A 922,746-nucleotide genomic window follows, 5' to 3' on the forward strand; every position below is an offset into this window, starting at 1 on the left:
CTACATTGTTACAGTGAATTATATGGCAACGAGGGGCTTTATATGGATCTTTGCATATGGCGCAGGAAGAGAGCGGCGTCGGACCGGAAGGCCCCCTATTTTATTGCAACGAACCGGTTGTTACGCATGATCAGCGCATTTGTTCCACAAACCATCGATGAATTGATGCAATTGCCTGGCGTAGGAGAGAGCAAGGCTTCCGAGTACGGTGCTGAATGGCTGGAGCTTACGAATGGAATGGAACGTTCCACATCTTTTCCGCTAGATTGGGTGTACACGGCTCTGAGGGAACAAGAATATGAGAGCTGGCTGTACAAACAGAGAGAGCAGAAATACAAGCAGGAGCTGGACAGATTCACCACACGGAAGCAGGTACTTGAAGGTATGAAGGAAGGATATACGTTGGAGGAGATCGTGAATCGTTCCGGATTGTCCCGGCGGGAGCTAATTGAACTGTTGGAGACACTGGATTTGGAGGGGTATGACACAGATTGTCTGCTCGATGCGGAGCTTGCTGTCATGCCCGAAGAGGAGCAAGAGGCAGTATGGAGTGCCTACGAGGAGCTGGGGGATACGTTTCTGAAGCCCGTGTTACATAAGGTGTATGGAGAAGAAAAGCCTGGCGGGAGCAACCTGGAGCAGGTCTACGAAAGACTGCGCATGATTCGCATCCGGTTTCGCCGTCACACGGAGACGGAACAGAATGCAGGCTAGAATTAAGATAGATCAGCAGAAGGATTTTTCTAAAATAGAATAAATTTAAAAAAAGACGAAGCGTTTCTCCAGATGTGGAGCGCTTCGTCTTTTGCTATTTCAAACCCAATCTTTTTTGCGGAAAATAAAGAACATGCTCAGGCCCAGTGTAACCATCAGGCCAATGACCACAAAATAACCATACTTCCAGTTCAGCTCAGGCATGTTCGTGAAGTTCATCCCATAGATACCAGTGATCACGGTCAGCGGCATGAACACCGTGGTAATGGCGGTGAACACACGCATGATCTCATTCGCCCTATTGGCGATACTGGATTGGTAAGCTTCTCGCAAGTTCCCCATCAAGTCGCGATAAGTCTCAAAGGTTTCAGATATTTTCACAGCATTCTCATAAATGTCACTGAAATACTTCTGCAGTTGATCATCAATAAGACGCAGATCTTTTTTATTGAGTGTGTTAATGACCTCTTTCTGAGGCCCCAGCACTTTCTTCAGCCATAAAATCTCACTGCGCAACCCGATAATCTCATTCAGGTGAGACTTTTTGGTATGCATCAGAATGTCTTCTTCCAGCTTCTCGATGCGGGCTTCAATTCGGTCACCGACGGTAAAATAATTATCAACAATCAAGTCAACCAGCAGATAGAGCAGCTTATCCGGTGTACTGATTTCCTGTTCCCACAGGATTGGTTTCAATGTCCGCAATTCGCTGACTTTCTGTTTGGTCACACTGATAATAAAGTGTCTGCCAAGGAACAGGTTGACGGCACGTAAGAAAATCTCTTCATCATCGAAACGAATGCTGTTAATAACAATAAAATAATGGCTCTCATAAATTTCAATCTTCGGACGTTGTTCTTCGTCACTCAAACAGTCTTCCACGGCCAGATCATGCATCATGAAAAGGGGTTGAAGTACCGCCAAATCGTCTACGTCCGCATCAATCCAGTAAAATCCTTCCGCTGGTGGAGTCAGCGCCTGCTGAATGTCGTCCACCGGAATAAATACACCGTTGTTTACCAACCGGATTTTCATTATTCATCTACTCCTTCTGCACCCGCCAAATGGGCGGATTTCATCAATATGGGCGCAAAAAGAACAGATCAGCCGGTCGGCAGCGGAGCCTGGAAGTCAGGACTGCGTTCGCTCTATAATCAAACGGAAGTAACGTCCCGCTGCCGGCATGCTGATATCAATTCTCTATGCAGTTTGTCGGAATTCGGCTGCCAGTCAGGCCTCGGGTCGCCATCCATTGAATATGTCACCTCTCACATAAGGGTTTATAACACTTGTCTAGTATACCGCTGGTACAGGGTCCTTTCAAGCGCAAAAATGTGTCGATTTCGCGCCCTGGAGCAGTGTATGACAACGGATGATGAACGGTTCCGATCCTGAGGAACATGCATAGAACTACACCTTGACGTGAGGGGATTAATGTCTTAAAGTAAAGGGTGAACCACACTAGTTTTTACAATTGAATAAAGCGAAATCTTATCAAGAGTAGGTGGAGGGACTGGCCCGATGAAACCCGGCAACCGGCGGTATACCGCACGGTGCTAATTCTTGCAGCGACCAAGTGTCCGAGTGACACTGTTGTAACTGAGAGATGAGAGAGGCGCATATCTATTTACATATGACCTTTCTCGGAATCCGAGGAAGGTCTTTGTTATATGCACCGACTTCTCAGCAGTGATTTTCGCTAAGGAACTTGAGCCTGCCGACAGCAATGTGGTTGCAATTCAGCGCCTGCAGGCAAGCTCATGGCAGCCTATAACTGTACGGATGCGAAGCGTATCGCACCTGCAGTGGCTGCATCTATTTATGCACAAGGAGGAGTTAGAACCACCATGCCAATCAAAATTCCAGACACACTGCCTGCCAAGGAAGTACTTGCAGGAGAGAACATCTTTGTCATGGACGAGACATCCGCTTATAAGCAGGATATCCGTCCGCTGCGTATCGCTATATTAAACCTGATGCCTACAAAGGAAACGACAGAAACACAATTGCTTCGTCTGGTGGGTAACACACCCATTCAGGTAGATATCGTTCTGGTTCATCCGAAGTCTCATACGTCCAAAAACACATCGCAGGAATATTTGGACTTGTTCTACAAAACCTTTGATGAGATCGAACACCGCCGCTTTGACGGCATGATCATTACAGGCGCTCCTGTAGAGCAAATGGACTTTGAAGACGTGAACTACTGGAAAGAAATCCAGGAGATCTTCGAATGGACCAAAACCAATGTGACTTCGACTATGCATATATGTTGGGCTTCCCAAGCGGGTTTATACCATCATTTCGGAGTTCCCAAAGTTCCGCTGGATGAAAAATGTTTCGGTGTATTCTCACATACGATCAACAGATCCAATGTGCAGCTGCTGCGCGGATTTGATGAAGTATTCAACGTTCCGCATTCCCGCCATACGGAAGTGCGCCGTGAAGATATTGAAAAAAATGATAACCTTGAAATATTGGCTGAGTCTGAGGAAGCAGGAATTTTCCTGGTTGCTACCAAAGACGGCAAACAGATTTTTGCAACCGGACATGCCGAGTATGATCCGCTTTCATTGAAATGGGAATATGACCGGGATGCAGCTAAAGGCATGAACATTGCGCTGCCTAAACATTATTTCCCGAATGACGATCCTTCCCGTGTTCCCCCGGCTACTTGGCGGGCACATGCAAACTTATTATTCTCTAATTGGCTCAATTACTATGTGTATCAAGAGACACCTTACGATATTGGTCCGCAAATCTAATCGACATTACAGGAGGATGCTGCAATGGAAGACAACAAGTTGAAAATCGAAAGCCGATTGGCCCAAATTGGGTCTATCAATGAACCGGTAACAGGCGCCATTAATTTTCCGATCTATCAATCCACTGCGTTTCGCCACCCCAAGCTTGGACAAAGCACGGGATTTGATTATATTCGTACGACCAATCCAACCCGTAAAGTGTTGGAAGAAGCAGCGGCAGCGTTGGAATCCGGTGACGCCGGATTTGCCTGTAGCTCCGGCATGGCTGCCTTGCAAACGATTTTCGCCTTATTTGGACAAGGGGATCATCTGATTGTATCGCTGGATCTGTACGGCGGAACGTATCGTTTGCTAGAGCGCATCCTATCTAGATTTGGTGTGACGGCAAGTTACGTCGATACCAATGATCTGGCAGCTCTGGAAAGTATTCGTCAGCCGAATACAAAAGCGGTATTTATTGAGACACCAACCAATCCATTAATGATGATTACGGATGTGGAAGCGGTATGCTCCTGGGCCAAGAGCCACAACTTGCTGACCATTGTGGATAATACACTACTGACTCCTTTCTTCCAGCGTCCAATTGAACTCGGTGCCGATATCATCATCCATAGTGCCACAAAGTATCTGGGTGGTCATAATGATGTACTTGCCGGATTGATTATTACCAAAGGGGAAGAGTTGTCGGCCGAAATGGCATTCCTGCACAATTCCATTGGAGCAGTGTTGTCTCCAAGCGACTCCTATCAGCTGATGAAAGGCATGAAGACACTCGCTCTTCGCATGGAGCGACATGAGTATAATGCCTTGACGATTGCCAAGTACCTTTTGGAGCATCCAGCCGTTGATGAAGTGTATCATCCAGGATTGTCGGATCATCCCGGATTTGAAATACAGAATAAACAGTCCAGCGGGAACACAGGCATTTTCTCTTTCAAAGTAAAGGATGCTCGTTATGTTGAACCGTTGCTGCGTCACATCAAACTGATTGCTTTTGCGGAAAGCCTCGGGGGTGTAGAGTCATTGATGACTTATCCTGCGGTACAGACCCATGCGGATATTCCGATTGAAATTCGTGACGCTGTAGGTGTAGATGACCGCCTGTTGCGTTTCTCAGTAGGGATCGAGCATGCCGAAGATCTGATTGCCGATCTGGGCAATGCACTCACAGCTGCACAACAGGAGATAGAAGGGGGAACCGCATCATGAGTGAGCAAAACAATAATGCCAACAATCATGAACGGAATGTTCATTCCGACCTGAAGTTCGATACCAAGCTGCTTCATTTCGGTGACGAAATCGATAAAACCACCGGGGCTTCCAGTGTACCCATTTACCAGGCCTCGACATTCCATCATTTTGATATTTTTAATCCACCTCAACATGACTATAGCCGTTCGGGTAACCCGACTCGTCAGGCATTGGAGGATTACATTACATTATTGGAAGGTGGAGCACGCGGATTTGCTTATTCCTCCGGCATGGCTGCCATCTCCAGTGTGTTCATGATGTTCTCGGCAGGGGATCACATGATTGTGACGGAAGATGTATATGGAGGTACGTATCGATTGCTTACTTCCATTCTGAGTCGGATGCAGATAGAGACTACCTTTGTGGATATGACCAATATTGAGGAAGTAAAGGCAGCGCTCAAACCGAATACGAAGGCAGTCTATATGGAAACACCATCCAACCCGACACTTCGGATCACGGATATTGCTGCTGTCACCTCCTGGGCACAGGAACATGAGCTAATCTCCATTCTCGATAACACCTTCATGACGCCTTATTACCAACGGCCGATTGAGCTCGGAGTGGATATTGTCGTACATAGTGCAACCAAGTTTCTTGGCGGGCACAGTGATGTGCTGGCAGGTTTAGCCGTTGCTCGTACGGATTCACTGGGTAGACAGCTAAAACAATTGCAGAATGGACTTGGAACTGTGCTTGGTGCCCAGGAATCCTGGCTGCTGATGCGGGGCATGAAAACCTTGGGTGCGCGCATGGCACACAGTGAACAGAGCACAGCCAAGCTGGCAGCTTGGCTCAGTGGACGCAGTGATATTACGGCTGTATTTTATCCGGGACTGCTGGATCATCCCGGCCGTGAAGCTCATGAACGTCAGTCAAGCGGATACGGCGCTGTCGTGTCGTTTGACGTTGGATCTGGAGATCGGGCCAAGGCTGTACTTAACCGTGTGAAATTGCCAATTGTTGCCGTGAGTTTGGGTGCGGTTGAAAGTATCTTGTCTTATCCTGCGATGATGTCTCATGCGGCAATGCCGACTGAGGTTCGCCGCGATCGGGGTATAACTGACGGATTACTGCGGTTCTCGGTTGGTCTGGAAGACATCGATGACCTGATTGCGGATCTGGATCAGGCACTTCAGGATTCGTAGAATCGACAGTAGTGAAATACGGGTGTTATAGCCTGCTGAAAAAGAAATGAAATAGATGGCATATGTAAACATTTTTATTAATTTTTAAAGCACCTGCTCATAAGGTGCTTTTTTTCACATGTAACCTGTGTTACGATATGTGGAGTACAGAAATGCGATGTTGCCACCAAAACTTTCATCTATATGAACAAGTTGGGACGGATCGTGATACTATTTTCTCTTCATGAGGGAGGCTTTTTTACGATGAGTACGGTAGACCGTATCTTAGATAAAGCCCTTCGGGGCGAACGTTTGGACTTGGAAGACACGATTCAGCTGTTTGAATCGAATGAAGTAGACAAAATCGGGGCCGCCGCCAATGTGATTGTAAAACGCATGCACCCCGAACCATACAGAACATTTGTAATTGGGCGTAACGTCAACTACACGAACGTGTGTGATGTGTACTGCCGTTTTTGTGCTTTCTACCGCAGACCTGGCTCTGACGAAGGATATGTACTTCCCGATGAAGTTATTTTCCAGAAGATTCAAGAAACCGAAGACGTGAACGGTACCGAGATTTTGATGCAAGGCGGAACGAATCCGAATCTGCCGTTTAGCTATTACACTGACCTGCTCAAAGCGATCAAGGAGCGTTTCCCTAACATTACGATGCACTCCTTCTCACCAGCCGAAATTATGAAAATGGTCGAAGTATCCGACGGTCTCACTCTGGAAGAGGTTGTACGTGCAATTCACGAAGCGGGACTGGATTCCCTGCCTGGTGGTGGTGCGGAAATCCTGGATGACCGTACACGCCGCAAAATCAGCCGTTTGAAAGGTTCATGGCGCGATTGGATGGACGTTATGCAGACAGCTCACCGTATCGGTATGAACACAACGGCAACGATGGTTATCGGCCTTGGTGAAACGATGGAAGAGCGCGCACTGCATCTGCTTCGTGTACGTGAAGCTCAGGATGAGTGCATTGCGAACAAGTATGATTCCGAAGGATTCTTGGCGTTTATTCCTTGGACATTCCAACCGGATAATACAAATCTGAAGCTGGAGCGTCAGACGCCTGAAGAGTACCTGAAGACGGTAGCGATCAGTCGACTGGTATTGGACAACATCAAAAACATTCAATCCTCATGGGTAACGATGGGACCTGAAATCGGCAAAAAATCACTTGAATTTGGCTGCAACGACTTTGGTAGCACCATGATTGAAGAGAACGTGGTATCGGCTGCAGGCGCAACATACAAAGTCAATATTGGCTCCATTACGCAACTGATCCGGGAGTCCGGTTATATTCCGGCACAGCGTAACACAAGATATGACATCCTGCGGACGTTTGATGAGAATAATGCCATTCAACAAGATTTTGTAATGCAGAACTAATATTTATAATACATCACGCTGATGAATTGATTTGATAGGATCATTTATTCAGTTGGGATATGAGTCCGTTGATTACTCTTTATGAGGGGAATCGGCGGACTTTTTAATTTCACTTCACAACCACGTTTATTCATAGATCATCAAACAGTACATATTACGCATTTGGCGATATTTTAGTTTGAAATTCAACTGTTACAATGAAAGGACAAGTGAGTAAGCAGACATGCTGGGAAGGGGCAGGCATATGAAAACAAGAAGACTTGGCAAGACGGGACTGGAAGTACCTGTACTGAGCTTTGGAGCATCCTCTCTAGGTTCGGTATTTCGTGATATTGATCGAGGTGAGGGGATTCGTACGGTTCACGCCGCTGTAGATGCAGGGATGAACTATATAGATGTTTCGCCTTATTATGGATTAACGAAAGCCGAGATCGTACTTGGAGAAGCCATCCGCAGTTTGCCACGCAGCTCGTTTACGCTGTCGACCAAGGCTGGACGTTATGGGGAGAATACATTTGATTTTTCGCGTAAGCGGATACATGATAGTGTCCAAGAGAGTCTGGATCGACTGCATACCGACTATATCGACATCCTGTTCTTGCATGACATTGAGTTTGTCCCGGCCGATATTATTATTGAAGAAGCTTTCCCAACCTTGCTGCGCCTGAAAGAGCAGGGAGTCATTCGCCATGCAGGAATTTGTGGATTGCCGCTGCCGTTATTCGAAAAGGTATTGCCACAGATTGATGCTGACGCCATCATTTCCTATTGCCATTACGCATTGAATGACACTTCACTGCTGTCCTTATTGCCCCTTTTGGAAAAGAAAGAGATTGGCCTTGTGAATGCTTCGCCTCTTTCTATGGGCTTATTAAGCACAAGAGGTACTCCTGCCTGGCACCCGGCAGATGATCGTGTGAAGCAGGTCTGTCTGCAAGCAGCACGGTTCTGTGCGGAACAGGGAACGGATATTGCGAAGCTTGCCGTACAGTTTGCAACAGCTAATGAACGGATTCCAACAACACTGGTCAGCAGTGCAAGTGAACATAATATCCGCAACAATGCAGCCTGGATTGATGAACCGCTGGACCAGGAACTGTTATCAGAAGTGCTGCGTATTCTCGCTCCAATTCATAATGAGAGCTGGGCCAGCGGCCGCCCTGAATATAACAATGAACATCACTTTAAGCAACAAGCATCATTGAAGGGGGAACAGGAATGAGAGCTGTTATATGTGAAGAAATAAATCGTTTGGCGTTGCGAGACATAGCAGAACCCGAAAGAACCGAGAATCAGGCGCTGGTAACCATCCGCCGAATTGGAATCTGTGGAACAGATTTGCATGCCTACAAAGGTAATCAGCCCTTTTTCACTTATCCCCGTGTACTGGGTCATGAACTTGCAGGGATTATTGAAGAGATCGGGGCCAATGAAGCGGGGCTGAAGGCGGGAGATCAGGTTAGCATTATTCCATATTTGCATTGTGGTCATTGTATCGCTTGTCGATCAGGGAAAACAAATTGTTGTGTATCCATGCAGGTGATGGGCGTGCATGTGGACGGCGGCATGCGAGAGAAGATTGTTGTACCCGTCTCCCATCTGATCCAAGCCGACGGACTTACACTGGATGAAACCGCGATGGTAGAACCGCTCAGTATTGGTGCTCATGCGGTCAGAAGAGCAGCCCTAAGGCCTGGAGATCAGGTTGTGGTCATTGGAGCCGGACCGATTGGCCTGGGTGTGATGGCTTTTGCCAAACAGGCGGGTGCTCGGGTCATTGCCATTGACCGGAATCTGGACAGGCTGGAACTGAGCCGCACGTGGGCGGGCGTGGATGCTATGGTTCAGGCCGATGAACAAGCGGTACAGCAAGTTGCTGAAATTACGGATGGGGACTATGCGACGGCTGTCTTTGATGCAACAGGAAACATGCATTCAATGAATGATGCCATCCATTATGTGGCTCATGGTGGACAATTAATCTTTGTTGGACTGGTCAAAGCCGATATTTCCTTTCATGACCCAGACTTTCACAAGCGGGAGATGAGCATTCTGGGCAGCCGGAACGCCACGAGGGAAGATTTTGAGCAGGTCATGTCGATCTTGCGGGAGAAGAAGTTGAACATGGATGGCTACGTTACACACCGGGCGAGTTTTGATCAATTGCCTGATTCGATCGAAACCTGGTTACAACCGGATTCGCATGTAGTGAAAGCAATAGTAGATTTATAAAAAGAATAAATGAAAAACTCTCTCTGATCCAGAATGAATGGTTAACATCCATAGGAATCAGAGAGAGTTTTTATTTGCCTAGCCTATAGGAATTTTGATTATTTTTCCGGGTTCGTCACAATACCAGCATGTGGATCAATATGACGCACAATGGATTTGAGCCAGATCATTTCGAGGAAATGAATCTCATAGTAGAGTGCTCCCGGTACGTGTTGGATCCAACCTTCAGCGACAGCAGCGTGCCCTGAATCCGTTGAAACATCCAATGTTCGAGGTTCACGGCGCAGCCGTTTACGGATTACTTTTTCAACTTGAGCACTTTGTGTGGTTAAAATACATATTTTGCGCTTAGCTGTGAATCCGCGGAATGCAATATACACCATTTCATATGCAATGAGATAAGCAATTACCGAGTACATCGCTTGATCCCAACCGAAGACAACACCAGCAGCGGTTAGAATCAGCAAGTTGAGCAGCATGATTATTTTTTCGATAAGCATCCGTTTCCCGCTAAACACACGTTCAGGTGGACGGGAGGACGGATCACCGATTTCCAGCGTATCCAGTGTCCCACCATACCGCACGACTAGACCGATTCCTAGGCCTAGACATAATCCGCCAAATATGGCGGCAGCCAGCGGGTGCTCGACAAGCGGCGGCATGGGATGAAGCACAATGGCACCAATCGAAAAGACAACCAAACCCAGAACAGTGACCAGTACGAATTTCTTTTGCACGAGTCTATAGGACAGAAAAATAAACGGAACGTTGAACAAGAACAGGAATAAACCAATTCTCATCTCGGTCCAGTGGGCGAACAACGAAGAGATGCCCGTAATGCCTCCAATAATGATCTTATTGGGATGTAGAAACAACTCAAGTCCCACGGAGGCGAGAATTCCACCCGCTATTACAAACAATAAATTCAACAGGCGACGGGTAGATGTTAGTCTGGGCTTGGCGGTTTGTGGCACTGGATTAGCCGATATCAGAGGTGCTTTCATAGGTCATCCTCCTTTGTGCGGCTTTCGTGCCATTCTCCCTGGGTTAATCACAGAAAGATCGGCGGTAGAGCCGCGATTACGATACGTTGTCTGTTCTGAACAGACAAGGGGGTTATCCTTCTTTCTGCAGAACCTTCGGCTCTTCTTTCTTTTTCCGAGGATCTTTGAACTTGAATATTTTATCCAATAATCTGAACACGTGTTTGGACTCTTTGGTTAATAACGGTCCAAGGATCGCCAGAATGAGTACATATAAGGCGGCGAATGGTTGCAGCAGCGGGAGAAGTCCTCCGGCTTTACCCATGTTGGCCATAATGATGGAGAATTCACCACGTGACACAATAGTCAAACCGATATTGGCTGAAGCTTTTGGTGATAATCCTGCACTGCGCCCAGCGAGCATGCCTGCAAGGAAGTTTCCGAATAGGGTGAGCACAACTGCGATCAAAGCAAGCCATACAGCTTCGCCGCCAAGAGACAACGGATCGATGGACAATCCAAAGCTGAAGAAGAAGACAGCTCCGAAGAAATCACGGAATGGCAGGATCAAGTGCTCAATCCGTTTTGCATGTTCCGTTTCAGCCAACACCAAACCAACAAGCAAGGCGCCAATCGCTTCGGCGACGTGAATGGTTTCGGAGAATCCGGCAACGAGGAACAATGCACCGAAAATCACAAGTGAGAACAACTCATTAGAGCGAATCTTGAGCAATTTGTTGAGCAGTGGTGTAGCTTTGCGTCCAAGAATGATGACAATGAGCATGAATCCAAGCGCGATGAGTGCCGATACAATGACACCTCCGATGGAGGATGAATCACTGAGCACAAGTCCAGACAAGATGGAGATATATACAGCGAGAAACACATCTTCAAACATGATAATTCCGAGAATCATTTCCGTCTCCGGATTCGCTGTTCGTTTCAGATCAACGAGTACTTTGGCGACGATGGCACTGGATGAAATGGTGGTAATTCCGGCAATGACTAGAGCTTCGGCGGCTGGGAAACCGGAAGCAAAACCAAAAATCAATCCCAGTGTGAAGTTAATTCCGATATAGATGGAACCGCCGACGGCAATGGATTTACCCGATTTGATCAAACGACCAACCGAGAATTCCAGCCCAAGATAGAAGAGCAGGAACAGAATACCAATTCGGCCCATAAACTCAATAAACGGCTGACTTTCAATGAAACGGAAGTCCAGATGCCAGATCTTCATGGCATGAGGTCCAACGGCCATCCCGATCAGGATGTAAAATGGAACGACCGAAAATCTCAGTTTTGCGGATAAGAGTCCGGCTGCTGCAATGAGCACAAGTGCCAGACCCACTTCGAATATCAGATGATCCATCGACTCACCCCCTTCCGGTCAGGAGGAGGGATTTGAATAGCTTCTGCTGATTGCGTTCGCCAACGGCTACTACCGTGGACTCTGCACTAATCACGACCTCCGGACCGGGGCTGATATGTTTTTTGTGATTCTTCTCTACAACGGCAATAACCGTTGCCCCTGAGTTTTGACGTACGTCCAGTTCACCAATAGATTTACCGATACATCCGTAGGATGGCTCGATTTTGTACCATTCGATAATCAGATCGTCAAACGTTACTTCAATATTTTCAAGCTGCTTTGGCTTATAGGTTAAACCACCAACGATGGCAGCAATCTGTCTTGCTTCATAGTCATCCAGCGTAATCATGGAGATGCTTTGGTCTGGATCATCGTACTCAAAATGGTACATTTCACGGCGACCGTCATCGTGAATAATGACAATAATTTTATCTCCACTGCTCGTTTCAATCTGAAATTTCTTGCCGATTCCCGGCAAATCTGTTTCGCGTACATCCATGGATAGTAGCCTCCTTAAATTGAGGGCTGGCCACAGAAGACAGGCTTATTTCCCGAAAATAGAATGATCTGCTGCTTGTAGGAACATTAAATGATGCGGGTAAACAGAGCCAGGGACTCCTGACACACAGCCTTGTGTTGTGAATTTTTAATGAAAATGGGGATAACAAAATAGACGTTAACAAATAGGTGTTGCCAATGAGGCTGATCGATATCTAACATTTGCTAATAGGGTTATAAGTTATGCACAAGCACACCGTCTTTCAGACAGAGGTGTCTCCATGCAAAGCAACCTAAAATACGGTGTAACGGCTAGTTAAGAGCGTTCACGTAATTTGGTGCTATAGGGGTGGGAGATACATACATACTGGTGAATTTGATAGGTAGCAGAAATAATCTGCGTTTAAACAGACAAATCAACGGTTTAAAGGGTAGACGCGGTGTAGGAATTCGCAGCATTAGCAACAAAGCGAGCACAAGAAAGACAGGTTTGTTATGCGTGACCGCAATCAACTTCGACATGACTTGTGGGTATTTGCGAATGGCAGGTTTCTGCTGAGACTCCAATGTGTGGACAAGCACTTCCTTGTTGGAAGTTGTCTCAACGGTTACCTCGACAGCGGATTCCGACTGCATCGGAATAGGGAAGGACAACGCTTGGAATACGCACAAAATGATAATAAAGGCGTAACGGAGTATTCTTGGTTGTTGTCTCATTTTGGCTTCCCCCTTTTCCGTGAAACATACTGTTATAAAAATAATAACACATTTTTGTCTTAACTCCAAACGGATTGATAATATACTGAGAAATCATGACACGCTTTCCATCAATCCGCTTCGTATATCCCTATCGGCCTTGCCATATACTTTGAACAGGAAGGAAAGGAGTGATTCTTATGGAACTGTTCGCCGTATGGACCGATGTATCAGGGCAGGAGGAAGCGGATCAATTTTATCGTTGTGTGAAGGAAAAAACCAAAGGTTTACATATAAGCAAAAGAGGATTTCGGCTCACCTTCAAACATAATGACGGAAGAGCGGCCTGGGTATGCAGAGGCAATGAGAATCACGCTGACTTCCAGCAGTGGCTGCCTCAGATCAGTGATTTGCTGGCCACGGGACTTGCAGATTACATCATGGATACACGTGAACGTATTATGGTGGAAGAGATGATCTCCAAGGCCTGCTCAGTCATGGATGAACATGAGGTGGAGAAGGTAAACCGGATATGCATGCCTTTGTTATTCAATGGGGACTTGGATCAGCCAGGACTGCGCGAGCGTCGCCGTACCACTTTGGCCAATGGATTGAAGCAGGATTTGGAGGAAGTTCATTTTTTTCACCTTGAAGGTATTCTTAATTTCCGGATTCGGCAGTATAAACAGGAACTTCATGAGTTGGTAGAATATGCGCTGGATGAATTCTGGATGGATCGTCAATATGAAGAGTTTATGGGGCTGCTCAAGTATTTTGTGTTTTTTCAGGAGGCGAAAGTACCTCTTGTGCATTTGATACACAAAGGATTGCATGAATTTCAGGTATTGGATGCTGCGCTTAATGTGCTGCCCGTTCAAAAGGATGAACAGGTCGTTGTGGAGATGCCAGGACTTGAATTGGAAATGGATATCGAAGATATGATTGTGAGTACACTGATCTCCATCTCGCCTGAAAAAGTCATGCTGCATACGCGCACGCCAGATCTGCCAATTATCTCTACAATCCGTCAGATCTTTGAGGACAAGGTGCAATTATGCCATCATTGCCCCGAGTGTGAAGTGCTGCGCTCCGGGTTGTTGACAGGTCTTGACGCAAGTGATCTTGGCAATTATAATAACTGTTGATCCATGATTTATTTGAGTTGTTATGGAACAATAAGCAAAAGCGTTGACAAAGACAAGAACCACACGTACGGTCGGTGCAGAGAGAGGGAACCAGGCTGAAATTTCCTCCGGATGCCACGTTTGGTTTACCCCTTTGGAGCTGCAGTTTTGAAAATGGATATAAAGATCACCTCTATATATACAGGTAGTCATCCATGAGTAAGGATATGCCGGGTCATGCCCGTTACCGTCATGCCAATGAGGGCTGTACTTCCAATATGGATGAGCAGCTGAATTAGGGTGGAACCACGAGAGTATACAACACTCGTCCCTTTGCCGGGACGGGTGTTTTTTGCGTTCCTTTGCAAAAATCGCAGGAACAGCAATAGATTATCCATCCATGATCATGCATGGACAGAGGTTGAATTTACAGGAGGAATGAGACAAATGGCAGTTAACATTAAACTACCTGATGGTTCGGTTCGTGAGTATGCCGACGGAAGCAGCATTGAAGATGTGGCCGCTTCGATTAGCAGCGGACTTCGCAAAAATGCCGTAGCGGGCAAACTGGATGGAATCGTAGTGGACTTGTCCACAACACTTCATGAGGGAGCGTTGGTGGAGATCGTAACACTGGATTCACCAGAAGGTCTGGAAGTGATGCGTCACAGTACAGCTCACTTGCTCGCTCAAGCTGTGAAGCGTTTATATGGAAACAAAGAGGTACACCTCGGTGTTGGCCCTGTCATTGAAGATGGTTTCTACTATGATATGGATCTGGAACAACCGCTCAATCCGGAAGATCTTCAGAAGATCGAGAAGGAAATGGAACGTATTGTGAATGAGAATTTGCCAATTGTGCGTAAGGAAGTTAGCCGCGAGGAAGCCATCAAAATCTTCGAAGAAGTGGGCGATCCTTACAAGCTCGAATTGATTCGTGACTTACCGGAAGACAGTGTTATCACGATTTATGAGCAAGGTGAATTCTTCGATTTGTGTCGTGGACCCCACGTACCATCCACCAGCAAAATCAAAGTATTCAAACTCATGAATGTTGCCGGTGCTTACTGGCGCGGAGATAGCAAAAACAAAATGCTGCAACGTATTTACGGTACGGCGTTTGTGAAAAAAGCACAGCTTGATGAGCATTTGCACTTCCTGGAAGAAGCACGTAAACGGGATCACCGTAAATTGGGTAAGGAACTCGAAATCTTCACATTCTCCCAACTGGTTGGACAAGGTCTGCCAATCTGGTTGCCTAATGGTGCCAAGCTGCGCCGGACGTTGGAGCGTTATATCGTGGATCTGGAAGAGAGCCTCGGCTATCAGCATGTGTACACTCCGGTGCTGGGTAATGTTGAATTGTACAAAACATCCGGTCACTGGGAGCACTATCAGGAAGACATGTTCCCTAAAATGGTTATGGACAATGAAGAACTCGTTCTTCGTCCAATGAACTGTCCTCACCACATGATGGTGTACAAGTCCAGCATGCACAGTTACCGTGATCTGCCAATCCGGATTGCCGAGCTTGGCATGATGCATCGTTACGAAATGTCGGGTGCGTTGACAGGTCTGCACCGTGTACGTGCGATGACGCTGAACGACTCACACATATTCGCACGCCCGGATCAAATCAAGGAAGAATTTGCACGTGTTATTGAGTTGATTCAAACGGTGTATAAGGATTTCGGTATTCACGAATATCGTTTCCGTCTGTCCTATCGCGATCCTCAGGATACCGAGAAATACTTCCAGAATGACGAGATGTGGGAAATGTCCCAACGCATGCTGCGTGAAGTTGTGGAAGAACTCAACCTTCCATTCTATGAAGCAGAAGGCGAAGCGGCATTCTACGGTCCAAAACTGGATGTTCAGATCAAGACAGCACTGGGCAAAGAAGAGACATTGTCTACCGTTCAATTGGACTTCCTCTTGCCAGAGCGGTTTGAGCTCGAATATGTGGGAGATGATGGGCAGAAACATCGTCCGGTCGTTATCCACCGCGGTGTAATCAGTACGATGGAGCGTTTCACAGCATTCTTGCTGGAGAACTTTGCAGGGGCTCTGCCACTGTGGTTGTCCCCAGTACAGGCGAAGGTTATCCCGGTATCCGGCAACTTCGACGACTATGCACGTGAAGTGGAAGCGAAGCTGAAACGTGCAGGCATCTCTGCTGAAGCGGATCTGCGTAACGAGAAGCTAGGTTATAAAATCCGTGAGGCACAGCTTGAGAAAATGCCTTACATGTTCGTCGTTGGTGAAAATGAACGTAATGCAGAGGGTGTATCTGTGCGGAAACGTGGAGAAGGCGATCTCGGCATGAAACCTGTGGGCGAAATTGTAGCCCAACTCAAAGAAGAGATTGCAACAAGACTGGTGTAATCCTGAATTGTGGGCTCTATAATAGAAAACCGTTTGAATCATATTGGAGTAAATCCAATGGTTCAGACGGTTTTTTTTTGTTGTTTTCAGGTTTTCTGTACATCCGGTTTAGAAGCCTTAACGGAGAAAAGTATAGAAATTTTTCATTTTGGAAAACCTTTGCAGTAAGGGGGAGGTTCTATAATGAAAAAGCAATTCTTAATTCAGAAGAAAAACATAAGGTTCATCATCTCTTGCTGTGTAGTGCTCACCGGAGTAGTCTTGGGCTGGAATCAGGCAGAAGCCTATATCTTTGAAGAGGAAAATGAAGTCAGGTATGTGGAGAATCGGCACAGCGAAATCTCAGGAGAGCTTGAAGGCATACATTCAGAAACGGCAGTATATGAATACAGCGATCAGGCTCAAATCACAACTTTGGTCTATATGGGGTTTTTATGGTCTCCACAGCCTATTGTCATTCCGCGACCGGAAATTCCGGAGAAGCAGATCGGAGTGGACCCATCCATGCCGGTGCTCGCTCCGCGTACAGAACAGGTATTGGATACGCACAAGGTAACGGCTACCGGGTACACTGCAGGTGTGGAATCAACCGGAAAAGGTCCAAAACATCCTCAATACGGAATTACGTATTCAGGTGTAAAGGTACGCCGCGATAAAGAAACGGTCTCAACGATTGCAGCTGATCCGAAGCTGTTTCCACTGGGCTCCATTTTATATATTCCCGGCTATGGTTATGGCATCGTTGCTGACACAGGCTCGGCGATCAAGGGCAATAAAATTGATCTTTATTTCCCTACAACAAAGCAAGTGTATAAAGAATGGGGCAAAAAGGACGTCGAAGTACAGGTGATCAAACAAGGTGCTGGAAAATGCACTGAAAAAATGCTGGAAGAGTTATCGGAAGCCATCGATGTGTACAAATCCGTACCGGATTCATGGCTGGACAAGGCTGTTTAATGATGAATTCTAATACATGAATAACACACGCGCACTCTTCACATAATACTCTCTGGGGACGAACCCCGCGTTGCAGACATGCAATGTAAATATGAAGAGAGAGGTGATCGTCGTGGCTAAGAAATCTCAAGGTTCACAAACGCCAAACGAGAAGTACAATGCTGAGTTTGGAGAAGAGAATGTAGCAAGCAAAGTGAAACAATCGCACCAAAACAAAGTGAAGGATAACTTCCAAACACCTGATGAAAAATACAATGCTGAGTTCGGTACTGAGAACACAGGCAAAACACAAAAGTAAATCAATGCACAGACACCTTGGAGAATTTTTCTCCAGGGTGTTTTTAATATTTTACATAAATACCCTTCCACCTCCGTCTGGAGACCGAGATCAATTCCATCTGCCGCCGCTGTTAACCAACCCTTGTCTGATGTACACTGGATACAGAATTCAGATAAAGGAGACATGAGCGATGAAACGATCTACGCGGGACCGCTGGTGGGTTGGCATTCCTCTTATTGCGATTGGCGCAATAATATTGTTCAGGCAATTGGGCTATGACATAGATATCGGATACATGTTCAGAACATATTGGCCGTTATTTTTGATTTGGTGGGGTGTCAAAGGTATAACCGAAATTCGGCGCAACGGGAGTCATGCATTGATTGGGCCTGCCATTGTACTGGCGATTGGTGGTTACTTCTTGGCACGCAATCTGGGATGGATCGATTACTCCATGGGTGAGTTCATTCGCTACTTAATTCCAGTGATGCTGATTGGTGGGGGATTGTTCGTTCTGATCGGACCTCGTCGTCGTGACCGGAAACATCATGACCAAGTGCAACCGCCTCCACCGCCGGAGCCACCTTATAAGCCATTGTCCCCTGAGGACCTGGAAATGCCATCTTCGTTTGACGAACAGTTCGAGAAAACATTTGGCAAACCGAAACAGGAACAAAAAAATGATTCGCATGGCTCTTTTTATACAGATAAGGAGGACGATAAATCACACGGACATCAACACCATCATAAACATCAACATCATCATCACAAGCATAAAGGTTACGGTTCAAATAAAAAGGCATATGAAACATTTGATGATGATGACCACTATGATGATGATTCGAATTATTATGATGACCACGGGAATACGATTAACAAATCGGCATTTATCGGTGATATGTATATGGGACAGGAAGTGTTTTCCCTCAAACCGATGAACATTTCTGCATTTATTGGCGATACGGTGATTGATTTGACGAAGGCACAGATACCTTACGGTGAGACGAAGATTAACATTTCCTCTTTTATCGGGGATGTGAAGGTATTTGTACCGGAAGATATGGATCTGGGTGTGACCGTGACGACGAACTCGTTTATTGGGGACATGTCGCTGTTAAATCAAAAACGGGGTGGATTCCTAAGCAGCGCTCAGGCTGAAACGGCGCATTATCGCGAAGCAGGAAAAAAAGTACGGATTGTTGTTAGTGTGTTTATTGGAGATGTCAAAGTGAACAAGGTGGGTTAACGCATGATTCGAACGATTCTCAAAGCAAATAAGTGGGAACTGATGATGTATTTTGCGCTGACCGGACTCATTACTTTGGGCGGGTTTTACTTGCTATACGGGGAAGTGCTGATGGGAACAGGGCGTCAGCGTGCGTGGACCTATGTTGCAGTTGTTCTCCTGGCTACCATAATCACGGGATATATTGCCGCCCTGAGGCTTCAACGCAAGATTGATCTTCTGGATCTCAACATGCTGAAAGTGTCCAAGGGCAATCTTGCCGTTCGTATGCCTGAGGCAGATGATGCCTCCTTCGGACGGGTATATCAGGAATTCAATGTCATGATGGATTCGATTGAGAAAAAAATGAGATTGCTTCAGCGGCTCGGTGAGCAGGAAGTCATTGAAAAGGAACAGGCATCTGAACGCGCTGTGATTGAAGAGCGCAAACGGATGGCAAGAGATCTGCATGATACGGTCAGCCAACAGCTTTTCGCCATGCATATGTCCGCTTCCTCCTTACCACGTCTGCTGGAGATGAATCCCGAGCATGGCGGCAAAGTCCTGGATCAACTTATTCAGATGTCGCATATCGCACAGCGGCAGATGCGCGGGCTTATCGCTCAGCTTCGCCCTGTGGAGTTGGAGGGAAGGGACCTTGCCGAAGCGCTGGATAGCTGGTTCCCGGATTATTGCAGGCAGAATGGTTTAAAAGGAGTGAAAGAGCTGGAACTGGATGGCGGAATTTCCGATGCCATTGAGCACCAGCTGTTTCTTGTTATTCAGGAAGCGGTCGCTAATGTGGTCAAACATGCGGAAGCAGGACTGGTCAGCCTGTCCATACGAGAGAGTGAACATCAGATCAGCATGAGCATTAGCGATGATGGTCAAGGTTTTTTACAGCAAGCGGAACGGCCTGGTTCATACGGATTATCAACAATGCGTGAACGGGCAGAGAAGCTTGGAGGTCAGGTTCAGATTATATCGAAGCCGGGAGCGGGGACGACGGTGCGGGTATTCATCCCGAAATTCCCGAAAGAACCAGAGGGGGAAACGGAATGAGCGAAAAAGTGAATGTAATGATCGTGGATGATCATGATATGGTGCGGATGGGGTTAAAAACATATCTAATGCTGGAGCCTACATTTCATGTGATGGGGGAAGCCGGAAACGGACAGGATGCATTGAACCAGCTGCGTAAGCTGGGAGAAAGTGAACTTCCTGACCTGATTCTAATGGACCTGATGATGCCGGTGATGAATGGTGCGGAAGCGACACAAGCGATCATGGCCGAATTTCCGGGCATGAAAATTGTGATGCTGACCAGTTTTCTGGAGGATGACCTTGTGGTTCAAGCGATTGAAGCCGGTGCGGTTAGTTATGTGCTGAAGACGGTATCTGCTGAAGAGTTGATTTATGCTCTGCAAGGAGCATACCGAGGTATGCCTGTAATGACAGGTGACGTTTCCCAGGCATTGACCCGTGGCATCAGACAGCGCACAGCAAGAGAGAACGAATCCGGACTGACGGAACGGGAAAAGGAAGTGCTTTTGCTGATTGCAGAGGGCAAGACCAATAAGGACATCGGGGAAGAACTACATATTAGTATCAAAACCGTCAAAACGCATGTGAGCAACCTGCTGATGAAATGTGAAATGGACGATCGGACACAGCTGGCAATCTACGCTCATCGTCAGGGCTGGGTGAAGAATAAGGGTTAGAATGCAGATTTGGCGGGAAAAATGTTCTATAACAGCGTGCTTTTATCTCCTTTTTAATTGTTTTTAAGGTACGGTTAAGGTTTAAAGTACAAAATAAGGACAGTTAAAGAATATCTCTTGCGAAGAAGAGATTGGGAGGTAGAGAGGCATGGACGAACGTAATTACAGAGCGAACCGTCAAGACGAGGAAAATGAAACGAAACAAGCGGAGAATCGCAATTCATCCGGGACGGACGATTCCTCCTATTATTATTCTTATGGACCTTTTCAGTCCGTGAATCAGGAAGATACAGCAAGTTATAATGGGGAACATAATCAACGTGAAGAAGGAAATGTAGAGATTACAAGACCTGACCCCGTGAAGCCCGTACCTACTTATTACAATAATTACAGCAACGAATCATCTGATCAAGCCAATACGTCCTCCAGAGGGGGCGGCGGCAATGGTTCAGGCGGCAACGGAGGGGATCAGGGGAACGGCGGCAAGAACAATGGCAACTGGAATTATAATAACCGTCGGCCACGTTCTTCCGTAAGATCGCTCCTGTTCTCTTTCATCGCCGGGATGCTGGTCATTACAGTGCTGATGTACACAGCGGACAGAACAAACATGTTTACACCACAGGAAGCGCTGACAAGTGCAGAAAATGAAAGCTCCAGTCAGTCATCTACTCCTACCAACTCAGGCAGCAGCAATAACGTGACAGCGTCATTACTGCCAACGGGCAAAGAGGATGTATCCTCAGTAGTAACGAGTACAAGTCCCGCTGTCGTCAAAATCGAAACACTTGCCAAGCAGTCTACACGCAGCAGCAGCCAGGGTGGTTCTACGATGAGCGATCCATTGTACCAATACTTCTTCGGTGGAAGCAATGGCGGAACAGATAGCTACCAAGGCCAAAATCAGCAGCAACAGCAACAAAGCAGCAATCAGTTGGTTCCGCTTGGCATTGGCTCCGGATTTATTTTTGACAAAGAAGGCTACATCCTGACGAACCAACACGTGGTTCAGGGTGCAGATGTGATTCAGGTAACGCTGGAGAACAACAGCAAGCCTTATGAAGCGAAATTGCTGGGAAGCAGCTTCGACCTTGACCTTGCCGTATTGAAAATCGAGAAAAACAGCGGCGATGATGCTTTCCCTGTCGCTCCACTGGGCGATTCCAACAGCACACAAGTGGGTGAATGGCTTGTAGCTATTGGTAACCCGGAAGGATTTGAACACACAGTTACTGCAGGTGTGTTGAGTGCGAAAGAACGTACGATCAGCATTCCGGACGAAGAAACAGGCAAAACTCGTGAGTACAGCCACTTGTTACAAACGGATGCTTCCATCAATCCTGGTAACTCCGGTGGACCGTTGCTTAACCTCAATGGTGAAGTCATTGGTATGAACGTTGCGGTTAGCGCGGATGCACAGGGCATTGGGTTTGCCATTCCTTCGAGTGTAATCTCGGATGCGGTTAAATATCTGAAAGAAAACAAAGAAGTTCCAAAAGAGCCCGTACCGTTCATTGGTGCATCTCTGATGGCCCTTACACCTGAAGTGGCTAAACAGATGGGAACGGATATCACTGAAGGTTCAGTTGTAGCCAGCACGATCTATCAATCCCCTGCTTACCAAGCAGACCTGCGTGCTTATGACATCATCACAGGGGCCAATGGCACAGCATACAGTACAAGTCAGGATTTGATTGATTTCATCAAGAAACAGAAAATCGGCAGTGAAGTGACTCTGAATGTTGTTCGGGATGGCAAAAAAATGGATCTGAAAATCAAAATCGGCAACAAAAACGATTATGATACCACACAAACGACTGAACAACAGCAGCAACAACCATAATGCCGAATTATGAGTTATAGAATAAGGTTTAGAAGAGCGGAAGGGTTTGAGGGCCCTTCCGTTTTTTTTGCACTATATATGCTTGTAATCCATCAAGTTGGACATGAAAAGCAACAAGGTGTTTGGAGAAGATGCAGATTGCACTTTTGGCTGTTACAATAAGATTAAAACGTTAAGGGATAAAGGAGAAAGACCATGCGCTCAACTATTCTGATTGTCGATGATGATGAAAAAATCGTGTCCATGCTTCGGCGGGGACTTGCTTTTGAAGGATATGATGTACAGACAGCTTCGAATGGGGCGGAGGGCCTCAATAAGCTAATGGATAAAGAGCCTGATATCGTGGTTCTTGATGTCATGATGCCACAAATAGACGGGTTTGAAGTATGCCGCAGACTCAGAGAAGCGGGGAGCAAGGTTCCCGTACTGATGCTCACTGCCAAAGATGAAGTACAGAGCCGGGTAATCGGGTTGGATACAGGTGCAGATGATTATCTCGTGAAGCCGTTTGCACTTGAAGAACTTTTGGCTCGTGTCCGTGCCTTATTGCGTCGTAAAGCGGATATAGCAGACACGCCTGATAATCGACTTATGTATGAGGATATTATTCTGGATAATGATTCTCGTGAGGTGTTGCGTGACGGTCAGCGTCTGGAACTGACTGCCAAGGAGTTCGAATTGCTGAATCTGTTCATGCAAAATCCGAAACGTGTGCTGTCCCGTGATCTGATTATGGATAAAATCTGGGGTTATGATTACAGTGGTGAGTCCAATGTGCTCGAAGTGTATATTGCCATGCTCAGACAAAAAACCGAAGAATACGGCGGCAAACGTTTGATCCAGACCATCCGGGGAGCCGGCTATATTTTGAGAGGTGACTCCTGACATGTCCATTCGGTTAAGATTAACCGCGTGGTATTCAGGCATCTTGGCAGCCGTGCTCATTTTTTGGGGAGTTGTGATCTACGCTTTTGTTTATTTTAATTCATATCAGGAAGTCGAGCAGCAGTTGAAGGACAAAATTGAATGGATTACAAATCAAATCGGTGTGAACCCGCTCTCCCAATCGCTTGATATTGACTCTTTTACAGAGAGTCAGCTTCGGGAAGCCCAAATCTATATTCAACTCGTGGATTATCAGAGCGGAACGTTCAAAATCTCTGAAAATATGAAGAAGTTTCAAATTAAATTTCCTGTTGTGAAAACCAATGAGATTCTGAAAGAGCGTGGGATATCCAAAATCTATGTGAATGGGACACCTTTTCTTGTCAATCAGCAGCCATTATCTCTGCAGGGGACCAATGAAATAAGGGGACTTCTTCAAGTTGGAACCAATGTTAGCTCTCAGGAAAGATTGCTGGAGGCTTTGCGCAATATTCTCGTGTTTGGCTGGCTTGTGGCGATGGCACTCGCCATTACATCGGGTCTGATTTTGGCACGCAAGTCGATGCGTCCACTTGTGAATGTGATTGATGCCGCCAATCAGATTCAATCCGGGGATGACCTGAGTGTGCGGATTCAATATAGCGGGCCGAAGGATGAGATTGGACGTCTGATCGAAACCGTGAATAACATGCTTGAGCGCACAGAGTTGTCCTTCCGAGGGTTGGAAGAGACGAATGTGGCCCAGCGCAGGTTTGTATCTGATGCCTCACATGAGCTGCGAACCCCGCTGACCACCATTCGTGGAAATGTCGATTTCCTCAAGAAGCTTTGGGATCAGGAGAGCACGGACAGACCGAATCTGGATGAAGAAACGGTGAAACAAATGTCGCTTGAAGCGATAGAGGATATGGCGGATGAAGGTAAACGGATGAGCAGGCTGATCAGTGACATGCTGTCATTGGCGAGAGCGGATACAGGACAGAAAATCGAACTGAATCCGATTCCGTTGCAGATTCTGGTGCAGGAAGTGGCTCGCAGATCACAATTCCTTGATCATGAGGCAGACTGGCGTCCAGGAGATCTAACGATTCTGAATGGCATATATGTGAACGGCAGCAAGGACTATTTGCAGCAGATGCTGTTTATTTTTATCGAGAATGCCTTCAAGTACACTCCGAATGGTTCGGTTACGCTTGATGCGATCCTTTATAAAGGGCAGGTAGGACTGCGCATCAGTGATACGGGGATCGGAATGGATCGGGATAAAGTTCCGTTTATCTTTGACCGGTTCTATCGGGCGGATGAGTCCCGCGGGGCCACACCAGGTATAGGTCTGGGACTGTCGATCGCCAAGTGGATCATTGAGGAACACCAAGGGTCTGTCGAGGTTGTAACCAGACGTGGAGAAGGAACGACCTTTATCATTTGGTTGCCGGTTGTCTTTGCTCCGCCTATCGAATAAGGTTATAATAGACAGGACTGCAATTACATCGGCTATCTTTGCCGAGAAAGAAAGCGGGTGGCAACCAAGTGGAAGTACTGCGAATTTCGCCGCGGGGATATTGTTACGGAGTTGTGGATGCGATGGTGCTCGCGCGCCAGGCGGCACGAAATCTGGACCTACCACGGCCTATTTATATATTGGGTATGATTGTGCATAACCAACATGTGACGGACTCTTTTGAAGATGAGGGCATTATTACACTGGACGGACCGAACCGGGTTGATATTTTGAGCCAGGTAGAGAGTGGAACAGTGATCTTTACGGCACATGGTGTATCTCCGGAAGTGCGCAAGATGGCACGTGAAAAAGGTTTGACTACCGTGGATGCAACTTGTCCGGATGTAACCAAAACCCATGACCTTATTCGGGAGAAGACGGCTGAAGGATATGACATTATCTATATCGGGAAAAAGAACCATCCAGAGCCTGAAGGTGCGGTTGGTGTTGCACCCAATCATGTTCATCTGATCGAGAAGGAAGAGGAGATTGACGGACTGAACGTACCTCCCGGCAAAATCCTTATCACAAATCAGACAACGATGAGTCAATGGGACATTAAACACATTATGAGCCGCCTTCTGGAGAAGTATCCAGGCGCTGAGATTCATAATGAGATATGCTTGGCTACCCAAGTTCGTCAGGAAGCTGTTGCAGAACAGGCAGGGCAGGCGGATTTGGTCATCGTTGTCGGTGATCCTCGCAGTAATAACTCCAACCGACTTGCACAAGTATCGGAGGAAATTGCGGGTGTAACGGCATATCGGGTATCAGATGTGGCTGAGATTCAGCAGGAATGGCTGAAAGGTGTGAATAAGGTGGCGGTGACTTCAGGTGCTTCTACGCCAACACCGATCACGAAGGAAGTCATCCTGTATCTGGAGCAGTATGAACATGACAAGCCGGAAACATGGGAAATCAAGCGTACGGTGAATATGAGCAAGCTGTTACCACCTGTAAGGGAAAAGACTCGTACGACGTAAACGAACATCATTATCAGAATCTTGCAGTACAGAGCCGAAATCCGGTGACTGACTGCAGGATTCTTTTTTTTGAAGGGGTTAAGAGTTGGCTTGACTGAAAAGGGGGAATATGTTATATTTACTTTAGTGGATAAAAGCTTAAAAGCGAACAAGCGTTTAAGCGCAGAAGAGTTTTGAGGATTAAATCAGACGCCCATAAGGCGCTCTTATACAAGGAAGGATGGGATTTATAATGATCGTTATTGCAGGTAAAGCTACTCCGGAGGAACATATTCAGGATATCGTCGCTACAATTGAAAAGGAAGGTCTTCAGGTCCATATCTCGCGTGGAGAGGACCGCACCATCATTGGTTTGATTGGCAAGGTAGAGCCGAAAATGGCTGAGCATCTCCGTCAAATGAAAGGTGTAGAGAATGTCGTCAAGATTTCGAAATCCTACAAATTGGCAAGCCGTGACTTCCATCCTCAAGATACCGTGATCTCCATCAAAGGAGTAGATATTGGAGGCAAAGAACTCGTCGTTATGGGCGGACCTTGTGCGGTTGAATCTGCTGCACAGATTGATGAGATTGCCGGACTGGTTAAGGCTGCTGGTGGACAGGTGTTGCGCGGTGGTGCATTTAAGCCACGTACAGGTCCATACAGCTTCCAGGGAACAGGTGTTGAAGGTCTGATCATGATGGCAGAAGCCGGCAAGAAACATGACTTGTTGACCATTACAGAAGTCATGACACCTGAATATGTGGATATCTGTGCCGAGTACGCAGACATTCTGCAAGTCGGTACACGTAACATGCAGAACTTCGATTTGCTGCGCAAATTGGGTGAGTGTGGCAAACCAGTATTGCTGAAACGTGGTTTCAGTGCAACTTATGATGAGCTGTTGAATGCGGCGGAATACATTCTTGCGGGTGGCAACCCGAACGTGATGCTGTGTGAGCGTGGTATTCGTACATTCGAGTCCTACACACGAAATACGCTCGACCTGTCGGCTATTCCTGTCCTGCAGTCTCTCAGTCATCTGCCAGTCATTTCGGATCCTAGTCATGGTACAGGTCGCCGTGAACTGGTTGAACCGATGACGAAGGCTTCTGTTGCTGCTGGTGCTAACGGCCTAATTATCGAAATGCATACGGACCCGGATAACTCCATGACGGGTGACGGCGTGCAGTCATTGTTCCCTGACCAATTTGCCAACCTGCTTCAGGATCTGGAGAAATTGGCACCAATCGTCGGTAAAACATTCAACACAGCCAAACAACCGGCGGAGTTCTTTCCAGCACGAGTTGGCGTATAACTGATCTTCATAGTATAGGTAATATAGTTCACCCGGGCATTTGCCCTGGCTCCGTCAATGAGAATGGGGCTAGGACAAAATGTCCGGTTTTTGTGTTATTTGGAGCTTTGAACGCATTTATTAATCATAGGTGATAAGAAACATTTATGATGTAATGTTATTTCCATAATTTAGGGTAAATATACCCTTGCTTTACCGCATTAAACCAGTTAAATATATATTATTTTCGTTGTTATATGAAATCAATAGGTTTATAAAATGTGAGCATAGCTTACATAGTCGCAAAAAATACCTTACATAAGTATTGACGATGTCACATTTGAGATTTTATAATGACGACAGAAAAAAATTCGAATATGGACATTTTCTTAGCGGGGTTGTTTAATGTTCGGAATATTTGGGAGGACGAATACATGTCGGTTGAAAACGTATTGAAATCAATTCAAGAGAACAACATCGAGTGGGTAGATTTTCGTTTTGTAGATTTATCCGGTCGTGCGCACCACATCTCGTTACCAGCTTCGGCAGTTGACGCAGACACTTTTGTAAATGGAGTAGCCTTTGATGGTTCTTCTATTCAAGGTTTCCGCGGAATTGAAGAGTCCGATATGGTTATGATTCCAGATCCTGAAGCGACTTTTGTCGATCCGTTCACAGCGCACCCTACTTTGAATGTTATGTGTGATATCTTCACTCCGGATGGCGAGCGTTATGAGCGTGATCCACGTGGTATCGCGGTCAAAGCGGAAGAGTTCCTGAAAGAAAGCGGAGTAGGTACAGCAGCATTCTTCGCACCTGAATCCGAGTTCTTCATCTTCGACGATGTACGTTATGAGAGCGGCACGAACAGCTCTTCCTATTTCGTAGATTCCGAAGAAGCTTCTTGGAACACCAACCGTAAGGAAGATGGCGGTAACCTGGGCTTCAAAGTTCGCACGAAAGGCGGATATGTTCCTGTAGCTCCAGTGGATACACAACAAGATATTCGTAGTGAAATGTGTCGCATTTTGGAAGAGGCGGGTCTCTCGATCGAGCGTCACCACCACGAAGTGGCGACAGCAGGTCAAGCCGAAATCAACTTCCGTTTTGATACGTTGAAGAAAACAGCAGATAACCTGCTTGTATACAAATACATCGTGCATAACACTGCACGTCAATATGGTAAAGTAGCAACATTCATGCCAAAACCACTGTTTGGTGACAATGGTAGCGGAATGCACGTTCACCAATCCATCTTCGATGGCGATTCCCCATTGTTCTATGACAAAGCGGGATATGCAAACCTGAGCGAAATGGCTCTGCACTACATCGGAGGAATTTTGTATCACGCACCAGCTTTGATTGCTTTGACTAACCCTAGTACGAACTCATTCAAACGTCTCGTACCTGGTTATGAAGCACCGGTTAACCTGGTTTACTCCAAAGGTAACCGTTCGGCAGCAGTACGTATTCCGGTTGCGGCTGTGACACCAAAAGGTTGTCGTATCGAGTTCCGTACACCGGACTCCACAGCTAACCCTTACTTGGCATTCGCTGCAATGCTGATGGCGGGTCTGGATGGTATCAAACGCAAAATCAACCCAACTGAGCTTGGATATGGTCCGCTCGACAAAAACATCTATGATTTGTCTGACGCAGACAAAGAAAATATCCGCAGCGTGCCAGCTTCCCTGGAAGAAGCGCTTGACGCTCTGGCAGCGGACAACGAATTCTTGACTGAAGGCGGCGTCTTCACAAAAGAATTCATCGAAAACTATATCAACCTCAAACGTGACGAAGCGAAAGCAGTAGCAATCCGCATTCATCCGCATGAGTACAGCCTCTACTTCGACTGCTAATCCAGTCGGAACAGAAACTGTTCCCAATGTAAAGCCTCCGGGACTCGCTCTCGGAGGCTTTTCCTTGAATTGAACGATGTAGTGCATTAACTTTGCAGGGTGATAAAGGAATTTGATAACCCTGATTCGCTGCTTCGGTGCTTATTGCCCTTGAAGCAGATAAGGAATACTGATATCATAGCGATAATATTCACTTCATATGTCAGCTACGGATAGAAAGGGCGGGGGATTTTGTGACAAAGAGAGCGTATAATTTTAATGCAGGACCTGCGGCGTTGCCACTTGAGGTTTTGGAGCGTGCTCAGGCAGAATTTGTTGATTTTCGGAACACGGGTATGTCGATTATGGAGATGTCTCACCGTGGAGTGGTGTATGAATCTGTACATAATGAAGCTCAGGAGCGTTTGTTGTCTCTGCTAGGCAATCCTAAAGGATACAAAGTCCTCTTCCTGCAGGGCGGAGCAAGCACTCAGTTCGCCATGCTGCCGATGAACCTGCTCGGGGAAGGGCAGACAGCCAGTTACGTCATGACAGGCAGCTGGGCCAAGAAGGCACTGTCTGAGGCGAAACTGATTGGGGAGACACAGGTCGCTGCATCTTCCGAAGCGGATAAATATATGAAATTGCCGGATGTGTCGAATCTTAGCTTCACGGACCGTACAGCTTATGTTCATTTGACGTCTAACGAAACAATTGAGGGCACACAATTCAAGTCATTCCCGGATACCGGTTCAGTACCACTTATTGCCGACATGTCGAGTGACATCTTCTGCAAACCGTTTGATCTTAATCAATTCGGCATGATCTATGCAGGTGCACAGAAGAACCTGGGCCCATCAGGGATTACGGTTGTTATTGCTCGCGAAGAGCTGGTGAGTGAATCTCCTAAAACGATTCCGACCATGCTTCGTTATAGTACACATGTGGATAACAATTCTCTCTATAATACACCACCGTCCTTCTCTGTATACATGGTGAATGAGGTTCTGAAGTGGATCGAGGAACAAGGCGGATTGGCTGGAATTGAACAGAAGAATGTGAAGAAAGCAGATTTGCTCTATAATGCGATCGATTCTTCCGGAGACTTCTACCGTGGTTGTGTAGATCCGGCAGATCGTTCCCTGATGAATGTGACCTTCCGCCTGGCTAACGAGGAGCTGGAGAAACAGTTTATCAAGGCTTCAGAGCAAGAAGGGTTTGTTGGTCTGAAAGGGCATCGGAGTGTTGGCGGCCTGCGTGCGTCTATTTACAATGCTGCTCCATATGAAAGTGTTAAAGCACTTACGGACTTCATGAGCCACTTCCAGAAGACAAATGGATAAACAACCTGGCAGTGAGTTGTGAATTCAAGCATTCACACTTGTGCTTTACCAGAGCCTTCCACATTGACGTGTGGAGGGCTTTTCTTTAAGATTAGAGAATTGTCGTTAATATGAATTGAAAAGGAGATTGAACACATATGGCTTTACATATCGTTCTGGTTGAACCGGAGATTCCGGCAAATACGGGCAATATTTCTCGTACATGCGCGGCTACCGGTACGCATTTGCATCTCGTGCGTCCACTCGGATTCCGTACGGATGATGCCACGCTGAAACGCGCGGGTCTGGATTACTGGCATGCCGTTCATATTGAATATCATGATTCGTTTGCCGAGGTTCAGGAACAGTATCCGGAAGGTCGTTTTTTCTACGCAACAACGAAGGCGAAAAACCGTTATAGTGATTTTAAGTTTCAGGATGGAGATTTTCTGGTATTCGGTAAGGAGACAAAAGGTCTTCCTCCAGAATTAATTGCGGCCAATCCCGATACTTGTATGAAAATGCCAATGTCAGGTGATGTCAGATCATTGAACTTGTCAAACTCAGCAGCAATCATTGTGTATGAGGCATTGCGTCAACTTAATTTCCCGGGTCTGGATTAATCCAATTCGCTTATAAGTGACGGTAGAATTCGCTAAAAAAACATTTTTCAAAAAAAAGGACAAAAAATGTTTATTTCCAGCAGGATTCGACAAAATGTTGGCGAATTAATAAACATAGTACAAATGTACCTAGAAATTTAGAGTAAGATAGGAGAGGTGTGCCGTAGCTATGAAGCCAGCTGGAGTCGTTCGCAAAGTTGACCAATTGGGTAGGATCGTATTGCCTAAATCTTTGCGTAAAAGGTATCAAATGAATGAGGGAGATCCTGTAGAGATCTTAGTACAAGGGGACCATATCATTCTGGAGAGATACCGTCCAAAATGTATTTTTTGTGGATCGATGGAAGAAGTCAATGAGTTCAAAGAGCGTTACATATGCGCACAATGTTTAGATGAAATGACCCAGCTTCCACAGCACGGGTAAAATAAAAAGTATCATGGCCTCTGAAGGTCATGATACTTTTTTTTGTGGAAAAACCATGTCCACTTCTAGTTTACCGGGATCAAACGAATGCGATCAGCTATTAGTGTCGTACTCCATCACCCAATATTTCGCCCCGGCTGCACCTTCTTCAATCACTTTTTTCCAACCCTGTCGTTCGTAAAAGCCAATGGCTTTATGATTATCAGATACACATTTCAATCGAACAGGCTGCTGCATGAGTGAAATTGACGCATCAAGTAAGCGTGAGCCTGTACCCCCGCCGATAAAACCGGGATGGATAAACAGTAGATGGATAAAGTTGTCGGGAAGGTACAGCGAAGCGAAGCCGAGAAGCTGTCCATCTTCATTTTCAGCCACGATGATATGCTCATCCACGGTATCTGCGTCAAAATCCTGCAGGGACAGTTCCTCCGGCTTAGCCCAGTGGAATCGGGCACGTCGTGACTCGAGATAAATGTTTCTCAACTCCGCATAATCTGCTTGGATGGCTGCTCGTATATTCAAATGTTCTCCTCCAGAATAGGCAGTATATCCGACCATACATGGTCAAGAATGGCTTGCATATTTTGTTCATCACTATTGATGGCAACGACGGACTTCAGCTCCGGCAGGACAACGCATAGTTGACCATTGGCGCCATCAGCACGGTAAGCGTTATGGGAACATCTCCAGAATTGATATCCATAACCTTGTCCCCAGTCGCCGTCTCCCGGCGTAGGGATCTGTTGTGTTGTCGCCAATCGGATCCATTCCGCAGGAATGAGCTGCTTGCCGTTCCAGCTGCCCTCCTGAAGCAATAGTTGACCGAATCTGCCTAATTCCTCGTTGGTCAGCTGCAGGCCCGCACAGCCCAATGTAATGCCCAAGGGAGAAGTTTCCCACTCTACATTCAAAATGCCCAGTGGCTCGAATAGCCGCGGAATCAGATAGTCCTTCACTGTTTGACCAGAGGCAGCCTGAAACATGGCGGAGATCATAAACGTATCTGCACTGCTGTATGTAAACGTTTCACCAGGAACTCTGTCCAATGGAAGAGACATATAATATTTGGCCCAATCTTTCTCAGGCAGGGTGGCTCGCTCTTCTGCCCATAACACGGGTACGTCATGCCCCGAGGACATCCGCAGCAAATCATACAGGGTGAGGTCCGCAGGAGGGAAAGCCGTTAAATGGGAAGCAGGGGTTGGTGATGTGAAATAATCACCGAGTCTGGATTCAAGTGTAAGTGTACCTTCATCCAAAGCCAATCCAACCGCCATGCAGGTAAACGATTTGCTGACAGAATGCTGCAAGCGGCGCACATCGCTGGTGCGATCCCAAGCTCCGATTGTAACGCCTTTCTGCAATACCCGAACAGAATGAACGTTTAACTGCTGCTCATCTATATGTTGAACAAAAGAATTAATAATACTCGACATCTTAACATCCTTTCTAAAAAGAAGATAAATAAAAGAAATTTGTTTTTGGTGAAACGTTTCCGCAATCCGGATCAAAAATTAGAACTTATGTTAGTACAAACTTGGTTCAATGTCAATGAAGATGTGCAAACGGTTACTTACAGGATATTTTTTTACATTAAAAGTGCCTTTTGACGCAAATTTTATCACGAAAAATTAGTTTTTTGAGAAAAAAGCGCGAAATTTGTAAAAAGGTTATTGACAGGGTTTGTACTTCGGGATTATGATTTATTCGAAACGATTCGAAGAAATCGCTTCCACGTAAAAAGTGTTGTAATCAAGTCCAAGTAAATCAACGTTGGCTATGTTTTGAAACGATTCGAGAAAATCGTTTCGATAACCAAGCGAAATACGGGGGAATCACTGGAAGTTGCAACAAAAAGGCAGAGAAACAGAAGTTTACAGACAGCAGCCGACGATGAAAGGGGTTACATATGGCGCATATAACGATCGAAACCGGATCGCCTACGTTATGCATGAATACAAGCATACATGTAGTGTCCAGTGACTCCGGAGACACTTCAGGCGGTACGCTATATTTGCTGCATGGTGCAGGTGATAATGCAAGTACATGGCAACGTTTGACTACAATTGAAATGTACGCGCAACAATATGGCTGTACCATCATTATGCCGGAAGCGAACCGAAGCTATTACACCGATATGGAATACGGCCTGAATTACTTCCATTACATCACTCAGGAGCTGCCTGAATTCTGTAGGCGTCAGCTCAATCTGAATACAGACCCGGCCCAGACTTACGTCGCCGGTCTATCCATGGGCGGGTACGGTGCATTGAAATGTGCACTGACATATCCCGAGAGGTACCGCAAGGTGGTGTCCTTATCAGGTGTAACTGATATTCAGACCCGGCTTCATGATCCGGAGATGCCATCAGGTATGATCAAGGAAATGAAAGCGGTTTTTGGAGAACGGTTACAGGTAAAACCCGATCAGGACCTGTACGCACTGTCTGCAAAGCTGTTGAAGCAGGGTGGAAATTTACCGGATATTCTGAGCTGTTGTGGTGACATCGATCCGTTTGTGGAGATGAATCGCAAATTCGCGGAATACATGCAGGAAACGGACTTTGAGTTTCAGTATGTGGAGACACCGGGTACCCATGAATGGAGATTCTGGGAGCAACACCTGCGAACCATGTTTGATTTTCTGTATAACGACAAGACCAAAGTAGAGTGAGGAGATGCAATTTGAAACCTGCAGCCGAAGGACCTAGCAAAAAGCTGAAGGGAAACTTGAAAGGCAATTCGCTCTGGAGTGAAATCTGGAAGCACAGAATGACGTACACCCTGCTTATTCCAGGGCTCGTCTGGCTGATCCTGTTTGCCTACATGCCGATGGGTGGCCTGTCTCTTGCGTTTAAAGACTACAAGGCGAACTTGGGGATTTGGGGAAGCCCATGGAGCGGATTTGAGAATTTCAAATACGTTTTCCGGGATCCAACCTTTATTGACGCCGTATGGCGGACGCTGTACATCAACATTCTAAAACTGATTATTCAGTTCCCGTTCCCAATCATTCTGGCCCTGTTGCTGAATGAGTTGCGGATGCGCAGAGGGAAAAAGTGGTTCCAGACGGTTCTTACGTTCCCGCACTTCCTTTCATGGATCATCGTATCCGGGGTAGTCATCAACGTCCTGGCTTATGACGGACTGGTAAACAGCGCACTTGGTTTGCTTGGATTGCCAACCATTAACTTCCTGGGTTCCGAGTCTAACTTTGTACCGATGTTGCTGTTGACGGATATTTGGAAATCCAGTGGATGGGGTGCGATTATCTTCCTGGCTGCCATTTCCGGTATCGATCAGGATCAGTATGAATCGGCGCAGATTGACGGCGCTTCCCGTATGCAGCAGATGTTCAAGATTACATTGCCAAACATTCTTCCAACAATCACCGTCATGTTCATTCTGTCGGTTGGTGGATTGATGTCTTCCGGTTTCGACCAGATCTTCAACTTGGCAAATGCCGCAACGAAAAATGTATCGGAAGTATTGGATGTATATATCTATCGGATTACGTTCCAGTCTTCAACGGACTTCTCATTCTCGACAGCGGTCAGCTTGTTCCGTTCCCTCGTGAATATGGTCTTGCTGCTTCTCGCAGACAGATTTGCCAAGTGGCTTGGCGGAGACGGTTTGTTCCGATAAGAGAGGAGGAGAAATGAAATGAGCAAGAAAGCTAACAAAAAACCGAGAATTGGTACAGAAAAAATGACTTTTCTCGATTACATTATTTTCGCCATATTACTTGTGCTTGCCCTGATGATTTTGATTCCGTTCTGGAATGTCATCATGATCTCGTTCGCAACACAAAAAGAATATGCTGACAATCCATTTTTGATGTTCCCTAAAGAATGGACATTCGATTCCTATAAGGCGTTGTTCGCTGACGGAACGATTCTGTCGGGGTACAAAAATACAATTATTTTGCTAGTCATCGGCTTGCCACTCAGCTTGTTCCTGACAACTAGCATGGCATATGGCCTTAGTCGCAATAAATTTCCGTTCAAGAAATTTCTCTTTTTCCTAGTACTGTTCACCATGATCTTTAATGGTGGTATCGTACCGCTGTACCTGATCATGAAATCACTTCACCTTACGGGTACGCTGTGGTCCGTTATCCTGGCGGGAAGTTTCAGTGCATTTAATATGATTCTGATGATGAACTACTTCTACACACTGCCTGAATCGCTGATGGAATCGGCGAGACTGGATGGTGCAGGAGAGTGGAGAATTCTGTTCTCTGTTGTTCTTCCGCTGGCTACACCAATTATGGCTACAATCACGCTGTTCTACGGCGTGGCTTACTGGAACAGTTGGTACGATGCGATGATATTCCTTCGAAAAGCGGATCAGTTACCGCTCCAGAATGTACTCAGAAACATTATCGTCACATCCCAGACGAACGCATCCAATGCGTCCAGTGTGGATGCTGCCCAAGCGAGCAATTTCTCCATGGGTATGAAGATGGCGGCAGTATTTGTCACCATGGTACCAATTATGTGTTTCTTCCCAATGCTGCAAAAACACTTTGCCAAAGGGGTATTAACAGGGGCTATCAAGACCTGATTATACGTATAGGATTTTGCATTAAAATTCTACTAAAAAACATGGGGGTAAAACATGAAAACGAACAAAAAGTTGTCAGTAAGAGCTCTCTTTGCCATCACGCTTAGTGTAGTTATGCTGATGGTGACCGCTTGTTCCAGTCAAGGAGCTTCAGGTGGTAACGAAAAAGATGCAGAGGGAAATTACAAAGACAACCTGACCATCTCTGTAGCTAACCTGACTGAAATTAAAAACGGGAACTTGGATAATGACTTCCACAAGTTCTGGACAGACAAATTCAATGTAACATGGGATTACAACTATATCGATTGGGATTCATGGGGCGAGAAGCTTCGTCTGTGGATCAACTCTGGCGATTTGCCTGATGTAGCAGTATGGAACTATGTGCATGGCGATGCCATGAACAGTATTGATCAAGGTCTGTTCTACAAATTCCCGGATGACTGGAAAGAACGCTGGCCTAACGTGGCAGCAGCCTACAAGTTGACCGGTCTTGGAGACAAGCTGGAAGAACTGACAGGTGGAACATACGTCCTGCCAAGACCAATCTATTTCGAGAACAAACCTGCTGACCCATTGACGAACCAAATTGGTGTCATTGCGCTTCGTAAAGACTGGGCTGAAGCCGTTGGTTTCGAACTGAAAGATGCATATACAACAACTGAATTGAATGAATACGCTGAGCTTGTAAAAGAAAAAGATCCAGGCAAAGTGGGCAACAAACTTGTGCCTCTGTCCTACAATGCGGCAGATGCTATGACGAATATCATTATGCCGAACAGTGTGCACGCCATGACTGACTCTCCGTTCTATAAAGGAGAAGATGGCCAGTTCCACTGGGGACCAGCAGATCCTGAAACTTTGACAGGACTTAAATTGATGCAAAAAGCCTACAAAGATGGCTTGCTCAATCCTGAGTTCTACACATGGAAAAACAATGAAGGTCAAAACAACTTTAAAGTAACAGGTACAGCTGCAGTAACAAGTCTGGGCGGACTGGCTTCGTACAGACAAGGTCTGGATTCCGATATGAGAAAGAATCTGGGTGTAGATAGTGATGATCTGGTACACACAGCAATCGTATTGGGCGATGACGGGAAATACCGCAACATGGAGCAAGCCAACTTCTGGTCTGCATTGATCTTCAATCCGAACATTAGTGACGAGAAATTCGAACGGATCATGGATCTGATCGACTACTCAACTACCAAAGAAGGACAACTGCTGATCAACATGGGCTTCGAAGGAAAAGACTGGAAGTATGACGAAAACAACGAACTCGTTAGCTTGCTGCCAGAAGGAACTGTTCTGGAAGATAAATACCCAGCACGTTTCGAAGGTCTGTATCTTCTGGGTGACGACTTCAGTGTTGTAAACCCTGCAATTAAAAAGGATTATCGTGATAGAGCTGTGAAGCTGTTCGAGGAAAAAGCAAAACTCGGTACAGAAGGTCAATCACTCGCAACATACGACTGGGATGTCAACCTGTACGATTCCAAAGCTAAAAGTCAGGCTTCATTCGACTACCAGAATGAATATGCCAACTTGATCCTCAAAAGTGGAGATCTGGAAGCGAATTGGAAAGAATGGATAAACAGCAAAATGTCCCTGGTTCAACCTTATCTGGATGAACTGAACAAAGAATTCAAGTAATCATTCAGTAATTAGCAAGATGGGATATGACAGGTGTGTCCTGTCGGTCCCATCCAATCGAACCCGGTGCGCGGTCTCTCCCCGAACGCAGCCGGGTTCTTTATTTCAACAACATGCAGTGGAGGATAATGTCTATGAATAACGAGCAGTTGCTAGACCTTGTAAACCAAATGACCTTGGAAGAAAAAACGGCCCAGCTGCTTCAGCTGACCGCTAACTTTTATGAAGGAACCAATGTTGAAGGTCAGATCACAGGTCCAATGGAAGAGATGGGAATCACGGAGCAGTCCGTAGATGCCAGTGGCTCCATTCTGGGATTGTCCGGTGCACAGGCCATTATTGATGTACAGCAAGCTTACCTGAAAAAAAGCCGTCTCGGCATTCCGCTCTTGTTCATGGCGGACGTCGTGCATGGTTTTAAAACCATTTTCCCCATCCCGCTAGCCATTGGCTGTTCATGGGACACTGAATTGGCAGAGAAAAGTGCTGAGATTGCAGCACGTGAATCCGCCGTATCTGGCCTCCATGTTACTTTTGCACCGATGGTCGATCTTGTTCGTGATCCGCGCTGGGGTCGTGTAATGGAGACAACAGGCGAAGATCCTTATTTGAACAGTCTGTTCTCTGCGGCATTTGTACGTGGATATCAGGGCGACAGTTTGAAGGATGAGCCGGATCGTCTGGCGGCTTGTGTAAAACACTTTGCAGCCTATGGGGCAGCAGAAGGTGGGCGTGATTACAACACGGTCGATATGTCTGAACGCAACTTGCGTGAGTACTACTTACCGGCTTACAAGGCAGCACTGGATGCAGGCGTCGAAATGGTAATGGCTTCATTCAATACTGTAGAGGGTATTCCAGCGAGCGGAAATGAGAAGCTCATGCGTGACATTTTGCGTGATGAGTGGGGCTTTGATGGTGTATTAATCTCGGATTGGGCTTCCATTCGCGAGATGATTGCTCATGGCGCAGCTGAAGATGACCGTGAAGCTGCATACCGCGCTATTCGTGCAGGGGTGGATATCGAGATGATGACACCTTGTTATGTCCATCATCTGCCAGAGTTGATTAAGAACGGAGAAGTGGAAGAAAAGCTCATTGATGAAGCGGTGCTGCGTATTCTGCAACTGAAAGAAAAGCTGGGATTGTTCGACAATCCACTGCGAGCAGCTGATCCGGAGCGTGAGCGGGAGATTGTCTTCTCCAAAGAACATCGTCAGGTATCGTACGAGCTTGCAACCAAATCGGCAGTATTGCTCAAAAATGATAATGACGTTCTTCCGCTGAAGCCAGAAGCCAATGTAGCGTTAATTGGACCTTTTGCCCAAAGTGAAGACATTCTCGGATGGTGGTCCTGTGAAGGTGTCAAAGAGGATGCCGTTAAACTCGGAACGGCTTTGCAGGAACGTCTTGCTGTCGGGAAAGTTCATATGGCTCAAGGCAGCAACGTTCACACGATCACCGCTGAACAGATTGCTGAAGCGCTTGAAGTAGCAAGCAAAGCTGATCTGATCGTGCTTGCACTTGGTGAAGATTCCGAAATGAGTGGTGAAGGTGGATCACGTACGGATATTCGTTTGCCGGCAGCTCAACTGGAATTGGTTAAACAGCTCAAAGCAGCGGGTAAACCAATCGCCAGCGTGATCTTTAACGGACGCCCTCTGGACTTGCATGGTGTATTTGAAGAATCCGATGCGGTGCTTGAAGCGTGGTTCCCGGGCAGTGAGGGTGGAGCGGCCATCGCCGATGTATTGACAGGTGTGGTGAATCCATCTGCGCGTCTAACAATGTCCTTCCCGCAATCTGTAGGTCAGATACCGGTATATTACAATCATTTTAATACAGGACGTCCACTCAATCCGCAAAAGACGGAAGAGCGTTATGTCTCCAAATATATTGATAGTCCGAATGATCCCCTGCTTCCATTTGGCTACGGCTTGTCATACACCTCGTTTGAGTATGGTGACCTGGAAGTATCAAGCAATGAAATGACTGCTGATCAACCTCTGACGATCCAAGTGCGTGTAACGAATGCTGGCGAGCGTGCTGGCGTGGAGACGGTTCAGCTGTACGTACGTGACGTAACCGGTGAAGTTGTGCGTCCAATGCGTGAGCTGAAAGGCTATGTTAAGTTGTCACTCGCACCGGGTGAAAGTGGTACGGCTACATTTACATTAAACGAAGAACAGCTTCGTTATCATCATTCCGATTTGAGTCATCGCAGTGATAAAGGAACATTCCACATTTTCGTAGGGCCGAATAGCCGCGATACATTGGAGAGTACGTTCAAACTGGTGTAATTGGATATTGGGGATAGGAGGATATGAATAGATATATGAAGACCATGAATAAATCTCAAATCAACGTACAATCCGGCGAGCTGTGCTTTACGTTCTGGGAAAGCGGTGATTTGTTCAAGGCCGTAAGTGGAACAACGATGATTAATCAGTGGATGGCTAGTCCGGTGGACGGCTCCATGAACAATCTATACTTGCGGTTTCACAGTGATTCCGGTATTCGTTTTGTGCCAATGCTTGGCATTCACTCCGACAGCCAGGTGAGCACCGACGGCAGTCGTATGGAATGGACAGGTACCGCCGAGGGCGTAGGCTATCAGGTTATATTTGCTCCAACAGCACAAGGTGTATGGTTCTGGGATGTAACCGTAAACGGGAATGGAGAAGAAATTGATGTAGTCTATGGCCAGGACGTCGGCAATGCGGATCCAGGTGCGGTACGCAGCAATGAGGCTTACTTGTCGCAGTATATTGACCATGCCGTATTTGAGGATGGGAAGCTGGGATATATCGTAACCTCACGGCAAAATCAGCCACAGGGCGGGGCTTTTCCTTATCTTCAACAGGGTTCATTAACCCGTGCAGCAGGTTACTCTACAGATGGATTTCAATTCTTTGGCTTGAGCTACAAGGAAACGAATGTCCCTGAAAGTCTGGGCAAGCCAACACTTGCGAATGAAGTGTACCAGTATGAATTTGCATACACAGCCCTGCAGTCCGAAAAAGTGGTGTTGAGTGGCGAAGCTCGTTTTGTGTTCTATGGACTTTTTCAGGCCAACCACGCTGAAGCAGTGAAGGAACTCGAATACCAGGATGTTGTCCAACAGGCTTGGGACGAGTATGAAGCGAAGCGTCAAGAGTCTGCAGGCACAGTACAGGCAGTATCCAACGTATTTCCAAAAGTAGCTCATCATCCGGCAGTGGGTGAACCCTTGCCTACTTTATCGATGACCGAAGAAGAAGTGAATTCCCGCTTCCCGGCTTCGAAGAGACATCAGGAAGAGCGCGCGGATGGCGAATTGCTGGCGTTCTTTACCGATACGTATGAGCATGTTGTGCTCAAGGAAAAGGAAATGCGTGTGGAACGTCCACATGGACATATCCTGATGAGTGGCAACAATGTGAAGTTGGGTCAGAACGTAATTACTACGTCTTCCTATATGTATGGTATTTTCAATTCCCATGTGGTTGTGGGGAATACGAATTTCAATAAAATGATGAGCAATGCACGTAGTGCACTCAACATACCCAAATCATCCGGTCAGCGGATCTACGTTGAGATGGAGGGAATCTTCCACCTGCTCACGATGCCTTCCTTGTTTGAGATGGGCTTCAACTATGTTCGCTGGTATTACAAAACAGCTGAGGATACGCTGATCATCACGAATTATACAACGCTGGATACGCCTGAAGTACATCTTCATGTGAAGTCGGAAAAAGGAATAGCCTATCGATACCTGATTACCAATCAGATTACGATGAATGTGAATGAATATGAACTGCCTGTTCATGTTACCGAGCAGAATGGTGAACTGAGCTTCAAGGCAGATCACAGCTCCCTCAGTGCCGAAGTGTATCCGAATCTGGAGTACCGTATGCGGGTCAGCGGAGCAGGAGTGAAGGTTGGCGATGAGACTGAACTGGCTAGTGGAGTCAACGCAGGCGACGCATCGCTAACCACTTTACGGCTGGACAGCAGTGCTGAATGGACATTGACCATTCAAGGTCTGTTGGAAGGTGGACAGACTGCATCATCGACACGCAGCTTCGAAGAGGAAGTGACTGCTTATCGTACCTTCTATGCACAGGTGATGAATGGGTTCCATTTATCGCAGCCTCAGAAGCAAGGAGCAGACGAGCTGTTCAAAGTGAATGCTCTTGCATGGTGGTACACCCATAATATGCTGGTGCATTACTCCGTTCCTCACGGATTGGAGCAATATGGCGGTGCAGCTTGGGGAACGCGTGATGTCTGCCAGGGTCCGGTCGAATACTTTATGGCTACTCAAAAGTATGAGCAGGTTCGCGACATTCTGAAGACCGTTTACTCGCATCAGTATGAGGATGACGGCAACTGGCCGCAATGGTTTATGTTCGATCGTTATTTCAAGGTTCAACAGGAAGAAAGCCATGGTGACATTATTGTGTGGCCTCTTAAAGTGCTAAGTGATTATCTGATTGCTACCAAGGATTATTCGATTCTGAGTGAAGAAGTGCCTTATACCGTCAAACATGGTTTTGACTTTACTGGTCAGACAGCCAGCGTGCTGGAGCATGCCCAGAAAGAACTGGAGTATATTCGCAGTCATTTCCTGCATGATACATTCCTCTCTTCATATGGTGACGGGGACTGGGACGATACATTACAGCCTGCCAATGCTCAATTGAAGCAATATATGGTCAGCAGCTGGACTGTGGCGCTCACCTATCAAACGTTGAAGCAGCTATCCAGAGCGATTGCGCCTGTGAAACCGGAGCTTTCTTCCGAGTTAAGCGATATGGCAGCGGGTGTGAAAAGGGACTTCAGCAAGTACATGCTGGATACCGATGTGATTCCAGGCTTTGTATATATGGAAGATCCGGCACAAGCGAAGCGCATGCTGCATCCAGATGACAGCGAGACAGGTATTCAGTACCGTTTGCTGCCAATGACACGCAGCATGATTGCCGAGTTGCTGGAGCCTGAACAAGCTCAATCCCATTATGAACTGATCAAGGAAAAGCTGTACTGCCCGGATGGTGTCCGATTGATGAATCGTCCAGCACAGTATGATGGCGGCGTCAGCACGCATTTCAAACGTGCGGAGCAGGCATCCAACTTTGGACGTGAAGTGGGCTTGCAATATGTTCATGCTCACATCCGCTATATTGAAGCCATGGCGAAGCTGGGCAACCCGGATGAGGTCTGGAATGGCCTCGGCATTATCAATCCAGTGGGTATTCAGGAAGCTGTTCCGAACGCAGATTTGCGTCAAAGTAATGCCTATTTCAGCAGCTCTGACGGAAAATTCAACAACCGTTATGCAGCGCAGGAAAAATTCGATAAGCTTCGCACCGGAGATGTGCAGGTGAAGGGCGGCTGGAGAATTTACTCCAGTGGACCGGGAATCTACATGAATCAGCTCATTTCGAACGCCTTGGGTATTCGTCAGGAGGAAGAAGATCTGGTTCTGGACCCTGTGCTGCCAGTCAGCTTGGATGGCTTGCATTTTGATTTCCAATTTGCTGGCCAAAAAGTAACCTTCGTTTATCATCTCAGCGGTGAGGCCGTACAACGTATTGTGCTGAATGGCAAGGAGATGGATGCGACAAGATTGCAACAACCTTATCGTCTTGGTGGACTGCGTATTTCGCGCACGGCTCTTGAACAGAGCCTGAGCGAGAATAACGTGATTGAGATTTACAGTTAATCGTGTAAACGGTAGTCCATTTTATCAAGTATAAATATCTAAGATGTCAGGTCCTTCGATTTCGAAGGGCCTGATGAACATCACAGGGGAGCGAAGAATGTGGTCAGTATCAAGGATATCGCCAAACAGGCGGGAGTTTCGATCTCTACCGTGTCATATGCTCTGAACGGCAGCAACAAAGTGACAGATGAGACCCGTTCCAAAATTTTGGCTATCGCCAAAGAGCTGAACTATGTTCCCAATGCTGCTGCCAGAACATTGAAGAAGAGAGAATCCAAAATTCTGGGTGTATTTCTGACGGATTTTAGCGGGGATGTATATGGAGACTTGCTTAGTGGCATGAAGTCTGTATGCAACGCGCAAGGGTACGACCTGATTGTGTGCAGCGGGAAACAATCTCATCGAATGCTTCCGGAGCGAATGATTGATGGTGCTGTCATTCTGGATCATACATTTGCGAGCAAGGAACTCTTGCAATATGCAGACAGAGGACACAAGATTGTTGTGCTTGACCGGGAACTGGATCACCCCAATATTAATCAGGTTCTGCTGGATAACAAGGCAGGAGCAACCCTTGCAATGGAGCATTTGATCGAACAGGGGCACACGAAGATCTATGTCGTGACAGGTCCGGAAGGCTCATTTGATTCGGCTCAGCGGTTGAAGGCTGTGAGGCAAGTATCGGAGCGGGCAGCGAATGTGGAATGGATTGAGATCACCGGAGATTTCGAGAAGAGTGGCGGAGAACGGGCAGCTGAACGTATTATTCAGGAATATACTCAACCGGTAGGGGTGTTTTGTCTTAATGACGAGATGGCGATTGGGATGTGTGATCGGCTCGCTGATAGCGAGTTAAACATTGGTCAGGAGATTGATATTATCGGATTCGATAATATTGAACTTAGCAAATATGTGCAGCCGAGACTGGTCACAATTGATTATTCCAAACGAAAATGGGGCGCACTTGCAGCCGAACAATTAATCAAGATTATTGCCGGAGAGCCTGTCGATCATGAACGCATTTACGTGACACTGGTAGAGGGCGGGTCGGTAAACAGCCAGGTTCAGTCAGCATATATTGCACAAACCCAGGGTGAAAAGGCGGTTAGCTATTGACGATGCTGCCCCCTCTTCATTTCATGGATGTTGTGTCGAACGACGACTGTACAGCAAGAGACAAGGCTTAGAAGAATTGAAGCATTCTTTTAAGCCTTGTCTCTTGTTTAGCTTGTTTATTTGACCCATTATAAAATGAAAAAACCTCTCACCAGGAGAGGCTTGGCCCTTATAGGCCCTTGGTTTTGTCATTGTTGTAGGATGAAGTGAGAATGCCTGTAAGGAAGAGAGCCAATACAATTGCAATAATCCAAAATGTCAGTGAAAATGACATACCATAGCACCTCCTGCACAATCTTTACTTCTATTATAACCATTATAGGAAGAAAAGGAATGCTTCACTCCATCATTTGTAAAATAAAAAGTGAGTAGGTACCGGTCGGAGGTTCCCGTCCGAAGGGTTATTCACAACCCGGTTATTCACGATGAGTGAGGACGATCCGCCGCCATCCAGATTATAAGCGTCCACGACGCCAAGCTTGTACAACCGTCCTTGCAGCTCTTCCAGGGTGGCTCCTGAGCTGCCGGCTTCGTTATACCCGTCAACAACGATAATCAACAATTGATCGTCCTTGTAGTTGCCGATTACGGTACGTGGGGCTCGCTTGGGTGACATTTTCCATTTGGCCGGTATGACCGTTTTTTGTCCATTCTGCAAGAGCACAGGTACGAATGTAGCTCCAAATTGTGGTTGTAGGCGATCCAGGGAACCTTTGTCGAAAAATTTGCCGCCTACCAGCTTACCGGTATGATCAAGACCTACAAAAAACAGATCCTTAAAGCTGGCCTGAAAACCATTCACATACTTGCCGTCCATAACGGTTGTACTCAATGGATACCGTTTGCCGCCGCTGTCGGCGAATCCTCCTGCATTAATTCCGGCAATGGCACCGCTGCGCTTAACCGCCTGCATGGTTGTCTCAGATCGGCCTGGCTCGCTGTCCAGAGCCATCTTCATGGCCGTGGGATCTTTTAGCTTGATTTTCATCGCATAGCCCTTGTAGGTGCCTGGGTTAACCCTATAGAGTTCGAGCGTAAGTCGATCACTGTCTATCCGCTCAAACGGAACGCCCAGCTTGGATGTGATTCGTTGATTATAGATCGTTTCCGGGCGAGCGGCTTGAACCGTAGCCTTCTGCACAAGCGTCGTCATCGTGCTCGTTGTCTGCTTGTACAGCTGTGTTGTTCTTTTAATAGAAGAAGAAGTCTGAACAGCAGCTTCTTTTGCCCCTGCAAGCTCCTGGCTTATTGCCTGGGTCTGGGGTGTAATGGTCTCTTCAGCCAGACCGGAATCAATGAAATCTCCGGGTTCAAGCGGAGGACGAATCAGCAGCATGCATAACATCAATCCAACAAAAGGAGCAAGTGCAAGCATAAATAAACGATTAACCTTTTTTACAGGTGTAATCATTTGAGCAGGTCCATCTTTTTCTGGAGTGTCTCCAGTTGTTTTTTGACTTCGCTCAGCTGGGTATACAATTTGTTGCTGTTGTCGGTTTTATCGTTTGCATTATCCTTGGTGAAAGTCAGCAATTCATTAAAGGACTGCACCTGGCCCTGAAGGTCGGCTACTTCCTTGGATATCGTTGTTAGCTGCTTTTCGTAGTCGGCTTTGAGCGCTGCAATCTGCTGTTGATTATGGGTCTGAAGCTGATTAATCATCTGCTGCTGGAGGTGGTTACTATAATAGTAGGTTCCGAGTACTCCAAGTGCAATGAGAACAATCCACATGACCAGAAACAGCTTGACTGAAGATCCGGCCTTACCTTTGGCGCTCCGGGTGTGATGGATGTCAGAAGGTTGGACAGAAGGTTTCATATCATCACTCCTGGTTATTTATAGGTACAAAAAATTTTCCAGTCCTCATTCTATCACGCCCCTATTGATTACGCAAAAATGAAATTCTTTGAGTAATAGGATAAAAAGAGATTGCATCGGAAGGAAGTCCTAGGATACAATTTCTTATAGATGCAATAAGTAGGAACTTTGGGCAAGTTTTTCGACTTTTTTAGATAGAAATGCAGGAAATTTATACTATATTTTGATCTTTCTTCACTTGGGAAGACAAAAGTCCTGATGTGACGACAGCAAAATACAGTAGTAATAGAGCTGTTCTTACAGCTGCATCAAGTGTTTTTTCTATTTTTCGACATTATCCGACTTTTACTTCTTCTATACACGGACTGTCGCAAGGGTAGAGGCATCATCATGGCTGATGGTGGAAAAGGAATTTGTCCAATACATAACAGGGGGAACAACAATGAAAAAAGTATGGCAGGTGGTCATCGTAGATATCCACCCCACCAGCATGCTGGGTACGAAATTGATTTTGGAAGAACAGCAGGATCTGTTGGTACGGGGGATGACTTCGACTGGGTCCGAAGGTCTTGAACTGGTGAACATTCACCAGCCCGATCTGATTTTGATGGATTATCGGCTTCCTGAGGGCCAGGCGGATCAGTATATATCCCAAATGAAAAATCTGTCGGCTCATAGTCACATCATTATTCTAACGGACGAGGACAATGTAAAATTATTTCGTCATCTAATCAGTCTTGGTGCAAGTGGCATGCTGTCCAAACAGGCTTCCCCTAGCCAGCTGATTCATTTGATATCCGGGCTGCGTGAGGGATGTGTATCCATTCCTCTATCCTGGTTAGCCAGTTCGGAATGGGCTCAGCCCGTCGAATCTCCGGCAGAAGAACTTATTGTTGAATTAACAGAAACCGAAACTTTTATCATGGAAAGAATTGTTCAGGGCGTAACCTATGATAAAATAGCCAGTGAGATTAACGTTAGCAGACGTTCGATTGATAATTACCTGCGTAAAATATACGTCAAGCTGGATGTAAGCAGCAGGGCACAGGCGATTGAACGTTACGCTTTATATGCGAGGCAGACCAAAACCGTTTCCTGACGAGCATGGTTCCATAAATCCCTATGTACGATGACTTGTCATGTGTCCGGTCTGGTCATATTCAGTGTTCAACAGGAATAGGTTTTAGGGGCTACGGACTGCGAGCACAGTTCGGATTAGGGATGAAAGGGGAACGGACCGATGAAATATTTCTTCGCCTCCCGTACAAACAGGCTTTTGACATCACCGCTGAGGGACATTCGTGAGATGTCTGGCCGGGATTATTTCATTTCACTGGCAGAAGAACTGCCTGCGGAGGAGCTGTTTCCATTCAAACTGCTGGAAGAAGCAGCGGTGTCTGTATTTAGTTCCGGACCCTCCGCATTGCAGTATGGCGAGCCGGCAGGGTACAGACCGTTGAGAGAATGGTTGGACAACGATTGGAATGCTCGCAAGGGCATACGTACAGTCCCGGAGCAGATTCTATTGACCACAGGGACCCAGCAGGCCATCGATCTTGTGATGCGTTTGCTGCTTGAGCCTGGAGATTCCGTACTGGTCGAGCATCCTACCTCTCCAGGCTGTCTCGAGGTTCTGGAGATGCAAGGCGCCAAAATCGTACCCGTCACAGGCGATGGGGATGGCATTTTGCCCGACCTTTTGGAGCATCACATGCAGCAGGTTAGACCGAAGCTGCTTTTTGCTGCACCCAGTTTTTCCAATCCAACCGGCGTGTTGTGGAGTATGGAACGGCGTGAGGCTGTGCTTGATTTGTGTTCACGCTACGGAGTGCTGCTCGTGGAGGATGACTCCTATGGCGAACTTCATTTCGATGGACTGGAGCCGGGGGACTTTTACAGGAAGTATCCTTCCCTCTTTGCGCTGGATACAGCGGATCAGGGTGGACATGTTCTCTACATTGGTTCGTTTAGCAAAACGGTAGCACCTGCCCTGCGCACAGGTTGGGCTGCCGGACATCCGGCCTTGATCCAGGCTATGGCTTCAGTGAAACGGATAGCAGATGGACAGTCCAGTCCCATGAATCAGCGATTGTTGTATCAACTGCTCGCGCATTCTCCTTTTAAGTGGAGTGATCACCTCTCCATGCTGAACAAGGAGTATAAGACCAGGCTCAAGCTTATGCTCGAATTATTGAAGCGTCCGGGTTGGAAAGGGAGCCAATACAGCATTCCTGAAGGAGGAATGTATCTGTGGGTACAGCTGCCGGATGGATTGGACAGCGGAGCTCTGCTCAAAGCAGCTCTGTTAAAAGGGGTGTCCTTTCTTCCAGGTTCCCTCTGTTCTACGGGTGAACAGGATCATCGGTACATTCGATTAAACTTCAGCCATCCCGGCCGGGATGAGTTGCTTCTTGGCATGAATCTGATCAGTGAGTCCATAACAGAGTTTACAGCCCGGAGCTAAACCGGATATAGAAAAGAAAGAATGTATAGTCAAATTCATGCCTGGAACATTGGACAGCAGAAGTTCCAGGCATTGGATTTGGAAGCAAATAGGTTACCCCCAAAGTAATTACGTTATTGCATCCACTAACATTTTTATATATAATATGTATTAATGAGTTGTTGTTTTCTTTATATAAGCTGCATTCATTGCAAGTTCAGGAGAAGCACTCATATATTTTAACTAACGGGGGAACGAACATGTCTAACATTTTATTTGTCAAAGCAAACGACCGTCCTGCAGATCAAGCAGTCAGCGTACAATTGTACGATGCATTTTTGAGCGCATACAAAGAATCCCACCCTGGTGACACTGTTACCGAACTGGATCTCTACAATACAGATATTCCTTACTACGGCAACACTGTAATTACAGGTGGATACAAAGCCGCTAACGGTATCGAAGCAACTGCAGAAGAGCAAAAAGCAGCAGCACTTGCGGCACAATTGCAAGATCAATTCTTGGCAGCAGACAAAGTAGTATTTGCATTCCCACTGTGGAACTTCACTGTTCCAGCACCACTGGTGAACTACATTTCCTACCTGAGCCAAGCTGGCAAAATGTTCAAATACACTGCTGAAGGCCCTGTAGGTCTGGTAGGCGACAAAAAAGTGGCATTGTTGAACGCACGTGGCGGAGTTTACTCCGTAGAGCCTATGGCTTCCGCTGAAATGTCCGTGAAATATGTAACAAATGTACTGAACTTCTGGGGTATCCAAAACCCTGAACTGGTTATCGTTGAAGGCCACAATGCTTCACCTGACCGTTCCCAAGAGATCGTAGCAGCAGGTCTGAAATTGGCTTCCGAAGTAGCAGCAAGCTTCTAATAGCCAATATATAGAAACACGAAAAAGCCCATCATTTCCAATGGAGATGATGGGCTTTTCTACATGTGCATCTGCATTTGACATAAAGTTAAGCTGTCTGCTGCCTTAGTCATCCTTTGCATGAATCAGGTAGGGCTCCGCTACTTCCGCAATATGCTCCAGTTCAATATCTTTATCTTGAATGAGGGAAAAATCCATTTCTAGTTCATTTATACTCCGTTCAATCATATCATTATCCTCAAGCATGTGAGCATGCTCAGTCAGTGCCTGCACGCCCTTAACCGTCAGCACATATCGTCCACGGGATAACCGCTCGAACCAGCCATAATAATTTTTTTGCAAAATGGCCGCAGCAGAACCCACACTTGTCTGTTTACTGATGGAGGCGGGGGAGGCTTCTCCCTGAGCACGAAGGGCGGAAGCTACGCGTAATGCTTTTTCCCTGTAAGCGGTGACCAGTTGCCTGCGCGTGCTTCCTCCCGTGTTGTAGTCACCACTGCGCTCGTCGAATTCCTTCAGCAATCGTTGCCGCCGGATACCGCCCTTACGTACACCGGTGCTGTTACCAGGCATATGAACTTGGGCAGCAGGTTCGCACAGTACATCAATCAGAGGTGATTTGGTTTTGTAGAACGTGACGGTGATAAGCCCCAGTCCAAGCTGTCTGCATAGGGTGGTCAATTCGCCCCAGCGCTGATTCACCGCACCACGCTTGCTGCGATTCCGCTCAACAGCCAGATACACGAAGGGGCTAAGCTTCAGGCGCTGCATTCCCTGCAGCAGCAGAGACAGATTAAATGTTTTTTTCATCTCCACAATGAGTGGTTCATTCTGATCCGATCTGACCCCAACCAGGTCACAATTTTTGACTTCAGCTTTCACGTCGTAGCCGCGTCGTTCGAAAAAAGCCTTTACAGGCGAATATAACTCGGTTTCATACTTTACTGCCATCGTTTCTGCTCCTTCCCTGAAGTGGCTCGTCTCTGGCCATCTATTGTTCCGTTTTCTGAATTTAGAACCTTCATTATATCATATCCGTTCTTTTTTTTCTGAGCGCACAAGATGTCTGATAGAACAGGGAAGGCCTAAATTAAGACCTACGGATTGAAAAAAAGAGGTCAACTTATCCGATTTGCCGCATAGGTATGTAATACACTTTTCACAACAATACATGATGTTTGGACAGAGGGTGGCGGGACTAATCCGGACCGCAAGATTGGTATTCAAGCACAAGCCGTAATTCTATTGATTTCTTCATACCATTCGGAATGGTTGACAATCACACTAAAGGAGCCATGGGAGGTACCAAGCATGAATATTTTTGAACGCGTTGCGGAACATCGGGCAGAAAGTGACCGTTTATCATGGAACGGGACATTTGAAGATTATATTGCACTGCTGAGAGAGGACCCGACTCCGGCAATGACGGCTCACGCACGAGTGTACCAGATGATTGAATCATTTGGCGTGGAAGAAGTTGGGGGGCACAAACGGTACAAGTTTTTTGAACAGGAGATTTTTGGGCTGGATCGGTCCATTGAAAAGCTGGTGGAAGAATATTTCCACTCGGCAGCGCGCCGTCTGGATGTTCGTAAACGGATTCTGCTGCTTATGGGTCCGGTCAGTGGAGGTAAATCCACACTGGTAACGCTGCTGAAACGTGGCCTTGAGCAATTTTCCCGTACAGAGAAGGGTGCTGTATACGCCATTGAAGGATGCCCAATGCATGAGGAGCCCCTGCATCTGATTCCGCTGGAGCTTCGTCCCGAAGTGGAAAAGGAGATCGGTGTCCGCATTGAGGGCAATCTTTGCCCATCCTGCCAGATGCGTCTTCGGACCGAATATGGCGGTGATATCAGCAAGGTGAGGGTAGAACGGGTCATTATTTCCGAGGATAACCGGGTGGGAATCGGAACATTCAGCCCATCTGATCCGAAATCCCAGGATATTGCCGATCTGACGGGAAGTATCGACTTCTCAACCATAACCGAATTCGGCTCCGAATCCGATCCGCGCGCCTATCGTTTTGACGGCGAATTGAACAAGGCCAACCGTGGATTGATGGAATTTCAGGAGATGCTGAAATGTGATGAGAAGTTTCTGTGGAACCTGTTATCGCTGACGCAGGAAGGTAATTTTAAAGCAGGCCGATTTGCCTTGATCAGTGCGGATGAAATGATTGTGGCGCATACGAATGAATCCGAGTACAAATCATTTATTTCCAACAAAAAGAATGAAGCCTTGCAATCCCGGATGATCGTCATGCCGATTCCCTACAACCTGAAGGTCTCCGAGGAAGAGAAGATTTACGGCAAGCTCATTCAGCAAAGTGATATGAAGCATGTCCATATTGCACCGCATGCCTTGCGGACTGCAGCCATTTTCTCCATACTTACCCGCTTGAAAGAAACGAAGAAACAAGGCATGGATCTGGTCAAAAAAATGCGGATGTATGACGGTGAAGAAGTTGAAGGGTACAAAGAAGCCGATCTGCGTGAGATGCAAAATGAATATTTGGATGAAGGCATGTCGGGCATTGATCCGCGTTATGTCATCAACCGGATATCCAGTGCTTTGATTAAGCAAAACCTTCAGTGCATTAACGCGTTGGATATTCTCCGGGCGATCAAGGATGGTTTGGATCAACATGCTTCGATTTCAAAAGAGGAACGCGAGCGTTATCTGAATTTTATTGCGTTGGCTCGGAAAGAGTATGATGAGCTGGCGAAGAAGGAAGTGCAGAAAGCATTTGTCTACTCGTTTGAAGAGTCGGCCAGAACACTGTTCGAAAATTACCTGGATAATATCGAGGCATTCTGCAACTGGTCCAAAATTCGTGATCCATTGACGGATGAGGAGATGGACCCGGATGAGCGCTTGATGCGTTCAATTGAGGAGCAGATCGGTATTTCCGAGAATGCCAAAAAGGCGTTCAGGGAAGAGATATTGATCCGCATCTCGGCTTATTCCCGCAAGGAACGGAAGTTCGAATACAGCAGTCATGATCGTTTGCGTGAAGCGATTGAAAAGAAATTGTTCGCTGACTTGAAGGATATTGTGAAGATTACTACTTCAACCAAGACACCAGATGCAACGCAGCTAAAACGAATGAACGAAGTAATTAAACGGTTGATCGAAGAACATGGCTATACCGCAGCCAGCGCGAATGAACTGCTCCGTTATGTGGGCAGTCTATTGAATCGCTAATCTGCAACGAACCATTCCGGATCAGGCTCCTGACGCCTGCTGTGAGGCTCCTTCACAGCAGGGTCAGGGGCCTTTTTATATCGTTAGATGCATATTAAGGACTAATAAACTGACAAAGAAGGTCAATTTCATGACAAATTAGTTCTAATGGTATATGTAAAATTAGGTCATTTAGTCTATAATCGGTAAACAGATATTTACAATTTATTATTTTTTGTGGTTATTAAGGAGCTGACAGAACTAGGTATGAGTATTGCTATAGCAAGACAACAACAACTTGATTATATTGGATTGACCGCCGGAGATCTGCAATTGCTTGCTGATCATCGACCTGCTTTTGAGAAAGTCGTTGACGAGGTGGTGGACCACTTCTACAATCATGTGGGAAATTATCCGAATTTGGTCGATCTGATTGCCCGCTTCTCCTCCATCGACCGTTTGAAGGAAACGCAAAAGCAATACTGGTTATCCATGACCGATGGTGTAGTTGATGATGCATACATTGAACAGCGCATTGCGATTGGACTCGTCCATTCCCGTATTGGTTTGTCCGAAGATTATTATCTGGGTACATATATGGTTTACCTCGATATTGCCACAAGCATATTTCAGCAAGTCATTCCTGAACATTGGCATCTGATCATCCAGGCCCTTAGTAAAATGTTCAACCTCGATTCACAGCTTGTATTGGAGGCTTACGAGAAGAAGGAAAAGGAAAAACTAAATCAACTCGCTGAAGATCAGCAGCATACGTTGCTGGCAATCACGCAGATTACCCAGCAGTTGACGGGCATGATTAGTGAATTGAATGAAAATGCTAAGGCGATCTCGGATGTGGCCAGGGAAACGGCTGCCTCTCAGGATCAGGCAAATGGATTATTGGAAGAGCTGACGAAGGAAATTCATCAGATTGGCAAAATGGGTGAGATCATTCGTGAAATCTCGGATCAGAGTCATCTCGTAGGCCTGAATGCCGCCATTGAAGCTGCACATGCAGGAGAATTTGGCCGGGGATTTGAGGTGGTTGCCAGTGAGGTTCGCAAGCTTGCGGCTAGTTCCCGTGAGGCCCAAGGCAAAATCCAGTCGAATCTGGCACAGATCATGAAGAAGCTGGGCAGTGTTCAACAGGAGTCGGAGCACATGGCTTCGGGAGCAAGGCGTCAGGCATCCCGTTCAGAAGAGCTTGCGGTTTTTGCTACCACTATGGAGAAACTGGCACTTGATCTAAGGAAATTGGATCATCAAGAATAGGCGGTAATATCGGCCGGAAGCTGTGATACCGTTTCTGGCTGTTTTAAGCTATAATGGGTAGACAAACCTGCCGATGTTATAGTGAATGCAGCCGGAGACAGGGGATTTGAAAGAGGTTGAGGTGATCAGGTGGCTTCTATCCATGATGTGGCCAAAGAGGCGGGCGTATCTGTTGCAACCGTTTCCAAAGTGCTGAACGATTATCCCGATGTAAGTGACAAAACTCGCAAAAAAGTCAATATAGCCATCGAACTATTAAAATATCAACCGAATGTTGTTGCACGTGGACTTGTAAAACGCCGTTCCTGGACGGTAGGTGTATTGTTGACGGTGCCTTTTACCAATCCGTTTGTATCGGAACTGCTGGAAGGAATCAAAACAGCACTGGAGAACAGCGGATACGATCTTGTTCGCTTATCTACACGTTTCGATGATCCAACATACTCGTTTATTAAACATTGCCGCAGCCGAAATGTGGATGGCGTTGTTGTATTCGGGGAAGGAAGAGACAACAAGAGTATTCAGGAATTGGTTACTGCGGAGATTCCGACGATGTTTATTGACACCGACTTGTTTGGCAAGCGGGCAGGATACATAACGACGGACAATGCCAATGCCATTGCCATGAGTGTGAAGCATTTGCATGAACTGGGGCACCAGAAAATTGCTTATATTTCAGGCACACTTGGGCCTGCTGTAGCGAATCTTCGACTGGATGGATATCGGGAAGGCTTGCGAGTCTGCGGCATTCCATATTCAACGGTTTATCTGGAGGTCTGTGACTATTCTTTCGATGGTGGCAGTAAGGCAGCTCGCCGGTTGCTTGCATTGAAGGACCAGCCTACGGGGATTGTCTGTGCTTCAGACATGTCTGCTTTTGGAGCAATCCACGAAATTGAGAAGCATGGTTTACGGGTGCCAGAAGATATATCTGTTGTCGGATTTGATAACACGTACTATGCGGAAGTGTTCAAACCGGGCTTGACCACGATTAATCAAAATATTCATTCCATTGGGATCAAGTCCATTGAATATCTGATCGCCATGATTGAGAATCCTGCATACACTCCTCCAGTCGTTACGGAGCCATCCAATCTGGTGATTCGCCAAACGACTGCACCTGTGCAAGCGTAAAGGTCTTCAAACCAGCACAGCCTATCGGTTGTGCTTTTTTGGTATGCTATTTCATTTTAAGAAATAACGGATATCAGAAGTTATTGTGAATAGCTGGCAGGAAAAGCTGTTGACTTTTTGCAGTACAGACCTTAACAATAAAGGAAGAATAATACAAAATTTTATGTAATCGCTTTCTTTTTTTGCCGATGAATATATGGACACTGCAATTGTAATTCAATCGGAAGGGTGATGGGCATGCATCGTGTACTGCTGGTTGATGATGAAGTATACGCACGCAAAGGACTTCGAAAACTGATCCGCTGGGAAGCATGCGGCTTTGAAGTGGTTGGAGAGGCGAATGATGGGGATGAGGCTTGTACCCGGATCGAAGAGCTGCAGCCTGACGTTGTCATTACGGATATACGCATGCCGGAGACGGATGGACTGGAATTGATCCGGCGTACGGTTGAGCCTGATGGGCAGGTTCTGACCAAGGGCAAACAGCCGTATTTTATCATCGTGAGCGGATATAATGATTTTGCTTACGCCCAGCAGGCTGTGAGGTACGGAGTACAGGATTATATTTTGAAGCCAATTGATGAGATTGAACTGGAGGGTACTTTACACAAGCTGGCGGAGGAGTTGAATCGGCGCAAGCATGCTGAACAAACCCGACGTGAGCAGGAATACGTCAGATTACTTAATCAGTTTCTTTATGGCGAATCGGATTTGGAAACGGTTGAACAGTGGATTGAACTGACGGGTACCCGTGCTGACGATCCGCTGGCATATCTGCTGTTTGAGAATAACACGCCACATTTCCGGGTTTCGGATAATGCTCAAGAGGAGAGCGTGGAAGCCGGGAAGGGAGAAAATTTTGGCCGGATTGTGCAGTCTGTTCTTGAAAAGATGTATCCAAATCGCGCATATCTGCATGTAAAAGAGCACGGCGGACGTATCGGAGTTCTGTTAACTGCGGAACATCTACGTCCCTATTCAATGAATCTTCATGTGATTGCCGCACAAATGCAATCCTGCTTCGCCGAAACGAGCCATGACTTTGTAAGCATATATATCGGTAAGGTTTGTTATGAACCTTTACTCATTGGACATGCCTATCAGACCGCACTTAATGCTATTTCCTATAAATTTATTTCAGAGAAGAGCGGGATCGTCCTGTATGATGACATGCAGCATGAGCCTGTACAGTGGGTGCATACCGATCATGAAAAGGAGCAGGAGCTCCTGACACTTATGGAGGAACAACGTGTTAAGGCGTTGGAGCATGCAGTAGGTGAATGGTTCACCGGCATGAGAACTGCCAATTACGCTCCTGTTGCAGTGACGTCGGCAATCCATCAACTCATCTCGGCTGTACTATCGATTCTGAAGTCGGCTGAGGCGAATGTGAAAGAGATACCGTCGTTCAAACCAATACTGGCTTGGCAAGCGGAGCGAGGAACATTGGCTGAGGCCAGGCAGCTGTTGACGGTGTTCATGCTGGATTCAGCGCGGAAGTTGGCAGAACAGCGTCAGTACAATCACAGGGGTGCCATGACAAAAATCAAAAATTATATTGAAGCCAACTACAGAAGCAATATCAGTTTGAGAAGTATTGCCTCCGAGTTTTACATGAATCCAGTCTATTTGGGGCAACGCTTCCGCAAGGTGTATGGTGTGTATTTTAACGACTTCCTGCTTCAGCTGCGGATGGAGGAAGCCAAGAAGCTGCTGCGTCAGACGGATATGCGAGTATATGAAATCGCCGAGAGGGTTGGGTTCGGAAGCAGTGATTATTTCGCAACTCAATTTGAGAAAACGGAATCATGCGCTCCTACAGAATATCGAAATCGCATCATGGATGAAGGATAGGGAGATGAAAGCGTGAAGCTCAACTTTTTTAATAATATTCGGCTACGGGATAAAATGCTGATTTTATACCTCTTCTTTGTACTCGTACCCGTTATTCTCACCAATGTTATTTTCTATCAGGTAACTATAGCGAACGTAAAATCCCAGCGAATGGCCGATCTCTCCAAAGGAATGGAACAGATTCGCAGTCAATTTATGGGGGAGATTCGCAATGCGGCCGATTTTTCCTCAAGCTTTTATACGGACAGTATATTAAATGACATGCTGGATGTGAATTACACCAATTCGGTTCAGTATATCGAAGCCTACGATTCTTATCTTCGCAAAATCCTGAATACCTACTACTCCGGCTACCGCTCCCTCCAAGGCTTGACGATATATGTGGATAACAAAAGTGTACTGCCTTCCGGGGGAGTTGAGTTTCTGACCGAGGAGGTTCGACAGTCCGAGCCATACAGGCTGCTGGCAAACAGTGAACATTCCGCCCCCCTTCTGATGAGATCCGGTCCTGAAGGGAACCGGCAGACGTTCAGCATTTTACGTAAACTCAACTATTATGAAGCTCTGCCCGGGTGGAAGGAAAAGTTTGTACGACTGGATCTGAAGCCGTCGACGATTCGCCAGATTTTCACCAATCTTAACGTACAGGGCAACCTCTATCTGATTAATCCGGCTGGACAAATAGACTACTCGACGGATTCGGGTATCCCATGGACCAGTCAACTCGTGAATTATAGTGAGGTCATGGAACAACAAAGTAAGAAAGAGTTCGAAATGGCTTATCCGTTGTCCGGTGAAATGGAGGGATGGAACATCAATGGGGTGTTCGATGAATCCGAGATTTACAAGGAATTGGGCAAACCCAGTCACCTCGTCGTTGTACTGGCCTGTATTAATCTGATTCTGCCGACCTGGATCATTATCTGGATGACACGCACAATCCACGTGAGGCTGGCACGAATACTGAAACACATGGAAAAAGTGAAGCATCAGCGATTTGAACCGATCAGACAGCCGGAATCATCGGACGAGATTGGGCAGCTGACAGCCGAATTCAATCGCATGACGATGACGATCCATCGTTTGATTAACGACGTCTATGTAGCAGACATTCAACATAAAAATTTGGAGTTACAGCGGCGGCATGCTCAATTAAATGCATTACAGAGCCAGATTAATCCGCATTTTTTGTTTAACGCGCTAGAGACCATCCGCATGCGAAGTCTCATGAAAGATGAAGATGAGACGGCACGAATTATTTATCATATGGCTAAAATTTTCCGAAATGCCCTAACCTGGAATCGGGATAAAGTCAGCATAAGGGAAGAATTGGAATATGTAACCTGCTTTCTTGAAATCCAGAAATATCGTTTCGGTCACAAGCTGAATTATACAATTGATCTGGACCCGGAGGCAGCGGATTGTTCCATTCCCAAGATGACATTGTTACCTTTTGTTGAAAATGCCAGCATTCATGGTATCGAACCACTGAAGGAAGGTGGGGAAATTCGGCTTTGTATTCGGCGAACCGGTACAGAACTGATCTGTGTGGTGGAGGATTCCGGGGTGGGTATGACAGAGGACAAAAGAAATCAGCTACTCTCTTACGTGGAAACGGAAGAATCAATGGGTGATCGCGTAGGTGTACAGAATGTCATCTATCGTCTGAAGCTGATCTACGATAGCCGGTTCCATATTCAGATCGATAGTGCAGCCAGGGCAGGCACACGTGTGGAAATTGGGTTACCCCTTGAAGATTCATCAAATGGCCAATGCATTATACATTCTAAGGCATAAACCTATAGTTTATCCGGTAAACAAAGTTCGTCATCCACCTTATAATGAAAGTGCTTACATTAGTGGAGGGAGAAGGAGGGTGCGTTCATATTGGTTAATCACATGCTGAAGCGCTGGCTGCCGGCAGTATTAGCTTTAACCATGGTGACGGCTTGTTCCTGGGGAGGAAGTGAGATTAAACCGGAAGCCGGAGCACGGGGAGACGGCAAAGTAAGCACAGAGAAAGTAACATTCTCGTATTTTAAAGCGGGTTCAGGCAAGGATATCAATACAAATGAAACCACAATCGGTAAAAAGCTGGAGGAACAAACGGGGGTTAATTTCAAAATTGAATACCTTGTGGGTGATATTAATACCAAAATCGGAACGATGATTGCGAGTAATAAATACCCGGATGTGATGGTGCCTGACGGGGCTATTGACAAAATCGTGGCTGCCGGTGCATTTATTCCTCTCAACGATCTGATTGATCAGTATGGCCCGAACATTAAACGGGTGTATGAGCCGTACTACAATCTGATGAAAGAGGAAGACGGCAACATTTATTTTCTGCCAATGAGCGCTGTAGTTGGAGACTATCTGCCTAATCCCAATGTGGATCAAGGGGCCTTCTGGATACAGCGGCGTGTATTGAAGGAGGCTGGATATCCAAAGATCACCACACTGGATGAATACATGGCTCTGATTAAACAATACGCTGACAAACACAACGATGAAGGATTGACTGGATTTCTGTCATTGACGTATGATGATAAATTTTTTACGATCACTAACCCGGCCATGCATCTTGCAGGTTATCCGAATGATGGAGCCATTATGGTGGATACGCAGACACAGGAAGCCAGGGATTATGGGATGACCGAAGAGACCAAACGCTGGATGCAGAAGCTGAATGAAATGAATTCATTGGGGCTGTTCGATAAGTCCTCCTTTGTCGACAACTATGACCAGTATCTTGCGAAAGTGACCAGTGGAAAAGTGCTTGGATTCTTTGATTATGCCTGGCAGGTCGGGCAGGAAATGAACGATTTGAAGGAAGCGGGCAACGACGATTTGCGTTATATGGCACTGCCTATTGTATACAACGCAAACACCAAGGATCAGTATACTGATCCACCAAGCTTTGTTAATAACAGGGGGGTTGGCATTACCGTAAGCGCGGAAGACCCGGTCCGTATCATTCAATTCTTCGATAACCTGTTAACGGATGAGAATCAGATTCTGTCCAATTGGGGGATCGAAGGAGAAACCTACGAAGTGGATGACAAGGGGCGGTTTACGCGCTCACCAGAAATGATCCGGAAAACGGACTCAGATGAGTTCCGACAATCATTCGGATTCAAATATTTTGAGTACAGCTGGCCGCGTTACGGTAATGGATCGACTCTGCCTGACGGTAATTCTGTCGGTGTAGAGCGTCAGCCCGAAGTTGCCCAATTCTCTTATACGGATGGAGATAAGCTTATTCTGGAAAAGTATGGTGTAGAGACGTTCTCCCAACTGTTTGCTGCGCCGGATGAACGTCCATGGTACCCGGCTTGGAGCATTGCTTTTGATCAAGGTTCCCCAGCCTATATCTATGGGCAGAAACGTACGGATTTACAAAAGAAATATATGCCTAAACTGGTCCTCTCCAGTCCAACTGAGTTTAACAAGGTCTGGGATGAATATGTGGAAGAATTCAATAAGCTCGATGTGAAGGGCTATGAGCAGACGATGACCAACGAAGTTCGCAAGAAGGCGAAACTGGTTCAAGGCGAATAAGGTATTCGAGGAAAGGATGAAGGGGGAGATAAACACCTCCAAGGTGCATAGTGAATGGGAATTTGGGGATTTTAAACATTCGTTTTATCTGGAAAAAAGTGTTGATTTTCAAGCCTGGGACGTTTAGACTATATACATCATATTAACGGGTTAAAGATGTATGACTTTGGCTTTATAACAAGTCGGTGGTCTCCAGACAAATGATGTGGAGGGAGTGCCTGTCATCCAGACAGCGCACTCGCTTTTTTTTACATTTTGCATACATACAAGGCATTTCCCGGTTGAAAGGACAAAGTGAGTGGATCACCTACATGGAACGTACAACTTAGAACTGGTTATTTTATCTTACATTATTGCAGCGTTGGCTTCTTATGCAGCGCTTGACCTTGCGGGCCGGGTAAGTCTGGCTAAAGGCATGTCCCGAAATGTCTGGCTTACCTGCGGCGCAGTCTCTATGGGTTTGGGAATTTGGTCCATGCATTTTGTGGGCATGCTGGCCTTTGTTCTTCCCATGCATGTGTCGTACTCCACAGATGAGGTCTTTCTATCCGTTCTACTTGCAATCATTGCATCTGGTGTGGCGTTAAATCTTGCAGGTCAGCAGTCAGGTAAAATAAGCAGGCTCCTGATCGCAGGAGTTCTCATGACCGCAGGCATTAGCAGTATGCATTACATCGGAATGGCGGCCATGTCGGTTACCATCACATATGAACCAGGCATAGTGGTCTTATCCATCCTGATCGCAGCTTTAGCTTCATTTGCTGCCTTGTGGCTCATGTTTTTCTTCCGGCAGCATCAGTCACGTTATACATGGGTGTACAAGCTGGGCAGCGGACTCATTATGGGGCTGGGCATCTCGGGCATGCATTATACAGGGATGTCAGCAGCACAATTTCATCATGCACATGATGCAATGGCTGGTTCGGGGATGCAGATTGAACCTTCACTTCTCGCATATCTGATCGCTGCGGGTACTTTTATTGCCTTGGGGTTAACCTTGTTCGGAATCTTTATTAATCAGCGCCTATCTCAGAAGGATCGCCGGATTCATGAAAATGAACAGTGGTATCAGGCCCTGTACGAAAACCATTCAGATGCCATTATTTCGGTAGATAAGCAAGGGGCTATCAAGGGAATTAATGCTGCAGTCACACGTATTACAGGGTACCCGGAAAGAGAGATCATTCATCGTTCTATTGATGAGATTTCACAGCATATTGATATTTATTGGACAAGTGAAATGCAGCATGTGGTGTGGGATGATCATAGCCGTGAGCAGCAGCATTTCATGGGCAAAATGAAAAACGTTCAAGGTAATCATCTTGACCTAAGTATCTCTGTAGTACCTGTTCTAATTGATGGTAAACATCAAGGAAGCCACATTCTGATCAAAGACGTCACCGAGGAGAAACAGGCTCAGGAGAGCATCCGCCATCAGGCTCTGCATGATCCGCTGACCGGGCTTCCCAATCGACGCAAGCTGGATGATGTGCTGGAGAGTACGATCGCGGCTTCTGGGGTAACAGGAAGTTCATTTGCGGTTATGGTGATGGATATCGACCGTTTCAAAATGATTAATGACTCCCTGGGACATTCCATTGGAGATGTGTTTCTTCGAGAAGTGAGCAGTAGAATTATGAGTGCAATCCAGGATTCAGACCCAAATGCGACGGATAATGTCATGCTTGCTCGTATGGGGGGCGATGAATTCACACTGGTTGTTACGAATGAGCAGGGGAATGAAGAACGGGTGGCCGAACTGGCAGAACGGATTGTTCGAGCGATTCAGCTACCTTATCGGTTAAAAGAAAACGACTTTTACGTCACAGCCAGTATTGGGATCGCGATGTATCCGTACCATGGAACTGGAGCGGATGCGTTGTTGAAGCATGCGGATTCGGCCATGTATGAAGTCAAGAAAAACGGCAAGAACGGTTTTCAGTTTTTTACGGCCCAACTGGATTCGGAGCTGTATGAACGAATAGAACTGGAAGGGTATTTGCGCAAAGCACTGGAACGGGATGAACTGGTCCTGTATTATCAACCTCAGATACGTACCGAAGACAGCCGTATGATTGGCGTAGAGGCCTTGATTCGCTGGAATCATCCGGACAAGGGTGTTCTGTCTCCAAATGTGTTCATTCCACTAGCTGAGGAGACAGGCTTGATCTATGAGATCGGGAACTGGACACTGCGTGAAGCGTGCAGACAGATGAAGCTTTGGCATGCCAGTGGCGGACCGCTCATTCCGGTATCCGTGAACTTGTCGAGTCAGCAGTTTCATCAATCCAACCTGGTGGAGCAGGTCAAAAACGCACTTACGGAGACGGGGCTCGATGCCCGCTATCTTGAATTGGAGATTACAGAGAGCATGATGATGGATGCATCCGTATCCACAGGTATTCTGAATGAACTTACAGCGCTTGGGGTCAAAATCAGCCTGGATGATTTCGGAACAGGATATAGCTCGCTGAGTTATTTGAAGCATTTTCCAATTCATAAGCTGAAGATTGATCGTTCGTTCGTGACGGATATTACGGAGAGCCGAAGTGACCAGGCCATTGTGGCCACGATCATATCGATGGCTCAGAATCTGAAGATGGAAGTGATCGCGGAAGGGATTGAGACGAAAGGGCAGCTGGATATTCTGATGCAAAATGATTGCCACGAAATTCAGGGATATTATTTCAGCCGTCCATTGCCAGCAAGCGAAGTGGAGCATGACTTTTTTGTGCCGCTGCGGCTGCATGGAGCTCCGTCGATTCTCTAAGTTCACTAAAATGCCAAGCGGCAAGTCCCCGCCATATGTCAGGGACTTGCCGCTTTTTTTGTATTCTTAGGTTAAAAACTTGCGGTGGTGCTTCTTGCCATCATAGGTGAACCAGATCGGTTTATCTTCCACCCGTGTTTCCACATGGACGGTACGCCCCCAAAGGCGGTACAGATAAGGAAGGGTCCGTTCCATATATTTCAGATCCAGCTCGATACCCTCATATTGATGCTTGAGCACGAGTTCTCCTGTGCGCAGGTAATCGGCGTCCTGAACGACGAGGTACGGAGAACCACCGTTGATGCGTGAAAATACAAGCTGATCCCGTATGTTTTGCCAGGACTTGTCGGTAATTTTCCAGTCCGGGCCCTTTTTCTCGAATACATAGAGGTCGAGGTCTTCGGTTAATTGTTTGGTCATGTAATTGCGGATAAAGGAGGTATCAGAATCGAATTCGCGCACCTCAAACATTTTGGCACGACCCTGCCCAGGTTGACGCCCAAAACGTTCTCTTTCTTCCCGGGAAGGGTTATCCCAGCGACGTTCAATATCTTCGAATATTTTCAGCCCTAAATAGTAGGGATTCAAACTTTGCTTGGATGGCTGCACGACGGAAGAGTTCAGTTTAGCAAATTCAATCGTATCCTCACTGTTCAGATCCAGCTCCCGTATAATACGTTGATGCCAGTAGGAAGCCCAGCCTTCATTCATAATCTTCGTTTCCATCTGCGGCCAGAAATAGAGCATTTCCTCACGCATCATACTCATAATATCCCGCTGCCAATCGGTCAACACTTCAGAGAATTCCTGGATAAACCACATAATATCCTTTTCCGGTTCTGGCGGGAAGTGATGCACCTGTATTCCCTCCGCAGGTGTTTCCTCGGTCTGGATATCATCAAGGGACCACAAGTCATCATAGCGACCTTCGGGCCGTGGCGTTTTCTCTCCACGCTGCTCCCGCATTTTCATCTCCATATAACGTTGTTTGTCCAAATGACGGGGTTTGATCAACTGTGGATCGACATGTTCCTGAATCGCAATAACGGCATCAATGAATGCTTCAACGGCCTCTGTACCATATTCCATCTCATAGTTGCTGATCCGGTCAGCGGTCGCTGCCATGCTCTCCACCATATTGCGATTCGACTTGGAGAAGCGAGCATTGTTTTTGAAAAAATCGCAGTGAGCCAGCACGTGTGCGACAATAAGCTTGTTCTGGATCAGCGAGTTACCATCCAGCAGGAAGGCGTAACAAGGGTTGGAATTGATGACGAGCTCATAAATTTTACTGAGTCCAAAATCATATTGCATCTTCATTTTATGAAAAGTCTTCCCGAAGCTCCAGTGGCTGAACCGGGTCGGCATACCATACGCGCCAAAGGTATAGATGATATCGGCAGGGCATATTTCATAACGCATCGGATAATAATCCAGGCCGAATCCATCGGCTACTTCCATAATCTCGGCAATGGCGTATTCAAGGTCGCGGATTTCATCTGTCATCTTACGATGCCTCCTTCCCGCTTCTGGAAAAAGCTGCGCAAAGCTTTGTACACTTCGCCTTTTTCTTTGATCACATAATACATGAACTGATCGATCTTGATATGACGATAGGCGGACATGAGTGTGCTGCTGCGGTTGTACTGATTCACCTCGCCATAGCCAAACATGTTGCTGCGCTTCATCAGCTCACCAATCAGCTTGACACACCGCTCGTTATCCGAGGTCAGGTTATCCCCGTCCGAGAAGTGGAAAGGGTAGATGTTGAAGCTGGAAGGCGGATAACGGCTATCGATAATTTCCAGTGCCTTCATATATACAGAGGAGCAGATGGTGCCTCCGCTTTCGCCGCGGGTGAAGAATTCCTCCTCGGTTACTTCCTTGGCTTCGGTATGATGGGCGAGGAAAACAATCTCGACCTTCTCATACTGACGGCGGAGGAAACGGGTCATCCAGAAGAAAAAGCTGCGTGCGCAATATTTCTCAAAGGAGCCCATAGACCCGGAAGTGTCCATCATGGCGATAATGACTGCATTGGACTGTGGAATGATTTTATCTTCCCACGTCTTGTAACGCAGATCATCGGGACTGATATGGTGAATACCCGGATTGCCGGTAGTGGCGTTGCGGCGCAAGTTCTCCAATATGGTGCGTTTCTTGTCAATATTGGATTGCATGCCTTTTTTGCGAATATCGTTGAATACCACTGTATGTGTCTCAATCTGATCCTTGTCTTTTTGCTTGAGATCCGGAAGCTCCAGTTCCGCAAAAAGCATATCTTCCAATTCCTCGATGCTCACCTCGGCTTCAACAATGTCATGCCCGGGTTGATCTCCGGCCTTTTCACCTTTGCCCGGCTTCTTCGAAGCGGGATCACGACCGATGACATCCCCGACCTGACTATCACCGTCTCCCTGCCCCACATGTTTTTGCTTTTGGTAGTTATACACAAAACGGTACTCATCCAGACTGCGGATTGGTACCTTAATGATTTGTTGTCCGTCGGACATAATGATGTTTTCTTCAGTAATCAAATCAGGCAGATTCTGCTTGATGACATCTTTAACCTTTTGCTGATGGCGTTGCTGGTCCTGGTACCCTTTGCGGTGAAGCGACCAATCTTCCCGGGATACGACGAACGAGTAAGGCTGGTGTGAATTTGACATGTAGGCACCCCCCATTGATTACGCGGCACAGTTTGGCCTGTCGGTAATTAAGTATATTCACGGGCGGGGACGATATGTGATGCATGAGTAGATAAAATGATACAATTACGCGAGTTTCCCTTCCGGGATCAACTAAAATTGTACAGATCGTCCGGAACTTTTTTACAGAAACGATGAACAAGCGTGACGAACTTCCTTTACAATAGGGACAAGGTGTTTACTTGGCATCTCTCAGAGAGGGATGTGTGCAAAGGAAGGATACCATTTGGATAAACGGGCAGTTAAGGCATGGATTATGTATGATTGGGCCAACTCGGCTTATGCGACGACGGTACTTGCAGCCGTTCTTCCCGTCTTCTACGCTTCCGTTGCTGCAGCTACACTGGATACAGATACCGCCGCATCCTATCTGGCATACACCCATTCCATCGGGATGTTATGTGTAGCGCTGCTGACTCCTTTGCTGGGGACATTAGCGGATTTATCGGGACGTAAAGGTGATTTTCTGCGAGTATTCTCCATCATTGGCATCGTTGCAACACTCGGATTCAGCTTCATTGGAGAGGGAGACTGGCTGCTCGCTTCTGCACTGCTGGTTATTTCGACGATCGGTTTTGCGGGTGGTAACACGTTCTATGATGCAATGCTGCCTGATCTGGTATCAGCTGATCGAAGAGATATGGTCTCCTCCAAAGGCTATGCCTATGGTTATATTGGTGGGGGATTGCTGCTTGCGGTCAATATGCTGATGATTCAGCAGCCTGGGTGGTTTGGGATGGGAAGTACACTTGCGGGAACAAGACTTGCTTTCATCTCCGTTGCATTGTGGTGGCTGTTGTTCTCCATTCCGTTATTTCGCCATGCGCCGCGCCGTCCAGCAGCACCGGATATGCCCAAGTCATGGAAAGCATATGCCGGTGTGGGTGTACGCAGACTTGGCCAAACCTTTCGCCAGATCCGGCGTTTTCCCCAGTTGATGCGCATGCTGGTTGCTTTCTGGTTTTTCAATGACGGCATTAACACGATTATCCTGATGGCGACGATCTATGGAACAAGCATTGGGATCGGAACAGCAGATCTAATGCTGGCCTTGTTGTTAACCCAATTTATCGGGTTCCCTTGCACATTGCTGCTGGGGGCATGGGCACAGCGTTGGGGCGCGAAGCAGGTGTTGATGGTAAGCTTGTCCATTTACATATGCATCGTCATCTTGGGGTATTTTATGACATCAGCCATCCATTTTTATCTGCTCGCTGGCCTGGTTGGCGTAGTGCAGGGAGTAAGTCAATCGACAGCGCGCTCCTTGTTCAGTAACTTGATGCCTGCTGGCAGAACTGGAGAATATTTTGGATTTGTGAATATTACAGGCAAATTTTCTTCCATTTTTGGGCCGTTCGTATTTGGTTGGGTGGGCCAATTAACAGGGTCCACCCGGTGGGGAATTCTGTCTCTAATTTTCTTTTTTGCAGCCGGGATTGCCGTGTTATTGACGGTTAAAGTGCAGCAGGGCATGTCGGATGCGATTCAGGTAGATCAGGAAGAAGAGCAGCAGGGCTGGAAGCATCATCCCATTTCGGGGAAAGGCTCAGAGGCAAGATCAACTGGATGAGTGGTTATTAACTTTTATAACTAATGTTCATTATTAATAATAGTAGCTCCGTGGGCCTGTTTATTCATAAACTGCTCTGGAGCTTTTTCCTGTTTATGCAACAGTTACAAATGTTGACGATCATAGAATATGTATAGGTGCTTAAACGACAGAGAACAGAATAGAGTGGATAGAAAGATATTATGAAAAGGTGAAAATAAAAGATTGACATGATACATTTTGTATCATAGAGTAAAAGCATGAATACATAACGTATCTAAAGATTGTCGAAAGTACATCATCCATTTTACCTATTCTCGTATGGGGATATTAGCGAGTATTGATATAAAGACCTATACCAACTGTCATGCTTATTTTAATTTTACAGAGGAGAGGCTGCCATTGGTAGATGTTCATGGTAACGGACTTGTCTTACTCCTATGTGTACCTCGCAGTGGAAGTTCGCTATCCACCGTGATGCTGCAAAATCACAGCCGTGTATTTGCTACACAGGAGATGTGGTTTCTGATGAATCTTGTAGATTTAAAGATGGCTGATTCCCGCCCCTATGGCGGAAGTGCAATCATCCGTCAGTTTTACAGCGCTATGGTATCAGACGAAGGTTTTGAGAAGGCGTGCAGAAGCTTTGCTCTTGAAATATATAACGGATTTCTGGAGGGAAGCGGGGCAGACTTCATCGTAGATAAATCTCCTCGTTACTATTATATGCTGGAATGGCTTGATCGCCTGTTTCCACAGTCCAAGCGCATTCATCTCCAGCGTAACCCCCTTGCCATAGCTGCTTCCTACAAAAAGGTAAACCGCCATACAGGAGAAGGGTTCGAACTGATTGGCAGCTTGCAGAGTCCGAACCTTAATATGAAAGCAGTTGATCTCACGCTGGGTGTGCTCCGTTTGAATGATTATTTTGCGGACAAACACGTGAATGCCTATGAAGTTCAGTACGAACAACTTGTCTCCAACCCTCGGGACGAAATGGAAAAGCTCTGCGCTTTTCTTGGCATCGGATATGAAGAGGGGATAGAGCAATATGGACGCTTTGTGGATAGCACAAAGTCGAATATGTTCTATAGTATGGGTGTCGGCGATCCATTTCTATCTTCGCATCAGGAAGCTCATAAGGATTCTGTTAACAACTGGAAAAAAATACTCGATCCACAGGAAGTTGAATTGTATTGCCGGGTGATGGGCGCAGATCTGTTTCATCGGATGGGCTACAGTGAACAGCTCGAAGAAGCTGAGCAATGGACGGGTGTACGTTACGAAGCTGACCCGGATGAGGAAGTCATATCTAGGCTCACGCGTCAATTCTCCGAAGCAACGGGCAGCAGCTGGCAGCAAGGTTATCGGATGCAGCCTGTAGACCTAGCGAGCAATACTCCAGATGGAAACAGGGATAATCAAGCAGCGAATGAACCGGCTGCGACTGACCCGACACTGGCCGCTCTGGCCACGATCAGGCAGTTGGAAGCCGCGCTGCGTGCAGCCGATAATCGACTGGAGCGTGGGTACAATGAGCGGGAACGATTGAAGGTACAGCTTGCCTCTGCTCACAGCAAGATTCAGCGTATCAAATCCTTGATTCCGTTTGGTAACCAGATAAGCGCCTGGGCATCACAGCGCAAGATACTCCGGGGAGGAAAGTCATGAGCGCTATAGCAGGAATTGTTCATACCGATGGTCAGCAAGCGTTATGGGAGGATAGTTGGCGCCTATATGCCAGTCTGGGCCACGTTCCAGCGGATACAACAGGGGTCTGGAAAGGCAATGAAGCCTTTCTGAGTTGCCACGCCCAATGGATTACCCCGGAATCGGTCAGCGAGCACTTGCCTTTGTATGATGAAGTGAGCGGTCTGACCATCACAGCGGATGCCATTTTGGATAATCGGGAACAGCTGGCAGATCAACTGTCCATATCGAGAGCGGAGTTAGCTGGATTGTCAGATAGTGAACTGATCCTGCGAGCCTATCAGCGGTGGGATGAACATGTGGCCGAGAAGCTGCTCGGTGATTTTGCCTTCGCAATCTGGGATGATCGCAAACGCAGACTCTTCGCTGCCAGAGATATTACGGGCATGAGATCCTTTTATTTTCGGCATGATGGTAAGCGGTTTGCCTTCTGTACCTTAATGAATCCATTGCTGCAGTTGGAAGGTGTACATAAAGAACTGGATGAAATCTGGTTGTCCGAATTTCTTGCCATTCCCGATATGCATGACTCGGCAGATATCCATTCAACCGTCTATCGCGGAGTGAGCCAACTACCCCCTGCTCATACGCTCAGCTTCAGGGATGGAAGGCTTGAACGAAAACAATACCATCGTTGGGACGAAGTGGAGCCTCTAAAACTCAAGTCCGACGGGGAATATATAGAAGCATTCCGTGAGGTATTTGGTCAAGCTGTTGGATCACGTTTGCGAACGCATCGACAGGTGGCTGCTGCTTTAAGCGGAGGACTGGATTCTGGGGCTGTGGTTGGATATGCATCAGGAACACTGCGGAGTCAAGGGAAAACGTTAAATGCGTACAGCTATGTTCCGGTGTCTGATTTTACGGATTATACATCGAAAACACTGCTAGCAGATGAACGACCGTTTATCCAGTCTACGGTTAATCATGTTGGTAATATCACGGAGAATTATCTTGATTTTGAGGGGAGAAGCCCACTTAGTGAGGTAGACACCTGGCTTGATATTATGGAAATGCCTTATAAATACTTCGAGAACTCCTTCTGGATTCGTGGCTTCTATGAAAAAGCGAGCCAGCAGGATGCAGGTATTCTATTGACGGGAGCGCGGGGCAACTTCACGGTCTCCTGGGGCCCAGCACTAGATTATTACGCCAGTTTGCTGAAAAGCGGACGTTGGTTCCGTTGGCTCCGGGAAATGCAGCAGTACAGTGAACGCACCGGGATGAAGTTCTCACGAATTGCCAAAATTACGGGGCGTAAAGCGTATCCGGAATTATTCAAATCCATGGCAAAGGGAGCTGCCCAAGCCGCATCGGTGCAATTAATCCATCCGGAGTTTGCTAGGCGAACAGGGGTATTGGAACGGCTCAAATCAATTATCGTTCTGCAAGGCGGTGCTCAGGCAGATGCACTCAAAGTACGGGCAGAGAAATTCAACAACCTGGCCATTGCGAACAAAAATGGTGCTGTCGCCACCAAATGCTCTCTTCGTTATCGGGCGTGGGAGCGTGATCCTACGAGTGACGCCAGAGTGATCCGTTTCTGTCTGTCCGTACCGATTGAACAATATGTTAATCAAGGGACAGACCGTGCTTTGATTCGGCGGGCTACATCACCTGAGCTGCCTGACAAAGTGAGGTTAAACCAGCGAGTGCGCGGTGTTCAGCCCGCGGATTGGTTGCACCGCATGATTCCCAATTGGGGCGATTTTACTGCCGAATTGCGTGTGTTATGTTCTGACAGCCGGGTCGCTGGCATATTGAACACAGAGCGTATCCAATCGGCACTGTCCAAATTTCCTAATCCCCGGCCTGAGCTTGCTTCCCACCCGGACTTGCGTTTGATGATGCATAGCCTGATCGTATATCGATTCATACAAAATTTTTGATCTTGCCAGTGGATGATTGATATGAACTGGAGTAAAGGTTCACTATTCTGTTGACTCATGAAGGGAGGTGAATACAATGCAAATGCAAAAGAAAGAATGGCAAGCACCAGCACTGGAAGTGTTGGAAGTGAACCAAACCATGGCGGGAACAGGTTACAGACAAATTGACTGGGTAACTGTTCACGATGCTGACCTTTACGATCCGTCTACTTCCTAAGTTATTAAGCTTTAACCTGTGCCATTATACTTAAAGGGCGGAAAGGCAACAAATCCATCTTTTCGCCTCCGCCCTTATATTTGAGCATGATGAATATAAGGGCTTTTTTATTTACATGAAGATTTGCAAAGGAGGAGTCATTCATTGTTGCCTGTGCAGTATGAAGCTTATGGCTTGCGTTGGGTGAGCCAATTTCCATTGCCCGAACTCCAAATCGTACAAGGCGGTGCAGATTTAGATACCTCTACTGTTGATGTACACATCCAGATAGCTGATTTAAAAACACGTTGGAACGAGTGGGACGTGGGGAGAGACAACTTTGTTGCCCGGGATGGAAGTCTTTTTTTTCGAATTGAGGATATCGGTCTTTTTTTTATGGAACAGGGAAATAGAATCATAGTATCTCCTGAACCGGGAGCTGACAATAAAAAGGTACGATTATTTATTCTGGGCACATGTATGGCCGTCATTATGATGCAACGCAGCATTTTGCCTCTACATGGAAGTGCAGTGGTCATTGATGGCTGGGCATATGCATTTGTAGGACATTCAGGTGCAGGCAAATCCACATTGTCCGCAGCACTTGCTTCGCGTGGTTATCCGCTCTTGACGGATGATGTTGTGGCACTGACGTGGGATGCAGGTGGTAGAGCGATTGTATCGCCCGGGTATCCGCAGCAAAAGTTGTGGCAGCCCAGCCTGGACGGATTCGGGATGAAGGAACAGGATTATGCAACCGTGCATGCGGAGATTACGAAATATGCGATTCCTGTCCAGCACTATTTTCATGATAGATCTGTTCCGCTTGCTGCTGTATTTGAGCTTGATCCAAAGCCGGAGGAAGTACAAATACCCGTTCAACTGATGGAAGTTGCCGGATTGGAACGCTTGCATATGCTTTGTTCTCATACCTTCCGGAGTGGGCTTGTCTCCAGACAAGGTCTGGCGCAGTGGCTATTTGCGACGGTTTCACGTTTGTCCGCAAGTATCGAAGTCTTCAGAATCACAAGATCAGGACCTGATTTTACTGCATTTGAGATGGCAGACCGGATTATCGATCATGTACGTAAAGGAGTGTATACAGGACAATGACTACAACTAAACCAATGAATGGCGAAGATCGTGTAATGCGAAAGGAAGGCAACCTAGTCAGTGACATGGGCGGAGAGAAAGTCATGATGAGCATTCATACCGGAAAGTACTATAACCTGGGCAGCACTGGTGGACGCATCTGGGATCTGCTGAGTGAGGAACAAACTCTGGCTGCGTTGGTAGAGGTGTTAGCCTCTGAATATGATATTGAACCAGCATTATGCCAAGATCAGGTTGTGCAATTTCTTGATCATCTGACACAAGAAGGTTTAATTGAAGTTACCCGCGGAGAATAGAGCCATGTTACGTAAAATAAAAGCTTATTTCTCGTTGCCACGTGAAATTCGTGGATTGGTGTGGGAGGCTTACATCCATCTTGGATGGGCACGAATCCTGAAGGCGATGCCCTTTGCCAAGATTGCTCCAGGTTTGGGTACACCAATGTACGAAACGCCGATGAGTGGACTTCAAAGAAGTGAAGTGAAGACGATACGAAATATCTCCAAAGCCATACTGGTAGCCAGCAAATACACATTATGGGAAAGCCGTTGTCTGGTGATGGCTATTGCAGCGATGAAAATGCTGGAACGCCGTAAAGTCGAGAGTACTCTATATATGGGTACTGCACGGAATGAACAAGGCCAAATGATGGCTCATGCATGGCTGAGAAGTGGGAAATTAATTGTGACCGGAGCAGATACAATGGACCAATATACGGTTGTCGGCGTGTTTGGCAAGCGGTGTCCTGAGAAGGGAGCTGGGGAGATTGTCTACGATACATGAGTGGGAACAATATACAGCCGATTTTCCGCAGGAGCTTAAGCTGATTTTGAGCATGATTAAAGGCGATCTAACAGCAATAACCTCTGAGGACGCCCAAATACGAACGAAGGGTATGGACTGGCAGCTCTTTTTGCGGCTCGCCCATCATCATCGACTGTACTCTGTTCTCTATTTGAAAATAAAAGAATTGGACTTAGCGCTTATTCCCGCTTTTGTAGTGGAAAACCTGAAAAAGCAATATACAGCCAATACGTTCCGCATGTTACATCTGACAGCCGAGATGGAGCAGGTATGTGGCGCTTTTCGTGAACGAGGCATTCGCAATATTACGCTCAAAGGGCCTGCACTGGCTCATGATCTATACGGGGATATCTCGTTGCGGACATCGAAAGATCTGGATATTCTCATTCCTTTTAATGACGTGGAGTCCGCTGAAGAGATCCTTGAATCACTTGGTTATGAATCGAAGGAAGGTAAGAGAACACCAACCGTTGCCAGCTGGAAATGGCGGGAACATCATATATGTTACAAACACCCGGTGAAAAGAACCCAAGTGGAGATTCATTGGCGGCTTAACCCGGATTCCGGAAGAGAAACCGATTTTGAATTACTGTGGAAACGCAGTCGATTCAGCACTTACACCCAGACGCCTGTCCGTATGCTGGAAAGGGAAGATCTGTGGGCATATTTGGTGACGCACGGCGCAAGACATGGATGGTTCAGACTGCGCTGGTTACTGGATATCGACCAGATGATTCGCTATATGCCACTGGACGTCAAAAAAGTGGAGCGACGCCTAAAAGCAGAAGGCAGATTATCTATCGGTGCACAAGCTCTTCATTTGGCTTCCGTATTAATGGACACTCCTCTGGATGCCAATTATCTTGCCTTATTGTCTTCCCACGAACGTGCGGGTGAGAAGTTAGCCAGACGTGGCGTAATGTTCATGAATGAGATGATTGAGAGTCCGGCAGATGTAAAGAGTTATCGTTCTTATCTGTTTGCTCTGCGAAGCACAAGGCAGAAGCTGTTTTTCTTCATCGAACGTTTGTATCCGAGCACCTGGGATGTCGACCAACTACCGCTTCCGCGTTCACTGCATTTTTTGTATTTTCCGTTACGTCCGTTTCTCTGGTTCTGGCGGCGAATCAAAAGGAACACGATGACGGAGAGGGGATAACGTATGATTTCGGAACTGCAATTTTTTATGCGCAAGCTGCATCGTGTAACGGGCCCAGTATTGTATTGGAACCTGCTGGGCATGATCTGCATCAGTCTGATGGAAGGAATTGGCATATATATGCTCGTTCCGATGTTAAGTCTTATTGGTATTTTTGAAATGGGTTCAACAGGTCTGCATTTACCCTGGATATCTGAATTTTTAAATCGTTTTCCGGAAAATGGCCGGCTGCTGCTGGTGCTGCTGACCTTTGTCCTTATTGTCTCTGGACAGGCGTGGCTACAACGTCTTCAGACGATTCGCAACACTCGCATTCAGCAGCAATTTGTTCGAACGCTGCGCATGGAAACCTATCGTGCCATCATTATGGCGCAGTGGTCTTTTTTTCTCCAAAAACGAAAATCCGATTTTAATCATATATTAACGACCGAACTTGCCCGTGTCAGTCAAGGAACGAATATTATGCTGCAAATGGCGGCTTCCTTGATCTTTACCGGCATTCAAATCGGCCTGGCCTTCTGGTTGTCTGCCAAGTTAACTACCCTAGTTCTGGTGTGCGGATTGGTATTGTTTATTGTTTTGAGAAAATTCGTGAAACGGGCAAAACAGATTGGTGATCAGACGTCGGAATATTCCCAGAGCTATTATAACGGTATTACAGAACACTTTAACGGAATCAAGGATATTAAGAGCAATATGCTCGAAAAATCACATATTCACTGGTTTGAACGTATGTGTGGGCGGATTGAACGTAACGTGATTCAATTCAGCCAGTTGAACAGCGGCACACAATTGATTCATCGAATATCGGCGGCGGTCATTATTGCTGCTTTTATCTATTTATCTCTACATGTGCTCGCTGTCCCTCCGGCAAGTTTATTGCTCATCATTCTGATCTTTTCACGGTTGTGGCCACGATTCACATCCATTCAATCCAATCTGGAGTATATGAGTTCGATGCTGCCCGCGTTTCAGATTGTGAGAGAGTTACAGACAGAGACTGAGAAAAGCCGTGAGATTAGCGAGCAAACGGTTAATGCTGGTGAACCATACGATCAGGAGCTAACGGTTCCCGGTCCACGATCAGTTAGAATGAAGGCCCAGGTCAAGCCGAATGAGCAGGAATATGGCGATGTGCCGCCTATTGAACCCTTGGTGCTTAAGGAGTCCATCGAGTGTCAGCAAGTCAATTATCGCTACGAAGGCAGTGATTCCTACTCATTATTCGAAGCGTATGCATCCATCCCTGCGAAAGGCATGACGGCTATTGTAGGCAAGTCGGGAGCTGGGAAGAGCACGATGATTGATCTAATTATGGGCCTCATTCGTCCGGAGAGCGGTCAGATTTTGGTGGATGGGGTGCCGTTAACCGAGAATCGATTGTTAGCCTGGAGGAGTTCAATTGGTTATGTCTCTCAGGACCCTTTTCTGTTCCATACGAGCATTCGTGAAAATTTGCGCCTGGTTGACCCAAATGCCAGCGAGGAGCAGATGTGGCGGGCATTACAGTTTTCTTCGTCTGCAACGTTCGTCCGCAAACTTCCGCAAGGACTGGATACCATTATTGGAGATCGGGGCATTCGTTTATCTGGCGGTGAACGTCAGCGTTTGGTGCTTGCCCGCGCCATGCTTCGGAACCCTTCTGTATTAATATTGGATGAGGCGACGAGTGCGTTGGATAGTGAGAACGAACAGCATATTCATGAGGCCCTTGAGCGCCTGAAAGGGCATGTTACCGTTATTGTTATCGCCCACCGTTTATCCACCATTCGAACAGCGGATCGAGTGATTGTATTGGATGAGGGCCGGGTTATCCAACAAGGGGGTTATCAGCAATTGTCTACTGATCCGGTGGGCACGTTCAGCAAACTGTTGAATATGCAGGCGGGTGTGGTGGGGCAATGAGTTTCTCGGTAAATCCGGAAATGAACAAAGCAAAAAGGCGCGCCATTTGAGGCAGCGCCTTTGATGTATATGTAATAGGGAAGTAATTCAATATGATTGCCATTTTCAATTAGTGAACGATGGCATTGCTAACAGGCTTCGGCAGCTGAAAAGCACCAACACGTTCCAGATGCTGCACAATTTCTTGCACGGCCTCTTCGATGGACAGCTCTTCGGTATCAATAATCAGTGTAGGATCTTCTGGAATATCATAAGGGGCCGAAATCCCTGTGAAATGTGGAATGGCACCGCTGCGCGCCTTTTTGTAAAGTCCCTTTGGATCACGTCGTTCACATTCTTCAATTGAACAACGAACATAAATTTCAATGAAATCATCAGCTTCAAAGAGCTGTTTAACCTTATTCCGATCTTGTGCATCTGGCGAGATAAAGGCGGAAAGAACAAATAACCCGGCATCTACCATCAGCTTGGATACTTCACCAATCCGGCGCAGATTTTCTTGCCGATCCTCGGCCGTGAATCCAAGATCCCGATTCAGTCCATGACGTACGTTATCCCCATCAAGTACGTAACAATGAACCCCTTTTTCGTACAGGTACTGCTCCAGGGCAAATGCAAGCGATGATTTTCCTGCACCGGATAAGCCGGTAAACCATAAGGCACGACTGCGATGACCGTTATGTTTCTCCCTGTCCTGCCTGTTTAAGCTGGATTGCTGCCAGGTAATGTTACGCTCTTCCTTCGACATGAATATCCGCCTCTTCCTACTTATGATATGTATAATATTTTAACATATTTACAAGATTGTAGCACCTTCTGAATTTGGCGGAATTTAGCGTGAAGCAACGACAATTCGGGTATAGATGTAGTACATACATAGCAGGAGGAACACCAACATGAACAATAACATACACAACATAAAGGTTTATTTCCAGTGCGCGGATTGCGATCAGGATATCCAGGTAATCTTTGCTCAAGAGCAGGTCAGTGCGGTTCGCTGTTCAGGATGTGGTAGAGCATACACCTTGATGAAGCCTACCATTGGTGACGAGATTTTGCTGGATTGGGAGCAGGAGGCTCTATATCATAAATTGCGGGCAGATCGCTCTGAACATGATAACCATAATATGTCTGCCCTGATTATTAAAGTTATTGAGCTGCTTACCTGGCGGGATAGTGGTGACGGTCAGACACGTGCTATAGAAATGGTTAGAGAGTGGCTGGCTTCCAGTGGGAAACCTCAGACTTTACTTGAATTGTTTCATCATCCCGAGCGAGATAATAAACGGTTTTGAATCAAGTAATGAGAAGTGGGGTCCCATTGGTGTATGTATGTGAAGTGATCTGTAATCGAAATTTACATACATTAGCTGTTCCTGTGGCATATTACCTGAAGGTGTTCGTGCTAGGAAACGACAAACCGAATTTTTCAGGAACAGGAGCGGATAGCAATGAAGCGAATGGTTCTTTACATGCTGCTGGCTGTATTGACGTTCGGTATATTACCGGCACATACTGAAGCATCGCCAATAAATGGAGCTTATCATTTTGGCTTCAAAAAAAGCCAAAACGGACAGTTGCCTTCCATTGATCAGGAAGGATTTAAGGAGATATTGCAGCATAACGATGCCATTTTCCTGGGGGATACGAAACAGAAAGAGCTGTATCTAACGTTTGATAACGGCTATGAAAATGGGTTCACGCCAGCTATATTGGATGTTCTGCGTGATAAGAAAGTGCCAGCTGCTTTTTTTGTCACCGGCCATTATCTGAAAGACCAGCCTGAGCTCGTGAAGCGAATGGCGGCAGAAGGCCATATTGTGGGTAACCACTCCTGGAGCCATCCCGATATGACCCGAGTTTCCAATGAAAAAATAAGAACAGAACTTGATCAGGTACGATCTGAGGTCAATCGGTTGACTGGACAGCAAGCGACCTTCTTGCGGCCACCACGTGGCATTTTTAACAATCGGACGCTTGCAGAGAGCCACGCCCAAGGTTACGTTAATGTGTTTTGGTCCGTTGCCTATAAAGATTGGGATACCAAAGTGCAACGTGGGACAGATTATGCACGTCAGCAAGTTCTGAAACAGCTTCATCCGGGAGCAGTCATTCTGCTTCACTCTGTGTCGAAGGATAACACGGAGGCGCTCGCCTCCATTATTGATGAGGCACGTAAGCAAGGCTATGCGTTCAAAAGTTTGAATGACCTGAAAACAAAAAGTTATTAAGGTTACATGGTTACCATCGAAAAAGGGCATCCTGAGCTAGGATAAATAGCTTGGGATGCCCTTTCTGGCTTGATTTTTGATGGTTTTAACGGACGTAATACTAATTATTAAGGAAACATGTTGTGTGATGAAAGGACTTTTATAGAACTGTGTTATAAATAATGCCGATCGTTTTGGGACCACAATGACTACATATAACGCAGCCAGCCGTAGTCAATTCCACTCGTGCTCCGGTTTGCTCCTGCAGAGACTTCTGTAAATCAAGCGCGTCTTCCTCGGCCATGGTATGCACAACGATAACGAGATCGCGGTCAATCTGTTCCTTATGGCTAAGTGTGTTTTGCAGCATTTGTTCCAGCGCCTTTTCCCGTTTGCCACGGACTTTGTACGCAGGAGACATCTTGCCATCGGCTACACGAATGACGGGACGAATTTTGAGCAGACTGCCAATCAGGTTTTGCATGCCAGAGCAGCGTCCACCTTTGTATAAATACTCCAACGTATCGATAACAAATTCAGTCCGCACATTCGGTTTGATGGCTTCGACGAGTTGTGTAATCTCCTTCAGGCTCTGCCCTTTTTCTGCTGCATGAACTGCCTTCATGACCATTAGGCCAATCCCGGAAGAAAGATTCAGAGAATCCACGACAGAGATGCGGCCTTCCGGAAATTCGGAACTGGCCAATCTTGCATTTTGGTAAGTTGACGAAAGTTCAGAGGACAAGCTGATATATAAGATATCATACCCTTGTTCTATGTAAGGTTGAAATGCCGTCATGAAATCAGCAGGTGAAGGTGCAGCCGTTTTGGGCAGACGCCCATCTCTGCTTACACGTTCATAGAGCTGTTCCGGCTTAATTTCAGCACCGTCCTTCAGTGATTCCTCACCGAACACGACATATAAAGGGATGATACCGATATCGTGCTGCTGGATCCATGCTGGGGCCAGATCACTTGTGCTGTCCGTGAAAATTTTAATTCGCGACATGTCAATCTCCTTTGGATACGAAAATTTGGCAATAGAATGGATCATATGAATCCAGTTGAGGTGGATTAGTGTTACTTCACTATCATTTTTGTGGAATGAATGTCAAGCGGATATAAGCTTTTACATCATATAGATACCAGCAATAATAAGTACTGCAAACGCCAGAATCATGACTCCGCTGAGAATGGTTCCGATGATAGCAAAGACTTTTTTTCGATTCTTGAGAATTAGCCCAATCACACCGAGAATGAGTCCGGCGAGATTAAGAACCAAACAAACAAGAACAGCCAGAGAAGCCAGAACAACTGCTGGATGTAATGCAATCTCTTCCACTTGAATCGGTGTGGTTACGACGCCAACTGCACTGTTGATAGCCATCGTAGCAATAAATAAAGTCAGCATGTAACCAATGATTGAGACCAATCCAATCACAAAACTTGCAATACCAGGCCCGGAATGTTTCAATCGATCCATGGATGGATCTTTCAGGTCGGAGGGGTAAGGTGTAAACAAATTATCATGATTGGGATCTGAATAATCCGCAGCGGAACCGGATTGATAAGGATGGTGACGATTCTGGTTATTTTGATTATCCATAAATGGTTTATCCCTCCCTTAATCGTGGTCATGAGTGTAATTAACCTAATCCGGGTATTATGATTCCCATCAAGAGAATGAAGGCATTCCTTTTTACTTTTCCATAAAAATCGATAAAAATCAAGGTTTCACGCCAGTTTTCGTCGATTTTGAGGCAAAAGCGAAGCAAAGTATATATAACCAGACATATAAATGCCTTCACATCGTAGCTGGCTGGTAAACACTGCAAGGATTCGTTAAAATGAATAGTTGAGAGATGAATTAAGGGAGAGAAGGCAAATGCAACGGAAATGGATGATGCTTGGTGCTGTACTGACAATGCTTTCTGTAGCTATTGGTGCGTTTGGTGCACATATGCTCAAGGAAAAAATTGGTGCAGATGCCATAGCCGTGTATGAAACCGGAGTGCAGTACCACATGATACATGCAATCGGATTGCTCATTATTGGTCTTACAGCGGGTCAACTTGGACCTTCTACCAAGCTCAAGTGGGCAGCACGCTTGCTGTTTATCGGAATTATCATATTCTCGGGCAGTTTGTATGTACTGAGTATTTCAGGTATTAAAATATGGGGAGCCATCACGCCAATCGGCGGGGTAGCCTTTATTGTCGGATGGTTGTTATTAGCAATAGACGTATGGCAACGTGGAAAAGATCGCTAATGATGATTTACAATGCTTGGGCGTAGATTAAGGATAACTAACGATGTGCCAACTCATTGTTACGTGAATGAACACCTAAAAAAGCAACTTGCCTGGGAAATGTTATGGAATTCCCCCGTAAGTTGCTTTTCGTTTGAATGTTCATGGAGTTAAAGAAACTCATCAATTTCATTGGTTCGGAACGTATACACTTGTTTTTCATCCACATGGTAGACGCTTACAACACTGGTATCCCGATCAAAATTCAAAATGCGGCATGGAATGCTCTGATGCCTGCCATTTTTGTTGTTCACAACGATCCGAGTAAGACGGTTTTCTTTGATAAGGGTATCAATCCATACATCGAATGAATTTCCGTTGGTAGTGTTGGATGCTTCAGTTGAAGGAGCTTTCTGGGAAGCAGATGTATCGATTTCACTTTGTGGTGTGACTGGAACGGTTGAAGCCGTCGCTTGATTTGGTGATGTGCTTTTTTGTCTTGCATTGGATTGTGATTTTTTTCTTTCTTTATGAAGAAAGGCGAATGAGTCCTTTTTGGACTGCAGTGTCACTTCAATAATTTTGCCAAGCTCTATGCCGGATTGAATCCGGAAGTCCGCAATTTGTTCCTCTTTGTTTATGAACTCCAACAGGGACTGCAGTGCCAATGCATTCGAGCGGCTCTTAATAAGAATATCGACATTGAATAAAAAGCCGATTTCTTCTTCGTTGGATAAGGTTTCTTTCATTCATCCCAGCCCCGTTAAAAGATATGTCAGCAAAAAACATGCTTCAATACACTATATCATTAAAATGGCAATAATCATAGTGCTGGAGACATAGAAAATGAGGGAACCCCTTAGGCCAATTCAAGTAAAACCATATGCATTTCCAATCCTTTTCCGCAGGTGTCCACACCGCTATCCAGAATGAGGCATACAATTATCGTGACCTGCGGAACGAGGAGGTGTATCGGGAAATTATGGTGACGATGGAGCCGATTGTGGTTGGAGAACATGTTCTGGTCGGGGTAGAGGTAAAGCTGCCCAAAACGACATTACTGACGATTAATACATCCAAAGGATATATCATGTGCGGAGCACTGGATGTGGGATTACTTAATGAGAAGCTTGGGGATCGCAAAATTATTGCAGCTCGGGCGGTTGGCGTGCGCACATTGGAACAGCTGCTGCATGCACCTATGGAGTCGGTGACCACGGAAGCCGAAGCTATGGGCATTACGGTTGGCATGACGGGTGTAGAAGCATTGCTCAAGATGATCTAAGTCCAAGGGTGATTACAGATGATTATGGATGATCAATCCCTTTATCAAAGTCGACTTTTGTGACACCAGTACTCATCTCAACGTCGAATACATCTGCAACTACAAAAAAAGGGCTCCCCATTGGGAAGCCTTTTTTTGTACACCATCCTACACAAACGATAAAACATACTTCCATTAATTTAAGATTCATCCTTGGCGAACAAGGCAGACAGATTCTCTTTGAAAGGAGCACGAACAACGCCTTTTTCCGTAATAATGGCCGTTACATATTCATTAGGAGTGACATCAAACGCCGGGTTGAATACTTTTACACCTTGCGGTGCTGTACGTTTACCAAATCCTTCGGTTACTTCCTCCGCAGCACGTTCCTCAATCGGAATGAGATCTCCGGATGGTGTAGACAGGTCAATGGTGGACAGCGGGCTGGCTACATAGAATGGAATATTGTGCGCTTTGGCAAGGACCGCTACGCTGTAAGTTCCGATTTTGTTAGCTACATCCCCATTGGCAGCAACGCGGTCAGTACCCACGATAACGGCCTGAATCCAGCCTTTGGACATGACCATGCCTGCCATGTTGTCGCAGATCAAGGTAACGTCAATACCAGCTTGCTGGAGCTCGAAGGCCGTAAGGCGTGCACCCTGAAGGACAGGGCGGGTTTCGTCTGCGAATACTTTCAGGTTGATGCCGCGCTCGTGAGCGAGGTACATCGGTGCAGTCGCCGTTCCGTATTTTGCGGTTGCAAGTCCGCCTGCATTACAGTGGGTAAGTACACCCATACCGTCTGCGAACAAAGGAAGAGCGTTTTCACCGATAAGGCGGCAAACTTCTTCGTCTTCTTTCTGAATCAAGAGAGCTTCCGCTTCGAGAGCAGCATTGCTATCTTCGATGCTTGCACCGGATTCAGCGAGGTCACTGGCTTTTTGCATCATGCGATCCAGCGCCCAGAACAGGTTAACAGCCGTTGGACGGGAAGTGGCAAGGTGAGCACAGATGGATTTTACGTGATCCAGCCAGCCTTGTATGGCAAGTCCGTCATATGCTTTGGCACCTAGTACGACGCCGAATGCAGCAGCAATCCCGATGGCGGGAGCGCCGCGTACTTTCATCGAGTGGATGGATTCCCATACTTCTTCGGGCGTGTATAGTTTCAGCATAAGAATTGTTTCAGGCAGCAGACGCTGGTCAAGCATTTCAAGCTTGTCCTGTTTCCATATAAGAGAGGACAGAGGCTGATGTTCAGGGGTTGTCATGGATGTTCCTCCGTTCCTTGAGTTAAGCCGTATCATTCTTTGAGTCAGGCTTTAATAGAAGTAACCGCTGTAGCTACTGTATCTAGAAGTTCACCAATGGTATTCAGATTGCGATTACGCTTGATAAGTGCTTTACCGATTGCCAACGCTTTGCGCTGAGCACATTCACGTTGTGTTGCATCTTCAATCGTATCGATATCTGCGACATGCGCAAGTCCAACGATACGGCGGACCATTTTCGCGCCGGCAAAGCCAGCAGAATCTCTGAATAATTGTTGTACATAAAGATCTTCGTATCCAGGCGCCTTAGCCATAGGATCAACCAGGTCGGAAGTCCACAAACCACGGAAGCGGGATTCAAATTCAGTCCACACGTCACGAACCATATCCAGCAAAATCGTTTCACGCTCATGAAGAGCCTTCTGCTCCTGAATTCGACCTGGCAGCGAGGCGTAGTGGAGAAGCAGATTAGCAAGCACGGCTCCTACATCAAATCCCATTGGACCGAAATAGGCAAATTCGGGGTCAATGACTTTCGTGGATTCAGGTGTCACAAAAATACTGCCTGTGTGCAAGTCACCATGAAGTAGGGCTTGTCCATGGGTGAGAAATTTCTCACGCAGCAAAGCTACTTCAAGATGAAGTTCTCCATCTGTACGAAGTGCTTCCGCCTCATCTTCAATGGAAGCCTCATAATTATTTTTCTCCGCAATGCGATACGGTTCATCAAAGATCAGATCCTCGGTTATTTTACATTGATCCGGATTGACGAATCTGCCCTGTTTCTCTTTCTTCAATTGCTGGTTCATGCCAAGATCTGATGTGAAAAACAATGTTCTCGCCATGAACTCCCCGATATGTTCTGCAAAAAGAGGATATGTTCCACCATCGATGAGGCCTTTACGCATAATCACATGATCGCTCAAATCCTCCATCACGGTTAAGGCGAGATCATCATCATAATGGTACACTTCGGGCACCATTCCCGGACATAAACGATGCTCTTCCTGTAGGATTTCCCGTTCAATTCTGGCACGTACCAGAGACAATGGCCATGATTCTCCGACCACTTTCGCATAAGGAAGAGCTTGTTTGATAATGATACTTTTATCGGAGTTCTGATCCGTGATATGGAAGACCAAATTCAGATTGCCGTCACCGATCTCACGACATTCCAGATTCGCATCTGCCGCAAACGGACCCGGTAATGTTTTGGCCAGTTCGATTGCATCTTGGGGTGTTAAAGGGCGATATTGGGACAAGAATGCCACCTCCATATATATGAAGAAACAGGAAAACCCACTTCTTTGCTTGGTATATGTCAGTATATCGGAAATAACTGTGCTTTTGTACCCTTTTTTTGAGACAGCCTATACCGAACTTGTTTCGAACTTCCGGTGTACGGGTAAAAACAAATAGGCCGGACGGTTGACAGAAATACCGCCGACAAGGCTTCCCACCACTTGGTGGTGCCGAAATGTTAAATCTCTGTCATTTACATTCAGGTTGACCTGAATCAAGTGAATGTCAGACTAATTTTATAATAAAAGGATGGGATTAAGATGGCTACAAAAAACAAAACAAATCAAGCAAAATCGGTGGAACAAGTACTTAATCGTCAGGTGGCGAACCTGAACGTCCTGTATGTTAAAATCCATAACTATCACTGGTATGTAAAAGGACCTAACTTTTTTACACTGCACGTGAAATTCGAAGAATTCTACAACGAAGTGACTGTACAAATGGATGAAATCGCTGAACGCATTCTTACCCTCAAAGGCAGCCCTGCAGCTACAATGAAAGAATATCTGGAGTTGTCCTCCATTCAAGAGGCCGCTGGTGGCGAAGATGCCAACACAATGGTACAGAATCTGATCGAGGATTTTGCTACATTATCGAACGAGTACCAAGAAGGTATTGAAGTGGCAGAAGCTGCGGAAGATCAACCAACATCCGATATGCTGACAGGCTTCAAGGCTGATCTGGAGAAACATATGTGGATGCTTCGCTCTTTCTTGGGCTGATTCCACCTTCACTTACCGAGTTTGCTGCCTTATAAAACATACATTGACTCCACCCTAACTTTCACGTTGTCAGGATAGCGCCCAGCGTCTATACTGCTGACAAGACTGACTTCGGGGGGAGAACTTATGATAGGCACAACTGTACCCGCATTAAAAGAATGGGCCTCCGCAATCAAAGCACTGGAAACGGGTCGCCAGATTATGGTGATGCGCAAAGGCGGGATTGTGGAGGAAACCCGACGTTTTGAGTTGAAAAGTCCAGCGTTCTATCTGTATCCGACTTATGAACATCAGCGTAAAGAACTGATAAAGTCCTCTGATCATTTCTATGTTGAGGAATCACTGGCCGACTGGGTGCCTGAAGCTTCGACGATCGGTCTCACAGCGTATGCTGAAGTGACACAAGATTTGGAGATCAGAGATCAGGAGATGCTGGATCGACTTCTTGACTTTCATATGTGGACTGCGGATTTTGCCGAAGACCGCCTAAAGTGGAAACGCAAAGATCCACTCCATGTATTGATACTCCGAGTGTACCGTTTGAAAGAACCGATGGAGATTCCCGTATTACCTGAATACAACGGATGCCGTTCATGGATTTCCATTCCGAATGGTTCGGTGCCGTGCGAAATGACGCCGGTGGTGGACGTTGCGGATTTTGACGAACAGGTACAGAAGATTAACGAGACGCTCAAAATGTAATGTTATTTATCGGAAGGACTTGTCCATGATATGGATAGGTCCTTTTTCGGTTGAGAGGAGCAGATTGGATAAAAGATTGAATCCCTGTGATTTTTCTCACTGTCTATTTATGACGAAGAAGTTTTGTCATTTGATTCAATCTTGCTTTTATTATAGAATCAGATAGAATAATGTTTCCTGTAAGGGACAAGAGTTCTTAGGAAATGACTTGATAATCATTGAGAATCAGTTTAGAATTATTCTAAAGTGATTCTTGCTTTGGAGATTGGAGTACAGGAGAAATTCAGGGGAAGCCCTGTTCAGATATTAATAGGTGCTTTTTCGTTTTCGACAGTAAACATCAATTTAATCAATGGAGGGAAACAATACACATGGCTACGAATTTCGTCATTGAAGGTCTGAAAGCGACGATCGAAGGTAAGGAAATCCTAAAAGGCATCAACCTGGAAATGAAAGGTGGAGAAATCCACGCAATCATGGGTCCGAACGGAACTGGTAAATCAACTCTGGCTTCTGCACTTATGGGGCACCCTAAATATGAAGTAACAGAAGGTACGATTACACTTGATGGTGAAGATGTACTGGATATGGCTGTAGACGAGCGTGCTCGTGCAGGTCTGTTCCTGGCTATGCAATACCCAAGTGAAATTGCTGGTGTAACGAATTCTGACTTCCTGCGCAGCGCAATCAACGCACGTCGTGGTGAAGGCAACGAGATCTCTTTGATCAAGTTCATTCGCCAAATGGAAGGTAAAATGAAAGAACTCGACATGAATCCTGAGTTTGCTCACCGTTACCTGAACGAAGGTTTCTCCGGTGGTGAGAAAAAACGGAACGAGATTTTGCAAATGATGCTGCTTGATCCAAAAATTGTAGTACTCGATGAAATTGACTCCGGTCTGGATATCGATGCTCTGAAAATCGTGGCAAACGGTGTAAACGCAATGAAGAGCGAAGATCGCGGATTCCTGATCATCACTCACTACCAACGCCTGTTGAACTACATTACTCCTGACTATGTACACGTAATGATGCAAGGTCGTATCGTGAAGTCTGGCGGACCTGAACTGGCTCACCGTCTGGAAGCTGAAGGATATGACTGGGTTAAGGAAGAGCTGGGAATTACAGATGAAACTGTAGGTCAAGAAGCGTAAAGACAAAACGGAGGAGGATAATCAATGACTACACAAACAATTCTTCCGGTTGAATCTGAAGCGCTTCGCGCCTTGTCGGAGAGCAACAATGAACCCGGCTGGTTGACCGAGCAGCGGCTCGAAGCCCTTAAGCTTGCAAGTGGGCTTGCGCTTCCCAAACTGGAAAAACAAAAAATCGAACGCTGGAATGTCAGCGAGTACGGCACATACAAAGCTAGTGAAGCGATTGCTTCCCTTGAGGAAGTACCAGCTTCCATTAAAGATCTGGTTAAGGACCAAGCGGAAGGCAGTCTGGTTATCCAGCGTAATTCCGGTGCGGTATATTCCAAGTTGTCTGCGGATCTTGCAGCAAAAGGAGTTATCTTCACAGATCTGGCGACAGCAGTTCGCGAACATAGTGATCTGGTAAAACCTTATCTGAATACAGCTGTAAAAGCAGATGAGCATTCCCTTGCTGCACTGCATGCAGCACTTTGGAACGGTGGGGTATTCCTCTATGTTCCGAAAAACGTAGAGATTGAAGTTCCGCTGCAAGCGGTACTGCTCACAGATGATGCTACTGCAACGTTTGCACCGCACGTGCTTGTCATTGCTGAGTCCAACAGCTCCGTTACTTATGTGGATAACTATGTATCTGGCGAACTGTCTTCACCTGTATTCCATAACGGTGTTGTGGAAGTATTCGTGAAAGCTGGTGCCAAAGTTCGTTTCGCTTCGGTTCACCAACTGAGCACGAATGTTACTGACGTATCTTTCCGCCGTGCAGTGGTGGAGAATGACGGTTCGATCGAGTGGATCGTTGGTGAGATGAACAACGGTGATACTGCAAGCAACACGATGACGGTTCTTAAAGGAAATGGCTCAAGCTCCGATTCCAAAGTGATTGCAGTAGGTTCCGGTTCCCAGAAACTGAACTACACAACAGAAGCTCGTCACTTCGGCAAAAACACGCCAAGCCAGATGATTACACGTGCAGTTATGCGTGAAGAGGCTTCTGCAATTATTAACGGAATTACGAAGATTGAGAAAGGCGCTACCAAAGCGGACGGTCAGCAAACAGAGAAAGTACTGATGCTGAGCCCGAAAGCGCGTGGAGACGCCAACCCAATCCTTCTCATTGATGAGGATGATGTAACAGCAGGTCACGCGGCTTCTGTAGGTCAAGTCAATGTGGAGCAAATTCATTACTTGATGTCGCGCGGGATTAACCGTACGGATGCGGAACGCCTGATCATTTACGGCTTCCTGGCTCCGGTGGTGGCGGATATTCCTCTGGAAGCACTGCGTACCCAATTGCAGTCTCTCATCGAACGGAAACTGGGACAATGAACCCGGCTATCCGCGAGCAGTTCCCGATCCTCCACCAGGAAATCAACGGACACCCGCTTGTATACCTAGATAACGCAGCGACTTCCCAGAAGCCGCTGGCTGTAATCGAAGCGATTAAACATTATTATGAATATGAGAACTCCAATGTGCATCGTGGTGTTCATACGCTTGGAAGCCGTGCAACGGATGCTTATGAAGGCGCACGCGAGAAGGTTGCCAAGTTTATCAACGCCCGGCGTACACAGGAGATCATTTTCACCCGTGGGACTACGACTGCTTTGAATTTGGTGGCTTCGTCCTACGGACGCGCAGTCTGCAAAGAAGGCGACGAAATTGTTATTACGCAGATGGAACATCATAGCAATCTGATTCCATGGCAGCAGGTCGCCAAGGAAACAGGAGCAACATTGAAATACATTCCGCTTCAGCCGGATGGCAACATCGATTTGGCTGATGTGGAGAAGACGATTACGAACAATACCAAAATTGTAGCAATCGCTTATGTATCCAATGTTATGGGTGTTGTTCATCCGGTAAAACAAATCGCTGAGATTGCACACCGCAAAGGTGCTGTCATCGTTGTGGATGGCGCACAGAGCACACCACATATGAAGGTGGATGTGCAGGATCTGGACTGTGATTTCTACGCATTATCCGGCCATAAGATGTGCGGACCAACCGGGATCGGTGCACTTTACGGCAAAAAGGCGCTGCTGGAGTCCATGGAGCCGGTTGAGTTCGGCGGTGAAATGATTGATGATGTTGGTCTCTATGAATCCAATTGGAAAGAGCTTCCTTGGAAATTCGAAGGCGGAACACCGATTATCGCAGGTGCGGTAGGATTGGGTGCAGCTATCGATTTCCTGGAGCAGATTGGCATGGATGAGATTGCTCATCATGAAAGTGTGCTGGCAGCTTATGCAACGGAACGTATGGCCGAGATTGACGGACTGACCATTTATGGACCAGCCAAGCGTCATGTCGGAGTGGTTACATTTAACCTCGGTGATGTACACCCGCATGATGTGGCAACTGTGCTGGATGCGAGTGGCGTAGCCATTCGTGCAGGACACCACTGCTGCCAACCGCTGATGCGCTGGCTGGAAGTCAGTTCAACAGCTCGTGCCAGTTTCTATCTATACAATAACGAACAAGATGTGGACCGGCTTGTCAGCGCCTTAATCCAGACAAAGGAGTATTTTGGCGATGCAACTTGATGATCTGTACCGGCGTGTCATAATGGACCACTACAAAAATCCGCGGAACCGCGGAACGTTTGATAATGAAGCTGTCACGGTGAATTTGAACAATCCAACGTGCGGCGACCGGATTTCACTGCAACTTTTGCTGAAAGACGGAATCGTTCAGGAGGCCAAGTATACGGGGGAAGGTTGTTCCATCAGCATGTCCTCGGCATCAATGATGACCGAGGCAGTCAAAGGCAAAACGATGGATCAGGCACTCGACATGGCTAACCGTTTTTCCTCACTGATGAAAGGGGAAGAAGTCGATTTCGACGATTATGAAGATCTCGAAGCCCTATCCGGTGTGAACAAGTTCCCTGCACGCATCAAATGTGCCACATTGGCCTGGAATGCACTACGCAAAGGAATTGACGAAGAGGACAATGTACAATAACGATAGGGAGGTAGAGCAAGATGGCTAAAAAAGCACCAGAAATGGAAGAGTATAAATATGGTTTTCGCGATGAACACAAATCCATCTTTCAAACCGGTAAAGGTCTGACTGCAGAAGTCGTTACCGAAATTTCCAAAATCAAGAACGAACCGGAGTGGATGTTGGAATTCCGTTTGAAATCCCTGAAACAATTCGAAAAAATGCCGATGCCTAAATGGGGCGGAGATCTTGACGGATTGGATTTCAATGATATTCAGTACTATGTTCGTCCTTCTGAAAAACAAGGGAAAACATGGGAAGAGGTTCCTTCCGAAATCAAGGAAACTTTTGATAAACTGGGTATCCCTGAAGCGGAACAAAAGTTCCTCGCAGGTGTATCGGCTCAGTATGAGTCCGAGGTTGTATACCACAACATGCAAAAAGAATTGGAAGATCAGGGCGTAATCTTCATGGATACGGATACTGCACTTAGAGAGCATCCGGAAATCCTGCGTGAATATTTCGCAACGGTTATTCCACCAGCAGATAACAAATTTGCTGCTTTGAACAGTGCCGTATGGTCCGGAGGAAGCTTCATCTACGTACCTAAAGGCGTGAAATGTGAAGTGCCTCTGCAAGCTTATTTCCGGATTAACTCCGAAAATATGGGACAATTCGAGCGTACACTCATCATTGCGGACGAAGACAGCTTCGTTCACTATGTAGAGGGCTGTACAGCTCCGATCTACAGCACGAACTCACTGCACAGTGCGGTCGTTGAGATTATCTGTAAGAAAAATGCCCGTGTTCGTTACACAACGATTCAAAACTGGGCACCAAACATCTACAACCTGGTTACGAAACGTGCGGTTGCTGAAGAAAATGCAACGATGGAATGGGTCGATGGCAACATCGGTTCCAAACTGACGATGAAATATCCAGCCGTTGTACTGAAAGGCCGCGGAGCTAAAGGTTCGGTTCTGTCCATCGCTGTAGCTGGTAAAAATCAGCATCAGGATGCAGGCGCGAAAATGATTCACTTGGCTCCAGATACAACATCAACCATTGTATCCAAGTCGATCAGTAAACATGGTGGTAAAGTAACCTACCGTGGTCTGGCTTCCTTTGGTCGCCAAGCGGAAGGTGCAAAATCCAATATCAAATGTGATACGCTCATTTTGGATAATGAGTCCACATCTGATACGATTCCTTACAATGAAATCATGAATGATAACATCATGCTGGAGCATGAAGCTACAGTATCCAAAGTGTCTGAAGATCAGCTCTTCTACCTGATGAGCCGTGGTTTGACTGATGCAGAAGCAACACAGATGATCATCATGGGCTTTATTGAACCGTTCACGAAGGAACTGCCGATGGAATATGCGGTAGAGATGAACAGATTGATCAAGTTCGAAATGGAAGGCAGTATCGGTTAATACCGCTGCAAAAAAAAGATCGAGGGATTTTCCCTCGGTCTTTTTTTGTTGTGCGGAGCAGCTGCTTGTGTATACGAAGATGAAATGATTCAGAATACATAATTATACATTTGATTTATTTTCCCGTAACACTTATTACATATATTTAAATGGAATTAAATATGAGGAGGGATAGTTTGATGAGACAACGAGTAGGGAAAAGAACAAAGGCCTTATTATTGTCAGCATTGGTTACATTCAGCATATTACCCCTGTATTCCCCTGCTGCACATGCTGCTGAGGACGGAGTGTTCTCTGGTTCGTTCAATATTCTAAGTTATAATGTAGGAGGTCTCCCCAGTTTCGTTTCCAGTTCCAAGCCCCAAGAGTATACGGAGCAGATTTCCCCCAAGCTGAACGATTATGATATCATTAATGTGCAGGAGGATTTTAATTACCATAATCAATTAATTTCGCAAGTGACCCTGCCTTATTTGACTCAAACTAGCGGGGTTGCGGGCTTCGGAAGCGGGTTGAACAGTTTATCCCGGTATCCGTTCCGTGATTTGAAAAGGGTTACCTGGAATAAGCGCTCCGGCCTGTTTGACAATGGGAGTGATGAGCTGACGCCCAAAGGCTTCACCGCAGCAACCTATGAGATTGCACCTAACGTGAAAGTGGATGTATATAATCTGCATGCAGATGCAGGTGATGATGATAAATCGCTTGAGGCCAGACGTGATAACATCAAACAGCTGTCCGATTACATAAAAAAGAACTCTGAAGGTAATGCGGTCATTGTATTCGGCGATACGAATACTCGTTATACCCGCGCTTCGGACAACATCGAGATGCTGCTGACGGATAATGGATTGCATGATCCGTGGATTGATCTCTTTCGGGGTGGAAGCATTCCTGCAGACGGAGATGCCCTCATGGATTCTGGCAACGTCAATGGCCCCAGTTATGAAATTGTTGACAAAATTTTATATCGTGGAAGCAAAGCTTTAACGTTGAATGCCGCAAGTTATCGTGTGGAGGATCAAAAATTCGTTGATCCGTCTGGAAATCAACTTTCCGATCATTTTCCGATTACAGCGAATTTTGTATACAATGTTTCCCCTGAATATCGACTCAGTTCTACCATAGGAGGGGTAGGCGGGACTGGGTTTAATGACTTGGACCGCATCCCTGATGTGCAGCCTGACTCAATTGTACTGGACACAGGCAACCGTGTTGACGGTATTACGACATTGTATCGGGATGGAACGAGTCTGACCCATGGAGGAAAATCCAATACTTCCACACTGAATCTCGCTAATGGTGAATATGTAACACGAGCAACGATCAGTCAGGGGACACGAAATGGAGATAAACGAATCTTTCACCTTGAATTAATGACCAATCTGGGTAATAAAATTGCAGGGGGTCAGAAGACTTCAGAGCAGATCATTTTGGACGCGCCTGCGGGATGGTATATTGCCGGGTTTTATGGAAGAGCCGACCAGGAGATTGATCAGCTTGGAGTTATTTATAAGCGTGTCCAACCTTAATTTTGAGTTTAGAACGATAGAGAACAGATTTATTGTAACTTGTCTATAATCTATAGCACCGCTTGGAATATGCATTATTGGAAAAGACCGCAGGGTTTGGACCAATAACATTCTGAGCGGTTCTTTTTTGTAATAAAATAAGATCAATAGCACAAGCCATTTACTAGATTTAAGCATCTAATGATAGAAAAGGATGTGAACACATGAGCATAAATCCGTTCAAGGGATATCGGATTACAAGTTCATTTGGCTACCGAATTCATCCTATTTCTGGCGGACATACATTTCATCGTGGCATCGATCTCGTCACAGAGCCATGGAATGGGCCCATACATGCATTTATGGACGGGACTGTACGTTTTGCCGCAGAAGGGGCTACAGGCTCAGGATTTGGGGGTTACGGGCTTACGGTAGCGGTACAGGATCACAGGGGCTACTTGCATTGTTACGCTCACCTTTCCCGAATTGCAGTAAAAGTTGGACAACAAGTGAAACAAGGGCAGCTTCTTGGCAACCAGGGAAGCACAGGGGAAAGCACGGGCCCGCATGTGCATTATGAGGTTCGCAAAACGAGCTCCCCTTCGTATGGATACACAGCTAGCGAGAATGGTGTTGTTGATCCAGGAATCTACTTGCAATCTGAATATAGTTCAACGGTTGAAGAACAGGAGGGGACCCCAATGACGACGGAGGAAAGAGAGCGGTTAACAGCAATGGAGAAGATGCTGGAATCCCAGTCGGCCTGGATACAGCAGCAGAAAAGCATTTCCAGTATGGCTTGTCCGTCCTGGGCAGAGGAAGCTTATCATTATTACCAACCCTATATAATGAACGATACGGGCAGTTATGATTTTTGGAGAATGCTTGTCATCATGTATCGCAAGGAGAAGGGCATAAAGATCTCTTCCGGTTCCTCAAATTAATGAACAGATCAGGAGTATGCGCGAAGCTTGATTTAGGAAAAAGCAGGCAGACAACCATTTATTGAATGTTGCCAGTTCGCCCGGTTCAACCAAACGCAAATATCATATGTTAGGGTATACCTGATGAAGAGGAGGCAATCACATGAGCGAGGTTGGATATGGCTGTGGTGGCAACGTAGGCGGCGTAGGCGGATACAATATGTTCACCAACACAGGTGCGATCTTGGTACTGTTCATTCTGTTGGTTATCATCACAAAAGCCTTCTGCGTTTAAACTCATATGAGCGAAATGAAATACCAAAAGGGAAGCCTTATCGGCTTCCCTTTTTTACGTGCATACCATGTAAAAGTGTAAAAATGTGTTCTTGAGTATGGTTCCTCTAACGCCTGCTGCGCATTGAACTGAATGCTAATCTTACTGGATATAAATTTCAACGATAGCTACATCTCTTTCCTTCGCTAAATCGATGAAGGCTGTAGAGGTCTGAACGAGTGGGCGGAAATAATCCGCAGGGTTGTTCAGGACAATCAGACCGGTTTCGCCAGTCGTGAGCAGAACCCTTTTGCCAATAAAATTGGGTAGCATATGTTTAATGAGTTCCTGCGTAACTTCAGCATTCAACTGACCGAAGCTGAGGCTGTACAACTCGCATAGCACGGAGATTAGCTCCTGCTTGGTTTGATACACCCGCGTGGTCGTCATCGCGCTGTACACATCGGCTACAGCCGTTATACGGGCAAATGGATGAATCTCGTCACCTTTCAGTCCGTAAGGGTAGCCACTTCCATCTTCACGCTCATGATGTTGAAGGGCAACGGTTGCAAGAATCTCGTCCTGAGTGGACTCTTTGACAATCTCATAACCATATAACGTATGTTTCTTCATTTCTTCGAATTCTTCGGGCGTTAACTTGCCCGGCTTATGTAACATTTCAGAAGGAATCTTGGATTTACCGATATCGTGAAGATATCCTGCTTTGGCTACGGTTAGACATTCCTCAGGGTTATATCCCATCCAGCTGGCGATATAAAAAGCGAGCATTCCGACTTGTAAGGAATGGTTGTAGGTGTAGTCGTTATCCCCGTCAAGCATCAGCAGCAGGGAGACAACGTCCTTTTGTTTTTCAAGCTGTCCTGTTAGGGTCATCAAAATCTCATCGACCTGAGTCTCATCAATAAAACCCTTCTCCATCGCTTGTTCAAACAGAGATTCTGTACCTTTGATCGTATCGTTAAACAGGTTAGTTAACAGACGGGTTTGATCGGAAGGTAAGGTTTGTGCATCAGAGTGTAGGTCAGATGTTGTATGCTCTACATCTGCATAATCGATTCCATGCTGCAGCAGCTTGGCAATATCATCGTCGCTGAGTGTGGAACCTTTCATCAGCATGTGGAGACCCGAACTGTTGTACACATCATTTTTTAACAGGTCGCCAGTTTTAAGATCAGTAACATGCACTCTCACGTATAAACCACCTTTTCCTCGACTAATATCGACACATGTCATTATAATAACAAGAAAAAAATGGGTTGACAACGACTTATTTACTAATTTCGTCACCTGTTCAACAGGTCGAATGACTAGTTATTTAGTTGTCTGTGGGGTTCCAGGGTCCTAGTTGATGACCTTTCCATTCGGAACCATCTTCCCATATTTCTTTTTTCCAGATGGGGACAGTCTGTTTGAGTCTTTCGATCGCGTAACGGCTTGCATCGTAACAGTCACTGCGATGGGGAGAGGAAACAGCAATAACAACGCTGATCTCTGCTACGTCGACCTTCCCAATCCGATGGCTAATCGCACATTTTACGCCTGGCCAGCGCTCATTGATTTCCCTACCGATCGCTGCCATCTGAGAAAGTGCCATAGGTACATAGGCCTCATATTCAAGATGAACCGTTCGTTGCTGTCCGGTCATTTCACGGGTGGTCCCAACAAAGGTTAGTGCTGCTCCATGGTTTGCTGTGATGACGAGCTTCGTTGTAGCTTCCACGGACAGTGGGGACTGGGTGATCAGGAATAATCCGTCATCCGTACGATGCTCAGGATGGGCTGAGCGATGTCCGTCACCATTCAAATGGGTACCCTCTCCTCCTGACACAGGGGGAATTAAGGCGAGTTCATCCTGAGCCTTAATTATAATATCGGCAGAAGCATACTGCTGGTTTACTGCCAGAAAAGAAACACGTATTTGAGCAGCCGCTTCAGGGTAAGCAAGGCTCAGTTTTTCTTTTAATTCCACTGGAGTCGGATCTGTTCCGGGGTAATCATATTCAAGCAGGGATGTGCCCAAACGTTCAGCGATGCCTGCAAATAGTTGAATTGTTAATTTCATGGGAATAACTCACCTCTTTTTAATCTCTAAACCCTATAAATATATCATAACGACGCGGAAAATGTTATGCTTGTCCATTAGAGGAATGTACGTTATAAACGATAAGAGGGAGGCGGTGTGATGAGCACCAAGAAGACGCAAACATTAACGATATTACACACCAATGACATCCATAGTCATTTTGGCTCCATGAGCTCCATCGCCGCCATGATCGGACATGAGAGGGAACAGGCTGGGGAATTTCTGGTCGTGGATATCGGAGATCATATGGACCGGATGGCTGTGGAGACGGAGGGTACCCTCGGGGCAGCCAACGTGGATGTCATTAACCTGACCGGTTACGATGCGATAACGATCGGGAACAACGAAGGACTAACTTTTACACCCGAACAACTGGCGCAGTCTTACTCTGGACTTCTGTGTCCTGTTGTATGTGGAAATGTGGTAGACCAGGCTACAGGCCTGCCACCAGTCTGGATGAAATCCTCTCTCGTTTTGGAGAAGGGGCCATTTCGCATTGGTCTGCTTGGTGCTACAGCACCCTTTACCGCGTTTTATGAATTGCTGGGTTGGGATGTATTGGACCCGGTAGAGACGCTGCGTGAGCAGGTTGAAGCTCTGCGTGCTCAGGTGGATGTAGTCGTTATCTTGTCCCATCTGGGGCTTTCCACAGATCGCAGATTGGCCGAACAGATCCAGGGCATCGATGTCATTCTGGGTGGACATACACATCATGTACTGGAAGAACCCTTAGTCATTGGTCAGACGGTGCTTGGAGCGGCAGGCAAGTTTGGTCAGTGGCTTGGTAAGGTGGTACTGGAGTGGGAATATGAAGCGAACGAACTTACATTAGTGAGCAGCGGCTGTGTTCCAGTCCAGAACATGTTGCTCGAAGAGAGCGTATCGCTGGCTATAGACACACACCGGACTGAAGCTGAGCGTGCGCTTGGTCAAACAGCCGTGATTACGGACAGGACGCTGACCATTGATTACGATCATGAGTCTCCGTTTGCGTCATTGCTTGCCCAGGCTGTTCGTCAGTTCACTGGGGCAAAGTTGTCTCTTGTTAACGCCGGGCAGCTTCTTGGAGATCTTCCCCAGGGGAATAATACAAAGGGAATGTTACATTCCCTATGTCCATCTCCCATTAATGCCTGTACAATATGCTTGAATGGAGTTCAGATTCGGGAGGCTCTGGAGCAGTCCCTGTTGTCAGAGTTTTCGCGTAAACCGATTATCGGGTTTGGATTCCGCGGGGATATTTTAGGAACATTGTGCATGGATGGAATGGATGTGGAGTATGATCCCCATTCGCCTCCATACGAGAAAATCCGTGCCATATATATTGAGGGCGAGCCGATTCTTGATGAACATGAATATGTGGTAGGAACACTCGACATGTTTACGTTTAACGTAGGTTATCCGTCTCTTGCTCTTGGAACGGATACATCGTATCGACTTCCTGAATTCATACGTGACCTGCTTGAAACGGAATTAAAAAGGCCAGGGGCGCTGGACGACAGCCTGCGATCCCGTTGGCACGAAATCTAACAAGTACTTGCCTTCTGCTGAAGCGGCGGCTAGTGGAAATTACATCTACGGAGCGGGAGAGGATAGGCTGTGCGTTTAGTACATATAAACCTATTGCAGCCTGGCATGAAGCTGGGGAAACGAATTTATAGTGAAGAGGGTTTGGTTCTGCTCAGTGAGGGAGTAGAGCTGACCAGTCGGTTGATTGGACGTCTGAAGGATCTGGGGATTGGATATGTGTATATATCTGATGCAGCAACAGAGGATATCATTATTCCGGATATGCTGCAGGAAGAGACCAGGCGCAGAGCGCTAGTAGAGATCAAACAGCAGTTTCAGAGTATGTCGGGTCTCAAAACCAAAAGCCGGATCCCACACTTCGGAAAAGCACTTAGCGGGATAATGAATACGATTCTGGAGGACATTGGCAGTCAGAAGGAAGCAATGATTATGCTGATGGATATGAACGCCAGTGATTTTGACCTATATAATCATTCTCTCAATGTATGTGTGTATACGCTGGTTCTTGGTGTGGCATCGGGCTATACTCGGCAGCAGTTAATGGAGATTGGACTTGGAGCTCTGTTGCATGATATCGGTAAAACGCAGATCGCTCCAGAGATTTTGCACAAGCCTGCCAAATTAAGCGATGAGGAATTTAAAATCATACAGCAGCATACTACATATGGACATCGTATTCTCAAAGACGAACCGGGTATACCGCTCCTTGCTGCCCATTGCGCATTACAGCACCATGAACGGATTGATGGCAGCGGCTATCCTTTTGGCTTGAAAGACAAAGAGATTCATGAGTATGCCAAATGGCTGGCTCTTGCCGATTCGTATGATGCGATGACAACCAATCGGGTGTATAAACAGGCCTTGCTGCCACATCAAGCTGTAGAAGTATTATACACGGGTTCAGGGACACTTTATGAACAGCGAATGCTGGAGAGGTTCCGTGACTGTGTAGCTATTTATCCTTTAGGTATTTCCGTAACGCTAAGTACGGGGGAGATCGGCGTTGTTGCAGAAATCCATCCCCGCGTTCCGCAACGACCACGCATTCGTGTGCTCAAGGATGCTTACGGCCAGACATTAAGTGCACCCTACGAGATCGATCTGTCCACAGCGTTGTCTGTTATGATTACAGGTGTTGAAGGTGTGGAAGACGCTACGCCAGCTTCAGCGCGTGGCGAATTATTTTGATATCCTGACGTCTAATGGAGCATAGATCAACGCTCATATCGTAATATCGTGGCCGAGCTGGCCCGATATTACGCGGGCGTTTTTTGTCATGTAATGGACAGAGCATGCTCATGCCAGAGTACAGGAAATTGTGCTATGATTAAAGATAACTCCAAAAGATGAAGACGGGGTATGTTGTAAATAAAACTTTTTAGGTTAATAAAAGGAATAAGGTGAAGAACAATGACCATGCTAAACTCAGGATCGGTAGAGCCGATGCCTTTATCGCCGACTAATGATCCTTGGGATCCGATCGGCTCTTTGCGTACATATGGACGCCATGTGCTGACCAGTGTAGAAATGACCGTGACTCATCTGTGCAATATGCGCTGTGAGCATTGTGCGGTAGGAGATATGTTAACGATGCGTGAAGCACCAGCGCTTCCGCTGCCTTTGATGCTTAAAAGGCTGGATGAGGTGGAGCACCTTCAGACCATCAGTCTGACGGGCGGTGAGCCGAGCTTCAGCCAGAAGACTGTGGATGAGATGATCATTCCGCTCCTCAAATATGCCAAGGAACGGGGCATTCGTTCCCAGATCAACTCGAATCTGACCCTGGATTACCGTCGCTACGAGCAGCTTCTGCCTTATCTGGATGTTATGCATATCTCATTCAATTATTTGAATGCCGATGACTTTCACCAAGTCGGGTTTGCCAACAGTGGTAGACCGGTGAAGCGGGAAGTCGCGGTGAAGATGTATGAGAAAATGATTGAAAATTCCCAAAAACTCAGTGAAGCAGGCATGTTTATCTCTGCGGAGTCCATGATTAATTTCCGTACCCATGACAAGCTAGAGGGCATTCATCAATTGATCCGTGAGATGGGCTGTGTGCGTCACGAAGTGCATCCGATGTATAATTCGAATTTTGCTTCTTCGCTGCCAGTGCTTTCCCTTGATCATATGAGAACGGCTATTCACCGTTTGTTGGATGTGCGTGACAAGGATATGTGGATGCTGTTTGGTACACTTCCGTTCTTCGCATGCAGTGCAGCAGAGCAGGATCGCGAACTGATTAACCGGCTATACAGCGAGCCTAAAGTGACGGTTCGTAATGATCCCGACGGTCGTAACCGCGTCAACGTCAACATGTTCACCGGGAACGTGTATGTTACCGATTTTGCTGACATCCCGGCGTTTGGCAACATCCGTGACCGGAAGCTGGATGATGTATTCCATGAGTGGTCAGCGGAACATCCCTTGAATCAGACAGTGAACTGCCATTGTGATGCTGCTTCTTGCTGCGGTCCAAATCTGCTGGTGGCAGATATGTATTATAAAGGTGTGGATTTCAAATCGAGAAAAGCAATTACACGTTGATATTCCAGGTGTATTCCTGAAATAGATCAAAAAGGGGAGTTTCGACTTGGGTATTCATACCGAATTTCATCTCGGGCAGTTGATATTTAATCTGGTCTGTGTGTTTCTGCTCGTATTTTTGAATGGCGTATTTGTCGCAGCGGAATTTTCTCTGGTCAAAGTTAGACAAACACGCCTCACTCAATTACAGAGTGAAGGGAATAAGTTGGCTGGTTATGCACTGAAGGTGAATGGTAAATTGGATGCCTATCTATCGGCAACCCAGTTCGGAATCACGCTGACATCACTGGGGCTTGGTTGGCTCGGTGAACCAGCCATTTCCGAATTGCTGGTCGAGCCTCTGATGTTCAAGCTTGGTGTAACGGATACAGGACTTATATCCACGGTATCGGTCATCATCGGTTTCTGTATCATTACGTTTTTGCACATTGTGCTGGGTGAGCTTGCGCCCAAATCTCTGGCGATTCAAAAAACAGACGGAGTGGCTTTGCTGCTATCGGCACCGTTGCTGTTATTTTATAAAATTTTCTTCCCATTCATCTGGGTACTGAACGCGTCAGCCAATGCACTGCTGCGCTTGGCAGGCATTGAACCCGCCAGCGAAGGGGAGGCTCATTCGGAAGATGAGCTTCGCATTTTGATGAAGCAAAGTGCGAAGAGTGGTGTCATCGACAAGGATGAAATCAAACTGATGGATAACATCTTTGATTTCTCGGACATGCTGGCACGTGAAATTATGCTGCCACGTACGGATATGGACTGTCTGTATACTCATATGTCGCTGGAAGAAAACCTGAAAATTATTAATGCAACGAAGCATTCCCGTTACCCTGTGGCTGTTGAGGATAAGGATGAGATTATCGGATTTATCCACATTACCGATTTGCTTCTCGCTGAACCAGACCAGCAGCATGATCTGGCTGCGCTTGTTCGTCCGATTCTGAATGTTCCTGAATCGATGGAGATCAGTCATGTACTTCGTCTGATGCAGAAAAAGCACTCCCAGATGACACTGGTAGTTGACGAATATGGCGGTACAGCCGGCTTGCTGACTGCGGAAGAGATTTTGGAAGAGATCGTTGGCGATCTGTATGATGAGTTCGAGGATGAACGTCCCCATATGGAGCGCAGTGGAGAAGCCTTTTCTATCGATGGTCGTTCCCTGATTGAAGAGGTCCATGAATGGACCGGAGCTGTCATTGAAGATGAGGAAGTCGATACGATTGGCGGCTGGCTGTTCAAGGAATTGGAAGGCAGCGCGGTCAAAGGTAAAACACGGGAGCAAAACGGTTATGTCTTTGAAGTGGAAGAGTCCACCCGTCTCCGAATTACTCGAGTGAAGGTATATAAGCGACCTGCTGCTGACGAAAATAAGGTGGAATTAGGAGAACAGGAACCAGCCTCCTCGCAGGATGGTGATCGTGAACGTAACATGGACTGAGTTTTGATGAAATAATCATCAATACATATGGTCCCCATATCCAATGAAGTGACCTTCGGAGACTGCCCAGCGGGGTGAGTCGTTCGAAGGTCTTTTTTTGCGTTCAGCTAAATATGGGATTAACTTGGGGACAGCGACATATGGTTATAGAGACGGGAAATGAAAGCTTGTAATGATGGGATGTTAAATGTACCAAATCAAAGATGAAGGAGGCGTTGTTCTGTGTCAGATCCGCAGCTTCGTGCTTACGCCCCTTTTGTGGGCCCGTTTGATCCATGTCCACCGAAGACGATTCGCACGTACCTGGTTCCTCCGCAATTGTTTATCCCATTTCAGCCGATGGGCTGGCCGCAGTACAGTCCCGCAGAAGCCTTAAGAATTGGAACGTTGTGGCCTGCTTTATACAGTCCGTATACACCTGCGAGCTCGAAGGGAAGGAAGGTGGAAGCAGATGGAACCTGAAGCACCCAAAGCCTGTGATGCAAAATACTATGAGCTGCTGGAGGAACTTCAGGCCCTGGATTTTGTATTGGTTGAGCTGAATCTGTATCTGGACACCCACCCGGGTGACTATCAGAGCATTGAGCAATACAACAAATTCAGCCAGGAGCGGATGAGGGTTGCCCATGAGTTTCAGCAATTGTACGGACCGTTGATGAACTTTGGGCATGCGTTCTCCAAGTATCCGTGGGAATGGTCCCAGACGCCATGGCCTTGGCAAGTGTGAAATAACAGCCTCGGGTTTCCTTGCAGTCATTCCAGGCCGGGAGCTCGAGGGATCGTAACAGGTTGGATTTGATTTAAAAAGGGAGGCGTCTGCATGTGGGTGTATGAGAAAAAATTGCAATATCCCGTTCGGGTCAGTAAATGTGATCCTCATATGGCGAAGTTGCTGGCGGAACAGTATGGAGGCGCAGACGGAGAATTGGCGGCTGCCCTGCGTTATTTGAACCAGCGGTATACAATTCCGGACAAGATTATCGGGCTGTTGAACGACATAGGCACGGAGGAATTTGCTCACCTTGAGATGATTGCCACCATGATCTACAAGCTAACAAAGGATGCAACGGTGCAGCAGCTGGAAGAAGCGGGGCTTGGGCCAAACTATGCTCAGCGTGATTCTGCTTTGTTCTATACGAATTCTTCGGGTGTGCCATTTACAGCAGCCTATATTGCCTCGAAGGGAGATCCTATCGCGGATTTGTACGAGGATATTGCAGCGGAAGAGAAGGCACGGGCTACATATCAATGGTTAATCGATCTGACGGATGATGTGGATCTGCAGGATAGTCTCAAGTTTCTGAGGGAACGGGAGATTGTGCATTCCTTGCGTTTTCGTGAGGCAGTCGAGATTCTGAAGGATGATCGGGAGACGAAGAAGATTTTCTGAAAAGGGACAACATATCGACCTCATTGCCGTTCTCTGCCAAGGGAACGGTTTTTGCAATGAAAGGCACGTTCAGAGCATGCTCCTCATTGGTTTTGAGTGAATGGGAATGCGATGTTATCCAGTAATAATTATCATTTCAAATATAAAATAATAAAAAACAGGACCATCCTTTTTTATTTAAAAAGGCTGCCCTGCTTTTTGGGGTTACGTGTCAAGCTCTCAGTATTCAACGACCATGGCAACATTTTGCCACCCAGCGCCAACGGTCCAGAACAGCACTTTATCACCACGCTGAATTTGTCCGGATGATATGGCTCGATGCAATGCAATAAACGGACTGCTGGTTGAGGTGTACCCGAACTCGTCTCCAATGTAGACGGCAATATCTTCGCCAATGCCAATGTTTTCGGATACAGCACGTATATTCGCAATGGATAATTGGGAGAAACAAGCAGCTTTGATTTCGTCTGCTCCGATCTCGTTACGACTCAGCAAAGTACGAATCGATTCAGAAGCTGCACCTACACAGATGGAATCATCAAACGGTATGAATTTGACATGGAAGGCACCTGCGTCAACGCCGGTTTGGCCCAGTTTTGCAAGACCTTGTGCCGGGAAGAGGGAATTGCCGTACACACAGGTATCGGTCTGATAGATCGAGTCAATAAAACCGACAGCCTGCTCGTCCCGTTCAACAATAACAGCCGCTGCTGCGTCTCCGAAGTTCGCGAAGTATACTGGATCGTCCGGACTGGCGTGAGGAGCGACGTAATCCGAGCCGATAATCAAAGCCCGACGAATTCTGGGATTGCCCAGCATCTGGCGGCTAACTTGTTCAAAGGCTGCGGTCATGCCCGCACAGTTGGCATTGCTGTCAATGCAGATCGTATGGGATGCCCCGTTAATCAGGCGATGAATCATTAAGGAATTCGTAGGAAAGATGTATTCCGGCGTTTGACTTGCATAAGCAATCAGATCAATATCGGCACCGGTAAGTCCGGTCTTTTCGAGCAAATTACTGGCGGCCTCAAAGGCCATGCTTAGTGAGTTTTCATCATCGTTGTCAATTTTGTAACGTGTATCACGTCCAAGTGCCTTTAACAATCCCCGAATATCTACACCTCTTGCATCAAAATGTTCAATGTAAAAGTCATTGCCCACCTTGTTCGTGGGATGATAGATATCGATATCTACAATACGAATTCCAGCCATCTTCATTCTCCTCTTGAGCGGATGGGTGAACCCTCAGCTTGTCCGCCTGATTTATTAGGTCGTAACTGTGGAGATGATTTCAAGATTGTCCAGTCCGACAGACCGTCCGAGACGGGACAGCTGCATTTTCAGAATGGCATTATTCTCAAGCGTCAACACCACTTTTTTATATTCATCTTTTTTGAACATCTGCAGGCAGCCCTCGAGAAGAGGCACAATTTCCGGAGCGGTAACATTCAACTTTTTGCAATCGATGTTCAGCTGATACTCCTTGGTATTAATCGAAGCGATTGTGTCCTGATATGCCGAAATGGAGCGTAAACCGTCTTCTTGAGAGAAAGAGCCCTCCAGTTCAATGTTTAGCACCTTGCTCGGAACGTCAGTTTTCAGTATAAAACTTCCCATGATTGTTCTCTCTCCTTTAAATGAGTTAAGGCTATCCTGCTACCCAAGACATAGGCCTTGAGGCCCTCGTTGACTGCTTCTGTGATGTAGGCGGATTCGAAGGATAATTTAACCATATTATAAAGGTAGAGATGTAATAAGATCAATAAAAAAGTCGAATCATGTATAAAAATGTAGAAGATTGAATTATTGGATTTCATCCAGTGTAGCGAGCAATACATTAAATGCACTGATGATCCGTGGAGCACCAACACACGGTGCCAGATGCAGCAGAATTCCTTTGAGCTGATCCACGGTTACACCGACGCTGAGTGCCATTGCATAATGAACTCCCAGCTGCTCATATTGTCCCATGGAGATCAGTGAGGAGATAATCGCAACTTCCTTCCATTGATCGGTAATGATTGTACGCTGAAAAATATCCCCGTAAGCCGTTCCCATAATAAACTCGGCTAGCTCAGGGAACTGCTCCTTAATGGGTGCCAGTGCTTTTGCGCCATATTCACCGGAAAGCTTTGCAAAACGCTCCAATCCTTGAGTCACTTGTTCACTCATGCTATGTTCCTCCTAATTCAAAGTCACGGTACGGTGAGCCGTGGGTGGAATCTCGTCCCGATCGGTAAGAAGCTCAATGACAGTAACCTGGTTTAGCTTCTGCGCGGTCTGGAGAGCAGAGGTGAATTCCGCCCGGGTTTCCGCCTTGAAAGCAACCGCACCGAGAGACTCCGCAAATTTTGCTGCATCCATGGGAACCTCGTACAAGGTGCCATCGATTCGTCCTGTCGTTTTTTCCATGCCTTTCAGTGCCATATCCAGCTGTTTATTGTTCACGACGATGAAGATGACAGGCAGATTATTGCACACAGCGGTGTTAATCTCGGTTCCAAGCATCATGAAGCATCCGTCACCTGTAATGCATACGATGGTTTCTTCCGGTGCGGCAGTCTTGGCCCCAATAGCCATGCCGATGGCATTACCCATGCAGGCAAAGTAGGCGTCAAACACAAAGCTGCCGGGTTTCTTGACTTTATATCGTTGAACCGCATGAAACCCATGACTGCCATCATCCACAAACAGCTTATGATCATATGGAAGCAATTCACTCATTTCTTCCAAGATGGAAGCCAAGGACAGACGCGGCAGATCCGGGAGAGCTACGGAGTAATCCACAGCGGTCGTTTCTCTTGGAACGACAGGTTGTTCTGTCAGTGTACCGAGCAAAAACTGCAGATTGTCCTTCAAATCGCCGGTGATATGTAAGGTTTGTGCGTGAAGTATTTTACCAACGAATGTAGGATCAGCATCGAATTGAATCAGGTGTGCAGGATGGTTTTCAGGCTTCAAATTACAGATCGTCATATCACTCAGACGTGAGCCGAGTACGATGTAGAGGTCACTTTGATTCAGTAGTTCATCTGCATGAGGGAAGCCGCCAACACCGCAAGGCCCATGGTAAAGGGGATGATCCCAGGCAATGGCGCCTTTGCCTCCAGGAGAAGTAATGACAGGAATATTGAAATGTTCGGCCAAATGAAGCAATTCATCATGGGCTCTGGCGCGAGTGACGCCTTTACCAGCAATTATTAAAGGGTGACTGGACTGTTGAAGTAAGGGGAGGATACGATTCAGGTTGGACACGCTAATCAGGGGTTCTGGCTCGGGGATGACAACCCGAAAGTCAGTGAGCTGTTCGGTTTGTACATCAAATGGAAGACAGAGATGGACCGGACCTTTGTTGGGACCGAGTGCAATGGAAAGGGCATGGTTCAATATGGTGCTGAAATGATCACCGCGCTCCACCAGCTTGCTGAATAGTGTGGCAGGACGGAACATCTCCGCCAGATCAGCCAAGTAGGAAGAGGAGTCCTGACATTGCGGAATTCCCAATTCCTGAATGGATTGATGACCAGTAATAAACAGGACGGGCAAATTATTGGCCTTGGCATGGGCTGCGGCGGTGAGCAAGTTGGTTCCGCCCGGACCAGAGGTGGCAAAGGCCACGCCCAGTTTTCCTGTTTGGAGGGCATAGCCCGATGCGGCAAAGCCTGAACTGGATTCATGGCGACCTGGAATGAATTCCAAACCGTAATCGACCATTTTCAGGACAGCAGGACAGATGGATTTTCCGATAATACCAAAGACATGAGTAACGCCTAAATTACGCAGAGCTTCTGCCAAATAGTCCGCAACTGTTCTCATGCGGGACACCTCGCTTCACAAAATAGGTTTTTGGACCCATAGGTCAAGTTCCGTTTTTGGAGTATATGTCGTTGTCTAAGGTGTAAAAGGAAATAAATCCTTGTTAATAGGAAGAGTAGCTTTTTTTGTGGTTTTTTGTCAACCGATTTTATGAGTATAAATTCCTGATTCTTAAGTTGTAACCGCTTAATGTCTTGTCCCATAAGTAAAAATAAATTGGTTATATATTCCTGCAACAAATTACCTATAAACTTAATTTGTATCATAAAATGTAAATTTATATAGAATATGATAAATTTGTGTTGTGTAGATCAAATGAAGATCCTGTGCTTTCCATTTCACATCCGTGCAAAGATTGGCAATGTTAAGCTTTCTGTTATACTGAAATTCGATGGGAGTGAGTTGAATGACAATGATAAAAATGGCTGTAATTGGACTAGGCAAAATGGGATTACATATGATACATCAGGCAACACAGGCAGATCTATCCGAAAAAGTAGAGATTGTAGCGGTATGCGATTCCAGTGAGGAACATTTGACCTCGTTTGCATCCTCTCATCCTGAGACGAAGATGTACACGGATTTTATGCAATTACTCGAAACACATGCGGTTGATTTGCTGTACATTGCGGTCCCGCCTAAATATCACTATGCCGTCGTTATGGAGGCACTGAAGCGCAAGATTCATGTATTCTGTGAGAAACCACTGGCAAACAGCGTGGAGGAAGCCAGAGCAATGCTGGAGGCAGCCGAGAAGGCTGGTGTAGTACATGCAATCCATTTCTCCATGCCGCATGAACCATCTGTAGTGATGCTGCAGAAATTGATCCGGCAGAAAACGATTGGTGAGATTCGCAAAATCGATCTGATTCTGCAATTTCCTCAGTGGCCACGAGCGTGGCAGCAAAATGCCTGGATTACCAGCCGCGAGCAGGGTGGATTTATTCTTGAAGTGGGAATCCACTGGATTCATATGATTCAAAAAGTGTTTGGGGCTATCCGGGTGATTAACAGTCAGGTTCAATTTCCTCAAAATACAGGTGAATGTGAACATGAAGTTCAGGCTGCGATGGAGCTGGAGGATGGAACCCGAATTCAGTTAAATGGGATTGCTCATTTTGCAGGTGAAGAGCGTGTATCCATGGTGGTTTACGGTAAAGAAGGGTCAATTGCTTTGGAAAACTGGGATCAACTATGGAGTGGACGCATCGGAGAGCCGCTTGTCCCCGTCGAAGTTGAGGAATCCTTAAGCCAGCTTCCTGTACTCAAACACGTCATTGCCCGTCTTCAGGGCCAACCTGCCCAAATATACGATTTCAACGATGGCTATCATGCACAGCTTGTTCTTGAAGCGCTTCGTAATCCGGATCAATCTTGATCCCAATAGGGTACAAGGCTAGAAGAGATTCATGTTAAAGTTTCTTTCCTTTTGAAAAAAAGAAGCAGATCCTCTCATGGAGAAGGGGCTGCTTCTTTGTGTTATTTGGATTTGATCCATAGGGTCAAGACAGCTTGAATCGATTTACCAATTGATCGAGTGCATCGGACATTTCGTTTAACTGTTTGGACGTATCCGCCATTTCCTGTAACGATGCAAGCTGCTCCTCGGTCATAGCGGATACTTCCTCCGTGGCAGATGCGGTGTCCTCCACAACAGCTGATACTTCGTTAATGGATGTCATTACTGCTTCGCTGCCCGAGGTAAGCTCTTCAACCACAGCGGATACATCCAGCATTTCAGCACTGAGGTCTTGAATGTGCTGGGTAATATTCGCAAAGGCTTGGCCTGCATCTTCAATCGTTCGCAAGCCTTCGCTGACATGAGATGTACTGGCTTCGACTTCATGAACGGTACTCTGTACACCAGCTACGACCGTCTCCAGAATGCTCGTAATTTCTGTGGCTGAGGTGGCGCTTTGATCTGCGAGATTCCGAATTTCGCCAGCGACTACAGCGAATCCGCGGCCATGCTCTCCTGCACGCGCGGCTTCGATTCCGGCATTGAGTGCGAGCAAATTCGTTTGTCTTGCAATACCTGACATGGACTCGGCAATGTTGATGACTTGATCGGACATTTTCGATATTTCATGAATGGCTCCCTGGACGGAAAGGAAGGATTGCTCGATAGTTCCCATTTTACCAACCGCATTATTAATTCGCTGTTGTCCATCCAGTGCAATGGTCTCCGTGCGTACAGCGCGTTCAGCAGCCTCCGATGCGGAGACAGCAACTCGGTTGAGTCCGGTTAGGGATTGTTCCATCGCAGCGACCATGGTTTGAGTAAGAGCAACCTGCTCATCTGCGCCTTCGGCAACACGTTCCATGGCTGCGGCAATTTCCTTTCCAGCCAGATGACTATCCGACACGCCTTTATCCAGCCGGTCAGATGCGGCGTTCAGGGTGGTAGCGTTGCTTTGCACGTCCAACATCATCTGCTGTAAACCAAAAAGCATCGTATTGGCTGCTTCCGCAAGTTCCCGCGTTTCATCCTTCATCGGCGTGGCAATGCGCAGCGTTAGATCGCCATTAGAGGAGCCGATGTCATTCAGCGCGCGGATTACTGTACGGATGTTTTTTACAATGGAACGGGACAGAATCAAGGCTGCAAAGATCGAGATCAAGGCTACAACGACAAGTGCTCCGTATAGCTCCCAGTTCAAAATTTTGTTCTTTTGCTTTAGCGCTTCAGTGCGATTTTCAGTCAACGTCAGCTCATTGGTGCGAAATGTATTCAATAGACCACGAATTTCATCCATATCCTTCTTGCCAGGATCTTCCACAAAAAATTGCCGGATCGCCTCTATATCATTCGCTTTTCGAAGTGCAATAACCGGCTCGCCAGCGACTTGAATCCAGTCATTCGTTTTGGCTGAAATTTCTTCAAGAAGTGCCAGCTGTGCAGGGTTATCCGAGACAAGCACCGCCAGTTGATCCTTGAGCACATTCTTCTGTTGAACGCCTGTGTTATAAGGGTCCAGATAGCTTTCTTGTCCTGTAATTACATAGCCTCGTTGTCCTGTCTCCATGTTCACCATAATATTCTCGATCTCATAGGTTAGATCATGTACCTTCATATCATGATCCACCAGAAAGTCCAGTTCTCGTTGTAACTGGCTGATGCTGTTCTGAATTAATAAAATAGAGCCAGCAAGTACTGCGAGTACGAGCAAATAGCCCAAACCAATCTTATAAAAAATTTTGAAGGTCCTGTGCTTTTTCATGTTTGTTATTCCTCTCCCTGGGGTATATGTATTTGTCGAAAAAACTAGAATGATAGGTCTTGTAGTTCTAAAGATTAGGTGTCTAAAGAACTATTTTCCGTATTATACTGAAAGGAAGTTCAATTGTATATAGTTTGTTTAATTTAAGTATAATGTTTGTGGATTGTGTATAACGTAGATGACACAGTTGTTTTACATTGCGCGGTTTACACTGCCAAACGTTTATGTTTATCATGGAAGGGGAACGATTCCGAATACATATCCCAATCCGAAAGGAACATTGGACATGACAAAAGAGACGGTATTGCGTAAACCGGAAGCGATGATTTTTGATATGGATGGTACATTGTTTCAGACGGAAACCCTGTTGTTGCCAGCCTATCATCAGCTGTTTGATACATTGCGGGCCGAAGGACATTTTGAGGGAGAGACTCCTCCTGAAGAACGAATGCTGGGAAGCCTGGGAATGTTGCTAGAAGATATATGGAAAGTGGTTATGCCCGAAGCTTCAGTTGCGGCCCATCGACGTGCAGACGAACTGCTGCTTCAGTTGGAGATTGAAGGACTGGATGGGGGGAGCTCGCAGCTGTACCCACAAGTAAAAGAGACGCTGAAAGCGTTGAAAGAACAGGGTGTGCGGTTGTTTGTCGCCAGCAACGGGCTGGAGGACTATGTTAAAGGCGTGGCCTTTGCCCATGAGATCATGCCGCTCTTTGAAGGCGTGTATAGTGCAGGACAGTACAAGACCCCTTCCAAAGTTAACTTGGTTCAGATCCTGCTTGAGAAGCATCGGATTCAGGACGCATGGATGGTTGGGGATCGCTCTTCTGATGTGGAGGCAGGCAAAATGAACAACCAGACCGTCATCGGCTGTGCCTATGCTGGGTTCGGACGTGACGAAGAACTTGCAGGATCAGATGTACTGATCTCTGATTTTACGGAACTGCTTCGTTTGTATCGGGAAGCCGAGTAGAAACGGTAGAACAAAACCGACCACCCCAAGTCCATTCGGACGTTGGAGTGGTCGGTTTTTTTGGGTTCAAGGAGGATTCGGTTCACTATCATATGAATTCTCCGATCCTCACTGCGATCCTCTAGTCCTTTTGAGGGTCGCCGATTTACCTTTTACGCGTTTGACCGGTTTGGTTACCTTTACCCCACGAGGGGGACGAATGGCATTGGCATGATTGCGGTACACCCACAAGGCGTAATCCAATGGTTGGGTAATCGCTTTGGAATAGATATCATTCTCACCAATACGGGCAAACACCTCACGTGCAGGCTTCGGATTCACTTCAATCAGATAGATGTGCCCACTCTTGTCAATCGCCAAATCGAGAGCCAATTCACACAAGTCGCCATAGGTGTTTTCCAGAAACGTAGCTACATCAATCCCGAATTTCTCGGCCGTTGCATAAATTTCTACTCGCTGTTTCTCATCGGTGATCCATTGTTTCATCAGTTTGTGCATCGCTATGGCCTGACCACCACCATGCAGATTGGAGGTAACACTTTTCTCCGCACCCATTCGTCCGGCACATCCTGTTAACTCCCACTGTCCTTCACCGTTCTTTTGGACCAGCATGCGATAATCATGAACACGGCCGTTCGGAAGCTGGAGTTGAATCCCCTGTTGAACCAAGTATTTGTCTTTCATATTCCAGTTCTGGAGAAGTGAACCCAAGCGTGACAGATGGACTTTGCGTGGGGTGATGATCCGGCGTTTCTGGTCCCGTCCCTGTACAAGAACTGTATTGGCCTCGTTGTCATTGCGTTCGATGCGTAGAATTCCACGCCCTCCGGTTCCATTAATAGGCTTCAAATAAATTAGGGGGTTGGCCTTCAGCATTCGATTGACGTCGGACATATCCTGATACAGAAGAGTGTCGGGCAAATGCTCGTGAAAGGCTGACTTCGCGGAGAGCGTCTGATGGATGGTCCATTTATTACGCAACGGGCGGTTGAGAAAGAGCAAGTGACCATACCTTTGCCGAAAGGCAAGCAACTGCTGAAATCTGCGATTGCGCTGTATGCGGCAGCGGTCGAAGATGATATCCGGGAATGAACGCCATTCCCGGGACCAGCCTTTTCCCGAACGAAAGACCATGGCCTCAATCTGTTTGCCTCCTGGATGTACATCGGCAGGTGTGAACACATAAATATCGAGTCCCCTCTTGCGCCCTTCAAGGATCATTCTGCGGTATATGCTCCGTTCTTCCAGAGCGCGGTGCTCATTTAAGTACAACGTCATAATGCCCAGAACAGGTGAGGACACAAACAATCACCTTCTTTAGCTGTTATTCCTGTTCATCATCGTTTGGACTGACGGGCAAGGTAGGCGCTGTACTGAAAAATACGTTCCAATGATCTGCGCCGAATCTGCGGTTCATCGAACTTCATCGGCTTTGCATTCGCTTCGAAGAACCAGATCTCGCCCAGATCGTCAACGCCCAGATCCATAGACATCTCACCAAGCGTATGCCCTGAGCCTCGTTCCACTTGTCTCGCGATCAACAATGAAGTGGACTTCACCCGCTTCATCAGTGAAGTTGACATTTCTTCCCCGAACAGTTCAGTGAGCAGCTTCTCAGGGTCCTCCACCGTACCTCCACGCGGAACGTGGGTCGTAATGCTTCGAGAGCCGGCGAGACGGGCGCCAACACCGGTTACGCTCCACTGTCCTTTGCCGTTTTTCTGCACAAGTACCCGTAGATCGAATGGACGCTTATGGGACGAAGCCAGCTCAATACCCTGCTGCATGATATAAGGCGTGTGTCCTGTCTCCTTGCGAATTCTTGCCCATAACTTGGAAAGGGTTGCGGCTTTGTACGTGGTGCTTTTTCGGGTACTCTGTATTTTAAGCCGGTAAGGAAGACGTTCTCTTTCCTGGAGCTTGAGCATCATGATGCCTTTGCCGGCTTTGCCGCTCTCTGGTTTCAGATACAGGTAAGGATACGATCGAAGCACCGTCCCCAGAGCGGTTGCTGTTCGCATTCGGCGAGTATAGGGAATCAGCTGCTGGGTAGACTTGGATTTCTTGAGCCATTCGAACAGATTCCATTTATTGAAGAAGAACGGGTTATACAGTTCGATGCCAGAATGCATGCATTCTTCAATTTTTCGCTGTACTGAAGGTTTGCGTTCATCTTCCCGATTGGGAATCCGATTGTAGAGTACATGGGGAAGGGGGAAGAACTGTGAAGTCCATCTCCCAATCCCATTGTTGTACGTGTATCCTTTCACCGTGGGGCCGCTCACATTTAAATCTCGTACAGTCACGACGTACACCACATATCCCATATTTTCGCCTGTCTGCACAATATCCAGAAAATTTTGATGGTTTCCTCTGAACATCCGTTGATCATCGTGCATGGTCAGGACGGCAATGATGGGTTTGAACTCATCCTGCAGGCTCATCAAATGCTGTCTCTCTTCCGGAATTTGCTCAAATACAGGCAATGTTCCAGGATGTGTTCCACCGAAGATTTTCCTTCCTGCCGGAGCGAAGGATGACGGAAAATGGAGCGGCCGGGTTTGGCGTTCGCTTCGAACATCCATACATGTTCCTCCTGATCAATGCCCAGATCAAAGCCAATCTCACCAATTAGATGCTGGTGCTGGGTTTCAATCGCCTGGGCCAGTGTAATAGCGACGGATTTGGCATGCTGAAGCACTTCACCCGCTCGGTCGCCAAAGTTGCGGCTGAGCGCCTGCTCAGGGGTCATCAGGGAACCGCCATTTTTGATATGTGTGGTTACGCTGCCTCGGCCAGCCTTCTTGGCGCCAATACCAACAACCACCCATTGATTGTTTCCGTTTTTATGCATGTGAAAGCGGAAATCAATCGGACATTCCTCAATCTCAATGAGCCGGATACCTTGTTGAACGACATAACCGCGGAGCTGTTTACCGTGTCTGCCTTGAAGCATGCGCATCAGACTGTTGAATGAACCAAAACGCAGCAGGGCGTTGCCGCCTTTTTTGCGATAACGGGCAAAATATCCACGTTTGGGAGAGTAGGTCAATCGGTAGATGCCATTGCCGAGACTGCCCGCTGTAGGCTTATAGTAGACAAACTGATGGCGCTCAAGCATCTCTCTCATCTGTTCGACAGTCGGATTGGTGATGGACTCAGGTATATATCTCCCTGCTGCCGGGTCATTCTCGAGCAAATTGTAGATATCTGATTTGTTAAAGAAACTCCAATTGAAGAAAGGGATTTTGCGCCGAATGAATCGCTCCCGCAGCTGGTTGATCGCTGGTGAGAAGTCAGAGCGGCGGCTGGGTAACCGGTTATACACGACATCTGGCAGAGGTACCGTTTTGCGACTGAAGCTTCCGTTGTCATTAAGGAAAAGACCAGAAACTGTTTCATTCTGCCAATTAATATCCCTTGGGGTAAACGCATAAATATAGGATTTGCGGCTGCCTTCACGGAGCAGCTGTTTAATGAAACCCGTACGGGAACCAAAAGGGTTGGTACCCGTAGCAGGTCCGTCAGATAATACGCCAATCAGTGGACCCAATTGAACTTCATCATTCTGCAGATTGCGAAGGTAGATGCTGCCCCGTTTCGGAACGTTCATCAGATTGCGTATGCCCGAAGCGAGATAGAGATGTTTGCCAGCCTTTTTGATCGGTTTGATGGTTGCGGGCACCCGGTCACGGCCAAACCGCAGATGAATCGTTTTTTTGCCGGATAGATTCAGGCTCTTCATTAACGCGTTGGATACATAAACCACTTTATCCGGCTGCTGTGTGAAATGCAGATTGCAAAAGGTCAAACTCATGATTTATCCTCCTATCCTGAAAAGATCCTTCGGCTCCATGGCAAGCGGCGCGCTGCGTGCCTCAACTGCCGTGAATCGGGATGGGTTTCAGGCCAGCTGTGCTGGATGTATTCGGCATTTTCATTGGACGCTTCACGTCCGTGAGAACATGTTGTTGCAGCAAATAACGGGCATAGGCAAGCGGCCGGGTGTAGGTCAGTCTGTGCATACGAGGATCACCCGCCTCTGCGAATGAGGAACGTCCCGGTCTCGAATTCACTTCGATCAGCCAGAGGCGACCGTGAACATCTGCTCCGAAATCAAGACCCAGTTCGGCCAGTCTGCCAAATCGGCTTTCCAACAGGGAGGGGATGCGGGCAGCAGCCTGCCTGATCGTCTCCAGCAGAGCGTTGGATTGCTCGCTCCCATATCGGTCCAGCAGATACGGATGTACAGGGTACGCCTTACCCCCTCCATGCAAATTGGAAGTCAGTGTGCCAGCGGGTCCTTCCCGTACCATACATCCGGTTAGAGACCAGCGTCCTTGCCCGTTTTTTTGCACCAAGGCCCTAACGTCGAACGGTCGTCCATGATGACTCAGTTCCAGATATGGCTGTAAGATCATCTTTTTACCGGCCTTCTGTGAATCCAGCCAGGCAGAGACATCCTGGCGACGCTCAAATGTACGGTGAACCAATTCATTGCGAGTATTTCTGCCCTCCATGATCCAGGAGGCTTGCTGATCTTCGCGGTAAAGGCGAAATGTATCTTTACCATGAGTGCCCGATACAGGTTTGAAAAAAATGCCTTTCGGCCAGCGCGCCAGCCACTGCTCCCATAAGGTATCCGACTGAAGCAGCGTAGTAGGGGCAAGAAGATTACGCAATCTTGTATCAGCAGACAAGGCGCGGTGTACCTTCCATTTACCGGGCAAGGAAGCAGACCAGTAACGGGCCAGGTGTCCGCTGCCTGTTGAAACCAGCTGCTGAAGCTGCTGCTTGAATGTTCTGGGAAGCGGGAGCAGACAGCGGTCCATGATCAGGTCCACAGCAGGAAGAGGAACGATGTTCCATTCTCCTCTATCGAATGCATAACCCTGTGTTAGCCGGGATGCACTGGGTTTATTCGCTACGGCCAGCACGATGATATTTAGGCCGTAACGGTGGCTTTCCAAACTGAGACGACGACAGAAGAGTTCATCCACGAAAGGAGGCGAGCCTTCTGTTGCCCGAACCAGGATGGCTACTGTGTTGGTCTGATGTTCCAGGAACATTCCGCTGCACCTCCTCTAATGGATGACTCTTCAGAATCCGGCCAGATAGGTGGAGTATTCCAGCATCGCTTTGACCGAAGGCCGGATTTTGCTCTCGCTAAGTGGCGTATTATCGTTCTTGGATGGTTTGGAGTTTACTTCAAGCAGCCAGACCTTTCCGCTGGTGTCCAAGGCAAGGTCGATGCCAAGTTCACCGAAATGGGCGGGGATGGCACCTTCAATGCCTTTGGCGATATCCAGCGCCGCTGTATGCAAACCGGCATACGCAGAAGCTTTGGCTGATGAGGACAATTGGGTTTTGGCTACAGCTTCCTTGACGGTGCTGAGACTTCCACCTCGTGCCAAGTTGGATACATAGTGACTGCCGCCTGCAATACGTGCGACGATGGAAGTGACACTCCATTTGCCCGTACGGTTTTTTTGCACCAGCGCACGGAAATCAACGGGTCTGCCGCTGTTATCAATCAGGGAAAGACCCTGTTGGATCTGGTATCGCGTCGTTTTCATTTTCCCAGATAGACTGGCATACAGTTTATCTAGGGAAGTATACGTTTGTTTTCGGGTCCCCCCAACGCTTGTTGCGAGGGTGAGGAAGCTGCCGTCGCTTTGACGGGAGACCCGGATGATACCTTTGCCAAGCGACCCACGAACCGGCTTCAGAAAAACAACCGGGTATCGATTGCACATCGTTTTGAGTGTGGCGGAAGCTTTGAGCAAATGGGATTCGGGTAGCACTTTCTTCAGTGTTGAAATGGACTTCAAGGCATCGAATACTTCATTTTTGTCCAGAAACTTTTCGTTGAAGGTTTGTGTACCGTAGAGCGATTTTACTTCTTTCATAAAATGCTGTACGCTAGGTTTGTTCTCAAGCTTACGGGACGTCAGCCGGTTATTGACGACGTCTGCTATAGGCAGAACGGTCTTTTTCCAGCCGTCATCATACACCCAGCCTTTCATATAACCCGTTACCGCTCCAATATCCTCCGGTGTGAAAAAGGATACATAGGCGCCCTGCTTCCGGCAGGCGTTTACCAGTTCTTGACAGAACATCGTGATGGAGCCAAAGGGCCGATCTGGCTGATCGGGGTAATCCTGGCTAACTAATACACTGATGTAGGGTCCAAGGCGCAGTGTACGGCTGGCTGAACGATAAGATATGCGCAGCACTGAACGGGGAACAAGACCGGTTTTACTGGCTACCGTCTGATTGATGCGCAGACCGTCATACCTGGGAACAGGGATGACGGTGACCTCACGGCGAAAAGAGCCGAATTGCAGCTGAAGCGGTCGGCCAGAAGGGATTTTAAGCGCCTTGAGCACCCCTTCGCCCAGCATGATGACGTCGTCCTGTAGGATGCCCGAGCCGGTAACCTGAATCGTTACTTTTTTAGTGGACATCACGGATCTCCTTCCTGGCGGCAACTTGATGTCTGATCTCGAAGTTGAACGGCATCTGAACATGGCATGTGCTTCATCATATGAGGACATATAACCCTTGGTGATTGACCTATTTGGATTAAATGCATTTGATGCTCAGCAGATAATGGTTGGGTATGTTTCCGCAACCTTTGTTTGACGGAAGTGAAATACGTGTATTAAAACGGGTGAACGTTGCGATGAGAATATGAATGAGTACAAATGAATAACGAAGAACAACCCAATTAGAGGAGGAATTATAGTGAACATTTATGACAAAGCGAATGATTTGGCCAAAGCACTGAGAGAAAGCAGCGAGGTGGAAGAAATTACTTCTGCGATGAAGCTGATCGAAGCAGATCCGGAAGCAAAGGCTATGCTGGATAATTTCCGTGATCAACAGATGGAATTGCAACAACGTATGATGAGTGGGGATATGCCTGCACCGGACGAGATGGAGAAAATGGAGAAACTGTTTGAAGTATTGAGCTTGAACCTGAATATCCGTCGTCTGTTTGACGCTGAACGTCGTCTCAGTGTCATTATTGAAGACGTGAACAAAATTATTGCAGACAGTCTGGGTCATCTGTATGGTGGCGCTGAAGCCTAAACCTTGTAACGTTTTTTTGCCTGAACCTCTCATATTAGCTCCTTATCGTTCATAGACTAGACATATAGAGTCGATCAAGAACGAAGGAGCTGTGAATGGTGAAAAGGTTGAAGAAAGCAAAACATGTGATCTATCTGGTTATCGCGTTGTCGATGCTGGTTATTGCGCTGCCGCGGATTTCTTTTGCTGGCGGAATGGACTGGGTTAATATTTTTGGCATCGTATGGGTGCTGTTCTCATTATTAATCATTGGTGCACATCTGCATTTTATTCTTGGTGTGGATGAAGAGAAGAAGCGTGCTCTGGAAGCTGTCCGGCGAGCAAAGCTGCGGCAGTGGGAGATGAAACTGGTGGACAAGCAGGAGCAGAGCAAATCAGTATAAGGTTTGGATCACATCCAACATGGTGGTAGAGATGATTCTACCTATCTAAGTAAGGCCGGATTCCCTTTGGTATGAAAGGGCCCGGTCTTTTTTTATGCCCGTAATTTGCTGTTCCGATTATTCAGATCCATGTATCGCAGTTCTTTAGGAGAAAGGTGCGTCGAATGGGGTTATTTTCCTAAGGTCGTGTTATAATAGATACAGAATAGTACAGATGCATCTTCGGGGGTGGTACAGATGGACGGGCAGGAAGAAAACGTGACGAAGCATGAACAATTGCTTCAACATATTGAACAACTGAAGGTAGGCAGCAAAATATCGGTGCGTGGACTGGCGCGGGAGCTGGGCGTAAGCGAAGGAACAGCGTATCGTGCGGTAAAAGAGGCAGAGAACTTCGGCTTGGTTGTGACCAAGGAACGAATTGGAACGGTGCGGATCGAGAAAAGACCTCGCGGCATGACCGAGCAGCTGACTTTTGCCGATGTAGTGACCATCGTCGAAGGTCATGTGCTGGGTGGAAGTGACGGTCTGGCCAAACCACTTCACAAGTACGTGATCGGTGCGATGAAAGAACAGGCCATGGCCCGTTACATTGACGCGGGAAGCCTGCTGATTGTCGGTAACCGGGACAATGCTCATTCCCTCGCCCTCGAACAGGGCGCAGGTGTATTAATTACAGGTGGCTTCGGTACAAGCCGTGAAGTGCGAGTGATGGCTGATGAGTTGGGTCTGCCGATCATTTCCTCCAGACATGACACGTTTACGGTGGCTTCAATGATTAACCGTGCGATCTTTGATCGACTGATTAAGAAAAAAATTATGTTGGTAGAGGATATCATCGGTCAGAAACCCCGCCTTCAGGTGCTTAAGGTGACCAGTTCAGCCGCGGATTTTCACTTGCTGGTTTCTGAAACGGGAGAGCATCGCTTCCCTGTAGTAGATGAATGGAACCGGGTTATCGGTATTGTAAGTCTCAAAGATGTGAGTGAGTTAAAAGAGGATCAGAGTATTGAGAAGTGTGTTGTACGCCGTCCAATCACAGCTTCGCTGCAAACCTCACTGGCTTCCGCTGCACAAATTATGACGTGGGAGGGCATTGACTTCCTGCCCATTGTGGATCGGAACCGTAAACTGATTGCCTCCGTCACACGTAAGGAAGTGCTCCAGGCGATGCGTGATGCACACAAGCAGCCACAGCTTGGAGAGACGTTTGATCATCTGATCTGGAACGGGTTTGCGGAAGAGCGCGGAGAGCAGAACGAACTGTTTTTCCACGGATTTATCATTCCGCAGATGGCGACAGACCTCGGTACGATCTCGGAAGGCGTTCTGCTGAATGTGATGACACAGGCGGGACGTCGTGCAGCCTGGGACGTTACGGGAAACGACCATATGGTGGATAATATAACAACCTATTTTGTTCGTCCGGTGCAGATTGAAGACCAGATTCTGGTTCGCCCAATTATTTTGGAGACAAGTCGTCGGACCTGCAAAATGGACATTGTCATTACCCGTGACGGGAATGTGGTATGCAAAGCGGTGATGACTCTGCAATCCATTGACCATGCCTAGAGGGCGAGAGATTCTGAGTTTGAGAAATATCATGAGTTTACAAAAAAGAGAACAAGCCTGAACCCCGAAATCAACGGGGTTCAGGCTTGTTCGATAGATGAGGGTACTCTCTTTTTGGCAGATTGCAACGGCATCCTGCTATTATGCTTCAGGCAGATTGTCCGGATGTCTTGCCAGTTCCACCCTCTGCATGCTGCTGAAGACGGGCATAGTAACTGCGGTTACGTAAACCGGCGAACAGATTGTACGCTCCCATAATCAGAAATAGCGCTTCCACAACGACGGATAGCGTAGAACCGGTAAACACAAACATCAGGATGAGGGCAAGAATAATCAGCATGCTGCCCATCCAGACGTTGGTCCATGAGCGATAAAGACCTGTGGCGATGGGATCAGTGGACCTGCGCGAACGAATGCTGTTCAGAGCTGAACAGACCATGGCCAGGGCAAAGATAGCGATCAGGGCATATTTGAGTACATCGATGAACACAAAGACGCAGCTCCTTTTCTGGAAAGCATTTACTGCCCTTATTGTACCATGCAGTCAGAGGGCAAGGGCAGTTTTTTTCCGGAGCTGTCATCTATTTCTAAGCTGGAACGTGCATCCGAATCTGTACCCAAACTTGCAGCACACCTTCCATCACCAGCATTGTTTTCACCTGAACGGTATATTCCTTTTCTCTGACCGTGTACACTTTTTGGTTCAGCATGATTCGCGTCATTTTGCTGTACTCATCGATGTTGAATACGTCGCGGCCCCGGAGCACCTCAAGTTCATCGCCCAGTTTCTGTAACATCACTTTCAGGGAGGCCTCGTCCGGACCTTTGTCAGAATCTTCTGCACGGACCTTGATTTCCTTGATGACGGTTTGGCGTTTACTGTATTTTTTCAGCGTTTTAATATCCTCCTCATTCTGATGCAGCTGAAGCTGCAACTCCTGATTGTTGAGCCACAACTCGTTGTAACTCAAGTGAAATACACCGTTGTACACGACACAACCGGCGATCATTCCCAGAACAAAGACAGCAGTCATGCGCATAAGCGGGCGGTAACGTGAAAATGGCGGAATTCTCATGGGCGCTGTCCTGGAGTCATGCTAACCCCGTCCTCCACCGCAAACCCATTTTACCAGTTCGGTACCCATGTGGGCGCCCATGAATGCGGATATCAGATACAAAATTTGTTTGACTGCCGGAGACAGGTTTCCGTCCAGCACGTTGCTTTCGATTACCCGCATCGGATCGATTGTACCGCCAACGGCCGCCGCGAGCGCCCAAATTTTAATTTTCCCAGCGACATCAAGCATCGTCTGTGTCGGAGGCTGGAGAGAGACCACCGCTCCTATACCTCCAATCATCGCGCCGCCCAGCACGATCCCAAATGCAATGAAGAAATCAAGAATGGCTTTGGACAAAAATGTGCTCATCCGGCAACACCCCTTTCAGACCCAGCAGCACACCTCCTGTCTTCGGTCCGTAACAGGGGGAGCGGCTTGTACTTCTATTGTATGGGCGTGCCCCCGAACGATATGATAAAATAGAATAATAAAACACGCTTCTTTCGGATGAATCCTTATATTTCATTCATTTCATTAATAGAGCATTTTACATGAATACAGAAAGCGACTTTCGGTCTGAACCGAAGGATGAAAAATACGGATAGAAGAAGATAGTGCAGCAACTGTCTCAAGACGGGAGCTGCGACTGTCCTTGCGAAAGGAAGAAAAAAACATGAGTTCTTTTGTGCATTTGCACGTTCACAGTGAATATAGTTTGCTGGACGGCGCTGCGCGTATACCGGATCTCGTGAATAAGGCCGCGGATCTCGGAATGACTACGCTGGCATTGACCGACCACGGTGTAATGTATGGTGCTATTCCTTTCTATAAAGCATGCGTCGAGCGGGGAATTAAGCCGATCATAGGTTGTGAGGCTTATATGACTGCCGGGTCTCGCAAAGAGCGGGGAAGCCGCAAGGATCAGCCGATCCATCATCTGATTTTACTAGCCAAAAATATGACGGGTTATCAAAATCTGATGAAACTATGCTCCATTGGTCATTTGGAAGGCTTCCATTACAAACCGCGTATTGATATGGAGAGTCTGGCCGCCCATCACGAAGGGATCATCTGTTTAAGTGCTTGTTTGGGAGGTGAGGTTCCCCAGCATCTGCTGCATGGACGCGAGGAAGAGGCAAAGCGTGCAGCGCTGCGTTACAAACATATTTTTGGTCCCGATTTCTATCTGGAACTGCAGGATCACGGGTTATCTGAGCAAAAAAGAGTGAACCCGCAGCTGATTCGTCTGGCAGCAGAACTGGATATTCCATTGGTGGCGACCAATGATGCGCATTATCTGTCAGAAGAGGACGCTGAGCTTCAGGATGTGTTGATCTGCATAGGAACAGGGAAAACGGTAGATGACGAGAATCGGCTGCGCATCGGAACCAATCAGCTATATCTCAAGAGTGAACAAGAAATGGCGCGTTTGTTCCCCCATGTGCCAGAGGCATTGGAGAATACGGTTCGCATCGCGGAGTCGTGTGAGTTGCAGCTGGAATTCGGCAAATCGATTTTGCCGGAATACAGACCGCTTCCTGAAGGGAAAAGTCCTTCTGCCTATCTGCGGCAGCTGTGCGAAGAGGGAATGGAAGAGCGTTATAGTGAATCATCACGTTGGACGGACCCGGAACTTAGAACCGAACTTGAACAGCGGCTGGATTATGAGCTCCAGGTTATAGACAGTATGGGATTCTCGGATTATTTTCTGATCGTATGGGATTTTATCGCCTATTCTCACCAGCAGGGAATTGTCACCGGACCGGGCCGTGGCTCCTCGGCAGGTAGTCTGGTCGCCTATACCTTGCGTATTACAGACGTTGATCCCATGAAGTATAATCTGCTCTTCGAGCGGTTTTTGAATCCGGAACGGATCTCCATGCCGGATATTGATATCGACTTCAGCGACGAACGGCGGGACGAAGTCATTGAATATGTAGCGAAAAAATACGGCAAAGCCCATGTCGCCCAAATCATTACCTTTGGTACGATGGCTGCCCGTGCAGCCGTTCGGGACGTCGGGCGTGCACTGAACGTGCCCTACGGCGAGGTGGACAAGGCAGCGAAGCTGATTCCTGCACAGCTTGGCATTAACATTCAGCGGGCAATGGAAGCTACCCCTGAACTGAAGGCTCTGTATGAGACCAAGCCGAAAACGCGTGAATTGCTTGATATGGCCATGAAGGTGGAAGGTATGCCTCGTCATGCGTCCACACATGCGGCGGGGGTGGTCATTTCCCGTGATCCGCTAACGGATGCTGTTCCGCTTCAGGAGGGCAGCGAGGGAACGGCCTTAACGCAATATTCCATGGAAAACCTGGAGTCCATTGGACTGCTCAAAATGGACTTCCTCGGTCTGCGTACCCTTTCAATTATTGAACGCTGTCTGCGCTGGATTGGGGAAAATGGCGAAATTCCGGATTTTCGTCATATTCCGGACGACGATGCACTCACCTATGAGATGCTTGGTCGAGGCGATACGATGGGGATATTCCAGCTCGAATCCGCAGGGGTACGTCGTGTTCTGAAGGAGCTAAAGCCAAGTGTATTTGAAGATATTATTTCCGTGCTGGCCTTGTATCGTCCAGGCCCGATGGAGTTCATCTCCAAATACATTCAGGGCAAACATGGACAGATCGAAGTGGACTACCCCCATGCGGATCTGGAGTCCATCCTCAAGGATACGTACGGCATCATTGTATATCAGGAACAAATTATGCAGATTGCTTCCCGAATGGCGGGCTTCTCTCTCGGTGAAGCGGATTTGCTCCGCAGAGCGGTTTCCAAGAAGAAACGGGAAGTACTGGATCTCGAACGTGGGCATTTCGTTCAGGGCAGTCTGAAGCAAGGATACAGCGAAGCGGAGGCAGATCTGGTCTATGACATGATCGTCAAGTTTGCCAACTATGGTTTCCCGCGTGCCCACGCTGCTGCATATGGTGTGCTGGCTTTCCAGACGGCGTATCTGAAAGCCCATTATCCCATTCAATTTATGGCCTCGATGTTAACCGCCGTTATGGGCAGTCACCGCAAAGTAGCGGAGTACGTTGTGGAATGCCGTCGCATGGATATTGAAGTACTTCCACCGGATGTAAATGAGAGCGGTATTCTGTTTACACCTGTGCTTGCATCATCCCGCAGCACCAGGGCTGGACATGCGGCGGAAACCCAACGTTTAGGGGGAGAGCAGGGTGAGGATGGTACAGCAGGTTCTACGGTGGAACATGCGGTACATGATGATCATTATTCCGGACAAGCGGAATACGGCGAAGCCCCTCTGCCGGATGATCCGGGCCCCGCTCCAGAAGAAGACGGTAGTGCATACGAGTGGCAGGCAGCGACGACAGTGCCAGGGCAGTCCGAGGATCGAAATAATTCTGGCGCAGTGACTGTTTCTACAGCAGAACGTCTGCATGGAACTGGGGAAGAGGAGTCCTCCCATTCCGAACAGCATGGAATGTCCGCTGTACAGGAGAAAGATGGATTGTTGGATCAGAACTCTGATGCAGATACAGCAACCGGGGCGATACGATTTGGTCTGGCTGCGGTGAAAAATGTAGGTACCCAGGCGATGGAGAGTATCATGATTGTACGGCAGGAAAGACCGTTCGACAGTTTGCTCGATTTTTGTCGTCGCGTCGATTTGCGGGTATGCAACAAACGTGTGATTGAATCGCTTATTCAGGCGGGCGCTTTTGACACATTGCCTGGACACCGCGCCCAATTGCTGGCGATGCTGGATGAGACGGTGGAAGCGGCTCTGAAATGGCGCAAGGAACGCGAGGATCTGCAAATTCAATTGTTTGATTTTGTCGAGACGCCAAACTGGGAGATTGAATACCCCGAAATTCCGCTTTATTCCGGGAGTCAGCAGTTGGAGCTGGAACGTGAGCTGTTAGGTTTGTATCTCTCTGGTCATCCATTGGATGACTATGAAGATGTGCTTGAATCCAGCGGCGCAGATCGCATTATGGAGCTGACGGAAGCGGCTGACGATACGATGGCTGTCGCAGCCGGGATGGTCGTGTCTGTGAAGTCGATTACGACGAAACAGGGCAAGGCTATGGCGTTCATGGAGCTGGAAGACCAGATCGAACGCTGTGAAGTGGTTCTCTTTCCCGAAGTATGGCGGCGCAGCCAGCAGTATGTCGGGAAAGGTGAACTGCTCGTCGTGCGTGCCAAGGTGCAGCAGCAGGACGAAGGGTTCAAGCTGCTGGCTGAGGAAGTGGCGCCGTTGTCACCGGCGGCACTGGAACAGCAGCTGCGCAGCCGCGAACGGCGCGGCAAGCCCGGCAGCGGTAGTGCTTCGCGCCCGGCGGCTCCGCCACGGCAGGCGGGCGGCGCGGGAGCCGGAGCGCAGCGCAGCAGCGCAGGCGTGAATGCTGGAGCTGCGCACAGCAGCGGAAGTCAGGGTCCGGAAGCGTCGCACAGCGCTGCGGGTAGGCCTGGGGCGGCCGATGCAAATGGGGCCGCTTCGGTGGCTCGCCGGGCCACTGAGGCCGCTGGCGGCACGGAGCAGAGCCGTGGGCCGCGAGTGGTGGAGCAGCGGGTGTTCGTGAAGATCACCCCGCAGGCGGAGAAACCGGAGCTTCTGGCCCGACTCAAGCAGTTGCTCCAGCAGCATTCGGGTCCGGTGGCGACGGTGCTCTTCTATGAACAGCAGCAGAAGCTGCTCGCATTGAGTGATGCCTACCGGATTAAACCTTCGCCCTCTTTATTCTCCGAGATGGAGAAGATGCTGGGTGAGGGCACGGTCAAAATAAAATAAGCTGTTCCTAAAGTGATTAATTCTTGATTCAAAGCGCTAACGAATCTACCGTGTCTTAAAAGGCGGATGATTGTGAAATGCAAAGTTTAGCGAACGTCAGTGGCGTTATTGCGGTATAAAACTGCGTCACGAATTGTAGAATGACGAAATAACATCTCTGTGATTCATTAAACTACAGACCTGTGGGAATTGGAGCTAATAACGTGCGCTGGATTCGTAGGTCCGAATCGAATAATGCTAAAAAGGTGTCTCAGGCCATGCTCATGACTTTGGGACACCCCTCGTATTCCCAATGATGAAACCTGTTCGGCCAACGGCCGAGCAGGTTTTTGTATTTATATTACCGATTCCATCAGGTATGCTGGCGAAGGAGATATTCAATGCACGCAACCATGTAATATGTGAATCTTTTTACATAATTTATGGGATAAGCAGACTGCCAAAGCGAATGTGCATTCCGCATTTTTTATGAACATTTTGCGAGTTTGCCGCATACACTTGAGAACACCGAAGGACCTGGGGGTCCTCGGGGGAGCGATGCGGGAGGTCGAGATATGTCATATGAAATCGTAGAAGCCATGCTGGCCCGGCGGGGTGTACAGATTGATGCAATCGCGGAAATTGTATATCGTCTGCAAAAAGGGTACCACCCGGAACTGACTATGGATGACTGTGTCACGAGTGTAAAATCAGTACTGCAGAAACGTGAGGTGCAATATACGCTGTACACAGGTATAGCCCTTGACGAGCTTGCTGAGAAACGCCTTTTGCCGCAACCTTTGCAGGCGATTATGGAGGCGGATGAATCCCTGTATGGAGTGGACGAGACTCTTGCTCTTGGCATTACCCATGTGTATGGTATGATCGGTTTAACCAGTTTTGGTTATCTGGATAAAGAAAAGATTGGCGTCATTCATGATCTGAACGAAGCAGGACCAGCTATACATGTTTTTCTGGACGACCTGGTTGCCGGGCTCGCCGCCGCTGCTTCTGCCCGAATTGCTCACAAAAATATTAAAGCCAAGAAATATCCATCGGATATCTGATTTCCTTCATTTGTTATCTTTTGTTTGTTGACTGGAAGGTCATCCAGGGCGGCTATTGCTGCCCTGAGGGGCCTGGAATTCCTTTTTCGAGAAGGAAAGTCCTAGGATCATTGCATCAACCATATCGGTTATCCTCGCGGGACAAATGTCCCTCTAGTTCTCGTTTTCTCCCCAAAGGTCCCGAACCCTTCCTTGCAGAAAAAAAGTGAGGTATGTTATCATTAGTCCAATATACGGGCTCTGAACATTAGCTTAGGGGGCGGACATGGCATGTGGACGGTGATTTACATTGCACCGACAGCAAAGGTTGCGGACAAGATTAAGACCAAGCTTTCGGAAGAAGGTTTTCTGGTACAGACCCGTCCCATCAGTTTATCCAAGCAGCAATTTGAGATTCGCGTCCCTTCAGGGGAATTGGAAGAGGTTCAGGAAGTGCTGAATTCGATTCTGCATTCCTGATTCATTCGATATCAGACGTGCCTTGGCAGATGAAGAAGTACCAATGGTACATAAGGGACTGACCGCGTAAGCGGAAAGAGGAATCGACTTGCATGTATTGTATGCTGCTGTCCTTCCTTCTTTTTTTGTTAGGACAAGGACTGACCAGATTGCTCCCAGAGACCCTACCAAGACAGATTCAAACATCGGCGCAACAATCTTTCGGTTATTGCAGGTAACATCAATCGTGCTGACATAAGCCGCTGATCCTTGCCTTATACCGGCGGATTTTTTTGTTGTGAATGCTGGACAAGGCCCATGGCAGCGTATGGGTCGTAAGCGGTTTACCGCAGCGCGCGGATGAAGTTGCTATATGCAACGGACTGCAGGTTGCGGCCATCAAATCAACGGCTGGAGAGGTGTAGTTGTGTTCAAAGATATATTCCAGAAAAAACGGAAGTACGCCACCATACCTTCCGAGCGTGCGCTTCGTGGCGAAGGTCAGGAAGCTGGAGAACGTCCAAAACGGGAAATACCTGAAGGGCTTATGAACAAGTGCAGCAAATGCGGCACGATTCAATATAGCAAGGAATTGGAAAAAAACCTGAAAGTATGTCCGGCTTGCGGCTACCATATGCGTTTGAACGCAATGGAACGTATTGCCATGGTTCTAGATGAGCAAGGGTTTGTGGAGTATGACGCTGATATGGTATCGGTTAATCCGCTTGACTTCCCTGGATATAGCAACAAACTGGAGCAGCAGCGCCTGAAGTCAGGACTGAAGGAAGCTGTTATTACAGGTGAGGGAACCATAGAAGGTTTGCCTGTGGTTGTTGCTGTCATGAGCTTCGACTTCTTTACAGGCAGTATGGGTTCGGTTGTCGGAGAGAAAATTACCCGTGCGATTGAACATGCCACAGAGAAACGTTTGCCTTTGATTATTTTCTCGACATCTGGGGGTGCCCGGATGCAAGAGAGTATTCTTAGCCTTATGCAAATGGCGAAAACAAGCGCGGCTTTGTCCCGTTTAGATGAACAGGGCGGGTTGTATATTTCGGTCATCACGGATCCGACGACAGGTGGAGTTTCAGCCAGTTTTGCGAGTCTTGGTGATATCATTATTGCCGAGCCCGGAGCTGTATTTGGCTTTGCCGGCCGAATCGTTATTGAGCAGACGATCCGTCAGAAACTGCCTGATGATTTCCAAACGGCAGAATTTAATTTGCAGCACGGCCAGCTGGACATGGTGGTCCATCGCAAAGAACTTCGAGCCACCCTTGGCAAGCTTCTAGACATGCATAGTGAAAAAGGAGGGGTCTAAATGGCGGGTGAGTTGCCATATGAAGCGCCTCTGGTTGAGATGCGCAAAAAGATCGAAGAGCTCGTACAGTTTGGACAGGAAAAAGGCATCGACTTCACTGACGAAATTGCCCGCCTGGAAGAACGTTATCATAGACTTGAAGAAGAGATTTATTCCGGCATAACGGCTGCACAGAAAATGCATCTGGCGCGGCATCAGCAGCGTCCGACAGCGCTGGATCTGATTCAATTGATATTTACCGATTTCATGGAGTTGCACGGCGACCGCATGTTCGGAGACGATCTGGCGGTTGTTGGCGGACTAGCGAAGCTGAACGGAAAAACAGTAACGGTCATCGGCCAACAGCGGGGGAAAGATACGAAGGATAATATCGCCCGCTTTTTTGGGAGCGCACATCCGGAAGGATTTCGAAAAGGGCTGCGTTTGATGAAACAAGCGAACAAATTTGGTCGTCCAATTATTACATTCGTTGATACTAAAGGGGCGTATCCGGGTAATACTGCTGAAGAGAGAGGTCAATCGGAAGCTATTGCCCGTAACCTGCTGGAAATGGCGAAGCTCTCGGTGCCTGTTATTGTAGTGGTCATCGGCGAGGGCGGAAGCGGCGGGGCCCTCGCTATGGCAGTGGGTAATCGTGTGTTGATGCTGGAGCATGCGATTTACTCTGCGATCTCTCCGAACGGAGCTGCATCGATTCTCTGGAAAGATGCATCCAAGGCAGATCAGGCGGCCGAAGCGATGAAAATAACGGCCAAAGACCTTCTGGAGATGGAGGTCATTGAAGAAATAATCCCTGAGCCACGCGGCGGCGCTCATCGGGATTATGAAGAATCTGCGGCTGCGATCAGCGAGGCCTTGATTCGTCATCTGGACGAGATGAAAGGCTGGACTGGTGACCAATTGAAACAGGATCGGTATGAGAAATTCCGTAAAATTGGATCAGTCACGTTTGAACCTGAAGTGCAGATAGAAGTCCCTCAGGTGCCTGTTGAAGTCGATACAGCGGGTAATTTGTCGGGAAATGCTGAATGATGTGACGAATTTCCTATACAAATGAGCCAAAGTATAGTAAATTTAATAGTTGGAAAAAGAAAAAGAGATAAAAAGATAGACCTTTAAAATCGGAGGAAACCCAAAATGCGCAAAACAAAGATTGTATGTACGATTGGTCCATCCAGTGAATCATTGGAGAATACCAAAAAATTGATTATGGCCGGTATGAATGTGGCCCGTTTGAACTTCTCCCACGGTGATTTCGATGAGCACGGCGGACGGATCACAGCAATTCGCCAAGCATGCGAAGAGCTGAACAAGACAGTAGCGATCTTGCTGGACACCAAAGGACCGGAAATTCGGACAGGTAAACTCGAAGTGGAGCCAATCGAATTGGTTCAAGACGAGTACATCACTTTGACAACAGAAGAAATTCTGGGCACCAAAGAACGTCTCTCCATTACGTATGCAGATCTTCCGAGTGATGTTGAACCGGGATCTACAATTCTGATCGACGACGGTCTGATCGGACTGACTGTGGTGGAAGTGCAAGGCACCGAGATCAAATGCCGTATCGTTAACGGCGGTACGATCAAAAGCAAAAAAGGTGTTAACGTTCCGGGCGTTGCCATTTCTCTGCCGGGTATCACTGAAAAAGATGCCAACGATATCGTATTTGGTATCGAACAAGGTGTCGATTTCATCGCGGCTTCTTTTGTTCGTAAAGCAAGCGACGTGCTTGAGATTCGTGAATTGCTTGAAAAACACAATGCTGGACATATCCAAATCATCTCCAAAATTGAGAACCAACAAGGTGTGGACAACCTCGATGAAATCCTTGAAGTGTCCGACGGCCTGATGGTTGCTCGTGGAGACCTGGGTGTAGAGATTCCTGCGGAAGAAGTACCATTGGTACAAAAACGCATGATCGAAAAATGTAACGTTGCAGGCAAACCGGTTATCACAGCTACACAAATGCTGGATTCCATGCAGCGCAACCCGCGTCCAACACGTGCGGAAGCAAGTGACGTGGCTAATGCGATCTTCGACGGTACAGATGCAATCATGTTGTCTGGTGAGACAGCTGCGGGTAAATACCCAGTTGAATCCGTTCTGACAATGTCCCGTATTGCCGAAAAAGCAGAATCCGCTCTGCCTTACCAAGAGCTGTATCTGAAACAACGTGTTGCTCAACAAACAACAGTTACTGAAGCAATCAGCCAATCTGTTGCCCTGTCAGCTCAAGATCTGAACGCTAAAGCGATCATTACTTCGACTGAATCCGGTCATACAGCACGTATGATTTCTAAATATCGTCCAGAATCTCCAATCATCGCGGTGACAACGGAAGACAGAACTTCCCGTCGTCTTGCGCTGGCTTGGGGTGTAACACCAGTCAAAGGAAGACTTGTTGATTCCACTGACGCTTTGTTTGAAAATGCAATTGAAGGCGGCGTGAAATCCGGACTTGTAAAAGAAGGAGACCTTGTTGTTATTACAGCGGGTGTACCTCTGGGTCGTTCCGGTTCCACGAACCTGATCAAAGTAAGCCAAATTCCAAACAACGCATAATTGTGTTTGGACGAGAAGCAACAGGAATGAAGCAATGGGGCGTTTGTGTCCCGTTGCTTTTTTTCCATCTTTATGGCACTTTAGCGCCGCTGGATACGTAAGAATGGGTATATCGAAGGAGGCCGGTAACATGCAGCAACAAAGCAATGGCAGTTGGTACACGGCACGCCTTCGCGTGCGTTATCAGGAAAGTGATCAGATGGGTGTGGTCTATCACGCCAACTATTTAAATTGGTTTGAAATCGGTCGAACCGAGATGATTCGCCAAATGGGGTATACATATCGTAAAATGGAGGAACAGGGGTTACTGCTTCCGGTAACCGGACTGGATGTGAAATATCATAAACCTGCCCGGTATGATGATGACATCATCATTTTCACCCGTATTGCTGCGTTTAGTGGTCTGCGACTGAACTATGAGTATGACATAAGGCGCATGACTCCAGACCTTAATGAGCAGATAGGCGACGGGCAACGAGTATGGTTATCTGAGGAGTCCCTTCCTGGTGAACGATTGGTTACAGGCTCTACCCAGCATGTATGGGTCAATGGGGACTGGAAGCCAGTCAGGCTGGATAAGGCAGCTTCTGAGCTCTACAGCGCGCTTGAGAAAGTGTGGCTTTCAGGAAAGGGGTAATACGTAATGCGAAGATGGATGTGGGCCCTGCTATTAATCATTCCGGTGATTGAACTGTTTGGTTTCATTCTTATGAGTGACTGGATTGGAGCCGGAAAGACTTTGCTTCTCATGATTCTCACGTCCTTGATCGGTATAGCCATGTTGCAGTTTGAAGGACGAAAAGTACTTATCGATGCCAAATCCGAGATGGAGCGCGGTAAAGTGCCCGGAAGGAAAATGGTAGATGGACTTTTTATTTTTGTCGGTGGTTTCCTCCTGCTGATTCCGGGATTTATTACAGATCTGATCGGATTTACACTGTTGTTTCCAGTAACACGTTCAGTGTACCGTCTATTCTTCCTGGGCTGGCTGGAGAAGAAAATGAGAAATGGAAGTATTAAGTTTTATCGTGGCCCGAAACAATAGGATATACCAGCATCAGTTAAAGAAAGGCACCTCCACCAGATTCAGTCTGATGAGCGGTGCCTTTTTTAACTTGTTTATATGCGCATGACAGAGAACAGAAGTCATGATTTTATCGGACGCGTCCGTTAATAATATATGTCCGGAGATCACGGAACACGTTCGCTCGATTGAATGCATCAAGGATAACGAGGCTGACAGGGCCAATGATCAAACCGAGTACACCAAACAATTTCAATCCCACAAACATGCCAACCAGTGTGGCGAGAGGGTCCAAGCCGACACTGCTGGCAAGCACTTTGGGTTCAATGATTTGGCGAGCAATCAGCACAATCAGATATACAATACTGATGCCGATCCCCAGGTACAGTTCTCCGTTCATAAGCAGGTACGCTGCCCAAGGAACCATCACGAGGCCAACGCCGAGATAAGGGAGCAGATCTACTAGACCGATGAGCAAAGCAATCGTGAAGGCAGATTTAACCTGGAGCACAAGCAATCCAATCATGACAAATAATGCGGTGATGGAGATCATAATCAACTGGGCTCGTGCATAACCGAACAGTGCTTTTTTGAGATCATTCCATATGTCGGTAATCGGTTTGCGAATGGATGAAGGTACCCAGCCTGATACAGTAATGCTGTGTCTGTTCCAGCTTTTGCTGATAAAAAAAGCGGAGAGCAAAACCACGATTAATACGGCTCCCATGTTGGGTAGAGAAGTGAGCAGATTCAGGATCATGTTGAAAAATCCGGTGACCAGATCCGTTACTGCTGTACCTACCGTTTCGGTTGTTTTGCTAATATTGCTGTTAATCGTCTCCTGATAGTTGGGATTTTCCTTGTAAAATTCATTAATCTGTCCAATTAAACTCTGAATCGTGTCATTCTGGGTCCAGCGGACGAACGTAGCCTTAATCTCATCGACATGAAGGTCGAAGCTCGTCGTTAGTGAAATGACTTCCTTTACCATACGGGTTACCGCAGCGGACAATACGACAACAATGGCCCCGAAATAAATGATTAGTGATAAGGTTACAGCCAGCCAGCGAGGAAATCGTGCCTTGTATTGAAGCAACTTTACCAGAGGATTCATCGCATAGGCGATAACCCAGGCAATGGCAAAAGGATATAACAGCGGGAACAGCAGGTATATGGCAACAGCAATGAGTATGGTCGCGATAATCACCCATAAGCCGCGCAGCAGACGTTTTATTATGATTCTATCCAAGCATCAACTCTCCTTATTCCATTTCAAGCTACCTATAAACCATGAAGGAAACACAGGAAGCTATCTAGTTAATATAGAGCAAATACACTGATTTGAAACGCTAGGATGTCGTCGAATGATATCTTTTCTTTTGCCTAGAGTATGCCTCATATTCACAAAATATAGCAATAAAAACTTGATTAATAGCATGGATTTATATAAAAAGAATAAAATGTCAACCTTGTTTTTGTAAAGGTTTTCAAAAATGCTTTATCGGTCTGATAAAGAAGTTTGATGTGCGGATGACCTCGCATCATGTTCACATAAACGACAAAATCCAGTATGATGAGAGAAGGAAATACCGATTGACAGATATGAAAACCGGATATTGAGGTATTTATTAATTTTAAAATGTAAATGGTTACAAAAGAAGGACGAGTGCGTTTTAAGCACGTAGATGACACTCTGGATGGGTTCTTGATTTCGTTTATTAAAGGAGAGATGTAATATGACAGCTACCAAAGGTCTGGAAGGCATCGTTGCAACAACCTCTTCGATCAGCTCCATTGTAGACGGTGTGCTCACATACCGTGGTTACGATATTGACGATCTGGCAGAACATGCAAGCTTTGAAGAAGTTGCGTATTTGCTGTGGTTTGGTAAATTGCCAACTACGGATGAACTGAAATCCCTTCGCAAAAGCCTGAGCGATTACGCGCCGATTCCGAGCGAGTTGATTGCACAAATCCAATTGTATCCGAAAAACATGAGTACCATGGCAGCACTGCGTTCCGCGGTATCCGCACTGGCTCTGTACGATGAGCAGGCTGACGAGATGACAGCGGAAGCGAATGAGAACAAAGCGGTTAAGCTGCAAGCGCAGTTGCCAACCATTGTGGCAGCCATAGCCCGTATCCGTCAGGGCAAGGAACCTGTGGCTCCAAAAGAAGGCGCTTCCATCGCAGAAAACTTTTTATATATGATGACTGGAGAACAACCAGCTGAGACCGCTGTTAAAGCTCTTGATCAAGCGCTTGTCCTGCATGCGGATCATGAGTTGAACGCTTCTACATTTGCAGCACGTGTAACCGTAGCTACGCTGTCTGACATCTATTCGGGAGTAACTTCTGCGATTGGCGCATTGAAGGGACCATTGCATGGCGGTGCGAACGAAGCCGTTATGAAAATGCTGAATGAGATTGGTACACCTGATCGTCTGGAAGCAGCTATTCAAGAAAAATTGAACAACCGTGAGAAGATCATGGGCTTTGGACACCGTGTCTATAAAAATGGAGATCCACGTGCGAAACATCTGCAAAAGATGTCCAAGGAACTGGGCGAAATGAACAACGATACACGCCTGTATGAAATGTCAGTGAAGATTGAGGAACTGGTGACAGGACAAAAAGGTCTGAAGCCAAATGTAGATTTCTATTCCGCTTCTGTATATACCCAATTGGGTATTGAAGAGGTACTGTTTACACCGATCTTTGCGATTAGCCGGGTATCAGGTTGGACTGCTCATATTCTGGAACAGCTTGCGGATAACCGTATTATTCGTCCGCGTGCCGAGTACACAGGCCCAACAGATCAGAAGTACGTTTCAATTGAACTTCGCTAATGGCATCAAAACCAGTATAATAACAAGGACGGGGTGAAGGGGTGTAACCTGTTGGCTAATACTAGCAGCACGTTCATAACCCTTCCTCCAATAAGACAAGCGGTGTGTTATCATACTGCATCTACGAAACCCAAGGAGGAATTATACGAATGAAATTAGAAAAATTTGCTCACCCAACTGAAGGCGAAAAAATTCAAATTGATAACGGTACACTGCAAGTACCTAATAACCCGATCATTCCATTTATTGAAGGTGACGGTACAGGCCGCGACATCTGGAAAGCTTCCAAACGTGTATTGGATGCAGCTGTTGAAAAAGCATATGACGGCAACAAAAAAATCGCATGGTATGAAGTGTTTGCTGGACAAAAAGCATTCGATACATACGGTGAGTGGTTGCCGAATGATACACTGGAAGCCATCCGTGAGTATATCGTAGCGATCAAAGGACCATTGACTACGCCAATCGGCGGCGGTATTCGTTCCCTGAACGTAGCCCTGCGTCAAGAACTGGATCTGTACACTTGCTTGCGTCCTGTTCGCTACTTCGATGGTGTACCTTCTCCGGTTAAACGTCCTGAGCTGGTAGACATGGTCATTTTCCGTGAAAATACGGAAGATATCTATGCGGGTATCGAGTATGCAGAAGGTTCCGAAGAAGTGAAAAAAGTAATCCAGTTCCTGCAACAGGAAATGGGCGTAAACAAAATCCGTTTCCCTGAAACTTCAGGTATCGGTATCAAGCCAGTTTCCTCTGAAGGTTCCAAACGTTTGGTACGTGCAGCAGTACAATATGCCATCGATCACAACCGTAAGAGCGTTACTTTGGTACACAAAGGCAATATCATGAAATTTACTGAAGGTGCCTTCAAAAACTGGGGTTATGAAGTTGCTGAAGAAGAGTTCGCTGATAAAGTGTTCACTTGGGCACAATACGATATTATTAAAGAAAAAGACGGTACGGATGCAGCTAATGCAGCTCAAAAAGCAGCTGAAGATGCTGGCAAAATCATTGTGAAAGATGCTATTGCCGATATCGCTCTGCAACAAGTACTGACTCGTCCAGGCGAATTCGATGTAATCGCAACGTTGAACCTGAACGGTGACTATCTGTCCGATGCACTGGCTGCACAAGTTGGTGGAATTGGTATCGCTCCAGGAGCGAACATCAACTATGTAACAGGACATGCTATCTTCGAAGCTACTCACGGTACTGCGCCTAAATATGCTGACAAAGATGTCGTGAACCCTGGTTCCGTTATTCTGTCTGGCGTTATGTTGCTTGAGCACTTGGGCTGGCAAGAAGCGGCTAACCTGATCTACAAAGGGATGGAAACATCCATCAACAATAAAACAGTAACTTATGACTTTGCACGTCTGATGGACGGCGCTACTGAAGTGAAATGTTCTGAATTTGCTGATCAAATCATTAAAAACCTGTAAGGGGAGATGTGAATCGTGACTATTCAGCGCAAAAAAATCACAGTAGTCGGCGCCGGATTTACCGGAGCTACAACGGCTTTGATGCTTGCCCAAAAAGAACTCGGGGATGTTATTCTGGTTGATATTCCACAATTGGAAAACCCGACTAAAGGTAAAGCGCTCGACATGTGGGAAGCTAGTCCTGTTCAGGGCTTCGATAGCAATATCGTTGGTACTTCCAACTACGAGGATACTGCAGGTTCGGAGATTGTTATTATTACGGCAGGTATTGCCCGTAAACCGGGTATGAGCCGTGATGATCTGGTCAACACGAATGCAGGGATCGTAAAGTCTGTTTGTGAAAATGTGAAAAAATATTGCCCTGATTCCATCGTCATTATTCTAAGCAACCCGGTAGATGCAATGACATATGCAGCTTATCAGACGCTTGGTTTTCCTAAAAACCGCGTAATCGGTCAGTCCGGTGTACTGGATACTGCACGTTATTGTACATTCATTGCACAAGAGCTGAATGTATCGGTTGAAGACGTCCGTGGATTCGTTCTTGGCGGTCACGGAGACGATATGGTACCACTCGTTCGTTATTCCAGCGTTGGCGGTATTCCAATCGATACCCTCATCCCGGCAGAGCGCATTGAAGCCATCGTACAACGCACACGTGTTGGCGGCGGTGAGATCGTGAACCTGCTCGGTAACGGCAGCGCATATTATGCACCAGCAGCTTCATTGGTGCAAATGACCGAAGCCATTTTGAAAGACAAAAAACGAATCATTCCGGTTATTGCTTACCTTGAAGGGGAATATGGCTACAATGACTTGTTCCTTGGTGTGCCAACCATTTTGGGTGGTAACGGAATTGAAAAAATATTTGAACTGGAACTGACTGCTGAGGAAAAAGCAGGACTCGACAAATCTGCGGATTCGGTTCGTAACGTCATTTCAGTAGTGAACCTGTAAAAGTTTGAAAACTTTTTGACAGGAACAGACAGAAAACCTTCGGATCATCCGGAGGTTTTCTTTTCTTTGGATAAGTTCCCCAGTATAATGAGATGTGATGTATAGCACACTGATTGAAATTTCTGAGGAGGATGGACATTTTGACAATGATTATGTATTTGCTCCATATTATTGGAGCACTGGCGATGGGCTTCTATCTGATCTTGCCATTCGTAGTTGGCAAAATCCGCACCTTGAGTGCTGCCGCTCAAGAGGGAGCATTTGCATCGCTTCGTTCGTTGAACCGTATCGCACAGTACGGACTTGTGATTCAGCTTCTTACGGGTGGTTATTTGATGACCAAGGGTGAGTATTCCTACCTGTGGATGGGCGTAGTAGTGGTACTGTTGCTGGCTATCGCAGCAATTGGTGGCATTATGGGTAAACCGTTACGTTTGGCATCAGAGGCTGTGAAAAGCAATCGTGACGTCAGTGCAGAGCAGAGCAAGATTCGTACGTTCAGCACATTGCTGGCTGTATTCCTGCTCATTATGGTATATCTGATGGTGAACAACCAGGTAATCTAATAACAGCTGCGAACAAGTTTTATGGCCAGCTTAACTTAAAGCGTTTGCACTTCAAACGTATGGGACAAGCTGGATAAGTAAGTAAGGTCTTGAACGGTAGTGAAATAGACAGCCCAGAGGCTGTCTATTTTTGTTCGCACGGTTTTGGCATAATGTCTGACAAGAAGCAAGGTGTGTGGTGTTGAACTAACGGCATATATGGGCGCACTTCGTTATACATTACATTCTGTTAACTTAGGCTGACAGCGTGGGTAAATACGGTGTTACGACCATTACGCTTGGACTCATATAGTGCCGTATCGGCATCGCGCAGCAAGGATTCCAGAGAATCGGACCCTCCATTATATTGTGCCACTCCGAAGCTTGAAGTGAGAGGAATACGAGTACCCTGTACCTCCAGCGGGTCATTCAACAAAGCCACACGTAACTTCTCGGCGAGCTGCTCACCATCTTGGAGGGAGGCATTGGGAACCGCGATCACAAACTCCTCTCCTCCATACCGTGCAAACAACATCTCTGAGTTCAAATAACGATTACATACGGAGACCACATGAATGATAGCCTGATCCCCAACGTCATGTCCATAGGTGTCATTAATTCGTTTGAAATGATCAATATCAAATAATATAAAGGCCGCAGGTTGCAGATTAAGCTGGGCTTCACTCAGTATCTCTCGACCTCTGAGCAGGAACTGCGTACGGTTATATATTTTAGTGAGACCATCGAAGTAAGCCAGTTGCTTTAACTGTTCTTGGAGGAAACGTTGCTCTGTAATATCAATCAGCATAATTAGAGTGCCAACGGCTTGTCCTTCTTTGTTATAGACATAAGAGGTTCTGACCTGATAACAGACGGTCTCTCCGTTCAATTGCCAGTACAGATCGGTTTGCAGACCTTCTCGGCCGTATTCCACTGGAAAGGTCTCGCCAGCAAGCGAAAGCCATATATCGTTCAGATGTTGACCCACCATGTTGAAATTAAGCTCTGGCAGCATATCACGCAGAGATTGGTTATAGTCGACGAGACGATTGGAACTATCCAGCACGATAACGCCTTCACGCATACTCTCAAAGATACTATCCTTGGCAATAGGTACGATGGTTAGCAGACGGGAGGATAGAATAGCCCATATATACATAGCGGATGTAACGCACATGAGAACCGGAACGGGGTCCATTCCACCTGGGGTGAGACCAAGCAAATACAGAAAGGCCGCTACCATGGGAATAATCTGTGAAGTGATTAGGGTGAGCAGCTGACGACGATACATCTTTTTGGTATGTCGCCATTGTCCGATGAGAATAAGGCAGGCACATAACAGACAGGAAAAGGTGAATGCACCATGAACAACGTACCACTGCCCTATAGCAATATCCATCAGCGGGACGGGACTGTCTTCTCTTAGCCATACTCTTTTATAGAAAAGATGATGAAAATCATTTGTTGCTACCATGAACAAGGTAATGGAAGGGATTACAAAGAGTGCCGCAGAAGCCTTTTTGGATAACTTTTTACCCGTGTATTGCATCATGAGCATCAGCCCGAGAGAGGCGGAGAAAGGCATACCAATGTATTCTACAACCGTCCAGAATTTCATCTGCTCCAGTGTACTGCTGGCAAGTTCAATCGCGTAGCCGAAGGTGTAAACAGACAAAGCTGCTGTATAGAGAATGAATATTTTCGAACTGGGGATCTCTGCTCTTCTAACATAAGTATATAAACACAGAAAAACATTCAGCACGGCTGAAGTTGCTACAAGTGTTATATAAGAATTAATGTGCGATTCCATGGGTTTGGTCTCCATATTAGATTAGAATAGTTGTTTAGTTTGGCAGTATGACCGCATCATTGAAATAGATTAATGTAGTTTAAAACATATATGTATACTGTACATTGTACATCAGCCCATACAGCATAGGAATACAATTTGGGCGGTGAAACAGTTCAATTTCGAAAAAAATTTCGAATGTTTGACAAAATAGGTCGAATTCGATGCGGATATATCTAAATTGACAACATGTCTGCGAGAAATGATTAAGAATAACCATTTTAGTATTGAAAATTTTTCTGTTTGACCGCTAAAAGGGAGTGGTAAGTAAGTATCGAGGCCACAGACGGGGACTTTGGAGCATGACGGTTGAAAAAGGGAATAATTTGTATTGTTCATGCCATCCTACAGAATGAGACTTGATTTAGACATTCCATTTTGAGAGGAGAAATGCCAGATGTCAACTGACACACAGAACAAAAAGACGATGCCTCCCCAACATCAGGATCAGCGTCCGGGTATTGAATCGGAGATGCACCCCAAACCAGAGTTTGAGAAACCTGAATATAAAGCAGCCGGCAAGTTGTTGAATAAGGTTGCATTGATCACGGGTGGAGACAGCGGAATTGGACGTGCTGTTGCCGTTACATACGCGAAGGAAGGTGCGGATGTAGCGATTGTATACCTGAGTGAGCATGAGGATGCCGAAGAGACCAAGCGTCAGGTCGAACAGGAAGGACGCAAATGCATATTGATTCCCGGTGATATTGGGGATGATGCCTTTGCCAAGAAATCTGTGCAACAGACGGTGGATCAACTGGGTAAGCTGGATATTGTCGTGAATAATGCAGCGGAACAGCATCCCCAGCAGCAGCTGGAGGATATTACTCCAGAACAGTTGGAGCGTACGTTCCGCACAAATATTTTTGGCATGTTTTATATTACACAGGCTGCTCTGCCACATCTCAAGAAAGGCAGCACAATCATTAATACAACCTCTATTACCGCGTATCGCGGAAATCCGACGTTAATTGATTATTCATCGACGAAAGGAGCCATCACTTCATTTACACGCTCCTTGTCGATGAACGTTGTGGAGAAGGGAATTCGTGTGAATGCCGTCGCTCCAGGGCCAATTTGGACCCCGCTCATTCCATCCACATTTGATGAGAAAAAGGTGAGCGAATTTGGTGCTACTCAGCCAATGAAACGTCCAGGGCAACCGGATGAACTGGCTCCAGCTTACGTATATCTCGCTTCGGATGATTCTTCCTACGTGAGCGGTCAGGTGATGCACGTTAATGGCGGCGAAGTGGTAAACGGATAATCCATTGATGATGTGTTGCAAATGAAGGCGTATCGATTCCAGCATGACTGGTCGGTACGTCTTTTTTTGTGAGCATATCGCGGAATAAATATGATTTTGATCCGGTTTTACAAAAGTCGGGATTGGCGTTGATACAACCATGATACTTTATCAATAGGCTTCCCTGGAGATAGTTATAGCACTTCCGCGACGTGCTGCTAATCAAAAATGGCAGGATCTACATGCTATCTGTGATATGATATAGACCGAACAAGTAAGCTTCGGAGGCGGTCACATGAAGATTAGCAAACAAAATGCGGCACACTATATATGGGGTGGACAGTGCGATGGCTGGCATCTCGTTCAAAATGAAGAACTGAGCGTTATTCATGAACGTATGCCTGCAGGAACATCTGAAACTCGGCATTACCATTCAATAAGTCGTCAGTTTTTTTTCATCCTCAGCGGGGAGGCGTGTATGGAACTTAACGGGGAAGAGTTCATGCTCAAACCCCATGAAGGAATAGAGATTGGGCCTGAGATTCCACATCAGATGCAGAATCGGAGCGAAGCAGACGTAGAGTTTCTTGTCATTTCACAGCCCACCACTCGTGGTGATCGAATAGAAATGGACATGTAGTTAAATTATTAATTTTATAACAAAGGAAGAGATAGATGAGACCGTTCCGAATTCGCCTTGCCATCATCATGATGGTGCTGATCGGTATTTCCGTCATTGTGGCGGGTTATACGATGGGCAGAGTTTTTAAGACTACTCACATTAACGCACTGGAGCAAACGATGGTGCGTGAGATCAACTTGCTGAAAGCAACGTTCCCGTTCCATGATGCATCCGATCCAACCAATGCAGAGACACAGAAATATTATTCAGATCGCGCTGTTGAGCTGGATCGACTGACAGATTCACGGGTAACCTTTATCAATAAAGACGGAACGGTCATTGGCGACTCGGAGAGCGATCCCAATTCAATGGACAACCACTTGAACCGTCAGGAGATTAAAGAAGCGGTTGGGCAAAACTATGGTCAGTCGATACGTTATAGTGCAACATTGGGGCAGGACATGCTGTATGTGGCGCTGCCTGTGAATTCGGATCAAAGTGACATGATTGAGTTGCCCAGTGGAAAATTTGATGGTTACATTCGACTATCCATGAGTCTTGAAGCTGTAGATCAGGGTCTTCAGCAGGGCTGGATTCTGATGTTTTTCACCTTGGGCCTACTGTTCCTGATTGTGGCTCTGGTTAGTTATCGGGTTGCGCGGGGACTGACATCACCTATTGAGCATATTACGAAGGTGGCTCACCGGATCACCAAGCTGGATTATGATGCGAGAGTGGATGTAACTCGTAATGATGAGATCGGTCAACTGGGACTTGCCATTAACGGAATGGCAGACAGCCTTCAGATGCAATTGAAGACGATCAGGGATAATGAAGCGCTGCTGCAAAGTGTGCTTGCCAACATGACAGGCGGTATTATTATGATTGATGCAGGTCAATCTATTGCGCTGGTCAATCGGGAAGCAGAGCGTATGCTTGGCATTCAGGCAGAGCGGGTTACTGGCAAGCCATACACTGAATTGAAGCGGCATTATGAGCTGACGCGCACGATTGAAGAGAGCGTTGCTTTGCGAGAACCGATGCATGAAGAAGTGAGTGTGTTCAATCCGGTGGAAAAATTGATTCGCATTGATGGAGTACCGATGTCCGAAGATGATGGTGCTTACCGGGGAATGCTCTTCCTTTTGCAGGATGTAACGGCGATCCGCAGGCTGGAATCGATGCGCAGTGAGTTCGTAGCGAACGTATCTCATGAACTCAAGACACCGGTGGCTGCGGTCAAAGGTTTTGCCGAAACGCTTCTCAGCGGCGGGGTACAGGACAAAGAAACGGAGCGTTCATTCTTGCAGATTATATATGATGAAGGCGACAGACTGAACCGACTGATCGGAGATATTCTGGAGTTGTCCAAAATTGAGTCTAAACGGGCTCCCCTGCAATGTTCACCAGTGCATGTGCATTCGTTCTTCGAGATGGTCCTGGGCACCTTGTCCAAGGTGGCGGAGAAGAAAGAAATTCGGCTGGAGATGAACGTTCCTGAAGAATTGTATATTGAAGCTGATGAGGATAAAATGAAGCAGATCTTTATTAATCTGTTATCCAACGGCATTAACTATACGCCAGAGGGCGGACGGGTAAAATTACAAGTATCGGTTGAACATGATGAGGACGAAGAAGAAGTTGTATTTGCGGTATCCGACACAGGAATTGGTATTCCGAAGAAAGATTTGCCACGGATTTTTGAACGCTTCTATCGGGTGGACAAGGGCAGATCCCGTAATTCGGGAGGCACTGGACTTGGGCTTTCAATTGTGAAACATCTGGTTGAATTACACCATGGCAAACTGTCTGTAGAGAGTGAACTTGGCATGGGAACGACGTTTCGTGTTATCCTTCCATTAATTCAGGATGAAGAAATCTAGTGCGATGGAAGTGAAATGTAAAAGGAATATGCTGTTTTACACAGAGTTAACAATTAGGTGCTATGATAAAGAAAGTGTTGTGGCAACAGACAACCTATAGGAGAGAAGGGGTACCATGGCGCAGCGTTTGCTCGTTATTGAAGATGAACCAACATTATCAAGATTGCTTACGTACAACCTGACACAAGAGGGCTATGATGTTATTGCTGAGGATCACGGATCTTCAGGTTATGATCGGGCGTTGTCCCAGGAGTTTGATCTGATTCTGCTGGATCTGATGCTTCCTGGAATGAATGGTCTGGATATTCTGAACAAGTTACGAATTCAGGGTGTTAGTACACCGGTCATCATTCTCACAGCCAAAAACGGTGAAGCCGAAGTTGTGCAAGGCTTAAAATCAGGTGCCGATGATTATATTACCAAGCCATTTGGTGTATCCGAATTGCTTGCCCGCGTAGATGCGGTGTTAAGACGTTATTCAAATGGTGAAGATTTGCCGCAACCAGAGGATAAGGACGGTTCCCGTATTATTCTGGGAGAGCTTGAGATATATCCTTTGAAATATGAAGTGACACTGGGTGGACAATCCATCAGTCTTCGTCCCAAGGAATTTGAAGTACTGCTTTATCTGGCCAAGAAGCCGGGTGTTGTGCTTACCCGGGATGATCTGATGAATGCGGTCTGGGGCTTCGATTATATCGGAGGACAGCGCACGGTGGACGTTCATGTCAGTTCCTTGCGGAAAAAGTTGGAGCTTGATCCGGAATCAGTTCATATTGATTCGATTCGCGGTGTAGGTTATAAATTGGTTGTAAAAAGAAAAACTCCCCATCATTCAAGTTAACAATGATCGGGGAGTTTTATTTTACATTCCGTTAACACAAACAAATATTTTCCTTTACGTATAGGGAGTAGGATGAAGCTGTCTGAGTGATACTTTGTACCTACATATTCCACCTCAGGACGGAGCTCATACGTAAAGGAGATTGCGCATTTATGCCCATGTTGCTCGAAGTGAAGCCCGACCAGCCCGAAGAAATGATAAATACGCAACAGGAACAAGTTGTAACTCCCATGGGAGAACAAAAAGATGAAGATGAGATTGGGGTCACCAAAGAGAATGTAATCTCTTTACGGAACTATTGCCGTCAAATACCTGTAGTTGACGTGCATACTACCTGTGGGGAAGCGGCAAGCCTGCTCAATCAGGATCAGGACTACCCGTGTATTGTATTATGTGATGACCATATGCAGCCATTAGGTTTGTTGATGCGAGAGACGTTATACCGGATGTTGAACGGACGCTTTGCAGCAGATCTTTTCTATCGAAAGCCGGTTGTACACGCAGTGGACTCTTCTCCTGTCATCGTTGATGTGCATGCAGAAGCGACCGCGATTATTGACATCGCTTTGTCTCGCAGTGAGCAATATTTCTACGATTGTTTGATCGTTACGGAAGAAGACCGATTGCTGGGTGTGCTGACGATGAGGGATGTGATGTCCCTTTCCCGTAAGCTGCAGCATGTGGCTTCGGAAGAACGTGTACATATTATTACACAGAGCAGACAGGAAATAACAAGAATCAACGACTCCGTCACCAAACTGGTTCAAGCCGCTCGAAAGGCGGGGGAAGAAGCGTCTCAAATTATGCAGTTGTCCGAACGAGGAGCGAGCAGCCTCAGTCAGGTTGATGCTTCTTATAACCGTGTATATCAGCATATGGAGGGTCAGCAGAAGCATGCTGATGACATGCTGAGCTCTATCGACATGGGCTCCGGGATGGCACGTTCCATTCGTTCATTGGCTGACCAAAGCGGGCTGCTCGCTATGAATGCTTCCATCGAAGCGGCACATGCGGGGGAGTACGGACGAGGTTTCCAGGTCGTCGCTGGTGAGATTCGCGCACTAGCCAAGCAGACCCGTGAGGTTGCGGGAAATATGTCCTCTTTGCTGGATGATATCGGAGGATTGACCAGACAGACTGTGGAACTGGTGAGAGCAAGTGCGGCAGAGATTAACAACAGCTCCGTTCATGTAAACGAAGGAGGGACTGCTTTCAAACAGCTGAACACGGCTGTAGCGGGTATGTCCCATATTGCGGAGGATATTGCCGTAGAAGGCAAAACGGCCGGAGAATTGGCAGAGCACATTCGGGAGAGACTGGAAGATATGGTCCAGGCGGATGACTAAATGACGGCAGGATAGGCATCATTCATACGCAATGATCGGATAGAAGGGTCATGGGTGTGAAAGATGTCTCTTTTTACATTCCGTTAACATGAAAGTGATACTGTTTTTACAATGAGAGGGTAGGATATTATAGATGACCGAGAGTCAAGTTCAATCATTGGCATCGGTCTACGTAAGGGAATCTGGTTGTCCCTGCCGCGAAGGAGAAGTGAACATCCATGAAGGACCTCATTCACATTGAAGGACTTAATTTATACTATGATACGCATCACGCGCTTAAAAATATATCGATGGACCTGCCGGAGAAGACAGTTACCGCATTTATCGGTCCGTCGGGCTGTGGTAAATCGACCTTGCTACGTACATTGAATCGGATGAATGATATGATTCCAGGCGTACGTGTGGAAGGACAAGTTATGTTGGACGGTTCAGACATTTATAGCAATGAGATCGAAGTGGAAACGCTGCGTAAGCGGGTCGGAATGGTGTTTCAGCAGCCTAACCCTTTTCCAAAATCCATCTACGATAACGTGGCCTATGGACCTCGACTTCACGGGGTAACGCAAAAAGCCGAACTGGATCGTTTGGTTGAGCAGAGTCTTGTTCATGCTGCACTGTGGGATGAAGTAAAGGATGTGCTCAAAAAATCGGCACTCAGTCTCTCTGGCGGACAACAGCAGCGTCTTTGTATTGCACGTGCCTTGGCCGTGCAGCCTGACGTACTGCTGATGGATGAAGCAACGTCTGCACTTGATCCGATCTCAACGCTCAAAATTGAGGAACTGGTCAAGGAATTGCACCACAAATACACGATTGTAATGGTGACCCATAACATGCACCAAGCTGCACGTGTATCGGGTCGTACGGTATTTTTCCTGAACGGGGAAGTGGTGGAGGCGGCGGATACAGAAACATTGTTCTCCACACCGCAGGATTCCAGAACCGAGGATTATATATCCGGACGGTTCGGATAAGCAAGCTGAGTTCGAACGATCCCGGCGTGTCCGGAGATGATGGATAAGGAGGACATGGAATCTATGATTCGCAGAAAAGAATTTGATCAGGAGCTTGAGGAACTGCGCACACTGCTTCGGCAAATGGGTGAGCATGTAGGCACAGCGTTGGATGGTGCTATTGAAAGTTTACAGACGATGGATGCCGAGAAAGCTCAGGTCATCATCAAGAATGATGCGAATCTGAATGCCTTGGAAGACAAGATTATGGAATTGGGTTCCAAGCTCATCATTACACAACAGCCGGTAGCGAAGGATCTGCGACGCATTATCGTTGCTTTCAAAATCTCAAGTGACCTGGAGCGTATGGGTGACCTTGCGCTGGATGTGGCCAAAGTGACCCTTCGCATGGATGGACAGCAGCTCATTAAACCGCTTGTGGATATACCAAGAATGGCGGAAATCGTGAAAGCCATGATTGAAGAGTCCATTGAATCCTTCCTGAAAGAAAATACCGATCTGGCCTACAAAATGGCTCAGACCGATGATCAGGTTGACCAATTGTACAGTCATATGATCAGTGACCTCTACTCGTTCATGACAGACCATCCAAATAAGGCTTCTCAAGCGATGCTCTTGATGTTGGTAGGACGTTACATCGAACGGATTGGTGACCACGCAACAAACATTGGTGAGAGCACGGTGTATCTGGTAACAGGAAAACGCCCTGATTTGAATCAATAGGTAACTGCTTTTAGTGGGATTGGGGTATTATTCGTAACGAATTGAAGGGACTTTCTCTCGGGCGGCCTGTGAACAGGCCATCCGCGGAGGGAGTTCTTTTTTTGCAGGAAGATTATGATCTATAAAGATGACTAATTTTTTTGTTGTAACAGGTGTGTATGGTATCATGAGAGTAGATGTAATTGAAGGATTGACCATACGATACGTGAGGTGCTGGAATGGACAAGTTTATTCTTATAGATGGAAATAGCATTATTTACAGGGCGTTTTTTGCAATGCCGCCTCTAACTAACTCGAAAGGCTTGCATACCAATGCGGTGTACGGCTTCACCACGATGCTGCTGCGCTTGCTGGAAGAGCATAAACCGACACATGTGATGGTAGCATTTGATGCAGGCAAAGTTACGTTCCGGCACGAAGGTTACCAGGAATATAAAGGTGGTCGGGAGAAAACACCACCGGAGTTGTCCGAGCAATTTCCGCTGCTGAAAGAACTGCTTCAGGGCTTCGGGATAGCCCAGTTTGAGCTTGCAGGGTTTGAAGCGGATGACATTATCGGAACATTAACGAAACGTGCGGATGAAGCCGGAAGACAGGTTCTCGTTGTGTCGGGTGACAAAGATATGCTGCAGCTTGCATCTGAACATGTGCATATCGGGCTTACGCGCAAAGGGGTAACCGAGATTGAGCTGTACGATCCTGCTCAGATTAAGGAGCGCTATGGTCTGACCCCGTTGCAAATCATTGACCTCAAAGGTCTGATGGGTGATACGTCCGACAATATTCCGGGCATTCCTGGCGTCGGAGAGAAAACGGCTTTGAAACTGCTGCACCAGTTCGGTTCGGTTGAGGAAGTGCTTAATGGCACAGGTGAGCTAAAGGGAAAAATGAAAGAAAAGATTGAGGCTCACGCCGAAGATGCACGTATGAGTAAGCAGCTTGCCACGATCCACCGTGAAGTTCCATTGGAACAAACGTGGGAAGATATGCAGTTTGCTGGCTTAAAAGAGGAACTGGCAGGTCCGGCTTTGGCCAAGCTCGAATTCAAGTCTTTGCTGGAGCGCCTTTCATTCCGCGCAAGTGTAGTTTCTGAACAGGAAGCCGTTCCAGCTGCCGTGGTAGAATCCTCCATAGCAACAGAAGAAACGATTAGTGAACTGTTTGGTTCACTCGAATCCATTGATGTGCTACATGTGGAGACACATGGGGATAATCCGCATCAGGCGAAACTAATTGGACTTGCTGTTGGTTCAGGCGGAACCTATACATTCTTATCTCCCGAATTGCTTCAGTCTGATGCAGCTGCCCCGGTAAGAGAGTGGCTGGGCAATGCAGAACAACCCAAGCGTGGTTATGATCTGCACCGTGTTGATCTCGCACTGCATGCGCATGGCATTGAGTTTGCTGGAGCGTCCTTTGATGTGCAATTGGCTGCCTATTTGCTTGATCCAACCGAATCCAATCAGACGATCAGCGGCCTGACCACGAAGTATGGTCTGCCTTCCCTCGTGGAGGATGATACGGTTATGGGCAAAGGTGCAAAATACAGGGTGCCAGAGACGGATGTACTGGGCGATTTTCTGTGTCGCAAAGCCGCGGCAGTAGCAGCCATTATTCCACTCCAGGAGCAGGCGCTGGAGAGCAATGAGATGAACGCTCTTTTCCATGAACTGGAGATGCCGTTATCACGTATTCTTGCTGATATGGAGAAACAGGGCATTAAGGCTAATACGGCAGATTTGCAGGCTTTGGGTAGTGAGTTCGAAGAAAATATAAGCAGGTTGATGGCGGAAATCTACAAGCTTTCCGGTACGGAATTCAATCTGAATTCACCGAAGCAACTGGGCGAGATTTTATTCGATAAACTCGGTCTGCCTGTAGTGAAGAAAACAAAAACAGGATACTCTACGGATGCCGAAGTATTGGAGAAGCTGGCTCCTTATAATGATGTGGTCAAGCACATTCTGCAATATCGTCAACTTGCCAAGCTGCAGTCCACGTATGTAGAAGGATTGCTCAAAGAGATTTCGGATAAGGATGGCAAAGTGCATACGTATTACCGTCAGACGATCGCAGCAACCGGACGTCTGAGCAGCCAGTTCCCGAACTTGCAGAACATTCCGATTCGGATGGAGGAAGGTCGTAAAATCCGGAAGGTATTTGTTCCTTCTGAACCGGGATGGTCCATTTTGGCAGCAGACTATTCGCAGATTGAACTGCGCGTCCTTGCCCATATTTCAGATGATGAGCGGCTGAAGGAAGCTTTTGTCCAGGACATGGATATCCATACAAAGACGGCCTCCGATGTGTTTGGTGTGAAGCCAGAAGAGGTGGATGGAGACATGCGTCGTTCTGCCAAGGCGGTTAACTTCGGGATTGTATACGGCATCAGTGATTACGGTCTTTCGCAGAACCTGCACATCACGCGGAAAGAGGCAGCACAGTTTATCGATCAATATTTTGAAGTGTTCCAGGGTGTGCGCCGATATATGGATGATATTGTGAAGGAAGCCCGTCAGGATGGTTATGTCAAAACGCTGCTGGAACGCCGTCGTTATCTGCCAGAAATCAATGCCAGCAACTTTAACCTGCGTTCCTTTGCGGAACGGACAGCGATGAATACACCGATCCAGGGAACTGCGGCAGATATCATCAAGCTTGCCATGGTACAAATGGATGAAGCGCTGCGTGAACGCAAGCTGAAGAGCCGCATGCTGCTACAGGTGCACGATGAACTTGTATTCGAAGTGCCTGCGGATGAGCTGGAACTGATGAAAGAGCTGGTTCCTTCGGTGATGGAAAAAGCATTGGAGCTGTCAGTGCCACTGAAAGCGGAAGTCAGCTACGGAGAAAACTGGTACGAGGCTAAATAGTAGATCCCAAGCGGGTTTTCCGTTATTTTACAAAATATTTTTCAACTGTTTTCGACATAAGAAGGGGTCCCGCTGAGCGCCATCTTCCGTTATAATATAGGGGAGGTGAGAACATCATGCCGGAATTACCGGAAGTCGAAACAGTCAGAAGAACATTGAATCAACTTATTGTTGGCAAGACCATTGACTCAGTTACCGTTAGCTTGCCGCGGATCATTCAGCGGCCGGACGACATAGATGCATTTGCAATGGAACTTAAGGGACATACCGTGATTGGTGTAGAGCGCAGGGGCAAGTTTTTGCGTATTTTGCTGGACGGGCTGGTGCTTGTCTCCCATCTGCGGATGGAAGGAAGATACGGGGTGTACCAACAACATGAGGAAGTGGAGAAGCATACCCATGTCATTTTTCACTTTACCGATGGTACAGAATTACGTTACAAGGATGTCCGTCAATTCGGTACAATGCATCTCTTTAATGCAGGTGAGGAACTGGTATCCAAACCTTTGTTAAAGCTGGGGCTGGAACCACTTGATCCAGTGTTTACCGTAGCTGCATTCCGTGAGGCTGTTGGCAAACGGACAACCAAAATTAAAGCCGTGTTGTTAAATCAGGCATATGTGGTCGGCATCGGGAATATTTATGTGGACGAGGCCTTGTTCCGCGCTGGCATTCATCCAGAGACCATTGCCAAGACATTGACCGAAACCCAGTTAACCGTGCTACATGAAGCGATCGTGATTACGCTGCAGGATGCGGTGGATGCAGGTGGTTCGTCCATTAAGTCCTATGTCAATGGACAGGGTGAGATGGGCATGTTCCAGCATCAATTGAAAATATATGGACGCAAAGCTGAACCCTGTGCGACTTGTGGCACATTAATCGAGAAGATTGTAGTGGGCGGTAGAGGCACGCATTACTGTCCGAAGTGTCAACCGCTGCTCTAAATCGGTGATGGCTCTGGCAGCATGAACGAAATCGTCAAATTGTAGCACCCTTGGATTCCTCCCTCCATATACTGATATGGCAGAAATAAGCGGGCGTATACCCATACTGGCAGTCGCCAGTTGGAGCGAGTTCCGCACAGGGGAGGAATCCGGGGTGCTGCATCATTTTATTTCATTACTGGCGCTTGCTTTGGCGCTTAGTTTAGATGGTTTTGGAGTCGGGATTACATATGGGCTGCGGAGAACTAAAATTCCGCTGTTATCCATTGTCGTCATTTCCATCTGTTCGGGTCTGGTTATTGCATTATCCATGCAAGTAGGTGTGCTTCTGTCACATGTCGTATCTCCGGACGTGGCTTCGATTGTCGGAGCGGTTATTTTGATCGGTATTGGCGCATGGTCGTTGCTGCAACTTATTCGAAAACGGGGCAAGGAACAGCTGGAAACGGACAATGGAGTGGGTGAGGGAACAGGAGCAGGAACAATCCGCAGTAGTACGCAAGCCTCACAAGAAGTTCAGTCGAAGGGCAGAAATCAGGTGCTCGCGCTGGAGCTTGAGCCATCTGCTCCTGGAGGATCGCTGGAACGAATGGTCTTTACACTTGAACTGCGGAAGCTGGGTGTGGTTATTCAAATCCTACGTAGCCCCTCGAAGGCGGATATGGATAACTCGGGCAGTATATCCGTCCAAGAAGCGATGTGGCTTGGTATAGCTCTTTCTCTGGATGCTTTTGGTGCAGGATTAGGGGCAGCATTATTGGGATTCCCGACTTTGTGGACAGCATTAGTTATTGCATTGTTTAGCGGGGCTTTTCTGTCACTAGGTATGAAGGTTGGATTACGCTTTGCTGCTCTGCGTTGGATGCGAAGATTATCTGTATTACCTGCGCTTTTATTAATGTTTATGGGAATAATGAAGTTGTTGTGAGGTGAAATAAATGAATATTGGCTTAACCGGCGGGATCGCGACAGGCAAAAGCAGTGTGTCCGCCTTTCTCGCCAGTAAGGGAGCGTTGCTCATTGATGCAGATGTTATTGCCCGGGAAGTAATGCTGCCCGGGCATCCCGTTTTGGCTGCGGCTGTTCAGCGGTTCGGACAAGCCATATTGAATGAGGACGGAACACTGGATCGGAAAAAGCTGGGCAGTATTGTGTTTCAGAATCCAGAGGAACGTAAGGCACTGGAGGCTATTACACATCCTGCGATCCGCAAGGAAATGCGTGAGCGAGCTGCTCTGTATGAGCTTGAACATCCGGACAAGCTGGTCGTATCGGATATTCCATTGTTGTACGAGTCAGGGCTGGAGGATGGCTTCGAAGAAGTGATGGTTGTCTATGTCCCGAGGTCTGTGCAACGGGAACGACTGATGAGCCGGGATGGAATGACGGCAGACCAGGCAGATGGCCGGATAGACGTGCAGATGGATATTGAAGAGAAGAAGCAGCGAGCTGACGTGATTATTGATAACAGCGGCTTGTGGTCAGAGACGGAGCAGCAAATCATTTCATTTTTGCATCGTAAGGGCTTATTATGAGATTGCTGCGTAAGAAACGAATATTGTTGTTGATGTTTGTGTCTTTTGTATTGGTGCTGTTCCTAAATACCAATTGGATGTCATGGTTCTATCCGATTCATTATAAGGAAGAGATTAGGGCCCAGTCTCAGAGTTATGAGGTTGATCCGTTTCTCATAGCTTCCATCATCAAGGTGGAGACCAATTTTAAGACAAGCAAGGAATCCAAAAGAGGTGCCATCGGGTTAATGCAGCTGATGCCAGACACCGCAAACTGGATTATGGAGCAAGCGAAAATTCCGGGCACCTCACTGGAAGAATTGAAGCACGAGCCTGAAAGAAATATCCAGCTGGGTACCTGGTATCTACGTAATCTGTCCGATCAATTTGACGGGAATGAAGCGGCTATGATTGCTGCTTACAATGCAGGTCCAGGTAAAGTGAACTCATGGCTAAGGGATGGCGTATGGGACGGCTCTTTCGAGACGGTCAAAGATATTCCGTTTGGTGAAACCCGGCACTATGTACAACGCGTCATTTATTATTATAATCAATATGTAAAGATCTATAATACGTTCTAAGTTAAGACGCTCTGGATTCGTGGTCTAAAATAAGTAGAAGCACCGAGCAGACCGGTTATTCACCGGCCGCTCCATGCTCCTCTGTGTACCGTATTACGATGCAGATATTATTGGTATTGACCTGCCAATTGCTGTTCTGCAATTGTTACCAGACGCTTCGTGATGTATCCACCGATCGAACCGTTCTCGTAAGAAGTCATGTTACCTTGGTATCCGTCTTGTGGGATGCTGATTCCGAGTTCTTGAGCAACTTCATATTTCATTTGCTCGAGAGCTGCGGAAGCTTTAGTTACCACCAGGTTGTTGGAGTTACCATTGCTTTGTGCCATTGCTGTTCACCTCCTCGCGGTTGGTAAAAGTATTATGTGTCGGCAATACGATTTTCATAACTAAATGCTTAAGGGAATTTGTGGTAAAAAGTCAAACGTGGGAAGTGATCTGATTTGAAGTGTCCTTATTGCGGTTATATGGGTACCAAAGTGCTTGATTCACGTCCGGCCAACGAAGCGAAATCGATTCGTCGTCGCCGTGAGTGTGAGCAGTGTGCCCGAAGATTTACAACCTTTGAGATGATTGAAGAAACACCGTTGATCGTTATTAAGAAAGATGGCAGCCGGGAAGAGTTCAGCAGAGACAAGATTCTCCGTGGTCTGATTCGAGCTTGCGAAAAACGGCCGGTGTCGGTAGAAACGCTGGAGATGATGGTATCCGAGACAGAAAAAGCTCTGCGGAATACAGCCGATGCTGAAGTCGAGAGCCGTCAGATTGGTGAACTGCTGATGGAACAGCTGTTTCCAGTGGATGAAGTAGCCTATGTTCGCTTCGCTTCAGTGTACCGTCAATTCAAAGACATCAATATGTTCATGAAAGAACTGAAATCTCTTTTGTCCAAAGAAGACATCGAGGAGTAATGGAGCGGAAAAGGAGAAGAGCATTCTGGGTTACGGTCATGTGTTCCAGGTAAAAGGTTGTTCTTCTCCAATCATTTTGGTTGGTAAAAAAATGGTTGACAGCAAAAGCTGTATTTTATATGATATAGGAGTCGCCTGCGGAGCATTGCAGAGTTGGACAACTTGTTTCACTCATAATTCTGGGGCCTTAGCTCAGCTGGGAGAGCGCATCGCTGGCAGCGATGAGGTCAGGGGTTCGATCCCCCTAGGCTCCACCAAAATAGTAAATGCGCGCAGTTCTTCGGAACTGCGTTTTTTTGTTTTTGTATGGACATTCGCTGATAGGACGAAGAAAGTGCCGTATGCAATACTATTCAATAATTTACTGAACGAGGACTCACAATGTTATATAATAGCACATGACTGGACAAGCATTTTCTTGAAATTCGCGGTGAATCCTAACTTAGAGAGAGTGGGTAACAGGATATGTATAAAACAAGAATAATAAGAAAGTTATTTATGGGTGTAATTATTTTAAGTTTGCTGCCATTGTACTTATTTGACAAGGCGTTTGCTGCCACTCCAACAGCCACCATTGTTGTAGCTGACGAACTTCTGACTTCCGGAGAAACGTCAATGGTAACGATTACATTTTCAGAAGCGGTGACTGGATTTGATCTTGCTGATTTGGAAACAGGTAGCGGCATTCTTAGTGGATTAACAACTTCTGACAATATCACTTATAGCGCAACACTCACGCCGCCTCTAAGCAATCACAGCGGCCCCTTCAATATTTCGCTCAATCATTCAGGTATAATTGCTGGAGGCAATGTGGGGAGCGGAACCACCGTATCTAACCATTACTATGTCGACACAGTTATGCCTATCGTTACAAGTGTATCTGTTCCTGCCAATGGCACTTATGGTGCAGGAGAAGACTTGAGTTTTACAGTGAACATGAACGAGATTGTTGTCGTAACCGGCATTCCAACGATCCCGTTAATTGTAGGAACAACGACTGTGTATGCTAACTATGTAAGCGGTTCGGGGACAAACGCGTTGCAATTTAGATATACCATCCAAACCGGACAATCTGATACTAACGGGATTACCATAGGAGCCTTGTCACTGAATGGCGGATCAATTAGGGATGAAGCAGGTAACGATGCAGTATTAACGCTTAATAGCGTGGGTAGTACGGCGGGCGTGCTAGTAGATGCAATTTCCCCAACGATCACAAGCGTATCGCCGACATTGGGTTCCACATCCGGAGGCACGACTGTCACGTTGACCGGTACGAACCTGACCGATGCAACGGCGGTGAAGTTCGGTGCAACGGAGGCGACGTCCTATACAGTAAACTCGGCGACACAAATTACAGCCATCGCCCCAGCGGGTAGTGCAGGAACGGTAGACGTAACGGTAACGACACCGGGCGGTACATCAACGACATCGGCGGCGGACCAATATACATACCATGCCGAACCGACGATTACGAGCGTATCGCCCACATCGGGTCCGACGACCGGAGGCACGGCCGTTACGTTGACCGGTACGAATCTGACCGATGCAACGGAAGTGATGTTTGGTGCAACGGAGGCGACGTCCTATACAGTGAACTCGGCGACACAAATCACAGCCATCGCCCCGGCGGGTAGTGCAGGAACGGTAGACGTAACGGTAACGACACCGGGCGGTACATCAACGACATCGGCGGCGAATCAATATACATACCATGCCGCGCCAACGATTACGAGCATGTCGCCGGTATCGGGTCCGACGACCGGAGGCACGACTGTCACGTTGAGCGGTACGAATCTGACCGATGCAACGGCGGTGAAGTTTGGTGCAACGGCGGCGACGTCCTATACAGTGAACTCGGCGACACAAATCACAGCCATCGCCCCGGCGGGTAGTGCAGGAACGGTAGACGTAACGGTAACGACACCGGGCGGTACATCAACGACATCGGCGGCGAATCAATATACATACCATGCCGCGCCAACGATTACGAGCATGTCGCCGGTATCGGGTCCGACGACCGGAGGCACGACTGTCACGTTGAGCGGTACGAATCTGACCGATGCAACGGCGGTGAAGTTTGGTGCAACGGCGGCGACGTCCTATACAGTGAACTCGGCGACACAAATCACAGCCATCGCCCCGGCGGGTAGTACAGGAACGGTAGACGTAACGGTAACGACGCCGGGCGGTACATCAACGACATCGGCGGCGAATCAATTTACGTGGTTTGTTGTTACGCACGCGATCAGCCCATTGTCGGATGAGACGCTGAATGCCCTGACCGCAGGGTATGCATCGGGGACGCAGGCAACGAAAACGGTCACCTTGACACGAACGGGAACCGGCGACTTGACGAGCTTGGCGACAGCGCTCGGCGGAACGAACGCCGGCAGCTTTACGATTACGCAGCCGACGGTGACAACGCTCAATAGTGGGACGCCGTCGACGACCTTTACGGTAAAAGCGAATGACGGACTGGCCGCAGGGACTTATAAGGCTACAGTAACAGTGTCGGCCGGGGGCATGACGCCGGTTACCTTTACTGTAACGCAGGTTGTTAATAGTAGCAGTAACAATAGTAGTGGCGGTAGTGGCAATAGTAGCAGTAGCAGTGGTGGAACTACTCCTGTTACATCAACCCATTCGGATATTGACCAAAACGGCATTATGATTGACTGGGCTAAAATCGACAGTAGTAAGCCGTCCGTCACTCTTGAAATTACACCAAAAGACGGCGTTGCCTATGTCAGAATACCGGCAAGCATTTTAACGAGCATTGAGGGCAAGAACGCTACTTTCTTCATCGAGATTAAGACTCCTTACGGCAGCTATCAAGTGCCGGTCAATCTGGCATCGCTCATTCCAGGGCTAAAGGACTTGTTAGCTAAGAATAATGTGAATAACGATGACATTAGCTTTAAAATCACGCTAACCGACAAGTCCGGCGATAAGGACTTCCGAGCAGCATTTGCAAACAGCCTGCCGAATGGCCATGCAATGGGTGCGATTGTAGATTTTCATATCGATATCATCAACACCAAGACGGGACAAGCAATCGGAACGGCAGATAAGTTCAGCAAGGCACTTACAAGAGAGATTCTGATGCCCAAGAGCATGACCGGCATGCCAGCTCAATGGGGGGCATTCCGCTATAACGTAACGACAAAGAAATTGGAGTTTGTGGCAGCTGAGAAAAAACAGATTGACGGCAAATGGGTTGTGAAGATCAAATCCTATTCAAACAGTGTCTACGTTGTGGCACAAAACACGGTAAGTTTTGCTGATGTACAGCAGCATTGGAGCAAATCTGATGTCGATCTTGCTGCTGCGAAAGGTCTGGTTGAAGGCGTAGGCGGTGGACTGTATGATCCTAACAAAGCGGTAACCAGAGCAGAGTTTACGGCTATGTTAGTCCGGGCGCTTGGACGCGGCGCATCTGATAAGGACATAGCGCCCTATAACGATGTCAAACCAGGTACGTGGTATTCCGGCGAGGTATCCACAGCGAAGGAGCTCGGACTGCTCACCTTTGTGAAAGGGAACAGCTTTACCCCTAATCAGCCGCTTACACGAGAGGAAATGGCTAGTATGCTGGCGGCAGTGGGGAGACTTGAACAGTTGCCGATATCCAAGGAGCCGGTGAGCCTTAATGGCTTCAAGGATATCGGAAACGCGGATACAGCCTATATTGAGGACGTTCATCTGATGGTCAAGCTTCATATCATGACAGGCACGGGCGCAAACACGTTCGATCCAAAGGGGGAGACGACACGCGCGCAAGCGGCGGTAGTGTTCATCAGGATGCTACGGACGCTGGGTTCAATCGATAGATAAGATTCATGGAAAACCCGCTTGAGCAGAGCTGACTCAATGGGTCAATTATTTCGCTGTAAGATGCTAACAAACCTACCGCACCCAAATGTGTCAGGTTCATTAGAACACCAAAACAGATTAGAATAACTTGAACCAAGGGCTGTCCCCGTCATATTCATGACTACGGGGCAGTCCTGTTTTTATTCCGATTCACTCAGATTAATCTGGACAGCGCGTAAAACGGATGTTATATTGTTTCTATAAGAAACAATATTATTCGTAAAAGAAATTATTAACGATAAACTCTTATGATTACTTTACGGATAATGTATCAACAAAATGGCTCAAGACGGATCTGCCAGTTGAGGCTTGAGCACAATGAAGGGATGTAATGAAGAATGAACCATATCGAGACAACCATTCAATCTTTTGACGGAACCCAGCTTTATTTCAGTAAAAATATTGTAAGCGATTCCAAGGCAGCCGTGGTCATCGTTCATGGTTTGTGTGAGCATGCTGGCCGCTATGATTACCTAACGGACAAACTGAACAAACGTGGTTTTGACGTATACCGTTTTGACCATCGTGGTCATGCAAGATCAGAAGGGAAGCGTACGTTCTACAGTGATTTTCATCAGATTATTGATGATGTGAATGTGGTTGTTGAAGCGGCCTTGGAAGAGAGCGGCGACATTCCTCTTTTTGTCATTGGGCATAGTATGGGTGGCTTTGCATCCTCTTCATTTGGAACGAAATACCCAGGCAAAGTAAAAGGGATTGTTCTATCCGGTGCGCTTACTCGTTACCATACAAAGGTTGCCGGAGAACTGCCGCTTGATCTTGCCCCGGGCACGTATTTTCCGAATGAGCTTGGTGGCGGCGTATGCAGTGATCCGGAAGTGGTATCTGCATACGTGAATGATCCGCTTGTAGAAAAAGAGATATCCGTTGATTTGTTCAATAGCTTGGGTTACGGAGTGACTTGGTTAAAAGCACATGCGAAGCAGTTTGTCGATCCTGTACTTGTTCTGCATGGGGCAAACGACGGACTGGTGAGTGAACATGATTCGCGCGACTTTTACGGAGATATTGCCTCAACCGATAAAACGCTGAAAATATATGCCCATCTCATGCATGAGATATTTAATGAACCTAATCGAGATGAAGTCATCGAGGAAGCCATCACATGGATTGAAAAACATATTTAAATTCTGTACTCTGGAATAGAGAGAGAATTTGAAGGTGAAAGGGATTATTCATGAAATTAGAATGGATGGGCGACCATCGGGAACTGATTGAAAAGATCATCAAGTACGGTAATGCGTACTCCAACACCTATAAGCTGCAGCGAAGTTATGGTACGGATATGATGTTCTCTGCTTCACAGATTCAGACATTGGAGTATATTCTGGAAGCGGAGGACAAGGAAGAAAAGATGTCGGAAATGGCAGCACGACTTGGCGTGAGCCGCAGTACGTTTTCTAAAAATGTGAAGAATCTTACAGAAAAAGGATTGCTCGAAAAATACCATTTGAGTGGTAATCGCAAAGACATTTATGTCAAACCTTCGGCGAATGGACGTGTGGTGTACGCCCAATATACTGAATTTGTTCGTGAGCTGTGTTTTGATGATATTTTTCGATTGGCTGGCACGATTTCAGAGGCTGACAAGGAAAGCTTTATACGCATTATGGATTTGTTTGCCGATGTGTTGGTCTGGTATGGTGAAAAAGAACAGGAGCCGCGCAAGCTCATCAAAATTGATCCGAATCGTGAGTAAATGGTGTATCATGCACGAAAACATTAAAGATGCGACCGTTTCCCCATTTATACCGGGGAACGGTCGTTTATTTTTATTCCATTTTATAAATAGTTACTTTGGGAAGAATGTACTCCGGATGAATCAGCAATGCTAAAATAGGTATAGCCAATAAAACCGCATAGGGTGAGCTTAATTTGAGTTATTACCCGCTAACAGGCATAACAGTCACGGAGGACAAGAACATGAACAACTCGGAATGGGCAGAGTCCTATTTTCCAATATATACAGCAGATAGCATTCAATCATTGTATAGTACGTCAACCATGCCGATACATAGAATCCATGAGAACCTGACCGTTCTGTTGGCCGTTTCAAGTGGTAAAGGTACACTTCATCTCGACGGTCACATCTACGAACTCACCGATGGGATGGTAATCCTTATTCCGGCGAAGAGTGATGTTGTAATACAAGGGAATCAGATGCACCCTCTTCATATATACACTCTCTCCATCAGCACACAAGAACAGAAGCGATCACTGCCAATGGAAGCCATGGGACGGTCCAGTGTGCTTGAAGCAGGAACATATATTGAGTTCTATGAACCAACGATTGCAGCTCACCTTGAGGAGCTCTATATGAATCGTTTACCTGGCAATGAAGTCAGGCATATGCGTAACCAGATTCTGTTTCATCAAGTACTGATGAGTCTGTTGGAGCGAATGGAAGCAAAATATACTGCGAGTGAGCAGCCGTCCATGGAACGTAGCATCGCATTTATGGAGAACCATTTTAGTGAGAAAATAACAACCGAAGGACTTTCCGAAATTGCGGGGGTCAGTCGCTCTCATTACTCCATCCTTTTTAAGCAGCTTACTGGATTTGCCCCCAATGAGTATCTTTCACGCTTGCGTGTTCACCGAGCCAAAGAGTTATTAATTGGCGGGTCCGCTTCACTTCGTGAGATCGCGCTGAAAGTTGGATATAAGGATGAATTCTATCTTAGCCGCCGCTTTAAGCAGCAGACAGGAGAGAGTCCATCCGGCTTCGCACATCGAAGGCTTTCTCAACGAGTGGCTGTGTGGTGTGCACCTTATGCGAGCCATCTGATGTTACTTGGTCTGGAACCAGCGGTTGTCATCTCGGAAAGCAGCGAATATGTAAGCACAGAGGGAGTAAGCCCACCTCAAACGATACGTTTTATCCATTCCGACAGTTCACCTGAACAAATAAAGTCCGCATTGCTGGATGCCAATATTGAGCTCATCATTGCAGCAAATCAGCACCTGCACATGAACGGATTAAGTTCTGAACGTCTGAGATCCATCGCCCCTATTGTCGAAATTGCATGGATGGAGCTTGGGTGGAAAGAACATCTGCGGTTTATCGCACAGGCGACTCATAGGGTGGAGCAGGCAGAACAATGGCTGGCAGACTTTGAAAGGGAAGAACAGCAGGCACGGGAAGCCATTCAAACGAGCCAGATTGTGAATGAGACGCTAACTATTCTCGTCATCAAACCGGACACCTTACAAATATATGGAATCAGAAATGTCGGATATGTGATGTATCAATCGCTCGGGTTACGTCCTCCGGCCAAGATTGCCCAGGAAATACAGAGGTTTGGCGATCAATTTCATTCGGTATCTATCCAACTGTCGGAACTTCAGGATTACGAGGGCACTCGTATGCTCGTTATTGTTTTTCCAGATGAAAAAGGGTCAAAGGGCCATTCAGAAATTATATTTCACTCGGAATACTGGAAAGAGCTCGAGGCAGTGAAGCGAAATCGGATCTATCATCTAGAGCAGGAAGAGTGGATACCCTACAATCCGGTTTCCATTCGTTTGCAGCTTGGACGGGCGGTATCCTTATGGACTGGCATCCAATAATCCAAAGGTTTTCTCAAACAAAAAGGCATGGTTAGGTTCTTCCTGCATGCCTATAATTAGCTATTGTAATGAGAATGATTTTCATATTCAAAGAGAAAAGGGAGAGAGTCATCACATGAGAAAGCTTTTTGTTCCATTTATATTCGTTCTGGTTTTATTGCTCAGCGCTTGTGGAACCAATTCAACCAAAGATACAACGGGGGATGCAACGGCATCCAACGAATCCACTTCTTCGAACACGGATTCAGCAGGTGCTTCATCCGAGTCAGAATCGGGCACGTTCACTTATCAATCGGAGTCAGGCCCTGTGGAAGTTCCTTCCCACCCGCAACGTGTGGTTGTACTGACCCGATTCCTGACAGGAAACGTGATGGCACTGGATGTGCCGCTGGTTGGCGTGGATGAAATGTCCAAAGAGAACCCGAATTTCAAAGAAAAACTGGCGAATACAGAGGCGGTTACCGATGAAAGTCTGGAGAAAATTATTGAATTGAACCCGGATCTGATTATCGGCCTGTCTGATATCAAGAACGTCGATAAGTTGAAGCAAATTGCGCCAACAGTCACCTATACATATGGTAAGGTAGACTTTCTCAAGCAGCAACTGGAGATCGGAAAGCTTGTGAACAAAGAAAAAGAAGCACAAGCCTGGGTTGACGATTTTGACGCTCGAAGCAAAAAAGTTGGGGAAGAAATCAAAGCCAAAATTGGCGCGAATGCGACTGTATCCGTTATTGAAACGTTCAATAAACAGCTTTATGTATATGGCGAGAAATTCGGACGTGGAACGGAAATACTGTATGATCAATTCGGTTTAGGTATGCCAGACAAGGTCAAGGAAGCGACCAAGAAAGACGGATTCTTTGCTGTATCGAACGAAGTACTGAAAAACTACATGGGTGACTATGTAATATTCAGTAAAAATGCCGACGAGGACAATTCGTTCCAAAATACCGAAACCTACAAAAATATTGATGCGGTGAAAAATAATCGAGTATTCGAAGCGGATGCCAAGGCATTTTACTTCAATGATCCACTCAGCATGGAATACCAGCTGGAATTCTTTATCGAACATTTTCTTGGCAAGTAAACCTTGAGCGCGATGAAAAATAAACGACTTCCTTTTCGGTTTGCAACCAAGCTGCTGGGTAGTGTACTCGTACTTATCGTGTGCTTCATCATCGCCATGATGTTTGGCGCAGAAGAAACGACATTCCGGAATCTGTGGCTGACCCTGACCTCTGCGACAAAGAACGATAATATTCTTATTCTGCGTGAGATCAGGCTTCCACGGGAACTCGCTGCCATGCTGATCGGAGCGGCTCTTGCCGTCTCCGGTGGCATCATGCAGGGAATTACTCGCAATCCGCTGGCTGATCCTGGACTGCTCGGTCTGACTTCAGGTGCCAATATGGCACTGGCCCTGGCTTTTGTCTTCATGCCATCACTCGGATATTTTGGGATTATGGTTGCTTGTTTTGTTGGTGCTGCACTTGGAGCCGCATTGGTTATTGTGCTTGGCTCGATACGGAGAGGGAGCTTATCCCCTATCCGGGTAGTGCTGGCCGGGGCAGCGGTATCCGCTTTTATGTATGCCATCTCGGATGGCATCAGTATCTTTTTTAAAATTTCCAAGGATGTATCCATGTGGACTTCGGGAGGACTCATCGGAACGACATGGGGCCAGATTCAAGCGATTGCGCCTGTCATACTGGTTGGTCTTGCTGTAGTTCCGTTCCTTTCCAACCAGATCAACATTCTTAGCCTGAGCGACGAGGTGGCGACTGGACTGGGGCAGAAGCTGGTACTCGTCAAAACTGTTCTGTTCCTGCTGGTCATAGTGCTTACCGGAGCGTCGGTTGCATTAATTGGGAATATGGCTTTTGTCGGCTTAATGATCCCCCATATTGTCCGTAAATTGGTAGGCACGGACTATCGGTATATTATACCCGTATCCATTTTTGCCGGAGCATCGTTTATGCTTCTTGCCGAAACACTGGGTCGAACGATAAATGCACCTTACGAAACACCTGTTGTCGCCATTGCTTCCATGCTTGGTTTACCTTTTTTCCTGTTCGTTGTGCGTAGAGGGGGCAAAGCGTTCTCATGACAATGTCTTCGCGCATTCGCAAGCAACGAGTGATTCTGCTCGTGTGTTTGCTGCTGATCCTCATTACGGCTGTGGTAGGTATGAGCTGGGGGTATTCCTCGTTGTCTTTCAAAAGGGTAATCCCGGTGTTATTTGGCCAAGGCACATTTAAAGAGGACTTTGTTCTGTTTTCGGTCCGATTACCTCGGATTTTTATTACATTACTCGCAGGTATGGCGCTTGCGCTGTCAGGCTCCATTTTGCAAAGTATTACGCGTAATGACTTGGCCGATCCAGGCATCATCGGAATCAATTCCGGTGCAGGTGTTGCGGTTGCAATCTTCTTTCTGTATTTCCCGATTGAAGTGGGCACGTTTGTTTATATGCTGCCATTAGCTGCTTTTATCGGTGCATTGCTGACCGCGGCGCTCATCTATCTGTTCTCCTATAGCCGAACCAAGGGACTTGATCCCATAAAAATGGTGCTGGTCGGGGTTGGATTCTCGATGGCACTGTCAGGCATCATGATCGTCATTATATCTTCGGCGGAGCGTTCCAAGGTCGACTTTATCGCCAAGTGGATATCCGGAAACATCTGGGGGGCAGACTGGCCATTCATATGGGCTTTGCTGCCTTGGCTGATTGTGTTAATTCCGCTTACGTTGTTCAGAACCAGACGGCTTGATCTGATGGGGCTGAACGAAGAAACAGCGATCGGAGTGGGGTTGAAGCTGGAACGGGAACGCTTGGTACTCATGGTGATTGCTGTTGCAGCAGCCGCATCTGCTGTATCGGTTACGGGAGGGATCGCGTTTATCGGTTTGATGGCTCCACACATCGCCAAAGCGCTGGTCGGTCCACGTAACTCGTTATTTATTCCTGTTGCTGTTCTGCTTGGAGGTTGGCTTCTATTAATTGCCGATACGGTTGGGCGCAACCTGGTTGATCCTGATGGAATTGCCGCAGGAATTATGGTCTCCCTCATCGGTGTGCCTTATTTTGTCTATTTATTATTGAAGAAATAATCTCAAAAGCTTTCGATGAATTAAACACTTGGCTAATCAGGCTATCTTTTGTCGTCAAGACAAGGGGTAGCCTTTGTTTGTAGTTTTGACGGGCAGAAGGTAAAGCTTAGGTTAGCCAGTATGACTTGATTCATCAGTTTAAACCGATTCTAAAAGAGAGTAGGTGGAATCACTATGTTAGATGTGGATGAATTAGCTTCTCTTGGAAGGTATATCAAAAAAGCCGCTCACCCGTCAGCATGACGAGGAGCGGCTTTTTGTTCACAAGCCGACGATTTCGTCGGTCTGCTTAATTAATAAGTGTAAGGCTCATATTTTAGTGTTTAACTGCTTCTCCAGCGAATACTTCAACGTTCATTGGAGCGGCCATGAATGCTGCTGCTTGCTGAACGAAAGCCTGGAAATGGGCGCTAGTGTTGTGGGAAGCTGTAGCGGCTTCGTCTTTCCACAGTTCAATCATCGTGTAATGATGTTCGCGTTCAGTACTTTTGGCGAGATCATAGCTGATGTTGCCTTCTTCATTGCGTGTTGCAGGGATCAGCACTTTTGTTGCTTCCAAGAAAGCTTGTTCCTGGTCTGGTTTAACTTGCAAGTGAGCGTGAATGATAATCATAATATTCAACCTCCATTAGTGTATTTAGAATGTTGTTATTGTTTCTGAATGTTAACGGTGCTTTACATGTAAAACATTGCCTGATATTATGCCCAAGTCGTAATTTTCTCAACAGGAAGGCGGTAGGAAGGGTGACCTTCTTTGGCCGATTTACCGATCGAGATCAGCATAACGGGTTGGTAACGGTCTTTATCCATACCGAATGTTTCAGCAATTTGATCTTTCTCATAACCGCCGATTGGATTGGTATCATACCCATGAGCACGTGCAGCGAGCATCAATTGCATGGAAGCCAGACCTGCGTCAATCAGATTGACATCACGAAGAGCGGAAGCGGGCATATTTTCGTAATAAGGCATTACAGTTTTGAGCTGCATATCTTTGACTTCCTGTGGCATATAACCGAGCTCGACAGCTTTACCAAAAATTTCGTCCATGTACTCAACATTATTCATATCAATAAATACACCAATTACTGCTGCCGAAGTCAAAACCTGATTTTGATTAAATCTCGCAAGAGGAGCAAGCTTTTCTTTACCTTCAGCCGTATCGACAACGAGAAAACGCCAAGGTTGCAAATTGATGGACGATGGGGCACGAGAAGCTTCTGACAGAATTTCTGTCATTTCTTCACGGCTGATTTTGACTTCAGGATCGTATAGTTTTACAGACCGGCGGCCGTAGGTAATTTCGTTAAAATCATTTGTCTTTTGAAAAGTGCTTTGGAATGTACTCAAGTGTGGATCCTCTCCTCTGTATATAGGTTTAGAAATTGTTTTGCATTCGTTCCAGGAAATCAGCGAGAGCGTAGACTTCATCTTCGTTGAACCCCTGTAAAATCTGGTTAATATAATTGGTTTTCTCTACCTTGTAGCCTTCAATCTGCTTCCTACCATGGTCCGTCAGACGAACAAATGTTACCCGGTTATCTTCGGGATTTTTACGTCTTGTGACCATCAGGTCCGCCTCAAGCTGCTTCAAGTGGCGTGTAATTGCAGCACTATCGATGTTGATGATTTTCTGGAGCATGGACTGGTTAATCTCGTCCACCTGATCCAACTCATGCAAAATCTCAAAGCGAGAGGAACTGATCCCCGTACAGCGTTCGAATTTGGGACTGATTTTATTCCCCAGTACGTTCAGCAGATTGATAATCTGTTCTTCTTTGGAAACAATACGTGTCATGACTAGACCTCCCGGGTGAATCTGGACATGAACAACGGCTTATGTGAACAAAATACATAAAGTTGCCATTATACAGTGCCATTGCTTAGTCAGTAATATCTGCTAAGTTAATATTTGACGTATCAATATTTGATGCATCAATCATTGATGGCTCAATTAATATATCATGCCTTTTTTGATTTTGCAACAAGATAGTCATGAGAAGATAAATCCAACTATTCCAAAGCGATTGTCTTCTTGGGACCGTAGGTGTAGGTTATCCATTCAAGTAATGTTATATCAATTTATATTGTAATTGAGAATGGTTATCACTATAATGAAAGGTAATGTACATATGGACGAAATTGTAGTAACAGAGATTTTTAAAAGAGCTTTTAAACGGTGATTAGATTGGAGGATGAGTGCAAATATCATGAATTTGAATGATCATATCTTGTTATGGAATCATGTTTTTATCAAAATACTGGATGTTCGCAAAAACTCTTTGGCTCCTGGTGAAAGGATTAGGAACTATCTGCTTCCAGCTAGTGCCTATCTATATATGGTTGATGGAACTGCTGTAGTAGGTATGGATCAACAAAGGTATATCGTAGAAGGGTTTCATATTGTTCATGGGGGAAAGTTGGCTAACGTAAACATCAAGACGGATTCGGGTTTGGTTTATTATATGATTCTGTACAAAGCCATTCTGGCGCTTCCCTGTCGGATGGATATTCAGCATTTGATGGAAAATGAACGTCCATTCCAAGATCAATATTCGCTTATACCGACCAACCCATTGGTTATGTATCAATATATCAGGACACTGGAGGGAGAGTGGGAGCAGTCCACGAAACTGGCAAAGTTACACGCAAAAACTTTATTCCATCAGTGGGTGTATGCTTTATTATCCGATCTGTACGGTCAATCCATTCAGCCGTATAAGCCGGATGTGGTTACTAGGGCAATCGAGTATATGAGTAAGCATTTGCATGAGCCCGTTGCGCTAGACGTTATGGCAAAGGAATTGGAATGTAGTGCAGGGCACATATCCAGATTGTTCAAACAAAAAATGAACATCAGTCCCATCCAATATCTTGGACAGAGGCGAGTTGAGAGGGCTGCACATCTCCTGATATACACGGGTGCTACGTTACAACAAATCGCGGAACAGGTAGGCTATCCGGATGCACATTCACTCAGTCGCAGCTTCAAAAAAATAAAGGGATGCTCACCTATTCGGTACAAAAAAAACCAGAACCGAGGCCAGAAAGAACAAAAATATGCCTCCGGTGTAAACCATGATCAAGATTTGCCCGGTTTCACGCGCGAAATTGCCCTTCAACCACTATATCCTCAATTATATAATGATATTGATTATCAATATCATAAGGTTGATGGAGGGGAATTATTTATGCAAGGAAAATTCAACATGACAGCACTGACCATGATGCTGTGTCTATCACTATTGTTAGGGGCTTGTTCAAGTCCATCACAATCCACAAGTGGTTCACAATCAGAGACGAAACCCGCGGCAGTGCAGACAAGTAACAGTACAACCGAAGAAGGAAAATCCTCTGTACAAGCAGAGACTCGAACGGTATCCACAATAAGAGGAGACGTTGTTATTTCAGCCAATCCGCAACGGGTTGCTTCAGATCAGTATATGGGCTATCTGTTGAAGCTGGGGGTTATCCCGGTAGGGGTGAGAAGTTTCATGCTGAACGAGGCCTGGATCGAGAAGTCAGGGATACCCGCTGACGTCATATCCGGAATCGAAGACCTAGGTGGAGAATTTCCGATGAATCTTGAGAAATTGGTTGCGCTTGAGCCGGATCTGATTATTGGTTCTATTGATAAAAATATTGAGGATTATGAGAAAATTGCGACAACGGTATTTTTACCGTATTGGGAGGGGGAATCTACCTCGGGGCCTTTGGCAAAACTGCGTCGGATCAGTGAGGTTTTTGGAAAAGAGAAAGAAGCTGAGGAATGGATTTCCAGCTATGAACAGAAAGTAGAAGAAGCCAAGAAACAGATTGCTGGCGTGGTAAAAGAAGGAGAGACTGTGTCTATTGTTCAAGTGGCAAACAAATCTCTGTATGTACTGGCTGCTGAAGGGGGGAACTATGGGAGCTCAACCATCTATGAGATGCTGAAGCTGCCGCCGACTGAGCAAGCGCTCAATATGGAAGAGGGATTTGTCAATATTTCGCTTGAAGTGTTGCCTGAGTACATGGGCGATCATATCTTTGTGTACGGTTCATGGGATGAGGGAGCCAATGAAGTGTTGAACAGTGAGGTATGGAAACTCTTGCCCGCCGTGCAAAAAGGACAGGTCTATCCATACGGTTCCTTTGGAGACAAAGGGGATGAGTTCGTAATGGAAGACCCATTCTCATTGGAATTGCAGTTGGACACGATTGTGAATATCATGGTCGAAGCCAAAGAATAGGATGCTATGGAGCCAGACCTCTTCAGTCTCCAGGGCGTAAAAACTGTGGCACCATTTTCTTTCACTCAAAACAAAGTTCATTGCCGGTCCATTTCGGTGCATCATGATATTACGGAACTCATTCAACTGACCCTCATGAACATTGACATGTTCAACAACCTGCAGCGGCTTGAGCCACCGCTTGCGGGTTTGTTGTGACTGAGGGGGGGGAGTCGCTTCAGTTCAGCCATAAAAGCTTTTGCCTATTGCTGATTCTGGAGTTGAATTACGTGTAAACTGTTCCACAGCGGGAAATACCCCTGTTTTTCAGTCGTGAATTTATGGATGTTTATGCGATAGTCAGCGATGGTCTGACTCATGGTACTTTCGTATGTCGGAATAACATGTGTGCGAAGGTACTCCTGATATGCTTTAAGGCTCTCTCTGGATATATGAAAACTACAATGCAACGTAATAGGTATTGTCATTCACAAACGAATGGAGAAATCACGCGAGATGCTAAAAAATGGGCAATGCAGTGTAACGGAAGCTGCGCATCAGGTGGGGGACGCCAATTGAAGTTATTTCATCTGCCGATTCAGGCAAACATTCGGTTACGACCCAAGCAAGCTCAAGAAATAAGAGGTGACATATGTTTTTGCAATCGTTCGGGCTTTCCGATATACTTCAAGCTATTGATTAATTAATTACTATCGTATGGAGGGTACTATGATGGCTAAAGATACATCCGCTTCCGTCAATCGTCGTAACGATATTATCTCCGCAGCTATTGATGTATTTGCGGAAATAGGCTATTACCGTGCAACGACAGCTCAAGTCGCTGAAAGAGCGCAGATTTCCCAACCGTATATTTTTCGTTTTTTCAAAACGAAGGAAGCTTTATTGTTATGTGCACTGGAAGTTTCCTGGACACGATTGATTGATTCTTTCCGGATTGTGGTAGAAACTGCTACTGCAGATCAATTGGAGAACGAATTAATTGAAGCCTATGAAGAAATTCTAGAATCTCACAAAAATGAAATCCTGCTGCAGATGCAGGCGCAGACCATTAAGGAAGAAGACATCCGTCAAGCAATGCAAAAAGGATTCACTGAGGTGCGAGATATGGTATTGGAAGCTTTTACAGCGGCAGGCATTGCCAATCCCAAGCAAAAAACGTTGATATTCCTGGCAATTGGCATGTTATGTAATATATCAAAATCATTGGATATGCCAGAGCTTATGGATAGATAGAAAGGGATAAGTCCCTTTTTGCAATTCAGTTATTGATCAATTACTAAATATGCGTTAAATTATGTTTAAGTAAGTAATTGATCAATAATAAAACGAGAGAAAGAGGTTGAGATGAAATGAAAAGAGCAATCGTAGTTGGGGCAACAGGTGGAACGGGCGCAGCAATTACAGAGGAATTGATCAAACGTGGCATTTCTACCATTATTTTTGGCCGCTCACCTCAAAAGCTGGAGCAACTTGCGGTAAAACTGGGTTCTCCTGATCACCTACAGATCGCTGTGGGAGATGCGTTCCGACCTGATGATATTATAGCTGCTTCACTAGAGGCTGATGTAATGTTTCATTGTGCGAATGTGCCTTACAACGAAATGGAAAGCAAGCTGATCCCTCTGGGTGAATCGGTTATGGAGGCGGCAGAACAATTGGGACTGAAGGTAGTTGTCATTGACGGGATTTATCCTTATGGCAGAAGACAAATGAAAGAAGTGACCGAAGAACATCCAAAGCAGCCGCATACACGAAAAGGAAAGACTCGGCTTGCCTTTGAGCAAATGTTATTTAGCAGCAAATGGCGCAAAGCGCAAGTGATGATTGTTCGCTTGCCTGATTATTATGGTCCTACCGCCAATCAGGCTTCTTACCTGGGGTCCACGCTTGAAGCAATAGCGGAAGGGAAAATGGCTTTTTTTATCGGAACTATGAAAATGCCACGAGAGTATATCTATTTGCCAGATGCAGCGGTCATGGTAGTGGAGTTGGCGAGCAGAGATGATGCCTATCTGCAGAATTGGAATATCCCTGGTGCTGGCGTAATATCGGGTAAGGAAATCGTACGTATTGCACAACAGGCCGCGGGTGAAGCGAAACCGGTGATAGCCCTCGGCAAAACAGGACTTTCGCTGCTTGGATTGGGCGTGCCGGTCTTGAAAGAAATTGTTGAAATGTTATATTTGACAGAAGAACCGCTGGTGTTGAGTAAAAAGAAATATGAGGCCAGCATTGGGCCAGTGAAGATGACTTCTTTTGAAGAGGGGATTACACAGACGATAGGTGAGCTGCAAAAGAAATAAATATCTTGTAGCTTTGTAATTAATCAATAAATAAATAATTAAAAACCGTTATGACTCGGTTAATGATTACGACCTAAACCAAAATGATGCATGGTGTTTTGACTTCATTAATGGGCGGTGCACAAAACCTGTCCTAGACATAGAGTGTAGTATTGCAAAAGCGGAGAATCGACACGGTGTACAAGGAGGGAGGATTTTCTTGTGAGCTATACGTCCAAAAAGGAGCACAAAATGTCCTCAATCAGTACAACCAAACGCAAATTGAAAAAAGCAGGCACTCGCGTATCTAAAAAAAGAAAACACAAATATAAATCCAAAAAGAAGTTTAAGATAAAAAAGAAAAGAGCTGTTAGATCCAGATGTCTTGTGTTTCGTGGACCGAGGGGATATAGAGGGTTTCAAGGAAAGACAGGTGCAACTGGATTACCGGGAGCCTCAGGAATAACAGGTGCAACAGGGATAACTGGAGCGACGGGCGATCCTGGAGTGAACGGAATAACAGGAGTTACAGGTGTGACCGGTGCTACCGGAGTTGTGGGAGCAATGGGCATAACAGGTGCAACAGGGATTACAGGCGCAACCGGATCGGGAGCTACCGGAGTAACTGGAACCACAGGTAGCACTGGAGTGACTGGCACGACAGGTATAACTGGAGTAACAGGCGCTAGAGGTACCACAGGTGTGACTGGGAATACAGGGGCCACGGGCGATCCTGGAATAACGGGAGCCACAGGAGCAACGGGAACCGGAACGACTGGAGCCACAGGTGCGACGGGCTTAACTGGGGTAACCGGTCCAACAGGCGCAACCGGAATAGGAGCCACTGGGGCTGCGGGCGCCACTGGAGTAACCGGTGCGACAGGAGCAATCGGAACCGGAGCTACGGGAACTACTGGAACAACGGGTTTTACTGGGGGAACTGGTGCGACAGGTGCAATGGGAATGACTGGAGTTACTGGGGATACGGGTGCGACAGGCGTAACGGGAGCCACCGGAATTACTGGCGATACGGGTTCAACTGGTGCAACAGGAGCGACCGGAGTTACTGGTGACACAGGAGCAACAGGCGTAACGGGAGCCACCGGAGTCACAGGAGATACAGGTGCAACAGGTATATCGGGAGCTACAGGAGCTACAGGAGCAACGGGTTTTACTGGGGGAACTGGTGCGACAGGTGCTATGGGAACGACTGGAGTTACTGGCGATACGGGTGCGACAGGCGTAACGGGAGCCACCGGAGTCACTGGCGATACGGGTGCAACTGGTGTAACGGGCACGACTGGAGTCACTGGAGATACGGGTGCGACAGGCGTAACAGGAACGACCGGATTTACTGGAGATACAGGAGCAACAGGTGTAACGGGAGCCATCGGATTTACTGGGGATACGGGTGCGACAGGCGTGACGGGAGCAACTGGAGTTACTGGAGATATGGGTGCGACAGGCGTAACGGGAGCCCCCGGAGTCACTGGCGATACGGGTGCAACAGGTGTAACGGGAACGACTGGAAGCACTGGCGATACAGGAGCAACGGGCGTAACGGGAGCGACCGGAGTCACTGGCGATACAGGTGCAACAGGTGTAACGGGAACGACTGGAGTCACTGGAGATACGGGTGCAACAGGTGTAACGGGAACGACTGGAGTCACTGGGGATACGGGTGCAACAGGCGTAACGGGAGCGACCGGAGTTACTGGCGATGCAGGTGCAACAGGCGTAACGGGAGCGACTGGAGTCACTGGCGATACAGGAGCAACAGGTATAACGGGAACTACTGGAAGCACTGGCGATACGGGTGCAACAGGAGCCACTGGAATTACTGGCGATACGGGTGCAACAGGAGCCACTGGAATTACTGGCGATACTGGTGCGACAGGCGTAACAGGAACGACCGGAGTTACTGGTGACACGGGAGCAACAGGTGTAACGGGAGCGACCGGATTTACTGGAGATACGGGTACGACAGGTGTAACCGGAGCCACCGGAGTCACTGGCGATACGGGTTCAACTGGTTTAACAGGAGCGACCGGAGTTACTGGCGATACGGGTACGACAGGTGTAACGGGAGCCACCGGAGTCACAGGAGATACAGGTGCAACAGGTATAACGGGAGCCACCGGAGTCACTGGGGATACAGGAGCAACGGGCGTAACGGGCACGGCCGGAGTTACTGGAGATACGGGTGCGACAGGCGTGACGGGAACGACTGGAGTCACTGGGGATACGGGTGCAACAGGTGTAACGGGCACGGCCGGAGTTACTGGGAATACGGGTGCGACAGGCGTGACGGGAGCCACCGGAGTCACTGGCGATACAGGTGCAACAGGCGTAACGGGCACGGCCGGATTTACTGGAGATACGGGTTCAACTGGTGCAACAGGAACGACCGGAGCTACTGGAGATACAGGGGCCATGGGTGTAACAGGAACGACTGGAGTCACTGGAGAAATGGGTTCGACTGGTGTAACCGGAGCCCCCGGAGTTACTGGCAATACAGGAGGAACAGGGGTAACGGGGGCAACCGGAGTTACTGGGGATTCGGGTTCGACAGGCGTAACAGGCGCGACCGGAATTACTGGAGTTACGGGTGCGACAGGTGTAACAGGCACGACTGGAGTCACTGGAGATATGGGTGCCACAGGCGTGACGGGAAGGACTGGAGTCACTGGGGATACGGGTGCAACAGGTGTAACGGGCACGGCCGGAGTTACTGGGGATACGGGTGCGACAGGCGTGACGGGAACGACTGGAGTCACTGGGGATACGGGTGCAACAGGTGTAACGGGCACGGCCGGAGTTACTGGGGATACGGGTGCGACAGGCGTGACGGGAGCCACCGGAGTCACTGGCGATACAGGTGCAACAGGCGTAACGGGCACGGCCGGATTTACTGGCGATACGGGTTCAACTGGTGCAACAGGAACGACCGGAGCTACTGGAGATACAGGGGCCATGGGTGTAACAGGAACGACTGGAGTCACTGGAGAAACGGGTTCGACTGGTGTAACCGGAGCCCCCGGAGTTACTGGCAATACAGGAGTAACAGGGGTAACGGGGGCAACCGGAGTTACTGGGGATTCGGGTTCGACAGGCGTAACAGGCGCGACCGGAATTACTGGAGTTACGGGTGCGACAGGCGTGACGGGAACGACTGGAGTCACTGGGGATACGGGTGCAACAGGTGCAACAGGTGTAACGGGCACGGCCGGAGTTACTGGGAATACGGGAGCGACAGGCGTAACGGGAACGACTGGAGTCACTGGGGATACGGGTGCAACAGGCGTAACGGGAGCGACTGGAGTCACAGGAGATACAGGTGCAACAGGAATAACCGGAGCGACCGGTGTCACTGGAGATACAGGTGCAACAGGCGTAACGGGAGTGACCGGAATCACTGGCGATACAGGAACAACAGGCGTAACAGGAACGACCGGAGTCACAGGAGATACGGGTGCGACAGGCGTAACGGGAGCAACCGGAACTGGAGGTACGGGTTCGACTGGTGCAACAGGAGCCACTGGAATTACTGGAGATACAGGTGCAACAGGAATAACCGGAGCGACGGGCTCCATGGGTGTAACCGGTGTGACAGGAGCCACCGGAACTGGGGCTACCGGAACTACAGGTGCAACGGGCTCTACCGGTGTAACTGGTGATACAGGAGCAACGGGAACGGGAACAACTGGAGCAACGGGAGTTACGGGTGAAACTGGTGCGACAGGTACAACCGGAGCGGGGGCAACAGGAGCCACTGGTGCAACGGGACTTACTGGGGTAACTGGTGATACAGGCGCAACCGGAATCGGGGCTACTGGAGCCACCGGCGCGACAGGATCAACGGGGGTAACTGGAACCAACGGCGTTACCGGAGTCACGGGTTCAACGGGTGTAACAGGTACGACAGGTCCTACCGGAACGGGAACAACCGGAGCCACCGGCGCGACGGGGTCAACGGGTGCCACAGGTGTGACAGGCGCCACCGGAACGGGAACAACCGGAGCAACGGGAACGGGTACAACTGGCTCAACTGGCGCTACCGGGACGACTGGAGTTACTGGATCCACGGGAGCCACAGGGGCTACAGGTGCATCAGGCCCCAATTTAGCTGCACAAGGGTTTTCTGCATTTTTGGCTAACCTATCCACAGCAACCAGTACACAGTTAACCAACTGGGGTACAGCAAGTCCTTACTATGGCAATGCAAATTTTAATGCAACTACAGGCAATTACACGGTGCCCAATACAGGGACCTATTCGATTGTGGCAACCATCAATTTTTCTACAACTGCCGCGATCTCCATTTCATTGGGTGCTGGTGTCAATCCAGCGTTTCTGGTGCAAAGAACATCCCCCACCACCACTACTTTGGTCAATGGACTATTGCCAATCCTGAATATCAGTGTGACGCTACTCACATTGCGGGCAATACTCGGTAGTGGAGCTGTAACGCTAGCTGCGGAGGTGGCGTTGAACGCTGGAGATGTAATTGGGTTGTTTTACGCAGCAAATGGATTAACGATCACACTGAATTTGGGGATTGGAACAACGAACGGTATTGTATGGTCAGTACACGAATTGACATGAGATAGTAATTCTTCATCATTTCACTTATTGAAATAAGACAACACGAAAACAGATCCGGGTTGGATCGACCGCTAATATCCAACCTGATCTGTCTTTTTTACATACAGGACGAAGTCATTAGCATTTGGTTTCGTTATAGTTAACAAGTATGTTAGATATTTTTAGGTGTGATGACAAGAAATCTATCGTGATATTCAAAAAAATGACCTCAGCTCATATAATAACGCTAATCCCAACGAAAATGATGTTAGGAATTGGGACAAAATTATTGTATTTATCCATATGGTAAAAGAATCAGGCTGCTTTGGACTTGCAGAATATCCATCAACAAAACAAATTATTACACCAACATAACATTAAACAAGCGGTTCGTAGAAGGATACGAGTGGGCGTTGAAAGGGTTGAAGAATGATGAGCCTTGAAACATTAAACCAACGAGTACAAGATGATCTGGCTTATCTCGCATATGGAGGTGCGGATTGGATTCGCCCGCGGGAACATGACGAAGGCCATATCTATGATGTCGTTATCGTAGGTGGTGGGCAGAGCGGCTTGGGGGCTGCTTTTGGATTCCTGCGTGAGCGGATATCCAACATTCTGGTCATCGACGAAAATGCTGCAGGGTTGGAGGGACCTTGGGAAACTTACGCACGTATGGTCACGTTGCGTACACCGAAACATCTCACTTCCATTGATCTAGGAATTCCTTCGCTGACGTTTCGAGCATGGTGGGAGGCGCAATCAGGACCCTCCGGATGGGATGCAGTTGATAAAATTCCGCGCAGTGAATGGATGAACTATCTGCGTTGGTACAGGGAAGTGCTGAATCTGCCTGTCGTGAATGAAGTGAAACTGAGACTGATTGAACCTGCAGATGGAGGCATACACCGGCTGCACATTACAGGTGCAGGGGCTCCAAGTAATATGTTGCTGGCACGAAAGGTTGTCTTGGCTACGGGCATCCAGGGCGGCGGGGAGTGGCATGTACCCCCGCTGATCGCTGAGAAAGTACCTAGACATCTGTACGCTCACACGTCGGAGTTGATTGATTTTGAACGGTTACAAGAAAAACGGATTGCTATACTTGGCGGAGGGGCGTCTGCTTTTGATAATGCCAACTTTGCACTAGCCACAGGCGTGGCTGAGGCTCATGTATTTGTACGACGGGAACAATTGCCGAGCATTAACCCGATTCGTCAGATGGAGCAATCCGGTATGATCGAAAGGTTTCACGTATTGTCGGACGAGGATAAGTATGCGACTATTTCCCATTTTTTCAAATACAATCAGCCTCCGACCAACGATACCTTCAACCGGGCCGCTGCATGGCCAGGCTTCCAGTTACATCTTCATGCGCCTTGGCTGGATGTACAGATGAAAGATGGGAAAGCGGTAGTGACTACGCCACAGGGTCAGCACTCCTTTGATTTTCTGGTCATAAGTACGGGGATGGTGAGTGATCCGGCACTGCGTCCCGAGCTCAGAATGGTGGAGGCCCACATTGCACGCTGGGCAGACCGTTATCAAGCTCCGACGGAACACAGGAATACACTGCTTGACGCACATCCCTACCTTAGTCCTGGGTTTGCAATGACCAGCAGAGATGAGGAGGGGGAAGATAAGCTGCGGGGATTATTTGTCTTCAACTATTCTGCACTTGCAAGCTGCGGCCTTTCTGCCTCAGCAATATCGGGGACAAGGAATGCTGTGCCGAAGTTGGTTTCAGCTGTAGCCGACCAGCTTTTCCTGGATGACCGGGAACAGATCTTGGAGCAATTTTTTAAGTATAACGAACAGGAATTTACCGCAAGTTGGGTGAAAAGTGAAGTTGGAATCTGAGTATTCAAAATGACCGTACAGCAGGATAGATGCTGTACGGTCTTCCTTTTCCTAAAGTTACATTTACGGGTGCTTATATAATGCTGTAAAATATCGTTATACAGCGTTAAGGCAGGCGATAGATTATTGTGAGAATCATGGATTATGAGGGGTTCAGAACCCATTTGAAGAAAGCGTCACGCAAACGAAATGAACCCTTGATCAAAATTGTGGCTTTTCAGGAAAAGTATATGAAGATTGATGAGATCCAATATTATGATGTAGAGCAGAACTATATGAGTGTTCAGGCATGTAATACGCTGTGGATGAACTTGAAAGATAAATCGTTCCGCAATCTGGTGTCCCATGACCTGAAGTTTTTCCAAACCATGGACAACCTCGGCCGTCATTCATTGGAGAATCTGATTAAAGAACTGTACGACATGGCTGTTCCGATCCTGCTGGATTACGATCCAAATGATTATTATAGCTTGCAGCAGTTGTCCGAAATTCTGGTGCTGGATGAGTCGAAGCTAATAGAGAAATTGGAAATGGGGCGTTTCAAGGGAGCATTTATTAATGAAGAAGGAAATTGGGTAAAACCCAAGCCAGACAAGGTTGAGCTATTCCTATAAATGAAAAAAGAGAATCGTGTCAATTCCATAATGACCGAATATCCATTCTGCAATGGTACGCCGAATACGGCACATTGCAGTTTTTTTCATTAACGAATCTGTCTACAACCAATCTGTCAACAATAGCCTCGGCTGTTTCGTTTTACGACGAAAGAGTCTCTGCATGGTCCCGGTTCTCCTGGAATGGAAACAACCTGTTTTTGTTGAATCATGATGCCTTTCTCTTTGGCGATGAAGCCGGGGGAGCGACCGTTCAGGCGACAACACTTGAAAGTGACAGGCGTGATTTTGGCCATTCGGGAGATGGAGTTTCCTACGGATGGAGCTTCTACAATCCATTCTGCGGATGATTGCTGGCCTGTATATTGCTGAACGGTGCGGAAAGTCCAATTTTGGGTCAGATTTTGAAGAGTGATACACCAGCGGGTACGATTGATTTTATAAATGGTAGCTCTGACTCGATCTCCTGGAGATACAGGAAAAGGAATGACCGTTTCAACGTCAGGAAGAATTTCCCACCACGCGTAATAACTCGCTTGACCGTTAACCCAATCATGGCCTGTTCCAGTCTGAATGAGATTGGAATTTTCGTATCCATCGATTCCGATCCAGGCTGAGGAATATGAGGACTTGGACGATGGTAAAACAAAGGGCACATTCCATTCAGCCGAGATACGTCTGAATTGAGCTTTGTCACCTGCTCGGGCATAACCGCTCCAGTTGGAGGAAATCCACCCGAAGCGCAATGCAGAATTCGTTTTCGTTTTGCCTGTTGGAGGGATACAGGGTTTTCGGCGTTTGTTTCGATTATTCGCCATAAGGCTACCTCCCATGTGAGAATAGAGACGAAATTATTCGTTCGATATCATCAAATGCATGGGAGACGAAAGAGGACATGGACAATCTGAACAAGAAATAAGCTTTGAACGATTTTGAACGATATTTAGAGTTGAATGTGATGGTTTATGTCTATAATATGTCGAATATTGATGGTTTTTGAATGTTTTTAAATTAATTTGAATGAAAGTGATTGTTTTTTACGGATTTTATGATACTATAAAAAGCAGTTGGAGGAATGAAAATGCTAACTGAAGAACGATATGCTGTAATTATAGAGCGCTTACACGAAAGAGGCATTGTGAAACTGCAAGAGCTTGTCGATGTGCTGGGTGCTTCTGAATCAACGATACGGCGCGATTTGATTGATCTGGAAAGCCGTCAGATGCTGAAACGCATTCATGGTGGTGCGGCTCTAGTGAATGAAAAGACGCCGGAACCTGGTATGGAAGAAAAAACGTTCAAAAACATCCAACAGAAAACAGTAATTGCTCGTTTAGCTGCACAGGAGATCAACAATGGTGAATGTATCTATCTGGATGCGGGGACGACGACATTAGCCATGATTCCCTATATTGAAGCCAAGGACGTTACGGTAGTGACGAACGGACTTTCACATGTAGAAGCGCTGGTAAGTAAGCGTATACGCAGCTATCTGCTTGGCGGAATGATGAAAATTCACACTAAAGCCGTGATTGGAAGTATTGCATTACAGAACATGGACAACTTCCGTTTTGATAAATGTTTTATCGGAACCAACGGAGTGGACGCCGAAATGGGGTATACAACTCCTGATCCGGAGGAAGCCTTGATTAAAAGGCGTGCACATCAATTGTCCGGGAAATCTTACGTGCTGGCTGATTCCAGCAAAATTGGGGAAATTACTTTTGCCAAACTGTTTGACCTTGAGGAGGCAGACTTGATTACAGAACGTATGCCTGAACACTGGCGCTCTGTGATCGCCCAGAAAACTAAAATAATTGAGGGATAGCCATGATATATACCGTAACGCTTAATCCTTCCATTGATTACATCGTGGAAGTGGATGATCTGAAGCTTGGTGATCTGAACCGTATGAATCGGGACTTGAAACTTCCTGGAGGCAAAGGTATTAACGTATCTCGAGTGCTTAATCAACTGGGAGCCGAAAACACCGCACTCGGATTTCTAGGAGGGTTCACGGGCCGTTTCATTAATGACAAGCTGAAGGAAGACAACATTCTGACGGACTTCGTTACCATTGCAGATGATACCCGAATTAACATCAAGCTGAAGCATGGAGAAGAGACGGAGATTAACGGACTGGGACCAGCCATTCGACCAGAGGAAGCGGCGGGGTTGCTTAACAAGCTATCCGCCTTGCAAAAAGGAGATATCGTCATTCTTTCGGGAAGTGTACCACCTTCGCTGGGAGCTGATTTCTACGATCGTCTGATCAACGTGTGCAAACAAACGCGTGCCGAATTTGTGATCGATACGACAGGACCCGCCTTAATGGATGCTCTGGTGCATGAACCGCTGCTGGTGAAGCCGAACCATCATGAACTGGCTGAACTTTTCGGAGTAACCATCAACACTCAAGAGGAATTGGTGACCTATGGTCGCAAGCTTTTGGAAGCGGGTGCCAAGCACGTGTTAATCTCCATGGCAGGAGAAGGTGCGCTGTTGATTACCCAAACAGATGTCTACCATGCGAGCGTGCCAAAAGGAATCGTCAAGAACTCAGTAGGTGCTGGTGATTCCATGATCGGTGGATTCGTAGGGACATTTGGATTAAACGAAGACCTGCTTGAAGCGTTCCGAACGGGGGTTGCTTCGGGTAGTGCAACGGCTTTCTCGGATGACCTGGCGACTCGGGAACTCATTGAAGAGCTGCGGACTCAAGTCACCATAACCCAAATATAGTCCGTACAAAATGAATGAAATGTAAGCCCCTTTTAGAAGAGGGGATTCAGTGAATAGCAGATAACATCGTAAAAAGTACAATTTTAAGTCGGTCTGCATCGCACAGACCGACTGAATCTAAGGGAGTGTACCAAAATGAGAATAACAGACCTGATGATCCAGGAAACGATGATCATGGACCTGCAAGCCACGACGAAAGAAGAGGCTATTGATGAACTCATTGCAAGTTTAAACCGTAGCGGACGGATTAATGATCCGGTTCTGTTTAAGGAAATGATTTATAAACGTGAAGCTGAATCCAGCACGGGGATCGGTGGCGGTATTGCCATGCCTCATGCCAAAACAACAGCAGTCAATGAGCCAACAGTTGTATTTGCCAAGAGTCGAAAAGGGCTTGATTTTGAAGCACTTGATGATGAGCCAGCCCATATATTCTTCATGATTGCAGCTCCAGAAGGGGCGGCGAATACACATCTTCGTACGCTTGCGGCTCTTTCCAGGCTGTTGATTGATAGCGATTTCATCTCGCAGCTGATGAGCACAGACACTCCTGAAGAAGTGACTGCATTATTCGATGCCAAACAGGAGGAAGAAGCGGAGAAAAAAGCTGCCAAAGAAAAAGCCGAAGCGGAAAAAGCAGCAAATGCTGCAAATGGAACAAACGCTTTATCTGGCTCTGGCAGTGGGAATGATCAGAAGCAGAACACATCAGGCCTTATTGTTGGCAATGCGGCATCCGAAGATTTTGTCGTTGCAGTAACCGCTTGTCCAACAGGTATTGCTCACACATTCATGGCTGAAGACGCACTCAAAAAGAAAGCACAGGAAATGGGCGTTAATATCCGAGTGGAGACGAATGGCTCCGAAGGAGCACAGAACGTACTGACAGCTGATGAAATCGCTCGTGCCAAAGGGGTTATCGTTGCGGCGGATAAAAATGTGGAAATGGCCCGCTTTGATGGCAAACCGGTATTGCAAAGACCCGTGAGTGATGGCATTCGCAAATCGGAAGAACTGATTCGCAAGGCCGTTAACGGGGATGCTCCGATCTACCGAAGCCAGGGTGGCAGCGGTGGCAAGAGTGAAGGTGAAAGCCAAGGCAAAGTGAGCGTGGGCAGCAAAATTTATAAAGATTTAATGAACGGGATCTCGCATATGCTCCCATTTGTCGTGGGTGGCGGTATTTTGCTCGCCATATCTTTCTTGTTTGAACAAATTGCGAGTCCGGACAATCCTATTGTACAACTGCTGCAAACGATTGGTGGCGGGACCGGTGCGTTCCACTTCCTGATTCCTGTCCTGGCCGGATTTATTGCGATGAGTATTGGTGATCGGCCGGCCCTGATGCCTGGTATGGTCGGTGGCTTGATGGCCGTGAATTCAAACGCCGGTTTCCTTGGTGGTTTGGCTGCCGGTTTTCTGGCAGGTTACGTTGTCATTGGTCTGCGCAAGCTGTTTAAAGGGCTGCCTAAAGCAATTGACGGATTAAAACCAATCCTGCTGTATCCAGTGTTCGGATTGCTTATCGTGGGTGCAATCAGTTTCTATGTCTTTGATCCAATCTTCGGCTCCCTTAACACATGGCTTGTAGATGCACTTGGAAACCTGGGTACTGGTAATGCTGTGTTGCTGGGCTTGCTGCTTGGCGGCATGATGTCTATCGATATGGGTGGACCGTTTAACAAAGCGGCTTATACGTTTGCTATCGGTGTGTTCACATCCAGCGGCAATACGGATGGTGCCTGGATGGCAGCTGTTATGGCAGGCGGTATGGTACCGCCGCTGGCGATTGCACTGGCTACAACGTTCTTCAAATCCAAATTTACGGAGCAAGAACGCAAATCAGGTTTGACGAATTACGTGCTCGGATTTTCCTTCATCACAGAAGGTGCTATTCCATTTGCTGCGGCTGACCCGCTGCGTGTCCTGACATCCTGTATTCTCGGCTCTGCTGTTGCAGGTGGACTGACTCAACTGTGGAGCATTAACGTACCTGCTCCGCATGGCGGAATCTTCGTTGCGGCACTGGCGAATCACGCATTACTCTTCCTGCTTGCTGTAGCAATCGGTGCAGTGATCTCCGGTCTGATCCTAGGACTGTGGAAGAAATCACCAACCGTTGTGAAATAAGTCAAAGGGTAAAGTTTTCTTTAAAATTATAAACATTCTCTATCTAATAATTTGTTTAAAATAAGATGGCATCTTCTCAGTGAAATCCACTGGGGAGATGCTTTTTTATTTCGCTAGAGGTCATTCTGTGATAAGATAAATAATAACAAATTAATGAAACTCAGTTTCATTTAATGAAACGAAAAGGGGGAGATATCGTGTCTAATGAGCAGATTAAAGGACAAGTGCGCAAACAATTTGCTAAAAATGCAGAGAAATACGTGACTAGTGTCGGTCATGCCAAAGGGGATGATCTGGCCTTGCTTGTTGCTTCATCTCAAGCGAGCCTTGATATGAAGGTGCTGGATATTGCCACTGGAGGAGGGCATGTTGCTAATGCATTAGCTCCGCTTGTGGAGCAGGTTATCGCATTGGATCTAACGGATGAGATGTTACAAGTGGCTGAGCGCTTTATCCGGGGAAATGGGCATCAGAATGTGGATTTTATAGCTGGGGATGCTGAACACATTCCTTTTGAGGATGATTTCTTTGACCTGGTGACCTGTCGTATTGCTGCACACCATTTTCCAGACGTACCTTCTTTTATCTCAGAGGCGCTTCGAGTAATGAAACCTGGTGGCAGACTGTTATTAATTGATAATGTGGCACCTGAACGTGACGAGAACGACCAATTTTACAATGAAATCGAGAAGTGGCGTGATGGAAGTCATGTTCGGGCATGGCGTAAGACGGAATGGATTCGGATGTTGGAGCTTGCCGGATTTCGAATGGAAACGATGGTTTCCTTTGAAAAACACTTTATATTTGAAGACTGGTGCAACAGGGCTGGACTTCCGGAGCCGGAGAGCAAAGAGCTTGAAGCAAGTATGCTGAGCGCGCCATCAGTGATTAAGAAGTATTTCAATTTTGAACTGGCGCAGTCTGGCAGACTCGTTAGCTTCAAAGGAGAAAGTGTATATATTCAGGCGGTAAAGGCGAAATAAGGCTTCATCATCATTTAACCAATCTGTTGAAGTGGGCAAATAATAAAATCAAAAAAAGGCAGATTTCCCTTCTTTACACGGGTCCTCTGCCTTTTGATCGTCGTCACATACTCAAGGTTTCAGTATAACTTTGGTACACTCGTCTTCGTGTTCGTAGAAAATCCGATAAGCTTCCTTCGCATTCTCCAGCGCAATGCGGTGAGAAATGATCTCGGTAGGGTCAAATTCGTCAGCCGTGATTTTGCGGAAAAGCTCCGGCATATAGTGAATAACAGGGGCTTGTCCCATTCTCAGGTTAATGTTTCGTTCAAACAGATTGCCTAGGGGGAACATGTTATAGGTTGAGCCATAGACACCCGTTACTTGCATCGTCCCGAATTTGCGCACAGCCTTGATACCGATCTCAATTGCACTTAATGTACCGCCTTGGATTTTCAGCTTCTGTCCAATTTCCTCCAAAGTGGATTTCTTGCCATCCATGCCTACACAGTCGATGACAACATCCGCTCCGCCTTGGGTGATTTCGCGAATATGTTCACCCATATCATCGTAATCTTCAAAATTAAATACCTCGGAATCATTCATTCGTTTGGCTTTGTCCAGTCGATATGGAAGGCGATCCACAGCAATGACTCGTTTGGCACCTTTCATCCAGGCGAATTTTTGTGCCATCAGACCAATCGGCCCGCTGCCAAGCACAGTTACAGTGTCTCCCGGCTTCACCCCGGCATTCTCAACACTCCAGTACGCAGTAGGAAGCACATCGGACAGGAACAACAGAGCTTCATCCTCCAGTTCACATGATTCGGGAATGACAAAAGGCATGAAATTCCCATAAGGAACACGCAAAAATTCAGCCTGGCCGCCAGGATAATTGCCGTATCGCTCCGTGAAGCCAAAATAACCTCCGGTATGAACCTCCGGATTGCGGTTCGAGTTATCGCACGGCTTTCATCTTCATATTCCTCCTTCGTGATTGGGATTATTTAACATTTACCCGATTAGCCTCTATTTGATAGAGATGTAGCTTTACTAAACGACAGGCCATTTTTCTTTACGCAGTGCATGAAGCAGTTCGGGGGAAGCGTTCAGGTTGTCACGCACCAGCTCTTCCGGGGTTAATGCCATCCATTGATTCAGGGAGATATCCTCAAAGCGATCACTTCTAAACATCTCCAAAAACCATAACGTATCGGTGCCCGTATTCTGAATATAATGCCCCATGGCTACAGGTACGTATCCAACATCTCCCGCCCGATAGTCAAAAGTGCGCGCGACACCATTTCCTCCAAATACCGTCATTCTTCCTTGCCCAGTCAAATAGTATTGCCATTCATCCGCATTGGGATGCCAGTGAAGCTCGCGCATGCCTCCAGGCTTGATTTCGACGAGTGCTGCGGCAACGGTTGTAGAGATCGGGAAATTGGTAGAGTCCACAATGCGCACACTGCCTCCTGGTGTAATGATCGGTTTCTGGGCTAACAGCCGGTGTTTGAAGGAGAGCGGAACGGTGCCATAGGGGGACTGCACTTCCTGGCTTGCGACGGAACCAGGGACCTGATCCTGAAAAATGTAAACCTGTTCTGTTGGCATGGAGTGGAATGCGGATTCAGGTACGCCAAAATTGACGGATAACACTTCTGGTGGCGTATGCGCAAACCAATCCGAGATGGATAATGTATTCAGATCAGAGAAGGACCCGTCATCAAATACAAGCAAAAACTCACACCCATCCTCCAAACCCTGAATGGAATGAGGCAGACCTTTTGGGAAAAACCACAGATCTCCCGGTCCAACATCTGCAATAAAATTACGACCTTGCTGATCCACGGACGTGATCCGTGCTGTACCCCAGATCATATAAGCCCATTCCGATTGCTGATGCCAGTGCAGCTCCCGTACGCCTCCAGGTGTAAGACTCATATTCACACCAGCCAGTGTTGTAGCGATGGGCAGATCCCGTACCGTAATTTCGCGGGACCAACCGCCATGGTTTAACTGCATGTGTGTATCGGAAAAAGACATTCTTAGGTTGGGTAATAAACCGTTGTCGGTTATCGGAGGCACCAGCATATCCGGATTTTGTATATCTCTCATTACATCCCGAGGTCCCAGATCGGGTCCTCCGGCACCGTCTTTTCGTATTGGCTGCGGTATAATTAATGGCTTGCCAGTGTTGTTTTCATTTTTCATATGCGGATTCCTCCAGTTCATCACTTCATCCCATGACAGATGTCGGTATAGTGAAAGATTATGAACCAGAGCCTGGCAATTATGAGGGACGGGGAATTGGAATAATCTGCGGTAATGAGGTGGAAAATAACGTGAAAATTCATGATAGGTGGTGAGTGGAATGCATAAACGTTTCAGGTTATTGCTTTACATCTGTTTCATCGTTGGGATTGTATCCACTTCGATCGCCGCGAGGTCAATGGAGGTTCAGGCCAGTCCAGATTACATAAAGAAAGACAAAGCAGCTTCTTCTCAGGAGCAGTTGGCTTATTCGCTTGGGGTTCAGGCTTACATATACGGCTATCCGCTGGTAGTTATGGAACAAACGAGACAGATGGCTCTGAAAACAAGGGCTCCGCTCAATCAGTTTTATTATTCCAGCAAGCTGGCTTCTCCCCAATATCACGATATTGTAACTCCTAATAGCAATACGCTTTATTTTAGTGCCTGGCTGGATCTCTCCAAAGGTTCAGTGGTCCTGAACGTTCCAGCTAATACGGATGACCGTTATTACACCGTCCAAATGCTTGATGCGTACACCAATACGTTCAGGAATGTGTCCAATCGTACGACCAAAAACAAGGCAGAGCAATTTACCATCGTTGGGCCGGCTGGAAGCAGTAATGTAACCAAAACATCTATCCAAACGCCAACGCCAATCGTTTGGCTGCTCGGACGTGTGCAAGTGAATGGAGAAGAGGATCTGAACCGTGCAGCTGCTTTCGAGAAACAATTCACCCTCTCAGCACCAACCCGTAATCCTTCCAGTGGCATAACAGACGATTCGTCTTTGAATCAGATGTCTTCCATGAAGAACGATCCGTTAGCTTTTTATAAAATCATGACGGAGCAGATTCGGCAAAACCCTCCGCCTGCCTGTGATGCAGTTCTGCTGGATCAGTTCAAGCTAGTTGGCATTGATCCTGCCAAGGGGTTTGAACCAGCTGATCTGAATGCTGCCACGAAAGCCGGACTACTGCGTGCCGCAAAAGATGCGCAGGGTATCATTACGAATTCAGTCCAATCGATCCCGACCACCAATGGATGGTATATCGGCCATAATATTGGAACCTATGGCAACCAATTTCTGCTGCGAGCTGTCGTTGCGTATTCCGGTTTGGGCGCCAATGTCCCGCAGGAAGAGCTATATGCACGTGCATTTGTTGATCAAAATGGGGAAAAGCTGCAAGGCAAGCAGCGTTATGTGTTGCATTTTAACCCGAATGATCTTCCACAGGTGACCGGATTTTGGTCTCTCACCCTGTATGGCTCGGATTTTTATCTGGTCGATAATGCCATTCGCAGATATTCGATTGGGGATTTGACGAAAGGTTTGCTGTACAACCCTGACGGTTCATTGGACATTTATATCCAGCCATCTGCTCCTGAAGGGAAAGAGTCGAATTGGCTTCCCGCACCGCCAGGAGAATTCAATTTGGTACTGAGAATGTTTGCGCCGAAACCATCGATGCTGAAAAGGGAGTATGAAGTACCTCCGGTCGCCAGGATACAATAGGGATGGTGCTGGATACCATAAATCAACGGATTAAATGAATTCAAAGGAACAGCAAAAAGACGTGACCGATACGCTCGGTCCCGTCTTTTTGGATAAATACAGAAGAAAGCTCAGATCCTTTTTTTGCTTACTGGATCGGTTTTGGAGTCAAGCTGCATAAATTCATGCTCATAAATGTCATGTACTCTGTTCAGAATGGCTGAGCCTTGATCCGTAAAACGAAGATGGGTGGGTTTGTTTTTCATCAAGAAAGTACCGGATGTAAGCTTGGTTTGCGCAATGGCAGCGTTATAAAGCAGAGAAGCTCCGTGACTTGGATGTGGGAAGAACAGCTTCATGATTGGTTTGATGTAAAAGGGCAGTCCGGATGTTTTGTTACCTCTGAGTGTATTGTTGCCTCCAGGGTCCACGCTGAGTAACCGGATTCCCTTAGCCGCAGGGGAAGCAGCAGCTTCGCGTGTCCACAAGGACAGTGCCAGCTTCGAGACGGCATAAGGACCGAAGAGCTTTTTGAACTCGGCTGGATGTTCCAGAATGTTCAGGTTAAACTGTTTGACCATATTAAACGCACTGGTGGATGTATTAATAACGGTTTTCAAGGTGCTTTTGTGAAGAAGATCCTGTAGTTCCATATAAATGATGTACGGCACCACCGTCTGCAGTTCAAAATGCATTTCATGCCCCTGATCGGACAAACGGAGATCGTTACCGCTCCCCCCGGCATTATTAAACAATACATCTATGGTATCCGTTTCGGATTTAATCTGGTTGAGTGCTTTTCTCAGACTATCGTACTGAGTAAGATTAGCTTGAACCCAACGGAGCTGGCCGGAGCGCAATCCGTCCTGAATATCACTGTCCTCCTTTGGAAAAGCAGACCGGTTAAGGCCGATAACTTCCCAGCCTTCGGCTAACAAGATGCGAGTCAGTTCAAGACCGATTCCCGAAGTTGATCCTGTAATTAAGGCTGTGCGACGTATATGGTTTGAATTCATATAAATACCTCCTGAGTGAATGGAATAACAGAGCCAATCTGCCTAATGCGCTCATTCTATAATTTGGAGTCGACTCCAAGTCAAGCGAACTGTTGGCTTAAATTTTAATTTTTGAGTAGTGGAATGTTGGAACTCATCACACCTTGACTTGGAGCTGACTCCAAGTTGTAAGATAGAATTTAATGAATGCGGAGGAGGTCAACGATGATGAATGATCCTGTAGTGTTCTCTATTAAAGAGACGTCAGAACAAGCCGGATTATCGGAAGATACGATTCGTTATTATGAGAAGATAGGACTTCTTCCCCGAGCTGAACGCAAGGCCAATCGCCATCGGGTATACCGTCCGGAGGATATTCAGACGATGAAGCTTATTACTTGTTTGAAAAAAACAGGTATGTCTCTGGAGGAGATGAAGCCTTATCTACAGATGTCGGTGGATTCGGACCTGGAAGATTTCCCGGATGAGCGTGATATGCTGTTAAACCATCGGAAGAAGATTGAAGCGCAGATTGTCTCCTTGCAGCAGATCGTCGATTTTATCGATGAGAAGATGGAGAAGCGTAGCATGTTTCCGGATGAGTGCCCGATTACCGGGGAGAAACAGATGTCTGTTTTTGAAAAAAAGAACATTTTCTCCTGAACGCTGCAAGCTCAGCGGAACCCAACAAGGGATGTCCCGCAAGTCATGAAATATGACAGGAACATCCCTTGTTCGTGTTATTTTGTTTGAATGAACCTGAGACACGCTATTCGCTTCCATATGCCCGGATCTGAGATCTAAGGAATCACAGAGACGTTATTTCGTCGATTCGGTCGATTTTTTAGGTTTTGACAACGTGTTATGACGAAATAGCGTTACTGAGGTTCCTAAAATCTTGCAAGCGTTGATGATCTGCATTTTAAGTTGCGGTAGGTTCGTTAGCGCTTGGAGCAAGGCGGAATTTCCTTTTGAGACAGCTTCATTTTTACTTAAAGTCAGCACTCGATATGGAGTGTCTGCCGAAGGCGTTTGATATCACTTTTGGGAGGAAGGCCATACATGCGGGCGTACTCCCGACTGAATTGGGAAGGACTCTCGTAACCAACCTGGAATGCAGCATCGGCTGCATCGGTTGAACCTGCAAGCAGCATTCGCCGGGCCTCCTGCAATCGAATCTGTTTTTGATATTGCAGTGGACTCATGGCGGTAATAGACTTGAAATGATAATGCAAGGAGGACGTGCTCATGTTGATCATAGAAGCCAATTGCTCGATTCGCAGCGGTTGGGCGTATTCTGATTGAATCACTTCAATGACCTGAGCGATATGCTGTGCGTGACTGTTCTGAATTGCAAACTGCCTAATGGAATGTCCATGTTCATCCTGTATCAGGCGATATAGAATCTCGCGGATCATAAGCGGTGCAAGTACAGGAATGTCTTCAGCTGTATCCAGCAATCTGACCAATCGGATTACGGCTTCCAGAAGTGGAGGCTTGGTTGAACTTACAAACAACCCGCGACGTGTTGAATTGTCGGGTTTATTTTGCGTAGAGGGAGAATCCTGAATAAGATCAAAAATCTGCCCTGATGAGAAATCAAGTCGCAGGCAGAGATAGGGATGTTCTGTAGTGGCCTGTACAACTTGCCCTGAAATAGGCAAATTTATGGAAGCGACCAAATACTGTGAAGAGTCATAGGTGTAGCTCTCCTGCCCGAGAATAACCAGTTTGGACCCTTGGGCTACAATGCAGAGGGCGGGTTCGTGCACGGTATGAATAGGCTCTGAAATCTGGGAAGCACGGATCAAAGCAAGCGAAGGAATTGCTGTTAGATGAACCCCGTCTTCGTGGGTGAATCGGCCGATTAAGCGAGCCAATTCCTGCTGCTGCTGAATAATAGCTGTATTCTGTTCCAATTTCGAAAACATGGATTGCAGGCCCTCCTTTCCTCGTACTTGTTTAACCATTTTAGAATGTGCTGGACGAATAGGCAAGAATACTGTGGGATTCTTCTATCGCACATAGACTGATCCCTTACATAATGAAGATAAGCAATTGAATCTGTTGGCAAACAGGAAAGGAGTGTCATGGAAATATGGCAGGCAAAACATCAGGAGACAAACAAGAAGTGAAGCACCCGTATGTTGGAATGTGGGTAACGAAGGATGGGTACATCAAGCACGAACTTCTCCCTGACGGTCGCTATGATGAAGCACGGGGAAATAGGCAAAGCGCATATCAAGGTCGGTACGTAGTCGATGGAGACCATATTGAATATGTGGATGATACCGGCTTTACCGCAGATGGAGATTTTAAGGACGGTGTGCTTTACCATGCAGGCATGGTGCTGTACAGAGAAAGTGCACAATAAAATATTGAATGGGGAGAGAAATCAAAATGTCTAATGTAAAAGGAAAAGTCATTGTGATTACGGGTGCAAGCAGCGGAATTGGGGAGGCAACGGCGCGTCTGTTGGCAGAGCATGGTGCACATGTTGTCATTGGTGCAAGACGAGTGGATCGTCTGGAGGCGCTGGCGTCCTCCATTCGTTCGGAAGGTGGTTCTGTAGAATATCATGCACTTGATGTTACACAGCTGGAAGAGATGCAAACGATCGTAGAGCTTGCGCTCAGTCGTTATGGACGTTTGGATGTGATTGTTAATAACGCAGGAGTCATGCCGTTATCGCGCCTTGAAGCGCGAAAAGTCGACGAATGGAACCGTATGATTGATGTTAATATTCGGGGTGTTCTACACGGCATCGCCGTGGGGCTGCCGGTTATGAAAGAACAGGGTTCCGGCCAGTTTATTAATATCGCCTCTATTGGTGCCTATGCCGTGACCCCAACAGCCACAGTTTATTGTGCAACCAAATTCGCTGTCCGTGCGATCTCGGAGGGTTTGCGCCAGGAGGTAGGCGCAGATATTCGCGTGACCCTCGTATCACCAGGTGTGACTGAATCCGAACTTGCCGAATCCATCTCGGATGCTGAAGCACGCGAGTTTATGAAAGACTATCGGCGCATAACCATTCCGGCCACGGCGATTGCTCAGAGCATTCTGTACGCGATCAACCAGCCGGCTGAGGTGGATGTGAATGAAATCGTGGTGAGACCAACAGCAAGTATGGCTTAAACCTCTCTGTAAGTAAAACTCCAAAGACGTCCACAACCATATGTACGGGTTGAGGGCGTCTTTTTGTACCCTGAAAGAGAGCTCGTCCGGGTTGCAATATGGTATAGTATGATCAAGTAACGCACCAGAGAGAGGGGAATAATGCATTGACGCTGCAACAGCTAAAATATGTGATTGAAGTCGCCACGCGTGGCTCGATGAATGAAGCCGCCAAGCGGCTGTTTATTTCCCAGCCCAGCCTGTCGAATGCCATCCGGGATCTGGAGCAGGAGCTGCGGATTACCATTTTTGAACGCACAAATAAAGGAATTACGCTGTCCAAAGAAGGTGTGGAATTTCTAAGTTATGCGCGCCAAGTGGTGGAGCAGGCGGAATTGCTGGAGAATCGTTATTTGAACGCGAAGCCGTCTCCGCAGCATTTTTCCGTCTCCACACAGCACTATGCGTTTGCAGTAAATGCCTTCGTTAAGCTGGTGCAGCAGTATGGACAGGATGAATATGAACTGGCTCTGCGGGAGACGAAAACGTATGAGATTATCCAGGATGTGAAAAGCCTGCGCAGCGAGATTGGCATACTATATCTGAATGAATTCAATGCCAAGGTGATTAACAAGCTGCTTAAGGATGCGGGGCTGGTGTTCAACAGTCTGTTTGTTGCCAAGCCGCATATTTTTATCAGTGTGCAAAATCCGCTGGCGAAGCAGGAATCGGTTGCGATTGAACAGCTTCAGGATTATCCATACCTGTCCTTTGACCAGGGGGAATATAACTCCTTCCATTTTTCAGAGGAGATCCTAAGCACGCTTTCTCATCCCAAAAGCATACAGGTTAATGACCGAGCTACGCTGTTTAATCTGCTAATCGGTTTGAACGGATACACGATCTCGACAGGTGTACTTAGTGCCGACCTGAACGGGAACGAGATCATCCCCGTGCCGCTGGAGTGTGAAGAGACCATTAATGTCGGATGGATCAGCCACAAAAATGCTTCGCTTTCCAATCTGGGGATGGAGTATGTCCAGGCTCTGCATGAGGCGATTCAATCGTAAATAGTCATGGAAAACCGTTTCCGTTCCAGCGGAGTCGGTTTTTTTTAGGAACACACTTATAGTCATTTGCGTAAAAGTACGAAGGGAGAACGGTCAGTGCGAGTTTTATACCGAAATAAGAGTGAACAGCATGAGTTGATGATATATGATACATCCAAGCTTTATGGGGAAAAGGGCCGTTTTCGTGTGCTGGAGTTCTCCAATGCAGCAGTTCAGGGGGCGATGGATCTGGACGAGCCATCCCGAATGGTGCTGGAGTATCCAAGAGCGATGGTGCATCTGATGGAACGAAATAATCCCGATTATGAATCTGTTTTTGTCATTGGGCATGGTATTGGAACCTTATCAACCTACCTGTCCAACCGTCAAGTAAAAGTTGCCGAACTCGATGCAGAAGTCGTTGAGCTCAGCAGAACTTTCTTTGGATATCGTGGAGATCATGTGCTGGTTGGTGACGGTCGTGAACTATTGGAGCAGGAGGCCTCAGGTTCATACCATTATATTATTGTAGATGCCTTTACGGCTGCAGGAACTCCTGCACAGTTTACTTCAAGCTCATTTTTCACTATGTTAAAAAACAAATTGCATTCTGGTGGTATCGTATTGCTGAATGTATTTGGTCGTGTTGGCAATGACAGACTGGTGAATGCGATTCATGCCACGTTACAGGAACACTTCGCGTATACGCGCTCATTTGCATTGCCAGCTGAAACAACGGATGAAGTTCAAAATCGCATTTTGGTCGGTAGCGACGGACCGATTTCATTTCAAACGCGTCATATGGCTGGGTTTGTAGAACAACAGCCTGGCGAGGGATATGTAATTGTGGATTCATATGAATCTTAATCTTGAATCCAGATCCAGTAGATTTCGAAGAAAGCGGCTTCCATGTCATCAAATGTCATCAAATCGTCAATCTTCCGATTTAATTTTCTTAACTTCATAAACTATTTATTTCTTCTTAACAACTTTCGTATAAAATAGAAGGAATATGCCTTTTCATGAAAAACCGGGGGAAGCAATAATGATCGCAGAGAATAAAACATCCAGATTAAAAAGAAAAGTAAGGAAGATCAAAAAAATCAGCCTTACCGCTCTATTGAGTGGATTGGTCACCATTGCTGTTTTGATGACACTGACCATTATGTTTATTTCATCTTATACATCCCAGAAGCAGTCGCTGATTGATAGTACACTCTCACTTAATTATTCCAGTGCCGTGCAGATGAGCCAAACACTGGACTCGTTGTTTCAATCCATGCAGACCAGTTTGAAGTATTCAGCGAGTTATTTTCCGGAAATAGACTACTCAGATGCGAAAAAACTGGATTCTACACTGGATTTGATTCGAAACAGCAGTAATTATTTCAATTCGGTTTCTCTGGTTGATGCATCGGGAATTATTCGGGGTTCCTCTCCTTATTTGGAAAAAAGCCTCGGACAGCCTATAACTTCTGATGCAGCCAAAAAGGCGTTTAAATCAAGGTCTTCCTATATATCCGAAGCCTACCGCGGGCCTTATTCGGAACGAAGAATCGTATTTATAAGTGAACCGATCTTCAGTCCATCAGGTAAATTCAATGGTTTAATTAGTGGGAGCATCTATCTACAGGAAAACAACATCTTGAACCTGTCATTTGGCAGTCAGCTGAAGACCAGTAATGGCTCTTATTTTTTTATTGTTGATGCCAAAGGGACGTTGTTGTTTCATCCGGATACGGAAAGAATTGGTGAAAATCTAAGCAAAAATCAAGTGGTGCAAAAATTGCTTCACGACCAGACAGGCAAAGAACAATACAAGAATCTGGCGGGTGTGGATTCACTCGCAGGTTATTATAAGGTTCCCACAACAGATTGGGGAGTTGTCGTTGTATCTCCAACCCAGATGGTATACGATCAACTGAATCAACATATTCGCATGCTGCTGCTGTACACTTCAATCCCGTTTATCATTCTGACACTTATCGTTATTCGTGTAGCGCGCAAGCTGGCCAGTCCATTTGTTTATCTTGCGGACTTGGTTAACCAGGTGGATCAGGGTAAAGTAGATCTGCCTGTAATGAAGCCGCATTGGAACAGGGAAGCGGATTTGTTAACACGCACCGTGTTGACCGCATTGGCGAATTTTCGAAAACAGAAGGATCAGCTTACTTATGATGCCAGAACGGATGTATTAACCGGAATGACGAATCGTAGAACATTTGAAGAAGTCATCCAGCGCTGGATTGATGAAGAAATTCCTTTCTCCATTGTGGTCCTGGATATTGACCGCTTCAAATCCATAAATGATACGTATGGGCATCATGCAGGGGATCAGGTTCTGCAGCATATCGCGAATATTATTAAACTGTCCGTTCGGACGCAGGATGTAGGCTCCCGTTTTGGCGGGGAGGAGTTTGTTGTGTTATTGCGACATACGGATTCCAAAACAGCGTATCAGATTGCCGAGCATATCCGTGTATCGGTGGAACAAAGTATATTGCCCATTGATCGTTCTGTGACGATTTCGGCAGGCATTGCCGAATATCCACTGCATTCCACAACGGCAACAGAGTTGTTCCATTTGGCTGACAATGCGTTATATCAAGCCAAGGAAGAGGGACGTAATCGTACCATTACCATTCAGACGGTCATAAAATAAGGTTTGCGTACCTTCAATCTTGAAAAACAAAAGAAGCTGATCCCATCGAAGAAAGGATTAGCTTCTTTTTGTCATTTGTTTAGACCTCTTGTGATCTGGCCAGGACTTCATTTGTATACTGTTCTCCCCAGTCTCGCATGCTGTAAATAATCGGCTGGAGCGTTTCTCCAAACGGTGTAAGCGAATATTCCACTTTGGGTGGAACCTGAGGATATATTTCCCTGTGAACAATTCCGCTGTTTTCCAGCTCTCTTAATTGGAGAGTTAACATCCGCTGAGTAATATCAGGGAATAACTTTCTGATCTCGTTGAATCTTAACGAGCCGGAGAATAGGTGATATAGAATCGCACCTTTCCATTTGCCTCCAATGACGCTCAGTGTGACTTCAACGGAACAGCCATAAGGCGAGGGACACACATCTTTCGCGTTCATTTTCATTATAATTGCACCTCCAGTTTGTGGTGGTTATTTATAGTATCCATTTCAGTACTACAGCACTTAAATGTACATATTACTCATCTATGAGCATATCACTTCTCCCTTGGATTATAAACCCCATCCCATGCATTGACATGAAGTTAAAACAAAAAGGAACCCCGGTTTCGTATCACGAAACATCGAGGTTCTCAGGAATAGAAAGGAATGGAAAGCTAGATTAGATTAAAGCGTCCAGAGAATACGCCCCTGCACCCGCTAGTGCAACACCGATTAGCAATCCGAGCATAACCAAATTGTACTCAAATCCTCCGTTTAGATTCCAAAGCCCTTTACCTGCATGGACTTTTGCTATGGCAACAAGCATAGGGATGATGAGCAATATGGCAGCAAAACCAGTCCAGAGACCCGTCCCAAACAGGAACCCGCCGATCAATTCAATAAGGCCCCCACAGACAGCCATAACTCTCGCAGGCCTCAGACCAATCACCCCGAAAAATGCGGCTGTTCCTGATATGCCTTCTCCACCAAACCAGCCAAACAGTTTCTTGCATGCATGACCCATCATAATAAAACCAATAACAAGTCGAATAATAAGTAATCCGGCGTCTAACATATGTTTATTTCCTCTTCTCAGGTTGTATAAAATGATAAAATGATGGAACGAATATCGTACGAATCTCAGATCAGCGACGCCAGAATGGTATCACACAACGCCATAGTTTCAATATTATCCGTACCACTGGAACGTGGATCAGATTTGTTCTGACAGCATTCCATAAAATGAGCCATCTCCCCTACAAATCCTCGTAAGTAGAGATCGCGATAAGCCCCTGACATGGGAGAGCCAGAAGGGGTGAAAACAGTATCCTGCTCCTCAAGGGATTTCCAGGGAAGGGTATCCCCTGTACGAGATTGATGAACCGTAAGTGTGTTAATTTCATCTGCTAACGCAAATCCATCGTCAAAGGTGACAAGTACACTTTCGCTCTCGCGTGACCATGCACTCATTCCGACAAAGTAGGCACTGCCCACCACACCTTGATCAAATTTCAGGGAAATGCTCTGGTTAATATGTTCTCCGTCTTTAACCGACGTGCCTGTGACCTGTACGGCTTCCCCGAACAGGAAACGCATCAGATCGACCATATGAATGGCAGCGAGCTTCATGAATTGTTCCTCATCCTTGCAGAAGGGTGTGCTGTCTACAGCGAATTTCATTTGGAAAGAACGTGCTCTGCCCAATGATCCACCATCGATCAGTTCCTTGAGTTTCATGTAGACCGGCGCATATCGTTTCATGAATCCAACCATGACAACCACACCTGCCTTTTGGGCAGCTTCAGCCACAGCAGCAGCTTCAGCAGCATTCCATCCGAGGGGTTTATCCACGTATACATTTTTGCCAGCCCGGATGCATTCAAGGGCAAGTGCTGTCTGATCCTCTGGTTGCGCTACAACAATCACGCCGTCACAGTCTTCATTCTGCAGCATCAGCTGAGTATTGTCATACGCGTTCCCGCTGCTCCCAAAACGAAGCAGAGCCGCCTCGGACCTTTCAATACTGCGGGTGGCGACGGCTTGAATTTCTGCTCCTGCTTCAACAGCAGATGGATATATATTCGTGGATGCATGGAATCCTGCACCGATAAAACAAAGTTTGGCTTTTTTCATGTGAACCTCTCCTTTAAATGCAGATCACCAATCACACGGATTAGATTTTGTAGCTTAAATGCTTCAGCATCTGTCCGGCAATGGTGTTGTTAACGCTGTGAGGAACCGGCTGTGGTCCGAGGGTGAGATGTTGGCGTTGCTTTACAAGATAGTGGAGAGAGGCGGCTTGCAGGGACAAGCCCAGATCCATCGTTTCGGCAGGGTTGCCGCTGCCACCAGCTAGGTTCAGCATCTCGCCTTGAGTAAGTAACATGAGTCGACGTCCGTTCGCTAATGTAAATTGTTCGATATCCGCTGTCAGTTGTTCCGAATGCTCTGCGTCCTGACGGAGACTTTCCAGATCCATCTCCCAAGAAAAATGCCCGGCATTGGCGAGGATCGTTCCGTCATTCATTTGATTAAAATGTTCCTTCAGAATGGCGTTAGGACGGCCAGTGACAGTAATGTAAACTTGAGCAAACGCAAATGTATCCTCCAATCGTGACACTCTGAATCCATCCAGTGCCGCTTCCAGGCCAGCAATCGGATCGGTTTCAACAACGACGACCTGGCTGCCCAGATTCCGCAAATACCTGGCAATGCCTCGTCCGCAGGTTCCATAACCTACGATGACGAAACGACGTGTGGGCAGAATCAGGTTGGTAGTACGCATAAAACCTTCAATAATGGTCTGTCCAACACCATGTTCATTTTCCATGATTCGTTTGAGTGGACTATCATTAATAACAATAATTGGAAAAGGGATGTTCTCACCCGTCTCTTCACGCAGCAGATTGGCCCCGGTCGTCGTTTCCTCCGTACCACCGATAAGAGAATGAGTATCATACTGCTGAATGAAGGTACGCGCCAGATCGGCTCCATTATCCATGAGGAGATGGGGATGGTGACGAAGTACACTGTGGATATTATGCAGGTGCTCATTGCGCCTGTCCGCACGTTGACCATATACCGTGATGCCTTCTTCCCGCAGAGCTGCTGCGACGGCATCTTTGGTTGTGCCCGGGCTGCCAGTCAATACAACGTTGGCTCCGCCTGCTTGAAGTGTTCGGCATAACACAGCTGTTTTGGGCTCCACATGAATACATATACCGATGGTTAAGCCAGCAAAAGGCAGCTCTTTGGCAAACTGGGATTTCAATTCGCCCAGCAGGGGCATATGCATTTCCGTCCAGTGAATGCTGCGTTTTCCTTCTTCAATACGTTCTTGTGTAGTGTTCTTGATCGTCATGCAAAACTCCTCATTTCTATGCAAGGTACAGCGTGTCCAACAGGACACTTGATCTGCTTAATGTCTACGATAGGGAGTTTGATGAGGTTAAAAAAGGACATATGTCCTATTCATTGCAGCTAGTAAAAAAGGTGTTGCAAACTTATTTGAGAGCATGTATACTCTTAATTACGGTAAAACAAGCAATGGCTTGACCGGAATGCTTTTCATCCAGGATGAGAACATACATATTATGCGGTCGTGGCGGAATTGGCAGACGCGCACGGTTCAGGTCCGTGTGGGCTAACCCCCGTGGAGGTTCGAGTCCTCTCGACCGCATCGAAGAAAAAAAAGCTCGCGAAATTGCTCTAAAGGCAATTCGCGAGCTTTTTTGTTTTTTATTTATTGAATATGAATTGCTGCACACACAGGCCTGCAATCGCTCCAGCAATACCAAAGAGCGCAACACTTGCCATGATCTCATACGCCTGTAAACGAAACAGAAAAGCAATGCCGCTGCCCAACGTCGTTCCTGCGAGAAATCCGAGAGAAATCCCTATTTCTTTGGTTAATTTCATGGGTTCACCTGCTTGGGAATGTGAGTTTAGGATTTGCAAATTTTTAGAACAGGAAGTAAAGTGTGATCAGGAAAACACTCACATTTTATTTCCTTTTTTCATTTTGTGGTTTTACCCATGTAATTATGCATGATATTTCTTAAGGGAGGTTAAGAGCAAGTGAATATGAACGAGCGAATTGCCGCATGGAACGAAGAAGCGCAGAATTGTACTTGTGGGCATGATCATCGGTTGGTGCAGATGCAGGTCTATCTGGAGCATGGAGCTATTCAGCGGTTACCTCACTATTTGTCCGAGCAAGGGTACAAACATGTAACAGTGGTATATGATCGATTTACAGGGCCAGCAGCAGGACACGAGGTGGTAAAGAACATTCGTGAAGCAGGCGTTCATGTGGATGAGATATGTATGCCAGAGAACAAAGCGGGTGACGTGATCGCCGATGAGGGCGGAATTGTGCAGGTACTTTTGGGTGTGAAACAGGAAAGTCAGGGAATCATTGCTGCTGGCTCAGGGACCATTCATGACCTGGTGAGATTTGTTTGCTCCAAAATGGACAAGCCCTTTCTGTCCGTACCTACAGCGGCTTCGGTTGACGGATTTACTTCAGCAGGTGCACCTCTTATTGTCAGCGGCGTCAAACAGACGTTCCAGGCGGTGCCGCCAGAAGCTATTTTCGCGGACGTTCATATATTGGAGCAAGCTCCCCAAGAGATGAATGCTGCCGGATTCGGAGATATGCTTGGTAAATATACATCACTGGCGGACTGGGTAGTTTCCAGGGATATGGGTGGGGAACCGTTCTGCCCCGTAGCTTACCGCATGACGGAAAAAGCACTAACGACCTGTGTGGAGAATGTCAAAGGTATCGCTGAAGGACGGGCCGATGGTGTGACTGTATTAATGGATGCGCTGATTGCTTCCGGCATTTCCATGCTGATCATTGATCATTCCCGTCCGGCATCTGGTGGAGAGCATCATGTGTCCCATCGGTGGGAGATGGATCTGATGGAGGCAGGGCACAAACCTGTTTTGCATGGAGCCAAGGTGGGAGTGGCCTGTGCACTGCTTACCGTAAAATACAAAGATCTTGCACAACAATCCGACGAGCCGGTTTTCCGTGTATACAATAATCTGCCGGATGCATCGCAGCTTACAGCTTGGCTTGAGCAAGTTGGGGGCCCTACAACAACTGAACAACTGGGTGTATCCATGGAGATGGTGGAACATGCGTTCACCACAGCTCATTTGCTTCGAGATCGATATACGGGACTGAAATATATCAATGAAATTCTTAACGTGGGTTCGAAATAAGGATGAAAGAAATAGTATGAACAAGTGTTATCTAATGACTTTAGTTGTACGTACAAATTGTGAGTGCGTAATGTAATGTACGAGACAAGATACTATCTTTGTTTACAATAGAGATGGTGTTATTTGATTCAACAGCAATATTTTCAGATGAATTTTTGAAAAACACGGTCATATAAGGGGGTAGGATAGAGCGGACCAAACGTTACACAAGCTGAATTAGAGTGTAGATTGAAGCCTGCTCCCTTAGGGGAAAGGCTTTTTTTTGTATCCCATATAAAGTGTTGGATTAAATTGTTCGTACAAATATTTTGTGGAAATGATGCTAACGATAAAGTTCTATTTCTTTAAATGATCCATGATTTAATGGAGTTGGTTAGTTGGCATCGATGAGGTACATATGGGGATGAGTCGCCGCGCCTTTCGATAAGGAAGTGATCTCCTCGTTCGGAGAGCACGCTGTACCGGCTCAGGTGAAGGAGTGACTGGGAGTGAAGGAATGATGCATCCAAAGCTGTTTGGAGGACAAGAGAGCCGCTTATCGCCCCTGAGAGACGATGCTGAGTACCTGAGTACACCCGACTGGAGAAATGATAATCTAATTTAACCTGTACGATAAAAATAATAATTTAAAAAGGCTCTGTCTTTCCCATGGGGGAGGACAGAGCCTTTTGGTTGTTCGCTAATTTAGTTATTGTGGCGATCTTTCAAGATGACATCTGCGAACAAAATAGTTTTCGGGATGCGGAAAAATTGTTCCGCTTGTTCCTGAAACGCAGCAGAAGGCAGCGTTCCCTGATGCAGCCATTTGCGGAAAGTGCCGGGGTGAACCCCGATCCAGTGGCTGACATCTGTCACCGACAAATCATGGACCATGCACAAGCCTGTCAGAATACGGTTGCTAACCGGAGAACGGGTCACCGTACGCTTCATGAAGCGGGAAGGCTCGGGCTGACAAATGACAGGGCTTTTGCGTACCACTTCTTCATTAAAAAGAATGTGGCGCGGGTAGCCGAGCAATTGGCATGCCTTGTCCAAATTGGTACTGCCGGGTATCCGTCCTTCATACACCCACGCGCTGACGCTGCGTGAAGAGATGGATAGATCTTCGGCGAGCTGAGACAACTTGATATCATTGGCCATCAGCACGGCAAGAAGAACACGGTTGCGGATTTGACAGCGTGTCGGTTTTCGGAATCGTTTAACACGGACGCCTTTTCCCAAATATTTACGGTTGATCAGAGACCACGCCTGGATGGAATGTTGTTCTGGTTGATTAGGCATATTTCCTCCGATTTTTTTAACCAAATACTACAATAAGTACGGGGGTACTTTCAAGTGCCGGGTGCACCTGTTTCAAATGAAGGGATGCGTGAATCCTCTACAAAGGAGGAGTTATGAACTAGAACAGGCGCAATTCACATCCTAGTATATTCCTAGATTACAATGTTTCACTAAATTTAAGGGATGAAATAGATAATGAATAAAAATAAAATGAGTCTAATTACCTATTAGTGAGACTATAGTACTTTTATCTATTTTTTGTTGATATGATGCGGTTTATTTCCCTGATTTACCCATAAATATTCGATTTTCGTTAAAGGAACCAATTACCAATGTGCACAAATCTGAAATTAGAAATCCGCGTGTTCGGCCGGGCAGGTGGCCTGTCAAAATCTCTTACTCTTACATATCTTGTATGGAGATCAAGTGAGAGGGAGAGGTGAGAAACGTGAGTCCATCCGTAAGTACCTTTGCTGCCATTTCAGGGGCGTTCATGACGTTTGCTTTTGGTGGATGGGATCAGCTGCTTAGCTTGCTGGCGGTTGCAATGGCTGTGGATTACATTACGGGTCTCGCTGCGGCAGTAAGAACGGGTAAAGGATTGAATAGTAATGTTGGATTCTGGGGGCTCGCCCGCAAAGGTCTCATGCTGACGGTTATTCTGCTTGCTCACCGAATTGACCTGCTCATGGGAACGGACATCATTAAAGGGGGAGCCATCTACTTTTATCTGGTGAATGAGCTGATATCCATTACCGAAAATTATGCCCGCATTGGGCTTCCATTGCCAGACAAGCTCAGACAGGCTATAGCGGTGCTTAAAAAACAGGAAGATTTGTCTGACCGGGAATGGCCTATACCGCAGCCGAATGTGGAGAAGAAGGATACAAATGAACAGGCAACAGAAGTTGACCCGGAAAAACAGACAAACCAAAGTGAACAGACGGATAATATGCCCCAGGAGAAAACAAAGGCGAATGAAGGTAGCCCCGATTAGATTGTCTTTTAAGAGAACGTTTCCAAGTATCCTTTCGTAATAGAGGACGTTATGATATATTTTGGATACAAGAAAATTCATTCATACCAATTATTATACTCAAATGAGGTGCTTGTCTGATGATTAAACATATTGTTCTGTTTAAAATGAAAGATCGTTCTAATGAAAGTATTGAAGCGGCTGCGAATGTTCTTCGCAATCTGCAAGGCAAAATTGATGTTCTGGTTTCGCTTGAAGTAGGTATTGACGTGCTCCGTTCAGACAGATCTTTTGACATCTCACTCACGGCAGAGTTTGCATCACTGGAAGATCTTCAGGCATATCAGGTACATCCGCTGCATCAGGAAGTCATCAAGTATATGAACGAGGTCAGAGAGCAGTCGATTGCAGTGGACTACGAAATCTAATCTGTTCTTCATTCTACTTTGGATAAAGGGGACTCTGCATGAGCGATTTAAGAGACGTAATGGAATTTTTATATATTTTTGTCGTGTTTCTGATCGCTTGTCCTGTGATGTTATTTTGGCTGAAGCGAAGAGGAAAAAGGAACCGATAATTCACTGAACGGGAAGTGAACACATTGTATTACGTAAACAGGGAACAGATTGCACGTCGGCTTGCTGCCGTACCGGAGGTGGCCGAAGGTCTTCGCCGTGCTTCACAAGCTTGGGATGGCAGTCTCATGCTGGGTCTGGTACAGGAACGCTGTCTTCATCTCGCAATTGAAATCGTTACGGATGTAGGGAGTTATCTGATTGACGGATTCATCATGCGTGATGCGAGCAGCTATGACGATATTATTCAGATTAACCATGAAGAGAAGGTTTTTGATCATGCAACCTATGAGGTGCTGAGTCGCCTCGTATCGTTGCGCAAGCCGCTCGTTCAGGACTATTACAGCTGGGAGCGATCTGAACTGCATCCGCTGAGCAGTGACCTGCCGGGCGTGCTTGAACATTTTTCCCATCAGGTCAATACCTATGTGGAAAAAGAACTCGGGCCTTTCCAGACTGCACAGGCCGAGGGACAGAGCAAGGAATGAGGGGAAGCAGCATGACGAACGAATGGAAAGAAGATCAAGAAGGAAATAATGAAACGAATGACATACCTTCCGGATTTCATCCGGTATATATGATTGAGCTGTTATTCCAGGAACGTCCCGTTATAGATCGGGGGCGTTTGCAGGAGGCACTAAGTCGTCATACCGGACAAGTCCGGCTTGACGTGAAGCAAGGCAATGAGGAGCATGAACCTGAAATGCTGGTTTTCTACCATCTGGACCATAAGGTTTCTTTTCAGGAAGGTAATATTCCAGCACAGACGTGCATTCTCCCCATTACTGAAATTGTAGATCGTGCCCGCTTTGGAGGGGCTTTGCAGCAAGCCTGGCATTGGCCAGAAGCAGGACAAGCTATGGAAACGATCCAATATTCCATCCGGCTTCATGATATGTTCACTGCTGCCATGCCGCGCAAACAGCGACTCGAATTGTTCCAAAAGACGATTCAGGCTGTTATGGAAGTGCTGCCTTGTGAGGCGTTATACTGGTATGGCAGTGACAAATTGGTTGAACCGAAAGCCTATGTGCTGTCACAGGAGCGTGAGGAGCATCTCTACGCTGCGATGAATGTGCGCATGTATCAGGCTGGGGGCACGGAGGAACAGCGTCAGCTGGTTATGGACACGGTAGGATTGTCGGCACTTGGCGTGCCTGATGTACAGTGTCATTTCATTGGACTTGATCCGGATACGGTAGCCCAGACATTGCTGGGGGCCGCCTATTACATATTTGATCAGGGCGATGTTCTACAGGATGGACAGACGCTGGGATCTTCCGGCGGACGACGCTGGCGTTGTGAGCATCAGGCGGCATTAATTGCACCAGGACGATATGTAATTGATCTGGACCCGGGTGATGAACATGCCGTTGCTCCGCTTGAGCCGGCGCGGCAGACTTGAGGCATGTCTTGATAACGCCAGAAGGTGCGAAAGACGACATCCAGAATTTTTTTGGTATCCGAGTGTCAGGTCAAGCCCTTGCTGCTTATACTGCATCAACAGAGTAGGCATTCGCCCGGATTAACGAGCAACAGGCTGTTGCTTGGTTATTCGGTACTTCATTTAAGGTAAAGGGAGAGATGCGACGTGAAGGATTCTAACAAAAGTTTGTTGTGGGGAGCATTAATCGGCTCGGTTGTAGGTTCAGTGACAGCTTTGCTGTTGGCGCCAAAATCGGGACGTGAACTTCGTCAAGATATTTCGGAAGGTGCACGTCAGGTGAGTGAGAAAGGTCAGGAACTGGCTAGCAAGGTAGGCGAACAAAGCGCACAGATCGTATCCAAAGTAAAAGAAACGGCAGATGTCGTTATCCAGGATATCCAGTCCTGGCGCAATTGCGCTGAAGGTAAAGAAGTACGCGTATCCGCCGTCATTACTGATACTGAGTCTTCCGTTGATGCAGATGCAGCAAATGAGTCAGGTATTAAAGTCATCGCGAAGCTTCCTGCCGACGACTCCAAAGACAATATCTAAAGCTAAGCTTGAACGCGAGCAGGCTTTCCTCCATCTGGAGGGGAGCCTGCTTTGTTGTGTGTTCGTCGTGCAGGAGTTGAACGATACCGCATTTTTGTTTGAACCCTGCAATGAAATCGGGTAAGATGTAGGTACCTTTTTGCCTGAAAATTCATACGGTAGGAAGAAAGCTCTGGGAACCAATTTGTTAACAGAACCAATTCAATGAAGAAGGAAGCGGTGTGTTCGTGCAGCAAGCAATCGCTATATTAGACTCCGGTGTAGGGGGATTGACCGTCGCCAAGGAAGTGATGCGTCAGCTCCCACGGGAAAAGATCATATATTTTGGAGATACTGCCCGGACACCGTACGGACCCCGTTCGTCCGAACAAGTTAAACAATTCACGGAACAAATCGTTGATTTCTTGATCCAGTTCAATCCGAAGGTTATCGTTATCGCCTGTAATACGGCTACAGCAGCAGCGCTCGACTATATTCGAGCCAAGGTGAATGTGCCTGTCATTGGTGTCATTCATCCGGGAGCACGAGCAGCCATCACAGCGACACGCACAGGACGCATCGGTGTCATTGGCACCGTGGGAACCATTGGAAGTGGTGCATATACGTCTGCACTCAAACAGTTGTCCCCCTATATTGATGTGGTCACTCAGGCTTGTCCGGCACTTGTGCCACTGGTGGAGCAAGGCGAATTCCGTTCCGAGCAAACGACAAGTACGGTGGAGCAGTCTTTAGGCCAGATTAAGCAACAGCCGATTGATTGTCTTATTCTGGGTTGTACGCACTATCCTTTTCTCATGGATACCATTCAGGAGGTTATGGGGCAGGAAGTGAAGCTGATCAGTTCGGCAGATGAAACGGCGAGGGAAATTAGTACGATTTTGTATGATAAACGAAAGCTGGCCAGTGGGGATGAGACACCGGTCCATCAGTTTTTTTGCACTGGGGACCCACGCATGTTCCAGAATATTACCCGCCAATGGTTGGGAGAGCAGATCTCCAAAACGCCAGTTGTGTGGCAGGTTACGCAATTATCATAGCGTTTTTTTTGGTTTCTATGCTTATAAGAATCCCGGAACACTTCGTGTTCCGGGATTTTTTTAATCACATCAGAAACTAGAAGAGCTTCGGATTACAATCACGTTGTTCTTATGTTGGAGGGTTTTACACGTTTCATGTCACATGACGGACAACCAGATCGGCATACATATTACATACAGTAAGGACACAGGCGAGAAAGGGGCAGGAGATTACACAGTTTCTATAGGAAAGGAGATCAACATGGAGCTGCAATGGATTATTGTTCATCAGGGAGATACCTTGTCGCGTATTGCGGCAGCAAACCATATGACGAAGGAGTTACTTGCCGCTCTCAACCCGGAAGCAGCGTCCCAGCCTTATTTGCTGACAGGACAGATGCTGCGCATTATGCCGGGAACGGGGCGCAGGTATGCAGTGCAACCGGGAGAGAAAGTGGCCGGTATCGCATTACGTTTTGGACTGATTGAAGAAGAATTGCGCGAAGCTAATCCAGAAATAGCGAATATTCCGGACTGGTGCGGGCGATGTATTCATATTCCGGATTCAAATGGAAAAACTATCGTCAAGCTGCAGGGAGAGTATGGTTACCGTGAAATGAAACGTGATATCGGTTTGCTGGAAAAGAAATATCCATTTATCGAGATTGGCTCGATTGGCAGCAGTGTCATGGGCAAGGCTTTGCCTTATCTGCGTTTGGGTCAAGGTCCCAAACATATTCATGTCAACGCATCTGTTCATGCAAATGAGTGGCTGACTACCGCGGTTCTGATGCGATTCATTGAAGAATATGCGAAGGCTTACAGTACATCTACGCCGTGGCATCAATTTCAGACGGAACGCTGGATGCAGGAAACTACGCTGTGGGCTGTCCCTATGGTTAATCCGGATGGAGTTGAATTGGTGCAGGAGGGCGTGGTCAATGATCATCCCCATGCAGAAGAATTGCTGGAATGGAATGCCGGACGCTCACATTTTACGCACTGGAAATCCAATATTAGGGGAGTAGACCTTAACGATCAATTCCCGGCTTATTGGGAGGAAGAGGCGGCTAGAAGAGGAATAACGTCCCCAGGGCCAAGAGATTATGCAGGAACCGCTCCCTTATCGGAACCGGAGGCGTGGGCACTTGCACAGTGGACCGAGCAGCATCATTTCGATGCTGTCGTTTCGCTGCACAGCCAGGGACAGGAAATTTATTGGAACTACCGGGATTTGGAGCCAAAGGAGAGTGCACCGCTGTCACGTAGACTGGCAAGGGCCTCAGGGTACAAGGCAGTTAAGCTGGGTGGAAGCGATGCAGGGTACAAAGACTGGTTCATCCAGAAGTTTCGGAAGCCTGGCTTCACAGTAGAAGTGGGACTCGGGGTCAACCCGCTGCCCATGGATCAGTTCGATGACATCTGCGTAGAGGTTGGCATGCTATTGGCTGAATTATTAACAGATCGAGAGCACTAACAGGGAGGATTGGGAATCCAAGAAATCTGACTTCACATAATCCGGTTGGGAAGACATGAAACTTACGGGTTGTCCATTCGTATAACAGGAACGGGCGCTGTGACCGGCGTTCGTTTTTTAATCTGCATATTGCATCATTCGTTCCGGATCGCTCTGGAACAGGTAATGATGGGTGTAACTATTAGTGACTATAACGTGTGCTGTTTTATTTCAGTGCAATAATCATACGGAGGGGTTCATATGAAGTGGAGAAGACTGCTGTCATTCAAACGATGGACACAAGTATTCAAACGGCTGCCGCGTCTGTTGCGGGCTCCGCAGATCCCTTTGGGTGAGAAGTTGCTGTTCATCATCCCGGCACTGCTCTACTGGGTACTTCCTGACGTGATGCCGTTTATGCCTATAGATGATATCGGGGTTACGTTGTTGCTGATGAACTGGTTTGTAAGTCGTGCGGAGCGCAAATATCCGGTACTTACAGCGGAGGCGTCGTCTTAATCCGACACAAAATGGGTGGTTTTAACATCGATTTTGCATCAATGTTATTGCGAAGCGCAGTAATTTTCTTTACAATAGATGCTGGAGTTTAGAAATAATGAAAAATTGTTGGGACCAGCAATTACAATATAGGAGATGAATGATATGAACTGCAAAATTACACGTAATGCCGCGAAAGTATTGAAACTTGAACTGGACAAGCCTGAGAACGAAGGTAAATTGCTGCGCGTTGTGATCACACATGCACATGGAGATCATGCCCACTACGGACTCGATATCGATACACCAAAAGACAATGATACGGTTGTATCTACCGATAAAGAGATTGACGTTATTCTTGAGAATGATCAGCCTTTGCTGGATGGCGTTAAAATTGATTACCTTTACTTCCCTGAAGAAGGCTTCGTTATTACGAACCCATCCCAAGGCAACCACGGCGACCACTAAGGGAGCGAAGAAGGGGAACTCATGGCTAACGATATCCGCGTATGCGAAAAATGTAATCATATCAGACTAAAATCGATTGTGGCCAAGTTGGAGAAAATGGCTCCGGATACGGAGATCAAAATTGGTTGCAAATCGTATTGCGGTCCTTGCGCGAAGCGTGCTTTTGTCTTCATCAACGGTCGGTACATCAGTGCTCCGACAGAAGAAGAAGTGCTTGCTAAAGTAGCGAAATTCGTGAAGTAATTGTATGGATATGCAGTGGACAAACTTGTCCACAAAAGGAAAGAGAGGCTGCGGCCTCTCTTTTTTAGTTGTGATGAGGAATCGTACGAAATTAGAACGTAAAGTCGTGCCTCATTTCAAAAATCTCAAAGGTATCCTCTTGAATCTCAATGGCGAGGATTGTATCACTTTTTTTTAGAAAATGCACATGTCCCATACGCTCCTCTTCCACCTCAACCCATCCGGCTTCGGATAACTTCTCAAAATAATCGGATGGTACATATAATCCCTGTTCTCCCCCGATATGTTTCAATTCATATTTAATGCCTGTTAGAATGTTTGGATTGTCTGAATGTGTCGTTATGCTCAGCTGCTTTGCATTCACGGGGACCGGAATCTCGTTATTAATAGAGGAGCCTGTATATCCCGTTATTTCATACGTCGAAGGTGTGCAGCCACTGATTAGCAGTAATAAAAGTACCAGAATGAACACAATCCCAAAGTTCTTCAAATATACACCTCCTTGTGAAAAGGTAATTATCAATTAAACGCAGTCAGAACGGAAAAAGTTATACACATCATTGATATTCATCCTTGATCTCATATAGGGAACATTGAAGTAATCCTTTATTGTTTCAACGAAAGAAGAATAAGGAAGGCCGATGTCAACCATCCTAAAGGGGTAACAGGAACATGATCCCAAGGAGGAATACTCATGCCGAAGCGTTATGATTCCAGTTTGCAAGCCGATACGACCGTATCCCAGGCGCAGAATGCAGTGAACAAACTTCATTTTGCCGTTTCACAGGCAATGTCACATCCAACAGAACAGACCATTGAACAGGCAGAACGCCGTTTGGCGCATACCGAGCAAGCTATGCTTCAAGCTGAACGTTCGCTTGGAGGTCAAGGCGTTGAGCTGGCGGAAGAGATGTTCATTGAGGAGAAGAGAAGATTGAACTCGATCCAGAGTCAGAATGGGCAAGGGGATCTATAAGCGTTCCTGTCACACCAGAACCCGCAGAGCAGCAGTGCTTTGCGGGTTATTCATGTCTATTTTGAATAGACCCAAGAAGTGGATTTTAGTCAAACTGTGTGTAATGTGCCGCTTAAAATTTGGTGAGAAGGTTAATAGACCAAGAGCAGGCAAATTTCACACAGGAGGTACAGAATGACAAAACATATTACAGATTGTACGATTCTGAACAACGGCGTGACGATGCCATGGCTGGGATTTGGGACTTATCGAGCAAAGGGCAAGGAAGTACAACAAGCGGTGGAGACCGCATTGGAAGTCGGTTATCGGAGCATTGATACAGCGTCCGTTTATGGAAATGAAGAGGAAGTGGGACAAGCCATTGCGAGCAGCGGTATTGCCCGTAATGAGCTGTTTGTGACAACCAAGCTGTGGAATGAGGATCAAGGCTTTGATTCGACCTTGAGAGCATTTGAGGCAAGTCAGAAGGCGCTTGGATTGAATGTCATTGATCTATACTTAATCCACTGGCCTGGCAGAGACCAGTATAAGGAGACGTGGAGAGCTTTCGAACGTCTATACAGCGAAGGAAGTGTACGTGCCATTGGTGTAAGTAATTTCGAAGTGCACCATCTGCGCGATATCATAGATGAAGGTGGAACGGTGCCCGCGGTGAATCAGGTGGAACTGCATCCGGGTCTGATTCAACAGGAGCTGCAGGATTTCTGCGGGGAGCAGGGCATTCAACTGGAGGCATGGAGCCCCATTATGAGAGGTAAACTGAACAAGGAATCGGCTTTGAAAAGTCTGGCCCAGAAATATGGGAAAACACCAGCACAGGTTATTCTGCGTTGGGATATCCAGAACCAGATTGTGACGATTCCGAAGTCGGTTACCCCGGAGCGGATTCGCGAGAATGCAGATATCTTTGATTTTGAATTGACTCCGGATGAGCTGAAACTAATTGATGCGCTGGATTCGGATAAACGGACGGGGCCACATCCGGATCAGCTGTTTTGGGATTGAGTGTGTAGCTCAATTCCAAAATGAGTGTTTAATGATCTGTTTGGAGTTGTTCCGGTTACGGTTCGTTCTTCCGATCGCTGTTGTCTCCAAATTTTTTGATTCAATATTCAAAAGGTGAAAATTAGGAAACAGCTTATGCTTCCGAAGCAGCTTTCTTACAGAAAGCTTTCAGGCGAACACTCCGCTTCTTCAGAATCAATTCCATCCCCTCCACTGCAACTGTTCATCAAACACTAAAACTTTATAATTAGCTTGAGTTGTAGATTATAAAAAAAGCAGCAGGTTCAGGGGATTACCCTTGATCCTGCTGCTTTTGTGTTATTTGGATTGATCCGGTTGCGGAACCTCGCAGCCGTCTTCGGTGCATACTCCACTGCCATCTGCGTTAGTGGTGCTGGACTCTACCATGGTAAAAGGGGAACGCTCATCCCATGCTTTCTGGATCGCGTCAAGGAACACCTCATCAGGTTGAGCACCAGATATAGCGAACTTGCGATCAAACACGAAGAACGGTACACCCCGGATGCCTAATTGTTCGCCTTCGGCCTGGTCAGCACGCACTTGGTCTGCGAATTGATTACTGGACAACACTTCAGCTGCTGCACTGCGATCCAGACCCACTTCTTCAGCCAACGCGATCAGTACATCGGTATTGCCGACATGTTTACCTTCAATGAAGATCGCTTGAAAGAGTCGTTCGCTAAGCTCAAGCATTTTTCCTTGTGTTTCTGCCCAATGGGTCAGGCGGTGAGCAGAGAAGGAATTGGTAGGAATCATCTCATCAATGTTGTATTCCAGTCCAGCCGTACGAGCATTGGCGTTCATCTGTGCATTCATGCCGCGTGCCTGCTCGACACTCATATTGTATTTGGCAGCCAGATATTCTGCGTTGGTTTTGCCACTATTCAATTCAGCATTTGGATCGAGCTCAAAACTTTTAAACTGTAAATGCACTTCATCGCGGTGTGGGAATTGTGCTAATACATTCTCCAGACGACGTTTGCCAATATAACAGAAAGGACACATAAAGTCGGACCATATTTCAATATTCATCAATTAAAACCTCCATCATCTATAAATAAAACCAATACAGTTACAATTATATAGCGACTTTCCTTCATTCGCAAGGTTATGGTTATTACCAAGCCTCGAAAAAAAAGAAGTGCTGAAGCATGCAACGGACTGCAGCCTCAACACTTCTAGTTTAACTTCTTACTTATCCTGGTATGCCTTGGTCCAATGATAAGGCTGAATTTCGTCCAATCTCTTGTAAATCAAAGCTCCATCTGGATCGTATACGGCAGCCTTCACGTCTTCTCCCCAGAAAAACAGTCGTTCCTGGCACACACCACAAGGGGTGAGGACCTTGAATTCCGAGTGCTCATCGTCACGTGCCACACAGATCGAGTGGGTGACCCGCTCGTTTAATTTGTGGGCTTCCAGATAGGCTCCTGTTTCCATACACAGATGCGTGGCGTCATTAATCACTTCTGGAGCTACGCTGATTAACAGCGAGCCAGCTTCAGTATAAACGGCAGCTGCCCCGCCCCACCCTTGAGGATAGCGATGTTTGACAAAGTTTGCAGCTTCTTCGAACAGCTTTTGTTCGATATTGAATTGATCTGGATGTGACGTCATGGTCATGCACTAGCCCCATTTCATTGTAGTGTCGGGTTAACATTTGGAATATGAATTATACAGTGTTCCGACGGTGCAACGTTCCGCTCAGTACTGGTTAGGATTCGGAATCAGACGCTCGCTGCTCGCGAAAATGCGAGATCAGGTCAAACGTATTAACCGTATCTGACACTTGCAGTCGCTTTGTTGCTTCGTCATAACCGGATCGGCAAGCATTAATATCCGTTTTGGTGCCTGTAGACAGATCGTAACAGGAGCCGCTGTCATACAGATAATCATCCGAAGGGATATAGAACAGGGAGCCATCTGTAAATGCACCACTGCGCAATACCACCATGCGGGAGGAACCATCGTACACATCGTTTCCCATGTGGTAGTAGGATTGATCTGAAATACCGAGTAGATGCAGCGCTGAAGGTGTAACATCCAGTTGTCCGGCAGGCTCGTCAATCGTCCCTGCTGCGGCTCCGTCCGGCAGATGCACGAGCAAAGGCACCTCGTTCATAATCTGCTCCATATCCAGATCAGTTAGTGAACGTCCGAGAAATTTCTCATATTGAGGCTGCTCCTTGATGGAGTTATCGTGATCCCCATAAAACATGAAGATCGTTTTGTCCCATAGTCCCCGATTTTTCAGGTCTTCCACCATGTTGCCGAGCGCAGAATCCACGTAATGAACGGATTGCAAATAGTTGCCAAACATCGTTCCTTTGAATTCACCCACATCCAGCTGCTGTTTATCTTGGGGTAACGCGTATGGATGATGACTGCTGAGTGTAATCAGGAAAGAATAGAACGGCTCCGTAACCTCACTGCTCATTTTCTCAACCGATTGGCGGAAAAAGGACTCATCCGACAGCGACCAGCCAAGCGGGTCATCCTGTTCAAAATCATTTTTACTGTAAAACTTGTCATACTTCATATTCTGATACATCGTATAGCGATTCCAAAATCCGCTCTCATAGGCATGAAATACATTGGTACTATAACCATGATCCTTCAAGATAGAAGGCAGGGAATCATAGCTATGGTCTGCGTAACGGACAAATGCAGATCCAACCGACAGTGGATGCAATGAAATATTGGCCCCAAAGTCGGCATCCGATGTTCTCCCCTGACCTGTCTGGTGATAAAAGTGACTGTAGTACTGGCTTTCCTTCATCAGCTCGTTAAAATGAGGCGTAATTTCCTGACCGCCAATGCTCTGTCCAATCATGAAATTCATGAAGGCTTCACCTTGGACAATGATCACATTGCTGTCTTTGTACTTGCCAAACATTTCATCCTTCAGTGGGTCAGCCTGTTGTCTGCTGGCGAAATAAGCTTCCGCCTGCTCCAAATCGGCAGGATCGACCTCTGGACCGGAGCCGAGCTGGTCTTTGGCATAGTTGTACAGGTCATAGCCATGAAAAGCAAGAAGTCCGGTAACGTTGTACATGGACACGTTCCACCAGTTGTTATCAAACAACCCTTTTGCCCAGGTTTTACTATAAAAATAAATCGGACCAACCGCGAGCCCCAGACCTAGTATCAGGGCAATGCTGCCTGCAGTGAGTCGACGACGCATGCTTGTTTTGCGGGAGTTTGATGAGTAAGAGTTCAATCCGTTCGAATATGCGATGGAACCTCCACGACGGTTACGTTTGCTGAACAGCAGGATCGCTGCATACGGGATAACCACCAGCCAATCGACGAAGAACCACAGATCACTGGCATAGATAAGCGTAGCGATGCTGTCTCCCAAAGCGTCGACCTGTCTGGCTTGCATCAGTACAGGGATCGTTAAAAAATCCTGAAAGTAGCGATAATAAACCATATCCGCATAGATCAGTGCAGTGAGCAGCAGATTGAGTATAACGAGTGATATAATCATGCCCCGGCGAGGCAGCCACCAGGTCCAGAAGGACAGAAGCAGCAGCGAACCGATGGCAATCACTTTGTCCAGAAGCCCCATTGTAATGTTATAGGCGTGCAGATTGTGGTGGAGCCACATTAATTTGAGCAGCATGAGTACAAGAAAAATAAGATATAACGTAAGTGGATGATTCAGAAGCCCACGCGGCGTAAGGCTGCGTGTTGGCTTAGTGACAAACATATATGTCTCCTCCCTGATGAATGGTTTTGTTAACGGAATGTAAAATAGGACTTTATCCATTATAGCGTGGTGTCACGGCTTTTCAACTATGCCCAGGGGAGAAATACTTCATGCGGATGCCATGTCATTAAGTTCAATCATAGTTCTCCCGGAATACATACCAAAAAAGCGCCCCAGCCGTGGAAGGCAGGAGCGCTTGATCATTCCAATAATATTATTGTTGCGGTGTTTTATTGCGTGGAGGCAGTGGGCCCAAATACTGATAATATTGGGTTTCAATGCGTCCATTGAACAACTTACGGCGCTTGTCTGCCTTGTGGCCAAAGTCTTCCTCGAAAGATTTGGTCGATGTGATGGCAAAAAAGGACCATGTCGGCAAATCGAGGTAACTGCGCCCTAAAGAACGCAGCAGCTTCTGCACTTCTTTTTCTTCACTCAAACGTTCACCATATGGAGGGTTGGTAATAATGACACCATATTCGCCCTGTGGTCTTGCACGATGAGCGGGCAGGACGCTGACTTCAATCTCGTTGGCGAAGCCGGCACTCTTGATTGCTGCCTGTGCAACTTCGATGGCTTCCGGATCGATGTCGCTGCCCGAAATTTGCAATGGAATATCGTCGCGAACCGCGTCAAATGCTTCTTCGCGCGCCTGTTCCCACAATTCTTCGGGAATGACAGCCCAGTTCTCGGAGTTAAACGTACGACGCAGTCCTGGTGCAATGTTCCAGCCGATCATGGCGGCTTCGATCAGCATGGTGCCTGATCCACAACATGGATCATAGAATGGACGGGATACATTCCAGCGGCTGAGCTGAATAAGTGCCGCAGCAAGCGTTTCTTTGAGTGGTGCTTCGGTTACGAGTTTACGATAACCCCGTTTATGCAGACCTGGTCCCGTCGTATCTAAAGTAAGCAGGGCGCGATCGTTCAGCAGAATGACCTCAATCACATAACGAGACCCATCCTCTGGGAACCACTCCGTGTCATAAGTCAGCTTCAGTTTCTCTACGATTGCTTTCTTCACGATCCCTTGTGATGCAGGCACGCTGCTTAGCTGAGATTTGTGGGAGCGACCTTCTACCGGAAATTCGCCATCGGCTGGAATCCACTCCTCCCAAGGTAATGCTTTGGTACCTTCAAACAATTCATCGAACGTTGTCGCTGGGAATTCACCCATTTTGACCAATACGCGATCCGAACTTCTCAGCCACAGATTACATCGGCAAATATCAATATAATCTCCAGTGAAGAAAACCCGGCCATTGTCGATCGTAACATCCTCATACCCCAGCTGCTTCAGTTCCCGGGCGACAACAGCCTCGAGTCCCATCGCCGAGGTCGCAATCAATTGCAATTGAGCCATGTGATTCATTTCAACTCCATTTCAAGCCAGAGAAGGAATGTGCTTCTCGCAGCTGTATAGTGACGGTGCGGCCTTGCCGCTTTCCGTGAAAAAACTTACAATGAGAAATGCGGTGCGCTAATGCATTCATCTTTCGAGCTGATGCAGCAGTTCAACCGCCTGTGTTTGACAACAAACATTTATTATAGAACATTGGCATCCATATGGAAAGCAGTCCAAGTGTCCAAGGAGGATTTTAGCGGTGAATCTGACCCCTGACGAATATGTAAATCAATTATTTCAAGAGGATGATCTCTTGTTAAAGGTAAAAGAAGCCATCCGATCGAACGGCATGCCGGAAGTTTCAGTTGCAGCGGCCTATGGCCGTTTGCTCACGTTTCTTGCGAAGACATCGAAAGCGGAGGCTGTACTCGAAATCGGTGTGCTTGGCGGTTACAGCGGAATTTGTCTTGCTCGCGGTTTAAGTGACGGGGGAACCCTGACTTCGCTGGAACTGAAAGAGGAATACGCAGCGATGGCTCGTGGTCATCTGGAGGAAGGAGGCTTTGGGGATAAGGTCGAATATCGAATTGGGCCCGCAGCCGACAGTCTGGCGCAGCTGGCACAGGAAGGACGTACCTTCGATTTCTTCTTCATTGATGCAGACAAAGAGAATTATCCCGTTTATCTCGATTACGCCATTAAGCTAGCGCGGCCCGGGGCGGTGATTGTGGGAGATAACTGTTTCCTACGCGGCCGTACGCTTAATCCGGACAAGCAGGGTCCGGCTGTCCTCGCGGTTCGGCGCTTCAACGAGCAGATGGCCAGTGACCCGCGGCTGGTAACGACGATGCTGCCGGATTATGATGGTCTGGCTCTGGCCTGGGTGAAGTAAGCATATCAGCTTACAGGACAAAGCTTCGGCTGGAACGTCATTCAAGCGGTTTTTTCTGTTTCTGCGCTCATCCACTGAAATAAATAAGTCAGTATATAGATGGAACGATATCCGTGTTGCACCTAAATCTTCAATGCAGGAGATGGAGGGACAATGTTACAAAAACAAGAGACGATCACAACCCTGAGACAGGGAGTGAATCGTCTCTTGTTTTCTTTAAAGATATAAAGTGATGAGTGCCTTATTAAACTTCCGGCGTTCCATAAGTCTCGAACCATTTTTTAATCGTGTCAAAATCATCGCTGAAGGACAGTCCGAGCATCAACAAAATGCGTGCTTGCTGAGGACTGAGGTTGTCACCGGCAATAACACCTTTCCCTCCGCCATATACACTGCCTGAACCTGTCCGAGTGGTCGTTACGAAGATGACGCCATCCTCCACCGCTTTGGTGCGTGCTTGTCCCATTGCTTTGGAGATACCGCCTGCTCCGGTACCGGACGTTACGATCCCCTTGGCGCCGCCTTTCACAAATCCTTCAATAGCCTCGCCGCCAGCTTCCTGATAGGAAATGGCAATTTCCACCTTGGCGAGATCTGCCTTGGTGATTTTGCTCAGGTCAAAGGCCGGTTTCAATGCACCTTCAGGCTTCAAGGCACGTGCAGGGGCACGATAAATTCGAATGTTTTCTTCATCAATATAACCTACTGCACCAAGCATCGGGGTTTCGAACGTGTCAGTTCGATAATCATTCGTTTTGGTCACGCCGCGCGCCAGTTGAATCGTATCGTTCAACATCAGCACGGTCCCAAATGAAGTGGTGCGCCCGCTGCCTGCGAGCTTGATGGCGTTGTACAGATTCGCTTGTGCATCGGAGCCGATAACGGTCCAAGGGCGCATGGACCCTGTAATGACGACGGGTTTATCACTTTGTACGGTCATGTCGAGGAAGTAGGCGATTTCCTCCATGGTATCTGTACCTGTGGTAACCACAACGCTGTCATACTGAGCCAGAGCCTTGTCTACCGTCTGAGACAAGTCATAGAGATCAGCCATGGTATAAGAGCCTGAGCCTGAATTTCCGAATTGGAGTGTGCTAACATCTGCAATCTTCTGTTTGTCCGGTAAGGCGTCGACCATTTCTCCAATCGGGAGTGTACCGGCCTTATAGTTCTGGAAGCTGGTTGCATCCTCGGATTGACCTGCAATCGTACCACCCGTTCCGATGACCAGAACATTAGGCAGAGCGGATTGTTTGAACGAATCCGATAGCACAGGGATGGTTGTATTGCGAGCCGGAGTGGATGATGCGGTCTGAACTGCACTGGTTGTACCGCTCACTTCTACCGTAGCCGCATGAGCCGCATAGGTTCCAATTGGGGACAGGGAGATGGTCAGAGCTGTCAAAGCAGCTGTGCTCCATACAGCCCAAGGACGAAGATTTGAAGTTTTTTTCATGAAAAGCACTCTCCTTCAGGTTAGTTTCGTGTGATGTTTTTTGAGGATTATATGTAGTGATTTCAAATTGATTGTATTTCATGTTAAATAATATGACAATTATAGATATGAGTAGAGTAATCGGTTACATTGATAGATATATAGAGTATACAGTGTATTTATGAGGTTTTATGGATAAATATGAGAAGGTGAAAAAGAGAATAAGGAGTGTGAAATTATACTATATGAATTTTTGTGTCATATTTTATTACATATAAGTCTTTTGACCTGATAGGGTATCGAAAAAATTGGGGGGAAGTGTTGCAGGATCGTCCATAGCAGAAGTGATCTTATCTAAGACGAATAGCACTGGGGTATAAATTAGCAGGTCTTGACGATTTTTGTAATACGTTCTAGGAAAGGAGGCTCAATTATTGCCAAATATTTGTATGCCCACAGCGTTAAGTCTATAATAAAAGGTGATTTCTATATGTAAATAAATATATATTAATGATTGGAGGAGAAACGATGAACCGAGCACCCAGAAAGTATGCCAATTACATTCCGATCCGGGAGCTGGAGGCGGTGGAGCAGCAATTACTTCCCTTCCAGGTGTACGCTGAACTTCGTGACAATACTCCAGTCCGCTATGACAACCATCGAGAATGCTGGGATGTTTTCCGTTATGAAGATGTGCAATATGTGTTAAAAAACCCTAAACTGTTCTCTTCTGAACGTGATCGCGCTAACGCCAGCATGCTGACTACAGATCCGCCGAAGCACAAGCAATTGCGGGATCTGGTTAATCAGGCGTTCACACCTAAAGCGATTGAAGCGTTAGCTCCGCGTATTCAGGAAATCGCTGATGAATTATTGACTCCGCATTTTTCAGAAGGTCGTATGCGTCTTATCGATGATCTTGCCACTCCACTTCCGGTTATCGTGATCGCCGAATTGATAGGCGTCCCTGCCTCAGATCGCCAAAAGTTTAAAGACTGGTCTGATGCACTTGTGAAAGGTGCACGGGATGACAGTGATGAAGCTTTCCAGGAATTGATGGAAGAAAAGAAACGGAACCAGCAGGAACTGGCGAGCTACTTCACGGCCATTATGGAACAAAGACGTCAGCGACCAGAAGATGATCTGATCTCTTTGCTGCTTGCTGCCGAGATTGATGGGGAGAAGCTAACGGCAGAGGAAGTAGTCGGATTTTGCATTTTGTTACTTGCTGCCGGTAATGAAACCACAACCAATCTGATTACCAATGCTGTTCGTGTTCTGTCAGAGCAACCTGAGCTTCAACGGCAGCTGCGAGAACACCCTGAACTTATCCCGACTGCGGTAGAGGAAACGCTGCGTTATTATCCGCCGATTGTGGCCATTGGGCGTATCGCCAAAGAAAACGTAGAATTGAACGGACAAACGATTCAGGCAGGGGAACAGGTGATATCCTGGGTAGGATCGGCCAACCGGGATAGCGCCCAATTCGATCAGGCAGAGAAGTTCGTGCCCGACCGCAAGCCGAACAGACATATGGGTTTTGGATTTGGTATTCACTTCTGTCTCGGAGCGCCGCTTGCACGACTGGAGGCGAGGGTTGTACTTCAGACGATGCTTCGGCAAATGGAAGACATTCAGCTTGTGCCGGAAACGGTTTTGCAGCCGATTCAAAGTGCTTTTGTATTTGGCGTGAAAGAATATCCGATTCAATTCACAAGTTCAATTTACAAGCCATCTGACTCGATGGCTCAATGAATCAATGTTGAGGTTTGAGCAAATCAATGCCAAAAGCCGCTTTCTTGCCTAATAGTAGGCGCTGAAAGCGGCTTTTTCTTAAGAGCAAAACATCATTTGAATTCAAGGGTTATGGTTCTCTGATCAGAGGGGGCTTTCTGTACAGCTTGAGTCTTACCCACATCATGTTGAGCAGCAGCAGCCCACCGGAGACGATGAACAGTCCTTCGATGCCGATGAACCCGGCCATAAAGCCGCCAATAACGGCTCCAAGCATGTTACCCAATGCGAGTGTGCTCGTATTAAAGCTGAACGCCCGGCTAATCATGCTATCTGGCGTATAGGAGCGAATGAGCGCATTGACACTTGGAAGCAGGCCACCCATGAACACACCCATCATGAAACGGACGATGATGAGCTGCCATACCGTCTGCACGAAAGCCTGAGGTATAAGCATGAGCCCTGTTCCGATAAGAGAGAAGGTAAGTACCTTGTGTGAACCTACCCTGTCACTGAGCTTCCCGAGAATCGGGGACATGGCCATGTTGGATAGTCCCGTGACAGCACCGACAAGTCCTGCCCAGAAGGCCACGTTGACATCCGAACCGTGTAATTTCTGTACATACAGCGGCAAGAGTGACATCGGGCTGATCATAGCAAATTGCAGCAGGAATGTTACAGCGAATAGCGCAGGTAACTGGGGTGATTTGTTCAGTTCCTTCAGACCGGACAATACGGATTGTTCCGGCAGTTTGGCCGCTTCCTTACGGTCAAACTTCTCTCTGACCAGGAACATGGCGAGCATCGAAGCTGCGAAGATCAGTCCGCCAGTAATATAGAAGATAGGGCGGAAACCCACTGCATCAGCGAGCAAACCGCCGATCAGCGGACCCAGAATCGTACCGGCCACCTGACCGGACTGGCTGATGCCCATGGCGAAACCCATGCGATCCTTCGGCGTTGTACCCGAGATCAGCGCAACTGCTGCCGGGTTGAAGCCGGAGATCGTACCGTTAAGCAACCGTAATAAAAGGAGCTGCCACGGGTTCTGTGCAAAACCCATTAAGGCAATTACGATCGCCATCCCGAAGCCGGAACGCAGCAACATAATTTTCCGGCCGTACTTGTCGGACAATTTGCCCCACAAGGGCTGGAACAAAAATGAGGTGAGGAAGTTGGCAGCAAATATAAATCCCGCCCATATGCCAATCTCATGCTCACCAACCACGCCAAGATCCTTGGCGAGATAAAGGGACAAAAACGGGGTAATCATGGTCATGCCCGAGTTGACCAGAAATTGTCCAAACCAAAGCACAATGAGGTTTACTTTCCACGTTTTCAAAGTGCTTTCACTTCCTTTCAGATCGTTTCTGCAACGTTTCAAAAAAACACGATTCTTTCATTATAACATAATTTGCATATGAGTGAGGGGATGTAAGGAATGTCATAGTATTGTCATCGGAACAGATCGACACGTGGTTGTTACTGCTCTTTAAAAAGGGCATAATGTTATTTATGAGTCCAAAAACTATTGGAGGCTTCTTACATGAGCTATAATGATCGTCTGATTCAAGCCAGCTTCAAACAGCAGGTGGACCGTGTTCCCGTGTGGTACATGCGTCAGGCTGGGCGTTATGATCCCGAATATCGCAAGATTAAAGAAAAGTATTCTTTGCTCGAAATTTGCCGTCAACCTGAGCTAGCAGCTGAAGTTACACTCATGCCGGTACGTAAACTCGGTGTGGATGCGGCTATTTTGTATTCCGATATTATGAATCCGGTTGCTTCCCTCGGTATAGATTTTGATATTGTTAAAAATATTGGACCTGTTATAGACAATCCAATCCGCACGGCGGCAGATGTGGATCGTTTGCGTCCTATTGATGTGGAAGGAGATCTGTCTCATATTCTGGAGACGATTCGCATTCTGGACAAGGAACTGGATGTACCCTTGATTACGTTTGCCGGTGCACCGTTTACCATTGCCAGCTATTTGATTGAAGGCCGACCTTCCAAAGGGTACATACGTACCAAAACGATGATGTACAGTGAACCTGAAGTGTGGCATAAATTGATGCAAAAACTGGGCGATATGGTGATTACATATGTCCGTGCACACATTGCGAACGGCGGTAAAGCATTCCAACTGTTTGACAGCTGGGTGGGCGCACTTTCGCCAAACGACTTTAGAACGTATGTGTTGCCGACGATTACTCGTATCTTTACCGAATTATCGGATTTGAATGTACCGAAAATTTATTTCCCAGGTGTGGCTTCTGGTGAATTGCTGCCAACCCTGCATGATCTGCAAGCCGATGTGATTGGGCTGGATTGGAGAGTATCAATCTCCGAGGGACGTAAACGACTGGGCGGGAAATTTGCTGTGCAAGGGAATTTGGACCCTTATGTGCTGACTGCACCGATGGATCTGATCAAGCAGCATGCCAAACTGATTATTGATGAAGGCATCAAGGAGCCAGGGTATATTTTCAATCTGGGGCACGGACTATTTCCTGAGGCATCATTGGATAAATTAAGAGAACTCACGGCGTATATTCATGAATATTCCGCTGAAGCTTTGAAGACTGGGGTGACGGTAACTAATGACTAATACAGTAGGTGTACTGGTGATGTCGTATGGCACACCTGAGAATATGGAAAGTATTGAAGCATACTACACACATATCCGCAGAGGACGTCCGCCTGAACCGGAACAACTGAAGGAATTGACCGACCGTTATGAAGCGATCGTTGGGGGTGTATTTCCTCTTCGGGAAAACACGGATAATCAGGTTAAGGCCCTTCAGGAGACGTTAAACGAGGATGGCCGTTCAGAAGAAGTTGAATTCCGTTGTTATCAAGGGTTGAAGCATGCATATCCGTTCATTGAGGATGGCGTGGAACAGATGGCGAAGGATGGAATTCAGACTGCAATAGGCATCGTACTGGCACCTCATTTCTCCACGATGAGTGTAGGAAGCTACATCAAGCGCGCTCGTGAGAAAGCGGAAGAACTGGGTATCCAGATGTCCTTTATTGAGAGTTATCACCTGCATCCAAAATTGATTCAAGCTCTCTCCACACGTGTTAGCGCCAAATTGGATGCTTTCGAGGAAGCGGGAGCCAAACGCGGGGATGTACGAGTGCTGTTCAGTGCACACAGTCTGCCTGCGCGAATTGTAGATATCGGTGATCCATATCCGCAGCAACTGCTGGAGACTTCGGAAGTTATTGCATCCCGTTTGGGAATTACCAACTGGCAGTTCACGTGGCAAAGTGCGGGGCGGACAGCAGAGCCTTGGCTCGGGCCTGATATTCTGGATACCCTTCAGGAGCTTGCTCGTGAACAGGTGGAGGATGTGCTTGTAGCACCGATTGGATTCGTATCAGATCATCTGGAAGTGCTCTATGATCTTGATATTGAGGCCAAAGCGATTGCGAAAGAGATCGACATGCGCCTCATGCGTATCGATTCTCTCAATAGTGACCCGCTTTACATGGAAACGTTAAGTGACGTCATTATTAGCCAATGGCAGCAAGGAACGGATGAGTAATGGAAGACCATAAACGTCGTGTCGTTGTTGTCGGCGGAGGTCTGACCGGCCTAAGCGCGGCATTTTATATCCGGAAGCATTACCGGGAAGCAGGAGTTGAACCTGTCATTACCTTGGTTGAGAAAAGTTCTTCCATGGGTGGCATGATTGAGACGCTGCACCGGGATGGGTTCGTTATTGAGAAGGGGCCGGATTCTTTCCTTGCCCGCAAAACGGCGATGATTGATTTGGCCAAAGAGCTGGAAATGGACCATGAACTGGTCAGTCAAAATCCGGAATCCAAAAAAACGTACATCATGCAGCGTGGCAAGTTGCATCCCATGCCGGCAGGACTCGTTCTCGGTATTCCGACGGAGTTAAGACCGTTTCTGAGAAGTGGTCTTGTATCTCCGGCAGGCAAGCTGCGTGCATTAATGGATTTTGTTATCCCTCCCCGTCGTACAACGGAGGATGAATCGCTTGGTTATATGATTGAACGCCGTCTTGGAGCGGAAGTGCTGGAAAACCTCACTGAGCCATTGCTCGCAGGCATCTATGCAGGTGATATGCGGCGATTGAGTCTTCAGGCAACCTTCCCGCAATTCGGCGAAGTGGAGCGGGATTATGGTAGTTTGATCCGTGGAATGATGACTGGCCGCAAACCGGCAGAGACCCATACGGGAACGAAGAGAAGTGCTTTTCTGAACTTCCGTCAGGGTTTGCAGAGTCTGGTTCACGCGCTTGTACATGAATTGCAGGACGTGGATCAATGGCTGAACACTTCTGTTCAGTCCCTGGAGGTTCTGAATGGAGATGCGGCTAGATATAACATTCAACTGGATAACGGAGAGCGTCTTGAAGCAGATGATGTAGTCATTACCGTGCCTACGTATGTTGCATCCGAACTGCTGCAACCACATGTGGATACAGCGGCTCTGGATGCAATCAATTACGTTTCGGTAGCGAATGTGGTGCTGGCTTTTGAGAAAAAGGATATCGAACATGTATTTGATGGATCTGGTTTCCTCGTTCCGCGTAAGGAAGGTCGCAATATTACAGCATGTACTTGGACATCAACCAAGTGGCTGCACACCAGCCCGGATGACAAAGTACTGCTTCGTTGCTACGTTGGCCGTTCTGGAGATGAACAGAATGTGGAACTCCCGGATGATGCACTGACGGACCTGGTTCTCAAGGACTTGCGTGAAACGATGGGTGTAGAAGCCGTTCCGATCTTCTCGGAAATTACTCGGCTTCGCAAATCCATGCCACAGTATCCGGTAGGCCATCTGCAGCAGATTGCAGCACTCCGGGAGGAACTTGGCCGCAAATTGCCGGGGGTATACATTGCGGGTGCTGGTTATGAAGGGGTAGGCTTGCCTGACTGCATCAGACAGGCGAAGGAAATGTCAGTTCAAGCTACGCAACTCATTGCTGCAAAATAATAACGTACATGGCTGTCTCGAACGTAGAGTTTTTCTACAGGGGAGACGGCCTTTTTTTTGCACCATATAGCGAAAAGGGGAGAGATGTGAACTCTTTCAATACTTGCAGTTCCAAGGAATGATGGAAATCCAGAATATGCCTGATATAATATGATAAGGATTGCTGTGAAGAAGAGGAGCTGCCTATGTATCCCCCAAGATCAAAACGAAGTGTACAAAAGAAAAAAGTGAAACGTGCCCGCAAACGCCGGATTTGGATCATTAATCTGGTATTAATTGCGGCAATTGGACTCGTCGGCATCTATTACGCAGTAGGCATGCAGGAGCAGCAAATAGACCCGGTGGTGACAGAAACGGCTGTGAAGCAGGAACCTGCCAATGAAGAGGGCCCACAGGGCGGTGATCAGGTAAGTTCAACTGAACCGGATTCGGAGAAAGGTCATACTCCGGATGAAGAATCGGAGGATTCTGATGAACAGGTCACTGAAAATTCCGGCGGTAAGTCTGGTGAGAGCAAGCCTGATGCTACAGACTCCAAGGCAAATGGAAAGACAGATACCGGAACGAAAAAATCGACGGATACTCCCGCTTCTTCGGGTTCTTCCGGTTCAAAGGGCAGCGAAGGTGCAGGAACTGGGACGACACAGCCTTCTCATTCGGCGAAGGATGTAACCATTAACTTTGTGGGTGATATTCAGTTTTCAGGCAAAGTGGCTGAATTGTTGGAGAAGAATGGTTATGACTATCCCTTTGCAAAGCTCGGCAACTTGTTCAAGGAAGATGATCTGACCATTGGAAACCTTGAAACTCCCGTAACCCTTGGTGGAACTGGTGCAGCAGACAAAACCTATGTATACAAATCTTCGCCAAAGGCGCTCGAAGCGATGGCTTCAGCAGGATTTGATGCCGTGAATCTGGCCAACAATCATATTCTGGATCAAGGTATAGAAGGCTTGGTCGACACATTAACTTATCTTGAGCAATATGGTATTGCGCACACAGGGGCGGGGATGAACAGGGATGAGGCTTATGCACCTGCATATCTGGAGCGCAAGGGCATGAAGATTGCACTGCTTGGCTTCAGCCGGGTTGTACCTGAAACAAGCTGGAAAGCGGAAGGGAATCGGGCAGGTGTTGCCGAGACCTACGATTCTACTGGGGCGGTAAAAGCCATTCAGGAAGCCCGTCAAAAGGCTGATTTGGTTATTGTTGTTGCACACTGGGGAGAGGAACGGGTCAGCACACCAAATAATGATCAGACTCGATTAGCACATGAATTTGTAGATGCCGGAGCCGATCTGGTCATAGGCGGGCATCCCCATATCTTGCAAGGGGTGGAGTACTACAAAGGCAAATGGATTGCATATAGTACAGGCAACTTTATTTTCTCGAAATCAACGACAGAGGAAACGTGGAAAACAGCGGTTTTTCAGGCGAGCTGTAGTAAGGATGCCAAATGCAGCATGAAGGTTATTCCTTATGAGGCAGGGTTGGGCCAGGCCATTCCGATGGTGGATCAAGCTAACAAACTGCTATTGGAGCAGATGACACAGCTCTCGCCAGGTGTTCGTTTTGATGCGAACGGAATCGCATCGGTAAATTAAGATTCAATTTATTTAGGAGGGGATGAAATGAACAACCTTTGTGTAGCGCACCGTGGATTTTCGTCCATTGCACCAGAAAATACGATGGCTGCATTTCTGCTTGCCATGGAACAGCCGGAAGTTCAGTGGATGGAGCTGGATGTACAGTTATCACGTGATGGTGTGCCGGTGGTTATTCATGATTTTACTTTTGATCGGACTACGAATGGAAAAGGGTTTGTTCGAGAAAAGGACTGGGCAGATATACAGCAGCTGGATGCGGGATCATGGAAAGGAAAAGCCTATAAAGGGGAGCGCGTTCCTGCGCTTAGCGAAGTGCTGGACCGGACCTGTGGCAAAGTACGATTGAATATCGAGCTGAAAACGCAAGGCAATATGTATCCCGGTCTGCCGGCAGCGGTTATTCATGAGGTGAGGAAGAGACATATGCAGCATGATGTGGTGATCACTTCGTTTGAGCCTGCGGCTCTGGTTGAAGTGAAGAAACGGGCCCCGGAGTTCAAAACGGGGTTGATTATTGATGCACGTCCAGGGGATCTGGCCGCAGTGCTGCGGCAGATGAATTGCAGTTTTCTTTCCATCGGTTACACCAATGTGGACAAATCACTGATGCGTGAAATGCGAAATGAAGGTATTCAGGTCATGGCCTGGACAGTGGATGACAAAATCATCATGAAGCGGCTTGCGGCGATTGATCCGGAGCTGATGTTATGCACAAACCGGCCTGATGTATGGGAGCAGGCTTTTCAGGAAACGAGCAGCCGATTTTTCAGGCCGTAAGCTCCAATTTTTTGAATAGCGCAAATATGATATGTACTTATATAATAAAAAGATAAACATGCTCCATACACGCTAATGAATCCGATAAAGGTGGTCGTAAATCCATGCTGACAAACATTCGCAATGTATACTGTGTAGGACGTAATTATAAACTTCATGCAGAAGAATTGGGTAACGCGGTTCCGGATGAACCGATGATCTTTATGAAGCCTTCCCATGCGGTTGTCCCCTTGAATGGTGAAACGCTGCAATTGCCTGCGACAAAGGGCGAAGTCCATTATGAGGCTGAGCTAGTCATCCAAATCGGGCGGGATTATGAGCCGGGTATGGCTGTGGATGAGCTGGTTGACGCGTATGCGTTTGGCATTGATTTTACATTACGTGACGTACAGACGGTCATTAAGAAAAAGGGCCATCCGTGGACAGCGGCCAAAGGGTTCAAGAACTCCGCTCCGATTACTGCATTCCAGTCCTTTCCGGGGGCGCAGGCTCTTCTTGAGAAAGACTTTACACTCACCAAGAACGGTGCCGAGGTCCAACGGGGCAATATTGGTAACATGATCTTCAATCTCCAGGACATTGTGGATTATGTAGGTCATCATTACGGCCTGGGACCTGGAGATGTCATCTTTACAGGTACACCAGAAGGGGTTGGACCAACGGCAGCAGGAGATGTGCTTGAACTGACCTGGGGCGGCGAATCTTTGGGTAAATGCACGATTGCAGCAGCGGTTCAGTAGTTTCATAGATCATCAATCTGCTTACTTAGAGTAAATATGAAACAGATAAAGGGGCGTTTCGACGCTCCTTTTTGGCGTGCCCTCATTTTCTGTCGTAGCAAGCGGAGGCTTTTCATTTACGCGAAGCTGTAGGCTGTATTGGCACTCTCCGTGACCAACTCTTCCAATTCACTGCTTTGCACTGCGTGCTGCTCCGCGCTAATACTTCCATTTGCGAGTCGTTGATCTAATTGCTCCTTGAGCTGCCTGATTTGCAATGCGACAACCTCGTTGAAATCACCATCATTTTCATCTGCAATCATCTTCAGCGATTTACCCGCGTACAAATTCTGAACCAAGTCATCTTCCGACGGTTGATTCAGAGCACTCAGCAACTCATCTTCGCTCTCGTCTTTGGTATCGATGTTAACGATAGACCATTTCGTCAAAGGTATCGGGGATATCGCTGATCTGCCCCAGGCTGTTCCCGCAAAAGACATGGTGACAATCATGGTTCCAACAATGATTACGCGCTTCATATTCATGTGGGTCATCCTCATTTCTATGGTTAAGTACGAACTCCATCGTAGCTGGTTTGATGTAACGCTCTGAGGATAGTGTAACCGGGAAAGCTGAAGTGAAACTTAAAACCGGATAAGTAATCTAGATACGAGAGACATCGAGATAAGAAAAAAACAAATTTAAATTCACACTTGACAGGTTGGGTTAGTGGGTTATATGATAAACTCAATTATTTTAACACTAATTAAATGAACATTGAAATAAATTGAACGGATGCGAGCTGATTGGACCACCAAAGGCTCCCGGGACTACTCCACTATGGAATGTCCGCGGGAGCCTTTTTTCGTATTTGCTGCCGTTTTCAGTTAGACAGGGAGGATGAAATGAACAATAACGACTGGGAAGTGTTGGAGAAGACAGATTGGTTGTTTCGTAAAATGGTCAGACGATTCGTGAAAGAACGAGATCGTATATCGGTAGAGGGGGTCAGTTTACCTGGCATGCTCATCCTGCACAAAATCATTCGTGAAGGGGAACAACGGTTGGGGGATTTGGCTGAACAATTGGACTTCACCTCAGGTGCCATAACAGCTTTAACAGACAAGTTGGAGAAAAAGGGACTTACGATCCGCAGGCGCAAAGAAGATGACCGCCGGACGGTTCTGCTGGACATTACTGCAAGTGGACGGGAGATGTTTGCACGGAACAGCAATATCGGTGCCCGATGTATCACGCTTCTGTTTGAGGGATTTACGACGGAGGAACTGGAGCAGCAGAGCCAATTTTATGAGCGGGTGATAGCGAATCTGGAGGGGTTCTCGGATACGCTGCTGGAATTGGCAGAGAGCAACGGGAGGCAGGAACACGATCCATCCACCGAAAGTGACCCTGAGCAGAAGCAGAGGGAGAATACCGGAAAGAGCAACTATCTCAGTTATTAACGTTTGATCCGATGTGAAAACAAACAATCCAAGGGAGAGATGATCAATGGGGCATTCAACAATTTATCCGACCGGGGCAACCGTATATAACCCTGATAAGGCTTGGAGCGGTTATACCGTCTATCAGGCAGGTGAGGAAGGGGTTGTACTGATTGATATGAATGGTAAGGAGGTTCACCTTTGGAAAGGGCTGCTGGGCTTTCCTGCCAAAATCTTCCCCGGTGGCTTCGTATTGGGCAGCACGGGGCGAAGAGATCCGAAGTTCGGTATCCAGGACAACGTCGATTTGGTTCAGGTGGATTGGGAAGGCAATATTGTATGGAAATACAACAGCTACGAACACATTGAAGATCCGGGATATGAACCGCTATGGTACGCTCGTCAGCACCATGATTTCCAGCGCGAAGGCAATCCGGTCGGCTATTACGCCCCTGGGCTCGCACCCAAGACCCAGAGTGGGAAGACACTGATTCTTGCGCATAAAAATGTGAACAACCCGTCCATTTCGGATAAACCTTTGCTTGATGATGCGATTATAGAAGTCGATTGGGAAGGGAATGTACTATGGGAATGGCTGCCGAACGAGCACTTTGAGGAGCTTGGATTCGATGAGGCCGCCCGTAATGTACTGTACCGCGACCCGAACACACGCTCATTCGGACATCTCGGTGGTGGTGTGGGTGATTGGCTACATATTAATTCAGCTTCTTATGTGGGTCCAAACCATTTCTATGAAAATGGAGACGAGCGGTTCCATCCCGACAATATTATCTGGGATGCTAGAGAAGCAAATATTATCGCAATTACCGACAGACAGAGTGGAAAGATCGTATGGAGATTAGGTCCGGATTACTCTTTGCCTGAAGTGAAGCATATCGGCACTATTATTGGACAGCATCATGCACATATCATTCCTAAAGGTTTACCCGGAGAAGGGAATCTGCTGGTGTTCGACAATGGCGGCTGGGCCGGTTATGGCCTGCCCAATCCGGCTTCTCCATACGGCTTGAAACACGCTGTTCGCGATCATTCACGCGTGCTGGAGATTAATCCGGTGACCCTGGAGATTGTTTGGCAATATACATCGGCAGAAGCGGGATTTTCCGTTCCGACGGATTCCTATAAATTTTATAGTCCGTATATCAGCTCCGCACAGCGCCTGCCTAATGGAAACACACTAATTACCGAGGGTTCCAATGGCAGACTGTTCGAAGTTACATCCGAGTATAAGCTGGTTTGGGAATATATATCCCCTTATAAGGATGGACGGAACACCAATATGGTCTATCGTTCGTATCGTGTGCCTTATCACTGGGTACCACAGCTGGAGAAGCCGCAGGAGGTTGCCATTGAAGCTATTGATGTATCCGCCTACAGAGTGGCGGGAGCAGCGTCCAAAGGTTCTTCATCCGTTGTTAGTGTTGAGGTAACACTGCCGTTTGTTGAAGGTGCAGCCTGTGTGGCAACGTCAGATGAAGGCAAGTAAGGTGGCGCAGAGCGACGAACAATGATTAGAGCGAATGGGGTGCATATTGTGAGAAAACCATCCACCTTAACCGGTGCGTTATTAATGCTCTTATCCATGTTATTGATATTATCGGGATGTTCTGCAAACGAATCGGTATCCGAAGCAAAAGGCGCCTCCGGCACAGAGGCCAAAAAAGTGAAAATTCGAATCGCAGATACAAGTACAAATCCAACGTTCAGGGTAGCCATTGCCAAAGGTTTCTTTGCAAGCCACGGTATTGATGCAGAGAGCATTACGTTTGGTTCGCCAGCGGAAGGTGTAAATGCACTGTTTATCAAGCAGGTGGATATTGCATATGGAGCTGACTTTCCTGTATTGAACGCTTTGGCCAAAGGGGATTACTCCGTCATTGCTTCGGCAGGTCAGGCTACGAATGAAGCGGCAGCCGCGTGGAAGTTGTATGCCAAGAACGATATACAGAGTGGTGCAGATCTGAAGGGTAAAAAAGTAAGTTTCATCCGCGGTACATTTATTCCTTACCTGTGGGATGAATATTTGAAGGACGTGGGATTGGGGCTAAATGATGTAACCCAGGTGGGTCAGGGAGCATTTGACGAAGCGTACATTGCGCTAAAGCAGGGCGATTTAGATGCAACCTGGGTCATTGGTTCCGCCTTGACTGATAAGTTTGATGCGCTTGAAGGCGTGCATCAGCTCACGGATATGTCCCAAACCCCTGTGCGCCTTGGAATGGGGCTTGTAGCAAGCAATGAGTTCATCCAGGCGAATCCTGAAACAGTGAGTGGTTTTCTCGGAGCTCTGAATGAAGCCTCCGTATATGCTCAGGCACATCCTGAAGAGGTTGCAGACCTGATGTATAAGGAAACCAAGCAGCCTAAGGAGGCCACCTTGAAGGATCTGCCAATCAATCCATGGGAAGTTGGATTTACCCAGGCAGCTTATGACAGTCTGGCAGGGCAGAAGCAGTATATGGTGGATAACGGGATCATCGAACAGAATTTTGATCTCGATAGCAAACTGAACCTGGAGCTCCTGAAGCAGGCACTGCCAGATAAAGTGACTTATAGTAAATAACTCGCAAATTGCGTTGGAGGTGTTCTCATGTCCTTACCTGCAGATCAGCATACGATTCGTATCGAGCAGCTTCGAAAAACATACAATGCCCCCACCCATGGGGATGTACATTATATTATCAAGGATGTCGATCTGGTCATCAAGGGTGGGGAATTCTTTGTCCTGCTAGGTCCTAGCGGATGTGGCAAGTCCACGCTTCTAAATATGATTGCAGGCTTTATCTCCAAGTCGGGCGGTCAGCTCAAGGTGGACAATAAGGAGATCGATAGGCCGGGCAAGGATCGGGCCATGGTATTCCAGCAGGCGGATTCTTCTCTCTTTCCATGGCTTACCGTCAGGGAGAATGTGGAGTTTGGACTTCGGATGGCCAAGGTGCCCAAGTCTCAGCGGCGTACGATATCAGACCGATACATCGAGCTTGTTGGACTGGGTAGTCATGAAGCCAAATTTCCCAAGGAACTGTCAGGTGGCATGAAGCAGCGGGTGCAATTGGCCCGGGTGTTAGCCAACGATTCGGCCATTCTGTTGATGGATGAACCTTTTGGAGCGCTGGATGCAATGACACGGCGTACGATGCAGAAAGAGCTGGTCAATATTTGGCAGGAAACGCACAAAACCGTTATTTTTGTCACTCATGATATCCAGGAGGCGCTCTTGCTGGGTCAGCGGATAGGCATTATGTCCGTAGGGCCTTCATCCAAGATAACGGATATATACGACAATGCTCTGTCTTATCCAAGGAATATTGCCTCATCCGAGTTCAACACCCTATATGACCAGATTCAAAGCCATTTTGAAGAATAATTGAGGTGATAGTAATATGAGATGGTTGGAGAAAAAGTGGGTATCTATCCCTTTATTATGGGTGACGGTAATTCTGATTTGGCAGCTAGGGGCCATGCTCTATGGTCCTGAAGTGATTCCCGGTCCGTGGGATACCATTCTCGGTGCCCGTGAACTGCTTGCTGACGGTACACTGATGCGGTATATCGGAATTAGTTTTACACGTGTGCTTGCGGGTTGGGTGCTTGGCAGTGTGATAGCGATCCCGGTAGGGCTTATCATTGGCAAGGTTCATATGATCCGGCTGTTTGTCGAACCATTCCTTAATTTTATCCGCTTTATTCCGCCGATTGCATTCATTACCCTATTCCTGGTCTGGTTCGGGATCGGGGAGCAATCGAAGATTGCACTCATCATGTATGCAACGTTCTTCATTGTGGTGTTAAACACGCTGACAGGTGTACTCTCCATTGAAGAAGACAAGATCCGGTCTGCCCGCAGCATGGGAGCAAACGAATGGCAGATTTTGCTGCATGTCGTTGTTCCGGCGACGACTCCGTATATTTTCACGGGGGTGCGGCTGGCAATGGGCACTTCCTATATGGCTATTATCGGAGCAGAGATGATTGCTGCAAATGAAGGCGTGGGTTATCTGATCTGGAATTCCCGATTATTCTTTCGCACAGATTGGATCTTTGTCGGCCTGATTTCTCTGGGCTTTATGGGTTTTCTCACCGATCGGTTGTTCAATTGGTTTGGTCGCAGCGTGCTCTACCGTTATGGTGTCATTGGTGGAACGAAGCGGGTCTGAACTGGTAGTTGAGGTAAGGTAATCTGAACCCTTTGTCAATCAGAAGCAGGATCACGCATATCATTTTATTGCAGTATCATTAGACCTGATTTGGTAGCTTTCAAAGCTGCCGAATCAGGTTTTTGGTATGCGGGGCCAGGGAGTTTCGGCATTGGGATCAAACCGTGGTATAATTGAATTTCAAAAATATAAAACGTCATGTGGGCCATAGATACTGCCACATGCAGGAGAACTTATGGACTGGATTATTGGCGCCGTATGCGCTTTAATTGTGGCGGGTGCTGCCTACGCGAAGAAGTCGCTAACCCTGTCCGGCTGCCTGGCGGCTATGATCATGGGGACGATATATTACGGAGCGGGCAACCTGTTCTGGTTTGGAACACTGCTGTTGTTTTTCATTACCTCAACGCTGTTCTCCAAATTTCGCAAGGATCGCAAGCAGGAGCTTGAGAAATCGTATGCGAAGACGGGCAATCGTGATGCGGGACAGGTCTTGGCTAACGGTGGAATCGGCATGTTTCTTGTGCTGGGGAACTGGGTTCTCCCACACCCGGCATGGATGTATGCTTTTATCGGTGTCATGGCTACTGTTACTTCAGATACATGGGCAACCGAGTGGGGAAGTCTCAGCCGCAAGCCGCCACGCTCAGTCGTGACGTGGAAAGTGCTGACACCAGGTACCTCTGGAGGTGTTTCATTACTAGGGACACTGGCTGCCGCCATCGGTGGAGCTTTAATCGGGGCAGGAGCATTCTTTTTTTCCTGGATTGCCGGGATCGGAAGTTTGAATCTGCTCAGCTGGACGTGTGTCGGCCTTGTAGGCGGATTGGCAGGAGCTTTTGCCGATTCTTATCTGGGCGCGACGGTTCAGTATATGTATCGTTGTACTGTGTGCGGCCGTGAGGTCGAGGTAAGTGAACATTGTGGACACAAAACCGTTCGAGCGCGTGGCTGGTCTTGGATGAGTAATGATCTGGTGAACGTGCTCAGTTCGGTGATCGGCGGATGTTTGGCGATCGGTTTGGGTATCATTTTGGCGTCGTAGGGAGGGAGTGCATTTGAGCACTGTGCAAGGAGACAAATCGGAGGCTATTTTGGATGCAGCTTATGGTATTTTCGGTTTAAAAGGATTTTATGAGACGAAAATGTCCGATATTGCGGACGAAGCGGGCATCGCCAAAGGCACCATTTATTTATATTTTAAAAATAAGGAACAATTATTTGTTGCCGTATCCAAGCGGGATTGCGACAGTTTTATCAGTCGCCTGGATCATGCGTTGAACTCACATCAGAGTACGGGGGATAAGCTCGGTGCGATCGCCAAGACTCACCTCACGTATTATTATGAGCGTCGCAATCATACTAAGCTGTTTTTTATGGCACCGAATAATGATCCGGATCTGATGAAGTTCATGAAGGCATTTATGAATGAATATATGAGCATGGTGCGTGAGGTGTTAGAGAATGCTGGCGTACCTGAGCCGGTGCTTCTCGCAGAAGCTTATATCGGGATTCTCGATCGGCTTAAAATGGATATTATGCTGAATCCGGAGTTTAACGAGGAACATCTGAACAAACGAATTGCCTTTGCAGCAGCTCTGTTTCTGGACGGATGTCGTTCCTTTTTGCAAGTATAGCGTGAGTGAGCGTAGTTGCATCTTATGTGCAGCCTCATATTGAATACATTTTACAGAGAAGTAGGTTACGAGCAATGAACATAATGACGGTTGAGCAAGTTGCGAAAAGCTATGGTGAGAAAATATTGTTTAAAGACGCCTCATTCGGCATGGGTGATCAGGACAAAATTGGTGTCGTTGGCGTCAATGGAACCGGAAAGTCCACGTTTTTGCGTGTCATTGCAGGTATGGAGCCAGCGGATGAGGGACAGATCTCGATTGGTAATGACGTGCGTATACAGTTCCTGGCACAGAATCCGCAGTTTAACCCGGATAATACAGTCTTGCAACAAGTATTCGAGGGCGACAGCCCGGAGATGAAAACAGTACGTGAGTATACAGAAACGATGGAGCTGCTGGAGCTTAATCCTTCCGATCCGGCGCTGCAAGAGCGTTTGCTGCGCTTGAACCAGCAGATGGAGCAGCTTCAAGTCTGGCAGATGGAAAGTGAAGCGAAGAGCATTCTGTCCAAACTGGGCATTCGTCAATTCGATGCGCTGATGGGCACATTGTCTGGTGGACAACGCAAACGGGTAGCGCTTGCCTCTGCACTGATTCACCCCTGCGAATTGCTCATTCTGGATGAGCCTACGAACCATATTGATAATGATTCCGTAGTTTGGCTGGAACAGTATTTACAAAAACGGCGCGGTGCCCTGCTCATGATCACGCATGATCGGTATTTCCTGGATCGAGTAGCAAATGTGATGCTGGAGCTGGACCATGGCCGTTTATTCCGGTATGAAGCCAACTATACCCGCTTCCTGGAACTGAAGGCTGAGCGTGAAGAGCGTGAATCCGCATCCGAACAAAAACGGCAAAATCTGCTGCGTACGGAGCTCGCCTGGATTCGTCGCGGTGCAAAAGCACGGACCACGAAACAAAAAGCCAGAATTGATCGATTTGAACAGTTGAAGGATCAACAGGGTCCCAATCGCTCAGGCTCACTAGAGGTATCCGTGGGCTCCACACGTCTGGGTAAAAAAATACTGGAGATTGAGCATTTGTCCAAATCGGCGGATGGCCGCAAATTGATTGACGACCTCAGTTACATTGCGGTACCAGGTGACCGGGTAGGTATTGTCGGCCCGAACGGTAGTGGTAAATCAACCTTGCTGCAAATGATTTCTGGCAAGTTGGAGCCCGATGCCGGGGAGGTTGTTGTGGGCCCGACAGTTAATCTGGGCTACTTCACTCAGGAGCATCAGGAGATGAATGAATCTCTGCGGGTTATTGAGTACATCAAGGAAGTGGCCGAGAATATAAAAACGGCTGATGGATCTCTCATTACCGCTGCTCAGATGCTGGAACGTTTCCTCTTCACCCCTGCGTCACAGTGGACACCCATCTCCCGTCTGTCCGGCGGAGAAAAGCGACGTCTATACCTGCTGCGTGTGCTGATGGCTGCACCGAATGTCCTGCTGCTGGATGAGCCGACGAATGACCTGGACATTCAGACACTTGCAGTACTCGAAGATTACCTGGATGATTTCCCGGGTGTTGTATTTGTCGTATCCCATGACCGGTACTTCCTTGATCGGACGGTGGATAAAGTACTGTCTTTTGAAGGTGGCGGTGCTGTGCGTGTGCATGTTGGGGACTATAGTGAATATGCAGAATGGATGCTGAAAAATGCCTCTGGATCTTCTCAGGATAGCGGGGCGGGAACAGCAGCTAAAGTGAAACCGGCAACGGAGGATAATAAACCTGCTGCCTCAGCGGCTAAACCTAAGCTGAAGTTCAGCTTCAAGGAACAGCGTGAATATGACCAAATTGATGAAAATATTGAGAAAGCTGAAGCCAATCTCGCCCGCATTAATAAAGAGATGGAAGAATCGTTCAGCGATTCAGCCCGTCTGCAGGAGTTAATGGCAGAGCAGACGGAAGCGGAAAGTCATCTGGATGAACTGATGGAACGCTGGACCGTTCTGAATGAACTTGCGGAACAGATTGAAAACAGCAAGTCTTAAAGTATATTTCAATGAATCGTTCTTTCTTCAAAAAGTGACTTTGCAGTCGCCTTTTGGGGGAGGGCGATTTTTTTGCATTGATGTAAATGAATTTATATGAAACGTTAACCATATTCAAACCGTTTATTAAATAAAGAATCCCATAGAAGGGGGAGAACTCCACATCCATGTACAGAGAACTGAATGAACAATTGGCAGTGATCAAGGAAAAGGGAAGAATGTACGAGAAATGGAATGATCGGCTGGAGAAGCTGAATCAGGAGGAAGCGGAATGGAAAACGAAAGTACAGCAGCGTCTGCAGCACCTGCAGAAGGAACAAAACGATGTAGATCGACTCAACAGTATGACGTTATCGGCATTTTTTTATCATCTAATCGGCAAAAAAGAGGATCGACTGGAGAAAGAAGAATTGGAGTTGATGGAAAGCAAGGCAGAGTACGATACAGCATGCCAGATGTTAACGGATATCCAGAAGCGGCGCTCGCAAGCTCAACAGCAACTGGACGGACAGCGGCAATATCAATTCTGGCAAAGTGATTACAAGGTGTTGCTGGGCAAGAAGGAAAACGATTTGCTGGAGAAAGATGCAGAATTGCAGCAGATGGCTGAGGATCGGGAACATCTCTCGGGAGAGCTTCAAGAGCTGAATGAGGCGGATCGAGAAGGGCAGTATCTGCTCGTTGCACTCGAACGTGCTGAAAAGGCGTTGTCCTCTGCAGGAAATTGGGGAGTATACGACATGATGGGTGGGGGTGTGATCTCGACCCATATTAAGCGCAGCAGAATGGATGATGCACAGGTTGCCATTATGGATGCCGGAAGACATCTTCGCCGATTCCAGAAGGAACTGGAGGATGTGAAGATGGCTGTAAACACGGAATTACACCTTGGAGGCCTGCTTTCATTCGCAGACTATTTCTTCGATAATCTCTTTGTGGATTGGATGGTACAAGACAAAATTCGCAAAGCTGAAACTCAGGTGAAGGATGGACTGAGTGCAGTGCGAAGCACGTTGCGTGTGCTGAAGGATGAGATCCAGGATCACAAGATGAAGCTGGACCTTCTGGAACGAAGGTATTGTGAACATATTGAACGAGTGGACTGAGACATTTCCAAGAAGAAGGACACTTCCGGCTTGCCTCTAAACGGCGAAGTTGAAGTGTCCTTTTTTACATGATAAAAGTGAATCATAGATATCGAAGTCGGCATGCCCGACAAGATCGAGATCGCGACTTTGATCATTTATTCAATGCTGTATTATCATTCTACTTTTTCATGTCCATGTTCACAATTTACTTGGTCGTAATATATGCGGCGAGCAGTCTCGCAGTATTCAGGACAGCGTCTTTATGCGTACGTTCCATGGAGTGGGAAGCATGAACGCCCGGACCAATTAATGCAGCGCGAATGTTATTTCCTCCACGTAATGCTGCGCTGCCATCGGAGCCGTATTGTGGATAAATATCAACGACATAATCCAGGCCTGCTTGTTTGGCCAGCTCGATCAGTCGAGTGGTCATATCGTAGTCATAGGGTCCGGAGGAATCCTTGGCACAGATGGATACATCGGTCTCCTTGCAGCTAAGATCATCGCCCATTGCGCCCATGTCTACAGCAATCAATTCGCTGATTTCCGCAGGAATATAAGATGCGCCGTGTCCAACTTCTTCGTAATTCGAGATGAGCAGCGAAACGTTATGTAGTGGTTTCCAGTTTTCCCGATGTGCAGATTCCAGGATACCGAACAAGGCAGCTACGCTGGCTTTATCATCAAGGTGACGCGATTTGATATATCCGCTGGGCGTAATGACCGCACGGGCATCGAAGGAAATAAAGTCGCCGACAGAGATACCCAATGCCAGAACATCTTCCTTGGAAGCAACCACTTCATCAATACGCACTTCCATATGGCTCTCGCTTCGCTCAAACGTACGTGCATCTGGATAGACGTGTACAGAAGGGTGCAGAGAGAGGATGGTGCCTGTATAGGTCTTTCCATCACGTGTATGGATGGTGCAATACTCATTCTCGATACTGTTCATGGTGAATCCACCGACAGAGGTGAGCTTCAGTGTGCCGTAGGAAGTGATGGAACGCACCATGGCTCCCAATGTATCCACATGGGCGCTCAGTCCGATCGTTCTGGAAGAGTCCTGCCCGGGCAATGTGAGCACAGCTCCGCCTTTGTTATTCAATTCAAAAGCAACATGTAATGAGTCGGCTTCCTTACGGATCATCTCAATAATATCGTGCGTATAGCCACTAGGGCTGGGAGTGTCGAGTAACTTTTTCAGAAAAGACAGGACATAGGATTCGTCAATGGTAAAACTCATATGAAAATTTCCTCCTCGTTAATAAATGTGCAGAAAGTTGTTCTTAAAACAGAATACAGCCTGTCTGGCAGAATGTACAATCCCATTCTTGATAGCCAGCAGGCTGCCTCTGATGTGTTACAGCGTACCCGAAGGATTTCCTTTTCGTTGACTCTGAATGGCATCGGACTCTACAGAAGCGTTGTCCGAATCGATCGTTCCGAGTGTATCCATGGATTTAAACGAATCCAGAGAAGAGGATGAGGTACTTGCTGCGGAGCTTTCCAATTCGGATACACGCAGCTTCAATTGCTTGTTTTCTCGTTGCAGTCGATATTGGCGGAAGATGCCATAAGACCCTACAATGATTCCACCGATTAGGGTACAGCCAAGAATGAGCAGAATCAGCGGGATTTGAACCGTGTTAAATAGCAGGTTGACTTGTACGGAATCCACATTAATGACCGCAAAAATTCCGGTAAGTAATGCAAAAACGAGACCTGCGATGAGTGCCCATTGCATTTTCATGGTGGTGCCTCCTTGTTGAATTTCAGGATTATGTAAGCAATTACCCTAATTCATGCATCCTGCATCTTGGTTGATTATAAAATCCCTTGCCCGAACGGGCAAGGGACAGGTCACATGGACGAGAAGCAACCTTATTTCGTTAGTTGTTCCATTTGCTCAATCAGTTCCTTGAACACACTCATCGCTTCGCGAATCGGCTCTGGCGTTGACATATCCACTCCTGCTTTTTTCAGGATGTTGATGGAATAGTCGCTGCCACCGCTCTTGAGGAATCCAAGGTAACGGTCCACAGCAGGTTGACCTTCTTCCAGAATTTGCTTGGAGAAACTGGTCGCTGCTGAGAAGCCGGTCGCATATTTGTACACGTAGAAGCTGTTATAGAAGTGGGGAATACGCGCCCATTCCATTTCAATATCTTTGTCCACAACCATACTGTTTCCGTGGTATTTGACATTAAGGTCATAATAAATTTCCGAAAGCAGCTGAGGTGTGAGAGCTTCACCCTGTTCAGCATGCTCGTGAATCATTTTTTCGAATTCTGCAAACATAGTTTGACGGAATACGGTGGTACGGAACTGATCCGCATAATACGTCAGTAAGTACAGCTTTTCCTTCGGATCTGTTGATTTATGGAGCAGATAATCCATCAGCAAGGCTTCATTCGTTGTAGATGCAACTTCAGCCAGGAAAATGGTGTACTGTGCATCACGATACGGAAGTGAAGTGTCCGAATAGTGGGAATGCAGTGCATGACCCATTTCATGTGCCAGTGTAAACATGCTATTCAGGTTATCTTTGTGATTCAACAAGACGTAAGGGTGGGTGCCGTAGGCTCCCCAGCTGTATGCACCTGAACGTTTATTCTCATTTTCGTATACATCAATCCAGCGATCATCGTAGCCAGCCTGCAATGCGTCTGCATAATCTTTACCAAGGGGCTTCAGTCCATCTTTAACCGTTTGTTTTGCTTCTTCGTAGGTAATGTCCATTTTGTATTCATCCACCAGTGGGGCGAAAAGATCATACATATGCAACTTATCTACGCCAAGCAATTTTTTGCGCAGATCCATGTAACGGTGTAATAGCGGAAGGCTCTCATGAATTGTATCTATAAGATTGGTATAGACATCCTTCGGAATGTTGTCGCCGTAAAGGGACATTTCCATGACGGAAGGATATTTACGTACATCGGCATAAAACATGTTTTTGGTTACGTTGGCGTTCAAAGCTGCAGCAATGGTGTTCTTTTGCTTGGCATAGGTTTCATACACCGCTTTGAAGGCGCGTTCGCGAACTTCCCGATTCGGATTTTCCAAGAACTGAATATAGCTGCCGTGCGTCAGTTCCACTTCGTTTCCATGTTCATCCTTGATTTTTGGGAACTTGAGATCGGCGTTGTTCAACATGCTAAAGATGGTCTGTGGTGCCTGAGACAGGTTGCCCACCTGTGCGAGCAATGCTTCCTCGGCTTGGCTCAGTACATGAGCCTTTTCACGTTTCATCTCTTCCAATGTGAACTTATAGGCAGAGAGTTTCTCGTTGGAGATGAGGGCATCCAACTGATCATCCGGAAGGGACAAGATTTCGGGTGTGACATAAGATAATGCTTCACCAACCTGCACGCTTAACTTTTGTGCTTTTTGGGACAGGTTTTGATATGTAGGGTTAGCTGTGTCTTCATCTTGATGCATCCGTGCATACACAAAGAGACGTTCGGTTTTGAGACTGATCTCATCTTCGAGTTCAAAACAGCTTTTGAGTGTCTCAGGTTTGTTCAGTTTGCCCTGGAATTCGGAGGCTTTCTTGGTCAAAGACGATACTTCTTCATATTCCTGATCCCAAGCTTTCTGATCAGCAAATAGATCTTCCAGTTTCCATGTTTGTTCAGTAGGTACCTCGGAACGTTTCAATAGTTGACTCATGGGAATCCTCCTTTGATGAAGTGATGAATATATAGACGAAGCTGCCTTCGTCCCACTCGCTTGTGCGGAGAGAGACGAAGGAATCAGACTAAGTACCAGCAAAATGAACAGCGATTTGCGGTATTTCAACGGCCTTCCTCCTCACTATACGAATAATCCCGTATAGTATGACCTGAGGGGCATTGAAATATTTGAAAAAACTAGGCTCCCATATTGACCAAAAAGTAAACGATCAGGAAAAATGCGAAGCAAATCAGAAGGGTGGCTATCAGTGCCATGCCCCGTCTTAGACGATCCGGGATGGAATTGCGTCCCAGAATCAGCACGATTCCTAGGGAAAAAGCAAGAATAATAAAGATGACGACATTGCTTGAGTCAAGCTGCATAGGCTAGACCCCTTTGAAGGCAGCCATCAGTTGACGCCATTCGTCCTCGCGGTTCTCGAAATCTTCTTTTGGGAAGCGGCGTTCAGCCCAGTGCATCAACGCAGGACGGCTGAGGAAGGTATGGCATTCTTCGCCCCATTCTTCCGAGATTTCACGAAGCACCAGATATTTGCCTTGAACTTCTACGGTCATCATATTCCACTTGTCTGTTTTGTATATTTCATGTTTTTTTATCATAGGTAGTCTCCAAACTAACGGTTTTGGTAAAATGATACCGTACCCTTGGATTCAAAGCAAATTTTTTCGACTTTTATGGAAAAGATAAATTGCAATGTAGAAGGTCATACAGTATAATAAGGGTATTCGCCATAGATGGCGATATTTTTAGGAGGTTGTTCATTTGAAAGGTACAGTTAAATGGTTTAACGCAGAAAAAGGCTATGGCTTTATTTCAGTTGAAGGCGGCGAGGACGTATTCGTACATTTCTCCGCAATCCAAGGCGACGGCTTTAAAACATTGGAAGAAGGTCAAGCGGTAGAATTCGAAATCACTGATGGAAACCGTGGTCCTCAAGCAGCTAACGTAAACAAATTGTAAGAATATTTCCGGTCATACGGATTTCTTATAAATGATTGGCTTCTAGCTGAATATAAGAACCCAAGCACAGTCCCCCATGGGAGGCTGTGCTTTTTTTGATATATTTGATAAGTGGAGTTCCATATGGGAAATCCTTTTTGGACGCTTATGCGCGGCTCGTCATGCTTGACCAAAGCTTCATGCAAAATCCTACAAGTGCGGCCAGGGAGAATGCCATTGCAGTGAGATAAAAGGTGCTTCTGTTGGTATGCTCGAGCAGCAATCCTCCCAGTGTTCCGCTGAGCAGACCGGAAGCGCTGGACCACACAATGGTGAACAGGGCCATACCAGTGGCGCGATAGCCATCCGGAACAAGGCGGGTGATATAACGGACCGCAGTCACGTAGAAGATGCCAAAGGTTACGCTGTGCATCGTCTGAATGGCAACGACCGCTGCGGGTGTATCCGAGATGGACATCAGAAATAAGCGAATCGTATACATCAGCGCAGCGAGCGTGAGCAAAGGAAGTTCTTTGTAGCGATTTCCATATCTGCTTAACAGCAGAAACACCGGAATCTCACTGACCGAAGAGATCAACAGGGACCAGCCGATCAGCCCTTCACTGGCACCTAGATCTTTCAGCGTAATCGTAAGAAAAGCTTCATTCATCCGGTGACCCAGAGCGAGCAGGAAAACGCAGCCGAAAAAGGTGAGAACATCCCTTCGTTTCAAGATGGACCACAGTCCCGAAAGATCCATTTTAGTGCTGCTGCCCGAAGGCTGATCTTTTAATCGAAAACCGATCAGGAGTGTAGTCGCGGCCAGCGCGATACATACCCACATCGTCCATCCCGGTCCGAAAGATCCGAGAAAATATCCGATACTTAACGCAAAGAACGCATATCCGATCGAGCCAAATACACGAATAGAAGTGAAATTTCGTCCATACTTGCTCGCGGTTGTAATCGCCATCGTATCCGAAAGTGGATAAACCGGGTAGTAGAAAAAGTAAAACAGGGTGACCAGTACAAACACCTGACCAAAGGTTGTGGCATTGGCAAGCATGACACCGGTGATCAGTTGCCCGGCAAGCAGGATGATCATCACTTTGCGTACCGTTTTGTAGCGGTCACTCGCCATACTCCAGAACATATTGGAGAATACAGAGACGAGAGGACCGATTCCGTACAGATAACCGATTTCGGCCCGACTGAACCCCAGATGACTGAAATAAAGCTGGAAATACGATACCACCAGAACGGTGGAACCGAAGATGGTGAACATGAGTGCCCGCAGCCAGTTTTGATCTGGCCGGGCGGTATGACTTGATTTCATGATGAAAGGCTCCATTCTTAATTACAGTTCAAATTTATTATCCCTTGAGGGAAGTTGATTTCCCGGATGAGGGTACAGACATGGTAGGTTCCTTCTGTGTACGCCGGATGACAAGCCAGACAATGACAAGCTCGGCAAGCAGGCCAAGGGATTGAGCTACTGCGCCGATCATGCCGTTCCACGCAGGGAATATGCTGACCAGTATGAGCAGGACGATCACCGTACATATGGCATTGGCTGTCTGGGAGCGAAACATCGTTTTGGTCTGTCCGCGCAGCAGAATCAAACCATTGCTGAAGTCGAGAAAAGGTGAAATCAGCGGAAACAGTACAAACGCACGCAGCGTCCACAAACTTTGCTGCAGCAGATTACCCTGAACGCTCATGACATTTTCCAATACCCACGGTCCAAGCGGGGTGTAGGCAATCGATACAGTCATGGCAAAAGGAACAAATCCGGTGACCAGTGCGAACTTCTTCACCAGTTTGGCATCAACAAGATAGAAATTCAGTACGATTTGGTGGATGTATGTAAAGAAGCTTAGCATCAGCTGCATCAGGCTGCTCGCAACGGCAAAGGAAGAGATGGCCAGAGCAATCCCGGTCGTTTTGCCAAGTACGATATTAATGACGGGTCCGATAAAGAGGGCCACGAAACTGGATAATAACAGCGGCTTGTAAAAGCGAAAGACGTCTGCCTTGTTTTCAACAGGATGATCTTCCAGCTTGGCTGGCATCTTGCGCTTGATGCTGTTGCCTTCGAGAAAACTGACCAAAGCCTCAATCATCATACCCGCGGCAAAAATGATAGCGCCTACACGTCCGCTGTCAATGCTGTCTGTATATATGAAATACAAGGAAAGGCCATACATGCCGGCAAGGCGGAATAACATGCCGATCGTCAGCCATTTCGTACGGTTATTCGTAATAATGATGCCCTGATAGATATTGCGGATGACCGAAAAGATGCTGACATACATAAGAATCTCGTAGACGTCAATTACTTTGGATAACAGATCCGGGCTTACGCCAAACAGATATTTGAATACACCTGTACCAATGGGAGAATATACGATGAGAAATCCGATCAGAAGCACACAAGCGAGAAATATTTTGGTCACAAACGTGAGGGCCTGAAAGGAAAGGCGGTCCCGAACCAGCGCTGAACAGGTTTGACGCAGCAGGGTTGAAGGGCGCTCGGTGAGGGTCAGCAGGCTACCGGCGATGGCGTAGCTGGCAATGACCGTCTCGGGATGAGCGGAACGTGCGAGTGTGCTGTTAATGATTACGTGCGAAATGGTAACGAGAGAGGCGGATATACCCAGCGGCACAAAAAATGCAAATAACCGTCTCCACGAAAGTGGTTCACTTGACGTCATGTCAACGACTCCTTTGATGGATGAAATAAATGGATGAAATAAAGTGAGTATCACATAATGCTTACATAAAACAGATGCCCGCCAGCAATTGAATGCCAGCGGGTCAAAAAGGTTCCGATACTTTTGAAAGATTAAAGACATTATATTCTTGTAGGGAGTTGATGTAAATAGATGGCATTGTGATAATCGACAATTAAATGTCAACTTCTCAAGCGATAATGGATCATCAGATAAATGCCATTCAAGAAGAAAAACAGCAAAATGTTTGGAAGAATGGCATAGCTTCCCCAGTTCACGGTCAGGCTGCTCCACTCGCTCACCCAAATCACAAATGCCGAGATCGCCCCGACCATCAGGACATGAACAGTCAGATTGCCGATGCGAATCTCTTTAAGCAAGCTTCTCAATCCAATCAGATTTCCAGACATGATGATGAATTCCATCAGCACTACACCCGCCACTGCACCTTTAAGATGAAATCCATCAAGAGGGATCAGGAAGTAATGGCAGAGGGTAGCCGCAGTAATGCCGATTGCCGTTCCGATCAAACTGATTTTTTTGTTATCCTGTGACCACAATATACTGGTGGATACCTCACGCAGGCCGACAAGCAGCGGTATGATGCTTAACCAGCGAATCAGCTCTGCGGTTGCTGCAGAATTGAAAAAGAGCTGTGCCAGGTCGCGGTTGAAAATCCATAAAAAGGAGCTGGAGGCGATTCCCAAAATCCACACCATCTCCATGGTTTTCCTGCTTTTCTTTGCAAAATAATCATAAGCCTGTTCCTGCCAGGAGAGAACAAGCTTCATGGTCAGAGTATGTGATATGGCCGCAGTTACAATGGTTGGCATATAAACAACTAGCATGGCCATACCCATAAGCAGGCCGTACATTGCAGTCGCTTGTGTGGAGGTGTAACCTGCCGTTTGCAGTCTTGACGGGATAATGACCGCATCCAGCATATCGGAAAATGGAATCAGCAGCCGTGTGAGGGAAATAACCAGGGAGCTTTTGATAAACCAAAAGCCGTCAGCCCTCCCTGTGGGGACACAAGTATGTATTTCATTCTGTTGCCCGGCATGACGCAAAAAAAGAAGCAGGATCACAAAAGCTGCAATTCCGCCCATCGCCGTTCCAATCAAACTTCTTCCGACCGCCGCCATTACACCTTGAGGCAGCCACAGCCAGGTAATGCCTAACATCAGCCCGACACGAACCGCTTGTTCCATTATCTCTGAGATAGCAATTGCACCATAATGTTCAAGACCTTGCAAATAGCCTCGCAGCAGGCTTAACAGAGGCACGACGAATATGGCCAGGGACAGAGAGCGTATAAATGGCTCCAGAACAGGGTTGCCCAGCCACTTGGAAATGGTTGAAGAGTAGGCGAGTGTAAATAAACAGATCGTTCCGCCAATGAGCATCAGCAAGGTAGATAAGCGCTTGAACCAGACCCAGCCAAGCGCTGGTCTCCTAGCTGTATACATGGCAAGGGAGGTAGGGAGCCCTCCCGTAATTAACATAAGCATAAAACCGAAATAGGAATAGGCGATCTGAAATAAACCTATACCTTCAGGGCCCGCCATACGGGTAAGTATGACACGTCCAGTCAGACCCATCGCTTTGACCAGAGAGACAGCACCGATGCGGATACCCGTCTGCTTGAGACCGGGAGGGATATTCATCCATTTCACTCCATCCAACACAAACATCTTGTCCATCATTTATATGAGCCAAGGGTGTCAAGTATGTGTGTTGTGGCGTAATCAGTCCTGAATATGGATGAGAATATACGACGTTTTGTTGTCCCAACCCAGATCAAACGGAGCCTGAAAGCGGTCAGCTGTGTGAGAATTGACAAGAGGGTAGCCGCGTTGATCGAATCCGGTCACGATGGAAAAGTGATCCACATCATTATGCATGACATGGGCGATCAGATCGCCAGCCTCCAATTTGCCTATCGCCCCATAAGGGTGAGCAGCCGTTTTTTCGACCAGTTTCGTGAACGAGTCCGTGGCGATTCTTTTGCCATACCCGGAATATATCAGGAAATTTTTGAATGCGTCCGTCTGTACCCACGTTTTGGTGCCGCCCTTGGGGAAATGATATCTCCACGGACCGCTCATGGGCAATCCGCCGCCTTCCTCCCGGTCGCCAAGCGCCTGGGAAGCAAAATTGGTACAGTCGCCCCCGAGATTATTGTAATTTTTGTATTTGGCATTATACCTGACCTTGTCATTGGTTCTCCAAGCGATTCCGGCATATTTGTTTGCATAAGCTACCGCTTGCTTTCTTTTGTACTTCTTGCCATCCTTCAGCACCGGTCGATCGGGCGGCGGAGAGGGAATTCCTTCGGCAATCAGACGAGGATTCTCTTCCAGCGGGTCCAGGTACCATTCCTTCGAGACGATCCATTGATCATGGACTTTTTTCAGCGTGACAGCATGCCATGTTCCGAGCCCGAACGAATGACTGGCTGACATTTGATCATTATAGGCGTATGTGATCTGCTGCGAATGACCCAAAGAAACGGTGGCTGTCTGATCCTTGATATGGATTTTGGAGATATGGATTTTCGACTTACAGTCGGTAATCTTCATGTTTCGATATTTGGCCCATGTATGAAGATACGTTTTGCGTTTGACTTCCAATGTGTAAGCCTGACGGCTCAAAGGAGATTTCATATCATAATACTGTTCCATGTGATGATTGCGTTCTGCTAAGTAATTTGATCTTTCTGAAAAAAGGTCTTCCAGATTTTTCTTGACCTCGTATTCTGTTATGGAAGATGCTTCTGCTGGGCTCACTTGATGTATAGTTACAAACAAACTGCATATCAGGAGCATAGTTATCCACTTATACATGACTTCTCCTCTTGAAAGTTATTCAACCAATCGGGTATACACGATCAGGCGTTTTTCGTGTTCCTTTTTTTTGCGATCGTATTTTCCTGTGCATGTGATCAGATTCAGCTGCTTTTCAGGGGTATCACCGAATATTTTATCTAAAGGTGCTTCCTGCGTGTAATAGGATTGAACCGCCAGAACCTCATATTTGAGATATTGGTTATTCTGGTCAAACAGCAAAACAAAAGAACCCGGTTTCAGATGCTTGAGAGGGTAAAATATGGCTGGACCTGTATAGTTGTCTACATGACCGGCAACAATTGCATTTCCGTTTTCTCCAGGCAAAACTCCATCTACATATAAACCGGCCACCTCACTGGACTTGGGTACTTGCAATTGTCCATCTGCTGACAGATGAATAGGAATGATTGAAGTACTCAAATGAACCGATGGAATACACAAACGAACCGGCTTCTTCATGACTATGGATTGCGGAATCCTTGTCTGTATCTCGGGATCAACACTAGTCTGATCTTTAGGAGCGGATGTTTGGAAAGCGGTCTGTTCCTTCATGCTATTTGCTGGAGATAAGATAAGGCATGCAATGATTAAAAAAATTACAATTGCGGCGAATGAAGTGTTGTTTTTCATACGTTTCTCATCCTTAATGATAAATTGAAGAATAAGAGAAAAGAAAAATCGTTTTCTTTTCTCTTCTCTTATTCCTTTTTTTACTCGCTTACGCCGCCATATCCTGTTTTAGGAAGGGCTTTTGGTGTAACGCTTTTTGCATGGATTTTATGCTCTTTGTTGACGGATTTCTGATGAAGCTTGTGTTCCTTGCCTTTATGCGATTTCGTGTGCATTTTGTGCTCTGCTTTATGCTCTGCTTTGTGCATGGATTTCTCCATTTTGTGCATCGGTTCAGTTGCAGCGGATGCGGATGCAGAAGCACCGGATACAGCCAGCATTAGGCAAGCAGACAGAGAAACAATGGTTGCTTTATTCATACTTGAATTCCTCCTAGTGGGTAATTTGCATTGCATAATTTAATATCCCCAGGTCTTACATGATTATCGATTGTATTTTTTTACAGTGCTTATCGAAGTCATGGAGGTTTATTGTTGATTTGGTAAAATAGAATGACGTGTGGTGTGAATGGAAGGGGTATTTTGCAACAAGTCGTTCGTAGGTGTGATTTTTTGCCGTGATTATGCGGGAGATCATTTGTACAATTAAGGGGATCATATTATAATAGGATTGGTTAAAAATCGCTCTAATACGTATTCAACCAAGTGGAGGCACATTTATTTTGAGCCAATCAAATCGAAATCGTCATCAATATCCGCGTGGACCGTTGGCATTGATGAGAGGGGTGTACAAATACACCATTCCGGAAACGCGGAAGGAATTGGATGGATGGCGTGCCCAAGCTGAGAAAATTCCGAATGAGGAATTGCGCAATCAGGCACTGGCCAGTCTCAGGGACAAGCAGTTCCACTGTGAAGGCGGGACCGTTTATGCTTTACCTGATTTGCCGAACAGGCACATTCTGATTCCACTGATCGTTTCATATCAGACTATTAGTGATTATTTGGACAATCTTTGTGATCGCAGTACATCGATGGACCCGAATGACTTTCGGCTTCTCCATCAATCTATGCTTGATGCGGTAGATCCCGAAGCAACCCCTGTCAATTATTATGCGCTCCGCGAGGAGCAGGATGATGGTGGATACCTAAGGAATCTGGTGACCTCATGTCAGGAGCTGACCCGTCAGCTGCCAGGATATGCATCCGCCAAGCCCCAAATTCAGGATCTGGCAGGCCTATACACGGACCTGCAGGTATATAAGCACATCAAGCCGGAACTGAGAGAAACAGCATTGCTGGAATGGTGGTCGGAACATCGCCACCGTACACCTCAGTTCCGTTGGAACGAATTTGCCGCCGCTACCGGCTCTACGCTGGGCGTATTCATGCTGTTTCTGGCTGCGAGTGATGATCAGCTGACAGAAGAGCAGGCGGCTTCGATCCACACTGCCTATTTTCCTCATGTATGCGCACTACACATTATGCTTGATTATTTAATCGATCAGGATGAAGATCGTATCGGAGGAGATCTCAACTTCTGCAATTATTATGAGAATGTGGAGACAATGCTGGACCGAATTGCTTTTATTGTGGAGATGGCCCGCAGTGATGTGCAGAAAATTCCGGGGAGTGCGTTTCACCGGATGATTATCGAAGGACTGCTTGCCATTTACCTGTCTGATCCCAAAGTCAGCGAACAACAGGAAGTTCGCGTCGTTTCCAAGCGTTTGATGAAGAATAGTCCGATGACAAGAGTATTTTTCTTTATCTTTAGCCGCTGGATTCGTAAGCATATGTAAGTCAGGCGTATTGTGGTGGGAGCCTGAAGTGAAACTAGAGGAGGAAGAAACATCATGACAGCAGTAAAGAAAATCGCAGTTTTAACGAGCGGTGGTGATTCACAAGGGATGAACGCGGCTGTTCGTGCGGTTGTTCGCAGCGGACTGTTTCACGGTCTCGAAGTGTACGGGGTTCAACGTGGATACCAAGGTCTTTTGAATAACGATATTTTCCCAATGGACTTGCGGAGTGTAGGGGATATCATCCAGCGTGGGGGAACGGTTCTTCAATCGGCACGCTGCAAGGAATTCTATACCGCTGAAGGTCAGCAGAAAGGTGCAGACATTCTGCGTGCACGCGGCATTGACGGCCTGGTTGTTATTGGTGGGGACGGTTCTTACAACGGCGCCAACAAACTGAGCAAGCTGGGTATCAACACGATGGGTCTTCCGGGAACGATTGATAATGACGTTTCTTTCACCGATTACACGATCGGATTCGATACAGCAGTAAGCGTAGTAGTAGATGCAGTTAACAAATTGCGCGATACCATGTCTTCACACGAACGTTCTTCCATCGTTGAAGTTATGGGTCGTCACTGTGGCGATATCGCTTTACATGCAGGACTCGCATCAGGTGCAGAAACGATTCTTGTACCGGAAGTTCCGTTTGACATGGACGAAGTGGCAGATCGCATGAAAGCCAACTTTGCACATGGTAAACGTCACAGTATCATCATCGTAGCTGAAGGCGTGGGCAAAGGTGAGGATGTAGCAAAAGAACTGATGGAACGCTGCCCAACGTATGAGCCACGTGTAACTGTCTTGGGTCACATTCAGCGTGGAGGTACGCCAACTCCGTTTGACCGTAACCTTGCCAGTCGTCTGGGAGATTTCGCAGTTCGCAGTCTGATTGCAGGGGAGACCGACAAGGGTTGCGGTATTATCAAGGGTGAATTGACCCTGACGGATATTGATAAAGTTGTTAATACCAAAAAAGATTTCGATATGGAAACTTACCAGCTTGCACAGCGTTTGTCCCAATAATCCAGTTTCTGTATCACCAAAAGTTCAAATCAAAAGAGCACAGTCCCGTTTTGCCGCGGGCTGTGCTCTTTTTTATAGGTCCACTATTTATTTTCGACCATACGAATCGAGGCTTGCTTCTGCACAAGGAACAATCTCCATAGAAGCGCCGTTGCCCCAACGGCAAGGCCTGCAATCAGTCCAACCCAGTATCCAAAGGCACCGAGTGAAGTATACGTAGCCGTGATGTAGCCGACAGGTAGACCGATAATCCAATACGCCACAAACGTTATGATCAATGCAGGATTCACGTCTTTGTAGCCCCGAAGTGCTCCCTGCGTTGGGGTGGCAATGGCATCAGAGATTTGAAAAAAGATGGCGTAAATCAGGAAATGCTTTGTCAAAGCAATAACCTCGCGATCATTCGAGTACACGCCTGCAATTTGTTCCCCGAATACCAGTAATACCACAGCTGTTAACAGAGAGAGCCCAATGGCGCCTCCGATACCCAGGAGGCTGTATTGCTTTGCGTCTCTCACACGCCCTGCGCCCGCCTCATAGCCTACTAGAATCGTAAGGGCCATACATATACTCACAGGCAGCATATACAGCGTAGAAGCGAAATTCAGGGCCGCCTGGTGGGCAGCAATCGTAATCGTGTCGAACCGGCTCATTAATAATGTGACTGCTGCAAAGATAGAGGTTTCAAAAAAAGTAGCGAAACCGATGGGGACGCCGATCTTGAGCAGCTCTTTCCATTTGGTCAATGAAACGTTGGGCAAATTTCGAAAGATCCCGTATTGGGCAAAGGGCTCAATACGGTGTACGAAAAAAAGGCTGAGGAGAAAAATGAGCCAGTATGTACTTGCCGTAGCCACACCTGCTCCGACACCTCCCAGTTGGGGGAAGCCCCAGCGTCCAAAGATAAGTAAATAGTTCAGGAAGATGTTTACAGGCAGCGAGACTAGCGTAATCATCATGGTGATCCGTGTCTGGCCCAGTGCATCCATAAAACTTCGCAGCACAGTGTAACCGAAAAGGGGGATGATCCCAAAAGCCAAAGCACACAGGAAATAGAAAGCGACTTGGGCAACCCGCGGCTCCAAGGGCATTCCGTTTAGAATCGGACTGAGCAGCAATGTGCCTGCTGCCAGAACGACGATTCCGACCGCCACACCGAGATATAATGCTTGAATGACGCTATGACCAATCTTGTCATTACGCTTCGAACCGAGCAGATGGGAGACGACAGGTGTAATGCCAATCAGAATACCACTTAGTCCTGTCTGCACCGGCAACCACAGACTTGTGCCGATGGCGACACCCGCGAGATCAGCAGGGGAGAACTTGCCTGACATATTAGTATCGAAAAACGACATGGCAGAGAGGGCGATTTGTGTGGTGAAGATGGGTAGAAATATAATCAGGAATTGCTTTACTTTTTGAGAAAAGCTGGTGGTGATCATGTTCACTGGCAGTGCCTCACTATTCTTAAGAGTTATCACTAAACTTTCATGTTCGGACAGCTATTTATTGTAGTGGATTTTACTCATTTTGAATAGGGAGGGAAACATAGTTGTTCGGAAGGTATGGGTGAGAACATAGTAAAAAAACCTCGCTCCAGATGAGATGGAACGAGGTTGTTGGAATAGAGTGAATAAGAGTAAAAGTCCATTATTTATAGTTTACGTCTGGTGTATAACGATTGGAGGCATTCCATAGCAGGTACTCATCCACATCCATGTCTTTCATTGCTCGGATCTGGTCCTCTACCTGTTTTTTGCCGTATTTGATGTAATGTCCACTGCCTAGCCAGCTTGCGGTAAAGTCCTGAATCCATGGGCGAATAACGGGTTTAAGCTCCTTGGTTGGATCAAGTTTCTTATGTGTATCTTTCATGGAGCCTTTGATGGTCGTATAAGGATCTTTGTCAGGGTCCTTCACACCGTACCAGCCGGTGGAGTAATGACTCGGGTAAACCATCGGCGAGATGACATCCACATTTTCAGATATTTTCACAAAATCCTGTCCAATACCCTCGGCTGCGGGTACCGAAGCCGCGTAACCGAATATATCAACCGAGACTCGAACGCCCAACGGTGCAAGTTCCTTGCGTGCATACTGCACGAATTCGGCTACAATGTCGACCCGGGACTTGTCGGACTTGGTGTATATCAGTGCGTCTGCACGCGTTTCAAAACCTTCCGGAAAACGAACATAGTCGAACTGGATTTCCTTAAATCCTAATTTGGCAGCTTCCTTGGCAATTTCTATATTGTAATCCCATACTTCCTTGCTGTAGGGATTGACGAAGCTGTCGCCTTTGCCATTGGCCCATACGGAACCGTCCTTATTCCGGAAAGAGAGCTCCGGATTTTTCTTGGCGAGAATTGTATCCTTGAATACGACAACTCGTGCGATCGGGTAAACATCATGTTTTTGCAAACGATTCATCAAAGCATCCATATCTCTTATAAAAGGCTGGGATTTGCCCATTTCCTGTAACGTCTTGTTCTCCGTAGGGTAGGTTATGTATCCGAGATCGTCCTTGATATCAATGACCATAGAATTGAGCTCGGTGTTATCCATTAGATCAAGTAATGATGTCATACGTGAACCACCAGCGCTGTAAGCCGTCACGTAGATACCTTTGACAACGGGTGCATCGGGTTGTGGGTCGATTTTGGCAGGTGGGTTATCCGCATCAATAACGACCTGGTCTTTTTGAGATTGAATGATGGCTGTGTTGAAACTGCTTGTTAATGATTGAAAGGGTTGATTCCCTTGCTCGGCTGTACCTGGTGTACCACTGAAGGTTCCCAACGCCATAGCCAGTAAAGCCCAAAACATATTCATTCATTTCCACTCCCCTATGTGCATTCCATGTTTGAATTATACAATAAAGCCTCTGGGCTTTTAACCATAATATTCAAGTGATGAAACACATGGGAAAAATGAAAACCGCCTCCTGTTGAGGGTAACCCCCACAAGAAGCGGCGTGATCAATCTAAAAAAAATTATTGAATGTAAATCTCATTTTGATGCTCACAAATACTGTACTGAATGATTTCCATTGCGTCTCCCTGTTCCAGGATGCCCAGCCCATCCCGGAGAACAATCAGTGAGTCGAGCTCATTCGGTTTTAAGAAAGGGAGCATTTCCGGGCACCATCTGTTGACGATTTCAAACAGTTTTACCGTTTCCATATCCACAATAATCACCCTTTCCTACTCGAATTCCAAAATGGTAAGTCATTCGGCGCGAATCGGAAAAGCACATGGTTCTGTGAAATTGAAGGGCACATCCTGCTATACAACATATTTAGGAGCCGTACACCGTTATTATACCACAATGTTTTGAATTGTTAACCGTACATCTGTCTCAACTTCGGCGGAAAGAGCCCATAACTCCAACTGTTTCCACAATATTAACAAATGCCTTCGGATCAGTTTCCTTGATAATTCGTTTGATTTCAACGAGTTCGTAGCGAGTAGTCACTGTCATTAACATGTCCTTTTCGATATCTGTATATGCTCCCTGAGTCTTAATTTTGGTGACCCCACGAGGGCGAATAAGCAATTTTTTCAACATCGCTTCGGTTTCATTGGTAATAATGTACAAGGTGACTTTGACATGGCTGATATGAATCAGATCCAGTACTTTGCCTGTGATATAGATCGATACCATGGAGGCAAGCGCGATGTTCCAGTCATCATTTAGATAACCTGCGAGCATAATAATGGCTCCGTTCATGCCAGCCATTACCGTACCAATCGGGAAATCACGATTACGGGTGAAAATGGAACCAACGATGTCCAGCCCGCCTGTGGATCCGCCTACTCGAAAGGAAAATCCGGTGCCCAATCCCACTAATACGCCGCCAAATACACAGCTCAGAAGAGGATCTGTTGCCACAACAAAAACAGGCAGAAGCCCGATGAACCATGAAGTGGCCGCTACCGAAACAATACTTAATGTAATGAAACGTCGTCCAAGAATAAACCAACCTGCAATGAGCAGAGGAATGTTAAGAACAAAATACATTATACTAAGATTCAAATTTGTAAAATAACCAAGAAGCATGGAAATACCGGATACCCCGCCACTAAGAAGCTGATGGGGAACCAAAAACCAGTTGAAGCCGCAGGCAATAGCTGCAGCACCCAATACGATCACTAAAAAGTGCCAAATCATTTTGGGCAATTTAATCACCTCATTTATATTTAAAACCAGATTGCTGGTAATCTTGAATTGTTTTGTGATATAATGATTTGTGGATATTCTTGAGTAGGAAACTTTTTCCAAATGGAACGATAAAATTTGAAATGTTTCAAACACATGTATGTAGTTTTAGTCTTATGTTGGGGACCCATTCACGAATTATGTTCTTTTGTGAAAATAATTCGACTTGATGGGATAACCTATAAATATTAACGCTACTTAAGAATACAGACAACAAAGTGGATTGTCCACCATGTCCACCATATAGAAGGAGTATGAATAATTTTGACAAATTTAAATTTCACAGATTTCAATCTTGAACCACTGGTGCTGCAAGCAATCACCGAACTTGGTTTTGAAGAGGCCACTCCGATTCAATCCAAATCAATCCCTCTTGCTCTAGAAGGCAGAGACTTGATCGGTCAAGCTCAAACGGGTACTGGTAAAACCGCTGCATTTGGTATTCCATTGATCAGCAAAATCTCCAAAAGTGATGAAAAAATCCGCGCCCTCATTATGGCACCTACACGTGAGCTTGCGATCCAAGTTGCCGAAGAAATCGAAAAACTCACCCGCTTCAAAGGTTTGCGCTCCCTGCCAATTTACGGAGGACAAGACATCGTTCGTCAAATCCGTGCACTGAAAAGAAAACCACAGATCATCATTGGTACACCAGGACGTCTCCTGGACCACATCAACCGCAAAACAATCAAACTTGATGATGTACAAACTGTTGTATTGGATGAAGCAGATGAAATGCTTGATATGGGCTTCATGGAAGATATCCAATCCATCCTGAAACAAGTTCCAGACGAGCGTCAAACAATGCTGTTCTCAGCAACAATGCCTCCTAACATTCAAAAATTGGCTCAACAATTCTTGAACAACCCTGAGCACGTTTCCGTGATCCCTAAACAAGTAAGCGCACCTTTGATTGACCAAGCTTACATTGAAGTGCCAGAGCGTCAAAAATTCGAAGCACTCAGCCGTTTGCTGGATATGGAATCTCCTGAACTGGCGATTGTATTCGGACGTACTAAACGTCGTGTTGACGAATTGGCTGAAGCTCTGCAAAAACGTGGATATTCTGCTGACGGTCTGCATGGTGACTTGTCGCAAAACCAACGTGATACAGTAATGCGTAAGTTCCGTGACGGCAGCATTGATGTTCTCGTTGCAACAGACGTAGCTGCACGTGGTCTCGACGTATCCGGCGTAACTCACGTTGTGAACTTTGACCTTCCGCAAGATCCGGAAAGTTATGTTCACCGTATCGGCCGTACAGGTCGTGCGGGTAAAGAGGGCGCTGCATGGTCTTTCGTTACTCCGCGTGAGATCGACCACCTGCACTTTATCGAGCGTGTAACACGTCACCGTATTCCGCGCAAACCGCTGCCAACTATGGCTGAGGCTGTAGAAGGAAAACAACGTTTGACAGCTGAGCGTTTGCTCGAAATCGTACAATCTGGTGAACTGAACGAATACAAAGGTATCGCGATTCAAATGCTGGAGCAATATGATTCTGTTCAACTGTTGTCGGCTGCTCTGAAGCTCCTGACAGGTGACAAAAAAGATGCTCAGGTTGATCTGACTCCTGAAGATCCAATTCGTGCAAAACGTCGTAAACCGGATGTTCGCTCTGGCGGACGCAAACCATCTGGTTACAGCGGCAACCGCAGCAGTGGTGGTGGCGGTGGATACAACCGTGATCGCAACAGCAGTGGCGGCGGACGTGGTGGATACAACCGCGATCGTAACAGCAGTGGTAGTGGAAGTGGAAGCAGAGAAGGTGGTTACAACCGTGACCGCAAACCGCGTCCAAGCAACAACGAAGGACGTCGTCCTGCGAAAGATTCTTCTTTCGAATAATATACAAGCGTGAACTGGAAAATGGAGCAGGGCGACTGCTCCATTTTTTTATGTGCAGATTAGGCCAAACCAGTGTACTGTCGATCTCTTTTCGGGAAGGGCTGGCTTTTCCTATCTATAATAAGGTATATTAATATTATTAGACTTCAGGTTAGACGCAAGGCTGCGGAGGAGGAGAATTGTTTGGAATTTAAAGGAGCTATGGGTGGGATCTACCGACTTACAGAGTGGATTACGAGACTGGCCGCAACCAATCTGTTGTGGGCTATTTGTTCGTCTCCGTTCTTGTTTTTCTTGATTATGAAACTGCTCGTGATGCAGCAGAACCTGGCCAACGAATCACTACAAATGAACTGGGCTATAGCCATTGTGGCACCGCTTACACTATTCCCAGCGACATCGGCCCTGTTTACGGTTGTACGTAAATGGAATATGGGGGATACGGACGTGCCAATCTTCCGTACTTTCTTTGTAGGTTACAAAGAGAACTACAAACAAAGTTTAATCGGAGGTATCTTCTATACCTTGCTGTTTGCCATCATGTATCTGGATTACACAGTATATATGACACAATTCAAGAATATGCAGCTGGTCGGAATTATTATGCTCGTACTATTGCTGCTGCTGTTTGTTTCTCTCTTTAACTTCTTCTCGATGGTGGTACATTACCACATGTCCATCGGATTGATCATCAAAAATGCGGTGCTGTTGACGCTGATTAGACCATTCCGTGTATTTTCCACGCTGCTGGGAAGTGGATTGTTGTTCTATATCGGTTTTCGTTATCCGGTCTTGTTCATCTTCTTCATTATTAGTATTGTTGCCTGGTTTGCTTTCTTCAACTTCTACGCAACGTTTAATAAGATGCAGGAGCAGATGGAGAAGATGCAGTTGAAGAAAGAAGAAGAGGAAGCTGCACAAGCTGCAGAACAGGCAGGGGAGTCAGTTGAGACGATAGAGGCCCATGAACCATCTGAGGTTAAGCCATCTGACGAAAAACAAGATAATCTCCAAAAATAAAACATGAGCTGTCACCATTTACTTTTTACACAGTTAGGGATATAATAATTGTACATCCTGCGATGTACGTTTCGGTTATTCGTTGTTTTGAACCAATGATGATGTCTTCGGGAGATCAATACAGAATGTTGCTGAAACGCCCTGTCTATATGACATGGGGACTTCAAAAAACATTTTTGCGGCCACCCACCTGCCAAGCAGGTTCATAAGACAATGTAGCCGGACGGCATAGGCGGGTTCCTATTTTATCATGTACAGCACCCTGACTCTTTCCTCTAATCCAGGAATTTCAGGGTGCTTTTTATTTGAGCTTATTTTGTTGGATTGGCTGTATTTTGTTAAAAGTGTCGCTTGCCCTTTTGTTACTACATGAACAATGTTACACTAGTATACATAAATGGAACGGTTACATCAAAGGAGGAAGGGTCTTGACCTTAAAGAGAACGCTCGTCGGTATCATCCGCAGCATGGAGGGAACCAGCGATCGAGCCAAGGATCCCAAATTAAAAACACGGTATTATAACTTATCCAAAGACAGAGCCTGGGAAGAGGTTTCTTCGACACTCAAAAAAATCCCGGGTTATAAAGTGCTGCATGAAGTGCCTTCTGTGGGAGAGGTTATACTGGAGAAGCGGACTACCTTTGGACGGACGATGGATATTACGGTTTCCATTATATCGGTAAGTCCTGTACGAAGTGCGGTCGATATGTATTCGGCTTCACGTGGTTCACTTGGAGACCTGGGTTCTAATTATCGAACGATCATGAACTTGTTCTCCGTTTTGGATAAGAAGCTGAGTAAGTATAAGTCAAACGATTGAAATAGATGGATGAATAACAAAAAGCGAGAGAAGGTTAACCTTCCTCGCTTTTGTTCTGAACGTGAACTACCTTTTACAGCAAGGCTTTTACAGCGGAAATCGCTTGCTCGAAGTTAGGGGAGTCTGTCATTTCAGGCAGATATTCCACATATGTAATTCGGTCTTCAGCATCCAACACGAAGATGGAGCGCATGTCCAATTGGAATTCTTTGATCAGAACACCGTAGTCTTGACCGAATGAACGTGTTTTGTAGTCAGACAGTGTTACAACGCGGTCAACTCCGGCTGCGCCGCACCAGCGTGCTTGTGCAAAAGGAAGGTCAACGCTTACTGTCAATACGACAACATTGTCTCCAAGATCTCCTGCTTCAACATTGAAGCGACGGGTTTGGGCATCGCATACGCCAGTATCCAGTGAAGGAACAACGCTGATTAATTTGATTTTACCTGCGAAGTCTTTCAGGGATGCATCTTCAACCAGGTTTTTACTCAGTGTAAAATCGGGTGCTTGATCACCCACTTTCAATTCGGGTCCGATCAGTGTAATAGGGTTGCCTTTAAAGGTGGCTGCGCCTGTACGTTCTTGTGCCATAATAATGTTCCTCCTTATAAGTTGGTGATCCGTGCCAAAATCCATTATAATCTTTTATGAAAGGCATTGTCCAATTCGGACGAAGGATCATTAGAATGGGTCAGATTTGCAGGCCGATCTGAACAGGGTGGAGTGAAAGCAGAAACTTATGATATTTATAAGGTATGAGAACTGGAAAAGTTATTTAAAATTTTTCCCTTTGACGTCGATTCTTTTAATTGCCAATGTTGTTATGTTTATTGTGCTCAGTTTGAACGGTGGTTCCACAAACAGTATGACGTTGCTTAAGTTTGGAGCGCTTGTTAACCATGAATTATTTGCAGCAGATTGGTGGCGTTACATTACATCGATGTTCCTGCATGCTGGTTTCAGCCATTTGTTGTTTAACAGCTTTGCTCTCATCGTATTTGCACCACCAATGGAACGACTGCTTGGGTCGGTGAGATATGGTGTGTTGTACTTGGGTGGAGGCATTCTGGGTAATATTCTGGCTGTTGCCTGGTATAACTCGGTTGGAGCAACGACAATCTCGGTAGGTGCTTCAGGTGCGATCTACGCAATCTATGGTGCGTTTCTGTATGTAGCCTTGTTCCAGCGAACAATGATGGACGAAACCTCGCGTAAAACGTTGTATACGCTGCTTGTATTCGGTATTATTTTTTCCTTTGCCATGACGGGCATTAACTGGATGGCGCATTTGGGCGGGTTGTTGGGTGGATTCTTCATTTATGGACTTCTCATCCGCTTGTGGAAACCCCGTAGCTTTAAGCAGTAGTCAAATTGATCTGAAGACGGAATGCAATCACGGATAAGTAGGGTATAGAGCAGATTGGAGAGATCAGGGGCAGTGGAATTAAGACAGTTGCATTACTTTTTGAAAGTGGCACAGAAGGAGCATGTTACGCAGGCGGCGGAGGAATTGCACGTAGCGCAGTCTGCAGTGAGTCGTCAGATTCATCAGCTGGAGGAAGAACTGGGAGTAGACCTTTTTATGCAAAAAGGGCGAAATCTGCAGTTGACCGCCGTTGGGCAGCTCTTTTGCAAACGGGTTGAAGGTATATTGAAAGATCTGGACAAAGCGGTCGGGGAGGTTCATGAGTTTCTCGACCCGGAGCATGGTGAAATTCGTATCGGTTTTCCTCACAGTCTCGGTATTCACTTGATTCCTTCGGTTGTGGCAGCGTTCCGTCAGCGTTATCCTAACGTCAAATTCAGATTCAAGCAAGGCATGTTCCCGACGCTCATTCGTGATGTGTTATCGGCCGAAGTGGACTTGGCATTTATATCTCCATTTCCGGAGAAGCATGACCAGGTGGATGGTGACATTGTGCTAACGGAAGAACTGCATGCGATCCTTCCGCCGAATCATCCATTGGCCGGTGAAGAGAGTATTGCGTTAGAGCAGCTCAAAGATGATAAGTTTGTATTATTCAGTAAAGGCTATTCTCTGCGTCCGATTGTCTGGCACGCGTGCCTTGAAGCCGGGTTTACGCCCAAGATTGCTTTTGAGGGGGAAGAGACGGATACGATTCGAGGGCTGGTTGCGGCTGGCATGGGTGTGAGTTTGCTGCCGGAAATGGCGCTTTTCCAGACGAACCCGCTGCAACCGGCGCATGTAGCCATTTCTCATCCAAAAGTGACGCGTACGATCGGGTTGATCCACCGTGCAGATGACAAGCTTCCGCTTGTTGCGCAGTCATTTCGTTCATTTTTACTTAATTATTTCGGTTTACAGCAAAACAATACCCCATCCGATTAACGGTGGGGTATTGTTTTTTGGTTTGTGTATTCAATTAGTCGCGGCTATTGAAAATTCCGATGTAACGAATCAGTTCGAGCAATGAGATTAATGCTGCAGCGACGTAAGTTAATGCTGCGGCATTCAGTACTTTGGCGACGCCTCTCTCTTCTTCGTTCCGGATATAACCTTCCGATACCATAATCTCTCTTGCACGGTTACTTGCGTTGAACTCAACCGGCAACGTAATGAGTTGGAATGCGACGGTTACGGAGAAGAAAATAATACCAATACCGACAAGGTTCATTGCATTAAAGATGAATCCGGCAATGAGCAAGAAGGGTGCAAGTCCGGATGCAAAGTTGACGATTGGGAAAATCCGGTGACGTAGTGCCAACATCGGATAACTTTCCTTATGCTGGATCGCATGGCCAACTTCGTGACACGCAACGGAGACAGCCGAGATTGAATTTTCATAATATACAGGCTCAGACAACCTCACGACACGATTGATTGGATCGTAGTGATCGGAGAGTGCTCCGCGTACGGGTTCAATAGGAACGTCGTGTAGGCCATTGGAATCAAGCATGTGACGGGCAGCATCGTAACCGGTCATTCCATTTAGGTTTTTAACATCAGACCAACGATTGAATGTACTCTTAACGCGAAATTGCGCCCATAAGGAGAGCAAAAAGGCGATAATGATCAAAACGAACATACCGTTATTAAAACTCATATTCATTCCTCCGCTTTCTAAATAATAAGCTACATCATGGTGTTCTCAAGCAAGATTTTCAAAGCTTCCATCGTACCAGCACTTTTGGTGAGTAGTCCGGCCATCATCTTACGTGCTTGTACAGGTTTCATCTCGCCAAGCAGCGGTTTAAGCTCATTCACCTCTCGCTCAAGCTGTTGCACGTGGAGCTCCAATGTTGTCAGTTTGCTGGCAACTTGTTCTTCCGTGCTCACCAGACTCCACTTCTCAAGAGATTGCTTAATCTCGTCGAGACTATACTTCTCTTGTTTCATGTGTACAATACGTTCCAGCCTGGTTAAAGTTTCATTACTATAAAGACGATAGTTTTTTTCTGTGCGCTCTTCAGGAGCGATGAGACCGAGCTTTGTGTAATAATCAATCGTCCGTTCGCTCACACCTGCAGTTTTGGCAAGTTCGCCAATCCGAAACAATTTCATATCCCCAATGATATTCACCTCGCTTGCAAGTTCAAATGTAGGGAATTGTAGATTCCAGTTGCGGCTTTGCATAACCCGCCCAATTTTTTTCTTACTAATAGTTATGATACATGATCTTTAACCATACAGTCAAACGTTATGCTTTGGTGGCTGCGAAGCTTCGTTTCTATATCTATGTACTCATGGGACATGATTATGTACTTAAGTGCAAGAAAAAGACGTATGACTTTATTCCCAGAAATATTTTTCAATTTTGCTGAAAATACTCTTGTCAACTTTCCTGTCTTCTGCTTATAATGGCATTAAGAGTTTCACGATATGTGAAGAAACTTAACATGAGAGGGAGTGGGGTATATGAGAAAGAAATGGTTGGTTTCGGTGTTAATAATGCTTACTTTATTGGCTTTCCCGGTCAGCGCATTTGCAGCTGCGGAGGGGCCGACTAACATCGAACTTCAAAGCGGTCTGAACTCAGCCTTTACGTTTCTGGCTGTTGTGCTGGTTTTCCTGATGCAAGGGGGATTTGCTTTACTTGAAGCGGGTTCAACTCGAATGAAAAACGCAGGACACATTGCGGGTAAAACAATCCTGACATTGGGGATTTCGGTTATTGCCTTCTGGGCTCTTGGCTTCGGTCTTGGTTTCGGTAATGGTAACAGTTTCTTCGGAACAACCGGATTTTTCCTGAGTGGGGATGCAATGGCTGCTTCGTTCGAATCACTGGCCTTCTCTGATGTTCCGTTAACCATTAAATTTGTATTCCACCTTGCATTTGCAGCGGTATCCCTGGCTATTGCCTGCGGTGGTATGGCAGAACGCGCAAAGATGAGTGTATATATCGTTTTCGGTACGCTGTATACCATTATCATGTATCCGGTTGTTGCTCACTGGGTATGGGGCGGCGGCTGGTTGGCTGAGCTTGGTATGCAAGACTTTGCAGGTTCGACGGTTGTCCACTTGACGGGTGCGACTGCCGCGCTGGTAGCTACGATTCTGTTGAAGCCGCGTATCGGCAAATATAACAAAGATGGTAAACCTAACATCATCCCAGGTCATAACCAAGTGTACTCTGTACTCGGTGTCATTATCCTTTGGATCGGTTGGTTCGGTTTCAACCCAGGTAGTACATTATCTGCCATGGGTGATGGATTCTTCGGTTATGTAGCATTGACTACAAACGTAGCTGCGGCTGCTGGTGGTGTGGCTGCACTGTTGATCTCATGGGCTGTATTGGGTAAATCCGATATTCCTAGCATGCTGAACGGGGTGCTTGCGGCACTCGTTGCCATCACAGGTGCTTGTGCATTCGTTGAACCGTGGGCAGCACTGGTTATTGGTGCTCTGGCAGGTATTATTACATTCTTCACTGCTCAATTCTTTGAACGCAAAGGAATTGACGATCCAATCTACGCCTTCTCTGTACACGGTATTGCCGGTATGTGGGGAGCGATCTCCACGGGTTTGTTCGCAACACCAGAACTTGCTGAGAATGCAGGTGTAGGTCAAGCGGGATTGTTCTACGGTGGCGGTTTCCACCAACTGGGCGTTCAGCTTCTGGGTCTGGCAGGCGCATTTGCCTTCGTTCTGATCATGTCCTTCATTATTCTGGGTGGTATGAAAGCTATCATGGGAATCCGTGTAACGGAAGAAGAAGAAACGATGGGGCTGGATTTAAGTGAGCATGGTACTTACGGGTACCCTGAACAAATGAAAAATGTAGAAACTAAATCCAATGGCGGTACGTTCAGCTCCTAAGAGGAATGATTGCTGAATCATGCTTCAAGGAGGCTGGACATGATGGAACCCATCCCGTATATAAATCAATCCTGGTCCTATCAGGGAATAGATGGTGCGGCATCTTCTCAAGAACTGCGTCAGGCGCGTGTGATATTGCAGAATGAGCTCCAGGAACTGTTGTCCGCTTCCTTGTCGCCGATCGAATGGTACCAGACGGTAAATGAACTGCATGACCGGGTTGCTCGGCGAGCAGTAGAGTTATGCATCCAGGGGATGGTAGAGGAAGGCCTAGGCCAACCTCCCGTCCCCTATGCCTTTATCGTTTTTGGCAGTTCCGGCAGGCAGGAAGCGACGTTATGGAGTGATCAGGATAATGGCATGATTATCAGCGATGCCCCGGATGAGGGGAAAGAGGTATATTTTGCCGAACTCGGACTTCGAATGACCGATATGCTGGAGGAGCTTGGCTACGCCAAATGTGAAGGCAAAGTGATGTGTTCGGAGCCTTTATGGAGGAAAACACTGGAATCCTGGAAGGAACAATTGAAAGCATGGGGATCGGACCTGTCCTGGGAGCCGGTTCGCAATCTGATTATCGCTTCAGACATGCGTTTTGTTGCGGGTGAGCCAGAGCTTGCGGAGGAATGGATATCTGCATTTTATGAAGGGTTCAGATCGGTTCCTGAGCTTTCCGATGCCGTGCTGCGCAATACCGTTAAACACAAGGCGACACTGAACATTCTTGGAAGGGTGGTAACGGAACGATTCGGTGAACATGCAGGTGGATTTGATGTGAAGTACGGCTTGTATATTCCGCTGGTGAATAGTGCACGTTTTCTGGCTTTGCAGCATGGCATCAAAGAAACGTCCACGCTCAAACGAATTCAGAGGTTGGTATCACTCGAAGCAGTTCCGCTTACTTTGCTGGATGCAGCTCAGCGTGCATTTATGACGGCTTTGAAGCTGCGCCGCAGTACACCCATTGTGATGAAACAAGGGTTGCAGCATAGCGGTGGTTTTCTGAATGAGAAACAGTTGAAGGAAAAACAAATGCTTTATGAACTCCGGGATACGTTAGGGTTGGTGCGGCGAGTACATCGTGCGCTGCAAAGACAACTTCGTTTTGCAGAAAGGAGACGTCCATGAGAGAGCCGGCAAGGGGCAATACAGGATTCTGGAATTCGCTGCGCCAGGGAGGGGTTCCTTCCGCCATCGCTTCCATAATGGGAGCCCCAACGGCGCAACATATGGCGTTTATCCGTTCGATGATGAGAGAACAGCGCAGACCCGAGGCGCTTCACACGCCTTTAAACGAATTGAATGCTGTCGTATTTGATCTGGAAACGACGGGCTTCTCTCCCCAGCATGGGGATGAGATCCTTTCCTTTGGGGCGGTGCGTATTAATGGTGGTGTGATGCTGGAGAATGAGCAGTTCTACACATTGGTTCAGTCCAAAGTCTCTGTTCCGGAACACATTACGGAACTGACGGGAATTACACAGCAAATGACGATGGATGCTCCGTCGCTCCTGGAAGGTCTGCATGACTTCATGTCTTTTGTTGGCGGAAGTGTACTGGTTGCCCATGCAAGCGCGCATGATCGGGCTTTTCTGAATGCGGCCTTGTGGCGGACATCCAAAGTAAGGCTAACGCACCGGCTCATCGATACGATGATGCTGGCGCGTTGGCTTGAACCGAGCAGACCGGGCTATGGTCTGGATGAATTGCTGGAATCCAAAGGCATTCCGATCTACGGACGGCACCATGCTTTGGAGGACGCAAAAATGACTGCACAGTTATGGTCCTGTTATCTGGAGGATATGTCTCACAAAAATGTAGAAACATTGGGTGACCTGTACACCCAGTTAAGTCACGCTTAGCCGGGCGGGCTGTAAGCTGTATGATTGGCCAGGACTCATTCCAATGCTTGAATCAACATTTGAATGAATTTGATAACCATTTAGAAGCATCTTTGATGGTGTATCAGCCGTAAGATCAGGCGCGCCTATAAAATAGACCTGGAGTAGTCCAGCGAAAAGTGGTAGGTTGCGCAGATCCTCATTGGAAGGAATGGGCGTGGTTCGAGGGTGGGAGTGAAAGAGCCCGATAAGTTGTGGCTCATTGAACACACATCGGATCCATTCTGCATCTTCCAATGCGAAATGGTGCAGCGGGTCAGGCGCTACGTTACGAATGGGCTGAAACCGACTGATTCGTATGCCGCCCGCTGCGGCTTCACCCAGCACAACCCCGCAGGCTTCCTGCGGCAGCGAAGCGAACATGTACTTAGACATCTCCTGCTCTACGGAGGAAGGGATGTAGAAGGTGTTTTGCTGCTCGTGAAGTGCTGCCATTTGTATTCACCCCTCTCTCTTTGGCTCCTGCTTCGGCAGGAGTCCTTTTTTATTTTATTTTGTGTGACCCGGATTGTAAAATTTTAAAGGAAAAGGGTACAATATGAGAGAGAGCTTGAAATATCTCACATGTTAGAAGAACGTGAATCTCAATAGGTTTGATTATACAAAAGGGTGGCTGGTCATGAAACGAAATATATACATACTGCTGGGTGTTGTTTTGCTGGTGGGCATTGCTTTGGCTCAAAATGCAGACAACGGAATCGCAGCCGTGTTTAAACAAGAGGAGCCGATGCCCACGGAGACGGGGCCGAAAGCAGGTTTACTGGCACCAGCATTCTCTTTGAAAGCCATGGATGGGAAAACCTACGCTGTAGGTGGAGCCAAGGAAAAGGCCATCTTCGTCAGTTTCTGGGCATCCTGGTGTGAACCGTGCAAGCAGGAAGCTCCTGCGCTCAATACATTGGCAGCAAAATACAAGGACAAACTGGATCTGTACGGTGTGAACGTAACCACGTACGATAAAATCAGGGATGCCAAAGCTTTTGTAGATAAATACAAACTGACGTTCCCTATTTTGCTTGATGAAGACGGAACAGCATATGCCAAATATAACGGTTTAGCTTTTCCGACGAATGTATTGATTGATTCCCGAGGTGTCGTTCAGGAAATTATCTTGGGGATTTTGCCTGAGAAAGAGCTGGAGCGCAAAATTAAGGAGTTAATTGCGGATTAACCAAGCAAAAAGCTATCATGCAAGAAGCTAGCCAAGCGAAAAGCAAAAGCGCCTGTCTTCCAAAGTTTTTTGGAGAGAGGCGCTTCTTTTATTTTCCGGGAAATATGCATTAATGGTTGCTTAGACCGTGAGCAGGGATGTTGACTACGCCAGGCTCGTCCTGCAATTTTTCCTGAAGAAGGGCATAACGGAAGCTGTGTACGAGGGCTTCCCAGCTCGCTTCAATCACGTTCTCGGATACACCGACGGTATTCCACGTGTTTTCTGTGTTTTTGGATTCAATTAATACACGAACCTTTGCGGCAGTAGCATCTTTTTCATCCAGAACACGTACTTTATAGTCGGACAGATGCATGTTGGCAAGGGAAGGGAAGTACTGCACAAGTGCTTTCCGAAGCGCGTTATCCAGTGCATTGACCGGACCATTGCCTTCCGCTGCGGTATACGCACTTGTTCCGCCTACGTTAAGTTTAACAAAGGCTTCCGAAACAACAGACTTGCCAGCCACTTTTTCAACAAGCATCTTGAACGATTCAAAGGTAAACAATTCTTTCATGTCACCGTTGGCTTCACGGATCAACAGTTCAAGAGAGGCATCGGCACCTTCGAACTGATAGCCCTGATGTTCCAGATCTTTGATTTTCTCAATGATCTGACGTGAGTTGGCACTGCTTGGGTCGAACTCAAGACCCAGTTCCTGCGCCTTGGACACAATGTTGCTTTGTCCTGCCAGTTCGGAGACGAGCACACGCTGTTTGTTACCAACCAACTCAGGAACGATGTGCTCGTAGGTCCGGGAATCACGCAATATGGCAGAGACGTGAATACCGCCCTTGTGAGCGAAAGCCGCATTTCCGACATAAGGCTGGTTGATTGGCATATTTACATTGGCAATCTCGCTGACATAACGGGCAACATTCGTGAGCTGTCTCATCGAATCCTCAGAAACGCACTCATATCCAAGCTTCAGTTGCAGGTTAGGGATAATCGAAGCCAGATTGGCGTTGCCACATCGCTCTCCATACCCGTTCATTGTACCTTGGACCTGTCTGGCACCAGCTTGTACTGCGCTTAAGGTGTTGGCTACAGCAAGTTCACAGTCATTATGTGTATGAATGCCCAGATGGGCTTGAGGAAGTCGTCCAGCGAGAGTGGACACGATCTCGTACACCTCATGCGGCATCGTTCCACCGTTGGTGTCACACATCACAAGCCAGTCCGCTCCAGCTTCATGGGCTTTGGTCAACACAGCCTGTGCATACTCCGGATTGTGCTTGAATCCGTCAAAGAAATGCTCTGCATCAAAGATGACTTCCATACCATTTTGTTTCAGATAGGCAATGGAGTCGTAGATCATGGACAGGTTTTCTTCCAAAGTGGTTTGCAAAGCTGTGTGTACGTGGAAATCCCACGACTTGCCTACCAGAGTCGCTGCCTGAGCACCGGATTCGATCATGCGCTTCAAGTTGGCGTCTTCACTGGCGATGCTGCCTTTACGACGTGTACTGCCAAAAGCGACAACCTTCGCGTTCAGGTTCAGTTCCTTGACTCTTTTGAAAAACTCAATGTCCTTGGTATTGCTGCCTGGAATTCCGCCTTCAATATAATGAGCACCCAGGTCATCAAGCTTCTTGGCAATTTTGAGCTTGTCATCTGCCGATAAGCTGACTCCCTCCCCTTGTGTGCCGTCACGTAAAGTCGTATCGAAGATGGAGATGGCCTTTGACATGAAGATCCTCCTTTAAGATGAAGCGCTTTTTTTAGAAAGTTTAATGGTGTGTTTAAAAAAACATATTAGAATGTTGGTGACGAATCCTTCGATTCTGTACCGCTACACTGTATTAAATTCAAAGTGTAGATTTGTCCTAAAATCGTGAATTTGTATAATTAATTATTATAGCACCATTATCGCCAAATGCTACATCGAATTCACCATTTGGTGTAACAAATGATGGATTGTAGAGTTAAGTGAGCTGTAAACGTTATCTTGTAATATGTTATGCTTCATCTAAATACAAGTATTCCAGGATTAATTATGGATTCAAATCTTGTCTTTATAAATGGAGGGAAATGAATGAACTTTGTTTGGGAGAATATAGTTATTTCAATCATTATAATCGCTATTATCGTCGTTGCCGTGTGGGGTATCATTCGATCGATCGTTAAATCTCTCCGAAAATAAGGGGATATAAATGATTTTTACATAAGGGATTTTGATATAATAGAGTAGAGAGTGCATTTAACGGAATTGTGTATACGAAAGGGCGGTGGTGGATCATGTCTTCAGACGAGACGCATAACAACATAAATGTAGATCGATATTATCCTGCCGCCGGACGAGTGATTTTGCATGTCGATATGAATGCTTTTTATTGCTCAGTACACGAAGCCGAGGAACCGGAATTATATAGAGGAAAAGCGACGGCCGTTGCGGGCAGCAGTGAAGTGCGCAAAGGTGTCATAGTCACTTGTTCGTACACGGCACGACGCAGGGGCATTTCCACAGGCATGGTCGTTCATCAAGCATTAAAGAAGTGTCCTGATTTAATTGTGATTCGTCCGGATTTTCATTTATATCGTAGGTATTCGAAAGAATTCATGAAAATAGCTTACAGTTATACACCACTGCTTGAAGCGACCTCAATCGATGAGTGTTACCTCGATATTACGGGGTCCAGACAGTTCGGTACACCGCTGGAAATTGCGGAAAGTATTCAGACTAGGATCCGGGATGAGCTGGGGATGCCCTGTTCGATCGGAATTGCACCCAACAAGCTGCTTGCCAAGATGGCCTCTGATTTGAAAAAGCCGAATGGCATTTCGATTTTGCGGATGAGAGATGTACCTCAGATTTTATGGCATAGACCTTGTAACGAGATGTTTGGGATCGGCAAAAAGACAGCGGAAAAGCTGAAGAAACTAGGTATTGAAACGATAGGACAGCTGGCCAAATCAGACGAGCGGATGTTAACCGATGTGTTTGGAATTAATGGCTCTTGGTTAAAAAATTCAGCAAACGGCATTAATCATTCGGAAGTTCAGGCTGAACGTGAAGCGAACAAATCGATTGGGCACACAACAACGTTACCTGCGGATATATCTGAACCGGATGATGTGCATCGGGTGTTGCTTAATATAAGTGACCAGGTTGCCAGACGGTTGCGCAAGCACGAAATGCTCAGTCAGGGCATTCAGATTACGATTCGTACACCGGATATGAAGACAATAACGAGATCACGGATGATGGAAGTGCCTACTGAAGATGCATCGATCATATACCGGGAGGCCTGTGCTTTATTTGCAAAACATTGGGGCGGCGGGAAGCCTGTTCGTATGTTGGGTGTGACCCTACAAACGCTGATTCCGCGTGAGGAGTCGGCGATACAGCTTGACCTCTTTGAATATGAGCAGAAGCCGAAGAAGGAAAACCTGATTCGCATTATGGATCAGTTACGTGACAAATTTGGCGAAAATGCTGTCGTTACTGCTGGCATGCTGGGGGATGATCCTTCCGTATTACTGCGCAATCATAAAGTCCGAGGAACGTCGCTGCAAAAAGATAATTTGCAAAGTCTCGATTAAATAGGGCATAATGGAGTCTTGAGGCTGTGAAAATGATTTGTAATAACTCTTACTTTGTATTAATATGTTTCTAGATAAAAATACTGTACGTTTTTGAATAATAGGAGGAGAGATTGGTAATGAGTAAATATACTTGGGTAGAAAAAGATACATGTATTGCGTGCGGAGCATGCGGAGCAACGGCGCCAGACATTTATGACTATGATGATGAAGGTTTGGCAGAAGTAATCTTTGATGGAGATGCCAACCAAGGGATCAAAGCAATTCCGGATGACTTGTTCGACGACATGCAGGACGCTTGCGACGGCTGCCCTACAGACTCCATTAAAGTTGCGGATGAACCTTTCAACAAAGAAGGTTAATTCCTTTCATATGAACATACAAAAGCACATTCTTCTGTCTTTGGGACAGTGGGGTGTGTTTTTTTGTCGAATGTTAAGGCTTAGATCCGGGTACTCAAGTCCTATGGATTTCTTGTCATCATTTGCCGATATATATAGAAACGGAAAAAGGCGAAATGATGGAGGATCGGATGCAGAATACTCACCTACGAACATATGTAAAGAAACATCCAGATAATAAAATGGCCTGGTATTTACTCGGTAAGGAATATTTGGGAGAAGGGCAGGAGGCCAAGGCGAACTATTGTTTTCAACAGGCGGGTGAAGTCTACGAGGCTTTTGAGCGGAGTAAAGCACCGGCCGATATATGGGTGGATTATCAGGAGAAGCTGGTTGAAATGGCTGAGCAAAAGGAGAAAAAACATCGTGTTCGCAAGATGTGGCTCACCCTGCTGATGCTGCTTGTACTGGCAGGATTACCACCTGCGGATGCTCCTGGTTTCAATCGGGATGCTGCCGAGGCGTTGGCTTCAGCGTTGGAATCGACGGACAATCCCATGGATAGCGAATCAGGAAATAAACCGATGGAAGACTTGGCTCTTGTTGCGAACTCCAATGTGTTTACAGCTGGAGCATTCGGTGGAGGTGCCAAGGGTGAGGCTGCACTTGCAGCTGCATGGTCAGGCTCTGGTGCGAAAGTGCAAACATCGGCTGTGCTTGGAATGCAGGTCGCGGGGAAATGGACATTATGGAAGCGCAATATGGCGGTGAAATACATCGTTCAGACGAACAGCAGTGGCAAATTAACGGCACAGAGTTATGATGCCAAACAGTGTAACTGTGAACCACCAGAAGTATCACCGGAGATCAAGCGGCTGGCACAGGCCTGGACAGCCAAACAGGAAGCCGCGGCAGCTCTGTCAAGTGCAATGATTACATATAAGAAACAAAACGGAAGCTGGCCGAAAAGTGTGGCGCAACTAGCTCAGCCGTTTCCAAATAATATTCTGGGCGAGACTGCACCTGGCATGACGCGGATGTTTCCTGCACTACTAGCCATGCATCAGCAAGGGCGATTGGGAAAAGGAAAGAACACAGATAAGAGAACAGGTGAAGCGCCAGATTCACAACAAGGTAAAAACGCTGCATTTGTGGATACGCTAGGCGGAAAGCCTTTTTTGCAGGATCGGCTTGAGATTATCGTGGACAAGAGCAGGCATAAGCTTGCACTGATTAGTGGTGACACCATTATTCGGAATTACGAGGTGGGACTTGGGGGAGATCGTACTCCAGAGGGTTCGTTTGTCATTTCAGACAAAGTTGTTAATCCAAATGGTCGGTCTAACGGCGAATTTGGAAGTAGGGGCATGCAGCTATCGGACACCAATTATGCCATCCATGGGACCAACGAGCCAAACAGTATCGGGCTGGATGAATCCCTTGGATGTGTGAGAATGAGTACTGAAGATGTGGAAGAGCTATTTGCTCTTGCTCCTCAGGGAACTCCGGTACGCATCGGGAAAGATCTGCTGCCAGAGACAGCTGTGGTTCCAGAAGCGAAGGATCGCTACCGATACACACTTGTTCCCAAGCAAAATAATCCTAATAAGACGTATCATTGGTTGAATTAAACGATAAACCAAGTGATTCACACCAAAGAAAACGTAAAATCCATGCTGGATTGGTATGTAGATGCAGAAACAGTCGGTTGAAGCATTTACAGGTTGGCGATAATAATAAGCGCACCAATGATAATGATCAGTCCACCGACGCTGGCTGCTGTCCAGATAATGGCTTTCCGGTTGACCTCTTCTTTCTTTTGCTGCAAAGTAGGTGGTTTGCGTTTGGGAGCCATGGGCTGTTCCTCCTTCATGGAATAAGGCTATATCGATGTAGCCATGCTCCCATTGTAAAGAATTCAACTCGCCATTTCCAGTAGGCGGGTGGATTTCTTGTGAGCATTTTGCATCATACGATTGCTGTTGCTAGTGGGGGAATGCAAAATGCTTGTGTCTGTGCTCAAACTACTTTCCTTTTGAAGAAGAAACGGATAGACTTGTGTATAGAGTGTTTTTTTACATATGAAAAAGACGGAAAGCAGTTTTTTCAGCGTACCGGACCAGAACGGAGTGAGTGATTTGTTATACAGAAGTCTTGCTAAACCCTTGTTGTTCAAAATGGACCCTGAGCAGGCCCATCATCTAATTATCGGCGGTCTCAGCGGAATGGGGAGTATTCGCCCGGTTCCTTCCGGTTTGCGTGTCATGTATGGCGTGCGTGAAACATCGGATCTGGCTGTGGACATGTTTGGATGTCATTTCCCTACACCTGTAGGACTTGCGGCTGGTTTGGACAAAAACGGACAGGCTGTAACGGGCTTTTCTTCCATCGGGTTTGGCTTCATGGAAGTGGGCACAGTCACACCACTTGCACAGCCAGGGAACGACCAGCCGCGGTTATTCCGCCTGCCTCCCGATGAGGCATTGGTAAACCGGATGGGCTTCAATAACCTCGGAGCCGAAGCGATGGCGGGGGAATTGGCACGCCTCACGGAGCGCCGAATTCCAGTGGCCGTAAATATAGGTAAAAATAAGGCAACACCAAATGAAGAAGCACATTTGGATTATGCAAAATGCATTCGGGCGCTGTACGATTATGCGGACCTGTTTGTGGTGAATATCAGTTCACCAAATACACCGGATTTGCGTAATCTGCAACATGGGAATGAACTGAAGGAATTGCTTGCCGCTGTCATGAATGAGATGGAGACACAGCGCAAGAGAGCGGGCGGTTCCGTTAAATCGGTGCTGGTCAAAATTGCACCTGATGTGAATGACCAGGAGCTTGAATATATGGTGAGTACCATTGCTGATAGTGGAGTTGCCGGAATCATCGCAACGAATACAACGATCAGCCGTGAAGGTCTGTCCCATCAGCATGCCAAAGAGACTGGTGGACTAAGTGGCAAGCCGCTGCGTGACCGTTCCACGGAAATCATTCGCCAAATCTATCGCCAGACAGAAGGCAAACTGCCAATCATCGGATCGGGGGGCATTTTCACAAGCGAAGATGCTTACGAAAAGATTAAAGCAGGGGCCAACCTGGTGGAAATATATACGGCATTGATCTATGAAGGACCTGAAGTGAATCGGCGCATTCATGCCGGACTGCGTGAATTGCTGCGCAAAGACGGTTACAGTCATATTTCAGAAGCTGTCGGTGCAGAGCATCGTTAAGCAATGTTTCGGAGTTCCCCGGATTGAAAATAGAAGCGTGGAAGAGGGTAATGTCGTACGGGACTCTTCCCCCCGCTTAACATCATGTATAATGGATAAGAACAGGGGAAGCTATAGAGACAGGAGGCATAAGCATGGACGGTAGAGACTGGGGTACATTTTTACTTCCTTATGAACAAGCGGTAGAGGAATTGAAGGTTAAGTTTAAAACGATGCGGGCGGAGCTTAAGAAAAGGGAAGAATACGCCCCGATCGAATTCGTTACCGGTCGTGTCAAAAAAATATCCAGCATTCTGGAGAAATCCAGACGCCTGAATGTGCCGCTTGATCAGGTGGAAACAGGCATTGAGGATATTGCAGGTATCCGCATTATGTGCCAGTTTGTGGATGATATTCGGCGGGTAGCCGAGTATATTCGTGGTCGTAAGGATTTGACGGTATTAATCGAGAAAGATTATATCACCAATTTTAAAGAGAGCGGCTACCGCAGTTTTCATATGATTATCGAATATCCTGTTCAGACGGCTCTGGGACAGAAGAATGTGCTGGCCGAGATTCAGATCCGGACGCTGGCGATGAACTTCTGGGCCACGATCGAGCACTCCCTGAGTTACAAGTTCCGGGAGAGTCTGCCGGATGATATGCGCGCCAGATTGAAAAAGACGGCTGAAGCCGCTTTTGTACTCGATAATGAGATGTCGGCGATCCGTTTGCAAATTCTGGAGGCGCAAAAGGCCTTTGAGGATGACTCCAATATCGTATCAAGAACGCTGAACATCATACATCAATTGTATTTCTACCACCTCGTGAACGAAGCGATCGAGGCACAAAAGCGCTTCAATGACTGCTGGGAGCGTCATGATATGGAAGGGTTGAAAGACCTGCTGGATGATGTGAAAGCACTTCTGAACGCGGCCAGAAAGGGCGAAAACCCGGATGAGCAGCTATGAGCCGCTGTATGTTGATTATCTAATCTACTTCAACCGTGATCAGGACTACTTTGAATGCCATGAGGTATTGGAAGAGCTGTGGCTTGAACGGGATCGGGATTCCATGTATAAAGGGTTGCTGCAGATTGCAGTGGGGCTGTATCATTTCAGGAATAATAACCTTCGCGGAGGACGCATGATGTTACAGAGTTCGGTAGATCTGTTAAAGTCATATCCGGAAACTTCGCGAGGCATTGCCCTTGGGCCATTGGTGCAGGAAGTACAGGAGCTGGTTCATGGACTTTCCGGTCCTGAGCCGCAGAATTTTCCTTACAGAGACTTGCATATTCAGATTCTGGATGAGGTACTTATGCAGGAGGTTCGAGAACGAGCTCTTGAACTGAAGCCTAATATTCCCCAACGGCGAAGCCCTACACGTGGACGAATCTATGAAGAGAAGATGAAGGCAATGCAGCAGGAGCAGAGCTTGGAGAGCGAGTGAGCTGGTAATGGAAAGTCATCATTCACTTCATTCATTAACATATTGTCTGACATATGATCTATAAAAAAACACCCCGACCGTTCCTCTAGAGGAATTGGCCGGGGTGTTCGATATTAAAGGATATTATTAAAGTTAGGAATGATTCCAGAGCATGTCCATGCAAAGGACAAAAACATCCAAGCGGGTCCATCGCATCCACGAAGGGATATGTGTTTAGCTTGCCGATGGAGTGGCACTGCCTTTATATTTCTCGAAAAATTGCTTGTAGTCATCCAGCGTATAACCGTTGTCACTGCCATTTTCCTGCAGCCCGCCAACCATACGGTCTTTCTCAACACCATCCTGATAGTATACCAGAGTTGGTGTGTACTCAATGTTATAATCGGTCCAACCGGAATCGAATTCGCGCAGATTGAACTGAGGCAGTTGAATACCTTCTTTATTGACCAGTGGCATCAACTGAGGTGTTGTCGCACGGCAGTGTGAGCAGTCGGAAGCAAAGAAATAGACAAAGAAGCTGTCTTTGTTATCAATTCTGGCTTTCAGATCAGCTGGTAAAATAATCTGTTGGTAGTTCGGATCGTCCAGCAGTTCGCGTGTTGCGGGATTAAGCTTGGAGGCGGCGATGCCATAAGCATTCCCCACGGCGTCCATTTGTTTCTTGGATTGCTGGTTCACCAGGACAAGTGCTGCAATCAATACGACGAAAATACCCAGGAAAATAAGGATCGCAGCGCTTTTCTTTTTCTTCTTGGATTTCATTAAGACATCCCCCATCGATCATATCGAAATATAGTTTTGGCAAAAATACAGGATGGGATAATATGCATAAACACCCGAATTTTTGCACATCCATCAATCTACTTGCCATTATACTACATTACACGCTGTAGTGGAATATATATGGTGCATGAAGCAATAGGAAAGCCATGCCCGGATATGATAACATAGGACTAGTTGCAATTTTAACAAGACAGGATGAGTGGGATTATGGCTGTACAGCTGCCTTCGATATTTGCCGAGCGAATGAAAAGCTTGTTAGGCGATGAATTTGAACAATTTATGAAATCTTATGAGCAGTCGCCACATGCGGGGCTGAGAGTGAATACGTTAAAAATATCGCTGGAACAATTCAAGGAAATTGCTCCATTTGATATGCGACCCATTCCGTGGTGCGGAACGGGTTTTTATGTGCCTCACGGGGTTAAGCCGGGGTTACATCCTTATTATCATGCGGGTCTGTATTATATCCAGGAACCAAGCGCCATGGCCCCGGTTGAATTATTGAATGTGAAGCCCGGGGAACGTGTGCTGGATCTGTGTGCTGCTCCTGGCGGGAAAACAACCCAGATCGCAGCCAAGCTTCAAGGTAAAGGTGTACTGGTTACGAACGATATCCATGCGGAACGTACGAAAGCACTCGCCAAAAACGTGGAATTGTATGGAGTACGTAATGCTGTTGTATTAAATGAATCACCGGAACGGATTGCGAATGCATTTCCTCATTATTTTGACAAAGTGTTAATCGATGCGCCTTGCTCTGGTGAGGGCATGTTCCGCAAAGATGAGGACATGGTGAAATCTTGGGAAAACCATTCGGTGGAAAAATGTGTGCTGATGCAGCGCGATATTCTGGAGACTGCGGCCAAGCTGCTTGCTCCAGGGGGAACCATCGTATATTCCACATGTACGTTTGCGCCGGAGGAAAATGAAGCGATGATAGCGGAATTTCTGAACATCAATCCTGATTTTGTGGTGTATGACATCCCGGAAAGTGCTGGATTTGCTCCAGGACGACCGGAATGGGTGCATCAGATGTTGCCCGAAAAAGCAGAAGAGACGGAATCTGTGCTGGAGCAAACGCGCGGCACTGCGAGGTTATGGCCTCACCTGTTGGAAGGGGAAGGTCATTATGTTGCTGTATTGCAGCATCGTGCTGCATCACTTGCAGAAGAAGACGGAAGTCAAGAACAGGGTAGCGGATCACAGAATGGACAGGCAGTGAGCGCAAACTTCTCGGAACCAACTGAATTGGTAGATCCATTCATCCGTGCATCTGCACCAATCAGTAAAGAAGAGCGGAAACGGGAACGTTTAATGAGAACCGAATCCAGAGAGAGCAATGACAGGCATACCCGTGGTGGCAAAGCTCAAGGAAAACAGGGCAAAGGAAACGATCGTGGTGGTCGCAAAAACGAACGGAGTCAGGGACGAGGAGCCGATCAGGCGAGTGTTGATCCAGGAACGGTGTATGCTCAATTTGTACAAGATAATCTGAGAATCGAGCTTGCTGGAGAAACAGTGTTTTACGGTGATCGCGTGTATCAATCTTCTGTGGGTGCTGCTCGTCTGGAAGGGCTCAAGGTTATTCGGCCAGGGTGGTTTATGGGTACCGTGAAGAATGGGCGATTTGTGCCCTCCCATCCGCTTGCATGTGCTTTGAATGCAGCTGAAGCCCAGAGATCCGTTAATTTATCTTCGGCAGACGGTGAAGCGGTAAGGTATCTCAAAGGAGAGACGTTGAACATCGAAGAAGTGCGAGTTGAACGCCAAGCAGATACCGCTGCTAAAGGTTATGTGTTGGTGTGTGTGGACGGATATGCGGCTGGCTGGGGGAAATGGCTGGATGGTGTACTGAAAAATGAATATCCGGCAGGCTGGAGGTGGACATCGGTATGAGCGGAAAAGGCAAACAAACGCTGCGTCTGGATAAAATATTGAGTCATATGGGTGTGGGGTCTCGAAGTGAGCTCAAAAAGATGGTGAAGCAGGGTAGAATCCGTGTGGACGGAAAACCAGTGAAAGATAGCGGTGTACAGGTTAATCCGGACGTAAACGTTATTGAAGCCGATGGAGAGCGGATTGTGTATCGGGAAATGATCTACCTGATGCTGCACAAACCACCTGGCGTGGTGTCGGCAACCGAAGATAATCGGGATAAAACGGTGATTGATCTGCTACGTAAAGAGGAGCGTGTCTTCGATCCGTTCCCTGTGGGACGACTGGACAAAGATACCGAGGGCCTGCTCATTCTAACGAATGATGGGCCACTTGCCCATGATCTGTTATCCCCGCGTAAACATGTGCCCAAGACGTATGAAGCCCGTGTGCTGGGAAACGTTGACGAAGAAGATATTGAAAAATTCAAAGCCGGCATTCAGCTGGATGATGGATATGAGACGTTGCCTGCGGAACTGACTGTGCTGGATCGTGAGGACACGGAAGAGGGCGTGTTTTCTTCCATTTCATTGATCATTCATGAGGGCAAGTTTCACCAGGTGAAAAGGATGTTCCAGGCTGTAGGCAAACGCGTAGTTTATTTGAAACGTGTTGCCATGGGTGATCTGGAGCTGGATGCCAATCTGGAAATTGGCAGTTATCGCGAACTAACCGCAGACGAGTTAGATCGTCTGCGGAAGTAACAGCTCTCGTCCTTCGCAGAGCGGAGCAGGGAGTCTGGGCAGGATGCGAAACCCTGCCCACCGCACCAAAGGTGCAACAGCTCCCGTCCTTCGCAGAGCGGAGCAGGGAGTCTGGGCAGGATGCAAAGCCCTGCCCACCGCACCAAAGGTGCAGCAGCTCCCGTCCTTCGCAGAGCGGAGCAGGGAGCCGGGCAGAAGGCGAAGCCCTGCCCACCGCACCAAAGGTGCAACAGCTCCCGTCCTTCGCGAAGCGGAGCAGGGAGCCGGGCAGGGGGCGAAGCCCTGCCCACCGCACCAAAGGTGCAACAGCTCCCGTCCTTCGCGAAGCGGAGCAGGGAGTCTGGGCAGGATGCGAAGCCCTGCCCACCGCACCAAAGGTGCAACAGCTCCCGTCCTTCGCGAAGCGGAGCAGGGAGCCCGGGCAGGGGGCGAAGCCCTGCACGTAATGGTCCCGCTTGAGCTTGGGCGGGACCGTCGCTGTCAAGCGGCAGACCCGGCAACAAGCGCTCCCACGCCACCCGTCACATAGCAAGATCGAAACCGCCGCCGGTAGACGAGACGGGAGTCCAGAGGGCAGGGCCCTCTGGGGCCCTCCCTCGGAAGGGAGGGTTTGGGTGGGTGCGACTCTTTTACAGATAAGGAATGAAGACAATGACAATTAAATTAATCGCACTGGATGTCGATGGAACGCTGCTTAATGATCATCATGAACTTACCGAATTAACGCAAGAGACTTTAATTCGTGCTTCCCGTCAGGGCGCTGAGATTGTCCTGTGTTCAGGCAGAGGTCCTGCGAACACGATCCCGTTTATGGAGCAGATGGGCCTTGACGGGTATGTCATTACACATAATGGTGCAGTTACTGCTCAGGTCCAGACTCGTGAAGTCGTGCACCATTTTGCTATGGATGGACATGGACTGGAGCCGTTCATAACTTACTGCCGTACGCAAGGTGTGCATTTTGATATCAACACAGCGTTTGGACTCTATGTAGATCAGCCGGAAGGTTTGGAGCTGCAGGTACGTGAAATGTATCAAAACTTCATGGCAGAGCCATTAAAGCTGCCGCAATGGGCAGATATGACAGAGCCGCTTGCAAAATTCACTGCGTTTGGACCCATTGAGCAGATGAATGCGGTGCAGCAGGAGTGGTCGACCTGGAATCTTCCTTATTATATGACGCGCAGCGGTGATTTTTTCATTGATCTGATGCATCCCGAAGCCTCCAAAGGTGCAGCTCTAAAAAGACTGGCCGACGCCAAAGGAATCCTGCCTTCCGAGATCATGGCGGTAGGTAACTACTACAATGACATTACCATGTTGACCTTTGCGGGCAAAGGGGTTGCGATGGACAATTCCCCGGAGGAAGTCAAAGCTGCTGCGGATGAGGTTACACTTTCGAACAACGATCAGGGTGTGGCCCACGCTATTCAAAAACATGTGTTGTTGTCCGTCTAACGTACACGATTAAAATCTGATTAGACGCTGTATCTTATAAACTGTCGCTCTCAAGGGCAACCTAATAGAACAACGTTAGGAATTGAGGGGGACAGGTACATGGAACTAAAAGTAGAGCTGATTCCTGATCTTCGTACATCAGGTGGGGAAGTGCAGGATATTATGGTGGACGGTCAATACGTGGGTTCGCTGCTGCTGGTGTTCAGAGAAGGAGACCGGGTATCCGGCAGCCTTCAGATCGAGCAGGATTCGCTAATTGACGAGACAGAACATGATATTGTGGAGCAGGTGCACGAATATATTCGTTCTCTCGCGGATGCGGTAAGTGCTGCTGAATATGAAGTGCTTGTAAGCTGCGGTACATTGTATTCTGTGTTACAGAAAACAGAGTCTCCAATGGATGAGTTCATTCAGTCTTCACGGTCTGAAGATAAGTATAGTCACGATGGGAAAAGTGATCGGGCTGGTGTAAATGATGTACGCGTCATATCCGGCTCACAAGCCGAATCATTTACATATGAAGACCCGGAACATTTGCTGGAGATGGAGCTGGTAAGCGCCGGACGCAGCATATCAACCTATATATTTAATGACCCCAATGGACAGGAGCTGGCCGAAGCCTCTCTGAGACAATATGGTGCAGATGTACAGGGCGAGATCCATTGGTATGATGAACCGGCGGAGAGTTATCAGGATGCGGCTGCCGAGCTGCTGGTACGAGAGCTGGATGAAGAAGTTATCGATACGATTACGATCCGCATGTGGCATCAAGGGCAGGAGCTGGAATCGGCGGAATGGGTGCACCGGGATTTTGCGGATGAGGTTGAGTTAGAGTCCGAAGAAGATCTTGAAGAGATTGAAGCTGCTGAAGAAGCCTGCTACGTCATGCTGGTGCGCAAAGATCGGGAGTTTCGAGTATATGACTTGTTTCTTCAAGAACGCGGAGGGCTACCTGTAGGTACAGCAACGATCGATACCTCACAAGCGGATTTGTCAGGATATATGGATTATCAGGTTCCGGGCACAAGTGCTCAGCGAAAGAGTCTGGTTGAAGTTCTGATGCGGGAGCTGGACAAAGAGCTTGAATTTGATACATTACATCTCACGATGTTATATCGAAATCAAATGATTGATGAAGCGAAGATCGAAGGGTAAGAGGCACAGCCTCTTGCCTTTTTGTTTTCTTTTTGACGAACAAGCCATTTCCCGGTATAGTACCATTAGTTTAAGAGAGACCTGGAAGTGGAGGAGAATCATGAAGCACTCATTCAGTATCACATCAGACTACATTAATGACGAATTTAAGGCATTGCAGGCTCAGCCGGAAGACACGGAGAAGGTGATGTCTCTGCTTATGGAAACAGCCGAATGGCTGCGGAGCCAGGGATCTTCTCAATGGAATGCTTTGTTAAAAGGTGAGGATTCTCATCATACGGCGGAGGCGATTCAGCGTGGGGACGTATTTGTATTTAAGAAGGGCTCTGACGTTGCTGGCATGGTTATTTTGATGAGTCATCCAAGTGCATGGGATGTGCATTTGTGGGGAAGCAAAGCGCATGCCGGGGATGGTGCACTTTATCTGCACCGATTAGCCATTCGCAGAAAGTATGCCCAGAGTGGACTGGGACGGGCGATTCTGCAATGGTCCAGCAGTGGGATCCAGTTTGAGGATAAACATATCGTCCGATTGGATTGTGGAGCGGACAACGCAACATTGAACGCATTCTATACGCGTAACGGCTATACTTTTGTGGGAGAGACAGATGGCTTCAGTACGTATGAGAAGGCGGTCACACACCGGTCTGTATAACACTGTATCCAACATATCTAGTGCATTCAAAAAGCCGGGAGCTACCATTGCTCACCGGCTTTCATTTGCGTGTGGACAAAGAGGTTGAACTTTCAAACCATACATCCGCTTCTTAGCCGAGCATCTCCTGAATATGTTGTATATACGTCTCCGGAGTGAGGGCTTACGCTCAAACAAGATGAAAAAGATGAACGTATAGTAAATAAAGGCAGCCAGAGAGCGGTTACTTCCGGTGAAGTTGACACAGTACCTAACAATATTCGTCATGTCGTCAGCGTCAGAACCAACATGGTACAATGGATATTGAAATGAATTCTATTATTCAGCTGTAAATGACCTAGTGATAAGGAATCTCATTTTGTACCTTTACTGAACATATGTTCTGATATATCATGATTGAAGATGTAATGAAAAGACTTATGCTAGAAAGGGGGAAACTAACGGTGAGATTGCTGCAGGCGCTTTTCTTTCCTCCGGAGCAGCCCGGAGGTGTATCCTCTATGATTCCGTATATGCAAGAGAGGTTTACAACCCCGAGGTGGGAGATGGATCTGTTCTCACTGCCTAAGCGAATTCGCAACAAGGGCAGAGAAGATATCCAGTTTGAGACGTTCGATTGGACGCAGTATCAGGATAGTCCTGTCGTGCAAAAATATATGCAAACCTACCGGGATTACTTGTGGTGGACCAAGCTGCGTATTCAGAAGCCTTACGATCTGATCCATGCCCATCACCCTATTGCGGGGCTTGCAATGAAGAAGGTTTTCCCGGATGTTCCTCTCATTCAAACGATCCACTCCAGTTATGAGCGAGAGCTGATTCTGAATGGACGCATTGAGCCGGATGGACCGGAGCATCAATTCTTGCTGGCCATCTATGGTGAGCTGGAGCACCAGGCAGAGCGGTTGTTAACGGTGTCGGATTCTTTCCGTCGTTATCTGGCGCCCTATGTGCAGCATCCCGATGTTATCGGTGTAATTCCGAACGGTTTTGATGAGAAACGGTTTAAACCCATTCCCCATGAGAATGCGATACCACAGCTGGTCACCGTATGCCGCCTGGTTCCGGCGAAAGGGCTGGATATTCTGTTCAAAGCCTGTGCCGAACTGAAAGCGCGGGGACATGACTATGTGCTTCATATTATTGGGGACGGACCGATCCGTCCGGACTTGGAAGAATTGGCCCAACGGCTGGGCATTTATAATGAGACTATTTTTTATGGTTACACGCTGCACCCCGAGGAATTCATGCCATTTTTTGATATCTTTGTGCTTCCTTCGCGGGCGGAGGCGTTCGGGTCTGTTTTTGCGGAGGCAGCGCTTAGCTGTCTTGCCCTTGTAGGTACAGATGTTGGCGGCATACCAGAGCAGATCGAAAACGGCAGTAATGGCTTGCTGGTGCCTTCAGAAGATCCATCTGCATTGGCAGAAGCGCTGGAGAAGGTGATGGTTGACCCGGCGTATCGTTATGAGCTTGCCCGTTCGGCATGTGAGAAGGCCAAAACCCATTACTCTTTGGGCAGATCAGTCAATGAACTGAAAAAAATGTATTTACAATTTCCGAGCCAGGTCTAGTTTCTGAAAAGGGAAAGAAGGAAGCCGCTGTGAGAACAGCGGCTTTTTTATGTTTAGGGAAATGATGTTTCGCAACAAAAGGATACGTTGTTATAGATGTTTTTTGCGTCCGCGAAAGCTTCCCCATCGATCCATTACTAATTTTGCACCCCAGACCAGTGCCAAACTGCCGAAAATGGGGTAAAGAATAGAGAGCAGGGAACTGAATCCAAACTGGCTGAGCGAATAACATAGCAGCATGATGGCCAGTATGATTAGTTTGGGATGTACGTGGACATGCTGTCTGAGTTGGAGGGTCATTCCATAAATATCGGCTACAAACGTACTGAAGATTTCCATGAAAATCAGAGATACATAGATAGACTGGACTACCCATCCAAGTTGAAAGGCAATGCTGCCCATCGGAATTTCAAATTGTGTGATGCCAGGCATCTGGGCCGACATGGCGAAGTGGGCTGCCATAAGCATGAATCCTACACCAATTCCGCCCAGAACGCCGCCCCATTTCAGTACCTTTCGGCTGCGAATCTGATTCCCCACCGGAACGAGTACAGCTTGGGCAAGAGCCAGGTTGAATGAAGCATACAACAGAGGAGATAACCAGACCCGTATTGGATTGCTGTCGGTGGTTAATGTAATAAATCGGTTTGCGCCGGGATGATTTATGGTGCTGATGATCATAAGCAGAGATAGCAGAAGCATCATGGGCACTACGATACTGTTCATTTGCAGAATGGCCTGAATGCCCCGTCCAAGCAGCAGATAAGTACCGATAAGGGTGACAATCAGTCCGGTCTGATAATGAAGTCCCAGATGCTCTACAAAGACCGACCCTGCTCCTGCCAGCATGACACTGTTTACTCCAATGAGGATCAGAAGGGTAACCCAGGTAATCCAGTTTCCTGCTTTATGGCCGAATAGATGTTTGTTGAGATCTTCGTATGAGCGCGAGCCGGTATCATGGGCAATCAGCATCATTTTTGTACCTAACCAGACAAAGAGCATGGTCGATAAGCCGATGGTAATGGTGGCCCATTTGCCATACTGGGTAAAAAACTGCAATATCTCCTGCCCTGTTGCAAAGCCGGCTCCAACTACCGTTCCAATGTATGTAAATGCGATCTGCAGCACCCGAAATGCCTGTTTCATGCGTTTCCCCTCTCAGGCCCCTGAATAGTTTGGACATGCGGGTGCCATGGTACAAGGTATGCTTGACCCGTCAAACTCATGACAATTGAAGTATGGCAAAGGGTCATTTAACATGCTCTGAACAAGAGCAAAGGCAATTTCGCTTGAACTGATAGCGGGATCTATGATACTTTTACGTCATAGGAACGGCTTGGGAGGTCAAATTATGGAAGTATTGAAACAACGAATTTTACAAGAAGGCGTAGTCATGTCAGATCAGGTGCTGAAGCTGGATGGTCTGCTGAATCACCAGATTGATCCTGCATTGACGATGGAAATGGGAAGGGAATTTGCCGCTCGTTTTCGTGAAAGTGGTGTAACTCGGGTCATTACAGTGGAGTCTTCCGGGATTCCGGTCGCCTTTGCTGCTGCACATGAACTGGGTGTTCCGCTGGTATTTGCCCGTCGCAAAAAAACACTTTTGGCTGACCCCGATGCCTACTGTGAAAGAGTACCTTCTTTTACCAAAGGGATTGTAACGGATATTATGGTGTCCCGTGAATATATTCATGAGAATGACCGTATTTTGTTTATTGACGATATCATTGCCAATGGCGATGCCGCTCGTGGTGTCATCAAAATTATCGAACGTTCGGGTGCGGAACTGGTTGGATTCGGTGTCGTGGTCGAAAAATGTTTTCAGGCCGGAGCGCGCACCATTCGTGAGCAGGGCATTCCGGTTGAAGCGTTGGTGCGTATTCGTTCTTTGAACGATGGCACCGTGCAATTTGACGATAACGAATTGTGACTTTTTAAAGGAAAAAGTGCCTATTTTTATAACAATGCCTTTGCATGACCGCTGATTTCATTTATAATGGGGTTATGTTAGGGAGAGGAGGCAACACCATGGGTAACCAACCGGCAACAGAACAATTTTTTATTGATAAGCTGGCGGAATCGAAAGTACATTTTGAGCGTGCCCTGGATTGTAAACATACGGAATTCGATGACCTTTATCCCTATATGATTGAACATCCTCAATTTTTCTGGTACAAACGCTACGTTGCCTGGTCAGAATTGCTGACGATTGTAGGCTTGTGCGAAGAGTTGTCCTTCTCTTGGAAAGAACAATTTACACCGCATCAAGTGGAGTACCTTGAAGAACGTGTGATGTCCGCCAAAGTGCTTGATTTTTGGTTTGAGAAGAACGACAGCAAAGAGCACGCGCAGCGGTAACTTTCAGTCGGGACATACTTTCGAATGACATGACAGTCCAATACAGTCACGTGAGACCTAAATGACTTTTCATTTAGGTCTCTTTTTGTAAATAATTTTTTTGGGAAAGTAGGCGCCATGAATATGATCAGTGATGAAGAATTGGATGCACTGCGTTTATCGGGTGAAAAAGTAAGGGTAGTACGGGACGAAATTCAGTCCAATGATGTGACAGGCATTGTGGTTGCCTGGGACGGGGAGCAGGTGCTCATTCGCCGTCAGAATCGTCGTGTGGTCAAGCTGGACCGGAATTATCAGTATCAGTTGTTCAGCGAGCCACGTAAGAGTCCGCTCGAAGAATAGGACATGCGTTTTTTAGGTTCATTTACCATGGGTGTTTTGGCATAATTGCACCTCTCGGGTGAAAAGATAGGTACAGTGAGAGCTTGTAACATATCAGCCGAGAGGATGTGCGGTAACCATGACATTGATGAATGATAAGGTTCATGCCTATAAAGATCAGATTGGTGAATTAAGCGACGTGCTGCCAGCTGTGGTGAAGTCTTATCATGAGTTCACTGGAGAATGTTTTCAGGCTGGGGAAATTGATGCCAAGACCAAACAGCTGATTGCACTGGGCATTGGTTTGTTTGCAAACAATGAGGTATGTACGTTTTACCATGTGGAAGAGGCGCGTGCCAAAGGAGCGACCGATCAGGAGATTATGGAGACGGTTGCTGTGGCTGGAGCCGTAGGCGGAGGCCATGCGTTGTCTCAAGGTGCAATGAGAGTACAGAAGGCTCTACATTAAGTATAGAAGTCTACAGCACAGCGGATTTGTAAACAAAAGCCCCAAAACAAAGAGGAGGTCCCGGATTCACCCGGAGCCTCCTCTTTGCGCTATTTCCAATCAAACTTATATTTTGCCCAGCATTTTGTTATACATAAACTGACCTGTTACCCGGCGTGCTGTTACATAACGATCATTGAAATATGGATTGGATAATTGGGTGATGCTGACACCCTTACTGCTGGAAGCATGAGCGAACTGTCCGCCCCCGATATATACTCCTGTATGAGAAATGCCATTGCCCATCGTATTAAAGAATACCAGGTCACCTGTACGCAGATTAGCTTTGGATACCGGTGTTCCGGCCTTCGCTTGCTGCTGGGAAGTACGTGGTAATTCAATGCTATATTTGTTGAAAATATATCTCATAAATCCAGAGCAATCAAACCCGGCGAGTGTCGTGCCGCCCCATTTGTAAGGAATGCCTGTCATGTTGTTAACGACGGTGTTAATACTGCTTGCCTCTGTGCTTGCTGCACCGGATGTAAATAGAACTGCTGCTCCAAAAATAGAAATGATAAGCTTTTTCAAAATTGTTGTTCTCCCTTCGATGCCTACGGAGTTAGCTAAGGGTTCGGTAGAAGGTTCCCTATATTTCCTATGTATAAGAATAATTCACCCAAAATGGTTCCCCCGTTTTCAAACATGAAACTCGGCAAATGAATAATTAAGTTTTTGTAACCTTTTGAAACTATATTGCATAAATGCGAAAATGTCAAACCGATCTTGAACCCTTCTTATCATCTCAATGTTAACGGAATTATCGCTTTTTATGTAGAAATAACTCGAATGATGGGTTCTAATAAATGACAAAAAAGTAACTACTGTTTCAGAAGGAGAGAAATTGGACAATTTATTGGCTTTCTCACATCCAATTAGACGATAATTATAGGTTGTCCAAAGAATTTGTTACATGTTGTTGCAAATATTGACAAAATTCATCTTTTTGCATAGAATTCTTTTTGTGCATTCCATTTATTGGATTAAAAGAAATAGTTTGATTATAAAACAAATATAAGGGGGATAGATTAGCAGGGGAACAGTTTGCAGAAAATGAATTGAGGAGTGTTTCTAATCTATGTTGAAGGCAAAAACAAGGTTTGCATCTTTGGTTATGGCATGTACAATGGTTTTCTCCGTTGTCGGAATGGTATTTCAGCCTGCTGCTAAGGTCTCTGCTGCAGACGCCTCTGGAACGACAGCAAGTATCTCGGACATTTTGAAGAATCAACATCCAGACGGGGGATGGAAGAAGGATTACAAAGAAACAAGTGGTGAGTGGGCCAAATCTACGATTGATAACAAAGCTACATACTCAGAAATTAGAAGGTTAGCCAAGGAATTCAAAAAGACGAATGATCCGCGTTATTCGGCTGCTGCCATCAAAGGAATCAACTTTTTGCTGAATATGCAGTACTCCAATGGGGGTTGGCCACAGGTATACCAAAGCTCCGGTTATCACAAGCACATCACCTTCAACGACGATGCCATGATTAATGTCATGTACATGCTGGATGAAGTAGGTGCACGTAAAGGAGATTTCTCATTCATCGACAGCTCTCTTGCAGATCGTAGTAAAAAATCAGTTGCCAAAGGTGTAGAGGCTATTCTCAATACACAGGTTGTAGCGAACGGTAAACTGACTGCATGGGGGCAGCAGCATGATTCCAGTACCCTTAAACCTGCAGGCGCTAGGATTTATGAAGTGCCTTCTCTGAGTGCTGGAGAGAGCAGTACAATTGTGAAGTTTTTAAAAACTAGACCGGCTAACTCCAAAATTACTGCCTCCATCAAAGCGGCAGAAGCCTGGTTCAACAAAGTTAAAATTACTGGTTACAAGTATGTCAGAGAAAACGGAGACAGCCAACTCATTGCAGATTCAGGTGCAGCGCCAATTTGGGCACGTTTCTATGAAATTGGAACGGATAAACCAATCTTCGTAGGACGTGATGGGGTTGTGAAATACAAACTCAGCGATATCGATAAGGAAAGAAGAGGTGGGTATGCCTGGTACGGCAACTGGCCCTCCAAGATCTAATTTATAAAATGCTTTACACATGAGAAGAGGATAATTTTTTGTTGACACTAATTACCTGCACATGATATAGTATTTATTGTCGCCGCGATATAATTTCTCGGAGATAAGATATACGCGGTCGTGGCGGAATTGGCAGACGCGCACGGTTCAGGTCCGTGTGGGCTAACCCCCGTGGAGGTTCGAGTCCTCTCGACCGCATCATGTGCAACACGAAGAAAGGTTCCTAGAATGGCATTGCTGCCACTCTAGGAACCTTTTTTATCTGTTTACGGATCAGAGCGGTTGCTCATCCTGAATGTTTTTTCAACTATTCCTTCAACTTGAGCAAAGAAGAAGTTGATCTTTGTTTATTTATCCAAAAATGGAAAAGTGTTCGTTATGTGACGGTTTGCCCCTGTATTTCAGGTTTAATGTACGTAAAATACCGAAATGTACCTATCCTGAGCATCCTTCATCTACTATTCTCTTCTCGTATGGAAGCGCTATCAAAAGGGATTTGAATGACCAAATTCAGAGGGGGTAGGGATAATTTGAAACGAATCGGAAAAAGGATGGCAATGTGTTTCATGGTATTCATGATTGCGGTGGTGCAGTTCGGGATTATGGGAACGACAGGCGGCAATGTGGCACAAGCAGCAGATAAGAGTCTGGCCCAGAAGCCGTATATGGGTTGGAGCAGTTACAGCATGCAGGTATATGACGGGGCGGGTAACTGGACGTCGGCCGAGAGTATTAAGAAGCAGTCGGATGCCATGCGCGAGAAGCTGCAAGCCCATGGATATGAATACATTAATATTGATGCAGGCTGGAACGGTGATGAAGATGAATACGGCCGTCCTATTCCGAGTACTGTTCTTTATCCAAATGGATTTCAGGAGGTCATCGATTATGTCCATAATAACGGACAGAAGATCGGGATCTATCTCATTCCGGGATTATCAATCACCGCTTATGAAAAAAATCTTGAGGTGTATGGAACGGGTGGGGCATGTCGTATGCAGGATATTGCGGTAAAACCGCTCGTTGTTATGGATGCTTGGGATTCGTACACGTACAAAATTGATTTTTCGAACCCTTGCTCACAGAAGTACATTGACTCCATCGCGGATCTTCTTGGCGAGTGGGGCATCAACTTTGTCAAATTCGACAGTGTGACGCCAGGATCAGGGATTAATAACCTGAGCCGGGATGCACGCGGTGATGTAGAGGCATGGTCCAAAGCCCTGGACAGAAATAATATCTGGTTTGAGCTTTCCTGGGCGCTTGACCATAATTACGTGGACTTCTGGAAAAAGTATGCGAACGGCTGGAGGATCGATTGGGATGTTGAAGCCTACGACAGTAGTAAGGGGTTAACAGAATGGTCGAGTATTTCACGCTTATTCCCCATAGCAGCCATCTGGTGGCGTGATGCAGGTCCTGGAGGCTGGAACGATTTTGACTCCCTGAATGTCGGGAATGGCTCGATGGATGGTCTGACCAGAGACGAGCGGAAGACCGCGACGACGTTCTGGGCAATCTCTTCAGCACCGCTTTATACAGGTAATGATCTGACCAGGCTTGACAGCTATGGGCTGGAGCTTCTGACGAATGATGAGGTCATTGCGGTCAATCAGGCCGGACGTCCAGCTCATCCCGTTTCCATGGACACCAAACAGCAGGTATGGTATGCGAATAACGGAGATGGTACGTACAACGTAGCTCTGTTCAATCTGGGCAATCGGAGTGCCGAGGTCAAAGTGAAATGGAGTGATATTGGCCTCGAAGGTCCGGCTTCGGTCCGTGATCTCTGGAGCCATTCCGAACTGGGGAATTTTAATCATGAATTCAGTGGCGGCGTACTGGAACCCCATGCTTCCCGGATGCTTAAGGTAACCGCACTGAGCGGCACATCAGCCGTTAATGATGATGATACGGGCATGCGCTATAGTGGGGATTGGAAGCGTAATGGAGGCAAGGAGCAAATCGATGGCAGACAGGATCTGAGCATCGCCATTACGGATTCCTCAACGACCACTGGTCCAGCCAATATGAATACGCAGCAAGTAGCTGACTTGGAAGCCGGTGATGACCTAATCGCGAACGCAGAAAATGTAGCAAATCCTGCTTCCGTTGATGCGGCTGCTGTTACCGATGTGGTGTACATTAATGATGATGACAGCAATATTCAATACACGGGTTCATGGAGTTCAAGTTCCGGGAGAAATTTCGGGGATTACAAGGAAGATGTACATTTTACTGAGAATGACGGCGATTATTTTGAATATACCTTCACGGGCACAGGCATTGACCTGCTTACGGAGAAGGATCAAGAACAGGGAGACATGATAGTCACACTCGACGATGGAACGCCTGAAACGGTTAGCGCTTATACCAGTGATGAACGAGAAGTGCAACAGGTACTGTATAGCGCTGCTGGTTTGACTAACGGTTCGCATACCTTGAAAGTCGTCAAACAATCGGGCCAGTATATGCTGCTGGATGCGCTTAGAGTAACAAGGGAAATTCCTACAGGAGATCATAACAGCACCATTAGTCCGGCTTCTGCTGACTTTGACAAGGCAACAGAACAACAGAAGGACATTACTGTCACGCTCACATTGAACGGAAATACACTAACTGGCATTGAAAATGACGGAGTAATGCTCAGTGAAGACGACTACACGGTGGTCGATGACAAACTGAACATCAAGAAAGAATATCTCACCCAACTGCCTGTAGGAACAACCGACTTTGTTGTCAATTTCAGCGCTGGTGATCCGCAAACTCTTGCTGTTCAAATCAGAGATACAACGGGCCTTCGTTATGTCCTGATCAATAACGACGATCCGGCCATAAAATACAATGGCTCATGGTCCCGCAGCACGGGGCGAGGTATGGGCGACTATAAAGATGATGTGCAGTATACCGAGACGAATGGTGATTCTTTTGAATATACGTTCAGAGGAAGAGGAATCCAGCTGTTCACAGAGGTAGACCAGTCACAGGGAGATATGGATATCTACGTGGACGGTCAATTCAAGGAGACGGTCAGTGCGTATCGCAACGGACGATTGGCACAGCAGAATCTGTACAGCATATCGGGCTTGCCTGATGGGCAGCACACGCTGAAGGCCGTCAAGAAATCGGGTAGATTTATGCTGCTTGATATGCTCAAGGTTGAGCTCCCGAATATGATTAATCCGGTGAATGCGAGCTTTGACAAATTAGCTTCTGCTCAGGCTGACATTGATGTCACGCTTCTGATCCAGGCGGGAAGCTTCAAGGGCATTACCAACGGCTCCAATGAACTGACACGAGGGACTGATTATACAGTTAATGGCGACCGCGTTACACTGAGCAAAACATATCTTGCTGCCCAGCCTGTAGGAACGTTAAATCTCAGTTTTTCCTTCGGCGGTGATTATCTCAATGACGTACATTCTACGACGGCGGATGGAGATTTCTTCGAGTACACCTTCAAGGGTACTGGAATAAGCTTGATTACACCTACTGGACCGGAGCAGGGAGAAGTAGATATTTATGTCGACGGACAACTGAAGCAAACCGTGAACGCCTATAGTCCGAGTCGCCAAATGATGCAGGAGATTTACAGCATCTCAGGACTGGCAAAAGGTCAGCATACACTCAAAGTTGTGAAGAAATCCGGTGAGCTTATGCTGGCTGATCAACTGAAATTTAATGTCCCTACTGGAAACGGAAACGGTGAACCAACGAATCCGTCGAATCCGTCGAATCCAGGTGGTCCATCCAATCCAGGCGGGCCATCGACTCCAGTCGTCCAGCCTTCAGACACGTCTGTGCCAGCGCCAACTCCTGAATCCGGAACTACTGACGGGACAACAGGAACGGATGATGGTCAGGATATTCCGTACAAGGCGTATATTCAAGGATATCCGGGCGGTTTGTTCAAGCCAGATAACAAGCTCACCCGTGCAGAGATGGCAACCATAGTCGCATTGGTATCTGAGAAAGAAGCCACGGGATCTGCTGTTGCATTCAGTGACGTTAAATCTGAATATTGGGGAGCCGACGCCATTGCTAAGGTAAGCAAGATGGGGCTGATGAATGGCTACAAGGATGGCACGTTTAAGCCAAATCAGTCATTGACTCGTGCGGAGATGGCCACTCTTGTGTCCCTTCTTGGTCCGGCTTCCGAGATTTCAGGGGATGGTTTCTCGGATATCGGTAGCCATTGGGCCAAGGATGCCATTTTGAAAGCGAAAAGTGCAGGTATTTTGAAAGGCTATAATGATGGAACCTTTAGACCGAATGCCTTACTGACAAGAGCCGAAGCCGTTGTAGCAATCAACAGAGCTTTGGGCAGAGCACCGCTCACGAACGTTTCGCAGCCGCAGTGGAAGGATGTTCCTTCCACACACTGGGCCTTTGGCGATATTGAAGCAGCATCCACTGATCAGATTGTAAAAGCCCGATCAGAGGGGGAAGAACCAAAGAAGAAATGATGTAAACTAGGATTGGGGGCCATCTGGGCCCCTTTTTTTCTGAATGTTAAGGATTTATGGAAAAGGAGCGAGGCTTATTGTACAGAAAAACAGGTTTTTGGAGTTGTGGATTATTTCAAAATCAAAGAATTTCGGAAATGTAAAAAAAGCAATGATAATCGTCTTTTTATCGTTGCCTTTTATTCATTCCCGAATGAAATACGATTGAAGAATGAGATAAAACAATTGACTAAGCCGAAAAATATTATTATCTTTGATAACGCTACCAATACCTCAAAGAGGGGGAGGAGGGTTACCCATTAAATATTCCAGTGTTTTTCGTAAATTTTTAATTTCCTACGTGATCATTTTGGTGATACCCAGCATTGGCGGTTATATGTCTTATCTGACGTCCATCTCCGTAACACAGTCCATTTCCATTGAGAATAGTGTGACCCAACTTCAGAAAAGCCAGGAAATATTGGAGGGCCGCATGGCGGAAGTGGAAGGCTTCACCCGACAGCTTGCGGTCAATCAGGAATTGAACGTTCTGATGAATGAAAAGGACAACGAAACCAACGTATATGGGATATGGAGAACGATGGAGAATGTGTTGACCTTTGGACAGACCAATGATTTTCTGCAAAATTATTATATTTATCTTGCGAATTACAATCTAATTTTGACCCCGGGCTCTTCTTACCGACCGAATCACTATTACACTGATTTTCGTTATAACGATCTTTCGTTGGAAGAATGGATGAAGGACGTGTTGCGGAAGACCCACCGGAGTGAGATTAAACCGCTCAGTTCCTATGTTAGTAGGGGGAAGCAGACTTCCGTAATCACATATATGCAGTCATTGCCTCTGGACAGCTTCAATGATTCTTCACCGGCTGTCGCCGTTGTAATCATTGATGAGAAAATGATTCTCGGTCTGTTGTCCAGCCTGAATGACCGATACGGTGGCTGGGTTCATATCAGCGATGCGGAGGGAAATACCATTGCGCTGCAAGGGAGCTCCGAGCCCGAGATGGTGAAAATGGCCTCGGACGCTCATTTTGACCCAAGTAGAGTCAGCCAGTTCTATGGGGATGATCTCGTAATCACTACAAGATCCGAAAAGAACGGCTGGGTATACCAAGCGGGTATTCCCCGTCATATCCTGATGGAGAATGCAAACAGGATCAAGGGGATGACGATGCTGATTACGGGCGGCACACTGCTCATCGGACTGATTGTTGGACTTGTGCTGGCTTATCGCAACAGCGTTCCAATCAATCGGCTGTTAAGTGTAATGAAAGAGCAGTTTGGGAAGGATGAATCTTCTCCCAAAAATGAATTTGACTTTTTGAGTGGAAATATCGCTGATATGCTTACCAAGAACAAGCTGCTCGAATCCGAATTGAATCGCCAGCTTCCATTGGTCAGGGATGCTTTCCTGAAGCGATTGATCTCCGGCGAATTCAAATCACGGGATGAGATTCTTTCCGCCGCTGAACAGGCAGATATTAATTTGTATCAAGGCACGGGATATGCAGGAATTGTCCAGATTAAGGGTTATGCCAGTATGGACAGCGTTGAGATCCTGAATGAACTGAATGCCTCCCGACTACTGTTGAAGCAGGCTTTGACTGAACTGGGCGTAGATGTCCTGATGACCGATATGGGCTCGGACAAAGTGGTTGTCCTGTTCTTTTCGAAGGAAACCAACTCCGAAATGGATCGTGAAAAGGAAGATATCACGCATATCATGGAGAATCTGGCCCAGTATGTGTTCAATGAATACAGAATCACCATCCAGTCAGGATTCGGAAATCTCTTCACATCGCTGACAGAGGTCAGCCTATCCTTTGATCAGGCCAATCAGGCGCTGGAATATGCAGTCTACATGAACAAAAAAGGCATGATGTGGAACAACGAAGCCCAAACCGAAAATACAACGTATTATTACCCGCTGGATTCGGAGCAGCGGCTGATTGGCACGATCCGTGCAGGAGAACTTGAAGAGGCCAAACGGATTGTCGATGCGATCGTTGTGCAGAACAGGGAGCAGCGGGAGTTGTCCATGGAAATGAAGCATCAACTTGTCGGAGAAATGAAGGGGACTTTTCTCAAGTTGCTGGATCAAAAGGCGTTTACGGAATATGCCTCCATCGAGAATGTGAAACAGCGGGTCATTGATATTGGTTCCTCGGAGCCGCTCGAAACGATAAAGGCCGAGTTTTATGAAATTATGGAAGAGCTGTGCTCCGTTATTGCCAAAAAGAAGAAAGATGCCCATATTCAAATCATCAAACAGATTAAGGAATATACTGCGAAAATGTATTCCGATACAGAGCTGACGCTGTATCGAGTGGCAGAGCATGTGGAGCGGCCCGAGAAATACATTTCTCAATTATTCAAAGAGATTACGGGTGTTAATTTCTCCGACCACCTGATCAAAGTCCGAATGGATCAGGCTGTGATTTTGTTAAAAGAGAGCAATTATACGGTGGACGAAATTGCGTCACGGGTAGGTTACAATAGTTCTCACTCCTTCAGGAGGGCCTTCAAACGATTAAATGGCGTTTCGCCCAGTGCGTATAGACAATCGGTTGACGATTAAATGAATGGAAGACCCTTTGGCTGTGTTGTCCGTGTTCCGGACAATGCAGTCTTTTTTTTTGCGAATAGGCCTCCGTAATGGGAAAATGGCTGTTGTGATGCGGATGTGTGCCCCCAAAAACGGGATAACTGTACGTTTAATGGCGCAGGTGTACCTGTTTATGGGACATTAAAATCGGCTATGATCAGAAACAAGAAAGCGCTATCAAAATTTACGCATAGTAGACAGCTGGTAAGGGGGGATTGTTCTGGAGAAGGAAATCGTATTAAATCACAAGACATCAACACAGCCGAAGGCACCTGGTTTTCTGACCAATGCCCGCAAAAGAATGATGAAGCACTGGCAGTTACATCTACTGGTGATTCCGCCCTTGCTATTTTTTCTCATCTTCAAATATTATCCGATGATCAATGCGGTTCTTGCCTTTAAGGACTATAACGTCATCAAGGGAATATGGGGAAGTGATTGGGTTGGTTTCCAAAACTTTCGTCTGTTCTTTGAGAATCCATTATTCTGGACCCTGGTGAAGAACACCATTTTGCTTAGCGGTTATTTAGTGTTGGCCGGATTTCCAATTCCGATTGTGCTCGCACTCATGATTAACGAGGTGCGCGGAGCCAAGTTCAAGAAGTTTGTTCAGCTTGTATCTTTTGCTCCCTATTTCATCTCAACAGTCGTGATGGTGTCTATGATTATGCTGTTCCTGGCACCACGGCTTGGATTTGTGAACATCGCCATGAACTTCTTTGGGTTGGATTCCGTGAATTTTCTGGGTGAGCCAGGTATGTTCCGCTCAATTTACGTCTGGTCTGACATTTGGCAGACTGCGGGCTACAGTGCGGTTATTTATTTGGCAGCGCTTGCCGGAATCGATCCCACATTGTACGAAGCGGCCAAAGTTGATGGGGCCTCGCGTTTTCAAAAAATCCGTCACGTGGATCTGCCAGGGCTGGTGCCAACCATTGTCATTATTTTGATCCTGAATGTCGGAAATGTCATGGCGATTGGCTTTGAGAAAGTCTACCTGCTACAAAATCCGCTCAATCTGGCTAATTCTGAAATCATTGCAACTTATGTCTACCGAGTCGGCCTGTTGAATGCCAACTATAGCTTTGCAACTGCCGTAGGGCTGTTCAACTCACTGATCAATCTGGTCTTACTGGTTACGGTGAATGGTTTGGCGAAGAGAGTTACTAAGAATAGCATTTGGTAGGAAAGGAGTTCACCTATGGCTGCAAACGTTCAAACCAAAATTAAAGAGTCCGCCGTCGACAAAACGTTTCTGATTACAATCTACATTTTGCTCAGTCTCGTGGCGCTGGTGGTTATTTACCCCCTGATATTTATCGTCAGCAGTTCAATTAGCAGTCCGGCAGCAGTAACTTCCGGCCGGGTATGGCTATGGCCTGTAGATATTTCCTTCAACGGTTACAAGGCTTTATTTAATACACCTGAAATTCTCATCGGCTACGGTAACTCCATTTTCTATACGGCCGCTGGTACGCTGATCAGTGTAGCGTTGACCATCATGATCGCCTATCCGTTGTCACGCAAAACTTTTTTCGGCAGAAACACCCTGATGATGATCATCACCTTCACCATGATTTTCAGTGGAGGGCTGATTCCGACTTATATGGTGGTGAAGCAGCTTCATCTGATTGATACCCGCTGGGCGTTACTGATCCCGAATGCAATCTGGGTATGGCAGGTTATTATTGCTCGTTCGTTCTTTCAATCTTCTATTCCAGGGGAGCTTCTGGAAGCTAGTGAAATTGACGGCTGTAGTGATATGCGATTTATCTGGAGTGTTGTACTCCCGTTATCGAAGCCGATTATCGCCGTGCTGGTTCTCATGTATGCAGTGGGGCAGTGGAATGCGTACTTTGATGCTCTGATCTATCTCAAATCGGCAGACCTTTTCCCGCTGCAACTCATCTTGCGAAGTATCATCATTCAAAACAACGGTTCGGGTGCCATGGACGTGGCGAAAATGGTGGAAAGACAGCAGCTTACCGAACTGTTAAAATATTCGTTAATTGTGGTTGCCACTTTGCCTGTACTTGTCATCTATCCATTTGTACAGCGTCATTTTGTACAGGGGATGCTGGTAGGCTCCGTTAAGGGTTGATCCTTAGATTCGGTGTATGGAGAAAGAAGATATAGACAGTTCATACGCAAGGTACCATCGTCTCAACTGGTAAACTACAAAAAGGGAGTGATCAGATTTGAAGAAAAGTATGGTAACGTTATTGATGCTGGTAGTGGCATTCACAGTTGTCATGAGCGGGTGTTCCAATGGCAGCTCATCTACAGCACAACCGGGAAGCTCGGAAGAGGGCGGCAAGGTGAATATCAGCGTGTTCGCGGTTCAGGATTCCAGCATTGATATTCCGACCAATAAATTTACAGCATTTGTGGAAGACAAATTCAATATCAAATTCAATTGGGAGATCAATCCATCGGATGGAGCCAAGGAAAAGCGCCAAATCTCACTTGCAAGCGGCGACTATCCCGATGCCTATCTGCTGACCCACTATATAGACCAATTCTCTCAAGCAGATCTGCTGAAGTATGGCAAGCAGGGTGTGCTCGTTCCTTTGAACGATCTCATTGATCAATACGCTCCCAACATCAAAGCGGCCATGGAGAAAAACCCTAATTTGAAAACGCTTAATACAGCGCCTGATGGTAATATCTATGGACTTGTTGCGTATACAGAATGTTTCCACTGCTCCTATCCGAGCAAGATGTGGATTAATACCGAGTGGCTGAAAAAGCTGAATCTGGAAATGCCAAAGACGACCGAAGAATTCAAAAACGTGCTGCAAGCTTTCAAAACGCAGGACCCGAACGGAAACGGCAAAGCAGATGAGGTACCGCTGAGTGGTTCCATAGAGGAGTTTGGCGTACGAATTATTCCTTTCCTGATGAATGCATTTGTCTATGACGATGACCGGAACTACCTGCAAATGGAAAATGGAAAAGTTCAATCTGCGGCAATTACACCTGAATGGAAAGAAGGATTGACTTACATCAAGTCCCTCTTTGATGCAGGTCTGATTGACCCTGGTGCATTCACACAAAACGCAGAAGCATTCAAGAAAATCGGTGAGAATGCTGACGCTGAAATTCTGGGTGCCGGTGCAGCTATGCATCCCGCGATCTTCGTAAACATTGACGAAGGCAATACTCGTTCGGCGCACTATAACCCGCTGCCTCCGATTTCTGGACCACAGGGTGTGTCCTATGCGACGCATGATGCGGGCGGTGTATCTCCAGGAGCAAAATTTGTAATTACAAACAAGGCAAGTGAAGAAGCGCAGATTGCCCTGATCAAAATGGTTGACTACATGTTCACACCAGAAGGTCAAACGAACGGTGCGAGCGGTATGAAGGGGATTGACTGGACTGATCCGGTGGATGGTGATGTGGCACTGGGTAAAGACGTTAAACCTGTAGTGAAACAAATCCCTATGGCTGAAGGTGAGGCACCACGTAATGCGGGCTGGAGCGGCATGGCTCACTTCTATATGCCAAAAGAATACCGTGATACATTCGTACAGGGCACAGATATTTATGCATCCAATGGTTATGAGCGCAGATTATATGATGCATCGCTGTTGTACGAAGGGCATGAGCCCAAAGAGTTGTTCCCGATCTGGTCCGTCTGGATTGATCCAAACGAAATTGATGAAGCCAGCTTGCTGCAAACCAATATTAGAAACTACATTGAGCAAAATGAATTACAATTCATCACAGGCAACAAGGATTTGAATAAGGACTGGGATGCTTATGTGAAAGGTTTACAGAACCTGAAGCTCGATCGTTATCTGGAAATTTTGCAAAAAGCATATGACACAAGCAAGTAATTAACAGGGATATCGGAATCAGGTGCCTATGATGTACCGGCACCTGATTTTCCTTGTATTTAGGCAGAAGAGAAGTATGATGATGGAGTAAATGTGCTAATCGAGGATAGGCAATGGATGCGTTACATACCAAGAAGGGTGGGATCAACATTCCTGTGACTGAACAAGAACATATCACGAATTCCACGACGATAAGACTGACGGATTATGGCGCTGTGCCGGACTCTGAGCTGGACACCCAGCCAGCCATGGCTCGTGCCATTCAGGCGGCGGCCGAAATCCCTGGTCCGGTGGTGCTGGACTGTGCAAGAGGCAGGTATCATTTCTACCCGGAGGAGGCGATTCGGGCGCCTTATTATATCTCCAACACGACGAGTGAAGAAGAGAACCCAGACGTAACCAAGACCATTGCCATTTTGCTGAAAGGGATGAACGATGTAACACTGGAGGGCAACGGTTCCCTGTTTATTTTCCACGGCAAACAGACCCTGTTCTTGCTGGACAATTGCATGAATGTAGAGATTCGCAATCTGCGTACAGACTATCACCAGCCGACGGTGACCGAGATGACGATTATCTCCAGCGGAAAGCATTATTTCGATGCCCGGATTCACCCCGAATCCCGTTATCAGATTCGGGACAACAAGCTAATCTGGCTCGGTGAAGGCTGGAGTTTTGCGGAAGGTCCCATGCAAACCTATGATCCATTGCGGAATACAACCTGGCGAATCGACAATTGGCTGGAATTGGCCCAATCTGTGGAAGAGCTTGAGCCGATGACCATCCGTTTGCATTTTGATTTTCAACCTGATGTGGTCCCGGGTCATGTACTACAAAACCGCGATGGCATTCGTGATCAAGTTGGAGCTTTTATGACCGAATGCTCGGATATAACGTGGAGGGACGTGAGTCTGCATTTTTTGCATGGACTCGGTGTCGTTGGCCAATTCAGCACAAATCTGACCTTCTCACGGATGAACCTGGCTCCCCGCACTGAAACGGAACGGACGGTTGCCGGCTTTGCGGATTTTCTGCACATCTCCAGCTGTAGAGGTAAAGTTACCGTAAGGGACAGCTATTTTTCCGGTTCGCATGATGATCCTGTCAATGTCCACGGTACCTATTTACGAATTGTAGATCAGCCGGCAGTGAATTGTGTGAAGGTTCGATTCATGCATCCCCAGACGTATGGGCTTCCCGCGTTTTATCCTGGTGATGAGATCGAATTGGTCCGTTCCGGTTCGTTGACGACCTACGCTTCCAACAATGTGGTTGCGGTTGAGCGTTTAAGTGCTCGTGAGCTTTTACTGACTCTTGCTCATCCAGTGCCGGACGGTATTGGCAGCCATGATGTCATTGAGAATGTAACCTGGACACCTGAGGTGGACATTACAAATAATCATTTTGCCCGAGTACCAACACGAGGCATACTCGTAACGACCCGTCGGAAAGTGCTGATTACCGGGAATACATTTGAACGGATGTCTATGAATGCTATTTTGATTGCGGTGGATGCCGAGTCCTGGTATGAGTCCGGAAGGGTGGAAGATGTAACGATCACCGATAACCATTTTATTGAATGTGGCGGCAGTGAGCATCCCGTGATATTCATATCCCCGGAGAATGTGGAGGTGGATGAGAACGCTCCCGTTCACCGACAGGTCGTTATCCTGAATAACCGTTTCGAAACCAGTGGAGATGTCCAAATTGTAAGCGCCAAATCCACTCGCGGGCTAGTGTTCAAGTCAAATCAAATAATTTCTACCAGCGAGACAGGAAAGTTATCCTGCGTTGAAGAAGCAGTTTATGTAATCGCTTGCAGCGAGCTTGACATAGCGGATAATACGTTCACTAATGTTTTAGAAGGATCTAACCAGTAATTCAATAATCTTAAGGGAGAGTGCACATGAAACTTCAATATGACAAACCTGCACATGTATGGACGGAAGGGCTTCCCCTAGGTAATGGCCGTCTTGGGGGCATGATCTTTGGTGGGGTGGAGCAGGAGAAAATCAGCTTGAATGAGGACACGCTGTGGTCCGGTTATCCGAAGAACGGCAACAACCCTGGCGCAAAGGACGCTCTGCCAAAGGTTCGCAAGTTGTTACAGGAGGAACGTTATACGGAAGCAGACACGCTGACCAAAGAGATGATGGGCCCGTACACCCAATCGTATCTGCCTTTCGGAGATTTGCTTCTGCGTTTTGAACACGGGAACATCTGCCATTCCTACAAGCGGACGCTGGATATAGAAAATGCAGTGCACAGCCTTGAATATCAGATTGGCCATGTTATTTATACCCGTGAAATGTTTGCATCGCATCCTGACCAGGTTCTTGTACTGCGACTGGCAGCAAGTGTGGAAGGTGCGCTGAATGTACATGCGTCGTTGGATAGCCCACTTAGACATATGACTGGGTTTAGGGAAGATCGCTTTGTTCTGGAAGGAACAGCCCCGGAGCATGTCGAGCCCAGCTACGTTGCAAGCGACGACCCGATCCGATACGGTGACCCCGAAAATAACAAGGGCATGACCTTTGAAGGACAGCTAGCGGTAAAGACAGAGGATGGACAGGTAACGGTGGATGGCAGAGGAATTCATGTGTTGGGTGCGACAACAGCAACCTTTTATTTCAGTGCGGCTACCAGTTTTAATGGTATGGATGCTATTCCGGGAGTCGAGGGAAAAGATGCTTCCTTCATTGCAAGTTCATTTCTGGATGAGGCGGTAGCCAAGCCATATGACAGCCTGCTTGACTCACATATTACGGATTACCGTGTGCTGTTCGATCGGGTGAAGCTTCAGCTTGGAAACTCACCTGCTCCGGAGCAGATGTCCACTGAACAGCGGATTACGACCTATGGGGCGGAGGATCCGGGGCTTGTGGAGCTTCTCTTTCATTATGGGCGTTACCTGCTGATCGCAAGCTCCCGTCCGGGAACGCAGGCTGCAAATCTTCAGGGCATCTGGAATGCAGTAACTCGTCCTCCCTGGAGCAGCAATTACACGCTGAATATTAATACTGAAATGAACTATTGGCCGGCTGAAATATGCAATTTGGCTGAATGCCATGAGCCCTTGCTGGACTTGATCAGCCATTTGGCGAAGAAGGGTGTTGAGACTGCACAGGTCAACTATGGCACTCATGGCTGGACCACGCATCATAATACGGATATCTGGGGACAGACGGCACCGGTAGGCAATTATGGTGACGGTGATCCCAGCTGGGCCTTCTGGCCGATGGGCGGTATTTGGCTGACTCAGCATGTATGGGAGCATTATGCCTTCAGCGGAGACGAGACGTATTTGCGGAATTCCGCTTATCCAGTGATGAAGGAAGCTGCGCTGTTCGCACTGGACTGGCTCATTGACGATGGTAGCGGTAACCTTGTGACTTCACCTTCGACTTCGCCGGAGCATAAATTCCGGACAGCGGAAGGTGTAGCAGCGGTCAGTCCGGGTTCAACCATGGATATCTCATTAATCTGGGAGTTGTTCACCAACTGTATTGAAGCCTCGGAAATACTTGGAACGGACCTGGATTTCAGAAAAGAACTGGTAAGCATCCGCGAACGTCTTCTGCCGCTGCAAGTCGGGAAATATGGTCAATTGCAGGAATGGTCGAAGGACTATGAGGATGAGGACATTTACCATCGGCATACTTCGCATCTGGTAGGCGTGTATCCGGGTCGACAGCTTTCGGACGAGGAGACACCGGAGTTGTTTGTCGCTGCCAGAACCTCCCTTGAACGGCGGGGAGACGAAAGCACGGGTTGGAGCCTAGGATGGCGTGTTGCGCTTTGGAGTCGTTTCAGGGAAGGAAATCGTTCCCTGCGTCTGCTCTCCAACATGCTGCGCCTGGTCAGAGATGGAGCGTCGGAGCAATATAACCATGGCGGTGTATATCCGAATCTTCTGGGCGCACATCCTCCGTTTCAGATCGACGGCAACTTCGCAGCTTCTGCCGGTATAGCCGAGATGCTGCTGCAATCTCACCGTCCATATATGGAACTACTACCTGCACTGCCGGATGCTTGGCAGCAGGGCAACGTTTCCGGCCTGCGTGCCCGAGGTGGATTTGAGGTCAGTATCCGGTGGGACAACGGACAACTCGTAGAAGCGTACATCACTTCTCATCTGGGCCGGGACTGCGTGCTTAGAGGTGAAGGCCCAGTTGTGGTAACGCTTGACGGCAGCGTGCTTGAAACGGAGGAAACCCATTCAAATATCATAAGCTTCCCTACATCTGCAGGACGTACCTACAGGGTAAAGTTGAGTTAAATCGCGTTATGGATCGGAAGATCGTTGCATGGAAAATGCTCTATTCGGTCTTTATAATGAGGGCAGACTTGGGCAGGAGAGACCTAACCAGCTCCGCTCAGGGCACAGCATGCAACAATAAGGAGGCATATGATGCTAACTAGCGATACAGCCGTACAAGTGCAGCAACAGAATGTTAATCTTGTAAGCGTTACAAATGGCCACGTGAGCCTGGAGATCAATCTTGAAAATGGTGAAGTGTCCTTTATCGGCAACCATTCTTCCCATGTAAAGGGCATTCGTAGTGCTTTTCGCTGGCAGGGCCGGGAATACAGCACGGATCATTATCAGAACCATGAGCTGACGGCACAGGAAGATATTGTTCGAGAAGGTTTTGGAAAAGGCATCCGCTTGGTGGTTCTGCATAAAGCTTCGCTGCTGCCGCAACTGGAGCAGCATTTCTATATGTATGAATCTTCACCATATGTACTGGTGCAGACCGCTATAGTCGGTGATGAAGAACTTAAGGCGAATCGCATGGCTGTCATCCAATCCAAAACCATATCGCTCGGCGGAGAATCCGGCCAGGATGAACCAAGCATTCTGCGTGTTCCGTTTGATAACGATAAATGGGTCAGATATACGGTCGTTAAGCCGCCGCTTGATGTGGAGAGTTACGAGGCGACAGCCTTGTTCGCGCCTGACAGCCGCCGGGGAATTGTGATGGGTTCCCTTACGCATAAGGTATGGAAAACAGGGATTCGCATCCAAAGCGAAAAAAGCGGACATATCGAGGGACTTGATCTGTACGGCGGTGCCGTGAGTGAACTGACTCGCGATTCCCAGCCTCATGGTTATGTGAAGGGAAAAAGAGTGGAATCCCCATTGGTATTCGTCGGGTTCTATGAAGACTACCGTGAAGGTCTTGAAGCCTACGGTCAGGCGAATACCTGGATTGAGGCTCAATTGCCTTGGGAGGGCGGTGTCCCGATCGGATGGAACAGCTGGTCTGCGGCCATGAGTGATCTGGACTATGATCTGTATACAGCGACCAGCGATTTTCTGAAAAATGAAGTACAGCCGCTTGGATTCGAGAATGAGGAAACGTTATACATCAACTTTGATGCTTTCTGGGACAATTTTACGCCGGAAGAGATGAAGAGCGCGCTGGACCGGGTGCGGCAAAATGGACATAGAGCGGGAACGTACTGGACCCCATTTGCCTTCTGGGGCGGGCCTGATCAGTTCGGTCAGGCGGTCGAAGGAACGAACGGCAAATACACCTATGCAGATATTCTGCTGCGTGACAGTGAGGGCGAAATTTTGCCAGATGTAGACGGTGGTCTGGCAATAGACCCGACACATCCCGGCAACCTGCAAAGAATTGACTGGTTCACGGATAAATTCATCGCGGAAGGTTTCGAATATATCAAACTGGATTTCTTGGCACATGGCTCGCTGGAAGGACAGCACCACAATCCGGATATTACTACAGGGATCGCGGCTTATCACTATGGCATGTCTTATTTGCAGCATAAGATCTCACCAGAAGTAATCGGACGTCCATTTTTCATAAACTTGTCCATCGCTCCATTATTTCCATATGCATTTGCCCACAGCCGTCGTATTTCCTGTGATGTCTTCGGTACACTTGCAGATACGGAATATATGCTGAACTCGCTGACACACGGCTGGTGGATGAGCAACACACTTTATCGCTACAATGATCCGGATCATTCCGTGTTATACAAGAGCTTCAACCAGGAAGCTACCGGCTGGCATGAAGGCCGCAGTCGTCTGACCGCTTCAGTTATTGCTGGTACGGTGCTCCTGCTCGGGGATGACTTCCGTAAAGAGGAAGCTGCCGAACGAGCAAAAGAATGGCTTGGCAACAAGGATATTTTGAACGTTGCTCGTATGGGGAAAACCTTCCGTCCAGTTGAAGGTGATTATGGGAAACTGTCTTCTGATGTGTTTGTCCTTGAATCGCCGGAAGAGAAGAGTTTCTATCTTGCTGTCTTCAACTTTGATGCTGAACAAGCAGTGGTTAAATCCATCTCGCTGGAGCGGGCCGGGCTAAACGCCAATGCCGTATACCGCTTACAGGATCTGTGGGAAGGTTCACAGGGGGAAACGTCTGGAGAGCTTACGGTCTCGCTGGAACCGGCGGAATCCAAAATCTTCAGATTGACCGTGAAGGGAAACTGACTGGGCGACATGACAACCCAGAGCTGTGAACGGTTATAGGATATAAAAAAACAAAGTCAAACGCGCGCTTTTGTATCTCACAGATCGCGCGTTTGTCTATTTTGGGAATGAGTGTATTTCTAAAGAAATTTATTATTGGACTGGAGGACATGATATGAACGATTTTACTTTGTGGTATTCAACCCCTGCAGCGGATTGGTCTCAAGGCCTGCCGCTGGGCAATGGAAGAATAGGGGCAGTTGTTATGGCGTCATCGCATCGTGAGGTATGGAGTATGAGCGAGGTTACCTTCTGGTCGGGGCGGATTGACCCGGAGCATCCTTCCGAAGGAGGCAAGGCTGCACTGGAAGAGATGCGCAGCTATTTCTTCTCCGGCGATTATGATGAAGGAGATCGTCTTGCCAAACAACATTTGCAGCCAACGAAACGTAATTTCGGTACCCATCTTGGATTATGTGAAGTTGTGATTGATTTTGAGAAGAAGAATTCGGATTCTGATGAAGAGGGAATTTTCCAACGTGAGCTGGATCTGACTCAAGCGCTGGCCGGGGCGTTCTGGAAGGATGACAATATCATGATTAGACGTGAAGTTTTCGCTTCCAATGTCGATGATATCGTCGCCTCCAGAGTTTGGAGCGAAGTTCCGGGTAGCGTAACCTTTACACTTGGCTTGCAGGCGGGCACGGAATCATTCAAGGTTGTAGCCTTAGACGACAACACGCTTGAATTCCAAGGACAGGCAACGGAAAATGTACATAGTGATGGGACTTGCGGCGTATGGTCCAAGGGTTTGGTCAAGTTGGTTATATCCGGGGGGACGGTCGCAAGCAGAGATGGTCGATTGACTGTGACCGGAGCGGATGAGGCCTGGATTTATTTTAGTGTGAGCACAGATTATCGCCGTACAGATCAGGAGTGGGCAACAGAGAACGAGTCTACGCTGATGAGGGCTTTGGAGAAGGGGTATGCTTTGCTGAGGGAGGATCATATCCGTGATTACGGCGAGCAATATGACAAGGTAGATATACAGTTGGGGCACAAGGGGAAATCCGGTCTGGCTACAGACCAACGCATTCGTTTGTTGGAGCAGGGTGAGGGGATTGAAGATCCGCAGCTGTTTGCATTATTTTTTCAATATGGACGGTATCTTACCATTGCGGGCTCTCGTGAGAACTCACCGCTGCCACTCCATCTCCAGGGAATCTGGAATGATGGTGAAGCGTGCCGAATGGGCTGGAGCTGTGATTATCACCTTGATATGAATACCCAGATGAATTATTACCCCACAGAGATTACGAATCTTGGAGAGAGCCATCTTCCGTTATTTAGGTATGTTGAGGATCTGGCACAGGCGGGCAGGGAAACGGCTCGTAATGTATATGGATGCGAAGGATGGGTCGCTCATGTCTTCTCCAATGTATGGGGCTTTACGTTGCCTGGGTGGGAGACCTCATGGGGGCTGAACGTTACAGGCGGATTATGGCTGGCTACACACCTGATTGAGCATTATGAGTATAGTCAGGATCGTGTTTTCCTAGAGAATGTGGCCTATCCTGTACTTAAAGAATCCGCGGCCTTCTATCTGGACTACATGTGTGAGCATCCTCGGAACGGTTGGCTGGTGACGGGTCCTTCCAATTCGCCGGAGAATCATTTTTATCCCGATAATTCGAGAGAGGCGGCACAGCAGCTGTCTATGGGAACAACAATGGACCAGATGCTGGTGCGCAGGCTCTTCGAATTTTGTCTTCATTCCGTTGAACTTTTGAATAAAGACGAGGAACTCGGTCGCAAGCTGGAAGAAGCAATTAGCAAGCTTCCACCTCTACAGATCGGCAAGAAAGGCCAGTTACAGGAATGGCTGGAGGATTATGAGGAGGTGCAGCCGGAGCATCGGCATTTGTCTCATATGTATGCGCTGTATCCGGACAATCAGATTACACCTGACCATACACCGGAACTCAGTGCGGCAGCACGAGTAACGCTGGAGAACCGCATGGTCCAGGAAGAGCTGGAGGATGTTGAATTTACAGCTGCTTTGTTTGGACTGGGTTTTGCGAGATTGCACGATGGAGAGACGGCATATAAACACCTCTCACATTTGATCGGCGGCCTGTGCTTCGATAATCTGTTCACCTATTCCAAATCCGGAATTGCTGGAGCAGAGAGTAATATTTTCGTCATTGATGGGAATTTCGGCGGTACAGCGGTCTTAGCAGAGATGCTGCTGCAAAGTTATGCGGGCGAGATACACCTTCTGCCAGCGCTTCCACAGGCATGGAGCACCGGCTCGATAACCGGGTTGAGAGCAAAAGGGAATGCCGAGGTTGACATCGTTTGGGAGAATGGAAAGCCGACCTCTACGAACATTCACACGTTCTCGCCGGGAACATTCACCATTTGTTGGGGCAACCAAAGAACGATCCTTCATGCCGAAGCAGGCGAAAGTTACTATTTCAATAGCGAGCTGGAGTTGGTAAAATAACGATCTATACTTGAAAATAACTTTCATTTATATGGACCATGGTCCCACGGGGGGAAAAACATATAATAGAGACAGAAAGAGACAAAGGGAGGGGACGTTGATGTATAGTATTTTTTTGGTAGACGATGAAGAGCTGGGACTTGAGATGATGAGGGATTATATCCGTTGGGAAGAGATGGGCATCTATATCATGGGAACGGCGAGTAACGGCAGGGAGGCCTTGGAGAAGATCGAGGCCACCCAGCCTGATATCGTTCTTACCGATGTTCAGATGCCGATAATGAACGGTATTGATCTGGCGAGAAAGATACATGAGAGCTACGACTCGATCCAGGTGATGTTTCTGACCGGGCACGATGAATTTCAATATGTAAAATCGGCTATCAACGTAGGGGCCGTGGGATATATGCTAAAACCTTTGGATTTAAATGAAATTGAAAGCGTTATCAGTAAAGTTAAACAGCGTTGTGACGAAGTTGCAATGAAGAACCGTTCCATGGAGGCGGCCAAAGCCAACATCCTGAAGGAGTTATCTTACGAAAAAAATGAGGATCGTGCTCTTGATCTCGCTTGTAGTTTCAGCCGTCTAACCCGTCAATCGGAGACCACACGATATGCAATGGCCTTGTTCAGTATCGATCCCAAGGAGGCTGAAGAGGAACAGCAAAGTCTGGAGGAATGTACGGCTCGGCTGGTGTCTTTTCTCGATCATTTCTTCAAAGCGAAGAACCTGAAAGCGATCTTTGTGGATTACAAGGAAGGAGAGACCGGTGTATTTATGGAAGCGGCCCAGCAGCCGGGACATTATGCGTGGGAAGACTTGGCTGAGGCTATTCGTAGTGCCCTGGATTTTACGGTAACGGCTGCTGTAGGCGGACAAGAGACCGAGTTATCCAACATTCACTGTTTGTACGAACAGACGCGAACCATCTTGAACGAGCGTTTCTATGAAGGTACAGGCACGATTATTCATGCCGAGACACTTTCGAACCAGTTTTATACGGAGCATATGCCCCCTTTTGAACAAAAGGAATGGTTTGAGGCTATTAATCGACTGGATTTTGAATGGGCCGCACAGAAGCTGCACGGGTATATTGAGGGATTGGCAACACTGCGAGTCAAGAAGAAAATCATCTGCGACTGGTCGATAGATCTCGTTAATGAGCTGCTGGAGCAGCTTCATAAACCTGTTCCGAAGCGGGCTGAGCTGTATCATTCCATCTATAATGCACTGACTCTGCATGAGATCGAGGATCTGATTCTCGGTACTGCGGAAGATGCGGTGAGTATGCTGGGTGAGCGGTTTATGGACAAAAATGCAAAATTGATTCACAAGGTCCGCACCCTCATCGATCAGAATTACAATCAGCCGATTACCATCAACAGCCTGTCTGATCAGGTCTATTTGTCACCGAACTATTTGAGATCCATATTTAAGGACAAAACAGGAATGACCATTCACGATTATCTGACACGCATCAGACTGGATAAAGCCAGGGAACTGCTGGCAGATGGCTCGCTCAAGATTCACGATATCGCGCAGAACGTGGGCTATGAAAGTACATCTTATTTTATATCTCTTTTCCTGAAGACACAGGGCGTAACACCCAACGAATACAGGAAAAGTATATGACGATACAGGCTGTCTGGTAACGATCATGATCCTCCCGTTTTCCTTGAACATGATTTTGGATAGGCTCCCTCTGACTAACCCATGATATGGCAAATGAAAGAGGCTTTCCTGTATGAATAGTAACATTGTGGTATGGAACATCCCCCTCCTCCTTTTTACAATTAGGCATATAGGAAAGGAAGGAGGAGAGAGGGGATTTAGCAGCTCTTTATGAAAGCGATTACAGATAATGGCTGTGAACCACCGCAGGATAGGCATATGGAGACCTGACTCAATCAAAAGAAAATGGAGGCATGTTATGTTGGGACGGATGATGAAAAAAGGATTGGTGTGCTTAATCATTTTTTGCTTGGTAGTTGGCGGGGGCCAGTTCGTCCGAACAGCTCACGCCGATGATATGAATACCTATGAAGCCGAGGCCGAGGGAAATATTTTGCTTGGCAACGCGAAAATCTCTGATAGCCCGACGGCTTCAGGCGGCAAAAAGGTTGGTGGCATGTACCAAGGCAGTTCATTGCAATTTAACAATGTTACTGTAAGTGAGACAGGAAATTATAAGATTTCCGTTTACTACATTTCAGGTGATTCGCGGCCGTTTAATATTAGTGCGAATGGCGGGGAGAAGCAATTTGAAGAACCGCCCAAGACAGTCGATTGGGATACGGTGGGAACGTATGATGTGACTCTTCCGTTGAACGCGGGTACCAACACCATCCTGATTGATGACAACAACTGGTATTCTCCTGACATCGACAATATTGTGATCCGCGGTTTGGACAGTGGCCACCCGGGAGAAGGGGGCGGAGAAGACTGGAAGAAAAATTTGCATGGTGCAATCATTGAAGCAGAAGCACCCGACAATATTCTGAAAGGCAATGCCAAGGTGGTGGACAGCAGTATCAGTTCAGGTGGAAAAAAAGTAACGGATCTGAACAAAAACAGTTCACTGCAATTTACGAATGTTACTGTACCGGCAGATGGTACATATTTGATCCGGATATCTTATATCTCCGGTGACCAGCGTCCTGTTTATATGCAGGTGAACAATGGCACGGATGAGATGATTGATCTGCCCAAAACGGCAAGCTGGAATACAGTAGGCACATATGATGCGGAAGCTTCCCTCCATAAGGGAGTTAATACCATTACGTTCTCGGATCATGATTGGTACTCCCCCGATTTTGATCGAATTGAAGTCATCCCGTATACGCTTAGCTATGAAGCCGAAGATCCGGGCAATACGCTGACTGGTGAAGCACGTGTAACAGAGAGTCCGAATGCTTCAGGTGGCAAAAAGGTCGGCTATCTGAATGGCGGGAGCTCTTTGACGTTCAATAAAATTATAGCCCCCATGACAGGTGATTACCGCGTTAAGGTAGATTATTTTTCAGGTGATCCGCGGAGTTTCTATGTCCATGTAAATGGTGGGGAAGAGCAGTACCACGACCTGCCCAAAACCCCGGATTGGGATACGGTAGGTACGTATGATCTTACACTCCCATTAACTGAAGGCGAGAATACGATTACCTTTTCCGACAACAATGGCTATTCTCCCGATCTGGACCGGATTATCGTCGAGCCTGCGATAGAGACAGAACCCGAAAATCCAGGTGAAGGAGATGACGATCTGGGGACACCGGGTGACTCGCAACAATACGGGGATATCACGGTGACTGATTACACTCATGGTCTTCTGGTATCGAATGGACAATACGAAGTGTCTTATAATACCCAGACTGGATTCGTCGGCTATAGCTGGGCAGAAGGGCAGAAGATGCGGGGGATTTTCAGCAGCATTAAACTTGGCGAGAGCCTTTTGGAAACCAAAGGTTATGAGAGTCATGCGAGCGGTGGAGCACCGCTGGAGATTCAGGATGGATTCGGCAAAGGCATTGAGTTGAACTTTGTTCATACGTCAACTGGCAAACCAACCCTGAAGCAGGTCTATCGGTTTTATGAAGATAAGTCTTATTTCCTCAACCGTTTGGACGCCATCAGTGATACAGAGATCCAGAGTAATTACATGTCCCCAATTACCGTGAAAAATGCGGGTGGCGTGGATATCGGCGTCAGCTCGGATAACCGCGTGCTTACGGTGCCTTTTGATAACGATGCATGGATTCGCTATAAATCTCAAACGATGAACCGGGCGGATACCAGTTACGAAATGACAACGGTATTCAATAACTCAACACGTAACGGTCTTGTGATCGGTTCAGTAACCCATGACACATGGAAGACAGGTATTGACTGGAAAGGCTCAGCTAATCGTCTGAATGAATTTGCTGTGTATGGTGGTGCAGCGAGTGACGTTACTCGCGATACCCAGCCACATGGCAGCCTGACTGGTACTGAACTGTCCTCACCGCTGATTATGGTAGGTGGTTTCAGTGACTACCGTACAGGACTTGAGGAATACGGAAAAGCCAATGCGATTATTACTCCTCCGCTGGCGTTGAATCCGGAGCTGCCACAGGGTGTTCCAGTAGGTTGGAATAGCTGGGGAGCTTATGATAGCGGGCTTTCGTATCAGAACGTAGTGGATGTGTCCAATTATTTCAAGAACAATCTTAAGAAGTTCAACAATAACGGCAATGTATTCATTAATATGGATTCCTACTGGGACAATCTAAGTGATGCTGAGCTTGCCCAAGCTGTATCTGTAATTAAGGGCAATGGTCAGCATGCAGGCATCTATTGGGGACCATTTGTGTATTGGGGCAACGATATGAGCCAAAAAGTAGATGGTACCAACGGGCAATATACGTATGGTGATATTGTGCTTAAGGATGCTGAGGGGAAACCTCTGCCTACACTGGATGGAGCATATGCACTGGATGTGACACATCCGGGGAGTCAAATGCGCATGAATTATTTTCTGGATAAGTTTAAATCACTTGGATTCACATTCATCAAACTCGACTTCCTGACCCATGGCTCACTGGAAGGCCAGCATTATGATACAACGGTGACGACAGGAATCCAGGCTTACAATGAAGGGATGCGTTATGTTGAAGAGCGATTGGATGGAAAAATGTTTATTAGTGCGTCCATTGCACCGATCTTTCCAAGTCAGTATGCGCATAGCAGACGGATCTCTTGTGACACCTATGGCAAAATCAATGAGACGGAGTACATGCTCAATTCATTGACATATGGTTTCTGGCAAAATGGAACGATCTATTCTTATACAGACCCAGATCATTTGGCATTAAGCAGTGCTTCAACCCTGGAGGAAGCCCGCAGCCGGGTGAATTCCGGTGTAATTGCCGGTACGGTGATGATGGATTCCGATGATGTGAACGATCCCAAGGCACAGGAATACATGACAGCATTGTACAATAATACGGATGTTCTTCAGGTGGCGCTGAAAGGCAAAGTATTCAAGCCGCTTGAAGGAAATACGAATGCAAATGCCGCAGATACGTTTGTTCTGAAAGACGGCAATGATTATTACCTTGCCGTATTTAATTACAACGCCAATAGTTCAGCGAACAAAACGATTCATTTGGGTCGTGCCGGATTGAATGAATCCAAATCCTATACATTACATGATTTGTGGACAGGTGAATCTTCGTCAGCCACGGGTTCATGGTCCATCTCGCTTGGACCGGCTGAATCGAAGTTGGTTAAATTGACCGAAAAACAAGTCAACCCAGGAAATCCAGGCAACCCAGGTAATCCAAGCAACCCTGGCCACAATGGCAATACCAATAATACTAGCGGAAACTCCGGCAACAGCACTGCTCAGGAGAACGATACAGCAAAACGGGTCATTACAGCCGATATGCTGAAAGTGGACAGTGGGGCAGGGAAAGCCGTAGTGGATATCAAAGCGGGTACACAGGAGCTACAATTATCATCTGCTGTTTTACGCCAGCTCGGCAACCATACATTGGAAGTGAAATCAGGCAAGCTAACCCTGCAAATACCTGCGAGTTTGTTCCAACAGCTGTTGAGCAAGCTACCAGCGGGGCAGCAGGAAGAAAGTACGATTTCCTTGAAAATGGTTCCACTTGGCAGCAAGGCCAAGGAGGTCGTTGCTGCAGTGGAGTCATCTTCCCGGGCAACGGTTTCCCTTAAGGGTGAAATCGTTGAATTCAGCCTTTCGGCAACAACCAAATCTGGCGCAACCGAAACACTCTCTGTGTTTGATCATCCAGTTACGCTAAGTCTGGCAGCGGCTGAAGGCTTCGACCCTTCACAGGGAGGAATATATTATATTAACGAAAATGGGAAATTGGAATTTCTCAAATCGCATTACGTGAAAGGCGTATTAACAACTAAAGTGAGCCACTTCAGCAAGTATGCCATTCTGGAATTGAATCGGACGTTTGCCGATGTTCCGGCCAATCATTGGGCCAGCTCTGTAATCAAGGAGTTGGCAGCTAAGCTGTATGTCGAAGGCACAAACGCGGATCAATTTGAGCCAGGACGGGCAGTCACTCGCGCTGAATTCACTGCCATGCTCGTTCATTCTCTGGGACTGACCGCAGCGGGGAAAGTACAATTTACAGATGTAGCGACAGATGCCTGGTACGCGGAACCCATCTCGATTGCGACCCAAGCCGGTATTGTCAACGGCGGAAGCGCAGCCCGTTTCCAGCCGGACGCACAGATTACCCGTGAAGAAATTACGGTGATGCTGATGAAAGCATACGAACTGAATGATGGGAAAGTGCCTGTTGGTTCTACAGATATCTTGTTTACCGATATGGCTCAGGTTTCTTCATGGGCAGCTGTTTCGGTGAAGGATGCAGCCCGACTAGGACTGGTTCAAGGCCAAAAACAAGGGCAGTTCCTGCCTAAAGGGATAGCTTCCCGTGCAGAGGCGGCTCAGGTCATCTATAACCTGATTTTGAAGTAAGCTATAAGGCTGCGAATTGCATCGCAGCCTTATTTTCATAACTTTGAGATGACAGATGATTTCCCCTATGGATTGTAAGAATGCGATATGGCTAATTTAACACCTGCTTCCTACAATAATATGTATGTTCACAACACACAGCACGAGGGTAACAGGAACTCGAAAGGATGATAAACTTGACGATTCAATATAATGAACAACTACGTATATTTGCAATGCAGACGCAAAATTCGTCCTACATTTTCGGAATTAATGAGAGGGAACACCTCCAGCATCTGTATTGGGGTAACCCCGTGGACATCGAGGACAGCGCTCCGTTGCTCCATCTACAATCCCACAGCTCTTTTGACGCGGAAGTGGAAAGAGAGGTGGAGGAGTATAGCTTCTGGGGAGGAGCATCTTATACAGAGCCATCTTTGAAGCTGCGTATGTCTGATGGTGTCCGTGATCTCCAGGTAAAGTATGACCGTCACGAGATCATTGAACAGGATGGCAGACAGACGTTGATGATCACGTTGAAGGATCAGGTGTATGCACTTGAAACGCAGTTAATATATCGGGTCATCCCTGAATTTGATCTGGTGGAGCGTTATGCCAAAATCGTAAATACGGGACAGGAGGATATCGTGCTGGAAAGCATGCAATCCGCAGCCTGGACTTTGCCATATCTCCAGGATTACCGCCTGACACATGTTACGGGGAAATGGTCGGGTGAATTCCAACTGCGCAATACCATTTTGACAGAGGGAAAAAAGGTACTTGAATCGCGGAGAGGTTTCACGGACGGTCATGCTAACCCATGGTTTGCGATTGATGATGGTCTTTCGACAGAAAGCGGCGGCGGGGTATGGTTTGGTGCTCTGGCCTGGAGCGGCAACTGGAAGATTGTCGCTGAGAAGACCCCATTCACGCATGTGCGGGTAACAGGTGGCATCAATGATTTTGACAATGAATGGTTGCTGGGTGCGGGCGAAACGTTTGAGACGCCTGTCTTTGTCGGCGGATTCAGCCCAGAAGGCTTTGGCGGAATGAGCCACCGCTTGCATCAATATCAATACAATTACATACTGCCTCGCAGTGAAATCGGGAAAGTGCTGTACAACTCCTGGGAAGCAACCTACTTCGATGTGAACGCACAGGACCAAATGGCGCTTGCCGAGCGGGCAGCCAAGATGGGCGTGGAGCTATTCGTCGTGGATGACGGCTGGTTTGGACAGCGGCATTCCGACCGAGCGGGGTTGGGCGACTGGAACGTGAACAAGGAGAAGTTCCCTAATGGGCTGGTTGAACTGATTGACCGGGTTCATGGACTTGGGATGGAGTTTGGTATATGGGTAGAGCCGGAGTCGGTCAACCCGGATAGCGATCTTTATAGAGAACATCCAGACTGGGTATACCATTTTGAGACCCGGGAACGTACGGAGCTTCGCAATCAGCTGCTGCTGAATATTTCCAAGCCGGAGGTTAAGCAATACATTATCGATTTTATGACCGAACTGCTTGGCAACCATGAGATTAAGTTCATTAAATGGGACATGAATCGGACCATCACGGAGCCTGGTATGAAGGGGCACCCGATTAACCGCCAGAAAGAAGTATGGGTAAGGCATGTCCAGAGTCTCTATGATATATGGGCACAGCTGAGAGCCAAGTTCCCGGATGTGGAGTTTGAGACTTGCGCAGGAGGTGGCTCGCGGATTGATCTGGGCATCTTCCGTTATGCGGACCAATCCTGGCCGAGTGACAATACGGATGCGTTCGACCGTCTGAGCATTCAGGAAGGCTTCTCCTATACGTATGCACCACGTATGATGACCTGTTGGGTAACCGAGTCACCTACAGGAATGAACGGTCGAAACGTCTCCCTGAAGTATCGTTTCCACAGTGCAATGATGGGTACGCTTGGTATTGGCTCCAATCTGAACGAGTGGAGTGATGAATGGATCGAGCAGTCCGGGGAATTCATCGGACAGTACAAAGCCATTCGCCACCTCGTGCAATTCGGCAGACAATTCCGCCTGACTGCGCTTCGTCATAAGGGGGTTACGGCTGTCCAGTACAGTAATACTGCCGCAAGTGACCATGTGCTGTTCGCTTTTCTTCACTCGCAGAAGCTGGGTGAACCGTTGCCTAGACTGCGTTTGGCAGGTCTTCAGGCTGACAAGATCTATCTCATTGAAGAGCTGGGATTATCGGTCAGTGGCCGTGCGCTGATGAACATCGGGGTGGAATTGCCTCTACGCGGCGATTTCGACAGCCTGGTGTATCGTATCCGTGAGCAGGTATAAAGGATGCTGTAGAATGGTTTAAAAGGAGTGCTTTGCAAGCCAATAGTGGCTGCATTGCACTCCTTTTTTATTGGATCTCTTTTTGTGGCAGACGAATTTGGACCGTGGTTCCCATGCCTAGTTTGCTATACACTTTAACACCGTAATATTCACCGAATTTCAGCTTAATTCTCCGATCCACATTTGAAATGCCATAGCCTCGTCCTTCTTTTTCTTCAAACAAAGACTGAAGCGTCTCACGCCGCATGCCCATTCCATCGTCTATAACAGATAAAATAATACTGTTGTTCTCGATGACGCCTTTGATATGAATATTTAGGGGCCGATCCTGATTCCAAAGAGCGTGAATGACTGCATTCTCCACAAAAGGTTGTAACGCAAGCTTCACGGTCGAGTAGGGCAGGATCGATTGATCTATCGTGTAAATGATGTTCAGCTTGCCTTTAAATCGAATAAGCTGTATGGCATTATAGCTCTGCGTCAGTTTCAATTCCTCATTGATCGTCAGGATGCTCTTTCCTTTATTCAGGGATATCCGATAAAACTTGGCCAGATGAAGGACCATATCCTGAATCTGGGGATCCTGATGTTTTACGGCCAGAGAGGAGATCGAGCCGAGTGTGTTATACAGAAAATGAGGATTGATCTGAGCTTGAAGCAGGTCAAGCTCGGCTTCCTTGCTCTGTAGCTCCTTCTGGTAGACCTCCGTAACCAGACTTTTCAGCCGGGTTGTCATCTGTTCGAATGCAAAGTGAAGCTGTCCTATCTCATCATTGCCCATTTGTTCCTCATGGGTAGGATTGAAATCCCCCCGTTCAATGCGTCGAATCATCCGTATTAACGTCCTGATGCGTTTGCTGAACAGCGATGCGGTAATATAAATGAGCAACAGCGCCACACCGATGAAGCCCAGTGAAATTTTGATAATAAGCTGAGAGAGAGATTTGGCATCTTTGATAATACTGTCGTAAGGGAAGATGGATACCGTTTTCCAGCCGTTTTTGAGCGTATTATAAACGGCCAGAGCTTTCACGCCTTGGTACGTTGTATCAAATCTGCCTGAAGGCGTTTCGTCAAAATTCTGATGAAGCAATTTGGGCAAGCTTGTGTTGATTAACTGCTTGTCTGCTGAAGATAAAATAATACCTTTGTCATTGATGATAAAGATATCCTTACCGCCTGCTTCTTTTTCCATAAGAGAATAGATGACAGACTCGGAAATTTGAAAGACCAGCATGCCGTAGGGATACTGATTACTATTGTTGTTCAGCAGCCGGGCAAGCGTGAACATGGCGGGACCATTCTCGGTCTGCGGCGATGAGAGATGAATAATGTTCCCATAGGATTGTTGCAATTTGTGGAACAGTTCCGTGTTCTGAACTTCGGGTGTAATTGGCCGGATATAATAATTGTCTTTGGGCAGCGATGGATTGTCCGAATAAATGAATGCGCTATCAAAATCAGGGTAGGCAGCCATCACCGTATCAATTCGATTGCCAATATAATTATAGACATCCAGATAAGATGGATCATCCTGATACTCGTTTGTAAGGTAATTGGCAAGGCGATTATCCAAATAAATGGAGGCGGAAATATGTTCATAGCTGTCCAGTTTATTCTCCAGATTTTTGGTGATCTGAGCTGTTGAGTTCGTCATATTGATGTAGATCTGCTCGGTAAGTTTCGTTTTGGTAAGTTCATAGGAAAAATAAACCAATAGCATCATCGGAATGATGGTGACGAGTACAAATACCATAAATAGCTTGGAACGAAAGCTCAGGTTAACAAAAGGCATGTATATGTATTTTCGATAGAATTGGCGCATTCGGGAGCCCTCTCTTGACTGATTATTCGTTGCACAGTTCATCATAGCAGAGTGAATATGGAAATCCAATCCTCACTTTTTACAAAAACATCTTTAAAAAGCGGTATCTTTCGGAGAATTCGACTATGGCAAGCGATTGGCGTCAAATTTATGATAAATAGGAGAGAAGTTGAATCCAGATATGGCCGGCCATGCTGCTGTATAGAAAAAGGGAGGGTATTTAATGCATAAGGTAAGCGCTATCAAAACAGTCAGGAGCAATAATCTGATAAGCAGACTAAAAGAGCAAAAATGGTTATTCGTGCTTATGCTTCCTGCCTTCATTGCCACATTGTTATTTTCCTATGGTCCGATGTTTGGACTGTATATGGCGTTTACGAATTATCAGCCGGGTGGGGGATCGTTCTTTTACCAGTTCTTCCATGCCGAATTTGTAGGTTTCCAATGGTTTGAGTATTTCTTTACTACAGGGGATTTCTATCGGGTTATGCGTAACACGCTTGCGACAAGCTTGCTGACGCTGTTCTTCGGATTTCCTGCCCCGATCATCCTCGCGCTTGTGCTGAATGAAGCGAGACAGGGATTTTTCAAACGTTTTGTACAGACGGTTTCTTATCTGCCGCATTTTATCTCATGGGTTATCGCAGCCAACATTGTGATTACGCTGCTGGCTTCGGATGGAATGCTTAACAATATTCTGGTTCTGCTGGGCATCGTTAAAGAACCAGTCGCATTTTTGCAGAACGGGCCTTTATTCTGGTGGATTATCGCATTGTCGAACATGTGGAAAGAGATGGGGTTCAGCGCCATTATGTATCTCGCCGCAATCGCTTCCATTAATCCGGAGCTTTACGAAGCGGCCAGGGTGGACGGAGCCAGCCGATTTAAGCAAATGTGGCATATTACGCTGCCATCCATGCGCCCTACCATTGTCATATTGGCTATTCTTGCGGTCGGAGGCATTTTGAATGCAGGATTTGAACAGCAATACCTGCTGCAAAATAATACCGTGCTTGAATACTCCGAAGTTATCGATATTTATGCTTACAAATACGGACTACAGAACAGCATGTTCTCATACGGTGCTGCCGTGGGGATGTTCAAATCCGTTGTTGCCTTTATTCTTGTCCTCATCGTGAACCGGATTTCCAGAAAAGTGAACGACCAGGCGTTGTTCTAATTATAAAAGACAGAGGGGAGCGCTTGTAATGATTCTGAACAGATTCGGGGATCGTATTTTCAAAATTATTGTGTATTTCATTCTTATTCTCGTATTACTCGTTACATTTCTTCCGTTTTGGAATATACTCGTTCTTTCATTGAACAGCGCGGAGGATACGGTACGGGGCGGCGTTTATCTGTGGCCCAGGGACTTGACATTGGACAGCTATCAGCAGATTTTGAAAGATAGCGAGATTTTAAACGGGCTGTGGGTAACCGTCAAACGAACGCTGATTGGCGCACCGCTATCGGTTCTCGTCATTACGATGCTTGCGTATCCGCTAAGTCGGCGGAATCTCATTGGTCGCAAAGGCTGGAACCTGTACTTTATCTTCACCATGTATTTCAGTGGTGGACTCATTCCGTTCTACATGGTGCTTAAGGCACTGAACATGATCGATACATTTTCGGTGTTCATTTTGCCAAGTTTGATGAATGTCTTCTATATGATTATTGTCCGTACCTTTATGGAGCAGCTGCCCCATGAGATTGAAGAATCGGCGAGGGTTGACGGGGCTAACGATCTGACGATTTTTTTCCGGATTGTGATGCCGTTGACAACACCTGTACTTGCAACAGTGGGGCTTTTTCAAGCCATTGGGCATTGGAATGCCTGGTTTGATTCCTATGCGTTCACCTACAGCTCGGACCTGAAGACCCTACAAGCCGTGCTCGTCAAAATCTTGAATCAATTTCAGACAGGCGGCATGATTTCACAATCGCAAATGCTGGCCAACTCAGCTAAACGGAATGCTGTTTCTAGCGATACCATTCGAATGGCTGCTACCATGGTAGCCACCTTACCGATCGTTATGGTGTATCCGTTCCTGCAAAAATACTTTGTCAAAGGCATGACTTTGGGAGCGGTGAAAAGTTAATCTATTCCATAATCCGGTTGCAGGGAAGGCTTGTCCGCTGGCTTTTCCCTGAAAGGGGGTGGGCAAAGATCGTTTTGAAAATGCTCAATCTAGCACGAAAGGAATTTATTCATTGGGAGGAATTAGGGTGTCAATGACAAAGACAAAAAAATGGATGACCATGGGGATTGCGGCTGCATTAGTCGTTGGTTTGCTGGCGGGCTGCTCCTCCAATGATGGGGAGAATAATACATCGGGTAAAGATGGGGACCAAGGGCCAATTACGCTGACCTGGTTTGATGGCAATACCAAAGGAGAACCTTTTACCGATGCAATTGCCCAGGAAATCACCAAAAAAACGGGCATAGAGATCTCCATCCAACAACCAACAGGTAATCCAACGGAAAAACTGAGCTTGATGCTCGCCAGTGGTGACTATCCGGATGTGGTGGTCATGAGTCGGGGAGACGCTTCCCTTGATAAGTACATTTCAAGCGGTGCATTCATTCCACTAGATGAGTTAATTGAAAAGTATGGTTCTGATCTGAAAGAAATGTATGGCGAAACCTTGACCAAAACACGTTATACAGACGGCAAGAACTACTATCTCGCAAACTGGTATGGACTCGACAGTGACCCTGTCTTCGGTATGCTCATGAGACAAAATCTGCTGGAAGAGTTTCTTCCAGACAAAGCTGATGGTTCACAGCCCCTCACCACAGACGAATTTGAAGCACTCCTGAAAAATTTCAAAGAAAAATACAATACGATTGATGGCAAAGAGTCCATTCCCATGACGATGAACGGGGAGAACATGGGCGCGAATCTGGGAACATTCAAAGGCATGTGGGGTTTGAAAACGTATTATGACAACAACGGACGTCTGCAATATGATGTCAAGGACCCCAAATATCGTGAAATGCTGTTATATATGAATCGGTTATATCGAGAAGGTCTGATTGAAAAGGAATTTGCGATCAGCAAAACGCAGACATGGATTCAAAAGCTGACGACTGGCGCGGTATTCGCTACCCCAGGAGCATATTGGGACCCAGGTAACGGCAATGCGGCACTGAAGAAGGATGGCGGGGAAAAGAATCAGTTGTTCGCCTACAAGGTTGTTGCTCCAGGTGTAGATCCGGCCCAAACCACATTTGGCCCAAGAAGTTCGCTTGGATGGGATGCAATCGCCATTACCAAAAACAACAAACACCCGGAAGAAACGATAAAGCTGTTTAATTATCTGGCGAGTGATGAAGGACAGCATTTGCTGCTGTGGGGTAAGGAAGGCGAACAATACACCATGGTGGATGGCAAGCGACAACCGGACCCTGCATTCCTGCAAAGCTTCAAGGATAATTGGGATGATACGGTGAAGAAAAGTGGCGTTCGTAAATGGTTATGGTTTGTCAAAAATGGTCTGGATCCAAATGGACAGCCGTATGACATGGCAGTCAAATTCCAACGTAGTGAAGTGGATGAACTGGCCCTCAAGAGTCTTGGTGATTCCGTATGGGATACAGCACAGTACGATAACCTGAATCCGGATGGGGGAACACCTCAAGCACTGACGGCCCAGAAGGTGAAGGATATTATGGATCAGAGCATTACGAGAGCCATTATTGCTCCAAGTGAAGCTGAAGCCAACTCCGTATTTGACAAGATGCTGGAGGATATGAAGAAGGCTGGCGATGAGAATGTGGAAGATATCATAAACGAGAAATATGCTCAGCGTATGGAACTGTGGTCTTCCAAGTAATTGAAGTGTAATTTGGTAATAAGAAGCGTCCCGGGTTAGTCCGGGACGCTTCTTATTTATGGACACATTTTACAAGATGAGCTAAACCACTTTGACAATGGAGATAACATCTCCTGCTACGGTTGAAATCTTGCCAACCTGACCAGACAGTATATATTGCTCACCGGAAGGGAGGGTGCACAATGCCCCTTCTGCCCATGGAATATAGAAGGAAAGTGCAGTACCCGCTTCGCTCTCAATCTCGATCCAGTCCGTCTCCCCATCCACAAAAGCCGCACTCACAAGGAAGCCTCCCACTGCACGGAGGGTGTGGAACTCTGCTTGTTGACCGTTTGGCCAGTTGGGGAAGAAACGCAGGATACCATTATAACTTTGAAGAAGGCATTCATTGATCACGGCAGGCAGGGAGAAATTTTCGAACCAGATGCCCATGCGGGACATGAAATCGAAGTTCTCCGTGTCAGCATAGCGACCACCGCTCATCAAGACCCGATCTGTACAAGTACCGTTTGATAGGAGACAATACTGGATTTGGCGCTTGAAGCGTTCCAGATCCAACACGCCAAGCCGGGCTCCGGCAAGATGGTAGAATACCAGTTCATTCCCACCTTCGTTGCGGTGATTAAGGTAGGAGTTTACTGCGGTCCGGTATTCCTCTTCTGGCGAATGAAGCCCGTGATCTTCACCCGGAAATACAGTCGTAATTGGAATCGGGACGTTATAGACTACATCGGGATTCTCCCCCTCCACCGACACAAAGACGGGACCGTTGCGGGATTCGGCTGTGGGATAAGAAGGGAAATGGCTCAGAATCTCTTTTACTTTCTCTAGCAGCTCCTGCTCGGACTCCTCCCTTTCAAGGGCAACGCAAGCCTGAGTGAACGCATTGAACAGAAATCGCGTCAGGGTGAGGTCAATCAGGCAGTCTTTGTTTTTGGCAAAGCCGGGTGTAATCTCATATAGCTCCGGCACCACCGTGGGAAAAATGTGATAATTACCATCTCCCCATCGTTCACCCTGTGCTTCTGGACGATTCATGTAATCGACCATGAACAGCACCGCTTCCTTCATGGGTTGAAATGCACGATCACGCAGGAACGTCTCGTCCATGGAATACAGATAGTGCCACCATAGACTTTGCACGGTCCAAGGCGTCTCACAGATTTCCCATCCCCAGTGCGGGACCGGGTAGGGCATCATGGACATTTCAACTGGATAGGCTGAATGGGGGAAATAAGCTCCGCTCAGTCCGTAATACTCCTGTGCCCACGCACGACTGACGGGAAGAACGTGATCAACCATATCCACGTAGGGAAGATGTTTGTCGAGATGATTGCTGGAGAATGCGAGCCAGAATGGCTGCTGTGTGTTGTAATTCATGTGGTAATCCCCATGCCAGTCTGCGCCGATGGTTCGGTAGCTCCAGTTGGCGAACAGACCTGGACAGGTAACGCCTTCTCTCACGGCACAATTAAAAAAGTAAAGATTGTGGTACCAGATCCGCTCCAGAAATTCATCTTCGAGTGCGACGGAGGAGCGGCTCCAATAATCACGCCACATTACATTCGATTCTTCCTTAGCCTGACTAAAGGAGGATAGTCCTGGCGGGTGGGCCTCGTCAATGAGTTCGCTATAAAGGCCTTCCCACAGCTCTGCGCAGGCCAGAAAGCCGTGTTCAGGTTCTCCCAGAGGAGTGCCGTTGACTACGGGTGTCTGATTGTGCAAAGGATGTTCTTTCATTGCAGTTAATCCAGTCGAGCTAACAGCGAGCCGGAAAGCTCGATCTTTTTCATGTGTGGTATAGGGAACAACGGGATGCTCAACATGCGGCAAAATTTGCGTGAAAGACTGTATACTCGTCATTTCGCTAATTACGACTGCTGCTTGAGGAAATTCAGGCGGTGTTTCGGGATCAGGAATCAGCTTTATCTCCTCGAATAAGGGAATCGGAGCACCCGTAGCGGCATCACTTACCTTCATCCAGACCCGGTCGTGCTCTCCTTCTACAAAGAGTTCGAATACCGCAGGTTTGCCATCGATCAGGAAATCAATCGTGCAAAGGCCACTAGCAATATCAATGGTATGGCCGATGACTTCGGCCTTTCGCCGATCATACCGCAGCAGCAGTGAGCCGCACGGCATGGGCTTTGGATAAGCTTTACTGTAATTTTGTCCGGCCATCTCACAATACTGTTTGTACCACGGATGATCTGTCAATCGCGGCAAATTTGCTGGCAGAGCAGCAAACCTGTTATACACTTCTTGGAAAGTCATGAGCTCATCTCGGTGTTCTTCGGCGAGACGAATATCCCATACATTGTTGTGTCCAAAATGGAGCATCACAGCGTCAGGGCGGGTTGTTACGACAATACCCAGTCCTCCATTGCCCAGCAGTGCGCCTTCAAAAAAATCCGGCGCAGGACCATTGAAGGAAATGGGATGCTGCTTCGCACGTTCATAGCCTCTGTTCTTGTTTATCTCGTATCTTCTCTTCGGTTGCTTAACCTTCTTCTGCACAAGTCGTCCTCCTCATGAAGTCATGCGATGTACAGTTATTACTGTAACGGAACAGCAGTTTGCTGTATTTAGCAAGACGTCCATGATTTACACGATCGTCAGATCAATTGGCGCACTGATGATATGTACCTCTAATGCTGAATTGTACCTTTCGGTCATGCAGATCAAAGGTTAATATCGAGAAAAACGGAGTCGGAAAGGATACTTCCAATGGATTTTGCTTGCTTGCATCCCTATGTTTACTTGGCAACTCGATACCCTTTTGTAAGAGGACAGTCGAGCTCTCCGAGAATTTGTTATACCAGCTCTATTTACTTGATCAGCGAAGGGTATGGGGTATTAAGTACAAATGGAAAGAGCAGCAGGCTTGGTCCCGGTTCGCTGATCTATATTCCAGCAGGGCAGCTGCATGAGTGGGTGGCTGATTCGGAGAACCCCATGGTCCATCTGTGTTGTTATTTTGATTGGCACTATGTGGAGCGAAAAGCTGTGTTTGAGACAGCCAGTCCGATCTGTTATCCGCCGCAGGTGCTGCAGCAAGCCTTTGTGGGCCCAGCCTTTCCGTATGAACTCAGGGAGATTTCAAAGGTGGAGTCGCTGCGAATCTGGCAGGATCTGTTCCAGGATTTTTATAAAAGCGACTCATACACCAATGGACAAACGTTTATGCGCAGTTTGACGATTCAACGTCATTTTCAGACGTTTATGGATTATTTTCTGGACTGCTGTCTGGGAAATGACGATGTAATCCCTGATCGCCGCATAGCCCATATGCTTAAAATGTTGGATCAGGACTTACTTCACGGAGCACCCAAGCCGCTAGATATCTACTACAAAAACCTCAATATAAGCCGTGGACATTTTTTCGAGCTGTTCAGGAAATCTACCGGATACTCTCCCAACCAGTATATGAATCACTTCCGTATTGGACGGGCGAAGTCCGATTTGCTTCACACCACACTAAGTATCACTCAAATAGCAGAAAAATATCATTTTAGCTCGGTTCATTACTTCTCCCGCCTCTTTCATCAACTGACAGGTCAGGCTCCTCGCCAATATCGCTTACGTCAGTTCAACGCAGCGGCTTTAAGCGCTCCATTGGAATGAACAGGCTTTTTTTGTCTACATATTCCCCCTTCAATGTTCAAATAATGATGGGACAGAACAAAGGAGGGAACGATGGATGAATAAGGCCGGACGAAAAGGGTGGTCCTGCACCTGGAAATTTAAAATGTCAGTGGTACTCACAGGTACGATATTTATGGTTTGTGGTTTTGGCTTTTCTGCCAGCAGTGCGGAATCACAAGTTCGTTCAGGGCAGGTGCCAGAGCAAATTTTAACGGAGCAAACCTTAATACAAGCACCTGGTTCAACTTCAGGTCAGATACCACAAACTCCAGCAGACAAATCGCAGCGTAAACGAATGGCGATTATCATCGATGATGCGGGGAATGACATGAAAGGCACTTCTGAAATTTTGGCGACGCCGGTGAAGCTTACGTTGGCCGTGATGCCATTCCTACAAACGACGAAGAAAGATGCGATTGCGGCTCATGAAAAAGGAATGGATGTGATTGTTCACATGCCAATGGAGCCCAATAAGGGCAGACCGGAATGGCTCGGCCCAGGTGCGATTACATCCAATCTGACGGATGAGGAAGTGCGTGCACGAGTCGAGAAAGCCATTGATGAAGTTCCTTATGCTGTCGGCATGAATAACCATATGGGTTCCAAAATTACCTCTAATAAACGGATCATGTCCATTGTATTGGACGTATGTCGAGAGCGCGGGCTGTTTTTTGTGGATAGTCGTACCAATTTCCGCTCCGTGGTGGGGGAATTGGCCATCACCAAAAACATGCCACCCGTCGGCAACGATATTTTTCTGGATGACCATAATTCCAAACAGCATATTCGCAAGCAAATGGATTTGGCGGCAAAACGTGCGCTCGATAATGATGTGTGTGTCGTAATCGGTCATGTTGGCCATACCGGATTAAATACCTCTGCTGTCGTCCATGAATCCGTATCCCGGCTCAAAGGCCAGATTGAGTTCGTCGGTATTAGTGATCTGGTCCGAGATGTCTGGCATTGGCAAGCTGAGCCTAAACTGCCGACAGATAATAAATAATACCATTAGCAATGGACTGTGCAATCCGTTTCTGTTCGCCTGGGTCGCTGATCATTGCGCGATCACGTGCATTGCTTAGAAATCCGGTTTCAACAATTACAGCGGGTTGCTTCACATGATTTAACAGGTAAAAGGGCTTGCCCCATACAACATCCCGCTCCGTCTCATACAATTGATTAAGCTGATTCTGAATGGAACTTGCAAGCATGTAGCTTCGTCCTTCGTTCTGATGTAAAACAACCGGGCCTCGTGCAGATGATCTTGGACTCCAGTTGGCATGGATACTGACGACGATGTCGGTGCTAACCTCTTCGCTAAGGCTTTTGCGTTGGGCCAAATCCTTGCGATGGCGTGAGCGACTGTTTAACCAGCGATTCTCGTCACTCAGCGCATAGTCTCCAAGTCGATTGATGATGACTGCATAACCCTTGCTGCGAAGCAGAAGATACACCTTTTGGCTAATGGCTAGGTTGATGTCTTTTTCCAGTACGCCATGGTCTGTTGTTCCACCGTCAATGCCGCCGTGACCAACGTCCAGAAGGATCACAGGTGCTGCAAACGCATGATGAGTGGAGTGATAGGCATCCCCATCGGTTACCGGCAGCATGGATGGGCTTATGGGTGATTGTTGTGAATGCAATATAGGCAGATCGGTTAAGTCAAATTTTGCCGCGCTGGCATGGGAGGTCAGGGGGATGCAACTGATGCTGATTAGCAATGCCATCGATGCGGCCAGCAGCTTATACATGAGAATACACGCTCCTTCTTAAAATAGGCATCTTATGCCATAAAGTGAGTGGATGGATACCTTTGGCATTAGACTGTGCATTCTTCTGTTTTTCATACTCTTTGCAGCAAAAAAATGTTTAGTGATGATCCCTTCTGCACACAATAGAGATAACATAAGCCCCGGCTTTGCCGGAGCTAAGGAGGCGAAGGTTATGGCCAAAAGTGATGAACTGGTGAAGTACATTACAGAGCGAGTGGTTCATTATATCGACACACCGAAGGATGAACGTAAAGGACGCAGCAAGACCAAAGAGCCGTGGAGCATGAAGTGGTTTGGAATGATTCCTTTTGCCGTATCGCTATGGGTTGGGAAAAAGGAAAAAGCGATGAATTCGCAGGGGAAAATGCAGAAACGGAGCTCTTCAGGAAAAGGGTAATCAAGAACCAAGAACCAACCTAGGTAATAGCTTCTTCCAAAGAAAAAGACGCATTCCTATGAAGAACCAGAGGAAGGCGTCTTATTTGTTGTGTGGATGGGTCATGGTTTCACAGCATAAAAATTCCCGTCCCGCAATAAGGTCTGAAGAGGTACAAATCGTCTTACCGACGTATTGCCGCCAACAGCTACATACTGATATTGAACTGTTCCACGGTTGTCACGCCAGATCTGATAACCACTGACAGGCAGAGGCCCGCCATACAAGACATTTTGCTGATCCGCAGAGAAAACGATCTTTTTATGCTCTTTCCATTGCTGATTCAATGTTTTTACGCCGCTGATCGAAAGTGATCTGGACGTGATCCATAACAGATTGTCCGCGGGATCAAACAGAGGCTGCAGATCCATAGAGTCAACGGACAACAAGGAGACTTGTGGTGAATCTTCGGGCGTCATCACGACAGCTTGTACAGATATGGACCTTATGGGCTTCATTTGTTTCGTAGCCTGCTGTGAGTCCGTATCGAGTGCTTTCAGAACACCTGCTGGCAAGGTATCGCCGTTGGTCGCGTCAATATAGATTGCATCATCCTTAGGTCTTTCCACTTTCCAATAAGCGAGCAGGGGAGGCGCATAACGTAATTGAAGCCTTCCTCCTTCAGAGATTAGCTCCTTCAAGACCAGTTGCTGTCGCTCCAGAGCTTGATTTAACATGGAAATATTGTACGGTCGTTGTTCTCCCTTACCGTATTCGCCAAGCTGCAATTGTCCTTGATCGTTCACTGAAATGATCATATAACCAACAGGTAACTCTCCAATATTAGCGTATACCAGCCAGCTGCGTGTGCCTGGACCGAGGGGATAAAAGTCCAATTGAGCTTGATTCCAATGGTTCCCTTCATGTTCAGTACTTAGGATGATAGCTTGCTCGCGAGCAAATTGTTGAACTGCATCAGGAGCCAAAGTGTCGGAATGAAGTTCTGCCGTAATTTTGGTCAATGTAAAGGGTAGTATGGACCTAGATGCACTTTGAATTCCAGCACCTTCAGCTTGCAGTAAGGGGAGCAGGGCAACGACACATAAAAAGCACATTACAATGCCGGTTATTCGGCGAATCACATTCCATCCCTTGTGGAAGGGTCGTTTCATGCTAACACCTACTTTTCTGGGGTACATATCCTGACAAAACGGACTCATTTTCACTGCATGATCGTTTCTATTTCCATTTTAGAGGACAGCTTGTGCAAAGGTTGCTGCAACCTGTCGGGCTGCCACTCATGAATAAACACTACTTTTGCCGTCATTTGCGGGAAAAGTAGTGTCTTCGTCGTCTATCTTAAATGAAACATGCCGCTGCTTATCGCGGTAACCTTCACTTTGGGCTCATATTGCCAGATCATCTCGGTACGGCGTGTTTCGTATTGCAGCTTCATGGCTTCCCGGTCCATAACCGCTTGGCGGGCTTTATCCTGTTCCGGGTCCGTTTCTGGTTCTGCCTGAACAGCCGCTTCAGCCGCAAGTTCGACATCTGATCCTATGGTCACACCCGTTGGTTGGACGGACTGCAGACGTGCGTTCTGGATACGGGAGGGGCTGGAGCGTGAAGTCTGAATTTGGGCAGATGGCCCGGTCCCTGCATGTTCCTGATCCTTTGAACTACCGTCTGTGCTGGAGGCAGAGGCTGTATTTACGTCGACCTCAGGGGTTTCCTCTCTAAGAACTGCTTCATAGTACGTATCCACAACAGCAAGCTCCAGATCAAGCCGTTCTTTGGCTTTCTCTGCCCAGCTATAGTCGAGTTCCAGCAGGCGGTTCGTCAAATGCGATTCCAGAGCTGCCCCGGCATCAGCTAACGATATTTTGGCGGTCTGGACGTGCATATTCTCAGCGAGCCTTGGACTAAGGTCTCGCCTGTTCAGCTTCGAGCCGAACTTCTCGACAATTTCCCCGGTTCTGAGGGAGATGCCGATAAAATGAAGTTCCTCTTTTTTCAGATCACAGGCAAATTCCACTTTAAAACACACACCAAGCCATGGCTCATATACTGCGGGTGCGGTAGCACGCAATTGCCTTTTTGCAGCCTGTTCAAACAGGTTCACGAATGCGCCCCCTTCGCGCGCTGCATTGAAGATCTGCTGCAACCTGCGGCTGCCATATACAACATCTTCTTTCAAAATCCGTCCGGGTCCCAGCTGAGGCAGAGAGGGAACAATACCGAAGTACCGACCTAGAATGGTATCCTTGGGAGCCTCGGGGGTACCGACACCTGGTGAGGCTGGTGGAGCTAACTGTGCAGCTTTTGCTTCTTCAGCTTCCAACGCTTGCTGATAGGCTTCCGGATCAAAGACGAATGTAAAAGACATCGTCTCCGCAGGTGCGCCGGTTCGCTCCACAAATCCCCAATAATACGGACGATTGGTTAACGCCTTGTCGGCTTCGGGTGAAAGTTTTACCGTAACATGAGCAGGGGAACGCTCCATAATCTGGCAATCGAGTGTTTCCAGGTAAGTGAGCACATACGCCTGCACTTCATGGGGTGACATGGTCATGATCAGAGACCTCCTTTACGAAGGTCAAGCCCGGATACGGCGGGTGCTTCATCTGCGACTTCGCGCTGAATGGAGTTCAGCGATTGTCCAAGCGAGTCCATTTTACGGCGGATATCCTCTTCGTTTTGTGATTCGAGCATGATTTTGTACAAACTCTTTTCGATCGATTCTTTCTTCTCCAGCCGCTCGAGAATGACATCCAAGCCACCAATAACCATCTCGAACATATTGATCTTCTCATGAAGCAGATTCAGAATATGCTCTTCGATTGTGCCTGTCGTTGAAAGGTTGTAGATGTTCACATCATTCTGCTGTCCCAATCGGTGTACACGGCCGATCCGCTGCTCAACACGCATGGGATTCCAGGGCAGGTCGAAGTTGATCATGTGATGGCAAAATTGCAGGTTGATGCCCTCACCGCCCGCTTCGGTTGCAATCATTGCTTGTACTCGGCCGCGGAAGAGGTCCATCATCCAGTCCTTTTTACCCCGGTTCATGCCGCCCCGGTAGGGAACTGCGGTCAGGCCGTTGTTGCGAAAATAATTGAGCAAGTACTCCTGCGTGGCACGGTATTCGGTGAAAATAATAACCTTCTCATTCATGTTACGAACGAGTTCCATCGTTTTTTCCGCTTTGGTATTTTCCTTGATCGCTTTAATATGGGCAACGAGCTCCCAAATCTTATCCCGCAGCGGGGAGTCCAGTGGAAGCTTCTTCGACAGATTGACCAACGTCACAAACACGGCATCCCGGCTGCTGCATACTTCCCGCTGCAACGTTACCAGTGAAAGCATGCTGCTCAGGTTGCCGCCCGCTTCCTGGTACTGATCTTTCACAAAGGAAGTTACGCCATCATAGAGGGCCTGTTCTTCAGGTGATAGCTGCAAATTTACATTGGATACGTTCCGTTTGGTGAATTGAACAGGGCCTTCACCGCGGCGGTTACGGATCATGACTTTGGATAATTCATCCTTGAGCTGCTCCTGATTTTTCGGAATACGTTTGTCGACGACAAAATTGGCTGCAAAATCACCCTGACGGCCAAGTTGTCCCGGCTTGAGCAGGTTAATGAGGTTGAACAGCTCGCTCATGTCGTTCTGCACCGGTGTAGCCGTAAGCAGCAGGCAATATTTTTTCCGTAACTTCAGCATGAATTGATAGTTGGTCGTTTTTTTATTTTTAAGCTTATGAGCCTCATCAATAATAATCATGTCGTAATCCGTATTCAGCAGCATATCTTTATGCGGATCACGCTTAGCGGTATCCATGGAGGCAACCACGACTTCATTTTGCCAGGAATACGCCTTTTTCTGTGCCACCGCAGGGATGCCAAATTTGGAATTCAGCTCCCGGACCCACTGCAATACAAGGGACGCAGGCACGAGAATGAGCACTTTGGATACGAGTCCACGGACCATATATTCTTTTAAAATCAGGCCAGCTTCAATCGTTTTGCCAAGTCCCACCTCATCGGCAAGAATGGCACGGCCTGACATCTCAAACAGTACTCTTCGTGCAGTATCCATCTGGTGTGGAAGAGGGGTGAGTCCCTGTAAATGCTTGAGACACTGGATTTCATCAAAATTGGGAATCAGATTCGTCTCTTCGGCTTGAATGCCAAGTTGAAAGAGTCTGTAATCACCCCATGGGCCGCCTTTATCGAGTCTGGACTCCAGTTGCGTGATCCAGCTGCGATCGAATTCAAGCGGAACGGGTAATTCTGCTGCAGGTTGATTGATTTGATGCGGGTTTTTCCGGTTCATGGTGCTTCCTCCCCTGCCATTCGTGATGACGGTTTATTTCGTAGGTAATAGTATGGACGAATGAGAGGCAGTTCATAACCAACCTTGGAATAAGGGGTGATTTCAGTCGTGTAATCTGGAAGGGTTGTCAAATGATAGGTATTCACGTATGGTGATGAATAGTAACTTTACCTGAGTAGAGTGACCCATTGTATCTCAATATATATCCTGAATATGAAGAAGGAGAATCTGTTTATGCTTTCATTGATTTTTGATATGGATGGTACGCTATTTCAAACAGATCGAATATTGGAAACTTCTCTGCATGACACGTTTAATCATCTGAGATCAAAGGGATTGTGGGAGCGGAATACGCCAATAGAAAAGTACCGTGAAATTATGGGAGTTCCTCTGCCCGTCGTCTGGGAGAATTTGTTGCCCGACTACTCGGACCAGATCAGACTGCAAGCAAATGAATGGTTTCATGAGAAGTTGATTGCGAATATCGAGGCAGGCCATGGTGCACTATATCCGTGCGTAGAAGAATTCTTTCAATACTGCAAAGAGAAGAGTATACCGATATACATAGCGAGTAATGGACAAATCGAATACTTGAATGCCATCGTAACCTATTATCATCTGGATGAGTGGGTAACGGAGACATTCAGCATACAGCAGATTTCATCACAAAATAAGTCTGATCTCGTACGCTCCATCGTGGAGAAATATAAGATCACGAATGGGATGGTCATCGGGGATCGATTGTCTGACATTAAGGCTGCGAAAGATAATGATTTAATGTCCATCGGATGTAATTTTGACTTTGCTCAAGCCGATGAATTAGCTCAGGCGGATCGGGTTATTGATAGTATCAGAGAGTTGAAGACCTTAATTGGTTTACTGTAAAAAGGATGCAACAAAAAAGCGGCCCATGTGGCCGCTTTATTATTTATTTAAAGAGATTAACTCCAATATTTCTTGATTATTTCATCGCGTCCAGAATAAATTCTGGATTCTTTATAATATTTCGGATCTTTGCGATGAAAATTTTGATGATATTCTTCTGCCGGATAAAATACGGAGGCTTCCTCAATGGCAGTAACGACAGGTTTATCGAATCGGCCTGTTTTGCCCAGTTCCTCTCGTGATTTCAGGGCCAATTGGCGCTGCTCTTCATTGTGATATAGAATGGCAGCCCGATATTGGCTCTTGCGATCATTACCCTGACCCGTGGCATCGGTTGGATCGATCTGCGGCCAGTACAGCTCAAGCAATTTCTCATATGGGAAAATGGCTGGATCAAACGAGATTTGCACAACTTCCAAATGCCCTGTTTCACCGGTCAATACTTGCTCATATGTAGGGTTTTCTACGGTTCCACCCATGTATCCGGATATAATCCCGTGAATGCCGGGCTGCTCTTCAAAAGGACTGACCATACACCAGAAACATCCCCCGGCAAACGTTGCTTTTTCAATCACTGCTATTCCCCATTTCTCAGTTGTGTTTAATCAAGATTACTATGAATGTTAGTCATAACGCAATCCATTTGATCGTTCATCCAGCCTCTTCTCTTCAATAAGTGAATTGTGATAAGGAAGTAATTCTTTTTCATCCTTTACTTATATTGTATAATAATGGGTAAGAAAACGGCCTGGTGCAGCTTTGGGGCCAAATAAAAACAAAGAGGTGATCAGATGCGGAAACCGATAGATGAACCTATGTTTTATTCATATCCCGGCATGGTGGCGGTAGTGACGTCTCGTCATAAGGACTCGCAGAATGTGATGGCCTCAGGCTGGCATACCTATATTGGATCGTCTCCCGGAATTTACGGGATATCGCTGCGAAAAGAAACGTACTCTTATGAATTGATTGAGCAGAGTGGAGTATTCGGGGTGCACTTCCTTCCAGGTCATCATTCGGAGTGGATTCAGGCTGCGGGAACCTTCAGTGGAAGAGACACAGACAAATTCTCGAAATTCGGGATTACATACGAAGAAGGAATCAAAGTGAACGTACCCATGCTAACCGAAGCTTATTTTGCTTACGAGTGCAAGGTGATCGATATGACAACGTATGGGGATCATGAATGGATTGCAGGTGAAGTGTTACAGCGGTATCAAGACCCGGAATATTTTCTGGACAATGGAATGGTTAATCTGGACAAATTGCAAATTCCAATGTACGTAGGACGATCCTCTTATCGGATTCTCGATGGGCGCGCGGAAGAGAAGAATCATCCCTTTTACCTCTAGGGTCCTAGGCACCAAGATGCAATTATGAGCAAAACTTTCAATCAGGCAAGAGATAGGTTTATAATGGTTATTGGCTGCTGAGCAAGTCGGCAGCCTTTTTCTATTGGCAAGCGCACACTCCAGACCCTCAGAGGGATCTGCTTATATATGAAATAAAAGGCAAGGTAATATTAGCCATTCCATGAAAAATGCTGTATTTAACAATAAAATTAGAGTATGATTTTACAGCTATATATGCTTGGCAGGAAAGGTTACATCGTTTCACTGGATTGTAACTATTGCTGTAATTTGTGAATAATCTTTCCGGCGTATAATGCTAAACGGGACATAACGACAAAGATATAAAGAAATCGTAATCATAAAATATCATGGTTAAGTAATACGTCTTCTTTATGTTGTAAATGAATGATGGAAGGTGCAATACGTATGTTAATGACAACCAGAACCACAAGGAGTTCTCGAACGCCCCGGACATGGATGATTTCGACTCACATGGTCAAGGAGGGGCTCGCATGTCACAATCGTTGAAAAGCAAGCGGCATATGAACGGACTGGATGGTTTGAGAGCCATCGCTGTGCTTGCAGTCATAGGGTATCATCTGAATTTAGATTTTATTCCGGGCGGTTTGCTCGGTGTAGGCATTTTCTTTGTACTCTCAGGGTATTTGATTACAGACATTCTTTTGACACAATGGCAGGAGCATGGCCGGATATCCCTCGGTGATTTCTGGGTGCGAAGAGTAAGGCGCTTGTTACCTGGCATGATCACGATGACAGCAGCGGTGATGATTTGGCTGCTTTGCACAGATCCAGCTCGACTCGCTTCGTTGCGTGGTGACATTGTCTCGGGAGTATTATACATAAGCAATTGGTGGTATATCTTTCATAACGTTTCCTATTTCGAAAGTTTCGGCCCTCCATCACCCTTTGGACATTTCTGGTCGCTGGCTGTGGAAGAACAGTTTTACATTGTTTGGCCCCTTCTACTGGTCGCAGCAATCGTCTTGTTCAAAAGAAAGGGATGGCTGGTCGTCTTTATTGTCGTGGCAGCTGAATTGTCTGCTGGTGCAATGGCCATCATGTATAATCCGGACTTGGACCCGAGCCGTGTTTATTATGGAACAGACACTAGAGCATTTGCATTACTGGCTGGGGCTGCACTGGCTGTGGTATGGCCGAGTCGCAAGCTGTCGTCATCCCTTGCCCGCGTCAATCGGCTTGTCCTGGATGTACTAGGCTTAGCTGCGCTGGCTTGGTTAATCTACATGATGCTCAATAGCAGTGAGTACGACCCTTCATTGTATCGAGGAGGAATGGTGCTTCAGGCCATTGCGACGACATTGCTCGTAGCTGTATTGGCGCATCCTTCATCCTTCCTGGCACGGCTCATAGGCGCTAAGCCATTGCGCTGGATCGGAGAACGATCCTATGGATTATATCTGTGGCACTATCCTGTCATTATTCTGACGAGTCCAACTGTAGACACGGGTGGAGCACATCCTGTGCGGATGCTTTTACAGGTTGCAGCAACGGTTGCACTGGCCTCCTTGTCACTTAAATATATTGAAAATCCAATTCGTCATAACGGATTTCGTGATTCCTGGTCCCGGCTATGGGGAAGAGGGCGCAATACATCCATTCGCAACGTATGGTGGAAGCGCGCTGGATTGCTGATGAGCCTTCTGTTGATGTGTTTTACGGTGTCACAGATGATGATTACGTCTGCAGCGAATTCTGATTCCCATTCGGTATCGATGTCGGCTACACTGAATGGAGATCATTCCGTAACGGAGGAGAAGGGGCAGGACGTTCTTCCAGCCACAGTGAGCACTTCCGGGTCTCAAAACCAACCTGCGCCACAGAAAAATGATAAGCCAGCGGCGAACGCTGGAGATCCACCAAGTAAAGAAGAACAGCAAACGACGAAGCCAGGTAATACTCCCAAATCGGAGGAACCTACTTCAGGTGAGCAGAAAGGATCAACTCCTGGCGACTCGAACCATGCTGTTGGTAAACCCCAAGGCAGCACCGACAATCAAGGAAATCCAGAAGACAACGGTAATGACCAACTGGAGGAGGGCCCTGTCAACACGTCAGATTCGTCCAAAGAGCAGGGGGAAACAGCCCCTCCATCCAAAGACGGCAAGATTCATTATACGGTTATTGGAGATTCGGTCATTCTGGACGCGAAACCTTATCTTGAACAGACCATTTCGGGCGTGCACGTGGACGGTCATATCGGTCGTCAGATGTGGGAGGCTGCCGATGTACTGGATGGCCTGAAGAGAAATAACCAAATGGGCAGTCAGGTCGTACTGGAGCTTGGAACAAACGGTTCCTTCAATTCCAAAAGTCTGAATTCCGTGCTGGATTACCTGAAAGATGAAGAACATGTTTATCTGGTTACTGTGCGAGTTCCTCGCCCATGGGAACGAACGGTGAATAAAGCACTGAACGAAGCGGCTTCGGATTATAGCAATGTATCTCTTATTGATTGGTACACTGCAAGTGAGGGTCATGACGAATATTTCGAAAAAGATGGCGTTCATCTGACGAAGGAAGGTTCGGAAGCTTTTGCAGCACTTGTGAAAGACAGTATAAAATAAATCAGAACTTATCTATTCATTTATTTATAGTACTTGAATGTTTACGAATCCAAATACAGAAAGAGCTCTCATGATGAGGGCTCTTTCTATATGTAAGCAAAGATTTCAGGATCAACGGGGTATCCGATATTTTTCACCCCTGCATCCGTGCATCGTCACCTTACAGAATGTTAGCGTTACCATTTACAATAAGTGTAATCAAATCGCCAAGGGGGAGTATAGAGATGTTGAAAAAATGGCTTTCGGGAATGCTCGCAATGACGTTGTTTTCCATCGTTCTGGCTGGTTGCGGGGGCGGGGACAGCTCAGAAGGCAGCGACAGCAAGGATAAAGTAACCGTCACTATCTGGCACAACTGGACTGGACAGGACGCCAAAGCGGTGGCGATGCGCAAAATCATTGAGGACTTCCGTGGGTCGCACCCGGATATTGAAGTAGTGGATGAAGGTCTGCCGACAGATGGCCTCAAAACAAGGCTCCGGACGGTGGCAGCGGCCAATGAAATGCCGGATCTGTTCGTCATGTGGCCGGATGCGATGACCAAAGAGTTTGTGAAAGGGGATCTGTTGCAGCCGATCAATGCCGAGCTGGATGCGAAGCCGGAATGGAAAGACAACTTTATTCCGAACGCCCTGGATGGATATACGGTGGACGGAGATATCTACTCGGTACCGATGAATCTCGCACCTACTTCTTTTATTTATTACAATGAAGCACTGTTTAAGCAGTACAACGTGAAAATTCCTGAAACATGGGATGAGTTGGAGCAAGCCGTTGCTGCATTCAATGAGAACAAAATAATACCGATCGCACTGGGGAACAAGGCCAATTGGGTGGCTCAATCCACGATCTTCAGTACACTGGCTGACCGGGTAACCGGCACAGACTGGTTCTTAAAAGCAGCAGCACAGGACGGGGCCAGCTTTACAGATCCACAATTCATTCAGGCGCTGGACAAAATGCAGGAACTCAGTAACAGCAAAGCATTTCAGGATGGTTTCAACAGTATTGACGAAACACAGATGATGCAGCTGTACTTCCAAGGAAAAGCGGCAATGGTGATAAACGGCGGATGGGCATTAGCTAACCTCGTCAACAACGCACCAGAAGACATTTTGAACAATACACACATTACGATTTTACCAGCAGTAGATGGAGGCCAGGGTGAGGCCAGAACGACATCGGGAGTTGTAGGGACAGGTTTGGGTGTAAGTAAAAAGTTAAGCGGCGCCCAGAAGGATGCGGCCATGGAGTTATTCTACGCTTTGGCAGGTCCTGAAGGTCAGAAGGCAACCCTGGATAGCAGCACGCTGGTCAGCTACAAGATTGATCTGGACAAATCAAAAGCCCATCCATTGTTTGTGGAGCTCTATGACTTAATGCAGGAAGTAAAGATTACTCCGGTGTATGATTCCAAGCTTGGGTCTGCAACCGTCGAGGTTATCAATAATGGATTGCAGGAGCTATTGATGGGTGGCAAAGCCGCAGATATTGCAAATAAAATTCAGGCATCGCAAGCCAGTGCAGTCGGAAAATAAGCAGTCGGAAAATAAGGTCATAGGTCATTCCGATTCAGATCTGGATGAGCTGTAAGACGCTCTGTAAGATTCAGACCCCTTCCCGGCAGGGGAGGGGTTTTGCATTGATAGCAAGAGTTGGTAACTGCCAAAGGTTTGATGAAAGGAAGTGAGCAAAATGAACGCATTGCGCAGTCGACGTTTTATTATGCTGGGGCTCGCTCCGGCCGTTCTGATTTACGCGTTATTTGTATTTGTCCCTGTCGTATGGTCAGCGTACTATGGATTCTTCAACTGGTCGGGGATCGGAGAGTCAACATATATCGGACTGGATAACTATGTGGAAATATGGCATGATTCCGTATTTTGGAGGGCGCTGAAAAACAACGTCATTTTTGTTCTAGCCTCGGTATTTGGGCAAATTCCGTTAGCGTTGATGCTGGCGGTCATTTTGCACAAAAGCAATCCGTTACAGCGTTTTCTGCGTTCAGCCGTATTTTTGCCGATGGTATTATCCACAGTAGTTATCGGTATGATCTGGCAATATATCTATCACCCGCAGATCGGGATACTGAACTTCCTGCTGGATGCATTGGGGCTGGAGAGCTGGAAGCTGCAGTGGCTATCGGATGACAAAATCGCCATTTTCTCGCTGGTACCGCCGCTGCTCTGGAGTTTTGTCGGTTTGTACCTGATTATCTTCATCTCGGCGCTGCAGAATATTCCGGGCGAAATCCATGATGCTGCCAAGATGGATGGTGCTTCCGGAATCCGCAAGCTGGTTTCCATTTCTTTGCCCATGATTTGGGGAACGGTTCAGGTAGCGATCATTCTATGTATCTCTGGCAGCCTAAAATCATTTGATCTGGTGTATATCATGACCAAAGGCGGCCCGGCACATGCGACAGAGCTGCTGGCAACGTATATGTATAATTCAACCTTCACAACGTATCGCTATGGCTTCGGGAGTGCCATCTCGACCACCATCGTATTAATCTCCCTGCTGCTGATCGGAACAAGCCAGTGGGCGACAAGCCGTAAGAGAAAAGAGAATTAGGAGAGAGGAGGGAATGTAATGAGTGTTACTCCGTTATCGATGCCAACACCAGGGAATACTTCAGGCCATCCGGTTCGCCGATTCCGTAGTGGAATTGTTTGGACGCTGTTGACAGTCTATGGTATTTTAACATTGTATCCGTTCTATTGGCTTGTGATCAGTGCATTCAAAACGAATGAAGATTTCTATAGCAGGCCCTTCGGGCTTCCAGAGAAATGGAACGTGGACAATTTCAGCAATGCTTGGGAAAGCTCCAAACTGGGAACTGCTTTTGGCAATTCCCTGATTGTATCCGTAGGTTCGCTTATCCTAACGCTGTTTATTGCAGCGCTGGCCTCATTTATACTCGCACGTTTCCAGTTTCGCTGGAAAGGGCTGATCATGACCTTCTTCGTTGTAGGCATGCTGATTCCCATTCACAGCACATTGGTTCCGTTATTTATTTTGATGAAACAGATGTCTCTGCTGAATACGTATTGGGCACTGATATTGCCGTATACTGCCTTTGCGCTGCCGACCGCGATATTTGTGCTAACAGCTTATTTGACTAGCATTCCTCGTGATATTGAAGAAGCCGCTTTTATTGATGGAACAGGTCTATGGGGGCTGTTCACCCGAATCATGCTTCCCATGTCTGTGCCTGCCTTGTCAACGGTCACTATTCTGAGTTTTCTGCACGCGTGGAATGACTTTTCGTTCGCACTCGTGTTTATTAACAAAACAGGTTTGAAAACGTTACCGCTCGCGATTGCCAATTTTGCCGACGGGTATCAGACCGATTACGGCCTGACTCTTGCTGCCATGACCTTGTCCGTAATCCCGACCATCATTCTATACCTGATATTTCAGGAACAAGTCATGAAAGGCATGACGGCCGGAGCAGTCAAAGGTTAAATGAGAGCGCATCCAGAGGAGGAAAAGGTGTGGGACGCTGGCTAACATCTTCACTGCAACGGAAGTTGTCCATCGTGATTACGGCTTCCATGATTGTGCCGTTGCTGGCACTGGGGCTGTTCGCCTTTCTGATCTCTTCCCGCATCACAGAGCAAAAAACAAAGCTTTCGGGCATGGACACACTGAAGCAGGTGGAAGCGAATTTGCGCTATATGCTTCAGGATGTCGAGACGTTATCGATTTTTCTGATCGGAGAAAGGGACATTCAGCAGTATTTAAGTAACGATGAGGACGATGTGCAGGAGCGTGTGGATATTCTGGGCAGGATGACCAATCTGGCCGCTTCCAAAAAATATATAGCCAACATTGCCATCTATCCGGAACGTTTCGATGCGGCTCTGTCCACGGCTACATGGTATGAATCATCCAATGTGTCTTATCCTCCTGCTCCGCGTGGTGATGCGGTTAAAGCATGGACTGGCGTATATCCGGTTCAGAATTATGCGGGTATCCAGAATGTAATTACATTGGTTCGACCCATTCGCAGCATTCATGATTATCAGCCTATCGGATGGCTGGCGATCAGTCTAGACGAGAAGGCAATCTCGAAAGGATGGGCGGCGCTGGGAATGGGTATGGGTGAAGGTCAACTGGAACTGATTGGTCCCACTGGAGAGATTTTGTCTTCCATGGACAAATCCCGTCTTGGACAGTCTCTGGAGAAGATTGAGCCTGAAATACATACGCTGATCCAACAAGAGGGAAGCGGAACAGCCACGTATGGCAACGGCGATGAGAAACGTACTTTGCTCTATTATCCGGAACTGTTGACAGGCTGGACGCTGACCGGAACAGTTCCCTACGATCAGTATAAGTCCGAAAACGGTTATATTCTGATCCTCACTGCCGTTGCAGTGACGCTGTCTGCTGCCATCAGTGCAGGACTGGTCTGGTTTACGGTGCGACGAGTCACAAAGCCGCTGCGAGTTCTTACGAAGCATTTGTCCCGAATGGACCCAGATCGACCGCTGCCCCTATTCCGATCGGAAAGTGATGATGAAATCGGCAAGCTGGGAGAGAGTTATAATTTGCTCGGTGCCCATATTGAGAGACTGAAGGAAGAGGTTATCCGCGGTGAAGTCCGCAAGAAGGAAGCTGATCTCAGGGCACTTCAGGCACAGATCAATCCTCATTTTTTGTATAACACCCTTTCATCCATTCACTGGATAGCCTTGATGTCTGAGGAAAAGCGGATTGCAGAGATGGTCGAAGGATTGAGTGATTTTTTGCGCATCAGCTTGAATCAAGGTAGGGATTATTGTCCTGTAGGGCAGGAGATTGCCCATATTCGCCATTATGTTCGTGTACAGTCCATCCGATTTCCCGACAAGTTCGCCGTGCATTATATTGTGGATCCGGCACTTGAACAGCGAATGATGCTGAAATTGCTGCTCCAACCGCTCGTCGAAAATGCCATGATTCACGGAATTCAGCCGAAAGCGGGTACGGGCACAATCACAATCCTGATTCGGCAAGAACAGGAACGAATGAATGTGCTGGTTCTGGATGATGGAGTTGGCATGGAGCTGGACAGACTGGAGCATGTCAGAAGCAACCTTGTGTCATTGGATGAGGAGGAGCACCGTGATTTAAACCACCATTGGACGGAAAAAGAGCCAATGAAGCAAACATCCCAAGGTGGTTACGGGCTCCGCAATGTGAACGAGAGACTATTGCTTCATTATGGAGCTGAAGCGCAGATCGAAGTGGACAGCCGGGTCGGAGGTGGAACCCGGATTTCATTTTCCATTCCAATCTTGGAGGAATCGTCATGAGATTACTGATTGTTGATGATGAAGTGATTATCCGAACAGGGCTCGCCAGTGTAATCGCTTGGCATGAACTGGGGATTGAGCTGCTTACGCCAGCAGCCTCTGCAGAAGAGGCGTTAACACGCATGGCGGAGGAGAGGCCGCATATTCTGATGACTGATATTCGGATGACGGGAAGGACGGGGCTTGAACTGGCAGAGGAAGGTCTGCATATGCTGCCGGAACTCGAGGTCATTATTTTATCGGGATACGATGACTTCTCTTACGCCCAGCAAGCCATTCGTCAAGGTGTCACGGATTATCTGCTTAAGACGAGTAAACCGGAAGAAATTATCGAGACGGTGCTTCAGGCCAAACAACGGATTACCGAACGATGGGCTGAGAAATCAAGAGAAGGGCAGCTGCTGCGCGAGAACAAACAGCGCCTATTCGCTCGATGGATCATTGATGGAGACGTTGAATCTAGCCCTTGTCCTGTATTTCTGCAGTCGGAAATAAATGTGCAATCGGAAGGTTCCTCCGACATGGACCATATGCAGAGACAGATTCTGATCTTGAAAGCTGTGGGATGGAATCGTTCTTCGGCTACTTTACTAAACTTTGCCGTGCAAAATATGCTGGAGGATGTTCTGCCGGGCGCAGTTGCACACATTCATAAGGACCGGATTATCTGTGTTGTTCAGCTGCCGCCGGATGAGCAGGATTTCCAATTTACTTTGGGCATTGCGTTAACCCGGATGGAGCAACTGTTGAAATGTACATTGCGTGCAGCAGCAGGTCGACCCTGTATGGAGGTTCAACTTCTGCATGAGAGCTACCGTACGGCGTCGATTGCATACCGTTACCATGGGTTACTTAAGGACAGGATATGGCAATATGAAGACGTTTTGCACCGCATAGGAGGTAAAACCGTTCTTCAACATGAGGAAGAAACTAAATTGGGGACATTGTTGATGGATAATGACTCGATTATGCTGACCACATGGACACGAGAACTGGTGGATGAACTCCTGATGGACCCCGAAGTAACGCCAGAGTCTTTGGATGCTTGTCTGCATGCTGCGGTGAATGCAGGACAGCGCTGGTTGATTCGCACCATGCGAGCCATTGGAAGGGACGAACTGGAACGATTCGAACCATGGAAGCCAGATCCGGATGCCGATGCTGGTGAACTTCGGGATCTGCTGTTTCATCATTTATATGGGCTGATGCATACCTATCATAGTCAGATGGGACAAGGGCGGACTACGCATGTACAGAAGGCTATTGCTTATATGGAATCCGGTTTGGCACAGGATATTAGCCTGCAGCATGTCGCAGGTCAGGTTCATCTGCATCCGGGTCATCTCAGTGAACTGTTTAAGAAGGAAACGGGCGTCACTTTTGGCGATTTTGTAACAGGTATACGAATTCGGCGCGCGATGGACATGCTGGTGGTTTCTCCTGCAAAAGTAAGTGAAGTGGCTGCCATCAGTGGATATGAGGACGTGAAGTATTTTAGCAGGCTATTCAAAAAACATACGGGCAAGACTCCGAGTGAGTATCGTGAGGAGGCTGTGTCGTACAAGACTTCCGGACATTAAAGGAAAGCAAACAAACGAACAAACGAAAGAACGAAGTCATGTTTTTATTGCAAACGTTTTCGATATCGTATTACCAAGGGGACTGGAGAGCGAGGCAAGGATGAAGATGAATAATTCAAGTCAGGATTTGTCAGGGCAATGGAAAATACAGCATTTTGAGGTTGGGGAAAAGCGGGCCATGGATGTTGCAGCCGCAGCGCTCGATGATCGATTCTGGATCGGAGCGGAGGTACCAGGGGATGTGCACACCGCTCTGGTGGAACGCAGCATCATTGATCCGCCCTACTATGGGCATAACGATGCCAAGAGTCGATGGATCGAGCAGAAGGAATGGTGGTATCGTACTAACTTCAACCTGGTGAAGGATGGGGGAGCAGAGGAATACTTTGAGTTAGTATTCGACGGGTTGGATACGTTCGCTACCGTATATGTGAACGGACATGAAGTGGGGCAAACGGCCAACATGCTCATGTCCCACACTTTCGATGTGACGACACTGGTTCGTAATGGCTGGAACGCCATAGCGGTCAAGTTCGACCCCCTTTATCTGCATCACAGAGACAAGGAAACGTTTGACTGGTCTTCATATACGAAGGAACGGCCCTGGTTGCGCAAAGCTGCGATGAATTTCGGTTGGGACTGGGGTCCACGGATGGTCACCGTAGGAATTTGGGGAGGGGTTCGTCTTGAAAGACGAACGATTGCAAAGCTGGAGAACGTATTTGCACGAACCGAATCCGTGAGCAAGCAGCAAGCGGCTGTCCATGTCACTGCTGATGTGAAGTCTGTATTGTCTTTCCGTAGCAGACAGAAACGTGAAAAACCTGTGGTTTTGTCATGTGATATCCGTTTACTGGATGCGAGTGGTCAGGAAGTGGCACGATCTGCTGAAGTTGTTGTGGAAAATGGTCTTGCAGATACAATACTAAAATTGGATTCACCGCAATTATGGTGGACGCATGACCTGGGTGAACCTTACTTGTACAGACTGGAAGTTACACTAGTTGCGGATGGGGTGGAAGTGGATCAATACAACGTGCCTTACGGTGTACGAACCATTGAACTCGCGCTTCATAATGAACAGGGTGAGGAGGCGTTTACATTTATTCTGAACGGAGTACGTGTGTACGCGAAAGGAGCCAACTGGATTCCGGCCGACCATCTGATTGGTGCCATCCCCGCCTCCCGGTATCGTGAGTTGATCGAGTTGACTGTGGAAGGGCATATGAATATGCTGCGTGTCTGGGCAGGCGGTATATATGAAAAGGACGTCTTCTATGATGAATGTGATCGGCAAGGCGTGCTGGTGTGGCAGGATTTTGCTTTTGCCAACGCCTTATTCCCTGATTTTAATCGGGATTTCATGAACAATGTACGGGATGAGGTAGAAAATAATGTCCTGCGCCTGCGCAATCGTGCCTCGCTTGCACTCTGGTGTGGCAATAACGAAATTGATTGGCTTTATGACATGAAGTCTGCCAGTGGAGATATTACCAGCCCCTTCTATGGAGAACTGATCTACCATGAGCTGATCCCGGAAGTACTGGAGCGGCTGGATCCATCTCGTCCATACTGGCCTTCCTCACCCTATGGGGACAGTCTCGGCAATGATGCCAATGATCCGGATGTGGGGGATCGCCATAACTGGCAGGTATGGCATGGTTCCGTCTATCCACGAAAACACGGCGAGCCGCCACTGCTGAACTACAGTATTGAGGGTGTGACCTTCAAAAACTATAAACACGACAATGCCCTGTTCAGCAGTGAATTCGGCATGCACGCCTCGGCCAACCGCTATACACTGGAGAAAAACATGCCTGCAGGCCAATTTTACTGGGGCAGTCCCGAAATGGCCTATCGGAATAAGGATACCAATCATCAGAAAGGCATTCTTCTGATGGAAGGATACACGGGCATTCCGCAAAATATCGAAGAGTACATGAACTATTCAATGCTGACACAGGCGGAAGGATTACGGTATGGCATTGAACATTTCCGGCGGATCAATCATCGCAATAGCGGAGCCCTGGTGTGGCAGCTGAATGACAGCTGGCCAGGCACAAGCTGGTCCATGATTGACTACGAGCTGCTGCCAAAGGCCTCCTTTTATTACGGAAAAGTATTCTTTCATCCGATACTGCTGTCTCTGGAACATGAACCGGGTGAGCCGCTTACGTTATGGGTTGTGAATGACACACGGGAGACTCTGAAGGGACAGCTTCGACTTAATATCTATGGATTGAATGGGGAAAAGGTGTACTCCAGTTCTCATTATGTGGAGACAAGTTCGCAATCCGCTACTCGCATTGCAGAGCTGAGCGAAGCGGAAGTATTGGGAGGCAGATTGGCGGAAGAAGTGATGGTTGAATTGGCAGCCGAAGGTTTCACTGCACCACTCAATCGATATTTCTTACGTGATCCGAAGCATGTTAACCTGCCTCAAGCGCAGCTCAGTGTGCATGTGAACGAAGAGGAGCAATCCGTAACGGTTACGGCCATGGGTGCAATTGCACGGTTGGTGAAGCTCGAGCTGCCCCTTGGTCGTGTTCGTTTCAGTGATAACTATTTCGATCTTCTCCCTGGTGAGAGCCGTACGGTGAGATTGCGTCATCCCGAGAAGCTGTCTCTGCCGATGACTGAGCTGCGGGTAAGCGCCATGAATGGGAGTGAAACCTAATTCCTATTTGTTTTTCAAAAGCCTATGCAAATCCGGTTCACAGATGGTGACATTCGGTTTAGTCATAACATAAGAAAACAGCCGATGCTTCCCCAACAGGGCAGCATCGGCTGTTTGTTGATTAACGCAGTGCGTGAATACACGCACCATTATTGGAAAGATTCGTACCGCTGCTGGAACGAAGACTCCATCTCCAGTTGCCTAGCCAACTGCTGCTTCACTTTTTCTCCACGTCTGGCCTGCAGCTCTTGCAGTCGTTCTGTAGAAGTGAATTGATCGGCGGCCATATCAATGAGCAGCTCAGCGAGCACGTCCGCATCTTCCAATGCTGCATTCAGTCCAAAAGCGCCCGTCGGAGTCATCGTGTGAGCGGCATCCCCAAGCAAGACTATGTTGTCCTGCGCCCACGATTTGGCGAAACTGCTCTCTACGGATAACAAAACAAAATCACTCCAGGTTTGGATATGTTCAGCTACCGAATCAGCCAGACAGGGGAAGGCCGTCACGAGTTTCTGTACAAAGGGAGCAAAAGGCTGCTCACGCAGCTTGGAGAAGGACCCTTGCGGAATGTTCCATCCAATCTGTACGTAACCTCCGAATTGTGAGAATAACGCCAACTGCTGACCATCCATACTGGCCATCCGAACAGCAGGTTCCCAGCCTGCTGGAGCAGGAATTCGAGCCCATAACAGGTCGTAACCATGTTTATGGATTTCCGGGGTCAGACTCGCGTATCTGCGTACAGCTGAATATCTGCCATCTGCACCAACAATAACGGCTGCTTCAATGGAAGCAGGCCGTCCTTCATTCCGAACATTGATGCCAACGATTTTGTCTGCCTTATTCCGCAAAAATCCAGTCATGACGGTATTGAAAAGCACATGTTCGTTACCCTGTTTCAATGATTGTGACACGATGACTTCCAGCAGATGATCCTGCGGCACATGAATGCCTACATGGGATTCTTGCTCTCCAGGGAAAATGGTATGAATAATCTGACCATTCTCCCAATATTGAATTTGCTCCAGGGGCAGCACACCACGCTGGGTGACAGAAGGGTATAACCCATGCTTGTTCAATACATGTTCACCATCTGCATTAAGCACTTCACCACGAAACGACTTAAGCAGGTGCGGCTGGCGCTCGATCAGAATGGTGGATATTCCCTGCTGTTTCAGCAGGAATGAGAGTAGAGCCCCTCCAGGGCCAGCTCCCACAATACAAACATCAGTTTTTAAATGTGTATTTTGATTCATTTGTAAAATTCCCTTGCAATATAATGGATGAATATCGTATTACTTTATAATAACAGATTTATAAAAATCATTAAGTAACTAAAAGTAACTTTAAAGATATACGTTATTATAAACAAATTCAATCCAATAATGCAATAGAATCCTTCTATCTCTCTACAGGAAGGGATGTTCAAGCCTGCCGTACTGCTTTTAGCATATGAGCGCAGGCTTGATAAGAACAGCAATTTCTTTTATGGGAAATGCTCTAAATTCTATGTGATTAGTCGGTTGGTTATGCGAGCCACGCGTTCTCCCAGAGCTTTACCCAGTGCTATGCCCTGTTCGCTGAGCAGATCATCACTGTCCACCGGACATGTCACCCCAACACCATAATAAGATCCATATAATGCATTATCTGCAAAGTTCCCTGGCAGCCCGGTAATAATCATGCCCTGATGGAGCATGGGTGTCAGCAAATGAATCAACGTTGACTCCAGTCCGCCATGCTCGGTCGCGATGGTACAGAACACCGCACCCACTTTGTCTACAAGCTTGCCCTCTGCCCAGAGGTAGCCCAGCTTGTCGATCCATTTTTTCAACCCGGAGCTGATGGAGCCAAAATGTCCGGGGCAGCCCCAGATAATGGCGTCCATTTCCACCAGCTTATAGATGTCGGCTTCTTCTGTGGAATGCAAATGAACGGTAGCACCATGCACACTGGCCGCGCCAGCAGCAATCGACTCGGCAAGTGCTCGTGTATGACCGCCTTCACTATCGAAAACAATATAAATGTTCATTGCTTCATTCCTCCTTGTGTGGTTATCTGTTCATGCTATAAGGTAGCTTGTCACATGAAACCGTAAAATAAGCATGAACTTTACAGACAAGTAAAGGGTTTGGGAAACAAGCGCATTTTTCACAAACAAAATAGTACAAATATGTTACAATATAAGGTAGGTTATGATCAAAGGTAGGAGGAACGTTTATGAGCCCGGATACGGAGCGAAACTCTCAATTGGCAAATGTGGATCAATTGTTGGAGGCCTTCTTCAGATATAAAAATAAAGTATTGGATCAGCAGCAAAAGAATGAAACAAACTGCAAATTGAATCCGACGAAAAGTCATATATTGGGTATGATTCTACGTGAAGAACGCTGTATGGCTGTGGATGTGGCCAGACAACTTAGTCTATCTTCAGGAGCAACCACAATTGTGCTGAATCAACTGGAAAGCGAAGGTCTTATTCAGCGGGTGCGCAGCGAAGAGGACCGAAGAATTGTATGGTTGTCCTTAACGGAAGATGGGAAGCAGCTTGCAAAAACGTTGATTAATAATCGCGGTCGGATGACGTGGGAACTTTTGCAGGCGCTTACGGAAGAGGAACAACTGCAGATGTTTGGCATGCTGAAGAAAATTGAGCTAAAACTGCTGGAGAAAATGAAAACGTTGGAACAAACGCATCGCTAAATAAAAGGTGTGTAAAACGCCAGCCTTCAAGATTTGAAGCCCGCTTTGGGACTTGAATCTTGAAGGCTGGCGTTTTAATTTTCAATCAGAGATGGAAACGTTGAATGTGATCGGTCAGACCTTCCTGGATCAGAATTTCCTTCTGTTTTTTACCGAGCAGGTCAAAATGGGGGAAAGGCTGACGCCGATGGATGTAACGTGGGTCGAGTCCATGCTCTCTACACCAGTCCTCAAGCCGTTTCAGATCTGAACAACCCACTTTCGTCACACTGGTAATGCCCGGAAAACGGTTATCAATCCAGAAATGAGTGAGATAGGCAAGGTCGCCACGAGATACACGTTCTTTCCACTCGGCCAGCTCCTGTCGTTTAATTCCAAATGCCATAGACACCAAGTTCCTTTCCAAACGGGTATTGTCCTGAGCATATTGTAACATCTTATAAACAGAACCAATCAGAAATCTGCAATCGGACTGTTGTCCATTCGTTTTGGACGGTATTGAATATGACAACATTTTTATAATAAACTTTGGTTTATGTTAAAATAAGGCTATACCAAATGGTTTTCACCACTTCATTATTCGGAAAGGGATTGTCATCATGGAACTATTTATCGCCGTGCTTGTTTTGCTGGTACTGATCGGTTTATCGAATATTTTGAACCGGTTTGTACCCTTTATCCCCGTTCCGTTGATTCAGATTGTTCTTGGTGTAGCCATTGCACTATTACCTGCGGGTGTACATCTGCCACTGAATCCGGAACTGTTTTTTGTGCTCTTTATCGCTCCGTTGCTGTACAACGACGGGAAGCGAACACCGAGGCACGAGCTGTGGAATCTAAGAGCGCCCATCCTTTTGCTGGCCCTGGGCCTTGTATTTGTCACGGTTGTCGTGGCAGGATATGCCATTCACTGGCTCATTCCAACCATTCCGCTTCCTGCGGCTTTTGCACTTGCGGCAATTCTGTCCCCGACAGACGCTGTGGCTGTAGGCGCTATGGCAGGTCGTGTGCATTTACCCAAGAGCATACATAGGCTTCTTGAGGGAGAAGCATTAATGAATGATGCATCCGGTCTGGTTGCATTCAAATTTGCGATTGCCGCCACGGTTACAGGGGTATTTTCCCTGGCTCAGGCGTCATTTAGTTTTATACTTATCGCGATTGGCGGGTTGCTGATTGGTGCCCTGTTATCGTTCCTGTTGATCCGACTGGGTGTCTGGATTCGGCGTCTGGGGATGGAAGATGTCACGATTCATATGTTACTGCAAATTTTAACGCCCTTCGTCATTTATTTGGTAAGTGAGGAGGTCGGTGTTTCGGGCATTCTTGCGGTCGTCGCCGGCGGGATCATTCATGCGATTGAGCGTGACCGGACCGAGTCTGTACAACTGAAGATGCAGGTGGTATCGGCCAGTACCTGGTCTGTCATTCTATTTATTTTGAACGGATTGGTCTTTGTCATTCTGGGGGTACAGATTCCGGATGTGCTGAGTACCATCTTCGAGAATGTCTCGTTTGATAACCTCCAAGTACTTGGCTATGTGGGCCTCATCTCAGTGTTGTTGTTGGTGCTTCGTTTTGTCTGGATCTATCTGTTCTGGAAAGGAAATGAAAATTCCGGTGAGGCGTTGTCGAGCGGGAAGCCCCGGCTGAAAGAAATTACGATCATTACTCTTTCGGGTGTGAGAGGGGCTGTAACACTGGCGGGGGCCTTCTCCATCCCTTATGTTCTCCAAGACGGGTCTCCATTTCCTGAAAGGGATCTGATCATATTCCTGGCGGCAGGTGTGATTCTGTTCACTCTGATTGCTGCGAGTGTGTTCCTTCCTATTCTTGCGAAGAACGAAGAAAAAGCGGAGGAGGGTACACCGCAAACGACGGAACGAAAAGCACAGGGTATTATGCTGAATGCTGCCATTCGTGCAGTCAAGTCGGAAATGAATGATGAGAACAAAGCGGCTGCGCTTGCGGTTGTTTCCGACCTGTCGAAATATATCAGGCAGGCGGCTGGCGAGCTTACTGCCGGTAAGCGCAAGGAAATTTTGAAACAGGAAACAGCAATTAATCTCATCGGTACGCGGGCTGAACGCAAGGAGATTGAGAAGATGATGGATGAAAATGTAATTGCTTCGGAAGCCGCCTTTAAATGTAACAGCTGGCTGGATCGTAAGGAAATGATGCTTGCGAACCGTACGAATACCCAGATGATGTTCTCGCTTAGTGAAATTGGACGCGTGTTTGGACATGTGTTTATGAATCGTTCAAAGAAGCCGGATCAGCCATTTATGCTTGAGAATGCTGACCTGTTCCGTCAAGTGAAGATGCGTACCTCTGAAGCAGCGATCAAGGCGATTCGTGCTCATATGAACGATAGTAACCGGATTGTCGCTCTGTCGGTTATCTCCAGATATGAACGGGTTATTGCCAAGTTACGCACCTGGAATCAGGGCAAAACCGAAGATCCATTTGATCAGGAAAAGCTGGAATTGCAAATGGTGGCGATTCAGGAGCAGCGCAATACGATACAGCAGCTATACGAAAATGGTGAAATCAACCGCGATGTGGCCGCCAAACTTCGTCGATTCATCAATGATGTGGAAGCCACTGCGCTGAAAAACACTTAATCCGATAAACCCGATAATTTAAATATGCTTAACCCTCTGATATAATATAATTTGAGTTATCAACGCTCAGAAAAGGAGATGGATGAGAATGGCAGAACAACGTACTCGTTTGGGCAAAACAGATCTGATGGTTAACCCGATTGGATTGGGGGCAAATGCAGTAGGAGGACATAATATCTATCCGAATATGCTGAATGATGAGATAGGCAAGGATGTCGTTCGTACGGCTTTGAAACAGGGCATTAACTTTTTGGATACTGCTTTCATCTATGGACCTGAGCATTCAGAACGGTTAATAGGTGAAGTGCTGAAAGAAACGGGTCAGCGCCAAGATACCATCATTGCAACGAAAGCAGCACATCAATTTGTGGATGGCAACGTCGTTTTTGATAACTCGCCTGCTTTCCTCAAAACCTCTGTAGATGAGGCTTTGAAACGTCTGCAGACCGATTATATCGACTTGTTTTATATACATTTCCCGGATGAGCATACACCGAAGGATGAAGCAGTAGGTGCACTGAAACGTTTGAAGGACGAAGGTAAAATTCGTGCCATCGGAGTGTCCAACTTCTCCATTGATCAGCTGCGTGAGGCGAATCAGGATGGAGATGTGGATGTACTGCAGTCTGAATATAATCTGTTCAAAAGAGAAGCGGAGAAAGAATTACTGCCCTATACGGCAGAGCATAACATTTCTTTTGTACCTTACTTCCCTCTGGCAGCAGGTCTGCTGGGAGGCAAATATAATCAGGATACAACCTTCCAGGATGGACGGGCCAAGAACCCGTTATTCACGGGGGAAGCCTTTATTCAGAATCTGGACAAGGTGGAACAACTACGAAGCATTGCACAGTCCAAGAATGCGGAGGTGGCACATCTCGTTCTGGCCTGGTATCTGACACAGCCCTCCATTGATGCGCTCATTCCTGGTGCCAAGAAACCGGAGCAGGTCATCAACAATCTAAAAACACTGGATGTTGAGCTCACAGCCGAGGAAATTGCAGTGATTGATCAAATATTTCGTTAATTAGTTCTAATGAATCGGGAAATGCTAACAGGGAGTTTACGTTTGAAGATAAAGAGAGGACATAAACATGAACCTGAAGGCAGCCCGATTCATCGGATTGTGTACGCTGGTTTTTTTGCTTGGTAGCAGTTCTGCCTTAGCCAAACCTGTGCAGAAGAATCGACAGTATTATGAGGAACGGGGAGAGATTGTGTGGGAGGTTCCCACGCATGACAAACTCATCGCACTGACCTTTGATGATGGACCAGATCCTGTCCAAACCCCGCAGATTCTGGCTCTGCTCCAGCAATATCAGGCCAAAGGCACTTTTTTTGTGCTTGGTAAATGGGCGGAAAAGTTTCCTGATCTGATTAAGCAGGAGCAGCGGGAAGGACATGAAATCGCCAATCATACGTATGCACATACGTACGCGGTCAGGTCAACAAGGGCGGACAAGTACAGCCGCGAAATGAACATAGCGGAGAAATCCATTGTTGGAGCAGGGGCTCAGCGTCCCACGCTGTTTAGACCCCCGGGAGGCTATTACAATGACATGGTCATTCAGGTCGCCAAACAGCAAGGCTATACGATTGTGCTATGGTCCTGGCATCAGGACACACGTGATTGGGCTTCACCAGGTGTATCAGCCATTGTGAACAAAGTGCTGAAGAACGCACGTAACGGGGATATTGTGCTGTTTCATGACAAGGTGGAGGGCAAGTCCCAGACGGTTGCTGCGCTAAAAACGATTCTGCCCAAGTTGCAGGAGCAAGGTTATCGTTTTGTAACTGTATCGGAACTGCTTGCCGTTAAGGCGAGAGAGGCTGCCAAGGATGACAATTCATCCATTCCCCAGCATCCATAGTGCAAGCCAAAAACCGCAGGTCTCTGATTAAAGAGACTTGCGGTTTTTTATTGTTTCAATTTATAAAAGGGAAGCTTGCAGATCCGATCCGTGATACAGGGTTTTAGATAGGCTTTAGGGTTGCCAAGCGCCCAATTTTAGCGTTCAGGCTTGACTTTACGAGGACGGGAGCGAGCCCGCCGCAGGAACAACGAGAGAAACAGACCAATGATCGAAATCCAGGTCGCTACAATGAAAGCATCATTAATGCCTTCAATCGTTGACGTCTGAACAGCGATACCATAGAGCTGCTGTAATGCAAGGCTTGAACCTTGTTCAGGCGGCATTCCAGCCGCAGTTGCCATTTGCGTGCCGAGCATACCCACTTGTTCCGTCAGTGCTACATTGGTTGTGGTCACAGTGTTGCTGTAATCAGCCAAATGAATGCCTGCGCGAGTTGCCATCACCGTAATGAGCAGGGCGGTCCCGATCGAACCTGCGACCTGTCTGACCGTATTGGACATGGCCGTACCATGACTGGTGAGATGAGGCGGCAATTGGTTTAACCCCTCTGTCTGTACAGACATCATTAGCATGGACATACCGAAGCTACGGAACGTATATAGCATCATGATGTGGCCATAGGGCGTCTCCCCCGTCAACTTGCTAAACTCGAAGGTGGAGATGGCGGTAATGATCAAACCGACAATGGCGAGCGGGCGAGAGCCGATCCGGTCAAACAGCGCTCCTGAGATGGGAGACATGACCCCCATTAGCAATGCACCAGGCAGCAGCAGTAAGCCGGATTGCAGGGGAGAGAAGCCCCTTATATTTTGCAGATAGATCGGTAACAGCAGCATTCCGCCAAAGAGTGCCATGTTAATCGTTGCACTGACCAGCGTCGAGATGGTGAAGATGTCGTATTTGAATACTCGAAATTCCAGCAGCGGGTTCTTCATGACTGTCTCTCGGAGGACAAAGAAGACGATGAAGAGCACGCCGATGATCAGTGTCAACAGTACAGTTGCACTGGTCCAGCCTTTATCTCCGGCAGAACTGAATCCATATAACAGAAAGCCGAAACCGATGGTAGAGAATAATGCGCCAAAACCATCAAATTTCGGTGAAGTAAGCTTGGACACATTTCTCAGCCAAATGAAGGCAAACAAAATATCAAGCAAAGCAAGCGGGATGACCATATAGAACAGAATTCGCCAGGTATAGTGTTCCACGATCCATCCGGATAACGTCGGGCCAATGGCCGGAGCAAACATCATGGCAATGCCCATCGTGCCCATGGCAGTTCCCCGTTTCTCAGGAGGGAATACAGTTAGAAACACGTTCATAACCAAAGGCATAATAATACCGGCTCCGCTGGCTTGTACAATACGACCGATAAGCATGACCGTAAATCCGGGACTGATGGCACAGATCAACGAACCTAACGTAAACAACAGCATCGCAGTCACGAATAATTTGCGTGTACCGAACGACTCGATCAAGTAGGCGGTAATCGGAATGAGTACCCCGTTCACCAGCAAATAGGCTGTGGATAGCCACTGCACGGTCGTTGCTGAGACGTTAAAGTCATTCATCAAATGGGGGATGGCTACATTGAGCAAAGTCTGATTCAGAATGGCGATAAATGCGCCGAGCAGCAGGACAGCGATGGTTTTCCCAAGAGGTACTTGATTATCCATCAGCAGCCTTAGATATGAACGCGCACGGTAGCGCTCATGCCGGGAACCACACCCAGTCCTTTATATCCTTCGATCGTAATGATGATCGGGATGACTTGTGTTACTTTGGTGTAATTCGCATTGGTATTGGACGACGGCAGCAGCGAAAAGGAGGACGCAGTGGCAAGCCCGATCTGGTCTACTTTGCCTGTCAATGTGGTGTCTGGAAATGCATCGACATATACATCGACGATCTGACCCGTCTTAATTTTATCAATCGCGGTCTCATCCACATTGGCCGTCACGTACAGGTTATTGAAATCATAGGCCCGTGCGAGGGGCGTACCGGCAGATACTAGCGAATTCTCGACAGCGGTTTGTTGTACAATGGTGCCATTGACAGGCATCGTCACGGATGTGGATTTTCCTGCAGCGGTGACAGTGGCTACGGTATCGCCTGCATTAAATGTTGTTCCTACCTTGCCTTTCCAGGATCGAAGCTCACCGCTTACTGCAGAAGCCACGGAGATCGGCTGCCCGGTAACAAGCGCATTATCGGTTTTAACGTAGCTGGTGGATTGGTTGTAATAGTAGATTCCGGCCGCCCCAGCTCCCAAAATCACCAGTATAACGATGATATTGATCAAAATGGCACGTGAATTCATGCTGATCATTCCTCCTCAATTCGGTTTTCTGTACACCTTCTCTTTCAATCGGTGCTGAACGTCTTCTGCTGACAATCCTGTTTGGAGCATTCCCGCTACTTTGTCGCTCTATACGAAACAAGGTGAAATATTATTCGCAGAATAGGGCACCAATATATTGATTAAGGCTGCCTACAGGCGGATGATAAGGAGGATGCTCATATGTTGATCATTTTGGCGGTAATTGTTGTGATTGGTGTTGTGTTTCTGATGATTTATAACTCCAGATCGTCCCGCAAGGCTGCAGAAGCACGAGCTTCCAAAAACGCAGAGGTGGATGAAGGGCCTGTCCTGCTGCATGAAGAAGACCAAGCCCGGAACGAAGACCCAATTTACGCTGAGGAAGAGCAAGCAGAGGTTTTGGAACATGAAGATCACAGGCAAACGGAGATTCACCCTATGGATTCCACTTCGCAAGTGGCCCCTTCACCTCAGGAAAAAGAGACGCAGACGACAGAGGGTGACCAAGCTTACCGTCAAGCGTTGCTTCATTTCCGTAAACCTGCTGAAGTGGAAGAGGAAGCAGTGCTGACGGATACTAAAGAACCTGAAAAGAGTGCAGATGAAGTCTATCGATCAGCTCTGAAAGTGATGAAAAACAAATCCTCTGATCCCTCTTCCAAGCGGAAATAACCGTTCGGTTATGTTTTTGAACATGGGACATGGCTTTTGTTTTCAATCCAAAACGTCTACAATAGATGAAGCTTTGTGAATTAGGGCTGCATGACATGGAATACGTTGAGGAGAGGAAACCCATGAACGGACAACAACGCGTAAATATCAAACCGGGTCTTGAAGTGGATATCGTGCTCAAGCAAGATCAGCCGACAGGCAAACTGACACGTGGTATCGTGAAGGATTTGTTGACCAAATCGCCTACACACCCGCATGGAATCAAAGTACGTTTGACCAGTGGACAGGTGGGGCGCGTGAAACAAGTCGTTACAGGAGCGTCGGAATGAGCCAGTGCCCGAGGTTGTGACATGATTACAACTACGGATGTAATGGTACATTTGGCCTCGGGGAACGAGCGTCAGCAGGATGCGTATAAGGTACTGCAATCCAGTGGATTGTTGAGCATATTGGCTGCTTACCAGCCTTATCCGGCTGGAACAGTGCCCATTGATATTGATATTCCCGGAAGTGATCTTGATCTATTATGTGAGGCAGCGGATCTGGAGGCGTTCGAAACCTTGGTGCACCAACAACTGGGCGGAATGCAGGGTTTTCGATGCGACCGGGGGGATGGCCGTGCTGGCCAGCGTCCTTATGTGACCTGTAGTGTGGATATTGGAAACTGGCCTGTAGAGATTTTCGCTCAATCCATAGCTGTACGCAGGCAGAATGCTTATATTCATATGCTGGTTGAGTGGGAATTGTTGCAACTCTGGGGTGAAGCAGGACATCGGGAGATTCGCAAACTGAAGCTGGAAGGCTGTAAGACGGAGCCTGCATTCGCTGCGGTCCTGGGACTTCAGGGAGACCCCTATGACGAAATGCTTCATCTGGCCGCTATGAGCAAGGAAGAACTTTGGCAATGGGCCCGCTTGCGTACGTCTTTTCAGTTCGAATAGCCTGTTTAAGCAATTAGATGAGAAAGATAGCCACAATGGTGGTAACTGTTAATCCCAGCAGTACCGGCTTCAAATTGCGGCGTGCCAGTTCAAATGGACTGACTCCGCAAATGGCAGCGGCTGGAATTAAGGCCCATGGAATTAAGGTCCCACCGCCTACCCATATGGCGGCGACCTGGCCCAGTGCCGTCAAGACCGGTGCGGAATCTGCCGAACCTGCAAACATGGACGCAATGGAGCCGACCAGGGATATTCCGGAGAACCCCGAACCATCCATTCCCGTGACCGCTCCGGTCACAGTCATCGTTATAGCACCTACCGTATTATTCAGCGGCACTAGCCCTGCAAGAGCAACCCCCAAATCATTCACAATACCGTGTGAACCAGCAGGCAGCGGGTTGTTGAACAGCTCTGTAATCGCAGCATCTCCAAGATAAAAGAAAGCGGCAATCGGTATGACAGGACCAAACACCTTGAACCCGAACTGAAATCCTTCAATTAAATAGTTTGTTGTTTCTTCCGGACCTGTATGACGATGCGCGGCAAGTGATACGGCAATCAGAATGAGCACGGCTGTTCCGCCAATAAGTGCTGTGGCATCACCGCCTTGAAGTTTAAGTAAAAACATCAGAATGACATCGACTAAGAATAACAAGGGGATAATTAAAGCAAATGCCTTTTGCAAACGTGGCGGCATTGGTTGACGTTGAACGGCTGGCTTCTCTGAAATCAGCGCAGAGTCTGACAAAGGTGGATGTACGGTTACGGCTTCACCAGAGATCGGATCACTGAGTTTAACGGGAGAACCTGATTTCATCTCCTTGCGCAGCATCCAGAATGCGGTTACCGTTGATACTGTCCCCATCACGATGACAAGTGGGATACTTGCAGTCATAACAGCGGTAACAGGAAGTCCAGCTGCATCAGCTGTTAGTTTGGGTGCCCCTTGGATAATGTAATCCCCTGATAAGGCAATTCCGTGCCCGAACAGATTCATGGCAATGGCAGCACCGATGGGAGGAAGTCCGACGCGTACCGCTACCGGAAGAAGTACCGCCCCAACCAGGGCAACGGCAGGTGAGGGCCAGAAGAACAGCGATACGATCATCATAATGAATCCAATTCCCCAATAGGCGACCTGTGGAGAACGGATGAATCGGGTAAGCGGTGTCACCATGACTTCATTGATTCCCGTCCGAATTAACACTCGGCTCATGGCGACAATGATCGAGATGATAAAAATGGTGCTGAGCAGCTCTTTGGCTGCGTAGATAAAACTGCTGAAGATGCCGGAAACTGATCCGCTTAATGTTTCGGTCGCGAGGAGTCCAATGGTCATAATACCTGCGACACAAATGATGGTTGTGTCTCTACGCCGAACCATGACGGCGATAATCAAGATGATAAAAGCCAGATATACATAATGCAATGGGACGAGTTGAATATTCATCGGACATGCCTCCTTACATCCTTGGTGTCAATTCAAGGAGTGGTATATCGTATGCATGTCATCACCGGGCGTTCGTGGAGTATGGAGAAGGATTTTTTTTACAGATGGAGAACTAATTAGAGCATGGACCCTCGAACACGTACTGTAAACTAGAGGTGCAAGTCACCAGAATTGACAGTAACAGGTCACGGAATCACATAGACAGACGCAAGCAAGTATGATTACAATAAACATGCCATTATAAGGAAGAAGATGGAAGAAACACAGAAGTAGATCATCTGAAAGCGGAAGAAATTGCTTAGGATTGATAGCGGTTACAACGATGTGCATAAGAACTGAAATCCAGATTAGACAAAAGGGCGGGAATTCATGAATTTCATCCGTTCACTGCGCTTTAAGTTTATTGTGGGTCTGACATTGATCATGCTGCCATTATTCATGCTGCTCTATTACAACAATGTGTACGCCATGAAAGTTGTGCGTGATCAAGTGTCTCTCACCAATATGAATCATCTTGCAAAAAGTGTGGAGCAGAACGAGCGCGTGCTGCAGGAGACCAATCGGTATTTATACAGTCTGGGCGAGCGAGATCCGGATATTATCTCCCTGTTTTTTCTCAAATATGGCAGCGGCGATTATATTATTGCGAAACAGCGCATTATGAACAAATTCATGACCGATATCGGATTTTATAATCTGATCGATTCATTTTTTCTGTACGATGCTGTGAATGATGATCTGTTGCTCGCTACTTCAGGCAATTATGATGTCAAAATGTCGATTGTGCAGGAGAGCATGCCGGTCCAGATGCAGCAGCTGGAGGGGGAAATTCAGAAGCCGGAGTGGAGCATCGTTCGGGGAGGCACATGGAATGCCTTGGTCAAAACGGTGCGGATCAACGCCCAGTTCTATGCGGGGGCGCTGGTGGACATGAACGCACTGAATCACCCCGAGCAATTCACGGAATCCGGTGACCGGGGAGGTGCAGTCATCGTGGGAGCAGATGGCGGGGCACTGTCCGATTCAGCCCTGAACTCGGCACAAATCAAACTGGCCGCAGCCCATATCACTGGATTGAATAATCCATACCAGGTGATCTCTGAAGTGACATCCACAGGCAATGCACGTCAGTATCTGATGCTTGGCATTCCCTCAGCCATGTCTGAGATGAATTATATTGTGCTGCTGCCCGAGGAGGACATGATGCGAAACCTGCCATTTTTTCAGCAGATCATTCGCCTGCTTCCGATTGGTGCAGCGGTCATCCTGATCACAGCTATGATTTTTCTCAGGCAGCTCCTGTTCCGTCCAATGAATGTGGTCATACGTGGGATGAGGAGGGTTAGCCGAGGAGAACTTGATGTGAGGCTTGAGACGCCGGCTTCATCTGAACTGGAGTTTGTCACGCACAGCTTCAATCAGATGACAAGTGAGATCCAGCATCTGAAGATAGATGTGTATGAGGAGCAATTGCGCACGAGGGAAGCAGAGTTCAAACAATTGCAGATGCAGATTAATCCTCACTTTTACCTGAATTCATTGAATATCATTCATAGCCTGGCTTCGTTGCAAAAGCATGAGCTGGTGCAGCAGATGGCTGGTCATCTGGCAGATTATTTCAGGTTCAGCCTGCGTGCAGGCAAACGTGTCATTCGATTGGATGAAGAATTGCAACATATCAGTCATTATTTGGAGATCCAGAAGCTGAGGTTTCCAAACAAGCTGGATTTCGTTCTGGATGTTGAACCGGATCTTGGGCACTATGTGCTGCCGCCCTTAACGATTCAGCCTTTTGTGGAGAATGCCATTATTCATGGTTTTCAGCGGCGCAAAGAGCCTTTTGTTATTCGCATAACAGCACGCAAGTCGAAAACGTTATCTGATCCTGCACCATCTTCGGTTCTTCAACTTTCGATTACGGATAACGGTGTTGGATTTGAGCAAGAAATACTGGAGCGCCTGCAACAGGGGCAATACGTCGAAGATCCGGGTGGACAGCACATTGGCATCTGGAACGTTATCCATCGGCTGCTTGTAAAGTACGGCGAACATGCCGGATTGCAGTTCAGCAATCAGACTGAAGGAGGGGCAGCAGTCCATATTCATATGCCTGCCCAGACGGAAGAGGAGGAAGGGGGAGCCAATGCGGAACCTGTTGATCGTGGATGATGAAGTATACGCCTTGCAAGCGATGGTGGAAGGGGTGGACTGGAGCCTGGCCGGAATTGACCAGGTATTCAGTGCTGGTGATGCGGAAGAGGCGAGAATGCTGATGAGAGCCCATCCCATCGATATAATGATCTGTGATATTGAAATGCCGGGTGAAACGGGACTGGATCTGCAGAGCTGGGTGTTAAAGCATGATCCCGGCATGCTGACGATTTTTCTTACAGGTCATGCCCTGTTCGATTATGCCCAAACGGCAATCAAGCTGAACAGCTTCGATTATGTGCTGAAACCTGCTCCCGCCGACCAGCTGCTCAAGGTTGTGAGCCAGGCCATGGACAAAATCAAGGATGGCGAGCAGCGTTCCCGCACCAATGAAGTATATGAGACCGTGTATAAACGCTGGCAGACGCATAAACCGCTGTTAACCGAGCGTTTCTGGAAAGACGCCATCTCACAGCGTGTGACCTTAACCCAGCAAAAACTTCAGGAGCTGGCCGAGGTCTATGGAGCCGAGATTGATCCGCAAGTGCGCGTGTTGCCCATTGTCATTTCCGTTGAAGAATGGGTGCGAGACTTCGATCTGCGTGATGAGGAAGTCCTTGAATATGCGCTTCGCAATGCTGCCAAGGAAATGCTGCTTGGTGACAAACCCGGTGAAGTGTTTCAGGACCACAGTGGACTAAATATTGTGCTTGCATACGAACACGATGGTATCGTACCTACGGCGGGTGAAGTGGAACAAGGATGTCAGAGCTATATCAAGGAATGCGGTACCTACTTTTATTGCCGATTATCCTGTTACGTAGGAGTCCCGGTTGCTGTTACAGATTTACAGGGGATGCTGAATGAGCTGATGGATATGGAGCGTCGCAATATCAACGAGCTTGAAGGGGTCTTTATCTATGACGAGGTAGGCCGAGATACGGAGGACCGCTTTCTGCCAATACCGTGGTTTTCCGAGCTGTCCATCCTGTTCGAAACGGGAAAGTTTGACGACCTGCGCGAGCGTGTGGATGAAATCTTTGAATTGCTGGCTGCACAGGAGCGTTTGTCACCCGAAATTCTGCGCTTGTATTACCATGCCATGCTGCATGTAATCTACCCGTTGCTGCATCAGAAAAATGTATCCGTACGCAGCCTGTACCCCGGAGAACGGGAGCCGGAGGAAAACGTTGTGACACGTTCGTTGCCCCAGCTGAAGCAGTGGACATTAGACCTGATCAGTCGTGCGATCCCGGTATTGTACCCGGACGATCACAGTCCAATGACGATTGTGGACCAGTTATGCATTTACATTGAAAACCATATTGGTGAAGAGCTGATGCGCGAAGAACTTGCATCCTTTGCCGGATTTAATCCGGCCTATCTATCCCGTCTGTTTCGCAAAGAAAAGGGTATGTCGCTTTCCGAATTCATTCTCCAGCGCAGAGTAGCCAAAGCAAAGACGTTATTGTCCCAGTCTACCGTGAAGGTGACGGATATCGCAGGCAAGGTCGGGTACTACAATTACTCTCATTTTACGAAAATGTTCAAAAAGTGCACGGGCATTACCCCACAGGAGTTTCGTAAACAGTCCCGAACGGTACAGATTTGACGCAGCATGCTGCGTCTTTTGTTTTTTTGTGCCCTAAAGTCATAATTTGATAAGTGAACAGGTCACCACAGCAGATAGTGGACCTGAACGCCCCGCCGTATACTTGAACCACAGGAGACACAGCGGTGTTTCATCCTGAGGATGAAATTCAAGAGGAGTGAGGGAGAACAAGTTATGAAGACACAACCCCAGGCGGGTAAGGCAGCACGTCTATCGAAAGGAACGGACCTACCGGATATACCGGTTCGAAAACGAAAGTCTGTCCTGTACAATCTAGGTAAATTCAAGGTTTTGTATCTTATGTTTTTGCCAGGCATTCTGTTTCTGCTGGTAAACAACTACATGCCGATGTTCGGCGTTCTGATTGCATTCAAAAATGTAAACTATGCGGACGGCATTTGGGGCAGTCCGTGGAGCGGCTGGGATAATTTCAAGTATTTGTTCTCCACCAGCGATGCTTGGGAGATCACCCGTAATACGCTCGCATATAACACCGTATTTATTGCGCTGAATTTATTTGTAGGTGTAGGACTTGCGATATTGTTGAATGAAGTGAAGAACAAGGCAATGTCCAAATTGTATCAGTCCCTTATGCTGCTTCCGTATTTTCTGTCGATGATTGTAGTCAGTTATCTGGTGCTCGCTTTTCTCGGCAAGGATTCGGGCTTCATGAATTCAACGATTCTTCAGCTCTTTGGCGGACAACCAATTGACTGGTATTCAGAGCCTAAATATTGGCCGTACATTTTGCCGCTGGTGAATACATGGAAAAATATTGGTTATTATGCCGTCATTTATCTGGCAGCAGTGGTAGGCATCGATGAGGAATATTATGAAGCGGCCGTGCTGGATGGCGCGAGCAAGTGGCATCAGATTCGCTTCATTACCGTTCCGTTTCTCGTACCGCTAATCGTGATTATGACATTGCTGCAGATCGGTCGTATTTTCTACGCGGATTTCAGCCTGTTCTACCAGGTTCCGCTGGAATCGGGCGCATTGTTCCCGGTCACGAACGTTCTGGATACGTATGTGTACCGAACCTTCCTTATTGGAGGAGATATCGGGATGTCCTCGGCAGCCGGGCTGTATCAGGCTGTTGTCGGATTTGTACTTGTACTCGTATCCAATACGATCGTTAGGAGAATGGACAAAGATAATGCATTATTTTGAGAGGAGGCAAGCCAGCTGTGAAATCACGTGATCCATTAGCCGTGTCGCGGCGTTCCGCGTCTATCATACACGCTATGTTTATATTCTATGCCATTGCCTGCATCGTGCCGATCCTGCTTGTCTTCGCGATCTCATTCTCGGACGAGACGACGGTCATTGCGAACGGGTATAAGCTGATTCCGGAGAAGTTTAGCCTTACTGCCTATGAATTTCTGTTCAAGGACATGGATCAGATCATCCATTCCTATGGCATATCCATTATCGTAACCGTGATAGGTACAATAACGAGTGTAGCACTGACGGCATTGTACGCGTACCCGCTTTCTCGAAGAGATTTGCCGTATCGCGGGTGGTTCGCCTTTTTCATTTTTTTCACCATGCTGTTCAATGGCGGTCTGGTCCCGTGGTATCTCGTCTATGTGAACGTACTGGATTTGAAAAACTCGATTCTGGCACTGATCATGCCGCTGCTGCTGTCACCGTTCTTCGTGCTGGTCATGCGTACGTTCTTCGCTAACTCCATTCCGGTATCGATTCTTGAATCGGCACGGATTGATGGAGCGGGTGAACTGAGAACCTTTACACGTATCGTGCTTCCGCTCTCCCTTCCGGTGATGGCGACCGTTGCACTGTTCAGCACATTGAATTACTGGAACGACTGGTATCTCAGCATGATTTTTATATCCGATAACCGGACGATCAGCCTTCAGTACCTTATGTACCGGACGCTGCTCGATATTCAATATTTAACATCCAACTCCAATGTCTCTTCACAGATTTCCTCACAGGGCGGATTGCTGAATCTGCCGAATAAAACACTGCAAATGGCGATGGCTGTTGTCGGTATCGGTCCAATCGTACTGGCATATCCATTCTTCCAGCGGTATTTCATCAAGGGCCTTACTGTAGGCGCAGTGAAGGGGTAACTCCGGCCGGTTAGCGGAGAGAGCAACGGATCATTGAAGATGGACCTGAGGGGGCATATACAAAAAGCAGCGAGTACAGTCACGCCGGAGGGCCGGCGAAGGAACGGACTTATGCAGATTGGGAAACATTGCGAATTGGGGCAATCGGTTGCAAGGTCCAACATATGACGGGAGGGGTTCACTTGGTTAGAACGTTTAAGGTATGGCCGCGTTTTGCGGCAGCAGTTATGGCGCTGAGCCTGGTACTGGCAGGCTGCTCATCAGACAAAGGCGGAACAACACCGGAAGCACAGGGTGGCGGTGCAGCGGAGAGTGGGGGCAAGCCCTATGAAGTAACGCTGTATTATCCAGGGACACCACAGAAAGATGTGGCTCTGGTCGAAGCCGAGATCAACAAAAAGATGGAGCCCAAGATCGGGGCAACACTCAAGATCAATGCGATCGACTGGGGTCAGTGGGATAACAAGCTGAATCTTATGATCTCTTCAGGAGAAAAAGCAGATATTATTTTCACGGCGGCTTGGCAAAATTATACGGTCAATGTGGCAAAAGGTGCATTCTTGCCGCTGAACGATCTACTTGACAAGTATGGGCAGGATATCAAGAAAAATCTCGATCCAGCCTTTCTGGAAGGCTCGCAGGTGGATGGCGTAAACTATGGCGTTCCTACCAACAAGGAGCTGGCAGCGACGCGTGGTGTACTGGTACGCAAAGATCTGGCTGACAAATACAAGCTCGATCTGACCGCAGTGAAAACATGGGCTGACCTGGAGCCATTGCTCAAAACGATCAAGGAAAATGAGCCGAGCGTCACCCCGTTCTATATGTCGAATACCAACGGTAACGGGCTGCTGGAAAATCTGGACTGGGATTATCTCGGTGATGCATCCGTTCCAGGCGTCATCTCCAAAACAGCGGGTACAACGACGGTACTGAACGAAGTAGAGACCCCTGAATTCAAGGAAGCCGCTGAGCTTGCACGCAAGTGGTATCAGGCTGGATACATTAACAGTGACGCAGCGACTTCCAATGTGTTCCCGAAAGATCAGGCGAAGGCAGGCAAGGCTTTCCTGTGGACCGATGGCATGAAGCCGGGCAAGGATAAGGAAGAAGAAGGGTATGTCGGATATCCACTGACCCAGATTGAGATGACACAGCCTACAATTACAACAGGGGATGCTTCCGGTGCGATGCTGGCGATCTCCCGTTCCTCCGAGCAGCCGGAGAAGGCGATGCAAGTCATTAACCTGCTGCATTCCGACAAAGAAATCAACAACCTGCTCAACTTCGGAATTGAAGGCACACATTATGTGAAAAAAGACGGACAGGACAACATTATTACCCTGCCTGAAGGGGTAGATGCGAACAGTCGCACTTACAATCCGGGCGCACAATGGCAGCTGGGCAACCAGTTCCTGAACTATCTCTGGGATAATGAAGATCCGCAGAAATGGGAAAAGTTCAAGGAGTTTAATGCCAAAGGTGTTAAGTCACCTGCACTGGGCTTTACGTTCAACAGTCAATCCGTCAAAAACGAAATTGCTGCAGTCAACAACGTGAACAAACAGTTCAAACCGGGTATGACCTCGGGTGCAGTAGATCCGAACGAGATGATCCCGAAATATCTGGAGAAGCTGAAAGCCGCAGGTATTGATAAAATTATTGCTGCCAAACAAGAACAGCTCGACGCCTTCCTGGCGAAAAAGTAGAAATGAGATGCAAAACCAAAGACGTTTTCGGTGAAAAACCGGAGCGTCTTTTTTTATTTGGATCGTAAACCATAATAAGGAAAAATATGATATAATCAGGTGGCTGATTAGGGGGTGTTCTTGTGTCGAGAACCAGACTTGTGTTCTCTGCGATATTATTGCTGTTTGGCATCATTTTTACGTTTAAGCATCACCTCGGTTTCTCTGTGGGGGACACGATGTTGTCTGCTATAGGCATGTCGCCTTATACCACATCCTACGTAAGTGGTGTGCATATCACGTTATTTTTTGGAATGGGTATATTAGCGTGCAGCTACTATCTTACTCGCAAAGAAATCATGCCATTATATCCGGTTCTGGCCAAACGGCTCTGGCTGATCGTTCTCGCGATTGTTCTCAGTTATTCCTACATGACGGATAAATTGATGTATGTAGCGAAATGGGGGGCTTCCGGTATCCATGGTGTTTCCTATGTCCAAAATGATAGCTCCTGCACCTATGATGTACTGGACAATGGCATTACACGGGTAAACTGTGACCTGACACTCAAAAATTACACCCGAGAGCCTGTAGCAGCTGTGCTCTTGCCTGACTTGGCCAGCAGTTACAAACACCAGGATGATCCGCTCTATGAATCCCTGCAATCTGTGCAGCTGAAGCCGGTGCATATAGAGATTGAGCCGCATGGAACATTTAAGGGTCAACTGGCGTTTTCCGGTTTGGCTGGCTCCCCGCTGCGAGTTAAAGGTAAGCTAACCGATATTGTAATGGATGTCGCCGTAGATGGAGAGAACACCGTGTTTGACTACGATATTCCATAATGATTTTGCGTTAGCACGATAGAATGAATACATAAGAAGAGTGTAAAGAATTAGAAGAAATGAACCAATATACAGGGTTTAGTAAGGAGCTGGCTGATGTCGGCTCTTTTTGGCGTGGAAGTTGCAATTAGTGCAGAAAAGTTGGTTTTGTCACCTTTATGCATGTATATGGTAACGCTTACGATGTATAGAGAAGCTCTTTAAAGAGGTTAAGTCAGGAGTAACAGTTGAGCTATGAAGCGGATTCGCCCAGAAAAAACAGTTTATGTTTACCGCTTTCATCGTTAAAATTAGATTCACTGACTAATGAAGGCAAGGTGAGGTAAGAAGATGTCATACCGGACGAATCTATTTTCCAAAATGGTCATTTTAATTCTAATTATGCTGGTCCCAGTCGTACTGCTGTACTGGTATTCCAACCATAAAACGACAGCAGTTCTGCGGGATGAGCTCAATCGCTCCAACAGCAACCAACTGGAATTTTTTCAAAATCAGGTGAATACACACATCGAGTTGTTATCCTCGTGGCCAAATCTGCTCATTCATGATCCTGATATTGCGAGCTTCCGGCGGATCTACGCCGACAGTAAATATTTCGACCTGGATACGATCAATCTGGTTAAACGTATTCAGAACAAGCTGAGCATCCAGGAGAGTTCGTCCAACTGGACAACGAAATTGTACCTCTATTCACCGACGCTCGGCAGGGTCATCTCTGAACGAGATGCCGGCTATTACGATCAGCAGACGCTGCGAGGCAACATATCATCCGGATGGAATGTTCGAAAGATTCAAGATGGGCAGGATGATCGATTCATTTTCAGCTGGATCACCGTATCACCATACGGCATTAGCGATCCTGCAGCCAATGCGCAGACTGTAATTAAGCTTGAATTCGACAGTGACAACATTCGAGATATGCTGGACAAATTCAAGGACGATGGTCGCCATGATCCCTTCTATTACCGGGAAGAGACGGGGGTTATCTATAACCGAACCTCGGATCGTGTCCTCACAGGTCAGTTGATGGACAAGCTGGCCATTGATAAGCTCAAGGATGTGGATAACCGGACGGTAGTCATCGACGGCGAGCCTTACATGGTTAATACGGTAAAGTCCAGCACGACAGGCTGGTATCTGGTTGATTACATGCCATTATCAGCTATTCTGAAGCCGATTCACCAGTCCAATATCCTATTTTATTCGGCCATGATTTGTCTGCTATTGATGAGTTTTGCCGTGGCCTATCTGTTATATGTACAGGTCCAAGTCCCTGTCAAACAGTTGATTCGTGGATTCCAACGATTGAAGCAGGAGGATTATTCAGTCCGAATTACACCCAAAGGACGTAATGAATTCAGCTTTTTGTCAGAACGATTTAACTCCATGGTGGCGCAGATTCAGCAGTTGTTTGAACACGTGTATCTGGAACAGATTCATGTGCGTGAAGCCCGGCTGAAACAGCTGCAATCGCAGATTAATCCACACTTTTTCTATAATTGTTTCTCGTTCATTACGAGCATGGCCAAGTTGAAGCGTGTCGACGCTGTCGTTGCCATGTCCCATAATCTGTCCCGATACTATCGGTATACGACAAGGCAGGAGCGTGATGTGGTGCCGCTCACAGAGGAAATTGAATTCGTCACCTGTTATCTGGAGATTCAGCAGATGCGTATGGACCGAATACGTTTCAAAATTGACTTATCCGAGGACATTTTGCGGCAGGAGGTACCTCCGCTCATCGTACAACCACTAGTGGAGAATGCGGTAATACATGGGATTGAAGCCGATGCCGAAGCTGGGGAAATACGGGTGTCGGGAGAACAGAGAAATGGCATGATGATTCTTACCGTAGATGACGACGGGCACGGTATGGATGAGCAGGCCCGGCAGATGCTGCTTCACAAACTCACAGGAGGTATGGATCAAGAGATGGGTTGCGGGTTGTGGAACGTTAATCAGCGTCTTCAGCTCAGGTATGGGGACCAGGCGGGCATTAGCATAACGGAATCACCGCTCGGTGGGCTGCGTGTTACCTTGTCTTGGCCTGCTGATGAGAAACATCTTCTTGAATAGAAAGATAGAAATAGAGACGCCATATGATCACAGCATGATAACAAAAGAAAGAATACATTGCATAACGAAGCAAATAGGGAGTGACTGTCTTGATTGATATTTTACTGGTGGATGATGAGACGTATGTAACTGAAAGTCTGGAATTAACCATTCCCTGGGGAGAGCTCGGGGTTACGACGGTTTTCCGTGCGGCATCTGGGAAGGAAGCGCTGCAGATCTTGGAAGAGAATGCAGTGGACCTCGTGGTGACCGATATTCGAATGCCAGGCATGTCCGGACTGGAGCTGATTGAGGAGGTAAGCAGTCGCTGGGCGCATATCCGCTGTATTCTGCTGACCGGACACAGTGATTTTCAATATGCCAAGAAAGCGATTCAGCTGCAGGCTGCCGATTATATTCTCAAGCCGGTGAACGATGAGGAGTTCATGGCTTCGGTCTCCGCCGCCATCACGTCCCTTCGGGATGATTGGGATGAATTTGATAAATACCATCGGTTGTTATACAGCCGGAAGTCAGATTATAAAATTTTGCGGGAGAATCTGTTGCATGATCTGTTGCTGGGCCGCGAGATTACAGCTCGGGCACTGGGTGAACAGCTTGAGAAGTACGAGATTGTGCTCCAGCCCGATCAACCGGCAGTTATGATGCTGATTCGCCTTACAGGCCGGTTCTCCGCAATGGATCAGCAATCACTGGATTTGATGGAGTTTGCCGTTGGCAATATCGCAGAAGAGGTTTTTGGTCCCCATTTTAACGTGTGGTTTGGACGAGGTCCCCATGAGAGTCTGGTCATGATTATACAGAGTCCGGTCTGGACGGAGCCTGCTCAGACACATGTGGAAGAGCTGAAGCAGCCAGCTGGCACTTTCCGCGAGCATGTTATTCGATATCTGCAAGGCGATCTGTCCATGGTGGTCACAGCACCGTTTCAATTTGCCGATCTGACCACCGCTTATCGTAAAGGTTTGGGATCACTCGTGCTGTCGGGTCCAGATGAAAATACGATCATTTACATGGACAAAGAGCTGTCCAAACGACCGGAGAACGATGCGGCACAAGCGCTTGAAGAGCTCTATAAGCCACCCGTACTGCCTCAATTGCTTGAAACCAAACAGTGGGAGGCGGCGGCACGTAAACTGAATACCGTCTTTGATGCAGCGGAACGTGTATGTCTCTCCAGAGAGCATGTATATGAGATGTATTTGTCTGTAACGAATGCCTTTATGTATATCGCGCACAAGCAGGGGCATCTCGTACATGAGATTGATCATGCGGGATTTGACCTGCTGCTCGCGCATCAGTTGATCCAATCACCTGACAAGCTTCGTCGCTGGGCGACTGAAATGCTTGCCAAACTGCAGGAGGAGCTATCGGATCACGAAGGTGTACAGAGTCGCAGACACGTCATCAAGCAGGTTCAGGAGATGGTAACGAGAGACGCAGGACAGGATCTGTCCGTGAAGATGATCGCAGACAAGGTGTATTTGCATCCCGTGTATTTGTCCAAAATCTACAAAGCCGAGACAGGTGAGGGGCTGGGAGATTATATGATTCGCATGCGGATGGAGCGTGCATTGTATTTGCTCAAAAACACCAATAAAAAGATATACGAGATTACCAGTGAGCTGGGGTACCAGAATCCGCAATATTTCAGCAAAATGTTCAAAAAGCATTACGGCATGACACCGAATGAATATCGGGATCAGGCATAATTTCAACATCATTCCAAGATATAGGTTGCCAAAGGTGCAGAAATCTTGTTTTCGTGACATAGGCTGAAAGACCCGGCAGGCCTATAATGAAAGGGTAACCAAAATGATTAAGGGGGAACAACAAATGAGAGCGAAATCTACAAAAAAGAGATGGCTACCGCTCCTCGCTACGACAACCTGTCTCGCTGTCATCCTATCTGCATGTGGAGGAGGCAACAGTGGCGGTGAGAACGCGGGTTCGAGCACGCCAGCCGTTGAAAACGAATACAAAGAAAAATATGATCCGGCAGTAACGATTACAACAGCATGGGGAATCGACCCTGAGCTGAAATTCAAAAATGGCGAATCGATGGAAAATAACGTGGCAACCAAGTGGGCCAAAGACAAATTTGGAATTGAAATCAAATCCTTGTGGTCTGTGACAGATACGAACAGTGCATTTGCAACCAAACTTCGTCTTGCAATGTCTTCCGGTCAGGAAATGCCGGATGTTGTGACAATAGGGCAGCCGGATAATTTAGTTGCTCAAGATTTGATTGACTCCGGCATGTATCAGGAAGTTGGGCCGCTGTTCGACAAATATGCTTCTGATACATGGAAAAAAGCGATGGAGCAAGATCCAAATGTATGGAATCAGTACAGCAGAGATGGCAAAAAAATGGGTATTCCGGTGCTGGACTACGCCTACAACAATGATTATCTACTCTGGATTCGCCAGGATTGGCTGGACAAGCTGAATTTGGAGGCGCCAAAAACCATTGACGAACTGGAAACGGTAATGGAAGCCTTCAAAAATAAAAATCCGGATGGATTGGCTCCAGACAAGGTTACTCCACTGAGCATTGGCTTCAAAACTTCCATGAACACATGGATGGGTGATCCATCCTGGATCTTCGGCGCATATGGTACTTTGCCTCAGCAATGGAATTTAGGAGCAGATGGCAAGCTGGAGTATGGTTCCATCAATCCTGGCATGAAGCAAGGTCTGACCAAATTGAGCGAATGGCTCAAAAAAGGATATATCCCGCAGGAAGCAGCGTTGTGGGATGAGAACAAAACAGCAGAGCCTGCAGTGGCAGGTACAGCCGGTATTATCCCTGGTCCTTACTGGATGAGCGGATGGCCGCTGATCGACACAGTGAAAAACGTACCAAGTGCTGTGTGGAAACCGATTGCAATTCCGGCAGGCCCTGATGGCAAAGCGATGCGTCATGGAACACAGTTTGTTAATGGTGTTACGCTGATCAAAAAAGATATGGAACATCCGGAAGCATTCTTCACATACCAGAACTACCTGTTCGACAACTATGCTGATCCAGCCAAAGGAAGTCCGTATGACAACGGTCTGTTTGAAGGCTATGATTATCAATTGGATGCAAATGGGAAACAAGTGAAACCGGCTGATATGGACGGTGGATATGTGAATGTTGTACGTTATTTGCTCGTTCGTGATGGCGCACGTATTCCGGATGCACAGATGAAAGCCCTGATGAATCTGGCTGATGGCAAGGAACCAGAAACAAAGCTGGAGAAAGATGTAGCGGTGAACTATGGGCCAGAGACGCCTGCAGCTGCCAAAGAATTGCTTGATCAGAAGGACATCTCGTTCAAAAACATGTTTACAGGTCCTACAACTTCAACTATGAAATCCAAGCTCGACTATCTCAATAAAATTGAGAACCAAACGTTTAACGAAATCATTTATGGCAAAAATCCGGTAGATGCGTTCGATACATTTGTACAAACGTGGAAATCGGGTGGCGGTGACCAAATCACACAAGAGGTCAACGAATGGTATGACAGTGTGAAAAAATAAGGATACAGGAGCGTGCAGACCAACTAGGTCTGCACGCTTTTTTTGTCGTTATGAGAGCTTGATTTGCTTGCGGGAGGTGCATGTCAGCAGTGAATGAATGACTCGAAGGACAGCGAGTCCAAACTGGTTGCTTTTGTGCCATTTATATTGCTTTTATGTGCTGTTTGACCTATGCAAACGGTTGATATAATCGCAGTATAAGCCACTCAGGGAGCACTTGAGTAGGAAGAATTACAGGGGGAGCAATCATGAGAACTTTAAAACGAACTTGGCCATTCCACGTAATGCTGCTGCCAGCCATCATCTTTCTGATTATATTCAGTTATGTACCTATGGGCGGAATTGTTATGGCATTTCAGAACTACAAACCATGGCTCGGCATCAGCGGCTCGGAGTGGGTCGGGCTTGATAATTTTAGATATTTGTTTGAACGCGAGGACAGCCTGCAAGTCATTTGGAATACACTGATCATTGCTGTGCTCAAACTCATCTTTAACTTGTTTGTCCCGTTTGTCTTCGCGATTCTGCTCAATGAGGTTCGCAAGATGGCGATCCAGCGAACGATCCAAACCTTGGTGTATCTGCCTCACTTCTTGTCTTGGGTCATCCTGGGCGGAATACTGATTGATCTGTTATCCACCGGAGGACTGGTGAACCGGGTACTCGGGACATTCGGACTTGGGCCATATTTCTTCCTTGGAGATAACAGCTGGTTCCGATCGACGATCATTCTAACGGATGTGTGGAAGGAATTCGGCTATAACATGATTGTCTTTTTGGCTGCCCTTGCCGGCATTAACCCGGCGCTGTATGAAGCAGCAGAGATAGATGGAGCGGGTCGTTGGAAGCAGACGCTGCATATTACGATCCCGTCTCTTGTACCGATGCTGATGGTGGTTGGAACACTGGCGCTGGGCAACGTGCTTAACGCTGGGTTTGATCAGATTTTCAATCTGTACAACCCACTCGTATATCAAACGGGCGACATTATTGATACATTCGTTTATCGCTCGGCGCTGGAAAATGGAGAGATGGGCTTCGCGACCGCAATTGGATTATTTAAATCGGTCATCAGCATGGTCTTGATCCTTGTATCATACAGCTTAGCCAAAAAATACGCCGGATATCGCATATTCTAATCGAATGAACGGAGAAAGAAGGGACCACGATGTATCATAAATCAACGCCTTATCGCGTGTTCAACGTCATCAATATTTGTTTTCTCATTTTGGTTGCTATTATGTGTATTGTACCGATGATTCATGTCCTGGCTGTATCCTTCAGTAACAAGGCTGCAGCAGATGCCAACCTCGTCAGCCTCTGGCCGGTAGGGTTCTCACTGGAAGCATACAAAAAAACGATGAATAATCCGATTTTCCTAAACTCCCTCTGGATTTCCTTGCTGCGGACAGTTATTGGTACGGGAATTACGTTGCTGATTACCTTTTTGGCGGCGTATCCGTTGTCGAAAGAAAATAATGAATTTAAAGGTAGAACCGTCTATTCATGGATTTTTGTTTTTAGTATGATCTTCAATGGGGGACTCGTTCCCTTCTATATGGTCATCCAGAAGATCGGCCTGATGGATTCCTTCTGGGTGTTGGTACTGCCGGGAGCTGTTAACACCTTCCTCGTTATTCTGATGCTAAACTTCTTCCGGGGTATTCCGAAAGAGCTTGAGGAAGCGGCGCTGATGGATGGAGCCAATCACTTCAGAACGTTGTTCAGTATTTTCCTGCCGATTTCCATGCCATCGATCGCAACCATTGCACTGTTCAGCATGGTGTTTCACTGGAACTCATGGTTTGACGGATTGCTCTATATGAACAATGCCAAGGATTATCCACTGGCTACTTTCATGCAGACCGTAATTATCAAACGTGATATGAGTACGATGGCCATGAACCCAAAAGAGATGGAGACCATTTCTCAAACCACAGTAAGAGCGGCACAGATTTTTATTGGAAGTGCGCCAATCCTCATTGTGTATCCATTCCTGCAGCGCTTCTTTGTCAAAGGTATGACCTTGGGTTCGGTTAAAGGCTGAGCCTGCATCTAAATTAAACGGAGGTTGATAAAGTGAGCAATTTAAAGGAAGAGGCATTCATTCTTGGAATGGATGTGTCATTTATGGATGAAATTGAGCAGCATGGTGGGAGCTATCGTGATGAGCATGGGCAGCAGGAGGACTTGCTGACCATTCTCAAGCTGGGTGATGCCAATGCAATTCGGTTGCGAATCTGGAATGATCCTGTAGGCGGATTCTGTAATCTGGAGCGGACGGTAGCGGTAGCCAAACGGATCAAGGAACAAGGCCTGCAATTTTTGCTGGACTTTCATTATTCGGATCGCTGGGCTGATCCAGCCAATCAATGGAAGCCAAAGGCGTGGGAGAAGCTGTCCTATGAGGAACTGCAACGTGAGGTATGTACCTATACGGCAGACGTACTGAGGACACTCAAGGAACATGAGGCTTTGCCAGACATGGTGCAGGTGGGAAATGAGATTACACCTGGCATGTTATGGGATGAAGGGCGTGTTGGTGGGGAAGAGCATGATACTGATGAACAGTGGGAGCGTTTTGCTGGACTTGTGAAGTATGGCATCGCTGCGGTTAAATCCATCGATCCTGACATCAAGATCATGATCCATATAGACCGCGGTGGTGATAATGCGGAGAGCCGCAAGTTCTATGATCGATTTGAAGCGCTTGGTGTGGAGTTCGATGTCATTGGGCTCTCGTATTACCCTTGGTGGCATGGAACACTGGATGCACTGCGGGATAATCTGCATGACCTGGCTAAACGCTACGGCAAACCCATCAATGTGGTTGAAACCGCTTATCCTTGGACATTGGAGCAGCCTGAAGGCCACGAGTGGATTCTGAATCAGGAAGAACTGCTGCTGCCCGGGTATCCGGCAAGTGTAGAAGGACAGACACGTTATCTGAAGGATCTACTGCAGATTATTCGTGAAGTTCCGGGCGGTCTCGGAGCGGGTTTCTATTACTGGGAGCCTGCCTGGATTCCTAGCAAGGAAGAGTGGTCTGTTGGACATCCGAATAACTGGGGCAACCTGACGATGTTTGACTTCAAGGGACAGAAGTTGCAATCGTTTTCAGCACTGAAGGCTGGAGAGGAAAATGACACTGCATTGGATGAGCAGCCGAGTGCTGCATTAATCAAATAGATGATTCAAAATGAAATGAATAAGGAGTTGTCAGCATGACATACAAATATCCACCGGTAAGCTCCAAAGCACCTCATATGTTACATGGTGCAGACTATAACCCGGAGCAATGGCTCCGCTATCCTGAAGTCCTTGAAGAAGATATCCGCCTGATGAAGTTGGCAAAATGTAATGTGATGTCCATTGGCATCTTTTCATGGGTATCCCTTGAACCGGAGGAAGGCGTGTACACGTTTGAGTGGCTGGATCAAATACTGGATCGTTTTGCTGCCAATGGAATCTATGCATTCCTGGCTACCCCAAGCGGTGCAAGACCTGCCTGGATGTCGGCCAAGTATCCCGAAGTGCTGCGTGTTGGGGCCAATCGGGTGCGTAACCTGCATGGCTTCCGTCACAACCATTGTTATACATCCCCGGTATACCGGGAGAAGGTTACGGCAATCAACACCAAACTTGCAGAACGTTACTCGGATCATCCCGCAGTCATTGGCTGGCACATTTCCAATGAATTCGGCGGGGATTGCCACTGTGATTATTGCCAGGACGCTTTTCGCGGCTGGGTGAAAAACAAATACGGCACTCTGGACGAGTTGAATCACTCCTGGTGGACAACATTCTGGAGTCATACCGTGACAGACTGGAGTCAAGTGGAGTCTCCTGCCCCGCACGGAGAGACACAGGTCCATGCGATGAATCTGGACTGGCGCAGGTTTGTCACAGATCAGACTGCTGATTTTATCGTGCACGAAACGAAACCGCTGAAGGCCAAAAATCCCGATCTGCCGGTAACGACTAACCTGATGGAATTTTATGAAGGATTGAACTACTGGAAGTTCGCTGACATTCTGGATTTCCTGTCATGGGACAGTTATCCGACATGGCATGATGCGGATGAAGAAGATACGCTGGCATCCCGAATTGCCATGATGCATGATATTGTTCGTTCCATCAAGGGTGGGCAGCCGTTTCTATTAATGGAGAGCACACCAAGCTCAACCAACTGGCAAGATACCAGCAAATTGAAACGTCCGGGCATGCATCTGCTGGCATCTCTGCAAGCTGTAGCGCACGGCTCGGACAGTGTACAGTACTTCCAGTGGAGAAAGAGTCGGGGTTCCAGTGAAAAGCTTCATGGAGCGGTTGTGGACCATGTTGGGCATGAACATACCCGTGTGTTCCAGGATGTTACTGACGTAGGAACGGCACTGGAAGGAATGCAGGCGGTGGTTGGCACGTCCGTTCCGGCCGAGGTTGCTATCATCTTCGACTGGGAAAACCGCTGGGCAGTGAAGGATTCCCAAGGGCCGCGTAACATCGGAGTGAAGTACGAGCAGACGGTAGAATGGCATTATGATGCCTTTTGGAAAAAGGGTGTGCCTGTAGACGTCATCGACATGGATGCTGATCTCTCCAATTACAAGCTGCTCATCGCACCTATGCTCTATCTGGTTCGTGAAGGCGTCGGCGAACGTATTGAGCGATTTGTGGAAAATGGCGGTACATTTGTAGCCACGTATTGGTCAGGTATCGTAAATGAGAATGATCTGTGCTTCCTCGGCGGATTCCCTGGACCGCTTCGCAAGACGCTGGGGATCTGGTCAGAAGAGATCGACGGCTTGCATGACCGTGATTTGAATGGGGTTGTGCCTGTGAAAGGCAACGAGCTTCAACTGAATGCCGAATATGATGCTTTCGAATTATGTGACCTGATTCATCTGGAAGGTGCAGAAGCGCTGGCGACATATCGCTCGGACTTCTATGCCGGACGGCCTGCTTTGACCGTTAACCGTCTTGGTTCAGGTAAAGCTTATTATATGGCTACACGTTTCAAAGCTCCATTTTACGATGATTTCTATGGCAGTTTAATCACTGATCTGGGTATAGAGCGTGCTCTTGAAACTCAGCTTCCTGCTGGAGTTACGGCACACATCCGTACAGATGGCACAGCGGATTATGTTTTTGTGCAGAACTACACACCGGAGCCGAAGCAAGTAGAACTGGACAACCAGTCCTATCGTGATCTGCTGAGTGATGATGCTGTGGAGGGCAGCCTGGATTTGCAGCCATATGACATCAGGGTATTGAAAAGAGTGGCTGAGCGTAAATAATATATTTGTTACTCATTAGGCTGAAAAATGCGGAGATAACAGCGATCGGAAGGCTGTTCTGTCATTGGAGTGGCAAGTGTAAATATTCTTTAGTTCAACATATATAGCATGCAGAAGGGTCACCCTTAACGTCTCGATTAGACGGAAAGGGTGGTCCTTTTTGTCGTATTGATATCACGTTGAGTACTTTTTCTGGGCAAGATAAAGGATAAACGTGTCCGCGCAGCGAAGACAAACAGGTAACATTGCAACTCATGACTTTCAGTCTGGGAGGAATTGGAATGAATCAAAGGAATTTAGACGGTAACAGCTTTATTATTCGGCTGGAAATGACAACAAAAGATATCAAGTTTGGCGAAGTGGCCTCGGCCATCTCGGAAGCTGGCGGGGACATCATCGCCATCGACGTCATTTCGACCAATCAGGATGTTAGTGTGCGCGACTTAACTGTCGCTGTAACGGATGCACAAGATAACAGCAAAATTATAGAAGGGGTGCGTCAGCTTAAAGGGGCATCCATCATAAACGTATCGGACCGGACGTTCCTGCTGCATTTGGGCGGCAAGATTGAGGTTACACCGAAGGTCCCGATTCATAACCGTGAAGATCTGTCACGTGTATATACACCGGATGTGGCCCGGGTATGTTCGGCTATATCAGAAGAGCCTGGAAAGGCATTTTCGCTTACAATCAAGCGGAATACGGTTGCCGTAGTATCGGATGGCAGTGCCGTGCTTGGACTTGGCAACATTGGACCACGTGCCGCGATGCCGGTCATGGAAGGTAAAGCGATGTTGTTCAAACAATTTGCAGGAGTGGACGCTTTTCCAATCTGCCTGGATACACAGGATACCGAGGAAATCATTCGAACTGTGAAAGCGATCTCACCAGCATTTGGCGGGATTAATCTGGAGGATATTTCCTCACCACGTTGTTTTGAAATTGAGCGTCGCTTGAATGAGGAATTGGACATTCCGGTATTTCATGACGATCAGCATGGTACAGCAGTTGTGTTGTATGCAGGTCTGATCAATGCACTCAAGCTGGTCGGCAAATCCATCACGGATGTAAAAATTGTCGTCTGTGGTATCGGTGCAGCTGGTGTGGCATGCAGTAATATTCTGCTGTCCGCGGGAGCAAGTCGGGTTGTCGGGGTCGATCGTGATGGTGCATTGGTACGGACGGCTACCTATGAAAATGAAGTATGGAGCGACTATGCAGTGCGTACCAACCCGGAACTGGAGACAGGTTCACTTCGTGAAGTAATTCGCGGAGCAGATGTCTTCATCGGCTTGTCACGCGGTAATCTGTTAACCCGGGAAGATGTGCAAACCATGGCCGCCGACCCGATTGTATTTGCCATGGCCAATCCGGTACCGGAGATTATGCCGTCTGTGGTGGAAGATATCGTGGCTGTCATGGCGACAGGGCGCTCGGATTATCCGAATCAGATCAATAACGTATTGTGTTTCCCGGGTATGTTCAGAGCTGTTCTGGATTGCCGTGCCAGTGAGATTAATGAAGAGATGAAGCTCGCAGCAGCTCAGGCGATTGCTTCAGCCATTTCGGATGAAGAGCGCACCCGTTATTATATTATTCCGAGTGTGTTTAACGATAAAATCGTCAAATCGATGCGCAATCGGGTGATTGAAGCAGCGGTCAAGACCGGCGTGGCAAGACGTATACCGCGTGAACAAGCTCGCGAAGGCGGGGACGTGTAAGATGCAAGAGAAATCCCCTCAACATCTGAATCAAAGTGCGCAACCATCGGGGCATGAGGATCATGTTGATGGAACGTTAACAGGAGAGGCTATTCTTCGGGCGGCTCGTGCTTTTGTACAGGGAGATGCGGCCGCACATACGGATGGTCATGACTGGCCGCATATCGAGCGGGTGACCGCACTTGCGGTCGAGCTTGCACACCGTATGGGTGCCGATCCCTTTATCTGTGAACTCGCTGCATTGCTTCATGATGTGCCGGATGAGAAGCTTAACGAAAGTCTTGAAGCCGGAATGGCGAAGCTGAATGAATGGCTGGATACCCAGCCGCTTGAAGCGGGTACACGGGAAGCTGTGGTACACATCATTAGTTCTATTTCCTATGCAGGAGGACAGCGTCCTGCCGTCTCATCCCTGGAAGCCCAGGTGGTGCAGGATGCGGATCGCCTGGATGCGCTGGGCGCCATTGGTATTGCGCGTACGTTTGCTTTTGCCGGTGCGAGAGGCCGTGAGATGTATGATCCTGCCCTGCCGCCACGAGAGCAGATGACGCGGGAGGAGTATCGGAATGGACGCAGTACAACGATCAATCACTTTTACGAAAAGCTGTTTAAGCTAAAGGATCTCATGAACACGTCCTATGGCAAGGAACTGGCAGAGCAGCGTCATGACTTTATGGTGCAGTTCGTGGAGCAATTTAAGCGTGAATGGGAAGGAAGGTTCTTATAACTTTCTCCGTTTGAGTTAAACCAACAATACCCCTACTTCCGATAGTGGAGTGTGGGGTATTGTTGTGTATACATAGAAGTAACAGGGGATCTAACTCATCAACAGGATACAGGGCATGGTAACCCAAAGGCTTCCATGATACAATAAATCGTTCTCCTGAATTGATTCGGGCAAAAAAAGAAATATGGGGTAATAATGATAATGATCATCCAACGAATGAAATCAGTTTCGAAAAAGAGGAGGGGTCACCATGTCATTTGGTGCACGTGTACTTAAGACAGGGATTGCGGTCACGCTGGCCCTGTACCTTAGCAGCATGTTCCTGAACCCGCAATCTCCCGTTCCCGCCGCAATCGCGGCCATCTTTGCGATGCAGCCATCCATTTATCGTTCCTGGAAGTATTTCCTGGATCAGCTGCAGACCACCACACTTGGGGCAATTGTGGCCCTGCTGGGAGGCATGGTGCTGTCCAATGAGCCCATCGCCGTCGGGTTAATTATTGTGCTGGTTATTATGATTTGTCTTAAATTGAATATGGGTGAAACGGTCGGCCTGACGCTGGTAACCGTTGTATCGATTATGGAAGCGTCGGGTGACTGGCATTTTGCATTAAACCGTTTCCTGCTGACACTTGTCGGCATTGTATCTGCATTTCTTATCAACATTACGGTATTTCCACCCAAGCCGAAGATTCAGTTCGTAAAGCAGATCCAGAGTGTGTTCAGTGGCATGTCACTGCTGCTGCGGACATCCATCTCGGATGAGATCAAGGAAGTGGTGTTCCGGGATGAGAAAAATAATCTGGGCGGTTCCATTAAATCTTTGTCAGATAAATATAATTTGTTTGAAGAAGAGCAGAAGAAGATGAAACGTTCCAAATTCAGCGAGACGCGGCAGATGGTCGTGTACAAACAGATGCTGCTGAGTCTGCAAAAAGGATTCGATGTGCTGGATTCGGTAGAACGCCATTATTTCCAGGCACAGCGAACACCGGAAATGGATCAGTTCTTTGATACACATCTGGAGCTTGTCATCAAATTCCATGAACATGCGCTGCTCAAATTCGAGGATAAGCTGAAACCAAACGGGGAAGAGGCGGCACAGTTCATTTTGGATAATGATCGTTTCATGGAGCAGGCCATTTCCCAGTTTGATATCGATCAGGAAGGGATGCTGAGATTGTCCATCGTGGCCGCTGCGATCTATGATTATGGCTATCAGCTGGAACGATTGAACCGGCTTGCCGAGCATGTTCATAGTGCCAGTGAAGACAAGGAGTCCCAGGATAAAATTCTGAATTGGCTAAAATGGCCGTAAACATGGTAGTACAGTTTGCGGTGATGTGGTTTCATCATATACAATGAAACCACAACCAGCCCGGACAGCGTGTCCGGGTTGTTTTGCATACATAGCACAAACCTTGCGCAACCAACTCAATCGAACCGAGGTAGATACGTATGAATTTAACACAGCTTGGCCCTGAATGGATGCAGTGGTTCAATGGACAGGATCTGGAGCAGAAGCAGCACGAAGCGATGCAATTGCTGACGGTGTCCGAAGCTGGTTGGCCACATCAGGCGATGATCAGTATGGGGGAAGTTATTGCGGTCACGCCAAACCTGCTGAGACTGGCTTTATGGCCGGAAACGCAGACAAGTATGAATATGAGCCGAACAGGCAAGGCTACCTTGATTGCTGTCCATCAGCAAAGCTTGTTATCTATTCGTCTGGGTGTCACGTCACTGCCACAACTCATGGAAGCTGTTCATCCAAGAGATCGTTTCGAGGCTCAAGTGTTAAACGTTCGAGTAGATCATGCACCCTATGCGGAGATTACTTCAGGAATAACATTTCAATTAAAAGACGAGTCTGGGGCCATTACACGCTGGAGAGAAACTATTGAAGAATTACGACAATAGAATGGTAAACGTTCTATATTCATCCCAATCGAGGGTAATAATAGAATAAAAACAACAAAAAACGCCTCCGCTTGCATCGGGACGTTGTCACTGGTACAATAAAAAATGGTTTTCAGAAAATTAGAACTAATTAACATAAAATAAAAATGTTTACTTTCTAATTAATTATACCATAGCCTTTTCGGGCTTGTCAAATGGGCTTTTGAGGACACAATCCGGGGAAAGAGGGGCGTATTAACATATGAGTACAGACCAGCAATGGAGCGAGGAGCAACAGCGGGTCAACATTGTAACAGAACAGATTGATCGGAAAATAGACATCCTAGAAAAAGAGGTAGGTTCCTTCAGGGACGAAGTTGTGGGGATGAGAAAAGACTTCTGGGACGAAGTCACCATGAACTTCAGCGAAGCGGATGACGTGGGTGAAACCTCCACCAGCATGCGGCAGCAATCACAGGTTTTATCGGACCGGGAGCGCAGTCACCTGAATACGGCAGCAGCGCTGGACAAAATGAAACGGCTGCATCATTCACCGTATTTTGGACGCATTGATTTTAAGGAAAATGGCTATCCGAATGCAGAACGAATCTATCTGGGGATCGCATCATTGCTGGATGAGAAAGAGGAATCCTTCCTTGTCTATGACTGGCGTGCACCCATATCGAACCTGTATTACGATGGTGCACCAGGTCCGGTCACGTATCATACACCGAGCGGTGAGATAAGTGGCGATATTGAGATGAAGCGGCAGTTTGTCATTCGGGATGGACGTATCCGCTTTATGTTCGACACCGGGGTTACGATTGGGGATGAACTGTTACAGGCCGTTCTTAGCCGAACCTCGGATGCACAGATGAAAAGCATTGTGGCGACGATTCAGAAGGAGCAGAACCGGATTATCCGTAATGACCGGACTCGCATGCTGATCGTGCAGGGAGCTGCTGGCAGTGGTAAAACATCCGCTGCACTTCAGCGTGTGGCGTATCTTCTCTATAAATACCGCGAGCATCTGCAAGCGGATCAGATGGTCCTTTTTTCGCCAAACCCGATGTTCAACAGTTATGTTTCCACCGTACTGCCCGAGCTTGGGGAGGAAAACATGCTGCAAACGACCTTCCAGGAGTATCTGGAACGCCGTCTGGGCCGTGAATATCAGCTGGAAGACCCATTCATTCAGCTTGAATACGTACTCACCGGAACAGAAGATCCTCAGTACGATGCGCGTATGTCCGGCATTCGATTCAAGTCATCCGAATCTTTCCTGAAGGTCATAACGCGTTATAAGGACAGCATGATGTCGGAAGGCATGAAGTTCAAGCCGGTTCGGTTCCAGGGACGGGCTGTGGTTACAGCTGAGGCCATGGCGGAGAAATTCTATAGCTTCGAGCCATCCGTCAAGCTGGTGAATCGATTGGAAATCCTGCGGGACTGGATGCTGAAAGAGTTATCGGCCTTTGGCAAAGGCGAATTGGAAGCACCTTGGGTAGATCAACAACTGGATCTGATGGAGCCGGAGGATCTGCAGCGAGCCTATCAACGACTGAAGCGTAAGCAAAAAGGGAAGGCGGACACGTTTGATGATTTCCAGCTGGAACGAGAGATCCTTGCCCGGATGGTGGTCAGTGATCGGCTCAAGCCTTTGCGCAAATGGATCAAATCATTGCGTTTTGTCGATGTCCGTCAGCTGTACGCGCACTTGTTCAGCGATCGGGCCCAGATGGTTCGCCTCTTGGGAGAGGAAGCACTGCCTTCACACTGGGAAGAGATTAGTGAGATGACACTTCGCAGACTGAAATTACAGGAGCTGGCCTACGAGGATATCACACCTTATTTGTATTTGCGTGAGTTGCTGCTCGGTTTCCATATTAATTCCAATATCCGCCATGTGATCATTGATGAGGCGCAGGATTACTCTGCCTTCCAGCTTGCTTTTATGAAAAGATTGTTTCCGAGATCGAAATTCACCGCACTTGGAGATTTTAATCAAGCCATCTATGCACACTCTTCGGTATTGAGTGGTACGGGGCCGCTGACCAACCTGTATGGTCCGGAAAATACGGAAGTGATCGAGCTGACGAGAAGTTATCGTTCAACACAGGAGATCGTGGAGTTCACACGCGGCATGGTTCCCGGTGGAGAAGAGATTGTTCCATTTAACCGGGGCGGGGAGAAGCCGAAAGTGATTGTTTCTTCCAATGAACAGGAGCATCTGGATGTTATAACAGCCGATCTCAAACACCTGATTCAGGAAGGGTATGAATCGGTTGCGGTCATCTGCAAAACCGCGGAAGAAAGCAAGGACGTACACGAAACATTAAGCAACGTATTGCCTGCGGCACCGAAGCTGATCAAGAAAACAACACTCGCCTTTGAACGGGGTGTGCATGTCATCCCGGCGTATCTGGCCAAAGGTGTGGAGTTTGATGCGGTTCTGATCTATGACGGATCTGCATCGCAATATGCGCAGGAACATGAACGCAAGCTGTTCTATACGGCATGTACGCGTGCGATGCATTTACTGCATATCTATTGCATGGATAAACCGAGCCCATTCATTACGTCCCAGTCCGAGGAATTGTATGATATGGGCAAGGTATCTGCGGCTCAGGCCGATTAACTTCGTCTTGTATGCTCTTGAAGAAGGCTTCCGTTCGAAAGGACGGGAGTTTTTCTGTGTATTGCGGAATACGATGTGGGGAATAAGAAGCTCCATGAGGTTGGCCTTTGCAGCGTGAGGTATGAAGTTGATCTCTGGACATTACTGGACATAGATCATTTCATCTCTTCTGACATGCTGACATGAGATTAGAAGGATTGGGCTTTATGGATAAAAAATGATTCATCCTTTGTGTTCATGCACAATAGGTGTGAATTTTCTTTACACATGACGGCGAGACTCATATAATCGTAACAATCTATTTTTTTTATGATCGTTTATTTAATGAAGGAGGCAGCAACATGAACACACCATCTTTTGAACGCCCATTAATGGCGGATTGCGTACCGGATCTGGTGGCAACAGCACGGGGAGACTTGCCTGCTACCTTGGTCATTCGGGGCGGAACACTGGTTAATGTGATATCGGGTGAAATTTTGCCGGGCATGTCTGTAGCGGTACAGGGATCCCGGATTGCATATGTTGGCAAAGATGTAAGCCATACGATCGGAGAGCATACACGTATTATTGAGGCAGAAGGCAAATACATTGCTCCCGGATTGCTGGATGGGCACTGTCATATTGAAAGTACTCAAATGAAAGTAACGGAGTTTGCGAGAGCCGTGCTGCCTTCCGGTACAACGGGAGGGTTCTTTGACCCGCATGAGATTTCCAATGTGCTTGGGCTCAAAGGTCTGCGATTGATGCTGGATGAAGCTCGGACGACGCCAATGGCTGCTTATATGCAGGTGGCTTCCTGTGTTCCTTCAACACATCCTGGACTGGAGACCACTGGCGCTTATATTGGACCGGAAGAAGTGGCGGAAGCCCTCTCCTGGGGTCCGGATATGATTGGCCTTGGTGAAGTGATGAACTTCCCTGGGGTTGTGTACGGGGACGAGACGATGATCGGTGAGATTCAGGCGACGCTCCGAGCGGGCAAGGTGGCAGACGGTCACTTCACCTGGGCAGCGGATGACTGGCGTCTGCCAGCCTACGCAGCAAGCGGCGTTACGGGGGATCATGAATGTGTTACGAAGGAAGATGTGGTGGAACGCCTGCGGCTTGGCATGTACGCCAAAATGCGTCAGGGCTCTGCGTGGCATGACGTGGCGGAAACGATCAAAGCCTGCACAGAGCTTGGCCTGGATACACGCCGAATGATGCTGGTGACGGACGACCGGAGTTCTGAGTCGCTGCTCAAAGAAGGCCATATGGACTTTGTTGTACGTTTGGCTATTTCTCAAGGGGTGAAGCCGGTTACCGCTTTCCAGATGGCGACGATCAATACGGCTGAACGTTTCGGTGTAGCACGCGACGTTGGTGCGGTTATTCCGGGGAATATCGCCGATATTATTTTGCTCGATGGACGCTTGGCTGATGTCCGTGTAGGCATGACGATTGCCGCAGGGCATGTCGTGGCAGAGAACGGCAAAATGACGGCGGTCTGGGACAGCTTCACATACCCGGAAGAGGCGCTGAATACCGTGAAACTGGAAGCGAATATTCAGCCGAAGGACATGGAACTGTCTGCGCCGATTACCGAAGGTATGATTGGAGCAAAAGTGATTCATGTGACAGAGAACCATGTGGATACCAAGGAGAAGCATGTTAATGTTACGGTGGAGCATGGCAATGTCGTCGTTTCAACATCAGGTGAAATCTGCAAAATTGCGGTGCTGGAGCGCCACAAACAAACGGGCAATCGCGCCGTTGCTCTTGTTGGGGGCATTGGCTTCACAGGTCCTGCGGCCATTGCGATGACCGTTGCACATGACAGTCACAATCTGCTCATTATCGGGAATGATGACGCATTGATGGCTGAGGCGGGCAACCGGGTTATTGGAATGCAGGGCGGCGTAGCTGTCGTGACTGCGTCTGGTGTGACCGAATTCCCGCTGCGCATTGCAGGCTTGATGTCTACGGAATCTTTTGAAGTGGTAGCAGCTCAATCTGCAGCGATTAGTGAAGCGTTACAGGCTGCTGGCTGTACATTAAATAATGCATTTATGACGCTGTCTCTGTTGGCGCTTGTTGTTATTCCGGAATTGCGGTTGTCTGATAAAGGGCTGGTACGCATTTCGGCAGAAGGCATTGAGCTGGTATCCCTGTTTGATGAGATGGTGGAGAATACACCGGCTGCTCCAGCTGGGAATTAACGAATAATAGCGTGCCCGTTCTTCCTAGAAACGGGTAGAGAAGTGAAGGTCGCCTTTGGGCGGCCTTTTTTATTTTCACAGGAAAACGCTTACTAGGTCTTGAGTCGTCTGTTGTACATATGCAAAAAGTGATCCATGTTAGGGTGGAATTAGGCTAAAATTAAAAAGTTTCTCATAAATGAGACTTTGGAACTATAAATACAGAAGTGTGAATACCCGAAATAATGTTATATGATTCTTTCGTCGTAAGTCTAAGAGATGATGTTGCATATAAAAGCAATGTAAATAGTCGTACATCGAAATTGTATCCAATGAATGAATATAAAACGACAGAATTTCATCGAGATTTGCACGATAGAGCTGCATAACATCAAAGGGAGTGTACAAATATGAAAAGCAAAAGAAGGTACCAATTCATTTTGTTAATTAGTTGTTTCATGCTGTTTGCAGGGAATACGTATGTTTGCAAGGCCACTGCACTTGGCTCAGTGGACAGTTATGAAACCATCCATGGAACGGTACAGGGAACCGTAAGAGCAACCTGGGTATGGGACACCACGCAGATTCAAAATAACCCTCAGCTAGTGCTGAAGTTCGCCACAACGAACAAAATCAATACGATCTACCTACAAATGAATCGGGATGTAAAGCTTCCGTACTATACATCGTTCATTCGTCAAGCCAGAGAGAAGAATATTGCCGTGGACGTTATGGAAGGAAGACCTGCCTGGGGACTGACGGAGAGCCGGGATCAAATTGCAGAGTTTCTGGACTGGGTTGAAGCGTATCAAAATCAAGTAGAGCCCAATGAGAAGTTTGCCGGCATCCATCTGGACATTGAACCTCATGTACATCCCGAGTGGAAAACCAATCAAGCCAGTGTGATTACGCAGTGGCAGGGGAACGTTCAATACATCGTCGATCGGGCCGCACGGATGAAGATGCCTGTAGCCGCTGACCTGCCTTTCTGGCTGGATGGTTATAAAATTCCGGGTTCCACAATGAATGTAAGCAGCTGGATGATCCGCAAGTTTGACTCGATTACCATTATGGCTTACCGGGATACGGCAGCGGCCATCTATAATGTAGCGAAGGATGAGCTGGAGGAAGCGTCACTTTTGGGTAAAACGGTATCAATTGCCGTGGAGACGAAGCAAAGCAAGGAAGGCGATTTTATTACCTTTTATGAAGAGGGTACAGCATATATGGAAGCACAGCTCAAGCTGGTCGAGAAGATGGCAAGTGTGCACTCGTCCTTTAACGGATTCTCGGTGCATGAGTACAACTCATGGGAGACACTGAAAAATTAAAATGAAATTCCATTCATCAGAATGATAAAAAAGGTGCTTACGGCTGAAAGGGCTGAAGCACCTTCTTTGCATCTGTTAACTCATATACAAGTGGAGAACAGTGAATTATCGTCAGTTCAATGTGCGGAGTGCCGCTCCGAATAAGAATTTAAGCTTAGACCAGTGCAGGTTCCATCGCCACTTGTTCATAAAACATTTTGCGATATTGGGACGGGGTAATGTTCTTGTGTTTCTTGAATGTTGTAATGAAATAGCTCAAATGCTCAAACCCGACGTCCATGGCAATATCCACAATTTTGTGATCGGTATTTTCAAGCTGAACACAGGCCTGCTGGATGCGATAATAGTTGATATAGTCGACCGGACTTTTCTGCACCATCTGTTTGAAAAAGCGGCAAAAGTGTCCTTCGCTCATATTAGCCTCATCTGCCAGTTCTTTTAACTTGAGTGGTTCGGGGTAACGCTTGTGAATATAGCTTAGGACTGATTTCAGGCGTTCCACTTTATCATGACTGCCTGACGGAACGGTGCCTTTGAGAGCAGCAGGTCTCATATGTTCAAACATTTGTGCAAATATTAGGTAGAGGTAAGCTTTGGTCGTCATCTCGCAGGTGGGTGTCCCGGCGGCATGATCGGCGAAAATACGTTTCAAATGAAAGATAATTTCTTGCCCCCACGCCTCATTGGTTTGGATATGGTAAGGGGGGATAATCGTTTTGTGTACAAGTGGGCCAACGAACTTCTCCTGTACAGCATCAAACGTCCGACTGCCTAACAGTTCTGGGTTAAATACAATGGATGAAAAAACACAGGGGACATCGCCTTTCAGATAGCCTGCATGGATTTCTCCCCGATTGATAAAGATGGCTTCTCCCGCCTGGACTTCTACCGTATTCATATCAATTTGAAAAACAGCACTGCCCTGAGTCACCATGGTGAACTCCATCTCGTCGTGCCAGTGGCAATCAAGAATGCTATCGCCATTCAATTGCTGAATATCCGGGTACACACTGACTGGATACATGGCATTGCCGTGAATCCGGTCTTCCCGTAATCGTTCACGTTCCATATGAGAATCTCCTTTTGCATCATTATTAATGTAAACGTTCCCATAGATTGGTGGTGTTTATAAAGAATCGGATAAGAAATATCAGAATCGTGATATATTTGGTCAAAATATGAGAAGAAATTCGTTATTAATGTCAATATTATTATAGTATAACCGAAGGGGGAAAGAAAACATGAAATTTACTGATGGATTCTGGATGACTCGTGAAGGGTACCACATTCAAAACCCGACTGACATTCGTGATATTGTGCAAAAAGAGAATTCTTTGACCGTATATGCGGCAACTAAATATATTCGCACCAAAGGCGACACGTTGAACGGCACATTGCTCAAAGCGACGTACAGCTCACCTATGCCTAACGTTATTCGTGTAACCTTGAATCACCATAAAGGCGGAGTGAAAAAAGGGCCTGTATTTGAGCTTAACACGCAAGATGCGAATGTTGACATCTCAAAAAATGAACAAGGCGCTGTTTTGAAAAGTGGCAATCTGGAAGTTCAAATCGACAAAACGAATGGTTGGGACGTCAGCTTCCTGTATGGAGGAAAACGGATTACAGGTAGCGGTCAAAGAGCGGCTGGTTATATTACAGGTCCGAGCAAGGAAGCGTACTTCCGCGAGCAGCTGGATCTCGGCATTGGTGAATACGTTTATGGACTCGGTGAGCGCTTCACGCCGTTTGTTAAGAATGGCCAAATCGTCGATACTTGGAATGAGGATGGCGGTACAAGCAGTGAGCAGTCCTATAAGAACATTCCTTTCTATTTGTCCAATAAAGGATATGGCGTATTTGTAAACCATCCTGAACGCGTATCGTATGAGATTGCGTCGGAGAATGTATCTAAAGTGCAGTTCAGCGTAGAAGGCGAGACGTTGGAATACTTCATTATTGGCGGTGACAATCCAAAGGATGTACTTGATAATTATACGAAATTAACAGGTAAACCGGCGCTTCCACCTGCATGGACGTTTGGTCTGTGGCTGACCACATCATTCACAACGGATTATGATGAAGCAACGGTTAACCATTTCGTAGATGGCATGGCTGAACGTGATCTTCCGCTGTCTGTATTCCATTTCGACTGCTTCTGGATGAAGGAATACCAATGGTCTGATTTTGTATGGGATGAAGCGATGTTCCCCGACCCGGAAGGCATGCTTGCACGTCTGAAAGAAAAAGGACTCAAAATCTGTGCGTGGATTAATCCATACATTGCAGAAAAATCCTACTTGTTCGATGAAGGTATGGAGAACGGTTATCTGGTAAAAACAGCGGATGGCAGCGTATGGCAATGGGATATGTGGCAAGCAGGCATGGCACTGGTAGATTTCACGAATCCGGATGCTGTGAAATGGTATAAGAGCAAGCTGGAAGTTCTGCTTGATCAAGGTGTCGATTCATTCAAGACAGACTTCGGTGAAAGAATTCCGACAGATGTCGTGTACTTCGATGGCTCAGATCCGGTTAAAATGCACAACTACTATACACAGCTCTATAACAAAGCTGTATTTGAATTGCTCGAAGAAAAGATTGGTAAAAACGAAGCTGCCCTGTTTGCACGCTCTGCAACAGCAGGTGGTCAACAGTTCCCGGTTCACTGGGGTGGAGACTGCTCTTCTACGTATGAATCCATGGCTGAATCACTTCGCGGTGGCCTCTCACTTGGACTTTCCGGTTTCGGATTCTGGAGCCATGATATCAGTGGTTTTGAAAGTACAGCGACCCCTGACGTATACAAACGCTGGGTACAATTTGGACTTTTATCTTCTCACAGCCGCCTACACGGAAGCACTTCGTATCGTGTGCCTTGGCTGTTCGACGAGGAATCCGTGGACGTTGTTCGTGACTTTACCAAACTCAAAATCAGCCTGATGCCGTACCTTTACAATTCTGCGGTGGAGTCGACTGTAAAAGGTATTCCAATGATGCGCGCTATGCTGCTGGATTTCCCAGATGATCCGACAACATACAACCTGGATACACAATACATGTTTGGTGATTCAATCCTGGTGGCTCCAATCTTCAACAAGGAGGGTGATGTTCGTTATTACCTGCCTGAAGGTACATGGACCAACTATCTGACAGGTGCCAAAGTCGAAGGTGGGCGTTGGATTAGCGAAAACCATGACTTCAAAACACTGCCAATGATGGTGAAGCCAAACAGCCTGATTGCTGTGGGTGCTGTGGATAGCAAGCCGGATTATGACTTTGCGGATCATGTGTCCCTTCACTTGTTCGAACTGGCAGACGGCAACTCCACTCAAGCGGTGGTTGTAAACCAAAGTGCTGAGCAGGAGCTGGTTGTTAACGTATCCCGTAACGGCTCTGTTCTGGAAGTTCGTGCTGAAGGTGCAGGAAAACCATGGAATATCGTGCTGCGTGGCATGGAGAGTGTATCCAGCGTAGAGGGCGGTTCCCAAACGTCTGGTGCACATGGTGTTGTCGTTACGGCAGCAGCAGGTACAGATTCGCTTACAATTCAACTGTAATGTTTATTGGATAAACAGAAGGACGGTGCCGCAAGGTGCCGTCTGTTTGTCTACTGTCGTGCCATTGGAAGATATGGTTATTGAAAAGAAATGGTAGTATCATTTATAGATTGAACTAAACTTTTACATGAGAACGTAGAAGACAGAAATAACCTGAAGAAGTGTAGCGTTCGGAAGGTTGTTCTGTCATTGGAGTGGAAAATGTAAATATCTTTAGTTCAATTTATAAAGCGACAGATAAAGATAGGGGATTATATCAAATGAGTACAACGAATTCAGGTTTACACCGAACCATTACAGCAGAGATGCTGTATAAGTTGGTAGAGAACACTTTTGGAACCGCTACCATTGTGAAGAGTTTTGCACTGCTGCAGGGTGGACTTTTTAATACAACGTATCGAATTCAGCTTGAACATGCGTCGTACGCGGATGTGATATTACGTTTGGCTCCAGAGCGTGTAGAGATGCCGCTCGGCTCTGCTGGCGATCCGTTATTTTCATTTGAACGTACGATGATGTCTGCTGAACCGGTTGTTTATGAATATTATCGTAAAGCAGGCATTCCTGCACCAAATATTATTGCCTGTGATGACAGCGGATTGATCATTCCGAGAACCTATATGTTTATGGAGTTTATCCCTAGCAAGCAATTGGATCATTCATCGATTTCTGAAGCGGATAAAGAACGATTATATCATCAGCTCGGCGCTTATACGGCTGTCATGCATCAGATTGAGGGTGAATTGTTTGGCTGGCCGCAGGGCGATGGAACAATTAAAGGCTCGGATCAATGGTCCGAGGTGCTGCACGCTTTTGCAGAAGAGACGGCACTCAAAGCTTCACAAGCCGGGTATATGCCAGATGTGGGAGAAGAAATCGCAGATATGTTCTTAACAAAAAAGGATTTATTTGATCAGGTGACTGTTCCGGTTCTTGTTCATAATGACCTGTGGGAAGCCAATGTGCTTGTCCATGAGGAAAACGGGCAGCTAAACATTGCCGCCATTATTGATGGGGATCGTTCTATGTTTGCGGACAGAGCGTTTGAGGCGATTTTATCGACAGATTCATCTATTGGTTTTCATAAAGGCTATGGCCGGCCACAGGATATGTCCGATGAGGGGCAGGCACGCCTTCTGGCCTATCGCATACTGTCCTCTTATTTTAACGCATATGTGCATGAACATCAGGTTGATCAGCCGGAGGCAGGCAAGAAGTATCGCGAGCGTACACTGGATCTATTGAAAGAATGGAAGAGACTCAAACTTAACGAATAAGTAGGAGGTCTAGTATGAAAGAGTATATTCAATATCCAATGTGGGACGCAACATTGCCATTGGAAGAACGATTAAATGACTTGATTGCGCGTCTGACAACGGAGGAGAAAATCCGATTAATTCCTACACGGGAAGCCGCAGTACCCCGTTTGGGAATACCCGGTTACAATGTGGGAGGTGAAGCGGCTCACGGGGTTGCCTGGATAGGTGAGGCTACCGTTTTCCCGCAGCCGCTCGGTCTGTCGAGCACCTGGAATACGAAGCTCATACGCGAAATTGGTTCCGTTATCGGAGATGAAGCCAGAGCATACCACCACCGTGCACCCGAGCGACACGGCTTGACCTTATGGGCGCCAACCGTCGATCTGGAACGGGATCCGCGTTGGGGCAGAACGGAAGAGGGCTATGGTGAGGACCCCGTACTGACAGGTGAAATGTCGGCCGCTCTTGTGAAGGGCATGCAGGGTAACCACTCTTTCTATCTGAAAATGGTAGCGACGCTGAAACACTTTTTTGCCAACAATAATGAGAAGGATCGGTTGAATTGTTCATCCAGCATCGATCCGCGGAACTTGCGTGAATATTATTTAAAAGCATTTGAGACGCCTTTCGTAGAAGGCGGGGCCTTGTCCATGATGACAGCCTACAATTCGATCAACGGCACACCCGCCATTGAAAGCCCATACGTGAATGATGTGGTCAAGGGTGAGTGGGACATGCCTGGATTTATCGTGTGTGACGGGGGGGATTTGTCCCAGACGGTCAATTATCACGGTTATCATGCCACGCATGCGGAATCGGCAGCAGGGGCATTGAAGGCAGGCGTCGACTGTCTAACAGACGAGGTTGACTTAGTCGTATCTGCACTGGAAGAGGCGCTTGAGCGGAACTTGCTGGAGGTCGAGGATCTTGACCGGGCCATACGCAATATTTTTGGCGTGCGGATGCGGCTTGGACAACTGGATCAGACGGGACTTAATCCGTATGCTTCGATATCGGAATCTGTATTGTGTGCGCCTGAACATGCCAAATTAAGTTATAGAGCAGCAGCGGAGTCTATCGTATTACTCCAAAATGACGGACTGCTTCCTCTCCAATCGGAAAGATTGCAGAAGGTTAGCGTAATCGGTCCCCTCGCGGATGTGGTCTATACCGATTGGTATAGCGGCACACTGCCTTATCGAGTTACCGTTTTGGAAGGACTACGCAAGAAGCTTGGCGGAGCAGAAGTATCATTTGCCGATGGGAATGATCGCATCAGTCTAAAGACAGCCGATGGCAAGGTAATCACGCTTGGTACGGAAGGAAAACTTGTTTCCGTTCCCGAAGGCAGTGCGGAGGCCGCTGAATTCATCCATCAGGACTGGGGCTGGGGAAGTCACACGCTTCGCAGTGTGAAAAACAATCGCTATGTTTCATTAACCGAACAGGGCATCTATCAGGCGAATGCGCCGGAGATTGGTGGCTGGTTCGTCAAGGAAGTGGTACAGATTGATTCACAAGCGGATGGAGGCAGTATGCTGCGAACGTGGAACGGCTTGCCACTGAGGCTGAATGAACATCAGGGACAACTGGTGTTGTCCCCAACGCCGGAACAAACGGACGAGGACTCGAGTGCATCTGGCAATTCGAATGCCATCAAAGAGACGCTGGAACCTGCTGTGTTCAAGCTGGACGTTATTGCTAACGGCATAGAGCAGGCGAAAAAAGCTGCTCAGAATAGTGACGTTTCTGTCGTTGTTGTTGGTAATAGTCCCTATATTAACGGTAAAGAGGAAATTGATCGCCCAAGTTTGCTGCTTCCGCCTGAGCAGGCCCGAATGGTAAGAGAAGTCTGCCAAGTGAATCCTAATACGGTCGTTGTCATTATTGGCAGTTATCCATTTGCACTGCAAGAGTTAAAAGACGTGGCTCCGGCAATCATATACCTTACACATGCAGGCCAGGAACTGGGGAATGCGGTTGCGGATGTTCTGCTCGGAAATTATGCTCCTGCTGGTAGACTGAACATGACATGGTATGAGGATGAATCGCAGCTTCCAGACATTATGGATTATGACGTTATTCATAACGGTACAACCTATATGTATCATGAAGGTCCAGTCCTGTATCCCTTTGGTCATGGATTGACCTATTCTGATTTTGAGTATAAGGCGATTCGAGTGGAGCGGGCAGAGGGATCTTCTGGAGATGATGTGCTGAAGATTGAAGTGCAGGTTGAGAACAAAGGGGAACGTGCCAGCGATGAAGTGGTGCAGCTGTATGGGCACGCGCAAACTTCACGGGTGAAGCGACCACAACGTCAGTTGATCGGCTTCCGGCGTATCCATCTTGCTTCAGGCGCCGTGGAAACTCTATCTTTCGAAATTCCTGTTCAGAAACTGGCCTTCTGGGATGTCACTCGAGACAAATATTGTCTTGAATCCGCCGCCTGGTCGATCATGGCTGGACGTTCCTCAGCAGATATTCGTCAGACCGTAGAAATTCCCATCGAGGGTGAAACCATTCCTCAACGAGCACTGAACATACCTACGTATGCGGAAAATTACGATGCTTATGCAGGCGTTCTGTTGGATGAGTGTCTGGAAGGTCGTTCAGCTATCCGTGCCATTGTTCCAGGCGAACCGCTGTATCGTGAAGGTCGTTCTTCCTGGATTTCATTCCACGACAATGCTTTCCGGCAAGCTAGTGGGTTTGAGGGTCGGGTGGCAGCCTTCGGAGAAGGTGGGGAATTGGAGATTCGGGCGGAAGGTCCGGAAGGTCCACTGCTTGGCACTTGTGTCGTTCCCGGTTCCGCTGGGACAGTCAACGGGAAGAATCTTCAGTGGAACACAGCTCGCTGTTCCCTGAAGGCAGAGAGTGAGATCAACCAGCTCTGTATTGTTTTCAAGGGCGGTGCAGCCCTCCAGCAATTTGTGTTGAAATAAGTTGATTTGTTGATCTTCATGATGCATGGCAAACAGGCTGTCCTGACACTGGATTTAGTGCGGCAGCCTGTTTGCGTTGTCATCCCAAGTGACCTTTTTTACATAAGCCGTATATTCAACTGCAGAACAACCCACAATAACGTTGTTGTTTTCTGATTCTGTAAAGGTGGTTGAGGTATGAAAGATAAAAAGTGGGACCTCGTCGCACTCGCTTCCATCCCGGTCATTATGACACTGGGCAACTCCATGCTGATCCCCATCCTTCCGCAGATTGAGCGTGAATTGAAAGTGTCCTCATTCAAGGTCAGCATGTTAATTACGGTTTATGCGGTCGTCGCAATCCTGCTCATTCCACTTGCAGGATATCTGTCGGATCGTTTCGGCAGGAAAGCCGTCATTATTCCCAGTCTCATCATTGCAGCCGCAGGAGGCGCGGTAGCAGGAGGAGCGGCCTGGATGCTGAATGGAAATGCGGCATACTGGACCATTCTCGGTGGCAGACTTTTGCAAGGGATTGGAGCGGCAGGGGCTTTTCCGATTGTCATCCCATTGGTTGGCGATATGTTTGATGATGAAAACGAGGTAAGTAAGAGCCTGGGGATTATTGAAACCTCGAATACCTTCGGCAAGGTTCTAAGTCCGATCTTGGGTGCAGCTCTGGCTGTATGGATTTGGTATTTGCCTTTTATGGCTATTCCGGTGCTCTGTGTGCTTTCATTGGTTTTGGTTATTTTCCTGGTGAAAACACCCAAAAGAAAAGAAGAACACCAGAGCTTTCCCGAATTTGTGGCTTCCATCCGCAGTGTGCTGAAAGAAAAGGGCCGCTGGCTGTATGCGATTTTTGCGATCGGCGGTATTTGCATGTTTGTTCTCTTTGGTGTGCTCTTTTATCTGTCGGAGACATTGGAATCGGAGTTCAAATTAAAGGGTGTCATTAAAGGTCTTGTGCTTGCCATACCACTGGCAGCCTTGTGTCTCGCGTCTTTCTTTGCTGGAAAATGGATAGGAAAGAACAAGACACGGATGAAATGGCTAGGGTTCATCGGACTCGCTGTTTTAACTGTATCTCTTGGCGTGATCGGGCTTTTTGACAACATTTATGTAGTTGTGGGTTTGTTCACCCTTGGCGGAGCAGGAATAGGGGCTACACTGCCATGTCTGGATGCTATGGTTACTGAAGGGGTGGACAAGGAACAGCGCGGCACCATCACGGCGTTGTTCAGCAGCATGCGTTTTATCGGCGTGTCCCTAGGTCCTCCTGTTGTGTCATTGCTGATCTCTTCCCACCATTTCCTTCTGTTTGGGATTCTCGCCGCGTCCGGGGCGGTGGGAGGCTTACTCACGTTATTGGCCGTCAAGCCGGATAAAGGAAATCAGCCTACATCAGGCGGTGGTCAAAATCATCGTGAACGTGATTATGATGAAGTGAATCAGTCTAATGGTTATCTGCCAGGGCGTAGAAAGAAAAGTCCACTCTGATAAGAATATAAAAAAACGCGTTTACTCTGAGGGATGTATTTTCCTCCATAGAGTAAACGCGTTTTTACTGAAATTGAATTACAGCAGCGTAGTTGTATCAATTATCTTTTTGTTGAGTAGTTGTGTTATTTTTAGATGCATTTTCAGTGTGCTTATGCTGATCGGAATCCTGTGCGGAGATATGTGTATGACTCAATAGCGGATGCACAGGCACAGCAAAACCTCCATTTCGTTTCCCTTGGATCAGGTATATCAGAAGAAACAGGATCATGAACATAATGGAATAACGGTACATATCAGTATAACTGGTTATTGAAGCAATAGCACCCAGCAGAAGTGCTCCCAGAGCAATTCCCAGATCCAGCGTATTCAGAAACATACCGTTAGCCATACCACGCTGTGAAGGGGACACAATCTGAATCATCCAGGTCTGCATGGAGGACTGTATGGAACCATATCCGATTCCGTATAAAAATGCAGCCACAAACAAGATGGACATCGATGAAGCGTAAGAGAGCGTGATCAGTCCAGCAGCGATGAATATCGCTCCGGGAATCAGTAACGCCTTTGGACCTTTACTGTCATAGATTCGTCCTGCAAATGGTCTGACCAATAGTACAGCCAGAGCATTGAACAAAAAGAACAGCGCTGGGTTAGCCAGGTGGGCTTCCTTTCCGTACAAAACGATGAATCCGACCAGTCCCCCATACGTGATGGACAGCAAACAATTCAGTACACTTGGCAGAATCAGCTTGCGGTTGAAAGGCGTCTTTACTTTGGTGCCTGATATCGCAGCTGTTCCAACTGGTGGGGTCGGTACCGCCTCATCATTGACCCTGCGAGCTTTCTTGCGTGTCAGTGAATAGCTGAGCGGGTAGATGACCGCAATAACACCTGCCGTACATAACATAAGTGTCACGAATCCAGCGCCCTGGAGCACGGTAACCCCAATAATGGGACCCATGGACATGGCCAGACTTGTGGACAGGCCGAAATAGCCCATACCTTCCCCCATCCGTTTCACAGGTACAATATCTGATGCCATAGTCGGGAAAGCCGTGCTGCTCATGCCAAATCCGATACCGAACACCATGCGCAGCAATAACAGGACAGCAATCCCGGCAGCAAAGTAATATCCGAGTGTAGCGAGTAAGGCGACTGTCAGGCCAATATAGATCATGGCATTACGAAGACCCTTCTCCAATGCTTTGGCTGAATAGAGCCGGGCAGCAATGGCGCTAAGGGCAAAAAGACAGGTGAAGAGGCTGACTTCAAAGGCATTGGCGTGAAAACGTTCCTGCACATAAGAAGGCAGTGGGGATACGATCATGTGAAGTTGAAGAAAGAGTAGAAAGTTACATAACATGAGCAGGATAAAATCGGTGGTCCATAATTTGACTTGCGATGCTTGTGATTTCATTTGTTGTTCATTCCCCCTGGTGTAAAATTCGTTACAGGTTGCTGTTCATGAGGGAAAGAGTATGTCTAAATGCTTCCATCTGGTCTTCGGGAATACCTTCAATCAGATTTTTATTCATTTCTCTTTCGAGCGGAACAAGCTGGTCAAGCAATTTTTTTCCTTCTTCGGTCAAGTAGAGCAAGTAGGCTCTGCGATCCTGTTCGCTGGTCCGGCGATCGACCCAGCCTTTCTTTTCCAACAGATCAATAATGCGCGCAGTTGTGGGTTGGTCCTTATAAACGCGAGTGGCGACTTCCTTCTGATTCACGCCTTCGCCTCTACCGATATTGAACAGAACGGAGAATTGCTCTGTCGTAATATCATAGGGTTTGAAACGTATGGCTAGTACAGCCGACGCCTTACGGTGTGTCATGCCCAGCATGAATCCAATGGATTGATCGAGTGAATAGTCGTTCCCCATATAAACCTCTCTTTCTTCCGATAAAATAGTCACAATTCATTTACTTGTTATAACAACTATATGCTAAACAATTAATTTTGTCAAAACGGATTTATGAAAATCTGCGCCAGTTACAAATGCCTTCCATATGTAAATGGTTAGTAAAATAATGTTTCTGCAACATTCAAATATGCAATCGTTGGTAAATACTGATAAAATAGAAGTGCCGTTGTATCGCGGAAATAGGGTTAATATGATGGTGAGGTTAGGAAGACGAATCTGCTCCAGCTGATTCTGGAGCTGACTGAGGAGAGCTGAGTATGCTGAAGAACATTCCTGCAATAATACCTCCGGAACTGTTGAAGATCATGTCTGAAATGGGTCATGGAGACGAGCTGGTCCTGGCTGATGGCAACTTTCCCGCTGCCAGTCATGCGAAGCGGCTGATTCGCTGTGATGCGCTGGGTACCGTGGAGTTACTGGAAGCCATTTTAAGTTTGTATCCACTGGATACGTACGCAGAGCGGCCGGCAGCCGTTATGCAGGTCGTCAAGGGGGATCAGGTGGTGCCGATCATCTGGGAAGACTACCGCAGGCTGATCCTTGAACATGAGGGCATCACGGATGCCTTTGATCATGAAGAGCGTTTTGCTTTTTATGAGAGGGCTTCTCGCGCCTATGCCATCATTGCAACCGGTGAACGTGCGCAGTATGCCAATTTGATTTTGAAAAAAGGGGTTATTTTCCCAGATACTGATCCTTACTCACAAGCGAAAAAAGTCGAACTGAATTGAATTGAATACACTGTCAAGGCGACGAGGCGGCAGAAGCCTCGCTCGCTTTTTTGTTTTTCCCGAAACGCAGCCAGTAAACAACAACGTACAGTATAGGCATACACTCAATAAGCACGGCATACGTAGCAATGGCAAATGAACGAATGGCTAATTCATAGGAAGCCGCATCTTTTGCATATTGAAGCACATAAGAGGCCGCAGTCCCTGCAAGCAAGTAAACCACCGTTTTTTCCTGCCGGACTCCGGTAAGTTTGGCCAGACAAACCGAGGCTACATATAACAGAAACGAGCTGCGAGTAAACATGGTCGTAGACCAGATGGCAATCAGGAAAGGGTCCAGGTTATCCAAAAAATCGCCGTAACGAGCAAAACGTATCATCTCCAGCAAAGGGTAGCGAAGACTGCTGGCTTCGTAAGGTCCAAAATTCATTAAGGTAAACATCCAGAACACGATAATGAATAATGCAAGCGTAGAGCCTGCAAATAACATACTTCGTAGCATCGGCCGCCGGAAAGCAATGGCAGGAGCGAGGAACAGGAACATCATCCATTCGGAAAACCAGGGCATGGTGGAAATCGAGCCTGTGAAAATTTCTTTCAGATCATGATGCGTTACCATGGCAAGAAGTACATCAGGATTCCCCCCACCCAATACAGCTGGCATGAGAAAAGTAGACGTGAAGATTTGCACCAGAAATATGCCTTCTGATAAATAAACAATGGTAATCAAGCCTGAACGAGCTGAAAGACTGATGCTTAAAATGGTTATGGTTGCTGTCAGCCATATAGGTGTCTCGGGTAAGTACATGGATTGAAGAAAAACGATGAAATTCTCTACGTCAACGGATATCAAATACAGGCACAGTAACACAATAAGACCAAGGAACAGCTTGTGAACGGCCTTGCCCACAATTTCTTCACCAAAATCAATCCAGGGCCGATCCGGGTGAACCGCTCCTAATCTGTATGTGAAAAAGAGAAGGATCAGACTGATCGCAAACCCGCCAAGGATGGATATCCACCCTTGATAACCGCTCATTTTGAACAAACGCTGCAAAAGGAAAGCAATGGGTTCGGAATACAGGTAGACAAACATAAAACGGTACGCTTGTCCGGAAGATAATTTGCTCATGGCGCACTCCTTTCTTAGCCAAACAAGCGGTCTGCCCAGCCAAAGAGCAGCCTGATGACATCATTGGGATTAGGCCAGCCCGCTACAGAGACAGCCAACGTATTCCACAGAAGAAATAAGCCCAGCAGAATGAAATAGGCCCTTTTCATTCCCTTTTTGCTGGATTTGATCATGGGCCACTCCAATATGTACAGTATGGCAAACAAAACAACAGCGATCATTGGTTTACCTCCTAAAGTGGCCTGACGCTTCCTCTGTCCCTATCAGTAGCTGGATTCCGAACCTACAAACTGGATGTTAATCTGGGCACGCACCTTAAACTGCAATTCGTTTTTGACATAATCATTCCAAACGGGACGCAACTGTTCCCAGATCCGAGGATATGCCCATTCCAGGCGATACCCAAGCATCAGAATATCGGCTTTCTTGCGTTGGCCTGTTCTAATTGCGTTTGTTAGATAGGAACTCACCTTTTCATTGGCCTTTTGCTCGATCTGTTTGACACCCACAATATCTTTTACCTTGAGAATCGGAATTACGGAATTCAGTTCTGCTTGCCCCCGTAAAGTAATATCAAAGAAAGGCTGTCCATTTACAAGTCTAACCTTGATTTTGGAACTCGTATTATAGACCGTCATACTTGCTTTTTCATCCTCGGTTTCCACGGAGACAGCCAAAGTATCCAATTTGCGATTGGCCCAGGCAATGCTCCTTGCTTCATCGGGAGGGATCGAATCAACCATCTTCATCTGTTTGAAAAGAGCACCACCTACCTGACTGGTCCATTGCTTACGTTTATTATCCTCACTTGCCATCGTGGTTCCTCTTGATTCCAGCAAGGGGGCGGCAAAGCCCTGATTCATTTTGTCAGCCATAAGTACACTGAGCATTTGCGTTTTTAGCATGTTTTCTTCTGTTGCAAATTCTCTTAACACATCACTGGGTGTTTCTTCGAAAACGGGAGTCAGATCAGCTACATCTCTGGCTCGGCCCTTCGCAACCATGATGTAACTGCTAAGATGGAACAAAGGTTCACGTGAGATCCATTCCATCGTATCTTGAATTCCCTCTCTGGCGTATGCTTCACCGAATACCACGACCCGTGTATGCCCCCAGGACATTTTTCGTGTGAGGTCCGTTTGGATTTTCTCCATAGCATCAGCGATGGTGGATGCGGTAGCCGAAACGAGAGCATATGGATTTTTCCCGGGTCCTCCCGTTCCTTCCGGAGAGATGCGGTTCGGCAGAGGCATACTTAGTGAAATATCAATTTCACCCGGCTTTTCTCCTTTATCTACATACATGGTCGTAATAAAGGTACGTTCATTTATCTCTACTTTGGACCAGCAGCCGCTGCACAGTAAAATGCACATCAAAACAACACTCAGTTTGCACGTAATCATCAATGTTTTCATGTTTTTTGCCTTTTCTTATTCGCATCTTCGTAAGCTGCTGGTCGCTTCTTCATCAGAAACCAGGGCACACGAACGATTGTATCCTTGATATCACGCAGCACAAGGGGGGCAAAGGGCTGCATGTATGGCACGCCAAATGAACGCAGATTAACCATATACCAATAGATCAGATAGATCGAAATTACGATGCCGAACAGACCCAGCGTTCCACCCATAAATAGCACCGGAAAACGAAGCAGCCGGAAAGCCAGTCCGAGTTCGAAGTGCGGGATGATAAAGGCGGCAATACCTGTGATGGATACGACAATAACGAGTGGTGCGGAGACAATTCCTGCCTGTACGGCCGCCTGACCAATAACAATCCCGCCAATAATGGAAACCGTTTGCCCCAGCGGCTTCGGAATACGAATCCCCGCTTCACGCAAACCTTCAAAGGTCACTTCCATAATGAGCGCTTCAATGAGGGCGGGAAAGGGAATGTTCTCCCTAGCAGAAGCGATCGTAATCAGCAGGTTGGTCGGAATGATTTCCGGGTGAAATGTGGTAACAGCCACATAAAAGGATGGCAGCAGGAAGGCTATAAAGGCAAACAGCAGACGAATAATTCTGATAAAGGAGGCAGAATAAAATCGTTGATAATAGTCTTCCGAAGACTGCATTAATGAGAAAAAGGTTACGGGAATGAGCAGGGAAAACGGTGTTCCGTCCTGCATGACTCCGATCCGCCCTTCAACCAGTGCAGCAGCAACCGTATCGGGACGTTCGGTATATTGATATTGCGGAAAAGGAGAGAGGGGATGGTCCTCCAGAAATTCAGACAGATAACTTACGCCCAAACTGCTGTCCATATCAATATTACCAAGGCTTTCCAATACATTTTCCAAAATGTCTGGCTTGCATAACCCTTGGATATAGACAACGAATACCTCGGTTTTGGTATATTTTCCAACGGTGAACTTGATCATTTTGAAATCGGGATGCTTAATCTTGTGCCGAAGCAGTGACATATTTACATGAACATCTTCGATGAAGGCTTCCTGAGGACCAACAATTACAACTTCGTTGGTTGATTCCGCTACGGAACGCCTTTGATAATTTTGGAGAGCGAAATGGATCATGCCCGAAATACCCTCGATATATAAGGCTGCATTACCTGACACAATATCATCCACTATGGATTCTGCTGAATTCGAGTGGTGGCTGTTAAGGGTGAAAAAGGAACCGGTCACGATACGAGTAATGAATTGATGATCTATTTCATTTCGGGAGGCTTCCTCAAGCAAAGGCTTAATAATGGCTTCCCGCATAGTAGGGGTGTCCACTATGGACTGAATATAAATGAGTTCACAGCGATAAGGTCCGACCTGAAATGGCTGATAGATCATGTCGGCAACACCCAGCAAGAGCGCTTTAACCTGTTCATAGATATTGTCCTTTTCCATTTCAGTTTCGCCTCCCTATGCTGTAATGCTGAGCCTGTAATCTGACTATAGTGTGCGACGCTTCCAATGAAATATACTTTTAAGTTTGGATTATCGAAATATATTACAAACTTTGATGCAGATGATGAATGGGGAGATCGTCAGTTCTGCCTTAAAATAAGAGGGTGGAATGAAGCGGGTAGACATATTACATAAGGAGATGAGGGAAGATGGCGTATCGGATCAGACGTGCTGAGCTTAGCGATGTTAACGGAGTGGCACGGTTATTCAATGAATATAGGATGTTTTACAATCAGCTTACAGATCTAAACGGAGCGAGAGCATATATCAGAGAACGTATGGAACGCAGTGAATCTGTTATTTTGATAGCAGAATCGGAAGTGGATGCAGAAAAGGCAGGTGATTGCAGCTTGACGGCGATGCCTTTATTGGCTGAGTTTGGTGGATTTGTACAGCTGTATCCCAGCTTTAGCTCAGTGTCCATGAGGCCAATCTGGGTACTTAATGATTTGTACATACATGCGGATCATCGGAAGCGAGGCGTTGCGCGTAAGCTGCTGCAAGCTGCACGACTATTGGGGAAAGAGAGTGGAGCTGTGCGCATAGCGCTCTCTACGGCGCTAAGCAACAAGAAGGCTCAGGCGTTATATGAGTCGGAAGGCTATACGCTGGACACCAAATTCATGTATTATGAACTTCAGATATAAGAAAGATTTGGAGAACATCAAAGTTCAGGATAAGCAGGAGGGATTAGCACAAAATGATGCAATGGATAGCCATGATCACGATGTTGATCGATCATATCGGAGCCGTCTTTTATCCACAGGTGGGGGAGCTGCGAATCATTGGTCGGATTGCTTTTCCAATCTATGCTTTTGCTGTGTATATCGGTTATAAACATACTCGCAACGTACACAAATACATATGGCGGTTATTCTGGATAGCAGTGATCTCTCAATTACCTTTTATGGCGGCATTTAATCATTTTTCACTGAATGTGGTATGGACATTGTGGTCTGCCCTGCTTGTATTGCTCGTGCTCGATAAACTTCCGGTCCGTTTGCTGGGAATTCCAATTGTGATCGTGGCTGGTGTGGTCATGGAGATGACCCATATGGATTATGGTATGTATGGATTACTGCTTGTATTGCTGTTCCGTTATTTCCAGGGTCCTGTACTGGTAATGGCTCATTTGCTCTTAAATGTTTTATACATTTATCTGCACAGCAGCTCTATTCAGATGTACAGCGTAATTGCTACCGCAGGTATTGCCATTGCCCAGTATTATAACGCAGGGTTCCGTCTGAAAGGTCCGCGTTGGATTTGGCGTTATTTTTATCCTGCACATTTGGCTGTCATTGCCTTGATCCGCTGGATTTAAAAAGTCTTCCTGAAGGAAAAAAGCCACCTTATCCGTCATCACTGACGTTGAGGTGGCTTTCTTTGTATGCATCAATGGATGCACAATATGCATTTACTGTTTTGGATTTATTCCATCTTTGGAGAAGTGCCAAACTGCGGTCGGACGGCCTTAGGGAAATAACCAATCTCGATGGCATGTTCGAGCATTTTTGAGATGAAACGATCATCGGTTTTGGCGCATGTGATGCCGGCTGGTTCCACATAAGCAGTTGTTACAGGTGAGGCATACACGTATGCAGAATCCTTGGCACCGTCTCCTTCAAGCTGGGCGATAGCCAGTTGAAGCGCCTCAGGGTCCTTGCTGACACTGCCATCGAACAACCAGTTGGTGTACTCTGCAAAAGGAAGAGTTTCCACTTCATAACCGGCCCGATTCACAGAACGAATCAGATCATCGTAGCTGATTGGCTCCGGATTACAGATATGGAATACCCGTCCTGCTGTGTCCTGGCGTAATGCCAGATGTACAATCGCCTGGCTTGCATAATCAATAGGTGTAAAATCAACCATCCAGTCGGCTGCCGGAGCTTTGCCCAGCAATAACATTGCTTTAATCATACGATAAAAGGCGTTGCTATCGATATTAGACTGGAAACGTCCTGTCTCGGAATGACAGGTCAGATTACCTGCACGATAGATGCTCACAGGTACACCCTCTTCGGCAGCAAGCATAAGCACCTTCTCTGCTTCAAGTTTACTGTCCGAGTACAGGTTGTCCACATGCAGATCCGCTGGGAAGCGATCATATTGCAATGAGGATTCCCACTGTCCACTGAGTGCAAGATCTTCCGGTATTCCCATCGTGGATACATGGTGGAAGGAGGCACCCGGTTTGCTGCGAACAAGCTTAAGCAAGGCAATGGTACCATCTACATTGGTTTTGGCGAATTGTGCTGCATCCCCGAAATGTCGTACGTCGGCGGCACAGTGTATCACACGGTCAATTCGTTCTTGCACGTATGTTGTCTGCTCTGCTGAAAGACCAAGATTCGGTTGTTCCAGATCGCCTTCGATAATCTCGACGCGGGATGCGAGGAGAGGTAGCAGTTCCGGTCCAAAGTAACCTTTCATGACGCTGCTCAGTCGTTCCATCGCAGAACTTCCGTCTGCGGGGCGGCGAACAAGAGTATAGATGCGTGTATTCGAAGTTAGAATCAACTGTTGCAGCACATGGGATCCAAGATATCCGGTAGCCCCAGTTAGGAGCACATGCTCGGGATTCAGAATATCCGGATATCCAATCTGGGTTCTCAGCTCTACAGGATGTTCTGACAATTGGGTGATCACGCCGTCATTTACTGAGGAGTGGGAAGTTTCTTCTGTAGCTTGAGCCAGCGTCTCCACACGTTGTGCCAAGGCACGAATCGTTTTCTCGGCAAAAAAGTCAGCAATTTTCAGCTGTGGATAATGCGGCTTCAGAATGACCAATACATGGATGACACGTAGAGAATCACCACCAATGGCGAAGAAGCTGTCCTCCACACCAAAGTCATCGTGTTGAAGAATTTCTTTCCAGGATTCCAGAATAATCGCTTCGGTTTCCGTCTCCGGCAGTACCCGATCAGGTCGATCTTCATGACGCTCTACGTGAGGCAGAGATACCATCGCTTTACGATTGATTTTGCCTGTCGGTGCGATCGGCATTTCATCCAGCTGACAAATCCATTTCGGTACAAAATAGGAAGGAAGCTTAGCCGTTAGCTCGGCTTTAATGTCTGCAACGGAAAGCGTACTGCCATCCTTGGATGTAAAGTACCCTACGAGCATGTTTTGACCATCCGATTCCTTCTTCGGAATCACGGCAACATCCTGAACCTGATCCAGACGGGCAAAATGATCCTCGATCTCTCCAATCTCAATCCGGTGACCCCGGATTTTTAACTGGGAGTCACTGCGTCCGACATACTCCAGCAATCCATTATCGAGCATTTTGGCAATATCGCCAGATTTATAGATTTTCTCATCGATAGCAAAGGGATTATCAATGAATGCCTGCGCTGTACGCTCAGGCTGGTTCAGATAACCTTTGGCCAAAGCGGGTGTTGCTATATATACCTCTCCAGGAACGCCTACCGGGCATAACTGCTGTTCTTCATTGACGATATACACTTTATAGTTATGAATCGGTCTGCCGATTGGAATGTTAACGACACTTTCTGGAACTTGCTCACTAATTCGGTGGGTCGCTGTCGCTACCGTACATTCCGTAGGTCCGTATACATTGACGATATCAATCTGGTTGCCGAACTTGCGCTGGAAGGCACGAACCTGCTCACCATAGAGTGCTTCACCAGCCACCGTAATGATTTTGACTTTGGCCAGCTTGTGGAAGCCTTCTTCAGACAGGAAGGAAGCAAGCTGGTTGAAAAAGATGGTTGGCAGTATCGTAATAATGGTTGTGCCTGTGCGCTCAATTGCACTCGCAAATTCCTCGACGGATACACGTTCTTCCGCCGACAACAGGTACAGTTCTGCTCCGTAGAACAAGGCGCCAATCGTATCCCACACTGATGCATCGAAGCTGTATGTAGCAAACTGGGTTAATACGTCACCTGGTTGAATATCGCAATCCCTTTGCACCACACTACCGAGATTGGCAACACCCCGATGGGCAATAAGTGCACCTTTCGGTTTGCCGGTAGATCCCGAGGTATAGATGATATACGCCAGGTCGTCTGGCTGAATATCCAGGTTGGGGTTGCTTGCTGCAAATCCGGCAAGGCGTCCATCCACGGCCAGGATTTGGCGAACGGTAGTAATTCCTGAGAATAAACGTGAAGCTTCAGGTAAAGAGGATTCTTTGGTCAGGACAAATGATGAAGCTGTATCTTCGACAATATAACTGTTGCGTTCTTGTGGATGCTCAGGATCAACAGGAACATATACTCCGCCAGCTTTGAGAATACCGAGCAAAGAAATAATCGTTTCCAAACTCCGCTCCATAAAGATGCTGACGAATTCTCCTTTTTGCAAACCATTGGATAACAGCACACGGGCAACCTGATTGGCACGTTCGTTCAGTTCTCTATAGGTGTATCGACCAGTTGATGAAGTAATTGCTGGCGATTCCGGATATTCTGCTGCTGTTGCTTCGAACCAGCCATGAATGGTCTGATGCTCCGGTTCGAGAACGGTGGTATCATTCATTTCCCGGTATAGCAGTCGATCTGAAGCGGATAAAATGTCCACTGTACCGATGGCTTTGTCCTTGTCACGCAGCATAGCCAGAAGAAGAGTCTGATAATACTCTGCATATCTTGTGATCGTAGCTTCATGAAGAAGTGAACTGTCATAGAACAGATCCAGTGTGAGCATATCCTGATCATCACGAACATTCCAATTTAACATTTGAGGAGCTTTAGGCAGCTGTACACTGTTAAACATGAACAGCGTTTCCGGATTGCCTCCGGTTTGGGGCGTGTAATGCTGCTGGAGTTGATCTGAAATCTGATGAATCAGCTCGTTAAAGGTTAACTTGCCTTGAATCTGCAATAACACATGGGAAGCTGCCTGATCGGGAGCCAGTGTGCCAATGGCAAGTTCCTGCTCGGCTGATAAACGGAACAACAATGCTGCGTAGGCAGACAATAATGCTGGATACATGCCTTCTGAGCCGAATTTTTGTTTTAGTTCCCGAATCAGGGACGATTCCAGTGAGATATGAGCAGACTCGTATTTAAATGATTGTTGACGGCGCCCAAAATCCAGTGGAATCTGAAGAACCGGCAGGCCAGATTCCACTGTTTGGGGAGATGATGATTGATTTTCGACCACTTCAGTTGTTCCTCCTTGGTTCAAACCGTTCAAGATGTGGGTTGAATTATAGTTTGCTTACATTAAAATGCGAAATCAGTTCTTGCAGTTCCTCGGACATGCTGTTCAAACGGGTAGAGGAATCAACAAGCGTAATCAGAGACGCTTTTTGTTCATCAACGGATGAAGAAATCCGTTCACTGTTTTCAGCTGTTTTACTCACACTGGCAGACAAATCATCCGCAGTTGCGGTCATTTCTTCTGTACCTGCAGAAATTTCTTCTGTAGCGCTGGACACTTCCTGAATCTGATTCGATACTTTCTTGGCAGCTTCCAAAATTTCTTCGAACAATTGACCGGTTTGATCAGCTACGCTGAGCCCGGTATCCACTTCAGACGTTCCTTGTTCCATCGCACGAACGGCTTGTCTGATTTCAGCCTGAATCTCCTGGATCAGTACAGCAACCTGGCTCGTGGATTGTTCCGACTGCTCAGCAAGTTTACGTACTTCACCTGCTACAACCGCGAATCCTCGGCCTTCTTCACCAACACGTGCCGCTTCAATGGAGGCGTTGAGTGCAAGTAAGTTGGTCTGGCTGGAAATACCTGAAATGATATTCAGAATATCGCCAATTTCCTGAGAACGGCTCTCCAGAACCTGAATGGCTGAAGCAGTGTTTTTAACAGATTCCGTAATCAGATTCATCTGCTCTGACACCTGACGAACCACAGTGTTTCCTTGTTGAGAACGGCGTTCCATCTCATATGCCTCGTCAGCTACACTAGCTGAACTGCTGGCAATAGTCTGAATGACGATAGCCATCTCGGACATCGCACGGGCACTGTCCCGGGTTGCCTGTTCCTGTGCACGAATGTTGGATGTAATCTGAGTAACGTTGTTATTGATAGAATCAGCATTCTCGCTGTTTCTCTCGGAGACTTCATACAGCTCCTTGGCAGACTCGTTAACTTCTTGCGAAGTGATTTGCACTTTGACGATGGTGTCGTTGATCTTGCGTACCATGGTATTGAACTTTTCGTTCACAATGCCCAGATCGTCTTTGCCTGTCGGAATTTTGACATTCAAATTACCCCGACTTACGTCATCAATCCCTTTGATCAGGTGACGAATAGGGGAAAGCGTGTTTTTGACAACAAGATATTGGATAATCAGGAATAACAGCAGGAACGCTATCAGAATGATAATTCCGTTCTTGAGCAATTTGTTCAGTCCGGCAGGTACTGCTGATGCGTCTGCATCGACTGCAAAGTAAGAGTAAATCTTGCCGTTGCTATCCTTGATCGGGTAAGCAATGGTTGTCCATGTACCGAAATCGTCGGAATAAAATGTGGTGAACGTCGGGCGATCCGTATTCAGCATTTCTTTCAGTGCATTTGCTACAACGACGGGCTGTTCATACATGTCGCCGATTTTTACATTTTCACTCTGGAAGGCTTCCTTCAGATTGGTTGGCATGGCAACAAGGGATGTTAAACGCTTGTTATCTCCACCCAGCTCGACACCAAAGATGTAGGCTTGTGCAATGTTGGGATAATATTGCTGCATTTCATCGAAATAGGCACGCAATTTGGTTTGTGCTTTTCCATCATAATTGGCTTCTGTAATAGCAGCCTGTACTTCGGTGGAATCAATGCCCTCTGCCCATTTTTTGGTGATTTGTTCTACTTGACCATGTAGCTGGTCAACGAGAATCGTTTTTTGAAAGTAATAGCTGCTGGCAATAAGTGCCACGCCAATAATAATAATGTTAGTAAATGAGAGTAACAGATTTTTGGAGAAAAAAGACATGCTTTTCCAACTTAATGATTTCACTAAAGTCCACTCCTGATCTTCTTTGAATTGATAATATGCTGCTGTCTTCATGATGCAAATTAAGTCATTTCCTTATCCCCTCCAAAGGTAAAATGTGCGACCATGGTCTTGGGTTCCTGGTCGCTATGTAGAGATATTTTTACCTAGATACCCATAGGTGTCTAATTATTAAAACACATCTATACTTAATATGTCGTATAAAATGTCGTCAAATTGAATAGTTTTGTTAAAACTTTTTTAATATTTTACGTATTTATGGACATATGGAAGTGAGATGTAGGTATTTAGAACTGTTTATTTAAAATAATTCCCATTTTTTAGTTTCATTCTGTATTCTATAACATGGTGGGTCAAAAAACATCCTTAAACATTGAAAAAATAGTGAAAATGACAGAAAACGGACTTTCTTCTGCCACACCAATAAGATATCAGGGAGGAGAATCTAACCAAGAATTTACATAAGAAGGATCAACGACACATGTGAAGCAGAGAAACAGGCCAAGTTTCCCAGTTCAATACGTCATGCACAGATATACATCGGAAGCGGTTTTATCTATAATAACTACAGTATGCATTTCTCAAATCATGAGCAGGCGGGGGTTTATAGATGAATCTTAAACAGATAGCAGCTGAGCGCGCGGCAGAATATGTTCAAGATGGAATGAAGGTTGGATTGGGTACAGGGTCAACGGCGTATTACGCTATTTGTCGAATTGGTGAGCGGGTACGAGAAGGGTTAAACATTCAGGCTGTAGCTACTTCGGAAGCATCGGACAAGCTCGCCAAAGAGTGGGGAATTCCGATCGTTCCATTTGATCAAATTGGACGTCTGGATCTGACCATTGATGGTGCAGATGAAGTTGATCCTGGGTTTAACCTGATCAAAGGTGGCGGCGGTGCGCTTTTGCGCGAGAAAATTGTCGCTGCAAACAGCGACAAACTGATTATTGTGGCTGATGGCAGCAAAGCCGTACAAAAGCTTGGAAAATTCCCGTTGCCGGTTGAAGTGGTTCCTTTTGCATCTGAATGGACCTTCCAGGCGCTGGAGAAACTCGGGTGTCAACCGGAATGGCGCATGGACGGGGATCAACGTTATCTTACGGATAATGGAAACCTCATTGCGGATTGCCGCATGGAAGCCATAGAACATGCAGCGGAGCTTAACGTTCAGTTAAACATGCTCCCAGGTGTTGTCGATAATGGATTGTTTATTAACATGGCGGACACCGTCATTCTTGCGAAGGATGATGGCAGCATCGATGAGCGTCATCGTTCATGAACGGAAAGTGAGGTCATTGCATAGATGAGGGAAAACCCGCTAGTGGATGGTGAGATTGTTCTTCGATGTATGGAGAAAGAGGATCTGACTGAACTCTATGAATTGATCTACAGTGAAGACGTACCGGAATGGAAGCAATGGGATGCGCCATATTATGCCCTTGAACATGAGAGCTACGAAGACTTCCAACGGAGCATGTTAAGAAGACTTGAAGCAACTGAGAGCAACTCTGATCCGGACTCCATTCGAATTATTGAGCTGAATGACCGAATCGTCGGTACAATCAGCTATTATTGGGAACATCGTCCATCCATGTGGCTGGAAATGGGAATAGTGTTATATCGATCAGCCCAATGGGGGCGCGGGATCGGCACGCGAGTACTTCAGATGTGGTCCAGTCACTTATTCGCGCAATTGCCCGTAGCCCGGGTTGGATTAACAACATGGTCGGGCAATGAACGAATGATGCGTTCAGCTTCGAAGGCGGGACTGCAGGTGGAAGGACGCATGCGCAAATGCCGCATCGTGGATGGCAAACATTATGATTCAATTCGTATGGGAATGCTGCGCGAAGAGTGGGAGCAGAACCAATCTTCAGGCGCAGGTCGAAATGTAAACAACTGATGGAGGATTAAGAAATGCCGAACAACGAGGACAATCGGGAACTGTCTTTACAATTATTTGTGGTTCTCGCTCGCGCATACAATTCCGTTACATCCAGGTCCAACCGGGATATCCAGAGTCATGGACTGAATACGACAGAATTTGGCGTGCTTGATTTGTTATACCATAAAGGGCCGCAGGCGTTGCAAAAGATCGGTGAGAAAGTGTTAATGTCCAGCGGTAATATTACGTATGTTGTGGATAAGCTTCAGAATAAAAATCTGCTGATTCGTCGAGCATCCAAGGAAGATCGGCGTGTCATATACGCTGAATTGACGGAGGAAGGAAGACATTTGTTTACACAAATCTTTCCTCAGCACCACCAGGTGATCATTGATGCGGTGGATGGACTGGAACCTTCGGAAAAGGCGGATGCGATTTGTTTGTTAAAAAAGCTTGGACTCGCTGCAGAGGGGAAAACTGACTTGCGTTAATAACGCAGGTCAGTTTTTTTATATGAATGTATGCCATTCGTCGTTCATGTATAATGAATAGATGGTTATATTTAACGGATAAGGTCGAGGCTGTTGCAGCTGCTGGAAACGATTGGATGAGTGAAGCCTTCGTAATGCAGTATTGCATAATTCGTGATTAGGAGAGTGATCAAGTGATGTCTAATGAACATGGCGAGATGAACTCATCGCGCAGAACGATTGAACCGTTACCCCATCAGATGATTCGCGGCGGCAAGGAAAATCAGGAGGAGCAAGGCCATATATCCATTCCGATATCAATCTTGCTGGCAGACGATAACGTTATCAATCGGCAGGTTGTGCTGATGCAGCTCAAAAAGCTAGGCATGACCGAGGTGGATGCCGTTTCCAATGGGGAAGAGGCTAGTGAGGCTTTTCTCAGCAAAAAATATAGTATGATCCTGATGGATAACATGATGCCAGTAATGGACGGACTGGAGGCGACACGCCATATCCGAGCCATAGAGCTGGATAAGATGTGGAATCCTATTCCGATTATTGCGATGACAGGAAATGTGATGGATGGAGAGAAAGAGAAATGTTTCGAAGCCGGGATGAATGATTTTATGGGCAAACCCTTCACGCTTGAAGCTCTGAAGAACATGATCCAGAAGTGGCAATCACCATCCGTGTACGGAGAAATTGCCAAACGATAGATAATATACATACTTGTTTCACGTGGAAGATTGACTGAAAGAGAGGGAAATGTTCATGCTATTATACGGCCTTGCCGTTCTGGTGCTAGTCGTTCTTGCCTTACTATGGTTAGGAGGACTTTACTTCTTCAAAACCGCCATTCGGCGTGCTCCAAAATCATTTCTGGTCGATAATCCGAACCTCATGCCCGAACCGGATAACGAAATAATCAGCAGTGCATCAGACTTGACGTGGCTTGATACGCAGCCAACCGAAGATGTAAATATTGAATCACATGACGGATTAAAGCTGCATGGAACATGGCTTCCTTCCCACAGTGGATTGCAGCAGCCGACGGTTATTCTGGCCCATGGCTATTCGGGAAAAGGCAGGGAGATGGCGGGTTTTGCCCGCTTTTATGCTGAAAAACGGGGCTACAATATACTGATGCCGGATGATCGTGGTCATGGACAAAGCGAAGGTGACATCATCGGATTCGGCTGGCTGGACCGTAAAGATTATGTTCAATGGATTCATTGGGTTCAGGGCAAGGTTGGCACGGAGACGGAGATCATCTTGCATGGAATTTCAATGGGAGGGGCTACAGTATTGATGACAGGCGGTGAAGCTCTCCCTAATCAGGTGAAGGCCATCGTATCGGATTGTGCTTATACCTCCGTGAAGGAGGAATTAACCTTCCAGCTCAAGCAGCTATACAAGTTGCCTGCATTTCCGTTTATTCCCGTTACCAGTCTTATTTCCAAATGGAAGGCGGGCTACTTCTTTGGGGAGGCATCGGCATTAACTCAACTCGCCAAAGTTCAAGTTCCCGTTCTTTTTATTCACGGTGAGGCAGATACGTTTGTACCGACAGAAATGGTTTACAGACTATATGAAGCATGTCCGACAGAAAAGGAATTGTTGACTATCCCTCGTGCGGGTCATGGAACAGCGTTTCAAGTGGATCGTACCCGATATGAAGAGGTGCTTGAATCCTTTTTGACCAAAAACCTATCGCCTTCTTCTGCAGTATCATCATTCATCTGATTCCAATTAAGCATCCTGGGTATTAAGTAGAAGATGTACCTAAAGGGAGGTGCGAGATGCCCTATACACCTAGAGTTTGTTCGTATTGTCATGAAAAAATGGCAGAGGATGAGTTCAAATGCAAATCCTGCGGCAATCTGGTTACTACCAAAACGGCTCAGCCTGAGCAACCGTACATGATTGAAAATGATGAATTAATATTGGATCGATATTCAATTGTGTTGCTTGTTCTGTTGACACTGTTTCTTGCTCCGGTAGCCATGACCATTGGCGGCGTCATGTTATTTAATGACAATACGTATAAGCAGGATACAGGTAAATTGCTCGTAACCGGGGCATTTGTAGTGATGGTCATTCTCACGATTATTCTGTTCACAGGTTCGGGGACATTGACGATTAACTTCTAAGCTATGGAGGTGCTTTTATGGGAAATGAACAATTTGAAGCTGCACGGAAAGCAGAGGCAGGTTACCATTCCAACTTCTATCAGAATAATGAATTATTCGCGTCCGGTACCTGGATGGCAAGGCCCATGCCTATGGTTATGGATATGCTTGAGCGTCTACTTGCCCATAAGACGGAACTGCGAGTTCTCGATTTGGGATGTGGTGTAGGCAGACATACGATACCCATTGCACAGCGCCTCGGGCAAACGAACAGTGAAGTAATCGGGGTGGATTTGCTGGATGAGGCTGTAGATGGACTTCGCAAATATGCCAAAGAATATAAGGTTGATCATATCGTGCAAGCAGAGAAAGCCGATGTTGAGCATTACGCTATCGAGCCGAATCATTTTGATTATATTGCGGCTTGCTCTTGTCTGGAACATATTTCAAATAAACAAGCCTTAGTGGAGGCTATTGAACGTTTGCAAGTGGGAACTCGTACAGGTGGCATTCATTGTATCACGATGAGTACGAGTGTAGAGGAAAAGGAAATCAACACAGGCCGGGAGATTGAGCCATTGATTGAATTGAATCTGCCCACAGCTGAGGCTATCGCATTACTGGAGAAGGCTTATTCGGATTGGAATATTCTGCTCCAGGAACATGTAACACAGACGATCGAAGAGGAAAAATATGACGAACCGACACAGTTCCGTTGTGAACTGCTTCGTTTCGCTGCACAGAAGCAGTAGCAGTAGCAGTGTTCTGCCGGGATCGAATAGTGGGGTGGGGTCCCGGCAGTTCGTACTAATTGAGTAGCTTGATCGAAACATCAGGAGAAGCATTATGGGACAGGGGACATCATCACACCACAACATGGGGGATCCAGAATGAGTACATATGTGATTGGAATGGATGGCGGGGGAAGCCATACACGTGTAGCATTGGCCGATGAGAATGGAAAGGTCTTGTCTTATGTGCAAAAAGGTGGTTGCAACCGCTATCATGATGCCAATGCAGAGCAGGATGTATTGGAGGGCATCGCTGAAGCCATTCGCATAGCCGGGTTAGAAGTGGAGCAGATTGCCTCCATTCAGGCGGGAATGGCAGGCCTGGATCAGCCAGAGGATACAGTCTGGGCTGAAGCTTTACTCGCCCAAACCGGTATATTGGGCAGAATCAGCGCAGTAAATGATACGCATATTGCACATACGGCAGCCTTTGGCGGTGAGCCGGGCATTGTAGCTATTGGAGGCACGGGCTCTCTGATTATGGGTAAAACGGAATAAGGAACCTGGCTCAGCAATGACCAGTTCGGCCACTATGCGCCAACAGCAGCCCGTTTTTTGGCTTATGACGCGGTGCATTCCATCCTTGCTGGACGTTATGGTCCGCAGGACCAACCCTTCATCGAGCAGATATTAGCTTATTGGAATGTAACTTCAATACCGGAGCTTGCTGCACTGGGCGTTTCAGGTTTTGCTGAAAATAGACAGGCCATCAATCGGATCTTTGGTCAGATGGCTCCTTTGGTCACCAAAGCAGCGGCCGAACATATCCCTCTTGCGGTCAGAGTATGTGATTCAGCAGCGGATACGGCCGTTGTGGGTATTTTGATGCTTGCATCGTGTTTTAAAGATCAGCAGGTGTGCATGACGCTCACAGGAAGTTGTCTGAGTACACCTTATATGGTGGAAGCCGTCCGAAAGGGACTGGATGCAGCCTATAAACCGGGAGGACAACAAATTCATTACATGACCAGCCATGTGCCCGCAGTCGGAGGTGCGCTGCTGGATGCATATCATTTGGCAGGATTCCAGGTGGCTGAAGGTATCGCGTCTGAACTCCAATCGGAGCTGAAACGGCATACGACTTGAACTTTTAATGGCTAACGACTACAATACGATAACGGAATCAAGCAAGTTAATAGGAGGAATCAGGGTGTTAATTGATTTAAAATCACGCATACAGGAGCCGGAAGTGCAGGAGCTGTTGTCCTACTCGGTCTTTCCGGACCCGGATCAGTTGAATCGTGCGTTACAACAGTATGTTGATAAGGATGAGCTGCATTTGGACGGTTATGAAGACGAAGGCCAGCTGATCGGTCTGATTGGATATGAATCTACAGGAACGAGTGAGATCACTATTCATCATATTGCAGTTCTGCCTGAGAATCGTTTTAAAAATTATGGTCGTGGCATGATATCACAGGTGCTCGCCAAATATAACCCCGACAGACTGATCGCAGAGACCGATGTGGAAGCGGTAGAGTTTTATCGAAATACGGGATTTGTGGTGTACAGCCTGGGTGAGCTGTATCCGGGTGTGGAGCGATTCCGCTGTGTGCTGGAAAAAGACGAAGAGCAAGACGAAGACTAGTAACTGTCTACTACTGTGTAACGTAAAGAGAGCATAATCATAACAGGATGTTGGATTTGGCGAAGCAGCTGAGTCGGACGTCCTGTTTTTTTGTCGTTTGTTTAAAAAAAAATAGGAAAAACGTATTGCTTTGCAATATAGTTTCATTATAGAATAGTTTCATTGAAGAATAGTTCTGTAAGTGAACTATATGTTGGAGGAAGGAGAATGAAGAATGAACACACCGGATGCTAGAAGTTTGGTTAACCGCTATTTGGACGCTTCTTTCCTGGTAACCAAACGGTTTGATACCCAAATACGCGAACGATTGGGGCAAACGATTACTACTGATCAGTTCTGTGCCCTTCGTTTGATCGAGGAGAAGCCGTTATGCACGCCCTCTGATCTGGCAGAGCTTTTATGTGTGGGCAAGAGCAGTATCACAGCTCTGGTCAACAAGCTGGTGGATCGGGATCTGGTCCATCGGGCCGGGGATGAGCGCGACCGCAGAGTTGTTTATTTGACCCTGACGGACAATGGACGGGAAGTATACAAGGAAACAGAACAGGAAATACAGCAGATTCTGGAGCCGTACTTGGTCCATTTCAAACCGGAAGAGGTTCAGAACTTCATTGAATCTTTTGAGAAGCTTGCAGCTTTGCTAACGCATGAAGGAGGACAGGAGAACGAATGAGAACGATTTTGAAAGCGCGATGGTGGTTGATGGGGCTATGGGTCGTTGTGGCTGCCGTATTAATGTTCACCGCCCCTAACATGAGTGAATTGATTCGGGAAAAGGGACAGTTTTCGGTTCCTGAAGGGCACTCTTCCACCCAGGCAGCGGCGATTCTGGACGAAGCCGCAGCACAAAAGGGAGAGCAGCAGGGCAGCCAGTTGGCTCTTGTATTTTATAATCCGGATGGTTTGGGTGCCGACGGCAAAGCAGAGGCAGAACAAGCCGTTAAGAAACTGGAGGCCGAAAAAGAGAAGCTGGGTATTCTGTCCATACTGGAACCTTTCTCTCAGCCTGAATTATCAGACAAAATGATCTCTGCCGATGGCAAGACGATCTTAACGTCGCTTTCCATTGATCAGGGAGACCGTACGGTCAAGGAAATGCGCGAAGACCTTAATGAAGTTTTGTCATCGGTCAATGTGGAGCATTACATAACCGGCAAAGGCTTGATTGATGAGGATACGGTGGAAAGCTCCCAAGAAGGACTCAAAAAATCGGAGTACATTACTGTTGTATTTATTTTGCTCATCCTGTTCCTTGTATTCCGCTCTTTTGTTGCTCCATTTGTTCCACTGCTTACGGTAGGGATCAGCTACATTGTTTCACAGCAGATTGTCGCGTTCCTTGTGGACGGACTAGACTTCCCTATATCAACGTTTACGCAGATCTTTATGGTGGCGGTCATGTTCGGGATTGGTACGGACTATTGCATCCTGTTGATTAGCCGGTTCAAGGAAGAATTGGCTCATCATGAAAATACGTGGGATGCCATCATTGCTACCTACCGCACAGCAGGCAAAACGGTATTCTTCTCCGCACTTGCCGTGCTGGTTGGATTCATTGCCATTGGCTTTGCACAGTTTATGCTGTATCGTTCCGCGGTAGCGGTGGCTGTCGGTATTGCCGTGATGATGCTGGCATTAGTGACGATTGTTCCATTTTTCATGGCAGTGCTGGGCAAAAGGCTGTTCTGGCCTTCCAAGGGTTCACTGGAGCATGCCGAGAGCAAGATTTATGGTGCAGCAGGTCGTTTCTCCCTAAAACGTCCATGGGCAGCCCTGCTCATCGTTGCAGCGGTATGTGTGCCATTACTGGCAACTTACGACGGCAAACTGTCGTTTAACAGCCTCGATGAGATTGGTGAGAAATATGATTCGGTCAAAGCATTCAATATCATTTCGGACAGCTTTGGTCCGGGTGAATCGTTGCCGGGTCAGGTCGTTATTCAAAATGATGAAGCTATGGATAACGCCAAGTATATGGCGCTCGCCGAAAAGATCAGCCGGGAAGTGGAGAAAGTGCCAGGGATCTCTGGTGTCCGCAGCATGACACGTCCAACCGGTGATGAGATCAAAGATTTTGAAGTGACACAGCAAGTAGGGACATTGTCTGATGGTTTGGGCGAAGGTAAAACGGGTCTGGATAAAATCCGTGATGGTCTGAGCGAAGCCAGCAGTCAGTTAAGCAAAAATGAACCGCAACTTAAAGAAGCTGCGGATGGAGCTGGAGAACTGACCAAAGGTACTTCCCAATTGCAGTCTGGTATTACACAGTTGTCGGAAGGACTTCAGCAGATTGAAAAAGGCATCCGTGACGGCTCCTCGGGCGCGGGGGATCTAAAAGCAGGTCTGCAGAAAGCCAAAACGAGTGCAGATCAGCTGGCTAAGGCCAACAATCAATTGCTTCAAGCCTATCGTCAGGCAGGAGCAGGTGTCGCTGCACTGGGTGATGGTGTAGGTGAACTGCAACAACAGCTCAAAGGTGTATCTACAGCGTTGACCAGCTTGAATGAATCGTTCACAGCGCTTGAGGAGCGCTATCCTGATTTGCTGCAAGACGCCGATTATCAGCGGGTCAAAGGCACCCTTGGTGAAACAGGTACCGGCACGGCACAGCTCGCTCAAGGTTTGGGTCAAATTCAAACCAAGCTGGGCGAAGCCGCGGCTGGAATCAATCAGGCGAACGAAGGCTTTGCCTCCGCAGCATCCGGTCAGAAGGCACTTGCCGATGGTCTGGGTCAGATTGTGACCGGAATCAGTCAGTTGCAATCCGGGCTTAAACAGGCCGCTGACGGTCAAGGTAAAGTGATTAGTGAGATTCCTTCCATCCAGAACGGACTTGGTCAGCTTCAGGGCGGTCAGGAAAAAATTCAGCAAGGCTTCTCGGATCTCAGTGGTCAATTGACGCAATTGACAGATGGTCTTAATCAGAGTGTAGATGGAATCAAACAGGTTTCCGGTGGACTCGATTCAGCACAGGATTACCTGACACAATTGCAGAACTCGCCTGATTCCGATCTGGCAGGCTGGTATGTTCCTGAAGAAGCACTGAATAGTAAGGACTTCACACAGGTATTCGATACGTATCTGTCCAAAGATCGGAAAACGATGACGATTGACGTTATTTTTGCGGAGAATCCATACGGAACCGAAGCGATTGATCGTGTTCCGGATATTGAAGCTGCGGTACATCGTGCGGTGCAGGGAAGTGCGCTTGAAAAAGCGGATATTGCCATTGGCGGGGTAACCAGCACGTTTGCAGATCTGCAGGAAGTCTCCAACAACGACTACACGCGCACGGTTATGCTGATGCTTGCAGGAACGTTTATCATTCTGGTCCTGCTGCTCCGTTCGGTTATTATGCCGCTGTATCTGATCGTCTCGTTGCTGCTGGCGTATTTCACATCGATGGCCCTGACTGAAGCGATCTTTGTGAATATACTCGGGTTCTCGGGTATCAGTTGGGTTACGCCGTTCTTCGGCTTTGTCATGCTGATTGCACTGGGAGTGGATTACAGCATCTTCCTGATGGACCGTTTCAATGAGAACAAAGGTATGAGAGTCCAGGATGCCATGCTGTATGCCATGAAAAACATGGGTACGGTCATCCTGTCTGCAGCCGTCATTCTGAGTGGTACCTTCGCTGCAATGTATCCATCGGGAGTTCTTTCGATGATGCAGATTGCGACGGTTGTACTCAGCGGACTGATCTTGTATTCTCTGCTGTTCCTGCCATTCTTCGTTCCAGTAATGGTGAAAATGTTTGGCCGTGCCAACTGGTGGCCATTCCCGAACAAGGAACAGGCAGATTCCGTTGATTCGGATCGTAACATAGGCATGTAATTAAATGATATATGAACAGCCCCGCTGGATTCCCGGCGGGGCTTTCTGTATGGTTTTGTGCAAATCATCAATGAAACGGACAAATAAATGTGTATGCCTACGGACACCATCCCGCGCCTTGTCTCCGTTCCTCTCATACGATATATAGGAATTGGATCTGGAATAGTTTATAACACAGCAGAGAGGGGCGGCGGGATGGTATATCGATATGTGGCTATAGGAGATTCATTAACGGTAGGTACAGGAGCGCTGCTGGGCACCGGCTTTGTTCCTTTATATCGGAGAATGGCAGAAACGAATGTGCGTACGTTTGTATCGATGGATAATTTGGGTGTGAATGGACTTACCTCAGGGGAAATGCTGCAGATGATATCCAACAATCCAAGAGTACGGCAATCGCTGCGTGAAGCGGATATTATTACGTTGTCGATTGGTGGCAATGATCTGATTCGTACATTCAAAGCGAGTGGCGGGATTCCAAATGCAAGTAAGATGACACAGGTGCTTGGAGATACTCGCAGTAACGTATCCCAGATTATGAGGCACATCCGGCAGTTGAAAGGAAACAGTGTATATATGGTCCGTACGATTGGGTTGTACAACCCGTATCCGCAAGCAGCGGAAGCTGCATATTGGGTGCGGCAATATAATTCCTTTCTGAATGGCGCAGGATCGGGGAACTATGCCTGTGCCCAGGTCTATGACCGGTTTGAAGGGCGAGAACGTGAACTGTTATTTTGGGACAGGGTTCATCCAAATGCCAAAGGCTATCGCGTGATTGCAGAACAGCTGAATCGCACAGGATACTATCCATTTGCCTGATCAGCAGTCCGTGAAGCTTAGCATGACTATTACCTCGGAGCCGACTAGACCGAAAGAAATACTTCCGTTAAGATGAGGACATATAGAGGTTGTATTATGTGAGATAAAGGAGTTATTTTTGGTGCACATCATCGATTCAGGTTCCCTAAAGGATTCAGAAAAGCAGCTCATATCCACCGTTTTATCCTCATATGGCTTCTCGTCCAACTGGAAAGCCCAGCGTGGAAAGGGTGGCATGAATAACTCTACCTTCATGGTAGAGATCAACGAAGAATGTTACGTGCTGAGGCAGTATGAAACGCATAATGATCAAATGAAAATTGCTTTTGAACATGAGGTGCTGTCTGCCTTGTCACGTTCAGAGTTTGAGCTTGATGTGCCTGTGCCCGTTAGCCTTCCTGATGATAAGCATGCAACATTTCTTGCGGTGCAGGATCGTTCCTCGGGCCAGAGCAAAATCGTGACGTTGTTCCATTATCGTGAGGGTCATAATCCTGTGTGGAATACACCCGAGCAGCTGAGTGGACTGGGCAGGGCGGCGGGCATGTTGTCTTCCGTTATGGCGCGCCTTCCTATATCCCTGTCTCCCGTTTATCCGCCCTATTATCAGATTCAGGAGGCTTACCCGCTCTGTTCGCCGAAGAAACTGTTACAACTATGCACCTCACCCCCGGATACGCTGATGGCATGTGCAGATGACCTGCAGAAGCTGAAGGAAGTATTGCCAGACTTATTCAATACGCTGCGAGGTATGGAGGATTTGCCGCATCAACTGGTCCATGGGGACTTAAATGCATCCAATGTATTGGCAGACTCTCAGGATATCATATGTGCCATTTTGGATTTTGAATTCGCCACATGGGATCTGCGGGTAATGGAGCTCGCTGTGCCCATGTCGGACCTACTGACGATGGACAAGGAGCAGGCATGGATGTGGGAGGCTTTGGAGGGACTGATCCAGGGATTCAGGCAGCAGGTCAGCCTGGAGCCAGAGGAGCTGAGCGTGATTCCAACGCTTATTTTGCTTCGAAGCCTGGATGTGGTGATGCATTTTATCAGTCGATTGTTCGAAGGTACAGATGAGCCTGAAGTGGCTGTACAGCAAATCAGGAAGCTGAGAGAACGGGTAGACTGGATGAAAGGTAATGAGGAACGGCTGCGTGAGCTGCTGATGTAGCTCTGCAACATGGGATGTATACCAAAAGTGCACTGATTTCCGCCTTGAGGCAAAAATCAGTGCACTTTGTATGTGGTGAAGTCGTTTATCCCGAATGGATAGATAGATGGATGGATGCGTACATTTCAAATCACGACATCCAATTCAATGCTCAATCTAACGTAACCAAACAGCTTTATAGTCCACGCTTGCGGAACCAGCTGCGTACAGCCCAGCGACGCTCCTGGCGCTTCTTATATTTGGGCAGGGAGCGATATACGTTAAGGGATTGCTCGTAGGCTTGCTTTGCATCAGCAGTACGTCCAAGAGAGCGGTACACCGAGCCGAGCAGATAATATGCTTCACTGGATGAGGAATGAATCTCCTGGAATTGCTGAACATATGCCAGCGCTTTGTCCCGGTGAGTATCCTTGAACGCACCTGCAAGTGTCAGATAAGGGCGCCCATATTTCACTCTTGGATTAATATCCAGTGCCTGCAAAATATGACGCTCGCCTTCTTCCGTTTGGCCCAGATGAAGTTCAGTTGTGCCTAGCGCCTCCCAATATTCGGCTGATTGCTCGTAAGGACGCTCCAGTTCCAGCAGCAAGGCATGAGCTTCGCTATAACGTTTGCGTTCAATCAACAGACGGGCCAGATCCAGCTTGGAAGAGACTTCATTCGGACTCATGGCAAGCTGCTGCCGAAGCCGTGAGATGTTACGCATGCGTTTAAGTGGCTTCATGAAGCTTGGCATCACCCCAACATAGCGACGATCCAGGAAATACAGAATGATGAGGAAAATAATAACTGCCAAGAACGGATTGCCTACAATCCGCCACAGCAGGCCAAAGATTAGAAATTTAATCAGCACGACAAAGTCAACTCCAATTATGATGTAATCGCATTTCGAACACTTAAAATATATTTGGATTGGTCCAGCGGGTTAACCCCTTTGCGTTTCCGCGTATGGGTCTGATCCGAAGGACAATCCTCGTACCCGGCAAAAGAAGTCGTGAGCAACCCTCGCCCGCTCGTCTCTGAGCGGAGTTTCACCGGATAATCCATGGAGCTTGCCAGAGGCATACGTCCTTCAACGATGCATCGCCCGCCTCCGATGATCGGGGCTTCAAAGGTTGCCCGCATATGTACTAGATCACTAAGCGCTTTGCCGCCGTACTCCTCCGGAACCGTTAACCGGAAATTCAGAATGGGTTCCAGCAGGGTTGTGCCTGTGCTTGCCAACCCATCCATGATCCCCATCGGCGTAGCTACCACAAAATCCAGTGGATGGGTATGCCAGACATGGTGCTCTCCTTCAATTAGCGTAATGCGCAGGTCGGTAACCTCCCAGCCCAACAACCCTTGAGATAGCGCTTCGGGAATGCGTCGCTCCACTTCATTCTGATATCGAAGCAGGAGATGATCCGTTCGGACCGTGGATGAGTAGATCAGACCACTGCCACGTGGCAAAGGCTCAATGCTGAATCGTAGAATGGCCCAGCAGGGCTTGGGCATCGTATACGCGATAAATCCTTCTCCGGAAGAAGCAGGAGTTTCCTTATAAATGACGGACGGCGGGTCGAATACGACATCCAGTCCGAAACGACTCATCAGCAGACTGGACAGAATCTCAAGCTGAATGGTTCCCATCACTTTAAGATGCAGTTCCCGTTCTTCAGGCAACCATTGCAAATCGAGCAGGGGATCTTCATCCGTCAGCTCTTGCAATGCCGCTACAAGGTCAGGGTAACGAGCCGTGTCTTTACCATGGACTTGCACAGTCAACAAGGGAACAGCCATCTGGGGTACAGGAGGCACACCTTCGGGGCTGCCAATAATATCACCAACATGGGTTTCGCTTAGTCCATACAGTGCGGCGATCTGTCCGGCATGAACAGCACCGGTATCTGCCCATTTCCGACCATCCATTCGGCGAATCTGAGTCACTTTCTCTTCCAGCTTCCGAGTGGAGTTATAGATCGTATCCCGATTATGCACGCTGCCACCATACATGCGAACATAGGCTGTACGGCCCATCGTTTTATCCCGTTCAATTTTGAATACAACCCCGGATACTGAAGGTTCTTGAGGTTGTGCGGGTGCAGGAAGAAATTCGATGATGGCATCCAGCAGCTCCGTTACGCCGATCCCTTTGCCAGAAGCACCATAACAAATGGGGAACACTTCGCCACGATGCACCTTTTTGCGAAATGCTTCATCTAACTGTTCAGCAGGAAGTGTTTCACCATTAATGTAGGCTTCCATCAGATCTTCATCGAGTTCGGCCAATAATTCAAAAAGCCCGGGGATTGATGAGGGGGGACCCTTTACTCGCTTTTGGCTCTCATTCCATAAGGAGTCAATGCCCTCGAACACCTCTTCATTCATACGAAAGGATTGGATTTCGCATACGAAGGGAGAGAGACTGGAGCGGACCTGATCGATAACCGTCTCAGCAGAGGCGCCAACCCGATCCATTTTGTTAATATAAATCAGGGTAGGAATTCCAAGCGAGCGGAGAGCATGCCAGATGGTCTCGCTTTGGGATTGGACCCCTTCCACGGCGGACAGAATCAGAACGGCTCCGTCCATAACACGCAGGGATCGCTCTACCTCAGAGCTGAAATCGATATGTCCCGGCGTATCAATCAGATCAATAATCGTATCTTTCCAGATCAAAGAAGTCATAGCCGCCTGCACGGAAATGCCTCGTTCCTTTTCAATATCCAGAGAGTCCGTTGCTGTTGTTCCGTCATCCACGCGTCCTGGAGTACGTACAACACCGCTTTGAAATAACATATGTTCTGTCGTTGTTGTTTTCCCTGCATCGACGTGTGCGAAGATGCCGATATTTCTGCGATTCAATTCGTTTAACATGGGATGTAAGGCTCCTCTGGCAGCAGAAACGCATCGTTTCCGACATTGTAATTCAGTATTATAACATACCACACGAATAGTATGGAAGAATATGTTACACACAGACAAATCTCTACAGTTCAGGATGTCGTGACAATCACGTTTGATCCTGATTCTTCATGGTTTTACGGTAGGCAGCGGGTGTGGTGCCCGTCAATTTCTTGAATTGTCGATAAAAATGGGGTAGGCTCTCAAAGCCGCAGGCATCGGCAACAACGGCCATCGTCTCATTACTTCGCAGCAGATGCTCTTTCGCCATAATGACCCGGCGGGCCAATGCATAGTCCGTTAGCGTCATGCCGGTATACCTTTTGAACGCACGGCTGAAGTGAGCCGGGGATACGGCAGCCTTACGGGCCAGTTCCGGCAAGGAAAGGTTACTGCGCAGCTCTTCATCCATATGAGTCAGCGTATAGGAGAGCCAGTCGGGTCCAGGAACAGTTCTGGCAGGACTTGCCGGACCGACTGCCTCCAATCGCTGCAGATAAATGAGTAAGAGCTGCAACCTCAGCAGAGCGGCGTGGGCACTCAGGTGATGTTCTAATTGGAATTCTGCATGGATGTCGTCTATAAGCGCAGCCACCTGGGCTTGTTCCTTGGCCTCCAGATGCCTCTTGTACACTCTGCGTTGGCGGCAGCGTTCAAACAGCGAGAGCATGGCTGAAGCATTGCCTCCCGCTGTGGAGGCCAATAATCCTGGACTGAAGAACAAGGCCGACGAAGTCACCGGATTCCCGGCATCCGGCAATGCACGATGCACCGTGCTGCCAGGGATGATGAACAAATCACCCTCCTGCATGTCTTCAAGACCGGTATCAATAAAAATGGTGCCCTGACCCCGATATACATAGATAATTTCATGCCAGTCATGAAGATGATCCGGCAACTCGTTCTGGGGGGACTTGGTATCTGCATACACCAGACGAAAGGGAATCCCCGATTCCGCCTGAATGGTTGTACGAACGGGCGAACGTTCCATTCGATCTCCTTTCAAAACAGTGCTTACAAAAAGGGTTACATCTGATCATGAAAGAGTACATTTACCGCAATATAAGCAATTAAATTTCCTTTTATTGATGATACAATGAATTTAAAGCGTTTTCAATGGAAGTGTAAGCGGCTGTGTACCGTACAGCGGGGCATCTGATGTTGATAAATCAAACGATGAGGTGAGTGTTCATGTCGGCGAGCACGAAAAGACCAAGGCTGAAGCTGAATTTGCTCGGAAGCGATAGCCAGCGCAAGTGCAAAGAAGTGATGGAACGTCCCGTAAAGGTACTACAGATTGGAGAAGGCAACTTTTTGCGTGGGTTTGCAGACTGGATGCTTCATGAGAGTGCCAGACAAGGCAAATTCCATGGCAGTGTTGCGGTGACCCAGCCTCGGCCTGGGGGAAAGGCAAAGCTGGAACAAATTCGTGATCAGGACGGATTGTATACGATGATTACCCGGGGGCTGTCACAGGGAAAAGCGGTGGAACGTACGGAATTGATCTCCATTTTTTCACAGTGTATTAATCCGTATGAAGAATGGCAGAATTTTCTGAAGCTTGCGGAATTGCCCTCCCTGGAGTTTGTCATCTCCAATACAACCGAGTCGGGATTGAAATATACGTATGCAGAATACACACAGGGTGAACCTGTACAATCATTTCCGGGTAAACTGACGGTCTTCTTGCATCAACGTTATCTGCGCTTTGATGGGGACCCATCGCGAGGTTTGATTCATCTGCCGTGTGAGTTGCTTGAGGGCAACGGGGATGTTCTGCGCAGTTGTGTGCTGCGTCATAGTGAAGATTTTGGGTATTCTGAAGGCTTCCGTTCATGGGTTGAGAACCATAACTTATTCCTGAACAATCTGGTTGACCGGATCGTGACGGGTGCACCGACGAAGGAAGAAGCCGATTCCCTGACCAATCGCTGGGGATACGAGGATCAACTGGTCAATACGGCTGAACCATATCATTTCTGGGCCATTCAGGCAGATGAAGCCCTGGACAAGAAACTCCCCCTGAAACAGGCAGGATTGAACGTACATTGGGTGAAGGATTTGAAACCTTTTCAGCTGCGCAAGGTTCGTATTCTGAATGGTGCTCATACCCTCATGTCTTCGCTTGGCATTTTGCAAGGCAAGGAACTGGTAAGAGAGACGATGGAAGACCCGCAGTTTGGCTCATGGGTCAGAGAAGCGGTACATCAGGAGATCATACCTGCGCTGGATATGCCCGATCATCATTTGGATCAGTATGCAGCCGAAGTGTTTGAACGTTTTCTCAATCCGTATATTAATCACAAGCTGCAAGATATTGCATTAAATACAGTAGGAAAGTTCAAGGTTCGTGTACTGCCTACCCTTTTGGCCTATGAACAAAATCAGGGGACTTGGCCTGCCCGGCTCGTAAAGGGATTCGCGGGATTATTGTGTCTGTATCGTCCAGTGGCTACGGCGGATGGTTATATGGCACAGCGACTGAACGGTGAGTCCGTCCTGCTTCGGGATGATGCCGATGTATTGGCTTCACTCGCCAAGCATTGGGAGAGTTATGATCCTCTGAATAGGGAGAAGCAGCAACTAGAACAGAGTGTCGCTGCTGTATTATCGGATGTATCCATCTGGGGAGACAATTTGGATGATCGAGAGGGGCTTCGCGAAGCTCTCATTCGCGAAATTGGTTTGCTGGAGGGTGAGAGTTCATGAACACAACACGTACAGTCAATGACTGGATTGCGATTCAACCGCAGGATGATGTTATTATAGCCCTTCGGGATTATGTAAAAGGGGAAAGCATTACCCTGCCAGACAGCAGCTCTTTTACATTAAGGGATGATGTGCCCAAGGGCCATAAAATTGCTGTGCACACCCTCGCCCCGGGCGCGGATGTGATGAAATATGGTTTTTCCATTGGGATTGCCAAAGAACAGATTGAGCAGGGGAGCTGGATTCACAGTCACAATCTGAAAACAGGACTTCACGGATTACTTGAATATCAGTATCAGCCAGGACCACCTGTTCAGACGGACATGCCTCCAGAACATCTGCGTTCATTTAATGGGTATTTGCGCCCTAACGGTGAAGCAGGTATCCGTAATGAAATCTGGATTGTAAATACGGTCGGATGCATTAATAAAGTATGTGAGGCTTTGGCTCGGATGGGCCAGTCACAGTTCGGCAGCAGGGTGGATGGTGTTTATCATTTTCCGCACCCGTTCGGCTGCTCGCAGCTGGGAGATGACCTGAAATATACGCAGCAGGTACTGGCTTCCCTGGTGGAACACCCGAATGCCGGCGGTGTACTGGTCATTGGTCTGGGTTGTGAAAATAATCAGGTTGACCAGTTCCGCGAATGTATCGCACCGGAATACCAGGGGAAGGTCCGTTTTCTCAAAGCGCAGGAAACGGATGACGAGCTTGAGGAAGGACTGCGTCTGATGGAAGAGCTCGTGGAGCTCGTCGAACATGAACAGCGTCAGCCGCTGCCCCTGAGCAAGCTCAAAATTGGATTGAAATGCGGCGGTTCGGACGGTCTGTCCGGGATTACGGCGAACCCGCTCGTTGGCTCCGTTGCGGATATGCTGGTTGCTGCCGGAGGTACGGCCATATTGACCGAAGTTCCCGAGATGTTTGGTGCAGAGACCATTCTGATGAATCGGGCGGCCAATGAGCAGGTATTTGATGATTTGGTAGACTTGGTGAACGGTTTCAAGCAATACTTTGTGAACCATGGTCAGAATATATATGAAAATCCTTCACCAGGGAACAAAGCAGGTGGAATTACCACACTGGAAGAAAAGTCTTTGGGATGTACGCAAAAGGGAGGGCGTTCTTCCGTAGTTGATGTGCTTCGTTACGGCAAACGTGTCACTCAAACCGGCCTGAACATCGTGGAGGCTCCGGGGAATGATCTCGTGTCTGTTACGGCACTGTCTGCTGCGGGTGCGCACATTGTTCTTTTCACGACAGGTCGCGGAACGCCGTTTGGAGGCCCGGTACCTACCGTTAAAATTGCTACCCAATCCGACCTTGCTAATCGAAAAAAACACTGGATTGATTTTAACGCAGGTCAACTGCTGGAAGGTAAGACGATGGAAGACGTGAAAGTACAGCTGTTCAGCCAGCTGATCGATATCGCTTCAGGGCGGGCGCATACGCTCAGCGAGCAGCATGGATTTCGGGAAATTGCCATATTCAAGGACGGAGTCATCCTCTAATTGCGCTCGTTCGCTGCTTTATACCTGTTGCATGAATGGTAAACGTATATACAGCAAATCCCGGCGGCCCTTTTCGGCTTCCGGGATTTGTCGTTCTAAGGCATTTCAATCATTTTATCGCAAAGGCTTTTTTTATTTTGGTCAGGGCGGCAGCAGAAGCGTGCTTCTCCAATTGTTGTACCAGGAGTTTGCTCGCGTCTGCAACGCTGCCCTCAAACGGTTCAATACCTTGACGCTTCATCCAGTAGCCTGAGGTTTCATAAGCAGAACTGTTCCAAGCGACCTTGCCTTCAGCGAGCCCTTCTTTTTCTTTGGTGCCGCAAATCACTATGGCGCTAATGCTTTGGAGATCCAGCAGCCCTTGGTCAAATGCCTTTTTGTCCTCTTTGGCCCCGAAACCCGCCTGTGAACGCAGCGTCCGTCCATCGATCCCCTCTTGCGTTTCAATTATTTCATACAGTTTGAATGCTTCTCGAGAGAGCAATCCCGCATCATACTGTTCCTCCATGACTCTGGAGTCCGCTAGCAGCCGGTGCACCCATGGGAAATACTCGCGTGAGACGAGAATTGCCTTCTTTTTAATGAATTTTCCATAGGCGGCGATCCCTTCCTCAGCCAGACGTGAACGCCATAACCAGGGATCAAGCGCGTTATCCTTATGCCAGTTTTCTTTAGGGGTTATGGAGGACAGTGAAGGATATTCAGGGAATAAAGGGGCGAGTGGGAGAAGTCCCACAGCCTCTATTCGCTGCACAGCTTCTTCGTAAGTTACGATAGATTCATTCTCATTCATCATGAATTTGCAAGCTCCTTTTTAGCGTGTGCTACAACGATTATTGTTGGAAGTCAGATACATCTGGCATACTTCCTCGGCATGTTTGCGAATCGCGCAGCGAAGGTCCTCAGGTTCGAGTACTTCTGCCTCACGTCCAAGTCGATAAAAGAATCGCACGGCCCAAGCCCACTCGCCAGGAGGGCAGAGAAAAGACAGTTCCCAGACATCCGGAGCAATCTCGGTCATCCGTTCGCCAATATGCTTGTCCTGTTCTGCCTCGATCATTCCGCTGTAACTCAGACGTGCGGTAACGCGCGTTGGAGAGCGCTCAGGAGATTGAGGTTTGCTGCGCTGTCGCTGTGCCTGTTCTGCCAGCTGTTGTGATTCAATCAGCTCAACCGGCGTAACGTCCAGAATACGGTCTGCCCTGAACAGGCGCTCTTCACCATGCTCCTCCGAATACGCTTCACAATACCAGAAACCGGCAGAAGCATAGATTCGAATGGGGCAGATCGTAAGCCAGCGTTGACGGGAAGCAGAGCGGTATAACATACGCAGCCACCCTTGTTCCGGGATACAAGCCAGAAGCGGTTCCAGATGACGAAGGATGTAGTTCCGCTGGGGAACATCATGCTTCAGTTGTTTGAGCATGGGATCCATCCTTGCCTTGACATCCTCAGGAATAATGCTTTTGATTTTGTCCATTAATGTCCAGCGTTTCTCTTGAAAAGGGGTATCTGCATAATGGCTTAGGCCTTCGAGAGCAAAGATGAGAGTAGCTGCTTCAACCGGGTCCAATTGCAGTGGGGGCAGTACATACCCCTCCATAAGTCTGAAGCCGCCTCCGGGACCGGAGATGGCAATGATCGGGACATTCATCTCTGAAAGTGATTGGATATCCCGCAGGATGGTACGGCGGGAAACTTCAAACTTCTCTGCAAGTGAATGTGCCGTTTCGTGACCGTGCTGCAATGCCATAACGATGGCGGCAAGCCGATTTGTTCTATTCATGTCAGCCACTCCGTTTCGAGGGTTGCGCCGCCGGAAAGGATGCTGGAGTGTTTCTCTCATTGTAGCAGTGTATAAGTGACATCATGGCTGTCACCAATATTTCGCAGCATTATATTATTTATTTAATATAGCGCTGAGCCTGCATACCAAGGGCGGCTTCCTGTTCCCGGCGGGGCGTCGTTAATTGTGTGTCTCGTCCAATTCGCTTCGCTTCTCGGTATTTCCTTCTAACCAAGAGCCTCACAAATAATGACAAAAAACCGTATCCGGTCTAAACGGATACGGGAAGTAGCAGATTGAAACAGGTTCATTCATATAATACTTCAAATTTTAACAATTGACACCCTTTTAAGCGGCAAACATAGATCAATGCGATTTCCATGTAACATGTTGTATCATCAATTTTCGAATATTATTTCATTTCAAGGAGCTGCACACCGCGGCCTTCAATCTCGATCGTACCTGAAAGGGAGCGATCTGTGAGCAAATCACGAGCCTCAGTTTCGCCCAAATCATAGGATTGAGCGGTAGCATTGTGATTCATGACAAACAGGTACTGTTGTCCATCCTTGGTACGAGCAGTCACTTCAACTCCTTCCGGAGTATGCAGAAGAGAGTCAATATTTTTGGCTGCCGCCAGTTGTCCCAGCAACCCGTCCAGGAATCGATCTTCCGGATCGGAAGCGACATACCAGGCTTCACCTTGACCAAACGGGTTACGCGTTACCACAGGCATGCCTTTGTAGAAGTCGTCTCCATACTCGGCGATGATCTCTGCACCTTCACTGTGCAGCAAGTCACACAACATGCCACAACCATATTCTCCTTGAAGATCGCCATAAGCCTCTTTCAGGACAATGCTGTTTTTTTGCTCCGGCAGCAGGGCATCAATTTCTTCAACCCAGATACCAAGCAGTTTGCGAAGTTCGCCAGGATATCCCCCGGTTGTTACGATGTCACTTTCATTGACGATACCACTGAAGAAGGTTGTCAGGAATGTACCGCCTGCTTCAACGAACTTCTCCAGTTTGGCTGCAAAGCCTGGTTTAACCATATACAGTACTGGAGCGAGCACAATATCGTATTTGCTTATATCGGTATCCACACTAACGATGTCCACCTGAATGTTGCGGCGGAAGAAGGCAGCGTAGTATTTGTGAATTTGATCTACATAGTTCAGTGCAACGGTAGGTCCGCTGGATTTCTCGATCGCCCACCAGTTATCCCAGTCAAACACAATCGCCACTTTGGCATCTACAGCAGCATCCAGCGTTTTGTCGCCCAGCAACTGCAATTCTTTGCCCAGCTCCGCGACTTCCCGGAATACACGGGTATGCTCATGTCCTACATGTTCAATGACTGCACCGTGATATTTCTCGCAGGCGCCAACAGAACGGCGGAGCTGGAAGAACATGATCGTATCCGCGCCATGGGCAACGGACTGGTAGCTCCACAGACGCATAACGCCGGGGCGTTTCAATGAATTGTAAGGCTGCCAGTTCTGCTGGCTAGGTGTCTGCTCCATGAGCATGAACGGCTGTCCGTCCTTTAATCCACGCATCAGATCATGAGCCATAGCTGTGAAACTGACCGGAGTCGCAAGACCCGGATAGCTGTCCCAGGAGACGATATCCATATATTTGGCCCATTTGAAATAGTCCAGCTGTTTGAAGAATCCCATCAGATTGGTCGTAACGACCGAATCCGGGATATGTTTTTTGATCGCATCATATTCCAGACGGTAACAATCGAGCATACTGTCGGAGTTGAAGCGGGAGTAATCAAGCGAGATGCCCTGGAACGTGGAATTGTTGTCACCCCAGTGCTCGCTCAGATTGCTTGGCAGTACAATTTCATCCCAATCGTAGAATGTATGCCCCCAGAAATTAGTGTTCCATGCTTTGTTCAGCTGCTCCAGGGTCTGATAACGTTGTTTGAGGTATACACGGAACGCTTTCTCGCAGTTATCACAATAACAATCGCCGCCATATTCATTGGAGATATGCCATACAAGCACAGCAGGATGATCCTTGTAACGTTCCGCCAGCTTGTCTGCAATCTTCTCGGAGTATTTGCGGTAGGTAGGGCTGTTCGGACAGGAGTTATGCCGTCCACCGAATTTGCGTTTACGTCCATCGGCATCCACACGCAGTACATCCGGGTATTTCTTCGCCATCCACGCTGGATGGGCAGCAGTGCTTGTCGCGAGGCAAATGTAAACGCCGCTTTCATAGAGACTGTTAATTAACTGGTCGAGTCCTTCAAAATGATAAGTGACTTCATCAGGCTGAATCAGTGCCCATGAAAATACGTTGATGGTCGCAATATCAATACCTGCCAATTGGAACATGCGCAGATCTTCAAGATGAGTCTCATGATCCCATTGCTCAGGGTTATAGTCGCCGCCGTAGAACATTTTGGGTAACTTGCTGCTAATCAAATGTGTTCACCTCTTGTATAAGAATAAATCTATACTATATGATGGATATGACTTTTAAAATATAAGAAAAGTATTGAGGCATATAAGAATATGGAACTATAATTTTGATTTTTGTTCAAAGGAGAGAATCCCTATGCTCATCACACCCGATCATCGGCGCTACTTTATGACCCCACGGGATCAGCCGCTTCCGCTCTACATCGAGAGCATAGGATACAACGGCAATCAGGAGAACGTGTACAGACCTGCCGGATATCCTTGTTATCACTGGCTTCAGACGGTGAAGGGAGCTGGAGAGTTCAGATTTGCAGGTTCAACTGTACAGCTGGGGGAGACATCCGGCATTTTGCTGCCGCCGAGTGAGCCGCACGAGTATGTTCGCTCGCAAGGAGAATGGGAGACCCTTTACATTACATTTGGAGGCTCCCAGTGCCCGGCCATTACAGAGTCGCTTGGTTTGGGGGAGGCAGCACTTCACCAGTGGGACGCAGAGAGCCCGCTTGAATATTATGGCAGGGAAGTGCTGGGTTCCATCAGCAGTGACCAGGATTTATCTGGATTGGAAGCGTCAGCGGACATGTACCGGTTTCTGATTTTGCTCAAAAAACACGGCATGACAGGCAGTCGATCTTCGATCTCCCATGCCGTGGAACGGCTGGCTCCTTTAATTTCATTTATGAATGAACACTATGCCGATCCCGAAATCGGCCTTGAACAGATGGCTGCCATACCAGGCATTACGCCTAGGCATCTGAATACCCTTTTCAAACAATCCTTTGGCATGACTGCCTACAGTTATTTCATTCTCCTCCGTATTCGCAAATCAAAAGAATGGATGACAGGGGACAGCAAACTAACCGTGAAGGAAACGGCAGCGAAGGTTGGTTTTCGGGATGCGAGTCATTTTGTGGCTACTTTTCGGCGGATTGAGGGCGTAACTCCGGAGCAGTATCGAACGTTATATTAATCATTCAGAGTTATAAATGTGCTATAAAACACTGTTCAAGCATGAGAATTCCGTGTAACCTGTTACAAATTGAACAAAAAGTGATGCCAGGAAGGTATTGATGCGCAAGGGTGCTACCCGTTATGATGATATCGATTCCTTAGATTGGAAAATGATTATACGGATCAACGTATCCATTCAACTTAGAGAGGATGATAGAAGTGACAACAACTATACCATTGTGGGACCATGCAGCGCCTTATGCAGCCAAGGGTCATGAAGATGAAATGCCGCATCTGATTCCGTTTATTCAGCCCGGTTCCGAGAGCGCTGTCATTATATGTCCGGGTGGGGGCTATGGATTTTTGGCCGATCATGAAGGAGCTCCAATCGCTGAATTGTTAAACCGTGCGGGAATTAGCGCATTTGTGCTGAAATACCGTGTGGCGCCTCACCGGCATCCGGCACCCATGACAGATGGTCAGCGTGCGATTCGTTATGTGCGGGCTCATGCCGAGCAATATGGCATTCATCCTTCCAAAATTGCCGTGCTTGGTTTCTCGGCGGGCGGCCATCTTACAGCTACGTTGGGAACCTTGTATGACGAGGGTCAACCAGATCATGAAGACCCTATCGAACGGGAGAGTTCACGCCCGGATCGGGTAATTCTCTGTTATCCAGTGATCACGATGGAGTCCTATGGACATGCCGGTTCTCGTGAAAATCTGCTTGGGCCAGATGTTTCTGCTGAACAGATCAAGGCCTTTAGTGCAGAGCAGCAGGTGAAAGCGGACGCTCCTGAAGCATTCATCTGGCATACGAGTGATGATCAGGCGGTCCCTGTAGAGAACAGTTTGCGTTACGCGCTCGCCCTGGGTGCACACGGCATTCCTTATGACTTGCATGTATTTGAAAAAGGTTCACATGGTCTGGGATTGGCAGAAGATGACCATGCCGTTCGGGCCTGGTCTGATCTGTGCCTGACCTGGCTTAAGAATCAAGGGTGGTAACCTGGCACCTGGCTGATCTATGTCTTTTCTGAATATGAAATATGAATACGAGTGATCTCACATATTTTAACGCTTATGAGAGCGAAGGAGAAAACGATAATGAAATTGCAAAAGAATGATAAGCTGCTTTTTATCGGAGATTCAATCACAGATTGTGGCCGCGAACATCCTGTTGGTGAAGGGAGTTCTGGACTGGGACATGGCTATGTGGCGCAAGTGTATGCTTTGCTGCGTTCCATCTATCCAGAATTGATGCTGCGGATTCAAAATGTGGGTAATAGTGGGAATACGATCCGTGATTTGAAACAGCGCTGGGACCGGGATGTGCTTGATCTCAAACCGGACTGGTTAACGATCATGATCGGGATCAATGATGTATGGCGCCAATTTGACAATCCGTTATCTACGGACTCACAAGTTTTCCTGGAAGAGTATGAATCCACACTGCGTGATCTGGTTGCTTCAGTTCGTCCTGGCTTGAAAGGACTTGTTCTGATGTCTCCTTATTATTTGGAAGCCAATCCGGAAGATCCGATGCGGGCTACGATGGATATATACGGTGAAGCAGTTCGCAGAGTAGCCGCGGAATATGATGCTATTTTTGTGGACACACAGGCTGCATTTACTCCATTCTGGGATCATTTCTATACGTCTGTGCTGACTTACGATCGGGTTCATCCTGATGCAACAGGCCATATGGTGCTTTCCAAAGCGTTCCTGGATGCCATTGGTTTTGAATGGTCAGGCGGCGTCAAATCTTAAAAAGGGATGTGATGGCATGGGCAACTTGAACATTGCGGTACATACCCCGGCTCTGCTGGGCGAAGGTCCAAGCTGGGATGCTGAACATAATCGATTGTTATGGGTGGATATTGAAAGTTACAAGGTCCATGTATATGTTCCGGCTACAGGCGAGGATCGGACTTATGATGTTGGCGAGCATGTAGGTGCGGTTGTGCCATATCATGATGATGTGGTTGTCGTTGCTTTGCGTAGTGGCTTCCACACGTATAACTTGCTCACAGGAGAGTTGCAGCCGATTGAAGATCCGGAGAAAGGCAAAGACAACAACCGTTTCAATGATGGGAAATGTGATGCGCTCGGCCGCTTCTGGGCAGGGACGATGAGCATGAACAATGAAAGCAAGGCAGGGGCATTTTATTGCCTGGAGGAAGGACAGCCTGTTCGAACGTTGTTCCGGGATGTATCTACATCCAATGGCTTGGGCTGGAGCCCGGATCAACAGAAGATGTATTACATTGATACGCCGACACGATCCATTGACCGTTTTGATTTTGATCTGGCTGCTGGAGAAATATCGAACCGCACAAGTGTAATTGCTATACCGGAGGAATTTGGCTTTCCGGATGGAATGACTGTAGACAGTGAGGGGATGCTGTGGGTTGCCCACTGGGGCGGAGGAAGAGTCACTCGCTGGAATCCGCATACAGCAGAACTGCTGCAACAGATCGAGATACCTGCAGATCAAGTGACCTCCTGCTGTTTCGGAGGACCTGATTTGGAGGACTTATATATTACGACTGCCCGAATTGGGATTGGGGAAGAGCGGCTGATGGAGACGCCGAATGCTGGATCACTATTTGTAATCAGACCGGGTGTGAAAGGGCAGAAAACCTACGCGTTTGGCAGGGGAGCACAGCCGAATACAAAATGAATGAAGGACCGTGTTACTGGAACTTTGTTCTTCGTTTATAATTTATGGATCAATGGAGAAGGGTGCTGGTTTAAACAGCATCCTTTGTTGTGTTCTCAATAGCGAGATGTAAAAAAATTACAAAAAATAGAATTTGGGCAGGAGGGGTTTTTGTATTGCCATCGAATGTTATTTATGGAAAGGTTGAGCCAATCCTTGGTTATCGAATTGATTTATGAAAGCGTTTTATTAAATGGAGAGGAGGTGGGGCTGGCTGCCTGTTCCACTGCATTAGATGTCTGACACTGCACTTCATCAACATGATGACACAGCGGGGTTTACCGGATGCGATGAACATATTGAAGAGGAGGCTGAGTAATTATGAAAACGTTTTTGGGAAAGCTTCGGTTGATGAGCTTGACGGTAGCCGTGGCCGCAGTTTCGCTGGGAGTACTCGCTGGAACAACAGATGCGGCTCCAAGTGATTCATACCAGTGGAAAAATGTCGTAACCGGAGCTGGCGGCGGTTTTGTGCCGGGGATTATTTTTAATGAGTCAGAGAAGGATTTGATCTATGCCCGGACGGATATCGGGGGAGCCTATCGCTGGAATCCTGCGAATGAGAGTTGGATTCCGCTCACCGATTTTGTCGGCTGGGATGACTGGAACAAAAACGGTGTCGATGCGCTGGCAACAGACCCGGTTGATCCGAATCGAGTGTATATGGCTGTTGGCACGTACACGAATTCATGGGACAAAAACAACGGCTCCATACTGCGTTCAACGGACCGGGGTGATACTTGGCAGACGACCACTCTTCCGTTCAAAGTCGGCGGGAACATGCCGGGACGTTCCATGGGGGAACGCCTGACCGTTGATCCGAATAAAAATAGCATTTTGTATTTTGGTGCACGTAGCGGCAACGGACTTTGGAAAAGTACGGATTACGGCGTAACCTGGAACAAAGTAACGAGCTTTCCGAATCCGGGCACGTATGTGGAGGACCCGTCTAATGAGTATACCAGTGATATCGTAGGTTTTTCCTGGATCACGTTTGACAAATCAACAGGTTCTGCTGGACAGGCAACACAGACCATCTATGTCGGGGTAGCCGACAAAAATCAAAGCATATATCGCAGTACGAATGGAGGCGCAACGTGGAGCGCTGTTACTGGACAGCCTACAGGTTATTTGCCTCATCATGGGGAACTGGATGCCAATGGAAATCTCTATATATCATACAGCGATGGTGCTGGCCCTTATGATGGAGAGAAGGGAGACCTGTGGAGATTAAATACGACGACAGGGGTATGGACCAACATTAGTCCGGTACCAAGCAGCAGCTCGGACAATTATTTTGGATACGGCGGACTGGCTGTGGATGCTCAGCATCCTGGTACACTGATGGTAGCAACCCTCAACTCCTGGTGGCCTGACGCGAATCTGTTCCGTAGTACGGACAGTGGAGCTACTTGGACTCGCATTTGGGAATTTGAAGGATATCCAAACCGTAAAATGCGCTATACACAGGATATTTCGGCCGCTCCTTGGTTGACCTTCGGGACGAATCCTGCACCGCCTGAAGTTTCTCCAAAGCTGGGCTGGATGATTGGGGATCTGGAGATAGATCCGTTTGACTCTGACCGCATGATGTATGGGACAGGTGCGACCATCTACGGCACGAAAAATCTGACAGACTGGGATGACGGCAACAAAATCAATATTTCAGTGATGGCCAAAGGGGTGGAGGAGATCGCGGTTCTGGATCTGATCAGCCCGCCAAGCGGAGCACATTTGTTAAGTGGGGTAGGGGATGTCTCGGGATTCCGTCATAACGATCTGGATCAGGCACCATCTACGATGTTTACCAGCCCCAACTACTCTTCTACGGAAAGTCTGGATTTTGCAGAGTTAAGTCCGAATACCATGGTTCGCGTAGGGAAAGCAGACTACAGTGCTGATCCGAATGCAAAATCCATTGGTTTATCCAGCGACGGCGGGACCACGTGGTATAAGGCGAACGCAGAGCCTGTCGGCACTACCGGAGGAGGGACTGTAGCGATCTCTGCAAATGGTAACCGACTTGTATGGAGCACATCAGACAAGGGTGTGCATTATTCCACTGGCGGCAACTCATGGACAGCGAGCACAGGTATACCTGCGCAGGCAAAAGTGATCTCTGACCGGGTGAATCCGAACAAATTCTATGGATTTGCTGCCGGTAAAGTCTATGTAAGCACCAATGGTGGTGCCTCCTTCACTGCATCGGCGGCTACCGGGCTTCCGGTAGAAGGAAATGCGGATCTGGACGCTGTTCCAGGTAAGGAAGGTGAACTTTGGTTTGCAGGCGGCAGTGAAGAGCAAGGGCCATATGGTCTGTGGCATTCCACCGATTCAGGAGCGACCTTTACCAAGCTTGCGAATGTCGAGGAAGCGGACAGCATCGGTTTTGGTAAAGCGGCACCTGGGCAGAACGTGGTCGCGCTGTACACGATTGCGAAGATCGACGGAACACGTGGATTTTTCCGTTCCGATGACGGTGGGGCGAATTGGGTACGGATTAACGATAATCAGCATCAATATGCACGTGTGACCACGATTACAGGTGATCCACGTCTATATGGAAGAGTGTATCTGGGTACGAATGGACGGGGCATTTTATATGCTGACCGTATTGGTGGGAACAATGGCGGTGGAGAAGGTGGAGGCGAGACTCCGGTGACCAGTTCAGCCATCACACCAGTGAATGCGGAATTTGATAAAAAGACAGGCAATCAGGTAGACATTCCTGTAACGTTGATACTGAACGGAAATACCCTTAGCGCAATACGGAATGGCAATACAACGCTGGTTTCAGGTACGGATTATACCGTATCGGGCAATCAGGTTGTGTTGAGTAAAACCTATCTGGCTTCGTTGTCCAAAGGAAGCGCAGTGTTAACCTTCCATTTCAGTGCAGGCAATGATGCGATCCTGAATCTGATGATCAAAGACACAACAGCTGTACCCGCGGGAGCCATTCGAATTGAGATGTTTAATGGAACGACTTCAGCAACGGGGAACTCTATAAATCCCAAGATCAAATTAACGAATACAGGCACTTCGGCCATCAATCTTTCCGATGTCAAAATTCGTTACTATTATACGATCAATGGCGCTCAAACCCAAAACTTTTTCTGTGACTGGGCAACAGCTGGAAACGACAATGTTACAGGCACGTTTAGTGCGCTGCCGACCCCAGTGACCGGAGCAGATTCCGTGCTGGAGATTGGCTTCAAGGCTTCTGCGGGTTCACTGGCAGCGGGGCAGAGTACTGAAATTCAAGCCCGTTTCTCCAAAACCGACTGGACCAACTACACTCAGACGGATGATTATTCGTTTGCTCCAAGTCAAACAGCCTACACGGAATGGACCAAGGTAACGGGATATATTGCCGGAAGTCTTCAATGGGGGATTGAACCTTAGACTTCAACTTGAAATGAAAGTATGACTTAATCTAAACATGCATCGATAAGAAGTCCTGGCTCGCCAAAATGATTCATGGCGGGCCGAGGCTTCTTATTTTGTCGAAATATAGTGTACACTAAAGAGAGTTTCCATTAGCATTTTGCATAATTCGAATCATTTCGCTTCCCGGTACAAGACATAGACGAATAAATGCATTTCGATCTATATCTTGCTTATTGAAAGACGCTCTTTGGATTTATACAAAATGCTTACCATTGCTTAAACGTTCGTTTTGAGATATAAAAAGAAGTACAAAACTTTAAAGTTAATGTAACCGCTAACACAGCGAGGCAATTCTATCCGATATATTAATGGTATAACCTGTACAGACATAGATGAAAGATTAGACAAGGGGGTCAAGGGTCATGAACCGGTTGTGTAAGGTGCTGATTGTTGACGATGAGTTTCTTGTAAGGCAAGGCATTAAGCACCATATGAACTGGGAAGCTGAAGGTTTTCAGATTGTAGGTGAAGCTTCCAACGGGGAAGAAGGGCTTGAGCAGGTACAGCGATTACAGCCGGATATTGTCATTACGGACATCGTGATGCCTGTGATGGATGGGGAAACATTTGTACGGACGTTAAAAGCCAGCCATCCGCAGATTGAGGTTATCGTTCTTAGCAGCTTCAGTGAATTTGAATATGTACGTTCAACGCTCCAGAATGGGGCAGCAGACTATATATTGAAACCGAAACTGGATACCAATGAATTATTACAAGTACTGCAGCGTACAGCTGGCAAAATCCCCGAATTGCAGTTTGAGCCTTCACACGACGGGTGGAGGCTGGGACAACTGATGGAAAAGATGCTGTCCGGATTTACGTTGGATGAGGAAAATGAGATGCATATGATAAGGGAGACGTTTCCCCACCGATGCTTCCGCTTACTCGTATATAAGCCGCAGGATACACACACACATGTGCACAAGCTGGATAACGAGCACCTGGAGTCCAGATTACGTGATCTGCTCCCCGACGTGGAGTGCGCAATCGTTCCGGCCGAAGGCACCTCGCCAGTGGTTCTCCTTAATGTTGAGCCTGCCAAGGATGAATGGATGGTGCAGCGGATCAAGGAGTTGGCGAACGAGAATAAGGATGGGCAGGGTGGACTTTGTTGGGTACTTAGCGACAGCTTCTCTTCATTTGAAGAGATGGGAAACGTATATCGAACACGTCTGATCAAGCTAATGGAGTATCGCTTTTATTATGAGGACCGATCTATTCTGGTGTATAGCGAACTTCCGCCTCTTCATCCTGCTGGGTATCAGTTCAATGTGAACATGTTTTTGCAGCATGTGAAGCGAAATCGAACCGAAGCGGCAAGAGAATATTTGCAGGAGCATGCCCTTACGTTGGGACGGGATTATATTGCCGATGTGTTTGAAATCAAGTCCTTTCTGGGCAATCTGATCTTCAATGTGACCATTACTCTGGCAGATATGGATGTGCAGTCTGCTGCGTTGGAGGAGAGCAAGTATGCCTATTTCAAACATGTTGATGGTTCATCCAGTCTGACAGAAGCGATGAACGTACTGGATCAGTTCATGGCTGAGGTGCAGGAGTGCACGAGTGGAGAGGGCGGACGACGAAGTGATCCAAATATGAAAATGCTGCTGGAATATATGCATGAGCACTTTGATCAGCCGCTCGGACTTGCCGAAGTAGCCAAGCATTTTCATTTTAATCCATCGTACTTGTCCAGTTATTTCTCTTCACACAAAAAAGAAGGCTTTAACGAATATTTGAATAAAATTCGGATTGAAAAGGCAGAGGAACTTCTGCGATCGGACCATGTTACAATCTCTGAAATCAGCAGCATGGTGGGCTATTCAGACCATAGTTATTTCTGCAAGGTGTTCAAAAAATTTACCGGACTGTCTCCGAGCCGATACCGGCGCAAGTTCTGGGCATGAAGTCAGAAGGGCAAAACGATGAAGAAATGGATCAATGCGTTATCCCGTCTTGGATTGTTTCCAAAATTATTTCTGGTTATGGTGATCAGCATTGTTCTCGTGTCGGTACTTATCCTGTGGACGACCATTCACATGTCGACCCGACTGTTTACCGAGACGTTCAGCATTACCAATTCCAAAGTGCTGAACCAGATCAAAACGAATTTTGAATCCTTTAATGATGCTATCGCAGCGGTAGCCAACAACGTAAGCCAGAGCGGCTCGATTCGCGGCTTTTTGTCCGAAGGTGAGGGCGATTCACTTACTATGGCGAAGTCCTACTATCATATGCGAGAGGCGATGGATCGAATTCAGACCATCACCGAATCGTATGAGGTGGGCATCACGATCAGTGGCATCAACGGACGCACGTATTCAACCGATCGTTCTCACTTGAGCATGTCGGTCGACGATCTGAAACAGATGCCTATTACGATGGAGGCGACCAAGCTGCCCAGCCGATTGATTTTCGACGATTATCGCCTCGACGAGGGCTCGGGTTCAGAGCAGATGATATCCGCGACCAAAGCGCTGACCAATCGAAGCCAGGGCAGCATGTATGGCATGTTATACGTCACGATGAGAGAGCGTATGTTCCGTCAGTTCTACAGCAGCTTTACGAGCAGGGGCAATGATGTGGTCATCCTGAACGAAAACGGGGAGATTGTTTCCTCCAATCGGGAAGATTGGATCGGGACTCGGCAATTGGAACTGCTATCGTATGCGAGACAAATGAGCAATGATAACAGTAAAGGGGTTAACGCTCATGTAATGGATCAAGATAGCGTTGTTCTGTCGGAATACTTACCCATTTATCGCTTTTATATCGTCAATGTGGTCGATAAGGAGCAGGCGATGGGGCAGCTGCTGGATATGAAGACGATTGTCCTCATCTGTACGGCTATCGTTGCAGGAGCGCTTGTGCTGGTGTTTCTTATTACGAATCAGATTACCAAGTCGCTCCGCAGGCTGGTGAAACAGATGTCCAATATTACGAAAAGTGATCTGGATAATTATATTCCGGTCAGTGGCAGCTATGAGAGCCGACAACTGAGTCATGCTTACAATTACATGCTGGACGAACTGCATGATTATGTGGATCAACTGGTGTTGACTCAACGTGAGCAACGAAATGCGGAGCTTGCTGCTCTGCAAAGCCAGATTAATCCGCATTTTCTGTACAATACACTCGCTTCGGTTAAGGTATTGGTACAGCAAGGCAATAAGGATCGTGCAGCCGAGACCATCAATGCATTGATTTCATTGCTGCAAAATACGATTAGCGACGTAAGTGAGACGGTTACGGTGGAGCAGGAAGTGGAGAATTTAAAAAATTATGTGTTCATTAATCATGTCAGGTATGGCGGACGGATCAAGGCAGCTTTTTATATATCCCCGGATTGTACCCATTATCATGTGCCCAAGCTGGTGATTCAGCCTTTTATCGAGAATGCGTTCTTCCATGCCTTTATCAAGAAGGATACAGGAACGATTCATGTGATGGTGTCAAGAGCAGGTGAATCACTAATCTGTGAGATTATGGACAATGGCGACGGGATTGAGGGGTTCTCCATGGGAGAGTCGCTGCCCAATCCGAAGAACAATCGACAGCTGTTTAGTGGAATCGGTATACGTAATGTTCACGACCGGATTCAACTGCTTTATGGTACGCCATATGGAGTTACGATCATGAGCACGCCTGGCGAGGGAACCAGAGTGACGGTCACGCTCCCTTTAATCACTCAATAATGGCACAAACGAGCTGAGAATCAAATATAGACCGTTCCGAAAGAGTCTTCCGAACGCTGCATTGTAGCAGAATAGGAGGGCTCTTTTTAATGCAAAATAATATCCATCGGATGAAGCAAAGTGGATCATTGGTAAACATTTTAGATGGGGAAAGTACAAATTCAAAAGAAATTACCATAATCCAAAATTAATGCAAGCGGTTTCTGTAAAGGTTTTCATTGTGGCAATAAGATGACAAATCGGCACAAAATTATTACTAACGAATGGCGATTTGGGAATGATAAGATGATTACATCGAAAGCAACCGCTTTCAGAAAACGCAAACAAATTACACACAAAGAGGTTGAAGGGGAGTTGAATGATTTGAAAAAAATGTGGGTATTGATGCTCGCTACTGTCCTGTTGTTGTCCGCATGTTCATCCGGTGGTGGAGGCAAAACGGCTAGCGGTGGTGACGAAAAAACAAACGAGATCACAATCTGGGCTTGGGACAAAGCATTTAACGTTGCTGCACTTGAAACAGCAAAAGAAGCATATCAGAAACAAAATCCCGATCTGAAAATCAACATCATTGAGAATGCTCAAGATGCGATTATTCAGAAGCTGAATACAGGCCTGAACTCTGGAACAAGCAGCGGTCTTCCTAACATCGTTCTGATTGAGGACTATCGTTCACAAAGCTTCCTGAGTGCATATCCTGATGCGTTCAAAGATTTGTCTTCCACAATCAAAGCTTCCGATTTTGCAGATTACAAAATTGGACCAACTTCGTATGAAGGCAAACAATACGGCGTACCGTTTGACTCTGGCGTAGCAGGTTTGTACTACAGAACGGATTTGCTGGAACAAGCGGGCTACAAGGCTGCTGACTTGCAAGACATCACTTGGGATGATTACATCCAAATCGGTAAAGACGTAAAAGCAAAAACAGGTAAAGAGCTTCTGTCTCTTGACCCGAATGATCTTGGAATCATTCGCATGATGATCCAAACAGCTGGCAAATGGTACACTGCAGAAGATGGCAAGACACCTGACATTAGCAGTAACCCTGCATTGAAAGAAGCTTTCGAAACGTACAAAAAAATGATGGATGCCAACATTGTTAAATTGCACTCTGACTGGAGTCAATTCGTTGCCAACGCCAATAACGGTAGCGTAGCAACAATTCCTACAGGTAACTGGTTCTCACCATCTGTACGTCAAGAAGCTTCCCAATCCGGTAAATGGGCTGTAGCTCCAATGCCAAAACTGGCTGGCCAACCAAACTCTGTACACGCATCCAACCTGGGTGGTAGCTCCTGGTATGTTATGAATAACGTTCCTGGTGCAGATCAAGCAGCTGACTTCCTGGCAAAAACATTTGGTTCTGACAAACAACTGTATCAAGACTTGTTGACGAACATTGGTGCCATCGGTACGTACAAACCGGCTGTAAATGGTGATGCATACAACAAGCCAGACGAGTTCTTCGGTGGTCAAAAAATCTTTAGTGATTTTGCAGCATGGACCAAAGAAATTCCAAATGTAAACTACGGTAGTAACACATATGCAATTGAAGACATTCTGGTTGTTGAAATGCAAGCGTACCTGAACGGTAAAGCAATTGATGACGTTCTAGCCGATGCACAAAAACAAGCTGAAGCACAATTAAACTAAGATACCCAAGGTAACTTATAGAACCTGAAGTAACATCGGAGCCGTCTCCCTTGTCTGGCGCAAGCTGAACCGGACAAGGCGAGAGGCTCTGTAGGTTCTACCCATGTTCCATGGAGAGAGAGGAGCCATACTGTGAAAGCCATAAATACAGGAGACAGTCTCCAAAAGAAAAATAATTTGACTGGATGGGCTTTTGTTTTGCTGGCTGTTGTCGGAATTGTAGCCTTCTACTTCTATCCGATGATTCAAGCGCTGCTCTTATCATTCAAGTCTGGCAAAGGTGCCAACCTTGAATTTTCGGGCCTTGCGAACTACAAGAGATTGTTGGTTGACACAACGTTCCGTACAGCACTATCAAATACGTTCATTTACTTGATCATTCAAGTACCTATAATGATTATTCTCGGTTTGTTCATTTCCGTATTGCTAAATGACAGCACACTGCGTTTCCGCAGCTTTTTCCGTACAGCTATTTTCTTGCCTTGTGTTACTTCACTCGTAGCGTACTCGGTTGTATTCAAATATTTGTTTGCACCGGATGGTATGGTGAACCAGGCATTGTTGGGCTTGCACATCATCGGCACTCCAATTCAATGGATCACGGACCCGTTCTGGGCTAAAATTACGATCATAATCGCCGTCACTTGGCGTTGGACCGGATATAACATGATTTTCTATCTGTCATCTCTTCAAAATATCGATCAATCGATCTATGAAGCAGCCAGAATTGACGGAGCGAATGCATTCACCCAATTTTTCAAAATTACCGTACCTTTGCTCAAACCGATTATCCTATTCACATCCATTACATCGACTATCGGTACCTTGCAGATCTTTGATGAGATTATGAACATTACCAAAGGTGGTCCAGGTAACGCGACCATGTCCATTTCGCAATATATCTACAACCTTTCGTTCAAATATTCACCGGACTTCGGATATGCGGCAACCGTTTCTTATTCCATCGTAATTTTGATCATAATATTGTCCATCATCCAGTTTAAAGTGGCAGGTGATAATAAAAATGGCTAAAGCTAAAGCAAAACGGATTTTCACTTACGTCTTCCTATCCATCGTCGCCTTTGTATCCATTTTTCCATTTTTCTGGATGCTGGTCAGCTCTACAAATGCATCTGTCGATGTTACCAAAGGTAGATTGCTGCCAGGTTCGGCTTTCCTTGATAACTTTAACAAACTGATTGACTCGACCAATCTGGTGCAGGCTCTGGGGAACTCGGCTATCATCTCCATTGTCTCAACGATTCTGGCTCTGCTGATTGGTTCGATGGCAGGTTATGGCTTTGAGGTATATCGTACGAAATCGCGTGATGTTGTGTTCAACATCTTGCTGTTATCCATGATGATTCCGTTTGCAGCGATTATGGTGCCTTTGTACCGTATGTTTGCAACGATCTCAAGTGTTACACCGGTCATCGGGATCAACACCATGGCATCCGTCATTTTGCCAACCATTACGACAGCGTTTCTGATCTTCTTCTTCCGTCAGAACACCAAAATGTTCCCTAAAGATCTGCTGGAAGCTGGACGGATTGATGGACTGAGCGAGCTGGGAATCTTCCTGAAGATTTACATGCCAACGATGAGAACCACATACGCAGCAGCCGCGATTATCACATTCATGAGCAGCTGGAACAACTATCTGTGGCCGCTGATTGTTTTGCAAACGCCTGACCAACAAACGATTCCGCTGCTTATTTCCAATCTCGGTTCGGGATACGCTCCAGATTATGGCGTAATTATGACAGCGATCGTTATTGCCACGCTGCCGACAGCAATCGTATTCTTCATTATGCAGAAACATTTTGTCGCCGGAATGGTTGGTTCTGTGAAATAATGGAATAACATTCATTCCCGCATGAGAGTGGAGGCCGCCGCAGGCGTGCCTCTGCCTTTCTGTTTGTCAAGGATTGTTTGTGGTTTTTGGAAAAGGAAAACAAGCGTCTGTACTGAATAAATAATAAATATATTTGTTTCAAAAGGGAGAGAGAGCCGAATGAAAGCAACACATGCAGATATCAACTGGCTGGGCGATGTAAGCGTTTTTGAAGTAAACCGTCTTAACGCTTACTCGGACCATCGCTATTACCGTACTATGGAAGAAGCGAAAGCATCCGGTGCAATGGCTATGCGCTACAACCTTAACGGTACGTGGAAATTTAATTATGCGATCCGTCCGGATTGCCGCCCCGAAGCTTTTTATAAGCAGGAATTCTCCAGTGCAGGTTGGGATGATATTGAAGTGCCGGGGCATATTCAGCTCCAAGGATATGGTCAGATCCAATATGTAAATACCCAGTACCCTTGGGATGGATTAAACGATCTGCGTCCACCTGCATTACCGCAGGACCAAAACCCGGTAGGCAGTTATATTCGCACATTCCATTTGCCAGCAGGCTGGCAGAACAGTCCGGTATATATTTCGTTTCAGGGGGTAGAATCGGCATTCTATGTATGGCTTAACGGACAGTTCGTCGGATACGGGGAAGACAGCTTTACGCCATCCGATTTTGATCTGACTCCATTCCTGCAGGACGGAGAGAATAAACTGGCTGTGGAAGTGTATCAACGCAGCACAGGCAGTTGGTTGGAGGATCAGGATTTCTGGCGGTTCTCCGGCATTTTCAGAGATGTGTATCTGTATACTGTGCCGGTTGCGCATATTCGCGATGTGCGGGTTGTGACGGATCTGGACAAGTCTTATACCCATGGTACGTTAAACGTGGATCTCAAGCTTGAAGGGAAAGCCGCTGCCGGAGCCAAAGTGAAGGCTGAACTGCGGGATGCTGATGGCAACACGGTGAAAACATTTGGTGGGATTGAAGTTACCAATGGTCTGGTGAGTCTTCGTGAGGAGATTGGCAAAGTAAACCTGTGGAGCGCGGAGATTCCTTACCTGTACCGTCTGTACATTCAAGTATATGATGCAGCAGGCGAGCTGTTGGAAGTTGTACCTCAGGCCGTTGGCTTCCGTACATTTGAAATGATCGACAAAGTGATGCACATCAACGGTAAACGTATTGTTTTCAAAGGGGTAAACCGTCACGAATTTAATCCGCGTCGCGGACGTGCTGTGACCAAGGAAGACATGCTGTGGGATGTGAAGACGATTAAACAAAACAATATGAACGCTGTGCGTACATCTCACTATCCAAACCAAAGCCTGTGGTATGAATTGTGTGATGAATATGGATTGTATGTGATTGATGAAATGAACCTGGAGACGCACGGATCATGGCAGAAACTGGGTGCAGTTGAGCCTTCATGGGTTATTCCTGGTGATCGTCCAGAGTGGCATGATATTGTTATGGATCGTGCGGTGTCGATGGTAGAGCGGGACAAAAACCATCCGTCCATCCTGATCTGGTCTTGTGGTAACGAGTCTCATGGTGGTGAAGTGATCTATAAAGTGTCGCAATATTTCAAATCGGCTGATCCTACACGTCTTGTTCATTATGAAGGTGTGTTCCACGATCGTCGCTTCAACGAGACGAGTGATATGGAATCACGCATGTACGCCAAACCGGCGGACATTGAGGAATTCTTGAATGCGAATCCGGAAAAACCATATATCAGCTGTGAGTACATGCATGCCATGGGTAACTCCATTGGCGGTATGCATAAGTATACGGAGCTGGAAGACAAGTATCCGATGTACCAGGGCGGCTTCATTTGGGATTACATTGATCAAGCCATTTTCAAAAAAGATCGTTACGGCAAAGAGTTCCTTGCTTATGGCGGAGATTTCGGTGATCGTCCTTCGGACTATTCGTTCTGTGGAGACGGCATTGTGCACGCAGACCGCAAAGTGTCTGCCAAGATGCAGGAAGTCAAATTCCTGTACCAAAACATCAAGCTGTTCCCGGATCGGGAAGGTGTGAAAATCGTTAACAGTAATTTGTTTGCGGACACGTCTGAATTCGAACTGGTATACAGTCTGGATCGTGAAGGTCAAGAAGTGCTGCGTGGAACGCTGGAGGTAAACGTGGGCCCACAAAGCGAGACCGTTGTGAAACTTCCTCTTGATATGCAATCTCTTGCTGGTGGGGAATATGCAGTGAATACCGCGTTTGTATTAAAAGCAGCAACTTTATGGGCAGAAAAAGGCGAGGAAGTTGCCTTTGGACAGTTTGTTTTCACACAAGAAGGCAAACAAACGGCTGTAGCTGTGGATCAAAATCTGGTGAGCAATATACAAGTGGTTGAAGGTGACGTAAACATCGGTGTTCGCATCGGTCAAACGCATGCTCTGTTCTCCAAGCAATTTGGAACACTGGTTTCCCTGAAATTCTCTGGACGCGAAACGATTGCAATCCCGCCCGCACCACTGTTCTGGCGTGCAACGACAGACAATGATAAGGGTACAGCGATGGGCTTTGAGCTTGGCGCATGGTATGCTGCCAGCCTGCTGCCGCGATGTGTAGAATGGAAGCATGAACAGAAACCGGATCAATACCGCATTGAGTTCACTTACAAGCTCAACATCTCCGCAGATGTAGAGGTGAAAGTGATTTATACTGTGCTTGCAGATGGCAGTGTGCATGTGCATAACACGTACAAAGGCACCGAGGGCCTGCCAAACCTGCCAATCCACGCTCTTTCGTTCAGAACGTCTCCAGACTATGTAAATGTGGAATGGCTGGCGATGGGACCAGAGGAGAACTACTCCGATCGTGCATTCGGTGCACGTCTGGGCATCCATGGCAGCAAAGTAGCGGACACGATGGCGCCGTATCTTGTACCACAGGAGTCTGGTAACCGCACGGGCGTACGCTGGGCCAAGCTGACGGACAATGCCGGACGTGGGTTCAAGATCGAAGCTTCCGGCGCGCCGGTTGAACTGAATGTGTCACCATATACAGCATTTGAGCTGGAGAATGCGCAGCATGTATATGAATTACCGCCCGTTCACTACACGGTAGTGACCGTAGCCGGCAAACAAATGGGTGTTGGCGGTGACGACAGCTGGGGCGCTCCGGTACATCCGGAATACCAAATTCCTTCCAATGGTGAGTTGAGCTTCGAATTTGTCATCCGTTCATTGTAAGAGAGAGGCTTAATAAGACTTGGTGCACAGTCTTATATGAAGTCTGTATGCCATGGTTTGTAGCAAAAGCCGAAGCAGAGGTTCCTCGATGATGAGGGCCTCTGTTTTGTTTTATTTTGCATAACGGAGAGTGTAGAAGAGTGAATCAGAGCAGCTGAGCATATGCATGATTGAAACCGTACTCGCTTCGTTCTCGTAATGTACAGAAACAAAGAGGTGAAGGAGGGGCAGGATGAGCAGAAAAGCAAAAACAGGGATGTGGCTGACGGTGCTGGCCGTTCTGGGCATTATTGTTGGATCATTTATCTGGTATTTCAATACAGCTTCTGGTGAGCGCGCACTCAAAACGATGAGATCCAATAATGCCGGAGGGCTGGAGCGTGTAGTGAAGGTGTACAGCAGCTCAGGTGAGCTGATCCAGACCTATGAAGGCAAGATCGATGTGCAGGATACCGAGTATGGAAACAAGGTGCTGTTTGACCTGAACGGCAAACGTATTGTGATCTATAATGCAACGGTAGTGACGGAAGAGAAGTAAAGGCTTGCAGAGGGTTGAGAGATAGATGAAAGTGACGAGTGTTCGGGCGGTCCAGAGCAAGGCCAACCAACTTGAGGAGACATATCTCTACTTCTATAGTAAAATTAAGGAAAAAATGAGAATTGAGTGATACAGAATGATGATTTTCTTGGTTGCTCTTGCTTTGCTCGGCATGTTTGCTTTTTATAGTTTGCTTGCTTATTTTTTAATCCGTTTGATATCCAAAAAAGGGTTTAAAGTAACGTTGACGAAATACGAAATTTTAGAAATTATGACTTGGCTTGCTTTGATATTTATTGTATTTTATAGCATTAAATCGTGGTCATCTTCTACGATCTTGCCTGCTGTCTTCCTTATCATACCATTAATGAATATGCGGATTTCGAATAGAAAGCACAGAGAGCGCATTAAACGGGAATCAGCTTCTTTGCAGTGAATAAGGAGGGCACGCTATGATTCTGGGCAAAACAACAGATACTTCAGGGCTGACCAAGGTTGCGGAGCTATCGGATGAATTACAGCCCGTTTTTGAAAGAGCTGCCGACAAGTATGCTCTGTGTGATATTGAATTGTACTTTGTATTCCGCTGCCTGCCTGACGATTATGGACGTAAATCCAGCGTCAGGCATGTGAAGGCGGAGAAGGTCATCTATTTTGATCAAACGGTGAGTGAAGACCAGTACAAGACCTGGAGCGTAAGCAAACAGCGACATGCCTTAAGCCATGCGTTTTATACTTTTTTGAGTGAAAAGATAAAGAAGTACAAGATAGCGCATTTGAATACTGAGGAATTTATTACAGATATGGGTGTTTGGCTCAAGGAGATTGGATGGTTACTGATAGAAGAGGAAGCTGAGCTGGCTGAGTTCAAGGAGAAGTATGGATCGTGAATATCTGTATTGTGGAAATCGGGCGAGAATGAAACGCACAGCTACCCATGAGGTATGTGACTGGGGAGTTCCTCTTCTCGTTCTTCCGATCTTCAAAATGGAACAATGCAACGAATACATATGAGAGTTAATCTCTTGGCTGTACGAATAGACAAATTGGAGCATTCCTAAACAAGAAGATATTCAGGGGTTCTTTTACACTGTAGGAGAAAGGAGATGAGAGTTTCTGGAGATGTTTAAACTGCTTGGCCAGTCCATTGATTACGTGGAACAACATCTGCACTTGCCGATTGAGATTGAGGACATTGCTAAGGCAGCTATGAGTTCGAAATACCATTTTCAGCGAATGTTTCATGCAGTAACTGGTGTTACCGTGACCCAATACGTGAGAAATAGGAGGCTTACGCTTGCGGCACAGGATTTAGTGGGAACGAATTGTAAAGTCATTGATGCTGCGCTGAAGTACGGTTATGACAGCCCGGCGGCTTTTACGAAAGCATTTCAAAGAATGCACGGGGTAACACCGCTTGAAGCCAAGAAAATGAATGTGAAACTTAAAGCTTTCCCTCGAATCTCCTTTCAAATTCAGGTTAGAGGGGAAACAGAGATGAATTATCGAATGGTTGAGGAAAAAGGCTCTACTGTATGTGGAAAAAGTGTTATCGTCCATAAGGATGCGTACAAAGAGATACCTGTATTTGTGGAGGAAATTTGGAAAGATGGTACTCATGATCAGATTAACAAGCTTTTAGGGAGACATGCTGGCGCATTGCTGTATGGTTATCATTTTGACTTTGATGAGGATGGTTCAAAACGTTATTTAATGGGAGCAGAAGTGCCAGATGGTATTCAGGTCCCTGATGGATTTACCGTTCTTCATGTACCTGGTCAAATCTATGCGGTCTTTGACAGTCGCGGGACGATGACTGAAGATGTCGAAATTGATTTAAGTATAATGAATATCTGGAAACGTATCTACACGGAGTGGTTTCCGTCAACGAGTTTTGAACAAGCGGAAGGACCATGTATCGAGAAATATGAATGGGTTGATGATCAGCAGCAAGATTTCATCACTGAAGTGTGGATTCCAGTTCGTAAAAAAGTAGATCATATTAAATGATTCAGGAAATGATCAGCAACCAACGTTCCAACAACAAAAATAGGCCCTCTTTCGAGGGCCTATCTTTCATGGGAGAGGAGTTAAATTGGCTCATGAGTTCATATATTAAATCGTGAAACACTTGGTAGATTAAGCTTTTCATAAAATATGGAGTAGAGTAGAAATGCTGTTTTTGGGTACTTTTTGCGAATTTGGCACCCAATTTGCACCCAATATCAATATGGGGGCAGATGAGTGTTATTGCGTCTTTCTGGTGGGTTTAAACATGTCCTCAAATACCTCAGCGGCAGCCTTGTCCACTGATTTGAATATGTGTCCATATATCTCCAGCATTTTAGTGTTGGTGTGCCCTACACGCTTGGCTATGACCTCTGAGTGAACCTTCTTGAATATCATCCAGGATACAGAAGTGTGCCTCAAATCATGTAATCTGATGGGCTTCATACCATGCCTACGGTAGAAATCTATCCAACGTTTGGTGAGGCGCTGAGGATCAGACGGGTGACCGTTTATTTGGCAGAACAGAAACTCCGTACCTTGAGGAGCCGTCCACTTGTCACCAAGCTTCAATTTCATCTTCTTCCATTCAGTTCTATAGAGCTTCAATTCTTCTATACTGGCAACTGAAAGAGCGATCTTACGATTGGATTGCTTGTTTTTTGGCCCCTTGATAACCGCTACGCCTTTTTTGAGCATTGGAATGGTTTGCTTAATATTAATGTATCCCTCATCCAGGTCTATGTTTTTCCACTCAAGACCTGCGATCTCTCCACGTCTCATACCTGTAGTTACTGCCAACACAATTAATATCCTAACTTCTAACGGTTCTTCTTCCAGAGCAATAAATAAATCTTGTATCTCTTTCTCGTCGTAATATTCCATTTCCTTGACGTCATCTTCTTTAGGCTTCTTAACGCCGCTCATGGGGTTTTCTTTCAAAACACGCCATTCTACTGCTTTAGCAAAGATACTACGCAGAACTCGATAATTATACACGATGGTAGCCGATCCAAGCGGTTTTCCATTCTTCTTCAAGCTGGCTTCAGGTGTACGAAGATAATCCAGATAATCAGTGACATGAAGTGTCTTAATTTTATCCATGTGCTTCTGACCGAAATAGGGGATAATACGGCGTTCAACATGGAATTTATAATTGCCCTGGGTCTTTTCTTCAAGATCGACCTCAACGAATTTCTTAATCCATATTTCAACAAAAGCTTTGAACGTCAATTTTTCTGGCCGGATGTATAGCCCGGCTTCGACTTCCATTTTGAATTTCACAAGTTCTTCATCAAGATGGTTCTGTAACCTGCGTGGAGCACGCAGCAAGTCCGGATCTTCAACCCGAATTGTCTTTCTTTCAAAATCACGTTCTCCTTGCCCGTCAGTGCCGAGCTCAACCGTGAGACGCCATGAGTTCTTGCCGCGTTTTTCAATGCTACCTTTTGCCATGGATATAAAACTCCTTATAGCCCGTTTTAGGCATTTATTTATGTGAGGGGTATAATCTATCTCACCAATATAGATAGAATGATTTTTGTATGCTTAAAGATACGAATCACCGCTAAAACTTTATTTGAGACTACGTGATCCTTATGGAAGGTAAATCTGCAATAGTGATTGAATTAGTTAAGGTAAAGGGAGGCTGAGGTATGAAAAATCATGAGCTTGGTGAGTTTATTAAAATTGGTGATAAAGAATACGAATATGACAAAGAGAAAAGAACCATCAGAAGATTCAATGAAAAGACGAAGATGTGGGTGAATGTCATATTTGCAAGCGAAGATTGTAAGGAAAGTGAAAAGGCCTTAGAACGGTTTATAGAAATGTTAACTGATGAACACATCCGTCAGTGTATGGAAAAAATAAAAGGTCTTCGGACATAGTGTGTGTGATTTGAGATACTACTAATAACGGTTAAAACCAGCGTGCGGCTGCCTTTTTCTTATTTTGATTAAATGCCTTTTTCACGATCTCATGTAACTCATCTTTAACTGGCTTCGATTCAATAACCGCTGTGATATCGTTTGTTATATATTTGCGTGCCCCAATTCTATGGCCTTCCGCATTGATCTGATCGGCAACAATCTTCACACTGCCCTCAATGGCATAGAGGTGTAATATCTTTTCTTCCAGTGTGGTTGGAGAGTATGTTTCAATAACTTTTATCGCATGCTCCTGCAGCTTAATTTCATTCTGCAATTCAGCGATATGTTCTTTTCTACGTTCAAGACTAATTTTGTTCATAAGATAGGACCTCCATTTTTTTAGAATCATACTGAGGGTGTCGGTTAAAGCTACACCCTTTATGCATAATATACATTGATATACATAAAACATGAATGCTAGTGGTGTACGATTATACCCCCAAGAAAGAAAAAAGAAATAAAAGAATAAAAGATATAAAGATATATATAAGAGAATCCCAATTGCATATCCAATCCATGTATAAACACTCGTATAAAAAGCGGGTGTATTTGTAGTTCACAGATAGAGTTGAAATGAGGCAACATCACAAAGGAGATAAACAGGAGTCAGATGTCGCTTATGTATTGAGCAGAGTGTACAGGTAATATTAAACATGCCCCTCACGATTCTTGTGATTGATATACTTTTCAAGAACCTCATCCAGGTTATGAGCTACAGCACCGTGCTTGTCCAATACCTTCTTGATTACACATTTAGCAATTTGCCTGAGGATACGATCTGATTGTTCAGGCGTACCTACACAGATGTACTCAATTGTGTATGACTTTTTCCTCGGCTTAATCATTATTTACATGTCTCCTGTTCATTTTGGAGTTTAATCGTTCTTGCCTTCTAACCACTCTAAGAACACGACCCGAGATACGTAAAGTGTTCTGCCAGCTCTTGCGACATGCAACTCACCTGAATTAAGAAATTCATAAGTTTTACTTTTTGAGATACTAAGGAAATTCTGTATGTCCTTAGGCGTGAGTACAGGAGGGAGCAATTCTTCAGTTCTTGTAATATCAATCTGCGTTGTATTTTGTCTAGCACTATTTGCACCGGGACTATCTTGAGACGCTATTCCAACTGTGACCTCAAATTTAATGTTCTTCAGTTCCTGTAATGCAGCAAGCAAATCAGCAGCGGGCAACTTGGTTGTATGATCTTTATTCATGGTTAGGCTCCTTTCGTATGATTAGTGATTAGGGAAGAGGAGTTCAAGCATATCGAGAATGCGTTGTCTATCCAATTGAGAAAGAGTTTTTTGATTATAAGTAATAGAAGGTTCACTCAAAAGAGTTGTCAGTTCAAGAAATGCTGAGTTCATACGGGTTCCAAGGTTATTCTTCTCAGCTAGTTCCGTTAAGACAGTTAGCAATTGTTCTTTTGTTGACTCATTCACATAATCCTTAAATTGTATAAGTAAATTTTTTGCATTGTAGAGACTATCAAATTCTTCATATAAATCTTCTTCGTAGTCTGTAGAAATACTGTCAGGTGCCTCTTGTTTGTTAATTAAATATTGTCTAAATTCCTTATTAAACCTTGCAAAATCAGGTCCTATCATAGAATCTTCTAAAACCAAGAATAGTTCATCTCTAATCTCAGGATTTATATATCCTGCCCCTCCAATAAATAAACTCAGAACTTGCATCAAAGGTGTTTCCATTTCGTTCTCATACATCTCGAAATCTTTTGTAAATTTATACATAGATTCATCGTAGTAACCAGCTTTGAGCATTAGGTCACTGTAGGACACCCCAAGTGGCTTTGACAATTTGTTTAATAAGTCAGGTGATGGGATACCCCGGTTTCCATTCTCTATATTGGACAGATAACCCTTTGATAGATTCGCAGACTTAGCAACCTTTTCAAGCGTTAATTTTTTTTTGTTTCTGGCCTCACGTAAATATTGACCAAATAATTTTGGTTCCATTTTTAACTTCCTCATTCCTTAATTTTTATGTGGTTTCAGTATAACAAAGTATCCATCCAGACAACAAGCAGAAACATACAACAATAATAGTTGCCAATATGGATACAACGTGATAAAGTATCCATGTAGGATAAAGTTTCCAAAAAGAAAACAACAATTAACCATGAGGAGGTTAACAATGGAACGTATGAGCATTAAGGAAGCTGCTCCATATATTGGAGCAAGCCCATACAAATTACGTGAAATGGTGAGAGAAAAGAAAATTCCTGCGTATCGAATAGGAAACAAAATCATGTTCCGCAAAGAAGCTCTTGATAAGTGGATCCTAAATCAAGAATCAGAAAGCAGTAGTTCAATTCAGTAAAAAAACTTCTCTTATCCCGCACCCTCATCATTCTCCGATCCAACTGAGTTAAGCACAACTTCTCGGCTCTTCTAGCTGCACGGTGCTTATTCAGAGTCATCTAAGAGTGATCTCTATATTCACTTGCGGGATATCCGAAAGGAGCATGTCATGTCAAGTAACCATTTAAGTCTGCAACAGACCAGAAAGAACCGTGAATACAGCATCGAGAAGGTCAAAAAATAACTCATATTCCCGCAGATTTTATTCAGGAATGTGAGAGCAATGGGATGAAGGCAGAGGCGTACCACGTATTCGTACTTATCGCTTTGTACGGTATCGATTTTGAACACATTAATCTGAATGCAGTTTATATATGCTTGTCTGAGATAATTGGATGCCTTCTAAGAGCATTTAGCATCCAACTGGATAAATTACACCTAACGATCCTAACAGGTCTTGCATGCAAGTTAACTTAATTGGTCTGAAAGAAGGAGAGGGGATGCAAACGTGTATCCAGTTGAAGAACAAGAGGTGACAGCGGTATACGATCCGATTGACGATGAGTGGACTGTGTACAGTTGCTGCAGGAAATATATTAACCGGCTCTTGAAAGTTGCTGGAGAACCATACTGGAAAGAAGAAGAGATCGGACGTTCAGGAAACATTCGTATTGTCGCTGGTCAATGGAGGCTCAAGGGGAATCAGGTTCGGTTTAGTTTAGCTCCTTCTCCAAGATCACTTTCAGAAGAAGAACGTCAATCACGTAGAGAGCGAATGATAGAAGCACGCAGACATAAAGCATAGTTCATTCAGAATTTCTCTCCGATTTGTAAAGTTAATAGTATTGGAGAGTGCGATAGTCTCAGTGAGTACATTTACATGGATATCCACAAAACGCAGTTAAAACGCAATTAAATACATTCAGGGAGGAATTTAAATCATGCGTAATCCAAGAGTAAGACGTAACACGCCAACTGTAATTGTTCAGCAAGCAGCTCCGACATATCACACTCCAGAAGTAGTAGAGCGGAAATTGGACATCGATCCGCAACAATTCTTGCAGCAGTTGGGACAAATGATTATTCAGCAGCAAGTTGTTCAGGAACAGCCGCAAACGATGACTGTTAAAGAGGCAGCCAAATACCTCAGAATCTCTGAATGGCTGTTGTATGACATGGTCCGGAAAGATCAGATCCCGTCATTCAAGGTCCGCTCTAAGATTTTCTTTCGTCAACATGATCTGGAAGGGTGGATCAGTCAGAATACTAGCTCATGCGGATTGAGAAGTTAGGTGGTGCAAATGAATACGGCACAGAGAATAGTATCTCATCGGTTATTGGAATTACTGAGCAACTTGGATACTAAACGTAAAGAACTGGAACGGGTGGGAATCCAGTTGGAACTAATGACTGATTTATATGAGCAGGTAGGAAATTCATTGTTTGAGGTAAACGGGATCGATCCTGCCAAAGCCAATGTGCTTTGGATGAGCTTGGAAGACTTTATCTCAGGGCAAATTCAGAGTTACGAACTATTTAGCCTCTTAAAAGGGAATGGGGCGGTGGTGACACTATGTGACAACATATCGAGTCAATAAACAGGGGAAAACTGCACCAGCATTTACCCGAGTACTCAATGAGTTATTACAAGACACCCGGTTAAGCTTTAAGGCCAGAGGGCTATTAGCTTATATGCTTTCTAAGCCGGATAACTTTAAGTTTCATATTGATGAACTGATCAAGCATGCAACAGACGGCAAAGACAGTATCCGGGCTGGAATGAAGGAGCTTGAGAAGTGGGGTTATCTAAACCGATATTCCATTAAGGAAAAAGGTAAAATTGTCTCCTGGGTGCTGGATGTATACGAAAAACCAGAATCGGGTTTTCCACAACTGGAAAATCCAACGCTAATAACTAATGTTAAAGAAATAACGAATGATAAAGATTTAAAAGATTACCTCTTCTTATCAGCAGAGGATCGCTATTCACAAATATATAATACCCTTTATCACAAAAAATTCGGCAAAGATCATCCGAAGGTCACAATGAAACAAATGGAACAGATTCGAGAGGGAATTGCAGATCTGCATGAGATAGGAGTTACAGAAGAGGATTACACAGAAGCAGTTGAAAAACACCTTGAGAATTTACCTCGGAAAAATGACGGGAAGATATTCCCCTTTCTCAAGGCTTACATGAGGCATTTTGTTCTTTGAAAAATTCACTTTATTAGACGAGAGCAAATGAAGCTTTCTGAAACGACCTAATTTCAAAGTATAGCATTCATGGGAGGTGCCTATTTTAATGTCACTTAGTGATCTTGTAAAGCTTTGGCGTGATAGAAATCCTCTTCAATGTGCAATCATCCTTCGTAATCTGCAGAACAAGAAACAAGCTAAGACAGACCGGTAGTAAGTAACGGTAGCTATACCTGAGAGGAGGTGATTAGTTTTGAGGCATAAAGAAATTTCTAACGTGTCTAGGATTTCAAAGAATGCAAAGAAGAAAATTGAAAGTATTCTCTTTGAAGTAAATCTTCTATTGATTGTCGAGCAGCCTAATGAGACATGTCAGAAGGTGTTATCAATCGTTGAGTGCATGCCTGATTTAGAAAAGCAAATAATTCAAGAAAGATATCTGGATGTTGAAGCCGCATATACAACAGACCAGACTGTCTATGAATCGATTGGTATAAGTTCGCCAACTTACAGTAAATGTCGACAAGCTGCGTTTGTGAAAATTGCATTGGGACTTGGACTTGTTAACATTTTTAAGAATGAACAGGATTAGAAGGGAGCAAACCTATTGAAACGTTCGGAATTGTTACAGCTAGTCGATTTCAAAATTAAAGAAATGTCAGATTATTTACAAGCTTATGGTGATCTGGTTAAGGCGAATTATAAGAAAATTCTTGTCTTTGAACAGAATATCCTCAGATTTTACGCGAAGGTCATTCTTAATCGGAATCCTGACCAGATAGAGAGTAACGAGGAGTTAGGATGGAGGTTTAATATCAGTATTGATACTAACGGCACAACCTGCACTCCATATGATTTTTTAGTTGCGCTTCGTTTCTTCATGAGAAAGATAAAAAGTGTACGTAAGGTTGGAGAAGAATGTCAGAAGAATATACAGAAAAAGATAACTCTTCTTGAGACTATGGCTATTGAGTTGGAGAAAATTCCCCGAGGCAGGAAAAGGGATAAGATGCTAAACAGATTAGATATCTGCATTCTTAGTAGTAAAGGTGCCCTTGCAATCAATATTCTTAATAATCTGGACTTACCCACTACTATACAACAACTTTTCAATAATGCATGGCAGTTAGAGAGGGAGGCTCTTATGCAACTTGTAACGCTAAAGGATGGCCTTAAAAACGATGATGTGCTGCTGAATTCAATTCCTAATCTTATTAACTTTCCTGAGTTATACAAGTTGATTGTGATTGACAGAATTGAATCTATTAATGACTGCTATTTGTTCGATGCTTTAAATATCATAGAGTCCAAACCGAGTTGAATTAACTCCAAGAGAAATAGAGAGATGAACATACAACTAACTGTGAAGCTCATAACGAAAGGATGGTCGTCATGGAAACAATTACTCAAAGTACAGGTTTAGGTGCAGAGGATAGATTAGGAAAACAATTAAGGGATGCACTCAATAAAAGGTATGGGGAAGCGACGATATCAACATTAAACAAAGCGTTTGATGCTTGTGTGAAAATTGGAGGAAGTGGGGAGCCTTTCGTTCCCCTGGAGGACGTTGAATCACTTTTGGAATTAGAGCAGGGATTCTTTATGATGGGGATAAAAAAAATCGCCCCCGCTACTGGTAATAGCGAGGACGATCATGAAACAAAATATGTATAATTACTCAACTAATGATCATTATATCAATTCTTCTTATAGATTTCAACTATAAATTTGAAAGTGGTGATAGGTTTGGTGAATAAGTGTTTTGATTCAGATAACCAGGCGAGGCCTCCACCTGTTTTTACAGAATCCTAAGTAAAAACCATTAACAATACAAAAAAAGGAGTTTTTTAATTATGAATATGTTTAAAGCAGAACAACGACGTATTTCCATGTTTGAGAGTATTAGAACAATTGAAAATTCTATTCTCATTGATAAAGCTATAAAAAATGGTGCAGATCCGGAGAAAGTAGCTTTTGAAATAATGAAAAATAGAGCCAAGAATAGTTTGACTATTGAACAGTGTGTTAATGAGAATCAACTTTCCCATGTACTAGCACAGCAAATAAATAGGTCTGCAAGAAACGCTACTTCTGATTCGAGTACAAGCCTTCTGGTAGATGAACTTACAGAGGCTTTGAATATAAATAAATCTATTTAGTATTTGATGATTATGTCGTTGCCTAAATAAAATAATAAAGGGGATAACAAATATGTTTAAGGAACTTGAAGAATTCAAGAGAGTAAGCAGTCAGATTGATGCTCGGATTACTGAACTAGCTAATGAAATTGTGAAAAAAGAGAGTGATCATCATCAAGCACTAGCCACTTATAAAAACATGATGGTCGATGATAGTAACGGCACAAAGACGTACAGCATTACCGAACTGAACGAGGTGAAAATGCGTGTAAATGAATTAGCTAGTGAAATTGAAGTTGCCAAGGAAAGATTGGAAATTGTGAAAAACGGTAAGCCTGGAAAGCTTGAAGCAATAATTAATGATGTCAAGGTGGGGTGGGAAAGGGAAGTGGCAGAATTAAGTGCTGATATTCAAAATGTGTTCAGCGCCGCCCGAGAACAACGTGCAAAACTAACCCTTGAAATCCAGAAGGCTAACCAAAAATATCTGAAAGCCAAGAGATTGCTTAGTTCTCTAAACGAAGCAGAAAGAGCTATCGGTGGATCTCAGGCTAATATCACTAAACGTTTAGGAGTTCCAGAACGCCCGTTTATCGAAGAGAATATCGGTTCGTTTCCTGCTGTTTGGAAAATCACAGATAAAGGAGTGTTACCAAGTGAAGATGAGCTTGAACGTGCGTATAAAACTGGAGAGATTCCTAGATGGATTGAGCATTATAAACAATTTGGAGAATTGTTAACAGATGACGAACTAGTAGGAATTGGAGAGGAATCATCTAAAACGAAAGGTTTTTTTAATAGGATTATGCCCAATCGCTAGTATTAGCGTTAATTATATTAGCAAATGAATGCTTAGTCTAAAAACTTCACTTCCGCTTAAAGAAAGTGAAGTTTTTTTATTTAATACTATCTGAAAATTAATGGGCAGAGGTGAGAAAGATGTTAAAAGATTATGAAATAGCGTTCAAGCTCCAAGCGCAGATGAATCCTCAATTTCGCAAAAGTTTCCGTGATGCCAATAGGCAACTAGAAGGCATGGAAAATGTATTGAAAATCTTACAACGGGCTAAGGGTCCAAAGAAGGCAGTTGATGAAGTCCAGAACTCCGTTCATGGTTTCGCAAAAGCCAGGGAAGCGGCTATGAGTTTCCGGGGAGCTTTGGATACCGTTGCTAAGTTTACAGGCGCACGAATGATTGTAGACGGTATCATCAATGGTTTCGTAGAGGCGATTAGCCTTGTGGGAGACTTTGATAAGTCGTTTCGCCAACTCCAAGCATCCACAAATATAACCAATAAGCAAATGTCAGAAATAAAGAAACAGGCATCCAGCTTATACAGAGACAACATCGGTGAAAACTGGGATGATCTGACCCGATCCATGGCGACTGTAAAGCAAGTTACAGGGTTGACTGGTGATGCGCTCAAAGTAGCAACTCGGGATGCAGTTGTTTACCGGGATGTGTTCGGTGAGGACGTCACCCAAAGTATCCGGGCAGCGGATCAAATGACCAAGCAGTTTGGTGTATCTCAACACGAAGCATTTAACCTCATGGCCCAAGGTTACAAGGGCGGATTGAATATGTCCGACGAGTTGTTAGACTCAGTTTCTGAGTATTCCGTATATTTCAACAAGCTCGGGTTTAATGCAAATGAGATGTTTGATATGTTCGGTGCCGGTGCGGAATCTGGTGTTTTCCAGCTCGATAAAGTTGGTGACGCGATAAAGGAACTGAACATCCGGGTTAAAGACCAATCGAAGTCAAGTGCAGAGGGTTATGCAGCATTAAACCTCAATGCAGAACAATTCGAACAAGCTCTTGCCCGTGGTGGAGACAATGCAAGATTAGCCACTCAGAAGATATTCCAAGCTCTCGCCAAAGTCGAGGACCCGGTTAAAAGAAACGCCGCTGGTGTGGCTCTTATGGGTACTCAGTTTGAGGATTTGGAATACGACGCCATTAAAGCAATGGGGGAGGCTCGCAGCCAGTTCGATAAGACCCGTGAAACCATGAAAAACGTCCAGAACATCAAGTACGGCAGTGTTACGGATGCTTTCCGCGCAATGGGTAGATCGATAGAGATGGATGTCTGGAATCCTATGATGACCAAGCTGCTTCCGATAGTTTCAAAGTTTGCTGGATGGTTCACTTCGGGTAAACTCACCAAGGCTGTGAGCAGCACGTTCAAAAATGTTGGTGGTCTAATTAGCGGGATGTTCTCCGGTGCTGGTGCTGGTGGAGGGTTTGACAGCCTGATTATTTCCGTCGAGAAATACAAGGATATGCTCATGGACACCTTTCGCGAGATATCGCCTCATGTTAAAAGTGTTTTTGGGTCTATTAAAAAGATCGTAATGGCCGATATCACGATATTTAAACTCGTTGCTACAACCGTTGCGAATATGGCAGCGAGGGTGATACGAGCGGTGACACCCATTGTTTCTTACCTGGCATCCAAACTTTGGCCCGTAATATCTAAAGTGTTCGGCTGGTTAGCTAACGATGTTGTTCCACAAATCGTTTTATCCATCCAGACCATGGCACCGGTTTTCACCTCAGTGTTCAACAAAGTAATCTCTGCTGGTTCGGCTATGTTCGAATCTCTCAAGCCAATCATTGACGGGATCGTTGCAGCGTTCAACTTTGCGTTTCCTTACATCAAGGAGATTGTGAGCGAAGTCATACGGATACTAACAGGTTTGTTCACTGGCCTGATGACGTCTTTGGGCGGAATCATAGACTTTGTGGCTGGAGTGTTCACGGGTGATTGGTCCACAGTGTGGAATGGCGTTGTCCAGACATTTGCCGGAATATGGGGAGGGCTCAAGGCTTTAGTCGCGGGTCCTATCAATGCGGTTATACGTTTGGTCAACCAGGCTATAGGCAAAATAAATGGGATATCCGTTGATCTCCCGTTCGACATGGGGCATATCGGCTTCGCTATCCCGACAATTCCGGAGATACCAGCGTATGCAAAGGGTGGATTTGCCGATAGCCCTTCCTTGGCTGGTGAAAAAGGTATGGAAGCAATTATCCCTATTGATGGTTCCAAACGCTCCAAGCGGCTGTATGAGCAGATAGGAAGCATGATCGGTGCTAACACTGGAGGCGGTGGGGATACAATCCATGTAAATGTAACTGTTGCTGGGGTTGCTACTCCTGAGGCTGCTAATTCAATCGGTGTTGATATCGGGGCGGCTGTTCGTCGCGAGCTTGCAAAAAGTGAACAACGTAAACAGAGGGTGAGTTTTGGATAATTAAAGAATATCGGAGGAACATTATAAATATGCAAGAGGGACCCTATGGTCCTTTTTCTTTTCTATAAATGAAGCCTTATATCCTTGGGGGTAAAAAAAATGAGGGATGCTAACGTAAAACAGTACCTTAATGATTACAATCTGTCATTTATAAAAAAGATCCTCATTATGATAAAGTTTCATGAGTTAAACATTCCTTGGTCAGCTGATCATTAAATGACTCATTTTCCGTGATGCATCAGGAGTTTAGAAAAAATTTTGAATGTGAATTGCAACTAAAGAAGCAGCAGCTAACTAATAGGCCCGTCTTCTCGCTTTTTCTATTGATCTTCTCCTTATTTGCGCTATCATTAGTAAAAAGGAGGAGGGGTTAATATGGATTTAAATAAGATAAAATTGTTAGCGGACTTAGAAGAAGAAAAAAAACAGCTGGAATTTGAGCTACAACAACATATGCTCCCTGTCCAGTTGTTGAATCAAAAAGAACTGAAGAGTCAGGCCTTACAAAGCTTCTCCCATTATTTTAAAAGCAGAGGTTTTGAAATAATCGAGGCAGATACGAGTGTTGCAATTGAATCAGTTGAGGCAGAATACAAAAGTGAGAAATTTGCGTTAATTTGTGGGAAAGAAAATGAAGTCACAATTAAACGTGGAAAAGATACTGTGACCAAAATATTAATCAGAGAAAAAAGAGGAGGAACGATATATTCCTCTCTGGAGAACGTGAAAAAAGAAGATTTAGAATTTGTACGTCTTAAGTCGTATGTAGATGAATTGAAAGTTAAGATTGAAAAAGCAAAAACTAACAATGTTGAATATCGATTTATTAAGGAAGGTGCCAGCAAAGAATTCAAAGATTTTAAAGAGCTTTTGGGCGCCGTATTTGAGTGATTCTATGACAACAGCTAAGTATAGCCAGCCCTTAAGTGAAGGCTGGCTATATTAATTAGATACTCTTTATTTCACCAACCATTTCGTCAGCAAACTTCGTAATTTGAACCTTATTATTTACTTCAATTGTGTTTGTTTCTTCTTTTAATATTTCTAAGGCAATTTTTATATTTTTAGTATGGGATTTAACATAGATTAAAGCTGTTAAATCCAGATCTGACTTAGGGAATTTATCAATTAAATCTGATTTGGATTTAATTCTATTGAAATTGTAGGCCCATTCTTTGGCAAGCTGAGGAGCTTGGTTACTCCCTTGAGTTGTATAATCGAAAGAGAATGTTTTTATAATCTTTAAATGATCATTCTTTGTTTCATAAGCATAATCTAGTTCTATTTGTTGTGGGCCAATGTCCACTTTATAGTTTTTTTCTAAGAATTTGTTGGAACCAGCTTTTGTCCGAATTACACGGTTCATAATTGATCTTACTTCTTGTTCAGTAAGCCTTGATCTTTTCTGAATTTCAAAATGTACGTATGTTTTGTAGAGGTTCATGAGATCTTCCTCAAAATCATTTGACTTGATCAAATTTATTCTAGAAAATTGAATTTGATTTATATATATAGATGTTGCTTTATCCAAATACTTAGGGTCAGATAGATCCTCTCTGGAAGGACCGCTAACCGTTGAATTATTTGAGAAATCTTCTTTAACACCACTTAAAATAATCTTCAAAAATGAAATTTTTATTTCATCGTCAAATGTAGATACTCTTGAAAAGTTACCGGTAATAAGACAGTCAATATACTTTTCTTCAGGTGAGTGTAGTACTACACCAATGTTTATGAATTCTTCCCTGGTGCTGTCCGGCACATACCTCATTACAGCGTATTTACAGATATTATCCATTGATTAACTTCCTCCTTTCCAAAAAGGTAGTGATGGCCGAAGTACTTCAAAAGCATCGCTTATTCTATGCAGACGGTCACATAAATATTTGTGCAAAGCAATTTTGTCATCTTCAGGAATAAGCCATTCATCAGGTATTTCCTTAATAATATGCCATAAAAAATCATTTGTCATTCGTGACATTTTCCCGGAAATTGAGTCAAATGGGTTATTTCCTCGAACATGGTGAATCAGCTTTCTGAAAATATACCCATTTTGAGTGAATGGTTTAAATTCAGAGCCAATCCTTAAGTTTAGTTGATGAGCATCCCAAAGAGGACCTATATCAAACACATGAGAATGGTCAATCACTACGATCTGCATCTTTGATATATCAAAAAGGAGGTTTCCTCCATTCTGATCTCTGTCAGTGTTGCATATTAGTTGGTCGAACAGAATCAATTCCGGGATTACTCGAACATTAACGGCTTCTTCGAGCATTCTAGAATTTGTAATCTGGATTGCTTTATTAATTTTCCTAGTGCCAAAATGGAGACCGGTTGTAATAGTCATGTCATTATCAATGTGAGTGCTTATTTCATCACCGTACAAATCAAGAAAATCCGAATCTACTCGGATTAAGCATGGGTTAGCAAGTGGAAGTTCCAAAAATTCAGCGATTTTGGCACAAACAAATTCGTTAGCCAAAATTCTTGAGGTTTCTGGATTTTCCTTAAACTTTGTGAAGTATGAGTAACCGTCATTTCCTTCAAGAATATAAGGCCTAGTAACACCATTTTTTACTGCTTGAATAGCACGAACTGCATCTATTGTTTGCACACAATAACACCTGCTTTAATTTATGTATGTGATAATTACTCTATTTTAACTTTTACATAGAATATTACAATATAAATTAAAAAAACATGAAAAAATTGTTGAGTGATGATCTTGACATAGATGCCTTTTGGATATCTTTCCAGTAGGAAAATCACTCGACGTATAGTGATTTCAAATTGTAAAATACCTGAATCTTGACTTGCATTCGTTCCGGATCCGTCTGGAAAGCCGAGAACTGATATTATAGTTAATGGCGCAAGCCTGAAAGAAACGAGGGCATTCCGTGGAGTACCCCAGCAACTCATGACAGGCCAGGATAAGAACAACGTTTACCTGGAGCCCCGTATACAATCCAGGGTCAAAATGCGTAATTGGACCAAATCATGCTTGCTACGTATCCCCGTGTTTGATCAATTTATTGTGTGATTATATATTGTAAGGACAATACAGGAGGTGCTTTGTATGTGTGGTAGATTTACAATCACTGACCCCTTAGACGCGATAATGGACAGGTACTATGCTTCCATTGCTGAAGGATTTGAGTACAAGCCTAATTACAACGCTGCACCTATGCAATACATCCCGACGATTATCGGGAGCAAAGACGGTAATCGATTGGGTTCACTCCGGTGGGGTCTGGTACCCGTTTGGGCCAAGGACGACAAAATCGGTAATAAGATGATTAATGCCCGGGCCGAGACATTAGCCGAAAAGCCAGCCTTTAAACGGTTGATTTGTTCCAAACGCTGTATTATTCCCACAAATGGGTTTTATGAGTGGCGCAAAGAAGGGACAGACAAACAGCCGATGCGCATTTTAATGAAGGATGACCGTTTGTTCTCTTTTGCTGGCTTATACGACACCTGGACAGATCCAGACGGCAACAAACTGAGTACGTGCACCATCATCACAACCGAACCAAATAGCCTTATGGAAGACATTCATAACCGTATGCCGGTTATCCTTCGACCTGAGGATGAGGCGGAATGGCTTGGTAGAGATAATGACGATGTTCAGTCTTTGCTTGGCCTTTTGAAGCCATATCAAGCGTCTGAGATGCGAGCATACGAGGTGCCGAAGGAAGTTGGGAATGTGCGTAATAACAATGAGGAATTGCTAAAAGAAATAGGTTAATGAGTCATTTGCTTTGTCGCCTTCTAATGTCGACAGAGCTTTTTTATTTCTCTAACACTTACTTGAATTTATAGACATAATTGTTTAGACATCCCTAGGAAAAATATGTATTCTTATTTCATTACATATAAAGGGGAATACATATGAAAAAATCATTTTTAACACTACTTATTCTTTTACTTTTAACTCCAGTCTTTTCAGGAAAAAGTTTTGCTGACACAACAGTGAATAACCTCATTCCAACTATGACATCTAATACTGCTCCTTCAGGAGTAGCAAGTTCAAGCAGTATATGGAGTGGTAGTCATCAACCTTTCAATGCATTCAATAAAAACAATAATGATTTAGGATGGGCATCAAAACAAGGTGAACCTGCGGGTTGGATAGCTTATGAATTTGAAGAATCTCAGAAAATTAACCATTATACATTAACTGCACGTGGACAATACATGAATAACACACAGGAATCACCAAAAGACTGGACGTTCGAAGGTTGGGACGGAGAAAAGTGGAATGTATTAGATACTCAGGTCGAGATAACAGGTTGGACTACCGGTTTAAAGAAGGAGTTTACTTTTTCAAATGAAAAAAGCTATAAGAAATACCGATTGAATATCTCAAAAAATAATGGCTATCCTTCCTTTGTAACTATTGGAGAAATTGAGATGATGTATTCTCCTTCGAAAAATCCTGAACCTGAAACCCCAAACCCTGATCCAGAAAAGCCAACCCAACCTGAAGAACCGTCTCAGCCAACACCTAATCCTGAACCTAAAGGTGATCGTGCTATTCTAGTTGTAACAATGACAACTGGCTTGGAGAAAGAATACGATCTTCCGATAATTGATGTAAATGCATTCCTCAACTGGTACGATGCACGTGATGCAGGAGTTGGTCCGGCCAAGTTCGCCATTAACAAATACAGCAACAACAAAGGTCCATTCAGCAAGCGTACAGACTATGTGATATTCGATAAGATTTTGACATTTGAAGTAAGTGAATATACGACCAATTAATGAGACGGCTCTGTGCTAATGCACGGAGTCTTTTTCTGCTAAGGAATATATGGAAATAACCACATAGGTCTGATAGACTAATTGAGTCAAATAGATCTAGATTTATTACATAGTTTTGGAGGAGTAAATGGATAACTTAAGTGATATTTTCGGGAATGTGATCGGTTTTATAATGATTTTTGTGTTGTTTTACTTATCTTATATGAGTTTTAGAACAATGGTCATTAATATCAAAGAAAAATTTAAACCAACTAGCAAATTAATGAGATGTGAATCGTGTAGACGAGAAATATCTACAACAGCTTATGTATGCCCACATTGTGGTCAACATTATGGTAGTTCAAGTGCTTTTAATTCTGTACTAGTTTGCTTCTTCAGTGGTTGTTTTCTTTTATTCGGTGGTCTATATTGTCTAAGCCTTTTTTTGGAGGAATCTGGTTACGATTTAATTAAAAAAATGTTTAACTAGGGAGCCTATATACGGCTCCTATTTTTGTGTCCTAAACTCAAATGTATTACGAAAGTATCTCTTCCCCATGATCTTAATGAATACCGTGCTAAAAGCCTCCACCGGGCCGCCATAGTCTATGATGTGCTGCCCATCCTCCTGTACATGCCAGACAGATACACGAACCTGGGATAATGCGGCAAGAAAGAAATCCATATCATCCTTGAGCAACCTATATGTATTGTTCATAATTATCACCCCTAGGTTAGTAGTGCGGTGTGTGTCTTTTTAATCCTGCATTAATGGAATGATATAGGGCTGTAAAACTCTCGTATAATTTCTTATGAAGGCATACTGTGATATGCTTCTCACGGTTAAGTAATAACACTTATACGTGTTGTAGGTATGTAAGAGTTATTAGAAAAGGAAAAACTTCCCTCTCTGTAGAACTTTTAAATAATCAAGGGAGGTGAAGATATGTCATTGCCAGTGTTTGAATCAGAGGATTATAAGGCTTACGTTATTCCTGCAGTAGAGGTTGGCGATAACTTTGGACTTAGAATTTTTGATAGTGAAGAAAAAGTTATTGTAGAAATGTTAATTAGCAAGACCGCCGTTGCAGTTAGCTCCAATGATGTCACTGAAGAGAATGTTTACAATTATCTATGGGAATGGGGAAAAGCGAGGGCTGATAAAAAAGGGAGCCCCGTGAAGTTAAAGATTTACCAAGACAATGTGAATGCTAATAAACTTGTTGGATCAGTTGAAGAGATAGAGTTATTGAATTGAGTCGCCAATAGGCGGCTTTTTTATTGAGCTAAAGTCTAGGACTGTTGTTATACAGAGTACTTAACCTATGCGTGCTCAGATCTAAGAAACCTATCGACAGATGGATTACAATCAGCGAGTATGTGTTCTAACATTCTGACGAACAATTACACCAAAGATATATATGAGAGGGAATAGAGAGGCGCTGAGACGTTCACGGGTCCCTCTGGAGGTAGAAGATAAGGTACGGGTGCGAATGACCCCGAAATACCTCCAGTTTTATTTTTTAGTTTTCACTTCCGCTTCTGACTCTCTCAGACAGTCTGAGAGGCTTATAGAGCGAGTTTCTACTAATAATGCACCAAATACCTATACCTGACATAAAAGCGTCTTAAAACGGAAGTGAGGTGCCGATAATGGCAAAAAGAAAATCAGAACCCGATGAGACTGTCAAAATTCCTGGTATTGTTTTTTGCATAAGGAAGGTCGTTTACCCTGAGGGATCGAAACTAATGTATTGAAGGAGGGAGATACCTTGCTAAGCATAGTAGATTACATAGCTAAAAGAAAAAAAGAAGATGGCCTTAATGAATTTGATTATCAGGCAAAGGCAGTGAACACGAGCATTTGTGTGAACTATGTGTTTGAGTATTTCAATAATTATCTGATTGAGAGTGCAACAGATGAAAAAACATATCTCCAGTCGGAGAAACTTGAAAAGTATCGGGGTCAGTTAGAGATGTTTGATTCTGAAACAGCAGAATGGCTTGTACAAATGTATGATGACCATGGAAAAATGTTGAATCACGCTATTAATAATTTTCTGAAAAAACAAGAGCTGTTTCTGATCTATAATTCTGATGCAGAATTCCGGAGTGTTTCCTACGAATGTTACACTTTTTTGAGTAAAAAGCATCCTTATTTAAGGGATCATACTGAGATGCTGTTCATTTATATCAAAGAGCATCATGGGATCAGAAGTCAGGAAAGAAATGGAGTTAAAATTCCATATATTAATGAAGAAATAAATAATTGGCTAGAAGAGACATGGAGAAAGCATCAAGTGAACTTGTGGAAGTTTACTTACGATTGGGTGATTAAATTTTATGAAGAAGAAAAGTTGTGGCCAGCAACACATCGAAAAAAAAGTAATGATTCTTGGAGAAATTATGAGTATGACTACAAGCAGAAGAGTAATCTTTTCAATTTAAATGAGTTGTATAGAAGATTGCCTAAGAAGTCCTTCATTCGAGGCAAAAAGCAGGAGTTGGAGATTTTGATGATGTACAACTGGCTTTTTGATGTTGTTGGAGATGAAGAGTTTTGGGATGAATACATTTCGAAAGTGATTGAGAATTTATAATGTCATTTATAGAAGGGTGATAACTATGAAAGTGAGTCCAGAATTAATAAAGCAACTAAACGAACTATTGCGGGTTTAAAGCCGTCCACCGAGAAAACATATCTACTCCAAGGCATTTTGTTCCTGGGGCCAGATTAAAAGAAGCTCGTAAATGAAATAGAGTAAAACTAAAGCGCCCAGACAGGGCGCTTTTTTAAGTCTATATGTATTATTTTATCATTCTTGCCGCCAAGGGACCCACGAAAAATCGTGGTTCTCTGGAGGTGTGTTAACACCCAGTCAGCAACAGAGATTATTTGTTTTTCTTACGACGCTTTAATGTGAAGAATGGGATGTTGAAAAATTTAATTTCAATTACATCAGAAAAATCATATTTTCTCAAGTTTGCCGACCTCCTCTCCTAGATGATGTGTGGAGGTTCGTAATTCACATTATAATTGAGAGTCAGGTGATACAAAAGTAGAATTTTAATGAAGAGGTGTGAACAAGACGATGACCGTTAGAAAATCACCAAAATTGATTAAATATTTTGAGCATGGAGAATTGATTCATAGTACCTATGAGGAATCAGAAACATGGACTTTCTATTCAAAAAACTTTACTTTTTGGAACGTTAACTGCACTTTAATGGAAGCAATAGACGATCTATCGGCAGAAGGCTGGGAGTTGATTTGCAAAGGTGAGCAAGGTTATATCTTAAGGAAACCAGCTGAAAAGGAAGAACCACAGCCACTTAGTTAGGGATCATCTTTCAGATGACATGATTTTAACTCATCCCATATGACCTTACTTGTAGTAACCCCGCCGACTTGTACTCACTTTACGAGTATATAAAAATTCCACATCTGTCAGATTGACAGATAGAGAAATTGATTGGCAGGAAACAGTTCATTAAAAACTAGCAGGAAGAGTAAGCGCCGGATATGTGATTTGAAATCACATGGTGGAGAATGGAGGAACCGACGAAAAAGATACTATCCACTTAAAGGTGATTATCGAATAGGTGAAGACCGTTAGTCTGACGGGTATGAACCCACTCCTCCAAAGAAAATAACAATTGGGAAAAAGCAAACGGCTGGTATAGGGGATTGATTTGATTTGTATAAGCAAACAACCGGAGGAGGTACTTTCAAAGCACCCCCATGTCGAAGTTGGGAGTCATAGTAATAAGGTCATCGGCCCGGTCATGAAATTCGGTTCGTTGAGAAAATACCTGGTGAGTGGTGGGCGGTAGCTGCTGATATTTCAAAAGCTCTTGGATACAGGGATGCCCACAATATGGTTCGTAACTTGGACCCAGAAGAACAAACTACTCATAAAGTGAGTACTTCGAAATTTACTCGCAGGATGGTAATTGTATCCGAAACCGGCATATACGAGGCGGTTTTCAATAGCAACCGGACAGAGGCTAAGGATTTCAAACGATGGGTGAAGCAGTTGATTCGTGAACTTCGTCATTCAACAGGCCTCGAAGGATTCCAAGTATTCCGAATGCTTGATAAGAATAAAACGCACCCAATTCGCACCCAATAACGAATACGGTAATGACATTCAATCGTTAGGAATGGATAAAAACCTTGATGAATAAGGATTTGAACAACAAAAAGAAGCCCTCTTTCGAGAGCTTCTTTTTCATGGGAGAGGAGAAACCGGACGAAGAGCTTATGGGGAAACGTAAGTCTTCTCCGCGGTTGTCTACGACACTTGTGATGTCGATAATTACAGGATGGCCGGAAAGTTTCCTTTTTATACATATGCGTCAACAATTCGTCAACAATATTTCGGCGAGAAAGCAGACGGACTATTTTTCAAACTGAACCCGATTGTGGTACGATAGCTTTATCAATAAACTTACATAGAGAGAAAAGGTGACTCATCAGTGAGAGTGGTATCTGGGAGTGCGAAAGGCAGACCGCTGAAGGCTGTTCCTGGCACAGGAACGCGGCCGACCACCGACAAGGTGAAGGAAGCGTTGTTTAGTATGATTGGCCCTTATTTTGAGGGCGGTACAGCATTGGATCTGTTTGCAGGCAGTGGAGGTCTCGGGATTGAGGCGCTGAGCCGCGGCATGGACAAGGCTGTTTTTGTTGACTTGGAATCGAAAAGTATTGAAGTGATTCGTGCAAATCTGAAGGCAACCAAGCTGGAAGATCAGGCGGCCATATACCGGAATGATGCCAGTCGTGCATTGAAGGCGCTCGCCAAGCGAAGCACACAATTTGATCTCGTATTTCTGGACCCGCCCTACCGTATGAAAAATGGGGACGAGTTAATGCTTACGATGCACGAGCTGGGCTTGCTTGAACCGGAAGCGACCATCGTGCTTGAATATGAATCCAAATATAATTACCCTGAGCAATTCGGCCCGTTTGAACAAACGCGCAAGGCATTGTATGGGGAGACAGCTGTATCCATCTATCATTATGCACCTGCTGCAGCAACAGAAGATGGACAACCTAGCACAGCGGAAGAGGAGGCTCCTCATGAGTGAAATGATACATCGTCAGGAACGAATTGCCGTATATCCAGGGAGTTTTGATCCCGTAACGATGGGCCATCTGGACATTATTGCCCGCGCGTCGAAGCAGTTTGATCGCGTCATCGTGGCTGTATTGAATAATATGAGTAAAAACCCACTGTTTACGGTGGAAGAACGGAAAAGTCTTATTTCAGAAGTCACGAGTTACCTGCCTAATGTGGAAGTGGATAGCTTCCGTGATCTGACAGCAAATTATGTAAGGCAAAAAGATGCTCAGGTCATCGTCCGCGGTATCCGCTCGGTGACGGATTTTGAGTATGAGCTTCAGCTGGCTTCGACGAACAGCAAGTTAAATCCGGATGCGGAAACCATTTTTATGATGACCAATCCGAAATATTCGTACCTGAGCTCCAGCATCGTCAAGGAAATTGCCCACTACCACGGAGATGTCACCGATCTGGTCTCACCTGAAGTGGAAGCTGCGCTGCGTCAGAAAATTAGCGAGAAAACCGGCGGTTAAACCAGAAAGTCAGCCCGGACAGGCTGATCATGACGGTGAGCAGCAATGCCAGACCGATACAGGCAGCAGGGAAACCAATCCAAAAGACTTCGATAATGTCGGAGGTGTTCATGCCTACCAGAGATTGATTGGTTAAGAATGGTGCCCAACCATTGCCTGGATTGGTCTGAAACGTGGGCAAGACTTCTGAGCTGTAACGGCTGAATGGCAGCCATAGCAGCAAACTGAGGAAAACTGCAACCAATGCATGAAGCAGACGGATTCCGGCAAAATACATCATGGACGTTGCGGCAAGTCCCGCAGCTTTCAGCACGGCGGAAACTTGCAGATGAGAGCATAGACCTCCCCAGCCGAGGACGGCTGCAAGCAAAGACATGAGCAGAACAGGCGTTAATGGGCTCTGACTCAGGTGATACGTTCCCAGATGGTGCTCCAGCAGGGAGGGCCAAAAAGCAACTGAAGCACCGGGGGTGATATAGAGGGTGAGCAGCCGAACAAACACGGCAAACACAATCATATATCCTCCCGTCATCATTAAGGTTTGTACAGCTTGGGAGACGGTGTCACCAAGCAATTTGCCGAACCCGCGTCCGTCACGTTCCTGGGCTGCACGGGCTGCAAGCATCATCTGGGACCATAGGCTCTGTCGTTTGGACGAAGAAGGGTTTGCAGTTGATTGTTTTTCCCCTTTTGATTCTTTGGGCAGGAGTCGTACTCCGATCATGGTGGCCATCCAGCCACTAACCCAGTGAACGATCAAAAGGAAATATCCGGCCACAGGCTGGTGTAGAAAAGCTGCACCAATGACAAGTATAATCATCAATGGATTGGCGAAATGAGATGCTGCAGCGACAATGCCCGCCTGTTTGGCGGTAATTTGTTGATCCTGCACTAGGCGGGAGGCGGTATCTGCTCCAGCCGGAAAGCCGCCGCACATGCCGACAGCAATAGCCAGTCCGGCTTTGCCCGGCAGACGGAACCAGCGCTGCATCAATGGCCCAAGCAAGACACCGAGCGCGTGAGTAAAGCCGAACGCAGTCAGCATTTGGGATAACATCAGGAATGGAAGCATGGCCGGAAAGATGATTTTCCACCAAATGTCCAAACCTTGAATAGAGGCATCAAATGCATCTTTTGGAGATACAACTACTGCAATTACCAGCATTAAAGCGCCGGTACTCATAAGTACCGTTTGTAACGGCCCTGAGCCCGTAACTTCGCTCTGCATTGTCATTGTTTCACCTCATATGGATCGTGCCGCATACACTCGGCCAGGATTAGTTGTGGACGGCCGAAAGACGTCCGTAGACGCTTCGGCCTTGACCGGATAAGCTACTGTAAACAGCGGCCTATCCGGCCTGTACCATTGTATGCAAAAGCATGAGAGTGTTAGACTTATAATTATTGAAAGATACGCAAAGAACGGGGGCTCATGCAATGAATCGGATTCGGAAATCTGGCGGATTCAGAGCTTCGATCTTTGTGATCGTGGTGGCTCTAGTCGTCTATGTTGCGGTATATATGCCAACGCCATATATCATTTATATGCCTGGCAGTGCCGATGAGGTAAAACCCATGGTTACCGTGAAAGAGGGGGATAAGGAAGAACGCGGTGTGTTTATGATGACGACAGTGTCGGCAACATACGCCAATGTGTTTTTGCTAGGAACCTCCTTGTTTAATCGAAATGCCCAAGTGGATAAAAAAGAAGATCGGCTGCGCGGCAAAAGCGAAGCGGAATATTCTGCCGAACAGGTCTGGTTCATGAGTGATTCACAATCCTCGGCCATGGAGGCGGCTTATGAGCAGGCGGGAGTGAAATACTCCATTGTTCCTGAGCATATTTTTGTATTCGGGCTGTCCGAAGATCCAAAGCCTAAGGGAGATATTGAGCCCGGAGATATTATTTTGGGTGTGGACGGAACGGCAACTCCAGACAATACGGTGTTGTCTGAGCAGTTAAAGAACAAAAAGGTCGGGGATACGGTTGAGATGCAATTGGAGCGAGGCGGAGAGACCATCAGCCGCGACGTTCAATTGATTGAAGTGAAAGATAGCAAAACCGGTGAAGTTCGCCCGGCACTGGGTGTCATGATCGGAGCGGTTCAGAAGGTGAAAGCAGAAGATCCGGATAAACAGATATCCTTCACGGATACTCAGGTTGGTGGCCCCTCTGCCGGACTGATGTTCACCCTGGAGATTTATAATCAGTTGACTCCTGGAGATTTGACGAAAGGTCACCGGATTGCTGGCACAGGCACCATTAACAAAGAAGGTGTGGTTGGTGCAATCGGTGGCGTTGTGCACAAAATTGTTGCGGCGGACCGGAAAGAAGCGGAGTTTTTCTTTGTGCCGAAGGACAATTATAAAGAAGCCGAAGCCAAGGCTGAACAGATTGGTACCAAAATGAAACTCATTCCTGTCAGCACAGTGGATGATGCGCTGGCTTATCTGAAAACCTTGTCTGTTAAATCCTAAAACAATTATCATTAGTGAGCAGTATGCCTTGAATAAAGAATAGTAGAATAATGTCAAATCCCCCTATTGCAACGATGCCGAATCGGTATGCAGTAGGGGGATTTTGTTTTGGGTAATTGATATTAAACAACGCATGATCAACAGAGTTTGAACAAGCTTATACCCGCAGATCAGGATTGGATCAATCCAGATACAAGCTTGGGCACGCACCAGGCAAAAAACGTACAAGTTGATCCAAATAAAATAGTGTGAGGAATTCAAAAATCGTTTATGTTGAGCCTGCTAAGGATAGGACTGAACGTAGGGTTAGAGCCTCACAGGAGGGTCATAGTAGTCGCTGTACATCATGCGTGTATTGGTGTGTTTGCAGGCGAGTGCATATGCTGCCTGTGCTTGTACATCCAGCTCCAACTGGTTATGGACAAAGGTTGATGGTTTCAGAAGAACGGGCAGAGAAGCCGTCTTTTTCATTTGTTTCAAAAGGCCCTGTCCTTGTGCATTGAACCCAAGCACTCGAAGATATGCTGGCCCTTCAGCAAGCTTCTCGGGCGAACATTCGGCCTTGGTATGATTCAGCAGGATATGGGTCAGCATGCGCTGTAGCTTTGTGCGGGTGTAGCGTTTCGTCTTGAGTGTATTCAGCAACGCCTCGACTGAAGGCTCCGGGAGCTGAGCGAGCGTGCGGCTCAGCCTGTGTTCGAGTCCTTCCGTGACCTCGGCGATCTGCTCCAGCTCGGAGGCACGGCGTGTGGCCGCGATGTGCAGCAGCGGCTGTGCAAAGCGCTCCCAGTGCACGGGAGCGCGCCCTTCCTGCCATTCGCGCTGCAGAATGGCAAGAGTTGCCGCCGGCACGTATGGCGCGGCGGCTTCGGGCCCGTCCGCCATCAGCAGGCGGCGGACGGCGGTTGCACTGGCGATCGCCCCTGGTCCGGGCGTCGCCTGATGATACGCGGCACCGGTACGCGCCGCCGTAAAGGGCTTGATCGCGCTGCCCAGCCGTTGCAGCGCGATCAGGTAATGCAGCCCAAGCGAATTGTTGGGCTGCCCCAGCAGTGCAGCGGCGTCGTCCGCATCGACGCCGCCAGGCGCCAGCGCTGCCGCCGCACCTGCGTATGCGGCGGGGTAGCTGGCGCCTTCCCGCAGGCGGCGCGCGATATCCTCGCGCAGCCCTGCGGGCTCCACAGCCAGCACGCGCGCAATGCGCTGCAGGCTGTCCAGGTCGCCGGACTCGCTGCCAAAGCAGAGCGAGTCCACCACGCCTGTGCGGTGCAGCAGTGACACCGCACCAAAGGCGAACCACTCGGCCGGTTGTACGGCATAGGCAACCGGCAGTTCAATCACCAGATCGGCGCCAGCATGGAGCGCCATCTCCGTGCGGGCCCTTTTACCCACGATGGCGGGTTCGCCGCGCTGGAGGAAAGGGCCGCTCATCACAGCCACAACTACGTCTGCTCCACTGAGCCGTCTGGCTTCACTTAGATGATAGACATGTCCGTTATGTAAAGGGTTATATTCAACAATGACGCCAACGGCTTTCATATGAGAACGCGCTCCTTTCGGTAAATATTCAATGGCGGTTTAATCATTCACTCCTAGCCCGATTATATACGAGCTCATCTTGTTCCATAATAGGACATGGGTATGCCTTTGTTCAAATCATATCGCAGTGTATACACCGGAAAAGAAAAGAATCCTGCTGGTCGATATAGCCCGAACACGCCCTCAAAATGCATGACTTGTAGTTTAACTTACAGTAAGCCTATAATGGTTCAGAGATCGAATGCGGATTAGCTCGTCATTTTCAAAAAGGGTGTAAAGTTAAAAGTGTTGACAAACGTCTTGAAAAATCGGTATAATGATTTTTGTTTGTTAAGTCAATTTCATAATACTTTTAACGAGGAATCGTCAGAATACATACAGTCAGGAATATGATGTGTTGCAAGAGTCAGGCTTGACCTGTATAACTGTCGTAAGGCGTTTAACTTACATTATGAGATTGGTTTCGTTTGGAGTGATGGGAAATGTTAATGCCATTTCGCAAAGTGGCTACCAGTGACCGACCCCTGCAGTTCAATGAACAGTGGGATATCAAGGAACTGGTTTCTAACCGACAGGATATCACAGCCGTTACCCCGCTGACTGCGGATTTATCTGCAGAACACAGAGAGGGCGACGTTGTGGATGTTCATGGCAAACTGACAGTAGGAGTGGACATGTTATGCTCCCGATGTCTTAAGCCGATTAATGAACATTTTCATATTGATTTTCATGAGCAATTCAAGCAGGGGAAACAGCCAGAGGAATTGCCCGAAGACGATGATACTTTCTACGTGGATGGAGAGAGCGTTGATCTGAAAGGTTATGCCGAGGAAGCTTTTCTGCTGGATCTTCCGTTTATACCGCTATGCAGCGATACATGCAAAGGGTTATGCCCCAAGTGTGGCCATGAGCTGAACGAAGGTGACTGCGGTTGTGATAACCAAGTTATCGATCCGCGGCTTGCAGGGCTCAAGGATTTTTTTAAATGAGCATGAGTGAAAATCGAACGTAACAACTACCTGCAAAGGTTGATTTTGATAAGGAGGTGGGAATAATGGCAGTACCTCAACGGAGAACGTCCAAGACGCGTCGCGACAAACGTCGCACTCACTTTAAATTGGCTGTACCGGGCATGGTGAAATGTGAACAATGTGGCGAACTTAAACTTAGTCACCACGTGTGCAAAGTGTGCGGAACGTACAAAGCAAGAGAGATCATCTCTCAATAATAGCTAGACATTAAGTAGCACTTCATTTCGATGAGGTGCTACTTTTTTTAGACTATAACATCACAAGAATGACTACTTCTGCCTGTATTCTATCTCTTGAATAAAGTTCAATATATGTTTTTACTATTTTAGTAAGGCTCTTTACGGGTTGTGTTTGGGGCTGTGAAGCCGGGCTTTGCAAGGCAGGATTGTTTTTGCTCTGCAGCCTTTCTTTTTGACACGGGATGAGATATACTATAGTTTAGTACCAGGTTCTAAGATTTGACGTTACATAAACATGAACCATGATTCGTGTGAGAACGCCCCTGCTGAACAGGGATGCAACTATAGAAGCAATGTGAAAGAATATATTGAACTGACCGGATTAGGTGGTTCCTTAAACGATACAGCGGGGGGTGTCAGGCATCGAACGTGTACCGAAGAGACAGAGGCAGCAGCAGTTAACCAAAATGATCGAAGACAACCCGTTTGTGACGGATCAGGAACTTACACGCCAATTGAAGGTAAGTATTCAGACGATTCGTCTCGACAGACTGGAGCTTGGGATTCCCGAGCTTCGGGAACGGATGAAACTGATGGCGGAGCGTTCCTATGATCAGGTGCGCTCCTTGCCCCTGCATGAGATTATCGGTGATATTGTGGATCTGCAACTGGACAAAAGCGGGATATCCTTGTTTGAGATTAAGGAAGAGCACGTATTCTCGAGAACGGGCATTGCAAGGGGACACTATGTTTTTGCACAGGCCAACTCGTTGGCTGTAGCCGTTATTAACGACGAGATAGCTTTGACGGCTTCCGCAGACATTCGTTTTGTCCGTTCGGTCCATTTGTCTGAGAAATGTATTGCGAAGGCTTATGTGCGATCGATCTCGGGTCAAAAGGGCAAAGCCAAAGTGGAAGTGTTCACTTATGTGGGTGAAGAAATGGTGTTTCAAGGCAACTTTGTAATCTACCGTTCAGGTGGAGAAGACAGCGTAGAAGGAGGTCATTTGGGATGAAAATCGTCATTGATGCCATGGGAGGCGATAATGCCCCTGCGGCAACAGTAGAAGGTGCGATCGCCGCGGCTACGGAATGGGCGGATACACAGATCGTCCTGGTCGGCGATGAAGCCAAGCTGGAACCTCTTCTGAGTCAGTCAGGAGCCAAACCTGCTAATCTGACTATTCGGCATGCTTCCGAAGTCATCGGTTCGGATGATGAACCGGTGAAGGCAGTCCGTCGCAAGAAGGATGCCTCCATGGTGGTTGCGGGGCGTATGCTTAAGGAAGGTGAAGCAGACGCCATGATCTCAGCGGGCAATACCGGAGCATTGATGACTGCCGGCTTGCTTGTAGTAGGCCGTATGGAAGGCATTGAGCGCCCGGCGCTTGCACCCATGATTCCCACGATCGATGATGTGGGTGTACTTGCACTTGATCTCGGCGCGAATATGGATGCCAAACCGGAACACCTCGCACAGTATGGTCTGATGGGAAGCTTGTATCGGCAAAAAGTGCAGGGGATCGCGTCACCAAGAGTGGGTCTGCTCAATGTGGGAACGGAGCCGGGTAAGGGGAATGAGTTGACCAAACATGCCTATCCGTTGCTGGAGCAACTTCCAATTCGTTTTGTTGGTAACGTGGAAGCCCGTGACGTGCTTACAGGTGCGTGTGATGTACTTGTATGTGATGGGTTTGCCGGAAATATATTGCTCAAATCGCTCGAAGGCACAGCAGGTGCCATTTTTGCTCTGCTTAAGGAACAATTCTCATCGTCGCTCAAAAGCAAACTGGCTGCTGCTGTGCTTATGCCTGAGCTGCGCGGTTTGAAACGGAAGCTGGATTATACCGAGCATGGCGGTGCGCCACTCCTCGGTTTGAGCAGACTTGTGGTGAAAAGTCATGGATCGGCTGATGGCAATGCCATCAAAAATGCTGTGCGCCAAGCACGGATTGCAGTACAGAACCAACTGGTGGAGAGCATATCTAAGGAAATTAGCGGGAAGTGAGTGACGACATGAATAATTTGCGCCCGGTAGGGGTTATCGGTACAGGTAAATATGTACCAGAGAAAATTTTGACAAACAGCGATTTGGAGAAAATGGTTGATACGAATGATGAGTGGATTGTCAGTCGTACAGGAATCAAGGAGCGTCACATCGCTGCACCGGATCAGGCGACTTCGGATCTGGCATACGAGGCAGCTATTAAAGCACTTGAATCGGCTGGCATGACTGGCAGTGATCTGGATCTGATTATTGTGGCAACCATTACACCGGATTCTTCCTTCCCTTCTACTGCTTGTATTTTGCAAGATAAGCTTGGTGCCAAGGGTGCTGCGGCATTTGACTTGTCTGCTGCCTGCTCCGGCTTTGTATACGGTCTGGCAACAGCAACGAGCTTTATCCAAAGCGGCATGTACAATAATGCACTTGTTATTGGTGCAGATTGCTTGTCTCGCATTACGGACTATACCGACCGTAATACCTGTGTGCTGTTTGGCGATGGCGCGGGTGCGGTTATCGTTGGTGAAGTGCCGGAAGGCCGTGGATTTAAATCATTTGATCTCGGAGCTGAAGGTGCAGGCGGAAGCCTGCTTCAAATGGAAGGCGGGGGTTCACGTCTGCCTGCATCCGTAGAAACGGTTGAGAACAAAAAACATTACATTTACATGAATGGCCGTGAAGTGTTTAAATTTGCAGTACGGGTGATGGGTACAGCGACAGTCGAAGTGCTGCGCAAGGCTGGTCTGGAACGTACGGACGTGGATTTGTTTGTTCCTCACCAAGCCAATATCCGGATTATCCAATCTGCAATGCAGCGACTTGAGCTTCCTGAAGAGAAAGTTGTAGTCAACGTGGATAAATATGCCAATACATCTGCAGCCTCCATTCCGCTTGCTCTGGTAGAAGCTGCTGAAGAAGGCCGCATGAAAGCCGGAGATACCGTGCTTATGGTTGGTTTCGGCGGCGGATTGACGTGGGGCGCATCGGTGCTCATTTGGTAAACTAGACAGCTGGGAGAGATGAATTGGATGGGTAAAATAGCATTTGTATTTCCCGGACAGGGATCGCAGACTGTAGGCATGGCCAAGGACGCGTATGAGTCTGTGCCTGCGGCAACAGAGATTTTTCGCACAGCCGATGAAACGCTAGGTTTCTCGCTGAGCAATCTTGTTTTTGAGGGACCCGAGACCGAGTTGAAACAGACATCAAATACGCAACCGGCTCTGTTGACAGCAAGTATTGCATTGCTTGAGGCATTTAAAGAAAAAGGAATTCAGCCTGATTATACGGCCGGACACAGTCTGGGTGAATACAGTGCACTGGTCGCGGCGGGCGTTCTTTCGTTCGCGGACGCGGTAAGCATTGTGCGAGCACGCGGTCAATACATGGAACAGGCTGTTCCTGGTGGACAGGGTGCGATGGCGGCGGTATTGGGTGCGGATCGGGAAGCGCTGGGGGTGCTTTGCCGGGACGTATCCGAAAGTGGTCATGCCGTTGAACTTGCCAACATCAACTGCCCGGGACAAATCGTGATTTCCGGTGTGAAGGAAGGGGTAGCTGCTGTCGCTGAACGGGTTAAGGAAGCAGGCGGCAAACGCGCCATCACACTTGAAGTAAGCGGTCCGTTCCATTCTTCCTTAATGAAGGATGCAGCAGAGAAGCTGGCTGAGAAATTGAAAACTGTTTCGTTCTCACCTGGGTCGGTCCCTGTAGTCGCGAATGTGACTGCAAGACCTGTGGAGGACGGTAAGGTTCAGGATTTATTGACAGCTCAGGTCTATTCTCCGGTTTTATGGGAAGACAGTGTGACATGGCTTATTGAGCAAGGTGTGGATACCTTTATCGAGATTGGCTCTGGCAGTGTGCTAACAGGTTTGATTAAAAAAATAGATAAAACCGTTAAACTGTACAATGTAAACAGTCTTGAGACGCTCGAAGCAACAGCAGCTGCACTAATTTGATTAACCATGATTAGATTTGGGGAAAGGAGGAATGATTATGTCTAAACCATTACAAGGTAAACATGCGCTCGTTACCGGTGCATCCCGTGGTATCGGGCGTAGTATTGCACTCGCTTTGGCTGAGGCTGGCGCCAACGTGGCCGTGAATTATGCGGGCAGTCAAGCGGCAGCTGAGGAAGTAGCGGAAGCGATTCGTGCCAAAGGTGTCGAGGCCATTACGATTCAAGCGAATGTGGGCCAGATGGACGAAGCCGAACAAATGGTCAAAGCTACGATTGAGGCGTGGGGCAACGTTGATATTCTTGTCAACAATGCTGGAATTACCCGTGATAATCTGATCATGCGTATGAAAGAAGAGGAATTTGATCAGGTAATCGAAACCAATCTCAAAGGAGTGTTTAACTGTCTTAAGGCGGTTACGCGTCCAATGATGAAGCAACGGTCTGGTAGAATTATCAATATCTCCTCTGTTGTGGGTGTGCTCGGAAATGCTGGACAAGCAAACTATGTTGCTGCCAAGGCAGGGGTCATCGGTTTGACGAAGGCATCTGCACGTGAGCTTGCCTCCCGCGGCATCACAGTTAACTGCGTTGCACCCGGATTTATTGAGACCGATATGACGAAGGAATTGTCCCAGGAGATCGTGGACAACATGTTGAACGGTATTCCGTTGTCCCGTCTGGGCCAGCCGGATGAAATTGCCGGTGTTGTCACGTTCCTGGCTTCAGAAGCTTCATCTTATATGACAGGGCAGACACTGCATGTTGATGGTGGCATGTACATGTAATTCTTCCCGGACTTGAACAATAGTCGGGGAACAGGCGCTGGACGATCCGAAATGCCGGAAAAAGGCCGGGTTCCCCGGCCGGGAGCCGCATATGTCTTCTATGGCATTTTGCCTGCGATTCTCGTATAATACCAAGGAGGAGGTGAACCGGATGTCCGATGTATTGGAGCGTGTAAAACGCATCGTCGTCGACCGCTTGGGCGCAGACGAAGCTGAAGTTACACTTGAAGCATCTTTCAAAGAAGATTTGGGTGCTGATTCTTTGGATGTAGTGGAATTGGTCATGGAATTGGAAGATGAATTCGATTTGGAAATCTCTGATGAAGATGCAGAAAAAATTACGACCGTAGGTGAAGTTGTAAACTACATACAATCTCATACCTAAAGTCAATTCAGTCCCGCACCTGTTTTCGAACAGGCGGGACTTCTCATCATTCATTGGTTTTTCTCATTCCGCAAGCGGCGCTGGTCAAACGGATCTTCGGGTCCTGCTTGGCTAGACGTCTGCTTGCGGATATTCCCACAAAATAATTGCGTAATGCAGTCGATATAGAGGTGAGTCGGTTTGAAACAAAGAGTTGTAATTACCGGAATGGGCGTAATGACATCGCTCGGAAAAGATTTGGAAACGTTCTGGGGCAGTTTAATGGCAGGCAAGTCCGGAATCTCTCAGATTGAGGCGTTTGATGTAAGTGAATACACCACTCAAATTGCAGCCGAGATCAAGGATTTCAACCCTGAAGAATACATGGATCGCAAAGATGCACGTAAAATGGACCGTTTTGTTCAGTTCGCTGTGGCAGCTGGTTTCAAAGCCGTTGAAGACAGTGGTCTGAAAATTGACGAGAACATTGATGCAGAGCGTTTCGGTGTGTCCATCGGATCGGGTATCGGTGGATTGGGTACTTGGGAGGACCAGCATAATGCATTGCTGCAAAAAGGTCCTAAACGAGTAAGCCCATTTTTCATTCCGATGATGATCTCCAACATGGCTTCTGGCCAAATGTCGATTTCTCTCGGGGCGAAAGGTCCTAACATCAACGTGGTAACCGCATGTGCTACAGGAACACACTCCATTGGAGATTCCTTCAAGCTGATTGCCAACGGTGATGCGGATGCGATGATTTGTGGCGGTGCGGAAGCAACCATTAGACCAACTGGTCTGGCTGGGTTCTGTGCAATGCGTGCCATGTCTACACGTAATGATGATCCGGCGAAGTCGAGCCGTCCTTTTGATACAGAGCGTGACGGGTTTGTTATGGGCGAGGGCGCGGGTGTTCTGATCCTTGAATCCCTTGAGCATGCTCAAAAACGTGGTGCTCGTATTTATGGCGAAGTGATTGGTTACGGTCTCACTGGCGATGCACATCACATGACGGAGCCTGATCCGGACGGAGCAGCTCGTTGCATGAAGATGGCTCTGCGTAATGCGGGAATCGAACCAGAAGAAGTGGACTATATCAATGCACACGGTACATCAACACCTGTAGGTGACAGATCCGAAACGCTTGCGATCAAAAAAGCGTTTGGTGATCATGCGTACAAGCTTGCGGTGAGTTCAACCAAATCGATGACAGGTCATATGCTTGGTGCTGCTGGTGGCGTGGAAGCCGTAATCTGCGGATTGTCGCTGACACATCAGACGCTTGCTCCAACAATCAACCTGGAAAATCAGGACCCGGAATGTGATCTGGATTATGTTCCAAACGTTCCACGTCAAACTAAGGTCAATATTGCCATGTCCAATTCATTTGGGTTCGGCGGTCACAATGCCACCATTATTCTCAAAAAATTTGAAGCATAAGGGGCTAGTTCGTTTGAGTGAAGATCTGAAGCAGTTACAACACAAACTTCAAATCAAATTTGACAACAGGCAGCTTTTAAAACAAGCGTTTACCCATGCTTCTTATGTAAACGAACACCGGTTCAGTCAGCATCAGGATAACGAGCGTCTGGAGTTTCTGGGCGATGCGGTACTGGAACTGACTGTGTCGGAATACTTGTATCACTTGTTTCCTAACCGGCCGGAAGGTGAATTAACTAAGCTGCGGGCATCCATTGTCTGCGAGCCTTCCCTCGTCAAATTTGCTGAAGCGTTGGGTTTTGGGCAGTATGTACTTCTTGGTAAAGGTGAGGAACTGACGGGAGGACGAACTAGACCGGCTTTGCTAGCGGATGTGTTTGAATCTTTCATCGGTGCATTATATCTGGATCAGGGATTGGCGCCTGTCCGGACATTTCTGGATCAGCATGTATTTCCGTTAATTGTTCTGGGCAGCAAGCTGCAAATGAGCGATTACAAAACGGAATTGCAGGAACTCACTCAGCATCACAATATGGGAGCTCTGGAATACCGTATTGTTGAGGAACGGGGCCCTGCCCATGAACGGGAGTTTGTCTCCGAGGTCCATATGGGTCAAGAACGGCTTGGCAGAGGTACAGGACGTTCCAAAAAGGAAGCCGAGCAACAGGCTGCATCCGCGGCACTGGATCGACTGAAGCTTCCGGAAGCCTGAGCTTTACCGTAAGCGCATAGACAAACGAAGAGCAAAGAGCAGCCCGCGGGTCCGCCTGGCGGAATTTATCGGCCGGACTGCTTTTTGCTCTTTTTTTTGTAAGGAGGATCAGGATATTCTTTTCCTGTTCCATAACTAGGCGCTGAATGCAACATTTGAAATATGCAAGAGGAGGTGACGGGAAACCCTATGTTTTTGAAACGGATTGAACTGGGTGGATTCAAGTCATTCGCCGACAAAACGGAAATGGAATTCGTTCGTGGCATAACCGCTGTTGTGGGCCCGAACGGAAGTGGAAAAAGTAACATTTCAGACGGTATACGCTGGGTTCTTGGAGAACAAAGCGCCAAATCACTGCGTGGTGGCAAGATGGAAGATATCATTTTTGCCGGCAGTGATGCACGTAAGGCTGTTAATTATGGTGAAGTTTCGTTGACGCTGGATAACGAAGATCATGCGCTTGCTTTGGATTTTGGTGAAGTAACGGTGACGCGTCGTGTACATCGCAGCGGAGACAGTGAATATTTTATCAATAAGCAGTCGTGTCGGTTGAAGGATATTACCGAATTGTTTATGGATACCGGGATCGGCAAGGAAGCTTACTCGATTATTGGACAGGGACGAATTGAAGAGATTCTGAGTACCCGTTCAGAGGATCGCAGGGGGATCTTTGAAGAGGCATCAGGTATTGTTAAATATAAATCTCGCAAACGGGATGCTACTCGCAAACTGGATGAGACGGAACAGAATTTGTTGCGTATTCATGACCTGGTGACCGAGTTGGAAGACCAGATTGGTCCGTTAAAGGAACAATCGGAGAAAGCAATCCACTACAAAGAATTGCGTGGACAGTTGAAATCACAGGAAATCTCCATGTATGTGTATCAGATCGAACAAATTCACGCTTCATGGAGCAAAGCAAACCAACGACTTGAATCGTTGAAACAGGAAGAAGTCGGATTGGCGGCTATCGTCTCCACTCATGATGCCAAGCTGGAAAGTGACCGGAATGCACTGCGGACGCTGGAAACGGAGACCGAACAGCTGCAATCGGCCTTATTGCAATTCAGTGAAGCAACGGAGAAAAGTGAAGGCCTCGGGGAACTGCTCAAGGAGCGTTCGCGTCATCTGCAGACGAACCAGGAACAGCTTAAAGTGACGCTTGCAGCGAGTGAAGAGAGACATCGGGAGCGTGAAGCTGAGTTACTGGCATTACGCGAGAAGTTTTCCAAGCTTGAGCTTGAACTGAGTGACGTGAGAAACCGTCTGTCCGAAGAAGAGGCCAAACTCATCGGTGTCACTGGTGGCATTAGCCAACAGCAGGAGGAGAGCCTTAAGGGAAACTTGTTGGAACTGATGAATCAGATGGCTCAGACACGAAATGAAATTCGTTACGCGGACCAACAGAAAGAAACGCTGGAACGGCGAATGAATCGCGCGACTGAGGAATCCGGCAAGTGGGAAGGCCAGAAGGAAACGCTGGAAGCCCGCAAAACGGAGATTGAGAAGAAAGTCGTTCGCTTAGGCAAGGAAATCAGTGATCTGCGCGGTGGATATATTACGGAAAGTGAACGTCTCCAATCGCTGCAGAAGCTGCTTGAAGAAAGCCGGGGAACTGTTCGTAAATGGGAGCAGAAGCGTGAGGCCCAGGTATCCCGTCGCGATACAATGAAAGAGATGCAGGATGATTTTGACGGTTTCATGCTGGGTGTCAAAGAAGTTCTTAAGGCGTCACGCAAAGGCACACTGAACGGGGTTCATGGAGCCGTTGCAGAGCTCGTTAAAGTGCCTGAGAAGATCGAGCTTGCGGTAGAGACAGCGATGGGCGCTTCCCTGCAGCATGTTGTCATGGAGAATGAATCGGTTTCCAGACAGGCAATCGCTTTTCTGAAACAACGCCAATTGGGCAGAGCTACGTTCCTCCCGTTGGATGTTATTCGTGCACGTACCATTGGCGCGGGTGAACGTTCGATGATTGAAGGCATGGATGGTTTTGTGGGAATTGGTGCGGATCTCGTACAATACGAATCCCGTTATGCTGCGATCATTGGAAGCTTGCTCGGTAACGTCATTATTGCGGAGAAGCTGGAGGATGCCAATAAGATCGCTGCTCGCTGTCAATATCGTTTCCGGGTCGTAACCCTGGAAGGCGATGTGGTTAACGCGGGTGGTTCCATGACTGGTGGTAGCCAGCACAAGAAAAATGGTAGTCTGCTCAGCCGTAAACGGCAGCTGGATCAGTTGGATCAGGATATTTTGGATACTGAAAATCAGATCGTAAAACTGCATCGCAGTGTGGATGATATAAAAGCCCAACTGGAGCAGTGCCAGGATAAGCTGGACGAGCTGCGTCAGTCCGGAGACGACACCCGGAATGCAGAACAGCAGGCTTCAATGGAAATGAAGCAGGTTGAGCATGAACTGCGCCACGTACTGGAACAGGTTGCCGTAGCCGGGCAGGAGAAGAGCGGGTTTACTGAAGAAATCAAAGAGATGGATACAGCCCGTGATGTCGCTGTGAAGAAGCTGGAGCAGCTTGAGGAAGAAGAGAAGGCGACCCATCGTGCCATTCATGCGGCAGAATTTGCGCGTAAAGCGAATGAATCCGCGAAGGAGGAATTGCAGACTCAGCTCACTGATCTGAAAGTCCGAGAGGGGAAACTGGATCAGGAGCGATTCTCCAACGAGGAGCAATTACGCCGTCTGGAGCGCGAAGTGGATTCACTGGTGAAGGATCTTCGTCAAAATCGTACGTTGCTGGCCTCCATGGAAGCCGATCTGAAGAAAACAGAGACTGAAAGTGTTAAACAGATTGAAGATCTTAACCAATACAAGCTGAAAAAAGCGGAATCCGCACAGGAGCTGGACTTCAAGCGTGCTGCCCGAAGTGAACTGTCGAAGAAGCTTGAGCTTGCCGAGAGTGAAACGAAGGAACAGCGCACACAGCTGAAAGCTGTGGAGGAACAGATGCGACAAACGGAAATTTCCGTGAACAGACTGGATGTCGAGTTGGAAAACATTTTGCGCAAACTGATGGATGAGTATGAGCTCGGCTATGAACTTGCCAAAGAGCGTTATCCAGTACCGGAAGATGTGGAGAGCACACAGGCTGAGGTGCAGAAACTGAAGCGCAGCATTGCGGCTCTCGGCGATGTCAATCTGGGAGCCATCGAGGAATTCCAGCGGGTTAACGAACGGTATGAGTTCCTCAGCACGCAGAAGAATGACCTGGTCGAAGCCAAGACAACGTTGTATCAGGTTATTCGAGAAATGGAAGACGAGATGGCCAAACGATTCAAGGCAACATTTGATGCGATTCGCCGGGAGTTTGGCACTGTCTTCACCAAGCTGTTTGGCGGAGGACGCGCGGATCTTGTATTGATGGACCCTGAGCGCTTGCTCGATACGGGCATTGATATCGTCGCCCAGCCACCAGGCAAAAAGCTGCAAAACCTGCAGCTATTATCCGGTGGGGAACGAGCGTTGACCGCAATGGCACTCTTATTCGCTATACTGCATGTTAAGCCTGTACCGTTCTGCGTACTGGATGAAGTGGAAGCGGCGCTGGATGAAGCCAACGTGGTGCGTTTTGCCCAGTATTTACGTGAGTTCTCGGAACAAACACAATTCATCGTTGTTACACATCGCAAAGGCACAATGGAAGAAGCGGATGTGCTGTATGGTGTCACGATGGAAGAGGGCGGAGTATCCAAGCTCGTTTCGGTTAAACTGGAAGATGAGGAAGCTGTCATTGCCTAATCTTTGAGTTGGTGGTCACGCATGAACTCATCTAATATCATTTAAACTAAGAAATGTACACGATGGAGGGGCTTTATGAGTTTCTTTAAAAAGCTGAGAGACAGCATTGCAAGCAAAACAGAGTCGGTTACCAAGCAGTTCAAGGACGGGTTGGAAAAGACGCGTAAAGGTCTTGTAGAGAAAGTGTCGGATCTCGTTATCCGTCGTAAAAAAATCGACGAGGAATTCTATGAAGAATTAGAAGAAATTCTGATTGGAGCCGACGTAGGTGTCAATACGGTTATGAAACTGATTGAAGATCTGCGTGATGAAGTCAAAAAACGCAAAATTGAGGATGCGGCTGAACTACAGCCTGTATTGTCCGAAAAACTGACGGATTTGCTTCGTGGAGAGCAGAATAATGAACTGAAAATGAATCCGGATGGCATCACGGTCATTTTGTTTGTCGGTGTTAATGGTGTGGGTAAAACAACAACGATTGGTAAGCTGGCCCATCGCTTCAAACAGCAGGGTAAAAAGGTCATTATGGCAGCAGGCGATACGTTCCGTGCCGGAGCGATTGAACAACTCGAAGTATGGGGACAACGTGCCGGTGTGGAAGTCATCAAGCAGCAATCAGGTTCTGACCCTGCCGCTGTAATGTATGATGCGGTGCAGGCTGCGAAACAGCGGGGTGCTGATGTATTGCTCTGTGATACTGCGGGCCGTCTGCAAAATAAATCGAACCTGATGGACGAACTCAACAAAATTTACCGTGTCATTCAACGTGAAATTCCGGAAGCACCACATGAAGTATTAATGGTGCTGGATGCAACTACTGGTCAGAATGCACTGAATCAGGCCAAACTCTTCGGAGAGAAGAGTGGGGTAACCGGACTTGTACTGACGAAGCTGGACGGTACCGCCAAAGGTGGTATTGTTGTTGCAATTCGTCAGGAGTTGGATCTGCCTGTGAAGCTGGTCGGACTTGGTGAAAAAATTGATGATCTGCAGCCGTTCGACTCAGAGCAATTCGTGCATGCGTTGTTTGCCGGACTGATCCAGGAACAGCCAGCTGAAAGTGCTGAAGATGAGGAAGCCAGTTCCTAGAACCATTAATAAAGTGGGATGAATGAATAGCGTTAACCGTATTGCCAGTGATATACGTGATAAGTGTCACGTGTAATGTCACTGGCAATACGTGTATAATGGGAATAAAGAAGGCAAGGCTAAAGGGCTAGAAAGGACGGTTGATATGGCCAATACCTATACCTATTCCCGCCGTGAGGAAGTCGCCAATGCGGTGACTCATGGAATCGGAGCTGCGCTCAGTGTAGCTGCACTGGTGCTGTTGATTGTATTTTCGAGTATGAAAGGCACGGCTTGGCATGTGGTCAGTTTCACGATCTACGGGATCACTATGCTGCTGCTCTATACGAGCTCTACACTCGTGCATGCATGGAAAGATGGAAAAATGAAAGATTTATTTGAGATTTTCGACCATTCTTCCATTTATTTGTTTATTGCGGGTTCGTACACTCCGCTTTTGTTTATTGCTGTTCGCGGCACACTTGGTTGGACCCTGTTCGGTGTAATCTGGGGAATCGCATTATTCGGCGTGATCTTTAAGGCGTTTTTTACGAAAAAGTTTCTATTCATGTCCACGATTTTCTATATTGCGATGGGCTGGCTCATCGTTATTGCCTGGCAACCGCTTATGGCTGCCATTCCTACAGGCGGAATCGTGCTGCTGGTTGCAGGAGGCCTGATGTATACACTGGGTACGCTTTTTTATGTGTGGCGTGGATTTCCGTATCACCATGCGATTTGGCATCTCTTTGTGTTAGCAGGCAGTATTCTTCATTTCTTTATGGTACTGCTGTACCTGACACCACTTCGCTAGAACACGGTAGATAGCGTAAAACGAATCGGCTCCATCTGTGGAGGCCCATTCGTTTTTTGTTCTATATAAAGGATGCAGTAGGTCGTATTCTACTGTATAGGAATGGCTAAGATCAACCGTGTAGGCACGAAAAATGAGTGCAAAATGAACGTTTTTATTGTGACAAGTATTTTTGCTTGACAACCTGATTTGTTTTAGGTATTATTAGGAACGTTGCAAGAGTGTAAAGTGTTTTTCCTTGACGAAGGGAGTGCCCCGTTATGAGTCAAGAAAACCGGCTTGAGAAGACAAACCGGATTAACTTGCTGTTTGCTTTCTATGAACGGTTGCTTACCGAGAAACAGCAGACGTTTCTAAAGTATTACTTTCATGATGATTTCTCGCTGGGCGAGATTGCAGCCGAGTTCGAGATCAGCCGCCAGGCGGTATACGAGCATATCAAGCGTGCCGAACAAGTGCTGGAAAATTACGAAAGCAAGCTTGGCTTGCTGGAGAAGCACGAACGGCGCAACCGTAATCTTGAAGATTTGCAAAATGCATTGGAGCGCGCAGGCGTTTCCATTGATAACAACCAACAAATAAACGATATTATTCATCAGCTCAGAGAGTAGTTTGTAAGAGTTGAACGAAACGTATCGGTCCTGAAAACAGTATTACAGCTTAAGGAGGTGGGATCATGGCATTTGAAGGATTAACGACCCGATTGCAGAATGTGTTCAGCAAGCTGCGCGGCAAAGGCAAGGTGTCTGATGAAGATGTTGCCGAAGCGATGCGCGAGGTACGTCTGGCATTGCTCGAAGCGGATGTAAACTTCAAAGTGGTCAAGGAATTCATCGCCAAGGTGAAAGAGAAGGCTGTCGGCAAAGAAGTGATGGAGAGCTTCACGCCCGGAATGGTCATTATCGACATCGTAAACAAGGAACTGACGGATTTGATGGGTGGAAGCCAGTCGAAGCTGGCCAAAGCCAACAAACCGCCTACGGTATTGATGATGGTTGGTTTGCAGGGTGCGGGTAAAACGACCACATCCGGTAAACTGGCCAAAATGCTGCAAAAGCAAAATAGCAGACCGTTACTTGTTGCAGGAGATATTTATCGTCCAGCAGCGATCAAGCAGTTGCAAGTGCTCGGCGAGCAGATCAAAGCGCCAGTATTTACACTGGGAGATCAGACAAGCCCTGTAGAGATCGCACGTCAGGGTCTGCAGCATGCCAAGGATAACGGTAATGACTACGTCATTATCGATACAGCTGGACGTCTGCATGTCGATGAAGAACTGATGGAAGAGCTTCGTCAGATTCACAGCGTAGTGAACCCGGATGAAGTACTGCTTGTCGTAGACAGCATGACGGGTCAGGATGCAGTTAATGTGGCAGAACACTTTAACCAGCAGCTTGATCTGACCGGGGTGGTTCTGACTAAGCTTGATGGAGATACTCGTGGTGGTGCCGCGCTTTCGGTTAAAGCAGTCACCGGTTGTCCGATTAAGTTTGCTTCTCTTGGAGAGAAACTGGACGCACTTGAGCCTTTCCATCCAGAACGTATGGCTTCACGTATTCTTGGTATGGGTGACATGCTCTCTCTGATTGAGAAGGCACAGTCCAACATTGATACCGAAAAAGCCAAGGAAATGGAACGGAAGATGCGTAATGCAGAATTCACGTTCGAAGATTTCCTGGAGCAAATGGACCAAGTGAAAAAGCTGGGGCCAATTGATCAGATCATGGATATGATTCCTGGTATGGGCAAGATGAAACAAGCCAAGGACCTGAAGGTTGATGATAAACAGATGGGCCGGATCGAAGCGATCGTGTACTCCATGACGACCGAAGAGAAACGTAACCCGGATATGATCAACCATAGCCGTCGGAAGCGGATTGCTACAGGTAGTGGAACATCCCTGGCCGAAGTAAACCGTCTGATCAAGCAGTTTGATGAGATGCGCCGCATGATGAAACAGTTCTCAGATATGATGGGACCTAAAGGCGGCAAGAACAAAGCGATGAAGCAGCTCAAAGGTTTGGGCAAAGGAATGAAGTTTCCTTTCCGTTGATTCCGGGAGCAGCTGAACGATATACAGATTTCATTGAAGGAGGTGAATTTTCAAATGGCAGTTCGTATTCGTCTGAAACGTATGGGTGCTCACAAAGCTCCTTTCTACCGCGTAGTGGTATCGGATTCCCGTTCCCCACGTGACGGTCGTTTTATCGAGGAGATCGGTTACTACAACCCGGTTGAACAACCGGCTGTTGTTAAGATCGATGAAGATAAAGCATTGCAATGGCTTCAAAACGGTGCACAAGCATCTGACACTGTCCGCAACTTGCTGAGCAAAGCGGGCGTGATGAAGAAGTTCCACGAGTCTAAATTGACTAAATAAGGTGCTGATTCGGAGGGTCCTCTATGGAAGAATTAGTAAGCATAATTGCTAAGGCTTTGGTCGATCATCCGGAAGATGTGGCGGTTCGGACGGTTGAGAAAGACCGGCTTGTCGTTTATGAGTTAACCGTTCATCCTGACGATGTTGGGAAAGTGATTGGTAAACAGGGACGAATCGCAAAGTCTCTTCGTACAGTCGTCACATCAGCAGCAGTTAAGATGGATAAACGGGTAACCGTTGATATCATATCTTAAAGATATACGAAAGGGGGTTAGGATGCATGTCCTAGCCCCTTTTCGTGCATGCTGAAACTTAAATCATAGAATTGAAATAGCTCGTCAAATATGATGATCTGCGGAAGTAGTGAGGGTATGGAATCGATACTGAAGAAGCGTTAGGATAACAGCGAGTCGAAGAATGAATCCATAACCGGAACGGCAGCAGGGAGATCATCACATATGAGTACCAATATGAATGGATTGTAGGAGGAAAGTATGGCAGAGTTTATGAATGTAGGCAAAATCGTCAATACGCATGGCATTCGCGGAGAAGTGAGAATCATGCCTTTAACTGATTTCCCGGAAGTGCGCTTTGCGAAAAATGCAGAGTTGTTTTTCTTTACACCCGATAATCATCCAGTCATGGTTAACGTGGAATCTGCACGTTTGCATAAAAACATGTATATTCTTCGTCTGAAAGAGTATGACAACATTAATGAAGTAGAGAAGTTTAAAGGCGGCATGGCCAAAGTGTTAAAAGAGAATCTGGCTGAGCTGGAGGAAGGTGAATACTACTTCCATCAAATCGTAGGGTGTTCTGTCATCACCGATGAGGGTGAAACACTTGGAACCATCTCTGAGATTTTGACTCCTGGAGCGAATGATGTATGGGTTGTCAAAACGTCGGCAGGCAAAGAAATTCTGCTCCCGGTTATTGATGATGTTGTTCTTGATGTGGATGTTACAGAGAAGCAAGTCAAGGTTCACCTGATGGAAGGGCTGCTGTAACATGAAAGTGGATGTATTAACCCTATTCCCGGAAATGTTTGACGGTGTGTTCGGAACCAGTATTCTGGGTAAAGCCCAAACCAAAGGGCTTGTATCTCTGGGAGCAACAAACTTTCGGAATTTTGCGACCAATAAACATAATACAGTCGACGATGCACCTTATGGTGGAGGTGGAGGTATGGTATTAAAGCCAGACCCCATCTTTGCTGCTGTTGAAGATGTATTAGAGCAGCGGGGCGAAGCTGCGGCAACGATGAAACCGCCACGTATTATTCTAATGTGTCCGCAAGGTGAGACGTTCACACAGAAAAAAGCAGAGGAACTTGTACAAGAAGATCATCTGATTTTTATTTGCGGACATTATGAAGGCTACGATGAGCGTATCCGTGAATTTCTCGTGACGGACGAGTTGTCGATTGGTGATTACGTGCTGACGGGTGGCGAGCTGCCTGCGATGGTGGCGATTGACAGTATTGTGCGCCTTATTCCGGGTGTGCTTGGCAATGAGACAAGTGCTGTAACGGATTCCTTTAGTACCGGATTGCTTGAATACCCGCATTATACACGTCCTCCCGAATTCAGAGGTATGAAGGTTCCAGATATGCTGTTATCCGGACATCATCTGAATATTGAGGCATGGCGCAGAGAGCAATCCTTGCTTCGTACGCTGGAACGTAGACCCGATATGTTGGAGACGGCGGACTTGACGGACAAAGAACGAATTTGGCTAAATAAGATTCGTTCCGAACGTGAAAAGAATGTTGAGTAATTTGATGGTATTTCGTTTGAGCACGTAAAATAATCTCTTTCGAAAGTCTGAAAGACCAGCCTAGTGATATATAGGTTGGTCTTTTTTTATATTGAAGAATGTGAAAAAACTGGATTTTCATTGGCAGGTACTATAAAATGTGAGTATAATATGAAACTTGGTTTCATCAAATGAAACGAAAGGTGGCTTATATATGTCTTATCACTTTTATGGTCTTGACCATGTGCAACTTGCTGCACCAGAAGAGTGTGAAACGGATGCACGTGATTTTTTTATTAAAGTGTTAGGTTGGAACGAGATTCCCAAACCTGAAATGTTGAGAAAACGTGGTGGTGTTTGGTTTCAATGTGGCATGCATCAAGTACATATTGGAGTGCAAAAAGATTTTGTTCCCGCTATAAAAGCACATCCGGCATTTCACGTACAGAATTTAGATGCGTTGCGTGACGTTCTGAATCGTAACCATATTCAAGTCATTGATGATGAAGCGCGGACTGATGAAGGTGTAAAAAGGTTCTATATCAATGATCCCTTTGGAAATCGACTTGAATTTCTAGAATGGATTAAGCCATAAGCTAACAAGCTTACTCCTACTATTGAACACTCTTGCCGCTTTGAACATTTTTGCTTGTTCCGAAATGGGGTTGTATAAACTGAAAAATTTCTTTATGGTGATCTCAGCTAGAAGCGTATGACGACATGCTGAGGAGGAAGAATATGAATCATCAGCCTTATGAAGTTGGCAGAATGAATATTAGTGAAGCTGGAGAGCGCTGCAAGATGCTTCTGGGGGATCTGAATGGAGATGGCAGGCTTGAGATGCTGTTGGTACAGGCAGATGGGGGCATAGACGATCGTTACGTTCCGCATCAGGTATGCTGTTTGTCGGCATATGATCTGGATGGAACATTAATGTGGCAGGTCGGAACACCAAATCCGGACGCAGGCGGTCCAGGATCAGACTATCCCGCTCAGATTGCAGATTGGGATGGGGACGGAAATAATGAAGTGCTGTGTGTAATGAACAAACAATTTCTTATTCTGGACGGAAGAACCGGGGTGATAAAGAAACGTCATGATTTGCCTGGAGAGCAAGCGCATGACTGTATTATCCTTGCAAACCTGACTGGGGACCAACACACAATGGATATCCTGCTGAAGGATCGGTATAAGACGTTATGGGCTTTAGACCATGATTTCAATGTGTTGTGGAAGCATGAAGGCAATATAGGTCATTTTCCGTGGGTATACGATATCGATGGGGATGGCAAGGATGAAGTGATGGCCGGGTATGACATGCTGGATCATGATGGAACATTATTATGGTCCTGTCATAATCTTGATGATCATGCAGACTGTATATGGTTTGGCGATGTGGACGAGGATGGAGAGGTTGAAATTGTTATCGGTGGCAGTGTCACGGTGATGATGGATCGGCACGGTAATGAAAAATGGCGATATGAGGATTCGATTGAATCACAGCATATTGCATTGGGGAAATTTTATGGCGAAAGACAAGGATTACAGATTGCAGGTCTGGATCGGATTATTCGTGGAGATGAGAATGGTAAGGATGGACTATTTATGCTGGATCGCGACGGAAAAGAACTATGGAAAGAAGATCGTAAAACTCGTGGCTGGTTAACCATTATTGAGCCTGTACGCAACTGGGATGACAGCGGGCTTGACTATATCCTGGCTTATCGCCGAGGTGGGGGCGACCTGCCATCTTTGATTAATGGTAACATGCAAACGGTTGCAGCGTTCGGAAAAGAGGGCTATGCCGTACACGCAGACTTGTGTCAAAGCGGAAGGGAACAGGTCATCATTTATGATGCACATGAGGCGGTGATCTATTCCAGCTCAGTGATGGATGTAACCACTCCAACCTCTGTGAACTTAAAAAGAGCCCAGCTTCAGCCGAAAAGGCTGTATAGCTCGACTCTTTATCCAGGCGGGGAAGTTTCAATCTAACTTAATGACTGATCTCTACGACAGGAAGGATTTCCTGTTGGTCTGATTCATGATGGAGCAATGCAGCCAAATCGGTTCCTGTTGTAACCGTTAATCGTGGGAGCTTCATAGGATTATCCCCAGGTCGAACAAATCCTGAACGTACGGAAAAGGCCATGCGATATCCATTTTGCTGAAGTTGATAGATCATCTGTGTGCTGGTATAACCAAAAGGGTAGGCAAGATATGGCGTATCAATACCCGTTTCTTTCATCAGCTTTACGTCATCATTCAACAGGCTTGTGTCGAGTCCAACAGGTACGTTGTCGCCGCAACGCATATATCCTTTGTGATGCAGATTATAGGTATGGCTATTGAACTCAAAGACGTCTTTAGCGGCCTGCATCTCCTGTTTGGAGATAAACGTATTTTTGGTTGGATCAAAAGCCGAAGGCTGATCCTGAATTTTGCTGCCGATTACAAACAGGGAAGCATGGAAATTATATTTTTTGAGCACAGGGTAGGCTAACGTATAATTGTTCTGATATCCGTCATCAAAGGTGATGACAATTGATTTTTTGGGCAGGGAGATCTGTCCATTCACGTATTGCTCTAGCTGCTCCAGTGTAATTGTGTTATAGCCTTCTTCATGCAAATATTTCATGTTTTCTTCGAAATCTTCCAGATTAATGATCGATTTGTTGTTTGATTCGTGATTGTTGATTTTGGGCAGTATGTAATGATACATCAGTACAGGTACTTCAGTAGCCGAACCTGGTGCGATGTGAAAGGTAGCCAGATCAAGTGCAGGTTTGCTGGAATAGTCGGAGTGAGACATTAGAAATGCCTTACGTTTGACCATATCCCAAGACGTGCATGCTTTGTGAGACATTGCATTGGTAGGATGAGTTACCGCATACGCATACATTGTAATGGTACAAGTGAGTAATGCGAGTGCAGCAAGAGCAATTTTTTTGAAGTGTTTCATAAGTCGATTGGTTCTCCTTTTGCCATTTCATTTCTTCGTGGAATTAGATTTTAGATGCTCAGCACGTAATCCAACAAGCTATATCATAGACGATCTTTCTTGACAGAAAGTTACAGTATTTTTTCCGTCTCATGCTTGACTTATTCCAGAATACTAATTATGACAATCCATAGGGGCGAATCTTCGATGTGCATAAAGGAATTGTGCAGAAAAGAGGATGGGAGAGATGTAGCTTAATGGGAATGTAATGTGACTATAATAGAATTCAGGATTTGTTTAAGATGAACGTTATAGTGGATAACGACTAATTGGAATAAAGGTCATTAAAGAAGGCGATTGAAGAACCAAAGAGTGCTGTCAGCAATTTGTTTATTTTTCCTTGTGTTTTGTTATGGTGCGTGATACAATGAGTCTGTTATGTGGAATACGGCGGTCCTCTATGGATAATGAAGGAGACAAGGTGTTCTCTGGAAGAAGTATGAACGCCTGTACGGAAGGAGGGAGTCATAGATGAATATCGTTCAAGCGATTACACAAGAACAACTTCGTAAAGATATTCCGAGTTTTCGTCCTGGTGACACTTTGAAAGTGCACGTTAAGGTAATCGAGGGAACTCGTGAGCGTATCCAATTGTTCGAAGGTGTTGTGATTAAACGCCGTGGTGGTGGAATCAGTGAGACTTTTACAGTTCGTAAAATTTCTTACGGTGTAGGTGTGGAAAGAGCTTTCCCGCTTCATTCCCCTAAAATCGATAGAATCGAAGTGGCTCGCCGTGGTAAAGTGCGTCGTGCGAAGCTTTATTATCTTCGTGAACTACGCGGTAAAGCAGCGAGAATTAAAGAAATTCGTTAATATAACGGATACCGGGGAGGGCTTGGAGACAAGCCCTTTTCGTTTTTGTCCGGGAAAAGTTGAACCGGAGGTGCACTTCCGAGTAAAATGGTATGGCGGCACATGCGCGAATAGTCCGGGAGGCTTGTGGAATCAGTTATTGAAGGACATTTGAATTGTGGATTAAATGTACTGGTAATGCTTGCGTGAAAGATTACATAACTGATGATGTGTAAAAACTGCTATAACATGTACTGTGAAGAGAGGAAGATCATTAATGGAACAGGAAGTTCAACAGGACCAGGGCAATACTGTCGAAGAGAAAGGCAGTCGATCCAAAAAAGCCAAAAATGAAATTTTCGAATGGCTCAAAGCCATCGTGATCGCACTAGTACTTGTCATTTTGATTCGGTGGTTGCTGTTCAAACCGTTTGTTGTGGACGGGCCTTCCATGCAGCCGAATTTTCATACAGGTGAACGTGTGATCGTCAATGAAATTTTATATGATATCAGAGAGCCACAGCGCGGAGAAGTTATCGTATTCCACGTTCCATCTGAAGGCCGTGATTTCATTAAACGTGTCATTGCTGTCGCTGGTGATACCGTCGAGGTCCAGGATGATACGGTTCTCGTCAATGGTAAAAAAGTCGATGAGACTTACATTCAGGGAGCCATCGATGCTGCTGAAGCGAACGGTGGAACCTATAACGTGAAGGACTTCCCTAATGAGCAATTCCCGGATGGGAAAGTACCTGAAGGTCATGTTTTTGTAATGGGGGATAACCGTCCGAACAGTACAGATAGCCGGATGATCGGTTATGTGTCATTGAAGGATATTGTAGGTCGTGCAGATGTGATTTTCTGGCCGATCGGCGATATCAAGTGGATTAACCATTAATATGAATGCAGGATGTATAAGCAAAATATGGAATGTGCACTAAACGTTAAGGGTAGAACTAATCTGGGGATAATAGAGATCTAAGATGGTTTTGCCAGCAAAGTGATGCGGTGTGCATGTTATAGAAAAGCTTGTACATCAACAAATAATGAGGTGAAGACAAGGTGACGATTCAATGGTTTCCAGGTCATATGACCCGAGCCAGACGCCAGATTCAGGATAAATTAAAGCTGATTGACGTGGTCATCGAACTGCTGGATGCCCGTCTGCCTGTCTCCAGCCGCAACCCGATGATTGACGAGATTTTACAGGGCAAACCCCGGATGATTTTGTTGAATAAGTCCGACTTGGCGGATGCGAAAGTGACGCAAGAATGGATTGAATATTTCAAAAAAGAGGGAATCACTGCTTTCCCTGTAGATGCTTCAACAGGAACCAACGTGAAAGACATCCCAACACAAGCCAAGCTTCTCCTTAAAGAAAAAATTGACCGTCAAGTAGCTAAAGGGATTAACCCTCGAGCGGTTCGTGGACTGATTGTTGGTATTCCAAACGTGGGTAAATCCACGTTAATTAACAGACTGGCTGGACGGAACATTGCGGCAACGGGAGATCGTCCTGGTGTGACGAAGGGACAACAGTGGATTAAAGTGGGTAAAGAGATGGAACTGCTGGATACCCCGGGTATTCTTTGGCCGAAATTTGAAGATCAAAACGTGGGTTATCGTCTTGCGGTAACTGGTGCAATTAAGGAAGAGATTCTGAATGCAGAAGACATCGCCTTTTTTGGCATCAGTTATCTGATGCGTTATTACTGGGATTCACTTGAAGAACGCTATGGACTTCAGGAGTTCTCCAAGGATGCGGATGATTCGGACAGCGTTGTTGCGATCATGGAACAGGTTGGTCGTATACGTGGTTGTGTGGTAAGTGGTGGGCGTATCGATTTGGAAAAGGCATCGCGAGCATTTCTGCGTGAACTGCGTGCGGGCAAAATGGGACGTTTCTCTATGGAAGCTCCTTATTAAATAAGAAACAACTGCCGAAAGAAGCGGCCGTTACCGGATAACCGGGAGCGGTCGCTTTTTGCCGTACTGGAATTAAAATAGAGGAACCGTGATTGATCTGGAAGGTGATTCTAGAAAATTGCACTTTATGGGATTGCATTGTAAGTATATCTGGGTCTCTTAAATCATGCTATGATGAGTGATAAAGATTTAGCCAGCTCAATGTTGAATATCTTCAATTTAAGCCATCAGATACCGATAAAATAATAACTCACCATCGTATGATCATGTATGCTTCACAGAAGTTTATTTCTTGTTTAATTGGATCTGATAGAACAAAAATCGGGGAATCTACGTCTATATAATAAAATGATATAAAAATGATGTGTTGAAGCAAGAGTGGGCAGAGGAGATGACACTGTAATGAAGGAAATGAATGAGTTAACTGAATTGACCCAACTGGATGCCCTGGTTGAACCGAAAAAGAAGAAAAAAGAATTGGTGGAGCCCAAAGATCTGCTGATCTATGAGCGTGAATATTGGGAAAGCGGATTTGAACATATTGCCGGAATTGATGAAGTGGGACGTGGCTGTTTATTTGGAGATGTAGTAGCGGCAGCCGTTATTTTACCTCGTGATCTGATTCTGGAAGGGGTTAATGATTCCAAGAAATTAACGGAGAAAAAGCGCGACGCATTATATGACATCATTATGGAAAAGGCGTTGTCAGTGGGGATCGGTTATGCGGATGCGGAAACGATTGATCAACTGAATATTAAACAGGCTGCAAGGCTTGCCATGAAACGTGCGGTAGAAGCGCTTGAGGGCGTGCCGGACTACCTGTTGGTGGATGCCGAAAAGGTAGATGTGAATATACCGCAGTTGTCCATTATTAAAGGCGATGCCAACAGTCAATCCATTGCGGCAGCATCCATTATTGCGAAGGTTACCCGGGATAGGCTTTGCAAGGAGGATTGGGATACGTTATATCCGGAATATGGTTTATCGATACATAAGGGATATGCAACGAAATTTCATCGTGAACAAATTATGGCTCTTGGTGCTACACCCATGCACCGTCGCAGTTTTCTCGGCAATCTGCTTGGAGAACAGCACACTTTATTCTAATTAAACCATACACGGAGGGAGGGTGAAGGTTTTGAATATAAGTTCCGTGATACGTGGGTTGCTAGGGGATAGTAAACCGGGAAATGCCAAGCCACTGGAGTTAAAGGAAGGTCAGGTTGTACGGGGTTCTGTGGTTAGTGTATCCGATGATGGAGCAGATGCGGTTCTTCAGATTCAGGGAGTACAGGTGCGTGCAAAACTGGAAACTCCGCTTCGGCCAGGCGAAACAACGTTGCTTCAGGTCCAGCCTCCAGGTGAAAATGGCGTAACGGTAATGAAACCTCTGACGGGTACATTGGCAGAACTGCCACAGGCATCTTTGAACAATTTGCTTCAGGAGGTAGGTTTACCGGATACCAAGGGGAATCGGGAACTGCTGTTAGCTATGCAGCGAAGCGGATTACCTTTAACCAAGGATAATGTAGCCATGGTTCAAAATATGATGACAGCCAAACCTGCGCAGGTGCCTGTTGAAGAGTGGGTGCAGGCAACAGGTATTGCTTTTCAGCGTGGTCTTCCGGTTACGGCGGAAACGGTAAAGGGCTTGCATCAAGCGGTATTTGGCCCGCCACTACATCAGTTGTTGAAGGGGTTGGCTGAACAGCTGGAGTCCATGCTAACCCAAACCGCGGGTAAAACGCTGTCGACCGGAGAACAGGCGGCTACGGTGAAGAATAACATTATGGTGGGAGTGCCCGTACCGTTAAACGGAGAGCAGGCGGGAGAAACGGTAGCTGCCTTAGGCGGTAACCGTCAGGTAGGAGGAACAAGTGGTTTATCTGGGCAACCTGTGCCTGGGGCAGCTGCTGGTGGTACTCCAATGGCAGATGGACCGGAGGATGCTGTTGGTAGTAGTGCGGTGAAAGGCAATGGACAGACTGGAGCAGGGACTGCCGAGATGGCTGGGGTTAAGACTGGGGCCAGCCATGTTGAAACTGCTGGCAAGGTGGGTACAGGTATTCCGGCAGGAACCGGAATACCTGGCGAGAGCCTGCGTGCAGCTGACGCGGGCGTTGCTGGAAGCCGCCCGAGCACGACGGGGGCGGCAGTGGAAGCTGCGGTTGGCCGAGTGATTGCAGGCCAGCCTGAGGGTGGCGTGGCCGGACGAACCGACGGCCGCGGTGAAACGCCTGCTGCTGCGGGGCCTAGCCCTTCCGCAGCAGGGCAGGCGGCGCCAGCAGCTCCATCGGCAGCGCAGCTGGCGCCCAAGCTGCTGGCGCTGCTGGACGCGCTGCGCAGCGCGTCCACAGCCGCACCGGCACAGCCGGGTGCGGCGACACAGGCCGCCCCTGCATCGCAGGGCGGCGCGGCTGCGGCTGCCGGAGGCGTGCCGCAGCCTTTGCCAGCCGGCGCGGATGCGCTGCCGGCTGGCGGTAGTGCCGCAGCACCTGCGGGAGCTGCGGCGGCGCCCGTCACCCACGGGGGACCCGTGGGTGGGGCGCGTGTTGAAGCTGCTCGGTGCGGAGCACGAGCAGCAGGCAGTGCACGGCGCGGCTGCGCAGGCGCGCGTGGGGGATGTGGCGAGTCCGGGAACCGCGGACACGCTCAAGGGCTTGCTGCTGCAGCTTGCCAGCAGCGATGGTGCACCGGCGGCGCTTAAGGATGCCGCCGGACAGGCTGTGCAATTTCTGACAGGTCAGCAGTTATTGCTAACAACAGATCGGAGTGCTACCTTTGCACAGATGCACTGGTTTATCCCCATTACCGGACCTGATGGAGAAGAGACGGCTTCCGTCCAAATTCAATCACGCCGCGGACAACGTGGTGAGTTGGATGCATCCAACTGTCGCCTGTGGTTCGATCTGGATATGAAAAGTCTCGGTCCAACACTGGTCGATGTGCATGTTGTCAACAATATCGTCAGTCTGCGTGTACTGAATGACGGTGAAGGAATGGGACCGCTTCTAGAAAGTGGGCGTGAAGAGATCCATCGGGCGCTGGACAAGCTGGGTTATCAGTTGCTGACTTTCAAGGCGGAACCCTGGCCTGTTGGCCAGGAACAGGGTGCTGAACGTAAAATGACTGCCTCGGACTACAGTCCTGAACGATACAAAGGGGTGGACATGCGGGTATGAAAGAGGATTCGCAACCGGACCTGATTTCCAAAAAGGCCGTTGCTTTAAAATATGTACCTGGTGAGAGCGAAGCGCCAGTGGTCGTAGCCAAAGGCCGTGGCAAAGTAGCAGAGGCCATTCTGGATAAAGCCAAGGAAAATGGTGTGCCGGTTCAGGAGGATGCCGCACTTGTTGAAGTGCTTTCCAAGCTGGATTTGGATGAACAGATTCCGTCCGAACTGTATCAACTGGTGGCCGAAGTGTTGACTTACATTTATCGTGCTGACCGTCTGGCTTCAGGACGAGAGGAAGAGGAATCGTGGTAGAGCGCAGATCAGAACAAGCTCCAGCTTCAAAACTGACACGTCAGCAAAAAGGACGATTGGGTGAAGAAGCTGCTTGCGACTGGCTTCAGGAGCATGATTATCGCATTTTGAAGCGCAATTGGCGTTGCCGTAGCGGAGAGATTGATATCGTTGCTTCCCATGAAGGCATGATTATTTTTATTGAAGTCCGCAGTAGAAGCGGAACTATGCAGTATGGTACACCCCAGGAGTCGGTAGATATCCGTAAAATGAAGCAGGTACGTGCAACTGCATCTGTATATTTGCAAATGACGGGAGAGACAAATCATCAAATTCGTTTTGATGTGATCGCAGTCATGCTGGATAAAGCAGGCGAAACCGTCTCGGTTGATCATATTATTAATGCATTTTGAGTTCCTACTATATAAGGGATTCTTGTTAACCCACAGGAAAGACACTTGAAAAAGTGACTCTCCTGTGGGTTATTTTTTTGGGGCTGGTTATAGGTAAAAAGAAATTAAGAACATAACTGCTTCACATGCAGTAATGATGATACAATTTGTATCTAAAAGTGAGTAATTGAAATTATCCTTATTGTTAATATTTCCTTTTCCGAACGTTAATGGACTACATCTCATTAATAATTCTCTAAATAAGAGCTCAAACGATGTGTTTCAAACCAGTCTATGCTACTGAGTTGCTTTTTATAAAGTGCACTCATTCTCCTTGCCATATATGTCCATTCCCAAGTTCATTCTAATTCCATAAACAATAAAGCCTCGCGATGTGTTCTAACTTATTGCTAGACGACAAAAGAGATTGAAGTATTATTATAAATAGATACAAAATGTATCATTTATAATAAAATAAGAAAAGAAAATATTAAAAAGAGGGTGTGAACTATGAAGGAAATTCAATCTGCTGCAGAAAAGAAAGATAAACAGGTCTGGGAGACTCCTAGAATGGAAGTCCTGGATATAAGTGAAACCATGAACGGTGGCGAGGAGATTTGGCAATATGTATGGGGCGGGGAATTTTGGAAGCTCGAAATGTTAGTCAGTTAGATAGATGTAACAATTTCATATTGTTAAAATTTACTATTATATTTGGATGAGGTGAACGATTGTCATGAGTATTCAATGGAAATGGATGATTCGTTTAAGTGTGTTTTTATTATTTTCTGGGGTGTTTGGTCTGCTGCATTCTGAAACGACATATGCAGCATCCAAAGATGCTTCTGTCAGGGAAATGGGGAATCGTTTCGCTCAAACTGCGTATATTATTGGACAAATTACTGATCTCGATGGTTTTCCAGTAAAAGATGTGAACGTACATATTACGCAGCAAACGGGTGGGGAACAAAAACAAATAGTGAAGACCGATTCCAAAGGAGATTTTCGGTTTGAAACGGCGATAGGTGAAAGCACAGATTTCTCCATTAAAGCGGTAGCGAAGGGGTACTTGGATTCAGGAATGAATTTTAGTTATGTAACCTTGAATCCGGGGGATACGAAAGTAGTGAATTTAGTACTCTTTGAGCCAGCCACCATCGTAGGTACAGTGACTGACCAATCGGGCAAACCTATTGTGGGTGCAATTGTAAAAGCTACAACGGTAAGCCAAACAATTAAAACAGACAAGGATGGCAACTACGCCATCACGGGGATTAACGCATATCAAACCACAAACATTGATGTTGAGGTCAATGCGAATGACTATGTTCCGTACACGAAATATGTGACAGTATCCTATGGAACTACGAATAAATTGAATTTCTATCTGCAAGAGGCTGCAGCTGTAAACGGCGTGGTGATCGATGAGAGTGGAAAGGGGATCATAGGCGCCAAAGTGACAATCAATGGTTTACAGACAACAACAGACAAACAAGGTAAGTATACGATGAAACAGCAGCTTCCGGGACCAAGCACAATCTCTGTCGAAGCGGATGGTTATATCAAGCAAACGATTAGGGTAACTTTGGTCAAAGGACCTAACAATAATTTTGATTTTATTCTCAAGAGTAATGTGGACAAAACCGCGCCTATAACCAAATATGCCTTAATTCCTCTAACAGAGGTATCTAACGGAAAACAATATATTAATGGTTTTAATTTTAAGTTAAAGGCAACGGATGAAGTTAACGGATCTGGCTTGAAGATGACCCAGTACAGAATCAATGGCGGGCAATGGATCACGTTTACCGGACCAATAAAAATTTATGCTCCTGATGTCAAAACAGTGGAGTATTTCAGCACGGATATCGCCGGCAACCAAGAAAAAATAAACAAAATGGATTTTGTGAATGGGAAATATGAAGGAGCAGGATCATACCCTTATTGATTAAATAGCTATTTATAATGAAGAAAGGCGACGTTGACTCTAAGAATCCCTCCGTGGGGGAAGAGTCGAAGTCGCCTTTTTGCATCCGAAATAATCAGAACGAAATAATGTTATCCGCATTCCTTTGAATCCAATGAACAGATCAGTGTATAATCAAGAGGGTAATCCAGTTTTGCTGCACCGTTTGATTTTTCATAAATGAGTCGATTCACACCGCAGGCTTGAACTGCGGTCATGGATAATTTTTTATAACCTGGGAGGCATGGTCATGAGTAAATCTACTCAAACGGGTAACGTTGTAAGAGAAGCCATTCAAAATCGTCGTACCGTCAAAAAGTTTAAAAAAGAAGCTGTTCCCACACAGCAGATTATTGATTTGTTAGATACAGCCGTATGGGCACCCAATCATAAATTGCGTGAGCCGTGGCGGTTTTTATTGTTTAGCGGAAGTGGACTGAACAAGCTCGCAGACGCTATTGATGCAGAGATGGGAGAGGATAACAAGTTCTCTGCCAATATCAAACAGGTCCCTTCCGTCATGCTTGTCGTTATGGAAGAAGATCCGCGCCAGAATATTTGGGATGAAGATTTTGCTGCAGTGAGTGCATTGGTACAGAACTTCCTACTCGCTGCATGGAGTGAAGACATCGGAACGTTCTGGGTAACCAAGCCTTTCCTGTATGGACCCAAATTCCGGAAGTCCCTTGGCATTCAGGCTGGAGAAAAAATTATCGGCATGGTTTACATGGGGTATCCGGAGGTTATTCCTTCTGCCAAAGAACGTACACCAGCCAAGGACAAGCTGACTATATTTGAATAATTGATATCTTGTTCGCTATACTTCCGAACGTGATGTTATATGCCAAGCCCCTGCACGTATGCATTCTTCTTTTATAAAGAGGATATATATGCAGGGGTATTTAATTTGTGAAAATAGTTAACCTTGAATTTGAAATCTACAGATATCTCGCTTGAACCTTTCATGATGCTTAAAGGTGAGGCACGTATTTCCCCTTATAGCCTTGCCCTAATAGCCTTTATTGCCTGGATGACCCTCGCTCAAAATAAATTCAAATCCAGTTGACGATACTGAATCGCCTCAGCCACATGAGCTGTCAAAATGACGCCATCATGATCCAAGTCTGCGATTGTCTGGGCCATCTTAATAATTCGATCATGTGCACGCATGCTCAGATTCAGTGTTTGCAGTGTCCGCTGAAGCAGTTGGTCAGCTTCTTCAGGCAGACGGATCGTTCGACGCAGAAGGGTACCTGATAGCTGGCTGTTCCAGCGAACAGAACGATTCGCATATCGTGCGGCCTGAATATGATGAGCATGAATGACTTTGGACTGCATTTCCGCAGATGAAGGAGAAGCGCCTGCCTTGCGCCACTCGCCTGGGGGAGGAACTTCGACCTGAAGGTCGATGCGATCTAGCAGAGGTCCCGAGATTTTGGCACGGTAGGCGGCAACACGAGCAGGACTGCATATACAGCGCTGATCCTCCGATTGGGCAGAGAGATATCCGCAAGGACAGGGATTCATAGAGCAGGCGAGCATAAATTGTGCTGGAAATGTGAAGGCAGCTCTTGCCCGGCTAATGGTGACTTTACGATCCTCCAATGGTTGTCTTAACACTTCTAGGACTTGCCGCTGAAACTCAGGCAGCTCATCCAGAAACAATATCCCCCGGTGAGCAAGACTTACCTCGCCCGGTTTGGGGATGCCGCCGCCTCCAATTAGACCTGAAGTGGAGATCGTATGGTGTGGAGAGCGAAAGGGTCTGTCCGCGATGAGAACATTCGAGGTATCTTTAAGCTTGCCAGCAGCACTTAACACTTTGGTGACTTCCAGCGCTTCGTCTTCGGACAACGGTGGGAGAATTGTAGGTAGTCGTTTAATTAACATGGTTTTCCCTGTTCCTGGTGGTCCGACGAGCAAAATATTGTGCATGCCTGCTGCGGCAATCAGGAGTGCACGCTTCACATGATGCTGTCCCAAAACATCACTATAATCATCGTCCAACGACGGAGATCGCATTGGACCCTCACGTCGCTCCATATCACCGACATTGGGATTCAGAGCAGACAGATGGGTGTAATTTTTTAAAACAACAGGCCTGGTATTCTGTAGCCGTCCTTCCTTGTTCTTTGAATTCGTTTCCTGTTCAGGTACGATATCTTGCAAATGACGAATGCCATATACCCGTATACCCCGAATCAACGAAGCCTCTTCCAGATTATCGGCGGGCAGAAGAACAGAGGTAAAGCCTTGCCGTTTCGCCAAATCGACCATGGACAAAATACCAGGCACAGATCTCACTGAACCGTCCAATGCCAGCTCACCCACCACCAATGTCCGTTCCTGTGCAGGAAGTACCAGCTGACCACTTGTTGTCAGTAAACCAATAGCAATGGCAAGATCGAAAGAAGATCCTTCCTTTCGCAAATCGGCAGGAGCCAGATTAATCGTAATCCGCTGCAGCGGATACTGATAGCCACAGTTTTTTATAGCGGCACGAACGCGTTCAACCGCTTCACGAATAGCCGAATCCGGCAATCCGATAATAGACGTCTGGGGTAGACCATTCGACAAATCTGTTTCCACTTCAATCAAAACGCCGTCAATTCCATATAAACAGGCACTATGCAGTTTTCCGTACATAATAAAAGAAACACCTCACTTCGTCCTTGGCGCGCATAATACGGGCCAGTCTACGAATTAAGGTGCTTCCTCAGCTTCTAACAAGCATTTTATATAAAAGAAATCAGGGCGTCAACCCGTCATCGTCATAGCTGTTGTATATCATTCCCTGACTCCTGGATTGTTTACAGTTACCGCATGAAGTTTCTAGCAGATGTATAGAATGTTCAGTTCTGAATCAATGTCGCGCTGTTGGGAAAAAAGAATGTAGAAGCTGGTTGAGCTGTTTCAACAATCAATAGTTTTTTGTTAAGAAGTCATATGATTTTGATCATCTATGTCTCAAATTATATTTTATACAATTAAATTTATCACTATTAAATAGAAAAGTAAAATCATTTGTGCTCAATTATTCTGTTTTTTTTCTAATTTATGATAAGATAGATGAAGGGCTCCTTATAATTCGCGAATTATAGCGGTTATAACAGTTGTAAGCCTCAATTATAAGAAATATAGAATGCACAATAGGTAGGTGAGACAGATATATGCAGAATGAAAGTTTGAAGCTGGATAATCAATTATGCTTTGCCATATACGCTTGTTCACGTGAAATTACGAAGATGTACCAGCCCTACCTTGAGGTGCTTGGTGTAACCTATTCTCAATACCTGGTCTTGATGGTATTGTGGGAACGTGAAGAATGTACGGTTAAGGAAATCGGAGAGGCACTTTACCTCGATTCTGGGACTTTGACACCTCTTCTGAAACGTTTGCAGTCAGCGGGACTTATTCATCGCGAACGTTCAGTTCAGGATGAACGAAAAGTATTGATTACACTTACCGACGCCGGGCGGGAACTTCGCCATAAAGCCTTGTCTATACCTGAAGCGATCCGGGAAGATGCATGTCTGAACAGTTCAGAGTTTGAATCTTTACTGGGACAGTTCAAGGGGCTTCTGGAGAAAGTCCATCAGACCAACACCAAAGAAGCCAGAAAATAAACTGCATCGTTGTATTACTATTAGAAACCTTGGCTTATTAGCCGAGGTTTTTCCATTAATATCCAAGCATTCACAATATGGGATCATACCCATATCAAAATACTGTCTATTAACCATTACTTTTTTAAGGAAAGCGTTTTAAAAACATGTTACAATGAATTGGGTTTAAGTGAAAATAGTCAACATTTGTCTTTTGTTAGTCTACCAACCCGCCTTGTTGCAGTCATGTTGATAGGAGGATTCGAGAATGAATATCCATGAATATCAAGGAAAAGAAGTACTGAAACAGTATGGAGTCACCGTTCCAAACGGAAAGGTTGCTTATACAGTCGATGAAGCGGTTGCGGCCGCAGAGGCACTGGGCAGTCCGGTGACTGTAGTCAAAGCGCAAATTCATGCAGGTGGCCGGGGGAAAGCCGGCGGTGTGAAAGTAGCGAAAAGTATCGACGAAGTTCGTGCTTATGCATCCGAAATTTTGGGAAAAGTATTGGTAACACACCAGACTGGACCTGAAGGTAAAGAAGTGAAGCGTCTTCTGATTGAAGAAGGGTGCGACATCCGCAAAGAGTATTATGTGGGTGTTGTTGTGGACCGTGCCACAGGCCGCGTCGTAATGATGGCTTCCGAAGAAGGCGGTACAGAGATCGAAGAAGTAGCTGAAGCTACACCTGAGAAAATTTTCAAAGAAATTATTGACCCTGCAATTGGATTGCAAGTGTTCCAGGCACGTAAACTGGCGTACAGCATTCGTATTCCGAATGAGTTGGTGAACAAAGCAGTTAAGTTTATGCTTGCGTTGTACACAGCATTTGTCGAAAAAGATTGCTCCATTGCCGAGATCAATCCACTCGTTGTTACCGGAGATGGAAACGTTATCGCGCTGGATGCAAAATTGAATTTTGATTCCAACGCCTTGTTCCGTCACAAAGACATTCTGGAACTGCGTGACCTGGATGAAGAAGACGAAAAAGAAATCGAAGCTTCCAAATACGACCTGAGCTACATAGCACTTGATGGCAACATCGGCTGTATGGTCAATGGTGCGGGACTTGCGATGGCGACGATGGATATCATCAAATACTATGGCGGCGACCCGGCCAACTTCCTCGATGTTGGGGGCGGTGCTACAACAGAGAAAGTGACCGAAGCTTTCAAAATCATTTTGTCTGACGCCAAAGTGGCGGGTATCTTCGTTAACATTTTTGGAGGCATTATGCGTTGTGATGTCATTGCCAATGGTGTTGTTGAAGCAGCGAAGCAGCTGGGCCTGACTAAACCGCTGGTTGTTCGTCTTGAAGGAACTAACGTGGAGCTTGGCAAACGTATTTTGGGTGAATCTGGCCTGAATATCGTTCCTGCCGATTCCATGGCCGATGGTGCACAGAAAATTGTTGCCCTCGTAAAATAAGTTCATTCCTGGGCAAATTGCTGCCTTAGTTCCGGAGCTGTCCGGCACTTGAAAAATAACCGTAAGGATGTGAAGCAACGTGAGTATTTTGATTGATAAAAATACAAAAGTCATTACGCAAGGCATTACGGGTTCAACGGGAATGTTCCACACGAAGGGCGCATTGGACTACGGAACCCAGATGGTAGGCGGCGTTACACCGGGTAAAGGCGGAACCAATGTTGATATCACGCTGGAAGATGGCAAAGTAGTCAGTCTGCCGGTGTTTAATACAGTACAGGAAGCGAAGGAAGCTACTGGCGCAACAGCGAGCGTCATCTACGTTCCTCCGGCATTTGCAGCGGATTCCATCATGGAAGCTGTGGACGCAGAGCTGGATCTCGTGATCTGTATTACCGAAGGTATTCCGGTCCTTGATATGGTCAAGGTTGACCGTTTCATGGAAGGCAAAGATACCGTTCTGATCGGACCAAACTGTCCTGGCGTTATTACACCAGGTGAATGCAAAATTGGCATCATGCCGGGTTATATTCATATGCCTGGTCACGTTGGCGTGGTTTCCCGTAGTGGAACACTCACGTATGAAGCTGTTCATCAATTGTCTGCACGTGGAATTGGACAATCTTCTGCTGTGGGAATCGGTGGCGACCCGGTTAAAGGCTCCGAGTTCATTGATATCCTGAAACGGTTCAATGAAGATCCGCAGACACATGCGGTCATCATGATCGGTGAAATCGGTGGTACGGCTGAAGAAGATGCTGCAGAGTGGGTACGCGAAAACATGACCAAACCGGTAGTTGGATTTATCGGTGGGGTTACGGCGCCTCCAGGCAAACGTATGGGTCATGCGGGTGCTATTATCTCTGGTGGTAAAGGTACAGCCAAAGAAAAAATTGCGAAACTGGAATCTTGCGGAATCAAAGTTGCTCCAACGCCAGCTGAAATGGGCTCGACTCTTGTGAGCGTACTTGAAGAACGCGGAATTCTGAATTTGTGCACGACACACTAATTCTTTTTTCGTTATAATAGAAGAAACGGTGCAGGAAATTTATTTTTCTGGTGAGCCGACTATTGATAATGCGGAAAAGGTAAGCAACCTTTTGTCCTGAACAGGGCGAAGGGTTGCTTTTTTGCGTTTTTTTACGGGTGTAAAAGGAAGCTGTTGTCAGCCTGTAAGAGTAAACGCTTGCAATCCGTTGTCACTTATCACACAATATGAGGGAAGATTTTCTTCCCGTTATGGGAGGTTTCTGATTATGGAAGAGAGATGGATTTTGATTGGACTGCATGAAACGGATGGTATTGGTAAGAAAACAATCTCGAAACTGCTATCAGGACAACATCAACTGACAGATTTTCTGGATTATAAAGAAGGGGATTGGATTGCCGCGGGTTTACGCAAGGATCAGGCTGACCGTCTAACCAAGCAATTCAATATCGACTGGATTGAGCAGAAACAAGAGCGTGTTTATAGACAGGGAATTGAGGTCATTACCTATCTGGATCAGAATTACCCCATATTAATGAAGGAAACCGTTCAGCCACCCTGGGTAATGTATGGTCGCGGAGATCTAAATCTCTTGCACGCTCAATCCATTGCAATGGTAGGAACCCGCATGCCCACTGTATACGGACGTAAAATTGGTGAAAAACTGACCGAGCAATTATGCAAGGCAGGGCTGACCATTGTAAGCGGGCTTGCTAGAGGAATAGATAGCGTATGTCATGATGCGGCTCTTCGTGCAAACGGCAAAACAATTGCGGTATTTGGGACAGGAATTGACAACATTTATCCTCCCGAAAATACAAGTCTTGCCGAACGAATTGCCGAAACAGGGCTGCTTTTGTCAGAATATCCTCCGGGAACAGGGGCGCGTCAGGGGTTATTCCCTGAACGTAATCGAATCATTGCAGGGTTAACCCTCGGTACGCTAGTCGTTGAGGCTGATATCCGAAGCGGATCACTCATTACTGCAGATGCTGCACTCGAAGCGGGAAGAGACGTCTTTGCAGTCCCAGGTCCCATTACATCTCCCAAAAGCCGAGGCTCGCACAATCTGATTCGTCAGGGAGCAAAATTGGTGACATGTGCCACAGATTTATTGGAAGAGTTTCGATTGGACTTGCCAAATGCGGAGCAACTTCCTTACAATAGAGGACGTTCGGCGGAAAGTAGTGAAACTTCGAATCAAGGAATATTCCCTGTCGTAAAACTATCTTCAGATGAAGAACGTGTTATTTATCTGTTAGAGCAGGAAGAACAATCACTGGATCAACTTGTGGAACAGCTCAACTGGGATTTTGGACATTTGCATTCAGTTCTGTTATCTTTAATCATAAAAAAGCAGATTAGCCAATTACCTGGAACTAAATACGCAAGGGTATGACGATGCTGCGATCAAGGCAGCATGTGAAAATAGATTATTAGCGGAAGTTAGTCCTGCTGCTGATGAAGTATGAATCATAGAAACAAGCAGCAGTTTCATGACTGAGAGGAGGATGAACCTATGGCGGATGCACTCGTAATCGTGGAGTCGCCCTCAAAGGCGAAGACGATCGGCAAATATTTAGGCAGCAAGTTCATCGTGAAAGCTTCGATGGGACATGTACGCGATTTGCCAAAGAGTCAGATCGGCGTTGAGGTAGAAAACGATTTTAATCCGAAATATATTACGATCCGCGGCAAAGGTTCAATTTTGAAAGAACTGAAGGATGCACGAAAGAAAGTGAAAAAAGTGTATCTCGCAGCTGACCCGGATCGCGAAGGTGAGGCTATTGCTTGGCATTTGGCCCATGCACTTGAATTGGATGAAACTGCCGATTGCCGAGTCGTATTTAATGAAATTACGAAACAGGCTGTCAAAGATGCGTTCAAAACGCCGCGCAAGATCAATATGGATCTGGTTAACGCACAGCAGGCAAGACGTATTCTGGATCGGCTCGTAGGATATAAAATTAGTCCATTATTATGGAAGAAAGTCAAAAAAGGATTGTCCGCTGGCCGCGTTCAGTCCGTGGCTGTCAAAATCATTTTGGATCGTGAAAACGAAATTAATGATTTTGAACCGGAAGAGTACTGGAGCATTACTGCCAAACTGACAGCGGACGGAAATCCGTTTGAAGCCAAATTCCATCAGTTAAACGGCACCAAGACCGAACTTGGCAGTGAGGCAGAAGTACAGGCCATTTTAAAACAGATCGAGGGCGCTTCTTTTACAGTCAAAGAAGTTAAAGAGAAGGAACGCAGCCGTAACCCTTCTGCTCCGTTTACAACGAGTTCCTTGCAGCAGGAAGCAGCGCGTAAATTGAATTTCAGAGCTTCCAAGACGATGTCTGTCGCCCAACAGCTGTATGAAGGGGTAGACCTCGGAAAAGAAGGCACAGTCGGTCTCATTACGTATATGCGTACGGACTCTACCCGAATTGCAGCATCGGCTCAGGAAGAAGCCAAGGAATACATTATTGGCAAGTACGGTGAGCCATTTGCACCAGAGACGCCTAGAAACTATTCCAAAAAAGCAGCCAATGCCCAAGACGCGCATGAAGCGATTCGTCCAACGTCAATTTTGCGTGATCCGGATTCCATTAAATCGTTTATGAGTCGTGATCAATTCCGGTTGTACAAACTGGTTTGGGAACGTTTTATAGCGAGCCAGATGTCATCTGCCGTTCTGGATACACTCTCCGTGGACATTGCTGCAGGAGATACAATTTTCCGGGCAGCTGGTTCGAAGGTTCGTTTCCAAGGATTCATGAAGGTATATGTAGAAGGTAATGATGACGGCACAACGGAAGAAGATCGTCTGCTGCCTCCGCTGAAAAATGGAGATGTGCTGGAGAATCGGGAAATTGAGCCGAAACAGCATTTTACACAGCCGCCGCCACGTTATACGGAAGCAAGGTTGGTTAAAACACTTGAGGAACTGGGCATAGGGCGTCCGAGTACATATGCGCCAACGCTGGAGACCATTCAGAAGCGTGGATATGTTGCCATTGAAGAGAAGAAGTTCATGCCAACGGAATTGGGCGAACTCGTCATCGAACAGATGGAGGAGTTTTTCCCGGAGATCCTGAATGTGGAGTTCACCGCCAACATGGAAGGTGATCTTGACCATGTGGAGGAAGGGTCGGAGGATTGGGTCAAAGTACTCGCAGAATTCTACGAATCTTTTGAGAAACGGCTTGAGTTTGCAGAAGAAGAAATGAAAGAAATCGAGATTGAAGATGAAGTATCGGATGAAATATGTGAGAAGTGCGGCAAACCGCTCGTTTATAAGCTGGGCCGTTTCGGCAAGTTTCTCGCATGTTCCGGATTTCCGGATTGCCGGAATACCAAACCGATCATTAAGGATATCGGTGTAACTTGTCCGAAGTGTAAGGAAGGGCATGTGGTTGAACGCCGCAGTAAAAAGGGACGTATTTTCTATGGTTGCGACAAATATCCTGAATGTGATTTTGTATCATGGGATAAACCGTCAGCGAAACCATGTCCAAGTTGTGGCTCACTAATGATTGAGAAGCGGAACAAACAGGGAACACGATTGCAGTGTACTTCATGTGATCATCAAGAGCCGGTAGAGGAACCGGAAGAAGAATGAGCGGATTAGCTTAATGGGGGTAAATGATTTTGACGAATGAACAACAAGTAACCGTTATTGGTGCCGGGCTCGCAGGAACAGAAGCAGCTTGGCAGATCGCAAGTCGTGGTGTGCGCGTAAAACTATACGAGATGAGACCGGTTGTGAAAACGCCGGCTCACCATACAGATAAATTTGCAGAACTGGTGTGCAGCAACTCGCTTCGTGCCAATGGGTTGACCAACGCAGTCGGTGTATTGAAGGAAGAAATGAGAATGCTTAATTCTCTGGTCTTGGGTGCAGCAGACCGTCATGCCGTTCCGGCAGGTGGAGCACTTGCAGTGGACCGGGACGGATTCTCAGGTGAGATCACATCTACGCTTCATCAGCATCCACTCATCGAAGTTGTCAATGAAGAGTTGACTTCTTTGCCTGAAGACGGAATCGTTGTAGTTGCAACGGGGCCTTTGACTTCACCCGCATTGTCCGAGCAAATCAAGGCACTTATGGGTGAAGAATACTTTTACTTCTATGATGCGGCTGCGCCAATTATCGAAAAAGATTCCATTGATATGAATAAAGTTTATCTGGCTTCACGTTATGATAAAGGCGAAGCAGCATACTTGAACTGTCCGATGACAGAAGAGGAATTCGATGTGTTCTATGAAGCATTGATCACAGCGGAAGTGGCTCAACTGAAAGAGTTTGAGAAAGAAATTTATTTCGAAGGCTGTATGCCAATTGAAGTCATGATGAAACGTGGTAAACAAACAGCTTTGTTTGGCCCAATGAAACCTGTAGGACTTGTCAATCCGCATACTGGAGAACTGCCTCATGCTGTTGTTCAGCTTAGACAGGACAATGCGGCAGGAACACTGTATAATCTGGTAGGATTCCAGACGCATCTGAAATGGGGAGAACAAAAGCGTGTATTTTCTTTGATCCCAGGACTTGATAATGCGGAATTCGTCCGTTATGGCGTAATGCACCGTAATACATTTATCAATTCTCCTAAACTGCTTCGTCCAACGTATCAGTTCAAAGAGCGTCCGAACCTGTTCTTTGCAGGTCAAATGACGGGAGTAGAAGGGTATGTTGAATCTGCGGCATCCGGTTTAATCGCGGGTATGAATGCGGCCAAAGCAGCGCTTGGGCAGGAACTGGTGGTATTGCCTGTGGAGACCACGCTGGGCAGTATGGCACAGTATATTACAACAGCTGATTTCAAACACTTCCAGCCCATGAACGCAAACTTCGGATTGCTGCCAAAGCTGGAAACTAAAATACGCAACAAAAAGGAAAAAAATGAAGCACTTGCGCAGCGTGCACTGGATGGCATTGCCCGTTTTGCAGCAGCAGAAGGTCTAACCGTTCCGGAACGCGTGTAAATTAATCGTGGGAGGAGGCTGATATCATGGATATGTCATTTCATGCTACAACGATCTGTGCAGTTCGTCATAATGGCAAAGCAGCCATTGCCGGTGATGGTCAGGTAACCATGGGGCAAAGTGTTGTGATGAAAAATACAGCCAAAAAGGTAAGACGTTTATATCGTGGGCAGGTTGTAGCCGGTTTTGCCGGTTCCGTAGCGGATGCCATTACCTTGTTTGAGAAATTCGAAGGCAAGCTGGAGGAGCACCATGGTAATCTGCAGCGCGCAGCTGTAGAGCTTGCCAAGGATTGGCGGCAGGATCGGATCTTGCGCAAATTGGAGGCACTCCTTATTGTTATGGATAAAACGGGTATGCTGCTGATTTCGGGTGGGGGCGAAATTATCGAGCCGGATGATGATGTTATTGCCATTGGTTCAGGAGGAAACTTCGCCCTATCTGCTGCACGTGCGTTAAAACGTCATGCGGTGGATTTGGAAGCAAAAGACATTGCTCGTGAATCACTCCAGATTGCTTCAGAGTTATGTGTATATACCAACAATAATATAATTGTTGAAGAGTTGTAAGGAAAGCAATCTCCCGTTATGGGGCATGATGATTAAATCGGCTCCAGTTACTTCGTGGAGATTCTTTGTCCTTGTAGGTAAAATTTATAACATTCTATCGCATAAACAAGGTTCGCATACTGGTAGGAGGGAAGCTATATGAATACTCAAGCATTAACGCCAAGACAAATCGTTACAGAGCTTGATAAGTACATTGTAGGTCAAAAACAGGCTAAAAAATCGGTAGCGGTCGCCCTTCGCAATCGTTATCGCCGTAGCCTTTTGCCCGAACATACCCAAGATGATATTGTACCTAAAAATATTCTGATGATTGGACCTACTGGTGTCGGTAAAACAGAGATTGCACGCCGACTGGCTAAGTTGGTAGGAGCCCCATTCGTCAAGGTCGAGGCTACGAAGTTCACGGAAGTGGGTTATGTTGGCCGTGACGTGGAATCTATGATTCGTGATTTGATTGAAACATCGCTGCGGATGGTCAAGCTGGAACGTACTGAAAAGGTCAAGGACAAAGCGGAAGAGGCTGCCAATGAGCGGATTGTACATATTTTGGCCCCTTCACAATCCAAATCCAAAAATCAGCGGAATCCGTTCGAAATGATTTTTGGCAATAATGGCAGCAACACGCCAGAAACCGATGAGCAAGAACCGGATACGGGAGTGGCTGAGCGTCGACGCAAAATCAAATTCGATTTGTTATCTGGCAAACTGGAAGATGACGTTATCGAGATTGATGTGGAAGATACCGCGCCTAACATGATGGACATGTTCGCAGGTCAAGGGAACGATCAGATGGGGATGAACATGCAGGAGATGTTTGGCAGTTTATTGCCTCGTCGTACCAAGAAACGTAAACTGGCGATTAAGGAAGCCCGCAAAGTGCTCATTCAGGAAGAAGCGGGCAAGTTGATCGATATGGATGATGTTACTCAGGAGTCCATTCGCCGGGCGGAACAGACAGGTATCATATTCATTGACGAAATTGATAAAGTGGCCAGTCAAGGACGTGGTAGCGGCCCCGATGTATCCCGTGAAGGTGTACAGCGTGATATTTTGCCAATCGTGGAAGGGTCTACGGTAATGACAAAGTATGGTCCTGTCAAAACGGATTACATCCTGTTTATGGCAGCCGGTGCATTTCACGTAGCGAAACCCTCGGATCTCATTCCAGAGCTCCAGGGGCGTTTCCCAATCCGTGTAGAACTGAACAGCCTGACGCTTGATGAGTTTGTATCAATCCTCACGGAACCTAAAAATGCGTTAACCAAGCAGTATGTGGATTTGCTGCGTACGGAGAATATTGAGATTGAGTTCTCGGATGATGCTATTCGTGAGATTGCCAAGCTGGCTGAGTCCGTGAATCAGAATACCGAAAATATCGGTGCACGGCGCCTGCATACTATTCTGGAGAAACTTCTTGAGGATCTGTCTTTTGAAGCACCAGAGCTTACGCTGGAGCGTATGATAATCACTCCGGAATATGTACGTGAGAAATTGAATGACATTGCACTTGATCGTGATTTAAGTCAATATATCTTGTAACATAGATGTAATGCTCTGTTCAAAGTGTATTGGAAGTAGAATGACGGTATACATTATGGATCAATAAAGGTTAAAAGACTACAGGGATATAGGATAACCGGTCCTGGTTCTGACTGTAGTAGACTTTATTGAACCCATCTGTATGCCGTTTATTTTTGTTATAACCTAATATAATGCTGGATTACAACCGATAAAAGAGATGGAGTTGTTATAAGACGAAAGATAATCTAGGACTTGTGCCGCAGATATAATGAATTTAAGATTATCGGTATAGTGGGAGCTAATAATTTATAGTTCTAAAAATGCCAATAAAAGGATTTATTTTTTCCAAGTCTGGTTATCGGTTTAATTAACAAGAGAAGATGAGTTTGCGCAAATGTGCAAAATATGAATTGGATTTCATTGCGGATGTGACAAAAAAATATCGTTTCATCAAAATCTGCATACAAGATATAAATGTTAAAAAAGTGTTGGGGAAATTCAGTAAAATCAAATAATGTAATATCGATATTTTGTCAATTATCTATTTCATTGAAGTTCAAAGAGTGTAGATGAATTAATAAGAAAGCTTATTATATCGGTAAATATTTCTAACTGGAAATCGTTTGAAGCTTTTCGATGAATCCCTTGTATGTATTATTATGATGTGCTCAAATGTGTTGAAGCAGAGTATAAATTTTAAGAATGTTTAAGAGCTCATATCGAGCACTTAAGCTTATTTTTGTTTTGGGCCCCGACATTTACGAAAAAATTCATAATTTGCAGAAAATACACAAAAAGCTCTGTCTTTCAGAAAAGATAGGGCTTTTTTCTTATTGTAATATATCCCAATCTCGAAGAAACTTATGTTATACGACAACATCAGAGTTAATTCTACTTAAGTCCTAGAAAACCGTGTAAAAGCGAATGTTTTTTGTCGAAAAAACATAAGCATCCTGACGGAAAAAGATTGAATCTATTTCCATAATTTCTAAAGAGAGGAGGGCGATTATGAATCTTTTGAATGATATTAGTTTTCAAAGGCTACAAGGTGCACTCGATGCCTCCAACATTAGACAACGAACGATTGCTGACAACATTGCGAATGCGGACACCCCATATTTTAAGCGTTCGGACGTTGCTTTTGAAGAAATGCTACAGGAAAAAATGAATGGAGATATGCCTGTTCTTAAAGGAAAAGTAACGGATTCAAGGCATTTTGTCATAGGTCCTTCCTCTTCCATACCTACACCTGTAGTTAATATGGACCAGTCAACCTCCATGAATAACAACCAGAACAACGTCGATGTAGACAAAGAGATGAGTCTTCTGGCGGAGAACCAGCTGCGTTACAACGCTTATATTCAGCAAGTGAATGAACAGATTAAAATGATGCGTGTTGGAGTCGAAGGGAGATAACTTAGGTGAATATCAGTAACAGTTTCAGTATCAGTGCATCGGCTCTAACAGCTCAGCGTTTGCGGATGGACGTTATATCTTCCAACATTGCCAACGCAGAGACGACGCGCGCGAGTGTAACCAACGGCGAGGCGGTTCCTTACAAGCGCAAGATGGTTGTACTTGAGCCCAACAAGACTTCCTTCAACAGTTTGCTTCAAAATCAGATGAAAAGCAGTGGGTCTGGAGAGGGAGTTCGAGTATCAGAGATTCGTGAAGATCAGTCGCCACTGAAACCGGTCTATGATCCTTCACATCCGGATGCCAACGCTGAAGGGTACGTGTACATGCCTAACGTCGATATCGCGAAAGAAATGGTGGATATGATCTCAGCTTCACGATCATATGAAGCAAACGTCACAGCTTTGAACTCAACCAAAGCGATGATATCCAAGGCATTGGAAATTGGAAGAGCCTAGTTAACGGCTAAAGGTGGAAATGTTCATAAAATCAAAGAACACAGATGAAAGGGAGGGACATTAATGATTCAGAACAACATGTTTAGCACACAGGGGATTCAACCGCTTCAGATGCAAAGTACGGCACAAAGTAAACCATCTACACCAGCCGAAACCATTGAGAGCTTCGGTACATACCTACAGAATGCGCTAGGGTCTGTAGCTGCACAGGAGACCCAAGCACATGAAATGTCAAACCAATTCCTGGTTGGAAAAGCGAACGTTGATCAGGTGATGATCGCTTCTGAACAGGCTCTGCTGAGTCTTCAACTTACGACTCAAGTCCGAAACAAAGTAGTCGAAGCATATCAGGAGATTATGCGTACGCAATTATAAAATGGCTTACATGCGCTTCGACAACAGCGCTGATTACTACAACAAGCAGCTGCAATGCTGCTCCTGACCGTTAAACTTTAGAACCTATAGAGATTGCGGAAGGACAGACCAAGCAAAGTTTCGGATGGGGTGACAGAGTGAATGAGAGAATTGCCCAGTACAGGGATAAGGCATCCCAGTATTGGAATAGTTTCAGCAAAAAGCAAAAAGTATTATTTATTTCCACCTTCCTGTTTTTAATTTTGGCTGCAGTTGTACTAACCATGCAATTGTCAAAGACGGAATATGAAGTTGCTTTCACGGATTTGAATGCAAGTGACTCCGCAGGCGTCATTAGTTATCTTGATTCATCCAGTATTCCATACAAATTAAGTGCAGACGGCAAGACTATATCTGTACCGAGCACGGATGTTGCTATTGCAAAAGTAAATATCGGATCACAAGGAATTATTCAGAACGGTTCATTAGGATATAAGTCATTCGAGGAGTCATCATCTCCAATCGGGATGACGGATAAAGAGTTCGATGTGAAGTATAACAACGCATTGAACGGAGAAGTGGAGCAGCTGCTTCAACGGATGCAAGGCATACAGGATGCTAAAGTACTGGTCAATATGCCAAAAGATAATATCTTTGCTGGCCTGGAAGAACAGGATAAAGCATCAGCATCAGTGGCCTTGCAGTTTAAACCGGGTTATCACCCCAATCAGGCTGCGGTAGATGGATATTTTAATTTGGTCAAGACAGCCATTCCGAATCTACCTATTGAAAACATAACAATAACGAACACGGATGAAGCGGAACTGATTCCGACGGCCCGAGGTGGTAGCGGGGGATTGTCTTCTGAAGTCCAAGAGAACATGGCGTTACAGAAGAAATTCGAAAATGATGTTCGCAATAATGTGAAACAATTTCTTTCCCAGATTGTGGGTGACGAGAATGTTAATGTTCTGGTTGCTTCCAAGCTTAATTTTGACAAGGAAACACGGAAAGAAAACCTGGTTACACCGGTCGATGTAGATAATATGAAAGGCATCGAGATCAGTGTGCAAGAGATTCAAAAAAGCTACACTGGGGCAAGCAACCCGACAGGTGGTGTTGCTGGCACAGGCCAAGAGGAAGTTCCGGGTTATCCGTCATCGGATGCATCTGGAAATTCAACCTCTGAAGAAACATCTAGCACTAAAAACTACGATGTCAACCGAATTGTTAAAGATATCATTTCCAGTCCATATACTGTAAAAGATTTAACCATTAACGTCGCGGTTGAACCACCGGCAGGACAAACAGAAATACAAGCACCGGTTCACGATGCAATTGAAAATATTTTGGTTAACATTGTTCGTGCATCATTGGCGGACTCAGGCACTGTAATAAGTGACGCAGATTTGGCCAAAAAAGTTTCGGTAATGTCTCAAGGTTTCCAGACTGCTGCGGCAACCAATACAGGCTTCCAGCTTTCCACCGGAATGATGTGGGGCATAGGAGCACTGGTGGCAGCATTGATTGCAACGGTTGTTATTTTGTTAGTGCGCCGTCGTCGCAAACAGAACGAAATAGAAGAAGAGGACATTCCTCTTCCGGTAGCAACAGAGTTTCCGTCCATTACGTTGGACAGTGTAACGAACGAAAGTCAAGTGCGCAAACAATTGGAGAGTTTGGCCAAGAAAAAGCCAGACGAATTCGTCAATCTGCTGCGTACGTGGCTGGCTGACGAATAGAGGTGAACGCATTGGCGAAGGCAAGCAGTCAAGGTCTGACTGGAAGACAAAAAGCAGCAATTTTGTTGATTACATTAGGTCCGGAAGTATCCGCGCAAATCTTCAAACATTTGCGGGATGAGGAGATCGAACAACTGACGTTGGAAATTGCCAACGTTCGCAAAGTAGATGCTTCCGAAAAAGATATGATTATGTCTGAGTTTCACCAGATCTGTCTCGCACAGGAATACATTTCTCAAGGTGGTATTACGTACGCGAGAGAAATTCTCGAGAAAGCACTCGGGTCGCAAAAAGCACTCGAAGTTATTAACCGTTTGACGGCTACGCTGCAAGTTAGACCATTTGACTTTGCGCGTAAGGCCGATCCGAATCAAATCTTGAACTTTATTCAGAACGAAAGTCCGCAAACGATTGCTCTGGTATTATCGTATTTGCAATTTGAGCAGGCAGCAGCGATCTTGTCTTCGTTACCACAAGAGAAACAAGCCGATGTAGCACGTAGGGTTGCTGTTATGGACAGTACTTCTCCAGAAGTCATTTCTCAAGTGGAGCGGGTGCTCGAACAGAAACTATCTTCTACTGTTACGCAAGATTATACAAATGCGGGTGGTATCGAATCCATCGTTCAGATCTTGAACGGCGTCGACCGTGGTACGGAACGTACTATTCTCGACTCGCTAGAAATCCAAGATCCAGAACTCGCAGAAGAAATCAAAAAACGGATGTTTGTATTCGAAGATATCGTCAATGTGGACGATCGTTCGATCCAGCGTATTATCCGGGATATCGACAACGCCGATTTGCAGTTGGCACTCAAAGTGGCAAGCGAAGAAGTACGGGATGCTGTATTCCGGAATATGTCGAAACGGATGTCCGAGACGTTCAAGGAAGAAATGGAATTCATGGGACCCGTTCGGTTGCGTGATGTTGAGGAAGCTCAGACCCGTATCGTAGGAACGATCCGTAGATTGGAAGAAGCTGGTGAGATCATTATCGCTCGTGGTGGAGGAGATGATATCATTGTCTAATTTGATTAAATCTTTCCAGTATGTGCCGGTTGATGACCGCAAACGACTCGAAAATCATCATCATTATGGTGGACAGGAGTCTGATGCGGAGTTAGATGGTGAACGTGCTGAAGGTTCCGAAGCTGAGATGCTGCAGGCACGCGTGGACGAAGAAACACAACGTCTTACTGCGGAAATGCTGGAGGATGCCAAGGAGTTTGCAGAAAAGCAGGTACGTGAAGCTTCGGAGGAAGCGGAGCGATTGCTTCAAGAAGCCCGTGAACAGATTGATAGCTGGTGGCAGGAGCAGCGTCAGCAGGATGAACATCTGACTGAAGCGCTTCGTTCACAAGGTTTTCAGCAGGGTTTTGAAGAAGGCAAAGTACAGGCCGAACTGGATCTCCAGGTGAAGATCGAAGAGATGATGAAGGAAGCCCGTGGAGTGCTTGAAGAAGCTTACGTTGCCAAAGACCTGATTATTCAGGAAGCAGAGCCCTTCCTTGTGGATCTCGCCTGTGGTATCGCTGAGAAGGTGATTGACAAACAACTCTCCGTTGAACCGGAACACACGCTTGAACTGATTCGTCAAAGTTTGTCCCGCAAACGTGAACAGGGGATGATCACCTTATGTGTGGCACCTGAGCAATTTTCTTTTGTGCAGGCTGCACGTGAAGAGTTGGCTATGGCAATTGACTCTCAGGCAGAGTTACAGATTTTGCCTGACGCTACGGTAAAAGACAAGGGGTGTGTTATACGGTCGTCGTTTGGAAGTGTAGATGCCAGAATTGATACCCAGCTCGCTGAAATTAAAAAAGAACTGATCCGCATAGCACTTGAGGATGAGGGGCGAAAAAATCAACATGAAGATTCTTAGCTCACAGCGATACATGGAACATCTTAAACAATTTGATCCCGTTCGCATTAACGGTAAGGTCACTCAGGTCATTGGTCTTATGGTTGAGTCTGAAGGTCCGGATGCTAGCATTGGTGATGTATGTTACATCTACCCCGGAAAATCTGCCAAGCCTCTTCAGGCAGAGGTTGTCGGGTTTCGGGATAACAAAGTATTGCTCATGCCGCTCGGTGAACTTCAGTCCATTGGTCCTGGATGTGATGTGGTCGGAACGGGTAAACCACTTGGGGTTCAGGTTGGATCTGAATTGCTCGGCAAGGTATTAGATGGCTTGGGACAACCTTTGGATGGTTCCTTGTTGCCCTCCAGAATGCCAATGTACTCCACATCCAACACGCCTGTGAATCCGATGGACCGTCCACGGGTACTCGAAACGATGAGTGTAGGTGTGAGAGCCATTGACGGTCTGTTGACGGTTGGCAAAGGACAGAGGGTCGGCATTTTTGCCGGATCGGGTGTTGGTAAAAGTACGTTGATGGGTATGATCGCCCGCAATACAGCGGCAGATGTCAATGTCATTGCTTTGGTGGGGGAGAGGGGCCGTGAGGTTCGTGACTTTATTGAACGGGATCTGGGTCCGGAAGGACTGGAACGATCCGTCGTTATTGTGGCTACCTCTGATCAACCTGCTCTGATTCGAATCAAAGGTGCGGTCATCGCAACTACGATTGCGGAGTATTTCAGAGATAGAGGCATGAATGTCATGTTGATGATGGACTCCGTTACACGGTATGCCATGGCACAGAGGGAAGTGGGACTTGCTGTGGGGGAACCTCCTGCAATGAGAGGATATACTCCTTCTGTTTTTGCGAGTTTGCCCAAGCTGCTTGAGCGAGCAGGGACTGGACCCACAGGTTCGATTACTGCTTTTTACACCGTCCTTGTCGACGGGGATGATATGAACGAACCGATCGCAGATGCGGTGAGAGGTATATTGGATGGTCATATTGTACTGAATCGGTCCATCGCGAACAAAGGTCATTTCCCTGCCATTGATGTGCTTGCAAGCATTAGCCGGGTTATGAAGGATATTGCTCCTGAAGAGCAGCTGGAAGCCGTTAATAATATGAAGAGACTGATGGCTGTGTACAAGGAATCTGAGGATTTAATCAACATTGGGGCTTATCAAAGAGGTTCAAATGCTGCCATTGATGAATCCATAGACCAGATTGATAGCATCTGGAATTTTACAAGGCAGAAAGTTGATGAAAAAGTAACGCTGAGTGAAGTGCAGGAACGTTTGATTCTTGAATTTGCAAGGAGATGAATGGGTAAACGATGAAATTTCGATATCATTTCCAGAAGGTTGTTGACCTGAAAAGCAATGAAAAAACGCAAGCGGAATGGATGTTATCCACAGCCATCGGGAAACTTCAGACGGAGGAAGAGCATCTTTTACAACTATTAAATGATAAAAAAGAACTGATTGATGTCATTCAATCCGCTACGGAAAGTTCAGCTTCCGTATCCAGCTTGCAGGAGATGCAACGGTATGTCCATCACCTTGACGAGTGCATCTCACGCAAAAGCAGTGATGTCAGACATGCTGAGGTCAATGTGCAACGGAATCAGACGTTTCTGAACGGCAAAATGATGGACGAAAAAGTATGGCTTGGGGCGAGAGACAAGGCCAAAATCAAATTTCAGCAGGAGATGCTCCTCCGGGAACAGAACGATCTGGACGAGATGGCTACTGTACGCTTCGCTGCCAAAGCCGGACGCGCGAATTGATGTGGCCGGACGCGAAGTTGTCTCGTGAAGGAGGAAAATGAACAATGGCTGTTAAAGACACAGATATGGAAAAAGAGTCGAGCGGCGGTTGGGAAAAGTTCTTGATGATTTCAATCCCAATTGTGTTCACTGTGGTTTTGTTGGGTGTTTTGCTCACGCTATTTAATGTAGATATTCGCAACAACCTGCTTGAAGTAGCTAACAAAATTCCTGTCGTGAAGGACTGGGTACCTGATCCTGTGCTAGATCCGGAGAAAAAGAAACTGGAGAAGAGCGAGCAGCAGGTCGAGAGTGCAGAAGCGACAATTGATAAGCTGAAGGCACAAGTAAGCGAGAAAGAAACAGAGCTCAAAGCAGCAAAGGATGCCACAACCACAGAGGCGAAGAAAGCAAGCGATTTGCAAAAGAAATTGGATGATGCGGAAAAAGCTGCTGAAACCGCTGCGCAGAATCCAGAGACCGAGTCTGATTATCAGAAACAAATTAAAGATTTGGCGAAGATGTATGCAGAGATGAGTCCTAGTAAAGCCGCGCCGATTTTGCAAAATATGACGAATGAAGAGATGGTACTGCTTCTGAGTGCGATGCAATCGGCTGCACGGACCAAGGTGCTGGAAAAGATGGACCCAAAAACAGCGGCTGATGTCACGATGATGATGAAGGATGCGAAACCATCCGGTGATCTGGCTCTGGATGCACTGCAATCTCGATTAAAGAAAGAGACTGCAACGACATCAACGGCGTCTACAACCAATTCCAAAAACTTGGATAAAAATCAGCTTAGTCAAACGTTTGCTTCCATGTCAGCTTCTAGTGGAGCCAAGCTGTTGCTCGAAACATACAAGCTGAGTCCGGACAAAACCTTGACCATTTTGAATTCTGTCGACGATGCTACACGATCTCAATTGCTGGAAAATATGTCGACTGAAAATTCGGTTGAGACTGCAAAAATATTAAATAAATTAATGGGTAACAAGTAAGAGTAGTAACTTCTGTTTACTACGGAGAGGAGGTGAAAATAAATGTCGATTGTATATCAAATGGCATCCACATCATCTGCCAAGACAACAGGAGCAGCACAGACAGCTGGAACTGGATCCAAAGGTGCAACTGCTGGAGCTGGTGATTTTTTGCAAACTCTTGCCCAATCATTGAGTGGTGATGCAACGGCTGAGAACAGTTCGGCTGCAGCAGCGAGCTTAACAGCGAATCCGCTGATGTTTACCTTTGCAGCTAGTGAAGACGGGGAACAAACATCGATCACTGATATCTTGAGTTCGTTATTCGCAGATTTGGATTCACTAGATGAAGCTTTGGAAAATGATCCGTCACTACTAGGGGATTTACAAAGTCTGATTCAGCAGATGTACGCTCAATTAGATAATAATGCTGGTATTCAAGCTGATGGTTCTAATGAGCCTACAAGTGAAGCGGGAAATGCAGCATCAGCAATTGATCTGGCGGAACATCCAGCAGCAGTGCGCTTTGTATTGCAGGATGTGCTCACACAGTTAATTGCGGGTATGAATGAGCCGGATAGTACAGTTGTCAAGAATGCTCCAGAATTCAAGCATCTGCTTCAATCTCTTCAAAGTCAGCTGCAGGATGCTGGCGTTGACACCAGTCTTAACAAAGGGTGGACTGAACTTAAATCCATTCTGGATACATTAGCGGTGGCTAAGGATCAGGCTGTGCAAGTGGCTCCAACAAATCAAACGTCCAAGCAAGACTCAGTGGCATCACAAGTTCTTGTTGCGGCCGCTTCAAATACTGGAATTAAAGTTACAGCGGAAACGGACTCAACACCTATTGCAAATGAAGCTCTAGAAGTGGACCATTCAAGTATCATTACGGCAGGAGAGTTGTCCTTACGTTCATCCGGGACATCAGCAGGTAAACCAGCCGAACCTGTCATGCAAGCATCTCAGTTTGCAAAAGAGATGACACAGTTTGTGGTGAACAAGCTGGATATCGTGCAGCAAAAGGGATTTTCGGAGGCAACTATCTCACTACGTCCGGAGCATCTGGGTAAGCTGGATGTGCAAATTACTTTGCAAAACGGGCAATTGGTTGCACGGTTTATGACTGAGCATACGATGGCGAAAGACATGCTGGAACAGCAAATGATGCAACTGCGTAGCTCGCTTCAAGCTCAAGGCATTCAAGTGGAACGACTTGAGGTTACTCAGAACAGTTCTCTGGGGTCACAAATGTACCAGGATGGTGGACGCCAGCCAGGGAGCAATTCTCAGCAACAACGTCGCTCACGTGAACGTGAAGAACAATCGGATGATGCTGTAACTACAGCAACAATCCAGGAAGAATTACGCAACTGGCGCAGTGAGCATGAGGAAGGAAACGACCTGCAAAGAGACACGTTTACAGCAGAGGCTTAAACAGAAATGAGGTGAAAAGATGGCTAATGAAGCGATTTCTACCAATAATACATGGCCTAACTATTCGGCAGCGAATAAAGCTACAACAAGCGCTGCAACAAAAGAGTTAGGCAAGGATCAGTTTCTTAAAATATTGATCACTCAGCTACAAAATCAGGATCCGATGCAGCCAATGGAAGATAAGGAATTTATCGCTCAGATGGCTCAGTTCAGTTCGGTAGAACAACTGGTGAATATCTCATCTCAGCTCAAGACTTTGAATCAGTCCCTTGGGACAGTATCGGGTATGATTGGCCGCGAGATCAGTTGGCTTTCTTCTAATAAAGAGGATAACGGAACCCTCCGTCAGGGGATTGTGGATTCCATTATCGTACGAGATGGTGTTCAATACGCCAAAGTGGGCAATGACGAAATCAAGCTAGATGAAATTATTCAGGTAACTAATCCAACACAGGCTGAGGAAAATGAAACTCCAGTTCAGGACGCTGCAGATTCAACTGTAACGAACGAAACCAAGGAACCAGAACCATCAGCACAGCCTGAAGACAATGGAAACATGTTATGAGTGACCGCATAACCGTAGGCCAACTGTACTCAGGTCCAATTACACCCAATTTGCTTAACCGCTCCAAAGCGGGAGAAGCATCCAATGTACCTGAACGCCCTTTTGCACAGGTATTGGAAGACAACCTCCTTAAATTGAGTAATCATGCTGCCAAAAGGCTAGAACAGCGCGGTATTGAACTTAAGACTGAGCAGATGCAGCAGATTGGAACTGCACTGGATAAGGCTGCTGCCAAAGGAGCCAAGGAATCCTTGATTTTGATGAAAGATATGGCTTTTATCGTTAATGTCAAAAATCGTACTGTTGTTACAGCCATGGATAGTGAAAGCATGAAGGATAATGTATTCACCCAGATTGATAGTGCTGTAATCATTTCTTGACCGGCTGGCCCTTCTCGGGAGCCGGAATGCCGCTGACCGACTGACGCGGTAACCAAATTAAGGCTGGGAGGATTTTTAAAAAATGTTGAAATCAATGTACTCAGGCGTTTCCGGGATGCGGGGTTTTCAAACGAAACTTGATGTTATCGGTAATAATATTGCGAACGTGAATACGGTTGGTTTTAAAGGTAGCCGTGTCATGTTCAAAGATATTATGAGCCAGACCACTGCAGGGGTGACTGCACCAACGGATACTCCAACAGGTGGTGTGAATGCGAAGCAAATCGGTTTGGGTGTATCTGTAGGATCAATTGACACATTGCATCTTGCAGGAAGTCCTATGACAACAAACAATCCAACAGATTTACGTATTAATGGAGATGGTTTCTTTCTGGTTGCGATGTCGGAGGATCAGGAAGTTCCATTCCTAACTCGTGCTGGGGATTTTCACGTAGATGCGGACCGTAATCTGGTTACATCTGACGGCCTCTTCGTACTAGACAGTGGAGGTGGACCAATCACAATTGCTGATGATGTCGTTTCCTTTACAATCGGCCAAAACGGTATGATTAACCAAACAATGGCTGACGGAACAATCGAAAGTGAAACTCAACTGGGTATTGGGAAAGTTGTCAACCCTGAAGGTCTAGAAAAAATAGGGGGTAATCTTTACCGAATGACAGCCAATGCCAATCCTGATGGCACACTTGATCCTTTAACAGCAAATGATGCCGAGAATGGTACGGGTTCTATTATTGCAGGACAACTTGAAATGTCCAACGTGGATCTAACAGGTGAATTCACAGAGATGATCGTTGCTCAGCGTGGATTCCAGGCGAACTCACGGATTATTACAACGTCCGATGAAGTGCTTCAGGAAGTTGTTAACCTGAAACGTTAATAGCTGATTAGCAATTTTTAATGCGTGGAGGAGCTTGCTCCTCCACTCTGATCAAGGGGGCTTAGCATGATTTCGGTTACGCGGTTAAATGGTTCTCCCATGTGGTTAAATGCGCTGATGGTTGAAATTGTGGAAGAGACACCAGACACGTATATTACTCTGGTAACCGGAAAGAGACTTATTGTGCTTGAGAAAGCCGATGAGGTTATTTCCAAAATTAAAGATTACAACCGTGAAATCGGGGTTCAGGCAGCCACTATTAAAGTGCAGCAAACGGAGGAGTCCTGATGAAAAAGATGTTGCCTTGGCTTGCAACAAGCTTGCTAGCTATAACACTCATTGTGGTGGTTGTGTTTGTATTTATGCAAGGACAGAACGGGAATAAGATTGATACACATACGGCAGCCGCGGCAGAGAAGAAGATGACTGCGGATGAGATTGTTGCAGTTTCCTCAGAGCTTGGAGAAATTAAAACCAATTTGGCTGATATAGACCATGTTGTAGTTGTAAGTTTTTCTTTCAAATTATCCGACAAAAAGGCTAAAGAAGATTTTGAGAAAATTAAGGAAATCACGGTGAAGCCTATTATCATCCAGACTTTTGCGGATACCAAGTCTGATGAGCTGGCTACAGCGAAAGGTCGCATTCAATTTAATAAAAAATTGACCGAGCTTATTAATGAAGCTTTACCAGAAGGTAAACTTGCCAGCACTAGTTTTTCTGCTTTTGTGATGGCGCCAATGTAATGAACAGGACACGCTGTAAATCTGTAAGGGGGTGAGAACATGGTGGATGTATTATCACAAAATGAGATTGACGCCCTATTAGCTGCCCTTTCCTCTGGTGAGATGGATGCGGAGGAATTGAAAAAGGAAGAAACTCAAAAGAAAATTAGATCCTACGATTTTAAGCGGGCGGTTCGTTTTTCCAAAGATCATATTCGAAGCTTGACCCGTATTCACGAAAACTTTGCACGCTTTCTCACCACTTATTTTTCAGCCCAACTGCGGACGTTCGTTCAGATCAATGTCGTTCAGGTTGAACAGCTGCCTTATGACGAGTTTATCCGTTCTATTCCAAAGATGACGATATTGAACATATTTGAGGCGGAGCCATTACAGGGACGGATGGTGATGGAGGTTCATCCCAACGTGGGTTATGCAATGCTGGATCGTCTGCTTGGCGGAACAGGAAATGCACCGACCAAGATCGCATCGATGACGGAAATTGAGACGACGATTATGGAGCGAATATTCAGCCGTGCGTTTGAGAGTTTGCAGGAAGCATGGAAGACGGTGTTGGATATTTCTCCAAGGATGGAAGCACTGGAGACCAATCCGCAATTTATGCAGATTGTATCCCCCAATGAGACCATTGCTTTGATCTCACTGAGCACCAAAATCGGTGACACCACAGGCATGATCAATTTGTGTATCCCGCATGTCGTTCTTGAGCCTATTATGTCCCGGTTGTCGACTCATCAGTGGTTTGTTTCGGAGAAAAAGACGAGAGCGCCGGAAGAATATGATGCTCTCAGAGAGCGTGTGAACAAAGCTAAACTGCCCGTCGTTGCGGAGTTGGGAGAATCCAGGATTTCGATTGCTGAATTTTTGGGTTTGTCGGTTGGCGATGTCATTACGTTGAACAAACCCGTTGATGAGGGACTGTCCATTAAAGTTGGAGACAGACTGAAGTATATGGGGAGCCCGGGAACGATCAAGGATCGTGTGGCTGTGCAAATAGACAAGATTGTCACCGAAGGAGTTGAAGAATTTGACGAGTAAGGATTATTTATCCCAAGAAGAAATCGATGCTTTGCTCAGACAATCGGAATCGATGAACAGTTCGGAACCGGCTGAGAAAACAGTTGATGATTTTTTGACCGAGCTGGAACAGGATGCCTTGGGGGAGATTGGTAACATTACATTTGGTAGTGCGGCGACAGCTTTGTCCACGCTATTAGGCCTAAAAGTAGATATTACAACACCTAAGGTGTCCATCATCAGTCGGACACAGTTTGATGAAGCCTTTCCTAAGCCTCACGTTGCAGTCCATGTGAATTATGTAGATGGATTTGAAGGAATCAACTCATTAGTCATCAAAAAACGGGATGCTCAAGTCATAGCCGATCTGATGCTTGGCGGTGAAGGGAATCCGGTTGATGAAGAATTGAATGAAATCCATATCAGTGCAGTACAGGAAGCTATGAATCAGATGATGGGTTCGTCTGCTACATCCATGTCCACAATCTTTAACCGTTTCGTGAATATTTCTCCTCCGGGAATTGATATTCTCAATATGGAAAGTGGTGAGGGAGTCAGCAATCTTCCAGAAGATGAGACTCTGATCCAAGTATCATTCCGGCTGTTGATTGGCGATCTGATTGATTCCAATCTCATGCAGCTGCTTCCCGTGCATTTTGCAAAAGAAATGGTAGAGATGTTGATTGGCGGAGCCCAAGAGTCTACTGCTAGCGCACCAGTTGCGTCTACACCTGAGCCAGCACCGGCAGCAGTACCGGCTGCCCCTGAGCAACCTCCGGTTCAGCAACAGATACCGCCACAGGCGCAGCAGCCGCCTGTTCAAGATTATAATGGCTATGGACAGGCTCCAATGGGGATGCCTCAAGGAATGCCGCCACAGCAGCCTTATGGCATGCCTCCGCAGCAACCTTATGGTGTACCGCAGCATTACGGCGGTGTGCCGAATAGGAATGTAAACGTACAACCGGTTCAATTCGCCAATTTGCAAAATGGGGCGTTCGGCCAGGTAGACGAAAACAATTTGAATTTATTGATGGACATTCCCCTTAAAGTCACCGTAGAATTAGGAAGGACCCAGAAGCAAATTAAAGATATTTTAGAACTGTCACAAGGTTCAATTGTCGAGCTGGACAAACTGGCCGGTGAACCTGTCGATATTTTGGTGAATAACAAGTTGATTGCCAAAGGTGAGGTTGTCGTAATCGACGAAAACTTTGGTGTTCGTGTTATAGATATCGTAAGCCAATGGGACCGAATTCAGAAATTACAATAAGCACAATTTAGGGAGGACTTGAATCAAGATGGCAAACCGAATTTTAGTCGTGGACGACGCTGCATTTATGAGAATGATGATCCGGGACATTTTGTCCAAAAACGGATACGAGGTCGTTGGCGAAGCACAGGATGGATCACAAGCAATTGAGAAGTTTAAGGAGCTTCGTCCTGATCTGATCACAATGGATATTACCATGCCTGAGATGGATGGTATTGCAGCTTTGAAAGAAATCAAAAAAATTGATGCCAACGCAAAAGTAATTATGTGCTCTGCGATGGGTCAACAAGCGATGGTTATTGATGCAATCCAGGCCGGAGCTAAAGATTTCATCGTGAAGCCGTTCCAATCTGACCGGGTTATCGAAGCAATCAGCAAAACGCTGGGCGTTTAAGAGACATGATGATGGCTCAGGATAAGATTCCAGATGATGTGGGCACGGGAGTCAATTATTATTTTCAGCTTGTATGGGTGATTGTTGTCCTGGCCGTCATTCTGGTTCTTATAGTCTATCTGATTCGTTTTCTAAACAAACGGAATCAGCGATGGTTCCGGAACGGCACAATTCGTATTTTGGGTGGGGTCGGACTGGGACCAAACAAGTCGCTGCAAATTATAGAAATTGGCGGTAGCGTTTACCTACTCGGTGTGGGTGATGACATACAGCTGGTGGATAAGGTTTCGGATCTTGAAGAGGCTCAGCGAATCATTGATTCATTTGAACGGGATGCTTCAGCACAACAGGGAAGCCTTTCGCCTCTTATTGCAAAGCTGGCTGCCCGCTTGCGCAAAGATGAACCGCCGCGAGAAATGGAACTCGAGGATACAACCTCTTTTCACGAACTGTTTGAATCTAAACTTCGGCAGATGCCTAACCGTAAAGAGAAGATGGAGAAGGTCCTGGAAGAAGACAATACTACAGATCGGTCGAGGGATTCATGAAGAAAAAGATTTGGTTAGCGTGTTTTTTCATAGGACTCATCAGTCTGGCTTCCGTCACTGCTGCCTTTGCCGAACCGATTCCGAATATTGATATTCAAATTGGGAACGGGGATGGGAGCACACCAAGCACGAGTTCACTATCCATTATCCTGTTGATCACGGTACTTAGTATCGCACCAGCCTTGCTGGTACTGATGACCAGTTTTACACGGATTGTTATCGTTCTCGGTTTTGTGCGGACATCCTTGGGTACGCAGCAAATGCCACCCAATCAGGTGCTGGTCGGTTTAGCACTTTTTCTGACACTTTTCATCATGTCACCGACGTTGTCATCCATTAATCAGGTAGCGCTTCAGCCCTATCTTAAGGGAGACATCACACAAACCGAAGCGTTGGAAAAAGCTGCGGATCCCATGAAGAAGTTTATGTTCTCCCACACTAGGGAGAAAGACCTATTGCTGTTTATGAAGTACAATCAAACCGAAAAGCCCAGCACATACCAGGATATTCCGATTACTGTGATGGTACCGGCATATGCAATCAGTGAGTTGAAGACAGCATTCCAGATGGGATTCATGATCTTTATTCCCTTCTTGGTTATAGACATTGTAGTTGCGAGTACACTCATGGCTATGGGTATGATGATGCTTCCACCTGTAATGATCTCATTACCTTTTAAAATACTGTTATTTGTACTTGTCGATGGCTGGTATCTGGTCGTGAAGTCACTGTTGCTGAGTTTTAACACTTGAGCCGGCATATTAAAGGAGGACGGTCATGACTTCGGAGTTTATTATCGGTCTGGCCGGGAAAGCAGTTTATACTTCACTGCTGGCCAGCGCACCTATGCTTATTCTAGCTCTGGTTGTAGGACTCATTATCAGTGTGTTTCAGGCAACCACTCAAATTCAGGAGCAAACCCTGGCCTTTGTGCCTAAAATCATTGCTGTACTTCTGGCAGTACTTTTGTTTGGTCCTTGGATATTGAATATACTGGTCGATTTCACGTATAACATTCTCGATAATTTATACAGATACATAGGGTAGGCTGTTGCAGATGGAGACATTGTTGCAAAGTTTTCCTGTCGCTCTGCTTATGTTTTGTCGAATAGCATCATTTTTTGTAACTGCGCCAGTCTTCTCGGCTCGGAATGTGCCGAATTCTCTTAAAATTGGTTTATCGGCATTTGTAACCTTTACTGTGTATATGGTATACGGCATAGATCAGGTTGTCCCTACAGATCTGAGTTATATCCTGCTGGTTATCCGAGAGATATTGATTGGTTTGCTCCTAGGCTTTGTTGCATATCTGTTAATGACGGCTGTACAGACAGCAGGAACCTTTATCGATCTTCAGATCGGTTTTGGTATGGCCAACGTATATGATCCAATGACAGGTGCATCTGCTCCGCTTACAGGTAACTTCAAATATGCTTTTGCGGTATTGCTCTTTCTGACAATGAACGGACATCATTATCTGCTCGATGCCATTGTTTACAGTTATCGCTGGATTCCGTTGTCGAATGTATTCTTTCTACGATTGGCAGATGGAAGTATTGCTGAATTTTTGGTGAGTACATTAGGCCAATCATTTATGCTGGCTTTTCAGATGTCTGCGCCAATTGTAGTAGCTCTGTTTTTGACAGATGTAGGGCTGGGATTCTTGGCCAAGACGGCTCCACAATTTAATGTATTTGCTGTCGGAATGCCGCTTAAGGTACTCGTTGGACTTGCTATTTTGCTTTTGCTGGTTCCCAGTTTTGGCTTTGTGTTTAGTCAATTGTTCGAAGTAATGTTCACAGCCATGGAAAACTTGCTTGGGACTATTGGACAAAGGCCAGGCTGAGTGAAACGGAGGACAAGATTCGAATGAAATATCAACTCGACCTCCAGATGTTCGCAGGGGAAAAAACAGAGAAGGCTACCCCGAAAAAGAGGCAGGATACGCGAAAAAAAGGACAGGTTGTCAAAAGTATGGAGCTGTCCGGCGCATCCATTCTCCTATTCACCTTTTTGATCATGATGATGTTCAGTAACTTTTACAAAGAACGTATAGTTCGATTGTTTACAGACATCTTCATTAATCGGATGAGTATGGAAATTACCGGGGAGAATGTCGTAGCCTTAATGATGCGTTATGGCATCGAGGTGATGCTATTGCTTGCTCCTGTTTTGCTCGGTGCGGTACTCGTTGCGTTAATTGTCAATTACATGCAGGTAGGTTTCCTGCTTGTAGGAGAGGGTTTAAAGCCGAAACTGGAAAAGTTGGATCCGATTAAAGGGTTCAAGAACATTTTTTCTCTTCGTTCTTTGGTGGAGTTTGCTAAATCCATTATGAAAATGTCGATTATCGGCTTTCTGGTTTACAGTACAATCACAGGTTATCAGTCAGATATTGCTTCATTGTCTCACTTTTCATTGGATGCGATTCTGCATTTTGCTGCTTCAATCACCTTAAGCTTGGGAATCAAGATTGCAGTAGCCCTGTTAGTACTTGCTGTACTCGATTATATGTACCAGAAGTATGATTACGAAAAGAACATTCGGATGTCCAAGCAAGACATCAAGGACGAATACAAAAAAATGGAAGGTGACCCACTGATCAAGGGTAAAATCAGGGAGCGTCAGCGTCGTATGGCTGTTCAGCGCATGATGCAGGAAGTTCCCAAAGCGGACGTGATTATCACCAACCCAACTCACTTTGCCGTTGCGCTTAAGTATGAGGGCTCGGAGATGGAAGCGCCCCAGATTATAGCCAAAGGTCAGGATTACGTCGCCTTACGTATTAAGGAAATTGCCAAAGAGCACGGTGTCATTACCATGGAAAACAAGCCGCTGGCACGGGCATTGTTCCAGAGAGCCGAGATTGGTGACGCCATACCGGCTGATTTGTTTCAAGCGGTAGCCGAAGTGCTGGCTTATGTATATAAATTAAAGGGCAGAACGAAATAACAGGGGATCGGAGGCCGTACATCCATTGAAAATAAAAGATATAGCTGTCCTTGCGGGTATCATCGGCATCGTGTTGATGATGATTCTCCCGATCCCAACCTGGTTGTTGGACATGTTGCTTGTCATCAATATCTCACTTGCACTGATGATACTGCTTGTTGCAATGAACAGCAAAGAAGCACTGCAATTTTCCATCTTTCCTGCATTGCTGCTGATTACGACGTTGTTTCGATTAGCACTCAACATATCAACAACAAAACTGATTTTGGGTCAAGGAAACGCAGGATCGGTAGTCGCTACCTTTGGTAGCTGGATCGCTGGCGGACAGATAGCCATCGGATTTATCGTGTTTCTGATTCTCGTCGTTGTTCAGTTTATCGTTATTACGAAGGGATCGGAGCGTGTAGCTGAAGTTGCAGCACGATTCACCCTTGATGCGATGCCTGGTAAACAGATGAGTATCGACGCAGATTTGAATGCAGGCCTGATCAACGAGCAGCAAGCACGTGAACGCCGTTCCAAAATTGAACGCGAAGCTGATTTTTACGGAGCCATGGATGGAGCCAGTAAATTTGTAAAAGGGGACGCTATTGCAAGTATCATTATTCTCCTGATCAATCTTATTGGTGGTTTTATCATCGGGATGACGGTACATGGTCTCGCTTTTGCCGATGCGCTATCCACCTATTCCGTATTGACGATCGGGGATGGGCTGGTTAGCCAGATTCCTGCACTCCTGATATCTACAGCAGCAGGTCTTATTGTAACAAGAGCATCATCGGAAGGGAATTTGGCCGATGACATTACGGGGCAATTGTTTACATACCCGATGCTCCTTTATATTGTATCTTTTGTAATAGCTATGCTCGGCTTTTTCACGCCGATCCACATTATTACAACGTTGCCGCTTGCAGGGTTGCTGGCTTTTGCCGGATGGAGGATGCAGAACAATCTGAATCAGAAGCAAGAGGCAGAGGAGCAAATGGAAGAGGAGCAGCAGATCGAAGAAGTTAGAAGTCCGGAGAGTGTAATCAACCTTCTTCAGGTGGACCCTATCGAGTTTGAATTTGGTTACGGTTTGATTCCTCTGGCTGACAATCAACAGGGTGGGGACTTATTGGATCGGATCATTATGATTCGTAGGCAGTGTGCTCTTGAACTGGGGTTAGTCGTTCCCGTTATCCGTATTCGGGATAATATCCAATTAAGACCGAATGAATATGTCATCAAAATCAAGGGTAATGTTGTTGGCGGCGGAGAACTGTTGTTGAATCATTATCTGGCTATGAGTCCGGGGTATGAAGAGGAATCGGTTACAGGAATCGAAACGACAGAGCCGGCCTTTGGTCTTCCAGCGTTATGGATAGATGAAGTAACCAAAGACAGAGCTGAACTTGCAGGATATACAGTGGTAGATCCTCCCTCAGTTGTAGCCACACATCTGACTGAATTGATTAAGAAGCATGCGCATGAGTTACTTGGCAGACAAGAAACCAAAGCACTTGTGGATAATCTCAGAGAGAATTATGCTGCGCTGGTGGATGAGCTCATCCCATCCGTCCTGTCTATCGGAGATGTACAGAAAGTGCTCGCCAAGTTGTTGCGTGAGAAAGTCTCCATTCGTGATATGGTTACAATCTTTGAGACACTCGCGGACTACGGAACGTATACCAAAGACCCGGATGTACTGACGGAATACGTGAGACAATCGCTCTCTCGTCAGATTACCCAGCAATTCTCTCAAAAAGGTGAAACGCTTAGAGTAATCACTGTTGGACCTGGTCTGGAGAAGAAAATTGCAGAGAGTGTGCAGCAATCCGATCAAGGCAGTTACCTTGCATTGGATCCGGCTTCAACACAAAGTGTATATCAAAAGTTGACTGAACAAGTTAATCGATTGATCCAGTCGGGCCAGCAGCCAGTTGTATTAACTTCTCCAACCATTCGTATGTATCTTCGTCAGGTGATTGAGCGCACCATGCAGGACATACCAGTGCTTTCCTATAGTGAGTTGGAACCGAATGTTGAAATCCAAAGTGTCGGGGTGGTGAACTTATGAGAGTAAAACAATACGTCGTTGAAACCATGCCCGAAGCTATGCTTCAAATTCGTAAAGACCTGGGAAGTGATGCCGTCATTCTGTCCACCAAGGAAATCAAGGTGGGCGGTGTGCTGGGAATGTTCCGAAAGAAAAGGATCGAAGTTGTAGCAGCTGTAGATAAGGAAGAAAAAAAACAGGCTACAAATCAATTACAAAACCAATTTTCACCCGTACCTCGCGCATTTGTACCTGAAGCATATCGGCAAACGGCTCGTTCGTTTGTCGTTGCTTCTGAAGAATCGGCTGCAAGTATCGCTGAAAAAAATGTGCAAGAGAAAGCGACGGATGCCACAGCTGTGTCTGAATCGAGTAAACTCGGTTCAGACATGGGCAACGGCAGAGCTTCTTTGAGTATCGAGCATAAACCGCGACCGCAAGGGGCGGATTTTTCGGGTTTAACATCTGCGAGTGGGCAGCAGGAGAAGGCGATCGATCCACAGCAGGACCAACTGATGTCTGAATTGCAGGAGCTCAAACTGATGATGACCAAGTTGTCTAAACAAGGAGCTTCGGCAGACCTTCTACCAGAGGAGCTTCATGCTCTTCGAGAAAGGTTGATGGAGCAAGACATTTGGCCAGAAGTATGGGAATCTTGGTTTGAGCTTGTTCAGACGAAGCTCTCTGAAAAAGGATTAAATGAAGTAGAAGCTGTTCAAGCAGTTCAATTGGAAATATCGCATTTTTTGGAGAAACGTATCGACGTGGGTATTTTGCCAACCACACGCATTGTGTATGTAGCTGGGCCAACGGGTGTTGGTAAAACAACGACCATTGCCAAGCTGGCGGCTGAACAGATGTTCAACAAACAGCGAAAGGTAGGGTTCATTACATCGGATACCTATCGGATCTCAGCAGTAGAACAACTTAGAACATACGCATCCATCTTAAATGTTCCGCTAGAGGTCGTACAATCCCCGGGTGATACACAACGTGCGATCTCCCGTCTTGAGGAATGTGATCTGATCTTCATGGATACAGCCGGAAGAAACTACAGAAATGAGTTGCTTGTTTCAGAACTGCAAAGTTTACTCGCGCCTTTGGAAAATAGTGAAACCTTTTTGGTTTTGAGCATGACTTCCAAAAGTGCTGATATGGTTCAAATTACGGAGCATTTCAGCAAATATGGGCTGGATAAGGTTATTTTTACCAAGATGGATGAGACCGGAAGCTGCGGTCCAATGTTTAACCTGCTTCACCGTTTTCCGCTCAAACTTGCTTATGTGGCTAACGGACAAAATGTGCCGGATGACCTGCTCAAGCCTGATGCGGATTCTCTGACCAAACAATTGTTAGGAGAGCTTGTACAATGAAGGACCAGGCAGCCTCACTCAGAAGTATGGTCGCCATGCCTAACGGAGAGGAGGGGAGGGGACGTGATTCACGCTCCTCCAAAATCATAACCGTTGCCAGTGGAAAGGGAGGGGTTGGTAAATCCAACTTTACACTTAACTTTGCATTGAGCTTACAGGCGATGGGGCAAAAGGTATTGGTGTTTGATGCAGATATAGGGATGGCTAATATTGATGTCCTGATGGGAACCTCTTCTCCTTATAATCTGTACCATCTGTTATACCGACAGAAATCCATACAGGAAATCATACAGCTAGGTGCAAGCGGGTTGCCTTATATCGCCGGAGGTTCGGGGATGAAAGAATTGTTCTCATTGTCAGATCGAGATCTGGAGTTTTTTGCTGGACAAGTTGAAGAGATTGCACAGGAAATGGATTATGTCATTTTTGATACAGGGGCAGGACTTTCCAGAGAAAATATGAAATTTATCGGTGCAGCTGATGAATGTCTGATCATCACCACACCTGAACCGACTTCAATAACCGATGCTTATGCTTTAGTTAAAGTTATGCATGGCCAGGAAAATGCCACACCCTTTCGGATGATCGTTAACCGGGTTGAAGACCAGCAAGAGGCGGAACGGGTGGCGGATAAAATAGCTGGAGTGGCAAAAAGATTTTTACAGATCGATATCCCGCTACTTGGATATATTTCCGAAGATGCCCAAGTTGTAAAGGCAGTTAAAAGGCAAGTGCCATACAGTCTGGCATATCCAAATGCAAAAGCTTCCAGGGATATATTGAAACTCGCACATTACTATCTGGCTGCACCTGCTGCTCCGGGATCCGAAACCTTGACAGGAATCAGAGGATTTATGAAAAAGTGGCTAAAGCGGACAACATGATTTCTGAATAAAGGAAATAGGGGTGGAAATAACATGGCGGTGTATCAAGTTTTGGTTGTCGATGATTCCGCTTTTATGCGTAAAATTGTTTCAGACTTAATTGAAGCAGATTCGGAGTTTAAGGTTACGGCAACAGCATCAAATGGTAAGGAAGCTATTCAAAAAGCAATAGAGTTGAAGCCCGATGTTATCACAATGGACGTTGAGATGCCTGAAATGAATGGGTTGGACGCATTAAAATCGATCATGAAGCAATCTTTCGTTCCGGTGATTATGCTCTCGGGTATCAATGAACAAGGCATGAAGGAAACCATCATGGCTCTCGAGGCGGGTGCGTTTGACTTTATTCGTAAGCCATCGATTGTGCATGATCAGGACATTGCCCAAGTAGGTAAAGCGCTGGTTGAGCGGATGCGAGCAGCTATGGATGAAATTAAGCGAAAAGCCGATCGTGAAGCATCGATGAAGAAACGGGATGAAGCACAGAGCAAACTGTTGCAACAGTCCCAGCGAGTTCAGGTTGATCCTTCTTTACCAGATCGTAAAGGTGAATTGAAGAAAACGATAGAACCTACCCAGTCAGGAAAACGACTTGGCAGCGGACAAACTGAACCTTTAAGAGCAAAACCGAAGCCACCTACTGTCCCACTGACAAAGCAGAATGCAGAACGTATGGACAAAAAGCTGCAACCTTTACGAGATGCAAATCGGGCTTCAGATGCCTTTACTGACAAATTAGCAAAGCCAAACAAGCCAGCGCAGCCTCCCAAGGAAAACCGTTTGTCCAATATATCTCGATTGGCAGAACAGGAGACAGCGGCAGCTTCAACTGAACCATCCAAAGATGTTGCAAAGGTTATCCCGTCTCATAAGGGAGCAGGAGGACCGGAAGGATCAGTTAACAAACTTGTGGCAATTGGTTGTTCAACTGGGGGACCTAGAGCCCTCAAAACTTTGCTGGAGCAACTGCCAGGTGATTTACCTGCTCCAGTCATTATCGTACAGCATATGCCGCCGAACTTTACCCGTTCCCTTGCGCAGCGATTGAATACGTTCAGTGAACTGCATGTGGTTGAAGCTGAGGAAGGCATGGTTCTACGAAAAGGGACAGCCTATATTGCTCCAGGCGGCTTCCATGTCAAAGTCAACAAAACTGCGGATGGAAGGTTCACCATAAAGCTGACAGAGGAAGAACCAGTTAATGGACACAGGCCTTCAGTAGATACGATGTTTGAATCGCTGCTGCCGTACACATCATTGCAACGACATCTGGTTTTGCTGACAGGGATGGGCAGTGATGGCGCTCGTATGATGAAAAAATTGTATGAAGCGGGTGTCACATCAACCTTTGCAGAGAATGAAGAAACTTGTGTTGTGTATGGTATGCCGCGTTCTGCTGTAGAGCTGCAATGCGTGCGTCATCTTCTGCCCTTGCAGGAGATTGCGCCAAAACTTGTTCAAGCTGTGAAATAAACGGAGTTAACTCATGGAGGAGGTGCCTCACAATGGACATGAATCAATATTTATCTATGTTTATTGATGAGTCTAATGATCATCTGCAGTCCCTTAACGAAAATATGCTTCAACTCGAAGGCAGTCCGGAGGATTTGGGAATTGTTCAGGTCATATTCCGCTCTGCTCATACGTTGAAGGGTATGGCTGCTACAATGGGTTTTGAGGATTTGGCATCATTGACCCACAAAATGGAAAATGTGCTGGATCTGGTACGTAACGAAAAGTTGAAAATGCAGGATTTTATTTTTGATACTCTATTCAAGAGTTTGGATGCTTTGGAAACAATGGTCCAGGATATTACACAAGGTGGAGAGGGTAAAGCGGATGTCTCCTCCATCGTAGCTTCTCTCCAAGCCATTGAGAGTGGTGAATGGACGGGAGGTACTGCTCCGGTAGCAGAAGTAAATCAATCATCAGGTACAACAACATCAAGCGCGGTTGAACTCGACGAATTCCAGTACTCCGTATTGGACCAGTCCATAGCTGAAGGTCACCGTGTGCTCTATATTGAAGTTCTTGTCAGCGAGCAGAGCCAGCTGAAGGGCGTACGTGCATATATGGTCTTCGATCTGTTGGAACGCTCGGGTGAAGTGGTTAAATCGTTCCCAACCGTTCAGGATATCGAGCAAGAGAAGTTTGAGCGCAGTTTTTCGTTGTATTACATAACAACCAAAGAGGCGCAGGAACTTGAAAAAGGCATTATGAGCATCTCTGAAATTGAGAGTGCCAAGGTCATTCAGCTGGATCAAGAGACGCTTCAGCAGATGACTAATCAGGCTGCGGTAACAGCTGAAGTGGAAGCTGCACCTGTTCCTGCTCCAGTAGATGCATCCCAGGAACCGAATTCTTCATCGAAAGAAGAACCAAATAAACCGGCAGCGACTAAAACAGTTGCACCAAAACAAGCTGCTGCACCATCACGTACCATCCGCGTGGATATCGAACGTCTGGATGTACTGATGAACTTGTTCAGTGAGTTACTAATCGATCGTTCGCGTCTCGAGCAGTTGGCCAGCGAGACGGGTAACAATGATTTATCCGATACGGTAGCTCATCTGAGCAGAGTTAGTACAGATTTGCAAAATATTGTATTGAAATTGCGGATGGTTCCTGTAGATACGGTATTCAACCGTTTCCCACGTATGATTCGTGACCTGGCTAAAACACTCGACAAAAAGATCGATCTGGTCATTACGGGTGCCGAAACGGAACTTGATCGGACTGTAATCGATGAGATTGGCGATCCGCTGGTGCATTTGCTGCGTAACGCAGTTGACCATGGGGTTGAATCGATCGCAGAGCGTGTGGCAGCAGGTAAACCGGAATTGGGAACAGTTAATCTTCGGGCCTTCCATAGCGGAAATCATGTATTTATCGAAATCGAAGATGACGGTAAAGGCATTTACCGCGATAATCTTTTGAGAACAGCGGTCAAACGTGGTGTTGTTACCGAAGAACAAGGTGCCAAGATGAGCGATGATGAAGTCAACCAGCTGTTGTTTGCACCAGGCTTCAGTACCGCTGATAAAATCTCGGATATCTCCGGCCGTGGAGTAGGCTTGGATGTTGTAAAATCCAAAATCACTTCCCTTGGTGGGAATGTAACCATTCATTCGACACCAGGTAAAGGGACTAACTTCTCTGTTCAGTTACCATTGACCCTGTCTATTATCGCTGCGATGCTTGTTCGACTAGGGTCCGAGAAATATGCTGTTCCTTTGTCTTCTATTGTGGAGACAGCTATTGTCCAGCGGGAACAGGTTCGCAACATTCATGGCAATAAAATGATCACGTTCCGAGAGTCTCTAATTCCGTACCTGTCATTGAGCGAAGTTTTCGGAGTGCCTGATTTCAATGATGCGGACGAACAAGAAACTGAAATTGTAGTCATTCGGAAAGGTGAACGTCTTGCAGCTGTAGCCGTTGAAGAATTTATTGGACAGAGTGAGATAGTTCTTAAATCGATGGGGACTTATCTTCCTTCCATTGAAGGGATCTCTGGTGCAACGATTCTGGGAGATGGACAAGTAGCTCTGATTCTTGACCCTAATGCATTTATTAAATAAGCACGCAAGATAAGTCTTACATTTAATAGGGAGGTTTTTTCCATGGAAGAAGAGTTGAAAGTCATTGTCTTTAAATTAGGTTCCGAAGAGTATGGTATTGAGGTAGACAAGGTTCAGACGATCGAGCGTATGATGCCTATCACCCGTGTTCCGAAGACCTTCTCTTTTGTAAAAGGAGTTATTAACTTACGTGGTGTCGTTATTCCCGTCATTGATCTGCGTGGTCGCTTCGCTTTGCCGGAAACAGAATATACGGATCAAACCCGTATTGTCATTGTAGGTGTGGACGATATGCAAGTTGGCTTTATCGTTGATTCTGCAAATGATGTTATTGACATCAAACGAGATGCTATCGATAGTCCGCCTGAAGTGGTTGGTGGAGTCAAAGCAAGATACCTGCGCGGTGTAGCCAAGCTGGAGGATGCGCGCTTGTTGATAATGCTTAACCTGAACGAAGTATTAAATAAAAGCGAGATTGTACAGCTGGAAAGTATTGAGGGCTAACACCGTGGAGCTGTTCAACCGATTTGAGGGTTTCCAAATGGATGTACTCAAAGAGGTCGGTAACATTGGAGCAGGCAACGCCGCAACGGCGTTGTCTCAGCTTCTCAATAGACCGATTGACATGGGTGTACCCACAGTACAGATGCTTCCTTTTGAAGAAGTTGCTGAAAAAGTTGGCGGAGATGAACGTATTGTTGTGACTGTATTTCTTCGTGTTGAAGGCGAAGCACCAGGCAATCTGTTCTTCATGATGACGCCTGAGGCTGCCAAGATGCTGCTGAACCGGCTTGCCGGTTTTGATCTGAAGGAAGGTCTTGCATTCACGGAGATGGAACAATCGGCTCTGTCCGAAATCGGGAATATTTTGGCGGGTTCATACCTTTCTTCTTTGGCAGATTTCACAAAACTATCTATGTATCCAACCGTTCCTGGACTTGCTATTGATATGGCAGGAGCCATTTTGAGTTATGGTCTGTTGCAGTTTGGTGAAATGGGAGACGATGCATTATTGATTGACACATCTTTCTTTGAAGGTGAAGATCAGGTAGAGGGGCAATTTTTCCTGATTCCCGACCCGCCATCATTTGCTAAGATATTTGAATCTCTAGGGGTGCCACTGGATCATGATTGAGGACAAAAGCGTCGTTAAAGTCGGTATGGCGGATTTGAACATTGCTCATCTTCCCGGCGTAATCCGTACGACTGGCTTGGGCTCTTGTGTGGGATTAACAATGTATGATCCTCATCTGAAGCTTGCCGGAATGGCGCATGTCATGCTCCCCACTTCAGAGATTGCTCGTGAAGGAACTTTGAACAAAGCCAAATATGCAGATACCGCATTGCCGGAATTGTTACAAAGAATGATACAACTCGGTGCATCTCGTTCACGTATTGTGTCCAAAATGGCTGGAGGGTCTCAGATGTTTGCCTTCGCGGGAGCAGGGGATACGATGCGTATCGGACCGAGGAATGCGGATTCTTGTCGGGAATGGTTAGAAAAGCTTGGAATTCCACTCCTTGCCGAAGATACAGGTGGGAATTATGGACGAACGATTGAAATGGACTGTGAAACTGGACTTTTGACTATTCGAAGTGTCCAAATGGGTGTAAAGGAACTATAAGACATGATAGGAAACTACCGCATTAATCTTGGAGCAGGCATAGTCGGATTTATTCTGACTTTTTTTGTAGCATACAGCAGCAATGTGTTGATGACCAGTTTAATACGCGGGTTGATCGGCTTTGTAGCCTGGTTTGTCCTTGCTTATGGTTTACGCTGGGGACTGGGATTGCTGCTGAACCCTTCATCAGAGGGAAATGGGTATGGTTATGATTCACCGGGCGCTCAAGAACTAAGAGGTTCACAGGTGGACATTAAACTCGAAGACGATGGACAAGAGCTGAATGACTTGCTCAAACATGGACAGAACGCCTCCTCTGGGGAGAACCTTCCACCATCTGAGACGAAAGCTCCAACGGGATTTGCCCCTTTGGATCCGCCTAAACTTGTCCGGACCAAGGATCCGGAGGAGTTGGCGCAGGCCGTTCGTCACCTGACAGACAAATAAGGAGGGTGAAAGCAATTGAACGAGCGTAAAGCTTCACATCTGAACCACGCTGACTTGTGGGAAAAGTGGAAAGAACAAGGTGACCTTGAAGCCAAGAAAAGTTTGATCGAAAAGTACCTTCATATTGTAAACTATGTATCCGGACGTTTGGCTGTGGGTCTGCCCAAAAATGTTCCGAAAGATGATCTGGAAAGCAATGGAGTCATGGGATTAATTGATGCGTTGGAGAAATTTGACTATGAACGTGGTCTTCAATTTGAGACGTACGCATCCTGGCGGGTGCGCGGTGCCATTCTGGATGGTTTACGTCAGGGAGATTGGGTTCCTCGTTCCGTGCGGGAGAAAGCTAAGCGGATTGAAGATGCTTACCAACAGCTAGAGCAGACATATTTACGCTCCGTAAGTGATGAAGAAATGAGTCAGTATCTCGACGTGTCTACGAAAGACTTTCAACATATGCTTCAGGAAGTGGCAGTGATGTCGCTGTGCTCTCTGGAAGATCCAATCCGGGAAGAAGAGTCCGAGACTCGACTTTCATTAATGGTCGATGAAAAAGCCAAAAACCCGGATTACAAAGTAAATGAATTCTACTTAAAAGAAGCTTTAGTGCAAGGGCTAGAAAAATTGACGGTCAAAGAGAGAACGGTAGTTTCACTTTTATACTATGAAGATCTGTCTCTTAGTGAAATTGCTGAGGTAATGTCGCTTTCCCCGTCACGTATCTCGCAGCTGCACTCAAAGGCCATCTTACGGTTACGTGGAACACTGGATAAACAGAAAGACTTGCTTATGCGCAAAGATTAATTAATATATGAATATAGAGCTTTAACATTGGATATTGGGGAGTGGAAAGTCTAAAGGGGGAAGAAATGCATTGACACAGCAAACTGTTTTGGAACAGTGTTTGAGCATTGTTTTATCAGATGATAAAAGTACGGCCTACCTTGAATTTTCCAAACAGGATGAAGGTTTTGCCTGTACACCGGACGAACTCGAAAAATATTTAGCGAGTCAGGGTATTAAGTATGGTGTGCTGCGCGAAGCATTGCTTGTTTTTGTGAATCATCCTGAGACGTATGTGAAGGATCGATACAAGATTGCCGAAGGGATCAAACCAGTACCGGGAACGGATGGATTTATTAAAGTGCTGGTGGGCATGGACGATTCCAATGAACGCCGCCCTCTGGAGGCCGAGGATGGAAAAGTTGACTACAAAGAAGTGACTCGCTTAAACAATGTTCGAACAGGTCAAATCATTGCCGAACGAATTCCTCCTGTGGATGGCACGGTGGGAAGGGCTGTAACAGGTGAAGAAATACCATTTCGACCAGGGAAAGAAGCACGCTTCAAAGTGGGGAAAAATGTTGTTGTTAACCCTGATGGATCAGCGATGTATGCCGCTCTGGATGGATTGGTTACCAAAACAGATGGCAACAAACTGAATGTGTTTCCGGTATACGAGATTAATGGCGATGTGGATTATAACACCGGTAACATCGATTTTGTGGGTACGGTTGTCATTCGTGGCAATGTGCTTACCGGATTTAAAGTAAAAGCGGCGGGGGATATACGTGTCGTCGGAGGGGTCGAGGGAGCTGAACTGGAAGCAGGTGGCTCTGTCGAAATTACCGGCGGTATTATTGGTTATAACAAAGGGCTTATACAAGCCGGACATAACGTGAAATGTACGTTTATTCAAGAAGGTAACGTCGATGCGGCTGAAAACGTCCTGGTATCCCAAAGTATTATGCATTCCACGATTCGAGCAGGTCATGCGGTGATCTGTGAAGGCACTAAAGGACTTATCGTTGGCGGGTCGATCCAGGCTGGTGAAAACGTCTCGGCACGTGTTGTTGGCAACACCATGTCTACTGTGACTTCCATTGAAGTAGGCGTACTGCCTAAGCTCCGTAATGAGTTGAGTGACTTGCGTAAGGAAGTCAGGGAGCAGATGGATGCTTTGGATAAGACGAAAAAAGCTTTGACATTATTGGATCAGTTAGCTGCTGCAGGCCAACTGAGCCCGGATAAAATGTCCATGCGGATCAAACTAAGTGCTACACAAAAATCTGCCCTTCGTCTTAGCGAGGAAACGAAAACACGTATCTTTGAAATTGAGAAGGTACTTGAAGATACAAGCAGGGCTCGCGTCGATATTCATAAGATGATTTACGGTGGCTCTAAAATAGTTATCGGCAGATACACCAAATTTATTAAAGATCCGATAAGTCGAATTTCTTTTTATTATCATGATGGGGATATTACGATGGTTCCATTCGTTTAAGTACAGCATTCAGGCACATGAAGAAATCCATTCGATACCGTGAGGTGAGCGTATGAGTTTCAAAGCGGTTGAGCTGCAGATTGCCGTACCTAGAACAAGTGAGGCGGGGCGTTATCAGAGTGAAGCCCAGCAGAGACCGGTCATTGATCAGAACTTGCTGGCGGAACAAACGGCCAAAGAAGCAAATGAAGCAAGGCAACGAAGCGAGGCCTTGGATGAAACAGCGCATACAGATATTCGTGATGGCCAATCTAGAAACAAAGAGCAGCAGAGTGGCTCCAACGAACCTGAAGCTACTTCGGCCCTGGAACCTGCCAAACCTGCTGAGCATCCATACAAAGGTAAACATATTGACCTGTCGTTGTAATGGATAACATGTGACTCACGTGTAGTCTTGAACCTCGATGGCTGCATTAAAAGGAGAGAACCCAATTTGTCACCATGGATCATTATTGTCATATTAGGAGCCTGCGCAATTGCATATGCGCTTATCATGCCCAAGAAAAACAAGGTGCAGGAGCCTGGGCATCACCTGGTGCAAGAGATGGAATCTACGCTTGAACACTATATGGCTGAGATAGAAAACGACAATGATGCTCTTATTCAGCGTGTTGCTGAAATGAAGGGTGAGGCGACGGCGGCAGATCAGCGCATGCAATCACAGCTTCAGGAATTACAGCGGAGGCTGGATCAACTGGAAGAAAGTAAAGCGACACAAACAGATGTACCCTCCAATATAATTCCGGTACATAGCTCAAGCGGATTGCAAGCTCAGGCGCTTGTAGACAGTGTAAGAGCAGATTCGGCCCAACAGGTGTCAGAAGCAGACGAGCAGGCCGCTGAACAAGAATCTAAGCCTGTACGTGAATCCATTAAGGACCGATATGCAGAGCTGTTTAATTTATATGCTGAAGGAAAGTCAGTGGATGCCATTGCCAAGCAGACGGGCATACAACGTGGAGAAGTGCAGCTGATTTTACAGTTGGCAGAACGGGAGGAGAGCTAACAGATGGACAAGCGCTCCTTATGGATTGGACTTGGAAGTGGCATGATTGTTGGTGCGGTATTGCTGCAGCTTGCAACGGTTGGACAAAACGCACTGTCTGAGAGTAATCTCGACCCTGAACTGGCTACAGCCAACCTGACGATGGAACAGCTTGAAGCAGCCGCTAAGAGCATGGATATGAAGCTTGTAGCTTCTGATGATGAGCTGTATACAGAAGCTGAGTGGGTAGCGAAGAAGAAACAGGAAAGCAGTGAACTGCAGGGGAAAACGGCAACGGCACCTGAAGCGGCAGAATCGGCTGTGAAACCGGAGCAACCTGACGATCCAAAGCAACCTGATACCAATGAAAACGACAAACAGGACGAAGTAGATCAGCCAAAGACGACCGAACCGTCAACGCCTAATCGTCCAGAAGCTGCGGCTACTGTATCGTTCAAAGTACGTTCAGGCAACAGTCTGGCCATCGTGGCCGGGAATCTGGAGAAAGCCGGGATTGTCGATAGTGCACAAGCTTTCATAAAGGCTGGAAGAGCAGAGCGGATTAACACCAAAATACAGGTTGGTACCTATGACTTGGAAAAAGGCGAAAGCTTCAAATCTATTATCGCCAAGATTACAAAAGAACCGTCAAACTGAGTACGCTCAGGCAGGGCGGTTTTTTCGTATAAATAATGACAAGTTTTGTCTCGCTATGATGGATCAATAAATTGCTTTGAAAGACTGTTGCATCAGGCAATCAGTTATGCTATATTAGATAACGGTGTTAAAACACACGCATGTGCTAATTTTGTTGAGGGTGCTTTCCTGATGGAGAGTCTTGGCGAAAAATGATGCCGGCGGAGGACACAATAAAACCATATTAGGAGGTGTGTGAAGATGGCAGTAATCTCCATGAAGCAGCTTCTCGAAGCTGGGGTACACTTCGGTCACCAAACTCGTCGTTGGAACCCAAAAATGGATCGTTATATCTTCACTGAAAGAAACGGAATTTATATCATTGACTTGCAAAAGACAGTGAAAAAAGTCGAAGAGGCTTACAACTTCGTTAAAGGAATCGCAGGAGAGAATGGTACAATTCTTTTCGTGGGTACTAAGAAACAAGCTCAAGATTCCGTTAAAGAAGAAGCTGAACGCGCTGGTCAATTCTACATTAACCAACGTTGGCTCGGCGGTACCCTGACTAACTTCTCAACTATTCAAAAACGTATTGATCGTTTGAAACAGTTGGAAGCTTGGGAAGAAGACGGTACTTTCGCTGTATTGCCTAAAAAAGAAGTAATCTTGCTTCGCAAAGAGAAAGATCGTCTGGAGAAATTCCTCGGCGGTATTAAAAATATGAAAGGCCTGCCAAGCGCCCTGTTCATCATCGATCCGCGCAAAGAGCGTATCGCTGTTGCGGAAGCTCGCAAATTGGGTATCCCAATTGTAGGTATCGTTGATACAAACTGCGATCCGGATGAGATCGATTATGTAATTCCGGGTAACGACGACGCAATTCGCGCCGTTAAGCTGTTGACAGGTAAAATGGCTGATGCCGTTATCGAAGCTAACCAAGGCGAAGAAACTTCCGCTTAATAGATTCGAACATATCTAATGAATTAAATGAAAAGGGTGGTTGGTAGGTGGATAACCTCTCACTGCCCTTTTTTTAGAGTGTACGTACAATTACTTATTTTTGGAGGGAATTAATAATGGCAGTTAATGCGAGTGCAGTAAAAGAACTCCGTGAAAAAACGGGCGCAGGTATGCTCGATTGTAAAAAAGCACTGGAAGAAGCAAACGGTGACATCACGAAAGCAGCTGAATTGCTTCGTGAAAAAGGTCTGTCAGCAGCAGCAAGCAAAGCTGGCCGTGCAGCAACTGAAGGTGTTGTAGAATCTTATATCCACGCTGGTGGCCGTATTGGTGTGCTGGTAGAGGTTAACTGTGAAACTGACTTTGTTGGTAAAACAGATCAATTCAAAGATTTCGTTAAGGACATCGCTATGCAAATTGCGGCAGCGAGCCCGAAATTTGTAACTCGCGAAGAAGTTCCTACAGAAGAGCTGGAAAAAGAGAAAGAAATCCTGAAAGCTCAAGCTCTGAACGAAGGCAAACCAGAAAAAATCGTTGAGAAAATGGTTGAAGGCCGTATCGGTAAATATTACGAAGAATTCTGCCTGTTGGAGCAAACCTTTGTTAAAGATCCAGACAAAACGATCTCCCAACTGTTGAACGAAAAAATTAGCCAAATCGGTGAAAACATCTCCATCCGTCGTTTCGTTCGTTACGAACTGGGTGAAGGTCTTGAGAAAAAAGTAGACAACTTCGTAGAAGAAGTTATGTCCCAAGTAAACAAATAAGACGGTTTTCAAACCGGCAAGCAGAAATGATTTTCGAAGATATAAGAATGATGAAACTTCGAAGCGCTACTCCCTTATATCCCAGGAAAACAATGCCTTACCGGTTGAACGTTTTTCCTAAAAGAGCGGAACACAACTGTGTTCCTTTCTTTTTAAGCAGGAGGCCATGCGCGAGAAGTTTTGTTGATTGAACGCCGAAGGTGTTCAATTCAAAGTGGAGGGTGAATAATTGGAACAGCCAGTATTTAAACGTGTTGTCTTAAAGGTCAGCGGAGAGTCTCTTTCCGGTCAAAATGGCTACGGTATTGATGCAGAGACGATCTCGTCGATTGCCCAGCAAGTAAAAGAAGTAGTTGAACTAGGTGTACAGGTTGCCATCGTATGCGGCGGCGGAAACATCTGGCGTGGAATTGCCGGTAGCGAGAACGGCATCGACAGAGCGACTGCGGATTATATGGGGATGCTGGCGACGGTTATGAACTCGCTCGCACTGCAAGATGCATTGGAACAGATTGAAGTACCTACTCGCGTACAGACATCGATTGCTATGCAGCAAATTGCAGAGCCTTATATTCGTCGTAGAGCTATTCGTCATCTGGAGAAAGGCCGGGTCGTTATTTTTGCAGCAGGTACAGGTAACCCGTTCTTCTCCACCGATACAACAGCAGCACTGCGCGCAGCAGAGATCGAAGCAGAAGTCATCTTGATGGCCAAAAATAAAGTGGATGGTGTATACTCAGCAGATCCGTTTAAAGACAGCACCGCTGTCAAGTTTGATCAGTTGACTTACATGGATATACTTAACAAAGATCTTGGTGTAATGGACTCAACGGCGTCCTCGCTGTGTAAGGACAACAACATTCCGTTGATCGTATTTGCCATTACGGAACAAGGTAACATCAAACGTGTTGTTCTTGGTGAACGCATCGGGACAATCGTTAAAGGGAGTGTAGATTAATGCCACAAGCGGTTAAAAAACATGCCGAAGAACGTATGGATAAAGCGATTCAAGCGTTACGACGTGATCTTGCCACTTTGCGTGCAGGTCGTGCAACTCCGGCTCTTCTCGACCGGATTCAAGTGGAGTATTACGGTGCAATGACTCCGCTCAACCAATTGGCTAATATCAGTACACCGGATTCCCGGACACTGCTGATCCAGCCGTGGGATAAATCCTCCATGGGGGACATTGAGCGTGCTATTATGAAATCCGATCTTGGTCTTACGCCAGCGAACGACGGAACTATGATTCGTCTGTCCATTCCAGCACTTACGGAAGAACGCAGACAAGAACTTGTGAAGTTGACGAAAAAGTTTGGTGAAGAAGGCAAAGTAGCCATTCGTAATATTCGCCGTGATGCGAATGATGATATTAAAAAAATGGAGAAGTCAGACATTTCCGAGGACGAGTCCCGGAGACATCAAGACGACATCCAAAAATCGACCGACAAGTTTATTGCTGAAGTCGATAAGGTACTCGCTGCCAAAGAAAAAGAAATCATGGAAGTGTAAGACAAGCGCAGCCCCTCCAATACGGTGGGGTTTTGTCTCTTTTTCCAAGCTTCAGGTGAAGAAACTTCAGGGATTTTGGAGGAACAGGAATGATCAAACGGGTTCGGTCGTGGTGGAATGGGGCTGACAAGCAGGAAACGCTGACTATATCCGAGGATAATATCCCGCAGCACGTCGCCATCATTATGGACGGCAATGGACGATGGGCGAAACGTTTGGGTCTCCCACGAATAGCTGGCCACCAGAATGGGATGAAGGCGGTCAAACGTGCGACCATCGCGGCGGATGAACTGGGCATCAAATATCTGACGATGTACGCTTTTTCGACAGAAAACTGGACGCGTCCAAAAGAAGAAGTGGATTTTCTGATGCGGCTTCCGCAAGAATTTTTGGCGATAGAGCTGGATGAGCTTATAGAAAAAAATGTACGCATCCGTATGATGGGCCAGGAGGAGCACTTGCCTTCCCATACCATTAATGCTTTGCGTGAAGCTATTCGTCTTACGGAACATAACACAGGACTTGTTTTGAATTTTGCAATGAACTACGGAAGTCGTCGCGAAATGACAGACTGTGTCAAACAGATCGCTCTGCAGGTAAAGTCGGGGGAATTATCGGCAGACGACATTACGCCTGAACTCATTGACAGACATATGCTCACTGGAGATATGCCTGATCCGGATTTGCTGATCCGGACGAGCGGAGAGTTGAGATTAAGCAATTTCATGCTTTGGCAGCTTGCATATAGCGAATTATGGTTTACGGATATATACTGGCCCGAATTTGGCAAAAAGCATTTGCTTGAAGCAGTAGCCGAATATCAGCGCAGAACAAGGCGTTACGGCGGTTTGAAATAGATGGAGGATGAAGCCGTTGAAACAGCGATTAACGACAGGAATCATAGCAGGTGTGTTGTTTTTGGGTTTTTGCATGCTGGGCGGACCCTGGTACCATGGTTTGGTATTGCTTATGGCTCTCATCGGTTATTATGAATTTGTGAAAATGACCGGGGTACAGCCTTTTTCAGGTGTAGCCCTAATCGGTTATGCAGGTATCTTTGCAATTGTGTTTCCTTGGGAAATGGTATGGGAAGCCAGGCCGCTAACGTTATTCCAGATTGGCTGGCTTGTGATGCTTGTATTAATGACGGCGTCTGTTGTAACTAAAAACAAGATTCCTGTGAATACAGTCGCCATGCTCTTTCTGGGAGTAATGTATATTGGAATCGGTTTTTATTACATCGCGGAATCCAGACACTTGCATCATGGGCTGTTCTGGACGTTCCTGCTTCTGGGCTCCATATGGGCAAGTGATGCAGGTGCCTATTTTGTAGGGAAACTTATCGGGAAGAACAAACTTTGGCCTTCGATCAGTCCTAACAAAACGGTGGAGGGTGCGCTGGGTGGTATTATAATCGCAGTAGTCACTTCTGTTGTTTTTGCATGGGTGTCAGACGGCTTGTTGTCTTGGCAAAGAGCGATCTGGATTGGGGTTGCATGTGCGGTTGTAGGACAGATGGGAGATTTGATTCAATCTGCTTACAAACGTGTGTATAACATCAAAGATTCCGGTAATTTGCTCCCGGGGCATGGTGGTATTCTGGATCGGTGCGACAGCTGGATTGTCGTTTTTCCATTCGTACATATACTAATGCTTCTGCCCTATTAAAAATGAGCACAAGCCACATGACGAACGATTTGTCATAGGCATTGGATAAATAAAGATGAGGTGCAGCATGAAAAAAATTGCGATTCTCGGGTCAACCGGTTCCATTGGAACCCAGACACTGGATGTAGTCGATATGCATCCCGAACGCTTTCAAGTAGAGGGACTTGCTGCTGGGGGCAATATAGAACTGCTGATAGAGCAAGCGAAGCGTTATCGCCCAAAAAAGGTATCGGTTGGCTCAAAAGAGTTAGCAGAGACCGTAGCTCCGCACTTGCCTGCCGAAACGCAGCTTTTTTATGGCAAAGAAGGACTGGTGGAAGTCGCTGCCGGCACGGATGCAGATACGGTTGTTACTGCCGTAATGGGAAGTGTTGGGCTTGAGTCGACCCTGGCTGCTATTGATGCAGGCAAACAGATCGGGCTGGCTAACAAGGAGACGCTAATTACAGCGGGACACATTGTTACTGCCAGAGCAGTTGCGAAAGGGGTACCGATTCTGCCTGTGGATAGTGAGCACTCAGCTATCTTCCAATGCTTGAATGGAGAACCCCGTGAACGTGTGATGGGAATTACGCTAACTGCCTCTGGAGGATCATTCCGTGATTTGACTCGTGAACAGCTGAAGGAAGTTACCGTAGAAGATGCGCTCAAACATCCGAATTGGTCCATGGGCTCGAAGATCACGATAGACTCGGCGACGATGGTAAATAAAGGTCTGGAAGTTATTGAAGCGCATTGGCTTTTTGGTCTAAGTTATGATCAGATTGATGTGCTGCTTCACCCGGAGAGCATCATTCATTCCTACGTGGAGTTCAATGATACGAGCATTATTGCACAGCTTGGCAATCCGGACATGCGCGTTCCGATTCAGTACGCATTGACCTATCCAGACCGCTTGCCATCACCTGCACAACGTCTATCCCTAGCACAAGCGGGCAAGCTGCATTTCCGTGAGATGGATATGGAACGGTTCCCTTGTTTAAGAATGGCATACGAGTGTGGTAAAATGGGGGGAACCGCAACAACGGCGTTTAATGCAGCCAATGAGGTTGCCGTAGCACGTTTCTTGCGTAAAGAGATTTCGTTCCTTAAAATAGAGGATATTATTGCTTCTGTGCTGGATGCGCACCGCAATGTGGACGAGCCTGATCTGGAGGAAATCGCAAGATGTGATCAGGAAAGCCGTCAACTTGCGTTCAGTCTGTAATCTCTTTTTTCAAGATAAAATGGAAGAAGTGATTCTCTTGTGCGGCATCAGAGAATAATGATAATCTAAAGGGACAGACTGCGGTTCGTGCCGTGAAGGAGGATGGATAGGGATTGGAAACCATACAAGTGGTATTTCTAACGGTGCTCATGTTCTTTGTCATCGTGACGGTTCATGAATGGGGACATTATTATTTTGCCAAACGTGCCGGTATTCTTGTACGGGAATTTGCGATCGGTTTTGGTCCCAAATTGTTCTCATATAAAAGAAACGAGACCCAGTTCACACTGCGTTTGCTGCCTTTTGGCGGATATGCACGTATGGCAGGGGAAGACCCGGAACTAGTAGAGATTCAAGAAGGTCAGACCATTGCAGTAAGATCAGCGGATGACCAAGTCAAAATGATCTACCTCGATCAATTGGATAATCGAAAAAATGTCATTCGTGGTGAAGTCATCTCCATTGATATGGAGAATGCATTGAAATTGCAACTTGATGTGGATGGCGAAATTCAGCAGTACCGGATACATCCGCAAGCGATGCTCGTGAGCCGTGGAAAACAAACGCAGATTGCACCGAAAGATCGCCAATTTGGCAGTAAAACGGTAGGTCAGCGGGCAATGGCGATTTTTGCCGGTCCACTCATGAATTTCATCCTGGCCTTTGTTTTATTTGCAGTCTATGCACAGATGGCTGGGGTTCCAGTTGAGAATCCGAAAAATCTGGAGATTGGTGAAGTGCTTGAAGGTGGAGCTGCCTACCAGGCAAATTTGCAAAAGGGAGATATCATTGAGACGATCAATGGTACTGCTATTGGTACGGATTCGCAAAAAATGGTGAGCATGATTGCCGATTCCAAAGACAAACCAATGGAATGGACACTGCGCCGGGGGAATGAAACGTTTAATATTACGATCACACCTCGCGCGGTAGAAGGCCAGGAAGGCGGCAAAGTGGGTATTGTACCTACCCTGCCAACTCGTTCTGTTGGATTCGTGGAAACATTTAAAGTGTCCGGAGTAGCCATGGTGGATACGACCAGAGTGATTTTTGAAGGATTCAGACATCTCATTAATCAATTTAACATGGACGATATCGGTGGTCCGGTGCGTACGTTTGAGGTTACGGGCCAGATTGCAAAACAGGGGATTGAGCAATTAACCAGATGGGCTGCCATTTTGAGCCTTTATCTCGGTATCTTCAACCTGTTGCCTATCCCTGCGCTTGACGGTAGCCGTTTGGTTTTCCTGGGGATTGAGGCGCTGCGAGGCAGACCTGTTGACCCCAACCGGGAAGGCATGGTTCATTTTGTCGGCTTTGCGATGTTGTTTGTACTGATGCTGGCAGTAACATATAATGATATATTACGATTAATTAACGGATAATTATGGTTTGACTACGCTCTGTTTATTCAGAGATAGTCGTAATGGGAGGACGCTGGAGTCTTATGTCAAAGGAAAATGATAAACAGTTCGTGACTGAAATTACACCTCAGGGCGAGGATTTCTCACGCTGGTACATTGATGTTATTAAAAAAGCTGATCTCATGGACTATGCACCCGTACGCGGTTGTATTGTTTTCAAACCAGACGGATTTGAGATCTGGGAACATATTAAGGATGAGTTGGATCGTCGTTTCCGTGAAACGGGCCATCGCAATGCTTACTTCCCGATGTTCATTCCCGAGAGCTTTTTCCAAAAAGAAAAAGAACATGTTGAAGGCTTCAATCCCGAATTGCCTTGGGTTACGGAAGCTGGGGGAGAGAAGCTGGAAGAACGTCTGGCAATCCGTCCTACATCCGAAACGATTATTGGTCACATGTATTCCAAGTGGATTCAGTCTTATCGGGATCTTCCGGTATTGATCAACCAGTGGGCTAACGTAGTCCGTTGGGAAAAAAGAACGTTGCCTTTCCTTCGCACAAGTGAGTTCCTGTGGCAGGAAGGTCACACTGCGCATGAGACCGAAGAAGAAGCACGTGAAGAAACGATGAAAATGCTTCAGATTTATCGTGAAGTGGTTGAAGAGTATTTGGCTATTCCGGTAATTGTGGGTCAGAAAACCAAATCCGAGAAGTTTGCGGGTGCGGTGGATACGTACTCGATCGAAGCCATGATGAAGGATGGACGTGCTGTACAAGCAGGAACATCACACTACATGGGAACGAACTTTGCAAAAGCATTTGAAATTCAGTATCTTAGCCGGAATAATGTGCTGGAGCTGGCTTACACCACTTCATGGGGGGTAAGCACACGTCTAATCGGTGCGTTAATCATGGTTCACGGGGATGACCGTGGTCTGGTTCTTCCTCCTAAAGTTGCACCAACACAAGTGGTTATGATTCCAATTGGACCGCCAAAAACACGTGATGCCGTTGTAGGCCGTGCGGACGAGTTGTTCGCTGAACTGAAACAAGCGGGAATTCGTGTGAAAATGGATGATCGCAGTGATGTTCGTCCAGGCTGGAAATTCAATGAATACGAGATGCGTGGTGTTCCAATTCGTCTCGAAATTGGTCCGCGTGATATGGAGAACGGTGTGTGTGTTCTCGTTTCCCGGATTACTGGAGAGAAGAAAGTTGTTGAACAAGCAAATCTGGTGGAAGAAATCCAGACGATGCTGACTCAAGTGCAAGCCGATATGCTGCAACGTGCTCGCACGTTTATGTCGGACAACTTCTACTCTGTAGATACGCTTGATGAGATGAAAGAACTAATGGAGAACAAACGCGGGTTCACACTGGCTGGATGGTGTGGTTCTGAAGCTTGCGAAGATAAAGTAAGAGAAGTAACAGGTGCAACAAGCCGAAACATTCCGTTCCAGCCTGCGGAAGAAAAGCATACGTGCCTGGCTTGTGGTGAACAAGCGAAACACACGGTAGTGTTTGCAAGAGCGTACTAAGTCAGGATAACCTGACTATATATATTGAACTAAACATTTACATGAGAACGTAGAGAATAGAAATAACCTGAAGAAGCGGAGCGTTCGCCTTTATCCCCGGATTTTCCCCTTTGTAATAGGGAATCAAAAAATCTGGGGATAACAGCGATCGGAAGGTTGTTCTGTTATCGGAGTGGTAAATGTAAATATTCTTTTGTTCAATTTATATAACAGCACTTATTCACCGTAAGGGTAAGGAATGGAGAGCTTCTGTCGGATAAAATGAGTCGGTGCGGGTTCGGATCGGGGACATTTTTGAATGCAGAGGCTTTTCCTGTTTTAAGGGGGTACAAGGAGGAACACGATGAGTGGATTCGAGGAGAAGAGAAAACGGTTTGAGTTGTTGATGAAACAGACGGAGCTTCCGGCTGGCCTGATGGAGCCCTACTTTTTGGATGGATGGATTGAACGGGTGGAGACAAGCCGTAGCAACCGCGACTGGACGATTGTGATTGCGAAGGATACCTTGGTACCTGCTCCAATCTATCGTACATTTTGCCTGCATATCCAGGAGAAAATGAATCATATTTCCAAGATTACGTTTGGATTCAAATATAGTGAGCAGGTCGCGATTGGTGATATTGTCAGTGAATATTGGAACCTGTTCCTTGAATGGGTTACACGGGAGATCCCATCTGTTAATGGTTGGATGAATCGTACCAAGTTTGAATGTGAAGCAGATCTGCTGCAATTGACCATGAGTGATGCCATGTCGATGGAGCTTGCGAAGAAGAAGCAGATTGACCAGGCTATAACCACTTTTTATGATAAATATTTTCAACTGCCTATACGGGTCAAATTGTTGGTTGGTGAGGTTGAAAGCAATAAAGAGGCGATGGAACAATTTCAGCTCAAGAAGCGGGAAGAGGAGCTTCAAGTTATTGAGCAGATGATGAGTGAAGTCGACTCGGAAATGCCTGAAGAGGAAGAACAAGGCGATGTTCGCTTACAAATGGGATATGAGATCAAGGAACCGGCTGTACCTATGCAGGAAATTCAAGATGAAGAGAAAAAGGTTACGTTGCAGGGAACAATCTTCGGTCTGGATCGCAAGGAATTGCGGAACGGGAATACCTTGTTTACTTTTTATCTGACGGATTTCACAGATTCCATGCAAATGAAGATGTTTGCCAAAACAAAAGAGGATGTCAAAATCCTCAGCTTGCTGGCTAATGGAAAATGGGTAAAAGTCCGTGGCCGTGTAGAATACGACCGGTTTATGCAAATTCCAGAACTGGCCATGATTCCTTCGGATTTGATGGAAGTAAAGGCACCGCCATCCCGTAAGGATAATGCAGCTGAGAAACGGGTTGAGTTCCATCTGCACTCTACCATGAGTACAATGGATGCCGTAACTTCAATCGACAAATACGTGAAAACTGCAGCGGAATGGGGACACAAGGCAATCGCCGTAAGTGATCATGGCGGTGTGCAGGTGTATCCGGAGGCGTCCAAAGCGGCCAAGAAAAACGGAATTAAAATGATCTACGGCCTTGAGGCCAATGTGGTAAACGATTCGGTTGCTGTAGTTATGGCACCACAGCCGTTGGAACTCAAATCAGCGACCTATATCGTGTTTGATATTGAGACCACAGGTTTGTCTGTAACCCAGAACAAAATCATCGAGATTGCGGCAGTGAAGGTAGTGGACGGTAAAGAAATTGACCGCTTTGCTACGTTTGTAAATCCACATGAGCGCATCCCATACAACATTCAGCAGCTGACTAACATTAACGATGAAATGGTGAAGGATGCACCTGAGCTAGAACCGGTTATTCGTGATTTTGTAGAGTTTGCCGGAGATGGCGTATTGGTTGCGCATAATGCAAGATTCGATATGGGCTTTATTCAGGCTTCATTGAAAAAGCTTGGCATGCCTGAGCTTCCGAATCCCGTTCTGGATACGTTGGAACTTGCACGACTCCTATATCCAAAAATGAAGAATCACCGTCTGAATACGCTGGCAGATAAATATAAAGTAGCACTGGAAAGTCATCACCGGGCGATTGATGATACGATTGCGCTCGCAGGAATACTGAATGGATTGGTTAATGATGCTGCCCAGATGAAAGGCTTGACCATGCTTGATCGGCTTAACGATTATGTCGGAGTTGATCTCTCGAATACGCGTCCATTCCATTGCGGAATCTATGCTTTGAATGATGTCGGCAAAAAGAACCTTTATAAACTGGTATCTCTTTCTCATACGGAGCATTTCAAGCGGGTTCCATGTATTCCAAAATCGAAGCTGATCAATTTGCGTGAAGGTCTCATTATTTTATCCGGTTGTGAAAAAGGTGAGTTTTTCGAGGCAGTGCTGAACAAATCACTTGAAGAGGCGGAAGAGATCGCGCATTTCTATGACATTTTGGAAATCCAGCCTCTCACCATGTACATGCATTTGGTGGACAAAGGGCTGGTGGCTACACCAGAGGAATTGAAGCTCGCGGTTCGTAAAGTAGTCGATATTGGTCAAAAATTGGGGAAACCAGTCATAGCCACAGGTAACGTGCATTATCTGGAGCCGCGCGACAAGCTATATCGGGATATCACCATTCACGGAATTACAGGCTTCAGCCCGCTCAAGGATCAACGTAAACCGGATGCTCACCTAAGAACGACGGATGAAATGCTGGAAGAGTTCCAGTACCTGGGCCAAGATAAAGCCTACGAAGTCGTCGTTACGAATACGGTTGAATTGGCGGATCGATTCGAGGAAATCAAGCTGTTCCCGGACAAGCTGTTTACTCCGATTCTGGAAGGTGCAGACGATGAAATTCGTAATACCTGCTATAATACCGCCAAATCAATTTATGGTGAGGAACTACCGGAAGTCATTGTGGCACGACTGGAGAAAGAATTGAATCCAATCATCAAATACGGTTTCTCTGCCAACTATCTGATCTCGGAACGTTTGGTTAAAAAATCGAATCAAGACGGCTACCTTGTCGGCTCCCGGGGATCGGTTGGTTCGTCTGTAGTTGCTACTTTCCTGGGGATTTCCGAGGTTAATCCATTGCCAGCACACTATATTTGTGTGAATCCGGAGTGTAAACACAGTGAGTGGTTCCTCGACGGCAGTGTGCCAAGTGGATTTGACCTTCCTGAGAAAGAATGCCCTAATTGTGGAGGCCGATTAAAAGGCGAAGGACAGGATATTCCGTTTGAGACTTTCCTTGGTTTTAAAGGGGACAAGGTTCCCGATATTGACTTGAACTTCTCAGGTGATTATCAACCGCATGCCCATAACTATACCAAGGTGCTTTTCAGCGAAAAGAGTGTGTTCCGTGCGGGCACAATTGGTACAGTCGCTGAGAAAACGGCGTTTGGTTTTGCCAAGAAATACGAGGAAGAACATCATAAGAAATGGCGCGGCGCTGAGCTGAACCGTTTGGCTTCCGGTTGTACCGGGGTAAAACGTAGCACAGGACAGCATCCCGGTGGTATTGTCGTTGTACCGGATTACATTGAAGTGGAAGATGTAACGCCTGTTCAATTCCCGGCGGATGATGTTAATGCGGAGTGGAAAACCACACACTTTGACTACCACGCCTTCGAAGAGAACTTGCTAAAACTCGATATTCTGGGGCACGATGATCCAACCATGATGCGGATGCTGCAGGATTTGACGGGTGTCGATCCTACAACTATTCCGATGAATGATCCTAAGGTCATGAGCATGTTCAACTCGACGGAGGCACTGGGTGTTACACCAGAGCAGATTCGTTCACCAGTTGCCACTTTTGGTGTACCGGAGATGGGGACGAAGTTTGTACGTCAGATGCTTGTCGAATCCCAGCCTTCCTCTTTTGCCGATCTACTCCAGATCTCCGGATTGTCTCATGGTACGGGGGTATGGCTTGGTAACGCACAAGATCTAATCAAAAATGGAACATGTAACATCAAAACGGTGATTGGTTGCCGGGATGATATCATGTTGTTCCTGATCTATAAGGCGGGCATGGACGCGAGTCTTGCCTTTAAAATTACGGAGAGTGTGCGTAAGGGACGTGGTTTGCCGCAAGAATGGATTGATGAGATGAAAAATTGCAAGGTGCCGCAATGGTACATTGATTCCTGTCTTAAAATCCAGTACATGTTTCCGAAGGCCCACGCGGCCGCTTACGTTATCTCGGCAGTGCGTACAGCTTTCTTTAAGCTGTATCACCCCATTGAATACTATGCGACATACTTCACAGTTCGTGCGGATGAGTTTGACATTGAACTGGTATGTCAGGGCTATGAGCCCATCTATCGGAAGATTGTAGAGATTGAACAATTAGGTTTCCAGGCACCGCCAAAAGAGAAGAACATGCTGCCTGTCCTTGAGATGGCATTGGAAATGGCAGCTCGCGGATTCTCGCTCAAACCGATTGATCTGTATCGTTCGGAAGCGACGAAGTTTATCGTTGACGGAAATTCACTTATTCCTCCGTTCTCGGCATTGGGCGGAATCGGGGATAATGCTGCACGCAATATCGCTGCGGCAAGAGAGCATGGAGAGTTTCTGTCGATTGAAGATTTCCAGCAGAAGTCCAAAGCAAGTAAAACAATTGTTGAGCTGCTAACGGGTATGGGATGCTTCCGTGGTTTGCCGGAAAGCAATCAATTATCCTTGTTCTAAAATGGCATTTTGCGTATCTAATTATGGTCTGTGATGTGATTACGTAAATTTTTCTTCATTAGTGGTTAAAATGACAGAGTGATCGCTTACTTGTCACTATTACCAGACTATGTTATAATTTTTGAAGTGAACGAGATAGTACGAATTTCTAAAGAGTGGGGAAACCCACTCTTTAGTCTTTGGTATACAAGAATCTTGGGTAATGAAGAAATTGCCAGTCCATATTTGCTGGTGTAACCTAAGTTGGAGGTTATCGGTTTTGAGCACAACGAACATTAAATCTACCGTGGAAGAAATGATCCAACCCTACTTGAACGAACAAGGCTTCGAGCTGGTTGACATCGAATACGTCAAAGAAGGCAGCAACTGGTTTTTACGGGTGTATGTCGACAAAGAGGGTGGCATCGACATCGACGATTGTGTCTTGATCAGCGAAAAGCTAAGCGCCAAGCTGGATGAGAACGATCCGATTCCAACCATCTATTTCCTTGAAGTGTCTTCTCCCGGTGCGGAGCGTCCACTGAAGAAACCGGAGGACGTTGCCAAATCCGTAGGCAAAAATGTATTTGTTACAACCTACGAGCCGGTAAATGGTATAAAGGAATTTGAAGGCAAGCTGCTTTCCTTTGATAACGGGGAACTTGTGATCGAAGCAGGCAAGAAACAGCATGCCATTCTTTATGACAAGGTTGCGAGTGCGCGCCTGGCCATTCTGTTTTAAGTGCCTTGTTCACTTATTAATGAAAAAAGACACATCTCACGATAACGGCAAGGTGCTCATGAGTTTAGAGCCTTTCGCCGTTTTACGTATGAGATGCCATGTTTGAAAGGGGGATCAACATTCATGAGTATGGATTTTATTGAAGCAATGAATGAATTGGAGCGGGAAAAAGGGATCAGCAAGGATGTGCTGTTTGAAGCGATCGAGGCAGCACTCATCTCCAGCTACAAGCGTAATTTCAACACCGCCCAGAATGTGCGTGTTGACATGAACCGTAATACGGGTGTTATCCGGGTATACGCCCGCAAATTGATCGTAGAAGAAGTTCTGGATTCACGTACCGAAATTTCATTGCCTGCTGCACGAGAGATCAACCCACACTTCCAGCTGGAAGATATTGCGGAGATTGAAGTTACGCCGCGTGATTTCGGACGTATCGCCGCACAGACTGCCAAACAGGTAGTGACCCAGCGGATTCGTGAAGCCGAACGCGGCCTGATCTACAACGCTTTCGTTGATAAGGAAGAAGATATCGTTACGGGAGTGGTGCAGCGTCAGGATTTGCGCAATATCTACATCGATCTGGGCAAAATCGAAGCGGCCTTACCGCTGACCGAATTGATGCCGAACGAGAAGTTTGTTCATGGTGACCGTATTAAAGCGTACATCACCAAGGTCGAGAATACGACCAAAGGGCCGCAAATCATTTTGTCCCGTACCCATCCGGGCTTGTTGAAACGTCTCTTTGAACTGGAAGTACCTGAAATTTTTGACGGTGTGGTCGAGATTCGCTCCGTCGCCCGTGAAGCGGGCTTCCGCTCCAAGATTGCTGTTCATTCCCGCAATGAGGAAGTTGATCCGGTTGGATCATGTGTAGGTCCGAAGGGAATGCGCGTGCAGACCATTGTGGGTGAGCTGCGCGGTGAAAAAATTGACATCGTTCGTTTCTCCGACCAGGTAGACGAATATGTGGCTAATGCACTTAGTCCTTCCAAAGTATTGGAAGTTCAAGTATTCGAGGAAGAAAAGATGGCTCGGGTTATTGTTCCTGACTATCAGCTGTCCCTCGCCATTGGGATCAAAGGCCAAAATGCCCGATTGGCAGCCAAACTGACCGGCTGGAAAATCGACATTAAGAGCGAGAGCCAGGCGGAACAGGAATTCGGCAGAGAGAAAGATTCTTCTTCGGAAATGCACCAAGATTCCGTCTCCGTCGACTAAAGTAAAGCACGGGGGGGCGATAACGTATGAAAACAAAAAAAGTACCGCTGCGCAAATGTGTGGCGTGTCAGGAAATGATGCCCAAAAAGCAGCTGATCCGTATCGTTAAAACGCCAGAGGATGAAGTGCTGATCGATTTGACTGGCAAAAAATCCGGACGTGGTGCTTATTTATGCGGCAAAGAGTCCTGTTTTAAGCTCGCACTCAAAAACCGGTCTTTGGATCGGGCGCTGAAGGGCAAAGTTTCACCGGAAATTTATGAGCAATTGGCAGCTGATTTCGTTGCGGTAGAGGACGAATTCATCGCAGCACAGGAGCGTGAACATGATGAATAATAAAACATTGTCTTATCTGGGACTCTCCATGCGTGCAGGCAAACTTGTAACAGGTGAAGAAATTGTACTTAAAGCGATCCGTTCTTCCGAAGCTAAAATGGTTATTGTTGCGGGTGACGCCTCGGCCAATACACAAAAGAAATTTCGCGACAAATGTGGGACATATAACGTTCCACTGGTGATCGGATTTGACCGGGATAGTCTGGGCTCAAGTATCGGTAAAGAAACGCGGGTTGTTCTTGCAGTAACGGATCGAGGGTTTGCAAAAATGATCTCCAAGCAAGTCGGTATAATGTCGGAGGTGGAGTATATTGAGTAAACAGGAAAACAAGGATAAATTGCGAGTTTATGAATATGCGAAGTCCCTTAATATGAGTAGTAAAGAAATTATAACCATTCTTAAAAAGCTGGATATTCCCGTAAACAATCATATGAGTGTCATGGAGAATGGTTCAGTCGGTAAGGTGGAACAATTTTTTAAAGATATAAAATCCACTGCCGCTTCCAAACAAAGCAACGAAGCAAAATCCGTTGCTACTTCGTCAGTGCGCAGTGACAAAACAGTGGACAGCAACAAGCCGGCCGGCGGAGTGAACACGCCGAATAGCAGCAAACCATCCGGTAGTCCCGTACAAACAAAAATACAACAGGAAAAGCAGGTAGGTATGAACAATAGACCAAATTCCAACAATAACAATGGCTCCCAAAGACCTAGCGGCCAAGACAGCCGCAACAGAACAAACTCTTCCCAAGGCTCAAGCCAAGGAGGACAATCCAGTAATCGTCCAAGACCAGCTCAAGGTGGACAAAGCAGTACAGCATCCCGTCCTCAAAGTACGGGTCAACGTCCATCGAACACTGGTGGCGGTCAAACAAGAAGCGCAGGACCGAACAGCGGTGGCAACACGGGCACTGGCGGCAACCGTACTGGTGGCCAAGGACAGAGCTCAGGACAAGGCCAACGCAGAGGCGGTCAAGGTAATTCCGGCAATAACAACAATAGCGGCAATCGTTCGAACAGCGGTGGCGGTGGACGTCGTTATGACGACAACCGTGGCGGCAACTTCCGCGGTAATCGTGGTGGCAAGAACAATCGCAACAGAAATCAACAACAGTATCAACAACGTGAGAAAATCGATAACACACCTAAGAAAATCATCGTACGTGGTGATATGACTGTTGGTGAAACAGCGAAGCTGCTTCATAAAGATGCTTCCGAAGTTATCAAAAAACTCATCGCAATGGGTGTTATGGCAACGATTAACCAAGAGCTTGATATCGAAACAATCCTGCTGCTTGCTGGAGAGTTCGGTGTTGAGGTTGAAGTGAAAATTGTCCTTGAAGATGACCGCTTCGAAACTCTGGAAGAGAATGATGATCCTGCAGATTTGCAATCTCGTCCACCGGTAGTTACGATCATGGGTCACGTTGACCATGGTAAAACAACATTGCTTGATGCGATTCGTTCAACGAATGTAACGGGCGGAGAAGCAGGCGGTATCACGCAGCATATCGGTGCTTATCAAGTTGAAATTAACAACAAAAAAATTACGTTCCTGGATACACCGGGTCACGAAGCGTTTACCGCTATGCGTGCACGTGGAGCACAGGTTACGGATATTACCATTATTGTTGTAGCTGCAGATGACGGTGTTATGCCACAAACCGTTGAGGCGATTAACCATGCCAAAGCGGCTGGACTGCCAATTATCGTAGCTGTCAACAAAATTGATAAGCCGGGTGCAGATGCAGATAAAGTAAAACAAGAATTGACCAACTATGAACTCGTTCCGGAAGAGTGGGGCGGCGACACCATCTTTGTTAACGTTTCGGCGAAACAAAGAATTGGTCTGGAAGGTCTGCTTGAAATGATCCTGCTCGTTGCAGAAGTGAACGAGTACAAAGCGAACCCGGACAAACGTGCCCGTGGTACAGTGATCGAAGCCGAGCTGGATAAAGGACGTGGCCCAGTTGCCCGTATTCTTGTACAGCACGGTACACTGAAAGTCGGAGATGCTTTTGTTGCAGGTAACTGTTTCGGTCGCGTACGTGCGATGGTGAATGACAAAGGTCGCCGTTTAAAAGAAGCTGGACCTTCAACACCTGTAGAAATTACCGGTCTGACTGAAGTTCCAGGTGCGGGAGATCCATTCATGGTGTTCGAGGATGAGCGTAAAGCGCGTTCTATCGCCGACAAACGTGCCATTACACAACGTGAATCCGATCTGGGTACAAACACACGTGTGACATTGGACGATCTGTTCCAACACATCAAAGACGGTGAAATCAAAGACCTGAACGTTATCATCAAAGGTGACGTACAAGGTTCGGTTGAAGCATTGAAAGGTTCCCTTGCGAAGATCGAAGTTGAAGGTGTACGCGTGAAAATCATTCATAGCGGCGCTGGTGCGATCACAGAGTCCGACATCATTTTGGCTGCAGCATCCAATGCCATCGTGATTGGTTTCAACGTTCGTCCTGATAATCAGGCGAAAGCGACGGCAGATCAAGAGCAAGTAGACATTCGTCTGCATCGCGTGATCTACAGCGTTATCGAAGAAATTGAACAAGCGATGAAAGGTATGCTTGATCCGATTTACAAAGAAAAAGTAATCGGTCATGCTGAAGTTCGTAGCACGTTCTCCATCAGTAAAGTCGGCACCATTGCTGGATGTATGGTTACCTCTGGTAAAATTACGCGTTCCGCGGAAGCACGCCTGATTCGTGATGGAATCGTCCTTTACGAAGGCAAGCTGGATTCCCTGAAACGTTACAAAGATGATGCCAAAGAAGTAGCTCAAGGCTATGAGTGTGGTATCACGCTGGATAAATACAATGATCTCAAAGAAGGCGACGTTATCGAAGCCTTCATTATGGAGACAGTACAACGATAAGCAAGGAAGCATGAGGTGAACAACAATGGCTAAGATTCGTACAGGTAGAGTGGGCGAGCAGATTAAGAAAGAATTAAGTCTGCTCATCCAGTCTGAACTGAAAGATCCTCGTATCGGCTTTATTACCGTAACGGGAGTCGAAGTTACAGGCGACTTGTCGCAAGCCAAGGTTTATCTGAGTGTCTTCGGTGAACAGGAACAAAAGGATAACTCGCTTAAAGCGTTGGCAAAAGCAAATGGATTTTTGCGTTCGGAACTGGGCAAGCGTATCCGTTTTCGACATGTTCCCGAGTTGATATTCAAGATTGACGAATCTATTGCATATGGCAGCCGAATTGAGAAGCTGCTTGGTGATATCGGTACCGACAAGAACGAATCCGAGTAACAGCATAAAGGAGACGGCAATGCACACTTATGAACAGGCGCTTCAGGACGGAAAGCAATTTCTGCTGGAGCATGATGATTACCTGGTCGTGTCGCATGTACAGCCGGACGGTGACGCAGTCAGCTCGACGGTAACGGTGGGCTGGCTGCTGTCATGTCTGGGCAAGACATTCACGATGATTAATGAAGGTGAAATTCCACAGCGCATGAATTTTTTGTGGGAAGCTGGCAAGATTGTGAACATGACCGAACAACCACCGGAACGGAAATATAAAGCGATAATCTGTGTGGATTGTGCAGACTTTTCCAGAGTAGGCCTGACTCGACATTATTTCGCAGAAGATGCTGTCATTTTAAATATTGATCATCATCCAACCAATGACGCGTATGGTACAGTAAACATCATTAAGCCAGATGCCGCAGCAACAGCTGAAATTCTATTTGATTTCCTCAACCTTTTCCCAGTGAAATGGAATAAGGATGTGGCTACAGCAGTCTATACGGGGTTGCTAACAGACACAGGTGGATTCCGCTATGCCAATACGAGTCCTAATGTGATGACCACCGCATCCAAATTGCTTGAACATGGTGTGGACGGACCTTATCTTGCACAGATTTTGCTTGAACAGGTTACTCTTCCCCAAGTCCGTATATTGAATCAGGCACTTTCAAGTCTGCAAATGACTGACGATGGCAGGATTGCTTGGGTAGTCATTACACCAGAAGATATGATCGCTTGTGGAGCAGCCAATGAAGATCTTGAAGGGGTAGTCAATTACCCGCGTAACATTCAAGGTGTGGAAGTGGGCATCTTTTTTAAAGTGATCAATGACAATGCGGTGAAAGTATCTCTTCGGTCTGCTGGCAAGGTTGATGTGGCCGCGCTTGCACAGAACTTTGGTGGAGGCGGACATGTTCTCGCAGCTGGATGTCGCGTAGAAGGCAAGTTGGAAGATATCGTCACACTCGTGCTGAAGCAGGTGAATACTCAATGGTAAAACCATTCGAAGGTATACTTCCGGTGTACAAACCAGCGGGATTTACTTCTCATGATGTTGTGGCCAAAATGCGTCGCATTCTCAAAATGAAACGTATTGGTCATACCGGTACATTGGACCCGCAAGTTACTGGCGTACTTCCGCTCTGTCTTGGACGGGCAACCCGTGTGGTGGAGTACATGCAGGAGCTTCCCAAGGAATACCTGGCAACGCTACGTCTGGGTCTGTCTACAGACACGGAGGATATGACGGGTGAGGTTATTGAGCGGTCGGAGAAGGCCGTTGAAGTGACAGAGGAACAGGTTCAGCAGGTGCTTGAGCAATTCGTAGGCACTATCTCCCAGGTTCCGCCTATGTATTCTGCGGTCAAAGTGGATGGGAAACGCCTCTACGAGCTTGCTCGTGAAGGCAAGACGGTAGAGCGCAAGAGCCGTGAAGTTACGATCTATGAGCTCGAATTGACAGGAATTGAAAATCAAGGCGACACTACGGATATATCGTTCCGCGCTTTATGTTCCAAAGGGACATATATTCGAACGTTATGCGTGGATATCGGCAAAAAATTGGGATATCCGTCTACTATGCTACACCTGGAGCGCACGATATCGGCAGGGATTTCTGCTGATCATTGCCTTCATTTTGAAGAAGTGGAACAACGTATGACTGATGGAACATTAGCCGAAGTGTTGATTCCGGTTGATGAAGCCATTTCGTCCATTCCGGCACATACGGTGGGTGCGGATCAAGCCAAAGGAGCACTTCAGGGCCAGAAATTGTCGGCGCGTTTGCTCGAACCGCCTGCAGAGCAACCTGGTCTACTGCGGTTATATGATCAGGATGGAACGTTTCTGGGGATATTTGAGCGGGATGAATTGAAAGCAACGGTGAGAGCTGTTAAAGTCTTTTTACCGGAATAAAGAGGTTCCTGGTTTGAGTGGTGGTACTCAAGCCTGGCCTATCAAGTGAAATGCAGGTGAATGATTGTGAAAACCGTAATGCTAACCTATCCGCAGACGTTACAATCGGCTGTTCAGGGCACACATCCCCAAGTGCTTGCGATCGGTCAATTTGACGGGCTGCATCTCGGACATGCAAGTGTCATTTTGTCAGCTGTCCGCATTGCACGCGAAACGGGCATGCAGGCAGCGGTGATGACCTTTCATCCTCATCCGAAGGAAGTTATGCGCAAAGGGGATTACGAGGGTTATCTAACTCCCTTGAGAGATAAAGAAGACATCCTGGCAGGGATGGGTGTAGACGTACTTTATGTGGTTGAATTCAATGAGGAGTTCTCAAAATTGACGCCGCAGCAGTTTGCACATGATCTGCTGCTTCCGCTTCAGACTCGAACAGCGGTCGTTGGTTTTGACTTCCGCTTCGGTCACAAGGGAGCAGGGGATGAGCAGCTTCTTCGCACATTGGGAGAAGGCGAAATGACGGTGGAAACTGTACCTCCATTCCTGTTAAATGGTGAGAAGGTAAGCAGTTCTCTCATTCGTGGCCTATTGAAACGTGGAGATATGGACGAAGCCAGCCAATGGCTCGGCCGACCTTACAGCATCAGGGGAATTGTAATTCATGGAGAGAAACGTGGGCGGACCATTGGTTTTCCTACCGCTAACCTTGAACTTACGGATCATTATGTTACGCCAGCGAAAGGCGTTTACGCTGTTCGTGTGCAGTATGGGGAGCAGGAACTGCGTGGCGTTATGAACCTTGGTGTGAAACCTACCTTTCACGAAAACGGGATGAAACCTACGTTTGAGGTGCACTTGCTTGATTTTGATGGGCAGATATATGACCAGGAATTAAAGGTTGATCTCGTTCACTACATTCGTGCAGAGCGAAAATTTGACTCTATTGATGCTTTGATCAGTCAGATTCGTGAAGATGCATTAACCGCCGCCCGCCTGTTAACCTAAGGCTCAGGACAAAATACATGTTTACATTTACTTTGTCTGGGCAACTATGATATAATGTACTACGTTGTCGATTGAGACAACAATAACCTTGGCTTGGTTACTTGCTCTCACCGGCGGTGACGAGGCTAATGGCGATTATAATGAAGGAGGTGAATAGGATGGCATTGACTCAAGAACGTAAACAACAACTGATCGACGAGCACAAAACTCATGAGTCCGATACTGGATCACCTGAGGTGCAAGTTGCTATCCTTACGGAAAACATCAGAAGTTTGACAGACCACTTGCGTACGCATAAGAAAGACCACCACTCACGTCGTGGACTTTTGAAAATGGTAGGTCAACGTCGTAAGCTTTTGGCTTACGTGAAAAACAAAGATGTTAAACGTTACAGCGCACTGATCGAAAAACTCGGATTGCGTCGTTAATTATCGTACATGTTTTCAAAATCAACCTGGCTGTTATCCGTCATTCCTTTGTCTAAAAGGACAAGCGGAGCTTACAGCCGGGTTGTTTTGTAGATGAACATGTTGCCATATATTTGTAGCTGATGGCTCCGCAAGGAGCTTTTGTTTTGCAAGTGAGCATGTTGCTGTGGAGTTAATGAATACAGGACAAGCAGGAAATACTGTGAAAATGCAGAATCCATTGTGTTAGGAACGAATAAAAGGAGGGATTTCATGGAACAGCGTGTTGAAATGCAGCTTGGTGGAAGAACGCTTACGCTTGAAACAGGGCGTTTGGCCAAGCAGGCTAATGCTGCCGTTAAGGTAACGTACGGGGATACCGTTGTATTGTGTACCGTGACAGCATCAAGTGAGCCTAAAGATCTGGACTTTTTCCCATTAACGGTAAACTATGAAGAAAGATTGTATGCCGTAGGTAAAATCCCAGGTGGATTTATTAAACGTGAAGGCAGACCAAGTGAGAAAGCAATTCTTTCGAGCCGTTTGACAGACCGTCCAATCCGTCCTTTGTTCCCGGAAGGTTTCCGGAATGATGTACAAGTACTTAATATCGTTATGAGTGTGGATCAGGACTGCGAACCGCAAATTGCTGCCATGATCGGTACATCGGCTGCACTGAGCATTTCGGATGTTCCATTTAGCGGACCAATCGGTGGCGTGAAAGTTGGACGTATTAATGGTGAGTTCATCATCAACCCAACGATTGCACAGCTTGAGGTAAGTGAGATTGAACTGGTTGTTGCAGGAACCAAAGATGCCATCATGATGGTTGAAGCGGAAGCGAACGAAGTTCCGGAAGAAATCATGCTTGAAGCAATCATGTTCGGACATGACGAGATCAAGAACATTGTTGCAGTCATTGAACAACTCGTACAAGTGGCTGGTAAAGAAAAAATGGCTGTGAAATTGCATGCCGTTAATGCTGAAGTGAACAGCAGTGTACGTGAGTTCGCCAGTGCTCGTCTGGTTGAAGCGGTTAAAATTGCTGAGAAACATGCGCGTCAGGATGCAATCGATGCCGTGAATGACGAAACCGTTGCTCACTTCGAAGAGAAGTATATTGAGACTCCAGAACTGCTCAAAGATGTGAAAGAAGTGCTGCACGATATCGTTAAAGAAGAAGTGCGTCGTCTTATCACACATGATAAAGTTCGTCCGGATGGACGTGGACTCGCTGAGATCCGTCCAATTGAATGTGATACTTCCCTGCTGCCACGTACTCACGGTTCAGGTCTGTTCACTCGTGGACAAACACAGGCACTCAGCGTTTGTACTCTTGGTGCACTGGGTGATGTTCAGATTTTGGACGGAATCAGTCTTGAAGAAACGAAACGTTTCATGCATCACTACAACTTCCCACCGTTCAGCGTAGGTGAAGCTCGTCCATTGCGTGCTCCAGGTCGTCGCGAAATCGGACATGGTGCTCTGGGTGAGCGTGCTCTTTCCAAAGTAATTCCTTCCGAAACAGACTTCCCATACACGATTCGTCTGGTATCCGAAGTATTGGAATCGAACGGTTCAACTTCCCAGGCAAGTATCTGTGCCAGCACATTGGCTATGATGGATGCAGGTGTACCAATTAAAGCTCCAGTAGCTGGTGTAGCTATGGGTCTGATTAAAGACGGAGATCATGTATCCATCCTGAGCGATATTCAAGGTATGGAAGATCACCTCGGTGACATGGACTTCAAAGTAGCAGGAACACCTGATGGTGTAACAGCTATTCAAATGGACATCAAAATTGATGGTATTGATCGTCAAATTTTGTCCGAAGCATTGGCTCAAGCCAAAGAAGGTCGTATGCACATCTTGAGCAAAATGACCGAAGTGATGAAAACTCCACGTGAGCAGTTGTCACAATATGCGCCTAAAATTACAACCATGCATATCAATCCGGACAAAATCCGTGATGTTATCGGTGCAGGTGGTAAAATTATCAACAAAATCATCGAGGAAACCGGTGTTAAAATTGATATTGAACAGGATGGACGTGTCTTTATCGCCTCTTCAAACCAAGAGATGAATGATAAAGCCAAATCAATCATCGAGGGCATTGTGCGTGAAGTACTGGTCGGCGAGATCTATGTAGGTAAAGTAAAACGTGTTGAGAAGTTTGGTGCTTTCGTTGAGGTGCTGCCGAACAAAGAAGGTCTGGTACACATCTCACAATTGTCTACAGAGCGTGTTGCTAAAGTGGAGGATGTTGTTGCCATTGGTGATTCCATTACGGTAAAAGTAACGGAAATTGACCCTCAAGGCCGTATCAACTTGTCCCGCAAAGCCGTATTAACTGCTGAAGCTCCGGCTCAATCATAGAATGCGTGCCAACTTTTTTATGAAAAGATAGATTGAATGAAGAGACAGAATGTGAATTTCTGGCTCTTTTTTTAACGTTTAAATACGTATATATAATGGATTGACTACAGATAAAGCCAATGAATCCAGCTTTGAAGATAGTTAACATGAACAGCTTGTTTTATTCATATTCTTGCTCTTGTCCTCATATGATGGGGACAAAGACGGCGGGAGGATGGAGCTGTGGGAAACCAATCCAAAAAGCTGGCGGCTGTTCTGGTGGGTATGGCAGCTGTCATACTGATCGGACAAGTGGGCAGTGTACGTACATACATTACGGAAATCCGTGATGGACCAGGCACGCAAAATGCATTTGATATGTTCAAAGAGGCAACCGGAGAAGAGCAGCTGTTGTCGGCGATCCGGGATAAAGCGGCCGAAACGAAAATCGCTCCGGTAAATGCCAGAGTGGATCGGGTCTGGAAAGCAATACCCGGGTATAACGGACTAGAGATTGATGTGGAAGCTACGTATCGCAAAGCACTTGGTGGAACGCTGAATACCAAGATAGCGTATGTCTATCGGCAGACTGTACCTGAAATCCAGCTTAAGGATTTGGGTGCACACCCGATTTACCGGGGAAATGCAGAGAAACCAATGGTGTCTTTCATGATTAATGTTGCGTGGGGCAATGAATTCATTATCCCGATGCTAGATACGCTGGATGCCGAAAAAGTTAAAGCTACTTTTTTTCTGGATGGAAGCTGGTTGAGCAAAAATGAGGAACTGGCCAAGGAAATCCAAAAGCGTGGACATGAGTTATCAAATCATGCTTACTCACATCCGAATATGAGTCAGTTGAGTAAGGAGCGGGCGAAGCTGGAAATCAGTAAAACCCAGGACCTGCTCAAAGAAAAGCTGGGTGTAGAGAACCACTGGTTTGCTCCACCTTCCGGTGATTTTAATCAACAGACGGTTGACATTGCTTCCGGCATGGGACTACAAACGGTGCTTTGGACATTGGATACCGTAGATTGGCGCAAACCAAGTTCTGATTCGGTTGTAGCCAAAATTGCCAAAAACGTAGAAGCCGGTACATTAATTCTGATGCACCCCACGGCTGCCTCTTCAGGAGCTTTAAAAGGAATGATTGATTCCATACGGGCCAAGGGTTTGACGCTTGGAACCGTTAGCGAAACGTTGTCATCGGAGCGGGTGCAGGGTTCAGCGGTTGAGTGAATGATGTTTTTTTGTTACTATCAAACAGTTGGAACCAAATGTCGATTTCAACTTGACGTTGAAATCCAGGCAATTATAGAGATGTAGGAGGGCCAACCGTGAAAAAAATTCAGCTGGGCAATGGCCTCAGAGTTGTCATGGAACAGATTCCGACCTGTCGTTCCGTGTCATTTGGAATATGGGTCAAGACAGGTTCTCGCAATGAGCAGCCTGTAAACAACGGCGTGTCCCATTTTATTGAGCACATGCTGTTCAAGGGAACGGATCGTTATGATGCCAAGGCGATTGCGGAGCAATTCGATGCCATTGGTGGTAACGTGAATGCGTTCACTTCGAAAGAATACACTTGTTATTACGCCAAAGTATTGGATGAACATCTGCCAATAGCTGTCGATGTGCTGTCTGATATGTTTTTCCGCTCTAAAATGGATGATGGTGAACTGCTCAAGGAGAAAAATGTCATTCTGGAAGAAATATCGATGTATGAGGATACGCCGGATGACATGGTCCATGATCTTATGGCCTTGGCCGCCTATGGCGAGCATCCGCTCGCTTATCCGATTCTAGGTACTGAGGAGCGTCTCAAGGCGATGGACTCCAGTCATCTGCGTGCATATATGAAGGAGCACTACACGATTGAGAATACCGTTATTAGTATTGCAGGTAACATTGATGACAGTGTGATCGATTTGATGGAAAAGCATTTTGGTGCTTTTGATGTCAACGGTGTAGCTGAACAGGTCACGCTGCCTGCATTCCAGAGCGGACAACTCTTTCACAAAAAGAAAACGGAACAGAATCATATCTGTATCTCGTTCCCAGGATGTAAGATCGGAGATCCGCTTCAGTTCGCGATGGTCGTGCTGAATAATGCGATTGGTGGAGGTATGAGCTCCAGACTGTTCCAGGAAATTCGGGAGAAACGTGGCCTTGCTTATTCCGTTTATTCGTATCATAGTTCCCATGCGGATAGTGGACTTTTCACCATCTATGCAGGTACAGCGCCGAAACAGACGAAGGAAGTTCTGGATCTGACCAAAGAGGTCCTGCACGATCTGGCTGTAAATGGGTTGTCTGAAGATGAGCTGCGTAAAGGAAAAGAACAGCTGAAAGGCAGTCTGATCCTCAGTTTGGAAAGTACGGGAAGCCGGATGAACCGTTTGGGCAAAAACGAGCTGATGCTGGGCAGACATCACACGCTGGACGAAATGATTGCCAAAATTGAAGAAGTGACGATGGACGATGTCGATGCTGTGCTGGACCTGATGTTTGCTGAGCCATTTGCTCTCGCTATGGTCGGTGCTTCGGATCGTACCATCGCTGGATTAAGAAGGGATGATTTTGTTGCATTACGTTCAAATTCAAAAGTTACCGGGCAATGAAGATATTAAGTTGCCTCAAAAAATGTCAGAGTTGGCCTCCGGCTTTGATGTAGTTGCGGCATTGCAGGAAGAGGTTGTATTGCAGCCGGGACAGCGTACGTTGATTCCTACGGGACTCGCGATGGCGATGCCCGCTGGATTGGAGGCACAGGTTCGCCCTCGCAGCGGTCTGGCTTTCAAACACGGAATTACTTGTCTGAACACACCAGGTACCATTGATGCCGATTATCGCGGTGAGGTTAAGGTCCTTTTGATTAATCTGGGTCAGGAGCCATTCACGATTGTACGTGGGGAGCGCATTGCCCAAATCGTCTTTCAAACCGTTCCAGCAGTTGAATTAACCGAGGTCGCTGAACTGTCGGAAACTGTACGTGGAGAAGGCGGATTCGGTCACACCGGAAAATAAAGGTTCTGAAACTACACTGTAAATAAGGAGCATCTTCAGCAATAAGAGCTTCACAGTTTAATTTACTGAGCATGTTCTCGAAGAGTCGTCCCCACGGGGGAGGCTCTTTTTCTTTTGTTTGAACGATAGAACCAATGTTTCTTTGCCTGCTTCAATTTTATTGTTTCACCCCCCTGTGGGCCACTGCATACGATAAGGCATACATGTGGTGAAAGGAGTGACGTCCCGATGCTGACCGGTGTCCGGATTATAGTCCTGGGCGGAGATGCGCGGCAGCTTGAAGTCATTCAAAAGTGCGCAGAGCTGGATGCTACGGTAAGTGTGGTGGGCTTCGACAAGCTGGAGCGTTCCATTCCGGGTATCGAACACCAGGAATTGGAGGACGATGTACTTGCTTCGGCAGATGTGCTGGTGCTTCCTGTGGTCGGGTGTGATGATCAGGGGAAAGTGAGCACTTCGTTCAGTGATACACCGCTTTTTTTGAAAAAGGAACATGTTTCGGCATTGCCGGAGCATTGTATTGTGTTCACGGGTATGGCGAAGCCTTTTTTACGTGATTTGTGCCGGGAAAATGGTCTGCGACTTGTTGAAGTGCTCGATCGTGATGATATCGCGCTCTACAACTCCATTCCGACAGCCGAAGGCGCTATTGCCATGGCGATTCGGGAGACGGACTTCACGATCCACGGCTCGGAATGTATTGTGCTTGGCTTGGGTCGAACAGGTTTCACAATGGCCAAAACGCTTCAGGGACTTGGGGCAAATGTACGGGTGGGAATCAGGCAAGAAGAGGATGCTGCTCGAGCAGCCATAATGGGCTGGAAGCCTTTCATGACAACGGATTTGGTCGCTCAAACCGGGGAAGTTGACTTGCTTTTTAATACGATACCGACTATGATAATCACAGCACAAATTCTGTCCAAAATGCCGCAAAAAGCAGTCATTATCGACCTCGCATCCGCTCCTGGCGGCTGTGATTTCAGGTATGCCGAAAAGCGCGGTATCAAAGCGCTGCTTGCGCCTGGCCTCCCCGGCATTGTTGCTCCCAAAACGGCTGGCGGCATTATTGCCGACGTGTTAATCCGTTTGCTTTTGGAAGAACAAAACGCACGGGAGGTTGAACAATGAACTGGCAGGGAAAAACGGTAGGTTACGCAATTACAGGTTCTCATTGTACGTTTGAAGAGGTTATGCCGGTGATTAGCCGCTTCGTGGCCGAAGGTGCCAATGTTGTCCCGATTATATCCAACTCGGTTCTGACTACGGATACACGCTTTGGGACCGCGCAAAATTGGCAAAAACAGTTGAAAGATATAACGGGGAATGATATCATTTCTACAATTGTTGAGGCAGAGCCGTTAGGTCCTTCCAAGCTGCTCGATGTGCTCGTCATTGCTCCATGCACAGGGAACACGACGAGCAAGCTGGCTAACGCGATGACGGACAGTCCGGTTTTAATGGCAGCCAAAGCTCAGATGCGAAATCAGCGTCCGCTTGTACTCGCCATTTCCACCAATGACGGTCTCGGGTTGAATGCGGCGAACATCGCCAAACTGCTGGTGGCCAAATATGTGTATTTTGTGCCATTTGGGCAGGATGATCCGGTGAAAAAACCGAATTCGTTAGTGGCGAAAATGGAGCTGATTCCGGAGGCATGCTGGAGTGCGCTTGAAGGCAAACAGTTGCAGCCAATGATTGTGCAGCGTTCTGCACAGGCTTGATGTTTATTGGGTCCGCCGTAACATCTGTTTGTTTTCAGACAGGGTTCTGAACAGACTTAGTTTCGGGGATAACGGTTATACGCTTGAAGAAATGAAGATGGTTCGAGAGACAAAGAAAATCATGAGGGACGTTATGCTGGCATAAACAGCTACCTGTGTCCACGTTCCTTTCATAAAAGGGAATTCCTGCTTGCAATGATGAAGTCAGGCAAGCGGGATCAGTGCACGGGGAACGTGTGCGTCATGATCTCGATAACAACCGCGGCCTTCATCCGGGATTGTTTCCAACAATCTTTGATGAGGAGCGGCATGAAATGCCGTATAAATAGCTGAAATTATCGCATCGGAACGCTCCCTAGGGTGATCCATTTGTTGATTTGACCCGTGTCCAGTCTTCTTGCGTACACAAATGGAGGAATAAAGATGCGCATCATGGTACAGAAATTCGGAGGTACGTCTCTCTCTACCGTTCAGGCGAGAGAGCATGTGCTCCGTCATGTTAAACGTGAACTTGAAGCAGGATTGAGTCTGGTTATCGTTGTGTCAGCGATGGGCCGCCGCGGCGAGCCTTATGCTACGGATACGTTACTGGACTGGGCTGCACAGAACGGAAATGCACTATCTGCACGCGAAAAGGATTTACTGCTGTGCTGTGGTGAAATTATATCTGCGACGACTTTGAGCAGTCTGCTTGAACATGAAGGCATTCCAACTACAGTGCTGACCGGTGCACAAGCAGGTTTTGTGACGGACGACAATTTCGGGAATGCCCGAATTTTGGATGTCCGTCCTGTTCGTGTGCTGGAGCAGCTTCAGAGTGGGCGTGTTGTCATTGTCACAGGATTCCAGGGGCAGACAGAGAACGGTGACTTTACAACGCTTGGTCGTGGAGGAAGCGATACGTCAGCCACAGCACTTGGTGCAGCATTACACGCTGAGATGGTGGACATATACACGGATGTAAATGGGATATTGACAGCAGATCCACGTATCGTGGAGGACGCTCGTCCGTTGACTGTAGTGAGTTATGCCGAGATATGTAATATGGCCCATCAAGGAGCTAAAGTAATTCACCCTCGTGCAGTCGAGATTGCCATGCAATCCCAGATTCCAGTGCGTGTCCGGTCTACCTTTGCAGATAGTGAAGGGACGCTTGTTACGCATCCAGAAGGATTCCAGGATGTGCAGACAGGCATTGTCGACCGATATGTAACAGGGATTGCCTATGTAAGTAATGTTACGCAAATAACGGTAGAAGTGCCGGGCGGTGCAGATCGCTTGCAGCTGAAAGTGTTCAAAACGATGGCTGAAAATTCGATTAGCGTCGATTTTATTAATGTTACCCCCCTGGGAGTTGTCTATACCGTTTTTGATAGTGATTCCGAGAAAGCCATTCAGGTATTGCAGGAGATTGGTCTTAAACCGCAAAGTCTTTCCGGCTGTGCCAAAGTTTCCGTCATCGGCGGAGGGATCAACGGAGTGCCAGGCATTATGGCACGGATCGTGGAATCCTTGACACTGGCGGATATTCAGATCCTGCAATCTGCAGATTCCAATACAACGATTTGGGTACTTGTGAAAAAAGAAGATATGGTTCAAGCTCTGAGGGCGCTTCATGCCTCATTCGAACTTCACTTGTAGTACTTTGAAGTCAGCGGAGCCGGGCCTGTTTTGAAGGAGGAATCGAATTGGACTTTGGAAGATTGATTACAGCAATGGTCACTCCGTTTAACGAACAAGGGGAGATCCATTGGGAGGAAACTGCACGTCTAATAGACTATTTGATTGAAGATCAAAAGTCAGAGACGCTCGTTATTTCTGGAACAACTGGAGAATCTCCCACGCTTAGCGACAAAGAAAAAGTAGAGCTATTCGAATTCGCAGTAAAACATGCGGCTGGACGGTGCAAAATCATTGCTGGAACGGGTAGCAATAACACCGCTCATTCCATCCATCTGACTCAGGACGCTGAACGTGCTGGTGTAGATGGCGTTTTGCTGGTTGTTCCTTATTACAACAAACCCAGTCAAGAGGGAATGTTTAGACACTTTGAAGCGATTGCGAACGCGACGAAACTGCCAGTTATGTTGTATAACGTTCCTGGACGTACGGCAGCCAGTCTTTCAGCTGCAACAACGCTTCGTTTGGCACAGATTCCTAACATTGTTGCTACGAAGGAATGTGTTTCTTTGGAGCAAGTCACGCAGATTGCTGCTGGTGCACCGGGACATTTCAGGGTGTATTCCGGTGACGATGCTTCTGGTTTGCCAGCGATTGCTGTAGGTGCTTACGGGATCGTTAGTGTTGCCAGCCATGTGGTAGGCGCTGAGATGAAAGAAATGATTGATGCCTACTTCGGTGGTGCACCTGTACAGGCGGCTCAGATCCATCAGAAGCTCTTTCCGGTGTTTAAAGGTCTGTTCGAGTGCCCGCAGCCTTTACCGAACCCTGTAGCGGTGAAATACGCTCTCACATTGCGCGGTCTGAATGTCGGATCTGTACGCCTACCGCTTATAGCTGCAACAGAGGATGAGCAAGGTTTTATTCGTGACTTGTTTAATTATCAATAATACGTTATTAAACGGGTTTGTGAATTTTTTATAAACCCATAGAAATTGCAGAAGAACCGCTCCTCGTTGAAGAGGAGGCGGTTCTTTTTTTTGACGATGATTGTTAGGTTTCTTTTCACAACTGGAGGCAAACGTAGAGGTTCACGAGAGAGTGACTTGTTTTTTTTGTTTTTAATCATGTATAATGATGTCAAGTGACTGGGTGCGGTATTTTTTTGAAATTGAAAGCGACATCGTTTCTCGGTGTAGCTTTGTGGTGAAAAAGGAAGGAACGGCTAAGAAGGATCATTTCAAAATCCATCTTGTTGGTGAAGGGGAATAACTTCGAAGAACTTCTTCCAAATATCGTGAATAAAGGTGCTCTTTTGCATTCATCCCTATTTACGGGCATGGGTGTGATGGACTGCTTTTCTTAACTTACAATAAAATAATAAGGTACGACGTCCAACTACCATAGGAGGTTTAGATTCATTTGTCTAAGAAAAATAACAACGATAAACTGATGATTTTTGCTTTGGGCGGCGTAGGCGAGATTGGTAAAAATATGTACGTCATCCAATACGCTAACGACATTGTAGTCGTAGATGCTGGTCTTAAATTCCCGGAAGAAGATATGCTTGGAATTGACATTGTCATTCCTGACATTTCTTATCTGACTGAAAACCGTGACAAAGTAAGAGGTATTATTTTGACTCACGGACATGAGGATCATATCGGTGGTCTGCCATATGTTCTGAAACACTTGAATGTTCCCGTTTACGGAACAAAGCTTACTCTCGGACTTGTGGAAAACAAGCTGAAAGAAGCCAATTTGCTGGGTGAAACAAAACGCATCCTGATTGATGCGGATTCCGAGATCCAACTCGGCTCTGTATTGAAAGCAACGTTCTTCGCTACTAACCATAGTATTCCGGATTCCGTCGGCGTATGTGTCGAAACACCGGAAGGCGCTGTTGTTCATACAGGTGACTTCAAATTTGACCACACTCCAGTCAATGGTCAATATGCAGATCTCCAGCGTATGGCACAGATTGGAACGAATGGCGTACTCGCCCTCTTGTCCGATAGTACTAACGCAGAGAAACCTGGATTTACACCTTCGGAGAAAAATGTGGGTATCGTTCTGGAAGATATCTTCCGTAAAGCAAGCCAACGTGTTGTTGTAGCAACGTTTGCTTCCAACGTACACCGGATTCAACAGGTTATCAATGCAGCTGAAGTAACTGGACGTAAAGTCGCAGTTATTGGACGCAGTATGGTAAATGTGGTGGGTATTGCTTCTGAACTGGGTTACCTTGAGATTCCAGACGGCATGATCATTGAGCCGGAAGAAGTAGGCAAAATGGCTGCTGACCGTGTAGTAATTCTCTGCACAGGTAGCCAAGGCGAGCCAATGTCAGCATTGACACGTATGGCTCGTTCCACTCATCGTAAGGTAGATATTCTGCCTGGGGATACAGTAATTATCGCGGCAACACCAGTTCCGGGTAATGAGAAATATGTAGGCCGTACGATTGACGAACTGTTCCGTTTGGGTGCCAATGTGCACTACAGCGGTGCAAACAGTGGCGTTCACGTATCCGGTCACGGTAGCCAGGAAGAGCTCAAGCTGATGCTTAACCTGATGAAACCGAAATACTTCCTGCCGATTCACGGTGAATTCCGTATGCAGCGCCGCCACGCGGTACTGGCTGAGTCTGTAGGTATTGATCCAGACAACATTTTTATTACGGATATCGGTGAAGTGGTAGAAATTCAAAACGGAGCAGCACGCAAGGCAGGTAAAGTTACTGCAGGTAACGTGTTAATCGACGGTTTGGGTGTAGGCGATGTAGGTAACATCGTATTGCGTGACCGTAAGTTGCTGTCACAGGATGGTATTCTGGTTGTCGTGGTTACACTGAGCAAACAGGATGGCAAAATTGTATCCGGTCCGGACATTATCTCTCGTGGATTTGTCTATGTACGCGAATCGGAAGGACTGCTTGATGAAGCCAATCGCATCGTCAGCAGCACATTGCAGAAGTTGATGAGTGAGAACGTTAACGAATGGGCTTCACTCAAAACGAATGTTAAAGATGCTCTCGGACGCTTCTTGTATGAGCAAACTCGTCGTAGACCGATGATTTTGCCAATCATTATGGAAGTTTAAAATAAATCAAACAAAAACATAAATTCAGGCACACAGTCGCCCCTTCTCTACGAGTAATATTGGACGGTTCCTCGTAGAGAAGGGGCTTTTTTTGTTGTTTTCTGGCCCAACACCAGATTCTGGAGAAATTGATGGTAATGGGGTATAAGTCAGCTGGAACATTCCCCATACTAAGGAAATACATTACATGTTTCTGGAGAAGGGGATTAATCGAATGAGTGAATACATGAAAAGCAAGCAAACACCCAAATCGGAACAACCGGGCACCGAGGCACCGGAAGTGCCGGCACAAGAGGAAAAGACCATGTCTCCGGTAACGGAGGCCATTCAGCAATTTGGACAAACGCAGTCACCTGCAGCTGAATCAAACATTTTCTGCATGACCATTATCGGTCAGGTGGAAGGGCATTTAATTTTACCACCGCAAAATAAAACAACAAAGTATGAGCACATCATTCCGCAGCTGGTTGCAGCAGAACAGAACCAGCGAATTGAAGGCATTTTGATCATTTTAAACACGGTAGGAGGAGATGTGGAGGCGGGTTTGGCTATTGCCGAAATGATTGCTTCACTTAGCAAACCTACCGTTACCGTCGTCATTGGAGGAGGACACAGCATTGGGGTTCCAATCGCGGTTGCTTCAACCTATTCCCTGATCGCGGGTAGTGCAACCATGACCATTCATCCGATCCGTATGAACGGACTCGTGATAGGCGTGCCTCAGACGTTTGAATATATGGAGAAGATGCAGGAACGTGTCGTAAGATTTGTTACGTCGCACTCCAATATCTCGGAAGAAATGTTCAAGGAATTGATGTTTAAGACCGGTGAACTCAACCGCGACATTGGAACAGCTGTGGGTAGCGCAGATGCGGTCAAATACGGATTAATGGATGCCGTAGGCGGGATAGGCCAGGCCATCGCCCAGTTGAATCAGCTTATAGGAGACAAAAGACAGACACTGCAGGCAGGGGGTTACACCCAATGACACTTTACACCGTGATGCCGCCTGAACTGCTGTGGTCAGGGATGTGGAATGAGGGAGAAGACACCCGGGAGATTAAGGTGAACGGATTATTGATGCAGGTCCGACCTGTTAATGAACAAGAGGCTGTCATTGTACGTTTGCTTGAATGCCCCTTGGAAGCTTATCTGAATCCAGCCAATATGCCCGGATCGATCGTTCCGCTTTCGGGTAACCCGGGACCAACATAACGCGACGAAATAAGACAAATTGAGAAGAAAAAGAACATATGTACGGATTATATTTGTATGGTATAATATTCTTCTGGGGGTGACCTGATTTTGGCCAGAAGAAAAAAGAGGAAAAAAAAGGCCGCAGCGTTTAGTGGCGTTTTAAAATATGAAATTTACGGCATTGTGCTTATTACCCTTGCCGTCATTGCTTTGTCGGGTGAAGCAACCGTAGGACGCTCGCTTTCCAAGATGTTTGGATTAATGCTTGGCAAGTTCTATTTTGCGATTCCGCTTATCGGGATTTATTATGGCTTAATGGTGATGATTCATCGAAAATGGCCTAGTGGTTGGACAACGCGCAAGACAGGGCTTGTATTACTGGTGTTTGCCTTAACCCTGATGAGTACCGTCTCTGCCATGCACCAGAAGCTTATTCCGGTTGGAGCCCTTGAGCCTGGTGCTGTACTTACACAGATACATAATGATATGCAAACCGAGCTGCTCACGCCTGCTGCGCCAGGCGAACGGGATTCAATGCTCAATAAGGACATTAGCGGCGGTTATATTGGAGCGGCGCAATTTGCCTTGTTCTTGTGGTTGTTTGGCAGCTTGGGGGCACGATTGATTATGATCGTGATGTTCATTATCAGCTTCATGCTGGTTACCAATCTTTCTTATGTCGATTTGATTCGCATTTTCAGAACCAAAATATGGGATGCAGGAAGTGCGATGTACAAAAAGCTGGAGGCTAGACCGTCAGCACGAGCCGTTTCAAGTTCTGCGGGCAAGAAAAACGGGAATGTCCGCAAAGTGGTTCCTGTTCCAGTGAACGATGAGGAAGATGATGACGATGATCTGCAGGATCAGCAGCTACCGAAACGAAAAGCCCCGATATTTTTCCAACTCTTTGGAAAATGGGGTTCTGATCGGACGAAGAATGAGCGTGGTTTGGACGAGGATAATTCTTTAGACACGGAACATGTTGTCTACCGAGCTGAGCAGGAACCTCCAGCAGATTCATGGCATGACGAGCCAATCATCGCATCCGATGTAATGGCTTCCGCAGCAGTTCCAGTGCAATCAAGACCTAATTCGGCTCCAATCATCCGTGACTTCTTTGAACATGTCAGATCCGAGGATGCGAGTAAAGATGATGATCTGGATGATGCGTATCCTTTCCCAGATGATCTAACGGATAATATGCAGACAGATGAGCTTCCAATCAAGATTTCAGATGAACTTGTGGATAACATGGAGTGGCCTGGAGCGGCAGATGCCGGAACAGATGGGATGGATGCTGTTGAGGGTAGTTCAGACGTTGCATCTACGTTGAGCAATGCGGCTCAAGGATTGGATGCTTCGGATACGGAGGGGCAGGAAGTGCAGCCTGTTAAGCCGCCTCCACCACCTCCCAAGCCATATAAACTTCCATCGTTCAGGCTTCTTTCGAAGCCCAACAACGGAGGTAAGGGCGGCGACCAGAAGGACTATATGCAGACTGCACGCAAGCTGGAAGCAACGCTGGAAAGCTTCGGTGTTCGCGCCAAAGTACTTGAAGTCGTCAGAGGGCCTGCTGTTACACGATATGAGATCCAACCGGATATTGGTGTGAAGGTGAGCAGAATTGTAAGTCTGACAGATGATATTGCATTAGCCCTGGCGGCAAAGGATATCCGGATGGAAGCGCCAATTCCCGGCAAATCCGCTATCGGTATTGAGGTACCGAATGGAGAGGTATCGGTTGTAACGATGCGGGAGGTCATGGAGACAGCTACATTCCAGGAAGCCGAATCCAAAGTGACCATTGCATTTGGACGGGATATCTCTGGGCAGACGATTATCGGTAATCTGGCTCGTATGCCCCATTTGCTGGTGGCTGGTGCAACAGGTTCAGGTAAATCAGTATGTATCAATGGTATTATTACCAGCATCCTGTACAAAGCGAAGCCGGATGAAGTGAAGTTTCTAATGGTAGATCCCAAAATGGTCGAGCTGAACGTATATAATGGTATTCCGCATCTGATGGCACCGGTCGTAACTGATCCTAAGAGGGCTTCACTTGCTCTCAAAAAGATCGTTGTTGAGATGGAGAAAAGGTATGAGCTGTTCTCCAAATCGGGTACACGTAACGTTGAAGGCTATAATAATCTGATGAAAGACAACCCAGCGGCGGTTTTGCCTTATATTGTTGTTATCGTGGACGAGCTGGCTGACCTCATGATGGTTGCCGCGGGTGACGTGGAAGATGCGATTGCCCGATTGGCTCAGATGGCGCGTGCAGCCGGTATCCATCTGATCATTGCCACACAGCGCCCTTCTGTGGATGTCATCACTGGTGTAATCAAAGCCAACATCCCTTCCCGGATTGCCTTCGGTGTATCCTCTCAAGTGGATTCCCGAACCATTCTGGATATGGGCGGGGCCGAGAAGCTATTGGGTCGGGGAGATATGCTGTTCATGCCTATGGGAGCTTCGAAGCCGGTTCGTGTACAAGGTGCTTTCATGAGTGATGAGGAAGTTGAAAATATCGTGAATTACGTGCGTGGTCAGGGTGAAGCGCAGTATGACGAATCCCTTGTGCCTGAGGTGGATGATTCCGTTCAGGCAGCAGATGAAGTACAGGATGAGTTATATGAACAGGCGGTGCAGATTATTTTGGAGGCGAAGCAAGCCTCGGTTTCTCTGCTTCAACGCCGAATGCGAGTTGGTTATACCCGTGCAGCACGTTTGATTGACTCCATGGAAGCCCGAGGTGTGATCGGTCCTTACGAGGGTAGCAAACCACGGGAAGTACTCATCTCACTGGAGCAGTATCAACAGAATAAAATTAGCTCGTAATACACTGGCACGTGCAAATGATTAAAGCCCTCAACCTTATTGGTTGAGGGTTTTTTGCATGTCATTTGACTGAAGATTTGCCATGATGTCCAATGATCGGAGGATTTGGTGCATAGGAACGAAGTATGGTTGTCATAATAACCTTAGCGATTCTGTTAATCCCACAAGAGAAAGGTAGAGCACAGTCGATGCGAAAAATGAACATATGGCTTTTCACTGCTATTTTGCTGATGTCCGCATTGGGAATTCGTTATTTGCTTCCTGGGAATACAGCAACCGATAGTCCAAACCCAAGTTCCCCGCAGGTCGAAGAAAAGTCCTTACCCACCTTTAGCACCAATGCTGTGAAATATGGAAGTTATGGTCAGGATGTATACGAGCTTCAAGGCCGGCTGAAGTATTTGGGATTTTACAATGGTAAAATTGACAGCAATTTTGGCAGCAGTACACTGAAATCGGTCAAATGGTTTCAATCTGAATTTGGCATGAAGGTAGACGGTGTGGTCGGAGCCAAAACGAAGCTGAAGCTGTATAATGCTTCAAAACAATGGTCGCCAACAGAAACACCGCTGCACAAGGATCAAACTTCAGGAGATAGTGGCAACAATAACAATACTGCGGATAAAGAGCAGGACAATATGGGCTCAGCCAATTCCATGGGGTTGTCGGAGAACGAAATCAAAATTATGGCTAACGCTGTATATGGTGAATCTCGCGGAGAGCCGTTTGAAGGTCAAGTGGCAGTAGCCGCAGTTATCCTAAATCGCGTTAAATCGCCGAGTTTCCCGAACACCCCATCTGGAGTAATTTTCCAGCCAGGTGCGTTCACCGCCGTTGCAGACGGCCAGATTTATCTGGAACCGAATGCACAAGCTAAAAAGGCAGTTGAACAGGCGATAAATGGTTGGGACCCATCCGGTGGATGCCTCTATTATTTTAATCCGAAGACAGCTACATCCAAATGGATCTGGACACGTCCTCAGGTAAAAACAATCGGGCAGCATATATTCTGTATGTGATGATCTTGGAAGCAACCAGAAGGCGTGACTTCGGTTGCTTCTTGCCTTTTGAATGGGTTAAAATGGTTGTTACGTTTAAGCTTCACTTATTGCACGATAAATGACGCCGTAAAGGGGTTTTGACATTTGAATACATCAGGATTTGAACGAGGAAACCGGAAAGAATTCCGCATACATGTTCTTCCTACGAAACGTTTTAAGACATTTGCAATCTCACTTTACGCAGGGGTTCCCCTGCAGGAAGATACGGTAACCAAAGTAGCCTTAACACCTTTTGTGCTTCGGCGCGGGACCGAATCCTATCCGGAAACAACGCAATTTCGAGAACAGTTGGAACATTTGTATGGAGCGGGTTTTGGCTTTGATGTCTATAAACGTGGCGATTACCAGATTGTACAGTTCCGTATGGATACCATTAATGATTCCTTTGTTGGCGGGGACGAGCAGCTGTTGGATCGTTCTTTTGCTTTTCTCGGGGAGGTGCTCACACGCCCTGCACAGGAGGATGGACATTTTCGGACCTCTTATGTACAAGCTGAGCGGGAGACTGTTCGCAAAATGCTGGAGTCCATCGTCAATGACAAAATGCGTTATGCTGCGGAACGTAGTATTGAGGAGATGTGTAAAAACGAGCCGTATCGTTTGCACCCGCTTGGTGAGCGCAAGGATTTGCCCGGCATTGATCCAGATACATTGACAGCTTCGTACCAGGAATGGTTGCAGCAGGCCAGTATGGACTTGTATGTGGTGGGAGACACCACGCTGGAAGAGGTAGAGAATCTGGTGCAGCGTTATTTCAATGTTGAACGTACGATCTCTTCCGACTATCACACACAGAAAGCTATTCGTGGAGATAAAGAAGTGGAAACCGTTGTAGAACGGCTTAATGTGAATCAAGGTAAGCTCAATATGGGACTTCGCACGTCAATTACTTATGGTGACCCGCAGTATGCAGCAGCATTGATGTATAACGGCATTCTCGGAGGATATCCGCATTCCAAACTGTTCGTTAATGTTCGTGAAAAAGAAAGCCTGGCGTACTATGCCTCTTCCCGTTATGACGGACATAAGGGTATTGCAACGATTCAATCCGGGATTGAAATCCCCAATTATGAAAAAGCCGTCAGGATTATCAAGCAGCAGCTGGATGAAATGAAGAATGGAAATATCACTGACCTGGAGATGTCTCAGACCAAGGCGATGATCCGTAATCTGCTCAAGGAAATGCAGGATTCTGCATTTGAGCTGATTGCTTATGATTTCAATCGACAGTTATCCGGCAAAGAGCGGACCGCCGAGGAACTGCTGACCCAGGTAGAGCAGATCAGCAAAGAAAATGTTCGTGAGGCGGCAGAGAAATTCCGTCTGGATACGATTTATTTCTTGCGTGATGAGAAGGGGGAATAGTCGGTGGAGAGCATAACATACGATCGTTTGCAGGAAACGCTGTATTACGAAGTGATGGATAACGGGCTGCATGTTTATATTTTGCCTAAACCGGGTTTCCAGAAAACATATGCCACGTTTGCTACCAAATACGGTTCGGTCGACAATCATTTTAAGGTTGAAGGACAGGAGGAAGTGAAGGTTCCGGACGGAATTGCTCATTTTCTGGAACACAAAATGTTTGAAGAACCAACAGGTGATATTTTTGCCACATTTGCTTCTCATGGTGCTTCTGCCAATGCCTTTACCAGTTTTGACCAGACGGTTTATTTGTTTTCGGCGACGGAACATGTCAATGAAAATATACAAACATTAGTTGATTTTGTGCAAAATCCTTACTTCACCGATCAGAATGTAGAAAAGGAAAAAGGGATCATCGCACAGGAAATTAATATGTATGCGGATAATCCGGATTGGCGTGTTTATTTTGGCCTGATCGAGGCGATGTATCAGAAACATCCTGTGCATATTGATATCGCCGGAACCGTTGAATCCATTGGCACCATAACCAAAGAAACGTTGTACACGTGCTACAACTCTTTTTATCATCCAAGCAATATGCTTCTGTTTGTTGTGGGTGGAGTAGATCCGCAGGAAGTGATCGATATGGTTCGTTCGAACCAGGCGAAGAAAAATTACAAGCCTCAAGGGCAAATTGAGCGAATATTTGAACCGGAACCTAAGCAAGTGGGAGAAGCCAGACGTGAATCCAAATTGGCCGTTTCCCTGCCCAAATGTTTGTTTGGTTTTAAGGAAACCGATGTGGGACTCACTGGAGAAGACCTGCTGCGCCGGGATATGACAACCAAACTAATGATGGATCTATTGTTTGGTTCCAGTACTCCGCTATTTCAAAAATTGTATGATGAAGACCTGATTTCGGACAGCTTTGGGCATGAATATAACAGTTCGACGCAATATGCTTTTTCGGCTATTGGCGGGGACACCAAAGACCCGGATCAACTGCTTGCCCGCATCCGTGAAGAAGTCGATGCTATTGTGGAAAAAGGATTTGATGCAACCGACTTTGAGCGCGCACGCAAAAAGAAAATAGGTGGATATTTGCGCATGCTCAATTCACCAGAAAACATTGCAAATGAATTTACGCGGCAGCAATTCCGTGGTGGTGATTTTTTCAACATGCTCCCGTTGTATGAATCGCTTACACTGGAAGAGGTAAACCGCAGATTGAAAGAGCATATTCGTTGGGATCAACTGTCGATATCGCTTGTCGTGAGTCCTTAATATGGAGAGGGGAACAGGACAATTGAAGCCAATTGGAGAAATGACGGTACTTGTAACAGGCGCGAGCGGAGGCATTGGAGCAGCTATCGCAGAGCGTTTTGCCAAGGTGGGCATGAATGTAGTGATTCACTATATGAAATCGCATGAAGCAGCTAATGAAGCGGCGAGAAGGTGCATGGAACAGGGCAGTGGTAAAGTCATGACGGTGTCTGCCGATCTTCGCAGCCGGGAACAAATTGAACGTATGCGCGAAAAGCTGGAATCACACGGGCTGATGCCGGATATTCTGGTGAATAATGCAGGGATATCTCATTATGGAATGCTGTCCGATGTTACGGAAGAAATCTGGGATGAAGTGATGGCAATTAACCTGAAAGGCACGTTCTTGTGTACACAGGAAATGATGCCTCACATGATCTCCCAAAGATACGGTCGAATCATAAATGTGTCATCTATCTGGGGATTGTCGGGTGCCTCTTGTGAGGTGTTGTATTCTACTACCAAAGGCGGTGTAAATGCATTCACCAAAGCTCTTGCCAAAGAATTGGCTCCATCTGGCGTAACGGTGAATGCTGTAGCTCCGGGTGCGGTTCAAACATCCATGCTGAACCATCTGGATCAGGATGAACTAAAAATGCTGGAAGAGGAAATTCCGGCAGGAAGACTTGCCCAACCAGATGAAATCTCATCACTGGTCTACTTCCTTGCCCTTCCCGAGTCTGGCTACATTAATGGGCAGATTATAAGTCCAAATGGTGGCTGGCTCACGTAATATATGGGGTGTGAATTTAATTTTGTTTTCACTTCGAGGTAGTATCCTGATGGAAATATATGATTCGAAGATGATCTTCGATTAATTCCAAAAAGCTCGTATATAAAATGTCCGGGAAGCACATATTACAACTGTTGATTTTAAATCTCATGCGTCAGCTAAGGAGGATTTATCATGTCAACAGAAAAAACGGTGCTCACGAGTTTCGACACTTGGAAGAAGTTTTTGGGTGACCGAGTACAGCAAGCAGAGAAGATGGGGATGAATGAAGAAACCATCAACAAACTTGCGTATGAAATCGGCGACTTCCTGGATGAGAAAGTAGATCCGGCGAACCCTTCCAACCGGGCATTGAAAGAACTATGGGAAGTCGGCGACGAGGATGAACGTCGTACGATTGCGTGCCTGATGGTCAAATTGGCCAAACAAAACGCATAAGATTAACGATGGAAAGCTCCCGCAAGGGGGCTTTTCTCTAATGATTACACATTGATTACAGACCTGTTCTTGTAATTCATTTTCATTTTATATATCATTAACGTGACCCATTTTTAGAAGATATCTCAGATTGTCGTCCAATGGACGCGTTCTGTTACTGTCGAATAATGTGGAATAATGCTTTACGGGGTGTTTAAATGGAATCTAAACAATGGTATATGGAGTATAAAATACATAAGAACAGACCTGGCCTTTTAGGGGATATCGCCTCTATGCTGGGGATGCTTGAAGTAAATATATTGACCATCAACGGTGTTGAAGGCAAAACCCGGGGGATGCTGCTGGAATCGGATGATGACGAGAAGATTCGTCTGCTGGGTGAAATGCTTGGCAAAGTGAACAGCATAACTGTGTCTGCTTTGCGTCAACCGAAACTGGTCGATATTTTGGCTGTACGGCATGGTCGCTATATTGATCGTGATTCGGATGATCGCAAGACATTTCGTTTTACGCGGGACGAACTTGGGTTACTTGTGGACTTTTTGGGTGAAGTATTTAAGAGGGAAGGCAATCAAGTCATTGGTTTGCGTGGAATGCCGCGTGTAGGCAAAACGGAATCCATTATTGCAGGCAGCGTATGTGCAATGAAGCGCTGGACGTTTGTTTCCTCCACACTTCTTCGTCAAACCATAAGAAGCCAGATGTCCGAGGACGAATTGAATCCAAACAATGTGTTTATCATTGACGGAATTGTCAGTACGATTCGTTCAAGCGAACGTCATTATAATCTGTTACAGGACATCATGACGATGCCAAGCACCAAGGTTATTGAACATCCGGATATTTTTGTGCAGGAGTCGGAATATGATTTTAATGATTTTGACATTATTATTGAACTGCGCAACAATCCGAATGAAGAAATTATTTATGATACGTTTACGGCCAGCTACACCGACGAACTGTAACGCTCCGTACGGGATCATGAAATAGATAAGCAACAACCATAGAGATAAACATAAGGAGGAGATGGCATGTCTGAACTGGGTCAGCAGTTAAGAGAGGCCCGGCTGCAAAAAGGGATGAGTCTTGACGATGTACAGGAAATGACTAAAATTCGCAAGAGGTATTTGGAGGCAATAGAGGCAGGAGACTACAAAGTGCTGCCTGGCAGCTTCTATGTGCGTGCATTTATCAAAACCTATGCGGAAACGGTGGGACTAAATCCTGATGAGCTGCTGGAGGGACATAAGAAAGATGTACCTGCAGAAGAAACGGAAGCAACCATGGAGCCGGTTATTCAAAAGCGTTCAAACCGCCCGGTAGAGCGCAGTAACCGCTGGATGTCTGTTGCGCTGATGTGGACTTTTCCGGTATTAATTCTTGTGCTGTTGTACGTGTATGTAGTGATGAACAAGGATGATTCGGATACACAAGGGCTGGATCAGACCAAGATCACAGACAGCCAGCAGCTGCCTCAAGATAAACCGGATGAGCCTACAGATAATGGTCAAGCTTCTAATCCGCCAGCTAATGAATCAGGTAGCGGAGAAACGAATGAAGGCGAGGCTGGCGGTAACGGCGGCGGAACGGCAGAGGGACAGACTGACGGACAAACGGATGGCCAAACGACGGGCGAAAATGAAGAGAACCCAACAGAAAGTCCCCCAGCTTCTGTAACTGTGGCTGAAGACGGAAAATCAGGCAATATCACGAACTTTAAAGTGAACGGCAGCGCAGGGCAGCCTGTGACGGTTACGATTAAAGCAACGGGGCATAGCTGGCTGGAAGTATACAAGGGCGAGAACTCTAGTGGAGAGAAGTTGGAGTACGGCAACACCGCTGATGGAGACAGTTATACTTTTGAATTGGACAGTGCAGGAATGTACATTAAGTCCGGTTACGCTGCAGCGACCACAATTGAGGTTGCAGGGCAGGTTGTGACAGACGGGAAAGCGACAAACCGCATTCGGTTAAGGCTTGGTGAGGATACATCCTCAATAGGTAACGATAGCACTACGTCGAATGAAACAGGAAGCACTACCGAAGGAAGCACCAACACTAGCGGCGAATAACCAAAGTTTCTACAGGAGACACTAACCATGTCTTAACTTGCAGTTAACTTTTGGTGAAGTGAGGTGGATGGCTGTGACAGTCAGCTGGATCGTAACAGGTTTGGGGATCATTGTCAGCCTCCTGGGTTATTACTTGACTCCAACTGCCTGGGGTTACGGAATTTTGGGCTTTGGACTTGCACATGTGCTTCTGGGTGTGCTTGACATGTTCAGACAGCCTAATCGCAGCCGTTATTAGAAGGGCGCCGTACGGCGAGCATTTTTGGCAACCATTTCAAGTGGCAGCCAAAAATGCTTTTTTATTTTGAAAAACCTCATAAAATTAGACTTTTGCTTGGCGTATCCTCTATAATGTTACAGAACATATGATTAACTGAAAGGGTGACTGGTTTGAGTTCAGAAAATTCATTTGATATCGTGTCCAAAATGGACTTGCAGGAATTGACAAATGCCGTTACACAAACGGAAAAGGAAATTGGCACGCGTTATGACTTCAAGGGCAGCAAGAGCAGTCTGAAACTGGATAAGGATGCGTTAACGATCGTATCTGATGATGAGACCAAACTCAAGGCTGTCATCGATGTACTTCAATCCAAAATGGCTAAGCGGGGTTTACCTTTAAAAAACATTGATTATGCAAAAGTAGAGCCTGCTTCGTCAGGTACAGTCAGACAGCGTTTGAATTTCAAGCAGGGGATTGATCAGGATATCGCTAAAAAAATCAATATTTTGATTCGTGACTCCAAGATGAAAGTGAAGAGTCAGATTCAGGGAGATCAACTCCGGGTAACAGGTAAAAGTAAGAATGATTTGCAAGCAGTTATGCAGCTGTTGAACGGTGCCAATCTGCCTCTGGACCTGCAATATACAAATTTCAAATAATATCTCCTTTTTGTAGCTAGACGTGTTTTTTGACACTGCAATTGGCGTATATTATACTAAGTGTGCATTGCTAGCAGATAAGCATCAAAGCCCAGTCATCATCGTTTGCTGACTTTGTGAAAAGCAGTACATCTTCTGGAAGTCACCGGAACGTTTAAAACGGTTTTGCGTTTGAACGGTTGACTTTATTTTTTGCGTTTTTACATAGTGAGAGCACTTTTAGTGCTGATTGACAGTGAAACTGTAAATTTCATGTTCCGGATGATGAATACGGGATTAAGATGAATGTTTGGAGTAATGGAGGATAAGAGGGAGGGCGTCTTGTGAATTTACCCAACCGGATTACGCTTGCACGAATTTGCTTAATCCCTTTTTTGATGGTGTTCCTGCTCGTAGATTTTCCGTTCTATCCAGAACCGTTGCAATTGGGAAGCTTATCGCTTCCGTATAATCAATTGATTGCTGCTGTCATTTTTATCATTGCAGCAAGCACGGATGGAATTGACGGCTATCTGGCTCGGAAAAATAATATGGTCACCAACCTGGGGAAATTGCTTGATCCGCTGGCTGACAAATTGTTGGTTACCGCGGTGCTGATTTCACTTGTGGAAATGGGTAAGTTGGATTCCTGGATTGCTGTGGTCATTATTAGTCGTGAGTTCGCTGTTACCGGCTTGCGTCAGATTGCATTATTGGATGGTTCGGTTGTTGCAGCAAGTGCCTGGGGCAAACTGAAGACCGTCGTGCAAATTGTAGCGATTGTGCTGCTGTTGTTGAATAATTTCCCGTTCTCATTCACGGGTATTCACATGGACGTTATTGCTGTTTGGGCTGCAGCGATTATTACGATTTGGTCAGGCATTGATTACTTTATCAAAAACAAAAATTTGCTTCATTTATCGAAAGCTTAACGTTTGAGGTTAAATGGATAAGCATGAAGAAATCATTGGTACGAAGGGCAATAGGAAATCATCCTATTGCCCTTTGATCACTCACCACATGTACAGGAGGATGCTGAATGAAGGCAGAAATCATTGCAGTTGGCACAGAATTGTTGCTTGGACAAATTGTAAACACCAATGCCCGATATCTATCCCGTGAATTGGCTGCGATCGGGATTGATGTATATTTCCAAACGGTGGTTGGTGATAATCTAAATCGACTTAGTGACGCCATTCGCATTGCTCAGGGTCGTGCAGACGTCATTTTATTTTCCGGGGGCATCGGTCCTACACAAGATGACTTGACCAAGGATGCGATCGCGGCGGTCTTGAACCGCAAACTGCATATAGATCGATTGGCTATGGACAAAATTGAGAGCTTCTTCCGAGATCGCAATGTGGACATGACCGAAAACAATCGTCGTCAGGCGATCGTTATCGAAGGTGGAACACCGCTGGCGAACGAAACAGGTCTTGCCGCAGGAAATGCGATTTCCGACAATGGTAAGCATTATGTAGTGATGCCTGGACCGCCGAAAGAGCTGATTCCTATGTTTGAACAGGAAGTTAAGCCTTGGCTGTTCCAGCATGTACTGACAGAAGAAATGCCGATCTACTCAAAAATGCTGAAGTTTGCAGGCATCGGCGAATCGGCATTGGAAGACCGACTCCTAGATCTGATTGATACACAGACAGATCCTACCATTGCTCCTTATGCAAGTGAGGGAGAAGTTACGGTACGTGTATCTACAAAGGCTCCAAGTGAGAGTGAGGCAAAGCTGAAGCTGGATGCAATGGAAGTTCAGATTCGGGAACGATTGCCAGAGCATCTCTACGCGAACGAGGATGTGCCTATAGAGTACACAATTGTTACTATGATGTCTGATATGGGTCTGACCCTTAGCGCGGCTGAGAGCTGCACAGGAGGGCTGGTCATGCAGAGTCTGACATCAGTTCCTGGCAGTGCGTCGATGCTTAAGGGCGGAATTGTATGTTACTCCAATGAAATTAAGGAAAAGCTGCTCCATGTGCCGCATTCCTATCTGGAAGGTGAAGATGCACCGGGCGCAGTGAGTCCGGAAGTGGCTAAAGTGCTCGCAGAGCAGATTCGCATGATTGGGGATGCGGACTTCGGTCTGTCGGTTACAGGTGTTGCGGGTCCGGGTTACTCCGAACGCAAACCGCCAGGACTTGTCTTCATCGCTCTGGCAGAGCGTGGTAAAGAGACAGAAATTCATGAACTGCGCATTAATGGTAATCGGGAGACGGTTCGGATCCGTTCAGCGAAAGCGATTCTTTATCGTTTGTGGCGCAAGCTTGTGGAGATGGACTAGTTCACAGCTCGGATTGCATTTACCAAGGCAAGCAAGTATAATAAAGGAAGACGGAAGAACCGTAAAATCAGGCTTTACAGCCTTGTTTACGGTTCTTTTTTCTGTTTAATGGAAAGTTTCCTTGAGGAAGAGGCGCCTCGGCCTTCACAAAAAAAACGAATGTATGTTCGAAAAAAAGCTTGGCAAACGTGTTAAAACAAGGTATCATTATATTATAAACAGTAAAGGGTGTGAGCTTATTGTCAGACCGTCGTGCCGCGCTTGATATGGCGCTCCGTCAAATAGAGAAGCAATTTGGTAAAGGATCCATCATGAAACTGGGTGAGTCTACTCACATGCAAGTGGAAATAATCCCCAGCGGTTCCTTGGCTCTGGATATTGCATTAGGAACAGGCGGCTTGCCTAAAGGCCGTATTGTTGAAATATATGGACCAGAATCCTCCGGTAAAACAACGGTAGCGTTGCATGCGATTGCTGAAGTACAACGGGTGGGTGGACAAGCTGCATTTATCGATGCAGAGCATGCTCTTGACCCGCAATACGCAAGCAAACTGGGTGTTAACATTGATGAGTTGCTTCTGTCCCAGCCAGATACGGGTGAGCAAGGGCTTGAAATCGCAGAAGCGCTTGTACGTAGTGGCGCTGTCGATATTGTCGTTATTGACTCAGTTGCTGCATTGGTACCAAAAGCGGAAATTGAAGGCGAAATGGGGGATTCCCATGTCGGTTTGCAAGCACGTCTGATGTCTCAGGCGCTGCGTAAACTGTCTGGTGCAATCAGCAAATCCAAAACCATCGCAATCTTTATCAACCAGCTTCGTGAAAAAGTCGGTGTTATGTTTGGTAACCCGGAGACAACACCTGGTGGTCGTGCCCTGAAATTCTATTCTACAGTACGTCTGGATGTACGTCGTATTGAGAGTATCAAGTCAGGCAATGACATCACGGGTAACCGTACCCGTATCAAAGTTGTGAAAAATAAAGTGGCACCACCGTTTAAACAAGCGGAAGTGGACATTATGTACGGTGAAGGTATTTCGAGAGAAGGCAGTATCATTGACATTGGTACAGAGCTGGACATCGTTAACAAAAGTGGTGCGTGGTATTCTTACGAAGGTGAGCGTTTAGGTCAAGGACGTGAGAACGCGAAGCAGTTCATGAAAGAGCATGCAGATATTGCTCAAGTAATTGAACAAAAAATTCGTGAAGCCAGCAACCTGACTACTGCAGTTCCTGCACCTACGACTGAAGATCAACAAAAAGAAGCGGCAGAAGAGCAAGAATTATTTGAAATTAACGAGTAATCCTCTGGATTCCGTACTTATCTGATTGAGCTTGGCTCGATCTAGCTAAGAAGGGTCCAGTGTGTGCTCGCGCTGTCCAACAGCCTCTGTCCGAATGGGCAGGGGCTGTTGGTATGATTACTATTAGTGAGAGGCCGGACATTGTTTCCGGCCTTTTGTATTAGTATCTGATATTTCTTTTGAAATACGTTAAACGTATGAGGTTTAGATGGAAGGGGAGACCGAAATGGATCAACATGAAGATGATTTATATGAAGAAGCCGAGGTGGAGGGAATCTCCCAATTCCCGGATAACGAAGAGCTTACCATTACACGGGTTGAACGAACAAAAAGCAGGGAAGCTCGTTATCGAATTACCTTTGGTTTATATTCAATTACGGTGCTTGAAGATGTAATGATTAAATATCGGATGACCCGGGGTAATACGTTTCTGAAAAAGGACTTGGAAGATATCATCGTAGCTGACGAACGACAGCGGACGTATGTACAGTCTTTGCGATATTTGGAGCATAAACCCCGCACACGCCACGAATTAAGTCAGAAGCTTCGTCAAAAAGAGTTTGCTGCACCGTTGATTGAAGAGGCCCTGGATCGGCTTGAGCGGGAGAATTTGGTCGATGACGAACTGTTTGCGAAGGAATGGACTCGTCAGCGTATGGAGGGACAACGGAAGGGAAAACTGTGGATAAGGCAAGAGCTGCGTCAAAAGGGCATTGCCAATGAGCTGATTGCTGAAGCGCTTGAAGGTGTAAGTACAGATGCGGAATTTGAGACGGCTCTAACCGCCGGACGCAAAAAATGGAATCAGGTCAAAGGAGACATCCAGGAGAAGAAACGTAAAACGCTTCCCTTCCTGATGCGGCGGGGTTTTTCCATGGATATGGTGCGTCGGGTCGTGAATGGTTTAATTGAAGAAGACGAGGCTAATGACCCCGAAGATGACGAATCGTTGTTATGGGATTAGCAGACTGGACTCACTATACTGCATTCTCTTGACAATTTCTTTCGTCAAATACTAAAATGGACATGAGTCTGTAAGAAATGGACAACCCTTTTTCCTTCCAAAAAAGCGGTTTCTGTTTTTTAAGATTTATACCATTTATGATTATGGGTTCGTCGGAGACGGCGGATAGTGCGTGGAGACATGTACACTTGAAATGAAAATCGGCGGGGGATCGCCGTGAGTATTCGTTATTCCCAAAAATATGTTAGGTTTGAAAACTGCAAATTGACCCAAGGAATGCCTTGGAGGAACCAACGAGGAGGTGAACAGTATGATTGCAATCACGATCGTTCTCGTTGTTGCCGCGCTATTCATTGGGTTCGGAGTAGGATACTTTATTCGCAAATCTCTTGCAGAAGCTAAGATCTCCAGTGCGGAACAAGCTGCCGTACAAATCGTGGAGAGCGCGAAGAAAGAGGCAGAAGCACTGAAGAAAGAAACGGTGCTGGAAGCGAAGGATGAAATTCATCGCATTCGCGCCGAAGCTGAAAAAGACACTCGTGAACGTCGGAACGAAATTCAACGACAAGAAAGACGATTGTTGCAAAAAGAAGAGTCGCTGGATAAAAAGTTGGAATCACTCGAACGTAAAGAAGAGCAAGTGGCTAACAAAGAGAAACGAATTGATGAGACACAGCAGCAGATCGAAATGATCTACAAAAACCAGGTGACGGAGCTGGAGCGCATATCCAACCTCACTATGGAAGACGCACGCAGTATCATACTGTCCAACGTAGAACAGGAAGTACGTCATGAGACTGCTCAAATGATCAAGGACATTGAACAGCAAGCGAAGGAAGAAGCGGACAAAAAGTCCCGCGAGATTATTACACTCGCCATCCAACGCTGTGCGGCTGATCACGTGGCGGAGACAACGGTATCCGTTGTTACTTTGCCAAATGAAGAAATGAAAGGCCGGATTATCGGTCGTGAAGGACGTAACATCCGTGCGCTTGAAACCCTTACAGGGATTGACCTCATTATCGATGATACGCCAGAAGCTGTTATTCTGTCGGGCTTTGACCCGATTCGCCGTGAAATCGCCCGTACTGCCCTCGAAAAATTGGTGGCTGATGGACGTATTCACCCGGCACGGATTGAAGAGATGGTGGAGAAATCCCGCAAAGAAGTGGATGAGCGTATCCGTGAATACGGTGAGCAAGCTACCTTTGAAGTGGGCGTGCATGGTCTGCATCCGGACTTGATTAAAATTTTGGGCCGGTTGAAGTTCCGTACAAGCTATGGTCAAAACGTATTGAAACATTCGATGGAAGTCGCTTATCTAGCTGGATTGATGGCTGGCGAACTCGGAGAAGACGTAACCCTAGCAAGACGTGCAGGTCTATTGCATGACATTGGTAAAGCGCTGGATCACGAAGTGGAAGGATCACACGTCGAAATCGGCGTGGAACTAGCGAAGAAATACAAAGAACATCCGGTTGTAATCAACAGTATCGCGTCCCATCACGGGGATTGCGAAGCGACTTCGGTTATTGCGATGTTGGTTGGCGCAGCAGATGCGCTCTCCGCAGCAAGACCGGGCGCACGCCGCGAAACGCTGGAAACGTATATCAAACGACTGGAGAAGCTGGAAGAGATTTCGGAATCGTTCGAAGGTGTCGAGAAATCGTATGCCATTCAGGCAGGACGCGAAGTTCGCGTTATGGTACAGCCTGAGAAAATCGACGATGCTGAAGCCTTCCGCCTCGCGCGTGACATCACGAAGATGATCGAGAACGAACTCGATTATCCGGGTCACATCAAGGTCACCGTCATCCGGGAAACCCGTGCGGTTGAATACGCAAAATAGAGCATTACGGAAAAGTGGCCGCAGTAGTGGGCCACTTTTCCTGTTGATAGCCAGTTAAAAGGCATTTTTATAATAAAATTGATGAGCAAGAGATAGAGGTCCTGCGAAGTTTCGGATGCTTAGAAGAAGGCTGCGCTTGGTAGGGATTAAGGAGGCAGTAAAATGAAAGTTTTGTTTATTGGTGATATTGTGGGGAATGTAGGGCGTAAGGCGCTGAAGGAAAACCTCCCCTACCTCAAAACGAAGTATAAGCCACATGTAGTCATTGTGAATGGGGAGAATGCAGCGGCAGGCCGGGGAATCACCGGGGCAATTGCGAATGAATTCTTTAACTGGGGTGTGCATGGCATCACCCTTGGTAACCATACCTGGGACAATAAGGACATATTTGATTTTATAGATGATGAGCCACGTATGATTCGTCCTGCGAACTTTCCTCCAGGAACACCAGGACGTGGATACACGGTAGTCAAAGGTGAAGGTAAGGAGCTGGCGATTGTCAATCTGCAAGGCCGGACGTTCCTGCCTGCTCTGGATTGCCCATTCCGCGTTGCCGATGAAATTGTGGATGAACTCCGTCAGGACCACAAATGCATTTTGGTCGATATGCATGCTGAAGCCACATCTGAGAAAATTGCCATGGGCTGGCATCTGGATGGACGTGCATCGCTGGTCGTAGGTACACATACACATGTGCAGAGCAATGATGATCGTATTTTGCCAGGAGGAACAGCTTATTTAACCGATGCGGGCATGGTAGGGCCGCGTGACGGCATATTGGGCATGGAGCGTGAAGCCGTGCTTCGCAAGTTCTACACCCAGCTTCCGGTACGATTTGTTGTTGATGATGGCAAATGGCATTTCCACGGTGTATTTGTGGAGATTGATGAAGCCACAGGTGCTGCAACACGTATTGAAAAAATTCGTCTGATGGAAGACGAGTGGCGCATGGAATAGGGGTATTGTCCCATTTTGCAGGGAAACCCGACTAAAAAGAAGGAATTTTTTTGCCTCCCGCGAATAACATCTAGTAAGTGGAAACAAACATTCAACATTCCCAGGGAGGTACTTACCATGGAAGTATTAAAAGTTTCAGCAAAGTCCAATCCCAATTCCGTAGCCGGCGCTCTTGCAGGTGTTCTTCGTGAACGTGGAAATGCTGAACTGCAGGCAATTGGAGCGGGAGCACTGAACCAAGCCATTAAAGCGGTAGCGATAGCCCGGGGATTTGTAGCACCAAGCGGAGTTGACTTGATTTGTATTCCAGCTTTTACAGACATTGTGATCGACGGCGAGGACCGAACGGCCATTAAGCTGATTGTGGAGCCCAGATAATACATGCACTTATGCATTGAACCTGTTTACGAAGTAGACAGGTTTTTTTGCGTTTTTTTTCCATAACCTAACCGTGTAGAAGGAGAGATTGTGATGCACAACTGGCGGGTAGCCGATTTTCATTGTGATGCTTTGAGTAAAATGTTGATGAATCCTAGCCTTTCATTTGAAAATGCTTCACAGCTGGATGTGAACCTGGAACGCATGAGGGAAGGTAACATTGGTTTACAGGCCTTTGCAATCTATTTGCCCGAAGTGCTTGGCAGAGGCAAGTTTGAACATGTGATGGGGCAGTTGGACATCTACCGTAAACGTGTGGAGATAACCGAAGAACGATCTAAAGGTACACATACATTGTTATGGCGGGAACAGCTTACGCAGATCGGGCAGACGGACAGACCATGGGGACTGCTTACACTTGAGGGTGTCGATGGACTGGAGGGCAATCTCTTTTATATGGAGTTATGTTATCAAATGGGTGTGCGGATTGTTGGGCTTACCTGGAACTATGCCAATTGGGCAGCTGATGGTGTATTGGAGAAACGTGGGGCTGGACTAACGGAGAAGGGCAGGGAGCTGGTTCACCTGTGTAACCAAATCGGCATGCTGCTGGATGTATCACATCTGACTGAGAAAGGCTTCTGGGAACTTGCTGACCTTAGTGAACGGCCTTTTATCGCATCGCATTCCAACAGTTATGCCATCTGCCCGCATGTGCGTAATCTGAAGGATGATCAGATTCGAGCTATTATTGCCCGGGAAGGGAGGATCGGACTGACGTTTGTGCCGTGGTTTGTGAAGCAGGAAGGCGAAGTATGTATTCAAGATCTGTTGCCTCATATTGAGCGGATATGTTCCCTGGGTGGGGAGCACCATCTGATGATGGGGTCTGATTTTGACGGAATTACTACGTATATCCATGACTTTGAACATACGGGGCAGTATCCAAAACTGATGAATACGCTGCTCAAGCACTACGACGAATCACTGGTTCGCGGTTGGATGTGGGGCAATGCCATGAGTTATTTAGAAGAGAATTTGCCGAAGAAAAATTTGAAGATCGAATATGGTGAATCATGACACCGTTGGTCCCCGGAAGAAAACGAGCTGAAAGCAAACGTCGTACATGTTCAGACCGATTTACCAAATGTAGGGGATTAATGATTGCAAAATAAGTGTATTTCATGAATTTTCAGCAGTTCGTTTTCATTTCACTTCAAAAAGGGGTATAATACCATAGGATTGTTAAGAGCCTGGCTACAGGCCATAGATAAACAAGGAGTGAAATTCACAATGAGCAAAACAGTATCTGTGGGCGTATCTGCCCGTCACATTCATGTATCTCAAGAGCACGTTGAAATTTTGTTTGGTAAAGGCTATGAATTGACTGAGTTTAAACCTCTGTCCCAACCAGGACAATATGCTGCTAACGAAACAGTAGCGGTTATTGGTTCGAAAGGACAGTTTGATAAAGTGCGTATTCTTGGACCAGTTCGTCCGGAAACACAATTGGAAATCTCGATGACAGACTCTTTCGCTATTGGTGTTAAGGCACCTGTGCGTGAATCCGGAAGCATCGAAGGTACTCCAGGTATCACAATTAAAGGACCTGCTGGCGAAGTTACAATCGATAAAGGTGTTATCGTTGCTGCTCGTCACATCCACTTCCATACTTCTGATGCTGCTAAATGGGGTATCGAGGACAAACAATTGCTGAAAGTTCGTCTGGGTGGAGATCGTGGTCTGGTGCTGGAAAATGTACTGGCTCGTGTATCGGATTCCTTTGCACTGGACATGCATATTGATACGGATGAAGCTAATGCAGCTGGCGCTCGTAACGGCGATACTGCTGAAATCATCGACTAATTAAATGGAACCTTCTTCAGCCGTTATGTTGACGGTTTGAATGCACGTATAAACCTGAGTATATTTACAGCGTCGATACATTCGACCTGAGGATTACTCAGGTTTTTGTGTGTTTTCGGGGTGTTCAGCTGACCTGCACAGATTTCGGGATAGGCGAAGGGGCAGCGTCTTTCGATGTGGAACTAGAGCCCAATTCATGTTATAATTTGCTGTAATGCTCTTTTGATGTATAAAGCGTGCAAATCACGTGAAACAAGATGAAATAACGATTTTTTATTAATAGAGGCTGTAAGGAGTGACCGAAGGAAATGGCTAAAGACTCAAAAAAGGATTACTCCCAATATTTTGATTTCTCCGATGCCAAAGTAATTTCGCAAGATGAATTCAGCAAAAAGATAAGAATCCGGGGCCGGGAGATTAACATCAAGTCGGAACCCAATCATCGTCAGGAGAAACAACGGGGCAAGGAAGACGTCCAGGTGCTTTACGAAACGGCCGTACCCGATGAACTGAAAAACGTAGGGAAAGGCAAACACTATATCGTATATACGTATGGATGCCAGATGAACGAGCATGATTCCGAGACGATCAAAGGATTGCTTGAATCAATGGGGTATCAGGCTACCGAGGACCGCAAAGAGGCAGATATCATTCTGTTAAACACCTGTGCGATTCGGGAAAATGCGGAAGATAAAGTGTTCGGTGAGCTAGGCCATCTGAAAACCCTGAAAACCGAACGTCCAGGCTTGTTGCTGGGTGTGTGTGGTTGTATGTCGCAGGAAGAAGGCGTCGTGAACCGGATTATGCAGAAGCATGGCTTTGTGGATATGATTTTTGGTACACACAATGTGCATCGGCTGCCACATCTGATTCAGGAAGCACTGTTCAGTAAAGAAATGGTTGTTGAGGTATGGTCCAAGGAAGGCGATATCATCGAGAACCTGCCGAAAAAACGTGAGGGCATGCGCGGCTGGGTGAACATTATGTATGGTTGCGACAAGTTCTGTACATATTGCATCGTCCCGTTCACACGGGGAAAAGAGCGCAGTCGACGTCCGGAAGATGTCATTGCCGAAGTTCGCGAACTGGCAAGACAAGGCTTCAAGGAAATCACGCTGCTCGGCCAGAATGTCAATGCTTATGGCAAGGACTTTACGGATCTGAATTACAGCTTCGGTGACCTGATGGATGATATTCGCAAAATCGATATTCCACGGGTTCGGTTTACAACCAGTCATCCACGTGACTTCGATGATCATCTGATTGAGGTGCTTGCGAAGGGCGGGAACCTGGTGGAGCACATCCATCTGCCTGTGCAGTCCGGCAGCACGGAAGTGCTGAAACGTATGAGCCGTAAGTACAGTCGGGAACACTACCTGAAGCTTGCTGACAAAATTAAAACTGCAATTCCAGATGTCGTGTTAACCACTGATATTATCGTTGGTTTCCCGGGGGAAACGGAAGAGCAGTTCGAAGATACGCTGTCACTGGTTAAGGAAGTTGGCTACGACTTTGCCTATACATTTATCTACTCTCCGCGCGAAGGCACACCTGCTGCGGTGATGGAGGATAACGTGCCGATGGACGTGAAGAAGGAACGTTTGAAACGCTTAAACGAGACGATCAACGCATACAGCCATAGCAGCAATGAGAAGCAGCGCGGCAAGGTTGTTGAAGTGCTTGTTGAAGGTGAGAGCAAGCGGAATTCCAATGTTCTGGCTGGACGTACACGCAGCAACAAGCTGGTGCACTTTGAAGGACCTAAAGAATTGATCGGTACTTTTGTACATGTGGAAATCACCGATCCAATGACTTTCTATATTCGGGGTAACCTGCTCACAGAGCCAGTAGCCGCCAATCAGTAATACACAAACCTAATAAGATGAAATTCTTTTTGCACTTGGCGGGTTACGGCCTAGCGTAGCGAAGGTGACGGAATCGATTCTGTAGAAGCGAAGCGTTCGCCTTTGTCTCCAAATTTTAACCACGGACCATTACAATCAGAAAAATTTGGAGACAACAGCGATCGAAAGAACGATCCGTAACCGTAGCGGTCACTCGAGCAGTCACTAAGCTTAGTGCAACATCGAGTAGTTCATCTTATATCATCTCATAGAATGGAGCGATTTCGAGTGGCGCAGGAAGAAGTGCAGTACAACCGTTATGGAATGCCTACCTACGATACGCGCAATCTGGTCATACGCGACGACATTATGGGAAAAGCCAAAGAATTGGCTGATATGCTTGGAACGAGTGAGGAAGTCAAACAGTTCCAACAGGCTGAGTCCAAAATTCGTGATCATGAACGCATCCAGCAATTAATTGCAACGATCAAGAAGAAACAAAAGGAAATCGTTGCTTTTGAAAGCTTCAAAAATGCAGACATGGTCCGCAAAATTGAACAGGAAATTGAGGACCTACAGGAAGAGTTGGACGGCATTCCACTCGTTACGGAATTCCAGCAAAGCCAAAGCGATATCAATTATTTGCTTCAGCTTGTTATTTCTGTAATTCGAGATACCGTCTCCGAGAAAGTGAACGTGGAGGCAGGTACGGATTCACCTCCGACCAGCTGCGGGTAATTGAACGGAAGGGTGCGGACGCAGTCCGCGCCTTTTTTGATCATCTCAGACTCCACGTGGTGGGGTTATTTTGTGTGGTGGCCTGATCAAGACAACTTCACTGGATAAGACCTGTTCCGTAGGAGCAGGCTTAATATAATGACGAAGCACTTTAGATCAACTATGAAAAGAACCAATGCTGGGAAATCATCATCAACAACATACATCATGGGCTTTATACTTAAAGTGCAATAAAGGGGAATTCAATAATGGGTATTTTGGACAAAATGGTTGAAGAAGGAAACGGAAGATTTTGGGGCTTTCTCGGTTGTCGGTTTATTAAAGGGGACGGAAAAGAAGTTCAGATCGCGCTAACAGCGGGCGAACACCACACCAACTCCATGGGAATAATTCATGGTGGTGTGCTGACATCCCTGATGGATCAGGCGATGGGCATGGTAGCTACTGCCGCAATGGCAGTAGACAGTTGTGTGACGACCAATCTGAATGTGCATTTCTTGGCACCCATGAAACTAGGGGAATTAATCGTGACATCAACGATCCTGCATCAAGCGGGGCGTAGTGTGACGGCACAATCTGAGGTCCGTGATGCATCAGGAACGCTGGGATGTATGGCAACGGCGACATTCCGTATAGCGCGAGTAAAAACGCAAAACACGGAATCCCAAGGTTGACAAAAGATATTATTATGTCATAATGAAAATATCAAAATGAGAATAGTCGGTGGTGCCCATGAGCGAAAACTACGAACAATTCAATGCTGAAAGCGATGAACAGGCAGCACGTGCCTATAGTTCCAAGAAATATCGTACACCCGATGGTGTTCCCGCGGATATCGTCATGTTCACCTTGACCAAGCGGGAGCGTAAGACAGTAACCAAGACACTCCCCATCCGGGAGTTGAAGGTCATGCTGATCAAGCGCAAAGGATGGCCTTTTGCGGGAAGATGGGCGTTGCCCGGTGGATTTTGTCAAGAAAATGAATCCATCTATGGTGCTGCAAAGCGCGAGTTGATGGAAGAGACAGGTGTGGACGGCGGACATCTGGAGTATTTGAATGTATATAGTCAGCCCGGGCGTGACCCCAGAGGATGGATTATCTCCCATGCGTTTTTTGCACTGGTAGAGGAATGGATGCTGGAACACCGTCAGGCGGCGGATGATGCTGAGGATGTTGGGTTGTTTACGATTCAGGAAGCTTTGCAGGAGCTCGAGCTCGCCTTTGATCACCGCACGATTATAGAAGATGCATACCGGCGTATTCAGCAGCAAATGCTGGAAACGACGATTGCACGACAGTTCCTGCCTCGTGATTTTACACTAAGCGAGTTATACCAAGTGATTCAGAGTGTTGTACCTGACTTTGAGGAACCGAATTTCATTCGGAAGATCACTTCAACACGCAGTCGCAAAGGCATTGTGGAAGAGGTTCGGGATGAGGAGGGCAACCTGCTAAGCTCCAATCAATATTCACAGCGTCCGGCGCAGTTATACCGTTTTACCGAGCTTGTACCTCGCCTTTCCATCTATACTTAATTCGCAAGCGAATCATGATGGATTGAATCAGGATCAACCTATTCTCAAAAAGGGAGTGTGGACGATGAAAGCACTGATTGTAATCGATTTTACACGTGATTTTGTGACAGGTTCGTTGCCTGTAGGCCAGCCTGCTGTGGAGATTGAGGAGACGATTGCAGCGATAACGGAGGCTTATTGCAATAACAAGCATGAGGTTGTTATGGCTGTGGATTTGCATGAAGAGAATGATCCTTACCATCCGGAAACGGCCCTTTTTCCGCCCCATAACATCAGAGGTACAGAAGGAAGACAGCTATATGGTCGTCTCGCCCAGGTTATGGAAGAACGGGAATCCCAGATTCGTTGGGTGGATAAAACAAGATACAGCGCATTCTGCGGTACAGATCTGGAGCTGCGGCTGCGTGAACGTGGAATAACAGACATTGCACTGATCGGTGTATGTACGGATATTTGCGTACTGCACACGGCAGTGGATGCTTATAATAAAGGTTTTCACATAACGGTATATGAAGACGCCGTAGCGAGCTTCAATCCAGCGGGACATGATTGGGCGCTTGGACATTTTCGTTCCAGCCTTGGGGCCCAAGTGGTCAAAGCGAGCGATACCGTTCTCGCAGGCTTGAACCTGTAAACAAACTTGTGATCATATCCATCATATTCTGTTGGTTGAACAAGTGTTATGTTGCTGGGGAATATGGTGAATAGGAATAAACCGGAGACTTATGCAATGATACGTAACCAGAATCATGAATCATGAGCCATGAGTCTCCACATGTTGACCCGTGTCTGCAGGCTGGACCTGCCGGCACAAGCGGAAGTCAGAGAGGATGAGACAAATGCAGACGACTAGCCTGGCTTTACATACGGATAAATATCAAATCAATATGATGTATGCCCATTGGGTGAATGGAACTCACAAACGGAAAGCGGTATTTGAAGCCTATTTCCGCAAGCTTCCCTTTGGCAACGGATATGCCGTATTTGCCGGATTGGAACGCATTGTGAATTATATCAGCCAGCTTCGGTTTACGATGGAGGACATCAAATATTTATCCAAACAAGAGGAAAATTACGATCCGGTCTTTCTGGAAGAGTTGCTCCAGTTTTCATTTCAGGGAACGATTCATTCCATGAAGGAAGGGGCGCTTGTTTTCCCTGATGAACCGCTCATTCGGGTAGAAGGCTCCATTATGGAGACACAACTGGTGGAGACGGCGATACTTAACTTCATGAATTATCAGACGTTAATTGCAACGAAAGCTTCCCGGATAAAACAGGTAGCAAGTCAAGATACTCTGCTCGAATTCGGAACACGACGTGCACAGGAAGCGGATGCGGCCATTTGGGGGGCTCGTGCCTCGTATGTGGCAGGATTCCATGCAACGTCGAATATGCTGGCAGGAGAGCGCTTCGGAATTCCGACAGCAGGGACACATGCCCATTCATGGGTGCAGAGTTTTATGAGTGAGCAGGAGGCGTTTGACGTCTATGCTAAAGTGCTGCCAGATCAAGTGACGCTGCTGGTGGACACCTTTGATACATTGAACAGTGGTGTTCCTCATGCAATCAAGACCGCCAAGAAGCTGGAGAGCCAAGGCAAAAAGATGAACGCCATTCGTCTGGATAGCGGGGACCTTGCGTATCTATCTATTCAAGCTCGGCAGATGCTGGATGACGCCGGACTGGATTACGTGAAGATTGTAGCTTCCAACGACTTGGATGAAAATACGATTTTCAACCTTAAGGCGCAAGGAGCTCGCATTGATACATGGGGAGTGGGTACACAGCTAATTACCGCTTCCGACCAGCCTTCTTTGGGTGGCGTGTACAAATTGGTGGAGCGTGAAGTGGACGGCGCCATGCTGCCTACGATCAAAATTTCGGCCAATCCCGAAAAAGTCTCCACACCAGGTAAAAAAGAAGTTTTCCGGATCATTGATCCGAAACATGGCAAGGCGATTGCAGATTATATCTGCTATCCAGATGAAGAGCAGCCGCTACAGGGCGGACCGCTCAAGCTGTTCAACCCGATACACCCTTATCTGAAAAAGACGGTAACCCGCTACGAAGCAGTGAACATGCTGGAACCGATCTTTGTGAATGGGCGCAAAGTGTATGAACTGCCTACCCTTGATGAGATTCGCAGTTATCACCGCGAGCAGATGGATCTATTCTGGCCGGAATATCTGCGTAAACTCAATCCTGAGATTTACCGCGTAAATATCAGCCCTGCGGCCTGGAATATGAAGCAGAAGCTCATTGCTGAGCACGTGCAATTCACCGAAGAATAAATCAAATAAAGGGGCATAACCGGGAGGAAGTAGACCGGGTTATGCCTTTTTGCTCTTCTTGCATTGTGTTCAAAAAACGACGGATGGTGTGTGCAACATCATGGACAGACCGTCCATAAACTGCGGTATACTATATCTTCAACGTACGCAGATCACAAGCCAAATGAAGCAATTATTTCTCGGGAAAGCGCAGGAGACGTCAAATGCTGCATCTTTCCGAGCTTGCCTTTCGACAGGATCCGTTTCTGTGGCTGTTTCAACTGCGCATTGGCCGGGGATGAATGAAAGAGGAGGTGCAACCATGAGATGGATTTTGGCACTGATCTGGGTGGCCTTCATTGCGTATGCCTGGTTTTGGGTATCTGGGCAGCCTCTCGGGAGTGACCCTGTGTTTAAAGAACTGGTTACATTGCAAAGCAAGGAACCCTGGCTACTAACCGTATTTTCGTGGCTTGGAATTTATCCGGCCATTTTTGCTTGCCTGCTGTTAAGGAGGTCAGGGAAAGCGAGAGGATCTCGTGTACATGCTTGGCCCTTTGTATTGCTGTCTTTTGGATTGGGAGCCTTTGCGCTGCTGCCTTATTTTGCGTGGTCCTCACAAAAACACAGAGGTTCGGGGTACGAACAATTGTCTTTTGGCAGTCAGCGTGAAACGAGTATCGGACATGTGGCAGCTCATAAGCTGACTTATGTGGTTCTTTTGCTGCTTACATTGGGCACAGGCTTTTATGCAGTGACTCAAGGCCATCCTGATGTATACATGGAAGCGTTCATGGATTCTTCCTTTGTACATATTATGACGATTGATTTCGTCATCCTGACTTTGCTTTCCGTGATCGAATTGTTTAGGGATGCTTCTGACAATCGTCGTTCTCGTGGGTGGGCCGTTTCAGGATTGATCCCATTGATAGGCCCGCTCATTTATTTAATGACAAGCCGGAGAGATTGAGTTAGGCGGAGGCCGCACTTATACTTGTTTAATCTGAAGGCGAACAATTCATGATATGAATAGAAAAATATGTAAATTTTAATTAAGGAGAGGATAACGAATGAAAAATACTTTTCCTGCCTATGTCGTGCGTAAAGAAGAACAGGGTGGCGTGAAGGCTGCTATGGAGCAGCTGACAAAAGAGGACTTGCCTAATGGTGACGTAACCCTTCAGGTTCAATACTCAAGCGTCAATTTTAAAGATGGACTTGCCACAACTGAGAAAGGTGGTGTGGTTCGCGAATATCCGATCGTACCGGGAATTGATCTCGCAGGGATTGTTGAGGAATCCGTGAGCGGCCGGTTTGCACCGGGTGATCGGGTGATCAGCACAGGTTTCGAGCCAGGCGTGTCTCATTTTGGAGGCTATAGTCAATATGCGCGTCTGCGCAGCGAATGGCTTGTTCCTCTGCCGCATGGACTCAGTGAGAAGGAAGCGATGGCGATAGGGACGGCAGGGTTCACGGCAGCACTTTCCGTAGATACGTTGTTGCGGGCTGGGGTGACTCCGGAGATGGGAAATATTCTGGTGACCGGAGCAACCGGAGGAGTAGGCAGTATGGCGGTAGCTATTTTGGCGAAGCTGGGATTTGAAGTGACTGCAAGTACAGGCAAAAAAGATCAACAGGAGCAGCTGCTTCGGAATCTGGGTGCCTCACATGTCATTTCACGCGAAGAAGCGGATGCGCCAGCCAAAGGAGCAATGGGCAAACAGCTCTGGGCAGGTGTTATTGATCCGGCAGCAGGTCCGGCACTAGCCGAGCGTCTGAAACAAATTCAATACGGAGGCGCTGTCGCCGTATCAGGCTTAACCGGAGGGGCTGCGTTCGAGTCCACCGTATTTCCGTTTATTTTGCGGGGGATTCAATTGATTGGGATTGATTCAGTCTATTGCCCGATGGAACGGCGGGAACGGATATGGAAGCTGCTTGGCGGAGAATGGAAGCCGGATCGGGCGCTGGAGCTGGGGATTCAGGAAATCTCATGGGCACAGCTGCCTCAGACACTGGAAACAATTCTCAAAGGCGGTGCTGTAGGTCGTACTGTAGTGAATACGATGTCAGATACGCCTGCCGAATAAGATTCTTTTCTCCTAGACATGCTAACTCTACCTGAGAGCGTCACCGTGCATGTGGCGGGAAAGGAAGGATGAGTATGCGTGTTAAGGGAAAAGGATTGCATCATAGATCTGGACGTGTGAAGTCTGTCTTGGTCAGTATGGTCGTGGTGCTATGTACAATATCGGTAGTAGCGTGTTCAGCATCGAATGTTGAGCAGGAACGGAAAATATATACCCGACAAGCGACGGATGAAGGAATTGTTCGGGCAAAGAGTCAAGGTCACGGGTTAAATGGTCCATTAATTCAGGAGCTGGATGAAGCTTTTGCTGCAAAAGGCATAAAGTTGATGAATAATATGTCTGCGGATGATGGTGAGGACGGCATATCTTATATGTACTTGCTGAATGGAAGTGGCAGACATATTGTAAAGGTCCACATTTTCAGTGATGCCCCTACAAGAGTAGCCCGGATGAACGAAATGTACGGTAATGATGGCAATGAGGCTGTGATGGAAAATGTACTTGGCAAAACAACGATTCGCAGCAAAGACTACGTATCACTGGTCTATACGGCTTCAGGTGGAGAAAAGGACGATTATGAAGAAGACGTTATGCAGGTATTCCAGCATGTGCTTGAGCAACTGAAGTAATGGACTCCACTAAAATAATTCCGAAAAACCCGTCTGATTTTTCAGACGGGTTTATATATTTCACGCATGACATGCCTCAGTTCAGGCAAAATGAGTTTTTCCATTGCCAGCTTGACAGCTCCCCTGGAGCCTGGCATGGAGAATACGGCTGTGCGCCCAATCGTTCCGGCTACGGCCCGGCTAAGAATGGCAGCAGAACCGATATCCTCGGTATAACTGAGGAAGCGGAAGATCTCACCAAAACCCGGCAGCTCCTTGTCGAGTAGTGAGGACACTGCCTCGTACGTCGTATCTCGGGGTGCAATTCCGGTTCCACCGCTAAGCAGCACGGCTTCGATATCGTCACGAACGGCTGCATCCTGCAGGATGCTTCGAATGGTTTCAGTTTCATCCGGTGTAATGATATATTCGACGATCTGGTAGCCTGAATCAGTCAGCAGCTTATGCATAAGTTGTCCGCTTGTATCGGTGTCCTTGGTGCGGGTATCTGATACGGTAACAATCATACAGGATACCGTGTCAGGGGCTTCCTGACGATGTTGTTCCACTGAATTGGTCATCATACATCCTCCTCCAATCAACATGTTCTCATAGCATAGACCATTTAGTAGAATGAGGCAATGCACCTGCAAATAGAAGGCCAGGATTGCGCAAAGATTGCAGGATAGTGTACACTCGCTAGGATAGAGATAGACCAGTTCCATTGGACAAATAGAGAGGTGAACAACGATGAGTGAATTAAAAGCAAATGAATCATCCATACCTGTATATATATTGTCAGGCTTCCTGGGCAGTGGCAAAACGACACTGCTTGTTCAACTGATTGAACATTGGCAGCAGCAAGGTCTCCGACCCGCCGTGGTCATGAATGAATTGGGTGAAGTCAATCTGGATGGTCAGATTGTGGATGCTTCGGTACCAATGACGGAAATGTTAGGCGGATGCATCTGCTGTACTGTGCGCGGTGACTTGGGGCTGCAGCTTGCTGATCTTGTGCAGGAGGAATCACCTGATGTCATTATCATCGAAGCAACGGGAGCAGCAAACCCGATGGAGATTCTGGATGCAGTTACGGAAACATCACTTTATATGCGACTGGAGCTGAAAAGCCTGATCACTGTGGTAGATGCCGCGCATCTGTCAGGGCTGTACCAGGAGCAGAAGGGACAAACTTTCAAGCTGATGCAGGAACAGATTCGCTGTGCGTCTGTACTTCTCCTGAACAAAACGGATCGGGTGAATGAGCAGCAGTTAGCAGATCTGCAGGACCTGTTGGCACGCTGGAACGGTTTCGCTCCGGTACTGCCTACGGTGAAGTGTGAAGTCGACATGTATGTGCTGCTTCACAGCGGAGACAATGTGCATGCCTATCAATCTGTTGATGGTACGAGTAAACACGCGGAGCAGGAACATCACGTGCATTCCGAGGCTTGTGCAGAGCTTGGATGCAGCCACGATCATGGACATGTACATCATGAGCAAGTGGGTCATGATCACGAAGAACATCAACATTCTCAGGGAAATGTCCATGATCATCCTCATCCTCATGACCACAACGATAGTCATAATCATGCCCACCCCCATGCTTCGCATGAACATGTCATGGTGTATACGCACTATTTCACCGAGCCGGTGAACAGTGAGGCTTTTGAGCGTTTGATAGCTGAGTTACCTCGCGACGTGTACCGGGCAAAAGGGATTTTATCTTTTAGCGATACATCCAGTCGGTTCTGGTTCCAATATGCTTACCGGGAATCGGATTATATGAAAATCACGCCTCAAGGGGATGTGCCTAACGTAGCTGTGTTTATAGGTGAGCACTTCGATCAGTCGATCATTCGCAACCAATTGCTGGAATTAGAGGCTGCAAATCAGGCTGAATGATTCAAGGTTCCTCCAGACGGGGTATTAAGAAGCATAGCAAACTTAGTCTGGGAGGTAACTTTAAATGACACAACAACAATATCAGCAATGTATCGATGCTTGCCTGGAGTGTATGAATGCTTGCAACGTATGTTACATATCGAGTCTGAAAGAATATGATCTGGCAATGCTGCGTGATTGCATTCGTTTGGATCGGGAATGTGCGGAAATCTGCAGTTTTGCTGCTCAAGCCATGACACGTGGAAGTGATTTCATCGCCGAAATTTGCGAACTGTGTGTGAAAGCATGTGAAGCTTGTGCTGCTGAGTGTGGCAAACATCAACATGATCACTGCCAGGCTTGCGCAGAAGCTTGCCGCAAATGTGCAGAGGCTTGCCGCCTGATGGCCGCAGTTGCGTAAATATAACTCCATTGAATTAAATTGAATTGAAAATAAAAAGCCGAAAATAAAAAGCCGAAAATAAAAAGCCTGGATAATTTGCAAAGATGCCGGGCTAATCCCCTCACAGAAGACAACGTAATAAGACATCCGAAAAGATGTTTTGCAACGTTGTCTGCTGGAGGGGATTTTTTATGGATTCAGCAAGGTAACGTTCCAGTTACTCACCATACGATGGTGAGATTTTCTATTGTAAGCAGGTCTCCATTGGCAAATGCATGTAACAGGTTGCCAAAGCAGAGCATGATCTGTATAATGATGGCAATGAATTGAAACGATGAATATCCATGATCGGGAGAGTAGCCAGAATCCATGCATGACAGCGAGCCGGGGCAGGTGGAAGCCGGTATGACATGACCTGAGTGAAGCGCACCCGTGAGATGGTTGTCCGAAGGTATGTTTACATCCTTGAGAGGATGTAGAGCAGGTCATGAGGGCAATCCGGCAGGCGGCCGTTAATCGCATCGAGCGGAGCAGACTGTGAATGTACTTTGATGTGCATTCGCCATCTGCTCACCTAGAGTGGTACCGCGGGAACTGTGAAGATCAGCTCTCGTCTCTGATATAGAGACGAGGGCTTTTTTTGTTATCTATAGCATGGCTAAATATGATAATGACTAGGAGTGTTCAACATGTTGATGAATCAGGCAGCAGCACAACTTGCTCCCTTAACGGGATTGAAGCAAGACGAGGTGTTGAGATTACTGGAGGTTCCACCACAGGCGGAGATGGGAGATGCGGCGTTTCCTTGCTTTATTTTGGCCAAGTCGTTGAAAAAAGCACCCGCGGTTATCGCCACTGATATTGCTGTTCAATTACAGACCGTTGGATTGGATGCTTCACCAGCAGGACCCTATGTGAACATACGTTTCAATCGGGAAGAGCTGGCGCCGAAGCTGCTGCAAGAACTGGAACATAAAACATTTGGCAAGCTGCAACTGGGGGCAGGTGCACGCGTTGTGATCGACATGTCGTCGCCTAACATTGCCAAGCCATTCGGAATTGGTCATCTGCGCTCCACCGTGATTGGAGCATCATTGTATCGGTTATATAACGAGGCAGGTTACACTTCGGTCAGTGTGAATCATCTGGGGGATTGGGGAACACAATTCGGCAAACAGATTGCAGCCTACAAACGTTGGGGGAATGATGAAGCACTACAGGCTGAGCCAATTCGTACCTCATTGGAGCTGTATGTGCGTTTTCACGATGAGGCGGAGAATGATCCATCTCTGGAGATCGAGGCACGAGATTGGTTCCGCAAGCTGGAGCAAGGGGATGAAGAGGCGCAGCGGTTATGGACCTTTTTTGTAGAGGTGAGCATGAAAGAATTCAACCGGATGTATGAGCGTCTGAATGTTCAGTTTGACCATACGCTGGGTGAGAGCTTTTATAATGACAAGATGGGCGCGATAGTTGAAGAACTGAAAGCCAAAGGATTGCTCGAAGAGAGCGAAGGCGCATTGGTGGTACGTTTGGAGGATGAGAATATGCCGCCTTGCCTGATTATCAAAACCGATGGAACAACCATCTACCCAACGCGGGATTTGGCAACAGCCGTTTATCGTCATGATGTGATGAAGGCGGATAAAATGCTGTATGTGGTCGGGGGTGAGCAGAAGCTTCATTTCCGTCAAGTATTTGCGGTATTATCCCGGATGGGGTATGCGTGGTCTGATATTTGTGAACATATTCCGTTTGGCTTGATGCGTTTCGAAGGACGGAAGATGTCTACCCGCCGGGGGAAAGTCGTCTTTTTGCAGGAGGTACTGGACGAGGCGGTTGCTCGGGCATTACAGATTATTCAGGAGAAAAATCCGAATCTGCCGAATTCGCAGGAGGTTGCGGAAGCGGTTGGTGTAGGTGCAATTGTATTCGGTGATCTGCGCAACAACCGGTTGAACGACGTCGATTTCTCGCTCGAAGATGCGGTGAGCTTTGAAGGAGAGACAGGACCTTATGTGCAATACACACATGCCCGGATTAACAGTGTGCTTGCGAAGGCAGCAGAGACAGAGCGCGTGGAAAATGAAAATCAATTAGAAAATGTTAGTAGTAGTAACAGTGCTGTGGCAAACTCAGATAACAAGTCGGTCATGGTCGGTGACACTTCATGGGCATTGCTGAAACTGCTGGCGGATTATCCTCAGTATCTGGAAAAAGCAATTCATCGCAACGAGCCTTCGGTCATTGCCAAATATGCGATAGATGTTGCCCAAGCGTTCAACCGCTTCTATCATGCGGAACGGATTGCGGATGCGCCGGCTGACGTCAAACCCTTCCGGGTGGCGTTAACAGAGCGTACGGCGGAGCGTCTTGCCTACAGCCTATATTTACTGGGCGTTCAGGCTCCTGAACGGATGTGATTCTATGGGATGGAGAGCAAGAGCAAGGGCAGGGGAAAGTGGATTCTTCGATAAAGCAGGAAAAGCAGCAGCAGACTCAAACGGACGAATCATATCGCTACAACAGGTGAGCAAACGACTTGGGGATGTGCAGGTATTGAATGATATCAATCTGGAAGTAGGTCAGGGGGAGTGTATCGTCCTGGTGGGAAGGAATGGCTCAGGCAAAAGCACATTGCTGCGTGTGCTGGCGGGTATGTTACTGCCCGACGCAGGCTCGCAACGCAAGCCCAGGCATGGACGGATTACGTATGCACTGGATGGACTGTCACGCCTGCCCTTCACCCCAAAAGAGTACCTGTGGGAAATGGGACGTATTCGAGGCATGCAGCCTGAAATATTGCGTCAACGGATAGGCGAATTGAGTGAGCTGTTATTCGTAGGCACGGCTCTGGATCAGAACTTGCCTCAGTTATCCAAAGGTACGTTGCAGAAGGTGAATTTAATTCAGGCTTTGCTGCCTGGACCTGATGGGTTATTGCTGCTTGATGAACCATTGTCCGGTCTGGACGTTCCTGCGCAGGAAGCAATTGTAGCTTTGCTCAGACAGTGGAAACAGGAAGGAAGCCAGATCGTTACAGCTTGCCATGAACCATTGCTGATTGAACGTCTCGCGGATCAGGTCATCGTGTTACAGAAGGGAACGGTGCTGCGTCGCTGGAACCAGGAAGATTTGCAGCAAGCTGGTGAGCCCGCTGTGAGTATCCAAAGTGTGATGGAAGGGCTGGAACAATCTGTTATTGATGCGCTGCTTGTTGATCAACCGGGAATCATTGCATGCCATCGCGGCAGGGTTCGTCAGGATGATGGTCGAGAAGTATGGGATTGGAAGGTGTCACGCAGTTCGGCAGATCAGATTATTGGAATGATTCTGGCAGCTGGCGGTTCTATCTTATCTGTGCAGCCGGAAGAGACCAGATTAAATATGGAAGGATTGATGGAGGGGCGGCATCCAGGTGAGGTTATGAGCAGGGAAGCGGCAGAGCGCCCTTCCTCCCTATCTACGGCAGGAGGCGACCTCCAATGATCTACTTGACCCGTTATTTATTAAAACATTACATACGTTCACAGAAATATGTTGCGCCAGTGATCTTTTATATCATTACGATGCTGCTCATCTATTCCTACAAACCTAATCCGATTGCGGACAGTTACAGCGTTACAGCCATGCTGCTCTTTTTTGGTGCGGCTTGGCTGGGCTTAACGGTAATGAACACGGAACCTGCAGGGCAATATCAATTGCTTGTTCTGCATGCAGGTAGCAAACGCAAGGTTGTCTTCGCACAATTGATCTGTGCGTTGATCATGCAGTTCGGCCTGACTGCAATTACCGTGTTATATCCAGTTGTTACAGGTATGTTTGCGAGGCTACCAAGCGCTGGGGAGTGGATCATGGCTTGGGCCGGACATTTGGCGTTGTCGCTCCTGGGTCTGGGGCTCAGTGTGTTCTTCCAAAAATCATACATTCCCATGCTGAGCCGCAGTATGCCACCTTTCATTGTTTTATTGTTATTATCGTTTGTTCAAGGTTCATTAAGCGGACGTTTGCCTGAATCCATACAATGGGTTGTCAAGATTCTGCCTCCGGCATTTTATCTCGTTCGTGAGATGATGTTATATGAAGAATTGAAGTTGGGGGCTGTTGTTTTGACGACAGTGTGGGCTATAATCTATGCCATAGTTCTACTCATCATTCATATATGGTTATCGGGAAGAAGGGATTTACGGAGTTAGAGGCTATTATTCTGCTGAACTTGAATGTTGGTCTATGTTTCGTTACCATAGAGGGACGTTGGAATGGAACGTATTGTACGGAGATAAAGGGGGCGCTCGCTTATGCAAAATACAGACATGCAGCATGGTGACATGCTGGACAGCGAACACTCCAGAGAATTGTTTGCATATTACGGATTGGCTGTATATTATGGACAGGCGCTTGAACAGCAACTGGTCAATCTGATTTTATTAATGAAAATGTCTCAGGGCAAGGTTGTTTCCGAAGAAGATCTGGAAGATCTGTACGAACGGAAGATGAGCAGTTCACTCGGACAACTCATTCATGAGGTGCGCCATCATTTTACCTTTTCGGAGGAAGAGACTCGGCAGTTGAATGAATTATGGAAGCAGCGTAATAGCATTGTACATCACTATTTCAAGGAACGAATTCATGAGACATTCAGTCCTGAAGGACGATCACGCATGATCAAGGAGCTGGAAGATTTCAAAGACCGTGCACAGGAACTAGAGATTAGTCTTCAGCAGTACACGGGTGCCTGGATTGCAGAGCTGGGGCTGAATGCTGAATCCGCGGCGGCGCTGCAGACACTCGAACGTATGCATGCAGAGAGCATGCACGCCCGGGCACTGGAAGAGGATGAATCATTGTGATGGAAGGCAAGTCCCGTACACGTAAAATAAAAAGCAGGCACTGGCTGATAATCTCCATTGTATCGCTCGTGTTGCTTGGGGTCATATGGACGATAACTACGGCCTCGCTCATCTGGGCCTACACCGATGATGAATCATCCAGACAGAGTGATGCAGCCATCATCCTCGGTGCAGCCGTAGAAGGGGACAACCCTTCACCCGTATTTCGCGAACGTATTGAGCATGCCATCGTATTATATCGCCAGGGGACGATCAGCCATCTGCTCTTTACTGGTGGTTCTGGCAGTCCAGGTGAGCGTGCCGAAGCCGAAGTAGGACGAGATTATGCTGTTGCACATGGTGTAGATCCGGCAGATATTCAAATGGAGACAGAATCGAGAATTACAGAGGAGAATCTGGTGAATTCACTTAGCGTTGGAGAACAGGCGGGATTTCACACCTACACCATTGTAAGTGACCCGTTACATATGAAACGGGCGATGAAGCTCGCTAAGGGACTTGGCATGGATGCTGTTCCGTCCCCAACACGAACGACGGCTTACCAGACCTGGCGCAGCCAATTTCCTTTTCTGGCAAGAGAAACGATATTATATATGGGATATATGGTCAAAGGATGGATAGATGGATAGATGGATAGATGGATAGACAATCCGCAGCAGCACGGAAAGTGACTGGACTGCGCGATTGTCTTTTTTTTGCGCATGTTGATGCGGCGTTTCTATGTTCCGGGATAGTTAATCGCTGCGCTAATCAGCGCAGCCACTCCAAAACCGATGAACCACCAAGGCCAGCGCAGATGATTGTTTTTACGTATACCAACGAACAAATTGATAATCCCCGCAAGTAATACCACGGTAGCCAAGCTGCTGCCAACGATCCAGCCGATGCTCATATGTTTACCTCCTCTATGTGGAATGGTATGAAGAGCTCCCTATGGTAAGCTTCCCACCTCTGACTTCTGCTTGAAATGGATAAGTACCGTTACGATACGTATGTTGATTATGAATGGATTGAAGCGGAAGATCACTGCTGAAGCGGCCTCCGGCCTGCTTGAAGTCTAACTTGAATCCATCGTTTTCTGGTGGGATTCGCACCTCAACGTTACAACCTGTGGAGAGACTATCCAGAGATTGAAGTGTCGTTGAGGATTGAATGGTGAGTTGGCTACCTGTCACTTTCGATTGAATATGGGTGAACTGACCGGATAACTGAACAGGTGAAGAAGTGGCTTGCAGTTGCATATGTTCTGCACGGAGGTCTGTTGCTGTAACTCGACTTCCCACTGATCGTAGACAGATATGATTGGCATGGCCAGATAAGGTGAGCTTGCCTGATGTACAGTGACAATCCCATTGTTCGGAAGAAACGTTACTCACAAGAAAGTGGGAACCAACTCCGTTGATCGACAGTCTTTTCAAGACCGCAGGTGGCAGTACAATGTGGAGCGATGTGCGGTGGAAGTTTATGCCCAGCGGAAAAGCTTGTTTTCGTCCATCGATCAGATGTAATAAACCATGGCTGACGTTAGCTTCAAAACATCGAATTCTTGGAAAACGGGCGGAGCCCCATTGAGTAACACGGATAACCGATTCTGTACCTTGGCTGATATGCACTTCGCCTTGCATCCATTCCAGAGAAAGGGTGAGAAGGGGTTCTTCGGACAACCATTCTTTGCAAATCATATGTCTATTAGGATTCAAATTGGTTACCCCTCATTTCTGTCATCGTCTTCATTCAGAATAGGATAAGCACCCATGGCAGCATGTTGATCTAGAATACGTTCAATTAGTGATTCACTTACAATATCGGCACCAAGCATGTTCATCAACCGCTGTAAAAAATAAAGACGTTGCTTTGTTTCGCTCGAATTGCGGCCGAAAAGTGTTGGATTAATCCATATATTGACCAGCATCATGAATACTTCTGCACAAGCTTCGGGATCCTCGGAATGGATAGATCCATCTGTAATGCCTTCACGCAAAATCGCTGCAATCACCGGTGCATCAATCCGCACAGCCTGTTGAATCCCTCGTACAATGAACACTGGATTTTTGATTTGGGTTCGAAGTACGTGATCCAGTGAATGGGCCTGTGGATCAGAGACGACATGCTCCAAAATCTGAACTAACTTCTCTCGTGCTGGCGTGGTCGATGTATTTGTAATTAAATGATCCAGCATCTGAGCGGAATAGTTAAACTGTTGTTCGATGACCGCGTCCAGTATTTCCTCTTTGGATCTAAAGTGATGATACACGGCTCCCTTGGACATGCCTAGGGCAACAATGATGTCCTGAATACTCGTCTTTTCAAATCCTTTATCTGTGAATAACTGCGCAGCGACGTTCAGAATCTGCTGTACCGTCTGTTCAGGGTGCTTGTTTCTGGCCATAATAACCTCCTTATATTTTAGATACCGACCGTTGGTATGTATAATACAGAGAGATGTTTCCATTGTCAATAAGAGGAAATCAGAAGAGCTGAATACATGAATGAAATCTAAAAATAAAAAACCGATCTGCCGCAGACCAAGAGGTCCACGGGCATATCGGTTGGTTGTTGAATTATATTCGGATTTTTCCCGTTTTACTTACACGCCGCCTCCAGCAAAGGAGGAAGTGGTTCGAATGGCCTCGCCCAGTGGGTTGTTTTCATTCGTATCCGGTGCTGCTTGGGCACCTTGCTGTAGCTGATACATCTGATAATAGCGACCTTTCAGTTCCATCAATTCATCATGTGCACCTTGTTCAACGATCCGTCCGCGATGCAGGACCAGAATCTGGTCTGCTGAACGAATGGTGGACAGACGGTGGGCGATGATGAAAGTGGTCCGTCCTTTTTTGAGGACTTCGAGCGCATTTTGAATTAATGCTTCTGTTTCGGTATCAATATTCGCCGTAGCTTCATCGAGAATCAGGATGGCTGGATCGAATGCCAGTGCACGAGCAAAGGAGATCAATTGCCGTTGTCCGGCAGATAATGTGCTTCCTTTTTCGATAACCGGCTCGTCGAATCCTTGCGGTAGATGGGCGAGAATTCGCTCAGCACCTACATCGCGCAGCGCCTGCTCAATCTGTGCACGAGTAATCTGTTCATCTCCGAGACTGACATTGGAAGCCACGGTACCCGTGAACAGGTACGGGTCTTGCAGTACAATGCCCATATGTTCGCGAATCCACTGTTTAGGCAGATCCTTCACGTTCTGACCGTCAATCGTGATCTTGCCCTTCTGTGGATCATAGAACCGGAACAGCAAGTTGATGATCGAGCTTTTACCAGAACCGGTATGGCCCACCAGGGCGACCGTTTGACCTTGTGAGGCTTTGAACGAGATGTTGTTCAGCACATAATCTTTTTTATAGGCAAAAGATACATCGTCAAACACGACATTTCCTTTGTACCTCGGCATCGAGCCATCGGTTACCGGCTCACCCTTCTCATCCATCAGTTCAAAGACACGTCCGGCGGATACCATAGAGGAGTCCAGGTTCGCGAGTTGGTTCACCATACCTGTAATCGGCTGGAACAAACGTCCGAGAACGTCAACGAATGCATACAGCACACCCAGTGAGATGATACTCGTGCCGTCCAGCACACTAGAACCGAAGTACCACAGAACAACGGCAAAAGCCATATTCCGCAGGACGTTAACCAGGTTGTGTGAGGTGAAAGCGTTCAGGTTGAGCATTTTGTTCTGGTGTTTCATATAATCATCATTCAGATCCTCGAATTCCTGCTTGGTCTGTTTCTGATGACGGAATACCCGGATAATGGACATCCCCTGAATGGACTCGTTAATAATCGCATTAATCTCGCTTAGACGTGAACGAATGATCGTGTTGTACCGGGTTGCGATTTTACGATAAAGCACAATCCACAGAACCAGCATCGGCACAACGAACAGCGAGATCAATCCGAGGCGGAAATCCAGCAGGAAGAGCGCAACGTACACTCCAGTAATCGTAATGATGCCAGAGAAAAAGTTCGACAGAACGGCAACGAACAGATCCTTGACGGCTTCGGTATCGTTGGTGACCCGAGAGACCACTTTACCTGCGGGCAGGTTGTCGAAAAAATGTACGGGCAATCGCTGGATGTGTGCATACACATCGTTACGGAGTCTTTGAATGACTTTGTTGGCAGATGATTGTAACCAGTATGTTTTACCAAACTCCATAATGACTGAGATGACAAGGAAGATCATGTAATACACAATCAGCTGATAGATGCTTGGCATCTCCGGTTTGTAAAAGGCAAAGAGTTCACCAGCGGATAAAGGCACCGCCGCATATTGACCCGTCACTTCGCCTGCGCGTGTAATCGTCAGTGTTCCGTCCGCATAGGTTCGATCCCCATCGGGTGCACTAACAGGTTCATTTACAAAATAAAAACTTTTTCCGGCTTGCAGTATGCGTACCTCGGTACCTTTCGTTTCATTCGGCTCAAATCGGCCTTCACGTTTGTAGTTCTTTCCATTGTAGACCGCTGCTTCGCTAGAAGCAGTAGTCTCATAGAAGGGTTGCTCAATGGCGAGCAAATGATTGTCGATCATCGACTTGGCGATGAAAGGGCCGGCAAGCTCGGCGGCAACTCCAATCGTAAGCATAATTAAAGCGGCAATAAACGTGCCTTTGGCTTTTAGGGCATATTGAAGCAGCCGTTTGCCTGTATTAGACTTCAAAGCGTTAACCTCCTACGTGGACAAATTAGACTCCACCTGCTGCCGTTCATACTGTTCACGGTACCAGCCGTTCATAGCAAGCAGTTCCTGATGGGTTCCTTCTTCCGTTATTTTCCCGTGCTCCAGTACAATGATTCGGTCTGCGTGTTCAATAGCGGACAGGCGGTGAGTCGAGATCAGCGTTGTTTTGCCCGAGCGTTTGCTGCGTATATTTTCGATAATTTTGGCTTCGGTTCGTGCATCGACGGCAGATAAAGCATCATCCAGAATCAAAATGTCCGGATCGGCGATAAAGGCACGTGCCAGCGATACCCGCTGTTTCTGTCCACCGGACAGCGCAATTCCTTTTTCACCAACGAGTGTGTCCAGTCCATCGGATAAAGTGCCCAGATCTCCGTCAAAGGCTGCGGTGCGAATCGCTTCCATAATCACATTATCATCAGCACCAGGCTTACCGAATTGAATGTTCTGACGGACTGATTTGGAGAACAGCACCTGTTCCTGTGGAACATATCCAATCCAGCTGTGCAGGTCGTCTTTGGCGATATCCTGAATCGGATGACCGGAGATGCTTAATTTACCCGATCCAGCCGGGTATTCATGAAGCAATTGTTTGAGCAGGGTGGACTTGCCGCTACCTGTACGTCCCACGATCCCCAGTGTCTGCCCACGTCGAAGTGAAAAGCTGACATGACTGAGATTGTCGACAGTAGAACTAGGATAACGGAAGGTAACATCCTGCATGGCGATCTCTTCCGGATTAGGAATATGAGCAGGCTGCTCAACATCTTTCACGGCAGGTTCTACAGATAGCGTTTCGTTAACACGATCGAGTGAGGCACTGCCACGCTGCATCAGGTTAATCAATTCGCCAATTGCGAACATTGGCCAGATCATCATCCCCAGGTACATATTGAACGATACGAGATCCCCTAGGGTAATTTCATTATGAAAAACAAGATAAATGCCGTAGGCAAGTGCAATCACATAACTGAGTCCGACACATAACCGGATGGTAGGTTCGAACAGTGCATCCATCTTGGCAACGGCCAGATTTTTGCGGTACACATCTTCAGTGACATCGGCGAATCTTTTCTCGTCCAGGCGTTCCTGAACATAGGCACGCACGACTCGAATGCCGGCAATAGATTCAAGCACCTGATCGTTCATATCCCCGAATGCATCCTGTGCCAGTGTGTATCGTTGATGGACGGCTTTACCATAGATCATCATGGCGATGGCGATAAAGGGCAGAGGCAGAATTGCGGCCAGGGTCAGTTTCCAGCTAACCAGAAAACCCATGGCGAATAATACGGTTGCCAGAAAAGCAGTGGAGTCGGTTAACGTCAGCATGCCGAAGCCTGCTGTGGTGGCAATGGAACGAAGATCATTGGTGGCACGTGCCATCAGATCGCCAGTTCTGTTCTTCTCAAAAAAGGGCGGGGTCATCCGCAGCAAATGGTCCATAAAGCGTGACCGCAGCAAACGTTCAACCAGATTGGCACCGCCAAACAGTTTGTGCATCCATATGTACGTTGTCAGATAAATAATGATGACCGATCCTAGAATAAGTAAAATGTAACGTGTAAGTGAAGCGCCGGTGATGGAACCGCGTACAATCTCGTCAATAGCGTTGCCCAGAAGACGAGGTGGCAGCAGTTCAATGATGCCCACCATAATAAGCAAGGTGACACCAATGAGGTATCGTTTGCGTTCCAGCCGGAAAAACCAGGCCAGATTTTTAAGTACAGAGAACAAGTGGTATCCCTTCCTTTCAAGTTCGTGAAATGCATGTTCCGTTCATGTTTAGCCATTTGAGCCCACAAAAAAAGACATACCGCACGCAGGCGGTATGTCTTGAGTATCATTCATACGGCAGCATGGCTCCGAGAGCAGAGCCACCACCGTAGATAAAGTTCGATTGTGAGAGTACAAAACAGCAAACCTGACTAGAGGCTTCTGTGATGCTGTCTTATGAACGGAATAACGATTTCATGGGTGCTCCGGTATTTAGTTGTATGTTGAATTGATGTAGATCGTCATTGTTAAACACCGTAATCACCCTTTCTTTTTTGGTAATAAATTGCATGTGGATCTCGTATGTTTGCATCTTAACACCGACTTTTACAATCTGTCAAACGTTTTTCCAAAACAGAAGATGCTGCCATTGTGATGGAATTATGACAAGTGAATGAACTTTTTTTGCGTATTTGGGGTGGTTGAGGTTTGTAATCAGGCCATTGTAGCGATATGATGGAACATATATATAGAGAAGGAGCTGACACCAAATGAGTACCATACATGTATCTGACCGCGCTGCTCGCTGGTATAAGGAAGAACTGAATTTGAACGAAGGAGACAGCATTCGATTCTTCGCCCGTTATAGCTCCGGCGGAGGTCTTCATCCTGGCTTCTCCCTCGGAATCGCCGTGGAGGAACCGAGACATCCTGCTGATCAAACGAAGGTATCGGGTATCCAATTTTTTATGGAAGATCATGATTACTGGTATCTGAAGGGTCATCAACTTCATGTAGATGTTGTTGAAGAAGGACAGGATATCGAATATCGCTACACTGAGATTTAACGTGATATCTCCGCGTATATAAAATGGCTCATCACCGGTCGCACAATTTTCGAACAGGAGGAGATACGACATGAATCCGCCAGCCCGAGATTTGGCCCAGTATATCGCGAATCGCTCTCATATAGTTGTTAAGGCGGCGGTTCGGGCCGAGAATGAACAAGGTGAATTATTGCTGATCCAGCATGCTGAACACGGACATTGGCGTATTCCTGCGGGACAGATGCGCCCGGGAGAAGCCATTGAGGACACCGCGCACAGGGAACTGTGGGAAGAGACGGGGTGGACCACCAATCATATGATACTTGAAGGTTTGCATTCCGGTCCGAATCTGAGACATTTGCATGCCAGTGGGGATGAAGAATATTTTGTCATTGCCATGTTCAGGGCACAAATTGTTCAGGATTCTCTCGTCGAATCACGAGTAAATAGCGAAGCGGGGCTGAAGTTTTTTGATCTCAAATCATTGCCCAGGCTGAATGATCTTAGCCGCTTGCTGCTAAGATCTTCCGGAATTGAATAAACCCAACAAAGAAGACGCCTTTCCTGACGGGAGGGCGTCTTCTTTGTTGCGAATTTATAGACCCATATCCATGAGTACGATGATCACTCTCGTGAAACAGCGGGCTCCTGACATAACTAGACTTGATCAAGCGGTTCTTCATCATCCATCGCAAAATCAAAATCGTCAATATCGAAGACCTGCACAGGAGATGCCGATTCAATAATACGAGCGATCAATTCGACCTGGTCGGTAAGGATAGGGATATCCAGACGCTGCGAAGTGAGCAGCAGTTCGGTCTCAATGGGATCAAAATATTCACCATATTGTGCGGTATCAACTGCATTAACAATGGCAATGGAGACCTGATCACCAAACAAAATGGACGGACTTTTGGCCCAGGGAACCGCCAGGGCGCGCTCTATTTTTTTCTTATTCAACGGTTCTTCAAAATAAGAAATCATTTCGTTAATCTTGGATTTCACATGCTGGTCATCTGCCGGATTATCCATCAAAGGGTCAGGGCTGGTCTGAAATTCATATAACTCCAGGATGGTGGTGTAAGGAACAATATATTCAACAGGCGCCGGCGGCGCGAGTAATTGACCGTAAATTGCCACCATCACGGCTTCTGTAACAAACTGACGTGACATGGGTTCCTGAATCCTCCTGCGGCCATTAATAGTTGCGAGGTATATCCATTTTCTTTTGTATGAAGGAACATCCAATTGATTTCTCTGCTATGGACTTGGGTGCTTGAATTGCATGAATAGAAGTATATCATACAACGGTGGGAAAAACAGCCAGTCAGCAGAAGGGTGTCAAGGCCCAACTTTGATCATGATTTTCCGAGCAGTAACGATAAAATTCCTGCTGCAATCAGGGGACCGACCGGTACACCCTTGAACAAGGCAACCCCAAGCACTGTACCAATAAGCAGCCCGGCAACGACGGTAGGCTGTGTACTCATCAGCGTAGCTCCTCGTCCTCCCAAATGGGCGACAAGTAATCCTACACCAATGGCGAGCAGCGATTTCCAGTGGAGAAAAGACTCTCCAATCGTCTGCAAACTGATCTTGCCGCTGGCGAGAGGTGCCATAACACCAATGGTCAGGATGATAATACCGATCGTAAGTCCGTACTTTTCCAGCCAAGGAAAAGTCTGATTTAGGTTCAGCACCCGCAGCAGCAACAGAAATACCATCGCTACGGTTACGGGCGTATTACTGCTGATAATACCTAACGCGGCAAAAACGAGCAACAGCAGTGAAGTCATATCCATTGATTTCATTCCCCTTCGGTCTGCCCGCGATGCCGACCTACGATATGTTCAGCAATATATCTTCCATGCCAGCGCCCGGATTCAATAAACACTTCGTTGGCATTGCGCCCTGATGCGATTACTCCGCCAACGTAAATGCCTGGTACGCTGCTTTCCATTGTCTGCGGGTCATATACCGGTTTATCCATATCCTCAGACATCTCCACACCTACGGAAGAAAGCAGCTTGCGGTCAGGACGGAATCCGGTCAAGGCCAGCACAAAGTCATTGTCGAGTTCACTTGAGGATCCATCAGAATGGAGCAACCGAATGGAATCATCCAAAATTTCATTTACACGTGAGCCAAGGTGAAGTGAGATTTTTCCTTTTTGAACCATGCTTTCGAACAATGGACGAACCCATGGTTTAATATGTTCCGAAACACCGCTCCCACGATAAACCATGTCAATATGTGCGCCGACACGAACCAGTTCCATCGCAGCATCGACAGCTGAATTACTACCTCCAATAATGGCGACACGTGTGCGTGTGTAAGGATGAGCTTCACGGAAATAATGAGTGACTTTATCTTTGTCTTCTCCGGGAATGCCAAGATAGTTAGGGTGGTCAAAATAACCAGTAGCCACAACGACATTTCGTCCTTCATGAACGATTGCCTGCCCACGCCGATTGACCGTATGTACCTCGAACGTGCCATCGTCCTTGCGTTTGATTTCTTGGGCTTCTTCATAGTTATGAACACGCAGGCCGAAATGTTCGGCTACCTTGCGATAATAGGCGAGTGCCTCGTAACGAAAAGGCTTGTCGTTCGGTGTACTGAACGGAACATTCCCGATCTCAAGTAATTCGGCTGTACTGAAAAACTGCATATGGGTTGGATACAGATAAATAGATTGGACGATATTGTACTTCTCAACAATTACTGCGGACAGTCCCAGCCGTTCGCATTCAATGGCAGCAGACAGACCGCATGGGCCTCCGCCGATAATAATGACATCTTCCATGTTCTTAATCCTCCTTATTTCAAGCACTATAATCCTACCGTAAATATGGGTTTAATGCCAGTTCAAGAAGGATAAGAACGTAAAGAAATGATCCTGACCTTAAGGAATTGACTTAAGAGAGGGAAAAGACTAATATCAAATTAGATGATCATCTAAACGAAAGTGAGTTGAGCGAAATGCAACTGGAGAAGATTGTGGCTTACCATAAAGCCTTGGCTGATCCAACCCGGCTTCGGATGCTGCTGCTGTTATCTCAGGGAGAACTTCATGGGCAAGCGCTTGCCGAGAAGCTTAACTTGTCTCAGCCAACCGTTACACATCATGCATCCAAACTAAGAGAAGCGGCGCTAATCAAGGAACGCAGAGAGAAAAATACGGTGTTTTTCTCGCTCAATCCCTACTTTATCAGGGAGCATGCGCAGGCTTCAGTTGATTTTATTTTTAGACAAGAGGAGGTTGCCGATATGAGTGATGTGAATGAAACGCTGAAGGCATCCGTGATGCGGAATTTCTTCTCGAAGGATGGACGATTGCGTCAGATCCCGGCTCAATATAAGAAAAAGCTGATTGTACTGGGTCATTTGGTGGAGCAGCTTGAATTTGGACGGAAATATACGGAGAAAGAGATCAATGCATTCATTCAAAACTATCATGAGGATTTTGCCACCATTCGCCGGGAGTTTATCATGCACCAGTTCATGTACCGGGAAGATGGGATCTATGAACTGAATCCGAAGGAGATGTGGACTCGCTGGGATCAAGTAAAGTAAGTAAAAAAAATAAACTTGACAAGAGCGGTTGAAGCTGTGTAACATGATGGATAATTCTACAAGGGAGGCGATGTTAAATGACAAATCTAATGGCAGTATACGTTAATTTGAATATGAACAGCGTCTCCGGAACGGATCAATGCATGTAATTTTACGGCAGTTGGGCAGTATTGTTCGCAATATTGTCCATATGTACGTAACACAGAATAACATGCACAGATGAAGCCACGGGTGACGTACCCGTGGCTTTTTGTATGCCGAAAATGGGTTGTTTCTGGATAACGAGTGTCGGATTGTCGTATTGATGTGTCCGATATGAATGCCATAAAACAATCTTTCGTTCGGCTAACTTCTTATTGCCGCGGGTGAAGTGCTGCTCGTGGCTTATTTGGTTTTGATGCCGGACCGGAGCGTTCATTGTTGATTGTTGTTAATGTCAATGAAGGATAACACACCATTTATCGGGAGGAATTTTTATTTTGAATAACACGATGGAGAAATACGGCTGGTCTGCAAAGTGGCAGGAGCTGTGGCAGCAGACGGGTATGGAAGAACAATTAAGAAAACCGGCAAGAATTATTGCGGATCACGGGCAATTGCTTCGCCTGATTACGGCTGAAGGAGAATGCTGGGGACGGGTATCCGGGCGGATGCGACATGATCATGAGGAGACTGGCATTGTACCAGCCGTTGGGGATTGGGTCGCTACTACAGGGCAAGCTGGAGAAGAAGCCATCATTCACAGCATTGTGCCACGTCAGAGCAGGGTATCCAGACAAGCCGCTGGTCCAGTGACCAAAGAGCAATTGATTGCGGCGAATGTGGATACATTGCTGATTGTTGCCGCTCTTAATCATGATTTTAATTTGAGACGGCTCGAAAGATACATTATGATGGCCTGGAATGGTGGAGTCAGACCTGTCATCATTCTAAGTAAAAGCGATCTGAGCGAGAATGTGGAAGACCAAATTTCACTGGTGGAAGGCATCGCTCCTGGGATTGAAGTGTTGGCCATATCGGCTGTTCAGGATCAGGGCAAATCTTTACTTGAAAAATTTCTGTCTCCAGGCACAACGGTTGCCTTGACGGGTTCATCCGGTAGTGGCAAGTCTACCCTGGTCAACTGGATGATGGGCGAGAGTGTACAGCTTACGCAGGCCGTTCGTGAGGACGACAGCCGCGGACGTCATACGACCACTCATCGGGAAATATTTGTACTGCCGCAGGGAGCGGTATTGATTGACACACCGGGAATGCGTGAACTCAATCTTTGGGATGAAGGTCAGGATGGTTTGTCACATGCTTTTGGTGAAATTGAGCAACTTGCTGCGGAATGCAGATTTCAGGATTGCACACATACCCGGGAAGCCGGCTGCGCTGTAAAGGAGGCTATTCAGGAAGGTTCATTGGATGAAAAAAGGCTGGGCAACTACTTGAAAATGCAGAAGGAACTGAAGTTTCAGCAGCGCAAGGAACAGGCGGCATCCAAACGACGGACCGCTTCAAGCAAACCCGTCAGCTCTCGCAAACCGAAACATGTCCGCAGTACAAAAGACTGGGAAGAGGCCTGAGACCAGGCGGGCATCCCTCTATATCCTGCATAGGATAGATCAGGAGGGATGCCATCATGCCAGATTACAGCATCATCGTGGACCTGTCGGATCATATGTTATATCTTTTGGATGGCTCGCAGGTGGTTAAGGGTTATCCTGTCGCTATAGGCAAGATGCTCACGCAGACGCCTAACGGCGTGTTTACGATTATTAACAAACAAGAGAACCCTGGAGGGCCATTTGGTGTTCTTTGGATGGGGTTGTCGGCGCCGCATTATGGGATTCATGGAACCAATGATCCTTCATCCATTGGCAAATCCGTTTCTCATGGGTGCATACGTATGTATAACTCGGATGTGCTGGACCTTTCTTCGAAAGTGTCAGTGGGCACACAAGTAACGATCCGGCCCTAGGGCCGGATTTATCTGAAGAAGGGGATCGTATAGTCACGGCTTGGCCGAGAGAAAGGGAGTAATAACATGCAAATCAGACCAGCGCGTGAAGGGGATGCAGAAGCCGTAGCCCATGTACATACAGAGAGTTGGAAGACGACATATCGAGGGATCGTGCCGGATGATTTTTTGGACAATCTGACTACGGAATCAAGGTTGTCCCAATGGGAACGAAATATCCGTTCTGGCGAAAAGGATCAGATTCTGGTGGTGGCTGAGCAGGAAGATGGGAAAATTGTCGGATTCGCCTGCGGTGGAAAGGAACGTGAAGGCAAATTGCCTTACGATGCTGAGTTGTATGCTATTTATTTACTGAAAGAAGTGCAACAAACGGGTATCGGCCAGCAGCTGGCGAGACACGTCGTTCGTTATCTCCTTTCGCTGGATATGAGGAACCTGTTGATTTGGGCACTGGAGCAAAATTCAGCCTGTCGTTTCTATGAAAAAATGGGCGGAACTCCTGTCCAAACCCAGCATATCCGGATTGGCGGTCAAGATCTGTTAGAGGTGGCTTATGGCTGGGAAGACTTGACTCTTTTTGGAGAGAAGACGGTGCCCGGGAGTTGAAGGAGTAAACATTTGGCTGAGTAAGTTGAGCATTGAGGAGCTTTTTTCTATCAATACTTTTCCCATCAAAAGATGAAAGGATTCATCTCTCCTTCACGTTTGCGCAATCCTTAACAAGGTTAATGAACTACTACACAGCTTTGAGGTGAGACATTCAATCTTGTTTGGGAGGCGTTATTCAGATGACTTTAATGGAGACAGAACATACAACATGGACGAAACAATTTATTAATGGCGAATGGGTAGAAGGCTCCGGCGAGAAAACAGTGGAAAATAAAAATCCTTACACGGGAGAGGTCATCGGAACGTGGCGATCCTCGAACAAGGAAGATATAGATCGAGCATATAAGGCGGCTCAAAAGAGTTCGGTGGAATGGAAGCAGTCTCTGCCGGCGGTTAAAGAAGGTGTACTCCGCAAAGTTTCGGCTCTAATGGTTGAGCGCAAAGAGGAAATTATAAAATTGTTGATTACGGAATCCGGGAGCACACGCATCAAGGCCGAGTCGGAGTTTGCTTCTGCGAAACGGATTGTGGATGAAACAGCTTCGTTCCCATATCGGATGAAGGGGGAGATTCTGCCTTCAAATACATCCGGGAAAGAGAATCGTGTTGTGCGGGAACCCAAGGGAGTTATCGGCGTGATCGGCCCTTGGAATTTTCCTTTGCACCTGTGTCTGCGTTCCGTAGCCCCGGCTATTGCTTTGGGTAATGGAGTCGTTATTAAGCCTGCGTCTGATACTCCGATTACGGCTGGTTGGCTTATTGCTGATCTATTTGAGCAGGCTGGATTACCTGAAGGTGTACTGAATGTGGTAGCTGGGAGCGGGAGTGAGATTGGAGATTATTTTGTAGCGCATCCGGTACCCAAAGTCATTTCCTTTACAGGCTCCACAGAGGTGGGGCAGGGCATCGGCAAACTCGCGGGTGAGCAATTAAAAGAAACTGCGCTTGAACTTGGGGGGAACAATGCGATGATTGTCCTGAAAGATGCGGATATCGAACGTGCTGCAGAGTCTGCGGTGTTCGGTAAATTCCTGCATCAGGGGCAAATCTGTATGGCACTTAATCGTATTATTGTACATGCTGATATTTACGATAAGTTTGTGAAGTCCTTTGTCGCCAAAACGAAAAAAATTCAGGCTGGTGATCCTTCGGATGCCCAAACGCTGGTAGGTCCGCTCATTCGTGAGAAGGAAGTGGAGCGCCTGCTGGACTTGATTAAGGGAGCCCAGGCGGAAGGAGCAAGATTGCTGCTCGGTGGTACGAGCAAAGGCAGTGTGCTGGAGCCCACCGTACTTGCGGATGTGAAACCGGAGCAGCATATCGTGCAACAGGAATTGTTTGGACCTGTCGCGGTATTAATGAAAGCGAAGGATGAGCAGGAGGCCGTGCGTTTGGCGAATGATACGCCTTATGGATTGAGCGGCTCTGTATTCACCGGAAATCTGGAAAGAGGGTATCAAGTGGCCCAGCAGATTGAATCGGGCATGGTGCATGTAAATGATCAATCCGTGAACGATGAGGCGCATGTGATGTTTGGTGGTGAGAAATCATCGGGTATTGGTCGTTTTGGTGGCGATTGGGCTATTGAGAAGTTCACACGGACTCGCTGGATCAGCATTCAGCATCAATATCGGGAATATCCGGGAGTGCGATAATTCGACAGTGAACATGGATTAGAGAACACTTTATTTTATAATCAGATAGGGTTCGAGAAAGAGTGACAAAGATTGCGCAAAGTCCGCCTCAAGCTTGATATGGCGGTCTTTTGCATGTTTTTACACGTTTGAAAAATAGGTTGGAAAATGGTGTGAAAAAGCTGTTTGGCATACCTGTAATCTGGTTATTTATGGATACACGGGCAGAACAGATCCGTAAATCCAATAGGTAAAGGGGCCTGAACTTCATGTCCATTGACCGTTTCATTCTGAGAAAGCTGAATACTTGTGAGGAAGAAAACACACGTGATAACCTGGTTCGGTTGTTTGTCATTCGAATCCAAAAGGCCGAGATGGAAGAAGAACACGAGAATGCTTATGTCGTCAGCAGATTGCATTAGAAATAGATAAAAGGATTCGGTATACGAAAAAGGAAGCTTGTCCTTAACGGCAAGCTTCCTTTTCCTTATGTTCGCGAATAAATGAATTCGCAGTTTCCAAGTTGAATGAAACAACTGACTCATCTTAATAAAGGGATAAGGCGAGGGAGTCATTTTCGCTACGGCTGTGAAGAATGGCTTCACCACCGACAATCTCAATACTAATCAATGATTGCAGACATTTCTGTAAAGCACGTTTACCATTGCTAATCTTATGCTCAAGGGCACTGCTAAGCAATCGGAGTGTCTTTTGCACAGGTTGTTTGTTTTCTTGATTGAAATATACAGGGATTGATTTGTTTTGAAAAGTTATTAGTGTTCTCACTAGAAATCACCTCACGAGAGTTATTTCTTACTGGTTATATTAAATTCCAATGCTTAAAATTACCTTAAAATCAGCTTATGAAAACATAAAGGTGTGCAATGTTTGAAAAGTGTTCACAATTCAATTGTGGGCGAAGCATTAAAAAGTCCCGAAAAATCAGTTTACAGATTCCATATATATGGAAGAAAGACGTACAGTTTCGCATGTTTGCAATAATTAACGTGACTACTGCCACGAAAGTTCTGAGTCGAATGGACGATATTTTAATATATACGTGGGTCATATGTAACAAAATTACAGGTTGCACATTGCAAACAGGGTGTTTATGTAAGAAAATAGGGATGGAATAGCGTTTCATCTGCATTTTTTTGATTTAATTTGACACTAGGACAATTTACATATGAGACCATGGGAGGGATTATTTTGATTCTTACCGTGTATTCCGGTCGGGAGGAAGGCGAGTGGTTCGACATCGAGGTACCGGATGAATGTACTATTGAACATCTGAAGACATTGCTGGGAGTCCGTATTTTCGGTCAGGCACCGGGAGAGGGCATTCAGTACATCCTTGAAGCCAAATTTCCGGAAGGATTGTGGTTCTCGCCACAAAACTCACAACAGTTAATGGAAACAGGGCTGCGTCAAGGAAGTTGTGTACGGGTCCAGCGGGCGTTTTCCACCACTTCTGAAGAAGCGCCGGTGTATGGAAGACGTTCATTGTTTCAGCAGGACAGCAACGAATGAACAATCTAAACGTATATATTGTTTACGGCAATGAAATATAAGGAGGTCTTCTCTTCGTGAATGTGTTATATCAGCGTTCTCCAAGAATGACACCGGTTCTCAAGGAAGAAAGGCTGGAAATTCTGAGGCCTCCGGCAGAACCAAACAAACCTACATTTTCAATGATTTCTATTATTGTACCGATCATGATGACGATGGTCAGCATCGGTTTCTACGTATATATCAATATGAGCGGCAAAATGAATAATCCCAATTATATGATGTTTCAGATGATGACGGTTATGATGATGCTTACTTCATACACGATTCCGTTTTTTGTATATCTGAGCAACAAGAAGTCCTATCGCAAAAAGTTGGAAGAGCGTACTACCATGTATCGTGCACAACTGGAGAAACATCGTGTAGAGCTGAAGGAAGCTCAAGCGGAGCAAGTGAAGAGTCTGTATGAAATTCATGGGGATCCCAATGTATGTCTTCAGTTGGTGAAGAATCGCAACAGTTCGTTATGGGAACGTTCCCCAGAAGATGATGACTTCTTGCAGGTGCGAATCGGCACAGGTGAAATTCCGTTTCGAATCAAACTTCAGGTTCCTCGTGTGGACGGTTATGAAAAGGATGAGTTAATTGAAGCGGCTCATGAATTGGCAGCTGAGTTCGAGACGGTGCCCGAAGCATCGATTACACTGCCTTTATTTCAGTCGAAAGTGATGGGGTTGGTCGGCAATCGTGAGGAAGTACTCGCTTCATTGCGCGTAATTATTTCACAACTGACCGTCCGTCATTCACCGGATGAATTAAAGATTGCTGCCTTTTATGAAGAAAAGGAATCAAAGGAATGGGATTGGCTGCGCTGGTTGCCCCACATTTGGGATGAAGATCAGGGACAACGCTATATGGCCGACAGGCACAGCGGTGCGCATCAATTGGCGGACAGCTTGTTTTCCGTGTTGAACCGACGGCGCAATAATAAGGAAGATCGCTACAAGAAAACGGTGCAAACTCCATGTTATGTGGTGGTTCTCTCGGATACGCAATTAATAGAAGAAGAGCCGTTGCTTCCCCTGCTGCTGGAATCAGCTCAGGAGATCGATGTATGTACCATCATATTGGCAAACCGTAAGGAATCGCTACCCATGCATTGTCAGTTGATTATGGAGGCTTCCAAAGGCAAGGGGCTTTATATCAAAAAAACCGAGGATGCTGACGTGATCAGGCAAACATACACGCCAGATGTGATTTCCAGAGAGTCCGCAGAGGCGCTCGCGCGTTATATGTCACCGATTCGTCTGAAACGATCATCCGCTTCGGATATACCTCAGGTGCTTCCGTTGTTCGACATGTTAAGCACATCACGAGTAGAGGATCTGGATGTGGTCACACGCTGGAGCCAGACACGATACCCGGACACACTTCCCGTACCTATGGGCGTGCGAGCTGGGGGCAAGAAAATTGCGATTAACTTACATGATAAAATTGAACGCCAGGGGCACGGCCCGCATGGTCTGATCGCAGGGACAACGGGTTCAGGCAAAAGTGAAGTCATCCAGTCAATTGTGGCTTCTCTGGCTGCCGAGTTCCATCCACATGATCTGGCCTTTATGTTGATTGACTATAAGGGTGGAGGCATGTCGAATACATTTGTGGGCTTGCCTCACGTCGTCGGTACGATCACCAATCTGGATGGGAATTTGATTGAGCGAGCCAATGTTTCACTGCGGGCCGAACTGGTCAGAAGGCAAAAAATATTAAATGATGCGGGAAATCTTCAGCACATTGATGAATATTACAAAATTCTGCGTTCCAGACATGAACAGCCGTTGCCGCACTTAGTTATCATCATTGACGAGTTTGCGCAATTGAAGCGGGATCAGCCGGAGTTCATGGATGAATTAATCAGCATAGCGGCCATCGGTCGGACACTGGGTGTACATCTTATATTGGCAACTCAGAAGCCTGCAGGTGTGGTCGATGATAAAATCTGGAGCAATTCGCGTTTCCGTATCTGTCTTCGCGTTCAAAGCGAAGGGGATAGTCGGGATATGATCAAAATTCCGAATGCGGCCTGGATCACCAAGCCGGGTCGTGGATATTTCCAGGTAGGCAGTGATGAAGTATTTGAGGAAATGCAATTCGCCTGGAGCGGTGCGCCGTATAATCAGCAGGAAGATACAACGACGGTACTGCCTGTTATGGAAGTTCGTTTGAATGGGAAACGGGAACCACTCTTGACTGGAGAGCGCAGGGCTGTGCTCAAAGGGGAGGATGTGCCCAAGCAGCTTCAGGTATTTATTGATTATGTGGCAGAAGTGGCGGCAAAGGCGGGGATCACTAGATTACCGGGACCCTGGCTGCCACCCTTGCCTGAGACACTCGAATGGGAAAGCCTTAACGACTGGCAGGAAGAAGAGAACCGTGAGGTATTGCTTGACGGCGGTGCCAGTGGCCTGAAACCTGTGGTTGGCCTGCTGGATGATCTGCCTAATCAACGACAGCAGCCGCTCGCACTTCCGGTGGATCAGGGACATCTGGTGGTATACGGTATGCCTGGTCTGGGAAAAACGACGTTTGTTCAAACCTTGCTGATGTCACTGGCCCGTTCTAAACGGGCTGAGCCTTGGAATGGCTATATTATTGATATGGGCCGGATGATGAAGGATTTCGCAGGTTTGCCTCAGATTGGTGCGGTAATGATGTCTGAAGAGGAAGATCGAATCAAGCGGTTATTCCGGTATATTCTAAAACTGTCTGCACAACGCAAAGACATGATCTCCGAAGCGGGAGTTAAGACGATATCAGCCTACCGTCGCACAGCCCATGCAGCCGTTCCGCAAATTTTAGTTGTTATCGATGGTTATCTTTCTTTCCGAAATGCGTATCCGGAGGAGAATGAACTTCTGGAAACGATCCTTCGTGAAGGCGGCAGTCTAGGAATCACATTTATTCTCACGGCCAACCGTGTTACGGATGTATTTGAGAAATTCAGAAGCAATATTCCAAATGCGGTTTCGTTTGAATTATCTGATCCAAGCGACTATTATTACGCAGTAGGTCGGCCGTCCAAGGCACCTAGCCAGCTTCCACCAGGAAGAGGACTGGTCAAAGGACAGGTTCCTCCATTGATGTTCCAGGCGGCTTTGCCGTCATCCGGCGCAGATGAAGGCAAGCGTTCCTCCGCTCTGCGCCACATGATTGCAGAGATCAGAGAAAGCTGGAACGGAGAAGAAGCGCCGCAGATTGCGCCGCTCCCAGAAGAGATTAAGCTCAAAGATGTGCTTATCCGTACAGGAACCTTCGGGCAAGTCGGAGACGTATCATCCTTAACAGTACCCGTAGGTTTGCTGACTGATGATCTGGAACCCTTCCAGCTGAATTTGCGTGAAGGGCCACATTTCATGGTTACGAGTCCGATGGAAGGTGGCAAAACGACATTTTTGCTGACCTGGATGTTATCACTTGCCTATCATGCGTCTCCTGAAGACGTGCAAATATGCACGGTAGATATGCGGTATGGTTCCGGCGGACTGGGGGAAATCAGCAGTTTGCCCCATGTCCGCGGACATGTATCCCGTGAAGAACAGCTTGCACCTGTGATCCAACAGTTGTACGATGAAGTTCTAAAAAGAGGCGAGTTAACCGGTGGACCGGAGATCGTTCTCGTTATCGACGATGCGGATACATTATCCAAACAATTAAATGATTTTAATGTGAAGGATCAATTGGGAGTGATCGTTCGTCAAGGCAGGGATCGAGGCATACATGTGATTCTGTCAGGAGTTCCGGCAGACTTTCCGACCTTTGGTTCTGACTGGGTGAGCGATGTGAAGGCTTCCCAGAGCGGATTGTTGTTCGGGACTTTAGACCCTAATGATCTCTCGTTCTTCCGTATACCTTATTCGGAATCCGGTGGGAGTTCCAATGGGCTGAAGGTACTGCCTCCGGGTCAAGGTTATTATGTAAAACGTAAATATTCCAGGGTTAAAGGTGCAATTCCATGTGATGGCACCTGGAATATGACTGATTGGATTTCTGAAATTCGTGACCGATGGCATGTTGTAGTTTGAGGGGAGGTGGCTCATAATGTTGACGGTTCATGATTCCAAGCAAAAGGTAGTCACTTTGCAAATAAAAGAGCTTTTTTTCCTGGCCGGGATTCTCGGTTCAGACCGATTGCTTGGCGTGGAAGATCCGTTCCGCGGATATATGGCGGAAGACATTGCTTTGGAGTGGGAACGTGTAAAAACATCCCTGCTTGACAAAGGATATCTGATTCAGGATCAGGACAGCAATGAGCTGATCATGACACCGACCGTTTTCTCCAGGGTAGCCATTGCGGGACTGTCCGACAGGGCTTGCTGGATTCGCTACACGCACAGCGGCAAGTCGTATGAAAGTTATGTGCACTGCACGGATGAACGAGTCGTTGAAGTATCCCGTGTTGCAGACGAACCGGATTCGTTCCGGCTGAGTGATTTGGGGAATGTTCGTGAAGCGATTGATTTTCTGATTCAACGGATGAATTGGAGTGGTCATTCTCCGGCGGAAAAACCGGCTCTGATGTGCTCCAAGAAAAAATTCTATGATGTGATGAATGATCTGAAGAACAAAGAATTACAGGTAGTGGCTGATGAGTTGGTACAAGAGACGAGCGATCCCGAGGGGTCACTTGCGCTTGCGCGCTGTCTGGTGAACAAGGAATCAGAAGGAGAACTGCGGTTGCTTGTATGGAACGGAGAAGGATGGAAATCACAGTCTGCGGCTTTTGCTGCAAGTACGGTATCCAACTGGCTGTTTCGCATGAGTACTGCGGCTTCGGATGATTGGCTTGTTGCAGCACTGACGACGAGAGAACAGTTTCACGAGATGCTGCTGGACTGGCTTAAACAGCCTGCAGGGGAAGAGGAAAGGTGATGGTAAATGCGCATTCGTGTGGAACCGGATGTGCTTCGGGCACTGAGCAGGCAGATTCAGTATGCGGCGGAGCAAATACAGCAAAAGATGACAGTATTGGATCAGGCCATTCATTCGCTGGAGTGGGATCTTGAAGCCCGCGCCGCGATTATGAATGAATGGAATCACAGCAAGCGACTCTGCGAAGCAGCAGTACGTCGTTTTATGGACTTGAGCGTACAGCTGGGACGCAAGGCCTTGTTATTCCAGCAGGTGGACATGGAGTATCGTACAGTGTTGAGTCATGTGAATACAGCCTATGGCAATGCAGTCAATATGTTGAATGTTCTTCAGACGGAGCGTGCAGGAGAGATTATGCCTGCGCATTCGGCAACTGCTGCTGTTGTATCCGATCCATTTTCCGCGGTAGCGGCAGTGTACCGTGTACAGGATGCTGCACCGCCTGATGGCTCACCGGCGACCCTGATTCAGGCCATGCAGCCTGAACCTGTGGCGTGGAGATTCACAGATCCCTCCTTTCGTGGGAGAAGAGGAACCGAACCTGTGGTTTCTTGAGCTCACGGAGGACAAGGCTGAATAAGCAAGACAGCAGAAAGTGATTTTTTTTATAAATAGTCTGTTAGGCGAAGTTTCGAATGCCAAAAATGGGGTAAATAGGATTAGGTCCTTCGGCTTTTGTCCGATCGATCCTTGTATAGTACAATTTGAACAAGCGAATTTAATTGCACAAACCAAGGAGGAATTTACAAATGGCAGGACGTATTTTAGTTACCCCAGAACAGCTTGATCAGGTTTCCAACCAATTTAAACAAAGCGGTGAGCAAAGTCAGCAAATCGTTTCTACATTGACTCAATCCATCACAAGCATGGAAGGACAATGGGAAGGTATGACGAAGCAACGCTTCTTCCAGGAATTCCAGGAAGCTAGCAAACAAATGCAATCTTTCGTTCAGACGCTGAATAGCATCAGCGCGGAACTGACGGCTATTGCCAACAAATTCCGTACGGCTGACCAAGCTCGCTAATCTGCGATACATAGTTCAGGCAGGTTCCATTTCCGAATTTGCCCAGAATCATATGCAGGAAGCAAGCTGAGGATTTACAACTACAGCAAAAACCGGGCGTTTTCACAACTCCCGGTTTTTGTTGCACTATGACAGAATGACAGAGAGAGGGATGAGCATGTCTTTTCAACCAAATCCCGGGGATGAAGTGGTGATTAACGACATTGCCTATATCATTGGGCAGCATCCGGCTGCACCTGGTCTGGCTTACGCCCAAGCTGGAAGGCAGGGTATCGTCTATCAGTTGTTACCCCGTGACGGTTCCATAAGTGGGGCCAAAGCACTAAAAGTATTTTTTCCTAAATTCCGTATCCCGGCTATGGTGTATCAGTCTGAGCACATGGAGTCTTATAGTGAACTGCCAGGTTTGCAGGTATGCAAGCGTGATGTGCTCACTCCGGAAAGAAACGGAGCGCTTATTGGAGAACATCCTGATCTGTTGTATGCGGTATTGATGCCGTGGGTACATGGTCTGACCTGGTTCGATGTAATCAGCGATCAGAAGCAGCTGACAGCAGAAGAAAGCCTGAAGCTGGCGAGAGCTCTAGCCGGGACCGGTTCTGCTATGGAGCAGCGTGGACTGGCTCATTGTGATTTGTCCGCACCCAATGTGATGATTCCGTTTTTTTCCGAAGTGGAGAACCTGAGAGGGGTTTCAGCAGTTGAACTGGTAGATGTTGAGCAGATGTATGGTTCCAGAATGGATCGTCCGGATGCATTGCTTGCCGGTTCACCGGGGTATGCGGCCCATCGGACAGTGCACAGTGGTTTGTGGAGTGCGTATGCCGATCGTTTTGCCGGAGCAGTTATCATTGCTGAAATGTTAAGTTGGTCTGATGCAGCGATTGTGGAGAAAGCATGGGGAGAAAGTTATTTTGACCAGCATGAAATGCAGACGGTAAATGAGCGTTATTATACCATGAGAGATTCGCTCCAGAAGCGCTGGGGCTCCAAGGTGTCGGATCTGTTTATTCGTGCCTGGGAGAGTCATGATCTCAGCAGCTGCCCTACGTTTGGGGAATGGTTTGTGGCGCTGGCTGCAGTGGATATCCATCTGGCAAGCGCAGCATTAGTTGAAGAATCTGAAGTCAAGACTTCAGACCAGACAAATGCAGTAGAGACGAACCAGATTATAGGGACAGGAGCAGCAAGCGGTATATCGGATAAACTGGGAAATACGGATCAGAACGTGCCCGCCGTGGAACCCTCACCTGGTCAGGAAGCGGTAGTCAATCGTCTGTTCCTTCAGGCGAGAGCATTAGAGGATGAAGGCAAACCGGCTGCGGCGCTCGAAGTGTATCGTTCACTACATCATTTCATTCCGGATAACAGTGCGATGCAGATGGAAGTTGAGGCTGCGATTCAAGAGCTGGACGCGAAGCTAAATCCCAAGCATGATGATGCAGCTCAGCCAGCCAAGATTCCTTTCTACAGATCCAAAAAGTTTATGATTTCTTCGGCGGTGCTGATTGTTCTCCTGGCTGGAAGCGTGCCAACGGTTAAAATATTGGCCGAGCAGGCCGAGGTTAAACAGAAGGAGCAGGAGGCGGCGGCCAAGCAGGCCGAGCTAAAGGCTGCGGAAGAGGCCGAAGCTGAGAGGGTGGCTGCTCTGAAGCAGCAGGAAGAAGAAAAGAAACAAAAAGCGGCAGATGCGGCAAAACTTGATGCTGAGGAAAAGAAAAAGCAGGCAGAAGCCAAGAAGAAGGAAGAAGAGCGCAAAGCACTTCAGGCCAAGTATGATAAGCAAGCGAAATATGAGGCTTATCTTGCCAAGCAGAAACAACAAAAGCTTGATGCAGCCAAAAAGGCTGAGCAGGAAAAGTACGACAAACAGGCGAAATATGAAGCTTATCTAGTCTGGAAAAAAGAAAATGATGCCAAAATTGCGAAGCAGGAAGCTGAGCGTAAGGCAGCAGCCGAAGCACAACGCAAACAGGAGGCAGCCCAGAAAGCTGCACTCAAGAAAAAACGTGCTCAGAATGTCGTCACACTGATTGCCCATTACAATAAAACATATAATGCGCAAAAAGGCAGAAAAATTGAGAATGCTGAATCGTATGCACGTGATTTTAAAAATCTGTACAACACCGATGCGACCTATTTCAAAGGTGTCGGTAAAGTGGCAGCACGAATGAATGCGATCAATAAATTCCTGAGCAATACGGATTATGCATTACCTAACTTGTAAAATAACGTGAACGACGGAGGTGACACATCCCAGATGAACTACACAATTCAAGCATCCCAGCGCACACCCGCACTGATAATCTATTTAATTGATATTAGCGCCTCCATGAATATGGTTCTGGACAACCGTCGACGGATTGATGTCGTCTATGATGCCTTATCTCTGGCTATTCGCCAAATGGTGTTTCGTTCGACCAAGGGGAACCGACTGACACCCCGTTACAGGATCGCGATTCTTGCATACAGCGACGATGTGTACGATCTGTTGAACGGGATTAAGGGCATTGACGAAATCGCTGCTGTGGGTTCCTTACCCGACTTAACACCGAAAAGATTCTCTGATTCAGCGAAAGCTTTCCTGCAGGCCGAGAAGATTCTACAGGCTGAAATTCCAAATATGCAGGATTGTCCTGCACCGCTTGTATGTCATATGACCGATGGGGTAGCTACTGGCGAAGATCCAGAGCCAATTGCCAAAAGAATCATGGGTATGAGCGTGCCTGACGGCAATGTACTTGTCGAGAATATTTTTATATCCGATCATCTGCTGGAAGGTCCCATTCCGGAGCCACGAAGATGGAAGGGAATTTCCCAGGAGACGGTTCTTCAGGATGAACACGGGGAGAAGCTGCGTAATATGTCCTCGGTTCTGCCGGAAAGTTATCGTGAGATGCTGGTTGAAGCGGATTATTTGCTTTCACCTGGTGCACTGATGATGCTTCCTGGTACTTGTGCAGAACTGGTATCCATCGGGTTTCAGATGTCCGCTGCTACGCCTGTGAGATAGGAGGGGAAATCATGAGAGCGATGCGTTTGGCAACATTGTCTGCTGGAGATAAGGGAAGCCGTGCTGAACACTATCAGGGCAGCTTCCGCTATGTGAGTGTCCAGACGGGGGAACAGCCGTTGACCCGTTATCAAGGTACATTCAAGTGCAGGTATGGTTATGGAAGAGCGGCGGAGACCGTTAATCAGGGAGACACCGGACAGGATTTTGCTGCTGTTCGCATGAAAGGTAATGTGTGTACTTTCGTATTATGTGATGGGGTAGGCATGAGTTACCTTGGTGATTTTGCTGCACGCTTTCTGGGAAACGCCTTGCTGGATTGGCTGGAAACGACTCAGCATCCTTCTCTGGATGCTATGGAGCGTCTCCTTCATGACTTGACAAGTCCTGCATCCGAGCAGCTGGAGAAATTGCAGCCTTGGGAAAACTCACCTTTACTGCTGCGGGAAGTGCTTATGGAGAAGCGGAGCAGGGGAAGTCAGGCCATGTATGTGTGTGGACGTATCGAGCTCTCTGCGGGCAACCGGAAAAGCAAGGTGTGGCTTGCCTGGCAGGGGGACTCCCGCATTCGTCTTTGGCGTAACGGTCAGGAGGAATCGGCAGCATTTCAGGTGAACTGCCGTACGAATGAACGTTGGTCTACACTGGAGGGTCCGGTTGGTGGCAAACCGCATATCTATGAAGCTAAACTGTCTGCCAGTGAAGTAGTTCGTCTGCAAATGTACACGGATGGCCTGAATGACCTGGATGCGATCCAGGCTTATATACCGGATGAGCACATCCAGGTACTGCTGGATGCGAGACATACGGGCGGGCTTGAAGATGATGCCGCTTTCATTGAGCTGGAATGGTGAGGTCGGGTGAAGCCTTACGAGATGATCTGATCATGCTGCTAAACATGGTGAGACTCAACTACGAAAAAACTTATGCATGTTGATTTAAAAGACACTCTTTTTGGGTAATCTTGTGAAGAATCTACTTACAGATATTGCATGAACGTACATTCTTACATAATTACGGAGCGAGAAGGAGTGGAATGGATAATGACACAACATAACGGCAAGCCACGGTTCGAAGGTAAAGTCGCCATGATTACAGGTGCTGGTTCGGGGATTGGCAAAGCGGCAGCGCTCAAACTGGCGAGTGAGGGAGCATATGTTGCGCTGCTCGATCTGGTTAATGATCGGATCTCGGAGACAGAATCTGAAATTAATAAGCTGCGTGCAGGTGCGGCAAGAGCATTCGATGTAGATATTTCCGATCCTTCCCGGGTGGAAAAAGCAGTTCTGGAGACCATCGAATTGTTTGGCGGCCTGGATATCGTTTTTGCCAACGCTGGTATTAATGGGGTATCGGCCCCGATTGAAGAAATTCAGGTTGAGGATTGGCAGCAGATTATTACGACCAATCTGAACGGGACTTTTTTTACGATCAAGTATGCACTGCCTCATATGAAGAAACGTGGTGGTGGCAGTATCATTATCACGAGCTCCATTAATGGTAATCAGCGCTTCTCCAGCTTCGGCATGTCGGCGTACAGTACATCCAAGGCAGGGCAGGTTGCTTTTGCGAAGATGGCTGCGCTGGAACTGGCCAAGTTCAAGATACGTGTCAATGTCATCTGTCCTGGAGCGATTGCAACGAATATTGACCAAAGTACGGTCAAAACGGATGAGCTGCATCAAATCGTCATTCCAATGGAATTCCCGGAAGGCCAGCAGCCGCTTGCGGATGGGCCGGGTCAGCCAGAACATGTCGCTGATCTGGTAGCTTTCCTGGCTTCTGCGGAGTCCAGACACATTACAGGTGCGGAAATTGTTATTGATGGTGCAGAGTCTCTGCTGAGCTAACTGGATGTATCAGTGATGAGCCTGTTCAGGAAATAATTTCTCTTTTGGGTCAACATGCTAAGGAACCGACTACATCTTAAAAAGTGAATTATTGAGGATTGTAAAATGTTACGAATCTCAGCACGGTATTCCTTTATACAAAAGCCGTAAGAATTTAAAAAGCGACCCAAACGACGAAATAACGTCTTTGTGATTCGTTACATTTCAGACCTGTGCCAGTAGGAGCTATTAGCGTGTCCGCGGTTCATTAGAACAACATAACCTTAACTTGAGCTGTTCCCCGTCATGTTTATGACTTCTGGGAGAGCTCTTTTTTTGTTATAATGCTAACATTCGCAAAGACACGTGGAGCATCAATTAGGAGAGATGAGATGAAGACGGATTTACCGATACAACCAATTATTCCTGAGCTGAGGCAGTTATTTCAGGAAAAGGATACAGGTGTGTTAATTGCGGAGCCAGGTGCGGGTAAAACGACCGTAGTACCGCTGGCACTGCTGGAGGAGCCATGGGTTGCCGGACGGAAAATCATTATGCTGGAGCCCCGCAGACTGGCTGCTCGCTCGGCAGCTGCACGAATGGCGGCTTCACTTGGTGAAAAAGTGGGACTGACCGTAGGATATCGGGTACGTATGGATACACGTGTAAGTCCGTCCACTCGCATAGAAGTGGTGACGGAGGGTGTATTAACCCGGATGCTTCAACAGGACCAGGGACTGGAAGACACAGCGATGATTATCTTTGATGAGTTTCATGAGCGGCATCTGCAGGGTGACCTTGGTTTGGCGCTTGCGCTTGAATCCCGGGCCATGCTGCGTCCCGATCTGAAATTGCTGGTGATGTCGGCTACGCTGGACCCCGCTCCTGTCTGTGCATTGCTTGGCGAGGCAACCCAATGGATTGACTGTCCTGGACGAACGTTTCCGGTGAAAACCCGATATATGTCCAAACCGGCATCCGAGCAGATCGAGACTTTTACGGCTCAGGCCGTCGTTAAGGCACTGGCAGAACAGGAAGGGGATGTGCTGGTTTTTCTACCGGGTGCAAAAGAAATTCATCGCACAGAGCGAGAGCTGTCCAACCACATGCTTCCTGCTCATGCTGAGGTGCATACTCTATATGGAAGCATGCCTGTAGAACGGCAGGATGAAGCTGTGCGACCCGCAGATGAAGGTAAACGGAAGGTTGTGCTGTCCACGTCCATTGCCGAATCCAGTCTTACGTTGGCTGGAGTCAAAGTGGTGGTGGATGCGGGGCTGAGCCGTGCCTCGGTATTCTCGCCGCGGACCGGCATGAGTCGGCTCGTCACCCTGCCGGTGTCCAAGGCATCAGCCGATCAGCGGCGGGGGCGCGCGGGGCGGATTGCACCGGGCGTGTGTTACCGGCTATGGAGCGAAGAGGCCCATGGCGTGCTGCCTGATGCAGCAAAGCCGGAGATTGCCTCCGCGGACCTTGCGCCGCTGGCGCTGGAGCTTGCCGCCTGGGGTGTCCAGTCCCCTGCAGAGCTGCAGTGGCTGGACACCCCGCCTGCCGCAGCCTACGGCCAGGCACAGGCGCTGCTGCGCCAGCTGGGCGGCCTGGACGACGCAGGCCGCATCACGCCCTTCGGGCGGCGGATGAACACGCTTGGCGTGCATCCGCGACTGGCCAGCATGCTGCTCCGCGCGGCGGAGCTTGGGCTGGCCAGCTACGCCAGCATGCTGGCGGCACTGCTGCAGGAGCCTGCCGGCCTCCGCAGCAGTGGCAGTGCAGGCGCGGCGGGCACCGATCTGCGCCCGCGCGTGGAAGCGCTGCTGACTGCGGACAGCAGCGGCATGCCGCAAGTGGCAGCGTCTGTCGCAGACGGTGCTGCCGTGCGGCGCATGCTCCAGGAGAGCCGCCAGCTGCGCTTGGCGCTCGGCCCGGCGGCCGATCCGGTACAGCCGGATGAGGACTGCTGCGGATGGCTGCTGTCTTTCGCTTATCCGGATCGGATCGGGCAGCGCCGGGAGGACGGCCGCTATCTGCTGAGCAGCGGCCGCGGGGTACGGCTCGCAGCGACAGAATCGCTGAGCCGTTCAGCCTATCTGGTCGCAGCCGAAGCCGACGACCAGGGCGCGGATGCGCGCATCCTGCTGGCTGCGCCGGTGCAGGAGAAGAGATTGCTGGAGCTGGGTCCACATCTGCTTCATGAAGAAGTGCAAGTGGCCTGGGACCGAAACACGCGCAGTGTGCGGGCACATAAAAGGCTGCAAATTGGAGCCATTACATTGAAAGAAAGCAGTATTGCACAGCCACCCGAAGATCAGGTGCTCGAAGCATTACTTTCAGGAATACGTATCGAAGGGCTGGATTGTCTGCCCTGGACAAAATCATCGCGACAGCTGGCAGACAGGATGCGCTTTTTGCATCATCATTTGCCGGAATGGCCTGATCTTATCGAAGATCATCTGACCGAAGAATTGGCAGAGCATCTCAGCCCTTTTCTGGCAGGTATGCGATCTGCTGCGGATCTCAAGAAATTGTCGATGCAGGATGTGCTGCTCGGCGGATTGAGTTGGGAGCAGCGACAGCAATTGGATCGTGAAGCTCCTACACATATTCAGGTGCCTAGTGGTTCGCGCATTCCGGTGGATTACAGCCGACCTGAAGATCCTACGCTCGCGGTGAGACTGCAGGAAATGTTTGGACAGCAAGAGACCCCGCGTATTGGCGGTGGTCGAGTGCCACTGACCATACATTTGCTGTCCCCTGCACAGCGGCCTGTACAGGTCACACGAGATCTGACCAACTTTTGGCGGGAGACTTATTTTGAAGTGAAGAAAGACTTGAAAGGCCGTTATCCCAAACATTATTGGCCGGATGATCCGCTCGAAGCGATAGCGACTAACCGGGCTAAACCGCGAGTTTAGCTAGAATGTGTTTTCAAATCTCGATCTGAAAATGGGTTCTGGTTGCGTCCTGAACCGGGCGAGTATGCGATGGGCAGATTAGGGATTAGGCGGCATCTTGAGCGCTAACGAACATGAGACGTGTTATACAGGAGCTTGAAGAGCCTACAGAGGAATAGCGAACCTGAGACACGTTATATCTGATTATGGAGCTATTTGTGGCTTTTTTTAGGGCGTTTTAGGGGAATAACGTGTCTGGTGCTCCTTATCATTGAAAATGAGAGTATAGGTTCCAATTAAGACGTCTTACGTTCTTTAGAAAAAGCATGCTGAGCCCATTGGACTCTTCTGCTCAATTGCTCCGGAATAGAAGCCAAAACCAGATCAGGCTTTGCATATCAACGGTTATTTGCCTGAGTTCAAGTTCGTTTCACACCATATGCAGGCCCTAGCGCGGTGCCCGCTGCATATCAATGGTCGGTCATTCTCCTAGTCCTTCAAGGTTATGATATTGCGGTGGAAGCGTTTGAAAGAAATCGAGGCGGGTAATAACATAGCGAACCACTCAATTAGATGAGGAGGGATTCACTATGCAGAAGAAAATCGTAGGTGTGTTTAATACAGAACGTGAGGCATCATCCGCAATCGAGGGACTGAAAGCGCAAGGATTCACTTCAGATGAGATCTCGGTAGTCACACAGGATCGGGATGAACTGAAGGCGATTCGAGAAGAGACGGGTACTAAAGCACCCGAAGGTGTAGCTGCAGGTGCAGCAACAGGCGGGGTGCTCGGCGGAGTAGCCGGATTGCTCGCTGGTATTGGGGCATTGGCGATTCCGGGCATCGGTCCTATTCTGGCCGCAGGCCCTATTGCCGCAGCCTTTACGGGTGCAGCTGTAGGTGCAGGAGCAGGCGGACTTGTAGGTGGACTCGTGGGTCTAGGCATTCCGGAAGAGGATGCAAGACAGTATGAGGAATACGTGCAAAGTGGTAAGATCCTGCTACTCGTGGACTCTACGGATCGGGACACGGATGTTTATGACGTGTTTAGCAGTAACAGTTATGTGAACCGGGACAGAATCGATGTCAATCTGGATGATGTTACGGTTGAGCGCACGGATCTCGATATGGAAAATCAAAGATTGGAAGCTCGGGATAAGGCCGCTCGACTTGGCAACAATACTTTTCTATAATAAATCGGTTCAGTAAAGACAGGAATCTTCAACTGGAATGACATAAGTGAGCCACCAGGTGGTCATCAGCCGGTTTCCTTTAGAGGAAGCCGGCTTTTGTCTCTGTTTTAACTTCCTGCTGTAGCAAGGTTCAGGTGTTAAACCTGCCAGGCAGGGAATAACAATACATACAGTAATACGGCCAGGGCCAGTCCAATCACCAGCAGCATCAGCGTCAGGAACCGAATCAATTTCGTGGATGCCTGGAATGTCTGTGAATTAATCTGATTGCGTTTTCGATGATAAGCGGAAGCGGAACACAAGATGATCAGAATGCCGCTGACCAAGGAAGTAATACCAATGATGATGGCTGCGAGATGGGCCATCCGATCATAGGCCGTTGAACTGAAGCCGAAGCCGGCTGCGAGAAAGCCGATCCCAACCATGGCAATGCCGGTACGAACCCAGGCCAAAAAGGTCCGTTCATTAGCCAGATGCTGTTGTACATATTTGGAGTCAATGGTAGTTATGTCTTGGTCTGTATCTGAGATGTGAATCCCCCCGTTCATCCATATATGGCTTCATTGTACGTCGTTTTCATGGCAAAACCAAGAAAGGAGGCTGTCTGTTATGCCTCGTAAAGAACGAATTACAGAAATTGAGAGTCTGAGGGGAATTGCTTTTGCGGCAGTCGTCCTTCAGCACTCCATAGCTCATTATTCCGTAGTCCCGGAAGCGGGACTGGAAGATGGCGTATTGCTCGCGATCCTGCTGATGCTGTCCAAATTTGCAGTACCCCTGTTTATTTTCATCACAGGTATGGTGCTTTTCTATAATACAGGAGACAAGTTGCATTATGGACGTTTCATGCAAAAGCGCTTAACCGATGTCATCGTTCCCTATATGATCTGGTCCCTGATCTACTTCACACTCGCGCCTCGCGGATGGAACGGATTTGGTTGGCAGGATATCCCTGACCTTGGTTTGAAATTAATCACGGGTAAAACGACCTCGCATTTTTGGTACATTATTATGCTTATTCAGTTTTATCTTTTATTTCCCCTGTTTTTGCGAGCAATCCGTTATGTCTATAACCGATATGAGGCGAAGGGGCGCACCATAGCTCTTCTGATCTCCGGTGTGGTGTACCTAGTGCTCGCGGATCAATTGCGAAATATCGCCAGGTTCATGGATTGGTTGAATGTCCCGGTGCTGACCGATGCCTTTACCACCTATGCTGATCGAAATTTCCTGTATTTCTTTTTTTATTTTGTGCTTGGTGCGGCAGCCGGTCTATCGGTTCAACGCTGGAATGAGCGGATTCAACGTTTGCGCTGGGTATATTGGACCGTGTTTATTGTGCTGGGTCTTCGGTTTATATATAAGTTAATGCAGGAGTTCCAGAAGCCGGAGGGTATACAGATTACGTTCTATACTGTTAGTCTCATCCGGCCGGATATGATCTTATTCCTCATTGCGTCCATCATGGTGATGTACCAGCTGGCTGGCAAGCTCCACAATATCAGAGTAACACGATTGCTGGCGTGGATTGGCGGGGTGTCATACGGGGGATACCTGATGCACATGCTGATGTTGCGCTACAGCTACATTCCGGATGAACAGTTTTATGTGGCATGGGGATTAAACCCCGTCGTGCGCATGATCATCACCTGGCTGCTTGCGCTTACGTTATCCTGCGTACTCACATGGCTCATCTCTCGCGCAAGCTGGGGCAAGTGGATTGTGGGAACCGTACCGAAGTCCAAGCCTGATTAACAGGTGAATACATCATTATATGAAAAATTCAGAACAACAGTGAGTTGAAGGCCGATAAAAATGAAGGCAACAACCTGAAAAAAAAGTGACGCCAATACCATGATTAACACTTTTGAAATAAATTTTAAAATTTCATTACATGAAAAATTCATAATAGAAAACCCAAATTCTCGCTCTACCTTACGTTCCTGCCTAGCCATCATTTCTCCTTCTTGCCTTCCAACGCCCATGGATTAAAGGGAGAAAGACGGATAAAGATGGCAGAAGGGGAACATAAGTTTTATAATACTAGATATATAGAGCTGACAGGAGGGGAATGAACGTGGCTTTTATGATTGCGCAGCGGGCATTTATTAAGCTGTATCTGATTACCATGGTTGAACAGCATAGGGGATACGGCTATGAAATGCTGGAGGCAATGAAGCAGGAATTCAAAGCCTACGGATATGTACCACCCCAGAGCGAGATATACCGGGCGCTGCATGAATTGGTTCAACAGGGTGTCTTTTATCGTACGAAGAAGCTAAAGGGCAGTGATCCGAAAGTCGATTTTCAGGAAATCGTTTTATATCACTTCACGGATGATGGTGCGGAGAAAGCCGAATTATATAAAAAACAGGTCAAAGCCGATCTTGATCGTTGTCTCGGTATGTTACACAAGGCAGAAGAGGACAATTACGGAGTGAAAGGAAGATAAGCATGGACAGACAACTACAGTGGGGTGTGCTTGGTACATCCACAATCGCGAAAAATGCAGTCATTCCGGCGATTCAACAATCCGAACGTGGTGAGGTCTTGGCGATAGCTAGCCGCAGCAAGGAGAAGGCGGAAGCTCTTGCGAATGAGCTCGACATTGCCAGAGCGTATGGCAGCTATGATGAACTCATTGCGGACCCGGATATTGAAGCTGTGTATATTCCTCTGCCGAACCACATGCACAAGGAGTGGACGATTAAGGCTGCTCAGGCTGGAAAACATGTATTATGTGAGAAACCGGCTGCTCTGAATTCAGATGAAGCGGCGGAAATGATTGAGGTATGTCAACAGCACGGCGTACTGTTTGCAGAAGCCATTATGTATCGATACCACCCCAAGCATAGACGTGTGCAAGAGATTATTGCCAGTGGGGAGATTGGTACGGTCAGAGCGCTCCATGGCAATTTCACTTGTAATACCGCTGACGATAAAGACAATGTAAGGTTCAAAAGGGAGATGGGCGGAGGATCATTATTTGATCTTGGCGTATATCCAATCTCGGCAGCCCGCATGTATCTGGGGCAGGAGCCGGAAGCTGTAACAGTACACGCTCTATTTTCGGAAGAGCATGATGGCGTCGATATGATGGCTTCAGGACTTGTGGAGTTTCCCAATTCAGTAGCGTTAACGTTTGACTGCGGCATGTGGGCCTCGGGACGAGCCGAGATGGAAATTCTCGGTACCGATGGACGGATTGAACTACCCAAGGTGTTCGGTTGGGAGAACAGTGATATTCCACCACAGATTATCGTGCACACCGATTCCGTCAGCCGTGAGGAACGTGTATCGGTATCGAACTCCTACGTTTTGCAGGTGGAGACCTTTGCAGCCGCAGTGCTTGAAGGAGAAGAGCTACCGTTCAGTCCGCAAAACACCATTCAGAATATGCGTGTCATTGATGCATGCCTGGAATCGGCACGAACCCGTCAACGGGTACAGTTAGTGGATTAAAGGAGAAGCTAACATAATAACATGCTTAGCATGATAGATGATAGGAATTTACCGAAATGGTAGACTCCATCCCCCGGGATGTGAGTCTTTTGTTGTATTTAAATGTTATATTTATATATTTTTACAAAAACGGCAGTTGAATTTGATCTTTCCTCCAAAATGATGTGATATAAATAGTAAATAGATGGCTTGTTCACTATAATCTAGCAGAACGTACATCCAGGTGGAATTCACATCTCATATCACTTACATAGTGGCAACGTTCATCCATTTTAAGTCATTGGGAGGCTGGATTGATGAAAAAGTTTATGTCTACAGCACTGCTCGCGGTTATGTTAACGATTGTTTTCTTCACCAGTTCACAGATCGCTCCGGTTGGACAGCAGAAGGCTTCAGCTGCAACGTGTACCATCATCAACACGTTTACGGGTGTGGCTAACTATCTCAGCGCCAACGGCAAACTGCCATGCAACTACATTACCAAAGCACAGGCAACGGCACTGGGCTGGGTATCGTCCCAAGGCAACCTTGCTACGGTTGCTCCGGGCAAAAGTATCGGTGGAGACGTGTTTAGCAACCGGGAAGGTTTGCTTCCAGCAGCAAGTGGGCGTACTTGGCGTGAAGCGGATATCAATTATACTTCCGGATTCCGTAATTCGGACCGCATCCTGTACTCCAATGACGGCTTGATTTACAAAACGACAGACCACTATGCATCCTTTACTCGCTTGAAATAAGGAAGGACAGGACCGACATGAAGAGGATAGTACTTAACGGTGAGGATTTTTATAACACAACAGAGCTGCATGAGCTATTAAAGCAAAAGCTTGAACTGCCGGACTTTTACGGTGCAAATCTGGACGCCTTGTGGGACTGCCTTACAGCCATGATTGAGCTGCCGCTTGAACTAACCTGGACGAACTACCAGATCAGCAAGGAACGGCTGGGTAGTGAGGCAGAGAAGGTGTATCAGTTGATGCTGGAGGCAGATGAAGAGAGTATTGGATTTCAATTCAAGACTGAGGACTAATACATGAACTACGAATCATAGCAGCAAATTTTGATGCAAAGAGAACAGACCCTGTGGTCTGTTTTTTTGTGTTGTATAAGGATAAACACATCGTTAAAAATATTTTCACGAAAGGGTTGATTTTCGCATATCATACGTTAAAATAAAATTAACATTAAAAATATTTTCACGTTGAGAGGCGGAGTAATCATGAGCGAAGGTACAGTCGCACACAAACAAGGGATCGGAGAATTAATTCGGATTAAACCTTATGTTCAGTTTATGGTGAGCAAGGTCGTATCCAGATTTGGCGATTCGATTGATTCCATTGCCTATAGCTGGATGGTGTACATTTTGACAGGTTCAAAGCTGCTGATGGGAACATTGCTGGCTGTTAACTTTTTGCCGAGTATCTTTCTGGGGCTGTTTGTCGGCGCACTGGTTGACCGCATGTCTCCCAAAAAGGTGATTGTGCTGACGAATACCTGCCGAGGATTATTTGTTGGCATTACAGCACTATTGTTTGGTCTGGGTGAACTGCAAGTCTGGCATCTGTTCGTCATCACTATTTTGAATTCCCTTCTGGAATGTTTTGCGTCACCCGCAGAGGTATCCACTGTACCGCGATTACTTCCCAAATCAATGCTGTTGTCTGGTAACGCCATGGCCTCATCTGCAACCCGGGTTGCAGAGCTCGCAGGACTTGCAGTAGCGGGCACGTTAATTGCAACGGCAGGGATCACGTGGACGATATTGATCGATGCGGGCTTGTTTGCCTTAAGTGCACTCCTGATGAGCCGTGTGGGGTACCCGAAAACTCAAACATCATCTAACAATGAAAATAAAACATTAGAATCATCTGATTCTCCTCCAGCAAGAAAAAGTATATTTTCTGAAATGACAGAAGCCTTTCATTTTATGCATAAACATGTGTTGTTACTGATCGTCTCCATTCTGTTTGCCTTTGTTAACTTTTGTCTGATGCCATTCAATGTTCTTCGCACGCCATATGTCATTGAAACATTGCACGCCGGAGCAGGAGGGTTAAGTCTACTCAGTGGGCTGATTGTGGCAGGCATGGTACTGAGTGGCTTGTGGCTGTCTCACCGAGGATCGAATTACCGTAAAAGTGTGCTGGTCATCGTCGGCATTGTCATGTTGGGGCTCAGTTATGCCATGACTGCACTCCCGGCTTACATGACGTCCTACCAGCTGCCTGTTGCTGCTGTCTTTTGTCTGATGATGGGCATGGGAATTCCACTCGCTACTACACCCCTTGCATCCTATCTGATGGAAGTTACGCCTTCCGATATGCTTGGGAGGGTGTATGCTCTTCAAAGTATGCTCGTCGTCAGTGTTGCTCCTTTAGGGAGCTTGGTTTCAGGAGCCCTTGCCGATTGGGTGGCATTGCCGATTCTGTTTATTGTGTTTGGTGTTATGCTTGCCATGTCAGCCGCGCTGGTGCTTCTGAGCAAGACTTTCCGCACGGTTCTATAATAAGGCTTCCTGGAGCCTGTTATCTTCAGCCTGTTTTGACCGAAACCCTGTTCGGACGGTATAATATACACATGATGGGCAACAGGTACCCCGGAAATGAGGATACAGGTATGCAGCGCAAAGTACTTTCAACGATTGAAGAAATCAAGGTCTACTCCGATCCGTATCGGATACAGATCTTGAATATGTTTAATAAACAGGGCAGACCCTCTACGGTTAAAGAGGTTGCAGACCAGATGGGCGAAGTACCAGCCAAGGTACATTATCATGTGAAAAAACTGGAGAAAATCGGTCTGCTCACCATCGTATCCACTCGTGAAATTAATGGAATTATCGCCAAATATTACGAGCCCTTCAAGGGGGAAATTCAGCTCCGTAACGAAGACGAAGAGAATTCACCTTTGAAGGAAGTATTTCGTTCCGAAACCTTCAAGTTGTTAAATGAAATGTTTGAGCAGAGCCGTCGGAGATTTATGAATCAGGCGGAAAACGGGGACCGTATGTTTATCTCAGATATGACGTTGTATGCTAGCCGCGAAGAAGTAGAGCAGTTGTACAACAACATTACGAAGATGTGTGAACCCTATTTAACGAAAGACAGGCATGATGCGGAACAAGAGGTCTTTCATTTATTCAGTTCCCTATCCAAAGATACGGTGAATAAGCCTGTTTCGGAAACCGCAGGGAAATTGAAAAAGAAGGCTTCACCCGATAAAGGCAAGCCCGCTGCCAAAACGTCAAGACCTGCTAAAAAGCAGAAGGAATCCTCGTCTGGTGGTCTGGCGGAAGAGTAATCGAAGCATATTCATCGGCTTTATTAAAGTTTCGTTTGTGTAAAGATGATATGCTCAACCAAGCAAAAAGCCGCCATTGGCGGCTTTTTCATGCGTAATTTGGCATGATGGAAGACATATACCATTTTAGCGTAACCATTCTTAATTCGTTCATAAACTACATGTTTTCATCATAATCTTTCACGTCACGTTTGGCTGCGGTTGCAGGGGAATTCGATGTGCCATATTCCTCGACGGCTTCCCAGGCGTCAGCGTTATCGAACTTGCCAGCATTGCGCTGTCTGACTTCTCCGGCACCGCTCGGTGGCATCGTCATGACTTCCTCCTCAACGGGCCGTTCGTTGCTTAACTCGCGGTTAGGCGTATCATCGATACAGTAGGCTGTGTAAGGGATCGCTTCGAGTCGTTCAAAGGGAATATCCTTACCACAGGTCACACAGGTGCCATACGTTCCTTGTTCGATTCGCTCCAGCGCTTCATTCACTTGATTGAACTCTTCGGTTAACGTATCATCTATCGCCAAGTCACGGCTTCGCTCAAACGTCTCCGTACCGGCATCTGCCGGGTGATTATCGTATGATGACAGCTCGCCAGTTGAATCTTTCAGGGACTCGGCTGGAGCACCGTCTTCCATGCTGGATTCAAAATGGCGCTGTAGGTCTTCACGTTGTTCCAAAAGAGCGTTTTTCAGCTCTTGAAGTTGATCTTTGGTTAATGTACTCATAAGGACATGCTCCTTTCCCGCAATGGGGTTGTAGTCAGTCCTTACCCGAATTTCATAAGAAGCAATCAGTTTCGTGTGCAAAAAGGGTCGTTCGATTTTATATCTGACGGATAATGTGTTATAAAAAATATAGAGAGAAAATGCGGCGGTATCAAAGAATCTTCTTGATGCATACCGCGGCGCGTTTGATAATGGAGGGTTGTCAATATGGATGAGCATATGAAACGAAGATTGGACAAACAAAGACAATTGTTCAAACAATTGGGCGTGCAGCTCGATGCTTTATCGATTCATGAAAAACAATTCAATTATAAACTTCGTGGTTATGATCCGGATGAGGTGGATGCCTATCTTGATTTGGTTATTAAAGATTACGAACGTTTCTATGCCAATATAGCGGATCTGATGGACAAGTGGCAAGAACAGCAGTTAACGATTCGGGATCTGAAGTCATCGGCGAAGCCAGTGGAGGATCCAACGAAGATTGATCGCAAACAGTTGGATGATATTGTGAAACAACTGGAATACAGCGTTCGGCAGTTAAAAATCCGGGCACGTCCTGAACAGGACCTGTTCTCCGAGTAAACCAACACATCTGGGATGATATAAAATCAGCATTATAATGCTCAAATAAAAGGTGGTTAATCATGAGTACTCATTTTTCGGTCAGTGTGCATTGTTTGTTGTTGTTGTCTTTCAGCGCGCCTGAACGAATCACTTCGGCACTGATTGCAGGTAGTGTGAATACCAACCCTGTCGTGGTCAGACGTATTCTGGGCGGGTTGAAAAAGGCAGGACTTGTGGACTCCTCACCGGGAACAAGAGGATTTTACCTCGCCAAGCCTTCAAGCGAAATCACATTATCCATGATCTATCAGGCTGCCAAGGATGAAGGGCCATTGTTTCCGATTCACGGTAACTGTAATCCAAATTGTGATGTTGGCCTTCGTATCGATAGCCTTCTGACTAATCTGTACCAGGTTGCCGAATCAAAGGTGGAACAGTTCTTCGCATCCATTACACTTGAAGATATGGAGCGTTCCTGTTCCCAGCTTGAAGTTCTTCCATCACATGCCGAATAAAGCGTAATATAAGGGAAAGGGAAGGTGTGCTGTACTATGAAAATTATTGTCATTTCGGACACTCATTTACCTCGAAGAGCACGTAAGTTACCCGATCCCTTGGTTGAGGCGCTATCAGATGCCGATCTGATTCTCCATGCCGGGGATTGGTCGGACTGGAGTGTACACAAGCTGCTCAGCGCTTACGCACCGCTTGAAGGTGTTGCAGGTAATACGGACCCGCCTGAAATAGGTCAAAAACTCGGGTTCTCCCGCATCGTTGAGGCGGATGGTTTGCGTCTTGGTCTTGTACATGGTCATCTGGGATCGAAGTCTACCGAGCAGAATGCGATCCACACCTTTGCAGGGCAGCAGGTGGATGCTGTGATTTTTGGACACTCGCACATTCCAGTGATGCATACGGTCAATGATGTGCTGATATTTAATCCGGGCTCTCCTACGGATCGGCGCTTTCAGCCCCAATATTCTTTTGGTATCATGACGACACATTTAGGGAAGTTGCAGGCGGAACATGTTTTTTATGATGTAAAATAGAAGTTGCAAATTAGGCATCTCGAATCAGAAGGATCTTCTGTTATTCGGGGTGCTTTTTGCTATGTATGCATTCAAAAAGGAACTTGCAAGTTATCTCTGAATGGGGAATATGGTCTGCTGTTTATCTGTCATTCATCTCTTCTCGTTGCCCCCTATGGAGGCCTTCGTATGAATGATACAATGCGTTTACAACAATTAATTGAATACGTTTACATAAGGGGATGAATGTTGATGAAATTGTCTGTATTCACTGTAGCCACACCGGACTTGACCGCAGAAGAATTGGCTTCTGCTGCAGCCGCAGCCGGTATTGAAGGGATCGAATGGAGATATCGTGGAATACCGGCGGATGCTTTGTCCGAAGAACCTTCTTATTGGAGACATAATCGTTGCTCGATAGATCCAGACCAGTGGGAGGAACAGGTACCTGCATTCCGTGAAGTGGCAAAAAAGCATGGCAGACAATCGATTGCATTGGTGCCTTATCTGAGCTGCGGAGATCTGCTTGCTACAGAGCAAGCATTTCAAACGGCACAAGCCTTGGGAGCATCCATGATGCGTGTTGGGGTTCCCGGTTATGATCGCAAAACCAGCTATCCTGAATTATACAAGCAAGCTGTGCATTATCTGAATGAGGTTCAAGAGATGGCCCAACAGTATAAGGTAAAAGCTGTAGTAGAGACCCATCACCAAACGATTGCCCCCACTGCATCACTGGCTTATCGGCTCGTGCAATCTCTGGATTCACAGCATGTAGGGGTATTGTATGATCCAGGTAACATGGTCCATGAAGGATATGAGAACCATCGTATGGGACTGGAATTACTGGGACCTTATCTGGCACATGTGCATGTGAAGAATGCAGCTTGGTTCAAGGATGCATCAAACATGAATTCGAATTCCAGTGTGAATGAACAAAATACAGAAATTTCGCTAACATCAAACTGGCATTGTCAGTGGGCCCCCTTAACCGAGGGTGTGGTGAACTGGTTGCAAGTATTCCGTGACCTCAAATCCGTTGGATATGATGGATATTACGGGATTGAGGATTTTAGCGGAGTCTTGGAATCGAAGGCGATGTTACAGCATTTTGCAGATGTTTTTGCCGAAATTGAACGTCGTGTGGACGAGGAGGTACAGGTATGAGTTTGGTTCGAGTAGCCGTTATTGGAATTGGGAATATGGGTGCAGCCCATGCCAGAACGTTGGTAGCAGGAGAAGTACCTGGTGCAGAACTGGTGGCTGTGTGTGATGTGAGACAAGAAATGGAGAGCTGGGTATCCAGCAACCTTCCGGCTTCAGTCACCTATTGGCAGGATGCGGAGCAGATGATGTCATCAGGGACGATTGATGCGGTAATTATTGCAACCCCGCATTATGACCATCCCGAAAAAGCCATTCAGGCTTTTCAGTATGGCCTGCATGTCATGATTGAGAAACCTGCCGGAGTGTACACCAAACAGGTACGCAAAATGAATGAAGCGGCTGCTGCAAGCGGCAAAGTATTTTCCATGATGTATAACCAGCGAACCAACCCTTTATATATCAAACTCAAAGATCTGATTGCCTCGGGAGAACTGGGTGAGGTACGTCGCACCAACTGGATTATTACGAACTGGTATCGCTCTCAGAGCTATTATGATTCAGGCGGCTGGCGGGCAACATGGGCTGGTGAAGGGGGCGGTGTCCTGATCAACCAGGACCCTCATCAACTGGACCTGTGGCAATGGACCATCGGTATGATGCCGGTGCGTATGCGTGCTTTCTGTTCATTCGGCAAATACCGGAACATTGAAGTAGAAGATGATGTAACGGCATATGTCGAGTATGAAAATGGAGCAACGGGTGTATTTGTGACCACGACAGGTGAAGCACCAGGCACCAACCGGTTCGAGGTCAATGGGGATCGCGGCAAAATTGTCATTGAAGATGGTCAGTTGACTTTCTGGCGTCTTCGTGAACCCGAACCTGAATTCAATCAAAGATTTACCGGAGGATTCGGACAGCCGGAATGCTGGAAATGCGAGGTGCCAATTACGGGTGTGGAAACCGGACATCCTGGCCTGATTCGCAACTGGATCGATGCCATCCTGAACGGGACCCCGCTCATTGCTCCTGGAGAAGAGGGTATCCATGGGTTAACCTTGTCCAATGCCATGTTGCTGTCAACCTGGACCGATAACTGGGTGGATCTGCCGATCGATGAGGATTTGTTCTATGCGCATTTGCAGCAGCGGATTGCCAGTTCAAATACAAAGAAAGACAAGGCAGGCAGCAGCAGTCAACCTGCTGATCTGTCACAGACATTTAAATAAGTGGAACTTGTACACCAAGCTGAACTCAAGGCGTGTACAGGATAACGGAACCGATAAACGGAAAATCCAATTGAAAAGGTGGAGAAGGTATGGCTAAAGACGGCATGTTTTATGCACCAAAAAGTGTGAAAAAAGAGGTCGTATGCGGTCCGGGTGAATTTGTTATTGCTGCTGTGGCGTTGGACCATGGACATATCTACGGTATGGTTGGCGGGCTGGTGGAGGCTGGGGCAACACTCAAATGGGTATACGATCCTGATCCAGCTAAAGTCGAGGCTTTTCGGAAACAGTTCCCGCAGGCACAGATTGCGGCATCTGAAGCGGATGTACTTGCCGATGACGAAGTGCAGCTCGTAGCCGGAGCAGCCATACCATCGGAACGTGCGCCACTCGGCATGAGAGTCATGGCCGCAGGTAAAGACTATTTTACGGACAAAGCCCCTTTTACTACACTGGATCAACTGGCCCTTGCGCGTGAAGAGGTTAAACGCACTGGGAAAAAGTACATGGTCTACTATAGTGAGCGTCTGCACGTAGAAAGTGCGATCTATGCCGGACAACTGATCGAACAGGGAGCCATCGGCAAGGTTGTTCAGGTTATGGGAACGGGGCCGCATCGATTGAATGCGGGTGGTCGGCCTGAATGGTTCTTCCAGCATGAAAAGTATGGCGGCATCCTTTGTGATATTGGAAGTCATCAAATCGAGCAGTTTCTGACCTTTGCTTCGTGTACGGATGCAGAAGTGGCATTCAGTCGGGTGAATAACTTCAATCATCCACAATTCCCGGAACTGGAGGACTTTGGCGAAGCATCACTGATCGGCAACAACGGGGCTTCCGGTTACTTCCGGGTAGACTGGTTCACACCGAATGGTCTGGGTACCTGGGGCGATGGGCGCACGGTTATTTTGGGAACGGACGGATACATTGAGCTGCGCAAGTATATCGACGTGGCCAGAGAGCCGGAGGGCGATCAGGTGTACCTGGTTAACCATGAAGGGGAATACCGTTATAGCGTCAAAGGACAGGTCGGTTATCCCTTCTTCGGTGAACTGATCCGGGACTGTCTCGATCGAACAGAGATTGCAATGACACAGGAGCATGCGTTCAAAGCGGCAGAACTCTGCTTGATTGCTCAGGATAAGGCAATGAGTGAGAGAGTGGTATGGAGTAGTGGTGCGAAGTAAACGGTTTTATTTGAGATAGTAATAGAATATGTAAGGGGAGAGCGGCCTGATGTAAAGGCTGCTCTTTTGTTTGTTGTAGTACCTTCGCAAATGGAACAATATGGTTTATTATATATGTAGTTCAGAAATTGACTTAAATGTGTGGTGTTTACGAAGTACATAAATTAGATGTTAGCTGAAATTCAAGAAATATGGAATGAGGGATGAATAATGAAGGGTGGAGACCAAAAATATTATCAGTTGATGTTAAAAAAAATTAATAAATTCACTTTAATTCAAGAGCATAGATTGTACAAAGAAGAGCAAATATTGATGATGTCACCAGACCTTTTTATTGTAAGGAACGGACTGAACTGGGTCATTAGAGTGAACAAACTCATTAGGCATTACGAATATTGTTTAATTAATGCAATTGAATTTGCCCAAGAGATAAAAATACCGATTGAAGAAACTGATAATAGGGATAGTTATTCATTCCATTTAGAGAATGCAGTATATAGACAATTGGTTCTTTGGGATATGTATGCGAAATTGTTGAATGAAACATATGCTCTAGGTCTTAAGCGTGATGAACTTTCTATTTGGGATGTTATAAGATCCATGAGAAGTTCTCGAGAACCTTATCAAAGAAGATTGGCTAAAGAGTTAAAGAAATATTGTAATGGAGCGTTTCATCAGTATGTAAGAAATTATTTGCGTAATACTTTTGCACATAATGGCGATCCACACGGCAAACTAATTTTTCATTACTATGGTGATAATGGCATGTTACAGCCTGATGATGGTTTCATATTGCCAGATCACCCTATAAAGGAATTGAGGTATTTAATTATAGACTTTATTAAATTACATAGATTTCTTAATAAAATCAATCAACAAATCAAAAAGATAATGTTGGAAAAGACAATACTAATTGAGTACCATTTTGAAACACTTTGTGGAAGGGAAATTACTGATGGTAGGCATATACCCATTACTATTTTACAAGAACTCCATGAAATATGGGAAATATCCGATACAGATGAAGCATGTGAAGAATGTAGATTGCTTGCAAACAATCATAGTCTTAAATACTGTAAACCAGTAAAATTTGTTTACCATAGAATTAATGAGCCTGAAGGAACTATTAGTATTACAATGAAGTCTTGAACTACAGCTAACATAATATTCACGCTGCGGGCATACGCCCTTGGCCCGGCATTCGCAGGACACCCGACGTACGTCGGGTCGTGAATACAGAAACGTTAGGCGAAATTGCGAAGAGAAAGGAAGAAACTTTATGGAAAAGCATGTTAAAGAGCTTTTTACCTGGAAAGTGCTTAATGAGGCGGCTCAAAAGTTTAATATTGTTGAATCAAGTCTTAAAGACTTAGAAGGGTTCCAAAACTTTGTTTATTTTGGGAAGTCAAATGAAACAAGTGTTGTTCTCCGGGTAACACATAAATCACATCGAAGTGAAGAAGAGATTTTATCTGAAATTGATTTTATTAATTACTTGTCTAAAAATAATGTATCTGTTTCAAAAGCTGTGAACTCTATTGATGGGGAATTTGTAGAGAAAATAGATAATGGGGAATTTTATGCAACTTCTTTTGAGTTTTCTAGTGGACGAAAGGCTAGAATTGCTGAAGAAAGCAATTTATTCTATCAAATAGTTGGTAATTATACAGGAAGAATGCATAATCTTTCAAAGAAATTAAATCCAATAGATGATTTAAATAGGAGAAAATGGCATGAAAAAGAGTTCCTTATCAATATGAAAAAGTATTTACCCGCGGAACTTTCTTATGTAATTGACAAATACGAAATTCTGAAAAATGAACTCAGCCGGCTTCCCAAGAATACTGATTCATATGGGATTATCCATGGAGATTTAAATCATGGGAATTATTTGAACGTAGACGATGATGTAGTCTTTATTGATTTTGATGAAGCCGAATACAGTTGGTTTGTTAGTGATATTGCTATTCCTTTATTCTATGAAATTCCGATCCCTTGGGTAATAGATGGAAAACAAAGGTTAGAGATAACCAAGAGGTATTATAATAATTTCATGGATGGGTATGTAAAAGAAAATACAATTGATCAAGCATGGTTAAAATTAATACCTGATTTTATTAATCTTAGGCAGTTTGGAGTAGTTTCAGCGATTTATAGAAGTTATAATTTTCATAATTATGACAACTGGAGTGATTGGGACAAAGAAGCGTTGAAATTTTATTTGAACAATATCAAGAATGATATCCCTTATATTGAAATGGATTTTTGTAGGTAGTTCAATGCGGCATCGCCTAACATTATATTCACGCTTCGGGGCTTACGCCCTTTGGTCGTCCAGATGTATAATCATAGGAGATAACCCGGACGACACACGAGCCGACCTAAGATAAGAGCTATCTAAGGTCGGCTCGCGTCGTGAATACAGGAACGTTATGTGAAATCATTCAAGTGCTTAATGTAAACCTAAACCAGAAGGAGTGATCACTTGATTATTATGATTAATGGGTCATTTGGATCCGGAAAGACCTCGACTTCTCAAAAGTTGCAGCCTCTAATACCTAATAGTATGATTTATGATCCTGAAGAAATTGGATATATGTTGAGAAAAATCATAACAGAAGACATCTACTTTGAAGAAGAACGAACTGATGATTTTCAGGATATAGAACTATGGAGAATACTTGTAGTACAGACAGCTCAAGAATTAATGAATCGGTATAAGAAACATCTTATTGTTCCAATGACAATTTATAAGTCTAAAAATTTCAACTACATATTAAATGGATTTCGAAGTATTGATCGAGATACTTTTCATTTTTGCCTCTTAGCATCAGAAGAGACAATCAAAAAACGAATTGAAAAACGTGGAGATAAATTTGATGTTTGGTACCAGAAGCAAACAAACGCGGGTGTAATTGCATTTAAAGATATTAAATTTGAAGAACATATTGACACAGATAATAAAGAAACAGAAGAAGTTATAAGAATAATTCTAAGAAAGATTTCAAAAATCAATGTATAAGTAATTCAACGAAGTGACTGACTCCACATAACACCATGTTCACGCATCGTGCTATTTGCCCTCGGTCCGGCAGAAGCTAGAGGTGAATTCAAAGAGACAAATTCAACAGCAGGAAGTGGAATCGGCCGGACACATCCAACTTCCTAACCGCATCGCGTCCACCCTTCGGGCTTAAGGGAGTGGGACGTCTGAACACAAATTACTAAAGTCTTATTTACGGAGGGATACATATGTTTATTTCAAAAGACCAACAAACAAAAATCAAACAACTAAATCAAATACTTGGGATGAAACATCGAAGCACACCATTTGATTTCAATAAAAAAGAAGATTGGATAGAAGCCATTGAGATGATTACTGCGGAGTACGTAGACTTTTGTGAGTATTGGGGAAGATTATCAAATTTGAATTCAAATTTAGATGAAAGTCTTGAATGTTTTTATCCAGCTAGTTGGGTGGAAATATCTCAAGAAGGCAATGTAAAAGATGCGAAATTAAACAATGCAATCAAATCAGTAAATAAAGCCGAAGATTCTTTACGTGTATTAATGGAGCGAGCAGAAGAGAAGTGTAGAAAGATATGGATTTTGGTTTTTGAAAGCCAACAAAAAGCAGTTATAAAAGAATTTTTAGGAGAAGAAATGACATGTAGTATAGAGGATTTACAAGAGATTTTAGAAGAAGAGATCTTTGAGATGGCAACAGAAATAGAATATACAGGAAATGTTGAGAATTCGATACGAGAGTTCTCAAAAAACCTAAAACAAAAAATTGAATTAAAGAAATTAGAGCAGTAACTTCACTTAACATAATATTCGAGCGTCGGTCTGCGGTTGGATTTCAAAGAGGAATTTCAGCAGACACCTCCTTTGGGGTTCATGAATACAGAAACGTTATCTGCAATTACTTACAAGTTTAATGGGGAGGGATATTTCCATAGATGATTTCAGTTATTATATCGATATTAATGTATCAATCTCCCACCATTGTTTTTACTAAGGAAGAGATTGAAGAATATGAAGAGTTATCAAAATCAGTTAATGAAGGACGATTAATTGATTATTCTTTACAATACCCCAAGCACCGTTTTCTACATTATTTATCATTGAATGGAAAATACGTGTTTCACGGTTCTAATGATGGCAATATTGAAAGATTTGAACCACGTAAGCAGACGTTGTACAACAATGAACTAACGACAGCTGTGTTTGCAACGACAGAACCATTATGGTCTATTTTCTATTCAGTATTTAATCGAAGTGCATTAATTGGGAGTTTTCGAAATGGATGTATTATAGGGCGAAACAAAAAGTATCATTATTATTCGATAAATGAATCTACAATTAATAATAATCCTTGGACGGATGGCATGCTGTACATACTACCTAGAGATAAATTTCATATGTCTGGACATGGGAAAGTGCAATTTGATGAGTGGATTTGCAATGAATTTGTAACACCAATAGCCAAGATAAGCGTATCCTTATCAGATTTTTTTTTCTTGAATAAAGTAGCAGTTCACAAAGATAAAGAGTCATTGACTAGTACCTGGATATTTTATAAAGCAAGAACTTTATTGGCGAATTCGAAGAGGGCAAGTAACAGCACATAACACGATATCTACGCCGTGTCGCATTGCTCCTTGGTCTGCCGAGGAATTTTCGAAGAAGGGAATCAGCAGACAACCATGCACAGCCTAACCGCGTCGCGGCCAGTCGCATATGCTCCTTTAACGCAGTGAGGGTTCGTAGGTACAATAACGTTATATGCAATCCCGGAGATCTAAGTTCCAATTGAGGATGAATGTATTAGGAGGGAAGGATGATGAATAATGGTATGGCATCATGGCAAGAACTGAAAATAGATTATGAAATTAATCAAATATCTCCTAATATATCAACTAGACTAGAAGATATTGAACGTATCCCTACGGGGCTTGGAATAAAAATACTCACTATCCTTATTGAATGGGCTTGCCAGCCACAAAATACCCACCCAATTGAAATAGCCAGGAAAAAGATTAAAACAATTCCTTCTGATTGGCTAATAGAACATCTTCCTAATGTAGCTAAAACAGCAATTTGTCTTGATGATGAATGGGAGTATCGTAGATTGTTAGAGCTACTTTCAGAGGCAATTCCCAAATTACTAAATTGGGGAATTGAATTGGGAATTAATTCAAAAAATGAAGAAATTAAAGAGGCAGCAAATGACTATAAAGAAAAATAACAGTTTTGTAGAGTGCAATGAAATGAGAATGTAGATGTGGATCGAAGAAGTCGGGACAACATATTCACGCATCGTGCCATTCGGCCCTCGGTTCGCCCGAGGGATTTCAGAGAAGTGGGGTTCTGGCGAACAACACTGCAAACCTAACCGCATCGCGGTCGTCTATTGACGGAGCCTTAAGTTGGTGGGACGTCGTGAATACAGGAACGTTATAAGAAATTGCAGCAAATCATGAATATGAAAGGAGAACAGAGATGGAAAGATATAATAAATCAGTAGGTAAGCAATTGATTTATGAATCCTACGATAAATTACTAAAATCATGGGGAATCGATTTTGAAGAAAAGGATATTGAAACAACATTTGGTAGTACGCATATTATTAGAGTAGGAGACCCAACACTCCCTCCACTATTACTTTTTCATGGGACTGCTGATAATTCAGCAATGATGTGGATTTACAATATTAGAATGTTGTCGGGAAAATTCTTTATAATTGCTGTTGATGCTGTAGGAGGTTCAGGAAAAAGCGAACCAAATGACAATTATTATAAGCATTTCAATCAAATAGTATGGATTGACGAACTGTTAGCTAGCTCAGAAATACATAGAACAAATATTGCTGGGGTTTCTTATGGTGCATATTTATCTTATTATTACGCATTAAAGAGACCAAATAAAGTTGAAAAGGCGATATGCATGGCTGGAAGGATTCCTTCGAGTCAGTTTGAAGTTATATCCAAAATGATGACTGCATTTCTACCAGAAGCTTTATTTCCAACGGAGAAAAATTGCAAAAAGTTATTGAGAAAATTAAGTGGTCCAAACTATTCTGTCTTTGAAGAGAATGAAGATCTAATGAAGCATTGGTATTATTTGTTGAAATATTTTAACAATCAATCAATGATGAAGCACAAAATAGAAATACATGCGAATCATGAAATTTTTGCTCTAAAAGATAAGGTGTTATTCTTAATTGGCAAATACGATAGATTATCAAATTATCCGAAAGCAATTAAGAGATTAGAAGATAACAATATTATGTACAAGATCATTGAAGACGCTGGACATGCGATTAATCATGAACAAGCGGATGTTATAAACAAGGAAATAATAGAATTTTTGAAATAAGAGAAACCCTTGGGTAAACTCAAGAAGGCTGAAACATAACAATGTTCACGCATCGGGGGACTACGCCCCCTTGGCCCGCAGAATTTAGAAGTGGATTCGGGACGGGATTATAGTAGCAGTAAAGCAGATTCAGTGGACACATCTGCACCGACTAACCACATCGCGGCCGCTAAATATCGTTCGCTTAAGTCGGTGGGACGTCGTGAACACGGTAATTCAGATCTAAATCAGAAGGGAAGTCAAACACAATGATCAGAGTCGATGTAGCTTATTCCTTAATTACTGATCCAACCAATTCCAAAATATTAATGGTAAGGAATGTAGATGATTCTAGTGACCGATGGTCACTTCCAGGCGGGGCTGTTGAAAGAGGAGAAGCATTAGACCAAGCAGCGATAAGGGAAGCTAAAGAAGAAACTGGACTAGATATTAAAGTTCATGGAATAGTGGCAGTAAATGAATGTAAATTTCCGAAAAAAGAAGAACATGTAATATTTATAACATTTAAAGGTGAGGTAATCGGTGGGAATGAAGAAATAGTTAGACCTAATGAAATTTCTGAGATAGCTTGGATTGAATTAGAGAAGGCTGAAAAATTAATGCCTTATTATAAAGATGGATTAAGAAGATTAATAGATGGATATGAAATAACATATTTTAACGAAGGCAATAAGTAATTTTGTGAGTTGTTCGAGACGGCTATCCTTCATATAACAAAATATTCGCACTGCAGACCACTCGTCCCTTGATCTGCCAGGAGTGTTTTCGAGGAAGAAGAATCGGGCAGATACATCCATTTCCCTTAGATAGAGCTATCTAAGGGGAATGGACGTCGTGAATACAGAAACATTAGCTGAAATCTTCACAAATACTTTATTTTTTGGGGGCATCTCAAGAATGAGTAAAAAAACAATAATTATTGAAGATTACAACACTGAATGGTCTGAAATGTTTTCTGATCTGAAATCCATCATAGAACATAGACTCGGGGATCTAGTACTTAGAATTGAGCACGTTGGTAGTACAGCAGTACCTGGACTAGCGGCAAAACCTATTTTAGATATTGATGTAGTAATTGATTCTATGGACTTGCTTCCAGATGTAATTCAAGGATTAGAAAGATTAGGTTACTATCATGAAGGGAATTTGGGTGTTGAGCACAGAGAAGCTTTTGCAAGAAAAGATGCAAATGTTCCCTATAGTATAGTAAAAATACAGAAACCTGAACATCATTTATATGTTTGTAATAAAGAGAGCAAAGAGTTATTAAGACATATATCCTTCAGAGATGCATTAATTAGCAATCCCGAATTTGTAGTCGAATATGCCAATCTAAAGAAAGAACTGGTTATTAAATATAGAGAAAATCGCCAGTCTTATACGGATGGGAAGACCGAATTTGTAAATAAAGTACTTAATGAATGTGGAAAGACTTTGTAGGTAGCTCAAGGGGACGAAAACATCGGATACATTGTATTCGCGCTGTGGAGCTAACGTCCCTTGGATTGCCAGAGGTATTTCGAGGAAGTCGTATCAGGCAGACAACCCTGCGAGGCTAAGTCCGTCGGACCCGGCGCGTTTGCGCCTTAAGCCTCTCGGGTTCGTAAATGTAAGAACGTTAGGCGTAACACCCTAAATGCAATGGAAAGGAGACAATGCTGTTGAACGATCAGTTGGTTTTATCTAATCCGAGTATTGAACTGAAAGACTCCTATTTGAGTTTTTATCAGGAATGGAAACAAAGTGGAGAAGATATGGTTCCATGGTGATTGAGAAAGATCCAGAAAACTTTGAAGACATGATAACATGGCTTAACAATAACAAACAAGGCATTAATATAAATGGCTTTGTTGCCAATTCAACTTATTGGCTAGTAGCAAATCAGATGGTTGTAGGGGCAGTAAATATTAGACACGAATTGACAGATAAACTATTTCATAGTGGAGGACATATTGGCTATGGAATCAGACCGTCGGAAAGGCGGAAGGGATATGCTTCAGAGCTTTTAAGACTGGCTTTATTTGAAAGTAAAAGACTGGGAATATTGAAGGTGCTTTTAGTATGTGATGATATTAATGAAGCATCAAAAAAGACAATTATTAAGAATGGCGGATTAAGGGATAAAGATTTTATAGAAGAAGACGGAAACATACTAAATAGATTTTGGATAGAGATTTATAAGCTACTTAAAGAAGAGGGTACTGTGCCTAACAACATATTCAAGTTTCGGCTCCTTACGGAGCCTTGGTCTACGGGGATGGATTTTGTGAAGAGGCATTACAGCAGACAACTCCTTTGGGGTTCATGAATACAGAAACGTTACGCGCCATTACCGATAAATATTAAAGATAATATTTAAGGAGATAATTTATGAAAGGTAAGATACTCTTCTTATTTTTTATTACGATAATGTTTTCATCTTGTCAAAATAGCAGTCAATCGACTACTTTGAATAGCGAAACTAAAATAATAATGAATTCTGAACTGCCTCCTGATGTAGTGAGTACAGGTAATGGAACTGAACTGAAAGAAATAACGGAAGGTCGATCAGATCCTTCTAACAATGATGTTTTATCCATGAGCATTGGGAACTATGAATTGAAAGGAGAATTTTATGATGAGATGCTTCGAAATCCTATAGATCATGATTATGAAGTGGAATTTAATGAAGCTCAAAATTCCAAAGAGATTATTACAGCAATGGGATGGGGGGCGTTGGAAAGCAAATATACAGAGATTTGGGATAAAGAGTTGAATCAAATATATAAAAAGCTTCTTTCTAAGTTGGATAGAGAACCAAGAGAAGCACTAATCGAATCGCAGAAAGAATGGTTACAGTATCACTTAAAGGAAACAAAATTTGTAGAGAAGACATTTATTAATAATGGTTACCTTGGATCACAAGGATCGGTAAGCCTAGGCACGGTTATACGGGAGAGAATTAAGGAAAGAACAATGCAATTATTTGAATATCGATATTTGCTAGATGGTGAAGTTGAGTTTTTATACCAAAGTAAAAAATAGAGTTGGAATCTTGATCAAAGGTTAATAGGTGATGCCTCGAAGACAGTAACTGCGCATAACAATGTATTCATGTTGCGGGCTACCACTCCTTGGTTGTCAGATGTATAATCATGGAAGAACACTCAGACAACAAACGAGTCAGCCTAAGATAAGTGCTATCTAAGTCTGGCTCGTTTCGTGAATACAAGAACGTTATATGAAACTGGCTAAACCCTGAAAAACACGAAACCCAGGAGGGAAGCTCTTTGAATAACTTGATTGAGAATGTTGATCATGTTCAAATACCTGTTAAAGACGTTGATCAGGCAGTAGGATGGTACAGTGAAGTGTTAGGGTTAGAAACACTGACAGTTTATCCTCACGCAGCATGGATGAAATTCAATTCAGGCCCCGTACTGATGCTTCACTTCAGTTCGAAAAATGATAAGACATTATGGTTGTCCAATGATGGTTTTCCTATGCCATCATTTATGTTTCTAACAAAGGACATTGAATTATTACACACAACGTTACAAACACATGATGTAAAGATAAGACTATATGAAGATCATGGGTTTGGATGGGTAATTAAGTTTACAGACCCATTTGGAAATGAGTTAGGGGCATTTCAACCAAAAGATTAACCGCAATATAAAGAGAATTTGTAAGTATCTCAAGAAGGGGCCAGCATTATTATATAACACCGCATTCACGCGGAGGGTCGCTATCGCGGCCGGATGATCTGGGAGGCTAAGATAAGATCTATCTAACCCTCTCAGATTTCCTTAAGGCGGTGAGGGCTCCTGAATGAAATAACGTTATCGTAAAGATACGCAAATCTATATTTTAAATTTGAAGGAGCACTATATGGCGACTATAGCACTGATAAGGCATGGCAGCACGAGTTGGAATAAAGAAGGACGAGCACAGGGTAACTCTGATATTTCGCTGGATCAGGATGGGATTAATCAAGCAGAACTTTTAGCAACGAGATTAAGATCAGAAGATTGGAATCATATCTATTCAAGTACTTTAGCAAGAGCAAAGCAAACTGCTCTTATTGTAGGGAGTGCTATCGGAGTTGATATTCACCTTGATGATCGTCTTCGGGAAAGGTCCGGAGGATTGATTGAAGGTACTACTGAAGAGGAACGAATAGAAAAGTGGGGAACAGGTTGGATAGAATTAGATCTTGGACTTGAGCCGATTGAGAAAGTCCAAAAGAGAGGTGAAGAGTTTTTAGAAGAAATAATGATGAAGCACCAAGGTGAAAAGGTGTTGGTGGTTTCTCATGGTGCCTTAATTCAATTTAACTTTATCAATTTAGTTCCTGATTTTCCTACAAAAGATTTTGGCAATACATCAATAACTATTTTAAAGAAAATAGATAATCAATGGACATGTGAACTGCATAACTGTACCAAACATCTTGAGGGTAATATCAAAGAAGGCTAATCCATCTGATAACACCATATTCAAGCTTCGGGGCATTTGCCCCTCGGTCCGGCAGAAGTTAGAGGAATATTCGGGGCTAGATTTTCAGTAGCGAGGAAGTGAAAGCAGCCGGACACATCTTCACCGACTAACTGCATCACGGGGCTCCTGACGGAGACTTACGTCGGTGACATCGCAAATACGAAACGTCATACGAAATTGGCCTAAAGATAATAAGCCCATTGGAGGCGATATTATGGTAGTACACAAAATTGAATTATCCCAAGAATCACTAATTGGTTCATTTACTAAAGAAGTAACTCCTATCCTTTCGGTGTCATCGGGTGATTCCATACGTTTTGAAACATTAGACGCAGGTTGGGGTACCGGGAAAAGTAATAGTGAAAGAAGGAAGCCATTTTCAAGAAAAGAAAAAATGGATGGAGGTCACGCCTTGGTGGGACCTATTTATATTGAAGATGCTAAGAAAGGCATGACTTTAGAGGTTGAGTTTAATGATATTATACCTGGGCAATATGGTTTTACTGCTGCAGGTCAATATCCTAATTGGCAAAACCAGAAGTTACATTTGACCGAATATAAGGAAATTAGCCTTGATTGGAAACTCGATAATAAATCCATGGTGGGAGTATGTGAAATCAATGGCGATTCCTTCTCAGTTTCGTTACGACCGTTCATGGGCGTTATTGGAATGCCTCCAGATGACATAGGAATTCACTCTACTTGGCCACCACGATATTGTGGTGGAAATATGGATTGTAAAGAGCTTGTGAAAGGCAGCAAATTGTATCTTCCTATTTCTGTCGATGGGGGTTACCTTGCTATTGGAGATGGACATGCTTTGCAAGGGGATGGAGAAATCAGTTGCCAAGCTATTGAATGTCCCATGGAAGTTGTTGATATAACTGTAAATTTGATTGAAGGGATAGATCTGTTAAACCCCCGAGCTAACACTCCCGCAGGTTGGGTTACTTTTGGGTTTCATGAAGATCTTAATGAAGCAACCGTTCAAGCTTTAGATGGAATGCTTACCTTGATGGGGGAGTTGTATGGTTTAAATCGTGTTGAAGCTATTGCTTTAGGGAGTTCAGTTGTTGATCTACGTATAACGCAAATTGTAAATGGGGTTAAAGGGGTACATGCCTGTCTACCACATGGAATTTTGAAGTGATTCGAACGTAACTCGAAGAGGACGCCAACATTTTATAACACCGCATTCAAGCTGCGTCTTTAGTCATACGATTGTGCAATGAATAGGAATAAAAAAGAAAGGTGAGGGTTCGCTTGTATGCTGTAGAATTATTCTTCAACAAAGAATTCGATGAATACGTCAGAAAAGTATGGATGCATTTTGACAAAGAGGGAATCAGTCATTTTATGAATAGATTTGAGAACTTAAGTCCCCATATCACGCTTGCTGTATATAAGGATATATCCAATTTGGAAGGATTTAAAGAAAAACTGCAAATCTATTTTGATAATGTTTCTCCTCTTCGTTTACGATTTGATATCGTAGCTACCTTTCCGACCTCGGGAACGATATTTTTAGCGCCGACCATAACGGACGAACTTCAACGTATACATAAGGACTATTATAAGAAGTTAGACAAATATAATAATCAAGCGAGTATATATTATAGCCCAAATCAATGGAATCCACATTGTACCCTGGGAACACAATTAAGTAGAGAAGCGATCGCTAAGGGAATTCATGATGTAGTAAATGAATTTGAACCTATGGAAGGAATCATAGAAAGAATGAGTTTAGTGAGGATTGAACTGTCAGAAGAAGGGAACAGAAATATAACCATATTTGAACAATCTTTTGTGAGTTAATTTAAAGAGATTAGGTACTTCATATAACATAATATTCACGCTGCAGGTATTCGCCCTGAATCCGACAATGAGTCGGACACCCCAGCATTCGCTGGGTCATGAATACAGGGGGGAATGGACGTCGCGAATATATCAACTTTATGTGAAATCATAGTGTGACATTTAATGAAAGCATCTAAAGGAGGCTTGTATGAAGACAATTATCTATATGGTTAGGCATGGAGAATCACCATACAACGAAGGAAATGAAAGAACAAGAGGGCTTACCCCAAAAGGAAAGATCGATATTGAAAAAGTAACGAAGTTACTTATAGGTGAAGGAATAGACATGATTATATCAAGTCCTTATACTCGAGCAATTCTGAGTGTTGAGGGATTGGCCGAAAACTTAAAGTTAGATATTAAAGTATTTGAAGATCTTAGAGAACGACATTTTGCATCTTATAATATTGAAAATGCAGAGTTAATGTCTAGTATCAGAGAGAGTTTTAACGATTTTGATTATACCTTGCCGGGTGGAGAGTCCAATGCGGATTGTCAGAAAAGAGCAATCTCAGTTCTAAAACCCTTTCTAAAAGAGAACAGAGGGAAGAAAATAGCCATCGGAACTCATGGTCTTGTAATGACTTTGATGATGAATCATTTTGATTCAGCTTTTGGTTTGGAGTTTTTGAATCAATTAAAGAAACCAGATATTTATAAAATGCAATTCGAAGACTTAGAATTAGAAGAAGTAACAAGAATGTGGAATGATTAGATCACCTAAGGTCATCAAGGAGGAATGTGACATCACTTGATAGCGCATTCACGCTGCGGAGGACAAGCTCCCTTTGGTCCCCCACGAAGCAATTCGGTGATGTATGATCAGGCAGACAACCCTGTGATGCCAAGTGGCGATCCACCCAGTCGAATACGCTACTTTAATCTTTTTGGGGAGTAGATACAACGATGTTATGCTTAATTTCTGACTGTTGAGGAAGGAGAAATAATTGAAGTGGACACAAATAAGCAGTATCCCATTGGACAATTTAGTCCACGTCATAACCTAACTTGTAAAGAACGATCAAACTTGATTAATCAGATTCCACTAATTACAAGTACTTTAAAAGAAATATACATGAGCCTTGACTCTGATCAACTAAATACAACTTATCGTCCTGATGGATGGACTATAAATCAAATCATTCATCATCTAGCTGATAATGATATGAATGCCTATATCAGGTTTAAGAGGGCATTAACTGAAGATGAGCCCCTAGCTAATTCATATCGAGAAGACCTATGGGCAAAACTCATAGATTACAGGAATATACCAAATGAAAATTCAATTCGATTGCTAGAAATACTCCACGAACGCTTTATTATTCTTCTCAATAATCTAACTCCTGATGACTTTCAGAGGAAGCTAAGAACCCAAGTTCTAGGCGTAATAACATTAGATATAGCACTTCAAAGGTTTATATGGCATAACCGCCATCACACTGCACAAATTGAATCACTAATCATATCAAAAGGTTGGTAAAATGGTAATTTGTAAGTTTTTTAAAGAAGACAACAACTACGCCTAACATCAGCGGCCCTTGGTCAACGCTCAACCGACTGTGAATCGAATTTAGCAAATACATCTGCACCAACTAACCGCATCGCGGTCGGCCCTTAAAAGGAGCCTTAAATCAGTAGGATGTCATGAATACCAGAAAGCTGAACAAAATATATGAAATTCTAAGTCTAGTCAAAAACTATTATAGAGTAGATTGAGATCTCAATTTTAGAAAAAGGGGGTGATTCTTATGTCGAATAACAGACAACTTACAAGATCTCAGAACGCAGCAATTGAATATATAAGTCATTGCGCGAGATCCCAAAAAAGAGAAGCTCAAGCATCACTCAAAGAAATTTTCCAGTTATCAAATATTCCTTGGAACACCTTTGAAGAAGCAGTTCATAAACTTAAATCCCATGCAAGGGTGGCTTTGCATTTTCATCCGGATCGTCCGGTTGTAGATATGAAAAGTGTGGCTCAATCTTTATTAGAGCAAGGGATCTATAAAAGTCAGTTCGAGACTTTCATATCCAATGGGAGCGTATCGGCTTATTCAGGTGGTGTACGGGATCTTTGGGAGGAAGAACTATTTGACGGAGCTTATCAGATAGAGGGTGTAACCAACTTTGAAAGGCCAAAGTATGGAGCTCTTCATTTGTTGTTACATCCGGATGGACCGTCTCCACGATTCGGATCTTGTTATTTTCTTTTAAAACCGAATGCTTTACATCGCTGTACGTTCACTTACGGAGGATCTCAAGATGCTCCAAAGGAAAAGGGGACACATGAGGAATTAGACGCTATTTTATCTGCGCTTTTTACGGATGCTTTCTTTCGGGATTATGCTATAGGAGAAAAAGATCTTACTCCTAAAAAATTGATAGATCAGCTATTGTACAATCTGGAACGTCCGTTAGAGGATCCGTCAAAACTGGCCCCACATCGAAATCTTAACCATTTCATCGAAACTCAAGTTCATGGAGATATATATCTTGAAGATGATGTGGAAGTTTTGGTTGCTGATCCATCGTTCAGAGGAACCGAAATAGGGAATTACTTAGAGCAAATCTGTATCAAATATTCCAATGAACTATTCTGGCATATGGGATTTGCGATGCGTGCAGAGGAAGTGCCCTCTGATTTTAGGGGTCCAACCATGCCATCATTAGCGAAGCGAATTGCAAGGAATGGTCACATCGACGCAAGTGTGATCGGGAATGCTGTCAACGATTTGAAACGCAATCCTGATCTCTGGTCTGACAGAGGTAATTACGAAGAAGTGCTTCAGGAATTAAAATACATGTGGCATATACTCGTTCGATATGGTAAATCGATTGATGATCAGAGTAATTAATTTTTACTGGAAATACTGGTTGAATCAGTGAAGGCAGAGTTGGGAAGTGCATTTTTAGTAGATCATAATACAGGAGCTGAACATGGAATAGATCTATTCTTCTGGATCGTAGTTATCTTTTAGGGAATTGGTATTTGTATTATATTCACGCATCGGAGCTTGTTGGCCCCATGGTTCGACCTATTAAAAACTCAAAATTTCATACAGGTCTATGTATTTTGCAATTCGAAGAATCATAGACACTCAAACATAACCCATGCAAAGGAAGATGAGAAAATGGATAAAGGGAAAATTATATTTCTGAATGGCGTAACCAGTTCAGGTAAAACTTCAATCGTAGAAGCGATGCAAAATTACGATGAACCCTTTTTTTATGTTGTGGCCAATGATCTTTTTGAAAATACGATTGGTGATAAACATTTGCAAACAGACTACTGGAAGTATTTAAGTGAAGCGATCATTCTAATGTATCATACAGCAAAATTATTTTCGGATCATGGAAAGAATGTTTTAATCGATGGGATACTTGTTGAAAGACCGGAATTAAAGCCACATTATGACAAAGTCCAAGATATATTTGATGGCTATCCTTTGGAGATCGTTGAGGTGTACTGCCCATTAGATCTTTGTCGTAAGCGAAATATAGAACGTGGTGACAGAAGAGAAGATCAATCTGATGAGCAAAATAAAATAATGTCGCAACGTATCCGTTATAGCTTTTCAGTCGATACGAGTTTGAATACGCCGGAAGAGTGTGCTCAAATGATTATCACATCAGTATTCAAAAAACAATGATTGGAAATATCAGTTCAAGAAAGCAAAACACTTCAAACTTTCATTGAAGGGAGGAAGAAGTATGGGGTGGCCATTCGTTTTTATTATGAAGACATAAAAATATATATTATATGGGGGATTAAAATGAAGATTACTTTCAGAAATTTCAATGATTCTTTTTATGAACAAGTTTGTGATTTTTTGATTGAATTATCAACAGATGACCGTAGGCATATCAATTGGAACTGGGCAAGGTGGGAGTGGATGTTTTATCATCCTGAATTCAATCGAGATTTAATGGATAAGATCGGGTTGTGGTATTGTAATGACGAGTTAGTGGGTATAGCAACCTATGACCACTATTTTGGTGAAGCATTTTTTGCTACAAAACAAGGTTTTGAAGAATTGGAAAAAGATATATTAGAATATACCATAGCTACTTTCAGTAATGAAAATGGCCTTGGGATTGCGGTGAATGACAACGATACTCACACTCTAGATTTATTGCGCAGTAAAAAGTTTGTGGAGAATGATCTGACTGAAAACATACTTGAACTTACACTAGAGAATGTTAGCCTTGATTATGTAATTCCTGAAGGCGTAATACTAAAAAATATAGATATAGAAAATGACTTATATAAGCTTCATCATTTGTTATGGAAGGCATTTGACAACGAAGGATCTGTACCTACGGATGAAGCTACTATATGTAAGCAAAAAAGAATGTTGTCAGCAAGAAATATGAATTCATTCCTACATATTGTTGCTGAAAATGAAGACGGAGAGTACGTTGCTTATTGTGGCTTATGGTACAGTCAGAAAACGGATTATGTTTATGTTGAACCTGTATGTACAATTCCAGAGTATCGGCAGAAGGGGCTTGGAAAAGCAGTGGTATTGGAAGCCTTGAAAAGAGGTCACTCCTTAGGTGTTGAAAAAGCATATGTTATTTCGGATAGTTCTTTTTATAAATCAATAGGCTTTCAACAGCATTCTCATTATACTTTCTATTGGCATAAGATCTGATACTTTCTTAAGCCTCTCGAAAGAGTGGTTTGAATTATGAGATTAGAGAAGAACTTCGTAAGTTAATTCAATGATGGTTTCGACAATTAAAACAAAATCTTTGCTGCTCAAGGAGTGTTCACTGCAAGATCGATTGCGAAGAGGCATTAGTTAAAACGAATGCGCAACGAACAAAAATAAAATTATAAGAGGGGGTTATCAGGATGAATAAACATATTGTTTATGAAACAAACAGCTCCTATTGGGATACAAAGGGAAATGACTTTTTAAGAGCAATCGTGCTTCCTTTTTATGGAGCATTTGTAACAGAGGAAAAATGCCAACTTTTTGGCGATGTCTCAGGAAAAAAGATGTTAGAGATTGGTTGTGGAGATGGTCAGTCTTTGCAATATCAGGGAGAGCGTAAAGCAGCGGAACTATGGGGGATGGATATATCGGAAAAACAAATTGAAAAGGCAACGCAACATTTGAAAACGTGTGGTCTTTCAGCAAAATTGATCTGTTCTCCCATGGAAGAAGAATGTAACATTCCCGTGGATTATTTTGACTTTGTTTATTCGATTTACGCTGTAGGCTGGACAACCGATCTTGAAGGAACTTTTCGTCGGATCGCTTCTTATTTAAAAAAAGATGGCATATTTATTTTCAGTTGGTCGCATCCAATTCACAAATGTGTTGTTGAAGAAAATAATAGATTTTCTTTTAACAAGTCTTATTTTGATGAATCTTGGTATTCGGTCGCTCCTGATTTTGTTCAAGGCGAGCTAACTTTGTCTGATCGTAAACTATCAACCTATATCAATGCGTTAGCGAAAGCAGGGTTTGTCATTGAACAAATGATTGAAGAAACCGATCAGGAAATAATCCAACTGCATGATGAAAATAATGATCTCGTAAAAAGAGCGAAGATGTTTCCTGTAACCTTTGTTATCAAAGCAAGAAACTGTTCTGATAGTTCAGTGTAGAGTAATTCCAGACGTATTCTTATAAGTGGTTCAACTAGTGAATCTAATGTATTAACCATTGACACTCCTCCTAATTAACTCTATAGAGTTATTATATAACCTCAAAGAGTTAATTACAAGGTGGATTTTTAACTTTATAGAGTTATTAGTTCTCTTTTCATTGATGATTGCTGATATGGGAGATAAGATGGAATTATGGAGGGGAAAAGATGACCGTAATCAAGTGCAATATAAGAGGACTCATGGCAGAACATCGAATCGATGATATAACAGAATTGATGGCGAAATCCGGCTTAAGTAGGAATTCAATCAATAAGTTATACCGGGAAACCAATATAGAAACAACTAAATTAGAAACCTTATTTAAGCTATGCGATACATTTAACTGCAAGTTATCTGATTTGATTGAATATGTACCTGGAGAAAATAGATAGCGAAGGTAGATTCAAGAAGTGTTTTTGTCGTTTAACATTATAATCAAGCAGCGGCTCCATTGGAGCCTTGGTCTGCTGTAGGATTTTGTGGAGTTGCTTTAGTAGATACGCTCAGCTAGCTATATCAGACAATACATAGAAATAAAGGAGAGCGAAACAATGTTTAAATATGAAATTGATGAATCTTCTTATTTATCGCTATTGGAAATTAAAGATGCAGAACAATTATATAATTTGATTAACAGTAATAGGGATCATATAGGTGAGTGGTTGAAGTTTCCTAGTATTACTGTAGAAGCGGATGATTCAAAAACCTTTATAGAAAGAACACGGATAAGATATGCCAAGGAAGAGGGTTACTGGTTAGGAATATGGAGTGAGGATAAACTTGTGGGTTCTATTGGTTACTTATATCTAGATCAAGAGAACAAAAAAACTGAAATCGGATATTGGCTAGGTAAAGAATATGAGGGTAAGGGATTAATTACTAAATCTATTAAAGTACTAATAAATCATGCTTTTGACGAACTGAAATTAAATAAAATTGAAATAGGAGTAGCTACAAACAATTTAAAGAGCCGTGCAATTCCTGAGAAATTAGGGTTTAAACGTGAAGGTGAACTAAGAGATTACGAGTATATCAATGGAAGGTTTCTAGATAGAATAATCTATGGATTGAAAGCTAATGAATGGATATCGGAATAGTGTTTTTTTATAGAAAGCATCGCATCATCTGAGATTAAATTCTACGATTGGGCTTATGCCTCTGTCGTTCAATTAACAATCTAGGAATTTGATCCTGACGACACTCGAGCCGACCTAAGGTAGTAGCTATTTAAACCTAATTTAGTGACAGGAGGCGAAAGTTTGATTTCTGAGAAAAAGCTTAAACGGGTTGAACTTGTTCGTGCTCTTGTTCTTGAAACGCTACTTACCACAGTGAATACCTCCAAGAATGAAGAAGCATTGTTTAATCTTTTCGGGGTTTCTAGCTTTGCTTCTTTACTTGCCATACGAAGACAACAAAATTCGGAAATTGCTGCGATCGCAGGGTTGCTCCATGATTTTTATTTCTATAAAACCGGCATAAAATACTTCCCTGGTCCTAACAGTGCAGATTCGGTAAGACCGATTTTGCGTAGCACCCAAATCTTTACCGACGAAGAGCTATCTGTCATTCTTCGATCGATCTTTTATCAAAAAGATAAACATCGGGTCCATGGACCGTATGAAGAAATTATTAAAGACGCCATACTTATACAGATGTATGTTCAGAATCCGGAGGATCTTTTTTCTGATATTGAGATAAATAGATTACAAAAAGGTTTTGTTGAATTAGGGATTCCGATCGAACAGGTAGAGGTGAAGTGCAAGAGTAACAGAGGAACGATAAACAAAAGAACGATAAACAGAGGAACTGAAGATAGACGTCTTAATTTGGCTGAAATTGCGGAAGCGCTTGCAGGTCAAAGGGTTATGGGAATTCCAGAGGATGAAGGCTATCGGGAAATATGCAAGTACTGGCCTGACTCGGATATCTATAAAGTACTGGAATCAAATTGGTGTGCCGCATTCGTATATCATTGCTGTATGCAGGCTGGCATCATACTCCCTATTCGATACCCGAATCACAATTATCGATTAGCTGGGGTTGGCGCGTGGTTAGATTGGGCTCAGCTACCTGAAACAAATTTTTTATATCAAGATGGATACCAGGGTTTTAAACCAAAGCGTGGTGATATTGTCATTTTTGAAAAGCTTCTATCCGATAATTCTCATGATCATATTGGAATTGTTTTGGCATGTGAGGGAAATCGATTATTGGTTGCAGAAGGTAACAAAGACAATAAAAACTTTTCCAGCGTTTTTTACAGGGATAGGGAACATTGTATTTACGGATATATACGTATAGACGACAGCTATCAATTTCATTTTGACGGGGAATATATACCGATTGTTTCTAAATTGAGTAAGTAACTTTAAAACCGAAGGAGATGGTCACTATCCTCCTAGTATATTGGCGGTATTTTCTTTATGTTTTGGATCATAAATTAAACGTTCTTATCGAATGTTGGACAGAAGGATTATATCTTCAAGGAATAATCCATGACATGTCTAAATTCTCTCCTAACGAATTTTTTCCTTATGCACGTAAATTCTATTCAAATCAGAAGGACGAGGATACCGAGGTGATGTGGAAGAATGCTTGGCTGCACCATCAAAATCATAATAAACACCACTGGGAATATTGGATAGTAAATAAAAATACTAGAGAAGCCTTACCAATGCCAAAGAAATATTTGATAGAAATGGTATGTGACTGGCGGGCTTTCTCAAGAAAATGGGGGCGTAAAGTTAAAGAAACTAATTTACCAGAAAGAATGATGACATCTGAAAGTATAATATTACACCCAAAGACAAGGGAAGAACTTGAAAATTTCATGAAGAAAAAACAACAACAATAAACAACAACAATAAACATAGTGAAGAAGGTGCACCTTTCATTGCTTAACCTAAAAATATCAAATAATAAAGCATTCATTGAACTGAATGATTATGTCTCACAGGTAAAGAATAAAATATCTGCTACCGCTGCTGCGACATATATTATTCATAATGATCGTATCTTGAATGAATGGTACTCAGGAGTACATGACAATTCTAAACATAGTCGATTAGTTGATGAGGAATCACAATTTAATGTTGCTTCAGTTCGAAAAACATTTTTAGGATTTGCTATTAGTCTTGCATTATATGAAGGTAAGGTCAGAAGTATAGATGATCTTGTTGTGGACTACTTGAATGAGTTAGATAGGGAAGCACTAAGGCATATAACAATACGACATTTGTTAACCCACACTCATGGTTTAGGTGATCTGCATAATAGATTGTTTCTTCAAGGAACCGACTGGAAGTACAATAATACAGGTGTTAATCTGCTTATTGAGATTATTCGGAAAGTATATAAAATCCCATTATCACAATTACTCGAAGAGCGTTTATTCTCACCTATGGGCTTTAGCCAAACAGGATGGAGAAAGGAAAATAATGAAAAATTAGTATGGCTTAATGAACAATATAAGGATGATCAAGGTAACCAAGCCAACTTATTTATGAGCACAAAGGAACTGGCATATTGGGGTTATCTGCATTTGAATAAGGGAGCTATAAACGGGAAGCAGATACTTCCTAAAGAAATATTTGAGCAAACAACCACTATAATTAGTCCTCCTGATCTGGAACAACAATTGCCGAGAAACGGTTTTTTTTGGTTTGTGCAAGATGAACCGAGGTCTTTTACAGAATTAGGTGATAAACTTCCACACGGTTCTTTCCAGTCTCTGGGCGCCACTGGATGTGCCTGTCTTGTCATTCCTAAGTGTAAAACTGTTGCGGTAAGAATGTATAATCAGACTGGACAAAATCCGTTAGGGTACGACTATCTTGAGGATATCAAAACATTTGGGGATTTGGTCTGTAAGTACATAGAAGATCTATAAACCGTGAACTTGGCTTAAATGATAATGATATATTTTTACTGGATAAGAATATATGTTCTGGTATAATTGAATTAAGAATAGTAAATCTCTTCCTCTAAATTTGGTTACAAATAAAAACAGTGAGGTGAGTGAGATGGAACAAAGGAATGCGTCAGAGGTAAGAATTGAACTATGGGACGAAGGAGATCTAGATTTGCTTTGCCGATTAAATTCGCCTGAGATGACAGTACACTTCGGAGGACCAGAGACTGAGGAGAAAATTCTAGCTCGTCATAAGCGCTATTATGAAATCGCCCAAAATGGAACAGGGAAAATGTTTAAGATCCTCTTGCTCCCGCATCTTGAAGTCGTGGGTAGTGTAGGGTATTGGGATCAGACGTGGAAAGAAGAATCTATTTTCGAGATAGGTTGGAGTGTTTTATCGGAATATCAAGGTAGAGGAATAGCGACAGAAGCAACAGCAAAAGCCATAGCTTCTATCCGTTCTGAAAAGAAGAAACATAAATTCATTCACGCTTTTCCTAAAACCAAGAATCCCGCTTCAAATGCCATTTGTCGCAAGCTGGGCTTTTCGTATATTGGCGAGTGTGATTTTGAATACCCTATTGGGACTACCATACGATGTAATGACTGGAGATTGGCAGTCGAGGAAAATTAAGATCAAGATCATGGAGGGATTTTTAAATCAGCTGCATGGCTTTCTCCCATATTTCAGGGCAGATGAGAGACCATCTGCTTTTTTTTTTGCTTGATTTACTTCATATATGTAATAATATGGTTAGCGCTGAGTGAAACTACTTAAACCATTAAGGAGAACTAAAATGTCTCAGTTTCCCGAATTAGAAACAAAAAGACTTGTATTAAGAGAGCTAACACAGAATGATTCCACAGAACTATTTCAATTTTTTTCATTGGATGAAGTTACGAAGTTTTATGATGTGGAGAGTTTTACAACCATTAAACAAGCAGAAGAATTAATTCAAAGATGGAATGAAAGATATGAAACAGGTCAAGTCATTCGTTGGGGAATCACTTTGAAGTCGGAAAACAAAGTAATTGGAACATGTGGCTTTCATGGCAGGGTGAAAAATCATTATAAAGGTGTCATTGGATATGAACTAACACCAGAATATTGGCATCAAGGTTTTATGACCGAGGTAGTTGAAAAGGTAATTGAATATGGATTTAATAAGCTTGGCTTAAACCGAATTGAAGCATTTGTAGAACCAGAGAATGTGGGATCAAGAAAGGTTCTTGAGAAAATCGGCTTCAGAGAAGAAGGCATATTGAAGGAAAATTTTTATTGGAAGAATCGATTTGTTGATAATGCCATTTATGCATTTCTTAAGAAAGACTATAAAGTGCATTAATAACTAAACGAAAGAAGGATAACTTGATGATTACAATTAGATTTGTCTCAAATGAGGATATCCCACACATTTAATCCATAGCTCAAGAAACATGGAATTATACTTATAAAGGCATATACTCCGAAGCCTACATACAAAATTTTCTAAGTAGAGCATATTCAGATGAGAATTTAAGTCGATCTGTCGAGAGAGAGCTTCAAAGTGCCAAACGGCATTTTTTAATAGCTGAATTTAATGGCAAAGTCGTTGGATATGCTCAAACAAGACAAGTGAAAGAAGAAGAATACGAATTGCTAAGAATCTATATACGCCCTGAATATCACAAAATGGGAATAGGTAAAGAGTTCATTCAGAGATTCACTCAAGTTTTAAAGCCAATAAATAAACTGTTAGCCTGGGTAGGGAAAGAGAATCATAGAGGAAGGGCATTTTATGAGAAAAGTGGATTTAAAGAAATAGAAGAAATGATCGAAACCATAGAAGGGCACAGTAAAACGCAAGTTAAATATGAATTGGATATTTCGTAGGGAAAGGTGGGTTCATCAATGTTTTTTCTTCAAATGTCGGGATTTCCTGGTTCTGGTAAGTCGACTCTTTCAAGACGGATCGCTAAAATAACGGGTGCCATAATTATTGATCATGATATCTCAAAGTCTTCCATATTACAATCCATTGGGAATAGTAATTTAGAATTAAAAGTTCTAGGTATGACTTCATATAATATGGATTGGGCCCTGATAGAGTTTTATCTCTCCCAAAGCTATGACGTAATATTCGATAGCCCATGCTTTTATCCTGAGATGATTGAAAGAGGTTCATCATTAAGTAAGAAGTATAATGCTAAATATAAGTACGTTGAATGTTACCTGAATGACTATCATGAAATAAGTAAAAGATTACAAAATCGAGAACGGATGATAAGTCAGATTTCGGGCACATCTGAAGAAGAGTTTAGAAAAAATATTAATGAAAGTAAGAGACCTAATGATATTCCATGTTTGCTTGTTGATTCGTCACAACCTATAGAGATGTATTTAAATAAAGTTTTAAATTATATTGATGAACAATAAGTGATATCTCGTGAAATCGAAGATCCAATGAGAAAAAAATGCAAACGCTTTAAAACATTTTCCAAGTCGTGATTCTAAAAATAAAGAAAGAAGGCTGAATTTGAAGGTGCATGACATCTTATTACATAAATTTCAATATCGTAAATTGACTGAGCTTACCGGAGGTTACACCAACAGCAGTATATTACTTGAGGGATCAGATCCTCTGGTCGTAGCAAAGATTTTCAATGCTCATAATCGTGATGCGATAACAGAAATTAACTGTTTAACCCTATTGAATAATTCAGGTGTGTCGCCAAAGATTCATGATTATTTTGAAGACAACGATTCACAGTACATTATTATGGACTATGTGCACGGAATTAACAGCCAGATATTTCTTGATGATGGAGACATTCGCAAAGCTAAGGCAATCTACAAGTTACTTGGAATTCATCTTGCAAAAGATATTCACTCATTAAAATGGAGAGAGGTTGACTTTGACCTGCCAATCATAGAACTAATAAATATTGATATTGATGCTCTTAACTATGTATCGAATGATCAAAAGGAACAAGTGAAACAGATACTTAATGTATCAGTTATAGGGGAGAAAACCTTAATCCATGGAGATTATGGGCCGCATAATGCAATTTTATCTAATAAATTAATATCTATTATTGATTGGGAGTGGGCGGGCTGGGGGAATCCACTGCAAGATGTCGCATGGGTAACATGGTTTGTACATTTACATTATCCAAACTTCGCTCGTGAGTTGTCTGAGATTTTTATTAATGCGTATAGTAAATTTTCAGATCTTAAGATTACCAATGAATTAGTGAAGGTATACTCAGTTTCAAGAGTAATTAATGTTTTAGATCGGATAAAGTACACAAATGAAGAAGTGAAAAATGAATGGCTAAGAAGATTGGAATGGACATTGGAAACCAATTTTGTAGGATAATTATATTGAATTCTAAAAAAAGATTACGATGAAACTACGCTTAATCTAACAGCAGCGAGTATAAGTAATCGATCCGTTTGCTGAACAACAACGTTATAGAATATCAGCGCAAGGATGCAATGAGTTAAAGAAAATACTTTTTCGGTTGTTTGGTAGATTAGATAAAAACCATAGATCGGAGTGTGCTCATGGAAATTGAATTAGAAGTAATTCAGAGTATGTTAATTAAATTTAAGTCTGAAAGAAAATGGACACTCCAGGCTATCTCACAATTATCAGAAGAAGATATCACATGGTCACCAAATCAAGAAAGTAATAGTATTGCAAATTTGGTTGCACATATAAGAGGTTGTGTTCACTCAAGAATTGAAACGATATTTTATGATATTGCTGATTCAAGAGACAGGGATAAGGAGTTTGAATATGAGCTTAAAATGTCGATAGAAGAAGCCTATAACATGACTAAGGAATCATTCGATATTATCATTCAATATCTTGAATACCTCAGTTTCAACCCAAGCTTGTTGTTATCTCAACCTTTCATTAATCGTCCCCCTCTTACATTCAGTCAAGTAAATAATGAAACAACGGTTTTGAATCTAATGATAGCAATGGTAAGAGAAATTCATTATCACACGGGTCAAATCATATATGCAGCCAAAACAAGGAAAGGACAGCTAGTTTGGCAATACGATTGATATCAACAGAACGCAATAGAAAACGTCTAATCCAAAAAAGGAGATGGTACCTATCTATTCTTATAGATCTCTAATGAATGAAGACTTGAAAAGTATAAGTTCTTTTCCTCAGTCAAAGGAAGAATTGTTTTATATTAGTCCTCGGTTTAAATATCCTTTAACACCAGATCAAATATTAAAGCTTCTTGAGAATCGATACGAACCAACAGTTATTGTTGATGAGGAGTCAGGTCAAGTTGTAGCTTATGCCAATTTATATGACTATAAAGATGATGTATGTTGGTTAGGCAACGTTATTGTATCGAAGGATTTTAGAGGAAAAGGTGCTGCTAATTATTTGTTGAAAACGATGATAATGAAGGCGAAATCGATTTATAAAGTTAAAGACTTATTATTATCATGTCATAGCACGAACTCAAGAGGACTAGCATTTTATTACAAGCAAGGATTTAAACCTATTGATATGCGAATAACGGATTTAGATGAACAAAAAATAATAACTTTACTAATGAAGTTAGAGATTTAGAATGCATTCAAGAAGAACGAAACCGCATATTATACGTGTATTGTTGGGAACTAACATAGAAGCAAAACACTAAATTAGCTTTAATAACGGAGGATGATATGAAATGGAAATCTCATTATCCAAAGCAGGTCTTAAAGAAGCTTCAATTATTCACGAAATGCAAATAAAAGCATTCATGCCTCTATTAAATAAATATAAAGACTATGAAACAAGCCCAGCAAATCAAACGGTAGAACAAATAGAAGATCGAATTAATCAAAGCTATACCGATTATTACCTAATAAGAGAAGCAAATATTCCTGTGGGGGCCATTAGAATAGTAAAAAAGGAGAATAAAATCTATCGAGTAAGCCCTGTATTTATTTTACCCGACTACCAAGGGAGAGGGATTGCACAAAAAGTATTTTCAATGATTGAAGATAGGTACAGCGATGCGAGAATATGGGAGTTGGCTACAATCTCAGAAGAGCAGAGGAATTGTTACCTTTATGAGAAATTAGGATATAGACAGAAGGGAGATACGAAACAAATTAACGACAAGATGACAATTGTGATTTATGAAAAACGTATGACCTAGGTTATCAAGAAAAAATCAAAGACTATATCGATGCGCGTGAAGGCTAACAAAATTGTATAACGTAATATTCAAGCTTTGGTCCTGACGGAAGTTTGATCTGAGGGATGGAGATTGGAAAGTATCTCAATTGAGACCCCTTTTTAGGGTTCATAGATACAGAAACGTTATTGGAAATAACCAAAATCATAATAAAGGGAGTATGACCAGTGGAGAGTAAAGTGACGTTTAATTGTATTGCTAGTGAATATGAAAAATATAGACCCACCTACCCAAATGAAATGTTTGACGATATTTTCAATTATTCAAATGTAGTAAAAGAAGATAAAATTCTTGAAATCGGTTGCGGAACTGGACAAGCAACAAGTGGATTAGTTAATAGAGAATATAAAAATATTACATGTATTGAATTGGGGGATAAATTAGCCCATCTCACTGCAGAAAAATTCAAATCCTATACATCTCTTAAAGTGATCAATACATCGTTCGAAGATTGGGACGGTGAAGGTAATCCTTTTAAATTAGCAGTTTCGGGTACTGCATTTCATTTTATTGATCCTCAGTTTGGTTACCGCAGGGTGTGGGAGTTACTTGAGGATTCAGGTGCAATTGGTTTCTTCTGGACCATTCATGTGCCAATGTACGATGAGATCCATAATGAAATACGATCTCACTATAAAGAGTTTGCACCACATTTGGACGATTCAACATTACAAACACCTGAAGAAACTATAAATGAAAGAAAAGCGATCACTGAAGGAACAGGTAATTTTAAAAGTATAGAAGTCAAAGAATATAGCCAAATCCTTTCATATACAAGCAGCGATTATATTTCTTTGCTTAATACCAATTCAAAGCATAGGCAACTGTCTGAATCGGACAGAAACAATTTGTTAAATAGAATCAAAAATTCTATTGATAGATCAGGTGGATATATTTTTAAAGACCATAGAGTTGCTTTATTTTTAGGAAAGAAGATGAAGTAACTCAAAGTATTCATTTCGAAATGTGACAACGATATAAACACTATAAAGAAAATTTGAAACTAATAAAGGACTGGTTGCATGTTCTATGTTAATTCAAGAGCGATCATTGAAAGATCTGGTAACGAAGCAACGGAGATTGTCATACAAAAAAGAACAAAGACAGATTCCTCTTTTCAGTTTGAACTTCCTGGAGGTAGAATTGAACCGTTTGAATCGTTAGTCCAAGCTCTGGTAAGAGAGGTTAAAGAAGAAACTGGATTAAATGTGTATGAAATAGAAGGCACTGAAACAAGAATTGATACGATTGGAATTAATCCTGAATTTGAAGTGGAGTGTCTTAGACCATTCGCAGCTTATCAAACCATTAAGGGACCAATTGATTCCGTTGGATATTATTTTAGATGTAAGGCAAGTGGAGATTTGTTAGAAGCTGGTGACGAAACAAAAGATATTCAATGGATTGATATTAAGAAACTAAATAAATTATTTATGGAGAACCCATTAGATTTTTCCGACGTTGATCGTGCTGGAATTAAGTATTACCTGAATTATCAAGGATTTTGAGAGGAGCTGGGATTGATGGATTTTATATATGGAGAATATCTTATCAGTGATAACAAAGAACTTATGGATATCCCTGCGGTAAAGGGTTTCTTAGCTAGAAGCTATTGGGCCAATAAGAGATCCGATGAAAAAATTGAAAAGTCCATCCATTCTTCAGTATGTTTTGGGATTTATAAGGAAGAAATTCAAGTTGGTTTTGCAAGGGTTGTCACAGATGATGCGACAATGTATTGGCTTTGTGATGTTATTATTCATGAGGAATATAGGGGCCAAGGACTTGGTAAGAAACTAATTGAAGTGATAACACAATCGGATCGCTTTAAAGATTTAATGGGGTTACTCGGAACATTAGATGCACATGAATTATATGAACAATATCAATTTAATAGAAATAGTGAACGCTTCATGATAAGACTTCCTGATTATTTGAGGGCGTGATGACTATGAAGAAAGCTATTTATTTTCTTTCTTTGACCATTGGAATAGTTTTTATAGCCCTTGGAGTAATACCAGCTATCTTTGCCTATCCCTACAGTGATGAACCAAACTCCGGGCCGGCAAGCTTTTGGGAACTGATTCTAATCATTAGTTACGAACAATGGATATTGTTTCTGATTGTTGGTCTGATATTAAGTCTTTTTCCTGCGTTAAAGCTACGAAAGACATGAAGGGAGATTTTATCAATGTACAAACTTAAAACAAAAGAAACAGACAACAGTGTCATTGAGTTTATTGAAAGTGTTGAGAATCCCAAAAAGCGTGAAGACGCGTATCAACTACTGGATATTTTCACTGAAACAACAGGGTACAAAGCAAAGATGTGGGGACCGAGTATTATCGGATTTGGTGCTTATCATTATAAATATGTTTCTGGTCACGAAGGAGATGCACCATTGGTGGGCTTTTCTCCCCGAAAAGCAAAAATCAGTTTGTATTTTGCGACAGGTGATGCAGAGCGAGAGGATCTATTAAGGGACTTTGGAAAACATACTACAGGAAAAGCTTGTGTTTACATCAATAAAGTTGCAGATATCGATACAGATGTATTAAAAGCGTTGATCAACCAATCCATCAGGTTTTTGAAAGAAACCTATCCGGATCATTAATTCCTGTTCGCTATTATTATTGGAGGTTACGTGATGCAAGAAGAGAACATTCATATACGATGGGCGAACGGAAATGATGCAGAGGACCTTCTTAAGCTCAATGATGCTTTTAATGGAGTAGGTACAACCTTAGAAGAAGTAAAAGAGAGCCTTGCTTTATCTAATGAGTTGATTGCTCTAGCTGTGATTGACGGCCAGGCAGTTGGATTTGCTTGTGCTCAATATTTTAAATCTTTTTGTTATCGTGGACTCCAGGGAGAAATCACAGAAATGTATATTGCCGAAGTTGCCCGGAGAAGAGGATTGGCTACGTTGCTAATTGCTTTTATAGAGGAGGAACTTAGAGAACGAGGTGTTACCAGTGTAAAGATTCTGACAGGCCAAAGAAATGAAAGGGCTATAAAGACATACGTAAAATCAAACTATGCCAGAACGGAAGAAGTATTGCTACAAAAGAAACTATAAGGAGCATAATCGAATGTCTGAATATTATTGGGATAATAAAATTGAATACCTAAGAAATACGAGATGGCTTTATTACAATGATGATTATCTGCAATTTTTAGTGCAATTTGTTTGGAAGATAGATAAACCTGTAAGCGTTATCGATTATGGATGCGGGTTTGGTTATTTGGGTCTTAAACTACTCCCTTTGTTACCAAAAGGGTCAACCTACACTGGAGTAGATAAGGGTGAAACATTAATCAATGAAGCTAAGACGATCTTCTCCCAACTTCCTTATGATACAGAATTTATTACTAGTGATATAGAAGACGTTGTATTGGAGAGGAAGTATGACATTGCATTGAGTCATGCTTTTTTATTACATATGGATGACTCTGTGAAAATACTCCAAAGGATGATTGAAAGTGTGTTGGAGGGTGGAAGAATCATTTGTTTTGAACCTCATTGGATTGGGAATATGGCGAACTATCATGTGGAGGGCGTTGAACAAAGTGAAATCATTAAACTAGGCGTTTTACAGAGATTATTTGAACAAGATCATATACGTACAGGTAAAGATGGAAATATTGGAATGCGATTGCCTATATTAATGAGTCAATTGGGATTAACGAATGTGGAATGTAGAATGAGTGATAAGGTCAACTTTCTAGATCAAAACATGGACTCTGCCAGAAAAAACATTCTCTATCACTCACTGAAAGAAGAAGGTATAGGACAGGACCCTGGTGATTCAGTAGAGGTAACACGCTTATCAACTCGAGGCTTAACCCAAAATGAAGCAAAGGCACAGTATGAAGCTGAATTAACACTCTCCAAAGTATTTGATGATGAATCTTGGTTGACTTATGCAGCCAGCATGAAGATTTCATTTGGAACGGTTCGAAGGGAAGAGTAATAAGAACTGTGGGTTCACGGATTGCACTTTGTTATTGCTAATTGAATGCAGAGGACCTTTTGATTAAAGGGTGCTTGTTATTTTACTTAGAAGTATTGAATCTAAAACATAATAAGGAGGACTTTAAATGAAATTTATTGTGTCTGCAAGTGTGATTGTCCTTAATGAGAACGATGAAATCTTACTTATGAAGGGAAGGAGAGGTTGGGAAATGCCTCAAGGCTGTGTGGAAGAAGGTGAGACCATCACACAAGCTGCTATTCGAGAGGTGAAGGAAGAGACTGGAATTGATATTGAACTTATTAAGTTTTGTGGCCTATATCAGAATACTACGCGGGGAGTGTGTAACCATATATTCACTGGAAAACCGATTGGAGGAACTCTAACTACAAGTAGTGAAAGTGATGAGGTTGGTTTTTTTACACTAGAACAAGCCAATGAAATGATAACCTGGGGGAATTTCAAGGAGAGAATTCACAAAGCATTGGATGAGAGCACTCATCCCATTCTAGTTGAGTTCTCTGAATAACATATGGGTGAAGGTATCTTGAATCATAGCAAAACAATATGGACTCAAGTAAGTCATTAATCTACTCCAACGAAATATAATTCGGCAAACGAATGGGATATTTGAATGAATCCAATTACTATAGAGCCAATCGATAAAACGAATTGGGAAGAAGCGATCGCAATATCTCTACTTGAAACGCAAGTCAATCTTGTTCCGACGGTCATCGAATCTTTAGCATATGCCTACGTGAAACCTTGGGATGCAGCTTTTGATCCATATCTTTTGCGCAAAGGCGATAAAGCTTTCGGTTTTTTCTATTTATCCTACACACCAGCTAGTACTGATAATTATTGGATTGGAGGATTTCAAATAGATAAGAACTATCAAGGAAAAGGATTAGGAAGGAAATCACTTTATACGATACTGGAAAGTATTCAGGATAAGCATCCACAATGCCAAATCATCTCACTAACCGTAGAAAAAAGTAATGCTCATGCAAGAGCGTTATATGAGAATATAGGATTTATTGATCAGGCATTTGAAAATCAGGATGGTGAAGTAGTATATAAAATAAAATTGAAATAAGCAGAAATCAGTCATTTTGAAGGTGCAATGATCCATTTTAATAAAAAAAGGTGGGGATAGTATGGTGTACGACGATCTCAATAAAACGATGGCCACAGAGAGGTTGCTGTTAAGATTATTTACGAAAGCAGATGCTGAAACCGTTACGAGACTATGTAATGACTACAACATTTATAAAAGTACCCTCACATTACCCTACCCATATACATTAGATTGTGCATTGTCTTGGATAGAGCACCATAACGAAAATTTTAATGCGGATAAATGTTATGAATTTGCTATTTGTGATCGGAAAACAGGTGATTTATACGGGGCAATAGCATTATCTAATCAACAACGTTACGATAACGGGGAGTTATCTTATTGGGTGGGTCATCCGTTTTGGGGAAAAGGTTATGCAACGGAAGCGGCTAAAGCCATGTTAGACTTCGCTTTTGATGTGAAAAAATATCATAAGGTATATGCGCGACACTTTGCTTCTAACCCGGCATCCGGACAAGTTATACAGAAGATTGGCATGATAAAAGAAGGCGTACTGAGGGATCATGTCAAGAAAGAAGGTCGATATGAGGATCTGATTTACTACGGAGTAGTAGAAATAAAGTGAAAAAATAAAGTTCAACCCAATGCGGAGGGTTACATATTGAAAATTAAACCATATGGAAAAGTTTTACTTTTATGGATGTAGTGTTAGAAATTGCTTGACTACTTTCTGTTTTTTTATAAAACCATATGCAAATTCTATTGTTATTTTTAATGGAGGTAATATATGAATACACTGATTCCATCCTTAGATCTGATTAAAGAAATTGAACTCTCGGAAATCGATTATATGACAGATCGGATGCTTGCTATACAAGGTCGGGACTCTAATCCAGAAGGAATTGAGATTCAGCAATTTGGAAATGCCATGTGTTTCTACAGTAAGACCATGCCATGGCCCACGTTCAATACGGTGAAGGGGCTAACAAATAATGAACTGGAACACCTGGATGCTATCATTGATTTTTATAGACAGCGAGGTCGAAAGGTTCAGTTCGAAGTCATTCCATCTGTGGTGGATCAGAACTTCTTGAAACGCTTAACCGATATAGGCATGTATACAGCGGGATTTCATTCATCTCTGATCATCAAGCCTGAAGAAAAAAAGAATCACTCAGAACATATCCGAATTCAAGAACTTGAAGAGGATCAATTCGAGCTATACGCGACCATCCATTGCAGGGGGACCGGTTTGTCGGATGACGGTATCCCTTATGTCGCCCAGAATAATAAGGTTCTTTATCACCGTCCAGGGTGGAAATTTTACATCGCATATGTCAATGATGTCCCTGCAGCGGTAAGTGTTCTGTTTATTAAGAATCAAAAGGCATCCTTAACCTTTGCAGCAACATTACCTGAGTTTAGAAATCAGGGGGTACATCAGCAGCTTTTGAATAGAAGAATAACGGAAGCCTTGATTAAGGAATGTAATCTGGTGGTAGGGCAATGTTCATTTTTATCTCAAAGCCATCGCAATATGGAGCATGTCGGCATGAAGTTGGGATATATCCGAACAGCATGGACTGAAAGATAAGAATCAGAGTGAAATAGGAGGCAGCTCATGAACAATACAAATAAAATCCTGGGTGCGGTTCTCATGATTAGCAGTATTTTTATTTCAACCTTAGATAGAATCTAGGTAAGAATTTCTATGGCCATAGTGGAAGCGGGATACGCTTCAGGTGGGACAACGCGCGAGTTAATCCCCGCAAACGATAATGGTTTCACGGGTTTTCTCGTATACTTCTTATTTTTCGTCGGATTTGTACTATTGGTTGCTGGATTCCCTGGGAATTCCAGAAAGGATAAAACAAATAGGTACCCACAAAATCGATCATAGGGGGACTTGTTTTTCCGGAAGACTAGTTCTGGTGAGGAATGACCTTGCTACCTTTCTATCCGTCATGGGAACTGGTAGATAGGAGTTGATCATTGATTATGACCCACAATAGAAGGGAGGCATGGAAGTAGAGTATCTTTGGCTTTATCTGTTCATGGTAAATGTTCTGCTTGTTGCACGACCAATAATATAAGCGGAGGTTTGGACATGCTTATGAAAATGAAGAAATACGGCGTTTGCAGTTTAGCTCTGGTTTTGTTGGCATCAGTGGTCTTTACCGGTTGGAACAGTCGGGCATCGGCGGCAAATCGCCAATAAATTTGGCAATTATGGCTTCGATCTTCCAACAGACACGTACAGATCCTCTACGATCCCTAGTTCACAGAAACGCATTATGATCTCGGCTCACTATTACTCTCCTTGGGATTTTGCAGGCGAGGAAAACGGAAATATAGCGCAATGGGGAGCCACTGCCACCAATCCTGCCAAGAAGTCAACGTGGGGGCAAGAGGACTATCTGGAATCGCAGTTCAAATCCATGTACGATAAATTTGTAACTCAAGGTTATCCTGTCGTAATCGGCGAATTTGGCGCGATTGACAAAGCAGCATATGATTCCACAAACAATGTATATCGTGCCGCATTTGCAAAAGCAGTTACAAAAAAGCTAAATCGTACAAAATGGTTCCGGTATATTGGGATAACGGCTACAATGGACAGCATGGATTTGGTCTGTTCAACCGATCCAACAACACCGTAACCCAGCAAGGCATTATTAATGCAATTATGCAAGGTATACAATAAGGGCTTCCTTGAGGTATCCAAGGGGAAGAATGGTGTGAATAAATAGAATAATTTGGATTAAATTCAATTTACTTTAAGTGAACATATCGTTTATACTGGATTCACCTGGAAGAAAATGCTTTCATTCGACCTAAAGGGAAAATAGCATTCACGTTTATGAAAGCGCTTTTTTTAAAGGGTTGGAAAATAGAAAGAGAGGAGGCCAAATTCAAATTCCATAGTGTAGTTGAGAGAGTTGAAGCGGCTGGGAGTGCCGCGGACAACGATACTGGCATGATATTGAAGAGGAGGTATTTATAATGTTCAAAGCAAAACTTGTAAAGGCAGTAATGTCTGTTGCGCTCTTGAGCACGTTGTTCACTATCCCGAACCTGCCTTCAGCTAACGCGGCCGATGCCAGTTGTCCGAACGGTTATGTAGGTTTGACGTTCGATGATGGTCCAAGCAATAACACAACAAACGTGCTCAATGCACTGAAGCAGGCAGGCTTGCGTGCAACGATGTTCAATGTGGGACAGAACGCGCAAAACAATCAATCTCTGGTTAGTGCGCAGGTGGCCGCGGGTATGTGGATTGGCAACCATTCCTACACGCATCCTAATATGACAACATTAAGCAGCTCCCAGATGTCTTCGGAAATCACTCGGACACAGCAGACGATCCAGTCGATTACCGGAACTTCACCGAAGCTGTTCAGACCGCCTTACGGCGCGACCAACGCAACCTTGAAATCCGTTATCAGCCAGAGCGGTCTTACCGAAGTGCTGTGGAACGTGGATTCCCAGGACTGGAATGGCGCCACCACCGCCCAGATCGTAGCCGCAGTGAACAGGATGCAAAGTGGTGACGTTATTCTGATGCATGATCAATACCAGACGACACTGCAAGCGATTCCGCAGATTGCGCAAAATCTGAAGAGCCGCGGCCTTTGCTCCGGCATGATCTCTTCGAGTACGGGACGGGCGGTTGCCCCTGATGGAGGCACGACTAATCCTCCAAGCACCGGAACAAAAGTGGAAGCCGAGAATATGACCAAAGGCGGTCAGTATACCGGCAATATCAGCTCGCCATTTAACGGAGTTGTTCTGTACGCTAATAACGATTTGGTCAAATACACGCAGTATTTTGCAAGCGGCACCCACAATTTTTCACTCCGCGGGGCATCAAGTAATTCCAACATGGCCAGAGTGGACTTGAAGATCGGCGGCCAGACGAAGGGAACCTTTTACTTCGGCGGAAGCAGTCCTGCGGTCTATACCCTTAACAATATCAGTCATGGGACCGGAAACCAGGAGATTCAGCTTGTTGTGACAGCGGATGACGGAACATGGGATGTTTACCTTGATTATTTGGAGATAAATTAAAAATCCGAAGTGGTTATTTGAATGTTAATGAATGGTTTGGATGAAACTATGCGGATTCTTTATAATGAAATCCCGTCGAGGTTTACCTTGGCGGGATTTTTATGCAGGAATAGGGAGATGGAAATCGAAAAAGTTATCCATAATAATGTTTTACTTGAACCCCAGATATTTACTTTAAAGGCCAAGCTAGAATGGATACAGATTACTGATCAAGGAGGTGTACAATTGTCAGAGCATGAGGAACTTTTAGCTGGAGGCAATGTGAACAAGGTTACGAAAGTTGGAAATACAGTTCGTCGTGATGCTAAACCGAATTCATATGTACATGCATTGCTTAAACATCTTGAACAGGTTGGCTACCCCAATTCCCCCAAATACTTGGGACGCGATGAGCAGGGGAGAGAAGTTCTTTCTTATATCGAAGGCGTAGTTTCGGGAAATGAGTATCCAGAAATTGAACGCTACATGTGGTCGGATGAGACGTTAACCGAACTCGCTAAACTTTTGAGAAGTTATCATGATGCAACGTTGGATTTTACAGCTTTTTCGCCTTCATCCAACGCGTATTCAGATAGTGCTCAGCATGAAGTTGTGTGTCATAATGATTTTGCATTGTATAACGTTGTGTTTAAAGAACGGCTTCCTGTAGGAATCATTGATTTTGACATGGCCGGGCCTGGTCCTCGTCTATGGGATATCGTATATACATTGTATACAGCCGTACCGCTTGCAGGCTTTTCACCGGGGAAAGATGAAAGAGAAGTCGTTCCATATCATAAACAGGACCATGCATCTGAGCGAAAAAGACGTATAGCATTATTTTTTAAGGCTTATGATATGGATGTGCCGACAGATTTGAAGGAGTGGGTGATTTCTCGAATTCATTTCATGTGTACCACACTATCTGATCGGGCAGCGTCTGGAGAAATAGCTTTTATCAAAATGATTGAAGAGGGTCATTTGGCTCATTATGAGAAGGAAGTAAGGTTCCTTGAGAAGCATTTTGATGATTGGAGTTAATCCAAATAAAAAAATGAAATGAAACGAGTGATATTATTGTGATCAGATTAATACCTACTACAAGAGAGAACTGGAAAGAGGCATTAAACATACAAGTTCATGCCAATCAAAATCATTATGTTCCATCAGTAGCCGTGTCTCTAGCGAAAGTGCACATTCGTCCCGATGGGGATGAGTACAAGTATCTGCCATTTTGCATATATAATACGGAGGATATGTTAGTGGGTTTTGTTATGATCACTGTCGATGAAACAACAGCTTGGTCCTATTGGTTGAATGGTTTTATGATCGATGCAAGTTATCAAGGTAGGGGATATGGAAAAGCAACGATAGATTCGGTAATTAGCCATATAAAAGAGAACTATGTCCATAGCAAGTGTTTGAATTTAACTGTATGTGCAGAAAATGAAGTCGCCAGAAAGCTATATGAAAAAATGGGGTTTTCAGAGACCGGAGATGTATATGATGGTGAAATGGTTTACCGGTTCGTTTTTTAATTTAACGAGAGGGGTGCAGTGATGATATATCGGAGGAAGACATATGTTGTAGCATCTTCATTCGTAGAAGAGTTTAATGCTTTATTTAATGATATTCTATTACCTTCACAACTCAAGTACGGAGCGAGATTGATTGGAAGATGGCATCAGCATATGGATGATGAAACCAGTGAGATTTTTGCGATGTGGGAATACGATACGTTTGAACAGTATGAAGAGATTGAGCAGAAGATCAAGTCTGACAACGAACATGTCATGCGAGTACAAGAACGTTTTGATCAAATTGGTAGAGATAGATATAAGGAAGTATTTCGAAAAGATATTAAGCAAGATTTCTTTGAATCGACCGTTGACAGAGAGAAGACCATTTTAAAGACATTGTGTAACTAGTACGTAAAAAATCGCCCCCATCTGAGTTGGCCAGTGTGGGGCTGGTTGAAAAACGTTTCAACTTTAGGATAGGTTTTCTTGTGAAAAGAATCGGGTAGATCCCTAATTTGAGAAAAATCTTCAAGTGTGGCATCGTGCTGTTATGTCCCTCTAAACAATGCAGCTCTCCCTTTTTGCACCTCCTATTTCTGCTTAACCAGTACAACACCGATGATGATGACCACAAGCCCAATCCACGTTTTCCAGGTAGGGATCTCCTTCATAAACCAGTATCCCATCCATATGGAGATGAGCACTTCTATGCATTTGGCAATGACCAGAACATAGCCCAGTTGACTAACCGCTTTCAGTCCAAATTTGATGCCGTACCCTACGCTTAGATTAGCAGCGAGAAACAAAGGCAGCATCCAAAGATGGAATTTAAACGTAGACCAGAATTGAGTGTCAATATGCTTGCTTTGATATGAAAAAATAATGTTGATACAGGCTAAGCCAGCAAACATGAGCACAAAGCTGATAAGGTACAGCATAACAACATCACTCCCAGGGATAAGTAGTATAAATAATGTTTCCTCGTACCAAAAAAATTATCCATGGGCATGAAATGCTGTTAGCGAATTTGTTTTTGATCAACGAAAGGAGTTGGCCTGGTAATCGAGAATAAATGAATGAAGCAAACAACTGAGTGGTATGACCAAGTTTCTCGCAAAAAAACACTTTGAAAAGAGGAGTTGAAGGCATGGATATTAAAAACAAGAGTGGAGATGTAATTGGGAAAATTCAGTTTCAGACTAGTGAAGATGAGGGCATGGTACATCAAATTATTATGGATCTGAAGCCAGGTGATGGAAAAGGCATTTATATCTCTAACGCCGAGGACAACAAATTTTCTCAACAAACGAGTTATGCAGCCAGAGATTGGGAGGGAGATTTTGGCGCCTTGAGAGAAAAGCTGCACCCTTGGCAACCCCGTTTTCCAACGTGCTCGGTTGTGCAAGATATTAAAGTATTTCACGGCTTCGATAACCTGTCCGACCAAGAAATAAATGAAATGATTGAAGAAAGCGAAAGGACCGGAAGCAATGTCGTGATAAGAGATTTAAAACCTAATCATGTTATTACAGGCATCAACATCACATATCAATCGGATCGGGGAGTGTTTATGCTTCACGTTTTTGGCACTACCAAGAGCCGAATTCATGTACCGGATACGGAATCATTCAAAATCGAGAAACTGGATGTGCGCGGTCATGAGGCGTATTATATTTCCAATGCTGAGAACAGACAATTGATCTGGATTGAAGAAGATGCGGGTGGTAAGGCATTGCAATATGAGATCATAGTAAGCGATATGTCGCTAGAATGGGTACTGAATATCGCTGAATCCATGATCGAATGACAAATTCAGTTGGGTAGATGGATTTGAATGTCAAACCTGAAACGATCAAGCAGCAAGCGGATTCTGTCCTTAGTTGGCATGTTAATTTCTTTAAGCTATATGGCAAAAAAAAGATATGTTTATGCATGTAATCTGGAAAACATTTCTATGAAGGATTTTACATAAAAGCAATGCAGAATTCATTAAATTCCACACGTCCTTTTATATACTTAGTTTGTTTGACTCAGCGAACTAACAGGACTAGGTGGTTGTTTAAATGTTGAAAAAACGAGACTTGCACGAATGCCACTCACTGTATGATTTGATGGTGGACCCCGCTGTTTTTCCATACGTTCGTCATAAGTGCCGATCTTATGAAGAATATTTATTTGCAACCAAACAGGTGATCGATGAAGAAGAGCAAAACACATGTATTTCCAGAACGATCCTTAATGAGCTGGGACATCCCATCGGAACCATTGATTTATATCACATGGAACATAAGACAGGTTTTCTTGCGACATGGATTGGAGCACCTTATTTCGGAAAAGGTTACAATCAACGAGCAAAGGAAGCCTTTTTCGCTGAGTTATTTCTTCAACATGAAATTGAAACGGTATTTCTTAAAATTCGAAAACAAAACATTCGATCCAAGAAAGCGGTTGGAAAATTGCCTTATGTCAAATTAGCAACTGATATATACCACGAAGTGTATAAGTTAATAAACAATACGGAACAAATCTATGATTTGTATTACGTGAATCGTTCTGACTTTATAACAAGTGAAGAAATGAACCATGTGGTTGCTACGTAACAACTAAAAACGTCTTTCGATATCTATGCAAACGAAATCCCGCCAGGTTTGTCCTGTCGGGATTATTATTATTTTCTTTGATATTCCATAATTATGTTGATAGGAAACAATAAGTAGGGGTGCAGGAATATGGAAATTAAGGTCGAAAGAAGAGATATAAGCAAGAATGAAACAACTTTATAAGCGAATAGCCAAGTATTTTAATTCTGGGGTGATGTAATGGAGATCAAAAAAATAGAGAATCTATCTAATGAAGATTGGCTTCAACTTGGAAGCTTTGGTTATAAATCCACTCAAAAATATGAGCTTACCAAAAAAGAGACACAAGCTTCCTTTAGTATGCATCTAACGTTAATAAATTTGGATGACATCTACGAAAAAGAAGAATTGAACAGTACAGATGATTTGGAACGATATGAAGAAATCATACAACTGGGATATTCTTATGGAATATATATAGATGGGAAAATCATAGCGCTCGCCATTTCTGAACCACAAACTTGGAATAATACGCTGATGATATGGCATCTTCAGGTGAATGAAAAATACATAAGAAAAGGATATGGGAGACTGTTGATCAATAAAGTCAATGAGATTGCCCAGGAACGGGGCTTCAGAGCGATCACGTTAGAAACCCAGAATACGAACGTTCCAGCCATTCATTTTTACATGCAATGTGGTTATCAAATAGAAGGAATTGATGTATCACTATATTCGAATAATCATAGCCAAAAGGAAGAAATAGCTTTGTATATGAGAAAGAAGATCTAATAAGAATGAACCTGGTTATTATCTTGAAATCGCTTAAACCTACTATTTTTGGTGAAGAAAGGAGAGGGTCCACATGATTACGCTCAGAAAAATAACGCTAGAGAACCGACGTTCTATATTTAACCTGGAAGTTTCAGAAGAGCAGCGACAATACGTTGCATCAAACCTTTCAAGTGTAGCATCATGTTATGTTCTTGCAACCAATGGTGGCTCACCGTTTCCGCTTGCCATTTACGCAGATGAGCAGCCTGTAGGTTTTGTAATGATAACTTACGGAATCACGGGTTATGATCTTCCTGTCATTGCTGACCATAGCTATTGTATTTTGCGACTTATGATTGACAAGCATCATCAGAGCATGGGCTATGGCCGGGAAGCATTAAAGAAAATATTGGAGTTTATTCGAACTTTCCCAGCTGGTCCTGCACGTTATTGTTGGATTCCTTATAGTCCCGATAACTTGGCTGCCAAAAAGCTATATGAGAGCTTTGGATTCCATGAAAATGGTGAAGTGTGCCACGACGAGCTCATAACAGTATTGGAACTGTGAATTCTATTTTTAGATGGGGTTATTATACCAATCTTTCAAACTCAGTCTAAAAGCACTTGCTTCCCTGTGTCATAAAGTAAAATTTCAACAGTTGTATTTTTTTACCATACATGATAACGTGATATTAAAACCAACTATTTTAGTTGGAAATGTATTTTGGAGGTATAATTATGACCAACATCGCGAAGAATCTCACAGATCTAATTGGTAATACTCCACTATTGGAGCTCTCTAATTTTGCGAGAAAGTATCAAGTTGAGGCGAAAATCATTGCCAAATTGGAATACTTTAATCCAGCAGGTAGTGTAAAAGATAGAATCGGATATGGAATGATTAAAGACGCTGAAGAGCAGGGGTTAATTAACCAAAATTCAGTGATCATAGAACCAACGAGCGGAAATACAGGTGTTGGGCTTGCTTTTGCAGCTGCAGCATTAGGATACAGATTAATCATAACACTTCCTGAGAGTTTCAGTGTAGAACGTAGGAAGCTTTTGATCGCTTTGGGGGCTGAACTAGTTCTTACACCTGCCACAGAAGGAATGTCTGGAGCCATCAAAAAGGCTGAAGAAATTGCGGCTACAATCCCTAATTCATTTATACCTCAACAGTTTAAAAATCCAGCAAATCCACAAGTACATAAGGTAACAACCGCAGAAGAGATTTGGAGAGATACCGAAGGCAAAGTGGATATTTTTATTGGTGGAGTTGGTACAGGCGGAACCATATCAGGAGTTGGCGAAGCACTTAAACAAAGAAAAGAAGATGTGAAGATTATAGCTGTAGAGCCTTCGGATTCCCCGGTGCTTTCTGGAGGAACTAAAGGAGTGCATACCATTCAAGGAATTGGTGCCGGTTTTGTTCCCGACAACTTTAATAGATCTGTAGTTGATGAGATCGTACAGGTAAGAAATGAAGATGCATTTGAAACAGCACGTTTTTTAGCTAAATCCGAAGGGTTATTAGTTGGTATTTCGTCTGGTGCTGCTGCATATGCAGCAGTGCAAATTGCAAAAAGGCCAGAGAATAAAAATAAAAGTATCGTTGTTCTATTTCCGGATACAGGGGAACGATATTTATCAACAGACCTTTATCCAGAACCATAAGGTGCACGTTATAAGATGCCCTCACCACTTATGCGTTGTGGTGACGAAAAAATAGTATAAGGGTGAATGCAATGACTGTTGGAAGAAAGGTTTTTGTTTTAAAGGAAGAATCACGTATTGATCCTATTAGTAAGGAAACCAGAGAAGTGCTCATTAGTATATACTATCCTTCCAATCCAGTGGAGCATGAGTCGAAGTATATTTCGTTATTTGAACCTAATATCTCTTCCTCTATTGATATGCTCTCTAGTATGGGAGTAGATAAGGATTACATTCGTAATCTGGATACCAAAATACATAATAATGAGAGTGTTGATATTACTGCTAAAAACTGTCCCATTATTTTTATAGCTCCGGCTTTTGGTGTAGTTAGAGATATGTATTCCTTTTGTGTAGAGCATTTAGTGGAGTGCGGATTTGTTGTCATTACCATAGGAGCCACTCATGAATCTATATTTTCCATTTTTCCTGACGGTCGATTTATCCAACAATCCAATGAGATATCCGAAATAGACAGTTTAGATATTCATTCTTGGAAACAATTATTGAAGCTTAGAGTTGAAGATATCAGTTGGGTTTTGAAAAATGTAGATGAGGTCTTGAATTCAGATCAGGATCTTAAGGCCATAGTGGATGTAAATGAAATGGGGATCATTGGTCATTCATTAGGTGGGGCTGCTGCTTATGAATTGCTTAAAAGAGAAAAGAGAATTAAGGCTAGCATTCTATTAGATCCTAGTTTCCATTTAATGAAGACAAGTAAGGAAGAGAGAGTAACTGTTCCGCTATTGGTAGCTCGGCAAGAGAAATGCTCGTTTGAAGAACTGGAAAATGAAATTTCTCCAGACCTATTGCCTTTGTTACTGAGTGGGTATGAGTCTTTGTTTAACTCGAGTGATCTGAATAGCTCATTTATTAAACTAAACGGTGCTCATCATATGACTTTTAGCGATATTCCGATACATTACAACGAAGATGGGATAGAACACAAACATTCCACGATTAATAAGTATATCTCTGCTTTTCTTGAGGAGCATTTAAAGAAGGAAGACAGGAAATTTCATGAGCTGCTGAAAAATAAGATTAATGACGGAATTGATCTATTAGATAGTAAAGGACATGTTATTTAAGGAGGGGACTTGAAATGGTTAGATCACACACGCTTGAAATATTTTAGAGGTAGTTAGCATTAATGAGGAGGAATAACGCGTGGAATTAAATCATTGGTCCGAGGAACTTAATTCTTATAATTTATCAAATGAATATTCCATTCAAAAGGCTGAGCCCGAAGAATGGGGACTGTATTGTTCCGTCTATTATAATATGGCCTATACTGGATTTTTTAGAGAGGAAGATTACTTCACTGTTTCGCGGAATAACTCTTTCTGGATTTATAAAGGAGAGTCAAAAATCGGTGGGGTAAGGATGGCACCTAATTCGTTATATCATCTATTCTTTATTCCCCCGTTCAATGATTCATTTGAGGTACTTAAGCTTCTTAAAAGAATACTCATCAAATGGTCTGATCCAACTCAACGTATTAAGATATATGAAATTCTCCCCGATCAAGTACATTTATTTACGAGGGCTGGATTCTGGCCAGATGAGTTCAGATGTCGCTGGATGCAGCGCCCGACAGATCATTTCAATGTGCATTGGGATCATGATTTTATAGTTAAGAGCCCCGAAATTATCGAGAATGAAATGGGGACTAAGCAATACATAAATGAAGATGAAATTGCTCAGTGTGACTTCGATAGCTTTGTAGGCGGTTTCGAAGCCTTACGCAGAAAGAAGACATCCCTTGAAGACTTTATCCCGAACGAAGAAGTCCATTATACGAATGAGGACCTAACTCAAGCTTCTACACTTGTATATGATAAGGTTACTGGACAGCTCGTAGCCAACTGTCGCCTATGTTTGCAGGACAATCAAGCAGCAGTATATAGCATCGGAGTCAACCCCGCTTACAGAGGGAAAGGACTTGCTACACGCATGCTGCAAAGAGCCCTGACTGAACTAAAAGGCAAGTATCCAGTTCTAAGGTTATATGTCATGGAAGGCAATGATGCAGAGTCTGTCTATTTTAATCTTGGATTTGTTCCCGGTGTTCAAGAGATACAAACGATGTATATTCCTGTACATGAGTAGTCACGGTTAAATTAATCAACTAACATATCCGAGAGAATCTTTTGGACGGGACAGCTTCGCTCTTTTTAATCTCTAGGGTTTCTGTTGCATGAGGAAAGGAAGGTTATTATTGGGACTATATTAATGTTGGTAGTGTCTTTGATTCTTGGTATTTTTGTTGTGAAAATCGGAATGGATAATTCTAAGAGTAACCAGTACACCAAAGAAATATTGCAAGAATTAAGAGAAATCAAGGAGATTCTAAGGGAAGAACGATGAAGACAACATCAAGGAGGAGTTACGGTGCTTTACGATTTAAAAGGCGAAGCCAATATGTCACCTGTTGTTGGGTTGTTATATTCTGCGGTGAAAGAAAACAGCCAACGACTCCAACAAATCACGGGCGGTATGTCGCAAGATGAAATAGATTATAAAGGACCTAATAACAACTTCAATAGTACTGCTCAATTAATAAAACATATTACCTACGTCGATCTGAATTGGGTTTATCGAATAAAGGGACTACCACTTCCTCAGACCTTAAGAGAGCAACATGGCCCTATGATTGATGAAAATGGCAGACTTCCGATGATTCAAGGAATATCTTTGAGTACATTTATGTCGACATATAAAGGTGTCATAGCTATGTTGAAGGACGCGTGTTCACATTTAAAGGATGATGATTTAGCGAGGCTTGTCACTTTTGGACATGAGAATGAGAAGCAAGCGACCATACGCTGGGGTATATGGCATATCGCTGACCATAGTCGTTACCATCAAGCCCACATTAATCAACTTCGAAGATGGTATCATGACGCTCACTAAAGAAAGATGAGAAAGCGGTATGGTAATAAGTTGAGGCACAAAGAAGAGGTGAGGGTATGGAAAATTTATCTGAACTGAACCATGTTAATGTTGAGGAAAACACGATTTTTGAAATACAGGCTGCCCTGGAAAAGGGAGAGCTTTGCTCAAGAGACCTGGTTCTGAATTACTTATATCGTATTGCACAATATGACCAAAATGGGCTAAAGATCAATTCTGTTTTGGAAATAAACCCGGATGCGATTTTTATTGCGGAGGGCTTGGATGCTGAAAGGAAATCAGTGGGACCGAGAGGACTTTTACACGGGATTCCGGTTCTGTTGAAAGATAACATAGAAACCAACGACAGAATGCATACAACTGCTGGAGCACTGGCTTTGGAAACCCATATTAGTTCTAAGGATTCTTTTCTTGTTACTAAACTGAGGGAAGCTGGGGCAATCATACTTGGAAAAACAAATATGACAGAATGGGCAAATGGCATGTCTTCGGATATGTGGGCAGGATACAGCGCCAGAGGTGGACAAGTTTTGAATCCTTATGGCGATTTTTTTCCAGGGGGTTCAAGTACAGGTTCTGCTGCTGCGGTAGCTGCTAACTTTACGATGGTTTCCGTAGGAACCGAAACATCTGGTTCCATATTAAGTCCATCCATTCAGAACTCTATTGTTGGTATAAAGCCAACTGTAGGTTTAATAAGCCGTGGTGGAATAATACCGTTCTCACACTCGCAAGATACTGCTGGTCCAATGGCAAGGACTGTAACAGATGCAGCAATCCTACTAGGAATACTTTCAGGAAAAGACGAGGAGGACCCTGCTACTTGGAAAAATCCGTATTCTACAGTAGACTACACAACATGTTTAGACCTCAATGGGTTGAAAAATGCAAACATAGGCATCTTTAGAAAAGCCCCCCTTACACGATATCGAGATAACGAAGAATATGATGAAGTTCTATTTGAAAACGCTGTAACCCAGATCAAAGAAGCTGGGGCTAATATTATTGAAGATATAGACATCCCATCGTTTGACCGGAAGTGGGAGTGGAACAAGTTGAATCATGAATTTAAGCATAGCGTTGAACATTATCTGCAAAGTCTTCCATCGCATTTACCTGTCCATACCCTCAGTGAATTAATCGAGTGGAATAAGCAAAATGCAGAAAGGGCTTTAAAATATGGGCAAAACCATCTCGAATATAGAGAACAGTTGAATAATCCATTAAATAATTCGAATTACATCTTGGAGTTAATAACGGATCTATATCATTCGCAAAATAACGGCATTGATTATGCTTTACATAACTTTGGACTGGACGCCATTGTTTTCCCCTCTTATGCTGGTGCTGATCTTTGTGCAAGAGCTGGGTATCCATCGATCGCTGTACCTGCGGGATATAAGGAAAGTGGAAGGCCATTTGGAATCACATTTGCAGGTAAAGCCTTTAGTGAATCGGTGTTGATTCGTATTGCCTTTTCCTTTGAACAGCTAACAGCTCATAGAAAAAAACCGAATCTATGATCGAACCTATAGTATTGATAGAACATCGAATAATAGCTTTTGAAGCGCAAGCATATATGTTGGTGTTGCCTTCAAGTCGTTTAAGATGATTATCCAAATGTTTCTTATTGACCGCGTGATAGCCTATGGGCTGGACAGCGGTTTTTTTGTTTCCATCTTTCGAATCCCTATGAATTCCTTTCTATTCATTTTCAACAATTGTGATCAACAATACAGCAATATAGTTCAGATTAGATCGAAATAACTGTGATACAATTCATTGTAAAGCGCTATCATTGTAAATTATTAAACTATATTGCTTTTTATATTCTGGGAAGGGAGATCTTTACTGATGCTAACCATACACACCCCGACGAATATTGCTTTGCAAGAAAATGAAGTTTATGTGCGATCAGAAGCAGATAATTTTCAGGATGAATGGCCTGTTCATACGCATAATGGGTATGAGATACATTATTTTATTCAAGGAGATGCAACCTTTTTAATCGGTGACCGAATATATAAGCCGTTGCCCGGAGATATGTTTATATTCAGAGGCGGTGTGCCGCACCGAATCAATCCTTCAAGAGAAATCGTGTACAAGCGAAGTTTCGTCAATTTCACGGAATTATTGCTTTTGGACATGCTTGCTGTCAGTCAGTTGGAGAATCTGATGTCCATATTCCGTCATCCCAATGGGTTATTGGTGCATTGGCCCCCGGAGGAACGTGAGCATATCACAGGTATATTTAAGGGGATCAAAGAGGAGATGGATGCCGGAAATACAGGATACAAAACCATGGTCAAATTGAGTCTTACCCAATTGCTACTGCGGATTTATCGGAAAATGACCAGTGAGCGATCCGTAAATGATATTTTATTTTCTTCCCAAAAGCAGACAAGCGTAAGCCGGGTTCTTCATTATTTAAACCAGAACTACACGGAGAGTGTCTCTTTGGATGAACTGTCCAAAACACTCCACTTGAATAAGTACTACATTTGTCATTCTTTCAAAGAGACGACGGGATATACGATAAGCAATTATGTAATACGGAAAAGAGTTGCTGAGGCCAAAAAAATGTTGCTGTCTACGGATGCGCCGATCTTGTCCATATCAGAGACACTGGGCTTTAACACACCGGTATATTTTAGCAGGGCCTTTAAACAATATGTGGGTGTATCACCACAGGCATTCCGTAAAAGTGAATTGCTTAAGGAAGCCCAAATTCATTAAACCCTTCCAAGGAGATGTTGATATGACAAGAAGAACAACGTTTAAGCTCATCACTAGCATGGTATTGGTCATGTTACTCATCGTGCTGACTGCTTGCGGGAATTCAGGTACAAGTGCCAATGGAAAACAAGCAACTCTGGATTTCTTGTGGTTCTCTGACGGAAAAGAAGGAGAAGTCATCAAGGAAATCATCAAAGATTATGAGCAGACCAACACCCAGGTTAAGATCAATCTCATTGAAGTCGGCTTCAAGGATATCCAAACCAAATTGAAAACGATGTTATCCGGCGGAAAGCCTCCTGCCCTGAGTCGGGTCACGGATACGGGATCGTTTGCTAATCAGGCCGTTGATCTTACACCTTACATGGGCAATGCGGATCAATTCAAGGATCAATTTATTGACTCCCTTAAACCTTATTATGTTATGAATGACAAGCTGGTAGCTGCGCCTATGGATGTCACAGCGAATGGGCTTATTTATAACAAAACCTTATTTGATAAAGCGGGTGTCAAAGTACCGACCTCTCCTGACCAGGTATGGACGTGGGATGAATACACCGCTGCGTTAAAAGAGGTTATGGACAAAGGCGGGGCACGATATGGCATGGTATGGGATGTCACACCGCATCGATGGTCCACTCTTTTGTACCAGTATGGTGGAAGCATCTTAACAGAGGATGGCAGTGCGGCGGCCATTAACAATGAAGCCGGAATCCGTGCCATGGAGAAGTTCAAGCAGCTTCATCAAGAAGGGATCATGCCCGAATCCGTTTGGCTCGGAGGGGAAAATCCGAACAACCTGTTCCGTTCCGGAACGGTGGCTACTCACTGGGCTGGCAACTGGATGATCAGCAATTACAAGGATATCACCGACTTTGAATGGGGCGTCACTTATATGCCGAAAGAAACTCAACGTTCTTCCGTGCCAGGCGGCAAGTTCCTGATGGCTTTCGAAGGCAGTGGTTATGAGAAGGAAGCGGCAGAATTTATTGAATATCTAACGTCCAAAGAGGTGAATTCCAAATACAATCAGGAGTCGTTGTTCATGAGTCCACGGAAGGACAGCTCTGTGCTGAATTATGAATTTGGCAAGGAGATGTTTGAAATTTTCGCAGATGAACTGAAGAACAGTTCGCCTCTTGCAGCGAATGACTGGTCTAGGCAAACGCTTATATCCAAAATTTCAACGGATTTGAAAAATAATATTATGGACGTTCTGTCTGACAAGGCAACTCCGCAGGAGGCTTTGGATCGAACAGCCAAACTGATTAATGAGGCTATTGGCAGTCAATAAACCTAAAGCCATTTGGTTAGTTCACATAACGGGGGCTTACCGATTCCTGTAAAGCCCCCCTTTCGAATAACGCATAAGGAAGGGGCAAGCAGATGAGTGAAGGACAACGATTAAACAGGAATACGCTGGCAAAACAGAACAGGAAGCTCGTTATTGCTCCTTATCTGTTTATACTTCCCAACCTCCTGATCTTTGGCACTTTTATCGTATTTCCCTCTTTATTGGGCCTCTACTATTCCTTTCATGTCTATGATGGATTGAACCCAATGAAGTTTAACGGGCTGGACAATTATATCAAAATTATAGGGGATCGGGAATTTTGGTCGACCATCGGACGAACGGGGATTTATGCAGCAATTGTTGTCCCGCTAATCTATGCAGCAGCGTTAGGCATTGCTTTACTGCTTGCACGCGAGATTAGAATGCGCGGTTTCTTCAGGGCCGTATTTTACTGGCCGACCATGATTTCTTACATTATCGTAGGGTTGACCTGGAAGTGGATTTTCGGAGATTCATTTGGCATCTTGAATCATCTGTTAACCGTGGTTGGTGTGGAACCGGTCGGCTTTCTAACCTCTTCCTTTTGGGCAAATACGGCTGTAATCATCGCGACGGTATGGTCACGTGCAGGCTTTTTCATGGTCATTTTTATTGCAGGCTTGCAGGCTATACCTACGGATTATTATGAGGCTGCCCGCTTGGACGGGGCAACGGGAATGAAGGTGTTCCGCTATATCACGCTCCCGCTTTTGAAGCCCACAAGCTTGCTTGTTGTGATGCTGACTCTGATTGACGCGTTCAAAGCATTCCCACTTATGTTTGCGCTTACAGGTGGTGGGCCGGGCAAAGAAACCACCTATATTGTTCAATATATTTATGAGATCGGCTTTAACAGACAGGAGCTTGGTCTGGCTAGTGCCATGTCGGTGATGCTGTTTATCCTTATTGGCGGATTCTCGGCGCTGCAATTCCGTCTATCGAAAGGAGGGGCTGTCTGATGGTAATGAAGCCTATGGTCAAAATTGTCATCTACAGTATGTTAAGTGTCGCCGCCGTGGTGTGGCTTCTGCCTGTCCTGTGGGTCGTGATTTCTGCTTTGAAAACGAATAGCGATCTGTATAGTTTCCCACCCAAGCTGTGGCCGCAGCCCGTCACCTTCGAGCATTTCAAGGAGGCATTCAGGAAAGGCGATTTTGGCTTGTATTTTATGAATAGTACGATTGTAACGGTGTCCTCAACGGTGCTGCTGTTATTGATCAATTCCATGGCAGGCTTTGCACTCGCGAAGTATCGCTTCCGCGGAAGCACGATCATATTAATCGGTTTTATCTCAACACTCATGATTCCGATTGAGGTAATCATGATTCCCATATTCAAGGTGCTGAGCGCACTGGGGTTATATAATAGTCTGCTCGCGATTATTATCCCGCCAGCAGCGACCCCAACAGGTGTATTCCTTATGCGGCAGTATTTGTTGTCCGTACCGGACGAGCTGCTGGAGGCTGCCCGGATGGATGGAGCGGGCGAATGGAAAATTTACTGGAGCATTATTCTACCCATAGCGAAGCCGATTCTTGCGGTGCTCGCGATCTTCTCCTTCATGTGGAGATGGGATGATTTTGTATGGCCGTTAATTGCTATTAGTGATCCATCGAAATATACGATTCAGCTTGCGCTTTCTAATTTTATTGGTGAATACAACGTAGATTGGGGAAGTTTGCTAGCGATGTCCGTAATCACGATGCTTCCGGTACTGATTGTTTTTATGGTTTTCCAGCGATATTTTGTCAGCGGTATGATTACTTCAGGAATGAAAGGATGAGTTGAATGTCAGATACCACCCGGAGTGAGATGGATACCTTGAATTATAAACCTATGAAATTAGGTCACAATCAGGTCATTAATCATTGGATGATCAGCGGTATATATACGAAGCCTGTTGCCTTTGTTCCCACAACGATGGAGGGAGATATTAATGATTGGCTTATCGATGGTTTTGCTATTCATGAGAATCCATGCAGAAAGGAATTTGTAGAACATAGGAGAACGCAGCCTGTGAACCGATTTTTTGATCAATGGAGCGAGTTTCCTAGCCCGGGAGACGACTTTGTTGGAGAAGAGAACGGAATGCCTTGGGCACTGTATTCTCCTTGGAATAATCCACGGGTGGAGAAATCAGGATTCTGGTTTGTACCGACACATCTGCGCAGTTACGCGGCGACAAGACTAATTTCTCCGACTGCTCATACCGCCTCTTTGCGAATTAAGACCTATGGCAGTCTGACGTTGTGGATGAATGGGGAAATGGTAACGGATTTTGCGCCACTCATGCGTAACAAGGAGCAGGAAATCGTTATTAAAGCTGAACTTGTAGCCGGAATCAATGAAATCTATGCCTGCTGGGAGGATCTGGCTGAGCGGGATACCATGTATGCTTTTTCGGTGGAATATCTGGGAGACGAGGAATTGGTGATTTCCCTGCCTATTGCTCCTCATTTGGCCGAGTCTGTAAAATCCGCAGAGCAAGCCCTCGAACAGGCTTATTTTCCTTCGGATCTCTTCAGAGGTGAGCAGATTAAGCTCAAGCTGCCGCTTCCCTTACCGGACATCGTTAGAGAGATTGATATCCAGTATGGCAATTTTTTTGATGGCACCGAAAACAAGACAATACACATAGCTGAGAAGGAAACGGAACTGGTTCTGGCACATACCAATGAAATTGGTCATCATTACGTATACTTCACGCTGACGATTTCAGTTTCAAACGTAGCATTGACGAAGAAGTTCGGCTGTCAATCCTACGATACCAGTTATGATGAGGCTGCTCAGCAAACTGCGGATATTGAAGCACGCAAATCTCTGGCTCTGCAATGTATTGCTGAGAAGGGCAGTCCTAACATTCATACGGCTATCGCCATGTTAAAAACAAATGGCAATGTGCAAGAAGCAGAGAACATGCTGCTTGAAGGTGTGGAAGGGATTGAACAACGGAAGGATTGCAGTGACTTCTATCTGGTGGGACTGTTCCGTCTTTGGAGAGATGAGCGAAATAGCGGTCTGTTCAGTGAATTGTTCTGGGATCGGGTAAAAGCAAGTATTCTGGGCTATCGATATTGGATTGATGAACCTGGCGATGATGTGATGTGGTTCTTCAGTGAGAACCATGCCTTGTTGTTCCACACCAATGAGCTGTTAGCCGGACAGTTGTTTGGGGATGAAACATTCAGCAACAGTGGTGAATCCGGTGAAGTACATCGCCAAAAAGCAGAGCAGAGGCTTGCATTATGGTTCGAGCGCTTTTTGGATGAAGGATTGGCAGAATGGAATTCAAGTGCATACATTCCGATTGATGCGGTTGGGCTGCTGCATATCTATGAATTTGCCCATAATGAACAGCTCAGGCAGCAAGCCAAAAAGGCAATGGACCTGTTATTCTATTATATTACCGTTCAGATGCATCAAGGCGTCGTGTCCACAACGTTTGGGCGCAGCTATGAGAAGGAACTGCTGGGTAGTTATGCAGCGGGAACGACTTCCATGTGCTGGATCGCTTATGGCGTTGGCAATGTAAACAATTATTCAATCAGTAATGTTGCCTTGAGTATATCGGATTACAGTCCTCCAGCAGCATATCAGGAGCATCTGCTGCTTGGGGAAAATCAGCAATTGGTGTTCGCCAATCAGCAGGGCAAGGGAGGTTACGCCAAGCTCTATCACTTTCGGACAAATGAATACTCCTTATCATCAATCATTCGCTTTCGTCCAGGCAAGCCAGGTTATCAGGAGCACGTTCAGCATTTATCTCTGTCACCTGAGGCGCAGATTTGGGTGAATCATCCGGCAGAAATATACAAGCATGGGGATGGTCGGCCTTGCTTCTGGGCCGGGAATGGGATATTGCCCGATGTTGTTCAGCATGAAGGGATCGCTTTGATGATGTTTGATATTCCTGCCGATCAGACCGCTGACTGGACACATGCTTATTTTCCTACCCACTCCTTCACAGAATGGGTACAGCATGAGAACTGGCATTTTGCCCGTTTGGATAAGGGGTATGCAGCCATATATGCGGCCAACGGGACGAGTATGGAGAGCAACGGAGTGACAAGAGAGCGCGAACTTATTTCCCCTGGCTTGCGTAACGCCTGGATTATAAGAGCAGGAAGCGAACAGCTATTCGGGTCGTTTGACGCTTTTATCAACCAAGTTCGTTCTGCCAGCCCGGAATTCGATAATCAAGCTTTAACTCTCACGCTAGCAGACCCGGTATATGGTCCAATTCAATGGGGAATGAACAAGCCTTTTCATATTCAAGAAAAGGAAATTGTACATGAAGGTTATGGAGTGAAGGGACAACTGAAGTTACTGGACATGGAGCGCTGAATCGTGTGTAAGAAACCAAGGGAGTGAGAACCAACATGCCGAATCAAATGGTGCTGCAGGAGAGAATAAGCAAGGTATCCCAAGCGATGGAGTCTATGAAAAACACAAGCATCAATGAACAGTTTCCAATCGGATTAATCGACATACATCTATGGGAATGGCCGCAAGGTGTCGGTCTGTATGGCTTGCTTCAACTTCATGAGGCAACGAAGGATGCCAAAGTGCTGGAATTTCTCGAATCATGGTACAATGCAAGGCTGATGGAAGGATTACCGGAAAAAAATGTGAACACCTGCGCTCCGCTCCTTACTTTGATCTCACTATGCGAGCTGACCGGAAACAGGGAGTACGAACATGTCTGTGAGGAGTGGAGCAATTGGATCATGGATGGACTGCTGCGAACCGGAGATGGTGCGTTTCAGCATATGATCACGGGAGACGCCAATGATGGTCAAATTCTGATTGATACCCTGTTTATGACGGTGCTATTTTTGGCCAAGGCAGGGGTATACTTCAAGAAACCGGACATGGTGGAAGAAGCAAAGCGACAGTTCCTTGTGCATATCAAATATCTATACAACAAGAAAACCGGATTGTTCTATCATGGCTGGGATTTCAATGAAAATCATAACTATGGTGCTGTTCATTGGGGAAGGGGCAATGCATGGTATACGGCGGGAGTTATGGATTTCCTGAATATCATTCCGATCGAAGACGGGCTCAAGGCCTATCTGCTGGATACAGCAACCGCTCAAGTAAGAGCACTGAGCAAGCTTCAGGGTGAGGATGGCATGTGGCACACCGTACTGGATGACCCCGCATCTTACAAAGAAACCTCGGCAACAGCAGCGATTGGATACGGCATTCTCAAGGGAATCCGGTATGGATACCTGGATGAATCCTATCGCCAGAATGGCTTGAGTGCGCTTGAAGCGGTGTTGAAACAAATTGATGATCACGGTGTTGTACAGCAGGTGTCCTATGGTACACCTGTGGGGCAGGATGCTCAGTTTTATAAAGATATACCGATCAGTCCGATGGGTTATGGACAAGCACTTACGTTGTTTATCCTGATTGAGGGCTTGCGGGTTCCAACCGCCGAATAGAATAAGGCGGACTTGTACGGAGGATGGGGGATACAGTTTCCTGTATCCTCCTTTTGGTTTGGGATTATTTTGCATTAGAGCTACCTATAATTATGAGTGGAAATTATCATATAAGGAAAAATTAATGGAATATTTTTATCAGATGAGTTAAGCTAACGTTTAGTGCTTGGATATAATTAACATTTTCTATCCATGAGTAAACAAGGGAGGTGATTCCATTGGTAAACAAATAAAATGAGAAAATCTAAATGTTGATTTAAATAAGCATGCAGATTTTCTCTCTTATGGATCAAGAATTTATTATAGAGGAGAATGAACATGCTAAATCAATTAAGTGAAACCATCTATTATCTATCTAACCAAAATGATAAAGAAAGACCGACATTGGGGTTAGTTTGCGGTGATAAATACAGCCTCGTCGTTGACGCTGGAAATTCGGTTCAACATGCAAGGGATTTCTTACATGAGATAGAGAAGTTAAACGTTCCGCCCGTTAAATATGTGGTCATCACTCATGCCCATTGGGATCATTTTTTAGGAATGAATGAATACGAAGCTACGATTGTTATGAATAGTCTAACAAACCAAAAGATGAATGATTGGCGGAACTATTCTTACGATGACCACTCTCTACAGGAGTATATGGATTCCAAGAAGATGACCACACTGTGCATGGAAACGATACAACATGAAATGCCGGACAGAGAAAACTTTCAACTAAGCCACCCGGATATCATTTTTGAAAAATCACTTCATGTGGATTTGGGAAATAAAGTGTGTATTTTGGAAACCATTCGAAGTACGCATACGGATGATTCAACAGTTGTGTATATTCCGGATGAAAAGGTCATTTTTCTGGGGGACAGTGCTTACAACACAACTACAAATTCGCTATATCATATTAAGCAAGACAAGTTATTGCCTATGATTGAGGACATTCAGCAATATGATGCCGTTCATTTCTTGCTTGGCCATGAGTCGATCTGTGACGTGGAGGAGATGGATACGTATTGGAGAGAGCTCATCTCGGCCAATAATGCTGTAAAATCCACATCTTTAGAGGAAGCGATTGAGCGATTTGAGGCAGCCAATGATCGGAAAGCAAATGACAATGAGCTTTTCTTCTTACAAGGATTTGTGAATGATCAGATATTACAATCAAAAGCAACGGCATAAAAGAGTACCATCGACACACAAGAAGGTTTATTACCTGTTCACAACCAAGGATGTAATCACAGCATTACCTATACAGAATTGCTGGAGAAGTTCATTCTCTCCGTTCGTAAATAAGGTTGGAAAGGGCTGCCTGCAGGGCGGCCTTTTTTGCTTATGCTTTCATTCCTCAAGGGTATTCAGAAATCATTGGAAAAAGAGGGTGATCATTGTTAACATGTAATCATAGACAAATACTATGAAATCGTGAGGACAAAAAAAATGAATAACCCTGCTGTTAACGATGAATTGAACATTGTATTGGAAGATCATGAGGAGGATTACCATGCTGTCTGTAGCAATCTGTATCAATACAATCTAAGAGAAACAAATGGTTTGTTAAAGAAACCTGGCAAAAGCATCAATTTGTTTCTAAGGGATAAGACAGGCAAAGCAGTAGGTGGGATCTTCTGTGCTACGTACTGTTATACTTTATATATTGATAACTTTTGGATTGATGAAGAATACAGAGAAAATGGGTATGGGAAATCATTAATCATGCAAGCAGAGAGCATTGCTGTTAGTGAGGGCTGCAAACTTTCGCATACAAGTACATTTTCTTATCAGTCTCCTGAATTTTACAAGAAGATGGGTTACGAAGTGTTTGGAATGATAGATGAATACCCGGAAGGAATTATTCAGTATTTCTTGAAGAAAAGATTATAGACTTACATAGGAATCTCAGCAACATTATATAACATCTACAAAGGAGAAATGATATGACCGTCGTTGGAATCTTGGGGACAATTCATAATCAAGAATTAAGAGAGAAATATAATAGTTCACTTACCCTGTATGAGGATCTGATCACTGAATTCAACCCGGATATCATCTGCGGTGAAGTGCATCCCCAGAGTTGGAAGAAGTATATCAAGGATAAACAGGATAAGGGATATTGGGGGGAGCCAGCCAGTGAGTATTGGGAGCTTATCTTTCCATTATGCGAAGAACGGAATATAGAGTTTGTACCTATTGACTGGTTTGAGTTGGATGTCTGGAATGATTTTGATCCATTTAACGGTTTCTCAGAAGAGCAGCGTAAAGCATTGGAGAAGATCGATGATGAATGGTTTGCTAAACGAATGAATACACATGATGTTGGATCGATTCCCTTTAACTCGGATGCGTTTGATACGATGACCAAACAGAAATATGAATGGTTGGATCAGATTAATCCAAAAGCAAATAACTTTAGATGGATCGTACGAAATCAGATCATGATTCAACGTGTGAAGAACACATATCATTCGAATCCGGGTAAGAAAATTCTATGTGTTGTGGGAGCAGATCATAATTATATTTTCAAAGAGGAATTGATTAACGAACCTATTGCATTGGTATATCCATTACGATAGTTCAATTAATAGAATGTAAACCTTCAGGAGGATTATGCCATGATCAGATTGTGCAACAGCATGGACGCAGATGCAATGGTTGAGATCATTAATGATGCAGCAAAGGCATACCAGGGTGTAATTCCTGAGGATCGCTATCATGAACCCTATATGCCATTGCAAGAATTGAATCAGGAAATCCATGATGGCGTCGTATTCTGGGGCTTTGAAGAAAATAATAGATTATGGGGCGTTATGGGAATTCAGGATAAAGGTGATGTTGCTTTAATCAGGCACGCATATGTAAGAACTCACCAACGGGGGAGCGGAATAGGCACAAAGCTGTTGGCTCATCTGGTGGCATCCACCGATAAACCGATATTAATAGGAACCTGGGACTCCGCAGAATGGGCTATAAAATTCTATTTGAAAAATGGTTTTACCCTAGTTTCTTCGGATGAGAAGAAGCAGTTATTAACTCGATACTGGAACGTTCCCGAAAGACAAATCGAGACTTCTGTCGTTTTATGTGACGAGAAGTGGGGCAATGTTGGAATGTAAGAGAATCTTTCCGAGGCTTAAGAATCACTAAATGATGAGAGGTGCCTGAATGCTTTATCATTTTAGCGAGGTTTCAGATATCCAGGTTTTTATTCCAAGAGAGAAACAAAACAGAGCTGAATTTCCAGCAGTGGTGTGGGCTATTGATGAAGAGCATGAATATTCATATTACTTTCCAAGAGATTGCCCGAGAATCATCTGTAAAAAGACAGACACTTTAAGTGATGAAAATAAGGATAAGTTTTTCAAACATTCTAATGCAGATATCATCGTTACGGTTGAAAGTTCATGGTATCCGAGGATTATGAATCAGATCATATACAGGTATCATTTCGATGATACCAATTTTGAACTCTTTGATCCAACCGCGGGATACTACATTTCTCATCAGGTTACTAAGCCTCTACAAATAGACCGTATAGATGGTTTAATGGAGAGATTATTTAAGAAAGGAATTGAACTCAGATTTACTCCAAATTTGCACCCAATGAGAGAGGCGATACTTACATCGGATTTCAAAGAATTTGGAATACATCGATTCAATAACGCAACGAAAGTTTAGAATGATTACATTTCGCTATGAACTGCACGCATCCCGATAATGAGATTGATTTGTTCGTGCAGCAGTTATAGGCTTTTTTTACGGTACAGAATCTTCTATTTCGTATATAATAGAAATTCATATGAGTCTTTATAACTACATAACATCGTGAGGTGCACCAATCTTATGCCAACCATCTATGACTTTAGCGTAACCAAAACGAGTGGAGAGCGTTTCCCGCTCTATCAATACGAAGGAAAACCTGTACTGATCGTGAATACAGCGAGCAAGTGTAAGTACACGCATCAGTTCGACGACATGCAGAAGCTTTATGACCGATATAAAGGGCAAGGGCTTCAGATCATTGGTTTCCCGTGTAATCAGTTTGCGGAGCAAGAGCCGGGAAGCAGCGAAGAGGCGGAGTCCTTTTGTCAGATTAACTATGGCGTGAAATTCCCCATGTTCTCCAAAATGGATGTCAATGGAGAAGCGGCACATCCGCTGTATGACTTTTTGAAAAAGTCGGGACCTTTTGCAGGTTTTGATGAGTCAGATGTGCAAGCGAAACTGTTGAAGCTGATGGTGGCGGACAAAGCACCGGAATGGTTGCATGGTGATGCAATCAAGTGGAACTTCACGAAATTTCTGATTGATGCCGAAGGGCATGTGGTTAAACGTTTTGAACCTGTTGATTCGATTGACGAGATTCAGGCGAGTATAGAACAGCTTCTGTAAGTTATCTTTCCCAATCTCCCAAAGGGCCATGACACGTACCGTGCAAACAAGCGGATATGTGCATGGCCTTCTATATTTCAAAGTCTGTCCAGTACTATCCGACATGATGTGAAACGGGTAAAATGGTAAGAAACCTCTCCAGAACAGGAGGTACTTGAACGTGCCAAGTGTAATGCAATTTAGTGGTCCATTGGAATATAGCTATCGCTCCACCAGCACGTACGACCCTGGAGCCTCGGACGGATTTCATTCACATCCGCAATATGAGGTGTACTATTTTCATGATGGCGAATGCACCTATCTGATTGGAGATCGAGTCTACAACCTTGAACCGGGTGATCTGGTCCTGATGCATGGCATGACTCTTCATCGGCCACATCCCATGCCGGGGAAACCGTATGTGCGAACGACGCTGCACTTCGATCCCTCAGCCATCCGCAGCAGTCTGCACCCGGACCGGGTGAGCGAAGTGTTGAAGCCGTTCGAAGAACTGAGAAACTGCCGGATCAATCTGACAGGCAATATCCGCTCCGAATTCGAATCTCTGCTGCTGAGTTTGCATCAGCTTACGGTGAATCCGGGTGATTTCAAAGAGGAACGCATGAACGTTCGTTTATGTGACCTGCTGTATGTTATAGCTGGAATCTGCCGAGGCAGGGTTGAGGACCACCTTCCCTCTTCCGAGAAGGAGCGGCATGTACAGCATATTATTGGATATGTCGAAACCCATTACATGGAGGACATTGGTCTGGATGATCTGGCAAATGAGCTTCATCTGTCCAAGCCTTATCTGGCAGGATTGTTTAAAGAAATGACGGGTAGTACCATATTTAAATATGTGTATGACCGCCGCATCAATCAGGCCAAGCTGTTATTCCAGTTCCAGCCGGATATCAGTGTGACAGAGGCCAGCCGATTGGCCGGGTTCAAACGTTTATCCCATTTCAGCCGTATGTTCAAACAAAGTGTAGGTTGTGCACCGGATCTCTACCGCAGTCGATTACAGCGACCGTTTGATTAATGTTGTTTTACGGATAAAAAATTTTACATGCTTCACAGCCTGAGGAGGTTACGGAATGCAATCTGATCAACCATTCAAGCTTGATTACCGCATTGGATCAGCCGATGCTGATTACAGATCACAATGTCGCCCATCTGCTTTACTGGAGCATATGCAGTTGGCAGCAGACCGTGATTTAGCAGGTATGGGAGTTACCGTATCGCAGATGCTGGATCAGGGATTGGGCTGGATGTTATTAACGACAGATGTCACGATCATGCGCCCAGCCCGATTGGAAGAAGAAGTATCCTTGCAGACGTGGCATAAAGAAAATAAAGGTGTGACCTGGTTAAGGGATTATATCCTCACAGATCGAGAGGGAACACATCTGGCGGAGGCTCGCACGGCTTGGGCGTTGGTCGATCTAAAGAGACGCAGAGTCGTCAGACCATCAGCTCTGCCTTTTGAAGTGAAATCATATCCGGATTTATCCTTAGGTGAAGCCCCTGCAAAAGTCACGGTCCCTTCTGAACTCAGCTTGCAGGAACAATATCGTTTAACTGTACAATACAGCAGCACAGACAGTAATGGTCATATGAACAACGCCCGGTATGCAGACGTGTGTTGTGATGCATTAACACTGGATGAACTGGCTGCAGGCATGATCCGTCTGCAAATATCATATCATCGTGAGATTCGTATGCAGGAGCAAATGATCGTTGAGCGTTCAGAAGTTACAGAGGGAGCTGTGTGGGTCCGAGGAAGATTGGCCGAAGAGAATGAGAGCATTATTTTTGAAGCCAAATTAAGTCTTGGAGACTCAACCGCTTCGCCCATTAATCAATAAAATGAAACTGAAAACAAGTAGATGAAGTCAACCAGTCTGTTCTGGTTGGCTTTTTTCTATTTTACCTCCTGATGCAGACATGGATCGTACCTGTTACATTCATCTCATATCTGCTCCGTGTTTAGAAGCCAGACAGAAAAGGTAAAAGAAGGTTAAATGGAAAAATGAAAACGAAGGAGGAATCACGAATGAAAGAGCGCACACCGGATCAAAATAACAAGGATGCACATCAGGATCGTTCCCATGACAATCCGGAGCAGTATGCAACAGAGCAGGAAAGTTTGCTTGACCGATATGAAGAAGAGCAGACGGTGGACCCCATTCCGATGGAAGATCTGAATATGGAGAAGCAGGAAGAGAAGAATAAGGATCAGACCAAGAGCAATTCGTCATCGGAAGAGAAATATCGAGCAGATTTTCGCGAGTCGCAGTGATCAGATGGATGCAATAGCTGTTTAAAATAAACAAAAAGCACTTTTGGTGAGAATAAATTAGTTTGTTGACTAATGTATGTTACTATATTATAGTTACTATGTTGGTAACTTAGGAAATACCATTTTGGGAGGCGAATATTTATGTCTACATCTTTCTTTGAAGCGTTGAAAAACAGAAGATCTTATTATGGAATCAGCAAGGAATCCACGATCTCGGATGCTAAAATCCAGGAAATCGTGGAAGAAGCGGTAAAATACACTCCGACTTCATTCAACTCACAAACATCTCGTGCCGTAGTATTGCTCGGTGAACAACACGACAAACTGTGGAACCACACAGAAGAAATTTTGCGTGAAGTGGTTGGCAATGCAGAAGCTTTCCAATCTACAGCTGAGAAAATGGCCGGATTCCGCAGTGGATACGGTACAGTACTCTTCTTCGAAGACAACAATGTGATCGCGCAGCTTCAACAAAATTTTGCAGCGTATGCTGATAACTTCCCGATCTGGGCGAACCAATCCAACGGTATGTTGCAACTGGTGATCTGGACTGCTTTGGAACAAGAGGGTCTGGGCGCTTCCCTGCAGCACTATAACCCGTTGATTGACGAGAAGGTCAAACAGGAATGGAACATTCCGGAGAACTGGAGACTAATCGCTCAAATGCCATTCGGCAAACCAACAGCAACACCAGGCGAGAAAGAATTCCAACCGATTGAACAACGTGTAAAAGTACACAAGTAAGACTTTCGCTCAAAGCCGAATGTGACCTCGATTCACAAAAAAATTGAGGTGCACTGGTTCAGCGAATTTCCCAATATTTAACCACATACGGCCTCGCTTCAATTTGATACGATGATGAAGATCGTACTCCAATGAAGCGAGGCTTTTTGATGTGAATTATAGAATATACAAACGTATCCGGCGAAAGCTATGGAACGCTGTTTTGTGCGGTGTACTGGCGATAGGATCAATCTCCATCGGTGAATCCACAGCTCAGGCAGCAGCGGCTCAGCAGGTATTCAAGGATACAACCTCCAGTTATGCCAAGGATGCCATTGCACATCTGGTCAAGGCGGGAATTGCTGCCGGAACCTCTGAGAATACGTTTGAACCCAAAAAGGCAGTCACACGTGCTGAATTTGCAACATTTGCTGTGAGACTGCTAGGTTTGAAACCTGTTAAAAACAATATTAATCCCTATAACGATGTCAGCATGAACGCTTGGTATTACGGGAACGTTGCAGCCATGACCAATCTTTCCATTCTTGAGGGCAAGAGTCAGGGCGTGTTCCAGCCAAACGCCTCCATCACTCGGGAAGAAGCGGCTGCACTGCTGGTAAGGATGCTGAAACAATCCTCCAAATCAACGAATCTCCTCTCATCCACGTATGATGATGCAGCGGAGATTTCCGACTGGGCGCGTCCTTATGTGCAGACCGTATATCAGCTTGGCTTGATGCGCGGCAGTGATGGCAAGTTTCGCCCGCATGACCAAGTGACCAGAGAAGAGGCAGCAGTGATGCTGGATGCCATTTTGCAAAAGAAAACCTGGTCAGATCAGCTGAAAGGCCACGATCAGCTTGGTATTCAGCTAGGATGGCAATATAATGCCTCTACTGCTGAGTTCAAGAAACAGGTCGAACAATCGGAAGCCAATACGCTGGTTCCCCGTTGGTTCTTCCTGAATAGCAGCATGAAAGTCACGGATCTCACGGACACATCGTTATTATCATGGGCATCTGCTACAGACCGACAGGTATGGCCGTTGCTTGGCAATCGTTCGAACCCGGACCTTACCCACCAGATGTTATCGAGCTCAGCCAACCGGACGTCAGTGATCTCACAGGTCGCATCTTATGTGAAAACATATAAACTGGATGGCATTAACGTGGATTTCGAGAACGTACTGCCAGCTGATCGTGAAGGAATGACCGCATTTATTACTTCACTGACAACGGCTCTACATGCACTGGGCGCTGTTGTATCCGTGGACGTATCACCCGATCTGGGGACAGACTGGACCGATGCATTTGATTATGCGCAATTGGGCGCTGTATCGGATTACATGGTACTGATGGGATATGAGGAGCATTGGAACGGCGATCCGCAAGCAGGGTCTGTGGCCTCTCTCCCTTGGGTTGAAAAGGCTCTGGACACGATGCTCGCTGAGGTCGTTCGCGCCAAAAGCATTCTGGCCCTGCCTTTATATACACGGGATTGGTCTTCCGTTAATCCGGCAGCCAGTTCATGGGACATCACCTTGGCAGAACAGGGAACTCGTGCACGAGCTTCAGGTTCCGTGAGACGATGGGATGCAGATCTGGTCCAATATGTCATTGGCTACAACAGTAATGGGACACCGAGAAATATATGGGCAGAGGACAGTCGTTCATTATCCGCGAAAGTAATGATGAGCGGAGAACGTAATATTGCCGGATTGGCCTACTGGTATATGGGTGGAGAGACGGCAGATGTATGGAATGCCATTTCGAATGCTTCACGATTTGAATCATATATTTTCTGAATTCAGGAATCATAAACCTTTCTTAACTGACCCAAACGCACCGTTATTCAGACGGATGGTTTGGGTTATTTTATTTTGGTAAAAGCTAAGTTGTAACGGATCACGTTTGATTTTGGTTGAATGGTGTAAATGGATAGAAGGATAGTGAACTGTCCAATAACATATGAAGAGATAGAAGCATAGGAGGGAGATGGAGCATGCGAGAGTATGATTGCATCATAGTAGGTGGAGGACTCGCAGGACTTCAGGCAGCCATTCAGATGGGGCGTTACTCTTGCCATCGGGTGTTGGTAGTGGACGCCGGAGAAGGCAGATCAACGTTATGCCGAACCTATCATAATATTCTTGGTTTTCCCGATGGAGTATCCGGTGAAGAGCTGCGCTCCAAAGGCAGAATGCAGGCAGAGCGGACTGGAGTGTCTTTTGAGAAAGACCGTATCATAAAGGCAGGACGCCGGGGAGAACAGATTCAATTGTTCGGCTCTTCCGGCTCTGAATATATGGCAAAAACAGTCTTGCTGGCAACCGGACTAACGGACAGAATACCCGCTATTCGGGGATTAAGGCCTACGTTGGGACAAACAGTATATGTGTGCCCGGATTGCGATGGATATGAGATTCAGGACCAGCGCACGATATTGCTGGGTGCAGGCGAAGCCGGTGCAAACATGGCTATGGTTTTGATTCAACGTACGAATGAGTTGTTATACATCAACCATGAGCAGTCGCCAATCTCCGCTGAGCTTCATCGAAGCATGAAAGAGGCAGGAGTTCGTTACCTTGAGGCGGCCGTTCAAGAAGTGCAACAGATGGAGGATGGCCATATTACAGGTGTATTGACGGAAGATGGACAGATATATGAGTCAGAGCGTGGATTTGTCGCATTTGGAGGCAATCGTGTACATTATGAACTGGCAGAGCAGCTTGGAGCCGTCATTGCGGAAAATAAACACGTGGAAGCCAACGCACGCAGCATGCAGGCTGCCCCTAATGTATGGATTGCCGGGGATCTGGGTCTGCACGCGGAACAAGCTACGGTTGCCATGGGTGAAGGCTCAATTGCTGCGATCTGGATTCACAAGGCATTGCAACAGATGAAAAAGGAAAATAAGGTGAAGCAGATCTAAACGCAAATTAAAATGCAGATGGTGAACAGCCCCATTCATAGAAAAAACAATTTTAAAGTCCCCCGACCGTTAAGACAAAGGTTGGAGGACTTTTTGCGTTGTACGCAAGCTGTTTACAAAAGTATGGTCTGAAATTATTTGCTGTTTGTATTGCGTGTCTCGTTCGTTTTGGCTTTGTGAGGATGGGTGATGTTGTCTACGATTTCTCCTACGGCTTCTTCAATCATGTCCGTTGGTCCGGGATTGTCCGGGTCGGGTTGAATAATTGCATTCACACCGGGCTGCAGATCTTTGTTTTTTCGTTCTTTTTTATGTTCATTCATGGAAAATTCCTCCTTATTCAGGTATGTTTAAGGTGTTCCTTAACATATCCAATCCTTGTAATGTATATGTAAACGATTAACCAATCAAATCAAATTGAAACGCTAAGTTTTAGGGGAGGAGGAGTTCATCTGTTCAAAAAAACGAGCATGCTCCTGTTACTTCTGATTTTATGTGTGTGGACATATTGGAGAACGGATAGCGATGATCAGAATCCGTATCTGATTACCGACTACAGCCGCCTTCATCCGGTTAAGGTTGAACGTGTGGTCGAGGGTCATGAAGAGCAGCAGCTCGTTGAACTTCTTCGGGACGCCCGAGAGCGGAACCTGAAGATATCGATTGCCGGGCAGCGGCATAGTCAGGGAGGACACACCTATTATAAAGATGGCATTGTCATAGACATGACCTCGTATAACAAAGTACTGGAAGTCAATACCGATGCCAAAAAGGTGCGTGTGCAGGCTGGGGCGACCTGGGCTGACGTACAGCGAGCCATTAATCCATATGGATTGGCGGTCAAAAATATGCAGTCCCAAAATATTTTCACCGTAGGCGGATCTATCAGTGTAAATGCACATGGTCGAGAGCTTCATCAAGGTTCCTTGATTGAAAGTGTCGATTCCTTTCATCTCTTAACGGCAGATGGTCAGATTCGGCAAGTAAGTCGCACCGAGAATGCCGAGCTTTTCCCGCTTGTTCTCGGCGGTTACGGACTGTTTGGCGTAATTCTGGACGTTACGTTGACGTTAACGGATGACGAAGTCTATCGTCTCACAACGAAGCAGGTGCAGGTTGAGGACTACCCGTCTTATTTTCAAAAGAATATCCTGGGAGACCCGATGATGCGTATGCATCTGGCCCGAATTTCAGTTCAGCCCGGTGAAGGCTACTTTCGCGAGATGTACGCATTGAATTATGCCTATGATCCTACGGCTTCACTGGATAATTATAATCATCTGAATGAACGTGAGAGGGGCGTGCTCACGAGCAAACTCCTGTTCAGCCTGAACCGTGAATTCGAGTGGGGGCGGGCCTGGTTTTGGCCGCTGCAGCAGCGATTCTTCGAGTCACAGGATGGCAAGAGTCTCAGCCGTAACAATGCGATGGCTTCTGCGTCTGCCTTTATGGAGTATCACCAGCCCGGCGAAAATGATCTGCTGCAGGAATATTTTATTCCGGTTGATGCCTTTCCCGCATTTGTTCAGGAGATGGGTGAGATTGTATCCCAGGAGCAATTGGATCTGCTTAACATTACAGTCAGATATGTAAAACATGATGAAGAAGCTGTGCTTTCTTATGCAACGCAGGATATGTTCGGTCTTGTCTGTTTATTTCACGCTTCATTGTCCGAGGAAGAACAAGGGAAGTTCAAGGAAAGTATGCAGCAGCTGATCCATGCCGTTCTTCGATATAACGGAACATATTATCTGCCCTATGCAGGTTATGCAACTTCAGAGCAGTTCGAACAGGCCTATCCACGAAAGAATGAGTTTTTTGCAGCAAAAGATAAGGTTGACCCCAATCATCTTTTTATGAACTATTTTATGGAGCAGTATGGAGGAAATCATCCATGAATATCAAGTGGCTTGTTCGATCTCAAAGTATCGTTACGCTCGCTTCGGGCACGATTTATCCGTATTATCTTTTGTTTCTCAAAAATCTGGGTAACAGCTTCTCCAAATATGGGCTTGCCTTTGCAGTATTTACAATCAGCTCGGCTGCTGCTTCACAATGGCTCGCTCCCCGGATGGATCGACACGCCAAGCAGTGGCTCATGGTAAGTTCGCTGGGGATGGCCGCAGCCATGATTGCATTTCCATGGGTCATATCCTATATATGGGTGTTGCTGCTGCAAATGTTGATGGGAACATGCAATGCGATGCAGCGAATGAGTGAACGAGTGCTGCTCGCCGATAATACGGTGGCTGGGCAACGGGGACCGGCAGTAGGTCACTATCATTTCTGGACATCCGCCGCGTCAGGATTTGCGGTTATTGTTGGCGGTGTGTTGATTGATTGGCTGACGATTGATGTTTTATTTTATCTGAGTGCCATACTGTATATGTGGGGAGCTCTGGTAGTATGGCGATTACGAAGCATCCCTAATGAGACAATAGATGGATAAAGGATAGAAATGGTCTGATTAAACTCCAGCGAGAAGTTTATATTATAGATAACCTGGTATGATTAAGCATTTTGCCTACATACCACAAAGCAATTATTCTCAAGGAGGTTTTTCAGATGAATGAACAAAATCATGTTATCCATAAGGATGGCCAAGTTTCAACTGACAAGGTAGATAATGCGATTGATAAGATTGCGCCGGAGGAACGGGAACAGATTTTACAGAATTTTGATACCTTTAAAGGCTATCTGGGCAAACGAATTGCAATGGGAGAATCGATTGGACTAGGTGAGGAGCAGATGGCCAAAATTGCCGAGAAAATAGCAGACTATTTGGCAGCCCGGGAAGAGCCGCGTAACCGTGAAGAGAAGTTGCTGCAAGAACTGTGGAATGTCGGGAAAGAGGAAGAACGCCATATGCTGGCTCATATGCTTGTGCGTCTGGCACAAGGTTCAACCCCGAATCATTAAGATCAAGCTGAAACTAAAAGCTAAGCCAATAGAGACTCTGGATGCCGAGGCATTCAGGGTTTCTTTTTGATGACATCTATTGTAACTATTTTTCATCTGGCTGATACTTTTGCAGGGTGTACACCCGTTATGATAGAGAGAGTAAAAGAAAGATTAAATATTCATATGAGCGTTTGAAGAGTAAGCCTTCCGGTTAAGGAATAGTAACGTTCATAATAAGGAGAGATGCTGCCTATGAAGAACGCGGCGAAACAATGGAAATTACGAATGCTGGGTGCGGCTGTTGCATTGCTTGGCATGATTGTGCTTGCTACATATTTACTTACACCAGCGAACGCTGAGGAGAGCAGGGACTCTGTACAGGCTTCTGCCAAAGCGCAGGCTGCTAACTCCGAGATGTTTACAGCGTATGTGAATGACATACAGCATGAGAACGGTAAATTGTATTTAATTGTAGACAAGATTGGCTGGTACCAAGGGGAAGAGGCCGATAAAGTTTTTGAACAACGCAATCCGGACTCTGGTATAGATGGTGCTCCTGATGGTTATTATATTGTCAATGACAGCAAAGAGCAGGAAAAGGTAGAAGTAAGTGCGAATGCTGAAGTGTTGATGCAGTTGTATGATCGTGATGGTACCGTATCAGGCACTACGATTCAATGGAATGAGTCCGTGGCGCTCAGCAAGTTTGAATCCTTGTATGACAATACCAATATTCTTGATCTGTCCGTATTCCCGTATCACCTCACTGTACAGGACGGCAAAGTGACCAAAATTGTACAGCAGTACATTCCATAACATTAGATCAAAATGCAACGGTTAAGCATTCCTCTGGTTCCAATGAACCGGCAGGGATGCTTTTTGGTTATGACAAATTCATGAAGGAGATTGTAATTCATGGTATGTACATGTATCATTATAGGAATGGTGTTTTTACATAGTTCAGGAGGCTTCTCATGCTTAAAGACATGATTGCATTAACGAAACCCGGACTTTTGCGGCTGAATGTGTTTGCGGTAGCGGTAGGGTTCTGGGTCGCTTCAAAATGGGATATCTCGTGGATATCTCTGCTCATGGTGTTGATTGGATCAACCTTGGTCATCGCTTCGGCTTGTGTCATTAACAACTACTGGGATCGTGAGTTGGATCAGAAGATGGAGCGTACCAAAAAACGGATTGATTACATCAATCATCTTAAACCCAAGTTTGTATTGGGGTATGGAATTGTTCTTGGTGTGGTTGGTTTTGTGCTGCTGTACTTCCTGGTCAATCCGTTATCTGGTTGGATGGCACTGCTCGGATGGTTTGCTTATATCGTGATCTACACGATGTGGCTCAAACGCAGCTCGACCTGGAGTACGTCATTGGGTGGAATTGCGGGGGCGATGCCGCCTGTAATCGGTTATTGTGCGGTAACCAATCAGATTGATGCAGGTGCCTGGTTGCTGTTTGCACTGTTATTCCTGTGGCAGCCACCTCACTTCTGGTCACTCGGGATTCGCAGAGTGGAAGAATATCGTGCAGCCGGTTTCCCGCTGTTGCCGGTAGTCAAAGGTGTGAAGCGTACAAAGGTGCAGATGATTCCTTACGTGTTTCTGTTGCTGCCTGCTGTATTTCTGTTGTATTACTACAACTTCGTTGGGCTTGTGTTTCTGCTTGTATCCGTCATTGGTGGTCTGATCTGGTTTGTCCATACACTAAGCGGATTGAAAACTCAGGATAATGAGAAATGGGCCAAGGTTAACTTTCTGATCTCCGTCAATTATCTCATGGTTGTATTCATTGTCATGGTGGCAAACACAACCTGGTCCTGAGCAACTCATCACTTTTGTACTTTTGTGAAATATTCGAATATGAAGATGTCAAGGTAGCTGGCATCTTACGAAAAAGCACGCTGTAGAATAGGCTTGGACAACCTCTGGTTGTCCCGGGCGTACTTCTCGGGGTGTTTTTTTGTTATAATTATACTATGGAAAATGATTTTGGAAGAATGGGAAGTGGAGTAAATGAATGATTTACAGCAGGCTATCCTCTTGAGAACGGAGGGGAAAATGCAGGAGGCGATAGAGCTGCTGCAGGAACTGGCATTACATGAACCGGACAATGCACAGGTTTGGTACCAGCTGGCTTGGGCTCATGATTCACTTGGACTGGAGCGGGAAGCAGTACCGCATTATGAGAAGGCTCTAAGTCTGGGGCTTCCGGTTGAGGACAGGACAGGTGCCATACTTGGACTTGGCAGCACATATCGGACTCTGGGGCAGTATGAGCAGGCGAAGGCCTGGTTTGAAAAGGGGTTAAATGAATTCCCGGAGAACCGGGAATTTGAAGTTTTTCTTGCCATGGTGCTCTACAATCTGGGCGAGCATGCGGAGGCTATGAGACGGCTGCTTGTACAACTGGCCGATACATCAAAAGATAAGGGAATAACCGACTACAGCAGAGCCATCCGTTTCTATGCAGATCAACTGGATCGAGTATGGGAGTAAAACTAATGTAATCGAGCGATAACAATTAATCTAAAGGAGATGATTGGATGAATTCGAATCACGAACAAGAACAAGTGCACGAAAGACTTGACCGGCTTGAGCAGAAGCTGGATTACCTGGCAGAAGCTCAACATGCGAACAGACGCTCACCCGGTGTACGCTTCCTGATTGGTTTTGCAATTGTGATTGCCGTTGTATTTGTTCTCATGCTGGTCATTGGCATTATACAATTTATAAGTAACGTCGGTTAGAACGATGGAGTTAGCCATTCCTGTACCGCTCTGATAAAACGACGTGAAGCAGGAGACAGATTGGTGAGAGACGGGCATGCGATGCCAATGGTACGAAAAGGATCTCCAGTGAGAGGAACAAGAGCGAGCTCGTTCGTATGGTGTTGAAGAACCATTTCAGGCAAGAGACTGATGCCCAGACCGTTTCGAACCATCGCCATGATGGCCTGATCTTCGGCGACCTCATAGACCACATTCAGCTTGGCCGCATGCTGCCGGATCAACCGTTCGATCTCGTTATCACCACCCCATTTAGGCAAAATAAAGGGTTGTTCCAGCAGTACATCAAATGAAACAGACTTCTCCGTAGCGAGTGGATGTTCCAGAGGCAGGATGCACATCATCCTGTCTTTTTGTAATGGAATCGTCTCAAAAGGTGAAGAATCGCCAAGGGACAGAAAACCAAGATCGATGGCACCTCCAGCCAGCCAGCCTTCAATTTCAGCATAGTCCCCCTCCCACAGCTTAATTTCGATGCCGGGATGACCGAGGCGAAATTGCTTCAGGATACCAGGCAGCCACTGCGTGGATACACTGGCGAAGGTGCCAATACGCACGGTTCCAATCTCGGCACCGCGAATTAATGAAATTTCCTGGTTCATCAGTTCCGTCCACCGCAGAATTTCACGAGTATAGCCCAGAATGCGTTCCCCTTCAGCAGTAAGTCGTACACCGGAGCGGCCTCGATTCAGCAGTGAAAAACCACACTCGGTCTCCAGACTGGCGATGGCATGACTGACGGCAGATTGGGTAATATTCAATGCTTCTGCTGCTTTGGTGAGGCTGCCGTATTCCACTACGGCATTCATAATTTCGTATTTGACCAATGACATGAAAGATTCCGTTCCTCTCTTCATTTAATACATGAGTTTATTTCATATTAACTATTATAAATATTCATTTTTATAATGCAAAGAGATCGTTTATACTTGCCAAGGCGAGTTAGTTCGACAGAGCCTTGGTCAGATTACAATACATAGAATGAAGGTAGAAGCAAGATGAACGGAGTACGTGCATCACAAGGTCAGGCATCAAGAAGAGCGGATTTGCAGATGCTGCTCGCAACGGTAATATGGGGATCATCCTATCTGTTTATGAAATCAGGATTGGAGTCCATGCAGGAGTTGAATCTGGTCGCTTTCCGGTTTGGAATTGCCTTTATCGCGGCGGCTGTCCTTTTCCATCGGCGACTGTTCCAAATGGACCGCAGAACATTTGCAGCAGGGGCTATTATGGGAACAGCGTTATTTGCGGCCTTTGTATTTATCACGTATGGAGTACAGCGCACAACGGCTTCCCAGGCAGGTTTTTTGATCAGTTTGGCAGTGATCTTTGTGCCCATCCTGACGACAATTCTGCACCGGCGAATGCCAGACTTGCGGTTAACGATAAGTATTCTCGTGGCGGTAACCGGGCTTGCATTGTTGACACTTCAACATGAGCTTAGTCTGCATATGGGGGATATCCTTTGCATTCTCGCAGCATTAGTGTACGCGATCTACATTATGATTGCTGGCAAGTATACGCCGAAGCATGATCCACTAACGCTGGGAACGGTTCAACTAGGCGTTGCGGCCCTGTGGGGGCTGGCTGCTACATTTCTCCTGGAGACACCACGTTTACCTGACACACCACAATCTTGGGCTGCCATTATAGGACTGGGGGTACTTTGCAGCGGCATTGGCTACATTTTGCAAACTCTGGCCCAGCGGCATGCATCACCAACGAGAACGAGTCTGATCTTTTCGCTCGAACCACTGTTTGCAGCAGCATTTGCATTTACCTTTCAAGGGGAGTCCCTTACACTGCAAGGGTATGCGGGTGCAGCACTGATGCTCATTGGTGTCCTGATAACGGAGATCAAAGTCCCTTATCCGGTATTCTGGCGCAGAAAGCGGACAGCATTGCAGACCGAACTGGGAGATCAGGGAGCACCGGGCGTATAATTTAGAAATAAAGCAAGAGTTCTTCCATCATCTTCCTAGTGAAGGTGTTGGAGGAACTTTTTTTGTTATTTATCCGAGATCGTTCAGAATTTCTAGAAAATAATTAACCTAACAAAATGAAGTTTTTCATAACTTGTTTTGTTGAATTCTTTCTTTTATGCTACACTAAATGAAAAATAAAGGAAAAACGGGTGAGAAAGATGGCCAAAAGAGTAACCATGCAGCAAATTGCCGATGCTGCGGGGGTATCCAAATTCGCAGTCTCTCGTGCGTTGACCGGCAAACCTGGTGTCAGTGAACATACCCGGGAGATGATTGTCAGGACGGCAGGACAGCTCGGATATTTCAAAGCGGAACCGAAACGTTATCTAGTGGAAACCCCTGCTGAACAGGAGATGAAGATAGATAGACAGGGGACTATTCTGATCTTGTTTCCTAACATTCGTTCTCAGAATCGCTCCTCCCTGTACTGGGGTCCCATCTTTGATGGAATATCTGCACGCCTGAATGAGAAGGGCATGGATATCCTAACCTTGACGGAACCTTCCTCGGATCGCATGTTTTCTGTGCTTAATCCTGAAGCCATCAGCGGAATTATTACCGTCGGTTCCATCTCCACATCCGTATTGCTCGAGATTTATCGACTGCATATTCCACTTGTGATGGTTGATCATGAAGACCCGGCAATTCATGGAGACACGATATTTACAGATAACATGAAATGCATGCAGGAACTGGTTCTGATGCTCGTTGGAAAAGGCTACAGACGGCTGCAGTTTGCTGGCCAATTGCCTGATGCAGCCAGTTTCAGAGAGCGATGGCTCGGTTATCGTTCGGTACTGGAAGAGATGCAGCTGCAGGTTTCACAGCAAGCAGATTTGCTGGGACCTGATCTGGATCACATTGGGGAATCGATTGTGGGTATGAAGATGGAGGATATCCCCGAAGTGATGGTATGTGCTAACGACCACATGGCCGCTGTTGTGATTGGTGCACTTCAAAGCAGAGGCATTGAGGTGCCGGAGCGCTGTGCAGTAACCGGATTCGATAATACCCGTACAGCAGAGCCTATTCTTGCTACGGTGCATATCGATAAGGAAAATCTGGGCAGACGTGCGGTGGACCAGTTATTATGGCGCATGGAGCATCCGGACGGGCCTTTTGAAAGAAAGCTGATCTATTCGGAATTAATCATTCGTGATGAGTACAATGCTATTTTGCCGTAAAGTTAACGAACGTGAATCGGTAATGAGAAAAATAGCACACGCCAATGCGCTATAAACTTGGGATGAAAAGACATGGAGACATTGGGCTTCATGTCTTTTTTGTTTATCGGATATATTTTTTAGAAATAATCCACAAAACAGATTGACTGAATTAAGCATATCATGTTAATTTTGTTTTGTAAGTTATTCGTTTTTATAATAACAAAACCTAACAAAGTGTTTTTCAAACTACTTCAATAAGGATAACGGAGGCTGTCATGAGCAAAATACAATCGCAGACTTTTCAGAATTGGACGTTCAAGGCTTGTGAAGATCAGGAATGGTTGCCGGCTCACGTACCCGGCTGTGTGCATACGGATTTGCTGAAACTGGGTAAAATTCCGGACCCTTTCTATGGAACTAACGAAAAAGAAGTTCAATGGGTCGATAAGAAAGACTGGGAATATCGTACCGAATTTGATGTGAATGAAGCACTGCTGTCGCAGCAGCATCTGGAGCTGGTTTTTGATGGTCTGGATACATATGCAGATGTGTATGTAAATGAACAACATGTATTGTCGGCAGACAATATGTTCCGGGTGTGGACAGTCGACGTGAAATCCGTTGTAAAGGCAAATGGCAACATTTTACGAATACGCTTTCGTTCTCCGATCCATGAAGATCTGCCGAAGCTGGAGAAGCTCGGATATGCCCTGCCTGCATCGAATGATCAATCCGACGTGGGGGGACTAGGCGACAAAAGAGTGAGTATTTTTGCACGGAAAGCCCCGTATCACTATGGTTGGGACTGGGGTCCACGTTTTGTAACCAGCGGAATCTGGCGTGAAGCACGCCTTGAAGGCTGGACGGACATACGAATTAATGATGTATTCATTCAGCAAAATGAAGTAACCGCTGCTTCCGCTTCGCTCACTGCGGTCGTGGAAGTGGAGTCTACACAATCGATAGAAACGGTTATTCGAGTAGGAACAGACGGACATAGCTGGGAGCAGGCTGTAACCCTTAAACCGGGTGCCCAGACTGTGGAAGTTGCAATCTCCATGGATGAGCCGAAGCTGTGGTGGAGCCGTGGACTGGGTGACGCGCATATGTATTCTTTCCATACGGAAGTGATTCAGGGCGAACAGGCTGTGGCTGAGTCCACAGTCAAAACGGGTATTCGGTCCATTCGTCTGGTTCGTGACAAAGATGAAGCGGGAGCATCCTTTTATTTTGAGTTAAACGGAGTTGCTGTCTTTGCCAAAGGGGCGAACCACATTCCCAATGACAGCTTCATAACCGAAGTGACACGTGAGCGTTATCTGCATGAGATTGTATCTGCTGCCGAGTCGAACATGAATATGCTCCGTTTATGGGGTGGTGGCTTCTATGAAGAAGACGTGTTCTACGAGTTGTGTGACGAATATGGGTTGCTCGTATGGCAGGACTTTATGTTTGCTTGCAGCATGTATCCTGGAGACGAGGCTTTCCTGAACAGTGTGAAGCATGAGGCGATTGATAATGTGAAACGTCTGCGTAATCATCCAAGCATTGTGCTGTGGTGTGGTAATAACGAGATTGATTCAGCGTGGGCACATTACATTGAGGATGGCGGCTGGGGCTGGAAAAAAGATTACAACGCCGAGCAAAGAGAACGCATTTGGGCGGATTACGAAGCTATTTTCCATGATCTTTTGCCGGAAGTGGTCGAAACCTATGCTCCTGGTGTGGATTATTGGCCTTCTTCACCACTGGTATCACTTTCGGGTGACGACAGGCAGCATGCTCACCCCTCCACATCGGAAGGGGATATCCACTATTGGGGTGTGTGGCATAATGTGGAGCCCTTTGAGAATTACAATGTTCATGTTGGACGCTTCATGAGTGAGTATGGCTTCCAGTCTTTCCCTGAATATGATTCGGTTCGCAAGTATGCGGAGGAAGAGGATCTGGCACTAGAGTCTGAAGTCATGCTGGCGCATCAGAAGAACGGGGCAGGTAATCGTCTGATCAAACAATACATGGATATGTACATGCATGAACCGAAGGATTTCCCATCCTTCCTCTATATGAGCCAAGTACTCCAGGCTGAGGCGATGAAAACAGCCATTGAAGCTCACCGTCGTCGCAAACCGTTCTGTATGGGAACGCTCTACTGGCAAATGAACGATTGCTGGCCGGTGGCTTCCTGGGCGGGTATGGATTATTTCGGACGTTGGAAAGCACTGCAATATTACGCGAAACGCAGCTTCAGCGATATTTTGGTATCGGTAGACGGTACGAAGGAAGATGTGACGGATATTTATCTCATCTCGGATCAGCTTGAACCTGTGAAAGGCAAACTCCAGGTACGCCTGATTGGCTTTGATGGCACGGTCTATCGTGAGGAAGAGCATGAAGTCGCTCTGGCATCGAACTCTGGTCAACAGGTGCTGTCATTGAATCAGACGGAATGGCTGGAAGGTCGCGATGCTGCAGCAACATTGCTGCGTATGGATCTGAAGCAGGATGGGGCAGCCGATATCATACAGGAGCATTATTTTGCACCATCAAAGGACATTGCACTGCAACCAGCGCAAATTAAAGTAACCGAAGTTACCGAGAATGATGGCGTATATCTGGTTCTGGAAAGTGATGTGCTAGCCAAACAAGTGTGGATTTCTACTGAGGCAGAAGGGGTGTTCTCGGACAATTTCTTCGACATCATTCCTGGCATTCCGGTGAAGGTCAAGTTCACATCCAGAGAGGGATTGCAAGGATCTGATGGTGCTGTCTCCAAGGTGGGGGCCATTCAGGTTCGTTCCATGGCTGATTTCATCAAATTGTAATCAAGTAAGATTGGTTTACGGTGTTCTTGCCAATTCTTTAAGGCCCGGTATGCACTTGATGTGCATACTGGGCCTTTTCATGGTTCATTTTGTTTGGATCTGCAGAGGTGTTACATATTATTGAATCTCCAGGATTTCGATATCATACGGCCCCAGTTCCAATCGAGTTCCCTTTACAGTTCCATCCAATGCACTGGTGTATGATGCGTGCAACGGAATGGAGACAGATTCAGAACTTAAATTCAGGATAAAACGAAACGTTCCATTCGGTCCTGAGCGAGTTGTCACCTGGACACCGTCTGGCAGAGAATGAATCTCGGAGAGGCCACATTGTTCAGCGATGGTTCGCAATAACTGGCTCAGGTAAGCTTCATCCGGCTGGGTCGCTACATAATAGACAGCACCTTTACCCCAGTTATTTTGGGTGACAGCCGCACTTTCGGCATAAAATTGATCCGCATAAACCGCAATCGCCTGTGCCGTGTCCAGTTCCAACACATCAGCCCATTGTGAAGCAGCATATATGTTGCCCTTCTCGTCCCGAATCTGAATTTGGTCACCACCGACGGGATCATATTCGGTAACACGCACGCCCGAGCAAGCAGATAACATACCTGGAAGTGACGCCATGACACAGAGGTTGTTATCGTTTTTGACACCAGTGCGATGCGTTAAGACCAATATGCCACCATCCGCTGCAAAAGCTTGCAGACGTTCCGCGGTGTTCTCGTCCAGCAAATACAAATGCGGAGCGATGATGATTTTGTAGCCATCCAATGCTTCCGAGGAATGGATAACATCTGTACTGATTCCCCATTTGGTCAAGGCGCGATGCCATACTTTAATATTTTCGTAGTACTCCAGACCTTCGGCCTGTGGCTGAATTCGTAGAGCGTTTAACTGATCATGCGAATGCAGGATGGCGACTTCGTTCAGCAATGTAGAGCCTTGCAGGCGTTCCCCCAGACTGTTCACTTCGGTACACAGTTGCTGGAACTCCTTGAACCGTCGCCCTGGAACATTGCTGTGATCAATCAGTCCATGCCAGAACTGTTCTGCTCCAATAGTGGCACTGCGCCAGCGGAAATGCACGACCGCATCTGCTCCACGGGCGATACTCTGCCATGAGTAAGCACGCAAGAAGCCGGGCTGTGGTGTACGCCACATTGGAAACCAGCATCCCGGAGGTCCGCTTAGCTGCTCCATGATCCAGAAATTGCGGCGTTTGATGCCACGTGTCAGATCTAACGACAATGCGCCACTGTAAGGTGCGGTGTCTGTTTTGTTCGGTGAAGGGTTGGGATAGTAATCAAAAGAAGCGAAATCCAGATCCTGACCGATTTTATATTGATCTGCCTTTTGCGGATAGCTATGAAAATTATGAGTGACAAAATGATCTGGACAGTTATGCCGAATGATCTCGATTTGCATGGTTTGAAAAGCGACAATGGAATCCGACTGAAAACGGGAGTAGTCCAGCAGGAAGGAAGGATTCTGAAACGGAGAGCCGCCATAGGGTGGGGTCACCTGTTCCCAATCGCTGTATTCTCCACTCCAGACAACGGTACCCCAAGCCTGGTTGAGCTGCTCTAGTGTATTGTAACGGGTACGAACCCATTCGCGAAAAGCCTCAGAACATGCAGTGCACTGACAATCTGTGAAACTGAATTCATTATCGGTCTGCCAGCCAATCACAGCCGGATGTCTTACATATCGCTCGCTCAGCTTCTGAACAATTCGTGCACTGTACGTTCGCATGCTCGGACTGTTATAACAGCGATGGCCGCGAACTCCTTCATGGTACAGCTGTCCACTTGGCAGCACTGGCAGAATATCGGGATACTTGTCGATGAGCCAGCGCGGAGGTGTCATCGTTGGTGTGCCGATCACCACCTGAAGCCCGTTACGATGAAGGGTATCGAGCGCCTGATCCAGCCATGACCATTCGAATTGCCCATCGGCAGGCTCCATTCGGCTCCATGCGAATTCACCCACACGCACAATACGTACACCACTATCGGCCATTAATTTGGCATCCTGTTCCCACAGATGAGGGTCCCAATGTTCGGGATAATAATCAACGCCCATTTGAACAGGTCGGTTTTGGTTCATATATGTTACGCTCCTTTGGTCAGAAAAATAATGATTTTTAAGTACGGTCAAGCCCGTGCTTATTGACTCCACTATCATCATCTTGTGGAGAAGTGTCGAGTCTAATTCATTTTATAATGGATAATGAGAGGGGAATATAATAACATGTTGCGATAGGGTATCATGATCTTGCTATTTTTGGAGGAAGAACACATGCGAAATCATTGGTTTATGCCGGAGCCAGGATATGCAGGGTATGCATGTTATCCGGTAGCCTACGGAAGATATCTTGATCCAGAGCACAAGGAACATCGTCCGCACGGAATACGGGAGTATAATTTGCATCTGGTTTTCAACGGACAGGGTGAAGTGAGGACCGAGCAGGGGAACGTCCGATTAACGGCTGGACAAGGCTTTCTATATGCGCCGGGACAGGCACAGCAATATTATGCCGATCCAACTGATCCCTGGGATATCGGATGGATTCATCTGCAAGCCCACGATCTGGAGCGGCTGTTAGACTTGCGGAATCCGGATAAAGTGTGGCTATTTTCATTCTCTGGAGAGGACCGTTTCGAGGAGTTGCATGAACAATTATGTCAGCTCGGTGCAGGTTATGAGAGTGTGCATGAACCGAAATTGTCGGCGGTACTGTATGAGTTACTAGTTGAACTGGCACGGAATTCAGAGTCAATTAAAGGGGCGTCTTTACTGAACCATCAGGATACGATTCGCTCTACTGCTGATTATATTCGTCGTCACTGCACACAGCCGTTAAGTCTTTCTGAAATGGCGGATACTGCGGGATACAGCATGTATTATTTTAATCGCATGTTCAAGAACATCATGGGGGTTCCGCCGGGCAGATATCTGCTGGATTGCCGCATTCTGGTCGCAAAAAGAATGCTCGTAGACTCGGAATTATCCGTGAAACAAATTGCTTCTCAGTGCGGATTTACACACAGCAGTTATTTTATTCGTATGTTTCGGACCTATATCGGGATGACACCGCAGCAATTTAGATCATTGTACAGTTAGGGAAACGGGGGATAAGAGGGATAAGTGAGACTTAAATAAATATCACATTAAATATGATCTCAACAAATATAGTGAATAAGTTATCACGTACCAAACAGGCATAGGCTACCATCAATACTAAAAAAACGTGCTGCCCAGTTTCTACTGAGCGGCACGTTTTTGCTATATGACTGAACAGTAGGAGGAGGGAGATAGATCCATGCCCAACGAGGTTATTTGTTCTGATTTTGGCTTTGGATTTCCTGGAGCTCATCGATGCTTAATTTGAGATCATTCTCGGGGTTCGCGCTCACAATAACGTCGGACTTCAATGCCTGCTCACCCGGTTGAGTGGATTTGGCTGCGGGTTTGATCACATACAGGCTTTGCACGGAATTCAGCAGGCTGGCGGGGGTGTCCTCATACGTTTCCAGGAAGAGTACATAATCTTTGGTGGGAATGAATTTGATATTGTCATCGTTAATAATCTCGGTATTGCCCAGCTGTCCGCCAAGCTGTTTTACTTCAATGGTGTCTCCGGCAGCATAAGCCCCCTTGAAGGATTCAGCAACCTTAATGGTATAGATTGTATAGATTTTATCAAAAGGAACAATATCCTCACCGCCCGGGTTCGTTTGCTCATCCAGAGCACTTTCATTAACAGCAGGGGCTTGTACCATATCATTCAATGCTTCAACCCGTGTTTGGATGACACTGCCTCTAACGATGGTGTTTGCTCTCTCGGAGAGATCGCCGATGCTTGAGTAACTCGGGAAGTCCTCGGAAGCAATCATCGTGATTGGTTCATCCTTGGTGGCAGCTGTATTTGTCGTTGCTGGGGAGCAGCCTAGGGCAGATAAAATGAAAATGGAAGAGGCAAGCATCGTCAATACGCGAATTTTTTTCATGGATAGGAGTCCTCCTTGGATTTAGGGGTTTGAAAATAGCGGATTAGTACTTGGATCTGACATTGTTGATGTCGAAGGTTTGAGGCTGTGTCATTGTGTTCCGGTTACGGGAGTAGAGCATGATGGAAGGGCTGGTAGTGGAGGGATTGTCCCCGAGCCAAACGGAGTGTCCGAGCTCATGAACGAATACGCTTTGAATAAAGTTGGACAAGTTGGTTGCATCAGCCGTTATGGTGGTTGCGTTCAATTCAATACGGAAGCTTACAACCTGGCTGCCAGACACCGAGGCGTAGTTGACACCATAGGCTGTGTTATTGAAGTTTCCGGCCGTAATCGTGTTGGGGGAACTGCTCGTTTTGGTAAACTGTACTTTGGCACCGGCATTGTTCCAGTTGCTGAGAGAGGCATCCATCGGGGTTTGCCACGCGGAGGCGTAGTTATAAGTACGAATCGGGATGGTGGAGCTCGGGTAGCCGTAGGTTAGAAAAGTTGCCGCATAGATGGTACTGCCGAACATCGCGATGGCTGAAAACAACATGATGCTCATGAGAAACTTCCTTTTCATACTTAAAACCTCCAATAATTGTATTTTTTCTCTATTATAGTAACAAGGAATAGAACGATTGAAATGAGTCTTAAGTCTTTGTTTTCGTGTTGAAAACAAAGGATTTTGCTGGATTAGACCTTCTTTTCGTCTGAAAAAGTCGATTGCTGTCCATAGGTGCATGCATAATTTCCCTGCAATAACAAACAATACATTCAAATTCACGCAGGGAAAGGAAGTGCCTGAGCATGTGTAACCGTTTTTCATTGGCAGCGGATTTGGATGAGGTCAGGGATCATTTTAAGATTGAACGGGTGATGTATTACTACAAAAACCGTTACAATATCAGCCCAACCCAGCATACACCGATTATTTTGCATCAGGATGGTGAGCGGGTATTGGACGAGTTCCGATGGGGATTCATTCCGTTCTGGGGACGCGATGCAGTCAACGCCAACCTCATGACGGTGCATGAGAATCCAGCCTACTACAAGCTGGTGGAGACGAAGCGTTGTGTGATCCCATGCAATGGTTTGTATTACTGGCGTCAGGAAGGCAAGAAAAGCTATGCGGTGCGTGTCGTTATGCCGGATCGAGGATTGTTTGGCATTGCGGGATTATACGAGGTCTGGAAAGATACGCGCAAACAACCACTACGTACCTGCACGATGCTGATGGCGGGTGCGAACATGGTTACACGGGAGTTTGGCAGCAAAATGCCGGCGATTCTGTCTGAAGAAGAGATCAATACCTGGCTGGATCCGGCGAACACACGCGTGACCCAGCTGCTGCCGTTGTTGAAATCCTACAACAGTACAGAGATGAATCTGTATCCGGTTACTCCGATGGTAGCCAATGATGAGCATGACTGTTATGAATGTGTGGAAGAGATGGACCAGAAGCTGGCATACGTACGCAGTTTCTAAGCTGAGCAAGGAGTGTAATGAGGCGGAGGGTCGTAAGACACTCCGTCTTTTTGGGTTGAGAAAGAAGAAACAAGTGTAATGGAAAAAAGGCAGGAAATGAAAGGAGCAACGAGCCGATAAGCATGGAATGGTTAGGAGTGGAAAATGAAAAGTTGCAATGTGAGTAAAACGTAACTATAATCATTACAGTAAGCGAACGCATATATTCATATATCTATTAAAAGAGATATTTAATCAGGAGGGAACCACGAATGAATCCAAAGTATAGCCCAATGTTTGAACAAGTTTCACTGCCAAGCGGCATTACGCTGAAAAACCGGATCGTGCTCGCTCCCATGACTCATATGTCATCGAATCCCGATGGTACTGTATCAGACGCTGAACTTGCTTATTATGCACGTCGTACCGGCGGTGCTGGTATGTCTGTTACAGCAGTAACTCATGTAACTCCGAATGGAATTGGTTTTCCCGCTCAATTTGGTAGCTATGATGATAGCTTTATTCCCGGTCTGAAACGTCTGGCCGATACCATGAAGCAGCAAGGTTCCAAAGCCGTACTGCAAATCTTCCATGCAGGTCGTCTCACGCCAGAACAAGCGGTACCGGCGGGTCAAGTCGCTGCTCCAAGTGCTGTTGCGAGCGAGCGTCCGGGGTCTCCTGTTCCAAGAGAGCTGTCTGATGACGAAATTACGTCCATCATCAAGGACTTTGGAGAAGCAACTCGCCGCGCCATTGAAGCTGGATTCGACGGTGTTGAGATTCATGGTGCGAACGGTTATCTGATTCAGCAGTTCTTCTCTCCGCATTCCAACCGACGTGAAGATCGTTGGGGGGGAAGTATCGAGAAACGTCTTACATTCCCACTGGCTGTGGTGGATGAAGTCCAGAAGGTGGTAGCTGCACATACGAAACTGCCGTTTATCGTTGGATACCGTTTCTCACCGGAAGAACCGGAAACACCGGGACTGACTATGGAAGAGACGTATGCACTGGTGGATGCGCTGAAGGATAAAAATCTGGATTACCTGCATGTATCCCTCAACGAGTTCTGGTCCAAACCAAGACGAGGTGAAGCAGATACTCGTTCCAGAATTGAATTCATCCTTGACCGTGTGGATGGTAAACTGCCTGTGATTGGTGTAGGGGCCATCCGTACCGCAGATGAGGCAGCTGAAGCTCTTCAAACGGGTGTGCCACTGCTTGCGATTGGCCGTGAGCTGATTATCGAGCCTGACTGGGTTGAGAAAATCGAAAGCGGACGTGAGGAAGATATCGAGACGATTCTCACCAAATCGGATCAGGAACGTCTGGTTATCCCCGACGGTCTGTGGAATGCAATCATTCACACACCGGGCTGGTTCCCTATGGCTGACGATAAATAAGACACAATTTCATTCGAGATGGAGGGAGCGAAAGCTTCCTCTTTTTTGCACCTTTGGTACCTGCTTCTCTTTGCGCCTCAATGAAATTTTCCTTCAGTGTGCACTGTGGTATGATGGGATGAACAGGATTCATCTTGGATAATCAACGGTTTGGAGTGAATGAAGATGCTTGTGGCTGAACGTTATGAGAAAATTGTGGAATGGGTAGATGCACAGGGAAGTATGCGTGTAACCGAGCTTAGTGAGCGCTGCGGCGTAACGGAAGAGACAATCCGTCGTGATCTGGACAAGCTGGAGCAGGCGGGAAGGCTCAGACGTTCCCATGGCGGGGCTGTCAGCGTAAAATATAAAGAAGAGGGGCAGTCGGAAATCCCTTATCCGGAGCGGGCTGTAACTCATGCAGAAGAGAAACGCAGAATTGCGGACGAAGCGGTGAAAATGGTAGAGCCTGGTGACCGGATCGCGCTGGATGCCAGTACAACGGCGTGGTATATGGCAGCAGGTCTGCCAAACATACCACTCACTGTGTTAACCAACTCCATTAAGGTCGCGGCGGAGCTGAGTAACAAGGAACAGATCCGTGTAATCGCGACAGGCGGACAGCTTGCATCAAAGTCCCTGTCGTTTGTAGGGCCGCTTGCTGAACGTTCGCTTGATGCTTATCATGTGGATAAAGTTTTCTTATCCTGCAAAGGTGTACATCTGATGAAGGGGATCAGTGAGTCGAATGAATTGCAGGCGCTGGTGAAGCAGAAGATGATCAGCATCGCTGATAAAGTTATTTTGCTGGCGGATTCGAGCAAGTTTGGCGTGCAGGCTTTTACAAGAGTGGCGGAACTCGGCAGTGTGGCAAAAGTAATAACGGATCTGGGCTTAGAGGAAGAGCAGGTTAACGCACTGAATGAACAATCTATAGCATGTGTCCGTGTCTAATTTGAAAGGAATGAATATAATGAAACATCCTTTTCACCTGAAAGCTACTTGGAATGGTGGACGTAACAGTGAAGGGCATATTGATGCGGGCGGGTTAAAAACAGTCATTTCGATTCCACAGGAGATGGGTGGTCCGGGTACCGGTACCAATCCGGATGAAATGCTGCTGGGTGCAGCTTCCACCTGTTATTTAATTACGCTGGCAGCAATGCTGGAGCGATCGGATATTACACCGGATGAGCTGACACTGGAGTCCGAAGCGACGGTCGATGTTACCAATAACGTATTTACGTACGAACGGATCATACACAGACCTCGCATTGTGCTCAAAGCGGACGCATCTGATGCTGATGTAACGAAGGCAGAGCGCTTGGCACATAAAGCAGAAGAGTCCTGCATGATCTCCAGAGCGGTAGCAGGTAACGTTGCCCTCGAGACACAGCCAGTGATTATAACAGCAGGGGTTAACGCGGTGTGATATACTGAAGAATAGGCGGCTTGACCGTCATTTGTGTAAGATAAGGGGAAGTTCGGTATGAACCTACAGAAAAGCAAAAACTCACGTTTTGCGCGTTTAACACGTGCTTTGAAGCTTAATTTTCTCAAATTGTTACGTGCTCCCGGCGGGGCACATAAAGTATCTACCGGCTTTGCTTTGGGTTTTGGTCTGGAACTGATCGTCATTTCGACAGCGTCACTGGTATATCTCGTGTTCTATCCCATTGTACGTTTGTCCGGTGGCTCGCTGCCAGCGGCTATTGTGGGCAACGTGGTCGGCAAGCTAACGTTCCTGCCCATCATATTGATGCCGCTTGCCAAGCAAATCGGTTCCTGGATATTGCCGGCGCACAGCATGGGGCAGGGGCTTGTTCATGAGAGTGCCTTTATGGAGCTGTTTCGCGGCAACTGGTCCGCGCTAAGTGAACTTTTGCTGGGTGGTCTGGATATTTTGGCAGGCATGTCCGTCTTTGGAGTCATCCTGGGTGTTATTTCTTACTTTGTCGTTAAGTTTTTTTATGTCAGAGCACTTAAACGCCGCTTTGAACGCCGGTTGGAGAAACGCAAGCAGGCAGCAATGTCTTCAAATCCAGCTCCCGTGCTGATCAGGAAGACATCACAATCATAATCGGCAGAATGACCATGGAGGCAGCGGTTGTCCACAGAATACAGCGAGACACAAACTGCGGAGATGCATTGAATTGCTCGGCCAAAATGACTGCGTTCACTGCAGTTGGCATGGAAGCCAGGATCAGCAGCACACTGAATAACGTTCCTTCAATCTGAAGTGCAGTCAGGATTAGATATGAGAGTACTGGCGCTGCGGCCAGTCGTACGACAAGCCCCGTCCAGAATGCTTTGCGAACGTTGGGTTTCCAAGGTTCGGAGGCACCGCGCGGTCTTAGCATCTGTGCACCGAGAATGGCTAGTACGACAGGGGAGTAACCGGCTGCGAGCATGGAGATGCCTCCATCCAGTGCCACTGGCAAGCTCAGATTGGATGCACGCAGGAAGATGGCTATTGCAGCAGCATAGATGGAAGGCATACGGAAGACGGACAGAATCGCATTTTTGACCGTGAATTCGGATCTGGCAGCAAAAAAAATTCCTACTGTGTTAACAATGATCATCTGTCCGATGACATATACCGAAGCTTTATCCAATCCAAGCTGTCCAAAGGCAAGCAATACAAGCGGGAGCCCATAATTCACGCAGTTCGTAAACGTGGAGACAAGGGTAAGTCCTGCTTTTTCGCTTGCCCCAAGATGGAAAACTCGGCTCAGCAGTTCAGCTAGTGCCCACAGGGCGATCAGATTGATGATAGAGAACCAGAACGTGCCTGTTACGTCTGTCCATGTAATTTCGGCATGCAGCAGTGTATCAAAGATAAGCGCAGGGCTCAAAATATAAAGGGAAAAGGTCGACAGCGGCCGAGTGTCCCAATTTTTGAACTGTTTTAGCAGAATGCCTCCGATTACCGGAAGGGATATGGGCAGAAATACATGATATAACGTGAGCAGAAATGAATTAAACAATCAAAATTCAGTCCTTTCTGGATGAAAAACCTATCTTATCATAGCAGAAGTTGATCTTTGTCGGAATGGATTTTTGTATTGACCTGTTTAATGAGCTTATGTTTGAGGCTACTTCTTTGATGGATGCGCAGAGGCAGTGGATTGCTATTTTGATATGGCAGATTTATTATAGAAGAGGTGCAACCAGATTACATACACATAGAGGAGGAAACTGTAATGAGTGAATCAAAACGCTTGCTCGTATTGGTCGGCTCTTATGCCGAAGCGGAAAATGAGGGCATTTACGCATATGAATTGAATGAGGATACAGGTAACCTCTCCAAGCTTGACGGCATCTCGGGCGTGAAAAATCCAACGTTTGTAAACGTGGATGCTGAAGGTAACAAACTGTATGCGATCGGTGAAACGGCGTCTGCCGAAGGTAATAAAATGTCTGAAGCTGTAGCTCTGAGCATTGATCCTTCTACAGGAAAATTGTCGTTGCTGAATCGTCATGACTCCATTTCGGCTCCGCCATGTCATATCCAACGTGATCCTTCCGGACGTTACTTGATCCTTTCCAGCTACCACGGTGGTCTGGTGGGTCTGCAAGCCCTGACGGATAACGGTGAAGTTGGCGTGCTTCTGGATGAGAAGAAACATGAAGGTAAAGGTGCGCATCCTGAGCGTCAGGACAAGCCGCATGTGCATTCCGCGTTCTTCAGCCCGGATGGCAAATACATGATGGTACAGGATTTGGGTGCGGATAAAATCGCAATCTACTCCATTGATGCAGACAAGAACGAACTCGTACTGCACAGTGAAACCAAAACACATCCGGGTGCAGGACCTCGTCACTTGGCATTCCATCCGAACGGTCAATTCGCCTATGTTATTAACGAAGTGGATTCTTCTATTACGACTTTCCGTTATGATGCAGCAGCAGGCACGTTGACAGAGGTTTCCACCGTGTCCACATTGCCTGACGGCTATGACGGCAGTGAGAACACAACAGCTGAAATCGCCGTATCCAACGATGGTCGTTTCGTATATGGTTCGAACCGCGGGCATGACAGCATCGTGGTATTCGCAGTAGACGCCGAAACAGGACATTTGAAACTGGTTGAGCATGTATCTGCTGAGGGTGAACACCCACGTCACTTTGCTTTGACTCCGAATGGCAAACTGTTGATCGCAGCTAACCGTGATACCAACAATATCGTTTCCTTTACAGTAGATCAGGAGAGCGGACGTTTGAAATACACAGGTCACAGCACAGGTGTATCTAAGCCGGTATGCGTGAAACCTGTTTATCTGTAAACCCTGGATTTGCGATATATTAGCTTGGGACTCACATTGAGTTCAGGATTGATATGGACCATCTTGCTGAATTGAAAAATGGAAAAAGACCCTGCCTTGTATTTTGTGGCAGGGTCTTTATGCTGAGATGTAAAAAGGGCTAACGAACCTGGCACACATTATTTGCCCCCATCTGCACCGTTCTGAGATGTAACGAATCTCATAGACGTTATTTCATCGATTACGTCGTTTTTGAGGCTTGGAAGCCGTTTTTTCACCGAAATAACATCACTGAAGTTCGTTACAATTTGCAACCCTTTCGAATCTGTCATTTAGCGTTCGGTAGATTCCTTAGCCCTTGCAAGTTTGGTGTATCAGGGTAACCGACCTGTGGTCGCTTACTGAAATGGGAAGCCGTTTCGAGATGGTTTGGAATTCATATAACAACTGCTTTTATTCAATAGTTTCGTGCAAGTAACTACCTGACTTCAAAGTGCGTACTTCCTTAATCGATAGTCAGGTTCTACAATGAATAAGTAGCCATGACAAACATTGCATGCATCTGAACTGGGTGAACGGTGCAGGCTAAATATTTAACATCCTTTACAGGACATACTCATATTTGAACAACAAAGGAGAAATGAATCGTGAAATTGCAATTGGCGCTGGACTTGGTAAACATCCCTGAAGGTATTGCACTTGTTAAAGAAGTTGAACAATATATTGATATCGTTGAGATTGGTACGCCAATCGTTATTAATGAAGGACTGCATGCGGTTAAAGCGATGAAAGAAGCCTTTCCTAATCTGCAAGTACTCGCCGATCTGAAAATTATGGACGCGGGTGGTTATGAAATCATGAAAGCAGCTGAGGCTGGTGCGGATCTGATCACTGTGCTTGGGGCAACCAATGATAGTACGATCAAAGGTGCAGTAGCAGAAGCGAAGAAACAAAACAAACAAGTTCTTGTGGACATGATCAACGTGCCTAACCTTGAACAGCGTGCTCGTGAAGTTGATTCGCTTGGCGTAGATTACATCTGTGTACACACAGGTTATGACCTGCAAGCTGAAGGACAAAGCCCGTTCGAAGATCTGCAAACGATCAAACAAGCCGTAAAAAATGCAAAAACAGCTGTAGCTGGTGGCATCAAGCTGGAAACATTGCCTGAAGTGATTAAAGCACAACCCGATCTGGTAATTGTGGGTGGCGGTATTACGGGCCAAGCTGACAAAGCCAAAGTAGCAGCTGAGATGCAACGTCTGGTTCAACAAGGGTAAGACAGATGAGCACAGAGCAATACGCAGTGGACATCTTGAAAGAGCTGGAACGTACGCTAAGCCAGATCGACGACTCGGAGATGCAGGCCATGGCGGAACATATTCTGGCTGCCGAACAGGTTTTTGTGGCAGGAGCAGGCCGATCCGGTCTGATGGGCAAGGCTTTTGCCATGAGATTGATGCAGATGGGGCTTCGGGTATATGTAGTTGGGGAGACCGTTACGCCAGGGATCAGCCCGAAAGACTTCCTCTTGTTATGCTCAGGCTCAGGGGAGACAGGCAGTTTGGCGGCGATGGCTCAGAAGGCCAGTAAAGCAGGGGCTCCTGTGGGTCTGATCACAATTAAACCAGAGTCCACCATTGGGCAGTTGTCAGATACCGTGGTTCGTCTTCCGGCCTCCGCCAAAGAGGATACAGCGACCGCCGGAGCAGCCGTGACCATTCAGCCGATGGGCTCACTGTTTGAACAGGGGCTGCTGCTGAGCATGGATGCACTGGTGCTCACCATGATGGAAATGAAGAGTATGACTGGAGCAGACATGTTTGGGCGTCATGCGAACTTGGAATAGTCCATGTGTCATAAACTTTATAAAGTAGAATAGATAAGTTGAACTAAACATTTACAAAATAACGTAGAGGACAGAAATAAGCTGGAGAAGCGGAGCGTTCGCCTTTATGACCAGATTTTCACTTTTGATAAATAGGATGAAAAAATTGGGCAAAACAGCGATCGGAAGATTGTTCTGTCATCGGAGTGGCTAGTGTAAATATTCATTAGTTCAACTTATATAGATGGAAGACCGGAATTTCCTTGAAAAGAGGGAGTTCCGGTCTTTTCTGTTATCGTTGTTTGTGGTCTGATTCGGGGTTTGCTTAACATTGGGGTCATGCTATAGTAAAATGTATACAAGCTGTATCGAACCAATGAACCCGTTATATGATACAAGGGAGCGGCAAGTTCTCCTGTTGCGGAGTGTTCCTGTGATATGCGAATTGCATTTTAGCGATATAAGATCGAATGGAAGAGAAGGGGGCTCGGTGCCATGGCGTCCGAAGTTAAGGAACGGATCAACTTGAAAGAGATTAACTGTGAGAAAGAATTGACCCTTGCGGTGATCGGAGGCAAATGGAAACTGATTATTCTATGGCATCTGGGTCTTGAAGGCACTAAGCGTTTCAGTGAATTGAAGCGATTGATTCCTCATATTACCCAAAAGATGCTGACCAACCAGTTGCGCGAACTGGAGGAAGACAAACTAATTGAGCGCAAAGTGTATGCAGAAGTACCTCCTCGTGTTGAATATACGTTGACGGATCACGGCCACAGCCTGATGCCTGTGCTGCATGCGATGTATAACTGGGGCAAGAACTATGGTGAAAATGTAATTTGGAAATCAGAATAAGTTAAAGTCAGAACGAACCGCCGGGTAAATGGTTACTTCCATCACCCGACGGTTTTTTATATTTTGGTCAGTGGATCAACAGTTTACTCCAAACGCAGTGGGCAGAAATATCTTCAAGAAGTAGAGCTAAAAGCTTTCTGAAGGAAAGCTACATCGGAAGCATATGCTTATCCCCGGATTTCCCCTTTAAAAAAGGGATCAAAAAATCTGGGGATAACAGCGATCGGAAGGTTATTCTGCCGGCGGATTGACGCGAGCAAACTACATTTTTCAACTTGGGTGTGAATCCATTGAACCAAAAGCCTCATTTTAGGATATGTAAGGTATAAATGCTTCGAATATGATACGATGAGAGATATTGGAAATGCAAGGAGGATGACATATAACGATGGAAAAAATACGTACACGCGATGAAGTAAGCCAAGAGACGACCTGGGACTTGCGAGACTTGTTTGGGACTGACGCAGAGTGGGAACTGGAGCTTAGATCACTGCCTGAAGCTGCTGCCCATATTGAAACCTTCAAAGGACATCTGGGCGAAGGCGCAGAGCAGCTGCTGGCCTGTCTGGATGCCCGCGAAGCTTTGCAGGAACGCATTAGCAAAACGGCTTCATATGCCAGGCTGAAACAGTCGGAGGACAGTACCAATCCCGCGAATATTGAGAATTCAGCCAAGGCGGGAGACATCTTATCGGATTTGTCGTCGTCCTTGTCTTTTGTGAATTCCGAGATCGTGAATCTTCCCGATGGAACGGTTAAACGTTATATTGAAGAACTTCCGGGTTTGCAGCCGTATGCCCGCAGTCTGGAGCGTCTAATTCAGGAAAAAGAACATCGTCTTTCGCCCGAAACGGAGAAGGTACTCGCTTCCCTTGGGGAAGTGCTGGATTCGCCATACCGGATCTATCTGCGCGGTAAATTGGCAGACATGACGTTTGACGATGCACTTGACGGCGATGACCATAACCGCCCGCTGTCCTGGTCATTTTATGAGAACAATTATGAAATGTCATCGGACACAAAGCTGCGACGCTCTGCGTATGCCGCATTCAGTTCCAAGCTGAACGATTACAAAAATACGTTTGCTGAAGGATACGCCACCGAAGTGAAGAAGCAGGTCGTCCTGTCCAGACTTCGTGGATATGATGATGTTACGGATATGCTGCTTAGTCCTCAGCAGGTAAGCAAAGAGATGTATAACAATGTCCTGGATATCATCCAGCAGGAACTCGCACCTCACATGCGCAGACTGGCAGCTCTCAAGAAACGTGAGTTAGGTCTGGACAAGCTGATGTTCTGTGATCTGAAAGCACCATTGGACCCTGAATTCAGTCCTGCTATTACATATGAGGAAGCATGCACGCTCATTCGGGAGGCTCTTGCCGTGCTGGGACCGGAATATGGCGACATTGTGGAACGTGCGTTTAGTGAGCGTTGGGTAGATTACGCGGATAATGCGGGCAAGTCGACAGGAGCTTTTTGTTCGTCCATATATGGTTCTCATTCCTATATCCTCATCTCATGGGCAAATAATATGCGCGGAGCATTTACACTTGCCCATGAAGTCGGACATGCCGGACATTTCATGCTTGCCGGGCATTACCAACGCCTCACGAATACACGACCGTCCCTCTATTTCATCGAGGCGCCTTCAACGATGAATGAAATGCTGCTGGCAGATCATCTGTTGAAACGTTCTGATCATCCGAGAATGCGTCGTTGGGTCATTTTGCAATTGCTCAATACGTATTACCATAACTTTGTTACGCATCTGCTTGAAGGTGAATTGCAGCGTCGGGTGTATGCACTTGCAACCAAAGATGAACCGATCACAGTGAAGACCTTAAGTCAGCTGAAAGGAAACATCCTCTCCGAGTTCTGGGGGCCTGAACTGGTGATTGACGAAGGGGCCAAACTGACCTGGATGAGACAGCCTCATTATTATATGGGATTGTATCCATATACCTATGCAGCAGGTCTGACGGCATCTACCGCTGCTGCACAGCTGATTCGGGAAGAGGGGCAGCCTGCCGTAGATCGCTGGCTTGACGCCTTGAAAGCGGGAGGAAGCCTTGATCCGCAAGAGCTGATGAAGCTTGCAGGTGTGGACATGTCCGGGCCTGAGCCGATTCGTAGTGCCGTGGCCTATGTTGGCAGTCTGGTCGATGAACTTGAACGTCTGTATTCGTAATCAGGTTCATATAGTATACGGACAAGGCTTGTAGGGTTGTCTGCGTGCACCGTCTCCTTGGCAGGGGACGGTGCATCTTAATTTGCAGGGAGAAGGGAACGATGATGAATGACGTCATTGAGCATATCTTCATCACTGGGCTGGTTAAGCATGGATGGCTTCGGTATTTTTGATAACATGAATGATGTTCCGGGATTTGAGGGCAATCAGGGTGGTTTTTTTGCTGGTTTCAATGAGTTTGGAGCAATGAGTGCGTTTGGATCAATCTTTATCGGCGGCATATTTCTCATCATTGCGGGTGTTATTGTTTATGCCATTATTTCCGGGGTACGCACATGGTCATCAAACAATGCATCAGCGCTGTTAACTTTGCATTCAACAATTGTGGCCAAACGAACAGAAGTCACAGGTGGGAGCGGGGACAGCAGTGCATCTACCTGGTATTACGCCACGTTTGAATTTGATAATGGAGATCGTGTGGAATTAAATGTTGGCGGCAGTAATTACGGGATGTTTGTAGAAAATGACCGAGGCATGCTGACATATCAGGGGACAAGGTTTAAGCATTTTGAAAGAGATGTGCAGCCTCAGTCCGGTGTTAGTAAAAACAGCTTTTATACGTGAAATAACATTGAGACGGCTCCTCCCGAGTGGAGAGAGTCGTTTTTGGTATGGGTAAAAGAAACCAATCACAGGGTATTCAAACGCTTACAATGATGATATACTCGTAAAATAAAGCTAAACAGTATAAAACAAAAATAAACAAACAACAAAATAAAGAATAAAGTACAGAGCAGCTAGGAATGAAATTAATAAAAAGGACGAAATACAGGTGGGATGAAGGGTTGGTGAAGAGCGGTGAGTGTGCTGGCATATGATTTGGGTGCTGGAAGCGGGAGAGCATTGCTGGGTCATCTGAATGATCGGGGAATGGAAACGATGGAGATCCATCGGTTCAAGAATGAACCGGTAAAAGTGGGTGAGCGGCTGCACTGGGATATATTGAGGCTGCACCATGAATTGCTGGAAGGGCTGAACCTTGTTAAACAAAAGGGAGAGCAGCCTGAAAGTCTGGGGATTGATTCCTGGGCGGTTGATTTTGGACTGCTTGGAAGTCATGGTGAGTTGTTGGGTAATCCTTATCATTACCGTGATACACAATTTAACGGCATGATGGATCAGGTGCGTAAGGAATTGACCTCTCAGCGAATTTTCGAACGCACAGGCATCCAGTTTCTTGGCTTTAACACACTGTATCAGTTGGCAACACTTAAGCGAAAAGGCTCCCCACTGCTTAACGAAGCGGAGCGTTTCCTCATGATCCCCGATCTGCTTCGTTACTTTCTGACCGGTGAAGCGGTGAATGAGTTTACCAACGCTACCACAACACAGCTATACAATCCAACTACAGGGCATTGGGACAGTGAGCTGCTTGCACATATCGGTATTTCGGAGACGCTGTTTGGCGAAGTGGTCATGCCAGGTACTCGAGTGGGGCAGCTGCGCAGCAGCATTTGCAGTGATCTTGGCCTATCTGCCATTCCGGTTATTGCAGTTGCAGAGCATGACACAGGTTCGGCCGTCGTGGCAGTTCCGGCAACAGAGCGTTCATTTGCCTACCTGAGCTGCGGAACCTGGTCACTTATGGGTACGGAGATTGATCACCCCGCCATCAGTTCCGAGAGTTTGGCACTCAACTTTACGAACGAGGGTGGGGCAGGTGGCACGTTCCGTTTGCTCAAGAACATCATGGGCCTGTGGATTTTGCAGGAATGCATGCGTGAATGGGAACGGAAGGGGCAGGGGATCAGCTATGCGGAGTTACTGAGCAGGGCGGAACTTGCTCCTCCATTTGCGAGTCTGTTTGATCCCGATGATGATCGGTTTATGCCGGCAGGGGATATGACCTCTCGTATACAACAATATTGCCGTGATACAGGGCAGGCTGAGCCGCAAGATCAGGGGGCTATTGCCCGTTCCATTCTGGAGAGCCTTGCACTGAAGTATCGGAGAGTGCTGGAATGGACAGAACAACTGTCCAGACAGTCTTTTAATGGATTGCATATGGTCGGTGGTGGCATTCAGAATCGCCTGTTATGTCAGTGGACAGCCAATTCCATTGGCAAACCGGTATGGGCGGGGCCAGCAGAAGGTAGTGCGATCGGGAACATGGCTGTACAGTGGATCGCAAGTGGAGCCTTTAAAGATATATGGGAAGCCCGCAAGGTCATTCGCGATTCATTCCCAGTTTCCGATTATGAGCCAAAGGACAGACCAATCTGGGAAGAGGCCTACGGTAGATTCCTAAGGTTGACGGCTTCGCCCAAATCACAAGCTGGGAGCGAGGTGTAACATGCTGGCAGCAGAGCGCTATGACCGGATTGTGGAGATGGTTAATGTTAAGGGCAGCATGCGTGTCTCCGAGCTTAGTGAGCACTGCCGGGTAACAGAAGAGACCATTCGGCGAGATCTGGACCGGCTGGAGCAAGCAGGGCGACTGCGTCGTTCCCATGGCGGAGCTGTTAGCGTGAAGGAAGAGCAGCCGGAGATCCCTTACCGGGTAAGGGAAACAACACATGCTGAGGAAAAGAAAAGAATTGCCCAGTCGGCTCTATCCATGATTCGTCCGGGTGATCGAATTCTACTGGATGCCAGCACAACAGCAGGGTATATGGCGGCCAATATGCCGGATATGCCACTGACCGTATTGACCAACTCCATACAGGTAGCCACCGAACTGAGCAGCAGGGACAAGATTGAAGTCATCTCGACGGGAGGCCAGTTGGCCCAACGATCTCTGTCTTTTGTTGGACCGCTCGCCGAACGTTCTCTGGAGACATATCATGTCGATAAATTGTTTCTGTCTTGTAAAGGTGTGCATCTGGAAGGCGGCGGAATCAGTGAATCCAATGAGCTTCAGGCACGGTTGAAGCAGAAAATGGTCGGTATATCCGACCAGGTCATTTTGCTTGCAGATACGAGCAAGTTTGGGGTTCGTGCATTTGCCCGGGTAACCGGGTTAAATGCGGTTCATGCGGTGATCACGGATCAGTCGCTTGATGAAGATGTGATAGAACGACTGAACAGCTATGATATCTCAATCACAACGGTATAAAACAATACGATATTCGATACGTATATGCGTTATAACAACAATTCATCAGTTATAGGAGCGTGTAATTATGAAGGTCTCCTTATTCATTACCTGCCTCAGCGATGCCATATATCCCCGTGTGGGGGAGGCGATGGTGAGATTGCTCGCCGCTCACGGCGTTCGGTTGGATTTCCCGCCCGTGCAGACCTGCTGCGGTCAGCCTTCCTACAACAGCGGGTATTGGGATGAGACACGGGTAGCCGCCAAAACGATTATGGAAGCCTTTGATGACAGTGATTTTGTCGTCTGTCCTTCGGGCTCCTGTACGTACATGATTCATCATTATCCAGAGCTGTTTGTCGATGAACCTGTATGGCTGGAGAAGGCTAAACGTTTGGAAGCCAAAGCCTACGAATTCACACAGTTTCTCGTTCAGGTGCTTGGCATCACCGATTTGGGTGCACATTTTCCGCACAAGGTTACATATCATCCCTCCTGTCATGGCAGCCGTTTGTTAGGCGTAAAGGATGAGCCTATGGCATTACTTTCGGCAGTAAAAGGTTTGGAATTTGTCCCCCTTCCTTACGGAGAGGACTGCTGCGGCTTTGGTGGTACCTTTGCCATCAAAATGCCGGATATATCTGGTGCCATGGTCACAGAAAAGGTAGATCACATCAAAGAGACGGAAGCCGAAGTATTGGTAGGACTGGATATGGCCTGTCTGATGAATATCGCAGGTAATCTGCGGTATCGGAATGAACCAGTACGTGTGATGCATTTGGCCGAACTGCTGTACGAGGGGGTGCAAACAGGATGAGTCAACCCGGCGTAATGGATGTTACCGTCAAAGAACGTGCAGAACTGGCTTTGAATGATGATTTCCTGCGGAAAGCCGTCAAGTTTACGACAGAGCGATTGCGTAATGGCAAGAAGTCTGCATCGGAAGAACATGGCAACTGGGAAGAATGGCGTGAACGTGGACGTCAGATTCGTCTGCATACGATCGCACATCTGGATTATTACCTTAATGAATTCGTCAATAATGCACGCGCCAATGGGGTTCATATTCATTTTGCCGATACTTCGGCAGAGGCAGCGGCGATTGCACTGGATATTGCGGCCCACAAGCAGGCTTCCACCGTGGTGAAATCCAAGTCGATGGTGTCCGAAGAAGTGCATCTCAATCATGTTTTGGAGTCCGCAGGTATTGAAGCGATAGAGACCGATCTGGGTGAATACATCATTCAATTAGCGGGTGAAGCTCCATCTCATATCGTCATTCCGGCTATTCACAAAAACCGTTACCAGATTGCGGACCTGTTATCCAAGGAAGCGGGAGAAATTCTGGAACCGGACACCACCGTACTTGCCGGATTTGTACGCAAAAAGCTGCGGGAGAAATTTCTTGAAGCCGATATTGGCATGACTGGCTGCAATTTTGCCATTGCGGAGACAGGTTCCATGGTCCTATTTGAAAATGAAGGCAATGCCCGCATGGTATCCACCGTGCCAAAAACACAGATTACCTTAATGGGCATGGAGCGTATCATTCCATCCTGGACGGATCTCGAGGTGATGGCGACCCTTCTGCCACGCTCCGCGACAGGTCAAAAATTGACGATGTATATGTCAGGCATAACCGGTCCTCGTCGAACAGAAGATGGGGACGGACCAGATGAAATGCACATTATTATCGTGGATAATGGACGTTCACTCCAGTTGGGTGATCCCGAATTCCAGGAGCTGTTGAACTGTATTCGCTGCGGGGCCTGTCTGAACGCTTGTCCGGTATATCGTCATATCGGCGGGCATGCCTATGGTGGAACCTACAGCGGACCGATCGGAGCGGTGCTGACACCTGCACTCAATGGCAATATTGATGAATGGAACGACATTGCGGGTGCTTCCAGTCTGTGCGGAGCCTGTTATGAAGCCTGTCCGGTCAAAATTCCGCTGCATGATATGCTCGTATATTTACGCAGACGCAAGGTGGAAGAGGGTCATGGCAACAAACTTGAGAGTGTTGGCATGAAAGGTTTTGCAGCGGTTGTATCCAATTCCAAACGATTCGGAGCGGCTATACGTCTCGGACAGATTGGTCAGAAAGCCGTTGTGCGTAATAACGGAATTTCACTTAAACTTGGGCCCCTCAAGGGCTGGAACAGCTATCGGGTTGCGCCAAGCCTCGCGAAGCGTTCCTTCCGGCAGCAGTGGAACAAGCTGGATCAGGAGCTGAATCAGGAGAAGAAAGAGATGGATTCTTCCGTTCGGGACCGAATGGAACAGATTCTGCGTGAGCGCGAGGGGGGCGGTGGTCAACATGAACACTGAACATCAGGAATGGCTGGAGCAATTGGAGAAGAAGTCCCGTGCGAAGCAGGAACACTTTATGAATGATATTGCGTCCAAATTGAGAAGACCACGGCAGACACATGCTCCGACTCAACCTTTTCGCGGTGCACCCGCATTCTGGACGGATCTGGATTGGGACATAGATAAGCGCATACAGGCATTTACCGATAATTTTGTGAGTGTAGGTGCTCATATTGCGCGGGTAAGAGACATTGGCGAAGCCTCGGATTTCATCGCTAACAAATCTCATGAATTAAGCGCGAAATATATCATACGTCAGAATGAACAGGCGCTGACCGAACTTGGATTGGAAGAGCAACTCCCCGATGTGCAGATTTCTGTATGGAACAGCCAAGCAGAGGAGAACTGGAAGGCACGGGCAGCCGAGGCAGATATCGGTGTAGTCATGGCGGATTATGCAACAGCATATACGGGTTCCGTCACGGTGCTTTCTTCGCCAGAAAAGGGACGCTCAGTGAGTCTATTGCCCACCGTACTCATCATTATTATTCCGATTGAACGGCTCTACACCAGGCTCGGTGAAACGCTTGATCGCTTCGATGAAGCGGGAAGAGAGAATCTTCCCGCAGGCATTCATTTTATATCCGGTCCCAGTCGTTCTTCCGATATTGAAAATGATTTGACGATTGGGGTACATGGACCGGGGATTGTCTATGGTCTTATTATGGGGTAACACCATTCGAAATGCTTCACCTCACGAATGACTGTCCAAAAGCAGCCTTTTTGTCTGCGAAGGGCAGTTTTTTCTATGTCTAGTATGTCCAATATGAAAAGGATAATGAGCCATCTAATCATATGGCAGCAGATAAGATATTTTATAGATAAAGGCTATTAATATTATAATTATTATATATTTAACCTATCAAGAGAAGCGGCGTATAATCCATTTCAAGAGAGGGTTCATGTGAGACCCGACCAAGGAGGCGTTATGAATGAGCATATTTTCTTATCAGGTTCCATTTATGGATGGACACGCGGGTGATTTATCTGTTTATGAGGGGAAGGTGCTGCTTATTGTGAATACAGCCAGCAAGTGCAGTTACTCTCGACAATTTACGGAGCTTCAGCACCTGTATGAGCAGTATCGTGATCAAGGGCTGGAGATCCTGGCGTTTCCCTGTGATCAATTTAATCACAAGGAGCCGGGCAGCAGTGATGAGATAGCTCAGTATTGCAGGAATCATTTTCATATATCCTTTCCGATTTTTGAGAAGATCGAGGTTACCGGACAATCCATACACCCTGTGTTTCGCGATCTGGTCGAAGCTGCCCCATTTGAAGGTTATGATATGGAGTCGGAAGAAGGTCGGTGGATGGATCAATTCGTCAAGGAGAAACATCCCGATTTATACCGGGGAGACGGGATCAAATGGAATTTCACCAAATTTCTGATTGATCGAACCGGGGAAGTGAGTGGCCGCTATGAGACTACAGTTGCACCGATAGCGATGGAGTCCGCGATTCGGGATTTGCTGAGACAGGCCTAGTTTGAGTTTGAGCGAACTGTGTATCTTCAAAATTCTAGTGTTCGTTCAGAGCTAAATATTTTTTATATTAATGGACCAAAGGGAATTTTACTCATGCCAATTCGGATGGATACCCATTGGTCCTACGACTTTGAGACTGTTGAAGATTAGGACTGGAAATGTTAGGGTAAAAGAGAGATAACGAAGGAACCCATTTTTTTTATTCTAAAATGACCAATATACTATTTCGGTCAATTGGTTCCGGAATGATTTTTAGGTTATCTGGATGAAATATGAAAATTTGCAGAAAATGAAGGCATGTCTGTTGATCTGAAGTCTTAATTGAACGAAGGTATTATTTAGTTGAACGTATTACTTGGAAGAGGAGTGAGTATTATGGCGCAAATTTCAGTTCCCCAACCTAAAACTTTTGGCCCTTTAGGAAACTTACCACAGTTAAATACCGATGAGCCTGTACAATCCCTGGTGAAACTCGCTGAAGAGTATGGACCCATTTTTAGAATGGAGTATCCTGGACGAAGTGAGTTGTATATATCAGGTCACGAACTGGTAGCCGAGGTAAGCGACGAATCCAAATTCGATAAACGTGTATGGGCACCGCTGGAGAAGGTTCGTGCATTTGCCGGGGATGGCCTGTTTACGAGCTGGACACAAGAACCTAATTGGAAAAAAGCTCACAATGTGCTGCTGCCTAGCTTCAGCCAGCGTGCGATGCAGGGGTATCACAATAAAATGATCGATCTCGCTGTACAGCTCGTGCAGAAGTGGTCCAGATTGAACCCGGACGAGACGGTTAACGTACCCGATGATATGACTCGTCTCACCCTGGATACGATTGGACTGTGTGGGTTCAACTATCGATTTAACAGCTTTTATCGGGAAGAGCCCCATCCTTTCATTACCAGCATGGTGCGGGCATTGGACGAATCGATGAGTTCTTTGCAGCGTTTGCGTCTACAAGACAAGCTGATGATCACCAAGAAGAAACAGTTTGAGCAGGATATTCGTTCGATGTTCTCTCTGGTGGATCATATTATTGCGGAGCGCAAGGAGCAGCCCCAGGAAGGGGCAGACGATCTGTTATCCCATATGCTTAGCGGGAAAGACCCGGAAACCGGGGAAACGCTGGACGATGAAAATATCCGTTACCAGATCATCACCTTCCTGATTGCTGGACATGAGACGACGAGTGGCTTGTTGTCCTTTGCCATCTATTATTTAATGAAAAATCCAGATACACTCGCCAAGGCTCAAGCTGAAGCAGATCAGATTCTGAAAGATCCGGTCCCGACATACAATCAGGTTCGCAATCTGAAATATGTTCGCATGGTTTTGAATGAAGCATTGCGGTTGTGGCCTACGGCTCCGGCATTCTCCTTATACGCGAAGAAAGATATCGTTCTGGACGGTAAATATCCTTTGCAAAAAGGGGATAGTGTCAGTGTGCTCATTCCCAAGCTGCACCGGGACCGCGATGCGTGGGGTGACGATGTGGAGGCATTCCGTCCGGAACGGTTTGAAGATCCGAGCAAGGTGCCACATGATGCCTATAAACCTTTTGGTAATGGTCAGCGGGCCTGCATTGGTCAGCAGTTTGCCCTTCAGGAAGCAACACTTGTGCTGGGCATGGTTTTGAAGCATTTTGATTTCATCGATCATGCAGACTATCAGTTGAAAGTGAAAGAAACGCTGACGCTCAAACCCGATAACTTCACGATCCGTGTTCGTGCACGCGGGGGTCAACCAGTCATGGCTGTTCCGGGTGTTGCCGTGGAGGAACCAACTCCGGTGGTCAAACGACAAGAGCCGGATACGGCAAATGCCCATCATACCCCAATGCTCGTCCTGTATGGCTCCAATCTCGGGACCGCGGAAGGCATTGCGCGTGAAATCGCAGATACCGCAAGATACCAAGGTTTCCGCAGCGAGGTTGCTACTCTGGATGATCGTGTTGGCAAACTGCCCAAGGAAGGCGTCGTCATCATTGTGAGTGCATCCTACAATGGTCAGCCACCAAGCAATGCCAAAGACTTCGTCGAGTGGATTGAACATGCGGATGCAGGGGAATTCCAAGGGGTTCGATTCTCTGTTCTCGGATGTGGGGATCACAACTGGGCCAGCACGTACCAGCGTATCCCGCGATTGATTGATGAGCAGTTATCTTCCAAAGGAGCAGAACGGTTATCACCGATCGGAGAAAGTGATGCCAGCGGGGACTTTGAGAAACAGGTTGGAGACTGGACCGAGCAACTATGGCCGGATCTGGCACGAACTCTGGGCCTCAAGTTGAACACTAGCTCAGGTAGTGAGCGCAGCTCCTTGTCTGTACAGTTTGTCAGCGGACTGGCAGTAACGCCGCTCGCGGATACGTATGATGCACATGTTGCTGAACTCCTTGAGAATCGGGAACTTCACGATGCGGGCAGTGAACGAAGCACACGTCATCTGGAGATTAAACTGCCTGAAGGCGCAACGTATAAGGAAGGCGATCACCTGGGCATTTTACCGCAAAACCCGCCTGAGCTCGTAGAACGAGTACTGAAACGATATGGATTCACAGGCACGGAACATCTGGTTCTGGATGCCTCCGGTCGCAGCGCCGCTCATCTGCCATTGCACCAACCGGTTAATTTGGTCGATCTGCTCAGTCACAGTGTGGAACTTCAGGAAGCGGCAACTCGGGCCCAACTGAGGGAACTCGCGGCGTACACGGTATGTCCACCGCATAAGAAGGAGCTCGAAGCACTTCTTGATGAGTCTGTATACATGGAAGAAGTACGTAAGAAACGGATATCCATGCTGGATTATTTGGTAAAATACGAAGCATGTGAACTGCCTTTTGAACGGTTTTTGGAACTGCTGCCTTCCCTGAAAGCCCGATATTATTCAATCTCCAGTTCACCACGAGTGCAGCCTGAGCAGGCCAGCATAACCGTCAGCGTAGTTCGTGCTCCGGCGTGGAGCGGTCAGGGAGAATATAAAGGCATAGCGTCCAACTATTTGGCGAACCTGAAGCCGGGTGAAGAGGTAGTCATGTTCATACGCACGCCCGAGTCCGGGTTCGAACTGCCGGAAAATGCAGAGGCCCCAATCATTATGGTTGGTCCGGGGACGGGTGTGGCTCCATTCCGCGGTTTCCTGCAGGCAAGACGTGTATTGAAGGAACAAGGTCAGCAGGTGGGTGAGGCCCATCTGTATTTTGGATGTCGCAACCCTGAACATGACTATTTGTATAAAAATGAACTCGAAACAGCCGAGCAAGAGGGTCTTGTCCAGCTTCATACCGCATTCTCCCGTGTGGACGGGGAAGAGAAATGTTACGTGCAGCATCTAATGAGAGATGATGCCCACAAGCTGATTCCGCTGCTCGAACAGGGTGGACATCTGTATGTTTGCGGCGATGGCAGCAAGATGGCACCTGATGTTGAAGCAACACTCAAGAAAGCGTACGCTGATGTCAGCGGCAACTCCACGGAGCAAGCCGATGCGTGGTTAGAACGTTTGCAGCAGGAAGGTCGTTATGCCAAAGATGTGTGGACAGGTATCTGAGTGATACGTTCCTGATTTCAATCATTGATAGGCATCTACGCGGTGAGACACAGAAGGGTCCTGTGCTCACCGCTTTTTGCTATGGCACAATATCCGAGCAGACTAATGCACCTATGAGTTATACTAGGGAAGAGAAATATGCATATCATGACATGGGATAGATCCAGGGTATGGATCGTTCTTCTAATCAAGATTGCAAGTACAGACAGATATGAATTCAGCGAAGTCTGGCCTCATTATTTCTTCTTTTTATTCGTTGGGCGATAGATCGATTCGACCTGAGTTAGCGGAAAGAGAATACGTGAGGAGAATTTACCCTTTCCCTGCAGCTCAATGTAATCCAGTCCAACACCAACAAGTCGGATATTGTTAAATGCATTCCGGGATGGAAATACCGTGCGGATGCCTACCCGTATGCCTCGCCGTGCTCGTGGTACATCAAATACACGAATGGAAAACAAGCTGAGTGGAATAAATAACTGCCGATTAACTTTGATGAAATTGCGCGGATATACTTTTCTAATTATTCCAGGTTCCAGACCAGACAATGGAGCATTCAGTTCTGCCAGATGTCCCTGGAACTCGGCCAGACGCTGCTGAAGTGTTTTTCCTGTATGAAGTTGGTGCCAATTCATAAGCAATCCTCCGTTCGCCATTTATACCTACTATATGAATGGACGAGGGCAAGAGGTGAGCGAAATGGCGCCCATGTTACTCATGATAAGGTACAACTTAAGATATAGGGAGTGATTCAGATGGACGTGGAAATGTATAAAGACCTCATTCGCGATGAACGTGGCAACTATTATATCGCGGTACAGATGGAGGGTAATGAACTTACGCTTGTTAACGCATTTGTTGAAGCATCGTTTACACCGGAACTGATCTATAATGAAGAATTTCGGAATAAACATAAAGAGATGGAAGGCGGCTTTGTAGGCAAAATCGCAATGGACCTTCTCCGACATGATGTGGTCATGGGTTTGAAACAAATGGACAGAAAGCTGCTGGAGCTGTCGGATGTTGAACAGAAGTACACGGTGAACTATATAGATACGATTGAGTTCTATCGCCACCCTGCGTGGGAGCGGAAAGCATAAACGGAAAATTTATTTTCGTGGATAGTTCATCAGGATATCAAATCGGAAAAGCGCAAGTACAGGGGAGCTACCCTTGCCACTTGCGCTTTTGGTGTTGCAACTATTCATCGGAAATGGCTTTGTTAATGTTTCTGTGGAGAGCACACTACTTACTTCAACGCACTAGCAATAAGAAGGAAAGATGATGCCGATATCCCGTTCTGTTTTCAAGTTTCCCTCAATATATCGCTGGAGTTCATTTCCTTTGATTCGAAACGGAATGCATTTTCCTCGATAGATCAGTTCACCTTCAATCGTGCGCACGCTCATACCGATGACACCTTCCAAATGTCCACTACGATCCGTAATGAATCGAATTCCTGCTGGCCCTTCCATAAGAGCCTTACCATCCTGATATACCGTTACTCGTTCTGGTGTGTTCACCAATTCAAAATGCAGTCCATTCACCGTGCGGCTATACGCTGTATGACCAGCGACTTCTTCGCCATGATCCATGTCGATGGGGAGAAGACCGGTAAACCACAGTTGGTCCGATCCAACCGGCATAATGCCGCATAACCGTTCCACATAATCAAGCAGGCAAAGAATGGAGGGGGAGTAGGTTTCGGTAAAACCCTCCTCCCCGGTCCATGGGCTTAAAGCCTGCGCAAAGCGAGTTGCTTTGGAGAGGGACGACAGGATGGGTTGCAGCACCCAGGTCAATTCCACATAGCGATGGTGATATTCAAATGCATGGGGTGAACGGATCAGACTCAGGAAGTTGGATGCTCCACCCCAGCTGTTATAAGAGGAGAACGGATCGAACCGTGGATCATCCATCGACATGGAGGTAAACGGGTATTTGGCAAAAAACTTGCTTGTGTTCAGCAAATACCGGCGCAGCATGTTATCAAACAATTCACGGTCGCCCACCTCGCACGCCATCACGCGCAGCAGCACATCGGACTGTATCCTGACGAATTCGTCATTGCGATCCCGGTCGTAGAAGAACATATCCTCTTCGTCGTAACAGTAGCGGAAGAGACTTTCGAGACTGGCTTCAGCTTTTTCTTTCCATTCACCACCAGACTCTCCAAGTTCCTCAGCCATTCGGGATAAATACATGCGCTGACAATATATATTGGCGGTCAAGTCTGGTGCCAAAAAAGGCAGGACTGGAGAGTCCGGATGGTAGGACGCAGCATCATTCATATATGGTGTATCCGGAACGTGCCAGAACCGCGGGGACAGATCATGCCCGGTATCAAAGGTGCTAAATGCCTCCACACAGCCGGTCCTTCGGGTATCGCGATACGTTGCAATCCATTCGTCGTATTGTACCATGGCCTTGTACATGGTCTTCAGGAAGGATCGGTTCTTTCCATGAAGCTGGTAGTGGTTCCATACGCTTCGCGCCAAGGGTGTAACGAGCTGAATCTGGCGAAAGGATGGGCCGTTCTCCGTTAGCTTATAAGGCAGCAATCCGTCTTCTCTTTGGTGTCGGGCAAAAGCAAGATAGGTCGTTTCCGATACAGAAGGAATCAGACGTGACAGCAGCTCCGCATTAATGGTGCCCGTACTCTCCAGCCAGCAACCCAGATAGATGCCACCTTCCTGAAGAATGGGCTCACTGCCGTTCAAGGGCACAATGCAAGTCAGTAACTTCTCCAAAGCGGAATAATAAGTCGCTTCCAATCGTCCGCCGGATGCCGCGAATCGAACACCCGACGCCTGCCATTCCTGTATTAACTTTTGATCTTCCGGTTTACCTGGCTGCACATGATCGTGGATCGAGATCTGCCGCAGCTTGTTTAGCAGGGCTTCTGTCATGTTGACCTCCTTGAAGCGGTTAATTACTGATTGGATTCAAAAATTCTTACGGTGCCATTATAAAAGTCAGTCACGGCTTGCTCCACACTTTTTCGGCCGAAGCCGATTTCCTGGTTGGTTGTCTGGGCCAGCTTGGAGAATTCAGCGAATCCCGGAGGATTATAACTCACGTCAAAAGGCTCCGTTTTCGTAGCTTCAGATACAAAGCTGGTGTAATTATATACAATCTCTTCAACAGGTCCCGCTTCTTGCTGAAGCAGATTGCGGTTGGCTTCCGTAACGGGCACGCCGCGGTCGTTGCCGAGAATTTTGGCTGCGTCCGGATCATTAATCCAGAAATCCATCAGGATGGCGACTTCTTTTGCATGTTTGGTATTTGCATACCCGGACAACCCCTGACTGGATTCAAATACAACCCCAGTTCCTTTTGGCCCCCGTGGTACAGGCAAAAGAATTAACTTATCTTCCGTGAGGCTCTGGAAAGCAGCCAGTTGATTCGAAGGAAGCAGGCTCATCGCCGCCTTGCCCGTAATAAGCAAGGATTTACTCGTATCATCCGGTGGATTGGAAACCTGCAATTCAGACGTGACCACACCTCCGGATTTGGAAGCCTGCTCCCAGTAAATGAACCATTCCAAAATGTCTTCTTTTGCAAATCCGAGCGTGCCGTTCTTCATATCATATAGCTGTTTGCCGCGTTGTTTCAAAAAGATGTCCATACCATCAACCGTGAAATTATAGGTTCCATAAAAGCCCTTGCCGAGCTTGTCGGACAGCTCCTTGCTGATTGCAGCATAATCTTCCCAAGTCCAATCCGAAGCTGGCAAAGGGATTCCCGCTTGATCGAACAGCGCCTGATTGACGACAATGCCCCGTGCATTCGCACCCGCGGAAATATGCTGCAACTTCCCATCAAGACGCCCGTAGTCAACCATGCTGGCATCCATGCCATCCAGATTCAGTTCACTACCGACATAAGGGTCCAGGTTCAAAAGCACATCCTTCTTGGCATAGTCAACCACATTACCTCCAAGGAAGAAAATATCCGGTGCTGTGCCTGATGCCAACTGAGTATTCAACTTGTCGAAATATCCGGAGGAAGGCGCAAATTCACCTACAATTTTAATATTCGGATGTTTCTCCTGAAAAACCTTCAGGGCTTCATTCGTAATATCTGCCCGTTTTTGATCGCCCCACCACATCATGCGCAATTCGACTTGCCCGTCTTCAGCTGTCTTCGTTTCTGTCTGCTCATCAGCGCCGGTATGATCCGTTCCAGAGCAGGCAGTTACCAATAACAGGAGTGAAGCTATAACAGTGATCATTAATCGTTTGAACATGAGAAATCCCCCTGACGATAGATAATGAAAAACATAATATCTGTTGTACACGTATTGCGTCTGGACAGGTATTTTCGTAATTTCGTAATCACTTCAGCCCAGTCGTTGCAATCCCCTCTAGAAAATAACGCTGAAATACCAGAAAGATAATGGTCACAGGCAGCAGAGACAGCGTGGACATGGCGAGCAGTGCGCCCCAATCCGATTGTCCCGATGGATCGAATAACGACCGAATCCCAAGCTGTACGGTAAACAGATCAATTTTGCTCAGGTAGATCATCTGACTAAAGAAGTCATCCCAGCTCCAGATGAAGGTGAAGATCGCTGTTGTGATCAGGGCAGGAACGAGAAGAGGCACCACGATTTTGAAAAAAATCTGCGATTGCCCGCAACCGTCAATGGTTGCACTCTCGTCCAGCTCCCGTGGAATACCACGGATGAATTGAACCATGAGCAGAATGAAGAAGGAATCCTGCGCCAGCCACTTGGGCAGAATGAGCGGGAAATACGTATTAATCCAATGCAGCTCGTTATACAGAATGTACTGAGGTACCAGAGTTACATGGTAAGGAAGCATGATTGTGACCAGCATAATGCTGAACCACAAGCCTTTGAACTTGAACTTCAATCTGGAAAAAGCGTAGGCTGCAAGGGAACAAGAAATCACATTTCCCAGCACACTCATGACCGAGATCAGCGCCGAGTTGCCGAAGAAACGGCCAAACGACACCCCTTGCAATCCTTTCCAGCCATTCACAAAATGATCGAGAGTAAAGCTGGTTGGAATCAGGCTGCTACTCGTGAAGATGAGATGATTCGGTTTAAATGAACTGAGAATTAACCATAACACCGGATACAACATCAGCAGACCGAAGAGGATAATGGCGGCATGCCTCCCGGCTTGAACCAAACGTCGCTTTAGTGGCATGTGACTATCTCCCTTCCTGATTATCGCCGTAGAACACCCAGAACTTCGAGGTGAGAAAGACGATTGCGGTGAATACCCCGATAATGACCAGCATGATCCACGCCAGGGCCGAAGCATAACCCATATCAAAGAACGAGAAGCCTTTCAGATACAGGTACAAGGTATAGAACATTGTGGCGTCGAGCGGGCCTCCGCGTCCATCCCCGATCACATAAGCGGGTGTAAAGGCTTGAAACGAATGGATCATGCTCATGATCAGGTTGAAAAAAATAACAGGCGAGAGCATCGGAAGTGTGATGCCGAAGAATTGGCGTACCTTTCCGGCCCCGTCGACGTCCGAAGCTTCATATAAATCGGCTGGAATTTGCTTTAGGCCAGCCAGGAAAATAACCATGGCCGAACCGAACTGCCATACAGAGAGTGTGACGATCGTATAGACCACATAATCGGGATGGGCAATCCAGGCGGGTCCGGTGATTCCGAACCAACTCAGAAACTGATTGACCAAACCATTTCCTTCGAAAATCTGACGCCAGACGATCGCAATAGCGACGCTGCCTCCCAATAGGGAAGGGATGTAATACACGGTTCGGTATAAGCCGAGACCCCGAATCCCTTTGTTCAGTGCCATCGCTACAAGCAGGGCGAAGGCAAGCCTGAGCGGAACGGATAGAAATACATAATAAAACGTTAGCCCCAAAGATCTGCGAAAGGTATCGTCTTCGGTAAAAATCTGGACATAGTTGCTGAGCCCCGTCCACGTGGGTGATGATAACAAATTAAATTTCGTCATGGACAGGTAGAGCGACGCAACCATCGGTCCGAGTGTCAGACAGAAAAGTCCGATGAGCCAGGGCAGCAGAAACAAATAGGCAGTCATATTCTGCTGGCCGTATAACGGCTTGGACAGCTTTCTCATCATAGGCCTCCCTTCAGGGTTGGATGTGAATTCGTGATCACCGCTGTTGAATCCGCTTACAATGTTTGCAGTGATTCTCTTGGTAAATTCATCATACCGGGGAGGAGGAGAAGCCGGAATCTCATTTCTTCGGATCATGATTATCAATTTTTTCGGAGTGCATCAAACGATAATCTGAAGGACTTATGTTGAACTTTTTTTTGAATTTTGAACTGAAATAGCTTGGAGAACGGAAGCCTGTCAGCTCTGTAACATCCCAGACGGTTAGTTGGGTTTCCCTCAGTAAACGTATGGCATGTTTCATTCGCACCTCGGTTACATATTGAATAAAAGAGATGCCGGCAGCTTCTTTGAATATCTCTGAAAAATAGGTAGAGTTGTAGTTATATTGCTCAGCTAACGAAGTTAATGTCAGTTCCAGCATGTAATTTTCCTCGATATATCGTTTGGCCGATTCAATAACCGTCTCTTCTCCAACCTCGGATGGCTGCTGTTGATTCACAAAATCTTCCGCCCAATGCATCAGCAGCAGTTCTGCCTGGTCTGGAGTTTTTAGCCAAAGCACCCATTCCGGGGAAATCCACGAGGATTCCTGTTCGAACAATAATGAAATTTGAAAAAGGCTTCGGATCATATGGGAAGTGGATATCCGAAATGAGTCAGCAAGCTCCTTTTGAATCACGCTGCGGAAGGAATCCAGCTCTCCACGAATGAGGCAACGATGCAGCATGCGACTGGTTTCCTCAGGCAGTAATGGACTATGATCTACTTCGGGTACACGGTCCTGTGCACCTTTGCGTCCAGCAGAGTTCCAAGCCAATAGGGAATGAATATATCCTTCTTTCCAGCGCTCAAACCCAGACACGGACAATCCCAATCCAACTTGTACATCCATCGTTAAGACAGAGCGGGTCTGTGCTGTGATCTGCTGAGCAAATTCGTGCTGAATACCTTCCAATGTAATGAAATGCATAATACCGGGGTGGGCTCCGTCATGGAACACTTGTACATTATCTGGATAAGACTGGGCTATTTCGTGACAAAGCAGCTCAAAGGGAAGGTGAAGCGTTTCGGGAATACGTTCCCCTGAGGCAGTCTGCATACCGGAGTTTCGCATGCCAGCGGTGATGAAACAGACGCTGTGATCCTGCCAGGATACCAGATGAAACAGCCGCATCCGCTCTGGCAGTGAAGAAGGTGAGAGGCGATGACCCCTAACAAGATCAAGCAGGAAACGTTGCTTCATTTCTTTGTAATACTGGGAGAGACGCCATTGCATCATTTCGGAATCGCCATGCAGCTGTTTCTTTTTATCCAACTCATCTTTGATTTTATTTAAAGTGGTTTTCAGTTCATCCCGGGTTACAGGCTTCAGCAAATAGTCCATGGCCTGGCTGCGCACACCTGCTCTGGCATAGTGGAAATCTTCATATCCAGTGATGATCATAATCTGAATGGAAGGATTAAGGCTTCGGCAAATGTCCAGCAATTGGACGCCATCCATTACAGGCATGTTCATGTCTGTAATTAACAAGTCAAAATGTTCAGCTTTCAAAAGCTCCTCCGCTTCGATGCCGTTTGCCGCTTCACCTGAAATGACAAAACCCAAGTCTTGCCAGTTCACTTTCAATTTTAGTCCTTCGCGAACCTCGATCTCGTCATCTGCGATCAATACGTTGTACATCATATTCCTCCTGTGCGGGTAGAATCAGTTCAATAGACGTGCCGTTATGCTCTCCGTTCTCGATCTGAATGTTAAACAGACTTCCGTAATGCAAGCGGCAGCGTGCAACTACATTACCGAGCCCAATGTGCCAGCTTTGGCTTCGCAATAGGGGTTCCAGCTGAGATGTTTCAACAGGATCATGAATTTTCTGAATGATTTCGGCTGGAATCCCGGGCCCATTGTCTGAAATGTTGAAATGCAGGTGGTTATTCCGTCTGGAGATCCGGATGTGTACCTCTGCCGTCGTCTGATGCTGGAAGCTGTATTTGACGGCATTCTCAATAAGCGGCTGAAGAATAAATTTGATGATGACCAGAGAATTCAGCCTGCCTTCCTGTGTCAGAGTAATATCCAGCTTATGACCGAAACGGGTTTGCAGAATGGAGATATAGTGGCGGATATAAGCCAGTTCCTCTGCAAGCTGTACCCTGTCGTCACTTGTATTCATGGAGAATCGCATCATTTTGCCCAGATCCTCTATGACCCGAACTGTATCATCCGTTCGGCGCTGCATGGCGAGACTGCTCACCAGTTCCAGCGTGTTAAACATAAAATGGGGATTCATCTGCATGAGCAGCGCTTTATACTCAGCTTGCTGGCGGAGCAGCTTCAGCTCGAATTCGTTCTGGATGTGCTGTCGCAATCGGCTGATCATGTAGCGGAAAGTGGAGATGACATAACTGACTTCGCTTTTTACATTTTTGTCCGGAGGCAGAAGGGACTCTGCTTGATCGAATGCGCCGCGCTGTACCTGTCTCATGGCCAATACCAGTCGTGTTAAAGGTTTGGTGACGCCATAAGAGAGCCAGGCAGCGGCAAACAAAGAGACGAGAATGAGAACAATGGTGACCACCAGAATGGTACTCTGAAGTTTGTGAAGAGAAGAATATAGCTCTTTTTCCGGTGCCAGACCCGCCAGCATCCAGCCCGTACGCCCCAGCTTTTTGTATACCAGAATGTCACGCTGTCCTTCATCATTGTTCAGGTAGACCACACCCGATTTGAGCGAGTTGTTCCGGATTTGATCGATTTCTGCTAAAGCTTCGGCACCAAGCTGATTGGCCTGTTGGGAAAGAATAGGGCTTCCTTGTTCGCCCAGCAGAAAAATAGTGCTGCTTTCGGCCAGATGGATTCGGTTAAGCGGTTCCAGAAAGTAAGATTCGTTGACGTTAATTTTCATCACATTTTGGGCTGTAGCATGGTGAAAGGTCCCAATGGGCATCAGCAGGCTAATTACAGGGTTGCCGTGATCTCTTATGTTTTCATGTTGATCGGTATGTGCAGGCAGCCAGTGATTCCCTGAGATAAAGAAACTTTTGTACCATAATTCTTGCAAGAAGAGAGGGTCGGTCGTTACTTGATTTTCACTGCCAATCCTCAGCCCGTTTCGTCGATAGATGGATACATCGGAGATACTGGTGTAGCTGTTCGTAGCCTGGGTCAGAAAACGGCTCATCGCCAGATTGACAAGCATCTTTTCCCCTTCAGGAAGGTTGGGGTCACTCATCGCGTTATCCCAGTTCTTGGCGGTATCGCTGTTGAAAACAAGAGAGGCTGCATCATAGATTTGCATCTGAACCATATCGACATAGGAGCCGTATTCCTCCATCTTCTCAAGAGCAGAGGATTCAATGTAAGAGCGAATCACAGTACGTGATTCCTTAAAGAGTAGGAAGGAGAGTGTACCAAAACAGAGAACGAAGAGCACAACGATAAAGGCGATCAGGCGGCTTTTTAATGAGAAAAACATGGGTTCCTCCTTAAGCGAATAGACGTCAAGACCATCGTCAAAATGGGAAAAAGACTGCGTATTATACGCAGTCTTTGAATTAAATGTGGTTGGAGCGGCCTTGCGTTCCTAGAAACGAACCAGATTGTTGATGCGAACAGGTAAACCAGTTGCGATGGCGCGATTGGCTGCAATTCCGGTGAGGATGGATCTTGCTCCGTCGAATTGGTTAGCAGCGCGATGATATGGATCTTCCGCTGGCTCTCCAAACAGATCATTCAGAAGTACAGGATCACCTCCGCCATGACCTCCTTCTTTTTCCTCGACCTGAACCTCGTATGGGGCATCAAACATGGGAAGGACACGCAGTGTTTTGCCAATCAATGCACCTTCAAGATTTTTGTCACCCAGCGAGTTAACATAGGATTGTTCCACAATGTTCATTTCGATCCGGCCTTTGGTGCCATTAATGGCAATGCGGTAGCCTTCCCACGGCTGATATGCAACCAGTGAATAGGTCAAAATGGCTTTGTTCTGATACTGGACAAGAACGCCCATCGTATCCTCGATGTTGATGCCATCTCCGAATACGCTTTGATCCCGCTGGTAGCCGTCTTCCGGTTCAGCATCCAGATACATGGCTTTGAGATGTGCATCCGAATCCAGGTGCAGGGCAAAAGGATCTTCTTGCGCAATCGGGTTGCCTGTTGCACGAGTGTAAAACTGGGTCACGCCTCGTTCCTCTGCGTTCTCTCTACCATAATACATGAGATCGCCGAATGCGAAGACGGTCTCAGGCTGCGAACCGATCCAGAAATTGACCAAGTCGAAATGATGCGTGGATTTGTGTACTAGCAGTCCGCCACTATTACGCTTGTCCCGGTGCCAACGGCGGAAGTAATCTGCGCCATGGCGAGTATTCAGCAGCCATTCGAAGTGGACCGAAGTCACTTTTCCGATTGTGTCATTCTGAATCAGTTCACGTATTTTGGTATGGTGCGGCGCATAACGGTAGTTAAAGGTGACGCGTATATTTTGTCCGGTCCGCTTGACGGCATCAAGAATATCCTGACATTTGTGTTCATCGATGGTCATCGGCTTCTCAGTCACAACATCACAGCCAAGCTCCATTGCCCGAATGATGTATTTATGGTGGGTGCGGTCGATGCTGGTTACAATGACGAAGTCCGGCTTCTCGTTCTCAATCATCTGATCAAACTGATCTGCAGGATAGGTTGGCACCTCATTGTATTTATATTTTTCCCTCAGCAGCTGATTGGCGTAATTCATGCGTGTCTGGTTAATATCGCAAAAAGCTGCAAGTTCGGATGTTTCCCTGAAATTTTGGGCTAATGCTCCATAGAAGAATTCAGCACGGCCGCCTGTTCCGACCAATACGTAACGTTTTTTGTTACTCATGTCTATCGCCTCCTTGAATATAGCTCTAGACTATAACAAGGAAGCACTTCATTCGCCGCTTTTTGTGCGTAATCGCTTTCAAATGCCGCTTATTTTGCTATAATTCAGCTAAAGGGGGCAGCTGCATGATACAGACATTTCAAGCGGATTACCATGATCCCACCGGATATTTGAATATCGAATATGACCGCCGCATTGGATATTTTTCCATGACCGATGACCATCTGCATGACCATTATGAGCTGTACTACCTGCTATCGGGTGAGCGCATATACTTCATCAAGGATCGAACTTATCGGGTCAAAGCCGGAGACTTCGTATTCATTAACCGGAATACCGTTCATAAAACGATGGAGAGTGGAAGGCCAGATCATGATCGAATTGTTCTGTATATCAAGCCAGAGCTGTTCACCGAATTGGCCATTTTACCTGAGCTGGCAGAGGGGCTGAAGGAGCCATTTGGCTGGAATATTCCCATTCTGAGGCTTCCTTCACAGGTAAGTGAAACAGCGGAGCGAATGGTCAGTGAAATGATTGATGAGATGGTCCATACCAGAGCTGGAAGCAGTCTGCTGCTTCGTCACCGATCCGTTGAATTGCTGTTGTTTGCTTACCGTAACAAACATTTGAGCACCGTGCACTCGGCCGACAGTGAGCCGGTTCTGCATCCCAAGGCACAGGCAGTGGTGCGTTATCTCAACGATAACTATCAGCAGGATTTAGCGCTACCGGAGGTTGCTGCATTATTTCGAATTAGTCCCCATTATCTCAGCCGTTTGTTCAAACAGACCACAGGTTTCACGTTCAGCGATTATCTCAATTTGCTTCGTGTGAAGGAGGCGCAGCGCTTGCTGCGTGAAAGCGAGGATTCCATAACGGAGATCGCTCTGCGAGCGGGATTCAGCAATTTTTCACATTTCGGGAAGATGTTCAAGCGAACGGTTCAGGTGTCACCAAGGACATATCGTCAGGAGTATAGAGAAGCTGGTTCGATGAGAGTGCTGAAATAGGGTGGACTGCGATATAGATACAGTATAGATACGAAAAGGTTGATTTAATGAATAGAAGAAGGACCTGACAGGCCCTGTGGAACAGGGATATGCTCAAGTCCTTTAGGAGAATTTAATTATTGGCTATTGCACTTTGATTATTAGCCGAAGAAGCGACGCCCAGATCGGTACCATGCACCCAGGCGAACTTTGGCCCTCCGGCTGTGGCTCTGCGATTTGTATAAATCATCCACCAGGTTCGCTCGGAACGATTCCACACAACGACCGGATCAGCAGCTCCATCAAAGATGGGATCACGAAACAATGGTGCACTCATGATAATTCCTCCTTATATTCAATTCCATAGATTTTGAGAGTTATTGCTTCTATCTTTCCTTTTAGTGTAACGGAAATATGATAGAATGTGGAAAAATACTGCAAGTAATTCCTGATAAGATGGGAGTAGGAACGATGTATACATATAAGGAAATGACAATTGAGCATTATGATCAGGCCATTAAGTTGTGGGAACGAACGCCAGGAATGGGACTTAGTGAAGAAGTTGATTCAAGGAAAGCTATTTCGGCATATTTGCAGCGCAACCCGGGGCTAAGTTATGTATGTCTTGATGAGAATAAGAATCTTATTGGTACTGTATTATGTGGAAATGACGGCAGAAGAGGATTTATGTACCATGTAGCCGTAGATCCTGCTCATAGGGGGCGCTCCATTGCCAAAACGCTCATTCGGTTTAGTCTGGAGCAATTGAGACATGCCGGCATTATGAAATGTCATTTGATGGTGCTAGATGATAATGAAATCGGTAATCGTTTTTGGGCGAGCCAGGGGTGGCAGCGGAGAGACCATATTTTGTTGTACTCTTCGAGCACCCTGTAATTAATGACTTATAATAGAAGGAAAATATCCCTTCAGCTCATTTTACATCTTGCGGTTCAAGAGCAACCGGCGTATATTGAGATTTAACTAAATTAGGAATAAATTGAAAGATTGATAGCTTGTAAGGACATCTTGTACATAAAGGAGAAGCCGATGATACAGACCAGATTGGACGAATTGGGCATTGTATTGCCCCAAGCAAGTACGCCGGCAGCAAAGTACACCAATGCAGTGATTGTAAATGGAATCATGTATGTGTCCGGTAAAGGGCCGGATACGCAAGAGCGTGGCAAACTGGGGGAGCAGTTTACAACGGAGCAGGGATATGAATTTGCCCGAAATGCTGCCATCGAGGTATTGGCTGTCGTTCAAGATGTGCTTGGTTCACTGGATCGGGTAAAACGGGTGGTCAAAGTGCAGGGGTTCATCAATGCCACCGCCTCGTACGAGGAGCACCATAAAGTGTTAAACGGGTTCTCGGATCTGATGCTGGATGTGTTCGGAGAACAGGGCGTGCACGCCCGTTCCGTATTGGGTGCTGTATCCGTGAGGGATAACTTGCCACTGATTATTGACTCGATATTCCAGGTAGAGGAGTAGCGTTCATGACCAATTCCTCTTCAATGAATCCGTTAATGCTGTCATTTCCCGAAAGTTTTGATACACCGCGTTTGACTATTCGTGCCCCGAGGTGGGGAGATGGAGCCGCAGTGAATGAGGCAATTCGTGAAAGTGCGGAGCAATTACGTTTGTGGCTGCCTTTTGCCGAGAGCATACCTTCATTGGAGGAATCGGAAGCGAATGCCCGCAAAGCCATGCTGCAATTTCTGGAGCGTACCGACATGATGCTTCATTTACGTGACAGATTTACGGATGAATTCGTGGGCAGCAGCGGACTGCATCGAATCGACTGGAATGCACGCTGTTTCGAGATCGGTTACTGGATCAGAACTTCTCGTGCCGGTGAGGGTCTCATGACAGAAGCGGTCAGTGGCATTGAGCAGTTCGCAATAACCTATCTGGAGGCGAACCGGCTGGAAATCCGATGTGATGCCCGCAATGTGCGAAGTGCCAAAGTGGCTGAGCGCGCAGGCTATACGCTTGAAGGTGTATTGCGCAAGATACGGCGTGACAGTACAGGTACGTTAGTAGATATGATGGTGTTTGCCAAGGTAAGAGGCGATGAGTTTGAATAGAATAGTTTGAGCTGAGATAAGGAATGAATTAGAAAATGATTCAAAAGAAAGAAAGAAACGGTTCCTGGAAGAACACGTTGTGTTGTTCTCCAGGGCCGTTTTTTGGTATGCAAATATTGGAGGTTGGGTGTAATGCTTAATGGACCGCTAAATGGCCTGTTGAATGAATTGGAGCAGATAAAAGGAATCGCCTTACCTCATTGGATTGGGAATGTTGACGTATAGCGGCGTCTCACCACGCTGATGGAACCGGCTGAGCAGATTGGCTTTGGCCGGTAAGGTCTCGGTGGTCAACAGATCACGAATAACGTCGTTGATGTGCGAGGACTCGGCTGTCTTTTTCCGAAGGTCCTCCAATGTATTTCTCACCACCCTCCAGTATGGCTGCTCCAGTTGACCAGTATAGTATGCCAGGCGCTGCACCACATGACTGAGGTGATTGACAAAGAAATAATATTTCAATCGATGCCGTGATTCTTCTTCGGTATACAAAACAGGACTGTTGGCATTGACTACCTGATTGATCCAACCTTGCTGTTCCGCTAAGACTCGATTGACACTGATGCCCTCCAGATCCCTAACCACAAAAGTGGCAGGCATGCCATCTTCAAGACGCAGCATGGAATTCTGTACATGAGCTTCCAGACTAATGCCTGTCTCGGCATACAGTTCCACAAGTGGAACCATGGACAACTCCAGATATTGACGAAGCCATTCATACCAGTCTGTCTGCACTCTCATATCATTTACACGATCCGGCGACAAAGATGATTGAAGACTTTCCCGGACAGCCCGGAACAACAAAGGTTCAGTTTCTCCGGGAAGCACCTCCATGAGAGAGGCCACAACATAAGGGGCCCCTGTAGCAGAGCTGCAAGACTCTGGTGCTTCGCGCAGGATCATGGAAAAGCCTGAGATCAACGCCTCCTGAGTGAACGAAGGTATCTCCGGTAGCTTCAAGCTACGGTAGCCTTTTTCCAGCAAAATTTGAAATTTCTCTGACGTCCAGTGATCCTGAATCTGTTTTACAATCCTGGATGCATCCAGTGTGCGCAGCAACTGCTCTTCATTGTTCTCGCGAATAAAATTTGTAATTCGAATATGAAGAGACAGCTTGTAGAAACAACCTTCCTTCGGATTCCAGACCGTGCGCACCGATGAGGTAGGATACACGGAAGGCCCGGTAGTGCCCAGATCAATCAAAGTACCTTGCTGCAATAAGGACTTTACAGGTTCAAGTGTCCGCAAATAGGAAGCCTGCCAAGGATGACAAGGGAGCAGGACATAGTGTTTACTTTCCAGAGGGAGGAGCTTCCAAGCAGCCTCGGCCATTTCCGCAGGAACCCAGGGTGCTTCACTGCCATAGTCCACGATATCCAGCCAATCCTCCAACACAAGTTCAGGTGCCACCGCAAAACAGCTGAGAGGGAAGCTAACGCCAAATTCAGGCGAATAGGCACGCGAATCCGAAGAACTGAAGCCCTCCAGACTTTTCGGCGTTGGATGAAATGGATGACCACATAGCAGCGCCTGTTCCAGATAGCGAAAATCCAATGTTACAGGAGACTCTGCATTCAATGCGTGCTCCAGATAAGAGGTCATATGCTCCAAACTGTTGTAAACCATCTGCTCCAGCTCGGCCCGTTTCAACATTCGGGCTTCAGGATTGGGTTCTACAGATGATATTTCATCAAGCAACAGCGTCGTTATTTGTTCAAAAGAAACCTCTCTCCAACCATCGGGCTGTGCCTCGTCTGATTCTGCAATGTGAAACGTGTCGCCATAGACATGATGTCCGGCGGCGGAACGATGAAGCAGATTTCCATATATCTTCTGACCAGTACGCGGAAGCTCAATAACAAGCGAAAGGTCTGGCCGCGTGGCAATTCGAACATAAGGATCATGCTGTTCGGTTTCTCGAAGATAGGCGTTCAATATCCGGCTTAGCATCTCCTGACGGGCAAGTCCACTTGGGGATACTGAAGAGGGGTGAACTGTCTGCTGGAATGTGTCGATGGTGACGTTATCCTTGGTCATGATTGATTATCATCCTTTCACAAATTATTGGAGCGGCAGTTGTACGGGAGCTTTTGGCTCATGAACCGCCGGGCGGCGTACAGCAAGCGAAGCGGCGAGCATGACTGTCCCCATGACGAGAAATACAGCTGGAATTCCCCAGACACCTCCGATTAGAACCCCAATGGACGGACCGGCAATCTGACCAGCCATTAACATGCTGTTGGTAGCTCCGATGCGCACGCCCCGATCCTGATCGGTGGAGGATTTCAGCACGTTGAGCATGACCGTCTGCAATAGGGCGCTGTAGAAGAATCCTTGCAGAAAACGTACAACCAGCAGCCAGGCCACCCCGAATGGAAGTGTATGTGCAAGCAGGCACAAGCCGCATAACAAACCAGCCAGCCGGAGATTGCGTTCGGGTAAGTAACGATCGTTTCGCTTGCCCCACCACGATGCGCCAACCAGTTCGCCAACCGATGACATCGCGAGCAGAACTCCGACCGTAAGCGCAGCTGCACCCGAGGAAGGCACGATTTCACGAATAAACGGGGTAAACATCGTAAACGTTGCGAAATCTGCAAGCTTGAAAATGATGCCTGCGATAACGAGTCTTCGGGCAATCGGATGTGTAACTAGAGAAACAAAGGCATGGATAATTCCGCTTTTGTTTCTGTTTTTGCCATGATTGTTCAACAAAGCGACCGAAGGCTGGTGCTGTTCCACAGGAGATACCAGAGTATTCTTCTTGGCCGTACGCGTTCGATGCGTTGTTGCCCCCGTTAATACGATTGCGGCAAGCACAGCAAAGCTCAATGTCAACGAGGCCGTAATGAACAATAGCGGACGACTTCCCCATGTGTTTACACATATGCTTCCAAGCAGTGGTCCAACGAGCAGGCCTGCTGCCGATGCCCGCTCCAACTGTCCGAGCGCAGAGCCCTGCTTTTGGTCAGGGGCATGGGTTCCCACAAACGCACTGCTCGCATCAGATATGCCACCGAAAGCCCCCTGGCAGAGACGGAACAAAAAGAATTGAAAGGGCGTCTGGGCAATGCCCATTAGAAACATGCTAAGGGCCAGTCCGACCAGCGCTCTGACAACCATCCATTTTCGACTCCAACGATCTCCGATCTTGCCCCAAAAAGGGGTCAGAAGTGCGTAGGATAGAGCAGGTGCAGATACGGACAGACCTGTCCACATCAGCACTTCTTCCGGCGTTCCCGCGTTCAGATGCTCCATGTAGTACGGTATAAAAGGGCTGATTCCAGTCAGCCCGGCACTGGAAAGAAAGCGTCCACCCCACAAAATGCGGACGCTCTGTTTCCATGCCATTTGAGACAGCATATGTCTGCTACACCACCTTGATTTTGGCAATTTGAAACCAATTGCTGATCAGATTATCAAGAATGATTCTCAATGTCAACCTTAAATTTTTCAAAAACTTTCCAAAAATTTTAGTGTTGACAGGAAAAAAAAGGATATGCATAATAGGCCCTGTGTCCAATTTTGAAAATGATAATCATTATCAATAAAGTGATTTTGGACAACAATAGGCCCAGAAAGCTGGTGTAAACACATGGAACAAAGTACCCTGCAAATCAAGGATCGATCGTTAAAAGTTGCGGATTCCATTATCGATTGTATCGGTCAAACACCACTGGTTCGCTTGAATTCTCTGTTCGGATCTTCAGGAGTGTCGGTGTATGCCAAGCTGGAAATGATGAACCCCGGCGGCAGCATGAAAGACCGACCTGCACGATACATTATCGAGCAGGGTCTGCGAGACGGAACGATCAAACCGGATACACATCTCATCGAGAGCACTTCAGGAAATCTGGGAATTGGTCTCGCATTAACCGCCAAACGATATGGACTGAAATTCACCTGTGTGGTTGATCCCAAAATCACATCGACGAATCTGAGAATGATAACCTACCTCGGGGCACAGGTTGACATGGTGACTGAACCGGACGAACACGGAAGTTATTTGCAATCCCGCATTCGCAGAGTCAAGGAATTAGCAAGTCAGGACCCGGCAGGTTACTGGATCAACCAGTATGCCAACCCTTTGAACTGGCAAGCTCACTATCATGGTGCAGGTCAGGAGATTGTGGAGCAAATGGATGGACAGATAGACGTACTAGTGTGTGCAGTGAGTACGACTGGAAGCATTCTGGGTATATCCCGCCGCGTGAAAGAGGCAAATCCGCATGCGCGGATTGTAGCCGTTGATGCAGTCGGATCGATCATTTTTGGCACACCATCCCGTAAGCGTGAACTGCCGGGTATCGGCGCCAACCGGGTCCCTGAGTTATTCAGCCCGAACGAGATTGACCAAGTTATTCATGTGGATGATCGGGAATCCGTGCTGGGCTGCCAGAAGCTGCTGGAACGGGAAGGCATTTTTGCAGGAGGTTCGTCCGGATCACTGGTTGCTGCACTGGAGAAACTGGTTCCAACCCTGCGGCCTTCAGCCAAGGTGGTTACTGTCTTCGCAGATCGTGGAGAACGTTATCTGGACAGTGTGTATGACGAGCAATGGGTTAATCAATTACCGCCAAGCCAAACGATCAAGAGTCTATAAAAATTTATCTCGGAGGAGAGATCAGATATGAGTACCGTTCAGGATCATAGCCTTTTGTATATGAGTAAACAGGATATTATAGATCTGGGAGGGCTGTATTCAGAGCCATATGTCAAAGCAGTAACCCGTGCATTGGAGCTTCATGCCAAGCGGGATATCGTGCAGCCGTTGAAGCCTTATCTGCGGGTTAACGAGGAGAGCGGTCATATTGCCGATCGCATTATTGCGATGCCTGCGTATGTAGGTGGCGATGTAGCAATTAGTGGTCTCAAGTGGATTGGGAGCAAACATGATAATCCGGCCAAGCGTCACAAGGAACGTGCAAGCGCCCTTATTATCCTTAATGATCCGGAAAGCAACTATCCGGTGGCGGTGATGGAAGGCAGCGTGATCAGCGGGATGCGTACGGCGGCAGTTACAGCCATCGGGGCAAGGTATTTAGCCAGAGAAAGCTTTCGCACAGTGAGCGTGATTGGCTGCGGGGTGATCGCCAGAATGCAGATCACCTCGCTCCTCGAACAATTTGACTCCATTCGGACCATCTATCTGCATGACCTGAATGCCGATACGGCCCGCCAGCTTGCCGATGAAATTGGTTTGCGTTTTGATCAGGTTGAAGTGCTGGTGGAAGATTCGTCAGAACAAGCGGTACGACAAGCGGAAGTACTCGTAACAGCTACGGTAGCCTCATCGCCGCATATTCCGTTTGAATGGATTGCCAAAGGTACATTTGTCAGCAACATCTCGATTATGGATTTGCACAAGGATGTATTTACGCAGGCAGACAAAGTGGTCGTGGACGACTGGGATCAGTCCAACCGGGAGAAAAAGATTATTAATCAGCTGGTGCTGGAAGGCAAATTCTCCCGTGAGCAGCTTCACGCTGAACTCGGCGAGATCCTGATAGGGGAAAAGCCAGGACGCGAACATGAGGAGGAGATTATAGTGCTGAACCCGATGGGGATGGCGATTGAGGATATTTCCAGTGCGGCAGAGATGTACGCAAGAGCAGTTGAACAAGGAAAGGGCACACGTTTATGGTTGTAGAGTTGAATACATGGCGTATGCCTCAGGTTGAGAGAGTTCGTGAGCATCTATTGGCACTGAAAGAACAGCAGAACGAACCGGTATGTGCCTACATCCGGGATGTAACAGCACTCGTCGCTCATGTGCGTCAACGTGTACAATCCATGCCGGATTCTAGTCAGCTGTTCTATGCCATCAAAGCCAACTCGGAAGAAGAGGTGCTTCGAGCGCTGGCCCCTGTAGTACATGGCTTTGAAGTGGCATCTTTGGGCGAGATCGTGAAGGTGAGACAAGTCTCTGCGGATATTCCGATTCTGTTTGGTGGACCAGGCAAGACGGAAGCCGAACTGCGGGGTGCGATAGCGCATAAAGTGCAGCTTATCCATGTGGAGAGTATGCACGAATTGAACAAGCTGAACGAGATTGCGAGTCAAAATGACGTTCGGGTATCCGTTTTGCTGCGGATTAACCTGAAAGGTCCACTGCCGCAGGCGACACTGGCGATGGGCGGTCGTCCGACCCAGTTCGGAATCGACGAGGCCATGCTGCCACAAGTCATGAACCAGCTCCGGCATTTGCCACATATTCAGGTGGAAGGCTTTCATTTTCACTCCCTTTCGAACAACCTGGATGCGGAGCAGCATGTGAAACTGGTTGAGTATTACTGCACGATCGCGCGGGATTGGGCGAGGCAATATGGTTTCACGCTTCGGTATTTGAATGCCGGGGGTGGAATTGGTGTGAACTATGCCCATCTGGAGCAACAGTTCGACTGGAACACATTTGTCAATGGTATTGCACCGGTATTGCAAAAGGAACTGCCTTCGGAAACGACTTTGTTGTTCGAATGTGGGCGTTACCTTACGGCATCGAGTGGGTATTATGCAACCGAGGTGCTTGACGTTAAAGTCAACCACGGCAAAACATATGTCATCGTGCGTGGCGGTACACATCATTTTCGCCTGCCCGTTTCTTGGCAGCACAGTCATCCGTTCGAGGTGATTGAGGTGGAGAACTGGACGCATCCGTATGACAGACCCGAGGTGAAGGAAGCCGCTTTTACAGTGGCAGGCCAGCTATGTACACCGAAGGATATTTTGGCAAGTGATATAACGTCAGGCAGAGTTCGGGCAGGAGACATTTTGCTGTTCCACTTCGCGGGCGCCTACGGGTGGGCGATCTCGCATCATGACTTTTTGAGTCATCCGCATCCGGAGCACATTTATTTGCAGTAACACATGAACGGTTTGAGGCAGTGCAATCATGGGAGGTGTCATATGAACGGTCTAACAGCAGCATTGGTCAGGTCCGAAGAGTGGATAATGGTGCGACGACGTATTTTCAGGCAATTGGTGGAGTCGTTTTTGTATGAGAAAATCTTGAGTGAATCGGTGATCGGGCCTCATGCGGAGGCAGAGTATACCCTGCGAGGGGAGGCGGAGACAGGAGAGCAGGTGGAATACACCTTTTGGGCTGTTCGAAAAGAGAGCTTTGATCGCATTCGGCTGTCAGATAAACCGATTATGCGGATAACATCGATAGATCGAGAGGAAGCGGATTCCATTCCTCGTTTTTTACTGGAGATGGCTGCACATATTCCCACATCAGAAGCTCAGCTGGGGCAATTCATGGATGAGCTTCAGCAAACCCATCTGAAGGACACGCTGTCTGTGCGATGGCGTGCTGGTCAGCCCGAACCTCAGGTATCGGATTATGACGAGTGGGAATCTGCCCTGATTGAAGGGCATCCGTATCATCCTTGTTACAAATCCAGAGTTGGATTCACGCTCTCTGACAATGAAGCTTATGGACCGGAGTTCGGGCCGGAATTCAAGTTGGTCTGGATTGCGATGAAACAGGATGCGGCCCAAATATCCATTTCGTCTTCATTGGACACCTATGCTGAGTTTATCCATAACGAGCTGGGGCAGGAGCTACAAGAATTCAAGTTGATTTTGCAGGAAGCTATCTCAAGTGCGGATTTGAAATTGAGTTCCAATGCCAATGACAATGCAGATGCCGATGCGGATGTTGAGGAGAAGGTGAGTACGGATGGGGCTGTACGTGTGGATGAATATGTATTCGTTCCTGTGCATCCCTGGCAGTGGGAGCGAATCATATCGGTGGCATGTGCGGAGCAACTCCGAACAGGGGAGTTTATATATCTGGGTCAAGCAGGTGACACGTACCGTCCTCAACAATCCATTCGCACATTGACGAATGTGAGTCATCGCGATAAACCATATGTCAAACTGCCGCTGAATATGGTGAATACGTCATCCGGCCGAATTCTCGCACAGCACACGATCATGAATGCAGCCCGTATCTCGGACTGGCTTGGTCGTGTGGTGGCAGAGGATACGTTTTTACAGGATGAGCTTGGTCTGATTGTGCTGAAGGAGATTGCGGGGGTATCGTACCATCACCAGAAACTGCCTAATCTGATGGAGCACAAAATATACGGATCACTCGGGGCTATCTGGCGGGAAAGTCTGCACACGCGCTTAATGGCAGGAGAAGAGGCTTTGCCATTCAATGCGCTGTGTCATCTCGATCAGCAGGGCATTCCGGTCATTAAACCGTGGATAAACCAATATTGCCTGGATCGCTGGGCACGGCAATTGCTGAATGTGGCGGTGGTACCGCTGATACATCTGCTGTACGTGCACGGAGCTGCGCTTGAATCGCATGCGCAAAATATGATCATCGTGCTGAAACAGGGATGGCCCAGCCGGATTGCGCTTAAGGATTTCCATGACGGTATCCGTTACTGCCCATCCATTCCTCACCCGTTTGGATACCCGGATATTGAATATCCGCCTGCAAACCATCAGCGGGTGAATCGCAATTCGTTTGTGGAGAAGGAAGATCCTTCCGAGGTGAAGGACTTTATGTTGGACGCGTTGCTTTTTATCAACCTGACCGAAGTGGCATTTTTTCTGGAGAAGCATTTTGGTTTGAGTGAAAAGCAATGGTGGCGCATGGCTGCCGAAGTCATTTTGAATTACCAGGAGCGGTTCCCGGAGTTACAGGCGCGATTTGAACAGTTTGATGTTTTTGCATCCGAGATCGAAGTGGAACAGTTGACCAGACGGCGAATTCATGAAGGGCCGGGGGATTGTGTGCATCGGGTAAATAATCCACTGCATGTCTACAGGCCAGTGCGACAGCACTAATCAGGAGGGGAGGAGAGCATACGCATGGAAAGTAAGAGAATATCTGAATATCGGAGCCATGATGAGGATCAGGATAGACAACCGTTTTGCACAGAGGACTCCACCAGCCAGTTAGAAAATGGTGTTGCAAGTTCTAGACTTGGAGTGGAGAAGGAGCATTGGCTAGATCAGCAAAGAAAACTGTACACCGCAGCGCTGTCTTCACAGCACTTTACGGAGGCACGTAGACGCATATTCAGGCAGTTGGTTGAATCCTTGATGTACGAAGGTGTTATTGCATATAGCTCACGGAAGGAGCAGGGGTTCGACGTTTGGGAAATGGAAGGCATTGGTTTGAACGGCGAACGGGTTATCTACGCATGTAGGGGAACGAGGCATCTGACCTTTGGTCGTTTGCGGTTGAACCATGAACCGATTACAAGACGTGTCTATGTGGATGAGATTCCGGCTTGGGTTTCGGGAAGTAGCAGCATTCAAAAGGGAGAACCTATTCAGGCTGTAGCTGCAGTTGGGCAAGAAGCGGAGTCGATTTCTCTATTTTTGCTGGAAGTCGGACCAGCGATAGGCGCGGATGAAGGGAAGCTGCTGCATTTTGTTAAAGAACTGGAGCAGACGCTGATCAATGACACGCTGGCGCGATATGTACGGGCTGAGCGGCAGAATGATTTACATGCTCTTCCCGATGAAGACTGGGAAAGTGGAATTATCGAGGGCCATCCATATCATCCAAGTTATAAATCCCGTATCGGCTTCCGAATCGAAGATCAGCTTGAATATGGACCCGAGTTCGGCGGATGCTTTAAACCGATATGGGTCGGAATTCATAAACAAAACGCACGGATAAGTCATGGTACGAATGAACATGGACCGGCTGCAAGGGAATGGCTTCAGGATCAACTTGGCGAACAAGTGCTGGAACGCTTCCTCACGTCACTACAGGAAATGGGTACTGATCCGGCAGAATATGTGCTGATGCCAGTCCATCCGTGGCAATGGCGAACAACGATCAGTTCCGTTCTTGCCGAAGATATTCGTAACGGAAGCATCGTACCGCTTGGCAGCAGCGAAGATCGGTACACTGCTCAACAGTCGATCCGCACGCTAGCTAACCGATCACGTCCCAATTTACCGTACCTAAAGCTGTCGCTCAGTATGATCAACACATCAACAGGCAGGGTGATCGCCCCACATACGGTGGAGAATGCACCTCTCATTACCGACTGGCTGCAGGGGATTAGCATGCAAGATCCCTATTTGAGAGATGAGCTGCGAGTCATTCTTCTGGGGGAGATTGCTGGCGTTGCATATGATAATCATCAGACACCGGATGCTTTGAAGCCCCTCTCGTATGGTGTGATGTCTTGCATTTGGAGGGAAAGTGTACATTCCCGGCTGGAACCGGGTGAATCAGCGATTCCGTTTAATGCATTAGCTACACTGGACTATGCAGGGCGCCCGATAATTGATCCTTGGGTGAAAAAGCTGGGTTCTGATGAATGGCTTTCCGAGCTGCTGCTGACTGCGGTACGACCGCTCATTCACTGGTTGTTCGCTCATGGGATTGCGCTGGAGTCTCATGCACAGAATATGCTGCTCATTCACCGGGAAGGCAGGCCCTCACGCATTGCGCTGAAGGATTTTCACGATGGAATACGATTTACAAGAGAGGCCCTTGCCGATCCAAAGCTCTGTCCAGCGCTTGTCGAGGTACCGGAATATCACCGCCGTGTGAACCGCAATTCATTCCTGGAGACGGACGAACCGACAGAAGTTCGGGATTTCATACACGATGCCTTTTTCTTTATCAATCTTGGAGAACTGGCTTTGTTCATACAGGAGCATTACGAGGTCAGAGAGCAGACCTTCTGGAACAAAGCTCGTAAGATCATTATCGACTATCAACAGCGTTTTCCTGAATTTCATGAACGTTACGAATTGTATTCCTTGTTTGATCCTGAGATTGGAGTGGAGCAATTGACGAAGCGGCGTTTGTTTCCAGATGATGAATTGCGTATTCATCAGGTTCCAAATCCACTGGCGCACTCGATTATGGATAAATATGGGTTGAATGACGATGGAATAAAAAATAGTATATGAGATCAAAAGAATATTGCATGGACAGAAACTGGAATTGTGGGATATTGTTTTAATAATGATAATCATTATTGATTAGGTTATTAAATAGGATCAGGGGGTTGGATCGAATGCAAGTAGAGAGAAAGAGAATTGGAATGAAATCATGGATACATTTTGCGATGTTGGCCGTACTGATGCTGGTGCTCGCGGGTTGTGGAAATTCGGGATCGGGTGCCGCTAATGGTACTGCAGCGGAAACCGCTCCAACCGAACCAAAGCAAGAAGAAACCGTAGCCAATACTGGAGATACACGTACCGTCAAAGATGCTTATGGTGAGGTACAGGTTCCAACCAATGCAAGTCGAATTGTGGTACTGGACATTGGGGCCTTGGATAATTTGCTCGAGTTAGGCATTACACCTGTGGGCGCACCTTCCATCCTCGCAGCAGGCGATCCATACCCGGCCTATCTGAAAGGCACAGAAGGCATTGAGAATATCGGATCGGTGAATGAACCAAGCCTGGAGGCTATCGATGCACTGAAGCCGGACTTGATCATTGGTAATAAAGATACACATGATGCTATCCATGATCAGTTAAAACAAATCGCGCCTACGGTGTTTGTAGAAACACTCGGGGTTACCTGGAAAGAAAATCTGCAGCTTCATGCCAATGCTGTAAACAAGCTGGAAGATGGCAAGAAGCTGTTGGATACATATCAGCAGCGCATTGAGGAATTGAAATCCACGCTTGCAGGCAAAGATGCCAAGGAAGTATCGCTGTTCCGTCCCCGTGAAGACAAAATTCAGGTCTATCTGAAAGAAACCTTTGCAGGTACGATTATGGAAGATGCCGGAATTATTCGTCCCGCAGCACAGCAGGATGCAGGCTTCTCCAAGGATATTACGGAAGAACAGATTGCTGATCTCGATGGTGACGTAATCTTCTGGTTTAACCGTGAGCCGGATGCGTTCGCCAAACTGGAGAAAAGTAAATTGTGGGCGACGTTGAAAGGAGTTCAAAACCAAGCTGTGCATCCGGTTGATTGGGAGTACTGGATGAGTGGTCTGGGCATTCAGGCTGTAAACAAGGTTGTGGATGACTTGAACACCTATGTAGCCAACTAAACGCAAAATATGCTGCACCTTTTCCAGAGATAGGGGATTGGGAAATCAGCACTATCATTCGCAATTATGCTTCCAAGTGGTCATAGCTTAACTGTAAAATTGGGTCGTCGAATGTGACGATCCAATTTTTCTGATGTTTCTGCATAAGGCTCGTGCCACGTTATATTCGTGCTCTATATTTGATCTTATATAATAGAAGTAAAAATGTTGACAATCCGTTTTTTTAAAATGATTTATACAACTTATTAAAGTACATAAATCAAGCAGCATGCAGGTCGGAGGCTTAAAAATGAACACAAATACCAGGTTTAAAATCACTGGTTTAGCAACCATCATCGTGTTGACACTTCTTGCATTTCTATTCAGCATCATGTATGGCATCGTACAGATTCCATTGCGTTCCGTTGTGGCTGCGTTCTATGCCTTTGACGGATCGCGTGAACACCTGATCATTCAAACCGTTAGGCTGCCAAGAGCGGTTATTGCCGCCGTGGTTGGCAGCTCACTGGCTGTGGCCGGGTGCCTAATGCAGGCGATTAGCCGCAATGCTCTGGCAGGCCCTGAATTGTTCGGCATTAATTATGGCGCGGCACTTACCGCGGTGCTTGCTTCCTTTTGGCTGGGGACGACGTCTCTGCAATTATTTGCATGGTCTGCGCTGTTGGGGGCGGCGGTTGCAGGTGTGCTGGTTTTCCTTCTTAGTTCCACGGGCAGACAACCCTTATCTTCCGTCAAACTAGTTCTGGCAGGGGCTACATTAAATTTGTTATTTGCTTCATTGACACAAGGCATTCTCATCCTGAATGAGCAGTCCCTGGATACGATGCGCTTCTGGTTAGCGGGTTCATTGACAGGCAGAGATCTCGATCTCTTTATTCAAATTCTGCCTTATCTGATCCCTGGCATCGTCGGTTCGTTTGCATTAAGCAGTCAATTGAACATTTTTGGCTTAGGAGATGAAGTGGCTCAAGGATTAGGACAGCGAATGAAGATGATTAGGATCATCTGTATTATCGCCATTGTGCTGCTGGCTGGCAGTGCTGTCGCACTTGCCGGACCTATCGGATTTATCGGGTTAGCCGTTCCGCATATTGCAAGATCGATAACAGGCAGTGACTATCGCTGGGTAGTGCCGTACGCTGCTGTTCTAGGGGCACTACTGCTGCTCACAGCAGATATTGGCGCGAGATTTGTGTTGCCAGGGCAGGAAATTCCTGTTGGGGTGGTCACAGCTTTCTTCGGTGCTCCTTTCCTTATCTATCTGGCGCAAAGAAAGGAGAGATCGATATGATTTCTTCTATTATAAAGAGACGTGCACTCACCATTATTCTGATTCTCTTGTTGTTGAATGTGGGGGTGCTTGTGCTTAATGTGATGTTGGGAGATCGCTCCATCCCTCCGGGAGAAGTATTGCGCAGCCTGATGGGCAGGGGAGATCAGGAATATCACTTCACCATTCATCAGTTAAGGCTGCCCCGGGTACTGATCGGTTTTCTGGTTGGATGCGGTCTAGCATTGGCGGGTACAATCCTACAGGTCATTACGAGGAATCCTCTGGCATCACCTGGCGTAATTGGGCTGAATTCGGGTGCGGCTGCGGCGGTGGTTGCTGTCATGGTGCTGGTTCCTACTTTTCCAATGCGGCATATGCCGTGGATTGCATTCATTGGAGCCTTTCTCGCGGCCACGGTAATCTATGGATTGTCATGGAGAAAAGGAGAGTCAAGTTCCACAGTTCGCATGCTGCTGATTGGTGTGGGCATATCTGCAATGGCTGGCGCATTAATCACGTATTTACTGACGGTGGGCAAAATATTCCGGGTCTCCCAGGCTTCCGTGTGGATGGCAGGCAGTCTATACGGAAGAACGTGGGAACACTTTTGGCCTTTATTACCGTGGCTGCTCATCCTGTTTCTTCTATTAATATGGATGGCCAGATGGCTGGATATGTTTCTGCTGGATGTCCAGTCGGCTGCTGGATTGGGTCTGCGGGTGGAGAGCATGCGGGTGTTGTTCCTTCTGATGAGTGTAGGGCTCGCCGGGTCTGCGGTGTCGATGGCAGGAACGATTGGGTTTGTTGGCTTAATGGCTCCTCACATGGCAAGACATCTAGCGGGCAGCCGGAGTCTGATTCGTTTGCCGATTGCGGCGTTGCTTGGAGGACTGATCGTCATGCTCGCAGATCTCGCCGGACGTACATGGTTCGCTCCGTATGAGATTCCAGCTGGATTAATTACGGCGATTATCGGGGCTCCATATATGATGTATTTGCTGTTACGACGCAGAGGGATATAATGAAGTAAAGGATTCAGAATGCAAGAAAGGCTGGTGCATTTTTTCATGCCATCATATGTGAACGAAGCCAATCTAATCTATCTTTTATCTTCAGTACGTAAACGAAAGTTTCCCATGACCCGACAAGCCAAGCATGTTCGGGTTCCTGTATACATATTATGCTTTATTACAGAGGGCGAAGGAGTTGTTGTGCTGGATGGTGCGCTCCAGAAGGTTCGTCCTCTCCAGTTATATTTGCTTGTACCCGGCATGATTGTGGAATTCCCGGAACAAGGTAGTACGTTTGAATATTATGGTATATGGTTTGAACCGATTAGGTTAACCAAAACCAGAGGTAGATATGAAGCATTGCCTTCCTTGTCCTTATCTGGTGCACTCTCACCAGGGCATATTCCCGTGCATCATCCACAACAGATCCTCCAACAGATCGTGCAGTTGTATCATCACAGTGGGCAGGAACGAAATCGGGATTCATTGAAGTTGAGAATTCAGTTAGAGCAATTGATCCAAGATATTATGAAGAATGAACCGGAACAGCAGAGTACCGTAATGGATGAACGGGTTGAACGGAGCATCCTTTATATGGAGCAGCACTATACGGACAAAGTAAGCATTGAACAGCTGGCTGAAGCAGCAGGTGGCATGCCGCCGGTTGCTTTTTCACGTTTGTTCCGAAGCGAAACAGGTCTGCCTCCAGTCGAGTACCTAAGCAACGTGCGCATGACCCGGGCCAAGCAGATGCTGAATACGAAGAATAGTCGAGTGAAAGAAGTCGCAGCTGCGGTTGGTTTTCGAAGTGAATTTTACTTTAGTCGCATGTTTCAGCGCATGGTGGGTGTATCTCCTACATTATATATGAAGCGAGGCAAGTTAAAGGTGGCTGTAGCATCCTCGCTCGGATTCGACGACCATCTGAAATCAGTTGGAATTGAGCCGGTCTGTGTGGTGGATTTATTCCAGTATCCAGGTCAGAGCAATGAACAGTATGCGGAACAATTGCACAGACAACTGCTGGAATTGGAGCAGTCCAATCCAGATATGATCATTGCCGATCATTATCATACAGAGTTCAGAGAGCAGTTTAAACAAACCGCTGCGCCTGTATTTCTGGATTTCTCTGTGTGGGACTGGAAAGGAAACTTTGAGAAAATTGCCGAGTTGGTGAACCGGGAACGCGAAGCTGTGGAGATGCTGACACGTCTGGATGTGCAGACTGAGACAACAGGCCAGACATTGCGCCGGATACTGGGCCAGGAACGGATGACCATCATGCAAGTGAGCCACAGGACGATTGGCATTCAGGGCAGGGTGAATCATCCGCTCAATGAATTGGTATACGGCGAGCTGGGCCTGCGCCCATGTAATCAGGCTCCAGCAGAACTGTGGCGTATGGAGCTGCAACCGGAGGCCATGCCTGTATTGGAGACGGAACATTTGTTAATTCATCATCATCATATTCTAGCAGGTAGTGACAAAATGTATGATGAGTTAACCAGAACGCCCGTATGGCCCCAGATTCCGGCGGTGAAGGATGGAAAAGTTAAGCGTATTCCCAATTGGTTTGTGATGAGCTGGACTCCGTTGGGTAGACAGCGGATTATGAATGAATTGATGGCAGCCGTGGGTGAACCTCAAGACCGATAAACACCGCTGAACTGCTAGCATTTCAACAGGGAAGCTGCAGCAACAGGCAAACTACTTATGTCAGGGAGAGTGAAGAAAATGAGACGGATTGGGCAAGGACGAACGGCTGAGATCTATGAGTACCCATCAAATCAGATTATGAAATTATACCATGCGGATTTTCCAACCGAAGCTGTCCAGAATGAGTTTCGAATTACCGAGGCAGTATTCCAAAAGGGCTTACCTGTGCCACAGGCAAGATTGTTTAAGGATGATGTATCGCGTAAAGGGATTATATTTGAACGGATCGAAGGCAATACGATGTTATCCCTCATGATTCAAAAACCCGCTCTGATCGAAGAACTATCGCGTCAAATGGCAGTCTGTCATCATAGCCTTCACGTTCAGCAGGACGATGAAGGAATACTTCCCACACAAAAGCAGATTCTTACTGGAGCCATTCGAAATACCTCTCTGTTGTCGGAAGAGGATAAGACGCAGGTTATCAATTATATGTCCGCTCTTCCAGAGCGAAAGCAAATTTGTCATGGCGACTTTCATCCCGATAATGTCATGTTGAATGAAACGAAAGATCGATATTGGGTTATAGACTGGATGACAGGCATGTCGGGTGATCCGGCGGGTGATGTGGCACGAAGCTGGGTAATATTAATGAGCGGCACGTTGCCGGAGGATACAGACCCGGCTGTTCATAAAGGATTTGAATTGGCTCGCAATGTAATGCTTAATCACTATATCCAACATTACATCCAGATTTCCGGGATATCCCGCCAGGAGCTGGATGCCTGGATTCTGCCTGTCGCGGCTGCACGTCTAGACGAAAGGTTACCTGCAGTGGAAGAGGATCAGTTAATTAAGCTTGTGCAGGATCGTATTCGTCTGCTGAAATGACCTATATAGATTAACTAACAAGGATAACGAGGTGAAGAAAGCAATGCTGAACGCATTAAAGGTCATACAATCTTACAAGTCAGGCCATCTCCCGGAGGCAGAGCAGCCTCTTTGGTTGCAGCTGCTGGCAGCGGCAGAGCAGCCGAATATTAACCTGGAACGCATTCATTCCATAGCTGAGCTGGAAGGTACAAATCCGGTACTGGATTACGTAGAACGCACACTCCAGGTGCTGGAGCAGCTTCAAGTTTCTTTTTGGATGCGAGAAATTCTGGAGGATGTGCTGGTCTGGTCGGAAACGGCAAAGGCAGGATCACCGAAACAGCGGCGAAAATGGCAGAAACAGGGGATTAACCTGTTCGTGCACAATGTGGGTTCAGCACAGCTATATGACATGTATGGAAGTGTTGGAAATTTGCATGGCAAGCAAGGCCATCGTGAGGAGGAACATTCATCTCGATCAGAATCCTCGCGTGATTTATCAAATGATGATCCAAGCGGTAGTACACAAATTGTGCAAACAGCTTATGGTTCACTCCCACCTCGGTATGAGATCATTCGTACCCTTATTGCCACACACGGACTTATTGGTCAGTACATAAGAGGAGAAATCCCATTTGCCGAAAATGCCCCGCTGCACTCGTTCATAACGCAAGGCTGGATCACCGCAGATGAATTGCAGGCCATCCTGATCGCATTAAATGAATGCATCATTGCTGGCGTTGATCCAGCGTTGTGGAATCAAGTTCAGGCTGAAGTGCAGCGTATCGTAGGTTGGATCATTACAGAGCCGGATCATACAGACTGGAATGTGAAGGAGCGGCTGTCACGCTTGCGGAGCTCGTCTATCCGTCAGGGAGAAGCGATGGATGAAGCATATGCCAAACTTCAAGTCCAGCTTGAGATAGAGAAAATTCTCGCTCCTTTGGCTCATCGGACCTTATGGTATGTGGAGTCAGCGCTGCACGATTTTTCGTTGCAGGAGATGGTTAAGATTTTCCTTTTGACGCTGCGCAGTGAAGCTATGGTGGTATCTGGGGATGACTTGATGAAGAACAGCACAGGCACAGGCAGATTAACCGAAGAAGAAGCGGTGGGCTTGAATTCGACTTCGCAGGAGCAACAATTGGATGTGGTAAGGCATATCAGCTTCGAACCATTAATGAACACGATGTATTACGACTACAAAGGTGTCAAGAAACTGAATATTTACAAGAAACGAATGATTGAAAAGTATTTGGAGCAATATTCGTGGGAGCAGATTGAAGCAGGTGAGACGATTACTTACCCTCATTTGACACATCGGATTGAACGGCACCCGGATTTGCGGGATACGGTGTTTGTGACATTTGAATTTTCCCTGGCGGCTGAGAAGCTGATTGCATTCTGTATTGAGGCAGAAAAGTCCCCGTTATACGAGAAGGCTGTGCTGTTGTTATTTGACCTGTTCGGATTGCGTCGGGATGCGTATGATCGATTCCATAATGAAGAGACGTATCTGGCCGACATGAACAGCTCAGGTGATTACAAGAAAGTACTGTTGGATTATATGGTTGGCAAACGAGTGCTCGATATCGGTCCCGGTGGTGGAATCTTGCTCGATCTGATTGAGCAGGAGCGACCTGAGATGGAACCAATCGGCATTGATATTTCAGCGAATGTCATTGAGGCGTTGGAGCGCAAGAAGCAGCGGGAGGCACATCGCTGGCAAGTATTGAAGGGGGATGCTCTCCAACTGGATCAATACGTGCAGCCAGGTACTGTAGATACGGTTATTTTTTCATCCATTCTGCATGAACTGTATTCGTATATTGAACGTGACGGACGCAGATTCAACAGCGATACAGTCGTTGCTGCGCTAGGAAGTTCGTTTAATGTGTTGTCACCCGGGGGCCGGATTCTGATCAGGGATGGTATCATGACTGAACCCGAAGCACAGAAGCGACGGATTCGTTTCCTTGAACCCGATGGGATGCGATGGCTGGAGCGGTACGCGCAGGATTTCCAGGGACGCAGCATTGAATTTGAGCGGATCTCCGAGAATGAGGCGCTGCTGGATATCAACGATGCGATGGAATTTCTGTACACCTATACATGGGGCGAAGAAGCATATGTTCATGAGATTCAGGAGCAATTCGGCATATTTACCCCATCGGCATATGAGCACTGTATTCGCGAAGCGCTCGGTGAGCAAGCCGAGATTATTACATTCCGGCACTTCCTTCAAGAAGGATATACAGAGGCGCTTGGAGAACGAATACTATTTATGGATGAACAGGGTCAACCTACACCTTTGCCAGACAGCACCTGCCTGATTGTGATTGAAAAGAAGAAAGGAATGGCGGACAGATGACGAATGAAGCCAACACGGCTTTATATTTTGTAAGGCATGCGGAATCTGAATATATCGAAGGGCAGGAACGCGAGCGAGGTCTAACGGAACAAGGGAAGAGAGACGCGGCTAGTGTTGCGGGTTTGCTCCATCGGGAGCAGATCCAGTTGTTTTATTCCAGTCCGTATAGACGGGCCGTGGATACGATTCAGGGGTTGGCCGAAGTGTCAGGTGGCATTGTGGTCACCGAAGAGGATTTACGTGAGCGTGGGCTGTCAGGTCCTGAAGTGAAGCATGAACATTTTCGGGAAGCCAAACAAAGGCTCTATGATGATCCTGCATTTGCTTATCCAGGCGGTGAATCCGGCGAAGTCGCTGGGGCACGGGCAATTGCTGTTATCCAGCGAATTCTGGATAGGCATGCGGGACAAAAAATAGTGATTGGCATCCATGGGGATATCATGACGTTGATTTTCAATTATTATGATCCATCTTATGGTTATGACTTCTGGGCAAACACAACGATGCCGGACATCTACAAGCTTGAGTTCGATCGTGATAGTAGGCTGGTTCAGGTAACACGATTGTGGGAAGAACAGGTTTAGGTTCTCTAGGTAACACGTTCTAACGACGCTAGGAGGCGATGATACTGAACCTCAAGTTGGTAGAGTCCTTTATGGAGCAACAAATCCGTTTTAATGACAATAAAAGTTTATTTTATAATCGGGGCAAGTCTGCATTAGGGCCATCTCCGCGAACGTTGTGCTGGCTATTGGAATATCGCGCTCAAGTGTCAAAAGCATTAGAACATATTTTTAAAGATCGTTTATTGAATCATTTTACAATTAAACTAGCAGAGCGAGGAATTCGCCAGTTTATCCAGGTGAATCAGTTTATGCAGTTTACGAGCAAAGACAAGTTGCAATTGGCAGAATTTTATAAGGATCAATTTATGCGGATCTGGTCTCTTTTGCAGAACGAGGAGGCAGGGGAAGAGGTAGTGCAGCAATTTTTCCAGAAGCATTATCAACAGTTAAGAACATTTCTAATACAGACCAACGGCGAGGAATTGTTTAAAAAATATACGATGGATCCACATCTGTTCTGGGTGCCTTGCGAGGAGTATTCGGCAGCTCTGCAGGTATCCTGGCTCGGCTTGGATATAAAGCGCCTGCATCCACCGGTGCTTGATCTTGGCTGCGGTCCGCAAGCCAATTTGGTCCATTTTTTACGTAGAAAAAAGATAGAAGCTTATGGGATGGACAGACAGGTGGAGGAATCGGAAGATCGGCCGTTTTTGCGACGTATGGGCTGGATAGAATCTTCATTTGAACAAGAACAGTGGGGGACAATAATATCCCATTTGGCATTTTCCAACCATTTTACACATCATCATCTCAAGGCAGATGGCGAACCAGAAGCATACGCTCAGAAATATATGGAGCTGTTAAGAGCGCTAAAACCAGGAGGTTCCTTCTTCTATGCGCCGAGTGTTCCTTTCATAGAGTCATTCGTAGATCAACTTCCCCAGTACTTTGTATGTCGAACCTGGATCACACCAACACAGCAAATGACGCGAATTACGCGGCTGGATTAGATGAAAAAGGGGAGAGTCGAATGAAAATTACGTTTATGCCTAATACGTACACTGTTGAAGAGCTGAAAGTCCCTGAATTGCACGATCGAACGTACTGCATATTTGATCTAGAGGGCACAGGGATCGATCCGGCTGAGGAGAGTGTGACTCAATTTGGTGCGATGTATTACAAAAAAGGAGAATCATTAGATTCATCGTTCACTTCACTTGTACTTGCGTCTAAACCGATTCCAGAAGCGGTCGCGAAGTTAACGGGCATTTCAAATGAGGATATGATCCAGGCTCCCTCGTTCGCAGAAGCATACCACGCTTTCCTGGCATTCATCGGGGATAAGGTATTAGTCACGCAAGCGGGGTATGAGTATGATTTACCCATTTTGAAACGACATTGTGATATGAATGGGCTGCCGATGTTTACCAATCCGGTGTTGGATACAAAAGCGATGTTTACATATATTCATCCTGAAATCTCCGAGGTCATCTCTACCGATTTCCTGATCCAGTATTATGACCTGAATACAGACGGAATTCACAGGCACAATGCCTTGGCCGATTGTGGTGTGATTGCTCGTATATTTGAACATGTCCTGAACGAATATCAGGATCTTGCATTGGAACATTTTACTGCGGATAGGGAACGTGAGATGAAGCGTTTTGTGATTCCCGAGATGTATTTAACAGCACCGATCGGAGGAGGGAAGCCAGATGAGTAGATTGGATGCGGATAAATTGCTGGCTGATATGAATGAAGGGCGGATTCTTAGTCAGCAGACATTCGAAGGACTGGATGTGGAAGCCTATCTGGATCAACGGGATGCTTCCGAATTTGCCGATGAGTGGATGCAGGCATTTGAACGGTTTGCTCAGTCTGACGTCGTGGAAGAAGAGGTGCTTAGTGCATGCAGGGAACTGGCTTTCAAACGAACGATTGCTCTTGCGGGCGATCCTGAACTGGCCGGATATGTCAGTGATGATATTGGATTGATTGGCGCTGCCCTGTTACAGGACGAAATGCAGGATTCATTTGTTATGCAATTACTTGAACGTTATCAACAAGGTACATTGCCCCTGCGTTAAGCGGGGGTGACGGTTGTATATTCTTTTCGTTTGTATAAAAAAATAGCTTCGAATGTGTATTGTGAGTTTTGCACAGCATAAGGTACAATTCATCTAAGCATTGAGTGAGAATGATAATCATTATTCATGGAACATATTCTCACCGATACAACAACAGATTACATAGGGGTGAAGGGTATCATGGTAAGGTTCAGTAAAGGCTTCAAAGGGTGGACGATCATACTGCTACTCATGGTTGTAGTTATATCGGGCTGTAGTGCAAATTCTGAGTCAAAAGCAGAAGAGGCTCCTGCATCTGAGTCCACGGTATCGGATGGCAGTACATCTGAAACAACAGAAAAAGAAGCAGAGACACGTGTCGTTCAGGATGAATTTGGTGATGTGACGATTCCGGTGCATCCGCAGCGGATTGCTGGTATCTATGTGGAAGATTATCTCAAGGCTCTCGATATCACACCTGTAGTACAGTGGTATAATCCGATGTGGGGTGTGCAGGAATATCTGGATCTGGATGTGCCTCAATTCGATACTACAGGTAGCATTGAGGCTTTGTTGGAGTATGATCCGGATCTCATCATTGTGGATGGCGGAGCGGACATGGAGAAATATGAGATGTATTCAAAGGTGGCACCGACGTATCGTCTGCCTGAAGATATTTTGCAGGATTCCAATCAAATCTTGACGACTATTGCAGATGTTGTCGGTAAACCGGACAAGGGTAAAGAAGTTGTTGCGACATTTGAGGCTAAGATTGCAGATGCTAAGGCGAAACTTCAGGAAGCCGTTGGGGATGAAACCGTAGCGGTTGTCCGATTGAATATCAGCAACAATACATTGGCATTGTTCGGTGTGAAAAATCGATTTACGGGATTTCTTTATTCGGAGCTTGGTCTAACACCTCATCCACTGGTCGCCAACATGGAAGAATATCAGGAAATTCTGTCCGAAGAGGCTTTTCCAGAGCTTGATGCGGATCATATTATTGTATTTCCATCCAATGGAGAGTGGTCATCTCCAGAGAACAAGGAAGCTTTGAAGGTGCTCGATAGCAAGTTGTGGAAATCTCTTCCGGCAGTCAAAAACAACCATGTGTACATGATGGAAAGATCGTATTGGCAATCAGGTGCGATTACCGCAAACACAATGAAGATTGATGATCTCTTGCAAAAAATGACGCCATAAGCCCTTTTCCATAAGAAAGTTCTTCCCTCAGGGTTGAAGAGCTTTCTTTTTTCGTTTACACTATTGTAAATGATAACAATTCTCAATTAAGGAAGATGAATATGTGTCCCACGATTGTACAACTAATTCCTAAGCCCTGGTTATGCTTGCTTCAACATATGAAATACACGGATTATAGCCAAGTCGATAACACCAACAGGCAGACATATAACATGACATCATCACACACTCTTTTCGTAGTGACGGATGGGCATGGCTCTATAGACACTTTGGACAATATGGACACTCGTCTGGAAAAAGGGATGATTATGTTTGTTCCAGCTGGACGTACCATTGTGATTGAAGGCTCCAGTGAGTTGCAATATTACAGACTTGAACTGATGGTAGCTGAAGTAAAAGAAGACAAGGCCAGTAGGTTGAATATAAGAGACGAAACGGTGCAAAAAGGGCTTCCAGTCTTGATTTCAGATCCAGATCGGTTGCCTCTTATTGAGCTGAATTATAGTCCATGGAGTTCCTGTCTGAAATCGTTAGAACAGATATCGCGTGGGCTGACTGCTCATGATTGGTTGGACCAATGGGAGATACAACTTCGTTTCCAGGAGTGGTTCCGAGTGCTGCTTCGGCAAAATGATCCCGAGATTGAATCGCCGGATGACCGTGCCCGGCTTCAAAGCTCGATTCGTTATATTCGGGAACACTATGATCAGCCCATAACGGTTGACGATCTGGCAGCAGAGATCCGGCTTACCAGATCCAGTTATACCCGACAATTCAAGGAGATCACAGGCAAGCTTCCGCTTGATTATGTAAATGCTGTACGATTGGAGCATTCCAAACTGCTGTTACAGATGACCGATGATCGCTTGCATGATATTGCACAGAATGTGGGATTTAATAACGAATATTATTTTGGTCGCCGATTCAAGCAATATACAGGTGTTTCACCAGGATTGTATCGGCGACATCACCGTCAAGAGGTGCGTGTGTTTGCACCGTATCTGGAGGACTTTGTTCTTGCCCTTGGAATAAAACCGATACTGCAAACTTCCCATCGTTCTTGGGGAAGACAGCAATATTTAGGGTTGGAAGATGTTCCTGAATTTGATGTTACTCGGATGGATGCAGGTTTTAATGAAACGAATGTGCCTGAATTTATTATGTTGAACGACGGGTATAAACGCTGGAATCTGGATCGCTTTGAGCAAGTAGCCCCGACATTTTATATGGAGCACGAGGGTGAGGACTGGCGTTCCATTTTGAAATCGACAGCAGATGTATTAGGGAAGGTGAATCGAGTTCAGGATGTAATAGGTGCCTATGAGGATAAAGCCGTTGAGGCCAAGGAACAATTGACACGTCATATGCGTGGCCAAACCGTCGCTTTTTTGCGTATTTCTGCATCGGAAATTACACTCTATGGGGATCAGTACGGTTACGTAGGGCCTGTGCTGTATCAGGATCTCGGATTAACCCCGCATGTTCGTGTTCAGCAATGGGCGAGTCAAAGTAGAAGAGTTGGTATTGGGCTTGAGCAGCTATGTCAGCTTGAGGCAGATCATCTCTTTATTACATTTGACAATATGGATTCTGCCTATCCCGGAGAGGAGCGGAAGCTCCTGGAAAGAGATGAGTGGAAACGGCTGCCTGCAGTGAAAAGCGGTCACGTATATGAGGTGGATTTTATGACCTGGATGAATTATGGTGTCATCTCCCACGGAAAGAAAATCGACGATATACTGCAGTATTTGGGATGAATTAGGCAACACGGGAGGACTAAATTAATTTAAAAAATCACGAGGAAAATCACATTCTCTGCTAAATCTCACAATTGAATTATACTTGAATAATCGGATACAATCGTTGACATGGCTGAGAATATGGAATCATTAGAGCTTAATGATATATCTCTATTAATTCATTACATAAAGGAGCAGAGGGGATAACCTCGCTGCTCCTTTTTATTCTTAACTGACCTCTCTGATCAATTCCTCGTTATTATTTCGCACATTACCTACTGCAGAATCCACCTTGTAAGCTATCATTTCATCGGCCTCATGCGGGCTGAGAAGCCTCAGAACGCTTTCCTTGTCCGATTCCTTGTTTAGCCAATCCGCTTCATCTTGCGGCCGGAGAATGACTGGCATACGATCGTGGATGTCCGCCATAAGACTGTTAGGTTCCGTAGTAATGATAGTGCAAGTTGAAAGCTTGTTACCTTCTGGATCAATCCAAGTATCGTATAGGCCAGCAAGCGAGAAGATGGAGTCATCTTTCATTAAAATCCGCATGGGTTGCTTTACGGATCCATCCTTTTTCCATTCATAAAATCCCGAGCATGGGATAATACAACGCTTGGAACTGATCAGGCGCTTAAAGGCAGGTTTCTCTGTGAGGGTCTCTGCACGGGCGTTAATCATTTTATTTCCTATTTTTTCATCCTTGGCCCAATTAGGAACTAAACCCCATCGGAGCGCCCCCAATCGATTACCGTCTTTGCTACCGATAATTGTCGGGATGAATTGCATAGGTGCAGCGTTGTAATTAGGTTTGTACTCATATCCTTCAGCAATAGAAGCATAGTACCTGTCCATAATTTCTTCGATTGGATCTGTAATCGTGAATCTTCCGCACATATCGAAGCCTCCTTTAAAACGCTATAGTATGTAATTTAACTCAAATATTTAACGTTAGAAACGGGTAATATGTGGAGTTGTATATCCAATTAAAAATAAATATGCAAAAAATCACGTGGAATTACTGCGCAACAACATGGGAAAACAGCAACGTATGCAGGCAGGTTTGCATTTGAGCAAAATATATAGAAAAAAGCCTGTCCACTACTGAACGGGCTTTTTGATGTGGTATTACTCAGGTGATCCAGGAGATTTAATTTTTCTCCATAACAGCAAAGTAATTGTTTTCGTCATCTGCAAAGTTGAATACTCTTCCGCCAGGCATCGTTACAATCTCGCCAACCGTAACTTGTTTATTGGATAAGTGAGTGTATAGTTGATCCAAGTTATCTGTGAAAAGCATGAGAGATGGTGTACCAAGGTTTAATTCAGGGGACATTTTGGCAACGAATTCTTTGTCGTGCAGGATAATGGTGGTTTGAGCATCCTTCACAGGGGCAATCTCGATCCAGCGCATGCCATTCCCATTAACTTCGTTAACGATATGGAAACCTGCTTTTTCCGTCCAAAATTGAAGAGCCTTATCCTGATCGTTTACATACAACATAATTTGCCCGACTTGAGTAAACATTGATTTACACTCCTTATATACGTAGTTGATCATGGTTGAAGCAGGTATGCGTTTGAATGTAGCTTTTTTAGATTGAGTCAAGCTTTATATTACCATATACGAGCGCCCAACATACAACTTCAATTCAAGCACAAAAAGAGGAAGCAAATGTCCTTGACTGCCGTATTGCCACATACCATTAGATAAAGGACAATTCGAGTGACTGAATTGCCTTTTAAGCACAGCCATGTAATGGCAGATGGGAGCGCTGTAATGACAAAACGGGTAGTTCTATTGGAAGAAGGTACGGCAGAGATGAAAGGGCTGATGGGTAGTAAAGGGGCTGGACTTGCGGCGTTGCTCCAGGCAGGTTGGCCCGTTCCGGCCGGATTCATTGTAACAAAGGAAGGCTGTCGCACGTTCTGTACCCGTCTTGCACATCTTTCAGCTGAAGGAGCCCAAGAGATTGGCAGCGCAATTCAGCATCTTGAGAAGCATTCTGGCAAAATCTTCGGTGATTCCTCAGCACCGCTGCTGCTTGCCGTCCGGTCAAGTGAAACGTGTCCCCGTGGTACAGCATCCCATGCTTTGCTTCATGTAGGACTGAATGATGTGACCGTGGAGGGTTTCGCAAGGCAAACGAATGATCGTCCGTATGCCCTTAATTGTTATCGAATTTTATTGCAGGAATATGGTCAACTGGTGCACGACATTCCGTATGCCCTATTTGAAGAAAAATGGGGAGACATCTCTATACTCGATGAAGCGAAGTTAGCATTCGCCATCGCGGAATATAAACGCTTAATAGAAGAGAAAGGACGTCATCCTTTCCCTCAAGATGTTCAGTTACAGCTAAAAGAAGTGATGCGTGCAGTTTCTGATTCACAGCATGTTATACGGTCCAACTCCCAACAAGAACTTCTTCGTAATCCTTCTCTTTTCTCCGATGAAACTCAAGGAGCAGCTGTTCTTATACAGGTGATGGTCAATGGCGAGCGTGGTGACCGCAGCGGGTTCGGAACGGTATATTCTCGTCATCCAGATACAGGGGAACGAGGTATGACAGGGGATTACGTTTCAATTGCTGCTTCTCGGCCTTCGAATGAAGGACTGGATCAACTGCGGAGTGAAGAGTCTGAACTGTATGGTCTTTTGCAGGACGCTTGCGGTTATTTGGAGTCTCACACGAGAGAGGTACAGGAAGTCCAATTTGTTGTGGATACTGGGACCCTGTATCTAGTGGAAATCAGTGAAGCGAGGTTAACATCACAGGCGACGCTGAGGAGTACTGTAGATCTCGTGGATGAAGGGGTAATCACCAAAGAGGATGCCATATTACGTATCCAGCCTTGGCATGTGAAGGAATTGCTGAAATTATCTCCAACTTTATCACCAGAGCTGCAGCTTCTACTTGAATGGGCAGATGAAATGAAGGGGCTTACAATACTTTCGAATGTGGATCATCCAAAGGACGCCGTGAAGGCCCGTGCGTTAGGGGCTGAGGGCATTGGATTGTGTCGGACAGAACAACTGTTGTTGTCTGCTTCGAGATTTCCTTTTGTACAGAAAATGATTCTGGCAGACAGCGAAGCTGAGCGCAAACGCGGACTGGAACGTCTGTTGCCGATGCAGCAGGCTGATTTTGAACAACTCTTCGAAGCGATGGATGGTTATCCGGTAACCATTCGATTGCTTGATCCGCCGCTGCATGAGCTGCTGCCTGATATTGAACGGTTAAACGAACGACGTGAACAGTTGGCTCTCAGTGCATTGGAGGAAAACAGCACTGAGGTGCAGGAGCTTGAGCGTGTCATCCGCAGGGTGCTGGAATTACATGAACAATATCCGTTGCTAGGGCAGCAGGACTGTCGACTGGGAACCGTGTTCCCTGAAATCTACGATATGCAGCTTGAAGCCATTTTTCGTGCAGCCGTGAAGGGCATTCGCCAAGGGCAGTGGGTACGGCCTGAGATCATGATTCCTTTGGTGGGTCATGCCAATGAACTTCAGGTCATGAGAGATCTGGTGGATCATGTAGCGGACCAGGTGCTTGGAGAGGAGAAGCGTCACTGTCACTACAGAGTGGGGGCACGGATTGAAGTTCCTCGAGCGGCACTGACCGCAGCTCCTATTGCGCGTCATGCGGACTTCTTCTCGTTTGGCACCGATGAGCTGACACAGATGACGTTTGGTTACAGCCGTCACCATACGGAGAAGCCATTCCTTCATTTTGTTGAGCCACAGCGCTCACTGCCCAGCAATCCATTTCAGGTACTGGATATCGACGGAGTGGGGCAGTTGGTGGAGATGGCTCTCGTTCAGGGCCGAATCCGGAAACCTCATCTAAAAGCAGGCATCTGTGGTGAGAATGCAGCTGATCCGGCATCCATTGCTTTTTGTCACCGTATTGGTCTGGATTATGTAAGCTGTCTGCCAGAACAGGTACCGCTTGCTCGTATTGCTGCCGCACAGGCGTCACTCCTTGCCCAGAAGCAGGACCAAAACAAAAACAGGCAGGACGGCGATATATCGACGATTGCGTAAATGCTTTGCTTCGGGTAAACGATTAAAGAGGTAAATGGATCGGCAGATGGTATAATACGGAAATAATAAAAAGGCAAAAGCTTTTGTGGACATAACTTGTTTATGGTGTTCACTTATCTGCTGTCAACGTATGACTATCACTAAGCCGATTCATTGCCTCTTTTTAATTTGAGATAAACAATGGAATTTATTTCGTCCACAATGAGCACAAGGAGAGACATCCAATATGACTACTTATGATAAGCCTCCTATTCAGGCCATCTTTATCGACCGGGATGGCACGATTGGAGGTACAGATGAAATACGATATCCTGGTGAACTGGAGCTATATCATGGAGTTGAAGAATCCATCCGGAAACTATCTGGACAGGGTATCCGATTGTTTGGATTCACGAATCAACCGGGCATTTCAAAAGGTAAGTCAACGATCGAAACTTTTCAGCAGGAGATGAGGCTTTTTGGCATTGAGCACACTTATGTCTGTCCTCACCCTGCCGAGGCTGAATGTGAATGCCGTAAACCACGACCATCGATGCTAAAACAGGCAGCGCTAGAACATGATCTGAATCTTGAACAGTGTATTGTTATTGGAGATCGGTGGTCTGACATGACTGCTGCGCGTGCAGCTGGCTGTTTATGCATATTGGTGTTGACCGGAGCAGGGGTAGAGTCGCTAGAAGAGAACCGTACCCGATGGGAAGCGCTGGAAGCGGACTTTTTGGCTACTGATTTCAACGCTGCGGTGCAGTGGATTTTGCAAATTAGGGAGAAGCCGACCGAGGATGTTATTATTCGCCAAGCATGTGCAGAAGATGCGCCTCGCCTGCTGGAATTGCATCGAGCACTGGATCGTGAAAGTACCTATATGCTCTATAATCCGGGAGAGCGTAAGACCACGCTAAGTGGGCAGGCTCGTTTTATAGATCAGTTGAATGCTTTTTTAAATAGTTCAATCTGGATTGCGGAGCATCAGGGCAAGATCATCGGCCATCTTACGGTCATTGGGGGCACAACAGAACGCATCCGACATCGGGCGAGTATCGTCATTGGAGTAAGACAGGCCCATACGGGCCAAGGGATTGGCAAAAATCTAATGTCAACAATGGAAGAATGGAGGCCTACTGCGGACATTACTCGCCTTGAGCTGACTGTTATGAGCCATAATTTTAATGCGATAGCTTTATATCATAAGGTTGGTTTTAAACAGGAAGGAATCAAGCCTAAGTCTTTATTGGTAAATGGTACATATGTGGATGAATTTATTATGGGTAAGCTTTATGAGGACCTTAACAAGAGCAGCTTAACTCTGTAGAAAAGAGAGATTTCCCTTACACGGAGTTTGGGAGAACTTTTTCTTGTCTGCTGCATCCCCTCATGGAATACCAAGCCCAAAACTGTTATACTGAAATATGCGTTTTGTAAAATGAACGTAAAAATTTCAGATAAGGGTTGAAAGCGACCATGTTTAATTCCAAAAATGAGCGGACCTCATCACGGACCTTATTTGCCGTGTTATTTATTCTTATGCTGCTGAAGCTGTCGCTTTTGCGGTATTTCTTTTTCCAGGGTCTGTCCGGCATCGGTTTCGTTACTGACGCATTGGGGGCCCTGACAGTGGTATGCATCCTCGATCTGATCGTGCCAAAAGGCTGGAAGCGTTCAGTGTACGCAGGTTTTAATGTGTTGTTCTCGCTGGTATTGTTTGCGGCGACACTCTATAACGTACATTTCAGTTCGGTTCCCACATATACGGCACTCAGCGAACTGGGCCAAGTCGCCCAAGTGAGAGGCAGTATCGGACCTCTGGTACGACCTGTGCACTTCCTGTTTTTTGTGGATATCGTACTGGCTCTGCCCGTATGGTTTATCTTGCGCAGTCGTCGTGCCTCAGCTCGTAACAGCAGTTATGGCGACAGTAGCCTCCATTTCGGCAGAAGCCGGAGACGGTATTGGGGCAAGTTGGGGGTAGCCCTTACGGCTGCATTTTGCATCGTGCTGTCAGGCAGCTTTATTGTCAAAGGGGAAACGATTGATAATGAACTGGTTCGTGCCGAAAATCTTGGTTTCCTGAATTATCAGGTGTCATCGGCAATTCTGACGAGCAAAGAGAATGAAGCCATTGCAAATGGTAACATTAACGAAACCATCGACAAAATTAATCAACTGGTTAGCAAATATCCATATCAGGATAAGCCCAGTCAGGGAACGGCTATTAAAACCAAATATTTTGGTCAGGCCAAAGGAAGCAATCTGATTGTCCTGCAACTGGAGTCATTCCAAAACTTCCCGATTAATGCTTCTCTCGACGGTCAGGTATTAACCCCCGTTCTGAATGATCTGGCTAAAGAAAGCTATTATTTCTCTCATTTTTTCCAACAGATCGGACAGGGAAATACGTCGGATGCCGAGTTCATGTCGAACACATCCATCTATCCAACCGGCGTTGTGCCCATGTCAGCAGGGTATAGTGACCGTGATCTGCCAAGTCTTCCAAAATTGCTTGGGAAAGAAGGCTATGAGTCAGAAACGTTCCACGTCAATGACGTCACCTTCTGGAACCGGAACAAAATGTATCCGGCGCTTGGATTCAATCGGTACTTCGACAAGCCCAGCTTCGAGAATGATAAGTTTAATGATTTTGGACCATCGGATGAGGAATTATATCGTGTAGGTGTGGAAAAAATGGCTGCACATCAGGCGGCTAATCAGCCGTTCTATGCCCAGTTCATTACAGCATCCAGCCACTCGCCGTTTACGGTTCCTGCGGACCGGGCGAGAATTACCATCCCGGCCACAATCACCAATACGTTGCTGCATGATTATCTGCAAGCGATCAATTATACGGATTATGCGGTAGGTCAGCTGATCAATGAACTCAAGGCAAACGGGTTATGGGATAACACAACACTCGTTATATATGGCGATCATTTCGGTCTACCGGCAAACGATGAGATTACTCAGCAGATCCAAACCAATCTGGGCGTGCCCTATGACGGTAATGTTAGTCGTTTCAACATCCCGCTCTTGATCCACACCCCGAAACAGGCGAAAGGTCAAGTCATAGAACAGCCTGGCGGTCAGTTGGATATTTTGCCAACGGTGATGAACCTGATGGGTGTCTCACTGAAGGAAGAGAAATTCACAGCCTTTGGACACGATCTGCTTAATATGGATCATAATGCGTTCGGTATCCGGTATTACTTGCCGACAGGTTCATTTGTGAATAATGACATTATGTTTATTCCGGGTGCGGGCTTTGATGATGGAACAGCCTACTCGTTAAAAACATATGAACCCGTCACAGATTTGGAACCCTATCGTTCCGATTATGAGCACGTGCTAAGTTTGATGAAGCTGTCTGACGAGTATGTAAAGCTGCTGCCCAAACGTGCACCGTAATTGAATTTTTATATCTATGAAATACTATAACGTCACTGGCTCACGAGCTGGTGGCGTTATTTGTTTATTCATCATACATCTTTACGTGTAATGAACGTGTAATGAGAAGCAGAACTCCTTTGAAACTGTAATTAATAATGTTACAATGGAAAGTGCAGCCACTAACGCAGGATGACGAAAGGAATGAATATAGATGAAACTTAGTGTACTTGAACATGGACATATTAATGAAGGACGGACGGTACAGGATACCCTTCAGGAGACAGTAACTCTTGCCAAACATGTAGATGAACTGGGCTTCTCCCGCTTCTGGATGTCGGAGCATCACGGCAGCGGTGCATTGTCATTTTCCAGTCCGGAAGTTATGATTGCACACGTTGCAGCACATACAGATCGAATTCGCGTAGGTTCAGGCGGCGTTATGCTGCCCCATTACAGTGCATATAAAGTTGCCGAGAACTTCCGTTTGCTGGAAGCGCTGCACCCCGGCCGAATCGATCTGGGCATTGGCAGAGCACCGGGAGGCATGCCGATTGCCAGCAGGGCTCTGAATGAAGGAAAGTCATCGAATGTACAATTCTTCCCGCAGCAAATTGCCGATCTGGGAGGATACTTTCATGAACAGCTGCCAGAGGATCATCGTTTTGCATCCTTAGTAGCTGGACCATCCGTAGCAACTGTTCCCGAAGTATGGTTGCTCGGCTCCAGTTCCGAAGGTGCAAGAATCGCTGCGGCACAAGGCACCGCTTACGCATTTGCCCAATTTTTCGGAACGCCGGGTGGGGAGGAAGCGATGAAGCATTATCGCAGACATTTCAAGCCTTCGATCCTGAATGACAAACCACATTCCATGATTGCGGTGTCGGCATTCTGTGCAGAGACCGAAGAAGCAGCCGCTGAACTTGCTCGCAGCAATGAGTTATTCTTCTTGCGGCTTGGCCGGGGTCTGGAGCAGAACTCATTCCCATCCCTGGAAACGGTGAACAATTATCCATTTACAGCTATGGAGATGGAGCAGATCCGTCAACGTCGTTCTTTTTCCATTGTAGGAACACCGGATCAGGTAAAAGACAAAATTACGGCAATGGCTGAACGCTATGAAGCGGATGAAGTTATTATTGCATCAGCGATTCACTCATTCGAGGATCGTTTGCGTTCATTCAGCCTGATAGCGGAAGCCTTTGGTTTAAAGCAGGATTAATCGGTACTGAACGGGAATTATATTCTGAAATGGCTGGAGCCTTGCTTGGCAAGGTTCCGGTTAACTCTTGCGTGATCAGGGAGAGGAGAGATTCACATTCGCAGATGTGTCATTAGTGATATTCATGGCTGTTACGACGAATTCAATGCTCTGCTTGAGCAGGCAGCATACGATCCGAAGCAGGACGAGCTGATTTTGTTAGGTGATTATGTCGACCGCGGACCGAAGAGCAAAGAGGTCGTGGAACAGATTATGCAGATGCACGAGCAGCACAATATTATTGTGATCAAAGGAAATCATGATGCGATGATGGTCAAGGCGCTGAACCATGATGTCGAGGACTATGACAAACACTGGATCCGCAATGGAGGTTTACAGACGCTGGCCAGCTACGCCCAGGTTTCTTTGGATGATGAGCAGTTGGACTGGGATGTTTATACTGAAGCCAAACAGTGGCTCCGTACACACTATGAGCATCATCTTCGTTTTTTGGAACAGCTTCCCCTTGTATACGAAATTCCTGGTTATATCTTTGTACATGCCGGGATTAATCCGGAGGTGCAGGATTGGCGGACCCAGTCAGAGCGGGACTTCATCTGGATTCGGGAGCCATTCTATTCCAGACCAACCTCGCTTAAGGAGACGGTGGTATTCGGTCATACTCCAGTCAAAAATTTGCATAATGAGTCAGGTGTCTGGTTTGATCCCACTGGGGACAAGATTGGCATTGATGGCGGATGTGCTTATGGTGCTCAATTGAATTTGCTGGAGATCAGCGAAGATGGAAGTCTACAGACCCTTTTTGTGAAAAGAGGAGAGACCCGTCAGGGTCCCGAGGTTTAATCCACGCGGCGAATTTCAAATAAATCATTAGGTGTGATATCGAAGTATACACAGAATTTCACAATGAGGGATGCAGAAATCTTTTTCTTATCCATATTCGTATTGTGCAACAGCTCCATAATGGTTGTTCTATGATGTCCAATTTCTTCTGACAATTTGAGGACAGACATGTTGTTGTGCTTTTTCAAGATCTCATCGAGTTTGCAGTGTAGTGTGACTTTATCGAAATCCAAAGTGATCCTCTGAAGATTAGTTGAGAAACTACTTTATTAGTGTATAACGGAGACGAGCGATGCATGGAGATGACACAAAAAAGACCAGCAGGCTGTAATACATATGGTTAAGAACAAGCCAGTTTGGACTTAAGGAGGGCGTATCTTCAAACGTAGGCAAGCCAAAATATCATCGATGCCACCATTCTATCCAAAGAGGAGCTTCATGGAGAGCCTTTTTCCCCTGGATTAACGCCATCGTCTGCGGAAGATTTAGAAGTCTATGTATTGGATTTGTATCATGTAATTCGTTTGCGCAAACGCGTGCTTCCTCATTCGTTTCATGCCGCCATTGTAGCTGGCTTCTCTAGCCCAAAAGCGTGTTAAGGAGGGGGCACTTTTTCCTGCCTTTAAAATAAGAAGATGTGCACCGGAATGTGTTCACCAGTCTGAACGGGTGTCAATGCATAAGCCGGAGCATTCGGGCAAGGGTACACGAGGCTTGAGCATGCTCTTTTTCTAAGGAACATCGGACATCTTATTTGGATCAAAAGCCTTGTTTTTCAATCGTAAGGAACACCAGACACGTTATTTCCTAAAATTCCTGATTAAAACGCTAAAAAAGGATGTACATTCTCATATAGCGTGTCTCAGGTTCCGTAGCCTTTAACAGGTACCTTCAAAGCTTTGAATAACACGTCACAGATTCCTTAGCTCCTCGACATCTACTCCAACCCCAGGTGAGAGGGAACGACTCCAGAACTATTTTCCAAGAAAATACTAACGTAGTGAGGGGACGAAATCGCTTCTAAAGAAGCGGATCGCTCGCCTTTATCCTATTTCTAATCATAAAAATCATATCGAATCTGATTGAAATGCAGCAGTTGTAGCTATCTTTAATCTGGATCAGTGCCAAATCATATTGTACTCTCTGAGAATGATTTTGTAATTAATTCGCTGTAAAGGGATTGGAATTAAGCCTTATTAACGCTATAATCAGTAAGGGTATGATTGAAATATTACATTTTATTCATCTAAATCAGAATTGACGGAGGGCTATTAATATGGAAAAAGCATTAATCTTCGGTCACAAAAATCCCGATACGGATACGATCTGCTCGGCCATTGCCTATGCAGACTTGAAAACAAAATTGGGTCAGGACGTTGAAGCTGTTCGTCTCGGCGAAGTAAACGGCGAAACTCAATTTGCACTGGACCAATTCAAAGTGGCAGCACCACGTCTGATCAAAACAGCAGCTAACGAAGTGAACAAGGTCATCCTGGTTGACCACAACGAGCGTCAGCAAAGTGTCAGCGATATTGACGACGTGACGGTTGTTGAAGTTATCGACCATCACCGGATCGCGAACTTTGAGACAAGCCAGCCTTTGTATTTCCGTGCAGAACCTGTAGGTTGTACAGCAACCATTTTGAATAAATTGTACAAAGAAAACGGCGTGGAAATCAGCGCACCGATTGCTGGTCTGATGCTGTCCGCGATTATTTCCGACTCCCTGTTGTTCAAATCCCCAACATGCACAGAGCAGGATGTAGCAGCTGCACGTGAACTGGCTGCCATTGCTGGTGTGGATGCAGACAGCTATGGTCTGGAAATGCTGAAAGCGGGCGCGGATTTGAGCCAGAAAACGATTGCTGAACTGATCTCCCTGGATGCAAAAGAATTCGCTATGGGCCAAGCAAAAGTGGAGATTGCACAAGTGAACGCAGTTGACGTGAATGATGTGCTTGTGAAGCAACCTGAGCTTGAAGCAGCAATTGAAGCGATTATTTCCAGCAAAGGTCTTGACCTGTTCGTATTTGTCGTAACCGACATCCTGAACAACGATTCCGTTGCACTGGCGTATGGTGCTTCCACCAAAGCTGTTGAAAAAGCGTACAATGTAACATTGTCGGATAGCAGAGCGCTGCTCAAAGGCGTCGTATCCCGCAAATCGCAAATTGTTCCGGTTCTGACCGAAGCGTTCAACTCGTTGTAAAATGCACAAATGCACAAAATCGACGTATGACCATTACGTCCAGATATAGAAAGAATATTCAGTTACAACATCCAAGCCTGCTCTTGATCTGTTATAGGTCAGGACAGGCTTTTGTTGTGGAGGAGGATGTACCATGATCAAAAATGAAAAGATTAAAGCGACTGAAGTCCAGCTGACCGGTCTGAACGGTGAGGATCTGGGCATCATGTCTACTCGTGACGCACTTGCACTTGCGAAGCAGCACAAGGTGGATCTGATCTGTATGTCTCTAATGACCAGCCCGCCGCCATGCAAACTGATGGGCGCTGGAGCAGCGAGACAGGAAAAGCAGCAAGAGAAGAAGAAAGCTGCGAAATCGCCGGATAAACGTAAAGTGAAGGAGATCCGACTGAACCTGCAGATGGAAGACCACGATCGGGAGACCAAGCAATCTCAGGCAGAGCGCATCCTGACGAAGGGGGACTCGGTGAAGCTCGTCATCCAGGTGCATGGAGCCAAGGAAGGAACAGCAGGCAAGGAATGGGCAGAACAGCTGTGCAAATCTCTGGCCGAGTATGGCAGCAAAACGACGGGTATCCAGGTAAGTGGCAAACAGGTGGTAGTACAGTTGGACCCCATTGGATAATAACGCTGATCGAAATCATCTGAATAACATTGAACGAGGGGACTATCCGGTCTTTATTGCGCTGGCTGTCCCCACTGATCCAAAAACCCCCGTGAAGCAACAGTAACCTGCTGTTCTACGGGGGTTTCAACATGAAATATGGATATAGCGGCTCTGCAAACCTAATAACAATCACGCCTCAAGCTGTTTAGACACGCAAGTAACGGCTGCCGCCGATGCGTACATACAACTGTCCCGGCAAGACCGGAGTAGACGAGGCAGTCTGTGTATTCGCATTACTGTTCTTGGCGTAGCGGGATAGATATAGAAAGTCCGGATAAATAACCGTATCCATTAGATAGGCTGACACTGTACTTCCGGGAATGCGGTTTTGATTGAGTGAACGGATGATTTCTTCCCCGCTTGCAATCCCGATTCCATGACCATAATATACGTCTTCACGCAGCTTAATAGTATTTTCTCCCTGCCATTCTGGCGTTTCAGGGGAAACGTCCGGATTTTTGAAGTACAATACATCTCCAGGAAGCGCAGAGTCGCTGCCGTTCTTCTCCGTTAATCGCAGATCGCTGTCATAGTGCCAGTCGTAGAGCAGCAGGTTGCGGAACAGTGAATTGAAATCATCTTCCCGAATGCTGTTCAATACGCCGCCATACAGGACAATCACAGTCGCTGTTGCACATTCAAAGGCATACAAATGACCATTCTTCCAAATGTCCCGGATTCCCTCTGCAGGTGTTACCTCACCTCTTAGCTCAAAGCCTCCTTGATCATTTCGATTCCAATATGCCGGGTTACACCTGGACTTCTCGAATGAGGCAAAGCTTACCCCGCTTCGATCCAGTGCTTCTGCTGCATTGACCAGAGACTCCCGCAGTGTCCATTCAAAGTGAAGATGATCCATGGATTGATAGGTGTACACTGTTGAACTGTTCTGTAGCTGCTGTAACCACTGCCATGCAAAAGCAGACCAATCCGAACGAGCCAGCTCAATTGGTTGATTCGCAACAATGATCATAATCATAACCTCCTGTATTAATTTTCAACCTTGTACAAACGGATGTGCACGCGTATTCTGTAGTATATGAAGCTAATTTTGCGATTTTGTAAATCTAAAAGACAGAAAACATGAAAATATACGATAATAACGTCGATTGTTGCCTGGATTTTTGTTGATCTCGTTTATAAAACATTACATTTGGGGTACTACTCTTATAGATGAAGTTATGTTCAGGTCGATCTGTTCATACGGAATATATTCAGATTCCCAATAAAGGAGGATATGCGGTGTCGAATCCAATTACAGAGAATCGCTCTCTGTTCGAACAGTTATACACACATGCACCGATCGGCATTGCTGTTGCTTCACATGTGAACGGACGTTGGCTCCAGCTTAATCCGGCATTTTGCGAGATGCTGGGATGCAGTGAAGATGAATTGATTGACTCCCCGATTGTACATATGATTTATGAGGAAGACCTGGAAATGGAAGAATTCAGATCCAACTTCTGGGATATGACCAACGGATTAAGTCTGATGTATGAGGTAGAGTTACGTCTTAAGCGCAAGGATTCTACTCTTCTGTGGGCCACGTTACGAGCCTGCATCGTCAGGGATGAAGTGAGCGGCGAGCCGCTTTATTTGCTTGTTCAGGCAGCTGATATTTCGAAACAGAAGGACGCCGAGAGTCGACTAATTGTACAGCGCAAGCAGTTGGAAGAGAGCAGTCGAATCTCAAGATTGCTGGCCGAATCCTCGCTTGATCTAATTGCCATACACCAAGCCGACCCGGAGCGGACGTTCAAGTACGTATCTCCAGCCAGCAAGCGCATGTTGGGATATGATCCTGAAGAAGTCGTCGGTCAATCTGGCCTGTTCTGCATTCACCCCGAAGATGTGGCTCTGGTCGAAGCTTACATGGCTGCTCAAATCCAGGGGCTTGCGCCTGATCGAATTAGCTATCGGCTCCTGCATAAGGATGGTTCTGTTATATGGGCGGATACCATTACCCATTATGTATATGACAAACAGGGAAATCTGCAGGAAATGATCGGAGTGACCCGTGATATTACAGCGAGCATGCAGCAGCAATTAAGTCTTCAGGAGTACCAATCATTGTTTGACTGTAACCCGCTGGGGGTGGCATCACTGGATCTGGAAGGAAACCTGTTGAAGGCCAATGCAGGTCAGGAGCAGTTGACAGGCCACACCAAGGAGGAACTGCTTAGCGGGCCGTTTGATCATCTTATTGATCCCGTGGACCTGGATAAGACAAGGTATCATTTTGAACAGACTGTAAAAGGAAATGCACAGAGCTATGAGGTAGGGCTGATTCACAAGAACGGACAGCGTATTGAAACGAGTGTAATTAATGTTCCGATTTTGCTTGAGGATCGTGTCGTTGGCGTTTATGGAATAACCAGTGATATTACAGAGTCCAAGAGGTATGTAGAGGAAATTGAAAATCTCAGTTACGAGAGGGCATTAATTCTCAATGCCATTTCAGAGGGAGTCATTGGACTGGACCCGGATGGCCAACTGATCTTTGCCAATCCTGTTGCAACGGAGATGATGAATTTCTGTCCGTCTGAAATGAATGGCAAACCTCTCGAAGAGATTATCTTACAAATGCAAAGTGAAGGCATCCCTTATCCTTCCAATGGCAATCCGATTCTTCAGGCGGTACGCGAGGGGCGAAGCCTGCCGCGATCGGAGTCTGTATTTTGGAGACAGGATGGCTCCAGCTTCCTGGCGGAATTTCAGTTGAAACCGATTATGGATCAGGGAGACAACCGTGGGGCTGTCCTCGTTTTCCGCGATATGACATCGGTAAAGGATATCATCCGTGCCAAGGAAGCGGCAGAACAGGCTGACCGGGCGAAGTCCGAGTTTCTGGCAATCATGAGTCATGAGCTTCGTACACCTCTGAATGGAATTATGGGCATGGCCCATCTGTTAAAAGAAACAGAGCTGGACGAGGAGCAGTACGGCTTCGTGGATATCATGATTGACAGTGGTGAATCCCTTCTGCATATTCTGAATGAGATCTTGGATTTCAGCAAGATTGAAGCAGGTAAAATGGATCTCGAACGCCAACCAGTGGATATCAAAGCCGTTCTTGGCGGGGTCATGGAACTATTCTCGCTTAGAGCTTCCGAAAAAAATATTGAACTATACTGTGAAATGTCAGAGCAGATTCCTACACGTGTAAGAGGCGATGAAACACGGATTCGTCAGATTTTGATTAATCTGGTAGGCAATGCCGTCAAATTCACGGAAAAGGGAAGCATTCAGGTTCACGTGGATGTCAGACCCGCGGATTCTTACGATGAGAATCATCTCATCTTGTCATTTTCGGTCAAAGATACGGGGATTGGCATTCCGTCTAACAAGCAGCATCAGCTGTTCCAGTCCTTCTCACAGCTGGATCCAGCGATCAATCGTAAATACGGAGGCACAGGGCTGGGACTGGCCATCAGCAAGAAGCTGGTAGAATTAATGGGCGGCGCCATTGGGGTGCAGAGTGAGGCAGGTGAGGGAGCGGATTTCCACTTCACCCTGTTACTTGAACGATGGCAAGACGAATCCAATGATCGGATGGATCAGGCGTCTGATCACGAGCTGAAGCTGGACCGAACACGCCTGGCAGCGGGGATCAAAATTCTTGTCGCTGAGGATCAGTATTTGAACAGTCATTTGCTGGAGGAAATGCTTCGTAAGCTCGGGGGTGTATGTGATATCGTGGAGAATGGTGAAGAAGCTGTGAAAGCATTGGAAAGGGAAACCTACGACCTTCTCTTTATGGACATCCAAATGCCTGTGATGGATGGGATTGAAGCGACCTGCAGAATCAGGCAAACCCACCCTGAAATTCCGGTCATTGCTGCCATTACCGCATTCGCAGGACCGAACGACCGTGAAGCCTGTCTGAAATGCGGCATGCAGGACTTTATCAGCAAACCGTTCAGCTCTGCGGAAATAAGCCGTGTGCTAAGCACATGGGTTCCTTACATTCGGTCCCGGCACGAGCGCTGAAGGGCGTCTGCACTTTGTATGATGGGATAAGAAAATAACCTGCCCCCCATTGAGGGAACAGGTTATTTACGTTCTGTCAGTATAACCCTGACAGATGTCAGGACCATCCTCCAATTAACCCCGAAAGGGTTACACACTCGTCATCTTCCAGTTCTGCAATTAGGGTAAGTTCTTCGTTATCATTGGGGTCCACCGAGAACAATTCACGGCGTCCGTCTTCGTGGACAATAATGACCAACTTATTACCGCTTTTTGTATCAAACTGGTACTTCACACCGATTCCAGGCAAAGGGCATTCCCGGATATTCATGAAACCTGTCACCTCTTTAGCTTTTCATAGTTAATTTAACCGTTCACACAGTACGGATGTATTCTACTATCCATAACACCGTTTGGCAAGTCGGAACTGAAATAGTAATCATATCCTATTAGCTTCTGGAGCTGTGGTTAGTTATACATTCCGACTCTGTCGGGTTCTTCTGCGACGGACCATAAACCAGATAAGTAATGCAATGATCAGCACCAAGGCAATGCCCCCCGTAATTATGATGTTCCGAATATTCGGGACCTGTACGGTCAAATCCAGCTTATTCGTATTCAGTGGGGAGACGTGCCAAATTAGGGTTTTTCCGTGATCTTCGACCAGATCTGCATTGGAATCTTGCGCCTTGATCGGCAGCGTCAGCTTGAAATCAAAGTTGACATCTTTCAGCAGCAAGTTTTTGAGAAACCCGGGAATCTTGCTAATTTGGTCTTTGACCTCACCATCGGGTATGGTCTGCAGCAGGTCTGCTTCCACGGCGATATGCAATTTGGAAGTGAAGAAGCCAGGTGTGGTGGATTGCTCCACCTTGATTCCTTCAGGCAGATCGGACGTGCTGAAAGTAGAAACGGTATTACTTTTCTCATAATGGGTCGTCGCTTTGAGTTGTGTCCGATCTCCCTGATCCGAAACTTCGGCCTGGAAATTATTCTGCTTCAACGTATTTGAGAGCATTGTCATGAGATTGTCTTGTCCGATCATTCCCAGGGCGGAGTCGGTTACGCTGAGATTCAGGGCCAGATCGGATGAACCGTCCATATTAACCGTGACATGAGCTTCACCATCAGCACAGGCGGATAGTATAAACAGCATAAGAGTTAGTAAAAAAGCGAATAATAGCTGACGATAAAAGGGTATGCGAGTCGACATTCAGTTCAAACCTTTCTGCGTATAATCCAATTCCAATTCATAGAAGTATAGTATACACCGTAAGGATGGCGGATGAAACTTTGTTCACGACAAGAGCAAGGTAAATCGTCAGCTATAAAATGATAATCTATAAATTAAAGTGGGAAGAAGTAGGCTGCGAAGCAATAAAGGGGAGATTCGATAAGGACAACCAGTCAGACGAGTTGTTTATTGTGCTTGAGGAGGAACAGCTGATTAATTTCAAGGATTACAATGAAAAAGGACACATGATATGGGGTGAAAATGAAGATTTCGTATTTTTGTCAATGTTGAGTCAGTTCAAAATGGCTTTCACCGTGTAAACTGATAGTAGTGTGAAGAAATACGGAGCAGGGGGGTTACATTCATGACATATATCATTATTATGGCTATCATTATGGTTGTGGGAATGGTCGGAATGGGCTGGTTCTATAAGATTATGGACAACGATCAACACTAGGTTATATTGAAAAGAAACTAGAAAAGACAAGCCTATAAGCTGGCTTCGCAATGGATGCGAGGCGGGCTTATTTGTATATAATGCCAAAAAGTCTAAATATAGCATGAAATAATGTCGGATTTAAGTGGTATGCTTGAATATGGAAATGTTTTACACTTATATCTGTAAGCGTTTACATTTAAAATTGTATGGGAGGCTAACATTATGGGTTTGAAGATGAAAAAAAGATCAGGCAAGAAAGCATGGATGCTGCTGGTCATGTCACTACTGATTGCGGCCGTTCCAATTACAGCCAGCGCAGCATCGGATTCCACAGCGTATGCCAAACTTAATTTCAGTAACAACAAGTATTATATTTTCAACAATAGCTGGGGAAGCTCAAGTGTCAGTGGCTGGTCCCAGTCCGTGTATGTGAACAGCAATACTGATCTGGGTTACGTTTGGAACTGGCCAACGACTGCGGGTGGGGTCAAAGCTTATCCTTCACTGGTCAGTGGCTGGCACTGGACAGAGGGCTACACACCAGGCAGTGGACTGCCAACGCGATTGTCTGCGAACAAGAGTATCAATACCGGCGTAAGTTATTCTAAGGCGTCCAACACTAATGGGGAGTATAATAACGCGTATGATATCTGGCTGCATGATATCGGCAATGCGACCTGGTCAAGCACACCCACCGAGGAGATCATGATCTGGAACGAATGGACTTCTGGTGTTGGGCCTATCGGTTCCAAAGTATTCTCGGATGTATCCATTGGTGGACAAACCTATGATCTGTATCGCGGCGAGATTACCGACAACGGAGTGCATCAATGGTGGGTATACTCGTTCCTGAAAAAGTCAAAATCTCCTAATAACTTTAGCATCAACGTCAAAAACTTTACCGATTATCTGATCTCCAAAAGTTACTTTACCAACAGCAAATATGTCAGCAGTGTTGAATATGGAACCGAGATTACGAAAGGCAGCGGCCAGATCAATTACTCTAACTGGTATGTGAACGTTCAGTAACGGCTCCGTTTATCACGTATATTCCTGATTTAATGAGATGCTGCTCGGAGGAAAATCCATTTCCTGCTGATGCAGCATCTTTTACTTGTGAATTGGACCTAACATTCATACGTAACATATGTAACGAGTGATGTAGCTCCATTTGACCGATGGACAAATATTTTTCGTAAAGTTGGGATTTTTAGGCTGCTCTTTTGTATAATAGGGTTTAGTTCAACTCGGGGAATCCCGAAATATGCCTAACAGGAAAGGGTGTACATAAATGAAATTTAGTGAGTATACGTATACACGTCCCGATCTGGAACACATCAAAACGTCATTCCGTGAGCTTCTGAGTGGTTTTGAAGCCGCAACTACGGTTGAAGAGCAGAGTGGATATATGGACAAAATTAACGCTTTGCGCAGTGACTTTGAGACTCAGGCACAATTGGTCTACATCCGTCATTCCATTGATACCAATGATACATTTTACAAAGAAGAAAATGAATTTCTGGATGAAAGCTCTCCGATCATTCAAGAATACATCACCGATTATTATCGGGCATTGGTAAACTCCAAATTCCGTGCTGAACTGGAACAAAAATGGGGCTCACAGCTGTTCCAGCTGGCGGATCTGTCCCTGAAAACATTCAGCCCGGAAATTATCGAGGACCTTCAGAAAGAGAACAAACTTTCCACGGAATACAACCAGCTGATTGCTTCGGCCAAAATTCCGTTTGAAGGTGAAGAACGCACATTGCCGCAGCTGCATCCGTTTGAGTTGTCCACGGATCGCTCCATGCGGGAACGCGCATCCGAAGCAAGATATACGTTCATGGCTGAACATGAGGCTGAATTCGATCGCATATACGACGAATTGGTGAAAGTGCGTACACAGATCGCGAAGAAGCTGGGATATCCATCGTATGTGGAACTTGGCTATGACCGGATGAACCGTACGGATTACAACGCGGAGATGGTGTCCAATTTCAGAGCACAAGTCCGTGATTATATCGTGCCTGTAGCGACGAAGCTCAGAGAGCGTCAGCGCAGCCGGATTGATGTGGATACCCTCTATTTTTACGATCAGGGCTTCAGCTTTAAGACAGGGAACCCGACACCTAAAGGCGATGCCGACTGGATCATTGACAATGGTAAGAAAATGTATGCTGAATTATCACCGGAAACAGATACGTTTTTCCAGATGATGACCGACAATGAATTGATGGATCTGGTGAGCAAAAAAGGCAAGCAGGGCGGGGGCTATTGTACCTTCCTGAATGATTACAAAGTGCCGTTTATTTTCTCCAACTTTAACGGTACCTCGGGCGATATCGACGTATTGACACATGAAGCGGGTCATGCGTTCCAGGTCTATGAGAGCCGTCACTTCGAAGTGCCTGAGTACAACTGGCCGACATATGAATCCGCAGAGATCCATTCCATGAGCATGGAATTCTTCACCTGGCCGTGGATGGAATTGTTCTTCAAGGAAGATACGGACAAATACAAGTTTGATCACCTGTCTTCCGGACTGCTCTTCATTCCTTACGGCGTAGCAGTCGATGAATTCCAGCATTTTGTCTATGCCAATCCGGATGCAACACCAACGGAGCGCAAGCAGGCTTGGCGCAATATTGAGAAGACTTATCTGCCGCACATCAATTACAAGGATAACGCCTATTTGGAACAAGGCGGATTCTGGCACAAACAGGGTCATATCTTCTCGTCGCCATTCTATTACATTGACTACACGCTGGCACAAATCTGTGCATTCCAGTTCTGGAAACGCAGCAATCAGGATATGAAGTCCGCGTGGGCTGACTACCTGACATTGTGTAAAGCCGGAGGAAGCCTGTCCTTCACAGGATTGGTAGAACTGGCAGGTTTGAATTCTCCGTTTGAAGACGGCTGTGTATCCTCCGTCATCGGTGATATCGAAGCCTGGTTGGACGCAGTAGACGATAAAGCGCTGTAAGCTATATATATTGAACTAAACATTTACACGATAACGCAGAGGACAGAAATAACCTGAGGAAGCGGAACTAAAAGCTTTCTGAAAGAAAGCTGCGTCGAAAGCACACGCATCGCCTTTATCCCCGGATTTCCCCTTTAAATAGGGAATCAAAAAAATCTGGGGATAACAGCGATCGGAAGGTTGTTCTGTCATCGGAGTGGCAAGGGTAAATATTCTCTAGGTCAATAAAAATAAAGGTCGAAGAGGTGAAAGGGAACGAGGAATACACCTGACGTTACAGCATTCTGAGGCAGGGTGGATTTGAATGTATTTATTCACCTACCCTATACAAAGAATGCGAGGTTATACCATGTTGGTTTTACTGGATCAACCGTCCCAAAGGAAACAATTGGCGCCCTTCATCTCGGGTACGAACGGGCATGTGGTCATGGGTGGAGTACTTGCAGGACTTCAACGCGGGCGTGTCTATGCAGACCAGCTTCTTGCTCCGAAAAGTGCACTGATTTGGGCCAAAAACGAAATGTTTTATCTGATCGGAAGATCGGATACTGAAAACTTCAATAGTCTTGTCAGGGAGGTACTCGTTCAGGAGCTATTGCCTGCAGCATTAGATGCTGGCGAAGACATGCTGAATCTTGAAGTTTACCCCGAGCCAGGCTCGGATTGGTCTCCAGTCCTGCATCACATGTTCAATGGGCGTTTGCAAGAAGGATTGAGAGTTCCTTTTCAATTCAATCTTGTGAAGTATGAACAGTGGCTGCAACGCAGTTCCAGCTCCTTGTTTGTTCCTCCCGGATATGAGCTTCAAGTTATCGATCGAGCGGTAACGCTAGAGGACAAAAGCTGTATCATTGAGCAGGAAATTTTGAAATTCTGGCATTCGATGGAGGACTTCTTCCAATACGGAGCAGGAACATGCACGGTATATGAAGGGCAGGTTGTAGGTACATGTATCTCAGTGTTTGTCAGGGGCATTCACCATGAAACAGGCATTCACACCTATGATTCGATACACCGTGGCAAGGGTCTGGCTACGGCCATGGCAAGCGCTTATGTGCAATCCGTTCTGGAACGGAATTGTGTTCCACACTGGACGACAGAAGATTTTCGTCATGATTCCATTGCGATAGCGGGTAAGCTTGGCTTTGATCAAGGCAGAGCCTATCCCGTCTATTACATGCCGATTCAGGAGCTTCTAAATTGCTGAACATCATCTGCAGGGGCTGTACCGAAGTCATGAAAATGACCAGGGGCGGCCCCTGTACTTTGATTTGAGCGGTGAAACCTGTCAATCCAAGATCAACTTGGCCTTTTTAATTCACGCACAGATAAACCCGTTGCTGAAGAGCAGTCACAATCATGGAATAACCATTGGATAATTCCGTGCAAATGAAACATTTATCAACTTGGTTGTGATTTATTTCACTATATCTGAAAACGGATTCAGTTACAATAAAGACAGTAAATCAGGGGTAACAGGAGGCTGGTTCAGATGGCAACACACGCTTATTATGTTCCGCCCGTGAACTTGATGGGCAGAGGGTGTTTATACGAAGCAGGCAAGATGATTGAGAAAATGGGTATTCGCAAAGCGCTTGTTGTAAGTGATCGTCGATTGATCTCTTCCGGCGTTGCTGAACACGTGCTGTCTGTACTAAGAAAATCAGGGTTAGACTATGTGATATATGATGAGGTTCAGCCCAATCCAACCTGTCAAAATGTACATGACGGACTTCAGGTATTTCAGGACCATGGCTGTGACGCTATTATATCGATAGGCGGAGGTTCACCTCAGGATGCTGCCAAAGCGATTGGCATTGTAGCAACCAACGGTGGACATATCCGTGATTATGAAGGCTTGCATCAATCGAAACACAAGTCCGTGCCGCTTGTTGCCATTAACACAACGGCTGGCACGTCGAGTGAGGTGACCATGAACTACGTGATTACAGATGAGGAACGCAAGGTGAAAATGGTGATGGTGGATCGAAACAGTCTCGTTGACCTGTCGGTGAATGACCCGGAACTAATGCTGAGCAAGCCGGCCAGTCTTACTGCCGCCACGGGCATGGATGCATTGACTCATGCGGTGGAAGCCATGGTGACGCCTGGAGGGTTCACCGTGACGAGTGCAACAGCGGCGGCTGCCGTTGAGCTGATCTTTGAATATTTACCAAGAGCCGTCAGGGACGGCAGTGATCTGGAAGCAAGAGAGCATATGACGTATGCGTGTTTTCTTGGCGGGATTGCTTTTAACAATGCAGGTCTGGGTTATGTTCATGCGATGGCCCATCAACTTGGTGGCGTCTATGATCTGCCGCATGGGGTATGTAACGCGATGTTGCTCCCTTATGTAGAAGAATTGAATGCAAAACATGTGCCGGGTAAATTCCGTCATATTGCCAAAGCCATCGGTATGGATGTAAAGGGTAGAAGTGATGAGGAATGTTCAGATTACGTTATTGAGGCCATAAGACAGCTTTCCAAGGAGGTAGGCATTCCTGAGAAGCTGTCTGAATTGGGTGTGAAAGACCCGGATGTTGAACTGCTGGCGGATAACGCCATGAAAGATGCCTGTGCACCGGGAAATCCGTATCAACCTTCCAGGGATGAAGTCATGGAGCTGTTCCGCAAAATCATATAAAGTTAAGAACAAAGTGAAAGCCAGAAAGTATTCTGGCTTTTTTGTGTTGCACCTGCTTCTTAGCCTTATGAATACAGATTCATTTCCATCATTGGATAAAATAGTTTTATCTCGCACTGGTCATTATTTTTTGTTTGACAGAGGGGGTGCTTTAATCCATAATCAATCCATACTAAACACATAAGTTTTATTGGAAGGGGAGAGTCAGTCATGTCACAGTTTAAATTATCAACCAGAAAGTCATTATGGGTAGGAGCGTTAGCCGTTCTATTATTGGTAATCGTTAGCGGTTGCTCCGGATCGACCAATGATCCCGCTCCCAATGCAGCAGCCCAACCAGGCACGAGCCAAGGTACGGATGAAAATTCAAAGACGGACGAGACTGCAACGGGGGGGACTTTTGTATATGGTCGGCCGGCTTCCGTAACCTCGTTTGATTTGCATAATCAGATTACATCGAACAACGCTTTCGCCATTGATAAAGTATTTGAATCTCTGGTTGCTTTTGATAGCAAAGGCGAGATTGTGGATTGGCTTGCCAAGTCGCATAACATCAGTGATGACGGTCTGACGTATACGTTTGTGCTGCGTGATGGCTTGAAGTTCTCCAACGGCACAGATGTTACGGCAGAGGATGCCGTATTTTCGCTGGAGCGGCATTTGAAGGTTGGTGGCCCATTGGCAATATCCGCGAAGGTGGATACGATCAAAGCCAAAGATAACCACACACTGGTAATTACACTTAAAGAGCCGTATACGCCGTTTATTTCTGAGCTGTCCAACTTCTCGAACGGTATTATTCCGAACAATTTTGGCGGAGTTACCGAGGAAGAATTTTTCAAGAAACCGGTAGGTACAGGACCGTTTGTAGTTGAGCAGTGGGACCCTGCAGGCGATGTGACCTTTACGAAGAACACTCACTACTGGCAAGAAGGAAAGCCATCGGTTGATAAGCTTGTTTACAAGCTGATAGAAGATGACAGCCAATCAATCAATCAATTGAAAGCAGGAGAAGTGGATGCGATTGAGTCGCTTGCCCTGCAAAATGCCGATGAAATAAAAAATGGTGCAGATACATCTGTTGCAACCAACGGCAGCTGGGTGACAGAGCAATTGTTCTTTAATACGCTGGATAAGCATTTTTCCGATGTGCATGTTCGTCGGGCATTGGCTCTGGCACTTGATCGTGACGGTCTGACCAAAGCGCTTACCTTTGGTTATGCACAGACCGCTAATTCATTGCTGCCAACAACGATTCCTTACAATTCGAATGATACGCTCAAGGCACTGAATTTTGATGTAAATGCAGCCAAAGCGGAACTGGCCAAATCGGCCTTCCCTGATGGATTTACTACAAAACTGCTTGTAGCTTCAGGCAACAGCACCAGAGCGCAAGAAGCGCAAATCATTCAGGCAGCGGGTAAACAAATTGGCATTAACATCGAGATTGAATCGATTGAACTCGCTACCTTCCGTGAACGATTCTTTGCTTATGATTTCGCAGCGATGCTGAACAGTGGGCAAGCCGATTCTCCGGAAGCGAACTCAATCATTGCGTTCCAGACTGACCCTGATGGTTTCAGTAAATCTTACTGGACGCATTACACCAATGATGAAGTAACCAAGCTTTTGTATAAAGGCCAACAAACACCGGACGGCGATGTCCGTGCCGAAATATACTCCAAACTGCTTCAAACGCTTGCCGATGAAGTGCCTTACATTCCGCTGTATTATCCGGATATTCTGATTGGCGTTCGTTCTTCAGTAGATGGCATTGTTGTTTTGCCTAACGGCAGTGTGCGTTTTGAAGACGTTCGTATTCAGAAATGAAGAAGTTCTGGTTGATCAGTACGGTGGGAAGGGCGTTGGCAGTGATCCTTTGTGTGATGACAGCAGTCTTTTTTCTCATCAGAATGGTTCCAGGAGATCCTGCCAAAATGATTCTTGGCGAGTACAGCACCCCCGAGGCCGTTGAGAGCATGCACCATGCTCTCGGGCTGGATCTGCCTCTGGGGGAACAATTCATACGGTTTGTGAAGACACTGTTCACTAAAGGGGATACCGGCAACTCCATTATTAACGGAACTTCCACTAGAGAATTGATTGCTGATCGTGCACCCGTTACCTTGCTGCTCATTGCCATGGCATGTGTATTGGCAATTGTCATTGCACTTGTGCTTGCTACACTGGCTGCTACACACAAGGATAAGCTGCTGGATCATTTGATACGTATTTTTCCTACGGTAACGCTAGGTATGCCAATCTTCTGGGTTGGCATCCTTTTGATTCTGCTGCTGAGTGTTCATCTTCACTGGTTTCCCGTTGGTGGAGCCGGTGAAGGGTGGTGGGGCACCTTGTACAGTTTGACACTTCCCGCCATTACCGTAGCTTTTTCACAGATTCCAACATTGGTTCGTTCATTAAGAGCCCAGATGCTTGAAGTGCTGGAATCTGATTTTGTAGTTACATTGAAGGCTGCGAGATTACCGAGCCGGGTCATTCTATTCAAACATGTCCTGCGCAATGCGGCGCTTCCGACGCTGATCCTTCTTGGCGTTAATATCTCTTATCTCATTGGCGGCACATTGGTCGTTGAACAGGTATTTGGTATCAAGGGAATTGGCAGTCTTTTGTTTAGTTCCATTTCCAAACGGGATTTCCCGGTCATTCAAGGCATAGCCCTTTACTGTGCTGTATCTGTCGTGATCATCAGTCTCCTGATAGAGCTTCTGTCCAGGTGGCTTGATCCCAGAACGAAAGGAAAACCATGAAAACGATACGAATTGAACCTCAGTTATATGAAGACAGCCAAAACACCAGCCTCATGAACCGCATATTGAAAACTCCTACCCTGCTAGTGGGAAGTGTGATGTTTGCCGTGCTGATCATCTTGGCTGTAATCATACCGTGGGTGAGTCCTTATGACCCTTCGGAGCAAAATTTGAGTGCCTTTTTGCAACCTCCGTCTGCTGAACATTGGTTGGGCACAGACCAACTGGGACGTGATTTGTTCACTAGACTGATTTATGCCGCGCGAACCGATTTGAGCATTATGGTGCTGGCGGAAATTGTACCCTTTTGCTTGGGTGTATTTCTAGGGATGCTCGCAGGGTATTACGGAAAATGGATTGATAAGATCATATCGTTGATTACGGATACATTTATCGCTTTCCCTTTTTATCTAATTGTCATTATTGTGGCTTTTGCCAGCGGAGCAGGTGAGCGGGGGATTTATATTACGTTTATGCTCGTTGGCTGGATTGTCTTTGCCCGTGTTGTCAGAGGGCTGAGTGCATCGTACCGCAAGCAGGAATGGATCGCATCCGCACAGACGTTAGGCTTGCCGGGAATACGAATTATCCTTCGTCATCTCCTGCCTAATGTATTGCCTCAGGCGATCGTTGTCCTCATGACGGATATGGTGGGGCTGCTGGTGGCGATTGTTACGCTTGGATACCTGGGCATTGGCATCGCACCACCGACCCCGGATTGGGGCACGATGATCTCGGATGGACAATCCTTTATCACGACAGCCTGGTGGCTCTCGGCAGTTCCGGGATTTGCAGTCGTTTACACGGGAATTGCTTTGTCGCTTGTCGGTGATGGATTGGCCGATGTATGGAGGAAAAAATAATGTCCACTGAACCGATTCTTGAAGTCAAGGCGCTATCTCTGTCAACCAAGTCAAATCAAACATTAGTTCAAGATGTACATTTCTCGCTCGGCAGAGGGGAGAGCCTGGGGTTAGTAGGTGAATCCGGCTCTGGTAAATCACTAACTCTTCGTTCGATTCTGGGACTGTTACCAAGTGGTGTGGAGCAGACGGGCGGAACCATTCGGAGTGACGTGAACAGCGCCATGGTGTTTCAAGACCCGAGAGGTGCGCTCGATCCGCTCTGTCCCGTTGTCAAACAGCTGGCGGAAGTTGTTTATTACAGGCAAAAGTTAAGCAGGAAGGCCTCTAGGGTAGCAGCGCTAGAATTACTTGAACTGTTGGGGCTCCCCGACTCGTTGAAGCGTGAGGACCGATACCCTAGCCAGCTGTCAGGTGGGCAGTGTCAGCGGGTAGTCATTGCACTGGCCCTGGCGTGCAAGCCAGGCATTCTGCTCTGTGATGAGCCAACAACGGCGCTGGACGTTACTGTGCAGCGTCAAATTATGGAGACGATCCAGCGTTTGCAGCGGGAACTGGGATTCGCCATGGTCTTTGTAACACATAATCTGGCGATTGCAGCGACGCTGTGCTCAAAGCTGTGTGTGATGAAGCAGGGGCGGATTGTGGAGCACGGGGATTCTCTTGGCCTTTTGCAAAACCCGCGAGATTCTTACACCCAGATGCTCATTAACTCGGTGCTTCCTTTACCGAAGCTTGAAGGGAGCGAATAACGATGGAACTAGCTTTGCAAGTTCAGAATGTAACGGTTCAATATGGTGACTTCACTGCGCTGGACAACATCACACTAAATCTTCAGAGGCATACCACGCTTGGTCTTGTTGGTGAGTCCGGTTCGGGCAAATCGACCCTTGCAAGGGTTATTGCCGGGTTAATTACGCCGGATGAGGGGCAGGTTTTGTTGGGGGATCAGCAATTAAAGAAGAGGAGAAGTCGTGAGCAGTATAAAAGCATACAGATGATCTTCCAAAATCCGGATGCTTCACTGAATCCCAAACATTCCATTCGGCAGATTCTTGCTGAAGCGTTGTTGTTTCATCGCATTGTAGACCGTTCACAGGTGGAGAAAAGATCCAGAGAGCTCCTGGCCCGTGTTCAGTTGGAAAGCAGGGCACTGGACAAGTATCCGCATGAATTTTCCGGCGGTCAGCGCCAACGGATCGCCATTGCACGTGCTTTAAGCGTAGAGCCGAGTCTGCTGATTGCGGATGAGCCTACGAGTGCACTCGATGTTTCCGTGCAGCGGAGTGTGCTCGATCTGTTCAATTCACTTAAGAGAGAATTTAATCTTACGTTACTGTTCATTTCCCATGATCTCGGAGTTATCCATGCTATCAGTGATACGGTAGCAGTCATGCGGCAGGGTAAGCTGGTGGAGATTAGTCCCAAAGATCAATTCTTCACACGGCCAGAAATGGCCTACAGCCGAGAGCTGCTGTCTGCAGTTCCAAAGATGCCGAAATCAAGTTCTTTAGGAGGTTTATATGAGCCAACAATATAAAGGAAAGATACCCCTTACCCTGTCGGAATACGATACGCTTACGCAATTGCTCTCCAGGCTTTTGAATACAAAGTATCCTCCGGTGATCATCCCGGGTGAGGCTATCTTGGGGATAGAGGCCGTGGCAGCTGGAATATCTGCACCGGGGCGTACGATTGTCAATGTCGTAACAGGGCCTTATGGCAGTTTGTTTGGTCAGTGGCTTGAACGCGGAGGGGCAACGGTTATTGAAGTCAAAGTTCCTTTTGATGAAGTTGTACCTGTGGAGAAGGTTACTGCTGCGATTGAAAAGTATCAACCGTCCGCTTTATCCTTTGTTCAAGCAGAGGTGGTTACAGGCGGGTCGAATCCAGCAGAAGAAATTATAAAGATTGCGCGTGCCCATAACCTGATTACAGTGAGCGACTCTGTCTCAGCGATTGGGGGAGAGCCTCTGCTGGTCGATGAATGGGGTGTTGATTTTGTAGCGGTGGGTGCACAAAAAGCCCTAGCCGGGCCTAACGGCATCAGCGCAGTAAGCATTTCGCCGCGTGGATGGGAATTTCTCGAATCCAATGCACATGCACCGCGCAACTCCATCCTGTCTTTGCTTGATCTGAAGCCACCCGGCGATGGAGCTGCACCCGTCCGCGTTCCTCCCAACATTCCAACGCTGGAAGCCAGAGCACTGATTTTGGCTTTGACAGCTATTGAGTCTGAAGGATTGGAGCAGGTGATCAAGCGTCATGAACAGGCTGCGTTATCTGCTATAGCGGGAATTCAGGCTCTGGGTCTGGAGCCTTGGCAAAAAGATAACAGAACATATTCGACACTGACTACGACGGTTCGAATTGCAGGGGAGGAGAAGTTGCTTATCGATCAGCCGATCGGCATCGTTGCTCCGGGGGATGGAGAACTTTTTGGTCAGCTTCTGCGAATTAATCATTTTGGAGTTAATGCTTCCTTAGCAGGTGTGGAGGAAGCTGTTGCGACCATTGCGGCATTATTGAATCAGGACCATGAGCAAGCAGTCCAGGCTGTTCGTCTCGTTTGGGGGGGATGAATATGACCCAGGTAAAATCGGAGGAACAAAGCTTCAAACATATCTTTATAGCAGGCATTGAAGGCAAACGGTTCGATATCTCGATCCAGGATGGCCGGTTTGCATCTGTTACAGAATCCGTGCCGCAGAATGATGACTCATCGCTTCGGGTTACAGATTTATGGATAAGTCCCGGAGTTATTGATCTTCATACACATCTGGCCTGGACAGACTTTGACCATGCGGATCAATTGAAACGGGACAGCCACGAGGTTGAAGTGATGCAGGCGCAAGCTTTTGCAGCTACCCTTCGGACGGGAGTAACTACGGCTCGTGATGCAGGCGGATTGTTACCAAGCATCGCGAGGCATCTCGCTCAGCACTATCAACACCCCTTAAGAGTTGAAACCAGCAGTGAAATGCTGGGAGCGGCAGATGCCCGTGGTGTAAAGTATCTGGAGCAACGGTTGAACGGAATTTTTGATACAGGAGCAGGATGGGTTAAAATCATGGCGACAGGTGGACTGGGAGCCCCTACGGAACAAGTGCTCGATCCTGTATTTTCGGAGGAAGAGTTCGCGTTTATCGTTCGCTATGCCCATGCCCACCATAAAAAGGTGCTGGTTCATACCTGGGGTGGGGTAACGATTGACTGGTCTATTCAGGCCGGAGTGGAATCTGTGGAGCATGGCATGTTCTTATCGGAGGATCAGGCCGGCAGACTTGCGCAGTCCCGAACGGCCTTTGTGCCCACCACATCGATATATCGTATTGCTGCAGATCCAAAAGGTGTGCTGGCGCTGCCTACTGTTATCAGTGATCGTGCCGCGCGCGCTGCTGAAGCGCATTCTACAGCCATCGGATATGCCAAAAGAGCAGGAGTCCGTTTCGGTTTCGGTACCGATTACGCCACACCTTCACTGCACGGCTATAACCTGCAAGAGTTGGATACGTTGATCAATTATGGCTTGACCCGGGCAGAGGCGTGGCAATCTGCGACGACCAATGCTGCTGAGATTTTGGGGCGTGGCAACGAATTGGGACAGATTGCAGAAGGTTATATTGCGGATGCTATTATTTTCAATGTCGATCCGTATCAAACGAAAAATGCAGATCAGCTGCGAGAGAGCATAGAGTCCGTAATTATTGGAGCGCAGAAACCATGAAATTGGTTTTTGCGTTTTTTTCTTTACTCGTGAGGGCAGTGAGCGTTATGTTTTTTCGAAGTAGCAGGCTGTCTGGCGAATGTTGAGCGATAATTAAATCCCCAAAACTTTTCCAAAAGGATTTTCAAGACCCATCAGCGAATACAATATTTAATAACAGCGGCATAAAGGAAGGAGCGATATCCACTTAAACTTTTGTCGAAGTTTTCCAGCAAGATTCCTCAGCCCGTTTCGTGTTTAATGTTATATAGGAGAAGTGTATTGCATTTTACACGGGGTACACCTTAATTTTTACATCCACCTATCACCTCTACACAACAAGTACAGGCAATTCTGCATGTATTATCTACTTTCAGACATCACAAAGAACGACGTTTGGCTGCAATTTTAATGCAACACAGTCTGTACAGCATGCTCCTAATCATGACAAAAGTGTCCACACAACAGCATATCGGATTATGGGCTCTGAAATGAATTAGAACGAATGCACATGGAGGAGGCTGTAATGATGGCAAAAAAAGAAGTTGTAGCGATGCTGCTCGCTGGAGGGCAAGGCAAAAGATTAAAGGGATTGACCAAATCACTGGCCAAGCCTGCTGTTTATTTTGGCGGAACCTACCGCATCATTGATTTTCCTCTAAGTAATTGCTCCAATTCTGGCATTGACACAGTTGGTGTGTTAACCCAGTATGAACCTCTGGTGCTGCACTCCTATATCGGCATTGGCAGTGATTGGGATCTGGACCGCAAAAATGGCGGGGTATATGTACTTCCTCCTCATGAACGTGAAGACGGCAGTAACTGGTACCGCGGTACAGCGGATGCCATCTACCGTAACCTGAATTTTATCGAACAATTCGATCCTGAACATGTGCTCATCTTGTCAGGGGATCATATCTATAAAATGGATTACGAGAAAATGCTTCAATACCATAAAGAAAAGGATGCAGATTGCACCATATCGGTCATTGATGTCTCATTGGAAGAAGCCAGCCGGTTCGGGGTGCTGAACACCCACGATGACTATAGCATCTATGAATTCGAAGAAAAACCTCCTGAACCCAAGAGCACGCTTGCTTCCATGGGTATCTATCTCTTCAAGTGGGATGTACTGAAACGCTTCCTGATCCAGGACGAACAGCAGGCATCCACCTCCTATGATTTTGGCAAAGACATCATTCCCTTGCTGCTTGAAAATGAAAAATCACTATACGCTTATCCGTTTGAAGGGTATTGGAAAGACGTTGGTACCATTCGCAGTCTGTGGGAATCCAATATGGACCTGTTGGACGAAGACACACCGTTTAATCTTAATGATCCGGACTGGCGTATTTTCACACGTAATCCGAACCAACCTGCACAATACATCTCGCCATCAGCGAAGGTGCGGAATTGCATCATTAGTGAAGGCAGTGTGGTACATGGTGAGGTTAAACACTCGGTGTTGTTCTACGGTATTGAGGTGGGAGAGAACAGTTCCGTAACCGATTCAGTGATCATGCCAAAAGTGAAGATCGGTCAAAATGTACGTATTCACAAAGCCATTATTGCCGAAGGATTGGTGATCCCGGATGGAGTACATCTGTCGCCCGCCCCTGAGGATGAAAGTGATATATTACTGGTCGATCAGGAAGAACTGGAACGTCAGCTTCTCGAGGGAATGACAAGTAAAGCCTAATCTAAACCTAAAGGACGGTGCATGCGATGAAACCATTGATCGGAGTTATTAACCTTGACCATGAGCTTGAGGAATTGAAGGAATTGACGTACTTTCGCTGTGGAGCCGCGGTGCCTTATGCCGGGCGTTACCGTCTGATTGATTTTGTATTATCCAATATGATGAATGCTGGCATTGAGAGTATCGGTGTTTTTGTTCGTCGCAAGTACCGTTCACTCATGGATCATCTGGGAGACGGTAAGCCGTGGGATCTGGATCGCAAGCATGGCGGTATGTTTATTTTACCACCGGACTGGAACGATCCAACCGATACGTCACAAGGGGATTTGCAGCATTTTCACAATAATCTCGATTTCTTCCGCCGGGGTTCAGGGCAATATGTAGTCCACGCAGGTAGTCGGCACGTAACCAAAGCAGATCTGCAGGATGTATACAGGTACCATATAAGCAAAGGCGCGGATGTAACGCTGGTCTGCAAAAAAGTGGATCAACTGCTGCCTGAGCATGACGCCTGTGTCAAAGTTGAAGATGACGGGAACGGTAATGTGGTGGACATTCACCAAAGCACCGATCACCCGAATATATATACAGAAATTTTCATTATGGAAAAAGAACTTTTCCTGCGCCAGGTGCAGCGCTGCATCGCTCATGGGGAAAGCCATTTCTTCCGTGATGTGATTCAGAAAAACCCGGATGGCTTGAACATTGCGGCGTATGCCTATGATGGCTATCACGCCGTGATCAATTCGATCGATAGCTATTACCGCAACAGTCTGGAATTGTTGAATAGCGGACTGTATGAGCAGCTGTTCAAGGAACAGCCTGTTCAAACCAAGATTAAATACGAGGCTCCGGCTAAATACCTGGACACTGCCGAGGTGAAACATTCCTTGCTCGCGAACGGCTGCATTGTGGGTGGAGAAGTGGAAGACAGCATCCTGTTCCGTGGGGTGCATGTGGCGAAAGGGGCCAAAATTAAAGGCTCCATTATTATGCAAAAATGCTACATCGGAGAAGGCGCCGTTCTGGAGAACGTCATTCTCGACAAAGATGTAAAGCTAAGCGGCGGCCAGACGCTGATCGGCGACCCGTCGAACCCGTATATTCTGGCGAAGAGTACTATTATCTAATACCAACACTTAACCGATATCATCTATAAATATATATAAAATAAAAATCCTGTAGGATGGATTTAATGTTCATGAGCGAAAGTTGAAATGCAACTTCGATTGTGCTTGCCAACGTGCAAACGTAGTGGAGGGAACGAAATCGATTCTGAAGAAGCGCAGCGTTCGCCTTTATCACTGTATTTTCACATCTGAATAATAGAATAAAGAAAATACAGGGATAACAGCGATCGAAAGAACGATTCGTACCCGTAACGGCCACTTTGCAGAACATTGAGCACTTGAGTGTATGAACCGCCACCATCCTACAGGATTTCACCGGGAGGAACCTTCTTTTGTTTGACAACAAGGAAACGTTCAAGAGTATTTTTAGACGCAATCTGGTCAGCAAATTGGGCAAACCATTAGCAGAAGCAACGCAGGAGGATGTCTATCACGTACTTGGAAGCATGATTCGCGAATACGCGGGTCAGGATTGGGCGGCGTCGAATCAGGGGTTTAAGCAGCGCCAGGATAAACAGGTCTATTACTTCTCGCTGGAATTCCTGATTGGACGTCTGCTCGGCAACAACCTGTTAAATGTGAATGAATTGGAACTCGTTCGTGACAGTCTGGCTGAATTGGGCTTCTCTTTGGAAGAAGTGGAAGAACAGGAGGCGGACGCAGGGCTCGGCAACGGAGGTCTGGGAAGACTCGCAGCCTGTTTTCTGGATTCACTGGCTTCCCTCGGTTATGCAGGACATGGATGCGGAATCCGATATAAATATGGCTTGTTTGAGCAGAAAATTATTAACGGCAATCAGGTGGAGCTACCCGATAATTGGCTCGAGAAGGGCAATGAATGGGAAGTGCGCCGTCCGGACAAAAAGGTGGAAGTGCAGTTCTGGGGCCGTGTGGAAGCCTATGAACAGGATGGACATTATCAATTTGTCACGAAAGATGCCGAATCCGTTGTAGCTGTACCATATGATGTGCCTGTGATTGCTTATGGCCAGCCCCATGTAAATACCTTGCGATTGTGGAGTGCGGAGCCCAAACGGGAGACATCGCTCGATACCCCTTCGAACTATTACGGATATCTGGATTACAGCCGTTCGGTAGAATCGATCTCGGAGTTTTTGTATCCGGATGATTCCCAATACGAGGGCAAGCTGCTTCGTCTGAAGCAGCAATATTTCATGTGTTCCGCAGGCGTACAGAGTGCTTTGCGTACATTTAACAAGCTTGAGCTTTCGTATGATCGATTGCCGGATAAAGTGGCGTTCCATATTAATGATACGCATCCAACACTCGTGATTCCCGAACTGATGCGTATTCTGATCGATGTCAAAGGTTATGGATGGGATGAAGCGTGGGATATCACGACCCGCACCGTATCGTACACCAACCATACAACGCTAAGTGAGGCGCTTGAAAAGTGGCCTGTGGCCATGATCAGCAAGCTGCTGCCACGCATTTACATGATTATTGAAGAGATCAACAAACGTTTCTGCGGCATGCTGCTCGAACGGTATCCCGGAGACCCGGATCGTATTCAGCATCTGGCGATTGTGGCGAACGATCAGGTGCGGATGGCTCATCTGGCGATTGTGGGCAGTCATAGCGTCAACGGTGTCGCGGCATTGCATACCGAAATATTGAAGGAACGGGAGATGGCTCCGTTCTATGCACTCTATCCGGAGCGCTTCAATAACAAAACCAATGGCATTACCCATCGCCGCTGGCTGATGCATGCCAATCCGAAGTTGTCGACTCTGATCACCGATACGATTGGAAGTGAGTGGATTAGGGAGCCAGGCAGACTGAATGAGCTGGTAGGCGTTGCAGACGATGCTTCATTCCAGCAGCACTTCCATTCCATTAAACGTAATAATAAGGAGCGACTGGCCGCGTACATCCTGGATCATACCGGAAGGGCTGTCAATCCGGATTCCATCTTTGATGTACAGGTGAAAAGGCTGCATGGGTACAAACGGCAGCTGCTGAACATTCTGCATGTTATGCATTTGTATAACCGTCTCAAGAGCGATGCTTCGTTTGATATCGTGCCACGTACGTTCATTTTTGGAGCAAAGGCAGCGCCGAGTTATTATTTTGCCAAAAAAATTATCAAGTTGATTAACACGGTGGCAGATACAGTCAACCGCGATGCGGCCGTGAAAGATCGCCTGCAGGTATTTTTCCTGGAAAACTATTCAGTCTCTCTTGCAGAGAAAATCATCCCAGCCGCAGACGTCAGCGAACAGATTTCAACCGCAGGCAAGGAAGCCTCCGGTACGGGGAACATGAAGTTCATGATGAACGGAGCATTAACCATTGGTACCATGGACGGCGCAAATGTCGAGATGGCGGAGCAGGTCGGTCAAGACAATATGTTTATCTTTGGTCTGAGTGCAGACGAAGTGCTTGAATATTACCGCTCTGGCAGTTATCGGCCGAGTGAGATTGTGCAGCAGGATGAACGGATTCGCGAGGTTGTGGAGCAGCTGGTGCATCCGGGAGCGTTCTGTGAGCGTGATGGTGAATTCTGGGATATCTATGATTCCTTGCTGGCCCATGGTGACGAGTACTTTGTGTTACGTGACTTTGCTGCCTATGCCGATGCACATGCTGCCATTGATTCGGCCTACCGCGATGTATCGGGCTGGACACGCAAGGCGGTGCTGAATGCCGCTCACTCTGGCATTTTCTCCAGTGATCGCACCATCAGTGAATATGCGACGGACATCTGGGGTATTCATCCGGTATCCGGACACTGGAAAGGTTAAATAATTATGGTTTAACAATGAAATAATCCCCTTGTACACTAGATTGATCTCTGTCGGGTTCATATACCTTCATCAGAGATCGCTCCTTGTTGCACAAGGGGATTTTGGTATGTTGAGAGTTGTAACAGAATAGTCTGATTCAGAATTGTATGGAAGTCCACGCCTGAGCAGCTGGACATGAAGATGGATATCCCTTTAAAATAGACCATACCGCTCTCCACGGAAAAAAGGTCGGAGGATATGAGAAAATGAACGAACGTTCGTGGCTTCACACCAGGTGGATGCTCACAATCGTCGCATGTATGGCATGGTTATATGTGTTGATTATGGGTAACTTGCTCTTTGTCAGCGAGAGAACGCCTGGCGTGAATTATCAATATAATCTGGTACCATTAGAAACTATCAAGCCCCTGCTTTTTGAAAAGAACAGATACTCCACGGAAGCCTGGGTGAAAAACCTGTTTGGGAATATTGTCTTGTTCATCCCGCTTGGGATATGGATTCCCTGGTTATTCCGCAGGTGCCGGAGGTTTTTACCATTTACAGGAATTGTCATCTTACTTTTGTTTGCTGTTGAGATTACACAATTGATTACCCGTGTGGGTTCGTTTGATGTCGATGACATTATTTTGAATACGGTGGGTGCCTGGATTGGATACGTAGGATTTGCCTTAATCATATACCCACAGAGAAGGACTCGAAAATGAACTGCGAATAGCGGTCAATGATCGGGTCTTTTGGTGTTCATGGATCTTTTCTGTTTATAAGAGGCACATTTCGGATAAAACATACTAACGGGTTATATAGTAAAGAGTGATGAAAGCGAGGTGGTCTATATCGTTTGGTGGAAAGAGAGTGTGGTGTACCAGATCTATCCCAACAGCTTCAAAGATTCGGATGGAGACGGTCAGGGTGACTTGCAGGGGATATATGACAAGCTCGATTATTTGACTGATCTGGGTGTGGATGTCATTTGGATCTGTCCTATTTACGATTCACCTGGTCATGATAACGGATATGATATCCGTGATTATTACTCCATTTTGCGCAAATATGGGACGATGGAGGATTTTGACCGTTTGCTGGCGGAAGCACACAAGCGTGGTCTCAAGATCATGATGGATCTGGTGCTGAATCATACGTCGGATGAACATGCGTGGTTTGCCGAGTCACGTTCATCGAAAGTGAATCCGAAACGGGATTATTATATTTGGCGTTCAGGTAAAAATGGTCAGGTTCCAAACAACTGGGAGTCCTACTTTGGGGGTTCTGTGTGGAAGCATGATCCGGAGACGAATGAATATTATTTGCATCTTTATACGGAACACCAGCCTGACCTGAATTGGAACAATGCACAGATGGCAGAAGAGATGTATGAGATGGTGCATTGGTGGTTGGAAAAGGGGGTGGATGGTTTCCGTTTCGATGCGGTGGCGCATATCGCCAAGGCGGATGGGTTACCCAGCGCACATAATCCGGATAATCTGCCGGTTGTTCCTGCGTATCAGCTTTTTTCCAACCTCGAGCAGGTCCATTCGATTCTCAACAAACTTAACGACATGATCCTGAAGCCTTATGGTCCAATGACTGTTGGAGAGACTTCCGGGCTTGGACCGGAACAGGCGCTGGCCTATGTTGGGACAGATCGGAATGAGCTCAATATGGTATTCCAGTTTGAGCATATGTTTGTGGACGCTCAATCATCCGGAATCGGCAAATGGAACTATCGGGAGTGGAAGCTGCCCGAGCTGAAAGAAATTATGAGCAACTGGCAAACCGTGCTGCATGACAGAGGCTGGAATGCCAATTACATGGGCAATCATGACCAGCCGCGTCCGGTATCCCGTTTCGGTGATGATGGAAAGTACAGGGTGCGCTCTGCCCAGATGCTGGCTACGTGGATGCTCACTTTGGAGGGTACGCCTTATATTTATCAAGGGGAAGAGATCGGCATGACCAATGTTGCTTTTCCTGATATTGAGGATTATCGAGATATTGAGACAATGAATTATTATCGGCATCATATCGGTCAGGGGCGAGCGAAGCATGAAGTCATGCAAGCAATCTGGCGCAAGAGTCGTGATAATGCCCGTACACCGATGCAGTGGGATGATACGAAACATGCCGGATTTACCGATGGTGAGCCATGGATTCAGGTGAATGCGAATTATCCTGAGATTAATGTGGAGGATGCCGAACGTGATCCCCAGTCCATTTTGCATTATTACCGTAAACTGATCGCACTTCGCAAACAACATAAAGTACTCATCTATGGGGCATATGAGCTGCTTTTGCCGGATGATCCCGATATCTATGCTTATACCCGAACGCTGGATGATGAGCAGATGCTCGTTATTCTGAATTTCCGTGAACATGAGCCGGAGATGGAATGGCCTGAGGGATGGAATCAAGAAAATGCCAAGACGGTCATCAGCAATGTAAGCAGACGTTATTCCACCGATAAGGGAGCGATTCTTCTTCAGCCTTACGAAGCACGAGTTTACCGAATGCAGCGATGAGGCGTCATTTTGCTTTGGCGAAGAGTTTTGAATTATAATATAGGTTGAAAATCAAACCAAACGAACGCATATGTCAGGAGGATACCAAGTTGCTGAATATTACTTACCACGGACACTCCAGTGTACAACTGGGCACAGAAGAGAAGTCGTTAATCATTGATCCTTTCCTGCGTGGCAATGAACTTGCTGTCACCAAACCGGAAGACATCAAGACCGATGCCGTTTTACTGACACATGCACATATGGATCACATTTTGGATGCTGAACCGATCGCCAAGGCTAACAATGCCAAGGTGGTTGCGATTGTGGAACTGGCTACATATATGTCATGGAAAGGACTGGACACCCTTGGTATGAACATGGGTGGAACGGTGGATCTAGGCTTTGCGCAAGCCAAAATGATTCAGGCTTTCCATACGTCCGGAATTGTGCTGGAAGAGGAACAACGGATCATGTACGCAGGATTGCCTGCAGGATATATTATTAACATTGGTGGCAAAACCATTTTGCATGCCGGTGACACTAGCTTGTTCGGTGATATGAAAATGATTGGTGACCGTCATGATATCGACGTAGCACTACTGCCTATTGGTGGACATTTCACCATGGGACCGGAGGATGCTTTGCAAGCCGCTGAATGGTTCAATGCGAAGCTGACGATTCCGGTGCATTATGATACGTTCCCCGTGATTCGTCAGGATGCCGAGAAGTTTGTGGAGCAGCTTGCTTCCAAAGGTCTGGAAGGCCGTGTGCTGGCACCGGGACAATCCCTAACCCTGTAATGCTCTATTAATCACTGTTCAATCATAAAAGCAATACCAAGCTAAAGACGAATATCACGTCAAGATAACTGACGTGATATTCGTCTTTTTTCGGTTTTAAGTTCAATTTAGTACGCCATAGTTGGTCCGGATGACAAAAACCTTGAAATCCCATTGTTGAAGTTCTGCTGCAATGTTATAAAAAATTACACGGAAACCAAACGGAAATCCGAATTGACCGAAAAACAGGGGGAGCGTTCATGTCATTTGTGAAATCATTGTTTTTTCAAATCATTGTAGCGGTTATCATCGGGATTGGTGTAGGCATTCTGTGGCCTGATCTGGGCAGTCTGCTGCAGCCGCTCGGAACAGGTTTTATCAAGTTGATCAAAATGATCATTGCTCCATTAATCTTTATGGTGATCGTGACAGGCATAGCCAAAATCGGTGATCTGAAATCAGTTGGACGGATTGGGTTCAAAGCCATTCTATGGTTCGAAATCGCAACGACGGTTGCTCTGGTCCTTGGACTCGGCACAGCCAACCTGCTTCGTCCGGGTGCAAGCATGAACGTGGACCCCTCGACCCTTGATGCAAGTGGGATCGAAGCCAAAACCAATGGCTCTGAACTGCCGCATGTCGTCGACTTTATCATGAACATTATTCCAACAAGTATTGTAGATGCCTTTGCACAAAATGCATTGCTGCAAGTGCTGCTCGTTGCCTGTTTGTTCGGGACAGCCTTGGCAGCATCGGAAAGTAAGGCGAAGGAGAATGTGCTGACGCTGATTGAAAATGTATTGGGCATCTTGTTCCGCATTATTGGGTACATTATGAAACTGGCACCCATCGGAGCCTTCGGAGCCATGGCGTACACCGTTGGAGCGTATGGGGCATCTACACTTTCCTCTTTCGGTTTGCTGATTATTGCCTGTTACGGAGCAGCATTACTGTTTCTGGTGATGCTTGCACTGGCTGGCTGGTGGATTACAGGGCTGAACTTTTTGCAATTTGTAAAATATACACGTTCCGAAGTGATGCTGGCGATTGGCACAGGTTCCTCGGAAGTTGTTATGCCCCGCATGATGGACAAGTTGACCAAAGCAGGCTGTGATCGTGCTGTCGTCGGTCTCGTGGTTCCAACAGGGTACTCGTTCAATCTGGACGGAGCCTCGATCTACCTGTCGCTGGCGACCGTTTTTCTGGCTCAAGCGGTTGGCATTGATCTGACACTTGGACAAGAGATTACGATTTTACTGGTATTAATGCTTAGCTCCAAAGGTATGGCGGGTGTACCTGGCTCCGCATTCCTAGCTTTGTCTGCTACAGCAGCGGCCCTGAATGCATTCCCGGTAGCAGCTGTTGCCTTACTGCTCGGTGCGGATCGCTTCATGGATACGATGCGAGTATTCACGAATTTGATGGGCAACTGTGTTGCGGCATTTGTAGTTGCGAAATGGGAAGGGCTGTTGGACCAAAAACGCATGCGGGCTGTGCTTTCCGGGGAGATTAGTGCCGAAGAGCTGGAGAGAGAAGAACAAGCGTCCTTGTCCTCGGTGAAGTTGAACAAAAGGGAACAGGGGAAAGGAATGGTTTCGACGGACATGTTGTAAGAAACAGGAAGTGAACGAGCTTCGTATGAATTTTTAACTCATCATTTCTATACATTTAAACCGTCTGTTTATCCTCATGAAATCATGGGGGAACAGACGGTTTTTTTCGTTTCAGATACAGATATCATCGTGTTTACGAACGCAAGCAGCAAAATAATTGTTACAGAGGAATCATTAATGGGGAATGTGTAGAAGAGGAAAAAGATAGCATATTGAAGTTTCAACTTGTATATACATGTTTAGTTATGTAATATATAAATGAAGTTAGGCCAAGAGAACCACATAAGCAATACAATTTATTGGAGGCGTTAACATGAGTTCAACCAACACAACTTCATCATCGTGGTGGAAGACTTCCACGGTGTATCAGGTATATCCCAAGAGTTTCAACGATACAACTGGATCGGGTACCGGAGACATTCGGGGATTGACCGAAAAGCTGGATTACTTGCAGCACCTCGGTATTGATATCGTGTGGCTGCAGCCCGTATATGTCTCACCACAGCATGATAACGGTTACGATGTGGCGGACTATTATCGGATTAATCCGGATTTTGGTACGATGGAGGATTTTGACGAACTGCTTAAAGGTCTGAAGGCACGTGACATGAAGCTGATGATTGATATCGTGGTGAATCACTCTTCTACGGATCATGAGTGGTTCCAGCAATCGCGTTCTTCCAAGGATAATCCGTATCGCGATTATTATATTTGGAAGGACCCTGCTCCGGACGGCGGTGTGCCGAATAACTGGCAATCCAAGTTCGGCGGACCTGCATGGCAGTATGATGAGCAGACAGGACAATATTTCCTGACGTTGTTTGACAAAACACAGGCTGATTTGAATTGGGAGAACGAGCAGGTACGCCAGGAAGTACGAGACATGATCAAGTTCTGGGCAGAGAAGGGTGTAGATGGTTTCCGTATGGACGTCATCAATCTGATCTCCAAGGACCAGCGTTTCCCCGACGATGATGGTAGCGTTTCCCCAGGCGACGGACGCAAGTTCTACACCGATGGACCGCGTGTGCATGAGTACATTACAGAGATGTATGAAGAGGTGTTTGGTCCACACAATATGGTAACGGTTGGGGAGATGTCCTCCACTACACTGGAGCACTGTATCAAATATTCGAACCCTGCTTCCCGGGAATTCTCCATGACGTTTAACTTCCACCATCTGAAAGTGGATTATCCGAATGGACAGAAGTGGGAACTGATGCCTTACGATTTTGAAGCGATGAAACAACTCTTTAGTGAGTGGCAGACAGGTATGCAGGCAGGTGGCGGATGGAATGCGTTGTTCCTGAACAACCATGATCAACCGCGGGCGTTGTCTCGTTTCGCTGATGATGGCGATTATCGTGCGGAGAGTGCCAAAATGCTTGCTACGACCATTCATGGCATGCAGGGAACACCTTACGTATACCAGGGTGAAGAGATCGGGATGCCGAATCCGGTCTGGAACGACGTTAGCGAGTTCCGTGATATTGAATCGACCAATATGTACCGACTGCTTCAGGAAGAACGGGGCAAATCCGCCGAGGAAGCATTCCAAATTGTGAAAGAGCGTTCCCGGGACAATTCCCGGACACCGATGCAATGGGATGGAAGCGAGAATGCCGGATTTACAACAGGTACACCGTGGATCAAAGTGGATGAACGATATCCGTCGATTCATGTGGCTCAGCAGATGGCTGACCCGAATTCAATCTATTATCATTATCGCAAGCTGATTGCTCTGCGCAAACAGGTTCGTGTGCTGACCGACGGTCTGTATGAACGTTTGGACGATGCACATCCGGATGTATTCGCCTACGCCCGGACCAATGGAAGCGAAACGTTGCTTGTCGTGTCCAACTTTAGCAAGCGGGACGTAACTTTTACTTTCTCGGAGGCCGTCTGGAATGACCACATTGCGGGTAAATCCGCAGAGCTGCTGATTGGCAATACGGAGGTATCGCCTGCAGTCGAGCAAGTAATCTCCCTGAGCCCGTATTCATCCTATATGTGGCTTGTACCGCAACAGGACTAATTCACATTATATAAATGGGAAGTGACAATATGGCAATGGATAAAAAACAGGTTGAGGAGATCGTACGCGCGGTCGGCGGCAAAGAAAATATTGAAGCTGCAACGCATTGTGTCACACGCCTCCGGTTCGCCCTCTACGACGAAAGTAAAGTAGATACAGCAAGTCTGGAACAGAACGATCTGGTCAAAGGCCAGTTCTCCTCTCAAGGACAATTCCAGGTAGTTATCGGACCTGGGCTTGTGGATAAAGTGTATGATGAAATGATTCAGATTACCGGAGGCGAACGCGCTTCCAAGGATGACGTGAAGGCCGTTGCGGGTAAAAAGCAGAACCCGATCCAGCGTGCGATCAAAACGCTATCGGACATCTTCATCCCGATCCTGCCAGCCATCATCACGGCCGGTCTCTTGCTCGGTATTAATAACATTCTGACAGGACCAGGCATATTCTTTGATGGAAAATCATTGGTGGATGTATATCCGGCATGGAAGGACCTCGCATCTATTATTAATACCATCGCGAGCACAGCCTTTACCTTCCTGCCTGCGTTAATTGGTTGGTCCGCGGTAACAAGGTTCGGCGGCAGTCCGTTGCTCGGGATTGTCCTTGGTCTGATCCTAGTACATCCCGATCTGCTGAGTGCTTATGGCTACGCCAATGCAGTCAACGAAGGCACCGTGCCTACGTGGAATCTGTTCGGCTGGCATATTGAGAAGATCGGTTATCAGGGGCAGGTTCTGCCGGTATTGGTATCAGCCTATCTGCTTGCCAAGCTGGAGATTTTCCTGAACAAAAGGGTGCATGATTCGATCAAATTGCTGGTTGTTGCACCTGTCACTTTATTGATTACCGGCTTCCTGGCATTTACAATCATTGGTCCGGTTACGTTTGCCATTGCGAATGGAATTACATCCGGCTTGATCTATATATACGATTCGTACGCGGCTCTGGGCGGTCTGATCTACGGTGGACTGTACGCATTGCTCGTTATTACAGGAATGCACCACACGTTCCTGGCGGTAGACGTACAGTTGATTGGTAGCCAGGGCGGAACGTTCCTGTGGCCGATGCTGGCACTGTCCAATATCGCGCAAGGTTCTGCCGCACTTGCCATGATGCTTGTGCTTCGTGAGAAGAAAATGAGAGGACTTGCGGCAACTTCATCCGTCTCGGCCTTCCTCGGGGTAACCGAGCCGGCGATCTTCGGGGTGAATATCCGTTATCGTTATCCGTTTATCTTCGGGATGGTCGGTTCTGCGATCGGCGGTGTACTGCTCACGATAAATAATGTTCAGGCCACCTCTATCGGTGTAGGTGGGGTACCTGGATTCCTGTCCATTTTCCCGAACAAATGGGGAGTATTCTTCATCGGTATGGCGATTGTACTGGTTGTTCCGTTTGTACTGACTGTTATTTTCGGAAGAGCGAAGTTGAGAAAAGAAGACCGCAACGCAGATCAAGCTACTGTAGCTGGTGGTCAAACGCCTACAGCGAAATCAGCTTCTGGCACAACTACAACAAATGCAGTTGCAGAGCCACGCACACGCAGTGCTGCTCAGGTGGCGGATGAGCCTGTGAATACACTGGAAATCATGGCACCATTAACGGGTACAGCTGTTCCACTGGAGCAAGTACCTGATCCGGCATTTGCAGAGAAACAAATGGGTGAAGGGGTTGCCATTGAACCTTCTGGCAATCAGGTCGTTGCCCCGTTTGACGCTCAGGTTGCCCATGTCATCAAGAGCAAACACGCTGTCATTCTTGAGCACGCGAGTGGATTGCAGATTCTGATTCATGTCGGGATCAATACGGTATCACTCAAAGGCGAAGGTTTTAACATGCACGTTGAAGCTGGAGAGAAGGTAAGAGCCGGGCAAACGTTGCTTGAATTCGACCGTAAAGTGATTGAAGCTGCGGGCTATCCGCTCATTACGCCAATCATTATTCCGGACGGTCAGGACATGGTTGATCGAGTGGAGGTCACTACTGGTGATGTAACATCCAACCAGAACGGTGTGCTTAAGATTCATTTGAAAGGCTAAATTGACGAACAAATGGGGAGCTGCGATATTCGCAGCTTCTTTTTTCATCCTGATACCGAGATCAAGCTGAGCGCATGCCAATTTGTGTAGGGTGACCTTGATGCAGCTCGTTTTTTTTTATTTATATCGTGGTAAACTGTATCTAGAATGTATGTGGCAAAGTCTCATGTTCACAGCGATCGGAAAGCATGTTCATCAGGACTATGCATGTTCACGTTGAGAAGTTCATATGGTTCAAAGAGAGTGGCTAGTCAATGGACGGAGGAGGAGAGCCATGACTCGTGTTGCGGTAATGGTCATTCATGGTCTGGGTATGCAAAAGGAAAATTATGCGGATACACTGATTTCGCGTTTGCATAAGGAATTGGATCAGGTTATGGTGTTGCCGGGAGCAGCCAAACAGATGCTGGATATTGAGCCCGTATTTTGGGCTGACGTATTTGAGGATCGGGAAGAGGCGCTGTTTCAGCAGCTTGTCAGCTCTCAGGGATTGAACTATCAAGTGCTGCGTCGATTTGTTATACATTATCTGGCTGATGCCGTCGCGTATCAACCTGTGGAAAATCAAGGGCATAACTATGATGCGGTACATTATACGCTGAATCGGGCGATGCACGCACTTGCACAGCGGAATGGGCCAGAAGCTCCACTCTGTATCATTGCACATAGTTTGGGCGCGGTGATTGCAAGTAATTTTTTCTATGATCTGCAATATCCGTCTAGTCGCACACCTTCCATCGTGGATGTTACTTCCGCATTGGAACGGGGTGATACCTTAACGAACTTTTATTCCTTTGGAACGACGTTACCATTATGGAGCTTACGTTACAATGATTTTAGCCGACCGATTCAGGTTCCTTCACCGTTGGCAGGGCAGTACTTTCCTGGGCTGGAAGGGGAATGGATTAATTTCTATGATCGGGATGATATTCTGGGTTACCCGCTGCGACCTATTGATCCGGCCTATGAGGCAGCGGTCAACGAAGACGTGGAAATTAACTCTGGCGGTGTAATCGGGAGCTGGAATCCGTTGAGTCATGGCGGATATTTCTCGAATGGAGCTATGAATCGCAGAATTGCACAAGGTTTGGCGCGAACGTGGACGTGGGTGAATCGTGGATCAGGTTAAATACGGGAAATGGAAGGAGGACGATAATTATGGAATGCAGGACAGGCTGTGCCGCATGCTGTATTGCAATTTCGATCTCATCGCCGATACCCGGAATGGCTGACGGTAAGCCGGCAGGTGTGCGCTGTGTGCAGCTGACGGAGGACAATCGCTGCGGAATCTTTGATCAGAAAGAGCGCCCTGCTGTATGCAGCGGATTGCAGGCTTCGGAAGAGATGTGTGGCAGCACGGATCAGGAGGCATTTGAACGATTGAGCTGGCTGGAGCAGGAAACTGCACCGAGTTCAGCGTGACAGAGTTGTTTTAAGGGAAAAGGATAATTATACTTAATATGGAAGGGGTTTGAGATAAGAAAGGGGTATGGGATGAATGGAACTTGCCAAACGGTTTGTAATGATCGTTGTGAATATGATTGGAGAACTGTGGATGGGATTCTACAGGCGAAACTCAGACTTCTATGACAAGCAGACATCAGGGGCAAAAAGCAAACTTGGCTATTATGCATTTATTATTGGGACGGCAGTTGTAACCGTAGGCATTGTAAGCTGGATGTATAGTCGGGTTTATTCATAACTTGAGTATACACATAAAAGAGAGTATCCGCAGGTTGGAAATCAGGCGGATACTCTCTTTGCTATGTCTACTTATTATTTACGTGATCGAAGAGCGGGTAATCGCATCTTTTTTCCTCAACATATGCATGAGAATCATCTTAAGAAGTGAAGAGACGATAAAGAATATAAATAAGATGCGAAACAACTGATATCCGGACACCACCGATAGGTTGGCATGGACTTCATGGGCCATGATGCTCATCTGGTCCATTCCGCCAGGTGCCATGCTCAGCAATGATGTAGCCGCCGAGAGGGAGAACATCTTCGTTAATATATAGCTCAAGCCAAGCGAACCTGCAATGAGGAGAACACTGCTCGTGATTGCGATTGTTACGGTCTGCATCTTGCGTTGCAGCTGCTGAGGACGAAGCATCAGACCCACATGACTGCCAATCATCAATTGCGAAATATTAAGCAGGGACGACGGCAGATTGGGTGTGTGCATCGTTGTGCTTAATTGAATAACACACATGACGATCATGGGTCCAAGCATAAATGCTGTCGGAAACCGAAGCTTGCGTGCAAACCATGCACCAGCGACACAGAGCGGGGCATAGAGCAAGATTTCGGGAAAGAGTGCTGCCCAAGTTGCTATCTCGATCATTGGCTGATCCGTGCCTCCACCTGTCGTTCCGCCGATCCATGGACTGAACAGCAGGAACGGAGCACAGAATACAATCATGATCAGCCGCGTGACCTGCAAAAAAGTAACGAGCGTCAGATTGATGGATTTCATCTCATCCGCAAGGGAGACCATCTGGGACAGTCCGCCAGGAATGCTGCCAACCAGCAGGGAGGGGAAGTCAAAGTCTGTCAGCTTTGAAGCAGCATAAGCGGTTAATGTACATAATCCGATTAAGAGCAGGGTCATGAGCAGCATCATAGGCAGCTGGTGCAAAATGCCTTGCAGCGCTTCTTCCGTCAGTGTTAATCCGATAGAGTAACCCACGATTAGAATACCGTAGTCTCGAATGGAAGTGGGCCACACGAGCGGCAGCTTGGCAATCTGTGAACCAACCAGCATAAAAATCATCGGGCCAAGAAGCCAAGGGATGGGGGTATGTATTACTGTAAATAGTAACCCGCCAAGAACAGAGACACCTAAACTTAGAAAAAAACGAAAGACAATGTGGGAACCGAGCTTGTGCATCAGTTCCATCCGCGTTGTCTTTCGGCTGCATGAGGTATATTGAAGTACATGTAAGATCACTCCTGATGATAAGATACAATGATTGATCCTTGGACGGTGATTGGCTCATTACGAAGCAGGACAGGGAGCTGATTCATCCACTGTCCTGCTGAATGGTTATCATTTATCTGTTCGCCGCGAGAACACGGGCAGAAGGCTTCGGTTCTTTGAACATCATATAGTACATCAGCGAGGAAATCACGTATAAACTGCCTGTAATGCTGAACGTGATCGCGTAACCCCAATACGTGCCATAAGTGGTCACGAGATAGGATTGAACGGGTCCCATCGTAGCCCACCCAATCATAAATGCGGTCTGCATCAGTGAATTGGCGATTCCTCGGCGTTTGTCCGATACTCTGTCCACCAGAATGGCGGATTGAATCGGGTTGGCTGCATTCATCAGCGCTTGTCTGAATAAGAAACTGACTGAAGCGATGAGCAGCAGATTCGTGAAGCCGGTCAACAGCAGGAAGGGCAGTGACATGACCTGAAATATGACGACCGCTCGAACACTTCCCACCTTAGCAGCAAGTGTAGGTCCAATCAGCATTGATACAATGGTCATGATCTGACCCAATGAAATGAGCAGACTCATGGCACTTAAGGATACCGAAAAACGGTTGGTGAAATACAGATTCAAATAAGGCACAACCAGTCCGGAGCCAAACCCGATTAATAATTGGGTTATGACAAATTGACCGATCAAACGGGAATCTTTCTTTTGGCTTAGAGTATCGTTCTTGCTGCCTTGTTCTGAGGAATGAACGACACCCTGTTTGCCATCCGTTGCAGATGTTGCAGATTCAGTGACAGGTTGCGCCGGAGTATCCGCTTGTGGTGCCTTCTTATCCTCGGATACAAACAACATCGGAATAAACGCAACCAGTGTAGCTGCCCCACCTACGAATAATACCGTCTGCAATCCAGTGACTTTGGCAAGACCAGCCGTATGAAGCAGGTCTGCAAAAACGCCACCACCCAAGCTGCCGAGTACCTGAGAAGCGAGTACGAGGGAAGAGTAGTAGCTGAACATCTTCAGTCGTTGACTTTTCTTCACATTCTCAGCGAGGAAGGGAATGGCCAGTACCTGAAATACGCCAGCGAAAAGTCCTGAAAATACAGCAAACCAGATCAGTCCGCTGGCAGAATAATCGAAGGAACGGCCAATCAGAAAGATTCCACTGAACAATGCGCCGGTAATCAGCAGCCGCTTCCGGCTGAAGAAATCGCCGCATAGTCCAATAGGAACAAACATAATCGCTGTCGCAAGTGATTGAATACTTACAATCTGGCCGTTCATTGTATCATTGTAGCCGAGACCCTGAATGTACAGATTGTACAAGACAGAGAACATGCCATTTCCGATCTGATACAAGATGCTTGCCAGAAAAAACAATTGAATATTGCGGGACCAGCCCCGAATTTCAGCATGAATCTGTTGTAGAAGTCTCAAGTGGTTTCCCCCAGTCTGCCTGTGCAGTAATTTTAGTTTAACAGGAATGGGGGATTTGCGGAAGAATTGACCGCTGTTTATTTTGCAGTAGGGGATTCCAGCACTCGGGCAATCACGAATCCATCGTAGCCTTTACTGCCTACAGTTTGCAGTGCGGTAGCTTCAAGACGCGGGTTATCTGCAATTAATTTCAGGAAAGACTGAACGCCCTTAACCCTGTTGTCCGTACTGTCTGCATTGATAACTTCACCGTCCCTGACGATGTTGTCGCCAATAATCAGACTTCCTGGACGTGCCAGACGCAGCGCCCAACGCAAATAGTCTGGATTACTCGGTTTGTCAGCATCGATGAAGATAAAATCAAAGGGCTCTCTGTACTCTTCCTGAACGTCGGGAAGGGTAGTCAGGGCAGGACCAACTCGAAGGTCAACCTTGTGCATAAGTCCTGCACGCGTGAGGTTGGCTTGTGCCATCTCTGCATGGCGTGGATCTGCTTCCAGTGTGACAATATGTCCGTGTTCGGGAAGGGCTCTGGCCATCCAGATCGTACTGTATCCGCCAAGCGTCCCGATTTCCAGCACACGTGTTGCGCCCTGTATTTGAAGCAGGAGCTGAAGCAATTTCCCTTGATTAGGCGTTACATCATGAGCAGGCAAGCCGGCTTCTACATTGGTACGTAGGGCCTGCTCCAGCAGGGAATCCGAGGGGATTAATAAGGCGTTCAAATAATCGTCGACTTGAGTCCAGGTTTGCTGTTGAGTAGAACCATTCACATTGTTCATCGTTATCTGTTCCTTTCCAATTGCCTGTATTGGATTTCATACTTCAACTATAAAGTGAACAGATACATAAATAAAATATATATTATGTATGTTAATATAAGTTTAGATTATATAACTTCAAGTAAAGAAGGTGCAGCGGTTGAATTTGCACGGATTACGATTGTTTCATGCCATCGTGAGATATGGGGGAGTCACGCGGGCGGCGGAAGAACTCAACATTAGCCAGCCAGCGGTATCCTCTCAGGTGAAGAAGTTTGAGCGGGAGTTGGGCATTCAACTATTTGCTTCGGAGGGGAGAAGACTGGTTCTTACCGATGCTGGAATGCAATTAACAGGCTACGCGGAACGTCTGTTCATGCTGGAGCAGGATGTCGAGAACTTTGTGCAGGATTTTCGGGCAGGCAAAAAAGGTCTGATTCGTCTTACCGCTACCTATTTGCCCTCGAATTTTCTGCTGCCGGGCTGGATTGCCCGCTTCAAGCAAATGCATGAGGATGTGGAGCTGGTTGTGAGCACAACCAATACCCGGATGGCTTTTGACCAACTGCTGCGTTATGAGGCCGAGATTGCGGTTTATGGTGGAAGTGGCATTACACATTCAGGTATCCATTGGGACGAATTGTTTGAAGATGAAATGTGGTTTGTAGTACATCCCGATCATCCGTATGCGGGAAAGGAAATTGAGCTTCGGGAGATGGTGGCGGAGCCCTTCATTATGCGTGAAGAAGGAAGCGCTACACGAGAGCGTCTCGTGTCTCTTTGCACAACTAATAACCTGGCCGCACCCCGTATTGCGCTTCAGTTTAATGGGTTGAACGAAACGATTAGTGCGGTGAAGGCAGGTTATGGGGCCAACTTTATTTCTTCTCTGGTCGTAAAGGAAGATGTGCAGCAAGGCAGACTGGCACGTGTATTCGTTCGAGGTGTACAGTTGAAAAACACGGTAGCCGTATGTACACGAGCAGGGGAAGTGTTATCTCCAGCTGCACAGCATCTGGTTGAACTCATCAGACAGGAAGCATCAGTAATGAAATGAAATATTTGGGGAATTACATGAGAGCTAACTTTGAAAGTCATCCGTCGACGCTGCTTTGGTTGTTCCTCTGGAGTATAACCGTGCGAAAAGGGTGACTCCACCAACGATCAGAACAGGTATCCAGACTGCCATCATGGGTACGTGGTGGAACAACATCGCAGCTAGAATAACGCCGCCCAAATAGATTACAACGGCACCAGCACGAAGGTAGGCATCTGCTGATAGCGCTTTGACCAGCGAGCGGATATTGGCGTGTCGCAGTCGCTGAAGAATGCTTACCGCATCCTCAACCACGGCGGCCAGATTATTGGTGAGCACGGTCGTCGAGATACCGGCAATTCCAATGCGGCGTGCCGCAGTCGTTTGCATCCCCATAGCTGTGGACAGCATGGCAATCAGCAGATAGGATAGTTGTTCCGAATAAGGACTGATCATGGCGAATGCAAAGAGCAGAAGCAATATACTTTCTACAGTGAACACGGCGGTGACCCGGGAAGACCAGCCATTTTTCGTCTGCACATGTCCAATCATGTGTGCAGCGATGGCATTTCCGGCAATAAAACCAATGAGGGCGAGGAGTGCACGCAGCACAACAAACTCCTGAGCACGGGCAATCGCGATCCCCAGAAGCACAATATTACCTGTCATATTGGCTGTAAGCACATGCCCCAGTCCCAGGTATCCGATCACATCGACCATTCCGGCAGACATGCATAGCAGCAGCATCGCGTACTTTTGGAGGGTATTTTGTTTCATGATCATCCGTCCTTTCCCAAAAACGTAACCCCTCCAGTATACATCCACAACGCGTGATTCTTCAAAATGAAGCTCATGATCAAATGCAAATTTTCCTTTTCAGCAAACAGGTATAAATCGTCCCTACCTTGAAGCTAAGGTGCTGCAAGCCAGTCAAACATATTGTTCACTGCCGCCTCATGCATCCTCTCCTGAAAACGATGATCCTGTCCCCCATAAGCGTGAAACGTAACGTTGGCACCTCTGCGTTTCAGCCAATGATACATCCGGGTTCCATGACTGTAATTCACCTGCGTATCAGACGTGCCGTGCATGATCAGCACAGGACAATGAAGTTTGTGTGCCTTCGACAAGGGGGAACGGGCAAGATAAGCTTCCGGAACTGAACGCGGTGAACCGCCAAGCACCCTTTTCAAAGTACGTCTCAAGTCGGTTCGTTCATGATAGGTGCGTTCCACATCGGCGACACCGCTCCAAAGCACGAGTTTATGTACCTGCGTAGGTCCTTCATTGTAGGTCGTTGCTGTCTGTACGGCATTAATGGCTCCACGCGAAAATCCCATTATTGAAATTCGCTTTGTATTGGCAAAGGGCCACTCTTGCACAAGCCGGTAAGCTGCATGTACATCCTCTACATCTCGACCGCCATACTCGTCGCGTCCTTCGCCACCCTCGTTACCACGATATGATGGAGCGAACACGATATAACCTTTGTGGACAAATTGCTCCAGCCAAGCGGTATTTACCCCACCATAGTTGCCCAGTCCGCCGCGGCAATAGATCAGAACCGGCCAACGTACAGCAATACCGTCCATGGTGTGTGTTTCTACAGGAGGGTAGCGGCTTGCGAGCTGTTGCAGTTGCATGGATTCTTGCATTACGGCTAATCTTTGGAAGCCAGAGTTACTATGGGTGTTTTCTAACGGTGAGAAGGCGGGTAAGGAGCAGCCGTCAGGCAGGCATAAATAGCCTTTTACCCGAAGCGAATCGGACGCATACGTCACATGATAGAGCAGGGGAATCGACCTCTTTCAACGGGAATAGCGTGCTAATTGAGCATGATTCTTCTTTAGGATGCGCCTAAACGATGTTCCCATACCTTTCAACCAGCAACAGCCGTTCGGTGCGAGAAATTCGTTTCTTGGCTCCATATGATTTATAATGGTTCAGGAGACATGTGGATTGACCTCTGTCCTCTTATTTATAAAAACTAACTTTAGTGTGTACGAAGAAAGGAAGAAAACCATGATGAACGCTCCACATCCGATTGATCAATTCAAGAAATTTAAATATGAAATTACGAGATTTATGATGATCTATAAATTTGCTTTGGATCAAATGGAGACCAAAATTGAGGTGCTGAAGGAAGAATTTCAGTCCCTGCATGATTACAGCCCGATCGAACATACGAAATCCCGATTAAAGTCACCTGAGAGCATTATGAACAAGATGTTCCGCAAGAATCACGAGCTAACCTTTGAGAGTATCAAGAAAAATATTAAGGATATCGCCGGTGTTCGTATTACCTGCTCCTTTATTTCCGATATCTACCGGATTAAGGATATGCTGTGCAACCAAAGTGACCTGCGCGTGCTGGAAGTGAAAGATTATATCCAGAATCCGAAACCAAACGGTTACCAAAGCCTGCATCTTCTGGTTGAGGTGCCTGTATATATGTCTAATGGAGAAGAACGGGCGTGTGTGGAAATTCAGATTCGTACGATTGCGATGGATTTCTGGGCGAGCCTGGAGCATAAAATCTTTTATAAATACAATAAGGATGTTCCCGAGCGTTTAACCAAAGAACTGAAAAGTGCAGCAGACTCTGCCAACGCACTGGATCAGCAAATGGAGAGATTGCACCGGGAGATTCAGGAGATCAAGGACGCCGAGAACGAACGTGATGAAGAAGAATTGCGCCGGATTATCATTAACAATCAACAGTTTACATTGCCTTCCAACCTGCTCAAGCTGCTGGGAGACGGGGAACAGTAAGGAAACGTGAACTACCGCAGGGAAAGGAATATGTTATTCATATGAAAAGCTCACCAGCTTCATTAAGCACCAATTCTACATCCCGTGCACGTATGGCATTGATTTTAGGGACACTGTCGGCCTTTGGGCCGCTGTCCCTGGATATGTATTTGCCAGCACTGCCCACACTGGCCGATGAATTTCAATCATCCACTTCTTATGCCCAGCTCAGTCTAACGGCATGTATGGTCGGACTGGCCGCAGGGCAGCTGCTGGCTGGACCTCTAAGTGATGTGCGTGGTCGTCGTACACCGCTTATTGCGGGTCTTATTCTCTATACGATCGCTTCCATACTCTGCCTGGTCAGCCCTACGATGGGCTCTTTTGTTGTGCTGCGTTTCATTCAGGGGGCAGCGGGAGCAGCGGGAATCGTTATCTCGCGCGCAGTGGTGAGGGATGTGTATTCCGGGCCGGAGCTAACACGTTTCTTCTCCCTCTTAATGCTGATTAACGGGGTTGCACCGATTGCTGCACCAATTATCGGCGGGCAACTGCTTGCATATACGTCGTGGCGCGGTGTATTTATTTTGCTGAGTATCATTGGTATTTTGACTTTAGTTGCTGTTGTGGTTGGTCTAGGGGAGACACTGCCTGCAGAACGACGATCCAGCGGAGGACTGAAGCAGACGCTGGTTACATTCCGCCGAATCGCAGGGGATCGTCTGTTCATGGGTTACGCCTTAACTCAAGGTTTTGTATCTGCTGGCATGTTTGCCTACATATCAGGTTCGCCGTTTGTGCTTCAGAAAATATATGGCATCTCCCCGCAAATGTTCAGTGTCTGCTTCGCCATTAACGGTCTCGGTATCATTTTGGCAAGTCAGATCGCCGGAAGACTTGCGGGTAAAGTATCTGAAACTCGTCTGTTGAGCGCAGGACTGATAACTGCTGCTCTGGGAGGAACATCTCTGCTCATCGCCATTCTGGCAGGAGGTAATCTGATTTCGGTCCTGATCCCGTTATTTCTCGTGGTATCCAGTGTGGGTCTGGTTAATACGGCTTCCTTTGCACTGGCGATGGCCAATCAGGAGAAATCAGCAGGCAGTGCATCAGCACTTATTGGAGTGATGACGTTCCTGATCGGCGGTATTGTTGCTCCACTTGTGGGTCTTGGAGGAGAAGGCACAGCTGTACCAATGGGCATTGTCATCGCTTGTGCAGATCTGGGTGCATTGCTGATTTATGTTGTAATGGTAGGCAAAAGCAAGAGAGGGAAACGTCAGGGGAAACAGCAGCTGGCGTGAATTGGTTTTGCGTGGTGGCACTGATTAGAAAAAAAGACTGGCTGACAATAACACTAAGAAAAAATGTAAATCCCAAAAAGCGCTCCAATTGGAAGGCTCGTTCCTTCATTTGGGGCGCTTGTTCTATATGTGAACGCGATTTAGCAGAGAGCAAACAAAATCTGTGTATTAAGCAGGATACCTGGAGTCAGGAACGGATAGAAGTAACCGATGACAAAACCGAACAGATTGGTGGATGGCCACATTAAGTAAACGTCATTGTACGTGAATACGAGAGACCAACGGTTGTAACAGAAATTTTGCAGTACACGTTGCTCAGGATCACGAGGCGTTGCTACTCCTGATTGGGCAAATTGCACAGCTTGGGTCAGATTCTGTGGCTGTTGTTGGATAAATAGCGGTAGAAGGCCCGGGCTGCTTTTGATCAGGTTATACAGGAAAACCATCTCTGCAGAGGGCTGACCCACTGGGCGAGGGTAGGCACTAAGCAAGGCAGGCAGATTGCCTTGTGATAGCTGTGCGGGCACACCCGGTGCCGTGCCGGGGACACCTCCAGGAAAGTAGGGAGGTTGCCCCCCTGTGCCTCCGCCTGGAACGCCGGGAATGAATGGGGGATAAGAACCGGGTCCTCCGGGAATTCCTAGAGCGGGCTGACCGCCAGGAGCGCCTCCTGGGAACAGCGGCGGGAGCTGATAGGAGCGATCTTCTCCATAACCTGAGTTATATGCGTAATCCATGTACGAACATCCTTCCTGTCGTCGTATTCTGGAATCAGCATATGGCGGCATCCGCCTAAATGTGAATTGTTCTACTGAAGGTGCCGTTCGTCCTTAAAAGGCAAAAGCTGCATTGACAACTTCGTTGATAACAATTATCATTGTCAATGGAATTGGACAAAAGTACATACCAGTATTATATGCATGAATAATGTATAAACGTCTAAGTCTGACATAACAACTCAATCCATTGAGGTGTTCATCTTGAAAGGGGATAGTCACTTGTTTAAGAACAATAAAAAAATGATCATGCTTCTGATCACCGTAATGGTCATGTCCATCTGGCTTGCAGCATGTGGATCGAAGCCAGCAGACAACGGTACAGCAGCAGGAGAGAACAATACAGCAACGGAGACAGAGACACAGACAGAAGCTCCGACAGAACGTACATTGACAGATGCAATGGGTCACGAAGTGAAAATTCCTGCAAATCCGGAGCGGATCATCGCTTCGTATCTGGAAGATAATCTGGTTACACTCGGCGTGAAGCCAGTTGCCCAATGGTCCGTAGCCAATGGAATCCAGGAGTATCTGCAAAAAGATCTGGACGGCATTCCAACAATTGCCTTCGATCTTCCTTTCGAAGCGGTCACAAGCTTCAACCCGGATCTGATTATTATCGGTTCCGAAAGTGTGGTTGAAGGCGAGAAATACGCTCAATACAGCAAGATCGCGCCTACTTATGTACTTGGCGATGAGATCAATAGCGATTGGCGCAAAACCCTGCTAAAAATCGGCGAAATTCTGAATAAAGGCGATGAAGCACAAAAAGCGCTGGATGATTACGAAGTGAAAGCCACAGAAATCAAGGAAAAAATCAACACGGTTACAGGTGGAACGAAATCGGCAGCGGCTATCTGGTTGGTAAGCGGCAAATTCTTTATCGTAAGTGACAATGTATCCAGTGGTGAAGTGATGTACAAGGAATTGGGACTTGCTGAGCCCGAAGTGGTGAAAGAAATCTCTGCCAATGCGACAGGTAACTGGTCCTCCATCTCGCTGGAAAAATTGGCGGAAATGGATGCAGACTACTTGTTCTTTGTGAATAGTGATGAAGGTACTGGTTCAGAAGCACTGAAAGATCCGGTATGGCAAAGCATCCCGGCAGTGAAAAACGGTAACTTGTTCGAATTTACCCGTTCGAGAAGCTGGTTGTATAGCGGTGTTCAAGCGAACCTTCAAATTATGGAAGACATTCAGAAAAGTATTGTAAAATAAACAATATCAAATACGAATCCGAATGTTTAATACTCCTTGGTGCGATGAGCACCAGGGAGTTTTTTTGTGATTTCAACATTTTACGATATATAATATTAAAATGAAGCGAAGCTCGTGAGAGATGAGTTTCGTTTCACGATCACGGAAGGGGATAACTTATGATGCATACTTTGGACCCGCGAGCATTGACGGGCAGAGATAACTATAAATTGATGAGTGGGTCGGTGGTGCCACGCCCCATCGCATTTGTGACAACTCTTTCACAGGATGGCAGCGTCATTAATGCAGCGCCTTTTAGTTTTTTTAATGTAGTCAGCTCTGATCCGCCGATATTATCCATATCTATTGCACGCAAGAACGGTGTTATGAAAGATACGGCTCGCAATGTGCTTTCGAGGAAAGAACTCGTGGTACATATTTGTGATGAATCGATCGCTCTTGACATGAACGAGACGGCTGCCATGCTGGAGCCCCACGAAAGTGAGCTGGAACGGACAAATCTGACGACTGTACCAAGTACTGTGGTCTCCGTACCAGCAATACAGGAAGCACTCATTCGCATGGAATGTAAGTTGTATCAGCATATTCCGATATCGAATGATGAGGGAGAACCTGTGAGTGATCTGCTTCTGGTTCGTATTGTACAATACCATTTCAGTGAGAACGTGTATGATCCTACCACCAAATATATATTAATGGATCAGTTGAAACCGATTAGCAGGCTGGCCGGGAATGACTATGCCAAACTTGGCGAGAGATTTACGGTGGTCAGGCCGGAGTAGCAGCTGAGCAGGCTGAACGACCTGTTGAAGGATGGGTCTGGATAAGATATAAGTAGTATCGTTGTTTAAAAAGACGGACAATCATGTGTGGAATTCGCATGTGTTGTCCGTCTTTGCTTGTTTCGTGAACATAAAGAGGGCAAACCCCGAATAGACTTGTACTATATCCTGCACATGTGACATGAACCTATTTTATATATAAGGAGGTTGGAGCCGATGAACCCACTTGATGGAACCGTAACTGCAAGTATCATGGGAATTGGAACGGCATTGCCTGTTCACCGGATTGAGCAAAAGGATGTGTCTGCTCGGCTCGCACAAGCGCTGGAGCATGAGCCGGATTCCAGACGATGGGCCAAGCGAATATTCAACCAGTGCGGTGTCGAGACGCGTTATTCCTGTGAACCGAACCTGCTGGAGCCAGTAGAGTCTTGCCGTTATCTGCCCTTTACCCAGACGGATAACGTTCCGACCACAGCCGAACGTATGGCCAAATATAAGGAAGCAGCCGTTCCACTTGGAATTCAGGCAGCGCATCAGGCGCTCGAGGATGCCGCCGTTTCGACTTCTGAAATTACACATCTCATTACCGTCAGTTGTACAGGGCAATTCCTGCCCGGTCTAGATGTTCGGCTGATTCAGCAGCTTGAACTATCGCCGCGTATTAACCGGATTCCGCTTGTGTTCCAGGGATGCGCTGCGGGTCTGAAGGCTATACAGTTGGCGAATTCGATTGTGACGAGTGACCAAGATGCTAAGGTACTTATCGTATGTGTAGAGCTGTGCACCCTTCATTTTCAGCCGTCCGCCAAGCGAGATGATCTGTTCGCAGCGTCCTTTTTCGGAGATGGCGCATCTGCCTGTGTTGTGGGCCTGTCCGGGACAGGAGGCAAAGAACTGTTCAGATTGGGTAGTGGGCATTCCGTGTTGCTGCCAGACTGTTCGGAAGAGATGATCTGGGAATTGGGAAATACCGGTTTCGATCTGTATCTCTCGCCACAGATTCCGAAGCTGCTCGGTTTACATCTTGGCCCAGAGGTTGAACAATTGCTGAACGGCAGCGATCTACCGGAGATCTGGGCGATCCACCCTGGAGGCAGAGGTATTGTGGATGCGGTACAGAAGCTGTACCAGCTGTCAGATGAACAGGTCGCTTACAGTCGAAACATTTTACGGGATTATGGAAATCTATCCTCTGTGACGATTTTGTTTGTTTTACAAGCCATCCGCGATGATTATCGTAAAAAGAAAGAAGCTTCCAGCGGAATAGCCCTTGCATTTGGACCGGGACTGACAGCGGAATTGCTTCCTTTTACTTATGTTCCTGCCCCCGTTGAAGAAAGAGAACCAGTGAATCAAGGCGTAATTTAGAAGAAGCGGAATTACCAATCTGATAGCAGAGGAGCTTGGGTATGGGTTATCGCAGCCTTGCTGTTCTCATTAGCCGATATCCGCGGTTCATCATTCTCTGCTGGGTGTTTGTCATCGGGATGTCAGCCGTCTGGGCCTGGAAATTGCCTGGCATTGTTCAGGATCATGGATTGAATTGGAACCATGGAGATGCTCACGCTGTAGAGCTTATTCTGGAGAAAGAGTTCCACGTTCCTGCTGATCCGGTTATTCTTCTATTTGAAAAAAAGAACGGCACTACCCCTGCTGAATTTCGGGGCTGGATTAAAGATCGTCTGCAACAGGCACGCACTCTTTCAAGTGTAACGTCCATAATCTCTCCGCTTGAAGCGCGGGGAAGCCGGATGCTGCGGGGGGATGTGGCCTACGCTTTGCTGGCGTTTGATGTACCGCCTTACAAGATGGGGGAGCCGTTGGAACAGCTGCGTTCCGTGCTTAGAACCGACGATAAGGGAACGATCCGAATAACAGGGAAATCCGTTGTCCAGCAGGATGTAAACCGTCTCAGCTTTCGAGATTTGGAACGTGCAGAGGTTGTGGGATTGCCGCTTGCCTTCATCATTTTGTGTTTTGCATTCAGAGGTCTTTATGCAGCGCTGATTGCAGTCATTATGGGAGTATCCGGCGTCATAACGGCAATGGGAGTTACATCCCTGATGGGTTACCATCTGGCGCTCTCCAACTTTGTGATCAACGTTATTCCGATGGTGGGAATGGCGCTCAGCATAGACTTTGCTCTGATTATTCTCAGCAGATACAGGGAAGAACTCCAGCAAGGTCAGAATAGTGAAGAGCCAGGTTTGGGTGACGAAGAGGTTCTCCAGAGAATGCTGCGTACAGCGGGAAGAGCCGTATTTTTTTCTGTGGCTTGTGTGCTGTTAGGACTGCTCGGTCTGCTCTGGATTAGATTGCCGATGTTCCTGAGTGTATCCCTTGGAGCCATTATTGTGCTCATCATATCGGTTCTGCTGAATATAACACTGCTGCCAGCAATACTATCCCTATTTTCTACGCGAATCTTTAGACAACATTCCGGGCGTTCCTTCTCTTCAAAACAGGGCCAGCATCAACAATCGTTGCCGTCACGCTCGATTTGGGCATTCTGGTCAGGCATGATTATGAAACGGCCGGTTCGGATGGCGCTGCTTGGAACGGGTACGCTGCTTATTTTTGTTCTACCGGTTACCCGGTTGGAGTTGGCCATCCCCGATGCTTCTTCCTTGCCTGACAGGATGGAGTCTCGGCAGGCGACTGAGCAGATCCAGAGCGTTTTTGGACAAAAGAACGTCTCTGCTGTAGAGATTGTAATTGGTGGAACTTCAGAGCCGTTGACCTTATACCACTGGCGGATGGCGTTGAGTAAAATGCGAGAGCTTCAGCAGGATTCGAATGTGGTGGCTGTTGAGTCCGCATGGGGAATCATGCTGCCGGACAAGCTCTCAGGTCAAGCTCATATCAAACCTCAAATGAACATTCCATCACCATCTTTACGTGAAGCGCTGAAAGAAACCACATCTCAGCAGCCTGCATGGCAGCGTTCATATGTGTCCGACTACTCTATTCGTATGGTGGCTACCATTCACGGAGCACCGGGTTCCGATGAGGCAGCATCCTGGCTGGAACAAATGAGGGCAAAGGACTACGTTAACTCCATACCCTTCGTACCCCTGCGTTATGGGGGAGAAGCAGTCATGCAGCATGAAATCATGGAAGAGATCTCTGGACAACTGCCCAAAGTGCTGGTGTTTGTTGTGGTATCAAATTATCTCGTATTGCTCGTAGCATTTCGGTCATTGCTCATTCCAATCAAAGCCATTTTGATGAATCTGCTCAGCTTGGCTGCTTCCTTCGGCGTGCTCGTACTGGTATTTAATCAGGGCCATCTTGGCATGGAACCATCTGCTATTGCTATTATGATTCCTGTATTCATTGCCGGGCTTGTCTTCGGTATCTCGATGGATTATGGCGTATTTATGCTGACTCGCATCCAGGAGGTTTACAGACGAACACGGGATAGTGATCTGGCCGTACAGCAAGGACTGGCTTCAACTGGACGTCTCATTACATCGGCGGCAGCGATTCTGCTGGCAGTGACTGTACCGTTTGCCTTTGCTGACGTAGCGGGTGTCAAACAGCTGGGAATCGGAATAACAGCGGCGGTGTTCATTGATGTAACCATGATCCGCCTGGTGCTGGTACCTGCACTCATGAAACTGATGGGCAGATTGAACTGGTGGCTACCAGGGCATAGGGAATAAAAGGCCTGATTAAGAAGGATGTTCTCGGAGCCTGAAGATCAGGTACTCGAGAACATCCTTTTTTTCATCAAAATAGTGTGAATTCAGCGCAAAACAGGCAATAATGTTCAATTTACCGACTGTACTGTGATTTATAATAGACTGGACAAGTCCAACATATATCTTTTTACATACGTTTATATAAATTGAACAAAACATGTACACGAGAACGGAGAGAACAGAAATAACCTGAAGAAGCGGAGCTGCAAGCTTTATGGAAGAAAGAAAGCTGCATCGGAAGCATACACCTCGCCTTTATCACCGGATGTTCCCCTTTGAAAAAGGGAATTCAAAAAATCTGGGCATAACAGCGATCGGAAGGTTGTTCTGTCATCGGAGTGGCAAGTGTAAATATTCTTTAGTTCAATTTATATATCAATTGAATCCACAGGAGGGAGAAACGGTAATGTCAGACATTGAATCTTATCTGCAAAAACAAACAAGCCCGCGTGGTCGCTCCGCCTATCAGAGGGGGCAATCTCTTGAGCAATGGCGCAGCCAGTTGCGAGCACGGATTATTGATCGGCTGGGTGGCTTCCCGTCCGTGGCGGCGGAGCTGAATCCCGTATTGCTCGAACGCACCTCATGTGATGGCTACATACGGGAGCGGGTTGAGATTACGACCTATGCTGGTTTGCGTATGCCCATTTATATGCTAATACCAAATGTAGTAAGCGCTACCAAAGAATCGCGCCCAGCTATTATAGCTTGCCACGGTCACGGTTATGGCAGCAGGGAGATCTCAGGTATGGAACCCGACGGTTCACCGCGTAGTGGAGAGCCTGGCTTGCATAAAGACTTTGCCGTCGCTCTTGTACAGCGTGGATATGTGGTTGCGGCGCCTGAATTGCTTGGATTTGGTGACCGCAGGCTGGAGGAGGATCGAAACGCACCACCCGGCGCAAGCTCCTGTACCAAAATTGCCGCCCATCTGCTCATGACAGGGCAGACGCTTGCTGGGCACCGAATCTATGAAACGATGCGTGTGCTGGATTATGTAACCACACGTCCTGAAGCTGACCCGGCACGTATCGGCAGCATGGGTATCTCGGGTGGCGGACTCGTGACGGCATTCACTGCTGCATTGGATGAACGCTGCCGTGCGGCTGTCGTGAGCGGTTACGCAAGTACATTCCACGGCAGCATATTGGATAGAAATCATTGTCTCGACAATTACATTCCAGGAATTCTGAGGGAGGCAGAGCTGCCGGATATCATAGGGCTGATCGCACCGAGGCCGCTATTTATTGAAGCCGGAAGTGAAGATCAGGTATTTCCGCTGCCAACAGCAAAAGAAGCGTATGCACGATTGACAGAGATCTATGAACAGGCGCGAGCACAGAAATGGCTCGATGCAGACTTTTTTACAGGAGGTCATGAGATCAGTGGAGCGAAAGCCTATGACTGGCTGGATAACGTTCTGTAGGGCAATCCTATATAAATGAAGCTTTGAGAGGAGAGTTTAGTTATGAAATGGTCAAAATCCGTTCGGTATTTGCTCTGCCTAACCCTGTTTACTAGTCTGATTGGAGGTGCACTGACAGCTAATGGAGGACAGGTCGTCCAAGCTGCCGCGAATGAGTACAAATTTGACTTTGGCGCGGGTGCAGTTGAGAACGGTTACACAGGTGTGTCGGCAACGGAGGCCTACACTTCAGCGAAAGGTTATGGATTCAATACACCTGCCAATATGCGTAATGTTTCTGCCTCTGGAACAGGTGTTGCAAGCGATGCCGTACAGTTTGTAACTTTTGGAACGAAGAGTACGAATACGTTTAATGTGGATCTGTCCAACGGTCTTTACGAGGTGAAGGTAGTCCTGGGCAATACAGCCAGATCGAGTGTGGCGGCAGAAGGCGTATACCAGATCATTAATATGACGGGTAATGGGGCGACCGATCAATTCCAAATTCCGGTGACGGATGGACAGTTAAATCTGTTGGTTACGGAAGGGAAACAAGGCACTGCATTTACACTCAGCGCACTTGAAATCCGGAAAATTTCGAATCAGACGGTGACGAACCGTACGATCTATATTGGCGGCGATTCAACGGTCTGCAATTACTATCCGCTCAGCAGCAGTGTACAGGGTGGCTGGGGACAGCTGTTTCCTTCCTACGTGAATACCAGTACGTTTCAGGTTCGCAATATGGCCTCTAGTGGTCAATTTGCAAGAGGCTTCCGCGATGATGGACAGATGGAAGCGATTCTGAAGTATATTAAGCCAGGGGACTACTTTATTTTGCAATTAGGGATTAATGATACCAATGCCAAGAACAATACCACGGAAGCGGAGTTTAAAGAGATCATGCGTGACATGGTCCGTCAGGCCAAAAATAAAGGAGCCACCGTCGTTCTATCGACACCTCAGGGTCGGGCAACTGATTTCAATTCAGCGAATGTGCATACTGCGGAAAATCGCTGGTACAATGCAGCTACACGTGCACTGGCTCAGGAAGAGGGAGTAACGCTTGTAGAACTGAACAAACTCAGTTCCGCATATTTCACTTCCATAGGCCCGGCTGCAACATTGGCCTTGTATATGTCAGGTGACACGCTGCATCCGAATCGTGAAGGGGCTGCCCAGCTTGCACGAATCGTTGCTGCGGATCTGAAAAGACAGGGACTGAATGGATTCTGATTCGGTTAAAATATAGCTACGTTCCACTGCTCCACAAACATAGATTGGACTAAGCTTAAGCATTTAACCCAGAAATCCCCCCGGGACGGTCGCATAATCCGCGGCATGTCCCGGGGGGATTTGATTGTAAACCTGGTGACTATTCCATCATATCCTTGGCTTCATGGTTGACCTTTTTACCTTTCAAAAGTGGTTCAAGCTCATCCTGGACACTCTGTTCCCATAGGGGTACATCTGTGCGATAGGCAGCCCGTCCGTTGAGATGTCCGGCTACTGGTGCTGTGATAAATACAAACACAATGCCAAGTAATACCCGAGCACTGATATAGTTATCGAAATACCAGAAGAAGAGGAACGTTCCACTTAGTACACAAAGCACGCCGAGTGTAGTGCTTTTGGTGGCAGCATGTGCCCGTAAATATACGTCTGGCAGTCGGATCAGTCCGAATGCGCTAAATGCGCTTAATAGTGCGCCCAGCAATACAATGAGCCCAATGACAATTCCGGCGGTTCCATCAACGATCTCCTTCATTTTTGAATACCGCCCCCCGTTCAATATATCGTGCAAATGCAACTGTGCTTAGAAAAGCAAGAATGCCAATCAACAGAATGATATCCAGATAAGCTTGGGTATGAAGCATCATGGATAGAACAGCAACGATGGCAATGACGTTAATGCCGATCGTATCCAATGCCGTAATTCGATCGGCCATGGAGGGTCCCCTCAGCACCCGGTAGAGACAACCCAGGATAGCGAGGGAAAGAATAAGCAAGGAAATGAATAACAGTGAGGATAACATTATCGTGTCACCTCCATAATGGCTTTTTCGAACGTATTTTTGATATCATCACTCATTTTCTGTTCGTCTTTGATATCCAGTGCGTGAATAAACAATTTGCGTTGATTCCCTGAAATTTCGAGTGGAAGGGAACCTGGCGTCAGTGAGATGAGCAGACAAAGGAGTGTAACTTCCCAGTCAGAGGACAGCTGTGTCTGATAGGTGAATATGCCGGGTCGAATATCCAGCTTCGGCTTCACAATCTGGCGAATAACTTCAATACTGGCCCGCACCAGTTCCTTGAACAGTAAGACAATCAGCTTGATGATCGCCCAGACACGAACGATATAGAAGCGTTGCGGAAAGAACCGTCTCATGCTCCCAATCAATAGCAGACCCAGCAGATAACCCGTGAGAAAGCCAACACCATTCCACGCATTATTCAGAAACATCCATACAAAAGCAATGATCAGATTCAGTACAATCTGAAAGGCCATACGCATCTACTCCTTCAACACTGCATCAATATAAACATTGGGATGCAGCAGAATGTCGCCTGCGCGGGAGGTCAGTTGGAACATGCCCTCAGCCCCCACGCCCATCGCGATGATGAACACAAACAGAATTCCGGCAGGGATGAGCAGGCCGTTCACGGCATAAGGTCTTCTCACTGCGCCTGTCGGCGGTTCACCCCAGAACGCCTGGATGAAGATGCGAAGAACCGAATACAACATCAGCAGGCTGGACAGGACGGCGATGCCTGTCAGTCCGTACAGACCTGCCTGCAACCCGCCTTCAAATAGCAACAATTTCCCAGGAAATCCACTGAACGGAGGAATACCTGCCAGCGCAAGTGCGCTGATGAAGAACATCCAGCCGAGCAGAGGATAGCGGTGAATCAGCCCGCCCATATTGTCGAGTTTGGAGGTGCCTGCGACCGCGATCAGAGCGCCCCCGAGCAGGAATAGCAGTGTTTTGATGAGCATATCATGCAGCATGTAGAAGAGCAGACCTTCCAGTGCAGGACGGCTGGCAGCAGCCATCCCGAAGGCTACAAATCCCACCCCTGCGATCACGTTGTAGATTAGAATTTTATTGACGTCACGATAGGAAATTGCCCCGATTACCCCTAGAACCATCGTTGCTCCAGCCATCCAGCCGATAAGGGTGTGGAAGAAGTCCGGATCGTGATAGAAAATCAGTGTGAATGTTCGCACAATGGCGTACAGGCCAACTTTGGTCAGCAAACCGGCGAATAGGGCGGTGACCACTGCCGGAGGGGCTGCGTAAGAGCCGGACAACCAGAAGAACAGGAACAGTCCGGCCTTAATGCTGAATACGATCAGGAAGAGGACAGCGATCAAGGTGATGACTCCACTCTGCCCAACTTCGGCGATCCGATTGGACAAGTCGGCCATGTTTAATGTGCCGGTAACAGAATAGAGGAAGCCAATCGAAGCTACAAAAAGCGCTGAAGAAACAATGTTAATCAAGACATACTTGATCGTTTCCCGTAGTTGTCTTTCCGTACCTCCTAATACAATCAGCGCATAAGAAGAGATGAGCATCAGTTCAAAGCAGACAAACAGGTTAAACAGGTCTCCGGTAAGAAACGAACCGTTCACGCCCGCAATCAGGAAATGAAAGAACGGGTAAAAATGATGTTCTTCCCGTTCCTTATTCACACTGCGGAAGGCATAGAGCAGACACGCCAGTGCAATGATCGAAGCGGCCACAACGAGCAAGGCCGATACCATATCTGCAACAAGTACAATCCCGTAGGGTGGTTCCCAACCTCCCATATTGAGTGCCTGTATGCCGGACTGTGCCACTTGAGTAATCAGCATGATTGAAGCGGCTGCTGTCAGCAAAAGGCCAACAACACTCACAACCCGCTGGATGCTTATCCGCCGGAAGAACAGAAGGGCTATAACCCCGGTAATCAGTGGCAGCAGAATGGGCAGAACAACGAGATTATTCATAAGGACGCCCCCTTACTTCTTCCATATCGTCTGTTTTCAGCTTCAAATAGGATCGATAGGAGAGTACAAAGAAAAAGGCGGTAAGTCCGAAATTAATGACAATGGATGTTAATATTAGCGCCTGGGGAAGTGGATCGACGTAGCGTTCAGCGTGTTCCCCAAGCAGCGGCGGTGCTCCAGTTTTGAGACGGGACATCGTAATCAGCAGCAGATGCACCCCGTGAGTGAGTATGGAAATGCCGAGCACAATTCGGAGCAGGCTCCGCGATAAGATTAAAAAGACGGCGACTGCAAACAAAATGCCAACGGCCACACACATCAATATTTCCATATCAGCGATCCTCCCCGATCTGTAGAATGATAGTCATGGTGACGCCCAGGACGGCGAGGTATACGCCGAGGTCAAACAGCATCGCGGTTGCAAGTTCCGTTTCTCCGAGTATTGGAAGCTCAAAGTAACCAAAGGTCTGGCTCAGGAAAGGTGCGCCGAACAAAAACGAGCCTGCTCCAGTCAATAAGGCAATGCCCAGCCCGATGGCCGTCATGGTGCGGAAATCGATAGGTAACGCTTTGCGTACAGTATCTGTACTGAATGCCAGCGCAATTAACACGAGACCCGCAGCGGTGACCAGACCGCCAATGAACCCGCCACCCGGGTTATGATGTCCTGCGAAGAACAAATGCAGCGCGAAAGTCAGAATGATAAAGACAACAACTTTGGTCGTCGTTTGCAACAACACATCGTTGCTCTGGAGTGGAACGGTATCCCACGTTGACGAGCTGCGTTCACGGTTGCCATACTTTTTCGTATTGTCCGATTTGTCATCCGTATCTTCTTCGGTTTCTTCAGTCTGTTCTTTCTTGCGGAATTTCAGTCTAGCACCAAGGTCCCTCGCTTCGAGATTCAGATTAATCATGGAGTAGATGGACAATGAAGCTACCCCGAGTACCATAATCTCCAGAAGGGTATCGAAACCACGGAAGTCCACCAGCAGCACGTTGACGACATTTTTGCCGCCAGCCAGATTGTAACTTTCCTGAATGAAAAAGTCGGAAATGCTCTCCAGTGACGCGGTTCCGCTCGCAGCTAATGCAACAAAGGTCATAACCACGCCTACCGCAATGGCAACGACCATATTCACACTAAGATAGCGGCGGCTTGATTTGCCCCGTTGCAGTTCGGGCAGATGATAGAAGCAGAGCAGGAACAGTGCAACGGATACCGTTTCGACAATCATCTGGGTCAATGCCAGATCCGGCGCTCGGAACAGCACGAACAGCAATGTGACGAGGTAGCCCACTGCGCCTGTCATAATGACTGCAGATAGTCTGTTCTTGGCAAAAGGGATCGAAACCGCTGCTGCAATCAGTGCGACGAGCAGTACTGCTTCATAGAAAGAGAATGGGGCGTTGCCCTTGAAATTCCAGGTGATGTTTTCCCCTGAGCGGAAAAAGGCATAAACCAGCAGTGCAACGGTGAACGAGAAAATGTATACCAGGTAATTACGAACCGAGCCATTCATATAGGCTTCCGTCCATTTGCGTGCATAATGCTGAAGATTATCGAGTATGACATGGTACATATTGTTTATCGTTAACCCTTGCGGATAGTGCTCATAAATCGTTCTCCAGCGCGGCAGCAGTTTGTACAATGTAATACCGAGGGCGATTACACCCAGGGTCATGATTAATTCCGGTGTGAAGCCATGCCATAGGGAGAAATGAACATCAAAGTGCTCATTCCCGTTCAGCAGCGATGGAAGTACAGCAGCCATCGCCGGTTCAATTAATGATCCAGCCAGCAGATTCGGGAATAGACCGAATATGATCACGAGTAACCCGAGAATAACCGGAGGGATCAACATGCCAACGGGAGCTTCATGCAGCTTCTCGGCAGGGATCTCGCTGCGGGTGCGACCGAGGAACGTTTTGAACACAATAATAAGCGCATAGATCAGAGTGAACACACTTGCGAGCCAGGCGAAGACAGGCAAGAGTACACTCCATGATCCGAGTCCAAAGATGCGGAGATGTGTTACTTCCACCATAGCCTGGAAGAACAGCTCCTTGCTCAGAAATCCGTTAAACGGCGGAATTCCGGCCATGGCGAGTGCTCCGACGAGCGCTACCATAAAGGTCACTGGCATAAATGAAGCAAGTCCGCCGAGTTTCCTTATATCCCGCGTGCCTGTCTCATGATCCACAATGCCAACGACCATGAACAGTGCCGCCTTGAAGGTAGCGTGATTGAACAGATGAAGCAGTGCTGCCGTAATGGCAACCGTGTAAATCGCGGAGGATTCGCCATATCCGAAATAGATGGCCGCAGAGCCAACGCCGAGCAGAGACATGATCAGACCAAGCTGTGAGATGGTAGAATAGGCCAGGATCGCCTTAAGGTCATTTTTTTTCACGGCAAGGAATGATCCATAACAAAGGGTGAGCAGTCCAACCCCGGTGACAAGCCAGAACCATAATCCCTGTCCACCAAAGATGGGTGTAAACCGGGCGACGACATACAGCCCCGCCTTCACCATGGTCGCCGAATGCAGATAGGCGCTGACGGGTGTTGGAGCTTCCATGGCGTCAGGCAGCCAGATGTGGAACGGGAACTGCGCTGATTTCGTAAAAGCTCCGATCAGAATCAGCACAAGAGCAGGCAAGAACAGTGCACTGTCCTGAATCTGTCCCCATTCCGTAATGGTTGCCCGGATGCTGAACGTGCCCGTCATGAGGTACATCAGCATGAATCCGGCAAGCATGGCGAATCCGCCAAATACGGTAATAAGGAACGATTTCTGTGCGCCGGAGGTGGATTCTTTACGTTTGTAGTGAAAAGCGATCAGCAGAAAAGACGTAATACTGGTCAACTCCCAGAATCCATACAGCACAATCATATTGTCTGACAGCACCACGCCAAGCATGGCTCCCATAAACATCAACAGATACAGGTAAAAGCGGTTTAAGGCTTCTTTGGTATCCATGTAGAAAATGGAGTAGAGAACCACCAATGTTCCTATTCCGGTGATTAACAGTGTCAGCAGCAAACTTAGACCATCCAGATATAGATTAAATCCAATGTCCAGTGACGGAATCCAGGGGATATACCCGGATACCGTATTCCGCTGAGACACGGCGGGTACGAGGCTCGCAAAATAAACAAATAATAGGGCTGGGACAAGTAAAACCAGCCATCCCATATGTATTTTACGGAAGAATCGATGCAGCATGGCGAGTACAATCCCAGCGGCAAAAGGCAGAATTACAACAACATGAAGCAGGCTCAACATTACACCCCCAATGACTGAATTTCTAATGCTCTTTGTTGTGGCAAACATTGCCCATATGGCTCTGTGAGCATGCTTGCTCTCTATATTCATAACCCAAGTATGTATATACAGAATCGTGACTATTCTTTGAATGGAAGAAACACGGTGTGAATATCGTTCCCATATTGTATGGATCTATATAATGAAAAAAGACATTATTTCCGATAAAGATAAAAACGAACAGGTGACATCCCGTAGTTCTTAACAGCAGGAATGATGTTGAAAAAAGCAAGCTGGTTTCACCGTTTATTGGAGGCAATGATGTCATTTAAACTTAAAACTGTACTAACCATGACCTTTGGCGTTTTATCCCTGCTGGTCACATTGACGATTGGGTATATTCTCAGCCAGAAATCCTCTGTCGCTGTGGAAACCGAAATTGGTCACTCGCTGACGAGCACAGCTTCTCAGACCTCGGACAAGCTGGACCGTTTCATGTGGACGCGTTCAGGGGAGTTGGAACTGCTGGGGCGAATGATTGCCCTGGAGGACCGCTTCGAACCTGCCGAAATGCAGATGCTGCTCAATCAGCTTCAAGATAGCTTTCCCACTTTCTCATGGGTTGGATTCATAAATCCAAAAGGAAAAGTGCTGGCTTCCACAGACGGCATATTGCATGGTGAAAATTTATCGGATAGACCTGTGTACCAGGAGGGCATCAAGGGTAAATTTATTGGAGATGTTCATGATGCTGTCCTTCTGGCGAAGCTGCTTCCCAACCCAACTGGCGAACCACTGCAATTTGTCGATATCAGCTTTCCGGTGAAATACAAGAACGGAGAGATTGCTGGCGTGCTGGCCGCACATTTGAGTTGGGCTTGGGCGAAGGAAGTAGAGGAAAGTGTCCTGGAACCGTTGAAACATGAGGAAAAGGACATTGAGATGTTTATTGTCAGCCAAAAGGAAAATACGGTGCTGCTTGGTCCAAAAGAATGGATTGGCCAACCACTGAAACTAACGGGTATTACAACGGCGAGGCAGAATAAAAGCACCTGGTCCATAGAAGAGTGGCCAGACGGGCAAGAATATGTTACAGGATTTGCAACCAGTCAGGGCCATCTGGATTATCCGGGTCTTGGATGGACCGTAGTTATTCGTCAGCTCAAATCAACGGCGTTTTCTTCCGTATCAGATATGCTTTGGTTCAATGTATGGGCAGGACTGGCTGTTACCGTTCTGTTCGCGCTGATTGGCTGGCTAATCTCCCGCCAAATCTCCGCTCCGATTGCAAGGCTGACTCAGGTAGCGAATCGACTTGGTGCCGGAGAACAAGTACAGATTCCGGAAAATCGGGGCTTCAGGGAAATTGAAGTGCTGTCGCGTTCCCTCAGGGATATGCTGAATTCGCTAAGGAATAAGGATTCAGAGCTGGTGGTCATGCAAAATCTTGCGCATTATGATCAACTGACGGGTCTGCCCAATCGAACTGCGCTGGAAGTATATTTGGAGGAATCACTCGAATCGGAAAGTACAGATCATACCTTGACTTTCCTGTATATTGATTTGGACGGCTTCAAAAGCGTGAATGATACGCTCGGTCACCAGACCGGAGACATTCTGCTGCAAAAAGTGGCACAGCGTTTATCCAGTTTTAAGCAGGATAAGGGGATCACAGTCAGGCTTGGCGGAGATGAGTTCCTCATTGTTTTCCGCTCAGTGGGAGAAGATTCTAGAGGAGAAGCACGTGCTTATGCAGAAGATATTATACAGATACTAAACAAGCCGTTTATTATCGAATATGAGCGGATTCATATTGGCTGCAGCATTGGCGGTGCTGAATATCCTGCCAACAGTGGTAATCCGAGTGAAATTATTCGCATGGCAGATGAGGCGTTGTATGAATCGAAACGTGCAGGCAAAAATAGAATGACATTCTATCCAGAATGGAAGAACACAGGTAGAGAATAATATAATGTAACGTAGCAGGTCACTGTTCAGCATACAGGCAAGGAGCGATGAGATGTCTGGAAAATATACCAATGTACCCTATGGCTATGAACCACCGCCGGCTACCCGGAAAGGCACGTTGATTTTCTATGATTCATTTGAGCACGTAACGGATGAGCAGCTTGAACGTGCCGCTGCTATTGCGGACACACGGTCTTTTGTGCAACTTGTGCTTTATCCGCTGCATGAGAATACAGTGAAGCGGATGAGCAAAGATGGTGTGCAGCCTTTTTACAAAAGGGAAGACCGTCTTCATAACTGGAGAAGGGAGCATGCATCCTCCCGCGTACGGGTCGAAGGCTGGGAAGGCAAGCGAAAGAAGTATACGCCGATCGAAGCAGCCCTGCGTCATATGGCAGAGGAATATCCGGCTCCCCATTTCTTGTATCTCACGGTGGAGATGGCAAATCAGTTTGCATCATTTGATTCGTTCAAAGATTGGATTAAAGAAGTACGACTGATTATTGATGGAGAGCCTGTTAAGCTCCACCCAAAGCTGGAGCAAAATACACATCGCTGGGAATGGGCAGAGTGAACCGATAAATTCGGAGTGACGATTTCAGTAAAAAAAAGTAGTGCTGTACAGCCGGTTCCCGGTGAGCAGCACTACTTTTTGCGTTTTTTTGAGGACTAAACCAGATCAAGGGACGTCATCGTTTTATTTTTCCCCGTTCGTTTGGCGGCATAGAGACACGCATCCACTTCCTCAAACAGCTTGTCCTTGGACAGATGGGCGCTGTAGCTTTTGAGTCCGACACTTACCGTAATATAAGCGCCTTCAAGCTCCTTATGAACGAGACGTGCGATCTTCTTGCGGATCTGTTCCACCAAGGCATATGCCTGCTCGAAAGGCTGCTCAAACATTAACAGTGCAAATTCTTCTCCACCGTAACGCGCCGCGATATCGCTTGATGTGATGTTCTCCTGAATGACCAGAGAGACTCTCTCCAGAATGGCGTCTCCCACTCGATGCCCATATGTATCATTAATTGACTTAAAGTTATCAATATCAATCAGAGCTAAATGTAGACTCATGCCATTATTGGCATACTCAAACGCTTTCTCATAGTAGTCCTTAAAGGAGCTTTGATTATACAGATTGGTTAACCCGTCTGTCTTGGACTGCTTGGTCATAATTGCGTTTCGGACAATCAGATCCTGCTTGGCGAGCATACTGGCCTGCAGATCATCCAGTACCTCAACGCCGCTCGTAACAATTAACTGTGCAACATATGTACCTACAATGAGAAATGCCGGAATGGATACCATGTCAAACGAAGATAAGTACAGCCGATAGTCTGGGTCGCAGAGTACGATGATATAACCAATCATCTGCATGAGGCACACCGTCCATACCCGTCTCTTGTTGAAGAACAGAACCGAAGCAAAGATCGGCAACAGACATATGGCCAGTATAATGCGGATATCGTAATTGACACGAATGATGGTCCAGGCAATCACCGTGCTGGCCATGGACATGGAATAGAAGGAGAAAAAGCTGAAACGGCGTTCCACCCAACTAGCAATCAGAATGGCGAAAGCGCTGGCTAACGTAGGCAAAAACAATACATGGATCATGAAGTCTTCCGGAGTGCGATCATAATCGAGAAACAGAAAGCAGCCTATTTGAATGACAACATGCGTTAAAACGACGACCCAGTAAGCACGAAGCATTTTTTTGATCCATTTGGAATGCTTGAATTCGTACTCGGTTGGGATATGGTTGCTGTGTGAATGTGGACTCTTCAATATATCACCGCTGACTGCATCATAATGATACGACAGACGCCGCTCTCGTATATTTTAATTATAAAACACATTGCACGAAACGCAAATCATTTAATTATTTTTATGAAAACAAACCTTACATAACGACAAAGCGCATAAAGTTCTTTTGTAGGACAAACAAAAATCCAAATCAGGCTCATAGACTGTGTGTGAAGGCTCCAATTCATATGATTCCAATTATGATGAAGGGGAGGTGAGATCCATTCCTCTTATCGTTCGTTCAACCGTTAATGCTACGGGAGCAATTACATTTACAGGAAATACGCTCGGACTGAGTCGTTCGGACACAGCCGGAGTACCCGGAACACAGGACAGTATTGGAGCTTTTACGACAACGAATGCCTCCGTCCAGTACGGAACCTATCCGCTAGGAACCACGAGTCTGTACCAGAGCAACAGTTCAGCGGCGATACTTGTTCTTCCTGCTGGCAGCACTGTCTTGTATGCAGAATTGATCTGGGGTGGAAGTTACATCAATGGGACAGTCAATCTGAGTGCTGCAATCAACAATCCGGTTACGTTTATTACACCAGCAGGTACATCCAGTGTTACTCCTGACCCGGCTACTTATAATCAATTTGATTTGGGGAACGGCGCTTCTGGTTATGTGCGTTCAGCCAATGTTACTTCGCTTGTACAAAATGGGGGAGCCGGTACATATACCATCGGAGCAGTTGTAGGAACGATTGTCATCACCAATGATGCTACAGCCAATCATGCAGGCTGGACACTTGGAGTCATTTATCAGAACCCCAGCCTGCCCTTTCGCAACATGTCCTTGCGTGCAGGTGGTGTACTTGTCCAATCTACCTCGGCGCCAGTGGTTACCACACTGACTGGATTTGCCACTCCGCTTTCAGGTGCATTGGGAGGAAGGGCATTGTTCAGTGCGCAGGAGGGGGACGCGAATAGGACCGGGGATCAGGCATTATTCGGGCCAACCTCGGCAACTTCGGTTGCGTTGTCTGGACCAAACAACCTGGCTGCAAACTTTTTTGCTTCCCAAATCAATGGCGATACAGGAACGCTTAATACAACAGGGACTTTTGGCACGCGGAACCAGACGAACGGCGCCCCAGGTACCAATATTATCGGCGGACGTCAAGGCTGGGATATTACCAATGTGGATGTGTCAGCGAGACTGATCAACAACCAGTCTTCTGCGGTGTTAACGTTAACGACCTCCGGGGATGCTTACATTGTCAACGCCAATGCGATTCAGGTTGATATTAATGCGCCCAAAATTACAGTAGCCAAGGCTTCCGCTGCTTCCGGTGCGGTAGCGGGGGACAGCGTTCTCTATACCGTTACTGTCAGTAATGCAGGTACAGCCAGTGCCGCCAGCGTTGTGCTATCTGATTCATTACCTGTAGGTCTCACCTTCATTCCAGGGAGTGTAACCGTCGCTGGTGTGTCCCGCCCAACACTCGATGTCACTGCAGGCATTCCGCTTGGTTCATTAAACCTCTCTAGCAGTATTGTTGTAACCTATCGTGCGCTCATTGCCCAGGATGCAAGCATATTACAATTGGTGAATTCAGCGAATGCCGCCTTTACGTTCCAAAGTGTTGCTGGGGGTTCAGTGATTACGGGAGTAATACCGTCCAATAACTCTACTCTTCCTGTTTATTCACCGAACCTGTCCATAGTGAAGTCGGCGAGTACAACCAATGCCACAGTGGGTGATCAGGTCACGTATACGCTTCAGGTAAACAACGGGGGGAATGTTGCTGCCAACGTTACATTAACAGATAACATCCCGAGCGGCAGCTCGTACGTGGCGGGCAGCTTCCGACTGAATGGAAATGTGATCGCTGGCGCGAATCCTGCAACTGGCGTTAATTTGGGGAGTCTCGCGGCAGGAAGTACAAATACTGTAACCTTTCAAGTACTTGTAACAAGCTTGCCAACGCCTCCAACCCTGGTGGATCAGGCCACGTCCTCCTATTCCTTTAACTCTCCTGATGGTCGAACTATTAACGGCATATTAGCCTCGAATACTTTGACGATTCCCGTTACATTGCCCAATGTAACAACATTAAAATCGGCTTCAGTCACTGATGTTGCAGTTGGAGAGACGTATACGTACACCGTAGTTACTACCAATGGCGGTATCGAGGTGATTAACAATGTGGTACTCACGGATGCTCTCCCTGTTGGAACTACATTCGTACCTGGCAGTGTGACCGTCAGAGGAACTGTCGCACCATCGGCCAATCCGAGCAGTGGAATTTCGCTAGGAACGTTGGCAGCCGGAAGTTCTGCCACGGTGACATTTCAGGTTAATGTGCAGTCGCTGCCCGCTTCAGGTTCGCTGGTCAACCGGGCTTCCGTGTCTTATAGCTCAGGTGCGTTCACGGGGATTTCCAACTCCAATTCCATTACAACCCCTGTATACCAGGCGGCAATCGGCATTAACAAGTTGGCGAGCGAAACCAATGCGACACTGGGAGATCAGATTTCATACACACTTGTGGTAACGAACAACGGAACCATAGCGACTCAAGTAAATGTAACCGATACGATACCCTCAGGTTTGACGTTTATCCCGGATTCGGTAACCGTGAATGGGACTGCGCGTCCTGGGGCCAGCCCATTAACCGGGATAACATTGGGAAGTTTGCTGCCAGGAGCAACATCAACGATTGTGTTCCGAACTTCACTCACGACACTTCCATCGCCGCCAACGCTGGAGAATCAGGGGGCCGCTAGTTATACGTACCAGCTTCCGAGTGGACGAAATCTCTCAGGAAGCAGTTTATCCAATGTCGTTCGCATACCTGCATCAAGCCCCAATATATCCATAAGCAAAACAGTAAGTACGCCGGACGCCACTGTAGGGGATGTACTGACCTACACGGTTGTTGCAACAAATGCAGGGAGCAGTGCGGTACAAAATCTGGTGATCTCGGATACGCCAACCGGTTCGGAATTCGTCTCCGGCAGTGTCACAATTAATGGAACTGCTGCAAAAAATGCAAGTCCACTTTCGGGCATTGCTGTCGGTGTATTGAACAGCTCGAGCAGTGTTACGGTGACCTATCAAACAATAGTGACATCCGTTCCGTCCACAGGTTCAGTCAGCAACCGGGCAAGTGCAGCATTTACATCAGGCAGCTTTAATGGCGTTTCATCATCTGTCACGGTGAATACACCTATATACCAACCAGTGATACAAGTAGCAAAAACTGCGAGTACCTCGAATTTAACGGTAGGGGACTCTTTTAATTACTCCATCCAAGTCAACAATTCAGGCAATATTACTGCAACGGTTACCTTGACTGATCCGATCCCTGCCGGGGCTGTATTCAGTACAAACAGCGTCATTATTAATGGCGTACCTACACCAGGTGTTAGCCCGGTAACAGGAATTAATTTGGGGTCGATCGCTGCAGGCTCGAACGTAACGGTCACCTTTGTTGCCACGGTCACAAGTTTGCCTAATTCAAGGCAGTTGACTAATCAAGCGGTTGCATCATTTGCTTACACTCTTCCAAGTGGGAGAACAGTTGCCGGTTCTTCGTCATCAAATACCGTTAATATTCCCGTATCCTTGCCCAATGTCACGATCGTAAACAGTGACAATGTAGATTACGGCGTGGTCGGGGATGTCATTCGATACACATCTGTTATTCGTAACAACGGAACAGTAGCCGTTAACAATGTGGTATATGTCAGCCCTCTTCCTCCGAATACCCCATTTGTACCCGGAAGCGTCATTGTGAACGGGACTTCCTTCCCGCTCTCCAATCCGACTGCCGGCATTCCAATCGGTACGTTGGCTCCAGGAGCCGAGGTTACCGTAACTTTTGAGGTGACGATTACTATGCCGATCCCTTCACAGATTAACAATCAGTCGACGGTCAGCTTCACATCCGGTTCATTTTCGGGGTCATCATCATCCAATACAACACAGACTCCGGTTATACAACCGCAAATTTCACTCATCAAAACAGCAAATACAGTAAATGCGACCGTAGGCGACACAGTTGTATACACAGTAACTGTCAGTAACACAGGCAATCTTGAGGCAAACGTTACAGTGACGGATACGATTCCTGCTGTCACAACTTTTGTACCCAACAGCCTCGTGGTATCTGGTGTGCCACAGCCTGGAGCGACACCAGGAACGGGGATTCCGGTAGGCATTGTGGCAGCGGGAGCGACAGCTGTTGTTACTTTTGCGGTTGTTGTAAATTCGCTTCCATCTCCACAGCAACTTAGCAATTTTGCGACGTCATCTTATACATTCACACCTCCTGACGGGCGAACGTTAACAGGGACAGCCACTTCAAATACACTGACGTTTCCAGTCTCGTCGCCAAACGTTGCCGTAGTTAAAAGTACAGTTTCGACTGCGGCTGCCATAGGGGATACAGTTACTTACTCCATTTTGGTAACGAATAGCGGAATAGAACCGGTGAACAATATTCAGTTTTCGGATCCAATTCCTGCGGGGGCCTCTTTTGTTGCAGGTAGTGTCACTATAAATGGGGTAGTGCAGCCTGCTTCCAATCCGGCAGGGGGGATATCGCTAGGTACGCTCGCTCCCGGAACGTCCGCTACTGTCACTTTCAGTATCAATGTCAATGCGATCCCGTCAAGTGGACAATTAAGCAATAGATCCACAGTGAGTTTTACCTCTGGGGCATTCTCAAGCACAACGTTCTCCAATACTGTGGTAACACCGGTGTTCCAACCTATTCTCTCCGCACAAAAAACGGCGAGTACACAAAATGCTACCGTTGGGGATACCGTCAGTTACACAGTTACCGTCAACAATCAGGGGAACTATGGTGCCCAGATTAACCTGACGGACAATATCCCTGCAGGAACCATTCTTGTTCCGAACAGTGTGATTGTAAATGGTCAGCCATTACCTGCAGCCAATCCTGCAACAGGCATTCCGGCGGGCACTGTTGCTGCTGGGGCAACAACAACGGTTACCTTTTCCGTAGTTATTGATACTTTGCCGACCCCGCAACAGCTGGTGAATCAGGCTTCGGTTGCTCTTTCCTTCACGCTGCCTGACGGACGCAACATCACGGGTTCTGTTTTGTCTAATATACTTACCATTTCAGTGTCGGCTCCCGATGTCGATGTAGTGAAATCTACGACATCTACGGCTGTATCTGTTGGTGATGTCGTAACGTACAGCATTGCAGTAACTAATAACGGAATAGCGACTGTCAGTAATGTGGTATTCACGGATGCATTGCCGGCAAGTACTGTTCTTACAGCAAACAGCGTGTTTATTGATGGTGTTCCTCGACCGGGTGTTAATCCTTCAACCGGAATAACGCTTGGTTCCATCGCGCCTGGAGTTACCGTGACCGTTGTGTTTAGTGTGCAGGTTACAGCACTCCCATCCAGTGCAGTATTAAACAATCAGTCTACGGTGAGCTTTACATCAGGTGTGTTTTCAGCTACTACATTTTCTAATACGGTCACTACCCCGGTATACCAACCGATTCTGTCGGCAGTCAAAACGGGAGACCATGCTGTTGCAACGGTAGGGGATACTGTCGTTTACAGCATCGCGATCACCAATGCAGGGAACTTTGGGGCATCTGTCACGTTAACGGATACCATTCCGGCAGGAACAGAACTTGTGCCGAATAGCGTCATTATTAATGGGGCTTCAGCACCAGGAGCCGATCCGGCTTCAGGGATTCCACTGGGTGTAGTCTCCACAACAACTGTAGTCACGTTCTCGGTCGTGATCATCACCCTCCCTTTAAGCCAGGCCATAACCAATCAAGCTTCAGCAACCTATTCCTACACGCTGCCGGATGGAAGAACACTGGCAGGCAGTCTTACGTCCAATGCTCTCAATATTCAGGTGTCTGCTCCAAATGTCAGTGTCGTCAAGACGACACCGGTAATTGATGCTGTAGTGGGTGATACGATTGTATATGAGATGGTCGTAACCAATAACGGAATTGATCCTGTCAACAATGTTGTCTTAACTGATCCAATTAGTTCGGCTGTTACTTTTGTCACGGGCAGTGTCCTGGTTGACGGCGTTCAGCGTCTCTCGGCTAACCCGACACTGGGTATAGCTCTTGGTTCTTTGGCACCTGGAGCATCTGTATCTGTATCGTATGCGGTTCGGGTCAACACGCTGCCTGCACCACCGCAAGTGAGCAGTCAGTCATCGGTAAGTTTCACATCGGGTGTATTCTCGGGAGCTGCCTATTCGAATACCGTGGTAACGCCAATTTATCAGCCAATTATTGCCGTAACCAAAACAGCGAGTACGTCCAATGCGACCATCGGTGACATCATCACCTATTCTTTTTCCATTTCCAACAGTGGGAATTTAGCAGCCAATCTGACACTTACGGATAATATTCCGAATGGAGCAGTCCTACTTCCAAACAGCGTCCTGATTGATGGTGTTCCACAGCCTGGGGCGAATCCGGAATCAGGGATCGTTGTTGGTGCAATACCTCCAGGAGGGTCCGTTAATGTAACGGTCACGCTGGAAGTTACTGTGGATTCATTGCCGCAGAATCAGCAGCTGGTCAATCAGGCGGTAGCGAATTATACATTTAGTCCGCCGGATGGACGTCAGTTGACGGGCACGGTATCCTCTAACGTTCTGGTGATTCCTGTATCTGCACCCAATGTCGTTGTGGTCAAAAGCGCGAGTGCAGTTGATGCTGTTGTTGGCGATGTGATCACCTATACCATTGTTGTAACCAATAGTGGCATCGAGGTGGTCAATAATGTGGTTATGGTAGACCCTGTACCTACAGGCACCGTATTTGTGGCGGGAAGTGTTACGGTGGATGGGGTGGCAAGGCCTACTGGGAATCCGAATACAGGAATAACACTTGGTTCGATTGCTGCTGGTGCTTCGGTTACCGTTACATTCAGAGTGGAGGTCGTGGTGATATGAGCCAATCTTCCGGTCCGTTGTCCCACATGCTACAGAATCAGTCACTGGTTCGATTCAGCTCGGGTACGACTGAACTGGAACAGGTGGCCTACTCTAATACAGTAGTTACACCATGGATCGGTCCCAGGCTGGAGGTTCACAAGTTTTGCAATGTTGCTGAGGCTGCTCTGGGGCAGACACTGACCTATCTGATTGAAATTGTGAATTCGGGTAATTGTGCTGCCATGGTCCATGTGTTGGATTCGCTCTCGTCGGAAACTTCACTTCTCCCCAACAGTGTACTCCTGGATGGCACTCCGCTGCCGGGAGTTTCGCCAGAGAGCGGGATTCCAGCGCAGGAAATCGTACCTGGTGCGACGTTGCGAATTCATTTTCAGGTGATCATCGTCGGTCTTCCTCAGGCCTTGAAACTGGTGAATCAAGCGAAGATACGTTATACGTTTGTGACGCCGGATGGACGAATGGTTGAGGGGGAAGAGAACTCCAACGTGGTAGAAGTAAACCTGGTGTCGTCAAGTCTGTCGTTGGTTTTGAATGCAGATCGTGTGCAAACCTTTGTCGGAGATATTGTCACTTACAACCTTTTGGTGAGTAACCCGGGTTTTATAATAGGAAACGATGCCAGGGTAACGATCCCATTACCCAAAGGTATTGAATTTCTACCGGGAAGTGTCATTGTGAATGAGATTTTTGTTCCCGAGACGACGCCTGACTCCGGAATTATGATAGGCGAGGTGCTGCCCGAAGAATCTGTTCCAATTCAATTTCGAGTACAGGTCACGGGAGGAAGCATAGCTGAAAATTTAACAATTCAGGCAACTCTAGAGTACGTTTCAGGTGACACGTTGGAGATTGTATACTCGAACGTAGCAACTTTGAACGTCATTCAACCTCGAATATCGATTGCGAAAAGTGTGAATCCATCCATCGCAACTCCTGGGGATACCGTTCAATACCAAATAACGGTACACAATGAAGGTTCTTTTGCAGTAGATGCTATCGTGACAGATTTTCTTCCGTCAGGTATGCGCTATGTTGAGGGAAGCCTCGGGTGGAACGGTGTGAAGCGGCGTGGAACAAGTCCGGTCAAAGGCATTAATATCGGAACGTTGACTGCACGATCTACGGTTAATATCCAATTTGAAGTGAATCTTGCAGAGCAGGATCAGGGTGTGCCTGGAGTCTTCGAACTGATGAATCAGGCTCGCCTGAGCTATACCTTTCGTTTGCCAGATTCTCGTTCTGTGCAACGAATTATTACCTCCAATTCGGCTGTCATTCAGTTGAAGCATCCCATCATTTCGGTCCATGTGGAAGTGAAGCCCGACTTGATTGAAAGGGGAGGAAATGTAACTTTTCATGTACATGTGACCAATAAAGGAACCTGGTCTGCACGGGTGCAGTTGGGTGATGTGCTCCCTCCAGGTGCCAAATGGATTGGGGAAGCAGAAGTATCCGATCGAGCGATCATTTCAAAGTATTCTTCACCAAGATATTTACATTTGGGTGAGATGGAACCTGGAGCGGAGAGATGGGTTACTTACGTTGCACAAATATCCTCCGCTGAACAACTGGGAATCCAGCAGGGTACCGTAACTGCAATGTATACTTACGAGTGGAACGGTCAGAGGCATTCAGGAAAGTCCATTTCGAATGTATACACCATTATTGTTGAAGATGGCGATGAATGAAGGGAAACAATAGCTTTCTCTGTAAATGTAAGGTTTTTTTTGCTTCATTATGGAGTCCCGACATTACACGAACGGGAATGAATGGTATACTAATTAAATATGACCTCGGCAAATAACCCGTGGATTCGGGACGTCGGATTAGCTATAGAGGAGGCCGCTACATTGGCAAAAGCAAAAGTTGCAAAAAGACCTACCCGGGACGAGTTTGAACTGGAAGAGCTGGGGAACCAATTAGTTGAAGCGTTTCATGAACGTTCGGAAGTGTTGCTGACCGTATGGGGCAAGGAAGATCAGGTTCAAGGGGTTATTGTGAAGCTGGATTCACGTACCCGGCTAGTGCATGTGGAGTATACAGAGGAAGAATTTACGGCCAAAGTGCCGTTCCTTGATATTATGCGTATTGATTCTCCACGGTATTGAAAAGAAGAAAAAATGATAAACTGGATCTGAAACAGGGCATCAGCCCTGTCAAATCTATTCTCCCTGCATAAGATAACCCATACCTGTTGCAGAGGAGGTACGGTCAATGAGCGAAGTATTAGGTGGAGAAGCAAGAGGCTACGGATACGGAGGTTTTACTTCTGTAGGTGCCATTCTGGTTCTGTTCATCCTGTTGGTTATCATCTCCAAAGCGTTCCTGGTATAATGATTTATTCAAGATGAATAAAGGAAGCTCTGCCATACCGGCAGAGCTTTTTTTGTTTATATTTTGTCTTGTTGTTTGCGGCTGACTAGGCCATAGAGGACAACGATCACCACAGGGTAGAGAACGGCCCACCCGGCAAAAGGGAACACAATGGCCGTCGCCACAAAGGAAATCCAACTGATGGTTACCCCAGTACGACTGCCCTTGAGTAAACGTATTCCGGCTGCGCATCCGCCAAGATAGGTGAGAATAAAGGTTGCATTGGGTAGCTGAATCAGTGTCGTGAGTGACACGAGACCTGATCCGTATATGCACAACACCAGAGTAAAACAGATGGCCAGGAAGCCGATTGCAGCAATGGGTGTATGATACCGAGGGGATAAGCGGGACATCCACTGCGGTGCAGATCCTTGTCTTGCCAGTGCATAGGCGACTCGGGATGCAGCACCAGCATATGCAATGACGGTAGCGGTGCAAATAAATATGCCAGTCAGCCCAGCAAGTAATCCACCCCAGGAACCGAGAGCCTGACTAATAATCCATACGAGAGAGACATCTGCTCCGCCATGGAGATAGCTTTGAGTTCCGACTGTCGCCAGTGCAGTCAAGAAATAGAGCACACCTACAATGATGGCTGCAATCGTTACGCCTTTAATAGCGGCCTTGCGGGGATCAGTAAATTCTTCAGACAGGTGAGATACAGCTTCCCAACCGATAAAGCACCAGAACAGAATGGCTCCAGCCTGTCCCACGCTGACCCAGCCACTCGGCATAAAGGGTGTGTAATGTATGGATTTCATATTCGGAATTGCGAACACAAATGCCATGACAAGCACGATAAGAATCGCCAGCACAACCCCAATCTGTACCTTTCCGGCGACCTGCATGCCCACGATGTTAATGATCAGTCCAACCGCCAGCATGAGGGCGGCAATCGCTGTTCTGTATCCTTCCCCGAGTCCCAGCGCAGCTGTCATATAGCCTGCACCTGTAAGGGCAGCTACAGGAGCACCGATGGGAACGGACATTAGAAAGAACCAGCCAACTATGGCTCCTGCCCGTTGTCCAAAAGCGAGGGTAACGAAGTGTGATACACCGCCTGCGTCGGGGTAACGGGCCGAAAGTAATCCCATGGACAGGGCAAGCGGAAGAATGAGCAGCACCATGCCTCCCCAGGCGAGAAGTGAAGCCGGTCCTGCGAGTTCGGCAGCAAGTCCGGGTACAATCAGGACACCTGAACCGAGAACTGCACTTATATAAAGCGCAACAGCTTGCGGCATGCCTATCGTTTTTTTGAGCTGCGAAGAAGATGTGTTCATGAAATAAAATGGCCTGCCTTCCAGAATGAAATAATTTTAGAGCGAGAACTATGTAATTATATAGGAAGAGATGCAATCAGTCATTGGCGAATTTTGTAGAAATTTCGATATCAGTCGTGTGGACGTTATGATAAAATAAAACCATCCCTAGAGAAAGAATGAGGTGTATCCCTAATGAGTAAAGAGTTGACAGAAGCTTTGAACGAACAGATGAACTTCGAATTTTATTCGGCTCACGTATATCAGGCGATGGCCGCATACTGTTCCGGCGAAAGCTTGGACGGATTTGCCAACTTTTTCATCGTACAAGCTGAGGAAGAGCGGTTCCATGCGATGAAAATATACAAATTCCTGAATGACCGCGGACAACGTGCAACCCTTGCTGCATTGCCAGAGCCGAAGAATGAATATTCCTCCATGCTGGACGTGTTTGAACACGGATATGCACACGAGCAGCAAAATACGAAGAAATTCTACAATCTGGCTGACATTGCTCTCAATGAGCGTGAACATGCCACGATGTATTTCCTGAAATGGTTCATCGATGAGCAGGTCGAAGAGGAAGCTCTGTTTGATAATATCATCCAGAAGCTGCGCCGCATCGAAAAAGACAGCAATGCTTTCTACATGCTGGACGCTGAATTTGGTAAACGTTCGTTTACAGCTCCTGCAGAGTAAGAGGAGACGAAGCAAAGCAATCAGGATTGATCCGAACGACAAGAAAATTGATCTACATATGAAAAGTCTGCTCTTGAGCAGGCTTTTTTGTTATACCATTTTAAGCTTCTTCGCTTGCTTCATTTAAATTCCAGAAATGAATCTATCAGAAACCACAATTTGGGTTAATAGAATATATGTCAATATGGATCTATCCCGACGGATGTTCTTTTTCGAGCAAATCTATCAAATTCGTTTTATTTTTTTGGGTAATCTGACAAAAGTGTAACTCGAACGTAGCATTTGAAGCGAGAATGGGACGCACTCTTTTTGATAGTATTAGGATTATCGCCAAGGGCTGCAATGAGAGAAACATAGACACCCGGGGAAATACAAGACATAAGGGAGACTTTTATTATGCTACATATTCGTAAAACGTTCATCACTGCACTTGCTATTCTATTGATTATTCCATTGCTATTGCCGCAATCGGCTTCAGCTGCACCATCCGCATCCAAGAATGCCGGAAATAAAGCGAGCTCCAAGATCATATATCTAACTTTCGATGATGGGCCGACCGCCCACACGGGACAATTACTGGATATCTTGGATCAGTACAACGCCAAGGCGACATTCTTCATGCTGGGACCTCAGATGGTGAAGTTTCAGAAGGCGACCAAGCGTATTGTTGCAGACGGACATGGATTGGGCTTGCACGGCGTAACGCATGTTCCCGGTAAATTTTATAAATCCGCATACAGTGGTTTGAAAGAGATGCAGCAGGCCAATGAAAGCTTGAATAAAGTGGCAGGTGTCAAAACCAGTCTCGTTCGTACTCCGTACGGCAGCAAGCCGTATCTCAAATCCGCATATCGCAATGTTCTACTGGGGCAGGGTGGATTCCATCTGTGGGATTGGAATGTTGATTCCGAAGATTGGAAATACAAGAAGGATCATCAGAAAGTCTACAACAGCGTGATGAAGCAGATCCATAATGTGCAAAAGAACGGAACCACCCCTGTGGTACTGATGCACGACCAGGAAGCGACATTGAAAGTACTTCCGCAAGTGTTAAAAACACTGAAAGCAGAAGGCTACCAGTTTGAAGTGCTGACGAAGAAAGAACAGCCCGTGAATTTCTGGAATGACAAACGTTAAAATGATGGCTAGGTAAAAAAATAAGCTAATCTCAATAACAGCTTCAAGGAGGACAACAACATGAACAAACCTAAATTATGGATGACGATCCCTGTGACGACAGCAGTGCTGCTTGCTCTTGCGGGGTGTGGTGGCCAGGCTACCAAACCATCATCAGCGGACAACACGTCCCCCGCGGCTGGCGAGCAGGCTCAGTCAGGCAGTGGAGGAGCCGATTTCTCCAATGGAACGAAAGATAGCGGAACAGATACCACAGGAACAACGGAGACCGAAGGTTCTGCAGGAAGCGGGACATCGAATTCGGAAACGGGCAGTGGCGGTCAACCCCAGCAAAGTGCGAAAGATGTCATTCAGGACATTCGCAGTCAGCTGAAGATGAAGAACGCTTCGTTACCTACTTCATTTTCCCTGGAAAAGGGAAAACATCTGACTGCATCGATCACATCGAATACTTCAGATGCGTTCCACATCAACTTTTATTCCACTGACCAGTCTGTTGCGGTGAATGATGCTTCGTTGACGGCCTCTGGCAGCAAGGTGCCTGTTCTGGCATCCTATGAAGTGAAGACGTATAAAGATCCGAACAGTACCGATATTTTCCCTGAGACAGATTTGAAAAACATTCCTAAGGACATGACTGTGGATCTGGGACATGGCATCAAGGGGATGACTGAAGGCGCGGCGGGCAGTCAGTATCTGACTTGGACAGAAGGTAGATGGACGCTTCAAATTCGATCCGTTTCCGAAGATAACATGAATAATCCGGGGATTGCGAAGAGAATGGTTGAATACCTGGAGTCCCACACACTGCCTGCACCAAAGGATAAGGGATTCGTGAACGTGGAGTATCCGAGCGGTGGTAAAAGCGTCAATGTAACGATCTCCTGGCAAGACGGCAAGCAGATTCATCAGCTCCAGACCGAGCAGGTGCCACTGGAAGCTTTGGGTATGGTTGTTTCTGTGAAATAAACATGGATCCAAAATAAAGCTTCAAAAGGAAACAGGCTGGCGCGGAGCGAATGCTCCAGACCAGCCTATCCTTGTATAAGCAAGGTGCACCGATGGTACGGTGTGCCTTGCTTACTTATGTTTCATTGGGTTAAAGCGGTACTTTCATTTAAACCACCCTTTTTCTTTGGAACGGGTGATGGCTTCAATGCGGTTACTTGCATTTAACTTGTTGAGGATAATAGAGATGTAATTTCGCACCGTACCGGTTGTAATGAATAAATGTCCGGCTATTTCCTTTGTATTTTTACCGTCTGCCATCAGGCCGAGAACGGCATTTTCACGTTCGGTCAGCGGGTTCTCCTGAACATAAGCCTCGTCTACCAGGTCGGGTGCAAAAATACGTCTACCATTCATGACCTGACGGATGGCTTCGGCCAGTTCCTCAATCGGGCTATCCTTTAATAGATACCCGCGTACACCGCCTTTCAAAGCACGCTCGAAATATCCGGTCCGGGCAAAGGTTGTCAAAATTATGACTTTACAGTTCAGGCCTTTAAGTTCCTCAGCGGCCTCCAGGCCACTTTTGACAGGCATTTCAATGTCCATCAGACAGATGTCTGGTGTAAGCTCTCTGACGAGAGCAAGAGCTTCCTGTCCATTGCTTGCGCGACCTACCACTTCCATATCCTCTTCCAGATTGAGCAGGGAAGACAAGGCTCCGAGCATCATACGCTGGTCTTCGGCGATTACGATCCTGATCATTGTTCAACCTCCTTTATCGGTTTGCGGACCAGCTTGGGAACATGGATGACAATGCCTGTACCTTCCATGTCTGCTCCCGAACGAATATCCAGACAACCGTTCACAAATTCAAGTCGTTCTTTCATCCCCAAGATTCCGGTACCGCGCCGTTCTTGCTTGCGGGTACGTTCGATTCCGACCCCGTTATCTTGCACCGTTATTATATTATCGGACAGTGTTTCCTCGATACGGATGGTGCATACTGCTGCCTGACTGTGTTTGACGACATTCGTAACGGCTTCTTTCAGACACATGCCGAGTACATTTTCGTTTAGTTGTGACGTATCCTGCAACTTCGGATTGCCTTCAAGTACATATTCAATGGAAGCGGCCTTTAAAATCTGTTCGGCACGAAACAGTTCATCCACCAGTTGTGTGCCACGCATGGTCGTTACCATTTCCCGAACTTCCTTTAGTGCGGTACTTGCCGTCTGTCTCAGATCGTTCAGTTCAATCTCGGCCTGATCAGGATTCATGCGAAGCAGACGCTTCGCCAGATCGGTTTTCAGACCGATGAGAGAGAGCTTTTGTCCAAGGGTATCGTGCAGATCACGTGCGATACGCTGCCGCTCTTCCATTTTCACAAGATCATCCAGCCGTTTGTTGGCGTTCTCCAGTTGGCCTTCCAGCTGTTCACGCTTATTTTTGTTATACGTACTGATCGGAAGCAGTATGGATGCCATAAGAGTAATGAATACAAACGGGAACTGACTGAGCAATAGGGTGCTCTGTTTGATGAAACTATAATTAATGGTTAGAAAACTGGCTGCCAGGTTCACCGAATAGAGGGTGAAGAAACCGGCTTTATTTTTAATATTCCCAATAAAAAAAGCAAGAAACAATGAGAAATAGGCATAATCATAGGCGATGGTCATCGTAATCGATATGGCGATCAACAGTCCAATCCACATATACACCTGCCAGCCCTTTGTGATGAAGGCAAGCAGATAACAAACAAAGAAGAACAGAATGATGAAAATTCCCGCCACCATGGGCCACAATTTGGAATATTGTGAAATATAATAGAAGGGTAGGATGAAAAAGACGAGCCATACATACGGATTCAAACCTGTATTTTTATAAAAGAGCTGCATCCACTTTTGAATGAAAATTCTCCTCCTCGGACTTGCATTGTACTCAAACTTAGCCTGACTGTAGCACGACTTTAGCTTGAATACAAGAAAACGAATCCGACAGAGTTAAGGCTTCTCTGTCAGACTCGCTTGGTTGTTTACTCGAATAGGCGGTTGAACGTAAGGCTTGCGAGTTAAGTTTTTGATCTCTCTGAAACTGACAAATTGCTTGGATTCTTCGTCCCACAGACGGAATCGCAGGGCAGCCAGACTGGAACGCAGCGTAATCGTTGTAGCCTTCTGCAATGGCGGTGTTGCGTTATGGGCTTCTTCCAAATAATAGTTGGGTACACGTGGGCTCAAGTGATGCACATGGTGGAACCCGATATTGCCACTGATCCATTGCAGCAGTTTAGGCAATTTATAATATGAACTACCTTCTACAGCAGCCTTCACATAACTCCACTCATCTTCATTTTCAAAGTACGTATCTTCAAATTGATGCTGTACGTAGAACAGCCAGATGCCGAAGAAGCCGGAGAAGAAAAAGACGGGTGCCTGCACCAGAACAAAAGCCTGCCAGCCGATCAACCAGCACATGGAGGCGTAGAGCGCTACGATCAACACTGTAGTCAGGTGAGTATTCATACGTTCTTTGCGTCTTGCGCCTTTACGGTTAAAGCGGTAGGCAAAAAGGAACACATAGATGGGTCCAATACCGAACATGACAAACGGATTACGATAAATCCGGTAGAACAAACGACCCCAAGGGGAAGCGGCTTTGTATTCCTCAACTGTCATCACCCAGATATCGCCAACTCCACGTTTGTCCAGATTGCCGCTGGTTGCGTGGTGAATGGAATGCTCGTTTTTCCATTGCAGGTACGGTGTGAGCGTTAATACACCTGTAATGGTGCCGAGAATGTCGTTGGCACGTTTGCTCTTAAAGAATGAACCATGACAGCAGTCATGGAAGATGATAAACGTTCGAAGAACAAATCCCGAGGCTACGAGGGCTATCGGAAATGTCAACCAGTAGGACACGGACAAGCTATAGTACGATGCGGCCCATAATAATAATAATGGCAGTATGGAATTCACTAATTGTTGAATACTCAGGCGAAGATTATTTTTCTCATAAGGGGTTACTTCTTTTTTAAGGGCCATTTCTTTGGTTCTGCTCATAGACTTATGTCCTCCTTCGATGGTCAATAACTGTAATCAGTTATAACCGAACGCTTCCTGGGAAGATGTCTCCAAGTGAGGCGTTTTTATCATTGTATAAGAATGCATCCAGTGCAGTAAGTCATAAGTGTCAGTACACTGTAATGATGAATATCAATGATGACCCATGACATTTGTCATGGGTGGTGAAGTGAATAGGCTCTGTAGAGCCTAAAATAACAGCAATTTCAGATTCCTTTGTACAATTCGCGCAACAATTTGTATTATGTATACAAATTTTGCTCATGGCATGGTAGAATCTATCATTGAGTGGTTATGACAACTTATGAAATTGGTTGATAGGTTGATTTTCTGATGGATTGGATGGAGTGCATGATGAAGAAAAGAATAACGGATATTCTATTTATTATGGCGGGTGCATTTCTGTTTGCACTTGCAGTGAACCTGTTCGTCATCCCGAATGATCTGGCTGAAGGCGGCGTTACGGGCATTACAATTATTTTGTATTACCTTTTTGAATGGTCTCCAGGACTGATGAACTTGCTCCTGAATGGTATTCTGCTGATTGTGGGGTACAAGTTTCTGGACAGAACCACAACGGTGTATACCATTATTGCGGTGGTGTTCAACTCGTTGTTCCTGCACCTGACCGAGAGCTGGACGATTGCATCGGACGAGCTCTGGATCAATACCATTTTTGGTGGATTATTTGCCGGTCTGGGTATCGGCTTGATTGTTAGAGTAGGCGGCACTACGGCGGGAACGGTTATTCTGGCCCGACTTGCCAACAAATATCTGGATTGGAACATCAGTTATGGGCTGTTATTCTTCGATCTGATCGTGGCGTTCTCGTCGTTCTTCATTATCGGGCCGCAAGGGTTGATGTGTACGATTGTCATGCTGTTCATCGGCACGAAAACGATGGAGTTCATTATTGAAGGGCTCAATCCAAAAAAAGCAGTCACCATTATATCTACGAAACAGGATGCCATTGCTCAACAGGTCATTGAGAAGATGGATCGGGGAGTCACCGTCCTGTCTGGTCATGGCTATTATACGAAGAACCCGAAAGAAATCTTATATATTGTCATTAGCAAACAAGAAGTTCCAATGCTCAAGAAGATTGTGCGAGCGGAGGATGAAATTGCTTTCATAACGATCCATGATGTGCGTGACGTATTTGGTGAAGGGTTCATTGAGTTGTCCAAATCGTAATAAAACGTATATATAAGGAAGTAAGGAGCTGCGGTGTTTATCACCTGCGGCTTTTTTTGATTTATAGGGTGCAAAGTTGAAATTAAAGGACCGCGATGAGATCAGGCTTTGATTTTTAAAATCATCTGATCCTATACAGACAAAAAGCTGTACACGTTATAAAGCCGATGATATATTAAATTTAATTCGTTAAGAAACTTAACTAACTATAGAAGGAGGCGATAAAATGGCTGGCACACCGCAATATATTCGCAATCTGAACGAGAATCTGATCATGGATGCGCTGATCGCTTCTGGTGGGATGTCCAGGGCAGATATCAGTCGTCATACGGGACTCAGCAAACCTACGGTGTCGTCGGCGGTTGAACATCTGATTGAACGAAATCTGGTGCTGGAAACGGGTAGAGCCGACAATGCCCAGGGTCGTAAAGCGACACTCATTCGATTCAACGAAACGGCTTATTATGTCTGTGGCATCGATATTGGGGCAACCCGAATTCGGATCGCACTCTCTAATCTGAATGGTGAGATTATGGATTACAGAACGTATCCAACGTTATCCGGTCAAACTGATGATCGAGCAGGGATGGCAATCCTTGATGTGCTACGAAGCCATATGGATGAATTACTGACAGAAAATCAATTGAATTGGGAGCAGATTCGATGTATTGGTTTTGGCATTCCAGGTGTTGTACTGCCCGAATCTGGAGATGTTGATCGAATCGTTGCCCCGTTAGAGGGAATGGAAAAGTTGCTCTCGCTTGAATCATTGTCGGGAGTCTTCCCGTGTGAAGTGATTCTGGAGAACGATGTGAACCTGGCCGCACTTGGTGAGTTCAGGAGGGGAGCAGCAGCGGATTCCAATCTGTTTGTTTTTTTCTCCATCGGCACTGGAACAGGTGCAGGCATCATGGTGAACGGGCAATTGCTACGAGGCATGGGCGGGTTGACAGGCGAGCTCGCGGAGATGTTGTTGGAAGGGGGGCGTCGATTTGAAGATGTCCTGTCTGCTGATGGTTTGATGGAACTGGCCAAGTGTCAGTTGGATGCCAGTCTTCTTGAAGACCCTCATTCTGGTATAGAAGATCTTCGTGAACATCTCACTCCTGAGAATCTGTTCGAATCTGCGCGAAGTGGAGAAACACAGGCTGTGCAGATTCTGAAACCATACAGCCAAATGATTGCATCGGCTCTGCGGCATATCTGTGTCGTCCTTGCTCCACATCTCGTTGTACTTGGCGGAGGTATTGGGGGAAATGGGGACGTATTGTTGCCGTGTCTCAGACAGATCGTATCTGATCAGTTCCCGGTGAAGCCGGAACTGATCTGTTCAGAGCTGGGCGAGCGGGCTGTAGTGACTGGAGCAGTGCAGATAGCCTTGCAACAGACGATGCTGAATCTTCAGCAAGAGGCATTGGAATAAGGCGTTACTTCATTAGTGGTGTAATGGTAGGTGCGGTAAAAGGCTAAACTCTCAGGAGGGAAATGGAATCATGACAGAGCGAATGGTTGAAAAGATGTCCAAAGAACAGCAGTTTCTTGTAAACCAGTCTATGTTAATGATGGATAACTTCTATGACAAGGAACTGGATTTGATGAGGAGTTTTGAAGAGAATTCATCGCAACATAGCACAAGGTCAAGTGCGCATTATGCACTCGGTTTGTTGGTGCGAAATGAAACGGGTGATGTGGAGCGCGCTGTTCGGGTGTTCCACAAGGTGCTTGATATGCAATATGATGCACCCGATGAAATTTATCACGGAACCTTTCGGACCAGACCGGATGCAATTCATCCACCTGTGGGCCACTACGCTTGGAAATCCTTTGCGCCAGGCACGGCATATTTCCTGGAACGTACCTTTGAAAAGGTGTCTGCACAGTTTATCCATGATCTGCAGGATGCGGATTCAATTCTGACTGATCAGGCAGATGGAAAACGGATGAAACAGCTTTTTCATGATGCGGTGAATCAGATACTTCCACCCGTCTGGATCAGTTATGATCCGAACTGGCGTGAGTTTATTGCGTGTGTGTGTGCCATCATGACCGCAGAATTCGCCACTCTTGTGCCAGGAACGCTGCTGGAACGAATGGATCAAGCAATGGAACTGGCCGTGCAGGCTTCCATTGATCGTCGTATGTCGGACGCCATCCCGATGAATACCAATATTGAACTGATGCATATCTTCATTACCCATTATTATGGACACCGCTTCAACCGTACGGAATGGATTCGTCATTCGGATGAACAGGCTGAAGCCTTCCTTCGAGAGTTCGACCAATTTGGTGGTACTTTTGCCGAATTCAACACAACAACCTATTACGGGGTTGATCTGTCTGTACTGGGAATGTGGAGAAAATATGCATTCACGGAGCGGTTGACCGAGATAGGGCATAAGATAGAGGCTGGATTGTGGAATAACATTGCACTCTATTATAATGCCAACCTGGAGAATTTGTCCGGACCGTTTGCAAGGGCATATGACATGGAGATGAGGGAGCACAGCTCGATAGGCGTATTTCTTTACCTTTTGTTCGGAGAAGGGTATGAGCATCTTGCAGGGATCAACTGTGAATCAGGGCATGACCCTTTGATAGCGCTTGTGGGTGTAGATGTGCCGGTTGAAGCGGTGCCTTATTTCCAGGCACATCAGGGTGATCGACTTGTGCAAAAACAGTTCATGGAGCTTTGCGAACGTGATGAGCCTCATGCCAATCGCAATTTATGTACAGCCAAAGCCTGGATTGGCGCGAATCGAATGATGGGTGCGATGTCCGGCAGCCGCAACACTAACGGGCAGATGTACCCTGCGACTATTCATTGGCAATCGGAGACTGGTGAACGTTATGATCTTCGACTGGCTCGTCGTGAAGTGGGGGAGGGATGGAACACCCATTTGCGTGGGTTAACATTTGAAGCTGATGTGACGAAAGATTCGTTAGTTATTGAGGTAGATCTGGACACGGCGGATGAGATCGAGATTTATTTTGAGATCAGAGGACCATCCATTCGGCAGCAGGACATTTTACAAGAACAATGGCGTTTCCCGGGTTTGGTGTGTGACGTGAAAGCCGAGGCTCCAGAGCCTTCTGTACTTTTCTACGTGAATCATGCTGAAATCATCTATCGTTATGTACCTGGGGCAAGTGCGAACAAAATGAGATTTGAATTAAACATCAGCTAGGCTGATTTAAAAATAGAGAAGATTCATCAGACATTGAACGGGTTGAACATTGCATATTAGGAGGACAACGCCATGTTTACCGACAAAAAGGAATATTCATTTTCGACTTGCTGGAACATCAAACGTCATACTACGGGTCAAGGCATGATTGAGGAGATCAAATCTCTAGGGTTCAGACAGGTGGAGCTGAACTATAACGTGACGGACGAAATGCTGCAAACGATCGAACCGATGATTGAGCGGGGGGAAATCGGTATATCCAGTGTGCACAACACGTTTCCGCATGTAGCTGATCCGGATTATGGAACCGACTCGGTTCTGCTCGGTTTCGACGATGAGCCTCGTCGTAAGCGCGCCGTTGAATTGTTACTCCGTTCAGCTGAATATGCACACCGGTATGGTGCGAAGGCAGTCGTCGTGCATCCAGGCGAGGTGCCGTTTGAATATAACATTGATGAAGCATTGAAAAAGATATATCACGATCTAGGGCCAGACTCCTCGGACTATCAATCGTTGTGGCAAGAGATGCTGGAGAAGCGTGAGGCGAGCAGCACACATTACCTGAAACGGATTCAGGAAAGTCTGGAAGAAGTGTGTGAGTTGTCTGAACAGCGCGGCTACGGAGTGAATTTTGGCATTGAAACTCGATCACGCTGTTACCAGATGCCGACGCTGCAGGAGGCGGGCGCGATTATCCACGGTATGAAAGGTGCACCACTCGGTTTGTGGTACGATATTGGTCACGGTATGATGATGGACCGTATGGGGCTCTATAATAATGTACGCGAAGCAAATGAATTGATAAACCATGTCGTCGGGGTCCATATTCATGAGACGGTAGGTTTGTCGGATCATTGGTGTCCTTATATACATAGTAAGGACATGGCATTTTTTGATTCATTTCTGGACATCATTGATCGTTCTCCAGTCAAAGTATATGAGTTGAAGGCAGCCTGCACACCGGAAGAGATTGATGAGAGTCATCAGTTAATTACAGCTCGTATCGCCGGACGTCAAGCGGCACGTCAGCACGGATAATCGGCAAGAGAATAGCGGTGAAAAATAAACAAAAAGAGAGCGGTCAGAATAATCTTACCTTTCGGGTTAAGTGGTTTCTGGCGCTCTCTTTCCGATGTGATATTCTCTAATCGGCAATTATAAGATATAATATGCATTAATCAGGCTATGGTATCCCTTCCTTCTGAACTCTTACAATGGTATTAGGGGTACCGCTTCCCTGATTTTTTTAGTTTTTTGGATTGTGTCATACATATGAAGAATCGCCACGAGTTAGGCCTATTTATACCAATGCTGAATATATTATCGTCATGTGGGAGAGTACAAGTGATGGACTTATTCTCAATCTATTTCAGCAGGAATTTGAAAGTGATCATCGCAGAGCGCGAGGGCAAGCTGCCTGTGCGTATATTGGCGACTGCACTGAGAAATTTGGAATCGCTGGGATATACGTTTTCGACGAAACTGATGGATGTGCTGAGCAGCTGGGAACGTGATAGATTCATTTCCTGGTTCGAACGGCTGATGGACGAGCTTCGACAGATAAAAGGAATCAATTTAAAGGAAACCCTCATGTATCCGAGATTTCCCAAGCGAAAAATGAATATTCAGGAGAGTAAATTTTATTTAAATGCTCTGATGCATTCTTGGAGACAGCAGTCTCATGAACAGGAGCAGCGCATATTACTGCTCAACAAGCTGCGGCTGCGTGTAATTCATCTCGGCAGTGAAGCAGATTTTTACCAAGTGGGAATGGACCTGCTTACAGCAAAAGCTTCGTTAACGCCAGTTGCAAGAGAGCAGTTGATCTGGTTTGCAACAAAGTACGAAGGCTGGGCCGCATTTGAGCCAGAGGCAGGCCAAATACCTGTGAGGGAAAATGCAGCCGTGTATTGCGCGGCTTTATTAAAGGCGGGGCGTGCTTCGGTGGAGCAACTCCAGCGGCAATTACACACAGCAACAGATATATTGCGGTTGGCTGTGGCGTGTTCTGATGGAGATGTCAGTCTGAAGGAGAATACCCGCTTCCGTTCATTTACCCGATCTGAACGTCGGATAATATTTGCTTTATTGGAGAGTACTTCGGAACCGTTGGAGGATTTGTTTCGATATAAAGGGCGCTGGCAGAGATTGGCCGAGCGACTGCATCCGGGTGAATATCGTCACCGTTATCCAAGGGCAGTAGTTGCGCTGGACCAGTTGCGAAGTGGGGAGCGACCGCTTACCTTTCATGGCAGAGTAGAGCGAGCCTTTGAACAGAAGGATAACATGCTTATTCTGGAGACGCTCGCTGAACGTCCGGGAGAGATGGTTGGTCAACTGGACCGAATGATACGTTCAGGTATTCCGGTACAGCAAGTGATCGGCAAAATGGAAACTGTGGAAGAGAAGGTATCAACAAGGGCGCTACTGCAAGTGATGGCTCATTTCGGCACACGGATGCAGTTTCAGGTCAGGAGGAGCTTTTTCCCTCAAGGCAACACGGCAAATCTGTATGTCTCCACTCAGCCGCTGCCGCCCCTCAACGTTGAGGATGTTCATGCGATGATATCGGCGGTAGAACATACACTGTTGAAACGGTTTGCCGTACTTCCACCACTCGGTAATGTCTACATTGATGAAAGACTTCAAGAATTTTCAGTTCCATCGGGAAAACGCAGGGAAAGCGAATCTCTTCGGGCTCTATCGCGTGCGTCATGGATATCGTTACCCACAGGAGATACCGTTCGTTTTTTTCTGTCGTGGAGAGAAGGCTTAGGCGGTGAGGAGCGAATCGAATGTGTGAATTCCGATCTGTCCGGTGTACTGTATGATGAGGATTGGCGTTATGTGGACCAAACACCCCGGACCCCTCTGCAATCAAATGAATATGTAGCTGCAAATAGCGGGTTTATGGTGACTGTACCAGATGGAGCGGCGAAGTATATGGATCTGCATTTGCCTTCCCTTTCTAGGTTAGGCGCACGTTATATTATAATTATGGTTAACACATTCAAGGATAATGCTATCCAGGATTTGCCGGAGTGTTATGCTGGCTGGATGATGCGTCAGGCGCCACAGTCGGATGAAATATTTGAACCTTCCACGGTGCAGGAGCGAATTGATCTGACGGCAGATTCCCGTAATTGTATTCCAGCCATTATTGATATGCAGGAGCGGCGCATTTTGTGGTGCGATCTTGGACTAAAAAGACAGCCTAAAGCGCATCCTCCGGTGGGGGACAACAAAGCCGACTTGGCTTTGATCGCTTGGGCAATGACGGAGTTGAAACCACCGGATTTATATACCTTATTTATGCTTCACGCTAAAGCGCGGGGAACACAGGTAGAGACATTAGGGATGGCCAATCTTGTATTTACAGCGGAACTGGAATCCAATCGTGTGGCTGAAGTGGCAGAGTATCTGACAGAAGGTCCACCCGTGGATCGCACCGTTATTACTCCTCTGGAGCAAGAGTATATTATGAAGCAGTTTTTGTAACGAGTCAGGTTCAGATGTTTGACCATAGTTCATTGTAAAAAGGGGTATTTGTCACGTTGGACCTGCGCGGGTCACATGACAAATACCCCTTTTTGGGTGTGGATTAGTTTTATTGAGCGTATAAGCAGCATGAAAAGAGATTGGAGAAGTGAACGGTCATCCCATTCCATTTCATATTTTATTCGTACATTCGTTGTTCGACTTCAGCAAAAGCGATATCAGGGTTTCCACCGGAATTATCGATATAAGCCACAGCAGAGGTGGGCAACGGCCAGGCTACTTGTTTACGGGCAAGTGAGGCTGTGAAGGCATCCCAGTTCTCCAGCTTCCACTCATCCAGCGGGGATTGTCTGGCTGTAATCCGCTCACGATACAACGCTTCATTTGCAAGATAAATATAGGCCACACGTACATCCGTATCATCGAGGGAACGTCCAATCCGCGCGAGTTCCTGCTCGATCCAGTCCGGAGTTCCGATTTCTTTGGTAAAAGGCCCTACAACCACCGTATCGATACTCAATTGCACGTTGTCCAGTGCAGCATCCATCGTGATTCGGTATCCCAAGTCACGACACAGCCGTTTGTATTCCGGTGAATCCCGATCGGATGGATCGAGTCCCTGCAGGGTCATGATTGCTTCAGCAGCTGGACGCAGCAGGATATCCATATCAAAGAAAGCAGTTTTATGTTTACGCGAGAGGGCTTTGGCAAGGGTTGTTTTGCCGCTCCCGGCCCCGCCAAGAAAGAAAATCAGTTTGCTCATGGTTTGAATTGCCTCCTCATAGTCGATAGAAAGAATATGTAATGTGTGAGTACGAATAAGAGATTTCATGATGACACCCCTGGTGTGAAATGACTTGTTTATTTTATCATAAACGCCTCCAATTGATAGCTAGACAGAAAAGGAAGAATCAGGTAATATTATACCTAGTTTTACTATGCATAGATTTCCGATGTATGTAGCCAAGTGTTTTATTAGGTTCATGTTGAAGTTTTAAAAAAGTGGTTATTGTTATTAAACGTGGAAGCATGAACAAAAGGGAGTGGCAGCTTTGCAGGTAAACAAACAAATGATTAAAGGCAGCACGGAGACATTGATTCTTACATTATTGAAGGAACAGCCGCTTTACGGTTATGAATTGATCAAGGAACTCCATCGTCAATCCGAAGGTGTGTTTAGTTTGAAGGAAGGTACGTTATATCCTATTCTTCACGCGATGGAGCTTGAGGGATGGGTGGAGTCCTACTGGATGGAGGTTGAAGGTAGGAAACGTAAATATTATTCCATCTGTGACAAGGGTGTGGAGGCGTTACAGCATAAAAAAGCCGAGTGGCTTTTATTCCGCGGTGCCGTGGATCGGGTGCTTGGAGAGGGAGGCTTAACATGACGGATCGACATGAGAAGATTAAACATTATCTTGATCAACTGTGTAGTCAGGTTAAGGCACGTGAAGTACATACTGATCTGCGTGATGAGCTTGGCAACCACATGGAAGAAATGATGTTGGACAAGGAGCAAGAGGGACTGAGCCAAGAAGAGGCAGCTGCATACGCCATAGAGCAGATGGGTGATCCTGCAGTGGTGGGCAAAAGTATGCATAGATTGCATCGTCATCGTATGCATTGGGGGTTGTTAGTTGGATTAATTGGCTTGTCTATAACTAGCCTGTTACTGATATGGATTTTTACGACGAATGTCGCAGATGAAAAGTATCAGTCCTTATATCGGGGGCATGTGGTGTATACCGTTATAGGTGTAATGTTGATGTTGTTCTTTATTTACTTTGATTATCGTAAGTTGAAAAAAGCTGCTTGGTGGATCTATATTCTGCTTAATGCCCTTTTGTGGATTAATCCAATGATATCTACGGATTTTTATGGTATGAGCAGATTCCTGATTGCACCACTTGGATTTGTAATAGACCTTACCACTGCTTCAGTGTGGATTTTGCCACTTGCCATAGGGGCAATTGTGCAGGACAAGCTTCGTTCAAACTGCAATATGCAATCCATATTGACCTACATTGCTCTGGTAGCGTTACCTGTAGTGCTATTGTTTCAAATGTCGGACTGGGTTCGCATGTTTCTGTTTGGCACAATGTCCATTATTTTATTTGGCTGGCTCACGCGAAAATGGCTTTATACAGCCTTAGGTGCTGTTGTAACAGGAAGTATTTTTGTATTGTTATTGTTTTTTGCAGATCAATACGGACGCCTGAAGAGGCTTTCTGTCGTTTTGAATCTTCAGGATGACCCTTACGGTGGCTATAGCAACAATTCCATTATTGAAATTATTCAATCAGCCGGCTGGTGGGGGAATGGAATTGATACAACGTTCGACATGTTTAAAACGAGTTATTTAGATTACCCAGGTGTGCTGCTCATTGATGTGTTTGGCTGGTCAGCCGGAATATTGTTATTGGTGGGTATCATCTGGTTTGTTGCCAGTATGGTGAAGATCCTTCCTCACATTCGGGATGATTTCGGTCGAATGATAATTTTCAGTATCACATCCATGTTTGCGTTGCAAATCATCTATTCGTTGGCGATGACTACCGGGAAGGCTCCAATTCTTAGCATTGTTTTTCCTTTAATAGGATATGGAAATCACCTGCTTTTCGAATATGCCATGCTCGGTTTACTTCTCGGTGTGTACCGTCGGAAGGATACCATTTCCAAGAAAAATGAAAAAATACGGCAGAAGGTGGATGCCGACCCAATGACCAGTTCATAAGCATGCAAAATCATTACCGAATCTTGAAACGAAGGGATTGTAATGCTCGTTAAATGATTATTCACGGGAACCAGATGTGCCTGAGGTTTACCCATCCCTGGCTGTTGAAGGAGAGGCCACGAACGGAAGGCAGGTAGGCAGTCTCCACAGGTTTTTCAGTTAAATGGAACAATAAACTCTGCTGCACCAAAAATTGTTCAATCCGGTCCAGTTCGGCAGCTCGGTCTGCAGATATTTGCGAAGCAACAACGGTTTGCAGCATCTCTTGTATACTCTTCTTGGAAGAGTCCTCCAGATGTTCAGATAAAGTGAGATAGAGATCGTATCTGCGTAATTCTTCGTCTCGGTCCCGAATCAGGGAGAAGAGAATCAGATCGGATTCCAGTCTCAGGT

General features: G+C 46.3%; 835 protein-coding genes, 3 tRNA genes, 1 other RNA gene, 4 pseudogenes and 2 riboswitches (2 of these 845 only partly in view). Of the genes and pseudogenes, 663 read left to right on the plus strand and 180 right to left on the minus strand.

Annotation, left to right across the window (positions count from 1 at the left end):
- Positions 1 to 714, plus strand: the 3' portion of a protein-coding gene (locus MKY42_RS09615) for an HRDC domain-containing protein (RefSeq protein ID WP_339850643.1). 288 nt of this gene lie to the left of the window's left edge; the window shows 714 of its 1,002 coding nt (coding positions 289-1,002); the start codon falls outside the window, past its left edge; its stop codon occupies positions 712 to 714.
- Positions 715 to 813: 99 nt separating this feature from the next.
- Here MKY42_RS09615 and corA read toward each other — a convergent pair whose 3' ends face one another.
- On the minus strand, positions 814 to 1,749 hold the full coding sequence (gene corA, locus MKY42_RS09620; RefSeq protein WP_024629019.1) for a magnesium/cobalt transporter CorA: 936 nt from the start codon (positions 1,747 to 1,749) through the stop codon (positions 814 to 816).
- A 453-nt stretch (positions 1,750 to 2,202) separates the two neighbouring features.
- A riboswitch (SAM riboswitch) is annotated at positions 2,203 to 2,327 on the plus strand.
- A gap of 234 nt (positions 2,328 to 2,561) precedes the next feature.
- On the opposite strand from corA, the gene metA reads away from it, so the two are divergent.
- The 6 genes from metA (at position 2,562) to MKY42_RS09650 (ending at position 9,490) form a co-directional block, all read left to right on the plus strand.
- Positions 2,562 to 3,479: a homoserine O-succinyltransferase gene (gene metA, locus MKY42_RS09625; protein WP_090902042.1), complete on the plus strand. Its 918-nt coding sequence runs from the start codon at positions 2,562 to 2,564 to the stop codon at positions 3,477 to 3,479.
- Between the two features lie 24 nt (positions 3,480 to 3,503).
- Positions 3,504 to 4,688 carry an aminotransferase class I/II-fold pyridoxal phosphate-dependent enzyme gene (locus tag MKY42_RS09630; protein ID WP_339850645.1) on the plus strand — a complete coding sequence of 395 codons (1,185 nt, stop codon included), beginning with the start codon at positions 3,504 to 3,506 and terminating at the stop codon, positions 4,686 to 4,688.
- Positions 4,685 to 5,878, plus strand: a complete 1,194-nt coding sequence (locus tag MKY42_RS09635) for a PLP-dependent transferase (protein WP_090895195.1) — start codon at positions 4,685 to 4,687, stop codon at positions 5,876 to 5,878. The genes MKY42_RS09630 and MKY42_RS09635 overlap by 4 nt, the downstream gene beginning before the upstream one ends.
- 243 nt (positions 5,879 to 6,121) lie before the next feature.
- The gene (gene mqnC / locus MKY42_RS09640) at positions 6,122 to 7,258 is read left to right on the plus strand and encodes a cyclic dehypoxanthinyl futalosine synthase (protein WP_090895199.1); all 1,137 of its coding nucleotides are present in this window, start codon (positions 6,122 to 6,124) and stop codon (positions 7,256 to 7,258) included.
- Positions 7,259 to 7,502: 244 nt separating this feature from the next.
- A complete protein-coding gene (locus MKY42_RS09645) occupies positions 7,503 to 8,480 on the plus strand; it encodes an aldo/keto reductase (RefSeq protein WP_179265311.1) in 978 nt (325 codons plus the stop codon).
- Positions 8,477 to 9,490: a zinc-binding alcohol dehydrogenase family protein gene (locus MKY42_RS09650; RefSeq protein WP_179265310.1), complete on the plus strand. Its 1,014-nt coding sequence runs from the start codon at positions 8,477 to 8,479 to the stop codon at positions 9,488 to 9,490. The genes MKY42_RS09645 and MKY42_RS09650 overlap by 4 nt, the downstream gene beginning before the upstream one ends.
- A 98-nt stretch (positions 9,491 to 9,588) precedes the next feature.
- Here the strand turns inward: MKY42_RS09650 and MKY42_RS09655 are convergent, their stop codons facing one another.
- The 4 genes from MKY42_RS09655 to MKY42_RS09670 all read right to left on the minus strand — a co-directional run bounded on the left by MKY42_RS09655 (position 9,589) and on the right by MKY42_RS09670 (position 13,060).
- Positions 9,589 to 10,494, minus strand: coding sequence for a YitT family protein (locus MKY42_RS09655; RefSeq protein WP_090895205.1), 906 nt, complete (start codon positions 10,492 to 10,494; stop codon positions 9,589 to 9,591).
- A gap of 112 nt (positions 10,495 to 10,606) precedes the next feature.
- Entirely contained in the window at positions 10,607 to 11,845 is a 1,239-nt protein-coding gene (locus MKY42_RS09660; RefSeq protein WP_090895207.1) for a cation:proton antiporter, read from the minus strand.
- 4 nt (positions 11,846 to 11,849) lie between these two features.
- Positions 11,850 to 12,344 (minus strand): cation:proton antiporter regulatory subunit, encoded by a 495-nt coding sequence (locus MKY42_RS09665; protein WP_053780467.1) that lies wholly within the window; start codon positions 12,342 to 12,344, stop codon positions 11,850 to 11,852.
- A 311-nt stretch (positions 12,345 to 12,655) separates the two neighbouring features.
- Positions 12,656 to 13,060 carry a hypothetical protein gene (locus MKY42_RS09670; protein ID WP_090895210.1) on the minus strand — a complete coding sequence of 135 codons (405 nt, stop codon included), beginning with the start codon at positions 13,058 to 13,060 and terminating at the stop codon, positions 12,656 to 12,658.
- Positions 13,061 to 13,239: 179 nt separating this feature from the next.
- On the opposite strand from MKY42_RS09670, the gene MKY42_RS09675 reads away from it, so the two are divergent.
- A complete protein-coding gene (locus MKY42_RS09675) occupies positions 13,240 to 14,184 on the plus strand; it encodes a putative sporulation protein YtxC (RefSeq protein ID WP_090895212.1) in 945 nt (314 codons plus the stop codon).
- A gap of 188 nt (positions 14,185 to 14,372) precedes the next feature.
- On the opposite strand, the gene MKY42_RS09680 is transcribed toward MKY42_RS09675, so the two are convergent.
- Positions 14,373 to 14,531 (minus strand): hypothetical protein, encoded by a 159-nt coding sequence (locus tag MKY42_RS09680; protein ID WP_339850652.1) that lies wholly within the window; start codon positions 14,529 to 14,531, stop codon positions 14,373 to 14,375.
- Positions 14,532 to 14,610: 79 nt separating this feature from the next.
- Between MKY42_RS09680 and thrS the strand changes: the two genes are divergently transcribed.
- The 15 genes from thrS (at position 14,611) to MKY42_RS09755 (ending at position 31,426) form a co-directional block, all read left to right on the plus strand.
- Positions 14,611 to 16,548 (plus strand): threonine--tRNA ligase, encoded by a 1,938-nt coding sequence (thrS, locus tag MKY42_RS09685; protein WP_090895214.1) that lies wholly within the window; start codon positions 14,611 to 14,613, stop codon positions 16,546 to 16,548.
- Between the two features lie 183 nt (positions 16,549 to 16,731).
- A complete protein-coding gene (locus tag MKY42_RS09690; RefSeq protein WP_305729124.1) occupies positions 16,732 to 17,505 on the plus strand; it encodes a 3D domain-containing protein in 774 nt (257 codons plus the stop codon).
- Between the two features lie 112 nt (positions 17,506 to 17,617).
- The gene (locus tag MKY42_RS09695) at positions 17,618 to 17,803 is read left to right on the plus strand and encodes a hypothetical protein (RefSeq protein WP_090902048.1); all 186 of its coding nucleotides are present in this window, start codon (positions 17,618 to 17,620) and stop codon (positions 17,801 to 17,803) included.
- Between the two features lie 172 nt (positions 17,804 to 17,975).
- Positions 17,976 to 19,031, plus strand: coding sequence for a cell wall-active antibiotics response protein LiaF (gene liaF, locus MKY42_RS09700; protein ID WP_339850656.1), 1,056 nt, complete (start codon positions 17,976 to 17,978; stop codon positions 19,029 to 19,031).
- A 3-nt stretch (positions 19,032 to 19,034) separates the two neighbouring features.
- Positions 19,035 to 20,072 carry a sensor histidine kinase gene (locus MKY42_RS09705; RefSeq protein WP_177185656.1) on the plus strand — a complete coding sequence of 346 codons (1,038 nt, stop codon included), beginning with the start codon at positions 19,035 to 19,037 and terminating at the stop codon, positions 20,070 to 20,072.
- Entirely contained in the window at positions 20,069 to 20,731 is a 663-nt protein-coding gene (locus MKY42_RS09710; RefSeq protein ID WP_090895219.1) for a response regulator transcription factor, read from the plus strand. Before MKY42_RS09705 ends, MKY42_RS09710 begins: the two co-directional genes overlap by 4 nt.
- 148 nt (positions 20,732 to 20,879) lie before the next feature.
- Positions 20,880 to 22,574, plus strand: coding sequence for a trypsin-like peptidase domain-containing protein (locus MKY42_RS09715; protein WP_090895222.1), 1,695 nt, complete (start codon positions 20,880 to 20,882; stop codon positions 22,572 to 22,574).
- A 195-nt stretch (positions 22,575 to 22,769) separates the two neighbouring features.
- On the plus strand, positions 22,770 to 23,459 hold the full coding sequence (locus MKY42_RS09720; RefSeq protein WP_090895224.1) for a response regulator transcription factor: 690 nt from the start codon (positions 22,770 to 22,772) through the stop codon (positions 23,457 to 23,459).
- Between the two features lies 1 nt (position 23,460).
- Positions 23,461 to 24,921 (plus strand): HAMP domain-containing sensor histidine kinase, encoded by a 1,461-nt coding sequence (locus MKY42_RS09725; RefSeq protein ID WP_339850659.1) that lies wholly within the window; start codon positions 23,461 to 23,463, stop codon positions 24,919 to 24,921.
- Between the two features lie 68 nt (positions 24,922 to 24,989).
- A complete protein-coding gene (locus tag MKY42_RS09730) occupies positions 24,990 to 25,943 on the plus strand; it encodes a 4-hydroxy-3-methylbut-2-enyl diphosphate reductase (RefSeq protein WP_339850661.1) in 954 nt (317 codons plus the stop codon).
- A 232-nt stretch (positions 25,944 to 26,175) separates the two neighbouring features.
- Positions 26,176 to 27,240, plus strand: coding sequence for a 3-deoxy-7-phosphoheptulonate synthase (gene aroF, locus MKY42_RS09735; protein ID WP_063564242.1), 1,065 nt, complete (start codon positions 26,176 to 26,178; stop codon positions 27,238 to 27,240).
- A 413-nt stretch (positions 27,241 to 27,653) separates the two neighbouring features.
- On the plus strand, positions 27,654 to 29,078 hold the full coding sequence (gene glnA, locus MKY42_RS09740; protein ID WP_063564243.1) for a type I glutamate--ammonia ligase: 1,425 nt from the start codon (positions 27,654 to 27,656) through the stop codon (positions 29,076 to 29,078).
- Between the two features lie 233 nt (positions 29,079 to 29,311).
- A complete protein-coding gene (serC, locus tag MKY42_RS09745; RefSeq protein WP_339850666.1) occupies positions 29,312 to 30,400 on the plus strand; it encodes a 3-phosphoserine/phosphohydroxythreonine transaminase in 1,089 nt (362 codons plus the stop codon).
- A gap of 137 nt (positions 30,401 to 30,537) precedes the next feature.
- Positions 30,538 to 31,002, plus strand: a complete 465-nt coding sequence (gene trmL, locus MKY42_RS09750; protein ID WP_090895234.1) for a tRNA (uridine(34)/cytosine(34)/5-carboxymethylaminomethyluridine(34)-2'-O)-methyltransferase TrmL — start codon at positions 30,538 to 30,540, stop codon at positions 31,000 to 31,002.
- A gap of 169 nt (positions 31,003 to 31,171) precedes the next feature.
- Positions 31,172 to 31,426 (plus strand): AbrB/MazE/SpoVT family DNA-binding domain-containing protein, encoded by a 255-nt coding sequence (locus MKY42_RS09755; RefSeq protein WP_024629045.1) that lies wholly within the window; start codon positions 31,172 to 31,174, stop codon positions 31,424 to 31,426.
- Positions 31,427 to 31,519: 93 nt separating this feature from the next.
- Here the strand turns inward: MKY42_RS09755 and MKY42_RS09760 are convergent, their stop codons facing one another.
- Both MKY42_RS09760 and MKY42_RS09765 read right to left on the minus strand, forming a co-directional pair.
- Positions 31,520 to 31,951: a GNAT family N-acetyltransferase gene (locus tag MKY42_RS09760; protein ID WP_177185658.1), complete on the minus strand. Its 432-nt coding sequence runs from the start codon at positions 31,949 to 31,951 to the stop codon at positions 31,520 to 31,522.
- Positions 31,948 to 32,865, minus strand: a complete 918-nt coding sequence (locus MKY42_RS09765; RefSeq protein WP_090895240.1) for a serine hydrolase — start codon at positions 32,863 to 32,865, stop codon at positions 31,948 to 31,950. Before MKY42_RS09765 ends, MKY42_RS09760 begins: the two co-directional genes overlap by 4 nt.
- 473 nt (positions 32,866 to 33,338) lie before the next feature.
- Between MKY42_RS09765 and MKY42_RS09770 the strand changes: the two genes are divergently transcribed.
- The 7 genes from MKY42_RS09770 (at position 33,339) to MKY42_RS09800 (ending at position 44,471) form a co-directional block, all read left to right on the plus strand.
- Complete coding sequence (locus MKY42_RS09770; protein ID WP_090895242.1) at positions 33,339 to 34,103, plus strand: alpha/beta hydrolase family protein; 765 nt, start codon at positions 33,339 to 33,341, stop codon at positions 34,101 to 34,103.
- Between the two features lie 11 nt (positions 34,104 to 34,114).
- Positions 34,115 to 35,074, plus strand: a complete 960-nt coding sequence (locus tag MKY42_RS09775) for an ABC transporter permease subunit (protein WP_063564249.1) — start codon at positions 34,115 to 34,117, stop codon at positions 35,072 to 35,074.
- Between the two features lie 18 nt (positions 35,075 to 35,092).
- A complete protein-coding gene (locus MKY42_RS09780) occupies positions 35,093 to 35,995 on the plus strand; it encodes a carbohydrate ABC transporter permease (protein WP_090895244.1) in 903 nt (300 codons plus the stop codon).
- Positions 35,996 to 36,049: 54 nt separating this feature from the next.
- The gene (locus MKY42_RS09785) at positions 36,050 to 37,648 is read left to right on the plus strand and encodes an extracellular solute-binding protein (RefSeq protein WP_090895246.1); all 1,599 of its coding nucleotides are present in this window, start codon (positions 36,050 to 36,052) and stop codon (positions 37,646 to 37,648) included.
- Between the two features lie 134 nt (positions 37,649 to 37,782).
- Positions 37,783 to 39,948: a beta-glucosidase BglX gene (gene bglX / locus MKY42_RS09790; RefSeq protein ID WP_339850670.1), complete on the plus strand. Its 2,166-nt coding sequence runs from the start codon at positions 37,783 to 37,785 to the stop codon at positions 39,946 to 39,948.
- Positions 39,949 to 39,983: 35 nt separating this feature from the next.
- A complete protein-coding gene (locus tag MKY42_RS09795; RefSeq protein WP_339850672.1) occupies positions 39,984 to 43,355 on the plus strand; it encodes an amylo-alpha-1,6-glucosidase in 3,372 nt (1,123 codons plus the stop codon).
- 99 nt (positions 43,356 to 43,454) lie between these two features.
- Positions 43,455 to 44,471, plus strand: coding sequence for a LacI family DNA-binding transcriptional regulator (locus MKY42_RS09800; protein WP_339850674.1), 1,017 nt, complete (start codon positions 43,455 to 43,457; stop codon positions 44,469 to 44,471).
- A 346-nt stretch (positions 44,472 to 44,817) separates the two neighbouring features.
- Here MKY42_RS09800 and MKY42_RS09805 read toward each other — a convergent pair whose 3' ends face one another.
- Together MKY42_RS09805 and MKY42_RS09810 are read right to left on the minus strand one after the other, a co-directional pair.
- Complete coding sequence (locus tag MKY42_RS09805) at positions 44,818 to 45,882, minus strand: phosphodiester glycosidase family protein (protein ID WP_339850676.1); 1,065 nt, start codon at positions 45,880 to 45,882, stop codon at positions 44,818 to 44,820.
- The gene (locus MKY42_RS09810) at positions 45,879 to 46,289 is read right to left on the minus strand and encodes a hypothetical protein (RefSeq protein ID WP_063564256.1); all 411 of its coding nucleotides are present in this window, start codon (positions 46,287 to 46,289) and stop codon (positions 45,879 to 45,881) included. Before MKY42_RS09810 ends, MKY42_RS09805 begins: the two co-directional genes overlap by 4 nt.
- A gap of 442 nt (positions 46,290 to 46,731) precedes the next feature.
- On the opposite strand from MKY42_RS09810, the gene MKY42_RS09815 reads away from it, so the two are divergent.
- From MKY42_RS09815 to MKY42_RS09825, 3 genes are all read left to right on the plus strand, one after another.
- On the plus strand, positions 46,732 to 47,388 hold the full coding sequence (locus tag MKY42_RS09815; RefSeq protein ID WP_090895259.1) for a response regulator transcription factor: 657 nt from the start codon (positions 46,732 to 46,734) through the stop codon (positions 47,386 to 47,388).
- A 141-nt stretch (positions 47,389 to 47,529) separates the two neighbouring features.
- The gene (locus tag MKY42_RS09820; RefSeq protein WP_090895262.1) at positions 47,530 to 48,753 is read left to right on the plus strand and encodes a PLP-dependent aminotransferase family protein; all 1,224 of its coding nucleotides are present in this window, start codon (positions 47,530 to 47,532) and stop codon (positions 48,751 to 48,753) included.
- A gap of 239 nt (positions 48,754 to 48,992) precedes the next feature.
- Complete coding sequence (locus tag MKY42_RS09825; protein WP_063564259.1) at positions 48,993 to 49,619, plus strand: FMN-dependent NADH-azoreductase; 627 nt, start codon at positions 48,993 to 48,995, stop codon at positions 49,617 to 49,619.
- Positions 49,620 to 49,724: 105 nt separating this feature from the next.
- On the opposite strand, the gene MKY42_RS09830 is transcribed toward MKY42_RS09825, so the two are convergent.
- A complete protein-coding gene (locus MKY42_RS09830) occupies positions 49,725 to 50,570 on the minus strand; it encodes a DUF2161 family putative PD-(D/E)XK-type phosphodiesterase (RefSeq protein ID WP_090895265.1) in 846 nt (281 codons plus the stop codon).
- Positions 50,571 to 50,930: 360 nt separating this feature from the next.
- Here MKY42_RS09830 and MKY42_RS09835 point away from each other — a divergent pair, with 360 nt between their 5' ends.
- The 7 genes from MKY42_RS09835 (at position 50,931) to MKY42_RS09865 (ending at position 63,396) form a co-directional block, all read left to right on the plus strand.
- On the plus strand, positions 50,931 to 52,826 hold the full coding sequence (locus tag MKY42_RS09835) for a PrkA family serine protein kinase (protein WP_090895267.1): 1,896 nt from the start codon (positions 50,931 to 50,933) through the stop codon (positions 52,824 to 52,826).
- A 246-nt stretch (positions 52,827 to 53,072) separates the two neighbouring features.
- Positions 53,073 to 54,077 (plus strand): globin-coupled sensor protein, encoded by a 1,005-nt coding sequence (locus MKY42_RS09840; protein ID WP_179265302.1) that lies wholly within the window; start codon positions 53,073 to 53,075, stop codon positions 54,075 to 54,077.
- A 129-nt stretch (positions 54,078 to 54,206) separates the two neighbouring features.
- Complete coding sequence (locus MKY42_RS09845; protein WP_109999580.1) at positions 54,207 to 55,211, plus strand: LacI family DNA-binding transcriptional regulator; 1,005 nt, start codon at positions 54,207 to 54,209, stop codon at positions 55,209 to 55,211.
- Between the two features lie 231 nt (positions 55,212 to 55,442).
- Positions 55,443 to 57,065, plus strand: a complete 1,623-nt coding sequence (locus MKY42_RS09850; protein WP_339850682.1) for a response regulator — start codon at positions 55,443 to 55,445, stop codon at positions 57,063 to 57,065.
- A 12-nt stretch (positions 57,066 to 57,077) separates the two neighbouring features.
- Positions 57,078 to 58,862, plus strand: coding sequence for a sensor histidine kinase (locus tag MKY42_RS09855; RefSeq protein WP_339850685.1), 1,785 nt, complete (start codon positions 57,078 to 57,080; stop codon positions 58,860 to 58,862).
- A gap of 102 nt (positions 58,863 to 58,964) precedes the next feature.
- Positions 58,965 to 60,626, plus strand: a complete 1,662-nt coding sequence (locus tag MKY42_RS09860) for an ABC transporter substrate-binding protein (RefSeq protein WP_339852827.1) — start codon at positions 58,965 to 58,967, stop codon at positions 60,624 to 60,626.
- A 298-nt stretch (positions 60,627 to 60,924) separates the two neighbouring features.
- Positions 60,925 to 63,396 carry an EAL domain-containing protein gene (locus tag MKY42_RS09865; protein WP_339850687.1) on the plus strand — a complete coding sequence of 824 codons (2,472 nt, stop codon included), beginning with the start codon at positions 60,925 to 60,927 and terminating at the stop codon, positions 63,394 to 63,396.
- Positions 63,397 to 63,462: 66 nt separating this feature from the next.
- Here the strand turns inward: MKY42_RS09865 and MKY42_RS09870 are convergent, their stop codons facing one another.
- Positions 63,463 to 64,902, minus strand: coding sequence for a SpoVR family protein (locus MKY42_RS09870; protein WP_090895280.1), 1,440 nt, complete (start codon positions 64,900 to 64,902; stop codon positions 63,463 to 63,465).
- A complete protein-coding gene (gene yhbH, locus MKY42_RS09875) occupies positions 64,899 to 66,065 on the minus strand; it encodes a sporulation protein YhbH (protein WP_090895282.1) in 1,167 nt (388 codons plus the stop codon). Before yhbH ends, MKY42_RS09870 begins: the two co-directional genes overlap by 4 nt.
- Before the next feature lie 265 nt (positions 66,066 to 66,330).
- Here yhbH and MKY42_RS09880 point away from each other — a divergent pair, with 265 nt between their 5' ends.
- The 9 genes from MKY42_RS09880 (at position 66,331) to MKY42_RS09920 (ending at position 76,429) form a co-directional block, all read left to right on the plus strand.
- Complete coding sequence (locus MKY42_RS09880) at positions 66,331 to 67,674, plus strand: MFS transporter (protein WP_090895285.1); 1,344 nt, start codon at positions 66,331 to 66,333, stop codon at positions 67,672 to 67,674.
- A 381-nt stretch (positions 67,675 to 68,055) separates the two neighbouring features.
- A complete protein-coding gene (locus MKY42_RS09885; RefSeq protein WP_339850691.1) occupies positions 68,056 to 69,324 on the plus strand; it encodes a sulfotransferase in 1,269 nt (422 codons plus the stop codon).
- Positions 69,321 to 71,252, plus strand: a complete 1,932-nt coding sequence (locus MKY42_RS09890; RefSeq protein ID WP_339850693.1) for an asparagine synthase-related protein — start codon at positions 69,321 to 69,323, stop codon at positions 71,250 to 71,252. The genes MKY42_RS09885 and MKY42_RS09890 overlap by 4 nt, the downstream gene beginning before the upstream one ends.
- An 82-nt stretch (positions 71,253 to 71,334) precedes the next feature.
- Positions 71,335 to 71,469: a paeninodin family lasso peptide gene (locus MKY42_RS09895; protein ID WP_143067051.1), complete on the plus strand. Its 135-nt coding sequence runs from the start codon at positions 71,335 to 71,337 to the stop codon at positions 71,467 to 71,469.
- Between the two features lie 144 nt (positions 71,470 to 71,613).
- Entirely contained in the window at positions 71,614 to 72,561 is a 948-nt protein-coding gene (locus MKY42_RS09900) for an aldolase (RefSeq protein WP_339850695.1), read from the plus strand.
- Entirely contained in the window at positions 72,558 to 72,857 is a 300-nt protein-coding gene (locus MKY42_RS09905; RefSeq protein WP_090895296.1) for a lasso peptide biosynthesis PqqD family chaperone, read from the plus strand. The genes MKY42_RS09900 and MKY42_RS09905 overlap by 4 nt, the downstream gene beginning before the upstream one ends.
- 4 nt (positions 72,858 to 72,861) lie before the next feature.
- Positions 72,862 to 73,344: a lasso peptide biosynthesis B2 protein gene (locus MKY42_RS09910; protein ID WP_090895298.1), complete on the plus strand. Its 483-nt coding sequence runs from the start codon at positions 72,862 to 72,864 to the stop codon at positions 73,342 to 73,344.
- Positions 73,328 to 74,524 (plus strand): nucleotidyltransferase family protein, encoded by a 1,197-nt coding sequence (locus MKY42_RS09915; protein WP_090895301.1) that lies wholly within the window; start codon positions 73,328 to 73,330, stop codon positions 74,522 to 74,524. Before MKY42_RS09910 ends, MKY42_RS09915 begins: the two co-directional genes overlap by 17 nt.
- Before the next feature lie 3 nt (positions 74,525 to 74,527).
- A complete protein-coding gene (locus tag MKY42_RS09920; RefSeq protein ID WP_090895304.1) occupies positions 74,528 to 76,429 on the plus strand; it encodes an ABC transporter ATP-binding protein in 1,902 nt (633 codons plus the stop codon).
- A 109-nt stretch (positions 76,430 to 76,538) separates the two neighbouring features.
- Here MKY42_RS09920 and cysC read toward each other — a convergent pair whose 3' ends face one another.
- Positions 76,539 to 77,177, minus strand: a complete 639-nt coding sequence (cysC, locus tag MKY42_RS09925; protein WP_090895306.1) for an adenylyl-sulfate kinase — start codon at positions 77,175 to 77,177, stop codon at positions 76,539 to 76,541.
- Positions 77,178 to 77,325: 148 nt separating this feature from the next.
- Here cysC and MKY42_RS09930 point away from each other — a divergent pair, with 148 nt between their 5' ends.
- Together MKY42_RS09930 and pdaA are read left to right on the plus strand one after the other, a co-directional pair.
- Positions 77,326 to 77,724: a hypothetical protein gene (locus tag MKY42_RS09930; protein ID WP_090895309.1), complete on the plus strand. Its 399-nt coding sequence runs from the start codon at positions 77,326 to 77,328 to the stop codon at positions 77,722 to 77,724.
- A gap of 156 nt (positions 77,725 to 77,880) precedes the next feature.
- On the plus strand, positions 77,881 to 78,660 hold the full coding sequence (pdaA, locus tag MKY42_RS09935; RefSeq protein ID WP_109999594.1) for a delta-lactam-biosynthetic de-N-acetylase: 780 nt from the start codon (positions 77,881 to 77,883) through the stop codon (positions 78,658 to 78,660).
- A gap of 139 nt (positions 78,661 to 78,799) precedes the next feature.
- On the opposite strand, the gene MKY42_RS09940 is transcribed toward pdaA, so the two are convergent.
- Entirely contained in the window at positions 78,800 to 79,648 is an 849-nt protein-coding gene (locus tag MKY42_RS09940) for a DegV family protein (protein WP_179265296.1), read from the minus strand.
- Between the two features lie 120 nt (positions 79,649 to 79,768).
- Complete coding sequence (locus MKY42_RS09945) at positions 79,769 to 80,245, minus strand: hypothetical protein (protein ID WP_339850698.1); 477 nt, start codon at positions 80,243 to 80,245, stop codon at positions 79,769 to 79,771.
- 279 nt (positions 80,246 to 80,524) lie between these two features.
- Between MKY42_RS09945 and MKY42_RS09950 the strand changes: the two genes are divergently transcribed.
- The gene (locus MKY42_RS09950) at positions 80,525 to 80,908 is read left to right on the plus strand and encodes a DUF423 domain-containing protein (protein WP_090895318.1); all 384 of its coding nucleotides are present in this window, start codon (positions 80,525 to 80,527) and stop codon (positions 80,906 to 80,908) included.
- 149 nt (positions 80,909 to 81,057) lie between these two features.
- On the opposite strand, the gene MKY42_RS09955 is transcribed toward MKY42_RS09950, so the two are convergent.
- Positions 81,058 to 81,636: a hypothetical protein gene (locus MKY42_RS09955; RefSeq protein WP_090895321.1), complete on the minus strand. Its 579-nt coding sequence runs from the start codon at positions 81,634 to 81,636 to the stop codon at positions 81,058 to 81,060.
- 233 nt (positions 81,637 to 81,869) lie between these two features.
- Between MKY42_RS09955 and MKY42_RS09960 the strand changes: the two genes are divergently transcribed.
- Positions 81,870 to 82,172 (plus strand): DUF1805 domain-containing protein, encoded by a 303-nt coding sequence (locus tag MKY42_RS09960; RefSeq protein WP_017689545.1) that lies wholly within the window; start codon positions 81,870 to 81,872, stop codon positions 82,170 to 82,172.
- A 179-nt stretch (positions 82,173 to 82,351) separates the two neighbouring features.
- Here MKY42_RS09960 and mtnA read toward each other — a convergent pair whose 3' ends face one another.
- Both mtnA and mtnK read right to left on the minus strand, forming a co-directional pair.
- Positions 82,352 to 83,425 carry an S-methyl-5-thioribose-1-phosphate isomerase gene (gene mtnA, locus MKY42_RS09965; protein WP_339850700.1) on the minus strand — a complete coding sequence of 358 codons (1,074 nt, stop codon included), beginning with the start codon at positions 83,423 to 83,425 and terminating at the stop codon, positions 82,352 to 82,354.
- Between the two features lie 44 nt (positions 83,426 to 83,469).
- Positions 83,470 to 84,687, minus strand: coding sequence for an S-methyl-5-thioribose kinase (mtnK, locus tag MKY42_RS09970; RefSeq protein WP_339850702.1), 1,218 nt, complete (start codon positions 84,685 to 84,687; stop codon positions 83,470 to 83,472).
- A gap of 300 nt (positions 84,688 to 84,987) precedes the next feature.
- Between mtnK and MKY42_RS09975 the strand changes: the two genes are divergently transcribed.
- The 10 genes from MKY42_RS09975 (at position 84,988) to MKY42_RS10020 (ending at position 94,419) form a co-directional block, all read left to right on the plus strand.
- On the plus strand, positions 84,988 to 85,449 hold the full coding sequence (locus MKY42_RS09975) for a Dps family protein (RefSeq protein ID WP_079345979.1): 462 nt from the start codon (positions 84,988 to 84,990) through the stop codon (positions 85,447 to 85,449).
- 126 nt (positions 85,450 to 85,575) lie between these two features.
- Positions 85,576 to 86,151 carry a DUF1802 family protein gene (locus MKY42_RS09980; protein WP_339850705.1) on the plus strand — a complete coding sequence of 192 codons (576 nt, stop codon included), beginning with the start codon at positions 85,576 to 85,578 and terminating at the stop codon, positions 86,149 to 86,151.
- 371 nt (positions 86,152 to 86,522) lie between these two features.
- On the plus strand, positions 86,523 to 87,305 hold the full coding sequence (gene sufC / locus MKY42_RS09985; RefSeq protein WP_090895331.1) for a Fe-S cluster assembly ATPase SufC: 783 nt from the start codon (positions 86,523 to 86,525) through the stop codon (positions 87,303 to 87,305).
- Positions 87,306 to 87,329: 24 nt separating this feature from the next.
- Positions 87,330 to 88,634, plus strand: coding sequence for a Fe-S cluster assembly protein SufD (gene sufD / locus MKY42_RS09990; RefSeq protein WP_090895334.1), 1,305 nt, complete (start codon positions 87,330 to 87,332; stop codon positions 88,632 to 88,634).
- Entirely contained in the window at positions 88,631 to 89,851 is a 1,221-nt protein-coding gene (locus MKY42_RS09995) for a cysteine desulfurase (RefSeq protein WP_090895337.1), read from the plus strand. Before sufD ends, MKY42_RS09995 begins: the two co-directional genes overlap by 4 nt.
- A complete protein-coding gene (sufU, locus tag MKY42_RS10000) occupies positions 89,841 to 90,272 on the plus strand; it encodes a Fe-S cluster assembly sulfur transfer protein SufU (RefSeq protein WP_063564289.1) in 432 nt (143 codons plus the stop codon). The genes MKY42_RS09995 and sufU overlap by 11 nt, the downstream gene beginning before the upstream one ends.
- A 20-nt stretch (positions 90,273 to 90,292) precedes the next feature.
- Positions 90,293 to 91,690: a Fe-S cluster assembly protein SufB gene (sufB, locus tag MKY42_RS10005; RefSeq protein ID WP_062319997.1), complete on the plus strand. Its 1,398-nt coding sequence runs from the start codon at positions 90,293 to 90,295 to the stop codon at positions 91,688 to 91,690.
- 179 nt (positions 91,691 to 91,869) lie between these two features.
- Positions 91,870 to 93,222 (plus strand): jacalin-like lectin, encoded by a 1,353-nt coding sequence (locus MKY42_RS10010; protein ID WP_339850711.1) that lies wholly within the window; start codon positions 91,870 to 91,872, stop codon positions 93,220 to 93,222.
- Positions 93,223 to 93,425: 203 nt separating this feature from the next.
- Entirely contained in the window at positions 93,426 to 94,145 is a 720-nt protein-coding gene (locus tag MKY42_RS10015) for a M23 family metallopeptidase (protein ID WP_090895341.1), read from the plus strand.
- A 142-nt stretch (positions 94,146 to 94,287) separates the two neighbouring features.
- On the plus strand, positions 94,288 to 94,419 hold the full coding sequence (locus MKY42_RS10020; protein ID WP_208642727.1) for a YjcZ family sporulation protein: 132 nt from the start codon (positions 94,288 to 94,290) through the stop codon (positions 94,417 to 94,419).
- A 141-nt stretch (positions 94,420 to 94,560) separates the two neighbouring features.
- Here MKY42_RS10020 and MKY42_RS10025 read toward each other — a convergent pair whose 3' ends face one another.
- On the minus strand, positions 94,561 to 95,610 hold the full coding sequence (locus MKY42_RS10025) for an HD-GYP domain-containing protein (protein ID WP_179265290.1): 1,050 nt from the start codon (positions 95,608 to 95,610) through the stop codon (positions 94,561 to 94,563).
- Positions 95,611 to 95,734: 124 nt separating this feature from the next.
- The gene (locus MKY42_RS10030; RefSeq protein ID WP_339850714.1) at positions 95,735 to 96,481 is read right to left on the minus strand and encodes a molybdenum cofactor biosynthesis protein MoaE; all 747 of its coding nucleotides are present in this window, start codon (positions 96,479 to 96,481) and stop codon (positions 95,735 to 95,737) included.
- Between the two features lie 120 nt (positions 96,482 to 96,601).
- On the opposite strand from MKY42_RS10030, the gene MKY42_RS10035 reads away from it, so the two are divergent.
- The 7 genes from MKY42_RS10035 (at position 96,602) to MKY42_RS10065 (ending at position 103,410) form a co-directional block, all read left to right on the plus strand.
- Positions 96,602 to 98,032: a bifunctional UDP-sugar hydrolase/5'-nucleotidase gene (locus MKY42_RS10035; protein WP_339850716.1), complete on the plus strand. Its 1,431-nt coding sequence runs from the start codon at positions 96,602 to 96,604 to the stop codon at positions 98,030 to 98,032.
- Positions 98,033 to 98,101: 69 nt separating this feature from the next.
- A complete protein-coding gene (locus MKY42_RS10040) occupies positions 98,102 to 99,220 on the plus strand; it encodes an HD-GYP domain-containing protein (RefSeq protein ID WP_090895348.1) in 1,119 nt (372 codons plus the stop codon).
- Positions 99,221 to 99,442: 222 nt separating this feature from the next.
- Entirely contained in the window at positions 99,443 to 100,579 is a 1,137-nt protein-coding gene (gene yfkAB, locus MKY42_RS10045) for a radical SAM/CxCxxxxC motif protein YfkAB (protein WP_090895350.1), read from the plus strand.
- A gap of 46 nt (positions 100,580 to 100,625) precedes the next feature.
- Positions 100,626 to 102,020: a hemolysin family protein gene (locus tag MKY42_RS10050; RefSeq protein ID WP_339850719.1), complete on the plus strand. Its 1,395-nt coding sequence runs from the start codon at positions 100,626 to 100,628 to the stop codon at positions 102,018 to 102,020.
- A gap of 222 nt (positions 102,021 to 102,242) precedes the next feature.
- A complete protein-coding gene (locus tag MKY42_RS10055) occupies positions 102,243 to 102,482 on the plus strand; it encodes a spore coat associated protein CotJA (protein WP_063564296.1) in 240 nt (79 codons plus the stop codon).
- Positions 102,472 to 102,747, plus strand: coding sequence for a spore coat protein CotJB (locus MKY42_RS10060; protein ID WP_063564297.1), 276 nt, complete (start codon positions 102,472 to 102,474; stop codon positions 102,745 to 102,747). Before MKY42_RS10055 ends, MKY42_RS10060 begins: the two co-directional genes overlap by 11 nt.
- 93 nt (positions 102,748 to 102,840) lie before the next feature.
- Positions 102,841 to 103,410, plus strand: a complete 570-nt coding sequence (locus MKY42_RS10065; RefSeq protein WP_090895354.1) for a manganese catalase family protein — start codon at positions 102,841 to 102,843, stop codon at positions 103,408 to 103,410.
- Positions 103,411 to 103,629: 219 nt separating this feature from the next.
- Here MKY42_RS10065 and MKY42_RS10070 read toward each other — a convergent pair whose 3' ends face one another.
- The 4 genes from MKY42_RS10070 to MKY42_RS10085 form a co-directional block, all read right to left on the minus strand.
- Complete coding sequence (locus MKY42_RS10070; RefSeq protein WP_090895356.1) at positions 103,630 to 104,622, minus strand: 3-oxoacyl-[acyl-carrier-protein] synthase III C-terminal domain-containing protein; 993 nt, start codon at positions 104,620 to 104,622, stop codon at positions 103,630 to 103,632.
- A gap of 54 nt (positions 104,623 to 104,676) precedes the next feature.
- Positions 104,677 to 105,027 (minus strand): hypothetical protein, encoded by a 351-nt coding sequence (locus tag MKY42_RS10075; protein WP_090895358.1) that lies wholly within the window; start codon positions 105,025 to 105,027, stop codon positions 104,677 to 104,679.
- 186 nt (positions 105,028 to 105,213) lie between these two features.
- Positions 105,214 to 105,582 carry a carboxymuconolactone decarboxylase family protein gene (locus MKY42_RS10080; protein WP_090895360.1) on the minus strand — a complete coding sequence of 123 codons (369 nt, stop codon included), beginning with the start codon at positions 105,580 to 105,582 and terminating at the stop codon, positions 105,214 to 105,216.
- A 12-nt stretch (positions 105,583 to 105,594) separates the two neighbouring features.
- On the minus strand, positions 105,595 to 107,226 hold the full coding sequence (locus tag MKY42_RS10085) for a thiamine pyrophosphate-binding protein (protein ID WP_090895362.1): 1,632 nt from the start codon (positions 107,224 to 107,226) through the stop codon (positions 105,595 to 105,597).
- 406 nt (positions 107,227 to 107,632) lie between these two features.
- Here MKY42_RS10085 and MKY42_RS10090 point away from each other — a divergent pair, with 406 nt between their 5' ends.
- Complete coding sequence (locus MKY42_RS10090; protein ID WP_090895365.1) at positions 107,633 to 108,604, plus strand: Gfo/Idh/MocA family oxidoreductase; 972 nt, start codon at positions 107,633 to 107,635, stop codon at positions 108,602 to 108,604.
- 124 nt (positions 108,605 to 108,728) lie between these two features.
- Here the strand turns inward: MKY42_RS10090 and MKY42_RS10095 are convergent, their stop codons facing one another.
- Positions 108,729 to 110,447 (minus strand): methyl-accepting chemotaxis protein, encoded by a 1,719-nt coding sequence (locus tag MKY42_RS10095; RefSeq protein ID WP_339850731.1) that lies wholly within the window; start codon positions 110,445 to 110,447, stop codon positions 108,729 to 108,731.
- Between the two features lie 286 nt (positions 110,448 to 110,733).
- Here MKY42_RS10095 and MKY42_RS10100 point away from each other — a divergent pair, with 286 nt between their 5' ends.
- Positions 110,734 to 111,420, plus strand: a complete 687-nt coding sequence (locus tag MKY42_RS10100) for an HAD hydrolase-like protein (protein ID WP_064640984.1) — start codon at positions 110,734 to 110,736, stop codon at positions 111,418 to 111,420.
- A gap of 108 nt (positions 111,421 to 111,528) precedes the next feature.
- Here the strand turns inward: MKY42_RS10100 and MKY42_RS10105 are convergent, their stop codons facing one another.
- The 5 genes from MKY42_RS10105 to MKY42_RS10125 form a co-directional block, all read right to left on the minus strand.
- Positions 111,529 to 112,722 (minus strand): YheC/YheD family protein, encoded by a 1,194-nt coding sequence (locus MKY42_RS10105; RefSeq protein ID WP_090895370.1) that lies wholly within the window; start codon positions 112,720 to 112,722, stop codon positions 111,529 to 111,531.
- 35 nt (positions 112,723 to 112,757) lie between these two features.
- On the minus strand, positions 112,758 to 113,864 hold the full coding sequence (locus tag MKY42_RS10110) for a YheC/YheD family protein (RefSeq protein ID WP_090895372.1): 1,107 nt from the start codon (positions 113,862 to 113,864) through the stop codon (positions 112,758 to 112,760).
- Positions 113,864 to 115,237 carry a YheC/YheD family protein gene (locus tag MKY42_RS10115; RefSeq protein ID WP_179265284.1) on the minus strand — a complete coding sequence of 458 codons (1,374 nt, stop codon included), beginning with the start codon at positions 115,235 to 115,237 and terminating at the stop codon, positions 113,864 to 113,866. The genes MKY42_RS10110 and MKY42_RS10115 overlap by 1 nt, the downstream gene beginning before the upstream one ends.
- Positions 115,238 to 115,298: 61 nt before the next feature.
- The gene (locus MKY42_RS10120) at positions 115,299 to 116,489 is read right to left on the minus strand and encodes a YheC/YheD family protein (RefSeq protein ID WP_339850733.1); all 1,191 of its coding nucleotides are present in this window, start codon (positions 116,487 to 116,489) and stop codon (positions 115,299 to 115,301) included.
- 30 nt (positions 116,490 to 116,519) lie between these two features.
- Positions 116,520 to 117,887: a YheC/YheD family protein gene (locus MKY42_RS10125; RefSeq protein WP_090895379.1), complete on the minus strand. Its 1,368-nt coding sequence runs from the start codon at positions 117,885 to 117,887 to the stop codon at positions 116,520 to 116,522.
- A 280-nt stretch (positions 117,888 to 118,167) separates the two neighbouring features.
- On the opposite strand from MKY42_RS10125, the gene MKY42_RS10130 reads away from it, so the two are divergent.
- From MKY42_RS10130 to MKY42_RS10140, 3 genes are all read left to right on the plus strand, one after another.
- Positions 118,168 to 118,515, plus strand: a complete 348-nt coding sequence (locus MKY42_RS10130) for a YlbF family regulator (protein WP_076289793.1) — start codon at positions 118,168 to 118,170, stop codon at positions 118,513 to 118,515.
- Positions 118,516 to 118,613: 98 nt separating this feature from the next.
- Positions 118,614 to 118,898 carry a hypothetical protein gene (locus MKY42_RS10135; RefSeq protein WP_090808856.1) on the plus strand — a complete coding sequence of 95 codons (285 nt, stop codon included), beginning with the start codon at positions 118,614 to 118,616 and terminating at the stop codon, positions 118,896 to 118,898.
- 237 nt (positions 118,899 to 119,135) lie between these two features.
- On the plus strand, positions 119,136 to 120,470 hold the full coding sequence (locus MKY42_RS10140; protein WP_339850736.1) for a DRTGG domain-containing protein: 1,335 nt from the start codon (positions 119,136 to 119,138) through the stop codon (positions 120,468 to 120,470).
- A 148-nt stretch (positions 120,471 to 120,618) separates the two neighbouring features.
- Here the strand turns inward: MKY42_RS10140 and MKY42_RS10145 are convergent, their stop codons facing one another.
- The 3 genes from MKY42_RS10145 to MKY42_RS10155 all read right to left on the minus strand — a co-directional run bounded on the left by MKY42_RS10145 (position 120,619) and on the right by MKY42_RS10155 (position 121,897).
- The gene (locus MKY42_RS10145) at positions 120,619 to 120,960 is read right to left on the minus strand and encodes a YtpI family protein (protein WP_177185662.1); all 342 of its coding nucleotides are present in this window, start codon (positions 120,958 to 120,960) and stop codon (positions 120,619 to 120,621) included.
- A 97-nt stretch (positions 120,961 to 121,057) separates the two neighbouring features.
- On the minus strand, positions 121,058 to 121,546 hold the full coding sequence (locus tag MKY42_RS10150; RefSeq protein ID WP_063564310.1) for a hypothetical protein: 489 nt from the start codon (positions 121,544 to 121,546) through the stop codon (positions 121,058 to 121,060).
- 21 nt (positions 121,547 to 121,567) lie between these two features.
- A complete protein-coding gene (locus MKY42_RS10155; RefSeq protein ID WP_024629128.1) occupies positions 121,568 to 121,897 on the minus strand; it encodes a YtrH family sporulation protein in 330 nt (109 codons plus the stop codon).
- Positions 121,898 to 122,201: 304 nt separating this feature from the next.
- Between MKY42_RS10155 and MKY42_RS10160 the strand changes: the two genes are divergently transcribed.
- The 9 genes from MKY42_RS10160 to MKY42_RS10200 all read left to right on the plus strand — a co-directional run bounded on the left by MKY42_RS10160 (position 122,202) and on the right by MKY42_RS10200 (position 132,711).
- Positions 122,202 to 126,296, plus strand: coding sequence for a DNA polymerase III subunit alpha (locus MKY42_RS10160; protein WP_339850743.1), 4,095 nt, complete (start codon positions 122,202 to 122,204; stop codon positions 126,294 to 126,296).
- Positions 126,297 to 126,850: 554 nt separating this feature from the next.
- The gene (locus tag MKY42_RS10165; RefSeq protein ID WP_024629130.1) at positions 126,851 to 127,342 is read left to right on the plus strand and encodes a phosphatidylglycerophosphatase A; all 492 of its coding nucleotides are present in this window, start codon (positions 126,851 to 126,853) and stop codon (positions 127,340 to 127,342) included.
- A gap of 270 nt (positions 127,343 to 127,612) precedes the next feature.
- A complete protein-coding gene (locus MKY42_RS10170) occupies positions 127,613 to 127,801 on the plus strand; it encodes a hypothetical protein (protein ID WP_017689496.1) in 189 nt (62 codons plus the stop codon).
- A 281-nt stretch (positions 127,802 to 128,082) separates the two neighbouring features.
- A complete protein-coding gene (locus MKY42_RS10175; RefSeq protein WP_258311674.1) occupies positions 128,083 to 128,205 on the plus strand; it encodes a hypothetical protein in 123 nt (40 codons plus the stop codon).
- A gap of 2 nt (positions 128,206 to 128,207) precedes the next feature.
- Positions 128,208 to 129,101: an acetyl-CoA carboxylase, carboxyltransferase subunit beta gene (accD, locus tag MKY42_RS10180; protein WP_090895386.1), complete on the plus strand. Its 894-nt coding sequence runs from the start codon at positions 128,208 to 128,210 to the stop codon at positions 129,099 to 129,101.
- Complete coding sequence (locus MKY42_RS10185) at positions 129,102 to 130,133, plus strand: acetyl-CoA carboxylase carboxyltransferase subunit alpha (protein ID WP_179265279.1); 1,032 nt, start codon at positions 129,102 to 129,104, stop codon at positions 130,131 to 130,133. It abuts the gene before it with no gap.
- Between the two features lie 105 nt (positions 130,134 to 130,238).
- Positions 130,239 to 131,666 carry a pyruvate kinase gene (pyk, locus tag MKY42_RS10190; RefSeq protein ID WP_063568089.1) on the plus strand — a complete coding sequence of 476 codons (1,428 nt, stop codon included), beginning with the start codon at positions 130,239 to 130,241 and terminating at the stop codon, positions 131,664 to 131,666.
- Between the two features lie 130 nt (positions 131,667 to 131,796).
- Positions 131,797 to 132,303 (plus strand): thioesterase family protein, encoded by a 507-nt coding sequence (locus MKY42_RS10195; protein WP_090895390.1) that lies wholly within the window; start codon positions 131,797 to 131,799, stop codon positions 132,301 to 132,303.
- Between the two features lie 6 nt (positions 132,304 to 132,309).
- Positions 132,310 to 132,711 (plus strand): FxsA family protein, encoded by a 402-nt coding sequence (locus MKY42_RS10200; RefSeq protein ID WP_090895391.1) that lies wholly within the window; start codon positions 132,310 to 132,312, stop codon positions 132,709 to 132,711.
- A gap of 109 nt (positions 132,712 to 132,820) precedes the next feature.
- On the opposite strand, the gene ytvI is transcribed toward MKY42_RS10200, so the two are convergent.
- Positions 132,821 to 133,939, minus strand: coding sequence for a sporulation integral membrane protein YtvI (ytvI, locus tag MKY42_RS10205; protein ID WP_179265278.1), 1,119 nt, complete (start codon positions 133,937 to 133,939; stop codon positions 132,821 to 132,823).
- Between the two features lie 487 nt (positions 133,940 to 134,426).
- On the opposite strand from ytvI, the gene citZ reads away from it, so the two are divergent.
- The 4 genes from citZ (at position 134,427) to MKY42_RS10225 (ending at position 138,504) form a co-directional block, all read left to right on the plus strand.
- Positions 134,427 to 135,539 carry a citrate synthase gene (gene citZ, locus MKY42_RS10210; protein ID WP_076289785.1) on the plus strand — a complete coding sequence of 371 codons (1,113 nt, stop codon included), beginning with the start codon at positions 134,427 to 134,429 and terminating at the stop codon, positions 135,537 to 135,539.
- A 149-nt stretch (positions 135,540 to 135,688) separates the two neighbouring features.
- Positions 135,689 to 136,981 (plus strand): NADP-dependent isocitrate dehydrogenase, encoded by a 1,293-nt coding sequence (icd, locus tag MKY42_RS10215; RefSeq protein WP_090895394.1) that lies wholly within the window; start codon positions 135,689 to 135,691, stop codon positions 136,979 to 136,981.
- 15 nt (positions 136,982 to 136,996) lie between these two features.
- The gene (mdh, locus tag MKY42_RS10220; protein WP_090895396.1) at positions 136,997 to 137,938 is read left to right on the plus strand and encodes a malate dehydrogenase; all 942 of its coding nucleotides are present in this window, start codon (positions 136,997 to 136,999) and stop codon (positions 137,936 to 137,938) included.
- A 140-nt stretch (positions 137,939 to 138,078) separates the two neighbouring features.
- Entirely contained in the window at positions 138,079 to 138,504 is a 426-nt protein-coding gene (locus MKY42_RS10225) for a hypothetical protein (protein WP_090895398.1), read from the plus strand.
- A 229-nt stretch (positions 138,505 to 138,733) separates the two neighbouring features.
- Here MKY42_RS10225 and MKY42_RS10230 read toward each other — a convergent pair whose 3' ends face one another.
- On the minus strand, positions 138,734 to 140,293 hold the full coding sequence (locus tag MKY42_RS10230; RefSeq protein ID WP_090895400.1) for a histidine kinase N-terminal 7TM domain-containing protein: 1,560 nt from the start codon (positions 140,291 to 140,293) through the stop codon (positions 138,734 to 138,736).
- Positions 140,294 to 140,729: 436 nt separating this feature from the next.
- Here MKY42_RS10230 and MKY42_RS10235 point away from each other — a divergent pair, with 436 nt between their 5' ends.
- From MKY42_RS10235 to MKY42_RS10290, 12 genes are all read left to right on the plus strand, one after another.
- A complete protein-coding gene (locus tag MKY42_RS10235; RefSeq protein ID WP_090895402.1) occupies positions 140,730 to 141,599 on the plus strand; it encodes an SDR family oxidoreductase in 870 nt (289 codons plus the stop codon).
- A gap of 274 nt (positions 141,600 to 141,873) precedes the next feature.
- The gene (locus MKY42_RS10240; protein WP_090895404.1) at positions 141,874 to 142,218 is read left to right on the plus strand and encodes a cupin domain-containing protein; all 345 of its coding nucleotides are present in this window, start codon (positions 141,874 to 141,876) and stop codon (positions 142,216 to 142,218) included.
- Positions 142,219 to 142,253: 35 nt separating this feature from the next.
- Positions 142,254 to 144,083 carry an ATP-binding protein gene (locus MKY42_RS10245; protein ID WP_090895407.1) on the plus strand — a complete coding sequence of 610 codons (1,830 nt, stop codon included), beginning with the start codon at positions 142,254 to 142,256 and terminating at the stop codon, positions 144,081 to 144,083.
- 115 nt (positions 144,084 to 144,198) lie between these two features.
- Positions 144,199 to 144,927 (plus strand): response regulator transcription factor, encoded by a 729-nt coding sequence (locus MKY42_RS10250; RefSeq protein ID WP_053783546.1) that lies wholly within the window; start codon positions 144,199 to 144,201, stop codon positions 144,925 to 144,927.
- A 152-nt stretch (positions 144,928 to 145,079) separates the two neighbouring features.
- Entirely contained in the window at positions 145,080 to 146,273 is a 1,194-nt protein-coding gene (locus MKY42_RS10255) for a methyl-accepting chemotaxis protein (RefSeq protein WP_090895410.1), read from the plus strand.
- A 218-nt stretch (positions 146,274 to 146,491) separates the two neighbouring features.
- On the plus strand, positions 146,492 to 147,247 hold the full coding sequence (pstB, locus tag MKY42_RS10260) for a phosphate ABC transporter ATP-binding protein PstB (RefSeq protein WP_063568101.1): 756 nt from the start codon (positions 146,492 to 146,494) through the stop codon (positions 147,245 to 147,247).
- A gap of 63 nt (positions 147,248 to 147,310) precedes the next feature.
- Positions 147,311 to 147,970: a phosphate signaling complex protein PhoU gene (gene phoU / locus MKY42_RS10265; RefSeq protein ID WP_090895411.1), complete on the plus strand. Its 660-nt coding sequence runs from the start codon at positions 147,311 to 147,313 to the stop codon at positions 147,968 to 147,970.
- A gap of 218 nt (positions 147,971 to 148,188) precedes the next feature.
- Complete coding sequence (gene polA, locus MKY42_RS10270; protein WP_090895413.1) at positions 148,189 to 150,843, plus strand: DNA polymerase I; 2,655 nt, start codon at positions 148,189 to 148,191, stop codon at positions 150,841 to 150,843.
- 116 nt (positions 150,844 to 150,959) lie between these two features.
- Positions 150,960 to 151,790 (plus strand): DNA-formamidopyrimidine glycosylase, encoded by an 831-nt coding sequence (gene mutM / locus MKY42_RS10275; RefSeq protein WP_090895415.1) that lies wholly within the window; start codon positions 150,960 to 150,962, stop codon positions 151,788 to 151,790.
- A 154-nt stretch (positions 151,791 to 151,944) separates the two neighbouring features.
- Positions 151,945 to 152,718 carry a manganese efflux pump gene (locus MKY42_RS10280; protein ID WP_177185663.1) on the plus strand — a complete coding sequence of 258 codons (774 nt, stop codon included), beginning with the start codon at positions 151,945 to 151,947 and terminating at the stop codon, positions 152,716 to 152,718.
- A gap of 10 nt (positions 152,719 to 152,728) precedes the next feature.
- A complete protein-coding gene (gene coaE / locus MKY42_RS10285; RefSeq protein WP_090895418.1) occupies positions 152,729 to 153,325 on the plus strand; it encodes a dephospho-CoA kinase in 597 nt (198 codons plus the stop codon).
- The gene (locus tag MKY42_RS10290; RefSeq protein WP_090895420.1) at positions 153,322 to 153,885 is read left to right on the plus strand and encodes a lytic transglycosylase domain-containing protein; all 564 of its coding nucleotides are present in this window, start codon (positions 153,322 to 153,324) and stop codon (positions 153,883 to 153,885) included. Before coaE ends, MKY42_RS10290 begins: the two co-directional genes overlap by 4 nt.
- A 107-nt stretch (positions 153,886 to 153,992) precedes the next feature.
- On the opposite strand, the gene MKY42_RS10295 is transcribed toward MKY42_RS10290, so the two are convergent.
- Complete coding sequence (locus MKY42_RS10295) at positions 153,993 to 154,214, minus strand: alpha/beta-type small acid-soluble spore protein (protein WP_017689472.1); 222 nt, start codon at positions 154,212 to 154,214, stop codon at positions 153,993 to 153,995.
- Positions 154,215 to 154,328: 114 nt separating this feature from the next.
- Between MKY42_RS10295 and nrdR the strand changes: the two genes are divergently transcribed.
- From nrdR to MKY42_RS10340, 9 genes are all read left to right on the plus strand, one after another.
- Positions 154,329 to 154,796, plus strand: a complete 468-nt coding sequence (nrdR, locus tag MKY42_RS10300) for a transcriptional regulator NrdR (protein WP_090895424.1) — start codon at positions 154,329 to 154,331, stop codon at positions 154,794 to 154,796.
- A gap of 181 nt (positions 154,797 to 154,977) precedes the next feature.
- Positions 154,978 to 155,053, plus strand: a tRNA-Ala gene (locus tag MKY42_RS10305).
- Between the two features lie 241 nt (positions 155,054 to 155,294).
- Positions 155,295 to 158,633: an IPT/TIG domain-containing protein gene (locus MKY42_RS10310; protein ID WP_339850761.1), complete on the plus strand. Its 3,339-nt coding sequence runs from the start codon at positions 155,295 to 155,297 to the stop codon at positions 158,631 to 158,633.
- 377 nt (positions 158,634 to 159,010) lie between these two features.
- Positions 159,011 to 159,820 carry an alpha/beta hydrolase gene (locus MKY42_RS10315; protein WP_090895428.1) on the plus strand — a complete coding sequence of 270 codons (810 nt, stop codon included), beginning with the start codon at positions 159,011 to 159,013 and terminating at the stop codon, positions 159,818 to 159,820.
- Between the two features lie 50 nt (positions 159,821 to 159,870).
- Positions 159,871 to 160,392: a MarR family winged helix-turn-helix transcriptional regulator gene (locus MKY42_RS10320; protein WP_339850766.1), complete on the plus strand. Its 522-nt coding sequence runs from the start codon at positions 159,871 to 159,873 to the stop codon at positions 160,390 to 160,392.
- Positions 160,393 to 160,616: 224 nt separating this feature from the next.
- Positions 160,617 to 162,263: a helix-turn-helix domain-containing protein gene (locus MKY42_RS10325; protein ID WP_339850769.1), complete on the plus strand. Its 1,647-nt coding sequence runs from the start codon at positions 160,617 to 160,619 to the stop codon at positions 162,261 to 162,263.
- Positions 162,264 to 162,378: 115 nt separating this feature from the next.
- Positions 162,379 to 163,353, plus strand: coding sequence for an iron-hydroxamate ABC transporter substrate-binding protein (locus MKY42_RS10330; protein WP_339850772.1), 975 nt, complete (start codon positions 162,379 to 162,381; stop codon positions 163,351 to 163,353).
- Positions 163,354 to 163,365: 12 nt separating this feature from the next.
- On the plus strand, positions 163,366 to 164,373 hold the full coding sequence (locus MKY42_RS10335) for an iron ABC transporter permease (RefSeq protein ID WP_090902066.1): 1,008 nt from the start codon (positions 163,366 to 163,368) through the stop codon (positions 164,371 to 164,373).
- Complete coding sequence (locus tag MKY42_RS10340) at positions 164,370 to 165,377, plus strand: iron ABC transporter permease (RefSeq protein ID WP_339850775.1); 1,008 nt, start codon at positions 164,370 to 164,372, stop codon at positions 165,375 to 165,377. Before MKY42_RS10335 ends, MKY42_RS10340 begins: the two co-directional genes overlap by 4 nt.
- 316 nt (positions 165,378 to 165,693) lie before the next feature.
- Here the strand turns inward: MKY42_RS10340 and MKY42_RS10345 are convergent, their stop codons facing one another.
- The 3 genes from MKY42_RS10345 to MKY42_RS10355 all read right to left on the minus strand — a co-directional run bounded on the left by MKY42_RS10345 (position 165,694) and on the right by MKY42_RS10355 (position 167,175).
- The gene (locus MKY42_RS10345; RefSeq protein WP_091001632.1) at positions 165,694 to 165,990 is read right to left on the minus strand and encodes a putative quinol monooxygenase; all 297 of its coding nucleotides are present in this window, start codon (positions 165,988 to 165,990) and stop codon (positions 165,694 to 165,696) included.
- An 86-nt stretch (positions 165,991 to 166,076) separates the two neighbouring features.
- Positions 166,077 to 166,727 (minus strand): nitroreductase family protein, encoded by a 651-nt coding sequence (locus MKY42_RS10350; protein ID WP_339850778.1) that lies wholly within the window; start codon positions 166,725 to 166,727, stop codon positions 166,077 to 166,079.
- Positions 166,728 to 166,755: 28 nt separating this feature from the next.
- Positions 166,756 to 167,175 carry a MarR family transcriptional regulator gene (locus tag MKY42_RS10355; protein ID WP_090895446.1) on the minus strand — a complete coding sequence of 140 codons (420 nt, stop codon included), beginning with the start codon at positions 167,173 to 167,175 and terminating at the stop codon, positions 166,756 to 166,758.
- Positions 167,176 to 167,587: 412 nt separating this feature from the next.
- Here MKY42_RS10355 and MKY42_RS10360 point away from each other — a divergent pair, with 412 nt between their 5' ends.
- The 6 genes from MKY42_RS10360 (at position 167,588) to MKY42_RS10385 (ending at position 178,949) form a co-directional block, all read left to right on the plus strand.
- A complete protein-coding gene (locus MKY42_RS10360) occupies positions 167,588 to 169,609 on the plus strand; it encodes an AraC family transcriptional regulator (protein ID WP_090902069.1) in 2,022 nt (673 codons plus the stop codon).
- Positions 169,610 to 170,320: 711 nt separating this feature from the next.
- On the plus strand, positions 170,321 to 170,842 hold the full coding sequence (locus MKY42_RS10365) for a TetR/AcrR family transcriptional regulator (protein WP_090895451.1): 522 nt from the start codon (positions 170,321 to 170,323) through the stop codon (positions 170,840 to 170,842).
- 116 nt (positions 170,843 to 170,958) lie between these two features.
- Complete coding sequence (locus MKY42_RS10370; protein WP_339850784.1) at positions 170,959 to 171,912, plus strand: SDR family NAD(P)-dependent oxidoreductase; 954 nt, start codon at positions 170,959 to 170,961, stop codon at positions 171,910 to 171,912.
- A 1,179-nt stretch (positions 171,913 to 173,091) separates the two neighbouring features.
- Positions 173,092 to 176,496 (plus strand): collagen-like protein, encoded by a 3,405-nt coding sequence (locus MKY42_RS10375; RefSeq protein ID WP_339852831.1) that lies wholly within the window; start codon positions 173,092 to 173,094, stop codon positions 176,494 to 176,496.
- A 411-nt stretch (positions 176,497 to 176,907) separates the two neighbouring features.
- Positions 176,908 to 178,335 (plus strand): NAD(P)/FAD-dependent oxidoreductase, encoded by a 1,428-nt coding sequence (locus tag MKY42_RS10380; RefSeq protein WP_090895455.1) that lies wholly within the window; start codon positions 176,908 to 176,910, stop codon positions 178,333 to 178,335.
- A gap of 164 nt (positions 178,336 to 178,499) precedes the next feature.
- Positions 178,500 to 178,949: a hypothetical protein gene (locus tag MKY42_RS10385; RefSeq protein WP_143067007.1), complete on the plus strand. Its 450-nt coding sequence runs from the start codon at positions 178,500 to 178,502 to the stop codon at positions 178,947 to 178,949.
- Positions 178,950 to 179,065: 116 nt separating this feature from the next.
- Here the strand turns inward: MKY42_RS10385 and MKY42_RS10390 are convergent, their stop codons facing one another.
- Positions 179,066 to 179,767 carry a G1 family glutamic endopeptidase gene (locus MKY42_RS10390; RefSeq protein ID WP_339850786.1) on the minus strand — a complete coding sequence of 234 codons (702 nt, stop codon included), beginning with the start codon at positions 179,765 to 179,767 and terminating at the stop codon, positions 179,066 to 179,068.
- A gap of 263 nt (positions 179,768 to 180,030) precedes the next feature.
- On the opposite strand from MKY42_RS10390, the gene MKY42_RS10395 reads away from it, so the two are divergent.
- The 4 genes from MKY42_RS10395 (at position 180,031) to MKY42_RS10410 (ending at position 184,804) form a co-directional block, all read left to right on the plus strand.
- Positions 180,031 to 180,777 carry a DeoR/GlpR family DNA-binding transcription regulator gene (locus MKY42_RS10395; RefSeq protein WP_090895462.1) on the plus strand — a complete coding sequence of 249 codons (747 nt, stop codon included), beginning with the start codon at positions 180,031 to 180,033 and terminating at the stop codon, positions 180,775 to 180,777.
- 2 nt (positions 180,778 to 180,779) lie between these two features.
- The gene (gene pfkB, locus MKY42_RS10400; protein WP_339850788.1) at positions 180,780 to 181,691 is read left to right on the plus strand and encodes a 1-phosphofructokinase; all 912 of its coding nucleotides are present in this window, start codon (positions 180,780 to 180,782) and stop codon (positions 181,689 to 181,691) included.
- A 135-nt stretch (positions 181,692 to 181,826) separates the two neighbouring features.
- Positions 181,827 to 183,821 (plus strand): fructose-specific PTS transporter subunit EIIC, encoded by a 1,995-nt coding sequence (locus MKY42_RS10405; protein ID WP_339850790.1) that lies wholly within the window; start codon positions 181,827 to 181,829, stop codon positions 183,819 to 183,821.
- A 197-nt stretch (positions 183,822 to 184,018) separates the two neighbouring features.
- A complete protein-coding gene (locus MKY42_RS10410; protein ID WP_257031460.1) occupies positions 184,019 to 184,804 on the plus strand; it encodes a class I SAM-dependent methyltransferase in 786 nt (261 codons plus the stop codon).
- A 111-nt stretch (positions 184,805 to 184,915) separates the two neighbouring features.
- Here the strand turns inward: MKY42_RS10410 and MKY42_RS10415 are convergent.
- Positions 184,916 to 185,749: pseudogene (locus MKY42_RS10415) on the minus strand (zinc-binding dehydrogenase); the annotation flags it as partial.
- Between the two features lie 87 nt (positions 185,750 to 185,836).
- The gene (locus MKY42_RS10420) at positions 185,837 to 186,997 is read right to left on the minus strand and encodes an oxalate decarboxylase family bicupin (RefSeq protein WP_339850795.1); all 1,161 of its coding nucleotides are present in this window, start codon (positions 186,995 to 186,997) and stop codon (positions 185,837 to 185,839) included.
- 160 nt (positions 186,998 to 187,157) lie between these two features.
- Between MKY42_RS10420 and MKY42_RS10425 the strand changes: the two genes are divergently transcribed.
- On the plus strand, positions 187,158 to 188,552 hold the full coding sequence (locus tag MKY42_RS10425) for a DUF1254 domain-containing protein (protein WP_179265265.1): 1,395 nt from the start codon (positions 187,158 to 187,160) through the stop codon (positions 188,550 to 188,552).
- 110 nt (positions 188,553 to 188,662) lie between these two features.
- On the opposite strand, the gene MKY42_RS10430 is transcribed toward MKY42_RS10425, so the two are convergent.
- Positions 188,663 to 189,547: an SDR family NAD(P)-dependent oxidoreductase gene (locus tag MKY42_RS10430; protein WP_339850800.1), complete on the minus strand. Its 885-nt coding sequence runs from the start codon at positions 189,545 to 189,547 to the stop codon at positions 188,663 to 188,665.
- 204 nt (positions 189,548 to 189,751) lie between these two features.
- On the opposite strand from MKY42_RS10430, the gene MKY42_RS10435 reads away from it, so the two are divergent.
- On the plus strand, positions 189,752 to 190,189 hold the full coding sequence (locus MKY42_RS10435; protein WP_090895480.1) for a MerR family transcriptional regulator: 438 nt from the start codon (positions 189,752 to 189,754) through the stop codon (positions 190,187 to 190,189).
- Between the two features lie 335 nt (positions 190,190 to 190,524).
- Here MKY42_RS10435 and MKY42_RS10440 read toward each other — a convergent pair whose 3' ends face one another.
- The gene (locus MKY42_RS10440; RefSeq protein ID WP_339850804.1) at positions 190,525 to 191,457 is read right to left on the minus strand and encodes an AraC family transcriptional regulator; all 933 of its coding nucleotides are present in this window, start codon (positions 191,455 to 191,457) and stop codon (positions 190,525 to 190,527) included.
- A gap of 167 nt (positions 191,458 to 191,624) precedes the next feature.
- Between MKY42_RS10440 and MKY42_RS10445 the strand changes: the two genes are divergently transcribed.
- The 5 genes from MKY42_RS10445 (at position 191,625) to MKY42_RS10465 (ending at position 196,354) form a co-directional block, all read left to right on the plus strand.
- Positions 191,625 to 191,900 (plus strand): Atu4866 domain-containing protein, encoded by a 276-nt coding sequence (locus tag MKY42_RS10445; RefSeq protein WP_339850807.1) that lies wholly within the window; start codon positions 191,625 to 191,627, stop codon positions 191,898 to 191,900.
- Between the two features lie 26 nt (positions 191,901 to 191,926).
- Positions 191,927 to 192,664 (plus strand): SDR family oxidoreductase, encoded by a 738-nt coding sequence (locus MKY42_RS10450; protein WP_179265262.1) that lies wholly within the window; start codon positions 191,927 to 191,929, stop codon positions 192,662 to 192,664.
- Positions 192,665 to 192,810: 146 nt separating this feature from the next.
- A complete protein-coding gene (locus tag MKY42_RS10455; protein ID WP_090895486.1) occupies positions 192,811 to 193,713 on the plus strand; it encodes a LysR family transcriptional regulator in 903 nt (300 codons plus the stop codon).
- A gap of 96 nt (positions 193,714 to 193,809) precedes the next feature.
- On the plus strand, positions 193,810 to 194,559 hold the full coding sequence (locus MKY42_RS10460) for a fused MFS/spermidine synthase (RefSeq protein WP_090895488.1): 750 nt from the start codon (positions 193,810 to 193,812) through the stop codon (positions 194,557 to 194,559).
- A gap of 178 nt (positions 194,560 to 194,737) precedes the next feature.
- Entirely contained in the window at positions 194,738 to 196,354 is a 1,617-nt protein-coding gene (locus MKY42_RS10465; protein ID WP_090895491.1) for a sensor domain-containing diguanylate cyclase, read from the plus strand.
- Positions 196,355 to 196,433: 79 nt separating this feature from the next.
- Here MKY42_RS10465 and MKY42_RS10470 read toward each other — a convergent pair whose 3' ends face one another.
- From MKY42_RS10470 to MKY42_RS10485, 4 genes are all read right to left on the minus strand, one after another.
- The gene (locus MKY42_RS10470; RefSeq protein ID WP_090895493.1) at positions 196,434 to 196,793 is read right to left on the minus strand and encodes a helix-turn-helix domain-containing protein; all 360 of its coding nucleotides are present in this window, start codon (positions 196,791 to 196,793) and stop codon (positions 196,434 to 196,436) included.
- Positions 196,794 to 197,010: 217 nt separating this feature from the next.
- Positions 197,011 to 197,406 carry a DoxX family protein gene (locus tag MKY42_RS10475; protein ID WP_339850813.1) on the minus strand — a complete coding sequence of 132 codons (396 nt, stop codon included), beginning with the start codon at positions 197,404 to 197,406 and terminating at the stop codon, positions 197,011 to 197,013.
- Between the two features lie 65 nt (positions 197,407 to 197,471).
- Positions 197,472 to 198,464, minus strand: coding sequence for a Gfo/Idh/MocA family oxidoreductase (locus tag MKY42_RS10480; RefSeq protein ID WP_090895497.1), 993 nt, complete (start codon positions 198,462 to 198,464; stop codon positions 197,472 to 197,474).
- A gap of 40 nt (positions 198,465 to 198,504) precedes the next feature.
- Positions 198,505 to 199,692 carry an adenosylhomocysteinase gene (locus tag MKY42_RS10485; RefSeq protein ID WP_339850816.1) on the minus strand — a complete coding sequence of 396 codons (1,188 nt, stop codon included), beginning with the start codon at positions 199,690 to 199,692 and terminating at the stop codon, positions 198,505 to 198,507.
- A gap of 234 nt (positions 199,693 to 199,926) precedes the next feature.
- Between MKY42_RS10485 and MKY42_RS10490 the strand changes: the two genes are divergently transcribed.
- Positions 199,927 to 200,010: transfer RNA gene (locus MKY42_RS10490), tRNA-Leu, on the plus strand.
- A gap of 59 nt (positions 200,011 to 200,069) precedes the next feature.
- On the opposite strand, the gene MKY42_RS10495 is transcribed toward MKY42_RS10490, so the two are convergent.
- On the minus strand, positions 200,070 to 200,249 hold the full coding sequence (locus tag MKY42_RS10495; RefSeq protein ID WP_339850819.1) for a hypothetical protein: 180 nt from the start codon (positions 200,247 to 200,249) through the stop codon (positions 200,070 to 200,072).
- A gap of 165 nt (positions 200,250 to 200,414) precedes the next feature.
- Between MKY42_RS10495 and MKY42_RS10500 the strand changes: the two genes are divergently transcribed.
- Complete coding sequence (locus tag MKY42_RS10500; protein WP_339852834.1) at positions 200,415 to 201,563, plus strand: sn-glycerol-1-phosphate dehydrogenase; 1,149 nt, start codon at positions 200,415 to 200,417, stop codon at positions 201,561 to 201,563.
- A 684-nt stretch (positions 201,564 to 202,247) separates the two neighbouring features.
- Here the strand turns inward: MKY42_RS10500 and MKY42_RS10505 are convergent.
- The gene (locus tag MKY42_RS10505; RefSeq protein WP_024629188.1) at positions 202,248 to 202,844 is read right to left on the minus strand and encodes a helix-turn-helix transcriptional regulator; all 597 of its coding nucleotides are present in this window, start codon (positions 202,842 to 202,844) and stop codon (positions 202,248 to 202,250) included.
- Between the two features lie 448 nt (positions 202,845 to 203,292).
- Here MKY42_RS10505 and MKY42_RS10510 point away from each other — a divergent pair.
- The 11 genes and pseudogenes from MKY42_RS10510 to MKY42_RS10560 form a co-directional block, all read left to right on the plus strand.
- A pseudogene (locus MKY42_RS10510) lies at positions 203,293 to 203,676 on the plus strand (phage holin family protein); the annotation flags it as partial.
- Between the two features lie 284 nt (positions 203,677 to 203,960).
- Entirely contained in the window at positions 203,961 to 204,248 is a 288-nt protein-coding gene (locus MKY42_RS10515) for a Dabb family protein (RefSeq protein WP_090895502.1), read from the plus strand.
- 173 nt (positions 204,249 to 204,421) lie between these two features.
- Positions 204,422 to 204,883 carry a HepT-like ribonuclease domain-containing protein gene (locus MKY42_RS10520; protein WP_090895506.1) on the plus strand — a complete coding sequence of 154 codons (462 nt, stop codon included), beginning with the start codon at positions 204,422 to 204,424 and terminating at the stop codon, positions 204,881 to 204,883.
- An 11-nt stretch (positions 204,884 to 204,894) separates the two neighbouring features.
- The gene (locus MKY42_RS10525) at positions 204,895 to 205,800 is read left to right on the plus strand and encodes a DUF4261 domain-containing protein (protein ID WP_177185664.1); all 906 of its coding nucleotides are present in this window, start codon (positions 204,895 to 204,897) and stop codon (positions 205,798 to 205,800) included.
- Between the two features lie 186 nt (positions 205,801 to 205,986).
- On the plus strand, positions 205,987 to 206,373 hold the full coding sequence (locus MKY42_RS10530; RefSeq protein ID WP_090895511.1) for a YtxH domain-containing protein: 387 nt from the start codon (positions 205,987 to 205,989) through the stop codon (positions 206,371 to 206,373).
- A gap of 227 nt (positions 206,374 to 206,600) precedes the next feature.
- Positions 206,601 to 207,410 (plus strand): glutamate racemase, encoded by an 810-nt coding sequence (racE, locus tag MKY42_RS10535; protein ID WP_090902080.1) that lies wholly within the window; start codon positions 206,601 to 206,603, stop codon positions 207,408 to 207,410.
- Between the two features lie 247 nt (positions 207,411 to 207,657).
- Complete coding sequence (locus MKY42_RS10540; RefSeq protein ID WP_179265934.1) at positions 207,658 to 208,866, plus strand: M14 family metallopeptidase; 1,209 nt, start codon at positions 207,658 to 207,660, stop codon at positions 208,864 to 208,866.
- 45 nt (positions 208,867 to 208,911) lie between these two features.
- Positions 208,912 to 209,088 carry a hypothetical protein gene (locus tag MKY42_RS10545; RefSeq protein WP_339850825.1) on the plus strand — a complete coding sequence of 59 codons (177 nt, stop codon included), beginning with the start codon at positions 208,912 to 208,914 and terminating at the stop codon, positions 209,086 to 209,088.
- Between the two features lie 18 nt (positions 209,089 to 209,106).
- A complete protein-coding gene (locus MKY42_RS10550) occupies positions 209,107 to 209,364 on the plus strand; it encodes a hypothetical protein (protein ID WP_090895514.1) in 258 nt (85 codons plus the stop codon).
- Positions 209,365 to 209,508: 144 nt separating this feature from the next.
- Positions 209,509 to 209,811: a heme biosynthesis protein HemY gene (locus MKY42_RS10555; RefSeq protein ID WP_090895517.1), complete on the plus strand. Its 303-nt coding sequence runs from the start codon at positions 209,509 to 209,511 to the stop codon at positions 209,809 to 209,811.
- 21 nt (positions 209,812 to 209,832) lie between these two features.
- Entirely contained in the window at positions 209,833 to 210,054 is a 222-nt protein-coding gene (locus MKY42_RS10560) for a DUF1450 domain-containing protein (RefSeq protein ID WP_053783596.1), read from the plus strand.
- Between the two features lie 91 nt (positions 210,055 to 210,145).
- Here MKY42_RS10560 and MKY42_RS10565 read toward each other — a convergent pair whose 3' ends face one another.
- Entirely contained in the window at positions 210,146 to 210,544 is a 399-nt protein-coding gene (locus tag MKY42_RS10565; protein ID WP_090895520.1) for a hypothetical protein, read from the minus strand.
- A gap of 204 nt (positions 210,545 to 210,748) precedes the next feature.
- Between MKY42_RS10565 and MKY42_RS10570 the strand changes: the two genes are divergently transcribed.
- The gene (locus tag MKY42_RS10570) at positions 210,749 to 211,030 is read left to right on the plus strand and encodes a hypothetical protein (protein ID WP_076292069.1); all 282 of its coding nucleotides are present in this window, start codon (positions 210,749 to 210,751) and stop codon (positions 211,028 to 211,030) included.
- A 174-nt stretch (positions 211,031 to 211,204) separates the two neighbouring features.
- Positions 211,205 to 212,035 (plus strand): aldo/keto reductase, encoded by an 831-nt coding sequence (locus tag MKY42_RS10575; RefSeq protein ID WP_024629201.1) that lies wholly within the window; start codon positions 211,205 to 211,207, stop codon positions 212,033 to 212,035.
- Between the two features lie 318 nt (positions 212,036 to 212,353).
- On the opposite strand, the gene MKY42_RS10580 is transcribed toward MKY42_RS10575, so the two are convergent.
- The 4 genes from MKY42_RS10580 to MKY42_RS10595 form a co-directional block, all read right to left on the minus strand.
- Positions 212,354 to 213,088, minus strand: a complete 735-nt coding sequence (locus MKY42_RS10580; protein WP_090895523.1) for a DsbA family oxidoreductase — start codon at positions 213,086 to 213,088, stop codon at positions 212,354 to 212,356.
- A 159-nt stretch (positions 213,089 to 213,247) separates the two neighbouring features.
- Positions 213,248 to 213,673 (minus strand): cytidine deaminase, encoded by a 426-nt coding sequence (locus MKY42_RS10585; RefSeq protein WP_090902087.1) that lies wholly within the window; start codon positions 213,671 to 213,673, stop codon positions 213,248 to 213,250.
- Positions 213,674 to 213,770: 97 nt separating this feature from the next.
- Entirely contained in the window at positions 213,771 to 215,768 is a 1,998-nt protein-coding gene (locus MKY42_RS10590) for an LTA synthase family protein (protein ID WP_339850834.1), read from the minus strand.
- Positions 215,769 to 215,982: 214 nt separating this feature from the next.
- Positions 215,983 to 217,134, minus strand: coding sequence for a class I SAM-dependent RNA methyltransferase (locus MKY42_RS10595; protein WP_339852839.1), 1,152 nt, complete (start codon positions 217,132 to 217,134; stop codon positions 215,983 to 215,985).
- A 241-nt stretch (positions 217,135 to 217,375) separates the two neighbouring features.
- On the opposite strand from MKY42_RS10595, the gene MKY42_RS10600 reads away from it, so the two are divergent.
- Positions 217,376 to 218,008 (plus strand): O-methyltransferase, encoded by a 633-nt coding sequence (locus tag MKY42_RS10600; protein ID WP_090895532.1) that lies wholly within the window; start codon positions 217,376 to 217,378, stop codon positions 218,006 to 218,008.
- Positions 218,009 to 218,252: 244 nt separating this feature from the next.
- Here the strand turns inward: MKY42_RS10600 and MKY42_RS10605 are convergent, their stop codons facing one another.
- On the minus strand, positions 218,253 to 219,464 hold the full coding sequence (locus MKY42_RS10605; RefSeq protein WP_090895534.1) for an asparaginase: 1,212 nt from the start codon (positions 219,462 to 219,464) through the stop codon (positions 218,253 to 218,255).
- A 507-nt stretch (positions 219,465 to 219,971) separates the two neighbouring features.
- Between MKY42_RS10605 and MKY42_RS10610 the strand changes: the two genes are divergently transcribed.
- Positions 219,972 to 221,198 carry a cytochrome P450 gene (locus MKY42_RS10610; RefSeq protein WP_339850838.1) on the plus strand — a complete coding sequence of 409 codons (1,227 nt, stop codon included), beginning with the start codon at positions 219,972 to 219,974 and terminating at the stop codon, positions 221,196 to 221,198.
- A 109-nt stretch (positions 221,199 to 221,307) separates the two neighbouring features.
- Here MKY42_RS10610 and MKY42_RS10615 read toward each other — a convergent pair whose 3' ends face one another.
- A complete protein-coding gene (locus MKY42_RS10615; RefSeq protein ID WP_339850841.1) occupies positions 221,308 to 222,519 on the minus strand; it encodes an MFS transporter in 1,212 nt (403 codons plus the stop codon).
- 204 nt (positions 222,520 to 222,723) lie between these two features.
- Here MKY42_RS10615 and hemE point away from each other — a divergent pair, with 204 nt between their 5' ends.
- The 6 genes from hemE to MKY42_RS10645 all read left to right on the plus strand — a co-directional run bounded on the left by hemE (position 222,724) and on the right by MKY42_RS10645 (position 229,279).
- Positions 222,724 to 223,788 carry a uroporphyrinogen decarboxylase gene (gene hemE / locus MKY42_RS10620; protein WP_063564891.1) on the plus strand — a complete coding sequence of 355 codons (1,065 nt, stop codon included), beginning with the start codon at positions 222,724 to 222,726 and terminating at the stop codon, positions 223,786 to 223,788.
- The gene (gene hemH / locus MKY42_RS10625; RefSeq protein WP_090895541.1) at positions 223,781 to 224,731 is read left to right on the plus strand and encodes a ferrochelatase; all 951 of its coding nucleotides are present in this window, start codon (positions 223,781 to 223,783) and stop codon (positions 224,729 to 224,731) included. Before hemE ends, hemH begins: the two co-directional genes overlap by 8 nt.
- Positions 224,731 to 226,155: a protoporphyrinogen oxidase gene (hemY, locus tag MKY42_RS10630; protein WP_339850848.1), complete on the plus strand. Its 1,425-nt coding sequence runs from the start codon at positions 224,731 to 224,733 to the stop codon at positions 226,153 to 226,155. Before hemH ends, hemY begins: the two co-directional genes overlap by 1 nt.
- A gap of 185 nt (positions 226,156 to 226,340) precedes the next feature.
- Complete coding sequence (locus MKY42_RS10635; RefSeq protein ID WP_339850852.1) at positions 226,341 to 227,759, plus strand: CapA family protein; 1,419 nt, start codon at positions 226,341 to 226,343, stop codon at positions 227,757 to 227,759.
- A 27-nt stretch (positions 227,760 to 227,786) separates the two neighbouring features.
- On the plus strand, positions 227,787 to 228,539 hold the full coding sequence (locus tag MKY42_RS10640) for a glycerophosphodiester phosphodiesterase family protein (protein ID WP_179265253.1): 753 nt from the start codon (positions 227,787 to 227,789) through the stop codon (positions 228,537 to 228,539).
- Between the two features lie 104 nt (positions 228,540 to 228,643).
- Entirely contained in the window at positions 228,644 to 229,279 is a 636-nt protein-coding gene (locus MKY42_RS10645) for a fumarylacetoacetate hydrolase family protein (protein ID WP_339850854.1), read from the plus strand.
- Positions 229,280 to 229,395: 116 nt separating this feature from the next.
- On the opposite strand, the gene MKY42_RS10650 is transcribed toward MKY42_RS10645, so the two are convergent.
- On the minus strand, positions 229,396 to 229,803 hold the full coding sequence (locus tag MKY42_RS10650) for a hypothetical protein (RefSeq protein WP_339850856.1): 408 nt from the start codon (positions 229,801 to 229,803) through the stop codon (positions 229,396 to 229,398).
- A 360-nt stretch (positions 229,804 to 230,163) separates the two neighbouring features.
- Here MKY42_RS10650 and MKY42_RS10655 point away from each other — a divergent pair, with 360 nt between their 5' ends.
- From MKY42_RS10655 to MKY42_RS10695, 9 genes are all read left to right on the plus strand, one after another.
- The gene (locus tag MKY42_RS10655; RefSeq protein WP_090895556.1) at positions 230,164 to 230,721 is read left to right on the plus strand and encodes a MarR family transcriptional regulator; all 558 of its coding nucleotides are present in this window, start codon (positions 230,164 to 230,166) and stop codon (positions 230,719 to 230,721) included.
- A gap of 46 nt (positions 230,722 to 230,767) precedes the next feature.
- The gene (locus tag MKY42_RS10660; RefSeq protein ID WP_339850859.1) at positions 230,768 to 232,207 is read left to right on the plus strand and encodes an aryl-sulfate sulfotransferase; all 1,440 of its coding nucleotides are present in this window, start codon (positions 230,768 to 230,770) and stop codon (positions 232,205 to 232,207) included.
- A 48-nt stretch (positions 232,208 to 232,255) separates the two neighbouring features.
- Positions 232,256 to 233,284, plus strand: coding sequence for an ABC transporter substrate-binding protein (locus MKY42_RS10665; protein WP_339850862.1), 1,029 nt, complete (start codon positions 232,256 to 232,258; stop codon positions 233,282 to 233,284).
- A 27-nt stretch (positions 233,285 to 233,311) separates the two neighbouring features.
- Positions 233,312 to 234,088: an ABC transporter ATP-binding protein gene (locus tag MKY42_RS10670; RefSeq protein WP_113052792.1), complete on the plus strand. Its 777-nt coding sequence runs from the start codon at positions 233,312 to 233,314 to the stop codon at positions 234,086 to 234,088.
- A 16-nt stretch (positions 234,089 to 234,104) separates the two neighbouring features.
- Positions 234,105 to 234,878, plus strand: a complete 774-nt coding sequence (locus MKY42_RS10675; RefSeq protein WP_339850868.1) for an ABC transporter permease — start codon at positions 234,105 to 234,107, stop codon at positions 234,876 to 234,878.
- A 235-nt stretch (positions 234,879 to 235,113) separates the two neighbouring features.
- Positions 235,114 to 235,923 (plus strand): DUF92 domain-containing protein, encoded by an 810-nt coding sequence (locus MKY42_RS10680; protein ID WP_090895567.1) that lies wholly within the window; start codon positions 235,114 to 235,116, stop codon positions 235,921 to 235,923.
- Between the two features lie 13 nt (positions 235,924 to 235,936).
- Positions 235,937 to 236,515 carry a TetR/AcrR family transcriptional regulator gene (locus tag MKY42_RS10685; RefSeq protein WP_090895569.1) on the plus strand — a complete coding sequence of 193 codons (579 nt, stop codon included), beginning with the start codon at positions 235,937 to 235,939 and terminating at the stop codon, positions 236,513 to 236,515.
- Positions 236,516 to 236,589: 74 nt separating this feature from the next.
- Entirely contained in the window at positions 236,590 to 238,524 is a 1,935-nt protein-coding gene (locus tag MKY42_RS10690) for an ABC-F family ATP-binding cassette domain-containing protein (RefSeq protein ID WP_339850871.1), read from the plus strand.
- 167 nt (positions 238,525 to 238,691) lie between these two features.
- Positions 238,692 to 239,630, plus strand: coding sequence for a hypothetical protein (locus MKY42_RS10695; protein WP_339850874.1), 939 nt, complete (start codon positions 238,692 to 238,694; stop codon positions 239,628 to 239,630).
- Between the two features lie 187 nt (positions 239,631 to 239,817).
- Here MKY42_RS10695 and MKY42_RS10700 read toward each other — a convergent pair whose 3' ends face one another.
- The 5 genes from MKY42_RS10700 to MKY42_RS10720 all read right to left on the minus strand — a co-directional run bounded on the left by MKY42_RS10700 (position 239,818) and on the right by MKY42_RS10720 (position 243,910).
- The gene (locus MKY42_RS10700) at positions 239,818 to 240,858 is read right to left on the minus strand and encodes a M42 family metallopeptidase (protein WP_179265246.1); all 1,041 of its coding nucleotides are present in this window, start codon (positions 240,856 to 240,858) and stop codon (positions 239,818 to 239,820) included.
- A 117-nt stretch (positions 240,859 to 240,975) separates the two neighbouring features.
- The gene (locus tag MKY42_RS10705; protein WP_339850878.1) at positions 240,976 to 241,365 is read right to left on the minus strand and encodes a lipopolysaccharide assembly protein LapA domain-containing protein; all 390 of its coding nucleotides are present in this window, start codon (positions 241,363 to 241,365) and stop codon (positions 240,976 to 240,978) included.
- 131 nt (positions 241,366 to 241,496) lie between these two features.
- Positions 241,497 to 243,287 (minus strand): oligoendopeptidase F, encoded by a 1,791-nt coding sequence (pepF, locus tag MKY42_RS10710; protein ID WP_339850881.1) that lies wholly within the window; start codon positions 243,285 to 243,287, stop codon positions 241,497 to 241,499.
- A gap of 200 nt (positions 243,288 to 243,487) precedes the next feature.
- Complete coding sequence (locus MKY42_RS10715; RefSeq protein WP_024629224.1) at positions 243,488 to 243,673, minus strand: hypothetical protein; 186 nt, start codon at positions 243,671 to 243,673, stop codon at positions 243,488 to 243,490.
- A 3-nt stretch (positions 243,674 to 243,676) separates the two neighbouring features.
- A complete protein-coding gene (locus MKY42_RS10720) occupies positions 243,677 to 243,910 on the minus strand; it encodes a hypothetical protein (protein ID WP_024629225.1) in 234 nt (77 codons plus the stop codon).
- A gap of 163 nt (positions 243,911 to 244,073) precedes the next feature.
- Here MKY42_RS10720 and MKY42_RS10725 point away from each other — a divergent pair, with 163 nt between their 5' ends.
- Complete coding sequence (locus MKY42_RS10725; RefSeq protein WP_017689394.1) at positions 244,074 to 244,271, plus strand: cold shock domain-containing protein; 198 nt, start codon at positions 244,074 to 244,076, stop codon at positions 244,269 to 244,271.
- Between the two features lie 145 nt (positions 244,272 to 244,416).
- Here the strand turns inward: MKY42_RS10725 and MKY42_RS10730 are convergent, their stop codons facing one another.
- From MKY42_RS10730 to MKY42_RS10755, 6 genes are all read right to left on the minus strand, one after another.
- Positions 244,417 to 245,586 (minus strand): MFS transporter, encoded by a 1,170-nt coding sequence (locus MKY42_RS10730; RefSeq protein WP_090895585.1) that lies wholly within the window; start codon positions 245,584 to 245,586, stop codon positions 244,417 to 244,419.
- 37 nt (positions 245,587 to 245,623) lie between these two features.
- Complete coding sequence (locus tag MKY42_RS10735) at positions 245,624 to 246,964, minus strand: multi antimicrobial extrusion protein MatE (protein ID WP_090895587.1); 1,341 nt, start codon at positions 246,962 to 246,964, stop codon at positions 245,624 to 245,626.
- Between the two features lie 200 nt (positions 246,965 to 247,164).
- On the minus strand, positions 247,165 to 248,649 hold the full coding sequence (locus tag MKY42_RS10740) for an oligosaccharide flippase family protein (protein ID WP_177185666.1): 1,485 nt from the start codon (positions 248,647 to 248,649) through the stop codon (positions 247,165 to 247,167).
- 81 nt (positions 248,650 to 248,730) lie between these two features.
- Positions 248,731 to 249,648, minus strand: coding sequence for an amidase domain-containing protein (locus MKY42_RS10745; protein ID WP_339850887.1), 918 nt, complete (start codon positions 249,646 to 249,648; stop codon positions 248,731 to 248,733).
- Between the two features lie 198 nt (positions 249,649 to 249,846).
- Positions 249,847 to 250,383 carry a class F sortase gene (locus MKY42_RS10750; protein ID WP_339850890.1) on the minus strand — a complete coding sequence of 179 codons (537 nt, stop codon included), beginning with the start codon at positions 250,381 to 250,383 and terminating at the stop codon, positions 249,847 to 249,849.
- Between the two features lie 158 nt (positions 250,384 to 250,541).
- Complete coding sequence (locus MKY42_RS10755; RefSeq protein WP_090895592.1) at positions 250,542 to 250,820, minus strand: hypothetical protein; 279 nt, start codon at positions 250,818 to 250,820, stop codon at positions 250,542 to 250,544.
- A 302-nt stretch (positions 250,821 to 251,122) separates the two neighbouring features.
- On the opposite strand from MKY42_RS10755, the gene MKY42_RS10760 reads away from it, so the two are divergent.
- Together MKY42_RS10760 and pfkA are read left to right on the plus strand one after the other, a co-directional pair.
- Entirely contained in the window at positions 251,123 to 252,202 is a 1,080-nt protein-coding gene (locus MKY42_RS10760) for a tetraprenyl-beta-curcumene synthase family protein (RefSeq protein WP_175480778.1), read from the plus strand.
- A gap of 54 nt (positions 252,203 to 252,256) precedes the next feature.
- Complete coding sequence (pfkA, locus tag MKY42_RS10765; protein WP_076292040.1) at positions 252,257 to 253,228, plus strand: 6-phosphofructokinase; 972 nt, start codon at positions 252,257 to 252,259, stop codon at positions 253,226 to 253,228.
- An 83-nt stretch (positions 253,229 to 253,311) separates the two neighbouring features.
- Here pfkA and MKY42_RS10770 read toward each other — a convergent pair whose 3' ends face one another.
- The 4 genes from MKY42_RS10770 to MKY42_RS10785 all read right to left on the minus strand — a co-directional run bounded on the left by MKY42_RS10770 (position 253,312) and on the right by MKY42_RS10785 (position 257,410).
- Positions 253,312 to 254,673, minus strand: coding sequence for an MATE family efflux transporter (locus MKY42_RS10770; RefSeq protein WP_090902093.1), 1,362 nt, complete (start codon positions 254,671 to 254,673; stop codon positions 253,312 to 253,314).
- Positions 254,674 to 254,881: 208 nt separating this feature from the next.
- The gene (locus MKY42_RS10775) at positions 254,882 to 256,063 is read right to left on the minus strand and encodes a putative glycoside hydrolase (protein WP_090895595.1); all 1,182 of its coding nucleotides are present in this window, start codon (positions 256,061 to 256,063) and stop codon (positions 254,882 to 254,884) included.
- A 161-nt stretch (positions 256,064 to 256,224) separates the two neighbouring features.
- Positions 256,225 to 256,413 (minus strand): hypothetical protein, encoded by a 189-nt coding sequence (locus MKY42_RS10780; protein WP_029880762.1) that lies wholly within the window; start codon positions 256,411 to 256,413, stop codon positions 256,225 to 256,227.
- Positions 256,414 to 256,588: 175 nt separating this feature from the next.
- Positions 256,589 to 257,410, minus strand: a complete 822-nt coding sequence (locus MKY42_RS10785; RefSeq protein WP_090895598.1) for a YitT family protein — start codon at positions 257,408 to 257,410, stop codon at positions 256,589 to 256,591.
- A gap of 303 nt (positions 257,411 to 257,713) precedes the next feature.
- Here MKY42_RS10785 and MKY42_RS10790 point away from each other — a divergent pair, with 303 nt between their 5' ends.
- The 4 genes from MKY42_RS10790 (at position 257,714) to MKY42_RS10805 (ending at position 261,138) form a co-directional block, all read left to right on the plus strand.
- Positions 257,714 to 259,297, plus strand: coding sequence for a DEAD/DEAH box helicase (locus tag MKY42_RS10790; protein ID WP_090895601.1), 1,584 nt, complete (start codon positions 257,714 to 257,716; stop codon positions 259,295 to 259,297).
- 183 nt (positions 259,298 to 259,480) lie between these two features.
- The gene (locus tag MKY42_RS10795; RefSeq protein ID WP_090895603.1) at positions 259,481 to 260,317 is read left to right on the plus strand and encodes a DUF624 domain-containing protein; all 837 of its coding nucleotides are present in this window, start codon (positions 259,481 to 259,483) and stop codon (positions 260,315 to 260,317) included.
- A 51-nt stretch (positions 260,318 to 260,368) separates the two neighbouring features.
- Positions 260,369 to 260,560, plus strand: a non-coding RNA gene (gene ssrS / locus MKY42_RS10800) — 6S RNA.
- 185 nt (positions 260,561 to 260,745) lie between these two features.
- Entirely contained in the window at positions 260,746 to 261,138 is a 393-nt protein-coding gene (locus tag MKY42_RS10805; protein WP_024629239.1) for a DUF1499 domain-containing protein, read from the plus strand.
- A 73-nt stretch (positions 261,139 to 261,211) separates the two neighbouring features.
- Here MKY42_RS10805 and tpx read toward each other — a convergent pair whose 3' ends face one another.
- A complete protein-coding gene (gene tpx / locus MKY42_RS10810; protein ID WP_111619256.1) occupies positions 261,212 to 261,730 on the minus strand; it encodes a thiol peroxidase in 519 nt (172 codons plus the stop codon).
- Between the two features lie 148 nt (positions 261,731 to 261,878).
- Between tpx and MKY42_RS10815 the strand changes: the two genes are divergently transcribed.
- Together MKY42_RS10815 and MKY42_RS10820 are read left to right on the plus strand one after the other, a co-directional pair.
- A complete protein-coding gene (locus MKY42_RS10815; RefSeq protein ID WP_063564796.1) occupies positions 261,879 to 262,505 on the plus strand; it encodes a rhomboid family intramembrane serine protease in 627 nt (208 codons plus the stop codon).
- Between the two features lie 72 nt (positions 262,506 to 262,577).
- The gene (locus tag MKY42_RS10820) at positions 262,578 to 263,489 is read left to right on the plus strand and encodes a LysR family transcriptional regulator (RefSeq protein ID WP_024629242.1); all 912 of its coding nucleotides are present in this window, start codon (positions 262,578 to 262,580) and stop codon (positions 263,487 to 263,489) included.
- A 34-nt stretch (positions 263,490 to 263,523) separates the two neighbouring features.
- Here MKY42_RS10820 and MKY42_RS10825 read toward each other — a convergent pair whose 3' ends face one another.
- Together MKY42_RS10825 and MKY42_RS10830 are read right to left on the minus strand one after the other, a co-directional pair.
- Positions 263,524 to 264,204: a zinc metallopeptidase gene (locus MKY42_RS10825; protein WP_062322116.1), complete on the minus strand. Its 681-nt coding sequence runs from the start codon at positions 264,202 to 264,204 to the stop codon at positions 263,524 to 263,526.
- 29 nt (positions 264,205 to 264,233) lie between these two features.
- Positions 264,234 to 264,662: a MerR family transcriptional regulator gene (locus tag MKY42_RS10830; protein WP_063564944.1), complete on the minus strand. Its 429-nt coding sequence runs from the start codon at positions 264,660 to 264,662 to the stop codon at positions 264,234 to 264,236.
- A gap of 354 nt (positions 264,663 to 265,016) precedes the next feature.
- On the opposite strand from MKY42_RS10830, the gene MKY42_RS10835 reads away from it, so the two are divergent.
- The 3 genes from MKY42_RS10835 to MKY42_RS10845 are packed head-to-tail and all read left to right on the plus strand — an operon-like array spanning position 265,017 to position 268,279.
- A complete protein-coding gene (locus tag MKY42_RS10835) occupies positions 265,017 to 266,417 on the plus strand; it encodes an ammonium transporter (protein ID WP_090895611.1) in 1,401 nt (466 codons plus the stop codon).
- Between the two features lie 42 nt (positions 266,418 to 266,459).
- A complete protein-coding gene (locus MKY42_RS10840; RefSeq protein ID WP_090895613.1) occupies positions 266,460 to 267,545 on the plus strand; it encodes a DUF294 nucleotidyltransferase-like domain-containing protein in 1,086 nt (361 codons plus the stop codon).
- Complete coding sequence (locus MKY42_RS10845; protein ID WP_090895616.1) at positions 267,542 to 268,279, plus strand: exonuclease domain-containing protein; 738 nt, start codon at positions 267,542 to 267,544, stop codon at positions 268,277 to 268,279. The genes MKY42_RS10840 and MKY42_RS10845 overlap by 4 nt, the downstream gene beginning before the upstream one ends.
- Here the strand turns inward: MKY42_RS10845 and MKY42_RS10850 are convergent.
- Complete coding sequence (locus MKY42_RS10850; protein WP_090895618.1) at positions 268,265 to 268,753, minus strand: Mov34/MPN/PAD-1 family protein; 489 nt, start codon at positions 268,751 to 268,753, stop codon at positions 268,265 to 268,267. The genes MKY42_RS10845 and MKY42_RS10850 overlap by 15 nt on opposite strands.
- Positions 268,754 to 268,937: 184 nt before the next feature.
- Between MKY42_RS10850 and MKY42_RS10855 the strand changes: the two genes are divergently transcribed.
- Positions 268,938 to 269,489, plus strand: coding sequence for a TlpA disulfide reductase family protein (locus MKY42_RS10855; RefSeq protein ID WP_090895621.1), 552 nt, complete (start codon positions 268,938 to 268,940; stop codon positions 269,487 to 269,489).
- A gap of 109 nt (positions 269,490 to 269,598) precedes the next feature.
- Here the strand turns inward: MKY42_RS10855 and cimA are convergent, their stop codons facing one another.
- Positions 269,599 to 271,218, minus strand: a complete 1,620-nt coding sequence (gene cimA, locus MKY42_RS10860; RefSeq protein ID WP_339850903.1) for a citramalate synthase — start codon at positions 271,216 to 271,218, stop codon at positions 269,599 to 269,601.
- Between the two features lie 548 nt (positions 271,219 to 271,766).
- Here cimA and MKY42_RS10865 point away from each other — a divergent pair.
- The 3 genes from MKY42_RS10865 to MKY42_RS10875 all read left to right on the plus strand — a co-directional run bounded on the left by MKY42_RS10865 (position 271,767) and on the right by MKY42_RS10875 (position 275,043).
- On the plus strand, positions 271,767 to 273,071 hold the full coding sequence (locus MKY42_RS10865; RefSeq protein WP_339850906.1) for a DNA polymerase IV: 1,305 nt from the start codon (positions 271,767 to 271,769) through the stop codon (positions 273,069 to 273,071).
- A gap of 119 nt (positions 273,072 to 273,190) precedes the next feature.
- The gene (locus MKY42_RS10870; RefSeq protein ID WP_062322102.1) at positions 273,191 to 273,433 is read left to right on the plus strand and encodes a ferredoxin; all 243 of its coding nucleotides are present in this window, start codon (positions 273,191 to 273,193) and stop codon (positions 273,431 to 273,433) included.
- Positions 273,434 to 273,603: 170 nt separating this feature from the next.
- Complete coding sequence (locus MKY42_RS10875) at positions 273,604 to 275,043, plus strand: L,D-transpeptidase (protein WP_339850909.1); 1,440 nt, start codon at positions 273,604 to 273,606, stop codon at positions 275,041 to 275,043.
- Positions 275,044 to 275,129: 86 nt separating this feature from the next.
- On the opposite strand, the gene MKY42_RS10880 is transcribed toward MKY42_RS10875, so the two are convergent.
- Positions 275,130 to 275,267, minus strand: a complete 138-nt coding sequence (locus tag MKY42_RS10880) for a hypothetical protein (protein ID WP_167434889.1) — start codon at positions 275,265 to 275,267, stop codon at positions 275,130 to 275,132.
- A gap of 283 nt (positions 275,268 to 275,550) precedes the next feature.
- On the opposite strand from MKY42_RS10880, the gene MKY42_RS10885 reads away from it, so the two are divergent.
- From MKY42_RS10885 to MKY42_RS10895, 3 genes are all read left to right on the plus strand, one after another.
- Positions 275,551 to 276,648 (plus strand): quinone-dependent dihydroorotate dehydrogenase, encoded by a 1,098-nt coding sequence (locus tag MKY42_RS10885; RefSeq protein ID WP_339852845.1) that lies wholly within the window; start codon positions 275,551 to 275,553, stop codon positions 276,646 to 276,648.
- Between the two features lie 134 nt (positions 276,649 to 276,782).
- Positions 276,783 to 277,598, plus strand: coding sequence for a GTP pyrophosphokinase family protein (locus MKY42_RS10890; protein ID WP_053783647.1), 816 nt, complete (start codon positions 276,783 to 276,785; stop codon positions 277,596 to 277,598).
- Complete coding sequence (locus tag MKY42_RS10895) at positions 277,585 to 278,079, plus strand: DUF309 domain-containing protein (RefSeq protein ID WP_110002283.1); 495 nt, start codon at positions 277,585 to 277,587, stop codon at positions 278,077 to 278,079. Before MKY42_RS10890 ends, MKY42_RS10895 begins: the two co-directional genes overlap by 14 nt.
- Positions 278,080 to 278,292: 213 nt before the next feature.
- Here MKY42_RS10895 and MKY42_RS10900 read toward each other — a convergent pair whose 3' ends face one another.
- Positions 278,293 to 278,841, minus strand: coding sequence for a thioredoxin family protein (locus MKY42_RS10900; RefSeq protein WP_339850913.1), 549 nt, complete (start codon positions 278,839 to 278,841; stop codon positions 278,293 to 278,295).
- A 228-nt stretch (positions 278,842 to 279,069) separates the two neighbouring features.
- On the opposite strand from MKY42_RS10900, the gene MKY42_RS10905 reads away from it, so the two are divergent.
- The 7 genes from MKY42_RS10905 (at position 279,070) to MKY42_RS10935 (ending at position 286,343) form a co-directional block, all read left to right on the plus strand.
- Positions 279,070 to 280,758 carry an RsmB/NOP family class I SAM-dependent RNA methyltransferase gene (locus MKY42_RS10905; RefSeq protein WP_339850916.1) on the plus strand — a complete coding sequence of 563 codons (1,689 nt, stop codon included), beginning with the start codon at positions 279,070 to 279,072 and terminating at the stop codon, positions 280,756 to 280,758.
- Positions 280,755 to 281,501, plus strand: a complete 747-nt coding sequence (locus MKY42_RS10910; protein ID WP_179265235.1) for a pseudouridine synthase — start codon at positions 280,755 to 280,757, stop codon at positions 281,499 to 281,501. The genes MKY42_RS10905 and MKY42_RS10910 overlap by 4 nt, the downstream gene beginning before the upstream one ends.
- A gap of 43 nt (positions 281,502 to 281,544) precedes the next feature.
- The gene (locus tag MKY42_RS10915) at positions 281,545 to 282,030 is read left to right on the plus strand and encodes a hypothetical protein (protein ID WP_339850919.1); all 486 of its coding nucleotides are present in this window, start codon (positions 281,545 to 281,547) and stop codon (positions 282,028 to 282,030) included.
- A 122-nt stretch (positions 282,031 to 282,152) separates the two neighbouring features.
- Positions 282,153 to 282,959, plus strand: coding sequence for a Cof-type HAD-IIB family hydrolase (locus MKY42_RS10920; protein WP_179265234.1), 807 nt, complete (start codon positions 282,153 to 282,155; stop codon positions 282,957 to 282,959).
- A 99-nt stretch (positions 282,960 to 283,058) separates the two neighbouring features.
- Entirely contained in the window at positions 283,059 to 284,114 is a 1,056-nt protein-coding gene (locus MKY42_RS10925) for a hypothetical protein (RefSeq protein ID WP_090895644.1), read from the plus strand.
- Positions 284,115 to 284,214: 100 nt separating this feature from the next.
- Positions 284,215 to 284,769 carry a GNAT family N-acetyltransferase gene (locus MKY42_RS10930; protein WP_339850925.1) on the plus strand — a complete coding sequence of 185 codons (555 nt, stop codon included), beginning with the start codon at positions 284,215 to 284,217 and terminating at the stop codon, positions 284,767 to 284,769.
- A 443-nt stretch (positions 284,770 to 285,212) separates the two neighbouring features.
- On the plus strand, positions 285,213 to 286,343 hold the full coding sequence (locus tag MKY42_RS10935) for a glycosyltransferase family 4 protein (RefSeq protein WP_090895650.1): 1,131 nt from the start codon (positions 285,213 to 285,215) through the stop codon (positions 286,341 to 286,343).
- A 90-nt stretch (positions 286,344 to 286,433) separates the two neighbouring features.
- Here the strand turns inward: MKY42_RS10935 and MKY42_RS10940 are convergent, their stop codons facing one another.
- The gene (locus tag MKY42_RS10940; RefSeq protein ID WP_090895652.1) at positions 286,434 to 287,492 is read right to left on the minus strand and encodes a hypothetical protein; all 1,059 of its coding nucleotides are present in this window, start codon (positions 287,490 to 287,492) and stop codon (positions 286,434 to 286,436) included.
- A 205-nt stretch (positions 287,493 to 287,697) separates the two neighbouring features.
- Between MKY42_RS10940 and MKY42_RS10945 the strand changes: the two genes are divergently transcribed.
- The 4 genes from MKY42_RS10945 to MKY42_RS10960 all read left to right on the plus strand — a co-directional run bounded on the left by MKY42_RS10945 (position 287,698) and on the right by MKY42_RS10960 (position 289,497).
- Complete coding sequence (locus MKY42_RS10945; RefSeq protein WP_063564778.1) at positions 287,698 to 288,279, plus strand: xanthine phosphoribosyltransferase; 582 nt, start codon at positions 287,698 to 287,700, stop codon at positions 288,277 to 288,279.
- A 98-nt stretch (positions 288,280 to 288,377) separates the two neighbouring features.
- Positions 288,378 to 288,707 (plus strand): hypothetical protein, encoded by a 330-nt coding sequence (locus MKY42_RS10950; protein ID WP_024629266.1) that lies wholly within the window; start codon positions 288,378 to 288,380, stop codon positions 288,705 to 288,707.
- Positions 288,708 to 288,830: 123 nt separating this feature from the next.
- On the plus strand, positions 288,831 to 289,049 hold the full coding sequence (locus MKY42_RS10955; RefSeq protein WP_339852848.1) for a hypothetical protein: 219 nt from the start codon (positions 288,831 to 288,833) through the stop codon (positions 289,047 to 289,049).
- A 118-nt stretch (positions 289,050 to 289,167) separates the two neighbouring features.
- Positions 289,168 to 289,497, plus strand: a complete 330-nt coding sequence (locus MKY42_RS10960) for a carboxymuconolactone decarboxylase family protein (RefSeq protein WP_339850933.1) — start codon at positions 289,168 to 289,170, stop codon at positions 289,495 to 289,497.
- A 105-nt stretch (positions 289,498 to 289,602) separates the two neighbouring features.
- Here MKY42_RS10960 and MKY42_RS10965 read toward each other — a convergent pair whose 3' ends face one another.
- Positions 289,603 to 290,067, minus strand: coding sequence for a C40 family peptidase (locus MKY42_RS10965; protein WP_090895654.1), 465 nt, complete (start codon positions 290,065 to 290,067; stop codon positions 289,603 to 289,605).
- A gap of 5 nt (positions 290,068 to 290,072) precedes the next feature.
- A riboswitch (cyclic di-AMP (ydaO/yuaA leader) is annotated at positions 290,073 to 290,204 on the minus strand.
- Between the two features lie 410 nt (positions 290,205 to 290,614).
- On the opposite strand from MKY42_RS10965, the gene pelA reads away from it, so the two are divergent.
- The 14 genes from pelA (at position 290,615) to MKY42_RS11035 (ending at position 320,238) form a co-directional block, all read left to right on the plus strand.
- Positions 290,615 to 291,574 carry a pectate lyase gene (gene pelA / locus MKY42_RS10970; RefSeq protein ID WP_090895657.1) on the plus strand — a complete coding sequence of 320 codons (960 nt, stop codon included), beginning with the start codon at positions 290,615 to 290,617 and terminating at the stop codon, positions 291,572 to 291,574.
- Positions 291,575 to 291,688: 114 nt separating this feature from the next.
- Positions 291,689 to 291,772: transfer RNA gene (locus MKY42_RS10975), tRNA-Leu, on the plus strand.
- Between the two features lie 377 nt (positions 291,773 to 292,149).
- Positions 292,150 to 296,040: a X2-like carbohydrate binding domain-containing protein gene (locus MKY42_RS10980; protein ID WP_339850938.1), complete on the plus strand. Its 3,891-nt coding sequence runs from the start codon at positions 292,150 to 292,152 to the stop codon at positions 296,038 to 296,040.
- A 376-nt stretch (positions 296,041 to 296,416) separates the two neighbouring features.
- On the plus strand, positions 296,417 to 298,627 hold the full coding sequence (locus MKY42_RS10985) for a helix-turn-helix domain-containing protein (protein WP_339850941.1): 2,211 nt from the start codon (positions 296,417 to 296,419) through the stop codon (positions 298,625 to 298,627).
- 328 nt (positions 298,628 to 298,955) lie between these two features.
- A complete protein-coding gene (locus MKY42_RS10990) occupies positions 298,956 to 299,840 on the plus strand; it encodes an ABC transporter permease subunit (RefSeq protein WP_143805411.1) in 885 nt (294 codons plus the stop codon).
- A 15-nt stretch (positions 299,841 to 299,855) separates the two neighbouring features.
- Positions 299,856 to 300,755, plus strand: coding sequence for a carbohydrate ABC transporter permease (locus tag MKY42_RS10995; protein ID WP_076289382.1), 900 nt, complete (start codon positions 299,856 to 299,858; stop codon positions 300,753 to 300,755).
- Between the two features lie 97 nt (positions 300,756 to 300,852).
- On the plus strand, positions 300,853 to 302,496 hold the full coding sequence (locus tag MKY42_RS11000) for an extracellular solute-binding protein (RefSeq protein WP_076289383.1): 1,644 nt from the start codon (positions 300,853 to 300,855) through the stop codon (positions 302,494 to 302,496).
- 113 nt (positions 302,497 to 302,609) lie between these two features.
- Complete coding sequence (locus MKY42_RS11005) at positions 302,610 to 304,376, plus strand: right-handed parallel beta-helix repeat-containing protein (protein ID WP_179265228.1); 1,767 nt, start codon at positions 302,610 to 302,612, stop codon at positions 304,374 to 304,376.
- 26 nt (positions 304,377 to 304,402) lie between these two features.
- Entirely contained in the window at positions 304,403 to 306,778 is a 2,376-nt protein-coding gene (locus MKY42_RS11010; RefSeq protein ID WP_179265227.1) for a glycoside hydrolase family 95 protein, read from the plus strand.
- 129 nt (positions 306,779 to 306,907) lie between these two features.
- Complete coding sequence (locus tag MKY42_RS11015; RefSeq protein WP_339850947.1) at positions 306,908 to 308,965, plus strand: alpha-galactosidase; 2,058 nt, start codon at positions 306,908 to 306,910, stop codon at positions 308,963 to 308,965.
- Positions 308,966 to 309,119: 154 nt separating this feature from the next.
- Entirely contained in the window at positions 309,120 to 311,450 is a 2,331-nt protein-coding gene (locus MKY42_RS11020; protein WP_339850950.1) for a glycoside hydrolase family 95 protein, read from the plus strand.
- A 100-nt stretch (positions 311,451 to 311,550) separates the two neighbouring features.
- Positions 311,551 to 313,083: a response regulator gene (locus MKY42_RS11025; RefSeq protein WP_339850953.1), complete on the plus strand. Its 1,533-nt coding sequence runs from the start codon at positions 311,551 to 311,553 to the stop codon at positions 313,081 to 313,083.
- Positions 313,084 to 313,381: 298 nt separating this feature from the next.
- Positions 313,382 to 317,950, plus strand: a complete 4,569-nt coding sequence (locus MKY42_RS11030; RefSeq protein WP_339850956.1) for an S-layer homology domain-containing protein — start codon at positions 313,382 to 313,384, stop codon at positions 317,948 to 317,950.
- 167 nt (positions 317,951 to 318,117) lie between these two features.
- The gene (locus tag MKY42_RS11035; protein ID WP_339850959.1) at positions 318,118 to 320,238 is read left to right on the plus strand and encodes an alpha-galactosidase; all 2,121 of its coding nucleotides are present in this window, start codon (positions 318,118 to 318,120) and stop codon (positions 320,236 to 320,238) included.
- Between the two features lie 67 nt (positions 320,239 to 320,305).
- Here MKY42_RS11035 and MKY42_RS11040 read toward each other — a convergent pair whose 3' ends face one another.
- Complete coding sequence (locus MKY42_RS11040) at positions 320,306 to 322,108, minus strand: sensor histidine kinase (protein ID WP_339850962.1); 1,803 nt, start codon at positions 322,106 to 322,108, stop codon at positions 320,306 to 320,308.
- Positions 322,109 to 322,286: 178 nt separating this feature from the next.
- Between MKY42_RS11040 and MKY42_RS11045 the strand changes: the two genes are divergently transcribed.
- The 3 genes from MKY42_RS11045 (at position 322,287) to MKY42_RS11055 (ending at position 325,900) form a co-directional block, all read left to right on the plus strand.
- Positions 322,287 to 323,243: an ABC transporter permease subunit gene (locus MKY42_RS11045; RefSeq protein ID WP_076289390.1), complete on the plus strand. Its 957-nt coding sequence runs from the start codon at positions 322,287 to 322,289 to the stop codon at positions 323,241 to 323,243.
- 28 nt (positions 323,244 to 323,271) lie between these two features.
- Positions 323,272 to 324,162: a carbohydrate ABC transporter permease gene (locus tag MKY42_RS11050; RefSeq protein ID WP_339850965.1), complete on the plus strand. Its 891-nt coding sequence runs from the start codon at positions 323,272 to 323,274 to the stop codon at positions 324,160 to 324,162.
- Between the two features lie 133 nt (positions 324,163 to 324,295).
- Positions 324,296 to 325,900, plus strand: coding sequence for an extracellular solute-binding protein (locus MKY42_RS11055; protein WP_339850968.1), 1,605 nt, complete (start codon positions 324,296 to 324,298; stop codon positions 325,898 to 325,900).
- A gap of 81 nt (positions 325,901 to 325,981) precedes the next feature.
- Here MKY42_RS11055 and MKY42_RS11060 read toward each other — a convergent pair whose 3' ends face one another.
- Positions 325,982 to 328,417 carry a glycoside hydrolase N-terminal domain-containing protein gene (locus MKY42_RS11060; protein ID WP_339850971.1) on the minus strand — a complete coding sequence of 812 codons (2,436 nt, stop codon included), beginning with the start codon at positions 328,415 to 328,417 and terminating at the stop codon, positions 325,982 to 325,984.
- Positions 328,418 to 328,732: 315 nt separating this feature from the next.
- Between MKY42_RS11060 and MKY42_RS11065 the strand changes: the two genes are divergently transcribed.
- Both MKY42_RS11065 and MKY42_RS11070 read left to right on the plus strand, forming a co-directional pair.
- Complete coding sequence (locus tag MKY42_RS11065) at positions 328,733 to 329,524, plus strand: helix-turn-helix domain-containing protein (protein WP_339850974.1); 792 nt, start codon at positions 328,733 to 328,735, stop codon at positions 329,522 to 329,524.
- Positions 329,525 to 329,600: 76 nt separating this feature from the next.
- On the plus strand, positions 329,601 to 330,548 hold the full coding sequence (locus tag MKY42_RS11070) for a divergent polysaccharide deacetylase family protein (RefSeq protein ID WP_257031457.1): 948 nt from the start codon (positions 329,601 to 329,603) through the stop codon (positions 330,546 to 330,548).
- Here the strand turns inward: MKY42_RS11070 and MKY42_RS11075 are convergent.
- Positions 330,523 to 331,296: an N-acetylmuramoyl-L-alanine amidase gene (locus tag MKY42_RS11075; RefSeq protein WP_090895695.1), complete on the minus strand. Its 774-nt coding sequence runs from the start codon at positions 331,294 to 331,296 to the stop codon at positions 330,523 to 330,525. The genes MKY42_RS11070 and MKY42_RS11075 overlap by 26 nt on opposite strands.
- A gap of 193 nt (positions 331,297 to 331,489) precedes the next feature.
- On the opposite strand from MKY42_RS11075, the gene MKY42_RS11080 reads away from it, so the two are divergent.
- Entirely contained in the window at positions 331,490 to 331,714 is a 225-nt protein-coding gene (locus tag MKY42_RS11080; protein WP_090895697.1) for a YqzE family protein, read from the plus strand.
- A 101-nt stretch (positions 331,715 to 331,815) separates the two neighbouring features.
- Here the strand turns inward: MKY42_RS11080 and MKY42_RS11085 are convergent, their stop codons facing one another.
- The 3 genes from MKY42_RS11085 to MKY42_RS11095 all read right to left on the minus strand — a co-directional run bounded on the left by MKY42_RS11085 (position 331,816) and on the right by MKY42_RS11095 (position 336,028).
- On the minus strand, positions 331,816 to 332,715 hold the full coding sequence (locus MKY42_RS11085) for a hypothetical protein (protein ID WP_339850980.1): 900 nt from the start codon (positions 332,713 to 332,715) through the stop codon (positions 331,816 to 331,818).
- A gap of 332 nt (positions 332,716 to 333,047) precedes the next feature.
- On the minus strand, positions 333,048 to 334,265 hold the full coding sequence (locus tag MKY42_RS11090) for a YqhG family protein (protein ID WP_090895701.1): 1,218 nt from the start codon (positions 334,263 to 334,265) through the stop codon (positions 333,048 to 333,050).
- A 2-nt stretch (positions 334,266 to 334,267) separates the two neighbouring features.
- Positions 334,268 to 336,028 (minus strand): SNF2-related protein, encoded by a 1,761-nt coding sequence (locus tag MKY42_RS11095; RefSeq protein WP_090895703.1) that lies wholly within the window; start codon positions 336,026 to 336,028, stop codon positions 334,268 to 334,270.
- A gap of 210 nt (positions 336,029 to 336,238) precedes the next feature.
- On the opposite strand from MKY42_RS11095, the pseudogene MKY42_RS11100 reads away from it, so the two are divergent.
- Positions 336,239 to 336,913, plus strand: a pseudogene (locus tag MKY42_RS11100) (HAD family hydrolase); the annotation flags it as partial.
- A 56-nt stretch (positions 336,914 to 336,969) separates the two neighbouring features.
- Here the strand turns inward: MKY42_RS11100 and msrA are convergent.
- Complete coding sequence (gene msrA / locus MKY42_RS11105) at positions 336,970 to 337,485, minus strand: peptide-methionine (S)-S-oxide reductase MsrA (protein ID WP_024629294.1); 516 nt, start codon at positions 337,483 to 337,485, stop codon at positions 336,970 to 336,972.
- Between the two features lie 219 nt (positions 337,486 to 337,704).
- Between msrA and MKY42_RS11110 the strand changes: the two genes are divergently transcribed.
- From MKY42_RS11110 to MKY42_RS11145, 8 genes are all read left to right on the plus strand, one after another.
- Positions 337,705 to 338,265 (plus strand): flavin reductase family protein, encoded by a 561-nt coding sequence (locus MKY42_RS11110; protein ID WP_090895705.1) that lies wholly within the window; start codon positions 337,705 to 337,707, stop codon positions 338,263 to 338,265.
- Positions 338,266 to 338,777: 512 nt separating this feature from the next.
- The gene (locus MKY42_RS11115) at positions 338,778 to 340,871 is read left to right on the plus strand and encodes an acyltransferase family protein (RefSeq protein WP_339850984.1); all 2,094 of its coding nucleotides are present in this window, start codon (positions 338,778 to 338,780) and stop codon (positions 340,869 to 340,871) included.
- A gap of 224 nt (positions 340,872 to 341,095) precedes the next feature.
- Positions 341,096 to 342,409, plus strand: a complete 1,314-nt coding sequence (locus MKY42_RS11120; protein WP_090895710.1) for an extracellular solute-binding protein — start codon at positions 341,096 to 341,098, stop codon at positions 342,407 to 342,409.
- Positions 342,410 to 342,566: 157 nt separating this feature from the next.
- Entirely contained in the window at positions 342,567 to 343,445 is an 879-nt protein-coding gene (locus MKY42_RS11125; protein WP_339852852.1) for a sugar ABC transporter permease, read from the plus strand.
- Between the two features lie 39 nt (positions 343,446 to 343,484).
- Positions 343,485 to 344,339: a carbohydrate ABC transporter permease gene (locus MKY42_RS11130; RefSeq protein ID WP_256222197.1), complete on the plus strand. Its 855-nt coding sequence runs from the start codon at positions 343,485 to 343,487 to the stop codon at positions 344,337 to 344,339.
- Positions 344,340 to 344,368: 29 nt separating this feature from the next.
- Entirely contained in the window at positions 344,369 to 346,174 is a 1,806-nt protein-coding gene (locus MKY42_RS11135) for a sensor histidine kinase (RefSeq protein WP_339850987.1), read from the plus strand.
- On the plus strand, positions 346,171 to 347,754 hold the full coding sequence (locus MKY42_RS11140; protein WP_090895720.1) for a helix-turn-helix domain-containing protein: 1,584 nt from the start codon (positions 346,171 to 346,173) through the stop codon (positions 347,752 to 347,754). The genes MKY42_RS11135 and MKY42_RS11140 overlap by 4 nt, the downstream gene beginning before the upstream one ends.
- A gap of 100 nt (positions 347,755 to 347,854) precedes the next feature.
- Positions 347,855 to 350,431, plus strand: a complete 2,577-nt coding sequence (locus MKY42_RS11145; protein WP_179265212.1) for a glycoside hydrolase family 2 protein — start codon at positions 347,855 to 347,857, stop codon at positions 350,429 to 350,431.
- Positions 350,432 to 350,580: 149 nt separating this feature from the next.
- On the opposite strand, the gene MKY42_RS11150 is transcribed toward MKY42_RS11145, so the two are convergent.
- Positions 350,581 to 351,687: an FAD-dependent monooxygenase gene (locus tag MKY42_RS11150; RefSeq protein ID WP_090895725.1), complete on the minus strand. Its 1,107-nt coding sequence runs from the start codon at positions 351,685 to 351,687 to the stop codon at positions 350,581 to 350,583.
- 251 nt (positions 351,688 to 351,938) lie between these two features.
- On the minus strand, positions 351,939 to 352,463 hold the full coding sequence (locus MKY42_RS11155; RefSeq protein ID WP_053783691.1) for an NAD(P)H-dependent oxidoreductase: 525 nt from the start codon (positions 352,461 to 352,463) through the stop codon (positions 351,939 to 351,941).
- Between the two features lie 188 nt (positions 352,464 to 352,651).
- Between MKY42_RS11155 and MKY42_RS11160 the strand changes: the two genes are divergently transcribed.
- Positions 352,652 to 353,134 (plus strand): MarR family transcriptional regulator, encoded by a 483-nt coding sequence (locus MKY42_RS11160; RefSeq protein ID WP_091000748.1) that lies wholly within the window; start codon positions 352,652 to 352,654, stop codon positions 353,132 to 353,134.
- 85 nt (positions 353,135 to 353,219) lie between these two features.
- Here MKY42_RS11160 and MKY42_RS11165 read toward each other — a convergent pair whose 3' ends face one another.
- Positions 353,220 to 353,519, minus strand: a complete 300-nt coding sequence (locus MKY42_RS11165; RefSeq protein ID WP_072732330.1) for a hypothetical protein — start codon at positions 353,517 to 353,519, stop codon at positions 353,220 to 353,222.
- 214 nt (positions 353,520 to 353,733) lie between these two features.
- On the opposite strand from MKY42_RS11165, the gene MKY42_RS11170 reads away from it, so the two are divergent.
- The 3 genes from MKY42_RS11170 to MKY42_RS11180 all read left to right on the plus strand — a co-directional run bounded on the left by MKY42_RS11170 (position 353,734) and on the right by MKY42_RS11180 (position 357,629).
- Entirely contained in the window at positions 353,734 to 355,758 is a 2,025-nt protein-coding gene (locus tag MKY42_RS11170; protein WP_339850998.1) for a Na+/H+ antiporter, read from the plus strand.
- An 88-nt stretch (positions 355,759 to 355,846) separates the two neighbouring features.
- Positions 355,847 to 356,785: an aldo/keto reductase gene (locus tag MKY42_RS11175; protein WP_090895731.1), complete on the plus strand. Its 939-nt coding sequence runs from the start codon at positions 355,847 to 355,849 to the stop codon at positions 356,783 to 356,785.
- Between the two features lie 67 nt (positions 356,786 to 356,852).
- Positions 356,853 to 357,629 carry a polysaccharide deacetylase family protein gene (locus MKY42_RS11180; RefSeq protein ID WP_339851002.1) on the plus strand — a complete coding sequence of 259 codons (777 nt, stop codon included), beginning with the start codon at positions 356,853 to 356,855 and terminating at the stop codon, positions 357,627 to 357,629.
- Positions 357,630 to 357,766: 137 nt separating this feature from the next.
- On the opposite strand, the gene MKY42_RS11185 is transcribed toward MKY42_RS11180, so the two are convergent.
- Both MKY42_RS11185 and MKY42_RS11190 read right to left on the minus strand, forming a co-directional pair.
- Positions 357,767 to 359,308 carry a DHA2 family efflux MFS transporter permease subunit gene (locus MKY42_RS11185; protein ID WP_339851004.1) on the minus strand — a complete coding sequence of 514 codons (1,542 nt, stop codon included), beginning with the start codon at positions 359,306 to 359,308 and terminating at the stop codon, positions 357,767 to 357,769.
- Positions 359,309 to 359,316: 8 nt separating this feature from the next.
- Positions 359,317 to 359,952, minus strand: coding sequence for an HlyD family efflux transporter periplasmic adaptor subunit (locus tag MKY42_RS11190; RefSeq protein ID WP_090895736.1), 636 nt, complete (start codon positions 359,950 to 359,952; stop codon positions 359,317 to 359,319).
- Positions 359,953 to 360,153: 201 nt separating this feature from the next.
- On the opposite strand from MKY42_RS11190, the gene MKY42_RS11195 reads away from it, so the two are divergent.
- The 3 genes from MKY42_RS11195 (at position 360,154) to MKY42_RS11205 (ending at position 361,565) form a co-directional block, all read left to right on the plus strand.
- Positions 360,154 to 360,624, plus strand: a complete 471-nt coding sequence (locus MKY42_RS11195; protein ID WP_339851008.1) for a hypothetical protein — start codon at positions 360,154 to 360,156, stop codon at positions 360,622 to 360,624.
- A gap of 122 nt (positions 360,625 to 360,746) precedes the next feature.
- Positions 360,747 to 360,953 (plus strand): YwbE family protein, encoded by a 207-nt coding sequence (locus MKY42_RS11200; protein WP_063564738.1) that lies wholly within the window; start codon positions 360,747 to 360,749, stop codon positions 360,951 to 360,953.
- Between the two features lie 21 nt (positions 360,954 to 360,974).
- Positions 360,975 to 361,565: a DUF4269 domain-containing protein gene (locus tag MKY42_RS11205; RefSeq protein ID WP_090895741.1), complete on the plus strand. Its 591-nt coding sequence runs from the start codon at positions 360,975 to 360,977 to the stop codon at positions 361,563 to 361,565.
- Positions 361,566 to 361,578: 13 nt separating this feature from the next.
- On the opposite strand, the gene MKY42_RS11210 is transcribed toward MKY42_RS11205, so the two are convergent.
- Positions 361,579 to 363,015: a hypothetical protein gene (locus MKY42_RS11210; RefSeq protein ID WP_339851014.1), complete on the minus strand. Its 1,437-nt coding sequence runs from the start codon at positions 363,013 to 363,015 to the stop codon at positions 361,579 to 361,581.
- 369 nt (positions 363,016 to 363,384) lie between these two features.
- Between MKY42_RS11210 and MKY42_RS11215 the strand changes: the two genes are divergently transcribed.
- The 20 genes from MKY42_RS11215 to MKY42_RS11310 all read left to right on the plus strand — a co-directional run bounded on the left by MKY42_RS11215 (position 363,385) and on the right by MKY42_RS11310 (position 392,798).
- Positions 363,385 to 365,184 carry a sensor histidine kinase gene (locus MKY42_RS11215; protein ID WP_090895746.1) on the plus strand — a complete coding sequence of 600 codons (1,800 nt, stop codon included), beginning with the start codon at positions 363,385 to 363,387 and terminating at the stop codon, positions 365,182 to 365,184.
- Positions 365,159 to 366,778: a helix-turn-helix domain-containing protein gene (locus tag MKY42_RS11220; RefSeq protein WP_339851018.1), complete on the plus strand. Its 1,620-nt coding sequence runs from the start codon at positions 365,159 to 365,161 to the stop codon at positions 366,776 to 366,778. Before MKY42_RS11215 ends, MKY42_RS11220 begins: the two co-directional genes overlap by 26 nt.
- 174 nt (positions 366,779 to 366,952) lie before the next feature.
- Positions 366,953 to 367,948 carry an ABC transporter permease subunit gene (locus MKY42_RS11225; RefSeq protein ID WP_177185671.1) on the plus strand — a complete coding sequence of 332 codons (996 nt, stop codon included), beginning with the start codon at positions 366,953 to 366,955 and terminating at the stop codon, positions 367,946 to 367,948.
- A gap of 17 nt (positions 367,949 to 367,965) precedes the next feature.
- On the plus strand, positions 367,966 to 368,874 hold the full coding sequence (locus MKY42_RS11230) for a carbohydrate ABC transporter permease (protein WP_053783705.1): 909 nt from the start codon (positions 367,966 to 367,968) through the stop codon (positions 368,872 to 368,874).
- A 182-nt stretch (positions 368,875 to 369,056) separates the two neighbouring features.
- Positions 369,057 to 370,583, plus strand: a complete 1,527-nt coding sequence (locus MKY42_RS11235; RefSeq protein WP_090895751.1) for an ABC transporter substrate-binding protein — start codon at positions 369,057 to 369,059, stop codon at positions 370,581 to 370,583.
- Between the two features lie 122 nt (positions 370,584 to 370,705).
- Positions 370,706 to 371,404, plus strand: a complete 699-nt coding sequence (locus tag MKY42_RS11240; RefSeq protein ID WP_090895753.1) for a hypothetical protein — start codon at positions 370,706 to 370,708, stop codon at positions 371,402 to 371,404.
- A gap of 330 nt (positions 371,405 to 371,734) precedes the next feature.
- A complete protein-coding gene (locus MKY42_RS11245; protein WP_090895756.1) occupies positions 371,735 to 373,480 on the plus strand; it encodes a sensor histidine kinase in 1,746 nt (581 codons plus the stop codon).
- A gap of 89 nt (positions 373,481 to 373,569) precedes the next feature.
- On the plus strand, positions 373,570 to 375,192 hold the full coding sequence (locus MKY42_RS11250) for a response regulator (protein ID WP_090895758.1): 1,623 nt from the start codon (positions 373,570 to 373,572) through the stop codon (positions 375,190 to 375,192).
- 124 nt (positions 375,193 to 375,316) lie between these two features.
- Complete coding sequence (locus MKY42_RS11255; protein WP_339851030.1) at positions 375,317 to 377,008, plus strand: sugar ABC transporter; 1,692 nt, start codon at positions 375,317 to 375,319, stop codon at positions 377,006 to 377,008.
- Between the two features lie 248 nt (positions 377,009 to 377,256).
- Entirely contained in the window at positions 377,257 to 378,147 is an 891-nt protein-coding gene (locus tag MKY42_RS11260; RefSeq protein ID WP_109999750.1) for an ABC transporter permease subunit, read from the plus strand.
- Between the two features lie 29 nt (positions 378,148 to 378,176).
- The gene (locus MKY42_RS11265; RefSeq protein ID WP_062321957.1) at positions 378,177 to 379,055 is read left to right on the plus strand and encodes a carbohydrate ABC transporter permease; all 879 of its coding nucleotides are present in this window, start codon (positions 378,177 to 378,179) and stop codon (positions 379,053 to 379,055) included.
- A 32-nt stretch (positions 379,056 to 379,087) separates the two neighbouring features.
- A complete protein-coding gene (locus MKY42_RS11270) occupies positions 379,088 to 380,197 on the plus strand; it encodes an arabinogalactan endo-1,4-beta-galactosidase (RefSeq protein WP_090895762.1) in 1,110 nt (369 codons plus the stop codon).
- Positions 380,198 to 380,232: 35 nt separating this feature from the next.
- Positions 380,233 to 382,305, plus strand: a complete 2,073-nt coding sequence (locus MKY42_RS11275) for a beta-galactosidase (RefSeq protein ID WP_339851036.1) — start codon at positions 380,233 to 380,235, stop codon at positions 382,303 to 382,305.
- Positions 382,306 to 382,586: 281 nt separating this feature from the next.
- A complete protein-coding gene (locus tag MKY42_RS11280) occupies positions 382,587 to 384,026 on the plus strand; it encodes an NAD-dependent malic enzyme (RefSeq protein ID WP_339851038.1) in 1,440 nt (479 codons plus the stop codon).
- 1 nt (position 384,027) lies between these two features.
- Complete coding sequence (locus MKY42_RS11285; RefSeq protein WP_339851041.1) at positions 384,028 to 384,753, plus strand: HD domain-containing protein; 726 nt, start codon at positions 384,028 to 384,030, stop codon at positions 384,751 to 384,753.
- A 250-nt stretch (positions 384,754 to 385,003) separates the two neighbouring features.
- Positions 385,004 to 386,071, plus strand: coding sequence for an aromatic acid exporter family protein (locus MKY42_RS11290; protein ID WP_076289428.1), 1,068 nt, complete (start codon positions 385,004 to 385,006; stop codon positions 386,069 to 386,071).
- Between the two features lie 140 nt (positions 386,072 to 386,211).
- Positions 386,212 to 386,673 (plus strand): hypothetical protein, encoded by a 462-nt coding sequence (locus MKY42_RS11295; protein ID WP_090895768.1) that lies wholly within the window; start codon positions 386,212 to 386,214, stop codon positions 386,671 to 386,673.
- A gap of 241 nt (positions 386,674 to 386,914) precedes the next feature.
- A complete protein-coding gene (gene helD / locus MKY42_RS11300; RefSeq protein WP_339851044.1) occupies positions 386,915 to 389,290 on the plus strand; it encodes an RNA polymerase recycling motor HelD in 2,376 nt (791 codons plus the stop codon).
- Between the two features lie 341 nt (positions 389,291 to 389,631).
- Complete coding sequence (locus MKY42_RS11305; protein ID WP_090895771.1) at positions 389,632 to 391,488, plus strand: adenine deaminase C-terminal domain-containing protein; 1,857 nt, start codon at positions 389,632 to 389,634, stop codon at positions 391,486 to 391,488.
- 389 nt (positions 391,489 to 391,877) lie between these two features.
- Positions 391,878 to 392,798: a hypothetical protein gene (locus MKY42_RS11310; protein ID WP_339851050.1), complete on the plus strand. Its 921-nt coding sequence runs from the start codon at positions 391,878 to 391,880 to the stop codon at positions 392,796 to 392,798.
- 154 nt (positions 392,799 to 392,952) lie between these two features.
- Here MKY42_RS11310 and MKY42_RS11315 read toward each other — a convergent pair whose 3' ends face one another.
- A complete protein-coding gene (locus MKY42_RS11315) occupies positions 392,953 to 393,867 on the minus strand; it encodes an AraC family transcriptional regulator (protein ID WP_179265206.1) in 915 nt (304 codons plus the stop codon).
- A 172-nt stretch (positions 393,868 to 394,039) separates the two neighbouring features.
- Here MKY42_RS11315 and yicI point away from each other — a divergent pair, with 172 nt between their 5' ends.
- From yicI to MKY42_RS11335, 4 genes are all read left to right on the plus strand, one after another.
- A complete protein-coding gene (gene yicI, locus MKY42_RS11320; protein ID WP_179265205.1) occupies positions 394,040 to 396,358 on the plus strand; it encodes an alpha-xylosidase in 2,319 nt (772 codons plus the stop codon).
- Between the two features lie 260 nt (positions 396,359 to 396,618).
- Positions 396,619 to 397,635, plus strand: coding sequence for an aminoglycoside phosphotransferase family protein (locus MKY42_RS11325; protein WP_179265204.1), 1,017 nt, complete (start codon positions 396,619 to 396,621; stop codon positions 397,633 to 397,635).
- A gap of 14 nt (positions 397,636 to 397,649) precedes the next feature.
- Entirely contained in the window at positions 397,650 to 400,562 is a 2,913-nt protein-coding gene (locus MKY42_RS11330) for a glycoside hydrolase family 3 C-terminal domain-containing protein (RefSeq protein WP_339851057.1), read from the plus strand.
- 177 nt (positions 400,563 to 400,739) lie between these two features.
- A complete protein-coding gene (locus MKY42_RS11335; RefSeq protein ID WP_256221972.1) occupies positions 400,740 to 402,041 on the plus strand; it encodes an MFS transporter in 1,302 nt (433 codons plus the stop codon).
- 97 nt (positions 402,042 to 402,138) lie between these two features.
- On the opposite strand, the gene MKY42_RS11340 is transcribed toward MKY42_RS11335, so the two are convergent.
- Together MKY42_RS11340 and MKY42_RS11345 are read right to left on the minus strand one after the other, a co-directional pair.
- A complete protein-coding gene (locus MKY42_RS11340; protein WP_339851060.1) occupies positions 402,139 to 403,461 on the minus strand; it encodes an MFS transporter in 1,323 nt (440 codons plus the stop codon).
- A gap of 31 nt (positions 403,462 to 403,492) precedes the next feature.
- Entirely contained in the window at positions 403,493 to 403,921 is a 429-nt protein-coding gene (locus MKY42_RS11345; RefSeq protein WP_090895786.1) for a MarR family transcriptional regulator, read from the minus strand.
- 299 nt (positions 403,922 to 404,220) lie between these two features.
- Between MKY42_RS11345 and MKY42_RS11350 the strand changes: the two genes are divergently transcribed.
- Positions 404,221 to 404,694 carry an RbsD/FucU domain-containing protein gene (locus MKY42_RS11350; protein WP_179265202.1) on the plus strand — a complete coding sequence of 158 codons (474 nt, stop codon included), beginning with the start codon at positions 404,221 to 404,223 and terminating at the stop codon, positions 404,692 to 404,694.
- A gap of 13 nt (positions 404,695 to 404,707) precedes the next feature.
- Here MKY42_RS11350 and MKY42_RS11355 read toward each other — a convergent pair whose 3' ends face one another.
- From MKY42_RS11355 to MKY42_RS11370, 4 genes are read right to left on the minus strand one after another with little or no spacing between them, the layout of a single operon-like run.
- A complete protein-coding gene (locus MKY42_RS11355) occupies positions 404,708 to 405,826 on the minus strand; it encodes a GerAB/ArcD/ProY family transporter (RefSeq protein WP_179265201.1) in 1,119 nt (372 codons plus the stop codon).
- A gap of 14 nt (positions 405,827 to 405,840) precedes the next feature.
- A complete protein-coding gene (locus MKY42_RS11360; RefSeq protein WP_109999766.1) occupies positions 405,841 to 406,047 on the minus strand; it encodes a hypothetical protein in 207 nt (68 codons plus the stop codon).
- Between the two features lie 42 nt (positions 406,048 to 406,089).
- The gene (locus MKY42_RS11365; protein WP_090895795.1) at positions 406,090 to 407,241 is read right to left on the minus strand and encodes a Ger(x)C family spore germination protein; all 1,152 of its coding nucleotides are present in this window, start codon (positions 407,239 to 407,241) and stop codon (positions 406,090 to 406,092) included.
- Positions 407,238 to 408,683 (minus strand): spore germination protein, encoded by a 1,446-nt coding sequence (locus MKY42_RS11370; protein ID WP_090895797.1) that lies wholly within the window; start codon positions 408,681 to 408,683, stop codon positions 407,238 to 407,240. The genes MKY42_RS11365 and MKY42_RS11370 overlap by 4 nt, the downstream gene beginning before the upstream one ends.
- Before the next feature lie 209 nt (positions 408,684 to 408,892).
- Here MKY42_RS11370 and MKY42_RS11375 point away from each other — a divergent pair, with 209 nt between their 5' ends.
- Entirely contained in the window at positions 408,893 to 409,390 is a 498-nt protein-coding gene (locus MKY42_RS11375; RefSeq protein WP_339851073.1) for a GNAT family N-acetyltransferase, read from the plus strand.
- A gap of 53 nt (positions 409,391 to 409,443) precedes the next feature.
- Positions 409,444 to 410,064, plus strand: coding sequence for a TraX family protein (locus tag MKY42_RS11380; RefSeq protein ID WP_339851075.1), 621 nt, complete (start codon positions 409,444 to 409,446; stop codon positions 410,062 to 410,064).
- A gap of 107 nt (positions 410,065 to 410,171) precedes the next feature.
- Here the strand turns inward: MKY42_RS11380 and MKY42_RS11385 are convergent, their stop codons facing one another.
- On the minus strand, positions 410,172 to 413,879 hold the full coding sequence (locus MKY42_RS11385; RefSeq protein WP_339851077.1) for an amino acid adenylation domain-containing protein: 3,708 nt from the start codon (positions 413,877 to 413,879) through the stop codon (positions 410,172 to 410,174).
- A 46-nt stretch (positions 413,880 to 413,925) separates the two neighbouring features.
- The gene (locus MKY42_RS11390; protein WP_090902121.1) at positions 413,926 to 415,668 is read right to left on the minus strand and encodes a HAMP domain-containing methyl-accepting chemotaxis protein; all 1,743 of its coding nucleotides are present in this window, start codon (positions 415,666 to 415,668) and stop codon (positions 413,926 to 413,928) included.
- Between the two features lie 631 nt (positions 415,669 to 416,299).
- Here MKY42_RS11390 and rpiA point away from each other — a divergent pair.
- From rpiA to MKY42_RS11460, 14 genes are all read left to right on the plus strand, one after another.
- Positions 416,300 to 416,971, plus strand: a complete 672-nt coding sequence (gene rpiA / locus MKY42_RS11395; protein ID WP_339851080.1) for a ribose-5-phosphate isomerase RpiA — start codon at positions 416,300 to 416,302, stop codon at positions 416,969 to 416,971.
- 24 nt (positions 416,972 to 416,995) lie between these two features.
- Entirely contained in the window at positions 416,996 to 417,595 is a 600-nt protein-coding gene (locus MKY42_RS11400) for a GNAT family protein (protein ID WP_090895804.1), read from the plus strand.
- Between the two features lie 14 nt (positions 417,596 to 417,609).
- Positions 417,610 to 418,068 carry a MarR family transcriptional regulator gene (locus MKY42_RS11405; RefSeq protein WP_339851085.1) on the plus strand — a complete coding sequence of 153 codons (459 nt, stop codon included), beginning with the start codon at positions 417,610 to 417,612 and terminating at the stop codon, positions 418,066 to 418,068.
- A gap of 176 nt (positions 418,069 to 418,244) precedes the next feature.
- A complete protein-coding gene (locus MKY42_RS11410) occupies positions 418,245 to 418,763 on the plus strand; it encodes a response regulator (protein WP_339851088.1) in 519 nt (172 codons plus the stop codon).
- Between the two features lie 49 nt (positions 418,764 to 418,812).
- Positions 418,813 to 419,790 (plus strand): alpha/beta hydrolase, encoded by a 978-nt coding sequence (locus MKY42_RS11415; protein ID WP_339851091.1) that lies wholly within the window; start codon positions 418,813 to 418,815, stop codon positions 419,788 to 419,790.
- 56 nt (positions 419,791 to 419,846) lie between these two features.
- Positions 419,847 to 420,197 (plus strand): hypothetical protein, encoded by a 351-nt coding sequence (locus MKY42_RS11420; protein WP_090895812.1) that lies wholly within the window; start codon positions 419,847 to 419,849, stop codon positions 420,195 to 420,197.
- Between the two features lie 17 nt (positions 420,198 to 420,214).
- A complete protein-coding gene (locus MKY42_RS11425; RefSeq protein WP_090895814.1) occupies positions 420,215 to 420,928 on the plus strand; it encodes a class I SAM-dependent methyltransferase in 714 nt (237 codons plus the stop codon).
- A gap of 138 nt (positions 420,929 to 421,066) precedes the next feature.
- Positions 421,067 to 421,465, plus strand: coding sequence for a BadF/BadG/BcrA/BcrD ATPase family protein (locus MKY42_RS11430; protein ID WP_090895816.1), 399 nt, complete (start codon positions 421,067 to 421,069; stop codon positions 421,463 to 421,465).
- Between the two features lie 57 nt (positions 421,466 to 421,522).
- Positions 421,523 to 422,053, plus strand: coding sequence for a hypothetical protein (locus MKY42_RS11435; protein ID WP_339851097.1), 531 nt, complete (start codon positions 421,523 to 421,525; stop codon positions 422,051 to 422,053).
- A 64-nt stretch (positions 422,054 to 422,117) separates the two neighbouring features.
- Positions 422,118 to 422,555: a GNAT family N-acetyltransferase gene (locus MKY42_RS11440; protein WP_090895821.1), complete on the plus strand. Its 438-nt coding sequence runs from the start codon at positions 422,118 to 422,120 to the stop codon at positions 422,553 to 422,555.
- A gap of 214 nt (positions 422,556 to 422,769) precedes the next feature.
- Positions 422,770 to 423,228 carry a MarR family transcriptional regulator gene (locus MKY42_RS11445; RefSeq protein ID WP_090895824.1) on the plus strand — a complete coding sequence of 153 codons (459 nt, stop codon included), beginning with the start codon at positions 422,770 to 422,772 and terminating at the stop codon, positions 423,226 to 423,228.
- Positions 423,225 to 426,392, plus strand: coding sequence for an MMPL family transporter (locus MKY42_RS11450; protein WP_179265193.1), 3,168 nt, complete (start codon positions 423,225 to 423,227; stop codon positions 426,390 to 426,392). Before MKY42_RS11445 ends, MKY42_RS11450 begins: the two co-directional genes overlap by 4 nt.
- 195 nt (positions 426,393 to 426,587) lie before the next feature.
- The gene (locus MKY42_RS11455; RefSeq protein WP_179265192.1) at positions 426,588 to 427,214 is read left to right on the plus strand and encodes a GDSL-type esterase/lipase family protein; all 627 of its coding nucleotides are present in this window, start codon (positions 426,588 to 426,590) and stop codon (positions 427,212 to 427,214) included.
- Positions 427,215 to 427,335: 121 nt separating this feature from the next.
- Complete coding sequence (locus MKY42_RS11460; protein WP_179265191.1) at positions 427,336 to 428,391, plus strand: phosphotransferase; 1,056 nt, start codon at positions 427,336 to 427,338, stop codon at positions 428,389 to 428,391.
- 175 nt (positions 428,392 to 428,566) lie between these two features.
- Here MKY42_RS11460 and MKY42_RS11465 read toward each other — a convergent pair whose 3' ends face one another.
- From MKY42_RS11465 to MKY42_RS11475, 3 genes are all read right to left on the minus strand, one after another.
- Positions 428,567 to 429,244, minus strand: a complete 678-nt coding sequence (locus MKY42_RS11465) for a tetratricopeptide repeat protein (RefSeq protein WP_063564693.1) — start codon at positions 429,242 to 429,244, stop codon at positions 428,567 to 428,569.
- Positions 429,245 to 429,261: 17 nt separating this feature from the next.
- On the minus strand, positions 429,262 to 431,250 hold the full coding sequence (locus tag MKY42_RS11470) for a TetM/TetW/TetO/TetS family tetracycline resistance ribosomal protection protein (protein ID WP_090895831.1): 1,989 nt from the start codon (positions 431,248 to 431,250) through the stop codon (positions 429,262 to 429,264).
- Between the two features lie 136 nt (positions 431,251 to 431,386).
- The gene (locus MKY42_RS11475; protein WP_090895833.1) at positions 431,387 to 432,268 is read right to left on the minus strand and encodes an AraC family transcriptional regulator; all 882 of its coding nucleotides are present in this window, start codon (positions 432,266 to 432,268) and stop codon (positions 431,387 to 431,389) included.
- Positions 432,269 to 432,468: 200 nt separating this feature from the next.
- Here MKY42_RS11475 and MKY42_RS11480 point away from each other — a divergent pair, with 200 nt between their 5' ends.
- Together MKY42_RS11480 and MKY42_RS11485 are read left to right on the plus strand one after the other, a co-directional pair.
- The gene (locus tag MKY42_RS11480) at positions 432,469 to 433,986 is read left to right on the plus strand and encodes a tagaturonate reductase (protein WP_090895835.1); all 1,518 of its coding nucleotides are present in this window, start codon (positions 432,469 to 432,471) and stop codon (positions 433,984 to 433,986) included.
- Positions 433,983 to 435,497, plus strand: coding sequence for an altronate dehydratase family protein (locus tag MKY42_RS11485; protein ID WP_090895837.1), 1,515 nt, complete (start codon positions 433,983 to 433,985; stop codon positions 435,495 to 435,497). Before MKY42_RS11480 ends, MKY42_RS11485 begins: the two co-directional genes overlap by 4 nt.
- Before the next feature lie 109 nt (positions 435,498 to 435,606).
- Here MKY42_RS11485 and MKY42_RS11490 read toward each other — a convergent pair whose 3' ends face one another.
- From MKY42_RS11490 to MKY42_RS11500, 3 genes are all read right to left on the minus strand, one after another.
- Positions 435,607 to 436,293, minus strand: a complete 687-nt coding sequence (locus tag MKY42_RS11490) for a hypothetical protein (protein ID WP_256221975.1) — start codon at positions 436,291 to 436,293, stop codon at positions 435,607 to 435,609.
- An 18-nt stretch (positions 436,294 to 436,311) separates the two neighbouring features.
- Complete coding sequence (locus tag MKY42_RS11495) at positions 436,312 to 437,283, minus strand: WYL domain-containing protein (protein ID WP_179265186.1); 972 nt, start codon at positions 437,281 to 437,283, stop codon at positions 436,312 to 436,314.
- Between the two features lie 412 nt (positions 437,284 to 437,695).
- A complete protein-coding gene (locus tag MKY42_RS11500) occupies positions 437,696 to 439,723 on the minus strand; it encodes a beta-galactosidase (protein ID WP_339851107.1) in 2,028 nt (675 codons plus the stop codon).
- A gap of 133 nt (positions 439,724 to 439,856) precedes the next feature.
- Between MKY42_RS11500 and MKY42_RS11505 the strand changes: the two genes are divergently transcribed.
- The 14 genes from MKY42_RS11505 (at position 439,857) to MKY42_RS11570 (ending at position 459,810) form a co-directional block, all read left to right on the plus strand.
- Positions 439,857 to 440,690: an AraC family transcriptional regulator gene (locus MKY42_RS11505; RefSeq protein WP_090895843.1), complete on the plus strand. Its 834-nt coding sequence runs from the start codon at positions 439,857 to 439,859 to the stop codon at positions 440,688 to 440,690.
- A 200-nt stretch (positions 440,691 to 440,890) separates the two neighbouring features.
- Positions 440,891 to 441,679 (plus strand): alpha/beta hydrolase, encoded by a 789-nt coding sequence (locus tag MKY42_RS11510; RefSeq protein ID WP_109999790.1) that lies wholly within the window; start codon positions 440,891 to 440,893, stop codon positions 441,677 to 441,679.
- 99 nt (positions 441,680 to 441,778) lie between these two features.
- The gene (locus MKY42_RS11515) at positions 441,779 to 442,441 is read left to right on the plus strand and encodes an SGNH/GDSL hydrolase family protein (RefSeq protein WP_090895847.1); all 663 of its coding nucleotides are present in this window, start codon (positions 441,779 to 441,781) and stop codon (positions 442,439 to 442,441) included.
- A 16-nt stretch (positions 442,442 to 442,457) separates the two neighbouring features.
- A complete protein-coding gene (locus MKY42_RS11520; protein WP_339851114.1) occupies positions 442,458 to 443,354 on the plus strand; it encodes an SMP-30/gluconolactonase/LRE family protein in 897 nt (298 codons plus the stop codon).
- Positions 443,355 to 443,744: 390 nt separating this feature from the next.
- The gene (locus MKY42_RS11525) at positions 443,745 to 446,798 is read left to right on the plus strand and encodes a X2-like carbohydrate binding domain-containing protein (RefSeq protein ID WP_339852855.1); all 3,054 of its coding nucleotides are present in this window, start codon (positions 443,745 to 443,747) and stop codon (positions 446,796 to 446,798) included.
- A gap of 407 nt (positions 446,799 to 447,205) precedes the next feature.
- Entirely contained in the window at positions 447,206 to 448,753 is a 1,548-nt protein-coding gene (locus MKY42_RS11530) for a response regulator transcription factor (protein ID WP_090895853.1), read from the plus strand.
- Between the two features lie 18 nt (positions 448,754 to 448,771).
- On the plus strand, positions 448,772 to 450,541 hold the full coding sequence (locus MKY42_RS11535) for a sensor histidine kinase (RefSeq protein WP_090895856.1): 1,770 nt from the start codon (positions 448,772 to 448,774) through the stop codon (positions 450,539 to 450,541).
- Between the two features lie 363 nt (positions 450,542 to 450,904).
- Positions 450,905 to 452,197, plus strand: coding sequence for an extracellular solute-binding protein (locus MKY42_RS11540; protein ID WP_090902127.1), 1,293 nt, complete (start codon positions 450,905 to 450,907; stop codon positions 452,195 to 452,197).
- A gap of 132 nt (positions 452,198 to 452,329) precedes the next feature.
- Positions 452,330 to 453,229, plus strand: coding sequence for a sugar ABC transporter permease (locus MKY42_RS11545; RefSeq protein ID WP_090895858.1), 900 nt, complete (start codon positions 452,330 to 452,332; stop codon positions 453,227 to 453,229).
- On the plus strand, positions 453,222 to 454,052 hold the full coding sequence (locus tag MKY42_RS11550; RefSeq protein ID WP_179265178.1) for a carbohydrate ABC transporter permease: 831 nt from the start codon (positions 453,222 to 453,224) through the stop codon (positions 454,050 to 454,052). The genes MKY42_RS11545 and MKY42_RS11550 overlap by 8 nt, the downstream gene beginning before the upstream one ends.
- Positions 454,053 to 454,211: 159 nt before the next feature.
- Complete coding sequence (locus MKY42_RS11555) at positions 454,212 to 457,262, plus strand: glycoside hydrolase family 2 TIM barrel-domain containing protein (protein WP_339851121.1); 3,051 nt, start codon at positions 454,212 to 454,214, stop codon at positions 457,260 to 457,262.
- A gap of 232 nt (positions 457,263 to 457,494) precedes the next feature.
- Positions 457,495 to 457,800: a hypothetical protein gene (locus MKY42_RS11560; protein ID WP_090895865.1), complete on the plus strand. Its 306-nt coding sequence runs from the start codon at positions 457,495 to 457,497 to the stop codon at positions 457,798 to 457,800.
- 452 nt (positions 457,801 to 458,252) lie between these two features.
- Positions 458,253 to 458,690 carry a hypothetical protein gene (locus MKY42_RS11565; RefSeq protein WP_090895869.1) on the plus strand — a complete coding sequence of 146 codons (438 nt, stop codon included), beginning with the start codon at positions 458,253 to 458,255 and terminating at the stop codon, positions 458,688 to 458,690.
- 265 nt (positions 458,691 to 458,955) lie between these two features.
- Complete coding sequence (locus tag MKY42_RS11570) at positions 458,956 to 459,810, plus strand: effector binding domain-containing protein (RefSeq protein ID WP_339851128.1); 855 nt, start codon at positions 458,956 to 458,958, stop codon at positions 459,808 to 459,810.
- Positions 459,811 to 460,047: 237 nt separating this feature from the next.
- Here the strand turns inward: MKY42_RS11570 and MKY42_RS11575 are convergent, their stop codons facing one another.
- On the minus strand, positions 460,048 to 461,262 hold the full coding sequence (locus MKY42_RS11575; protein ID WP_339851131.1) for a site-specific integrase: 1,215 nt from the start codon (positions 461,260 to 461,262) through the stop codon (positions 460,048 to 460,050).
- 200 nt (positions 461,263 to 461,462) lie between these two features.
- On the opposite strand from MKY42_RS11575, the gene MKY42_RS11580 reads away from it, so the two are divergent.
- Positions 461,463 to 461,696: a hypothetical protein gene (locus MKY42_RS11580; protein ID WP_339851134.1), complete on the plus strand. Its 234-nt coding sequence runs from the start codon at positions 461,463 to 461,465 to the stop codon at positions 461,694 to 461,696.
- 31 nt (positions 461,697 to 461,727) lie between these two features.
- Here the strand turns inward: MKY42_RS11580 and MKY42_RS11585 are convergent, their stop codons facing one another.
- From MKY42_RS11585 to MKY42_RS11600, 4 genes are all read right to left on the minus strand, one after another.
- Positions 461,728 to 462,057: a hypothetical protein gene (locus MKY42_RS11585; RefSeq protein WP_339851136.1), complete on the minus strand. Its 330-nt coding sequence runs from the start codon at positions 462,055 to 462,057 to the stop codon at positions 461,728 to 461,730.
- 328 nt (positions 462,058 to 462,385) lie between these two features.
- Complete coding sequence (locus MKY42_RS11590; protein ID WP_339851139.1) at positions 462,386 to 462,583, minus strand: hypothetical protein; 198 nt, start codon at positions 462,581 to 462,583, stop codon at positions 462,386 to 462,388.
- Between the two features lie 30 nt (positions 462,584 to 462,613).
- Positions 462,614 to 462,955 (minus strand): helix-turn-helix domain-containing protein, encoded by a 342-nt coding sequence (locus MKY42_RS11595; protein ID WP_339851141.1) that lies wholly within the window; start codon positions 462,953 to 462,955, stop codon positions 462,614 to 462,616.
- A gap of 21 nt (positions 462,956 to 462,976) precedes the next feature.
- The gene (locus MKY42_RS11600) at positions 462,977 to 463,717 is read right to left on the minus strand and encodes a helix-turn-helix transcriptional regulator (protein WP_339851143.1); all 741 of its coding nucleotides are present in this window, start codon (positions 463,715 to 463,717) and stop codon (positions 462,977 to 462,979) included.
- 178 nt (positions 463,718 to 463,895) lie between these two features.
- Here MKY42_RS11600 and MKY42_RS11605 point away from each other — a divergent pair, with 178 nt between their 5' ends.
- The 12 genes from MKY42_RS11605 to MKY42_RS11660 all read left to right on the plus strand — a co-directional run bounded on the left by MKY42_RS11605 (position 463,896) and on the right by MKY42_RS11660 (position 472,548).
- Entirely contained in the window at positions 463,896 to 464,081 is a 186-nt protein-coding gene (locus MKY42_RS11605) for a helix-turn-helix domain-containing protein (protein WP_339851146.1), read from the plus strand.
- 489 nt (positions 464,082 to 464,570) lie between these two features.
- Positions 464,571 to 464,867 (plus strand): hypothetical protein, encoded by a 297-nt coding sequence (locus MKY42_RS11610; protein WP_339851149.1) that lies wholly within the window; start codon positions 464,571 to 464,573, stop codon positions 464,865 to 464,867.
- A gap of 136 nt (positions 464,868 to 465,003) precedes the next feature.
- Positions 465,004 to 465,354, plus strand: coding sequence for a helix-turn-helix domain-containing protein (locus MKY42_RS11615; protein ID WP_339851151.1), 351 nt, complete (start codon positions 465,004 to 465,006; stop codon positions 465,352 to 465,354).
- Between the two features lie 9 nt (positions 465,355 to 465,363).
- Complete coding sequence (locus MKY42_RS11620; protein WP_339851154.1) at positions 465,364 to 465,660, plus strand: hypothetical protein; 297 nt, start codon at positions 465,364 to 465,366, stop codon at positions 465,658 to 465,660.
- The gene (locus MKY42_RS11625) at positions 465,638 to 466,279 is read left to right on the plus strand and encodes a hypothetical protein (protein WP_339851157.1); all 642 of its coding nucleotides are present in this window, start codon (positions 465,638 to 465,640) and stop codon (positions 466,277 to 466,279) included. Before MKY42_RS11620 ends, MKY42_RS11625 begins: the two co-directional genes overlap by 23 nt.
- A 235-nt stretch (positions 466,280 to 466,514) precedes the next feature.
- The gene (locus MKY42_RS11630) at positions 466,515 to 466,853 is read left to right on the plus strand and encodes a hypothetical protein (RefSeq protein ID WP_339851160.1); all 339 of its coding nucleotides are present in this window, start codon (positions 466,515 to 466,517) and stop codon (positions 466,851 to 466,853) included.
- 15 nt (positions 466,854 to 466,868) lie between these two features.
- Positions 466,869 to 467,582, plus strand: coding sequence for a hypothetical protein (locus MKY42_RS11635; RefSeq protein ID WP_339851163.1), 714 nt, complete (start codon positions 466,869 to 466,871; stop codon positions 467,580 to 467,582).
- A 71-nt stretch (positions 467,583 to 467,653) separates the two neighbouring features.
- Complete coding sequence (locus tag MKY42_RS11640; RefSeq protein ID WP_339851166.1) at positions 467,654 to 467,935, plus strand: hypothetical protein; 282 nt, start codon at positions 467,654 to 467,656, stop codon at positions 467,933 to 467,935.
- Between the two features lie 179 nt (positions 467,936 to 468,114).
- Positions 468,115 to 468,420 (plus strand): hypothetical protein, encoded by a 306-nt coding sequence (locus MKY42_RS11645; RefSeq protein WP_339851170.1) that lies wholly within the window; start codon positions 468,115 to 468,117, stop codon positions 468,418 to 468,420.
- Positions 468,421 to 468,472: 52 nt separating this feature from the next.
- Positions 468,473 to 469,219 (plus strand): hypothetical protein, encoded by a 747-nt coding sequence (locus MKY42_RS11650; RefSeq protein ID WP_339851173.1) that lies wholly within the window; start codon positions 468,473 to 468,475, stop codon positions 469,217 to 469,219.
- A 119-nt stretch (positions 469,220 to 469,338) separates the two neighbouring features.
- On the plus strand, positions 469,339 to 471,657 hold the full coding sequence (locus MKY42_RS11655) for a phage tail tape measure protein (RefSeq protein ID WP_339851175.1): 2,319 nt from the start codon (positions 469,339 to 469,341) through the stop codon (positions 471,655 to 471,657).
- Between the two features lie 375 nt (positions 471,658 to 472,032).
- Positions 472,033 to 472,548 carry a hypothetical protein gene (locus MKY42_RS11660; RefSeq protein ID WP_339851177.1) on the plus strand — a complete coding sequence of 172 codons (516 nt, stop codon included), beginning with the start codon at positions 472,033 to 472,035 and terminating at the stop codon, positions 472,546 to 472,548.
- Between the two features lie 55 nt (positions 472,549 to 472,603).
- Here MKY42_RS11660 and MKY42_RS11665 read toward each other — a convergent pair whose 3' ends face one another.
- Entirely contained in the window at positions 472,604 to 473,455 is an 852-nt protein-coding gene (locus MKY42_RS11665) for a DUF3037 domain-containing protein (protein WP_339851180.1), read from the minus strand.
- A gap of 3 nt (positions 473,456 to 473,458) precedes the next feature.
- Positions 473,459 to 474,274 carry a HipA family kinase gene (locus MKY42_RS11670; RefSeq protein WP_339851182.1) on the minus strand — a complete coding sequence of 272 codons (816 nt, stop codon included), beginning with the start codon at positions 474,272 to 474,274 and terminating at the stop codon, positions 473,459 to 473,461.
- A 462-nt stretch (positions 474,275 to 474,736) separates the two neighbouring features.
- Between MKY42_RS11670 and MKY42_RS11675 the strand changes: the two genes are divergently transcribed.
- Together MKY42_RS11675 and MKY42_RS11680 are read left to right on the plus strand one after the other, a co-directional pair.
- Positions 474,737 to 475,408 carry an SOS response-associated peptidase gene (locus tag MKY42_RS11675; protein ID WP_339851185.1) on the plus strand — a complete coding sequence of 224 codons (672 nt, stop codon included), beginning with the start codon at positions 474,737 to 474,739 and terminating at the stop codon, positions 475,406 to 475,408.
- Positions 475,409 to 475,551: 143 nt separating this feature from the next.
- On the plus strand, positions 475,552 to 476,424 hold the full coding sequence (locus tag MKY42_RS11680; RefSeq protein ID WP_339851188.1) for a discoidin domain-containing protein: 873 nt from the start codon (positions 475,552 to 475,554) through the stop codon (positions 476,422 to 476,424).
- Positions 476,425 to 476,911: 487 nt separating this feature from the next.
- Here the strand turns inward: MKY42_RS11680 and MKY42_RS11685 are convergent, their stop codons facing one another.
- On the minus strand, positions 476,912 to 477,121 hold the full coding sequence (locus tag MKY42_RS11685; RefSeq protein WP_339851191.1) for a hypothetical protein: 210 nt from the start codon (positions 477,119 to 477,121) through the stop codon (positions 476,912 to 476,914).
- Positions 477,122 to 477,349: 228 nt separating this feature from the next.
- On the opposite strand from MKY42_RS11685, the gene MKY42_RS11690 reads away from it, so the two are divergent.
- The 6 genes from MKY42_RS11690 (at position 477,350) to coaD (ending at position 482,002) form a co-directional block, all read left to right on the plus strand.
- Positions 477,350 to 477,661 (plus strand): hypothetical protein, encoded by a 312-nt coding sequence (locus tag MKY42_RS11690; protein ID WP_339851194.1) that lies wholly within the window; start codon positions 477,350 to 477,352, stop codon positions 477,659 to 477,661.
- 514 nt (positions 477,662 to 478,175) lie between these two features.
- The gene (locus tag MKY42_RS11695) at positions 478,176 to 479,003 is read left to right on the plus strand and encodes a hypothetical protein (protein ID WP_339851196.1); all 828 of its coding nucleotides are present in this window, start codon (positions 478,176 to 478,178) and stop codon (positions 479,001 to 479,003) included.
- A gap of 492 nt (positions 479,004 to 479,495) precedes the next feature.
- Positions 479,496 to 479,744 (plus strand): hypothetical protein, encoded by a 249-nt coding sequence (locus MKY42_RS11700; RefSeq protein ID WP_339851198.1) that lies wholly within the window; start codon positions 479,496 to 479,498, stop codon positions 479,742 to 479,744.
- 450 nt (positions 479,745 to 480,194) lie between these two features.
- Positions 480,195 to 480,536, plus strand: a complete 342-nt coding sequence (locus tag MKY42_RS11705; RefSeq protein WP_339852857.1) for a Bro-N domain-containing protein — start codon at positions 480,195 to 480,197, stop codon at positions 480,534 to 480,536.
- A gap of 346 nt (positions 480,537 to 480,882) precedes the next feature.
- Positions 480,883 to 481,494: a 16S rRNA (guanine(966)-N(2))-methyltransferase RsmD gene (gene rsmD, locus MKY42_RS11710; protein WP_090895876.1), complete on the plus strand. Its 612-nt coding sequence runs from the start codon at positions 480,883 to 480,885 to the stop codon at positions 481,492 to 481,494.
- A 1-nt stretch (position 481,495) separates the two neighbouring features.
- Positions 481,496 to 482,002, plus strand: a complete 507-nt coding sequence (gene coaD, locus MKY42_RS11715) for a pantetheine-phosphate adenylyltransferase (protein ID WP_090902131.1) — start codon at positions 481,496 to 481,498, stop codon at positions 482,000 to 482,002.
- On the opposite strand, the gene MKY42_RS11720 is transcribed toward coaD, so the two are convergent.
- Positions 481,980 to 483,236: a nucleoside recognition domain-containing protein gene (locus MKY42_RS11720; RefSeq protein ID WP_179265175.1), complete on the minus strand. Its 1,257-nt coding sequence runs from the start codon at positions 483,234 to 483,236 to the stop codon at positions 481,980 to 481,982. The genes coaD and MKY42_RS11720 overlap by 23 nt on opposite strands.
- 203 nt (positions 483,237 to 483,439) lie before the next feature.
- On the opposite strand from MKY42_RS11720, the gene MKY42_RS11725 reads away from it, so the two are divergent.
- On the plus strand, positions 483,440 to 484,480 hold the full coding sequence (locus MKY42_RS11725; RefSeq protein WP_090895881.1) for a SepM family pheromone-processing serine protease: 1,041 nt from the start codon (positions 483,440 to 483,442) through the stop codon (positions 484,478 to 484,480).
- A 306-nt stretch (positions 484,481 to 484,786) separates the two neighbouring features.
- Here the strand turns inward: MKY42_RS11725 and MKY42_RS11730 are convergent, their stop codons facing one another.
- Positions 484,787 to 486,019, minus strand: a complete 1,233-nt coding sequence (locus MKY42_RS11730; RefSeq protein WP_339851201.1) for a nucleotidyltransferase — start codon at positions 486,017 to 486,019, stop codon at positions 484,787 to 484,789.
- 482 nt (positions 486,020 to 486,501) lie between these two features.
- Between MKY42_RS11730 and MKY42_RS11735 the strand changes: the two genes are divergently transcribed.
- From MKY42_RS11735 to MKY42_RS11835, 21 genes are all read left to right on the plus strand, one after another.
- Positions 486,502 to 487,008 carry a DUF177 domain-containing protein gene (locus tag MKY42_RS11735; protein ID WP_090895887.1) on the plus strand — a complete coding sequence of 169 codons (507 nt, stop codon included), beginning with the start codon at positions 486,502 to 486,504 and terminating at the stop codon, positions 487,006 to 487,008.
- A 65-nt stretch (positions 487,009 to 487,073) separates the two neighbouring features.
- Positions 487,074 to 487,247: a 50S ribosomal protein L32 gene (gene rpmF, locus MKY42_RS11740; RefSeq protein ID WP_017689233.1), complete on the plus strand. Its 174-nt coding sequence runs from the start codon at positions 487,074 to 487,076 to the stop codon at positions 487,245 to 487,247.
- A gap of 449 nt (positions 487,248 to 487,696) precedes the next feature.
- Positions 487,697 to 488,245: a transcription factor FapR gene (gene fapR, locus MKY42_RS11745; protein WP_205525006.1), complete on the plus strand. Its 549-nt coding sequence runs from the start codon at positions 487,697 to 487,699 to the stop codon at positions 488,243 to 488,245.
- On the plus strand, positions 488,242 to 489,237 hold the full coding sequence (gene plsX / locus MKY42_RS11750; protein ID WP_064639094.1) for a phosphate acyltransferase PlsX: 996 nt from the start codon (positions 488,242 to 488,244) through the stop codon (positions 489,235 to 489,237). Before fapR ends, plsX begins: the two co-directional genes overlap by 4 nt.
- A gap of 8 nt (positions 489,238 to 489,245) precedes the next feature.
- Positions 489,246 to 490,235, plus strand: coding sequence for a beta-ketoacyl-ACP synthase III (locus MKY42_RS11755; protein WP_179265173.1), 990 nt, complete (start codon positions 489,246 to 489,248; stop codon positions 490,233 to 490,235).
- A gap of 27 nt (positions 490,236 to 490,262) precedes the next feature.
- Complete coding sequence (gene fabD, locus MKY42_RS11760) at positions 490,263 to 491,195, plus strand: ACP S-malonyltransferase (RefSeq protein ID WP_339851209.1); 933 nt, start codon at positions 490,263 to 490,265, stop codon at positions 491,193 to 491,195.
- A 37-nt stretch (positions 491,196 to 491,232) separates the two neighbouring features.
- Complete coding sequence (fabG, locus tag MKY42_RS11765; RefSeq protein WP_179265172.1) at positions 491,233 to 491,982, plus strand: 3-oxoacyl-[acyl-carrier-protein] reductase; 750 nt, start codon at positions 491,233 to 491,235, stop codon at positions 491,980 to 491,982.
- Between the two features lie 151 nt (positions 491,983 to 492,133).
- The gene (gene acpP, locus MKY42_RS11770; RefSeq protein ID WP_024630176.1) at positions 492,134 to 492,367 is read left to right on the plus strand and encodes an acyl carrier protein; all 234 of its coding nucleotides are present in this window, start codon (positions 492,134 to 492,136) and stop codon (positions 492,365 to 492,367) included.
- A 180-nt stretch (positions 492,368 to 492,547) separates the two neighbouring features.
- Positions 492,548 to 493,786 (plus strand): beta-ketoacyl-ACP synthase II, encoded by a 1,239-nt coding sequence (gene fabF, locus MKY42_RS11775; RefSeq protein WP_024630177.1) that lies wholly within the window; start codon positions 492,548 to 492,550, stop codon positions 493,784 to 493,786.
- A gap of 13 nt (positions 493,787 to 493,799) precedes the next feature.
- A complete protein-coding gene (rnc, locus tag MKY42_RS11780) occupies positions 493,800 to 494,498 on the plus strand; it encodes a ribonuclease III (protein ID WP_024630178.1) in 699 nt (232 codons plus the stop codon).
- 189 nt (positions 494,499 to 494,687) lie between these two features.
- Entirely contained in the window at positions 494,688 to 498,257 is a 3,570-nt protein-coding gene (smc, locus tag MKY42_RS11785; RefSeq protein ID WP_179265171.1) for a chromosome segregation protein SMC, read from the plus strand.
- Positions 498,258 to 498,332: 75 nt separating this feature from the next.
- Positions 498,333 to 499,346, plus strand: coding sequence for a signal recognition particle-docking protein FtsY (ftsY, locus tag MKY42_RS11790; protein WP_090895899.1), 1,014 nt, complete (start codon positions 498,333 to 498,335; stop codon positions 499,344 to 499,346).
- A gap of 145 nt (positions 499,347 to 499,491) precedes the next feature.
- Positions 499,492 to 500,139 carry a hemolysin III family protein gene (locus tag MKY42_RS11795; protein WP_090895901.1) on the plus strand — a complete coding sequence of 216 codons (648 nt, stop codon included), beginning with the start codon at positions 499,492 to 499,494 and terminating at the stop codon, positions 500,137 to 500,139.
- Between the two features lie 260 nt (positions 500,140 to 500,399).
- On the plus strand, positions 500,400 to 500,750 hold the full coding sequence (locus MKY42_RS11800; RefSeq protein WP_063564663.1) for a putative DNA-binding protein: 351 nt from the start codon (positions 500,400 to 500,402) through the stop codon (positions 500,748 to 500,750).
- Between the two features lie 65 nt (positions 500,751 to 500,815).
- Positions 500,816 to 502,192, plus strand: a complete 1,377-nt coding sequence (gene ffh, locus MKY42_RS11805; protein WP_024630183.1) for a signal recognition particle protein — start codon at positions 500,816 to 500,818, stop codon at positions 502,190 to 502,192.
- Between the two features lie 54 nt (positions 502,193 to 502,246).
- The gene (gene rpsP, locus MKY42_RS11810) at positions 502,247 to 502,519 is read left to right on the plus strand and encodes a 30S ribosomal protein S16 (protein ID WP_024630184.1); all 273 of its coding nucleotides are present in this window, start codon (positions 502,247 to 502,249) and stop codon (positions 502,517 to 502,519) included.
- A gap of 23 nt (positions 502,520 to 502,542) precedes the next feature.
- On the plus strand, positions 502,543 to 502,773 hold the full coding sequence (locus MKY42_RS11815; RefSeq protein WP_024630185.1) for a KH domain-containing protein: 231 nt from the start codon (positions 502,543 to 502,545) through the stop codon (positions 502,771 to 502,773).
- Between the two features lie 240 nt (positions 502,774 to 503,013).
- Positions 503,014 to 503,526 carry a ribosome maturation factor RimM gene (gene rimM / locus MKY42_RS11820; RefSeq protein WP_339851217.1) on the plus strand — a complete coding sequence of 171 codons (513 nt, stop codon included), beginning with the start codon at positions 503,014 to 503,016 and terminating at the stop codon, positions 503,524 to 503,526.
- Position 503,527: 1 nt separating this feature from the next.
- A complete protein-coding gene (gene trmD / locus MKY42_RS11825) occupies positions 503,528 to 504,295 on the plus strand; it encodes a tRNA (guanosine(37)-N1)-methyltransferase TrmD (RefSeq protein ID WP_090895903.1) in 768 nt (255 codons plus the stop codon).
- 193 nt (positions 504,296 to 504,488) lie between these two features.
- Entirely contained in the window at positions 504,489 to 504,869 is a 381-nt protein-coding gene (locus MKY42_RS11830) for a VOC family protein (RefSeq protein WP_090895906.1), read from the plus strand.
- Positions 504,870 to 505,012: 143 nt separating this feature from the next.
- On the plus strand, positions 505,013 to 506,269 hold the full coding sequence (locus tag MKY42_RS11835; RefSeq protein ID WP_179265169.1) for a hypothetical protein: 1,257 nt from the start codon (positions 505,013 to 505,015) through the stop codon (positions 506,267 to 506,269).
- A gap of 1 nt (position 506,270) precedes the next feature.
- Here the strand turns inward: MKY42_RS11835 and MKY42_RS11840 are convergent, their stop codons facing one another.
- A complete protein-coding gene (locus MKY42_RS11840) occupies positions 506,271 to 507,236 on the minus strand; it encodes a polysaccharide deacetylase family protein (protein ID WP_090895911.1) in 966 nt (321 codons plus the stop codon).
- Positions 507,237 to 507,746: 510 nt separating this feature from the next.
- Between MKY42_RS11840 and rplS the strand changes: the two genes are divergently transcribed.
- From rplS to MKY42_RS11890, 10 genes are all read left to right on the plus strand, one after another.
- Entirely contained in the window at positions 507,747 to 508,088 is a 342-nt protein-coding gene (gene rplS, locus MKY42_RS11845) for a 50S ribosomal protein L19 (RefSeq protein WP_024630190.1), read from the plus strand.
- A gap of 256 nt (positions 508,089 to 508,344) precedes the next feature.
- The gene (gene lepB / locus MKY42_RS11850; RefSeq protein ID WP_090895915.1) at positions 508,345 to 508,965 is read left to right on the plus strand and encodes a signal peptidase I; all 621 of its coding nucleotides are present in this window, start codon (positions 508,345 to 508,347) and stop codon (positions 508,963 to 508,965) included.
- 164 nt (positions 508,966 to 509,129) lie between these two features.
- The gene (gene ylqF / locus MKY42_RS11855; protein ID WP_090895917.1) at positions 509,130 to 509,993 is read left to right on the plus strand and encodes a ribosome biogenesis GTPase YlqF; all 864 of its coding nucleotides are present in this window, start codon (positions 509,130 to 509,132) and stop codon (positions 509,991 to 509,993) included.
- A gap of 411 nt (positions 509,994 to 510,404) precedes the next feature.
- Positions 510,405 to 511,100, plus strand: coding sequence for a ribonuclease HII (locus tag MKY42_RS11860; protein ID WP_090902134.1), 696 nt, complete (start codon positions 510,405 to 510,407; stop codon positions 511,098 to 511,100).
- A gap of 31 nt (positions 511,101 to 511,131) precedes the next feature.
- Entirely contained in the window at positions 511,132 to 512,700 is a 1,569-nt protein-coding gene (locus MKY42_RS11865) for a hypothetical protein (protein ID WP_339851224.1), read from the plus strand.
- Positions 512,618 to 513,175, plus strand: coding sequence for a hypothetical protein (locus MKY42_RS11870; protein WP_339851227.1), 558 nt, complete (start codon positions 512,618 to 512,620; stop codon positions 513,173 to 513,175). Before MKY42_RS11865 ends, MKY42_RS11870 begins: the two co-directional genes overlap by 83 nt.
- Complete coding sequence (locus MKY42_RS11875; RefSeq protein WP_090895922.1) at positions 513,172 to 513,480, plus strand: EscU/YscU/HrcU family type III secretion system export apparatus switch protein; 309 nt, start codon at positions 513,172 to 513,174, stop codon at positions 513,478 to 513,480. The genes MKY42_RS11870 and MKY42_RS11875 overlap by 4 nt, the downstream gene beginning before the upstream one ends.
- Positions 513,474 to 513,872: a YraN family protein gene (locus MKY42_RS11880; protein ID WP_090895924.1), complete on the plus strand. Its 399-nt coding sequence runs from the start codon at positions 513,474 to 513,476 to the stop codon at positions 513,870 to 513,872. Before MKY42_RS11875 ends, MKY42_RS11880 begins: the two co-directional genes overlap by 7 nt.
- A 489-nt stretch (positions 513,873 to 514,361) precedes the next feature.
- On the plus strand, positions 514,362 to 514,523 hold the full coding sequence (locus tag MKY42_RS11885; RefSeq protein WP_143067009.1) for a paeninodin family lasso peptide: 162 nt from the start codon (positions 514,362 to 514,364) through the stop codon (positions 514,521 to 514,523).
- Between the two features lie 64 nt (positions 514,524 to 514,587).
- The gene (locus MKY42_RS11890; RefSeq protein WP_090895926.1) at positions 514,588 to 515,799 is read left to right on the plus strand and encodes a carboxypeptidase-like regulatory domain-containing protein; all 1,212 of its coding nucleotides are present in this window, start codon (positions 514,588 to 514,590) and stop codon (positions 515,797 to 515,799) included.
- A 110-nt stretch (positions 515,800 to 515,909) separates the two neighbouring features.
- Here MKY42_RS11890 and MKY42_RS11895 read toward each other — a convergent pair whose 3' ends face one another.
- The gene (locus MKY42_RS11895; protein ID WP_339851230.1) at positions 515,910 to 516,035 is read right to left on the minus strand and encodes a hypothetical protein; all 126 of its coding nucleotides are present in this window, start codon (positions 516,033 to 516,035) and stop codon (positions 515,910 to 515,912) included.
- Positions 516,036 to 516,067: 32 nt separating this feature from the next.
- On the opposite strand from MKY42_RS11895, the gene MKY42_RS11900 reads away from it, so the two are divergent.
- Positions 516,068 to 516,619, plus strand: a complete 552-nt coding sequence (locus tag MKY42_RS11900) for a nitroreductase (protein WP_339851232.1) — start codon at positions 516,068 to 516,070, stop codon at positions 516,617 to 516,619.
- A gap of 239 nt (positions 516,620 to 516,858) precedes the next feature.
- Here the strand turns inward: MKY42_RS11900 and MKY42_RS11905 are convergent, their stop codons facing one another.
- The gene (locus MKY42_RS11905) at positions 516,859 to 518,463 is read right to left on the minus strand and encodes a YifB family Mg chelatase-like AAA ATPase (protein WP_339851235.1); all 1,605 of its coding nucleotides are present in this window, start codon (positions 518,461 to 518,463) and stop codon (positions 516,859 to 516,861) included.
- Positions 518,464 to 518,987: 524 nt separating this feature from the next.
- Between MKY42_RS11905 and MKY42_RS11910 the strand changes: the two genes are divergently transcribed.
- From MKY42_RS11910 to MKY42_RS12425, 104 genes are all read left to right on the plus strand, one after another.
- On the plus strand, positions 518,988 to 519,443 hold the full coding sequence (locus MKY42_RS11910; RefSeq protein WP_090895933.1) for a MarR family transcriptional regulator: 456 nt from the start codon (positions 518,988 to 518,990) through the stop codon (positions 519,441 to 519,443).
- A 247-nt stretch (positions 519,444 to 519,690) separates the two neighbouring features.
- Positions 519,691 to 520,851 (plus strand): ADP-forming succinate--CoA ligase subunit beta, encoded by a 1,161-nt coding sequence (sucC, locus tag MKY42_RS11915; protein WP_024630201.1) that lies wholly within the window; start codon positions 519,691 to 519,693, stop codon positions 520,849 to 520,851.
- A gap of 79 nt (positions 520,852 to 520,930) precedes the next feature.
- A complete protein-coding gene (gene sucD, locus MKY42_RS11920; RefSeq protein WP_076289497.1) occupies positions 520,931 to 521,860 on the plus strand; it encodes a succinate--CoA ligase subunit alpha in 930 nt (309 codons plus the stop codon).
- A gap of 247 nt (positions 521,861 to 522,107) precedes the next feature.
- Positions 522,108 to 523,238 carry a DNA-processing protein DprA gene (dprA, locus tag MKY42_RS11925; protein ID WP_339851243.1) on the plus strand — a complete coding sequence of 377 codons (1,131 nt, stop codon included), beginning with the start codon at positions 522,108 to 522,110 and terminating at the stop codon, positions 523,236 to 523,238.
- A gap of 120 nt (positions 523,239 to 523,358) precedes the next feature.
- A complete protein-coding gene (gene topA, locus MKY42_RS11930; RefSeq protein ID WP_090895940.1) occupies positions 523,359 to 525,449 on the plus strand; it encodes a type I DNA topoisomerase in 2,091 nt (696 codons plus the stop codon).
- A 29-nt stretch (positions 525,450 to 525,478) separates the two neighbouring features.
- Positions 525,479 to 526,816, plus strand: a complete 1,338-nt coding sequence (gene trmFO, locus MKY42_RS11935; RefSeq protein ID WP_179265165.1) for an FADH(2)-oxidizing methylenetetrahydrofolate--tRNA-(uracil(54)-C(5))-methyltransferase TrmFO — start codon at positions 525,479 to 525,481, stop codon at positions 526,814 to 526,816.
- A 26-nt stretch (positions 526,817 to 526,842) separates the two neighbouring features.
- Positions 526,843 to 527,385 (plus strand): ATP-dependent protease subunit HslV, encoded by a 543-nt coding sequence (gene hslV, locus MKY42_RS11940; RefSeq protein WP_024630205.1) that lies wholly within the window; start codon positions 526,843 to 526,845, stop codon positions 527,383 to 527,385.
- Between the two features lie 138 nt (positions 527,386 to 527,523).
- Entirely contained in the window at positions 527,524 to 528,924 is a 1,401-nt protein-coding gene (gene hslU / locus MKY42_RS11945) for an ATP-dependent protease ATPase subunit HslU (protein ID WP_339851249.1), read from the plus strand.
- Between the two features lie 990 nt (positions 528,925 to 529,914).
- Positions 529,915 to 530,322, plus strand: coding sequence for a flagellar basal body rod protein FlgB (gene flgB / locus MKY42_RS11950; protein WP_090895949.1), 408 nt, complete (start codon positions 529,915 to 529,917; stop codon positions 530,320 to 530,322).
- Positions 530,323 to 530,327: 5 nt separating this feature from the next.
- A complete protein-coding gene (gene flgC, locus MKY42_RS11955) occupies positions 530,328 to 530,780 on the plus strand; it encodes a flagellar basal body rod protein FlgC (protein WP_090895951.1) in 453 nt (150 codons plus the stop codon).
- A 63-nt stretch (positions 530,781 to 530,843) separates the two neighbouring features.
- Positions 530,844 to 531,155 carry a flagellar hook-basal body complex protein FliE gene (fliE, locus tag MKY42_RS11960; protein WP_090895954.1) on the plus strand — a complete coding sequence of 104 codons (312 nt, stop codon included), beginning with the start codon at positions 530,844 to 530,846 and terminating at the stop codon, positions 531,153 to 531,155.
- 137 nt (positions 531,156 to 531,292) lie between these two features.
- On the plus strand, positions 531,293 to 532,876 hold the full coding sequence (fliF, locus tag MKY42_RS11965; protein ID WP_090895957.1) for a flagellar basal-body MS-ring/collar protein FliF: 1,584 nt from the start codon (positions 531,293 to 531,295) through the stop codon (positions 532,874 to 532,876).
- 11 nt (positions 532,877 to 532,887) lie between these two features.
- Entirely contained in the window at positions 532,888 to 533,904 is a 1,017-nt protein-coding gene (fliG, locus tag MKY42_RS11970) for a flagellar motor switch protein FliG (protein WP_053783792.1), read from the plus strand.
- Complete coding sequence (locus MKY42_RS11975) at positions 533,897 to 534,757, plus strand: FliH/SctL family protein (RefSeq protein ID WP_090895959.1); 861 nt, start codon at positions 533,897 to 533,899, stop codon at positions 534,755 to 534,757. Before fliG ends, MKY42_RS11975 begins: the two co-directional genes overlap by 8 nt.
- Positions 534,744 to 536,063, plus strand: coding sequence for a flagellar protein export ATPase FliI (gene fliI / locus MKY42_RS11980; protein ID WP_053783794.1), 1,320 nt, complete (start codon positions 534,744 to 534,746; stop codon positions 536,061 to 536,063). The genes MKY42_RS11975 and fliI overlap by 14 nt, the downstream gene beginning before the upstream one ends.
- An 11-nt stretch (positions 536,064 to 536,074) precedes the next feature.
- Complete coding sequence (gene fliJ, locus MKY42_RS11985) at positions 536,075 to 536,527, plus strand: flagellar export protein FliJ (RefSeq protein ID WP_090895964.1); 453 nt, start codon at positions 536,075 to 536,077, stop codon at positions 536,525 to 536,527.
- A gap of 44 nt (positions 536,528 to 536,571) precedes the next feature.
- Positions 536,572 to 537,507: a kinesin gene (locus MKY42_RS11990; RefSeq protein ID WP_090895967.1), complete on the plus strand. Its 936-nt coding sequence runs from the start codon at positions 536,572 to 536,574 to the stop codon at positions 537,505 to 537,507.
- 42 nt (positions 537,508 to 537,549) lie between these two features.
- Positions 537,550 to 538,923, plus strand: a complete 1,374-nt coding sequence (locus tag MKY42_RS11995) for a flagellar hook-length control protein FliK (RefSeq protein WP_090895969.1) — start codon at positions 537,550 to 537,552, stop codon at positions 538,921 to 538,923.
- 19 nt (positions 538,924 to 538,942) lie between these two features.
- Positions 538,943 to 539,488 (plus strand): flagellar hook capping FlgD N-terminal domain-containing protein, encoded by a 546-nt coding sequence (locus tag MKY42_RS12000; RefSeq protein WP_090895972.1) that lies wholly within the window; start codon positions 538,943 to 538,945, stop codon positions 539,486 to 539,488.
- Entirely contained in the window at positions 539,485 to 539,868 is a 384-nt protein-coding gene (locus tag MKY42_RS12005; RefSeq protein WP_090895975.1) for a TIGR02530 family flagellar biosynthesis protein, read from the plus strand. Before MKY42_RS12000 ends, MKY42_RS12005 begins: the two co-directional genes overlap by 4 nt.
- Before the next feature lie 82 nt (positions 539,869 to 539,950).
- Positions 539,951 to 540,769 (plus strand): flagellar basal body rod protein FlgG, encoded by an 819-nt coding sequence (gene flgG, locus MKY42_RS12010; protein WP_090895977.1) that lies wholly within the window; start codon positions 539,951 to 539,953, stop codon positions 540,767 to 540,769.
- A 66-nt stretch (positions 540,770 to 540,835) separates the two neighbouring features.
- Complete coding sequence (locus MKY42_RS12015; protein ID WP_024630220.1) at positions 540,836 to 541,057, plus strand: flagellar FlbD family protein; 222 nt, start codon at positions 540,836 to 540,838, stop codon at positions 541,055 to 541,057.
- Complete coding sequence (locus MKY42_RS12020; protein WP_090895979.1) at positions 541,057 to 541,515, plus strand: flagellar basal body-associated FliL family protein; 459 nt, start codon at positions 541,057 to 541,059, stop codon at positions 541,513 to 541,515. Before MKY42_RS12015 ends, MKY42_RS12020 begins: the two co-directional genes overlap by 1 nt.
- Before the next feature lie 39 nt (positions 541,516 to 541,554).
- Positions 541,555 to 542,553, plus strand: a complete 999-nt coding sequence (gene fliM / locus MKY42_RS12025) for a flagellar motor switch protein FliM (RefSeq protein WP_090895983.1) — start codon at positions 541,555 to 541,557, stop codon at positions 542,551 to 542,553.
- On the plus strand, positions 542,543 to 543,805 hold the full coding sequence (gene fliY / locus MKY42_RS12030) for a flagellar motor switch phosphatase FliY (protein ID WP_109999834.1): 1,263 nt from the start codon (positions 542,543 to 542,545) through the stop codon (positions 543,803 to 543,805). Before fliM ends, fliY begins: the two co-directional genes overlap by 11 nt.
- Before the next feature lie 28 nt (positions 543,806 to 543,833).
- Positions 543,834 to 544,199: a response regulator gene (locus MKY42_RS12035; RefSeq protein WP_017689175.1), complete on the plus strand. Its 366-nt coding sequence runs from the start codon at positions 543,834 to 543,836 to the stop codon at positions 544,197 to 544,199.
- 11 nt (positions 544,200 to 544,210) lie between these two features.
- Entirely contained in the window at positions 544,211 to 544,747 is a 537-nt protein-coding gene (locus MKY42_RS12040; RefSeq protein ID WP_063566401.1) for a flagellar biosynthetic protein FliO, read from the plus strand.
- Entirely contained in the window at positions 544,744 to 545,499 is a 756-nt protein-coding gene (fliP, locus tag MKY42_RS12045) for a flagellar type III secretion system pore protein FliP (RefSeq protein WP_079694684.1), read from the plus strand. The genes MKY42_RS12040 and fliP overlap by 4 nt, the downstream gene beginning before the upstream one ends.
- A gap of 25 nt (positions 545,500 to 545,524) precedes the next feature.
- A complete protein-coding gene (fliQ, locus tag MKY42_RS12050; RefSeq protein WP_024630226.1) occupies positions 545,525 to 545,794 on the plus strand; it encodes a flagellar biosynthesis protein FliQ in 270 nt (89 codons plus the stop codon).
- 10 nt (positions 545,795 to 545,804) lie between these two features.
- Positions 545,805 to 546,593 (plus strand): flagellar biosynthetic protein FliR, encoded by a 789-nt coding sequence (fliR, locus tag MKY42_RS12055; protein WP_090895987.1) that lies wholly within the window; start codon positions 545,805 to 545,807, stop codon positions 546,591 to 546,593.
- A 23-nt stretch (positions 546,594 to 546,616) separates the two neighbouring features.
- Entirely contained in the window at positions 546,617 to 547,699 is a 1,083-nt protein-coding gene (flhB, locus tag MKY42_RS12060; RefSeq protein ID WP_177185672.1) for a flagellar biosynthesis protein FlhB, read from the plus strand.
- Between the two features lie 25 nt (positions 547,700 to 547,724).
- Positions 547,725 to 549,758, plus strand: a complete 2,034-nt coding sequence (flhA, locus tag MKY42_RS12065) for a flagellar biosynthesis protein FlhA (RefSeq protein WP_179265163.1) — start codon at positions 547,725 to 547,727, stop codon at positions 549,756 to 549,758.
- Positions 549,755 to 551,110 carry a flagellar biosynthesis protein FlhF gene (gene flhF / locus MKY42_RS12070; RefSeq protein WP_179265162.1) on the plus strand — a complete coding sequence of 452 codons (1,356 nt, stop codon included), beginning with the start codon at positions 549,755 to 549,757 and terminating at the stop codon, positions 551,108 to 551,110. Before flhA ends, flhF begins: the two co-directional genes overlap by 4 nt.
- Positions 551,107 to 551,994, plus strand: a complete 888-nt coding sequence (locus MKY42_RS12075; RefSeq protein ID WP_090895995.1) for a MinD/ParA family protein — start codon at positions 551,107 to 551,109, stop codon at positions 551,992 to 551,994. The genes flhF and MKY42_RS12075 overlap by 4 nt, the downstream gene beginning before the upstream one ends.
- 33 nt (positions 551,995 to 552,027) lie before the next feature.
- Positions 552,028 to 553,467 (plus strand): chemotaxis response regulator protein-glutamate methylesterase, encoded by a 1,440-nt coding sequence (locus tag MKY42_RS12080; protein ID WP_090895997.1) that lies wholly within the window; start codon positions 552,028 to 552,030, stop codon positions 553,465 to 553,467.
- A gap of 32 nt (positions 553,468 to 553,499) precedes the next feature.
- A complete protein-coding gene (locus tag MKY42_RS12085) occupies positions 553,500 to 555,575 on the plus strand; it encodes a chemotaxis protein CheA (protein ID WP_179265160.1) in 2,076 nt (691 codons plus the stop codon).
- Positions 555,576 to 555,617: 42 nt separating this feature from the next.
- Positions 555,618 to 556,079, plus strand: coding sequence for a chemotaxis protein CheW (locus tag MKY42_RS12090; RefSeq protein ID WP_090896000.1), 462 nt, complete (start codon positions 555,618 to 555,620; stop codon positions 556,077 to 556,079).
- Positions 556,080 to 556,116: 37 nt separating this feature from the next.
- A complete protein-coding gene (locus tag MKY42_RS12095) occupies positions 556,117 to 556,710 on the plus strand; it encodes a chemotaxis protein CheC (protein ID WP_090902137.1) in 594 nt (197 codons plus the stop codon).
- On the plus strand, positions 556,703 to 557,200 hold the full coding sequence (locus MKY42_RS12100) for a chemotaxis protein CheD (protein WP_063566391.1): 498 nt from the start codon (positions 556,703 to 556,705) through the stop codon (positions 557,198 to 557,200). The genes MKY42_RS12095 and MKY42_RS12100 overlap by 8 nt, the downstream gene beginning before the upstream one ends.
- A gap of 3 nt (positions 557,201 to 557,203) precedes the next feature.
- The gene (locus tag MKY42_RS12105; protein WP_064639054.1) at positions 557,204 to 557,647 is read left to right on the plus strand and encodes a hypothetical protein; all 444 of its coding nucleotides are present in this window, start codon (positions 557,204 to 557,206) and stop codon (positions 557,645 to 557,647) included.
- Positions 557,648 to 557,662: 15 nt separating this feature from the next.
- Complete coding sequence (locus tag MKY42_RS12110) at positions 557,663 to 558,451, plus strand: FliA/WhiG family RNA polymerase sigma factor (RefSeq protein WP_072732409.1); 789 nt, start codon at positions 557,663 to 557,665, stop codon at positions 558,449 to 558,451.
- Between the two features lie 70 nt (positions 558,452 to 558,521).
- Positions 558,522 to 559,931, plus strand: coding sequence for a FapA family protein (locus tag MKY42_RS12115; protein ID WP_090896002.1), 1,410 nt, complete (start codon positions 558,522 to 558,524; stop codon positions 559,929 to 559,931).
- A gap of 52 nt (positions 559,932 to 559,983) precedes the next feature.
- Positions 559,984 to 560,298, plus strand: coding sequence for a hypothetical protein (locus tag MKY42_RS12120; protein ID WP_179265159.1), 315 nt, complete (start codon positions 559,984 to 559,986; stop codon positions 560,296 to 560,298).
- Between the two features lie 66 nt (positions 560,299 to 560,364).
- A complete protein-coding gene (locus MKY42_RS12125; RefSeq protein ID WP_179265158.1) occupies positions 560,365 to 560,937 on the plus strand; it encodes a hypothetical protein in 573 nt (190 codons plus the stop codon).
- A 3-nt stretch (positions 560,938 to 560,940) separates the two neighbouring features.
- Positions 560,941 to 561,573 carry an endolytic transglycosylase MltG gene (locus MKY42_RS12130; RefSeq protein WP_090896009.1) on the plus strand — a complete coding sequence of 211 codons (633 nt, stop codon included), beginning with the start codon at positions 560,941 to 560,943 and terminating at the stop codon, positions 561,571 to 561,573.
- Between the two features lie 240 nt (positions 561,574 to 561,813).
- Complete coding sequence (gene rpsB / locus MKY42_RS12135; RefSeq protein ID WP_024630243.1) at positions 561,814 to 562,512, plus strand: 30S ribosomal protein S2; 699 nt, start codon at positions 561,814 to 561,816, stop codon at positions 562,510 to 562,512.
- A gap of 116 nt (positions 562,513 to 562,628) precedes the next feature.
- Positions 562,629 to 563,279 (plus strand): translation elongation factor Ts, encoded by a 651-nt coding sequence (gene tsf / locus MKY42_RS12140; RefSeq protein WP_062326078.1) that lies wholly within the window; start codon positions 562,629 to 562,631, stop codon positions 563,277 to 563,279.
- Between the two features lie 229 nt (positions 563,280 to 563,508).
- On the plus strand, positions 563,509 to 564,237 hold the full coding sequence (pyrH, locus tag MKY42_RS12145) for a UMP kinase (protein WP_024630245.1): 729 nt from the start codon (positions 563,509 to 563,511) through the stop codon (positions 564,235 to 564,237).
- Positions 564,237 to 564,791: a ribosome recycling factor gene (gene frr / locus MKY42_RS12150; protein ID WP_090896011.1), complete on the plus strand. Its 555-nt coding sequence runs from the start codon at positions 564,237 to 564,239 to the stop codon at positions 564,789 to 564,791. Before pyrH ends, frr begins: the two co-directional genes overlap by 1 nt.
- An 89-nt stretch (positions 564,792 to 564,880) precedes the next feature.
- The gene (locus MKY42_RS12155; protein WP_063566384.1) at positions 564,881 to 565,648 is read left to right on the plus strand and encodes an isoprenyl transferase; all 768 of its coding nucleotides are present in this window, start codon (positions 564,881 to 564,883) and stop codon (positions 565,646 to 565,648) included.
- A gap of 16 nt (positions 565,649 to 565,664) precedes the next feature.
- Positions 565,665 to 566,459 carry a phosphatidate cytidylyltransferase gene (locus tag MKY42_RS12160; RefSeq protein ID WP_090896013.1) on the plus strand — a complete coding sequence of 265 codons (795 nt, stop codon included), beginning with the start codon at positions 565,665 to 565,667 and terminating at the stop codon, positions 566,457 to 566,459.
- Between the two features lie 67 nt (positions 566,460 to 566,526).
- Complete coding sequence (locus MKY42_RS12165) at positions 566,527 to 567,666, plus strand: 1-deoxy-D-xylulose-5-phosphate reductoisomerase (RefSeq protein WP_090896015.1); 1,140 nt, start codon at positions 566,527 to 566,529, stop codon at positions 567,664 to 567,666.
- A 113-nt stretch (positions 567,667 to 567,779) separates the two neighbouring features.
- On the plus strand, positions 567,780 to 569,051 hold the full coding sequence (rseP, locus tag MKY42_RS12170) for an RIP metalloprotease RseP (protein WP_076289526.1): 1,272 nt from the start codon (positions 567,780 to 567,782) through the stop codon (positions 569,049 to 569,051).
- 62 nt (positions 569,052 to 569,113) lie between these two features.
- Positions 569,114 to 570,568 (plus strand): proline--tRNA ligase, encoded by a 1,455-nt coding sequence (proS, locus tag MKY42_RS12175; protein ID WP_090896017.1) that lies wholly within the window; start codon positions 569,114 to 569,116, stop codon positions 570,566 to 570,568.
- Positions 570,569 to 570,911: 343 nt separating this feature from the next.
- Positions 570,912 to 575,231, plus strand: coding sequence for a PolC-type DNA polymerase III (locus MKY42_RS12180; RefSeq protein ID WP_179265156.1), 4,320 nt, complete (start codon positions 570,912 to 570,914; stop codon positions 575,229 to 575,231).
- A gap of 259 nt (positions 575,232 to 575,490) precedes the next feature.
- Positions 575,491 to 575,952: a ribosome maturation factor RimP gene (rimP, locus tag MKY42_RS12185; RefSeq protein WP_024630253.1), complete on the plus strand. Its 462-nt coding sequence runs from the start codon at positions 575,491 to 575,493 to the stop codon at positions 575,950 to 575,952.
- Positions 575,953 to 576,075: 123 nt separating this feature from the next.
- Positions 576,076 to 577,173: a transcription termination factor NusA gene (nusA, locus tag MKY42_RS12190; RefSeq protein ID WP_062326087.1), complete on the plus strand. Its 1,098-nt coding sequence runs from the start codon at positions 576,076 to 576,078 to the stop codon at positions 577,171 to 577,173.
- A gap of 26 nt (positions 577,174 to 577,199) precedes the next feature.
- Complete coding sequence (locus tag MKY42_RS12195) at positions 577,200 to 577,508, plus strand: YlxR family protein (protein ID WP_053783828.1); 309 nt, start codon at positions 577,200 to 577,202, stop codon at positions 577,506 to 577,508.
- Positions 577,498 to 577,827 (plus strand): YlxQ family RNA-binding protein, encoded by a 330-nt coding sequence (locus tag MKY42_RS12200; protein WP_090896021.1) that lies wholly within the window; start codon positions 577,498 to 577,500, stop codon positions 577,825 to 577,827. The genes MKY42_RS12195 and MKY42_RS12200 overlap by 11 nt, the downstream gene beginning before the upstream one ends.
- Complete coding sequence (gene infB, locus MKY42_RS12205; protein ID WP_090896024.1) at positions 577,820 to 580,402, plus strand: translation initiation factor IF-2; 2,583 nt, start codon at positions 577,820 to 577,822, stop codon at positions 580,400 to 580,402. Before MKY42_RS12200 ends, infB begins: the two co-directional genes overlap by 8 nt.
- A 25-nt stretch (positions 580,403 to 580,427) precedes the next feature.
- Positions 580,428 to 580,787: a 30S ribosome-binding factor RbfA gene (gene rbfA, locus MKY42_RS12210; RefSeq protein ID WP_062326091.1), complete on the plus strand. Its 360-nt coding sequence runs from the start codon at positions 580,428 to 580,430 to the stop codon at positions 580,785 to 580,787.
- 19 nt (positions 580,788 to 580,806) lie between these two features.
- Positions 580,807 to 581,784: a bifunctional oligoribonuclease/PAP phosphatase NrnA gene (locus tag MKY42_RS12215; RefSeq protein WP_090896026.1), complete on the plus strand. Its 978-nt coding sequence runs from the start codon at positions 580,807 to 580,809 to the stop codon at positions 581,782 to 581,784.
- Complete coding sequence (truB, locus tag MKY42_RS12220; RefSeq protein WP_090896029.1) at positions 581,778 to 582,701, plus strand: tRNA pseudouridine(55) synthase TruB; 924 nt, start codon at positions 581,778 to 581,780, stop codon at positions 582,699 to 582,701. Before MKY42_RS12215 ends, truB begins: the two co-directional genes overlap by 7 nt.
- 78 nt (positions 582,702 to 582,779) lie before the next feature.
- Entirely contained in the window at positions 582,780 to 583,706 is a 927-nt protein-coding gene (locus MKY42_RS12225) for a bifunctional riboflavin kinase/FAD synthetase (protein WP_339852869.1), read from the plus strand.
- 158 nt (positions 583,707 to 583,864) lie between these two features.
- Positions 583,865 to 584,134 (plus strand): 30S ribosomal protein S15, encoded by a 270-nt coding sequence (gene rpsO, locus MKY42_RS12230; protein WP_056700672.1) that lies wholly within the window; start codon positions 583,865 to 583,867, stop codon positions 584,132 to 584,134.
- A gap of 252 nt (positions 584,135 to 584,386) precedes the next feature.
- Positions 584,387 to 586,489, plus strand: coding sequence for a polyribonucleotide nucleotidyltransferase (pnp, locus tag MKY42_RS12235; RefSeq protein WP_090896032.1), 2,103 nt, complete (start codon positions 584,387 to 584,389; stop codon positions 586,487 to 586,489).
- Between the two features lie 222 nt (positions 586,490 to 586,711).
- Positions 586,712 to 587,707 carry a polysaccharide deacetylase family protein gene (locus MKY42_RS12240; RefSeq protein ID WP_257031450.1) on the plus strand — a complete coding sequence of 332 codons (996 nt, stop codon included), beginning with the start codon at positions 586,712 to 586,714 and terminating at the stop codon, positions 587,705 to 587,707.
- A gap of 98 nt (positions 587,708 to 587,805) precedes the next feature.
- A complete protein-coding gene (locus MKY42_RS12245; RefSeq protein WP_090896036.1) occupies positions 587,806 to 589,089 on the plus strand; it encodes a pitrilysin family protein in 1,284 nt (427 codons plus the stop codon).
- Positions 589,049 to 589,495 (plus strand): dUTP diphosphatase, encoded by a 447-nt coding sequence (dut, locus tag MKY42_RS12250; RefSeq protein ID WP_170867769.1) that lies wholly within the window; start codon positions 589,049 to 589,051, stop codon positions 589,493 to 589,495. Before MKY42_RS12245 ends, dut begins: the two co-directional genes overlap by 41 nt.
- Positions 589,496 to 589,723: 228 nt before the next feature.
- The gene (gene dpsA, locus MKY42_RS12255; protein WP_179265155.1) at positions 589,724 to 590,623 is read left to right on the plus strand and encodes a dipicolinate synthase subunit DpsA; all 900 of its coding nucleotides are present in this window, start codon (positions 589,724 to 589,726) and stop codon (positions 590,621 to 590,623) included.
- Positions 590,620 to 591,216 carry a dipicolinate synthase subunit B gene (locus MKY42_RS12260; RefSeq protein WP_109999853.1) on the plus strand — a complete coding sequence of 199 codons (597 nt, stop codon included), beginning with the start codon at positions 590,620 to 590,622 and terminating at the stop codon, positions 591,214 to 591,216. Before dpsA ends, MKY42_RS12260 begins: the two co-directional genes overlap by 4 nt.
- Before the next feature lie 423 nt (positions 591,217 to 591,639).
- Positions 591,640 to 592,857, plus strand: a complete 1,218-nt coding sequence (gene dapG / locus MKY42_RS12265; RefSeq protein WP_063566369.1) for an aspartate kinase — start codon at positions 591,640 to 591,642, stop codon at positions 592,855 to 592,857.
- A 47-nt stretch (positions 592,858 to 592,904) separates the two neighbouring features.
- A complete protein-coding gene (gene dapA, locus MKY42_RS12270) occupies positions 592,905 to 593,786 on the plus strand; it encodes a 4-hydroxy-tetrahydrodipicolinate synthase (protein ID WP_339851323.1) in 882 nt (293 codons plus the stop codon).
- 472 nt (positions 593,787 to 594,258) lie between these two features.
- Complete coding sequence (locus MKY42_RS12275) at positions 594,259 to 595,938, plus strand: ribonuclease J (protein ID WP_090896050.1); 1,680 nt, start codon at positions 594,259 to 594,261, stop codon at positions 595,936 to 595,938.
- Between the two features lie 226 nt (positions 595,939 to 596,164).
- On the plus strand, positions 596,165 to 596,926 hold the full coding sequence (locus MKY42_RS12280) for an ATP-dependent Clp protease proteolytic subunit (RefSeq protein WP_090902147.1): 762 nt from the start codon (positions 596,165 to 596,167) through the stop codon (positions 596,924 to 596,926).
- The gene (locus MKY42_RS12285; RefSeq protein WP_090896053.1) at positions 596,923 to 597,153 is read left to right on the plus strand and encodes a YlzJ-like family protein; all 231 of its coding nucleotides are present in this window, start codon (positions 596,923 to 596,925) and stop codon (positions 597,151 to 597,153) included. Before MKY42_RS12280 ends, MKY42_RS12285 begins: the two co-directional genes overlap by 4 nt.
- Before the next feature lie 90 nt (positions 597,154 to 597,243).
- Positions 597,244 to 599,973 carry a DNA translocase FtsK gene (locus MKY42_RS12290; protein WP_179265153.1) on the plus strand — a complete coding sequence of 910 codons (2,730 nt, stop codon included), beginning with the start codon at positions 597,244 to 597,246 and terminating at the stop codon, positions 599,971 to 599,973.
- A gap of 188 nt (positions 599,974 to 600,161) precedes the next feature.
- Entirely contained in the window at positions 600,162 to 600,992 is an 831-nt protein-coding gene (gene sleB / locus MKY42_RS12295; RefSeq protein ID WP_090896062.1) for a spore cortex-lytic enzyme, read from the plus strand.
- Between the two features lie 126 nt (positions 600,993 to 601,118).
- Positions 601,119 to 602,399: a pitrilysin family protein gene (locus MKY42_RS12300; protein ID WP_090896065.1), complete on the plus strand. Its 1,281-nt coding sequence runs from the start codon at positions 601,119 to 601,121 to the stop codon at positions 602,397 to 602,399.
- 3 nt (positions 602,400 to 602,402) lie between these two features.
- Positions 602,403 to 603,683 (plus strand): pitrilysin family protein, encoded by a 1,281-nt coding sequence (locus MKY42_RS12305; RefSeq protein WP_090896069.1) that lies wholly within the window; start codon positions 602,403 to 602,405, stop codon positions 603,681 to 603,683.
- Between the two features lies 1 nt (position 603,684).
- The gene (locus tag MKY42_RS12310; protein ID WP_076289541.1) at positions 603,685 to 604,455 is read left to right on the plus strand and encodes an SDR family oxidoreductase; all 771 of its coding nucleotides are present in this window, start codon (positions 603,685 to 603,687) and stop codon (positions 604,453 to 604,455) included.
- Between the two features lie 174 nt (positions 604,456 to 604,629).
- The gene (locus MKY42_RS12315) at positions 604,630 to 604,893 is read left to right on the plus strand and encodes a DUF3243 domain-containing protein (RefSeq protein ID WP_063566361.1); all 264 of its coding nucleotides are present in this window, start codon (positions 604,630 to 604,632) and stop codon (positions 604,891 to 604,893) included.
- Positions 604,894 to 605,090: 197 nt separating this feature from the next.
- Positions 605,091 to 605,858 carry a DUF3388 domain-containing protein gene (locus MKY42_RS12320; RefSeq protein WP_024630282.1) on the plus strand — a complete coding sequence of 256 codons (768 nt, stop codon included), beginning with the start codon at positions 605,091 to 605,093 and terminating at the stop codon, positions 605,856 to 605,858.
- A gap of 66 nt (positions 605,859 to 605,924) precedes the next feature.
- A complete protein-coding gene (locus tag MKY42_RS12325; protein ID WP_090896079.1) occupies positions 605,925 to 606,965 on the plus strand; it encodes a RodZ family helix-turn-helix domain-containing protein in 1,041 nt (346 codons plus the stop codon).
- A 67-nt stretch (positions 606,966 to 607,032) separates the two neighbouring features.
- Entirely contained in the window at positions 607,033 to 607,203 is a 171-nt protein-coding gene (locus MKY42_RS12330) for a hypothetical protein (RefSeq protein ID WP_157258470.1), read from the plus strand.
- A 152-nt stretch (positions 607,204 to 607,355) separates the two neighbouring features.
- Entirely contained in the window at positions 607,356 to 607,847 is a 492-nt protein-coding gene (locus MKY42_RS12335; protein WP_017689115.1) for a YajQ family cyclic di-GMP-binding protein, read from the plus strand.
- A gap of 323 nt (positions 607,848 to 608,170) precedes the next feature.
- Complete coding sequence (gene pgsA, locus MKY42_RS12340) at positions 608,171 to 608,758, plus strand: CDP-diacylglycerol--glycerol-3-phosphate 3-phosphatidyltransferase (protein WP_063566359.1); 588 nt, start codon at positions 608,171 to 608,173, stop codon at positions 608,756 to 608,758.
- 107 nt (positions 608,759 to 608,865) lie between these two features.
- On the plus strand, positions 608,866 to 610,122 hold the full coding sequence (locus tag MKY42_RS12345) for a competence/damage-inducible protein A (RefSeq protein ID WP_090896082.1): 1,257 nt from the start codon (positions 608,866 to 608,868) through the stop codon (positions 610,120 to 610,122).
- Between the two features lie 239 nt (positions 610,123 to 610,361).
- The gene (gene recA, locus MKY42_RS12350; RefSeq protein WP_090896085.1) at positions 610,362 to 611,426 is read left to right on the plus strand and encodes a recombinase RecA; all 1,065 of its coding nucleotides are present in this window, start codon (positions 610,362 to 610,364) and stop codon (positions 611,424 to 611,426) included.
- A 226-nt stretch (positions 611,427 to 611,652) separates the two neighbouring features.
- Entirely contained in the window at positions 611,653 to 612,390 is a 738-nt protein-coding gene (locus MKY42_RS12355) for a regulatory protein RecX (protein ID WP_090902150.1), read from the plus strand.
- Positions 612,391 to 612,700: 310 nt separating this feature from the next.
- Complete coding sequence (gene rny / locus MKY42_RS12360; protein ID WP_024630288.1) at positions 612,701 to 614,239, plus strand: ribonuclease Y; 1,539 nt, start codon at positions 612,701 to 612,703, stop codon at positions 614,237 to 614,239.
- 162 nt (positions 614,240 to 614,401) lie between these two features.
- Positions 614,402 to 615,196 carry a TIGR00282 family metallophosphoesterase gene (locus MKY42_RS12365; protein ID WP_024630289.1) on the plus strand — a complete coding sequence of 265 codons (795 nt, stop codon included), beginning with the start codon at positions 614,402 to 614,404 and terminating at the stop codon, positions 615,194 to 615,196.
- Positions 615,197 to 615,313: 117 nt separating this feature from the next.
- A complete protein-coding gene (locus tag MKY42_RS12370; RefSeq protein ID WP_019005392.1) occupies positions 615,314 to 615,574 on the plus strand; it encodes a stage V sporulation protein S in 261 nt (86 codons plus the stop codon).
- Positions 615,575 to 615,667: 93 nt separating this feature from the next.
- Positions 615,668 to 616,654: a dipeptidase gene (locus tag MKY42_RS12375; RefSeq protein ID WP_339851337.1), complete on the plus strand. Its 987-nt coding sequence runs from the start codon at positions 615,668 to 615,670 to the stop codon at positions 616,652 to 616,654.
- A 213-nt stretch (positions 616,655 to 616,867) separates the two neighbouring features.
- Positions 616,868 to 617,440 (plus strand): phosphate propanoyltransferase, encoded by a 573-nt coding sequence (locus MKY42_RS12380; protein WP_179265150.1) that lies wholly within the window; start codon positions 616,868 to 616,870, stop codon positions 617,438 to 617,440.
- Between the two features lie 308 nt (positions 617,441 to 617,748).
- On the plus strand, positions 617,749 to 619,305 hold the full coding sequence (miaB, locus tag MKY42_RS12385) for a tRNA (N6-isopentenyl adenosine(37)-C2)-methylthiotransferase MiaB (protein WP_179265149.1): 1,557 nt from the start codon (positions 617,749 to 617,751) through the stop codon (positions 619,303 to 619,305).
- A gap of 267 nt (positions 619,306 to 619,572) precedes the next feature.
- Positions 619,573 to 620,022, plus strand: a complete 450-nt coding sequence (locus MKY42_RS12390; protein WP_090896098.1) for a YlbF family regulator — start codon at positions 619,573 to 619,575, stop codon at positions 620,020 to 620,022.
- Between the two features lie 248 nt (positions 620,023 to 620,270).
- On the plus strand, positions 620,271 to 620,696 hold the full coding sequence (locus tag MKY42_RS12395) for a PaaI family thioesterase (RefSeq protein WP_090896101.1): 426 nt from the start codon (positions 620,271 to 620,273) through the stop codon (positions 620,694 to 620,696).
- A gap of 58 nt (positions 620,697 to 620,754) precedes the next feature.
- Positions 620,755 to 621,558, plus strand: coding sequence for an NUDIX domain-containing protein (locus tag MKY42_RS12400; protein WP_062326181.1), 804 nt, complete (start codon positions 620,755 to 620,757; stop codon positions 621,556 to 621,558).
- A gap of 64 nt (positions 621,559 to 621,622) precedes the next feature.
- Positions 621,623 to 622,192, plus strand: a complete 570-nt coding sequence (locus tag MKY42_RS12405) for an isochorismatase family cysteine hydrolase (RefSeq protein WP_179265148.1) — start codon at positions 621,623 to 621,625, stop codon at positions 622,190 to 622,192.
- A 205-nt stretch (positions 622,193 to 622,397) separates the two neighbouring features.
- On the plus strand, positions 622,398 to 623,852 hold the full coding sequence (locus MKY42_RS12410) for a nicotinate phosphoribosyltransferase (protein ID WP_339851346.1): 1,455 nt from the start codon (positions 622,398 to 622,400) through the stop codon (positions 623,850 to 623,852).
- 301 nt (positions 623,853 to 624,153) lie between these two features.
- Positions 624,154 to 624,801: a hypothetical protein gene (locus tag MKY42_RS12415; RefSeq protein WP_339851349.1), complete on the plus strand. Its 648-nt coding sequence runs from the start codon at positions 624,154 to 624,156 to the stop codon at positions 624,799 to 624,801.
- 100 nt (positions 624,802 to 624,901) lie between these two features.
- A complete protein-coding gene (locus MKY42_RS12420; protein ID WP_090896115.1) occupies positions 624,902 to 625,921 on the plus strand; it encodes an acryloyl-CoA reductase in 1,020 nt (339 codons plus the stop codon).
- Between the two features lie 74 nt (positions 625,922 to 625,995).
- On the plus strand, positions 625,996 to 626,550 hold the full coding sequence (locus MKY42_RS12425) for a hypothetical protein (RefSeq protein WP_339851352.1): 555 nt from the start codon (positions 625,996 to 625,998) through the stop codon (positions 626,548 to 626,550).
- 41 nt (positions 626,551 to 626,591) lie between these two features.
- Here MKY42_RS12425 and MKY42_RS12430 read toward each other — a convergent pair whose 3' ends face one another.
- Complete coding sequence (locus MKY42_RS12430) at positions 626,592 to 627,113, minus strand: MogA/MoaB family molybdenum cofactor biosynthesis protein (RefSeq protein WP_090896123.1); 522 nt, start codon at positions 627,111 to 627,113, stop codon at positions 626,592 to 626,594.
- 166 nt (positions 627,114 to 627,279) lie between these two features.
- Here MKY42_RS12430 and MKY42_RS12435 point away from each other — a divergent pair, with 166 nt between their 5' ends.
- The 7 genes from MKY42_RS12435 (at position 627,280) to MKY42_RS12465 (ending at position 634,295) form a co-directional block, all read left to right on the plus strand.
- Positions 627,280 to 628,434, plus strand: a complete 1,155-nt coding sequence (locus MKY42_RS12435; RefSeq protein ID WP_339851357.1) for a GTP-binding protein — start codon at positions 627,280 to 627,282, stop codon at positions 628,432 to 628,434.
- Positions 628,435 to 628,498: 64 nt separating this feature from the next.
- Entirely contained in the window at positions 628,499 to 628,834 is a 336-nt protein-coding gene (locus tag MKY42_RS12440) for a four-helix bundle copper-binding protein (RefSeq protein WP_090896129.1), read from the plus strand.
- Positions 628,835 to 629,505: 671 nt separating this feature from the next.
- A complete protein-coding gene (argS, locus tag MKY42_RS12445) occupies positions 629,506 to 631,239 on the plus strand; it encodes an arginine--tRNA ligase (protein WP_339851360.1) in 1,734 nt (577 codons plus the stop codon).
- A 4-nt stretch (positions 631,240 to 631,243) separates the two neighbouring features.
- Positions 631,244 to 632,305 (plus strand): ATP-binding cassette domain-containing protein, encoded by a 1,062-nt coding sequence (locus MKY42_RS12450; RefSeq protein ID WP_090896141.1) that lies wholly within the window; start codon positions 631,244 to 631,246, stop codon positions 632,303 to 632,305.
- Positions 632,302 to 633,012: a hypothetical protein gene (locus MKY42_RS12455; RefSeq protein ID WP_090896144.1), complete on the plus strand. Its 711-nt coding sequence runs from the start codon at positions 632,302 to 632,304 to the stop codon at positions 633,010 to 633,012. Before MKY42_RS12450 ends, MKY42_RS12455 begins: the two co-directional genes overlap by 4 nt.
- Positions 633,013 to 633,114: 102 nt before the next feature.
- Positions 633,115 to 633,666, plus strand: coding sequence for a hypothetical protein (locus MKY42_RS12460; protein ID WP_090896147.1), 552 nt, complete (start codon positions 633,115 to 633,117; stop codon positions 633,664 to 633,666).
- Entirely contained in the window at positions 633,666 to 634,295 is a 630-nt protein-coding gene (locus MKY42_RS12465) for a YdcF family protein (RefSeq protein ID WP_090896153.1), read from the plus strand. The genes MKY42_RS12460 and MKY42_RS12465 overlap by 1 nt, the downstream gene beginning before the upstream one ends.
- Before the next feature lie 89 nt (positions 634,296 to 634,384).
- Here MKY42_RS12465 and MKY42_RS12470 read toward each other — a convergent pair whose 3' ends face one another.
- The 5 genes from MKY42_RS12470 to MKY42_RS12490 form a co-directional block, all read right to left on the minus strand.
- Positions 634,385 to 634,558, minus strand: a complete 174-nt coding sequence (locus MKY42_RS12470; protein ID WP_177185674.1) for a hypothetical protein — start codon at positions 634,556 to 634,558, stop codon at positions 634,385 to 634,387.
- A gap of 13 nt (positions 634,559 to 634,571) precedes the next feature.
- A complete protein-coding gene (locus MKY42_RS12475) occupies positions 634,572 to 635,366 on the minus strand; it encodes a DUF4097 family beta strand repeat-containing protein (protein ID WP_179265143.1) in 795 nt (264 codons plus the stop codon).
- Positions 635,367 to 635,371: 5 nt separating this feature from the next.
- Positions 635,372 to 636,055, minus strand: coding sequence for a TetR/AcrR family transcriptional regulator (locus MKY42_RS12480; protein ID WP_111619126.1), 684 nt, complete (start codon positions 636,053 to 636,055; stop codon positions 635,372 to 635,374).
- A gap of 198 nt (positions 636,056 to 636,253) precedes the next feature.
- Positions 636,254 to 638,344 carry an ABC transporter ATP-binding protein gene (locus tag MKY42_RS12485; RefSeq protein WP_339851365.1) on the minus strand — a complete coding sequence of 697 codons (2,091 nt, stop codon included), beginning with the start codon at positions 638,342 to 638,344 and terminating at the stop codon, positions 636,254 to 636,256.
- 12 nt (positions 638,345 to 638,356) lie between these two features.
- A complete protein-coding gene (locus MKY42_RS12490) occupies positions 638,357 to 640,102 on the minus strand; it encodes an ABC transporter transmembrane domain-containing protein (protein ID WP_090896166.1) in 1,746 nt (581 codons plus the stop codon).
- Between the two features lie 530 nt (positions 640,103 to 640,632).
- Between MKY42_RS12490 and MKY42_RS12495 the strand changes: the two genes are divergently transcribed.
- On the plus strand, positions 640,633 to 640,929 hold the full coding sequence (locus MKY42_RS12495; protein WP_024630313.1) for a HesB/YadR/YfhF family protein: 297 nt from the start codon (positions 640,633 to 640,635) through the stop codon (positions 640,927 to 640,929).
- Between the two features lie 70 nt (positions 640,930 to 640,999).
- Positions 641,000 to 641,449: an NUDIX domain-containing protein gene (locus tag MKY42_RS12500; protein ID WP_090896167.1), complete on the plus strand. Its 450-nt coding sequence runs from the start codon at positions 641,000 to 641,002 to the stop codon at positions 641,447 to 641,449.
- Positions 641,450 to 641,565: 116 nt separating this feature from the next.
- Here MKY42_RS12500 and MKY42_RS12505 read toward each other — a convergent pair whose 3' ends face one another.
- The 3 genes from MKY42_RS12505 to MKY42_RS12515 form a co-directional block, all read right to left on the minus strand.
- Entirely contained in the window at positions 641,566 to 642,081 is a 516-nt protein-coding gene (locus MKY42_RS12505; RefSeq protein ID WP_090896168.1) for an ADP-heptose synthase, read from the minus strand.
- 185 nt (positions 642,082 to 642,266) lie between these two features.
- The gene (locus MKY42_RS12510) at positions 642,267 to 642,710 is read right to left on the minus strand and encodes a DUF441 domain-containing protein (protein WP_090896169.1); all 444 of its coding nucleotides are present in this window, start codon (positions 642,708 to 642,710) and stop codon (positions 642,267 to 642,269) included.
- Between the two features lie 5 nt (positions 642,711 to 642,715).
- Entirely contained in the window at positions 642,716 to 643,714 is a 999-nt protein-coding gene (locus tag MKY42_RS12515; RefSeq protein ID WP_090896170.1) for a YpdA family putative bacillithiol disulfide reductase, read from the minus strand.
- 176 nt (positions 643,715 to 643,890) lie between these two features.
- Here MKY42_RS12515 and MKY42_RS12520 point away from each other — a divergent pair, with 176 nt between their 5' ends.
- Positions 643,891 to 644,484, plus strand: a complete 594-nt coding sequence (locus MKY42_RS12520) for a metalloregulator ArsR/SmtB family transcription factor (RefSeq protein ID WP_090896171.1) — start codon at positions 643,891 to 643,893, stop codon at positions 644,482 to 644,484.
- A gap of 151 nt (positions 644,485 to 644,635) precedes the next feature.
- Here MKY42_RS12520 and MKY42_RS12525 read toward each other — a convergent pair whose 3' ends face one another.
- Complete coding sequence (locus MKY42_RS12525) at positions 644,636 to 644,902, minus strand: hypothetical protein (RefSeq protein WP_339851376.1); 267 nt, start codon at positions 644,900 to 644,902, stop codon at positions 644,636 to 644,638.
- A gap of 61 nt (positions 644,903 to 644,963) precedes the next feature.
- Here MKY42_RS12525 and rsgA point away from each other — a divergent pair, with 61 nt between their 5' ends.
- From rsgA to MKY42_RS12550, 5 genes are all read left to right on the plus strand, one after another.
- Entirely contained in the window at positions 644,964 to 646,055 is a 1,092-nt protein-coding gene (gene rsgA, locus MKY42_RS12530; protein ID WP_257031449.1) for a ribosome small subunit-dependent GTPase A, read from the plus strand.
- A 56-nt stretch (positions 646,056 to 646,111) separates the two neighbouring features.
- Positions 646,112 to 646,450, plus strand: a complete 339-nt coding sequence (locus MKY42_RS12535; RefSeq protein ID WP_079346840.1) for a L,D-transpeptidase — start codon at positions 646,112 to 646,114, stop codon at positions 646,448 to 646,450.
- A gap of 66 nt (positions 646,451 to 646,516) precedes the next feature.
- A complete protein-coding gene (locus MKY42_RS12540; RefSeq protein ID WP_179265141.1) occupies positions 646,517 to 647,056 on the plus strand; it encodes a GNAT family N-acetyltransferase in 540 nt (179 codons plus the stop codon).
- A gap of 182 nt (positions 647,057 to 647,238) precedes the next feature.
- The gene (locus tag MKY42_RS12545; RefSeq protein WP_179265140.1) at positions 647,239 to 648,714 is read left to right on the plus strand and encodes an aldehyde dehydrogenase family protein; all 1,476 of its coding nucleotides are present in this window, start codon (positions 647,239 to 647,241) and stop codon (positions 648,712 to 648,714) included.
- 248 nt (positions 648,715 to 648,962) lie between these two features.
- Positions 648,963 to 649,115, plus strand: coding sequence for a hypothetical protein (locus MKY42_RS12550; RefSeq protein WP_177185675.1), 153 nt, complete (start codon positions 648,963 to 648,965; stop codon positions 649,113 to 649,115).
- Positions 649,116 to 649,239: 124 nt separating this feature from the next.
- Here the strand turns inward: MKY42_RS12550 and MKY42_RS12555 are convergent, their stop codons facing one another.
- Positions 649,240 to 649,479 (minus strand): hypothetical protein, encoded by a 240-nt coding sequence (locus MKY42_RS12555; protein ID WP_024630323.1) that lies wholly within the window; start codon positions 649,477 to 649,479, stop codon positions 649,240 to 649,242.
- A 423-nt stretch (positions 649,480 to 649,902) separates the two neighbouring features.
- Here MKY42_RS12555 and MKY42_RS12560 point away from each other — a divergent pair, with 423 nt between their 5' ends.
- The 11 genes from MKY42_RS12560 (at position 649,903) to MKY42_RS12610 (ending at position 665,082) form a co-directional block, all read left to right on the plus strand.
- Complete coding sequence (locus MKY42_RS12560) at positions 649,903 to 650,223, plus strand: hypothetical protein (protein ID WP_090896181.1); 321 nt, start codon at positions 649,903 to 649,905, stop codon at positions 650,221 to 650,223.
- Positions 650,224 to 650,279: 56 nt separating this feature from the next.
- Positions 650,280 to 654,284, plus strand: a complete 4,005-nt coding sequence (essC, locus tag MKY42_RS12565; protein WP_179265139.1) for a type VII secretion protein EssC — start codon at positions 650,280 to 650,282, stop codon at positions 654,282 to 654,284.
- Between the two features lie 16 nt (positions 654,285 to 654,300).
- Positions 654,301 to 655,131 carry a hypothetical protein gene (locus MKY42_RS12570; RefSeq protein ID WP_090896189.1) on the plus strand — a complete coding sequence of 277 codons (831 nt, stop codon included), beginning with the start codon at positions 654,301 to 654,303 and terminating at the stop codon, positions 655,129 to 655,131.
- A 6-nt stretch (positions 655,132 to 655,137) separates the two neighbouring features.
- Positions 655,138 to 655,686 carry a hypothetical protein gene (locus MKY42_RS12575; protein WP_063566322.1) on the plus strand — a complete coding sequence of 183 codons (549 nt, stop codon included), beginning with the start codon at positions 655,138 to 655,140 and terminating at the stop codon, positions 655,684 to 655,686.
- A 194-nt stretch (positions 655,687 to 655,880) separates the two neighbouring features.
- Positions 655,881 to 656,156 carry a WXG100 family type VII secretion target gene (locus MKY42_RS12580; RefSeq protein ID WP_017689071.1) on the plus strand — a complete coding sequence of 92 codons (276 nt, stop codon included), beginning with the start codon at positions 655,881 to 655,883 and terminating at the stop codon, positions 656,154 to 656,156.
- Between the two features lie 157 nt (positions 656,157 to 656,313).
- A complete protein-coding gene (locus MKY42_RS12585) occupies positions 656,314 to 658,383 on the plus strand; it encodes a hypothetical protein (protein ID WP_339851384.1) in 2,070 nt (689 codons plus the stop codon).
- 33 nt (positions 658,384 to 658,416) lie between these two features.
- On the plus strand, positions 658,417 to 659,169 hold the full coding sequence (locus MKY42_RS12590; RefSeq protein WP_064639011.1) for a vWA domain-containing protein: 753 nt from the start codon (positions 658,417 to 658,419) through the stop codon (positions 659,167 to 659,169).
- A gap of 11 nt (positions 659,170 to 659,180) precedes the next feature.
- A complete protein-coding gene (locus MKY42_RS12595) occupies positions 659,181 to 660,023 on the plus strand; it encodes a hypothetical protein (protein ID WP_090896196.1) in 843 nt (280 codons plus the stop codon).
- A gap of 189 nt (positions 660,024 to 660,212) precedes the next feature.
- Positions 660,213 to 661,019 (plus strand): SDR family NAD(P)-dependent oxidoreductase, encoded by an 807-nt coding sequence (locus tag MKY42_RS12600; RefSeq protein ID WP_090896199.1) that lies wholly within the window; start codon positions 660,213 to 660,215, stop codon positions 661,017 to 661,019.
- A gap of 371 nt (positions 661,020 to 661,390) precedes the next feature.
- Positions 661,391 to 663,910: an ATP-dependent helicase HrpB gene (hrpB, locus tag MKY42_RS12605; protein WP_339851389.1), complete on the plus strand. Its 2,520-nt coding sequence runs from the start codon at positions 661,391 to 661,393 to the stop codon at positions 663,908 to 663,910.
- Positions 663,911 to 664,479: 569 nt separating this feature from the next.
- Positions 664,480 to 665,082 (plus strand): general stress protein, encoded by a 603-nt coding sequence (locus MKY42_RS12610; protein WP_339851392.1) that lies wholly within the window; start codon positions 664,480 to 664,482, stop codon positions 665,080 to 665,082.
- 137 nt (positions 665,083 to 665,219) lie between these two features.
- On the opposite strand, the gene MKY42_RS12615 is transcribed toward MKY42_RS12610, so the two are convergent.
- On the minus strand, positions 665,220 to 665,630 hold the full coding sequence (locus tag MKY42_RS12615; RefSeq protein ID WP_090896205.1) for a DUF202 domain-containing protein: 411 nt from the start codon (positions 665,628 to 665,630) through the stop codon (positions 665,220 to 665,222).
- A 61-nt stretch (positions 665,631 to 665,691) separates the two neighbouring features.
- Here MKY42_RS12615 and MKY42_RS12620 point away from each other — a divergent pair, with 61 nt between their 5' ends.
- The 7 genes from MKY42_RS12620 (at position 665,692) to MKY42_RS12650 (ending at position 671,844) form a co-directional block, all read left to right on the plus strand.
- Positions 665,692 to 666,837, plus strand: coding sequence for an acyltransferase (locus MKY42_RS12620; protein ID WP_339851396.1), 1,146 nt, complete (start codon positions 665,692 to 665,694; stop codon positions 666,835 to 666,837).
- A 322-nt stretch (positions 666,838 to 667,159) separates the two neighbouring features.
- On the plus strand, positions 667,160 to 667,534 hold the full coding sequence (locus tag MKY42_RS12625; protein WP_063563231.1) for a helix-turn-helix transcriptional regulator: 375 nt from the start codon (positions 667,160 to 667,162) through the stop codon (positions 667,532 to 667,534).
- A 2-nt stretch (positions 667,535 to 667,536) separates the two neighbouring features.
- A complete protein-coding gene (locus MKY42_RS12630) occupies positions 667,537 to 668,544 on the plus strand; it encodes a Gfo/Idh/MocA family oxidoreductase (RefSeq protein ID WP_090896213.1) in 1,008 nt (335 codons plus the stop codon).
- A gap of 296 nt (positions 668,545 to 668,840) precedes the next feature.
- A complete protein-coding gene (locus tag MKY42_RS12635) occupies positions 668,841 to 669,281 on the plus strand; it encodes a ribonuclease (protein ID WP_090896217.1) in 441 nt (146 codons plus the stop codon).
- 17 nt (positions 669,282 to 669,298) lie between these two features.
- On the plus strand, positions 669,299 to 669,574 hold the full coding sequence (locus MKY42_RS12640) for a barstar family protein (RefSeq protein WP_090896220.1): 276 nt from the start codon (positions 669,299 to 669,301) through the stop codon (positions 669,572 to 669,574).
- A 189-nt stretch (positions 669,575 to 669,763) separates the two neighbouring features.
- The gene (locus tag MKY42_RS12645; protein ID WP_339851405.1) at positions 669,764 to 671,050 is read left to right on the plus strand and encodes an MFS transporter; all 1,287 of its coding nucleotides are present in this window, start codon (positions 669,764 to 669,766) and stop codon (positions 671,048 to 671,050) included.
- 110 nt (positions 671,051 to 671,160) lie between these two features.
- Positions 671,161 to 671,844, plus strand: coding sequence for a helix-turn-helix domain-containing protein (locus tag MKY42_RS12650; RefSeq protein WP_339851408.1), 684 nt, complete (start codon positions 671,161 to 671,163; stop codon positions 671,842 to 671,844).
- Between the two features lie 157 nt (positions 671,845 to 672,001).
- Here MKY42_RS12650 and MKY42_RS12655 read toward each other — a convergent pair whose 3' ends face one another.
- Positions 672,002 to 672,568: a TraR/DksA C4-type zinc finger protein gene (locus MKY42_RS12655; RefSeq protein ID WP_179265133.1), complete on the minus strand. Its 567-nt coding sequence runs from the start codon at positions 672,566 to 672,568 to the stop codon at positions 672,002 to 672,004.
- A gap of 207 nt (positions 672,569 to 672,775) precedes the next feature.
- Here MKY42_RS12655 and MKY42_RS12660 point away from each other — a divergent pair, with 207 nt between their 5' ends.
- The 56 genes and pseudogenes from MKY42_RS12660 to MKY42_RS12935 all read left to right on the plus strand — a co-directional run bounded on the left by MKY42_RS12660 (position 672,776) and on the right by MKY42_RS12935 (position 716,207).
- Positions 672,776 to 673,153 (plus strand): DivIVA domain-containing protein, encoded by a 378-nt coding sequence (locus tag MKY42_RS12660; RefSeq protein ID WP_024630343.1) that lies wholly within the window; start codon positions 672,776 to 672,778, stop codon positions 673,151 to 673,153.
- A gap of 62 nt (positions 673,154 to 673,215) precedes the next feature.
- The gene (locus MKY42_RS12665) at positions 673,216 to 673,650 is read left to right on the plus strand and encodes an Rrf2 family transcriptional regulator (RefSeq protein ID WP_090896231.1); all 435 of its coding nucleotides are present in this window, start codon (positions 673,216 to 673,218) and stop codon (positions 673,648 to 673,650) included.
- 36 nt (positions 673,651 to 673,686) lie between these two features.
- Complete coding sequence (locus MKY42_RS12670) at positions 673,687 to 674,184, plus strand: metallophosphoesterase (protein WP_090896234.1); 498 nt, start codon at positions 673,687 to 673,689, stop codon at positions 674,182 to 674,184.
- A 231-nt stretch (positions 674,185 to 674,415) separates the two neighbouring features.
- Positions 674,416 to 675,330, plus strand: a complete 915-nt coding sequence (locus tag MKY42_RS12675; RefSeq protein WP_090896239.1) for a sugar phosphate isomerase/epimerase family protein — start codon at positions 674,416 to 674,418, stop codon at positions 675,328 to 675,330.
- Positions 675,327 to 676,499, plus strand: coding sequence for a Gfo/Idh/MocA family oxidoreductase (locus tag MKY42_RS12680; RefSeq protein WP_090896243.1), 1,173 nt, complete (start codon positions 675,327 to 675,329; stop codon positions 676,497 to 676,499). The genes MKY42_RS12675 and MKY42_RS12680 overlap by 4 nt, the downstream gene beginning before the upstream one ends.
- A gap of 89 nt (positions 676,500 to 676,588) precedes the next feature.
- Complete coding sequence (locus tag MKY42_RS12685) at positions 676,589 to 677,686, plus strand: Gfo/Idh/MocA family oxidoreductase (protein WP_339851426.1); 1,098 nt, start codon at positions 676,589 to 676,591, stop codon at positions 677,684 to 677,686.
- Positions 677,687 to 677,896: 210 nt separating this feature from the next.
- Positions 677,897 to 678,835 (plus strand): Cthe_2314 family HEPN domain-containing protein, encoded by a 939-nt coding sequence (locus tag MKY42_RS12690; RefSeq protein WP_090896251.1) that lies wholly within the window; start codon positions 677,897 to 677,899, stop codon positions 678,833 to 678,835.
- Positions 678,836 to 678,965: 130 nt separating this feature from the next.
- Positions 678,966 to 679,961: a phosphotransferase gene (locus MKY42_RS12695; protein WP_090896256.1), complete on the plus strand. Its 996-nt coding sequence runs from the start codon at positions 678,966 to 678,968 to the stop codon at positions 679,959 to 679,961.
- Positions 679,962 to 680,180: 219 nt separating this feature from the next.
- The gene (locus MKY42_RS12700; protein WP_244192865.1) at positions 680,181 to 680,708 is read left to right on the plus strand and encodes an AAA family ATPase; all 528 of its coding nucleotides are present in this window, start codon (positions 680,181 to 680,183) and stop codon (positions 680,706 to 680,708) included.
- A gap of 230 nt (positions 680,709 to 680,938) precedes the next feature.
- Complete coding sequence (locus MKY42_RS12705) at positions 680,939 to 681,505, plus strand: hypothetical protein (RefSeq protein ID WP_179265129.1); 567 nt, start codon at positions 680,939 to 680,941, stop codon at positions 681,503 to 681,505.
- A 143-nt stretch (positions 681,506 to 681,648) separates the two neighbouring features.
- Positions 681,649 to 682,320, plus strand: a complete 672-nt coding sequence (locus MKY42_RS12710; protein ID WP_090896266.1) for a hypothetical protein — start codon at positions 681,649 to 681,651, stop codon at positions 682,318 to 682,320.
- Between the two features lie 209 nt (positions 682,321 to 682,529).
- Positions 682,530 to 682,937: a hypothetical protein gene (locus tag MKY42_RS12715; protein ID WP_179265128.1), complete on the plus strand. Its 408-nt coding sequence runs from the start codon at positions 682,530 to 682,532 to the stop codon at positions 682,935 to 682,937.
- 254 nt (positions 682,938 to 683,191) lie between these two features.
- A complete protein-coding gene (locus tag MKY42_RS12720) occupies positions 683,192 to 684,067 on the plus strand; it encodes an alpha/beta hydrolase (protein ID WP_179265127.1) in 876 nt (291 codons plus the stop codon).
- A gap of 248 nt (positions 684,068 to 684,315) precedes the next feature.
- Complete coding sequence (locus MKY42_RS12725; RefSeq protein ID WP_179265126.1) at positions 684,316 to 684,744, plus strand: NUDIX hydrolase; 429 nt, start codon at positions 684,316 to 684,318, stop codon at positions 684,742 to 684,744.
- Between the two features lie 157 nt (positions 684,745 to 684,901).
- A complete protein-coding gene (locus MKY42_RS12730; RefSeq protein ID WP_257031446.1) occupies positions 684,902 to 685,507 on the plus strand; it encodes a GrpB family protein in 606 nt (201 codons plus the stop codon).
- A gap of 215 nt (positions 685,508 to 685,722) precedes the next feature.
- Positions 685,723 to 686,243, plus strand: a pseudogene (locus MKY42_RS12735) (GNAT family N-acetyltransferase); the annotation flags it as partial.
- A gap of 194 nt (positions 686,244 to 686,437) precedes the next feature.
- Positions 686,438 to 687,091: a lysozyme inhibitor LprI family protein gene (locus MKY42_RS12740; RefSeq protein ID WP_090896280.1), complete on the plus strand. Its 654-nt coding sequence runs from the start codon at positions 686,438 to 686,440 to the stop codon at positions 687,089 to 687,091.
- Between the two features lie 245 nt (positions 687,092 to 687,336).
- Entirely contained in the window at positions 687,337 to 687,714 is a 378-nt protein-coding gene (locus MKY42_RS12745) for a VOC family protein (protein ID WP_090896284.1), read from the plus strand.
- 223 nt (positions 687,715 to 687,937) lie between these two features.
- Positions 687,938 to 688,525 (plus strand): histidine phosphatase family protein, encoded by a 588-nt coding sequence (locus MKY42_RS12750; RefSeq protein ID WP_090896287.1) that lies wholly within the window; start codon positions 687,938 to 687,940, stop codon positions 688,523 to 688,525.
- Positions 688,526 to 688,760: 235 nt separating this feature from the next.
- Complete coding sequence (locus MKY42_RS12755) at positions 688,761 to 689,696, plus strand: acetamidase/formamidase family protein (protein WP_339851436.1); 936 nt, start codon at positions 688,761 to 688,763, stop codon at positions 689,694 to 689,696.
- 113 nt (positions 689,697 to 689,809) lie between these two features.
- On the plus strand, positions 689,810 to 690,361 hold the full coding sequence (locus MKY42_RS12760; RefSeq protein ID WP_090896292.1) for a 2'-5' RNA ligase family protein: 552 nt from the start codon (positions 689,810 to 689,812) through the stop codon (positions 690,359 to 690,361).
- A gap of 190 nt (positions 690,362 to 690,551) precedes the next feature.
- Positions 690,552 to 691,118 (plus strand): histidine phosphatase family protein, encoded by a 567-nt coding sequence (locus MKY42_RS12765; RefSeq protein WP_090896295.1) that lies wholly within the window; start codon positions 690,552 to 690,554, stop codon positions 691,116 to 691,118.
- Between the two features lie 237 nt (positions 691,119 to 691,355).
- Positions 691,356 to 691,883: a YfiT family bacillithiol transferase gene (locus MKY42_RS12770; RefSeq protein WP_339851441.1), complete on the plus strand. Its 528-nt coding sequence runs from the start codon at positions 691,356 to 691,358 to the stop codon at positions 691,881 to 691,883.
- A gap of 268 nt (positions 691,884 to 692,151) precedes the next feature.
- Entirely contained in the window at positions 692,152 to 693,258 is a 1,107-nt protein-coding gene (locus MKY42_RS12775; RefSeq protein ID WP_339851444.1) for a DUF3626 domain-containing protein, read from the plus strand.
- A 276-nt stretch (positions 693,259 to 693,534) separates the two neighbouring features.
- Complete coding sequence (locus MKY42_RS12780) at positions 693,535 to 694,053, plus strand: AAA family ATPase (RefSeq protein ID WP_339851447.1); 519 nt, start codon at positions 693,535 to 693,537, stop codon at positions 694,051 to 694,053.
- 66 nt (positions 694,054 to 694,119) lie between these two features.
- Positions 694,120 to 695,058, plus strand: coding sequence for a GNAT family N-acetyltransferase (locus MKY42_RS12785; RefSeq protein ID WP_257031445.1), 939 nt, complete (start codon positions 694,120 to 694,122; stop codon positions 695,056 to 695,058).
- Between the two features lie 203 nt (positions 695,059 to 695,261).
- The gene (locus MKY42_RS12790; protein WP_179265122.1) at positions 695,262 to 696,023 is read left to right on the plus strand and encodes a class I SAM-dependent methyltransferase; all 762 of its coding nucleotides are present in this window, start codon (positions 695,262 to 695,264) and stop codon (positions 696,021 to 696,023) included.
- A 209-nt stretch (positions 696,024 to 696,232) separates the two neighbouring features.
- The gene (locus MKY42_RS12795) at positions 696,233 to 696,457 is read left to right on the plus strand and encodes a helix-turn-helix transcriptional regulator (RefSeq protein WP_090896328.1); all 225 of its coding nucleotides are present in this window, start codon (positions 696,233 to 696,235) and stop codon (positions 696,455 to 696,457) included.
- Between the two features lie 159 nt (positions 696,458 to 696,616).
- A complete protein-coding gene (locus MKY42_RS12800; RefSeq protein ID WP_090896333.1) occupies positions 696,617 to 697,162 on the plus strand; it encodes a GNAT family protein in 546 nt (181 codons plus the stop codon).
- 162 nt (positions 697,163 to 697,324) lie between these two features.
- The gene (locus MKY42_RS12805; protein WP_339851453.1) at positions 697,325 to 698,434 is read left to right on the plus strand and encodes a CHAP domain-containing protein; all 1,110 of its coding nucleotides are present in this window, start codon (positions 697,325 to 697,327) and stop codon (positions 698,432 to 698,434) included.
- Positions 698,435 to 698,451: 17 nt separating this feature from the next.
- Positions 698,452 to 698,922 (plus strand): DUF5662 family protein, encoded by a 471-nt coding sequence (locus MKY42_RS12810; protein WP_257031443.1) that lies wholly within the window; start codon positions 698,452 to 698,454, stop codon positions 698,920 to 698,922.
- A gap of 39 nt (positions 698,923 to 698,961) precedes the next feature.
- Positions 698,962 to 699,957, plus strand: coding sequence for a serine hydrolase domain-containing protein (locus MKY42_RS12815; RefSeq protein ID WP_339851459.1), 996 nt, complete (start codon positions 698,962 to 698,964; stop codon positions 699,955 to 699,957).
- Between the two features lie 133 nt (positions 699,958 to 700,090).
- Positions 700,091 to 700,615 carry a GNAT family N-acetyltransferase gene (locus MKY42_RS12820; RefSeq protein WP_339851462.1) on the plus strand — a complete coding sequence of 175 codons (525 nt, stop codon included), beginning with the start codon at positions 700,091 to 700,093 and terminating at the stop codon, positions 700,613 to 700,615.
- A gap of 163 nt (positions 700,616 to 700,778) precedes the next feature.
- On the plus strand, positions 700,779 to 701,327 hold the full coding sequence (locus tag MKY42_RS12825; protein ID WP_339851465.1) for a GNAT family protein: 549 nt from the start codon (positions 700,779 to 700,781) through the stop codon (positions 701,325 to 701,327).
- A 113-nt stretch (positions 701,328 to 701,440) separates the two neighbouring features.
- Positions 701,441 to 701,854, plus strand: a complete 414-nt coding sequence (locus tag MKY42_RS12830) for a GNAT family N-acetyltransferase (protein WP_339852876.1) — start codon at positions 701,441 to 701,443, stop codon at positions 701,852 to 701,854.
- 18 nt (positions 701,855 to 701,872) lie between these two features.
- The gene (locus MKY42_RS12835) at positions 701,873 to 702,397 is read left to right on the plus strand and encodes an AAA family ATPase (RefSeq protein WP_090896354.1); all 525 of its coding nucleotides are present in this window, start codon (positions 701,873 to 701,875) and stop codon (positions 702,395 to 702,397) included.
- Positions 702,398 to 702,542: 145 nt separating this feature from the next.
- Complete coding sequence (locus MKY42_RS12840; protein WP_339851468.1) at positions 702,543 to 703,340, plus strand: aminoglycoside phosphotransferase family protein; 798 nt, start codon at positions 702,543 to 702,545, stop codon at positions 703,338 to 703,340.
- A gap of 188 nt (positions 703,341 to 703,528) precedes the next feature.
- On the plus strand, positions 703,529 to 704,038 hold the full coding sequence (locus MKY42_RS12845; protein ID WP_179265116.1) for a DinB family protein: 510 nt from the start codon (positions 703,529 to 703,531) through the stop codon (positions 704,036 to 704,038).
- 73 nt (positions 704,039 to 704,111) lie between these two features.
- Complete coding sequence (locus MKY42_RS12850) at positions 704,112 to 704,564, plus strand: GNAT family N-acetyltransferase (protein WP_257031442.1); 453 nt, start codon at positions 704,112 to 704,114, stop codon at positions 704,562 to 704,564.
- Between the two features lie 103 nt (positions 704,565 to 704,667).
- A complete protein-coding gene (locus MKY42_RS12855) occupies positions 704,668 to 705,141 on the plus strand; it encodes a GNAT family N-acetyltransferase (RefSeq protein ID WP_339851473.1) in 474 nt (157 codons plus the stop codon).
- A 206-nt stretch (positions 705,142 to 705,347) separates the two neighbouring features.
- Complete coding sequence (locus MKY42_RS12860) at positions 705,348 to 706,124, plus strand: rRNA adenine N-6-methyltransferase family protein (RefSeq protein ID WP_090896370.1); 777 nt, start codon at positions 705,348 to 705,350, stop codon at positions 706,122 to 706,124.
- Positions 706,125 to 706,202: 78 nt separating this feature from the next.
- On the plus strand, positions 706,203 to 706,688 hold the full coding sequence (locus tag MKY42_RS12865; protein ID WP_339851477.1) for an NUDIX hydrolase: 486 nt from the start codon (positions 706,203 to 706,205) through the stop codon (positions 706,686 to 706,688).
- 15 nt (positions 706,689 to 706,703) lie between these two features.
- Positions 706,704 to 707,126 (plus strand): GNAT family N-acetyltransferase, encoded by a 423-nt coding sequence (locus MKY42_RS12870; RefSeq protein ID WP_339851479.1) that lies wholly within the window; start codon positions 706,704 to 706,706, stop codon positions 707,124 to 707,126.
- Between the two features lie 5 nt (positions 707,127 to 707,131).
- Positions 707,132 to 707,356, plus strand: a complete 225-nt coding sequence (locus MKY42_RS12875) for a hypothetical protein (protein WP_143067012.1) — start codon at positions 707,132 to 707,134, stop codon at positions 707,354 to 707,356.
- Positions 707,357 to 707,371: 15 nt separating this feature from the next.
- Entirely contained in the window at positions 707,372 to 707,794 is a 423-nt protein-coding gene (locus MKY42_RS12880; protein WP_090896381.1) for a DUF1801 domain-containing protein, read from the plus strand.
- 33 nt (positions 707,795 to 707,827) lie between these two features.
- Positions 707,828 to 708,259, plus strand: coding sequence for a GNAT family N-acetyltransferase (locus MKY42_RS12885; protein ID WP_090896385.1), 432 nt, complete (start codon positions 707,828 to 707,830; stop codon positions 708,257 to 708,259).
- A 13-nt stretch (positions 708,260 to 708,272) separates the two neighbouring features.
- Complete coding sequence (locus tag MKY42_RS12890; RefSeq protein ID WP_090896389.1) at positions 708,273 to 709,154, plus strand: class I SAM-dependent methyltransferase; 882 nt, start codon at positions 708,273 to 708,275, stop codon at positions 709,152 to 709,154.
- Between the two features lie 127 nt (positions 709,155 to 709,281).
- Positions 709,282 to 709,683 carry an NUDIX hydrolase gene (locus MKY42_RS12895; protein WP_090896392.1) on the plus strand — a complete coding sequence of 134 codons (402 nt, stop codon included), beginning with the start codon at positions 709,282 to 709,284 and terminating at the stop codon, positions 709,681 to 709,683.
- Positions 709,684 to 709,788: 105 nt separating this feature from the next.
- Positions 709,789 to 710,250 carry a GNAT family N-acetyltransferase gene (locus MKY42_RS12900; protein WP_339851486.1) on the plus strand — a complete coding sequence of 154 codons (462 nt, stop codon included), beginning with the start codon at positions 709,789 to 709,791 and terminating at the stop codon, positions 710,248 to 710,250.
- Positions 710,251 to 710,311: 61 nt separating this feature from the next.
- Positions 710,312 to 710,857, plus strand: coding sequence for a GNAT family N-acetyltransferase (locus tag MKY42_RS12905; RefSeq protein ID WP_339851489.1), 546 nt, complete (start codon positions 710,312 to 710,314; stop codon positions 710,855 to 710,857).
- Between the two features lie 162 nt (positions 710,858 to 711,019).
- Positions 711,020 to 711,826, plus strand: a complete 807-nt coding sequence (locus MKY42_RS12910) for a GNAT family N-acetyltransferase (protein WP_179265110.1) — start codon at positions 711,020 to 711,022, stop codon at positions 711,824 to 711,826.
- 700 nt (positions 711,827 to 712,526) lie between these two features.
- Positions 712,527 to 712,892 (plus strand): cellulase family glycosylhydrolase, encoded by a 366-nt coding sequence (locus MKY42_RS12915; protein WP_339851492.1) that lies wholly within the window; start codon positions 712,527 to 712,529, stop codon positions 712,890 to 712,892.
- 343 nt (positions 712,893 to 713,235) lie between these two features.
- A complete protein-coding gene (locus MKY42_RS12920; protein WP_339851495.1) occupies positions 713,236 to 714,300 on the plus strand; it encodes a polysaccharide deacetylase family protein in 1,065 nt (354 codons plus the stop codon).
- Positions 714,301 to 714,321: 21 nt separating this feature from the next.
- Positions 714,322 to 715,320: an aminoglycoside phosphotransferase family protein gene (locus MKY42_RS12925; RefSeq protein ID WP_339851498.1), complete on the plus strand. Its 999-nt coding sequence runs from the start codon at positions 714,322 to 714,324 to the stop codon at positions 715,318 to 715,320.
- A gap of 35 nt (positions 715,321 to 715,355) precedes the next feature.
- Positions 715,356 to 715,817 carry a GNAT family N-acetyltransferase gene (locus MKY42_RS12930; RefSeq protein WP_339852879.1) on the plus strand — a complete coding sequence of 154 codons (462 nt, stop codon included), beginning with the start codon at positions 715,356 to 715,358 and terminating at the stop codon, positions 715,815 to 715,817.
- A 21-nt stretch (positions 715,818 to 715,838) separates the two neighbouring features.
- Complete coding sequence (locus MKY42_RS12935) at positions 715,839 to 716,207, plus strand: NIPSNAP family protein (protein ID WP_090896420.1); 369 nt, start codon at positions 715,839 to 715,841, stop codon at positions 716,205 to 716,207.
- Positions 716,208 to 716,389: 182 nt separating this feature from the next.
- Here MKY42_RS12935 and MKY42_RS12940 read toward each other — a convergent pair whose 3' ends face one another.
- Complete coding sequence (locus tag MKY42_RS12940) at positions 716,390 to 716,737, minus strand: hypothetical protein (RefSeq protein ID WP_179265108.1); 348 nt, start codon at positions 716,735 to 716,737, stop codon at positions 716,390 to 716,392.
- A 209-nt stretch (positions 716,738 to 716,946) separates the two neighbouring features.
- Here MKY42_RS12940 and MKY42_RS12945 point away from each other — a divergent pair, with 209 nt between their 5' ends.
- The 27 genes from MKY42_RS12945 to MKY42_RS13075 all read left to right on the plus strand — a co-directional run bounded on the left by MKY42_RS12945 (position 716,947) and on the right by MKY42_RS13075 (position 743,618).
- Positions 716,947 to 717,606, plus strand: a complete 660-nt coding sequence (locus tag MKY42_RS12945; protein WP_090896425.1) for a DUF4367 domain-containing protein — start codon at positions 716,947 to 716,949, stop codon at positions 717,604 to 717,606.
- Between the two features lie 256 nt (positions 717,607 to 717,862).
- Complete coding sequence (locus MKY42_RS12950) at positions 717,863 to 718,399, plus strand: GNAT family protein (protein ID WP_179265106.1); 537 nt, start codon at positions 717,863 to 717,865, stop codon at positions 718,397 to 718,399.
- Between the two features lie 219 nt (positions 718,400 to 718,618).
- Positions 718,619 to 719,170, plus strand: coding sequence for a GNAT family N-acetyltransferase (locus tag MKY42_RS12955; RefSeq protein ID WP_090896430.1), 552 nt, complete (start codon positions 718,619 to 718,621; stop codon positions 719,168 to 719,170).
- Between the two features lie 73 nt (positions 719,171 to 719,243).
- A complete protein-coding gene (locus MKY42_RS12960; protein WP_090896434.1) occupies positions 719,244 to 719,720 on the plus strand; it encodes a GNAT family N-acetyltransferase in 477 nt (158 codons plus the stop codon).
- 170 nt (positions 719,721 to 719,890) lie between these two features.
- The gene (cysK, locus tag MKY42_RS12965; RefSeq protein WP_339851505.1) at positions 719,891 to 720,826 is read left to right on the plus strand and encodes a cysteine synthase A; all 936 of its coding nucleotides are present in this window, start codon (positions 719,891 to 719,893) and stop codon (positions 720,824 to 720,826) included.
- 71 nt (positions 720,827 to 720,897) lie between these two features.
- The gene (locus tag MKY42_RS12970) at positions 720,898 to 721,956 is read left to right on the plus strand and encodes a hypothetical protein (RefSeq protein ID WP_339851507.1); all 1,059 of its coding nucleotides are present in this window, start codon (positions 720,898 to 720,900) and stop codon (positions 721,954 to 721,956) included.
- Positions 721,957 to 722,035: 79 nt separating this feature from the next.
- Positions 722,036 to 722,977: a GNAT family N-acetyltransferase gene (locus MKY42_RS12975; RefSeq protein WP_339851510.1), complete on the plus strand. Its 942-nt coding sequence runs from the start codon at positions 722,036 to 722,038 to the stop codon at positions 722,975 to 722,977.
- A gap of 282 nt (positions 722,978 to 723,259) precedes the next feature.
- Positions 723,260 to 723,781 carry a DinB family protein gene (locus MKY42_RS12980; protein WP_090896446.1) on the plus strand — a complete coding sequence of 174 codons (522 nt, stop codon included), beginning with the start codon at positions 723,260 to 723,262 and terminating at the stop codon, positions 723,779 to 723,781.
- Positions 723,782 to 723,837: 56 nt separating this feature from the next.
- Complete coding sequence (locus MKY42_RS12985; RefSeq protein WP_090896449.1) at positions 723,838 to 725,304, plus strand: amidase family protein; 1,467 nt, start codon at positions 723,838 to 723,840, stop codon at positions 725,302 to 725,304.
- Between the two features lie 331 nt (positions 725,305 to 725,635).
- Positions 725,636 to 726,517: an AraC family transcriptional regulator gene (locus MKY42_RS12990; protein WP_339851515.1), complete on the plus strand. Its 882-nt coding sequence runs from the start codon at positions 725,636 to 725,638 to the stop codon at positions 726,515 to 726,517.
- A gap of 22 nt (positions 726,518 to 726,539) precedes the next feature.
- The gene (locus MKY42_RS12995) at positions 726,540 to 727,811 is read left to right on the plus strand and encodes a sugar ABC transporter substrate-binding protein (protein WP_090896456.1); all 1,272 of its coding nucleotides are present in this window, start codon (positions 726,540 to 726,542) and stop codon (positions 727,809 to 727,811) included.
- A 92-nt stretch (positions 727,812 to 727,903) separates the two neighbouring features.
- A complete protein-coding gene (locus tag MKY42_RS13000; RefSeq protein WP_090896461.1) occupies positions 727,904 to 728,809 on the plus strand; it encodes a sugar ABC transporter permease in 906 nt (301 codons plus the stop codon).
- A complete protein-coding gene (locus MKY42_RS13005) occupies positions 728,809 to 729,633 on the plus strand; it encodes a carbohydrate ABC transporter permease (protein ID WP_090896462.1) in 825 nt (274 codons plus the stop codon). The genes MKY42_RS13000 and MKY42_RS13005 overlap by 1 nt, the downstream gene beginning before the upstream one ends.
- A gap of 5 nt (positions 729,634 to 729,638) precedes the next feature.
- Entirely contained in the window at positions 729,639 to 732,194 is a 2,556-nt protein-coding gene (locus MKY42_RS13010) for a hypothetical protein (protein WP_179265100.1), read from the plus strand.
- Positions 732,195 to 732,229: 35 nt separating this feature from the next.
- Positions 732,230 to 733,300 carry a glycoside hydrolase family 88 protein gene (locus tag MKY42_RS13015; RefSeq protein ID WP_090896468.1) on the plus strand — a complete coding sequence of 357 codons (1,071 nt, stop codon included), beginning with the start codon at positions 732,230 to 732,232 and terminating at the stop codon, positions 733,298 to 733,300.
- Positions 733,301 to 733,618: 318 nt separating this feature from the next.
- On the plus strand, positions 733,619 to 734,476 hold the full coding sequence (locus MKY42_RS13020) for an MBL fold metallo-hydrolase (RefSeq protein ID WP_339851522.1): 858 nt from the start codon (positions 733,619 to 733,621) through the stop codon (positions 734,474 to 734,476).
- Between the two features lie 258 nt (positions 734,477 to 734,734).
- On the plus strand, positions 734,735 to 735,178 hold the full coding sequence (locus MKY42_RS13025; RefSeq protein ID WP_090896474.1) for a GNAT family N-acetyltransferase: 444 nt from the start codon (positions 734,735 to 734,737) through the stop codon (positions 735,176 to 735,178).
- Between the two features lie 53 nt (positions 735,179 to 735,231).
- Entirely contained in the window at positions 735,232 to 735,867 is a 636-nt protein-coding gene (locus MKY42_RS13030) for a hypothetical protein (protein WP_339851525.1), read from the plus strand.
- A gap of 39 nt (positions 735,868 to 735,906) precedes the next feature.
- Complete coding sequence (locus tag MKY42_RS13035; protein ID WP_090896480.1) at positions 735,907 to 736,407, plus strand: GNAT family N-acetyltransferase; 501 nt, start codon at positions 735,907 to 735,909, stop codon at positions 736,405 to 736,407.
- Between the two features lie 49 nt (positions 736,408 to 736,456).
- Entirely contained in the window at positions 736,457 to 736,969 is a 513-nt protein-coding gene (locus tag MKY42_RS13040; protein ID WP_339851528.1) for a DUF6886 family protein, read from the plus strand.
- Positions 736,970 to 737,134: 165 nt separating this feature from the next.
- The gene (locus tag MKY42_RS13045) at positions 737,135 to 737,683 is read left to right on the plus strand and encodes a glutathione peroxidase (RefSeq protein WP_090896485.1); all 549 of its coding nucleotides are present in this window, start codon (positions 737,135 to 737,137) and stop codon (positions 737,681 to 737,683) included.
- A 160-nt stretch (positions 737,684 to 737,843) separates the two neighbouring features.
- On the plus strand, positions 737,844 to 738,704 hold the full coding sequence (locus tag MKY42_RS13050; RefSeq protein WP_090896487.1) for an AraC family transcriptional regulator: 861 nt from the start codon (positions 737,844 to 737,846) through the stop codon (positions 738,702 to 738,704).
- Positions 738,705 to 738,759: 55 nt separating this feature from the next.
- On the plus strand, positions 738,760 to 739,530 hold the full coding sequence (locus MKY42_RS13055; protein ID WP_090896489.1) for an acyl-ACP thioesterase domain-containing protein: 771 nt from the start codon (positions 738,760 to 738,762) through the stop codon (positions 739,528 to 739,530).
- A 188-nt stretch (positions 739,531 to 739,718) separates the two neighbouring features.
- Entirely contained in the window at positions 739,719 to 739,964 is a 246-nt protein-coding gene (locus MKY42_RS13060; protein WP_090896495.1) for a hypothetical protein, read from the plus strand.
- 141 nt (positions 739,965 to 740,105) lie between these two features.
- Positions 740,106 to 740,708: a nitroreductase family protein gene (locus MKY42_RS13065; RefSeq protein ID WP_090896498.1), complete on the plus strand. Its 603-nt coding sequence runs from the start codon at positions 740,106 to 740,108 to the stop codon at positions 740,706 to 740,708.
- A gap of 151 nt (positions 740,709 to 740,859) precedes the next feature.
- Complete coding sequence (locus MKY42_RS13070) at positions 740,860 to 742,491, plus strand: S-layer homology domain-containing protein (protein WP_339851534.1); 1,632 nt, start codon at positions 740,860 to 740,862, stop codon at positions 742,489 to 742,491.
- A 197-nt stretch (positions 742,492 to 742,688) separates the two neighbouring features.
- Positions 742,689 to 743,618: an NAD(P)/FAD-dependent oxidoreductase gene (locus MKY42_RS13075; protein WP_339851537.1), complete on the plus strand. Its 930-nt coding sequence runs from the start codon at positions 742,689 to 742,691 to the stop codon at positions 743,616 to 743,618.
- Between the two features lie 134 nt (positions 743,619 to 743,752).
- Here the strand turns inward: MKY42_RS13075 and MKY42_RS13080 are convergent, their stop codons facing one another.
- Entirely contained in the window at positions 743,753 to 743,941 is a 189-nt protein-coding gene (locus tag MKY42_RS13080; protein ID WP_179265096.1) for a hypothetical protein, read from the minus strand.
- A gap of 147 nt (positions 743,942 to 744,088) precedes the next feature.
- Between MKY42_RS13080 and MKY42_RS13085 the strand changes: the two genes are divergently transcribed.
- From MKY42_RS13085 to MKY42_RS13115, 7 genes are all read left to right on the plus strand, one after another.
- A complete protein-coding gene (locus MKY42_RS13085; protein WP_339851540.1) occupies positions 744,089 to 745,516 on the plus strand; it encodes an FAD-binding oxidoreductase in 1,428 nt (475 codons plus the stop codon).
- Complete coding sequence (locus tag MKY42_RS13090) at positions 745,513 to 746,067, plus strand: MFS transporter (RefSeq protein WP_339851542.1); 555 nt, start codon at positions 745,513 to 745,515, stop codon at positions 746,065 to 746,067. The genes MKY42_RS13085 and MKY42_RS13090 overlap by 4 nt, the downstream gene beginning before the upstream one ends.
- Before the next feature lie 116 nt (positions 746,068 to 746,183).
- On the plus strand, positions 746,184 to 746,537 hold the full coding sequence (locus tag MKY42_RS13095) for a DUF3243 domain-containing protein (RefSeq protein WP_339851545.1): 354 nt from the start codon (positions 746,184 to 746,186) through the stop codon (positions 746,535 to 746,537).
- Positions 746,538 to 746,771: 234 nt separating this feature from the next.
- Positions 746,772 to 747,335, plus strand: a complete 564-nt coding sequence (locus MKY42_RS13100; protein ID WP_090896521.1) for a hypothetical protein — start codon at positions 746,772 to 746,774, stop codon at positions 747,333 to 747,335.
- 158 nt (positions 747,336 to 747,493) lie between these two features.
- Positions 747,494 to 748,351 carry a heme o synthase gene (gene cyoE, locus MKY42_RS13105; protein ID WP_339851548.1) on the plus strand — a complete coding sequence of 286 codons (858 nt, stop codon included), beginning with the start codon at positions 747,494 to 747,496 and terminating at the stop codon, positions 748,349 to 748,351.
- Positions 748,352 to 748,543: 192 nt separating this feature from the next.
- Positions 748,544 to 749,026 (plus strand): tetratricopeptide repeat protein, encoded by a 483-nt coding sequence (locus tag MKY42_RS13110; RefSeq protein ID WP_339851551.1) that lies wholly within the window; start codon positions 748,544 to 748,546, stop codon positions 749,024 to 749,026.
- Positions 749,027 to 749,073: 47 nt separating this feature from the next.
- A complete protein-coding gene (locus MKY42_RS13115; protein ID WP_090896527.1) occupies positions 749,074 to 749,277 on the plus strand; it encodes a hypothetical protein in 204 nt (67 codons plus the stop codon).
- On the opposite strand, the gene MKY42_RS13120 is transcribed toward MKY42_RS13115, so the two are convergent.
- Complete coding sequence (locus MKY42_RS13120; RefSeq protein WP_339851555.1) at positions 749,274 to 750,149, minus strand: LysR family transcriptional regulator; 876 nt, start codon at positions 750,147 to 750,149, stop codon at positions 749,274 to 749,276. The two genes, MKY42_RS13115 and MKY42_RS13120, sit on opposite strands and share 4 nt — an antisense overlap.
- Positions 750,150 to 750,314: 165 nt before the next feature.
- On the opposite strand from MKY42_RS13120, the gene MKY42_RS13125 reads away from it, so the two are divergent.
- The 3 genes from MKY42_RS13125 (at position 750,315) to MKY42_RS13135 (ending at position 755,295) form a co-directional block, all read left to right on the plus strand.
- Positions 750,315 to 751,262 (plus strand): DMT family transporter, encoded by a 948-nt coding sequence (locus tag MKY42_RS13125; RefSeq protein ID WP_339851558.1) that lies wholly within the window; start codon positions 750,315 to 750,317, stop codon positions 751,260 to 751,262.
- Between the two features lie 200 nt (positions 751,263 to 751,462).
- Positions 751,463 to 752,488, plus strand: a complete 1,026-nt coding sequence (locus tag MKY42_RS13130) for a LacI family DNA-binding transcriptional regulator (protein WP_339851561.1) — start codon at positions 751,463 to 751,465, stop codon at positions 752,486 to 752,488.
- A 257-nt stretch (positions 752,489 to 752,745) separates the two neighbouring features.
- Positions 752,746 to 755,295: a glycoside hydrolase family 2 protein gene (locus tag MKY42_RS13135; protein ID WP_339851563.1), complete on the plus strand. Its 2,550-nt coding sequence runs from the start codon at positions 752,746 to 752,748 to the stop codon at positions 755,293 to 755,295.
- Between the two features lie 117 nt (positions 755,296 to 755,412).
- On the opposite strand, the gene MKY42_RS13140 is transcribed toward MKY42_RS13135, so the two are convergent.
- Positions 755,413 to 757,407 carry a beta-galactosidase gene (locus MKY42_RS13140; RefSeq protein ID WP_339851566.1) on the minus strand — a complete coding sequence of 665 codons (1,995 nt, stop codon included), beginning with the start codon at positions 757,405 to 757,407 and terminating at the stop codon, positions 755,413 to 755,415.
- A 192-nt stretch (positions 757,408 to 757,599) separates the two neighbouring features.
- Between MKY42_RS13140 and MKY42_RS13145 the strand changes: the two genes are divergently transcribed.
- Positions 757,600 to 758,424, plus strand: coding sequence for an AraC family transcriptional regulator (locus tag MKY42_RS13145; RefSeq protein ID WP_339851569.1), 825 nt, complete (start codon positions 757,600 to 757,602; stop codon positions 758,422 to 758,424).
- 212 nt (positions 758,425 to 758,636) lie between these two features.
- On the opposite strand, the gene MKY42_RS13150 is transcribed toward MKY42_RS13145, so the two are convergent.
- Positions 758,637 to 759,311 carry a hypothetical protein gene (locus MKY42_RS13150; protein WP_339851572.1) on the minus strand — a complete coding sequence of 225 codons (675 nt, stop codon included), beginning with the start codon at positions 759,309 to 759,311 and terminating at the stop codon, positions 758,637 to 758,639.
- Between the two features lie 43 nt (positions 759,312 to 759,354).
- Positions 759,355 to 759,876, minus strand: coding sequence for a hypothetical protein (locus MKY42_RS13155; protein WP_090896550.1), 522 nt, complete (start codon positions 759,874 to 759,876; stop codon positions 759,355 to 759,357).
- 227 nt (positions 759,877 to 760,103) lie between these two features.
- Here MKY42_RS13155 and MKY42_RS13160 point away from each other — a divergent pair, with 227 nt between their 5' ends.
- The 5 genes from MKY42_RS13160 to MKY42_RS13180 all read left to right on the plus strand — a co-directional run bounded on the left by MKY42_RS13160 (position 760,104) and on the right by MKY42_RS13180 (position 764,222).
- Positions 760,104 to 760,781, plus strand: a complete 678-nt coding sequence (locus MKY42_RS13160; protein WP_024632055.1) for an SOS response-associated peptidase — start codon at positions 760,104 to 760,106, stop codon at positions 760,779 to 760,781.
- A 251-nt stretch (positions 760,782 to 761,032) separates the two neighbouring features.
- Complete coding sequence (locus tag MKY42_RS13165; protein ID WP_109999993.1) at positions 761,033 to 762,163, plus strand: NADH-dependent flavin oxidoreductase; 1,131 nt, start codon at positions 761,033 to 761,035, stop codon at positions 762,161 to 762,163.
- A 165-nt stretch (positions 762,164 to 762,328) separates the two neighbouring features.
- Entirely contained in the window at positions 762,329 to 763,096 is a 768-nt protein-coding gene (locus MKY42_RS13170; RefSeq protein ID WP_339852882.1) for a DeoR/GlpR family DNA-binding transcription regulator, read from the plus strand.
- A gap of 19 nt (positions 763,097 to 763,115) precedes the next feature.
- Positions 763,116 to 763,574: an OsmC family protein gene (locus MKY42_RS13175; protein WP_090896558.1), complete on the plus strand. Its 459-nt coding sequence runs from the start codon at positions 763,116 to 763,118 to the stop codon at positions 763,572 to 763,574.
- Positions 763,575 to 763,631: 57 nt separating this feature from the next.
- On the plus strand, positions 763,632 to 764,222 hold the full coding sequence (locus MKY42_RS13180) for a DUF2062 domain-containing protein (RefSeq protein WP_090896561.1): 591 nt from the start codon (positions 763,632 to 763,634) through the stop codon (positions 764,220 to 764,222).
- Here the strand turns inward: MKY42_RS13180 and MKY42_RS13185 are convergent.
- Entirely contained in the window at positions 764,200 to 765,129 is a 930-nt protein-coding gene (locus MKY42_RS13185) for an AEC family transporter (RefSeq protein WP_339851580.1), read from the minus strand. The two genes, MKY42_RS13180 and MKY42_RS13185, sit on opposite strands and share 23 nt — an antisense overlap.
- 216 nt (positions 765,130 to 765,345) lie before the next feature.
- On the opposite strand from MKY42_RS13185, the gene MKY42_RS13190 reads away from it, so the two are divergent.
- From MKY42_RS13190 to MKY42_RS13250, 13 genes are all read left to right on the plus strand, one after another.
- The gene (locus MKY42_RS13190) at positions 765,346 to 766,428 is read left to right on the plus strand and encodes a lactonase family protein (protein WP_090896569.1); all 1,083 of its coding nucleotides are present in this window, start codon (positions 765,346 to 765,348) and stop codon (positions 766,426 to 766,428) included.
- A 626-nt stretch (positions 766,429 to 767,054) separates the two neighbouring features.
- Positions 767,055 to 767,687: a 3-hexulose-6-phosphate synthase gene (gene hxlA / locus MKY42_RS13195; protein WP_063563327.1), complete on the plus strand. Its 633-nt coding sequence runs from the start codon at positions 767,055 to 767,057 to the stop codon at positions 767,685 to 767,687.
- Positions 767,688 to 767,692: 5 nt separating this feature from the next.
- A complete protein-coding gene (gene hxlB, locus MKY42_RS13200; protein ID WP_090896572.1) occupies positions 767,693 to 768,256 on the plus strand; it encodes a 6-phospho-3-hexuloisomerase in 564 nt (187 codons plus the stop codon).
- Positions 768,257 to 768,730: 474 nt separating this feature from the next.
- Positions 768,731 to 769,090, plus strand: coding sequence for a helix-turn-helix domain-containing protein (locus tag MKY42_RS13205; protein ID WP_090896576.1), 360 nt, complete (start codon positions 768,731 to 768,733; stop codon positions 769,088 to 769,090).
- A 388-nt stretch (positions 769,091 to 769,478) separates the two neighbouring features.
- Positions 769,479 to 771,281, plus strand: coding sequence for an oligoendopeptidase F (gene pepF / locus MKY42_RS13210; RefSeq protein WP_339851588.1), 1,803 nt, complete (start codon positions 769,479 to 769,481; stop codon positions 771,279 to 771,281).
- A gap of 108 nt (positions 771,282 to 771,389) precedes the next feature.
- Positions 771,390 to 771,905: a DUF2500 domain-containing protein gene (locus tag MKY42_RS13215; RefSeq protein ID WP_339851591.1), complete on the plus strand. Its 516-nt coding sequence runs from the start codon at positions 771,390 to 771,392 to the stop codon at positions 771,903 to 771,905.
- Positions 771,906 to 772,139: 234 nt separating this feature from the next.
- The gene (locus tag MKY42_RS13220) at positions 772,140 to 773,633 is read left to right on the plus strand and encodes a rhamnulokinase family protein (RefSeq protein WP_339851594.1); all 1,494 of its coding nucleotides are present in this window, start codon (positions 772,140 to 772,142) and stop codon (positions 773,631 to 773,633) included.
- A gap of 1 nt (position 773,634) precedes the next feature.
- Entirely contained in the window at positions 773,635 to 774,396 is a 762-nt protein-coding gene (locus MKY42_RS13225; protein WP_090896585.1) for a DeoR/GlpR family DNA-binding transcription regulator, read from the plus strand.
- Positions 774,397 to 774,463: 67 nt separating this feature from the next.
- Complete coding sequence (locus tag MKY42_RS13230) at positions 774,464 to 775,192, plus strand: (Fe-S)-binding protein (protein WP_090896589.1); 729 nt, start codon at positions 774,464 to 774,466, stop codon at positions 775,190 to 775,192.
- Complete coding sequence (locus MKY42_RS13235) at positions 775,189 to 776,706, plus strand: LutB/LldF family L-lactate oxidation iron-sulfur protein (RefSeq protein ID WP_090896592.1); 1,518 nt, start codon at positions 775,189 to 775,191, stop codon at positions 776,704 to 776,706. The genes MKY42_RS13230 and MKY42_RS13235 overlap by 4 nt, the downstream gene beginning before the upstream one ends.
- Positions 776,696 to 777,421 (plus strand): LUD domain-containing protein, encoded by a 726-nt coding sequence (locus MKY42_RS13240; RefSeq protein WP_090896596.1) that lies wholly within the window; start codon positions 776,696 to 776,698, stop codon positions 777,419 to 777,421. The genes MKY42_RS13235 and MKY42_RS13240 overlap by 11 nt, the downstream gene beginning before the upstream one ends.
- A 259-nt stretch (positions 777,422 to 777,680) precedes the next feature.
- The gene (locus MKY42_RS13245; RefSeq protein ID WP_179265082.1) at positions 777,681 to 778,235 is read left to right on the plus strand and encodes a glutathione peroxidase; all 555 of its coding nucleotides are present in this window, start codon (positions 777,681 to 777,683) and stop codon (positions 778,233 to 778,235) included.
- 375 nt (positions 778,236 to 778,610) lie between these two features.
- Positions 778,611 to 781,784, plus strand: a complete 3,174-nt coding sequence (locus MKY42_RS13250) for a bifunctional cytochrome P450/NADPH--P450 reductase (protein WP_339851602.1) — start codon at positions 778,611 to 778,613, stop codon at positions 781,782 to 781,784.
- A 236-nt stretch (positions 781,785 to 782,020) separates the two neighbouring features.
- Here MKY42_RS13250 and MKY42_RS13255 read toward each other — a convergent pair whose 3' ends face one another.
- Positions 782,021 to 782,419, minus strand: a complete 399-nt coding sequence (locus MKY42_RS13255) for a hypothetical protein (RefSeq protein ID WP_090896607.1) — start codon at positions 782,417 to 782,419, stop codon at positions 782,021 to 782,023.
- A gap of 120 nt (positions 782,420 to 782,539) precedes the next feature.
- Here MKY42_RS13255 and MKY42_RS13260 point away from each other — a divergent pair, with 120 nt between their 5' ends.
- Positions 782,540 to 782,884 carry a hypothetical protein gene (locus MKY42_RS13260; protein ID WP_076289685.1) on the plus strand — a complete coding sequence of 115 codons (345 nt, stop codon included), beginning with the start codon at positions 782,540 to 782,542 and terminating at the stop codon, positions 782,882 to 782,884.
- Positions 782,885 to 783,046: 162 nt separating this feature from the next.
- Here MKY42_RS13260 and MKY42_RS13265 read toward each other — a convergent pair whose 3' ends face one another.
- The 7 genes from MKY42_RS13265 to MKY42_RS13295 all read right to left on the minus strand — a co-directional run bounded on the left by MKY42_RS13265 (position 783,047) and on the right by MKY42_RS13295 (position 792,754).
- Complete coding sequence (locus tag MKY42_RS13265; RefSeq protein WP_179265081.1) at positions 783,047 to 784,693, minus strand: hypothetical protein; 1,647 nt, start codon at positions 784,691 to 784,693, stop codon at positions 783,047 to 783,049.
- Positions 784,694 to 784,716: 23 nt separating this feature from the next.
- Positions 784,717 to 786,033 (minus strand): extracellular solute-binding protein, encoded by a 1,317-nt coding sequence (locus MKY42_RS13270; RefSeq protein WP_090896613.1) that lies wholly within the window; start codon positions 786,031 to 786,033, stop codon positions 784,717 to 784,719.
- Between the two features lie 88 nt (positions 786,034 to 786,121).
- A complete protein-coding gene (locus tag MKY42_RS13275) occupies positions 786,122 to 786,961 on the minus strand; it encodes a carbohydrate ABC transporter permease (protein ID WP_179265080.1) in 840 nt (279 codons plus the stop codon).
- Positions 786,962 to 786,965: 4 nt separating this feature from the next.
- Positions 786,966 to 787,880, minus strand: coding sequence for a sugar ABC transporter permease (locus tag MKY42_RS13280; protein WP_090896620.1), 915 nt, complete (start codon positions 787,878 to 787,880; stop codon positions 786,966 to 786,968).
- A 121-nt stretch (positions 787,881 to 788,001) separates the two neighbouring features.
- Positions 788,002 to 789,567, minus strand: coding sequence for a response regulator (locus MKY42_RS13285; protein WP_339851609.1), 1,566 nt, complete (start codon positions 789,565 to 789,567; stop codon positions 788,002 to 788,004).
- Positions 789,539 to 791,356 carry a histidine kinase gene (locus MKY42_RS13290; protein ID WP_339851611.1) on the minus strand — a complete coding sequence of 606 codons (1,818 nt, stop codon included), beginning with the start codon at positions 791,354 to 791,356 and terminating at the stop codon, positions 789,539 to 789,541. Before MKY42_RS13290 ends, MKY42_RS13285 begins: the two co-directional genes overlap by 29 nt.
- Before the next feature lie 108 nt (positions 791,357 to 791,464).
- A complete protein-coding gene (locus MKY42_RS13295) occupies positions 791,465 to 792,754 on the minus strand; it encodes a Gfo/Idh/MocA family oxidoreductase (RefSeq protein WP_076289691.1) in 1,290 nt (429 codons plus the stop codon).
- Between the two features lie 125 nt (positions 792,755 to 792,879).
- On the opposite strand from MKY42_RS13295, the gene MKY42_RS13300 reads away from it, so the two are divergent.
- Positions 792,880 to 793,764, plus strand: a complete 885-nt coding sequence (locus tag MKY42_RS13300) for an AraC family transcriptional regulator (RefSeq protein ID WP_339851616.1) — start codon at positions 792,880 to 792,882, stop codon at positions 793,762 to 793,764.
- Positions 793,765 to 793,876: 112 nt separating this feature from the next.
- On the opposite strand, the gene MKY42_RS13305 is transcribed toward MKY42_RS13300, so the two are convergent.
- Positions 793,877 to 794,080: a hypothetical protein gene (locus tag MKY42_RS13305; RefSeq protein ID WP_256222004.1), complete on the minus strand. Its 204-nt coding sequence runs from the start codon at positions 794,078 to 794,080 to the stop codon at positions 793,877 to 793,879.
- Between the two features lie 134 nt (positions 794,081 to 794,214).
- Between MKY42_RS13305 and MKY42_RS13310 the strand changes: the two genes are divergently transcribed.
- The 3 genes from MKY42_RS13310 to MKY42_RS13320 all read left to right on the plus strand — a co-directional run bounded on the left by MKY42_RS13310 (position 794,215) and on the right by MKY42_RS13320 (position 795,836).
- Positions 794,215 to 794,640, plus strand: coding sequence for a GNAT family N-acetyltransferase (locus MKY42_RS13310; protein WP_339851624.1), 426 nt, complete (start codon positions 794,215 to 794,217; stop codon positions 794,638 to 794,640).
- A gap of 153 nt (positions 794,641 to 794,793) precedes the next feature.
- Complete coding sequence (locus MKY42_RS13315) at positions 794,794 to 795,240, plus strand: RidA family protein (protein WP_339851627.1); 447 nt, start codon at positions 794,794 to 794,796, stop codon at positions 795,238 to 795,240.
- A gap of 23 nt (positions 795,241 to 795,263) precedes the next feature.
- The gene (locus MKY42_RS13320) at positions 795,264 to 795,836 is read left to right on the plus strand and encodes a GNAT family N-acetyltransferase (RefSeq protein ID WP_339852885.1); all 573 of its coding nucleotides are present in this window, start codon (positions 795,264 to 795,266) and stop codon (positions 795,834 to 795,836) included.
- A gap of 192 nt (positions 795,837 to 796,028) precedes the next feature.
- On the opposite strand, the gene MKY42_RS13325 is transcribed toward MKY42_RS13320, so the two are convergent.
- Together MKY42_RS13325 and MKY42_RS13330 are read right to left on the minus strand one after the other, a co-directional pair.
- Entirely contained in the window at positions 796,029 to 797,873 is a 1,845-nt protein-coding gene (locus MKY42_RS13325) for an IucA/IucC family protein (protein WP_339851630.1), read from the minus strand.
- 24 nt (positions 797,874 to 797,897) lie between these two features.
- A complete protein-coding gene (locus MKY42_RS13330; protein ID WP_339851632.1) occupies positions 797,898 to 799,187 on the minus strand; it encodes an MFS transporter in 1,290 nt (429 codons plus the stop codon).
- Between the two features lie 244 nt (positions 799,188 to 799,431).
- Here MKY42_RS13330 and sbnA point away from each other — a divergent pair, with 244 nt between their 5' ends.
- The 17 genes from sbnA (at position 799,432) to MKY42_RS13415 (ending at position 820,619) form a co-directional block, all read left to right on the plus strand.
- Positions 799,432 to 800,439, plus strand: coding sequence for a 2,3-diaminopropionate biosynthesis protein SbnA (sbnA, locus tag MKY42_RS13335; RefSeq protein ID WP_339851635.1), 1,008 nt, complete (start codon positions 799,432 to 799,434; stop codon positions 800,437 to 800,439).
- A 27-nt stretch (positions 800,440 to 800,466) separates the two neighbouring features.
- Positions 800,467 to 801,486 (plus strand): 2,3-diaminopropionate biosynthesis protein SbnB, encoded by a 1,020-nt coding sequence (gene sbnB / locus MKY42_RS13340; RefSeq protein ID WP_090896648.1) that lies wholly within the window; start codon positions 800,467 to 800,469, stop codon positions 801,484 to 801,486.
- A complete protein-coding gene (locus MKY42_RS13345) occupies positions 801,477 to 802,700 on the plus strand; it encodes a type III PLP-dependent enzyme (RefSeq protein WP_339851638.1) in 1,224 nt (407 codons plus the stop codon). Before sbnB ends, MKY42_RS13345 begins: the two co-directional genes overlap by 10 nt.
- A gap of 42 nt (positions 802,701 to 802,742) precedes the next feature.
- Positions 802,743 to 804,641: an IucA/IucC family protein gene (locus MKY42_RS13350; protein ID WP_339851641.1), complete on the plus strand. Its 1,899-nt coding sequence runs from the start codon at positions 802,743 to 802,745 to the stop codon at positions 804,639 to 804,641.
- Between the two features lie 24 nt (positions 804,642 to 804,665).
- Positions 804,666 to 806,738, plus strand: a complete 2,073-nt coding sequence (locus tag MKY42_RS13355; RefSeq protein ID WP_090896657.1) for an IucA/IucC family protein — start codon at positions 804,666 to 804,668, stop codon at positions 806,736 to 806,738.
- Positions 806,739 to 806,872: 134 nt separating this feature from the next.
- Positions 806,873 to 807,844 (plus strand): iron-siderophore ABC transporter substrate-binding protein, encoded by a 972-nt coding sequence (locus MKY42_RS13360; RefSeq protein WP_177185678.1) that lies wholly within the window; start codon positions 806,873 to 806,875, stop codon positions 807,842 to 807,844.
- 289 nt (positions 807,845 to 808,133) lie between these two features.
- A complete protein-coding gene (locus MKY42_RS13365) occupies positions 808,134 to 809,135 on the plus strand; it encodes an iron ABC transporter permease (protein WP_090896661.1) in 1,002 nt (333 codons plus the stop codon).
- A complete protein-coding gene (locus MKY42_RS13370; protein WP_090896664.1) occupies positions 809,132 to 810,139 on the plus strand; it encodes an iron ABC transporter permease in 1,008 nt (335 codons plus the stop codon). The genes MKY42_RS13365 and MKY42_RS13370 overlap by 4 nt, the downstream gene beginning before the upstream one ends.
- Positions 810,140 to 810,184: 45 nt before the next feature.
- The gene (locus MKY42_RS13375; RefSeq protein WP_177185679.1) at positions 810,185 to 811,783 is read left to right on the plus strand and encodes a helix-turn-helix domain-containing protein; all 1,599 of its coding nucleotides are present in this window, start codon (positions 810,185 to 810,187) and stop codon (positions 811,781 to 811,783) included.
- Between the two features lie 78 nt (positions 811,784 to 811,861).
- Complete coding sequence (locus MKY42_RS13380) at positions 811,862 to 812,674, plus strand: aminoglycoside phosphotransferase family protein (protein ID WP_339851644.1); 813 nt, start codon at positions 811,862 to 811,864, stop codon at positions 812,672 to 812,674.
- Between the two features lie 43 nt (positions 812,675 to 812,717).
- Entirely contained in the window at positions 812,718 to 815,027 is a 2,310-nt protein-coding gene (locus MKY42_RS13385; protein WP_339851647.1) for a class I SAM-dependent methyltransferase, read from the plus strand.
- On the plus strand, positions 815,024 to 815,611 hold the full coding sequence (locus MKY42_RS13390; protein ID WP_090896682.1) for a histidine phosphatase family protein: 588 nt from the start codon (positions 815,024 to 815,026) through the stop codon (positions 815,609 to 815,611). The genes MKY42_RS13385 and MKY42_RS13390 overlap by 4 nt, the downstream gene beginning before the upstream one ends.
- A gap of 71 nt (positions 815,612 to 815,682) precedes the next feature.
- Positions 815,683 to 816,603 (plus strand): class I SAM-dependent methyltransferase, encoded by a 921-nt coding sequence (locus tag MKY42_RS13395; protein WP_339851651.1) that lies wholly within the window; start codon positions 815,683 to 815,685, stop codon positions 816,601 to 816,603.
- 20 nt (positions 816,604 to 816,623) lie between these two features.
- Entirely contained in the window at positions 816,624 to 817,316 is a 693-nt protein-coding gene (locus MKY42_RS13400) for a 3'-5' exonuclease (RefSeq protein ID WP_177185681.1), read from the plus strand.
- The gene (locus tag MKY42_RS13405) at positions 817,309 to 817,680 is read left to right on the plus strand and encodes a hypothetical protein (protein ID WP_339851656.1); all 372 of its coding nucleotides are present in this window, start codon (positions 817,309 to 817,311) and stop codon (positions 817,678 to 817,680) included. The genes MKY42_RS13400 and MKY42_RS13405 overlap by 8 nt, the downstream gene beginning before the upstream one ends.
- Positions 817,681 to 817,860: 180 nt before the next feature.
- Complete coding sequence (locus MKY42_RS13410) at positions 817,861 to 818,862, plus strand: ABC transporter substrate-binding protein (RefSeq protein WP_111619024.1); 1,002 nt, start codon at positions 817,861 to 817,863, stop codon at positions 818,860 to 818,862.
- A 212-nt stretch (positions 818,863 to 819,074) separates the two neighbouring features.
- Entirely contained in the window at positions 819,075 to 820,619 is a 1,545-nt protein-coding gene (locus MKY42_RS13415) for an AraC family transcriptional regulator (protein WP_256222008.1), read from the plus strand.
- Positions 820,620 to 820,829: 210 nt separating this feature from the next.
- Here MKY42_RS13415 and MKY42_RS13420 read toward each other — a convergent pair whose 3' ends face one another.
- Both MKY42_RS13420 and MKY42_RS13425 read right to left on the minus strand, forming a co-directional pair.
- On the minus strand, positions 820,830 to 821,498 hold the full coding sequence (locus MKY42_RS13420) for an SOS response-associated peptidase (protein WP_090896700.1): 669 nt from the start codon (positions 821,496 to 821,498) through the stop codon (positions 820,830 to 820,832).
- Between the two features lie 253 nt (positions 821,499 to 821,751).
- On the minus strand, positions 821,752 to 822,129 hold the full coding sequence (locus MKY42_RS13425) for a VOC family protein (RefSeq protein ID WP_053779906.1): 378 nt from the start codon (positions 822,127 to 822,129) through the stop codon (positions 821,752 to 821,754).
- A gap of 252 nt (positions 822,130 to 822,381) precedes the next feature.
- Here MKY42_RS13425 and MKY42_RS13430 point away from each other — a divergent pair, with 252 nt between their 5' ends.
- The 5 genes from MKY42_RS13430 to MKY42_RS13450 all read left to right on the plus strand — a co-directional run bounded on the left by MKY42_RS13430 (position 822,382) and on the right by MKY42_RS13450 (position 830,095).
- Entirely contained in the window at positions 822,382 to 824,652 is a 2,271-nt protein-coding gene (locus MKY42_RS13430; protein ID WP_257031435.1) for a putative PEP-binding protein, read from the plus strand.
- Positions 824,653 to 824,878: 226 nt separating this feature from the next.
- Positions 824,879 to 825,964: an HAD-IIIA family hydrolase gene (locus MKY42_RS13435; protein WP_339851674.1), complete on the plus strand. Its 1,086-nt coding sequence runs from the start codon at positions 824,879 to 824,881 to the stop codon at positions 825,962 to 825,964.
- A 149-nt stretch (positions 825,965 to 826,113) separates the two neighbouring features.
- Complete coding sequence (locus MKY42_RS13440) at positions 826,114 to 828,051, plus strand: LTA synthase family protein (protein ID WP_179265064.1); 1,938 nt, start codon at positions 826,114 to 826,116, stop codon at positions 828,049 to 828,051.
- Positions 828,052 to 828,244: 193 nt separating this feature from the next.
- Entirely contained in the window at positions 828,245 to 829,252 is a 1,008-nt protein-coding gene (locus tag MKY42_RS13445; RefSeq protein WP_339851680.1) for an LLM class flavin-dependent oxidoreductase, read from the plus strand.
- A gap of 111 nt (positions 829,253 to 829,363) precedes the next feature.
- Positions 829,364 to 830,095: a metallophosphoesterase family protein gene (locus MKY42_RS13450; RefSeq protein WP_339852888.1), complete on the plus strand. Its 732-nt coding sequence runs from the start codon at positions 829,364 to 829,366 to the stop codon at positions 830,093 to 830,095.
- On the opposite strand, the gene MKY42_RS13455 is transcribed toward MKY42_RS13450, so the two are convergent.
- Positions 830,092 to 830,328, minus strand: coding sequence for a helix-turn-helix transcriptional regulator (locus MKY42_RS13455; RefSeq protein WP_090896713.1), 237 nt, complete (start codon positions 830,326 to 830,328; stop codon positions 830,092 to 830,094). The two genes, MKY42_RS13450 and MKY42_RS13455, sit on opposite strands and share 4 nt — an antisense overlap.
- Before the next feature lie 1,043 nt (positions 830,329 to 831,371).
- On the opposite strand from MKY42_RS13455, the gene MKY42_RS13460 reads away from it, so the two are divergent.
- Positions 831,372 to 832,304: a manganese-dependent inorganic pyrophosphatase gene (locus tag MKY42_RS13460; RefSeq protein ID WP_339851683.1), complete on the plus strand. Its 933-nt coding sequence runs from the start codon at positions 831,372 to 831,374 to the stop codon at positions 832,302 to 832,304.
- Between the two features lie 133 nt (positions 832,305 to 832,437).
- A complete protein-coding gene (infC, locus tag MKY42_RS13465; RefSeq protein ID WP_090896718.1) occupies positions 832,438 to 832,929 on the plus strand; it encodes a translation initiation factor IF-3 in 492 nt (163 codons plus the stop codon).
- A 187-nt stretch (positions 832,930 to 833,116) separates the two neighbouring features.
- On the opposite strand, the gene MKY42_RS13470 is transcribed toward infC, so the two are convergent.
- Positions 833,117 to 833,944 carry a protein-glutamine gamma-glutamyltransferase gene (locus MKY42_RS13470; protein WP_339851690.1) on the minus strand — a complete coding sequence of 276 codons (828 nt, stop codon included), beginning with the start codon at positions 833,942 to 833,944 and terminating at the stop codon, positions 833,117 to 833,119.
- Positions 833,945 to 834,213: 269 nt separating this feature from the next.
- Here MKY42_RS13470 and MKY42_RS13475 point away from each other — a divergent pair, with 269 nt between their 5' ends.
- The gene (locus MKY42_RS13475) at positions 834,214 to 836,961 is read left to right on the plus strand and encodes a PAS domain S-box protein (RefSeq protein ID WP_177185683.1); all 2,748 of its coding nucleotides are present in this window, start codon (positions 834,214 to 834,216) and stop codon (positions 836,959 to 836,961) included.
- 97 nt (positions 836,962 to 837,058) lie between these two features.
- Here the strand turns inward: MKY42_RS13475 and MKY42_RS13480 are convergent, their stop codons facing one another.
- Both MKY42_RS13480 and MKY42_RS13485 read right to left on the minus strand, forming a co-directional pair.
- Positions 837,059 to 837,271: a hypothetical protein gene (locus MKY42_RS13480; RefSeq protein WP_053779896.1), complete on the minus strand. Its 213-nt coding sequence runs from the start codon at positions 837,269 to 837,271 to the stop codon at positions 837,059 to 837,061.
- Between the two features lie 141 nt (positions 837,272 to 837,412).
- Positions 837,413 to 838,153, minus strand: coding sequence for a hypothetical protein (locus MKY42_RS13485; RefSeq protein WP_339851693.1), 741 nt, complete (start codon positions 838,151 to 838,153; stop codon positions 837,413 to 837,415).
- A 119-nt stretch (positions 838,154 to 838,272) separates the two neighbouring features.
- On the opposite strand from MKY42_RS13485, the gene MKY42_RS13490 reads away from it, so the two are divergent.
- From MKY42_RS13490 to MKY42_RS13605, 24 genes are all read left to right on the plus strand, one after another.
- Entirely contained in the window at positions 838,273 to 838,494 is a 222-nt protein-coding gene (locus MKY42_RS13490) for a hypothetical protein (RefSeq protein WP_339851695.1), read from the plus strand.
- Positions 838,495 to 838,835: 341 nt separating this feature from the next.
- Complete coding sequence (locus MKY42_RS13495) at positions 838,836 to 839,642, plus strand: glycoside hydrolase (protein WP_256222011.1); 807 nt, start codon at positions 838,836 to 838,838, stop codon at positions 839,640 to 839,642.
- Positions 839,643 to 839,904: 262 nt separating this feature from the next.
- A complete protein-coding gene (locus tag MKY42_RS13500) occupies positions 839,905 to 841,599 on the plus strand; it encodes a M3 family oligoendopeptidase (protein WP_090896730.1) in 1,695 nt (564 codons plus the stop codon).
- A 349-nt stretch (positions 841,600 to 841,948) separates the two neighbouring features.
- Positions 841,949 to 842,806, plus strand: a complete 858-nt coding sequence (locus MKY42_RS13505; protein ID WP_339851699.1) for a GNAT family N-acetyltransferase — start codon at positions 841,949 to 841,951, stop codon at positions 842,804 to 842,806.
- A 285-nt stretch (positions 842,807 to 843,091) separates the two neighbouring features.
- Positions 843,092 to 844,243: an iron-containing alcohol dehydrogenase gene (locus MKY42_RS13510; RefSeq protein WP_090896734.1), complete on the plus strand. Its 1,152-nt coding sequence runs from the start codon at positions 843,092 to 843,094 to the stop codon at positions 844,241 to 844,243.
- A 210-nt stretch (positions 844,244 to 844,453) separates the two neighbouring features.
- Complete coding sequence (locus MKY42_RS13515; RefSeq protein ID WP_179265061.1) at positions 844,454 to 846,073, plus strand: ABC transporter substrate-binding protein; 1,620 nt, start codon at positions 844,454 to 844,456, stop codon at positions 846,071 to 846,073.
- Positions 846,070 to 847,014 carry an ABC transporter permease gene (locus tag MKY42_RS13520; RefSeq protein ID WP_256222012.1) on the plus strand — a complete coding sequence of 315 codons (945 nt, stop codon included), beginning with the start codon at positions 846,070 to 846,072 and terminating at the stop codon, positions 847,012 to 847,014. Before MKY42_RS13515 ends, MKY42_RS13520 begins: the two co-directional genes overlap by 4 nt.
- Positions 847,011 to 847,877, plus strand: a complete 867-nt coding sequence (locus MKY42_RS13525) for an ABC transporter permease (RefSeq protein WP_090896741.1) — start codon at positions 847,011 to 847,013, stop codon at positions 847,875 to 847,877. The genes MKY42_RS13520 and MKY42_RS13525 overlap by 4 nt, the downstream gene beginning before the upstream one ends.
- Entirely contained in the window at positions 847,877 to 848,629 is a 753-nt protein-coding gene (locus MKY42_RS13530; RefSeq protein ID WP_090896744.1) for an ABC transporter ATP-binding protein, read from the plus strand. Before MKY42_RS13525 ends, MKY42_RS13530 begins: the two co-directional genes overlap by 1 nt.
- A 2-nt stretch (positions 848,630 to 848,631) precedes the next feature.
- A complete protein-coding gene (locus MKY42_RS13535; RefSeq protein WP_179265060.1) occupies positions 848,632 to 849,417 on the plus strand; it encodes an ATP-binding cassette domain-containing protein in 786 nt (261 codons plus the stop codon).
- Entirely contained in the window at positions 849,401 to 850,459 is a 1,059-nt protein-coding gene (locus tag MKY42_RS13540) for an aminotransferase class V-fold PLP-dependent enzyme (RefSeq protein WP_339851705.1), read from the plus strand. The genes MKY42_RS13535 and MKY42_RS13540 overlap by 17 nt, the downstream gene beginning before the upstream one ends.
- 2 nt (positions 850,460 to 850,461) lie before the next feature.
- The gene (locus tag MKY42_RS13545; RefSeq protein WP_339851708.1) at positions 850,462 to 851,604 is read left to right on the plus strand and encodes an amidohydrolase family protein; all 1,143 of its coding nucleotides are present in this window, start codon (positions 850,462 to 850,464) and stop codon (positions 851,602 to 851,604) included.
- A gap of 508 nt (positions 851,605 to 852,112) precedes the next feature.
- Entirely contained in the window at positions 852,113 to 853,282 is a 1,170-nt protein-coding gene (locus tag MKY42_RS13550) for a glucose-1-phosphate adenylyltransferase (RefSeq protein WP_090896758.1), read from the plus strand.
- 26 nt (positions 853,283 to 853,308) lie between these two features.
- Positions 853,309 to 854,412, plus strand: a complete 1,104-nt coding sequence (glgD, locus tag MKY42_RS13555) for a glucose-1-phosphate adenylyltransferase subunit GlgD (protein ID WP_090896761.1) — start codon at positions 853,309 to 853,311, stop codon at positions 854,410 to 854,412.
- 332 nt (positions 854,413 to 854,744) lie between these two features.
- The gene (locus MKY42_RS13560; RefSeq protein ID WP_090896764.1) at positions 854,745 to 857,177 is read left to right on the plus strand and encodes a glycogen/starch/alpha-glucan phosphorylase; all 2,433 of its coding nucleotides are present in this window, start codon (positions 854,745 to 854,747) and stop codon (positions 857,175 to 857,177) included.
- A gap of 302 nt (positions 857,178 to 857,479) precedes the next feature.
- The gene (locus MKY42_RS13565; RefSeq protein ID WP_339851714.1) at positions 857,480 to 857,884 is read left to right on the plus strand and encodes a VanZ family protein; all 405 of its coding nucleotides are present in this window, start codon (positions 857,480 to 857,482) and stop codon (positions 857,882 to 857,884) included.
- 120 nt (positions 857,885 to 858,004) lie between these two features.
- Complete coding sequence (locus MKY42_RS13570) at positions 858,005 to 859,696, plus strand: alpha-glucosidase (protein ID WP_090896770.1); 1,692 nt, start codon at positions 858,005 to 858,007, stop codon at positions 859,694 to 859,696.
- Between the two features lie 89 nt (positions 859,697 to 859,785).
- Entirely contained in the window at positions 859,786 to 860,478 is a 693-nt protein-coding gene (locus MKY42_RS13575; RefSeq protein ID WP_063563389.1) for a metal-dependent hydrolase, read from the plus strand.
- Positions 860,479 to 860,717: 239 nt separating this feature from the next.
- Complete coding sequence (gene dctA / locus MKY42_RS13580; RefSeq protein ID WP_111619012.1) at positions 860,718 to 862,070, plus strand: C4-dicarboxylate transporter DctA; 1,353 nt, start codon at positions 860,718 to 860,720, stop codon at positions 862,068 to 862,070.
- A gap of 313 nt (positions 862,071 to 862,383) precedes the next feature.
- Positions 862,384 to 864,105, plus strand: a complete 1,722-nt coding sequence (gene treC / locus MKY42_RS13585) for an alpha,alpha-phosphotrehalase (RefSeq protein WP_339851727.1) — start codon at positions 862,384 to 862,386, stop codon at positions 864,103 to 864,105.
- A 29-nt stretch (positions 864,106 to 864,134) separates the two neighbouring features.
- Positions 864,135 to 866,147, plus strand: a complete 2,013-nt coding sequence (treP, locus tag MKY42_RS13590; RefSeq protein ID WP_179265058.1) for a PTS system trehalose-specific EIIBC component — start codon at positions 864,135 to 864,137, stop codon at positions 866,145 to 866,147.
- Positions 866,148 to 866,421: 274 nt separating this feature from the next.
- Positions 866,422 to 867,276: a chemotaxis protein gene (locus MKY42_RS13595; protein WP_090896785.1), complete on the plus strand. Its 855-nt coding sequence runs from the start codon at positions 866,422 to 866,424 to the stop codon at positions 867,274 to 867,276.
- A 29-nt stretch (positions 867,277 to 867,305) separates the two neighbouring features.
- Positions 867,306 to 867,569 (plus strand): YkgJ family cysteine cluster protein, encoded by a 264-nt coding sequence (locus MKY42_RS13600; RefSeq protein WP_339851730.1) that lies wholly within the window; start codon positions 867,306 to 867,308, stop codon positions 867,567 to 867,569.
- Between the two features lie 76 nt (positions 867,570 to 867,645).
- A complete protein-coding gene (locus MKY42_RS13605) occupies positions 867,646 to 867,849 on the plus strand; it encodes a hypothetical protein (RefSeq protein WP_090896787.1) in 204 nt (67 codons plus the stop codon).
- Between the two features lie 78 nt (positions 867,850 to 867,927).
- Here the strand turns inward: MKY42_RS13605 and MKY42_RS13610 are convergent, their stop codons facing one another.
- The 3 genes from MKY42_RS13610 to MKY42_RS13620 all read right to left on the minus strand — a co-directional run bounded on the left by MKY42_RS13610 (position 867,928) and on the right by MKY42_RS13620 (position 871,317).
- Entirely contained in the window at positions 867,928 to 869,049 is a 1,122-nt protein-coding gene (locus tag MKY42_RS13610; protein ID WP_256222014.1) for an AbrB family transcriptional regulator, read from the minus strand.
- A gap of 154 nt (positions 869,050 to 869,203) precedes the next feature.
- Entirely contained in the window at positions 869,204 to 870,535 is a 1,332-nt protein-coding gene (locus MKY42_RS13615) for an MFS transporter (RefSeq protein ID WP_090896790.1), read from the minus strand.
- A 77-nt stretch (positions 870,536 to 870,612) separates the two neighbouring features.
- On the minus strand, positions 870,613 to 871,317 hold the full coding sequence (locus MKY42_RS13620) for an O-methyltransferase (protein ID WP_339851733.1): 705 nt from the start codon (positions 871,315 to 871,317) through the stop codon (positions 870,613 to 870,615).
- 139 nt (positions 871,318 to 871,456) lie between these two features.
- On the opposite strand from MKY42_RS13620, the gene MKY42_RS13625 reads away from it, so the two are divergent.
- A complete protein-coding gene (locus tag MKY42_RS13625) occupies positions 871,457 to 872,353 on the plus strand; it encodes a LysR family transcriptional regulator (RefSeq protein ID WP_090896796.1) in 897 nt (298 codons plus the stop codon).
- A 24-nt stretch (positions 872,354 to 872,377) separates the two neighbouring features.
- Here the strand turns inward: MKY42_RS13625 and MKY42_RS13630 are convergent, their stop codons facing one another.
- Positions 872,378 to 873,109 carry a YoaK family protein gene (locus tag MKY42_RS13630; RefSeq protein WP_256222015.1) on the minus strand — a complete coding sequence of 244 codons (732 nt, stop codon included), beginning with the start codon at positions 873,107 to 873,109 and terminating at the stop codon, positions 872,378 to 872,380.
- Positions 873,110 to 873,243: 134 nt separating this feature from the next.
- Positions 873,244 to 873,975, minus strand: a complete 732-nt coding sequence (locus MKY42_RS13635; RefSeq protein ID WP_339851737.1) for a prolyl oligopeptidase family serine peptidase — start codon at positions 873,973 to 873,975, stop codon at positions 873,244 to 873,246.
- 382 nt (positions 873,976 to 874,357) lie between these two features.
- On the opposite strand from MKY42_RS13635, the gene MKY42_RS13640 reads away from it, so the two are divergent.
- Positions 874,358 to 875,104, plus strand: coding sequence for a GTP pyrophosphokinase family protein (locus MKY42_RS13640; RefSeq protein WP_110001138.1), 747 nt, complete (start codon positions 874,358 to 874,360; stop codon positions 875,102 to 875,104).
- Positions 875,105 to 875,145: 41 nt separating this feature from the next.
- Positions 875,146 to 876,387, plus strand: coding sequence for a multidrug effflux MFS transporter (locus MKY42_RS13645; RefSeq protein WP_339851740.1), 1,242 nt, complete (start codon positions 875,146 to 875,148; stop codon positions 876,385 to 876,387).
- Positions 876,388 to 876,527: 140 nt separating this feature from the next.
- Here the strand turns inward: MKY42_RS13645 and MKY42_RS13650 are convergent, their stop codons facing one another.
- Positions 876,528 to 877,124 carry a hypothetical protein gene (locus MKY42_RS13650; protein WP_339851743.1) on the minus strand — a complete coding sequence of 199 codons (597 nt, stop codon included), beginning with the start codon at positions 877,122 to 877,124 and terminating at the stop codon, positions 876,528 to 876,530.
- A 261-nt stretch (positions 877,125 to 877,385) separates the two neighbouring features.
- Here MKY42_RS13650 and MKY42_RS13655 point away from each other — a divergent pair, with 261 nt between their 5' ends.
- From MKY42_RS13655 to MKY42_RS13680, 6 genes are all read left to right on the plus strand, one after another.
- Complete coding sequence (locus MKY42_RS13655; RefSeq protein ID WP_339851745.1) at positions 877,386 to 878,381, plus strand: iron-hydroxamate ABC transporter substrate-binding protein; 996 nt, start codon at positions 877,386 to 877,388, stop codon at positions 878,379 to 878,381.
- A gap of 161 nt (positions 878,382 to 878,542) precedes the next feature.
- Entirely contained in the window at positions 878,543 to 879,163 is a 621-nt protein-coding gene (locus MKY42_RS13660) for a flavin reductase family protein (protein ID WP_339852892.1), read from the plus strand.
- A 216-nt stretch (positions 879,164 to 879,379) separates the two neighbouring features.
- The gene (locus MKY42_RS13665; RefSeq protein ID WP_090896815.1) at positions 879,380 to 880,534 is read left to right on the plus strand and encodes a type III polyketide synthase; all 1,155 of its coding nucleotides are present in this window, start codon (positions 879,380 to 879,382) and stop codon (positions 880,532 to 880,534) included.
- Positions 880,535 to 880,575: 41 nt separating this feature from the next.
- Positions 880,576 to 882,831 (plus strand): MMPL family transporter, encoded by a 2,256-nt coding sequence (locus tag MKY42_RS13670; protein ID WP_339851749.1) that lies wholly within the window; start codon positions 880,576 to 880,578, stop codon positions 882,829 to 882,831.
- Positions 882,832 to 883,276: 445 nt separating this feature from the next.
- The gene (locus MKY42_RS13675) at positions 883,277 to 884,296 is read left to right on the plus strand and encodes an alpha/beta hydrolase family protein (RefSeq protein ID WP_339851752.1); all 1,020 of its coding nucleotides are present in this window, start codon (positions 883,277 to 883,279) and stop codon (positions 884,294 to 884,296) included.
- Positions 884,297 to 884,338: 42 nt separating this feature from the next.
- Entirely contained in the window at positions 884,339 to 885,511 is a 1,173-nt protein-coding gene (locus MKY42_RS13680) for a GDSL-type esterase/lipase family protein (protein ID WP_339851754.1), read from the plus strand.
- A gap of 139 nt (positions 885,512 to 885,650) precedes the next feature.
- On the opposite strand, the gene mnhG is transcribed toward MKY42_RS13680, so the two are convergent.
- Genes mnhG through MKY42_RS13710 form a run of 6 tightly spaced genes read right to left on the minus strand, consistent with a single transcriptional unit; the run spans position 885,651 to position 891,559 of the window.
- Positions 885,651 to 886,043 (minus strand): monovalent cation/H(+) antiporter subunit G, encoded by a 393-nt coding sequence (gene mnhG, locus MKY42_RS13685; RefSeq protein ID WP_062324636.1) that lies wholly within the window; start codon positions 886,041 to 886,043, stop codon positions 885,651 to 885,653.
- Complete coding sequence (locus tag MKY42_RS13690; protein WP_053782045.1) at positions 886,027 to 886,311, minus strand: Na(+)/H(+) antiporter subunit F1; 285 nt, start codon at positions 886,309 to 886,311, stop codon at positions 886,027 to 886,029. The genes mnhG and MKY42_RS13690 overlap by 17 nt, the downstream gene beginning before the upstream one ends.
- Positions 886,311 to 886,787: a Na+/H+ antiporter subunit E gene (locus MKY42_RS13695; protein ID WP_090896826.1), complete on the minus strand. Its 477-nt coding sequence runs from the start codon at positions 886,785 to 886,787 to the stop codon at positions 886,311 to 886,313. The genes MKY42_RS13690 and MKY42_RS13695 overlap by 1 nt, the downstream gene beginning before the upstream one ends.
- A gap of 6 nt (positions 886,788 to 886,793) precedes the next feature.
- Positions 886,794 to 888,272, minus strand: a complete 1,479-nt coding sequence (locus tag MKY42_RS13700) for a Na+/H+ antiporter subunit D (RefSeq protein ID WP_339851759.1) — start codon at positions 888,270 to 888,272, stop codon at positions 886,794 to 886,796.
- A complete protein-coding gene (locus MKY42_RS13705; RefSeq protein ID WP_339851762.1) occupies positions 888,265 to 888,603 on the minus strand; it encodes a Na(+)/H(+) antiporter subunit C in 339 nt (112 codons plus the stop codon). The genes MKY42_RS13700 and MKY42_RS13705 overlap by 8 nt, the downstream gene beginning before the upstream one ends.
- Position 888,604: 1 nt before the next feature.
- Positions 888,605 to 891,559 (minus strand): Na+/H+ antiporter subunit A, encoded by a 2,955-nt coding sequence (locus MKY42_RS13710; protein ID WP_339852895.1) that lies wholly within the window; start codon positions 891,557 to 891,559, stop codon positions 888,605 to 888,607.
- 333 nt (positions 891,560 to 891,892) lie between these two features.
- Between MKY42_RS13710 and MKY42_RS13715 the strand changes: the two genes are divergently transcribed.
- Together MKY42_RS13715 and MKY42_RS13720 are read left to right on the plus strand one after the other, a co-directional pair.
- Positions 891,893 to 893,509 carry a GGDEF domain-containing protein gene (locus MKY42_RS13715; RefSeq protein ID WP_339851765.1) on the plus strand — a complete coding sequence of 539 codons (1,617 nt, stop codon included), beginning with the start codon at positions 891,893 to 891,895 and terminating at the stop codon, positions 893,507 to 893,509.
- 52 nt (positions 893,510 to 893,561) lie between these two features.
- Entirely contained in the window at positions 893,562 to 894,083 is a 522-nt protein-coding gene (locus MKY42_RS13720) for a hypothetical protein (protein WP_090896833.1), read from the plus strand.
- A 95-nt stretch (positions 894,084 to 894,178) separates the two neighbouring features.
- On the opposite strand, the gene MKY42_RS13725 is transcribed toward MKY42_RS13720, so the two are convergent.
- Entirely contained in the window at positions 894,179 to 895,297 is a 1,119-nt protein-coding gene (locus MKY42_RS13725) for a GGDEF domain-containing protein (RefSeq protein ID WP_090896836.1), read from the minus strand.
- Between the two features lie 232 nt (positions 895,298 to 895,529).
- On the opposite strand from MKY42_RS13725, the gene MKY42_RS13730 reads away from it, so the two are divergent.
- The 4 genes from MKY42_RS13730 (at position 895,530) to MKY42_RS13745 (ending at position 904,577) form a co-directional block, all read left to right on the plus strand.
- The gene (locus MKY42_RS13730) at positions 895,530 to 902,240 is read left to right on the plus strand and encodes a hypothetical protein (protein WP_339851769.1); all 6,711 of its coding nucleotides are present in this window, start codon (positions 895,530 to 895,532) and stop codon (positions 902,238 to 902,240) included.
- On the plus strand, positions 902,237 to 903,931 hold the full coding sequence (locus MKY42_RS13735) for a hypothetical protein (protein WP_339851772.1): 1,695 nt from the start codon (positions 902,237 to 902,239) through the stop codon (positions 903,929 to 903,931). Before MKY42_RS13730 ends, MKY42_RS13735 begins: the two co-directional genes overlap by 4 nt.
- 162 nt (positions 903,932 to 904,093) lie before the next feature.
- Positions 904,094 to 904,351, plus strand: coding sequence for a YolD-like family protein (locus tag MKY42_RS13740; RefSeq protein WP_090896841.1), 258 nt, complete (start codon positions 904,094 to 904,096; stop codon positions 904,349 to 904,351).
- Between the two features lie 106 nt (positions 904,352 to 904,457).
- On the plus strand, positions 904,458 to 904,577 hold the full coding sequence (locus MKY42_RS13745; protein WP_024631887.1) for a hypothetical protein: 120 nt from the start codon (positions 904,458 to 904,460) through the stop codon (positions 904,575 to 904,577).
- A gap of 56 nt (positions 904,578 to 904,633) precedes the next feature.
- On the opposite strand, the gene MKY42_RS13750 is transcribed toward MKY42_RS13745, so the two are convergent.
- Positions 904,634 to 905,896 (minus strand): amino acid permease, encoded by a 1,263-nt coding sequence (locus MKY42_RS13750; protein ID WP_339851776.1) that lies wholly within the window; start codon positions 905,894 to 905,896, stop codon positions 904,634 to 904,636.
- Positions 905,897 to 906,070: 174 nt separating this feature from the next.
- On the opposite strand from MKY42_RS13750, the gene MKY42_RS13755 reads away from it, so the two are divergent.
- The 3 genes from MKY42_RS13755 (at position 906,071) to MKY42_RS13765 (ending at position 908,680) form a co-directional block, all read left to right on the plus strand.
- Entirely contained in the window at positions 906,071 to 906,574 is a 504-nt protein-coding gene (locus MKY42_RS13755; protein ID WP_076291009.1) for a ferritin, read from the plus strand.
- A 396-nt stretch (positions 906,575 to 906,970) separates the two neighbouring features.
- On the plus strand, positions 906,971 to 907,711 hold the full coding sequence (locus tag MKY42_RS13760; RefSeq protein ID WP_090896847.1) for a polysaccharide deacetylase family protein: 741 nt from the start codon (positions 906,971 to 906,973) through the stop codon (positions 907,709 to 907,711).
- A gap of 60 nt (positions 907,712 to 907,771) precedes the next feature.
- Positions 907,772 to 908,680, plus strand: a complete 909-nt coding sequence (locus MKY42_RS13765; RefSeq protein ID WP_339851780.1) for a hypothetical protein — start codon at positions 907,772 to 907,774, stop codon at positions 908,678 to 908,680.
- 144 nt (positions 908,681 to 908,824) lie between these two features.
- On the opposite strand, the gene MKY42_RS13770 is transcribed toward MKY42_RS13765, so the two are convergent.
- The 3 genes from MKY42_RS13770 to MKY42_RS13780 form a co-directional block, all read right to left on the minus strand.
- Positions 908,825 to 909,424, minus strand: coding sequence for a response regulator transcription factor (locus MKY42_RS13770; RefSeq protein WP_090896853.1), 600 nt, complete (start codon positions 909,422 to 909,424; stop codon positions 908,825 to 908,827).
- Complete coding sequence (locus tag MKY42_RS13775; protein WP_177185686.1) at positions 909,421 to 910,557, minus strand: sensor histidine kinase; 1,137 nt, start codon at positions 910,555 to 910,557, stop codon at positions 909,421 to 909,423. Before MKY42_RS13775 ends, MKY42_RS13770 begins: the two co-directional genes overlap by 4 nt.
- A gap of 105 nt (positions 910,558 to 910,662) precedes the next feature.
- Positions 910,663 to 911,721, minus strand: coding sequence for a fatty acid desaturase (locus MKY42_RS13780; protein ID WP_339851782.1), 1,059 nt, complete (start codon positions 911,719 to 911,721; stop codon positions 910,663 to 910,665).
- Positions 911,722 to 912,096: 375 nt separating this feature from the next.
- Here MKY42_RS13780 and MKY42_RS13785 point away from each other — a divergent pair, with 375 nt between their 5' ends.
- The 5 genes from MKY42_RS13785 to MKY42_RS13805 all read left to right on the plus strand — a co-directional run bounded on the left by MKY42_RS13785 (position 912,097) and on the right by MKY42_RS13805 (position 919,619).
- Positions 912,097 to 912,936: a YitT family protein gene (locus MKY42_RS13785; protein ID WP_090902208.1), complete on the plus strand. Its 840-nt coding sequence runs from the start codon at positions 912,097 to 912,099 to the stop codon at positions 912,934 to 912,936.
- Positions 912,937 to 913,162: 226 nt separating this feature from the next.
- Positions 913,163 to 914,359 (plus strand): ROK family transcriptional regulator, encoded by a 1,197-nt coding sequence (locus MKY42_RS13790; protein ID WP_339851785.1) that lies wholly within the window; start codon positions 913,163 to 913,165, stop codon positions 914,357 to 914,359.
- Between the two features lie 70 nt (positions 914,360 to 914,429).
- Positions 914,430 to 916,121 carry a hypothetical protein gene (locus tag MKY42_RS13795; protein ID WP_090896865.1) on the plus strand — a complete coding sequence of 564 codons (1,692 nt, stop codon included), beginning with the start codon at positions 914,430 to 914,432 and terminating at the stop codon, positions 916,119 to 916,121.
- A 72-nt stretch (positions 916,122 to 916,193) separates the two neighbouring features.
- Positions 916,194 to 917,159, plus strand: a complete 966-nt coding sequence (locus tag MKY42_RS13800; protein WP_090896868.1) for a TIM barrel protein — start codon at positions 916,194 to 916,196, stop codon at positions 917,157 to 917,159.
- 309 nt (positions 917,160 to 917,468) lie between these two features.
- Positions 917,469 to 919,619 carry a cytoplasmic protein gene (locus MKY42_RS13805; protein WP_339851790.1) on the plus strand — a complete coding sequence of 717 codons (2,151 nt, stop codon included), beginning with the start codon at positions 917,469 to 917,471 and terminating at the stop codon, positions 919,617 to 919,619.
- 178 nt (positions 919,620 to 919,797) lie between these two features.
- Here MKY42_RS13805 and MKY42_RS13810 read toward each other — a convergent pair whose 3' ends face one another.
- The gene (locus tag MKY42_RS13810) at positions 919,798 to 920,382 is read right to left on the minus strand and encodes an AAA family ATPase (protein ID WP_179265045.1); all 585 of its coding nucleotides are present in this window, start codon (positions 920,380 to 920,382) and stop codon (positions 919,798 to 919,800) included.
- A gap of 289 nt (positions 920,383 to 920,671) precedes the next feature.
- On the opposite strand from MKY42_RS13810, the gene MKY42_RS13815 reads away from it, so the two are divergent.
- Positions 920,672 to 921,007: a helix-turn-helix transcriptional regulator gene (locus MKY42_RS13815; RefSeq protein WP_167434819.1), complete on the plus strand. Its 336-nt coding sequence runs from the start codon at positions 920,672 to 920,674 to the stop codon at positions 921,005 to 921,007.
- Entirely contained in the window at positions 921,004 to 922,353 is a 1,350-nt protein-coding gene (locus tag MKY42_RS13820; protein ID WP_090896877.1) for an FtsW/RodA/SpoVE family cell cycle protein, read from the plus strand. Before MKY42_RS13815 ends, MKY42_RS13820 begins: the two co-directional genes overlap by 4 nt.
- A 61-nt stretch (positions 922,354 to 922,414) precedes the next feature.
- Here MKY42_RS13820 and MKY42_RS13825 read toward each other — a convergent pair whose 3' ends face one another.
- A protein-coding gene (locus MKY42_RS13825; protein ID WP_090896880.1) for an ABC transporter substrate-binding protein crosses the window boundary here: on the minus strand, positions 922,415 to 922,746 show its end. Its footprint extends 1,447 nt past the window's final position; 332 of the gene's 1,779 nt are visible here — the last part of the coding sequence; its start codon lies beyond the right edge, outside the window — the gene reads right to left on this strand; it ends in the stop codon at positions 922,415 to 922,417.

The organism is Paenibacillus sp. FSL W7-1088 (assembly GCF_037969855.1).
Lineage (GTDB): Bacteria > Bacillota > Bacilli > Paenibacillales > Paenibacillaceae > Paenibacillus.

What these genes read in the sequence shown, in the direction of transcription:
- corA (WP_024629019.1), bottom strand. Translation starts at nt 1,749, where the DNA reads ATGAAAATCCGGTTGGTAAACAACGGTGTATTTATTCCGGTGGACGAC.
- metA (WP_090902042.1), top strand. Translation starts at nt 2,562, where the DNA reads ATGCCAATCAAAATTCCAGACACACTGCCTGCCAAGGAAGTACTTGCA.
- MKY42_RS09630 (WP_339850645.1), top strand. Translation starts at nt 3,504, where the DNA reads ATGGAAGACAACAAGTTGAAAATCGAAAGCCGATTGGCCCAAATTGGG.
- MKY42_RS09635 (WP_090895195.1), top strand. Translation starts at nt 4,685, where the DNA reads ATGAGTGAGCAAAACAATAATGCCAACAATCATGAACGGAATGTTCAT.
- mqnC (WP_090895199.1), top strand. Translation starts at nt 6,122, where the DNA reads ATGAGTACGGTAGACCGTATCTTAGATAAAGCCCTTCGGGGCGAACGT.
- MKY42_RS09645 (WP_179265311.1), top strand. Translation starts at nt 7,503, where the DNA reads ATGAAAACAAGAAGACTTGGCAAGACGGGACTGGAAGTACCTGTACTG.
- MKY42_RS09650 (WP_179265310.1), top strand. Translation starts at nt 8,477, where the DNA reads ATGAGAGCTGTTATATGTGAAGAAATAAATCGTTTGGCGTTGCGAGAC.
- MKY42_RS09655 (WP_090895205.1), bottom strand. Translation starts at nt 10,494, where the DNA reads ATGAAAGCACCTCTGATATCGGCTAATCCAGTGCCACAAACCGCCAAG.
- MKY42_RS09660 (WP_090895207.1), bottom strand. Translation starts at nt 11,845, where the DNA reads ATGGATCATCTGATATTCGAAGTGGGTCTGGCACTTGTGCTCATTGCA.
- MKY42_RS09665 (WP_053780467.1), bottom strand. Translation starts at nt 12,344, where the DNA reads ATGGATGTACGCGAAACAGATTTGCCGGGAATCGGCAAGAAATTTCAG.
- MKY42_RS09670 (WP_090895210.1), bottom strand. Translation starts at nt 13,060, where the DNA reads ATGAGACAACAACCAAGAATACTCCGTTACGCCTTTATTATCATTTTG.
- MKY42_RS09675 (WP_090895212.1), top strand. Translation starts at nt 13,240, where the DNA reads ATGGAACTGTTCGCCGTATGGACCGATGTATCAGGGCAGGAGGAAGCG.
- thrS (WP_090895214.1), top strand. Translation starts at nt 14,611, where the DNA reads ATGGCAGTTAACATTAAACTACCTGATGGTTCGGTTCGTGAGTATGCC.
- MKY42_RS09690 (WP_305729124.1), top strand. Translation starts at nt 16,732, where the DNA reads ATGAAAAAGCAATTCTTAATTCAGAAGAAAAACATAAGGTTCATCATC.
- liaF (WP_339850656.1), top strand. Translation starts at nt 17,976, where the DNA reads ATGAAACGATCTACGCGGGACCGCTGGTGGGTTGGCATTCCTCTTATT.
- MKY42_RS09705 (WP_177185656.1), top strand. Translation starts at nt 19,035, where the DNA reads ATGATTCGAACGATTCTCAAAGCAAATAAGTGGGAACTGATGATGTAT.
- MKY42_RS09710 (WP_090895219.1), top strand. Translation starts at nt 20,069, where the DNA reads ATGAGCGAAAAAGTGAATGTAATGATCGTGGATGATCATGATATGGTG.
- MKY42_RS09715 (WP_090895222.1), top strand. Translation starts at nt 20,880, where the DNA reads ATGGACGAACGTAATTACAGAGCGAACCGTCAAGACGAGGAAAATGAA.
- MKY42_RS09720 (WP_090895224.1), top strand. Translation starts at nt 22,770, where the DNA reads ATGCGCTCAACTATTCTGATTGTCGATGATGATGAAAAAATCGTGTCC.
- MKY42_RS09725 (WP_339850659.1), top strand. Translation starts at nt 23,461, where the DNA reads ATGTCCATTCGGTTAAGATTAACCGCGTGGTATTCAGGCATCTTGGCA.
- aroF (WP_063564242.1), top strand. Translation starts at nt 26,176, where the DNA reads ATGATCGTTATTGCAGGTAAAGCTACTCCGGAGGAACATATTCAGGAT.
- glnA (WP_063564243.1), top strand. Translation starts at nt 27,654, where the DNA reads ATGTCGGTTGAAAACGTATTGAAATCAATTCAAGAGAACAACATCGAG.
- trmL (WP_090895234.1), top strand. Translation starts at nt 30,538, where the DNA reads ATGGCTTTACATATCGTTCTGGTTGAACCGGAGATTCCGGCAAATACG.
- MKY42_RS09755 (WP_024629045.1), top strand. Translation starts at nt 31,172, where the DNA reads ATGAAGCCAGCTGGAGTCGTTCGCAAAGTTGACCAATTGGGTAGGATC.
- MKY42_RS09765 (WP_090895240.1), bottom strand. Translation starts at nt 32,865, where the DNA reads ATGTCGAGTATTATTAATTCTTTTGTTCAACATATAGATGAGCAGCAG.
- MKY42_RS09770 (WP_090895242.1), top strand. Translation starts at nt 33,339, where the DNA reads ATGGCGCATATAACGATCGAAACCGGATCGCCTACGTTATGCATGAAT.
- MKY42_RS09780 (WP_090895244.1), top strand. Translation starts at nt 35,093, where the DNA reads ATGAGCAAGAAAGCTAACAAAAAACCGAGAATTGGTACAGAAAAAATG.
- MKY42_RS09785 (WP_090895246.1), top strand. Translation starts at nt 36,050, where the DNA reads ATGAAAACGAACAAAAAGTTGTCAGTAAGAGCTCTCTTTGCCATCACG.
- bglX (WP_339850670.1), top strand. Translation starts at nt 37,783, where the DNA reads ATGAATAACGAGCAGTTGCTAGACCTTGTAAACCAAATGACCTTGGAA.
- MKY42_RS09795 (WP_339850672.1), top strand. Translation starts at nt 39,984, where the DNA reads ATGAAGACCATGAATAAATCTCAAATCAACGTACAATCCGGCGAGCTG.
- MKY42_RS09805 (WP_339850676.1), bottom strand. Translation starts at nt 45,882, where the DNA reads ATGATTACACCTGTAAAAAAGGTTAATCGTTTATTTATGCTTGCACTT.
- MKY42_RS09810 (WP_063564256.1), bottom strand. Translation starts at nt 46,289, where the DNA reads ATGAAACCTTCTGTCCAACCTTCTGACATCCATCACACCCGGAGCGCC.
- MKY42_RS09815 (WP_090895259.1), top strand. Translation starts at nt 46,732, where the DNA reads ATGAAAAAAGTATGGCAGGTGGTCATCGTAGATATCCACCCCACCAGC.
- MKY42_RS09820 (WP_090895262.1), top strand. Translation starts at nt 47,530, where the DNA reads ATGAAATATTTCTTCGCCTCCCGTACAAACAGGCTTTTGACATCACCG.
- MKY42_RS09825 (WP_063564259.1), top strand. Translation starts at nt 48,993, where the DNA reads ATGTCTAACATTTTATTTGTCAAAGCAAACGACCGTCCTGCAGATCAA.
- MKY42_RS09830 (WP_090895265.1), bottom strand. Translation starts at nt 50,570, where the DNA reads ATGGCAGTAAAGTATGAAACCGAGTTATATTCGCCTGTAAAGGCTTTT.
- MKY42_RS09835 (WP_090895267.1), top strand. Translation starts at nt 50,931, where the DNA reads ATGAATATTTTTGAACGCGTTGCGGAACATCGGGCAGAAAGTGACCGT.
- MKY42_RS09840 (WP_179265302.1), top strand. Translation starts at nt 53,073, where the DNA reads ATGAGTATTGCTATAGCAAGACAACAACAACTTGATTATATTGGATTG.
- MKY42_RS09850 (WP_339850682.1), top strand. Translation starts at nt 55,443, where the DNA reads ATGGGCATGCATCGTGTACTGCTGGTTGATGATGAAGTATACGCACGC.
- MKY42_RS09860 (WP_339852827.1), top strand. Translation starts at nt 58,965, where the DNA reads ATGCTGAAGCGCTGGCTGCCGGCAGTATTAGCTTTAACCATGGTGACG.
- MKY42_RS09870 (WP_090895280.1), bottom strand. Translation starts at nt 64,902, where the DNA reads ATGACAGATGAAATCCGCGACCTTGAATACGCCATTGCCGAGATTATG.
- yhbH (WP_090895282.1), bottom strand. Translation starts at nt 66,065, where the DNA reads ATGTCAAATTCACACCAGCCTTACTCGTTCGTCGTATCCCGGGAAGAT.
- MKY42_RS09890 (WP_339850693.1), top strand. Translation starts at nt 69,321, where the DNA reads ATGAGCGCTATAGCAGGAATTGTTCATACCGATGGTCAGCAAGCGTTA.
- MKY42_RS09895 (WP_143067051.1), top strand. Translation starts at nt 71,335, where the DNA reads ATGCAAAAGAAAGAATGGCAAGCACCAGCACTGGAAGTGTTGGAAGTG.
- MKY42_RS09905 (WP_090895296.1), top strand. Translation starts at nt 72,558, where the DNA reads ATGACTACAACTAAACCAATGAATGGCGAAGATCGTGTAATGCGAAAG.
- MKY42_RS09910 (WP_090895298.1), top strand. Translation starts at nt 72,862, where the DNA reads ATGTTACGTAAAATAAAAGCTTATTTCTCGTTGCCACGTGAAATTCGT.
- MKY42_RS09920 (WP_090895304.1), top strand. Translation starts at nt 74,528, where the DNA reads ATGATTTCGGAACTGCAATTTTTTATGCGCAAGCTGCATCGTGTAACG.
- cysC (WP_090895306.1), bottom strand. Translation starts at nt 77,177, where the DNA reads ATGTCGAAGGAAGAGCGTAACATTACCTGGCAGCAATCCAGCTTAAAC.
- MKY42_RS09930 (WP_090895309.1), top strand. Translation starts at nt 77,326, where the DNA reads ATGAACAATAACATACACAACATAAAGGTTTATTTCCAGTGCGCGGAT.
- pdaA (WP_109999594.1), top strand. Translation starts at nt 77,881, where the DNA reads ATGAAGCGAATGGTTCTTTACATGCTGCTGGCTGTATTGACGTTCGGT.
- MKY42_RS09940 (WP_179265296.1), bottom strand. Translation starts at nt 79,648, where the DNA reads ATGTCGCGAATTAAAATTTTCACGGACAGCACAAGTGATCTGGCCCCA.
- MKY42_RS09945 (WP_339850698.1), bottom strand. Translation starts at nt 80,245, where the DNA reads ATGGATAATCAAAATAACCAGAATCGTCACCATCCTTATCAATCCGGT.
- MKY42_RS09950 (WP_090895318.1), top strand. Translation starts at nt 80,525, where the DNA reads ATGCAACGGAAATGGATGATGCTTGGTGCTGTACTGACAATGCTTTCT.
- MKY42_RS09955 (WP_090895321.1), bottom strand. Translation starts at nt 81,636, where the DNA reads ATGAAAGAAACCTTATCCAACGAAGAAGAAATCGGCTTTTTATTCAAT.
- MKY42_RS09960 (WP_017689545.1), top strand. Translation starts at nt 81,870, where the DNA reads ATGGTGACGATGGAGCCGATTGTGGTTGGAGAACATGTTCTGGTCGGG.
- mtnA (WP_339850700.1), bottom strand. Translation starts at nt 83,425, where the DNA reads ATGACAACCCCTGAACATCAGCCTCTGTCCTCTCTTATATGGAAACAG.
- MKY42_RS09975 (WP_079345979.1), top strand. Translation starts at nt 84,988, where the DNA reads ATGGCTACAAAAAACAAAACAAATCAAGCAAAATCGGTGGAACAAGTA.
- MKY42_RS09980 (WP_339850705.1), top strand. Translation starts at nt 85,576, where the DNA reads ATGATAGGCACAACTGTACCCGCATTAAAAGAATGGGCCTCCGCAATC.
- sufC (WP_090895331.1), top strand. Translation starts at nt 86,523, where the DNA reads ATGGCTACGAATTTCGTCATTGAAGGTCTGAAAGCGACGATCGAAGGT.
- sufD (WP_090895334.1), top strand. Translation starts at nt 87,330, where the DNA reads ATGACTACACAAACAATTCTTCCGGTTGAATCTGAAGCGCTTCGCGCC.
- MKY42_RS09995 (WP_090895337.1), top strand. Translation starts at nt 88,631, where the DNA reads ATGAACCCGGCTATCCGCGAGCAGTTCCCGATCCTCCACCAGGAAATC.
- sufU (WP_063564289.1), top strand. Translation starts at nt 89,841, where the DNA reads ATGCAACTTGATGATCTGTACCGGCGTGTCATAATGGACCACTACAAA.
- sufB (WP_062319997.1), top strand. Translation starts at nt 90,293, where the DNA reads ATGGCTAAAAAAGCACCAGAAATGGAAGAGTATAAATATGGTTTTCGC.
- MKY42_RS10010 (WP_339850711.1), top strand. Translation starts at nt 91,870, where the DNA reads ATGAGACAACGAGTAGGGAAAAGAACAAAGGCCTTATTATTGTCAGCA.
- MKY42_RS10015 (WP_090895341.1), top strand. Translation starts at nt 93,426, where the DNA reads ATGAGCATAAATCCGTTCAAGGGATATCGGATTACAAGTTCATTTGGC.
- MKY42_RS10020 (WP_208642727.1), top strand. Translation starts at nt 94,288, where the DNA reads ATGAGCGAGGTTGGATATGGCTGTGGTGGCAACGTAGGCGGCGTAGGC.
- MKY42_RS10030 (WP_339850714.1), bottom strand. Translation starts at nt 96,481, where the DNA reads ATGAAATTAACAATTCAACTATTTGCAGGCATCGCTGAACGTTTGGGC.
- MKY42_RS10035 (WP_339850716.1), top strand. Translation starts at nt 96,602, where the DNA reads ATGAGCACCAAGAAGACGCAAACATTAACGATATTACACACCAATGAC.
- yfkAB (WP_090895350.1), top strand. Translation starts at nt 99,443, where the DNA reads ATGACCATGCTAAACTCAGGATCGGTAGAGCCGATGCCTTTATCGCCG.
- MKY42_RS10060 (WP_063564297.1), top strand. Translation starts at nt 102,472, where the DNA reads ATGGAACCTGAAGCACCCAAAGCCTGTGATGCAAAATACTATGAGCTG.
- MKY42_RS10065 (WP_090895354.1), top strand. Translation starts at nt 102,841, where the DNA reads ATGTGGGTGTATGAGAAAAAATTGCAATATCCCGTTCGGGTCAGTAAA.
- MKY42_RS10070 (WP_090895356.1), bottom strand. Translation starts at nt 104,622, where the DNA reads ATGGCTGGAATTCGTATTGTAGATATCGATATCTATCATCCCACGAAC.
- MKY42_RS10075 (WP_090895358.1), bottom strand. Translation starts at nt 105,027, where the DNA reads ATGGGAAGTTTTATACTGAAAACTGACGTTCCGAGCAAGGTGCTAAAC.
- MKY42_RS10080 (WP_090895360.1), bottom strand. Translation starts at nt 105,582, where the DNA reads ATGAGTGAACAAGTGACTCAAGGATTGGAGCGTTTTGCAAAGCTTTCC.
- MKY42_RS10085 (WP_090895362.1), bottom strand. Translation starts at nt 107,226, where the DNA reads ATGAGAACAGTTGCGGACTATTTGGCAGAAGCTCTGCGTAATTTAGGC.
- MKY42_RS10090 (WP_090895365.1), top strand. Translation starts at nt 107,633, where the DNA reads ATGACAATGATAAAAATGGCTGTAATTGGACTAGGCAAAATGGGATTA.
- MKY42_RS10095 (WP_339850731.1), bottom strand. Translation starts at nt 110,447, where the DNA reads ATGAAAAAGCACAGGACCTTCAAAATTTTTTATAAGATTGGTTTGGGC.
- MKY42_RS10100 (WP_064640984.1), top strand. Translation starts at nt 110,734, where the DNA reads ATGACAAAAGAGACGGTATTGCGTAAACCGGAAGCGATGATTTTTGAT.
- MKY42_RS10110 (WP_090895372.1), bottom strand. Translation starts at nt 113,864, where the DNA reads ATGAGCCTGCAGGATGAGTTCAAACCCATCATTGCCGTCCTGACCATG.
- MKY42_RS10115 (WP_179265284.1), bottom strand. Translation starts at nt 115,237, where the DNA reads ATGAGTTTGACCTTTTGCAATCTGCATTTCACACAGCAGCCGGATAAA.
- MKY42_RS10120 (WP_339850733.1), bottom strand. Translation starts at nt 116,489, where the DNA reads ATGTTCCTGGAACATCAGACCAACACAGTAGCCATCCTGGTTCGGGCA.
- MKY42_RS10125 (WP_090895379.1), bottom strand. Translation starts at nt 117,887, where the DNA reads ATGTCCACTAAAAAAGTAACGATTCAGGTTACCGGCTCGGGCATCCTA.
- MKY42_RS10140 (WP_339850736.1), top strand. Translation starts at nt 119,136, where the DNA reads ATGGACGGGCAGGAAGAAAACGTGACGAAGCATGAACAATTGCTTCAA.
- MKY42_RS10150 (WP_063564310.1), bottom strand. Translation starts at nt 121,546, where the DNA reads ATGAGAATTCCGCCATTTTCACGTTACCGCCCGCTTATGCGCATGACT.
- MKY42_RS10155 (WP_024629128.1), bottom strand. Translation starts at nt 121,897, where the DNA reads ATGAGCACATTTTTGTCCAAAGCCATTCTTGATTTCTTCATTGCATTT.
- MKY42_RS10160 (WP_339850743.1), top strand. Translation starts at nt 122,202, where the DNA reads ATGAGTTCTTTTGTGCATTTGCACGTTCACAGTGAATATAGTTTGCTG.
- MKY42_RS10165 (WP_024629130.1), top strand. Translation starts at nt 126,851, where the DNA reads ATGTCATATGAAATCGTAGAAGCCATGCTGGCCCGGCGGGGTGTACAG.
- MKY42_RS10170 (WP_017689496.1), top strand. Translation starts at nt 127,613, where the DNA reads ATGTGGACGGTGATTTACATTGCACCGACAGCAAAGGTTGCGGACAAG.
- MKY42_RS10175 (WP_258311674.1), top strand. Translation starts at nt 128,083, where the DNA reads ATGCTGGACAAGGCCCATGGCAGCGTATGGGTCGTAAGCGGTTTACCG.
- MKY42_RS10185 (WP_179265279.1), top strand. Translation starts at nt 129,102, where the DNA reads ATGGCGGGTGAGTTGCCATATGAAGCGCCTCTGGTTGAGATGCGCAAA.
- pyk (WP_063568089.1), top strand. Translation starts at nt 130,239, where the DNA reads ATGCGCAAAACAAAGATTGTATGTACGATTGGTCCATCCAGTGAATCA.
- MKY42_RS10195 (WP_090895390.1), top strand. Translation starts at nt 131,797, where the DNA reads ATGCAGCAACAAAGCAATGGCAGTTGGTACACGGCACGCCTTCGCGTG.
- MKY42_RS10200 (WP_090895391.1), top strand. Translation starts at nt 132,310, where the DNA reads ATGCGAAGATGGATGTGGGCCCTGCTATTAATCATTCCGGTGATTGAA.
- citZ (WP_076289785.1), top strand. Translation starts at nt 134,427, where the DNA reads ATGACAGCTACCAAAGGTCTGGAAGGCATCGTTGCAACAACCTCTTCG.
- icd (WP_090895394.1), top strand. Translation starts at nt 135,689, where the DNA reads ATGAAATTAGAAAAATTTGCTCACCCAACTGAAGGCGAAAAAATTCAA.
- MKY42_RS10230 (WP_090895400.1), bottom strand. Translation starts at nt 140,293, where the DNA reads ATGGAATCGCACATTAATTCTTATATAACACTTGTAGCAACTTCAGCC.
- MKY42_RS10235 (WP_090895402.1), top strand. Translation starts at nt 140,730, where the DNA reads ATGTCAACTGACACACAGAACAAAAAGACGATGCCTCCCCAACATCAG.
- MKY42_RS10240 (WP_090895404.1), top strand. Translation starts at nt 141,874, where the DNA reads ATGAAGATTAGCAAACAAAATGCGGCACACTATATATGGGGTGGACAG.
- MKY42_RS10245 (WP_090895407.1), top strand. Translation starts at nt 142,254, where the DNA reads ATGAGACCGTTCCGAATTCGCCTTGCCATCATCATGATGGTGCTGATC.
- MKY42_RS10250 (WP_053783546.1), top strand. Translation starts at nt 144,199, where the DNA reads ATGGCGCAGCGTTTGCTCGTTATTGAAGATGAACCAACATTATCAAGA.
- MKY42_RS10255 (WP_090895410.1), top strand. Translation starts at nt 145,080, where the DNA reads ATGCCCATGTTGCTCGAAGTGAAGCCCGACCAGCCCGAAGAAATGATA.
- pstB (WP_063568101.1), top strand. Translation starts at nt 146,492, where the DNA reads ATGAAGGACCTCATTCACATTGAAGGACTTAATTTATACTATGATACG.
- phoU (WP_090895411.1), top strand. Translation starts at nt 147,311, where the DNA reads ATGATTCGCAGAAAAGAATTTGATCAGGAGCTTGAGGAACTGCGCACA.
- polA (WP_090895413.1), top strand. Translation starts at nt 148,189, where the DNA reads ATGGACAAGTTTATTCTTATAGATGGAAATAGCATTATTTACAGGGCG.
- mutM (WP_090895415.1), top strand. Translation starts at nt 150,960, where the DNA reads ATGCCGGAATTACCGGAAGTCGAAACAGTCAGAAGAACATTGAATCAA.
- coaE (WP_090895418.1), top strand. Translation starts at nt 152,729, where the DNA reads ATGAATATTGGCTTAACCGGCGGGATCGCGACAGGCAAAAGCAGTGTG.
- MKY42_RS10290 (WP_090895420.1), top strand. Translation starts at nt 153,322, where the DNA reads ATGAGATTGCTGCGTAAGAAACGAATATTGTTGTTGATGTTTGTGTCT.
- MKY42_RS10295 (WP_017689472.1), bottom strand. Translation starts at nt 154,214, where the DNA reads ATGGCACAAAGCAATGGTAACTCCAACAACCTGGTGGTAACTAAAGCT.
- MKY42_RS10310 (WP_339850761.1), top strand. Translation starts at nt 155,295, where the DNA reads ATGGGTGTAATTATTTTAAGTTTGCTGCCATTGTACTTATTTGACAAG.
- MKY42_RS10315 (WP_090895428.1), top strand. Translation starts at nt 159,011, where the DNA reads ATGAACCATATCGAGACAACCATTCAATCTTTTGACGGAACCCAGCTT.
- MKY42_RS10320 (WP_339850766.1), top strand. Translation starts at nt 159,871, where the DNA reads ATGAAATTAGAATGGATGGGCGACCATCGGGAACTGATTGAAAAGATC.
- MKY42_RS10325 (WP_339850769.1), top strand. Translation starts at nt 160,617, where the DNA reads ATGAACAACTCGGAATGGGCAGAGTCCTATTTTCCAATATATACAGCA.
- MKY42_RS10330 (WP_339850772.1), top strand. Translation starts at nt 162,379, where the DNA reads ATGAGAAAGCTTTTTGTTCCATTTATATTCGTTCTGGTTTTATTGCTC.
- MKY42_RS10335 (WP_090902066.1), top strand. Translation starts at nt 163,366, where the DNA reads ATGAAAAATAAACGACTTCCTTTTCGGTTTGCAACCAAGCTGCTGGGT.
- MKY42_RS10340 (WP_339850775.1), top strand. Translation starts at nt 164,370, where the DNA reads ATGACAATGTCTTCGCGCATTCGCAAGCAACGAGTGATTCTGCTCGTG.
- MKY42_RS10345 (WP_091001632.1), bottom strand. Translation starts at nt 165,990, where the DNA reads ATGATTATCATTCACGCTCACTTGCAAGTTAAACCAGACCAGGAACAA.
- MKY42_RS10355 (WP_090895446.1), bottom strand. Translation starts at nt 167,175, where the DNA reads ATGACACGTATTGTTTCCAAAGAAGAACAGATTATCAATCTGCTGAAC.
- MKY42_RS10360 (WP_090902069.1), top strand. Translation starts at nt 167,588, where the DNA reads ATGAATTTGAATGATCATATCTTGTTATGGAATCATGTTTTTATCAAA.
- MKY42_RS10365 (WP_090895451.1), top strand. Translation starts at nt 170,321, where the DNA reads ATGGCTAAAGATACATCCGCTTCCGTCAATCGTCGTAACGATATTATC.
- MKY42_RS10370 (WP_339850784.1), top strand. Translation starts at nt 170,959, where the DNA reads ATGAAAAGAGCAATCGTAGTTGGGGCAACAGGTGGAACGGGCGCAGCA.
- MKY42_RS10375 (WP_339852831.1), top strand. Translation starts at nt 173,092, where the DNA reads ATGGGAACGACTGGAGTTACTGGCGATACGGGTGCGACAGGCGTAACG.
- MKY42_RS10380 (WP_090895455.1), top strand. Translation starts at nt 176,908, where the DNA reads ATGAGCCTTGAAACATTAAACCAACGAGTACAAGATGATCTGGCTTAT.
- MKY42_RS10390 (WP_339850786.1), bottom strand. Translation starts at nt 179,767, where the DNA reads ATGGCGAATAATCGAAACAAACGCCGAAAACCCTGTATCCCTCCAACA.
- MKY42_RS10395 (WP_090895462.1), top strand. Translation starts at nt 180,031, where the DNA reads ATGCTAACTGAAGAACGATATGCTGTAATTATAGAGCGCTTACACGAA.
- pfkB (WP_339850788.1), top strand. Translation starts at nt 180,780, where the DNA reads ATGATATATACCGTAACGCTTAATCCTTCCATTGATTACATCGTGGAA.
- MKY42_RS10405 (WP_339850790.1), top strand. Translation starts at nt 181,827, where the DNA reads ATGAGAATAACAGACCTGATGATCCAGGAAACGATGATCATGGACCTG.
- MKY42_RS10420 (WP_339850795.1), bottom strand. Translation starts at nt 186,997, where the DNA reads ATGAAAAATGAAAACAACACTGGCAAGCCATTAATTATACCGCAGCCA.
- MKY42_RS10425 (WP_179265265.1), top strand. Translation starts at nt 187,158, where the DNA reads ATGCATAAACGTTTCAGGTTATTGCTTTACATCTGTTTCATCGTTGGG.
- MKY42_RS10430 (WP_339850800.1), bottom strand. Translation starts at nt 189,547, where the DNA reads ATGAATTCAAACCATATACGTCGCACAGCCTTAATTACAGGATCAACT.
- MKY42_RS10435 (WP_090895480.1), top strand. Translation starts at nt 189,752, where the DNA reads ATGATGAATGATCCTGTAGTGTTCTCTATTAAAGAGACGTCAGAACAA.
- MKY42_RS10440 (WP_339850804.1), bottom strand. Translation starts at nt 191,457, where the DNA reads ATGTTTTCGAAATTGGAACAGAATACAGCTATTATTCAGCAGCAGCAG.
- MKY42_RS10445 (WP_339850807.1), top strand. Translation starts at nt 191,625, where the DNA reads ATGGCAGGCAAAACATCAGGAGACAAACAAGAAGTGAAGCACCCGTAT.
- MKY42_RS10450 (WP_179265262.1), top strand. Translation starts at nt 191,927, where the DNA reads ATGTCTAATGTAAAAGGAAAAGTCATTGTGATTACGGGTGCAAGCAGC.
- MKY42_RS10465 (WP_090895491.1), top strand. Translation starts at nt 194,738, where the DNA reads ATGATCGCAGAGAATAAAACATCCAGATTAAAAAGAAAAGTAAGGAAG.
- MKY42_RS10470 (WP_090895493.1), bottom strand. Translation starts at nt 196,793, where the DNA reads ATGAAAATGAACGCGAAAGATGTGTGTCCCTCGCCTTATGGCTGTTCC.
- MKY42_RS10475 (WP_339850813.1), bottom strand. Translation starts at nt 197,406, where the DNA reads ATGTTAGACGCCGGATTACTTATTATTCGACTTGTTATTGGTTTTATT.
- MKY42_RS10480 (WP_090895497.1), bottom strand. Translation starts at nt 198,464, where the DNA reads ATGAAAAAAGCCAAACTTTGTTTTATCGGTGCAGGATTCCATGCATCC.
- MKY42_RS10485 (WP_339850816.1), bottom strand. Translation starts at nt 199,692, where the DNA reads ATGACGATCAAGAACACTACACAAGAACGTATTGAAGAAGGAAAACGC.
- MKY42_RS10495 (WP_339850819.1), bottom strand. Translation starts at nt 200,249, where the DNA reads ATGAAATTAACCAAAGAAATAGGGATTTCTCTCGGATTTCTCGCAGGA.
- MKY42_RS10500 (WP_339852834.1), top strand. Translation starts at nt 200,415, where the DNA reads ATGAACGAGCGAATTGCCGCATGGAACGAAGAAGCGCAGAATTGTACT.
- MKY42_RS10505 (WP_024629188.1), bottom strand. Translation starts at nt 202,844, where the DNA reads ATGCCTAATCAACCAGAACAACATTCCATCCAGGCGTGGTCTCTGATC.
- MKY42_RS10515 (WP_090895502.1), top strand. Translation starts at nt 203,961, where the DNA reads ATGATTAAACATATTGTTCTGTTTAAAATGAAAGATCGTTCTAATGAA.
- MKY42_RS10525 (WP_177185664.1), top strand. Translation starts at nt 204,895, where the DNA reads ATGACGAACGAATGGAAAGAAGATCAAGAAGGAAATAATGAAACGAAT.
- MKY42_RS10550 (WP_090895514.1), top strand. Translation starts at nt 209,107, where the DNA reads ATGAAGTGGAGAAGACTGCTGTCATTCAAACGATGGACACAAGTATTC.
- MKY42_RS10555 (WP_090895517.1), top strand. Translation starts at nt 209,509, where the DNA reads ATGAACTGCAAAATTACACGTAATGCCGCGAAAGTATTGAAACTTGAA.
- MKY42_RS10560 (WP_053783596.1), top strand. Translation starts at nt 209,833, where the DNA reads ATGGCTAACGATATCCGCGTATGCGAAAAATGTAATCATATCAGACTA.
- MKY42_RS10570 (WP_076292069.1), top strand. Translation starts at nt 210,749, where the DNA reads ATGCCGAAGCGTTATGATTCCAGTTTGCAAGCCGATACGACCGTATCC.
- MKY42_RS10575 (WP_024629201.1), top strand. Translation starts at nt 211,205, where the DNA reads ATGACAAAACATATTACAGATTGTACGATTCTGAACAACGGCGTGACG.
- MKY42_RS10580 (WP_090895523.1), bottom strand. Translation starts at nt 213,088, where the DNA reads ATGAATATTGAAATATGGTCCGACTTTATGTGTCCTTTCTGTTATATT.
- MKY42_RS10585 (WP_090902087.1), bottom strand. Translation starts at nt 213,673, where the DNA reads ATGACGTCACATCCAGATCAATTCAATATCGAACAAAAGCTGTTCGAA.
- MKY42_RS10590 (WP_339850834.1), bottom strand. Translation starts at nt 215,768, where the DNA reads ATGTTTGTCACTAAGCCAACACGCAGCCTTACGCCGCGTGGGCTTCTG.
- MKY42_RS10595 (WP_339852839.1), bottom strand. Translation starts at nt 217,134, where the DNA reads ATGGCTCAATTGCAATTGATTGCGACCTCGGCGATGGGACTCGAGGCT.
- MKY42_RS10605 (WP_090895534.1), bottom strand. Translation starts at nt 219,464, where the DNA reads ATGAAAAAAACTTCAAATCTTCGTCCTTGGGCTGTATGGAGCACAGCT.
- MKY42_RS10610 (WP_339850838.1), top strand. Translation starts at nt 219,972, where the DNA reads ATGAACCGAGCACCCAGAAAGTATGCCAATTACATTCCGATCCGGGAG.
- hemE (WP_063564891.1), top strand. Translation starts at nt 222,724, where the DNA reads ATGAGCTATAATGATCGTCTGATTCAAGCCAGCTTCAAACAGCAGGTG.
- hemH (WP_090895541.1), top strand. Translation starts at nt 223,781, where the DNA reads ATGACTAATACAGTAGGTGTACTGGTGATGTCGTATGGCACACCTGAG.
- hemY (WP_339850848.1), top strand. Translation starts at nt 224,731, where the DNA reads ATGGAAGACCATAAACGTCGTGTCGTTGTTGTCGGCGGAGGTCTGACC.
- MKY42_RS10635 (WP_339850852.1), top strand. Translation starts at nt 226,341, where the DNA reads ATGTATCCCCCAAGATCAAAACGAAGTGTACAAAAGAAAAAAGTGAAA.
- MKY42_RS10640 (WP_179265253.1), top strand. Translation starts at nt 227,787, where the DNA reads ATGAACAACCTTTGTGTAGCGCACCGTGGATTTTCGTCCATTGCACCA.
- MKY42_RS10645 (WP_339850854.1), top strand. Translation starts at nt 228,644, where the DNA reads ATGCTGACAAACATTCGCAATGTATACTGTGTAGGACGTAATTATAAA.
- MKY42_RS10650 (WP_339850856.1), bottom strand. Translation starts at nt 229,803, where the DNA reads ATGAATATGAAGCGCGTAATCATTGTTGGAACCATGATTGTCACCATG.
- MKY42_RS10655 (WP_090895556.1), top strand. Translation starts at nt 230,164, where the DNA reads ATGAACAATAACGACTGGGAAGTGTTGGAGAAGACAGATTGGTTGTTT.
- MKY42_RS10660 (WP_339850859.1), top strand. Translation starts at nt 230,768, where the DNA reads ATGGGGCATTCAACAATTTATCCGACCGGGGCAACCGTATATAACCCT.
- MKY42_RS10670 (WP_113052792.1), top strand. Translation starts at nt 233,312, where the DNA reads ATGTCCTTACCTGCAGATCAGCATACGATTCGTATCGAGCAGCTTCGA.
- MKY42_RS10675 (WP_339850868.1), top strand. Translation starts at nt 234,105, where the DNA reads ATGAGATGGTTGGAGAAAAAGTGGGTATCTATCCCTTTATTATGGGTG.
- MKY42_RS10680 (WP_090895567.1), top strand. Translation starts at nt 235,114, where the DNA reads ATGGACTGGATTATTGGCGCCGTATGCGCTTTAATTGTGGCGGGTGCT.
- MKY42_RS10690 (WP_339850871.1), top strand. Translation starts at nt 236,590, where the DNA reads ATGAACATAATGACGGTTGAGCAAGTTGCGAAAAGCTATGGTGAGAAA.
- MKY42_RS10695 (WP_339850874.1), top strand. Translation starts at nt 238,692, where the DNA reads ATGTACAGAGAACTGAATGAACAATTGGCAGTGATCAAGGAAAAGGGA.
- MKY42_RS10700 (WP_179265246.1), bottom strand. Translation starts at nt 240,858, where the DNA reads ATGAGTTTTACCATTGACGAATCCTATGTCCTGTCTTTTCTGAAAAAG.
- MKY42_RS10705 (WP_339850878.1), bottom strand. Translation starts at nt 241,365, where the DNA reads ATGAAAATGCAATGGGCACTCATCGCAGGTCTCGTTTTTGCATTACTT.
- pepF (WP_339850881.1), bottom strand. Translation starts at nt 243,287, where the DNA reads ATGAGTCAACTATTGAAACGTTCCGAGGTACCTACTGAACAAACATGG.
- MKY42_RS10715 (WP_024629224.1), bottom strand. Translation starts at nt 243,673, where the DNA reads ATGCAGCTTGACTCAAGCAATGTCGTCATCTTTATTATTCTTGCTTTT.
- MKY42_RS10720 (WP_024629225.1), bottom strand. Translation starts at nt 243,910, where the DNA reads ATGATAAAAAAACATGAAATATACAAAACAGACAAGTGGAATATGATG.
- MKY42_RS10730 (WP_090895585.1), bottom strand. Translation starts at nt 245,586, where the DNA reads ATGAAATCAAGTCATACCGCCCGGCCAGATCAAAACTGGCTGCGGGCA.
- MKY42_RS10735 (WP_090895587.1), bottom strand. Translation starts at nt 246,964, where the DNA reads ATGACGTCAAGTGAACCACTTTCGTGGAGACGGTTATTTGCATTTTTT.
- MKY42_RS10740 (WP_177185666.1), bottom strand. Translation starts at nt 248,649, where the DNA reads ATGAATATCCCTCCCGGTCTCAAGCAGACGGGTATCCGCATCGGTGCT.
- MKY42_RS10745 (WP_339850887.1), bottom strand. Translation starts at nt 249,648, where the DNA reads ATGAAATCTCCTTTGAGCCGTCAGGCTTACACATTGGAAGTCAAACGC.
- MKY42_RS10750 (WP_339850890.1), bottom strand. Translation starts at nt 250,383, where the DNA reads ATGAAGGAACAGACCGCTTTCCAAACATCCGCTCCTAAAGATCAGACT.
- MKY42_RS10755 (WP_090895592.1), bottom strand. Translation starts at nt 250,820, where the DNA reads ATGAATAAAGCAACCATTGTTTCTCTGTCTGCTTGCCTAATGCTGGCT.
- pfkA (WP_076292040.1), top strand. Translation starts at nt 252,257, where the DNA reads ATGACAGCAGTAAAGAAAATCGCAGTTTTAACGAGCGGTGGTGATTCA.
- MKY42_RS10770 (WP_090902093.1), bottom strand. Translation starts at nt 254,673, where the DNA reads ATGATCACCACCAGCTTTTCTCAAAAAGTAAAGCAATTCCTGATTATA.
- MKY42_RS10775 (WP_090895595.1), bottom strand. Translation starts at nt 256,063, where the DNA reads ATGAATATGTTTTGGGCTTTACTGGCTATGGCGTTGGGAACCTTCAGT.
- MKY42_RS10780 (WP_029880762.1), bottom strand. Translation starts at nt 256,413, where the DNA reads ATGGAAACGGTAAAACTGTTTGAAATCGTCAACAGATGGTGCCCGGAA.
- tpx (WP_111619256.1), bottom strand. Translation starts at nt 261,730, where the DNA reads ATGGCACAAGAACGTACAGGCGCAGCCACCTTTAAAGGCAACCCTATT.
- MKY42_RS10815 (WP_063564796.1), top strand. Translation starts at nt 261,879, where the DNA reads ATGATATTTATAAGGTATGAGAACTGGAAAAGTTATTTAAAATTTTTC.
- MKY42_RS10825 (WP_062322116.1), bottom strand. Translation starts at nt 264,204, where the DNA reads ATGAGTTTTAATAACGGTATGTTCGTTTTGATCATTATCGCCTTTTTG.
- MKY42_RS10830 (WP_063564944.1), bottom strand. Translation starts at nt 264,662, where the DNA reads ATGAAATTGTTTCGGATTGGCGAACTTGCCAAAACTGCAGGTGTGAGC.
- MKY42_RS10835 (WP_090895611.1), top strand. Translation starts at nt 265,017, where the DNA reads ATGAGAAAGAAATGGTTGGTTTCGGTGTTAATAATGCTTACTTTATTG.
- MKY42_RS10840 (WP_090895613.1), top strand. Translation starts at nt 266,460, where the DNA reads ATGGAACCCATCCCGTATATAAATCAATCCTGGTCCTATCAGGGAATA.
- MKY42_RS10845 (WP_090895616.1), top strand. Translation starts at nt 267,542, where the DNA reads ATGAGAGAGCCGGCAAGGGGCAATACAGGATTCTGGAATTCGCTGCGC.
- MKY42_RS10850 (WP_090895618.1), bottom strand. Translation starts at nt 268,753, where the DNA reads ATGGCAGCACTTCACGAGCAGCAAAACACCTTCTACATCCCTTCCTCC.
- MKY42_RS10855 (WP_090895621.1), top strand. Translation starts at nt 268,938, where the DNA reads ATGAAACGAAATATATACATACTGCTGGGTGTTGTTTTGCTGGTGGGC.
- cimA (WP_339850903.1), bottom strand. Translation starts at nt 271,218, where the DNA reads ATGTCAAAGGCCATCTCCATCTTCGATACGACTTTACGTGACGGCACA.
- MKY42_RS10865 (WP_339850906.1), top strand. Translation starts at nt 271,767, where the DNA reads ATGTCTTCAGACGAGACGCATAACAACATAAATGTAGATCGATATTAT.
- MKY42_RS10870 (WP_062322102.1), top strand. Translation starts at nt 273,191, where the DNA reads ATGAGTAAATATACTTGGGTAGAAAAAGATACATGTATTGCGTGCGGA.
- MKY42_RS10875 (WP_339850909.1), top strand. Translation starts at nt 273,604, where the DNA reads ATGCAGAATACTCACCTACGAACATATGTAAAGAAACATCCAGATAAT.
- MKY42_RS10880 (WP_167434889.1), bottom strand. Translation starts at nt 275,267, where the DNA reads ATGGCTCCCAAACGCAAACCACCTACTTTGCAGCAAAAGAAAGAAGAG.
- MKY42_RS10890 (WP_053783647.1), top strand. Translation starts at nt 276,783, where the DNA reads ATGGACGGTAGAGACTGGGGTACATTTTTACTTCCTTATGAACAAGCG.
- MKY42_RS10895 (WP_110002283.1), top strand. Translation starts at nt 277,585, where the DNA reads ATGAGCAGCTATGAGCCGCTGTATGTTGATTATCTAATCTACTTCAAC.
- MKY42_RS10900 (WP_339850913.1), bottom strand. Translation starts at nt 278,841, where the DNA reads ATGAAATCCAAGAAGAAAAAGAAAAGCGCTGCGATCCTTATTTTCCTG.
- MKY42_RS10905 (WP_339850916.1), top strand. Translation starts at nt 279,070, where the DNA reads ATGGCTGTACAGCTGCCTTCGATATTTGCCGAGCGAATGAAAAGCTTG.
- MKY42_RS10910 (WP_179265235.1), top strand. Translation starts at nt 280,755, where the DNA reads ATGAGCGGAAAAGGCAAACAAACGCTGCGTCTGGATAAAATATTGAGT.
- MKY42_RS10915 (WP_339850919.1), top strand. Translation starts at nt 281,545, where the DNA reads ATGCGAAACCCTGCCCACCGCACCAAAGGTGCAACAGCTCCCGTCCTT.
- MKY42_RS10920 (WP_179265234.1), top strand. Translation starts at nt 282,153, where the DNA reads ATGACAATTAAATTAATCGCACTGGATGTCGATGGAACGCTGCTTAAT.
- MKY42_RS10925 (WP_090895644.1), top strand. Translation starts at nt 283,059, where the DNA reads ATGGAACTAAAAGTAGAGCTGATTCCTGATCTTCGTACATCAGGTGGG.
- MKY42_RS10930 (WP_339850925.1), top strand. Translation starts at nt 284,215, where the DNA reads ATGAAGCACTCATTCAGTATCACATCAGACTACATTAATGACGAATTT.
- MKY42_RS10940 (WP_090895652.1), bottom strand. Translation starts at nt 287,492, where the DNA reads ATGAAACAGGCATTTCGGGTGCTGCAGATCGCATTTACATACATTGGA.
- MKY42_RS10945 (WP_063564778.1), top strand. Translation starts at nt 287,698, where the DNA reads ATGGAAGTATTGAAACAACGAATTTTACAAGAAGGCGTAGTCATGTCA.
- MKY42_RS10950 (WP_024629266.1), top strand. Translation starts at nt 288,378, where the DNA reads ATGGGTAACCAACCGGCAACAGAACAATTTTTTATTGATAAGCTGGCG.
- MKY42_RS10955 (WP_339852848.1), top strand. Translation starts at nt 288,831, where the DNA reads ATGATCAGTGATGAAGAATTGGATGCACTGCGTTTATCGGGTGAAAAA.
- MKY42_RS10960 (WP_339850933.1), top strand. Translation starts at nt 289,168, where the DNA reads ATGACATTGATGAATGATAAGGTTCATGCCTATAAAGATCAGATTGGT.
- pelA (WP_090895657.1), top strand. Translation starts at nt 290,615, where the DNA reads ATGTTGAAGGCAAAAACAAGGTTTGCATCTTTGGTTATGGCATGTACA.
- MKY42_RS10980 (WP_339850938.1), top strand. Translation starts at nt 292,150, where the DNA reads ATGATTGCGGTGGTGCAGTTCGGGATTATGGGAACGACAGGCGGCAAT.
- MKY42_RS10985 (WP_339850941.1), top strand. Translation starts at nt 296,417, where the DNA reads ATGTCTTATCTGACGTCCATCTCCGTAACACAGTCCATTTCCATTGAG.
- MKY42_RS10990 (WP_143805411.1), top strand. Translation starts at nt 298,956, where the DNA reads ATGATGAAGCACTGGCAGTTACATCTACTGGTGATTCCGCCCTTGCTA.
- MKY42_RS10995 (WP_076289382.1), top strand. Translation starts at nt 299,856, where the DNA reads ATGGCTGCAAACGTTCAAACCAAAATTAAAGAGTCCGCCGTCGACAAA.
- MKY42_RS11005 (WP_179265228.1), top strand. Translation starts at nt 302,610, where the DNA reads ATGGATGCGTTACATACCAAGAAGGGTGGGATCAACATTCCTGTGACT.
- MKY42_RS11010 (WP_179265227.1), top strand. Translation starts at nt 304,403, where the DNA reads ATGAAACTTCAATATGACAAACCTGCACATGTATGGACGGAAGGGCTT.
- MKY42_RS11015 (WP_339850947.1), top strand. Translation starts at nt 306,908, where the DNA reads ATGATGCTAACTAGCGATACAGCCGTACAAGTGCAGCAACAGAATGTT.
- MKY42_RS11020 (WP_339850950.1), top strand. Translation starts at nt 309,120, where the DNA reads ATGAACGATTTTACTTTGTGGTATTCAACCCCTGCAGCGGATTGGTCT.
- MKY42_RS11025 (WP_339850953.1), top strand. Translation starts at nt 311,551, where the DNA reads ATGTATAGTATTTTTTTGGTAGACGATGAAGAGCTGGGACTTGAGATG.
- MKY42_RS11030 (WP_339850956.1), top strand. Translation starts at nt 313,382, where the DNA reads ATGTTGGGACGGATGATGAAAAAAGGATTGGTGTGCTTAATCATTTTT.
- MKY42_RS11035 (WP_339850959.1), top strand. Translation starts at nt 318,118, where the DNA reads ATGATAAACTTGACGATTCAATATAATGAACAACTACGTATATTTGCA.
- MKY42_RS11040 (WP_339850962.1), bottom strand. Translation starts at nt 322,108, where the DNA reads ATGATGAACTGTGCAACGAATAATCAGTCAAGAGAGGGCTCCCGAATG.
- MKY42_RS11045 (WP_076289390.1), top strand. Translation starts at nt 322,287, where the DNA reads ATGCATAAGGTAAGCGCTATCAAAACAGTCAGGAGCAATAATCTGATA.
- MKY42_RS11050 (WP_339850965.1), top strand. Translation starts at nt 323,272, where the DNA reads ATGATTCTGAACAGATTCGGGGATCGTATTTTCAAAATTATTGTGTAT.
- MKY42_RS11055 (WP_339850968.1), top strand. Translation starts at nt 324,296, where the DNA reads ATGACAAAGACAAAAAAATGGATGACCATGGGGATTGCGGCTGCATTA.
- MKY42_RS11070 (WP_257031457.1), top strand. Translation starts at nt 329,601, where the DNA reads ATGAATAAGGCCGGACGAAAAGGGTGGTCCTGCACCTGGAAATTTAAA.
- MKY42_RS11075 (WP_090895695.1), bottom strand. Translation starts at nt 331,296, where the DNA reads ATGTATAAGCTGCTGGCCGCATCGATGGCATTGCTAATCAGCATCAGT.
- MKY42_RS11080 (WP_090895697.1), top strand. Translation starts at nt 331,490, where the DNA reads ATGGCCAAAAGTGATGAACTGGTGAAGTACATTACAGAGCGAGTGGTT.
- MKY42_RS11090 (WP_090895701.1), bottom strand. Translation starts at nt 334,265, where the DNA reads ATGACCATGTCACCCCATGAAGTGCAGGCGTATGTGCTCACTTACCTG.
- MKY42_RS11095 (WP_090895703.1), bottom strand. Translation starts at nt 336,028, where the DNA reads ATGAACCGGAAAAACCCGCATCAAATCAATCAACCTGCAGCAGAATTA.
- MKY42_RS11110 (WP_090895705.1), top strand. Translation starts at nt 337,705, where the DNA reads ATGCGGAAACCGATAGATGAACCTATGTTTTATTCATATCCCGGCATG.
- MKY42_RS11115 (WP_339850984.1), top strand. Translation starts at nt 338,778, where the DNA reads ATGTCACAATCGTTGAAAAGCAAGCGGCATATGAACGGACTGGATGGT.
- MKY42_RS11120 (WP_090895710.1), top strand. Translation starts at nt 341,096, where the DNA reads ATGTTGAAAAAATGGCTTTCGGGAATGCTCGCAATGACGTTGTTTTCC.
- MKY42_RS11125 (WP_339852852.1), top strand. Translation starts at nt 342,567, where the DNA reads ATGAACGCATTGCGCAGTCGACGTTTTATTATGCTGGGGCTCGCTCCG.
- MKY42_RS11130 (WP_256222197.1), top strand. Translation starts at nt 343,485, where the DNA reads ATGCCAACACCAGGGAATACTTCAGGCCATCCGGTTCGCCGATTCCGT.
- MKY42_RS11140 (WP_090895720.1), top strand. Translation starts at nt 346,171, where the DNA reads ATGAGATTACTGATTGTTGATGATGAAGTGATTATCCGAACAGGGCTC.
- MKY42_RS11145 (WP_179265212.1), top strand. Translation starts at nt 347,855, where the DNA reads ATGAAGATGAATAATTCAAGTCAGGATTTGTCAGGGCAATGGAAAATA.
- MKY42_RS11150 (WP_090895725.1), bottom strand. Translation starts at nt 351,687, where the DNA reads ATGAATCAAAATACACATTTAAAAACTGATGTTTGTATTGTGGGAGCT.
- MKY42_RS11155 (WP_053783691.1), bottom strand. Translation starts at nt 352,463, where the DNA reads ATGAACATTTATATTGTTTTCGATAGTGAAGGCGGTCATACACGAGCA.
- MKY42_RS11160 (WP_091000748.1), top strand. Translation starts at nt 352,652, where the DNA reads ATGAGCCCGGATACGGAGCGAAACTCTCAATTGGCAAATGTGGATCAA.
- MKY42_RS11165 (WP_072732330.1), bottom strand. Translation starts at nt 353,519, where the DNA reads ATGGCATTTGGAATTAAACGACAGGAGCTGGCCGAGTGGAAAGAACGT.
- MKY42_RS11170 (WP_339850998.1), top strand. Translation starts at nt 353,734, where the DNA reads ATGGAACTATTTATCGCCGTGCTTGTTTTGCTGGTACTGATCGGTTTA.
- MKY42_RS11175 (WP_090895731.1), top strand. Translation starts at nt 355,847, where the DNA reads ATGGCAGAACAACGTACTCGTTTGGGCAAAACAGATCTGATGGTTAAC.
- MKY42_RS11180 (WP_339851002.1), top strand. Translation starts at nt 356,853, where the DNA reads ATGAACCTGAAGGCAGCCCGATTCATCGGATTGTGTACGCTGGTTTTT.
- MKY42_RS11185 (WP_339851004.1), bottom strand. Translation starts at nt 359,308, where the DNA reads ATGGATAATCAAGTACCTCTTGGGAAAACCATCGCTGTCCTGCTGCTC.
- MKY42_RS11190 (WP_090895736.1), bottom strand. Translation starts at nt 359,952, where the DNA reads ATGAATTCACGTGCCATTTTGATCAATATCATCGTTATACTGGTGATT.
- MKY42_RS11195 (WP_339851008.1), top strand. Translation starts at nt 360,154, where the DNA reads ATGTTGATCATTTTGGCGGTAATTGTTGTGATTGGTGTTGTGTTTCTG.
- MKY42_RS11200 (WP_063564738.1), top strand. Translation starts at nt 360,747, where the DNA reads ATGAACGGACAACAACGCGTAAATATCAAACCGGGTCTTGAAGTGGAT.
- MKY42_RS11205 (WP_090895741.1), top strand. Translation starts at nt 360,975, where the DNA reads ATGATTACAACTACGGATGTAATGGTACATTTGGCCTCGGGGAACGAG.
- MKY42_RS11210 (WP_339851014.1), bottom strand. Translation starts at nt 363,015, where the DNA reads ATGAATATTCAACTCGTCCCATTGCATTATGTATATCTGGCTTTTATC.
- MKY42_RS11215 (WP_090895746.1), top strand. Translation starts at nt 363,385, where the DNA reads ATGAATTTCATCCGTTCACTGCGCTTTAAGTTTATTGTGGGTCTGACA.
- MKY42_RS11220 (WP_339851018.1), top strand. Translation starts at nt 365,159, where the DNA reads ATGCGGAACCTGTTGATCGTGGATGATGAAGTATACGCCTTGCAAGCG.
- MKY42_RS11225 (WP_177185671.1), top strand. Translation starts at nt 366,953, where the DNA reads ATGAAGACACAACCCCAGGCGGGTAAGGCAGCACGTCTATCGAAAGGA.
- MKY42_RS11245 (WP_090895756.1), top strand. Translation starts at nt 371,735, where the DNA reads ATGTCATACCGGACGAATCTATTTTCCAAAATGGTCATTTTAATTCTA.
- MKY42_RS11255 (WP_339851030.1), top strand. Translation starts at nt 375,317, where the DNA reads ATGAGAGCGAAATCTACAAAAAAGAGATGGCTACCGCTCCTCGCTACG.
- MKY42_RS11260 (WP_109999750.1), top strand. Translation starts at nt 377,257, where the DNA reads ATGAGAACTTTAAAACGAACTTGGCCATTCCACGTAATGCTGCTGCCA.
- MKY42_RS11265 (WP_062321957.1), top strand. Translation starts at nt 378,177, where the DNA reads ATGTATCATAAATCAACGCCTTATCGCGTGTTCAACGTCATCAATATT.
- MKY42_RS11275 (WP_339851036.1), top strand. Translation starts at nt 380,233, where the DNA reads ATGACATACAAATATCCACCGGTAAGCTCCAAAGCACCTCATATGTTA.
- MKY42_RS11280 (WP_339851038.1), top strand. Translation starts at nt 382,587, where the DNA reads ATGAATCAAAGGAATTTAGACGGTAACAGCTTTATTATTCGGCTGGAA.
- MKY42_RS11285 (WP_339851041.1), top strand. Translation starts at nt 384,028, where the DNA reads ATGCAAGAGAAATCCCCTCAACATCTGAATCAAAGTGCGCAACCATCG.
- MKY42_RS11290 (WP_076289428.1), top strand. Translation starts at nt 385,004, where the DNA reads ATGTCATTTGGTGCACGTGTACTTAAGACAGGGATTGCGGTCACGCTG.
- MKY42_RS11295 (WP_090895768.1), top strand. Translation starts at nt 386,212, where the DNA reads ATGAATTTAACACAGCTTGGCCCTGAATGGATGCAGTGGTTCAATGGA.
- helD (WP_339851044.1), top strand. Translation starts at nt 386,915, where the DNA reads ATGAGTACAGACCAGCAATGGAGCGAGGAGCAACAGCGGGTCAACATT.
- MKY42_RS11305 (WP_090895771.1), top strand. Translation starts at nt 389,632, where the DNA reads ATGAACACACCATCTTTTGAACGCCCATTAATGGCGGATTGCGTACCG.
- MKY42_RS11310 (WP_339851050.1), top strand. Translation starts at nt 391,878, where the DNA reads ATGAAAAGCAAAAGAAGGTACCAATTCATTTTGTTAATTAGTTGTTTC.
- MKY42_RS11315 (WP_179265206.1), bottom strand. Translation starts at nt 393,867, where the DNA reads ATGGAACGTGAACGATTACGGGAAGACCGGATTCACGGCAATGCCATG.
- yicI (WP_179265205.1), top strand. Translation starts at nt 394,040, where the DNA reads ATGAAATTTACTGATGGATTCTGGATGACTCGTGAAGGGTACCACATT.
- MKY42_RS11325 (WP_179265204.1), top strand. Translation starts at nt 396,619, where the DNA reads ATGAGTACAACGAATTCAGGTTTACACCGAACCATTACAGCAGAGATG.
- MKY42_RS11330 (WP_339851057.1), top strand. Translation starts at nt 397,650, where the DNA reads ATGAAAGAGTATATTCAATATCCAATGTGGGACGCAACATTGCCATTG.
- MKY42_RS11335 (WP_256221972.1), top strand. Translation starts at nt 400,740, where the DNA reads ATGAAAGATAAAAAGTGGGACCTCGTCGCACTCGCTTCCATCCCGGTC.
- MKY42_RS11340 (WP_339851060.1), bottom strand. Translation starts at nt 403,461, where the DNA reads ATGAAATCACAAGCATCGCAAGTCAAATTATGGACCACCGATTTTATC.
- MKY42_RS11345 (WP_090895786.1), bottom strand. Translation starts at nt 403,921, where the DNA reads ATGGGGAACGACTATTCACTCGATCAATCCATTGGATTCATGCTGGGC.
- MKY42_RS11350 (WP_179265202.1), top strand. Translation starts at nt 404,221, where the DNA reads ATGCTGAAGAACATTCCTGCAATAATACCTCCGGAACTGTTGAAGATC.
- MKY42_RS11355 (WP_179265201.1), bottom strand. Translation starts at nt 405,826, where the DNA reads ATGAGCAAATTATCTTCCGGACAAGCGTACCGTTTTATGTTTGTCTAC.
- MKY42_RS11360 (WP_109999766.1), bottom strand. Translation starts at nt 406,047, where the DNA reads ATGATCGCTGTTGTTTTGTTTGCCATACTGTACATATTGGAGTGGCCC.
- MKY42_RS11365 (WP_090895795.1), bottom strand. Translation starts at nt 407,241, where the DNA reads ATGAAAACATTGATGATTACGTGCAAACTGAGTGTTGTTTTGATGTGC.
- MKY42_RS11370 (WP_090895797.1), bottom strand. Translation starts at nt 408,683, where the DNA reads ATGGAAAAGGACAATATCTATGAACAGGTTAAAGCGCTCTTGCTGGGT.
- MKY42_RS11375 (WP_339851073.1), top strand. Translation starts at nt 408,893, where the DNA reads ATGGCGTATCGGATCAGACGTGCTGAGCTTAGCGATGTTAACGGAGTG.
- MKY42_RS11380 (WP_339851075.1), top strand. Translation starts at nt 409,444, where the DNA reads ATGATGCAATGGATAGCCATGATCACGATGTTGATCGATCATATCGGA.
- MKY42_RS11390 (WP_090902121.1), bottom strand. Translation starts at nt 415,668, where the DNA reads ATGTCTTTTTTCTCCAAAAATCTGTTACTCTCATTTACTAACATTATT.
- rpiA (WP_339851080.1), top strand. Translation starts at nt 416,300, where the DNA reads ATGAATCTTAAACAGATAGCAGCTGAGCGCGCGGCAGAATATGTTCAA.
- MKY42_RS11400 (WP_090895804.1), top strand. Translation starts at nt 416,996, where the DNA reads ATGAGGGAAAACCCGCTAGTGGATGGTGAGATTGTTCTTCGATGTATG.
- MKY42_RS11405 (WP_339851085.1), top strand. Translation starts at nt 417,610, where the DNA reads ATGCCGAACAACGAGGACAATCGGGAACTGTCTTTACAATTATTTGTG.
- MKY42_RS11410 (WP_339851088.1), top strand. Translation starts at nt 418,245, where the DNA reads ATGTCTAATGAACATGGCGAGATGAACTCATCGCGCAGAACGATTGAA.
- MKY42_RS11415 (WP_339851091.1), top strand. Translation starts at nt 418,813, where the DNA reads ATGTTCATGCTATTATACGGCCTTGCCGTTCTGGTGCTAGTCGTTCTT.
- MKY42_RS11420 (WP_090895812.1), top strand. Translation starts at nt 419,847, where the DNA reads ATGCCCTATACACCTAGAGTTTGTTCGTATTGTCATGAAAAAATGGCA.
- MKY42_RS11425 (WP_090895814.1), top strand. Translation starts at nt 420,215, where the DNA reads ATGGGAAATGAACAATTTGAAGCTGCACGGAAAGCAGAGGCAGGTTAC.
- MKY42_RS11430 (WP_090895816.1), top strand. Translation starts at nt 421,067, where the DNA reads ATGAGTACATATGTGATTGGAATGGATGGCGGGGGAAGCCATACACGT.
- MKY42_RS11445 (WP_090895824.1), top strand. Translation starts at nt 422,770, where the DNA reads ATGAACACACCGGATGCTAGAAGTTTGGTTAACCGCTATTTGGACGCT.
- MKY42_RS11450 (WP_179265193.1), top strand. Translation starts at nt 423,225, where the DNA reads ATGAGAACGATTTTGAAAGCGCGATGGTGGTTGATGGGGCTATGGGTC.
- MKY42_RS11455 (WP_179265192.1), top strand. Translation starts at nt 426,588, where the DNA reads ATGGTATATCGATATGTGGCTATAGGAGATTCATTAACGGTAGGTACA.
- MKY42_RS11470 (WP_090895831.1), bottom strand. Translation starts at nt 431,250, where the DNA reads ATGTTAAACGAATTGAATCGCAGAAATATCGGCATCTTCGCACACGTC.
- MKY42_RS11475 (WP_090895833.1), bottom strand. Translation starts at nt 432,268, where the DNA reads ATGGAACGTTCGCCCGTTCGTACAACCATTCAGGCGGAATCGGGGATT.
- MKY42_RS11480 (WP_090895835.1), top strand. Translation starts at nt 432,469, where the DNA reads ATGTCGGCGAGCACGAAAAGACCAAGGCTGAAGCTGAATTTGCTCGGA.
- MKY42_RS11485 (WP_090895837.1), top strand. Translation starts at nt 433,983, where the DNA reads ATGAACACAACACGTACAGTCAATGACTGGATTGCGATTCAACCGCAG.
- MKY42_RS11490 (WP_256221975.1), bottom strand. Translation starts at nt 436,293, where the DNA reads ATGATGAATGAGAATGAATCTATCGTAACTTACGAAGAAGCTGTGCAG.
- MKY42_RS11495 (WP_179265186.1), bottom strand. Translation starts at nt 437,283, where the DNA reads ATGAATAGAACAAATCGGCTTGCCGCCATCGTTATGGCATTGCAGCAC.
- MKY42_RS11505 (WP_090895843.1), top strand. Translation starts at nt 439,857, where the DNA reads ATGCTCATCACACCCGATCATCGGCGCTACTTTATGACCCCACGGGAT.
- MKY42_RS11515 (WP_090895847.1), top strand. Translation starts at nt 441,779, where the DNA reads ATGAAATTGCAAAAGAATGATAAGCTGCTTTTTATCGGAGATTCAATC.
- MKY42_RS11520 (WP_339851114.1), top strand. Translation starts at nt 442,458, where the DNA reads ATGGGCAACTTGAACATTGCGGTACATACCCCGGCTCTGCTGGGCGAA.
- MKY42_RS11525 (WP_339852855.1), top strand. Translation starts at nt 443,745, where the DNA reads ATGAGCTTGACGGTAGCCGTGGCCGCAGTTTCGCTGGGAGTACTCGCT.
- MKY42_RS11530 (WP_090895853.1), top strand. Translation starts at nt 447,206, where the DNA reads ATGAACCGGTTGTGTAAGGTGCTGATTGTTGACGATGAGTTTCTTGTA.
- MKY42_RS11535 (WP_090895856.1), top strand. Translation starts at nt 448,772, where the DNA reads ATGAAGAAATGGATCAATGCGTTATCCCGTCTTGGATTGTTTCCAAAA.
- MKY42_RS11550 (WP_179265178.1), top strand. Translation starts at nt 453,222, where the DNA reads ATGGCTAAAGCTAAAGCAAAACGGATTTTCACTTACGTCTTCCTATCC.
- MKY42_RS11555 (WP_339851121.1), top strand. Translation starts at nt 454,212, where the DNA reads ATGAAAGCAACACATGCAGATATCAACTGGCTGGGCGATGTAAGCGTT.
- MKY42_RS11560 (WP_090895865.1), top strand. Translation starts at nt 457,495, where the DNA reads ATGAGCAGAAAAGCAAAAACAGGGATGTGGCTGACGGTGCTGGCCGTT.
- MKY42_RS11565 (WP_090895869.1), top strand. Translation starts at nt 458,253, where the DNA reads ATGATTCTGGGCAAAACAACAGATACTTCAGGGCTGACCAAGGTTGCG.
- MKY42_RS11575 (WP_339851131.1), bottom strand. Translation starts at nt 461,262, where the DNA reads ATGGCAAAAGGTAGCATTGAAAAACGCGGCAAGAACTCATGGCGTCTC.
- MKY42_RS11580 (WP_339851134.1), top strand. Translation starts at nt 461,463, where the DNA reads ATGAAAAATCATGAGCTTGGTGAGTTTATTAAAATTGGTGATAAAGAA.
- MKY42_RS11585 (WP_339851136.1), bottom strand. Translation starts at nt 462,057, where the DNA reads ATGAACAAAATTAGTCTTGAACGTAGAAAAGAACATATCGCTGAATTG.
- MKY42_RS11590 (WP_339851139.1), bottom strand. Translation starts at nt 462,583, where the DNA reads ATGATTAAGCCGAGGAAAAAGTCATACACAATTGAGTACATCTGTGTA.
- MKY42_RS11595 (WP_339851141.1), bottom strand. Translation starts at nt 462,955, where the DNA reads ATGAATAAAGATCATACAACCAAGTTGCCCGCTGCTGATTTGCTTGCT.
- MKY42_RS11600 (WP_339851143.1), bottom strand. Translation starts at nt 463,717, where the DNA reads ATGGAACCAAAATTATTTGGTCAATATTTACGTGAGGCCAGAAACAAA.
- MKY42_RS11605 (WP_339851146.1), top strand. Translation starts at nt 463,896, where the DNA reads ATGGAACGTATGAGCATTAAGGAAGCTGCTCCATATATTGGAGCAAGC.
- MKY42_RS11615 (WP_339851151.1), top strand. Translation starts at nt 465,004, where the DNA reads ATGCGTAATCCAAGAGTAAGACGTAACACGCCAACTGTAATTGTTCAG.
- MKY42_RS11620 (WP_339851154.1), top strand. Translation starts at nt 465,364, where the DNA reads ATGAATACGGCACAGAGAATAGTATCTCATCGGTTATTGGAATTACTG.
- MKY42_RS11640 (WP_339851166.1), top strand. Translation starts at nt 467,654, where the DNA reads ATGGAAACAATTACTCAAAGTACAGGTTTAGGTGCAGAGGATAGATTA.
- MKY42_RS11645 (WP_339851170.1), top strand. Translation starts at nt 468,115, where the DNA reads ATGAATATGTTTAAAGCAGAACAACGACGTATTTCCATGTTTGAGAGT.
- MKY42_RS11650 (WP_339851173.1), top strand. Translation starts at nt 468,473, where the DNA reads ATGTTTAAGGAACTTGAAGAATTCAAGAGAGTAAGCAGTCAGATTGAT.
- MKY42_RS11655 (WP_339851175.1), top strand. Translation starts at nt 469,339, where the DNA reads ATGTTAAAAGATTATGAAATAGCGTTCAAGCTCCAAGCGCAGATGAAT.
- MKY42_RS11660 (WP_339851177.1), top strand. Translation starts at nt 472,033, where the DNA reads ATGGATTTAAATAAGATAAAATTGTTAGCGGACTTAGAAGAAGAAAAA.
- MKY42_RS11665 (WP_339851180.1), bottom strand. Translation starts at nt 473,455, where the DNA reads ATGGATAATATCTGTAAATACGCTGTAATGAGGTATGTGCCGGACAGC.
- MKY42_RS11675 (WP_339851185.1), top strand. Translation starts at nt 474,737, where the DNA reads ATGTGTGGTAGATTTACAATCACTGACCCCTTAGACGCGATAATGGAC.
- MKY42_RS11680 (WP_339851188.1), top strand. Translation starts at nt 475,552, where the DNA reads ATGAAAAAATCATTTTTAACACTACTTATTCTTTTACTTTTAACTCCA.
- MKY42_RS11685 (WP_339851191.1), bottom strand. Translation starts at nt 477,121, where the DNA reads ATGAACAATACATATAGGTTGCTCAAGGATGATATGGATTTCTTTCTT.
- MKY42_RS11690 (WP_339851194.1), top strand. Translation starts at nt 477,350, where the DNA reads ATGTCATTGCCAGTGTTTGAATCAGAGGATTATAAGGCTTACGTTATT.
- MKY42_RS11700 (WP_339851198.1), top strand. Translation starts at nt 479,496, where the DNA reads ATGACCGTTAGAAAATCACCAAAATTGATTAAATATTTTGAGCATGGA.
- coaD (WP_090902131.1), top strand. Translation starts at nt 481,496, where the DNA reads ATGATACATCGTCAGGAACGAATTGCCGTATATCCAGGGAGTTTTGAT.
- MKY42_RS11720 (WP_179265175.1), bottom strand. Translation starts at nt 483,236, where the DNA reads ATGACAATGCAGAGCGAAGTTACGGGCTCAGGGCCGTTACAAACGGTA.
- MKY42_RS11725 (WP_090895881.1), top strand. Translation starts at nt 483,440, where the DNA reads ATGAATCGGATTCGGAAATCTGGCGGATTCAGAGCTTCGATCTTTGTG.
- MKY42_RS11730 (WP_339851201.1), bottom strand. Translation starts at nt 486,019, where the DNA reads ATGAAAGCCGTTGGCGTCATTGTTGAATATAACCCTTTACATAACGGA.
- MKY42_RS11735 (WP_090895887.1), top strand. Translation starts at nt 486,502, where the DNA reads ATGTTAATGCCATTTCGCAAAGTGGCTACCAGTGACCGACCCCTGCAG.
- rpmF (WP_017689233.1), top strand. Translation starts at nt 487,074, where the DNA reads ATGGCAGTACCTCAACGGAGAACGTCCAAGACGCGTCGCGACAAACGT.
- fapR (WP_205525006.1), top strand. Translation starts at nt 487,697, where the DNA reads ATGATCGAAGACAACCCGTTTGTGACGGATCAGGAACTTACACGCCAA.
- plsX (WP_064639094.1), top strand. Translation starts at nt 488,242, where the DNA reads ATGAAAATCGTCATTGATGCCATGGGAGGCGATAATGCCCCTGCGGCA.
- MKY42_RS11755 (WP_179265173.1), top strand. Translation starts at nt 489,246, where the DNA reads ATGAATAATTTGCGCCCGGTAGGGGTTATCGGTACAGGTAAATATGTA.
- fabD (WP_339851209.1), top strand. Translation starts at nt 490,263, where the DNA reads ATGGGTAAAATAGCATTTGTATTTCCCGGACAGGGATCGCAGACTGTA.
- fabG (WP_179265172.1), top strand. Translation starts at nt 491,233, where the DNA reads ATGTCTAAACCATTACAAGGTAAACATGCGCTCGTTACCGGTGCATCC.
- acpP (WP_024630176.1), top strand. Translation starts at nt 492,134, where the DNA reads ATGTCCGATGTATTGGAGCGTGTAAAACGCATCGTCGTCGACCGCTTG.
- smc (WP_179265171.1), top strand. Translation starts at nt 494,688, where the DNA reads ATGTTTTTGAAACGGATTGAACTGGGTGGATTCAAGTCATTCGCCGAC.
- ftsY (WP_090895899.1), top strand. Translation starts at nt 498,333, where the DNA reads ATGAGTTTCTTTAAAAAGCTGAGAGACAGCATTGCAAGCAAAACAGAG.
- MKY42_RS11795 (WP_090895901.1), top strand. Translation starts at nt 499,492, where the DNA reads ATGGCCAATACCTATACCTATTCCCGCCGTGAGGAAGTCGCCAATGCG.
- MKY42_RS11800 (WP_063564663.1), top strand. Translation starts at nt 500,400, where the DNA reads ATGAGTCAAGAAAACCGGCTTGAGAAGACAAACCGGATTAACTTGCTG.
- ffh (WP_024630183.1), top strand. Translation starts at nt 500,816, where the DNA reads ATGGCATTTGAAGGATTAACGACCCGATTGCAGAATGTGTTCAGCAAG.
- rpsP (WP_024630184.1), top strand. Translation starts at nt 502,247, where the DNA reads ATGGCAGTTCGTATTCGTCTGAAACGTATGGGTGCTCACAAAGCTCCT.
- MKY42_RS11815 (WP_024630185.1), top strand. Translation starts at nt 502,543, where the DNA reads ATGGAAGAATTAGTAAGCATAATTGCTAAGGCTTTGGTCGATCATCCG.
- rimM (WP_339851217.1), top strand. Translation starts at nt 503,014, where the DNA reads ATGGCAGAGTTTATGAATGTAGGCAAAATCGTCAATACGCATGGCATT.
- trmD (WP_090895903.1), top strand. Translation starts at nt 503,528, where the DNA reads ATGAAAGTGGATGTATTAACCCTATTCCCGGAAATGTTTGACGGTGTG.
- MKY42_RS11830 (WP_090895906.1), top strand. Translation starts at nt 504,489, where the DNA reads ATGTCTTATCACTTTTATGGTCTTGACCATGTGCAACTTGCTGCACCA.
- MKY42_RS11835 (WP_179265169.1), top strand. Translation starts at nt 505,013, where the DNA reads ATGAATCATCAGCCTTATGAAGTTGGCAGAATGAATATTAGTGAAGCT.
- MKY42_RS11840 (WP_090895911.1), bottom strand. Translation starts at nt 507,236, where the DNA reads ATGAAACACTTCAAAAAAATTGCTCTTGCTGCACTCGCATTACTCACT.
- rplS (WP_024630190.1), top strand. Translation starts at nt 507,747, where the DNA reads ATGAATATCGTTCAAGCGATTACACAAGAACAACTTCGTAAAGATATT.
- lepB (WP_090895915.1), top strand. Translation starts at nt 508,345, where the DNA reads ATGGAACAGGAAGTTCAACAGGACCAGGGCAATACTGTCGAAGAGAAA.
- MKY42_RS11860 (WP_090902134.1), top strand. Translation starts at nt 510,405, where the DNA reads ATGAATGAGTTAACTGAATTGACCCAACTGGATGCCCTGGTTGAACCG.
- MKY42_RS11875 (WP_090895922.1), top strand. Translation starts at nt 513,172, where the DNA reads ATGAAAGAGGATTCGCAACCGGACCTGATTTCCAAAAAGGCCGTTGCT.
- MKY42_RS11885 (WP_143067009.1), top strand. Translation starts at nt 514,362, where the DNA reads ATGAAGGAAATTCAATCTGCTGCAGAAAAGAAAGATAAACAGGTCTGG.
- MKY42_RS11890 (WP_090895926.1), top strand. Translation starts at nt 514,588, where the DNA reads ATGAGTATTCAATGGAAATGGATGATTCGTTTAAGTGTGTTTTTATTA.
- MKY42_RS11895 (WP_339851230.1), bottom strand. Translation starts at nt 516,035, where the DNA reads ATGACCGCAGTTCAAGCCTGCGGTGTGAATCGACTCATTTATGAAAAA.
- MKY42_RS11900 (WP_339851232.1), top strand. Translation starts at nt 516,068, where the DNA reads ATGAGTAAATCTACTCAAACGGGTAACGTTGTAAGAGAAGCCATTCAA.
- MKY42_RS11905 (WP_339851235.1), bottom strand. Translation starts at nt 518,463, where the DNA reads ATGTACGGAAAACTGCATAGTGCCTGTTTATATGGAATTGACGGCGTT.
- MKY42_RS11910 (WP_090895933.1), top strand. Translation starts at nt 518,988, where the DNA reads ATGCAGAATGAAAGTTTGAAGCTGGATAATCAATTATGCTTTGCCATA.
- sucC (WP_024630201.1), top strand. Translation starts at nt 519,691, where the DNA reads ATGAATATCCATGAATATCAAGGAAAAGAAGTACTGAAACAGTATGGA.
- dprA (WP_339851243.1), top strand. Translation starts at nt 522,108, where the DNA reads ATGGAAGAGAGATGGATTTTGATTGGACTGCATGAAACGGATGGTATT.
- topA (WP_090895940.1), top strand. Translation starts at nt 523,359, where the DNA reads ATGGCGGATGCACTCGTAATCGTGGAGTCGCCCTCAAAGGCGAAGACG.
- hslV (WP_024630205.1), top strand. Translation starts at nt 526,843, where the DNA reads ATGGATATGTCATTTCATGCTACAACGATCTGTGCAGTTCGTCATAAT.
- hslU (WP_339851249.1), top strand. Translation starts at nt 527,524, where the DNA reads ATGAATACTCAAGCATTAACGCCAAGACAAATCGTTACAGAGCTTGAT.
- flgB (WP_090895949.1), top strand. Translation starts at nt 529,915, where the DNA reads ATGAATCTTTTGAATGATATTAGTTTTCAAAGGCTACAAGGTGCACTC.
- fliE (WP_090895954.1), top strand. Translation starts at nt 530,844, where the DNA reads ATGATTCAGAACAACATGTTTAGCACACAGGGGATTCAACCGCTTCAG.
- fliI (WP_053783794.1), top strand. Translation starts at nt 534,744, where the DNA reads ATGAAGATTCTTAGCTCACAGCGATACATGGAACATCTTAAACAATTT.
- fliJ (WP_090895964.1), top strand. Translation starts at nt 536,075, where the DNA reads ATGAAATTTCGATATCATTTCCAGAAGGTTGTTGACCTGAAAAGCAAT.
- MKY42_RS11990 (WP_090895967.1), top strand. Translation starts at nt 536,572, where the DNA reads ATGGCTGTTAAAGACACAGATATGGAAAAAGAGTCGAGCGGCGGTTGG.
- MKY42_RS11995 (WP_090895969.1), top strand. Translation starts at nt 537,550, where the DNA reads ATGTCGATTGTATATCAAATGGCATCCACATCATCTGCCAAGACAACA.
- MKY42_RS12000 (WP_090895972.1), top strand. Translation starts at nt 538,943, where the DNA reads ATGGCTAATGAAGCGATTTCTACCAATAATACATGGCCTAACTATTCG.
- MKY42_RS12005 (WP_090895975.1), top strand. Translation starts at nt 539,485, where the DNA reads ATGAGTGACCGCATAACCGTAGGCCAACTGTACTCAGGTCCAATTACA.
- flgG (WP_090895977.1), top strand. Translation starts at nt 539,951, where the DNA reads ATGTTGAAATCAATGTACTCAGGCGTTTCCGGGATGCGGGGTTTTCAA.
- MKY42_RS12015 (WP_024630220.1), top strand. Translation starts at nt 540,836, where the DNA reads ATGATTTCGGTTACGCGGTTAAATGGTTCTCCCATGTGGTTAAATGCG.
- MKY42_RS12020 (WP_090895979.1), top strand. Translation starts at nt 541,057, where the DNA reads ATGAAAAAGATGTTGCCTTGGCTTGCAACAAGCTTGCTAGCTATAACA.
- fliM (WP_090895983.1), top strand. Translation starts at nt 541,555, where the DNA reads ATGGTGGATGTATTATCACAAAATGAGATTGACGCCCTATTAGCTGCC.
- MKY42_RS12035 (WP_017689175.1), top strand. Translation starts at nt 543,834, where the DNA reads ATGGCAAACCGAATTTTAGTCGTGGACGACGCTGCATTTATGAGAATG.
- MKY42_RS12040 (WP_063566401.1), top strand. Translation starts at nt 544,211, where the DNA reads ATGGCTCAGGATAAGATTCCAGATGATGTGGGCACGGGAGTCAATTAT.
- fliP (WP_079694684.1), top strand. Translation starts at nt 544,744, where the DNA reads ATGAAGAAAAAGATTTGGTTAGCGTGTTTTTTCATAGGACTCATCAGT.
- fliQ (WP_024630226.1), top strand. Translation starts at nt 545,525, where the DNA reads ATGACTTCGGAGTTTATTATCGGTCTGGCCGGGAAAGCAGTTTATACT.
- fliR (WP_090895987.1), top strand. Translation starts at nt 545,805, where the DNA reads ATGGAGACATTGTTGCAAAGTTTTCCTGTCGCTCTGCTTATGTTTTGT.
- flhB (WP_177185672.1), top strand. Translation starts at nt 546,617, where the DNA reads ATGAAATATCAACTCGACCTCCAGATGTTCGCAGGGGAAAAAACAGAG.
- flhF (WP_179265162.1), top strand. Translation starts at nt 549,755, where the DNA reads ATGAGAGTAAAACAATACGTCGTTGAAACCATGCCCGAAGCTATGCTT.
- MKY42_RS12075 (WP_090895995.1), top strand. Translation starts at nt 551,107, where the DNA reads ATGAAGGACCAGGCAGCCTCACTCAGAAGTATGGTCGCCATGCCTAAC.
- MKY42_RS12080 (WP_090895997.1), top strand. Translation starts at nt 552,028, where the DNA reads ATGGCGGTGTATCAAGTTTTGGTTGTCGATGATTCCGCTTTTATGCGT.
- MKY42_RS12085 (WP_179265160.1), top strand. Translation starts at nt 553,500, where the DNA reads ATGGACATGAATCAATATTTATCTATGTTTATTGATGAGTCTAATGAT.
- MKY42_RS12090 (WP_090896000.1), top strand. Translation starts at nt 555,618, where the DNA reads ATGGAAGAAGAGTTGAAAGTCATTGTCTTTAAATTAGGTTCCGAAGAG.
- MKY42_RS12095 (WP_090902137.1), top strand. Translation starts at nt 556,117, where the DNA reads ATGGATGTACTCAAAGAGGTCGGTAACATTGGAGCAGGCAACGCCGCA.
- MKY42_RS12100 (WP_063566391.1), top strand. Translation starts at nt 556,703, where the DNA reads ATGATTGAGGACAAAAGCGTCGTTAAAGTCGGTATGGCGGATTTGAAC.
- MKY42_RS12105 (WP_064639054.1), top strand. Translation starts at nt 557,204, where the DNA reads ATGATAGGAAACTACCGCATTAATCTTGGAGCAGGCATAGTCGGATTT.
- MKY42_RS12120 (WP_179265159.1), top strand. Translation starts at nt 559,984, where the DNA reads ATGAGTTTCAAAGCGGTTGAGCTGCAGATTGCCGTACCTAGAACAAGT.
- MKY42_RS12130 (WP_090896009.1), top strand. Translation starts at nt 560,941, where the DNA reads ATGGACAAGCGCTCCTTATGGATTGGACTTGGAAGTGGCATGATTGTT.
- rpsB (WP_024630243.1), top strand. Translation starts at nt 561,814, where the DNA reads ATGGCAGTAATCTCCATGAAGCAGCTTCTCGAAGCTGGGGTACACTTC.
- tsf (WP_062326078.1), top strand. Translation starts at nt 562,629, where the DNA reads ATGGCAGTTAATGCGAGTGCAGTAAAAGAACTCCGTGAAAAAACGGGC.
- frr (WP_090896011.1), top strand. Translation starts at nt 564,237, where the DNA reads ATGCCACAAGCGGTTAAAAAACATGCCGAAGAACGTATGGATAAAGCG.
- MKY42_RS12155 (WP_063566384.1), top strand. Translation starts at nt 564,881, where the DNA reads ATGATCAAACGGGTTCGGTCGTGGTGGAATGGGGCTGACAAGCAGGAA.
- MKY42_RS12165 (WP_090896015.1), top strand. Translation starts at nt 566,527, where the DNA reads ATGAAAAAAATTGCGATTCTCGGGTCAACCGGTTCCATTGGAACCCAG.
- proS (WP_090896017.1), top strand. Translation starts at nt 569,114, where the DNA reads ATGTCAAAGGAAAATGATAAACAGTTCGTGACTGAAATTACACCTCAG.
- MKY42_RS12180 (WP_179265156.1), top strand. Translation starts at nt 570,912, where the DNA reads ATGAGTGGATTCGAGGAGAAGAGAAAACGGTTTGAGTTGTTGATGAAA.
- nusA (WP_062326087.1), top strand. Translation starts at nt 576,076, where the DNA reads ATGAGTATGGATTTTATTGAAGCAATGAATGAATTGGAGCGGGAAAAA.
- MKY42_RS12195 (WP_053783828.1), top strand. Translation starts at nt 577,200, where the DNA reads ATGAAAACAAAAAAAGTACCGCTGCGCAAATGTGTGGCGTGTCAGGAA.
- MKY42_RS12200 (WP_090896021.1), top strand. Translation starts at nt 577,498, where the DNA reads ATGATGAATAATAAAACATTGTCTTATCTGGGACTCTCCATGCGTGCA.
- rbfA (WP_062326091.1), top strand. Translation starts at nt 580,428, where the DNA reads ATGGCTAAGATTCGTACAGGTAGAGTGGGCGAGCAGATTAAGAAAGAA.
- MKY42_RS12215 (WP_090896026.1), top strand. Translation starts at nt 580,807, where the DNA reads ATGCACACTTATGAACAGGCGCTTCAGGACGGAAAGCAATTTCTGCTG.
- truB (WP_090896029.1), top strand. Translation starts at nt 581,778, where the DNA reads ATGGTAAAACCATTCGAAGGTATACTTCCGGTGTACAAACCAGCGGGA.
- MKY42_RS12225 (WP_339852869.1), top strand. Translation starts at nt 582,780, where the DNA reads ATGCTAACCTATCCGCAGACGTTACAATCGGCTGTTCAGGGCACACAT.
- rpsO (WP_056700672.1), top strand. Translation starts at nt 583,865, where the DNA reads ATGGCATTGACTCAAGAACGTAAACAACAACTGATCGACGAGCACAAA.
- pnp (WP_090896032.1), top strand. Translation starts at nt 584,387, where the DNA reads ATGGAACAGCGTGTTGAAATGCAGCTTGGTGGAAGAACGCTTACGCTT.
- dpsA (WP_179265155.1), top strand. Translation starts at nt 589,724, where the DNA reads ATGCTGACCGGTGTCCGGATTATAGTCCTGGGCGGAGATGCGCGGCAG.
- MKY42_RS12260 (WP_109999853.1), top strand. Translation starts at nt 590,620, where the DNA reads ATGAACTGGCAGGGAAAAACGGTAGGTTACGCAATTACAGGTTCTCAT.
- dapG (WP_063566369.1), top strand. Translation starts at nt 591,640, where the DNA reads ATGCGCATCATGGTACAGAAATTCGGAGGTACGTCTCTCTCTACCGTT.
- MKY42_RS12280 (WP_090902147.1), top strand. Translation starts at nt 596,165, where the DNA reads ATGAAAAGCAAGCAAACACCCAAATCGGAACAACCGGGCACCGAGGCA.
- MKY42_RS12285 (WP_090896053.1), top strand. Translation starts at nt 596,923, where the DNA reads ATGACACTTTACACCGTGATGCCGCCTGAACTGCTGTGGTCAGGGATG.
- sleB (WP_090896062.1), top strand. Translation starts at nt 600,162, where the DNA reads ATGCGAAAAATGAACATATGGCTTTTCACTGCTATTTTGCTGATGTCC.
- MKY42_RS12310 (WP_076289541.1), top strand. Translation starts at nt 603,685, where the DNA reads ATGGAGAGGGGAACAGGACAATTGAAGCCAATTGGAGAAATGACGGTA.
- MKY42_RS12315 (WP_063566361.1), top strand. Translation starts at nt 604,630, where the DNA reads ATGTCAACAGAAAAAACGGTGCTCACGAGTTTCGACACTTGGAAGAAG.
- MKY42_RS12320 (WP_024630282.1), top strand. Translation starts at nt 605,091, where the DNA reads ATGGAATCTAAACAATGGTATATGGAGTATAAAATACATAAGAACAGA.
- MKY42_RS12325 (WP_090896079.1), top strand. Translation starts at nt 605,925, where the DNA reads ATGTCTGAACTGGGTCAGCAGTTAAGAGAGGCCCGGCTGCAAAAAGGG.
- MKY42_RS12330 (WP_157258470.1), top strand. Translation starts at nt 607,033, where the DNA reads ATGGCTGTGACAGTCAGCTGGATCGTAACAGGTTTGGGGATCATTGTC.
- MKY42_RS12345 (WP_090896082.1), top strand. Translation starts at nt 608,866, where the DNA reads ATGAAGGCAGAAATCATTGCAGTTGGCACAGAATTGTTGCTTGGACAA.
- MKY42_RS12355 (WP_090902150.1), top strand. Translation starts at nt 611,653, where the DNA reads ATGGATCAACATGAAGATGATTTATATGAAGAAGCCGAGGTGGAGGGA.
- rny (WP_024630288.1), top strand. Translation starts at nt 612,701, where the DNA reads ATGATTGCAATCACGATCGTTCTCGTTGTTGCCGCGCTATTCATTGGG.
- MKY42_RS12365 (WP_024630289.1), top strand. Translation starts at nt 614,402, where the DNA reads ATGAAAGTTTTGTTTATTGGTGATATTGTGGGGAATGTAGGGCGTAAG.
- MKY42_RS12370 (WP_019005392.1), top strand. Translation starts at nt 615,314, where the DNA reads ATGGAAGTATTAAAAGTTTCAGCAAAGTCCAATCCCAATTCCGTAGCC.
- MKY42_RS12375 (WP_339851337.1), top strand. Translation starts at nt 615,668, where the DNA reads ATGCACAACTGGCGGGTAGCCGATTTTCATTGTGATGCTTTGAGTAAA.
- MKY42_RS12380 (WP_179265150.1), top strand. Translation starts at nt 616,868, where the DNA reads ATGAGCAAAACAGTATCTGTGGGCGTATCTGCCCGTCACATTCATGTA.
- miaB (WP_179265149.1), top strand. Translation starts at nt 617,749, where the DNA reads ATGGCTAAAGACTCAAAAAAGGATTACTCCCAATATTTTGATTTCTCC.
- MKY42_RS12395 (WP_090896101.1), top strand. Translation starts at nt 620,271, where the DNA reads ATGGGTATTTTGGACAAAATGGTTGAAGAAGGAAACGGAAGATTTTGG.
- MKY42_RS12400 (WP_062326181.1), top strand. Translation starts at nt 620,755, where the DNA reads ATGAGCGAAAACTACGAACAATTCAATGCTGAAAGCGATGAACAGGCA.
- MKY42_RS12405 (WP_179265148.1), top strand. Translation starts at nt 621,623, where the DNA reads ATGAAAGCACTGATTGTAATCGATTTTACACGTGATTTTGTGACAGGT.
- MKY42_RS12410 (WP_339851346.1), top strand. Translation starts at nt 622,398, where the DNA reads ATGCAGACGACTAGCCTGGCTTTACATACGGATAAATATCAAATCAAT.
- MKY42_RS12415 (WP_339851349.1), top strand. Translation starts at nt 624,154, where the DNA reads ATGAGATGGATTTTGGCACTGATCTGGGTGGCCTTCATTGCGTATGCC.
- MKY42_RS12420 (WP_090896115.1), top strand. Translation starts at nt 624,902, where the DNA reads ATGAAAAATACTTTTCCTGCCTATGTCGTGCGTAAAGAAGAACAGGGT.
- MKY42_RS12425 (WP_339851352.1), top strand. Translation starts at nt 625,996, where the DNA reads ATGCGTGTTAAGGGAAAAGGATTGCATCATAGATCTGGACGTGTGAAG.
- MKY42_RS12430 (WP_090896123.1), bottom strand. Translation starts at nt 627,113, where the DNA reads ATGATGACCAATTCAGTGGAACAACATCGTCAGGAAGCCCCTGACACG.
- MKY42_RS12435 (WP_339851357.1), top strand. Translation starts at nt 627,280, where the DNA reads ATGAGTGAATTAAAAGCAAATGAATCATCCATACCTGTATATATATTG.
- MKY42_RS12440 (WP_090896129.1), top strand. Translation starts at nt 628,499, where the DNA reads ATGACACAACAACAATATCAGCAATGTATCGATGCTTGCCTGGAGTGT.
- argS (WP_339851360.1), top strand. Translation starts at nt 629,506, where the DNA reads ATGTTGATGAATCAGGCAGCAGCACAACTTGCTCCCTTAACGGGATTG.
- MKY42_RS12450 (WP_090896141.1), top strand. Translation starts at nt 631,244, where the DNA reads ATGGGATGGAGAGCAAGAGCAAGGGCAGGGGAAAGTGGATTCTTCGAT.
- MKY42_RS12455 (WP_090896144.1), top strand. Translation starts at nt 632,302, where the DNA reads ATGATCTACTTGACCCGTTATTTATTAAAACATTACATACGTTCACAG.
- MKY42_RS12460 (WP_090896147.1), top strand. Translation starts at nt 633,115, where the DNA reads ATGCAAAATACAGACATGCAGCATGGTGACATGCTGGACAGCGAACAC.
- MKY42_RS12465 (WP_090896153.1), top strand. Translation starts at nt 633,666, where the DNA reads ATGGAAGGCAAGTCCCGTACACGTAAAATAAAAAGCAGGCACTGGCTG.
- MKY42_RS12470 (WP_177185674.1), bottom strand. Translation starts at nt 634,558, where the DNA reads ATGAGCATCGGCTGGATCGTTGGCAGCAGCTTGGCTACCGTGGTATTA.
- MKY42_RS12480 (WP_111619126.1), bottom strand. Translation starts at nt 636,055, where the DNA reads ATGGCCAGAAACAAGCACCCTGAACAGACGGTACAGCAGATTCTGAAC.
- MKY42_RS12495 (WP_024630313.1), top strand. Translation starts at nt 640,633, where the DNA reads ATGAGTACCATACATGTATCTGACCGCGCTGCTCGCTGGTATAAGGAA.
- MKY42_RS12500 (WP_090896167.1), top strand. Translation starts at nt 641,000, where the DNA reads ATGAATCCGCCAGCCCGAGATTTGGCCCAGTATATCGCGAATCGCTCT.
- MKY42_RS12505 (WP_090896168.1), bottom strand. Translation starts at nt 642,081, where the DNA reads ATGTCACGTCAGTTTGTTACAGAAGCCGTGATGGTGGCAATTTACGGT.
- MKY42_RS12510 (WP_090896169.1), bottom strand. Translation starts at nt 642,710, where the DNA reads ATGGATATGACTTCACTGCTGTTGCTCGTTTTTGCCGCGTTAGGTATT.
- MKY42_RS12515 (WP_090896170.1), bottom strand. Translation starts at nt 643,714, where the DNA reads ATGGAAGATGTCATTATTATCGGCGGAGGCCCATGCGGTCTGTCTGCT.
- MKY42_RS12520 (WP_090896171.1), top strand. Translation starts at nt 643,891, where the DNA reads ATGCAACTGGAGAAGATTGTGGCTTACCATAAAGCCTTGGCTGATCCA.
- MKY42_RS12525 (WP_339851376.1), bottom strand. Translation starts at nt 644,902, where the DNA reads ATGAACGCTCCGGTCCGGCATCAAAACCAAATAAGCCACGAGCAGCAC.
- MKY42_RS12535 (WP_079346840.1), top strand. Translation starts at nt 646,112, where the DNA reads ATGCCAGATTACAGCATCATCGTGGACCTGTCGGATCATATGTTATAT.
- MKY42_RS12540 (WP_179265141.1), top strand. Translation starts at nt 646,517, where the DNA reads ATGCAAATCAGACCAGCGCGTGAAGGGGATGCAGAAGCCGTAGCCCAT.
- MKY42_RS12545 (WP_179265140.1), top strand. Translation starts at nt 647,239, where the DNA reads ATGACTTTAATGGAGACAGAACATACAACATGGACGAAACAATTTATT.
- MKY42_RS12550 (WP_177185675.1), top strand. Translation starts at nt 648,963, where the DNA reads ATGTCCATTGACCGTTTCATTCTGAGAAAGCTGAATACTTGTGAGGAA.
- MKY42_RS12570 (WP_090896189.1), top strand. Translation starts at nt 654,301, where the DNA reads ATGTTGACGGTTCATGATTCCAAGCAAAAGGTAGTCACTTTGCAAATA.
- MKY42_RS12575 (WP_063566322.1), top strand. Translation starts at nt 655,138, where the DNA reads ATGCGCATTCGTGTGGAACCGGATGTGCTTCGGGCACTGAGCAGGCAG.
- MKY42_RS12580 (WP_017689071.1), top strand. Translation starts at nt 655,881, where the DNA reads ATGGCAGGACGTATTTTAGTTACCCCAGAACAGCTTGATCAGGTTTCC.
- MKY42_RS12585 (WP_339851384.1), top strand. Translation starts at nt 656,314, where the DNA reads ATGTCTTTTCAACCAAATCCCGGGGATGAAGTGGTGATTAACGACATT.
- MKY42_RS12590 (WP_064639011.1), top strand. Translation starts at nt 658,417, where the DNA reads ATGAACTACACAATTCAAGCATCCCAGCGCACACCCGCACTGATAATC.
- MKY42_RS12595 (WP_090896196.1), top strand. Translation starts at nt 659,181, where the DNA reads ATGAGAGCGATGCGTTTGGCAACATTGTCTGCTGGAGATAAGGGAAGC.
- MKY42_RS12600 (WP_090896199.1), top strand. Translation starts at nt 660,213, where the DNA reads ATGACACAACATAACGGCAAGCCACGGTTCGAAGGTAAAGTCGCCATG.
- hrpB (WP_339851389.1), top strand. Translation starts at nt 661,391, where the DNA reads ATGAAGACGGATTTACCGATACAACCAATTATTCCTGAGCTGAGGCAG.
- MKY42_RS12610 (WP_339851392.1), top strand. Translation starts at nt 664,480, where the DNA reads ATGCAGAAGAAAATCGTAGGTGTGTTTAATACAGAACGTGAGGCATCA.
- MKY42_RS12615 (WP_090896205.1), bottom strand. Translation starts at nt 665,630, where the DNA reads ATGAACGGGGGGATTCACATCTCAGATACAGACCAAGACATAACTACC.
- MKY42_RS12620 (WP_339851396.1), top strand. Translation starts at nt 665,692, where the DNA reads ATGCCTCGTAAAGAACGAATTACAGAAATTGAGAGTCTGAGGGGAATT.
- MKY42_RS12630 (WP_090896213.1), top strand. Translation starts at nt 667,537, where the DNA reads ATGGACAGACAACTACAGTGGGGTGTGCTTGGTACATCCACAATCGCG.
- MKY42_RS12635 (WP_090896217.1), top strand. Translation starts at nt 668,841, where the DNA reads ATGAAAAAGTTTATGTCTACAGCACTGCTCGCGGTTATGTTAACGATT.
- MKY42_RS12640 (WP_090896220.1), top strand. Translation starts at nt 669,299, where the DNA reads ATGAAGAGGATAGTACTTAACGGTGAGGATTTTTATAACACAACAGAG.
- MKY42_RS12645 (WP_339851405.1), top strand. Translation starts at nt 669,764, where the DNA reads ATGAGCGAAGGTACAGTCGCACACAAACAAGGGATCGGAGAATTAATT.
- MKY42_RS12650 (WP_339851408.1), top strand. Translation starts at nt 671,161, where the DNA reads ATGCAGCGCAAAGTACTTTCAACGATTGAAGAAATCAAGGTCTACTCC.
- MKY42_RS12655 (WP_179265133.1), bottom strand. Translation starts at nt 672,568, where the DNA reads ATGAGTACATTAACCAAAGATCAACTTCAAGAGCTGAAAAACGCTCTT.
- MKY42_RS12660 (WP_024630343.1), top strand. Translation starts at nt 672,776, where the DNA reads ATGGATGAGCATATGAAACGAAGATTGGACAAACAAAGACAATTGTTC.
- MKY42_RS12665 (WP_090896231.1), top strand. Translation starts at nt 673,216, where the DNA reads ATGAGTACTCATTTTTCGGTCAGTGTGCATTGTTTGTTGTTGTTGTCT.
- MKY42_RS12670 (WP_090896234.1), top strand. Translation starts at nt 673,687, where the DNA reads ATGAAAATTATTGTCATTTCGGACACTCATTTACCTCGAAGAGCACGT.
- MKY42_RS12675 (WP_090896239.1), top strand. Translation starts at nt 674,416, where the DNA reads ATGAAATTGTCTGTATTCACTGTAGCCACACCGGACTTGACCGCAGAA.
- MKY42_RS12680 (WP_090896243.1), top strand. Translation starts at nt 675,327, where the DNA reads ATGAGTTTGGTTCGAGTAGCCGTTATTGGAATTGGGAATATGGGTGCA.
- MKY42_RS12685 (WP_339851426.1), top strand. Translation starts at nt 676,589, where the DNA reads ATGGCTAAAGACGGCATGTTTTATGCACCAAAAAGTGTGAAAAAAGAG.
- MKY42_RS12690 (WP_090896251.1), top strand. Translation starts at nt 677,897, where the DNA reads ATGAAGGGTGGAGACCAAAAATATTATCAGTTGATGTTAAAAAAAATT.
- MKY42_RS12695 (WP_090896256.1), top strand. Translation starts at nt 678,966, where the DNA reads ATGGAAAAGCATGTTAAAGAGCTTTTTACCTGGAAAGTGCTTAATGAG.
- MKY42_RS12700 (WP_244192865.1), top strand. Translation starts at nt 680,181, where the DNA reads ATGATTAATGGGTCATTTGGATCCGGAAAGACCTCGACTTCTCAAAAG.
- MKY42_RS12705 (WP_179265129.1), top strand. Translation starts at nt 680,939, where the DNA reads ATGTTTATTTCAAAAGACCAACAAACAAAAATCAAACAACTAAATCAA.
- MKY42_RS12710 (WP_090896266.1), top strand. Translation starts at nt 681,649, where the DNA reads ATGATTTCAGTTATTATATCGATATTAATGTATCAATCTCCCACCATT.
- MKY42_RS12715 (WP_179265128.1), top strand. Translation starts at nt 682,530, where the DNA reads ATGATGAATAATGGTATGGCATCATGGCAAGAACTGAAAATAGATTAT.
- MKY42_RS12720 (WP_179265127.1), top strand. Translation starts at nt 683,192, where the DNA reads ATGGAAAGATATAATAAATCAGTAGGTAAGCAATTGATTTATGAATCC.
- MKY42_RS12725 (WP_179265126.1), top strand. Translation starts at nt 684,316, where the DNA reads ATGATCAGAGTCGATGTAGCTTATTCCTTAATTACTGATCCAACCAAT.
- MKY42_RS12740 (WP_090896280.1), top strand. Translation starts at nt 686,438, where the DNA reads ATGAAAGGTAAGATACTCTTCTTATTTTTTATTACGATAATGTTTTCA.
- MKY42_RS12750 (WP_090896287.1), top strand. Translation starts at nt 687,938, where the DNA reads ATGGCGACTATAGCACTGATAAGGCATGGCAGCACGAGTTGGAATAAA.
- MKY42_RS12755 (WP_339851436.1), top strand. Translation starts at nt 688,761, where the DNA reads ATGGTAGTACACAAAATTGAATTATCCCAAGAATCACTAATTGGTTCA.
- MKY42_RS12765 (WP_090896295.1), top strand. Translation starts at nt 690,552, where the DNA reads ATGAAGACAATTATCTATATGGTTAGGCATGGAGAATCACCATACAAC.
- MKY42_RS12775 (WP_339851444.1), top strand. Translation starts at nt 692,152, where the DNA reads ATGTCGAATAACAGACAACTTACAAGATCTCAGAACGCAGCAATTGAA.
- MKY42_RS12780 (WP_339851447.1), top strand. Translation starts at nt 693,535, where the DNA reads ATGGATAAAGGGAAAATTATATTTCTGAATGGCGTAACCAGTTCAGGT.
- MKY42_RS12790 (WP_179265122.1), top strand. Translation starts at nt 695,262, where the DNA reads ATGAATAAACATATTGTTTATGAAACAAACAGCTCCTATTGGGATACA.
- MKY42_RS12795 (WP_090896328.1), top strand. Translation starts at nt 696,233, where the DNA reads ATGACCGTAATCAAGTGCAATATAAGAGGACTCATGGCAGAACATCGA.
- MKY42_RS12800 (WP_090896333.1), top strand. Translation starts at nt 696,617, where the DNA reads ATGTTTAAATATGAAATTGATGAATCTTCTTATTTATCGCTATTGGAA.
- MKY42_RS12810 (WP_257031443.1), top strand. Translation starts at nt 698,452, where the DNA reads ATGGTCACTATCCTCCTAGTATATTGGCGGTATTTTCTTTATGTTTTG.
- MKY42_RS12820 (WP_339851462.1), top strand. Translation starts at nt 700,091, where the DNA reads ATGGAACAAAGGAATGCGTCAGAGGTAAGAATTGAACTATGGGACGAA.
- MKY42_RS12825 (WP_339851465.1), top strand. Translation starts at nt 700,779, where the DNA reads ATGTCTCAGTTTCCCGAATTAGAAACAAAAAGACTTGTATTAAGAGAG.
- MKY42_RS12835 (WP_090896354.1), top strand. Translation starts at nt 701,873, where the DNA reads ATGTTTTTTCTTCAAATGTCGGGATTTCCTGGTTCTGGTAAGTCGACT.
- MKY42_RS12845 (WP_179265116.1), top strand. Translation starts at nt 703,529, where the DNA reads ATGGAAATTGAATTAGAAGTAATTCAGAGTATGTTAATTAAATTTAAG.
- MKY42_RS12850 (WP_257031442.1), top strand. Translation starts at nt 704,112, where the DNA reads ATGAATGAAGACTTGAAAAGTATAAGTTCTTTTCCTCAGTCAAAGGAA.
- MKY42_RS12855 (WP_339851473.1), top strand. Translation starts at nt 704,668, where the DNA reads ATGGAAATCTCATTATCCAAAGCAGGTCTTAAAGAAGCTTCAATTATT.
- MKY42_RS12865 (WP_339851477.1), top strand. Translation starts at nt 706,203, where the DNA reads ATGTTCTATGTTAATTCAAGAGCGATCATTGAAAGATCTGGTAACGAA.
- MKY42_RS12870 (WP_339851479.1), top strand. Translation starts at nt 706,704, where the DNA reads ATGGATTTTATATATGGAGAATATCTTATCAGTGATAACAAAGAACTT.
- MKY42_RS12875 (WP_143067012.1), top strand. Translation starts at nt 707,132, where the DNA reads ATGAAGAAAGCTATTTATTTTCTTTCTTTGACCATTGGAATAGTTTTT.
- MKY42_RS12880 (WP_090896381.1), top strand. Translation starts at nt 707,372, where the DNA reads ATGTACAAACTTAAAACAAAAGAAACAGACAACAGTGTCATTGAGTTT.
- MKY42_RS12885 (WP_090896385.1), top strand. Translation starts at nt 707,828, where the DNA reads ATGCAAGAAGAGAACATTCATATACGATGGGCGAACGGAAATGATGCA.
- MKY42_RS12890 (WP_090896389.1), top strand. Translation starts at nt 708,273, where the DNA reads ATGTCTGAATATTATTGGGATAATAAAATTGAATACCTAAGAAATACG.
- MKY42_RS12895 (WP_090896392.1), top strand. Translation starts at nt 709,282, where the DNA reads ATGAAATTTATTGTGTCTGCAAGTGTGATTGTCCTTAATGAGAACGAT.
- MKY42_RS12900 (WP_339851486.1), top strand. Translation starts at nt 709,789, where the DNA reads ATGAATCCAATTACTATAGAGCCAATCGATAAAACGAATTGGGAAGAA.
- MKY42_RS12905 (WP_339851489.1), top strand. Translation starts at nt 710,312, where the DNA reads ATGGTGTACGACGATCTCAATAAAACGATGGCCACAGAGAGGTTGCTG.
- MKY42_RS12910 (WP_179265110.1), top strand. Translation starts at nt 711,020, where the DNA reads ATGAATACACTGATTCCATCCTTAGATCTGATTAAAGAAATTGAACTC.
- MKY42_RS12915 (WP_339851492.1), top strand. Translation starts at nt 712,527, where the DNA reads ATGATCTCGGCTCACTATTACTCTCCTTGGGATTTTGCAGGCGAGGAA.
- MKY42_RS12920 (WP_339851495.1), top strand. Translation starts at nt 713,236, where the DNA reads ATGTTCAAAGCAAAACTTGTAAAGGCAGTAATGTCTGTTGCGCTCTTG.
- MKY42_RS12925 (WP_339851498.1), top strand. Translation starts at nt 714,322, where the DNA reads ATGTTAATGAATGGTTTGGATGAAACTATGCGGATTCTTTATAATGAA.
- MKY42_RS12935 (WP_090896420.1), top strand. Translation starts at nt 715,839, where the DNA reads ATGATATATCGGAGGAAGACATATGTTGTAGCATCTTCATTCGTAGAA.
- MKY42_RS12940 (WP_179265108.1), bottom strand. Translation starts at nt 716,737, where the DNA reads ATGCTGTACCTTATCAGCTTTGTGCTCATGTTTGCTGGCTTAGCCTGT.
- MKY42_RS12945 (WP_090896425.1), top strand. Translation starts at nt 716,947, where the DNA reads ATGGATATTAAAAACAAGAGTGGAGATGTAATTGGGAAAATTCAGTTT.
- MKY42_RS12950 (WP_179265106.1), top strand. Translation starts at nt 717,863, where the DNA reads ATGTTGAAAAAACGAGACTTGCACGAATGCCACTCACTGTATGATTTG.
- MKY42_RS12955 (WP_090896430.1), top strand. Translation starts at nt 718,619, where the DNA reads ATGGAGATCAAAAAAATAGAGAATCTATCTAATGAAGATTGGCTTCAA.
- MKY42_RS12960 (WP_090896434.1), top strand. Translation starts at nt 719,244, where the DNA reads ATGATTACGCTCAGAAAAATAACGCTAGAGAACCGACGTTCTATATTT.
- cysK (WP_339851505.1), top strand. Translation starts at nt 719,891, where the DNA reads ATGACCAACATCGCGAAGAATCTCACAGATCTAATTGGTAATACTCCA.
- MKY42_RS12970 (WP_339851507.1), top strand. Translation starts at nt 720,898, where the DNA reads ATGACTGTTGGAAGAAAGGTTTTTGTTTTAAAGGAAGAATCACGTATT.
- MKY42_RS12985 (WP_090896449.1), top strand. Translation starts at nt 723,838, where the DNA reads ATGGAAAATTTATCTGAACTGAACCATGTTAATGTTGAGGAAAACACG.
- MKY42_RS12990 (WP_339851515.1), top strand. Translation starts at nt 725,636, where the DNA reads ATGCTAACCATACACACCCCGACGAATATTGCTTTGCAAGAAAATGAA.
- MKY42_RS12995 (WP_090896456.1), top strand. Translation starts at nt 726,540, where the DNA reads ATGACAAGAAGAACAACGTTTAAGCTCATCACTAGCATGGTATTGGTC.
- MKY42_RS13000 (WP_090896461.1), top strand. Translation starts at nt 727,904, where the DNA reads ATGAGTGAAGGACAACGATTAAACAGGAATACGCTGGCAAAACAGAAC.
- MKY42_RS13005 (WP_090896462.1), top strand. Translation starts at nt 728,809, where the DNA reads ATGGTAATGAAGCCTATGGTCAAAATTGTCATCTACAGTATGTTAAGT.
- MKY42_RS13010 (WP_179265100.1), top strand. Translation starts at nt 729,639, where the DNA reads ATGTCAGATACCACCCGGAGTGAGATGGATACCTTGAATTATAAACCT.
- MKY42_RS13015 (WP_090896468.1), top strand. Translation starts at nt 732,230, where the DNA reads ATGCCGAATCAAATGGTGCTGCAGGAGAGAATAAGCAAGGTATCCCAA.
- MKY42_RS13020 (WP_339851522.1), top strand. Translation starts at nt 733,619, where the DNA reads ATGCTAAATCAATTAAGTGAAACCATCTATTATCTATCTAACCAAAAT.
- MKY42_RS13025 (WP_090896474.1), top strand. Translation starts at nt 734,735, where the DNA reads ATGAATAACCCTGCTGTTAACGATGAATTGAACATTGTATTGGAAGAT.
- MKY42_RS13030 (WP_339851525.1), top strand. Translation starts at nt 735,232, where the DNA reads ATGACCGTCGTTGGAATCTTGGGGACAATTCATAATCAAGAATTAAGA.
- MKY42_RS13035 (WP_090896480.1), top strand. Translation starts at nt 735,907, where the DNA reads ATGATCAGATTGTGCAACAGCATGGACGCAGATGCAATGGTTGAGATC.
- MKY42_RS13040 (WP_339851528.1), top strand. Translation starts at nt 736,457, where the DNA reads ATGCTTTATCATTTTAGCGAGGTTTCAGATATCCAGGTTTTTATTCCA.
- MKY42_RS13045 (WP_090896485.1), top strand. Translation starts at nt 737,135, where the DNA reads ATGCCAACCATCTATGACTTTAGCGTAACCAAAACGAGTGGAGAGCGT.
- MKY42_RS13055 (WP_090896489.1), top strand. Translation starts at nt 738,760, where the DNA reads ATGCAATCTGATCAACCATTCAAGCTTGATTACCGCATTGGATCAGCC.
- MKY42_RS13060 (WP_090896495.1), top strand. Translation starts at nt 739,719, where the DNA reads ATGAAAGAGCGCACACCGGATCAAAATAACAAGGATGCACATCAGGAT.
- MKY42_RS13065 (WP_090896498.1), top strand. Translation starts at nt 740,106, where the DNA reads ATGTCTACATCTTTCTTTGAAGCGTTGAAAAACAGAAGATCTTATTAT.
- MKY42_RS13075 (WP_339851537.1), top strand. Translation starts at nt 742,689, where the DNA reads ATGCGAGAGTATGATTGCATCATAGTAGGTGGAGGACTCGCAGGACTT.
- MKY42_RS13080 (WP_179265096.1), bottom strand. Translation starts at nt 743,941, where the DNA reads ATGAATGAACATAAAAAAGAACGAAAAAACAAAGATCTGCAGCCCGGT.
- MKY42_RS13085 (WP_339851540.1), top strand. Translation starts at nt 744,089, where the DNA reads ATGCTCCTGTTACTTCTGATTTTATGTGTGTGGACATATTGGAGAACG.
- MKY42_RS13090 (WP_339851542.1), top strand. Translation starts at nt 745,513, where the DNA reads ATGAATATCAAGTGGCTTGTTCGATCTCAAAGTATCGTTACGCTCGCT.
- MKY42_RS13095 (WP_339851545.1), top strand. Translation starts at nt 746,184, where the DNA reads ATGAATGAACAAAATCATGTTATCCATAAGGATGGCCAAGTTTCAACT.
- MKY42_RS13100 (WP_090896521.1), top strand. Translation starts at nt 746,772, where the DNA reads ATGAAGAACGCGGCGAAACAATGGAAATTACGAATGCTGGGTGCGGCT.
- cyoE (WP_339851548.1), top strand. Translation starts at nt 747,494, where the DNA reads ATGCTTAAAGACATGATTGCATTAACGAAACCCGGACTTTTGCGGCTG.
- MKY42_RS13110 (WP_339851551.1), top strand. Translation starts at nt 748,544, where the DNA reads ATGAATGATTTACAGCAGGCTATCCTCTTGAGAACGGAGGGGAAAATG.
- MKY42_RS13115 (WP_090896527.1), top strand. Translation starts at nt 749,074, where the DNA reads ATGAATTCGAATCACGAACAAGAACAAGTGCACGAAAGACTTGACCGG.
- MKY42_RS13120 (WP_339851555.1), bottom strand. Translation starts at nt 750,149, where the DNA reads ATGTCATTGGTCAAATACGAAATTATGAATGCCGTAGTGGAATACGGC.
- MKY42_RS13125 (WP_339851558.1), top strand. Translation starts at nt 750,315, where the DNA reads ATGAACGGAGTACGTGCATCACAAGGTCAGGCATCAAGAAGAGCGGAT.
- MKY42_RS13130 (WP_339851561.1), top strand. Translation starts at nt 751,463, where the DNA reads ATGGCCAAAAGAGTAACCATGCAGCAAATTGCCGATGCTGCGGGGGTA.
- MKY42_RS13135 (WP_339851563.1), top strand. Translation starts at nt 752,746, where the DNA reads ATGAGCAAAATACAATCGCAGACTTTTCAGAATTGGACGTTCAAGGCT.
- MKY42_RS13140 (WP_339851566.1), bottom strand. Translation starts at nt 757,407, where the DNA reads ATGAACCAAAACCGACCTGTTCAAATGGGCGTTGATTATTATCCCGAA.
- MKY42_RS13145 (WP_339851569.1), top strand. Translation starts at nt 757,600, where the DNA reads ATGCGAAATCATTGGTTTATGCCGGAGCCAGGATATGCAGGGTATGCA.
- MKY42_RS13150 (WP_339851572.1), bottom strand. Translation starts at nt 759,311, where the DNA reads ATGAAAAAAATTCGCGTATTGACGATGCTTGCCTCTTCCATTTTCATT.
- MKY42_RS13155 (WP_090896550.1), bottom strand. Translation starts at nt 759,876, where the DNA reads ATGAAAAGGAAGTTTCTCATGAGCATCATGTTGTTTTCAGCCATCGCG.
- MKY42_RS13160 (WP_024632055.1), top strand. Translation starts at nt 760,104, where the DNA reads ATGTGTAACCGTTTTTCATTGGCAGCGGATTTGGATGAGGTCAGGGAT.
- MKY42_RS13165 (WP_109999993.1), top strand. Translation starts at nt 761,033, where the DNA reads ATGAATCCAAAGTATAGCCCAATGTTTGAACAAGTTTCACTGCCAAGC.
- MKY42_RS13170 (WP_339852882.1), top strand. Translation starts at nt 762,329, where the DNA reads ATGCTTGTGGCTGAACGTTATGAGAAAATTGTGGAATGGGTAGATGCA.
- MKY42_RS13175 (WP_090896558.1), top strand. Translation starts at nt 763,116, where the DNA reads ATGAAACATCCTTTTCACCTGAAAGCTACTTGGAATGGTGGACGTAAC.
- MKY42_RS13180 (WP_090896561.1), top strand. Translation starts at nt 763,632, where the DNA reads ATGAACCTACAGAAAAGCAAAAACTCACGTTTTGCGCGTTTAACACGT.
- MKY42_RS13190 (WP_090896569.1), top strand. Translation starts at nt 765,346, where the DNA reads ATGAGTGAATCAAAACGCTTGCTCGTATTGGTCGGCTCTTATGCCGAA.
- hxlB (WP_090896572.1), top strand. Translation starts at nt 767,693, where the DNA reads ATGAGCACAGAGCAATACGCAGTGGACATCTTGAAAGAGCTGGAACGT.
- MKY42_RS13205 (WP_090896576.1), top strand. Translation starts at nt 768,731, where the DNA reads ATGGCGTCCGAAGTTAAGGAACGGATCAACTTGAAAGAGATTAACTGT.
- pepF (WP_339851588.1), top strand. Translation starts at nt 769,479, where the DNA reads ATGGAAAAAATACGTACACGCGATGAAGTAAGCCAAGAGACGACCTGG.
- MKY42_RS13215 (WP_339851591.1), top strand. Translation starts at nt 771,390, where the DNA reads ATGACGTCATTGAGCATATCTTCATCACTGGGCTGGTTAAGCATGGAT.
- MKY42_RS13225 (WP_090896585.1), top strand. Translation starts at nt 773,635, where the DNA reads ATGCTGGCAGCAGAGCGCTATGACCGGATTGTGGAGATGGTTAATGTT.
- MKY42_RS13230 (WP_090896589.1), top strand. Translation starts at nt 774,464, where the DNA reads ATGAAGGTCTCCTTATTCATTACCTGCCTCAGCGATGCCATATATCCC.
- MKY42_RS13235 (WP_090896592.1), top strand. Translation starts at nt 775,189, where the DNA reads ATGAGTCAACCCGGCGTAATGGATGTTACCGTCAAAGAACGTGCAGAA.
- MKY42_RS13240 (WP_090896596.1), top strand. Translation starts at nt 776,696, where the DNA reads ATGAACACTGAACATCAGGAATGGCTGGAGCAATTGGAGAAGAAGTCC.
- MKY42_RS13245 (WP_179265082.1), top strand. Translation starts at nt 777,681, where the DNA reads ATGAGCATATTTTCTTATCAGGTTCCATTTATGGATGGACACGCGGGT.
- MKY42_RS13250 (WP_339851602.1), top strand. Translation starts at nt 778,611, where the DNA reads ATGGCGCAAATTTCAGTTCCCCAACCTAAAACTTTTGGCCCTTTAGGA.
- MKY42_RS13255 (WP_090896607.1), bottom strand. Translation starts at nt 782,419, where the DNA reads ATGAATTGGCACCAACTTCATACAGGAAAAACACTTCAGCAGCGTCTG.
- MKY42_RS13260 (WP_076289685.1), top strand. Translation starts at nt 782,540, where the DNA reads ATGGACGTGGAAATGTATAAAGACCTCATTCGCGATGAACGTGGCAAC.
- MKY42_RS13265 (WP_179265081.1), bottom strand. Translation starts at nt 784,693, where the DNA reads ATGACAGAAGCCCTGCTAAACAAGCTGCGGCAGATCTCGATCCACGAT.
- MKY42_RS13270 (WP_090896613.1), bottom strand. Translation starts at nt 786,033, where the DNA reads ATGTTCAAACGATTAATGATCACTGTTATAGCTTCACTCCTGTTATTG.
- MKY42_RS13275 (WP_179265080.1), bottom strand. Translation starts at nt 786,961, where the DNA reads ATGCCACTAAAGCGACGTTTGGTTCAAGCCGGGAGGCATGCCGCCATT.
- MKY42_RS13280 (WP_090896620.1), bottom strand. Translation starts at nt 787,880, where the DNA reads ATGAGAAAGCTGTCCAAGCCGTTATACGGCCAGCAGAATATGACTGCC.
- MKY42_RS13285 (WP_339851609.1), bottom strand. Translation starts at nt 789,567, where the DNA reads ATGATGTACAACGTATTGATCGCAGATGACGAGATCGAGGTTCGCGAA.
- MKY42_RS13290 (WP_339851611.1), bottom strand. Translation starts at nt 791,356, where the DNA reads ATGTTTTTCTCATTAAAAAGCCGCCTGATCGCCTTTATCGTTGTGCTC.
- MKY42_RS13295 (WP_076289691.1), bottom strand. Translation starts at nt 792,754, where the DNA reads ATGAGTAACAAAAAACGTTACGTATTGGTCGGAACAGGCGGCCGTGCT.
- MKY42_RS13300 (WP_339851616.1), top strand. Translation starts at nt 792,880, where the DNA reads ATGATACAGACATTTCAAGCGGATTACCATGATCCCACCGGATATTTG.
- MKY42_RS13305 (WP_256222004.1), bottom strand. Translation starts at nt 794,080, where the DNA reads ATGAGTGCACCATTGTTTCGTGATCCCATCTTTGATGGAGCTGCTGAT.
- MKY42_RS13310 (WP_339851624.1), top strand. Translation starts at nt 794,215, where the DNA reads ATGTATACATATAAGGAAATGACAATTGAGCATTATGATCAGGCCATT.
- MKY42_RS13315 (WP_339851627.1), top strand. Translation starts at nt 794,794, where the DNA reads ATGATACAGACCAGATTGGACGAATTGGGCATTGTATTGCCCCAAGCA.
- MKY42_RS13320 (WP_339852885.1), top strand. Translation starts at nt 795,264, where the DNA reads ATGAATCCGTTAATGCTGTCATTTCCCGAAAGTTTTGATACACCGCGT.
- MKY42_RS13325 (WP_339851630.1), bottom strand. Translation starts at nt 797,873, where the DNA reads ATGACCAAGGATAACGTCACCATCGACACATTCCAGCAGACAGTTCAC.
- MKY42_RS13330 (WP_339851632.1), bottom strand. Translation starts at nt 799,187, where the DNA reads ATGGCATGGAAACAGAGCGTCCGCATTTTGTGGGGTGGACGCTTTCTT.
- sbnA (WP_339851635.1), top strand. Translation starts at nt 799,432, where the DNA reads ATGGAACAAAGTACCCTGCAAATCAAGGATCGATCGTTAAAAGTTGCG.
- sbnB (WP_090896648.1), top strand. Translation starts at nt 800,467, where the DNA reads ATGAGTACCGTTCAGGATCATAGCCTTTTGTATATGAGTAAACAGGAT.
- MKY42_RS13345 (WP_339851638.1), top strand. Translation starts at nt 801,477, where the DNA reads ATGGTTGTAGAGTTGAATACATGGCGTATGCCTCAGGTTGAGAGAGTT.
- MKY42_RS13350 (WP_339851641.1), top strand. Translation starts at nt 802,743, where the DNA reads ATGAACGGTCTAACAGCAGCATTGGTCAGGTCCGAAGAGTGGATAATG.
- MKY42_RS13355 (WP_090896657.1), top strand. Translation starts at nt 804,666, where the DNA reads ATGGAAAGTAAGAGAATATCTGAATATCGGAGCCATGATGAGGATCAG.
- MKY42_RS13360 (WP_177185678.1), top strand. Translation starts at nt 806,873, where the DNA reads ATGAAATCATGGATACATTTTGCGATGTTGGCCGTACTGATGCTGGTG.
- MKY42_RS13365 (WP_090896661.1), top strand. Translation starts at nt 808,134, where the DNA reads ATGAACACAAATACCAGGTTTAAAATCACTGGTTTAGCAACCATCATC.
- MKY42_RS13370 (WP_090896664.1), top strand. Translation starts at nt 809,132, where the DNA reads ATGATTTCTTCTATTATAAAGAGACGTGCACTCACCATTATTCTGATT.
- MKY42_RS13375 (WP_177185679.1), top strand. Translation starts at nt 810,185, where the DNA reads ATGCCATCATATGTGAACGAAGCCAATCTAATCTATCTTTTATCTTCA.
- MKY42_RS13380 (WP_339851644.1), top strand. Translation starts at nt 811,862, where the DNA reads ATGAGACGGATTGGGCAAGGACGAACGGCTGAGATCTATGAGTACCCA.
- MKY42_RS13385 (WP_339851647.1), top strand. Translation starts at nt 812,718, where the DNA reads ATGCTGAACGCATTAAAGGTCATACAATCTTACAAGTCAGGCCATCTC.
- MKY42_RS13390 (WP_090896682.1), top strand. Translation starts at nt 815,024, where the DNA reads ATGACGAATGAAGCCAACACGGCTTTATATTTTGTAAGGCATGCGGAA.
- MKY42_RS13395 (WP_339851651.1), top strand. Translation starts at nt 815,683, where the DNA reads ATGGAGCAACAAATCCGTTTTAATGACAATAAAAGTTTATTTTATAAT.
- MKY42_RS13400 (WP_177185681.1), top strand. Translation starts at nt 816,624, where the DNA reads ATGAAAATTACGTTTATGCCTAATACGTACACTGTTGAAGAGCTGAAA.
- MKY42_RS13405 (WP_339851656.1), top strand. Translation starts at nt 817,309, where the DNA reads ATGAGTAGATTGGATGCGGATAAATTGCTGGCTGATATGAATGAAGGG.
- MKY42_RS13410 (WP_111619024.1), top strand. Translation starts at nt 817,861, where the DNA reads ATGGTAAGGTTCAGTAAAGGCTTCAAAGGGTGGACGATCATACTGCTA.
- MKY42_RS13415 (WP_256222008.1), top strand. Translation starts at nt 819,075, where the DNA reads ATGACATCATCACACACTCTTTTCGTAGTGACGGATGGGCATGGCTCT.
- MKY42_RS13420 (WP_090896700.1), bottom strand. Translation starts at nt 821,498, where the DNA reads ATGTGCGGAAGATTCACGATTACAGATCCAATCGAAGAAATTATGGAC.
- MKY42_RS13425 (WP_053779906.1), bottom strand. Translation starts at nt 822,129, where the DNA reads ATGTTTACTCAAGTCGGGCAAATTATGTTGTATGTAAACGATCAGGAT.
- MKY42_RS13430 (WP_257031435.1), top strand. Translation starts at nt 822,382, where the DNA reads ATGACAAAACGGGTAGTTCTATTGGAAGAAGGTACGGCAGAGATGAAA.
- MKY42_RS13435 (WP_339851674.1), top strand. Translation starts at nt 824,879, where the DNA reads ATGACTACTTATGATAAGCCTCCTATTCAGGCCATCTTTATCGACCGG.
- MKY42_RS13440 (WP_179265064.1), top strand. Translation starts at nt 826,114, where the DNA reads ATGTTTAATTCCAAAAATGAGCGGACCTCATCACGGACCTTATTTGCC.
- MKY42_RS13445 (WP_339851680.1), top strand. Translation starts at nt 828,245, where the DNA reads ATGAAACTTAGTGTACTTGAACATGGACATATTAATGAAGGACGGACG.
- MKY42_RS13460 (WP_339851683.1), top strand. Translation starts at nt 831,372, where the DNA reads ATGGAAAAAGCATTAATCTTCGGTCACAAAAATCCCGATACGGATACG.
- infC (WP_090896718.1), top strand. Translation starts at nt 832,438, where the DNA reads ATGATCAAAAATGAAAAGATTAAAGCGACTGAAGTCCAGCTGACCGGT.
- MKY42_RS13470 (WP_339851690.1), bottom strand. Translation starts at nt 833,944, where the DNA reads ATGATCATTGTTGCGAATCAACCAATTGAGCTGGCTCGTTCGGATTGG.
- MKY42_RS13480 (WP_053779896.1), bottom strand. Translation starts at nt 837,271, where the DNA reads ATGAATATCCGGGAATGCCCTTTGCCTGGAATCGGTGTGAAGTACCAG.
- MKY42_RS13485 (WP_339851693.1), bottom strand. Translation starts at nt 838,153, where the DNA reads ATGTCGACTCGCATACCCTTTTATCGTCAGCTATTATTCGCTTTTTTA.
- MKY42_RS13490 (WP_339851695.1), top strand. Translation starts at nt 838,273, where the DNA reads ATGATAATCTATAAATTAAAGTGGGAAGAAGTAGGCTGCGAAGCAATA.
- MKY42_RS13495 (WP_256222011.1), top strand. Translation starts at nt 838,836, where the DNA reads ATGGGTTTGAAGATGAAAAAAAGATCAGGCAAGAAAGCATGGATGCTG.
- MKY42_RS13500 (WP_090896730.1), top strand. Translation starts at nt 839,905, where the DNA reads ATGAAATTTAGTGAGTATACGTATACACGTCCCGATCTGGAACACATC.
- MKY42_RS13505 (WP_339851699.1), top strand. Translation starts at nt 841,949, where the DNA reads ATGTTGGTTTTACTGGATCAACCGTCCCAAAGGAAACAATTGGCGCCC.
- MKY42_RS13510 (WP_090896734.1), top strand. Translation starts at nt 843,092, where the DNA reads ATGGCAACACACGCTTATTATGTTCCGCCCGTGAACTTGATGGGCAGA.
- MKY42_RS13515 (WP_179265061.1), top strand. Translation starts at nt 844,454, where the DNA reads ATGTCACAGTTTAAATTATCAACCAGAAAGTCATTATGGGTAGGAGCG.
- MKY42_RS13520 (WP_256222012.1), top strand. Translation starts at nt 846,070, where the DNA reads ATGAAGAAGTTCTGGTTGATCAGTACGGTGGGAAGGGCGTTGGCAGTG.
- MKY42_RS13525 (WP_090896741.1), top strand. Translation starts at nt 847,011, where the DNA reads ATGAAAACGATACGAATTGAACCTCAGTTATATGAAGACAGCCAAAAC.
- MKY42_RS13530 (WP_090896744.1), top strand. Translation starts at nt 847,877, where the DNA reads ATGTCCACTGAACCGATTCTTGAAGTCAAGGCGCTATCTCTGTCAACC.
- MKY42_RS13535 (WP_179265060.1), top strand. Translation starts at nt 848,632, where the DNA reads ATGGAACTAGCTTTGCAAGTTCAGAATGTAACGGTTCAATATGGTGAC.
- MKY42_RS13540 (WP_339851705.1), top strand. Translation starts at nt 849,401, where the DNA reads ATGAGCCAACAATATAAAGGAAAGATACCCCTTACCCTGTCGGAATAC.
- MKY42_RS13545 (WP_339851708.1), top strand. Translation starts at nt 850,462, where the DNA reads ATGACCCAGGTAAAATCGGAGGAACAAAGCTTCAAACATATCTTTATA.
- MKY42_RS13550 (WP_090896758.1), top strand. Translation starts at nt 852,113, where the DNA reads ATGGCAAAAAAAGAAGTTGTAGCGATGCTGCTCGCTGGAGGGCAAGGC.
- glgD (WP_090896761.1), top strand. Translation starts at nt 853,309, where the DNA reads ATGAAACCATTGATCGGAGTTATTAACCTTGACCATGAGCTTGAGGAA.
- MKY42_RS13565 (WP_339851714.1), top strand. Translation starts at nt 857,480, where the DNA reads ATGGCATGGTTATATGTGTTGATTATGGGTAACTTGCTCTTTGTCAGC.
- dctA (WP_111619012.1), top strand. Translation starts at nt 860,718, where the DNA reads ATGTCATTTGTGAAATCATTGTTTTTTCAAATCATTGTAGCGGTTATC.
- treC (WP_339851727.1), top strand. Translation starts at nt 862,384, where the DNA reads ATGAGTTCAACCAACACAACTTCATCATCGTGGTGGAAGACTTCCACG.
- treP (WP_179265058.1), top strand. Translation starts at nt 864,135, where the DNA reads ATGGCAATGGATAAAAAACAGGTTGAGGAGATCGTACGCGCGGTCGGC.
- MKY42_RS13595 (WP_090896785.1), top strand. Translation starts at nt 866,422, where the DNA reads ATGACTCGTGTTGCGGTAATGGTCATTCATGGTCTGGGTATGCAAAAG.
- MKY42_RS13600 (WP_339851730.1), top strand. Translation starts at nt 867,306, where the DNA reads ATGGAATGCAGGACAGGCTGTGCCGCATGCTGTATTGCAATTTCGATC.
- MKY42_RS13605 (WP_090896787.1), top strand. Translation starts at nt 867,646, where the DNA reads ATGGAACTTGCCAAACGGTTTGTAATGATCGTTGTGAATATGATTGGA.
- MKY42_RS13610 (WP_256222014.1), bottom strand. Translation starts at nt 869,049, where the DNA reads ATGGAACTGATGCACAAGCTCGGTTCCCACATTGTCTTTCGTTTTTTT.
- MKY42_RS13620 (WP_339851733.1), bottom strand. Translation starts at nt 871,317, where the DNA reads ATGAACAATGTGAATGGTTCTACTCAACAGCAAACCTGGACTCAAGTC.
- MKY42_RS13630 (WP_256222015.1), bottom strand. Translation starts at nt 873,109, where the DNA reads ATGAAACAAAATACCCTCCAAAAGTACGCGATGCTGCTGCTATGCATG.
- MKY42_RS13635 (WP_339851737.1), bottom strand. Translation starts at nt 873,975, where the DNA reads ATGCAACTGCAACAGCTCGCAAGCCGCTACCCTCCTGTAGAAACACAC.
- MKY42_RS13640 (WP_110001138.1), top strand. Translation starts at nt 874,358, where the DNA reads ATGAACGCTCCACATCCGATTGATCAATTCAAGAAATTTAAATATGAA.
- MKY42_RS13645 (WP_339851740.1), top strand. Translation starts at nt 875,146, where the DNA reads ATGAAAAGCTCACCAGCTTCATTAAGCACCAATTCTACATCCCGTGCA.
- MKY42_RS13650 (WP_339851743.1), bottom strand. Translation starts at nt 877,124, where the DNA reads ATGGATTACGCATATAACTCAGGTTATGGAGAAGATCGCTCCTATCAG.
- MKY42_RS13660 (WP_339852892.1), top strand. Translation starts at nt 878,543, where the DNA reads ATGCATACTTTGGACCCGCGAGCATTGACGGGCAGAGATAACTATAAA.
- MKY42_RS13665 (WP_090896815.1), top strand. Translation starts at nt 879,380, where the DNA reads ATGAACCCACTTGATGGAACCGTAACTGCAAGTATCATGGGAATTGGA.
- MKY42_RS13670 (WP_339851749.1), top strand. Translation starts at nt 880,576, where the DNA reads ATGGGTTATCGCAGCCTTGCTGTTCTCATTAGCCGATATCCGCGGTTC.
- MKY42_RS13675 (WP_339851752.1), top strand. Translation starts at nt 883,277, where the DNA reads ATGTCAGACATTGAATCTTATCTGCAAAAACAAACAAGCCCGCGTGGT.
- MKY42_RS13680 (WP_339851754.1), top strand. Translation starts at nt 884,339, where the DNA reads ATGAAATGGTCAAAATCCGTTCGGTATTTGCTCTGCCTAACCCTGTTT.
- mnhG (WP_062324636.1), bottom strand. Translation starts at nt 886,043, where the DNA reads ATGAAGGAGATCGTTGATGGAACCGCCGGAATTGTCATTGGGCTCATT.
- MKY42_RS13690 (WP_053782045.1), bottom strand. Translation starts at nt 886,311, where the DNA reads ATGTTATCCTCACTGTTATTCATTTCCTTGCTTATTCTTTCCCTCGCT.
- MKY42_RS13695 (WP_090896826.1), bottom strand. Translation starts at nt 886,787, where the DNA reads ATGGCCTTTCAGATTGTACTGAATCTGATCATTGCTTTTGTATGGATG.
- MKY42_RS13700 (WP_339851759.1), bottom strand. Translation starts at nt 888,272, where the DNA reads ATGAATAATCTCGTTGTTCTGCCCATTCTGCTGCCACTGATTACCGGG.
- MKY42_RS13705 (WP_339851762.1), bottom strand. Translation starts at nt 888,603, where the DNA reads ATGGAAATATTGATGTGTGTGGCCGTTGGCATTTTGTTTGCAGTCGCC.
- MKY42_RS13715 (WP_339851765.1), top strand. Translation starts at nt 891,893, where the DNA reads ATGACCTTTGGCGTTTTATCCCTGCTGGTCACATTGACGATTGGGTAT.
- MKY42_RS13720 (WP_090896833.1), top strand. Translation starts at nt 893,562, where the DNA reads ATGTCTGGAAAATATACCAATGTACCCTATGGCTATGAACCACCGCCG.
- MKY42_RS13735 (WP_339851772.1), top strand. Translation starts at nt 902,237, where the DNA reads ATGAGCCAATCTTCCGGTCCGTTGTCCCACATGCTACAGAATCAGTCA.
- MKY42_RS13745 (WP_024631887.1), top strand. Translation starts at nt 904,458, where the DNA reads ATGAGCGAAGTATTAGGTGGAGAAGCAAGAGGCTACGGATACGGAGGT.
- MKY42_RS13750 (WP_339851776.1), bottom strand. Translation starts at nt 905,896, where the DNA reads ATGAACACATCTTCTTCGCAGCTCAAAAAAACGATAGGCATGCCGCAA.
- MKY42_RS13755 (WP_076291009.1), top strand. Translation starts at nt 906,071, where the DNA reads ATGAGTAAAGAGTTGACAGAAGCTTTGAACGAACAGATGAACTTCGAA.
- MKY42_RS13760 (WP_090896847.1), top strand. Translation starts at nt 906,971, where the DNA reads ATGCTACATATTCGTAAAACGTTCATCACTGCACTTGCTATTCTATTG.
- MKY42_RS13765 (WP_339851780.1), top strand. Translation starts at nt 907,772, where the DNA reads ATGAACAAACCTAAATTATGGATGACGATCCCTGTGACGACAGCAGTG.
- MKY42_RS13770 (WP_090896853.1), bottom strand. Translation starts at nt 909,424, where the DNA reads ATGATCAGGATCGTAATCGCCGAAGACCAGCGTATGATGCTCGGAGCC.
- MKY42_RS13775 (WP_177185686.1), bottom strand. Translation starts at nt 910,557, where the DNA reads ATGCAGCTCTTTTATAAAAATACAGGTTTGAATCCGTATGTATGGCTC.
- MKY42_RS13780 (WP_339851782.1), bottom strand. Translation starts at nt 911,721, where the DNA reads ATGAGCAGAACCAAAGAAATGGCCCTTAAAAAAGAAGTAACCCCTTAT.
- MKY42_RS13785 (WP_090902208.1), top strand. Translation starts at nt 912,097, where the DNA reads ATGAAGAAAAGAATAACGGATATTCTATTTATTATGGCGGGTGCATTT.
- MKY42_RS13790 (WP_339851785.1), top strand. Translation starts at nt 913,163, where the DNA reads ATGGCTGGCACACCGCAATATATTCGCAATCTGAACGAGAATCTGATC.
- MKY42_RS13795 (WP_090896865.1), top strand. Translation starts at nt 914,430, where the DNA reads ATGACAGAGCGAATGGTTGAAAAGATGTCCAAAGAACAGCAGTTTCTT.
- MKY42_RS13800 (WP_090896868.1), top strand. Translation starts at nt 916,194, where the DNA reads ATGTTTACCGACAAAAAGGAATATTCATTTTCGACTTGCTGGAACATC.
- MKY42_RS13805 (WP_339851790.1), top strand. Translation starts at nt 917,469, where the DNA reads ATGGACTTATTCTCAATCTATTTCAGCAGGAATTTGAAAGTGATCATC.
- MKY42_RS13810 (WP_179265045.1), bottom strand. Translation starts at nt 920,382, where the DNA reads ATGAGCAAACTGATTTTCTTTCTTGGCGGGGCCGGGAGCGGCAAAACA.
- MKY42_RS13820 (WP_090896877.1), top strand. Translation starts at nt 921,004, where the DNA reads ATGACGGATCGACATGAGAAGATTAAACATTATCTTGATCAACTGTGT.